The organism is Paenibacillus sp. B1-35 (assembly GCF_050474385.1).
GTDB lineage: Bacteria > Bacillota > Bacilli > Paenibacillales > Paenibacillaceae > Paenibacillus_B > Paenibacillus_B alvei.
Map to the genome: position 1 here is coordinate 115,343 of NZ_JBCHVJ010000002.1, position 870,514 is coordinate 985,856.

General features: G+C 46.4%; 760 protein-coding genes, 4 tRNA genes, 1 other RNA gene, 16 pseudogenes, 3 riboswitches and 4 other annotated features (1 of these 788 only partly in view). Of the genes and pseudogenes, 665 read left to right on the forward strand and 116 right to left on the reverse strand.

The window, feature by feature from the left end:
• A protein-coding gene (locus tag ACQ5BJ_RS07975) for an ABC transporter ATP-binding protein (protein WP_262866984.1) crosses the window boundary here: on the reverse strand, positions 1-542 show its 5' end (the start). 1,195 nt of this gene lie to the left of the window's left edge; only the first 542 of its 1,737 coding nucleotides appear in the window; it begins with the start codon at positions 540-542; its stop codon lies beyond the left edge, outside the window.
• Between the two features lie 653 nt (positions 543-1,195).
• Complete coding sequence (locus ACQ5BJ_RS07980; RefSeq protein WP_005547591.1) at positions 1,196-1,648, reverse strand: DUF441 domain-containing protein; 453 nt, start codon at positions 1,646-1,648, stop codon at positions 1,196-1,198.
• Positions 1,649-1,732: 84 nt separating this feature from the next.
• Between ACQ5BJ_RS07980 and pcp the strand changes: the two genes are divergently transcribed.
• Together pcp and helD are read left to right on the forward strand one after the other, a co-directional pair.
• Entirely contained in the window at positions 1,733-2,392 is a 660-nt protein-coding gene (gene pcp / locus ACQ5BJ_RS07985; RefSeq protein WP_005547593.1) for a pyroglutamyl-peptidase I, read from the forward strand.
• A gap of 79 nt (positions 2,393-2,471) precedes the next feature.
• A complete protein-coding gene (gene helD, locus ACQ5BJ_RS07990) occupies positions 2,472-4,769 on the forward strand; it encodes an RNA polymerase recycling motor HelD (protein ID WP_430110229.1) in 2,298 nt (765 codons plus the stop codon).
• A 223-nt stretch (positions 4,770-4,992) separates the two neighbouring features.
• Here helD and ACQ5BJ_RS07995 read toward each other — a convergent pair whose 3' ends face one another.
• The 3 genes from ACQ5BJ_RS07995 to ACQ5BJ_RS08005 are packed head-to-tail and all read right to left on the reverse strand — an operon-like array spanning position 4,993 to position 8,037.
• Complete coding sequence (locus ACQ5BJ_RS07995; RefSeq protein ID WP_005547598.1) at positions 4,993-5,928, reverse strand: glycine betaine ABC transporter substrate-binding protein; 936 nt, start codon at positions 5,926-5,928, stop codon at positions 4,993-4,995.
• 5 nt (positions 5,929-5,933) lie between these two features.
• Entirely contained in the window at positions 5,934-6,773 is an 840-nt protein-coding gene (locus ACQ5BJ_RS08000; RefSeq protein ID WP_005547600.1) for an ABC transporter permease, read from the reverse strand.
• The gene (locus tag ACQ5BJ_RS08005) at positions 6,754-8,037 is read right to left on the reverse strand and encodes a quaternary amine ABC transporter ATP-binding protein (RefSeq protein ID WP_430110371.1); all 1,284 of its coding nucleotides are present in this window, start codon (positions 8,035-8,037) and stop codon (positions 6,754-6,756) included. Before ACQ5BJ_RS08005 ends, ACQ5BJ_RS08000 begins: the two co-directional genes overlap by 20 nt.
• A gap of 325 nt (positions 8,038-8,362) precedes the next feature.
• Between ACQ5BJ_RS08005 and ACQ5BJ_RS08010 the strand changes: the two genes are divergently transcribed.
• Entirely contained in the window at positions 8,363-8,920 is a 558-nt protein-coding gene (locus ACQ5BJ_RS08010; protein WP_005547604.1) for a GbsR/MarR family transcriptional regulator, read from the forward strand.
• Positions 8,921-9,119: 199 nt separating this feature from the next.
• Complete coding sequence (locus tag ACQ5BJ_RS08015; protein WP_430110225.1) at positions 9,120-10,319, forward strand: GntR family transcriptional regulator; 1,200 nt, start codon at positions 9,120-9,122, stop codon at positions 10,317-10,319.
• Between the two features lie 87 nt (positions 10,320-10,406).
• Here the strand turns inward: ACQ5BJ_RS08015 and trhA (ACQ5BJ_RS08020) are convergent, their stop codons facing one another.
• On the reverse strand, positions 10,407-11,054 hold the full coding sequence (gene trhA, locus ACQ5BJ_RS08020) for a PAQR family membrane homeostasis protein TrhA (RefSeq protein ID WP_005547608.1): 648 nt from the start codon (positions 11,052-11,054) through the stop codon (positions 10,407-10,409).
• 134 nt (positions 11,055-11,188) lie between these two features.
• The gene (locus tag ACQ5BJ_RS08025; RefSeq protein WP_005547609.1) at positions 11,189-11,365 is read right to left on the reverse strand and encodes a hypothetical protein; all 177 of its coding nucleotides are present in this window, start codon (positions 11,363-11,365) and stop codon (positions 11,189-11,191) included.
• Between the two features lie 140 nt (positions 11,366-11,505).
• Between ACQ5BJ_RS08025 and ACQ5BJ_RS08030 the strand changes: the two genes are divergently transcribed.
• The 28 genes from ACQ5BJ_RS08030 to ACQ5BJ_RS08165 all read left to right on the forward strand — a co-directional run bounded on the left by ACQ5BJ_RS08030 (position 11,506) and on the right by ACQ5BJ_RS08165 (position 37,656).
• A complete protein-coding gene (locus ACQ5BJ_RS08030) occupies positions 11,506-12,267 on the forward strand; it encodes a DUF3891 family protein (protein ID WP_005547611.1) in 762 nt (253 codons plus the stop codon).
• 107 nt (positions 12,268-12,374) lie between these two features.
• Positions 12,375-12,899: a hypothetical protein gene (locus ACQ5BJ_RS08035; RefSeq protein ID WP_005547613.1), complete on the forward strand. Its 525-nt coding sequence runs from the start codon at positions 12,375-12,377 to the stop codon at positions 12,897-12,899.
• Positions 12,900-13,577: 678 nt separating this feature from the next.
• On the forward strand, positions 13,578-14,579 hold the full coding sequence (locus tag ACQ5BJ_RS08040) for an ABC transporter substrate-binding protein (protein ID WP_430110221.1): 1,002 nt from the start codon (positions 13,578-13,580) through the stop codon (positions 14,577-14,579).
• A gap of 27 nt (positions 14,580-14,606) precedes the next feature.
• Positions 14,607-15,557 (forward strand): ABC transporter permease, encoded by a 951-nt coding sequence (locus ACQ5BJ_RS08045; RefSeq protein ID WP_430110218.1) that lies wholly within the window; start codon positions 14,607-14,609, stop codon positions 15,555-15,557.
• Positions 15,544-16,332: an ABC transporter ATP-binding protein gene (locus ACQ5BJ_RS08050; RefSeq protein WP_005547619.1), complete on the forward strand. Its 789-nt coding sequence runs from the start codon at positions 15,544-15,546 to the stop codon at positions 16,330-16,332. Before ACQ5BJ_RS08045 ends, ACQ5BJ_RS08050 begins: the two co-directional genes overlap by 14 nt.
• Before the next feature lie 101 nt (positions 16,333-16,433).
• The gene (gene pdhA, locus ACQ5BJ_RS08055) at positions 16,434-17,525 is read left to right on the forward strand and encodes a pyruvate dehydrogenase (acetyl-transferring) E1 component subunit alpha (RefSeq protein ID WP_430110368.1); all 1,092 of its coding nucleotides are present in this window, start codon (positions 16,434-16,436) and stop codon (positions 17,523-17,525) included.
• Positions 17,522-18,505: an alpha-ketoacid dehydrogenase subunit beta gene (locus ACQ5BJ_RS08060; RefSeq protein WP_005547621.1), complete on the forward strand. Its 984-nt coding sequence runs from the start codon at positions 17,522-17,524 to the stop codon at positions 18,503-18,505. Before pdhA ends, ACQ5BJ_RS08060 begins: the two co-directional genes overlap by 4 nt.
• 22 nt (positions 18,506-18,527) lie before the next feature.
• Positions 18,528-19,856, forward strand: coding sequence for a dihydrolipoamide acetyltransferase family protein (locus tag ACQ5BJ_RS08065; RefSeq protein ID WP_430110214.1), 1,329 nt, complete (start codon positions 18,528-18,530; stop codon positions 19,854-19,856).
• The gene (gene lpdA / locus ACQ5BJ_RS08070) at positions 19,857-21,299 is read left to right on the forward strand and encodes a dihydrolipoyl dehydrogenase (RefSeq protein ID WP_430110211.1); all 1,443 of its coding nucleotides are present in this window, start codon (positions 19,857-19,859) and stop codon (positions 21,297-21,299) included. It begins immediately after the preceding gene.
• Positions 21,292-22,275, forward strand: coding sequence for a 1,2-phenylacetyl-CoA epoxidase subunit PaaA (paaA, locus tag ACQ5BJ_RS08075; RefSeq protein WP_005547627.1), 984 nt, complete (start codon positions 21,292-21,294; stop codon positions 22,273-22,275). The genes lpdA and paaA overlap by 8 nt, the downstream gene beginning before the upstream one ends.
• Positions 22,272-22,613, forward strand: coding sequence for a 1,2-phenylacetyl-CoA epoxidase subunit PaaB (gene paaB, locus ACQ5BJ_RS08080; RefSeq protein WP_005547629.1), 342 nt, complete (start codon positions 22,272-22,274; stop codon positions 22,611-22,613). The genes paaA and paaB overlap by 4 nt, the downstream gene beginning before the upstream one ends.
• Before the next feature lies 1 nt (position 22,614).
• Entirely contained in the window at positions 22,615-23,448 is an 834-nt protein-coding gene (gene paaC, locus ACQ5BJ_RS08085; protein ID WP_430110364.1) for a 1,2-phenylacetyl-CoA epoxidase subunit PaaC, read from the forward strand.
• Positions 23,449-23,475: 27 nt separating this feature from the next.
• On the forward strand, positions 23,476-23,964 hold the full coding sequence (gene paaD, locus ACQ5BJ_RS08090) for a 1,2-phenylacetyl-CoA epoxidase subunit PaaD (RefSeq protein WP_430110361.1): 489 nt from the start codon (positions 23,476-23,478) through the stop codon (positions 23,962-23,964).
• A 306-nt stretch (positions 23,965-24,270) separates the two neighbouring features.
• Positions 24,271-25,731: an NAD-dependent succinate-semialdehyde dehydrogenase gene (locus ACQ5BJ_RS08095; RefSeq protein WP_430110207.1), complete on the forward strand. Its 1,461-nt coding sequence runs from the start codon at positions 24,271-24,273 to the stop codon at positions 25,729-25,731.
• A gap of 66 nt (positions 25,732-25,797) precedes the next feature.
• The gene (locus tag ACQ5BJ_RS08100) at positions 25,798-26,100 is read left to right on the forward strand and encodes an EthD family reductase (RefSeq protein ID WP_430110205.1); all 303 of its coding nucleotides are present in this window, start codon (positions 25,798-25,800) and stop codon (positions 26,098-26,100) included.
• The gene (locus tag ACQ5BJ_RS08105; protein ID WP_005547636.1) at positions 26,097-26,528 is read left to right on the forward strand and encodes a PaaI family thioesterase; all 432 of its coding nucleotides are present in this window, start codon (positions 26,097-26,099) and stop codon (positions 26,526-26,528) included. Before ACQ5BJ_RS08100 ends, ACQ5BJ_RS08105 begins: the two co-directional genes overlap by 4 nt.
• Positions 26,529-26,718: 190 nt before the next feature.
• Entirely contained in the window at positions 26,719-27,531 is an 813-nt protein-coding gene (locus ACQ5BJ_RS08110) for an enoyl-CoA hydratase-related protein (RefSeq protein ID WP_430110359.1), read from the forward strand.
• Positions 27,532-27,542: 11 nt separating this feature from the next.
• A complete protein-coding gene (locus tag ACQ5BJ_RS08115; RefSeq protein WP_268620168.1) occupies positions 27,543-28,898 on the forward strand; it encodes a phenylacetate--CoA ligase family protein in 1,356 nt (451 codons plus the stop codon).
• Complete coding sequence (locus ACQ5BJ_RS08120; RefSeq protein ID WP_005547642.1) at positions 28,895-29,677, forward strand: enoyl-CoA hydratase-related protein; 783 nt, start codon at positions 28,895-28,897, stop codon at positions 29,675-29,677. Before ACQ5BJ_RS08115 ends, ACQ5BJ_RS08120 begins: the two co-directional genes overlap by 4 nt.
• 14 nt (positions 29,678-29,691) lie before the next feature.
• Positions 29,692-30,498 (forward strand): enoyl-CoA hydratase-related protein, encoded by an 807-nt coding sequence (locus ACQ5BJ_RS08125; protein ID WP_040736060.1) that lies wholly within the window; start codon positions 29,692-29,694, stop codon positions 30,496-30,498.
• A gap of 3 nt (positions 30,499-30,501) precedes the next feature.
• Positions 30,502-31,380, forward strand: a complete 879-nt coding sequence (locus ACQ5BJ_RS08130; RefSeq protein WP_430110202.1) for a 3-hydroxyacyl-CoA dehydrogenase family protein — start codon at positions 30,502-30,504, stop codon at positions 31,378-31,380.
• Complete coding sequence (locus ACQ5BJ_RS08135) at positions 31,370-32,140, forward strand: 3-hydroxyacyl-CoA dehydrogenase family protein (protein WP_268620167.1); 771 nt, start codon at positions 31,370-31,372, stop codon at positions 32,138-32,140. The genes ACQ5BJ_RS08130 and ACQ5BJ_RS08135 overlap by 11 nt, the downstream gene beginning before the upstream one ends.
• A complete protein-coding gene (locus tag ACQ5BJ_RS08140; RefSeq protein WP_367667576.1) occupies positions 32,118-33,317 on the forward strand; it encodes an acetyl-CoA C-acyltransferase in 1,200 nt (399 codons plus the stop codon). Before ACQ5BJ_RS08135 ends, ACQ5BJ_RS08140 begins: the two co-directional genes overlap by 23 nt.
• A 52-nt stretch (positions 33,318-33,369) precedes the next feature.
• Positions 33,370-33,792, forward strand: a complete 423-nt coding sequence (locus ACQ5BJ_RS08145) for a thioesterase family protein (RefSeq protein ID WP_430110198.1) — start codon at positions 33,370-33,372, stop codon at positions 33,790-33,792.
• A 125-nt stretch (positions 33,793-33,917) separates the two neighbouring features.
• Positions 33,918-34,772 carry a phenylacetic acid degradation operon negative regulatory protein PaaX gene (gene paaX, locus ACQ5BJ_RS08150; protein WP_367667574.1) on the forward strand — a complete coding sequence of 285 codons (855 nt, stop codon included), beginning with the start codon at positions 33,918-33,920 and terminating at the stop codon, positions 34,770-34,772.
• A gap of 715 nt (positions 34,773-35,487) precedes the next feature.
• Entirely contained in the window at positions 35,488-35,925 is a 438-nt protein-coding gene (locus tag ACQ5BJ_RS08155) for an Rrf2 family transcriptional regulator (RefSeq protein WP_005547654.1), read from the forward strand.
• 183 nt (positions 35,926-36,108) lie between these two features.
• The gene (locus ACQ5BJ_RS08160; RefSeq protein WP_430110196.1) at positions 36,109-36,744 is read left to right on the forward strand and encodes an NAD(P)-dependent oxidoreductase; all 636 of its coding nucleotides are present in this window, start codon (positions 36,109-36,111) and stop codon (positions 36,742-36,744) included.
• A 144-nt stretch (positions 36,745-36,888) separates the two neighbouring features.
• On the forward strand, positions 36,889-37,656 hold the full coding sequence (locus ACQ5BJ_RS08165; RefSeq protein WP_005547657.1) for a DODA-type extradiol aromatic ring-opening family dioxygenase: 768 nt from the start codon (positions 36,889-36,891) through the stop codon (positions 37,654-37,656).
• Positions 37,657-37,879: 223 nt separating this feature from the next.
• On the opposite strand, the gene ACQ5BJ_RS08170 is transcribed toward ACQ5BJ_RS08165, so the two are convergent.
• Positions 37,880-38,494: a TetR-like C-terminal domain-containing protein gene (locus tag ACQ5BJ_RS08170; RefSeq protein ID WP_268594322.1), complete on the reverse strand. Its 615-nt coding sequence runs from the start codon at positions 38,492-38,494 to the stop codon at positions 37,880-37,882.
• Positions 38,495-38,925: 431 nt separating this feature from the next.
• On the opposite strand from ACQ5BJ_RS08170, the gene ACQ5BJ_RS08175 reads away from it, so the two are divergent.
• The 16 genes from ACQ5BJ_RS08175 to ACQ5BJ_RS08250 all read left to right on the forward strand — a co-directional run bounded on the left by ACQ5BJ_RS08175 (position 38,926) and on the right by ACQ5BJ_RS08250 (position 55,578).
• Positions 38,926-39,636: a 4'-phosphopantetheinyl transferase family protein gene (locus ACQ5BJ_RS08175; RefSeq protein ID WP_268620164.1), complete on the forward strand. Its 711-nt coding sequence runs from the start codon at positions 38,926-38,928 to the stop codon at positions 39,634-39,636.
• Between the two features lie 152 nt (positions 39,637-39,788).
• Positions 39,789-40,634, forward strand: a complete 846-nt coding sequence (locus ACQ5BJ_RS08180; protein WP_430110191.1) for a DUF4097 family beta strand repeat-containing protein — start codon at positions 39,789-39,791, stop codon at positions 40,632-40,634.
• 190 nt (positions 40,635-40,824) lie between these two features.
• Entirely contained in the window at positions 40,825-42,363 is a 1,539-nt protein-coding gene (locus ACQ5BJ_RS08185; RefSeq protein WP_430110188.1) for an MDR family MFS transporter, read from the forward strand.
• 83 nt (positions 42,364-42,446) lie between these two features.
• Positions 42,447-43,046, forward strand: a complete 600-nt coding sequence (locus ACQ5BJ_RS08190; protein ID WP_430110186.1) for a TetR/AcrR family transcriptional regulator — start codon at positions 42,447-42,449, stop codon at positions 43,044-43,046.
• A 310-nt stretch (positions 43,047-43,356) separates the two neighbouring features.
• Positions 43,357-44,289, forward strand: a complete 933-nt coding sequence (locus tag ACQ5BJ_RS08195; protein WP_040735988.1) for a sugar-binding transcriptional regulator — start codon at positions 43,357-43,359, stop codon at positions 44,287-44,289.
• A gap of 253 nt (positions 44,290-44,542) precedes the next feature.
• Positions 44,543-45,208, forward strand: a complete 666-nt coding sequence (gene deoC, locus ACQ5BJ_RS08200; protein ID WP_430110183.1) for a deoxyribose-phosphate aldolase — start codon at positions 44,543-44,545, stop codon at positions 45,206-45,208.
• Between the two features lie 79 nt (positions 45,209-45,287).
• The gene (locus ACQ5BJ_RS08205; protein WP_430110180.1) at positions 45,288-45,689 is read left to right on the forward strand and encodes a cytidine deaminase; all 402 of its coding nucleotides are present in this window, start codon (positions 45,288-45,290) and stop codon (positions 45,687-45,689) included.
• Positions 45,690-45,780: 91 nt separating this feature from the next.
• On the forward strand, positions 45,781-46,959 hold the full coding sequence (locus ACQ5BJ_RS08210) for a NupC/NupG family nucleoside CNT transporter (RefSeq protein WP_005547676.1): 1,179 nt from the start codon (positions 45,781-45,783) through the stop codon (positions 46,957-46,959).
• Positions 46,960-47,039: 80 nt separating this feature from the next.
• Positions 47,040-48,221: a phosphopentomutase gene (gene deoB, locus ACQ5BJ_RS08215; protein WP_005547678.1), complete on the forward strand. Its 1,182-nt coding sequence runs from the start codon at positions 47,040-47,042 to the stop codon at positions 48,219-48,221.
• A 25-nt stretch (positions 48,222-48,246) separates the two neighbouring features.
• Positions 48,247-48,954 (forward strand): purine-nucleoside phosphorylase, encoded by a 708-nt coding sequence (deoD, locus tag ACQ5BJ_RS08220; protein ID WP_005547680.1) that lies wholly within the window; start codon positions 48,247-48,249, stop codon positions 48,952-48,954.
• Positions 48,955-49,104: 150 nt separating this feature from the next.
• Positions 49,105-50,406 carry a pyrimidine-nucleoside phosphorylase gene (locus ACQ5BJ_RS08225; RefSeq protein ID WP_005547682.1) on the forward strand — a complete coding sequence of 434 codons (1,302 nt, stop codon included), beginning with the start codon at positions 49,105-49,107 and terminating at the stop codon, positions 50,404-50,406.
• A gap of 200 nt (positions 50,407-50,606) precedes the next feature.
• Positions 50,607-51,302 (forward strand): 5-oxoprolinase subunit PxpB, encoded by a 696-nt coding sequence (gene pxpB, locus ACQ5BJ_RS08230; RefSeq protein WP_430110176.1) that lies wholly within the window; start codon positions 50,607-50,609, stop codon positions 51,300-51,302.
• Positions 51,287-52,264 (forward strand): biotin-dependent carboxyltransferase family protein, encoded by a 978-nt coding sequence (locus tag ACQ5BJ_RS08235; RefSeq protein WP_430110173.1) that lies wholly within the window; start codon positions 51,287-51,289, stop codon positions 52,262-52,264. The genes pxpB and ACQ5BJ_RS08235 overlap by 16 nt, the downstream gene beginning before the upstream one ends.
• A gap of 15 nt (positions 52,265-52,279) precedes the next feature.
• A complete protein-coding gene (locus ACQ5BJ_RS08240; protein ID WP_367667332.1) occupies positions 52,280-53,044 on the forward strand; it encodes a LamB/YcsF family protein in 765 nt (254 codons plus the stop codon).
• 333 nt (positions 53,045-53,377) lie between these two features.
• Positions 53,378-54,958, forward strand: coding sequence for a phosphoenolpyruvate carboxykinase (ATP) (gene pckA / locus ACQ5BJ_RS08245; RefSeq protein WP_430110170.1), 1,581 nt, complete (start codon positions 53,378-53,380; stop codon positions 54,956-54,958).
• Positions 54,959-55,113: 155 nt separating this feature from the next.
• Positions 55,114-55,578 (forward strand): GNAT family N-acetyltransferase, encoded by a 465-nt coding sequence (locus tag ACQ5BJ_RS08250; RefSeq protein WP_430110167.1) that lies wholly within the window; start codon positions 55,114-55,116, stop codon positions 55,576-55,578.
• 214 nt (positions 55,579-55,792) lie between these two features.
• On the opposite strand, the gene ACQ5BJ_RS08255 is transcribed toward ACQ5BJ_RS08250, so the two are convergent.
• Positions 55,793-56,086: a YerC/YecD family TrpR-related protein gene (locus tag ACQ5BJ_RS08255; RefSeq protein ID WP_005547719.1), complete on the reverse strand. Its 294-nt coding sequence runs from the start codon at positions 56,084-56,086 to the stop codon at positions 55,793-55,795.
• A 320-nt stretch (positions 56,087-56,406) separates the two neighbouring features.
• Here ACQ5BJ_RS08255 and hppD point away from each other — a divergent pair, with 320 nt between their 5' ends.
• The 9 genes from hppD (at position 56,407) to ACQ5BJ_RS08300 (ending at position 65,598) form a co-directional block, all read left to right on the forward strand.
• Positions 56,407-57,519 (forward strand): 4-hydroxyphenylpyruvate dioxygenase, encoded by a 1,113-nt coding sequence (gene hppD, locus ACQ5BJ_RS08260; RefSeq protein WP_005547721.1) that lies wholly within the window; start codon positions 56,407-56,409, stop codon positions 57,517-57,519.
• Between the two features lie 30 nt (positions 57,520-57,549).
• Entirely contained in the window at positions 57,550-58,161 is a 612-nt protein-coding gene (locus ACQ5BJ_RS08265; RefSeq protein ID WP_005547723.1) for a flavin reductase family protein, read from the forward strand.
• Positions 58,162-58,186: 25 nt separating this feature from the next.
• The gene (locus ACQ5BJ_RS08270) at positions 58,187-59,122 is read left to right on the forward strand and encodes a fumarylacetoacetate hydrolase family protein (protein ID WP_005547725.1); all 936 of its coding nucleotides are present in this window, start codon (positions 58,187-58,189) and stop codon (positions 59,120-59,122) included.
• Positions 59,123-59,178: 56 nt separating this feature from the next.
• Positions 59,179-60,366 carry a homogentisate 1,2-dioxygenase gene (locus tag ACQ5BJ_RS08275; protein WP_005547727.1) on the forward strand — a complete coding sequence of 396 codons (1,188 nt, stop codon included), beginning with the start codon at positions 59,179-59,181 and terminating at the stop codon, positions 60,364-60,366.
• 46 nt (positions 60,367-60,412) lie between these two features.
• The gene (locus ACQ5BJ_RS08280; RefSeq protein WP_005547729.1) at positions 60,413-61,141 is read left to right on the forward strand and encodes a CoA transferase subunit A; all 729 of its coding nucleotides are present in this window, start codon (positions 60,413-60,415) and stop codon (positions 61,139-61,141) included.
• Entirely contained in the window at positions 61,138-61,812 is a 675-nt protein-coding gene (locus tag ACQ5BJ_RS08285) for a 3-oxoacid CoA-transferase subunit B (protein ID WP_005547730.1), read from the forward strand. The genes ACQ5BJ_RS08280 and ACQ5BJ_RS08285 overlap by 4 nt, the downstream gene beginning before the upstream one ends.
• A 20-nt stretch (positions 61,813-61,832) precedes the next feature.
• Positions 61,833-62,948 (forward strand): histidinol-phosphate transaminase, encoded by a 1,116-nt coding sequence (gene hisC / locus ACQ5BJ_RS08290; RefSeq protein ID WP_005547732.1) that lies wholly within the window; start codon positions 61,833-61,835, stop codon positions 62,946-62,948.
• Positions 62,949-63,073: 125 nt separating this feature from the next.
• The gene (locus ACQ5BJ_RS08295; RefSeq protein ID WP_289355169.1) at positions 63,074-64,252 is read left to right on the forward strand and encodes an acetyl-CoA C-acetyltransferase; all 1,179 of its coding nucleotides are present in this window, start codon (positions 63,074-63,076) and stop codon (positions 64,250-64,252) included.
• Between the two features lie 233 nt (positions 64,253-64,485).
• Positions 64,486-65,598 carry an NADH:flavin oxidoreductase gene (locus tag ACQ5BJ_RS08300; protein ID WP_289354921.1) on the forward strand — a complete coding sequence of 371 codons (1,113 nt, stop codon included), beginning with the start codon at positions 64,486-64,488 and terminating at the stop codon, positions 65,596-65,598.
• Positions 65,599-65,857: 259 nt separating this feature from the next.
• Here ACQ5BJ_RS08300 and ACQ5BJ_RS08305 read toward each other — a convergent pair whose 3' ends face one another.
• A complete protein-coding gene (locus ACQ5BJ_RS08305) occupies positions 65,858-66,493 on the reverse strand; it encodes a pyridoxamine 5'-phosphate oxidase family protein (protein ID WP_005547738.1) in 636 nt (211 codons plus the stop codon).
• A 130-nt stretch (positions 66,494-66,623) separates the two neighbouring features.
• Between ACQ5BJ_RS08305 and ACQ5BJ_RS08310 the strand changes: the two genes are divergently transcribed.
• The 3 genes from ACQ5BJ_RS08310 (at position 66,624) to ACQ5BJ_RS08320 (ending at position 69,099) form a co-directional block, all read left to right on the forward strand.
• Positions 66,624-68,102, forward strand: a complete 1,479-nt coding sequence (locus ACQ5BJ_RS08310; RefSeq protein ID WP_430110162.1) for a PLP-dependent aminotransferase family protein — start codon at positions 66,624-66,626, stop codon at positions 68,100-68,102.
• Positions 68,103-68,195: 93 nt separating this feature from the next.
• The gene (locus tag ACQ5BJ_RS08315; RefSeq protein WP_430110159.1) at positions 68,196-68,543 is read left to right on the forward strand and encodes a hypothetical protein; all 348 of its coding nucleotides are present in this window, start codon (positions 68,196-68,198) and stop codon (positions 68,541-68,543) included.
• A gap of 361 nt (positions 68,544-68,904) precedes the next feature.
• Positions 68,905-69,099 carry an aspartyl-phosphate phosphatase Spo0E family protein gene (locus tag ACQ5BJ_RS08320; RefSeq protein ID WP_163976000.1) on the forward strand — a complete coding sequence of 65 codons (195 nt, stop codon included), beginning with the start codon at positions 68,905-68,907 and terminating at the stop codon, positions 69,097-69,099.
• Positions 69,100-69,160: 61 nt separating this feature from the next.
• On the opposite strand, the gene ACQ5BJ_RS08325 is transcribed toward ACQ5BJ_RS08320, so the two are convergent.
• Positions 69,161-69,988 carry a nucleotidyltransferase domain-containing protein gene (locus tag ACQ5BJ_RS08325; protein ID WP_430110156.1) on the reverse strand — a complete coding sequence of 276 codons (828 nt, stop codon included), beginning with the start codon at positions 69,986-69,988 and terminating at the stop codon, positions 69,161-69,163.
• Between the two features lie 259 nt (positions 69,989-70,247).
• Between ACQ5BJ_RS08325 and ACQ5BJ_RS08330 the strand changes: the two genes are divergently transcribed.
• Positions 70,248-71,312: an LLM class flavin-dependent oxidoreductase gene (locus tag ACQ5BJ_RS08330; protein WP_430110154.1), complete on the forward strand. Its 1,065-nt coding sequence runs from the start codon at positions 70,248-70,250 to the stop codon at positions 71,310-71,312.
• A 260-nt stretch (positions 71,313-71,572) separates the two neighbouring features.
• Here ACQ5BJ_RS08330 and ACQ5BJ_RS08335 read toward each other — a convergent pair whose 3' ends face one another.
• Entirely contained in the window at positions 71,573-72,811 is a 1,239-nt protein-coding gene (locus ACQ5BJ_RS08335; protein ID WP_430110152.1) for a chitinase, read from the reverse strand.
• Between the two features lie 600 nt (positions 72,812-73,411).
• On the opposite strand from ACQ5BJ_RS08335, the gene ACQ5BJ_RS08340 reads away from it, so the two are divergent.
• The 12 genes from ACQ5BJ_RS08340 (at position 73,412) to ACQ5BJ_RS08395 (ending at position 91,750) form a co-directional block, all read left to right on the forward strand.
• Positions 73,412-74,479 (forward strand): methionine ABC transporter ATP-binding protein, encoded by a 1,068-nt coding sequence (locus tag ACQ5BJ_RS08340; RefSeq protein WP_430110149.1) that lies wholly within the window; start codon positions 73,412-73,414, stop codon positions 74,477-74,479.
• The gene (locus ACQ5BJ_RS08345; RefSeq protein ID WP_005547756.1) at positions 74,476-75,156 is read left to right on the forward strand and encodes a methionine ABC transporter permease; all 681 of its coding nucleotides are present in this window, start codon (positions 74,476-74,478) and stop codon (positions 75,154-75,156) included. Before ACQ5BJ_RS08340 ends, ACQ5BJ_RS08345 begins: the two co-directional genes overlap by 4 nt.
• Before the next feature lie 89 nt (positions 75,157-75,245).
• Positions 75,246-75,707 carry an S-ribosylhomocysteine lyase gene (locus ACQ5BJ_RS08350; protein ID WP_005547758.1) on the forward strand — a complete coding sequence of 154 codons (462 nt, stop codon included), beginning with the start codon at positions 75,246-75,248 and terminating at the stop codon, positions 75,705-75,707.
• Between the two features lie 5 nt (positions 75,708-75,712).
• On the forward strand, positions 75,713-76,483 hold the full coding sequence (locus tag ACQ5BJ_RS08355; RefSeq protein WP_005547760.1) for an SDR family NAD(P)-dependent oxidoreductase: 771 nt from the start codon (positions 75,713-75,715) through the stop codon (positions 76,481-76,483).
• Positions 76,484-76,532: 49 nt separating this feature from the next.
• Positions 76,533-77,381: a MetQ/NlpA family ABC transporter substrate-binding protein gene (locus tag ACQ5BJ_RS08360; RefSeq protein ID WP_005547762.1), complete on the forward strand. Its 849-nt coding sequence runs from the start codon at positions 76,533-76,535 to the stop codon at positions 77,379-77,381.
• Positions 77,382-77,394: 13 nt separating this feature from the next.
• A complete protein-coding gene (locus ACQ5BJ_RS08365; RefSeq protein WP_005547764.1) occupies positions 77,395-78,114 on the forward strand; it encodes a 5'-methylthioadenosine/adenosylhomocysteine nucleosidase in 720 nt (239 codons plus the stop codon).
• A gap of 644 nt (positions 78,115-78,758) precedes the next feature.
• On the forward strand, positions 78,759-83,129 hold the full coding sequence (locus tag ACQ5BJ_RS08370) for an IPT/TIG domain-containing protein (RefSeq protein ID WP_430110143.1): 4,371 nt from the start codon (positions 78,759-78,761) through the stop codon (positions 83,127-83,129).
• Between the two features lie 95 nt (positions 83,130-83,224).
• Positions 83,225-89,107 (forward strand): RHS repeat-associated core domain-containing protein, encoded by a 5,883-nt coding sequence (locus tag ACQ5BJ_RS08375; RefSeq protein WP_430110140.1) that lies wholly within the window; start codon positions 83,225-83,227, stop codon positions 89,105-89,107.
• Between the two features lie 26 nt (positions 89,108-89,133).
• Complete coding sequence (locus tag ACQ5BJ_RS08380) at positions 89,134-89,682, forward strand: hypothetical protein (RefSeq protein WP_005547770.1); 549 nt, start codon at positions 89,134-89,136, stop codon at positions 89,680-89,682.
• 508 nt (positions 89,683-90,190) lie between these two features.
• Positions 90,191-90,322 (forward strand): helix-turn-helix domain-containing protein, encoded by a 132-nt coding sequence (locus ACQ5BJ_RS08385; RefSeq protein ID WP_081505752.1) that lies wholly within the window; start codon positions 90,191-90,193, stop codon positions 90,320-90,322.
• Between the two features lie 167 nt (positions 90,323-90,489).
• Positions 90,490-91,044, forward strand: coding sequence for a hypothetical protein (locus ACQ5BJ_RS08390; RefSeq protein WP_430110138.1), 555 nt, complete (start codon positions 90,490-90,492; stop codon positions 91,042-91,044).
• Between the two features lie 13 nt (positions 91,045-91,057).
• The gene (locus ACQ5BJ_RS08395; protein ID WP_005547774.1) at positions 91,058-91,750 is read left to right on the forward strand and encodes a hypothetical protein; all 693 of its coding nucleotides are present in this window, start codon (positions 91,058-91,060) and stop codon (positions 91,748-91,750) included.
• A 660-nt stretch (positions 91,751-92,410) separates the two neighbouring features.
• On the opposite strand, the gene ACQ5BJ_RS08400 is transcribed toward ACQ5BJ_RS08395, so the two are convergent.
• The gene (locus ACQ5BJ_RS08400) at positions 92,411-92,590 is read right to left on the reverse strand and encodes an IS3 family transposase (protein ID WP_040735994.1); all 180 of its coding nucleotides are present in this window, start codon (positions 92,588-92,590) and stop codon (positions 92,411-92,413) included.
• Between the two features lie 5 nt (positions 92,591-92,595).
• On the opposite strand from ACQ5BJ_RS08400, the gene ACQ5BJ_RS08405 reads away from it, so the two are divergent.
• From ACQ5BJ_RS08405 to ACQ5BJ_RS08430, 6 genes and pseudogenes are all read left to right on the forward strand, one after another.
• Positions 92,596-94,260, forward strand: coding sequence for an RHS repeat domain-containing protein (locus ACQ5BJ_RS08405; RefSeq protein WP_005547776.1), 1,665 nt, complete (start codon positions 92,596-92,598; stop codon positions 94,258-94,260).
• A gap of 21 nt (positions 94,261-94,281) precedes the next feature.
• The gene (locus ACQ5BJ_RS08410; RefSeq protein ID WP_005547778.1) at positions 94,282-94,665 is read left to right on the forward strand and encodes a hypothetical protein; all 384 of its coding nucleotides are present in this window, start codon (positions 94,282-94,284) and stop codon (positions 94,663-94,665) included.
• A 14-nt stretch (positions 94,666-94,679) separates the two neighbouring features.
• Positions 94,680-95,069, forward strand: coding sequence for a hypothetical protein (locus ACQ5BJ_RS08415; RefSeq protein ID WP_005547781.1), 390 nt, complete (start codon positions 94,680-94,682; stop codon positions 95,067-95,069).
• A 224-nt stretch (positions 95,070-95,293) separates the two neighbouring features.
• Positions 95,294-95,650: an IS110 family transposase gene (locus ACQ5BJ_RS08420; protein WP_238555831.1), complete on the forward strand. Its 357-nt coding sequence runs from the start codon at positions 95,294-95,296 to the stop codon at positions 95,648-95,650.
• A 148-nt stretch (positions 95,651-95,798) separates the two neighbouring features.
• Positions 95,799-95,897 (forward strand): annotated as a pseudogene (locus ACQ5BJ_RS08425) (RHS repeat-associated core domain-containing protein); the annotation flags it as partial.
• A gap of 586 nt (positions 95,898-96,483) precedes the next feature.
• Positions 96,484-97,263: a tetratricopeptide repeat protein gene (locus ACQ5BJ_RS08430; RefSeq protein WP_005547785.1), complete on the forward strand. Its 780-nt coding sequence runs from the start codon at positions 96,484-96,486 to the stop codon at positions 97,261-97,263.
• A gap of 71 nt (positions 97,264-97,334) precedes the next feature.
• Here the strand turns inward: ACQ5BJ_RS08430 and ACQ5BJ_RS08435 are convergent.
• A pseudogene (locus ACQ5BJ_RS08435) lies at positions 97,335-97,725 on the reverse strand (IS3 family transposase); the annotation flags it as partial.
• 16 nt (positions 97,726-97,741) lie between these two features.
• On the opposite strand from ACQ5BJ_RS08435, the gene ACQ5BJ_RS08440 reads away from it, so the two are divergent.
• Both ACQ5BJ_RS08440 and ACQ5BJ_RS08445 read left to right on the forward strand, forming a co-directional pair.
• Positions 97,742-98,002: a hypothetical protein gene (locus tag ACQ5BJ_RS08440; RefSeq protein WP_238555832.1), complete on the forward strand. Its 261-nt coding sequence runs from the start codon at positions 97,742-97,744 to the stop codon at positions 98,000-98,002.
• Between the two features lie 452 nt (positions 98,003-98,454).
• Positions 98,455-98,850, forward strand: a complete 396-nt coding sequence (locus tag ACQ5BJ_RS08445) for a DUF5412 family protein (protein WP_171420097.1) — start codon at positions 98,455-98,457, stop codon at positions 98,848-98,850.
• A 142-nt stretch (positions 98,851-98,992) separates the two neighbouring features.
• On the opposite strand, the gene ACQ5BJ_RS08450 is transcribed toward ACQ5BJ_RS08445, so the two are convergent.
• Positions 98,993-99,250 (reverse strand): integrase core domain-containing protein, encoded by a 258-nt coding sequence (locus ACQ5BJ_RS08450; protein ID WP_430113396.1) that lies wholly within the window; start codon positions 99,248-99,250, stop codon positions 98,993-98,995.
• A 914-nt stretch (positions 99,251-100,164) separates the two neighbouring features.
• Here ACQ5BJ_RS08450 and ACQ5BJ_RS08455 point away from each other — a divergent pair.
• Both ACQ5BJ_RS08455 and ACQ5BJ_RS08460 read left to right on the forward strand, forming a co-directional pair.
• Entirely contained in the window at positions 100,165-100,434 is a 270-nt protein-coding gene (locus tag ACQ5BJ_RS08455; protein WP_430110132.1) for a hypothetical protein, read from the forward strand.
• Between the two features lie 89 nt (positions 100,435-100,523).
• The gene (locus ACQ5BJ_RS08460) at positions 100,524-101,057 is read left to right on the forward strand and encodes a hypothetical protein (RefSeq protein WP_005547791.1); all 534 of its coding nucleotides are present in this window, start codon (positions 100,524-100,526) and stop codon (positions 101,055-101,057) included.
• Between the two features lie 139 nt (positions 101,058-101,196).
• On the opposite strand, the gene ACQ5BJ_RS08465 is transcribed toward ACQ5BJ_RS08460, so the two are convergent.
• Positions 101,197-101,388 (reverse strand): transposase, encoded by a 192-nt coding sequence (locus ACQ5BJ_RS08465; RefSeq protein ID WP_005547793.1) that lies wholly within the window; start codon positions 101,386-101,388, stop codon positions 101,197-101,199.
• 364 nt (positions 101,389-101,752) lie between these two features.
• Between ACQ5BJ_RS08465 and ACQ5BJ_RS08470 the strand changes: the two genes are divergently transcribed.
• The 3 genes and pseudogenes from ACQ5BJ_RS08470 to ACQ5BJ_RS08480 all read left to right on the forward strand — a co-directional run.
• Complete coding sequence (locus ACQ5BJ_RS08470; protein WP_005547794.1) at positions 101,753-102,370, forward strand: hypothetical protein; 618 nt, start codon at positions 101,753-101,755, stop codon at positions 102,368-102,370.
• Between the two features lie 821 nt (positions 102,371-103,191).
• Positions 103,192-103,922: pseudogene (gene sigK, locus ACQ5BJ_RS08475) on the forward strand (RNA polymerase sporulation sigma factor SigK).
• Positions 103,923-103,934: 12 nt separating this feature from the next.
• A pseudogene (locus ACQ5BJ_RS08480) lies at positions 103,935-104,460 on the forward strand (SDR family oxidoreductase); the annotation flags it as partial.
• Here the strand turns inward: ACQ5BJ_RS08480 and ACQ5BJ_RS08485 are convergent.
• The 3 genes from ACQ5BJ_RS08485 to ACQ5BJ_RS08495 form a co-directional block, all read right to left on the reverse strand.
• A complete protein-coding gene (locus ACQ5BJ_RS08485) occupies positions 104,440-104,649 on the reverse strand; it encodes a DDE-type integrase/transposase/recombinase (protein ID WP_430110129.1) in 210 nt (69 codons plus the stop codon). The pseudogene ACQ5BJ_RS08480 and the gene ACQ5BJ_RS08485 sit on opposite strands and share 21 nt — an antisense overlap.
• A gap of 148 nt (positions 104,650-104,797) precedes the next feature.
• Positions 104,798-105,091: an IS3 family transposase gene (locus tag ACQ5BJ_RS08490; RefSeq protein ID WP_430110127.1), complete on the reverse strand. Its 294-nt coding sequence runs from the start codon at positions 105,089-105,091 to the stop codon at positions 104,798-104,800.
• Between the two features lie 239 nt (positions 105,092-105,330).
• Positions 105,331-107,163: an acyltransferase family protein gene (locus tag ACQ5BJ_RS08495; RefSeq protein WP_430113390.1), complete on the reverse strand. Its 1,833-nt coding sequence runs from the start codon at positions 107,161-107,163 to the stop codon at positions 105,331-105,333.
• A 181-nt stretch (positions 107,164-107,344) separates the two neighbouring features.
• On the opposite strand from ACQ5BJ_RS08495, the gene ACQ5BJ_RS08500 reads away from it, so the two are divergent.
• The 20 genes from ACQ5BJ_RS08500 (at position 107,345) to leuS (ending at position 127,461) form a co-directional block, all read left to right on the forward strand.
• Positions 107,345-107,848, forward strand: a complete 504-nt coding sequence (locus tag ACQ5BJ_RS08500) for an RNA polymerase sigma factor (RefSeq protein ID WP_171420129.1) — start codon at positions 107,345-107,347, stop codon at positions 107,846-107,848.
• A 1-nt stretch (position 107,849) separates the two neighbouring features.
• Positions 107,850-108,722, forward strand: a complete 873-nt coding sequence (locus ACQ5BJ_RS08505; RefSeq protein WP_171420127.1) for an RsiV family protein — start codon at positions 107,850-107,852, stop codon at positions 108,720-108,722.
• A gap of 503 nt (positions 108,723-109,225) precedes the next feature.
• Positions 109,226-109,933, forward strand: a complete 708-nt coding sequence (gene sigK, locus ACQ5BJ_RS08510) for an RNA polymerase sporulation sigma factor SigK (protein ID WP_005547803.1) — start codon at positions 109,226-109,228, stop codon at positions 109,931-109,933.
• Between the two features lie 211 nt (positions 109,934-110,144).
• A complete protein-coding gene (locus ACQ5BJ_RS08515; RefSeq protein WP_430110122.1) occupies positions 110,145-110,804 on the forward strand; it encodes a carbohydrate-binding family 9-like protein in 660 nt (219 codons plus the stop codon).
• 405 nt (positions 110,805-111,209) lie between these two features.
• Complete coding sequence (gene spoVAC, locus ACQ5BJ_RS08520) at positions 111,210-111,707, forward strand: stage V sporulation protein AC (protein ID WP_005547809.1); 498 nt, start codon at positions 111,210-111,212, stop codon at positions 111,705-111,707.
• Between the two features lie 38 nt (positions 111,708-111,745).
• Complete coding sequence (gene spoVAD / locus ACQ5BJ_RS08525) at positions 111,746-112,768, forward strand: stage V sporulation protein AD (protein ID WP_163975964.1); 1,023 nt, start codon at positions 111,746-111,748, stop codon at positions 112,766-112,768.
• A gap of 6 nt (positions 112,769-112,774) precedes the next feature.
• Positions 112,775-113,125 (forward strand): stage V sporulation protein AE, encoded by a 351-nt coding sequence (gene spoVAE / locus ACQ5BJ_RS08530; protein WP_005547813.1) that lies wholly within the window; start codon positions 112,775-112,777, stop codon positions 113,123-113,125.
• 268 nt (positions 113,126-113,393) lie between these two features.
• Positions 113,394-114,350, forward strand: coding sequence for an AAA family ATPase (locus tag ACQ5BJ_RS08535; RefSeq protein ID WP_289354937.1), 957 nt, complete (start codon positions 113,394-113,396; stop codon positions 114,348-114,350).
• Between the two features lie 2 nt (positions 114,351-114,352).
• Positions 114,353-115,648, forward strand: a complete 1,296-nt coding sequence (locus ACQ5BJ_RS08540; RefSeq protein WP_430110117.1) for a DUF58 domain-containing protein — start codon at positions 114,353-114,355, stop codon at positions 115,646-115,648.
• Positions 115,645-117,918, forward strand: coding sequence for a transglutaminase TgpA family protein (locus ACQ5BJ_RS08545; RefSeq protein ID WP_430110114.1), 2,274 nt, complete (start codon positions 115,645-115,647; stop codon positions 117,916-117,918). Before ACQ5BJ_RS08540 ends, ACQ5BJ_RS08545 begins: the two co-directional genes overlap by 4 nt.
• Before the next feature lie 138 nt (positions 117,919-118,056).
• Positions 118,057-118,581 carry a YqeG family HAD IIIA-type phosphatase gene (locus ACQ5BJ_RS08550; RefSeq protein ID WP_430110112.1) on the forward strand — a complete coding sequence of 175 codons (525 nt, stop codon included), beginning with the start codon at positions 118,057-118,059 and terminating at the stop codon, positions 118,579-118,581.
• Positions 118,582-118,592: 11 nt separating this feature from the next.
• The gene (yqeH, locus tag ACQ5BJ_RS08555) at positions 118,593-119,696 is read left to right on the forward strand and encodes a ribosome biogenesis GTPase YqeH (protein WP_040736072.1); all 1,104 of its coding nucleotides are present in this window, start codon (positions 118,593-118,595) and stop codon (positions 119,694-119,696) included.
• Positions 119,697-119,740: 44 nt separating this feature from the next.
• Positions 119,741-120,637 (forward strand): shikimate dehydrogenase, encoded by an 897-nt coding sequence (gene aroE, locus ACQ5BJ_RS08560; RefSeq protein WP_430110351.1) that lies wholly within the window; start codon positions 119,741-119,743, stop codon positions 120,635-120,637.
• Between the two features lie 114 nt (positions 120,638-120,751).
• Positions 120,752-121,042: a ribosome assembly RNA-binding protein YhbY gene (gene yhbY, locus ACQ5BJ_RS08565; RefSeq protein WP_005547826.1), complete on the forward strand. Its 291-nt coding sequence runs from the start codon at positions 120,752-120,754 to the stop codon at positions 121,040-121,042.
• Between the two features lie 21 nt (positions 121,043-121,063).
• Positions 121,064-121,672 (forward strand): nicotinate-nucleotide adenylyltransferase, encoded by a 609-nt coding sequence (locus ACQ5BJ_RS08570; RefSeq protein WP_430110109.1) that lies wholly within the window; start codon positions 121,064-121,066, stop codon positions 121,670-121,672.
• Positions 121,644-122,237: a bis(5'-nucleosyl)-tetraphosphatase (symmetrical) YqeK gene (yqeK, locus tag ACQ5BJ_RS08575; RefSeq protein ID WP_430110107.1), complete on the forward strand. Its 594-nt coding sequence runs from the start codon at positions 121,644-121,646 to the stop codon at positions 122,235-122,237. Before ACQ5BJ_RS08570 ends, yqeK begins: the two co-directional genes overlap by 29 nt.
• A gap of 54 nt (positions 122,238-122,291) precedes the next feature.
• Positions 122,292-122,639, forward strand: a complete 348-nt coding sequence (gene rsfS, locus ACQ5BJ_RS08580; protein WP_005547833.1) for a ribosome silencing factor — start codon at positions 122,292-122,294, stop codon at positions 122,637-122,639.
• The gene (locus ACQ5BJ_RS08585; protein WP_005547834.1) at positions 122,636-123,619 is read left to right on the forward strand and encodes a CvfB family protein; all 984 of its coding nucleotides are present in this window, start codon (positions 122,636-122,638) and stop codon (positions 123,617-123,619) included. Before rsfS ends, ACQ5BJ_RS08585 begins: the two co-directional genes overlap by 4 nt.
• 68 nt (positions 123,620-123,687) lie before the next feature.
• Positions 123,688-124,449 (forward strand): class I SAM-dependent DNA methyltransferase, encoded by a 762-nt coding sequence (locus ACQ5BJ_RS08590; protein ID WP_268622848.1) that lies wholly within the window; start codon positions 123,688-123,690, stop codon positions 124,447-124,449.
• A 227-nt stretch (positions 124,450-124,676) separates the two neighbouring features.
• Positions 124,677-124,906: a binding site (T-box leader), on the forward strand.
• Between the two features lie 104 nt (positions 124,907-125,010).
• On the forward strand, positions 125,011-127,461 hold the full coding sequence (gene leuS / locus ACQ5BJ_RS08595) for a leucine--tRNA ligase (protein WP_430110103.1): 2,451 nt from the start codon (positions 125,011-125,013) through the stop codon (positions 127,459-127,461).
• Here leuS and comER read toward each other — a convergent pair.
• On the reverse strand, positions 127,442-128,287 hold the full coding sequence (comER, locus tag ACQ5BJ_RS08600; protein ID WP_005547839.1) for a late competence protein ComER: 846 nt from the start codon (positions 128,285-128,287) through the stop codon (positions 127,442-127,444). The two genes, leuS and comER, sit on opposite strands and share 20 nt — an antisense overlap.
• 158 nt (positions 128,288-128,445) lie before the next feature.
• Between comER and ACQ5BJ_RS08605 the strand changes: the two genes are divergently transcribed.
• The 6 genes from ACQ5BJ_RS08605 (at position 128,446) to holA (ending at position 135,903) form a co-directional block, all read left to right on the forward strand.
• Positions 128,446-129,099, forward strand: a complete 654-nt coding sequence (locus tag ACQ5BJ_RS08605; RefSeq protein ID WP_430110100.1) for a ComEA family DNA-binding protein — start codon at positions 128,446-128,448, stop codon at positions 129,097-129,099.
• Between the two features lie 112 nt (positions 129,100-129,211).
• Positions 129,212-129,733, forward strand: coding sequence for a deoxycytidylate deaminase (locus tag ACQ5BJ_RS08610; protein ID WP_430110097.1), 522 nt, complete (start codon positions 129,212-129,214; stop codon positions 129,731-129,733).
• A 134-nt stretch (positions 129,734-129,867) separates the two neighbouring features.
• Positions 129,868-132,489 (forward strand): ComEC/Rec2 family competence protein, encoded by a 2,622-nt coding sequence (locus ACQ5BJ_RS08615; RefSeq protein ID WP_430110093.1) that lies wholly within the window; start codon positions 129,868-129,870, stop codon positions 132,487-132,489.
• Positions 132,490-132,725: 236 nt separating this feature from the next.
• Positions 132,726-133,274, forward strand: coding sequence for an RNA polymerase sigma factor (locus tag ACQ5BJ_RS08620; RefSeq protein WP_005547843.1), 549 nt, complete (start codon positions 132,726-132,728; stop codon positions 133,272-133,274).
• Positions 133,271-134,593 carry a zf-HC2 domain-containing protein gene (locus tag ACQ5BJ_RS08625; RefSeq protein WP_430110090.1) on the forward strand — a complete coding sequence of 441 codons (1,323 nt, stop codon included), beginning with the start codon at positions 133,271-133,273 and terminating at the stop codon, positions 134,591-134,593. Before ACQ5BJ_RS08620 ends, ACQ5BJ_RS08625 begins: the two co-directional genes overlap by 4 nt.
• Positions 134,594-134,853: 260 nt before the next feature.
• Complete coding sequence (holA, locus tag ACQ5BJ_RS08630) at positions 134,854-135,903, forward strand: DNA polymerase III subunit delta (protein ID WP_430110349.1); 1,050 nt, start codon at positions 134,854-134,856, stop codon at positions 135,901-135,903.
• 60 nt (positions 135,904-135,963) lie between these two features.
• Here holA and rpsT read toward each other — a convergent pair whose 3' ends face one another.
• A complete protein-coding gene (gene rpsT, locus ACQ5BJ_RS08635; RefSeq protein WP_005547847.1) occupies positions 135,964-136,236 on the reverse strand; it encodes a 30S ribosomal protein S20 in 273 nt (90 codons plus the stop codon).
• Positions 136,237-136,508: 272 nt separating this feature from the next.
• Between rpsT and gpr the strand changes: the two genes are divergently transcribed.
• Complete coding sequence (gene gpr / locus ACQ5BJ_RS08640) at positions 136,509-137,510, forward strand: GPR endopeptidase (RefSeq protein WP_005547849.1); 1,002 nt, start codon at positions 136,509-136,511, stop codon at positions 137,508-137,510.
• Between the two features lie 207 nt (positions 137,511-137,717).
• Here gpr and ACQ5BJ_RS08645 read toward each other — a convergent pair whose 3' ends face one another.
• Positions 137,718-138,749 carry a M23 family metallopeptidase gene (locus ACQ5BJ_RS08645; protein ID WP_005547851.1) on the reverse strand — a complete coding sequence of 344 codons (1,032 nt, stop codon included), beginning with the start codon at positions 138,747-138,749 and terminating at the stop codon, positions 137,718-137,720.
• A gap of 257 nt (positions 138,750-139,006) precedes the next feature.
• On the opposite strand from ACQ5BJ_RS08645, the gene ACQ5BJ_RS08650 reads away from it, so the two are divergent.
• From ACQ5BJ_RS08650 to ACQ5BJ_RS08660, 3 genes and pseudogenes are all read left to right on the forward strand, one after another.
• The gene (locus ACQ5BJ_RS08650; protein WP_005547852.1) at positions 139,007-139,786 is read left to right on the forward strand and encodes a response regulator transcription factor; all 780 of its coding nucleotides are present in this window, start codon (positions 139,007-139,009) and stop codon (positions 139,784-139,786) included.
• Complete coding sequence (locus ACQ5BJ_RS08655) at positions 139,783-141,546, forward strand: HAMP domain-containing sensor histidine kinase (RefSeq protein ID WP_268622854.1); 1,764 nt, start codon at positions 139,783-139,785, stop codon at positions 141,544-141,546. Before ACQ5BJ_RS08650 ends, ACQ5BJ_RS08655 begins: the two co-directional genes overlap by 4 nt.
• A 111-nt stretch (positions 141,547-141,657) precedes the next feature.
• A pseudogene (locus tag ACQ5BJ_RS08660) lies at positions 141,658-141,762 on the forward strand (IS3 family transposase); the annotation flags it as partial.
• A gap of 484 nt (positions 141,763-142,246) precedes the next feature.
• Here ACQ5BJ_RS08660 and ACQ5BJ_RS08665 read toward each other — a convergent pair.
• Positions 142,247-142,399 (reverse strand): annotated as a pseudogene (locus tag ACQ5BJ_RS08665) (IS30 family transposase); the annotation flags it as partial.
• Between the two features lie 376 nt (positions 142,400-142,775).
• On the opposite strand from ACQ5BJ_RS08665, the gene ACQ5BJ_RS08670 reads away from it, so the two are divergent.
• Together ACQ5BJ_RS08670 and ACQ5BJ_RS08675 are read left to right on the forward strand one after the other, a co-directional pair.
• Complete coding sequence (locus ACQ5BJ_RS08670; protein ID WP_430110085.1) at positions 142,776-150,950, forward strand: amino acid adenylation domain-containing protein; 8,175 nt, start codon at positions 142,776-142,778, stop codon at positions 150,948-150,950.
• Between the two features lie 40 nt (positions 150,951-150,990).
• Entirely contained in the window at positions 150,991-151,869 is an 879-nt protein-coding gene (locus ACQ5BJ_RS08675) for a hypothetical protein (protein WP_430110082.1), read from the forward strand.
• 110 nt (positions 151,870-151,979) lie between these two features.
• On the opposite strand, the gene ACQ5BJ_RS08680 is transcribed toward ACQ5BJ_RS08675, so the two are convergent.
• Complete coding sequence (locus ACQ5BJ_RS08680; protein ID WP_171415107.1) at positions 151,980-152,207, reverse strand: hypothetical protein; 228 nt, start codon at positions 152,205-152,207, stop codon at positions 151,980-151,982.
• Positions 152,208-152,275: 68 nt separating this feature from the next.
• Positions 152,276-152,494, reverse strand: coding sequence for an RDD family protein (locus tag ACQ5BJ_RS08685; RefSeq protein WP_081505756.1), 219 nt, complete (start codon positions 152,492-152,494; stop codon positions 152,276-152,278).
• 1,414 nt (positions 152,495-153,908) lie between these two features.
• Here ACQ5BJ_RS08685 and ACQ5BJ_RS08690 point away from each other — a divergent pair.
• The 5 genes from ACQ5BJ_RS08690 (at position 153,909) to ACQ5BJ_RS08710 (ending at position 159,769) form a co-directional block, all read left to right on the forward strand.
• Entirely contained in the window at positions 153,909-155,264 is a 1,356-nt protein-coding gene (locus ACQ5BJ_RS08690) for a stage II sporulation protein P (RefSeq protein WP_430110079.1), read from the forward strand.
• A 17-nt stretch (positions 155,265-155,281) separates the two neighbouring features.
• Entirely contained in the window at positions 155,282-155,761 is a 480-nt protein-coding gene (locus tag ACQ5BJ_RS08695; protein WP_268622859.1) for a translation initiation factor 2, read from the forward strand.
• 128 nt (positions 155,762-155,889) lie between these two features.
• A complete protein-coding gene (gene lepA / locus ACQ5BJ_RS08700) occupies positions 155,890-157,707 on the forward strand; it encodes a translation elongation factor 4 (RefSeq protein ID WP_005547870.1) in 1,818 nt (605 codons plus the stop codon).
• 93 nt (positions 157,708-157,800) lie between these two features.
• Positions 157,801-159,003 (forward strand): radical SAM family heme chaperone HemW, encoded by a 1,203-nt coding sequence (gene hemW / locus ACQ5BJ_RS08705; protein WP_005547871.1) that lies wholly within the window; start codon positions 157,801-157,803, stop codon positions 159,001-159,003.
• 304 nt (positions 159,004-159,307) lie between these two features.
• The gene (locus ACQ5BJ_RS08710; protein ID WP_163975904.1) at positions 159,308-159,769 is read left to right on the forward strand and encodes an N-acetyltransferase; all 462 of its coding nucleotides are present in this window, start codon (positions 159,308-159,310) and stop codon (positions 159,767-159,769) included.
• A 343-nt stretch (positions 159,770-160,112) separates the two neighbouring features.
• Here ACQ5BJ_RS08710 and ACQ5BJ_RS08715 read toward each other — a convergent pair whose 3' ends face one another.
• A complete protein-coding gene (locus tag ACQ5BJ_RS08715) occupies positions 160,113-160,436 on the reverse strand; it encodes a hypothetical protein (protein ID WP_241734607.1) in 324 nt (107 codons plus the stop codon).
• A 635-nt stretch (positions 160,437-161,071) separates the two neighbouring features.
• On the opposite strand from ACQ5BJ_RS08715, the gene hrcA reads away from it, so the two are divergent.
• The 13 genes from hrcA to deoC (ACQ5BJ_RS08780) all read left to right on the forward strand — a co-directional run bounded on the left by hrcA (position 161,072) and on the right by deoC (ACQ5BJ_RS08780) (position 173,830).
• Positions 161,072-162,100: a heat-inducible transcriptional repressor HrcA gene (gene hrcA, locus ACQ5BJ_RS08720; protein WP_262866999.1), complete on the forward strand. Its 1,029-nt coding sequence runs from the start codon at positions 161,072-161,074 to the stop codon at positions 162,098-162,100.
• 26 nt (positions 162,101-162,126) lie between these two features.
• The gene (locus tag ACQ5BJ_RS08725; RefSeq protein WP_005547888.1) at positions 162,127-163,722 is read left to right on the forward strand and encodes a TCP-1/cpn60 chaperonin family protein; all 1,596 of its coding nucleotides are present in this window, start codon (positions 162,127-162,129) and stop codon (positions 163,720-163,722) included.
• Positions 163,723-163,771: 49 nt separating this feature from the next.
• Positions 163,772-164,413, forward strand: a complete 642-nt coding sequence (gene grpE, locus ACQ5BJ_RS08730) for a nucleotide exchange factor GrpE (RefSeq protein ID WP_430110074.1) — start codon at positions 163,772-163,774, stop codon at positions 164,411-164,413.
• 87 nt (positions 164,414-164,500) lie between these two features.
• Positions 164,501-166,339 carry a molecular chaperone DnaK gene (gene dnaK / locus ACQ5BJ_RS08735; RefSeq protein WP_163975897.1) on the forward strand — a complete coding sequence of 613 codons (1,839 nt, stop codon included), beginning with the start codon at positions 164,501-164,503 and terminating at the stop codon, positions 166,337-166,339.
• Positions 166,340-166,448: 109 nt separating this feature from the next.
• A complete protein-coding gene (dnaJ, locus tag ACQ5BJ_RS08740; RefSeq protein WP_040736000.1) occupies positions 166,449-167,579 on the forward strand; it encodes a molecular chaperone DnaJ in 1,131 nt (376 codons plus the stop codon).
• 412 nt (positions 167,580-167,991) lie between these two features.
• Positions 167,992-168,189 carry a YfhD family protein gene (locus tag ACQ5BJ_RS08745; protein ID WP_005547892.1) on the forward strand — a complete coding sequence of 66 codons (198 nt, stop codon included), beginning with the start codon at positions 167,992-167,994 and terminating at the stop codon, positions 168,187-168,189.
• Positions 168,186-168,389: a hypothetical protein gene (locus ACQ5BJ_RS08750; RefSeq protein WP_005547893.1), complete on the forward strand. Its 204-nt coding sequence runs from the start codon at positions 168,186-168,188 to the stop codon at positions 168,387-168,389. Before ACQ5BJ_RS08745 ends, ACQ5BJ_RS08750 begins: the two co-directional genes overlap by 4 nt.
• Positions 168,390-168,543: 154 nt before the next feature.
• A complete protein-coding gene (gene prmA, locus ACQ5BJ_RS08755; protein WP_430110070.1) occupies positions 168,544-169,524 on the forward strand; it encodes a 50S ribosomal protein L11 methyltransferase in 981 nt (326 codons plus the stop codon).
• Positions 169,525-169,541: 17 nt separating this feature from the next.
• Positions 169,542-170,225: a site-2 protease family protein gene (locus ACQ5BJ_RS08760; protein ID WP_005547896.1), complete on the forward strand. Its 684-nt coding sequence runs from the start codon at positions 169,542-169,544 to the stop codon at positions 170,223-170,225.
• A 108-nt stretch (positions 170,226-170,333) separates the two neighbouring features.
• Positions 170,334-171,113, forward strand: coding sequence for a 16S rRNA (uracil(1498)-N(3))-methyltransferase (locus tag ACQ5BJ_RS08765; RefSeq protein WP_005547898.1), 780 nt, complete (start codon positions 170,334-170,336; stop codon positions 171,111-171,113).
• 3 nt (positions 171,114-171,116) lie between these two features.
• Positions 171,117-172,457, forward strand: coding sequence for a tRNA (N(6)-L-threonylcarbamoyladenosine(37)-C(2))-methylthiotransferase MtaB (gene mtaB, locus ACQ5BJ_RS08770; RefSeq protein ID WP_430110067.1), 1,341 nt, complete (start codon positions 171,117-171,119; stop codon positions 172,455-172,457).
• A 194-nt stretch (positions 172,458-172,651) separates the two neighbouring features.
• Complete coding sequence (locus ACQ5BJ_RS08775) at positions 172,652-173,083, forward strand: NUDIX hydrolase (protein ID WP_367667202.1); 432 nt, start codon at positions 172,652-172,654, stop codon at positions 173,081-173,083.
• 33 nt (positions 173,084-173,116) lie between these two features.
• Entirely contained in the window at positions 173,117-173,830 is a 714-nt protein-coding gene (deoC, locus tag ACQ5BJ_RS08780) for a deoxyribose-phosphate aldolase (RefSeq protein WP_367667203.1), read from the forward strand.
• On the opposite strand, the gene ACQ5BJ_RS08785 is transcribed toward deoC (ACQ5BJ_RS08780), so the two are convergent.
• Positions 173,763-174,728: a Na/Pi cotransporter family protein gene (locus tag ACQ5BJ_RS08785; protein WP_289354955.1), complete on the reverse strand. Its 966-nt coding sequence runs from the start codon at positions 174,726-174,728 to the stop codon at positions 173,763-173,765. The two genes, deoC (ACQ5BJ_RS08780) and ACQ5BJ_RS08785, sit on opposite strands and share 68 nt — an antisense overlap.
• A gap of 104 nt (positions 174,729-174,832) precedes the next feature.
• Between ACQ5BJ_RS08785 and ACQ5BJ_RS08790 the strand changes: the two genes are divergently transcribed.
• A complete protein-coding gene (locus tag ACQ5BJ_RS08790; RefSeq protein WP_430110063.1) occupies positions 174,833-176,215 on the forward strand; it encodes a class I SAM-dependent rRNA methyltransferase in 1,383 nt (460 codons plus the stop codon).
• Between the two features lie 152 nt (positions 176,216-176,367).
• Here the strand turns inward: ACQ5BJ_RS08790 and ACQ5BJ_RS08795 are convergent, their stop codons facing one another.
• A complete protein-coding gene (locus ACQ5BJ_RS08795; RefSeq protein WP_430110060.1) occupies positions 176,368-177,342 on the reverse strand; it encodes a DUF1835 domain-containing protein in 975 nt (324 codons plus the stop codon).
• Between the two features lie 284 nt (positions 177,343-177,626).
• Between ACQ5BJ_RS08795 and addB the strand changes: the two genes are divergently transcribed.
• From addB to ACQ5BJ_RS08815, 4 genes are read left to right on the forward strand one after another with little or no spacing between them, the layout of a single operon-like run.
• Positions 177,627-181,235 carry a helicase-exonuclease AddAB subunit AddB gene (addB, locus tag ACQ5BJ_RS08800; protein ID WP_430110057.1) on the forward strand — a complete coding sequence of 1,203 codons (3,609 nt, stop codon included), beginning with the start codon at positions 177,627-177,629 and terminating at the stop codon, positions 181,233-181,235.
• On the forward strand, positions 181,216-185,553 hold the full coding sequence (locus tag ACQ5BJ_RS08805) for a UvrD-helicase domain-containing protein (protein ID WP_430110054.1): 4,338 nt from the start codon (positions 181,216-181,218) through the stop codon (positions 185,551-185,553). Before addB ends, ACQ5BJ_RS08805 begins: the two co-directional genes overlap by 20 nt.
• Before the next feature lie 36 nt (positions 185,554-185,589).
• The gene (locus ACQ5BJ_RS08810) at positions 185,590-186,789 is read left to right on the forward strand and encodes an exonuclease SbcCD subunit D (RefSeq protein WP_268622522.1); all 1,200 of its coding nucleotides are present in this window, start codon (positions 185,590-185,592) and stop codon (positions 186,787-186,789) included.
• On the forward strand, positions 186,786-190,385 hold the full coding sequence (locus ACQ5BJ_RS08815; RefSeq protein WP_289354959.1) for an AAA family ATPase: 3,600 nt from the start codon (positions 186,786-186,788) through the stop codon (positions 190,383-190,385). The genes ACQ5BJ_RS08810 and ACQ5BJ_RS08815 overlap by 4 nt, the downstream gene beginning before the upstream one ends.
• 272 nt (positions 190,386-190,657) lie before the next feature.
• Here the strand turns inward: ACQ5BJ_RS08815 and ACQ5BJ_RS08820 are convergent.
• A pseudogene (locus ACQ5BJ_RS08820) lies at positions 190,658-191,420 on the reverse strand (methyltransferase domain-containing protein).
• A gap of 208 nt (positions 191,421-191,628) precedes the next feature.
• On the opposite strand from ACQ5BJ_RS08820, the gene ACQ5BJ_RS08825 reads away from it, so the two are divergent.
• From ACQ5BJ_RS08825 to rnpB, 26 genes are all read left to right on the forward strand, one after another.
• Complete coding sequence (locus ACQ5BJ_RS08825) at positions 191,629-192,159, forward strand: hypothetical protein (protein WP_268622526.1); 531 nt, start codon at positions 191,629-191,631, stop codon at positions 192,157-192,159.
• Between the two features lie 188 nt (positions 192,160-192,347).
• A complete protein-coding gene (locus ACQ5BJ_RS08830) occupies positions 192,348-192,698 on the forward strand; it encodes a histidine triad nucleotide-binding protein (protein WP_005547923.1) in 351 nt (116 codons plus the stop codon).
• A gap of 183 nt (positions 192,699-192,881) precedes the next feature.
• Positions 192,882-193,055 carry a 30S ribosomal protein S21 gene (rpsU, locus tag ACQ5BJ_RS08835; RefSeq protein ID WP_005547957.1) on the forward strand — a complete coding sequence of 58 codons (174 nt, stop codon included), beginning with the start codon at positions 192,882-192,884 and terminating at the stop codon, positions 193,053-193,055.
• A gap of 15 nt (positions 193,056-193,070) precedes the next feature.
• Positions 193,071-193,514, forward strand: coding sequence for a GatB/YqeY domain-containing protein (locus ACQ5BJ_RS08840; protein ID WP_005547959.1), 444 nt, complete (start codon positions 193,071-193,073; stop codon positions 193,512-193,514).
• A gap of 238 nt (positions 193,515-193,752) precedes the next feature.
• Positions 193,753-195,120 carry an NfeD family protein gene (locus ACQ5BJ_RS08845; RefSeq protein WP_262867002.1) on the forward strand — a complete coding sequence of 456 codons (1,368 nt, stop codon included), beginning with the start codon at positions 193,753-193,755 and terminating at the stop codon, positions 195,118-195,120.
• Positions 195,121-195,194: 74 nt separating this feature from the next.
• Entirely contained in the window at positions 195,195-196,190 is a 996-nt protein-coding gene (gene floA / locus ACQ5BJ_RS08850) for a flotillin-like protein FloA (protein WP_005547965.1), read from the forward strand.
• Between the two features lie 10 nt (positions 196,191-196,200).
• A complete protein-coding gene (locus ACQ5BJ_RS08855) occupies positions 196,201-196,731 on the forward strand; it encodes a hypothetical protein (RefSeq protein WP_430110049.1) in 531 nt (176 codons plus the stop codon).
• Between the two features lie 262 nt (positions 196,732-196,993).
• A complete protein-coding gene (gene yqfC, locus ACQ5BJ_RS08860) occupies positions 196,994-197,287 on the forward strand; it encodes a sporulation protein YqfC (protein WP_005547970.1) in 294 nt (97 codons plus the stop codon).
• Entirely contained in the window at positions 197,284-198,516 is a 1,233-nt protein-coding gene (yqfD, locus tag ACQ5BJ_RS08865) for a sporulation protein YqfD (protein WP_262867004.1), read from the forward strand. The genes yqfC and yqfD overlap by 4 nt, the downstream gene beginning before the upstream one ends.
• A gap of 20 nt (positions 198,517-198,536) precedes the next feature.
• The gene (locus ACQ5BJ_RS08870) at positions 198,537-199,505 is read left to right on the forward strand and encodes a PhoH family protein (protein ID WP_005547976.1); all 969 of its coding nucleotides are present in this window, start codon (positions 198,537-198,539) and stop codon (positions 199,503-199,505) included.
• Between the two features lie 15 nt (positions 199,506-199,520).
• The gene (locus ACQ5BJ_RS08875) at positions 199,521-201,791 is read left to right on the forward strand and encodes an HD family phosphohydrolase (protein ID WP_262867006.1); all 2,271 of its coding nucleotides are present in this window, start codon (positions 199,521-199,523) and stop codon (positions 201,789-201,791) included.
• 66 nt (positions 201,792-201,857) lie between these two features.
• On the forward strand, positions 201,858-202,358 hold the full coding sequence (gene ybeY, locus ACQ5BJ_RS08880) for an rRNA maturation RNase YbeY (protein WP_005547982.1): 501 nt from the start codon (positions 201,858-201,860) through the stop codon (positions 202,356-202,358).
• Positions 202,358-202,732: a diacylglycerol kinase family protein gene (locus ACQ5BJ_RS08885; protein ID WP_430110043.1), complete on the forward strand. Its 375-nt coding sequence runs from the start codon at positions 202,358-202,360 to the stop codon at positions 202,730-202,732. The genes ybeY and ACQ5BJ_RS08885 overlap by 1 nt, the downstream gene beginning before the upstream one ends.
• Positions 202,733-202,828: 96 nt before the next feature.
• Complete coding sequence (era, locus tag ACQ5BJ_RS08890; RefSeq protein WP_005547987.1) at positions 202,829-203,749, forward strand: GTPase Era; 921 nt, start codon at positions 202,829-202,831, stop codon at positions 203,747-203,749.
• Positions 203,750-203,974: 225 nt separating this feature from the next.
• Positions 203,975-204,115, forward strand: a complete 141-nt coding sequence (locus ACQ5BJ_RS08895) for a YqzL family protein (RefSeq protein WP_163975853.1) — start codon at positions 203,975-203,977, stop codon at positions 204,113-204,115.
• Positions 204,116-204,151: 36 nt separating this feature from the next.
• Positions 204,152-204,916 carry a DNA repair protein RecO gene (gene recO / locus ACQ5BJ_RS08900; protein WP_268622531.1) on the forward strand — a complete coding sequence of 255 codons (765 nt, stop codon included), beginning with the start codon at positions 204,152-204,154 and terminating at the stop codon, positions 204,914-204,916.
• A gap of 309 nt (positions 204,917-205,225) precedes the next feature.
• Positions 205,226-206,113, forward strand: a complete 888-nt coding sequence (glyQ, locus tag ACQ5BJ_RS08905) for a glycine--tRNA ligase subunit alpha (RefSeq protein WP_005547994.1) — start codon at positions 205,226-205,228, stop codon at positions 206,111-206,113.
• Entirely contained in the window at positions 206,106-208,175 is a 2,070-nt protein-coding gene (glyS, locus tag ACQ5BJ_RS08910) for a glycine--tRNA ligase subunit beta (RefSeq protein WP_005547996.1), read from the forward strand. Before glyQ ends, glyS begins: the two co-directional genes overlap by 8 nt.
• 230 nt (positions 208,176-208,405) lie before the next feature.
• Positions 208,406-208,897, forward strand: a complete 492-nt coding sequence (locus tag ACQ5BJ_RS08915; protein WP_005547998.1) for a YaiI/YqxD family protein — start codon at positions 208,406-208,408, stop codon at positions 208,895-208,897.
• A 39-nt stretch (positions 208,898-208,936) separates the two neighbouring features.
• Positions 208,937-210,784 (forward strand): DNA primase, encoded by a 1,848-nt coding sequence (dnaG, locus tag ACQ5BJ_RS08920; protein WP_163975845.1) that lies wholly within the window; start codon positions 208,937-208,939, stop codon positions 210,782-210,784.
• 35 nt (positions 210,785-210,819) lie between these two features.
• Positions 210,820-211,950, forward strand: a complete 1,131-nt coding sequence (rpoD, locus tag ACQ5BJ_RS08925) for an RNA polymerase sigma factor RpoD (RefSeq protein WP_005548004.1) — start codon at positions 210,820-210,822, stop codon at positions 211,948-211,950.
• A 56-nt stretch (positions 211,951-212,006) separates the two neighbouring features.
• Entirely contained in the window at positions 212,007-212,480 is a 474-nt protein-coding gene (locus ACQ5BJ_RS08930; protein ID WP_430110036.1) for a hypothetical protein, read from the forward strand.
• A 21-nt stretch (positions 212,481-212,501) separates the two neighbouring features.
• Complete coding sequence (locus tag ACQ5BJ_RS08935) at positions 212,502-212,960, forward strand: hypothetical protein (RefSeq protein ID WP_157266883.1); 459 nt, start codon at positions 212,502-212,504, stop codon at positions 212,958-212,960.
• Positions 212,908-213,681, forward strand: a complete 774-nt coding sequence (locus tag ACQ5BJ_RS08940) for a tRNA (adenine(22)-N(1))-methyltransferase (protein ID WP_040736004.1) — start codon at positions 212,908-212,910, stop codon at positions 213,679-213,681. The genes ACQ5BJ_RS08935 and ACQ5BJ_RS08940 overlap by 53 nt, the downstream gene beginning before the upstream one ends.
• Entirely contained in the window at positions 213,657-214,772 is a 1,116-nt protein-coding gene (locus tag ACQ5BJ_RS08945; protein ID WP_005548009.1) for a Nif3-like dinuclear metal center hexameric protein, read from the forward strand. Before ACQ5BJ_RS08940 ends, ACQ5BJ_RS08945 begins: the two co-directional genes overlap by 25 nt.
• 54 nt (positions 214,773-214,826) lie before the next feature.
• An RNA gene (gene rnpB, locus ACQ5BJ_RS08950) (RNase P RNA component class A) lies at positions 214,827-215,224 on the forward strand.
• A 217-nt stretch (positions 215,225-215,441) separates the two neighbouring features.
• On the opposite strand, the gene ACQ5BJ_RS08955 is transcribed toward rnpB, so the two are convergent.
• Positions 215,442-217,397: a S8 family peptidase gene (locus tag ACQ5BJ_RS08955; RefSeq protein ID WP_268622537.1), complete on the reverse strand. Its 1,956-nt coding sequence runs from the start codon at positions 217,395-217,397 to the stop codon at positions 215,442-215,444.
• 260 nt (positions 217,398-217,657) lie between these two features.
• Between ACQ5BJ_RS08955 and ACQ5BJ_RS08960 the strand changes: the two genes are divergently transcribed.
• The 11 genes from ACQ5BJ_RS08960 (at position 217,658) to ACQ5BJ_RS09010 (ending at position 227,024) form a co-directional block, all read left to right on the forward strand.
• Positions 217,658-218,158, forward strand: a complete 501-nt coding sequence (locus ACQ5BJ_RS08960; RefSeq protein ID WP_005548015.1) for a YpuI family protein — start codon at positions 217,658-217,660, stop codon at positions 218,156-218,158.
• Between the two features lie 155 nt (positions 218,159-218,313).
• The gene (locus tag ACQ5BJ_RS08965) at positions 218,314-218,526 is read left to right on the forward strand and encodes a DUF1540 domain-containing protein (protein WP_005548016.1); all 213 of its coding nucleotides are present in this window, start codon (positions 218,314-218,316) and stop codon (positions 218,524-218,526) included.
• A gap of 30 nt (positions 218,527-218,556) precedes the next feature.
• The gene (locus ACQ5BJ_RS08970) at positions 218,557-218,925 is read left to right on the forward strand and encodes a hypothetical protein (protein ID WP_268622538.1); all 369 of its coding nucleotides are present in this window, start codon (positions 218,557-218,559) and stop codon (positions 218,923-218,925) included.
• 239 nt (positions 218,926-219,164) lie between these two features.
• On the forward strand, positions 219,165-220,331 hold the full coding sequence (locus tag ACQ5BJ_RS08975) for a cysteine desulfurase family protein (RefSeq protein ID WP_268622539.1): 1,167 nt from the start codon (positions 219,165-219,167) through the stop codon (positions 220,329-220,331).
• A gap of 46 nt (positions 220,332-220,377) precedes the next feature.
• Complete coding sequence (thiI, locus tag ACQ5BJ_RS08980) at positions 220,378-221,691, forward strand: tRNA uracil 4-sulfurtransferase ThiI (RefSeq protein ID WP_289354968.1); 1,314 nt, start codon at positions 220,378-220,380, stop codon at positions 221,689-221,691.
• A 93-nt stretch (positions 221,692-221,784) separates the two neighbouring features.
• Positions 221,785-222,444: a TerC family protein gene (locus ACQ5BJ_RS08985; protein ID WP_430110028.1), complete on the forward strand. Its 660-nt coding sequence runs from the start codon at positions 221,785-221,787 to the stop codon at positions 222,442-222,444.
• Positions 222,445-222,700: 256 nt separating this feature from the next.
• Complete coding sequence (locus ACQ5BJ_RS08990; RefSeq protein WP_005548024.1) at positions 222,701-223,189, forward strand: hypothetical protein; 489 nt, start codon at positions 222,701-222,703, stop codon at positions 223,187-223,189.
• Between the two features lie 166 nt (positions 223,190-223,355).
• Positions 223,356-225,203, forward strand: coding sequence for a translational GTPase TypA (gene typA, locus ACQ5BJ_RS08995; protein WP_262867009.1), 1,848 nt, complete (start codon positions 223,356-223,358; stop codon positions 225,201-225,203).
• Between the two features lie 40 nt (positions 225,204-225,243).
• Positions 225,244-225,528, forward strand: coding sequence for a YlaH-like family protein (locus ACQ5BJ_RS09000; protein WP_005548028.1), 285 nt, complete (start codon positions 225,244-225,246; stop codon positions 225,526-225,528).
• A 59-nt stretch (positions 225,529-225,587) separates the two neighbouring features.
• Positions 225,588-225,866: a hypothetical protein gene (locus tag ACQ5BJ_RS09005; RefSeq protein WP_005548030.1), complete on the forward strand. Its 279-nt coding sequence runs from the start codon at positions 225,588-225,590 to the stop codon at positions 225,864-225,866.
• A 12-nt stretch (positions 225,867-225,878) separates the two neighbouring features.
• Positions 225,879-227,024 (forward strand): LCP family protein, encoded by a 1,146-nt coding sequence (locus ACQ5BJ_RS09010; protein WP_005548031.1) that lies wholly within the window; start codon positions 225,879-225,881, stop codon positions 227,022-227,024.
• Positions 227,025-227,342: 318 nt separating this feature from the next.
• Here the strand turns inward: ACQ5BJ_RS09010 and ACQ5BJ_RS09015 are convergent, their stop codons facing one another.
• Positions 227,343-227,876 carry a YhcN/YlaJ family sporulation lipoprotein gene (locus ACQ5BJ_RS09015; protein ID WP_005548033.1) on the reverse strand — a complete coding sequence of 178 codons (534 nt, stop codon included), beginning with the start codon at positions 227,874-227,876 and terminating at the stop codon, positions 227,343-227,345.
• A gap of 155 nt (positions 227,877-228,031) precedes the next feature.
• On the opposite strand from ACQ5BJ_RS09015, the gene ACQ5BJ_RS09020 reads away from it, so the two are divergent.
• Both ACQ5BJ_RS09020 and ACQ5BJ_RS09025 read left to right on the forward strand, forming a co-directional pair.
• Positions 228,032-229,366 (forward strand): PhoH family protein, encoded by a 1,335-nt coding sequence (locus ACQ5BJ_RS09020; protein ID WP_289354971.1) that lies wholly within the window; start codon positions 228,032-228,034, stop codon positions 229,364-229,366.
• 136 nt (positions 229,367-229,502) lie between these two features.
• Positions 229,503-230,882 (forward strand): extracellular solute-binding protein, encoded by a 1,380-nt coding sequence (locus ACQ5BJ_RS09025; RefSeq protein ID WP_289354972.1) that lies wholly within the window; start codon positions 229,503-229,505, stop codon positions 230,880-230,882.
• Positions 230,883-230,950: 68 nt separating this feature from the next.
• Here ACQ5BJ_RS09025 and ACQ5BJ_RS09030 read toward each other — a convergent pair whose 3' ends face one another.
• Entirely contained in the window at positions 230,951-232,063 is a 1,113-nt protein-coding gene (locus ACQ5BJ_RS09030; protein ID WP_289354973.1) for a hypothetical protein, read from the reverse strand.
• Between the two features lie 161 nt (positions 232,064-232,224).
• On the opposite strand from ACQ5BJ_RS09030, the gene ACQ5BJ_RS09035 reads away from it, so the two are divergent.
• Positions 232,225-233,346: a class I SAM-dependent methyltransferase gene (locus tag ACQ5BJ_RS09035; protein ID WP_005548037.1), complete on the forward strand. Its 1,122-nt coding sequence runs from the start codon at positions 232,225-232,227 to the stop codon at positions 233,344-233,346.
• A gap of 132 nt (positions 233,347-233,478) precedes the next feature.
• Here ACQ5BJ_RS09035 and ACQ5BJ_RS09040 read toward each other — a convergent pair whose 3' ends face one another.
• Positions 233,479-233,715, reverse strand: a complete 237-nt coding sequence (locus tag ACQ5BJ_RS09040) for a DUF2626 domain-containing protein (protein ID WP_005548039.1) — start codon at positions 233,713-233,715, stop codon at positions 233,479-233,481.
• Positions 233,716-234,051: 336 nt separating this feature from the next.
• Here ACQ5BJ_RS09040 and ACQ5BJ_RS09045 point away from each other — a divergent pair, with 336 nt between their 5' ends.
• From ACQ5BJ_RS09045 to ACQ5BJ_RS09210, 34 genes and pseudogenes are all read left to right on the forward strand, one after another.
• On the forward strand, positions 234,052-234,696 hold the full coding sequence (locus ACQ5BJ_RS09045; RefSeq protein WP_005548040.1) for an RsfA family transcriptional regulator: 645 nt from the start codon (positions 234,052-234,054) through the stop codon (positions 234,694-234,696).
• A 118-nt stretch (positions 234,697-234,814) separates the two neighbouring features.
• Positions 234,815-235,804, forward strand: coding sequence for a ketopantoate reductase family protein (locus ACQ5BJ_RS09050; protein WP_268622554.1), 990 nt, complete (start codon positions 234,815-234,817; stop codon positions 235,802-235,804).
• 47 nt (positions 235,805-235,851) lie between these two features.
• Positions 235,852-236,238 (forward strand): DUF3397 domain-containing protein, encoded by a 387-nt coding sequence (locus ACQ5BJ_RS09055; RefSeq protein WP_163975802.1) that lies wholly within the window; start codon positions 235,852-235,854, stop codon positions 236,236-236,238.
• A gap of 174 nt (positions 236,239-236,412) precedes the next feature.
• Positions 236,413-238,044, forward strand: a complete 1,632-nt coding sequence (bshC, locus tag ACQ5BJ_RS09060) for a bacillithiol biosynthesis cysteine-adding enzyme BshC (protein ID WP_430110019.1) — start codon at positions 236,413-236,415, stop codon at positions 238,042-238,044.
• Between the two features lie 91 nt (positions 238,045-238,135).
• Positions 238,136-239,428, forward strand: a complete 1,293-nt coding sequence (locus ACQ5BJ_RS09065) for an adenosylhomocysteinase (protein ID WP_005548044.1) — start codon at positions 238,136-238,138, stop codon at positions 239,426-239,428.
• A 186-nt stretch (positions 239,429-239,614) separates the two neighbouring features.
• On the forward strand, positions 239,615-240,583 hold the full coding sequence (locus tag ACQ5BJ_RS09070; RefSeq protein ID WP_268622558.1) for a DUF4349 domain-containing protein: 969 nt from the start codon (positions 239,615-239,617) through the stop codon (positions 240,581-240,583).
• Positions 240,584-240,763: 180 nt separating this feature from the next.
• The gene (mraZ, locus tag ACQ5BJ_RS09075) at positions 240,764-241,195 is read left to right on the forward strand and encodes a division/cell wall cluster transcriptional repressor MraZ (RefSeq protein WP_163975795.1); all 432 of its coding nucleotides are present in this window, start codon (positions 240,764-240,766) and stop codon (positions 241,193-241,195) included.
• Positions 241,196-241,259: 64 nt separating this feature from the next.
• Positions 241,260-242,213, forward strand: coding sequence for a 16S rRNA (cytosine(1402)-N(4))-methyltransferase RsmH (gene rsmH / locus ACQ5BJ_RS09080; protein WP_268622560.1), 954 nt, complete (start codon positions 241,260-241,262; stop codon positions 242,211-242,213).
• Positions 242,214-242,227: 14 nt separating this feature from the next.
• Positions 242,228-242,617, forward strand: coding sequence for a cell division protein FtsL (gene ftsL2 / locus ACQ5BJ_RS09085; protein ID WP_005548048.1), 390 nt, complete (start codon positions 242,228-242,230; stop codon positions 242,615-242,617).
• A gap of 13 nt (positions 242,618-242,630) precedes the next feature.
• On the forward strand, positions 242,631-244,817 hold the full coding sequence (locus ACQ5BJ_RS09090) for a penicillin-binding transpeptidase domain-containing protein (protein ID WP_268622563.1): 2,187 nt from the start codon (positions 242,631-242,633) through the stop codon (positions 244,815-244,817).
• A 122-nt stretch (positions 244,818-244,939) separates the two neighbouring features.
• Positions 244,940-246,868 carry a stage V sporulation protein D gene (locus ACQ5BJ_RS09095; protein ID WP_005548050.1) on the forward strand — a complete coding sequence of 643 codons (1,929 nt, stop codon included), beginning with the start codon at positions 244,940-244,942 and terminating at the stop codon, positions 246,866-246,868.
• A gap of 12 nt (positions 246,869-246,880) precedes the next feature.
• Positions 246,881-248,368, forward strand: coding sequence for a UDP-N-acetylmuramoyl-L-alanyl-D-glutamate--2,6-diaminopimelate ligase (locus ACQ5BJ_RS09100; protein ID WP_262867022.1), 1,488 nt, complete (start codon positions 246,881-246,883; stop codon positions 248,366-248,368).
• Complete coding sequence (locus ACQ5BJ_RS09105; RefSeq protein ID WP_268599532.1) at positions 248,365-249,771, forward strand: UDP-N-acetylmuramoyl-tripeptide--D-alanyl-D-alanine ligase; 1,407 nt, start codon at positions 248,365-248,367, stop codon at positions 249,769-249,771. The genes ACQ5BJ_RS09100 and ACQ5BJ_RS09105 overlap by 4 nt, the downstream gene beginning before the upstream one ends.
• Positions 249,772-249,798: 27 nt before the next feature.
• The gene (gene mraY, locus ACQ5BJ_RS09110) at positions 249,799-250,761 is read left to right on the forward strand and encodes a phospho-N-acetylmuramoyl-pentapeptide-transferase (protein WP_005548053.1); all 963 of its coding nucleotides are present in this window, start codon (positions 249,799-249,801) and stop codon (positions 250,759-250,761) included.
• A gap of 3 nt (positions 250,762-250,764) precedes the next feature.
• Positions 250,765-252,183: a UDP-N-acetylmuramoyl-L-alanine--D-glutamate ligase gene (gene murD / locus ACQ5BJ_RS09115; protein ID WP_430110011.1), complete on the forward strand. Its 1,419-nt coding sequence runs from the start codon at positions 250,765-250,767 to the stop codon at positions 252,181-252,183.
• A 47-nt stretch (positions 252,184-252,230) separates the two neighbouring features.
• Positions 252,231-253,328, forward strand: coding sequence for a stage V sporulation protein E (gene spoVE, locus ACQ5BJ_RS09120; RefSeq protein WP_005548056.1), 1,098 nt, complete (start codon positions 252,231-252,233; stop codon positions 253,326-253,328).
• 5 nt (positions 253,329-253,333) lie between these two features.
• Positions 253,334-254,440, forward strand: coding sequence for an undecaprenyldiphospho-muramoylpentapeptide beta-N-acetylglucosaminyltransferase (gene murG / locus ACQ5BJ_RS09125; RefSeq protein ID WP_005548058.1), 1,107 nt, complete (start codon positions 253,334-253,336; stop codon positions 254,438-254,440).
• A 711-nt stretch (positions 254,441-255,151) separates the two neighbouring features.
• Entirely contained in the window at positions 255,152-255,316 is a 165-nt protein-coding gene (locus tag ACQ5BJ_RS09130; RefSeq protein ID WP_081505758.1) for a hypothetical protein, read from the forward strand.
• 30 nt (positions 255,317-255,346) lie between these two features.
• Entirely contained in the window at positions 255,347-256,630 is a 1,284-nt protein-coding gene (gene murA, locus ACQ5BJ_RS09135) for a UDP-N-acetylglucosamine 1-carboxyvinyltransferase (RefSeq protein WP_005548061.1), read from the forward strand.
• A gap of 112 nt (positions 256,631-256,742) precedes the next feature.
• Positions 256,743-257,675: a cell division protein FtsQ/DivIB gene (locus ACQ5BJ_RS09140; protein WP_268599535.1), complete on the forward strand. Its 933-nt coding sequence runs from the start codon at positions 256,743-256,745 to the stop codon at positions 257,673-257,675.
• A 279-nt stretch (positions 257,676-257,954) separates the two neighbouring features.
• Entirely contained in the window at positions 257,955-259,199 is a 1,245-nt protein-coding gene (gene ftsA, locus ACQ5BJ_RS09145) for a cell division protein FtsA (protein WP_005548065.1), read from the forward strand.
• Positions 259,200-259,251: 52 nt separating this feature from the next.
• Positions 259,252-260,379, forward strand: coding sequence for a cell division protein FtsZ (gene ftsZ, locus ACQ5BJ_RS09150; RefSeq protein ID WP_005548067.1), 1,128 nt, complete (start codon positions 259,252-259,254; stop codon positions 260,377-260,379).
• A 239-nt stretch (positions 260,380-260,618) separates the two neighbouring features.
• Positions 260,619-261,611 (forward strand): sigma-E processing peptidase SpoIIGA, encoded by a 993-nt coding sequence (gene spoIIGA / locus ACQ5BJ_RS09155; RefSeq protein WP_430110005.1) that lies wholly within the window; start codon positions 260,619-260,621, stop codon positions 261,609-261,611.
• A 98-nt stretch (positions 261,612-261,709) separates the two neighbouring features.
• Entirely contained in the window at positions 261,710-262,432 is a 723-nt protein-coding gene (sigE, locus tag ACQ5BJ_RS09160) for an RNA polymerase sporulation sigma factor SigE (RefSeq protein WP_163975770.1), read from the forward strand.
• A gap of 131 nt (positions 262,433-262,563) precedes the next feature.
• Positions 262,564-263,346, forward strand: a complete 783-nt coding sequence (sigG, locus tag ACQ5BJ_RS09165; protein ID WP_005548072.1) for an RNA polymerase sporulation sigma factor SigG — start codon at positions 262,564-262,566, stop codon at positions 263,344-263,346.
• Positions 263,347-263,484: 138 nt separating this feature from the next.
• Entirely contained in the window at positions 263,485-263,772 is a 288-nt protein-coding gene (locus ACQ5BJ_RS09170; protein WP_040736008.1) for a YlmC/YmxH family sporulation protein, read from the forward strand.
• Between the two features lie 49 nt (positions 263,773-263,821).
• Positions 263,822-264,673, forward strand: coding sequence for a peptidoglycan editing factor PgeF (gene pgeF / locus ACQ5BJ_RS09175; protein ID WP_268622569.1), 852 nt, complete (start codon positions 263,822-263,824; stop codon positions 264,671-264,673).
• A gap of 53 nt (positions 264,674-264,726) precedes the next feature.
• Positions 264,727-265,056: pseudogene (locus ACQ5BJ_RS09180) on the forward strand (alanine racemase); the annotation flags it as partial.
• Positions 265,056-265,508, forward strand: coding sequence for a cell division protein SepF (locus ACQ5BJ_RS09185; protein ID WP_005548079.1), 453 nt, complete (start codon positions 265,056-265,058; stop codon positions 265,506-265,508). The pseudogene ACQ5BJ_RS09180 and the gene ACQ5BJ_RS09185, both read left to right, overlap by 1 nt.
• Before the next feature lie 2 nt (positions 265,509-265,510).
• Complete coding sequence (locus tag ACQ5BJ_RS09190; RefSeq protein WP_005548081.1) at positions 265,511-265,783, forward strand: YggT family protein; 273 nt, start codon at positions 265,511-265,513, stop codon at positions 265,781-265,783.
• 19 nt (positions 265,784-265,802) lie between these two features.
• Positions 265,803-266,594 (forward strand): RNA-binding protein, encoded by a 792-nt coding sequence (locus tag ACQ5BJ_RS09195; RefSeq protein WP_005548083.1) that lies wholly within the window; start codon positions 265,803-265,805, stop codon positions 266,592-266,594.
• Between the two features lie 85 nt (positions 266,595-266,679).
• Positions 266,680-267,171: a DivIVA domain-containing protein gene (locus ACQ5BJ_RS09200; RefSeq protein WP_005548085.1), complete on the forward strand. Its 492-nt coding sequence runs from the start codon at positions 266,680-266,682 to the stop codon at positions 267,169-267,171.
• 63 nt (positions 267,172-267,234) lie between these two features.
• Positions 267,235-267,539, forward strand: a binding site (T-box leader).
• A 54-nt stretch (positions 267,540-267,593) separates the two neighbouring features.
• Positions 267,594-270,686: an isoleucine--tRNA ligase gene (gene ileS, locus ACQ5BJ_RS09205; RefSeq protein ID WP_430109998.1), complete on the forward strand. Its 3,093-nt coding sequence runs from the start codon at positions 267,594-267,596 to the stop codon at positions 270,684-270,686.
• Positions 270,687-271,041: 355 nt separating this feature from the next.
• Positions 271,042-271,329: a DUF5665 domain-containing protein gene (locus ACQ5BJ_RS09210; protein WP_005548091.1), complete on the forward strand. Its 288-nt coding sequence runs from the start codon at positions 271,042-271,044 to the stop codon at positions 271,327-271,329.
• Here ACQ5BJ_RS09210 and ACQ5BJ_RS09215 read toward each other — a convergent pair.
• A complete protein-coding gene (locus ACQ5BJ_RS09215) occupies positions 271,323-272,069 on the reverse strand; it encodes a TraR/DksA C4-type zinc finger protein (RefSeq protein WP_005548093.1) in 747 nt (248 codons plus the stop codon). The genes ACQ5BJ_RS09210 and ACQ5BJ_RS09215 overlap by 7 nt on opposite strands.
• 180 nt (positions 272,070-272,249) lie before the next feature.
• On the opposite strand from ACQ5BJ_RS09215, the gene lspA reads away from it, so the two are divergent.
• The 23 genes from lspA to ACQ5BJ_RS09330 all read left to right on the forward strand — a co-directional run bounded on the left by lspA (position 272,250) and on the right by ACQ5BJ_RS09330 (position 294,955).
• Positions 272,250-272,756: a signal peptidase II gene (lspA, locus tag ACQ5BJ_RS09220; RefSeq protein ID WP_289354983.1), complete on the forward strand. Its 507-nt coding sequence runs from the start codon at positions 272,250-272,252 to the stop codon at positions 272,754-272,756.
• Positions 272,757-272,785: 29 nt separating this feature from the next.
• Positions 272,786-273,748 carry an RluA family pseudouridine synthase gene (locus tag ACQ5BJ_RS09225; RefSeq protein ID WP_262867012.1) on the forward strand — a complete coding sequence of 321 codons (963 nt, stop codon included), beginning with the start codon at positions 272,786-272,788 and terminating at the stop codon, positions 273,746-273,748.
• A 183-nt stretch (positions 273,749-273,931) separates the two neighbouring features.
• The gene (locus ACQ5BJ_RS09230; protein ID WP_289354984.1) at positions 273,932-275,185 is read left to right on the forward strand and encodes an LL-diaminopimelate aminotransferase; all 1,254 of its coding nucleotides are present in this window, start codon (positions 273,932-273,934) and stop codon (positions 275,183-275,185) included.
• A 358-nt stretch (positions 275,186-275,543) separates the two neighbouring features.
• Positions 275,544-276,086, forward strand: coding sequence for a bifunctional pyr operon transcriptional regulator/uracil phosphoribosyltransferase PyrR (gene pyrR, locus ACQ5BJ_RS09235; RefSeq protein WP_005548102.1), 543 nt, complete (start codon positions 275,544-275,546; stop codon positions 276,084-276,086).
• 5 nt (positions 276,087-276,091) lie between these two features.
• Entirely contained in the window at positions 276,092-277,000 is a 909-nt protein-coding gene (locus ACQ5BJ_RS09240) for an aspartate carbamoyltransferase catalytic subunit (RefSeq protein ID WP_268622573.1), read from the forward strand.
• A gap of 97 nt (positions 277,001-277,097) precedes the next feature.
• The gene (locus ACQ5BJ_RS09245) at positions 277,098-278,372 is read left to right on the forward strand and encodes a dihydroorotase (protein ID WP_289354986.1); all 1,275 of its coding nucleotides are present in this window, start codon (positions 277,098-277,100) and stop codon (positions 278,370-278,372) included.
• An 81-nt stretch (positions 278,373-278,453) separates the two neighbouring features.
• Positions 278,454-279,584, forward strand: a complete 1,131-nt coding sequence (locus ACQ5BJ_RS09250; protein WP_005548108.1) for a carbamoyl phosphate synthase small subunit — start codon at positions 278,454-278,456, stop codon at positions 279,582-279,584.
• Position 279,585: 1 nt separating this feature from the next.
• Positions 279,586-282,804, forward strand: coding sequence for a carbamoyl-phosphate synthase large subunit (carB, locus tag ACQ5BJ_RS09255; RefSeq protein ID WP_430109991.1), 3,219 nt, complete (start codon positions 279,586-279,588; stop codon positions 282,802-282,804).
• A 147-nt stretch (positions 282,805-282,951) separates the two neighbouring features.
• Entirely contained in the window at positions 282,952-283,692 is a 741-nt protein-coding gene (gene pyrF / locus ACQ5BJ_RS09260) for an orotidine-5'-phosphate decarboxylase (protein ID WP_430109988.1), read from the forward strand.
• Complete coding sequence (pyrE, locus tag ACQ5BJ_RS09265) at positions 283,692-284,330, forward strand: orotate phosphoribosyltransferase (RefSeq protein ID WP_005548113.1); 639 nt, start codon at positions 283,692-283,694, stop codon at positions 284,328-284,330. Before pyrF ends, pyrE begins: the two co-directional genes overlap by 1 nt.
• Before the next feature lie 225 nt (positions 284,331-284,555).
• Positions 284,556-285,428 (forward strand): ABC transporter ATP-binding protein, encoded by an 873-nt coding sequence (locus ACQ5BJ_RS09270; RefSeq protein ID WP_289354989.1) that lies wholly within the window; start codon positions 284,556-284,558, stop codon positions 285,426-285,428.
• Positions 285,391-286,503: an efflux RND transporter periplasmic adaptor subunit gene (locus ACQ5BJ_RS09275; protein ID WP_005548118.1), complete on the forward strand. Its 1,113-nt coding sequence runs from the start codon at positions 285,391-285,393 to the stop codon at positions 286,501-286,503. The genes ACQ5BJ_RS09270 and ACQ5BJ_RS09275 overlap by 38 nt, the downstream gene beginning before the upstream one ends.
• Complete coding sequence (locus tag ACQ5BJ_RS09280) at positions 286,503-289,364, forward strand: FtsX-like permease family protein (RefSeq protein WP_430054184.1); 2,862 nt, start codon at positions 286,503-286,505, stop codon at positions 289,362-289,364. The genes ACQ5BJ_RS09275 and ACQ5BJ_RS09280 overlap by 1 nt, the downstream gene beginning before the upstream one ends.
• A 3-nt stretch (positions 289,365-289,367) precedes the next feature.
• Positions 289,368-290,240 carry an ABC transporter ATP-binding protein gene (locus ACQ5BJ_RS09285; protein ID WP_005548123.1) on the forward strand — a complete coding sequence of 291 codons (873 nt, stop codon included), beginning with the start codon at positions 289,368-289,370 and terminating at the stop codon, positions 290,238-290,240.
• A gap of 4 nt (positions 290,241-290,244) precedes the next feature.
• Complete coding sequence (locus ACQ5BJ_RS09290; protein ID WP_163975740.1) at positions 290,245-291,717, forward strand: ABC transporter substrate-binding protein; 1,473 nt, start codon at positions 290,245-290,247, stop codon at positions 291,715-291,717.
• A 125-nt stretch (positions 291,718-291,842) separates the two neighbouring features.
• Positions 291,843-292,007, forward strand: a complete 165-nt coding sequence (locus ACQ5BJ_RS09295) for a hypothetical protein (protein ID WP_167549035.1) — start codon at positions 291,843-291,845, stop codon at positions 292,005-292,007.
• 112 nt (positions 292,008-292,119) lie between these two features.
• Positions 292,120-292,196: transfer RNA gene (locus ACQ5BJ_RS09300), tRNA-Met, on the forward strand.
• 24 nt (positions 292,197-292,220) lie between these two features.
• Positions 292,221-292,297 (forward strand) — tRNA-Ile (locus ACQ5BJ_RS09305).
• A 712-nt stretch (positions 292,298-293,009) separates the two neighbouring features.
• Positions 293,010-293,098: transfer RNA gene (locus ACQ5BJ_RS09310), tRNA-Leu, on the forward strand.
• Positions 293,099-293,258: 160 nt separating this feature from the next.
• Positions 293,259-293,930 carry a uracil-DNA glycosylase gene (locus ACQ5BJ_RS09315; protein ID WP_187698589.1) on the forward strand — a complete coding sequence of 224 codons (672 nt, stop codon included), beginning with the start codon at positions 293,259-293,261 and terminating at the stop codon, positions 293,928-293,930.
• A 151-nt stretch (positions 293,931-294,081) separates the two neighbouring features.
• Positions 294,082-294,157 (forward strand) — tRNA-Val (locus tag ACQ5BJ_RS09320).
• Positions 294,158-294,505: 348 nt separating this feature from the next.
• Positions 294,506-294,679, forward strand: coding sequence for a hypothetical protein (locus tag ACQ5BJ_RS09325; RefSeq protein WP_430109982.1), 174 nt, complete (start codon positions 294,506-294,508; stop codon positions 294,677-294,679).
• Positions 294,680-294,760: 81 nt separating this feature from the next.
• Positions 294,761-294,955 (forward strand): hypothetical protein, encoded by a 195-nt coding sequence (locus tag ACQ5BJ_RS09330; RefSeq protein WP_430109979.1) that lies wholly within the window; start codon positions 294,761-294,763, stop codon positions 294,953-294,955.
• A gap of 98 nt (positions 294,956-295,053) precedes the next feature.
• Here ACQ5BJ_RS09330 and ACQ5BJ_RS09335 read toward each other — a convergent pair whose 3' ends face one another.
• Positions 295,054-295,224, reverse strand: a complete 171-nt coding sequence (locus ACQ5BJ_RS09335) for a hypothetical protein (protein WP_005548133.1) — start codon at positions 295,222-295,224, stop codon at positions 295,054-295,056.
• Positions 295,225-295,365: 141 nt separating this feature from the next.
• Between ACQ5BJ_RS09335 and ACQ5BJ_RS09340 the strand changes: the two genes are divergently transcribed.
• Complete coding sequence (locus tag ACQ5BJ_RS09340; protein WP_268599621.1) at positions 295,366-295,812, forward strand: GNAT family N-acetyltransferase; 447 nt, start codon at positions 295,366-295,368, stop codon at positions 295,810-295,812.
• A gap of 102 nt (positions 295,813-295,914) precedes the next feature.
• On the forward strand, positions 295,915-296,148 hold the full coding sequence (locus tag ACQ5BJ_RS09345; RefSeq protein WP_005548137.1) for a DUF3892 domain-containing protein: 234 nt from the start codon (positions 295,915-295,917) through the stop codon (positions 296,146-296,148).
• A 68-nt stretch (positions 296,149-296,216) separates the two neighbouring features.
• Here the strand turns inward: ACQ5BJ_RS09345 and ACQ5BJ_RS09350 are convergent, their stop codons facing one another.
• Entirely contained in the window at positions 296,217-296,954 is a 738-nt protein-coding gene (locus ACQ5BJ_RS09350) for an MBL fold metallo-hydrolase (RefSeq protein WP_289354991.1), read from the reverse strand.
• 146 nt (positions 296,955-297,100) lie between these two features.
• Here ACQ5BJ_RS09350 and ACQ5BJ_RS09355 point away from each other — a divergent pair, with 146 nt between their 5' ends.
• From ACQ5BJ_RS09355 to ACQ5BJ_RS09370, 4 genes are all read left to right on the forward strand, one after another.
• Entirely contained in the window at positions 297,101-297,322 is a 222-nt protein-coding gene (locus ACQ5BJ_RS09355) for a hypothetical protein (protein ID WP_430113391.1), read from the forward strand.
• A 136-nt stretch (positions 297,323-297,458) separates the two neighbouring features.
• Positions 297,459-298,004: an N-acetylmuramoyl-L-alanine amidase gene (locus ACQ5BJ_RS09360; RefSeq protein WP_268599622.1), complete on the forward strand. Its 546-nt coding sequence runs from the start codon at positions 297,459-297,461 to the stop codon at positions 298,002-298,004.
• 229 nt (positions 298,005-298,233) lie between these two features.
• On the forward strand, positions 298,234-298,821 hold the full coding sequence (locus ACQ5BJ_RS09365; RefSeq protein ID WP_005548143.1) for a stalk domain-containing protein: 588 nt from the start codon (positions 298,234-298,236) through the stop codon (positions 298,819-298,821).
• Between the two features lie 120 nt (positions 298,822-298,941).
• Positions 298,942-299,247, forward strand: coding sequence for a DUF1292 domain-containing protein (locus ACQ5BJ_RS09370; protein ID WP_005548145.1), 306 nt, complete (start codon positions 298,942-298,944; stop codon positions 299,245-299,247).
• Positions 299,248-299,356: 109 nt separating this feature from the next.
• Here the strand turns inward: ACQ5BJ_RS09370 and ACQ5BJ_RS09375 are convergent, their stop codons facing one another.
• On the reverse strand, positions 299,357-299,767 hold the full coding sequence (locus ACQ5BJ_RS09375) for a DUF1885 family protein (protein WP_171415010.1): 411 nt from the start codon (positions 299,765-299,767) through the stop codon (positions 299,357-299,359).
• 201 nt (positions 299,768-299,968) lie between these two features.
• Between ACQ5BJ_RS09375 and ACQ5BJ_RS09380 the strand changes: the two genes are divergently transcribed.
• Positions 299,969-300,256: a DUF3055 domain-containing protein gene (locus ACQ5BJ_RS09380; RefSeq protein ID WP_163975717.1), complete on the forward strand. Its 288-nt coding sequence runs from the start codon at positions 299,969-299,971 to the stop codon at positions 300,254-300,256.
• Between the two features lie 59 nt (positions 300,257-300,315).
• Here ACQ5BJ_RS09380 and ACQ5BJ_RS09385 read toward each other — a convergent pair whose 3' ends face one another.
• Positions 300,316-301,791 (reverse strand): aminotransferase class I/II-fold pyridoxal phosphate-dependent enzyme, encoded by a 1,476-nt coding sequence (locus ACQ5BJ_RS09385; RefSeq protein ID WP_268599623.1) that lies wholly within the window; start codon positions 301,789-301,791, stop codon positions 300,316-300,318.
• A gap of 207 nt (positions 301,792-301,998) precedes the next feature.
• Here ACQ5BJ_RS09385 and ACQ5BJ_RS09390 point away from each other — a divergent pair, with 207 nt between their 5' ends.
• The gene (locus ACQ5BJ_RS09390) at positions 301,999-303,177 is read left to right on the forward strand and encodes an MFS transporter (RefSeq protein WP_430109971.1); all 1,179 of its coding nucleotides are present in this window, start codon (positions 301,999-302,001) and stop codon (positions 303,175-303,177) included.
• Between the two features lie 84 nt (positions 303,178-303,261).
• Here the strand turns inward: ACQ5BJ_RS09390 and ACQ5BJ_RS09395 are convergent, their stop codons facing one another.
• Positions 303,262-303,891, reverse strand: coding sequence for a YktB family protein (locus ACQ5BJ_RS09395; protein ID WP_005548152.1), 630 nt, complete (start codon positions 303,889-303,891; stop codon positions 303,262-303,264).
• Between the two features lie 291 nt (positions 303,892-304,182).
• Here ACQ5BJ_RS09395 and ACQ5BJ_RS09400 point away from each other — a divergent pair, with 291 nt between their 5' ends.
• Together ACQ5BJ_RS09400 and gndA are read left to right on the forward strand one after the other, a co-directional pair.
• Positions 304,183-304,779 carry a hypothetical protein gene (locus ACQ5BJ_RS09400; RefSeq protein ID WP_005548153.1) on the forward strand — a complete coding sequence of 199 codons (597 nt, stop codon included), beginning with the start codon at positions 304,183-304,185 and terminating at the stop codon, positions 304,777-304,779.
• A gap of 148 nt (positions 304,780-304,927) precedes the next feature.
• The gene (gene gndA / locus ACQ5BJ_RS09405; protein WP_163975714.1) at positions 304,928-306,337 is read left to right on the forward strand and encodes an NADP-dependent phosphogluconate dehydrogenase; all 1,410 of its coding nucleotides are present in this window, start codon (positions 304,928-304,930) and stop codon (positions 306,335-306,337) included.
• A 70-nt stretch (positions 306,338-306,407) separates the two neighbouring features.
• On the opposite strand, the gene ACQ5BJ_RS09410 is transcribed toward gndA, so the two are convergent.
• The gene (locus ACQ5BJ_RS09410) at positions 306,408-306,725 is read right to left on the reverse strand and encodes a hypothetical protein (protein WP_005548157.1); all 318 of its coding nucleotides are present in this window, start codon (positions 306,723-306,725) and stop codon (positions 306,408-306,410) included.
• 227 nt (positions 306,726-306,952) lie between these two features.
• Here ACQ5BJ_RS09410 and ACQ5BJ_RS09415 point away from each other — a divergent pair, with 227 nt between their 5' ends.
• A complete protein-coding gene (locus tag ACQ5BJ_RS09415) occupies positions 306,953-307,465 on the forward strand; it encodes a shikimate kinase (RefSeq protein ID WP_430109966.1) in 513 nt (170 codons plus the stop codon).
• A gap of 36 nt (positions 307,466-307,501) precedes the next feature.
• Here the strand turns inward: ACQ5BJ_RS09415 and ACQ5BJ_RS09420 are convergent, their stop codons facing one another.
• The gene (locus ACQ5BJ_RS09420; RefSeq protein WP_268599625.1) at positions 307,502-307,819 is read right to left on the reverse strand and encodes a rhodanese-like domain-containing protein; all 318 of its coding nucleotides are present in this window, start codon (positions 307,817-307,819) and stop codon (positions 307,502-307,504) included.
• Between the two features lie 81 nt (positions 307,820-307,900).
• On the opposite strand from ACQ5BJ_RS09420, the gene aroA reads away from it, so the two are divergent.
• The 4 genes from aroA to ptsP all read left to right on the forward strand — a co-directional run bounded on the left by aroA (position 307,901) and on the right by ptsP (position 313,473).
• Positions 307,901-309,202: a 3-phosphoshikimate 1-carboxyvinyltransferase gene (gene aroA / locus ACQ5BJ_RS09425; RefSeq protein ID WP_163975707.1), complete on the forward strand. Its 1,302-nt coding sequence runs from the start codon at positions 307,901-307,903 to the stop codon at positions 309,200-309,202.
• A gap of 59 nt (positions 309,203-309,261) precedes the next feature.
• Complete coding sequence (locus ACQ5BJ_RS09430) at positions 309,262-309,705, forward strand: CoA-binding protein (protein ID WP_005548166.1); 444 nt, start codon at positions 309,262-309,264, stop codon at positions 309,703-309,705.
• A 166-nt stretch (positions 309,706-309,871) separates the two neighbouring features.
• A complete protein-coding gene (locus ACQ5BJ_RS09435) occupies positions 309,872-311,752 on the forward strand; it encodes a glucose PTS transporter subunit IIA (protein ID WP_005548168.1) in 1,881 nt (626 codons plus the stop codon).
• The gene (gene ptsP / locus ACQ5BJ_RS09440; RefSeq protein ID WP_430109962.1) at positions 311,749-313,473 is read left to right on the forward strand and encodes a phosphoenolpyruvate--protein phosphotransferase; all 1,725 of its coding nucleotides are present in this window, start codon (positions 311,749-311,751) and stop codon (positions 313,471-313,473) included. Before ACQ5BJ_RS09435 ends, ptsP begins: the two co-directional genes overlap by 4 nt.
• A 90-nt stretch (positions 313,474-313,563) precedes the next feature.
• Here the strand turns inward: ptsP and ACQ5BJ_RS09445 are convergent, their stop codons facing one another.
• A complete protein-coding gene (locus ACQ5BJ_RS09445) occupies positions 313,564-314,088 on the reverse strand; it encodes a type 1 glutamine amidotransferase domain-containing protein (protein ID WP_005548171.1) in 525 nt (174 codons plus the stop codon).
• A 472-nt stretch (positions 314,089-314,560) separates the two neighbouring features.
• Here ACQ5BJ_RS09445 and ACQ5BJ_RS09450 point away from each other — a divergent pair, with 472 nt between their 5' ends.
• The 4 genes from ACQ5BJ_RS09450 to ACQ5BJ_RS09465 all read left to right on the forward strand — a co-directional run bounded on the left by ACQ5BJ_RS09450 (position 314,561) and on the right by ACQ5BJ_RS09465 (position 317,412).
• Positions 314,561-315,022, forward strand: a complete 462-nt coding sequence (locus tag ACQ5BJ_RS09450) for a hypothetical protein (protein ID WP_005548173.1) — start codon at positions 314,561-314,563, stop codon at positions 315,020-315,022.
• Positions 315,023-315,110: 88 nt separating this feature from the next.
• A complete protein-coding gene (gene ytxJ / locus ACQ5BJ_RS09455) occupies positions 315,111-315,446 on the forward strand; it encodes a bacillithiol system redox-active protein YtxJ (RefSeq protein ID WP_005548175.1) in 336 nt (111 codons plus the stop codon).
• A gap of 123 nt (positions 315,447-315,569) precedes the next feature.
• Positions 315,570-316,574 (forward strand): catabolite control protein A, encoded by a 1,005-nt coding sequence (ccpA, locus tag ACQ5BJ_RS09460; protein WP_005548177.1) that lies wholly within the window; start codon positions 315,570-315,572, stop codon positions 316,572-316,574.
• 118 nt (positions 316,575-316,692) lie between these two features.
• The gene (locus tag ACQ5BJ_RS09465) at positions 316,693-317,412 is read left to right on the forward strand and encodes a 5'-methylthioadenosine/adenosylhomocysteine nucleosidase (protein ID WP_005548179.1); all 720 of its coding nucleotides are present in this window, start codon (positions 316,693-316,695) and stop codon (positions 317,410-317,412) included.
• An 88-nt stretch (positions 317,413-317,500) separates the two neighbouring features.
• Here ACQ5BJ_RS09465 and ACQ5BJ_RS09470 read toward each other — a convergent pair whose 3' ends face one another.
• Positions 317,501-318,688: an acetoin utilization protein AcuC gene (locus ACQ5BJ_RS09470; protein WP_268594653.1), complete on the reverse strand. Its 1,188-nt coding sequence runs from the start codon at positions 318,686-318,688 to the stop codon at positions 317,501-317,503.
• A 25-nt stretch (positions 318,689-318,713) separates the two neighbouring features.
• Positions 318,714-319,346 (reverse strand): GNAT family N-acetyltransferase, encoded by a 633-nt coding sequence (locus tag ACQ5BJ_RS09475; protein ID WP_005548183.1) that lies wholly within the window; start codon positions 319,344-319,346, stop codon positions 318,714-318,716.
• 251 nt (positions 319,347-319,597) lie between these two features.
• Here ACQ5BJ_RS09475 and acsA point away from each other — a divergent pair, with 251 nt between their 5' ends.
• From acsA to ACQ5BJ_RS09505, 6 genes are all read left to right on the forward strand, one after another.
• Complete coding sequence (acsA, locus tag ACQ5BJ_RS09480) at positions 319,598-321,322, forward strand: acetate--CoA ligase (protein ID WP_268599631.1); 1,725 nt, start codon at positions 319,598-319,600, stop codon at positions 321,320-321,322.
• A gap of 228 nt (positions 321,323-321,550) precedes the next feature.
• Positions 321,551-322,945 (forward strand): extracellular solute-binding protein, encoded by a 1,395-nt coding sequence (locus ACQ5BJ_RS09485; RefSeq protein ID WP_430109956.1) that lies wholly within the window; start codon positions 321,551-321,553, stop codon positions 322,943-322,945.
• A gap of 114 nt (positions 322,946-323,059) precedes the next feature.
• Entirely contained in the window at positions 323,060-324,007 is a 948-nt protein-coding gene (locus tag ACQ5BJ_RS09490; protein ID WP_051135153.1) for a carbohydrate ABC transporter permease, read from the forward strand.
• 31 nt (positions 324,008-324,038) lie between these two features.
• The gene (locus tag ACQ5BJ_RS09495; RefSeq protein ID WP_163975683.1) at positions 324,039-324,902 is read left to right on the forward strand and encodes a carbohydrate ABC transporter permease; all 864 of its coding nucleotides are present in this window, start codon (positions 324,039-324,041) and stop codon (positions 324,900-324,902) included.
• A 36-nt stretch (positions 324,903-324,938) separates the two neighbouring features.
• Positions 324,939-326,372: a PTS transporter subunit EIIC gene (locus ACQ5BJ_RS09500; RefSeq protein WP_430109954.1), complete on the forward strand. Its 1,434-nt coding sequence runs from the start codon at positions 324,939-324,941 to the stop codon at positions 326,370-326,372.
• Positions 326,373-326,430: 58 nt separating this feature from the next.
• Positions 326,431-327,270 (forward strand): PRD domain-containing protein, encoded by an 840-nt coding sequence (locus ACQ5BJ_RS09505; RefSeq protein ID WP_430109952.1) that lies wholly within the window; start codon positions 326,431-326,433, stop codon positions 327,268-327,270.
• 77 nt (positions 327,271-327,347) lie between these two features.
• Here ACQ5BJ_RS09505 and ACQ5BJ_RS09510 read toward each other — a convergent pair whose 3' ends face one another.
• Positions 327,348-330,494 carry a transglycosylase domain-containing protein gene (locus ACQ5BJ_RS09510; protein ID WP_005548194.1) on the reverse strand — a complete coding sequence of 1,049 codons (3,147 nt, stop codon included), beginning with the start codon at positions 330,492-330,494 and terminating at the stop codon, positions 327,348-327,350.
• 172 nt (positions 330,495-330,666) lie between these two features.
• Complete coding sequence (gene rpsD, locus ACQ5BJ_RS09515; RefSeq protein ID WP_163975677.1) at positions 330,667-331,266, reverse strand: 30S ribosomal protein S4; 600 nt, start codon at positions 331,264-331,266, stop codon at positions 330,667-330,669.
• A 372-nt stretch (positions 331,267-331,638) separates the two neighbouring features.
• On the opposite strand from rpsD, the gene ACQ5BJ_RS09520 reads away from it, so the two are divergent.
• From ACQ5BJ_RS09520 to ACQ5BJ_RS09540, 5 genes are all read left to right on the forward strand, one after another.
• Positions 331,639-333,600 (forward strand): sensor domain-containing diguanylate cyclase, encoded by a 1,962-nt coding sequence (locus tag ACQ5BJ_RS09520; protein ID WP_289355001.1) that lies wholly within the window; start codon positions 331,639-331,641, stop codon positions 333,598-333,600.
• Between the two features lie 113 nt (positions 333,601-333,713).
• Positions 333,714-334,541, forward strand: a complete 828-nt coding sequence (locus ACQ5BJ_RS09525) for a hypothetical protein (protein ID WP_268622596.1) — start codon at positions 333,714-333,716, stop codon at positions 334,539-334,541.
• A 101-nt stretch (positions 334,542-334,642) separates the two neighbouring features.
• The gene (locus tag ACQ5BJ_RS09530; RefSeq protein ID WP_268599633.1) at positions 334,643-335,758 is read left to right on the forward strand and encodes an aminopeptidase; all 1,116 of its coding nucleotides are present in this window, start codon (positions 334,643-334,645) and stop codon (positions 335,756-335,758) included.
• A 112-nt stretch (positions 335,759-335,870) separates the two neighbouring features.
• Positions 335,871-336,113, forward strand: coding sequence for an HPr family phosphocarrier protein (locus tag ACQ5BJ_RS09535; RefSeq protein ID WP_163975671.1), 243 nt, complete (start codon positions 335,871-335,873; stop codon positions 336,111-336,113).
• Between the two features lie 300 nt (positions 336,114-336,413).
• Positions 336,414-336,704 carry a YlaN family protein gene (locus tag ACQ5BJ_RS09540; RefSeq protein WP_005548206.1) on the forward strand — a complete coding sequence of 97 codons (291 nt, stop codon included), beginning with the start codon at positions 336,414-336,416 and terminating at the stop codon, positions 336,702-336,704.
• Between the two features lie 157 nt (positions 336,705-336,861).
• On the opposite strand, the gene cax is transcribed toward ACQ5BJ_RS09540, so the two are convergent.
• Positions 336,862-337,926, reverse strand: coding sequence for a calcium/proton exchanger (gene cax, locus ACQ5BJ_RS09545; RefSeq protein WP_005548208.1), 1,065 nt, complete (start codon positions 337,924-337,926; stop codon positions 336,862-336,864).
• Between the two features lie 199 nt (positions 337,927-338,125).
• Between cax and ACQ5BJ_RS09550 the strand changes: the two genes are divergently transcribed.
• Positions 338,126-338,515, forward strand: coding sequence for an Asp23/Gls24 family envelope stress response protein (locus tag ACQ5BJ_RS09550; protein WP_005548210.1), 390 nt, complete (start codon positions 338,126-338,128; stop codon positions 338,513-338,515).
• Between the two features lie 36 nt (positions 338,516-338,551).
• Here ACQ5BJ_RS09550 and ftsW read toward each other — a convergent pair whose 3' ends face one another.
• Together ftsW and ACQ5BJ_RS09560 are read right to left on the reverse strand one after the other, a co-directional pair.
• Complete coding sequence (gene ftsW / locus ACQ5BJ_RS09555) at positions 338,552-339,793, reverse strand: putative lipid II flippase FtsW (protein ID WP_163975665.1); 1,242 nt, start codon at positions 339,791-339,793, stop codon at positions 338,552-338,554.
• Between the two features lie 31 nt (positions 339,794-339,824).
• On the reverse strand, positions 339,825-340,166 hold the full coding sequence (locus ACQ5BJ_RS09560) for a YugN family protein (RefSeq protein WP_005548216.1): 342 nt from the start codon (positions 340,164-340,166) through the stop codon (positions 339,825-339,827).
• A gap of 213 nt (positions 340,167-340,379) precedes the next feature.
• On the opposite strand from ACQ5BJ_RS09560, the gene ACQ5BJ_RS09565 reads away from it, so the two are divergent.
• The 9 genes from ACQ5BJ_RS09565 to ACQ5BJ_RS09605 all read left to right on the forward strand — a co-directional run bounded on the left by ACQ5BJ_RS09565 (position 340,380) and on the right by ACQ5BJ_RS09605 (position 349,487).
• On the forward strand, positions 340,380-341,570 hold the full coding sequence (locus ACQ5BJ_RS09565; RefSeq protein ID WP_430109942.1) for a M20 metallopeptidase family protein: 1,191 nt from the start codon (positions 340,380-340,382) through the stop codon (positions 341,568-341,570).
• 183 nt (positions 341,571-341,753) lie between these two features.
• The gene (locus tag ACQ5BJ_RS09570; protein ID WP_005548219.1) at positions 341,754-342,179 is read left to right on the forward strand and encodes a CBS domain-containing protein; all 426 of its coding nucleotides are present in this window, start codon (positions 341,754-341,756) and stop codon (positions 342,177-342,179) included.
• Between the two features lie 164 nt (positions 342,180-342,343).
• Positions 342,344-344,050, forward strand: a complete 1,707-nt coding sequence (locus tag ACQ5BJ_RS09575) for a DNA repair helicase XPB (RefSeq protein WP_005548221.1) — start codon at positions 342,344-342,346, stop codon at positions 344,048-344,050.
• The gene (locus ACQ5BJ_RS09580) at positions 344,010-345,989 is read left to right on the forward strand and encodes a helicase-associated domain-containing protein (RefSeq protein WP_289355005.1); all 1,980 of its coding nucleotides are present in this window, start codon (positions 344,010-344,012) and stop codon (positions 345,987-345,989) included. The genes ACQ5BJ_RS09575 and ACQ5BJ_RS09580 overlap by 41 nt, the downstream gene beginning before the upstream one ends.
• 89 nt (positions 345,990-346,078) lie before the next feature.
• A complete protein-coding gene (locus ACQ5BJ_RS09585) occupies positions 346,079-346,498 on the forward strand; it encodes a YlbF family regulator (protein ID WP_040736092.1) in 420 nt (139 codons plus the stop codon).
• A 27-nt stretch (positions 346,499-346,525) separates the two neighbouring features.
• Positions 346,526-346,789 (forward strand): YlbG family protein, encoded by a 264-nt coding sequence (locus ACQ5BJ_RS09590; protein ID WP_005548226.1) that lies wholly within the window; start codon positions 346,526-346,528, stop codon positions 346,787-346,789.
• A 202-nt stretch (positions 346,790-346,991) separates the two neighbouring features.
• Entirely contained in the window at positions 346,992-347,429 is a 438-nt protein-coding gene (locus ACQ5BJ_RS09595) for a hypothetical protein (RefSeq protein WP_040736017.1), read from the forward strand.
• 199 nt (positions 347,430-347,628) lie between these two features.
• Positions 347,629-348,543 carry a selenium metabolism-associated LysR family transcriptional regulator gene (locus ACQ5BJ_RS09600; RefSeq protein ID WP_005548231.1) on the forward strand — a complete coding sequence of 305 codons (915 nt, stop codon included), beginning with the start codon at positions 347,629-347,631 and terminating at the stop codon, positions 348,541-348,543.
• Entirely contained in the window at positions 348,540-349,487 is a 948-nt protein-coding gene (locus tag ACQ5BJ_RS09605) for a PHP domain-containing protein (RefSeq protein ID WP_430109937.1), read from the forward strand. Before ACQ5BJ_RS09600 ends, ACQ5BJ_RS09605 begins: the two co-directional genes overlap by 4 nt.
• A 135-nt stretch (positions 349,488-349,622) precedes the next feature.
• Here ACQ5BJ_RS09605 and ACQ5BJ_RS09610 read toward each other — a convergent pair whose 3' ends face one another.
• Positions 349,623-351,446: an Rqc2 family fibronectin-binding protein gene (locus ACQ5BJ_RS09610; RefSeq protein ID WP_005548235.1), complete on the reverse strand. Its 1,824-nt coding sequence runs from the start codon at positions 351,444-351,446 to the stop codon at positions 349,623-349,625.
• A 330-nt stretch (positions 351,447-351,776) separates the two neighbouring features.
• Between ACQ5BJ_RS09610 and ACQ5BJ_RS09615 the strand changes: the two genes are divergently transcribed.
• The 19 genes from ACQ5BJ_RS09615 (at position 351,777) to spoVM (ending at position 373,579) form a co-directional block, all read left to right on the forward strand.
• Positions 351,777-354,614 (forward strand): calcium-translocating P-type ATPase, SERCA-type, encoded by a 2,838-nt coding sequence (locus ACQ5BJ_RS09615; protein WP_005548237.1) that lies wholly within the window; start codon positions 351,777-351,779, stop codon positions 354,612-354,614.
• 193 nt (positions 354,615-354,807) lie between these two features.
• Entirely contained in the window at positions 354,808-355,638 is an 831-nt protein-coding gene (gene dapF, locus ACQ5BJ_RS09620; protein ID WP_005548239.1) for a diaminopimelate epimerase, read from the forward strand.
• A gap of 265 nt (positions 355,639-355,903) precedes the next feature.
• Positions 355,904-357,808: a bifunctional homocysteine S-methyltransferase/methylenetetrahydrofolate reductase gene (locus ACQ5BJ_RS09625; RefSeq protein WP_430109933.1), complete on the forward strand. Its 1,905-nt coding sequence runs from the start codon at positions 355,904-355,906 to the stop codon at positions 357,806-357,808.
• A gap of 32 nt (positions 357,809-357,840) precedes the next feature.
• Positions 357,841-358,725 (forward strand): YicC/YloC family endoribonuclease, encoded by an 885-nt coding sequence (locus tag ACQ5BJ_RS09630; RefSeq protein ID WP_005548243.1) that lies wholly within the window; start codon positions 357,841-357,843, stop codon positions 358,723-358,725.
• A gap of 36 nt (positions 358,726-358,761) precedes the next feature.
• Positions 358,762-359,022: an extracellular matrix/biofilm regulator RemA gene (remA, locus tag ACQ5BJ_RS09635; RefSeq protein WP_005548256.1), complete on the forward strand. Its 261-nt coding sequence runs from the start codon at positions 358,762-358,764 to the stop codon at positions 359,020-359,022.
• Between the two features lie 13 nt (positions 359,023-359,035).
• Positions 359,036-359,614, forward strand: coding sequence for a guanylate kinase (gmk, locus tag ACQ5BJ_RS09640; RefSeq protein ID WP_005548258.1), 579 nt, complete (start codon positions 359,036-359,038; stop codon positions 359,612-359,614).
• A 145-nt stretch (positions 359,615-359,759) separates the two neighbouring features.
• Positions 359,760-359,978 (forward strand): DNA-directed RNA polymerase subunit omega, encoded by a 219-nt coding sequence (gene rpoZ, locus ACQ5BJ_RS09645; protein ID WP_065290281.1) that lies wholly within the window; start codon positions 359,760-359,762, stop codon positions 359,976-359,978.
• A 272-nt stretch (positions 359,979-360,250) separates the two neighbouring features.
• The gene (gene coaBC / locus ACQ5BJ_RS09650; RefSeq protein ID WP_430109929.1) at positions 360,251-361,585 is read left to right on the forward strand and encodes a bifunctional phosphopantothenoylcysteine decarboxylase/phosphopantothenate--cysteine ligase CoaBC; all 1,335 of its coding nucleotides are present in this window, start codon (positions 360,251-360,253) and stop codon (positions 361,583-361,585) included.
• 13 nt (positions 361,586-361,598) lie between these two features.
• Positions 361,599-364,241: a primosomal protein N' gene (gene priA, locus ACQ5BJ_RS09655; protein WP_430110341.1), complete on the forward strand. Its 2,643-nt coding sequence runs from the start codon at positions 361,599-361,601 to the stop codon at positions 364,239-364,241.
• A gap of 78 nt (positions 364,242-364,319) precedes the next feature.
• On the forward strand, positions 364,320-364,796 hold the full coding sequence (gene def, locus ACQ5BJ_RS09660; protein ID WP_005548264.1) for a peptide deformylase: 477 nt from the start codon (positions 364,320-364,322) through the stop codon (positions 364,794-364,796).
• A 3-nt stretch (positions 364,797-364,799) separates the two neighbouring features.
• Positions 364,800-365,750, forward strand: a complete 951-nt coding sequence (gene fmt, locus ACQ5BJ_RS09665) for a methionyl-tRNA formyltransferase (protein WP_005548265.1) — start codon at positions 364,800-364,802, stop codon at positions 365,748-365,750.
• Positions 365,747-367,144: a 16S rRNA (cytosine(967)-C(5))-methyltransferase RsmB gene (gene rsmB, locus ACQ5BJ_RS09670; protein WP_430109925.1), complete on the forward strand. Its 1,398-nt coding sequence runs from the start codon at positions 365,747-365,749 to the stop codon at positions 367,142-367,144. Before fmt ends, rsmB begins: the two co-directional genes overlap by 4 nt.
• A gap of 216 nt (positions 367,145-367,360) precedes the next feature.
• On the forward strand, positions 367,361-368,413 hold the full coding sequence (gene rlmN / locus ACQ5BJ_RS09675; RefSeq protein ID WP_262867013.1) for a 23S rRNA (adenine(2503)-C(2))-methyltransferase RlmN: 1,053 nt from the start codon (positions 367,361-367,363) through the stop codon (positions 368,411-368,413).
• Between the two features lie 6 nt (positions 368,414-368,419).
• The gene (locus tag ACQ5BJ_RS09680) at positions 368,420-369,193 is read left to right on the forward strand and encodes a Stp1/IreP family PP2C-type Ser/Thr phosphatase (protein WP_005548271.1); all 774 of its coding nucleotides are present in this window, start codon (positions 368,420-368,422) and stop codon (positions 369,191-369,193) included.
• Positions 369,190-371,328: a Stk1 family PASTA domain-containing Ser/Thr kinase gene (pknB, locus tag ACQ5BJ_RS09685; RefSeq protein WP_262867014.1), complete on the forward strand. Its 2,139-nt coding sequence runs from the start codon at positions 369,190-369,192 to the stop codon at positions 371,326-371,328. Before ACQ5BJ_RS09680 ends, pknB begins: the two co-directional genes overlap by 4 nt.
• Positions 371,329-371,388: 60 nt before the next feature.
• The gene (gene rsgA, locus ACQ5BJ_RS09690) at positions 371,389-372,306 is read left to right on the forward strand and encodes a ribosome small subunit-dependent GTPase A (RefSeq protein WP_268622618.1); all 918 of its coding nucleotides are present in this window, start codon (positions 371,389-371,391) and stop codon (positions 372,304-372,306) included.
• A 1-nt stretch (position 372,307) separates the two neighbouring features.
• Positions 372,308-372,985 (forward strand): ribulose-phosphate 3-epimerase, encoded by a 678-nt coding sequence (gene rpe, locus ACQ5BJ_RS09695; RefSeq protein WP_268622619.1) that lies wholly within the window; start codon positions 372,308-372,310, stop codon positions 372,983-372,985.
• Positions 372,986-373,039: 54 nt separating this feature from the next.
• Positions 373,040-373,330: a hypothetical protein gene (locus ACQ5BJ_RS09700; protein WP_430113392.1), complete on the forward strand. Its 291-nt coding sequence runs from the start codon at positions 373,040-373,042 to the stop codon at positions 373,328-373,330.
• A 168-nt stretch (positions 373,331-373,498) separates the two neighbouring features.
• Complete coding sequence (gene spoVM / locus ACQ5BJ_RS09705; RefSeq protein ID WP_019424875.1) at positions 373,499-373,579, forward strand: stage V sporulation protein SpoVM; 81 nt, start codon at positions 373,499-373,501, stop codon at positions 373,577-373,579.
• 328 nt (positions 373,580-373,907) lie between these two features.
• Here spoVM and rpmB read toward each other — a convergent pair whose 3' ends face one another.
• Positions 373,908-374,096, reverse strand: a complete 189-nt coding sequence (gene rpmB / locus ACQ5BJ_RS09710) for a 50S ribosomal protein L28 (RefSeq protein WP_005548278.1) — start codon at positions 374,094-374,096, stop codon at positions 373,908-373,910.
• Positions 374,097-374,266: 170 nt separating this feature from the next.
• Here rpmB and ACQ5BJ_RS09715 point away from each other — a divergent pair, with 170 nt between their 5' ends.
• From ACQ5BJ_RS09715 to ACQ5BJ_RS09750, 8 genes are all read left to right on the forward strand, one after another.
• Positions 374,267-374,626 carry an Asp23/Gls24 family envelope stress response protein gene (locus ACQ5BJ_RS09715; RefSeq protein ID WP_005548280.1) on the forward strand — a complete coding sequence of 120 codons (360 nt, stop codon included), beginning with the start codon at positions 374,267-374,269 and terminating at the stop codon, positions 374,624-374,626.
• Between the two features lie 54 nt (positions 374,627-374,680).
• Positions 374,681-376,384 (forward strand): DAK2 domain-containing protein, encoded by a 1,704-nt coding sequence (locus ACQ5BJ_RS09720; protein ID WP_430110339.1) that lies wholly within the window; start codon positions 374,681-374,683, stop codon positions 376,382-376,384.
• 23 nt (positions 376,385-376,407) lie between these two features.
• Entirely contained in the window at positions 376,408-377,286 is an 879-nt protein-coding gene (locus ACQ5BJ_RS09725) for a DegV family protein (protein WP_005548284.1), read from the forward strand.
• 18 nt (positions 377,287-377,304) lie between these two features.
• Complete coding sequence (recG, locus tag ACQ5BJ_RS09730) at positions 377,305-379,353, forward strand: ATP-dependent DNA helicase RecG (protein ID WP_005548286.1); 2,049 nt, start codon at positions 377,305-377,307, stop codon at positions 379,351-379,353.
• Positions 379,354-379,481: 128 nt separating this feature from the next.
• A complete protein-coding gene (locus ACQ5BJ_RS09735) occupies positions 379,482-379,769 on the forward strand; it encodes a stage VI sporulation protein F (RefSeq protein WP_005548288.1) in 288 nt (95 codons plus the stop codon).
• Positions 379,770-380,089: 320 nt separating this feature from the next.
• Positions 380,090-380,479 carry a cupredoxin domain-containing protein gene (locus tag ACQ5BJ_RS09740; RefSeq protein WP_367667733.1) on the forward strand — a complete coding sequence of 130 codons (390 nt, stop codon included), beginning with the start codon at positions 380,090-380,092 and terminating at the stop codon, positions 380,477-380,479.
• A gap of 8 nt (positions 380,480-380,487) precedes the next feature.
• Entirely contained in the window at positions 380,488-381,402 is a 915-nt protein-coding gene (locus tag ACQ5BJ_RS09745) for a helix-turn-helix transcriptional regulator (protein WP_430109919.1), read from the forward strand.
• An 86-nt stretch (positions 381,403-381,488) separates the two neighbouring features.
• Positions 381,489-382,043 carry a DinB family protein gene (locus ACQ5BJ_RS09750; RefSeq protein ID WP_005548294.1) on the forward strand — a complete coding sequence of 185 codons (555 nt, stop codon included), beginning with the start codon at positions 381,489-381,491 and terminating at the stop codon, positions 382,041-382,043.
• A gap of 92 nt (positions 382,044-382,135) precedes the next feature.
• Here ACQ5BJ_RS09750 and ACQ5BJ_RS09755 read toward each other — a convergent pair whose 3' ends face one another.
• Complete coding sequence (locus ACQ5BJ_RS09755; RefSeq protein ID WP_163975623.1) at positions 382,136-382,858, reverse strand: SOS response-associated peptidase; 723 nt, start codon at positions 382,856-382,858, stop codon at positions 382,136-382,138.
• On the opposite strand from ACQ5BJ_RS09755, the pseudogene ACQ5BJ_RS09760 reads away from it, so the two are divergent.
• The 3 genes and pseudogenes from ACQ5BJ_RS09760 to ACQ5BJ_RS09770 all read left to right on the forward strand — a co-directional run.
• Positions 382,840-383,218 (forward strand): annotated as a pseudogene (locus tag ACQ5BJ_RS09760) (hypothetical protein); the annotation flags it as partial. The gene ACQ5BJ_RS09755 and the pseudogene ACQ5BJ_RS09760 sit on opposite strands and share 19 nt — an antisense overlap.
• Before the next feature lie 207 nt (positions 383,219-383,425).
• Positions 383,426-383,890: a MarR family winged helix-turn-helix transcriptional regulator gene (locus tag ACQ5BJ_RS09765; protein WP_268599643.1), complete on the forward strand. Its 465-nt coding sequence runs from the start codon at positions 383,426-383,428 to the stop codon at positions 383,888-383,890.
• Positions 383,891-383,897: 7 nt separating this feature from the next.
• Positions 383,898-384,731, forward strand: coding sequence for a DUF6544 family protein (locus ACQ5BJ_RS09770; RefSeq protein WP_268599644.1), 834 nt, complete (start codon positions 383,898-383,900; stop codon positions 384,729-384,731).
• A gap of 342 nt (positions 384,732-385,073) precedes the next feature.
• Here the strand turns inward: ACQ5BJ_RS09770 and ACQ5BJ_RS09775 are convergent, their stop codons facing one another.
• Positions 385,074-386,207: a hypothetical protein gene (locus tag ACQ5BJ_RS09775; RefSeq protein WP_268599645.1), complete on the reverse strand. Its 1,134-nt coding sequence runs from the start codon at positions 386,205-386,207 to the stop codon at positions 385,074-385,076.
• Positions 386,208-386,736: 529 nt separating this feature from the next.
• Between ACQ5BJ_RS09775 and ACQ5BJ_RS09780 the strand changes: the two genes are divergently transcribed.
• Both ACQ5BJ_RS09780 and ACQ5BJ_RS09785 read left to right on the forward strand, forming a co-directional pair.
• Positions 386,737-388,005, forward strand: coding sequence for a DNA polymerase IV (locus ACQ5BJ_RS09780; RefSeq protein WP_430109915.1), 1,269 nt, complete (start codon positions 386,737-386,739; stop codon positions 388,003-388,005).
• Positions 388,002-388,496 carry a hypothetical protein gene (locus ACQ5BJ_RS09785; RefSeq protein ID WP_268599647.1) on the forward strand — a complete coding sequence of 165 codons (495 nt, stop codon included), beginning with the start codon at positions 388,002-388,004 and terminating at the stop codon, positions 388,494-388,496. Before ACQ5BJ_RS09780 ends, ACQ5BJ_RS09785 begins: the two co-directional genes overlap by 4 nt.
• An 80-nt stretch (positions 388,497-388,576) precedes the next feature.
• Here the strand turns inward: ACQ5BJ_RS09785 and ACQ5BJ_RS09790 are convergent, their stop codons facing one another.
• Positions 388,577-388,825, reverse strand: coding sequence for an IS3 family transposase (locus tag ACQ5BJ_RS09790; protein WP_353961221.1), 249 nt, complete (start codon positions 388,823-388,825; stop codon positions 388,577-388,579).
• Between the two features lie 77 nt (positions 388,826-388,902).
• On the reverse strand, positions 388,903-389,367 hold the full coding sequence (locus ACQ5BJ_RS09795; protein WP_430109913.1) for a hypothetical protein: 465 nt from the start codon (positions 389,365-389,367) through the stop codon (positions 388,903-388,905).
• 254 nt (positions 389,368-389,621) lie between these two features.
• Between ACQ5BJ_RS09795 and ACQ5BJ_RS09800 the strand changes: the two genes are divergently transcribed.
• The 5 genes from ACQ5BJ_RS09800 to ACQ5BJ_RS09820 all read left to right on the forward strand — a co-directional run bounded on the left by ACQ5BJ_RS09800 (position 389,622) and on the right by ACQ5BJ_RS09820 (position 392,229).
• Entirely contained in the window at positions 389,622-390,143 is a 522-nt protein-coding gene (locus tag ACQ5BJ_RS09800) for a Crp/Fnr family transcriptional regulator (protein ID WP_005548308.1), read from the forward strand.
• 162 nt (positions 390,144-390,305) lie between these two features.
• The gene (locus ACQ5BJ_RS09805; RefSeq protein ID WP_268599650.1) at positions 390,306-390,824 is read left to right on the forward strand and encodes a GNAT family N-acetyltransferase; all 519 of its coding nucleotides are present in this window, start codon (positions 390,306-390,308) and stop codon (positions 390,822-390,824) included.
• A gap of 194 nt (positions 390,825-391,018) precedes the next feature.
• The gene (locus tag ACQ5BJ_RS09810) at positions 391,019-391,336 is read left to right on the forward strand and encodes a spore coat associated protein CotJA (protein WP_326847676.1); all 318 of its coding nucleotides are present in this window, start codon (positions 391,019-391,021) and stop codon (positions 391,334-391,336) included.
• Between the two features lie 2 nt (positions 391,337-391,338).
• Positions 391,339-391,608, forward strand: coding sequence for a spore coat protein CotJB (locus ACQ5BJ_RS09815; RefSeq protein ID WP_005548315.1), 270 nt, complete (start codon positions 391,339-391,341; stop codon positions 391,606-391,608).
• 51 nt (positions 391,609-391,659) lie between these two features.
• A complete protein-coding gene (locus ACQ5BJ_RS09820) occupies positions 391,660-392,229 on the forward strand; it encodes a manganese catalase family protein (RefSeq protein WP_268622627.1) in 570 nt (189 codons plus the stop codon).
• A gap of 82 nt (positions 392,230-392,311) precedes the next feature.
• Here the strand turns inward: ACQ5BJ_RS09820 and hmpA are convergent, their stop codons facing one another.
• Positions 392,312-393,535, reverse strand: coding sequence for an NO-inducible flavohemoprotein (gene hmpA / locus ACQ5BJ_RS09825; protein WP_268622629.1), 1,224 nt, complete (start codon positions 393,533-393,535; stop codon positions 392,312-392,314).
• A 659-nt stretch (positions 393,536-394,194) separates the two neighbouring features.
• Between hmpA and ACQ5BJ_RS09830 the strand changes: the two genes are divergently transcribed.
• A complete protein-coding gene (locus ACQ5BJ_RS09830; protein ID WP_268600708.1) occupies positions 394,195-394,836 on the forward strand; it encodes a YitT family protein in 642 nt (213 codons plus the stop codon).
• Positions 394,837-394,927: 91 nt separating this feature from the next.
• Here the strand turns inward: ACQ5BJ_RS09830 and ACQ5BJ_RS09835 are convergent, their stop codons facing one another.
• On the reverse strand, positions 394,928-395,557 hold the full coding sequence (locus ACQ5BJ_RS09835) for a DUF1796 family putative cysteine peptidase (protein WP_268622631.1): 630 nt from the start codon (positions 395,555-395,557) through the stop codon (positions 394,928-394,930).
• Positions 395,558-395,754: 197 nt separating this feature from the next.
• Here ACQ5BJ_RS09835 and ACQ5BJ_RS09840 point away from each other — a divergent pair, with 197 nt between their 5' ends.
• From ACQ5BJ_RS09840 to coaD, 15 genes and pseudogenes are all read left to right on the forward strand, one after another.
• On the forward strand, positions 395,755-396,552 hold the full coding sequence (locus tag ACQ5BJ_RS09840; RefSeq protein ID WP_268600706.1) for a GAF domain-containing protein: 798 nt from the start codon (positions 395,755-395,757) through the stop codon (positions 396,550-396,552).
• A gap of 136 nt (positions 396,553-396,688) precedes the next feature.
• Positions 396,689-397,009, forward strand: a complete 321-nt coding sequence (locus tag ACQ5BJ_RS09845) for a hypothetical protein (protein ID WP_268600705.1) — start codon at positions 396,689-396,691, stop codon at positions 397,007-397,009.
• Positions 397,010-397,058: 49 nt separating this feature from the next.
• Positions 397,059-397,202, forward strand: a pseudogene (locus tag ACQ5BJ_RS09850) (SDR family oxidoreductase); the annotation flags it as partial.
• A gap of 91 nt (positions 397,203-397,293) precedes the next feature.
• Entirely contained in the window at positions 397,294-397,545 is a 252-nt protein-coding gene (locus ACQ5BJ_RS09855; RefSeq protein WP_268622633.1) for a DUF3951 domain-containing protein, read from the forward strand.
• Positions 397,546-397,681: 136 nt separating this feature from the next.
• The gene (locus ACQ5BJ_RS09860) at positions 397,682-398,041 is read left to right on the forward strand and encodes a hypothetical protein (protein ID WP_163979378.1); all 360 of its coding nucleotides are present in this window, start codon (positions 397,682-397,684) and stop codon (positions 398,039-398,041) included.
• 277 nt (positions 398,042-398,318) lie between these two features.
• A complete protein-coding gene (locus tag ACQ5BJ_RS09865; protein WP_430109906.1) occupies positions 398,319-398,810 on the forward strand; it encodes a cation:proton antiporter regulatory subunit in 492 nt (163 codons plus the stop codon).
• A gap of 19 nt (positions 398,811-398,829) precedes the next feature.
• Positions 398,830-400,074, forward strand: a complete 1,245-nt coding sequence (locus ACQ5BJ_RS09870; protein ID WP_005551757.1) for a cation:proton antiporter — start codon at positions 398,830-398,832, stop codon at positions 400,072-400,074.
• Between the two features lie 109 nt (positions 400,075-400,183).
• On the forward strand, positions 400,184-400,426 hold the full coding sequence (locus ACQ5BJ_RS09875; RefSeq protein WP_005551758.1) for a hypothetical protein: 243 nt from the start codon (positions 400,184-400,186) through the stop codon (positions 400,424-400,426).
• A gap of 366 nt (positions 400,427-400,792) precedes the next feature.
• Positions 400,793-401,263, forward strand: a complete 471-nt coding sequence (locus ACQ5BJ_RS09880) for a phage holin family protein (protein WP_262866902.1) — start codon at positions 400,793-400,795, stop codon at positions 401,261-401,263.
• Between the two features lie 478 nt (positions 401,264-401,741).
• Positions 401,742-402,098 (forward strand): DUF4183 domain-containing protein, encoded by a 357-nt coding sequence (locus ACQ5BJ_RS09885; RefSeq protein ID WP_238555942.1) that lies wholly within the window; start codon positions 401,742-401,744, stop codon positions 402,096-402,098.
• A 254-nt stretch (positions 402,099-402,352) separates the two neighbouring features.
• Complete coding sequence (locus tag ACQ5BJ_RS09890) at positions 402,353-402,637, forward strand: DUF4183 domain-containing protein (protein ID WP_005551763.1); 285 nt, start codon at positions 402,353-402,355, stop codon at positions 402,635-402,637.
• Between the two features lie 158 nt (positions 402,638-402,795).
• Positions 402,796-403,080 carry a DUF4183 domain-containing protein gene (locus ACQ5BJ_RS09895; RefSeq protein WP_005551764.1) on the forward strand — a complete coding sequence of 95 codons (285 nt, stop codon included), beginning with the start codon at positions 402,796-402,798 and terminating at the stop codon, positions 403,078-403,080.
• Between the two features lie 374 nt (positions 403,081-403,454).
• On the forward strand, positions 403,455-404,039 hold the full coding sequence (locus tag ACQ5BJ_RS09900; RefSeq protein WP_005551866.1) for an NAD(P)H-dependent oxidoreductase: 585 nt from the start codon (positions 403,455-403,457) through the stop codon (positions 404,037-404,039).
• A 314-nt stretch (positions 404,040-404,353) separates the two neighbouring features.
• Positions 404,354-404,944, forward strand: a complete 591-nt coding sequence (gene rsmD, locus ACQ5BJ_RS09905) for a 16S rRNA (guanine(966)-N(2))-methyltransferase RsmD (RefSeq protein WP_005551867.1) — start codon at positions 404,354-404,356, stop codon at positions 404,942-404,944.
• A gap of 68 nt (positions 404,945-405,012) precedes the next feature.
• Positions 405,013-405,528 (forward strand): pantetheine-phosphate adenylyltransferase, encoded by a 516-nt coding sequence (coaD, locus tag ACQ5BJ_RS09910; protein ID WP_005551868.1) that lies wholly within the window; start codon positions 405,013-405,015, stop codon positions 405,526-405,528.
• Between the two features lie 53 nt (positions 405,529-405,581).
• Here the strand turns inward: coaD and ACQ5BJ_RS09915 are convergent, their stop codons facing one another.
• Positions 405,582-406,850, reverse strand: coding sequence for a nucleoside recognition domain-containing protein (locus ACQ5BJ_RS09915; RefSeq protein ID WP_262866913.1), 1,269 nt, complete (start codon positions 406,848-406,850; stop codon positions 405,582-405,584).
• A gap of 125 nt (positions 406,851-406,975) precedes the next feature.
• Between ACQ5BJ_RS09915 and ACQ5BJ_RS09920 the strand changes: the two genes are divergently transcribed.
• Positions 406,976-408,049: a YlbL family protein gene (locus tag ACQ5BJ_RS09920; RefSeq protein WP_005551871.1), complete on the forward strand. Its 1,074-nt coding sequence runs from the start codon at positions 406,976-406,978 to the stop codon at positions 408,047-408,049.
• Between the two features lie 86 nt (positions 408,050-408,135).
• Here ACQ5BJ_RS09920 and ACQ5BJ_RS09925 read toward each other — a convergent pair whose 3' ends face one another.
• Positions 408,136-409,404 (reverse strand): nucleotidyltransferase, encoded by a 1,269-nt coding sequence (locus ACQ5BJ_RS09925; RefSeq protein ID WP_430109899.1) that lies wholly within the window; start codon positions 409,402-409,404, stop codon positions 408,136-408,138.
• A gap of 258 nt (positions 409,405-409,662) precedes the next feature.
• Here ACQ5BJ_RS09925 and ACQ5BJ_RS09930 point away from each other — a divergent pair, with 258 nt between their 5' ends.
• From ACQ5BJ_RS09930 to ftsY, 12 genes are all read left to right on the forward strand, one after another.
• Entirely contained in the window at positions 409,663-410,178 is a 516-nt protein-coding gene (locus ACQ5BJ_RS09930; protein ID WP_163979368.1) for a YceD family protein, read from the forward strand.
• Positions 410,179-410,226: 48 nt separating this feature from the next.
• Positions 410,227-410,400 (forward strand): 50S ribosomal protein L32, encoded by a 174-nt coding sequence (gene rpmF / locus ACQ5BJ_RS09935; protein ID WP_005551879.1) that lies wholly within the window; start codon positions 410,227-410,229, stop codon positions 410,398-410,400.
• Between the two features lie 270 nt (positions 410,401-410,670).
• A complete protein-coding gene (gene fapR, locus ACQ5BJ_RS09940) occupies positions 410,671-411,291 on the forward strand; it encodes a transcription factor FapR (RefSeq protein ID WP_005551881.1) in 621 nt (206 codons plus the stop codon).
• Positions 411,275-412,273 carry a phosphate acyltransferase PlsX gene (plsX, locus tag ACQ5BJ_RS09945; protein ID WP_005551882.1) on the forward strand — a complete coding sequence of 333 codons (999 nt, stop codon included), beginning with the start codon at positions 411,275-411,277 and terminating at the stop codon, positions 412,271-412,273. The genes fapR and plsX overlap by 17 nt, the downstream gene beginning before the upstream one ends.
• Positions 412,274-412,283: 10 nt before the next feature.
• Positions 412,284-413,270 carry a beta-ketoacyl-ACP synthase III gene (locus ACQ5BJ_RS09950; RefSeq protein ID WP_268600679.1) on the forward strand — a complete coding sequence of 329 codons (987 nt, stop codon included), beginning with the start codon at positions 412,284-412,286 and terminating at the stop codon, positions 413,268-413,270.
• A gap of 77 nt (positions 413,271-413,347) precedes the next feature.
• Positions 413,348-414,280 carry an ACP S-malonyltransferase gene (fabD, locus tag ACQ5BJ_RS09955; RefSeq protein WP_430109895.1) on the forward strand — a complete coding sequence of 311 codons (933 nt, stop codon included), beginning with the start codon at positions 413,348-413,350 and terminating at the stop codon, positions 414,278-414,280.
• A gap of 117 nt (positions 414,281-414,397) precedes the next feature.
• Positions 414,398-415,144, forward strand: coding sequence for a 3-oxoacyl-[acyl-carrier-protein] reductase (gene fabG, locus ACQ5BJ_RS09960; protein WP_005551885.1), 747 nt, complete (start codon positions 414,398-414,400; stop codon positions 415,142-415,144).
• A 213-nt stretch (positions 415,145-415,357) separates the two neighbouring features.
• The gene (gene acpP / locus ACQ5BJ_RS09965) at positions 415,358-415,594 is read left to right on the forward strand and encodes an acyl carrier protein (protein WP_005551886.1); all 237 of its coding nucleotides are present in this window, start codon (positions 415,358-415,360) and stop codon (positions 415,592-415,594) included.
• A gap of 120 nt (positions 415,595-415,714) precedes the next feature.
• The gene (fabF, locus tag ACQ5BJ_RS09970) at positions 415,715-416,953 is read left to right on the forward strand and encodes a beta-ketoacyl-ACP synthase II (RefSeq protein ID WP_005551887.1); all 1,239 of its coding nucleotides are present in this window, start codon (positions 415,715-415,717) and stop codon (positions 416,951-416,953) included.
• 12 nt (positions 416,954-416,965) lie between these two features.
• The gene (rnc, locus tag ACQ5BJ_RS09975; RefSeq protein WP_005551889.1) at positions 416,966-417,664 is read left to right on the forward strand and encodes a ribonuclease III; all 699 of its coding nucleotides are present in this window, start codon (positions 416,966-416,968) and stop codon (positions 417,662-417,664) included.
• A 211-nt stretch (positions 417,665-417,875) separates the two neighbouring features.
• Complete coding sequence (gene smc, locus ACQ5BJ_RS09980; protein WP_430109891.1) at positions 417,876-421,448, forward strand: chromosome segregation protein SMC; 3,573 nt, start codon at positions 417,876-417,878, stop codon at positions 421,446-421,448.
• 14 nt (positions 421,449-421,462) lie between these two features.
• The gene (gene ftsY, locus ACQ5BJ_RS09985; RefSeq protein ID WP_005551894.1) at positions 421,463-422,464 is read left to right on the forward strand and encodes a signal recognition particle-docking protein FtsY; all 1,002 of its coding nucleotides are present in this window, start codon (positions 421,463-421,465) and stop codon (positions 422,462-422,464) included.
• Positions 422,465-422,543: 79 nt separating this feature from the next.
• On the opposite strand, the gene ACQ5BJ_RS09990 is transcribed toward ftsY, so the two are convergent.
• Positions 422,544-424,313 (reverse strand): SulP family inorganic anion transporter, encoded by a 1,770-nt coding sequence (locus ACQ5BJ_RS09990; protein WP_005551895.1) that lies wholly within the window; start codon positions 424,311-424,313, stop codon positions 422,544-422,546.
• A gap of 157 nt (positions 424,314-424,470) precedes the next feature.
• Complete coding sequence (locus ACQ5BJ_RS09995) at positions 424,471-424,806, reverse strand: ArsR/SmtB family transcription factor (protein ID WP_005551896.1); 336 nt, start codon at positions 424,804-424,806, stop codon at positions 424,471-424,473.
• Positions 424,807-425,029: 223 nt separating this feature from the next.
• Here ACQ5BJ_RS09995 and ACQ5BJ_RS10000 point away from each other — a divergent pair, with 223 nt between their 5' ends.
• From ACQ5BJ_RS10000 to ACQ5BJ_RS10010, 3 genes are all read left to right on the forward strand, one after another.
• Positions 425,030-426,073, forward strand: a complete 1,044-nt coding sequence (locus tag ACQ5BJ_RS10000; protein WP_005551897.1) for an ABC transporter substrate-binding protein — start codon at positions 425,030-425,032, stop codon at positions 426,071-426,073.
• Positions 426,074-426,167: 94 nt separating this feature from the next.
• Positions 426,168-427,181 carry a FecCD family ABC transporter permease gene (locus tag ACQ5BJ_RS10005; RefSeq protein ID WP_262866914.1) on the forward strand — a complete coding sequence of 338 codons (1,014 nt, stop codon included), beginning with the start codon at positions 426,168-426,170 and terminating at the stop codon, positions 427,179-427,181.
• Positions 427,174-428,178, forward strand: a complete 1,005-nt coding sequence (locus ACQ5BJ_RS10010) for a FecCD family ABC transporter permease (RefSeq protein ID WP_430109885.1) — start codon at positions 427,174-427,176, stop codon at positions 428,176-428,178. Before ACQ5BJ_RS10005 ends, ACQ5BJ_RS10010 begins: the two co-directional genes overlap by 8 nt.
• 193 nt (positions 428,179-428,371) lie before the next feature.
• Here the strand turns inward: ACQ5BJ_RS10010 and ACQ5BJ_RS10015 are convergent, their stop codons facing one another.
• Complete coding sequence (locus ACQ5BJ_RS10015) at positions 428,372-429,607, reverse strand: MFS transporter (RefSeq protein WP_430109882.1); 1,236 nt, start codon at positions 429,605-429,607, stop codon at positions 428,372-428,374.
• 311 nt (positions 429,608-429,918) lie between these two features.
• Complete coding sequence (locus ACQ5BJ_RS10020) at positions 429,919-430,131, reverse strand: GntR family transcriptional regulator (protein ID WP_430113397.1); 213 nt, start codon at positions 430,129-430,131, stop codon at positions 429,919-429,921.
• A gap of 227 nt (positions 430,132-430,358) precedes the next feature.
• Here ACQ5BJ_RS10020 and ACQ5BJ_RS10025 point away from each other — a divergent pair, with 227 nt between their 5' ends.
• The 19 genes from ACQ5BJ_RS10025 (at position 430,359) to ACQ5BJ_RS10115 (ending at position 448,147) form a co-directional block, all read left to right on the forward strand.
• Positions 430,359-431,774, forward strand: coding sequence for an FAD-binding oxidoreductase (locus ACQ5BJ_RS10025; RefSeq protein ID WP_289355028.1), 1,416 nt, complete (start codon positions 430,359-430,361; stop codon positions 431,772-431,774).
• Positions 431,771-433,132: a (Fe-S)-binding protein gene (locus ACQ5BJ_RS10030; RefSeq protein WP_430109879.1), complete on the forward strand. Its 1,362-nt coding sequence runs from the start codon at positions 431,771-431,773 to the stop codon at positions 433,130-433,132. The genes ACQ5BJ_RS10025 and ACQ5BJ_RS10030 overlap by 4 nt, the downstream gene beginning before the upstream one ends.
• Positions 433,133-433,242: 110 nt before the next feature.
• Complete coding sequence (locus tag ACQ5BJ_RS10035) at positions 433,243-434,199, forward strand: GNAT family N-acetyltransferase (protein WP_268600430.1); 957 nt, start codon at positions 433,243-433,245, stop codon at positions 434,197-434,199.
• 417 nt (positions 434,200-434,616) lie between these two features.
• Positions 434,617-435,423 carry a PAQR family membrane homeostasis protein TrhA gene (gene trhA, locus ACQ5BJ_RS10040; RefSeq protein WP_430113393.1) on the forward strand — a complete coding sequence of 269 codons (807 nt, stop codon included), beginning with the start codon at positions 434,617-434,619 and terminating at the stop codon, positions 435,421-435,423.
• 154 nt (positions 435,424-435,577) lie between these two features.
• The gene (locus ACQ5BJ_RS10045) at positions 435,578-435,937 is read left to right on the forward strand and encodes a putative DNA-binding protein (RefSeq protein WP_268622113.1); all 360 of its coding nucleotides are present in this window, start codon (positions 435,578-435,580) and stop codon (positions 435,935-435,937) included.
• Positions 435,938-435,956: 19 nt separating this feature from the next.
• The gene (gene ffh / locus ACQ5BJ_RS10050; protein ID WP_005551910.1) at positions 435,957-437,339 is read left to right on the forward strand and encodes a signal recognition particle protein; all 1,383 of its coding nucleotides are present in this window, start codon (positions 435,957-435,959) and stop codon (positions 437,337-437,339) included.
• Positions 437,340-437,406: 67 nt separating this feature from the next.
• Positions 437,407-437,679, forward strand: coding sequence for a 30S ribosomal protein S16 (rpsP, locus tag ACQ5BJ_RS10055; protein ID WP_005551911.1), 273 nt, complete (start codon positions 437,407-437,409; stop codon positions 437,677-437,679).
• A gap of 23 nt (positions 437,680-437,702) precedes the next feature.
• Complete coding sequence (locus tag ACQ5BJ_RS10060; protein ID WP_005551913.1) at positions 437,703-437,933, forward strand: KH domain-containing protein; 231 nt, start codon at positions 437,703-437,705, stop codon at positions 437,931-437,933.
• Positions 437,934-438,088: 155 nt separating this feature from the next.
• Complete coding sequence (rimM, locus tag ACQ5BJ_RS10065; protein WP_005551914.1) at positions 438,089-438,607, forward strand: ribosome maturation factor RimM; 519 nt, start codon at positions 438,089-438,091, stop codon at positions 438,605-438,607.
• 1 nt (position 438,608) lies between these two features.
• Positions 438,609-439,412, forward strand: coding sequence for a tRNA (guanosine(37)-N1)-methyltransferase TrmD (gene trmD / locus ACQ5BJ_RS10070; RefSeq protein WP_005551916.1), 804 nt, complete (start codon positions 438,609-438,611; stop codon positions 439,410-439,412).
• A gap of 232 nt (positions 439,413-439,644) precedes the next feature.
• Complete coding sequence (gene thpR / locus ACQ5BJ_RS10075; protein WP_430109870.1) at positions 439,645-440,220, forward strand: RNA 2',3'-cyclic phosphodiesterase; 576 nt, start codon at positions 439,645-439,647, stop codon at positions 440,218-440,220.
• A gap of 159 nt (positions 440,221-440,379) precedes the next feature.
• Positions 440,380-442,173, forward strand: coding sequence for a hypothetical protein (locus tag ACQ5BJ_RS10080; RefSeq protein WP_430109866.1), 1,794 nt, complete (start codon positions 440,380-440,382; stop codon positions 442,171-442,173).
• A gap of 140 nt (positions 442,174-442,313) precedes the next feature.
• Complete coding sequence (gene rplS, locus ACQ5BJ_RS10085; protein WP_005551919.1) at positions 442,314-442,655, forward strand: 50S ribosomal protein L19; 342 nt, start codon at positions 442,314-442,316, stop codon at positions 442,653-442,655.
• Between the two features lie 121 nt (positions 442,656-442,776).
• Positions 442,777-443,400 (forward strand): signal peptidase I, encoded by a 624-nt coding sequence (lepB, locus tag ACQ5BJ_RS10090; protein ID WP_005551920.1) that lies wholly within the window; start codon positions 442,777-442,779, stop codon positions 443,398-443,400.
• 32 nt (positions 443,401-443,432) lie between these two features.
• The gene (gene ylqF / locus ACQ5BJ_RS10095; protein ID WP_005551922.1) at positions 443,433-444,311 is read left to right on the forward strand and encodes a ribosome biogenesis GTPase YlqF; all 879 of its coding nucleotides are present in this window, start codon (positions 443,433-443,435) and stop codon (positions 444,309-444,311) included.
• Between the two features lie 121 nt (positions 444,312-444,432).
• Positions 444,433-445,092, forward strand: coding sequence for a ribonuclease HII (locus tag ACQ5BJ_RS10100; protein ID WP_005551923.1), 660 nt, complete (start codon positions 444,433-444,435; stop codon positions 445,090-445,092).
• A 131-nt stretch (positions 445,093-445,223) separates the two neighbouring features.
• Positions 445,224-447,239 carry a DNA ligase gene (locus ACQ5BJ_RS10105; RefSeq protein ID WP_430109861.1) on the forward strand — a complete coding sequence of 672 codons (2,016 nt, stop codon included), beginning with the start codon at positions 445,224-445,226 and terminating at the stop codon, positions 447,237-447,239.
• A 113-nt stretch (positions 447,240-447,352) separates the two neighbouring features.
• Complete coding sequence (locus ACQ5BJ_RS10110; protein ID WP_040737230.1) at positions 447,353-447,664, forward strand: EscU/YscU/HrcU family type III secretion system export apparatus switch protein; 312 nt, start codon at positions 447,353-447,355, stop codon at positions 447,662-447,664.
• 102 nt (positions 447,665-447,766) lie between these two features.
• Positions 447,767-448,147 carry a YraN family protein gene (locus ACQ5BJ_RS10115; protein WP_005551928.1) on the forward strand — a complete coding sequence of 127 codons (381 nt, stop codon included), beginning with the start codon at positions 447,767-447,769 and terminating at the stop codon, positions 448,145-448,147.
• 10 nt (positions 448,148-448,157) lie between these two features.
• Here the strand turns inward: ACQ5BJ_RS10115 and ACQ5BJ_RS10120 are convergent, their stop codons facing one another.
• A complete protein-coding gene (locus ACQ5BJ_RS10120; protein WP_430109859.1) occupies positions 448,158-449,702 on the reverse strand; it encodes a YifB family Mg chelatase-like AAA ATPase in 1,545 nt (514 codons plus the stop codon).
• A gap of 523 nt (positions 449,703-450,225) precedes the next feature.
• Between ACQ5BJ_RS10120 and sucC the strand changes: the two genes are divergently transcribed.
• The 104 genes and pseudogenes from sucC (at position 450,226) to ACQ5BJ_RS10640 (ending at position 555,895) form a co-directional block, all read left to right on the forward strand.
• Positions 450,226-451,386: an ADP-forming succinate--CoA ligase subunit beta gene (gene sucC / locus ACQ5BJ_RS10125; RefSeq protein WP_040736770.1), complete on the forward strand. Its 1,161-nt coding sequence runs from the start codon at positions 450,226-450,228 to the stop codon at positions 451,384-451,386.
• 25 nt (positions 451,387-451,411) lie between these two features.
• Positions 451,412-452,353, forward strand: coding sequence for a succinate--CoA ligase subunit alpha (sucD, locus tag ACQ5BJ_RS10130; RefSeq protein WP_005550607.1), 942 nt, complete (start codon positions 451,412-451,414; stop codon positions 452,351-452,353).
• Between the two features lie 189 nt (positions 452,354-452,542).
• Entirely contained in the window at positions 452,543-453,658 is a 1,116-nt protein-coding gene (dprA, locus tag ACQ5BJ_RS10135) for a DNA-processing protein DprA (RefSeq protein WP_430109855.1), read from the forward strand.
• Positions 453,659-453,690: 32 nt separating this feature from the next.
• The gene (topA, locus tag ACQ5BJ_RS10140; RefSeq protein ID WP_040736674.1) at positions 453,691-455,784 is read left to right on the forward strand and encodes a type I DNA topoisomerase; all 2,094 of its coding nucleotides are present in this window, start codon (positions 453,691-453,693) and stop codon (positions 455,782-455,784) included.
• Positions 455,785-455,979: 195 nt separating this feature from the next.
• The gene (gene trmFO / locus ACQ5BJ_RS10145; RefSeq protein ID WP_268622120.1) at positions 455,980-457,305 is read left to right on the forward strand and encodes an FADH(2)-oxidizing methylenetetrahydrofolate--tRNA-(uracil(54)-C(5))-methyltransferase TrmFO; all 1,326 of its coding nucleotides are present in this window, start codon (positions 455,980-455,982) and stop codon (positions 457,303-457,305) included.
• 81 nt (positions 457,306-457,386) lie between these two features.
• Positions 457,387-457,929: an ATP-dependent protease subunit HslV gene (gene hslV, locus ACQ5BJ_RS10150; RefSeq protein WP_163978303.1), complete on the forward strand. Its 543-nt coding sequence runs from the start codon at positions 457,387-457,389 to the stop codon at positions 457,927-457,929.
• Between the two features lie 33 nt (positions 457,930-457,962).
• Positions 457,963-459,363 carry an ATP-dependent protease ATPase subunit HslU gene (gene hslU, locus ACQ5BJ_RS10155; protein ID WP_005550602.1) on the forward strand — a complete coding sequence of 467 codons (1,401 nt, stop codon included), beginning with the start codon at positions 457,963-457,965 and terminating at the stop codon, positions 459,361-459,363.
• A 330-nt stretch (positions 459,364-459,693) separates the two neighbouring features.
• The gene (gene flgB / locus ACQ5BJ_RS10160; protein WP_005550601.1) at positions 459,694-460,098 is read left to right on the forward strand and encodes a flagellar basal body rod protein FlgB; all 405 of its coding nucleotides are present in this window, start codon (positions 459,694-459,696) and stop codon (positions 460,096-460,098) included.
• A gap of 8 nt (positions 460,099-460,106) precedes the next feature.
• Positions 460,107-460,559 carry a flagellar basal body rod protein FlgC gene (flgC, locus tag ACQ5BJ_RS10165; protein ID WP_163978301.1) on the forward strand — a complete coding sequence of 151 codons (453 nt, stop codon included), beginning with the start codon at positions 460,107-460,109 and terminating at the stop codon, positions 460,557-460,559.
• 56 nt (positions 460,560-460,615) lie between these two features.
• Positions 460,616-460,930 carry a flagellar hook-basal body complex protein FliE gene (gene fliE / locus ACQ5BJ_RS10170; RefSeq protein WP_005550599.1) on the forward strand — a complete coding sequence of 105 codons (315 nt, stop codon included), beginning with the start codon at positions 460,616-460,618 and terminating at the stop codon, positions 460,928-460,930.
• A gap of 40 nt (positions 460,931-460,970) precedes the next feature.
• Positions 460,971-462,557 (forward strand): flagellar basal-body MS-ring/collar protein FliF, encoded by a 1,587-nt coding sequence (gene fliF / locus ACQ5BJ_RS10175; RefSeq protein ID WP_005550598.1) that lies wholly within the window; start codon positions 460,971-460,973, stop codon positions 462,555-462,557.
• Between the two features lie 5 nt (positions 462,558-462,562).
• The gene (fliG, locus tag ACQ5BJ_RS10180) at positions 462,563-463,570 is read left to right on the forward strand and encodes a flagellar motor switch protein FliG (RefSeq protein WP_005550597.1); all 1,008 of its coding nucleotides are present in this window, start codon (positions 462,563-462,565) and stop codon (positions 463,568-463,570) included.
• Positions 463,563-464,408 carry a FliH/SctL family protein gene (locus tag ACQ5BJ_RS10185; RefSeq protein WP_040736672.1) on the forward strand — a complete coding sequence of 282 codons (846 nt, stop codon included), beginning with the start codon at positions 463,563-463,565 and terminating at the stop codon, positions 464,406-464,408. The genes fliG and ACQ5BJ_RS10185 overlap by 8 nt, the downstream gene beginning before the upstream one ends.
• Entirely contained in the window at positions 464,398-465,726 is a 1,329-nt protein-coding gene (fliI, locus tag ACQ5BJ_RS10190) for a flagellar protein export ATPase FliI (RefSeq protein ID WP_005550595.1), read from the forward strand. The genes ACQ5BJ_RS10185 and fliI overlap by 11 nt, the downstream gene beginning before the upstream one ends.
• 7 nt (positions 465,727-465,733) lie before the next feature.
• Positions 465,734-466,180, forward strand: coding sequence for a flagellar export protein FliJ (fliJ, locus tag ACQ5BJ_RS10195; RefSeq protein WP_005550593.1), 447 nt, complete (start codon positions 465,734-465,736; stop codon positions 466,178-466,180).
• Positions 466,181-466,225: 45 nt separating this feature from the next.
• Positions 466,226-467,152: a MotE family protein gene (locus ACQ5BJ_RS10200; protein ID WP_005550591.1), complete on the forward strand. Its 927-nt coding sequence runs from the start codon at positions 466,226-466,228 to the stop codon at positions 467,150-467,152.
• A 27-nt stretch (positions 467,153-467,179) separates the two neighbouring features.
• Positions 467,180-468,502: a flagellar hook-length control protein FliK gene (locus ACQ5BJ_RS10205; RefSeq protein WP_005550589.1), complete on the forward strand. Its 1,323-nt coding sequence runs from the start codon at positions 467,180-467,182 to the stop codon at positions 468,500-468,502.
• A gap of 47 nt (positions 468,503-468,549) precedes the next feature.
• Positions 468,550-469,089 (forward strand): flagellar hook capping FlgD N-terminal domain-containing protein, encoded by a 540-nt coding sequence (locus ACQ5BJ_RS10210; RefSeq protein WP_005550588.1) that lies wholly within the window; start codon positions 468,550-468,552, stop codon positions 469,087-469,089.
• Positions 469,086-469,484 carry a TIGR02530 family flagellar biosynthesis protein gene (locus ACQ5BJ_RS10215; protein ID WP_005550586.1) on the forward strand — a complete coding sequence of 133 codons (399 nt, stop codon included), beginning with the start codon at positions 469,086-469,088 and terminating at the stop codon, positions 469,482-469,484. The genes ACQ5BJ_RS10210 and ACQ5BJ_RS10215 overlap by 4 nt, the downstream gene beginning before the upstream one ends.
• A 144-nt stretch (positions 469,485-469,628) precedes the next feature.
• Positions 469,629-470,450 carry a flagellar basal body rod protein FlgG gene (gene flgG, locus ACQ5BJ_RS10220; RefSeq protein ID WP_005550584.1) on the forward strand — a complete coding sequence of 274 codons (822 nt, stop codon included), beginning with the start codon at positions 469,629-469,631 and terminating at the stop codon, positions 470,448-470,450.
• Between the two features lie 96 nt (positions 470,451-470,546).
• On the forward strand, positions 470,547-470,771 hold the full coding sequence (locus ACQ5BJ_RS10225; protein ID WP_005550583.1) for a flagellar FlbD family protein: 225 nt from the start codon (positions 470,547-470,549) through the stop codon (positions 470,769-470,771).
• Positions 470,768-471,223, forward strand: a complete 456-nt coding sequence (locus tag ACQ5BJ_RS10230) for a flagellar basal body-associated FliL family protein (protein ID WP_005550581.1) — start codon at positions 470,768-470,770, stop codon at positions 471,221-471,223. Before ACQ5BJ_RS10225 ends, ACQ5BJ_RS10230 begins: the two co-directional genes overlap by 4 nt.
• 48 nt (positions 471,224-471,271) lie before the next feature.
• A complete protein-coding gene (fliM, locus tag ACQ5BJ_RS10235; protein ID WP_005550579.1) occupies positions 471,272-472,270 on the forward strand; it encodes a flagellar motor switch protein FliM in 999 nt (332 codons plus the stop codon).
• Positions 472,260-473,516 carry a flagellar motor switch phosphatase FliY gene (gene fliY, locus ACQ5BJ_RS10240; RefSeq protein WP_430109840.1) on the forward strand — a complete coding sequence of 419 codons (1,257 nt, stop codon included), beginning with the start codon at positions 472,260-472,262 and terminating at the stop codon, positions 473,514-473,516. The genes fliM and fliY overlap by 11 nt, the downstream gene beginning before the upstream one ends.
• Before the next feature lie 22 nt (positions 473,517-473,538).
• A complete protein-coding gene (locus ACQ5BJ_RS10245; protein ID WP_005550576.1) occupies positions 473,539-473,901 on the forward strand; it encodes a response regulator in 363 nt (120 codons plus the stop codon).
• A 4-nt stretch (positions 473,902-473,905) separates the two neighbouring features.
• Positions 473,906-474,445: a flagellar biosynthetic protein FliO gene (locus tag ACQ5BJ_RS10250; RefSeq protein ID WP_005550575.1), complete on the forward strand. Its 540-nt coding sequence runs from the start codon at positions 473,906-473,908 to the stop codon at positions 474,443-474,445.
• A gap of 8 nt (positions 474,446-474,453) precedes the next feature.
• Complete coding sequence (fliP, locus tag ACQ5BJ_RS10255; RefSeq protein WP_005550574.1) at positions 474,454-475,206, forward strand: flagellar type III secretion system pore protein FliP; 753 nt, start codon at positions 474,454-474,456, stop codon at positions 475,204-475,206.
• Positions 475,207-475,240: 34 nt separating this feature from the next.
• Positions 475,241-475,510 (forward strand): flagellar biosynthesis protein FliQ, encoded by a 270-nt coding sequence (gene fliQ, locus ACQ5BJ_RS10260; protein WP_005550573.1) that lies wholly within the window; start codon positions 475,241-475,243, stop codon positions 475,508-475,510.
• 11 nt (positions 475,511-475,521) lie between these two features.
• Positions 475,522-476,310 (forward strand): flagellar biosynthetic protein FliR, encoded by a 789-nt coding sequence (gene fliR, locus ACQ5BJ_RS10265; protein WP_262866856.1) that lies wholly within the window; start codon positions 475,522-475,524, stop codon positions 476,308-476,310.
• Positions 476,307-477,443 carry a flagellar biosynthesis protein FlhB gene (flhB, locus tag ACQ5BJ_RS10270; protein ID WP_005550571.1) on the forward strand — a complete coding sequence of 379 codons (1,137 nt, stop codon included), beginning with the start codon at positions 476,307-476,309 and terminating at the stop codon, positions 477,441-477,443. Before fliR ends, flhB begins: the two co-directional genes overlap by 4 nt.
• Positions 477,444-477,474: 31 nt before the next feature.
• Positions 477,475-479,508 (forward strand): flagellar biosynthesis protein FlhA, encoded by a 2,034-nt coding sequence (gene flhA / locus ACQ5BJ_RS10275; protein WP_005550570.1) that lies wholly within the window; start codon positions 477,475-477,477, stop codon positions 479,506-479,508.
• Positions 479,505-480,890: a flagellar biosynthesis protein FlhF gene (gene flhF / locus ACQ5BJ_RS10280; protein ID WP_268622124.1), complete on the forward strand. Its 1,386-nt coding sequence runs from the start codon at positions 479,505-479,507 to the stop codon at positions 480,888-480,890. Before flhA ends, flhF begins: the two co-directional genes overlap by 4 nt.
• Positions 480,891-480,894: 4 nt before the next feature.
• Positions 480,895-481,809 carry a MinD/ParA family protein gene (locus tag ACQ5BJ_RS10285; RefSeq protein WP_430109834.1) on the forward strand — a complete coding sequence of 305 codons (915 nt, stop codon included), beginning with the start codon at positions 480,895-480,897 and terminating at the stop codon, positions 481,807-481,809.
• Between the two features lie 65 nt (positions 481,810-481,874).
• Entirely contained in the window at positions 481,875-483,239 is a 1,365-nt protein-coding gene (locus tag ACQ5BJ_RS10290) for a protein-glutamate methylesterase/protein-glutamine glutaminase (RefSeq protein WP_430109831.1), read from the forward strand.
• A gap of 41 nt (positions 483,240-483,280) precedes the next feature.
• Entirely contained in the window at positions 483,281-485,368 is a 2,088-nt protein-coding gene (locus ACQ5BJ_RS10295; RefSeq protein WP_430109829.1) for a chemotaxis protein CheA, read from the forward strand.
• Between the two features lie 58 nt (positions 485,369-485,426).
• Complete coding sequence (locus ACQ5BJ_RS10300; RefSeq protein WP_005550567.1) at positions 485,427-485,888, forward strand: chemotaxis protein CheW; 462 nt, start codon at positions 485,427-485,429, stop codon at positions 485,886-485,888.
• A 4-nt stretch (positions 485,889-485,892) separates the two neighbouring features.
• Entirely contained in the window at positions 485,893-486,513 is a 621-nt protein-coding gene (locus tag ACQ5BJ_RS10305) for a chemotaxis protein CheC (protein ID WP_005550566.1), read from the forward strand.
• Positions 486,510-487,004, forward strand: coding sequence for a chemotaxis protein CheD (locus ACQ5BJ_RS10310; RefSeq protein WP_005550564.1), 495 nt, complete (start codon positions 486,510-486,512; stop codon positions 487,002-487,004). The genes ACQ5BJ_RS10305 and ACQ5BJ_RS10310 overlap by 4 nt, the downstream gene beginning before the upstream one ends.
• A gap of 1 nt (position 487,005) precedes the next feature.
• The gene (locus ACQ5BJ_RS10315) at positions 487,006-487,440 is read left to right on the forward strand and encodes a hypothetical protein (protein WP_005550562.1); all 435 of its coding nucleotides are present in this window, start codon (positions 487,006-487,008) and stop codon (positions 487,438-487,440) included.
• Positions 487,441-487,455: 15 nt separating this feature from the next.
• Positions 487,456-488,241, forward strand: coding sequence for a FliA/WhiG family RNA polymerase sigma factor (locus ACQ5BJ_RS10320; RefSeq protein WP_163978286.1), 786 nt, complete (start codon positions 487,456-487,458; stop codon positions 488,239-488,241).
• Positions 488,242-488,303: 62 nt separating this feature from the next.
• Positions 488,304-489,710: a DUF342 domain-containing protein gene (locus ACQ5BJ_RS10325; RefSeq protein ID WP_040736669.1), complete on the forward strand. Its 1,407-nt coding sequence runs from the start codon at positions 488,304-488,306 to the stop codon at positions 489,708-489,710.
• A 47-nt stretch (positions 489,711-489,757) separates the two neighbouring features.
• A complete protein-coding gene (locus ACQ5BJ_RS10330; RefSeq protein WP_238555910.1) occupies positions 489,758-490,084 on the forward strand; it encodes a hypothetical protein in 327 nt (108 codons plus the stop codon).
• Between the two features lie 81 nt (positions 490,085-490,165).
• Positions 490,166-490,822, forward strand: coding sequence for a hypothetical protein (locus ACQ5BJ_RS10335; RefSeq protein WP_268600443.1), 657 nt, complete (start codon positions 490,166-490,168; stop codon positions 490,820-490,822).
• Complete coding sequence (locus tag ACQ5BJ_RS10340; RefSeq protein ID WP_005550556.1) at positions 490,815-491,003, forward strand: hypothetical protein; 189 nt, start codon at positions 490,815-490,817, stop codon at positions 491,001-491,003. The genes ACQ5BJ_RS10335 and ACQ5BJ_RS10340 overlap by 8 nt, the downstream gene beginning before the upstream one ends.
• A gap of 191 nt (positions 491,004-491,194) precedes the next feature.
• Entirely contained in the window at positions 491,195-491,893 is a 699-nt protein-coding gene (gene rpsB / locus ACQ5BJ_RS10345) for a 30S ribosomal protein S2 (protein ID WP_005550555.1), read from the forward strand.
• Positions 491,894-492,037: 144 nt separating this feature from the next.
• Positions 492,038-492,691, forward strand: a complete 654-nt coding sequence (tsf, locus tag ACQ5BJ_RS10350; RefSeq protein WP_005550554.1) for a translation elongation factor Ts — start codon at positions 492,038-492,040, stop codon at positions 492,689-492,691.
• A 125-nt stretch (positions 492,692-492,816) separates the two neighbouring features.
• A complete protein-coding gene (pyrH, locus tag ACQ5BJ_RS10355) occupies positions 492,817-493,545 on the forward strand; it encodes a UMP kinase (protein WP_005550553.1) in 729 nt (242 codons plus the stop codon).
• The gene (frr, locus tag ACQ5BJ_RS10360) at positions 493,545-494,099 is read left to right on the forward strand and encodes a ribosome recycling factor (protein ID WP_005550552.1); all 555 of its coding nucleotides are present in this window, start codon (positions 493,545-493,547) and stop codon (positions 494,097-494,099) included. The genes pyrH and frr overlap by 1 nt, the downstream gene beginning before the upstream one ends.
• 98 nt (positions 494,100-494,197) lie before the next feature.
• Positions 494,198-494,965 (forward strand): isoprenyl transferase, encoded by a 768-nt coding sequence (locus tag ACQ5BJ_RS10365; protein ID WP_005550551.1) that lies wholly within the window; start codon positions 494,198-494,200, stop codon positions 494,963-494,965.
• Positions 494,966-494,983: 18 nt separating this feature from the next.
• A complete protein-coding gene (locus tag ACQ5BJ_RS10370; RefSeq protein ID WP_005550550.1) occupies positions 494,984-495,784 on the forward strand; it encodes a phosphatidate cytidylyltransferase in 801 nt (266 codons plus the stop codon).
• A gap of 79 nt (positions 495,785-495,863) precedes the next feature.
• Entirely contained in the window at positions 495,864-497,006 is a 1,143-nt protein-coding gene (locus tag ACQ5BJ_RS10375; RefSeq protein ID WP_005550549.1) for a 1-deoxy-D-xylulose-5-phosphate reductoisomerase, read from the forward strand.
• A 155-nt stretch (positions 497,007-497,161) separates the two neighbouring features.
• Positions 497,162-498,439 carry an RIP metalloprotease RseP gene (gene rseP / locus ACQ5BJ_RS10380; RefSeq protein WP_430109819.1) on the forward strand — a complete coding sequence of 426 codons (1,278 nt, stop codon included), beginning with the start codon at positions 497,162-497,164 and terminating at the stop codon, positions 498,437-498,439.
• Between the two features lie 74 nt (positions 498,440-498,513).
• Positions 498,514-499,962 carry a proline--tRNA ligase gene (gene proS, locus ACQ5BJ_RS10385; protein ID WP_005550545.1) on the forward strand — a complete coding sequence of 483 codons (1,449 nt, stop codon included), beginning with the start codon at positions 498,514-498,516 and terminating at the stop codon, positions 499,960-499,962.
• 152 nt (positions 499,963-500,114) lie between these two features.
• Complete coding sequence (locus ACQ5BJ_RS10390; RefSeq protein ID WP_412071069.1) at positions 500,115-504,440, forward strand: PolC-type DNA polymerase III; 4,326 nt, start codon at positions 500,115-500,117, stop codon at positions 504,438-504,440.
• A gap of 175 nt (positions 504,441-504,615) precedes the next feature.
• Entirely contained in the window at positions 504,616-505,077 is a 462-nt protein-coding gene (gene rimP / locus ACQ5BJ_RS10395; RefSeq protein WP_171416444.1) for a ribosome maturation factor RimP, read from the forward strand.
• A 91-nt stretch (positions 505,078-505,168) separates the two neighbouring features.
• On the forward strand, positions 505,169-506,266 hold the full coding sequence (nusA, locus tag ACQ5BJ_RS10400; protein ID WP_268594632.1) for a transcription termination factor NusA: 1,098 nt from the start codon (positions 505,169-505,171) through the stop codon (positions 506,264-506,266).
• A gap of 88 nt (positions 506,267-506,354) precedes the next feature.
• Positions 506,355-506,666, forward strand: a complete 312-nt coding sequence (gene rnpM, locus ACQ5BJ_RS10405; protein WP_005550541.1) for an RNase P modulator RnpM — start codon at positions 506,355-506,357, stop codon at positions 506,664-506,666.
• On the forward strand, positions 506,659-506,997 hold the full coding sequence (locus ACQ5BJ_RS10410) for a L7Ae/L30e/S12e/Gadd45 family ribosomal protein (protein WP_005550540.1): 339 nt from the start codon (positions 506,659-506,661) through the stop codon (positions 506,995-506,997). The genes rnpM and ACQ5BJ_RS10410 overlap by 8 nt, the downstream gene beginning before the upstream one ends.
• Positions 506,975-509,830 (forward strand): translation initiation factor IF-2, encoded by a 2,856-nt coding sequence (gene infB, locus ACQ5BJ_RS10415; RefSeq protein WP_268594633.1) that lies wholly within the window; start codon positions 506,975-506,977, stop codon positions 509,828-509,830. Before ACQ5BJ_RS10410 ends, infB begins: the two co-directional genes overlap by 23 nt.
• A gap of 53 nt (positions 509,831-509,883) precedes the next feature.
• A complete protein-coding gene (gene rbfA, locus ACQ5BJ_RS10420) occupies positions 509,884-510,237 on the forward strand; it encodes a 30S ribosome-binding factor RbfA (protein ID WP_005550538.1) in 354 nt (117 codons plus the stop codon).
• 70 nt (positions 510,238-510,307) lie between these two features.
• Entirely contained in the window at positions 510,308-511,306 is a 999-nt protein-coding gene (locus ACQ5BJ_RS10425; protein WP_005550536.1) for a DHH family phosphoesterase, read from the forward strand.
• A complete protein-coding gene (gene truB / locus ACQ5BJ_RS10430; protein ID WP_005550535.1) occupies positions 511,303-512,223 on the forward strand; it encodes a tRNA pseudouridine(55) synthase TruB in 921 nt (306 codons plus the stop codon). Before ACQ5BJ_RS10425 ends, truB begins: the two co-directional genes overlap by 4 nt.
• 172 nt (positions 512,224-512,395) lie before the next feature.
• Positions 512,396-513,373, forward strand: coding sequence for a bifunctional riboflavin kinase/FAD synthetase (locus ACQ5BJ_RS10435; RefSeq protein WP_430109813.1), 978 nt, complete (start codon positions 512,396-512,398; stop codon positions 513,371-513,373).
• Between the two features lie 192 nt (positions 513,374-513,565).
• Positions 513,566-513,835 carry a 30S ribosomal protein S15 gene (rpsO, locus tag ACQ5BJ_RS10440; RefSeq protein ID WP_005550532.1) on the forward strand — a complete coding sequence of 90 codons (270 nt, stop codon included), beginning with the start codon at positions 513,566-513,568 and terminating at the stop codon, positions 513,833-513,835.
• Positions 513,836-514,036: 201 nt separating this feature from the next.
• Positions 514,037-516,241 carry a polyribonucleotide nucleotidyltransferase gene (pnp, locus tag ACQ5BJ_RS10445; protein ID WP_005550531.1) on the forward strand — a complete coding sequence of 735 codons (2,205 nt, stop codon included), beginning with the start codon at positions 514,037-514,039 and terminating at the stop codon, positions 516,239-516,241.
• Between the two features lie 248 nt (positions 516,242-516,489).
• On the forward strand, positions 516,490-517,488 hold the full coding sequence (locus tag ACQ5BJ_RS10450; RefSeq protein ID WP_430109810.1) for a polysaccharide deacetylase family protein: 999 nt from the start codon (positions 516,490-516,492) through the stop codon (positions 517,486-517,488).
• 76 nt (positions 517,489-517,564) lie between these two features.
• Positions 517,565-518,839 carry a M16 family metallopeptidase gene (locus ACQ5BJ_RS10455; protein WP_040736661.1) on the forward strand — a complete coding sequence of 425 codons (1,275 nt, stop codon included), beginning with the start codon at positions 517,565-517,567 and terminating at the stop codon, positions 518,837-518,839.
• The gene (dut, locus tag ACQ5BJ_RS10460) at positions 518,772-519,266 is read left to right on the forward strand and encodes a dUTP diphosphatase (protein WP_171416455.1); all 495 of its coding nucleotides are present in this window, start codon (positions 518,772-518,774) and stop codon (positions 519,264-519,266) included. Before ACQ5BJ_RS10455 ends, dut begins: the two co-directional genes overlap by 68 nt.
• Before the next feature lie 158 nt (positions 519,267-519,424).
• A complete protein-coding gene (dpsA, locus tag ACQ5BJ_RS10465; protein WP_005550526.1) occupies positions 519,425-520,324 on the forward strand; it encodes a dipicolinate synthase subunit DpsA in 900 nt (299 codons plus the stop codon).
• Positions 520,321-520,914 carry a dipicolinate synthase subunit B gene (locus ACQ5BJ_RS10470; protein WP_005550525.1) on the forward strand — a complete coding sequence of 198 codons (594 nt, stop codon included), beginning with the start codon at positions 520,321-520,323 and terminating at the stop codon, positions 520,912-520,914. Before dpsA ends, ACQ5BJ_RS10470 begins: the two co-directional genes overlap by 4 nt.
• A 73-nt stretch (positions 520,915-520,987) precedes the next feature.
• A complete protein-coding gene (locus tag ACQ5BJ_RS10475; protein WP_005550523.1) occupies positions 520,988-522,028 on the forward strand; it encodes an aspartate-semialdehyde dehydrogenase in 1,041 nt (346 codons plus the stop codon).
• Positions 522,029-522,153: 125 nt separating this feature from the next.
• Positions 522,154-523,371 (forward strand): aspartate kinase, encoded by a 1,218-nt coding sequence (gene dapG, locus ACQ5BJ_RS10480; protein WP_005550522.1) that lies wholly within the window; start codon positions 522,154-522,156, stop codon positions 523,369-523,371.
• Positions 523,372-523,430: 59 nt separating this feature from the next.
• Positions 523,431-524,306 (forward strand): 4-hydroxy-tetrahydrodipicolinate synthase, encoded by an 876-nt coding sequence (dapA, locus tag ACQ5BJ_RS10485; RefSeq protein ID WP_268622141.1) that lies wholly within the window; start codon positions 523,431-523,433, stop codon positions 524,304-524,306.
• A 230-nt stretch (positions 524,307-524,536) separates the two neighbouring features.
• Positions 524,537-526,213 carry a ribonuclease J gene (locus ACQ5BJ_RS10490; RefSeq protein WP_005550520.1) on the forward strand — a complete coding sequence of 559 codons (1,677 nt, stop codon included), beginning with the start codon at positions 524,537-524,539 and terminating at the stop codon, positions 526,211-526,213.
• Positions 526,214-526,393: 180 nt separating this feature from the next.
• Positions 526,394-527,101 (forward strand): annotated as a pseudogene (locus tag ACQ5BJ_RS10495) (ClpP family protease); the annotation flags it as partial.
• A gap of 200 nt (positions 527,102-527,301) precedes the next feature.
• Complete coding sequence (locus ACQ5BJ_RS10500; protein WP_163978265.1) at positions 527,302-527,511, forward strand: YlzJ-like family protein; 210 nt, start codon at positions 527,302-527,304, stop codon at positions 527,509-527,511.
• Positions 527,512-527,681: 170 nt separating this feature from the next.
• Positions 527,682-530,414, forward strand: a complete 2,733-nt coding sequence (locus ACQ5BJ_RS10505) for a DNA translocase FtsK 4TM domain-containing protein (RefSeq protein ID WP_430109804.1) — start codon at positions 527,682-527,684, stop codon at positions 530,412-530,414.
• Positions 530,415-530,559: 145 nt separating this feature from the next.
• Positions 530,560-531,315: a spore cortex-lytic enzyme gene (sleB, locus tag ACQ5BJ_RS10510; protein ID WP_005550515.1), complete on the forward strand. Its 756-nt coding sequence runs from the start codon at positions 530,560-530,562 to the stop codon at positions 531,313-531,315.
• A gap of 161 nt (positions 531,316-531,476) precedes the next feature.
• Complete coding sequence (gene yfmF, locus ACQ5BJ_RS10515; RefSeq protein ID WP_193373014.1) at positions 531,477-532,757, forward strand: EF-P 5-aminopentanol modification-associated protein YfmF; 1,281 nt, start codon at positions 531,477-531,479, stop codon at positions 532,755-532,757.
• Between the two features lie 3 nt (positions 532,758-532,760).
• The gene (yfmH, locus tag ACQ5BJ_RS10520) at positions 532,761-534,041 is read left to right on the forward strand and encodes an EF-P 5-aminopentanol modification-associated protein YfmH (RefSeq protein ID WP_005550510.1); all 1,281 of its coding nucleotides are present in this window, start codon (positions 532,761-532,763) and stop codon (positions 534,039-534,041) included.
• A gap of 84 nt (positions 534,042-534,125) precedes the next feature.
• Entirely contained in the window at positions 534,126-534,872 is a 747-nt protein-coding gene (ymfI, locus tag ACQ5BJ_RS10525; RefSeq protein ID WP_430109800.1) for an elongation factor P 5-aminopentanone reductase, read from the forward strand.
• 92 nt (positions 534,873-534,964) lie between these two features.
• Complete coding sequence (locus tag ACQ5BJ_RS10530; protein ID WP_005550507.1) at positions 534,965-535,219, forward strand: DUF3243 domain-containing protein; 255 nt, start codon at positions 534,965-534,967, stop codon at positions 535,217-535,219.
• A 241-nt stretch (positions 535,220-535,460) separates the two neighbouring features.
• Positions 535,461-536,225, forward strand: coding sequence for a DUF3388 domain-containing protein (locus tag ACQ5BJ_RS10535; RefSeq protein ID WP_163978262.1), 765 nt, complete (start codon positions 535,461-535,463; stop codon positions 536,223-536,225).
• Between the two features lie 48 nt (positions 536,226-536,273).
• On the forward strand, positions 536,274-537,242 hold the full coding sequence (locus ACQ5BJ_RS10540; protein ID WP_430109797.1) for a RodZ domain-containing protein: 969 nt from the start codon (positions 536,274-536,276) through the stop codon (positions 537,240-537,242).
• A gap of 140 nt (positions 537,243-537,382) precedes the next feature.
• Complete coding sequence (locus tag ACQ5BJ_RS10545) at positions 537,383-537,547, forward strand: hypothetical protein (protein WP_005550504.1); 165 nt, start codon at positions 537,383-537,385, stop codon at positions 537,545-537,547.
• A 125-nt stretch (positions 537,548-537,672) separates the two neighbouring features.
• A complete protein-coding gene (locus ACQ5BJ_RS10550; protein ID WP_005550503.1) occupies positions 537,673-538,161 on the forward strand; it encodes a YajQ family cyclic di-GMP-binding protein in 489 nt (162 codons plus the stop codon).
• A 157-nt stretch (positions 538,162-538,318) separates the two neighbouring features.
• Positions 538,319-539,647 (forward strand): 30S ribosomal protein S12 methylthiotransferase RimO, encoded by a 1,329-nt coding sequence (gene rimO / locus ACQ5BJ_RS10555; RefSeq protein ID WP_005550502.1) that lies wholly within the window; start codon positions 538,319-538,321, stop codon positions 539,645-539,647.
• A complete protein-coding gene (gene pgsA, locus ACQ5BJ_RS10560; protein WP_005550501.1) occupies positions 539,644-540,222 on the forward strand; it encodes a CDP-diacylglycerol--glycerol-3-phosphate 3-phosphatidyltransferase in 579 nt (192 codons plus the stop codon). The genes rimO and pgsA overlap by 4 nt, the downstream gene beginning before the upstream one ends.
• A gap of 112 nt (positions 540,223-540,334) precedes the next feature.
• Positions 540,335-541,606, forward strand: a complete 1,272-nt coding sequence (locus ACQ5BJ_RS10565) for a competence/damage-inducible protein A (RefSeq protein ID WP_040736754.1) — start codon at positions 540,335-540,337, stop codon at positions 541,604-541,606.
• Positions 541,607-541,870: 264 nt separating this feature from the next.
• Positions 541,871-542,929 carry a recombinase RecA gene (recA, locus tag ACQ5BJ_RS10570; RefSeq protein ID WP_040736752.1) on the forward strand — a complete coding sequence of 353 codons (1,059 nt, stop codon included), beginning with the start codon at positions 541,871-541,873 and terminating at the stop codon, positions 542,927-542,929.
• Positions 542,930-543,000: 71 nt separating this feature from the next.
• A complete protein-coding gene (locus tag ACQ5BJ_RS10575) occupies positions 543,001-543,681 on the forward strand; it encodes a regulatory protein RecX (protein ID WP_268622149.1) in 681 nt (226 codons plus the stop codon).
• Between the two features lie 303 nt (positions 543,682-543,984).
• Positions 543,985-545,532, forward strand: coding sequence for a ribonuclease Y (gene rny / locus ACQ5BJ_RS10580; RefSeq protein ID WP_005550497.1), 1,548 nt, complete (start codon positions 543,985-543,987; stop codon positions 545,530-545,532).
• A gap of 400 nt (positions 545,533-545,932) precedes the next feature.
• Positions 545,933-546,727: a TIGR00282 family metallophosphoesterase gene (locus ACQ5BJ_RS10585; protein ID WP_163978256.1), complete on the forward strand. Its 795-nt coding sequence runs from the start codon at positions 545,933-545,935 to the stop codon at positions 546,725-546,727.
• A gap of 348 nt (positions 546,728-547,075) precedes the next feature.
• On the forward strand, positions 547,076-547,336 hold the full coding sequence (locus tag ACQ5BJ_RS10590) for a stage V sporulation protein S (RefSeq protein ID WP_005550495.1): 261 nt from the start codon (positions 547,076-547,078) through the stop codon (positions 547,334-547,336).
• 200 nt (positions 547,337-547,536) lie between these two features.
• The gene (locus ACQ5BJ_RS10595) at positions 547,537-548,496 is read left to right on the forward strand and encodes a dipeptidase (protein WP_005550491.1); all 960 of its coding nucleotides are present in this window, start codon (positions 547,537-547,539) and stop codon (positions 548,494-548,496) included.
• Positions 548,497-548,700: 204 nt separating this feature from the next.
• Complete coding sequence (locus ACQ5BJ_RS10600; RefSeq protein WP_040736655.1) at positions 548,701-550,434, forward strand: 2-oxoacid:acceptor oxidoreductase subunit alpha; 1,734 nt, start codon at positions 548,701-548,703, stop codon at positions 550,432-550,434.
• Position 550,435: 1 nt separating this feature from the next.
• On the forward strand, positions 550,436-551,302 hold the full coding sequence (locus ACQ5BJ_RS10605; protein WP_005550488.1) for a 2-oxoacid:ferredoxin oxidoreductase subunit beta: 867 nt from the start codon (positions 550,436-550,438) through the stop codon (positions 551,300-551,302).
• A gap of 104 nt (positions 551,303-551,406) precedes the next feature.
• Positions 551,407-551,976 (forward strand): phosphate propanoyltransferase, encoded by a 570-nt coding sequence (gene pduL / locus ACQ5BJ_RS10610; RefSeq protein ID WP_005550487.1) that lies wholly within the window; start codon positions 551,407-551,409, stop codon positions 551,974-551,976.
• A 219-nt stretch (positions 551,977-552,195) separates the two neighbouring features.
• Positions 552,196-552,360 (forward strand): hypothetical protein, encoded by a 165-nt coding sequence (locus ACQ5BJ_RS10615; protein WP_268623142.1) that lies wholly within the window; start codon positions 552,196-552,198, stop codon positions 552,358-552,360.
• Between the two features lie 93 nt (positions 552,361-552,453).
• The gene (locus ACQ5BJ_RS10620; RefSeq protein ID WP_289355053.1) at positions 552,454-552,696 is read left to right on the forward strand and encodes a hypothetical protein; all 243 of its coding nucleotides are present in this window, start codon (positions 552,454-552,456) and stop codon (positions 552,694-552,696) included.
• Between the two features lie 59 nt (positions 552,697-552,755).
• Positions 552,756-552,980: a hypothetical protein gene (locus tag ACQ5BJ_RS10625; RefSeq protein WP_430109789.1), complete on the forward strand. Its 225-nt coding sequence runs from the start codon at positions 552,756-552,758 to the stop codon at positions 552,978-552,980.
• A pseudogene (locus ACQ5BJ_RS10630) lies at positions 552,970-553,161 on the forward strand (helix-turn-helix domain-containing protein); the annotation flags it as partial. The gene ACQ5BJ_RS10625 and the pseudogene ACQ5BJ_RS10630, both read left to right, overlap by 11 nt.
• A 590-nt stretch (positions 553,162-553,751) precedes the next feature.
• The gene (miaB, locus tag ACQ5BJ_RS10635) at positions 553,752-555,305 is read left to right on the forward strand and encodes a tRNA (N6-isopentenyl adenosine(37)-C2)-methylthiotransferase MiaB (protein ID WP_430109787.1); all 1,554 of its coding nucleotides are present in this window, start codon (positions 553,752-553,754) and stop codon (positions 555,303-555,305) included.
• A gap of 86 nt (positions 555,306-555,391) precedes the next feature.
• Positions 555,392-555,895: a RicAFT regulatory complex protein RicA family protein gene (locus ACQ5BJ_RS10640; protein ID WP_005550482.1), complete on the forward strand. Its 504-nt coding sequence runs from the start codon at positions 555,392-555,394 to the stop codon at positions 555,893-555,895.
• 88 nt (positions 555,896-555,983) lie between these two features.
• Here the strand turns inward: ACQ5BJ_RS10640 and ACQ5BJ_RS10645 are convergent, their stop codons facing one another.
• Positions 555,984-556,991 (reverse strand): electron transfer flavoprotein subunit alpha/FixB family protein, encoded by a 1,008-nt coding sequence (locus ACQ5BJ_RS10645; RefSeq protein WP_289355056.1) that lies wholly within the window; start codon positions 556,989-556,991, stop codon positions 555,984-555,986.
• Positions 556,992-557,591: 600 nt separating this feature from the next.
• On the opposite strand from ACQ5BJ_RS10645, the gene ACQ5BJ_RS10650 reads away from it, so the two are divergent.
• The 8 genes from ACQ5BJ_RS10650 to ACQ5BJ_RS10685 all read left to right on the forward strand — a co-directional run bounded on the left by ACQ5BJ_RS10650 (position 557,592) and on the right by ACQ5BJ_RS10685 (position 567,107).
• Complete coding sequence (locus tag ACQ5BJ_RS10650; protein ID WP_268623147.1) at positions 557,592-559,409, forward strand: acyl-CoA dehydrogenase family protein; 1,818 nt, start codon at positions 557,592-557,594, stop codon at positions 559,407-559,409.
• Positions 559,410-559,487: 78 nt separating this feature from the next.
• Entirely contained in the window at positions 559,488-561,206 is a 1,719-nt protein-coding gene (locus tag ACQ5BJ_RS10655; RefSeq protein ID WP_268623148.1) for a long-chain-fatty-acid--CoA ligase, read from the forward strand.
• 164 nt (positions 561,207-561,370) lie between these two features.
• Positions 561,371-561,796: a PaaI family thioesterase gene (locus tag ACQ5BJ_RS10660; protein ID WP_005550478.1), complete on the forward strand. Its 426-nt coding sequence runs from the start codon at positions 561,371-561,373 to the stop codon at positions 561,794-561,796.
• 77 nt (positions 561,797-561,873) lie between these two features.
• Positions 561,874-562,425 (forward strand): cysteine hydrolase family protein, encoded by a 552-nt coding sequence (locus ACQ5BJ_RS10665; RefSeq protein WP_197267583.1) that lies wholly within the window; start codon positions 561,874-561,876, stop codon positions 562,423-562,425.
• Between the two features lie 52 nt (positions 562,426-562,477).
• Positions 562,478-563,980 (forward strand): nicotinate phosphoribosyltransferase, encoded by a 1,503-nt coding sequence (locus ACQ5BJ_RS10670; RefSeq protein ID WP_412071104.1) that lies wholly within the window; start codon positions 562,478-562,480, stop codon positions 563,978-563,980.
• Between the two features lie 206 nt (positions 563,981-564,186).
• On the forward strand, positions 564,187-565,047 hold the full coding sequence (locus ACQ5BJ_RS10675; RefSeq protein WP_005550473.1) for an SMP-30/gluconolactonase/LRE family protein: 861 nt from the start codon (positions 564,187-564,189) through the stop codon (positions 565,045-565,047).
• A 301-nt stretch (positions 565,048-565,348) separates the two neighbouring features.
• Positions 565,349-566,368 carry a P1 family peptidase gene (locus ACQ5BJ_RS10680; RefSeq protein ID WP_268623159.1) on the forward strand — a complete coding sequence of 340 codons (1,020 nt, stop codon included), beginning with the start codon at positions 565,349-565,351 and terminating at the stop codon, positions 566,366-566,368.
• Positions 566,369-566,393: 25 nt separating this feature from the next.
• A complete protein-coding gene (locus ACQ5BJ_RS10685; RefSeq protein ID WP_289355057.1) occupies positions 566,394-567,107 on the forward strand; it encodes a lysophospholipid acyltransferase family protein in 714 nt (237 codons plus the stop codon).
• 59 nt (positions 567,108-567,166) lie between these two features.
• Here the strand turns inward: ACQ5BJ_RS10685 and ACQ5BJ_RS10690 are convergent, their stop codons facing one another.
• Positions 567,167-568,120 carry an L-lactate dehydrogenase gene (locus tag ACQ5BJ_RS10690; protein WP_005550466.1) on the reverse strand — a complete coding sequence of 318 codons (954 nt, stop codon included), beginning with the start codon at positions 568,118-568,120 and terminating at the stop codon, positions 567,167-567,169.
• Positions 568,121-568,343: 223 nt separating this feature from the next.
• On the opposite strand from ACQ5BJ_RS10690, the gene ACQ5BJ_RS10695 reads away from it, so the two are divergent.
• The 9 genes from ACQ5BJ_RS10695 to ACQ5BJ_RS10735 all read left to right on the forward strand — a co-directional run bounded on the left by ACQ5BJ_RS10695 (position 568,344) and on the right by ACQ5BJ_RS10735 (position 578,076).
• Entirely contained in the window at positions 568,344-568,736 is a 393-nt protein-coding gene (locus ACQ5BJ_RS10695) for a metal-sensitive transcriptional regulator (RefSeq protein WP_005550465.1), read from the forward strand.
• 49 nt (positions 568,737-568,785) lie between these two features.
• Positions 568,786-568,986, forward strand: a complete 201-nt coding sequence (locus ACQ5BJ_RS10700; RefSeq protein WP_005550463.1) for a cation transporter — start codon at positions 568,786-568,788, stop codon at positions 568,984-568,986.
• 128 nt (positions 568,987-569,114) lie between these two features.
• The gene (locus tag ACQ5BJ_RS10705; protein ID WP_005550462.1) at positions 569,115-571,529 is read left to right on the forward strand and encodes a heavy metal translocating P-type ATPase; all 2,415 of its coding nucleotides are present in this window, start codon (positions 569,115-569,117) and stop codon (positions 571,527-571,529) included.
• A 198-nt stretch (positions 571,530-571,727) separates the two neighbouring features.
• On the forward strand, positions 571,728-572,018 hold the full coding sequence (locus ACQ5BJ_RS10710) for a HesB/YadR/YfhF family protein (protein ID WP_005550460.1): 291 nt from the start codon (positions 571,728-571,730) through the stop codon (positions 572,016-572,018).
• A gap of 197 nt (positions 572,019-572,215) precedes the next feature.
• Positions 572,216-572,407, forward strand: a riboswitch (cobalamin riboswitch).
• Between the two features lie 322 nt (positions 572,408-572,729).
• Positions 572,730-575,054, forward strand: coding sequence for a 5-methyltetrahydropteroyltriglutamate--homocysteine S-methyltransferase (gene metE / locus ACQ5BJ_RS10715; RefSeq protein ID WP_005550458.1), 2,325 nt, complete (start codon positions 572,730-572,732; stop codon positions 575,052-575,054).
• A gap of 360 nt (positions 575,055-575,414) precedes the next feature.
• Positions 575,415-575,909: a DUF3939 domain-containing protein gene (locus ACQ5BJ_RS10720; protein WP_005550456.1), complete on the forward strand. Its 495-nt coding sequence runs from the start codon at positions 575,415-575,417 to the stop codon at positions 575,907-575,909.
• A 158-nt stretch (positions 575,910-576,067) separates the two neighbouring features.
• A complete protein-coding gene (locus ACQ5BJ_RS10725; protein ID WP_005550455.1) occupies positions 576,068-576,472 on the forward strand; it encodes a DnaJ family domain-containing protein in 405 nt (134 codons plus the stop codon).
• Positions 576,473-576,624: 152 nt separating this feature from the next.
• Entirely contained in the window at positions 576,625-577,563 is a 939-nt protein-coding gene (gene glsA / locus ACQ5BJ_RS10730) for a glutaminase A (protein WP_005550454.1), read from the forward strand.
• A gap of 102 nt (positions 577,564-577,665) precedes the next feature.
• Positions 577,666-578,076: a hypothetical protein gene (locus ACQ5BJ_RS10735; RefSeq protein ID WP_005550453.1), complete on the forward strand. Its 411-nt coding sequence runs from the start codon at positions 577,666-577,668 to the stop codon at positions 578,074-578,076.
• An 87-nt stretch (positions 578,077-578,163) separates the two neighbouring features.
• Here the strand turns inward: ACQ5BJ_RS10735 and ACQ5BJ_RS10740 are convergent, their stop codons facing one another.
• Positions 578,164-578,802: a nitroreductase family protein gene (locus ACQ5BJ_RS10740; RefSeq protein ID WP_430109780.1), complete on the reverse strand. Its 639-nt coding sequence runs from the start codon at positions 578,800-578,802 to the stop codon at positions 578,164-578,166.
• A 416-nt stretch (positions 578,803-579,218) separates the two neighbouring features.
• On the opposite strand from ACQ5BJ_RS10740, the gene ACQ5BJ_RS10745 reads away from it, so the two are divergent.
• From ACQ5BJ_RS10745 to ACQ5BJ_RS10755, 3 genes are all read left to right on the forward strand, one after another.
• On the forward strand, positions 579,219-580,079 hold the full coding sequence (locus ACQ5BJ_RS10745; RefSeq protein ID WP_005550448.1) for a DUF72 domain-containing protein: 861 nt from the start codon (positions 579,219-579,221) through the stop codon (positions 580,077-580,079).
• 141 nt (positions 580,080-580,220) lie between these two features.
• Positions 580,221-580,320, forward strand: a riboswitch (purine riboswitch).
• A 288-nt stretch (positions 580,321-580,608) separates the two neighbouring features.
• Complete coding sequence (locus ACQ5BJ_RS10750; protein WP_040736742.1) at positions 580,609-581,220, forward strand: xanthine phosphoribosyltransferase; 612 nt, start codon at positions 580,609-580,611, stop codon at positions 581,218-581,220.
• Positions 581,217-582,569, forward strand: a complete 1,353-nt coding sequence (locus tag ACQ5BJ_RS10755; protein ID WP_216633901.1) for a nucleobase:cation symporter-2 family protein — start codon at positions 581,217-581,219, stop codon at positions 582,567-582,569. Before ACQ5BJ_RS10750 ends, ACQ5BJ_RS10755 begins: the two co-directional genes overlap by 4 nt.
• Positions 582,570-582,881: 312 nt before the next feature.
• Here ACQ5BJ_RS10755 and ACQ5BJ_RS10760 read toward each other — a convergent pair whose 3' ends face one another.
• Positions 582,882-583,748 carry a DegV family protein gene (locus ACQ5BJ_RS10760; protein ID WP_171417680.1) on the reverse strand — a complete coding sequence of 289 codons (867 nt, stop codon included), beginning with the start codon at positions 583,746-583,748 and terminating at the stop codon, positions 582,882-582,884.
• A gap of 231 nt (positions 583,749-583,979) precedes the next feature.
• On the opposite strand from ACQ5BJ_RS10760, the gene ACQ5BJ_RS10765 reads away from it, so the two are divergent.
• From ACQ5BJ_RS10765 to ACQ5BJ_RS10820, 12 genes are all read left to right on the forward strand, one after another.
• Positions 583,980-584,162: a hypothetical protein gene (locus ACQ5BJ_RS10765; protein ID WP_040736741.1), complete on the forward strand. Its 183-nt coding sequence runs from the start codon at positions 583,980-583,982 to the stop codon at positions 584,160-584,162.
• A 239-nt stretch (positions 584,163-584,401) separates the two neighbouring features.
• A complete protein-coding gene (locus ACQ5BJ_RS10770) occupies positions 584,402-585,304 on the forward strand; it encodes a DUF3895 domain-containing protein (RefSeq protein WP_430109777.1) in 903 nt (300 codons plus the stop codon).
• Positions 585,305-585,442: 138 nt separating this feature from the next.
• Positions 585,443-585,682 (forward strand) — a binding site (T-box leader).
• A 90-nt stretch (positions 585,683-585,772) separates the two neighbouring features.
• Positions 585,773-587,545 carry an arginine--tRNA ligase gene (argS, locus tag ACQ5BJ_RS10775; RefSeq protein ID WP_430109775.1) on the forward strand — a complete coding sequence of 591 codons (1,773 nt, stop codon included), beginning with the start codon at positions 585,773-585,775 and terminating at the stop codon, positions 587,543-587,545.
• A gap of 395 nt (positions 587,546-587,940) precedes the next feature.
• Positions 587,941-588,528, forward strand: coding sequence for a TetR/AcrR family transcriptional regulator (locus ACQ5BJ_RS10780; protein ID WP_005550435.1), 588 nt, complete (start codon positions 587,941-587,943; stop codon positions 588,526-588,528).
• Positions 588,529-588,660: 132 nt separating this feature from the next.
• On the forward strand, positions 588,661-589,002 hold the full coding sequence (locus ACQ5BJ_RS10785; protein WP_005550434.1) for a DMT family transporter: 342 nt from the start codon (positions 588,661-588,663) through the stop codon (positions 589,000-589,002).
• Positions 589,002-589,316: a DMT family transporter gene (locus tag ACQ5BJ_RS10790; RefSeq protein ID WP_430109773.1), complete on the forward strand. Its 315-nt coding sequence runs from the start codon at positions 589,002-589,004 to the stop codon at positions 589,314-589,316. Before ACQ5BJ_RS10785 ends, ACQ5BJ_RS10790 begins: the two co-directional genes overlap by 1 nt.
• 178 nt (positions 589,317-589,494) lie before the next feature.
• Positions 589,495-590,472 (forward strand): serine hydrolase domain-containing protein, encoded by a 978-nt coding sequence (locus ACQ5BJ_RS10795; protein WP_430109771.1) that lies wholly within the window; start codon positions 589,495-589,497, stop codon positions 590,470-590,472.
• A 108-nt stretch (positions 590,473-590,580) separates the two neighbouring features.
• Positions 590,581-591,048 carry a double zinc ribbon domain-containing protein gene (locus ACQ5BJ_RS10800; protein WP_005550428.1) on the forward strand — a complete coding sequence of 156 codons (468 nt, stop codon included), beginning with the start codon at positions 590,581-590,583 and terminating at the stop codon, positions 591,046-591,048.
• Between the two features lie 123 nt (positions 591,049-591,171).
• Positions 591,172-591,297, forward strand: a complete 126-nt coding sequence (locus tag ACQ5BJ_RS10805; RefSeq protein ID WP_289355063.1) for a hypothetical protein — start codon at positions 591,172-591,174, stop codon at positions 591,295-591,297.
• 253 nt (positions 591,298-591,550) lie between these two features.
• Positions 591,551-591,889, forward strand: coding sequence for a hypothetical protein (locus ACQ5BJ_RS10810; protein ID WP_005550424.1), 339 nt, complete (start codon positions 591,551-591,553; stop codon positions 591,887-591,889).
• Between the two features lie 248 nt (positions 591,890-592,137).
• A complete protein-coding gene (locus ACQ5BJ_RS10815; protein WP_005550422.1) occupies positions 592,138-593,160 on the forward strand; it encodes an FUSC family protein in 1,023 nt (340 codons plus the stop codon).
• Positions 593,161-593,414: 254 nt separating this feature from the next.
• The gene (locus ACQ5BJ_RS10820; RefSeq protein WP_430109768.1) at positions 593,415-593,888 is read left to right on the forward strand and encodes a DinB family protein; all 474 of its coding nucleotides are present in this window, start codon (positions 593,415-593,417) and stop codon (positions 593,886-593,888) included.
• A 199-nt stretch (positions 593,889-594,087) separates the two neighbouring features.
• On the opposite strand, the gene ACQ5BJ_RS10825 is transcribed toward ACQ5BJ_RS10820, so the two are convergent.
• Entirely contained in the window at positions 594,088-594,357 is a 270-nt protein-coding gene (locus ACQ5BJ_RS10825; RefSeq protein ID WP_005550417.1) for a hypothetical protein, read from the reverse strand.
• 229 nt (positions 594,358-594,586) lie between these two features.
• Between ACQ5BJ_RS10825 and ACQ5BJ_RS10830 the strand changes: the two genes are divergently transcribed.
• The 14 genes from ACQ5BJ_RS10830 to ACQ5BJ_RS10895 all read left to right on the forward strand — a co-directional run bounded on the left by ACQ5BJ_RS10830 (position 594,587) and on the right by ACQ5BJ_RS10895 (position 605,017).
• The gene (locus tag ACQ5BJ_RS10830) at positions 594,587-595,573 is read left to right on the forward strand and encodes an alpha/beta fold hydrolase (protein ID WP_005550416.1); all 987 of its coding nucleotides are present in this window, start codon (positions 594,587-594,589) and stop codon (positions 595,571-595,573) included.
• A gap of 872 nt (positions 595,574-596,445) precedes the next feature.
• Entirely contained in the window at positions 596,446-596,637 is a 192-nt protein-coding gene (locus ACQ5BJ_RS10835; RefSeq protein WP_157267227.1) for a hypothetical protein, read from the forward strand.
• A 254-nt stretch (positions 596,638-596,891) separates the two neighbouring features.
• The gene (locus tag ACQ5BJ_RS10840; protein ID WP_005550414.1) at positions 596,892-597,434 is read left to right on the forward strand and encodes a GNAT family N-acetyltransferase; all 543 of its coding nucleotides are present in this window, start codon (positions 596,892-596,894) and stop codon (positions 597,432-597,434) included.
• Positions 597,435-597,499: 65 nt separating this feature from the next.
• Complete coding sequence (locus ACQ5BJ_RS10845; RefSeq protein WP_005550413.1) at positions 597,500-597,829, forward strand: hypothetical protein; 330 nt, start codon at positions 597,500-597,502, stop codon at positions 597,827-597,829.
• A 17-nt stretch (positions 597,830-597,846) separates the two neighbouring features.
• Positions 597,847-598,686: an adenylyl-sulfate kinase gene (locus tag ACQ5BJ_RS10850; RefSeq protein ID WP_430109763.1), complete on the forward strand. Its 840-nt coding sequence runs from the start codon at positions 597,847-597,849 to the stop codon at positions 598,684-598,686.
• A gap of 189 nt (positions 598,687-598,875) precedes the next feature.
• Positions 598,876-599,127: a DUF7660 family protein gene (locus ACQ5BJ_RS10855; protein WP_005550409.1), complete on the forward strand. Its 252-nt coding sequence runs from the start codon at positions 598,876-598,878 to the stop codon at positions 599,125-599,127.
• 55 nt (positions 599,128-599,182) lie between these two features.
• Positions 599,183-599,617 (forward strand): hypothetical protein, encoded by a 435-nt coding sequence (locus ACQ5BJ_RS10860; RefSeq protein WP_430109760.1) that lies wholly within the window; start codon positions 599,183-599,185, stop codon positions 599,615-599,617.
• A gap of 267 nt (positions 599,618-599,884) precedes the next feature.
• Positions 599,885-600,160 (forward strand): hypothetical protein, encoded by a 276-nt coding sequence (locus tag ACQ5BJ_RS10865; protein WP_163980150.1) that lies wholly within the window; start codon positions 599,885-599,887, stop codon positions 600,158-600,160.
• A 175-nt stretch (positions 600,161-600,335) separates the two neighbouring features.
• Positions 600,336-600,929 carry a YdeI/OmpD-associated family protein gene (locus ACQ5BJ_RS10870; RefSeq protein ID WP_163980148.1) on the forward strand — a complete coding sequence of 198 codons (594 nt, stop codon included), beginning with the start codon at positions 600,336-600,338 and terminating at the stop codon, positions 600,927-600,929.
• 72 nt (positions 600,930-601,001) lie between these two features.
• Positions 601,002-601,190, forward strand: coding sequence for a hypothetical protein (locus ACQ5BJ_RS10875; RefSeq protein ID WP_268600915.1), 189 nt, complete (start codon positions 601,002-601,004; stop codon positions 601,188-601,190).
• A 414-nt stretch (positions 601,191-601,604) separates the two neighbouring features.
• Positions 601,605-602,138, forward strand: a complete 534-nt coding sequence (locus ACQ5BJ_RS10880) for a GNAT family N-acetyltransferase (protein WP_430109757.1) — start codon at positions 601,605-601,607, stop codon at positions 602,136-602,138.
• 287 nt (positions 602,139-602,425) lie between these two features.
• On the forward strand, positions 602,426-602,866 hold the full coding sequence (locus tag ACQ5BJ_RS10885; protein ID WP_430109755.1) for a GNAT family N-acetyltransferase: 441 nt from the start codon (positions 602,426-602,428) through the stop codon (positions 602,864-602,866).
• A gap of 445 nt (positions 602,867-603,311) precedes the next feature.
• Positions 603,312-604,586 (forward strand): helix-turn-helix domain-containing protein, encoded by a 1,275-nt coding sequence (locus tag ACQ5BJ_RS10890; RefSeq protein WP_430109752.1) that lies wholly within the window; start codon positions 603,312-603,314, stop codon positions 604,584-604,586.
• A 272-nt stretch (positions 604,587-604,858) separates the two neighbouring features.
• A complete protein-coding gene (locus ACQ5BJ_RS10895; RefSeq protein WP_262866844.1) occupies positions 604,859-605,017 on the forward strand; it encodes an aspartyl-phosphate phosphatase Spo0E family protein in 159 nt (52 codons plus the stop codon).
• A gap of 665 nt (positions 605,018-605,682) precedes the next feature.
• Here ACQ5BJ_RS10895 and ACQ5BJ_RS10900 read toward each other — a convergent pair.
• Complete coding sequence (locus ACQ5BJ_RS10900; protein WP_268622928.1) at positions 605,683-605,808, reverse strand: hypothetical protein; 126 nt, start codon at positions 605,806-605,808, stop codon at positions 605,683-605,685.
• Positions 605,809-605,907: 99 nt separating this feature from the next.
• Positions 605,908-606,603 (reverse strand): hypothetical protein, encoded by a 696-nt coding sequence (locus ACQ5BJ_RS10905; RefSeq protein ID WP_268622929.1) that lies wholly within the window; start codon positions 606,601-606,603, stop codon positions 605,908-605,910.
• A gap of 688 nt (positions 606,604-607,291) precedes the next feature.
• Between ACQ5BJ_RS10905 and ACQ5BJ_RS10910 the strand changes: the two genes are divergently transcribed.
• On the forward strand, positions 607,292-607,561 hold the full coding sequence (locus ACQ5BJ_RS10910) for a hypothetical protein (protein WP_268599307.1): 270 nt from the start codon (positions 607,292-607,294) through the stop codon (positions 607,559-607,561).
• 35 nt (positions 607,562-607,596) lie between these two features.
• Here ACQ5BJ_RS10910 and ACQ5BJ_RS10915 read toward each other — a convergent pair whose 3' ends face one another.
• Complete coding sequence (locus tag ACQ5BJ_RS10915; RefSeq protein WP_268599306.1) at positions 607,597-607,887, reverse strand: hypothetical protein; 291 nt, start codon at positions 607,885-607,887, stop codon at positions 607,597-607,599.
• A gap of 108 nt (positions 607,888-607,995) precedes the next feature.
• Between ACQ5BJ_RS10915 and ACQ5BJ_RS10920 the strand changes: the two genes are divergently transcribed.
• From ACQ5BJ_RS10920 to ACQ5BJ_RS10985, 14 genes are all read left to right on the forward strand, one after another.
• A complete protein-coding gene (locus tag ACQ5BJ_RS10920; RefSeq protein ID WP_268599321.1) occupies positions 607,996-608,259 on the forward strand; it encodes a GNAT family N-acetyltransferase in 264 nt (87 codons plus the stop codon).
• Between the two features lie 103 nt (positions 608,260-608,362).
• Complete coding sequence (locus ACQ5BJ_RS10925) at positions 608,363-608,800, forward strand: GNAT family N-acetyltransferase (RefSeq protein WP_268599305.1); 438 nt, start codon at positions 608,363-608,365, stop codon at positions 608,798-608,800.
• 93 nt (positions 608,801-608,893) lie between these two features.
• Positions 608,894-609,355 carry an NUDIX hydrolase gene (locus ACQ5BJ_RS10930; protein WP_268599304.1) on the forward strand — a complete coding sequence of 154 codons (462 nt, stop codon included), beginning with the start codon at positions 608,894-608,896 and terminating at the stop codon, positions 609,353-609,355.
• Between the two features lie 41 nt (positions 609,356-609,396).
• Positions 609,397-609,900, forward strand: a complete 504-nt coding sequence (locus ACQ5BJ_RS10935) for a GNAT family N-acetyltransferase (RefSeq protein WP_430109747.1) — start codon at positions 609,397-609,399, stop codon at positions 609,898-609,900.
• Between the two features lie 49 nt (positions 609,901-609,949).
• Positions 609,950-610,207: a hypothetical protein gene (locus ACQ5BJ_RS10940; RefSeq protein ID WP_430109745.1), complete on the forward strand. Its 258-nt coding sequence runs from the start codon at positions 609,950-609,952 to the stop codon at positions 610,205-610,207.
• A complete protein-coding gene (locus ACQ5BJ_RS10945; protein ID WP_353961227.1) occupies positions 610,201-610,341 on the forward strand; it encodes a GNAT family N-acetyltransferase in 141 nt (46 codons plus the stop codon). The genes ACQ5BJ_RS10940 and ACQ5BJ_RS10945 overlap by 7 nt, the downstream gene beginning before the upstream one ends.
• 101 nt (positions 610,342-610,442) lie before the next feature.
• A complete protein-coding gene (locus ACQ5BJ_RS10950; RefSeq protein WP_430109742.1) occupies positions 610,443-611,264 on the forward strand; it encodes a Cof-type HAD-IIB family hydrolase in 822 nt (273 codons plus the stop codon).
• A 205-nt stretch (positions 611,265-611,469) separates the two neighbouring features.
• Positions 611,470-613,017 carry a tetratricopeptide repeat protein gene (locus ACQ5BJ_RS10955; RefSeq protein WP_163980182.1) on the forward strand — a complete coding sequence of 516 codons (1,548 nt, stop codon included), beginning with the start codon at positions 611,470-611,472 and terminating at the stop codon, positions 613,015-613,017.
• 115 nt (positions 613,018-613,132) lie between these two features.
• Positions 613,133-613,684, forward strand: a complete 552-nt coding sequence (locus ACQ5BJ_RS10960) for a histidine phosphatase family protein (protein ID WP_268599301.1) — start codon at positions 613,133-613,135, stop codon at positions 613,682-613,684.
• 574 nt (positions 613,685-614,258) lie between these two features.
• Positions 614,259-614,720 (forward strand): GNAT family N-acetyltransferase, encoded by a 462-nt coding sequence (locus ACQ5BJ_RS10965; RefSeq protein ID WP_268599300.1) that lies wholly within the window; start codon positions 614,259-614,261, stop codon positions 614,718-614,720.
• A gap of 233 nt (positions 614,721-614,953) precedes the next feature.
• The gene (locus ACQ5BJ_RS10970; RefSeq protein WP_430109738.1) at positions 614,954-617,854 is read left to right on the forward strand and encodes a polysaccharide lyase 8 family protein; all 2,901 of its coding nucleotides are present in this window, start codon (positions 614,954-614,956) and stop codon (positions 617,852-617,854) included.
• A 301-nt stretch (positions 617,855-618,155) separates the two neighbouring features.
• A complete protein-coding gene (locus ACQ5BJ_RS10975; RefSeq protein ID WP_430109735.1) occupies positions 618,156-618,584 on the forward strand; it encodes a GNAT family N-acetyltransferase in 429 nt (142 codons plus the stop codon).
• A gap of 248 nt (positions 618,585-618,832) precedes the next feature.
• Complete coding sequence (locus ACQ5BJ_RS10980) at positions 618,833-619,075, forward strand: GNAT family N-acetyltransferase (protein ID WP_268599297.1); 243 nt, start codon at positions 618,833-618,835, stop codon at positions 619,073-619,075.
• 95 nt (positions 619,076-619,170) lie between these two features.
• Positions 619,171-619,695, forward strand: coding sequence for a DinB family protein (locus ACQ5BJ_RS10985; protein ID WP_171417792.1), 525 nt, complete (start codon positions 619,171-619,173; stop codon positions 619,693-619,695).
• A 134-nt stretch (positions 619,696-619,829) separates the two neighbouring features.
• On the opposite strand, the gene ACQ5BJ_RS10990 is transcribed toward ACQ5BJ_RS10985, so the two are convergent.
• Positions 619,830-620,708 (reverse strand): alpha/beta fold hydrolase, encoded by an 879-nt coding sequence (locus ACQ5BJ_RS10990; protein ID WP_289355078.1) that lies wholly within the window; start codon positions 620,706-620,708, stop codon positions 619,830-619,832.
• Between the two features lie 197 nt (positions 620,709-620,905).
• Here ACQ5BJ_RS10990 and ACQ5BJ_RS10995 point away from each other — a divergent pair, with 197 nt between their 5' ends.
• Together ACQ5BJ_RS10995 and ACQ5BJ_RS11000 are read left to right on the forward strand one after the other, a co-directional pair.
• Positions 620,906-621,310 carry a DUF5360 family protein gene (locus ACQ5BJ_RS10995; RefSeq protein WP_171417753.1) on the forward strand — a complete coding sequence of 135 codons (405 nt, stop codon included), beginning with the start codon at positions 620,906-620,908 and terminating at the stop codon, positions 621,308-621,310.
• Positions 621,300-621,854, forward strand: coding sequence for a TetR/AcrR family transcriptional regulator (locus tag ACQ5BJ_RS11000; protein WP_430109732.1), 555 nt, complete (start codon positions 621,300-621,302; stop codon positions 621,852-621,854). The genes ACQ5BJ_RS10995 and ACQ5BJ_RS11000 overlap by 11 nt, the downstream gene beginning before the upstream one ends.
• Positions 621,855-622,001: 147 nt before the next feature.
• On the opposite strand, the gene ACQ5BJ_RS11005 is transcribed toward ACQ5BJ_RS11000, so the two are convergent.
• Entirely contained in the window at positions 622,002-623,072 is a 1,071-nt protein-coding gene (locus ACQ5BJ_RS11005) for a helix-turn-helix transcriptional regulator (RefSeq protein WP_430109729.1), read from the reverse strand.
• Positions 623,073-623,508: 436 nt separating this feature from the next.
• Here ACQ5BJ_RS11005 and ACQ5BJ_RS11010 point away from each other — a divergent pair, with 436 nt between their 5' ends.
• The 21 genes from ACQ5BJ_RS11010 (at position 623,509) to ACQ5BJ_RS11110 (ending at position 644,213) form a co-directional block, all read left to right on the forward strand.
• Entirely contained in the window at positions 623,509-624,075 is a 567-nt protein-coding gene (locus ACQ5BJ_RS11010) for a histidine phosphatase family protein (protein ID WP_268622936.1), read from the forward strand.
• Between the two features lie 287 nt (positions 624,076-624,362).
• Positions 624,363-624,977 carry a superoxide dismutase gene (locus ACQ5BJ_RS11015; protein ID WP_163979715.1) on the forward strand — a complete coding sequence of 205 codons (615 nt, stop codon included), beginning with the start codon at positions 624,363-624,365 and terminating at the stop codon, positions 624,975-624,977.
• A 130-nt stretch (positions 624,978-625,107) separates the two neighbouring features.
• Positions 625,108-625,752, forward strand: coding sequence for a helix-turn-helix transcriptional regulator (locus ACQ5BJ_RS11020; protein ID WP_268622938.1), 645 nt, complete (start codon positions 625,108-625,110; stop codon positions 625,750-625,752).
• Positions 625,753-626,151: 399 nt separating this feature from the next.
• A complete protein-coding gene (locus ACQ5BJ_RS11025; protein ID WP_430109725.1) occupies positions 626,152-626,679 on the forward strand; it encodes a GNAT family N-acetyltransferase in 528 nt (175 codons plus the stop codon).
• A 108-nt stretch (positions 626,680-626,787) separates the two neighbouring features.
• Positions 626,788-626,997, forward strand: coding sequence for a hypothetical protein (locus tag ACQ5BJ_RS11030; RefSeq protein WP_268599289.1), 210 nt, complete (start codon positions 626,788-626,790; stop codon positions 626,995-626,997).
• A gap of 228 nt (positions 626,998-627,225) precedes the next feature.
• Positions 627,226-630,066, forward strand: a complete 2,841-nt coding sequence (locus ACQ5BJ_RS11035; protein WP_430109724.1) for an S-layer homology domain-containing protein — start codon at positions 627,226-627,228, stop codon at positions 630,064-630,066.
• Between the two features lie 354 nt (positions 630,067-630,420).
• Positions 630,421-631,401 (forward strand): iron-siderophore ABC transporter substrate-binding protein, encoded by a 981-nt coding sequence (locus ACQ5BJ_RS11040; protein ID WP_430109721.1) that lies wholly within the window; start codon positions 630,421-630,423, stop codon positions 631,399-631,401.
• Positions 631,402-631,464: 63 nt separating this feature from the next.
• Entirely contained in the window at positions 631,465-633,237 is a 1,773-nt protein-coding gene (locus tag ACQ5BJ_RS11045) for an ABC transporter ATP-binding protein (protein WP_268599286.1), read from the forward strand.
• Positions 633,230-634,984: an ABC transporter ATP-binding protein gene (locus tag ACQ5BJ_RS11050; RefSeq protein ID WP_430109717.1), complete on the forward strand. Its 1,755-nt coding sequence runs from the start codon at positions 633,230-633,232 to the stop codon at positions 634,982-634,984. Before ACQ5BJ_RS11045 ends, ACQ5BJ_RS11050 begins: the two co-directional genes overlap by 8 nt.
• A gap of 162 nt (positions 634,985-635,146) precedes the next feature.
• Positions 635,147-635,356, forward strand: coding sequence for a hypothetical protein (locus ACQ5BJ_RS11055; RefSeq protein WP_171417775.1), 210 nt, complete (start codon positions 635,147-635,149; stop codon positions 635,354-635,356).
• Between the two features lie 30 nt (positions 635,357-635,386).
• Positions 635,387-636,088: a hypothetical protein gene (locus ACQ5BJ_RS11060; protein WP_268622944.1), complete on the forward strand. Its 702-nt coding sequence runs from the start codon at positions 635,387-635,389 to the stop codon at positions 636,086-636,088.
• The gene (locus ACQ5BJ_RS11065) at positions 636,088-637,278 is read left to right on the forward strand and encodes a glutathionylspermidine synthase family protein (protein WP_430109713.1); all 1,191 of its coding nucleotides are present in this window, start codon (positions 636,088-636,090) and stop codon (positions 637,276-637,278) included. The genes ACQ5BJ_RS11060 and ACQ5BJ_RS11065 overlap by 1 nt, the downstream gene beginning before the upstream one ends.
• A gap of 35 nt (positions 637,279-637,313) precedes the next feature.
• Positions 637,314-637,961: a signal peptide protein gene (locus ACQ5BJ_RS11070; RefSeq protein WP_430109710.1), complete on the forward strand. Its 648-nt coding sequence runs from the start codon at positions 637,314-637,316 to the stop codon at positions 637,959-637,961.
• A complete protein-coding gene (locus tag ACQ5BJ_RS11075; RefSeq protein WP_268599281.1) occupies positions 637,958-638,347 on the forward strand; it encodes a DUF350 domain-containing protein in 390 nt (129 codons plus the stop codon). Before ACQ5BJ_RS11070 ends, ACQ5BJ_RS11075 begins: the two co-directional genes overlap by 4 nt.
• 379 nt (positions 638,348-638,726) lie before the next feature.
• A complete protein-coding gene (locus ACQ5BJ_RS11080; RefSeq protein WP_268599280.1) occupies positions 638,727-639,446 on the forward strand; it encodes a thioesterase II family protein in 720 nt (239 codons plus the stop codon).
• 346 nt (positions 639,447-639,792) lie between these two features.
• Positions 639,793-640,005 carry a hypothetical protein gene (locus ACQ5BJ_RS11085; protein WP_430109707.1) on the forward strand — a complete coding sequence of 71 codons (213 nt, stop codon included), beginning with the start codon at positions 639,793-639,795 and terminating at the stop codon, positions 640,003-640,005.
• Between the two features lie 14 nt (positions 640,006-640,019).
• Positions 640,020-641,120: a hypothetical protein gene (locus ACQ5BJ_RS11090; RefSeq protein ID WP_430109704.1), complete on the forward strand. Its 1,101-nt coding sequence runs from the start codon at positions 640,020-640,022 to the stop codon at positions 641,118-641,120.
• Complete coding sequence (locus ACQ5BJ_RS11095; RefSeq protein ID WP_430109702.1) at positions 641,120-642,310, forward strand: glutathionylspermidine synthase family protein; 1,191 nt, start codon at positions 641,120-641,122, stop codon at positions 642,308-642,310. Before ACQ5BJ_RS11090 ends, ACQ5BJ_RS11095 begins: the two co-directional genes overlap by 1 nt.
• Positions 642,311-642,312: 2 nt before the next feature.
• On the forward strand, positions 642,313-642,954 hold the full coding sequence (locus tag ACQ5BJ_RS11100) for a hypothetical protein (RefSeq protein ID WP_268599276.1): 642 nt from the start codon (positions 642,313-642,315) through the stop codon (positions 642,952-642,954).
• 254 nt (positions 642,955-643,208) lie between these two features.
• Positions 643,209-643,718: a GNAT family N-acetyltransferase gene (locus ACQ5BJ_RS11105; protein ID WP_268599275.1), complete on the forward strand. Its 510-nt coding sequence runs from the start codon at positions 643,209-643,211 to the stop codon at positions 643,716-643,718.
• 18 nt (positions 643,719-643,736) lie between these two features.
• Positions 643,737-644,213 (forward strand): GNAT family N-acetyltransferase, encoded by a 477-nt coding sequence (locus tag ACQ5BJ_RS11110; protein WP_289355090.1) that lies wholly within the window; start codon positions 643,737-643,739, stop codon positions 644,211-644,213.
• A 426-nt stretch (positions 644,214-644,639) separates the two neighbouring features.
• On the opposite strand, the gene ACQ5BJ_RS11115 is transcribed toward ACQ5BJ_RS11110, so the two are convergent.
• Both ACQ5BJ_RS11115 and ACQ5BJ_RS11120 read right to left on the reverse strand, forming a co-directional pair.
• Positions 644,640-644,957, reverse strand: coding sequence for a hypothetical protein (locus ACQ5BJ_RS11115; RefSeq protein WP_430109697.1), 318 nt, complete (start codon positions 644,955-644,957; stop codon positions 644,640-644,642).
• 208 nt (positions 644,958-645,165) lie between these two features.
• Positions 645,166-646,254 (reverse strand): cohesin domain-containing protein, encoded by a 1,089-nt coding sequence (locus ACQ5BJ_RS11120; RefSeq protein ID WP_268599272.1) that lies wholly within the window; start codon positions 646,252-646,254, stop codon positions 645,166-645,168.
• Positions 646,255-646,503: 249 nt separating this feature from the next.
• Here ACQ5BJ_RS11120 and ant(6) point away from each other — a divergent pair, with 249 nt between their 5' ends.
• From ant(6) to ACQ5BJ_RS11150, 6 genes are all read left to right on the forward strand, one after another.
• A complete protein-coding gene (ant(6), locus tag ACQ5BJ_RS11125) occupies positions 646,504-647,358 on the forward strand; it encodes an aminoglycoside 6-adenylyltransferase (RefSeq protein WP_430110329.1) in 855 nt (284 codons plus the stop codon).
• A 524-nt stretch (positions 647,359-647,882) separates the two neighbouring features.
• The gene (locus tag ACQ5BJ_RS11130; RefSeq protein ID WP_430109694.1) at positions 647,883-648,389 is read left to right on the forward strand and encodes a GNAT family N-acetyltransferase; all 507 of its coding nucleotides are present in this window, start codon (positions 647,883-647,885) and stop codon (positions 648,387-648,389) included.
• Positions 648,390-648,755: 366 nt separating this feature from the next.
• Positions 648,756-648,851, forward strand: coding sequence for a putative holin-like toxin (locus tag ACQ5BJ_RS11135; protein WP_268599270.1), 96 nt, complete (start codon positions 648,756-648,758; stop codon positions 648,849-648,851).
• 201 nt (positions 648,852-649,052) lie between these two features.
• Complete coding sequence (locus ACQ5BJ_RS11140) at positions 649,053-649,328, forward strand: YunG family protein (protein ID WP_268599269.1); 276 nt, start codon at positions 649,053-649,055, stop codon at positions 649,326-649,328.
• Positions 649,329-649,492: 164 nt separating this feature from the next.
• Positions 649,493-650,683 carry an amino acid deaminase/aldolase gene (locus ACQ5BJ_RS11145; protein WP_430109690.1) on the forward strand — a complete coding sequence of 397 codons (1,191 nt, stop codon included), beginning with the start codon at positions 649,493-649,495 and terminating at the stop codon, positions 650,681-650,683.
• Positions 650,671-652,008, forward strand: coding sequence for a D-arabinono-1,4-lactone oxidase (locus ACQ5BJ_RS11150; protein ID WP_430109689.1), 1,338 nt, complete (start codon positions 650,671-650,673; stop codon positions 652,006-652,008). Before ACQ5BJ_RS11145 ends, ACQ5BJ_RS11150 begins: the two co-directional genes overlap by 13 nt.
• Before the next feature lie 337 nt (positions 652,009-652,345).
• On the opposite strand, the gene ACQ5BJ_RS11155 is transcribed toward ACQ5BJ_RS11150, so the two are convergent.
• Positions 652,346-652,585 carry a hypothetical protein gene (locus ACQ5BJ_RS11155; protein WP_430109686.1) on the reverse strand — a complete coding sequence of 80 codons (240 nt, stop codon included), beginning with the start codon at positions 652,583-652,585 and terminating at the stop codon, positions 652,346-652,348.
• Positions 652,586-652,893: 308 nt separating this feature from the next.
• Between ACQ5BJ_RS11155 and ACQ5BJ_RS11160 the strand changes: the two genes are divergently transcribed.
• From ACQ5BJ_RS11160 to ACQ5BJ_RS11245, 18 genes are all read left to right on the forward strand, one after another.
• A complete protein-coding gene (locus tag ACQ5BJ_RS11160; RefSeq protein WP_430109684.1) occupies positions 652,894-653,751 on the forward strand; it encodes an alpha/beta hydrolase in 858 nt (285 codons plus the stop codon).
• A 13-nt stretch (positions 653,752-653,764) separates the two neighbouring features.
• Positions 653,765-654,265 carry a hypothetical protein gene (locus ACQ5BJ_RS11165; protein ID WP_430109682.1) on the forward strand — a complete coding sequence of 167 codons (501 nt, stop codon included), beginning with the start codon at positions 653,765-653,767 and terminating at the stop codon, positions 654,263-654,265.
• Between the two features lie 220 nt (positions 654,266-654,485).
• Positions 654,486-655,157 (forward strand): HAD family hydrolase, encoded by a 672-nt coding sequence (locus ACQ5BJ_RS11170; RefSeq protein ID WP_430109679.1) that lies wholly within the window; start codon positions 654,486-654,488, stop codon positions 655,155-655,157.
• 67 nt (positions 655,158-655,224) lie between these two features.
• Entirely contained in the window at positions 655,225-655,977 is a 753-nt protein-coding gene (locus tag ACQ5BJ_RS11175) for a class I SAM-dependent methyltransferase (RefSeq protein ID WP_430109677.1), read from the forward strand.
• Between the two features lie 85 nt (positions 655,978-656,062).
• Positions 656,063-656,617 carry a hypothetical protein gene (locus ACQ5BJ_RS11180; protein WP_268599261.1) on the forward strand — a complete coding sequence of 185 codons (555 nt, stop codon included), beginning with the start codon at positions 656,063-656,065 and terminating at the stop codon, positions 656,615-656,617.
• A 298-nt stretch (positions 656,618-656,915) separates the two neighbouring features.
• Entirely contained in the window at positions 656,916-657,389 is a 474-nt protein-coding gene (locus ACQ5BJ_RS11185; protein ID WP_430109675.1) for a hypothetical protein, read from the forward strand.
• A 290-nt stretch (positions 657,390-657,679) separates the two neighbouring features.
• Complete coding sequence (locus ACQ5BJ_RS11190) at positions 657,680-658,546, forward strand: alpha/beta hydrolase (protein ID WP_430109672.1); 867 nt, start codon at positions 657,680-657,682, stop codon at positions 658,544-658,546.
• A 24-nt stretch (positions 658,547-658,570) separates the two neighbouring features.
• Entirely contained in the window at positions 658,571-658,918 is a 348-nt protein-coding gene (locus ACQ5BJ_RS11195; protein WP_268599258.1) for a hypothetical protein, read from the forward strand.
• Between the two features lie 564 nt (positions 658,919-659,482).
• Positions 659,483-661,762 (forward strand): ATP-dependent DNA helicase, encoded by a 2,280-nt coding sequence (locus ACQ5BJ_RS11200; protein ID WP_430110327.1) that lies wholly within the window; start codon positions 659,483-659,485, stop codon positions 661,760-661,762.
• Between the two features lie 263 nt (positions 661,763-662,025).
• Entirely contained in the window at positions 662,026-662,514 is a 489-nt protein-coding gene (locus ACQ5BJ_RS11205) for an NUDIX hydrolase (RefSeq protein WP_268599257.1), read from the forward strand.
• Positions 662,515-662,612: 98 nt separating this feature from the next.
• A complete protein-coding gene (locus ACQ5BJ_RS11210) occupies positions 662,613-663,272 on the forward strand; it encodes an HAD hydrolase-like protein (RefSeq protein ID WP_430109670.1) in 660 nt (219 codons plus the stop codon).
• 5 nt (positions 663,273-663,277) lie between these two features.
• Positions 663,278-663,895, forward strand: coding sequence for a hypothetical protein (locus ACQ5BJ_RS11215; protein WP_430109668.1), 618 nt, complete (start codon positions 663,278-663,280; stop codon positions 663,893-663,895).
• Positions 663,896-664,265: 370 nt separating this feature from the next.
• The gene (locus tag ACQ5BJ_RS11220) at positions 664,266-664,469 is read left to right on the forward strand and encodes a zinc ribbon domain-containing protein (protein WP_430109666.1); all 204 of its coding nucleotides are present in this window, start codon (positions 664,266-664,268) and stop codon (positions 664,467-664,469) included.
• Between the two features lie 232 nt (positions 664,470-664,701).
• Entirely contained in the window at positions 664,702-665,556 is an 855-nt protein-coding gene (locus tag ACQ5BJ_RS11225; RefSeq protein WP_430109664.1) for an MBL fold metallo-hydrolase, read from the forward strand.
• A gap of 209 nt (positions 665,557-665,765) precedes the next feature.
• Positions 665,766-666,200 (forward strand): nucleoside deaminase, encoded by a 435-nt coding sequence (locus ACQ5BJ_RS11230; protein ID WP_430109662.1) that lies wholly within the window; start codon positions 665,766-665,768, stop codon positions 666,198-666,200.
• Positions 666,201-666,603: 403 nt separating this feature from the next.
• On the forward strand, positions 666,604-666,699 hold the full coding sequence (locus tag ACQ5BJ_RS11235; RefSeq protein WP_021255831.1) for a putative holin-like toxin: 96 nt from the start codon (positions 666,604-666,606) through the stop codon (positions 666,697-666,699).
• 571 nt (positions 666,700-667,270) lie between these two features.
• Positions 667,271-668,623 carry a tetratricopeptide repeat protein gene (locus ACQ5BJ_RS11240; RefSeq protein WP_430109660.1) on the forward strand — a complete coding sequence of 451 codons (1,353 nt, stop codon included), beginning with the start codon at positions 667,271-667,273 and terminating at the stop codon, positions 668,621-668,623.
• A gap of 151 nt (positions 668,624-668,774) precedes the next feature.
• Complete coding sequence (locus ACQ5BJ_RS11245; RefSeq protein ID WP_430109658.1) at positions 668,775-669,272, forward strand: hypothetical protein; 498 nt, start codon at positions 668,775-668,777, stop codon at positions 669,270-669,272.
• 191 nt (positions 669,273-669,463) lie between these two features.
• Here ACQ5BJ_RS11245 and ACQ5BJ_RS11250 read toward each other — a convergent pair whose 3' ends face one another.
• A complete protein-coding gene (locus tag ACQ5BJ_RS11250; protein ID WP_430109656.1) occupies positions 669,464-670,045 on the reverse strand; it encodes a hypothetical protein in 582 nt (193 codons plus the stop codon).
• Positions 670,046-670,685: 640 nt separating this feature from the next.
• Here ACQ5BJ_RS11250 and ACQ5BJ_RS11255 point away from each other — a divergent pair.
• The 13 genes and pseudogenes from ACQ5BJ_RS11255 (at position 670,686) to ACQ5BJ_RS11315 (ending at position 684,211) form a co-directional block, all read left to right on the forward strand.
• Positions 670,686-670,832 (forward strand): hypothetical protein, encoded by a 147-nt coding sequence (locus ACQ5BJ_RS11255; protein WP_430109654.1) that lies wholly within the window; start codon positions 670,686-670,688, stop codon positions 670,830-670,832.
• Between the two features lie 541 nt (positions 670,833-671,373).
• Entirely contained in the window at positions 671,374-672,816 is a 1,443-nt protein-coding gene (locus tag ACQ5BJ_RS11260; RefSeq protein WP_430109652.1) for a hypothetical protein, read from the forward strand.
• Between the two features lie 143 nt (positions 672,817-672,959).
• A complete protein-coding gene (locus ACQ5BJ_RS11265) occupies positions 672,960-673,424 on the forward strand; it encodes a hypothetical protein (protein ID WP_430109650.1) in 465 nt (154 codons plus the stop codon).
• 89 nt (positions 673,425-673,513) lie between these two features.
• Entirely contained in the window at positions 673,514-678,238 is a 4,725-nt protein-coding gene (locus ACQ5BJ_RS11270; RefSeq protein ID WP_430109648.1) for a hypothetical protein, read from the forward strand.
• 273 nt (positions 678,239-678,511) lie between these two features.
• Complete coding sequence (locus ACQ5BJ_RS11275; RefSeq protein ID WP_430109645.1) at positions 678,512-678,763, forward strand: helix-turn-helix domain-containing protein; 252 nt, start codon at positions 678,512-678,514, stop codon at positions 678,761-678,763.
• Positions 678,727-679,626 (forward strand): annotated as a pseudogene (locus ACQ5BJ_RS11280) (IS3 family transposase); the annotation flags it as partial. The gene ACQ5BJ_RS11275 and the pseudogene ACQ5BJ_RS11280, both read left to right, overlap by 37 nt.
• Positions 679,627-679,726: 100 nt before the next feature.
• The gene (locus tag ACQ5BJ_RS11285) at positions 679,727-679,942 is read left to right on the forward strand and encodes a hypothetical protein (protein ID WP_430109642.1); all 216 of its coding nucleotides are present in this window, start codon (positions 679,727-679,729) and stop codon (positions 679,940-679,942) included.
• 76 nt (positions 679,943-680,018) lie between these two features.
• A complete protein-coding gene (locus tag ACQ5BJ_RS11290; protein ID WP_430109639.1) occupies positions 680,019-681,251 on the forward strand; it encodes a helix-turn-helix domain-containing protein in 1,233 nt (410 codons plus the stop codon).
• 150 nt (positions 681,252-681,401) lie between these two features.
• Entirely contained in the window at positions 681,402-681,638 is a 237-nt protein-coding gene (locus ACQ5BJ_RS11295; RefSeq protein ID WP_171419053.1) for an aspartyl-phosphate phosphatase Spo0E family protein, read from the forward strand.
• Between the two features lie 375 nt (positions 681,639-682,013).
• Complete coding sequence (locus ACQ5BJ_RS11300; RefSeq protein WP_430109636.1) at positions 682,014-682,673, forward strand: hypothetical protein; 660 nt, start codon at positions 682,014-682,016, stop codon at positions 682,671-682,673.
• A 466-nt stretch (positions 682,674-683,139) separates the two neighbouring features.
• Positions 683,140-683,529, forward strand: coding sequence for a hypothetical protein (locus tag ACQ5BJ_RS11305; protein ID WP_430109634.1), 390 nt, complete (start codon positions 683,140-683,142; stop codon positions 683,527-683,529).
• A 288-nt stretch (positions 683,530-683,817) separates the two neighbouring features.
• Positions 683,818-684,033, forward strand: coding sequence for a YrvL family regulatory protein (locus tag ACQ5BJ_RS11310; RefSeq protein WP_430109631.1), 216 nt, complete (start codon positions 683,818-683,820; stop codon positions 684,031-684,033).
• Between the two features lie 16 nt (positions 684,034-684,049).
• On the forward strand, positions 684,050-684,211 hold the full coding sequence (locus ACQ5BJ_RS11315; RefSeq protein ID WP_430110325.1) for a YrvL family regulatory protein: 162 nt from the start codon (positions 684,050-684,052) through the stop codon (positions 684,209-684,211).
• 71 nt (positions 684,212-684,282) lie between these two features.
• Here ACQ5BJ_RS11315 and tnpB read toward each other — a convergent pair whose 3' ends face one another.
• Entirely contained in the window at positions 684,283-684,453 is a 171-nt protein-coding gene (gene tnpB, locus ACQ5BJ_RS11320) for an IS66 family insertion sequence element accessory protein TnpB (protein WP_430109629.1), read from the reverse strand.
• 204 nt (positions 684,454-684,657) lie between these two features.
• Between tnpB and ACQ5BJ_RS11325 the strand changes: the two genes are divergently transcribed.
• Positions 684,658-685,248, forward strand: coding sequence for a hypothetical protein (locus tag ACQ5BJ_RS11325; protein WP_430109627.1), 591 nt, complete (start codon positions 684,658-684,660; stop codon positions 685,246-685,248).
• A gap of 361 nt (positions 685,249-685,609) precedes the next feature.
• Here ACQ5BJ_RS11325 and ACQ5BJ_RS11330 read toward each other — a convergent pair whose 3' ends face one another.
• The 3 genes from ACQ5BJ_RS11330 to ACQ5BJ_RS11340 all read right to left on the reverse strand — a co-directional run bounded on the left by ACQ5BJ_RS11330 (position 685,610) and on the right by ACQ5BJ_RS11340 (position 687,910).
• The gene (locus ACQ5BJ_RS11330) at positions 685,610-685,765 is read right to left on the reverse strand and encodes a hypothetical protein (protein WP_430113394.1); all 156 of its coding nucleotides are present in this window, start codon (positions 685,763-685,765) and stop codon (positions 685,610-685,612) included.
• Between the two features lie 94 nt (positions 685,766-685,859).
• Positions 685,860-686,876 carry a hypothetical protein gene (locus tag ACQ5BJ_RS11335; RefSeq protein WP_430109626.1) on the reverse strand — a complete coding sequence of 339 codons (1,017 nt, stop codon included), beginning with the start codon at positions 686,874-686,876 and terminating at the stop codon, positions 685,860-685,862.
• Positions 686,877-686,932: 56 nt separating this feature from the next.
• Positions 686,933-687,910, reverse strand: coding sequence for a hypothetical protein (locus tag ACQ5BJ_RS11340; protein ID WP_430109623.1), 978 nt, complete (start codon positions 687,908-687,910; stop codon positions 686,933-686,935).
• A 1,103-nt stretch (positions 687,911-689,013) separates the two neighbouring features.
• On the opposite strand from ACQ5BJ_RS11340, the gene ACQ5BJ_RS11345 reads away from it, so the two are divergent.
• Complete coding sequence (locus tag ACQ5BJ_RS11345; protein WP_430109622.1) at positions 689,014-689,241, forward strand: hypothetical protein; 228 nt, start codon at positions 689,014-689,016, stop codon at positions 689,239-689,241.
• A gap of 179 nt (positions 689,242-689,420) precedes the next feature.
• Entirely contained in the window at positions 689,421-690,455 is a 1,035-nt protein-coding gene (locus ACQ5BJ_RS11350) for an alpha/beta hydrolase (protein WP_430109620.1), read from the forward strand.
• Between the two features lie 103 nt (positions 690,456-690,558).
• On the opposite strand, the gene ACQ5BJ_RS11355 is transcribed toward ACQ5BJ_RS11350, so the two are convergent.
• Positions 690,559-694,680 carry a glycosyl hydrolase family 18 protein gene (locus ACQ5BJ_RS11355; protein ID WP_430109617.1) on the reverse strand — a complete coding sequence of 1,374 codons (4,122 nt, stop codon included), beginning with the start codon at positions 694,678-694,680 and terminating at the stop codon, positions 690,559-690,561.
• Positions 694,681-694,792: 112 nt separating this feature from the next.
• A riboswitch (cyclic di-GMP riboswitch) is annotated at positions 694,793-694,877 on the reverse strand.
• Between the two features lie 588 nt (positions 694,878-695,465).
• On the opposite strand from ACQ5BJ_RS11355, the gene ACQ5BJ_RS11360 reads away from it, so the two are divergent.
• The 4 genes from ACQ5BJ_RS11360 to ACQ5BJ_RS11375 all read left to right on the forward strand — a co-directional run bounded on the left by ACQ5BJ_RS11360 (position 695,466) and on the right by ACQ5BJ_RS11375 (position 699,320).
• Positions 695,466-696,275 (forward strand): TrmB family transcriptional regulator, encoded by an 810-nt coding sequence (locus tag ACQ5BJ_RS11360; protein WP_163977244.1) that lies wholly within the window; start codon positions 695,466-695,468, stop codon positions 696,273-696,275.
• A 79-nt stretch (positions 696,276-696,354) separates the two neighbouring features.
• Complete coding sequence (locus ACQ5BJ_RS11365; RefSeq protein ID WP_268622488.1) at positions 696,355-697,083, forward strand: AzlC family ABC transporter permease; 729 nt, start codon at positions 696,355-696,357, stop codon at positions 697,081-697,083.
• Positions 697,074-697,400 (forward strand): AzlD domain-containing protein, encoded by a 327-nt coding sequence (locus ACQ5BJ_RS11370; protein ID WP_262866837.1) that lies wholly within the window; start codon positions 697,074-697,076, stop codon positions 697,398-697,400. The genes ACQ5BJ_RS11365 and ACQ5BJ_RS11370 overlap by 10 nt, the downstream gene beginning before the upstream one ends.
• A 387-nt stretch (positions 697,401-697,787) precedes the next feature.
• Entirely contained in the window at positions 697,788-699,320 is a 1,533-nt protein-coding gene (locus ACQ5BJ_RS11375) for a vanadium-dependent haloperoxidase (RefSeq protein WP_430109613.1), read from the forward strand.
• A gap of 162 nt (positions 699,321-699,482) precedes the next feature.
• Here ACQ5BJ_RS11375 and ACQ5BJ_RS11380 read toward each other — a convergent pair whose 3' ends face one another.
• From ACQ5BJ_RS11380 to hutG, 12 genes and pseudogenes are all read right to left on the reverse strand, one after another.
• Positions 699,483-700,226: an ABC transporter permease gene (locus ACQ5BJ_RS11380; protein ID WP_430109611.1), complete on the reverse strand. Its 744-nt coding sequence runs from the start codon at positions 700,224-700,226 to the stop codon at positions 699,483-699,485.
• Positions 700,223-700,945 (reverse strand): ABC transporter ATP-binding protein, encoded by a 723-nt coding sequence (locus ACQ5BJ_RS11385; protein ID WP_430109607.1) that lies wholly within the window; start codon positions 700,943-700,945, stop codon positions 700,223-700,225. The genes ACQ5BJ_RS11380 and ACQ5BJ_RS11385 overlap by 4 nt, the downstream gene beginning before the upstream one ends.
• Before the next feature lie 104 nt (positions 700,946-701,049).
• Positions 701,050-702,549: a sodium/proline symporter PutP gene (gene putP / locus ACQ5BJ_RS11390; RefSeq protein ID WP_430109604.1), complete on the reverse strand. Its 1,500-nt coding sequence runs from the start codon at positions 702,547-702,549 to the stop codon at positions 701,050-701,052.
• Between the two features lie 424 nt (positions 702,550-702,973).
• On the reverse strand, positions 702,974-703,690 hold the full coding sequence (locus ACQ5BJ_RS11395; RefSeq protein ID WP_005550368.1) for a CAP domain-containing protein: 717 nt from the start codon (positions 703,688-703,690) through the stop codon (positions 702,974-702,976).
• A 225-nt stretch (positions 703,691-703,915) separates the two neighbouring features.
• Positions 703,916-704,677, reverse strand: a complete 762-nt coding sequence (locus ACQ5BJ_RS11400) for a MerR family transcriptional regulator (protein ID WP_430109602.1) — start codon at positions 704,675-704,677, stop codon at positions 703,916-703,918.
• 200 nt (positions 704,678-704,877) lie between these two features.
• On the reverse strand, positions 704,878-705,390 hold the full coding sequence (locus tag ACQ5BJ_RS11405; protein WP_430055479.1) for a hypothetical protein: 513 nt from the start codon (positions 705,388-705,390) through the stop codon (positions 704,878-704,880).
• Positions 705,391-705,483: 93 nt separating this feature from the next.
• Positions 705,484-706,239: a hypothetical protein gene (locus tag ACQ5BJ_RS11410; RefSeq protein ID WP_171418990.1), complete on the reverse strand. Its 756-nt coding sequence runs from the start codon at positions 706,237-706,239 to the stop codon at positions 705,484-705,486.
• 257 nt (positions 706,240-706,496) lie between these two features.
• Positions 706,497-706,814 carry a thioredoxin gene (gene trxA, locus ACQ5BJ_RS11415; RefSeq protein ID WP_005550361.1) on the reverse strand — a complete coding sequence of 106 codons (318 nt, stop codon included), beginning with the start codon at positions 706,812-706,814 and terminating at the stop codon, positions 706,497-706,499.
• 2 nt (positions 706,815-706,816) lie between these two features.
• Complete coding sequence (locus ACQ5BJ_RS11420) at positions 706,817-707,188, reverse strand: MerR family transcriptional regulator (protein ID WP_005550360.1); 372 nt, start codon at positions 707,186-707,188, stop codon at positions 706,817-706,819.
• 192 nt (positions 707,189-707,380) lie between these two features.
• A pseudogene (locus ACQ5BJ_RS11425) lies at positions 707,381-707,635 on the reverse strand (sigma factor-like helix-turn-helix DNA-binding protein); the annotation flags it as partial.
• Positions 707,636-707,745: 110 nt separating this feature from the next.
• Entirely contained in the window at positions 707,746-708,933 is a 1,188-nt protein-coding gene (gene gltS, locus ACQ5BJ_RS11430; RefSeq protein WP_005550359.1) for a sodium/glutamate symporter, read from the reverse strand.
• Complete coding sequence (hutG, locus tag ACQ5BJ_RS11435; RefSeq protein ID WP_040736645.1) at positions 708,917-709,906, reverse strand: formimidoylglutamase; 990 nt, start codon at positions 709,904-709,906, stop codon at positions 708,917-708,919. Before hutG ends, gltS begins: the two co-directional genes overlap by 17 nt.
• 110 nt (positions 709,907-710,016) lie before the next feature.
• On the opposite strand from hutG, the gene ACQ5BJ_RS11440 reads away from it, so the two are divergent.
• Positions 710,017-710,913 carry a LysR family transcriptional regulator gene (locus ACQ5BJ_RS11440; protein ID WP_268622506.1) on the forward strand — a complete coding sequence of 299 codons (897 nt, stop codon included), beginning with the start codon at positions 710,017-710,019 and terminating at the stop codon, positions 710,911-710,913.
• A gap of 189 nt (positions 710,914-711,102) precedes the next feature.
• Here the strand turns inward: ACQ5BJ_RS11440 and ACQ5BJ_RS11445 are convergent, their stop codons facing one another.
• Positions 711,103-711,477: a hypothetical protein gene (locus ACQ5BJ_RS11445; protein ID WP_005550354.1), complete on the reverse strand. Its 375-nt coding sequence runs from the start codon at positions 711,475-711,477 to the stop codon at positions 711,103-711,105.
• 176 nt (positions 711,478-711,653) lie between these two features.
• On the opposite strand from ACQ5BJ_RS11445, the gene ACQ5BJ_RS11450 reads away from it, so the two are divergent.
• The 5 genes from ACQ5BJ_RS11450 (at position 711,654) to ACQ5BJ_RS11470 (ending at position 718,456) form a co-directional block, all read left to right on the forward strand.
• Positions 711,654-712,625, forward strand: coding sequence for a phosphotransferase family protein (locus ACQ5BJ_RS11450; protein WP_430109596.1), 972 nt, complete (start codon positions 711,654-711,656; stop codon positions 712,623-712,625).
• 69 nt (positions 712,626-712,694) lie between these two features.
• On the forward strand, positions 712,695-713,213 hold the full coding sequence (locus ACQ5BJ_RS11455) for an N-acetyltransferase family protein (protein ID WP_430109594.1): 519 nt from the start codon (positions 712,695-712,697) through the stop codon (positions 713,211-713,213).
• A gap of 79 nt (positions 713,214-713,292) precedes the next feature.
• Positions 713,293-713,421: a DUF2691 family protein gene (locus ACQ5BJ_RS11460; RefSeq protein WP_244965871.1), complete on the forward strand. Its 129-nt coding sequence runs from the start codon at positions 713,293-713,295 to the stop codon at positions 713,419-713,421.
• A 427-nt stretch (positions 713,422-713,848) separates the two neighbouring features.
• Positions 713,849-715,717, forward strand: coding sequence for a bifunctional metallophosphatase/5'-nucleotidase (locus ACQ5BJ_RS11465; protein WP_171418985.1), 1,869 nt, complete (start codon positions 713,849-713,851; stop codon positions 715,715-715,717).
• Between the two features lie 330 nt (positions 715,718-716,047).
• Positions 716,048-718,456, forward strand: a complete 2,409-nt coding sequence (locus tag ACQ5BJ_RS11470; RefSeq protein WP_430109591.1) for a penicillin acylase family protein — start codon at positions 716,048-716,050, stop codon at positions 718,454-718,456.
• Positions 718,457-718,757: 301 nt separating this feature from the next.
• Here ACQ5BJ_RS11470 and ACQ5BJ_RS11475 read toward each other — a convergent pair whose 3' ends face one another.
• The 4 genes from ACQ5BJ_RS11475 to ACQ5BJ_RS11490 form a co-directional block, all read right to left on the reverse strand.
• Positions 718,758-719,225, reverse strand: coding sequence for an SRPBCC family protein (locus ACQ5BJ_RS11475; protein ID WP_430109589.1), 468 nt, complete (start codon positions 719,223-719,225; stop codon positions 718,758-718,760).
• 30 nt (positions 719,226-719,255) lie between these two features.
• Positions 719,256-719,696: an SRPBCC family protein gene (locus tag ACQ5BJ_RS11480; protein WP_430109587.1), complete on the reverse strand. Its 441-nt coding sequence runs from the start codon at positions 719,694-719,696 to the stop codon at positions 719,256-719,258.
• Between the two features lie 5 nt (positions 719,697-719,701).
• Positions 719,702-720,199, reverse strand: coding sequence for a MerR family transcriptional regulator (locus ACQ5BJ_RS11485; protein WP_262866834.1), 498 nt, complete (start codon positions 720,197-720,199; stop codon positions 719,702-719,704).
• 149 nt (positions 720,200-720,348) lie between these two features.
• Positions 720,349-721,689: a sodium-dependent transporter gene (locus ACQ5BJ_RS11490; protein ID WP_430109585.1), complete on the reverse strand. Its 1,341-nt coding sequence runs from the start codon at positions 721,687-721,689 to the stop codon at positions 720,349-720,351.
• Between the two features lie 306 nt (positions 721,690-721,995).
• Positions 721,996-722,219, reverse strand: a binding site (T-box leader).
• A gap of 323 nt (positions 722,220-722,542) precedes the next feature.
• Here ACQ5BJ_RS11490 and ACQ5BJ_RS11495 point away from each other — a divergent pair.
• The 16 genes and pseudogenes from ACQ5BJ_RS11495 (at position 722,543) to mglC (ending at position 739,864) form a co-directional block, all read left to right on the forward strand.
• Positions 722,543-723,043, forward strand: a complete 501-nt coding sequence (locus ACQ5BJ_RS11495; RefSeq protein ID WP_171418979.1) for a hypothetical protein — start codon at positions 722,543-722,545, stop codon at positions 723,041-723,043.
• Between the two features lie 38 nt (positions 723,044-723,081).
• The gene (locus ACQ5BJ_RS11500; protein ID WP_241752071.1) at positions 723,082-723,432 is read left to right on the forward strand and encodes a hypothetical protein; all 351 of its coding nucleotides are present in this window, start codon (positions 723,082-723,084) and stop codon (positions 723,430-723,432) included.
• A gap of 137 nt (positions 723,433-723,569) precedes the next feature.
• On the forward strand, positions 723,570-724,745 hold the full coding sequence (locus ACQ5BJ_RS11505; protein WP_430109583.1) for an alanyl-tRNA editing protein: 1,176 nt from the start codon (positions 723,570-723,572) through the stop codon (positions 724,743-724,745).
• 993 nt (positions 724,746-725,738) lie between these two features.
• On the forward strand, positions 725,739-726,149 hold the full coding sequence (locus ACQ5BJ_RS11510) for a DUF4279 domain-containing protein (protein WP_206703727.1): 411 nt from the start codon (positions 725,739-725,741) through the stop codon (positions 726,147-726,149).
• A 157-nt stretch (positions 726,150-726,306) separates the two neighbouring features.
• Positions 726,307-727,075: pseudogene (locus tag ACQ5BJ_RS11515) on the forward strand (serine hydrolase domain-containing protein).
• Positions 727,076-727,199: 124 nt separating this feature from the next.
• A complete protein-coding gene (locus ACQ5BJ_RS11520; protein WP_005550331.1) occupies positions 727,200-727,601 on the forward strand; it encodes a hypothetical protein in 402 nt (133 codons plus the stop codon).
• 187 nt (positions 727,602-727,788) lie between these two features.
• Complete coding sequence (locus ACQ5BJ_RS11525; RefSeq protein WP_430109580.1) at positions 727,789-728,454, forward strand: DUF695 domain-containing protein; 666 nt, start codon at positions 727,789-727,791, stop codon at positions 728,452-728,454.
• Positions 728,455-728,622: 168 nt separating this feature from the next.
• Positions 728,623-728,718 carry a putative holin-like toxin gene (locus ACQ5BJ_RS11530; RefSeq protein WP_021255831.1) on the forward strand — a complete coding sequence of 32 codons (96 nt, stop codon included), beginning with the start codon at positions 728,623-728,625 and terminating at the stop codon, positions 728,716-728,718.
• Between the two features lie 642 nt (positions 728,719-729,360).
• Positions 729,361-730,755, forward strand: coding sequence for an MATE family efflux transporter (locus ACQ5BJ_RS11535; RefSeq protein WP_430109578.1), 1,395 nt, complete (start codon positions 729,361-729,363; stop codon positions 730,753-730,755).
• A 316-nt stretch (positions 730,756-731,071) separates the two neighbouring features.
• A complete protein-coding gene (locus ACQ5BJ_RS11540) occupies positions 731,072-731,578 on the forward strand; it encodes a DinB family protein (protein WP_005550325.1) in 507 nt (168 codons plus the stop codon).
• A gap of 163 nt (positions 731,579-731,741) precedes the next feature.
• Positions 731,742-733,343, forward strand: a complete 1,602-nt coding sequence (locus ACQ5BJ_RS11545; RefSeq protein ID WP_430109576.1) for a response regulator — start codon at positions 731,742-731,744, stop codon at positions 733,341-733,343.
• A 7-nt stretch (positions 733,344-733,350) separates the two neighbouring features.
• Complete coding sequence (locus ACQ5BJ_RS11550; RefSeq protein ID WP_005550323.1) at positions 733,351-735,090, forward strand: cache domain-containing sensor histidine kinase; 1,740 nt, start codon at positions 733,351-733,353, stop codon at positions 735,088-735,090.
• On the forward strand, positions 735,090-736,058 hold the full coding sequence (locus ACQ5BJ_RS11555; RefSeq protein WP_268623118.1) for a substrate-binding domain-containing protein: 969 nt from the start codon (positions 735,090-735,092) through the stop codon (positions 736,056-736,058). Before ACQ5BJ_RS11550 ends, ACQ5BJ_RS11555 begins: the two co-directional genes overlap by 1 nt.
• A gap of 136 nt (positions 736,059-736,194) precedes the next feature.
• Entirely contained in the window at positions 736,195-737,223 is a 1,029-nt protein-coding gene (locus ACQ5BJ_RS11560; protein ID WP_005550321.1) for a galactose ABC transporter substrate-binding protein, read from the forward strand.
• A 93-nt stretch (positions 737,224-737,316) separates the two neighbouring features.
• Positions 737,317-738,828, forward strand: coding sequence for a sugar ABC transporter ATP-binding protein (locus ACQ5BJ_RS11565; protein WP_197267711.1), 1,512 nt, complete (start codon positions 737,317-737,319; stop codon positions 738,826-738,828).
• Between the two features lie 25 nt (positions 738,829-738,853).
• Positions 738,854-739,864, forward strand: coding sequence for a galactose/methyl galactoside ABC transporter permease MglC (mglC, locus tag ACQ5BJ_RS11570; protein WP_040736642.1), 1,011 nt, complete (start codon positions 738,854-738,856; stop codon positions 739,862-739,864).
• 383 nt (positions 739,865-740,247) lie between these two features.
• Here the strand turns inward: mglC and ACQ5BJ_RS11575 are convergent, their stop codons facing one another.
• The 8 genes from ACQ5BJ_RS11575 to ACQ5BJ_RS11610 all read right to left on the reverse strand — a co-directional run bounded on the left by ACQ5BJ_RS11575 (position 740,248) and on the right by ACQ5BJ_RS11610 (position 746,826).
• Positions 740,248-740,463: a helix-turn-helix domain-containing protein gene (locus tag ACQ5BJ_RS11575; RefSeq protein ID WP_005550318.1), complete on the reverse strand. Its 216-nt coding sequence runs from the start codon at positions 740,461-740,463 to the stop codon at positions 740,248-740,250.
• A 10-nt stretch (positions 740,464-740,473) separates the two neighbouring features.
• Positions 740,474-740,956 carry a DUF2975 domain-containing protein gene (locus tag ACQ5BJ_RS11580; RefSeq protein WP_430109573.1) on the reverse strand — a complete coding sequence of 161 codons (483 nt, stop codon included), beginning with the start codon at positions 740,954-740,956 and terminating at the stop codon, positions 740,474-740,476.
• Positions 740,957-741,162: 206 nt separating this feature from the next.
• Positions 741,163-742,362, reverse strand: coding sequence for a hypothetical protein (locus ACQ5BJ_RS11585; protein ID WP_430109571.1), 1,200 nt, complete (start codon positions 742,360-742,362; stop codon positions 741,163-741,165).
• 24 nt (positions 742,363-742,386) lie between these two features.
• Entirely contained in the window at positions 742,387-743,232 is an 846-nt protein-coding gene (locus ACQ5BJ_RS11590; protein WP_005550311.1) for a hypothetical protein, read from the reverse strand.
• Positions 743,229-743,915 carry an ATP-binding cassette domain-containing protein gene (locus ACQ5BJ_RS11595; RefSeq protein ID WP_430109568.1) on the reverse strand — a complete coding sequence of 229 codons (687 nt, stop codon included), beginning with the start codon at positions 743,913-743,915 and terminating at the stop codon, positions 743,229-743,231. Before ACQ5BJ_RS11595 ends, ACQ5BJ_RS11590 begins: the two co-directional genes overlap by 4 nt.
• Positions 743,912-744,328 (reverse strand): GntR family transcriptional regulator, encoded by a 417-nt coding sequence (locus tag ACQ5BJ_RS11600; RefSeq protein ID WP_005550309.1) that lies wholly within the window; start codon positions 744,326-744,328, stop codon positions 743,912-743,914. Before ACQ5BJ_RS11600 ends, ACQ5BJ_RS11595 begins: the two co-directional genes overlap by 4 nt.
• A 391-nt stretch (positions 744,329-744,719) precedes the next feature.
• Positions 744,720-745,937, reverse strand: a complete 1,218-nt coding sequence (locus tag ACQ5BJ_RS11605; RefSeq protein ID WP_430109566.1) for a cytochrome P450 family protein — start codon at positions 745,935-745,937, stop codon at positions 744,720-744,722.
• Between the two features lie 415 nt (positions 745,938-746,352).
• A complete protein-coding gene (locus ACQ5BJ_RS11610; RefSeq protein ID WP_430110322.1) occupies positions 746,353-746,826 on the reverse strand; it encodes a hypothetical protein in 474 nt (157 codons plus the stop codon).
• 177 nt (positions 746,827-747,003) lie between these two features.
• On the opposite strand from ACQ5BJ_RS11610, the gene ACQ5BJ_RS11615 reads away from it, so the two are divergent.
• The 4 genes from ACQ5BJ_RS11615 (at position 747,004) to ACQ5BJ_RS11630 (ending at position 750,242) form a co-directional block, all read left to right on the forward strand.
• Positions 747,004-747,627 carry an immunity protein Imm33 domain-containing protein gene (locus ACQ5BJ_RS11615; protein WP_005550305.1) on the forward strand — a complete coding sequence of 208 codons (624 nt, stop codon included), beginning with the start codon at positions 747,004-747,006 and terminating at the stop codon, positions 747,625-747,627.
• Positions 747,628-747,703: 76 nt separating this feature from the next.
• The gene (locus tag ACQ5BJ_RS11620; RefSeq protein WP_289355148.1) at positions 747,704-748,258 is read left to right on the forward strand and encodes a hypothetical protein; all 555 of its coding nucleotides are present in this window, start codon (positions 747,704-747,706) and stop codon (positions 748,256-748,258) included.
• A gap of 268 nt (positions 748,259-748,526) precedes the next feature.
• Positions 748,527-748,973 (forward strand): MarR family winged helix-turn-helix transcriptional regulator, encoded by a 447-nt coding sequence (locus ACQ5BJ_RS11625; protein WP_289355150.1) that lies wholly within the window; start codon positions 748,527-748,529, stop codon positions 748,971-748,973.
• Between the two features lie 51 nt (positions 748,974-749,024).
• Complete coding sequence (locus tag ACQ5BJ_RS11630) at positions 749,025-750,242, forward strand: serine hydrolase domain-containing protein (RefSeq protein WP_430109563.1); 1,218 nt, start codon at positions 749,025-749,027, stop codon at positions 750,240-750,242.
• Between the two features lie 213 nt (positions 750,243-750,455).
• Here the strand turns inward: ACQ5BJ_RS11630 and ACQ5BJ_RS11635 are convergent, their stop codons facing one another.
• The 4 genes from ACQ5BJ_RS11635 to ACQ5BJ_RS11650 all read right to left on the reverse strand — a co-directional run bounded on the left by ACQ5BJ_RS11635 (position 750,456) and on the right by ACQ5BJ_RS11650 (position 753,670).
• On the reverse strand, positions 750,456-750,587 hold the full coding sequence (locus ACQ5BJ_RS11635) for a hypothetical protein (RefSeq protein ID WP_262866831.1): 132 nt from the start codon (positions 750,585-750,587) through the stop codon (positions 750,456-750,458).
• Positions 750,588-750,790: 203 nt separating this feature from the next.
• Positions 750,791-751,369: a TlpA family protein disulfide reductase gene (locus ACQ5BJ_RS11640; protein WP_268621147.1), complete on the reverse strand. Its 579-nt coding sequence runs from the start codon at positions 751,367-751,369 to the stop codon at positions 750,791-750,793.
• A 22-nt stretch (positions 751,370-751,391) separates the two neighbouring features.
• A complete protein-coding gene (locus ACQ5BJ_RS11645; protein WP_268621149.1) occupies positions 751,392-751,931 on the reverse strand; it encodes a MauE/DoxX family redox-associated membrane protein in 540 nt (179 codons plus the stop codon).
• A gap of 2 nt (positions 751,932-751,933) precedes the next feature.
• Positions 751,934-753,670 carry an ABC transporter ATP-binding protein gene (locus ACQ5BJ_RS11650; protein WP_268621152.1) on the reverse strand — a complete coding sequence of 579 codons (1,737 nt, stop codon included), beginning with the start codon at positions 753,668-753,670 and terminating at the stop codon, positions 751,934-751,936.
• A 163-nt stretch (positions 753,671-753,833) separates the two neighbouring features.
• On the opposite strand from ACQ5BJ_RS11650, the gene ACQ5BJ_RS11655 reads away from it, so the two are divergent.
• Positions 753,834-754,397, forward strand: a complete 564-nt coding sequence (locus ACQ5BJ_RS11655) for a peroxiredoxin family protein (RefSeq protein ID WP_430109558.1) — start codon at positions 753,834-753,836, stop codon at positions 754,395-754,397.
• Positions 754,398-754,453: 56 nt separating this feature from the next.
• Here the strand turns inward: ACQ5BJ_RS11655 and ACQ5BJ_RS11660 are convergent.
• Positions 754,454-754,867: pseudogene (locus ACQ5BJ_RS11660) on the reverse strand (ABC transporter); the annotation flags it as partial.
• 17 nt (positions 754,868-754,884) lie between these two features.
• Complete coding sequence (locus ACQ5BJ_RS11665; RefSeq protein WP_430109556.1) at positions 754,885-755,205, reverse strand: phasin family protein; 321 nt, start codon at positions 755,203-755,205, stop codon at positions 754,885-754,887.
• A gap of 1,001 nt (positions 755,206-756,206) precedes the next feature.
• Here ACQ5BJ_RS11665 and ACQ5BJ_RS11670 point away from each other — a divergent pair.
• Both ACQ5BJ_RS11670 and ACQ5BJ_RS11675 read left to right on the forward strand, forming a co-directional pair.
• On the forward strand, positions 756,207-757,709 hold the full coding sequence (locus tag ACQ5BJ_RS11670) for a malate:quinone oxidoreductase (RefSeq protein ID WP_430109553.1): 1,503 nt from the start codon (positions 756,207-756,209) through the stop codon (positions 757,707-757,709).
• Positions 757,710-757,960: 251 nt separating this feature from the next.
• On the forward strand, positions 757,961-758,254 hold the full coding sequence (locus ACQ5BJ_RS11675) for an RNA polymerase alpha subunit C-terminal domain-containing protein (protein ID WP_005550283.1): 294 nt from the start codon (positions 757,961-757,963) through the stop codon (positions 758,252-758,254).
• 325 nt (positions 758,255-758,579) lie between these two features.
• Here the strand turns inward: ACQ5BJ_RS11675 and ACQ5BJ_RS11680 are convergent, their stop codons facing one another.
• The gene (locus tag ACQ5BJ_RS11680) at positions 758,580-760,235 is read right to left on the reverse strand and encodes a S41 family peptidase (RefSeq protein WP_430109550.1); all 1,656 of its coding nucleotides are present in this window, start codon (positions 760,233-760,235) and stop codon (positions 758,580-758,582) included.
• A 98-nt stretch (positions 760,236-760,333) separates the two neighbouring features.
• Between ACQ5BJ_RS11680 and ACQ5BJ_RS11685 the strand changes: the two genes are divergently transcribed.
• The 19 genes from ACQ5BJ_RS11685 (at position 760,334) to ACQ5BJ_RS11775 (ending at position 826,774) form a co-directional block, all read left to right on the forward strand.
• Entirely contained in the window at positions 760,334-760,567 is a 234-nt protein-coding gene (locus ACQ5BJ_RS11685; RefSeq protein ID WP_430109548.1) for a hypothetical protein, read from the forward strand.
• A 17-nt stretch (positions 760,568-760,584) separates the two neighbouring features.
• Entirely contained in the window at positions 760,585-760,749 is a 165-nt protein-coding gene (locus ACQ5BJ_RS11690) for a hypothetical protein (protein ID WP_430109545.1), read from the forward strand.
• A gap of 308 nt (positions 760,750-761,057) precedes the next feature.
• Positions 761,058-761,426, forward strand: coding sequence for an SH3 domain-containing protein (locus ACQ5BJ_RS11695; RefSeq protein ID WP_005550278.1), 369 nt, complete (start codon positions 761,058-761,060; stop codon positions 761,424-761,426).
• A 25-nt stretch (positions 761,427-761,451) separates the two neighbouring features.
• On the forward strand, positions 761,452-761,847 hold the full coding sequence (locus tag ACQ5BJ_RS11700) for a DUF6508 domain-containing protein (protein WP_430109543.1): 396 nt from the start codon (positions 761,452-761,454) through the stop codon (positions 761,845-761,847).
• Between the two features lie 193 nt (positions 761,848-762,040).
• Positions 762,041-763,171 (forward strand): amidohydrolase/deacetylase family metallohydrolase, encoded by a 1,131-nt coding sequence (locus tag ACQ5BJ_RS11705; RefSeq protein ID WP_430109540.1) that lies wholly within the window; start codon positions 762,041-762,043, stop codon positions 763,169-763,171.
• Positions 763,125-764,237 carry a DgaE family pyridoxal phosphate-dependent ammonia lyase gene (locus ACQ5BJ_RS11710; RefSeq protein ID WP_005550275.1) on the forward strand — a complete coding sequence of 371 codons (1,113 nt, stop codon included), beginning with the start codon at positions 763,125-763,127 and terminating at the stop codon, positions 764,235-764,237. Before ACQ5BJ_RS11705 ends, ACQ5BJ_RS11710 begins: the two co-directional genes overlap by 47 nt.
• Positions 764,230-764,985: a 2-dehydro-3-deoxy-phosphogluconate aldolase gene (gene dagF, locus ACQ5BJ_RS11715; protein ID WP_289355158.1), complete on the forward strand. Its 756-nt coding sequence runs from the start codon at positions 764,230-764,232 to the stop codon at positions 764,983-764,985. Before ACQ5BJ_RS11710 ends, dagF begins: the two co-directional genes overlap by 8 nt.
• Positions 764,978-766,015, forward strand: a complete 1,038-nt coding sequence (locus ACQ5BJ_RS11720; RefSeq protein WP_430109538.1) for a sugar kinase — start codon at positions 764,978-764,980, stop codon at positions 766,013-766,015. Before dagF ends, ACQ5BJ_RS11720 begins: the two co-directional genes overlap by 8 nt.
• A 9-nt stretch (positions 766,016-766,024) precedes the next feature.
• The gene (locus ACQ5BJ_RS11725; protein WP_430109536.1) at positions 766,025-766,738 is read left to right on the forward strand and encodes a GntR family transcriptional regulator; all 714 of its coding nucleotides are present in this window, start codon (positions 766,025-766,027) and stop codon (positions 766,736-766,738) included.
• Positions 766,739-767,376: 638 nt separating this feature from the next.
• The gene (locus ACQ5BJ_RS11730; RefSeq protein ID WP_430109533.1) at positions 767,377-787,278 is read left to right on the forward strand and encodes a non-ribosomal peptide synthase/polyketide synthase; all 19,902 of its coding nucleotides are present in this window, start codon (positions 767,377-767,379) and stop codon (positions 787,276-787,278) included.
• A 151-nt stretch (positions 787,279-787,429) separates the two neighbouring features.
• Complete coding sequence (locus ACQ5BJ_RS11735) at positions 787,430-806,713, forward strand: non-ribosomal peptide synthase/polyketide synthase (protein WP_430109530.1); 19,284 nt, start codon at positions 787,430-787,432, stop codon at positions 806,711-806,713.
• 255 nt (positions 806,714-806,968) lie between these two features.
• Positions 806,969-816,466: an amino acid adenylation domain-containing protein gene (locus ACQ5BJ_RS11740; RefSeq protein ID WP_430109528.1), complete on the forward strand. Its 9,498-nt coding sequence runs from the start codon at positions 806,969-806,971 to the stop codon at positions 816,464-816,466.
• 201 nt (positions 816,467-816,667) lie between these two features.
• On the forward strand, positions 816,668-818,482 hold the full coding sequence (locus tag ACQ5BJ_RS11745; protein ID WP_430109525.1) for an ABC transporter ATP-binding protein: 1,815 nt from the start codon (positions 816,668-816,670) through the stop codon (positions 818,480-818,482).
• The gene (locus ACQ5BJ_RS11750) at positions 818,479-820,332 is read left to right on the forward strand and encodes an ABC transporter ATP-binding protein (protein WP_430109523.1); all 1,854 of its coding nucleotides are present in this window, start codon (positions 818,479-818,481) and stop codon (positions 820,330-820,332) included. Before ACQ5BJ_RS11745 ends, ACQ5BJ_RS11750 begins: the two co-directional genes overlap by 4 nt.
• Positions 820,333-820,556: 224 nt before the next feature.
• On the forward strand, positions 820,557-821,108 hold the full coding sequence (locus ACQ5BJ_RS11755) for a glycerol-3-phosphate responsive antiterminator (protein ID WP_005550259.1): 552 nt from the start codon (positions 820,557-820,559) through the stop codon (positions 821,106-821,108).
• A 183-nt stretch (positions 821,109-821,291) separates the two neighbouring features.
• Entirely contained in the window at positions 821,292-822,092 is an 801-nt protein-coding gene (locus tag ACQ5BJ_RS11760; RefSeq protein ID WP_197267635.1) for an MIP/aquaporin family protein, read from the forward strand.
• 135 nt (positions 822,093-822,227) lie between these two features.
• Positions 822,228-823,718 (forward strand): glycerol kinase GlpK, encoded by a 1,491-nt coding sequence (gene glpK, locus ACQ5BJ_RS11765; protein ID WP_040736681.1) that lies wholly within the window; start codon positions 822,228-822,230, stop codon positions 823,716-823,718.
• A 176-nt stretch (positions 823,719-823,894) separates the two neighbouring features.
• The gene (locus ACQ5BJ_RS11770) at positions 823,895-825,565 is read left to right on the forward strand and encodes a glycerol-3-phosphate dehydrogenase/oxidase (RefSeq protein WP_430109520.1); all 1,671 of its coding nucleotides are present in this window, start codon (positions 823,895-823,897) and stop codon (positions 825,563-825,565) included.
• A 309-nt stretch (positions 825,566-825,874) separates the two neighbouring features.
• Entirely contained in the window at positions 825,875-826,774 is a 900-nt protein-coding gene (locus tag ACQ5BJ_RS11775) for a chitosanase (protein WP_171418456.1), read from the forward strand.
• A 278-nt stretch (positions 826,775-827,052) separates the two neighbouring features.
• Here ACQ5BJ_RS11775 and ACQ5BJ_RS11780 read toward each other — a convergent pair whose 3' ends face one another.
• Positions 827,053-827,679, reverse strand: coding sequence for a glycoside hydrolase family 25 protein (locus ACQ5BJ_RS11780; RefSeq protein WP_005550253.1), 627 nt, complete (start codon positions 827,677-827,679; stop codon positions 827,053-827,055).
• Between the two features lie 776 nt (positions 827,680-828,455).
• On the opposite strand from ACQ5BJ_RS11780, the gene ACQ5BJ_RS11785 reads away from it, so the two are divergent.
• From ACQ5BJ_RS11785 to ACQ5BJ_RS11875, 19 genes are all read left to right on the forward strand, one after another.
• Complete coding sequence (locus ACQ5BJ_RS11785) at positions 828,456-828,914, forward strand: GNAT family N-acetyltransferase (protein WP_430109517.1); 459 nt, start codon at positions 828,456-828,458, stop codon at positions 828,912-828,914.
• A gap of 397 nt (positions 828,915-829,311) precedes the next feature.
• Positions 829,312-832,476, forward strand: a complete 3,165-nt coding sequence (locus ACQ5BJ_RS11790; RefSeq protein WP_430109515.1) for a collagenase — start codon at positions 829,312-829,314, stop codon at positions 832,474-832,476.
• A 196-nt stretch (positions 832,477-832,672) separates the two neighbouring features.
• Entirely contained in the window at positions 832,673-833,044 is a 372-nt protein-coding gene (locus ACQ5BJ_RS11795; RefSeq protein WP_005550248.1) for a LytTR family DNA-binding domain-containing protein, read from the forward strand.
• A 397-nt stretch (positions 833,045-833,441) separates the two neighbouring features.
• A complete protein-coding gene (locus tag ACQ5BJ_RS11800; RefSeq protein WP_430109512.1) occupies positions 833,442-836,606 on the forward strand; it encodes a collagenase in 3,165 nt (1,054 codons plus the stop codon).
• 102 nt (positions 836,607-836,708) lie between these two features.
• Entirely contained in the window at positions 836,709-837,056 is a 348-nt protein-coding gene (locus ACQ5BJ_RS11805) for a winged helix-turn-helix domain-containing protein (RefSeq protein WP_005550247.1), read from the forward strand.
• Between the two features lie 6 nt (positions 837,057-837,062).
• Positions 837,063-837,323 (forward strand): transposase, encoded by a 261-nt coding sequence (locus tag ACQ5BJ_RS11810; protein ID WP_430109509.1) that lies wholly within the window; start codon positions 837,063-837,065, stop codon positions 837,321-837,323.
• Positions 837,302-837,427, forward strand: coding sequence for a transposase (locus tag ACQ5BJ_RS11815; protein ID WP_157267213.1), 126 nt, complete (start codon positions 837,302-837,304; stop codon positions 837,425-837,427). Before ACQ5BJ_RS11810 ends, ACQ5BJ_RS11815 begins: the two co-directional genes overlap by 22 nt.
• A 362-nt stretch (positions 837,428-837,789) precedes the next feature.
• Positions 837,790-837,921, forward strand: a complete 132-nt coding sequence (locus ACQ5BJ_RS11820; RefSeq protein ID WP_430109506.1) for a hypothetical protein — start codon at positions 837,790-837,792, stop codon at positions 837,919-837,921.
• Positions 837,922-838,499: 578 nt separating this feature from the next.
• Positions 838,500-839,432 carry an ABC transporter ATP-binding protein gene (locus ACQ5BJ_RS11825; RefSeq protein ID WP_430109504.1) on the forward strand — a complete coding sequence of 311 codons (933 nt, stop codon included), beginning with the start codon at positions 838,500-838,502 and terminating at the stop codon, positions 839,430-839,432.
• A gap of 20 nt (positions 839,433-839,452) precedes the next feature.
• On the forward strand, positions 839,453-840,601 hold the full coding sequence (locus ACQ5BJ_RS11830; RefSeq protein ID WP_430109502.1) for an ABC transporter permease: 1,149 nt from the start codon (positions 839,453-839,455) through the stop codon (positions 840,599-840,601).
• Entirely contained in the window at positions 840,598-841,728 is a 1,131-nt protein-coding gene (locus tag ACQ5BJ_RS11835) for an ABC transporter permease (RefSeq protein ID WP_262866821.1), read from the forward strand. Before ACQ5BJ_RS11830 ends, ACQ5BJ_RS11835 begins: the two co-directional genes overlap by 4 nt.
• 107 nt (positions 841,729-841,835) lie before the next feature.
• Entirely contained in the window at positions 841,836-842,903 is a 1,068-nt protein-coding gene (locus tag ACQ5BJ_RS11840; RefSeq protein ID WP_430109500.1) for an ACP S-malonyltransferase, read from the forward strand.
• Positions 842,904-842,919: 16 nt separating this feature from the next.
• Complete coding sequence (locus tag ACQ5BJ_RS11845) at positions 842,920-844,812, forward strand: polyketide synthase (protein ID WP_005550242.1); 1,893 nt, start codon at positions 842,920-842,922, stop codon at positions 844,810-844,812.
• A gap of 31 nt (positions 844,813-844,843) precedes the next feature.
• Positions 844,844-846,094 (forward strand): ACP S-malonyltransferase, encoded by a 1,251-nt coding sequence (fabD, locus tag ACQ5BJ_RS11850; protein ID WP_262866820.1) that lies wholly within the window; start codon positions 844,844-844,846, stop codon positions 846,092-846,094.
• A gap of 14 nt (positions 846,095-846,108) precedes the next feature.
• A complete protein-coding gene (locus ACQ5BJ_RS11855; RefSeq protein ID WP_430109497.1) occupies positions 846,109-850,779 on the forward strand; it encodes an SDR family NAD(P)-dependent oxidoreductase in 4,671 nt (1,556 codons plus the stop codon).
• A gap of 17 nt (positions 850,780-850,796) precedes the next feature.
• Positions 850,797-855,692: an SDR family NAD(P)-dependent oxidoreductase gene (locus ACQ5BJ_RS11860; protein WP_430109495.1), complete on the forward strand. Its 4,896-nt coding sequence runs from the start codon at positions 850,797-850,799 to the stop codon at positions 855,690-855,692.
• Positions 855,693-855,941: 249 nt separating this feature from the next.
• Positions 855,942-856,676, forward strand: a complete 735-nt coding sequence (locus tag ACQ5BJ_RS11865) for a thioesterase II family protein (protein ID WP_430109490.1) — start codon at positions 855,942-855,944, stop codon at positions 856,674-856,676.
• 61 nt (positions 856,677-856,737) lie between these two features.
• Positions 856,738-856,962 carry a hypothetical protein gene (locus tag ACQ5BJ_RS11870; RefSeq protein ID WP_430109487.1) on the forward strand — a complete coding sequence of 75 codons (225 nt, stop codon included), beginning with the start codon at positions 856,738-856,740 and terminating at the stop codon, positions 856,960-856,962.
• A gap of 21 nt (positions 856,963-856,983) precedes the next feature.
• Positions 856,984-870,514 (forward strand): amino acid adenylation domain-containing protein (locus tag ACQ5BJ_RS11875; RefSeq protein WP_430113395.1); only part of this gene is annotated, 13,531 nt, incomplete at its 3' end.

Genomic DNA, 870,514 nt, shown 5'->3' on the forward strand with positions numbered 1-870,514 from the left:
ATCTTGCCGAAGATCTTCATGGCAATTGCGATGAATGGCAGAGGCAGCAGAACCGCCAGAGTCAATTTCCACTGCATGAGGAGCATAGCGACAAGTACAGTAGCCAAAAAAGCGGTCGAGTCTGTTAAGGTGAGCATGCCGAAGCCTGTTGTCATTGCGACAGAACGCAGGTCATTCGTTGAACGTGCCATTAAGTCACCAGTACGGTTTTTTTCAAAAAACGGAGGTGTCATCTTCAGGAAATGGCGCATCAGCCTAGAGCGCAGCTTGCGTTCTACGAGGTTGGCTCCTCCAAAGATCTGATACATCCATACGTACGTAATTCCATAAATAATCACCATGGAACCTAAAATGTAAAATAAGTACTTCGAAAGGGACTGCCAAGTAATCGTCCCCGTTACGATATCATCGATAGCATTGCCTAGCAGTCGGGGAGGAAGCAGTTCTAGCACACCTACTGCAATAAGTAGGGTTACCCCGATTAAGTATCTCGTTTTGTGTTCTTTGAAGAACCAGCCGAGCTTTCCTAGTACGGAAAACATACACTCACATCCTTTGTCATTTGGTGCAGATTGATATCAAGACAATAAAAAAAGGGCATACCGTTCGTAAACGATATCCCTTTGATGAGTAAGGTCATATATACGAGCGGTGGCCGCCCGTTGTCCGATGGTTGATTCCATTGTACGATTACAAATGCTCCTGAATCGAATACTCGTATCAGGACAGCATGATCAATCGAAATGGATTCATTTTACCGTTCGATCTGAATTAAGAATAAGTCAAATCGCTCGGTTCAGCAGGGCTCCATTGATATGAAATTGCATGTGTTGTGTTATCCACATGTAGGTTTAGCAATTGTACTGTTAACATGGAGTTCGCCTGCCTTTCTGTCAAAGTTAGTTGGACGACATCGTGATCGTCCTGTCTGCTTGTTGATTCTAGCACTGCGGATAAAGCATTGTCAATCATTTTATTGCACAAAATTAACACTTGACTTATCTGACTTTATAGCGATGATTGCCTCTCGTTTTTCACAAAGCCACATCCCCAATTGCCGCTTCTTGCTGCTAAAGCGGCAACTTTAGATGAGGGAGGGCATTTGTGTATGAATGGCACAGCATCCGAATGTAGTTGCGAACTGTTTGCCGTACATAGGGAATCATCGTATGATGTAGATGATTTGATTATATCCTTATGATTTTCCAAGCAGCAGCGACAGTATGCCTGCTGCAATCAGGGGGCCGACAGGAACACCGCGGAACAAGGCAACGCCCAGAACGGTACCGACGAGCAGACCTGCTACAACGGTGGGGGATTGGGTCATTAAATGAGCGCCGCGCCCTCCCAAATAGGCGACGAGCATGCCGACGGCTACAGCTAAAAGGGATTTCCAATTCATGAAGGACTGTACGATCGTATCAATGGACATTTTGCCGCTCGCAATAGGTGCCATGACCCCGATTGTCAATATAATGATGCCTACGGTCAGCCCGTACTTCTCGATCCAAGGGAACAGGCTCTGCATATTCGTCACGCGGAGCAGCAATAGAACGACCATTGCGATGGTAACGGTAGAATTGCCGCTCACGATGCCTAGCCCCGCAAATCCGAGAAGGATGAGGGATGAAATATCTAGTTGTGACATGGTATGTATCTCCTTTCACATTCGTTGACAAGAATAGCATATTTCCTATGTATTGAAAATAAAACAGATCGGAGTGCTGCATAGATGAGCAACACATTATTGATAACAGGATTTGACCCATTTGGGGATGAAGCCATTAATCCTTCTTGGGAAGCCGTGAAGCAGCTTCATGGACGTACAATCGGTCATTACAACGTTCATGCCGTTCAGCTTCCGACCTCATTCGAACGCGCGGGCGCGGTGCTTGGTGAAGCGATGGAGCAAATCAAGCCGGATGCTGTGATTTGTGTCGGACAAGCCGGAGGCAGACCGGATATTACACTTGAGCGCGTGGCAATTAATTTGCAGGATGCGCGCATTCCGGATAATGATGGAGCGCAGCCAACAGATGGAGCTATTGTTGAGGGCGGGCCTGTTGCTTATTGGGCACGAATGCCGCTGAAAGCGATTCGCGCCGCCGTGCTGGAGGCCGGCATCCCTTGTTCCATTTCCTATACAGCGGGTACCTTCGTATGCAATGCAATATTTTATTGGTTAATGAACAGGCTGGCTGAGCAGGAAGGCAGTGAACAAATGCGCGGCGGATTTATTCATATCCCATTTTTGCCCGTACAGGCTGCTCGTTATTCCAATATGTCTTCCATGTCGATTAATGATGTGGTGAAGGCGCTGGAGACGGTTATTGTTCACTTGAATGATGTGGAAAATACAAGCGACAGCGCGGGGACGTTACATGGCGCCTAAGTTTAGGATATAATAGTACTTTTCGAAATAAATCCTATAGGGAATTCGAATCGGCCGGTAGGCGGAAAGGAGTTGCAAGGTGAACGAACAACCTTCCATGAAGGATGAGGAAGAATTATATCTGTCACGCGTGCTTCGCTTGATGGATCGCCAGATCGCTGCATTGGAAGCAACCGCTGAGGAGCGGCAGGCTGAAATTGTAGAAATGAAGCGTCATTTCTGGGATGAGGTCACAGTCGATAATGACGAGATGTTCGAAACGTATGTAAGCATCATGCAGCAAGCGAAGGATTTGGCTAGTCATGAGCGTGTACAGAAGCATGCAGCCAAATGGCTGAACAAGCTCCGCAAGCATATCCAAGCGCCGTACTTTGGACGCGTTGATTTTATAGAGGCAGGGGATACGGAGACGCTTCCGGTTTACATCGGACTGATGTCTGTAACGGATGAGGAAAGCGGTGAGCATTTCGTCTATGATTGGCGTACGCCAATTGCCGGTTTATTCTATGATTACGCGCCTGGACCGGTTCAGTATCGTACGCCAGCGGGTGTTATTGAGGGGGAGATGACGCTCAAACGTCAGTTCCTCATCCGTAATGGCCGCTTGGAGGCCGTTTTTGATACTGGCATTCAAATCGGCGACGATATGCTGAAGGAAATGCTGAAGCGAAGCGCGGATACGAAGATGAAGAGCATCGTCAGCACGATTCAGCGCGAACAGAATGCCATCATCCGGGATGATTTGCACGACGTGCTAATCGTACAGGGGGCTGCTGGAAGCGGGAAGACGTCTGCGGCGATGCAGCGGATCGCGTATTTGCTGTATAAGTACCGCAGCAGCATGCGATCCGAGCAGATTATTTTGTTCTCGCCAAATGATTTGTTCAATGACTATGTATCCAATATTTTGCCGGAGCTTGGCGAGGAAAATATGACGCAGACGACGTTCCAGTCTTATATTGAGCACCGTCTCGTTACAGAGCGAAGCATTGAGGATATTTATGATCAGACTGAACGCCTTATGCGCGGCATGGATCGCTGGACAGCCTCGAGAGAAGCGAGAGTCGAGGCTGCGGCTGCCAGATGGAAGGCTTCAGCCGGCTATCAGCAGGTGCTGGATCGCTATATCGACTCTTTACAGCGGGAAGGCGTGCGCTTTATCCGCTTTGGTACGCCAAAGCGAACAATTATTAGCGCTGAGCAGCTTGCAGAACAATTCTATGTTCAGTTTGCGGATTGGTCCTTGCCGGCTAGAATGGACAAACTAAGAGACTGGCTGCTGGAACAGCTCCGGACTTGGGCGGTTAAGGAGCAGAAGCGCATATACCGGAAGCTGCAGCAGCAGCCAAATTACTTAGGGACGGAAGAAGAGCTTCGCGATATGAGCCGCAAGCAGGTGAACAAGTGGTTGAAGCGGTTCCGCAAGCAGGCGAAGGAACTTCGTTTTGTCGAGTGGGAAGAGATGTATTGCGACTGCATGCGCAGTCTTGAGCATTGGGCGAAACAGGCCGCGGCCATCACGAACGTAAATGATACCGTGGATGTGGAAACGATACGTGCGATCGGACTGCGGTCAGTAGAGCAGTTCGAAGCGGGAATTATTCCATTCGAGGATGCCTCTCCATTGCTGTATCTAATTGAAAGTGTAGAAGGATTCGACACCTTCAACCATATTCGCCATGTTGTCATTGATGAAGCGCAGGACTATTCTCCATTCCAATATGCACTGCTGACACGGTTATTTCCACGCAGCCGGTTCACGATATTGGGTGATTGGAATCAAGCGATCTACGAATCGAATCGCATGGGCTCAGCAGCAGCGCTGCAAAATGTATTTACGGAGAAGAAGGCCGGCGTGATTACACTACGCAAAAGCTATCGTTCTACTCGCAATATCATGGAGCTGGCAAGCAGCATTCTTCCGAATGGCGAGCAGGTAGAACCGTTCAGCAGAGAAGGAGAAGAGCCCACTATCATTCGCTGCGAGGACGAAGAAGAGCAAATGAAGCAGGCTGGTGAGCAACTGGCGGCATGGGCAGCAGAGAACAATCTTGCTTCTATTGCAATTATTACAAAGGATGAAGCTACCGCGGAACGGGTTCATAATCAGCTGCAGCATAGCTTCCCGCAATTGAAGCGGGTATCGAAGCATACAAAGCAGTTCGTTACCGGACAATGGGTTGTCCCCTCCTACCTTGCTAAGGGATTAGAATTCGACGGGGTTATCGTAATTGACGCGCAAGAGCAAGCGTATGGTCATGAAGCAGATCGGAAGCTGTTCTACACGGTGTGTACTCGCGCGATGCATCGTCTTGCACTGCTGGCTGTAGGTCAAGTAACGCCGTTCCTCGATGCATGGAGCGGAGAAAGAGCTTAATCTTCACAGCATGGATATTCTAAGTAGGAAAAGCGCCTGATGGCACGGGGTTCGGATGTAACCTCCGAGCAGTGCCGCCGGCGCTTTTTTTATTGGGGGCTTATGTTGTGATAGATTCGATTTCGTTCATTTGTGTACGATCGATATCCATCGTTTTGTAGCTTGAATTTAATCATCTGCAAAGGGGGAATGATATCTTATGCTCCATGAACGACCATCCGCTCTATTTCGTCATATCTTCAATCGACTGAATCTGCATATAGGACGGAACGACAAGGCCAATTTTCGTTCCGTTTAAGTTCGGGCCAAGATCATCCACGTCATTTTTGAATCGATCGTAGTAATCCTTATGAGTCTTTGGCAGCCAAGCTGCTACGATAGCATCGACATCACCATTTGCGACACCTGTCCACATGGGGCCGGCTTCTACTTGAATAAGATCGACTTTGTAACCGACTTTCTCCTCAAGCACCGCTGCGATAACATTTGTGCTTGCAATCTCAGAATCCCAAGCCACATAACCGAGTTTCAGCTTCTTTCCTTCGATTTTATCTATGCCGTTCGTCCAAGCAGCGGCCTTATCCGCATTGGCTTCTATCCAAGCTTTGGCCGCGATGTTCGGTTCCTGACCGTCATGGATAGCAACCATCACCTGAGCCATATCGTCAGCAACCCATTTGAATTGATCCAATGTCTTGTATGCCTCGGGCTCCTCTTCCTTTAAGCCTTTGCGAGCGATGGTATGGATTTGCTCGTCACCACCGAAGATCCCCTTCGGATCCTCAAGATATTTCAGATCATATTTTGCGAACATCCAGTGCGGTGTCCAGCCCGTGATAATGATAGGCTCCTGTTTCTTGATTGCCTTATCCAGAGCCGCGGTCATAGCAGCCCCTGAACCTTCAATGAGCTTCCAGTCGGTTAACCCGTATTCCTTAATCACTTTCTCGGTGGATTGCATGATTCCGGCTCCGGCATCGATTCCTATAATCTTATAGTCAACCTGTTTCCCAATGCTCTCGCTGGTCGAACCACCGCTTCCACCTTCCTCTTGGCTGTCCGATTTACCTCCTGAAGCAGATGAACAAGCAGCCAGCGTCCATCCCAATACGGCAATCAGACCGATTAACATCCAGTACCTCGTACGATTTTGTCTCATATTCATCACGCTCCTTGTTTGTTCGTTTTCCGGTTTTTAAGCGAATGTTGAGAGAAACGATCTAAAATAATGGCTAATAGTACGACAGACAAGCCTGCCTCGAAGCCCTTGCCGATTTTGAGCATGGTGACAGCGCGGTAGACCTCGGTGCCGATGCCTTGCGCTCCGATCATCGAGGCGATAACGACCATAGAAAGGGTCAGCATAATCGTTTGATTCACACCAGCCATCAAGGTTGGCATGGCGACGGGGAGCTGCACCTTCCATAACGTCTGCATGGATGTGGAGCCGAATGCGGAAGCAGCCTCAATCATGTCATGGGGAACCTGCCTGATGCCAAGCTCGGTTAGGCGTATGGTAGGAGGGACTGCAAAAATGATAGAGGCAATTACACCCGGAACTATGCCTAAACCGAATAAAAATACAGCAGGAAGCAAATAGACGAATGCGGGCATGGTCTGCATGAAATCAAGAATAGGCTTCACAAGGCGAGATAGCCTATTGAACTTGCCGCAGGCAATGCCTAGCGGGATGCCGATAAAGATGGAAATTACAGTGGAAACGATGACTAGTGCAAGTGTGTTCATGGTGGGTATCCAATAACCCAGCCAGTCGATGATGAGCAACCCGATAGCGGTTAACAGAGTGAGTGACCATCTGCCCAGCAAAAATGCGAGCAAAGCGGCCGCAACAATGAACAAGTAAGACGGCATGATGAGAAAAAGGCTTGATATTGCCTCAACACTATGCTCAATCCATTTGGAGAGCAGTTGGAACAATCCGTCAGCATTCGTACTTAGCCAATCAACACCATGTTCGACCCAATTACCGATGCTCAGCTGCATGATTTAACACTCCTTCCGCTGCAAAACTGATATCAGTGACTGTTGCAGAATAGAGCTCTAGTTGGGATTGGGATGAGGGTGGGGAATCGGGCAGATTGCCTGCAAGCGCTCCAAGCACAGCTCCTCGGACAATCGCGCCAAGCAGCCTGCCATCTGGGTCAACTACAGCTATTGGCAGCTTGGCCTCGCCAGACAAGGCGAACAATTCGTTTAGAACAACAGTGGGCGATACAGTTGGAACTTCTGTGTGCATGGCTTCCTGTAACGTTAACCTGCTGCGTGCAGCCTCGCTTGCCTGTTCGGCTGTAACGACTCCTTGAAGGGACTTATCCTTCCCGACCACGAACAGTGTGGAAATTCCAATATCCCTCATTAACTGCAGCGCTACACGAGGGCCGCGATCTTGGGATATCGTCTCTGGCCTGCGCATGATATGCGCGGCGGTGAGTACCTTGGATAAGTCTACGCCTTCAACGAATCGCTCTACATATTCGTCTGCCGGCTGCATCAACATTTGCTCAGGAGTTCCGATTTGGATCAGCATGCCGTCTTTTAGCAGGGCGATGCGATCGCCGATGCGAAGCGCTTCATCCAGGTCATGCGTGATGAAAATGATCGTTTTGTGCATTTTTTGCTGCAGGGCAAGCAGTTCATCCTGCATGTCGCGTCGGATGAGCGGATCGAGCGCGCTGAATGCTTCGTCCATAAGCAAAATATCTGGATCGTTGGCTAGAGCGCGTGCTAAGCCGACTCGCTGCTGCATGCCGCCGCTCAATTCATCCGGGTATTTGTCCTCCCAGCCGTTAAGACCGACGAGACGGAGTGCTTCGGCTGCTTTGCGGTAGCGTTTTTCTTTGGAGAGTCCTTGTATTTCGAGGCCATATGCGGCATTGTCCAGCACACTGCGGTGGGGGAAGAGCGCGAATTTCTGAAATACCATTCCAATGGTTCGGCGTCGAACCTCCCGCAGTTCAGTTGTGTTCAGCTTGGAGATGTTACGATCCTTGAGCCAGATCTCACCGGAGGTCGGTTCGATGAGACGATTCAGCATGCGGACGAGTGTAGACTTTCCGCTGCCGGATAGGCCCATGATGACGAATATTTCTCCTTGTTCCACGGCAAAGGACACTTGGTTAACAGCTACGGTTGCTTGTTTTTCTTTGGCTAGCCGTTCTCTTGACCATCCTTGCTGCAGCAGAGCGAGTGCTTTTTGTTCGTGATGTCCAAATATTTTAGTCACTTGGCTGACCTTGATCATGGACAATCCTGTCACCCCTTTTGCGTATGGATTCTTGTGCATGAAAGATATATCCATTTTAACCCTTGGAAAAATTAGATAACAACTATTAAAACTGTTCGTAAAAAACGTTCAGAAAAAACTTTATAAACTTATGCTTTCATATGCTTGCAGATGCTAATATTTGCTATTCCATTTGCTCCTTTACAATTTGTTCCTGTTCTCTTACAATGTGTTCGTTGAACATGGAGAAGGAGTATACCCACCAGCGTTCACTAATACATATACGGGACGGTTTCGAATCGAACGGCAGTGGCCGCACAGACATGATTCGGCACAGGAGGAATGACACATGGCTACGTTCGCACAGTTGACACAGGAGCAGAAGAGCGTTGTCGAGAAAGCTCGCAATCGTGTCATTGAAGCGATCGGACAAAATATGGACTTGTATGGAATGACCCATTCGACAGGTCATCTGTACGGCTTGCTGTTCTTCAGCGATCATCCGATGACATTGGATGACATGAAGCGGGAAATGGAAATGAGCAAGACTAGCATGAGTACGGGCGTGCGAACTCTTGTGGACATGAAAATGGTGCACAAAGTGTGGGAGAAGGGGACGCGCAAGGATCTATATGAGGCGGAGCAGGATTGGTATCAGACCTTTACCGACTATTTTGGCCTGAAGTGGAGAAAAGCGGTTGAGATGAATATGTCCGCCATCCGACGCTCGATGAGGGAGTTGGAGACGCTGCGCAGCAGCTCGGATGATGATCAGCTTGCTGCTGTCATCTCTCTAGATCTTTCCAAGATGAGGCAGGCGGAAGCCTACTACGAATGGCTTGACCGATTGATTGATGCACTCGAGTCCGGGGATATTTTTTCACTTGTGCCGAAACGAGAGCAATAAACGAGTGAACAGCTTGATACTAGCTGCAATGATCCGCATAATTTAATTTCACTAGTTTTAATAATTTTAACTATTTTAGTAAGCTTGAAGAGGGCGGTAACCAACCGTCCTTTTTTTCTTCCGGTTTTTCCCTGAACATTGTCTCTTTTTCCTAAATGCTATATTATATATATTAAATTAATAATTAAGGATGATACGAATGAGCTATGATTCTCGATCGCCGCTATATTTGCAAGTACAGCGATTTATTGAGGATATGATTCAAAATAAACAGCTGAAGCCGAATGATCGAATTCCGACAGAGAAGGAGCTGATGGAACAGTTCCAAGTAAGCCGCATTACAGTTGTGAATGCGCTTGCAGCACTTGTGAAGGAAGGGTTGATCTATCGAGTTCCGGGGAGAGGAAGCTTTGTCTCAAAGCAGATTATGGGCAAAATGATCATGGCCCAGGAAGAGTCGAATAACGCAAATACAAATGAAATGCGAGATAGCAGCGTGTCAGGATTTGCCGGACGTGAACGAAGAAAGAAAGTCGTGGGATTCGTCATGCCTACGCTCGATGATTATTTTGCGATGAGACTAATAAATTCCATTCAGAAAACGCTGAATGAGCGAGGTTATTCCCTTATCGTTGCATTCAGTGGAGGCTCGAAGGATCGGGAGGAACAGCAAATACGAGAGATGCTGGAGATGGGCATAGCGGGCTTGCTGCTGTTTCCGGTGGATGAAGATATGTATAACGAGGAAATTCTGTCATTGAAGGTGAATGGCTTCCCGTTCGTGCTTATTGATCGCTATTTGCCTGGAGTGGATACGCATTATGTGTGCTCGGACAATCGCCTAGGGGCTGAAATGGCTGTCGCTCACTTGTGGGAGCTGGGACACCGCAATATTGCAATATGTACGGATGCATTTCGGGATTGCGTCAGCGTGCAGGATCGCATAGCTGGATATATGAATGAATATCAGAGAAGGGGTGCCATGATTAATCCGGCGCTTATTTTGACTGATTTCACAATTCCTGTCGGCGAGGAAGCGGATGATTCTGTTTTGGCTCGGTATATGAGGAGCGGGATAGCTACTGCATATATTGCATTGCACGGCAAACTAGGCATGCGTATGCACCAAATTGCGAAGCGGGCTGGACTACGTGTTCCCGAAGATATTTCGATAGTGACATTCGATGATCCAGAGCATCTGGAAGAGAGAGAGACATTTTTCAGTCATATTTATCAAAATGAAGCGCAGATTGGCCGCCGAGCGGCTACGATTCTGGCCGATATTATGGATCGTCCGGAGCAGGACGGTGCAGCAGGCAAGGAAGTGTATCATAAAGTTATTCTTGAGCCTCAGTTCGTAAACAGACGTTCAACTGGACCATGTCAGTCTGAACAGTAACCCCCACATTATACTTCACATCACCGCCAATCTCAGCGTACATGCGGAGATTGGCGGAATCATGAACAGGGTAATTCATAGATAGAGCTACACCCGAATTTCAACCAAAGTGAGTACAGAGAAGAAGTGGACAATAGAGCCCGCTAACACGAATAGGTGCCATATCATATGATGGAAGGGGAAACCTCTCCATACGTAGAAAATCGTACCCAGCGTATACAGGATGCCGCCGATGACCAGCATGGTCAGACCGAAGGATGGCATAGTTTCTGTCAGTGGATGCCACGCCCACACGATGAGCCAGCCCATCGCAATATAGAGCAGCGTGGACATAAAGAGGAATCGTTTGGTGAAGAATGCTTTGAATACTACGCCTCCGATAGCAATTGTCCATACAATCGTGAATAGTGTCCAACCAATAAGCTTAGGCAGTGCGATTAAAACCAACGGTGTATAGGTGCCGGCAATAAATAAATAGATGGACGCATGGTCGAATGTTTCGAACAGATCCTTAACCTTGCCTTCGGGGAAGCTATGCACCAATGTTGATGAGGTATACAGGAGCAGCATGGATATGCCATAGATCGTAAAGCTGACGACATGAATGGGCTGTCCATACAAGGCGGCAAATACGATTAATAGCGTCAAGGCAGATATGCTCATGACCACGCCAATTCCATGAGTGATCGCGTTAGCGATTTCTTCGCCGCGCGAGTAGGTGTGAGTATTAGCCATACGGCGGCACCTTCCTTTCTATTGGATCCGTTCATGCGGATCTAGTTACTTCTATTGTAACGAAGTGGGAAGGGTGCTGCAAATGATCCATAATACTTTTCAAAAAGGTAACAAACAGAGGAACGTAGAGGCAGTTACATAGCAACAGCGCCGTCATCTATCCGTTTCCGGCATAGGCTTCGGCGCTGCTCTGCTTTCTTATTCGGTACTACTTGCGTATACGGCTTTCGGGTCCAGCTGCCTCGCAGCAAGCTAGGGTCGAGTTGTCCTGCGCGCTCTAACTTGCGGCGCTTGTTGGATGTCTTGCTCATGGTATCCCTCCTATATGTTTATCTCACACAGCATAACCGCTGCCAATGGAAAAATCAATAACCGTAAGTCCTAATTAGGATTAAGGGGGCACTTCCTTCTCCTTAAATGGACGATACGAAGCCAAAGGAGCTGTATAGAAATGATTATTCGGACGAGGAAAGATGAAATCGTATTCATTGCACAACATGACCATGGATATCTATCAGGCGAAATCGCTTCGAAGTTCCGAACGGAATTGCTTGGTACACGTGACGGATATGAGGATGCCGTATATGCTGCCTATGAGCATGATTGCAGCTGGATCGGACTTGATGATACACCCATTTGGAATGACGCACAGCAGGAGCCGTATACATTCATGGATTATCCGATGCCCTTAAGGCTTGCATTCTATCGAAAGGGGCTGGACGATATCGAGAAAGTCAATCCATATGCCAGCCTATTATGCAGTAAGCATTTCGCTTCTTTCTTTCATATAGAGGAGCAGAAGGACGTAATCGAATTTCTTCAGCATGAACGGCAGCGTCAGCGGCGAATAAGGGAACAATTTGTGGATTTGCCGGATTTGACAATAGCCAATCATTTTCGAATGCTTCAATTTTGCGATGATCTGTCCCTGTATGTGTGCTTAAATGAGCCAGGAGTGTCAAAAGATAAAGAGTTTCCTTGGTATCAGGACGGCTTCGAGCGTACAGAACCTTTTAATGTACAATCAGGTGAGCAATTGCAAGCCGAGTGGCTGGATGACAGGACGATTCGGGTAACTCCAACTCCATTTACGGAACCGTTTACCGCCATGTTATCTTATAAAGTTGTAGCCAAGGAGCGAATACGCAAGATAGGGATTGCGAGCGCCTATAAGGAGGCTGAACGGAGAAAGCAGGTCATTCATTTCGTGTAATTTTTCATGAGTGATGAAGGGGGGAGCGTAGGGAGTGTCGTCCTAGAATGCGGAGTATGAGAACGATATAGGGGAAACTATGGGGAAGGAAAGGGAGGTAGAGGAGCTTGAATAGCAGAAGTATTAAGGCTCTCTCCTTAATCGGCTTAGGCATTTTGCTGATGCTGGTTACATGGAGCGGATGGGGCGCCGAGAAGTTTGCAACTGCAGGAAGCATATTTGGTTATTTTTGGCCGACATTGTTTGTCATCCCACTCGGATTATTTTTTCATTTTATGTTCTTCTTTGTTACCAAGGGGCGCGCAGCGGGGCTGCTCATACCTGGCGGAATTTTGATCGTCAGCGGTGTGGTATGTCAAATCGGGATGCTGTTCGATGCATTCGGTACGGTATGGCCTGGATTTCCGCTTGCGGTGGCCTTCGGCTTATTTGAATTTTATATCATGGGGAACCGTAATAAATGGCTTCTTATTCCGATTAGTATTCTGACCTGTGTATCGCTATTGTTCTTTGCCGTCTTTTCCTTGAGTATGTTTGCAAGCTCTTCCCTAATCGGGATTGCATTCGCAGCGTTTCTTATTATGGGTGGATCAGCGATGCTGTACAAAAAACCGGAGATTTCGGATTTTTAACATGTACATAAAAATGTTTTGCTTATAAAAGATAGGGGAGTGAACCCCTAAATACAGGATAGCGGTGTACGCTGATGATTTGATGATCACGGTGTCACCGCTTCATTTTTTTGACCAGGAAAAAATAGTGAAAGGCTCGCATAAGTGTTCCATCCACCTTGAATGGTCTTGTGCTTTTAGGTTTTGGTTTGTTTTATGATATAAGATATAACATAGATCACACAATTTAGTTAAAAATGTGTCCAAATATTGACATTGATTATGACGATATGATAATATAACGTTAAAATAACGCACCATGAAAAAAACGTATTACAAATACTCGACAATCCTGAATAACTCATTGATTTTGAATTAAAAAACTCCAGCATTCAGCACGGCACTGTGCATCTACACGATCTTTGCAACGCATACGCAACAATCTCCACATCTAAGCCAACAGGCAGCAGCGCTAAACCGCGAGGACGAGCGCATTCACATTATCCTTCCAGATGAACACATCACACAGTCTAGGAACGAATTTTCTATGAAGCAGCAGAGTGAGTACATAACATGTCTCGATATCGCAAGAAAACCTTGAAAACCTTATGCCAAACAACTCGCCAATACGCTTTTTATCTAATCACTATAATGAAAGCGCAATCAATACCAATTATTGTTGCAAAGGAGCGAGGTTGGATGAAACTGTTTTTCCCGATTTTTATGGTTTGCTCACTGTTGCTGGCGGCATGTGGGAACTCGGGCGAGCCGATGGACATGGGCAAGGATGGCGACGGCAATAAGATGGTTAAAATCGGCATTGCGCAGTACGCGAATCATCCTTCGCTGGATGGGGCGCGAGAAGGCTTTTTGCAGGCACTGAAGGACGCTGGGTACAAGGAAAACATCAATTTGCAAGTTGATTTCCACAATGCGCAGGGGGATATGAACAACAATCTTACGATCGCTCAAAAGCTGGTAGGCGATAAAAATGACCTCATTCTGGCAATCGCCACACCGACCGCGCAGGCGGTTGTGAAGGCGACGAAAGACATTCCCGTACTGTTCACGGCTGTGACGGATCCGGTTGCATCGAAGCTGGTCGGCAGTCTTGAAAAGCCTGGAGGCAATGTGACGGGCACGCGCGACACGAATCCTGACTCGATTAAGAAGACAATGGAGACGATTAAGAAGTTTTTCCCTGAGGCCCGCAAGGTAGGCGTTATCTACAATTCTGGGGAACAGAACTCTGTTGTCAACATTGCCAACGTGAAGCAGGTGCTGAAAGAAGGCGGATTGGAGACGGTTGAATCCACCGTTACGAACAGTTCGGAGGTGAAGCAGGCCGCTGATTCGCTGGTAGGCCGCGCGGATATCATCTATCTCCCATCTGATAATACAGTCATTTCAGCATTGAGCTCGGTCGTATCTGTAGCCAATAACAAGGACATTCCGCTTTTCTGCGAGAGCAGTGAATCAGTTGGAGAAGGCGCGTTCGCATCGATCGGATTCAAGTATTACGATCTGGGATATGCGACAGGCGAGATGGCTGTAAAGGTGCTGAAGGGTACATCTCCAGCAGACATCCCCGTTGAGGTCTCCAAGAAGCTGGATCTGATGATCAACTCGAAAGCGGCAGAGGCGCAAGGAATCAAATTGACCGAAGAGATGACACAAGGCGCAATCCTGATAGAGAAATAAGTCGTTCCAAATTAGGAGGATGCTATCGTGCTATATGCGCTGACAGGTTCTTTGGAAGCAGGGGTCATTTACGCGTTGATGGCTCTGGGCGTTTATGTAACGTTTCGGATTCTCGACTTTCCCGATTTGACCGTCGATGGCAGCTTTGCCACCGGCGGAGCCGTGGCGGCGGTCATGATTACGGCCGGCTATTCCCCGCTGCTCGCTACATTGGGCGCGCTGCTGGCAGGATGCGTGGCGGGTACCGTAACTGGACTGCTCCATACGAAAGGGAAAATTAATACGCTGCTGTCCGGTATTATTTCGATGATTGCATTATATTCGATCAATTTGCGGATTATGGGCACGGCGAATACGTCGCTGCTGGGGGAAAGCACTCTATTTACGCAGATCAACTCCTTCTTGTCCAGTCTGCAGCCGCTAGCGATTTTGGCGGCCTTTGGACTATTCGTTCTGCTCATCAAATGGGCCATTGACAGGTTTTTGGATACAGAGATTGGCTTGGCGATTCGCGCAACCGGCGACAATGCGAAAATGATCCGCAGCCTTTCCGCGAATACCGACAATATGAAAATTGTCGGGCTGAGCCTGTCAAATGGATTGGTAGCGCTATCCGGCGCGCTTATCGCCCAATATCAGGAATTTGCGGATGTCTCGATGGGAATCGGCATTATTATCATCGGCTTGGCCTCCGTCATTATGGGGGAAGCTGTGTTCGGCCATGCCTCCATTCGACGAGCGACCTTAGCCGTAATCGGAGGAGCTATTGTCTATCGCCTCATTATTATGCTGGCACTCCGCATCGGGTTGAATCCGAATGACCTGAAGCTGCTAACCGCTGTCATTGTGGTCGCCGCCCTCGTCATGACGCGGATTGTAGCAACGTGGAAAGAAAGGCGGATGAAGTCCTTGCAAGAGGATGTTCCACACCTGTCCATCGACCACGGAGCAAGGGGGGGAAGCCATGCTGAAACTTGAGGGGATTCGAAAAGTGTTCAACCGCAGGACAGCGAGTGAGAAAATTGCACTGCAAAATCTAAATTTGACGCTTCGCGAGGGTGATTTCGTAACGATTATCGGCTCCAATGGGGCGGGCAAGTCCACGTTGATGAATATGATCTCGGGAGGGATGACCCCAGATAGCGGCACCATTGAAATCGACGGCGAGAACGTGACCAGCCTCTCTGAATTCGAGCGCTCGCGCAAGATTGGACGCGTGTTCCAAGACCCGATGGCTGGCACGGCGCCGACGATGACGATTGAGGAGAATCTTGCGGTCGCTTTCTCGCGCGACAAAAGACGCACCCTGCACCGGGGTGTGAACAAGAAGCGGAAGGATCTGTTCCGTGAGAGTCTGGCCTCGCTGCATCTAGGCCTCGAGAATCGGCTGTCAGCTAAGGCCGGACTGCTGTCAGGCGGAGAACGGCAGGCGCTTAGCCTGCTGATGGCGACCTTCACGCAGCCGAAGGTGCTGCTGCTGGATGAACATACGGCCGCGCTTGACCCGGCGCGGGCTCAGTTGATTACAGCGCTGACGAAGGAAGTCGTCGAGCGTTCCAATTTCACGACACTGATGGTAACGCACAATATGCAGCAAGCCATCGAGCTCGGCAACCGTCTGATTATGATGGACGCAGGCCAGATTATTTTGGATGTGCCGGAAGAGGAAAAGAAGCATTTGACGATTGAGGTATTGTTGAAAAAATTCGCCCAGTTGAAGGGAGTCGCGGATGACCGCTTGCTGTTGGGATAGCTAAAAAAGGAAAGGGAGCGGTAATGATGATTCAAAGTCAGGGGCATCCGTCTGCCTCGCCAGTTAAAGAGAGGGCAGGAAAGAAAACGCAGTATGAAGATATGCGCGGGCTGCTAGAGCCGTATCAAGTGCTTGAGCCCTATCAGGTGCTGGCGCCGGACGGAGAGCTTCGCCACCCTACAGAGGGAGCCATTGACGAGGATCTGGCAATAAAAATGTACGAGAGCATGATGCTGGCAAGAATGTTCGATCGGAAGGCTGTCAACCTGCAACGGCAGGGCCGAATGGGTACGTACGCCCCTTATGAGGGCCAGGAAGCCTCCCAGGTTGGGAGCGCACTGGCGCTGTCCCCCAATGATTGGCTGTTTCCCAGCTATCGCGATCATGCTGCTGCGATTACGCATGGGCAGGCGCTCAGCAGGGTGCTGCTTTATTGGATGGGCCATATGGAAGGATCGATCAGTCCGGAAGGCCGCCATATTATGCCGCCGTGCGTGCCGATAGCCACGCATTTGACGCATGCCGTAGGCACATCGTGGGCCGCTAAGCTGAAGGGTGAGAAGCAGGCGAGCATTGTGTACTTCGGCGAAGGAGCAACCTCGGAAGGCGACTTCCATGAGGCTTTGAATTTTGCAGGGGTATATCAGACGTCTACTGTATTCTTCTGCCAGAATAACGGGTACGCGATCAGCGTGCCGTTCCATGCGCAGTCTGCTTCTCGGACGATCGCCCAGCGTGCGGCGGCTTATGATATGCCAGGAGTCAGGGTGGACGGCAACGATGTGTTCGCCGTTTGGCTGACTGTGCGTGAAGCGATTGAACGCGGCTTGAACGGCGGCGGACCGACGCTGATTGAGGCAGTCACGTTCCGTTATGGGCCGCATACGACCAGTGACGATCCGCGCAAATATCGGGATCAGGCCCGGCTCTCTGCCGAATGGAGGGAGCAGCGCGATCCGATAGAGCGTTTGAAGCGGTATCTTGTAAATAGGGGAATTTGGGGCCAGGAGTTTGAGGAATGTCTGATGGAGCGGATCAGCGGCCTTATCGAGGCCGCGGTTGCAGAGGCGGAGAGCTATCCGAATTCCCGGCCTGAAGATATGTTCATGCACGTTAGCGCTGATATGCCGTGGCCCGTGGCTGAGCAGCGGGAACAGTGCGGCCTGTATGTGGAAAGGCAGGGTGAAGCATGAGTCGGAACCTAACGATCTTGCAAGCGATTAACGAAGCGCTCGATCAGAAGCTGGCCGACGATCAGCGCGTCATGCTGACAGGAGAAGACATTGGCGTCAACGGTGGCGTATTCCGGGCAACGGAAGGGCTGTTCGAAAAGTACGGCAAGGAGCGGGTTGTGGATACGCCGCTGGCTGAAGCCGGCATTATTGGCTCGGCAATCGGTCTGGCGCTGAATGGTTTCATTCCGGTCGTTGAAATTCAGTTTTTGGCCTTCATTTATCCAGGCTTCGAGCAGATCGTCACACATGCAGCCCGCATGCGGTATCGGACGCGGGGACAGTACAATGTTCCGCTTGTTATCCGCGCGCCATATGGCGCGGGAATTAGAGGGCCGGAGCTTCATTCAGAGAGTGTGGAAGCATTCTTCGTTCATACGCCTGGGCTTAAGGTGGTCGTACCGAGCAATCCTTACGATGCCAAGGGTCTGCTTGTTAGCGCCATCGAGGATCCCGATCCGGTCGTATTTTTGGAACCGGCCCGGATTTACCGTGCTTTCAAGGCAGAAGTGCCGGAGGAGATGTATCGCATTCCGCTAGGCAAAGCGAACATCGTCCGGGAAGGAACAGATGTTACGCTGATTTCATGGGGGGCCATGATGCGGGTGGCGCTTGAAGCGGCGCGGCAGTTGGAGCAGGAGAAAGGCTGGTCCTGTGAAGTCATTGATCTCCGCTCGCTGTATCCGCTTGATCGGGATGCCATTGCCGCATCCGTGAAGAAAACGGGCCGCGCGCTAATTGTTCATGAGGCGCAGAAGACGGCCGGCGTCGGCGCAGAAATTGTCTCGTTGATTAATGACGAAGCGCTGATGTATTTGCGGGCTCCGATTCAGCGGATTACCGGTTTTGATGTTCCAGTTCCGCAATTCTCGCTCGAGGATGTCTATGTTCCGACGGTCGGGCGGGTAAGAGAAGGAATCGCTGCAGCGATACAGTTCTGACCGTTCAGAAGGAGGAACGCGAATGATAGAGTTCAAGCTTCCCGACGTAGGAGAAGGCATCCACGAAGGGGAGATCGGAAAATGGCTCATTAAGGAAGGGGAATGGGTGGCCTGCGATCAGCCGATCGTCGAGGTGCAGACGGACAAAGTGAACGCCGAGCTGACCGCTCCGACGGCCGGCGTAGTGCGCAAGCTGATGTTCGCCGAGGGTGCCGGAGTTCGAGTAGGCGAGGTATTGTTCATTCTCGAAGCGGAGGGGCGCATTCCAGCGATGGAAGCGGGCAAGGCGGAACAGGCGGCTTCAGTGGCAGCGGTTGTCAATGCTCCTTCGCCATCGCCTGCAGCGGCCTTGCCATTGTCTGTTGCGGCATCGCCGCCGGCGTCTGTTGGATTACCTGCGGGAAGAGTGCGCGCAGCCCCCTATGTTCGCCAGCTTGCGCGGCAGCTGAATGTCGACATCGAGCAGGTGAATGGAAGTGGAGCCGCCGGGCGCATAACCGAAGAGGACGTGCGGCGCTATGCTTCGGCGGACACGACTAAGGAAGCGGAAGGGGCTGACCTGCCGCGCATAAATACGGCGGCTCCGCCTGCGAGGGAGAAAAGCGAGGGTGTTGTCAGGCCGCGGGGAGCCGCACCGGCTTCTGATTGCATAGAGGAACGGCTTCCACTGCGCGGCATTCGCTTGAAGATCGCCGAGAGACTTGTTAAGGCAGTGACCACCATCCCGCATGTCACGCAGGTGGATGAACTGGAAGCCGATGCCCTGCAGGCCTTGCGTGAGCGGCTTCGGCCGCTGGCGGCCGAACGGCAGGTGAAGCTGACATACTTGCCGTTTTTCATAAAGGCAATTGTCATCGCGCTTAAGGAATTCCCATTCTTCAACGCTTCGCTTGACGACGAGACGAAAGAAATTGTATTGAAGCGTTATTATCACATCGGGATTGCGACCGACACACCGGACGGTCTTATCGTTCCAGTTATCCGGGATGCCGACCGGAAGACAGTTTTTGAGCTGGCAGAAGAAATTGGGCAGCTGTCGGAACGGGCGCGAGAAGGAAAACTGAAGCTTAAGGAAATTACCGGTGGTACCTTCACGATCAGCAACGTCGGCCCGATTGGCAGCCTGCTCGCAACGCCGATCATTAACCATCCGGAGGCGGCCATCCTGGCGCTGCACAAAATGGAGCCGCGCATGGTCGTCCGCAATGGGGAAGGTGTTATCCGCCTCATGATGAATATGGCGCTTTCCTTTGACCATCGGCTTATCGATGGGGCGGAGGCGATTCGATTCACGAATCGGATCAAGCGGCTGCTAGAGCAGCCTGACTTATTATGGGCGGAGATGGTATAGATGGTCGTCGGTGAAATTGCAGTAGAAACGGATGTTGTTGTCATTGGCGGCGGGCCCGGCGGCTATACGTCGGCGATCCGACTGGGTCAGTTGGGCAAATCGGTCGTATTGGTGGAAAAAGAGGAGCTCGGAGGAGTTTGTCTTCATTCGGGCTGCATTCCGTCCAAAGCGCTGATTCATGCGGCCGGATTGTATGACGAAGCCAGATCGGCCTCCAAGCTGGGACTGCGGATGGAGCCTGGGGCTCTTTCCTTCGAAATGTCCGCATGGCAGCTGTGGAAGTCCGGCATTGTCGGCAGGCTGGGAAGCGGAGTGGCGCAGCTCTGCGCCGCCAACGGGGTTACGGTCGTGAAGGGGAGCGCAGTCTTCCTGTCCGACGACCGCGTCGGGGTAGAGACGGAATCCGGCTTCGAGACCTACAAGTTCAAGCAGGCGATTATCGCGACCGGATCGCGACCACATCTCCCGGCATTTGCAGCGGCAGGTGGTTCTCGCATCCTTACTTCTACGGAAGCGCTAGAATCGGACAGTATGACGGAGCGCCTAGCAATTATCGGGAGCGGCTATATCGGCATCGAATTAGGCATGGCATTCGCCAAGCTTGGATGTTGCGTTACGCTTATTGAGCGCGAGGAACGGATTCTCCCGCTTGTGGAAGGCAGCCTCGCTGCGGAAGTAAAGCGGCGTGCCGGCAAGCTGGGGATGGTCATCAAGACGGGCACGGAAGTGCGCGCGGTTATGGAGAATGACAATTATGTTGAGCTTCGACTCGAATCGAAACAGAAAGGGGAGGAAAGCGTCCTCTGCGACAAGGTGCTTGTGACGGTCGGACGCATGCCGAACACGGCAGGACTCGGACTCAGTCAGGCGGGGATACGAATGGATGAGCGCGGCTATGTTCCAGTTGATGCGGAATGCCGAACCAATGTGCGCCACATTTTTGCCATTGGTGATATTACGCCAGGGCCTGCTCTCGCTCATCGCGCTGCGAAGCAGGGAACGGTCGCCGCGGAGGTGATCGGCGGACTGCCGAGCGCTTTCGACTCGCCTTATGTGCCGTACGTTATTTTTTCTGACCCGCAAATTGCCGGAGTGGGACTGACGCGGGCGGAAGCTGAGCGTCAGGGCATGAAGGTGAAGACGGGCCGCTTCCCTTTCCGTGCCAACGGATACGCACTGGCGGCCGGGAAGACAGACGGTTTTGCGGAAGTGGTCGTCGAGGAGGATTCCGGCTTGTTACTGGGCATGCATGCAGTGGGGGCGGATGCCGGCAGCTTGATTGGCCAGGGCGTCCTCGCCCTCGAAATGGCGGCGAGAGCGGAGGATTTGGCCATGATGGTACATCCGCACCCGACGCTTAGTGAAGGCTGGCTGGAAGCAGCCGCCGCCGCTTTGGGGCATGCCATACACATTGTGAATGAGAGGAGGATGGAAGATGAGTAATCGGAAGGATCTGGATGGATCGCTGGACAGCGAGCGTTTGGCGCATTTTCTGCACCGAATTGACCGGGGAGACAAGATTGAAGCGGACGATTGGATGCCAGACGATTACCGCAACCAGTTAATTAAGCTGATATCGATGCACGGCGTTAGTGAAATAATGGGGGCGCTGCCGGAGAAGGAATGGGTTCCGAAGGCGCCGACGCTGCGGCGCAAACTAGCGATTATGGCGAAGGTGCAGGATGAGATGGGACATGGACAGTTGCTGCTGCGGGTCGCGGAGGACTTAATGGCGCCGCTCGGCCAGACTCGCGAGGATCTGCTGCGCAATCTGTTCTCGGGGAAGCTGAAATTCCACAACGTGTTCCATATGGAGGCCCCCACATGGGCCGATGCTGGCGTCATTGCCTGGCTCGTCGACGGCGCCGCGATCATTACCCAGTCCATGTCGCTTGAGACATCCTACGCGCCCTATGCCCGCGCGCTCCAGCGCATATGCGCAGAAGAGAAATTCCATGCTCAGCATGGCGAGAGCATCGTACTGGAGCTGGCCGAAGGAACGTCGGCGCAGCGCCGGATGCTGCAGGAGGCCGTAAACCGCTGGTGGCCTTCCTTGCTGATGTTCTTTGGTCCGCCAGAAGGCGGAACTGTATCCAGCAACCAGCAAATGAACATGCGGTACAAGATTCGCACACAGACGAACGAGGAGCTGCGGCAGGTCTTTTTCCATAAATACGTGAACCGGATCTATCATCTGGGTTTGACGCTTCCGGACGATACGATTCGTTTCGACGAGGCGGAGGGCGTCTGGCATTACCAGCAGCCCGATTGGGATCTCTTTGTACAAATTGTGCGCGGAAACGGACCTTGCTCGGCCCAGCGGCTGCGGCTGCGGAAAACATCCTACGAAGAAGCGAAATGGGTGCGGGAAGCGATGCTGGCGCCCTGCGCATCCTATGCGGCGGGAGGGGCCATATGAGCAGCGAGTCGAAAGAGAAATTTGCTATCTATGAGGTGTTCAGCCAGAAAAGCCCGTCTGCTGGCTTTATGCACCAGTTCAGCTTGCTGGCGCCTAATCCGGAAGCTGCGCTCCTGATGGCGCGGGAGAACTTCATGCGCCGCGAGCCCTGTATCAATATCTGGGTTGTGAACCGTGACGATATTCACGGACTGACGCCGGAGGAACGGGCGAGTCTCGAACGGCTGGACAACAAAAGCTACCGCGAAACAAAGGGATATGGCGACATTCAATCGAGGTGGCGGCGCCACAAGGAAGCGTACGAGGGCAAGGCGGATACCACACGGAAGGAGGGGTGAAATGTCGGAGCATATCGAAGTAGCGGCTGCGGAAGAGGCGAAGCGCCGCCCCGATTATACCCGGGCGCTGCAGGAGCTTTTGCTGCAGATGGCAGACGATGACTATATTTTGGCATACCGGGGATCGGAATGGCTTGGGCTGGCCCCTCACATCGAAGAAGATGTCGCTTTCTCCTCGATGGCGCAGGACATGATGGGGCATGCGGCGATGCTGTACGGGATGCTGGAGGAGCTAGGAGCCGGCAAGGCGGATGACCTGGCGCATTTGCGCAGCCCAGAGGCGTTCCGCAATGCCATTCTGCTCGAGCGACCGAACGGACCAGGCGAATATGCGGATGAGCCGCATTATGACTGGGCCTTCGCGATTGCCCGCTGCTGCCTGTACGGCCTATTCAAGGAAGTCCGGCTGGAAGCGTTGACCCGTTCTTCGTATGTGCCGCTGACGCAGGAGGCCAGCAAAATGCTGCGCGAGCATCAGTACCATATCCGGTATTGGCGCTCCTGGTTCACGCGGCTGGCAGGCGGCACGAACGAAGCTCGTTCCCGATTGAATGCGGCCGTAGCCCAGGCGTGGAACGATGTCGGCAGCCTGTTCCCGCTAGGCAGCGAGGAGGAAGCGATTGTCCGCTTCGGTCTGAGCATAGGCAGCGATGAATTGGCACGGCGCTGGAAGATGTCGGCGCAGAGCTTGTTCGAAGCGAGCGGGCTCGCATGGCCGGGAGATTGGATAAGTCCTATCGGGTCTGGACGAGACGGGCAGCATACCGACGATCTGGCGCAGGTCGTCGCCATCTTGTCGGAGGTGTATCGGATTGACCCGGCGGCGGGCTGGTGAAGGAGGCGGTTCATCGTGACACAGATTATGCGGCAGATGCCAAGGGGGCTTGAGGAACGAATTTGGGCACTGCTGCAGGAAGTCAAGGATCCGGAAATCCCCGTTATCAGCATGATTGAGATGGGGATGATTCACAGGGTGGTTGTAAGCGAGAGTGTAGTTGAGGTGGAGGTACTGCCGACCTTCATTGGCTGTCCTGCTCTGGAATTGATGAAGAGCAAAATTCAGGAGGAGCTACTCTCCATCGAGAAAGTGCGCGAGGTGATCGTCCGCTTCCTGCGGGAGCCAGCCTGGACCTCGGATCGGATTAGCGACAAAGGCCGAGAGAAGCTGCGTTCGTTTGGCATCGTTGCGCCGCCGCGCGGTTGTACGACGGGCGAGGAGTGGAAGGTGCGGTGTCCCTACTGCGATTCTCCGTACACTCGCATGGACAATATGTTCGGTCCGGCGGCTTGCCGCAGCATTTTATATTGCAGGCACTGTAAAAATCCGTTTGAAGCCTTGAAAGTGTTGTGAGGCTAGGATTGTATGGTTCGTAATGCTTTAATGCTCTAGTTCCTAGTACTTAATACTTAATACTTAATGCTTAAGCTCTATCTAAGGCTCTAAGGTTAATACCTGTAGTCATTGCAAGACTGTGATGTTGTAAGACGTTTGGTTTGTTGCATTGCGTTTTTTGTATGGTGTTACAAGGTTCTGTAAGGGTTGATCAAGCCATTTTGCAAGCAGCGACAAGGAAGGCAAGAAAAACTATTATGCACATTTGTGCGGCCTTTGGGGGCGGAGTAAGCTGCAGAGGCCAAGGGAGGGTATCCGATTACGATGGAAAAAAGCATGCAGACTGTTGAATTGAAGTCGATGTTCATCAACGGAGAATGGACGCAAGCACAAGGCGGCGGTATGCTCCGCGTCGTTAATCCGGCAACTGGAGAAGAGGTAGGGACGGTAAGCTATGGTGATCATTTGGACGCAAGAGCGGCCGTCGATGCGGCCCACCAGGCATTCCCAGGCTGGTCTCGCTTGACTGCCCGTGAGCGCTCAAAATATTTGTACCAATTATATGAATTGGTGCGCAGCCATCGTGATGAACTGGCGGGTATCATCTCGGCCGAAATGGGCAAACCGCTGCGGGAGGCAAAAGGCGAGGTACTGGGAGCGGCCGACAACTTCATGTGGTATGCGGAGGAAGCGAAGCGGGTGTATGGCGAGACGGTTCCATCCTCCGTGCCGAACAAGCGGATTATGGTCAGTCGCCACCCGGTCGGCGTCGTCGGAGCGATCACGCCATGGAACTTCCCGGTAAATATGGTCGCGCGGAAGATTGCGCCCGCGCTCGCCGCAGGTTGCACTGTCGTTTTGAAGCCAGCCGAGAGCACGCCACTAAGCGCAATTAAGTTATTCGAGCTGATTGCAAAAGCCGGGTTCCCAGCCGGTGTCGTGAATCTGGTCATCGGCCAGCCGGAGACGGTGGGCCAGGAATTGCTCGACAATCCAAAAGTTCGCAAAATTGCCTTCACCGGCTCAACGCGTGTCGGCAAGCTGTTAATGGAAGGGGCAGCCAAGCACGTTAAACGGGTCAGCCTAGAATTAGGCGGCCATGCGCCGTTTATTGTGTTCGAGGATGCGGATTTGGACGCGGCGGTTGCGGGGCTGTTCGAGAGCAAGTTCCGCAATTCGGGGCAAATGTGCATCTGCACGAACCGCCTGTACGTCCACGAGTCTGTGGCGGAGGAATTCAGCGCCAAGCTGATCGAACGGTTGAGCAAGGCGAAGGTAGGTGATGGCCGCAGCAAAGAGACGGAAATTGGCCCGCTCGTCAATCAACGGGCGCTTGATAAAGTGCTGCGCCATATTCAGGATGCACAAGAAAAAGGCGGGGAAGTTGTATTCGGTGGCAAGCGTTTGACAGAGGGGGAATACGGCAAAGGCTTCTATTGCGAGCCGACCGTGATTACGGGCGTGACTAAGGAGATGGAGATTGCAGGCGAAGAAACATTCGGCCCAGTTGTGCCAATGATGACCTTCACGGATGAATCTGACGTAATCCAAATGGCGAACGACACATCATATGGCTTGGCTGCCTATGCCTATACGCGCGACAGCAGTCGCTGTTTCCGTCTGGCAGAGGCGCTGGAATACGGCATCGTAGGTATTAACGACGGCGCGCCGACACAGACTCAGGCGCCATTCGGCGGCTGGAAGGAAAGCGGACTTGGCTTGGAGGGCGGACGTTACGGAATGGATGCATTTTTGGAAACGAAATTTGTCTCGTTCGGGGTGTAATGGGATGTAATCATTGTTTGATAGATTTTAAGAATGAATATTGAGAGATAAGGGAGGATTTTTTACATGGTCAAATTAATAGCGATCTACCGCAAGCCGGAAGATGTCGAGGCGTTCAACGAGCATTATTTCAATATCCATTCTCCATTGGCGGCGAAAATGCCTGGACTCGTGAAGATGGAGGTAGGAACGATCTATGGAACGCCAATGGGCGAGAGCGATCTGCACCTGATTTGCGAGATGTATTTTGAATCGAAGGAGGCCTTGAAGGCAGCCATGTCATCCGCTGAGGGCAAGGCGTCAGGTAAGGATTTGATGGGATTTGCCGGCAAATTGGTAACCATGCATATGGCGGAGGTTCATGAGTGAGCAAGCCGACGCATCGCAACCGGTTTAATGATTTGCTTGGAATCGAGGTCGTTCGGCTGGACGAAGATGGCTGCGTTATGCAATTGCATACCCACCCCAATCTTCATAACAGTATCGAAGGCTTCGTGCATGGCGGCGTGACGAACACGTTGGCTGACGCCGCCATGGGTCATGCGGCTGCACCCCCGATTGACGGGGTGCAGCAGTGTGTAACCGTAGAGAGCAAGATCAATTATTTGTCTCCAGCCATCGGCGAACTTCTCGTTGCGGAGTCCCGGGTGCTGAAGCGCGGGCGCAATTTAATTGTGACGGATGCGCGCATTACCTGCGATGGGAAGCTTGTTGCCGTCGCATTGGGGACATACGCGCGCGTCAGTCCGGAACGAAGGGGACTAGGTAAGGAATTGCCGTCCACGAATCAGGAGTAAGGTCAATGGAGTAAATGCAGTGGAGGATGTCGAGCCGTTGAATCAGCAGAAAAGAGGGGGGCTGAACGAATCGATGGAGAGGCAGGAACAGAGGGAGACGCCGGTGCAGGCTCAGGCACCGAAACAGTATCAGGCACCGAAACAGTATCAGGCACCGGAACAGGATCAGGAACAAGGCCTGAATCTGAATATGGGGCAGGAACCGTTCCAGAAGCATGATTCGGGACAGTCAGTGAAGCTGGATCGTCACGGTAATGTTGCCGTCATTACGTTGAATCGGCCTGCCGACTTAAATGCCCTTAATTATGAATCGCTGGTGCGCTTGGGAGAAATCGTCGCGGAGATCAGGGAAGATCGTTATCAGATTCGAGCTGTCATCGTAACGGGCGCGGGCCGCTCCTTCAGCGCAGGGGCCGATCTAAAGGAACGGCGCACGCTGAATGAGCAGCAGGTGAGACGCAACGTGCGTGCGATCCGAGATGTGTTCACCGCCGTGGAGGAGCTTCCGCAGCCGACGATAGCAGCGGTGAACGGATTTGCGTTTGGCGGCGGTTTCGAATTAATGCTGGCTTGCGATTTGCGCTTGGCTGTTCGGGATGCTCGTATGGGACTTACCGAGGTGAGTCTGGGCATCATTCCCGGTGCGGGTGGAACGCAGCGGCTGCCGCGGCTTATCGGATCAGCGCGGGCGAAGGAGCTCATCCTGACTGCGCGGAAAATTAAGGCCCAAGATGCGCTGCAATACGGATTGCTGAACGGAATAGCCGATGACGCAGACCAACTTCGCATCATGACGTTTGACTTGGCGAATGAAATTGCTGCTAATGCGCCGCTCGCGGTTTATCAGGCCAAATATGCCATAAACCGGGGCAGCCATGTTGATTTGTACTCCGGACTGGCGGTTGAGGCACAAGCCTATGAGATGATTATCCCAACGAAGGATCGGGTAGAGGCATTGGCAGCCTTTGCAGACAAACGAAAGCCTGTCTTCCGCGGGGAGTAGGAGGGTAGCGCGTGATATTTAATGTCGAGATGGAAACGATGCCGCACGAACGGATGCGAGCGCTCCAGTTGGAGAGACTCCGCCACGCCATCAAGCGGGCATATGACCGAGTGCCTTTTCATCGTTCTGCGTTAGATCGGGCGGGTCTGGCTCCGGAGGACATTCGCAGTTTGGAGGATATCCGCCGCCTGCCGTTTATGAAGAAATCCGATCTGCGTGATTATTACCCCTTCGGATTGTTCGCGACCGAGATGAGCGAAGTTGTACGTATCCACGGCTCATCCGGCACGAGAGGCAAACCGATCGTTGTAGGCTATACGAAGCGGGATGTTGAAGCATGGGCAGAGATTGTAGCACGCGCCATTTGCTGCGCGGGCGGTCAGCCCGGGGATATTTTCCATAATGCGTATGGATATGGCTTGTTTACAGGCGGGTTGGGCCTTCATTATGGCATCGAGCGTTTGGGCGCAGTGGCTGTGCCTGTATCAGGAGGGAATACCCCGCGCCAAATTACACTTATTCAGGATTTCAAGCCGCGCGGTTTGTCAGGTACGCCGTCCTATATTTTGAATCTGGTGGAGGAAATGCGCAAGCAGGGCATCGATACGCGGGCAACGAGCATGGAGTATGGCATTTTCGGCGCAGAGCCTTGGTCGGAGGAAATGCGCCGCCATTTGGAGGATGCTCTTGGCATTAAGGCGATTGATATTTATGGCTTGAGTGAGGTGCTTGGGCCAGGTATCGCCATCGAATGCCAAGAAGCGCAGGATGGTCTGCACATTGCCGAGGATCATTTCCTGGCGGAGGTGGTCGATCGCGAGACGGGTGAACCGCTGCCGTATGGGCAGGAAGGCGAGCTGGTTTTTACATCACTGACCAAGGAAGCGTTCCCGGTCATCCGATACCGGACGGGCGATATTGCGTCGCTTCACCCCGGTACCTGCAAATGCGGCCGCACGACGATGCGGATGTCCCGAATTAAAGGAAGAGTAGATGACATGCTGATTATACGCGGTGTCAACGTCTACCCGACCGAGCTGGAGGCCGTGCTGTTTAATTTCTCCCAGCTTGCGCCCCATTATCAAGTCGTCATTGAGCGGGACAATGCACTTGACCGCTTCGAGATTCATTGCGAGATTACACCGGAATTCTGGAGTCAGGTAGACAGTGTTCAGGAAAGCCACGAGGTGGCCGAACTGGTTAAGGAGATCGGCAAAGCGATTAAATGCTCGCTCGGCGTCTCGGTTTTGCTGCATGTGAATGAGCCGGGTTCGATTGCGCGCAGCGAGGGCAAAGCAGTACGCATTGTCGATAACCGCAAGCGAGCGGCAGCCGTTCAAGCAAGTGAAGGAGTGGAGGCGGGATGACGAAGATTGGCAGTCGTTATGTGGCCGTGTCGGTGGACGGCGCGGTAGGTGTGCTTACCCTGAATCGGCCTGACGTGTTGAATGCCTTGAATCGCGAGCTGATGCAGGAGCTTGTGGCCGAACTCGAACGGATGGATCGGGACGATGCTGTGAAGGTGCTTGTTATTACAGGGAATGATAAGGCCTTCGCCGCAGGAGCGGATATTAGGGAAATGGCGGATGAATCCGCTGTATCGCTGCTGTTGAAGCGGCAGTTCGATGTCTGGGATCGTATCGGCGGCATCGCTAAACCGATCATCGCTGCTGTGAGCGGATATGTGCTCGGTGGAGGCTGTGAGCTGATGATGAACTGTGATCTTGTTGTTGCTTCGGATACGGCACGTTTCGGGCAGCCGGAAATTCGCATTGGCGTTATGCCGGGCGCAGGAGGAACGCAGCGGTTGACCAGGGCGGTGGGGCAGCGCAAGGCGATGGAACTGCTGCTGACCGGGGATGCGATGCCCGCGGAAGAGGCTCTCCGCTGCGGTCTAATTAACAAGGTAGCTCCAGTTGAGCTCTATTTGGAGGAAGCACTGAAGCTTGCGCGGCGTATTGCCAACCAGCCGCCACTGGCTGTTGCCCTTATTAAGCAGGCCGTTCGCAAAGCGCAGGATCTCTCGTTGGCCGAAGGACTCGATTTTGAGCGGCAATACTTCCATCTGCTGTTCGCGAGCGAGGATCAGAAGGAAGGCATGCTTGCTTTTCAAGAAAAGCGAAGTCCCCAATTCAAGGGCAGATAGGAGGAACCATGGCTGTGTACGAAACGATTCTATACGAAGTATCAGCAGGCGTAGCCCGGATCACAATGAATCGGCCGGATAAGTACAACGCCTTCACCGGGAAGATGATCGCCGAGATGATCGATGCATTCCGCCAAGCAGGCAAAGATGCTGCGGCGCGCTGCATCGTCCTGACCGGAGCGGGCAAAGCATTCAACGCAGGGCAGGATCTGGGCGATGTGGCGGGAGCTGGCGGGCAGGATGTAGCTGGGCAGACCGGAGCCGCAAATCATGGCGACATGCTGCGTTCGCGCTACAATCCGCTCATTATGCAAATCCGCAACACGGAGCTGCCGGTTATCGCAGCCGTGAATGGCGTAGCGGCAGGAGCAGGAATGAGCCTCGCCCTCGCTTGCGATCTGCGTGTGATGTCCGAGCGGGCGTATTTTGTCAGCGCATTCATCAATATTGGGCTTGTTCCCGACTCTGGGGGCTGCTACTTCCTGCCGCGCCTTGTCGGCTTGGCCAAGGCGATGGAAATTGCCACGATTCGGGATCGCGTTACGGCGAAAGAGGCGCATCGGATAGGCTTGGTCAATCGCGTATGCTCCGCCGAACGGCTGGATGAGGAAGCAGCTGAGCTTGCAGCCAAGCTGGCTCAGCTTCCGACGCGAGCGATATGGCTGATGAAGCAGACAATGAACCGGGGACTGGAAAAGGGGCTGGCGGAGACGCTGGAGCAGGAGGCATATGCCCAGGAGATCGCCGGACGCACGGAGGATCACCGGGAAGGCATGCAGGCTTTTCTGGATAAGCGGCTGCCCACGTTCAAGGGGGTATAGCCGATGGAAGACTATATTTCCGAAGGAAGCCTCGGAACGGTCGGTATTATCGGTGCCGGCACGATGGGAGCGGGGATCGCGCTTGTATGCGCCCGGCGGGGCCGCCGTGTTCGATTGCAGGATATTAAGCCAGAGGTGCTGGATGCTGCGCAAGCCTATATAGGTTCGGTTCTTTCGAAGGACGTTGCGAAGGGGAAAATCTCGGTGGAGGAACAGCGGTCGACACATGAGCTTATTGAGCTGGTGCAGGACATGGCAGCAGTAAGCTCGTGCTCGATCGTCATCGAGGCGATCCCCGAAAAGCTGGAGTTGAAGCGTTCTGTGTTCGTTCGCTTAACAGAGCTTTGTGGGAGTGATGCGCTGCTGTTGAGTAATACGTCTTCCCTTTCCATTACGGAGCTTGCAGCGGGCTTGCCTCATCCGGAGCGCATCATAGGCTTTCATTTTTTCAACCCTGCGCCGGTTATGCCGCTCGTGGAAGTCATTCGCGGCCACAAGTCGGCAGACGCCTGCGTAGCTGCTGCTCGCAGGTTTGCGGAGGAGCTGGGCAAGGTGCCTGTGCTGGCGGAGGACTCGCCTGGCTTTATCGTCAACCGCGTCGCCCGACCTTACTATAATGAAGCGCTGCGCATCATAAGCGACCGGGTAGCTAAACCGGAGCAAATTGATCGCATTATGAACCAGGCTGGCGGTTTCAAAATGGGGCCGTTCGAGCTGCAGGATATGATTGGTCTCGACGTGAATCTGGCGACAACGGAATCGGTCTATACCCGGTTCAATCATGAGAGCCGCTTCAAGCCGAGCCGGATACAGCAGCGCATGGTGCAGGCAGGAAGCTTGGGCAGGAAGACAGGAGAGGGGTTTTATTCATATGACCAATAACGCAATCCTATTGGTTGGGAACAGCCCGCTGCGCGAAGGTCTTCATGTGCTGCTGGAACGCAGCGGATTTGAGATCATTTCCTTGGAAGAGGCGGAGGAATGCGGTGCGGCCCTCTCAGTTCGGTACGGTGTGGAAGTAACCAATGATGATGTGGTTGAAAAGCAGGCGAACATCGTAAAAATGGATCGGCTGTTGCCGCCAGAAACACCAATCGCGGCTACCTCGCTAGCTCTATCAGCCACCGAGATCGCATCATGGGCTTCTCAGCCGAAGCGAATATGCGGCTTTGGTACACTCGCACCCTTGGAAGAACGCGAGTTGATTGAAGTGGCTCCTGCCTTGCAGACATCAAAGGAAACCCTTCAAAGCATGGAGGAACTGTTCCGCTCTTTAAGTAAGCAGGTAGAAATCGTGCAGGATGAAGCTGGTCTCGTCTTCCCGCGCATTCTCGCCTTAATCGTAAATGAAGCCGCCTTCGCTCTAATGGAAGGGACGGCTTCCGCTGTGGATATCGATACGGCTATGAAGCTGGGAACTAGTTATCCGTACGGCCCACTCGAATGGGCAGACAGAATCGGGCTGGATGATGTGCTGGCGGTACTGAGCGGGCTCCACCGAGATCTGGGTGAAGAGCGGTATCGCCCGGCTCCGCTGCTGCGCAAGCTCGTGCTGGCAGGCCGGTTAGGCTTCCGCAGCGGCCAAGGCTTCTATTCCTATGATATTGGGGGGAAACAAGATGGCAACACCCGTAATCATTGATGCAGTACGGACGCCGATCGGACGCTACGGCGGAGCGCTCAAGGATGTGCGCGCCGATGATCTGGGCGCGATCGTTATTCGCAGCCTGCTGGAGCGGAATCCGGTCGCCCCGGAGCGGGTGGACGGCGTCATCTTCGGCTGTGCGAATCAGGCGGGGGAGGATTGCCGCAATGTGGCGCGCATGTCGCTGCTGCTGGCGGGAATGCCGGTCGAGGTGCCGGGAGTGACGGTAAATCGTCTGTGCGGATCCGGCATGGAAGCCGTTCAGCAATGCGCCTATGCAATTATGGCAGGGGCAGGGCAAGTGTATATTGCCGGCGGGACGGAAAGCATGACGCGTGCCCCTTTTGTGATGATGAAGCCGGAGGCTGCTTTTCAGCGCGGGCACCAGCAGATCTATGATACGACTTTGGGCTGGAGGATGACTAATGACAAGCTGGCTGCCCTATATCCGCCAATCAGTCTAGGAGAGACGGCAGAGAACGTGGCGGAGCAATACGGTGTCAGCCGGGAAGAGCAGGATGAGTTTGCGTTCACCAGCCAACGGAGATATGCTGAGGCTCAGGCTGCCGGGAAGTTTGACGCAGAGCTTGTTCCGGTGGAGGTGACTGGGCGCAAGGGCCAGATCACGAAGATCGAGCAGGATGAACATCCTCGTCCTGAGACGACCCTGGCTCAACTGCAGAAGCTCAAGCCGGCTTTCAAGCAAGGGGGAACCGTGACGGCTGGGAACTCATCGGGTCTTAACGACGGAGCAGCGGCGCTGCTCATAATGGAACAGGAGGCCGCTCATTCGCTCGGTCTTCGGCCACGCGCCCGCGTGGTTGCTGCTGCATCTGCTGGCGTTGATCCGTCCGTAATGGGAATCGGCCCCGTGCCGGCCGCGCGCAAGGCGCTCCAGCAAGCTGGGTTAAGTATCGGGGACATCGATCTGGTCGAGCTGAATGAAGCATTTGCCGCTCAGGCGATAGCTAGCATGCGAGAGTTGAACATCGACCCGAAACGAGTGAACGTGAACGGTGGGGCAATCGCGATCGGTCATCCGCTCGGGTGCAGCGGGGCTCGCATATTAACAACACTACTCAATGAGATGGAGCGCCGGGAGGTGCGATACGGATTGGCCGCGATGTGTATTGGCGTGGGTCAAGGTATCGCCACTGTAATTGAGCGAATATGATCAGGCGCTATCTTGATGGATATGGTATTTTTTCTGGCGAGGAGGAATCGAAGTGAAGCCAGGATTGGCTCCGGGCGCCGAAATATCTTTTTCTGTGACTGTTACACCGGATATGCATCCTGCTTTTGACGGCACAACCATACACGAAGTGATGTCTACCGTCACCATGATTTACTATATGGAGAAAGCAGGACGAAAGATGATCGTTCCTTTTTTGGAGGAAGAGGAAGAGGGTTCGGGGTTCGCTCTCGATATCAAGCACGTAGGGCCTGCGGTTGACGGGCAGGAGGTAACGTTCCAAGCTGTTTGTACCGAGGTGGGAGCGAAGCGCATTGTCTGCGAGGTGACGGCGGAGACGAGAATCAATCTAGTCGGAAAAGGAACGTTTACGCAGGCGATTTTCGATAAGAAAACGATGGCAGAGCGTCTTACGGCTTTGCGTTGCAAGACGGAAGAAGAGCAGAAGCTGTCCTGACAATTGAGCGGCGGTTCCTCCACTCCGACATGTCCTCCATTTTGCTTGAGCTATGGAGAGGCAAGTGATACAATTTGACGAGATGCAACATTTGGAAATCACATGATCGACTAGGAGTGGTGAACATGAGGCCGCAATCGATGCTGTTTACCATATACGGCGAGTATGTACGTCATTATGGAAGCGAAATCTGGGTTGGGAGCCTGACCGCCCTGATGGGGGAATTCGGGTTGACTGAACAGGCCGTACGGGCCGCAATCTCGCGCATGCTGCGCCAAGGCTGGCTGGAGTCGCGCAAGGTGGGGAATCGCAGCTATTATTCAATGTCTTCGCGCGGCAAGCGGCGCTTGGATGAGGCGGCGGCCCGCATTTATAAACAGGAGTCAGATACATGGGACGGCAAATGGTGCATTGCGAGCTACAACATTCCCGAAAAGGAACGGGGCATACGGGATCAATTGCGCAAGGAGCTGGCATGGCTCGGCTTCGGCATGTTGACGACGAGCACCTGGATCAGTCCTAACGATCTGACTGATAAGGTGAGGGACATCGTGGAATCACGCGGAATTTCCGGATATGTGGAAATTTTCAAGGCGGATCATATTGCTTGGAGCAAATCTAAGCAGTTGGTACAGAAATGCTGGAACATCGATGAGATTAATGCTGCTTATGCTGAATTTATTGAGGTATACCGTCCAAGTTATGAAAAATTGCTCGCGATGATTCAGCAGGGGGATGCTATGCCTGACGGTTATTGCTTCGTAGAGAAGAGCAAGCTGGTTCACTGGTATCGGAAGTTCTTATTCATTGATCCGGACTTCCCTGAAGAGCTGTTGCCAGATGTGTGGTTAGGCAAGGAAGCGGATCAATTGTTCCAGAACTACTATGATTTGCTTCATACAGGAGCTAGTCGTTTTTTTGAACAAGTATATGAACCTTCACCTGATGCGCTTCCGCTTCGCAATATCGAGCATGCATAACACTTATGGAACATTCGCGATAAGTATTTATTTTGGGGCATATGAACTGCGGTGGATTTGATTTTTAAGGGCTCTTTGTAGCATTTTTGCTTCTGTGCTTTAACGTAGGGTCGTGTTGCCGTTGAGTGTTTTGATGGAGGCTTTTGCGAGTTATAAGCTATGGAGTGCACAGCATTTCAATGATTCCAAGGCGTCTTTTTATCACTTGTCTCATCCTGTGCGTATACTTGTTTCCTTATCTTATCCTGTATGTTTGTGTAAAAAATTCTAATGTCACAGCTTCCCCGCTTGCGGAAGCATTTCGTTGAATTCGAATTTGATTGATGGGGAAACGTACAAATAGCTCTTCATTTCAATTTGCACATAAAAGATAAGCGCTTCGCTTTTGCGATTTGTACTATCTTTCCATTGCGCACTTTTTGAATTCTTCTTTTCATTATCGGTACTGTGATCATAGTAACTTTATCCCGGTGCGAGGTGTTTTTTTATCTTGATGCGGTGAAATGGTTTGGGTAGCGAGAGAATGCGAATTTCTACATAGGCAGCTTGGACATATAGGGAATTGCGGGTGAACGAGGTGTAATATTACTAGGCGAGATAGCGGTATGCGCCATGAATCAAACGGCGTGACCGCTATTCATTTGCAAGTGGAAAAAGGAAGCTTGACAATTCAATCTAGTTGTAACTATAATGGTTACATGAAAGGGTGAGCAGCATGAAGATAAGCAGCCGCTTTAGTGTAGCCGTCCACATTCTATCTTTGCTGGCGCTTGAACCAAATGCCCATCATACGTCGGAGTGGATGGCAGGCAGCGTCAACACGAATCCTGTTGTCATTCGGCGGGTAACATCCCAACTGAAGAAGGCTGGACTCGTAGATGTCCGTCCTGGTACAGGGGGAGCAACCTTGTGCAAGCCAGCTAGTGATATTCATCTTCTTGATGTATATCGCGCAGTTGAGGCGGTTGAGGAAGGGGAATTGTTCGGATTTCACGAACATCCGAATCCCAAGTGTCCAATAGGCGCAAATATTGAATCTGTATTACAGCTTGTTATGCTGCGTGCACAATCTGCGATGGAGAAGGTGCTGGCAGAAGTGACGCTGGATCAGTTAGCAGGAGATTTGAAGGATCGAATGCAGGAGGATGCGTGATTCATAGTAGAGTGCAGGCGGTCTACAATTTGAATAAGAATGACTCCAATGTTTCATGGAGTTTTTCGTACGCTAGTTGTAACATTCTTTATTACATTAAAGTAATTTGCTAAGCGTGGTTTGCTGTCCTTACCAGAAGGAAATAATAAATAAACTTTTTACTATAGAAGGGAAGAACTTATTATGAAAATCGCGGTATATGGTGCTACAGGTACAATTGGACAACGTATTGTGAATGAAGCTTTGACAAGAGGTCATGAAGTAACGGCAATCGTTCGTGATGCTTCGCGCGTAGCGCAGTCTCATGACAATTTGACAGTGGCGACTGGCGATATTCTCGATTCCGCAAGCGTGGCTGAGCGTACAGCGGGTCATGATGTTGTCGTTAGTGCTTTTGGGCCTAAGATGGGAGAAGAATCTACACTTGTGGAAGCAACACAAGCATTGATCGCTGGTGTAAAGCAGGCTGGAGTAGGACGTTTGATCTCTGTTGGCGGAGCAGGAAGCCTTGAAATGGCGCCAGGCGTTCAAGTTGTGGACACACCAGACTTCCCTGATGCTTGGAAGCCAATCGCGCTAGCACATCGCGACGCGCTTGATGTGTACCGCCATGAATCTACGCTGGCATGGACGAACGTGAGCCCTGCTGCTTTGATTGAGCCAGGTGAGCGCACTGGACAATATCGTACTGGAACAGACCAATTGGTTGTGGATGCTGAAGGCAATAGCCGCATTTCAGCTGAGGACTTCTCTGTAGCAATTCTGGATGAAGTGGAGAATCCGCAATTTTCGGGCCGCCGCTTTACAGCAGCTTATTAATCACGATTTTGGCTGCAAATGCATAGAAACAATTCATTCGTACATTCTGTGTGATCCTTTAAGAACATCTCATGGACACACTGCATGGCGCTGCTCATGATATCGCTTGGACAGCCGCTATGTTGAACATAAAGGAGAATCGCGATGCCAAAATCAATCTTTCTCAGTCACGGTTCGCCGATGATTGCTGTATTGGATAATGAATATACTCGATTTTTAACTAAGCTCGGAGCAAGTATGAAGCCAAAGGCGATCGTACTGTTCAGTGCCCATTGGGAAAGCGAGGAGTTAACAGTATCTTTCCATGATGGGACGTATGAGACGATTTATGACTTCTATGGATTCCCTGATGAATTGTATCAGGTACAGTATCCTGCGAAGGGCTCCACACAGATTGCAACTGAAGTAGAACGCAGTTTCGCTGCGCATGGTATTTCTGTAAACCGTGATGAATCACGTGGTCTTGATCATGGTTCATGGTCGCTGCTGAAGCATTTGTATCCGAATGCTGATATTCCAGTTGTACAGATATCTGTAAATCCATTCCTTTCTCCAGAGAAACAACTGCTAATCGGAGAGGCTCTTAGTGAGCTGGATGAGGACATTCTACTAATAGGCAGCGGAGCGAGCGTTCATAATTTGCGCATGTTGAAATGGGAACAGACAGAGCCTGAACCTTGGGCTGTCCAGTTCGACGACTGGCTAATTGAAAAGCTGGAGAAAAAGCAATGGAGTGAGTTGGCCTCCTATCAGGAACATGCTCCTCATGCATCACTAGCTGTTCCGCGGGCAGAGCATTTTGTTCCCCTCTTTATTGCACTTGGGAGCGCAGGGGATGGCTTGAATCCGAAAGTTATCCATCGCAGTTATGAATTAGGGACACTAAGTTACATGTGCTTGTCCTTCAATTAACTTCTGACACAAAAGAGAGCTATCCTCCGCGCATGATGCGGGTAGATAGCTCTCTTTCTTGTTAGGCAAGGATGGTCTAGGGAGCGCAGCATATTATGTTTTGCTAACAAAGGCCAAGACAATCCTCCCGAGGAATTGGAGTTATTGCCGCTGCCCCAGCTTGATTTGTCGAAGAGCTATTGTCATTCTTTTTTGTGCGTCTCTTGTGGGTTGGACATATTTTCTATTTATTATCTTCGGTGACTGTTGTTGATCGCTCTGAATCTGAATTTTCTTTGATCGTATGAATGCCAGCGATAAAAGCATTGATAAGTATTTCCAAGCTGACATTGAGATCAAGAGGAATGCCAAAGCCCCCTTTTTGCTCCAAGGATGCAAACCCGTGCAGCAAACTTCGGAGGCCGCGTGCGGCGTGAATAGCGGCATTGCCAGATAGCTCATATGCTTGAAGGACTTGAATAACGAGATCGACGATATCATTGCTGATCTGCTGTACTTTCTCATGATGCGGATCAGGTGCATGAAGCGTAGCTTCATAGAGACCAGGATGATTGCGGACGAAGGCGACATATGCTTTACCAATCGCGCGAACAGCTTCATCTCCTGCTCGTCCTATTGCTGCGCGTGACATGGTGTATTCTAATTGTTCGAGTCCATGAATGGATAATAATTGGCGTATGCCCTGCAAGCCATCAACATGATTGTAGAGAGAGGGCGGGCGCACCTTCAACTGCTGTGCAAGCGAAGCAAGCGTAACCGCTTCGAAGCCCTGGGTATCTGCTATATAGGTAGCGGCTTCTCGTATTGTTGTGGAGTTTAAACCAACTCTAGGTGACATGATCATTGCTCCTCTGTGTACGTAATTTTTTTATTATTGCTATCGTGCAAATGGAGTCTGCGTTATAGAGAGATTCCTGCTTTTGGCTATATTATAACTAACAATATTAGTTAATACAATAATAGGGTTTGTTTTGTGCTGCGAGAAAAACAACCAAAGTGAGAGAGAGGATTTGGATACATTCATCTTGGTATTGAAATATGCTGGCTGTAATCTTTTCCATAGTTCTAGTAGGGAATTGGCTGCTAATGTATATAGGGAATCAATAAGATTGATTCATCGTCTTTGAGCACTTGTGCCTAACCTATGAATGTTGGTTTTTTAGGAGTAACGTAGATGTAGGTTGAGACCAACAGGAAAATATTGTAGATTAAGAGGGCTGAGTGTATAATTTTTGTCATATAACAGGAAGTATTTAGAAGGAGAACATCATGAAAGCAATTGCCGTTCGGATCGACAGCATGATCAGATTGGACGAGTGGCTGCCTTATTTATCGCCGGAACGAAGAGAGAAGGTGGGACGCTTCTACCGAGAGATGGACTCCATTCGCTCCATGTTAAGTGAACTCGTCGCCAAGCGTTTACTAGTAGAGATGACAGGCTGCACTACTGAACAGATTGCCATTCAAGCGGATCAGTTCGGCAAGCCTATTGTGAGTGAACCGTACAAGCATATTCAATTCAATGTTTCTCATTCTGGTATATGGGTTGTCGGTATTGCGAACGATAAGGGGCATCCCGTTGGGATCGATATTGAACAGATTGATGAGGATTTGGAAGTAGGAAACTTTGCAAGCATTTTGTCTATAAACGAGAAACGGGTGCTTGATTCTTTGCCAGCGAGCAAAAGGAAAGAGCGCTTCATTGAGCTGTGGACATACAAGGAAAGCTATGTAAAAACAACAGGTATGGGATTATCTATGCCAATAGATTTATGCGCTTTCACTTCGTGTCACGCTGATGAGGCTGCCTGGCAATTGGCGTCACCTAGCGAAAAGCCTTTTTATTGGAAGTCCTATTCCATTCATCCTGATTATAAATTGACGGCATGTTCATCGTATGAGGCATTGCCGGATGTGTGTGCTGTGATGAGAGCCTCAGATTTTTTGCAGCAATTCCGAGATCAGTATATTCATGTTTAGATAATGAATCTTACTACTATATGTGGGAAGACGGTGTTTGTGAGAATTCTATGCATACAAGATTTCATATATTGAAGTAGAGGGGCGAAGATAAACGTCTTACTTTCAAAAGTTTCCACAATCATGAAATGGCATAAAGGGGATCGGATAAAGTGAATACAAAACGTTGCTTGACAATTTTTTCATTGATTCCACTGTTAATCGGTTTAAGTGCATGTAATCAAGGAATATCAAATGTTGTCTCTGTACCTGGCACGCCAGTTCATGTTGAACGGTCATTTGCAGCAGCAGAGGTGTCTCGCATTGATGTTCGGACGAAAGCGGCTAATGTACAATTAAAAGCTGGCAGCGGTGAGCACATTCAAGTGCAAGTGAATGGCAAATTCGACGGCAATGAGGATGAGATGGATGAACTGCTTAACACGACATTGGAGCAAGGACAGTTAGCAATCAAAGTAGGGCCAGTAGAGGGGAAAGTATGGACTAATACGTCTCTCACTGTAGAGGTTGCAGTTCCTGCGAAGGTATATGATGAGTTGAAGTTGGAGGCATCAAGCGGAAATATTACAGCTGACAAAGTTGAAGCAGGCAAGTTGTCTGCTCAATCTTCTTCCGGGAATATCAATGTGAAGGGCTATTCGGGCAAAGAATATCAAGTGGCTGCAAGCTCCGGCAATATTCACCTTGGAAAAATGACGGGGAAAGGAAGTGTCGAGGCTTCCTCTGGCAACGTAGATATGGCGATTGATTCCTTTGATGAATCGGTTCGCATACATACAAGCTCCGGCAATGCCACGATTCGGGTACGTTCTGATGCTGTGTTCCGCATTGTGGCGGATACGAAGCTGGATCGTGCGGATCTTAACATTCCGGTTACGCTAGAGCAAAAAGAAGGAAAACGCAAATTTGAAGCTAGCGTCAATCAGGCAACCTCTGAGTCGCCTGTGTTGGATGTAACGACTTCATCCGGGAAAATGATCTTAGAAAAAATAAAATAAAGTTAGAAAAAGCTTCAGCGCTGCGTGCTGAAGCTTTTTTTGTTGTCTTTATGAATTTGCAAAACAAAGAAAGAGATTAAATTTATGCTTGATTATTTGTAATAGTAAGATTACAATTTTTTTGATTGAATAATTAGTCAATATAAAAAACATCGCAGGCATTTATCCCATTGTAGAAAGGAAAATTCGTATGGAGTTGGATCCGTATAAACGAAATTGGACGATAGGAGCGCTGCTGTTAAGCATTTTTCTTTCCTCCTTGGATCAAACGATTGTATCTACTGCTCTGCCCTCCATTGTTCAGAAGATAGGGGGGCTTGATTCGGTATCATGGGTTTTTACAATTTACATGCTCGCTTCAACAGCAATTATGCCGGTGGTAGGCAAGTTGTCCGATATGTATGGGCGCAAACGCTTCTTTATTTCCGGGTTGATTCTTTTTACTGCAGGCTCCTTATTATGCGGTTTTGCCGCATCAATGCCCCAGCTTATTGCTTTCCGTGGAATTCAGGGATTGGGAGCGGGTTTTCTTATGCCAATTACATTTACATTAATTTTCACGATTCTTCCGCAAGGGAAAGCTGGCAAGTTCCAGGCGTTATTCATGGGTGTTTATGCACTTTCCTCCGTTATTGGGCCATCACTTGGGGCATTTATAACCGAACAATTGAACTGGCACTGGAACTTTCTCGTTAATATCCCTTTCGGCATCGCGTCTATTTTGATTGTAAGCTGTTCGTTAGTCGAATCCCGCAATGAGAAGAGCAGCAGACAGGTGGATTATGCGGGTGCAGTGCTTCTCATATTAACAACGGTTTTTCTTTTATTAGCGTTCAAACTGGCAGGCGGAGAATACAGTTGGGCCTCGTGGCAAGTAGTGTTCATGCTGGCAAGCGGGGGGATAGCTCTTATTTTCTTTATTGTCATAGAGCTTCGAGCAGTCGAGGGAATTATCCCTCTGCAATTGTTTTGCAATCGTACAATTGCCGGAGTCTCGGCAGCTTCTTTTATACAAGGGATGATCATGTACGGAGCTATGCTTTACATTCCTTTTTTTATTCAGGCGGGACTAGGAGGAGATATAGGAGATGCGGGAAATGCACTAACTCCAATGATGTTCTCGGTTATGGTGGGAACGGTTATAGGAACGATGCTTATGAAACGGATGAGTTGGAGAGGATCGGTACTGCTCGCTATATGCCTTATGGGGATAAGTTCATTCTTATTTTCGTCCCTGCCGCTTGGGGTAAATATGTGGTATGTTAGGGGGAACACTGCTTTAATAGGTATTGGGATTGGAATCTTAATGCCGAATGCACAGACGGCAGCAACTCTTGCTGCACCTGAGCGGTTCAAAGGGGTGGCTACTTCTATGGTCTCCTTTTTTCGCACAATTGGCGGTGTGATAGGCGCATCCATTACGGGTACTTTGGTGAACCAACGTCTAGCTGTTGAACTTCTGCGCCAAGCTTCTTTTTTGAAGCTGGATCCAGCATTACTAGAGAAATTCAGCAAGGCTGAAACGCTTATTGGAGCGAATCGAATGATACCTGAGCATCTAGCCCTGGCAGTACGGGTTTCACTTGTAGAATCTATTCATTATGGCTTTTGTTTTCTTGCTTTGGCAGCGGCAGTGGCGGTTCCTCTTGCCTTTTTCATGGGGAACGAGCGCTTCCGCATAACGAAGGAAGTATGTTGTTCTCAACAAACGGATCAGTCAACCGTATAGACATCTTTCTATATTGGAAAAAAGGAGGAGGCTCAGTTTTATCGGGGCGATAAAGGAAGCTCCGTACGGCGAGCTGTATACATATGTCACCTAGAAATGCGGATCAAAATAAGTTAATTCGGGATGAACGAAGAGAGCAGATTCTGAATAGCGCGTTAAAGGTTTTTTCAAATCGTGGCTTCGTAGCTACCAAAATCAGTGATATCGCCAAGGAAGCTTCATTCAGTCACGGTCTTGTCTATCATTATTTTGAATCAAAGGATGAAATTTTTGCTACATTAGTGGAGCGTGCGCTCCAATCTTCAAATCAATTGACGCTGCTTGCCGCAGAGAAACAAGGGAGCAGCTTGGACAAAATTGAATGGATGACGCAAGAAATTTTACGAGCGTTTATTCATAACGAAGAAGCTGTATACTATCACCATATTATGCTTCAAGCGTCGACCTTTGCTTCCATTCCGGAATCGGTTAAGACACAAATGCAGGATATATCAAGCCCAATGAAGCATATGCTTCAATTCATCGAGGACGGGCAACGGGACGGAATCATTCGACTTGAGGATGCAAAGCGTTTGGCGACGCTTTATTGGTCGATGATTCAAGGCCTAGCGCTCATGAAAATTGAAGCGGGGGAGTATTTCAGTATGCCTGACACAGATATGATTGTTCGCCTGTTCAAGTAATTGGACATGTTTCACAGCTAAATAAAAATGAATAGCAGATAAGTGATAGAGACTTGGCCTAGATGGGGGACTAATCCGTGTTGCAGCAGGTAATTAGGTTTGTGTTCCCAGTTTAAGGAGGGTCTCTAATTTTATTCGTGAGCGTTTACATCTCTTCATAATATGGTAGTATAGGTTCAAAGAAGGAAGCGAGTAAGCCTTATCATGTGTACGTTCCTAACAGCGGCTTAAAGTGCGAAATGCTGCAGTAGCTAGATGTTTCAATAACAGCATGTTCATAGAATCATTTCACAAGAAGTGGGTTGTAGACATGGATCATGAAAAACAGCGATTGAGTATTGAAGCGGCAAGACTGTATTATTTATCGGATTATAGCCAAATGGATATTGCCTCCAAACTAGGGGTGTCTCGTCCGACCGTATCCCGGCTGCTGCAATATGCGAAGGAGCAAGGATATGTCCGGATTGATATTGTCGATCCGCTTGAGGATCTCGATGCATTGGGAGCACGACTCCGACATAAATATGGACTGGATACGGCGCTCGTCTGTTATTCGCCTGTCAATGAATATAAAGAAATCCAAAAGCATATTAGCAAGCGTGCAGCCGAATATTTGTACGAAACCGTTCAAGACTCGGATATTATCGGGGTGACATGGGGGCGAACAATGCATGCCGTAGCGTTGCAGCTTCAGCAGAAGCAAATTCGGGGCGTGGAGGTTGTACAGCTCAAGGGAGGCATTAGCCACTCTCATGTAAATACGTATGCAGCGGAAACCGTGAATTTATTTGCGGCAGCATACCATACGATTGCCCGCTATTTGCCGTTGCCCGTAATATTCGACAGTGTTGCTCTGAAGCAGATGGTGGAGGAGGATCGGCATATTCGCCGGATTATTCAGCTTGGCAAGCAGGCCAATATTGCGATGTTCACTGTAGGTACTGTAAATGATGATGCACTTTTGTTTCGACTGGGTTATTTCAGCGACGAAGAGAAGAAGCTGCTGCAGAGCCGTGGTGTAGGAGACATATGTTCGCGATTCTTCGATGCACAAGGAAATATATGCAGCGAAGGGATCAATGATCGCACTGTGGGCATCGACCTATCCGATTTGCGGGAGAAGGAAAAGTCAATACTAGTAGCCGGTGGACAGCGCAAGATAGAAGCGATCCGAGCTGCGCTTATAGGAAGGTATGCAAATATACTTGTTACGGATCAATTTACAGCCCAAGCATTAATGTAATAATTACCGCCATGCGGTAAACCCGCTTTCCCCTTAGAGTAAGTACGTGGCGTTCATGTCTCACGGCTTATTCGATGGGGATTTTTTATATCCTTTTTGTTCAAAATATTGTAAGAAAGCAGTTCACGATATTGTAATGAACAAAATTTCAAAGCTAACTTTACATCTGTTCAGATCGCGTGTTATGATACCCATGAAATCAATATTAGAATTACCTAATACAAATGACACAAGTATATAAGGGGTGTACAGCATGAGCATAGCGCGTATGATTGACCATACGATGTTGAAGGCAGACGCTGTTCAAGCGGATATTGCCAAGCTGGTTGAGGAAGCAAAGCAGTATCAATTCGCTTCAGTATGCGTCAACCCGACTTGGGTATCTTACTGTGCAGAGCAGCTAGCCGGTACAGAAGTTAAGGTATGCACGGTTATCGGATTTCCTCTCGGCGCATCTACTTCTGCTGTGAAGGCATTGGAAACGCAAGATGCGATTGCCAATGGTGCAACCGAAGTCGATATGGTTATTAATATTGGAGAGCTGAAGGCAGGCAACGATGAATTTGTGCAAAAGGATATTGAGGCAGTTGTGAAAGCGGCTTCAGGAAAAGCGCTTGTAAAGGTCATTATTGAAACGTGCCTGTTGACAGATGAACAGAAGGTTCGTGCTTGCGAACTGGCTGTTAAGGCAGGGGCCGACTTTGTTAAGACATCTACAGGCTTCTCGACAGGCGGTGCTACATGTGAAGATGTTGCCCTCATGCGCAAGACGGTAGGACAACAAACAGGTGTGAAGGCATCTGGAGGCGTGCGCAGCTTGGAAGATGTGAACAGCATGATTGAAGCAGGGGCAACCCGTATCGGTGCGAGTTCCGGTGTCAGCATCATGAAAGGCCTAACATCAACATCTTCTTATTAAAATAGAGACGGAATCATTCCGTTAGGGTACGTTACGTTCATGACGGAATGATTCAACATTCAATGAGGAGGATCAGCCCATGAAAGATCAGTTGATTCAAGAAGCGTTGGAAGCCCGCAAGCAAGCGTATGCACCCTACTCTCACTTTCAGGTTGGAGCGGCTATATTGGCAGATGGAGTTATCTATCGCGGCTGCAACGTAGAGAATGCATCTTATGGCTTAACGAATTGTGCAGAGCGAACGGCGGTATTCAAGGCTGTATCGGAAGGCAAGACGAAGGTGGAAGCTGTTGCAGTAGTTGCTGATACGGACGGGCCTGTATCTCCGTGCGGAGCTTGCCGCCAAGTGTTAGCAGAGTTCTGCGATGGCGATACGAAGATATACTTGACGAATCTCAAGGGCGACATTGAGGAATGGACAATGTCCCAATTGCTTCCTGGCGCGTTCTCTGGTGCCGATATGGAAAAGGACAGTGAATAAGCTATAGCATTCCGTTCATTTTGAAAGCGGTAACAAGAAAACTTGCCAATTTAATAAATCTATACATGCTTAAGCATGGGAGGAACATTACATGAAATTTGTCATTGCGATCATTGGTCTGCTAGCTGTATTTGGACTCACTTATATCGCAAGTAAGGATCGTCGCAACATTCGTTATCGCCCACTAGCCATTATGGTTGTGTTGCAGGCTATTTTGGCATTTGTGTTATTGAATACAACGGTAGGAGAAACCTTAATCCGGGGGTTTGCTTCTATATTTGAATCATTGCTAGGTTATGCAGCCGAAGGCATCAACTTTGTATTTGGCGGAATCGTGAATGATAGCCAAGGCACTCAATTTTTCTTAAACGTGTTGCTGCCGATTGTATTTATTTCCGCGCTGATTGGAATTTTGCAATACACGAAAATCTTGCCTTTCATTATTAAGTACATCGGTCTTGCACTTAGCAAGGTTAACGGTATGGGAAAGCTGGAATCGTATAACGCAGTTGCATCCGCGATTCTAGGTCAGTCCGAAGTATTTATTTCGGTGAAAAAGCAAATTGGTCTGTTGCCGGAACGCCGCTTATATACACTGTGTGCTTCTGCGATGTCGACTGTGTCGATGTCCATTGTCGGTGCGTATATGACGATGATTCAGCCTAAATATGTAGTAACCGCGCTCGTGCTTAACCTGTTTGGCGGATTTATTATCGCTTCAATTTTGAATCCATATAAGGTGACGAAGGAAGAAGATATTTTGGAAGTGCAGGAAGAGCATAAGCAGTCGTTCTTCGAAATGCTGGGCGAGTATATAATGGACGGCTTTAAAGTAGCGATTACAGTTGCTGCAATGCTGATCGGTTTCGTCGCCTTGATTGCACTTATCAATGGCATCTTTGGCAGTATCTTCGGAATTTCATTCCAGGAAGTGCTTGGCTATGTGTTCGCACCGTTCGCGTTCCTAATGGGGGTACCTTGGAAGGAAGCGGTCGATGCGGGAAGTATTATGGCAACGAAGATGGTTGCAAACGAATTCGTCGCTATGCTTGATCTTGGTAAGCTTACTTTGTCTGAGCGCACTACGGGTATTGTATCCGTATTCTTAGTATCATTCGCTAACTTCTCCTCGATCGGCATCATTTCTGGTGCGGTGAAAGGACTCCATGAGAAGCAGGGCAACGTTGTAGCTCGCTTTGGTCTGCGTTTGTTGTACGGCGCCACGATGGTAAGCGTATTGTCTGCGATTGTTGCAGGTATTTTCTTATAAAAGTATTCACAACGTCCACTTCTGGTTAAGTGGACGTTGTAAGCATCTATTATCGTACCTTGGGGAAGGAGAACGACATGATGACAACATTTAAACGAATACATCTTATCGTAATGGACTCTGTAGGCATCGGAGAAGCTCCTGATGCTGCACAATTTGATGACGTAGGCTCAGATACATTAGGACATATTGCACAGGAATGCGGAGGGCTCAACATGCCCAACATGGCAGCACTCGGCTTGTCCAATATCCGTTCGATTCCTGGCATAGAGGTGGCCGAGCGTCCCCTGGGCTATTATGGAAAAATGCAAGAAACCTCCCGCGGCAAAGATACGATGACAGGTCATTGGGAGATCATGGGTCTCTATATTGATACCCCGTTCCGCGTATTCCCTGATGGATTCCCCGCTGAGCTGATTGAGCGTATTGAGGCGAAGACAGGGCGCAAGGTAATTGGCAATAAGCCGGCAAGCGGAACCGAAATTATCGATGAGCTTGGCGAGGAGCATGTAAAGACAGGCGCACTCATTATCTATACATCTGCGGATTCTGTCCTTCAAATTGCAGCACACGAAGAGGTAGTTCCATTGAAGGAACTGTACGAGATTTGTGAGTTCTGTCGCGAGATTACCCGAGATGATCCATACATGCTTGGACGGATCATCGCTCGTCCATTTGTAGGAGAGCCTGGAAACTTTACGCGAACAGCGAATCGTCATGATTATGCGCTGAAGCCATTTGGCCGCACAACGATGAATGAACTGCAGGATCAAGGCTTTGATGTCATCGCATTGGGTAAAATTTCGGATATTTATGATGGTGAAGGAATTACAAAGGCGATTCGAACAAAGTCTAATATGGACGGTATGGATAAATTTATTTCAACATTGGATGAGTCCTTCACGGGACTAAGCTTCCTGAATCTTGTGGACTTTGATGCATTGTTCGGGCATCGCCGCGATCCAAAAGGCTATGGACACGCGTTGGAAGAGTTCGATGCGCGCTTGCCAGAGGTATTCGCGAAGATGACAGACGACGATCTGCTTCTTATTACTGCGGATCATGGCAATGACCCAACTTACAAGGGCACAGACCACACGCGAGAGTATGTTCCGTTGATTGCCTACTCTCCACGCTTTGCAGCTGGAGGTAAGGAACTTCCGCTGCGCGGCACGTTTGCGGATATCGCGGCAACGGTGGCAGAAAACTTTGCTGTTGCAGCGCCTGCTTATGGCAAGAGCTTTTTAACGGATTTGAAATAATTCATCTTACTGGAGGAACATAGTTATGAGTGTACACATTGGAGCGAAACAGGGCGAAATTGCAGAAACGATATTGCTGCCAGGAGATCCGCTGCGCGCGAAATATATCGCAGAAACGTACTTGGAGGATATTACTTGCTACAACGAGGTTCGCGGGATGCTCGGCTTTACAGGGACATATAAAGGCAAGCGCATCTCTGTACAAGGTACAGGCATGGGAATTCCGACAACAAGCATTTATGTGAATGAGCTGATCAATGAGTATGGTGTAAAGAATTTGTTCCGTGTAGGCACATGCGGCGCGATGCAGAAGGACGTTCATGTGCGCGACGTCGTGCTTGCTCAAGCAACTTGTACGGATTCCAGCATGAACCGTCACGTATTTGGCGGATACGACTACTCCCCAATTGCCAGCTTCTCATTGTTGAAGAACGCTTATGACAATGCGGTTGCGAAGGGCATGAATGTACATGTCGGCAACATTTTCACATCCGATATGTTCTATCGCGACGACAAGTCCGTAGTTCAGAAGCTGATGGACTATGGCGTATTGGCGGTAGAAATGGAAACTACGGCGCTTTACACGCTGGCTGCGAAATACAGTGTCAACGCACTGACAATTTTAACCGTGAGTGATCACTTGCTGACAGGTGAAGAAACGACATCGCAAGAGCGTCAAACAACGTTCAACGACATGATGGAAGTAGCGTTGGAGACAGCTATTTCGTTGTAAGAAGGAATCTCAAATTGTCACTAGGAATCAGTAAAAGGAAATAAATTGCTGCATGTTCTGAGTAAGTTCGTTTACAAAGGAAGAGAATAGTCTTCGTTACTGATATCAGCAAGTTAACCAATATCCAATGGAGAGCGAGGAGATTCAACGATGAGAATGGTGGATTTGATTGCGAAGAAGCGTGACGGCAAGGAACTGACAACAGAGGAAATCAACTTTGTTATTGAAGGCTATACAAAGGGGGATATCCCGGATTATCAAGTCAGTGCTTTTGCGATGGCCATTTATTTTCAGGATATGTCGGAGCGTGAACGGGCAGATCTGACGATGGCAATGGTCAACTCCGGAGAAACCATTGATCTCTCCGCAATTGAAGGCGTTAAGGTGGATAAGCACTCGACTGGTGGTGTCGGCGATACGACAACGCTTGTATTGGCGCCGCTAGTTGCTGCATTGGATATTCCAGTTGCCAAAATGTCCGGGCGCGGACTTGGACATACAGGCGGCACGATTGATAAGCTTGAGGCAATCGAAGGGTTCCATGTGGAAATTACCAAGGACGAGTTTGTGAACCTTGTTAATCATCATAAAATTGCAGTTATCGGTCAGACAGGCAACCTTACGCCTGCAGACAAGAAGCTGTATGCACTGCGTGATGTAACAGCGACTGTCAACTCCATTCCGCTCATTGCCAGCTCAATTATGAGCAAGAAGATTGCTGCCGGCTCTGACGCTATCGTGCTGGATGTGAAAACTGGGGCAGGAGCATTCATGAAGACAGCTGAGGATGCAAAGGAACTAGCTCACGCGATGGTAAGCATCGGTAACAATGTCGGCCGTAAGACAATGGCTGTTATTTCCGATATGAGCCAGCCGCTTGGCCGGGCAATCGGCAACTCGCTTGAGGTACAGGAAGCGATTGATACACTGCGCGGACATGGACCTGAGGATTTGGAAGAGCTTTGCCTTGCGCTCGGCAGACAGATGGTATTCTTGGCTGGCAAGGCTTCCTCTTTAGAAGAAGCAGAAGAGAAGCTGAAGGAAGTTATTCACAATGGCAAGGCATTGGAGAAGTTCAAGGAGTTCATTGCGAACCAAGGCGGCAATCCAGAAGTTGTCGACGATCCGAACAAGCTGCCGCAAGCGGCATACAAGATCGAAGTTCCGGCGCGTGAAGACGGCGTAGTTGCTGAAATCATTGCTGACGAGATCGGGACAGCAGCAATGCTGCTGGGAGCAGGCCGTGCAACGAAGGAATCCGAAATCGATCTTGCAGTAGGCTTAATGCTGAACAAGAAGATTGGCGATGCTGTTAAGGCAGGCGAGTCTTTGGTAACAATCCATGCGAATCGTGAAAATGTGGATGACGTCATTGCAAAAATTTACGAGAACATTCGGATTAGCGATCATGCTGAGGCACCGGTGCTTGTCCATAATATCGTAACGGAATAAATATAAGTTTCATTAAAGAGCAGGATGCGGGCACAGATGCCTTGCCGCCTGCTCTTTTTTATACTGCTTTTTGGTGTAATTGCGTGTACATTTTATTAAAAACTTTAACATTGAACACCTTTCCCAATACGTACCCAGCGTGGATAGTGGAATTGAAATCATGCTATGATGAACTCATCAATATCGTAAGGGGGAACTGCATGAGATTTTTTCCGCTTGGAGATACAGCGATCGTCGTTGAATTTGGTACCGTCATCGGATCGGACACTCATGATCAAGTTCGGTTGTTGTCGCTTTACCTTGATGAGCATCCGATGTATGGAATGATTGAATATGTTCCCGCTTTTACGACTGTTACGGTATTTTATAATCCGGTATTACTGCGGTATTCAGAGGCGCAAAAAGCGTTAGAAAGCGCCGCAGCCCAATCGTTACAAATGAAGCTTGAAGGCAATGTTCGAACTGTTGACATTCCGGTATGTTATGGCGGGAGCTTTGGACCCGATTTGGAGGAGGTCGCTTCGCATAACGAGCTATCACCGGATGAAGTTGTTCGTATTCACAGCAGCGGTGAATATGTTGTTTATTTGCTTGGATTTGCGCCAGGATTTCCGTTTTTGGGCGGCATGTCGGAGCGGATTTCCACACCAAGGCACTCCACACCAAGGCTTGCGATTCCATCGGGAACGGTCGGGATTGCCGGTATGCAAACAGGAGTGTATCCAATCGTTACGCCTGGCGGCTGGCAATTGATCGGACGCACGCCAGTGCCGCTATTTCGTCCAGACATGAATCCTCCAACCTTGCTTAGGACAGGGGATAGTGTACGCTTTTTGCCGATTACAGAAGAGGAATACAAGAAATGGGAGGGGCACGGGACATGTATATCCGGGTAAAAGCGGCGGGCATGTTGACGACGGTTCAGGATCTCGGCCGTTTTGGGTTGCAAAAGTATGGCGTACTTATAAGCGGTGCAATGGATGCGGCGGCACTAAGGATGGCGAACTTGCTGGCAGGCAATGAAGAGGGCGAGGCGGCTTTGGAGATAACGCTGCTTGGGCCACAGCTTGAATTTGAAAAGGGAGCCGTGATCGCTTTAGCGGGAGGCGACCTGTCTCCTAGCATTGATGGAATGGCCATTCCGCTCTGGCGCCCCGTGTATGTTCCTGCGGGAAGCACACTGAATTTCGGGCGAGTCTTATCGGGCTGTAGAGCCTATCTGGCAATAAGCGGCGGGATTGCCGTTCCGAAGGCAATGGGGAGCCGCAGCACTTATTTGCGGGCAGGAATAGGCGGAGTGCATGGTCGAGCGCTTGAGGCTGGAGATGTGCTGGAAACAGGGGAATCTGTGGAATGGTTCAAAACATGCTCCGATAAAACAGTCGTCATGCCGTGGGGGGCAGGTCATTCGATTCGGCCTGCATACCAAGAGAATCCGGTGATTCGCGTCGTCCGTGGTCCTGAGTTTGACAAATTCAGTGCAGAGAGCAAGCAGCGTTTATGGACGGAACCGTTCCGTGTCACGACACAGTCGGATCGGATGGGCTATCGGCTCGCAGATGTGCCGCTTGCTGTGGCAGCACCTGTTGAAATGATATCGTCTGCCGTTAGCATGGGCACGATTCAAATACCGCCGGAAGGCAATCCGATCGTGTTGTTGGCGGATCGGCAAACGGTCGGCGGATATCCTCGAATCGCTCATGTAATTAGTGTGGATTTGCCGCTTATCGCCCAAGTGAGACCAGGCGGGTGCATTCGATTTACAGAGGTAACACAAGAAGAAGCGCAAGAATTGTATGTGAAGCGGGAACAAGAAATTGCCCAATTCCGGCAGGGGCTGTCCCTGCGGATGCGTTAGGAGGAGAGAGGTATTATGCATCGAATCGATATAAACTGCGATATGGGAGAGAGCTTTGGCGCATATCGGCTTGGCTCAGATGAGGCCATATTGCCGTTCGTGACGTCCGTGAATATTGCTTGCGGTTTCCATGCCGGCGATCCAACCGTCATGAAGCGGACTGTAGCGGCAGCACTTGAGCGCGGGGCAGCGATTGGGGCCCACCCAGGACTGCCTGATCTAGCTGGATTCGGAAGGCGAAACCTCGATATTACTCCTGAGGAAGCTTATGATATGGTTGTCTATCAGGTCGGGGCACTGTACGGATTTGTTACGGCGGCCGGTGGACAGATGCAGCATGTGAAGCCGCATGGTGCGTTGTACAATATGGCTGCAAGCGACTATGCGCTGGCAGAGGCGATTGCCCGGGCTGTCCATGATTTGAATCCAGAGCTGGTGTTGTTCGGGCTGTCGGGTAGTGAACTCATAAAGGCTGGACAAGCCGTTGGACTCCGTTGTGCGCATGAAGTATTCGCAGACCGGACGTACCAAAGGGACAGTTCATTGACGCCGCGTCGGGAAGCCAATGCGCTGATTACAGATACCGAGGAAGCGGTTCAGCAGGTCATTCGCATGGTAAAAGAAGGGGTTGTCTACGCTGTTCAGGGTATTGATGTGGCGATACAAGCCGATACAGTATGCATTCATGGCGACGGTGCGCACGCGTTCGCTTTTGCCCAAAGCTTGCGGCAGCGATTGAGTGAGGAAGGGATTGTTATGAAATCCGTTTTAGCAAAGTAGGAGTTTATTCAATTTATCTATCTTGTACTCTAGAAGAGATAGTGTTATAGGAGACAGGCGAATTGGACTTAAATGGGAAAAAGGTGTTTATGCTTCTCTTTTAGAGAGTTCATCTCTTAGAAAAGCATTGACACCTTTTTTTATTTGTCGATTTTGTGAAAACATTTTCAAAATGACGTAATAAATAATTAGATTCAGTCAATATGTTTTTATATATTGCGTATTATTTATTTATATTATACATTAATTGAAAAGGATAAAATATACATTTTCTTGTTGTTTGGAGTCGGGATAGAACAAGAACTCGGTAACAGTGGAATAGGGAGGATAACCGTGATCGCGAAAAATAAGGAAAGTACTCAATTGGCTGGTCTGTATGTAGATGAATCTCAAAGAAACGTGGCTGTTGCCAAACTTGTGGAGTCTGCTCTCCGCAATGGAGAAGGCCATTTAACTTCGACAGGCGCTTTGCAAGTCACAACAGGCAAATATACGGGGCGTTCCCCGAAGGATAAGTTCATCGTCAGAGAGTCGGGCACGGCTGACCATGTCGCTTGGGGAGAGGTGAATCAGGCTATCACCTCAGAGCAATTCGACTCGCTGTATAACAAAACGATCAATTACATGAAGAGCCGCAAGCTCTTTGTGTTCGATGGATATGCAGGGGCAGACCTGGCTTATCGCTTGCCTGTTCGCTTCATTAATGAATACGCGTGGCAAAATTTATTCGTTCAGCAATTGTTTATACGTCCAACAACGAATGAGTTGTTAACGCATGAACCTGAATTTACTGTGATTACAATGCCAGGCATGAAGGCGGATCCGGCTGTCGACGGAACGAATTCCGAGACGTTCATTGCCATTTCCTTCGAAAGAAAGACTGTGCTTATCGGCGGTACTCATTACGCGGGCGAGATAAAGAAGTCGATTTTCAGCGTTTTAAACTATTTGCTGCCCTTCCGCGGCGTCATGCCGATGCACTGTTCGGCGAATGTAGGTGAGGATGGAGATACGGCGCTGTTTTTTGGATTATCGGGAACAGGCAAGACGACATTGTCGGCTGACCCGGAACGCCGCCTCATCGGCGATGATGAGCATGGCTGGTCCGATGCGGGTGTATTCAATTTCGAAGGCGGCTGCTATGCGAAATGCATTGGACTGTCGCAGGAGAAAGAGCCGCAAATCTGGAATGCGATTCGGTTCGGCTCTGTTCTGGAAAACGTGTGGATTGATGCCGTAACTGGTGTGGCTGACTACCATAGTAATGCACTGACGGAGAATACGCGGGCAGCTTATCCGATTGATTATATTCAAGATTCGATCATCCCCGGTACTGCAGGCCATCCGAATGTCATTATCTTTTTGACCGCAGATGCTTTTGGTGTGCTGCCTCCAGTATCCAAGCTGACGAAGGAGCAGGCAATGTATCACTTCCTGTCCGGATATACGTCCAAGCTGGCGGGTACGGAACGCGGCGTAGCCGAGCCGGAAGCGACATTCTCGGCGTGCTTTGGGGGGCCGTTCCTTCCATTGAGACCGGATGTGTACGCAGAGATGCTCGGCGACAAGATCACGAAATACGGTGTAAAGGTTTATTTGGTCAATACAGGATGGAGCGGCGGTCCCTATGGGATAGGCGAGCGGATAAATCTGTCGCACACACGAGCGATGGTCAAGGCGATTATAAATGGAAGTATCGAGAAGGCGTCCTTCATTCCTCATCCTATATTCGGCATGCTTACCCCTGATGTGGTGCCATTCATTCCCCATGAACTGCTCGATCCGAGAAATATGTGGGCGGATAAATCGGCCTATGATCGTAAGGCGAAGCAGTTGGCGCAGATTTTTGCTCACAATTTCGAAAAATTCAGCGATGTAGCGGAATCAATCAAGCTTGCCGGCCCGCGTCTATAGTTATAAGTGAGAAGGGGCTGCCCTTGTGTTATGAATATAACGCAGAGGCGGCCTCGTTTCATTTGGCGCGAAGAATAATTTATAGAAAAGCATTTCATTATGATGGAAAAGGATTGAAATTGTCTAAAATGGGAATGAAGTGAGGTGTAGTCTTGATGGCGTCGATTGAACGATTGGATGTTTTGAACCACAGCCATTTGCCGATTCTGGAGGCATGGTTTGAAGATTCGGAAGTGCGCGAACGCATGGACGGGATGCTTCCATTACAGGAATGGTTCGATTACATGACGGACAATGTCATGTACTTTGCATGGATGGCTTATCGCGGGGAGCAGCCTGTCGGAGCCATCTTTGTCGAATTGGAGGATGGAACGGCATACATTGGACTCATGACGGAGCCGGCTCTTCGCTCCCAAGGAATCGGCAAAGCGATGGTGCGCGAAATGATGGCGCTCCCGGAAATGGAATCTGTAAAGACATGGGTAGCAGGCATCGAAGAAGATAATATGCCATGTCTGGCTTGCTTCAAGTCTCTTGGTTATTTGAGTAAGGAAGAGGAAGCGGATGAAGATGGGTTTTATAATTTGGTGTATGAACAGTCTAGTGATGGCACTGCATAGTTGAAAAAATAGTATATCTAAATCGAAGCTATTTAAAGGTCTGCTAGGGTAAAAAGATAGCTTCAATTTTCTTAAGAAATAATATCATTTCGCGTGCACTTCACTGTTTAGAAATCTTTATTATAGAAAAATGGACAGAGGCCATCTAATCATTGGCCTCTGTTTGTGTTATGCAGAAAATGGAGTGATGCACATTTGATTTCCGTTATTGCTGCTACTGCTGATCCAATCTGCCAAGCATGAGTCGATAGCTTCCGTTGCCAAAGTGCAGGGTTCGCTTGACGCGCGAAATAATGGCCGTGCTTGCGCCGGTTTCCGCTTCGATTTCCATGTACGTGCTGCCGTTTAACAGCATTTTGGCAACTTCCAGCCGTTGGGACAGTGCCTGCAATTCCTTAGGTGTCGTCAAATCTTCGAAAAAATCATAACATTCCTCGATGCTTTGCAGCTTGATGATGGCCTCCAGCAATTGCTCAATTGCCGGGTCGCCGGAACGCTTGGCACACATATCGTCCTATCAACTCCATTCCGAAATGAATACCATGAATGCGCCTTCCATATTACTTTTTGACAAGGGGCCTTCTATTTCCTTCTGTTTGTTCGAAAAAAATTCACAAATTCAATTCAGATTGCTTCACTCGCTGCTGCTTCACTACGATAGTGCGTTTATGCAGTTCTTTCATGCTGAAGTTGTGCGTGCCAGTGCAGCCGCGGTTCATCCACCGTGCGTTGGAGCATAAGCGCGGTTTAGTACGTTTTTGCTAGATATTGGCATCCGTCTTATACTCTCAGTGGAAGCAATCAATGCGAGTGTAGGAGGATGTTGGAATGAAAAGACAAGCGATTTTCGAAATAACGGAGAAAGAGATTTTCCCGATCCAAGAAATCGACTACATTGAAATTTATACAGGGAACGCGAAGCAAGCGATGCACTATTTCGTCAAAGGGTACGGATTCCGCCCTATTGCCTACTCTGGGCTGGAAACCGGCAACCGGGAGCAAGTATCGTATGTTCTTGAACAAAATAAAATTCGGTTCGTTCTCTCCGGCGCTCTCTCTGATGACCATCCGATTGCCGAGTTCGTCAAATTGCACGGGGACGGGGTCAAGGATGTTGCATTGCGGGTTAGTAATGTTGAAAAGGCTTACAAGGATGCGGTCTCACGCGGCGGAATCGCCATTATGGAGCCGGCCGAATATTCGGATGAGCACGGTAAGGTCAAAAAGGCGATTATCGGCACATATGGCGATACGATTCATACGCTGATCGAGCGGGATAATTACGAAGGATTGTTCCTGCCGGGCTACAAATCTATCGAAGACACTCTTCCGCATCAATCTGCCGGACTGATCGGCATCGATCATGTCGTCGGCAACGTGGAACAGATGGAAGAATGGGTAGCTTACTATGAAAACGTGATGGGCTTCAAGCAAATGATTCATTTCGACGACAAGGATATTAGTACGGAATATTCGGCCTTGATGTCCAAAGTGATGCATAATGGCGGCAGAATTAAATTCCCGATCAACGAGCCGGCGACTGCCAAGCGCAAATCGCAGATTCAGGAGTATCTGGAATATTATAAAGGACCGGGCGTGCAGCATTTAGCTCTGCTCACAAACGATATTGTTGCAACCGTGACGGCGCTTCGCGAAAACGGTGTCGAGTTCCTAAGTACGCCGGATTCCTATTACGAAATGCTGACGGATCGGGTTGGAAGCATTGATGAAGATATTGCCAAGCTTCAGGAATTAAAAATTTTGGTCGATCGCGATGATGAGGGATATTTGCTGCAAATCTTCACGAAGCCGCTTGTGGATAGACCGACGTTGTTTTTCGAAATCATTCAACGAAAAGGAGCTATTGGCTTCGGCGAAGGCAATTTCAAGGCCTTGTTCGAATCGATTGAACGGGAGCAAGAACGCCGCGGCAACTTGTAGTCCAGCGCCGCAGGAAGGAGTAGAAGCCGCATGGATATTACACCGCATGAGCTGCACTGGAGAGACGCTTACAAACTGATGATAGGCTCCATCCTGCCGCGTCCAATTGCTTTTGTGTCCACGATCGATCTGAACGGAACGGCGAATCTGGCGCCGTTCAGCTTTTTCACGGCAATATGCGCGGAGCCGCTCTTGATCTGCTTTGCCCCAATGCGCCGAGGGACGGACGGGTGCAAGAAGGACACCCTTGTCAATATTGAAGCGACCGGCGAATTCGTGGTCAATATTGTTGGAGAACAGATCGTCGAACCGATGAATGAAACGGCCGTCGAATTCGATCCCGAGGTGGATGAGTTCCAGGCTGCGGGCTTGACTCCAATCCCGAGCGAAGTCATTCGCCCTTACCGGGTGAAGGAAAGCGGCATTCATTTGGAGTGCGTGGTTCATGATATTCTCCATTTCGGCGATCAGCCGGGCGCTGGCAGCCTTGTTATCGGCAAGGTTGTGCTGATGCATATAAACGACGAGTTGTATGCAGACGGCAAAATCAACATGGAGAAGCTGCTCCCGATCGGACGCATGGCCGGCCAAGTTTACACCCGTGCCGCTGCTGACACCTTCATGCTGGAGCGAAAAAAATAACGGCGTACGGAAAGCGGGAGGTTCTATGAAGTTCGTGACATTTGACACCGGAACGGGCGCGCCGCGTTCCGGTTGGCTGCGGGAAGGCTGCATCGTCGACATGCATGAGGTCAGTGACGGGCACCTGCCGAGCGAATTGCTGGAATTGGTACGCCGACATGAGGACTATATGGAGGAGGCAGGGAGAATCGACAGATGCCTTGGCTCTAATGCGGAAACGATGCTCGCACATAAGGGCGTCTATCCGGCATCCGCTGTCGCTCTGCTCGCTCCGCTTCCGAAGCCGCCGAGCCTCCGTGATTTCTATGCCTTCGAAGCGCATGTGATCGGGGCTAGGCGGAGAAGGGGGCTCGATATCATTCCGGAATGGTACCAGTTCCCGGTGTTCTATTTCAGCAACCATCAGGCCATAGTCGGCCCGGACGCGCTTATCCGCAGACCTTCCGCCACCTCCGCTCTGGATTACGAGTTGGAGGTGGCCTGCGTCATCGGCAAGGAAGGACGCGATATTACTGCCGAAGAAGCTGATTCCTATATATTCGGCTATTGCATTATGAACGATTGGAGCGCGCGTGATATTCAGCGGGAAGAAGTGAAGGTCGGCCTTGGCCCGGCCAAGGGCAAGGATTTTGCCACCTCGCTCGGCCCATGTCTGATTACTAAGGACGAACTGGAGCGGTATCGCGTAGGCGCGCGCCATGACTTGGCAATGACGGCTCGCGTCAATGGCGCCGAGTTGTCGCGCGGCAATATGCGTGACCTCCACTATACGTTCGGGGATATGATCGCGCGGGCTTCAGCGGACGCCACACTGTATCCTGGCGATATTATCGGATCGGGCACGGTCGGAACCGGCTGCCTTCTCGAACTGGGGCCGGAGGTGCATCGCTGGCTGGAGCCCGGCGATATCGTTGAATTGGAGGTTACAGGGCTTGGCCTACTGCGCAACACCATCGGTTGAAATGGCCGAAGGAGCCGCTTTGCAGGTATTGAATTGGGAAGAGGAGGATTCGTGTCATGGCCTATTATCGCCGCATGGGAGACATTCCTGACAAAAGGCATACGATGTTCCGCAAGCCGGACGGCACCCTGTACCGTGAGCAAGTGATGGGTACTAAAGGGTTCTCCGGCATTCAGTCTATCTTGTATCACCATTATCCGCCGACGGCTGTCAGCAAGGCGGAAGTATATGCCGCCTTCGATATTGAGTTCGAAGAGCCGGGAGCGCTTCGCCACCGTCATCTATTGACCGGCGATTGCATGGAAACGGACGACGCCGTCGCTGGCAGACGCTATATGCTAGGCAATGAGGATCTGCTTATCGCGACTGCGAACGTTGATCGGCCGATGGATTATTTCTACCGGAACGGAGATGGGGACGAGCTGTTGTTCGTGCATGAAGGGGAGGGCTCTGTAGAGACGATGTATGGCACTCTCCATTACCGGCCAGGGGATTATATTAACATACCGATCGGCACGATCTACCGCGTCATGCCGGAGCCGGGGCGTGGGCGTACGAAGCTCCTGGTCGTGGAGACGAACAATTGGATAACGACGCCGAAGCGTTATCGCAACCCGCATGGCCAGCTTTTGGAGCATAGTCCGTTCTGTGAACGGGATTTCCGTGGTCCAGATAAGCTGGAGACTTATGCTGAGCTTGGTGAATTCGAAGTAAGAACGAAGTCTAGGGGATATATCCATCTGCATATATTCAACCATCATCCTTTTGATGTTGTAGGATGGGATGGTTATTTGTATCCGTGGATTTTCAATATTGCCGATTTCGAGCCGATTACGGGCCGTATTCATATGCCGCCGCCGATTCACCAGACCTTTGAGGGGAATAACTTTGTCATCTGCTCCTTCGTGCCCCGATTATACGATTATCATCCCGAGGGAATTCCTGCCCCATATTTCCACAGCAATGTAGACAGCGACGAGGTGCTCTATTATGTCAGAGGCAACTTCATGAGCCGCAAGGGAGTGAAGGAAGGTTCGATTACCTTGCATCCGTCAGGCATCCCGCATGGCCCGCATCCCGGCAAGATCGAAGACAGCATCGGCAAAAAGGAAACGACAGAGCTTGCGGTCATGATCGACACGTTCCGTCCGTTACGCGTTGTCAAGCAAGCACTATCCTACGAGGATACTCAATACATGTATAGCTGGTGCGTGGGTTCGCCAGAAGCGTCGCGAACCGTGTAAGCGCGTGTATGTAGTGCAAGAAACGCTGATGAAAGGAGCGCATGGCATGAAGGATAGGAAAGTCGTGCATTCCGCCGCTGAGGCGATAGAGGGAATTCAGGACGGTGCTACCTTGATCGTGGGTGGATTCGGCCTATGTGGGATCCCCGAGCTGGCTATTGCGGCGCTGAGAGACAGCGGTGTGAAAAATTTGACCGTCGTCAGCAATAATTGCGGCGTGGACGACTGGGGACTCGGTCTCCTGCTTGCGAACCGCCAAATCAAGAAGATGATAGCCTCATATGTCGGGGAGAATAAAATATTCGAACGTCAGCTTTTGAATGGTGAGCTGGAGGTGGAGCTCGTTCCGCAGGGCACGCTAGCTGAGCGTATTCGTGCAGGCGGAGCTGGCATCCCAGCCTTCTATACGGCGACCGGCGTCGGTACGCCGATAGCAGAAGGCAAGGAACATAAACAGTTCCATGGCCGCACATACATGATGGAAGAAGCGATTGTCGGCGATGTTGCGTTCGTGAAGGCGTGGAAGGGTGATACGCTCGGCAACCTTGTATACAGGAAGACAGCAAGAAATTTCAATCCGCTGGCAGCGGCAGCGGGCAAAATTACGATTGCCGAGGTGGAGGAACTGGTAGAGCCGGGACAATTGGATCCGAATCATATTCATACGCCCGGTATTTATGTACAGCGAATACTCCACGGAACTGGATACGAAAAGCGGGTGGAACGGCGCGTTGTCCAGTCGGCGGCGCAGCAAAGAACGGAGGGATACGCATGAGTGACGCGCGTAAGACCATCGTCCGGCGAGCCGTGTTAGAGATTGCGGACGGGATGACAGTCAATCTCGGCATCGGCATGCCGACCCTCATTGCAGGCATCATTCCGCCAGAGTTCGATGTGATGCTCCATTCGGAGAACGGCCTGCTCGGCATCGGGCCGTACCCATTTGAAGGGAGCGAGGATCCGGATCTGATTAACGCAGGCAAGGAGACGGTAAGCGCAGTGGAGGGGGCATCCTACTTCGACAGTGCCGAATCGTTCGCCATGATCCGCGGCGGTCATATCGACCTCGCCATTCTGGGTGGAATGGAAGTTTCGGAGCAGGGCGATTTAGCGAATTGGATGATTCCCGGCAAAATGATTAAAGGCATGGGAGGCGCCATGGATTTGGTGAACGGCGCCCGGCGCATCGTTGTCATTATGGAGCATGTGAATAAGCATGGCGAATCTAAAATCAAACGCGAGTGCAGCTTGCCGCTGACGGGCAAACGAGTCGTCAACCGGTTAATTACCGATTTGGCCGTGTTTGATTTTACCGAAGAAGGCATGGTCTTGATCGAGACACAGCAGGGAGTTGACGTAGAAGAGATTCGGCACAAAACCGAGGCGCCATTCCGGGTAAGTCCTGTGTTGAACGCGGAGAACGCAGCGCCTCGGGCATCGGAGTAAAGGGCTTAGGAGGGTCGTGTATGCAAGTGTCTGTCAAGATCCCAACGAGAAAAGAAATCGAACCGTTGGGCGTGTACGTACCGGGAAAACCAATTGAAGAGGTAAAAAGGGAGTTCGGCCTTACGGATATCATCAAGCTTGCGTCTAACGAGAATCCGTACGGCTGTTCGGAACTGGCCGCCCAAGCTGTCGTACGTGAAATGGAGAAGTGTGCCCTGTATCCGGAAGGCACCGCTCCCGAATTGGCTGTGAAGCTGTCAGCCCATCTTGGCGTGGAGCCAGAATATTTTATTGTCGGCAATGGTTCGGATGAAATCATCCGATTATTGACGCGGAGTTATATCGCCGCTGGGGACGAGGCGATTATGGCCGATGTGACGTTCTCACGTTACGAGACGAACGTTCGTATCGAGGGCGGCGTACCTGTTATGGTGCCGCTCATTGAGGGCGTTCATGATCTGGACGGGATGCTGAAGGCGATCAGCAGCAGGACGAAGATGATCTTTGTATGCAACCCGAACAATCCGACCGGGACGATTGTAGGACGCAGCGACCTGCTTGCCTTCATCGAGCAGGTACCGCGCCATATTTTGCTGGTCATCGACGAGGCCTATTATGAATACGTGTCAGACCCCGACTACTTGCAGACCGTGCCTATGCTTGCCAGCTATCCGAATTTGGTCATTCTGCGCACGTTCTCCAAGATTTACGGCTTGGCTGCGCTGCGCGCAGGCTACGGTATGATGCATCCGAGCATCGTGCAGGAGCTGCTCAAGGTAAAGGAGCCGTTCAACTCGAATCGGATGGCGCAAGCTGCGGCTCTCGCCTCGCTGGACGATGCGGCGTTCGCCGCAGACTGCGCCCGGCGGAATGAGGCGGAGAGAACAAAGCTGGTTGCGGGATTGAAGCAGTTGGGGCTGTCCTGTTATCCATCGCATGCTAATTTTCTGATGGTGAAGCTGAATTGCTCCGGCGACGACGTATTCCGCTCTTTGCTCGAGCGTGGCGTAGTGGTGCGCGCGGGCAGCTTGCTCGGCTATCCGGATACGATTCGTGTATCCATAGGAACAGAGCAGGAAAATCAAGTGTTCATCGAAGCGCTGCGGCATATACTTGGCCCCTGCAAGCCGGTATGAGTGAATCGGATGGCATCGCATGCTTATCTATGACGGTCGTACGGGAAGTTTGATGAGCAGTGTTATACAAAAAAATCAATGATGATTCACGATTATTCTTTGCATAGCGATAAGGGGGTGACGGTCTGTCGGACGTTGTAATTGCAAGCGCTGTGCGAACGCCGATCGGCGCGTTCATGGGCGGATTGAGCGAAGTGCCGGCTGTTGATCTGGGAGCGCGGGTTATCGCAGAAGCACTGGGGCGAGCCGGGGTGCAGCCGGGAGCGGTGCACGAAGTGATAATGGGCAATGTGCTGCAGGCGGGCAGCGGCCAAGGGCCAGCACGTCTGGCCGCAATGAAGGCAGGGCTTCCCTGCGAGGTGCCGGCCGTTACGATTAATAAAATATGCGGTTCAGGTTTGAAGGCGGTCATAATGGCTGCGCAGGCCATCAAGTCTGACGATGCAGATCTCATTGTTGCGGGCGGCATGGAAAATATGTCGCTAGCGCCGTATGTGTTGTCGCAAGGAAGAACGGGATACCGGCTTGGAAATGGCGTGGTTGAAGACAGCATCCTCAAAGACGGACTTACCTGCTCGATATGCGACATTCATATGGGAAAAACTGCGGAAAATATTGCGGCGAAATACGGAATTGCGCGAGAAGAGCAGGACGCCTTTGCCCTGACAAGTCAACAGCGAGCTCGAGAGGCATGGGAGCGCAGTGAGTTCTCTGCTGAAATCGTGTCGGTGGAGATTCGGACCAAGAAGGGGCTGGCGACGATTGAAACCGATGAGCATTTCCGTCCTGATGTGACGGCTGCTGCCCTAGGCAGGCTTAAGCCTGCCTTCCAGCCGGACGGCACGGTTACAGCTGGAAATGCCTCTGGCATTAACGATGGGGCGGCAGCGTTAGTTGTCTGCTCCGGGCGTATGGCGAAGCAGCTTGGTCTGCCCGTGCTGGCCCGTATCCGCGGCTATGCCTGCACCGGCGTGGATCCAGCCATTATGGGCATGGGCCCCGTATCGGCTTCACAAGTGGCGGTTAAGAAGGCCGGGATGTCGCTTGCGGATATTGACCTGGCGGAAATAAATGAGGCTTTTGCCGCCCAAGCAATTGCCGTCATCGGTGAGCTCGGGATCGATCCAGCGATCGTCAATGTAAATGGCGGCGCCATTGCGCTTGGGCATCCAATTGGCGCTAGCGGAGCGCGCATCCTCGTTACGCTGCTGCATGCCATGAAGCGCAGGCAGGCAGCTACCGGGCTCGCCGCCTTGTGTGTCGGCGGCGGCCATGGCGTCGCTGTCGTCGTCGAGCAAGTATAACATATAAAATAGGAAGCACCTCTGATTCTAATTGGGTCGGAGGTGCTTTCGTTTGTTAGGACGATTAAGAAAGTTTTCATAAGGATTGAGGCGTGAAGGATTTACGCTTATACGGACGTATCTTGTATCCGATGATGCGGACACAATGTCTTCGTCATGGCTACACTTGAATGTAAATTATTGTATAATGTTAAAGAGGCAGTATACTTCAAATTGAAATCAGGAGGAATAACATGGAACAAGCCCCGTCGGTTGAAGCATTGTTTAAGCCTTTCTCGATTGGCTCACTAACGCTGAGCAATCGCATTGTAATGGCGCCTATGACGCGCATGTTCTCTCCAGAGGGTGTTCCGGGGGAGAATGTGGAAGCATACTACAGACGTCGTGCAGAGAATGGTGTTGGGCTTATTATAACGGAAGGGACAGTCATTAATCATCCCGCTGCAGCGTCTCACCCGAACATACCGAGATTTTATGGAGAAGAGGCGCTGGATGGATGGTCTAGGATCGTTCAGTCGGTACATAAGGCAGGGGGAAAAATTATCCCACAGCTATGGCATGTCGGAACCCAGCGTGCAGTCGGGCAAGCTCCGAATCCAGAGGCATTGCCTATTGGGCCATCGGGCATAACAGCTGATGGCTTGAAGGTGAACGAACCGATGACGAAGAAAGAAATCGACATGGTGGTAGATGCATTTGCTCAGGGTGCCGCAGATGCGCAAAGACTTGGTTTTGACGGTATTGAGCTCCATGGGGCCCATGGCTATCTTATCGACCAATTTTTCTGGGAACAAACGAACCGTCGACAAGATGAGTATGGAGGCGGGATTGCGGAACGGACGCGTTTTGCAGTTGAGATTGTGAAAGCTTGCAGAGATGCTGTTGGCTCAGACTTCCCGATCATATTCCGTTTCTCTCAATGGAAAAGCAGACCTTATACGGCTAAGTTGGCCTATACGCCCGATGAGTTGGCTCAATTTTTATCACCGCTGGTAGATGCCGGGGTAGATGTATTTCATTGCTCGACTCGTCGTTTTTGGGAACCTGAATTCGAAGGCTCTTCTCTTAATTTGGCTGGATGGACGAAGAAGATTACAGGGAAACCCGTAATAACTGTAGGCTCTGTGGGACTAGACAGTGAATTTTTAAGTTTCTTTGCGGAGGGTAAAGGGGCCCAAAATGTAAACATTGACGGGTTGATTGAGAGACTTGAACTGGATGAGTTTGATTTAGTAGCGGTAGGCCGGGCTTTGCTCGTCGATCCTGAATGGGCTGTAAAAATACGCGAGGGAAGAGTGGATGAGTTAATTCCTTTTACAAAGGAAGCGTCAAGAGTATTATTCTAATGCGTTTGCTTACTACGCTTAAAGAAAGAGTTCTTGGAAACATTCCTCAACATTGACGTTATTATAATTACCTGTACTTGTAGATGCAGATAAAGGTATTCAGCTACCACACTCTCAATAATGAAAAGCTGTAAATAGCCCATGTTGGTTTATTCTGTACAAATGGTGTCGAGGCAACTTCCATTTTACTTAAAAACCAACATAGGCTTTATTTTTTTGTGTCTGACTACATCATATAATTTCCGCTATTTGTCCTAACTTAAGCAAGATCGTCGCCATTCTTTCGGTGATGCGGGCACAGGGCCTCCATCATGGCTACGGTTTCCTTGTCCAAGCCTTGATTCCGTTCAATCAGACCATCAGAGATTTTTTCATAGGCAGGCTGTTTCGCATTTTGCCCGAACTTATACTTAGCTGACATCTCCTGAACGTTGATGCGGACAACGGAGGTGCTTTTGATTTGACCCGTATAGTCCGGATCCTCCGGATCAATTGGGGCATAGCCTCCTTCCGGTTGAAGCTTTTGCATAAATGCAGTCAGCGCCTCTGCCTTTTCTGTTAGATCCGGAACGATTTCTGCGAAACCTTTTATAATCACAGACTTGAAAAAGGCAGTTGCAGGGCAAGCCAGCTTTTCTTCCGTGAAATAGGATGGAATAATGGCATACTCCTTAGCTACGGAAAAGGTAACCCGTTGATCGGCCTTCAGGTTTTTCATTTTTCGTCCGGCTACGCTGCCGTGGAAATAAATATGACCATTGTGATAAACGAAGTTAAGAGGAGTCAGTTCTGGCCAGCCGTCTCCATTTATGGTTCCTAGAACGCCAAAGCTCATCTCCTGCAAAAACGCCTCGGTTTCTGCATGATCCATCATTTCGAATTCTTTTCTTCGCATCTGCGAAACTCCTTTCCAAATATCCGGTTGCAATCTCTTTTATTGCATTCAGCTTACCGCACAGATTGACAATTAAAAAGATCCAATTTAGATTAATTTTACTAGACCATTGGTGACGGAGGACAACCGCATGCAGTTCCATATTCCTTACTATTCTTATCTTGCCCAATGCTCATCCAAGCGCTTGGCACTTTATCAGGCTATACGTGACTGTATTACGTCGCAAGTGCTTGTTATGGAAACGAAATTGCCATCGAGTCGGGAGTTGGCTGCTTTATACGGCCTTTCACGAGGAACAGTCAGCGAAGTGTACGCCATGCTGGCCTCCGAAGGATATATTACAAGCGGGGTAGGGCGCGGCACGTTCGTTTCGTTTCAGTCGCCTAAGCAGAAAGGCATTGAATTTCCGCGTCAAGAGCTGCATTTGTTGTCCGACTGGGGTGTCCGTTTGAAGGAACTGCAGGAACAGCAAACTGAGCCAAGTGAGAAGATAAAGGTTCAAATAGGGGGCGGACAGAGGGCGGTAAATTTTCAGGAATTTGGACCAGGCATACAGGCGTTCCCGGACAAAGAGTGGAATCGGTGCTTGTATGCGCAGGCTCGACTTTTGACCAATGGCGAACGACGAAGCCGGATGGGTTCGACCTTGGGTGACGAAGCGCTTAGAGACAGCATTGCACAGTATTTGAGACGCGCCCGAGGCATTGCTGCCAAGGCGAGCCAGATTGTGATTTTCAATGGATCCAAGCAGGCGCTTGCCTTAGCAGCCCACTTGTTCATCAATCCCGGAGATCATGTAGTGGTGGAGAGTCCGGGGTATAGGGGAGTCATTGACGTTTTCCGGGCACAGGGTGGAAGATGCATTCATGCTCCGATTGACGGACAAGGGATTATTCCAGACAAATGGAAGGCGAAGCTGCTTTTTGTCACGCCTAATCGCCAGTTCCCTACAGGCGCCGTGCTGAACATGGAGCGCCGCCAGCAGCTTCTGGCATGGGCTTCGGAGAACAATGCACTTATTTTGGAAGACGATTATGACAGTGTATTTCGCCACCGCGGCAAATCACTCGAACCGCTCAAGGTGCTGGACAGTGAAGGAAGAGTGATTTATATCGGAAGCTTCAGCAATACATTGCTCCCTCATATCCGAATCGGATATGCAGTGCTGCCGTCATCGTTAGTCGAAGTGTTTGCCAGTGCTAAAGCTGCATTTGAGCCGAGTCCAAGCAACTTGCTGGAGCAGCGTACATTGGCATCCTGGATGAATAACGGTCAATATGAACGCCATTTGCGGCGCATGAAACGAATTTACGGAAGAAAGTTCAAACTGCTGCGGGAGCTGCTGACTGCCAAGCTATCGTCATGGTTTCAATGGGTTGAAGGGGATGCCGGGCTAAGTATATTCGGATGGTGGAACGGTACTGCTGATCAATACGTACAGTTTCGCTCGAATTGCTTGGCGGCGGGGATTATGTGGTCGGAGACCTGCATCGAAGAACAAGCTGATAGAAACGGAATTAGGTATGGCGCTTATTTTTATTTTCCTCGATTGTCCGAAGAAGAGATCGTTTATGGGGTCAACAGAATGCAGGCAATCGGTTTAGATTGAATTCAAGCATCTGTAAAATGAAAAGAATGACGCTTCGCCGCTGTCTTAGAACCTCTCTTCCTCGCATACAGTGCAAGGAGGGAGCGTGATCTTATGGACGAGAAGGTTAAAAGATATTATAAGCTGAAGCAGCAGCAGAAAGAAATCGAGGACGAACTGGCGGAACTGCGCAGCAGTATTATTCAGTATTGCGAAGAGCGAGGCGAAGCTGAGCTTATTGCGGGTCAGTATCAGGTGAAGCTTATCCAACAGCAGCATCGGCATTATGATGATACCAAGCTGTATGCGGCCTTGCCTGATCCGGAGGTTTGGCGCTTATTGTCCAAGCCGGATACAACGAAGATTAAGAGCTTGGTTCAGCTTGGTGTGGTTTCGGAGGAGCGCATTAAAGATACGTACACGCTCCAGTCTAAGGTACTGTTACAGGTGGACAGAAAGTAAATTGTCCCGATGAAAGTTATAATAAGAGTACTGGCAGAGCATGGGCTTCTTTCTTATGCTGTCGGTGCTCTTTTTCAGTTCTGTTAGACACTTCTTTCAGAAAATTTTACCTTTCTATTTTCAAACGCTGATTTTCTGGTTATTTAATCCTTATCCATGAACAGTAGGGCGTTGTTTGCAGTGTGTTGCAATCGAGGCGGCTCTATCGGAAAATGGGAAATAGAGGGTGAATATGATCGCGATTACGCTGGGAAAAATGGAGCTTCGGCAGATGTTGCTGCTAGTGAGTGATCGATAACAATACGCCGCATATGAGAGGTGATCGAAGTTGTGTCTTCTCCACTGTCCCCATGAAGTATATATGATAGAGAAAATCGAGCTGCTTAAGCAACGGCTTATTTCCATTGTAAATGAAAGAAATGATTTTACGGACGATGAGGTGATTAGGGTTAGTCAAGAATTAGATGTTTATTTACTAGCATATCAGAAAAAGCGGTGGTGCACTTTATCTTCTGGAGATAGAGGTCAAGGAAAAAATGCTGGAGTCGATTCCTGAAAACACCCATTGTACCAACGAGCAAGGTATCGACTCACTGTGTGCGTCAATCACGGACAAGCTAACCGTACAAATACCATTCATCAATCCATGGATAATCCCCATAATGCTCACGAATAAAATGTACTGACTCGTTAATGAACTCCCAAGCTTGCTGATAACATGGATATTCATTCAACTCCAAATGAGGAATAATCGCTCCTCCAACCGGTATCACGCTTAAATAGGATATGATCCGCTTTTCTAGCAATTTTCCTAATCGGGTCGTAGATAAAAAGGTCGACAACCACTTGTCATGCGGATAGCTTTTGCCGTCCAGAATATAGGATAATTGGCAGAGCTCCTTAACAATCTGGGAGCAGTGCAGGTTAGTGGCGATTGCATCGCCGCGCTTCAGAGGATGCCGCATCCAATCGAGCGTAAGCTGCAAGCTGATGTATAGACGCTTGATAACCTCAATCGGATGAGCTAAGAAGTGCTCCGATTGCTGAGCAATAGTATGCTTGAAGCGTGATTCAGGGTCATGAATCGGGATTGCCAGTTGGAACTCCCAGACTTGCGGATAATTATTTTCTTCGAAATAGCCGTTTAGCATGCCAAATGTCTCAAAGTGATAATGCCCCTCCCAGTCTCCGATTGGCAGGAATACACCGTCTTCCCTTGTGCTCAACTGTGCTGCTCGATATCCGTTTATAATCGCCTTACGAACGTTATCATCACAGAAGAATACAAAATCAATATCCGAATACTGATCGCAATTGCCGCGAGAGACACTGCCCTTTACAACGAGTGATAGCTGATTCCAATACTGGGAGAGGATCGGATGCTTGGACAGTTCGCCTGCACGTCTGTACGCTTGCTGCAACAGTTCCTTGCTTTTGTCATTCATAAATGTGTCTCCTCTCTATTTTTATAATAGGCTGATAAATATTCCATCGATTGTAGCGTGAAAGAGAGAACTGGACAAGGACATTGTTAACGGGCAACTGAAATCTTTTTTAATGCGTGCTAGCCACAATAAGGCGGTGCTGCGGTATTGGTTTCCAATTACAACCTTTGACTTCATGAAAATAAGTGATAAATTAATATACCGTCTACTATGTGCGTAATTATGAACATGAACATCTATGGAAAAGAGGAAATGGATAGTGGAACTAGGTATAAGCACGTTTGTCGAGACAACGCCTGATGTCAACACAGGCATCACGATGAGTCATGCACAGCGGCTGCGCGAAGTGGTAGAGGAAATTGTACTCGCGGATCAGGTAGGGCTGGATGTGTATGGGATCGGTGAGCATCATCGTCCTGATTTCGCAGCATCTTCCCCCGCAGTTGTATTAGCAGCGGCTGCTGCAATGACGACCAAAATTCGGCTGACCAGCGCAGTAACGATCCTGTCATCTGCCGATCCTGTACGTGTCTTTCAAGATTTTGCAACATTAGATGGCCTCTCTAACGGGCGTGCGGAAATTATGGTCGGTCGAGGCTCCTTCCTGGAATCGTTCCCTTTGTTCGGCTGTAATTTGAACGATTATGAGGAGCTGTTCGATGAGAAGCTGGATCTGCTGCTGCACATTCAGAAGTCGGAGAAGGTGAACTGGAGCGGGAAGCACCGTGCCGCCATTCATGATCTGGGCATATTTCCGCGTCCTGTGCAGGATCCATTGCCGGTGTGGATTGGAAGTGCAGGAAGTCCGGAATCCGCGATCAGAGCAGGGAAAATGGGACTTCCATTCGTTCTGGCTATCATTGGGGGAGTGAAGCCGCTTGATTATGCATCTCAGGCTGAACTGTACAAGAACGCGGCTGCTGAAGCAGGACATGATGTAAGCCGTCTGACGATTGCTTCGCATTCTCATGGGTTTGTTGCGAAGGATCAGAAGCAAGCGATCGAAACATTCTTCCCGTCTACGTTTGCGAGAACGAATGTGAGAGCGAAGGAAAAAGGAGCACCTCCGTACACGAGAGCGGATTATGACGCGGCCTGCAGCCCTGAAGGTGCCCTCTATGTTGGCGATCCGGAAACGGTAGCGCAAAAAATTATCGATCTCCGCAAGCACGTAGGTGTTACACGATTCATGCTGCATATGCCGCACGGCACCATGCCTCACGAAGAGGTTATGGAGGCGATACAGTTGTTCGGCACAGAAGTGGCGCCCCGGGTAAGAGAAGAAGTAGCTCACTGGGAAAAAAATAATTGTCATAATAGCTAAACGAAATGCGAACAGGACAGTCCAAAAAGTCAATGTTGAATCGTGGACCCCTGTATCGTATGAACATGCATAAAAGACGCTTCCATTTCCACGATTAAAGTGGTGTTGGAGGCGTCTTTCACTATATACGGGAATGACTGGACTGACTCACTGCGGAAACGCAGGCTTTTCTGAATATATCGATACCTAAATGCCAGTTTACTTGAAATACCTCAATGCCTCTCAATCGTGTTCTTGACTATTGGCTTGCAACTGCACGATCAAAAAGGCTGCATGCCAAGTGTGTTGAGCTTCTCGCCTGTAACATCCACGCCCATTTTGCTTGTGATGTCCAAGTAGTGGCCGATTCGGCGCTTGATGGCGCCATTTGATTCATCCAGATTGGCTTCGAGTCCATTGAGTACCATGATGCTGACGCTGAATCCGGCAGGTGCTAACCCATTCGCTTTGTCTTCCGCGGTCGGTTTCCATCTTCCGATCATGACATCATGCGCGGAAGGCTTCGGCGCTTGAGGCGTCATCCAGAATAAGATGGCGGTTGCAAAACCAAGCTTGCCGTCAGCCGCAATCCACTCTGGATTTCGAAGCAGCACATTTTTATCTCCGTAAATAATGGCACTCATTAACCCGTAATTGAAATTCCAGCTCAGCATGATCGGGCCCCGTCCGTAATAGCGCTTGCCTGGAACACCCGGATATTCCGTGCTGCTGGCAGGGTCTACGAAATTCGATTTATTCTGTCCCGTTCTGCCTGCAATGTTCTCATTCCAATAGAGACCCCAGCGCAGCATGCCTCCCGGTGCCGTATCCCAGCCTCCGCCCGTCTCATGAGACAGATTGGCGAGCAGCGCCGCAAGATCACGCTTGCGATCCTTCTCCAACCCTTCATTCAGGAAGGCGCCGTAATCAACGATTTGCGTGATGATGCGCTTGGTCTTGTTCTCTGGTGTATTGAAATCTTCGGAGCGTACAAGGAGCGTTTCGGTTTTTCCCTTTTTCTCTAAACGATAAATTTCTTGAGCAGAATAGTTGCCTTCCCGATAAGAGACTTTATATTTTACATTGGCGACATGGCTGACGGCATTGATGAGATTTTGATAGGAGTAGTAGTCGGTCTGATTGGGATTATAGTCTTTCTTATCTTTGTTGAAGGCATGCCATTCCTTCGAACCAAGGCGCATTGGGAATAACGCTTCGTATTCCTTCTCGGGGAGTGTAGAACGAACAGCGTCAACTGCCTTGTCTGAAGTATAGTCGGGATCGATTCCATCCCATTGTAATTCAATTTGCTGTCTGGTCAGAATGCGGCTGTCGCCAACGGACAAGCTGGTGTCCTGCAAGTACACAATATCTGCTTTTCCTGAAATGGAAGTAACGTCAGCAGCCGAGGCAGAGGTCGTTGTGAAAACAAGTGGGGTGAGAAACAGCGTTGAGCTGAGTGTCAGCAGTAGCGTGCACCGAATCCATTTCTTTGAAAGCGCATACGAAACGTTGGACATCAATACATCCCCTTTATTTTCGAATAAGTGCAAATCGTATTGATGTATATTTATATCGCTTTCATTTTGGATATGACAAATTGCTGTGGCGAGCTTGGGAAGACCAACACGCTCCCTGTGTAACTAACGCATAAAAGTGCGGCCGACAATCGTCCGCATCAGGTTGTCAAGATCAGTTCGCATGACGCGCTTGCCATGCATTTGCCATAATATCATTCCTTACATCATAATTTAAATAAATTGAAGATTGAATAATGTATAAAATAGTGGGTCATTATGAATAGGCTTCAATAAACAAACATATTATCTACTTTTGAATAGTATGTGCGGGAACTAATTCATCCAATAAAAGAAAAGCTCGGTCTGTCCGCGGTTCGGTATCCATAGCGATATTTGTGCTGTATACACAGCTCTCGAATTCTTTTTGCTACTCGGTTTTCAAATTGAAGTCTTTTTCTTTCAACGATAATATGTAGCAACATGATTAGGGTGGGAGAAAGACTTATAGTAGTAATTCCGAGTAAACTGATGTATAATTACTGAAATTTAATTTTTCGTTGATTCGACAGTACATAGAACGATCAGGAAGGGTTGGACATCATGATCTTTTTATCGAATATTCATGTAACGTTTGACACGGGAACTCAATCCGTAGCTGCTGTTCAGGATGTCAGCCTGCACGTGGATGCTGGCGATGTCTACGGCATCGTTGGATACAGTGGGGCAGGGAAAAGCACTTTGGTTCGTGTCATTAACCTGTTGCAGCGGCCTGCTAGTGGGAGTGTAGAGGTGAACGGTCAGGACTTGCTGGCGTTAAGCCCCAAGGAGCTGCGAACAGCCAGGAAGAAGATCGGGATGATCTTCCAGCACTTTAACCTGATGAACTCCAGAACGATCTATGATAATGTGGATTATCCCTTGAAAAGCTCTAAGCTTTCTAAGCGCGAACGTTCACAGAAGGTCAAGGATTTACTTGAATTAGTTGGCTTATCGGATAAAGTGGACGCATATCCCTCACAATTGTCAGGCGGGCAGAAGCAGCGGGTAGCGATTGCTAGGGCGCTGGCAAATGATCCGGAAATCCTATTATGCGATGAAGCGACGAGTGCTTTAGACCCTAAAACCACACTATCCATATTGGAATTATTGAAAAAAATGAACCAAACCTTAGGGTTAACGATCGTGCTCATTACGCATGAAATGCAGGTGGTCAAAGAAATTTGCAACAAGGTTGCCGTGATGGAAGACGGACAAATTATCGAACAGGGCGATATTGTCTCTATCTTCAGCCGTCCGAAAAATGCGTTAACTCGTGATTTTATCCATACGGCAACTCATATGGAACAAACACTAGAGAAGCTTATCCAGCATCCGTCATTAATGCAGCGGAAGGACAATGATATTTTGTGCAAGATATCCTACATTGGCGACAGTACGAGCGAGCCGATCATTTCGGCACTAACCGCTCGCTACAGGGTAACGACTAACATCTTATATGCGAATGTAGAAATTCTACAGCAGACGCCTATCGGCAATCTAATTGTGGTCATGTCAGGCTCCGCAAGCAATTTAGAAGAGGCGCTCCGATATTTGCAATCGATTCAAGTCACCGTTGAATTGCTCGATGACCATCTTCTGCAAACAGGGAAAGTAGGTGAAACGGTGTGAGTGAGTTTTTAATGAACAACTTTCCGAACATCTGGAATTTAAGAGAAGAGATTCTGATCAGCATCTATGAAACGATTTACATGGTGGTCGTGACCTCACTATTTTCGGTATTATTCGGACTCTTGCTGGGCGTGACCCTGATTGTGGTCGATAAGGGCGGGATTTTGGAGAACAGGCACGTTTACAGTATCTTGGACAAAATCATTAATCTGTTTCGCTCCATTCCGTTCATTATTCTTATCGCCGTTGTCGTTCCGCTTACTCGCCTCATTGCGGGGACATCGATCGGCATGCATGCAGCGATTGTGCCGTTAGTCATTGGGATCGTTCCTTTTTATGCGAGACAAATCCAAAATGCGCTGGTAGAGGTAGACCCGGGAATTGTGGAAGCAGCTCAGTCAATGGGATCAGGCCCAATTGAGATTGTGTTCCGTGTCTATTTGAAGGAAGGATTGAACGCTATTGTCCGTGCTTCCTCTGTGACGGTCATAAACCTGATTGGGCTGACGACGATGGCGGGTGCGATTGGCTCGGGCGGCTTGGGCAGTCTGGCAATTAGCAAAGGGTATAACCGGTTTCAAAATGATATCACCATTGTAGCCACCATTTTGATCTTAATTCTGGTATTTGTATGCCAATTCATCGGTGACTATTTCACGAAAAAGACGATGCATTAGAAGCAGATTAGCGAACTTGATTTATGCAGTATGCCCTCTCAGGCGCGTACTGGATTAAATACATACTACAGGCAAAGGACTGAAGAACAATGGCAAAAGTAGAAAGCTTTCAACTGGATCACACGATTGTAAAGGCTCCTTATGTAAGAGCGGCAGGACTTGAACATGATGAAAAAGGCAGCACCGTGCAAAAATACGATCTGCGCTTTTTGCAGCCAAATAAAGATGCAATTCCAACGGCAGCGCTTCACACGCTTGAGCATCTGCTTGCTACATATATGAGAGACGAGATTCAAGGAATCATTGATATTTCTCCGATGGGGTGCAGAACAGGTTATTATCTGATCCTGTGGAATGAGCATAGTCCGGAAGAGATTGCTTCCGCCTTGGAAAGCACGCTGAAGCGTGTATTAGAGACAACAGAGATTCCCGCTGTATCTGCACTGGAATGCGGCAACTACAAGGATCATTCGCTCTTCGCTGCACAAGAATATGCGAAGATTGTACTGGAAGCGGGAATCAGCAGAGATCCTTTTGAAAGAGTACTATAATCGCGATGATTACGCTCAATCTATCGCATCAGACAGCGATTGTAACTGGCGGGAGATCAGGCATAGGGCACGGTATTGTACAAATTTTGCTGCAAAGCGGAGCTACGGTCATCTCTGCTGATCTAGCGTACGAAGCTGATTATCGAGAGGTTGACGGTCAACTCATCGAGACGAAATTGGACTTGTCCAAATCCGAGGATATTGATCGCTGGTCCAGATTGGTTGTAGAGAATGCAGGGGTTCCCGATATCGTCGTGAACTGTGCGGGTACATCCACAATGGATTATGTGATTGACAGCAAGCTGGAGGACTGGGAGAAGGTTTTCTCCATTAACGCTACGGGGGTGTACCTGGTTTCCAAAATATTTGCCAAAGCAATGGTTGATACCGAGAAGCCGGGCAGAATCATTCAAATTGCTTCCCAAGCAGGAAAGAACGGTTACCGGGCTATGGGCGGGTATTGCGCATCCAAGCATGCTGTTCTTGGCTTGACGAAGGTGATGGCGATCGAGCTGGCGCGGCATAACATTCTTGTGAATGCAGTATGTCCGGGAATTGTGGAAACACCGATGAAGCATCGGGAGCGGATTGAAGGCGGAGTCATCCGTGGTATGACCGCAGAGGAAATCTATGCGGAGGATTGTTCGCAGGTTCCGCTCGGAAGAACCGCTGAAGTTCGGGATGTGGCCAATGTCGTGTTGTTCCTAGCAAGTCCGTTGTCTTCGTATATGACTGGTCAGGCGATTAATGTAACAGGCGGGATGACGATGCATTAAGCAAGAAAAGCTCTTATCTTTATTTTACATATAGGGGGGAGTAAATCGTATGAACAAAAAGAGAGTATGGGGCGGATTAGCGGTTGGATTGGCTTTGACACTGGTGTTGGCCGGCTGCGGAGGCAAATCATCAGGCGATGCTGATAAAATCGTGATCGGTTCCCAGGGATCGGACGCTCAGATTTGGAAGCATATTGCGCAGTCTCAGGCAGCCAAGGATGCTAAGCTCAATATCGAAGTCAAGGAGATCAATGGCGGCGTAGAGCTGAATAACGCGACCAAAGAAGGAGAAGTGGACGTCAACGCATTTCAATCTTGGGCGTACTTGGTCAGCTACAATAAAGACAGTAAAGCTAATCTTGCAGCAGTAGCGACAACGTATTTGGAGCCAATGGGGATCTATTCTGAGAAGGTTAAGGATATTAAGAACGTACCGGACGGAGCTGTTGTTGCCTTGGCGGATAACCCAGCTAACACGGCTAGAGGACTTAGCTTGTTGCAGGCAGCGGGACTCATCAAGTTGAAGGATGGGTTCAACCTGGGAACGGGTTCAGAAAGTGATGTTGTTGATAATCCAAAGCATCTGAAATTCAAGCTAATTGACGATACGACAGGCCCACGGGTCATTCAAGATGTGGATTTGGTATTGATCGGGAATACAGTTGCGATGGAAGGCGGGTTGAATGTATTAAAGGATTCGTTGTTCCATGAAGAGATTTCTGTGGATACCAAGCATAATATCAATGTTCTCGTGACCACCTCCGACAAGCAGAACGATCCTGGCATTTTGAAGTTAGGTGAACTGTATCACAACAAAGATACGCAAAATTATATAGAGAAAGAGTTCGGAGGCACAAAAGTGCCTGTAGAAAAACCGATCTCCTATCTGAAAGAATAGTGAGGCTGGCTTCATGCGGATTGCAATTATAACAGCAATGGAAGAAGAGATGGCTCCTTTTCGAAGCCAGTCCCAAATTACAGCAAGGACACAGGTAGGCAAGGTTATTTTGGAAGAGGCGATTTACCAAGGCCAATCCCTGATTCTAGTGGAAAGTGGAATTGGCAAGGTCAATGCAGCTATGGCGGCGACGCTTGTGATTGAACGGTATAAACCGGATGTCATCATTAATTCCGGATCGTCAGGTGCGTTTGCAGCAGGGTTGGACATTGGTGATGTCATTGTCGCTACCCAATATGTATATGGTGATGTCGATGCCACCTGCTTTGGCTATGAACCCGGTCAGGTTCCGCAAATGCCGGCCAAGTACGATTTGGATGCAGCGTGGTTGAATGTGGCGCGGCGAGCTGCGGCAGCAGCAGATCTCCCATACTCGCTTGATTTTGGTTTGGTACTGACTTTGGATTCATTTATGAGCGAGTCCGAACGGGTGAAGGGGGTTAAATCTACCTTTCCTCTCGTCAAGGTATCCGATATGGAAGGATTGGCAATTGTTCAGTCAGCAGCGCAATACGGAATTCCGGTATTATCCGTTAAGGCCGTATCGGACATTGCCGGACATGGCGATGTTACGGCGAACAGCTTCGATGATAATCTGGATGTCGCTGCTGACCATGCCGCGCATTTTACGAAGTTGCTGGTTGAGCAGATGCAGTCGAGATTGGCGAGTTGAACAAAATAGAGAAGATAGGTCAGATTCGCAAATCGTACCCTGCGAATAAATAGGCCAGTTCAAGAAATAGACCGTTACCTTTGCCGGGGGCGGTCTATTTGCGTTTATACTCAAAAAAGTGACTTATTCCGTTACGGACGACTTTATGAGCGGGTACTACTTAAAACCAACTAGAGTATTCTTTTTGAAAGGTTCGAGCCCGCCTATCATAAGAAGCAAGTCGTTGGACAGGATTCTACTTGAAAGCAAAGCTCCGTTTACTAAAGATATCAAATACACCTACCTACAATTTAGACTTTAAATTAAAAGTTAATAAATCAAATATATTCCATTAACTGGGATATATAAGACTTTTTTACTGCACGAAGTCTTTGTTACTGAATATTTCGACCTACACAACGCCTCGAAAAAAAGATTGATATTCGACCTATTATCCTATAGATTAGTAATGTTTGGGGAAATTTCAGTGAAAAAGTCGGAAATAAATACGATGATAATTTCCTATAAAACCCAATCGATTCATGTAAAACTATTTTTTGTAAATCAATGTAAAAAAGGAGTGTTGGAATGTCATTGAAAATTGAATGAATCAACATAGTAGTCTTCATTTTATTTATCATGATTAGGGGAAAGGATTGTAAATTTTGAAAAAAGTAATCCGTAAGTTGATGTTCTACATATGCGTATTAGCACTTATGATGCAACCAGATCTAGTACATGCATTTACTGTTGAACAGGATCGTACGCTGCAGGGATATTTTCAAATACCTGCCAACACCTATTGCAGTAAAGCAAGCTTTATAGATTTATCCCTAGAATTTACGAATACGCAGGATACTGAAGCAGTCGTAACTCTACTTTTATTTAAGAAAGATGGTAGCTTGTATACGGAAAAAGGAACGAGCATAGATGGGCTGGAATCTACGATTGAGCCAGGAATCCCTTTTTCTATTCAAAGAGGTTCCACTGAAACCTACCACATTTCTTACGGCGGACATCTGAATAATTGTTCAGATCGTGTATATTCAGGAAAGCTTGTGGTTACATCGGGTACAATTTCGGCTAATGGATGGGTGGACACAATCAACGGTCTTCATCCAATTCATTTCGGTGGGAGCCAGGCAGGCGGCCAGTTGAGCGGCAATCTCATTACGCCTTCTGATGTTATACCTCCTGCTAGCGTAAATAATCTGCTAATAGGTTCGACGTCGCCAACAGCAGTTAACCTGAAGTGGACAGCGCCTGGCGATGATGAGATGAAAGGAAAAGCAGCCTTTTATGATATTCGTTACAGCACATCGCCGATCACGGAGGCGAACTGGAATGATGCGACTCAGGCAACCGGTGAGCCGGTCCCTAGCTTGGCTGGTGAGCTGGAGAAGTTTACTGTGCAAGGTCTGGATCCTAATATGATCTATTATTTTGCCCTGAAAACTTATGATAAGGCGAATAACGGTTCCGCTCTTTCTAATGTGGTTAAAGGCGTAACGATTGATAAGGGTCCTGTCCTTGAGCGATATACAAACTCGATTATTCCAATCATGACAAGTTCAAATCTGCCTTCAGGTAAAGCCGCAGCAACAAGTGTGAAAGATTACTATGCGGCATGGAAAGCGTTTGAACCAGGGACTCAAGCGGGGAAAAGTTGGTTGTCAGCCTTTGCGCCGACATTGGCAGAGCCGCAACGGGTATGGTACGAATTTAATACGCAAAAGCAAGTTGCGAAATTTGCAATTTATCCGACGGAAGCGTTGAATTCAAGTCCGAAAGACTTCGAGCTTCAAGGCTGGGACGGTACGCAATGGATAACGATTCAAAGGTTTACAAACGTGACAGGTTGGGTACATGGTTCCAAGAAAGAATTTACGCTGCAAGGCACGCTGGGCAGCTACTCTAAATACGGAATTAGTATTACGTCAACAAACGGCAATACAGCCTATACAGGCATCGGATTTATCGAAATGTTTGAACTCAAGAAAGCGATTGAGGCTGTGGCTGATTTGACACCTCAAGCACCTACAGAATCTTCGATGAAATTGAAGTGGACAACACCGAAAGACGACGGAACAGTCAAGACGCAGAAGTTCTATGACATTCGATATAGCACCATCCCGATTACCGAATCGAACTGGATGAAAGCTGCTCAAGTGATTGGAGAACCGTTCCTTGGTGCTCCTGGAACAGAAGAATCTATGGTTGTTAAAGGGCTGCATGCGAACAGATTGTATTACTTCGCAATGAAGACCTATGATGAGGCAGGCAACATCTCGGAACTCTCCAACGTTGTATATGGAAAGACATTGCCGCTGCCTACAGATCCGGGTGTTAAGCGCTATACGACCAACGTCATTCCGCTTATGACAGGACCGGATAAACCGTCTGGCAGAGCAGACGCAACTAGTGTCAAGGCTTATCATGCGGCATGGAAGGCCTTCGGAATATTTGGCGAACCGGGGAATAGCTGGCTTTCCAATTTTGCACCAACGGAACTGGAACCACAACGGATTTGGTATGATTTCGGAATGCCTAGACAAATTACGAAACTAGCCATTTATCCAACTGAAATTTTAGATGCCAACCCGAAAGACTTCGATCTGGAAGGCTGGGACGGCGTCCAGTGGGTAACCATTCAAAGCTATACGAATGTTGTCGGCTGGGTATTCGGTTCCAAGAAAGAATTCATTGTGACCAATGCACCGCAAAGTTATACCAAATATGCAATTCGTATTACGGCAACCAATGGAAACAATGATTTCACAGGTATCGGATTTATCGAAATGTACGAATACAAGAAGGCGATTGATGCGATCAATAATGTAACGCCTCATTCTCCAACAGAGACGACAATTGATTTAACATGGACGGCGCCTGGCGATGACGGAACGATCAAAACATCGAAGTACTATGACATTCGTTATAGCAAGGATCCGATTACAGAGGACAACTGGTCCGTTACGAACGCAGTTTATGGCGAACCGTTTCCTCGCGCGGCAGGCTTAGACGAATCTTATACTTTGACAGGTCTTGAACCAGATACGATGTACTATGTAGCAATGAGGACGCATGATGAGTCGGGCAATATTTCATCGCTATCCAATATCGCAATGGCTACAACATTGCCGATGGGATCCTCAGCGGATGGGAAGAAATATTCTGCAACGATCATCCCGACGCTAACAGGCAGTACGACACCAAGCGGCAGAGCTGGAGCAACAAGTGTTAAAGATTTCTATGCAGCATGGAAGGCTTTTGAGCCGAACGTGCAAATAGGAAACAGTTGGGTGTCTGGTTTCCTTCCAACGCAAGCGGAACCGCAACGCGTTTGGTATGAATTCGGGGAACCAAAGCAAGTCGCTAAGTTTGCGATTTATCCAACTGAAGTGCTCGATATGAATCCGAAGGACTTTGAGCTGCTAGGCTGGGATGGGTTCAAATGGATAACGATTCAAAGTTACACTGACCAGAAAGGCTGGGTACTTGGTTCGAAGAAGGAGTTCACGATTGCCAATCCGGGAAGCTATACCAAATATGCCCTAAGCATCACAACGAACAATGGGAATCCTTCGGCAACGGGCGTAGGGTACATTGAGATGTATGAGCTTATTAGCCCGTTAGGTAAGGTTACGAACTTGTCACCGATTTCTTCAACCGATTCATCGATAAAATTGAGTTGGACATCGCCAGTGGATGACAGACAAGTGAAGACACCAAAACAGTATAATCTTCGTTACAGTACATCTCCGATCGATGAGTTGAACTGGGCAACTGTGACACAATCTGTTTACCTGGCGCTTGCGAACGCTCCAGGACAGAGCGAGTTGTTCGATGTTACGGGATTGAATGAAAATACAACGTATTTCTTTGCGCTTAAGACAGTGGATGATTCAGGGAATACTTCAGCACTATCCAATGTGATCAGCTTTGCCACAACTAGCTCAAGTCAACAAGCGAAGATCGGCATCACGGATCTTTCGTTGACTAGCGGAGACATTGCTGGAGGTACCGTCGTTACGATTCGTGGGACTAACTTCATTAAAGGTCTGAAAGTGTACTTTGGTGGGGAAGAAGCTATGGTCAACAGCGTATCCAGTTCCCAAGTAAATGTTGTGGTGCCTAAAGCAATGAAGGGTGGAACTGTGGACGTAAAAATCGTGAATCCGGACGGCCAGCAAGTCGTAAAACCAATGGCGTATACGTATTCCGTATTATCGACTGCCCCGACAATTACAACAATATCCCGTACTAGCGATACCATTGCTGGCGGAAGTCTATTAAATATCGATGGTTCAAACTTTATGCCAGGGGCGAAGGCGTACTTTGGCAATATAGAAGGGGAAGCAACTTTCGTTTCTGACACAAGAGTTAGAGCAAGAGTACCGAAAGCAGCAGTAGCGGGTCCTGTAGATATCCGAATCGTGAATCCGGATGGTCAAGAAGGCATTGTAGTAGCCGGTTTTACCTATAACTTACTGCAGCAAGCGGCTGCTCCGACAATTACAACAATATCCCGTACTAGCGATACCATTGCTGGCGGAAGTCTATTAAATATCGATGGTTCAAACTTTATGCCAGGGGCGAAGGCGTACTTTGGCAATACAGAAGGGGAAGCAACTTTCGTTTCTGACACAAGAGTTAGAGCAAAAGTACCGAAAGCAGCAGCAGCGGGTCCTGTAGATATCCGGATCGTGAATCCGGATGGTCAAGAAGGCATTGTAGTAGCCGGGTTCACCTATAACTTACCGCAGCAACCGGGTGCTCCGACAATTACAACATTATCGCGTACTAGCGATACCATTGCTGGCGGAAGTCTATTATATATCGATGGTTCAAACTTTATGCCAGGGGCAAAGGCGTACTTTGGCAATACAGAAGGGGAAGCAACTTTCGTTTCTGACACAAGAGTTAGAGCAAAAGTACCGAAAGCAGCAGTAGCAGGTCCTGTAGATATCCGGATCGTGAATCCGGATGGTCAAGAAGGTATTTTGCTAGACGGATTTACGTACAAAACTAAATAAGTTCTAAAGAAGCTTCACGAGGAAATGGATCGGCGCCTTGCGTTCGAATCCATTTCCTTCCTATTTTACTCATGCTGCAAGGAGGCACTTATTACGTGAATGCTATCAAAGCGGCATTCGGCCGAAAGAATGTTCGAGATTCGTATTTTCATAAATGGGCGAAGAAAGCTGTAAAGCCGCTCTTAAGCGGTATAATTGCAATTATTGTAGTCATTTCTGGAATCCCGCTATACCCTGGAGACCAAATGGGTCAGGCTCATGCCGCGACGATTAACGCATCGATTAACCCATCGAAGTTTAACTTGGTCTATAGCGGGAAAACGGAAATAGCATGGAACTATCAGGATCGATCTCACAGCACAACATTGGAAATATGTAAGGTGAAGCCAATTAAGCTGCCTCCCCCTCCTAAGGGAGCAGAACCGCCTACTCCATATTCCCGTACAACGTTGGAGCAAATTCGCACGGTTCCAGATACCGGACAGAAAAGTTATAAGGAGAGCTGGAACGGATATGTGAACAATAAGCCGCTTTCAGCCACGAACGAATCTTATACGATATGCGTTGTTCCGAGCGGAGCAGAGAAATATTTTTCTTTTGCTAATGTGACGATCGATAACCCTGCTCCTCCAAAACCTGCTCACCTGCAAGTTTTGCCTAACTTGGACTCGACGTCCCACATCATTCGAGGGGTTGCTGAGCGCGGGACAAAGGTGCGTTTGTCGATTCAGTACACGAAACGAGAGAAAAATGGCAACAAGTATGATCAGGTACGCGGTGATACAGTAACCTACGAAGTCAATGTGCCGTTCGATGACAATGGGAAGAACGACGGCTCGCACTTGACATGGTCGAAGGATTTTGATTACAGCACATACTTCACGGACTTTCCGGAAAGAGATGATAACAAGCCAGCTAAATACGTGCGGGAGTGGCAGCTTCCGATTGAGCTGAAAGAATATGAACTAGCAGACATTACGGCTACTACCGAAAGATTGCCAAGCAATCCGTTCTATAATACGAACAACCCTGCTTCGAATCAATCTGCCTTGACGGACAGTTCCGGCATTTTTGATGTGCGAGGTTATTCGGATTTACGTGTCGAGCGTTTTGTGGCACCCGCCTGGGACGTTAGCTGGGGTGCACTGGCAGGGTATTATTATAAAGCAACAAGCATCGCCATGATGGATAAGAAAATTGTAGAGATGGCGAATGACAATCTTATTCCTCTAGGGATCTGTAAGGAAAATGTGGTTTGCCCACAGAGAATGGAGAAAGGCTGGAACCTTATTCTTCAGGATCATCCGGTTAATCAACAACACGACTTGCAATTGTCAGGGAATATTTTAGAGCAATTTTTAGGTGATTTAACACCTGAAGCTATTGCGAAACGCGGTAATTTTCCTAACCCGTCCTGGTGGGATCCAATCAACTTGGCAACGGGCAACTTCGATTTCAGGCATACGAACATGTCGTTGCAAGCAGTCATGCCGCTCGATTTCGCGGTAACGTACCATAGCCGGGACGACTATAACGGATCTATCGGATACGGGTGGCACCATTCCTGGGAATGGCGTGTAGAACGTGAAGATCAGACGATCGTGAATGTTGTTACGCCAGAGGGGGCCAAATACACCTATAAGCCGACAAGCGACGGCCATTACCGTACGCCTGATGGGACTTACAATACGCTCATCAAGCAGGCCGATGGCACGTATCTCATGGAGACGCCTCGGAATTGGAAATATATTTTCCGTCAAGACGGACTGCTCTATTCGATCACAGACCATAACGGCAACCAGACCCAACTGACTTACCAAAATACCGTATTGCAGAAAGTAGAGACAGTTGGAGCTTCGATGACGTTCAATTACGGTCCGGGAGGAAAAATCGCAACCGTAACCGACCAAACGGGGCGTCAAGTCAAGTATGGGTACGATGAAGACACGCATGACCTAATCTCGATCGAGTTGCCTGACGGCGCTGTGATTCGCTTCAAATATGATGATAAGCACCGGATGACCGAGATGACGAACCCAGAGGGGAATTCCACACTCGTTAATACATACGACGATAATGGGCGGGTTATCCGACAAAAAGATTTTAACGGAAATACTGGAACAGTTCGATATCTCTTGAATGAACGGAAGACCATCACGACCGATCCGCTTGGTCAAGAGAAAACGTTCGAATACGATGATCGGTATCGTCAGACCGCTATTCATTATCCGGATGGTACGGTTGAACGATTTGCCTACGACAGAAACGACAACATGACCATTCATGTAGACAGGAAAGGAAACAACTGGCAATACGAGTATGACGAAAAAGGAAATTTGACGAAGACAATCGATCCTTTACAACATACGACTGTCACCACCTACAACAGATTCAACATGCCAGAGACGATTACAGATACGCTTGGCAACGTCACAACAATTTCCTACGACCAACATGGGAATATGATCGGCATGACAGATGCGCTCGGACAGCAGTCGGTCATTACTCGGGATACGGACGGCATGCCGAACGGTATTGTGAATGAGCAAGGGGAGAAGGTCGAGCTGCGAAATGATCCTGCGGGCTTCGCGGAATATGTGACGGATCCGGCAGGGTTTAAGCAGCGCTTGCTTCGCGATGGTCTCCACCGTGTGAAAGAACAGATCGATCCGTTAGGCCAAATCACCAAAGTAGAATACGACCAAGGGGATCGCGTCAAAACGCGGATCGATGCACTTGGGAATCGCGAGCAATTTGGCTACGACAAGGACAGCAACCTGATTTCGTACACGGATGCATCCGGTTCCAAGACAACCATGACGTACGCCTTCAATAAAGTGCATACGGTAACCGATCATCTAGGTAATCAATCGACGTATGAATATGACCAGCTCGGCCGGGTAAAGCGGAGAATTGCGCCAAATGGGGCCGTGACAACGTATAGCTATAACGATAAAACCCGGACCGAGACGATGACGGAGCATTATACGGACGAACATGGCGTGAAGCGCGCTTACGTAACGGAGTATCGATTCGATGCGAATGGCAACTTGGAATGGCAGAAAAATCCGAACGGTGGCATCACCCAAATTCAGTATGATGAGCGCAACCTGCCCACGCAGGTAACAGACCCTGAAGGTGCGGTGACCGTCTATGCGAATGATGCGCTCGGACGCCTGACACAAGAAACCGACCCACTTGGGGCAACGACGGCGTATACATACGACAAACTCAACCGACTGACTACGGTTACCGATGCGCTTGGGCAAGAAACCAAGTTTGAGTATGATAAAGTCGGGCGTTTGAAACAGACGGTTAAGCCTAGCGGAGCGATCTGGAGAATGGGATATGATGCTCGCGGGCTTTTGACGGAAATCATCGATCCGATGGGCAGCGTGACGACAATTCAGCTGGATGAGCTTGGCCGCGCTGTTGCATCCAAAGACGCCATGGGCGCAGAGACAAGATATAGCTACGACGCACTCGGACGGATCACTTCGATTACCGATCCGTTGGGTAATACGACGAAGCAAGAATACGATGCAGTCGGACGGCTGCTCAAGACAATTGATGCGAAGAGTCACGAGACTTCATACAGCTACGACGCCTTGGGGCAACTCAAGAAAGTAACCAATGCGCTGGGCGAGGAAACGACCTATAGCTATGATACATTAGGAAATCTTTCTAAAAAAACAACAGGCTCCGGTGCAAAAACGCAATGGACGTACGATCTGCTGGGCCGTCTTACGCAAGAAACGAATCCGAACGGCGAAACGGAGCAGTACCGCTATAGCCCAACGACAGCAGAGCTAGCAGAGAAGAGAGATGGGCTTGGTCGCACCACAACCTATTCGTTCGATAAACGAGGTGCGGTTACAGGAATAAGGCTGCCGGACGGCGAAATACTGAGTTACCGCTATGACGGTCGAGGGCAACTCGTGGGGGCCGACACTTTGCATGATAAGAAGTCGCTTTCCTACGACGCATTAGGCCGCGTCACAAGCATCCATAATGAAACGTGGAACAAAGCAGTTCAATTTGCCTATGATGCCGCCGGCAATCGGACAGCAGTAACCGATCCAGAAAAACGAACCATAACGTATACGTACGACGTGCTGAACCGACTCACGTCGATGACGGATCCGGATGATTTTACTACGAAGTTTGCGTACGACAAGTTAGGTGCGCTAACCAGCATCGAGCGTCCGAACGGCATCAACACCACGTATACCTACAATGCCAACCATTGGATGACGGGCCTTGAGAATCGCGGAAACTTTACACACAATTCGTTCACGTACCAATATGACAAGGTCGGCAACGTAAAATCTCAAGTCGAAGAAGACGGAGCTCGAACGACCTACGCCTACGATCCGCTGGACCGAGTGTCGAAAGTTGAATATCCACAAGCGAAGAACGCGGAAATTTTGAAAATCTACGATCTGCCGTTCAAGAAAGCGTATCGCAACTGGTCGCCCTACTCGTATCGCAACGCCATGGTGACCCCGTCGAAAACGGTAGAGTACGCCTACGACAAAGACGGCAACCGCCTGACGATGAGAGAAGACGGCAAGACGACAACCTATAAGTACGACCCTGCAGGTCGCATGATCCAAGCGGGTAAAGAACAATTCAAGTACGATGCTAACGGCAACTTGATCAAGCAAATCGGAGGCAAGCAAGGTCATGTCACGTACAGCTATACAGGCTACGATAAGCTGAAAAGCGTGCAGTATGACGACCGATCCAAAGTCGAATACGAATATGATGCTTTCTTGGATAAGATCGCCCGTACCGATTTCTTAATCGACCCACGCCAGCAGGCGGGGCGAGAAGAAGCTCTGACCAAGCAGCGCATGTACTACCTGAACGATGGATTGAACGTGATGAAGGAATACGGGGAGAATCTGGAGCCTATCGCACAGTATTATGAAGCGAATGGTCAGATCATATCCAGAAGAGCGTTCCAATACACAGGTAGGGACAACATTGACGTGCCGTTGAACAAGCGGAGCCGACCGCAGGTGCGCGGCATGCTGCGCGGCGATATGACGTACTACTTGAACGATCAGCTGGGCTCGGTGACCCATATCACGGATCGCACGGGCGAGACACTGGAGCAATATCGCTACGATGCTTTCGGAAGCATGATGACCCCGATTACTCCCGAGTACAACACGATCGGCTATACTGGCCAGATTCTCGATCCGAAGACGGGATTAATGGACTACAACGCTCGTTGGTACAACCCGAATATAGGGAGGTTTACTACAGAGGATACGTATGAAGGGGATCTAGGAAGCCCTTTAAGTTTGAATTTGTACACGTATGTAAAAAATAACCCTTTAAAATATCTCGATCCAACAGGTCATTTTGAATTTTCTGTTGGAGATAAAGAAGCGCTACTTAGGTATCAATCTGTCTTTTCTGTTGGGCAAAAAGAAAAGAATCTGCTTATAATGCAATCTGCCCATGACGCAGCAAATTATCTTAGACTGAATTACGAATCTAGGGTAGACAGAACAAACTTCTTTAAAGATGGAATAGTCTATAAATCTCTTACGAAAGATATGTACAATGAGCTGTTGTTTGGTAATGCTAAAGAAGTACCATTACTAGATGACCCACTATTCTATGTTTTTGATGGTACTTTTGCACTTGCCTACAAAGGTGCAGTTAAATTAGCTGCAAAGACAATGGGTAAGAAAAGTGTTGAACAGACTACAGAGTATTTACTTAAATTGGATTTACAGTTGTTCGGTAAAGATCTCTATAAAGGTTTATCTAAGAAGATATTTGATGGCAAAAGGGTTAAAATTGAACTTTTCGAAAATGGAAAATATAAGGGATGGAAGCTTAGTAGAGATACTGGACTCAATAGTGGTGGGGGTTCTCATGGAGGATCTTATTGGAAATTGTTTAATCGTGAAGGAGAAAGATGGACGCTTACTGTTGATGGAAAAGTTTTAAGAAGATAATAAACAAATTAAAGGTGATTACAGGTATGAGAGTATGTAGTGAACTAGAAAAGCAGCAAATAAATAACTTGTATACAACAGTAAATGTGGAGGAATTGGTAGGTCAAACCATATTTTATAATGGAGTATTGGATATCTTCCCTAAAACACTAACAGAAGCCGAATCAAAGAATATTGATTTTCTTGAATTGTATAAATTACATGAACACAGATATTTGGCATTATTTAGAGACATCTACCAAAAGAATGGTAGCTCAATCTACGTTAGGCCATTTACAACTATCAACACTTCAAATAAATATTTATCAAAAAAGGGTATAGCAAAGGATGAACAGAAGTTTATAAGGCAGTTAAGTAAAAATGAAAATCAACTATTGAAAATCGAGTTTATTGAAGAATTAGATGTGCTAGTAAAGGCAACAATTAGAGAAATAGTGTTGTCAATTTTCTACTTGGAAGATATGTTTGTAATAGGAAATTATGATTTATCTCTCCCCGTTTCCTCTTTGACAGAAGAAACATTAATTTTCACGGGTAACCTTGCAAAGGAGCATGGGCTATATTTACGACGTTAAAATTGAATAAGATTGCCTGAGGTGAGTAGACCGTTCCTTTTTTAAGGACGGTCTATTAATTTTAAGATTATCTTTATGCTAAATGTAAGGAATCAAGAGTATTTTTCAAACCTATACGTCGTGTGGTTATGAATCGGGCGGCATGTCCCGAAAGAACTAACCCTCATCAACCCCGTATGATATTTTTCTTATACGGTTGTGCGTACATATAAGTGTTGAATAATATCCACCCTTTATGGCAAACCTCCTTCATTGTCATAACTCCGAAATCTTCAGATACCACCGTGTTTTGATGTAAATAGCATATCTTCGCTTTCTCACGGTTTTTCCGAAATAAATTGAAGTCGAAGAGTATTCAAGAGAGATTGATAGAATTATCGTTAAACGAAGAGTGGCATAATTTCTTATGTTCCTTTCAACAGAATATGTACTACATTCCGCTTCCTCATATGATTAGAAAGTGTTATGGACTAAGTATAAATGAGCGGAAAGTATTGCTTGACATTCTATGTATTTAGGAAAAAACGAGGAAGCATTCTCCTCCTTAGAAACAATTGCTTGTAACTTAGGCATTAGTGAGTCTACCGTAAAATCTGCTATTACTTCGCTTGAGGAGAAAAGATTCATAAAGACAGTTTGACACCACAGAGTCAGAATCGATATTTATATGTGCATAATAATCCGTTGATTTATGTGGATCCGAGTGGGAAAATAGTGGAGAGCGATAAGGTTCTTCCTAGAGAAACAATGAAAAAAATCGAAACTTTAACTGATGGATAGAATGATTTACAGAGTCAACTACTATCGTTGGATAATAATAAAAATAATTTATGGAAAATAATAAAAATAAAAACTCTTCGGGGTATAATTCACTTTTCGGCTCAGAATATTAGATTTGATTATTTCGGATCAATAGTGGATCCTACTCAAAGAGAAATTGATGCTGCGAGCAGTGCAGGGTACTATTTCGGTAAAAATGTTGATTCAGGGGCAGGGTACAAGGGAAGAGTTGATGCACAAAATGATAGTACTGGGACAAAAAGACATGGTCATATTTTTGGGCCTAAAGGAGAAGAATGGTCACGTGATTTTGAGAGGAATATTCACGATAGAAAGAGAAACAGTCCAGGCTCGCCACCTAAATGGGTACAGAAAGAAATGGAGAAGAAATTGAGATATAAATGGAAGGAAGCGGCTCAAAATCCTCCTGCCCCATCTAATAACTTTATAGATAGTAAAGATTTTGAAACTGGAGTAGCTGTAGTTACAGGAAGGTATATCATCTATCGTGGAATTAGGTTGCTACCTTCCTTAGTACCTGTACTATGGCCAACGATCCCAGCTAATTTACTTGCACCATAAGGAGAGGAATAAATTGAATATCTCTAGTTTGCAGTTAAATAACCCTATATCGGGAATATTCAGTAACGAAAGCATTAACATTCTAACTAGCTTGAAAGATAATATATTTTATTCAAAGATGAAAATGAAGGAATATGATTTTAATGGTAATTTTATCCCGAAAGTTGAGGATAGAATACAAATATCTTCTATTTGGATGTATGATATTAAGAATGAAGTAAGCAAAGAAATCATTCAGTTTGGTAATTTTGACATAAATGATGTGTATGTTACGGGAAACTATCTTTATTTTGTAAAGATTATTGATGCGGATCAAGATGGAATACTCAGTGAGGTAGATTATGGTAAGGGGGAAATGTGGAGGGTTCACCTACCTACTTTAAAGGTAGATTACTGTTTCAAGATACAACCATATAATTTTCATCGGTTTTTAACAGCAAATGATGATTATATCGTCTTTATATCTGAAGATAGACTTCCTTATGTTACAGAAATTGTGTTTTATAGTATTAAATCCCAAAAATTCTCTGTATTAAATAATTATTATGAGAGAGATTGGTATGATTTCAGGATAGTAAATCATTGCGATGGTGAGCCGGACTATTTTATTTTTAAAAGAGAAGTAGATGTACACTCAAAAACTGAGACATCTATTGTAAATGTAATTCATTGGTTGGATTTAATATCACAACTACAATGGGCATAATAATCTAAGGGAACGTTAAAAAGTTCGTTGTTCCTGGGATGTCTTCTTTATTTGCTATGAGTTCTTTGGATACGAATCATTCCTCTTGTTGTCTCCGAATTTCATGAAAGTATAGTTGCTTTCCAGAACTTGCTTAATTAGGCTCTTCGCTATATTGCGTGGTTAAAGGCACGTTTGCTAGGCTAATAGAACGATTTGACATGAGCCTCTGCAGGCACGATTACTCGTGAATGCCGCGAAGCATAAGGACTTCGCGATGCTAACCAGCTTATCATGCCCGCCTCTCCATATAAAATCGCAGTTCTTTTATCCCACTTCGAGTAGCGAAGAGACTTTAATTAGCCACAATGCGACTAACCCTCGCTGAAGTGAGCCCATAAAGTTAAACAGGTTATATCATTAGGCGACTGGTTGGGCATGAGTTCGGTACTGTACCGGACTCATGCCTTTTAGTTTATGGGCTTTAGCCCGTTGAGTGCGTGAAGCGCACGAAACAAAAAACCACCCGTTATGCTGTGTGAACTGTAACCCGTAAGATGGACACTTGAAAAAAGTGACCTCTTACGGGTGAAGTGCTCCTGTCAAGTAGACAGTATAAAAAACAAAATAGCTTTGGCACCGACCCTACACTTTGGTTGGTGCCATTTTTTATGTGCTGAACTAAGAAGGTATTGCCTGTAACTCCAATGGCGTCATACAGTTTAGTCTTTTTTGGTATCGATGATTATTGTAGTACTCAATGTATTCCATAATTGCTGTTTCGAGTTCTTCGAACGTATTGAATTTCTTGAGGTGATACATTTCGAATTTCATCTCTCCAGAATGATTCCATTGGCCCATTGTCTATGCACCTGGATAACCTAGGCTATAGGAATAAGGCTGCCACGAATTCCAGCTTTGACGGTCGGGGGCAACTAGTAAGTATCCATAACGAAACGTGGAACAAAGCAGTTCAATTCGCCTACGATGCCGCCGGCAATCGGACAGCAGTAACCGATCCAGAAAAACGAACCATAACGTATACGTACGATGTATTGAACCGACTCACGTCGATGACGGACCCGGATGATTTTACTACGAAGTTTGCGTATGACAAGCTAGGTGCACTAACGAGCATCGAGCGTCCGAATGGCATCAACACTACGTATACCTACAATGCCAACCATTGGATGACGGGCCTTGAGAATCGCGGGGGCTTTACACATAATTCTTTCAAATACGAATATGACAAGGTCGGCAACAAAAAATCTCAAGTTGAAGAAGACGGAGCTCGAACGACCTACGCCTACGATCCGCTGGATCGTGTGTCGAAAGTTGAATATCCGCAAGCGAAGAACGTGGATATTTTGAAAATCTACGATCTGCCGTTCAAGAAAGCGTACCGCAACTGGTCGCCCTACTCGTATCGCAACGCCATGGTGACTCCGTCTCAAACGGTCGAGTACACCTACGACAAAGACGGCAACCACCTGACGATGAGAGAAGACGGCAAGACGACAACCTATAAGTACGACCCTGCAGGTCGCATGATCCAAGCGGGTAAAGAACAATTCAAGTACGATGCTAACGGCAACTTGATCAAGCAAAGTGGAGGCAAGGAAGGTCATGTCACGTACAGCTATACAGGCTACAACAAGCTGAAAAGTGTGCAATATGACGACCGGTCCAAAGTCGAATACGAATATGACGCTTTCTTGGATAAGATTGCCCGTACCGAATCCTTAATCGACCCACGCCAGCAGGCGGGGAAAGAAGAAGCTCTGACCAAGCAGCGCATGTACTACCTGAACGATGGATTGAACGTGATGAAGGAATACAGGGAGAATCTGGAGCCTATCGCACAGTATTATGAAGCGAATGGCCAGATCATATCCAGAAGAGCGTTTCAATATACAGGCCGGGACAACATTGACGTGCCGTTGAACAAGCGGAGCCGACCGCAGGTACGCGGCATGCTGCGCGGCGATATGACGTACTACTTGAACGATCAACTGGGATCGGTGAACCATATCACGGATCGCACGGGCGAGACACTGGAGCAATATCGCTACGATGCTTTCGGAAGCCTGATGACCCCGATTACGCCTGAGTACAACATGATTGGTTATACTGGCCAGATTCTCGATCCGAAGACGGGGTTGATGGACTACAACGCTCGCTGGTACAACCCGAACATAGGGAGGTTTACTACAGAGGATACGTATGAAGGGGAATTGGGAAACCCGCTAACGTTGAATCTGTATACGTATGTGCATAATAATCCACTCATATATATAGATTCTACTGGTCATATGGTAGATAATATCCAATTGAATACGTATCTTCAAATAGCTAGGTCCGAAGGAGTAAATTCAGAAGCATACTGGAAAATTAGATCTATTTTGGGGAGTGAGGTATCAGGATTACCGCAGAATATAGCTGATAATAATAATAGGTTTAAATATTTATTTAGTCTAGCGACAGGTACATACTATGAAAAGGGGAAAAATACCTTAGGTAATGCTCAATGAGCTGAAGGAAAACTGCAAAAGATGTTTGAATTAGATGCAGAATTGGATTCGGTAATTGAAAATTTACCAAGTATGATGCTTAGTACAGCTGGAGGACGTATAAAAGGGGTAAGGAGTATTATTAATAGAACTCCAAATCTTGTTAAGGCTGCTGAAAAGATGGGCAAAGATCCTAAAGTACAGAAAGAGGCAAATGATCTAATTGCAAAATTTTTAGCTGGTAATAAAAATCCAGGTCTACGAACCGGAACGAAAAATTTATTTAAAGATATTAGTTACTTACGAGGGGAAAAAGGAGCAAGAGTTTTCTTTAGAATGGAAAAGGATGAAATGGTGATTCTAGCTAAAGCAAATAAGCATAATGAACAGACAGTAATTGATATACTGACAGATCTTTATAAATAGTAAAGGAGACTGATATGGAAATAAAAGGTATAAATTATCCAGTTCCGTTAAGTGAAGTTAAAGACATTTTTAATGATAATATTGATGTTTTTGTTAAGTTGGAAGATGGAATTAGTTATAGTGTGGTAGTAACTACGCCAATGAATATTTTAGAATATATGAAAATTAATGATCTAGAGTACATTCCTGCATCTCATCCAAAAATAATCGTTAAAAGTTTGACGGAAGAAAATATTTATGAAGCAATCAAAAGTTACTCGGAAGAAAATGCCTTCTGGTTAAAATTATTATATATAACTGGAGGTGGAGAATCTTCGCTCGATATTGAATACATCAATAATGTAATCGCAGAAATTGAAAAATCAAATGAAGAAATACTTCAAGCGTTTAACGAGGAAGAATAAAGACCGCATTTAGTATTTTGAAACCAAGTAAATTCGACAGTCTTGTTCTTTTTGATGAGGGTTATCAGTTGTGTAGAGTTATATCAGCGGGATAACCGCAGCTCCCTGCAAAGCGATCAGGTACCGAACATTTAGAGAACAAGCTACGCATACTACAGCCATAACCGTCTGACCCAAGTGACGACGGAAGAAGGATTGCTTTCTCAAGAAAGAGATTGCTAGGGTTGAAAATCGAAATCGAGCAGTTGATGGGACAACTTGGCTTTCAGCTTGAATCCATGACAGGGATAGATCTTATGACCATAGCGGAACTAGTGGCAGAGATTGATATTCATCGTTTTCCAACAGGAGATAAGTTGGCTCGATTTTCTGGTATTGCTCCAATAGTGGTTGGTTCAGGAAATAAGTCAAAAGTAAGCAAGTTAACCAAGAGTTGCATGACATCATCAAAAGCCTTGCTATCCGTCAGATCGCCGTTACTCGCACTAAAAGAGTGCCGAGGAATCCCTATTTTCATGCTTACTATTTACAGCGGATATCCGAGGGGAAAACGAAGCAGCAAGCCATTACGAGGAAGTTGATAATATCATCTATGCAATGATGAAGGAGAGATCAGCTTATGAGATATCGACGATTCCGAGAGAGCAAGTAGGATGATATAATTGGTGGTAATTGGTTGAGAGAGCCAGTTGCCACCTTCTTTATTCTAAGTTCCGTTTTATAAACTAGGATACGTATATGGGGCAGATTGATGATCCGCTAAGTTTAAATCTTTATACGTATGTACAGAATAATCCGTTGAAGTGGATTGACCCAAGTGGTCATGTGAAAGGATCTGTAGTTGATTATTTAGAAGGTATAGGGAGGGGCTCTTCCTTTGATACAAGAGCCGAATTAGCTCTTCAATATGGAATTGTGGATAGGCTTTCGCAGTATACGGGTACAGCTACACAAAACGCTAAATTGTTGAGTGTATTAAAATCTGATTTTGGAGACAAGTACGATGATCAATGGGATGACTTGTATGATAGAAATATAACTGAAAGAGGTAGAGGATCTGAAGCTAAAAAGAGAGAATAGAAGCAGATTGATCAGGCATTTGGTAAACGAGGATCTAAGGAGAGAGAACGAAGATCAAAAGAAGGTGGAAGAAACGATAGTAACAAAAGTTGGGGCGAGTTAAAAAAGGAAATTATGCAACAGTATACGGGCCACCGAAACCACAGAACTATTTTCAATCAACAGATACTGCCGAAAAAGTAGCAAAGGGAGTTAGTACAGGGGTTGCAATTTACTGGATTATCTCGGAAGGTACTAGACTATTTCCGCCAAGAAATCTTATTCCAATTCCGTGAAAAAGAGGGTAATCCACTCCACTTCAACAAAATTTGAAATTTAGAAGGTGATGCAATCTATGAAAGATTTTGATGAATTATTTGAGAAAGCTGAAATTAACTATGAAGAAGGTAATTATCAGTCTGCTCTTATTCTTTTTAAGGAAGCACTTACTGTAAGTTATTCTGGTGATTGTTTAAATTATATCGCGTGCTGTTATTTGAATTTAGGTGAATTAGTTAAGGCCAAAAGTATATTACAGGACTTAAATACGAAGAATCCACTTTGGGAAAGACCGTTTATTAATCTTGGGAGGGTGAATTTAAAACTAGGGAATACTGAGGAAGCATTAAAGTCTTTTGAAACTGCTGTTAAAGTTGAACCTGATAGTGAGGATGCATACTTTTATCTTGGTGTGTATTATTTTCAGGAAAGAAATTACATACAAGCCATAAAATGTTATGAAAAATCCTTGTCTATTGATAGTGAGCAAGCTGAAGCTCACTTAAATTTAGGATTGTGTCATCTTAAATTACATGTGTTTGATAAAGCTCTATATGAATTTAAACAGGCCTACTTATTAGACACTGAGTGCATGTATGCAATTTATAATCAGGGAATAACATATTATTTAATGGGTAATTACAAGGAAGCGTTAGATAATTATCTCAAGGCATACGATGATATGACTGATGATATAGATGTTCTGTATGATATCGCTCATTGCTATTATAAACTAAATGACTTCGAAAACTCTATTAATTGGGGACAGAAAGTGTTGAATATCGATCCTGCGCATTCTTACGCGAATAAGTTAGTTTCAAATGTTAAATTGTTAATTATCAATAAAGGAGATTAAGTAGAGAATAAACAATTCAAACCACATGTGAGTGAAAAACTGAAGTGAGCCCAAAAAGTTAGACGATATAGTTAAGCGACTTCTACGGCATGAGTCCGGTATTGTACGGGGCTCATGCCTTTTAGTTTCTCCTTGATCCGTCTGTGATTATAGTATCTCATGTATTCATCCAGCTCTTGTTTGAACTGTTCAATACGTTCAAACTCCTGTGTGTAGATGAACTCAGACTTTATTTTGCCAAAGAGGTTTTCCATGACTGCATTGTCGTAACAGTTTCCTTTGCGTGAAATACTTTGCGTTATTCTAAGTTCCTTCAATGTCTTCTGAAAATGATGCATTTGGTAATGCCAGCCCCGATCGGAGTGAACAAGCAAAGTATCTTCGTCATCCAATCGTTCAAATGCCTCCGACCAGCATATTGGAAACAAGAGAGTAGACGGGGCGGGATTCAATTGTATACGACGGATTGTAATATGAAGTGCGACAGTTACCATTAATTAAAAAAATGGCTCATGAAAATGAACTGGGATACGCAACACAATGTATTTGTCCTTGTTGTGGCTTTCAATCAGGTTTTCATGATGATGCTATGGATGAACCAATGACTATTGAAAAATACAGGGATTTATGGATTAGCGAGGGTGCGAAATGGTTTAGCAATAGTAGAAATAAACTACAAAATTGGAGTTTAAAGGAACAGATTAAAAGCAAATATTTCGATATAAACAAAAACTTTTGACCTTGGGATGATAAAGTGCTCCCTGTCAAGTAGACAGTATAAAAAACAAAAAGTTTGGATTACTATACGGTCATCGATGTAACAAAAAAACTAAATGGTGTTATGTTGAATTATGAATATATGTATACTGAGGAAAGCAGCTACCTTGGGTCAAAAACCTGGATCTTTTTTACGATATTGTAAAGGGACATGCAGAGTTGGATTTAAAAAGTCTACCGGATTGGCAACATTCTCATTTCATTTATGCTGGCGAAGTTATTGACAATGTTAAACCAATTGATGCATTATATGTATAATTTGGGGTGTTATTCCATTACTAGAGCGGTTTTGAAATCTGGTGCTGGATATGCGCAAGTAAAGGCAGGTACATCGGATATTCGTTATTTCAGTTCATATGGAGATGACCCAAGAGACCAAGCAAGAATAGTACAAGGAATAAGCATTTATAATAAGTGGCACAAGAAATAAACCTTTGGGATATTGGTGGTGTTTCTTTGAAAAGACTTGTCATTGGAGTGTTACTGATAATATTATTCTCTGGTTGTTCCAGTAACCTATGTACAAATGAAGTAGTCAAAATGATTGAATCCCCAGATCACACGTATGTAGCTTACCTTTTCAAGAGAGATTGTGGAGCGACAACAAAAGAAAGTTATCAATTATCAATTCTAAAAAAAGGAACAGAATTAGGTAATGAAGAAGGGAATGTTTATATCTCATACGGTGATTTTAACATCGAGTGGAGTAAGAGTTGTGAGCTTACAGTTGAGTACTGGTCGAGTGATGTTTTCAAAAATAAGTCAGCATATAAAAATGTAAAAATAAATTACAAATACAAAAAAAGTTAATGTAGTTTATCCAAACCACAAACGAGACTAACCTCTGAACTGTAACCCCATTTATGGACAGTATTATAAGACAGTTAACATAGTCTTAAGCAGTTAGAAGGTGGCTTCTGAATTCATCAGGAGTCATCTTCTTTAATGTCCATTAGTAGCGTTCAGAATTGTAGTAGGTCATGTACTCATTGACTCGTGGACGCAGCTCTTTAAGACATTTACAGTCCTTGTAGTTAAGCTCATCCTTCATATAGCCAAAGAACGTCTCCATGGACGCATTATCCCAGCAGTTTCCCTTACGAGATATCGACTGTTTAAATCCAGCTTTGGCGATAAGGAGGTGGGTTTTAGGGTGCGTGCGTATAGTGCATACCTTGGTCGGAATGGAAGATGGTGTCGGGATGAATATTGCCGTCCAGTCGTTTGAGTAAGCGAGTTATTGTCATGTTCAACCAAGGATAACTCCAATGTAGAAGAGAGATAGTGCGCCAAAATCTGCTTCGTAGCACCATCCTTCATACAAGAAAGATACGCACACTGACCACTGCCATAGCGTATGTATATGATGTCTGTAAGGAAGACTTTCTCTGGTTCTCCTTGATCAAACTGACGCTCGAAGATTGGGACATGTATGATGTCCCTGAGTCGCTTTAGCCATCTTGCGATAGGGATTGCTTGACGGTAGTTGGCGAGCCTCTTCAGCGCTGCACCAACGGTAATAGCTGCTTGTACTTACTTCGGCAATCTGACATAGATAACGTGTTACTCATTGTAAATCATGCTTTCGAATTGTTTGATTAATGAGTTGAAAGCGCTCGGAAGGGGTCAACTCCTTACTGTTTCTCCTTTCGAGCGCTTCTAGCTTTTTTAAAAGCTCGTTCTCCGCTTCGAGGAGTTTAATCCGAGCTTCTGCTTGTTTCAGTTTCTCTTCTTCTGATGATTCCGTTTTTGAGTCTGCCCGTACTTCCTATGCATCTGCGCTCTTCTAGTAAGCCAGCCTCACCGTACTTAGCGTAGGTCTCCCTCCAAAGATAGAGGCTCTTAGTAGGTGTTCTCTGAACGATGAGTCCGATACTAAAGCCTGCTTTCAAGAAAATCTCCATTGGTTACTCTCCTGGTGGTTAACTTGCACTGCTGCTAGCTTAAAGGCTGGAACATACGAGATATTCCTCCCCGGTACGCGGCTTCCGTTCGGATTGGACTCCAACAGCCTGATCTCCGTTTCAGTAAATCCTGTTCTAGTTTTTCTCATGATGTTCATTCCCCGTGTATTCTCGATAGTATGATTAAAACACAAAACCCGTAAGAGGTCACTTTTTTCAAGTGTCCATCTTACGGGTTACAGTTCACTCAAAAGGAGGTGCAGAAGCAGCGGCCAATGCAATTGTCACAAACAAAAATGCTATATTATTTAATCCAGACAAGTTAAGCACTTCTATGAATACTAAAGTGGGTCTTTATTTTCAGGTGTATACTGCAAAAACTAATGCATATGTTGTTAATGGAGAAATATTAAATGAACTTTTTGGTGAAGTTGATACTCCAGGTGGAGAAGTGTATTATTTACGTAACCAGTATCCAATAGGTAAGTGAGACATTTGGAATATTAGGAAAAATATAGAAAATTCAATTGAGAATCATTCTATGGGTTCAGTAATAAATGCATTAAAGGAAAGAAATAAATGAAAAAAACACAAGTTATTCTAATCATATCAGTTGCTTTAGTGATCTGTATTGTAGCTCTACCGTGGATTCTAATATATGTTGGACTGCAACTTCAACCAGATCCTCCTCGTCCAGAAATCACCTATGGTGAATTTCCTTTCAAGTTAGTCTATGAAATAAATGGGGAAAGAAAGGTTATTCAAGATACGGTCATTTGTGAGTATGATGGGGTTGGAATGGATGAAGGGCAAGGTAAGCATAGAAAATGGAAGCAGCGGTATGTAAGTGGAAATAAAAATATTACTTTGTTGAAAATTAATAACAACAGCGAAATAGTTTACTCAGAAGGAAGTGCAAATTATTATATGGGGGATTTAAAGGAATATAGACAATATAATCCCTTGTTCCCTAATGCAATAATCATAGAGAAGGATATTGGAAGCACTAGGGTAATTCGATCGGATGAATTGTTTGAAAAATATCATATTAAACTAATAAGCTGGGAGTCAAGTCCACCAATCAAGAATACATTTATTGAATCCGCAAAGTAAATATTATTTAAGTTAAGCACACAGCCTATAACTATTTCGATAAAACGGTTATAGGCTGTTATCCGTTGCCCGGCCTTTACCATCCATTGAGACCTTCACTCCTGCTTGCCTCTCGTACTTCTTTCTCACTTTGTCGACTTCACTCTTCTTCACTCGTCTTCTTCTCAAAAACCGTGGTAGCACGCTCTAGAAACTCCGACTTCCAGCGGCTAATCATCAAGGAGCTAGGCTCATATTTAGCAGCAATCTCATTCACGGTCTGCTCCTCAGGGAGCACCTCCAGCACGACCTTTGTTTTAAACTCTGCGGTATATTGGTTTTGTTTTTCCATGGTTTCATTATAACTTATTTTTTCCCCTCCCGTGTCTCAACCTATAGGAGCATTATAAATAATGCAGTTGTATTAATGACAGCTAGTATAGGGAATATTTTGAATGCGAAGGAAACTACATCACCTCCAGAGATTAATTATACATTTATCTTTAGGGATGGATCAGGCAATAAAACAAATTTAACACCATGTCCAGTAAAAGATAAAGATGGCTTATCCTAGCAACAAATAAAAAGGAATATACATTTACTGCCACAGAAGCTATCAATATGTCAGATGTATTTTACGCGAAAATTGATAACCATATTATATCTAACCTGCGTATTACAAAGTATCTCAATAAGGGTGAAATAGGAGTGATAAAATGAAGGAGTATATTAATTTCGTTGAGATTAAACAAGAAGAACGAATATATCAATGTAAGTTATTTGTTCAATTTATTGATTCGAATTGCAGAATTATCTTGGACTATAATAACAGCATGATTGAGGGTGGCGGGGACAGTTATACAAATGCATTAGAAAGTTTGTTGGGAAATTTCCAGCACAGTACAGAAATAAGGTTTGAAAATTATATTGCCGTCACTGAAGGAAAATCCAAGAATATTTTAAAAATTGAAGAGGTGGTTAAATTAACGGATGTACCCTATGAAAATGATCTTCAGTTAGAGTTTGTACTTAAGTCCAATTTCAAAGACAGAGTAATTACAACAACATCGTTTCATGATTTCTCTATTGCTTTTGGTAAATTAGTGAGAGAAATGAATCTTGCATGTGAAAGCTGTGCATATTGCTATTATGGTGATTTTAAATCAGATGGTGGAGAGGATTTGCGACATGGATGGTATTGTTTTAGAGAGATACAGGGGATAAATATGGAGGTTCCGTGGTTCGACCGTATTGAGTATTTCTCACAAGCAATTCCGAATATCGATGCGTTCCATTGGTGCCCAAGTTTTAGACTTTTAGATAAAATTTTTTAAAGGTCTAGTTTGGTGAAATTTATTAAATATAAACTGGTTACACATTTGTCCTTTTCTTCGATTAACATAGGATTTATAAAGGAGAGTAGCTGTAACAATAAGGTCGTCAATACGAGGTTAATAAAAAATTGGTGATATAATGAATATTAATGAAAAACGGTCATCTGACGAAAAAAGACAAAGAGAAATAGGAAAAAGAAAATCAATAGTTTTAATTGGTGTTATCTTAATGATAGTTGTGTTAATTTGTGTTATGGGATATCTGGTACTCAAAAATATCTTTACTGGCATTTGTGGGATAAGCAACTGTTAACGACAAACCATAAATGAAACTGCGCTTACTTTGTACAGGAGTCGCTACCGCATCACATTATGCTATCTTGAATAGAGGACAGCCTTACCAAGTATAAACGTAAATTCAAAAAATAGTAGCTCTAAAATTCAGTAAATCATTATAGAGTAACTTGTCAAACATTAGTCGGTTTTATTTTATGTCCCAAGTTCTTGTCATTTTGGTTTGACAAGAACTTGGGACATTTTCGTTTTTGACAAAAAGGTGAGGACATACCGATTAACAAATAACGATGTCGAATAATGGGATTACCGCGACATCGATACATAATCACATGTTGGATAATAAAACAGATGCTTAATGTTTCAAAGGTGTGGTTCAATCCGGTAGAGAATTGGTTTATAAATAAGTTGAATAAAACGAACGATTATATCAAGGGAAATGATTGAATTCGCCATTTTCTTTTCCCCCGTACAGGCACGCATAGGCAGCCGCCCACATAGAATGTAACGTTCTCATTCGGATAATCATGAGGTGTTTACGTCTTAGGAGGTGGAGTAATGCTTGGGTTTTGTCGTCGATCGCCATGTTCATTAAGCAGATTTCATTGTTGGTATCCTATGTAAAAAATAATGCTTTTCCCCAACCATTAGCGGAAGAAGAAGAAATGAAGCATTTGCGCTTAATGGCCGAAGGGAATGCCCATTCAAGAAATATGCTGGTTGAACATAATTTAAGGCTGGTAGCTCATATTGTGAAAAAATTTGACAATACGGGTGAAGATCTTGAGGACTTAATATCCTTGGGACAATTGGATTGATTAAAGCTATCGAGAGCTTCCAGCCGAACAAAGGAACGAAGCTGGCTACTTTCGCCGCTCGATGTATTGAAAATGAGATCCTTATGCACTTGCGATCCTTGAAGAAAACCCGTAAGGATGTATCGCTGCATGATCCAATCGGGACGGATAAAGAGGGCAACGAAATTACCCTAATAGACATCCTCGGTTCTGAGGCGGACGACGTTGTGGAGAAGGTACAGCTGAAGATCGAGTAGTCGAAGATCTATCAGAACCTTGAAATCTTGGATGAACGGGAAAAAGAGGTCGCCGTCGGCCGCTTCGGTCTCGAAGCTGGTGGCGAAGAGCGCACGCAGCGGGAGATTGCGAAGGAGCTGGGCATCTCGCGGAGCTATGTGTCGCGGATCGAGAAGCGGGCGCTGATGAAGTTGTATCATGAGTTTTATAAGGCGAAGCGGTGAGAAGAAAGATAGGAATTGGCCTTGGAGGGTGCGAAGGTCGTTGTGAATTTCGCAAGTAATCCAGGGAAAGCAGAAGAAGTCGTGAACGGCATTCGGCAAAGAGGCGGCGAAGCGATTGCCGTTCAAGCCGACATCGGGAACGTCTCGGAAGTTGCACGACTGTTCGACGAAACGCTGAAAGCCTTTGGGTGATTGGACTTTCTCGTGAACAACGCTGGTGACCTGTCGACGAAGCCGCTTACCGCATTCACAGAAGAGGACTTCGACAAACATTTCGCAATAAACGTGAAAGGAAGACATTCTTCGCAATTCAACAAGCAGCGCGAGTCATGAGGGAGAATGGCCGCATTATTTTATTAACTTCTCCACTTTGGTTGTCGGGATGATGCTTCCAACGTACAGCGTTTATGCGGGTACGAAAGGTGCCGTCGAGCAATTTACTCGTCATCTGGCCAAGGAGCTCGGATCGAAGAAAATTACGATCAACGCGATCTCTCAGGGTCCGGTGAACACGGAACTATTTAACGCTGGTAAGTCGGTCAGCGGGCGTTCCCTTACGGGACATGCTCATGGTAATGCCTTTTGCTTTTATTGCTTCTTGATAAACCTGAGACGTATATACACTTCCTTGATCGCTGTGAAGCATCATATCTGAACGTAGCGGAAGCTGATTCAGCGTGTCAAGAACAAAAGAAGTGTCTTGCTTGTCTGCTATACTGTAAGCCACGATCTCTCCTTTTATACAAGTCTAAAATACTTGATAAGTATAGTGTTTTTCCGCCGTAAGGCAAATACGTAATATCAGTCACGAGTTTTTGCATCGGAGCATCTGCTTGGAATTTACGCTTTAACAGATGTTCCGCGATATGTGTAGGCTATCCAGTTGGTTTGCGTTTCTTTACCTTGACTCGACATTGTAGTCCTTCACGTTGCATAATTCGCTGTACACGTTTGTGATTAATTTGTTGTTCCATTCGAAGCAGTGATGTGATCTTTCGGTACCGATAACGGAATTTATGTTCCGTACAGAGCTCTCGAATTTTCCCTACGGCATTATCTACACGCTTAGCTCTGCAAGATGATTTCCAACGATAATAATTAGATCGAGGAATCCCTAACCATTCACAGGCTTGGTAATACTTATTTCTCCTCGAATGGACTCCATCCAAGCGATGACTACTTCAGGTGACACCTCCTTTCCAACTCCTTGTACTTTTTTAGAACCTCTAACTGATGCTTAAGAAAACGATTCTCTGCTTTCATTTTTTTAAGCTCTGCAAGATATTTTATAAGGGTATTTCTCTTGAAGGTGTTTTGATTTGTCTCACGTTATGGGGTCAGTCCCGAGTTATTGCGCACCAGCTCTTGCTCTTTTTTATTTTCTGCTTAAAAAATCCGACACACTATCTCAAGGATTGTCTTGTTGTACGGCCTCAGCTACAAGTGCGGCGTAGAATTCCGCTCCCTCCCTTTGAAGATGAACGCCGTCGGCGGTGAAGTACGAATCTTTACCTTCGCTAGAAGAATACCAGTCCACAAGCGTTACATTCTGAAAATTTGCAGCTTCTTCCTCGAGCGCTGAATTAACCGTGTCTTGCCATTTTTTCGGTACCCGAGTATTTACCAATACGATTTGCTGAGCATCACTGAGCGAGGAAAGTAATTTTTGTAATTGTTTAGAGTTAAACGGACCATTCGTACCTAGCTCGATGATAACTCGGCGGCCAAGTTTCCCGTTCGCCTTGAGCTTATCGATTACTTTTTGCGCTTGAGACATTTGCCTGCCTACTTTACCGTCGACCACAATGCCGGGCAAATTTTTTTCCAGATACGGTGCAGCGTCAAGGATCACGGAATCGCCTATTGCAGTAACACTTTTACCCGATTTTTGCTCCGATGGTTTATTCGTTATTTTAGAATGATCTTCATCTTTAGGATTTACTATTGCATTAGAATCGTTACCTGTTTTATGGTTTATAGTTTTTGATGCCGATTGGGCTGGAACCGGCTTATCTGCATTCTTTGAGCAGGATATGGTTAATAGCAGGATTGGGATTACGAAGATGATAAGCAAATGACGAAATTTAAAATGGGTTTTCATTCTTTTTTTCCTCCAATAGTTTTTTAATAGACCGTTTCGTATAGGTTCCTCGATATATTTCCATGATAGTATGGCCAGAAGCAGACTAGCCCCAAGTTGAAGAAGGATCCGAAAGCTATCCGATGAATTGGTTGCTCCGGTAGGGCTGGTTAGGACGATGACAGGGTAGTGCCAAATATACAGACTGTAAGAAAGCCGTCCGATCCAAAGCAAAGGTTTACAACCCATAATCTTCGCGAGTCGACTCGCGGGATGGGCGAGAACAGCGATAACAATTGCAGTAATAAGGGATAAGAATACGAACCCCCCGTAATAAAGAGAATCTTCATACTCATTCGTACGCCATATCATGTAAATGATGATGAATAAACCGACTCCTCCGGTCAGATCGAGGATATTTCGAACTTTGCGGGAGACTTTTTCGGTTATAGATTGACTCGGCCACACGGTGGCAAGTGCAGCTCCGATCAACAGAGCAAAAACTCTCGTATCCGTGCCGTAATATACTCGACTCGGATCGGTACCCGGATCGTAAATGAGCGCCATCGCCAACGCCGATACGGCTGCGCCTGTAAGCGTGAGTAAGAAGATTTTGCCTCTTTGCGGCACAATGTGCAACATGATCATGAGAACGATCGGCCAAATGAAATAAAACTGCTCCTCGATGGCCAAAGACCATAGATGCCCGATAGGAGAAGGGGGACCAAAGCTTTCAAAATAGGATACATTGTGAAAAATGAACCACCAGTTGTTGAAATACAGGGCTGCAGAAGCAAAGTCACCCTGTAATGCCGCCAGCCGGGAGCTATCGAATAAGATGAGCCACAACGCTACAAATGCCAACATTGCGAACATGGCCGGCAGCAACCTGCGAGCTCGTCTTAACCAAAAATCCTTAAGATTAAACTTTTTGTTGTTTCGTTTCCACTGCAAGATGATCTGATCAGTAATGAGATAACCAGATAGAACAAAGAAAATTCCGACCCCCAAGAGCCCCCCTGGCGCCCATTTCAAGTCGAGATGATAAGCGATAACCGCTATGACAGATAGTGCCCTGAGCCCATCCAATCCCGGCATGTAATGCCCTGGTGGATGTCCTCTATTATCACCACTATGCGATGAATTCAAGTTGTCTTTCAATGTTCTCATTCCCCCATCATGTACTGACTTTCGCTAGCAAGACGTGTGACACGTGTAAAAAAGTTTGTTCGAGAAAGTGAAAAAAATTGGTTAAACTTGACCAAACTTTTCATTATGCTCGCACGTCTTGCTGAAGTGGACAATCAATCCGAGTGCGACAAATAAGGAGTTTCGGTATCAAATGAATAATAAGAAATTAGAAAATTTGCTTGTTCAATGCATAACGGATTACAAAGAAAACGTTTATCGATTGGCTTACAGCTATGTAAAGAATTCTGAAGATGCACTCGATATTGTTCAGGATTCCATCCATAAAGCTTTTTTGTCACTTGAAAAACTAAAAAACACCGAATCCGTGAAGAGCTGGTTTTATCGAATTGTTATCAATACATCGTTGGATTTATTGAGAAAACAAAAGAAAGTTCAAGTTGTTGATGAAAGTACGTTAGAAGCTTTTCATCCGGCAAAAAATGATGTTTATCCGAATATTGATTTGGAGGAGGCATTGAATGATTTGCCGTCAATCTATCGAACCATCATCGTGCTTCGATATTTTGAAGATTTAAAATTAGAAGAAATTGCAGTGGTGTTAGAGGAAAACCTGAGTACTGTTAAAACACGGTTATATCAAGCGCTGCGAAAACTACGGGTTAAAATGAACGATGAGTCAACGGAGGATAAATAATATGGACAAAAAACTGGAGAAAATAATAGAGCAATATAGGGATGTTCCTATTCCGAAAGAATTGGATTTCATCGTAAAAAAAACTATAAAACAACGAAAGAAAGGCATTTTCAAACATGAATGGCTTGTTGGGACTGGCGCGGCCGCCATTGCATTCGTAATCGGAATTAATGCGAGTCCGGCTTTTGCATATGCCCTATCCGAAGTGCCATTAGTCGGAAAGCTCGTTCAGGTACTTACATTTAGGGAATATAAAATTGATGATGGAAATTTTACGGCTAGAATTGAAGTGCCCGCCATTAAGAATTTAGAGAATAAGTCATTAGAGCATTCTTTAAATCAAAAATATCTTGAAGAAAGTAAAAAACTATACAGTGACTTCAAGAAAGAAATGGAAAGTGTAAAGCAAAGCGGTGGAGGCCATTTGGGAGTAGATAGCAGATATGTCGTAAAAACCGATAACGATCGCATCCTTTCAATAGGCAGATCTTATATAAATACAGTAGGTTCTTCTTCGACAACGATCAAGTACGATACGGTCGACAAGAAAAATCAAGTTTTAATCACTTTGCCTAGTTTATTTATTGATGATCGCTATATCAAGCTGATCAGCGACAATATTAAGGAACAAATGATAAAACAGGTGAAAGACGATCCGGATAAATTCTATTGGGTTGCAGGAGTTCCCAATACGGTCAATTCTTATTTTGAAAACATTTCAAAAGACCAAAACTTTTATATCAATAACGACGGCAAGCTCGTCATCTCATTCGATAAGTATGAGGTCGCTCCCGGATTTATGGGCGTTGTCGAGTTTATTATTCCAACAAATGTACTGACCGATGTTTTGGTTAGCCAAGAATATATAAAGTAGCATAACAACAAAAGGAAGCGACTATATGGAGTCACAGTGATTTCGTATAAGCGAACGTCGCATAAAGTATGATGATCGTAATCGGATGTTTAGCTCGTTCATTACTTCTTTCACAGGAATACCAGCTAATCTCATTTCGATTGCTTTCAATTTCACTTCCGCCGGGTAACTCACTCTAGTTACCAACGCAAAAACACCTCCAAGATTGTCTCCCTTATCTTACGATATAAGGGTATTTCTCTTGAAGGTGTTTTGATTAGTCTCACGGTATGGGGTCAGTTCCCGTTATTTCCACGTTGTGATCCGTGGCTTTTGCTTTTGAATCAGTCCTGATGGTCGTCAGGGAACTATGCGCCGGAGATGAATGAGCAAGTCAAGGGAAATGATTGAATTGCGCCATTTTTCTTTTCCCCCGTACAGGCACGCATAGGCGGCCGCCCACATAGAATGTAACGTTCTCATTCGGATAATCATGAGGTGTTTACGTCTTAGGAGGTGGAGTAATGCTTGGGTTTTTGTCGTCGATCGCCATGTTCATTAAGCAGATTTCATTGTTGGTATCCTATGTAAAAAATAATGCTTTTCCCCAACCATTAGCGGAAGAAGAAGAAATGAAGCATTTGCGCTTAATGGCCGAAGGGAATGCCCACTCAAGAAATATGTTAGTTGAACATAATCTAAGGTTAGTAGCTCATATTGTGAAGAAATTCGATAACACGGGCGAGGATCTAGAGGATTTAATTTCGATTGGTACGATTGGATTGATTAAAGCGATTGAAAGCTTTCAGCCGAACAAGGGAACGAAGCTGGCTACTTTCGCCGCTCGATGTATTGAAAATGAGATCCTTATGCACTTGCGATCCTTGAAGAAAACCCGTAAGGATGTATCGCTGCATGATCCAATCGGAACGGATAAAGAAGGCAATGAAATCACCCTGATCGATATCCTTGGTACGGAAAGCGATGAGGTGGTCGATAAGGTGCAGTTAAAGATCGAGAAAAGCAAAATTTATCGGAACCTGGATATATTGGATGAGCGGGAGCAAGAAGTGATCCGAGGCCGCTTCGGATTAGATGGGGGCGGCGATGAGCGCACCCAGCGGGAGATTGCCAAGGAATTGGGCATTTCACGTTCTTATGTGTCACGGATTGAAAAGCGGGCGCTGATGAAGCTGTATCATGAGTTTTATAAGAATAAAGGACATATTTAAGGGACGGAATTAAACATATAGTTATTAGTGCAGAGCTGCCAGGCTACCCTAGCGGCTCTTTTGACATGAATAAATAAAATAACTGGGAAGCAAATTTATCCTCATGTATCACGTAAGTTATCTTTAATTTGCTATACTACATAGAGTGTGGGGATTATAGACTACATTTTTACAAAGACAACTATAGATGGAACATAAGGAGAGATTATAAATGGTATCGGGTGTTCATCAAGGGAATAGCTCTGCAGCACAACACTTGGCGCAGCTTCCAGAATATCAATGTACATATATGGAAAGCGGTATGCCGGATTGGAGCTTGGCGGATTCGGTGGAGCTTGTCGATGTGGTAACGGGAGCATCCCCGCGTCAGAAAACCAGGGTAAGGGCTTGCTGGACAGATGCGGTATTATATATGCGATTTGAATGTGAGGATGATAATATTGTCAGTCCGTATACGGATCGGGACGATCCTTTATATGAGGCAGATGTTGTGGAGTGCTTCCTTGATCCGATCGGTGATGGGCGTGCTTACTATGAGTTTAATGTAAGTCCTCATAATGTTGTGTTTGATGCATATATTACGAACCTGCCCGGGGAACCGAAGGATTTCCATCCGGAGTGGAACGCAGAGCATCTTCGAACCTCGGTCTTGTATGTCAATGTACCAGAACGTCAGGTAATTTATGAATTAGCAATTCCCTTTGAGGACTTGAAGGCCAAGACACCAGAATTGGGGAGCTGCTATCGAGTGAATTGGTTCCGTATCGATCAAGATACGCTTGGCGCTCGAAGCTATGATGCTTGGTCGCCAACAGGGGCTGTTAATTTCCACATCCCTGAGCGGTTCGGCCTTCTTCGTTTTACGAAATAAATAGAGATATAAGTATCAACAAGCGCCTTTTGAGCCCATATGCCGCAGCTTACAGTGTTGTGGGGGATGAAGGGCGCTTTTGTGTTGGCTAATGCTGCTTTTTCTGTGACAGATCATAAGAAGGTGCATACACTATTGTATTGTATGGGGGATTAGCGGGTCATGTTAAGGAGGAGATGACGATAGGATCTCAGGGGTTGGCACCATTTTTTCATTGTATCGTGCTTGTTCTGTTCATCCTGCTTGCCATTTGCTTGCTGCTGCTGCATGTTCGTCGGATGATGTAGCCTTGTTGAGCGAAGTTAGGTGACGCATGACATATTCCATGTCCAAAATACAAATACTGTGTAGGAATGATGATGCAAGTGAAATGATGCTACACAAGTATGATGAGGAGGTGGATTTATGGCGTCATCTACGAAATCCGGCACGCCGAAATGGAAATCGGGCAATTGGACGCTCTCTGAGCAAGAGTATAAACAAATCGCCAGCCGCCGGGAACCATCAAGAACGGTAGGGAAAAATTGCCTTCGCGCGTTCCTAGTCGGCGGTACGATCTGTTTAATTGGACAAGGCATTCAACAGCTATATATGACGTATTTGGGCATGAATGAGAAAGAAGCTGGGAATCCCACAGTCGTCACATTAATCCTCATATCCGTCATTCTAACATGTCTCGGGGTATACGATAAAATCGCACAGTGGGCCGGTGCAGGGACGGCAGTTCCGGTAACAGGCTTCGCCAACTCCATGTGCTCTGCAGCGCTGGAGCATCGCAGCGAAGGGCTCGTGCTTGGTGTAGGTGCGAACATATTTAAACTGGCAGGCTCTGTAGTTGTGTTTGGTACGGTTGCCGCCTTTTTCGTGGCATTGATCTACTTGATCTTTGGGCTCTCGCATTGACCTGATGTTTCATCTTTGCACTAGGAAGGAGGATTCGGATGCAAGTTGGACGTCATACATGGCGATTTCAGAGTGAGCCAGCGATTATCGGCACGGCGACGGTTGTAGGGCCTGATGAGGGACAAGGGCCGCTGGCGGCAGATTTTGATTATATACATGATACGCTTGATATGGAGGAAAAAAGCTGGGAGAAAGCCGAGCGCAAGCTATTGGAACAGGCGACACAGCTTGCTATTGTGAATTCCAATATTACGCAGGAAGAGTTGAATTTTTTTGTCGGCGGAGATTTGTTGAATCAAATTATAAGCAACTCATTTGCTGCACGTTCGTTAGGTGTCCCTTACATTGGTGTGTTCGGTGCGTGCTCAACTTCGATGGAATCACTTGCAGTCGCTTCCTTACTCGTAGATTCGGGCAATGCGAATAAAGTAATGGCGGCTACCTGCAGTCATAACTGTACAGCAGAGAAGCAATTTCGATATCCGACAGAGTATGGATCCCAGAAGCCTCCAACAGCGCAGTATACGGTGACGGGTGCTGGTGCGGCTGTAGTGGCCAAGCCCGAAAAGGGGTATTCCTCCATGCCAAGAGTAACGGCGGCCACAATTGGCAAGATTGTAGATCTTGGAATAAAGGATCCGTTCAATATGGGAGCAGCTATGGCACCAGCCGCTGTGGATACGATACAGACACATTTAATTGATTTGGATCGTAAGCCACAGGACTATGACCTTATTTTAACAGGCGACCTAGCTTCTATAGGTCTCTCGATCGCAAACGACCTGTTCCAAAAGAATGGGCTGCATATGGAGCGAACTAACTTCAGCGATTGCGGGCTTATGGTATATGACTTGAACAAGCAGGCCGTACAAGCAGGAGGAAGTGGATGCGGATGTTCGGCAGTCGTTACATATGGCCATATTATGAAGCAATTGCGCGCACGGAAGCTGAAGAGAGTGCTTGTTGCAGCTACTGGAGCGCTGCTCTCTCCGCTTTCCTATCAGCAAGGAGAGACGATTCCTTGTATTGCGCATGCGGTTACGCTTGAAATGAAGGGATGAAGCAAAATGATTTATGTGTGGGCTTTTATCATAGGTGGGTTAATCTGTGTCATTGGTCAGCTGATGTTCGATGTCGCTAAGCTGACCCCGGCGCACACGATGACCATCCTTGTTGTGGCGGGGGCCATTATTGATGGGCTCGGCTGGTATGAGCCGCTCATCAATTTCGCAGGAGCGGGCGTGACAGTTCCGATTACGAGCTTTGGCAACTCACTGGTTCACGGAGCTCTAACGGAAATTAAGTCTTCTGGATGGGTAGCTCCTGTCAGCGGCATGTTCAAGACAACGAGTGCAGGGATATCTGCTGCTATTGTGTTCTCCTTTTTAGCTGCGCTGGTCATTCGACCTAAGGGGTAGCGTCTGCACGATAACGCAACATTCTATAAGCAAAAAACATGAAAGCTCTGATTCCATCTCGGATGGTCACAGGGCTTTTTTGTGCGCATATGACTAATCATTCGTACGCGAATGGCGTAATATCTGGCAAGATCCACAATGCGATGACATGTACGTTCTTCCTAGGATGGTGTAAAATGAAAAAATGTACGTAACGTTATAAAACGTTATCATGTGGAGTTTTTCTATTTTACGACAACAGAATGGTACCCAATAGGAGGTCGTTGCCATGTCATCCTACCAATCGTTGCATTCCATTATGCGGAAGATGCAAGCGACATTGGAACGATGTATTTTAGGAAAGTCTCGCGAGATTGAACTGCTGCTAACGGCGATGTTGGCTGGGGGGCATGTACTTATAGAAGATGTTCCTGGTACGGGAAAGACACAGCTTGTAAAATCGCTAGCTCGTACGATGAATGGAATTTTTCGCCGTGTTCAGTGTAATCCGGATTTGCTCCCTACCGATATTACAGGCGTATTCGTATTCCATCCCAAGGATCAACAATTCGTATACCGTCCAGGCCCGATTATGGCCAACGTATTGCTCGTAGATGAAATAAACCGCGCCACCACGAAGACACAATCAGCTCTGCTTGAAGCAATGGAGGAGCATCATATTACGGTAGATGGGGAAACCTTTCCACTGCCATCTCCTTTTGTCATGTTCGCAACACAGAACCCGATCGAATTCGAGGGGACATATGTACTCCCGGAAGCTCAGCTCGATCGCTTTATGTTCAAGCTCAAGCTCGGTTATCCGGATGAGCAGACGGAACGTACGATGCTGATTCGCCACGCAGAAGGCCTGCCTTCGGAAAGAGCGGAGCAGGTTACGGACATTGACTCCATCAAATTGATGCAGGAGGAGGTGCGCAGCATATATATCGATGATGCAGTTGCGGCCTATATGATTGATATTATTCGTGCGACTCGTGAACAAGCGCATGTCCTGCTCGGAGCGAGTCCGCGCGCATCTGTTGCATTAATGCAGGCGGCTAAGGCGAGAGCTTGGATTCACGAACGGAATTTCGTAACTCCTGATGATGTAAAGGAACTGCTGCCTTTCGTATTAACACACCGGATCGTATTGCGAATGGAAGCCAAGATGGATGGCATTACGGCAGAGCAAATTATACATGGCGTTACAGAACGCGTTAGAGTACCCGTTCGATTGGGGACGTAATTATGTTGAACAAATCGCAACGCATCTGGAAGTCTAAAGGATCTCGGCTGCGAACTATAGCTGCTGTAGCACTCATGTACGTATCGTGCTTATTCTACTTTTTATTTCAGGGTGGCAAAACATCTGTCATGCTGTTCGCTATGGCAACTGTTTTACTGTTCTATTGGATTGTTGTGTTATTCGGCGGGATTCGCAAGGTACAGGGGCAAAGAACGATAGGAGATGGCTCGGGGGTTTTCTTTCCCGCCCAATCGCAGTTGTTCATTACACTACGGGTAACCGTGCCTGGCTTCATGCCGATCCCCTACATCGTTGTCCACGATGATCTTCATCGCTTCGGCATCAGCTACAGTACAATAGAATCTGCGATCGCATTAGGAGCAGGACGTTCGGCAGCGATCACGTACCGATCCCCAGCCTTGGCAAGAGGCTATTATGAATTTGTTCCGACATCGTGCGTCTCCCGAGATTTGTTCGGCTTATTTGAGCAAAATGGGGTGTTGAACGCTCCTTCAACCTTCTATGTTACGCCATCTGTCGTTGCTATCCCGAGATGGACACTGGCTGAACGTCAGGCGGGTCAAGGGTCTCATGCGACCTCCTCAGTTCGGCGGCATAGAGAGTCCTCGCAGCAGAATGGTGTGCGTGAATATGTATACGGGGACAAACTATCTCGCATTCATTGGAATGCAACAGCGAAGACAGGAACACTGAAGACGAGGCAATTCGATCCGGAGTCGCCATCGCCAATTGTGCTTGTGTTGGATTGCCGCGCTTCTTCTTATGAAGGCAATAAGAGTGGGGCAGAACAACGCTTTGAGGTTGCCGTGTCAGCGATGGCCTCCCTTGTACAATATGGGGCGCAGTGTCAACGTCCAACTTATGTGGCCGCAATCGGAGTACGTCTCGTCTGGTGGTCGGCCGAGCAGGCACAGCCGGGCGTTGCTTCATTCCAAAAATGGATGTCGACTGTTCAATTGGAATCATCATCAACAGAAGACAACGAAAAGCTGCTCGTAGCACTTACCGAACAAGCTTCACTGCTTCATGGATCGACCCTCGCCTTTATCAGTGGTCATACAACCTCGGATGTGCTGCTGTATACAAGGACATTGTCGAAGTTCGGATGTTCGGGAAGCTTTATTCATGTAAAGGGTCATGTACCTGTCGAAAAAAGCATTGAACACAACGAAAGCCGCCAATCGCTGGTACATTTGCTCGCAACCCAGCGTTTACACTACATTCCCTTGATCCATGCGGAGGAACTGCCGAAGCTTCTAGGAGGTGGGGCAGTATGAAGACAGAACTTTCTTCTACCTCTCGTACCTCCACGGTGCAGAAGGCCGAAGATCGAATACAATTGTGGCTGTTCTCTTATTGGACGGAACGAGTAATATGGACCTGCATGATTGTAATGGGCTGGCAGTGGCTTGTTATGCTTGAGCCATATTGGTATGACGAAACGTTAGCAATGTCACGCGTGTTCATGATTGTTTTATGGGGAGCGGTCATGTTGTTTCCAGCTCGTTTCCTGGGCAGACTGATAATCGCTTTTCCTGCTTTGTGCTATATCGTATATCGGTACCTCATTCAGTTCGATCTGTGGACAGATGGGGGCGGCAAGTGGGATCGTTTGACTCAGTTCCATCCTTATATTTGGTTTCTTCTGGGGCTGTGGCTGTGCTGTGAGACCCTTATTATGCTTCTGCAAGGCAAGGCGCGCGTTATTATTTGGCTGCTCGTTCAAATCATTTTATTTGGCCTTCTTGACTCGTTTACTGACGAATATTTATGGATGCAGGTAGCATGGATCGTAGGCTCGTCTCTCATATGGCTGATTTGCATTCATTATAAAAATATGAAAGTACAGTATCCGAACATATGGCGCGGGTCAATACGATATCCACTTCAGATGGGCTTGCTAGCGGTGTTTGTGATTTCATTGATTATTTCCGTTGGAGTCAGTGTACCGGAAGTAGAGCCGATGTTGACCGATCCCTACACTGCTTGGAACAACCGTTATGGCGATGGGAATAATCCGATGTCGGATCTCATGTCAAGAGTAACGGGGAGTGAAAGCGGTACGGGCTCTCGTCCCAGCACATCAGGTTACAGCCATTCCGATTTAGAGCTGGGCAATGGCTTTGACATGGATTATTTGCCGGTTATGAGCGTAAATACGGAAATGCGCGGCTACTGGCGGGGAGAAACAAAGGAAGAGTATACCGGACAGGGCTGGCTGAAGGTGCCGAATCGGAATTTCATTTTTCAACCCGGAGAGCATCTCTCAATAGAGGACAAGCCTGCTGCTCATGTACCAACCCGTAAGGTGAAGCAAACCATTACGATGCAAAATAAGGATTCGTATCCGGTGTTGTTCGGCATAGGGGCAATCGAATCCGTAGCAGAAATGAACTCTGCTGATGACGCCGTATTGCGCTGGAATGAGGAAGACGGTGTTGTTGGGTATGAGGATGCGAATAAGGGACACTATCCGACAAGCTATGCACTGACGTCACGAGTACCGATGTTTTCTGACGACGATTTGCGCAGGGCATCGCGGCAATTGTTTGGCACTGTACAAGAAGAAAGATTTCAAAAGTACTTACAGATCCCAGAAACGCTTCCACAGCGTGTAAAGGATTTAGCGCGGACTTTAACGGAGGGTCAGACAAATTACTTTGACAAGGTGAAAAAGATAGAGGACTATTTGCGCAAGCAGTACTTGTATACGAATGCACCGAATTTATCGCTGCGCAAGAGTGAGGACTTTGTTGACGCCTTCCTGTTCGAAATCAGGGAAGGATATTGCGATCACTTTTCCACCTCGATGGCGGTTCTCCTTCGATCGGTTGGCATACCTACACGCTGGGTAAAGGGATATGCACCAGGAACGCGGCAGATCGAGAATGTGTCCAACCATGAGCTGATGGAACAATCGGATGACAACGGAGCCGGCACTTACAAGGTGACGAATGCAGAGGCTCATTCCTGGGTGGAAGTGTACATGGGTGAATACGGCTGGATTTCATTTGAGCCGACACCGGGCTTCAGTTATCCGCGCTATCAACAGCAGGAAGAGAAGATGCCTGAGCCAGAGAAGAAGGAAGAAGAGAAGCCGGAAGAGACGCCAAAGGAGAAGAAGCCAGATATGAAGAAGGAGGAGCATGATGCTCCACTTCCGGTATGGCTTGTTCAGGGGGCAAAGTGGGTCGTTATCGTCATGGCGGCGGTAGTTTTACTACTATTATTGTGGAAATGGAGAACGATAGGCTTCTCCCTCCGATTCTTCTGGCTGCTTAAGCGCAATCTCTCGTATAAGGAACAGATCATTTTGCATACGGATCTGTGGCTCAGTTATTGCAGATGGAAGGGAATGCGCAAGGCGCCGCACGAGACGGTGCGCGAAGCTGCACGAAGATGGTCGGAACAGCAAGAGGAGAGAAGACCCTCAGCTGCTATAATCGTCAATAAGTTCGAACAGGCGAAGTATAGCGGACAACCTGTAAGCGAGTCAGATGTCCAACAGCTGAAAGACGCAATCCGCGCATATAAACGTTCCGGCTAACTAGGAAGTTACGTTCAAATGTTCAGCATATGCCAGTATATGTGACAAATGAAAGTCGTTCCGCATAGGAACGGCTTTTTTTTGCACGAAAAACAAAGAATATGGTATAGTTTTTCGTATGAAAACGAGGTGACCGCTTTGTTGGAAAGGCTTATTCCCCGTCTTCGGGTTCGTACTGTGTACGACATTAACCTTGCAGAGCTACAGAATCAAGGTTACAAGGGGATTATTACAGACTTGGATAATACGCTTGTCGGCGCGAAGGAACCTTTGGCAACGCCTGAATTATCGGCTTGGCTCGAACAGGCCCAGCAAATGGGTTTTCAAGTGGTGATCGTGTCAAATAACGATCATCCGCGAGTTTCCCGTTTTGCAACACCGCTCAATATTCCGTTTGTGAATTCAGCACGGAAGCCTTCGCAACGGGCCTTTCATCAAGCATTGAAGCTGATGGGGCTGACACCTGAGCAAGCGGTGGTGGTAGGAGATCAAATGTTGACCGATGTGTTCGGAGGCAACCGCATCGGTATGTTTACGATATTAGTTGATCCGATCGCGATTCAAGATGAAGGTTGGATGACGCGCATTAATCGGCGAGTCGAACGCATCGTAACGAAACGATTACGAAAAAAAGGACTGTGGCACGAGGAGGAACGACATTGACAGAAGAACAAATGGCACGGAAGTGCAGCGGCTGCGGTGCGGAACTGCAAATTGAGAATCCGGAAGCATCCGGCTACGTGCCGGCAAAAGCGTTGGAACGGACGCCTGTAATTTGCCAGCGCTGCTTTCGAATAAAAAATTACAATGAAGCAATATCCGTCGCATTCGATCAAGATGAATTTCTTCGCTTGTTAGGCCGTATCGGTGAAGAAGACGCACTCGTTATTCATATCGTCGATTTATTCGACTTTGACGGCAGTATTATTTCCGGCTTGCAGCGATTTGTCGGGAATAACCCAGTATTGCTCGTCGTGAACAAGATCGATTTGCTGCCGAAGGTAACGAATTGGAACCGCATGATCAATTGGGTGCAGCGCCAAGCGAAGGAGCACGGCATTCGGATCGTGGACATTGCACTTGTGAGCGCAAAGCGCAATCTTGGCTTCGACCGTCTGATCGAACAGGTTGCTGATTGGCGCGGCGATCGCGATGTTTATGTCGTTGGGGCTACAAATGTAGGGAAGTCAACGTTAATTAATCGCTTGATTCGGGACTATAGTGATTTGGACGGGGAGCTTACCACTTCGCGCTATCCGGGTACAACCCTGGATATGATTCATATTCCACTCGATGACGGCAAGCATATTATTGATACGCCGGGGATTGTTTATAAGAGCCGTTTAACAGAGCTGGCTAGCCGTGAGGACTTGTCTGCTCTGCTGCCGGACAAATCTTTGAAGCCGGCCGTATATCAATTGAATGAAGGGCAAACGCTGTTCTTTGGCGCTTTTGCTCGTTTTGACTTTGTAGAAGGGGAACGTCAATCCTTTACATGCTATTTGTCCAATGATCTTCCGATCCATCGGACGAAGCTTGAACGTGCGGACGAGCTGTACCGCGATCATCGTGGTGAATTGCTCGCTCCACCGACGCGTGAACGAATTGACGAGCTTCCAGCATGGACGAAGCACCAGTTCCGCATTGGACGCGGAGGAGCGACAGATGTATTCATTTCCGGCTTAGGCTGGATTAAGTGCAATGGTACAACCGGCGCATTGGTGGAAGTTCATGCGCCTAAGGGAGTCAAGGTGCTTGCTCGCCACTCCTTAATTTAGCAATTTGGGAGAAGAGAACGTCAACAGGTAGGGGGATGGGCTTGATGGCAGCTAAGGGTGCAGCATACTCGAACAATATCGTACGGAACTTGGATACAAGCTCCAAGGTTTATGCGGTAATCGGTGATCCGATTGCGCATTCCAAATCTCCGCTTATGCATAATGCAGCCTTGCAGGAGATGGAAGTGAACGGGGTATATACTGCTTTTCATGTAAAGCCGGAGCAGTTAGAGCATGCAGTGGCTGGCATCCGTGCGCTTGGACTCGGAGGTGTCAACGTTACGATTCCGCATAAGGAGCAGGTAATGGCATATTTGGACGAGATTGATGAAAGCGCCCGAGTCATTGGGGCAGTCAATACGATAGTTCACTGTGAAGGCAAGCTATATGGGTATAATACGGATGGTTTAGGATATGTGCGTTCCTTGCAGGAAGAGATGCAAGCAGATATTCCATCCTCCCGGATTGTAATCATAGGGGCGGGTGGCGCAGCTCGTGGTATCGCGTATGCGCTTCTCGCAGAAGGCTGTAAAGAGCTTACCATCGCCAATCGTACAGTAGAACGCGCGCATGCGCTTGCGGAGGACTTGTCTGGATTCGGCAAGGTAAGGTCGGTTATGCTAAACGATACACCAGCTATTCCACCGCAAGACGTCGATATTGTGATTCAAACGACCTCGGTCGGCATGCACCCGCATATCGATGAGATGCCTGTAGCCAAGGAATGGCTTCAATCTCATATGCTTGTCAGTGACATCATCTATAATCCACTGGAAACAGCGCTGCTGCAAGCTGCCAAGGCACAAGGATGCCGCATTCACAATGGCCTTGGTATGTTCGTGCATCAAGGGGCCATTGCATTTGAGCTGTGGACAGGGATGAAGGCTCCGACAGAATTGATGCGGCAGAAGGTTCTGGAGACGCTGAATTGTAAGCAGTGAAGTGGAAATCGTGATATAGTAGTAATTTCAGATCAATGGTGTGAGTCTTGCCATCAGTGGGCAGACGATACGCAATCACATAATTTATGAATAGATAAGGCAGGTTAAACTTATATGCTAACGGGTAAACAAAAACGCTATCTCCGCTCTCTTGCACATCATTTACAGCCTATTTTCCAAGTAGGCAAGGGCGGTATGAATGATCAGCTTGTTCGTCACGTGGAAGATGCAATTGAGAAGCGTGAATTAATGAAGGTTTCTGTATTGAACAACTGCTTGGAGGATCCGCGTGAAATCGGAGAAGAGCTCGCATCACGTTCTGGCTCTGAGCTTGTTCAAGTCATTGGCAAAACAATCGTATTGTACAAGGAATCGACTGATCACAAACAGATTGAACTGCCATAACGATCACTGGAGGTTACCGACATGAAGTTCGTAGGGATCATGGGCGGCACTTTCGACCCGATTCATCTCGGACATCTAGTGGCGGCGGAATGTGCCCGAGAAACGGCTTCTTTGGACGAGGTATGGTTTATGCCGGCACATGTCCCTCCGCATAAATCGCATCGTCCGTCAGCTTCTGCGGAGCAGCGGCTGGAAATGGCGAAGCTGGCGGTACAAGGGAATCCGCACTTTCGAGTCTGTGATTGGGAAATTAGACATGGAGGCGTATCCTACACGCTGGACACCGTCAAAGGGCTGCGCGAGGAGTATCCGGATACCGAGTGGGCATGGATTATCGGTGGTGATATGGTTGCCTATTTGCCTCAATGGCATCACATTGACGAGTTGATGGAACAAATTCGGTTCATTGGACTGCACCGACCGGGGTCGAATTGGGATACTTCTAAGATTCCTGCTTCGTGGGCTTCCCGCCTCATCGAAAGCCAGATGCCGCAGATGGATATCTCATCGACTGATATTCGTCAGCGTATCGCCGAAGGAAGAACGATTGCGTACATTGTACCGGATCAGGTTCAACAGTATATAGCGAGGTGGGGTCTATATGAATCGGACACGCGAACAACTGATTGAGGCAGTTCAAATGCAAATGCCCGCTGCACGTTGGCAGCACACGCAAGGGGTAATGACGACAGCTGTTCAATTGGCGAAAAAGTACGGTGCAGACCCGGACAAGGCTGATCTTGCAGCGATTCTGCATGATGTTGCAAAATATTGGCGGACTGATCGGATGGAGCGCATGATCCGTGAACATCATATGCCGTCTGAATTGCTGGAGCATGACAAGCAATTATGGCATGCGCCCGTAGGCGCGTATGTGGCGGAGCATGAATACGGGATTGAGGATGTAGAAATACTGGATGCAATCAGATACCATACTTCTGGTCGCGAGAAGATGACACTTCTGGATAAGGTTGTATGTCTGGCCGACTATATCGAGCCAGGCCGGGATTTCCCGGGAGTAGAGCATATCCGTGTACTGGCTGAGCAGAATCTGAATGCGGCGCTTATCGCTGGCTTTGATTCCACGATATCGTTCCTCATTGAGCGCCGGCGGCGAATTTTCCCGCTTACGATCAGTGCCCGCAACGGTCTACTTGCAGAGCTGGAAGCAGAATTGGAACAGCAAGCGGATTAAGGATTTTGTAGCACTTATGAATACAAGGTTCAAACCTAATGTGGAGGTAATTGAATGGCAATCAACACAAAACAATTGCTCGATATCGCCGTAAACGCGGCAGAAGATAAAAAAGCGATGGATCTTATTGCGCTAGATTTGCAAGGTATTTCTCTTATTGCAGATTATTTTGTAATCTGCCACGGGAACTCGGACACTCAGGTTCAAGCGATTACGAACGAAATTCGCAAGCGTGTGCATGAAGCGGGCGGACAAGTACGCGGTACGGAAGGTTTTGATTCTGCACGTTGGGTGCTCATCGATCTGGGCGACGTCATCGTTCATGTGTTCCACCGCGAAGAACGTGAATACTACAACATTGAAAAACTGTGGTCTGACGCGAAAGTAGTGGAGTTTGCATGATTTGGGAAGCAGGTACAATTCAACGTTTAGAAGTTGCACGTGAAGTTTCTCCGTACGGATATTTTCTGACGAACGGAGAGCAGGATGTGCTTCTGCATTATACAGAGCTTACGGACAAAGTAAAGCCAGGCGATCACGTGGAAGTGTTCTTGTACTATGACACGGAAGATCGTATCGCTGCGACAATGAAGCGTCCTCTTTTGACATTAGGGGAAGTTGCGAAGCTTAAGGTTGCTGATATTCATAAAAAGTATGGCTGCTTCCTAGAGATGGGCATTGGGCGTCAGTTGCTGCTCCCGAAGGGCGAGCTTCCTGAGTTCGAACCGCTTCATCCTCAGGTTGGGGACGAGGTGTACGTGCGCATGGAACAGGATCGGTACGGCCGTCTTATTGCACTTCCAGCCCGTGAAGATGATTTGGTTCCTTCTATGTTCGAAGCGCCGGAGTCATGGAACAATACATGGCGCGACGCGGTAGTATACCGTCCGCTCAAGATGGGAACCTTCGTTGTTGTGGACGGTGCGCCAGTTGGAGAAGGCGTGATCGGATTTCTGCATGAATCCCTGCGTCCGCGTCTGCTTCGTTTAGGAGAAGCAGTCCGTGTTCGTATTACGCATGTTCGTGAGGATGGTCGAGTCAATGTTACGATGGCGGAGCGCAAGGAAGTGGGCATGGATCAAGATGCGGAACGCTTGTTCACCTTCTTGAAGGAGCGTCCGAATGGTACAATGCCTTATTCTGATGAAACGCCGGCTGATATTGTGAAGCAGCGCTTCGGGATTAGCAAATCTGCATTCAAGCGTGCCATTGGACGTTTGATGAAGGCAGGAATCATTCGTCAGAAGGGGAACTGGACGGAACTGACGGAAGCCGCTTCTGCGATGGATAAGGAGCAGCTTCACAAGGCTCTCGAGGCAGCACAAGCCGAGGCACGGGAGGCGCATAAGATGCGCTCTCGCGGCAGCGACAATGCACGATAGGCTGTTCGCCATCAGCCAATGTGGATGATGGGAGATTAGAGCAGCTCCAGCAGGGGAAGTGAAAATGGATGATTTCTTATGGACGTATAGCTGAGGTCTATGATCGATTAATGGGAGATATGCCGTACGAGCAATGGGTATCCTTTGCCAATCAAGCTTGGGAGCGCTTCGGGAGCGGAGAGGTGCGTTCAATCGTTGACCTTGGCTGCGGAACAGGGAATACGGCTATACCGTTAGCCAAGTTAGGTTATGATGTTATCGGCATCGACATTTCTGAATCTATGCTGTCTATTGCAAATAACAAGTTGTTGGAGACGGGGCCGATTTTAGGAAGTGTTCGTTGGGCTCATCAGGATATGTGCGCGTGGACAATGCCTGATGAGGCAGATGCGGTCGTTTCTTTTTGCGATAGTTTGAACTATGTGACTGAAGAGGAAGACGTGAAGCGTGCATTTCAAGCTACGTTCAATAATTTGAAATCTGGCGGCTTGTTCTTGTTCGATGTACTGCATGCTCGTCAGTTTGAGGAGTATGCCGAGACGCAGCCGTTTGCATATGATGATGAAGATGTTTCATACCTCTGGTTCTCGGATTATGACGAAGAACGTCAAGAGATTGAGCATCAATTAACTTTATTCGTTCGCCAGCAGGGCGGAGAACTGTATGAACGGATTGACGAGATACATGTAGAGCGAGCTTACGATCCGAGTTGGCTGGAAGTTATGCTGAAGGAAGTCGGCTTTGACCGTGTCGAGCAATTTGCGGATTTTGCATGGCAGTCTCCAGACGAAGAGTCACGGCGAATATTTATGATCGCTGTGAAGCCTTAAATAAATAATGGTTGTACATAATCCTGATGCGATGTTACATCATTATGTCTGTTTATGTCTGTCGTAGCATGTGAAATCTGGTGATACGTTTTCATTATAAGGCGAACAAACAAGAAAGTTTTGGAGTTGCTTGGCGATCATTGACAATAAGTAAATTTTTCATTATGATATAGCTACTTGCACCTATTTGGTGCACAATAATCACATTGAAGCTGAATAGGTAGAATGGAAAGACTTCGAAGAGGAATAGTACCTTACGATCCATCTTCAGAGAGCTGGCGGTTGGTGCAAGCCGGTAATGGAGTAGAAGCGAACTCACCTCAGAGTCGCGCAGCAGAATCGGGAACGTTAAGCTGCGACGTTTCACCAGCGTTAATGGTGTAAAGGGAGTGGATAGCAAAGCATGCTGTCCGCTAACTAGGGTGGTACCACGGGAATAATGCCTCTCGTCCCTAGCGATATTCGCTAAGGATGAGAGGCTTTTTTAATCACATTTATTCATTGCCGCAAGCAGGACGGACATGCGCGAGCAGCCGTTAAGGCATCGTAGGAGGATTAATTATGAGTCAAGAAGTGAAGCAGCCGCATGGCTACGCGCCACAGCAGATTGAGCCGAAATGGCAATCCTATTGGGATGAACATAAGACATTCGCAACGACAGAAGACGAAAGCAAGCCGAATTTCTATGCGTTGGATATGTTCCCTTATCCATCTGGAGCGGGTCTTCATGTAGGGCATCCGGAAGGTTATACGGCAACCGACATCATGTCCCGTTACAAGCGTATGCAGGGATATAACGTCCTTCATCCAATGGCATGGGATGCATTCGGCCTTCCAGCTGAGCAGTATGCCATTGATACAGGACAGCATCCGCGTGAATTTACGGTGAAGAATATTGACAACTTCCGTCGTCAGATTAAGTCTCTCGGCTTTTCATATGACTGGGATCGTGAGTTCAGCACGACTGATCCGGAATATTACAAGTGGACACAGTGGATTTTCATCCAGTTGTACAAGAGAGGCCTGGCATATGTAGCTGAGGTACCGGTTAACTGGTGTCCAGCACTTGGCACGGTTCTTGCCAACGAGGAAGTTATCGATGGCCGCTCGGAGCGCGGTAACCATCCAGTTATACGAAAGCCAATGCGCCAGTGGGTATTGAAGATTACCGAGTACGCAGAGCGCCTGCTGCAAGATTTGGATGATCTTGATTGGCCGGAAAGCTTGAAAGACATGCAGCGCAACTGGATTGGCAAGTCCAAGGGTGCTGAAGTTCGCTTTGCAATCGATGGTCACGATGAGGAATTGGTTGTATTCACGACTCGTCCAGATACGCTGTTCGGTGCAACTTACTGTGTTGTCGCGCCGGAGCATGAGCTTGTTGATCGCATTACAACTGCTGAACAGCAGGCTGCCGTGAAGGCATACCAAGAGCAAGCAGCACGTAAGAGTGATCTGGAGCGTACAGATTTGGCGAAGGACAAAACGGGTGTATTCACAGGCAGCTATGCAGTGAACCCGGCGAATGGGACGAAGCTTCCAATCTGGATTGCGGATTATGTACTTGCTGGATACGGTACAGGGGCAATTATGGCTGTCCCAGGTCATGATCAGCGCGACTGGGAATTTGCCAAGCAGTTCGACCTGCCAATTATTGAAGTGATTAATGGCGGCAATGTACAGGAAGAAGCATATTCCGGAGACGGAGAGCATGTAAATTCGGAATTCCTGAATGGAATGGATAATGCAACTGCAATGGCGCGCATGATTGAGTGGCTTGAAGCAGAAGGCAAAGGCGAGGGCAAAGTGACGTACCGCCTGCGTGACTGGCTGTTCAGCCGTCAACGTTATTGGGGAGAGCCGATTCCGATTTTGCATCTTGAAGACGGTACGATGAAGCCTGTGCCAGAATCCGAGCTTCCACTTACCCTGCCGGATGTAGACCAGATTCGTCCATCGGGTACTGGAGAATCTCCGCTTGCGAATGTAGACGAATGGGTGAACACAGTTGATCCAGAGACAGGCATGAAGGCTCGTCGTGAAACGAACACAATGCCGCAATGGGCGGGAAGCAGCTGGTACTACCTGCGCTACATCGATCCGCACAATAACGATGAAATCTGCTCTAAAGAGAAGCAAAAGAAATGGCTTCCGGTCGACCTGTACATTGGAGGCGTAGAGCACGCGGTTCTTCACTTGCTGTATGCACGCTTCTGGCATAAGGTATTGTTCGACCTCGGCGTTGTAGATACGAAGGAGCCATTCCAGAAGCTCGTTAACCAAGGGATGATCCTTGGTACGAATGGTGAGAAGATGTCCAAGTCTCGCGGCAATGTAATCAATCCAGATGATATTGTGAACGAGTTCGGCGGCGATACACTTCGCATCTATGAAATGTTCATGGGTCCATTGGAGGCAACAAAGCCTTGGAATACGAACGGGGTAGAAGGCAGCTTCCGCTTCTTGAACCGCATCTGGCGCCTGTTCATTAACGAGGAAACAGGAGCACTGAACAGCAAAATCGTTGACGGAACGGATGGCGCAGACCAAGCCTTCATCCGTACATGGCACAAGACGATTAAGAAGGTAAAGGAAGACATTGAAGGCTTCCGCTTCAATACGGCAATCAGCCAATTGATGATTTTCATCAATGAAGCTTACAAGACAGATGTTCTTCCGCGCCAAGCGATGGAGAACTTCGTTCAATTGCTGTCGCCGCTTGCGCCTCATATTGCAGAGGAATTGTGGCAGCGTCTTGGCCATCAAGAGTCGATTACGTATGTTGCATGGCCGATTTATGAGGAAGCTCTTACCGTTGACGCAGAAGTTGAGATTGTAATCCAAGTGAATGGTAAGATTGTATGCCGTTCAAATGTAGCGGCTGATGCTGACGAAGAGGCGATGCAGCAAAAAGCGATGTCCCTTGCGAACGTTCAGGAAGCCATTGCTGGCAAGACGGTTCGCAAAGTCATCGCGGTCAAAGGTCGACTCGTCAACATTGTGGTCGGTTAAGTTCTTCGCCGAATAACTGGAATTCGACCTTATGCAGGTCCTCCTCGTATTTGGCATGGGTGACTTGAATGAGCTGCTGGAATACTCCTTCGAGCTCATCATCCAACAGTCGGAGCGCCTCGGCGGTTATGCCGCCGGGGACGGCTACCCGCTGTTTCAGATGCTCAAGGGTGAAACCGCCCTCGGTAAGCAGCTTGCCAGTTCCAAGCAGCATTTCGCTAGCTAGACGTTCGGCGTCTTTTCTTTCGATTCCTGTTACTTCAACAGCAGCGTCTACCCATTTTTGGACAAAGAAGGCAATGAATGCAGGGCCGCAGCTTGATATATCCGAAGTGATGCGGGTGAACTGCTCGGGAACCTGAACAGGTCGGCTAATTGACATCATCAGTTGTTCCAATAGCAGCCTGTCTTCTGTAAGGATTCTGCTGCCATACATACATAAGGATGCTCCGCTCCATACATAATTCGTGATACTCGGGATAATTTTCGCTATTTTACAAGTCAGCTGCTGTTCTAAATGGCTGATCAACACAGGGCTTGTTATCGATACAGCGATAAGTTCAGGTCTGACAAATGGCGCTATTTCATCCAGAACCGTTTTAAACTCCAAAGGCTTTACGCATATAAAGACAATATCGCTTTCCTGTACAGTTTCTACATTGCTGCTGGCCAGTTGAAACCCGGGGTATTGTGCAGCAAGTTGCTGAATTTTATGTTTTGAACGATTGCTTGCGATAAGTTGAGATGATTCTAATGCTCCAGATTGAAGTAGTGCCTCAATTATCGTAGACCCCATGCTTCCCGTACCAATAAATCCGACTTTCAAGTACGTTCCCTCCCTTTGCCTCTGCCTATTCTGCACACGTCGTGATTATGTTCTCTTCGTATTCAATTTCTACGAACGCAAAATTATCAAGCTTATTGATCCATATGATGACATGGTTGACCATTATGCCGTCATTCGCTGACGAAGGGTGTGGGGACATGAAGCAAGGAAATAGGGAAGCTAAAGCACTGCCAATGCGCTGGCTGCTAGCTATGGGCTTGGCCGTGATTGGTGTTGCGATTTGCATGTGGGTATGGGTGAAGCCGCAAGCAGTATTGGATGCAGGCACATGGACAGATCTGAATGAAGAAATTGAGTCTTTGATTGCCGCTGATGGAAAGCCAGCTCTGCTGAATGACAATACTATGCCATTGAAAGGGGGTAAAGGGGAAGATTGGGGATATAAGCAGCAACCTGCTATACAAGCTGACGTGAAGAAGAACAGCGGTATTGATACTGGGCAGCCGGACAACTCTGGAAGCTCAGAAACTTCTGCAACTTCTGCAACTTCTGCAACTTCTGCAACTTCCCCTCCTTTAGTGGCAGCTGATGAACAACAGATCAAAAAAGATATTAAGGAGCAAGCAAATGTTTCAGGAGGAAAAGAAACTCCATCCCAGCTAATTAACATTAATACGGCTGATGCCTCAGCGTTAATGACGCTTCCAGGTATTGGTCCAAGTAAAGCGAAGGCAATTGTTGAATATCGTGACAAGAAGGGCGCCTTCCGTCGAATTGACGATTTGATGAAGGTGAAGGGAATCGGAAAAAAGCTAATGGCTAAAATCCGGGATAAAGTCCGTATTGAGTAAAGAAGGCAATGTGTAGAATGTGACGTCTTTTGTTGCACGAATGCACAACCCTGCTTACAATAAGGATAATATACACATCATAGACAAAGGCAGAAGAATGGGGACTGGAGTTATGACAACGACTATGCGCAAAGACTGGGATACATATTTTATGGATATTGCCTATATGGTGTCTACACGCTCACGATGCCCTAGAAGGCATGTTGGCGCGTTGCTTGTACAGGGTAAGAAGCTGTTGGGTACTGCTTATAACGGCGCTCCGATGGGGGTTCCTGACTGCAGTGAGGCTGGCTGCATGATCGCAGAACAGTATGAGAAGGTTATCGTAGACGGTTCGGAGCAGATGGTCAAGAAGCAGCGCTGCATACGTACGATCCACGCCGAACAAAATTTGCTCCTGTTCACAGATCGGAATGATCGGGAAGGTTCTACGGTATATGTGACGGATCAGCCATGCTGGACATGTGCAAATATGCTTGCGAACAGCGGCGTTGTGGAGATCGTATATCATCGCCCTTATAAGAAGGACAGTGAAAAGGTGGCGGCGATGATGGAGCACAAAGGAATTGTGTTCCGCCAGCTGCAGCATTATCATCCGCCAGCTGAATCAGTTATGGATGAGGTTCGCGAATAATTGAAAATGTTGAATACGGAAGAGGAAGAACCTCTGTACTCAAATCAAGTACTTTGTTGCGCATATGGAAGGCGAACGAGTGAACTTGCGAGTACAGAGGTTTTTTTGCGTATTCGCAGCAGGAAGGAGTTCATATGCTGGCACGTCGGCCGTTAGTCGCTGCTGCATGTATCATTGCAGCAGGATTTCATCTGAGCGCAGTGCTGTCTAATGGAGAGGCTTGGGTAGCGGCATTCGGATTGACACTGCTGCTGCCCATCTGTGTAATTGGGAGCAAATGCAGCCGCATGCAGGCGATCGTCTATGCGCTGCTATTAATGTTTGCTGTGCTTTATTATCAATGGATCGTCAAGGCTGGCGACAGTGTATGGTCAGAATGGGAATCCCTTTCCCTTGTCGATCAGGAACAGGAATTGAACGGTGAGTGGGAAGGAATCATTTTTTCCCATCCAGAGATCGATGGAGACCGGATGCAGTTCCAACTTGCAGCAACAGGCTGGAGGACACCTGAAGTGTCTCGTATGGATCGTGTTCGGGAAATGCTGCTTGTTCAAGTTAAACTCTTGAGCAAGCAGGAGTTGAAGCTAGTGAATGATTGGAAACGTGGGCAACTGGTACGTATACAAGGCAAGCTGGATGTCCCCGGTGACGCTGGGAATTTTGGTGGTTTTAGTTATCGAGACTATTTGCGTACATTGCATATCCATTCAATCTTGAAGGTGTCTGGCTTACAGCACATGCAACTGCATGTTTCACTTGGAACGATCTCTATCTATGAACCAATAGTCATATGGAATCGGATGCTCGCCTATGTTGATCAAGGCAGGGAACGTTTGGCAAATATACTGCAGCACATCTACGTACAACCGCATAGCGGCTATATGCAGGGGCTTGTGCTAGGGACGCGGGAAGATATGGATCCGGATATTTATCAACAGTTTTCGCAGTTGGGACTGACCCATGTGCTCGCCATATCCGGACTGCATGTAGGCGTACTCATCGGAGCGTTATTATCGCTCTTACGCTTACTGCGAATCACCAAGGAAACGAGCATATCGATCACGATGGGATTCATCCCAATATATGTATTGATGACCGGAGCCTCTGCGTCTGTCATACGGGCAGGTATGATGGCGCTTCTTGCACTGTACGGAGCAAAAAGGGGCTGGCTGAAGGATGGTCTTCATCTATTGGCGGCAGCCTTCCTTCTTATGGCGTTATGGGATCCCCGCTATGTGCTTCAGGTCGGATTTCAATTATCTTTTGTGGTTACGGCCGGATTGATAGTATTTGTTCCTCAAGTGATGAACATGTTAGGCTCACTTCCAAGAACGATATCCAGTGCAATCTCTGTGACGTTAGTCGCACAGTCTGTATCACTGCCTCTAACGGTATATTATTTTAATCAGTTTTCACTGTTATCATTTCTAGCTAATTTTGTGATAGTGCCCTGTATTAGTCTTATTGTACTACCTTTAGGTTCCATATCCTTACTTATCGGTTCCGTATATGAGCCCTTAGCGAAACCAGTTGCGTGGCTCGTTGAACACTTGAATGAGTTCACGTTCCACTTGGTTCACTGGCTGGCGCAAATCGAAGGAGCTACGATTATATGGCCAACGCCTCCATTGTGGTGGATTGTTCTTTACTATGTGATATTCGCCATAGCACTTGAATCTGTACGCCGCTGGTCGGCAACTAGACAGATTTACAAGAGAGGCAAGAATGCGGCAGTTCATCATGGGGATGAAACACAGCCGCTTGATTTCATCGAGCTTCCGATTAGAGGGGGACGATATCAGGGGATCAGAGCATTTGGGGCTGTTTTCATTTTTGGATTCGTGGTGGTGCAGGGATATACTTGGAGCCGTCCTGATGGTGCAACGGTAAGCTTCATTGATGTTGGTCAGGGTGACAGTGTTCTGATTTCGACTGCGACAGGCAAGCATATGCTGATTGATGGAGGAGGGACTGTGAATTTCCGCAAACCGAATGACCATTGGCGAGAACGAAGGGTACCATTCGAGGTAGGGGAAAAGGTTGTTGTCCCCTTATTGAAGCAGCGAGGAATCAGGGAGTTGGATGTCGTTCTGCTTACCCATGCTGATCAAGATCATGCCGGCGGCTTGCAGGCCGTGTTGAAGCATATTCCCGTGAAGCAGTTCATTATGAATGGGACATGGAAGTCTTCTGTTTTTATGAACAATTTATATGGTACAGCTATAGATAAAGGGATTCCAATCCGTAAATGGGAAGCGGGACAGCGCTGGAAGTTGGATCAGTGGAGTACGTTAGAGGTTTTGTATCCGTACCCATCATCAAATTCTGATTCTTCTCTCCAATTGGAGAACAATCAGAATGAGGCGTCCCTTGTCGTACAGGTAACACTTACACACCCAACCAGTGGTGAACATGCGGTATTCATGCTGACAGGTGATTTGGAGGCCGATGGAGAGAGACAAATGCTGCAATATGTTGCAGAGAGGTCGCCGAGGGTTATTGATGTATTGAAGGTAGCGCATCATGGCAGCAAAACCTCTACTACCCCAGAATGGATAGAGCAATGGCACCCCAAAATCGGAATTATTTCAGCGGGGCGAAATAATCGATATGGTCATCCACATCCGAAGGTGTTAGATACGCTGCGTGATGCGAGGATCCCAGTGAAGCGTACAGACATAGAGGGGGAAATTCAATTCAAGCTGACATCAGGTGGTTTGAAGGTTAGAGCGAAGCGTGATAGGATACATTTATAGATTGGCGCGGGAAGCACGTCATATAAGGCGTGCTTTTTCTTCTTTCCTGTAGCTTTCTTCTATTTTTTAAGTTTCATTACATTGTAATATCCTTTTCAAGGTGTTGTTTGCTATGCTAATGTTGGATTATTGAAAAAAAATTCACGTATCAAGATTATTCTACAAATTGGTAACGATCATCTGCAACCATTTCAGACGTTCTCACGTCAATGGATATGCAAGAGAGGGGGATCAAGGTGGTAGAGCCAGGACTCATTCGATCCGCTCAGTCTGGCGATAGAGACGCGCTTATCACTCTTTTGCGGGAAATCGAACAATATGTGTATCGAACTGCTTATTACATACTGAATAATGAGCAGGATGCACTGGACGCGTCCCAAGAGGCCTTAATCCGGATATATACTAAAATTCAATCGTATGAGGAGAAAGCACAGTTCAAAACTTGGGTACAGCGCATCGTAACGAATATTTGCATTGACAAATTCCGTCGTACGAAGCCAACTGTATCAATTGAGGAGCATAACCTCACATTCCTTGGGAATGAAAGCGTGGAGCGTGAGGTTCTATCTTCCCATGCAGCGCAGGATATACGAGAGGCGATAGAGCAACTGCCGGAGCATCATCGTGCTGTCGTTGTGCTTCGTTACCTGCAAGACTTCTCGTATAACGAAATTGCTGAAAGTTTGAACTTGCCTCTCAATACGGTGAAATCATATCTATTCCGCGCCAGACAACAGCTGCAGACAATGCTGCAAGATTACGAGAAAGGTGGTGTGCGAGGATGAACTGTTCAGAGGTGATGGAACTTATGCAGCGGAGATTGGATGGAGACATAAACGATACGGAACAGCGCCTTCTGACTGAGCATATTAACCATTGCCCCGCCTGTAGTGAAATGGCTGAGCGATTGGAACGGCTCCATATGGAATTAGTTCAGCTGCCTAAGGTCGAGCCTAAATTCAGCCTAGTAGATGCAATTATGCCTACGCTTGATTTCATAGATCGAGACGAACAGTTGGCTGCGGTCGAATCAAATGTAGAACCTTATCCGCATGAGATGAAGGCAGTGAGCCCAGTAACGAACGATAAGTCCGAAAAGGAACGTATCGATAAGGATCGTTCGCAGCCTCAGGCTGCTCAGCGGTGGTTCGAACGAATCCGTTGGCGTGCAACAAGCGCTGTCGTAGCAGCGGGGCTTGTGCTAGGACTGTTTATTGTGAATTTCAAGCCGCCTACAGTCGAACAGGCTGGGGACTTTGGCGAGCTGGGAAAAGAGCAATTGATGCAATCAGAAGCGATGGATGAATCACATGGCCCTCAAGAAACTAAATCGGACTCTAGTTCGCCGGTGAAGGAGAAGCCAGCGAATAACGATCCACAGAACAATCAGCCTGACTCTTCTGCCTATAAGGCGCCGGATGGAACGGAAAATAAGGATCTTAAGGCGTCAGAACAAGGTGTTCAGGAATATAAGGCAGGCTCCGCGGATCGGGAAAGTTCGAAGACAGAGGCAGATTCTAAAGGTAAGTCATCTCGTCGGCAAAAGGAGCGAGAGATAGCCTCAACAGATCAACCCCCTGTAAAAGGCGGACAGCCGAAAACGGATCTGGATAAGGGCAAGGTTCCGGCTAAACAAGAGGGCAAGAAGGAAGATGCTAAGAAAGATCAGTTGCAAAAAGATACAAAACAGACTCCGGCAGAAGAGCCGCCGAAAGAAGATACAAATCAGGTTCAAAATGATAATGGTTCAACTGAGGAGAAGCAGGTCAACAGCCTAGTTGGTCCTCCTTCGATTACGTCCACGGCTGAAGCAACGGCACCGAACGGCAGCCTTATGGCGACTTGGGACAATGGGCAGTTACTGTTGTATAAGTTAACTGGACAGGAACGTACCAAGCTGCAGACAATTGCACTGGCAGATAAGCCAATAGAGCTTTTATGGTCTGCTGACAGCTCGAAGCTGACGATTGTGACCGCAGCGGAAGATGGAAAGTCGGTTAAGCAGCAATATGAGCTGAAGAACGAATCGCTCGAACTGGTTAAGGATACTGAAAATCAGGAAGAGCGAGAAGTGATCGAGGGTTCCGTTCAGCAGCAGCAATAAAAAGGGCAGACATGCAGGGCGTTGATGCACACATTAGTAAGGCCTTGCGTATATTATAATATCAGGATGACAGCAAAGCTTTCCCGTACGTCGAATGACCATTTGTGCGAAGTTTCTAGAGCTTCGTGGCAAATGTTTATTATAGATGTTAGGGGACAAAGGGACTCGCGCAACAGAGATGTTGTGCAAGTCCCTTTGTTTTTGCAGCAAAGTCTGCTATGATGAGGTTCGTTATATCGTGAGGGGAGGGTAGCAACATGGTGGATATTAAAGCAGCCGTCAAGGAAATTAAGCGCGGCTTCCCGCGCCCTATCTATATTCTGTACGGTACGGAAAAATATCGAATTCAGGAATTCGTTCAATTTTTAATAGAGCATACCGTGGATGAAGAAAATCGTGAATTAGCCATTATGAAGATGGATACTTCTGAATTTCCAGTGGAGGCAGTCGTAGCAGAGGCGGAGACGATGCCGTTCCTAGTTCAGCGCAAAATCATTCTTGTCAAGGATCAGACGGTGTTCGCATCAGGCAAGGATGGCAAGATTGAGCATCAGACCGAACGCTTGCTGGAGTATATGGATAATCCGATGGATACGAGCATTGTAGTATTCCTTGTCCAAGCGGACAAGCTGGATGAGCGAAAGAAAACGGTCAAGAAAGCAAAGACCGCAGGGGCGGTGCTGCCTTTCTTGCCGCTTAGTGCTGATGAGCTGATTTTATGGGTTCGCAAGGAAGCGGAGAAGCACGGATGCGCCATAGAGGATGAGGCCGTACGAACCGTTCTGAACAATGCTGGAACGAATTTGCAAACCCTGTCGGCCGAAATTGAAAAGTGCTGCTTGTTCACTGGGACAGGCGGAACAGTAGTCGTAGATACGGTCCACTCTTTAATTGCTAAAAATACGGAGCAGAATGTATTTCAACTCGTCGAGGACATTATTAAGCGGCGGGCGGATCGTGCGCTCGATACGCTGCATGAATTGTTGAAGCAGAAGGAAGAGCCCATTAAAATTATGGCGCTTATCGTGCGTCAGTTGCGGATTATGGTACAGGTGAAGGAATTGACGAGCCGCAGCTTCAGTCAGCAGCAGGCAGCTTCTCAGCTCGGAATGCATCCGTATGCGGTCAAAATGGCTTATGAGCAAGCGCGTGACTATGATAGCAATATGCTGACAAAGTGGATTGCAGAGGCGGCAGAGCTTGATTATGAAATGAAATCAGGTCAAGTGGAAAAAACATTGGGCTTAGAGCTGTTTATTATGCGGATGTCGAAAGGAATAACAAGAATGCAAAAAGAAACCAGAAGATGAACGCCTAGGCGTTCATCTTCTGGTTTCTTCGCTTCTAGCTAAGTATGAAAAGGCTCGGGCTTACGCTTGCGCAAGCAGAGCGTTCAATTTCGTTGCCAAGCGAGACTTTTTGCGGGAAGCCGCGTTTTTGTGTACCAAGCCTTTTGTCACAGCTTTATCCAATTTCTTGGAAGCCAAAGCGACAGCAGCTTTAGCTGTTTCTGCTTCGTTGTTCGCCAAAGCAGTGTCAGCTGCTTTAACAGCTGTGCGAAGTGCAGATTTTTGAGAAGCGTTCAACAGACGGCGCTTGTCGTTTGTTTTAACGCGTTTAACAGCGGATTTAATGTTTGGCATTGCTTTCACCTCCGTTGCATCGTAGTGCGACAACAGAATCCAATTCCCTCGTTCATAAGAAAAATAGATTCACAACTTAAAGTATTCTATCACGCTACAATTCAAAAAGCAATACATTTGCCACGTTGGTATTGGGATTAGCCTTGAAATGGACGGGGATGTTCAACGGTCTGTCACCGTTCTGCTCGGTACGCTTTATCATTCGCATAAGAAACGTCTCTATGAGCAAAATACAGGTTAGGAAATGATGTGCGATATGGGAGGAGTTTACCATGACAGTAGATTTAAATTCGTATTCAGTTCGAACCGATTTAGCACTCGAATCAAGAGAAATTGCCCAGCCGGACAGTACGATCCCGATACCTGGTGTATCCGAAGAAGTGGAGGATGTACGTGGAATTAAGGTGACAAAGATACATGTCCAGACCGAAGAGGGCTCCCGTGCAATTGGTCGCCTGCCAGGACGGTATATTACGATTGAAGTACCCGGTTTGCGGCGTAAGGACAGCCAGCTCCAGGATCGCGTAACAACCAAGTTCGCTCAGCTGTTCGAAGGTTTCTTGGGTGAAGTCGGGTTGAATAAAGACTCCAAGGCGCTCATCGTTGGACTCGGGAATTGGAATGTAACACCGGACGCTCTAGGGCCTCTAGTCGTAGAAAACGTACTCGTTACTCGCCATTACTTCGAAATTATGCCGGATCAAGTGAGTCCTGGATACCGAGAAGTCAGTGCGGTTGCACCTGGTGTACTCGGGGTAACTGGGATCGAGTCGAGCGAAATCGTGCAAGGGATTGTGGAGCGGACGAAGCCAGATGTGATCATTGCAATCGATGCCCTGGCATCCAAGGCGCTAGAACGGGTGAATACGACGATTCAGATTGCAGATATTGGCATTCACCCAGGCTCTGGTGTAGGCAACAAGCGCCGAGGATTGACGAAGGACATTCTCGGGATTCCATGCATTGCAATCGGGGTGCCGACGGTCTGCTATGCCTCAACAATTGTCAACAATGCAATTGATTATATGAAAGAGCATTTTAAGCAGGAAACGAACCATACAAGGGACATCCTTGGCATGCTGGATGATATTAGCGAGCAGGAACGATTAATGCTGGTTAAGGAAGTGCTTGAGCCGCTCGGTCATGATTTAGTCGTAACGCCGAAGGAAGTTGACGAGTTCATGGAGGATATGGCGAACATTATTGCAAGTGGGCTGAATGCGGCATTGCATGAGGCAGTCGATACAGATAATGTGAACGCGTATACGCATTAAGTCATCCACAAGTATGACGCGGTCATGCAACTAGAATAACGTCATGACAATAACGAAAAAGATCGAGTTTTGGCCTCCTTCGTGTGACTGCACTCGATCTTTTCGCTTGTTCTCTGACGTTCCTATTCGTCGTTCATTCTAAGAAGATACGAGATCTCATTTCATAGAAGTTACATGATAAAGCGATAAGAGAGCATTCGCAGCTACTTACTTCGTTGCGACTGCGCTTTGACCTGTAATCGTCTGGCCGTATACAGGGTCAATCCCGCCCTCAAAACGAATTCGGATAGACATGCCTTCCTCAAACTGTGGTGTATCCGATACTTGGAAATGAATGTGAGGTTCACTTGAATTGCCTGAATTGCCGCACTCTCCTAACAGTTGGCCTTGCTTGACAACGTCGCCTTTTTTGACAACAACGCTGCCTTTCTTGAAATGAGCAAGCATGCTGTATTCCCCGTTGCCATGATCAATGACCACATAATTCCCCGCCATATCTTTCTCGTTTGGTACGCCAACGGGATCATTGTCTACAATATTATTCTCTACTCGAACGACGGTGCCATCCCGTGGTGCTACTACTGGCTGACCGAATGCGTAGTAGCTTTCGTTCTTGGACGGATCTCCCTCATAGCTCAACCCACCGCGCGCAATGACGAGGTCATAGGCGTAACGTTCCCCAAGAGAAGCGTAGTGATAATTCACGAATTCATTATTACCACCCCAGAATACCAGCCACTCACCTGTAAACGGGGGCTTATACGCCTGCTTTGTCGGGTGATGATCGGATTCCCATTGGAGAAGAGGGTACATCTGCAGCGACACGATTTCGTTATTCGCAATTCCGGTTTGAATGCCACGCAGTCCGGTCGAATCCGTCCACACATATGATTCAATGCCGCCTAAGCTTTTGCGGGCGATAAGCGTCGGCTTCTCTCCCTTTTTCCATAGCGCTTGAAGCAGCTTCGGGAGGTAGCCTTCAGGGACTTTTTCCATAAGCTCCTTGGAAAAATAACGGTACATATGCGAGCCATCCGGCTTTTGGATCCATTGTTCGATTAACTCAGACGTCAGTTGATTTTTGGAATACGATTGGTCAGATACAATAGTTCCGGCAGTTTTCGTCATATGTTCCGTTCTTATCCCTTCTTTATACTCAGCTTCGACAGTAAATGGGTATGTCATGCTGATTGCTAAACATGCGGTCAGAAAAACTATCCTGCCTTTTGATTGTTTCATTTCTAATCTTCCTTTCCCATTAGCATAAATTGATGTTTTAGATTGCGATGAACTTACCTGCTTTAATTGTAGGAAACGAAGTTAAACGGAATGGAAACAGAAGTTCATGCCAACCTTAATTATTCAGTATTTTCCACTTCATTTGGACGGACAGTTAAGGTTCCGTTAAGAAAGTGGAGATAAGGGGGACAAATAGATGTGATAAAATGAACGCATTGATCGGAAGATAATTTACGCTGCGAATGGAGATGAATAACATGGATTTGCATGAGGCGCGCATTCTCATCGTTGAGGATGAGAATGCGCTTAGCAAAATGGTTCGAGCCGTGTTACATAAAGAAGGTATGGAGTACATAACTTGTATCACGACGGGGGAAGAGGCCATCTGCCATATAGAGAAGGAAGCGGTTGACCTGATTATATTAGATGTTATGCTCCCAGGGAAAAGCGGGTTTGAAATCGCCCCGTTTATCCGCCAGAAGTGTGACGCCCCGATTATATTTGTGACCTCCAGGACGACGGATTTGGATAAGTTGACCGGGTTTGCGCTCGGAGGGGACGATTATGTAGCAAAGCCGTTCAATCCATTGGAGCTGGCGGCACGAACCAAGGCTTTATTGCGGCGTTATATGTCCAAAAAAGGGGAGACAGAGAAAGTTGTGCCTGCATTGCCTGAAGATCACGTATATCGATATGGTGATGTTCAATTGGATGCGGCTGCCGGTGAGCTTCGCGTCAAGGGTAAAGTCGTCGATTGTCCCGCGATGGTATTTCAATTGCTGCTGTTCTTTTGCAAGCACCCGAACCGGATTTTTTCGAAATCGGAATTGTATGAGCGGGTATGGGGCCATGATTCCCTGAGCGATGATAATACCGTTATGGTGCATGTTCATCGAATCCGAGAGCGCATCGAGATGCAACCGAGCAACCCGCGCCTGTTGATCACTGTCCGTGGACTCGGATATAAGCTTGTTCCGCCCGAAAAGGAAGAACTGGAACAAGGAGTGCATCTTTGTGAACGAGGAGATCAACAATGAAGACGGGAAAGAGGCTGGCATGGCATTACGGTTGGCAGTGGGTCTTTATTGGGGCAATATTGTTAACTGCGGTATTGTTTGCGTTTATTTGGATAACTGATCGCGTAACCGAATTGGAATTAAATCGCAACTTCATGAGGCATGGCTGGGAATTGGTTTCTAGGTCGATTTCGGTCGATGAAGATGGGAAAATATCTCTGGATGAAGAAATACTGAGGAAAGTGGATATGGTCGGGGGATGGATGCAAATTGTAAATGAGAAGGGAGATGTCATCAAGTCATATGCGGCTCCTTCAAATGTGCCGACTCATTATGCTTCAGGAGAAATAATGGCCTATGTAGAAAAGAATTCTCCATTTCCTTATCATTTATCTTTATATGTCACAGAGATTGGGCATGCAACGCTTACGGTATTGTTTGGTACTGATTCTGCCCAGGATCAACTGCTGGATCGTTGGTTGGCGGCTAGAGAGAAGGGGACTGAGCAATCCTTCAAGGAGGCCGATCAATTACTAAGCGACCAACAGGCATGGGTACAGCTAATAGATGCCGATGGGCGTGAACTCAAATCATGGCAGAAGCCTGTAGAAGAGCCGTCTCGGTATGAAGTTTCAGACATCGGTCTTCGAAGCGTTTACCCTGAACGTTATGGATGGATTCTTACTTATCGTTACATGCCAGATACGAAAGAAACGTGGCTGATGCATCGGCCTCCTACATTTGGCTCATCGATTGACGTTGCTGGATTCATTGTAGATAGCCCAATGCAATTGATTTGGATTGCTGCTGCGGCTGTTATTATGTTTATGATCGTTGTTTTTATCGGCATGGCATGGTGGCAGAGCGCGCGGCTGGCAAGGCCGCTTCAGCATATTATGCTGTGGATGAGGCGAATTGAGCTTGGCAAGTATGAAGAACCTTCTAATTTCAAGGGCATGCCGTTATCACAGCGGCAGAATGGAAAGATGAAGCGGAACTACCGCATCTATGGCGATGTCATTGACAGCTTGCGGCGTATGGCAATTCGACTGGAAGAGGCGGATGAGGAGCGAAGGAAGCATGAAGTGCTTCGTGAAGAATGGCTCGCGGGGGTATCACATGATATGAAGACACCGCTTGCGTCTATCATTGGCTATGCGCATCTTTTGAACGCGCCGCAGTACAACTGGAGTGAACAGGAAGTTGCCGAATACGCGGATATTATGAGGCAAAAAGCGGAGGTGATGGACGAACTTATTCAAGAATTGAATTTAACATATAGACTGCAGAGCAACAGTCTTCCGTTGCAATTAGAAGTCATGGATTTGAGAGACTGGCTGCAAAAGGAACTGGTGCATATCATGCCGCCCGAATATTCCGCAGGACGTATCAAATATTTATATCCCCATCAAGAAGTATTATTTTCGATGGATCCGCGTTATTTTCGGCGCATGGTAGCTAATGTGTGCGTGAATGCATTTTTGCATAATTCGAAGGATACGACATTGTGCATAAAACTACAAATGGAAGGTAGCCGAATTGTACTCGTATTCGAGGATAATGGGAAAGGAATGGATAAACAGACACTAGGAAATTTATTTAATCGTTACTACCGCGGTACGTCTACAGATGAGTCTTCTTGTGGATCGGGACTTGGAATGGCGATTGCAAAACAATTGGCAGAAGCTCATGGAGGAACGGTGCTAGCCGAAAGTGAACTGGGGCGGGGGACGACCATTATGCTTTCATTTCCAAATGAGGCTATCCATCTAATCTCTTAAAGTAAAATAGGATTTCCGCATAAATGTTCACTTGGGTTATCGATGATAGAACTGTGACCCGAGAGATGGACACTCAGAAGCAAATCCAAATGTTAAGCACTTATCGGAGACGAAAATATCCTTCACTGCATTTACTTTCACAATACCGAACGATATCAGTGGACATTAAAGAAGATGACTCCTAATGAATATAGGAATCATCTTCTGACAGCGTAGTGTGTTTTTTAGTGTCCGTGTAAGGGTCACTGTTCAGTTTTTTTATTATTTCGATGTAACGATCTATTGAAAATAACGGGGAAGAAAGGAGGATTTTAAGTTTTTTGAATTATTTTATGCATTATGGTATCTTTAAAAGGCTAAACTCCAAATACATATTTTTAAATATTTTCAATTATCCACGAATCGCTGCACGATGATTTAAGCATCCGCTCCCATTTGCATGGTTTCTAATACCGATCATTTTATTGCCCGCCTGTACCAATGACCAATGCTTCCATGTTCTTAATACATAGTTTGTAGAAAAGACGGATTGTCAAGTGAGGTGCGGCAGTTCATTCATAAATGATTCGAAAGCGATTTTCCAGCCTAGGCATTTCCTTAAAACTTGAATGCCATGCGTGTCTTCAAGCTTCTCATGGCAAGCAAATTTGATCAGGTGACCAAGTTGCCTTGAGTCTCTCGCTGATAGACTCGATTCTATTCATAGTCTGCTTATGGAAGGAAGAGGTGCAACTACGGCGTTCACATAGGCCAGTCGTGCTCTATCAGCTTTATACATATTGGACATTTGGTTGCGCTTCAACTCATGCGCTACACTTGAATGATGTCGCCCTAGTTCCTGAGCGATGATTCTTGTAGACCAACCTTACGCATGTTCTAAAAAACAACGAGAGGGGAATAAATAACGAATGGTACCTGCCAATATACAAGTCAGGAGCCTAATTGATGCTTTAAGGGAAAACAGATTTGATTCATTTGATAAGGAAATGATCCATAACATTCGTTTTAGAAAGAAAACGGTCAGGTCAGCAACTGAATTTGTTCACGGACACCAACTGTGCATGTCTTCTTTTCTGCTTTCGATATGGTCCGTACTGTTATCGTCTTACGCTGAACAATATGAAATTTCCGTTTTGTTTTCGACAAGTTCACAAGACGACGAAGATACATGTTGCAATGCCCATCCGCTAGATATATCTATTCAAAAAGAGGATAACCTTTTCTGTCTGGTGAACAAGGTAAAGCTTCAGTTGGACGAATGTTTCGGCAGAACACGGAGCGAGGAACGAGAGACAGCTCGGAAGGTAAGCGGGAAATGGACACATACGGAGCTGCAGGATTCTATTACCGTCGGTATTATAGAATCGAATGGAGGGTACTTGCAGCCGTACATAAATATAAAGGTTCATTCGAGAGTGGAACAGCAGGGCATCACTTTCTGTTATCGCTATACCCGCGATGAATTGGAATGCATGATACGATACGATGGCAGGAGATATGGCAAAGCGCAGATTAATAGGCTGGGCGGGCATTTTCAAGCATTATTGTCAAACGCGTTGAATGCTCCGAAGAAACCGGTTCTCTTTCACCCCATACTGACCCTAAAGGAATGGAAGCAGTTCGTCCGATGGAACGATACGGATAGGGACTATTCATCCCATAGTACCGTATTTCAATTGGTAGAAGAACAGACTTCCGAGACGCCCGAAGCGGTCGCATTGGAATTCGGCAAACAGAAGCTTACCTATTGCGAATTGAATTGCCGGGCTAATCGAATTGGCAGTTTCATTCTTGACGTATACCGAAAAAAACACAACGCACCTCTTCCGTTAGGGACTTTGGTCGCTATCGTTATGGATAGAAGCGCGGATGTGATACCGGCCATGCTGGGAGTCATGAAAACGGGAGGAGCTTACCTTCCGATCGATCCGCAATATCCCGAAGAACGGATCCGATTTATTTTGAAAGATGCTCAAATAAACTTCATCATGACAAATAACAAGTCGATTGAAAAACTCAAACCGATAATCGCACAACTCGGCATCGATGAGCAGTTGCTTATTTGTGTCGAGGATGGTTTTACGTCTCCTTACAGTCATTCCGATAATCTAAACATACGGGTCAAGCCGAGCGATCTCGCTTACGTTATTTACACTTCCGGCTCTACCGGAAAACCGAAGGGTGTGCTCATTGAACACGCTGGACTTGTGGCGCTGATCCCTTACCTGGTCGAAAAATTCGGCATTTCGCCCCAAACAAGAGTCATGCAATTTGCTTCCATCAGTTTTGATGCTTCCGTGTATGAATGGATTGGTACGCTTACAGTAGGAGGAACGCTTGTTGTTCTATCCGAAGATGATCTGCCTCCCTATGCCGACGTTTCAGATGTTCTCGAGGAAAAAAATATTCACGTTGCGATGCTTCCGCCTTCCGTCTTGCGAACGATGGGGGAGAGGGAGTTGCCCGTTTTGCGTACGATCGTGTCGGGCGGGGAGGTCTGTACACCCGACCTTGTAAAGGCTTGGGGGAGACGACGCCTGTTCCTGAACGCGTATGGTCCGACAGAAGTGACAGTTATGTGTTCCGCTGCCCCATGCAGTCCGGGAAGGGAGATAACGATCGGCAAGCCTGTATATAATAAGCGGCTCTATGTGCTGAACCCGTTTGGGAACCCTGTCCCGATAGGAGTTCCGGGAGAACTGTGGGTAGGTGGAATCGGACTTGCAAGAGGGTACTTGAACCGTGAGGAATTGACGAAAAAATGTTTTGTAAACAAGGAGATTTTGATAGGTGGCGAATTTCCTCTTCATACGGAAAGGTTGTACAGAACAGGGGATATCGTGAAATGGACTCCAAAGGGGGATTTGGTATTTCTAGGCCGTTGCGATAATCAGGTGAAGATTAGAGGTTTTCGCATAGAACTAGGGGAGATTGAACATCAGCTCCGCCAGTATCCCGGCATCGGCCATTGCATCGTTCAAGCATGGCAGGATGAGCATTCTCCAAAACTAGCTGCGTACTTTACCTCCGACATGGCGATAGAAGACGCTAGTTTGATGCAGCATTTGGCGTCTAAGCTACCATCTTATATGGTTCCTTCTTATTTCTGTAGATTGAAAGCGTTTCCGTTGAATGCAAACGGTAAAGTGGATCGCGCTTCTCTCCCGCATCCGAGCACGGTTTGGAACGATTCAATTGAGGCGTCAGTTGACGAAAGCGAAGACGAAATGGAAGCGAAACTGCTTCGAATATGGCGCTATTTGCTGAAGCGGGCCAATGTTGGCATCAATGATCATTTTTATTCCGTAGGAGGAGACTCAATCCTTGCCATTCAGATTGTATCCATGGCCCGAGATGAAGGGATTATCATAACACCTAGGAAAGTTGCGGATCATCCGACGGTGAAAGATTTGTCAACAGTTGCCTTGTGGGCAAATGCGAAAGAAAAAAATAAAAGCGTTAGCGATGACACGCTTGATGAGGATTTCGGACTGAGTCCGATCCAATGTTGGTTTTTCGAGCAGCAGTTTGAAGAACCGCATTATTTCAACCAGTCTCAAATGGTTTTGCTTAACCATTGCGATTGTAACCAACTTACGTCAGCTATAAATAAGTTAGTTCATTTGCATCCAGAGCTTACGTTGGCAGTCGAACAAAATGGCGATGTGTATAAGCAGCGTTATCGCAAGGATGCTGACGTGAAAATTTCCACTTATACGATTCAGCAAGCAGAACGTTCAGAACATGAAATATCGGTGATCTGTGCGAAGTGGCATGGGCAACTGAACTATGAAACGGGAGTGATGATGCGGGTAGGTGTTATCGAGGGGCATCCCGACGGAAAAATACGTCTCTTTATAACAATTCATCATCTTGTTATTGATGGCGTCTCCTGGAGAATTTTGCTTGATGAACTTTATCATTTGTACAGAGGAGGGGAACTTCCCCCGGTTCCGGCTTCATTTAACAAATGGCAGGCTATGTTGATGGATTATGCAGCAAATAAGGGAACCGTCGACCACGTGAGCCATTGGATCGAAGTAAAGAAACGATCCGCCGGATTTTCGTTGCCTGTGGATCATTGCAAAGATAGCTTAATCAATGTTGAATCCGGGGTACTTCTCTCAACGCTGTCGTTCATTGATACGGAGCGACTACTGAAACAATGCGCCCATGCTTATCGTACGCAAATTAACGATTTGTTGCTTGCCGCCTGGTCATTGACATTGTCTGCATGGTCCGGACAAGATATGGTTTCTTTCCAATTGGAGGGCCATGGACGCGAACAATGTGTATCAGACATGGATTTGACCAGAACGATCGGATGGTTTACCTCTTTGTTTCCTGTATGCATCCACGTGGCGCCTGACGATGCTTTAGGCGAAACGATTAAGTCTGTTAAGGAACAATTGCGGAGCATCCCTCATCATGGAATTTCCTATGGAATTTTACGATATTGCCACCCAGATCAGGCCATTCGAGCGTCGCTGACGGATCCCGAACCTCAAGCGCTGTTCAACTATTTGGGCCAGTTTGGCCATGCCGAGTCAGAGGAGGAGAGTGAGTGGCTGTACTTCACGCAGGATACGGCACAAGATTATAGTTCGCCGCGAAATCGCGGAACAAGCCTGCTGGAGCTAAACTGTTCCATTGTTCATGGGGAACTTCATCTGTTCATGAAATATAGCAAGCGTCATTACGAGGAATCGACAATCGTTCAAGTCATGGAAATATTCACATCGCGATTGCTTTCTATTATTGATCATTGCGTTTATAAGGAATGGGGGGAGTTTACGCCAAGCGATTTTCCGATGGTTTCCCTACAGCAACATGCTCTTGACAATATTGCAAACACATACCATCCACAATGCGGTTTGGAAAAGATCTTGCCGCTTAGTCCATTGCAGGAGGGCCTTCTTTTTCATTATTTAGAGAACCCTGCATCTGATCAATACCATGTACAAATGGTTTGGAATTATGAAGGAAGGCTAAATACCACCTACTACAAGGAGGCATGGCAACGCATCATTACCGAAAATGATTGTTTGCGGACATGTTTTGTTTGGGAGTCGATAGACAAGCCGGTACAATGTGTGGTTCAAAAAATGGAAATGGATTGGACATTGCTTGAGATTGACTCGCAATCCCCTGTTCAACAGAAAGAGTTCGTCGAACGACAGATTACGCTGGATCGAGCTCGCCGCTTCGATTTGAGTCGGCCTTCCCATCGCCTTATGTTAATTCAGAGGTCATCAGAGGAATGGACGGTTGTTTGGAGTTATCATCACATACTTTTGGATGGATGGAGTCTTCCGCTGTTGCTTAATCGGATTCATGAAATTTATTCTTGCAGGCTTGAATTCATGAAGCCGCAGCGCAACTCTTTGCTTTCTTTTGAAGGTTATATCCGATGGCTTATAGAGAAGGAAAGGACGGAATCCGAGTCATTTTGGAAAGCGTATTTGGAGGAAGTTACTGAACCTACCTTGCTTCCTATGGACATAAGCGGTCCGCGATTCGAAGCTCATCGGGCAATCCGTAGACAGCAAATCGAAATACTTCATTTGGATTCAACCTTTACAGGACGAGTGGCGAATTTTGTGAAAACGATGAAAATTTCACTAAACACTTTGGTGCAATTCGCTTGGGGCAAAGTACTTCAAGTGTATCATGATGCGGATACCACCGTATTCGGCATGGTTGTGTCCGGCAGAGGATCGGATCTGGCGAAAGCGGATCGAATCACAGGGCTGCTCATTAATACGCTCCCTTTGGTCATGCGCTGGAATACGGATCAAACGATTGCCGATTATGTACAAGAGCTTCATCGAACCATTCTGAAGCTGAACGATTACTGTTGCGTTGGTATAAACGAGCTGCAGGAATGGAGCCCGATTCAAGGTAATGCGCTGTTCCATAGCATCGTGGCTTTTGAAAATTATTTGAATGATTATCGTCAGCCTGCAAACGGCTTGATAATGTCGGCGATCGAGGAAAGAGAGAAAACAAATTACCCGCTAACAATCACGATCGCAAACGTGGGAGAGCAAATCGAAGTCAAGTTCATGTATGATGTTGAAAGGCTTGATCAGGACGCGATTCGTCGTTTGGCGGGAAATCTGCGAAACGTCATGGATATTGCTGTGCAATATCCGGATCGTTTGATTGGCGATGTAAATTTACTGTCCGAAGAGGAATATGTACGAATCGTATACGATTGGAACCGTACTTTTACAGAGTATCCAAACGAGAGCTCTGTTCCCGAACTGTTCAGCGAGCAGGTTATGATTAGACATTCCCAACCGGCAGTGATTACCCATGACAGCATCCTATCTTACGGCAGCTTAGACCGATTGTCTTGGTATGTTGCGAGCTTGCTCGAAGAACAAAAGCCGACGCGCGGAAAGCTTATCGGCGTATGCTTCCCTCGTTCTCTTGAATTTATCGTTTCCATACTAGGGGTTTTGAAGGCGGGATGCGCGTACGTCCCAATTGATCCTGATTCCCCAAGGGAAAGGATGAACGATATTATCCAAGATGCAGAACTGGAAACGATAATCACTTCGCGGAGCGATGCTGCTAATATCCTGGAAATCAGCCGAGGAACCCGGCTACATCTGATTTACCTCGACGATTGCGATGCGATTCCGACAGTCCGTTATCCAGAGAAGGAAGCCGTAGCTTCGGCAGCTTCCGACCTTGCTTATCTCATGTATACCTCTGGTTCGACGGGGAAACCGAAAGGCGTAATGATCGATCACCGGAGCATCGTTCGTCTAGTCAAAAACGTCGATTATTTCCCGTTTTCCCCAGATATGAATTTATTGTATACGGGTTCACCCGTATTTGACGCTTCTACGTTCGAAATCTGGGGAACGCTGCTAAACGGGGGACGTCTGCACGTTGTTTCAAAAGACGACCTTTTGAATATTCGACTAGTAGAGACGCGAATGGAATCGTGGAGCATAAACACCTTATGGCTTACCAGCGCGTTATGCAATCAATGGATTGAAGAAAGCATATCGATGTTTAGCGGATTATCATGGCTGCTGGTTGGTGGAGAAATATTATCGCCAAAGGCCATTAATCGCATTCGTCAAGCTTGTCCAGCTATTACGATTCTGAACATGTACGGCCCGACGGAGAACACCACGTTCTCTACGAGCTATACGATCGAGCGACACTTTGAACGAGATATTCCCATCGGCAAACCGATCAGCAATTCCACCTGTTATATTCTGGATAAACGAGGTCGTGTTCAGCCTGTTGGGGCGATCGGAGAGATCTACGTCGGAGGGGATGGTGTATCGAGGGGGTATTGGAAGAACGATCAATTGACGCGAAATGCATTCTTCACTAATCCGTATGCTTCCGCCGAAGATCGCAAGAGAGAAAGAAACATGGTTCTTTATCGGACAGGGGATCGCGCAAGATGGCTTGCGGACGGGAATATCGAATATATAGGACGGATCGATGAGCAGATAAAACTACACGGCAATCGAATTGAACTCGGAGAAATCCAGCATCGCCTTAGCTCTCATTCCCGCGTGAAAGAATGTCTGGTGGTCGTCCGAGAAATTCAAGGGGAACGGCGGTTGATTGCTTATTATACCTCAGAAACGGAGGAGCAGGAAGAACATCTGCGAGCATTTATGGCTGAGGTTCTTCCTTCGTATATGCTTCCTTACAGGTTCGCGCGACTAGATTCGTTTCCGTTGACACTTAATGGGAAGATCGACCGAAAGAGGCTTCCGTTGCCGGAAGTTCGACGAGTTGCAAATGCAGGCAATTCCTACTGCAACACCGAAATGGAACACAAGCTGGAACTGATCTGGCGTTCCGTTCTTAAGCTCGATCATATCGGCAAGAATGAAGATTTTCATGCATTGGGAGGACATTCCCTCCATGCGCTGCGCATAGCCAGTATTCTGCAAAAGAGCGGTTATCCCGTTACGGTCAACCAAATATTTAGAGAACAAACGATCGAACGTTTAGCTCAATTTCTGAACGGAATGATTCCGGATACGGCGGCAATCGAGGTTCAAGAGCAAGCGCAAAACTCATTGTGGGTGGAGTATCCCGACAACGGGTTCCCGCTGTCGGCGGTACAAAGGAGGTTTATCAAAAGAGATTTGCAAAACCGCAATATGTTCAATGTTCCTTACTTGGCCTTGCTCAAGCGACAAACTTCGAAGCAGGCGGTAAGTCGAGCGATACGAACCCTAGCCGATCGGCATGCGGCATTACGATTGACTTTTGCCAAACTGGATAACGGAGAATGGTATCAATACGAGCAGGGAATCGAAACGGATCAGATTTTTACTTATGTAGATTTGCGAGAGACTCCCGAAGTGCACGACATCTTCATCTCAGATTACAGCTCGAACCTTCAGTATGGCTTTGACATTGAAAATGGGCCTTTGTGGAAAGTGGTATTGTTTGATCACTATGACGGTAGCCGCCAAGTTTTGCTGCTTTTGTTCCATCATTTGATTTTTGACGGCATGTCAATGAACATCTTCTTGGATGATTTAAGGAATCTCCTTCTATTAGACGTCGTTGTTGAAGAAGAGGCGAGCCAGGAACATGGAAGCAGTTACCGGGATTGGTGTCAGGCATTGACGCAATACGTGGCCAACGGCTTACCACTTGCGGCGACGGAGTATTGGAGTAACGTGACCACGGGTGGGAAATCGTTGCAAGTCGACAAGGAAACGGAGGAAAGGCCAGTTCATCGTCAAATGGCGACCAAAGCGTATGATTTACTTGAAGGATCGGAGCGGGTAAGCAGATTAAAAGCGATAGCCGGGCATTGGAAAACGACCCCGCTTTGCGTCTTATTGACGGCATTGTCCCGGGCTTGTTTTGACTTAAAAGGACAATCGGATTTGCTGCTGCATTTGATGTCTTATCAGCGGGAGTCCTTTTTACCCAACATCTCGATTTTCCGGACGATCGGCTTTTTTGCCGGGGCATATCCTGTGCGGATCCGCCTCCAGAACCAAGAGCTTAGAGGGGATATTGAATTGGATCTGAAGCAGGTCAAGCAGACGTTAAGCGATATTCCACGTGAAGGCATGGATTATTTTGCTATGCGATATGTTCTGCCAGATTTGCATAACGGAGTGGGACCGCTTATTGATGGAAGCCACATGTTGTTTCACTACCAATCCGAGGAAACGGCCTGGCAAGCCGATAATCTCTATGAACCATTATCCATTCCTTTTGGAAACACGAATGCGTCGAATAACCCTTCTGCCTACTGGCTAAATATGACGGCTTGCATAAAGAAGGACAAATTATGCCTGACCTGTTATTATAGCTCACTACATTACAACGAACAGACCATTGACCGACTGGCACATCTTTTTTCCTATCATCTGCGCGATTGCATGCAATTGTAGACACGAACGACTACAGCGAGAGGAGATTGAGATTTCGATCATGAAAATCTATGAATTTTGCCCTTTTTTTAACGAAAACCGTGTGGCGGAAATCAAAGTAAACGAAGATGCCCGCTGGATTGATGAGCTCCATGTAATCGAGGCGAACAAAACATTCAGTTATGCGGTCAAACCTCAAAATTTCAATCCGTCTTATATCGGTTCGAAGGTAATTTATCATCCGCTCCATGCCGACAACGTGTTTCGCCAACCGGAGCGACACCAATTGTATTTCAATCCCGAAACCTGTCAATCCGCTAATTTTGACCGGTGGTATTGGCGTTTGCTTAGCTACAATAGTGCGTTTCATAACGAAGCCTCTCAAAGAAGTAAATGCTCTGACATTTTGCGAGAGCGGGTAGAGGATGAAGATGTGATTATTTTGGCCGACTTCGATGAGATTATCGACAGTCGCATGGCAGATCGGATCGTTACTGAAGTGAAGAGGCGTCAAGTTATTACCGTTAAGATGCACTATTCCGTCTTTTTCCTTAATTTATTCTGCCGATCGAATCATGGCGCTCCGCATTGGAGCTATCGCGTCTTTGCGATGACCGGCCGCTTTTTCAGAAGCATGCCTTTTTCGGCGGATTACCTGAGGAAGAAGGGGATTGCCGAAGGATTGTATCAAGATATTTACTGTTTGGAGGAACCGGTTGGATTTCATCATTCCTGGCTCGAATATCCTAAAACGGCGCTTCCCAAGCTCCAAGCTTTCGCAGCTAACGTGAAGGACAAAAGCATTGTGAGCGAGGAATATATTAAAAAGTGTCTGGATGATAAAAAGTTGTATTATCTTGACACTGAACTCTATGTCGATAACGATAAAACGTTTTTGGCTGCCCTTCAAGATGTTCAAACGGAAGATCTTTGGTATTAAAGCTAGCGGGATTCGGGTAGGAGTTGTCTCTATGTTTTCTTGCTTAAAGAACAGGTAGGGGGACGGGGAAAATAAACAACTCTATAAGCAGGGGGATGCAGGCGGGACTACTATATGCCCCCGCCTAACAATCCTTTAGCAACATAGCCGATAATAAGCCCTATAATCCACATCAACAATACTTTTCGATTGCTGTTTTCTATTTTTTCGCCGACCACTGCGTCGGCAAAGTAAACACCTAAGAGCATAACAATTCTGAGGACAACATGAATGAAGGGAAAAGCAAAACCGCAGGAAAGCGCCACAAATTGAATGAGCAAAACCAAACTTTTATTCATGTAACACCTCTAAAATTATGATTTGTCAATCACTTTTATCCCATACTACATACATATTTCCCAACTTGTCATGTAAAGATTGTTTGTATGGATCTAGAGCAATTAATATCATTCCTGCGAATAATAAAGCTCATAGATAAAAATTTCCCGATTATTTCCCTTAGCAGGGCTTCATCCCAGGATATTTTTTTGTTCGTGACAGGTATGACTTTGATTCCCATTATCATTTTACCAAGTGTTTGCTCAAATAGATACGTCAAGATAAAAACTAAAATCCTGGAAAGCATACTTTTGCGACTGTAACTAAAAAACTTTTGTTATTGCTCGTTAAAAAAACATCGAAAATAATATAGAGTAATGAAAATGTGAAAATCAGATCTAAGATAAATGCATAAAACCTAACCCAAAAGCCGGCATGATTCAATGTGTGGGGAGCCATTACAGTTACCTCCATTCCTGAATACCCCATATGTTTATTTTAGCATGTACAATATTTGAGGCGTAGAATCGAAAAGCTGCGCTGCTGCTGCTTTTATCTGCTCTTCTAGAGGGGTTATATGAGCTGCTTGAGGCAAGATTTGATTCAAGAAAGATGAGTTTTTGCTATACTGGATGATTTGTGCTTTGCTTGAAAGTTTCATTTGGATAAAATTCGTGGCATCCTCCAAATTTCCGAATTCATCAACTAATCCAAGTTCCTTTAGAGAAAGGTAACCTTTTATTTTTTAAGTAAGAATACGGTAATGCAAAACAGAATGTACGGTTCAAGATGTTTCTCATCATCTCGCTTACATGAGAAGGGAGCAATCCGTTATCTTGATGAATCCCTTTTATTAGTGTTGCATAGTCCTTGGTTGTAGAACAGGGTTGTTTACATGATTTTATTCGTTGCAACTCGATATCGTAATTATCAGACTGGTTCAAAGTATTAATATAATGGTTATGTTCGTCATTGTTGAGGAGTTGATGCATATAGACGGCACGTTCTATATATTCCTCAGAGCCCATATGCCGTATCTTATGTTTAAGAGTTTTTAAAGAAAGTTTTTCTGCATCTTTTATATGCATGCACATGATGCTAGCAGAGGTCAGAGGGAATAAAGGGTCATGATTATTAAATGGAAGTTCTTTATCGTATCTTTATTGTTCAAGTCCTGATTTTAATTGGAATAGATATCCAGGAAAATAATTTTAGGAAGCACATATAATTCTTTAACTATTGCATTTAATTATTTATTGTTTATGCAAAGAAGATTTCCTTACGTTTTTTTAGGTAGATTCAATCTCTTACTTTGTAGACGGAATGATGTATGAAGGAATAAAAGCATATTATTAGATATCCATCGTAAGTATGCAAATGGGGGCAGGCTTTGGTTGGAACTTTTATAAAAAATATGGGTGAGAAGTCCCGAGGGTAAATCGTACGCATTATCACTTTCTGCAATTAAAATGAAGTACAGTACAAAAAAAAGATAAGGGGAAGGTTTGAGATATCGAAATAGTTCGCAGTTGTGTATGAAGGTATAGTGGCGCTGTCAGCAGCTAGCTTGAATAGAACATGTATCTAATTAGAATAATTGATACTTAATATGTTTGTTCTATTTCATAGATTGTCCTCATAGATTCTAGTAAAAGTACTCTCTTAGATGAATGATCCTTTGCTTGAGCTGAGAGAGGAAGGCGGAAGAAGGAGGACTGCGCATGTTTCGGACATTTAATGTAGGAAAGTGGAAGCGTAAATGGCTGCAGGCGCTCGTTATGGGACGGACGTTTGCATTGTTGTCTATCGGAACGGCTATGTTTTTTATCGTATTAGGCCTTGGAGGAATGTTGGAGAATAAGCTGAACTCTTCTCCGTTATCTTCGATGAAGGGAGTTGCAGCACAGTTATCGACACGCTTCTTTGTCGATATGATGGCTATGGAAATGCCAAATCTCCCGAAAGGGGAAGGGGAAGCAACACTTACTCGCAATCAAGTGGCCCAGTTCCTTGTCAGACTTGCGACGAATGTGAATCCGCTAGATCCTAAAACGCTGCTGGCTGGCGAAGTACCAGGAATTAATAGAGATGCAGCGATCCCATTGAGACTGAGCATCGGTAATCAAACTGGCATTGGGCCGCAGGATTATCCAACACCTACTGATCAAGAGGGCAGCTCTCAAGCCGAGCATGGAGGAGAGCCGCCGCATGATGTCATTCAGGGGGAGGTTATAGACGGAAATAAAGATAAGGGGAGTGCGGAACCTCCCAAGTCGACTGATCCATCTACGGATTTAAAACCAGACAAGGATGAATCAACAACGCAATCGGGAGGCAATTCAAATTTGCGCAAGATCGTATTCATCTATCACTCTCATAACCGAGAATCCTTCAATCCACTGCTTAAGAAGGAAAGTAACAATCCGAATGATGCAAAGAAGAATATTACACTGGTTGGCAAGCGATTGCAGGGGCAGTTAGAGAAGCGAGGAATCGGGGCCTCTCATTCCAATAAAGACTATGCTTCAAGTGTAGAAGGGTACAATTGGAACATGTCTTATAAGTATTCGAAGCAGACGGTAAAACAAGCGATGAGCGCGAATCAGGAACTGCAATTTTTCTTCGATATACATCGAGATTCGAATAGACGCAAGGATTCAACCGTAACGATAAAGGGAAAGGGCTATGCGAGAGTTTATTTTATTATCGGGCACTTGAATCCCAATTGGAAAAAGAATGAGCAGTTTGCAAATGAGATTCATGAACGGCTGGAGAAGAACTATCCAGGGATTTCCCGGGGAATATTCGGCAAAACTGCATTACAAGGAAATGGAGAGTACAATCAGTCGCTTTCTCCGAATAGTGTCGTTATCGAAATTGGGGGCATAGACAACACATTAGAGGAGCTATACCGGACTGCTGATGTGCTTGCTGATTTCATTGCCGATATTGTTCACAAAAAGAAGGATGCCAAGCCGGTAAACAAGCCAATACCTAACCCAATCATCAAGGGGAAAGGTGCTGACAAAACAGTGATGGGCAAGACTCAATCGAAATCTGCGGGAGCAAAAGGGTAACCGAAGGGGGCGCTTGCATGACGCGATTTATGAAGCAATTGATCGGTGTCGTCGTACTGCTGACGCTAGGTGTATTTATAGGTATGGAAATCACCTCCTCGGGGATTGAGCGCATATATGGGCCGATCAATGCGTCCCGCGCAACAAGCGCCTTGGATTCGACTGACAGATACGCAGCCCCAGGGTCATATCGAGACAATCTGCCAATCGATAACCGCCGACATTCGAACGGGGAGACTGCACTGCAGGATAATCCTCGAACGGCGATGAACGAAACAGAAACTCGAGTTGAGGATAAGCGCCAAAACCAATTGGAAGCGGAACGTAGTGAAACAAATAGGCATGTGAATGAGATGAACAATTCGGATAGTTGGCCTGTTCCGCCAGTGAAGGATGCTACCGTGAACCAATTGGCTGACAAGACGGCAGGCGTGCTGCAGCGTGTGTCACAGGCTGGAATTCGGGCAGTTGTTGGCTTGTTTAATGGGTTGTTCTAACCTTCAGCGGTTCTCGGCCAAAAACGGTCATGTCAGAGAGGATTGTATGCCCCCATTGCTGTTAGAGGGTCATTCCGGTATAATAAATAAATTGAATCTTGGCATAGTGGTGGGGGTATTGAAATCGAATGACGGAATTGCTGTCACGACAAAAGAAAATTCGGAATTTTTGCATCATAGCACATATTGACCATGGCAAATCTACACTCGCCGACCGGATATTAGAATATACGGGGGCTTTAACGTCCCGTGAAATGCAAGCTCAAGTACTTGACCAGATGGATCTGGAGCGTGAGCGGGGAATTACGATTAAACTACAGGCTGTACGCTTGAGCTACAAAGCAGACGACGGAGAAGAGTACATCCTGAACTTGATCGATACACCGGGACACGTCGACTTCACGTACGAAGTATCTCGCAGCTTGGCAGCATGTGAAGGGGCGCTGCTCGTTGTAGATGCTGCACAAGGGATTGAAGCTCAGACGCTGGCGAATGTATATTTGGCGCTTGACAATGACTTGGAGATCATTCCTGTCATCAACAAGATCGATCTTCCAAGTGCGGAGCCTGAACGTGTAAAGCAGGAGATCGAAGAAGTAATTGGGCTGGACTGCTCTGAGGCTGTTCATGCCTCTGCCAAAGCGGGTATCGGAATCAAGGAAATTTTGGAGCAAGTAGTTCAGAAAGTACCTGCTCCAACGGGAGACCCAGAAGAGCCGCTTAAGGCGCTCATCTTCGATTCCCACTATGACCCGTACAAAGGTGTTATCGTGTACGTTCGTGTCATTGATGGCGCGATTCGTGCAGGCAGCAAAATTAAAATGATGGCAACGAACAAAACATTTGAAGTTATCGAGGTTGGTGCGTTTAAGCCGCGCATGTCGATCGTCGACGAGCTTAATGTTGGTGATGTTGGTTTTGTTGTTGCGGGCATTAAGAATGTAGGAGATACTCGTGTAGGTGATACGATAACCGATGCGAAGCATCCTACTGCGGAGCCACTTCCAGGTTACCGTCGTATCAATCCAATGGTATTCTGCGGCTTGTATCCGATCGAGACGTCGGACTACAATGATTTGCGGGAGGCGCTGGAGAAGCTGCAATTGAATGATGCGTCTCTTACATTTGAACCAGAAACGTCCTCAGCGCTTGGTTTTGGCTTCCGCTGTGGTTTCCTTGGTCTTCTGCACATGGAGATTATCCAGGAGAGAATTGAGCGTGAATTCAATATTCCGCTCATTACGACTGCACCAAGCGTTATTTATCGCGTTACGCTGACGAATGGCACTTCTTTAGACATCGATAACCCTTCAAATTATCCAGAGCAGGGCAAGATCGATTTTGTAGAAGAACCTTATGTCAAAGCATCTATTATCGTGCCTAACGATTTCGTTGGAGCGATTATGGAGCTGTGCCAAGGCAAGCGCGGTGAATTCGTTGATATGCAGTATCTGGATACAACTCGTGTAACGATTACGTATCAAATTCCATTGTCGGAGATTGTATATGACTTCTTCGATCAATTGAAGTCAAGCACAAAAGGATATGCATCCTTCGACTATGAACTATCCGGATACCGCAAGTCTAATCTTGTGAAGATGGATATCATGCTTAACAACGAGCAAGTCGATGCATTGTCTGTTATCGTACACAAGGATCGCGCATACCATCGCGGTAAACTCATTTGTGAGAAGCTGCGCGGGCTTATTCCGCGACAAATGTTCGAAGTTCCGGTTCAGGCATCTATCGGAACAAAGATCATTGCGCGTGAAACCGTTAAGGCAATGCGTAAAAACGTACTCGCAAAATGCTACGGCGGCGATATTTCCCGTAAACGGAAGCTTCTTGAGAAGCAGAAGGAAGGGAAGAAGCGCATGAAGCAGGTCGGCAGCGTTGAGGTGCCGCAGGAAGCGTTCATGGCCGTATTGAAAATCGACGATAACTAATTCGGAGGAGGGGGCGAAACGCCTCCTCTTTTTTAGAAAGATCATCATTATAGATAGGCTGGTGTCATTCAGCCATGAAAGGAGGGTCTCGCCATGCCGGCGAATCAACCTTCACCAGAGCAAGCAATAATACCGGCACGTGCTCCACGCGCGGTATATATTCATATTCCATTTTGTACGAACAAATGCCATTACTGTGACTTTAACTCCTATGTACTGAAAGGACAGCCTGTTATGGATTATTTGCGGGCGATGGAGCAGGAGATGGCGCATACAGTAGAGCAGCATCCTCCAGGTGTTATTGACACGATATTTGTAGGCGGCGGTACCCCGACGGTCTTGACACCTGATCAAATGTCTTACTTTTTGGAATCGGTTCGCAAGGCGTTTCCGAACTGGAGCCAGGCCATTGAGTTCAGCATGGAATCGAACCCAGGAACGACTGACTTAGACAAGCTGCGGGCAATGCGTGATGGAGGCGTGAACCGGATCAGCTTCGGCGTTCAGTCGTTCAACAATGACCTTCTCCACGGTATAGGCCGCATTCATAATACGGATGATGTGTACCGCAGTATTGAGAATGCACATAAGGCAGGCTTCAGCAATATGTCGATCGATTTGATGTTTGGCTTGCCAAACCAGACGGTTGAAATGCTTGATCATAGTGTAACGAAGGCATTGGAATTAAATCTGCCCCATTTGTCTATATATAGTCTGAAGGTAGAAGAAAACACTCTCTTCCATGCTATGTACCACCGCAATGAGCTTCCGCTTCCGAGTGAAGAGGATGAACTGGATATGTATATGCTCATTATGGAGCGGATGAAGGCAGCAGGCTATGAGCAATATGAGATCAGTAACTTTGCGAAGCCTGGATTTGAAAGTCGTCATAACACGGTATACTGGCGCAATGAGGATTACTATGGTATTGGAGCAGGGGCACATGGATATGTCAATCGATGTCGCCATCTGAACATTAAAGGCGTGAACCCGTATGTAGAGGCCTGCAGGCAGGGCTTGCCAAGACTCGATACGTTCACAATTGATGAGAACGAAGCAATGGAAGACTTCATGATGGTTGGCCTTCGGTTGCTCGAGGGAGTAAGCAGCGCTCGCTTTGCATCACAGTTCAATGGTGCTTTGTTGGATAAGGTGTTTTCGGATCCAATCCGCCGCTTGCTGATGCAGGGCTTGATAGAGGCTACGGATGACGGTTATCGGTTGACAGAGCAAGGACTGTTGTTCGGAAATAACGTATTTGGTGATTTTGTAGGAACGCTGACAGCTAAAGAATAATAGATGGAATGGTGTGCATTACGATAAGGGGCTGGCCGCAAACGTTCAAAGGTATCCTGTCAATTGCATGTGTGCTGTGAGATAAGACAATAGTAGAAAAAACGAGCTTGAGAACATGGATATGTTTCTCTTGCTCGTTTTTTTATTTTCGTAAAAAGGTTCAACAACAGTCAAATATAAGGAAGAAGCAGGTAAAAATAGTCTTGATAATTTATGCGGTTGCATGTATATTAATACGTACATATTTTTGAGTCGATCAGAAATGTACATCCGTATATAGAGATTGGGTTGGGGGGACTATACCGTGGTAGCAACGATTCGGAAGGCAGATGAGAACGATATTGAGTCATTGGCAGAGCTTATTCAATTCTATGCACAGCAGGGAATTATGCTTCCTCGTTCCAGAGAGGTGCTGGCGAAGCAGATTCAGCACTTTATCGTTGCCGAATGGGAAGGAGAGCTCATTGGCTGCGGTTCGCTCTGCCAGCTTGGAGCTGATTTGGTCGAAATCCGTTCATTAGGCATATCGCCTGATTATAAAGGAAAAGGCATCGGCACACGCTTAGTGGACGAACTGCTTACCGAAGCAAGGGAACGAGCCATTCCGAAGGTTATGGCCTTAACGTATGAGTCGAAATTTTTTCAGAAAAATGGCTTTGAAATTGTAGAAAAAGAGATTTTCCCAGAGAAGGTATGGACGGATTGCATTCATTGCAACAAGCGCCAATGCTGTGATGAGATCGCAGTGATGAGGGTGTTGGATTGATATTGTGAGGTCGAGAGGGAATTGCAGGTCAGACCCCCGGGGAAAAGGGGGAACTTTGGATATTCGATAGCAGAGATGCTGAAAAAATTAAGCCGACATGAAATACAATGGCTGGATAGCCATGCATTCCCGTGAAGCGACAAGAGTATTTGCTGTTATAAAAAAAAGGATGCCTCGAGAAAGGCATCCTCAGGCTATCGAGACTTTATCGACATCCTGAAACCTTTACGTTTTTATATAAGTTCTACGTAGAGATGGAAATCTCGGTGATAAATGTAACGTTCCCAGAAGTTAATTACTGCAAAGGTTGATAAGACGAATAAACTTGTGTCAAAAGCGATATTTATGTTGGTGTATTATCACTCTGACAATAATCGTAGGTAGGTTTCCAACGACCATTTTTACATGTAAATCTTATATCACCAATACAAGTTGTAGACCCTTCTTGTTCACATGGGCCCATATCATCGGGAAAATTTTGTTCGAGGCTTTGTGACAGATTATCCTCCTGACAAAAGCGACCTGTAGATTGCCAACGACCACCTCTACAAACGTACCGAATATCACCTCTACAAACACTAGCCCCTGGTTCTTGACACGGGCTCCCTGCAAAGGAGGAAATTTGTTCAGAGTTCTCTGTATTTGTATATTTTGTTTGATTGTTCATATTTTATCACCTCCTTATAATCATTATCTTCTCAATTTGTTTGTGTATTTATTATGGAAATAAATGAACTCCCTTTAGGACACATGGATTTTTCTAATGGATTACAGTACTATTTTGATCGATGTGGGGCGAACCCAATACTGAGCCAAATAAGAGATCGTCGTGGGTTGATTGGAATTAGGGCCACATCGGATGACTTCACATACCCTATTCGTTAAACGTGATGAAAGATAAAATGCTATCCGTCCTTTTATTACTTTATTTCTCTGCCCCAAACTACTGTCATTGGAACTTTTAATACACCTAAAATTGTAATGACGATCAAATAAATACCCTGAAAAATTCTCTTGATCAGAGAATACAGAACCTCCTAAAAAATTTAGTTGATTTTAAAATATTCGATAGACAGAATCTCCTGAAAAAAGTCCTTCAGATATAGTGGTCTGACATCAAACCTGATTTATACGATCAGGAATAATACTGAATACTGCCTGCATATAAAATAGGCACGCCCAAAGTACCGAACTGACTTGACAATGGTCTCGTCCGTTTGGTATTTTTGTATTAACGGTTAGCACTCGACGCTGATGAGTGCTAACGACTACAGCCAGAACATTCACGAGGAGGGAATGCGCATGTTGACGGAACGCCAACGTATGATTTTGAACGCCATCATAGATGATTATATCCGTTTTGCGGAGCCTGTAGGTTCCCGCAGCATTTCCAAGCGCGGCGATGTCGGATTTAGTCCGGCAACTATTCGCAATGAAATGGCCGACTTGGAAGAGCTTGGGTTCTTGGAGCAGCCGCATACGTCTGCAGGGCGCATTCCTTCTCAAAAGGGATATCGCTACTACGTCGACAACTTAGTCCAGTTGGAAAGGTTGTCGGGTGAAGAAGTTAGCCGATTGAAATCCGCGTTCGCGGAAAAAATAACGGCAATGGAAGAAATCGTGCAGCATACGGCTTCGATATTATCGCAGATGACGAACTATACGTCGATTGCGCTTGGCCCGGAAGTATTTGAAGCTTCCTTCCGCCATTTTCAGCTGCTTCCGCTGAATGAGGATACAGCAGTCGCAATTGTTGTAACCAATACAGGACATGTAGAGAATAAGACAGTGCCAATTCCGCCGGGAATATCGGTGTCGGAGCTGGAACAGGTTGTCAACTTGCTGAACGCGAAACTTGTCGGCGTTCCTTTATATAAGCTTCGTTCTCAATTGTATACCGAAGTGGGAAATGAGATGGGCAGATATGTTTCTCATGTGCAAGAGCTAATGACGCTTGTTGAAAGTGTGCTCGTTGGTGAAGACAATCACCGCGAGGTGTTCTTGAGCGGTACAACGAATATGCTGGCACAGCCTGAATTCAAGGATGTCGACAAAATTAAGACGATCTGGGAGCTTTTAGAGGAAACGCCAACGCTCATTAAAGTCGTCGGCAGCGCGCCAACCGGGATTCAAGTCCGAATTGGGCAAGAGAATCCGCATGAGGCGATTGCCAACTGCAGCTTAGTTACAGCGACTTATACCATTGACGGACAGACACTTGGAACGATAGGCGTATTAGGTCCGACGCGCATGGAGTATGCGAAGGTTATTAACTTGATGAACCATTTGTCGAATCAATTCGCGCTGCTTTCGCAGCGCTCGAATAAATAAGGTAGCAGGGAAAAGGGGGCGTCGTCATGACTCAAGCAAGCGGACATGTGCAAGAGACCGATGAGCGTTATGCGACGCTTCTCAATAATGCAGGGGCTGTTCGCGCCTTGTGCGCAGCAGTAGAAGGAACGCTTGGGCCTAAGGGGCTCGACGTCATGCTCGTTGGAGGCGACGGAGAAGTTATTATCACGAATGATGGGGTTACGATCTTAGAAAAGATGGACGTGTCCCACCCGGCGGCCAAGCTGCTCATTCAGGTGGCTCGAGCACAACAACATGAAGTAGGCGACGGTACGACCACGGCTACTGTGCTCGCTGGTGCGCTCGTGCAAGAAGGGGTAGCTCAGGTGACACGGGGTGTTCCAGCCGCAAAGGTTGTTACTGGGCTGATGCACGGCATTTCTGCTGCTTGCGAAGAACTCCGTCATCGGGCGGTACCGCTTGAAGGATGGAATGATGAGCGGCTTTACCGAGCCGTACATATTGCAGGACGAGAGCAGGACGATATTGTGAAGCTCGTACTGGAAGCCGGACAGGCGGTAGGCTGGGAACAGCTAAAGCAGCCGAATTATCGGTATGCAGACAGCATTGTCGCACATGAGAAGGCTGTCAATGAGTGGTTCCATGGCGTGATGCTCAAGCAGAAGCCACTGCAGCGGGATTGGTTGCCGGAGCGCTTGAACTGCCGCGTTCTCGTATTGCAGGACAGTCTGGAGCCGGTGTCGCTCGACGAACAGCTTCTCACGACAGAAGCGGGTTTTCAGCAGTATATGGCAGAACAGGCTCGTTTCATGCAAATGCTTGAGCAACTGCATGAGCTTGGTGTAGGCTTCATCGTGCTGGAGCGTGGAATTCATCCGGATGCGGAACAATATTGTTTGGATCACGATATGATGGTCGTGCAGCGAGTGAGCCGTGAGGATATCATGCGGGTCTGCCGTCTGAGCGGCGCCAAGCCGCTGAAGCGTACCGCGCTAGCGAAGCAGCGGGACGTGCTTGAGCCATTGCTCGGGCGGACCGCTTGCGTTCGCTACGATGAGCGCCTGGAGCGCGTACGGCTGTATGCCCCGGCAGCGCCGGGCCACACAGCCCGGAACGCCGAAGCCGGCTCCGTCCCGGATCCGGCTTCGGCGCCGCAGCGCCCGCAGGTGACGCTCATCGTTGGCGCAAGCACGCGCGAGGTGGTGGGCGAGCGAGCGCGCATCGCCCAAGATGCAGCCTCCGCGCTGCAGGCCGCCATTCAGGGCGGCGTGCTTCCAGGCGGAGGCACCACAGAGGTAGCGCTAGCCTATCGGCTGGAGCGCTACCGCGAGAGTGTGCGCGGCATGGAGGCATTCGGCATCGCTGCCGTTGCTCAGGCGCTGCGCAAGCCGATGGCGCAGATCGTACTCAATGCCGGCTTCAACCCGCTTGAGAAGCTGGAGGAAGCGCGTGCAGCACAAATTGCTTCAAACAATGATGCAATTGGCATTGACTGCGATTCAGGAGCGCTGCTCGATTATGCACAAGCTGGCATTTATGATCCAGCGGCAGTCAAGCTTCATGCGCTGCGTGCAGCAGGAGAAGTAGCTGCTGCAGTGCTTCGCATACATACCGTGATTAAGATGAGAGCACAAACCTGATTCGTGACCTCATCACTTGATGATAGGTAACAATGTAAAGTTACTATAAATGAAGGCTTTGAACTATAAAGGGGAGGTGAAGGGGTTGAACCCAGAACAAGAAGAAAGCATCACTACTGAAACGATGAATGAAGAGGCGGCACAAGCTGCCCATGATCATACTGAAGACACTTCAGCTTCTGAGAACGCGGCAGCGGAATCGGGCGAAGGGAATACTTCTTCAAGCGAAGGTGCAGTGGAGGATGCTGAACTTGCCAAAGCAAAAGCAGAGGCTGAGGAATATCAGCAGCGCTATCTGCGCGCACAGGCGGATTTCGATAATTTCCGCCGCCGCACGTTGAAGGAGAAGGAAGATTTCGCAAAGTACGCATCCGCAAAGCTCGTTACCGAGCTGCTGCCGGTGCTTGATAACTTCGAGCGCGCGCTTGCAACTGAACAAGCGTCTAGCGAGGCTGAATCATTCATTAAAGGTGTAGACATGATTTTCCGCCAATTAGGCCAAGTGCTGGAGCAGGAAGGTGTGAAGCCGATGGAAGCTGTCGGTCAGTCTTTCAATCCAGAATTCCATCAAGCGGTAATGACAGTCGACACAGATGAATATGAAGAAGGCGTCGTTGTCGAAGAATTGCAAAAGGGCTACATGCTGAAGGACAAAGTACTGCGTCCGGCAATGGTCAAAGTTAGTGGATAAACGTGAACGTACAAGCTGGGTAAACACCGCATTTGTATGGACACATCAATTTAGAGATTGCATGTTAAGTTAGAGGAGGAAATACTCATGAGTAAAGTAATTGGTATTGACTTAGGTACAACAAACTCTTGCGTTGCAGTAATGGAAGGCGGCGAAGCTGTCGTTATCCCAAATCCGGAAGGCGCGCGCACAACCCCTTCCGTAGTAGGTTTCAAAAAAGACGGAGAGCGTGTTGTTGGTGAAACGGCGAAGCGCCAAGCGATCACGAACCCTGACCGCACCGTCATCTCCATTAAGCGTCATATGGGTACAAACCATAAAACATCTATTGACGGCAAAGACTTCACGCCGCAAGAACTCTCCGCAATCATTTTGCAAAAATTGAAATCCGATGCGGAAGCTTACTTGGGCCAAACGGTTACACAAGCGGTAATTACGGTTCCTGCTTACTTCAACGATTCCCAACGTCAAGCAACAAAGGACGCTGGTAAAATCGCAGGTCTTGAAGTGCTTCGTATCGTCAACGAGCCAACAGCAGCAGCACTTGCTTACGGCGCTGACAAAGAAAACGATCAAACGATTCTCGTATACGACTTGGGCGGCGGTACATTTGACGTATCGATCCTTGAACTCGGCGATGGCTTCTTCGAAGTTAAAGCAACAAGCGGTGACAACCAATTGGGCGGCGATGACTTCGACCAAGTGATCATTGACTACTTGGCTGCAGAATTTAAGAAAGAGCACGGCATTGACTTGGCTAAGGACAAAGCAGCTGTACAGCGCTTGAAAGATGCTGCAGAAAAAGCGAAAAAAGAATTGTCCGGTGTGCTGACGACAACAATCAGCTTGCCGTTCATCACGGTTGTTGATGGCGTGCCTCAACACTTGGAAGTAAACTTGACTCGTGCGAAGTTCGAAGAATTGTCTGCGAACTTGGTAGAGCGCACACTTGGACCAACTCGCCAAGCGATGCAAGATGCTGGCATGACTCCTGCTGACATTGACAAGATTGTTCTTGTCGGCGGTTCTACTCGTATTCCAGCTGTACAGGAAGCAATCAAGAAATTGACTGGTAAAGAGCCTCATAAAGGCGTTAACCCAGACGAAGTTGTAGCACTTGGTGCAGCAGTTCAAGCGGGCGTATTGACTGGCGATGTGAAGGACGTTGTCTTGCTCGACGTAACGCCACTGTCCCTCGGTATCGAAACGGCGGGCGGCGTATTCACGAAAATGATCGAACGCAACACAACGATTCCTACAAGCAAATCGCAAGTGTTCTCGACATATGCAGACAACCAAACGAGCGTAGAAATTCACGTTCTTCAAGGTGAGCGCTCCATGGCTGCTGACAACAAAACACTCGGCCGCTTCATGTTGGCGGACATCCCACCGGCTCCACGCGGTGTACCGCAAATCGAAGTTAGCTTCGATATCGATGCGAATGGTATCGTAAAAGTATCTGCACAAGATAAAGGTACTGGTAAGACGCAAAACATCACAATCACTTCCTCCAGCGGCTTGAACGATGAGGAAATCGACCGCATGATGAAGGAAGCAGAAATGCATGCGGAAGAAGACAACAAGCGTAAAGAAATGGTCGAAGTGAAGAACAGCGCTGACCAATTGGTATACACAACTGAAAAAACATTGAAAGACTTGGGAGACAAGGTTGACCAAGCTGAAGTAGATAAAGCGAACGAAGCAAAAGAGAAAGTGAAAAAAGCAATCGAAAGCAACAACGTTGACGAGATCAAAGCAGCAACAGAAGAGTTGACGCAAATCGTACAGCAGTTGTCTGTAAAGCTGTATGAGCAAGCTGCTCAAGCTCAGCAAGCGGCACAAGGCCAAGAGCCAGAGCAAGGCGCAGCGAAGAAAGACAACGTCGTTGATGCTGATTATGAAGTCGTAGACGAAGACAAGAAATAAGCTTTTCGATGGTGAGGTCAAAGCCGGGAGACTCGGCTTTGACTTTCCTTTTGCAGCAAATTCGTATAGTTTTCTATAGAGGTATGCTACGAAAGCGTATGGGGGTGGAATAGTGGCGAAACGAGATTATTATGAAGTGCTTGGCGTTGCCAAAGGTGCTGGCGACGACGAGATTAAGAAGGCGTATCGCAAACTCGCACGCCAATATCACCCGGATGTCAACAAGGCCGCGGACGCAGAAGACAAGTTCAAGGAAGTCAAAGAAGCGTACGATGTGCTGAGCGACAATCAAAAACGGGCGATGTACGACCAATATGGTCATGTCGATCCGAACCAGGGTATGGGCGGCGGTTTCTCCGGTGGGGGCGACTTCGGCGGATTCGGCGATATCTTTGATATGTTCTTCGGCGGCGGTGGCCGCAGCAAGGATCCGAACGCACCGCAGCGCGGCGGCGATTTACAGTACACGATGACAATCGAATTCAAGGAAGCTGTATTTGGCAAAGAGATGGACATTACCATTCCGCGTACCGAGCAATGCGACACGTGCTATGGCTCTGGAGCTAAGCCCGGGACGAAGCCAGATGCGTGTACGACTTGCCACGGTACTGGACAGCAGGAAGTCGTACAGAATACGCCGTTTGGCCGCATGGTCAACCGTCGTGCTTGTTCGACATGTCAAGGGCGCGGCAAAATTATTCGTGAAAAGTGCGGGACTTGCCACGGCGCAGGTACTGTGAAGAAGCAGCGCAAAATTCATGTTCGCATTCCGGCAGGTGTCGATGATGGCGCACAGCTGCGCATGAGCGGCGAAGGGGAAAGTGGACTTCGCGGCGGTCCGAACGGGGATTTGTATATCGTAATCCGTGTGAAGCGCCACGAATTCTTCGAGCGTGACGGAGATGATATCTATTGCGAGATTCCGCTCACGTTCGCGCAAGCAGCGCTTGGCGACGAGATCGAAATCCCGACGCTGACGGAAAAGGTGAAGCTGAAAATACCAGCAGGTACACAAACAGGAACGTTCTTCCGCTTGCGCAACAAAGGGGTTCCTCGTTTGCGTGGTTCCGGTCAAGGCGATCAACACGTGAAGGTTGTCATCGTGACACCGACAAAGCTGTCTGATGAGCAGAAAGAGTTGCTGCGTCAATTCGCGGAGAAGAGCGGCGAGCATCCGAACTACGGCGGAAATGAAGAATCGTTCTTTGATCGTATGAAGCGTGCATTCCGCGGAGATTAATCATACTTTCATGCTGGCAATGGCCGAATTGTCTATACCTTTTATCATATTGTATACGTTCATCATTTCGGTCGGGGCATAAAGAAGGGCCACAACCACGCATTAAAATTACCAGTGCGTATGTTGTGGTTCTTTTTTGTTGTCCCTTGAAAGTAGAAAATCCTATCAAGATAACCTTTCGAGTATATACTCAATGAATCCAACGCATTCTGCAGTATTACAGCAGTTCCGGGAACTTGTTAGATAGAGGTTTGCGGTATTGGCAAAGTAGCTATAGGGGATTTAAACCTCGTTCTGAGGAGCTATGATTGGGTTTAGGAGTGCGGAAGATTGCCAATGTGCATAATCCGATGGAAACTGACTCAAGTTATGGAGGAAGCGTATCGATTATGAACACGAAGGAGGCGCACCGATGAACAATTTCCGTAATACTTCGAACCGTTCGGCAAGCTCATACAGCGATAAAGCAGATGCGGTTGTGAATCAGCAAGCAGGTCTAGCGGATGGCAAGTTTGAGGATGTGGAATTTTCATATGAAGAGGCGGATCGCGATGATTTGAAGGCGTTGGAGCGCGCGAAGCAGGCTGATGAGCGTGCAGAGCAGTCGTGACACGAATTACTGCTACCTTTGAACATGCCGCCGCCGCAGATATGTGCGAACGCAAGCTGGAGGCGTTGCGGGGACAAGACATTCAGATAACCGCTGGAACCAATGGGTATTTCATTAGCGCAGATGTAGAGGATGACGTGCTGGATCGGGCATATGCGCTTATCCGCGACCATCTTGGAAATGCGAAGAACGAACGTTAAGCAGTTGAATAATGCGTTGATTGAACCAACGCAAAGAGGCAAAACTCCACGACAATTGCGTTCTATTAGGAACGCTCGTTGTATGGAGTTTTGTTTTTGTGTACAATAAATAGAATGTGTAGCTATTTTAAGATGTATAGGAGGATGTACGATCGTGCATTGGCATGAATTAACGATACATACGACCGAAGAAGCAATTGAGATGATTTCGAACTTTTTGCATGAAGCTGGCGCTGGAGGCGTGACGATTGAAGAATCGGGGACCCTTAACAAGGAGCGCGATACAAAGTATGGGGAATGGTATGAGCTGCCGCTGAACGATATCCCAGAAGGACAAGCTGTCGTACAAGGGTATTTTGCAGACGGCACTGATTTGAAGGAAGTTGAATCAATCATTCGTGAGCGGATTGAAGAGCTGAGAAGCTATGAGATAGATCCGGGTGAGGCACTAATTACTTGGCGTACGGTTCATGAAGATGAATGGGCAAATGCATGGAAGCAATATTTCAAACCAGCTCGCGTAACAGATCGGCTGACAATCAAGCCAACATGGGAGTCCTATACGGCGCAAGAGGGTGAGCAGATTATTGAGCTGGATCCGGGCATGGCGTTCGGAACGGGGACGCATCCGACGACTTCGCTATGCTTGCGCACCTTGGAGAGTGTCGTTCAAGGCGGAGAGGAAGTCATTGACGTTGGGACAGGCTCTGGTATATTGGCAATCGGTGCTTGTAAGCTTGGCGCCAAGCATGTGCTTGCAATTGATTTGGATCCGGTGGCAGTATCCAGTGCGATGGAGAACGCCAGCCTGAACGGGTTATCTGACGCCATTACCGTACTAGAGGGCGATCTGCTAAGCATTATCAAAACGAGCGGTACAGCAGAAGAGCAGGCGCTTGGCGTACGGCTTCCTGTCCAGATTGTAGTCGCTAATATTTTGGCGGAAATCATTCTGCTGTTCGTAACGGATGTATATGAAGCATTGCAGCCTGGCGGTGTTTACATTGCGTCAGGGATTTACAAAAATAAAGAAGACGTCGTAGAGCAGGACTTGCTGGCGAAAGGCTTCATCATTGAAGCGAAGCATCGTGAAGAGGACTGGATTGCGTTTGTGGCGCGCAAGCCGTTTGAATAAAGGAGAGGGGACGTTTTATGGATTTTCTAAATAGCCTGCTGGTGGTCAAGCTGGAGCTGCTGCCCTTTCTAGTGTTGTCGCTGCTGCTTTCATTCACCGTTCACGAATTTGCTCATGCTTACTCCGCATGGAAGTTCGGTGATCCGACAGCGAAGATGCTCGGCCGTGTCAGCTTGAATCCCACGAAGCATATTGATTTTCTTGGTATGCTGCTGTTCGTTATTGCTGGCTTCGGTTGGGCAAGACCTGTTCCAGTCAATCGGGACAATTTCAAGAATCCGCGCACAATGGGGATTGTCGTATCGGCAGTCGGGCCGCTGAGCAACCTATTACTAGCATTTGTTGGCACATTGGTGCTGCATTTAGGATTTAAACTAGGATTCGTCGATGTGGAGTCCGGCAACCGGATTCACTTGGCATTATTTTATTTCTTGTCTTTCTTGATTTCGAACAATATCCTGCTGTTCTTGTTCAACTTAATTCCGCTGCCGCCGCTGGACGGCTATCGAATTGTAGAAGATTTGGCACCGTCTCATGTTCGTGCCCGGCTGCAGCAAATTGAGCAATGGTCGATCTTTATCTTCTTGCTTATCGTGTTCATCCCGGTATTGCGAGATAAGACATTAGGGCCTTTGTTCAGTCTGATTCAGCCGATCATGAGGGAAATGTCCAGAGCAGCCATGTTCATCGTAGGCAGTTAAAAATGGCTATGTAAGATACGGCTGAGTCCTTACAATGACTAGAGTGAAAATGTTGACAATACTGGCGGATGCCGCTCAAAACGTGTATGATGAGGAATGTTGATTACGATGCAGAAATATTTTGTGCCCTCCGAGCAGTTCGGAGATGAAAGCATACAAATTACGGGCAATGATGCCCACCATATTATGAACGTAATGCGCCTCAAGCCTGGAGCTGAGATATTGGTCAGCGATGGAGAGAAGCGTGAAGCGGTCGTCGTGATTGAACAATGCAGCGCGGACGGGGTAGAAGCTCGAATTGTTGAAATGAGAGACTTTGACCGAGAGCCGTCTGTCCAAGTGACAATTGCGCAGAGTTTGCCTAAAGGCGATAAAATGGAGCTTATCATTCAGAAATGCACGGAGATTGGTGCCGTGCATTTCATGCCGTTCGTGTCTGAACGGACGGTTGTACAATATGACAGCAAGAAGGAAGCAAAGCGCTTGGAGCGTTGGGGCAAAATTGCGAAGGAGGCTGCTGAGCAGTCTCATCGGAATGTAGTGCCCACGATTGAAGCATCTATGAATTGGAAGGCTTTGATGTCCCAGTTTGCTTCTTATGACCTTGTGCTCATTTGTTATGAGGATGAGCGGGGTACGATGCTGCGCGACGTATTAGAAGCGTTCGCGCCTACAGAGGGCGACATGCAGAATCGTACAGTGAAGCAAGCACGCATTATGGTTGTCATTGGGCCAGAAGGCGGGTTTACTTCGCAGGAAATTCATTCCGCAGTGGAAGCTGGAGCACGATGTGTCAGCCTAGGCCGCCGCATTCTGCGGGCAGAAACGGCAGGAATGGCTGCATGTGCCTGCATCATGTATCAATTTGGAGAAATGGGGGGAATGTGAACGATGCCATCAGTAGCATTTTACACATTAGGCTGCAAAGTCAATTTTTACGATACTGAAGCGATTTGGCAATTGTTCAAAAATGAAGGCTATGAGCAGGTAGACTTCGAGCAGACGGCAGACGTGTACCTGATTAATACGTGTACCGTAACGAATACAGGCGACAAGAAGAGCCGCCAAATTATTCGCCGTGCTGTGCGTCGCAATCCAGACGCAATTATTGCGGTAACAGGATGCTATGCGCAAACATCGCCTGCTGAGATTCTTGATATTCCTGGCGTCGATCTCGTTATTGGAACGCAGGATCGCGAAAAGTTGATGGATTACATCCGTGAGCTGCATGAGCAGCGCCAGCCGATCAATGCGGTGCGGAATATTATGAAAACTCGGGCGTTTGAGGAATTGGACGTGCCAGACTTCGCAGAGCGGACGCGCGCGTTCTTGAAAATCCAAGAAGGCTGCAACAACTTCTGCACATTCTGCATCATTCCTTGGTCGCGCGGTCTGTCCCGCAGCCGTGAAGCGGAGAGTGTGTTGAATCAGGCTCGCCAGCTCGTAGCGGCAGGCTACAAGGAGATCGTCTTGACAGGAATTCATACCGGCGGCTACGGCGACGATATGGAGAATTATGATTTGACTGACTTGCTGTGGGATTTGGACAAGGTAGAGGGGCTTGAACGCATTCGCATCAGCTCCATTGAGGCAAGCCAAATTGATGATCGCATGATCGAGGTATTGAACAAGTCTTCGAAAATGTGCCGTCACCTGCATATTCCGCTTCAAGCGGGCAATGACGAAGTGTTGAAGCGCATGCGCCGCAAATATACAACACAGGAATTCGCGGAGAAGCTTGCACGCATACGCGAGGCAATGCCGAATGTGGCAATTACGACAGACGTTATTGTTGGCTTCCCAGGCGAAACGGATGAGCATTTCCGTCAAAGCTATGAATTTATGAAGCAAGTGGGCTTCTCTGAAATGCACGTATTCCCGTATTCGAAGCGCACAGGTACTCCGGCTGCGCGCATGGAGGATCAAGTGGATGAAGAGGTGAAGCATGCTCGCGTTCATGAGCTGATTGATCTGTCTGAACAAATGCAGCTGGAATACGCGAAGCAGTTCGTTGGACAAGTCGTCGATGTCATTCCGGAACGGAATACGAAAGGCGACCAAGGTGCTGGCATGCTGATGGGTTACTCGGACAATTACCTTCAAGTGATCTTTGAAGGAGATGAATCCTTAATTGGCCAAGTCTGCCGCGTAAAAATTACAGAAGCGGGCGTGAATGAGAATCAAGGCGTCCTTACACGCGTCATCGGTCAGGAGCCGAATGTTGCTTCCTAATTGTACAGTTCAGCAGCATGAAGGACAGCCAGAAATAGATGAACGGCAAGAAACTACAGACACAAATAACCGAAACTACTGAATAAGGAATCGAGGAGGATTCTCCGTTTGGCGCTTGGCTGAATGGATGAAATCCTCTTTCTTTTCGGTTAGGATATATACATACGAGTTATGAATTTGATGGAGGTGCGCATATGAAGGAAGTATCAGCAGGAGGAGTCGTATACCGCAGAAGAGGAGAAGAGCTGGAAATTCAGCTCATCCAAGATCGCTATGGCAAAATATCGCTAGCCAAAGGCAAGATGGAAGCAGGGGAGACGATTGAACAGACTGCTTTGCGGGAAATATGGGAAGAGACTGGGATTCGTGGACGTATCGATAAAAAACTCGATACCATTTATTATCAATATGTACAACCACAAGCGGGTACAATTGATAAAGAGGTGCATTATTTCCTCGTTGAGGCAGAGGAAGGCAAGCTCCATGCGCAAATTGAGGAAATTCGCAGCGTAGAGTGGTATCGTCCACAGGAAGCATGGGAGAAGCAGCGGGAGCTCGGATATGATAACAACGATCACATCCTGCAAAAAGCTTTTGAAGAATTGTCCGTATCCGTAAATCTTTAATCCTCTGCACATTGCCGGAAGGAGAGAGTATGCATGACGGATCAACTTCAATTGGCACAATATATCGATCACACCTTGCTTAAGCCGGAGGCGGCATTGCGCGATATCGAGAAACTGTGTTCGGAGGCGAGTCGATTCCACTTTTACAGTGTATGCGTCAACGGGTTTTGGGTATCAGCCTGTCGTGAACTGCTGAATGGAACAGGTGTGCATGTGGCTGCGGTATGTGGGTTCCCATTGGGAGCCACTGCCAGTCAAGCCAAGGCATTTGAAGCAGCCCGTGCCGTGGAGGACGGGGCTGCTGAGATCGATATGGTGCTGCAAATTGGAAGCCTTCTACGTGGAGATGTGAAGGCTGTGGAGCAGGATATTGCTCAGGTCGTTCGAATGGTAGAAGGACGCGCGATCGTCAAGGTCATATTGGAAACGGGCATTCTTAATACGAAGCAAAAAATTGCGGCTTGCAAAGCATCAGAATCGGCGGGTGCTCATTTTGTCAAGACGTCAACTGGATTTGGCAAGGGCGGGGCAACCCTCGAAGATATTCGTCTTTTGCGGGCACATGTATCCTCTCGATTGGGTGTCAAGGCATCTGGCGGTATTCGGGACACTGCCTCAGCCCTCGCAATGATTAAAGCTGGTGCAACGCGCATCGGAACAAGCTCCGGCATTGCAATTATTAACGGATTCGGCTCCATACCGGCAAGTAGCACAAAGGCAGGGCCAGCAGGGAGCTCGCAATATTAAATATCGATTGGGCATGTGCAATCTGGCCGGCTGCATCTGAGGAGAAAGCTGCGCTCAGCTGCCCAATTTGGTTGATAAAGGGATAGAATAAGATGGCACCACCGATATTTAATGTGACGTGGGACCAGGCGACGAACTGGCCGCTTTTCGTTCCGCCGAGAGAGGCGATGACAGCGGTGAAGCAGGTGCCGACATTAGAGCCGATTGCTATCGCGATGCCTACTTCAACAGGCAATGCTCCGGTTGCTGACAATCCCATCGCCATGGCAATGATTGCTGCACTACTGTGCACGAGCGCTGTAATGACGATGCCCGCAGCCAGAGCCCAGAGCAGACTGTCGCTTGAACGTTCTAGGAACCATGTGAATAAGCCGCGCTGCTGGAGCGGCTCGCTAATTTTCTTCATCCACTCTATGCCCAGCATGATAAAGGCGAAGCCGGCTGTGGCAAGAGATCCGTACTGGAGCGGCCGCATCCAAGAGGAAAAGTGTTGCAGAAGCCTAGGCTGATATTCATCGACCAATGCTCCCATCAGCCATCCAGCTATGGACAGATAGAGGAGCGGCGCTGCAAATTGACTTATATTAAGACCAATCAGTTCAGTCGTCAAACAGGTGCCAATGTTTGTTCCTAATATAATGCCGAGCGTGCGGGAGAAGTTTATAATACCCGCATTGACCAAGCCAATCGTTATGACTGTGATGGCTGTGCTGCTTTGCAGCACGGCTGTCATGCCTGTGCTAAACAGCATACCGTGAAGCGGGGTTCGGGTCGAGCTGTGCAGAAATCGATGCAAATAAGGGCCTGCCCAAGCATGAAGGGCAAGCTCCATCGTTTTCATTCCAAACAGAAACAGTGCCAACCCGCCAAGGAGCGGGAACCAAATTTCTTTGAACATGAAGGGCTCCTTTGTCATTGATCATTCATCGCAATACGTTATCCATTCTATGCTTGCGAGTGGACAGCCATGACAAGCTATGGGAGCCGAGAGGAGAACTGTAATTGAATAGGCCTTTTGTAAAATTAATCCGTTCGCGGAAAAAGAGAATTGAACGCTCTCATCCATGGGTGTATCAATCGGAAATAGAGGTGGTAGAAGGTAACCCGCAGCCAGGAACGCTTGTGGATGTCCAGAACGCCCAAGGGAAGTATATCGCAACAGGATATTATAATCCTGCATCGCAAATTACGGTTCGGATCGTGTCCTATGAACCGATTGAAGCGATGGATGAAGTCTTCTTCAAGGAACGGATTGAACGCTGTGTCGCTCATCGCCAGCGCTTCTTGCCTGGAGCTGCGGCATATCGTCTTGTGTATGGAGAAGCCGACTTCCTGCCGGGACTCATCGTCGATCGCTTTGGTGATGTTCTCGTCGTGCAAATCGTGACACTCGGTATGGATGTGCATCGGGAGGCTTTGGTTGCAGCTTTGGTAGATGTCATGCAGCCGCGCGGCATCTACGAGCGCAGTGATGTGCCAATTCGCGAGCGGGAAGGACTTGAACTGAAGACAGGTATTCTGTACGGAGATTGCCCGCGTCATATTCAAGTGGAGGAGAACGGGCTTCTCATCGAAGTGGATATTGTAGAAGGACAGAAGACTGGCTACTTCTTCGATCAGCGTGAGAACCGCGCTTCCATTGCCCCGCTCATGACAGGCTGGGGAGCCCGCAGCGGCATCCGATTGGGTGAAGTAGAAGCAGAGGATGGAACTGTGCAGACGCTGCCGCTTAATGCAAAGGGCAAGCCGGTTACCTTCCCTTGGTGGGATGGAGCGACTGTGCTGGAATGCTTCTCTCATACGGGAAGCTTCACACTGAATGCTTGTAAATATGGGGCCAAGAAGGTCACTTGTCTCGATATTTCCGAGCATGCGATCGAGAGTGCGAAGCGCAATGTTGAATTGAATGGTTTTACAGAGCGTGTAGAGTTTGTCGTTGCGGATGCCTTCGCCTACTTGCGCGAGCAGGTTCACGGCTTGGAGGAGCGTGCACAGCGGGCGAGTGGAGAAGCCGGTGCGAAGAAGGTAGATACTTCGAAGCCGATGACCGCTGGCGGCGGACGTACGTGGGATGTTGTCGTACTGGATCCTCCCGCCTTCGCAAAAACGCGAGGCGCTGTTGAGGGGGCGTATCGCGGATACAAGGATATTAATCTGCACGGCATGAAGCTCGTTAATGATGGCGGCTATTTGGTAACGGCAAGCTGCTCTTATCATATGCGGCCAGACATGTTCATGCAGTCGATATTGGATGCGGCACAGGATGCGGGCAAGGTGCTTCGTCTTGTGGAATGGCGCCCTGCGGGCAAGGATCACCCGCAAATTGCGGGTGTTGATGAAGGACATTATTTGAAGTTCGCTATTTTCGAGGTTCGCACGAAGTAGTATTTTATGCGGCTCTTCCGCTGCAATTGAAGGGATTTACGTGAAAAGCGCTATGCGCTGTAGACCAGATCGGATTGGTCTACAATGCACGGCGCTTCTTTTGCATACGTACATGTTCAAAATCGTATCCGTTTAAAGATTTCATCTTGCTGCTATTTTATTCCGACTGCAGTGCGAGTTATAAATGCACCGCCCAGCCAGCGTCCATATCCACCGACTTGCGCCCAGTTGAGTGTGCCGTTCAGCACCTGTTGGCCATTGTCGGTTACGAACAACTGCCCGTCATTCGCAGCAGAGGACTGGAAAGGTTCAGGCAATGGGGACGAGCTTGGAGACAGCTCAAGCAGAGGAGCATCGCCACTTGTCAATCTGCGCAGGTAGCCCCAGAATTGCAAATCCCCTAGTCCGTATTCCGGCAGCTGCTTGCGAACAATGTCGTAGCATTGTTGAAAGGAAGCAGTTCCATCCTTAACGGCATGCAGTGTGATTCGCTCGACAATTCCCATTCCATCCTGTACGGATGGATAACGGGAAAGATGGAACTGAAGCGCTTCCCTAATAGCGCAGAATGGGGCAGATACGGAACTGGCATCGTTAACCCATTGCGCAATTTTAAGCGGATTTGGACTCGTATATGCGATCCATGCTGATCGCATCCATTCGATACGCTCTGCGGTCAGTAAAATGGCAGTGTCGCGATAAGGAGCCAATTGTTCTCCTGTCAACGCGCCAAATCCGAGATAGCGATCATGCTCAGCGATCGATGCAATATCGACCCAGTAAAGTTTGGCGTTCGCATTTTCCTGTGTTAGGCGATCCACTAAGCGGAGTAGCATTGTAATGTCAAACAAATCGTGTTCGAACCATAATGCAATCTCATTAGCGGGTAAAATATCAGATTTCCACGAACGTTCCTGTTCATTTCCTCTCTGCAAAAAAACAGTTGAAGGCAGTCCGCACATGCGCTCCAGTTGCAAAGCCCGATACGCTAAATACTGCTCTAGCCTTGCATATACAGGGCCTTCGGTCAGCAGTTCAGAATATACCCATACCTTCTCTTTCCATCGCTGTTCAGCAATGCTGCTTAGTTGTCTGGCAGTGCACTCCCCGTTGACAATATGAATCATGACAATCAGCCTCCTTGTTCGAATTAGAGGGTATGTTGAACATGAGCCTCGTCTTCGATCCCGCCTTCCTCGTGAAATGATGTCTATCACAGGAAGCGATTGGCGAATATCGGCATCTTTTCCAAACATGTGTTCTATCGACAGATTGGATTATGGTATAATGAAACCTAATGCTAGAATCGGCTGTATTCGAAAATATATACCATTTATTGGTTTGATTATAGTTTATCACATCGTGGCAAGCAGATGCCATGAATCGTAATCAGGGAAATGGAGGGATCACTTTGCCGTTGCATTTTGTCATCGGTCGTTCCGGCAGTGGCAAGACGGAGCATGTATTGAGACAAGTACGAGATGAGCTTCGGAGTAAAGCGGACGGGACTCCGATCATATGGATAGTGCCTGAACAGGCAACTTTTCAAGCAGAACATGCGCTCATTCGCGAGGAAGGAATCGCGGGCATTATGAGAGCGCAAGTGCTGAGCTTCCGTCGTCTTGCGTATCGGGTAATGCAGGAAACGGGCGGCACAGCACTGACTCCTATCAATGAAGAAGGCAAGAAGATGCTGCTGTACAAAATCTTGCAGCACCGCAAGTCGGATTTGCCTTTATTCGCTGGTGCGGCGGAGCAATTTGGATTTATTGAGAAACTAAATGATCTCTTTGATGAAATGAAGCGATATCGAGTGGAACCCAGTGAGGTGGATGAGCATCTCGCTTTTTTGGATGCGCATATGACCGGCCAGCCGCTGCTGTCCGCGAAGTTGCGAGACATATCCAGCATTCTGCACGAATTCGAATCGGAATTGGCTGGCCGCTATTTGGATGGCGAAGATGTGCTTGCCAAGCTGTCCGAGGGGGTTGCAGCATCGAAGTATGTAAAGAATGCTGATATTTGGATTGACGGGTTTCATGGATTTACCCCACAGGAATATGCAGTTCTCGCTTCCCTTATTCTTCATGCGCCTAATGTGAACGTGACGCTGTGTCTGGACAAGGCGTATGAGCTAGGCGAGGTTCCGCATGAGCTGAACTTGTTCCACCCGACGGCTACTACGATGCTGAAGCTGCGCGAAATCGCCGACACCCTCGGTGTAGAGATCGGGCGCATCACGAAGCTGGAGCCGCAGGAAGATCCGCTTCCACGTTATGCGGCATCGCCCATGCTCGCTCATCTGGAGCGGAACTTCGAGCGCAAAGTAAAGTATCGCGAGTCGGAAAATGCCGCCGCGGCAAGCAAGATCAAGGATGGGCATCCGCCTGCCCGTAAAGATGAACAGGAGATTACCGTGCAGGCTGCTGTTCATCGCCGCGCAGAGGTTGAAGCGATAGCTAGAGATATGCTGAGCCGTGTGCGCAATGAACAAGTCCGCTGGAGAGACATGGCGGTTATGGTGCGAAATATTGCGCATTATGGCGAGCTGATTGATACGGTGTTCACGGAAGCGGGGATTCCATACTTTACGGATCAGAAGAAATCAGTTTTACATCATCCTTTTGTCGAAATGACGCGGGCTGTGCTTGATATATTGATAGGCAATTGGAAATACGATGCTGTATTTCGATTTGTCAAAACAGACTTTCTGCTGCCTGACGACGCCTCGATAACAAGAGAGCATTTTGACAAGCTGGAGAACTATGTGCTTGCTTGCGGCATTGAAGGGACGATGTGGACGAATAAGCGTCCGTGGCCCGTGCTGCCAGACCTGTCGCTCGATCCGGATCATGCCGATGGAGCGGCGGAGCGTACGGAAGAAGAAGCCGATGCTGCGGAAAAACCAAAACATGCGCCAGAATGGGTGGAGCATTGCCGCAGCATCATTGCCGAGCCGATTGCCGAGCTTGCACGCTCGATGAAGGCAAGCTCGAATGTGCGAGGCATGTGCGAAGCCCTGTACTCCTTCTGGATGGCGCTTGGCGTACCTCACAAGCTGGAGCGCATGAGTCAGGATGCTCTGCTTGATGGGGATGTCCAGTTATCGCGGGAGCATCGGCAAATATGGGGCTCGCTCTTAGACATTTTGGATCAAATGGTTGAAATGGTTGGCGAAGAGAAGATGAGTATAGAATTGTTCGGCGGCATGCTCGATACTGGATTCGAGAGCATCAAAATGGCGCTTGTGCCGCCTGCGCTTGATCAGGTGCTCATTGCTTCGATGGATCGGACAAGACCAGGCCAAATTATGCATTTATATATGTTAGGCGTAAATGATGGCGTTATACCAGCGCGGCCGATTGAGGATGGAGTGCTCACCGAGCATGAACGGGATACGCTGCAGCAAATTGGCATGGAGCTTGCGCCGGGCGTTCGCCGCAAGCTTTTGGATGAGCGTTTCTTAATCTATCAATCTTTTGCTACTCCCAGCAGAAGTTTATGGATTAGTTATGCGCTCGCTGATGAAGAAGGAAAGACCCTGCTGCCGTCCGAGGTGGTGCGGCATGTGCGCAGCATGTTCCCGCGTGTGCAAGAACGGCTCGTCATGGCTGAGCCGAACGAGTTTATGAATGAACAGGAGCAAGCGGAATTCGCCGTCTATCCAGAATCTGCGCTCAAGCACTTGATCGTCCAGCTGCGTCAATGGCGTCAAGGAAGGCCGATCGCTAATGTGTGGTGGGATGTATACCGCTGGTTTGCAGCGCAGCCAGCTTGGCATGATCGACTGAAGGTGCTGATGAGCTCACTCTTGTATCGCAATCAGGCAGAGGCGCTTACTCCGGTAACGAGCCGTCACTTGTACGGCACTGCTTTGCGGACGAGTGTGTCTCGCATGGAGCGTTTCGTTGCCTGTCCATTCTCGCATTTCGCTTCCCATGGCTTAAAGTTGAAGGAGCGTCGGGTATATCGATTGGAGGCGCCGGATATTGGGCAGCTGTTCCATGCGGCACTCAGCCGTTTTGCGATAGATTTGCAAAGCTCGAACCGCACATGGGCGGCTCTGTCTGCGGATGAATGCCGGGCAGAAGCGGATCGCATTGTAGATATGCTTGCTCCAAGGCTACAGGGGGAAATCCTGCTGAGCTCGAAGCGCTATGAGCATATTTCCCTCAAGTTGAAGCGAATTGTAGGACGTGCGGCTTCTGTGCTTGGGGAGCATGCGCGAAGAGGCCGTTTTGAGCCGATTGGGCTGGAGTTGGATTTTGGGCCAGATAAGCTGCTGCCGCCGCTTCGTTTCACACTTAGCAATGGATGCACGATGGAGATCATCGGCCGCATTGACCGAGTCGACAAGGCGGAAAGCGAGCGAGGCGTTCTTCTGCGCGTGATCGATTACAAATCAAGTGCGACAGATTTGAAGCTGCAGGAAGTGTATTATGGGTTGTCGCTGCAAATGCTCACTTATTTGGATGTGTTGATCACATATGCGGAAATGTGGCTTGGAACGGCGGCATTGCCTGCAGGCACACTCTATTTCCATGTTCACAATCCGCTATTGCAGGCTGCGAATGGAATGAGTGTGGAGCAAGCTTACGAGCAAATGATGAAGAAATATAAAATGCGCGGACTCGTCCTAGCGGATCGAGAGGTAGTGTCCTTGATGGATGAGCCGCTTGAAAAAGGATATTCGGACGTTCTTCCCGTAGCGGTAAAGGCGGACGGTTCGTTTTACAGCAATGCCTCTGTTGCAACTACAGAACAGTGGGATATGCTGCGCGGAACGGCACGCCATGTGATTCAAGATATCGGAACCCGCATTACCGATGGCGACGTTCGCATTGATCCGTATCGCCTTGGTACAAAGAAGGCGTGTGATTTTTGCAGCTATAAACCTGTATGCCAGTTCGATGAGTTGACCGAGGGCAATGAATATCATGTATTGCCGCGGATGACGAAGGAAGAAGTATGGATGAAGATGGAAGGAGGGGAAGACGAGGATGGATCAGCGCGAAAATAAGAACGAAAGTGAGATTCTGGACGATAAGCAGGATCTGGAGCTTGATTTGCTGGATTGGGTATCGTCTCGTTCGGATGAGAATCAGGCATCGTCTACAGTAAGGGTGCTTCCAGGCAAGCCGAAAGGGAGCACCTGGACAGACGAGCAATGGCGCGCTGTCGTCGACGGGGGGCAAAATGTGCTTGTCGCTGCTGCGGCCGGTTCAGGGAAAACAGCTGTGCTCGTTGAACGCATCATCCGGACGATTCGTGATGAGAAGCATCCTGTTCATGTCGATCAGCTGCTTGTCGCAACGTTTACAAAAGCGGCCGCATCTGAAATGAGAGAGCGGATTCGGCTTGCTCTGGAGCGGGAATTGGAGGCAAAGCCGGATTCAGAGCATCTTCGCCGTCAGCTGGCGCTATTGAATCGTGCTTCCATCACAACGCTGCACTCCTTCTGCCTTGAAGTGATTCAACGTCATTTCCAATCTGTGCAGCTTGATCCGGCTTTCCGGATTTCGAATGAAACCGAGACAGAGCTGCTGCGGCAGGATGTATTGGAAGAATTGTTCGAGCAGCGCTATGCAGACGGACACGTGGAGTTCAAGCGAATGGTTGATTGGTTCAGCGGAGAACGCAGCGATGAAGCTGCATTTCGCTTAGTTCAACAGCTGTATGACTTCTCGCGCAGCCACCCTTGGCCGGATGATTGGATGAAGGAAATGGCCGCTTCGTTCGAAGTGAAATCGGTGGACGAACTGGGTCGTACGCCTTGGGTGGCGAGCGTCATGCAGGATGCACGCTTGACCTTGAACGGAATTGTAGAGCTGCTGCGGCAGGCGTATCGATTGTTGGATGCCCCTGGCGGACCTGAACCGTATCGGGAGGCACTTATTCAGGAGCTGTCAGGAGCAGCGGCCTTGGCCGAGGCGGCTGAGAATGAACCGTGGGAGGAGCTGCATGCTTCATTTGATCTGCTGTCGTTTGGTCGATTGGCTGCGTGCCGGGGGGATAAGTATGATAAATCGCTGCAGGAGCAGGTAAAGCGTCTTCGCGATCAAGCAAAAGCTCGGCTTCAGCAGTTGCGGGACGAATTGTTTCGCAGAACTCCGGAGCAATTTTTGCAGGAACTGACTGTCATTGCACCAGTTATGCATACGCTCGCGGATGTCGTGATTGAATTCGGCATACGCTTCGAGGAAGCCAAACGCAAAAAGGGATGGCTTGATTTTTCAGATTTGGAGCATTATTGCCTCCGCATTCTACGTGATCCGAGCTCGACGCCGGATCACACCATTCCATCCGAAGCAGCCAGACAGTATGAAGAGCAGTACGTTGAAATTTTACTTGATGAATATCAGGATACCAATATGGTTCAGGAAGCGATTGTGAATCTGATTACGCGTTCCGGCGCAGGTAATCGCTTTATGGTTGGAGACGTGAAGCAAAGCATTTATCGCTTCCGTCTTGCTGAGCCAGGGCTGTTCCTGAGCAAATATGAATCGTATTCTTCAGACAGCAGCGAGCATAAGGGAATCCGTATTGACTTGGCGCGCAACTTCCGCAGCCGACAAGGGGTCGTCGATGCAGTCAATATGCTGTTCCGACAAATTATGAACGAGCGAGTCGCTGAGCTGAAATATGATGAGGCCGCTGAACTTGTATGCGGCGCTTCCTACCCGACGTTGGAGGATATCAGCGAGGAATTGCGCGCCGCTCAGCGGGAACCCGATAGCGAGCAGCTTGCAGAGCGCCAGAACTATGCAACCGAACTGGTATTGATTGAGAAGGCGAGCGCAGGGGCAGACACGGAGGCTGCTGCAGATGAGAATGAGGATGAAGAGTCGGATATGGATGGATCCTCAGCGACTTCGCTTGACCCGGCTGAAATGGAAACAGCCCGCCTCGAAGCGAGGGCAATTGCAGGGAGAATCCGCAGACTGCTTGGGGATGAAGGGACAGAACCGTTTCTGGTCTACGACAAGCACTTGAAGCGTATGCGTCCGGCGACGTATCGGGATATTGTGATATTGCTGCGAGCGACACAAGCCTGGGCGCCGCTCATGGTAGAGGAGCTTAGATTGGAAGGCATTCCTGCATATGCCGAGTTTAATACGGGCTATTTCCAAGCTACCGAGGTTGAAGTTGTGTTGTCATTGCTTCGCGTGATTGATAATCCGCAGCAGGATATCCCGCTGGCGGCTGTTCTTCGCTCGCCTATCGTTGGACTTACGCCAGAAGAGCTGGCACATATTCGGCTTGTAGGGAAAGGAATCTCCTTCTATGACGCAGTATGCAGAACAGTGCAAGATGAGGGGGGAAAGCAAGCTGGAAACGATGCCTCAGAGGCTTTAGACCTGCAGGACAAGCTGTACCGCTTCCTATACAAGCTGGAGCATTGGCGAATAGCAGCTCGTCAAGGAAGTCTATCGCAGCTCATTTGGCAGCTGTACCGGGAAACAGGCTACTATGAATGGGTAGGTGGATTGGCAGGAGGCATGCAGCGCCAGGCCAATTTGCGTGCACTGTATGATCGGGCGCGTCAATACGAATCCTCCTCCATTCGCGGTTTGTTCCGTTTTCTTCGCTTTATTGATCGTATGCGCGACACAGGCGGGGACTTGGGAACTGCCCGCGCATTAGGGGAGCAAGAGGATGTTGTCCGGATTATGACCATCCACAAAAGTAAAGGCTTGGAGTTCCCCATTGTTTTTGTTGCGGGACTATCGAAGCGTTTCAATCAACAAGATTTGAATTCTTCCTTTTTGGTGCATAAGCAGCTTGGCTTTGGGCCGAAGTTCGTTGATGAAGAGCTTCGAGTTTCTTATCCGACGCTGCCAAACTTGGCGATTCGCAGACAAATGAAGCTTGAGCTTCTCGCAGAGGAGATGCGTGTCTTATACGTCGCCTTGACACGGCCTAAGGAGAAGATGATTCTAATCGGCACCGTCAATGATCCAGAGAAGGCCATTCGCGAGTGGGGAGAGGCTCTTGATGTAGAATCCCTGCTGCTGCCTGATTACATGGTTGCGCGGGCACGTTCCTACATGGATTGGATCGGCCCGTCTGTCATTCGTCACAAGTCTGCTTCTGAATGGCGCCGCTATGCGGGACTTCCGAATCGCAATGGCGAATGCCTGTTGGAGGATCAATCGGAGTGGCGCCTGTCGATTATGTCCGCAGCAATTCTTGCTTCAGGCACCGCAATTGGCGGGATGGAACTGGATGAAGATAAGGCAGATCTGCTTGCAGCATTGGCGCGGCTGGAAGTGCAGGAGGAGATGCCGGCAAGTGATTGGCAGGCAGTATTGGATGAACGCCTTAAATGGCGTGATCCGAATCGGATTGCTAGCCTGCTGCCCGCCAAGACATCGGTGACGGAAATGAAGCGGATGGCAGCATCAGAAGAATGGCCGGCTGATCAATGGGTTGCTGAGCCTGACACTGAGCTTTTACCTATGTTGGAAGAGATAGTGGAAGGCGGTGCTTCAATCGAAAATGCTCCATCCTTGGTGATGCCGAAAGGGGACAGTGCATCCGGATCTTCTCCTGCTAACAGCGAAGAGGGATTCACCCTGCATTTGCAACGCCCTAAATTCATGGAGGCAAGCAAGGTGACACCTGCGGAACGGGGAACCATGTATCATTTGCTCATGCAACATATGCCTCTTCATTCGGATGTAACAGTAGATACGGTTAGAGCTACGCTGCTGCACTTGGTTCAGCATCAATATATGTCGGATAAGCAGGCGGAAGCAATCGATCAGGCTGCGGTTGCTGGCTTTTTCCAAAGCGAGGTGGGCCGTCAATTGGTTCAGGCATCATGGGTGAAGCGGGAGCTTCCATTCAGCTATGGGCTGACGGCAGCTGAAGCGTACACAATTGAGCTGACGAGACAGCTGCATTTCGGTTCTGGAAAATTGACGCTTGAGCAAGACAACATTGAGCCGGATTCTGTTGAGCAAGGGACACAGTCTGGAGAGGTTGATTCGGTAGAGATAGTGAAGGAAAACAGCCGCCAACAGGAGAAACAGTCAATTGAGCGCTTTGTCGCAACCTCCACCTTCGCGGCACGAGATGCTTCTGGCTTGCTTGACGAGGAGACGGTGCTCGTCCAAGGGGTCATTGATTGCATGTTCGAGTGGGAGGGACAGCTCGTGCTGCTTGACTATAAGACCGATAAGGTGCTTGAGGATCGGGGCGGTCTGAAGGCCTTGACGGAGCACTATCGCTTCCAGTTGAATTTATACGCGCGCGCAATTGAGCAGATCTTCCATCGCCCAGTCGACCGCAAGGTGCTGTACTTTTTCGATGCAGGGCAGGCATGTGAACTGTAATCAATTGTTATCGCAGATAGGGAAGGAGAGACAACCATGCGTATCTTGCATACGGCGGATTGGCACTTTGGGCGAACGCTGGAAGGGAGAAGCCGTCTGAATGAGCAGGCAGCTTTTGTTGATGAATTCGTGCAGCTCGCGGATGAGGAGCAGGCAGACCTAATCTTGATCGCAGGAGACATATATGATTCAGTCAACCCGCCGGCAGCGGCAGAGCAACTGTTCTATGAGGCGGCTGCTAGATTGTCGCGCAGCGGCCAGCGGCCGGTAGTGATTATATCAGGTAACCATGATCATCCAGATCGGCTGTCTGCGTCTGCACCGCTCGTTCATGAGCTTGGCGTAACGCTGATTGGGCAGCCAACTTTAGAAGCAGTTACAATCCATTGTGCCAGAACGGGGGAAGATGCAGTTATTGCAGGGCTGCCTTATCCGTCTGAGGCGCGATTGGGAGAACTGCTTACCTCTTCAAATGAAGAGCATGAGCTGCGCAGCGCATACAGTGCGAAAGTGGGTCAGCTGCTGCAGCGTCAGGCTATGCATTTCCGTCCATCCGCAGTGAATCTGATTATGAGTCATCTATATGTCCTTGGCGGATTGGAGACGGATTCTGAACGTCCTATTCAGGTAGGGGGAGCATATACGGTCGATCCAAGTGTATTCGCCTGTTTGGGGGCTCCTGCAGCGCCGCAGTATAGTGCGCTCGGCCATTTGCATCGGCCGCAGGCAGTCAAGGGGCCTGGTGTAATTCGGTACAGCGGATCACCGCTCGGCTACAGCTTCTCTGAGGCTGGTCAGGCGAAGTCGGTAACTTTGCTCGATCTGGCTCCGGGCATGGAGGCTGTGCCGCAGGAGCGATTCCTGTCTTCGGGCAAGCCGCTCATAGAATGGAATGTGCGCGGCGGATATGAAGAAGTGCTCCGTTGGATTGAGGAAGGTAGAGATGCTGGGGCATGGCTGGACGTTCGTATTCATCTTACGGAAGCATTGACTATGGAACAAATTCAAAAGCTGCGCCGGATACATGAAGGGATCGTCAATATTCGTCCCATTTATCCGGAAATCGAACGAATAGCAGCAGAGGAAGGAAGGCGCAGTGAACTCCCTGTGCATGAACTGTTTCGGCGATTCTATGAACGTCAAACTGGGGGAGCCAAGCCCGACGATGCACTGGTTGACTGTTTCCTGGAATTGATTGGAGAAGACGGATTGGAGAAGGAAGGTGAAGGCGCGTGAAGCCAATCGAGCTGAAGCTTGCAGGATTGCAAAGCTATCGAGAAGAGCAGTGCCTCGACTTCCGGACACTGTGCGAAACCGGACTATTCGGCATATTTGGCCCGACAGGAAGCGGCAAATCCACAATATTAGATGCGATGACGCTTGCGCTGTACGGGAAGGTGGAGCGAGCAACCAATGGTACACAGGGCATTTTGAATCAGGCGGAAAATCAATTGTCTGTGGCTTTTACGTTTGAGTTGAACGGTGCCGGTGAACATAGAATGTTCCGCGTTGAGCGGAGATTCAAGCGTACAGGCGATATAACGGTCAGCAATACGGTCAGTCGATTTGTCGAGATAACATCGGAAGGTGATGTTGTCTTGGCTGATAAGCTGGCTGAGGTGACACGCTGTGTAGAGCAGCACATTGGGTTGAAAATGGATGATTTTACTAGGGCGGTCGTCCTTCCGCAAGGGAAGTTCGCAGAATTTTTGTCGCTCAAGGGAAGCGATAGAAGGCAAATGCTTCAGCGCCTCTTCTCGCTCGAAAAATATGGAGACGAGCTTTCCGCACGTATTTCCCGCCGAGCGAAGGCAGCCGAAGCTGAGCTAATGGCTTATTCGGCTGAGCAGCAGGGCTTGGGGGATGCGTCGAAGGAGGCTTTGGCTCTGGCAGAGCAGGTGCTGACTGAAGCGTCCCTGCATGCTGAGCAAGCGAAGGAGGCGAAGTTAGCTGCTGATCGCCAATACCATGAGATGGCTGAACAGCGTGATCTCCAGCAGGAGCATGCGCGCATCTCCCTAAGAATGGCTGAACTACATGCTGAGGAGCCGATGCGTGCGGATGAAGAGTTAAAGCTGAAGCGAGCGAAGGAGGCAGAGCGGATTGCTCCCATGGCATTAGAAGCGGAGCAGTTGAATGTGAAGCAGAACATGGCTGAGGAGGAGCGTAAAGCGCATGAGGAACAAGCTCGTCTAGCAGTGTTTGCAGCAGAGAAAGCGATGTCCGATGCAGAGGAAGCCAAGAGGATTCAGGAACGCGAGGAACCGGAACTGCTGCGACGAAGCGAGCAGCTTCAGGAGGCCGTTCGCCTCCAGCATGAATGCGATCGTCTGCGCAAGGAGGAAGGCGAGTGGAAGCTCCGTATGGAGAACGCGCATGCGCGGTATACCGCTGCTGCCTTAGAAATAGAGCGATCAGAGCAGTTGGTGAAAAAGGCGGGGGTACGCCAAGAGGAGCTGCGGACAATACTTGCGGCTCATCTTAAATCGTCAGAGGAGCAGGAGCAGTTCCATCAAGCCGTATCTCACTATGATAAGATTTCGTTCATGGGGGAGCGTTGTAAGGAGCTCGAGCATACTCGGGTCAAGCATGAATCGCAGACGAATGCAGTCCTCCACAAACTCCAAGACAAGCTGGGAGAGCTGCTGACAGCTGCCGGGGCGATTCGGAACAATATGGAAGATGGGCTGCCAGCAAGGACAGATTGGAGACGAATTCGGGAGCAATTGTCACGGCTCTTGGAGAAAATTGATTCAGCAATGGAGCAAGAGCGTCAAAGCCAGTGGAAGGAAGCGGCGGAGCGGATGGCGGTTCAGCTCGCATCTTCATTGGCGCCTTCCAAACCTTGTCCGGTGTGTGGATCGAAGGATCATCCAGCTCCTGCCCATAAGGAAGGAAGCGCGGAGCTCGCTGTTGATGGAAATGAGCGCTGGCAGCAATGGGAGCAACTGAAGAACTTGTCCAGCCGATTATTGCTGGAGGCAGATACTGAAGCAGCACGCAGCCGTGAACAGTTCGCATCCTGGATGAACCGGCTTCAGGAAGTGTCTGAACGAGCGTCGCAGCTGATGCAAGCACATTTGTCGAGGGCTGCTGAAGAAGGCGGAGCGGATACGGTTCAATTTCCGTGGAGAGACTCGATAATCGAGCTTGCTGCTGCACAGTCATTCACGAAAGACGGAGAGATATGGTTCGATGGCAAATCAGAGGGTTCAACGGTTGTAGAACATGCGCAGTTCCATTCAGCAACAGGATTGTCTTCGCCCGAGGAAGTAGTGATAAACGACTTGTCTGTAGTGAGAGCGGAATTGAAGTCTCTGCAGCATGACATGCAATCCTATATTCAGCATACTCGAGAAATGGAAGGGCATATGGATCAGTTGCTGAAGGATGCTGAAGGCAAGCAGTGGGAGCTTCAGCAGTTGTCGTTAAGCTATCAATCGGCCGAGGCATCCTTGCGAGAGGCGGATGGCGCGTGGAAGGAAGCCAAGGATGCACTTTTGAAACAGCGCGAGGCATGGAATGCTCGCTATGTGGCATTTCAATGGGAATTCGAACAGATGGAGACCCTGCAGCAAGAATGGAATGCGAGAGAGGCCGTTGTCAGCGACTGTCGAGAACGTCTGGAGAAGAGCGCAGTATATTTGGAAGAAATGAAGGAACGCATCCTACAGTACACCCAGCAGCGACAAGCTGCGGAAGTGGAGCGCGTTAACGCACAAGCAGAGTGCAACGGTGTTACACGCATGCTGGCTGATTATGAGACACGCTTGAAGCCATGGCTGCAAGAGCAATCGCTTGAAGAGCTTGCAGCAGCAACGTCAGCACGTCTTGCTGAATTGCGCGAGATAGCAAAGCGCACAGCAGATGTGGCAGGTCATGCTCGTGCAGCCAGCGAGGCTGCAGGACGCCAAGCGGCGATTGCTGCGCAGGCTTGGGCGAGTCTGTCTGAACAGGCATCAGTGAGCAGCCAGCGACTTCAAGAACAGTTGGAGAAATCTTCATTCGTAGATGTTGCGGAGGTACATGCTGCTAGAATGGCAGAAGAGCTTGTTGAGAAAGTGGAGAAAGACTTGATAAGCTACAAGGAAGAAGTTCGAGACGTCACTTCCCAGTTGAATCGATTGCAGCAGCGAATAGGAGCTTCGTTCGTTACCGATGAACAATGGATCGCTTGCAGCGAACAGAAAGAAGCAGCCGAAGCAGCCGCTGAAACCGCACTTGCCGGCAAGGCTAAGGCAGAGCGGGATGCTGAGCAATTAAGAAGCAAGCATGCGCGTTGGACGGAGCTTGAAGAAGCGCGTTCACGCACGGAGGAATATGCTGGCCGGTTACATCAGCTGCAGTCGGTATTCAGAGGCAATGCCTTTGTTGAATTTATTGCGGAAGAACAGCTCATGCAAGTTAGCCGTGCCGCGTCAGAACGGTTGAAGTCGCTCACGAAGCAGCGCTATGCATTGGAAGTGGATTCTGGCGGAGGGTTCGTCATTCGCGACGATGGTAATGGAGGCATTCGCAGGCCGGTATCTACGTTGTCCGGAGGCGAAACCTTCTTGACATCGCTAGCGCTGGCACTTGCACTTTCCTCGCAAATTCAATTGCGCGGCAAATATCCTTTGGAGTTCTTCTTCCTTGACGAAGGGTTCGGTACGCTTGATCCCGAACTGCTTGATACCGTCGTAACAGCACTGGAGAAACTGCATTCGGACCGCTTGTCTGTTGGGGTAATCAGCCATGTTCCAGAGCTGAGAGCGCGCTTGGCGAGAAAGCTGGCTGTACTACCGGCAGAGCAAGCAGGACAAGGATCGCGGATTGTGATGGAAATGAATTGAAACGATGTGAAATAGCTCACAGTAACAGTTTCAACAGGCTGTTATAATACAGATAGCCGACATCTAATATTATTTGACTGCACCTCGGTGATCGTATTGTGTCTGCAAACAATCGTGCTCTATGAAGGATAGGCGCAATGCTTGCAGAAACAGTACGCTCACAGCGCTGACGCGCTGCCCGCAAAGCGGGGTACGAGGTGCTCTTTTTTTTAGTAATGTCACAATCCTAGTACCACAGCGTGTTGGCTATCAGTAGTTGAAATCGTAAGTACTTACAGGGCGGTAGCCATTAAGATGAATCGGTGCTGCTTCACCTCGAAAAATCCTTCGGTCTGTATCCGATTGTATATTTCATATAGCGGTTCTCGGTTAGGAATAGATATCGAAATTAGGAACCTGCCAAGGAATGGCTTTCAAGTAATATACGAGTGCCCCGATGTCGTAGAAGCGTTGTGCGGGATAGGCTTCATTGCTGTACTCAATTTTAAATCCGTTGTTTTCTAAGTCATCAACCGCCGATTGCAGGCACCAATCGTTATATTCCTCGTTTAGCGGAACGCCTAGCATCTCATTAATTTCCGTGCAATCCTGCCCGCCAACTTGTTGTGTCACGAATATACCAGAGTCTACAATTATTCTCCTAACTTCACGAGGGGAGTAGGAATCATGCTTGTTTATGATTAAGTCAAAACTTGCGCTATCAAGCGGCAGTTTATGATCGTCGTCGAATTCCACGACCTTGACTCCGAGCGGCTCGAGTCTCTGCTTCGCTATCGGAACATTGGGCGGGTAACCTTCTGTTGCTGCGATAAGCGGAGGGAAGGGAAGCAGCTTTGACAAAAATTCACCGCCGCCTGTCCCCATATCAAGCGCAGAAGAGGATTTTCTTATGAGAGGAATAATTATGCTCCCATATGACCAAGGAAGCAGTTCTTCTTGCATACGCCCCGTCGCTGAGATAAAGGAAAAATCCCATCCAGAAAAATGCTTATGCGTATCATTCAATAATTGTAAAAACGCAGTATTCTGTTGCAAAATTTGCATCCCCTAACAAAATGGAAAAATTATGAACTTAATAAATATATCATAGTGACTCTTTTTCTGTGTTACCGATTTTGAACGAACATTTCACTGTCAGGAAAATGAAATGTAATTTTTTTGAACAAAGTTGCCTTTACATGCACATTTAAGCCCATAGGCGAATACGATGTCGTAGCATGATCTTCCGTATAAGGAGGCACTTATGAAGAAAAGGTCATCTGTTGCAAAGAAATCGGGTACTGTTCAACCGCAAGCGACTATCAGTGCCGATGACAATGATGCTCCTGAAGTTACTGCGACAGGGAAAGGGAAAGAAAAAGAGTCTATATTCGATCACTGTCAGAAACATATGCATCGTTTTGTGCGTGTGCAAACACATGATGGAGTTGTCTATCAGGCTATTGTAGAGTCGGTAGATCAAAATTATATTAGCTTGGCGGTTCCAACATGCACACATGCAGAGCCAGTGCAGGCCAGTGAAACCAATATGCCAATTGGCAATCTTGTCCCGTATATGGAAATGGAGCGTTCCGCTTACGGCTATTATCCGCAACCCCGTACGCAACCTTATCCATATCCAGGCACACCATATGTAAAAACGCCATTTATAGATCCCCATTTTCCAGGGTATTGCCCAGACTATTACTATCCCTATGGTTATGGCAAACGATTCGGAAAAGTTGTGCTCCCGCTCGCTGGGCTGGCTGATCTATCGCTTCTTCCCTTTTATTAAGAAATCTTTCAATTCACGGTCATTCACGAAAAATGAAAGCTCCGCTATGTATAGATGGAACCAGAGCTATCGATTTTTAGTTCGACTTGGACGAGCTTCTATTTTTTGATATGATAGCGGTATACAATTACGATCCGACAGCGAGAAAGCTAGGGCGTGACGAACTCATACGAGGAGGAATGAAAGAGATGGATTGTATTTTTTGTAAAATTATCGAAGGCTCCATTCCTTCGAAAAAAGTATTTGAGAATGATACTGTAGTTGCTTTCCATGATATTACCCCACAAGCTCCAGTACATATTCTCGTAATTCCGAAGAAGCATATTGCAACTATGAATGATGCTGAAGGAGAGGACTTTGCTCTTATTGGAGAAATTCATCGTGCAGCACAGCAAATTGCCCGTGAGCTTGGCATTGCAGAATCAGGCTACCGCCTGATTAACAATTGCGGGAAGGATAGCGGACAAGTCGTATTCCATATCCACTATCATTTGCTTGGCGGCAAGCAATTGGGTGCATTGGTTGGGCCAACGGCTTAACAAAATACTGCAATGATGATGAGGGGGTTGTGGCTTGATTGCACTTGGGCAAACATTTCCAATGGTGAAATCTCGTCATAATCTTTCCTCATGGTTGACACCTACTTTTAGAATCACATATAATGTAGTTTGATGAACCGTGTTTTTGTTCTTGGACGGTCTGTTCGGAGGGAGGGATAACTGGTGTCTGAAACGAAAGTTCGCAAAAACGAGACAATCGATGCCGCACTTCGTCGCTTTAAGCGCTCCATCGCAAAGGATGGTGTATTGGCTGAAGTTAAAAAGCGCAAGCACTATGAGAAGCCAAGCGTTAAGCGCAAGAAGAAGTCCGAGGCTGCCCGCAAGAGAAAGTTTTAGGAGGATAACGCACCAATGGATCTTAGCCAAAGATTGAACGAAGATATGAAGCAAGCGATGAAAAGTCAAGACAAGTTCAAACTCTCCACCATCCGAATGGTTCGTTCGGCGATCAAGAATGTTGAGATAGATGAAAGAAGAACTTTGAATGACGATGAAGTGCTTGAAATTCTAGGTCGTGAGATCAAACAGCGGAAAGATGCCCTCCACGAGTTCGAAAAAGCAGGTCGAGGCGATTTGGCAGATGGTGTACGGGCGGAGATTGAAATCTTGACGCCTTATCTTCCAGCTCAGCTTTCCGAAGAAGAGATAAAAGTGATTGTACAAGAGACCATCCAAGAGACCGGTGCTTCTTCGAAAGCCGACATGGGGAAAGTAATGGGTGCCCTCATGCCTAAGGTGAAGGGGCGCGCAGACGGCAAGTTAGTCAATTCTGTCGTGCAACAATGTCTGCAATAAACGATCTCTTTGCGTCTATTGACGAAACGATAAAAAACACTCCTTATTTTGAGGAGTGTTTTTTTCTGTATATGTAAAGGTGAAACGCAATGTATAATGTTGACGTATTATTATATGTATTCAAAAGGTAGGTTGTCGCACGGTGGTTCTGCAACATATCCGAATGATCAAGGACTTTTTGAATAGTATGTATCGCATATACTTTACAACAGAATAAGAAAGGGGGTAGTCATCCAGTATGCGGTTTTTGCGAGAAAGAACATTTGGGCTAGCCATCTTGGCTTTGGTCACCATCATGTTGTTGTTCTCCAGCATTCCATTTGTAAGCGCTCAAGCGAAGGCAGACGGAAGATCTGTTCACAATGTAGTTGTCCTTCCGTTGAAGGGAACGGTCAATCCTGTAATGGAATCTTTTCTGTACCGTGCACTTGAGGAAGCAGAGCAGTTGAGTCCTGAAGCGATTATTATCGAAATGGATACACCTGGCGGGGAATTGGAGTCGGCAGGAAAGATCAGTCAAAGAATAATTACTAGTCCTGTGCGTACCATTATGTTCGTAGAAGGAAATGCAGCTTCTGCAGGAAGCTATCTTGCGCTGAGCGCAAATGAGATCGCCATGACGCCAGGCAGTGCAATCGGATCGGCTGCACTAGTTGACAGAGCTCACAATTATGTGGACGACCCAAAGCTAGTAGCGATGTGGGTTAGCAAAATGAAAGCAGTTGCTCAGAAAAATGGACGTGACCCGATTATCGCACAAGCTATGGCTGACTTGCAGGGTTCTTATGAGATTAAGGAGCTTGGACGCACAGTGCCATCTGGAGAAGTGTTGTCATTGAGTTCAGAGGATGCACGTAAAGCCGGATACACTGAATATGTAGCTTCCAATACAACAGATTTGCTAAAGCAGTTGAAGTTGGATCAAGCGAATCTTGTTCAGATTGAACCATCTATCTCAGAACAGATTGCTGCTTTTGTCGTTCATCCTGGCATTGCGACCCTGCTTCTGTTCCTTGGGATTGCAGGCGTTGCGATTGAGCTGTTCGTTCCGGGCTTCGGCGTTCCAGGGATTCTGGGGATTGCTGGATTTGGATTATATTTCTTCGGTCATTATATTGCAGGACTAGCGGGGGTGGAGACCATCGTATTGTTCATTATAGGACTGATACTGCTAGCACTGGAGTTGTTTATCCCAAGCTTCGGTATATTGGGTATACTAGGATCATTGAGCTTGATAACGGGAGTTGTGCTAGCTGCGAATGATACTGGTCATGCACTGCTGTCGCTAGGTATTGCCTTTGTAGCTGCGTTGGTTGTTGTGATTATCGTCGTTCGGATATTCAAGCATCGAGGCATTTGGAATAAATTCATTCTGCGGGACTCCTTGTCGACAGATGAGGGGTATGTATCAAATGTGAATCATACGGAGCTGATTGGGAAGACAGGTCGTGCATTGACGACGTTGCGCCCATCAGGAACGGCACTAATTGACGATATTAAATATGATGTCGTCACAGACGGAGCCTTTGTAAGCCGTGACGAGGCAATTAAGGTTGTGCAAGTAGAAGGGGTACGGATTGTTGTCCGTTCCTTGAACCAAGATTGAGGTTGAAAAGTAACAAATTCTGCGTGTTAGCTTACAGCTTTACACATATAACAAAATAATGGAGGATGATGAGTATGGATCCGTCTATCGTAACAACGCTATTAATTGGGGTTGTCATTGTTATCGCGCTAAGTGTATTCTTTAGCTTTTTCCCAGTCATGCTCTGGATCTCGGCAATCGCGTCCGGAGTCAAGATTGGTATTATTACGCTTGTTGCAATGCGCTTGCGTCGTGTCACGCCTAGCCGTATTGTCAATCCGATGATCAAGGCTACTAAGGCTGGTCTTGGCTTGAACATTAACCAATTGGAAAGCCATTACCTTGCAGGAGGTAATGTTGACCGCGTTGTTAACGCATTGATCGCAGCACAGCGTGCTAACATTCATCTTGAATTCGAACGCGCGGCAGCGATCGATCTTGCTGGACGTGATGTATTGCAAGCTGTACAAATGAGCGTTAACCCTCGCGTTATCGAAACGCCTATCGTCGCAGCTATGGCGAAAGACGGTATTGAAGTAAAGGTTCGTGCGCGCGTTACCGTACGTGCTAACATCGAACGACTCGTCGGTGGTGCAGGGGAAGAAACCATTATTGCGCGCGTTGGCGAAGGTATTGTAACAACAGTAGGTTCCAGTGCATCTCATAAAGACGTTCTAGAAAATCCTGATTTGATCTCTCGTACTGTACTGGGCAAAGGTCTGGATGCAGGAACAGCCTTCGAAATCTTGTCCATTGATATTGCGGACGTAGATGTAGGCAAGAACATCGGTGCTCATTTGCAAACCGAGCAAGCAGAGGCGGATAAGCGCATTGCCCAAGCAAAAGCGGAAGAGCGTCGTGCAATGGCGGTAGCGCAAGAGCAAGAGATGAAAGCGCGCGTTGTTGAAATGCGTGCACGTGTTGTAGAATCGGAATCCCAAGTTCCGCTTGCTATGGCTGAGGCACTTCGTGGAGGCAAGCTGGGTGTTATGGATTATATGAATTTGAAGAATATTGAGGCCGATACACAAATGCGCGGCACGATTGGTAAAGCGTCTGATAACAATCATGACAATAAATCGGAAAGCTAGGCGATGAGCCATGGTAATCATTGAGAAGATTATTCATTTCATCACGAGCAATCCGTTAATCGCCATTTTTATTTTAGGTGCGATCTTGTCATCCTTGGGTGGTTCGAAGAAAAAGGACGGCAAAAACCGGATGCCTGATTTTAGCGGAGGCACACGGGGGAGCGAGGATAAAAAGTACAATGAGGATCTCGAAGAGGAGTATAAGGAAGTAGAGCATCAGCCTGCCTATGCGAGCACAGACAAATCCTCGCCAATTGTACTGACTTCCTCTTCCGACATCTCTCGCGATACGATTGACTCCGATGAAGCACGACTTGCGGAGATGGAGCAGCGTCTCGCTGCAATTGACCGAATGGCTAGCTCCATTTCATCTGGTGCAGGGGTTAAAAAAGGCTCTGCTTCAGCGGCTGTTTCGTCTGTATCGAAGCAGGGCATACCGAGCCGGGAAATCACTTCTGATGAGGTAATGCAAGGGATCATTTGGTCAGAAGTCCTCGGTCCACCGCGTGCCAAGCGTCCATACAATCAGCGGCAGCGCTAAGTGCTTGATTAACTAAATACGCAAGCTTGTTTGCTATATCATTTATGGATGATGTAAGAACCGAAAGAGCTCCATTTTACAGTATTGGCATATCTGTGCTTATCCTGTAGAGTGGGGCTCTTTTTCTTATTTTATTTCACTATGCTGGGCTCAATCTCTTGGAATATTCCTAGAGGATATCGCACCAAGGCCTGTTCCCATCGTTATAATCACGCCATCCGGCGCATAAATTGTAACGAATAGGAAGGGGGCCCGTCGCAATATGAGTCGCTTTGGCCGCAAATTGAGCAACTGGACAGCAAATTGGCTGGATTTGCCGCAGGATACCTTATCGGATACGCCCCGGTTGGCCATGATTGGGAATCGGCATCTCATCGTTGAAAATCATCGCGGCATTGTTCACTTTTCGAACGAGCTGGTTCGTCTGGCGCTAACCAATGGAGAACTGGAGATAACCGGATCTGAACTTGTGATTCGAGCAATATGGACGGAAGAAATACGTATTGAAGGGACAATAGGCCATATCACATATAAAGGAACGGGGGAATTGAAGTGAAGGCACCTGTATTAGCACATGCGCGAGGCTATGTAAGAGTTCGTATTCGAGGAGGGAGTGCGGAGTCTTTTATCAATTCGGCTGTCTCCAGTCAAATTCAGGTGTGGGATGTGCAACGGACTTCATTCCACGACTTCCAATGTTATGTACTAGTGTCTGATTATTTTAAGCTGAAACCAATATTGAAGCAGACAGGCTGTCGGGTTCATGTTGAACAACGAATGGGCCTGCCTTTTACGATGAGACGAGTTCTGCGACGAAAGTTTTTTCTCATTGGCTTCGCTTTTTTTATGCTCGGATTGTACATGCTCTCTTCACTCGTATGGTCAATTGAAGTAAAGGGGAATGTTCGTATCCCGACAGAACAGGTTCTTGCAGCTGCCAAGGAGCAGGGAATATATCCTTTCCAGTGGACATTCCGACTTCGCGATCCGGATGTAATTGCCAAGGCGATGCATACGAAGCTGAAGGAGGCTTCTTGGATCGGTGTGAATTGGGAAGGGACAAGGGTGGCTATACAGGTCATAGAGGCAACCAAACCTGATGCATTAAAGCTGGTCAACCCAAGACATATTGTGGCTTCAGCAGATGCAGTAGTTACAGATATTATTGCGGAGAATGGACGAGCTGTCGTTGCACGCAATGCCCGAGTGAAAAAAGGCGATGTGCTGATCTCAGGTGCAATTGGCAATGAGACGGAGCCAAAAGATGTGGTGGCAAAAGGAGAAGTGAGAGGATTAGTCTGGCATCAGTATGAGATTTCGTCACCGCTGGTGATGAGACATAAAGTATATACAGGTGAAGAAAAGGAACGGAAATATATTGTTACCGGCAGTCGTAGGCTCATGATAGCTGGCTTCGGAGATATTCCATATGCTCATTATGAACTGCTGCAGGAGGACAACACCCTCCGGTGGAGGCAACTGTCATTGCCGATTGGCTGGATGATTGAAAAAATTAAGGAAGTTCAATTTGCTTCTGAAGAACGGACGGCAGAACAGGCGTCAGAAGCGGGACTTAAGCAGGCAAGAGCAGATGTGCTTGGAAAGAATGGGCCGAATGCCCGCATCCACTCGGAAAAAATTTTGCATCAGAAGACGGACAATGGTAAAGTGGTCATGAAGGTGCTTTTTGAAGTGGAGCAATCAATTGCGGAAGAACTTCCGCTTGTTCGCCAGTTTGAACAGAAATCACAACCGGAATCAGAACCACAAGAACAAGGACACTGAATACAAGGAGACTGAGGTTTTTGTCGCAACAACAGACTGTTAAAATTTCACTGCAAAACGCTGCTGAAGGACTTGCGCTGTTCGGGCCGCAAGATAAGCATCTGCGCCTTATCCAAAGCCGTACGGATGCACTTGTGTCATCGCGCGAAGCAGAGGTTGTCATTACGGGGGAAGCGGAAGAAACTGAAAAATTAGAGCAGTTATTTCTTGTTCTACTCGAGTTGATCCGCAACAATATTATCCTGTCTGAGCGGGATATTATGTATGCAATCGATTTGGCACAGGAATGGAAGGTTGATGAGCTGCTTGATTTATTCAGGGGTGAAATCGCACATACATACCGCGGCAAGCCAATCCGCGTTAAGACAATAGGCCAGCGGCATTATGTATCCACGATTAAGAAGAGAGACATCGTATTTGGAGTAGGTCCTGCCGGTACAGGCAAAACCTATCTGGCGGTCGTGCTGGCCGTCGTTGCACTAAAAGAAGGAGCTGTCAAGCGAATCGTACTGACTCGGCCTGCCGTAGAAGCGGGGGAGAATCTTGGCTTTTTGCCTGGGGATCTGCAGGAAAAGGTAGATCCATATTTGCGTCCTCTGTACGATGCGCTGTATGATGTCATGGGCACCGAACAGGTGGCAAAGGCTCTTGAGCGCGGACTGATTGAAATCGCACCTCTTGCCTATATGCGGGGGCGGACGCTGGATGATGCGTTCATCATTTTGGATGAGGCGCAAAATACGACGCCTGAGCAGATGAAGATGTTCCTGACGCGGCTCGGGTTCGGCTCGAAAATGGTCATTACCGGGGATATTACCCAAATCGACTTGCCTCGCGGGAAGAACTCAGGCTTAGTAGAGGCAGGGCGGATCTTGAAGGAAATTGATGAGATCGGATTCGTGCATTTTGCCGAGCAGGATGTCGTTCGTCATTCCTTAGTGCAGAAAATTATTACAGCTTACCAGAAGGAAAGCGAAAACCAAGGATAGAGAGGACTGTTCTCTATGCTACAGACAAATCGTTCCGGCAACGGAAATAACAAACGTCAGGTCAATATGACGGGATGGAAGTATAGCGTAGGCGTACGTTTTCTTCTGTTTTTCTTATTAACATTATTATTTTATTTCAGCTTGGCACCGAGTATTTTGCCGGAGAAGCTGGATATTGAAGTCAATGCGAAGAGTGAAAAGGATATCATCGCACCGATTCAAATACCGGACAAGAAGGCAACGCTGAAAGCTCAGGAACAGGCCGCTGAACGTGTACAGCCTATTTACGAGATTATTTCGCTGAAAAATGAGCGATTAATTGACTCACTGTTCGAGAGAATCGATCAACTTAATGATGATGAGCTGATCTCTTACTCACAAAAGATTAGCCTGTATCGTACAGTCATCCCTGATGAGGTTAATAAGTATCTTCGAGAGTTCATGACGACAAGTCGAAATAAAGATACGTATTCGGAAACACTGCTTGACGAAGTGAAAAAACGTATTGACGAGCAGAAGTACGATATTCCCGAGGAGACGTATCTGAAGATTGCACGCTTGTCCAAAGAAGACGTAGCGCAAATGAAGCCGGTGGCCCGTGAGCTCGTGTCCAAGTTGATGGCAGATGCAGTTCCAGATGCCTCTGTGCCTCGAGCCAAGGTGCCGGAATACGTCAATGCGAGCTCGCTTGACAAGCGTTCCGCTCGCGAGGCAGTGCAGGAGCTCGTTCGCCTGTGCATTACGCCAAACAAGTTCTATAATGATGACGCAACGAAGGAAGCGAAGGTTCAGGCGCGGGAAAATACGCCGCCTATCTTCATTAAGCAGGGCGATATCTTTATTAAAAAAGGTCAGCTTATCTCCCAAGAGACTTATGATTTGCTGAAAGAGAACGATCTCTTGAAATCTGAGGTTAACTATTGGCCGCAGCTCGGCCTGCTGATTCTGTCGGTCATGCTCTCGCTTTTTTTGTTTATGTTCATGCGTCAAACGAGTCACACCCATTTCAAATTTAACAACACTCAGCTATTAATGCTTGTATTGATTTTTACCATCAATATTATTGCGATTCATATTATCGGCTACGCGCAGACGAAGGAAATTCCTTTTATAGGCTATGTGGCCCCTACGGCTATGGGGGTTATGCTGATTACCCTGCTTATTGATCTGCCGCTGGCATATCTATGTGCAATCGTATTGAGCTTGATAGCGGGTATTATATTGAACACAGATAAAAGTACGCTGTTTGATTTCCATTTTGGATTTTTCGCACTCGTTTCGTGCTACGCAGCCATATTCGCTATTCATCGCGCCAGCCAGCGTTCAACGATATTGAAGGCAGGCATCATGGTATGCATCTTCGGCAGTGTGACTGCTTTAATGCTGTCCATGTTGTACGGTGAACCGATGAATCAGGGCAATACGATGCTAGCGGCGGCGTTTGCCTTTGCAAGCGGTCTGCTGACCTCTGTGCTTGTGCTTGGGCTTATGCCATTCTTTGAAGTTACATTTGGCATATTGTCTGCACTGAAGCTAGTTGAACTGTCCAATCCAAACCATCCACTGCTGCGCAAGCTGTTGACGGAAACGCCCGGAACGTATCATCACAGTGTAATGGTTGGGAACTTGTCGGAACAGGCTGCTGAGGCGATTGGTGCGAACGGATTGCTGTGCCGTGTTGGGGCCTACTATCATGATATCGGCAAAACAAAGCGTCCAAGTTACTTTATTGAAAATCAAACAAATATGGACAATCCACATGATCAAATTGATCCTAAGCTTAGTACATCTATTATCGTTGCGCATGCACGCGACGGTGCCGAGATGCTGAAGGATTATAAGCTGCCGAAGCCGATACGCGATATTGCGGAGCAGCATCATGGTACAACCTTCTTGAAGTATTTCTACTTCAAAGCGAAGAAGCAAGCAGAAGAGCAAGGGATAGAACCTGATTTTACAGAAGACGATTTCCGTTATCCTGGGCCAAAAGCGCAGTCGAAGGAAGCGGCCGTCGTAGGTATCGCGGACTGTGTCGAGGCTGCTGTTCGCTCGTTACGCCACCCGACTGTTGAGCAGATTGAGTCCATGATTCATAAAATTGTGAAGGATCGTATGGATGACAATCAATTCAATGAATGTGATTTGACACTTCGAGAACTAGATATTGTTGCACAGTCGCTGAAAGAGACGGTGATGGGAATATTCCATTCCCGCATCGAATATCCAGACGATTCGAAGCTGAAAAATAAAGGAACGGACGCAAACGAGGAACCAGCAAAATCTTAATCTGCGATATATGATTAAAAAGGAACGGGCCTATCACCTATAAACTGTGAGTAAGGAGCAACGAACATGTCGAGTATGAAGCTGGAATGGAATGACGATCAAGACATATACCCGATCGATCCTTCATTGATCGAATTGCTGAAGCGCATTTTGCAGGAAGCTGCGGCGATGGAAGGCATTCAAGAGGGGGAAGTCGCGCTAACGTTCGTTGATAATGAGCAAATCCACGAGTTGAACCGTGAATATCGAGGAATCGATCGTCCAACGGATGTATTGTCCTTTGCCTTGAACGAATCCGTTGAAGAGGAATTGGATATTCTATACGAAATTGAAGATGAGCAAGAATTGGATGAGATGAATGATTTGCTTGGCGACATCATTATCTCTACAGAGCGCGCCAAGGAACAAGCGGAAGAGTATGGCCATTCCTTGGAGCGTGAGATTGGATTTTTATTTGTGCATGGATTTCTGCATTTACTTGGCTATGATCATCAGGATGAGCCAAGCGAACGAGTAATGATGGACAAGCAGGAAGCTGTTTTGGAGAAGGTAGGTCTGAGCCGCTAATGAAGCGTCCTTGGAGCGATACATTTCGCGTTGCAATCGCAGGGATCGTCTATGCGATACGTACACAGCGCAATATGCGGGTACACGTGGCCATGAGTGGAATTGCACTTATTTTAGGCGGTATCATGCAAATATCGACCTCGGACTGGCTGTGGCTGGGACTAGCAATTACCATCGTCATTTCAGCTGAACTAATGAATACCGCAGTAGAATCTGTCGTCGATCTCGTGATGCCGAAGCTGCATCCATTGGCGAAGGTAGCCAAAGATACCGCCGCAGGAGCCGTGCTCGTGACGGCGGTATTCGCCGTTATTGTCGGCTGCGTGATTTTCTACGAACCAGGGATAAAGCTGCTTTATAGGCTCCTGTACTAAAGTAATGAAATTAGACTTCATAAGCGGCGCTATTGTCGTTACTTGGACGGCGTGGCGCCGTTTATGCACATACAGAGACATTTTGGAGGAAAATACATGTTTTATAATCAAGATCAATCAAATCGAAATACGTATAAATCAGGCTTTGTTGCGATAGTTGGCCGCCCGAATGTAGGGAAGTCCACTTTGATGAATCATGTGATTGGGCAAAAAATTGCGATCATGTCGGATAAGCCGCAAACGACTCGCAATAAAATCCATGGCGTCTACACAACCGATCATTCCCAAATTGTGTTTTTAGACACACCAGGCATCCACAAAAGAAAATCGAAGCTCGGCGATTATATGAATAATGTGGCGCTGAATACCTTGAACGAGGTCGAAGCAGTGTTGTTCCTCGTTGACGTCTCGGCAGGGCTTGGAGGCGGCGATAAATATGTGATTGAACAATTGAAAAAAGTCCGTACTCCTGTCATACTCGTCATGAACAAAATTGATCAGGTGCATCCAGAAGCATTGCCACCGTTAATTGCAGAGTACAATGAACTGCATGAATTTGCGGAGATTGTGCCGATTTCGGCATTAAACGGCAGCAATGTGAACCGACTGCTTGATGTGCTTGGCGGTTACTTGCCTGAAGGGCCGCAGTATTATCCAGATGACCAAATTACAGACCACCCTGAGCAATTCGTTGTGGCCGAGTTGATCCGTGAGAAAATATTGCACCTGACACGTGAGGAGATTCCTCATTCTATTGCCGTAACCATCGAAGATATGCGAGTACAAGAGAATGGTGTCGTATATATTTCTGCAGTCATATTTGTAGAGCGTGATTCCCAGAAGGGAATCGTCATCGGCAAGCAAGGCGCATTGTTGAAGGAAATTGGAAAGCTGGCGAGACAAGATATCGAAAATTTACTTGGCTCTAAGACATTTATGGAGCTGTGGGTGAAAGTGAAGAAAGATTGGCGAAATCAGGATCGGATTTTACGGGATCTCGGGTTCCGACACGAGTAAGCAACCTATTTACGTTTCATACACTCCAATTTTTGCAATGGATATTCCCCTATAAGCAGTACAACCTAGAAGATGACGCATAGTCTTACTGGTCTGTATCCGACGTTCATGCTCGAAATGTTTGTTATAGGCACAGCATTTAATATCTGCCTCTGTTGGTGCTTGCGGGCACCATAGAAGCATGTCATTGATCAAGGTTCTCTTATACGAAAGGGGATTATAACAATGCGTGATTTTTCATGGAATGTTTTTGCGAAGACGGGGGATGTCGACGCTTACTTGCTATATAAGCAGGCAGGAATGACAGATGAGTTGGAGGAACTTACAGCTGATACGGCGCCAATCGCAGAGCAATCAGCAGATTAATAATGATTATGCAGTGTCATACATGGGAGGAAGAGAGTGTTATATCGGGTAGAGGGGATTGTCATCCGCAGCATGGATTATGGGGAAGGAAATAAGATCATTACACTTTGTACGAAATCACATGGCAAGGTGGGTGTTCTTGTTCGCGGCGCGAAGAAGGTTCGCAGCCGTCATGCTGCGGCAACTCAGCTGTTCACTTATGGAGAATATGTATTCTTTCGCGGTATGGGGCATATCGGAACGCTTAATTCTTGCGAAATAATAGAAGCGAACCATTTGCTGCGCGAACAGCTTCATCTGGCAGCCTACGCCTCCTATGCAGCCGAGCTGATGGATAAGGCACTGCATGATGAAGAGGCTGGAGGGCCGATGTTTGACCAATTCCATGCCTATTTGCGGGCAATTGCAGAAGGCAAGGATGTGCAGGTGACAACTCATTTGTTCGAAATGAAGCTATGGCAGCGAACGGGAGTTGCTCCTCAACTCCATGCATGTGTCGCTTGTGGTACAGGAGATAGGCTTGCTGCTTTCAGTTGGCGTCTCGGGGGCGCCCTATGTGAGAGTTGTAAGTCAAGAGAGCATGCGAATTATGTAGCTAATTTGCACATGCTTGCATTGCTTCAGCGCTTCGAAATGACAGACTTGCGTCGTCTTGGCAATATAACATTGAAGCCTGAAACGAAATTGCAGCTTCGCGCATGTATGCGAGGCTATATGGACACCCATGTCGGGGTGCGCTTGAAATCACTTCAGTTCCTTGAGCAGATGGAGAAATATGATTTGGCGCAGCTTGACGAGTAAAATCCAATTCGCTATAATAAATCAAGCTAATTGAATTAAGATTATACCTTGCGTTGAAGAAGAAAGTAGTTCGCAATGTTTGAACGCAGCGATTCAGGGATAGTGGAAGCCTGGACGGACAAACGAATGAAATGGCGCTTTGGAGCAGGGGCTCATGTGAAAGTGGATCGGAATCTATTCCGATCAAGTAGGGTGGAACCGCGGGAATTTAACTCTCGTCCCTACGTCTGGCATCAGACGTAGAGGCGGGAGTTTTTTGCATTCTCCCATACGTCAATGCCGTCAATATGAGGCAAAGGAGTGCTGACTGTGAATTTTCAACAAATGATTTTGACGCTGCAGCAATTTTGGGCCGAACAAAACTGCATCATCGTACAGCCGTATGATGTGGAGAAGGGCGCGGGAACTATGAACCCGATGACTTTCCTTCGTTCGATCGGACCAGAACCATGGAATGTAGCTTATGTAGAGCCATCTCGTCGTCCGGCTGACGGCCGTTACGGGGAGAACCCGAACCGTTTGTACCAGCATCACCAGTTCCAAGTGATTTTGAAGCCCTCTCCAGACAACATTCAAGAGTTGTATTTGGAAAGCTTGAACCGTCTTGGTATCGATCCGTCAATCCACGATATTCGCTTCGTAGAGGATAACTGGGAGTCGCCAACATTGGGTGCATGGGGCCTTGGATGGGAAGTCTGGCTTGATGGTATGGAAATTACGCAATTCACTTATTTCCAACAAGTGGGCGGCATCGACGCACATCCAGTAGCTGTCGAGATTACGTATGGCTTGGAGCGGCTTGCTTCCTATATTCAAGAAAAAGAAAATGTGTTCGACTTGGAGTGGGTAGAAGGAGTAGCTTATGGCGACGTATTCCATCAGCCTGAATTCGAGCATTCGAAATATACATTCGAAGTAAGCGATACGGCGATGCTATTTACGCTGTTCAATATGTACGAGAAAGAAGCAAATCGAGCGATGGATGCCCATTTGGTATTCCCAGCATATGATTATGTGCTGAAATGCTCCCATACATTCAACTTGCTGGATGCACGCGGCGCGATTAGTGTAACGGAGCGCACCGGGTACATTACCCGTGTTCGTAATCTTGCACGTCATGTGGCCGCAACATACTTGGAAGAACGTGAGAAGCTCGGCTTCCCGCTCTTGAAGAAAGGAGAGGAACAAGATGCCTAGACATTTGTTGTTGGAGCTCGGCTTGGAGGAAGTGCCTGCACGTTTCATTCGCAGCGCGATGGAACAGCTGAAGGATCGCACAGAACGCTGGCTGACAGAATCCCGAATCACATTCGGAACTGTGTCTGCATATGCAACGCCAAGACGTCTCGCTGTACTCATACAGGATGTAGCTGACAAGCAGACGGATGTACACGAGGAAGTAAAGGGGCCGGCGAAGAAAATTGCCCTTGACGCCAATGGTGAATGGACGAAGGCAGCTCTCGGATTCGCACGGAGTCAAGGTGTAGAGCCTGAAGCGTTCTTCTTTAAGGAATTGAACGGAGTCGAGTATATTTACGCAAATAAGAGCAGTCTCGGTACCAATACAGAGGATGTGCTTGTTGAAGGTTTGACTTCCATTATTCATGCGATGACCTTCCCGAAAAACATGCGTTGGGGTGCAAAGGAAATGCGCTTCGTACGCCCGATTCGCTGGATGGTTGCTCTGCATGGGGAAGAGATTATTCCGCTTGAAATTGCAGGCGTCAAAGCAGGCCGTACGTCGCGTGGACATCGTTTCCTCGGAGAAGAGACAGTTATTAACGAGCCGCTTCAATACGTGGAACGTCTTCGAGAGCAATCTGTCATCGTGGATGTGGCAGAGCGTGAGGCGAACATTACGGCTCAAATCGAGGAGCTCGCTAAAAGTAAAAATTGGAATATCGCAATCAAGGATGACTTGCTTGAAGAAGTTCTCTTCCTCGTTGAGTATCCAACTGTATTGTTCGGCGGATTTGACGAGGCATTTCTGAACATTCCTCAAGAAGTGCTGATTACATCCATGCGCGAGCATCAGCGCTACTTCCCGGTATTGGATACGGAGGGACAGCTTCTTCCCTATTTCGTAACGGTACGCAACGGTGATTCCAAGGGCTTGGATATCGTTGCAAAAGGGAACGAGAAAGTTCTTCGTGCGCGTCTCTCTGACGCCAAGTTCTTCTATGAAGAAGATCAAAAACTGAATATTATTGATTGCGTGCATAAGCTCGATTCGATCGTGTTCCACGAGGAGCTTGGCTCGATCGGTGATAAGGTTCGCCGCATACATGCTATTGCTGATGCATTGGCACTGGCTGTCCAGACAGATCGTGAGACAGCACTGTGGGTCAGCCGGGCTGCGGACATTTGCAAGTTCGACCTTGTTACGCAAATGGTATATGAGTTCCCAGAACTGCAAGGGGTTATGGGTGAAGATTACGCCCGAAAGGCAGGCGAACCGGAAGCAGTAGCGCAGGCGATTAATGAGCACTATAAGCCTAGATTCGCAGGCGACCCAGCTCCTGTTTCACTTGTTGGCTCTATTATAAGTATGGCTGACAAAATGGATACGTTGGCAGGCTGCTTCGGAATCGGCATTATTCCGACTGGCTCGCAGGATCCATATGGCTTGCGCAGACAGGCGACAGGTATTGTGCAAATTTTGTTAGAACGCAATCTGCCGCTGACACTGCATACCATCTTCAACATTACGCTTGATGTATATGCGCAAGCAGGATTGTTGAAACGCGAACGTGAGGAAGTTCGTAAAGAATTGTATGAGTTCTTCGGCTTGCGCGTCAAAAATGTACTGTCTGAGTCTGTTCGCTACGACGTGGTTGATGCAGTGATGGCATCTGGATATGACGATGTCAAACTGACAGTCGCTCGCGGGGAAGCTCTTATGCGCGCTGTACAGGCAGATGAATTCAAGCTGACAGTTGAATCCTTTAACCGGGTAAGCAATTTGGCTGCTAAGGCGGTCAGCAATGATATCCATCCTGAATTGTTCGAGCAGGATGCGGAGCGCAAGCTCTATGAGCGTTGGATGTACGTACATGAAGCTTATGCAGCTGCAAGCGGAAATCCGGCTGAGGCAATCGAAGTTTTGTCTCAACTGAAAGATGAAGTTCACTCGTTCTTCGAACAGGTCATGGTTATGGCTGAGAACGAAGCAGTACGGGCAAATCGTTTGGCGCTGCTTGCGAATATAGCAAATGACATTCAACGTTTTGCTGATTTCTCAAAGTTAGTTTGGGCTTAAGTAGAAGGTTGACTGTGATTGTAGGAAGACAGTAAAGGGTAGTAAAGGTGGAACATGAAGAAGGGATTCTTCGGATTCTCTTCGACATGTTCCTTCGTTATTTTCATCGATTCGACAAAAACTGAGTTAAAGTAGAGGAAATCCGGATTTCGAAGCAGGAATTTTAAACGTTACAGCGTATATAATATAAACGGTGAAACGATTAAAGTAAGTTCCGACGCTTTACGAAAATGGTGAGATTATTGTCTTCTAAACTTCGAATCGTAGTAGACGCCGATGCTTGTCCTGTAAAAAATGAAATAGTTGCCGCAGCTATCGAAATGGATGCCGGAGTTCTGTTTGTAGCTTCCTATGCTGCATTTGCTCCAGACTGGCAGCTTATGAATTATGATATTCGTACCGTTTTTGTGGATCAAGCGTTTCAAGCGGCGGACATTTATATTGCCAACACAGCGCGGTCAGGCGACGTAGTGGTAACAGGCGACTACGGTTTGGCCGCGCTCTGTTTGCCAAGAGGCGCTTATGTGCTTACGCCGCGAGGCAGCGAGCTGACAAGCGACAATGTAGATGAGTACCTGACAAGGCGACACATCTCGAGCAAAGCAAGAAGAGCAGGTTTACGGACGAAAGGCCCGCGAGCAATGAGTGAAGAGGATCGCGAAATTTTCCAACATAAACTGACAAAACTTTTGCTTCGTGAGCAGGAGAAAATGCGCCCATAGCGAATTAGTAATACGTGTTCAGATGAAGGTGATTGAGCGATGAACGGATATGGACTGATTCCTGATGAAGTTCGCGATGAAGTATTAAAGCGCAACGATATCGTCGATATAGTTGGACAATATGTCCATTTATCGAAGCACGGTAAATATTTGAAGGGGCTTTGTCCCTTTCATTCGGAGAAGACACCATCGTTCACGGTCACGCCGGAGAAGCAAATTTTCCATTGTTACGGTTGCGGAAAGAGCGGGACGGCTATTCAATTTGTAATGGGGCTGGAAGGATACTCGTATCCGGAAGCCATTACGCATCTCGCCGAGTTAGCGGGCATTCCTGTTACATGGGGAAGCGGCGACTCGTATGCTGAACGCAATCCACGGAATGAAGCGAAGGATCGGCTGATTGAAGCACATGAGCTGACTGCGAAAATGTATCATTATATATTAATGAACACAACGGAAGGTCAGGAAGCGCTTCGCTATTTGCGTGAACGCGGCTTTAACGACAAGCTTATCGAACAGTTTCAGATTGGATACGCACCGCCAAATTGGGATATGATCGTGAAGTTTCTTACGAAACGGCAGTTCGACCTTGCTCTGGTGGAGAAGGGCGGTATCGTATCGGCTAGAACGAATGGAGAAGGGTATGTCGATCGTTTCCGTAACCGGGTCATGTTCCCGATATGGGATCGCCGGGGACGCATAGTAGGATTTGCAGGAAGGGTGCTTGACGGAAGTCAGCCGAAGTATTTGAACTCGCCGGAAACGATGCTATTCAACAAATCCAAGCTGCTGTACAATGTGCATCAGGCAAGACCGCATATTAAGCGCACTGGTGAAATTGTTCTGTTTGAAGGTTTTGCAGATGTCATACAGGCTTGGGAAGCTCAAGTGATGAATGGCGTTGCTACCATGGGTACTGCGTTGACCTCCGATCATGTTCAATTGCTGAAGCAACTCGGAGACAGCGTTACGTTATGCTATGACGGCGATGATGCTGGACAAGCAGCTGCAATGAAATCCATAGCATTGTTAGAGGGAAGCGGCTTGCATGTAGCCGTTGCCATGCTGCCTGATCGAATGGATCCTGATGAATTCATCAAAGCGCATGGCGCAGAGCGGTTTAGGCATGCGATCATTGCATCGGCCGTTACTCCAACCAAATTCAAGCTTATATCTTTACGTCGAAATCATATACTGCTAGAAGATGATGGCAAACGACGATTCAAAGATGCTGCGCTGCGTGTTGTGGCGAAGGTTGAATCGCCTGTTGAACGGGAGATGCACTTGAAGGAGATTGCTTCACTGCTTGAATTATCAGGGGATTCTGCGATCGCTTCTTTGAAGCAAGAATGTGCGAATATCCGCCAAAAGCTGCAAAAAAAGAACGAAAACGGGGATAATCAAGACAATTGGTGGAATAATGTTAGGAATGATAAGCAAGTTATCTCCCCGCCCGTGTTGCGTCCAGCATACGTATATGCAGAACGCAGCTTGCTGGCGCTGATGTTCCAGGATGTCGAAGTTTCCAACTATGTGGAGCGGAATCTTGGCGAGCAATTCAATGTAGATGATCATGCGGCTCTTGCCGCTTATCTATATGCTTATTACGCGCAAGGCAAGGAGCCTGATTTCAGTTGTTATTTGGCAACTCTGCAGGATGACCGACTAGAGAAGACGGCTGCATCCATATCAATGGCCGAAGTGCCGCTGCGATATGACACCGCCCTATTAGACGATTATATTGGTCAAATCTTGAAAGTGCCTCGGCATCGTGAAATTGAGCGTAAAAAGGAAGAAATGGTGCAGGCGGAGCGTACAGGAGACATATTGCGTGCCGCGCAAATTGCACAAGAAATTATAGCCCTAGAGCAACAACTGAAGCGGTAGTAAGCAGAAGTTTCTAGGGAGGAGGGAGTCGGAAAATGGCGAATGATCAACATACTGGACTAGATGCCGAAGCAGCGTTAGAACATGTGAAGGATCAATTGATTGAGCTCGGTAAAAAGCGCGGTTCGCTTAGCTATAAAGATATTACTGAAAAGTTATCGACGTTCGATCAAGACCCGGAGCAGATGGATGAGTTCTACGAGCAGCTATCTGATTTGGGTATTGAAGTGGTAAATGAAACGGAAGATGGAATGGGCAATCGCAATAGTGGTGATCGGGAGAGTGGGGATCACGACGATTTCCATTTCGATGATGACTTATCGCTGCCACCGGGGATTAAAATTAATGACCCGGTTCGGATGTACTTAAAAGAGATCGGCCGTGTTCCGCTCTTGTCGGCAGAAGAAGAGATCGAACTTGCGAAGCGAATCGAGCAGGGGGACGAAGAAGCGAAGAAGCGCTTGACAGAAGCGAATTTGCGACTCGTGGTCAGCATTGCGAAGCGTTATGTAGGACGTGGGATGCTCTTCCTTGATTTGATTCAAGAAGGCAATATGGGTTTGATCAAGGCTGTTGAGAAATTCGATCACAGCAAAGGATACAAATTTAGTACGTATGCTACTTGGTGGATCCGTCAAGCGATTACGAGAGCGATTGCCGATCAGGCACGCACAATTCGTATACCGGTTCACATGGTAGAGACAATTAATAAATTGGTTCGTGTATCCCGTCAACTGCTTCAAGAGCTTGGGCGCGAACCAACGCCGGAAGAAATTGCGGCTGAGATGGAACTCAGTGTTGAGAAAGTACGCGAAATTATGAAGATTGCCCAGGAACCGGTATCGTTGGAAACGCCAATTGGGGAAGAAGACGATTCTCACTTGGGAGATTTCATTGAGGATCAAGAAGCACTGGCACCTGCTGATGCAGCAGCGTATGAGCTGTTGAAGGAGCAACTGGAGGATGTGCTTGACACATTGACAGAACGTGAAGAGAATGTGCTTCGTTTGCGCTTTGGTCTCGATGACGGCCGTACACGTACCTTGGAAGAGGTAGGTAAAGTATTCGGAGTCACACGCGAACGGATTCGCCAAATTGAAGCGAAAGCACTTCGTAAATTGCGTCATCCAAGCCGCAGCAAGCGACTGAAAGATTTTCTTGAATAGTGGCTAACGACGAGACCTTCTTGTGCGCGTATGCGTGGGGAAGGTCTTTTGTTGCCATGAAGGCATCAATTACGGGAGGCGTGACAAGCCGCATGGATCAGAAGCAGCGACAATGGATGTCACACGAGATTGCCCGCTGGCGGGAAAATCGACTATTGCCGGAACGTTATTGCGAGTTCCTTGCTCGATTGTACCAGCTGCCAGAAGCAACGATAGCACCCGAAAAATCCGGAAATACCGCTTCCGAAGTAGGCGTTTCAGCTTGGCTGAACAGCCTTTCTGCCGTAAAATGGATGGCGTTATTTTTCATTTCTGGCTTGTTCTGTACTGTTGGATTTTATTTTACCGCTTTTGACTTTCCAATGCAAATTGGGGCAGTAGCCGCTTTTATCGTTCTTGGTTATGGGCTTGCTGTTTACAAATCAAAGTATGCGGAAAAGAAAAGCAAACTTCAAGCAGCGATATGTGCATGCCTTGGCAATGCTGCCGGTATACTCGGCTCATTAGCAATACTCATCCTACATGAATAGATGCTATGGTGGAGCTTAGCATTGTGGTTGATCGGAGCCGGACTTTTGTGGCTGATCACAGGCTTGCTTCTGCGCCGAAGCGGGATACAGGGATTTGGCTGGCTTACGCTGGCGATTGCCTATGCGATAATCCTTGATTCCATTGGCGGCGAACTCACGCTGATTAATATGCAATGGTTGTGGCTGCCTGAGAGTTTATTATTCATATGGCTGGCTTGGGTACTGCATCATCGATCTCATTCAGCTTCAGCGGCTCTGCTTCTTGCCTCTGTTATCACTTGGCATATGCCAGAGGTGGCTTGGTTAGGCAGACATATTGCGCTCAAGCTAAATCCAGGCGATGAAGTCTTATTATTTATGCTAACGAAGCTTTTTATTATGTTCTACATGGGATATTACTTTAGAAAAAAGTGGGTGAAGTGGATACGTGAACATCAAACTGTCCAAACGATTACAATGGATCGCGGATTGGGTGCCTGAGGGCAGCAAGCTTGCAGATATTGGTTCTGACCATGCGCTGCTTCCATCGTATTTAGCAAAGGAAGGCAAGATTTCGTATGGGGTTGCTGGTGAAGTGAATCAAGGGCCTTATGAAGCGGCAAGACGTCAAGTGTTGGGGTCACGCTTGGAGCATATTGTTCAAGTTCGGCTAGGAGATGGCCTTGCCGTTTTGGAGCCTAACGAGGTAGACTGTATTTCCATTGCTGGAATGGGCGGCAGTCTTATTGTCAGTATTTTATCAGCGCAGCCTGATAAGTTGGAGGGGGTTAAGCGGCTCATCCTTCAACCGAATGTAGGAGAAGATACAGTTCGCCGTTGGCTTCGCAAGGAAGGCTGGAATCTGCTTAAGGAGCATATTTTAGAGGAAGACGGCAAGATTTATGAAGTGCTGCTCGCGGAGCGGCAGCCAGACGCAGAAGCAGTGGAGGCTTATAATGCTCGACTGTACGAAGCTCGTACTCTTTCGTGCGGGCTGCCGTTGACTGAGGAATGGCTGCTTCAATTCGGCCCGCTGTTGTCACAAGCTCCTACAGAAGTATTCTTTGAGAAGTGGAAGCGCGAAGTAGGAAAACGAGAGCGTGTGTTGCGTACAATGGAACAGGCTGAGAGTGAAGAGGCAATGCAGCGCCGTGAAGTTTTCATGCAGAATAAGGCGGAATTGGAGGCGATTATCGAATGTTTGCGAAAGGTTCAACGATAATTCAATGGATGGAGCAGCTTGCGCCTAAGTCATTGGCAGTCCCAGACGACCGGATTGGGCTTCAATTAGGGTCACTGAATAAGGAAGTGGCCAAGGTGCTCGTCGCTCTTGATGTGAACGAAGAGGTCGTCGAAGAGGCGATTGCCCAGGAGGCAAATCTTATTATCGCACACCATGCGATTATTTTCCGACCACTGAAGCATTTGCAGACAGATACTCCTGCAGGTCGACTGTATGAAAAACTGATTAAGCATGATATCGCGGTATATATCTCCCATACGAATTATGATGTTGCTGTAGGCGGAATGAACGATTTGATGGCAGAACGTCTTCAACTGACCAATGTGCGCGTGCTTGAAACATTACACCAGGAGCAGCTTCATAAGCTGGTTGTATTTGTGCCGCAGACACATGCCGAGGACGTGCGTGCAGCGGTATTGAATGCAGGTGCAGGACATATCGGCAATTACAGTCATTGCAGCTTCAACAGTGAAGGCTTCGGTACTTTCAAGCCAGGCGACAACACAAATCCGCATGTCGGACAAGCCGGCAAGTTGGAAACAGTGCCAGAGGTGCGCGTGGAAACAATAGTACCGAAGTCGATTCGCAGCCGTGTGCTTCAAGCGATGTTCAAGGCGCATCCTTATGAGGAAGTCGCGTATGATCTATATCCTGTAGATATTCAAGGGACGGAATACGGTCTGGGAAGAGTGGGCAAGCTTGCAGAGGGAGTAACGCTTCGTGAATTGTCCGAGCAAGTGAAGACCAGCTTCGAAGTATCCAATGTACGTGTGGTTGGCGAGCTGGATCGACCTGTGCGCAAGGTTGCCGTTCTAGGTGGTTCCGGGGCTAGATATATTCACCATGCACTGTTCCATGGGGCAGATGTACTTGTAACGGGAGATGTTGATTATCATACGGCTCACGATGCACTTGCAGCAGGACTTGCTATTATCGATCCAGGGCATAATGCAGAAAAGATGATGAAGCAGGACGTCGCAGCACGGTTGCAGAAGGCGGCATCAGATAAGGGTGCATCAACACAGTTCATAGCTTCTTCCTTAAATACCGAGCCATTTCAGTTTTTGTAAAAGTTGACGGTTGAGTTTCTTGTGTGAAACTAGTATACTAACGAATGTTGACGGAAAGTTTGACAGACAATCGCTGGTGACTTGGTCACGAGAGGAAAGTCCGGGCTCCATAGGGCAGGGTGCTGGATAATGTCCAGTCAGCGCGAGCTGAAGGATAGTGCCACAGAAATGGACCGCCGATGGCTGCTTCGGCAGCACAGGCAAGGGTGGAACCGTGGTGTAAGAGACCACGAGGAGCGTTGGTGACTTCGTTCCTGGTAAACCCCATCTGGAGCAAGACCTAATGAGATGCATGCCCGCAAGGGCAGCCTTAGCCCGAGGTGCGTCTGGGTTGGTCGCTTGAACCGTGCAGCAATGTACGGTCTAGATAGATGATTGTCACTTCGTAGTGGAAGGGTAGCTCCCGTAATACCACGATCAGTACAGAACCCGGCTTACGGCAAACTTTCCGGAGCTGCAACATTTTTTCTTGTTCGATAACTTGATCTGGATAGGATGAAGTTTCGAGTATCAAACTATAGCTTGCGTATTTATGTTAACGCACAGCTTCTATACAAGGATAAAGTAACCCCCGCAGGAATACCCTGCGGGGGTTTTTGATTGTCTCTTGTCGCCATGCATACAATTTTGTTGGCTTCAAGCATTGGCAGCCTGCATATCATCAATAGATTACCGCTGAGAAGCAGGCAGCATGGAGGATGGTGGAGAAGGATGCTGTACATATTGAGCAATTGTACGCTTGATCTCGCGAGCAATATTTTGCGGGAGCAGCGACAAAGATGTAGTACCTTGTTCTGCAAGGGTAAGTGCCTGAGCGACATCAATCTCGCCATAGCCATAATAGATATCTTTGCCAGGTGTTCCTAAATCAATGACGCTTTGCCGCATAATATCATACACTTCCGTATTTTTGAGCGAAGGGTTGACAGAGCGAATAAGTGCAGCAAGTGCAGATACATGTGGACAAGCCATTGAAGTACCAGACAATGCCGCATACTGATTGTTCGGATAAGTGCTCGCTATGGACTCCCCTGGTGCTACAACATCGACATAATTGCCGTAGTTGGAGAAGGAGGCACGCTTCTGATTTGCATCTGTCGCTGACACAGCAAATACTTCTGGATAAGCGGCAGGGTATCCAGGGCGTCGCGTATTATCATTGCCGGTAGCAGCAATAAGCACGACATCGCGGTCAAAGGCATATTTGACAGCATCATGCAAAAATGCGCCGTCGACATAGTTGCCCAAACTTAAATTGATAACCTTAGCCCCGTTATCGGTTGCCCAAATAATGCCCTCAGCAACGGAATAGGATGTACCCGATCCATTATTATCCAGCGCTTTGACCGGCAAGATCGGATTGTACCAAGTCATGCCGGCAATGCCCTCGCCATTATTGACCTGAGCGCCGATTATGCCAGCAACATGTGTGCCATGACCTACCTCATCTTTTGGAGGCTGATTTTTATCAAAGACGTTGTAGCCATTCAGCAGTTTGCCTTGTAAATCACGATGACCGGCATCAACGCCAGTATCGACAACTGCGACAATAACATCTTTTGCCCCCTTGCTCGTCATCCATCCCCGGTTCGTATGGATATTCGGCAAGTTCCATTGATAGGCCTTATACAGGGCGTCATTCGGCTCCTCGCCAGCATCCCCTTGTGTTGTGTCGTTTAAAGCTTTAGGTCGAGCCTGAGTAGAAGGCACTGCTGGAACGGGTACTGGTTTTTCGTTTGTCATATAAAGGAAATGCGGTTCGCTGTATATCGGGTTAAATTGCTTGAAATAGGAGCTTAACTGTTCCACGCTCATCTTGTGAGAACGGAAAACATACGTATATCCAAGCTTGCGCGGATGCGCGCAGCCCGTATCCCGCATCATTCGCTGTAGTTGAATGGGATCCGGGTCGGAACGAAAGCGTACGACGATCTCGTTTTCATAATAATGGCTTGTGCCGGCATTATCTTCTCCGTCTTTGACCTTAACGTCTGACATCGAATTTGAATCCACAGACTTTACGCGATATTTGGATTCTGGCGGGTAAGGGACAAGCCGAAGATTTTTTTGCTGATGCTTGCGCACTGTCTGAATGACATCTTGGTTCACAATCGCTACAATCCCGTGCTGTGACTGTGGAGAGGCGATGCCGATGACCATATGGCTTTTTCCTTTGACAAGCACTTCAGGAGAAGTATAGGATTGTTGCTTCATCACGTTCATTGTGGCGGTTCGAACATAGCTGGACAACTGCTTATTCGCTTCCCAACGCTCATCCTTTGGAAGGCTTCCCTTTTCCCAGGCAGTCGTACCTCCCTCTACCCACTTCATATACACAAAATGGGGATGGGATTTCATAAATTGCTGAACGGTTTCTTGTTTTTGAGCTGAAGTCCCATTTCTCCAATTAGCAAGGGCATCTTCCAGATCGCGTCTGGAATCAATGGCGAACATGCGGCTTGTGCGGGTAACATCCTGATGCAGAATTTGTTTTTTTATGCTCTCCTCGTGCGCGGCAGTTGTCATTCCTTTCGGCTCGGGATGACGATCAGGCGCCCACAATAATGGAATTACAAGTACGGCTGCACAAAGAGCAACTATTCCAACTACATATCGTCGCTGCATTCCAACTTTCCTCCTCTAAGCGTTCCTATCTCCGCGTCCTTCCTCGTGATATCGTGACCCAGCAAGCTGGAGATATCGTGACGTGAACAGACTTGGTTATAGGTTGAGAATCAGGGTACGAATTTATTCGGAGCGAGGCGGAAAATGATACCCATCATGATCGGATTGTGGTAGGATGGAGGGGAAATGAAAATGATTCCAAATCGGATGCAAGATATTTTGAAATGTCGAATGGACAAATGGGGTAAGGGGGAGCTTTCATGCCAGCATCCAATGTAAAGCATCTATGTGAGGTTTCTAAGGACAATTTGAAGGAAGCTATCGATAAGCTTGAAGCATTTTTAAATGAGTATTCGCTAACTGCGCTTGTTCAAGGGAATGAAGATGAGGAGACGGTTAGCTTCTATAAAGGATTCCTGACGGATATGAGACATTTGCTTGTATTTGCGGAGGAGAGCTATGAAAGACTAGGCGTTGCATTAAGAAGAGCAACCTTCGATACTGCATTTTCGGAGCGCTGCTTGTACGAAGTGTACCATCACTGCGTGAATGCCTTCTTTTACCCGAAGAATGAGTGCTATTCCGAGGATGGACGCTATGCGTACACTGGTCAGGATGCGATCCGCTTCCGGAAAAAGCCAGTTAGAGCAGCACGAGATATCGTCCTGTCCATCGTTAAGATCTTTGAAGAGCTTCGCGATGAGCTAACTTATTATGAAAGCGATTATTTAACCCAGCGCCGCATGCAAGGAACGAAGTAATTCCGCTGATCTCGCTTGTTGCATTTTATCCCAAATAAGAAAAAAGAGGACGTTCCGTAAATGCCACGGAGCGTCCTTTTTCGTTAGAACATGGCAGGAGTAGGGCCGGATATGACATCATCAACAGGGCATCCTGTTAAACGGAGGTGATGGAAATGAGTGAAAAGCCGGTAGTTCGCTGCAGTGTATCCAACTGTAAATTTTGGGGGGATTTCCGCTGTCAAGCTTCGGAGATTATGATTGACATTGATGCTCATGCCAATGTGAAGGCGAATTCAGAATTTGCTGACGAAACGTTCATTGAAGATCATAAGGATAAAGCAGCTAAGTCTTCTTCCACATGCTGCCAGACGTTCGAGCCGAAATGATCTCGTACAGGGAGCTAGGAGTGTGGTGTGATGTCAACTAACAAAGCGCGTCAATCACGCCGTTTGAAGCGGCATCGGGTTAGGAAACATGCCGTGAGCAATGCAGAAAAGCAGCAGCAACAGCAGCAAGATGTTGAGTTTGGGGAGGAAGCGGCTACCTTCTCGGATACCCTTCGCTTCGCGACCCAGCATTCTAAGATCGACCATTGGTCGGGAATTGGCATGCTGGCCGTAATCTTCTCCATTTGCGCCTTCTTTTTGTTTCCGATCCCTATGGGGGTTGGAGGTGCTGCTCTAGGCGTGCTAGCCTATTTGCAGGGAAGCCGTTCATCCGGAATATTTGCGGCAGTTGCTGGATTATTGGCTATCTTAGTCCAATTTATAGCGATGTCATCATAGTGTTATCATCAAGCTTGAACCGGTCATTCGTCCCGGATCAGGCTTTTTCTATATGAAGCACGAACCAAATCCTTGCTGGTCAGATGTGATCAAGGGAAAAGGGATGGTGCTTTTATGACGAAACGTGTAAAATAAGTAACATCTTATTTCGTAATTGAGATCAACAGCGGAAGGGAAGCGGGGTTGGTTGCGTCCTGTTCCAATTTTGATCTTTTTTGTTGTCACGAGGAGGGAATGTGATGAGCACAACTCAGTTGTATTTCGATCACTGTGCATCTACTCCTCCCCATCCGGATGTGATCCGGACGGTTGCGGAGGTTATGGAGCAAGTGTATGCCAACCCTTCATCCATTCATGGTGCTGGGGGACAGGCTGAACAGCTGTTGCGTCGTGCGCGAGAGGTTGTAGCACGTGCCTTGCAGGTAGAGCCCGAAGAGATTCTGTTCACTTCAGGAGCAACAGAAAGCAACAATCTCGCCATATTCGGGATTGCGAAGACTCACCAAGCTGCGGGCAAGCCTGTCCATATAATCGTATCTGAAATTGAGCATGCTTCGGTATATAAATGTGTTCAACAATTGGAACAGGAGGGGGTTGAGGTAACATATCTTCCTGTGGATACAAATGGCCGAGTCCGTCCTGAAGATGTCGAAGCAGCCATCCGGCCTCATACGGTATTGGTTAGCATTATGCACGTCAACAATGAAATGGGGGCAATTCAGCCTGTCGGTGAAATTGGGCAAATTCTTCGCCGCTATCCCAAGGTAACCTTTCATGTAGACGGGGTGCAGGGCTTAGGAAAGGTTCCGGTCCGACTTGCTGAATGGGGTGTAGACTTGTATAGTCTGTCTGGTCACAAAATTCAAGGGCCGCGGGGAGCTGGCGTGCTTGTTAAACGTAAGCATATTATGTTGCAGCCCCTTATGTATGGTGGCGCTCAAGAGGGAGAGCTTCGTCCGGGAACAGAAAATGTACCTGCTATTGTTGGTCTTGCCAAGGCGGTTAGGCTTGCGGTTGAGGGGCAAGCCGAGCGATATAATAAGCTGACGCGCCTGCGCCAATCTGTACTTGAGCATTTGTCTCAGTTGAAGCCGCTGGTTGTAAACAGTCCTGCTGACCCATACAGCGCGCCTCATATCATTAATATATCTTTCCCAGGTATGAAATCAGAAGTCGTGGTGCATGCACTCGAACAAAGAGGAATTATTGTATCTACCCAATCGGCATGCTCATCGAAGCTGCACAAACCGAGCCGTGTTCTTCTCGCGATGACGCATGACTCAAAGAGGGCCTCAAGCGGTATTCGCATCAGTCTTGATGCGAGCAATACAGAGATGGAAATTGATCGCTTGGTGAAAAGCTTTAAGGAAATGACGGAACAATTGCAGCCTCTTGTGCAGCGATAATAGATAAATGGATTACAAGCAAGCGAAAGGCAGGATCGAAACTATTATGGATTACGATATGATTCTTCTCCGCTACGGAGAAATCACAATTAAAGGCAAGAACCGCAGTAAATTCGAAAAGGCAGCCTACCAGCACGTGAATGCGGTGCTTAGTCCTTTTCCAAAGGCAAAAGTAATTAAAGAATATGGCAGATTATACGTAGAGCTGAATGGAGAGCCCTTGAATGAAGTTATTCAGGTTCTCAAGCACGTATTCGGAGTCGTATCTATTAGTCCGGTTAAGCGTACTCTTTCTGAGCTGGAGCCTATCATTGAAACGGCGGTTCAATTAATGCGGGAAATGGATCCGGCTGAGGGGACGACATTTAAGGTGTCTGCGAAGCGAGCATGGAAAGGGTTCCCGCACGGCAGCCAGGAAATGAATCACCTGGTAAGTGCTCCTGTGCTGCGAGAATTTGAACAGCTGAAGGTAGATGTGCGCAAGCCGGCCATTGACCTGCGCGTTGAAGTGAGAGAAGAGTGGACCTATGTATATAGTGAGGTCGTTCAAGGTGCTGGAGGATTCCCGCTTGCTTCGAATGGCCGCGGGGTTCTGCTTCTATCTGGAGGCATTGACAGCCCGGTTGCTGGTTATGAAGCTTTGCGCAAAGGTCTGCAACTGGATGCAATACATTTCCACAGCTATCCGTTCACGAGTGAGCGCGCACAGCGGAAGGTGCTTGATCTTGCGCAGGTGTTGGCCAATTATGCAGGACGGATGCGGGTGCACATGGTTCCATTTACAGATATCCAAACCCGGCTGCATCAGAGCGGACACGATAATCTGCTCATTACGCTAATGCGCCGTGCGATGCTGCGAATTGCCACACAAATTGCAGAGCAGCGCAATGCATTGGCGATTGTAACCGGGGATAGCTTGGGTCAAGTAGCAAGCCAGACGCTCGGAAGCATGAATGTCATTGGACGCGCAACTGATTTGCCATTGCTTCGCCCATTGGTTACGGTTGATAAAGATAAAATTATCCGCGAAGCGGAATATATCGGGACTTATGAGTTGTCCATTCTTCCCTATGAAGATTGCTGCACGCTATTCGTGCCGAAATCTCCGGCTACCAATCCGAATTTGAATATTGTTGAGCATGCGGAACGCTCTATTCCAGAGCTGGATGATCTGATTAAAGCCGCTGTAGAAGGCACAGAAGCGATCTTGCTGAAGGCAGGGGGAACCCCGGACGATGCAATCGTATTGTCAGGCAAGGACAAAGACAAGGCAGTAAGCTCGAATGAGCCTGCTTCGGTTGTGAAGAAGGCAAATGAATCTGGTGAGCAGGCAGCACCTGCTACAGGCGATTGGTTCTAATCGTTGATTTGAATTGTCCAGCACCAGGCTTTCAATTAACGGAATAGCTTGGCCTCCTCTGTCATAGACCTAACTACAGAGGAGGGACGGGCTGTGGAATCGTTCTGGTTGTTAGCCGAGATTATGTTGATTAACTTGGTGCTGAGTGGAGACAATGCGGTTGTCATTGCGATGACAAGCAGACGCTTGCCTAAGCATGAACAGCAGCAAGCCATATGGTGGGGCGCAGCAGGAGCGGTCATTCTTCGGGTATTGCTGACAGTGGCGGCATTATGGTTAATGAATATTCCGTTATTGAAGGCAGCAGGGGGAGTCATGCTCTTCGTCATTGCTGTCCAGCTTCTTGCTGAGCAAGAGCATATAGATCCAAGGCAGAGCGAAGCACATTCCTTATGGGCTGCAGTGCGAATTATTCTGTTAGCTGATGTAGTCATGAGTCTCGATAATGTGCTTGCAATTGCAGCGGTAGCTAAGGGCAATATGGCATTTGTCGCAATCGGCATTGCACTGAGCATCCCGATTATTGTATGGGGCAGCGGTTTCATTAGTTCGTGGCTTCAGAAATTGCCTCTGCTTTTGTATGCGGGCGCTGGCATTCTTGGATATACAGCAGGTGAAATGATCGCCTCGGATGAACGCTTGGCGCTATGGCTGCCTGCAATGTGGAATAAGCTTCATTTTGGGTTGCCATGGATTGTGCTTGCACTTGTGATGGTGCTCGGATTTGCATTTCGACGTCAAATCCGTTATTAATTTCAGTCTTTTCCATGTATCGTAGGATTAGATACGACACCTGCCGATGAATCTTATGCCGGCAGGTTTTTTCTATAATTAGTCAAGAAGATGGAAGTCTCAGGAGTCTTTGGTAAGGGAATTTATCGCTATTGTGTTTTTTTCAAGGAGCAGGTAGTAATTTTACGAACTTTCATATACACTAGAAAAAGTAAAAAACGACGCGAATTGCGTCATATCGTGTCCGAATCAGAAATCTGGACATGGAGGTTGACCTATGCCTAGAAACCAACAAGTGATTGGCATTGCTATATTGGCCGCAGGCTTATTCATTTTGCTGGGGAAAATGGGAGTGTTTGCTTTCATCGGCGGTACGATGTGGCCGCTCCTCATGTTCCTTGTCGGTATTGCCTTTTATGTGTTTGCACGAATGGCAATCCTGCCGCCTGTAATGATGGTTCCAGCAGGTATGCTGACAACTTACGGCATCCTGTTCATGCTGAGCTCCTGGATCCATTGGAGACTGTTCGGGTATTTGTGGCCGATGCTGCTGATTGGCATCGGTGTGGGGCTGTACGGCTACTATAAATACGATCCCTATCATCCGAGAGGAGCATGGCAAGGCGCACTGCTGTTCAGTGGAGTTGGTGCAGCCATGTTAATCCTGATGCTCGTATTCGCAATCGGTACGTATATGATCGCCGTTGCACTTATACTTGTCGGAGCAGGACTCGCTTTTGGCGGAATACGGAATCGATTCCGTTAATTGCAGCACAACAGGCGAACATGTAAGCGTAAAGTTCTGAGCAAGCGCAAATGCTTAGAATGACCTATCGTAGGAATAAATGCCGCCCTTTATGGCGGCTTTATTCGTGGTTAGCTTGATTTGGATTTTTGGTATTATTCCACACCCAGAAAGGAAAGATTTAACGATGCAAGACAGAAGCTTACTTCGCAATATCGCAATTATCGCACACGTTGACCACGGGAAAACAACTTTGGTTGACAAACTGCTTCAACAATCCGGTACATTCCGTGAGCATGAAGTTGTTCAAGAACGCGCAATGGACTCCAATGACTTGGAGCGTGAACGCGGAATTACGATCCTGGCTAAAAATACAGCCATTACGTACAAAGATAATTTGATTAACATTGTAGATACACCAGGCCACGCTGACTTCGGCGGTGAGGTAGAACGCATCATGAAAATGGTTGACGGCGTATTGCTCGTCGTGGATGCTTTTGAAGGCTGCATGCCGCAAACGAAGTTCGTGCTTCGCAAAGCGCTTGAGAGTCAATTGACGCCAATTGTTGTTGTAAACAAAATCGACCGTCCGAATGCTCGTCCGGAAGAAGTTATCGACGAAGTGCTTGAGCTGTTCATTGAGTTGGATGCGAACGACGATCAATTGGATTTCCCAGTTGTATATGCTTCAGCATTGAACGGTACTTCGAGCTTGGAATCCGATCCTGCGAAGCAGGAAGAGAACATGCAGGCGTTGTATGAGACGATCATCTCTCACATCCCTGCACCAACTGAAAATCCAGAAGAGCCATTGCAATTCCTCGTTACTTTGCTCGATTACAACGAGTACATGGGACGTATTGCGATTGGCCGTGTGAACCGTGGTACGATCCGTCAAGGTCAATCTGTAGCGGTTATTAACCGTGAAGGGAAGACGAAGCAGGCTCGCATCGAGAAACTATTCGGTTTCCAAGGCTTGAAGCGTGTTGAGCAAGAAGAAGCTGGAGCGGGCGATATCATTGCCATTGCCGGCATTAAAGATATTAACATTGGTGAGACGATTGCAGATCCGGCGAATCCAGAAGCACTTCCGGTTCTTCATATTGACGAGCCTACTCTGCAAATGACATTCCTCGTGAACAACAGCCCATTTGCAGGACGTGAAGGTAAATGGGTTACATCACGTAAGCTGCGCGAGCGCTTGATGAAGGAGCTGGAGACAGACGTCAGTCTTCGTGTTGAAGAAACAGACAGCCCGGATGCATTTATCGTATCGGGTCGTGGTGAATTGCACCTTAGTATCCTGATCGAGAACATGCGTCGGGAAGGATACGAGCTGCAAGTATCGAAGCCTGAGGTTATCATCAAAGTCATAGACGGCAAGAAAATGGAGCCGATTGAGCGTCTCTTGATCGACATTCCAGAAGAAGCTACAGGTCCGGTAATGGAAAGCTTGGGAACGAGAAAAGCAGAAATGGTCAACATGATTAACCATGGCAATGGCCAAGTGCGTTTGGAGTTCTTAATCCCTGCCCGTGGACTTATCGGATACAGCACGTACTTCTTGACTCTTACACGCGGATACGGCATCATGAACCACGCGTTTGACAGCTATGGCCCATATGTTGGCGGCCAAGTTGGCGGACGCCACCAAGGCGTTCTCGTATCGACAGAAACAGGATCCTCTACACTGTACGGCATTATGTCCGTTGAAGATCGCGGTACGTTGTTCGTAAACCCAGGTACGGAAATTTACGAAGGTATGATCGTCGGTGAGCATAACCGCGACAACGATATCGTCGTAAATATTTGTAAAGAGAAGGCGTTGACGAACGTTCGCTCCGCAACGAAGGACGATACTGTCAAGATGAAAACGCCGGTTCTATTCTCTTTGGAACAAGCTTTAGAGTATTTGAATGATGATGAGTATTGCGAAATTACACCGTCTTCAGTACGGCTGCGCAAAAAAATACTGAACAAAAGCGAACGTGAACGCGCAGAAAAGACGCGCAAAGTATCCGAATCCCATGTATAATGGGATTTGGACAACTTTGGCAAAGGAGTGAGCGTTTACGATGCAGGAATGGTTGGCTACCCATCCCTTTGTAAGTTATGCGCTTATTTATCTGTTAATCGTGTATGTGTTCAATAAAGTATTTCGTGTTCAAAAGCTTCCGATCTTGAAGGAGGTTCTTATCTATTTGCTGATGGGACTGGGTGCATTCATTCTTCTCATTTTCCAAATAGACAAGCTGCCTATCATTCAATGCTTGTTTGTTGCGGTTGCATTGATGTTCATGGTGCGAATTCGCTACTTTATGGAAGCTCGCCGCAAAAAGGCGACAGATTCAAAGAATTAATGTATTGTGCGTCATCGTAAGACCATCACCGACACGCAAAGGGGAGAGAAGGCCGGATGATGAAGCTGCAAGTTGCATTATTCAATTGGCTGCAAATTCACATTGTGTCTGAGCAGCGCCCGGATGATGGGGCAGCGAAGGAGACGGTACAATTTTTTGAAACAATCTTGAAGGAAGATCATCAGTTGACTTCCTTCAAGGCTTGCTTGGATGGATCGGATGAGCGATATGTCATTACGTATTGGCGGGAAGAAGAAATGAGTACGGAATTATTCGACCGCGAAGAAGCAGAACGATTGTGGCAGGACATCGAAGCGAATCCGAAATATAATGAGTAAGTGAGGTAAGATATGAATTCATCGACACCATTGCCACCTAGAACGAAGCAGAAACGGCGGAAGTCGCCTGAGAGGAAGTCGCCCGAAAGGAAGACGTCCTCGAACAAGCGAGGAATGCCAAAATGGTTGAAGGTGACCCTTATCACCGCGCTTATCGCAGCTGTTGTCGTTATATTCATTGTCGGATATTTTGCTTGGTATGCGAACAACAAGTTGAACGATATTTCTACTGCTGGTAATCAGGGCGGCGGCAGCACTACGGTGCAAGATACTCTTTCGCCGAACAAGGAGCCCTTTTCCTTCATCTTGCTCGGCATCGACTATCGACCAGAGCTTCCTGGACGCCGTACTGATGTTGTCATGGTTGGTGCAATGCATCCGGATACACAGGAAGCGGTGCTTGTTTCTTTGCCGCGAGATACGTATTTTGAACTCCCAGGGTATCATCCGGACAAATTGAATCACTATTATCCGAAGTTCTTCACATTGAAGGAACAAGGCAAGCTGGATAGCCCAACGCCAGAAGATGAAATGAAGCTCATGCTTGGCAAGTATATGGGCGTTCCGATTGACTATGCCGCGGTAATCAACTTCCAAGGCTTCTCGGATGTCGTCGATGCAGTCGGCGGCGTCAACGTGAATGTAGATCAGAACATGTGCTATAACGATAATGCGGATGGAACGCATATCAACCTGAAGACAGGCCAACAAACGCTTAACGGCAAAAATGCGCTGGATTTTGTTCGCTACCGCAAATCGAATTGTCGTCCGATGACGAAGGGTACTACAGATGCGGACCGCAACGTGCGACAAAATGCAGTACTGAAGGAAATCGTCGGCAATTTGCAGTCGCTTGGCGGCTTGACGAAGGTAACGGGCGTTATTGATGCGATGGCCGATAACTTTAAAATTGATATGACACCTAGCCAAATTCGCAGCTCGATTTCTACGTATTTGGGAATAGACCGGGATAACATCCATTATATTTCTGTAGATGGAAATTGGATTAGCCCGTACATCTATCCGGACACGGTGAAGTTGGAAGAGGGCAAACAAGCAATTAAGGATGTGCTTGCCGGCAAACCATTGAAGTCAACCTTGTCTGGAGAAGCCGGAGCGGATTCACAGCTTACGAATACAACCAAACCCGGCTCCTAAGTGGATAAGGGTATGCAATTTTTGAAGCGTCTTTTAATATAATAGAGTGTAGCTGCAATTATGGTGTGGAGGAGGTCTGTACGATGTCCGAAGCGTTGATGAAGGGTATCCCTCATTGCAACATAATTTGGTTCAAGGGTTTTATCCAATCAAGCAGGCATCGGCACGGCCAAATGCCCATTCGCAGCTATTACGCTGGATCATGTATACGACGATGTCTTCATACGAAAAGCCTAGTGGAATCCCACTAGGCTTTTCGTGCGTCAATATGCTTGTCCGGTATCGATCCGGCAGTACCCGGTGAACGCACTTCATTGATTACATGTGCTTTTTCATTTTTGGCTGATCCGTATTGCGGGACGGTTCGATGTGCCGAACATCGCTTGGCGTTTGCGGCACAATGCGGCCCATAATGTCAGCAAGCTCTTCAGTAAAGCCTGAAATAGGGTGGCCTTGCTGAATATCAGCCGCCATTTCATGAAGGCGTTGATTCAGGTCGACATCTGCGGTCACGAGTGCATGAGCGCCATATTTATCTTTGCTAAGAACTTCTGCAACGGAATACTTGACGGTTCCGACCCGAGAACGCTCCAAGTTCGCATCTACATCAATACCTACAATTGCAGTATTGCCGAATACAACGCAGTTAACACCGCGAACGCCTGGTACCTTCTTTGCAAGTGAAGTCAAGTGTTCACGAACGGCTGCTCGATCATGAATGGCCGGCTTTCCGTTAGGAGTCGATTTCGCTTTCACCTGATTGGAAGGGTTATTAGCTGCAGCGTGCTTATTCGCGTTGCCGCATCCGGAGATGAGACCGATGACAAGCATGGCAATTAGCAACAAACGCATGAATTCATCGTTCCTTTCTTTGTTCGTTGGTCAAATAAGTAGTGCGGCATGTGTACTGACTATAGTGTGAGCGGTGCCTGCATTTTTTATGTAACGCCGAGCGCTGCTGCTCGCCGGTGTTGCTGGTACAGGCATGCGAACGAAAGGGAGATCCTATGGGTAAAATTTTCGTACTGGATACAAATGTGCTGCTGCATGATCCGAACGCATTATTTGCATTTGGCGACAATGAAGTGATTATCCCGGCAGTTGTATTGGAAGAGATTGACTCGAAGAAGCGCAATGCAGATGAAATCGGGCGCAATGCCCGCACCGTTTCTCGACTGTTAGACGGGCTTCGTGATGTTGGACATCTTCATTCGGGGGTCAAACTGCACAACGGTGGAACTTTGAAGGTAGAGTTGAATCATCGCAGCTTTGTGAAAGTACAGGAGATGTTTGGGGAAGTATCCAATGACAATCGGATTTTGGCAGTAGCGTTGAATTATCATTTAGAGCAGGAGCAGCACACTAACCCATCAATAGTTATTTTGGTAAGCAAGGACGTGCTTGTTCGGATCAAGGCAGATGTGTTGGGACTTCATACCGAAGACTATATGTCAGACCGCACCGTACAATCAGGAGATGAACTCTACAACGGTTGTGTAACTTTATTTGTTCATCCCGGTGTCATCGATGAATTTTATTCTTTCCGCCATCTCCCGCTCCGCAGCTTGAATGTCAACATGTCCTTCCATCCGCATGAATTCGTCATCTTAAAAGATAATATGGGTACGAGCAAATCGGCTTTGCTCAAGGTAAGCGCAGATGCTAAGAAGCTTGAACCGCTCTTTCTCAGTAATGACCCTGTATGGGGGATAACGGCTCGTAATGCGCAGCAGCGCATGGCCCTGGAGCTGTTGCTGAATGATGACATTCCCCTTGTGACCATGGCCGGGAAGGCGGGTACAGGCAAGACGCTGCTTGCTCTTGCTGCCGGTCTCATGAAGGTGGAGGATGAACGCAAATACAAAAAGCTTCTTATTGCAAGACCAGTAGTGCCAATGGGGAAAGACATTGGTTACTTGCCCGGGGAGAAGGAAGAGAAGCTTCGTCCTTGGATGCAGCCGATTTATGATAACTTGGAATTTTTGTTCGACACAAAGAAGGCGGGAGATATTGAGAAAATATTGCTCGGCATGGGCAATATTCAGGTTGAAGCACTCACCTATATTCGTGGACGCTCTATCCCTGGGCAGTTCATTATTATTGATGAAGCCCAAAATTTGTCCAAACATGAGGTGAAAACGATTGTATCCCGGGTTGGTGAGGGAAGTAAAATTGTACTGATGGGGGATCCGGCACAGATCGACCATCCGTACTTAGATTCGGCAAGCAATGGCTTAACCTATTTGGTAGAACGATTTAAAACGGAAAGTGTTAGCGGCCATGTCACATTGGAAAAGGGAGAACGATCCCGCCTTGCACAGCTTGCCGCAGATCTTCTGTAAGCAGTAAAGCCTCTGGGTAGTATCCGGAGGCTTATTTTTTCGCCTAATCATGCATTCTGTTACGGACAGCTCGTATGTTCGGTGCTACAATAGGGGTGTTGGAAAAGAAAAATTATGTTAGTGGGGAGGAGAATGAGTGCCGAATTTGAAAAAACTGCTAGTTGCAGTAATTATGATTTTCGTTTCGTTACTCTTGTTGTCCCAATTTCATATAAGTGATCAAATATTTGAACCGTCGCAGCCTTCGACGAATGAAGTGGCCAATCGCCCTCCTAAGGCGAAGAAGAACCCGTCAACTTGGAAGCAGTTAAAGGTATTGGTGAACCTTCCTTCGATATCATTTATTCAGCTCCGGCAGCTCAACCAGTCCTTCATTGACAATAACGGCATTTATGTGGAGCTTGTTAATGCAGAAAATCCATTAACGGGTGCTGAATGGTTTAGCCAGCTGAAACAGGAAGACAGTGCGGACATTATGCTGACAGATAGTGCTTCCGTATTGAGCTTTGCCAAGAAGGGCTGGCTGCAGCCAATTGATCAATCATCAAATGCCGGTTTCACGTCTCTAGCTTGGCTGATGAATCAGTTAAAATGGAATGGGTATACGTGGGGAGTACCTGCCCAAATTGAACCTTATGTGCTGGTATGGAACAAAGCGTTAATGGCTGGGAGGATGAATGGCTCCTTGCCTGAAAGTTGGGAGGGGTGGAAAAAGATGCTCGATCCAACCTCTCTTCAAGATTCTATTCCGAGCCAGCGGCAAGAGGTTTCTGAGACGGATAGGGCGGCAGCTAGGTTAGAAATGCCTCAAGCTTGGTTCGCGTGGCATAGTGGGGATAGGGAGGCATTCTTATCGCTAATCCGACGACTGGGCTTAATATGGCCCGAAGTGAATCAGACTCCATTAATGCGCTCCGATTGGTATGCTAAGGGAGTTGATGGCGATAATGGGGCATCTACTGGACTGAAGTGGAATCAACAGTTGATAGAGCTGGAATCGTATCGCTCTCATTTTGTTCCGTGGGAAGCGAAAGCCAACAAGTCAGAAACGTGGAACTTATTGCGCTCAGGGAAAGTAGCCTTTGCAATCGTACCTTATTCTGAAGCGGTGGCAGAGGTCAGTGAGCCGTTAGCAATTGAAGCGCCAGGAGACGTTCACCTACCCGTTGGTCAATGGGTGGCGAGCAGAAGCTATATCATTGCATCTAGTTCGCAGCATGAAGCGGAGGCAAGGCAGTGGATAGCATATATGACAAGTCTTGCTGTTCAGCGGGAATGGTATGACACCTTGTCTGTATTGCCAGTTCATGAACAAGCATACATAGATCGCTGGGGAGATATTCGGCGCTGGCTCCCTGACATGTTCTTACCTCAAGCCAATTATGCGGCAGCGCTGTTCAATGCTATAGATCCGATTCGAGGCTGGATTGGAACGGCGGAGCTTTGGCTGATGGGAGCAGCCACTAATGAGCAGCTGCAGCAGGGATGGAATAATCCTGCTTCGATCAGCAGATAGACTTAAGCAAATGAGCGTACTGTAGATGTGATCTCTGCTGATCGACAAGTAGTGCAGGAGAATTAGCCTTACCAGCTGAGCGACAGCTTGACGGTAAGGCTTTTGTCATCGATTGTTACTTCCTTTGCTTCAATGAAGGATACGAGTTGCTTTGGATAGAAGCCTAGATCGAATTTTTGTTCTAGTTCTTTGCGAGTGGTGTCAGGCAGCTCAAGTCCATTGAACTGCATGTGATCTACATGGAACAATATACGATTTTCCGGTTCTGATTCAATTGTATAATGGCCTTCAATACGAACGGTCATGCCAGAACGTGTGCCTTCAGCGGCGATAATGCCCTTCTTGAAATGGAATGCAAAGGTTTCGAACATCGGATCTTGCTCTCTGAGGAACTGATTGAGTTGTTCTTCCTTGATCGTGATCGTATAATTAGTACCTTCAATGGTTAGGCCCCCGCTGTTTTTGACAAAATCGGGCAGCTTATTCATCGCGCTTGCCAGTGCCTGAAAATAATGGCGAACCTCATAAAGGCCGACGTTCTGCCAATAGGCTGTAAATTCTTGAATAAGTGCATTCATTGCTTTCGGGTTACTGCTGGCTGCAATGTCAGAATCCAGCTTTTGCTGCAGCTTTTTGAGCCGATCGCGCTGCTCGATGAGCTGTGCGCGAACGGTTGAGAGCTCACGCTCCAGCCGTAGATGCTTGTCACGTGTCTGGCGTAAGCCTTGTATTTGTTCTTTGTAAGCATTTATGATGTCCTGATCAGATTGGAAGAGCAGCTGAAAGTATTCGAATAACCGAAACATATCTTGAAGCCGGTTAGCTGAGAGAACGGCTTGCAGCATCATGTCGCGTTCGCCAATATAGTAAGCGCGAAGTACACGTCCAGCTTGTTCGCGCTTCTGTTCCAAGGTGGTTTCGCGGGCTTGAAGCTCGTCCTCTGTGCGCGTGCGCTCTTTGGCTGTTGCTGCTTCCTGGATGGTTATGCGATCGATGTCCTTGTCCAGTTCGGTGACGGATAGGCTCTGTTGAAGCAGTTGCAGTTCTTCTGCTGTTGGCTGAATGCTCCATTGTACTGGTGAAGCTGGCTCTGCATCTGTCGCACACGGAACGATCGCGATGAGCTGCATCGATATCATAACCCCAATGAGCGAGCGCCATGCGCGTTTCGTTATAGTCATGAGGCGACCTCCTTCATTGAGTTGCACAACATTATCGTATGTTCGGATCGGGTTGGACATGACCTGAACGAGTGTTGTGTAGTTGAAGGATAACTATAAAAGCTTATCCAAAATGTTTTAATGTTCCTATTGAACCTGCATAAATAGAAAGGAAGGACTGTATGTCTCATTATCAGCCGAATCCCATCCTCATTCAATACTTAATTAACCAAATTGAACAATCCGATAGCAACTGCATTCCATTCTCGCAGTTTATGGGTACCTGTCTATACCATTCAACGGAAGGTTATTATATGTCCGAACGAACGAAGATTGGACGCGAGGGTGATTTCTATACAAGCTCGAATATCGGCTCGATCATGGCGGAAATGCTTGCTGTGTATGTTAAGCGGCGTTCGAAGGAGCGTGGTTGGAGATCTGATTCCATAACGCTGGTGGAATGGGGGGCAGGTACGGGGCGTCTTGCACTGCAAATGAGTCAGCGCTTTAAGCATGATCGCTTTGAAGGTTATGAGCATGTTATCGTAGAGAGGAGTCCGCATCATCAACGCCTGGCGGCGGAAATGCTCGGAGGAGAGCGAATTCCGATTACATGGTGGGATGAGCAGGGATTCGAACAAGAGTCACCTCAGCGGCGTCTATTCGTCATCGCAAATGAATTGCTCGATGCGTTTCCGGTCGAGCGTATTCGGCATCATGATGGTATATATGAGCAGTGCTATGTAGTGTGGGATGCGGAGAAGCAGCAATTCATGCCGCTTTGGCTGCCTGCGACGGAAGAGACCCTTTTATGGCTTGAGCAGCATCATATTCAACTTGTGGATCGGCAAATATTCGATGCGGGGATTGCAATGTCTGCTTGGATGACCTCTATTCTGAGTCAGGTGGAGGAAGCGGAATTCGTATTTATTGACTATGGGGATGGAACGAATGAGTTGACTGCAGCACATCGGATGGAGGGAACGCTGATGTGCTACCACCGTCACCAGGCTCATGACAATCCTTGGATTCACATCGGAGAGCAGGATATTACATCGATGGTTGATTTTGATATTTGCCAGCGTGTTGCCAAGCAAGTCAATGCATCGATACTCGGCTATATGACACAGAAGTCATTTTTGTTGGAACAAGGCTTGTTGAATGAACTGCAGCAGCACACCAACCCGGATCCATTCAGTGCGGAAGCACGCCGCAATCGCGCTATTCGACAATTGCTGCTCAGCGATCAGATGAGCGAACGATTCCATGTGCTCTTGTTGTCCTGTGGATCCGAATCAAAATAATAATCCATTAAGGAATCACAAGGAGTCAAAACATGAAGAAGCGTCAGGAGATCTGGGATCTCCTGACGCTTCTTGCTGTATCGTTCTATTCTGTCATCTCATTAGCCGTCCGCAACGATGTCAATGGTGCTGTTAGTATGGGTTTTTCATAATGAAGACGCTCCAATACGAAAAGCCGCTGAAGCATACGACCATGTATGCCCAAAACAGCATTGTATATGTACGTTCGGACAATTTCAAGTAACCCAGCAACACAAAGAAAGCGGTCTGCATGAAGAACAGCAATGCCATTTCAATCATGTCTCCTGCGAACGCCATCAGACCGATTACCAATGTCCAGAAGCCGAGTACGCGATACATCCGTGCCACGATTCATCCCCCTCTCGTTACGATCGGCCCAACATTTACTATTGACATTATAGCGTTCTACTCTTCTGGTGTAAACTGCCAATCTTGATGGATTAGCGAACTTTTTCAGAATCTTAGCCTAATTGTGATCTAGTGCATGGACAGGTAAACGTATGATTCATAGAAAAAATGGATATACATTTTAGTATCCGATAGATTCTATGAACTCTACCATGGGCATAGAGATGGAATAAGCGGTTGATTACCGACTGATCATCCTTCGTCGCCTGCTTACATGCGGATGGCGTGGGTGCTGTATACAACCGAATTGAATGAGTGTCGTTAGGAGGGTATCGCATGACTGCAATTAGACAAGATGCGTGGACAGCGGATGATGATTTGATTTTGGCAGAAGTAACGTTAAGACATATCCGCGAAGGTAGCACCCAGCTAGCTGCCTTTGAGGAAGTAGGGGAAAAGATTGGCCGCACGTCTGCTGCCTGCGGGTTCCGCTGGAATAGCTGTGTCCGCAAAAAATATGAAGCTGCTATCCAACTTGCAAAAGCACAACGCCAAAAACGCAACTATATGAAAAAGCAGCCAATTGGCGCACAAGTGGCTTCTATTGCTTTAGCTGATGGTGAAGAAATTGGCCTTAAGCCAGAGCTCATTACCGAAGAATCGCTTTCCATGGATATGGTTATCCGCTTCTTGCGGCAATGGCGCAACAATTATCAAGAGCTGTCACGTCAATTGAAGCATACGGAGAAAGAGTTGCAAGATAAGGAAGAGCAGTATCGTCGTCTGCGGGAAGAAAACGAGTATCTCTCCAAGCAGGTGAATGCGGTGCAGACGGATTACCGCACGGTTAATGACGATTATAAGGCGCTTATTCAAATTATGGATCGTGCTCGCAGATTAGCGATTTTAAGCGAAGATGAGGACGACTCGAAGACTCGCTTTCGGATGGATGCCAACGGCAATCTGGAGCGAATTGAATAATACAGGCCGAATGGAAAAAGCGTGAAGAGAGAGCATGGCTCACTCTTTGCGCTTTTTGTCTTTTTGATTTCAGTTTGATATAACAGATAGATACTTGTTCACAAGGAAGGTGCTATATATGGTTATCGATATTATTGGCGGAGGTTCACTGGGACTGCTTCATGCGGCAATGCTGTTATCAAATTCCCCTTCAATAGATGGAAACAATGTAGAGGTGCGATTGTGGACACGCACGGAGGAACAAGCATTGCTTATTCGCAATCAAGGTATTTATTTTGAGGGGCAGGATGGCAGAGTGGCTCATATTCACCCTGTACGGGCTTATCCATTGGAGGAAGCTGGTGAAGTACTTGAACAAGCAGGTATGAAATCAAGCTGCATATGGCTGTTTGTGAAGCAGACGCATATTGATTCTGATTTCCTCGGCTATTTGGATCGTATCCCAAGAGAAAAGACGGCTTCCCTGGTCTGTTATCAAAATGGGGTTGGTCACATGGAGGTGTTGAGCAGCATTTGGCCACGGGAGCAATTGTTATGGGCTGTTACGACAGAAGCAGCCAAGCGCGTAAGCAGCAATAAGGTTATTCATACCGGTAGCGGTCAGACTTCGATTGGAATATGGAATGCCTCTTCAATTTGTCCAAATAAGACGGATTTAGCAACTTCTTTATGTTTGTCAACAAAGAAATTGCTAGAAAATGCAGGATTTCAGGCGTTTTTGTCGAACAACATCGAAGGTATGGTTTATCAAAAATTGCTTGTCAATGTCATTATCAATCCATTAACGGCATTGCTGCGCATCAAGAACGGACAGCTTCTGGCTCAAGAGGATAGGCTGTCATTCATGAAAGATCTGTTCCTTGAGGCCGTCGCCGTATACCGAGCTGCTCATATTGATGTCGATGAGGAGAAAGATTGGAATCGTGTCGTCCAAGTATGCCGCATGACATCGTCTAATTCGTCATCCATGCTTCAGGATGTAGAAGCGGGACGAGAAACAGAAATAGAAGCCATTACGGGCGCCCTCATCCGTATGGCTGAGCAATATGAGGTCGCTGTGCCGCTGCATCGTATGATGTATCGTCTTATTTTGGCAAGTTGTGACTAACATTTCCTGCGCGGATCTCTTAGTGAGAGGAGTGAGTCTACCCGAATATGTTTCAGCTGATGTATGACGGATTTGTTGTGCTTTCTATACTCCCCTTTTTCCCGTTCATCATTACTTGGCTTATTGGTAGAAGGATATTGAGGCCGAAGAAGAGAGCTTTCAAACTGGCGATGGATGTAACTACGGTGTTCCTTATTGCTTCGGTGGGTGGTCTATATAATACATTGTTCGTATCGAAAGCAGGCTTTTACTGGATACTGTTCTTTTTCCTAATCGCTGCAGGATTGATTGGCGGATTGCAGCAGCAGAAATATGGCAAATTGGAACCGAAAAAGATGTTTCGCATCATATGGCGGATTTCATTTTTTTTGTTAGGCGTCCTGTATGTATTCCTGCTGCTCCTTGGCATCATTATTTATTCCGCAAGCATGTAGGATAAGCTATACATAAAGCTAGATCATTGATAGGACTCGTGTGCGAAACATAAGGTGTGCTGCTATGATAAAATGAAAGGTGTGCACGAGGGTACGAATACATAATCTTTGTTTTGACGTTCAGAAGCCGCATTGTGTACAATCGAGACGAAGCAAAAAGGGAGGCGGCTATCTTTGAATTGGCCAATATTATCAATTCCGGTTCAGCAACCGCTGGCCGTACAGTACATGGAGCGGGATCCATCCATCGTTGAGACGTTCTATGAGTACCATCCAGATTTAGATTGGGAAAAGAGAGCAGAGTGGGTGGAGCGCTCAGAGCAATTAAGAGCTGATCGTACACGCTTGACAGAAGTACTTGCTCTGTATAATGAGCGATTCAATAACAGTCAAGCAGTACGCAATTCCATAGAGAAGCTGAAGGATGAGCGGGCGCTGGTCGTCGTAGGCGGACAGCAGGGAGGTCTATTCACTGGACCGCTTCTCGTTCTGTACAAGGCAATCTCCATAATTCGAATGGCTCAGGAAGCAGAGTTGAAATTGTCGAGACCAGTTGTTCCTGTCTTTTGGATTGCTGGGGAGGATCACGATTTTGATGAGGTCGATCATACCTATGTGGTAACCGCGGAGCCATCCGTTCAGCGCATACGGATCGAGAAGCCAGATGAACAACGTGCACCAGTCAGCCATATAAGACTGGATTCAACGGCATGGGAGGCGGTGCTTGCTGAGCTCGAGCACGTTTTGCCGAAGACGGAATTTACACCAGGAATGCTTGAACATCTGCGTGAATCGATTTCTTCCTGCGCCACGCTATCTGATTCCTTCGCAGCAACAATCGGCCGCCTGTTCGGTAAATACGGGCTTGTGCTCGTTGACTCAGCGGATGAGGGCTTGCGTTCAATTGAGGCACCGATGTTTGAGACAATCATACAGCAGAATGACCGATTGGAAGAAGCATACGACACGAGTGAGCGGCTGCTCGCTTCTTACGGCTATACGCCACAAGCAGTACGTTCTGCACATAGCGCAAATGTATTTGTCATTCGAGATGGAGAACGCCATTTACTGCAAAAGGAGAACGGGCAGTTCGTCAATCATCGCCAAGGCATATCGCTCACGCAAGAGCAACTGCTGGACATTGCACAACATTCTCCTCAGTCGCTAAGCAATAATGTATTGACTAGACCGCTTATGCAGGATTATCTATTCCCAGTTCTTGCAACTGTGCTTGGACCAGGAGAAATTGCTTACTGGGCACAGATCAAACAGGCATTTAGGGAGCTGGGTATGCGTATGCCTATCATATGGCCTCGAATGGGCTTTACATGTATTGAGGGCACACTTAATAAGCTGTTGGATAAGTATGAGCTGACAGTCGAAGACGTTGTATATCGTTATGAAGAGAAAAGATCTGCATGGCTGCAGTCCCAAGATGCGCTTCATCTGGATGAACGGTTTGAGACGCTGCGTTCGGAGGTGGACAGCAAGTATACGGAACTGCTGCAGGAGCTTGTCGCTTCGCTTCCTGCGCTTGGAAAACTTGGGGCTACAAATCATAACAAGGTTCTTGAACAGATTGATTTCCTGCATCACAGAGCGAAGGACGCAATGGCGAAGCAGCATGAATCTGGATTGCGTCAGTGGGAACGGCTGCATGTCTCCCTTCATCCGCTTGAAAAGCCTCAGGAGCGTGTGCTGAACATGCTAGGATATGCCTGCCGATACGGGGAGGACTGGTTTACGATGCTGATGGAGGCTCCTGTCGTGTGGAGAGGGGAACATCGCATTGCACTATTGTCATAAGTTGTAAGAAGTGTATAGTTAGGTAGTGACCGGTATCCTGTTTTTGAAACTGGATCATAAATGCTTCTTAATCCAAATGAGAGAGGATGAAATGTCCATGAGTAATACGCAAACAAGTAGTACAAATGCGGCAAACAACAGTATCATCCGAGATATTGCATTAGCACCCGAAGGCCATTTGAAAATTGAATGGGTTCAAGCCCATATGCCTGTGCTTAATCGCATTAGGGAGCAATTTGAAACAGAACAGCCATTTAAGGGGCTGAAAGTAGCGATATCGCTTCATTTGGAGGCTAAGACAGCCTATTTGGCGAAAGTTGTTCAAGCTGGTGGGGCTGAAGTGACGATTACCGGAAGCAACCCGTTATCAACGCAAGATGACGTGTGCGCTGCGCTTGTAGAAGACGGCATCACGGTGTATGCCAAGTACAATCCAGAGCCTGAGGAATACAAGCAGCTGCTCATACGTACGTTAGAAACGAAGCCGGACTTAATTATCGACGATGGCGGCGATTTGATATCCATTCTGCACGCTGAACGCCCTGATTTGCGCGATCAGGTGAGAGGTGGAGCTGAGGAAACGACAACAGGCATTCTTCGCTTAAAGGCGATGGAAAAGGACGGTACACTGCAATTCCCTATGGTTGCTGTTAATGATGCATATTGCAAATATTTGTTCGACAACCGATACGGAACAGGACAATCAGTGTGGGATGGCATTAATCGTACGACGAACCTCGTCGTTGCTGGCAAGACGGTAATTGTTGTCGGTTACGGATGGTGCGGCAAAGGGGTTGCCATGCGTGCCAAAGGGCTCGGTGCGAATGTCGTGGTGACAGAAGTAGATGCGATCAAAGGCGTGGAGGCATACATGGATGGATTTACCGTGCTGCCGATGAGCGAGGCTGCTCGTGTGGGCGATATCTTCGTAACGGTAACGGGCAATCGTGATTGCATTCGTGGCGAGCACTATGATGTTATGAAGGATGGAGCCATCCTTTCAAATGCAGGACACTTTGATGTTGAAGTAAATAAGCCTGAGCTCGAAGCCCGTTCTGTATCTGTCCGTACAGTTCGCAAGAACATTGAAGAGTATAAACTTAAGGATGGCCGCAGTATTTACCTGCTTGCTGAGGGACGGCTCGTGAACTTGGCAGCAGGGGATGGACATCCGGCTGAAATTATGGATATGACATTTGCACTTCAGGCAATGTCCTTGAAATATATAAACGAGCAGTACCAATCCATCGGGAAAAAAGTCGTCAATGTGCCTTACGAGCTTGATGAGCAAGTAGCCCGCTTCAAGCTGGAGTCGCTTGGAATTTCAGTAGACACACTCACAAGTGAGCAGAGATCTTACTTGGAAAGCTGGCAAGAGCATTAATGAGATGATAGTTCTATCCCATAGAACCGTAAGCCGCCATTAGCAATATGCTAGTGGCGGCTTTTGTTATATTCGTATATTTATTTGCAACATTTCCAATGGAAATACGTCTTCTGTTATAGTATGGAAGGTGAAGAAATTACATCCAGAATATCCATGCCGAGATAAATAGAGGGGGACATATGGATGGTCAAAAAAAGTTGGGAATGGCAATTTGCAATGTGGGTTTTGATTCTGACGCTGCTTCTAGGGGGTTGCAGTTCGGCATCAAACAGTCAAAGGATCGAATCCAAGGGGGATAGTTCCGCAGATGCATTGACGCATCAGGAAAGCAAAGATGCGGCAGCTGTGGTTGAGCAGCCTATGAAGGGAGGCGGAGGGCCACAGGTAAAGTTTCAGCCTGAGCGTAAGCTTATTTATGAGGCACAGCTTCATATGGAGGTAGCGGATTATGGAGCAGTGAAGGATAAGCTAAATAGATTTATCAAGCAATCTCATGGCTATGTGCTGCAATTTTCCGATCAGGAAACAGACAGTATGCGAGGCGGCAACTATGTGATTAAGGTTCCTGCTCTTGGATTCCAATCGTTCATTGATGAACTGGGCAAGTGGGAGTCCATTGCCTATACTCGCCAATATTCGGCCAATGATGTTACGGAGGAATACGTTGACTTGCAGGCGCGGCTCAAGGCACGGCGTACGGTGGAGGCACGGCTGATCTCCTTCATGGAGAAGGCAACGAAATCGGATGATTTGCTCCGTTTTTCCACCGAGCTGGGGAATGTTCAAACCGAAATCGAGCAAATCGTAGGGAAAATGAGATATTATGATAATAATGTTGCGATGTCCACAATTTCATTAGATATGTTCCAGCGTCTGAAGGCCAAGCCAAGCCAAGCGCTGGAGGATGCATTTGGAACACAGGTGGTGAATACGATTGTAGCCAGCTGGGAAGCACTTATAAAATTCACTAAGTACATTGTGCTCATTCTTATTGCATTCCTTCCGTTTGCATGTGCATTCTTAATTATTGGTATCCCGATTTGGTTCATTGTGAAAAGAAAAAAGGGAAAACGCGGGATTTCTCCTGTATTAACTATAGTGACAACTCGTACACCGACAGATCCGGCTGACAAGGATACAGAGAAGCATTAATCAACTGCGAGCCCGTATTTCCTAATCATTCATTATGGAAGCATATCCAAAATTTATATGGGTATGATTCAGATAAAATCCTGCTTTTTAGCAGGAGTTTTTTCTTTTATGGCGAAGTATACAATCGTTGTGGTGGAAAGTGGGGCGCTGTGGTGGATTTAGGGGGAGGAGTGGTGGCTGATGTTTATGGGCGAGTATCAACATAGCATCGATGACAAAGGCCGTCTTATCATTCCTGCCAAGCTGCGTGACTCCTTAGGAACCACATTTATATTGACTCGAGGGTTGGACCAATGTCTCTTCGTCTACCCTATGAATGAATGGGAAGCTCTTGAACAGAAGTTAAAGGCGCTCCCCATGATGAAAGCTGATGCTAGAGCCTTTACCCGTTTCTTTTTTTCAGGGGCGAGCGAATGTGAGTGGGATAAGCAAGGCCGCATCACGATTCCGTCTCATTTGCGAGGATACGCTCATTTGGAAAAAGAATGCATGGTTATTGGTGTTCAGAATCGGGTAGAGATTTGGAGCAAGGATGCTTGGGAACAATATGTAGAGAAGTCGGAATCCGCGTTTAATGAAATTGCGGAAACACTAGTTGATTTTAATTTTTAGGTGAACATCAGGACTATCATAACGCATCGCAGCTAGATGGGAACCGAAAGTAGGAGGTATTGCGTTGTTTCATCATATTACCGTATTGAAAGAAGAATCGGTACAAGGCTTGCGAGTACGTCCTGACGGCATTTATGTCGACTGTACGCTAGGAGGAGCGGGACACAGTGAACGAATTGCTTCACAGCTGTCAACTGCCGGAAGACTGATTGCGCTGGATCAGGATGATTGGGCGCTGGATAATGCTAAAGTTAGGCTCGCACCTTATATGGATCGAGTAACACTAGTCAAAACAAACTTCCGCCACTTGGAAGAAGCCTTGATTCAAGCTGGTGTGCCGCTGGTTGACGGGAATCCGCAAGTTGATGGAATCTTATTCGACTTGGGTGTATCATCACCTCAGCTTGATGAGGGGGAGCGGGGATTCAGCTATAACCACGATGCGCCACTAGACATGCGGATGGATCAGAATGGAGAATTGACAGCTTACGATATTGTCAACAGTTGGTCGGAGGCGGAGATTGCGAAAATACTTTTCCAATACGGGGAAGAAAAGTTTTCGAGGCGTATCGCAAAAGAGATTGGAGCAGCTCGTGCTAAGCAGCCCATCCAAACAACAGGAGAACTCGCTGAACTGGTGAAGGCAGGAATTCCTGCTGCTGCAAGACGGACCGGGGGGCATCCAGCCAAACGGAGTTTTCAAGCGCTGCGAATTGCCGTTAATGATGAGCTTGGCGCTTTTGAGGATGCGCTGCATCAAGCGGTTCGCTGTCTGAAGCCAGAAGGAAGAGTGGCAGTGATTACATTCCATTCACTAGAGGATCGTATTTGCAAGCAAATCATGAATGAGTACGTTGGCAGATGCACTTGTCCGCCTGACTTGCCAATGTGCGCATGTGGCCACAAGAGCGTATTGTCATTAGTAAATCGCAAACCGATTGCTCCGAGTGATAACGAGTTAGTAGACAACCCACGGTCGCGTTCGGCTAAGTTGCGTGTTGCTCAAAAATTGGGATGAGGGGGAGCAGATAAATGGCCTATGTGCGCGGCAACCTGGCAATGCGTCCAGAGAGACAGACACAACAGAAGCCTCGATATCGACAAACGAAGAAAAAGGTAACCCGTAAGTCTACTCTACCTACTCGAGAGAAACTGCTTTATTTGGGCACAATTATTTTTTGCGCAGCGATTGCGTTGTTCTTAATTAGCGGATATGCCAATATTTACAATCTGAATCTCAAGGTTCAAGAAACGAAGCGGGCTACAGTTGCACTGACGAATGAAGTGTCAGAGCTAACGGTGGAGAAAGAGAAGCTGTCCGATTGGAAGCGGATCGAGGGGGAAGCAAGAAAGAATGGTTTGCGATTCCCTGAAACTCGGGCTGAAATTGAAGTTTACAAACAACAAGTAGGAAACGACTAAACGAGGGATGAAGATGGTCAAACGAATTAAGTTGCGCACGTTGACGATCGGGGGCTTATTCACCCTCTTTTTTATTGTCATAATTGGGAGACTGTTTTGGTATCAGGTAATTAATCAGCCTTTCTGGATGGCGGAGGCCAAGCAGTCATGGTCTGTAAAGCAAGAGATTAATCCAGTCCGAGGCACGATCTATGACATGAATGGTGAAGTGCTTGCTATGGATGCGCCCGCATATACAGTAGCGGTCGGCCCTAAGGTCATTCAAGAACTGCGCACCTCTACGAAGTTAGTTGAGAAGAATATTGACATTGAGCGGCTTATCGTAGAGAAGCTGAGCACGGTGCTGAAAAAGCCCGAGAGTGAACTATATGAGCTAGTTCGCAGAAAGAAGAAAGACAAAGACGAATTCTATACCCAAGTCGAAGTTCGCAGTGAGGGCTGGAAGGTTAGTGATGAGACAGCACAGAAGCTGCGAGAATTTACGGACGAACTAAAGAAGGAGACCGAGCTAAGGGATGTCGGACTCTATCTCTTGCCTGAGGTGAAGCGCTTCTACGCGAAAGAGTCATTGGCTTCACATGTGCTTGGCTATACGGACAAGCAAGGCAATCCCGTTGGTGGGATTGAGAAGCTGTATGATGAGCAACTGCGTGGGGTGGCAGGGATGCTCCAATACGAGAAGGATAGGATGGGCAATAAACTCCCAAAAGCTTCAGAAGTATACAAGCCATCCAAGGATGGTGAGAACATCTACCTCACAATCGATCGGACAATACAGCAATATATTCAAGATGCGATGCGAGAGGTATACAATAAATATTCTCCTCATAGTATGACGGTCATTGCGGCAGATCCGAAGACTGGCGATATATTGGGGCTTGCGAATATGCCGGATTTCAATCCAAATCAGTATTGGAATGCCAAGGATATTGCGGCATTTTACAATCACGCAGTACAGTCACGTTACGAGCCGGGATCAACGTTCAAGATCGTGACACTTGCTGCGGCTGTTCAAGAAGGCATCTTTGATCCGAATGCGACATTTGCCTCTGGCCGGATCTATGCGGGAGGACGCCTCATCCATGACGTTAATCGGGATGGATGGGGAAGAATTACGTACTTGGAAGGCTTGAAGCGCTCCAGTAACGTTGCCTTTGTTAAACTGGGATTTGAGCAGCTAAAGGAAGAGCGCCTAAAGGCGTACATCGAGAAGTTTGGCTTTGGTAAACCGACAGGCATCGAGCTTCCGGGAGAGAACAATGGTCTTATCCGATTTGAATATCCGGCTGACGTTGCTGCAGCATCTTATGGACATGGTAAGGTTCAAGTAACGCCGATCCAGCAAATTATGGCGGTTGCGGCTGTAGCGAATGGCGGGAAGCTTATGAAGCCGCACATTGTTCGGAAAATTCATGATCCCGTTACGGGTGAAGTGACTGAGCGCAAGCCGGAGGTAGTGCGTGAGGTAATCGAACCAGGCATTGCCAAAAAGGTAAGTGAATACTTAGAACAGGTTGTGGCGGATCAACAGATTGGTACAGGTAAAAATGCTTATATCGAAGGATATCGCGTTGCCGGCAAGACAGGTACGGCCTTAAAGGTCATCAATGGTGAATATGCCAATACGCGTGCTGTTGTATCCTTTGTCGGCTTCGCACCTGTCGAGGATCCGCGTATTGCACTGCTGGTGGTAGTGGACGATCCGCAGGACTATTGGGAGGGTGGCGGCTTTGTAGCGCCGCTCATGTTTAAGAAGATCGTTACACAGTCGCTTCGTTATATGGGGGTTCCTTCCTCGATCGATGGGCAAGAAAAAGGCAACGAGAAGAAGACGGGGGCTCCAATAACGGTTAAGGCGCCAGACGTGCAGGGCTTGAAGCCATATGATGCCAAGCAGCGGCTGGCTGAGCAAGGGATCGTGTTCGAGACAGTAGGCGCAGGAGACAAGGTGAAACGTCAATATCCGGCTCCGGGCGAACCTTTGGCGATTGGTCAACGGATATATTTGCTTACCGACGAGCCTAACAAGCTGCCGCTGCCGAACTTTAAGGGCAAATCACTGCGCGATGTTATGGAAATCACCTCCATGCTTGGCTGGGAAGTGCGTGTAGATGGTGAAGGGTATGTAACGGAACAAAAAGAAGCAAATGAGAACGGAACACGTATCGTTCATATTAAATTAGAGCCAAAACATCCGTAGGGTGTGAGGTGAAAAAAAGAGAAAAGAAGTCTTATGGATTATCCTCATGGAGAGCTTGTTCTATCCTCTGGTTGTCCCGAATAGGTTGGTTATGAACCGATGTCGGACGAGGGAGGGTATGTATGAAGGTTACAGGGGTGACGATCCGTAAAAGGTTAATTGTTGGAATGGTGCTCATATCGATTGGATTTATCGCGCTCGTTGTCCGCTTGGCATATGTACAGCTGTGGGAGGGCAAGGATTTGGCGGATCTTGCAGAAGATTCGTGGAGAAGAGAGATTCCTATCTTCCAAAAGCGCGGTGAGATACTGGATCGCAAAGGCGAGAGGATCGCCTACAATATCAGTTCTCCAACGATATGGGCTATTCCTGTGCAAATTGAAGATCAAAAGGGTACTGCTGCACAGATTGCCCCTCTTCTGGGGATGAAAACGGAAGATGTAGAGCGCATGATTGCGAAAGGGCAGTCTGTTAAGCAGATTAAGGGCGGCGGTCGTAAAATATCGCTTGAAACAGCGGAAAAAGTGCGCGATCTAAACTTGCCGGGGATTGTAGTGGCAGAGGATAATAAAAGATATTATCCTTATGGCGATTTGGCAGCTCACATTCTTGGATTTACGGGTATTGACAATCAAGGATTAACAGGTATTGAGCAGAGGTATGATTCTGCTTTAACAGGCTTGCGCGGCAACATTGCCTATTTGTCTGATGCAAGCGGCAAGCAGATGCCGAATTCGTCAGAAAAGTACGTTGTGCCCCGAGATGGATTAAATTTGCAATTGACGATCGACAAGCAGATACAGACAATTATGGAGCGGGAACTTGATCGTGCGATGGATGAATTAAAGCCGAATCAGGCACTCGCAATTGCTATGGATCCGAATAATGGTGAAATATTGGCAATGGCGAGCCGCCCGAGCTACGATCCGGCCCAATACAAAGACTTCCCGCCTGATGTATATAATCGTAACCTGCCAATTTGGATGACGTACGAGCCGGGTTCTACGTTCAAGATTATTACGCTTGCGGCTGCCTTGGAGGAGGGGAAGGTCGATTTATACAACGAGCATTTTTTCGACCCAGGACGTGTTGAAGTCGGCGGAGCCAAGCTGCGCTGCTGGAAACGCGGGGGACATGGCAGTCAGACCTTTTTGGAGGTTGTGCAAAACTCTTGTAACCCAGGATTCGTTGCTCTTGGAAATCGGCTTGGCAAGGAGACGCTGTTCGATTACATACGCAACTTTGGTTTCGGGCAGAAGACAGGCATTGATTTGAGTGGCGAAGCAAGCGGCATTTTGTTCAAACTGAGCCGGGTAGGTCCAGTAGAGCTTGCGACTACTGCGTTCGGACAAGGGGTATCCGTTACGCCAATCCAGCAAATTACTGCTGTATCGGCAGCTATTAACGGAGGGAAGCTGTTCAAGCCTCATGTGGCTAAGTCTTTTATCCAGCCGGAAACTGGGATGGTTGTGGATGAGATTAAGCCAGAGCTGGTCAAAAAAGTCATTAGCCCCGAAACGTCCAGCAAAGTGCGTGACGCCCTCGAACATGTGGTTGCACAGGGTACAGGGAGAAATGCATTCATTGACGGATATCGTGTTGGCGGAAAAACGGGTACTGCTCAAAAAGTTATCAATGGCAGATATTCACCGAATGAACATATTGTATCCTTTGTCGGCTTTGCCCCTGCTGATGATCCGAAGATTGTGGTCTATACGGCTGTCGATAACCCGCAAGGTATTCAATTCGGTGGTCTGGTTGCCGCGCCAATTGTAAAGAGAATTATGGAGGACTCGCTTCATTACATGGGAGTTGAGCCGCGTAAGGATCAAGTTGCGCGCAAATACCGATTCGATGAAACGCCGATTGTTGTCGTCCCGAACTTAGTTGGGAAGACGCTGACTGATATCTACGAAGATATGAATATGAATTTTCAATTAGCGAAATCCGGTACGGGTAACACTGTTATTCATCAGGCGCCCAAACCGGGAACCCGTGTAGATCGAGGTTCTACGATCCGAATTTACATGGGAGAAGAGACGGAGGAATAATTAATGCAACAGATGCAATTGGCTGAAGCCTGCTCGCGAATGCTGACAGCGAAGTGCAAGGGAAATGAACACACTGTAGTAACAGGACTTGCTATGGATTCTCGCGATGTGAAGCAAGGCGATCTGTTTTTCTGTATTTCAGGGACGGCTGAAGACGGCCATCGTTACGCAGAGCAAGCGGTTCAAGCTGGCGCAGCTGCACTTGTCGTGGAACGTGAATTAGATCTGCAGGTTCCTCAGCTGATCGTCAAGAGTGCTAGACATGCACTTGCTGTATTATCCGACGCGTTCTATGGCTCGCCTAGCCGTGCTTTGAACCTGATCGGGATTACAGGAACGAACGGCAAAACGACGACGACGTATTTGATTGAAAAAATCTTGAATGATGCCAAGCGCAAAGCAGGTGTCATTGGGACGATTCAAATGCGCTATGCAGGCAAGGTATTTCCGATGTCTCGTACAACTCCAAATGCTTTCGAGCTGCAGAAGTCGCTTCATGATATGGTGAACGAGGGTGTGGATTCTGTAGCAATGGAGGTATCTTCACATGCGCTCGTACAAGGACGTGTGCAAGGCTGCCGCTTCCGTACAGCTGTATTTACGAATTTGACGCAAGATCATTTGGACTATCATGAGACGATGGAAGCTTATCGCGAAGCAAAAGGACTGCTATTCTCACGACTTGGCAATACCTTTTCTGATGTAGAGGCAGAACGCTCTTACGCGGTGCTCAATGGAGATGATCCGTCGTCTGAATATTTTGCCAGCATTACAACTGCTGAGACGATTAAATACGGTATGTTTGAACAAGCGGATGTTCGTGCAGAGAATATTCGGATTACGGCAAAAGGAACGAGCTTCACCGTGCATACATTTAAGGGATCGTTGGACATCCAGTTGCGTATGGTTGGTAAATTCAATGTGTATAATGCATTGGCTGCAATTGCTGTAGGCCTCATTGAAGGTATCGAGCTCGAAGCCATTCGCGACAGCCTGCAAAGCGTACCAGGTGTTGATGGACGTGTAGAAGCAGTTGAAGCTGGGCAATCTTTCGCAGTAATTGTGGATTATGCGCATACGCCTGATGGACTAGAAAATGTGCTGCAGACAGTTAAAGAGTTTGCCGAAGGCCGTGTTATCAGTGTATTTGGCTGCGGTGGTGACCGCGATCGTACGAAACGCCCGCTAATGGGCAAAATTTCTGCGCGATATGCTGATTACTCTATTGTTACTTCCGATAACCCGCGCACAGAAGACCCGGATCTCATCATTAAGGACATTGTAGAAGGGCTTCATGAAGTGAAATTGGATCCGAGCCGTTACGAATGCATCGTTGATCGCCGCGCTGCCATTACGAAAGCTATTGAAATGGCAAGCCCGCACGATGTAGTATTGATTGCGGGGAAAGGCCATGAAACGTATCAAATCATCGGCAAGGAAACATTTGACTTCGATGACCGCTTGGTGGCCAAAGAAGCGATAAGGGGTATAGTTCAGTGATTGAAACGACGTTACGAGAAGTAGCGGACTTATGTGGAGGGACGCTTTCCGACCCCTCCTATGGAGACCGCACGGTGAAAGGAATTAGCACGAACTCACGCAAGATCGAGTCAAGTGTATTGTTCGTGCCGCTTCAAGGAGAACGGTTCGATGGACATCTGTATACGGATCAAGCCTTGAAGGATGGGGCAGCAGCTGCGATGTGGGAATCCAATCATGATGATGCACCGCAGGGATATCCGCTCATCATGGTGGACAACACATTAGAGGCGCTTCAGCGGCTGGCACAAGCTTATTTGGCCCAGCAGCAGGTAAAGGTAGTAGCTATTACAGGTAGCAATGGCAAGACGACTACGAAGGATATGATTGCTTCTGTTCTTGCGGAACGTTATCGTGTTCACAAGACGGATGGCAATTTCAATAATCATATTGGCCTTCCGTTAACGATATTGTCCATGCCGAAAGATACGGAAATTGCAGTTCTCGAAATGGGAATGAGCGGAAGAGGCGAAATTGAACTTCTATCTTCCATCGCTCAGCCTGATGCGGCAGTTATTACGAACATTGGGGAAGCGCATTTGCTTCAGCTTGGTTCCCGTGAAGAGATTGCACGTGCTAAGCTAGAAATTATTAGCGGATTACGAGAAAATGGAGTGCTCATCTGTCATGGAGACGAACCACTTGTTGACATGGCACTTTCGGAAGAAGCAACGAAGCGGCCTAAGAATATGTCAGTGATTCGCTTCGGTGCAGGTATGCAGTGTGATGTTCGGCCAGAGCATATCGATCTTCATGAGGCGGGGACGACATTCACGGTTGCGGCATCTGACAGTCAGAAGGCGATGGCTGTCGAGCTTCCGCTCTTAGGCAAGCACAATGTCATTAACGCGTTGGCTGCTGTTGCAATAGGCCGCTTGTTCGGTCTGACTGACGAGCAGATTGCGCAAGGTCTTGGTAACGCACAAATAAGCGGTATGCGATTTGAACGGACGATTACGCCCGGCGGATGGGTATTATTAAATGATGCCTATAATGCTAGTCCGACTGCAACGAAGGCGGCACTGGATGTGCTTGCTGAACTGCATGGGGGCAAACGGATTGCTATTCTTGGCGATATGCTAGAGCTGGGGCCTGATGAAGCGGAGCTCCATTATGAAGTCGGAACGTCGATTCAACCGGGAAGCCTTGACCTTCTGCTCACATACGGCAGACTGGGTCGTGAAATTGCGGCGGGCGCCCTGCAACATTTGGCGAAGGAATCCGTTTATTCATTTGATGAAAAGGCTAAATTGAAGGCTTGCCTGCTGCAGCATGTTCGCTCAGGGGATACCGTACTAGTGAAGGCATCTAGAGGAATGAAACTAGAAGAAGTTGTTAATGAATGGACTAGTGTCCAACATTAACTGGTTGTGTAACGGGAGGTGTAAGGATTGGACTTCAAGTTGATGTTAATGACAATCGGTGTATCTTTTCTCCTAGCCGTCATATTGGGCCCGTTAACGATACCGCTTCTTCGTAGGCTGAAGTTTGGTCAGCAGGTTCGTGATGATGGTCCGAAGGCTCATTTGAAAAAAGCAGGAACTCCAACAATGGGTGGCGCAATTATTTTACTTGCGTTTGCCCTTTCTTTCCTTAAATTTTCGGTGATGGATACCGATTTCTATGTGCTGCTTATCGCAACACTTGGATTTGGCTTAATTGGATTTTTAGATGATTACATCAAAATTATTTTTAAACGTTCTCTTGGCTTGACTGCGAAGCAGAAGCTGCTTGGACAGCTAGTCTGTTCGGGTTTAATCTGTGTTCTGCTGTGGCAGTCCGGTCATAGTACGGTAATCTCGATACCAGGGACATCTTTTGGTCTTGATTTTGGATGGTTTTACTATCCGTTCATCGTATTGATGATGCTTGCCGTGAGTAATGCGGTGAACTTTACGGATGGCCTGGATGGCTTGCTTGCCGGTACAAGTGCGATTGCATTCTCGGCATTTGCGGTTATCGCAATGCAAGCATCGGAAATCTCGGCAGCTGTTAGTGCAGCAGCTATGGTCGGTGCAGTGCTCGGTTTTCTCGTCTTCAATGCGCATCCAGCTAAGGTGTTCATGGGCGATACAGGTTCACTCGGTATTGGGGGAGCGATTGCTGCAGTTGCAATTCTGACAAAAACAGAGCTGCTCATCATTATTATCGGCGGTGTATTCGTCATTGAAATGCTGTCGGTTATTATTCAGGTCGTATCCTTCAAAACACGCGGCAAGCGTGTGTTCAAGATGAGTCCGATTCATCATCACTTTGAATTGTGCGGATGGTCGGAATGGCGGGTTGTTATCACGTTCTGGCTTGCGGGTATCGTATTAGCTGGACTTGGATTATGGATCAACAAGGGGATGTAACGAATGAATCACCCAGCAACATATCAAGGAAAGCGCGTCGTCGTACTTGGCTTAGCCAAGAGCGGCGTCAGCGCAGCACAATTGTTCCACAAGTTCGGTGCTATCGTCACCGTCAATGATAAGAAGGATCGCGACAAGTGCCCCGAAGCTTCGGTATTAGAAGCTTTGGGCATTTGTGTTGTATGCGGACATCATCCAGATGATTTAATCGATAAGCAGGTAGCTCTTGTAGTCAAGAATCCGGGGATTCCGTATACAGCGCCTCCCGTTGCTCGAGCTATTGAACTGGGCATCGAGGTAGTGACTGAAGTAGAGGTTGCGTATCAGCTCAGCCCGGCACCGATTATCGGAATTACGGGAAGTAATGGAAAGACGACAACGACAACGTGGGTTGGAAATATGCTGGAGTCCGCTGGGATGAAGCCAATCGTAGCAGGAAATATAGGTACCCCGCTTTGTCAGGCGGCCCAGGAAGCTAGTGAGGATAATACGCTGGTTGTTGAGCTAAGCAGCTTCCAGTTGAAGGGGACAAGCGCTTTCCGCCCTCGTGTCGCCTGCCTGCTTAATATTGCGGAAACGCACCTCGATTACCATGGCACAATGGAGGACTACGTTGCTTCGAAAGCTCGCCTGTTCGCGAATATGGGAAGCGGAGATATTGCAGTGCTGAATGCAGATGACGAGACTTGCCGTACCCTATCGTCTCATATTCAAGCAGATAAGTGGTGGGTATCATCGATGAAGCGTGTAGAGCGTGGTGTGTTCGTAGAGCCTTCTTACGAGGTTGAGGCGGAGGAAGAAGAACGGAAGATCGTGTATGCAGACGGCACGGGCCGTGTATTCCCGATAATATCTGTTATGGAATTGGGGATCCCGGGAAGATTCAACGTGGATAACGCCCTGGCTGCGTGTGCAATTTCGATTGCCGTGGGTGCTGAACCATCTGCCTTGGTCGAGTCTCTCCGTTCGTTCCAAGGGGTTGAACATCGTTTGGAGTTCGTATCCGAGCAGCATGGCGTGAAATATTACAACAATTCCAAAGCGACGAATACAAAAGCAACGCTGATGGCGCTTGAGGCCTTCGAACGCAATATTATCCTTATTGCTGGCGGTCTTGACCGCGGTCTTGATTTCCATGAGCTGGTTCCGATCATGGGAGAACGAGTGAAGGCTGTTGTTGCGATGGGACAAACACGCCACATTATGAAAAATGTTGCTGAGAAGGCAGGTTTAACGGATATAGCAGTCGTCGACAATGTAGATCATGCAGCCGACGCTGTAAAAGAAGCTGTCGAAATGGCGAGCTCTTATGCGAAGCCAGGTGATATCGTTCTGTTGTCGCCAGCTTGTGCGAGCTGGGACATGTTCCCGTCATATGAAGATCGGGGACGAATGTTTAAAGCGGCGGTGCATAGTCTGTAGTAGGGGGGTGTTCAAGCCCCTACATTGTCCTAATAGAGGTGTACCGCATGGTCAAAGCACGCACTGCGCCCGATTTGTGGCTAATCGTCTCGGTACTGTCCCTGCTATCGATCGGCATGATTATGGTATACAGCGCCGGTGCTGTTCTCGCCTTCCGGGAATACGGAGACTCGTTCTATTTCGTTAAGCGTCAATTGCTGTTTGCTCTGCTGGGGATTGCTGCCATGTTCATTACGATGAATACGGACTACCGCGTATGGAAGCGTTATGCCAAGGTAGGTCTTCTCATTTGCTTCGCCTTGCTTATCATTGTTCTTATTCCTGGTATCGGCAATGTGCGGGGGGGAGCGCGAAGCTGGCTTGGTATCGGCTCATTTGGTATACAGCCCTCCGAATTCATGAAGCTTGGCATGATTTTGTTTATGGCTAAAATGCTCTCTGAGGATCAAGTGCGCATTACGGACTTTACGAAGGGGCTGCTGCCGCCGCTCGCGATTATGGGCACAGCGTTTGGGCTCATCATGATGCAGCCGGATCTTGGTACAGGGACGGTCATGGTCGGTGCAGTGCTGCTCGTTATTTTTGTGGCAGGGGCACAGATTAAGCACTTGATGTCACTTGCTATGGTTGGCATTGCTGGCTTTGTTGGACTCGTCCTAGCGGCACCTTATCGGCTGCTGCGGATTACCGCCTTTCTCGATCCTTGGCAGGATCCGAGGGGGGCAGGCTATCAATCCATTCAGTCCTTGTTCGCTATAGGCCCTGGAGGGTTAATGGGACTTGGACTGGGGGCAAGCCGCCAAAAATACAGCTATGTACCCGAACCGCAAACCGACTTTATCTTTTCCATATTGGCAGAAGAGCTTGGTTTTTTAGGAGCGGTTACGGTATTGATTCTATTTTTAATCTTAGTGTGGCGTGGGATGCGAACTGCCTTGACAGCACCAGATAAATTCGGCAGTCTGCTGGCGGCAGGAATTGTTGGCATTGTAGCTGTTCAAGTCATTATCAATATCGGTGTCGTAATCGGACTCATGCCTGTTACGGGCATCACACTGCCGTTAATCAGTTATGGAGGCTCATCTCTGACCTTAATGCTGACCGCACTGGGAATTCTACTTAATATATCACGTTATGCGAGGTGAAGGTCATGCGCGTCGTGCTAAGCGGTGGCGGTACAGGTGGACATATTTACCCGGCAATCGCCATTGCAAGGGAATGCGAGAAGCAGTTTCCCGGCAGCGCTTTTTTATATATTGGAACTGAGAAGGGGTTGGAAAGCCGTCTCGTTCCAGAAGAGGGCTTGGATTTTCGGGCGATTGAGATTACAGGTTTCCGCCGCAAGCTGTCTCTTGAAAACTTCAAAACCATTATGCGTTTTATCCGAGGTGTAAGCAAGGCCAAGGAAATGCTGAAGGAATTCAAGCCGGATGTGGTCGTCGGAACGGGTGGTTATGTATGCGGTCCAGTGGTATACGCTGCGGCCAAGCTTGGGATCCCGACTGTCATTCATGAGCAGAATGTCATACCCGGCTTGACGAATACATTTTTGAGTCGTTATACAAGTACTGTCGCGGTTAGCTTTGAGCAATCGGCTCCGTATTTCAAAAAAGCGAAAAACGTTGTCTACTGTGGCAACCCTCGTGCGACGGCAGTGATGGAAGCGGAGAAAGCTCGCGGATTCGCCACACTTGGCTTGCCAAGTGATAGTCGGATTGTGCTGATCGTAGGCGGAAGCCGCGGGGCAAAGGCATTAAATGATGCGATGATCGGAATGGCTCCCTTGTTGAAGCAATTGCCGGATGTGCATTTTGTATATGTAACAGGGCAGAACTACTATGAAAATACACGGAAGGCTGTGCTGCAAACAAGTGATTCAGTTCGCAATCATTTGCATGTACTTCCGTACATTAGCAACATGCCAGAGGTACTTGCAGCGACGACACTCGCTGTCAGTCGGGCAGGAGCTTCTTCACTTGCGGAAATGACCGCTCTCGGCATTCCTTCCATATTAATACCATCGCCAAATGTGACGAACAATCATCAGGAAGCAAATGCTCGTTCCTTGCAGGATGCAGGCGCCGCCATTATGATTACGGAGAAGGAACTATCAACAGAAGCCTTGTTCCGTCATATTAAGACAATGATGACAGATGAGAAAAAGCGCAGAAGCATGTCTGACGCTGCCAAGTTATTCGGCCAGCCAGACGCTGCTGCAAGAGTAGTAGCTGAATTACAACGATTATCGGGCAAGTGACTTTGCCCGATTTTTTTTATACCTGTAGATAAAATGGTGTGTAATTTGGGTATTCGTCCATATAGTAAGAAGAATCGGGAATGGGCTCCTGTCACACAACGTTTCAACCTGACATAATATACTCTATACATCGTGACAGTTTCCCCCAGACCGCTGCCTCGTCGTACACTCATTAAGATTGAGCGGCTTGTGAAATCAGCTAATGCATAAGCCATTGGTGGCTCATGGCAGTCGAGATATACATGTTTTCAACATGTTCACGTGTAAAGCAATTGCACTGCTGGTACGGTTATCAACTGTCAAAAACGGAGATAACCACAAGCAACTTGGGGCTGTCGGGGCTAGAATATGCTGATGCATTCCTGGACGGACAAAATGCCGATCCAAGAGTGCAGGCACGCACGGGTCGGATGTGTCACGAATAAATGATTCTGCTGAGATTGTACTGGGGACAGGGAAATTGGTAAGTTTTATGGCGTATATGGCGGAACCTATGCAGTTAGCCTATCGGCACTCTGTGCTGCATAAAATGAGAACATTGTCTAGGAGACAACGTTCTGTGCGTAAGCATAGAGAATGGGGGAAATCAAGGCCTTGCTGGCTCCGAATAAAAAATGCTGGCTGCCTACCCTGCTGCTTATATCTCCGCTTGCAGGCAGCATGTTCCGCAATCAGCCTAATATTTAATATGTTTATGAAAGAAGAGGCTGAATGAAAGGGAATGGAGTAGGTATTACAAGAATGTCCACACAACATGCCAATTTCATTGTTAACACCGGTCAAGCAACAGCGTCAGACGTGCTTGCCCTTATAGCGTGCATTCAACAGGTGACTCAGGGGATATACCAGGTAGGGTTGGTGCCGAAAATCGAGTAGTGGGTAAGCGGTAATCTCGGAGGTGACACATTGGACAAATTGGTGATTGAGGGTGGAAGGCCTCTATCTGGTACGATTCGTATCCAAGGAGCTAAAAATGCCGCTTTACCAATTATGGCAGCCTCGATTCTAACCGATAGCGTCGTTAGGCTAGAGAATGTTCCACAATTGTTAGACATCGAAGTAATGCAGCGCATTATGCGAAGTTTAGGCTGCAGGACAATTCAAGATGGAGGTACAGTTACAATTGATGCGTCAGGCTCCCATTCCTCGCATATACCGGAGGATTTGATGCGTCAGATGCGTTCCTCTATTTTTTTGATGGGGCCGCTGCTTGCAAGGTTCAAGGAGGTTCACATTTACCAGCCTGGTGGATGTGCGATTGGGGAAAGAAAGATCGATTTGCATCTTCGTGGATTGCAGTCACTAGGAGCAGAGCTGGAGCATTGCGGCAATCGAATCACTTGCCGCGCAGATCGGTTGGTAGGGACGGACATCCACTTAGACTTTCCAAGTGTAGGAGCTACGGAAAATGTAATGATGGCTGCTGTGCTGGCAGAAGGAACCACCATTATTACGAATGCAGCAAGGGAGCCGGAAATCGTTGACTTGCAGCATTTCCTCAACAGTATGGGGGCGCAGGTATCGGGAGCAGGTACAGACACGATTGTGGTAGAAGGCGTTACTGAACTGAACAGCAGCCAATATGAGGTGATGCCTGATCGGATTGTGGCAGGCACGCTGATGATTGCTGCCGCAGCTACTCGAGGGGCTGTGACGCTTACAAATGCGCATGCGAGTCATCTAACCTCCCTCATCCATATCCTGCGGCGTGCTGGTGTTCAGATAGCAACGAGTGATGGTATAATCAATGTTACCAGCTTTGGAAGAGCTAAGGCTGTAGAGAGAATAGTGACTTCGCCATATCCTGCGTTTCCAACAGATTTGCAATCTCAGCTTATGGTATTGCTGTCACTGGCTGATGGAGTAAGCGTGATGAAAGAAACGGTGTTCGAAGGGCGTTTCCGTCATGTAGAAGAACTCGCTAGGATGGGAGCAGATATACGGGTCGATCTAAGTAATGCCTTTATTAAAGGTGTGCCTGAACTGTACGGCTCGACTGTTGAAGCAACCGATTTACGTGCCGGTGCAGCACTTGTTATTGCGGGGCTTGCTGCTAGCGGTCGTACCGTCGTAGAGAATGTTCATCACATTGATCGCGGATATGATTGTATCGAGCATATGTTTACCAAGCTCGGTGCGAAGATTGATCGCATCCTGTCCGTGCCTAAGCTTGATATTGCTAACGGATAATGCAATAATTTATACGCAGTCCCCTTCATCATACGGTAGGGGACTGTAATAATTCTTGTTTTAATGTTTCTAGTTACTATGAAATGTGTATTGATAGAAGGGGATGAATCCAGTGTCATTGAGAACGATACCTTCGCTGCCCGATAAGCCGGTGAGGAAGAAACGGATGGGCGGCAGAGTGAAATGGCTTCTTCTCTTCCTTCTCATCGTGCTGCTCGTTGTCCTGTTCTTCAGATCATCCATTAGTAAAATAAAGGAAGTTCGCTGGATTGGGAATCATCTTGTAAATCAAGAACAATTAAGCAGCAGCAGTGGTGTCAAACCAGGAGAACCGTATTTTGGAACTAGTGCAAGCGCTGTAGAAGATCGAATTAAGACACAGTTCCCATTTGTAAAATCGGTTCAAGTAGACAAGCAGTTCCCGGGCGTGATTGAGGTATACATTCAAGAATATGCTCCGGTTGCGTATGAACTCACAGAAGATGGGAGTATTCAAGCCTGTCTGGAGAACGGTTCTGTAATTTCACTGAAGGATAAGCAGAAACTCGTGCTAGAGAAGCCGGTACTTACGCAGTGGCAAGGACAAGCGGTTCTCAAAGCAGAGCTGAGCAAGGCGCTAGCGGCTACTCCTAGAGGGTTGCTGGCGGATATTTCGGAAATCCGCTATTATCCATCGCCTTCTTATCCTGACCGGATTAAGATGTACACGCGTTCAGGATTCGAAGTGGTGACAACAGTCCCTCTATTGCCAGATAAGATTGCATACTTAAGTGGTGTTGTGGAATCCCAATCTCCCGGGCGGATTACGATGCTGAAGGCTGACTCTTATATCCCTTATTCAAGCTTGCCGAATGATATAGAAGCACTCGAAGGAACTCAAGAAGGCAAGGATAAAGTTGACGGTTCAGAGCAAAATCAGGGAAGCGCCGATTCACAAGATGCAAATCAGAAAGAAAATGGATCTGAGCAGGAAAAAGGAGCGGGCGCAGAGAATGATATAAAGGAACCTGAAAAAGGGCTGGACACGGACTCGGAAACCGAGTAAGACAGCGGTTCCTCCATGAATGAGCAAAATATGGAGAGAGAAAAAAACTCTACTCAATAAACGGAAAAAATGCTAGAATAAAACTTATGGGTATTTCCGTTCTCTCCTTCTTTTTTCTTCACGTTTTTAAGAAAGAAGGCGATATCCGCTTATATGGAAGGAATTTGTCTTCAAAAAATTTGTAGAAAAAAGAGGGAATGACTAAACTTTGTTGAATACATACAAAGTGTCCGGGGATACAAACATACCAATTGATTGGGAAGTAGGAGGTGCCACGGGTTGAGCAGCAATGACATCATTGTGAGTTTGGACATCGGTACATCCAAAGTGCGCGCTATCATCGGGGAAATTAACAACGGAACGCTGCAAATCATCGGCGTTGGATCTGCTGACTCAGAAGGTATTCGCAAAGGTGCGATTGTAGATATTGATCAGACTGTCCAGTCAATTCGTAATGCGGTAGAGCATGCGGAGCGAATGGTCGGCATTGAAATTACGGAAGTGTACGTAGGCATATCAGGCAATCATATCGGCTTGCAATCCAGCCATGGAGTTGTCGCGGTATCGAATGAAGACCGTGAGATTGGCGAAGAGGATATTGAGCGTGTGCTCAAGGCAGCAGAAGTTATTGCTTTGCCACCAGAACGTGAAATCATCGACGTGGTTGCAAAGCAATATGTTGTTGATGGACTGGAGGATATTCATGATCCTCGAGGCATGATAGGCGTTCGCTTGGAAGTCGATGCCACGATTATAACCGGCGCAAAGACGGCCGTACATAACTTATTGCGTTGTGTAGAGAAGGCTGGTCTGCACGTCAAGGATTTAATATTAATGTCGCTTGCCGGTGGGCAGCTGGCATTGTCTAAAGATGAGAAGATGATGGGCTCCGTGCTCGTAGATGTCGGCGCAGGCGCGACGACAATTGCAGTGTTCCAAGATGGAACGCTTGCAGCTACATCTACACTGCCTATCGGTGGGGACTTTGTCACGAACGATATCGCATACGGTCTTCGTACAATGTCCGACCATGCAGAGAAGGTTAAGCTGAAATTCGGCTGTGCATGGATTGAGGATGCATTAGAGGATCATGTGTTTAAAGTGACGCGTATTGGCAGCAATGTGGAGAAGGAATTCAATCAAGTATTCCTTGCCAACATCATTGAACCGCGTATGGAAGAAATATTCCATCTTGTCAAGAATGAAGTGAAGCGACTTGGCTTCACGGAATTGCCAGGTGGGTATATTTTGTCTGGAGGGACTGTCTCTATGCCTGGAGTCCTCAATTCAGCTCAAGCTGCATTGCAGACTTCGGTACGCATAGCGGTACCTGATTTTATTGGTGTTCGCGATCCAGGGTTCGTAAGCGGTGTTGGGGTATTGCATCATGTGTTGCGCTCCGTTCGTCCACGCAGTGCAGGTGGCGCTAAGAAAGCGGCAACCCGGAAGCCAACTCCAATGGAATCATCAAACAAACCTAGTTTCATTGAACGGTTAAAAAATATGTTTAGTGAATTCATTTAATAATAGTTGACTTCAGGCCATCGGTGCACAATGAAGGGGAGATGGAGGACTCATGTTGGAATTTGAATTTGAGATGGAACAGTTGGCCCAAATTAAAGTTATTGGTGTCGGTGGTGGCGGTAGCAACGCAGTCAACCGAATGATTGATAATGGCGTTAAGGGCGTTGAATTTATTACGGTAAATACGGATGCACAAGCACTTCACTTTGCAAAGTCCGAGCATAAGTTGCAAATTGGCGATAAGCTGACACGTGGTCTTGGCGCAGGTGCAAATCCGGAAGTAGGAAAGAAAGCTGCAGAAGAATCTCGCGAATTGATCAGCAATACGCTGAAAGGCGCAGATATGGTATTCGTTACAGCCGGTATGGGCGGCGGTACGGGTACTGGTGCGGCACCAGTTATTGCTGAAATTGCAAAGGAATGCGGCGCATTGACGGTAGGTGTCGTTACTCGTCCATTTACATTCGAAGGCCGCAAACGTTTTGCACAAGCAGAAATCGGTATCGAAGCATTGAAGGAAAAGGTAGATACGCTTATCGTTATACCAAATGACCGCTTGCTAGAAATCGTAGACAAGAAAACACCGATGCTGGAAGCATTCCGCGAGGTCGATAATGTACTTCGTCAAGCCGTTCAAGGTATCTCTGACTTGATTGCTGTACCAGGTCTGATCAACTTGGACTTCGCTGATGTGAAGACGATTATGACAGAGCGTGGCTCTGCGTTGATGGGTATTGGTGTAGCTAACGGTGAAAACCGTGCTGCTGAGGCTGCTCGCAAGGCGATTATGAGCCCATTGCTCGAAACGTCCATTGATGGCGCGCGTGGTGTCATTATGAATATTACAGGCGGAGCTAACCTGTCCTTGTATGAAGTCAATGAGGCGGCTGAGATCGTAACAGAGGCTTCCGATATGGAAGTCAACATGATCTTCGGTGCAATCATTGATGAAAATATGAAGGATGATATCAAGGTTACGGTTATCGCAACAGGATTCGAGAATAAGCCGGCTCAGGCATTGCCAGGACGTCGCCCAACTGCTAATCCAACTGGTTCTGGCGAATCTCAGGAATCTCGCTCTTCGTCAACGGTTCGTCCGTTCGGCAACCAGCCATCTTCCGATCAGCTGGATATTCCGACGTTTTTGCGTAACCGCCCTCGTAATTCAAACAACGAATAATAAGAATTTTTGCTATAAAGCGTTTGCCGATTTACATAGGCAGACGCTTTTTTGCATTTCCCACAGCATTCTATCAGGATAGCTTGCCTCCACAGAAATAGAATCTCGAACGTAGATCGGAATGATCGACAAAAAAAGTGTCATTCCACACCCATCATTAGACAGACTTCGAATACAGCACTCTTTATACTAATTAATAACTTCCCAATAGTTGGCGGCTGAAGAAGGAGGGAAGCGCATTGACCGTCATCTATGCCGATCTTCTATTCGGCCTTAATCTGGTATTGGATTGGACGCTGCTCCGCATGACAGCGAGAATTCGCGGCATACAATTTTTGCGTTGGCGCCTCGCTGCTGCTGCAGGGTTAGGTACCGTGTATGCAGCGGTTCTTTTCATTCCCGCCTATCCGATACTGTATACGTACGTTGGTAAATTACTTTTATCTATACTTATGATCATCTTGGCGTTTGGATTTCATAATGCCGGATATTTTCTTAAAAATGTTGGTGTCTTTTATTTTTCGGCCTTTGTCATTGCGGGAGGAGCGTTCGGCCTGCAGTATTTGCTGCAGGATGCACGTGCTTGGTCTTTGTCCCATCAGGCATCACAATGGATTGCAGCTCACCGTACTTCCTTTCAGGCAGGGATAGGCTTTCTCATTGTTGCACTACCAGCTTCTTATGCGTTGTTCCGTCTCGTATGGCGTCACAGCGCTCGGCAGCAGCAGGTAGTGAAGCAACTGGTGCAATTGGATATTTATATCGGCGATACAATTCGCCAATGTACAGGGCTTGTAGATACGGGGAATCATCTGCGAGATCCATTAGGAGGGGCGCCTGTTGTTGTGACGGAAGCGAGATTGTGGGAAGGCATTTTCCCAGCAGAGTGGTTGAACAGGCTTCGATCTGAACAGCCATTTGATATGCTGCAGTCTTGGACAGGAACAGGAGAAGCTGGTGCGATTTTGGATGAATCCCGCCTGCGGCTCATCCCTTATCGCGGTGTGAATCGTGATATGCAGTGGATGATCGGCTTGCGTCCAGATTCGATTCGAATCCGGACGGAGAGCGAGACTTATGTAAGCAAAAAAGTGATTATTGGGCTGGACATGGGGACATTGTCTCATGATGGAGCCTTCCAAGCTATCGTACATCCAGATTTGATGCAAGATTCAGGTAGAGAAGAAGCGAGCTATCATTCTATGCCGGACTCTTCTCATCGTGCTTCGTAAGGCGGCCGCTGGAGAATGAACTGCTATACTACTACCGATTGTACCGAAGTACCTGATACGAACGACCCTGTCATCACTATGTTTTAGGAGGATTGGCGATGCGTTTGCAATGGAAACTGATGATGCAGCTTCAATATTATCGGCTGTTGTTCTGGCTCGGACTGAAGCGGGATGAGATTTATTATATTGGAGGCAGCGAGGCACTTCCTCCCCCGTTAACACGTGAGGAAGAGGAGTATCTGCTGTCACGGCTGTCGACTGGGGAAGCGGCAGTACGTGCGATGCTAATTGAACGTAATTTGCGCCTCGTCGTTTACATAGCGCGCAAATTTGAAAATACAGGCATTCATATTGAAGATCTGGTGTCGATCGGAGCAATTGGTCTAATTAAGGCTGTGAATACATTTGATCCGGAAAAAAAGATTAAGCTCGCGACTTACGCCTCTCGCTGTATTGAGAACGAAATTTTGATGTATTTGCGGCGTAACAGCAAAACAAGAACAGAAGTATCCTTTGACGAGCCGCTGAATATCGACTGGGACGGCAATGAACTGCTGCTGTCAGATGTACTCGGTACAGAGAATGATACGATCTATAAAAATATTGAAGAGCAGGTTGACCGTAAACTGCTGCATAAAGCATTGGATAAGCTTAGCGAGCGTGAACGAATGATTATGGAATTGCGCTTTGGCCTGACGGATGGAGAGGAAAAAACGCAGAAGGATGTTGCGGATATGCTTGGCATCTCGCAGTCATATATATCACGTCTTGAGAAGCGGATTATTAAGCGTTTGCGCAAAGAATTTAATAAGATGGTGTAAACGTTTCAAAGCTTGGACGGATGCGGAATACGGCTTGATCGGAACGAATCGGGTGCTGGGAGTGCAGGAATAAAAAAGAACCCCGGGGAGATAATGTACATTAATGTTTCATCCCTGGGAGGTAATCACGAATGACCCGAAACAAAGTCGAAATTTGCGGTGTCGATACATCGAAGTTGCCCGTCCTCACGAACGCCGAAATGAGGGAGTTGTTCGTGTCATTACAGGAACGAAACGAGCTATCGGCTCGGGAGAAGCTGGTAAATGGTAATTTGCGGCTCGTATTGAGTGTGATCCAGCGATTTAACAACCGAGGCGAATTCGTTGATGACTTGTTCCAAGTTGGCTGTATTGGACTGATGAAGGCGATCGATAACTTCGATCTTGGTCAGAATGTTAAATTCTCTACATATGCGGTGCCTATGATTATCGGAGAAATTCGCAGATACCTGCGTGACAATAACCCGATCCGAGTGTCTAGAAGCTTGCGGGACATCGCCTATAAGGCATTGCAAGTTCGCGATTCGTTGACGAATCAGAACTCACGGGAACCGACGATACATGAAATTTCGGAAGCACTGAATGTTCCGAAGGAGGATGTTGTGTTCGCACTGGACGCGATACAGGATCCGGTATCTTTGTTCGAGCCGATTTACCATGATGGAGGTGACCCGATCTATGTCATGGATCAAATTAGCGATGAGAAAAATAAGGACGTATCCTGGATCGAGGAAATTGTGCTGCGGGAAGCGATGCGAAAGTTGAACGAACGTGAGAAGATGATTTTATCGATGCGTTTTTTCGAAGGCAAAACCCAAATGGAAGTTGCAGACGAGATTGGCATCTCTCAGGCACAAGTATCAAGACTGGAGAAGTCAGCGATCAATCAGATGCAGAAGCACGTACGCACGTAATATTTGATTGGTAAAATAAGCCGTCCGCGGTTAAGCGGCGGCTTTTTTTGCATCTGACAGGGCATTTTGGCAAGTGGACTCATATACTAAGGTATGTACGCTGGCTACGGTCAAATTCCTTGTAGAATGGTGATTGCGATGAAAATTTCTGATTTTCAAACGAAGGATGTAATCAACATAATAGACGGTAAGAAACTAGGTCAAGTAAGTGATGTAGAGCTTGATATGAAGCAGGGAAGAATTGAATCCATCGTTGTGCCAAATTACAGTAAATTTATGGGGCTGTTTGGTGGTGGGAGTGAATTGATTATCCCGTGGCGGAATATCGTCAAGATTGGTGCTGATGTTGTTCTGGTGAAAATGGAGGAAATGAAGCCAGCACGAACTGAAGAATATGACAGTGCTTCCTTTGTGCAGAAACAATAGGCTTCGCCATATGGTTTGTGGTAAACTGTACGGTGAGGTGATTATCGTCATGGAACCATTTCAATTGCAGAAGTCAAAGACTTCAGAGGGGCCTGTTCTGCTGGAATTGAAGAAATGGACAGATTCCTATCCGGAGTTGACAGCTGGATTTACAACAAGAAATGGCGGCGTGAGCAGCGAGCATTTCGACTCTTTGAACTGTGCGCTGCATGTGCTCGATAATGAAGCAGATGTCATCCACAATCGCAAGCTTGTCGCAGAAGCATGCGGCATGCCGTTTGAAGCATGGACATGTGGTGAGCAGGTGCATGGGAGTCATGTTCATGTCGTTACGCAAAATGAACGAGGAAAAGGAAGAATGAATCGTACTGATGCGATTCAAAATACGGATTCTTTGGTTACTGATGTTACGGGAGTTCTATTAGCTTCTTTTTATGCCGATTGTGTTCCATTGATGTTCCTGGATCCCGTTCAGCGTGTCATCGGTCTTGCGCATGCAGGTTGGAAAGGAACTGTCAGCAATATTGGTGCTGCAACGGTACATAAGATGCAGGAGCAGTATGGCTGCCGTCTTGAGCATATTCAAGCAGCAATTGGGCCATCGATTGGTTCCTGTTGCTATGAGGTGGACGAGCGCGTAATTGCCGAGGTACGGCGTGTATTCGAAGGCTGCCAACAAGCAGAGCGCGTGCAGGATGTCGTTATTCGTCCGACATCAGTTGGGCATGCTATGCTTGATTTACGTGAATTGAATCGACATTTGTTGATTGAAGCAGGAATTTTGGCAGCAAATATCGAATGTACTACACTGTGCACTGGGTGTAATATCGATATGTTTTATTCCCACCGTATGGAGGGAGGAACTACAGGTCGTATGATGAGTTGGATAGGCTGGAAGTAGGGATAATTGAATGACGACCCGGCATCGAGAAAGAAGCTGTAGTGCATCCTAGTCGCTGCTTCATTCAGATGAATATCTCGGGTGAAGAATCCAAGTATGGATTGGAACCGGAACAAGCCGCAGCATTTGTAGAGTAATTGCGCGCGTTTCCTCATATTGGGCCAATTGGACTTATGACGATGGCTCCATACGAAGCTGAACCGGAACAAACGAGACCCGAGTCCGCAAATTGTAAGTTGCGAGACGAATTGGAATCATCGTTGTCCATATCATTGCCGCACTTATCGATGGGGATGTCCAATGATTTTGAGGTCGCTATGGAAGAGAGGGCGACACGGCTGAGACTTGGATTCGTCCTAGTTGGGAAGGAAGGGGAAACGTAATGGGTGTAATGAACCGATTTATGAATTTTCTAGGGCTTCAGGAAGAAGAAGAAATCATTGAGCGCGAGAAGGTAGTAACGGATATGCATGATCAAGAAGTGGAAGCACCGTCATTCGATCAGCGCAGATCCTCTAAATCCACTAATGTAGTAAGCATACACTCACAGAAGTCTTCCAAGATGGTGCTGTATGAGCCGCGTTCCTATGACGAGGCACAAGAAATTGCTGATCACTTGCGTTCACGGCGCTCGGTTATCGTGAATCTGCAAAGAGTTCGAAAGGATCAAGCCTTTCGAATTATCGATTTCTTGAGCGGTACTGTCTATGCGTTAAGTGGGAATATATCCAAAGTTGGTGGAAATATATTTGTGTGTACCCCCGAGCAGGTTGAAATTCAAGGTTCCATTACAGAAATTCTTCAAGACGATTACGATTACATGCAAACGAGGTGACCTTGTTGGAGTATCAGATTGCTGAATATGTGTATTACCTGTTCAACATATACAGATGGCTAATTATTGTTTATATTTTGATGTCTTGGGTGCCTAATGTGCGAGAGAGCTCAATCGGGGAGATTCTGGGCAAGATTGTTGAGCCGTACTTGGCCCCATTCCGCCGCATTATCCCTCCAATTGGTGGGATGCTGGACATCTCTCCGATCGTGGCTTTATTTACGCTTGAATTCGTGTACAGAGGCGTTCTTGCTGTACTACAGTATTTCATTTAGTAATAGGTGAGTGCCGAAGATGACAGCAAATGAACATATCTATTCGCATTTTCACCCTGATGAGCGTGTGTTTGTTGATCGTGCTTCTGAATGGGTGGAACGTGCAGCACAGCTTCACGAGATCCGTCGTACTGACTTTTTGGATCCGAGACAAGCCTTTATTTTGACAACACTTGTCAATCGGAATGCCGATGTTCAGCTGCGCTTGGATGGCGGGCACGAGCATGCAGAGCGCAAGCGTGCGCTTATCGCTCCCGACTACGTATATGCAGAAGGAGAAGAAATGGGGATGCATATCCTTCAAATCACCTCTCTTGACCGCAATTGGGAGCAGCTTGAGCATGGTGATTTTTTGGGAGCTGTGCTTGGTCTTGGCATAAAGAGGGACAAAATTGGCGATATTCACGTTAGTGATGATCGCTGTCACATTGTCATAACAGAAGAAATTGGGGCTTTTTTGGATACACATCTGCGGCAGGTACATCGCGTCAATGTTCTAACAGACATTGTTCCTTTGTCGGAACTTCAAGCCACCCATGCAGAGTTGAAGATGATGACTCTAAGTGTGGCGTCCCTTCGGCTGGACGGCATCGCTAGTGATGTATTCAGACTCAGCAGAACGAAGATCGTAACGCCCATCAAGGCAGGGCGCTGCAAGGTGAATTGGAAGGTGGAAGAGAATCCATCTACTCAGCTTCATGCTGGAGATGTTGTTTCCCTGCAAGGGTTTGGACGGTTCAAGGTAATAGACATTGAGGGCGTATCGAAAAAAGGCCGCATGCGCATTTCGGTAGGTACTTATACTCGTTGAGCATACTCCGGGCTGTACGATTCAGCTGCGTATGTTCAACATAACAATTTTCCGCATGCTTTGTAATTTTGAGGAGGTGCACACGATGCCATTGACACCATTAGACATACATAACAAGGAATTTAGCCGCAAGCTGCGCGGTTATGATGAGGACGATGTAAATGAGTTCCTCGATCAAGTAATTAAAGATTATGAAGCGCTTATTCGCGAGAACAAGGAATTGCAAAACCATGCCAATGCCTTGCAGGACAAGCTTGACCACTTCGCGAATCTTGAGGAAACCTTAAGCAAAACGATCATCGTTGCACAAGAAGCTGCGGATGAAGTGAAGAATAATGCGAAGAAGGAAGCACAGCTGATAGTCAAGGAAGCGGAGAAAAATGCAGATCGTATCGTCAACGATGCCCTTGCAAAGTCTCGTAAGATCGCGTTGGAAGTTGAGGAACTCAAAAAACAATCCTCTATATATCGTGCGCGCTTCCGTACACTGGTTGAAGCTCAGATGGAACTGCTCAATCAGGATGGCTGGGATGCGCTTGAGCGTGAAGAAGTGAAGGAAGTTAAGGAATTGTATTAGTCAAGTATGCTCCTGATTGACAATTATCGCAAAACACGATATAAATATGTATTATTAATAACGTGATATTCAATGACGGGAACGCGCTGACACGCCCATCCGTTCTTCAGAGAGTCGGAGCAGGTGAGAACCGACGAACGAATCGTGTCGAGACATCATCCCAGAGAAGATATGCTGAATGCAGCCGATGGATGTAATAACGAAGCTTATACATCTCATTTTTGCTTAAACTGTAAGCATGTCCGGATCCCCTCCGTTATCTGGGGCTTGCGTGCATAGGCATGCAAGAACGAAGGTGCCGTGCTAATATCATGCTAATGATTGGTACGGAACAAGGGTGGTAACGCGAGCAGAACCTCGTCCCTTTTTGGGAGGAGGTTTTTTTGTTTTCTCAATACGTATCGAAGAAAGGAAGTATCACTGTGAGAAAAGTTGATGTCAAAGAACGCGCCCGGGAACGGGAGCTGCGTGTACTGGCGAAGTGGAACGCGGAAGATACATTTGCAAAATCCATTGAGCAGCGCGCAGGCAAACCTAATTTCGTATTTTATGAAGGACCGCCTACAGCGAACGGAAAGCCGCATATTGGACACGTTCTCGGGCGTGTTATTAAAGACTTTATTTGCCGCTACAAAACGATGTCCGGCTATCGTGTTGTCCGCAAAGCGGGTTGGGATACACACGGCCTGCCGGTAGAGCTTGGCGTAGAAAAGCAGCTTGGTATTTCTGGCAAGCAGGAAATTGAGAACTATGGAGTTGAAGCGTTCGTTAAAAAATGTAAAGCGAGCGTATTTGAGTATGAAAAGCAATGGCGTGAATTAACCGAAGCAATCGGCTATTGGACCAATCTTGACGATCCGTATATCACGCTCGATAACAACTATATTGAAAGTGTATGGCACATCCTTTCCACGATTCATAAAAAAGGATTGCTGTACCGTGGTCATCGCGTAAGTCCATACTGCCCCTGCTGCCAAACTACACTCAGTTCGCATGAAGTAGCACAAGGCTATGAAACGGTTAAGGATCTGTCTGCAACTGTTAAATTCAAACTGCATGATAATGGCGAATATGTGCTTGCTTGGACAACAACACCTTGGACATTGCCGGCACATGCCGCGCTTGCCATGAATCCAAATATGGAATATGTTCGCGTTCAGCAAGAAGACGGTGTATATATCGTCGCGAAGAATCTAGTTGAAGATGTGATGCAGGGCGAGTACACAATCTTGTCTGAGCATAAGGGCTCTGAGTTTATTGACAAGACGTATGCTGCTCCATTTCCATATGTTGTGCCTGAGAAGGGACATGTCATTGTCGCTGCTGATTTCGTAACAGATTCCAGCGGTACGGGTATCGTTCATATGGCTCCGGCTCATGGTGAGGACGACTATAAGAGCTGCCGTGAGAACGGAATCAGCTTCATCAACGTCGTAAATACACAAGGCCGCTATAACGATGAGGTTATTGATTTTGCAGGGCGCTTCGTCAAGGATTGCGATATCGACATCGTGAAGAAGCTTTCTGAGAATGGAACATTGTACTCCAAGGAAAAATACGAGCACAGCTATCCATTCTGCTGGCGCTGTAAAACACCGCTTCTTTACTATGCGACAGAATCGTGGTTCATTCAGACAACAGCGGTTAAAGATCAATTAATAGCAAATAACAGCAAGGTCGAATGGTACCCTGGTCATATTCGAGAAGGCCGCTTCGGCAACTTCTTGGAAGACTTGGTTGATTGGAACATCAGTCGTAACCGTTACTGGGGCACGCCGCTCAACGTGTGGGTGTGCGGAACATGTAAGAGTGAGTATGCGCCTGAGAGCCATCAGGACTTGCGCAACCGTGCAACGTCTCCAGTTGATGAGAACCTAGAGCTGCATAAGCCATATGTGGATGAGATTAAGCTGCATTGTCCGCATTGTGAACACGGTGTAATGGAACGTACATCTGAAGTAATTGACGTATGGTTCGATAGCGGCTCGATGCCATTTGCACAGCATCATCATCCATTCGGAGATGAGAAGAAGTTCGAAGAGCAGTTCCCGGCAGATATTATCTGTGAAGGGATTGACCAAACTCGCGGCTGGTTCTTCAGCTTGCTCGCCGTATCAACGTTGTACAAGGGGGTAGCGCCATACAAGGCTGTTATTTCAACGGGTCACGTACTCGATGAAAACGGACAGAAGATGTCCAAATCCAAGGGCAATGTTATCGACCCATGGGATATTATCAATGAGTACGGTACGGACGCATTCCGCTGGGCATTACTGTCTGATAGTGCGCCGTGGAACTCGAAGCGCTTCTCGAAGCAAATCGTAGCAGAAGCAAAATCTAAAGTGATTGATACGCTTGTAAACACACACGCCTTCTATGCTCTTTATGCTTCGATCGATCAATACGATCCAAGTGCCTATGAAGAACGTCAATCGAACAATAAGCTCGATCGTTGGATTTTGTCACGCCTGCACACGCTGATCGCTAGTGTAAGCAAAGGACTGCAAGCGAATGACTTCTTGAATCCTGCAAAAGCGATTGAGTCCTACATCGATGAATTAAGCAACTGGTATATCCGTCGTTCACGTGACCGTTTCTGGGGCAGTGAAATGACAGAGGACAAATTGTCCGCATACCAAACGCTTCGTCGTGTTCTGCTCACACTGTCTAAGCTCATCGCGCCTTATGCACCGATGATTGCAGAAGACATCTACATGAACCTCGGCGGCACAAGCGAGAGCGTACATTTGGCGAGCTACCCTGTCGCTGATCAAGGATTGATCGATGCAGAATTGGAACGCGATATGGAAACAGCTCGTGAAATCGTAGAGCTGGCTCGCAATGTTCGCAATGAAACAGGAATCAAGACTCGTCAGCCGTTGTCTGAGCTGATCGTATCCATGGATCGCGAATTCCATCTTGCGAGCTATGATGAGGTCATTAAAGAAGAAATCAATGTGAAGGATATTCGTTTGGAAACAAGCGACTCTGGATTCGTTGATTTTACATTGAAGCTGAATCTTAAAGTAGCGGGCAAGAAATACGGCAAAAATGTCGGAGTTCTGCAAGGTGCACTGAAAGCGATGACTCCAGAAGAAACACGCCGCATCGTGGAATCGGGTATGTGGAACTTCACGAATCAAGAAGGCGAGAGCTTCGAGGTAACACGCGAAGAGCTTCTGATCGAGAAGCAAGCAAAATCCGGCTTTGCGTCAGCGTCTGGTTACCAAATTACAGTCGCATTGAATACGGAAATTACACCGGAACTGGAGCAAGAGGGTTGGGTTCGTGAAGTGGTTCGCGGTATCCAAGACTTGCGCAAAAAGCTTGATTTGCCAATTGAGAAGCGGGTAAATATCGTATTGGATGTGGATGCGGAATTGCAGGCTGCGATTCAAGCGTTCGAATCAACATTGCGCGACAACGTGCTCGTTGCGAACTTGTCATTCGGCTCTCAAGACGGTATGGAATCAGTTGATTTGGGACAAAAGACGATCCGCGTGGCAATTGCTTAATTGTACAGCGTATAGATCCCTCCAGTTCGGGAGAATCTATAATGGTCTGAATCGCGAACGAGAATGAAGAGGGGAGAGCGTTGACCGCAGATGGGTATTCCATCTGTTCGGTCACGCTCTTTTTGTGATATAAGGGGATGCAGCATATCGGCTTTAGAAGAGGAGGAAACTGTCAATGAAAGCACATGATTCGAAACATTCGAAGGATTATCGTACCGAGCATAGACATGATCCGATTCAAGTCAAGAACGATAATACCAGCGTTAGCGAGCGAGAAGTGGCGGATTCAGAGACCCCAGCAGAGCCGCGTTTATCTGCCGCTGCCGCTTCGCAAGATACAGAAGATGCAAAAAAAATGATGAAGAGCATTCATGATTATACGCTGCAAATTGCACAATCGATGGAGAAGTCAAGAATTGCTGAATATAATGAATTATTGTTTAACCCGCGCAAGCTGATCTGGATCAATCTGATGGGCGGCGCAGCACGCGGTGTTGGAATTGCTATCGGATTTACGATATTTACAGCTATCATTGTTTACATCTTGCAATATCTAGGAGCACTCAACTTGCCTATTATCGGTGATTTTATTGCTGACATTGTGCGTATCGTTCAACATCAGCTCGACACCAAATTTTATTGATTTTCATCGAGATCTGAATCGTAATCGCGATCAGGCTCGAACAGGCCAGCACCCTCATGGTTATTCATATACTGACGATATTGTCGATTGCGAACAATGGAAACATGGCGGCCAGTCAAGTCTGTAGCAACGAAGCTTTCATATGCTTCTACACACCCGTCGAGCTCTTCAGATGCTTCAATATATAAGTTGCCATAATCATCGACTTCGCGCTCTTCGTGCATGGCAGGCGTATTAGAAGTTCCCCATGACTCAACGATTTGCCAGGCGTCCTCGCCGTCAAATCCGTTTTGTGTATCTTCGTCAAGGCTTGTTCGTCCGAATGGAGGAGTTAAGAATTCTTCTTCAATCGGGCGGTTCTGGGATATCATTTGTTCAGGACAATGTTCAACGCAATACATCGTGGAAGGGACGGCCTCCAAACGTTCGTATGGGATGTCCTTGCCACACACAACGCATTTGCCATATTGCCCTTTCTTCATGCGCGATAAGGCTGTGTCGATGCGATCCAGCAGGATCTCATCATGCTCGTTCAACGCAATGTCCTTGCCGCGTTCGAACATTTCAGTGCCAACGTCGCCTGGGTGATTATCCAATGTGGACAACTCCCCTGTATTTTCACGGAGTGAGTTGGACAAGCCATAATGATCTCCTCGATGCAGACGCCGCTCGATTTGAGCCTTGGATTGCAGCAATTGCTGCTGTAAGCTGTTTATTTGCTCAGTTGAAAGTTGAGACATCAGTGCGGGACGCTCCTTTCGCATTGGCGTAACTTACAACTAGCATGTGCAAATTGGAGAGGGTTCCTGCGTGGTAAATGGCGTAGGCAATGGATTGGTTTGGGTTAGGTTCCTGTGATACAATGAGCAAAGCTTCAATTGAATAACATAATTAAAATTAAAATGAGGTGACTGTGGCACGTGTGGTACTATATTATCGCCTTTATCGTATTGCTGATTGATCAAGTAAGCAAATGGATGATTGCTACGAACTTGCAGTTGGGTGAGAAAATTCCAGTAATAGGCAATTTCTTCTTGATCACGTCCCATCGCAATACAGGAGCGGCCTTCAGTATTTTGGAAAATCAGCGCTGGTTCTTCATTGTCATTACGATAGTGGTTGTAATCGGACTTGTATGGTATATGCAAAAAATTAGACATCAGAGCGGGATCATACTACCGCTTGGATTAAGCCTTATTTTGGGTGGTGCAATTGGCAACTTTATCGATCGTTTGCTTACGGGTGAAGTTGTTGATTTTCTTCAATTTAACTTTGGTTCCTATACATTCCCGATCTTCAATGTTGCAGACATGGGGATTTGTATTGGTGTCGGGTTGGTTCTACTAGACGCTCTCGTTACGGTGAAGCGCGAGAATCATTCCGGTTCATCTGCGGAGCATAATGACAACACAACGAATCAAGCATAGGGATAGGAAGAGAAAGGAACATAAGCACAATGACAGATGAAAAAAACGTACAACCACAAACGGGGGATGAAGGGCGTGAGCCATACATATGGAGGGTAGAACCTGCTCATGCGAAGGATCGGATTGATAAATTCATTACCGAATCCATTGAAGAGGATGTCTCTCGATCACAAGTACAGCTCTGGATTCGTGATGAGCATGTACTCGTCAATGGTCAGCCTGTAAAATCGAATTACAAGGTGGCTGTGGCTGATGTCATTACATTAACGATGCCGGAGCCAGCCTCAGCTGACATTATTGCTGAGGATATCCCTCTTGATGTGTATTATGAAGACAAGGACGTTATTGTCATTAATAAGCCGCGCGGAATGGTTGTCCACCCAGCGCCAGGGCATACTTCAGGTACCGTCGTCAATGCATTGATGCATCATTGCCGTGATTTGTCCGGTATTAACGGTGAGCTTCGACCAGGAATTGTCCATCGAATTGATAAGGATACCTCGGGCTTATTAATGGCAGCCAAGCATGATCGCGCACATGTTCATTTGGCAGAGCAGCTAAAAGAACACTCAGTTATGCGTAAATATGTTGCACTTGTGCACGGAAATGTGCCCCATGATCAAGGAACGGTTGATGCGCCAATTGGACGGGATACCCATGACCGCAAGATGTATACCGTAACAGAGAATAATAGCAAGCATGCAGTGACCCATTTTAAAGTATTGGAACGGTTTGGAGATGCAACGCTTGTTGAATTGCAATTGGAAACCGGGCGTACGCATCAAATACGTGTGCATATGAAGTTTATTGGTCACCCATTAGTAGGCGATCCGATGTATAGCCGGGGGACTCGTGGATTGACAATGAATGGGCAGGCCTTGCATGCGATGACGCTTGGCTTCGTACATCCAACGAGTGGGGAAACCTTGGAATTCCATGCTCCGATCCCTGAGGATATGGAGAGTCTGCTGCACTCGATTCGTAATAGATAATCATATTATGCAAATTAAACCATGGTTTTTGGTTAAAATACGGTTCCTTTATTGATATATTTGTGAAAAAAGTGCAAATAGTATTGAAGATCATTCATTCCTTTTGTCGTCAAAATCGAACATAGTTATTACAGTGGCATCATAACCGATATAAGATTGATGCAAAAGAAGGAGCTGTATGGGATGACGACAAAATACTATCAAAACACATATATTCAGCATACATTTGCAGACCGGATTGGCGGATCCAATTATGGAAAGGATACAAATATTTATAAGTTTGAGAAAATCAAACGGGCCAAGATTGCTGCCAAATTGCAATACCCTGACGTTGAACTAATTGATATGGGTGTTGGCGAGCCGGATGAGATGGCAGATGCGGGAATCGTAGCTACATTGGCTGAAGAAGCAGCCAAGCCCGAAAATCGCGGCTACGCAGATAATGGTATCTCGGAATTCAAGCACGCTGCTGCAAAATATTTGCAGGAAGTGTTCCATGTTGAGGGAATTGATCCAGATACAGAGATACTTCACTCTATCGGAACGAAGCCTGCATTAGCCATGCTTCCTTCTTGTTTTATTAATCCAGGAGATATTACGATCATGACGGTTCCTGGCTATCCAGTAATGGGAACACATACGAAATATCTGGGTGGAGAGGTTTACAACATTCCGTTAACCGCGGACAATCATTTCCTGCCTAATTTGGATGCGATTCCGGAAGAGATATGCAAGCGAGCGAAGCTCTTATATTTGAATTATCCAAACAACCCAACTGGCGCTGTAGCGACAGTTGAGTTTTTCACGAAAGCCATTGCTTGGGCGAAGCAGCATCAGGTTATTATCGTTCATGACGCTCCTTATGCGGCATTGACATATGACGGCAATAAGCCGCTTAGTTTCTTGAGCGTACCGGGTGCCAAAGATGTAGGCGTAGAGCTCCATTCCCTGTCCAAGTCGTACAATATGACAGGATGGCGCATTGGATTCATTGCTGGTAATCCGCTGATTGTGAAGGCATTCGGAGATGTTAAAGATAATAATGATTCCGGTCAATTCATCGCGATCCAAAAGGCTGCTGCGTACGGGCTTGCTCATCCAGAGATTACAGAAGCAATTGGGGCCAAGTATTCCCGCCGTCATGATTTGCTTGTTGCCGCGCTGAATGAGGCAGGCTTCCATGCTGTTAAACCACAAGGCTCCTTCTTCTTGTATGTTGAGGCTCCTAAAGCGGTGCAAGGCGGGCCGGAATTCCATACAGCAGAGGATTTCTCCCAATATTTGATCCGAGAGAAATTGATCTCTACCGTCCCATGGGATGATGCAGGCCGTTTTATTCGTTTTTCTGTAACGTTCCAAGCACAAGGCGAAGCGGAAGAAAAGCGGGTTATGAATGAACTGAAGCGTCGACTGATGGATGTAGAATATATTTTCTAGTATTTGTTTGCAAGTAATAACTTGACATGTAACGTGAGAAGTGGGATAATCCAGTTAATCAAATAAGACCTTTAAATCAGTCCCGAGAGGCTGGCAAGGTAACGCTCGTTTACGAGAAAGAACACGTGAAGAGCGGAAGGAAGAAGTGTATCCGTCAGAGGCCGAGAGCTATGATGGAACGCGAACAGCTTCTTCGTTCTGCGCTCTATCTTCATGCGGATTCTTTCCGCGCATATCGTGAATGCACACAACTCCTTGCCTCCGGGCAAGGAGTTTTTTTGTATCTGCGCACACTATCGATATACAGTCTTGCCCTAACTTATATAAGGGCTGGAATACGGAAGGAGACAATGAAGAAATGAGCAATACCGAGTTCAACGTTATTATGGATGAAGCTGCAATACGGCGGGCACTGACAAGGATCGCACACGAGATTCTGGAGCGAAATAAAGGCATTGACAACTGTGTACTTGTCGGAATACGGACAAGAGGGATATTCTTCGCAAGGCGAATCGCGGAGCGAATCCAACTGATCGAAAATGAGACAATTCCTGTTGGAGAGCTTGATATCACGAGATACCGAGATGACAACAAGCGCGATGAACGGGAGACGGCTGACATTAGCGATCCATTTCCAATACAGGATAAGAAAATTATCCTGTGCGACGATGTGCTCTACACTGGCCGGACGATTCGTGCGGCAATGGATGCGCTCATGGATCAGGGAAGACCGCAAATGATTCAACTGGCGGTACTGGCAGACCGGGGACATCGTGAGCTGCCGATACGACCTGATTATGTTGGCAAAAATGTACCGACTTCGCGCACGGAAGAAATTGAAGTCGCCTTGAAGGAATTAGACGGCGTCGATGAAGTGAAAATCGTACACCACAGGGGGTAACAACAATGTCAATTCAGATGGAACGATCGGTAAAAGACCGCAGTCTGCTCGGCTTAAAGTCGTTAAGCAGATTCGAAATCGAATCGATTCTGAATCGTGCCGCACATTGGGATGAACAGCATGTCAAAGTTCAGAATGTGTTGAAGGATAAATTTGTAGCCAACATGTTTTTTGAGAACAGCACCCGCACCCGCTGTTCGTTCGAAGTAGCCGAGAAGCGCCTTGGCGCTGAGGTTATCAACTTCTCAACATCAGCATCGAGTGTCGAAAAGGGAGAATCCATCTACGATACGGTTCGAACGCTAGAATCGATGGGTATGGATGCAGGTGTTATCCGCTTGAAGCCGATTGGGCTCTTGGAACAAATTGCGGAGCGTGTCAAGATGCCGCTTATAAACGCAGGGGACGGCAATAACGAGCATCCAACGCAAGCGCTGCTCGACCTGTACACGATGCGCAAACATTTCGGACAGCTGGATGGTTTACATGTCGCGATTGTCGGAGACATAGAGCACAGCCGGGTAGCACGTTCAAATCTATACGCGCTGCGCAAGTTCGGAGCGAACGTAAGCTTCTGTGCACCAGATAACATGCGCGCACATGATTTGGATGCACCGTATGTCACGATGGGTGAGGCTCTTCAAGCCGACGTTGTGATGATGCTCCGCGTACAACTTGAGCGCCACGAATCGGAAGTTATGCACTCAACAGAGGCGTACCGGGCAGAGTACGGCTTAACACTTGAACGCGTCGCACAGATGAAGAAACATTCGATTATTATGCACCCGGCGCCAGTCAACCGCAATGTAGAAATTGACGACGAGGTTGTCGAGGCTGAATCGGCACGAATTTTCGAGCAGATGGCTAACGGCGTTCCGGTGCGAATGGCCGTATTGGAAAGAGCATTAGTATAAAGTGTAAACCAATCATAAACAATTTCTTTCAATCGATAGAACAAGCATACTAAGCGGAGTAACGCTTCAAAATGGCATCGTAAGGAGAGAGAAACCGATGATCGTGTTGAAAAATGCAAAGATATTAAATACCGAAGGCGAATTGGTGGACGTTAACATCTGGATGGAAGACGGAATCATCCGTAAAATCACGAATCTCGAGGAAGCTGTTCCTACGGACGCAGATGTGCAAGATGTTGAAGGCAAATTCGTATCGGCAGGCTTCATCGATATGCACGTCCATTTGAGAGAGCCTGGCTTTGAACATAAAGAAACGATTGCAACAGGTACTCGCTCCGCAGCGAAGGGCGGATTTACAACAATCGCATGCATGCCGAATACGCGGCCAGTAACCGATACGCCGGAAACGGTGCAGCTTATTCTCGATAAAGCAGAGCAGGAAGGTTCGGTTAAGGTGTTGCCTTACGGCTCGATTACGAAAAATGAGCTTGGAAGAGAACTCACAGACTTTGTAGCCTTGAAAAACGCTGGAGTCATTGGCTTCACTGATGATGGGGTCGGCGTACAAAATGCACAAATGATGAAGGATGCGATGAACTGGGCCAAAGAGCTGGATATGCCGGTGATCGCACATTGTGAAGACGACTCCCTTGTTAAAGGCGCAGCAGTAACGGATGGGGTTTTCGCCCGCAAGCATGGATTGAAAGGAATTCCGAATGAATCTGAAGCGATTCATGTAGGTCGAGATGTGCTTCTGGCAGAAGCAACAGGAGTTCATTACCACATATGCCATGTCAGTACGGAGCAGTCGATACGGCTTATCCGCCAAGCGAAGCAAATTGGTGTAAAGGTAACTGCCGAGGTATGTCCACACCACCTGCTGCTTTCGGATGAAGATATTCCGGGTATGGATGCGAATTGGAAGATGAACCCTCCGCTGCGCTCGCCTCGAGATGTTGAGGCCTGCATTGAAGCGCTGGTGGATGGCACAATCGATATCATCGTCACAGACCATGCGCCGCACACCGAAGAAGAGAAGGCAAAAGGAATGGAGCTTGCTCCATTCGGAATTGTCGGATTGGAAACAGCATTCCCGCTTCTCTATACGAAATTCGTAGCGACTGGAAAGTGGCCGCTGTCCTTGCTTGTCAATCGAATGACGAGTGACCCGGCAAGAACGTTTGGTTTGAATACCGGGCGTATTGAGGAAGGCGCGCCAGCTGACCTTACCGTTATTGATTTGGATACTGAACGTCAGGTTAACCCGGATGAGTTCTTAACAAAGGGACGCAATACACCATTTACCGGCTGGAGCCTAAAGGGATGGCCGATGAAGACATTCGTCGATGGTCGTCTCGTATGGAGCAACTAACGAGATTACGAGTAACAAAATATAGATAGATGAAGACAAGCAACGGGAAGTGCATAAGATGGAGAGCGAGGAGTGACGAACATGCAAGCAAGATTGTTGTTGGAAGATGGTACCCTCTTTACAGGAACAGGGTTCGGAGCAGATGGTGAGTCTGTAGGCGAGGTTGTATTTAATACAGGGATTACAGGATACCAAGAGGTATTGTCCGACCCATCTTACTGTGGACAGATTGTAACGATGACTTATCCGCTAATTGGTAACTACGGCATTACGCGCGATGATTTCGAATCGATTCGCCCTTATGTGAACGGGTTCGTCGTGCGCAGACATGAAGAAGTGCCTAGTAACTGGCGCGCTGAATATTCAGTAGACCGACTGCTGAAAGAGTACAGCATCGTAGGAATCAGCGGCATTGATACACGCATGTTGACTCGCAAGCTTCGTCACTTCGGTACGATGAAGGGGTTGCTGACAACAGGCAGCCAATCTATTGAAGAGTTGAAGGAAATGCTCGGAGTCAGTGAGTTGATGCGGGATCAGGTAGCACGTACTTCGACAAAGCAGCTCTTCTCCAGCCCTGGTGATAAAGAACGAATCGTTCTCGTCGATTTTGGTGCGAAAAGCGGTATTGTGCGCGAATTGACGAAGCGCGGATGCGATGTAGTTGTCGTTCCTCATGATACAACAGCAGAGGAAATTCGTCGCCTGCGTCCAGACGGGATTCAATTGTCCAACGGCCCTGGGGATCCGAAGGATGTCCCTCATGCTGTAAAGATGCTACAAGAGCTTCTTGGAGAGTACCCAATCTTCGGCATCTGCTTAGGACACCAATTGTTCGCGCTCGCTTGCGGAGCAGACACAGGCAAGCTGAAATTTGGCCATCGCGGCGGCAACCATCCGGTTAAGGAGCTTGCAACGAATCGCTGCTATATTACTTCTCAAAACCATGGATATACGGTTCTGGAAGACTCGGTGCAAGGCACGGAGTTGAAGGTCACGCATATCAACAATAACGATAAAACGATTGAAGGACTTGCGCATGTGAAATACCCGGCCTTCTCGGTGCAATATCATCCAGAAGCAGCTCCTGGTCCGCATGATAGCAGCTACTTGTTCGACCAATTCATCGATATGATTCGTGAGCATAAACGCAATCAACCTAAGGTTCCGAGACAAGCGGAACTCGTAGCACAGCTGAAAGGGGAACTATAAAATGCCGAAAAATAAAGACCTCAAGAAAATCCTTGTTATCGGATCAGGCCCGATTGTTATCGGTCAGGCAGCTGAGTTCGACTATGCAGGAACACAAGCATGTGAAGCCTTGAAAGAAGAAGGCATGGAAGTCGTTCTCATTAACAGCAACCCTGCTACGATTATGACAGACACGAATATGGCAGATAAGGTATACATCGAGCCAATTACACTAGAATTCGTTACTCAAATCATTCGGCAAGAGCGCCCAGATGGGTTGCTTCCAACCTTGGGCGGGCAAACAGGCTTGAACATGGCAATGGAGCTTGCTCGTGCCGGCGTGCTTGAGCAAGAGAACGTCAAGCTTCTTGGTACACAGCTTGATTCCATTGAGCGTGCAGAAGACCGCGACTTGTTCCGCGACCTGATGCGCGAATTGGAGCAGCCGGTGCCAGAGAGTGTTATCGTCAATTCGGTACAGGAAGCGGTTGACTTCGCGAACACGATTGGATACCCAATTATTGTCCGTCCTGCTTATACGCTCGGCGGAACGGGTGGCGGTATTTGCGCGAACGAAGAGGAACTGCGCGATACAGTAGCATCAGGCATCCGCTACAGTCCAATTGGACAATGCTTGATTGAAAAGAGCATCGCTGGCATGAAGGAAGTCGAGTACGAGGTTATGCGTGACGCGAATGACAACTGCATCGTGGTCTGCAACATGGAAAACTTCGACCCAGTAGGCGTCCATACAGGTGACAGTATCGTAGTTGCACCAAGCCAAACGCTGTCGGATCGCGAGTATCAAATGCTGCGCTCCGCATCACTTAAAATCATCCGTGCGCTCAACATTGAGGGTGGATGTAACGTTCAGTTCGCGCTGGATCCACACAGTTATCAATACTATGTCATTGAGGTAAACCCTCGTGTCAGCCGTTCTTCTGCGCTCGCTTCGAAAGCAACAGGTTATCCGATTGCGAAGATGGCGGCGAAAATCGCAGTTGGCTACACACTCGACGAAATCGTGAACCCAGTTACGGGTCAAACATACGCATGCTTTGAACCTACGCTCGATTACATCGTATCGAAGATTCCGCGCTGGCCGTTCGATAAATTCACACAAGCGAACCGCAAGCTCGGTACGCAAATGAAAGCAACTGGCGAAGTCATGGCAATTGGGCGTACCTTTGAAGAATCCATACACAAGGCAATCCGTTCCCTAGAAATCGGCGTGCATCGCTTGAAGTTGAAAGGTACAGAAGAGCTGGATAAGGAAACGCTGGAATATCGTCTAAAAACACCAGATGATGAGCGTATGTTCTTGTTGGCAGAAGCGTTCCGCCGCGGCTACACACTGCAGCAGCTCCAGGATTTGACGAAAATCGACTGGTGGTTCCTTGACAAGCTGGAGGGCATGGTCAAGTTCGAAGGTCGTATTCGCGGAGAAGAAACTTTGTCTGAGCAAACATTGAACGAAGCGAAGCGCATGGGTTTCACAGACCGCGCGATTGCTGAGCTGCGCAGCGAAGGCCAGCCAGGCGGAGCTTGCACGAAGGAAGCAGAGGTTCGTGAATATCGGGAACAGCAAGGCTTGAAGCCTGTATATAAAATGGTAGATACATGTGCCGCTGAATTCGAAGCGACTACACCGTACTACTACTCCACATATGAAGTAGAAAATGAAGTAATAGAGTCCAATAAAGAAAAAATCGTCGTGCTCGGCTCCGGTCCAATCCGTATCGGTCAAGGTATCGAGTTCGATTACTCGACTGTACATGCAGTATGGGCAATTCAAGATGCAGGATATGAAGCAGTAATCATCAATAACAACCCTGAAACCGTATCGACAGACTTCAATACATCGGATCGCTTGTACTTCGAGCCGCTCTTCTTCGAAGACGTTATGAATGTTATCGAGCAAGAGAAGCCGGTAGGGGTTATCGTCCAGTTCGGTGGACAAACAGCGATTAACCTTGCAGCGCCACTTGCTGCTGCGGGTGTGAAAATTCTCGGTTCGAGTCTGGAAAGCATTGATGAAGCAGAAGACCGTAAGAAATTCGAAGCCTTGCTATCGCGCCTGCATATTGCACAGCCGCAAGGCAGCACGGTTACATCTGTCGATGAGGCAGTAGGAACGGCACAAACTCTTGGCTACCCGGTGCTCGTTCGTCCATCATATGTCCTTGGCGGACGCGCGATGGAAATCGTGTACTCCGATCAAGAGCTGCTCACATATATGGAGCAAGCAGTGAAAATCAATCCGGAGCATCCGGTTCTGATTGACCGCTACATGCTCGGCAAGGAAGTAGAAGTCGATGCAATTTGCGACGGCGAGACAGTGCTTATCCCGGGTATTATGGAGCATGTTGAGCGCGCAGGGGTACACTCCGGCGACTCGATTGCGGTATACCCGCCGCAGCATCTGTCGGAAGAGCTGAAGCGGCAAATCGTCGATGTTACGATTCGCATCGCGAAGGAACTGAAGACGGTCGGTTTGATTAACATCCAGTTCGTTATCTTCAACGACCAAGTATATGTTATCGAAGTGAATCCTCGCTCCTCGCGTACGGTTCCATTCCTAAGTAAAGTTACAAACGTTCCAATGGCGAATGTTGCAACAAAGCTTATCTTGGGTGCGAAGCTGAATGACCTTGGTTATCAAGAGGGCTTGTGGCCAGAAGATGATCATGTATCGGTTAAGGTTCCGGTGTTCTCGTTCGCGAAGCTGCGCCGAGTTGAACCGACACTTGGCCCTGAGATGAAATCAACAGGAGAAGTAATGGGTCGCGACAAGCAATATGCGAAGGCATTGTACAAAGGCCTCATCGGCTCCGGAATGAAAATTCCTTCGACTGGTGCCATCATCTGCACGGTAGCAGACAAGGACAAGGAAGAAGCGGTAGAGTTAATGCGCGGATTCGCAAGCCTTGGCTACAAAATTATCGCAACAGGCGGAACAGCGGTTGCACTTGAAAATGCAGGCTTGAGCGTTACCCATGTGAAGAAGCTGACAGAAGGCTCGCCTAACATCCTGGATCTCATCCGCGGAGGAGAAGCGCACTTTGTTGTCAATACCTTGACGAAGGGTAAAACACCAGAACGCGATGGCTTCCGCATTCGCCGCGAAGCAGTAGAGAACGGCGTAGTCTGCATGACATCGCTAGATACTGTACGCGCACTGCTGGGCATGCTGGAGCAAATCAACTTCTCATCCCGCGCAATGCCGGTTGTTCAGAAGTAATCATCGAAGAAATCATCGAAGAAATAGACGAGTATCGTCTCACAATAGAAGCAAATTCGAGGAGGCCGCAAGGCCTCCTCGGAGTATGAATAGGCAGTGGACGAAACATGGAGCCAAAGTACGAAATAAATGCGAAGAGGTGTCAAGATGAACAAGCGATGGAGCGAGGCAGAAGCGGCGGGCAAAATTATGGTCGCACTGGATTATCCGAATGCAGACGCAGCAAAAGAACTGCTGCAGCAGCTGCAAGGAATCCCTTGTTATATGAAGGTAGGTATGCAGCTGTTCTATGCGGCTGGCCCAGCGTTTGTTCGCGAACTGAAGGATAATGGATATAAAGTGTTTCTCGATGTGAAAATGCATGATATCCCGAACACGGTCAAGGGTGGAGCGAACAGTATTACGAAGCTAGGCGTCGATATGTTCAATGTCCATGCCGGCGGCGGAGCCACTATGATGTCGGCTGCTGTTGAAGGTGTTGAGGCAGCGCTGGCTGAGTATCCGGAGCTGAAGCGTCCGGTTGTCATCGCTGTTACACAATTGACGAGCACCAACGAAAAGGTCATGAATGAGGAGATTGGTATTGCTGGAAATGTAGCCGACACGGTTGTACGCTATGCGAAGTTGACAAAGCAAGCAGGGCTTGATGGGGTTGTAGCATCCCCTCAGGAGGTAGCGGCGATTAAGTCAGCCTGCGGCGAAGATTTCCAAACGATTACGCCGGGGATTCGCCCGGCTGGCAGTGCACTGGGAGATCAATCCCGTGTCATGACGCCTGGACAAGCATTTGAACAAGGAACGGATTATATTGTGGTCGGTCGCCCAATTACGGCCGCGCCGAATCCGCGCGAAGCAATTCTATCTATTATAAAGGAGCTATTAAACTAATGACTACAACGAACCTGGAACGCACAATTGCACAGCATCTGTTAACTATCCAAGCGGTAGCACTTCGTCCGAATGAGCCTTTTACGTGGACATCCGGCATTAAATCCCCGATTTACTGCGACAATCGCTTAACGATGTCCTATCCGGAGATTCGAAACGCCATTGCAGAAGGCTTTGCTTCCTTGGTGAAACAATATGCTCCTGATGCAGAAGTCATCGCAGGTACAGCTACAGCAGGCATTCCCCATGCTGCATGGGTGGCAGACAAGCTTGGCTTGCCAATGGCTTACATCCGCGACAAAGCAAAAGGTCATGGAAAGCAAAATCAAATTGAAGGGATCATCCGACCTGGTCAAAAGGTTGTTGTCATTGAGGACTTGATTTCCACTGGCGGCAGTTCTTTGAAGGCGGCCCTTGCAGTAAAGGAAGCGGGAGCTGAACCTTTGGCGGTATTGGCTATCTTCAGCTATCAACTGGAAAAAGCAACATCGGCCTTCGCAAAAGCGGGAATTCCGCTGCAGACGCTGTCAAATTATTCGGCGCTTATTCAAACAGCGCTTGAGCAAGGTGTTATTGAGCCCGCGGATATGGATGTGCTGCAAGCATGGCGCCATGATCCAACAACATGGGGAAACTAGAAAGATAACGAGTTTGATATCATTGTTAGCATATAAGACCGCATTTCTTAGAGACCTTTCCATCCCAAGTGAGAAGGTTTCTTTTTTTTAGAGCAGCATCCATAAATCGTCAAAATGCGCTTATAAAAGGAATCAAAAATTTTATCTTTTTTGCAGAAAAACGGTTAAGAACATTGTAACTTTTCACGCAAAACTTTCGTTTATACTTGAGGAGAGTTTGACGTCATGTCCGAGAAAGGGGCAGATATAAGGATGAAATGGCTTCGCAAACGGAAGCAGACAGACCAGGTCGAGGCTAATGAGGCAACCCCAGATCTCGAAGTGCATAAGCAGGACGAGAATGTTGCGAATAATGAGGCGAAATACATAGACGACAAAAAAACATCTTCTGAATGGCCTGCGCGCGCGGTTCCTGTCGCTCCAGATGAACCTATCCTCGAAGTTCGCGATGTGGAACGATCCTTCCAAGTGGGCAGTCAAAAGCTGCATGTCCTGAAAGGCATAAATATGGAAGTACATCCAGGGCAATTGGTTATGCTGAAGGGTCGATCCGGTTCAGGAAAAACGACCCTGCTTAATATGCTCGGAGGTCTGGATTTGCCTACAAAAGGCGAGATTTACTTCCGAGGAGAGGAGCTCTCTTCTTGGAGCGACAACAAGCGTACCTATACGCGGCGCAATGATATCGGCTTCATATTTCAGGCTTTTGCTTTAATGCCATTGTTATCTGCGTATGAGAATGTGGAACTGTCTCTTCGTATGGCGAACATTCCTCGTCATTTATGGAAGGAACGCGTTCAGCATTGCTTGGAATTGGTTGGTCTTGGAAAACGAATGAAGCACCGCCCGTTCGAAATGTCCGGCGGTGAGCAGCAGCGCGTTGCGATTGCAAAATCGATTGCACATAAGCCGCTGCTGCTGCTCGCGGATGAGCCTACAGCAGAGCTTGATTCACAGATGGGTGCGCAGGTCATGGGAGTATTCCGGCAAATTATACGCTCTGAACAGATCGCAATCTGCATGACAACCCACGATCCTACAATTTTGGAGGTAGCTGATCATGTTTATGAAATGGTCGACGGAAAATTCATCTCGTAATGGTGCAGATAAAAGGAAGAAATGGCGTCGATCGGCGCTAATCCTTATGTGCGGGGTTATGATGCTTACATCCGCATGTTCTTTGCTTCCTGATGAAGAACAGGAAGAGACGCTGCCGACAATTACGCCGCCAGCAATATCGAAAAAGCCAGAATATGAAGTTATGAAGGGTGAATGGATTTCTGATGTCAAGACTACAGGCAAAGTAATGTCGGAACAGGAAGAGACGTTCTTCTTCACCTTGGACAATAAGCCAATTAAGGATGTACTGGTCAAGAACGGAGACAACGTTAAGGCTGGTCAGGTACTGGCAGTGCTTGATGTTGAGGAAATGCAAAGGGATCTGCGTGCAAAGCGGAGAGAACTTCGCAAGCTGGAAGTGAAGATGAAGGAAACGCTACGCCAGAAGGATGAGATGGATCCAATTCAGTACGAAGATGAGCAAAATGCATACGAAGAGGCCCTTGAAAAGATTGCCGAAGTTGAAAACGATATTGCCAAAGGGTCGGTTACAGCTCCATTTGCTGGAACGGTCGTTAATGTCGCTGCGAAGAAAGGGAAAATGACAAAAAAATATGATCCTGTCGCAACCATCGCCAATACATCTCGACTCGTTGTGACGGTGGATGTACCAAAGGATGATTTGAAGAAAATTTCCCCTGGCATGGAGGTTGAATTAAGCATTAATTCGACAGGCAAAATCATAAAAGGAAAGGTTAAGGCGCTGCCTGCTCCTACATCGGACAAGGACAACGGGAATAACAACATTCCTGGCGAAGGCAACATGCCTGAACAGGATCGCATTGATAAATATGTAACCGTGTCGCTATCAGATAAGCTGCCTTCAACAGTGAACCGCGGCTCTATGCTTGGCGCTACTATAATTACGAAAAAACGCAGTAATGTTGTCTATATTCCGCCATCTGCGCTGCGAACACTTGGTGCTAGAACCTATGTACAGGTCGTTGATGAGAATGGTAAGCGCGAGGTTGACGTTGAGATAGGCGAGCAGGATGCTACAAGAGTTGAGATTAAAAAAGGACTTGAGCCTGGACAGAAAGTAGTGGGTCGCTAATGGGCATTCCTTTGTTGCGGTTTCTATACCGGAAAATGTGGAATACTCGCTGGCTGACACTCAGCACATTGCTAGGACTCATTGTGGCTGTATCTTTTACAGTCAGTATTCCCATGTATGCTGATGGCGCGCTGAAGCGGGTCGTATCTAAGACACTTCAGGACAATAGTGAATCCATGCCTGCCGGCTCATTGTCAATCAAATACCAAGCAACAGGCGGAACCAAAACGGATCCAAAGGACTTAAAGGAAGTTGATCGATACATACGTGAGGATGTGAAGGCGCAGGTTGGGTTTCCAGCCCAAATCTTTGTGAACGCGCGTTCACTCCGAGGAACAGAGGTCTATCCCGTTGATCCGAGCAAGGTAGATGCCAGCCGTGTTCGGACGATGACATTAGGCTCTTTGACAGATTTGAACGATCGAGTAGAATGGACACTCGGCAAGGAATATGGAGATGGCGAGCAGAATGGGGCTTTGCAGGTAGTTATGATGGAAGAAGCCATGTATCGCAATGATCTCCATATCGGCGACGAGCTTGAATATCCGGTCAGTGGCACGGATACCGTGTTGAAGGTAAAGCTGGTAGGCACATTCAAGCCGAAGGATGAAGCGAGTGCTTATTGGTTCCAAGGCTTGGAAGGAATGATGAACTCGTTGCTCGTCACACCGGCAACCTTCGATCAATTGATGGAGCAGAAGAAGCTGCCGATTTCCGTATCCAGCTGGTATTATGCGTTCGATTTGCGAGAGGTGAAGACAAGTCAGCTATCTTCACTGAGCTCTATGCTGGATCGCCTTAATATTGATTTGTACCAGAAGTTGAAGGGGACGCAAGTAGAGATTTCCTTCGCAAAAGTATTGAATGAGTTCCGCAGTCAAAGTGTGCAGCTGCAAATGATGCTGTTTACGTTAGCTGCGCCCATGATCGCGATGGTATTCTATTATATTGCGATGAATGCGAGTCAATCCTTGGAGAAGCAGCAGAGCGATATTGCGGTGCTGCGAAGCCGCGGAGCAAGTACGAGGCAAATTATTTGGCTTTATTTATTGGAAGGAATCATTCTGGGATTACTGGCCTTGGCACTGGCCCCGATATTCGGCTGGTTCATGGCGAAGTCAATTGGCTCGGCGAACGGCTTCCTGGAGTTCGTAAATCGGAAGTCCATTCCAGTAGGATTTACTACAGATGCTGTGATTTTCGGTGCAGTAGCAGTAATCATTGCCTTGTTCGCTAGTATTATTCCAGCAGTTGTCTTCGCTCGTTCTTCTATTGTGAATTTGAAGCAGAAGATGGCCCGATCAGACCGCAAGCCTGTGTGGCAGCGCTGGTTCCTCGATGTACTGCTGCTGGCCTTGGTTGGGTATGGTTATTACATGCTGAATGAAAGGCAGCTGCTGACATTCCAATCTGGAATAAGTTCTGATCAATTGCAGGTACAGCCGTTCCTCTTCTTTGTACCAGCACTTGCTATTTTTGCATGCGGTCTGTTCTTTTTGCGTCTGTTCCCGCTTATTCTTAAAATCGTACAGTGGGTTGGCGGGAAGCTGCTGCCAGTTCCGCTGTATTTGACGCTGACACAGCTGTCTCGTTCTGCCAAGACGTATTATCCGCTGATGATTCTGCTTATTCTTACACTCGGCTTAGGGGTATATAATGCCTCTGCTGCACGTACCATCGACATTAACTCGACAGAGCGCACCTTGTATAAGTATGGTACGGATGTCGTTATGCAAACTGTATGGGACTCTGAGCAGGAAATCATTCGGGATAAGAATAATGGCAAAGGGAATAACGGCGGCGGTGGAGGCGGCAACCCAGGACAAGGCGGTGGCAACCAGCCACCTAAAGCAGGAAAGACCATATATACAGAGCCACCGTTTGAGTTATTCAGAAAAATGCCGGGTGTTGAGGCGGCAGCACGCGTATTGAAAACGAAGGGGAATGTCATTATTTCCGGACGCTCCATCGGTCAAGGTGAAATTATGGGGATCGACAATGTCGACTTCTCCAAAGTTGCTTGGTTCCGCAAGGATTTGTTCCCAACCCATCCGTTCCGTTATTTGGATGCACTCGGAAAATATACGGAATCTGCTGTTATTATACCGAGCAATGTAGCGAAGCAATATCAATTGAAGGAAGGCGACACCATCTCTATCGGATTTGGCGAGCAGATGGTTGAATTCGTAATTGTTGGGGTATTGCCTTATTGGCCAAGTATGTATCCCGATGAGAAGCCGTTCTTTATTGCGAACTTAGATTATATTTATGATCAAGTGCCAATAACACCATACGAAGTTTGGTTGAAAATGAAGGACAAAGCACCGTTAGGGCCAGTTATAACGGAATTGCAGAAGAAGGGCATTGAAATCTTCAGTGTGACGGATGTACGAAGCGAGCTTGCGACTCAGAGCAAGCACCCGACGAGAGGCGGAGTATTTGGCATTCTGAGTATGGGCTTCTTGATTTCCGTCATCATCTCCTTAATTGGATATTTGTTGTTCTGGTTCTTTAACTTGACGAGACGTGTGCTCCAGTTCGGTATTTTACGGGCAATGGGCTTGTCGCGCAGACAGCTGACCGGTATGCTTCTGTTGGAACAGCTATTTACGGCGGGGCTGTCCATCGTGTTCGGTATTTTGCTTGGCAAGCTGGCGAGCCGCTTATTCCTGCCATTCCTGCAAACAGCAGAAAGTTCGAAGATGCAGGTTCCGCCATTCCGGATTGTATTTGAATCACGAGATACGATTCAGCTGTACATCGTCGTTGGCGTGATGATCTTTACTGGCGCGACGCTGTTATTTATGCATATTCGTCGTCTACGCGTCCATCAAGCCGTGAAGATGGGAGAGGAGCGTTAATCGATGATACATTGTGAAGGGCTAGTCAAAATCTTCAAAACAGATGACATTGAAGTAGTTGCACTACAGGGATTGAACTTATCAGTAAAGCAAGGCGAGCTGATGGCGATTATCGGCAACAGCGGCAGTGGTAAATCAACGCTTCTGAACATTCTCGGCGGACTGGATCGTCCATCTGCCGGATCCGTTCAGGTTGGCAAGTGGGATTTGCTCAAAATAACAGATAAAGAGCTTGTCGAGTATAAGCGGGATACAGTTGGATTTATTTGGCAGAACAATGCTCGCAACCTGCTGCCTTACCTTACTGCACTGGAAAATGTAGAAGTGCCAATGATGCTGGCTGGCAAAATGGATCGCAAATATGCGAAGGAACTGCTGGAATGGGTTGGCCTCAGTCATCGAATGAATAATAAGCTTCATCAGTTGTCCGGCGGCGAGCAGCAGCGTGTTGCAATTGCGATATCGCTTGCGAACCGTCCGCAGATGCTGCTTGCTGACGAACCAACCGGATCTGTGGATACGCAGACGTCGGATATGATCATGAATATTTTCCGGCGGATGAGTACGGAATTAGGAGTCACAGTCGTAATCGTTACCCATGACCTATCGCTTGCGGGGAAGGTGGATCGTGTTGTTGCGATACGTGATGGCTTAACCAGCACAGAATTCATCAAGCGTAATCCGAATTTGGCCGCTGGAGGTGAGGAAGGATTCGGGCTTCAGGATCACCATGAGGCCTATGTGGTAGTCGATCGTGTCGGCCGATTGCAAGTGCCGAAGGAGTATTTGGAAGCTCTCGATATTCATGACAAAGCATCGATGGAATTAGACGGAGATAAAATTATTATCCGCACACCTAAGGAATTGGAGGAGTAACCAGATGAAAAAAAACTGGGTACGTAAATTATTAACGGTTACATTGGCAATGACGATGATTATTCCAATGTTGGCTGCATGTACGAATAAGGATGAGGTTGTACCAGGACAAGAGCGAGTATTGCGTATTGGCATGCAGTACGGCGGATATGATGATACCTATTTCCGTCAGCAATGGACCGATACATTTGAGATTACACATAAAGGAATCCGCATTGAGCTTGTTCCAGCCATTGACGGATCGGATATGCGGTATGATAACTCAGGCGATCCGAAGAAACAGCCTGACCGCTATGAAGCCATGAAGAAGCTGTTAAATTCCGCTAACCCGGTTGATATTGTTGTGACGGATTCATTCCAGTTCCGCAAGCTTGTTGAAGAAGGAATGCTGAAGCAGCTCGATCCTCTCGTACAGAAAGATAAAATTGATTTGTCCGATTTTGTTCCGACGGTAATCGACGGACTGAAGACGATGGGAGACAACAATTTATATGGTCTTTCACCTACTTTCTCATCCAGCGCGCTGTTCTTCAACAAAAAAATGTTCAGTGATGCAGGCATTGCTCCTCCAACTGATAATATGACATGGGATCAAGTGTTTACACTTGCTGCTAACCTTTCGAAGGGCGATGGAGCAGATCGGAAATACGGCTTCAGCTTCAACCGTTACAACGGATCTGACGTGTTCGACGACATGTTGAACTACTATGTATCCCCACTTAATCTCCGTATGTTCGATGACAAGGGAGAGAAGATGACGGTAAATACACCGCAGTGGGAGAAAGTATGGACAACGGTGAGTGATCTGGCCATCAAAAAAACCATTCCAACGGGCAACAGCAATAATGAAATGACAGGTCAAGCACCAGAGAATGAAAATCCATTCAGCCACGATAACTTCTTGTCAGGCAAGGTTGCAATGGCTATTAGCGATTACAATTACATTAATACCGAATTGGCTGATGCCATGAAGAATGCAGATAAAATCAAAGGCTTCAAGAAGTTTGATTGGGATGTCGTGACGCTGCCTTCACATCCCGAAGCTCCAGGCGTATCTGGCGGCTCGCAGTTATATAATATTTTTTCTATCAACCAAAAAGCAGCCAACCCAGATGATGCATGGGAATTTATCAAATTCATTAATAGTGAAGACTGGGCGAAGCTTCGTTCCCGCAGCAGTTGGGAAATGGTGTCCCGTCAGCAATACATCAAGCCAAAGGACGGTACGAATATAAATATTAGCGCATTCTATAAAACGAAGCCGGTACCTCCAACAAAGACAGATATGGATAAGCTCATGGGAGACGGAAACTTGTGGCAGATTAATCAAATTGCCTCTGAACTGATGAAGCAAGTGATTGATAAGAAGAAATCTGTATCTGAAGCCTTGAAGGAATGGGAGACGAAAGGAAATCAGCTTCTCCTCCAGGCGAAGAACGGTGGAGGAACCCCTCCTGGCAACGTATATCACGATTAAGAGAGCAGGATAAAGGAAGAATCGGCATATTCCAGTCAATGGGAGATCGCCGATTCTTTTTTGTATAAATGGGAATAGTAGAAGAGACAAAAGTGTGTTGAAAGTTGGAACAAAGGGGTGTTCATGTGCATTGGGTATATTGGGGCAAGTTGTTTGATTCTAAGTTTCAAGCGCGCTGCATGCAGCAGCGTCTCGAACATGATGCATGGATTTATGGCTATGATGTATTGAAAGAGATTGAAGTATTTCGATCGAGAAGAGGGAAGTATGGGGTAAGGTTTCTTCGCTGACCATCATGTATAATAATTTTAATCTTTTTTTATTTTCCTCTTGACTGAACATGTGCACCTATTGTATAGTAATACTTGTCGCTGCTGAAGAAGTTCAGTTGTCGCAACATATCGCGGGGTGGAGCAGTCTGGTAGCTCGTCGGGCTCATAACCCGAAGGTCGTAGGTTCAAATCCTGCCCCCGCAACCAAACTTCATGAAATTGCAATGGTGAGGGCCCTTAGCTCAGTTGGTTAGAGCGGTCGGCTCATAACCGATTGGTCGGGGGTTCGAGTCCCTCAGGGCCCACCAATTATAATTTCATACATAGTAGTACTAAGACGCATCTTTCATCATAATGATTAAGCAATTGCTTAACAGAAATGAGATAGGTGTTTTTTTATTTGCAGAGAGATAAGCATAAGAAATGAAGATGCCTGTCAGCAGGGGATCTGCGGGCAGACTTCTGCTTGATTACGCTGTTCATCTTTAGTCAGTGCGTCGTAGGCGTCCAGAACTTTTTAGAGCAAAGCTTTTTCCTTTTTTTTTTGGTTATTGTATGGTCATCATAATAATATTGCTTGCTCTCATGCCGGATAATTGATGCAATGATGGAACTAATCATTTGGATGTCACATCTGAAGGTTAGGCATCTGCTCATTCCCAGATCCGAGTATGATTATTATCTTGGATAATCTCATCGCTGACAGGTATAATCGTCGTTTCACAGCCCATAATTCCCCTGGATGCTAAATGTTCCGTTGTACTATACAAGCGAAAGATTCCTATGAAATTAATGGGCAGCGTAAGATATGAACACGATTGCTGTTGAAAAAATAATGAAGTTGCTATTGCTCATTTGCGAACATTTACATCGTTAAATTTATTGTTGACATCATAACAAGGCGTATGATATATTATATCTTGTCGGTTGCGATATATAACAATCTGAATCGGAAGTAGAAGAGCAGCTTGTGAAGCGCAATGACCGCATATTTGAACCACATTGCGATGTGGAAAATGTGCCGGGGTGGCGGAATTGGCAGACGCACAGGACTTAAAATCCTGCGATGGGTGACCATCGTACGGGTTCGACCCCCGTCCTCGGCACCACGTATTGATGATTAGAACTCCTTTCCTGTTCAGACCTTGAACAAGTAAGGAGTTTTTTGCTTTATATTCTTATGTTTTCACATATGCCGCATGCTAAGAGTTTCAAATGCTAAACTATCATAAACAACTTGGTACAAACTTGGGAGGGAATACATTGGGGATGCATGTACAGAATGATTGGGCAGCGTTGCTGCATGATGAAGTAAGAAAGCCCTATTTTAAGCAGCTATGGGGCTGGCTTCGCCAAGAATACGAGCGTGCCGTCATTTATCCGCCATATGATCTCATATTTTCAGCGTTGAATGCCACTTCCTATGAAAATACGAAGATCGTTATCGTGGGCCAAGATCCTTATCATGGGCCAGGACAGGCACATGGATTAAGCTTCTCTGTTCAACCAGGGGTTAAGCTGCCGCCATCTCTACAAAATATGTTCAAAGAAGGAGCTGACGATGTAGGCCTGACAATTCCGAACAACGGAAGCTTGCTTCATTGGGCGAATCAGGGCATACTGATGCTGAACACAGTGCTGACTGTAGCGCAAGGACAAGCAGCCTCGCACCGCGGCAAGGGGTGGGAGAAATTCACGGATCGTATTATTGAGCTGTTGAATGAAAGAGAGCGCCCAATCATATTCGTGCTGTGGGGAAGTCATGCTCAAGCGAAAACGAGTATGATTGATCAGTCGAAGCATTATATTGTACAAGCTCCGCATCCAAGTCCACTCTCAGCGCACCGAGGCTTCTTTGGAAGCAAGCCATATTCGAAGATTAATAATAAGCTGCGTGAATGGGGCGAACAGGAAATCGACTGGCAAATACCTAATATATAAATGAAGATAGGCAGATATGTGAACTGCTGTCATGCCAGCACAAGAGGCATATGAATGAGGGGGGTTCACATGTCCGCCGTTGAAGTGAAAAATGATCTAGCTCAATTGACATGGTAATATATTGATGTTATATTAAGATTGTTGTTGACATGATCTGTTAGCTCAGCTGGGAGAGCACCATCTTGACAGGGTGGGGGTCAGTGGTTCGAGCCCACTACAGATCACCATACAATTTTAATCCACCCCCTTGGAAGCAAGGGGGTTTATTTTGTTTGCGAAGTGAAACAATACGCTTTTCTCTCAAACATAATCCTGTAATAAGATTTGCTAAAATAGAGCGAATTGGTAAAAATCGCTGCGGCATTGTTATTTCAGGATTGCCTCAGTGGTTATCAGTTTGTGTCAGTATGTAGACTTCTCTCGAAGTTATCAAGCAACCATCATTCGTAAGTAATGATAGTTGCTTTTTTTATTGTCTGTTCGTGTTATCGAGAACTAAAGTAACAGAGAAGTTCATATAGTGAAGGTATAACTGATATTCCAAGTTAATAATGAGGACAAGCGGAGGGTTGAAAATGGGAGCTGAACTATTTGTATGGCTGATAGCGATATTTGGTTTGGTTGCTGTTGTTTGCTGGTTTTTGTCTCGTCTGCTCATATTTGATAGTACGAGGCATGATGAGCAATTCGTATGGCTGCGCTCAGTTGAAGAAGACGGCAGCAATGGAAATGAAATCATAAACCGATGAATTGAAATGTTTAAGGAGATAACTTTACGGTGAAAATAGGGGCTATACGTAAAGTTATGAGATGTAAGCGGGGGATTCATCATGCGAAGACCATGGGCCTTATTGGGCGTGGTAATGTTGACAGGGGTCATCATTGGCGTCTTGCTTATTGGGGTAAGGTTGAGCGTGGTCGATGCAAGTCGCTCCAACCCTCTGCTAGAGCCTACAGAGAGGACGATTCCTATCTATGAGGATGTGTATGGCAAGCCGATTATTGAGGAAGTGTATGATCCTTAAAGTGTAGCCATACATAAGGTTGTAACTGACAGCCCCGGTTTCCGAATCTATAAGATTCGACCGGGGCTGCTTCTGTTCATAGCATATAGTATAATTCTTTATGAGTCAGAGCTTGTTGTGGAATGATTGGATTGCTTTTGTGCGTCGTCCATAGGATCGTATGCATCCCATTTGCGTGCATAGGCCTTCTTCGTCACGTAGAGCAGTAAGAGAACCATGCCGATAACCATGATGACAACAGCGATGACAGTAGCAATAATCGGATCCATCTTGTACCTCCTTACCAATGTAAGCGTATCCGTTACTGCAACTATACATGAAAATGATTTTTTTGTATAATATAAATTCGTTTGCAGTAGCTCAGAGACTATACATTTGCTGCTGCACATTTCATTCGGAGGTGAGCGGGAGTGGCTGCAGAAATCATTGAAGTTAGGACGCAGGAGCAATTGGATGAATGTATTGCTATACGTAAAGAGGTATTCGTGGCTGAGCAACATGTACCTGAAGAAGAAGAATGTGACGAATACGACATCTTGGGAGCTCCAGCCTTTCACGTTCTGCTGATGTCGGATGGGCAGTATGCTGCGACAGGACGTGTGAAGCTTTTGGATGAATTCACTGCTAAAATGCAACGCATTGCAGTAAGAAAGCCGTTTCGCGGAAAAGGAATTGGACGAGTCTTAATGGTGGGCTTGGAACAAATCGCACGAAAACACGGTGTTGAGAAATGTGTATTGGACGGTCAATGCCAAGCGGAAGGGTTTTATTACTCTTTGGGCTATGAAACGGTATCAGAGGAGCCATTCTTAGATGCAGGCATTCCTCATGTCCGGATGGAGAAAAAGCTGTTATAGATGGTGTAGGTTGAATTCGGCTCATCATTTTGAGTTTTTTGGATATCCTACCTATAATCGCATCTGAAGGTAGTTTGATGCCCGTAGATAGGAGGATGTTCAATGTCACAACGCGAATCATTTGTAGCTGTTCAAAAAAATGGAGATGGCGATTTGACGGCGTTCCAAACGAGCGCAGGTCGGATATTGAATTATGAGCAAGCTCTCCAAGCCGTTCAAAATGGAGAAATTGCAGGTGTGAATGCATTTAAAGGAAGGGACGGCGGCACTTATATTCGTGGAGATGCCGACGGCGACCCTAGTAACAATTTGGATAATTTGCCGTCCTTCGAATAACAAGCACGTTATGTAAAAGAGCACTTTCAGCACCTAAATAGGTCGCTATAAAGTGCTCTTTTGGCATTTTACTCGATTGTATACAGTAGGTGCTGATTCACAAATGACATAGCACCAGTTTTCCCCTCGTATTCGGGTCGATCATCCCCATAATGCATTAGGGAAATGCGGCTTTGCATTGATTCAGGCAGCGTCAAGAGCTCGGCCAGCGTCGTATGTACTTCCCCCTTGCCTGTTAATTGGCAATCGTGATAGATAGTGGTTACTCCGCGTGATTCAACCAATTTATATAGCAGCTCAGGCTGGAACTGCATATCAGCACTATAGAAGAAGGTATGATTGAACAGCAGGGAATAACTACGTTTGCCTTCGATATGTGGAGTTTCAATCAATTCAACAATGAGACCATCAGCAATCTTATATGGCTGCTGAGGCTCAATTGCATATACGTCGAATACGTCCTCCAAGCATGTTATTCCTTCTTGGGTTAGTCCTCCCCGTAATGTATGTTCCCACAATACAGTCACGAGCGGTGCAGCAATAAACAAGCTAGGCTTGCGACCATATTTGAATTTCATTTGGAATGCGAATTCCTCTAATCCTCCAACATGATCAGCATGAATGTGAGAAATGAGAATACCATCGATGTCGGAGAACGATTTGTTCAGTTGGTGAAGCGCCATTGGTGCAGTAAATCCACAGTCGATGAGCAGTGTGAATTCATCTGCGTAGAGTAATCCGTTGTTATTAAAGTATGATTTGGCAAATGCACTGCCTGTCCCTAACATTTGAATGCGAAGGTTCATATTTATCCTCCTATTGGCTGACAAGGCTTAAATTACGCCTATACTGTACCATGACTGGGATAAATGCACAAGCAAGGGTGTGAAATCCTGCATAACATGCAATAATCAGCGTTCAGTTGGTAAGTAGCAAGTCACGTGAATTGCACATGAAGCGGGTGATCGGCATGACGAAGGGTAAAGGCAAAAAGAAGACGACAGTGCAGTTGGGCCAAGAAGAGTACACGATGAAATTAGTAACCTCAGATCGGTGTGAAGTATGCAAAACCCCGTGTGCACGTGGTATGGAATACATTGAGCGAATGTCTCAGCCAGGTGCAGTTGGCAGTGGTGTTCCTTGTGTGTTAACTCGCTCCCAAATAAGCGGTTAGTTGTTCGTTTACAGGAAGTCATGTGCCGGGAGTTGTGCTGTGTAGGTTCGGAAAAATCATTTCCCGGGTCATAATGGCTCTAAAGTTATGCGGCTGGCCTATATTCGTACCTGTTGAACAAATAGGAGGTATTGCGATGCAGCTGAATATTGTATGGAGAGGGAATGAGCATACCAATTCAAGTGATCGCAAGGGTGAAATTCCCCAGATTATTGTGAATCATATTTCTGCCCAGAGCATATCTCGTCTGGATGCTTGGTATACATGTCCGGATAACAAAATATCTTCCGCTCATTTTATCGTCTCCAAAAACGGTTTGATTTACCAATATGTAGGTTTAGAACGCATGGCATTCTCCCAAGGACTAGAAGGAGAGCGAATAGCGCTTGCTCCTGCCTATATTGTACGTGATAAAGGAATCAATCCCAATTTATATGCAGTATCAATTGAACATGAGGGGATGGACGGGCTTCTTACCGAGGAGCAATATTTGGCAAGCCTTAATCTGCATCGATATATTCAGCAATATGTCATGGAGCAATGGGGACATTGGATTCCATTAGATTATGAACATGTATTGGGACATTTTCAGATAGACGGAAGAAGAAAAGCCAACTGTCCAGGCCCAAACTTTCCTTGGAGGCGGTTATATGAGGATATGCGGCATGACGGGCAGGCTTGAGGATTTCGGCTGAAATCACCAATAATGAGCTTAGGAGAATGCGTATCATTTATTGTTCGACAAGAAAGGGCATGTAAAGCAAAGATCAAGGTTAGGGACAATACAACTGGTTCTATAAGGCATTCATACATTGCTGCTGCAAAGAAGGAAAGGTTATTTACGAAGCCAGCGCAACTCTGCTGTATGATTGGAGTATAACTTTACAACAAAGCAATTTGGGGGTAACGAGATGAAAGGCAAGAGACTTGCAGCTTTCGTACTGCTTGGTTCCATTGTAGGCGGAGCTTATGCATCGGCACAAACAGATATTACGCAAGCCGCTTCAGCGGCTGAGAAAATTGATGTTGTTCTAAATGGAAATTCCGTGAGTGAAGGCGGGTATATGATAGATGGACGTGCTTATTTGTCTGTCCGTCAACTATCAGAAGCGCTTCAGGCATTCATATTCTGGGATGATGCAAATAAGAAGGTAGTCATAGATAAGCCTAATGTGGATTTGATGCTGTTTAAAGACAATAAGACATTTGGCAAAATTGAAACCGGAAAAAATTCCTTTAAGGTATTTGTCCAAATTGATAGTCTGCAATCGGCAGTCGATAAGATTAAAATTACGATAACGGATCCCAAAGGGAAAACAACGATGATTCAGGAAGCGGACGTTCCAAACAAAGAAGATAACTTTTGGTTCACTACCGATGAACATAAGTATGACTTTAAGGCGAAGGGCGATTACATGATCTCCTGCTATTTAAGACAAAAGAATGGTGATTTTACACTTATATCTCAGAAAAAGCTGCCAGCAGTTTTGCCAAACTAAGGCTGAAAGCTTCTGGTTAGATATACATACTGAGGCGATTAGGCCTTCGTTGACCTCATTCGCAGAAAGTGGTACGATACGTGAGTATGACCACTACCTGAACATAAAGGAGATTTACTCATGAGCGAACATAACCATGACTGCGGATGTGGACACGATCATGATCACGACCACGATCATGAATTGATTATTACAATGGTAGACGAAGACGGCAACGAAATCGACATGGCGATGGTCGAAACGTTCAACGTCGACGAGCAGCTATATGCACTTCTTCTCCAACGAAACGATCCAGAAGCGGACGGAATCATCGTACGTCTGGAAGAGCAAGGCGAAGAAATGGCAATGCTTCCTATCGAAGATGATGCTGAATGGGAACGCGTACAGCAAGCATACAATGAATTGGTTGCTGAGCAAGGAGAGTAATTATTCTCGCTCCACCAATATATACGTCACAGAACAAGCTCCGGAGATCTCTGGAGCTTGTTCTGTATATGCTGCGTATTGCGTACGTAAATAAATACATTGCATGTTCTTATTTGCGCGGATTATAATGCATAATCCTTCCATTGAATAGTGTAAGCTCAGCTTTCCACTTTTTGGCCAAGTATTTACATAACTCATTTCCCTTGGCTTTGTCTCCGTGAGTGGCACCATCAGGCAGCACCATTTGTACATAGTGCCTGGAATCCTCATTTTCTCCTACACCGAACACGATGTGCCGATATAATGGATCCGAACCTTTTAAATAAAACCATTCCTGCTCTTGGCCGGGCTTTGTCTCAATTGTATATGGAAAGGCAGCCTCGGCATAATCCCAGTTTAATTGTTCTCCAGTTAATTGGGTTTGCTCCCGATAATGAAGAAGCTGGCTCTTTAATTCATCTAATGTTACGGATGCAACCTCCGAACCATCAACAAATGTAATGAATGCGCTTTGACTCATCGAATCTATCCTCCCCTTCGGACATCTTCTGCTTGTAGCACGAATCGTTTTCATCATACCATCTGATTGATCCGTATGGCAATATTTACATGGAAAGTGGAGTTTGATTCTTGTTCGTGTCTAAATGGGTATGTTATACTTGAACGTAAAACCATTAATTGGTTGGTGTTCTTGGAATAGGATATCCCGAGGAGGTGTGCGATGTTTGACGATTTGTATGAAGTAACGGAGCAAGCAAATGTAACCTTTGTCGGTTGGGCCACAGAACAGATTCGCTTTGATTTCGCACTCATTTATTCCGATCATTTTTATGGTAAGACATTAGTCGTATGCATGCAAACAGGACGTTCAACCTTATTATGCGCTGACGATTTGCGTTCAGAAATTCTGCAAGCGAAGTTTGATTTGCCGCATAAGGAGGCAGCGTGTGAGGCGGCTCAGCTGCTGCGTACGCGAATACCTTCACTTGAGGTTCAGGATCAATACTAACTGGTAGAGGGAATAATAATACAGGGTGCCCCAACATCATGGGGCACCCTGTATTATGCTTAAAATATTGCGCGTTCCTCGCGTATAACCTTGACGAATTCAATATTGCGGTCCTCAGGCCCTTTGACAGGGAGCCCGATGTCGACGTGATCGCGGATATAATCGATGTTCTCTTGCGATATGACTTCGCCTGGCAGCAAGATCGGAATGCCTGGCGGGTATACGTATATAAATTCAGCAATGATTCGACCTGCAGATTGCTTGAATGGAATAACCTCTGTATCCGCATAGAAGGCATCTCGTGGAATGAGAGACAACTGCGGGATCTCCGGTATTTTCACAACAAGCTCCTGAACTTCATTCCGCTCATGATGAAGCTCAGATAATTCACGCAAAGCTCGAAGCAGCGTGTCAATCGTCTCTCTGGAGTCACCCGGAGTTACGAGACACAAAATATTGTACATATCGCTAAGCTCGACCTCAATATTGTAATGATCGCGGAGCCAGTTCTCTGTTTCATAACCAGTAATTCCTAGATGACGGACATGTATCGTTAGTTTAGTTGGATCGTAGCTATAAGTAGCCTCTCCACCTAAAATCTCTTCGCCAAAGCAATAGAGGCTAGGAATTTCGTTAATTTGCTGACGAGCAAACTGGGCCAGTTCAATCGCAGTTTCAGCCATATCATGACCATTCAGGGCCAAGTTGCGGCGTGATGTATCGAGAGAAGCCAGCAATATATATGAAGTGGATGTCGTAGTCAGCATGCTGAATATCGTTTGTACACGCTGAGGATTAACGAGTCCATTTTTGGTATTCACATTAAGCACAGAGCTCTGCGTAATGGAACCGCCAAGCTTATGCACACTTGTTGCAGCCATATCAGCACCGGCTTGCATCGCAGACATCGGCAGCTTTTCATGGAAATGAATAAGAACGCCGTGTGCCTCGTCAACAAGTACAGGAATATCGTAGGAATGTGCCAAATCGACGATTTCTTTCAAATCTGCGCAAATACCGAAGTATGTTGGATTGATGACAAGCACCGCTTTTGTATCCGGATGCTTCTCCAAAGCTCTGCGCACTGAGCTGGTTGTGATGCCATGATCGATTCCGAGATTCGCATCCCGTGCTGGTGAGACGAATACAGGCTTCGCTCCGGCAAAAATAATGGCGGACATGACGGATTTATGGATATTTCGCGGAACAAGAATCTTGTCTCCCGGAGAACATATCGACATAATCATCGTCATGATTGCACTGCTTGTGCCTTGTACGCTGAAAAACGTATAATCGGCACCAAATGCGTCAGCAGCGAGCTGCTGCGCCTCGGCGATGACGCTCGTAGGTTGGTGCAAGTCATCAAGCGGAGCAATATTAATCAGATCTATAGAGAGCGCGTTATCTCCGATAAAACTTCGGAATTCTGCGTCTGTTCCTACGCCTTTCTTATGACCTGGAATGTGGAACTGCACCGGATTATGGGAGGCATGCTCCGTAAGTGCGGTAAATAAGGGCGTCCGATGATGGTTCATCGCCGTATCACAACCTTTCATGTTGGCAATCTACTGAGCTGCGCATGGTGTGTCCTGCGCAAACAAAGTTAAGTTTAACAAAAACGCCCCGGAATGCAAGATGTTTTTCCTGCTGTTCGAAGTGATATAGAGAACGAGGATTTGCAGTTTATTCATTTTCGTTTCAGGGTATGGTGTGATAGGATGTACATATCGGAGGGAAGTGTCATGAAAAAGAAAATGTCCGTCGTCATGTTCATGCTGATGATGGTGTTCATTGGATTTGGAATTGTAATACCGGTTCTGCCGCGAATGATAACGAATGCGGGCGCCAATGAATTTCATTTGGGGCTAATGCTCGCGATTTATTCACTGATTGCGTTCGTGGTATCACCAATATGGGGGGCGCTGTCGGAAAAAGTAGGCCGGCGTCCGATCATTCTTATCGGGACTCTTGGTTTCAGCATTAGCTACTTGCTGTTCGGATTAGCAGATGGTGAGCTTTGGATGATGTATGTATCCCGTGCTCTGGGAGGGGTCTTCTCCGGTGCAGTGGCTTCAGTAATCGTTGCTTATGTCGCTGACATCACGACGCCCGAACAACGAACGAAGGGCATGGCATTCGTCGGAATGTCGATTGGCTTGGGCTTTACTTTTGGACCAGCCTTTGGCGGTATTTTAAGCAGATATGGTTATAATACGCCTTTCTTTGCAGCTTCAGCATTGACATTTATCACATGTGTATTGGGCTTTCTATTGCTCAAGGAGTCGCTCACTCCTGAGAAGCGCAAGGCGAGCCATGAATCAGCTCCTTCACGCTGGATCGCCTTTACAGGCCGCATGAAGTATTTGTATGTATTATCTTTCTTTGTAACCTTCACGTTGGCAGGTCTAGAATCAACGCTGCTCTACTTTGAAGCGGTACGAATTCCCGGAATTACAGAGGAGCAGATTGGATATATGTTTTTCTTCTGCGGACTTTCGGGAGCTCTTATTCAGGGCGGCGTTGTAAGACGCTACATTAAGAGTGGAGGAGAGAAGAAGGCAATTGCCGTAGGCTTGATCATATCAGCTGCGGGATTCTTGCTGCTGTTGCTGTCCTCAAGTGTTGTCGACGCGACGATTTATTTATGTGTATTCGGGATCGGCAATGCCCTGATTCGCCCGTGTGTTACCTCGTTGATTACACAGAAGACGACGGTAAGCCAAGGGGTTGCTTCAGGTTTGAATTCATCTATGGACAGCTTTGGACGCATTACGGGGCCGCTGCTGGCTACGGCTCTGTTCGGGTGGAATATTAATCTGCCATACATAATTGGAGCAGTATTGTGTATTGCTGCAATTTGGCTGCTTGTTCGTTTTGCACTGCTGGATCGGAAGCAAACAGCGGCGAGCACAACTGCATAGGAATACATTTGCAAAAAATCTGTGTTCAACCTCTGCTCAGGCAAGGGGAGAACGCAGATTTTTTTGTTCCGCTTGTTCCGCTCGTTAAGCTTCGACAGCCATCCGATATAGCGGCATTAGTGTTGTGATCGTCTGCCGGGCAAGCTCCATAAATGCCTCACCATTTTGCAGCAGCGGATCATTCATCGCAATGTGGCGTCCAACCAGCCATTCTGCTGATTTCACATCCCGGAAGCGGGTAAGCTTGTCCGTCATATCCGCGTCATTTAACTCACCGATACGTAAGGCATCTTTCTTCATATGATCCATAGACAATACATAATCATCCGGAATGATGCTTCTCAGCTTTTTTTGGTGATCGAGCATCGTTTGTGCAATATTGCGCTTGTTCGCCACTTCATAGATGAAAGCCAGCCAAATGAAAAGGTGATCGTCGAACAGGCCAACTTGGAAATGGGGCAGGGACTTGTATCCACGCTTGCTTGGCCCAATGGCAAGCCACGTATCCTTTGGGGGATTGACTGTACGGCGTGCATGCTTCGCGATATGGAGGAACATTTCAGTTCCGCTATGCATAGCTACATCGCTAATGAGTTGTTCGCCTATAGCACGGAATTTGGGTTGAATACGTTCGCGGATCGCCTCCATCCGAGCATCCAGCCCCTCGATCGTAAAAGTTTCAAAGTCTGAAGGATAAAATCCAGTAAAAGACATGCATCTCTTCCTTTCTACCAAGTTGTGATCTATGCATTATTGATGTAAGTCCAACTGAAATAGTTAAACTTACTACATCTACACTCAGGACTCGTTCAAAATAACATACTTGCATTTTTCATTTTCATAGTAAATAGTCGCTATTTCAGTATATCACATCTCATTGAGAATATTTATCAAATTATAATTATTATATTTTGATGGAACAAGCCTCTTGTTCGGAAATCGAGTCAATAATCCAAGTTGATGAATCATATGATGGAGTATACGACAAGGTAAGGAGGGATTGCCGTGAATCGCAGCGACGAGGTGGAGTATTGCAACTTGGAGCTACGCTTTGACCGTCGGCAAATCCAGAACCTCATCCGTGATCTCATACAAGAAGGTTATTCCTTGTATTGGAGTGAAAATGAATCGCTATTCATCGTATCTATCCGAACAGGCAGGAAGTTGGTCAAACTTCGGTTCCAACGTGTGGAGCAGCGCTACAAAATTGTCGGCGACTATACGATTCGGGATGAGAAGCTGGCTGACTTCATGGAAAAACTGATCGGCGATTCACGCGGGCATGCGGTCGTCAAACGGTTCAAAGATAGACAGATCTTTATCGAAAATATTTTGTTCGGGGAGCGAATACGGCTGGTTGAGGTTATTGGACCTAAGCAGCGTGTGCTCTATCAGAAGCGCCCTATAGTGACAACGGAGGAGATGATGCAGGCGTTTTTATCCAATCGGGCAGAGCAGCGCATGCGGGTAATTCGGCTTGAAATGGATTATGCGCTCGCCGAGTTGTTCGAAGCGATGAATGAGCAAAAAATAGCTGTAATTGAGAGCTGTAAAGAAAAGCTGAACGAGTTGCGCTCAGAAATGATTCAGCTTGAATGGTAAGTGATTTTCATGCTTTGATCACCCTCCCATCCGCCAAAATGTATGGATGAACTGCTAGGGGCGAGATGGTTGCAGGGTGTTTTGCTGTGCTGTACAATAAGCGTAATGCAAAATATATAAATTTATGGATAAAGGGTGGAACAACCAAATGGCTAACAATCAAATTGGTGTCATTGGCCTTGCCGTAATGGGTAAGAACTTGGCGCTCAACATCGAGAGCCGCGGCTTCAAAGTATCGGTATACAACCGTTCCCGCGAGAAAACAGATGCACTCATTGCCGAGGCGGAAGGCAAGAATCTGACAGGTACATATTCAATTGAGGAGTTCGTGCAGTCGCTTGAGACACCTCGTAAAATATTGATTATGGTACAAGCCGGACAAGCTACAGATGCAACAATCGAGCAGTTGATCCCGCATTTGGATCAAGGCGATATCATTATCGATGGCGGTAACGCTCACTTCCCTGATACGCAGCGTCGCAGCAAGTACTTGGAAGAGAAGGGCTTCCGCTTCATCGGGACTGGCGTATCCGGCGGTGAAGAGGGCGCATTGAAGGGGCCTGCGATTATGCCTGGCGGCCAAGAGAGTGCATATCGCATAGTAGAGCCGATTTTGACAAGCATTTCCGCGAAGGTAAATGGAGATCCTTGCTGCACATATATCGGGCCAGATGGTGCAGGCCATTATGTGAAAATGGTTCATAACGGTATTGAGTACGGCGACATGCAATTGATCTGTGAAGCTTATCATTTGCTTACGAATGTGCTTGGTGTAAGTGCTGAAGAGCTTCACTCCATCTTCGGTGAGTGGAACAAGGGCGAGCTTGACAGCTATCTGATTGAAATTACAACGGACATCTTCTCCAAATACGATGAGGAAACAGGCAAGCCGATGGTTGATGTTATCCTCGACTCTGCTGGTCAAAAAGGTACTGGCAAATGGACAAGCCAAAGCGCGCTTGACCTGGGCGTTCCATTATCCATGATTACAGAATCTGTATTCTCCCGTTTCTTATCCGCATTGAAGGACGAGCGCGTCGTTGCAAGCAAAGTGTTGAAAGGGCCGAAGACTGCTGCATTCACTGGAGACAAGGCAGCTTTCATCGAGAGCATCCGCAAGGCTTTGTACGCGTCCAAGATCGTATCCTACGCACAGGGCTTCGCACAAATGCGTGCGGCATCCGAAGAATTCGGCTGGAACCTTCGTTACGGCGAGATCGCAATGATCTTCCGCGGCGGCTGCATTATCCGTTCTCGCTTCTTGCAAAACATTAAAGAAGCTTATGACCGCGATCCAGAGCTGAAGAACCTGCTGCTTGATCCTTACTTCCAAAATATTGTGGAGACGTATCAAGATGCATGGCGCGAAGTCATTAGCACAGCGGTTGCGTATGGTGTTCCTGTTCCAGGATTCGCAAGTGCACTTGCATATTTTGACAGTTATCGCACGGAGCGCTTGCCAGCGAACTTGCTGCAAGCACAGCGTGATTACTTCGGAGCGCATACATTCAAACGCGTAGACAAAGAAGGAACATTCCACTACAACTGGATGTCTTAATAGAAATCAAAATAACGCCGAGCCCGCGGAGGACTCGGCGTTATTTTTGCATAAGGATATTCATCGGTTGCTACTCATATAATCCGGATACGAGAATGGTCAAGTATTTGCGTATGCGATCAGATTCCTGTCCGTAGCTGCTGCTGTGCACGAGCAGGGAGGAGATTTCGGCATAACTATGAAAGCGACGCACGAGCTGATCTGATGCAAGCATAGCCCATTTGTCCGGATGATCTGTGAGCTGCTGCTTCATCACATCCAGCGCCCAGACGATGTCTTCCCTGCACAGTGGGTGATTCGGATCCAAAATCCGAGACAAACGAACGGATATGGGGCGCTGAATAGCTGATTTGGATGGGTGCGGTTCTGGGATAGGCAAATTTGGCATGCCTTATTCACTCCTACATAAAAAGTGGCATTATCCGGTTTCCTAATAAAATAGACAATGCAGCAGGGCTATTATTCATCTTTACGTTGAACTTCTTCATTTTATACCTATCGGCATTGTCGAATAAAAGAAACGTGTGATATCATATGGGAAGTTTACCGTCAAGCCAACAGCTGAAATGCTTCATGCAGAGCGGCTTGACTTATTAAGAAATGAGGCTTGAAATCATGCAGCATATTATTTTAATCGGATTCATGGGCACCGGGAAATCGACAGTCGGTCAAGAAGTGGCTAGACAGCTAGGATGCAGTTTTGCAGATTTAGATGCTGCTGTGGTCGCACGTGAGGGCCGCTCGATCCCAGAAATCTTCGCTACGGATGGAGAAGCTTATTTTCGAGAACGAGAAAGTCAGGCCTTAGCTGATATGCTGAACCATTCAACACGGCATGTAATTGCTACTGGCGGCGGGATCGTCCTTCGTGAGTACAATCGCGAGTTAATGCGAGACGGAGGCTATATCGTTCATTTGGCTGCAAGCAAGGAGACCATTTTGGCGCGTGTGAAGCGAGACCGCAATCGCCCGCTGCTTCAGGGAGACATGGAAGAACGTGTATCCAAGCTGATACAGCAGCGCGAGGGGCTGTATGACTTTGCACATACAACCATAGCTACCGATAATGAGACCGTTGTGCAATTGGCTGCTCGCATTTGTAAGCTGGCGGATGGAAGCTGCAAGTAAGAGCCCCTAGCATGAGGGGCCGACCATCGTTCCAGATTATACAGACTTGTGTTCTAACTGACTCCAGGCGAGCATGCCGCCTTCCATGTTGACACACCCTTCAATGCCGATATGCTGCAAATATTCGCAAACTCGTTCACTGCGATATCCGCTGCGGCAAATGAAAATAATTTCATCCGTCCGCTCAACTTCATCAAGGCGATCGGGAATTTCGTTCATGGGGATATGTTTAGCGCCGGGAATCATCCCGTAAGCTACTTCCTCTTCTTCCCGCACATCTATTAAATTTAGCGCTTCGCCGCGTTCTAGGCGTTGTTTTAAGACAGCCACATCAATTTGAGTAATTGGTTTCATGTCAAATAGGCATCCTTTCTTATCTAGAATTCATTCGAGATAAGAGTTATTATACGTTGAAAGATAAAGGAGTGGAAGCGCATGGACGTAATCGTTCGATCAACACCGAAACTGCAAGGGGATATTCAAGCACTCTCTTCGAAAAACTACACAACTCGCTACCTTCTTGCAGCTGCATTAGCGGAGGGCACGAGCACGATTTATTATCCTGCTCACAGTGAAGACAGCGATGCGATGCGGCGCTGCCTCCATGATTTAGGTGCACAGCTGGTAGAGGATGAAGAGAAGATTGTCATTACTGGCTTCGGAAAAAAACCGACATTGAGCAATCCCTCACACGAATTGAATGTGGGAAATGCGGGTGCTGTACTACGCTTCTTGATGGGGACAGCCTCTCTGCTGGAAGAAGTCAATTTTGTAAATACGTATCCAGATTCGTTAGGCAAGCGTCCTCATAATGATCTAATAACTGCGCTTGAACAAATGGGCGTGGGCATTGATCACCGGGAAGGCAAGCTACCCATTACGATTCGAGGCGGGAAGCCTCGTGGAGGAAAGATTAAGGTATCGGGCAATGTAAGCTCGCAATTTTTAAGCTCGCTGCTGTTCCTGGCACCATTACTTGAGGAAGACAGTGAGATTGAAGTAATGGATGATTTGAAATCGAAGGTAGTTGTTGGGCAAACGCTTGAGGTGCTTGCGGAAGCAGGAATTCGAATCGAAGCAAGAAAAGATCTAATGTATTTCAAGATAGCCGGCAATCAACAATATGAAGCAAAGACATATACCGTTCAAGGCGACTATCCGGGCTCTGCAGCGGTTCTCGCTGCAGCGGCAGTCGTTGATTCTGACGTTATCATTCGCGGATTAACAGAGGACAGCAAGCAAGGAGAGCGAGCGATTGTCGACGTGCTGCGCATGATGGAGGTTCCACTTGAGCATGAGCATTCCGTTGTGCGAGTTCAAGGAAATCGCAGGCTGAAGGCCGTTGAAGTTGACGGTGACGTTGCAACAGATGCAGTTCTAGCTATGGTAGCTGCTGCTGTGTTCGCGGAAGGCACTTCACGTTTCTACAATGTGGAGAATTTGCGCTACAAGGAATGTGATCGAATTACTGATTATGTAACAGAGCTCCGCAAAGCAGGTGCGGATGTCGAGGAGCGTCAAGCAGAAATTATCGTTCATGGACGCCCAGAAGGCGTGACAGGCGGTGTAGAAATTAACGCTCATTATGATCATCGTGTTATTATGGCATTAACGGTAGTCGGCTTGCGTGCAGAGCAGCAAATCCGCATTAAAGATGCTCACCATGTTGCCAAGTCGTATCCGCAATACTTCGATCATCTGCGTGCACTTGGCGCACAAGTGGAATGGGTAGAATAGAACGCGTAATGTACGATAATCCGGCAGCTTACTGCCAAATTTAAGGGGGTTATGTAATAATGAGCTATCAGCATCCATCGCAAGAGGCAATTAAGGAGCTGCTCCTTAGCAGCACGAACATTGCAGTTGTCGGACTATCTGACGATCCGACTCGCGTATCCTATATGGTGGCAGAGGCGATGCAGCGCAAGGGATATCGCATCATACCTGTTAATCCGAAAGCGGATCGCATACTTGGCGAGCCTTGCTATGCTTCGCTTCGCGATGTACCGGATCATATTGATATCGTCAATGTGTTTCGACGCAGTGAATTCTGCGCAGACATTGCACGTGAAGCTGCGGCTGTGAATGCTGGGGCAATTTGGATGCAGCAGGGTGTTGTCAGTGAAGAGGCAGCTGCAATTGCAGAGGAGCATGGAATGACTGTTGTCATGGATTTGTGCATTAAGGTGCTAGACTCGATTTTGCTTCCGCAGGGCAAGGGAGAGTCTGCGTCCTCATAACGTGAAAAGACGAAGACCGGGCATTCCGAGTTGCTGCTGCGATGAAGGGGCCCGGTTTTTCGCGCCATATTATTTACGAGTGCTGCGAGATAGGAATACGGCTGTAAAATGCTTTGACAACAAAGCGTGATGCCCTTACCATTCATGGTAGAAGGGAGGATGTGCATTGAATCAATTAGGGCGATTGCAGCAATTATCGCGTGCGCTCATGCAGCCGCTAATCGCACTGCCCGCTGCCGCGCTTGCTATTGCCATTGGCAATTTGCTTCACAGCGCAGGTCTGTCGGATATTGCGATATTATTTGAATTAACGGGGAAGACCGTATTTTCCGTACTTCCTTACATTTTTGCAGTTGGGGTTGCACTTGGACTATCTAATAATGCTGGTGTAGCTGCACTATCGTCCCTGCTTGGTATGTTTATCTTCAAACAACTGCTTGTTCAATGGCAAGCTTCATTCGAACCGACGATTCTGAATGGCATTTTATTTGGGGTCATGGCAGGCTTTTTGCATGAACGGTTCAAAAATATAAAGATGCCAGAATATTTGCAGTTCTTTGGTGGTCCGAGATTTGTGATTGCCATTACGATATTTGCTTCGATTTTGCTTTCTTGGTTTATGAAGCTGTGCTCGCCGTTTTTGCAGCAGGGCGTCATGTTTCTTGGCCAAGAACTGCTTGCCATGGGCGGATTCGGGGTGTTTTTGTATGGAGTCATGCATCGTGTGTTAGTCGCATTTGGACTGCATCATCTTCTCAATAATGTGTACTGGTTCCAAATTGGCACCTTTACGAATAGCGAAGGGATGTCCTTTACAGGGGATTTACCGCGGTTTTTTGCAGGGGACCCGAGTGCAGGTATTTATATGGCAGGCATGTATCCGATTATGATGTTCGCACTACCGGCCGTTGCATTGGCTATTGTACATGAATCACGGGAAGATTTACGCCCGAAGGTGCGCAAAACCTATTTTACGGCTGCCTGTGTGTCCCTGTTGACGGGGATTACCGAGCCGATTGAATTCGCCTTTTTGTTCGCAGCGCCTTATCTATTTGTTGTCCATGCCTTGTTGACCGGAGCTGCAATGTGGCTGACTGCTGAGATTGGTGTTAGACATGGGTTTTCTTTCTCCGCCGGGGCAATTGACTATGTGGTCAATTTCCATCAATCGACGAAGGGGCTGTGGATTATCCCGATTGGCATCGCATTTGGATTCATCTATTATGTGGTGTTCCGCTATGCGATTCAGCGGTTTCAAATCCCGACGCCAGGCAGGGTCGATGGCTCCTTGCTTGATGATATGGCGGGAGATTTGCTCCCTAGGGTGCCGCTAATTATTCGCGCGCTTGGAGGTAAAGATAACATCATTGATTTGCAAGCCTGCATTACGAGACTGCGGTTAAGAGTCAAGAATGATAAGCTGGTAGACCGTCACGCGCTTCGCGTACTTGGAGCAGCAGGGGTCATTCGTCTTGGAGGCGGTCATATTCAAGTTGTATTTGGCACGTACTCGGAGTTAATCAAGGACGAAATGGCAAAGCGTCTGCAGCGGGATCCGAACCAGATCTGGCTTGTTGCTCCTGTGCATGGACGGATGATTCCGATCGAAGAAGTGCCGGATAAGATATTTGCTCAGAAGCTTGTAGGTCAGGGCGTAGCTTTTTATCCGGATAAAGGAGAGCTCGTATCGCCTGTACGCGGACATATTCGTCATATTTACCCGACGATGCATGCGATCGGCATTGAAACGCCTGAGGGGTTAGAAGTATTGTTACATATTGGAATAGAGACGTCATCATTGAATGGCGCCGGTTTTCAAGCAGTAGTACAGGAAGGTGATGAAGTGAAACCGGGACAGCTGCTCATTAAATTTGATTTGCCTGAAGTGAAAAAACGCTGTAAATCACTTGCAACACCGATGGTAATTACGAACTCAGACGCAGTAGCATCATGGAGCATAGCGCCATTTGCGCCTGTACGGAAGGGGCAGACTTCAGTCATGTCAGTCATCATGCATGAACACGCGGTTGGAGGTGCAAGCCGATGACGCAGAAAGTCCAAGGTATCGGTGCATCCGCAGGCATTGCCATAGGCAAAGCATTTGTATTGCCGACTTGGGAGTGGGATGTTCCTGAGGAGAAAATGGATCCAGCCGACTTAGCGCGTGAATTCGAACGATTGTATGACGGAATCCGTTCCTCGAAGCACGAAATCGAATTTATTAAGAGTGAAATTAAAGAAATGGTCGGCAGTGAAGAGTCATGTATTTTTGACGCTCATCTGGCTATTTTGGATGATCCGATCTTCATGAATGAAATTCAAGGACTCATTCAGCGTCAGTATAAGGCAGCTGAAGTTGCGGTAAAGGAAGCGATCGACCATTTTGTAACGATGTTCGACCTACTCGATGATGAGTATATGAAGGAGCGGGCATTGGATATCAAGGATGTAGGTAACCGACTGCTCAAGCATTTGCTAGGAGCTCCGGAAATAACGCTTCCGACGGACGCACAGCCGTATATCCTTGTTGCGAAGGAGCTGTCTCCGTCACAGTTGGTGCATTTGAATCCCAAAAATGTATTGGGGATTGTCATGCTACAGGGAGGGAAAACATCACATTCGGCCATTATGGCTCGAGCGCTGGGCATTCCACTTGTACTCGGACTGGAAGGAAAAATATCGAAGCCGATCCAGACAGGGGATACGGTTATTGTTGATGGTGAGTATGGCATTGTGCATATTGCTCCACCGCAGGATGTGATTTCCTGCTATGAAGTTCGGCGAGATGCATATGTACAGGAAGCTGACGAGCTTCAGAAGATCGTATCCTTACCAGCCGTTACACTCGATGATTTCAATGTTCAGTTGGGAGCGAACATCAGCTCTACGCGCGAACTGAATATTGCCGATCAAAATGGGGCGGAAGGTGTTGGGCTATTCCGGACGGAGTTCATGTATATGGATCGCTCCTATCCCCCTTCAGAAGCTGAACAGTTCACGGTGTATCTGGAAGCGGCGGAACATTGCAAGGAAAAATCGGTTATTATTCGCACCTTAGATGTCGGCGGCGACAAGCCGATGGACTATTTGAACTTGCCTGAGGAGGATAATCCGTTCCTCGGTTATCGGGCAATTCGGATTTGTCTCGATCGGCAGGATCTATTCAAGACACAACTGCGAGCCATCTTGCGTGCAAGCGCTCATGGCCCGATTATGGTGATGTTCCCGATGATTACATCCGTGAATGAGGTGCAGGCAGCTAAGTCCATTCTGGAGGATGCCAAGGCCGAGCTGCGTGAAGAAGGCCTTCCCTTCAATGAAGAGCTTCCAGTAGGCATTATGATAGAAGTTCCAGCCGCAGCTATGATCGCCGATCAGCTTGCGAAGGAAGTCGATTTCTTTAGTATCGGAACGAATGATTTGGTTCAGTATACGCTTGCAGTAGATCGGATGAATGAGCAAATTGCACATATGTATGATCCATTCCATCCTGCGGTCCTTCGCTTGATACGTTATACCGTTCAGGCGGCGAAGCAAGCAGGGATCATGGTTGGCGTATGCGGCGAGATGGCTGGAGATCCACGGGCGGTGCCCATTTGGCTTGCGCTTGGTGTGAATAAATTAAGCATGTCTTCTCGTTCCATTCCGCGTGTGAAGGCGGCAGTTCGACGCTCAACAGTGGAGCAGTGCAAACGTATCGCGCAAAGTGTGTTCGAATCGGGAACAAAGGAAGAAATTGAGATCTTGCTCGAGCAGCAGCGTTCATAAGGATATTAAGGAGAAACAGAGAAACACCGTACAAAAAGGCATGCCCTGGTATTCAAACGAGGGCATGCCTTTTTCCTATGGAGCAGGTAATTATACTTCGGCTAATTTATCGCAAAAAGCTTTGCCGTATGCAGGCAGATCAGGCGGTCTGCGCGCAGATACGAGATTGCCGTCTACAACAACCTCCTCATCTAGCCATTTAGCACCTGCATTTTCCATGTCGTCACGAATTCCCGGAGTAGAAGTCACCGTACGGCCATTCAAAATCTTAGCGGAAATGAGTACCCAGCCAGCATGACAGATTTGTCCAACAGGTTTGCCATCAGCATTCATTTCCTTCACGATGCGGAGCGCATCAGCGTAGCGGCGGATCTTATCCGGCGCCCATCCGCCAGGAACGAGCACGCCATCGTACTGAGATGTATCAATGTCAGCATAAGCATAGTCTGAGGTTGCAGGAACACCATATTTACCGATATAGGTTTTGCCGCGTTCCAGACCTACCAGATGTACTTCGGCGCCTTCTTCACGGACGCGGTGAACCGGATACCACAGTTCCAAATCTTCAAATTCTTCATCTACAAATGCAACAATTCGCTTGCCACTTAAACGCATGAATGTTGTCCCTCCTTCGTATGGATATAGCAGAGCATTTCTTTGAATTCCGCCTATTTTTTGCAGAACTCTCAGAGAATTGGGGGTTTTCCCATACAATGTCCATTGTCTCTTATTCCAATATGACCTACGATCATAGACAACAGGGAATCGTGTACGATACACCACATTTATTTAACCACATTGTCCGTGAAAAAGTACACAGCGCCCGCACAAATTGCATGCGTAAGGTGAGAAATCTCATTGCAAATCGCTCAGCAGCGCTAGGTAAATTGCTAAAAGTGTAAAAAAATACATATATGTGCACGGAAGGAGATTGTAAGGCTTAGTCGAATATTCGAATATTAGGATAACCCAAAATTGAAATGTAGTCGTCTGCAGCAATTGGCCGCAAGAAATCATCAGTATCATCTTCAGTATCATCTATAGAAATGGTAGGAATACCAACGTTGTATGTTCAGGGGTGAATGATATGTATACAAGATGCATTTGTGATCAATACATGGATATAACCGTCCGCACAGTTGTACATGCACGAACGATTCACATCCATCGTGTACCGGTTGCCACTTGTATGAATTGCGGGCGCTCGGAACTGCTTTCCTTTATTAAAAAGGATGTCATAGCTCTCATACACAATCGCATGGATATGATCGCTGAGAACCCGCAGGCATTGGAAAATGCTCCTTTGCATGTATCTTTTGATGAGCAGAATGAGCTGGCCAGCGTTATCGTCTCCTTGCTGGATGAGGAGCAATGCGATGATATGCTGTCACGGTTGGAATGCCGCATTGCAGAACGGGTCAATCAATTGCTCGACTTGTATCTATTTGCACGGACGTGCAATGACACACTATGGATGAAAGAGCTGCAATGCAGATTAAAACAGATTTCCGGTTTTAGTTTTGAGTCATATCGGGTTAAAATAAGCTAAAGAGCATTTTCATAGATCATCATAAGAATTATGATCGATATTCTTATACATGTAAGCAAAACGAATCGAAGTATAGGAGGCAGTAAGAATGGAAGCAGTGACTACGATGGAAGAACTTGAAGCGTTTATAGAACGGTCGAAGCAGCAAACCGTAGTTCTTTTCAAGCACAGTACGCGTTGTCCGATTAGCTCACATGCGGATGAGGAAATGAGCAAGGTGGCAGAGGAGTTCGAATCGCAAGGAATTGCAATTGGCCGAATTCTGGTCGTCGAAAATCGTGACGTCTCACTTGCATGTGCGGATAAGCTGGGCATTAAGCATGAATCCCCGCAGGTCATCGTATTGCGTGATGGGGAGCCTGCATGGAACGAATCGCATCATGCTATACGATATGACAACTTAGAAAGCATCCTTACGCAATGAACGGTAAATAATGACAAATGGTGGCGGATTTGCTCGTGACATTGCGAATTTTCTGAAAATAGCGTATCATTAACATAATATCAATGGTCGCAACAAATTTATCGTTAATTGGAGAGAAGGATCGTGACGGTAACTATTTATGATGTAGCAAGAGAAGCGGGCGTCTCGATGGCCACCGTTTCCCGGGTTGTCAATAACAACCCGAACGTGAAGCCGCAAACGCGTAAGAAAGTATACGAAGCGATTGAACGTTTAGGTTATCGCCCGAATGCGGTTGCACGCGGACTTGCGAGTAAGAAGACGACAACCGTTGGGGTTGTCATTCCTGATATTTCGAATTCTATCTTTGCCGAAGTAGCGCGCGGTATTGAGGATATTGCCAATATGTATCATTACAATATCATTTTGTGCAATGCGGACAAGAAGAAGGAGAAAGAAATTCGGGTTATTAATACGCTGCTGGAGAAGCAGGTGGACGGACTGTTGTTTATGGGCGGAGTTGTTACGGAGGATCATGTTCAAGCATTCCGTACTGCTTCGGTGCCGATTGTGCTGTGTGCAACAACAGACGAGCATGGGATTATCCCGTCGGTCGATATCGATCACGAGGCAGCAGCCTTTGATGCTGTGAATACACTTATCCGACATGGGCATCGTGACATTGCGATGATCAGCGGCACGCTTCAAGATCCAGCAAACGGCTTTGCCCGTTTTCAAGGATATAAGCGTGCATTGGAAGGCGCGGGCGTCGAATACAAGGAAGACTTGGTTAGAATTGGCAACTACCGCTATGAGTCCGGCGTAGAAGCGATGAAGTACTTCCTCGGCTTGAAGAAGCGTCCGACGGCAATCTTTGCTGCAACGGATGAGATGGCTATCGGCGCAATACACTGCATTCAAGATGCTGGCTTGAAGGTGCCAGATGACTTCTCTGTCATCAGTGTTGATAATATCCGCATGGCATCGATGGTTCGTCCGCAATTGACGACGGTAGCTCAGCCAATGTATGACATTGGTGCGGTAGCGATGCGCTTGCTGACGAAGCTGATGAAGAAGGAAAATGTAGAACATTCACGTGTAATTTTGCCGCACGAAACGATTCTTCGCTTGTCTGTAAGTGAAGTGTAAGGTTCGGTTGCTGCGTGTGAATCCATAAGAATACGGTTAGATATATACGTAAGGCCCCATGTATGTGGGGTCTTTTGTATGGTTATGAAGTAGATATACGTACAGGAGGCTGGTTTCGATGACGAATGCGCATGGATCGGTTATTGGTGTAATTGGGGCAATGGATGAGGAAATCGAATTGTTGCTTCAGGCAGCTCAACCGGTAGAACAAGTGGATGTCGCGGGACTCCGTTATTACAAGGGCTCACTCCACGGTATAAACATCGTTATTTGCAAGTCTGGAGTAGGGAAAGTAAATGCTGCAGTAACTACGCAGGTGCTGATCGACCGTTTTCATGTAACGAAGGTGATTTTCACAGGCGTAGCAGGTGCAGTGCACCCAGAACTGAACATCGGGGACATCGTCATCTCGACGTCCTGCATGCATCATGATATGGATGTAACCGCACTTGGGTTTGCTCCAGGCGTAATCCCGTTCCAAGAGATCTCACAGTTTATGGCTGATGCAGGTCTTATCGAATTGGCAGAACGGGCGTGTGAACGACTCGTACCAGGCCGATATCGCAAAGGAGTCGTGCTGTCAGGCGATCAATTTGTCGCAGATCGAGACAAAGTTCGAAAGCTGTATGAAACATTCACTGGATCAGTTTGCACAGAGATGGAAGGTGCCGCAGTGGCACAAGCATGCTTCATCAATGAGATTCCGTATGTCGTTATTCGCTCCATGTCGGATAAGGCGGATGGGTCAGCTCATGTTAACTTTTCTGAATTCACGGTGGAAGCCTCACATCGCTCCCACCAAATTGTGGACAGCATGCTGCAAGGATTACAGAACTAATTACGTTAGTTAATAAGTAATGAATATGATAGGCAGCACAGCGGCGCAAGCGACCTACACTTAGGATCTGCTTGCGCCGCTGTTCATTCTAACGAATATATTCCATTGCAAGCTCCTTAGCCCTTGCATTGCGGTCTTGAATAATACTTCGTCTTGGCATCGGCGCCCAAGTAGATGTATCATCATGCCAAGTGTGGGGGAGGGGTACGGGGGACTTCTGCGACCACTTCGTCAACCATTGTTCCGGCAATAGCTGCTGTGGGTGGTTCGTTAATGTACGTGCAAGCGGATGCTCGCTCATTTCCAGCCATAGCATGCTCCAAGCGCGCGGCACGACCCGCCATATATCATAGCCACCTCCGCCAATGGCGACCCATTTGCCATTGGCGTATTGATGTGCAAGACGGTGGATAATGCGCGGGATCTCACTATAGATACGCGTGCTGCAATGCAAGTGAGACAACGGATCCATTGCATGAGCATCACAGCCATGCTGGCTAATTATAATGTCCGGCTTGAATGCTGCTGCTGCACATTGTACGGTCTCTGTGAAGCATTCCAGCCACGAGTCATCCTCCGTATACGGTTCCAGCGGTACATTGACGCAAGCGCCAAAACCCTCTCCACCGCCGCGTTCATGCACGAATCCTGTACCCGGGAACAGAAACTTCCCAGTCTCGTGAATGGAGTAAGTAAATACATCTGGATCCGTATAAAAGCACCACTGTACACCATCTCCATGGTGGACATCTGTGTCGATATACAGCACTCTTGCACAGTACGTATGCCGAAGCCAGGCGATTGCGACCGCAGCATCATTATATACGCAGAAGCCTGCACCTTTATCGCCAAAGGCATGATGAAGTCCACCGCCCAAATGCAGAGCGTGTTCAGATCTTCCAGACATGACCGCCTCACAAGCAGCAATGGAACCGGCAACTATCGCGCAAGCCGCTGTATGCATCCCTGGAAAGTAAGGAGTGTCTTCCGTATGCAAGCCGTATTGTGCTGCTTTAACGGCCCACTCGGCAGTTGGATTCGGTTCGCTAAGCTTCTTTACAGCTTCGATATAGTCGGCGCGATGAATGAGAGGCAGCAAACGTTCGATATCTGCGGCTTCCGTCTGAAGACGTGTGATAGCGCCTTCATCTATGGCTTTAGCGTATTCTAGCAGATCATGCGTCATAGCAAGCCGCTGCTGATCGAATGGGTGATCGGCATTAAAGCGATAGCGGAGGGCTTCCTCATGCATGAAGTATAGTGCCTTACCTGACATGTCCAACATCCCTCTCCTAACAATACTAATACATGAACCGCTGACGGAATCGGACGCGGTCGAACTGCTCCTCTGACGATAATGGAACGTTCTTGCCGATACGAACCATAAGGCAGTTGGCAGGGTGGGAACAAATTTCAGGATCGTCTGTCGCATACCAGATCATGCCTACGGATTCCATCAACTTCTCCATCATCTTCCGATAGTCCCATACGTTCATTCGGGTGCCATCCAAATCCCAATGCCAATAATATTCAGTCGTAAATACAATATAGCGCTCCATCTGTTCATCTTCAAACGCTGTCGAAATCATGCTTCTGCCCAAACCAAGTGAGCGGTAATCCTTGGCGACCTCAATGGCGCCAAGCTCAATTAAATCATCCATTTGTCCATCTGACCAGCGCTCAAGCTCATCGGGATAATGGAAGGTGACGTAACCGACGATAGTAGAGCCTTCTCTCGCAATAATAATGCGTCCTTCGGGTAAATCTGCGATCTCCACAAGCGCTTGGTGTTGATCAGTTGGCCGGCGAAACGCCTTCAAATCGGTGTGCATAGTCAAGGTGCGAAGAATATCGGAACGTACGGGGCCTTCGACAACAACAACTCGTTCCGTATGAGGAATAATATGAGCGTAGTATCTCTTCGGATGTTCCACACCAAGCAGCTCCTTTCATCTCTTCCATTCCGTTATAGCAAAAATAGAATGATTTGAAAAGGAAAAGAATAGGCGAAAAACAAATCGTATGCTATAATGATTTTGCCTTAAAGTTCATGATTTTTTCCCTTGACACCACGAACTGCATCATCGTCCTTTAGTGCATTTCTTCATGAAAGCGATTTATTACACGAATTTGTGATTCGTGGAGCATGAATAATGATGTAAAAGACATAGGAGGATGGAACAATATGGGTAACGTGCAGGGAGAAATTATTGCTGCGATTGCAAGCAATCCAAACATGAGTGACTATGGAAAATGGTCGGCCGATTTCAGGTGGGAAGAGGTAGAGAAGCAATTTTCTTGGTATGAGACTGGAAAAGTAAATATGGCTTACGAGGCGATTGATCGGCATGTTGCGAACGGTCGCGGAGATAAGGTGGCGCTCTATTACAGTGATGCTGTTCGTGATGAAGCGTATACCTATACTGAGTTGAGCCGCAAGACGAATCAGTTCGCGAACGTGCTGCGCAACCTCGGAATTCAAAAGGGAGAACGCATCTTCATTTTCATGCCGCGCACACCTGAACTGTATATCAGCTTACTTGGCTCGCTGAAGATTGGGGCTGTTGTCGGTCCACTATTCGAAGCGTTTATGGAGACTGCGGTTAAGGATCGGTTAGAGGACAGCGCGGCAGTAGCGATTGTGACAACTCCAGCGCTCGTTCATCGTGTGCCCCGTTCTGAGCTGCCTGCCTTGAAGCATGTGATTCTTGTAGGTGACGAAATAGAGGTTGAGGATGGAATTGTTGATTTCCACGCGGAAATGTCTACCGCCTCCGAAGAAGCCGAAGTGGAATGGCTGCAGCGGGAAGACGGGCTCATTATTCACTATACATCCGGCTCGACAGGCAAGCCTAAGGGCGTATATCACGTACAAAACGCAATGATTCAGCATTATCATACCGGAAATGTTGTATTGGATTTAAAGGAAGACGACATTTATTGGTGTACAGCAGATCCAGGTTGGGTTACTGGAACGTCATACGGGATATTCGCACCGTGGCTGAACGGAGCGACGAACGTGGTTCGTGGCGGACGGTTCAGTCCGCAGGACTGGTACTCAACCATTGAGAAATATAAAGTATCCGTATGGTACAGTGCTCCGACCGCATTCCGTATGCTGATGGGTGCCGGGGATGATGTAATTTCGAGCTTTAACTTATCAAGCTTACGTCACATCCTGTCTGTAGGCGAACCGCTTAATCCTGAGGTTGTTCGTTGGGGAATGAAAGTTTACAATCATCGGATTCATGATACATGGTGGATGACGGAAACGGGTGGACAGTTGATTTGCAACTATCCGGCAATGGCCATCAAGCCTGGCTCCATGGGACGTCCTGTCCCAGGAATTGAAGCCGCGATTATTGATGATCAAGGCAATGAGCTTCCTCCATTTCGAATGGGGAACCTGGCCATTCGTACACCATGGCCGTCGATGATGCGAAAGGTATGGAACAATCCGGCTAAGTATGAAGAATACTTCCGCCTTACAGGATGGTATGTATCGGGTGATTCTGCCTACATGGATGATGAGGGCTACTTCTGGTTCCAAGGCCGAATTGACGATGTTATTAATACATCGGGCGAACGAGTTGGCCCCTTCGAGGTAGAGAGCAAGCTTGTCGAGCATCCGGCAGTCGCGGAAGCAGGCGTAATCGGGAAGCCTGATCCAATGCGTGGCGAAATTATTAAGGCATTTATTTCTTTGCGCGAAGGCTATACGCCGTCCGAAGAGTTAAAAGCGGATATTGCGAAGTTCGTCAAGGAAGGGCTGTCCGCACATGCATCGCCTAGGGAGATTGAGTTCAAGGACAAATTGCCGAAAACTCGCTCAGGCAAAATTATGCGCCGTGTGCTCAAGGCATGGGAATTGAGCCTGCCGACAGGCGATTTATCAACGATTGAGGATTAACTGCTGAAGTCATTATTGACAAATCCATAATAGTGGGATATTATCCCAATAGCGAAGCGAATATGCAACGCGAAACGACAAGTACAATAGAATGGACATAACATGTTACCGCAAGGGCATTCGTTATGGAAGTTCAGTCGCTATGTGACTGCCTTCTTAACGTGTGCCTTTTTTGTCGTTGCACCGTTTTCGCGAAATCAATCCATTGTGATGGAGAGGGGTATATCCATGAACGGAATACATTACAAGTGGGGCAGATCCTTATTGCTGCTTATCATTACCGCACTTGTCTTAATGACGGCAACAGGTTGCAGCTCAAGCAGTCAGACGAATGGAGCGTCGAATAACGGAGGCAGCGGAAAGACATCAGAACAAGCACAAAACAATAGCGATTCAGGCAAGACAGAGTCGACAGGCGGCGACGTGTCGGGTGATTTTGAAATCCAGTATTTTGTCGGCGGATATGGCGATCAGGGCTGGAAGAAGATTATCGCGGAGTTTCAGAAAAAGTACCCGAATGTAAAAGTCAAAGAGTCAGCAGGCCCGAAAATCAATGATCAGATGAAGCCGCGCTGGATTCAAGGAAACCCTCCTGACTTTGTCTACATTGACGGTGCTGGCTCGAATGCAACCCAAATGGTACAAGATGATCAATTGATGGACTTGACAGATTACTTTAAAGAGGCCAAGAATGCGGATGGCAACAAGATTTCTGACGAACTGCTGCTGAAGCCGATCGACTACAGTGGCAAAATTTATACGATTCCATTCGTATTCGGCTCCTGGGGAGTTTTCTACGACAAGAAATTTTTTGCAGACAATGGCTGGACTGAACCGAAAGATTTTGAAAGCTTTATAAGCGAAGCGAAGAAAATCAAGGAATCCGGCAAGGTCAATGCGCCATTTATTTTTACAGGAAAGTACCCGTACTACTTCCAAAATGGTGTAATGGATTCTGCATTTGTCGTGAACAACAACAACGATACTTCTATTTTGCTTGATATGTTCGCCTTGAAGGAAGGCGTGTTCAAGAGCGAGCCAGTGAAGAAGACATTGGAGCAAATGGTGCAAATGCGGGATGCAGGCCTTATTGACCCAGCCTCAGCTCCAATTAACCATATTGACTCGCAAATGCTGTTCCTGCAGCATAAGGATGCCTTTATTCCGAATGGACTCTGGCTCGAAAATGAAATGAAGAAAGATGTTCCGCAAGGTTTTGAATTCGGTTTCATTCCATCAATCACACAAAAGCCGGGCGGCGAATATGTAGCGATACCATTTACTGCTACGGTAGGAATTGCGAAGAAAGCGAAAAATCCAGCTGCCGCAAAAGCATTCCTCGAGTTCTTATTCACGAAGCAATCTGCCATTACATGGGCGGAGGAGACAGGTGCACTTGGCAACTTGAAAGCGGATTTGGAGAAATCAAATGCGAGTGAGCTGTCCAAGACAGCTATGAAATTTTACAGCTCAGACAACACCATTGTTGCTCCTTACATTGAATTGAATGCGGATGTAGACAAGGTGAGATCAGACTCAACCCTTGCACTTATGATGGGCAACATTACTCCAGATGAATGGATGGATCGGATGGAGAAGGCGGCTGCGAAGGCAAGAAAATAAAGGAGAACAGTGATTATTTGGGGATGCATGTGTGAAGTCGTAGCGCATGCATCCTGATCTATAACACGACGGCTTTGAACAAATGAGAGTTAAGGAGGGGACTACTTGAAAAAGATGGTGCCCGCACAGGGAACTCCCGCAAAGGGGAATGCAAGCGGAAGAGTCGGCCTCTCATGGAAGAGAAAGCGTCAGCTCTTTGTGTTCGTATTTACGGTACCAACATTGCTGTTTTTCTGCTTGTTTATGATCTACCCCATTTTTCACGGATTGTATTACAGTTTTACAGACTGGTCGGGTGGATCGGAGACGAAGAACTTGATCGGCATCCAGAACTATCGCGACTTGGCAAATGACCCTATAATCATCAAGGCGATCATGAATGATTATTTCTTTGTGTTTTGGAAGGTAGTTGGCATTGTCGGATTAGGGGTATTGTTCGCCGTACTGATGACCCGTTTTCGGGTACGTGGAAGCGGATTTTTCCGTTCAGTATTTTTTATCCCCAACATCCTGTCGGTCGTAGTCATTGGCGTGCTTTGGAATTATATTTACAATCCTAGTATTGGATTTTTAAATTCGTTTCTATCTTTGTTCACGTCAGAAAAGGTTCAGACACCATGGTTAGGAGATCCGAAACTGGCGATGTGGATGCTGCTGCCTCCGGCAATATGGGCAGGTGTAGGCTTTGTCATGATCCTCGTTATTGCGGGCATTTTGAATATCCCGAAGGACTTATATGAGGCAGCGAGTATTGATGGTGCTAAGGAGTGGCAGCAATTTTGGCGTGTCACGATGCCGCTTACGTGGGAGCAAATCAAAGTATCCATTCTATGGGTGGTTATGACAACCTTGAATGGCTCGTTCGTCATCGTGTGGATGATGACAGAAGGCGGACCGGATAATGCAACACAGGTCATGGGCTCATATTTGTATCAAATGGGATTTCGACAATTCCATTTCGGCTATGCTTCCGCGATTGGTGTACTGATCCTTGTCCTGTCGCTCATAACAACCCTGGCGCTTCAGCGGCTAATGCATAGAGATGCAATTGAGATGGCTTGATTATTTGGACTGGAAAAGGAGAGGACAGTCTATGAATTCCATAGAGCAATATCCTCGTAAGCGTTCTCAAAAGGTTGTTAGAGCCTTATTGTATGCGTTGCTCGGGATTTGGACGATATTCGTCATTTATCCGCTGCTGTGGACGATCCTTGGTTCGTTCAAGACGAATCAGCAGTTCCTGTTACATGCACCGTGGAGCTTGCCGGAGTGGCCGCTTGAATGGGCTAATTTCACAGCAGTTTGGAGCAACTACCATTTAGGGATGTACTTTACCAACTCATTGCTTGTTACAGTGGCAAGCACCGTGCTGGCATTGCTTCTATCTTCAACTACATCCTATGTTATCGCTAGATTTCCGTTTCGCGGAAGCATGGCGCTCTATAATTTATATTTGTCCAGCATGATGATTCCCCTTATCCTTGGCTTAATCCCGTTATTTTTCCTTCTTTCCAACCTGCATCTGGATAATTCGCTTCTGGGACTGATTCTGGTGTATACGGCAATTAATTTGCCATTTGGCGTATTTGTGCTTGTTGGATTTTTTAGGTCGATGCCGAAGGAACTGGATGAGGCGGCTTCCATCGACGGCAGCTCGCATTATGGTGTTTTTTTTCGTATTATGCTTCCGCTTGTTAAGCCTGGACTTATATCTGTTGGCATGATGAACGTATTGAATATTTGGAATGAATATATTATTGGTACGGTGCTGGTAAATGATCCCGATAAGTATACGATCCCTGTCGGCATCGCGATTATGCAGGCCGAGATGCAGTATCGTACAGAGTGGGGGCCACTTTTTGCGGGATTACTGCTTTCGATCATCCCTGTACTAATTTTATATATAATCTTCCAGAAGCAAATTACAAGCGGCATGATGGCTGGTGCGATTAAATAACACATATCCGAGTAGGGTAAGGGGATAGTGTTGCGAATGAAAATGATGACTTATATGCAGCAAGTCGGCCGATCACTGATGATCCCCATTGCAGTGCTCCCCGCAGCTTCGATATTAGTGCGTATCGGAGATATTCATTCCAATATCCCATGGATGGCAGCAGCAGCAAGTGTATGCAAGTTAGGTGGAAACGCCATTTTCGATCATATGCCGCTCTTTTTTGCTGTGGGGGTAGCGATTGGATTGACATCAGGCCAAGGGGTTGCAGCTTTGGCCGCTGCTGTTGGTTACTTTGTATTTACGAATGTCATGAAGCATTTTGAGCATGGAATTGTCTTGGATACGGGTGTTCTGGGAGGAATGCTATGCGGAGGGATCGTAGCTGCCTTGTATAACCGTTACCATAGAATAAGGCTCCCGGCAGCAATCGGATTTTTCGGAGGCAAGCGTTTTATCCCGATCATATCTTCCGTTGCGATGGTTGGTGTAGGGGTAGTAGCTGGCCTGATTTGGCCGACAATCCAGGAGGCCATTCGTGATACAGGTTCCAGTATACTGACGGCAAAAGGCTGGGGGGCTGGCATATTTGGCTTGTTGAATCGATTGCTCATACCTACTGGACTGCATCATATACTGAACAATATTGCATGGTTTCAAATTGGGGAATACGTAACAGATTCCGGGGCGATTGTGCGAGGCGATTTGTGGCGGTTCCATGCAGGCGATCCGACAGCTGGAACCTTTATGGCAGGATTTTTCCCTGTTATGATGTTTGGACTGCCGGCTTATGCACTTGCCATAGTCCGTTCCTCCCAATTGTATGAACGCAAGCGTGTTGCGTCGATTATGTTGACAGCCTCATTGACAAGCTTCCTGACAGGGATAACAGAGCCGCTTGAATTTACACTTATGCTGACTGCCCCAGTTCTTTATGGTCTGCATGCCATTTATACGGGATTAGCACTCATGCTAGCAGATCTCATGAGCATTCGAGCAGGATTTGGATTCTCAGCAGGCTTCATCGATATGTTCATATCGTGGACGAGCGTTAGAAATGCTCTGCTCTTGCTATTACTCGGAATTCTTTATTTTGGACTGTATTATGCGACCGCAACAATTGCAATCCGTGTATTTCATGTTCACGCACCAGGACGTGAGGAGCAGGCAACGATGGAGGCCATAATCCCATCAATTGGAACGCGAGATGATACAGATGCCCTATTGGAACGATTGCTAGGCTATATAGGAGGAATGGGAAATATTCGAGCTGTCGATGCGTGTATTACTAGACTTCGGCTGCGGCTTGAGGATGACTCCAAGGTAGATGAGGGAGGGATTATGTCTCTTGGCGCGTATGGTTTGATGCGTGTCGGCAAAGGTCACATCCATATTGTGATGGGAACGGATTCGGAGCTTCTGCGGGAGAAGATTGAGCGAAGATTAAGCGTGTCAGCATTTATTAACGGTTAGCACGCATATCTCGGTTATCCATTAGCAGGGCAGTTCGATTCTTGGAAGGGGAGAGCGGATGATTGAACGGAAAATTGTGCATGTCCTGTCGCATAATGTGGTGATGACCAAACTATCCAATGGGAAAAACTCTATCGCCTTTGGCAAAGGGATTGGCTTTCAAAAAAAGCCGGGTATGGAGGTGAATGAAAATGATATAAAACAGGAATTTTTACTGCATACGACGGAAGTGCTGGAGCATTACGAGCAAATTTTGTATGCGGTGGATTTCAAAATTATTGGTGTAGTCGAGGAAGTGATTGCATTTGCACAGAGTCATTTGGAAGGGGATTTCTCAGAAACGATTCATTCTGCACTCGTTGATCATATTAATTTAGCCATTGAGCGCTGCAAGCGCGGCTTAGTGATCAGCAATCCCTTCATGTTCGAAATTCAGCATTTGTATCGAGATGAATATCGCGTAGCAGAGCGGGCGATAGATTACCTAAATGATCAGTTGGATGTGAACTTGCCTCAAGATGAGGTTGCGTTCTTGGCAATGCATTTTCACGGAGCAAGAAGTGGCGGCAAGGGCAATAAGTCTGTTGCTGAATTGAAAATGATATCGAGAGTGCTGGAGAATGGCAAGCATGTTGGCATTGACTTTGATGAGTCGCTCTCCACAGTACTCTTTATTGGTCACTTAAAGGGACTCATTGATCGAGTAAGAGCAGGGAAGACACTTAACAATCCGCTGCTCGTTCAAATTCGTGAAGAATATGAAGAAGCCTATGAAAAGGCAATTATATTGGCAGGCTGGATTGCTGAAGGGCTGGAAAAAGCGGTACCCCCAGAAGAAATCGGATTTCTAACGATGCATTTGGAACGGCTTGTTCAGCGGAAAAATGTTAGCATATGAGGGAAGAAGCAATGGATGATAACATGAAAAAAAAGAGGACAGAATGTCTATCGCATTCTGTCCTCTTTTGTGTAAATTTAATTATTGACCTGAGCAGAAGAGGAGGCAGATGATTCGCCTGCACTGTTTGCAGCTGTTACATGATACCATCCGCCTGGTGTTAATGTAATCAGCTCAAAGTCAGTTGAGGCAGAAGATCCGATTCGCTCATAAGGGCCGTTGCGGCTCGCGCTGTAGTAGATGTAATATTCGCTTGGATTGTTGGCTGAAGCCTTCCAAGTAAGTTTTACACCCATATCCGTTAACGATGCCTTCAGTCCGCTAGGAGAGTCAGGAGCCTGAGCTGCTGACTGTTGCGGCTCCTGAGCATTGCCATTATCGGCTTCATGGCTACCGGCTTGGCCGCCTGAATTTCTCCTGCTCGATTCACTTGGATCATTGGTACCCGGTGGTTGAGGTACCTCTGTTTTTGTTCCTGAGCCTAGAGCTCCCCACTGGACAATTTCAGAAGGTATCGATTCATGTCCACCGACATCGACAGCTGTCACATAGAAGCTGTATTGTTGGCTGCTTGATGCATAGCTGCTGAATCTCGTATCATCACCGGTCAATACGGTTCCACTTTGCTGCTGGTATGTTCCGCCGTTCAATGATCGATATAGACGGTATCCGACTACATCGGATTCTGGATTGCGAGAGAAGGTGATGTGAACGGCATCGCTCTTCGATGCTGCAATCCGAACGTCGCGTGGTGCAGAAGGCGCTTTGCCATCGTCTTGACGTGGATCGACCTTCGCTGGTGCGTCACTATTGGCGTCCTCCGGCAAATAGGCAGATAAAGATCGGCGATTGCTGCTGGATGATAAATGACCCAGCGCCTTCTTCAATTCTTCAACAAGCTCCTGGATTGGCTTCTCACGCTTCAGTACAACCTTCTCTGCAACCATATCAGCAGGAGTGCTGTCCTGTGGTATATAGTTGACGCCGTCATAGGTAATGTACTTCATGTGAACAAGCGCATCTTCTTCGGTCTTTGGAACATACTTGCGGTTGAAAATATCTGTAACGAATTTGCCGCCAAGTCTTGTTAATTCATTTGGAAGCTTACCGCTGTACCCAGACACTGTCATGCTTACAATGCCGTCAGGACGAGTAAATTCCTTCGTTTGCAGCAGGTCAGGCTTGGCCTTGTTCACCTCGTTCATGACCTTCGACCATATCTCTGTCGAGCGTGAGCGGGCATCGCGATTCAATACATGAATCGGCTTGTCATAGCCTACCCATACGCCCATCGTGACATCAGGAGTTGAGCCGATGAACCAAGTATCCGCATAGTTCTGGGTCGAGCCAGTTTTTGCGGCAACCTCAACTTTTCCATATAGGTCAAATTCGCCTCTCACGCGGCGTCCTGTACCTCTCGAATCCGTAATGACCGATTTCATCATGTCTGTCATCAGATAGGCGCTTTGCTTGGAAACGACCGCTTGCGGTTCTTCCTTGTGCTGATAGACGATATTTCCTTTGGAATCTACAATTTTGCTAATCAAGTACGCATCATTGAATACACCCTGATTCGCAATTGCACCGAATGCATTGGTAATTTCCTCAACCGTAACGCCATAGCGCAAGCCGCCTATAACGCCAGTTTGTGCGTAGTAATCTTCAGGCTGAATGGTTGTGATACCGAGCTTCTGCACGAAATCCAGCGCTTTTTTCACACCCAGCTTCTCGATGTAGATTTTGAGAGCCGGCAGGTTAAGTGATTGGCTTAATGCGCTTCGTGCGGTAACGAGCCCTTGATAGCGACCGTTGGCGTTGCCTGGAATATGATAACCCTTAGAGCCGTCCTTGAGCACCATCGGAGCATCGTCCAATATGGAAGCTGGTTGAATCAAGCCCTGGTCAAGCGCAGGCAAATACGCAGCCAGCGGCTTCATCGTCGAGCCAGGCTGCTTCAGCATTTGCGTGGCGAAGTTCATCTGCTCGATCTTGAAGTCTCTTCCTTCGATCATGCCTAGAATAGCACCAGATTTATGATCGACCATCAACGACGCAACCTGTTCAACACCTTTTGTTTTACTGTCCGGTGAGAAATTATTGGGATTGGAAGATACTCGCTTCATCGCATCATATATCTTTTTGTCGATGGTGGTATATACGAGATACCCGCCGCGCAACAACTGTTCGCGTGCCGACTGCAGCATATCGTTGTTCTCGCGCTTGCGCAAGTCTGCCTTCGTAAGTCCTGGGTTTTTCTGAAGCACGAGCACTTCTGCGGCTGCGCGTTCCGCTTCCATCATCAGATACGGATATGTAGCGTATGCCTTCTCCCGAGGCTGGGCAATCGATTTGCGAATATCAAACGCCAGCGCTTCATTATATTGCTGCATCGAAATTTTATTTTCTTCAAGCATTCGTTTGAGAACAAGCTTCTGCCGCTCTATCGCACGTGCAATACCTTTTTCATTGATTTCACCTTTACCGTTAAAGGCCGAATAGGCAGAAGGCAACTGTGGAAGACCCGCTAAATATGCAGACTGGGCAATATTCAGCTTGCTCAAATTATCAATATTAAAAATACCTTTAGCTGCTGCTTTAATTCCGTATAAATTATAGCCTGTTGAACCGTTGCCGAAAGGAACCTTATTTAAATATGCAACAATAATTTCTTCTTTGGACAACACGCGCTCCATACGCAGAGAGAGCAATATTTCCTTTGCCTTGCGGCTGTCGGTACGATCCAAATTCAAAAATACTCGTCTTGCCAATTGTTGTGTAAGCGTACTGCCGCCCGTTTGCACAGATTGATTCAATACTTTCTGTACTACAGCCCGAGACAGTCCGCGAATATCAACGCCCATATGTTCATAGAATCGATTGTCTTCAATCGCGATAAGGGCATCTATGACGGATTGGGGGATATCTTTTAATGAGACGGGACGACGATCTTCTTCGGTTCGAAGCTGTCCGATTTGATTGCCGTCATTGAAAAAGACGAATCCCGTTATGGCATTCTCCTGAATCTTCTGCTGAATCATTTCCCGTGGGCGAACTGGTTCGTCCTTAATTAAGGACGTTACATAACCGAGACCAGCCCCACCAGCAAATAAGCCGCATAGCAGGCCGAACAGCATGAGCCATTTGATAACGGACCATATCGTGCGGCCAATCGACCTCTTGCGCGTCGGTTTTTTGCCGCTTTCCGTCACTTTCTCCTCAACCATGCATTTTTTCCTCCTTAGTAAGTGCAGCGCTTTCCATTATACCATAAAAGTGAGGGGAAAAAGAGCGTCGTAAATCGCATTTCCTGATGATAATATAGCGGGTAAACATAAAAAAATCGCCTCCCGCTAGGGGAGGCGATTGTGGTGTCGCTTCTATGCGATAGAGCGAATCTTATCGGCTGTAGAACTCGACGATTTGCTTTTCATCGATGTCTTGGGACAACTCGCCGCGCTCAGGCAAACGTACGAATTTACCTTCCATAGCAGCTTCGTTGAATTCCAAGTATCCTGCCAAGTGATGACGGCCTTCAAGAGCCTCTTTGATCACTTTCAAGCCACGGCTTCTTTCACGCAAGCCGATAACATCACCAGGAGTTACGATGTAAGACGGGATGTCTACTTTTTTACCGTTCACAGTCACGTGACCGTGTGCTACCAATTGGCGAGCACCTGCACGGGAGTTGGAAAGGCCAAGACGGAATACCAAGTTGTCCAAGCGGCTTTCGAGCAAGAACATGAAGTTCTCACCAGCGATGCCTGGCAATTTGGATGCGCGGTTGAACAATGTGCGGAATTGCTTCTCGCCCAAACCGTACATGTGGCGCAATTTTTGTTTTTCTTGCAATTGAACGCCGTAGCCGCTCAATTTTTTGCGTTGTCCTGGACCATGTTGTCCTGGAGGATACGCGCGCTTCAATTCTTTACCAGTACCGCTCAAGGAAATTCCAAGACGACGGCTCAATTTAAATTTAGGACCTGTGTAACGTGCCATGTTATATTGACTCCTTCTCAATCAAAATTATCGTTAGATTGTGGGGTGTCATTGCGTCGAAATCATCCTATGCCGTTCGATCAATTCGTTCAGCTCCGACTCAGGTTTTCAGCCGCTGCCTAGTCGGTGATGATTGTCGTGAGGGTGACACAACAGTTTCGCCCATATACATCACATAATATTATAAGATAGGACACTCTTCTGTCAAGCTATCAATTCCAATTGTGCTGGAAAACGTCTAGTCATTAGATCTTTAGGCATGGTTCTAATGGACCAAAATTTTAGAATTGGTTTTCGGGATATAGTACATTTTCATTGAAAAATCATGTATGATAGGAAATGAACAACCTTTCGAATATGAAGGAGAAGAGGATGACGGAACGTCAACTTCCACATTATACAATTGAATTAGAACCGAAAAAGATAGAGACAAAGGATTACCAAGAATCCGCTCCTGTCGATGATGAATTGGCAATAGAAGGATGGTTGTTGCAACGTGATGTGACACCTCATGACTTTCCGTATATTGCCTCACTGCTGCAATCCGCCTACCGCGCGTGGCTGAAGGATATGCCAAATGAAGCGCTGTCCATCATTGGAAGCAGCGCTATTTATGATTATTCCGGTGGATGGCTCGCAGGAGATAAGTCACTGCTGGATACGGACAGCAGAGCCAGCGAGGCGATGAATGAATGTTTGCAAGAGCGAACCAAGACGATAGCAGCTATTGGAGACGGGGTATTGGTTATGTGCCCGCTGCACACACGAGAAGGGCGTGATGTGTTCGCAGTCGCTGTGTATAAACTGCTGATGCCGAATGAGGCTATGACAGCACTCGAAGCGTGGACACACGCGCTTCGCGCTCAGTTCTATCTTGCATTTGAATATACATTTATTAAAGAACTTATGTACACACAGCGCGTTGTTGAAAGAGAATATAAGCGCAGAGATGTTCTATATAATGTTGTGCGTCACATGCATGATCGAATTGATGTAGATGCAGTATTGACGCAAATTATGGAAAGTGTCGAACGGCTTGTGCCGGAATCGAGCATTGAGGTGTATTTATCGCAAGATCATCATAGTGTGAATCCGAAGGTGAAGACGCTCGTATTCAAGTCATGGGGAGACCCAATTGTAATGCAGGCCTTTATGAAGGGCGAACTATGTTACGGACGAACGCAGGAGGGACATATTGAAGTTGCCTTTGCACTTTGCGGCAAGCAAGGCTCATACGGCGTGTTGAAGGTATGCTTCCTTGGCGAGGATCCTGATCCTTCGGATGTGCAGCTCATTCAACTCGTCGTAGAGACAGCAGGGACGGCTTTTGAGAATGCACGACTTCATGAGCAAGCCAATGAAGTCATACAAGAGCTCCGTTTTATCAATGATTTGACGAAGCGAATTAATCAGAGCCTGCGGCTGCGGGATGTATTCCGAGACGCTACGCATGAACTGCTGCGGGTGTTCGGTGCTGAATTTTGCCTATTGCTGCAGCTCCATACTGAGAAGAATCGCTTCGAGGTCGTATCCTGTAATTTAGAAGAGTTTGATGGGGCTCATATGCCGGCAGATGAAGGATTGTTCGGCTATATGATCTCACTGCGTGAACCGATAATTGTGTCTGACTGTACGGAGCAGACTCCTGCTTCGATGCAATTCTTCGAGAAGCTCGGCTTGCGTTCCGTTATTGCAGCTCCGTTATTCGGCGGAGGCGAGCTGGTTGGGATTGTCTTGCTTGCAGACAAGCGGCCGCAATTCTTTACGTATGAGAACTTGAAGCTGCTGCAAATGCTTGCTACTCATATTGGTCTTGCTATTGCAAACGCCACCTTGCATGCAAGAGTGAAACATCTTGCGAATAAAGACCAGCTTACAGGGCTTTTTGCAAGGCATTATTTGGACAAGCAAATCGATCGGCTGCAAAAGAATGATTTCTGTGGGTCATTGATTGTGGCGGATATTGATTATTTTAAGCATATTAACGACTCCTATGGTCATCAAATTGGCGACAAGATTCTGAATCAAGTCAGCCGAATCATACGCTCATCGATTCGAGAAACAGATATTGCGGCCCGTTGGGGCGGTGAGGAGCTTGCAATATACTTGCCACAGCTTACCTTGTCCCAAACACTTGGTGTGGCGGAACGGATACGGACTCGAGTGGCCAATGAAACAGATCCGCGTGTTACGGTTTCATGTGGAATTGCAGACTGGAATTGGCAGGATGAGAAGATTAGTGTGGAATCTTTGTTCTACCGGGCAGATGTCGCCTTGTATGAGGCGAAGAACGGTGGACGGAACCGGATTCAAGTGAGCAAGAAGGAGTGGTAAGCGCATTGCGATACCGTCGAATAATTCCAAAACAGACGTGAAACGCTAAAAGAGGCGGGAATAACATTTCCCACCTCTTTTTTTCGTTCATGAATATAGTGGAGGTGATTGACATGATAACCACGACAAGAGCAAAAGTACGAGTAAAGTGGAACAGGATAACGCGGACAGCAGTACTGCTGCTTGGTGCTATTTTGATCCATGGATGTTCGATTGCGGATCATACACCTCCTGAAGCATTGCTTGACAGAGCACTAAATGGCATGGCAGGTAAAGATCAGTTTCGCTTTCAGGGGATGGCTGAAATTCGAACAGGTAGAGATAAGCTGCTGGCGAAGCAGCTGCGATATGAGGGAGAAATTCAACAGCATAAGGGGATCTATATGCGGTTAAGCCCTCAGGCTGAGCAGACAACGACAGAGAACAGATGGAATCCGCTTAAACAATTGGAAGAGCTTAGAATCGATGGGGCCAAGCGTGTGAAGGCGCTGACAAGTTATGATCCCGTTGTACAAACACATGCAGGCTCAACAAGCAAGATGCATATTATGAGCATGGACGAGAAGCAGCGAGCGGATTTGATTCCATTGCAAGTTGATGTAGACGCAGAACAAGCTAAGCACATGTATACGAAACAATTGATTGATGATTATGATCGGTTGATTACACCAAATGTACAGCTGCAGCAAATGAAGGGCAGCATGTCTCAAGCTGACGAGCAAAAGCTGCAAAAGAAACTATCAGCCCTTGCTGCTCAAGGCCGTAAGGATCTCTATGCGAAGCTGAAGAATGCAGCGGTACAAGCGAAGTATGTGGTATGGGTAAATAAGCGTGATTCGCTTCCTGCCTACGTAGAAGGTTGGATCACTTCATCTTATGATGAGCAAGGAGAGCCGAAGGAAGAGCTGGTTCACATGCAGTCCCGATTTTTGTATGAGTAGAGTATCACTTGTACAGCGGTAGGAACCGCTGACGTCATGCGATCATCGTGATACAATGATAATCGTAAGATCATGCAAACCGACCGAGGAGGAACCATAGGATGAAAGACCCAAGAATAGAAGAGCTTGCGAAAAACTTGGTTGGATACTCTGTGGATGTACAGCCAGGGGAAAATATCCTTGTAGAGATGATTGGATCTGAGCGTGAACTGGTTACATGTATTGTGAACGAGATTGCTAAGCGTGGCGGCCGTCCGTTTGTGCAGCTAACCGATCGTTCTGTGCTGCGTTCGCTTCTCTTGAATGCAACCAAAGAGCAAATGGAGACATGGAAAGAGTACGATTTGCTTCGTATGCAGAATATGCAGGGGTATATCGGTATTCGTGCAGGGGAGAATGCGAATGAATTGGCAGATGTGCCAAAAGATAAGATGGCATTGTATGAGTCAATTTACTCCCATCCTGTACATATGGAAGAGCGTGTAAAACGCACGAAATGGGTTGTGCTCCGCTACCCGAACGCTTCAATGGCCCAGTTGGCGAACACATCGACAGAGGCGTTTGAAGATTTCTACTTCAATGTATGCAACCTGGACTATTCCAAAATGGATACAGCGATGGATGCTTTGAAAAACTTGATGGATCGTACTGACAAGGTACGCCTGGTCGGACCAGGAACAGATCTTAGCTTCTCCATCAAGAACATTGGTTCTGTCAAATGCTCCGGACAACGGAACATTCCAGACGGAGAAGTGTATACGGCTCCAGTGCGTGATTCGGTGAATGGCACCTTGTCCTACAATACACCGTCCATCTACAACGGGTTCACATTCGAGAACGTGAAATTCCGTTTTGAGAACGGTAAAATTGTGGAGGCAACAAGCAACGATACGGATCGCTTGAATGAAATCTTGGATTCGGATGAAGGGGCTCGCCACATCGGGGAATTTGCAATTGGCGTCAATCCGTACATCTTGCACCCGATGAAGGATATTTTGTTCGATGAAAAGATCGCGGGCAGCATTCATTTCACACCGGGCCAAGCCTATGACACAGCGGATAACGGCAATCGCTCGTCCATCCACTGGGACTTGGTTCTGATCCAACGTCCAGAGTACGGCGGCGGTGAGATGTACTTTGATGATGTGCTCGTACGCAAAGACGGCCGATTTGTCATTCCAGAGCTGGAATGCTTGAATCCTGAACATTTGAAGTAGTCTATATTTGCCTGCTTCTAATGAAGGATTTCACCTTGCGCCAAGACTCTTATTCACGGTATGATGGAAGCGTATAAATTTAGATGTGATTTACTGAGACGGAGGGATTTCAATGTCTAACAACACGGCAATTGTGGAAATCTCGCAAACAGCGAACAAATTCAGATCCTCGATTGTGTTACAAGCCGACAACAAATACATTGACGTAAAAAGTATTCTTGGCTTGTTCACAACGCTCGTTGGTAATCAAGCCTATGAACTGCATGTCCATGGTCCAGATGTGGACGAGGCAAAAGCAGCAATGGCTGAGGTATTTGCAAAGCACGGTTTGAATGTAACTGTTGTAGCCGAATAATTCGAAACGAGAAGAATAGGGGGCCGGGACGATTTGTCTCGGCTCTTCTTTCATATTGGAATGAGACTGCGACGTTCATGTTGACGGTTCATTATATTTTTTGTCGCCATGCAACATCTGTGATACAGTAAATATGCGCGCGGTGCAAGGCATTCAGTCCTTTATGAACGTTTGCCATGGCGCTGGAAATGTGCGGTTTATCACATAGAAGTTCACCGTGCATCTTGTGTTACAGGGCGTGATCGTCTAATATTAGAAATAGAACAAACGTGACTTCGGGTCATAGGGGGGAAATCAGGCATGTCTTCGTCGGATGTGGTACAAAAGATCAATGATAAGGCGCTCGCTCTGCTTGAAGATGATGCGCATCAAATAGAGAAACTCATTCAAGTTCAAATGGAGAACTTGGCGACGCGTTACTGCCCTCTCTATGAGGAAGTGCTAGATACGCAGATGTATGGTTTTTCTAGACAGGTGGACTTTGCGGTAAGAGCTGGATTGGTAGAAGAGGATGTCGGACGTATGCTGGTCAGCAGATTAGAGCGGAATCTTGCCGTATTGTATGAAGCATTGAACAAAGCAGAGAAATAAATAGAGAAGAAAATATGTAGAGCGTATAGCGTAACGGCTGAATACAAAGAAAGCTTGGGACAAGTCCCAAGCTTTTTGTGTTCATTATGTATAAAAAAGTTGATGACAAGCTGTCCCCACGCTTAATAGCTGAGCTAGATCGCATAGACCGGATCGCTTAGACGAGATAGAAGGAGACGCCAAGAATCACATACACAGCTAACAGCAGCAGGCCTTCGTACCAGTTCGTACGACCGTCTTGGGAAATGGATTTGGCTATAAATACAGAGACGCCAATTGCCACCATCTCAATGGTTGTAAATACGATATCCATCGTTTGTCCAAACAGTGTACTGACGAAGACGAGCACCGGTGCTACGAACAGTGCAATTTGCAAGCTGCTGCCAATTGCAATTTCGACGGCAGCGCCAATCTTGTTCTTCATGGCCATCATAACTGCCGCGCTATGTTCTGCAGCATTGCCCACGATCGCAATCACGAATGCCCCTACGAACAGTTCGGATAAGCCGAATTGTGCGGTGAATGAATCCAGGGTGCCAACAAGCCATTCACTGACGAATGCGACCATGACCGTAGATAGAAGCAGATAAAAGATAGATCTGGATTTGGACCAAGCAGGCTCTTCTTCGGCTTGCTCTTCACCAACCGCCGATTCGTCTACGAGCATGTCCTTATGCGTAATCATAGAGAACACGAGCCAGAGTAAATAGGCAGCGATCAATACACCTGCTACGATTAAGCTGAGTGTCTTCGTTCCTTCTGCACTGATGGAATGGGTCGTAAAAAATGCGGCGGGCACAAATAATGCAATGACAGCAAGCAGCATGAGGGAGCCATTCATTCCGGCAAGCTCAATGTTGAATCGCTGCACTTTAAACTTCAATCCGCCCACGAATAAGCTAAGGCCCAATACAAGCAGCAAGTTGCCGATAATTGCTCCTGTTAAACTGGCCTTGACCATGTCGAATAGTCCTTCCCGCACAAGGAAGATCGCGATGATAAGCTCAGCTGCATTACCGAAGGTTGCATTTAGGAATCCTCCAAGTCGCTGGCCTGCATAATGGGATACACTTTCTGTAGATCGTCCGAGGAAGCCCGCCACGAAGATAATCGCGATTGCGGAAATAACGAATTGCACTGTCATATTCCAATGGAGGTAATGACCTACCCCGCTTAGGACGAATGTGATGCACAATAGCGCGAAAAACAATCGGTTGCGCAAACCGACCACTCCTATCGTTTAAATTGTTTGGGCCAAAATATCTGATATTTAATATAGCGAACTGATTTTCGTTTGTAAACTATGGCCAATTGATCCATTTTATCGTGCAACATCTGAATTTGGGGCGAGTTGAATACTCTGTTTGCTTTCATGTTCAATAATCGTCTACAATATAGGTGAGACAGAAAGGAGGATGACGATGGCTGAGGAACAATTGAACACACAGGAAGGTAACATTCGGATATCCGACGATGTCGTCGCCACAATCGCTGGTCTTGCTGCGCTTGAAACTCCAGGTATTGCTGCTATGTCAGGCGGACTGTCCGAAGGTTGGGCGAAGCGATTGAGCGGCAAGAACGTGCAAAAGGGTGTATCTGTAGAGGTAGGTCAAGTGGAAACCGCTATAGATCTGCGAGTGATTGTCATGTATGGCATGCCAATTCAGGAAGTGTGCCGCCAGTTGCAATTAAACGTCCGCGAAGCGGTTCAGAATATGACCGGACTAGACGTCGTTGAAATTAATATTAAGGTAGAGGGCGTCGCATTTAAAGACGAGGAGCTGGAGGAGATTCAGCGAATCACCAAATAGGCACTTATGCTTGCATGCACAACACACAAAAAAAGACTACACGGACCTGAGCGGTCGGTAGTCTTTTTTTGTTGTTCGTTCGCGAGAATTCGGCAAGCTGCCAACTGGCTTTTTATCATGACTTATCCGATTGGCCTCGCGGGAGACGCTCAGTAATATGCCGATACTCGCCATCGTAATAAGCAGCGAGGAACCGCCATAACTAATGAGCGGCAGCGTAACACCGGTAATCGGTATCGTTCTCGTTACGCCTCCAATGTTGATGAAGGCTTGAACGGCAATAATACCGATAATGCCGACGCTCACAAGCGTTCCGTACGTATCCGGGCATCGGAGGGCGATTATAATACCACGCCAAATGAACATCAAATAGACGATCAGGAAAATGCTTGTTCCAATAAAGCCCCATTCCTCGGCGATGATGGCGAAGATGAAGTCATTATACGGATAAGGCAGATACAACAGCTTCTGGATGCTCTGACCGAACCCGGCTCCTGTCCATCCGCCATGAGCGACGGCCTTCAACGATTGAAGCAAATTATAACTGGTTCCTTGTGCATCTTGAAAAGGATCGAGCCAAGACTGGATGCGGGCGAATTGATATCCGTCCGCCAGCTTCCCGGGCGATAGCAAAGAATGTAATCCTAAAACGACAATCACACCTGTTAGTCCTACCAACAGGCAATTCATGATGTGCTTCAGGTTGGCTCCGCCTGCAATGACGATTACACCGGCGCAGGCGGCCAAAATCATCGCAGATCCAAAGTCGGGCTGCAGCATGATCAGGCCGACAACGAAGCCGACGATAATCATGACAGGGAAAAGCCCTTTTTTGAAATCTCGAAATTTCTCGCCCTTCTTGGTTATTAAGGCGGCCAGGTACAGAACAATTGAAATCTTAGCCAATTCCGCCGGCTGTACCCCAATGGTGCCGCCGATACCGAACCAGCTTCTTGCCCCGTTTCGCTCTTGTCCTATATAAGGAACGAGAGCCAGCATTATAATCGTAACAATAAATAAAGGGATAAATAACTTTTTATACATTTTGTACGGGATATTCATTGCAATCAGCATTGCAATCAATCCTAATCCAGCCCACATGAGCTGACGTTTGCCGAAGTAAAGTGCATCGTGGTTGTATAAAGCAGAAACGGCAGCTAGACTAGAACTCGCACTATACACCATGACGACACCGAATCCTACGAGCAATAAAGTAAGCACGAGCAAGGTGAAATCCGGCGTGCCTTTGGCTGGTGGAGACGGGGTATCTCGTTTCATGGGTTTGTATGTTCTACTCAAGTGAGAACCACTACGCGCTGAGCGCTTCCTTCAATTGATGTAGGCGTTGAGTAGCGGTATTGAGCTGTGCTTGCGGGATCGGGGTTTCATAGTCCAACCCATGCGGGAAAGACGCACGTCCCATGTAGACCGCTTCAATAGCCAAAACGGCATCGGGCTTCTCGAGCTTGCCTTCTTTCACTCGTGTATTAATACGCAAGTAATAGTCTTCGCTGCCTGCTTCCATCTTCAAGTCGTATGTAGCACGGTAATACTCCCATTGGCCTCGTACGAAACCGAGCTTTTCCATTGCTTCGTCAAGATAAGCAAGGTCGGATTCAAGCCCAATCAGGCCAGAATTTTCGATTATCATGTACCACTTTCCTCCTTCGAGTTCTCGTCTACCTTATAAGTACAACCATCTTTACTCATTTCCATGATAGTATGTTTCCTACGCTTGCGCAAGAGATCCCTAGCGTGGTTACCGCATGAACCGGCGCATCGGTCAAAATCATGCAAAGATATCTACGGTAGATTACGGGGGTATGGTACAATATTGGAAATGTGAAGGTAGGGGGAGAGAAGGATGAGTGTGTCTCAAGCATCGTCCTTATGGAAGGAAGCTTTGTCAACACAGTTTGAGCAGACGATCGCATGGCGGCGTTATTTGCATCAGAATCCGGAACTGTCCTATGAAGAGTCGAAAACAGCCACATTTGTAGCGAATCAGTTGCGTTCCTTCGGAATTGAGGTTGAAACCGGCATTGGCGGAAATGGTCTGATAGGCCGGATTCGCAACGGCGATGGTGCTGTCGTTGCTCTGCGCGCAGACATGGATGCGCTTCCGATTCAAGATGAGAAGCAGTGCGATTATCGCTCACAGGTTCCTGGCGTCATGCATGCATGCGGTCATGATGGGCACACAGCTACGCTGCTGTCGGTAGCCAAAGTGTTGTCAGAGCAGCGCAGCCTATGGACGGGAGAAATTCGATTGCTGTTCCAGCCTGCGGAAGAGGTTAGTCCTGGCGGGGCCCAGGCGATGATTCGTGATGGAGCGCTCGAAGGTGTGGATCGGATCTATGGCGTTCATCTGTGGACGCCGATTCCTACAGGCATTGTAGCTACACGCGAAGGATCGATGATGGCAGCTGTAGATGATTTCCGCTTGACGATTGCAGGGAAGGGCGGTCATGGGGGGATGCCGCATTTATGTACGGATGCCGTCCTTATTGGGGCATCGCTTGTACAGCAGCTGCAGTCGATTGTGAGCCGCAATGTATCTCCGCTTCAGCCGGCTGTTATATCTGTGGGCTCTCTTCAGGCAGGCACGACACAGAATATTATTGCTGATCGAGCTGAACTGAAGGGGACGATTCGTTCCTTCGATCCAGAAGTTCGACAGCTGCTACGGCAGCGCTTCGAACGTATTGTAGAGCTGACGTGCGCGATGCATGAAGCCGAATATGAGATGGAATTCCGTGTTGGCTATCCAGCACTTGTTAATGATGGCAGCGAGGCTGAACGCGTATTCCGCATTGCAGATGAAGTGGTCGGTCAAGATTGCGTTCGGGAAGCAGAAATGATGATGCCTGCTGAAGATTTTGCCTATTATGTAAAGCAGATACCGGGTTGCTTCGTACTTGTAGGAGCGGGAAATGAGGATCATGCTCGTTATCCACACCACCATCCGAAGTTCGATTTTGAGGAGTCTGCCATGCTGATTGCGGGGCAAATGTTAATCGGATTAGCAATGGATGCATTAGCCGAGCAAAAGTAACCATTGGCTGCATGTGATATAGTAGTATAGAATACGTAACGGGATTAATCTGTAGTAAAAACATGTAAATGGCTGATATTTAAAATGAATGAGCATTAGATCGCACTATGCCGAAGAAGTGATTGGCTCGCTTGGATATGTTTCGCCAATTGGGGCATCCTATGCCTGAATAGGAGGATGCTGATGTCAACGGTACAAGAGGTAATGACGACAACCTGTGCCACATGCACAGTATTGGACAACATTTATGAGGCAGCCGTCAAAATGAAGCAATATGATACGGGATTTATTCCGATTGTAGATGGTGAACGGCTCGTTGGGGCAGTAACGGATCGGGATTTGGTGCTGCGCGGGATTGCGAGCAAGCACCCAGGCTCGACGCGCATTTCGCATATTATGACAGAAGAACTGGTTAGTATATCGCCGGATGCGACGATTGATGAAGCAGCAGCGTTAATGGCTGAGCAGCAGGTTCGCCGACTGCCTGTAGTGAAGAACGGCAAGCTCGTAGGAATCGTATCGATCGGTGATCTAGCGAAGCGGACACCGTTCGCCGATGAAGCAGGTCAGGCGCTCAGCGAGATATCTGAATCGCCTTATACACATTAGGGCTAGTTAAGGACACAGGAACAGTTCATCTCGTCTTCTGCTATAGGGGAGAGATGAACTTTTTTGCATTCTGCGGCCTCATAAGAAGGGCGTTGGAATACAGCTTTACACTAGGTGAAATAGTTTGACTTGATTGATGAAGAAAACGAGGGGAGGTGCAACAAATGGCAAGAGAGACGTTTGCACTTGTTGTGCAGCAGGATATGACGATATTGGTTAATGCGCAGTCTACCAGTTATTCAGACATTCGCCGTGCCCTACTAGGATTTGCAGAGTTAATGAAGCATCCGCAAGGACTCCATACCTTTCGTATGACCCCAATCACGCTGTGGAATGCTGCGGCGAGCGGGAAGACTGCGGAGATGGTATGCGCGGTGCTGGATACATATGCGACATACCCTGTTCCTGTAAAGGTCAAGCAAGAGATCGCGATGTGGATGGGGCGGTATGGCTTATTCGTTCTGCATGGAGAAGAGCGAGATGCGAGCATCACCCTGCACGCCAAGGATCCTAAAGTGTTGGATCGGATGCTATCGGATCGGGAGGTAGGCAGACTTTTTACAGGGAAGCCGCAGGATGGAATTGTAGCGATATTAGCGAAGCACCGTGGCCGCTTGAAGCGAGCGCTTGCCAATGCTGGGTATCCGATCGTGGACAGGGTTGGTTACAGAGATGGAGAGCCGCTTGATTTTCAATTGAAAGAGCAGGGGGGCTTTCAAGTACGGGATTACCAGCGCGAAGCTGTGCAGGCATTTATCGGCAGCGCGAAGCGTGCAGCTGGAGATGGCGTCATTGTGCTGCCGTGTGGGGCGGGCAAAACGATCGTTGGAATAACCGCCATGACAGAATTACAAAGCGAGACCTTAATTCTAACCTCGAACACGACTTCCGTGAAGCAGTGGAAGCGGGAGATTTTAACCCGGACGACATTGTTGGATGAACAAGTTGGTGAATATACCGGTAAATCCAAGCAAGTAAGACCTGTTACAATATCTACCTATCAGATGATGACCTACCGTCAGGATAAAGAACGTGAGTGCCAGCATATGCACCTGTTCCATGAGCGGGATTGGGGGTTGATCATCTATGATGAAGTACATTTGCTTCCGGCTCCGGTATTTCGCACGACGGCTGATTTGCAGGCCACACGGCGGCTTGGCTTGACTGCTACGCTCGTCCGTGAAGATGGCTGCGAACGGGATGTATTTTCCCTAATTGGCCCAAAGCGGTACGAACTGCCCTGGAAGGAGCTGGAGCAGGACGGGTGGATCGCAGAGGTCGATTGCGTGGAAGTGCGAGTGCCTTTGTCAGAGGAAGGCAGGAAGTATTATCTTCAAGCGGGAGAGCGAGATAAGGCAAGGATCGCTGGAGAGAATGAATTGAAGATAGAAGCGGTAAAGCGGATCTTGAAGCGCCATCCGAAGCTTCCAACGTTGATTATCGGACAATACTTGCAGCAGTTGGATCGGTTGTCACAATCTTTGTCAGCACCTGTACTGACAGGAAAAACACCGCAAGAAGAACGTGAGCAGCTGTATGCTCAGTTCAAGCAAGGCTCGATAGAGGTGCTTATTGTCTCCAAGGTTGCTAATTTTGCTGTAGATTTGCCGGATGCAACGGTAGCTATTCAAGTGTCAGGAAGCTTCGGTTCGAGACAAGAAGAGGCCCAGCGGCTTGGGCGGCTGCTTCGTCCCAAGGCGGATGGCAGACAAGCCAGTTTCTATTCGGTCGTAAGCGAGGATACAAAGGAACGGGATTATGCGATGAAGCGGCAGCGGTTTCTAGTAGAGCAAGGGTATCAATATGCAATTGAGCAGCAGGAGGACTGTCATGAATACGTATCAACTATGGAAGCGAATGGAACAAAATAAGGAGCATTCATTCAGCCAGCAATGGCAAAAATTCAGCGACAATCCTGTTCAGATTGTCGAGGCTTATGCAGCGCTGCCGGAGGAGCATAGAGCCTCGTATGATGTCATGTTCAATCGAACGGCTACGCTTCCTTTCGCATTAGACGCATTGCGCAAATGGCACGGTCCTATGGCAACAGGTGCAATGCTGCGTGCCGCTTGCGGCCCATTATTGAAATCAGGTTTATTGGCGAGTGTGCGGACAACCTGGGGAGAACGGCTCTTTTTTATTCCTAAGGATGTTTATGAGCGCCTGCTTGCATTTCGATTAGATAGAATGGACTTGGAAAATGTCCCTCAGTCCAAGGGGACGAAGTCAGGAGATGAATGGCTGTACTCACTTCAACCCCTTGATGGAAGCAATGTCATATCGGTAGAATCCTCCAAGGGAATGTTGAGGGACTTGTTCCAACTCCTTGTGTATGCGCTGAATGAAGGACTGCCTCTTACGGCCAAGGGAGTACTGCATAAAAGGGCGATCTCAAGGCTCGATTCCTTGCTTTGTCTGCATGGACAGGTATTTGCTGGCTGGAACGTCAAAATACCTTTCGCTGAGTCGATGCCGATACATGTAGCCATTGTGCTTGATACGGCACTTCGACTTGGGCTGCTGCGCAAAGATGCAACAAGCTATACAGTGGAGAACGACCAATTGAAAAAGTGGCTCAACTTGCCTTCACAGGAAGCGCTGCGGGCAATTGCCGAGGTTGTCATTGAGCACTATTTACCAAATGAGGCATTGATAAGACATGTTGCATATGCGGTGCTCCATTTCGGAAGGATGGGTAAGTGGAGCTCGGATGAAATTGTCGGACATGCCTGTCGTGATCTCGGATGGCTCGATATTGGGAATGTCACATTTGACACAGTGCGGCAGCAAATAAAGGAGTGGCTGCGTACATCCCATGCATTAGGGCTGTGCGATGTCGGGGAAGCTGATGACTGCTGGATGTTCCGCACTGTGTATCAAGAAGAGGATGAACAGGAACGGGTTCTATTTGTACAACCGGATTTCGAGATTATGGTGCCTCCTCATGCTTCGTTTCTCATCCGCTTCGAATTGGAGGTATTTGCCCAGCTATGGAATTCCGACCAGATGGATACCTATCGTCTTACCCGCGAATCGTTCGAAAACGGATTGGAGCACGGTCGGTCGGTTCAATCCGTTCTCTCCTTCCTAGAGAGGTGTTCGTTGACTGGGGTGCCGGATCCAGTACGTGACGCTATCGAAATGTGGGGGCGACAATACGGAAGAATTCAGTTCTCGGAAGTGGTTCTTCTTCGTTGTGCAGACTCGGATACGGCCCAAGCTGTGCAATCAGCGATGGAAAGTTCCGAGGTGCTCAGGAACTGGCTTGTTCCAATAAGCTCTGAAGATTACATTGTAGATCGAGATCATGTGGATGAGGTTGAGAGTCAACTGATTCGTTTCGAATTGCCGCCCTTAAAGCGCTGGGGCGGTGAGGAACGAAGACGTATGCCGAAGCTGTGGCAGGATGGGAATCATGGGCAAGTGGCGGAGGAAGCGGATCTTAAAGGGCCAGTTTACAGTCCATCCTCATTGCAGTATTATGAAATGGATACCGGTTTACTCGCACAAGATGCAGAAGAGGCTAGTTATAATGATATTTCCGGCCAGTGGACGAAGGCTTTGCGATCCTATCATACCTCGACGAAGCGGGATATGGTGATGGCTGCTATCCGGCATCAGACACAGCTTGAAGTTGAGGAAGAGGGAAGATTACAGGTAATTGTTCCGTTGACCTCAACAAGTTCTGATGACCTGGGCTGGGCGATAACGGCTTACGTGCTGCCTTGCTTGTCAAGTGACAAGCCGGTTCAATTGTCTCCTGAGAAGTGGGACAGGGTACGCTTGATCGTACCCGAGGGGCTGCTGTAGGGTTGGACTGCTCTGTCCCTCATCGTACTACTCTACAAAGAATTGAGCGTGATAACGTGCCAATAGAAGAAAAACAAGATGTTGCCGATATGGCCGTTCTGCTCACCAATGCATATGAATTAGGCGACATGATCAACCAGTCGATAGAGGTTGCCGATTATGTGATGTGGAAAGAACGCATGGAAGGCAATGAGCAGGTAAAGCAGCTCGTACGCGAATTTGCCCGCAAGAAGGAACGCTTCGAAGAGGCGGAGCGGTTCGGCCACTTCCATCCCGATTATCATAAGGCAAAGGATGAAGTGCTCGCTGTACAACAAGAGCTGGAGTCTATAGAAGCAGTATATCAATTCAAGCAAGCCGAGGAAGCAGTTGATAAGCTGCTGCATCACTTGTCAGAAACAATTGCTCTTGCCGTGTCTGAAACGATCAAGGTGCCGAGCAATGATCCACAGCCGAAGGGTGGATGTGGTAGCGGCGGATGCAGCGGTGGTTGCAGCAGCTGTTCCTAGTAGAACGGCAGGGGGAGGGCAAGTGTTATGGTTCCTGAACGGACGGGGTATATCGTATGGGTAAGCGATGTGAAGGCTGCTCGTAACTTGGATAAATATGGGACGCTTCATTATGTGTCAAAGAAAATGCAATATGCCGTCTTATACGTGAACGCGGAAAAGGCGGAAGATACAGTTAAAAATATGAAGCGCCTAAATTATGTAAAGAAAATCGAGCGCTCGTATCGCAACGAGATTAAAACGGAATACAGCAAGGATGTTCCAGATAAAACTCGTTTTTACGGAATGTAATGGTAGTAACGGATATGCAGACCACTCCGTGTGTTGGAGGGGTCTGCTATTTTTTTGCAAAATCCGATTTTGATGTTAAAGTTTTCCTAAAATGAGTGAAAAAGTTCATTCCTGAACTTGAGAACAGTTGACACATCATGTAATATAATGGGTATATATACATAGATAAAAAGACCTAACATGGTGGAGAGTGGTGAAGCCAATGAGAGATAAAGTAATGAATCGATGGAGCACCTATGAACCTTTCTATGTGTTGTTAGGCGATAAGAAAGTAGCCAATGTTGTCATAACGAATCATGCGCGATCCCGCTGGATTGACCGTATCGCGAAGGAAGAGGCGGATGTTGAATCAATAGCGGCGTTTATATGGGACAGCTTGAAGCAGAATCGGATCATTTCTTACTATCGCAATGAGCAGGACGTGTTCTTAATTGATGATGATTTGGTCGTGGTAGCAGAGTTCGTGGAATCTGACACGGAGTTTGATTTGGCGGGCGATCCGTTATCCAAGATGATCATCGTTACGTTTCTCGGCAAAATGTCGGAAACGATGGAACTGCGTGATTTAAAGACTTATTATTCATGGCTGCGGCACTCGCGGCGCATGACGTTGGTGAAGAACAGCCGCAAGCATAGATGAATGCTTCGATGGATCACACATACACACTAGGCCAATCAGATCATCTGATTGGCTTTTTTGATATGTTTATGACAATAGCCCCGGACAGCTGGATCTGCAATGCCTGCAGATGGAGCATCGGATGAGATACATGTTTTATGGAATCGCGCAATTTTACGCTATAATAGAGGCTAGGAAGCAGGAAAGAGGGGAAAGGCGTATGGGGTTGAATTTTCATCAGCTGCATATATTCTACAACGTCGCAACAAGAGGAAGCTTTTCGGCTGCGGCACAAGCGCTGCATATGACGCAACCGGCAGTAACGATGCAGATTCAGGCATTGGAAGAGTATTTCGGCACAAAGCTGCTGCACCGTTCTACGAAGAAGCTGCAATTGTCTGAGGCGGGCCATAAGCTGTTCCCTTATGCACATCGTTGTATGGAGCTTGTTCGTGAAACAGAGGAAATGATGTCGAATTACACACTCGACTTGCATGGCAAACTTGTGCTTGCGGCGAGTTTGACCATTGGTGAATATATTTTGCCGCCGATCCTCGGTCAATTTGCCAAGCTGCACCCGCAATTGGATATTCAATTACGGGTGATGAACAGCTCGCAAATTGTAGATGGCATTCGCAGTCAACAATTACATCTTGGACTTGTGGAGGCCCCAGTGGCGGATCACGACATACACGTTGAACCAATCATGGAAGACGAGTTGATGCTCGTCGTACCTCGGGATCATGTTTTGGCCGCAGCAAATGAAGTAAAGCTTGAGGATGTTCTGTCCTATCCATTTGTGCTGCGGGAAATCGGATCCGGTACACGAATTGTTATGGAGGAAGCGCTTCGGCGTCTCGGAATTGAACCGGAAAGACTTCATGTAGTCATGGAACTGGGGAGTACGGGAGCTGTGAAATCGGCCGTTGAGGCAGGAATTGGGGTAACGATGCTGTCACCATCTGTTGTGCGGCATGAGGAGGCGTTAGGGTTGGTGAAGACTGTTCGTATCCGACAGGTAAGTGTGAAACGGCAATTTTATGCGGTACATGCTCAAGCTGATCTTTTGTCACTGCCTGCGACAGCGCTGCTGACAATGCTTCGCAATCGACATGATAAGGGGCTGATAAGATGAATAAGAGATCTGACGACATTCAAGTAGAGGAGACCATGTTATACGCTCCACAAGGAGCGGGAGGTTCAAGTGAGGAGCACGGTGGCGCGGATCTGCATACCCATACAATTGCATCAGACGGGATGACAACGCCTGCTTATAATGTGAAGCTTGCCTATTTGGCCGGTCTGCATGCTGTAGCGATTACCGATCATGATACCGTGCTGGGTGTGCCGGAGGCGGTTGCTGCTGGAGAGCAATATGGTGTTCAAGTCGTGCCTGGTGTTGAGATTAGTACGGTTGAAGACGGTATCGATATTCATGTGCTCGGTTATTTCCTGGATATTTCGAATACAAAGCTGCTGGAGCGGCTGGCTGAGCTTAGAGCAGTTCGGGATCGTCGCAATGAAATGCTCGTTGCGAAGCTGACGGAGCTGGGAATCCCGCTCACGATGGAAGAAGTGGTGTCGGAACTGGGACGGCCGCTGTCTCCTGGAGAGACAGTAGGGCGTCCTCATATTGCAGATGCCTTAGTTCGCCGAGGAATTGTTCAAAATATGAAGGAGGCTTTCGACGAGTATCTGGGTGCTGGAGGAAAGGCGTATGTGAACCCTCCTCGCATTCGTCCGCAGGAGGCAGTTGCATGGATTCACGATGCCGGCGGCGCTGCGGTTATGGCCCATCCTGGGATTTATCATCGGGATGATCTTGTCGTTCGCTTGTTGGATGCAGCCCCATGGGACGGCATTGAGGTATGGCACTCGGATCATTCTGCAGAAGATGCTAAGCGCTATAAAGAAATGGCATGTGCGAGGGGCTTACTGCAGACTGCAGGCTCTGACTTCCACGGAGCTCGCAAGGGAGATGTATTCCACGGAGCATTGGGCGGCCGCCGTGTGAAGACGGATGTGGTTCGCGAGCTGCAAGAGCGGGCACAGCGTGTTCGGGCGGAGCGCAGTAGCTGAATGCTCGTACTGTTGAAAATAAACGGGCTGATTGTATACCCCAAACTATTTTCGTATCGTCGTATAGAGAAGAAGACCTGCTGACTTAGCAGGTCTTTTTTTGTATTTCAAGGCCGCTATGGCGCAAAGGAGTGATTAGCCGCCTTGCTTGACTGTTAGGCTCATGCTTTCAATGCGCTTGGCGTCAGGCGTGATGAAGAGCGTCTTCTGCCGCTCATAGATGACGAATCCAGGCTTGGCTCCGTTCGGCTTGCGCACATGGCGGATAAGCGTATAGTCGACAGGCACCTGGCTGGAGTGCTTCGCTTGGCTGAAATAGGCCGCGAGTTGGGCAGCCTCTTCTAGAGTCGCATCTCCGAATTGTTCGCTGCGGATGACGACGTGTGACCCTGGTATATCTTTCGTATGCAGCCAAGTATCATTCGGTTTGCCGAGACGATTGGTTACGTACTCGTTTTGCAAATTATTTTTTCCCACATAGATTGGGATATTTTCAGATGAAGTATAGCAGTATACCGTTGGGCGACTATCCTTCTTCTTCCGCTTATCCTTGCGGCCGCGATCACGTAAATAGCCCTGCCCTACAAGTTCCTCTCGCATTTCCTGTGCATCTTGCACAGTTGCATCCTCAAGCTGCTGCATCAGTGTCTCGAAATAGCGATTTTCCTCCCGCGCGGCTGTCATTTGCTCTTGTACCACGGCAATACTGTTTTTAGCTTTATTGTATTTCTTGAAATAACGCTGCGCATTGTCTGAAGGGGCAAGCAGCGGGTCAAGCGGGATCGTGATGGATGCACCGTTCTCATCGTAATAGTTAATAAGCGTAATTTCGTTGTCGCCTCGGGAGATCATATGCAGGGAAGCAAACAGCAGCTCTCCCATGATGCGGAATCGATCAGCATCTTGCGCATCTTGCAGCGTCTCCTCCAGCTTGTCTAATTTTTTCGTGTTCTTCGCATGCTCCTGCTGCAGGAACCGGAACAAATCCCCGACGCGCTGCTTAATCATATCGCGTTCGGCCTTGTCCCCATAGAAATGCTCCATACATTCACTCATCGTATCAAAAGACTGAGTCTCGCCGTTGATATGGGTAATTTCCAGCGCAGAAAAATAAGTTTTGCCTCGCTGATCTACAAGCAAAGTAGGCTTGTACCGTTGTTGAGAGACATCGTCCATTGCCTGTAAAAATACTTCATGCAAGCGGAGAACCACCGTATGAGGCGTACGCGGTTCTTGCTCTGCTGTAGCTTCCGTCAGTTCTTGGCCATCTAGTGCAGTAAACAGGCCTGTACGCCAGACGATCTCATCAGCCAGTCGTGGACTTACACCGGAGAAGTGCTGCACAAGCCATTTGGATAAAAATTTGAAATCGATAATTTGTTCAGGTGAAGCTTCGATGTGTTCCAAAAATAAAGATTCAAAGACGGATGGCTCTACAGACAGCGGATCCAGCTTGTGCTGCTCTGGCGGTGCCGTGTAGGCGAACCCAGGCATGATAATGCGGAAGCTGCTAATAGCAGGTGTTACATGGTGAATACCATCAATAATCGTAGAAGATGCTGGATCGACGATAATGATGTTGCTGTGTCTGCCAGTCAGCTCAATAATAATCTTCTTCTGTGATTCATCTCCCAACTCGTCCCTAGAACGAACGGTAATATGCAAAATGCGTTCTCGTCCAATCTGCTCGATTTTCTCGATAACGCCTCCTTCACAATGTTTGCGCATAAGCATGCAGAACATTGGCGGCTCCGGCGGGTTCATATAAGAATGCTCCGTAAAGTGAACGCGCGGATACGTCGGGTTGGCAGAGAGCAGCAATTTACGATTTTTCCCGCCAGTTCGGATATGCAGGATCAGGTCGTGTTCGGTAGGTTGATATAGTTTATGAATGCGGGCGCCTATCGTCTGTTGCAGCTCATCGACAAGGGCACGGGTTACAATTCCATCTAATGACATCGTATTAAAGCTCCTATCTTATTTATATTCAATTTCTCAGCAAGGCCGCCGCAGCAAGATTTGCTGCATGAGGATACGGGCAAATGGCACCCTCGCTACTAAGGGAATCGATCATCCTTCGTGTTAAAACAAAAGCTCGTATGACTGAGCCAATGTGTGTTGTTTGTAACTCCTATCATGCCATATTTTCGATCAAAACTTAAGTGTCTATTGGATCGTTGGGATATTTTCGGACTCGTCCGAATACCTTTAGCGTAGAGGGTATCTGCTTGGACACTTTCGCAAGGCTTCCCTATGGAACAATAACGGTAATGGAAAGGGGTAAGAACCATGGATCAAATGAAGTGGCACCAGTCATCCTCGGAGCAACTGCTTCAAACGCTGGGAGTCCACCGGGAAGAAGGGCTCTCTGACGAAGAAGCGGCAGCGCGCCATACACGATTTGGATCGAATGAACTGGCAGAGGGAGAGCGTGTCTCGCCGATCACGTTATTTTTGAACCAGTTTAAGGATTTCATGGTGCTGGTGCTTGCTGGCGCAACGCTCGTATCTGGGATACTTGGAGAGTATCTTGATGCTATAACAATTATTGCAATCATTACGCTGAATGGCGTGCTTGGTTTCATTCAAGAATTCCGAGCAGAGCGATCGTTGCACGCGTTGAAGCAGCTGTCTGCACCTACCGCTAACATTCTTCGCAATAAGCAGTTATGCAATGTGCCTGCGAGTGAACTTGTGCCCGGAGATATCGTGTTTTTGGAGAGTGGAGATCGTATACCTGCCGATATTCGCTGGATTGAGACACATAGCTGCTATGTTGAGGAATCAGCGTTAACAGGTGAATCCGTACCGGTCGGCAAGCATTCCAGGCCGATAGACAAGGAAGAACTTCCGCTAGGGGATATGAAAAATATTGGCTTTATGGGGACGATGGTTACGCGGGGCTCTGGTAAGGGCATTGTTATTCGTACGGGTATGGACACTGAGATGGGGAAAATCGCCGATCTAATTGAGAATACGGAGTCGATGGATACCCCTCTTCAGCACCGGCTCGAGCAGCTAGGCAAAATTTTGATTGTCGTAGCCTTGCTGGTAACGGTACTGGTTGTGGTAGCTGGGATTTTGCATGGACAACCGACAATGACGATGTTCTTGGCAGGTGTCAGCTTGGCTGTTGCTGCGATTCCTGAAGGTTTGCCGGCTATAGTCACGATTGCGCTTGCACTAGGCGTACAGCGAATGATAAAGCGAAAGGCTATTGTGCGCAAGCTTCCATCTGTGGAAACGCTTGGATGCGCTTCTGTAATATGTTCAGACAAAACCGGGACACTTACTCAAAACAAGATGACCGTTACCCGCATTTGGACAGGCGGTCGTTCACTTGAGGTTAGCGGCGAAGGTTATGAGCCGATGGGACAAATTACGGAGCAGGGCAAACAGCTTGATTTGAAGCATGATCAGTCACTGCGCCGCGTGCTGCAAATTAGTGCCCTGTGCAATAATGCAACCATTATCGAATCTTATCCAACCGAGCATCAAGCTTCTGTACTGTCTGATCGCAAGAAAGGCAAGGGCGGCAAGCAAGCATCAGACAAAGAGAAAGAAGAGCTTAAGCCGATATGGGATATTAAAGGGGATCCGACCGAGGGAGCGCTGCTCGTGCTGGCAGCGAAGCTTGGAATGACACCGCAATCGCTATCAACTGCGTATGAGCGCATTGGAGAAATTTCGTTCGATTCGGATCGGAAGCGTATGTCTGTCATTGTGAAACACCAGGGCGGCCGCCTCGTGTTGGTTAAGGGCGCGCCTGACGTGTTGCTGGAGCGCTGCAGTTATGCGCTTTGGGACGGCAAGGTCGTTCCGTTTACGGCTACGCTGAAGCAAAAGGCATTAGCTGCTAACGAGGCGATGGCGAAGCAGGCACTGCGTGTGCTCGGGCTTGCCTACCGCGAAATGAAGCCAAGAGAGAATGAAGAAAACGAAAACGCAGTAGAAGCTCAACTCGTGTTCACAGGCTTAGCCGGCATGATTGATCCGCCGCGCCGAGAGGCAAGAGAAGCTATCGCTGTTTGCAGACGTGCTGGAATTAAGACGGTGATGATTACCGGAGACCATCAGATGACCGCTGAAGCGATTGCCAACCAGCTTGGAATCATTCCTCGCGGTGGGTTGACGATGAGCGGGGTACAACTGGCAATGATGGATGACGATGCGTTGGATAAGGTTGTGGACAATGCTTATGTATATGCGAGGGTATCGCCTGAGCATAAGCTGCGGATAGTTAAGGCTTTGCAGCGCAACGGGCATGTAGTTGCGATGACGGGTGATGGCGTCAATGATGCGCCGGCGATTAAGGCAGCGGATATTGGAATTGCAATGGGCAAAACAGGTACCGATGTAACGAAAGAGGCCTCGTCGCTTATTTTAAGTGATGATAACTTTGCTACGATTGTAGCTGCTATTGAAGAGGGCCGCGGCATTTATGAAAATATTCGAAAATTTATTCGTTACTTACTGGCATCGAACGTTGGGGAAATTTTGGTGATGTTCCTTGCGATGATATTAGGGCTACCTCTACCGCTGGTACCGATTCAGATTCTGTGGGTGAATCTGGTGACCGATGGTCTGCCGGCAATGGCGCTTGGCGTTGATCAGCCGGAGAAGGATTTGATGGAGCATCGGCCGCGTTCCGCAAAGGAAAGCATTTTTTCACGCAGATTGGGCTGGAAAATTATTAGCCGCGGTATTTTGATCGGGGTGTGCACACTGATTGCATTTTGGCTCACATGGAGTGTGAATCCAGACAGTGCTGCGCAGCTTACAAAGGCTCAATCGGTCGCGTTCGCGACTCTCGTGCTTGCTCAGCTCATTCACGTATTCGATTGCCGGAGTTCTCGTTCAATCTTCCATCGGAATTTTTTCCAAAATCGTTATTTGGTGCTGGCAGTGGCCTCATCGCTTCTTCTTCTGCTTGGCGTGCTTTACATTGAGCCTTTGCAGCCAATATTTAAAACGGTACCACTTAACTTTAGAGACTGGGCGATTACATTCGTCATGGCCGGCATACCAACTTTCTTGATGGGCATCGGATCTGTGCTGACCGGCACGAAACCGGGACGTCCAAGCGGTGCTAAACCTGCATATACGTCTAACCGTAGAGCAGCGTGATGTTGCTGCTACTTGTGCCATTACTTCCGTAATGTAATGTCGGTATAAATGTGAATCATGCGAATAGTACAAAAATTTTTCCACTAGGTTTATAGATTGAACAGCCTTGATACGGTAAACTTTGTATTGTTATAAATAGGATCAATGCGGTTAATAATGCAAACTGAGTTTGCCGTAAGAAAGGTTGATTATAATGAAATTTACGAAGATGCACGGATTGGGCAATGATTTTGTAATTGTCTATGGAGAGCAGGAGCTCCCAGCTAACGTATCGGAGTTGGCGATTGCAGTCTGTGATCGCCACTTCGGAATTGGTGCAGACGGTCTTGTATATATATTGCCTTCCCAATCTGCTGATGTGATGATGCGAATTATCAATTCAGATGGAACAGAAGCTGAACAGTGCGGCAATGCGATACGCTGCGTGTCGACTTATGTTGTAGCGCATGGATTCGTTAATCGGGATGAGTTGACGATTGAAACTCGGGCAGGTATCCAGCGTGTACAAATCATTCGCCAGGATGGAAGCGTCCATGCTGTGCGCGTAGATATGGGTGAGCCTGTGCTGGATGGGCTACGGGTACCGACCATATTTGATGAAGCGACAATCGTTGACAAGCCGATTGAAGCAGGCGGCCATGCATTTTCATTTACGGCGGTATCGATGGGCAATCCGCACTGTGTCATCTTTGTGGATGATGCGGCAACATTTGATATACACGCTTGGGGTCCATTGTTGGAAAGTCATTCTTATTTTCCGCGGAACATCAATGTTGAGTTTGCTTCCATCGATACTCGCGATCATGTCACGATGCGGGTGTGGGAACGTGGGGCTGGGCCAACGCTTGCTTGCGGAACAGGAGCTTGCGCTACGCTTGTGTCGAGTGTGCTGAATGGACTGACAGACCGGGCGGCAACCGTATCCCTTGCTGGAGGGGACTTATTTATAGAATGGAATCCAGCGGATAACCATGTCTATATGACAGGTCCGGCGACGTTTGTATTTGAAGGAGAATGGAAGTAAGGAACGAGTAACAAGCGAATCCAAAATCGGTTATGCGTAGGCAAGGGCTGGCTGCAAAAATGATGCGGCTGGCCCTTTTACATAGGCAGAATGGGCAATCATTTCTTAGTATTTTGGTGGAATTTCTGAGTTTTTTCAAAAAAGGCGGAATAAAATAGGCGATTTTACTTGATGAACCGCGGTTTCTTGATAGAATGTTTACTAAGCGAGTTACCACTATACACAGAGGATTCACCAACGATGGGAGATTGGGGTGCGAGACAGGATGAAGAACTTTCGGGAAGCGCTGCGCGAGCAGATCATAATTGGCGATGGTGCAATGGGGACGTATTTGTATCAACTTGGGTATCCTGTAGGCATCTCATATGAAATACTGAATGTTAGTGATCCGGATGTTGTCCGCAATATCCATAAGCAGTATGTGGATGCAGGTGCGCAATTGCTTGAGACGAATACATTTACTGCGAATCGTGAGAAGCTGTATAGACATGGCAAAGAGCATCTTGTAAAGGATATTAATAGAGCGGCTGTCCGTCTTGCTCGCGAAGCGGCGGAGGATCGTGCTTATGTCATAGGTGCGCTGGGCTCTATTCGAGCAGGGAAACGCGAGAATGTCCATACGAATCAAGTCATTCGGGATTATCATGAACAGTTGTCCGCCATGCTGGAAGAAGGCGTTGACGGGATTATGTTCGAGACATTTTATGATCTGGAGGAGATGCGTCTCGCCCTGCAAGTTGTGCGCGAGCTGGATCATGATGTTCCTGTTATATGTCAGTTTGCCGTGGAAGAATCTCGGAGAACAAAGGACGGGAAAAGCTTGCTTGAGGCCTTCCGCGTCCTGCGAGATGATGGCGCCGATGTAGTTGGCCTGAACTGCCACATGGGTCCAAATGGCGTGCTGCGCGCACTGGAAGGTGTCCAAGGACGTATTGACCTGCCGCTGTCCGCATTTCCGAATGCGGGTCTCCCTGATTATGTCGATGGCCGCTACAATTTCGTGGCTACTGCAGAATATATGGCGCAGAGCGCGGTTCAGTTCGTACAGATGGGTGCCCGGATTATCGGCGGCTGCTGCGGAACAACGCCTGAGCATGTAGCAGCCATTGTAGAAGCGCTGCATGACGTGGAGGTTCCGGAGCTTCCTGTACAACCCGCGGAAAGCATTGGCATCGAAGAGGAAGCGGAATCCTTGCACTGGCCTGACGGTGCTGCTTGCTTCGACGGCTGCGGGCATGGGCATGATGCAGAAGAATCGATAGTCGACATGGTACGATCCCGCCATACGGTCATTGTAGAGCTGGATCCGCCTCGCGATCTGGATATATCGAAGTTCATGAAGGGTGCGCAAATATTGAAAGAGGCGGGGGTTGATGCTCTTACTTTGGCGGACAATTCGCTTGCCGTTACAAGAATGAGCAATATGGCACTCGGCTATATGGCACTTGATAAAATCGGAATTCGCCCGCTTGTCCATATTGCATGTCGAGATCGCAATCTCATCGGAACCCAATCTCACATGATGGGACTGCATGCCTTAGGTATTGACCATGTGCTCGCCGTAACCGGAGATCCTGCCCGATTCGGAGATCTTCCCGATTCGAGCTCGGTGTACGACATGACTTCCTTCGAGATCATACGGATGATCAAACAATTAAATAGCGGTTTGGCATTCTCGGGCAAGCCGTTGAAGCAGAAGGCAAACTTTGTCGTTGGGGGCGCCTTCAATCCGAATGTGAAGCATTTGGATAAGGCAATTGCTCGATTAGAACGGAAAGTCGAGGCAGGCGCGGATTATATTATGACGCAGCCCGTGTATGATGCTGGTTTGATCGAACGGATAGCAGAGGGAACGAAACATCTCGATGTTCCTGTATTTATCGGAATTATGCCGCTGGCTAGCGGACGGAATGCAGAGTATCTTCACAATGAGGTTCCTGGCATTCAATTGTCTGATGATGTACGCACAAGAATGAACGGATTAGAAGGGGAAGCAGGACGGAAGGAAGGCGTTGCTATCGCGAAGGAGCTGTTGGATGTCGCGCTTACCCATTTTAAGGGCATCTACTTCATGACGCCGTTCATGTTCTATGAAATGACGGCTGAATTGACCCAGTATGTATGGGAAAAAGCGGAACGCCAAGCAGACCCCTTGTATCGTCTGACATAATCAATTAAAATAGGGTAATGGATGTGGTGCCCGTGGTCTATAGTATGACTGGTTACGGTCAATCTAACCGCGAGATTGGCGGTTATAAGATAACGTTTGAAGCGAAATCTGTCAACCATCGATACTGCGAAGCTGTGCTTCGCTTGCCGAAGGAGTGGACATGCTATGAGGATCGCCTTCGGCGCATCGTTCAGCAGAAGGTTAGCCGCGGCCGAATCGATGTGTATATCAATAAGGAGCAGAATGGTGAAGTCAAGTCGGTAGTAGAATTGAACCGGCATACGCTCGAGGCGTATCTTCAGGCTTCTGCAATAGTTCAAAGTGAGTATGGTGTAGCGGGAGATTTGTCGGTTACCGACATGCTCTCGCTTCCTGATTTGTTTACGGTTAGAGAGTTAACCTCTTGGTCGGAGGAGGAGCTTGCTGCTTCTCTGGAATCAGGATTGCTGGAAGCAATGGACGGATTGTGCAAGATGCGCGCCATGGAAGGCAGCCACCTCAACCGAGATTTGGCGGAACGACTGAGCCGGTTGGAATTGCTTCATATGGAACTCACAGAATGGGCTCCGGTCGTTGTGACCGATTATCGAGCGAAACTGAAACAACGTATCGAACAACTGTTGGATGCCAGCTTTCCATTTGATGAACATAAGTTCGCAATGGAAGTGGCACTGTTTGCGGAACGCTCTAACATTGATGAAGAATTGACGCGGCTGAAGAGCCATTTCGAACAGTTTAGACGACTGCTCGGAAGTAATGAAGCGATAGGACGCAAGCTTGATTTTCTTGTACAAGAAATGAACCGCGAAACGAACACCATCGGCTCCAAGGCAAATCATTTGGAAATAACGAACCGCGTCGTGGAAATGAAAGCGGAGCTGGAGAAAATTCGCGAACAAGCAGCGAATATTGAATAATTTTAGGAGCGCTCGAAAGTAGAGGGAGGACCTGTAATGGCGATTAAGCTAATTAATATCGGTTTTGGTAATATCGTATCTGCCAACCGTATCATTTCGATTGTGAGTCCGGAATCGGCTCCAATTAAGCGAATCATTCAAGAGGCTCGAGACCGTCATATGCTTATAGACGCTACATATGGTCGGCGTACGCGTGCTGTAATTATCACGGACAGCGATCATGTCATATTGTCCGCAGTACAGCCTGAAACGGTAGCTCACCGTCTATCTACAAAGGATGACGACAACGACGAATAAGATGGAGACGAAGATGAAGAAGGGGTTATTAATCGTGCTATCCGGCCCGTCTGGCGTCGGCAAAGGCACAGTATGCAAAGCTTTATTGAAGAAGACCAACGATCTTACCTACTCCGTGTCTGCAACGACACGCAAGCCGCGTGCTGGCGAAGTAGACGGGGTTAACTATTTCTTTAAATCACGCGAGGAATTCATGCAGATGATTGAGGAAGATCGCCTGCTTGAATATGCGGAATACGTGGGCAATTATTACGGAACGCCTTGCGACTTCGTGGAACAGAAGTTGGCCGAAGGCCGGGATGTAATTTTGGAAATCGAAGTGCAGGGCGCAATGAAGGTGAAGGAGAAGTTCCCAAATGGAATATTCATCTTCTTGCTTCCTCCGTCGCTCGACGAGCTGAAGGATCGCATTCGCGGACGCGGCACAGAGCAGGAGCATGTTATCGATTCCCGCATGAACGTAGCTGTTGAAGAGATTGCGTTAATGGAGAACTACGATTATGCAGTCGTGAATGATGAGATTGATCTTGCATGCAAGCGTATAGAGAGCATCATCATTGCCGAACATTGTAAGATTAAGACTAATGAATAAACTGCAGCAAGGCGCACTTTCAATAGGAAGTGTGCCTTGTCACGGTTGCTAGAAGAGAGCAGCTTCTAAAGCGCAGATAGACGGCATATATTGTCTGCTGGATGTTTGTCAGAAGCGAGGATATGAAAAAAAGGAGTGCTGAACCATGCTTTATCCTTCCATTGATGAATTGATGAAAAAGGTTGACAGTAAATATTCTTTAGTAGTTGCCGCTTCTCGTCGCGCACGCCAGTTGCGTGAGGGCGGACGTACAGAGTTGAAAAACCCGAAATCCCATAAACAAGTGGGCGTAGCCTTGGAAGAAATTTATGGCGATTATATTCACACAGAGCAAGACCATAGCCAACTTCAGCCAGGTGAATAAGCACTGTAGTGCAATGAGCTGAACGCTAGATAATAAACTAAGTTAGATAACTGGCGGTGCACGCAGCACGGAAATTCATACATGTATGAAAATGGATAACAACCGCAAGGTTGTTATTTTTTTCAACGTGAGGGAACGAGGTGCTGCTGTGTGAGCAATCATTCCTAAAAGAAATTTAACGTTCAGAGACTATGTTGACCGGATGAATTGTGTGGCGGTCACGAACGATCAGCGACGAAAGCCGCATCGGCTGAACGGAAAGGCGGGTTACAATGTTGCAAGGGAAAACGATAGTGCTCGGAGTTACTGGAGGCATTGCCGCTTATAAAGCTGCTGCCTTATGCAGCAAGCTTAAGCAAGAAGGCGCAGAGGTTCACGTCATTATGACGAAATCTGCTACGGAGTTTATAGCGGAATTAACTTTCCAAACCTTATCTCGTCAGCTTGTATATACAGATACATTTGATGAGAGGGATGCCTCGGTTGTATCGCATATTGACTTGGCGGATCGGGCGGATTTGGTTCTGGTTGCGCCGGCAACGGCAAATGTAATTGGAAAGATGGCACATGGACTTGCTGATGATATGCTGACAACAACGCTGCTTGCTACAACAGCGCCTGTCATTGTTGCGCCAGCGATGAACGTACATATGTATACCCATCCTGCTGTTCAGAACAATATGTCGATTTTGCGCGAACGCGGGGTACAGTTCATCGAACCGGAAGAGGGCCTTCTTGCTTGCGGCTATACGGGCAAGGGAAGAATGGCGGAGCCTGAGCATATCATTGAACAGCTCAAGCAGTGGATGGCTTCTAATGCGCTTTCCGTTGAATCTAGCTTGAATAGCTCGACAGCAAGCGCAGCCTTGAATCGTTTAGGTGGAACGCCAGAAGCTGCAGCACAAGAAGAACAACTGCTGTATGGCAAAAAGGTACTCGTTACAGCTGGTGGAACGATTGAACGCATTGATCCTGTTCGCTATATTACGAATGATTCATCCGGCAAAATGGGATTTTCGATTGCGGAGGCAGCTCGAAATATGGGAGCTCAGGTTATCGTGGTTGCAGGCCAAACACAGGTATGCCCGCCTGATGGAGTAACGCTTGTCCGTGTGGAATCTGCACAGGATATGTACGAGGCAGTGATGAGCCGCTACCCTGAAATCGATCTTGTCGTAAAAACGGCTGCGGTAGCAGATTATCGCCCTGTTAATCGGGCGCCACAGAAGTTGAAAAAGACAGGGGAGCGCCTTGTTATTGAATTGGAACGGAATCCAGATATTTTAGAAGAGCTTGGGCGTCAAAAATCGAAACAATTCCTCGTTGGGTTCGCTGCCGAAACGGAGCATGTTGATCAGCATGCTGCAGACAAGCTTCGCCGCAAACGGCTTGATCTCATTGTAGCAAACGATGTATCTCGCTCTGAAGGTGGATTTGGATCTGATAATAATGAGGTATCGATCTATGACGCGGAAGGTCTCGTAGAACGGGTTCCGCTCATGGCGAAGAGCGGGGTTGCCAAGCGGATATTGCAGCTTGCTGCGTCAAGAATGAATGATCCGGTAAGAGCACAGGCACGCACTGAAGAGGTGCATCCGATTGAGTAGCGGACATGACTGGATGTCTGAACATCAACCATTGTTCCAAACGGTGGGAGATACGATCTTGGGTGAAGGATCTCACAGCTCTGTGGCTCAGGTCATTGTTGATGTGCCCAGCAAGGCAACGAATCGTCCATTTGATTATGCAATTCCTCAGGAGATGAAGGCTTGGCTGGAAATCGGCAGCAGGGTCGGAGTTCCCTTTGGCGGACGAACTGTGCAGGGATTTGTCATCGGGCTCTCAGATATGACGGACGTGCCGATTTCAAGACTGAAGCCAATCCAGCAGCTGCTTGACATTGTTCCTCCGCTGCTTCCTGATTTGGTCCAGCTCGCACAGTGGATGAGTGATCGCTATGTATGCACCCTAACGGCAGCGCTGCAGGTTATGATCCCAGGAGCAATGAAGGGCAAGCGGGAGAAAGCCGTACAGCTTGGTGAGGATGCGGTGCTGTACATGCATCATGCACGGCTGCATGAAGATCATTCAAACGTAGACATGCAGCTTCCTGATCAGCTTGCGCTGATGCCGCATAAGCTGCTGGCCGACAGCTTAACCCCTAAATTGCTTGCCTATGTGGATCGGCATGAGCCGATTGCGGCTGATAAGCTGTTGCAAGTTTTTCCAGATGCTGCTGCTCTGATCAAAGAGGCGCTGCAGCATGGTTGGCTAGTGGAGACAGAGCGCATTAAAGATCGAATCGGTGTGAAGAAGCTGAAGCGAGTGAGTCTGGCTGTCGATCCGGAACAGGCTGAACAAGCGGCTGTGGAAATTGGCTCTCGTGCCCGCCGCCAGCAGGAATTGCTTTACCAGCTTCTTGAATTCGGCGGAGAACTTCCGCTTCGCTCGCTCAATGCTTCTGCGGTTAAAGCTCTGGAAGGTAAAGGCCTGGTAGTCGTCGATGAGGTTGAGGTTCTGCGTGATCCATATGCAGACCGGCGCTTCAAGCCTACGCAGCCCCTGGCTCTAACAGAAGAGCAGCAGGGCGTTCTGAGCCGAATTACGGAAGTGCTGGATAAGGAGTATGCACAGACATTTCTTCTGCACGGCGTTACGGGGAGCGGCAAGACAGAAGTTTATTTGCAGGCGATCGATCGTTGTCTGCGTTCTGGAAGACAAGCTATCGTATTAGTACCGGAGATATCTCTGACGCCCCAGATGGTGGAGCGCTTTAAGGGTCGATTTGGCTCGAAGGTGGCTGTCATGCACAGTCGCCTATCTCAAGGGGAGCGTTATGATGAATGGAGGAAAATTCGAGAACGGCGCGTACAGGTTGCGATTGGCGCCCGTTCGGCGGTATTTGCCCCATTTGAGCATATCGGTCTCATCATTATGGACGAAGAGCATGAAACCTCTTATAAGCAAGAAGAAACACCGAAGTATCATGCCCGTGACGTTGCCATAGAGCGGGCGCGGCTGCATGGGGCTGTTGTTGTGCTCGGTTCGGCGACGCCCTCCATGGAGACGTATTATGCGGCCAAGCTTCATGGGTATGAAGTCCCGCCGTCAGGACTTGAGCCGCCTGCTTGGGATTTGGCTCCGCTGGCCATGCCGACGCGCGTCGGCGGAAGAGAGCTTCCTCCAGTGACAATCGTTGATATGCGCGAGCAATTGAAGATTGGCAATCGTTCTATGTTCAGCGCTCCGCTGGAAAAGGCGCTGGAGGAGCGGATAGAGCGGGGGGAACAGACTGTTCTGCTGTTGAATCGCCGTGGTTACTCCACGTTTGTCATGTGTCGAACATGCGGATATGTTGCTCAATGTCCAGAATGCGATATTTCATTAACTTATCATATGAAGTCAGGGCATATGCGCTGTCATTACTGCGGTTACGCGGAACGAGCGCCGGTTATCTGCCCCTCTTGTGAAAGCGAGCATATACGTTATTTCGGAACCGGAACGCAGCGCGTGGAAGAGCAGCTTGCCAAGCGCTTTCCAGGCATCCGTGTCATTCGGATGGATGTCGACACGACGACGGAGAAGGGCTCGCATGAACGTCTGCTTGCCCAGTTCGGCGAACGAAAAGCAGACGTACTGCTTGGGACGCAAATGGTCGCGAAAGGACTTGATTTTCCATATGTGACATTGGTAGGCGTTATCGCTGCGGATTCTGCACTGCATATGCCGGACTTCCGCGCTGCAGAGAAGACGTTCCAGCTTCTCACGCAAGTTGCAGGTCGTGCAGGGAGACATCAACTTCCAGGTGAAGTGGTTGTACAGACTTATGCTCCGGAGCATTACTCGATTATCCATGCTGCGCAGCATGATTACGCTGCGTTCGCTTCGGAAGAGCTTAGGCATCGGCGGCAGCAAATGGTTCCCCCATTTTGCCGATTAGCCCTTCTCTCTATGACCCATGAACAGCTGCCGCTGCTGGTGCGCGTCGCAGAAAATGCTGCACACAGGCTGAAGGAGTTGGCTGAGCAGCGGGGATGGCTCCATGCACAAAATGGATCGGGTAACGCGATTGAGATTTTGGGGCCCGTTGCTTCTCCGATCCCGCGTATTAAAAATCGCTATCGATTCCAATGCATTATCAAGAGCAAGGGGGAGGCGGATTTGTCCTCCTTGATGGCGGAAGCGATGAAGGAGTTCGACACGGTATCTAAAGAACAAGATGTATGGTTCAATGTGGATATCGATCCGCAAATGATGATGTAGGGATTCATATAAAGAATGGGTTATTACCATATGCGGTGAATAAATTACAAAATAACGATAAAAAGGATGGTGTGCCCTATGGCATTGCGTATTATTGTACATGAACCGGATGAGGTTCTACATCAAGTAGCAAAGGAAGTCCCTAAAATTACTCCAAACATTCAGAAGCTGCTGACAGACATGGCAGACACGATGTACCACGCGGAGGGAGTTGGGCTTGCAGCACCTCAGATCGGTATCTTGAAGCGTGTCATTGTTGTAGATGTCGGCGATGAACATGGCTTGATCGGGATGGTTAACCCTGTTATCCTGTCTGCTGAAGGAGAGCAGCTTGGGCCGGAGGGCTGTTTAAGCATCCCGGGAATTAATGGTGATGTGCGCCGCCATCAAAAAATCACGGTAAAAGGGCTTGATCGCAATGGGCGCGAAATTACTATCGAAGCTGAAGATTTCTTGGCGCGTGCATTCCAGCATGAGATTGACCATTTGAACGGTGTATTGTTTACCGAAATTGCAGAACGGGTATATGAGGTGCCCCGCGAAGGCAGGGAATAAGCGATGACAAAGATAGTATTTATGGGGACGCCTGAGTTCGCTGTTCCTTGCTTGGAGAATTTGCTGAAGGAAGGGTATGAAGTTGCAGCAGTAGTAACTCAGCCGGATCGTCCGGTAGGTCGCAAGCGTATACTGACGCCTACGCCGGTCAAGGCTGCTGCGCTGGAACATGGGATTACCGTATGGCAGCCAGAGAAACTTCGTACCTCCACCACGATTGAGGATATTCGCGCATTGGAACCAGATTTGATTGTAACCGCGGCTTACGGTCAGATTCTGCCAAAGTCGGTGCTTGAAATTCCTCGTCTTGGCTGTATTAATGTTCACGGCTCTCTACTCCCGAAGTATCGGGGGGGAGCGCCGATTCAGCGTTCGATTATGAACGGCGAGTCGGTGACTGGCGTAACGATTATGTATATGGCAGAAGGCATGGACACGGGCGATATGATTCGGCCGATCGAGGTTCCGATTACGGATGAGGATAATGCGGGCACGATGTTCCAGAAGCTAAGTGCTGCCGGAGCCCAGCTTCTTATTGATACATTGCCGGATTTGATTGCAGGCCGAATCCAGGCAGTTCCGCAGCCTCATGAGGAAGCAACTTATGCACCTAACTTGAAACGCGAGGATGAGAAGATCGATTGGTCGCGTTCTGCGCGTGATATTTTCAATCAGGTTCGCGGCCTTGTGCCATTCTCTGGCGGATTTACGTTGTGGAACGATGAGGTGTTCAAGGTGTGGGCATGTGAGGCGCCGAGTATGTCTGAAGCTGCTGTGTCCAAAGGAGTGCATGAACCTGGGACAGTGCTAACATTGAGTCCGCGAGGCATAGAGGTTCAGGCAGGTGCAGGCACACTGTGGCTGACAGAGGTGCAGCCTGCCGGCAAGAAGGCAATGGCTGCTAGTGAATTCGTTCGTGGCGGCAAGATGGTGCAAGGGACGGTGCTGAAGTGAGCGAGCAGCATTCAGGGGGCGCGAAGAAGCGTAAGACAGCGCGCGATGTTGCGCTAGAGGTACTCGTTCAAGTCGAGAAGGAGCATTCTTACAGCAATTTGCAATTGAATCAAGCACTCCAGGAAGCGAACCTTGCGCGTGTTGATGCAGGTCTTGCAACTGAGCTTGTATATGGAACGATACAACGTTTGAACACGATAGATGGTGTTTTGGAGCAGAAGGTGCAGCGCGGCTTAGCCAAGCTGAAGCCGTGGATGCGCAATCTGCTCCGAATGACGGCCTATCAATTGCATTATCTGGATCGCATCCCTGCCCATGCCGCGATTAATGAGGCGGTTACGATTGCAAAGCGCCGAGGCGGCCAGTCGATGGGCGGCTTCGCCAATGGTGTCTTGCGGGCGATCATGCGCGAGCCGCAATTATGGGAAACTCCTGCTGGCTCAGATCCAGTCTCTCGTATCGTATGGGAACATTCGCATCCGGCTTGGCTAGTCTTTAACTGGGTTAAGGCTTACGGGGAAGAAGAGACAGCTGCGATGTGCGAGTCGAACAATCGTCCGCCGCACGGAAGTGCACGCGTGAATGCACTGCGAACGAATCGAGAGAAGCTGCTTGTCGACATGAGAGCGGAAGGCTTAAATGTAATGCCTTCCTCACTCTCCAAGGACGGCATTGTGGCTGAGGGCGCCGGTAATCTGGCGTTAAGCCAATGGTATCGCAATGGTGAGTTGTCTGTTCAGGATGAGAGCTCGATGCTTGTCGTTGAGGCGCTTCGGCCAGAGGCTGGCATGCGAGTGCTGGACTGCTGTGCTGCACCTGGAGGCAAGACGACACATATTGCGGAGCGAATGGGCAATAAAGGGGAAGTTGTGGCTAATGATGTCCATGCCCATAAGGTGGCGCTTATCGCGGATCAGGCTGAACGCTTGGGTTTGACATCCGTAGCTACGATGAATGTAGATGCATCCATTCTAGGCCGTGAGCTGCCTGTTGGCAGCTTCGATGCAGTTCTGCTCGATGCGCCCTGCACAGGCTTTGGCGTCATTAGACGCAAGCCGGATATTAAGTGGGCCAAGCGTCCTGAGGACGTAGCATCTATCGCATCCCTTCAAGCTGAGCTGCTTGATCAGGCAGCTCAATTGGTTCGTCCAGGCGGCCGCCTTGTATATTCAACTTGTACGGTTGAACGAGCGGAAAATGAGGATGTGGTTCGCCGCTTCCTGGCATACGCTGCCGAAGAAGGATGGGAACTGGATGATACGTGGAAGCAGGCTCTCCCTGCGGAGCCTCTCGCTGCGGCGCTAAAGCGCAGCCCGGCAGGTATGCTGCAGGTGCTGCCGCATGATGCGGAATCGGATGGATTCTTCATCGCATGCCTGAAGAAGCGAAAGTAAGCGGGGATCGTGTGAATCGCATTAAGACGATAATACCTGCACAGGGTGTGAAGCATAAGCCGCAACGCTCAAGACAAGGCTTCTTGAACGTTGCGGCTTTCTTTTTCAAATTCGATAGATCTGGTGCTTGCAACACTGCGCTTTTAGCATTTCGCCCATTTGTGGTAAAATAAATCGAACTGCATGATTGAGGAAAGGTAGAGGTTGAACGAACAAATGAAACCATTTATATACGATCTTACATTTGAACAGCTTCAAGAATGGTTGAAGGAGCAAGGAGAGCCGATATTTCGCGCCGGACAAATTTTTGACTGGCTGTATGTGAAGCGCGTAGACGACTTCCAAGAGATGTCGAACTTGTCCAAGTCGCTTCGTCAGAAGCTTGAGGATAGCTTCCAATTTGTAACACTGAAAGAAATAACGCACATGAAATCGCAGGATGGTACGTATAAATTCCTATTCGGTTTGCACGATGACCATGCGATTGAGACTGTCATTATGAAGCACAGTTACGGGAACAGCATTTGCGTTACGACCCAGGTTGGATGCCGTGTAGGCTGTACCTTTTGTGCCTCTACGCTTGGCGGGTTGAAACGGAACCTAACAGCGGGAGAGATTGTAGCCCAGGTCGTGGCTGCTCAGAAAATTTTGGACGAATCAGAAGAGCGCGTAAGCAGCATCGTTATTATGGGAACGGGGGAACCGTTTGAAAATTATGATGCTACGATGGCATTTCTGCGCATCATGATTCATGAGAAGGGGCTTAACATCGGACAACGTCATATTACGGTGTCTACGAGTGGGATTGTGCCAAGTATTTATCGTTTTGCCGACGAGAATACACAAATCAACTTGGCTATCTCGATCCATGCGCCGAATGATGCACTGCGTTCGAAATTAATGCCAGTTAACCGTAGATTTCCATTCGAGGAAGTGATGAAGGCGCTCAAGCATTATCAAGTGAAGACGGGACGCCGCATTACCTTTGAATATGCGCTTATTGGTGGTGTAAACGACAAGGTGGAGCATGCGGAAGAGCTTGCGGATGTATTGAAACGTATGGAAATGCTCGCACATGTCAACTTGATTCCGGTCAACTATGTGCCAGAGCGGAACTATGTGCGTACCCCGCGCAACGATATTTTTGCATTCCACCGTACGCTTCTGGATCGTGGTATTAATTCGACGATACGTCGGGAGCAGGGGCATGACATTGCCGCAGCATGTGGGCAGCTGCGAGCGAAACATATGGAGTCTAATGCGAGGTGATCGAAAATGAGGGCTGTTCAACGTTCTGATGTAGGACGCGTACGAGCGGTAAATGAAGACCGCGCCTTCGTATCCGAGCTGTCGAACGGCTATTACGCAGCGATCGTAGCCGATGGAATGGGCGGACATCAAGCGGGAGATATTGCAAGCCGTCTTGCTGTCGAAACCGTCATATCTGAATTGTCAGCATTGCCGAGTGATTTGGACACTGCCATGCTGGGCAAAGCGCTTGAACAGGCGATTATTCGAGCGAATCACACGATTTTTCATATTGCTTCTCAAGATGAGAAATATCATCATATGGGAACGACGATTGTGGCTGCGCTGTTCGATAAAACGGAATGGAAAGGGTTTATTGGGTATATCGGAGACAGTCGGGCCTATGTGCTTAATCGCAGCGGAATTAAACAGTTGACGGATGATCATACACTCGTTAATGAACTGGTGAAGCGAGGCCAAATTGAGCCACAGGAGGCAGAGCATCATCCACGGCGCAATGTGCTTATTCGTGCGCTTGGGACGGACGAGCAGGTTGAAGTGGATTTGCTGTCCATTGAGCTTCGGACTGATGAAGTGCTGCTTTTGTGCAGTGACGGGCTGACAAATATGCTGAATGCTGAACAAATATGGGGAGTTGTCATTGATCCTTCGCTTCCTCTGCCGGTTAAGGCGGATCGCCTGCTTGGACAGGCGCTTGATGCCGGAGGAGATGATAACATCACGATAGTTCTTCTGGATCGTATGGAGAACAGCGTCATGGAAGAGGGGGGTAGCTCATGATTGGTACTATACTGTCTGGCCGCTATGAGATCATTACGCGGATTGGCGGCGGTGGAATGGCGCTTGTATACAAGGCACTGGATAATCTGCTGAACCGTTATGTTGCAGTCAAAGTATTGCGCCAGCAGTTCGTTCATGATGAAGAGTTTATTCGCCGCTTCCGCCGGGAGGCGCAGTCAGCAGCTTCCTTATCTCATCCGAATGTGGTCAGCATCTATGATGTTGGGCAGGAGGAGGATACACACTTTATCGTTATGGAGTATGTGGAAGGGCACAATCTGAATGAGATTATTTTGGAACGGGCCCCGCTGCAGGTGGACGAATCGATACGCATTTCTACTCAAATATGTGATGCGCTTGATCACGCTCATCAAAATCATATTATTCACCGTGACATTAAGCCCCATAATATCCTGATCGGCCGGAACGGACGCGTTAAGGTGACGGACTTCGGGATTGCGCGTGCAGTTACTTCATCGACGATTACACAGACCGGCTCTGTGGTTGGTTCTGTTCATTACTTTTCGCCGGAGCATGCAAAGGGCGTGTCAACGGGAGAAAAGTCTGACTTATACTCGCTGGGGATCGTGCTGTATCAGATGCTTACGGGCCAGCTTCCATTCCTCGGGGAGAGTCCGATTAGCGTGGCGCTGAAGCATTTGCAGGAGCCATTCGATGAGCCAAGAGCGGTTAATCCGCATATTCCTCAAAGTGTAGAGAACGTCATTCTGAAATCGATGCGCAAAAATCCTGCTGAACGGTATCAATCCGCAGCGGAAATGATGCGTGATCTGGAAACATGCCTGTTGCCGGAGCGTCTGAATGAGCCTAAAATTACATTCAAGCCGCGGCCCATGTATGATGACGATCAAGAAACCAGGGTTATGCCAGCAATTCGTTCCACTGGGGAGGCGAATAAAAAAGTTCCCCAAGGAAAAAAGGAAACCCTCCCTGAACGCTCGTCTTCTTCTGCTGCAGGAGCAGGCAAGCGCAAATCCTGGGTGAAGCCGGCGATTTGGGCCAGTGTGACTATTGTATTCCTTGCGATTTTAATTGGTGTTGTGTATTACGTGAAAAGTGTGCTTGTGGTCAATGATGTTGCGGTTCCGGATCTTAAGAACAAGACAATAAGTGAAGCGCAGAAAGAGCTAGGAGCTCTTAAGATTGAGATTGAAGATCCGGTTGTTGAGGAATATAAGGAAGGCTTCGAGGCCGGAAAGATTTTCGACCAGAGCAAGCCTCCAGGGGCAATGGTGAAGGAAGGATCCGCCATTCGCTTGTACGTCAGCAAAGGAACCCCGCTTGTTAAGCTTGAAGATTACAAGGGGAAGCCAGTTGACAGTGTTGTGAATCAACTGCATAGTCTTGGCTTCGAGGATTCGCGGATCGAGAAGGATTTGGTGTATGACGACGAGATACAGGAAGGTATGGTCGTCAGCATGTCGCCAAGTCCGGATACAGAGGTCGATCCGAAAACGGCCACAATTAAGCTTGTCGTCAGCAAGGGCAAGGAGCCGTTTGGCATGCCGAACTTGAAAGGTATGACCAAGGAAGCTGCAATTGCCGCAATTGAGGCGAGTGGACTGAAGCTTGCCAAGGACGGTGTGGTGGAAGAGCCTAGCTATGAAGAGCAGGGCAAGGTCATCAAGCAGCAGCCGTATGAGCCAAATGATCCGGTGACGAAGGGTGCGGAGGTTCGTATTTATGTCAGCTCTGGCTATCCGCCTGAGGCACTGCAATATACATTCCCATTGACCGTGTATCCTGAGGTGGAAGGCAAGTCGAGTAAAATTCGAATTTACTATACGGATGCCCGCGGCGAGAAAAGGGAATGGGGCACAGAAACGATTACGTCAGCCAAAACGTTCAACGTGGAGCTTATTCTTGCTCCAAATAAGGATGGGGCGGTGTCCTTTGAGCGTAACGGCAAATTTGTTGATGCTTATCCTGTGTCTTACACCGATGCGAAGCAGGGAACTGTGCACATTCCGCCACCGCCTGATATTCCGGTTAATACACCGTCTGGAGGAAATCCCGATTCAGGCGGCAGCCAAGGTAATGGCGAGGGGGGCATTGCGCCCCCCGAGAATGGCGGACAGAATGGAGAGGTTGGCGGTGAAGGATCTGGCAACTAACGGTTTATCCTTATACCGTGCAATGAACAGCAGGAACGAGAAGAGCTTGGAGGAACATGTATGCCAAAAGGTTTAATTGTAAAGGCGCTGAGCGGCTTCTATTATGTTCGGCCCGATGAGTCTGCAGACGAAGAGGTCGTTCAGTGCCGTGCCCGCGGCATTTTCAAGAAAAAAGGCGTATCTCCGCTAGTAGGAGATCGCGTTACCTTCTCTATGACGGATAATGGAGAAGGAACGGTGGATCAAATTGAAAAAAGGAAGACGGAGCTTATTCGTCCGCCAATTGCGAATGTAGGACTGGCAGCGCTCGTATTTTCTGTAGCGGAGCCGATATTGAACAGGCAACTGTTGGACAAGTTCCTTGTACATATCGAGCATGCGGGTCTTGATGCAGTTATTGTCCTGACGAAGTGCGATATTATCGATGGGCTGCCGGAGACGGTGCAGCAAGCTGCGCGTCAAGAGATGGAAGAGACGATTCAGCTGTATTCGAATATCGGGTACGACGTTATCTCTACCAGCGCCCGGGGCGGATATGGCTATGGTGAAGTTGAGAGCAAGCTGAATCAAGATATCAGCGTATTTGCAGGCCAGTCTGGTGTCGGCAAGTCATCGCTGCTCAATGCGATGCTGCCGGGCATATCATTGGAAACGAACCAGATCAGTCACCGTCTCGGTCGAGGCAAGCATACGACGCGGCATGTTGAATTGCTTGCGCTGCCTCGCGGCGGATATATTGCGGATACTCCGGGATTTAGCCAGCTCGATTTTTTGGAGCTTGGCGTTGATCAGCTTGGAGATTGCTTCCGTGAGTTCAGAGCGTATGCGGACGGCTGCAAATTCCGCGGCTGCACGCATATTCATGAGCCTGGCTGTCAGGTAAAGACGGCTTTGGAGCAAGGTGATATTGCAAAATCCCGCTATGAGCACTATGTGCTATTTTTCGAGGAAATGAAAGAGAAGAAACGGAGGTACTAACATGACACAGCAGAACGACATCCGAATTGCCCCTTCCATTTTGTCTGCCGACTTTGCGAAGCTCTCGCAGGATATCCGTGACGTAGAGCAAGGCGGCGCCGACTGGATTCACATCGATGCGATGGACGGCCGCTTTGTTCCAAACTTAACGTTCGGTCCGCTCATTGTAGATGCTATCCGTCCGCATACGAAGTTGACATTGGATGCTCACCTCATGATTGTGGAGCCTGAGAAGTATGTTCCCGACTTTGCCAAGGCCGGCGCCGATGTCATTACCGTACATGCGGAAGCTTGCCCGCATCTGCATCGTGTGGTGCATCAAATTAAGGAATGCGGAGCCAAGGCCGGCATTGCTCTGAATCCAGGAACTTCGTTGTCAGCCGTTGAAGAACTGCTCAGCGATGTGGATTTGTTCCTTATTATGACGGTGAATCCAGGGTTCGGTGGACAGAAGTTTATTTCTTCGATGACCGATAAAATCAAGCGTTTGCGTATGAAGCTGAACGAACTCGGCAGACAGGATGTGCATATTGAAGTGGATGGAGGCATATCAACGGCTACAGCCGGTCTGGTTGCGGCAGCAGGAGCAGATGTGCTTGTGGCAGGAAGCGCTGTGTACGGAGCGGAGAATCGCGCTGAGGCGATACGTCTCATTCGTGAAGCAGCCCAGAGAGGTTGACACGGCAACTAGATTGTGAGGAAACATCGCGAGAGGTTTGTCTGGGAGAGCGTGATGCTTCTGAGCGACAAAGGGGAGAGAAGCATGTGGGTAACGGCGCTAATGCTGACGCTGTACAGTTTTGTATGCGGATCGCTGGTAGGACTGTATGCGTTTTTGACATTTCCGGTTAACTTGGTATGCTCGGTAGGAGCGTTGTATCTCGGGTACAGGTTCTTCAAGCGGTACGAAACCAAAGGAGTACGGATTTGGTTTGTATCCTTGTCCGTATTGTTTTACTTCATCTTTTTATTCATGATGTCAGTTGTCACATATATGAAGCAAATGCCTGCGCCTGCTGTTTGAATCCTGCCGAATCGGGCTTGCTCTCCATGCATAGAGCGTATAGGGTCGGCATATAGTGGTTACATGAGCACAGATCTCATGTAACCTTTTTTTCTTATCATGACTGGTCTTTCGGACAGGTCGGCGAATGGAACTGTAGGGTAGATGAGATGACGAGGAGGGTGGAGTATGAAGTTCTATACGTTTAAGCTGCCTAAGTTCTTGGGAGGTTTCGTCAAGGCCATCTTAAATACGTTTCAAAAAAACTGACGTTCCCGGCGGCCATAATGCTGAATCCGTATTTATCATCCACCACCCGAGCGTAATCGCATTAGAGATACAGCGGGAACGGGACAACAGGCTCAGCACAAATATGAACTACGGCGGGTTCTGGCATGAAGCAGAAACGGTTGTTCCGTCCCGTTCGGAGGGCCGACCGTTCTCTGCAAGATGGCATCAATCCGTGTCATCTCATGTAATCATTGCATATATAAAAAAGGGCTCTTCATTGAACGAATAATCAATGAGGAGCCTCCATTGAGATATGAAAAAAAGCACCTGATCGCGTCGAGGTGCTTTTTGTATATCTTTCATGGGATTAGACGCGAGTCACTTTACCTGCTTTCAAAGCGCGTGTGCTCACGTAGACGCGTTTTGGTTTGCCATCTACCAAGATGCGAACCTTTTGAACGTTAACGCCCCAAGTGCGGCGGTTTTTGTTATTCGCGTGCGATACGTGATTACCGGAACCAGGTTTTTTCCCCGTTACATAACATTTGCGAGCCATGCCTTACACCTCCTTATCCCAAAACAACCCTGATACAATTAAATACTCAAATATGATATCATATTCGAAAAAGCCTCGTCAACTGAATCAAAAACTTTGTTTATTTCTGTTTTCTATTATAGTACAATGTTGATTAGTCCATAATACTCACAAAAAGGGGTGGAACAACCATGACCATTCAATTGGATACTGATCTCGGATCTGTGAATATTTCCGAAGGGGTCGTAGCAGTCATCGCCGGATCTGCGGCAATGGAATGTTATGGACTTGTGGGCATGGCCTCGCGCAAGCAGTTGAAGGACGGCATTGCAGAGCTGCTTGGTCGCGAAAATCTGACGCGTGGTGTCGAAGTGCGCCGAGAGCAAGATGCGCTACATATCGATTTATATATTATTGTAAGCTACGGAACGAAAATATCCGAAGTGGCGCACAACATTCAACAGAAAGTGAAATATGTATTGAATGATGTAGCTGGCCTGTCAGTAGAGCAAGTCAACATCTTTGTCCAAGACGTACGCGTATTAAGCTAGGAAGGGGAATATTCGTTGAATATACGTTCTTTAAATGGAACACAATTTGCCAATATGGTGCTAAGTGGTGCAGACAGTTTGAATCGCCACGCAGAGCACGTCAATTCATTAAATGTCTTTCCAGTTCCTGATGGGGACACGGGGACGAACATGAATTTGACGATGACAGCAGGCGTAACTGAGTTGAAAGCGAAGATGTCTGCATCAATTGCCAAATCGGCAGAAGTTTTGTCCAAAGGATTGCTAATGGGTGCCCGGGGTAACTCGGGTGTTATTTTGTCTCAATTGTTCCGTGGCTTTGGCCGTGGAGTCGCTGGTCTGGATGAGGTAAACTCCGTTCAGTTCGCTCATGCGATGCAAAGCGGTGTTGATACTGCTTATAAGGCTGTCGTCAAGCCGGTTGAAGGAACGATATTGACAGTTGCGAAGGAAACGGCTAAGCACGCTGTTCAAATCGCTCGCCGTACTCCAGATTTGACGGAGTTTATGCGGGAGGTAGTAGCAAAGTCCAAGGAAGCACTGGCGAAGACACCGGATATGCTGCCTGTACTGAAGCAGGTAGGCGTTGTTGACTCTGGTGGACAAGGCCTTGTATATATTTATGAAGGATTCCTGAGTGTTCTGGAGTCGGCTGACGGCACGTTCCATGAGACGGCTGCACCTACGACAGTTCATACACCATCCGCAGTGCCAGCACCGAATTTGCATACTTCTGCTCAAGCGAAGCTGCATACGGAAGATATTGAATTCTTGTACGATATGGAGTTCTTCATTGATCGTACGCGCGGTGCATCAAAGCCGTTCGACGAAGACAATTTCAGGAAAGCGCTTGCCAAAAATGGGGATTCGATCATTTTGATTCCAGATGATGAAATCATTAAGGTTCATGTCCATTCCCGCAAGCCAGGCGAAGTATTTGATCTCGCGATGGAATATGGCGAGCTGACACAAATGCACATTTTGAATATGCGTGAGCAGCACCGTGAAATCATACATGGAGAACACGGAGATGTATCCGCTATGCCAGAGATATTCGCGGAAATTCCTGTGCAGGAAATGACAATTGAGGCAACTCCAATTGAACCTCCAGCTGAAGAACTCGCTCCTTATGGCTTCATCGCAGTAGCGATGGGCGATGGGATTCGTGACATTTTCAGCAGCCTTGGCGTAGATGTTGTGTTGTCTGGCGGACAGACAATGAATCCGAGCACACAGGATTTCATTGATGCCATTGAATCGATTTCGGCGCAGCACATTTTCATTTTGCCGAACAATTCCAACATCGTTATGGCTGCGAAGCAGGCTGCGGAGATTGTGGAGCGTGATGTGACGGTTCTCATCAGCAAGACGATTCCGCAAGGAATTGCAGCTGCATTTGCTTTCCAAGAGGACGAAAGCTTAGAAGTGAACCGTTCAGCTATGGAGGATGCTATTGCTCATATTACATCCGGTCAAGTTACGTACGCGGTGCGTGATACGACATTGGACGGTCTGGAGATTAAGGCTGGACACTACATGGGTATTGTCAATGGCAAAATCGTAACAACGACTGAATCGGTTACAGATACCTTGCAGCAGTTGGTAACGAAGATGATGGAGAACAACGGGGAAGTCGTTACGCTTCTTACTGGGGAGGAAGCAAAGGACGAGGATACGGAAGCGCTTGTGGCATGGCTTGGCGAACATTATCCAAATGCTGAGGTAGAAGTGCATCAAGGCAGACAGCCGATCTATTCCTATATCATTTCCGTAGAGTAGGACAATGTGGAGGGGGATTCTGTATGAGTCATATTCGTATCGTAACGGACAGTACAGCGGATATTCCGCAGGATGTGCGTGAACGCTACGGGATCGAGATGGTACCGCTCAAGGTGCATTTTGGCCAAGAGATGTTCAAGGATGCTGTAACGATCAATGCAGAACAGTTCTATAAGAAGCTGGTGCAGGCTGATAAGCTTCCTACAACATCTCAGCCTTCGCCTGTCGAGTTTTTGGATGTATACAAACGATTGAATACAGAATCGGACACCCAAGTTATTTCAATACATTTGTCCTCAGCGCTTAGCGGAACGTATCAATCCGCAGTCCTTGCCAAGAGCATGCTTGAGGAAGAGGCGGATATTACGATTGTCGATTCGAAGTCAGCTTCCTATGGGTTTGGACTGATTGTAGTTGAGGCGGCACGCATGGCTGAAGCAGGGCATTCCAAGGAAGAGATTTTGGCTATGATCGAGCGTTATCAAACAGAGCGCTCTTTATACTTTTTAGTAGATTCATTGGAATTTTTGCATAAGGGAGGGCGTATCGGCAAAGCTGCTGCTATGTTCGGGACGCTGCTTAACATTAAGCCTATCCTATCTGTGGATGGTGCGGGTGAAGTGTATGCGTTGGACAAGGTTCGCGGGCATAAGCGGGCTGTTGCGCGCATTGTTGAACTGCTGGAGCAGGATCATGCAGATCATCCGGTCCATGTCGTGATGGGATATACAAGTGACCAATCCGCAACAGATGACTTGACGGAAGCGATTAAGCAGCGCTTCGATATCCGCTCTTTTTCATACACGGCTATCGGCGCTGTCATCGGAACCCATGTTGGTACGGGCGTAGGCGCTGTGTTCATGTGGCCAGCAGATACGGATTCCGTCGAATCTGTGCAATAGGGTAAGTGTGGTGCAATTATGATTGAACTTAAACAATGTCCGGTAACGATGATTAAAGGCGTGAGCGCTTCGAAACAACAAGAGCTTCACGCCTTTGGCATCTCTACCGTTGCTGATTTACTTGATTATTTTCCATACCGTTACGATGATTTTCATTTGCGCTCGCTTAGCGAACTAAAGGATGGAGAGAAAGTAACCGTCGAAGGACGGGTAATGAGCGCTCCCGTTCTGCAGCGCTTCGGACGCAAGTCTCGCTTGTCCTGCAAAGTGATGGTAGAGGATTGGCTAATTACAGCAACATGGTTCAACCGCCATTATTTGCGCGAACAGCTTACGCAAGGGCGGGAGATTGTATTGACCGGGAAATGGGATCAGCGCCGACTGCAGATGACGGTGTCGACATCTGAATTCTCGGATCGTGGAGAAGGTCGGAAAAACACCCTGCAGCCCGTGTATTCAGTCGGTGGCAAGATTACGCAGGCATGGATGCGCAAAACGATTACGCAAGCGCTTCAACAGTTCGGCGAAGCAATTCCTGAGCTGATGCCGCCGGAATTGATGCGGCGCTATCGACTGATGCCGCGCAAGCAGGCTGTGAGGGCGATGCATATGCCGCAGGATGCAGAGGAAGGCAAGCAGGCGCGAAGACGAATGGTCTACGAGGAATTGCTGCTGTTCCAGCTGAAACTGCACGTATTCCGTGCGGTTACCCGCGAGCGTGCTGACGGGGTTGTTCATGAGGTTGGCAATGCGACGATTCGTGAATTCGTCCGCAGTCTTCCCTTCGAGCTGACAGATGGTCAGAAGAAGGCTGTAACTGATATTTTGCACGATATGAGGGCTCCTACCTGTATGAATCGGCTGCTGCAGGGAGATGTCGGCTCCGGTAAGACGGTTGTGGCCGCTGTTGCCTTGTATGCTACTGTACGTGCAGGCTACCAGGGGGCTCTTATGGTGCCTACGGAAATATTGGCAGAGCAGCATATGCGATCCTTGACGAAGCTGTTCGAGCCGCACGGCATTGAGGTCGGGCTGCTGACAGGAAGCTTGTCCGGACGGAAGCGCAAAGATTTGCTCGCATCGCTGCAGATGGGCATGGTCGACATTATGGTCGGGACACATGCGCTCATTCAGGATGACGTGCATTACCGGAAACTTGGTCTTGTTGTTACGGATGAACAGCATCGGTTCGGTGTCAATCAGCGCAGCATATTGCGCCGCAAGGGGATGAACCCAGACGTGCTGCTCATGACCGCGACGCCAATCCCTCGTACGCTGGCGATTACCGCTTTTGGCGATATGGATGTGTCCTCTATTCGTGAGCGGCCTGCTGGGCGCAAGGCGATTAAGTCGTACTGGGTGAAGCATGATATGCTCGACCGTGTCCTTGGCTTTATCCGCCGCGAGGTGGATGCTGGACGACAGGCTTATATCATCTGCCCGCTCATCGAGGAATCGGACAAGCTGGATGTACAGAATGCAATCGATGTACATGTACAGATGCAACAGGCGTTTCCAGATTTGAAGGTTGGGCTGCTGCATGGACGCATGACGCCTTCAGAAAAGGATGAGGTCATGCGCACGTTCAGTACGGGAGACACCCATGTACTCGTCTCGACGACGGTGATTGAGGTTGGTGTTGACGTACCGAATGCAACGCTTATGATCGTTATGGATGCGGAGCGCTTCGGCTTGTCGCAGCTCCACCAGTTGCGTGGACGTGTTGGACGAGGCGAGCATCAGTCCTACTGCGTGCTGATCGCGGATCCAAAGTCGGAGATTGGACAAGAGCGTATGCGCATTATGACGGAAACGGATGACGGCTTCGAGCTGTCCGAACGTGATTTGGAGCTCCGTGGTCCTGGTGACTTTTTCGGAACGAAGCAGAGCGGTATGCCTGACTTTAAGGTGGCAGATATGTCAAGTGACTTTGCCGTACTGGAGCAGGCGCGAGATGATGCAGCGGAGCTTATCCGCTCTGAGGCGTATTGGACATCACTAGAATATGCGTCGCTCCGGGATGCTGCCCAGCAGGAGCAGTTGTTCCAAGGGGAACTTCTGGACTAACGTTGACTGCTTTCAGCAGCATTCAGGCAGTTCGGATGAAATCGGGCGGATAGTAGACAAGCGGGTAAGCATATATTGGAACAGGTTCCCATGTTTTCTACGGGATATGTTCTGGAGGTGCTGTCCGTATGAGTTATGTGAAATATGGTATTAGTCCACAGCTCGTGGAGCGAATAAAGCTGAAGTTGAAAAATCCAGCAACGAAAGATCGCGTAAAAAAGGCTGTCGAGGGCCTTACCAAGGCGGATCTTCAAAATCGCGCCACGATCAAGCGTCTCATGAAACAAATTGCGAAAGCGCTGAATGAGCCGCTCACGAGCCAGCAGGAGGAGCAGTTCACCGATTTCATTCTTGCGCAAAAAATCGATCCGAACAATACGTTCCATTTATTGAAGCTGTGGGGGATGTTCCGCTAATATTAGCTATGCCTTAGGGTGCCTAGGTATGCTAAATACACGAGGAAGTCCAGTTCTCTTGGGAGAGCTGGGCTTTTTGCGTGTTCGCGCGGGAAATAGGGCGGCTCGTATAGTTTTAGTTCGATTCCCGACATTATAGGCCTAGATATACCTTCTTATTTCCTGCTTTTTTCAACAATATGGATCACGATTGAGGTCGCATTGTTGACGAATTCGGAACAATTTTCAATTTTTACGATCCAAGTACTCAAAATATGCTTAGATAGTAATAAAGGTTAGCATTCATTCTTTCATTATCTAATACATGGAGGCGAATCAACATGAAGAAGATTAAAATAGGTGCAGCGTTATTGGCTGCCATGCTGCTGGCTGTATCACTCGCTGGCTGCGGTTCAGGCAAGGGAACTGGTGCAGAATCAGGGACAGCTGCGTCCTCGGATGGGGCAAGCACGGTAACGATTAATGCAACGAATTATAAATTTGAGCCTGGAACGATCAAGGTTAAGAAAGGCGACAAGGTAAAGCTGACACTCAATAATAAGCAGGGCCTACACGGCTTAAAGCTGGATGGTTACAATGTAGAATTGCAGCAGGATGGCGCAAGCGCGGAATTCACCGCAGATAAGGCTGGTACATTTGAATTTCAATGCTCGATTATGTGCGGTTCAGGCCATGATGGTATGAAGGGCGAACTCGTTGTAGAAGAGTAGCGTCAGCGATGAATAAGACGGATCGGATGATGGCGATTGTGCTGGAACTGCAGCGCAGAGGGACAATGCGAGCAGAGGATCTGGCGTCTGTTTTTGAAACGAGTGTGCGTACGATTTATCGTGATATTCAGGCGCTTAGTGAGGCAGGAGTTGCAATCATCGGAGCGCCTGGCCAGGGCTATTCGCTGATGGAAGGCTACTTCCTGCCGCCTGTTCATTTTACGCCGGAAGAGGCGGAGTCGCTTCTGCTTGGGGTAGATTACATCGAGCGGCAGTTCGGCAGAACCCATGATGCCACGATTCAGTCCATTCGGCGCAAGCTTATTTCTGTTATGCCAGCGTCCGTGCAGCAGGATGCGGATCGGATGCGCTCCTCCTTGAAAATGATTGCTGATGAAGCGCATACAGAAGGGCTGGCCGTGCTTCGTCGTGCTGTTCTGGAGGAGCGGAGGGTATGCTTCCGATATGTGAAGCCAGTTCGCGGGGAAGACGGCGAGAGAGAGCATGTTCGAAAGGTCGATCCTTATGGCATTGTGCATGTCAAAGGAAACTGGGCGATGGTTGCATATTGCCATCTCAGGCAAGAGCTGAGGCATTTTAGACTTAGCCGCATCAAGGAGTTGGAACTACTGGACGAACCATTTGTCCGTCCTTCAGACTTTTGCTTGCAATCCTATACGCCTTCCGATGATCGTTCGATGATCGTTCGTGTTCTTCTGCGCGCTGCGGCAGCCGACAAGGTCAAGGAGCAGGGCTATTATTACGTGGAAGTTATGGAGGATCACCCGGAAGGGGCACTTGTGACGCTGCGGGTACGACGACCTGAGGAGGTGCTTGGCTGGATTATGGGCTGGGGCACATTAGCGGAGGTACTGGAGCCGGAATCGCTGGCAGAGCTCGTTTATCTCGAGGCAAAAAAATAGTGCAGCAATATAAACGCTACTGACATACTGTTGTCAGTAGCGTTTGCGTATAGTTGGGATATATTCGTTTGAAGGGAGTTTTACTTATGACCAATATGAACCCACGTCAATCGCTGCTGCGTGTAGAGGAATCCGTAAAGCAGATTGTGCAAGAGCTCGAACGCTACAGCATGGAGCAGATTACACATAAGCCTAGCGAAGAGGAATGGTCGCTTGGGCAAGTATATATGCATTTGATCCGTTCCGCTCTCTACATGCAGCTTCGTCAGATCGAGGTATGCCGTGACATGATTGTAGATGGCGGCAGCCAGCAGGAGAAGTCTGAACAAGGGGAGCTTGTCTTTGCTGCGGGAAGCATTCCTCCCATTCGGATAAAGGTGCCGGCATCGCCGGAATATACGCCGCCACAGCCTGCAAGCAAGGAAGAAATCGTGAAAGGGATGCAGGCCGTATTGCAGCGAATGGAGGAGCTTGCGTCAGCTGTTGCATCGATTCCGGAACAGAACAAGACGATGCATCCGGGATTCGGCTACTTGAGTGCGAAGGAATGGTATATGCTCGTGGATATGCATTTCCGTCATCATATGCTGCAGCGTGAGCGTCTAGCGGAATTTCTTCAGGAGACCGAGTCAGCCATGTAATTGTTTAGGACGCCTAGCGTTCGCTTCGCAGCTGTATTAAATAATCTTGGGTGCGAGATATGGCGAACCGTGATAGGTTGTCATCGTTCAAATCATGTAGGGGAGACGCTGTCGTGCGTCTCTCCTTTTTGCTCCTGTAAGCTTGCACGTTCAATGCAGGATGGGTCATCCACTCGTGTGTTCCCTACCTTGGCACTGACAGGGTAAGCTTCCATCAGCTCCGACGGATATGGAAGGAGTACAGACTGGAGCTTCCCCGTGTCAGTCATGCGGCGATCCAGCCAGAATGACAGCTGCTCCTCAGGCAAAATAACAGGCATTCGATCATGGATTGGCTCCATCAGTTCATTCGGTGTCGTGGTAATGATTGTACATGTACTAACCTTGTCTCCATTGGCATTCACCCACGTGTCATACAAGCCTGCCATATTGAATATGCCGCCGTCTGTCCGTCTAATGCGCATTGGCTGCTTGGTTCCGTCCGGATTGCGCTTCCACTCGTAGAAGCTGTCTGCGGGTATGATGCACCGTTTTCGCTGGAAGGGGAGCCGAAAGGCAGGTTTGTCCCGTAATGTTTCAGCACGCGCATTAATCGTGCGCCCAGCGAATTTCTCATCCTTTGCCCAAGAAGGAATGAGCCCCCACTTGAGCGGTCCAAGCCGAAGCTTCGCACCATCATGAATAAGCGCCGGAACCTGCTGGCTTGGCGCGATATTATAGCGTGGCTCATGAAAGGGCACGAGAGCACCTGGGTCGAGCAAGTAATGTGCCATTAGCTGTTCAATGGTAACGGTTAATGTATATCGGCCACACATATTCCTGTACTCCTTCCTTTTCAGGTCTATCCTATAGTGAGTTTATCATATCACAATCGCCTGCCTTCCGCGTGAAGTGGAGAGGCATACCATTCTATATTGGCCAGCATTCGACGCTGTTAGAATGGAATTTTCAAAATATCCCTGCGGCCTGTCCAATAGTGAAAAAGCATGGTATCACAACAGCGGAGCGGCTGGGCGAGGCGATAGGAAAATGCCTGGATCTCATTGTTGTTCAGCCCCACATGGAGGGGTACATTCGCGTATCGCTGCAAATTACGGAAATATTTCAGCGATATACGGATTTGGTGAGCCGTACAGTATTGTGATGAACAGCATCTGGATGTGACGGGGAGTTCGTAACTCTTCGGTAAACCGCTGAAGCTTGCGCATCTGCAGCGAAACAACACTGTCCGATGACTGATGATAGAGGGAAGTTCTAGGTGTCATATTGGAAGTTACTGTAGATTCTCTCGTTTTCATCAACAAGTTTGACAAAAGGTAACTAGTTACATATAATATATGTAACTAGTTACCTTTATTTTGAAAAATCGGAGGTATTTAATATTGAATGACATAGAGAAAAAGGCTTACATCTTTGGTGGTATTCTTACATTAGCCAACCGATTACAAGCTCTTGGTGACAAATTGGATGAGAATGTAACGCTTAAGCAGTGGTTGTTGATAGCTGTCATTTTAAAGTCGGGACGATCATCTCCGACAATAAGTGAGGTGGCTAAATTGGTTGGGAATTCTAGGCAAAACGTTAAGAAAATGGCCGGTTTACTTGAGAAACAGGGCTTTGTTTCCCTTATAAAAGATGATCAAGACGCTAGAATCTTTAGAATTCACCTTACACCCGAATGTTTCACTTATTTCCAGGCTCGAAGCGAAAAAGAGATGCAGTTTCTGAATGCTCTGTTTGACGAACTTGATGAAAATTTGACCAATGGGTTGTATGAAGGAGTCATTCATTTAGCTAACAATGTAAACAGAATGGAGAATGCTCATGAAGTCGAGGAAAAGGGGTAAAAAAACAATGTGGATAATCGTTTCGATCCTTGGCATTATTATAATCGGTATCATTGTATTTTTTAATGTGCCTTATTCCAAAACCAATACAGAGTTTATTCAATCCGCAACAGAACAAATCAATATTTCTAATGTCATTAATGATATCTTTACATTCGATGATATTAAAGAATTGCCGTATCCGGTAAGGAAATATTTTGAATATAGTGGATACATTGGCATTCCTAAAATGTCTTATATGAAGGTAGCCTTTAAAGAAGTTAATTTTATTATGTCACCCGACAAGCCACCATTAAAAATCGACTACACTCAATATAACTTTGTACGCGAGCCTATAAGATTTGCCTATATTGACACGTCAATGTATGGAATACCATTTCAAGGGTTCGATTCTTATATTGATGGTGAAGGTAGTATGAAAGGAGTTCTAGCTAAAGTCATTACGCTGTTTAATCACAAAGGTAAAGAAATGAATAAAGCTTGTCTAGTAACCTTTCTTTCAGAATCTCTTATCATGCCTAATGCTGCTTTACAGCATTATATGACCTGGGAGACAGTTGATGATACCCATGCAAAAGCGACGATATCGTACAATGATATATCAGCAAGCGGGATATTTACTTTCAGTGAGAAGGGGGAGCTTCTTTCTTTTACAACAGAAGATAGATACGTTATATCTACCGATGGAACAATTCAGCAAGTAAGATGGTCGGCCATATTTAAGGACTACAAGACAATTGGCGGTATCAAACAACCAACCCAACTTCAGGCTGTTTGGAATTACGATCATGGAGATCTTATTTATTTTGACGGTGCTTGTTTTACTGTTGAATATGAATAGAAATAGGTGTTTCTTTATTCATCCTTATATTGATGGGATTTAATGACTTTGACCCGTTACGTCTCCTATCGTTCCGAGACGCTTGTTTTTTTGCAAAGCTGGTAATTAACTCTCCTAATGAGAGGAATGCGGCCTCTTTTGGCATTAGTCCGCAAGCTTGCTAAAGAAGGGCTGGTATAATTGGATACCAAAGGTATTTTTGGTGGAGCATTAACTCGACGTCGGCTACGCTTCACAAAAAAACCGCCCCGCTGAATTTACTGACGATCCCAAATAACATGGCTAAAGCACCCACATATGTGAGTGCTTTTTATTACTCACAGTCATACTAAAAATGAGATATCAGATTAGTTCTTTCGCCTGAAGTTTAGCTAATTGTTCATGAGTTATATAACGTGGAAGATCGTTACTTGGATCGAAATTTTCCTCGTCAATAAACACAACAAAATGATCAGTAACAGGTAAGACTTTATCCCACTTCCTTCTATTTAGTCTATAGGCAACTTCCTGCCATATAGCTAATCCTTCTCCCCACCAATTATGATGTTGCAATGTAGAATAGGTAGGTTCATCAGAAACATTAGAATGTAGCTCCCAATAGTTCATTAACAGAGAAAATTTCCGAATTAGATCCTCATTTTCAAGCCCTTCGTCATAGTCTGAATGGTATCCTATATACCAAAGTGTTTCTAGATCTTCTCCATCAGCTAGTTGTTCTTCACGAATATAGTCCATCCCAGCAATAAACGTTGGATTAACTACAGCTTGAGTTTCTTGATGTAGCCAAATTGCTAAAAAACAAAGCTTACTTTCACCTATACACTTACCTAAACGTTGTAAAGCCGCTTCACATTCACTATATAGTTCTTCAATGACAGTACTACGTAATGAGGTTACTTCCTCTACCGACATTTCCAGGTAAATGATTTCTTCGTCATCTAATTTTGTGATTTTCTTAAGCTCACCTGTCTCTTTATATTCCAAGCTATATGTAGTAATATTTTTAGGTTCATATTTTTCTAATTCAATGGTAGTTAATTGGTTTCCTGAGTAGCGATAGTATTCTTTAAAAGACCATATATGCCATAAGTCAATACCATTTCGTACAACGAATTCCGTGTACTCGATAGGACGTCCTTCTTCAAGTATAATCACCTCAATGGAATTCACCCTACCATCCAAAAATGTTCGGTTTATGATACGATCACCACTCCTTTCAATACACTCTTCCCAATATCCTACTTTCATATAAATCAACTGATTATTGCAATCAAATCCGTAATTAAACCCATCGCTATTACTAGTAGGTATCCCTTTTGGTTCAATGTTACGCTCAAACCAATATGGTGCTAAATGATAATATGAGGAACCTTCATAATACTCCCAACGTGTAACCCGTGATCTTGCCTCTTGCAAATAAGTATCTTTATTCCTTAAAGCGTCATCACAAAGATCGCTAAATACCTGTTTGTTCATATGTGTCTCTCCCAAAAGTTGATAATATTATTAGTCTTTACAAACAGAGTAGCTCCAAGATGTTCGAACCCGCAAATAAAGTGAAGCATTTCTCTTCTTGCTCACCTTTAGACCAATATCCTTAACGTAGTCTTAATGCTTAAGGTTTAGATTGGCGGTATTCTTTTATGAAGTTTGCATCAACTACTTCATTCATTATACGGGACATAATATTACTATGAAATAATTACGCCCACATTGCCATATGCTCCTGCTCTTCCTGTCGCTCTGCTCTTCAATGCTTGCAAACAGCACCTTTACCTTTATCTTGTAAATTGGCTTTGTGTTTTGCCTTGCATTCTGTAGTTGACCATATGCATCGTCATCATCGATTCAAAAGCCACAATGTATTCGATAACTAAGGGTGAGGTTTCATAGATCCAAAAAATTCATTTGTATAGGGAATGTATGTTCGGTATATAATGAGAATATACGTTCTTGTTTTGTGATTGTGCATGTAACATGATTTATAAATATTGGAGGGCTTTATGTGAGTCAAAGAAGGGAAAGGGTAGTATTTTTAGCCGATTGCGAAAGCTTTTATGCAAGTGTAGAAAAAGCAGATCATCCAGAATATAAAAATAAAGCAGTAGCAGTAGCTGGTGACCCTACACGTCGTTCAGGGATTATTCTGGCCGCGTGCCCGATTGCGAAAAGTTTTGGCGTGACGACAGCCGAACGGTTAGGTGAAGCCCTTAAGAAATGCCCGGATCTCGTCATTATGCGTCCTCGTATGCAGCATTACATCGATGTTTCTTTGATGATTACTCAGATTTATGAGGAGTTTACGGATTTAGTTGAAGTGTTTAGTATTGACGAACAATTTTTAGATGTGACGGCGAGCCAATCAATTTTCGGGGATCCGATTACCATTGCAAAGGAAATCCAAAAACGAGTAATGCTCCAGACAGGAGTGCGGATTCGAATAGGAATCAGCACCAATAAAATATTAGCTAAAACTGCAACAGACATCTGGGCAAAAAAAAATAAAAGCGGTATTTTTACCTTGCATCCATCTGATGTTCCCGTCGTGCTTTGGAAAGAACCTGTTCATAAAATGTTCGGTGTTGGATCCCGGATGTGCAGGCATTTTGCGAAATTAGGGATAGTTACGATTGGGGACATTGCGAGAACTCCATTGCCACAGCTTAAGGATAAATTTCGAGCTCGTTTCGGCAAGCAGTCGGATATTCATGCCGAGGTGATGTGGCGAACGGCGAACGGGTTGGATGATAGTCTGGTGACACCAGGGACATTTCAAACTCCTCCAAAATCTATTGGTCATATGATGACTTTGCCCCGAGATTATACGGATTCTGCAGAGATCGATACAATATTGTTGGAGTTGACGGAGGAAGTCTGCCGAGATTGTCGGACGAAAGGGTATATGGGCTGGGTTACAACCGTAAGCTGTATGTGCAGTCCGTACGATGCTCCTACAGGATTCTCACGCCAGATGAAAATGCCAGACCCGACGAATAATACAAATAAAGTATTTGAGATAGTAAAGAGAATTTTTTATCAATATTGGGATCGGATGCCCGTACGTCGTGTGGGTGTTATGTTAAGCACATTGGAAGATGACCAGCATTATCAACTAACGCTTTTTGAAGATCAAGAGAGAGCTAGGGCGCTGGATAAGGTGACTGATACGATTAAGGATCGATATGGAAATGCGGCAATTATCAGAGCTTCTTCCCTTACCCACGCAGGTCAAGCATTAGAGAGATCCCTGAAAATCGGGGGGCATTATAAATGAGTAAAAAACTCGAGAAGAATGGTCTTTGGGAGTCCAGCCGGATGATGTTGCCGCAACATCGGGAAGCTTTGTTGAGTAGGCATCGTGACGCGCCAAGCGGGACATCAAACCAGCCAAAGAGAGAAGATATTGAATTAATGCGCGATTATATTCTACTTTCAGTAATGTATACAATGGTAACTAAAAAAATTCACGAAATGGGGGTATCCTCTGAGACGTTAAAATCCCTTTATACCAAGGCAGCTCAAATCCTCGCGAATAATATTTCTGCCGACCTGTCCAAAAGAAGACAAGAGATGTTGAAAAAAGAAATTCGTATTGTAGATGAAGAGAAGCACGATAGTACAATGATATTACACTATGCTTACCGTAACTCTGAGGATAGTTTTATTATAACAAAAGAGTACATGAGGATGGAAATAAGCAGAAGGTTAGCTCGATACACGGACAGACTTATCACAAAATTAAGTAACTTATCAAGGTCAAAATAGTAAGTCATTAATAAGTCTAAGCCTGCTGTTTGGTAGACAGAATTAAAAAGACATCTGCGCTGCAACCGTTTCCCGGTACTCTATGGGGAACGGTTGTTTAGTTTTTTCTGAAAGCGTTCATGGTTGTAAAACGAAACGTAATCTCGGATAACCTGTAGCAATTCCAATAACGTTTGCGGATTTGTTAGATAGATCTTTTCTGTTTTCAGATACGAAAGGAACGACTCTATACAAGCATTGTCGAAAATAAAAAGAAAATCGGAAACAGAATAAGAAATAAGAAATTGGACGGGGCAATAAGAGAGAAGATATGAAATCCCCCTCGGCAAGCATCAGAGGAGCAGAACGCTCTGGTGCTGGCTAAGGGGTGTTTTTGTAAGAGAGGGATAAGATGATGAAATGAAGCTTATATACCTAACTGTGGGCTTGTAGAAGCACTGTTGTTGCTGCTTATACTTGCTGCCTTTGTGCTCAAATTCGAGGTTTGGGCGGCAGCAATGTGCAAGTAAGCCTGCATCCGTTTCTTTACCTCAGCCCGAATCAAGCCGCGCAGCATGTAGAATGAATGCTGATAGCCTCTACATACATAATGGACACGAATTCCGTGCTCTAGCCGTTCTTCCTCATACACTTTAATGCCGCGGCTGCGAAATTGCTTGCGAAGGTGGAACAAATCGCGAGAAGCGTTGTCTTGCGCTTGTCGCAGAAATTGAGCATAGATGTCGGCCATTTTCAGATTAGAGGCCCCTATGCGTCCAATGTCCCGCTCCAGCACATCCAAAATGAGTGTTTGAATAATATATTGCTTGACAGTAAGGGCATCCTCTCCGCTGTGCGGTGGAGCGCCGTTCGATGCGAATGGTGTACCCATGCACGCTCTTCCTCCTTGTATGCCATACATTTTGTGTACGCCAAATGCATTGACCTCAGCCATAAGAAGCATGGATGTATATAAAAAAAGGGAACCTACGTTCGTATTATATTCATAATACCGAACAAATATTCGTATATCAAGGGGCATACGTAGTCAAAAGTATGGAAAATCGGTACAATAAGGACGACATCCCAACGAATACAGCAGCATTCGCAGACAGAGCGGGAAATAAGATAAGGAGGTAGTCGGGGATGAGAATGACACTGCATCGGGGAGAGGTATTGTTCAGACAAGGAGATCCCGGAACATATTTGTATCGCATCATAAGCGGGCTATGTAAAGTAACACGCCTGCATGAGAATGGCAATATTATTTTATTCAACCTCATATATACGGGCGAAATTGTCCCTCATCATTCGTTGATTTCACCGAAGGAATGCCATGGCACAGCAACCGCGATGGTGAAGACAGAAGTAGAACGAATTCCTGCTGAGGAGTGGTATGAAGGATTACGGCGGCAACCAGACAAGGCGCTGGACATCGCGAGGCTGCTTCAGGATAAGCTGCGCTTCATGCAGCAGCGCATTGATCATTTAACCATTGGAACCCCAAGTGAACGATTGCAGCTGCTGACAGCTTGGTTACGCAGTTATACAGAGCAAATGCCTATTACCGAATTATTGACGCAAGAGGAAATCGGTCAATTTATCGGTGTTAGGCGGGAAACGGTGAATCGGCTTCTGCGTCAAGGTCACGGCGGAGAAGATGGCTGATGAGCGTGGAAGAATAAGAGAATAGGTTCTCTGGCATGAAGCGGGTTGGCATGAGGGACTGCGTATAAATTGCGAATTCGATATGGAGGTTTTGTTTGGAGGTGAAATATCCTTTAATAGGATAATCATTCGTATTTTACATTCATAATGGAGGATAACGTTTTGCTTGAAACGAACCGCTGTATACTTAGCACATTGCACACTGGAGATTATGAAGATGTCAGAAAATTGTATGTCAATGAAGAGGTGCGGAAATATCTTGGAGGGGCATGGAAAGAGGAGGAGGCGATCAAAGGCAGCTTCAACCGAATGCTTGCTCCGCAGGAAGGAACATCGTTCTGGATGATTCGAGAAAAGCAAACGAATGCATGTATCGGGTTAATTTCTCTGGATTTTCATCATGACGGTGAAAGTACGGAGGTTTCTTATGAACTGCTGCCTGAATGGTGGGGCTCTGGATACGCGACAGAAACTGTTACAGCCGTGATTGAGCATGCCTTCCACGTGTTGGGGCTGCCCGAGGTAGTAGCCGAAACACAGGCAGCGAACAAGGCTTCCCGCAGGCTGCTTGAACGAGTCGGCATGAGCTTTCGGAGCACTGTCCAGCGCTTTGGGGAACCGCAAACAATATACGGGATCACAAATCCGATAGGAGCAATCACTGAGAATGCAAGCCGATAGAATCCGAACTTCTTTTTTCTTTGTATAAAAATAAGACTTAGACACATATCCCGCAGCTCCTCAAGCCAAGGTGCACAGAAAATCAAATCTGTCACACCTTGGCTTTAATTATGTACATGGGACATTCCTATTCTTTCATACAAGTAAGAGATCGAGAAATGCGAACATGAAAGCAAGGAGGCGCAAAGAGTGTCATGGAACACGAATTACAGCGAAATTTAGCTTCAAGAGAGTTGCCGCCGGTTGAACAGCAAGCGAGGAACAGTTGTTGTCCAACGGAACAGGCAATCCCGCAAGATCGTGTATACGTCCCGTTCCGAAGTCCATGTGATCCTTGTCCACCACTGCCTTATTCGGTATATGTCGTTCCCATTAACCAATTTATTACGTTTCAGCCGCCCAACCTTCCGCAGTTCCCGCCAGAACAGGCGTTGCGCTGTGGAACCTTATGGCCTGCTCTATACAGTCCATATCATTCCCGCAGAACGCAGCGAGGGGAGGGGGAAGCTTGACGATGAGTGTACATCCCTTTCAAACCGAAGAATACCGCAGAAGCTTGGAGCAGCTGCAAGTAATTGATTTTGTACTGTTGGAATTAAATTTGTACTTGGACACTCATCCAGGAGATTTACAGGCTATTCAGCAATTCAATTATTACGTAACGGAACGGATGAAGGTCGCCCATCATTTTCAGGAGCAATACGGGCCATTAATGAACTATGGACATTCTTATTCTGGTTGTCCGTGGACATGGGCTACAACACCATGGCCTTGGCAAATTTAGCTGTGGGCAAGAGACTGCTGAGAAACTTGGTGAATGGGAGGGGACGCGGAGTTGTGGATCTATGAGAAAAAGCTGCAATATCCAGTGCGCGTTAGCAAGTGTGATCCTCGTATGGGGAAGCTGTTAATGGAGCAGTACGGGGGGGCGGATGGAGAGTTGGCGGCAGCGCTGCGCTATTTAAATCAGCGTTATACGATTCCTGATAAAGTGATCGGGCTGTTGACGGACATCGGCACGGAGGAATTCGCCCATCTCGAAATGATTGCCACAATGGTGCATAAGCTGACGAAGGATGCGACGCCGCAGCAGTTGGAGGAGGCAGGGCTAGGACCTCATTTTGTAGCGCATGAGAAGGCGTTGTTCTATAGCAATGCTGCGGGGGATCCATGGACGGCGACCTACATACAGGCCAAGGGGGATCCGATCGCAGATTTGTACGAAGATATTGCAGCGGAAGAGAAGGCGCGCGCCACATACCAATGGCTGATCGACATGACGGACGATGTTGACTTGCAGGATGGACTGAAGTTTTTGCGCGAGCGTGAAGTCGTGCATTCTTTGCGTTTCAGGGAAGCTGTTGAAATACTAAAGGAAGAGCGGAGTATGAAAAAAGTATTTTGATGACCAGGTCGGAAAAGACGATAACATGCGAAAGGGACACCCTTGCAGAGTGCAAGAAGTGTCCCTTCTGTTATGGAGGCGGTCAAGCCTCCAAGGATCCTGCCGGTCCAAAGTATTCATAGTGGATGTGGTCAGGCGAAGCTCCAAGCTGTTTTATTGCGCGATATACCGCCTTCATGAAAGGCTCAGGGCCGCAGAAGTAAACGTCGGCTTTCTTCCAGACGGAGGACGGTATGATGGAGCTAAGCCACTGCGCATCGACGAAGCCAATGTGATCACAGGACTCTGTGGACTCTGTCCCGCTGCTTTTCTCATAGCATAGGAAGGTGTGAAGATGGCTGTGCTTAGCAGCCAATTCATTCACTTCCTGGCTGAAGGCGTGTGCTGCGTGATTGCGTGAGGCATGAATGTAATAAACATCTCGCTTGGAGTCCTCGGCCGCTAGCGAATGCAGCATGCTTAGAAGCGGTGTTTGCCCGACGCCGCCGCCAATCAGCACCACCGGTGCAGCGCTTGGCTTTAAGGTAAAGTCGCCTGCAGGTGCTGTCGCTTCGATAACATCCCCTTCTTGCACCATATCGTGCATGTAGCAGGAGACAACACCAGCAGGAGAGTTCGCATCGCCGCCTTCGCGCTTCACACTGATGCGGTATACATCGGGATGAGGAGCCTGGGATAGGCTATAATGGCGATAATGCGTATTGACTTGGCCTTCCGGCTGAACCCGAATCGTAATATATTGACCGGGCAGAAAGGAGGCAATCGGCTGATCGTTTTCTGGCTTCAAGTAGAAGGAGGTGATCACGTCGCTTTCTTTTACTTTACGGGCAATGATGAAGCGGCGCACATCTGACCAGCCGCCGTCCTGCTGCTCGGCTTCTTTGTACATATCCGCCTCAACCTGAATGAATACATCAGCAATAACGCCATAGGCTTCTGCCCAAGCTTGAATGATGTCATCGGTAGCGGCGTCGCCGAGTACATCCTTGATTGCGAGCAGCAGATGCTCGCCGACAATCGGATAATGTTCAGGCTTAACATTGAGTGCCCGGTGCTTCTGGGCAATTTGCTGTACGACAGGCAAGATGGTCTCTAATCGATCAATGTTCGCTGCAGCCGCGTAGACCGCGTTTGCAAGGGCCATGGACTGTTTGCCTTGACGCTGATTGGCGTGGTTGAATACATTGAGCAGCTCGGGATGATTGCTGAACATGAGCTGGTAGAATCGTGCTGTAATTTGTGGGCCGTGCTCTGCCAGCACAGGAACTGTAGATTTCACAATTTCAATCGTACGAGGTTGTAACATAAGGGATTCCTCCTTTAGCGTAACGATCATATAAGGATGCGCAGCAGAGAAAGAGCGAGAGTAATCACGTGCGGCATCCGAATGCTTCTGCTGCTATTGTATAGTTGTGATATTAGTCACAATGTGATCCTGCGCACAACAAATATGATAGCTTTATGAACATCAACTGAAGAAAGCAAATGAAAAGCTAACTGTACAACGAAAGATGGATCTGAAATTCAAACATAAATGTAAAAGTGTCCAAATTGTGAGGATTTCAGAGGAAAATAGGGAGGATATCGACTTTATCTGGGGCTGTACCAAGCTTGGAGCGATTCATTGCAGATAAATCCGAACGACAGCGTTATTTATAGAATGAGACGTGTTTAGAGGGCATATACATTGTGGTATAATACAATTACTAAAGGCAATACAAAAGACAAAACAAGAAAGGATCAGGATACCAATGCGTCCCCGAAGGATGAAACCCCAAAGGACAGTCTGGAAACGTTATGATCTTTCTTACATCTAGCTTCTTCTCGTAGATTTGTCAATGGTCGCTAAGACGGAGACTAATACGAGAAGGATGAGTGAATTATGATGGTTCGAAGGATAAGGATCCCTATCCGTCTCCTCTCGGTTAGTCGAAGGGCTACATTACGAAACGAGAGGTTACGAAGATGGGGAACGAACAATTACGTAAGATTTTTTGGATGATGGTAGGATCGATGTTGTTGGCTTTCAGTTATTATCACATTAATTTTCAGAATCATTTGGCTGAAGGCGGATTTGTTGGTTTAGCGCTGATTGGTAAGTACACGTTTAATTGGTCGCCGGCGCTGACCGTGTTGTGCATGGATGTTCCCGTATTTATCGCTGCTTGGTTTTTCAAAGGGCGGACATTCATTATGAATACGGCAATTGCAACAGGAGTGTTCTCGTTAACGTACGAGATGTGCGAGCGCTTTTCGCCATGGAATATGAATCTTGGCGGCAATATGGTGCTTGCGGCTGTTCTATCAGGATTGTTGACAGGGCTTGGAGCCGGCCTCGTGCTGCGCCATGGAGGCGCATCAGGCGGTGATGACATTCTGGCATTATTTTTAAGCCGTATTACGAAATTAAGCATAGGTACAGTATTTATTATATTTGATATAGTGGTATTGCTGCTGTCCTTGTTTTTCCTGCCGCTTGTCGACACGCTGTACACGATACTGGCGGTCAGCATAGCAGGTAAGATCATTACATGGACGGTACAGGTTGGCACGATACGCGATCGTTCCATTCCAGTACGGCCTGCAGTTCAGCATCAACACGGATAATTGAAGATACGACAATAAGAAGAACCGTTCAATTGCTTCTCGATAGGAAGCAATTGAACGGTTCTTTGTCATTTGCAGAGTATGCTTCTTGTTATGGCTGACCAAGCAACAGGACGCCAAAGAGGATATAATTCCATAGCTCCGGGTACTGTTCCCCGTCTAGAGGCACTTCGATCGCGCAAACGTGTTCCAGCGGCCAATGACATTCAACGATGCCATAGTTAGGGGTATGATTCACAAGAAGAATATGAAATTGATGTTTCACAATTGCCCGTAGCTCGGTCTGGAGTTCAAGAGCTTCCTCGTATGTTCCACCTATGCGTAGAAAGAAGATGCGCTGACTGGTCTCCATTTTTTCGAAAAAGCGTTTGATGCGTCGGTCAAGCGTCTCCTTAAAAGCAGGGTAGCTTGGCCAATTATCGATTTGGTTGCTCGCAACGGGGAAATCGTGAGCCGACATAATGTCGTACTCGTTGTCTCGGATAAGCCAGTTGAGTCCGCCTGCGTGAGTGCCTACGACGGACATGTTGGAAAGTTCCATGAATCCGGCGCCTCGGTTGCGAATCAACTTGTTGACGCTAGACAACGAAGGAGATACCATCCAATCCATGATTCCGCTATAATGCCTTAGCTGATAAGTAGCAAGTTTAAAGGTAGAATAGCAGGAGTTTCCAAGACTGAATGCAGCATCGTAAGTAACTCGAATGTGTGAAAGTTCCATTTTCTCCCTCTCCCTTTTTTTAAAAAGTGAACTTATAATATCGTATGCTTGTTCGACGAAGAGAACTGGTTTAAAAACACCTGAAATATATGCATTTTTTATCATAAAAAAGAAAAATAAAAGAAATGCAGAATGCATGTTCGCTCGTTCTCAATCATATTCTTGTTCCAAGGACAAGTGAGAGGAGGAAGAGCGATATGGAATCTCTAATGAAAGCGATGCTCGACAAGCTGCCGCCATGGTCGTACCAGCTGTTTGCCGTCGTCATTGCGGCAGGGTTGGTATTCTACTTTATCAAGACATTGTATATTAACAAAAAATTTACCGAAGTCGTGCATGAGGTGCTTCACCGGGAAGATCGCCTGCAGAGGCTGCAGGAAAAGGTGGATAGCCTGCAGCAAACGGGAAGTCATACCGAGCATGCATCTCAGCAAATGTTATCAGCGCTGCGCAATATGAAGCCTTTTGCGGACGCGTTGAACGGGCTGCGCGGAATGGGGGATCCGTACGCTGTTCTGCACGAATCGAACTTCCTGCTGCAGCGGATGCTGGATATGCTGGCCGTGGATATGAAATGCGCCCCAGGCGGGCATCACCGCTGCGGCATTTGGAAGTATGAGGAGCCGATACTAACGCTACAGCTTGCCTCGGTAGGCTTCCCGAACCATTATGTTGGGCAGCGCTATCTTCATATCGATCGTTCGGTAGCAGGTCGTTCCTTCCGGAAGCAGGTAACGATTCAGTGCGCCGATGTGCTGAAGGACGAGGATTGGGAACGCAATCAAGAATCGAAGAGCCCCTACCGCTCGCTGATTTGCATTTCACTTGGCTCTTACGGTGTATTAACGATGGATGGCTTAGAGCCATTTAATGAATCGAGCGCTGTGATTGGGGAGTTGTATGCAGCGATTATGACCGGAATTCTTGCAGAGCAGCGTGCAGTGTTAGAGCTGGGTGAACCGGTTCAGCTCGCGGCAGATGAGGCAGGAGTATAAGGCACACTAGAGCTAAAGACTAAGGAGTTGCTCCCCTTGTCGGGATGAGGCAACTACAGGCCTATGGTATAATTGGAGAAATAGTAAAAAGCAAGTCGGATACACGCTTCAAGTCAGTCAGAAAGGGGATATGCGCATGAAAAAATGGATGTGGATCACCATAACCGTACTCGTACTTGTTTTCGGAACCGCTGCATTTTCGATCGGCTTCGTGAATTCCACGATGGTGAATCCGGGCAGGGCAGCTGTAGTAGAACGGGAATATGAAGGCAGCGTCAAGCAGTTGGAGGCAGAGCGGATCGTTATTCAGACAGGTGATGGCATGGAGGAGGCCTTCCGATTGACAGGCTCTACCGATCTTCAAGGCGAGGAATTTCGAAATGTGAAGACGGGAGTAACTGTGCGCGTCGGAGTAAATGCAGACCGGAACATTGTATGGCTGCGAATCGTGCGGTAAGGCGGAATCAGGAAAACGGAAAAAATAACGCGCGAAAAAGGAAGCGTTCGTACAGGACTTCCTAAGACCGAAATTCCCAATGGGACGCATTGGGACGCCAGAGGATGCAACTCGTTTAGTGTACCTGGCGAGTGAAGAAGCGGAATGGATTACAGGACAAATTATTCACTCAGATGGCGGTTTCCGCAATTAGTGAAGTGAATAAAAATGGGAAAAAGTGAAACGTTTCCATGGAAGCTGCGTAGTACCTAGTAACCGTCAATTATGCATTTGAGGAGGATGCCATGCTTTTTTTCGCCGTCATGATCGGCATGTTTAGTCTATTTCTGATGATGATCGTGGGATTAGTTGGTTACAAGCGTTTTGTAAAGCGGGAGCATGTCGAGGTTCATTATACGCCCTTCGATTATATTACAGCACAAACGGGTGTAGAATTTCATGATGAGAAAGAAGCGGACGATGAACAGGATGATCGTAGGAATAATAAGGATGGCGACAATCATCCGATGCGATCGTGTCTGCAACGTGAAGATTAACGGCCGAGCATAGCGGGATCGCAAGCATCCAGAGAATGGATGTTCGTTTTTTCTTGATTGATGCGGATCTGCATGATAATCTTATTTTTAATTTAAGAAAATTTACAATTAACTAATAAACTACAGGAGGTGCGATATGACAAGATTAGGTGTGCCATGCAAGAGAAACAGCATACTTGGTGTTGTATGTATTGCCTTCCTGCTTTTATGTACGGTATTTTCCCCGTTTATCGTTGAAGAAGAGCGCGTCATTTGGAACAATCCATCCAAGCTGACGAAGTCTTTTCATGAGCAGCAATTTACTGCCGTTTCACGGCATACCTCTACCATGAAGCATCTTCTCGTGAAGAAGATCGTATTCATGTTTATTCTTTTTTTCCAGCATTTCATCTTTAGCATGCCACTTGTTATAAAGTATCTCCACAGTAGTTTCTTCGTAATGCGGAAACGTTTATTTCTGATGCCTATCAAATTCACCTCTACGTTCGTAGTGTAATTCTCTACATTCATTCACACGGTTGTGCTTGAAAAATGGAATAAGGAACAGCGGCGACGACGCATAATTGCTGATGGATATGTATTCTCTGATCGTGTAGGGAATCGTCCAATCATAGTAGATGTCTGCTTGCGTGCATAGTTTTGTCTATGGCATTTAACTGTAATCGACATAGATTGTTTGTGCTGCACGAAAAGTATGGTCGACACTCCTATAAAGTTCTTTATTTCACAATGTGAGAAAAATAAACCTATATGTACGGTTGGAGGGATTTCCATTGAATATAAAGGAAATAGAATTGCCAGGAATCGGTCGTAAGTATCAGCTGGAAGCGCGTAATGGTGATCAATTGGTCATCATTGTACATGATGATGGACGCCGTGAAATGTACCACTTTGATCAGCAAGATCAAGAAGAGAGCATTTCGATGGTTACATTGGATGATGATGAGGCGCGAGCGGTTGCTGCTATCGTTGGTGGGCTTATTTACAAGCCTAAGGCGCTGGAGACAGTCAATGTTGCCTTAGATGACCTCATGATTGAATGGTACAAAGTAGAGCCTCATGCGGCCTGCGTTGGCAAGAGCATCGGCGAGATTAAAGTACGTGAGACGACAGGAGCAACAATTATAGCGATCCTTGAGAAGGATAAGAAGATAATTAATCCAGGACCTGATGTCGTGTTATCTGCTCATACAACGCTTGTCGTTGCAGGAGAAAGACAACATATTAAGCTGCTTAAGCCGTGGTTGTTAAGTGGAAGCGAATAAGCAGGAAACGGGGTGAACTATGGATACAATTATTTTTGAGGTTGGTTTGGCTATTGCGTTGATTGGTCTAGTGGGCGTCATTGCAACGAAGCTTCGCTTCTCTGTCATACCATTTTATATTCTTGTAGGGATGGCAGTAGGGCCGCATGCGCCGCACTTTTGGATATTTGATTTCCGCTTTATTGAAAGTTCTGTATTTATTGATTTTATGGGCCGTATTGGGGTACTGTTCCTATTGTTCTACTTAGGACTGGAGTTTTCCGTCGGTCGCTTGCTTAAATCAGGGAAATCCATCGTTGTGGGGGGGATTTCCTATATTGCGATTAACTTTGTCTCCGGCCTGCTAATCGGTTGGCTGATGGGATTGCCTGTTGCGGAGACACTCGTTATTTGCGGTATTATGACAAGTTCATCTACTGCGATTGTAGCTAAGGTGTTAGTTGATTTAAAGCGGACGGCAAATCCGGAAACCGAAGTGATTATGGGCATGATTATGTTTGACGATTTGTTCATCGCCATTCATATGTCCATTCTGTCAGGACTTGTACTTAGTGGAGGCGCATCTCTCGGGGCTGTATTGCTGACGACAGGATCTGCGCTTGCTTTCATCTTGTTATTCATTATTTTGGGCCGCAAGGCGATGCCGTTCATTGACCGGGTCTTGAACGGAAAATCCTCGGAGCTGTTCCTCATACTTGTGATGGCAACCTTATTCCTCGTAGCAGGATTTTCGGAAACACTGCACGTGGCGGAAGCGATTGGGGCTCTATTGGTGGGACTTGTACTTGCAGACTCCCAACATGTAAAGCGGATTGAACACTATGTGATAAACTTTCGGGATTTCTTTGGAGCCGTGTTCTTCTTCAGCTTCGGCTTAACGATTGATCCGATGACATTAGGCGGGGCAGTTGGAATGGCGCTTGCAGCTGTCGTGTTGACCATTATCGGCAATGTCGTCGCAGGGATGTTGGCAGGACGCGCAGCAGGCTTATCGAACCGCTCTTCTATCAATATCGGCTTCACCTTGGCCTCGAGAGGAGAGTTCTCCATAATTATGGCGAATATCGGCAAGGCTGGAGGTCTGCTTCCGGTTGTCCAATCCTTTGCTGTATTATATGTATTGCTGCTTGCCATATTAGGACCGCTCTTAACGAAGGAGTCGAAGCGAATATACAACCTGATCGATAAAGGAATTCTAGCGAGTAGAGCGCTTTTTGGAAAGAAACGGGTTGGCAGCAAGGAGCAAAATGCGAATTCGGAGTAAGTTTAATAGTGGCAGAAAAAAGGCAATTTTTAGAAAATGCGTACGTTTTGAAAAAAATAGGTTATATTATATATTGTAAGGCATACCCATTCAAGGGAGGGATAGCGTAATGAATATCACTATCGATCTCGCGCAGATTGGGAGCGCTTATGAGCACAAGGATTGGAAAAGGGTGGATTCTATTTATAGACACGCAAGGGAACGCATGATGGCGGGGGATACCGTAATCTTGCAGCGAGACGTGCCCAATCGGGCTCCAATTGCGATACGAACCTTCGAACAGCTGGATGAGCTGGAGGAATGGATTCGCAACATGGAGGACGAGTATTGTCTAGCTGAACCCTATGCGTAATGGAGCATTCATCCAGTGATGGTTACGAATTTGAGCCGCTGAGGATTCAGCGGCTTTTTTGTTGCTCCTGTGCAGGGAAACATGTGAATCCTTGGGGGGGGCCGCTTTTTGTGTTGTAATGGTCAGCCAATAGAAAGGAACGAGCACGAATAGCGCCATTCTTGTATTCTAGCAATTGATTTTTATTATTTCCATCTATCATCTAAGGCAAAAGAAGCAGCAGGGAGGCTTGCCTTTGTCGGGCTGAGTGCAAGCTGCATAAAATATATCAAGCTTCTGAGAGTGCTTCGTCCACATTCTAGCAGAAGCGAGGCAGAGTAATAGATAACTTGACCGAAATGTATGCGACAGCAGAGGAGGGCGAACATGGAGCGATTCGATCTTCTACTCAAAACGGGAGTTGCAGCTATTGGAGGGACGTTTTCGTTTGTATTTGGAGGATGGCCTGCGCTAGTGCAGGTGCTGCTGACGATGGTCATAATAGATTATGTAACAGGTGTAATCGCTTCGGGTGCGGAAGGCAAATTGCTGAGTCGTGTAGGACTTGTGGGGATCGCACGCAAAGTGTTTATTTTTCTAATTATTGCGCTTGCCCATCAGATCGATATCGCCTTTGAAAGTAAAAATCTAATAAGAGACGCGACAACTTATTTTTATATGGCGAATGAGGTATTGTCGATTGTAGAAAATGGAGGCCGACTCGGTGTGCCAGTCCCGAATGTGCTCAGAAAAGCAATTATGGTGCTGAAGGATAAAGGTAGCGATGGAGATGACAGTCAGAAGAGGGATAAGCGAGACAATCAGCAAGAGAAAGACGACAATTCCCCTCAGAACTAAGCCGTTGTTCGAAGAGGACGAGCCTTGACATGATGTCACGGTGGAAGGAAGGAGTGGCCCGGATAGCTAGTATGCTTGATACTGGGATGATAGGCACTCCTTTTTCTGTCCGTGAACGGGAGCAATCTTGAAGGAAGGCCGTCTTTATAGAAAACATGTTGTTTATACATAAAATTTCAGGCAAGGCCAGTCAACGACCGATGATGTTTATAAAGTTGCTTGATTTCCGGCCATATATAGCGAGGGATACGATGGTAAAGGACTATTCCTTAAGCGTGTCAGCCGAATTTGATTATTGAATGTACGTATGCCCTGAACAGATTAGAAGTACATGAATATCATAAACATTATGAATAGGAGCACAATATTTTTGGTTAAGGGGCAGGTGGTTATGATGAACGGAGATAATATGTTTCGCATAACGTCCAAACCGTGGAGTAATAAGCAGAAATTCGAATATGCCCAGGGGAGTGGGTTAATGTCCAGAAGCATATGTCCTCCCCCCGGATGCGCGCTTATATTTCCTGCTCCGCCGATACCGCCAACTCCTCCGGAGACGGGCAAGGTGCTAAAGGTTGAAACATTCCAATTCATTACAAGAAGCGACGGGATGAAATCAACATATATGAACGAGGATGCGCTGCCGCAATACGGAAGTTCGAACATATTGGATCCGGCAAATGTATCCTACACCAACTTGTTCATCAACGGCATTCTTCAGCCGCTTATTGCATACAAGGTGTCGGCTGGGGCATTAACTATTGATGAAGTACCAGCAGATGGCGTTCCTATTACACTTCAGTTCATTCGAATATTTCATGCGGAAATTGGGTGACCCGGAGCTAATAGGATACATAGATTGTGCCCTTGAGTCGGAAAAGCTCCTTAACCAAAGAAGGCACCCTTTCTTCAAGATTGTTAGCAGGAGGGGGGCTTTTTGCTATTTCATTTCGCCACAGTACGTTCTCTATATGACCTGTACAAAAAAACAGGAATTTTGCGCTGATTAGATGCAGCGTGACATTTGCACAATCAGTTCTGGGGAAGGTTAGCATTAAATAAAGCATCCTAAAATTGGGAGTGACATGAATGGCCATTATTAAACCGTTTCTGGCAGGCAGGAAATTTAGTTCAACTATTGGGGCAGGCACGGGAACCGGTGCCGCGTTTACGATTGCAGTAACCTCATTTACAAATGATACTGGTGCTGCAGCTACGTCATTTCCAGCCTCATTCGCCTACTATGACCTTCATATCAATGGGGTTCTCCAAATGGGAGATACGTCTACAGTTACCACAACAGCAATAACGATTCCTGGCGGTGATGCTCTTGATCCTGCCACGCCGCTTGTGATTGAGTTTGTTGTGACTTAATTAAGACATATGCTCATAATGGACTGTTCTGGTTATATTCCAGAACAGTCTTTTTAATGGGCTTTTTAAAATGTATCTTTTCTTTATGTCAATTGTAGGGTTCATTACTTGTCCAACTTGCATCTAATAAAGTATTCCTTAAGAAAAGGAGGAGAAAAATGCCTATTTCTCAACCATTTATAGCAAGTCGGAAATTTGCAGCTACGACTGGCGCCGGGACTGGTACAGGCGCTACATTTGCGGTTGCTGCAACAGCCTTTACTAATGACGCTGGTGCTGCAGCAACAGCATTCCCAAGTTTATTCGCTTATTATGTTCTCTATATTAATGGCGTCATCCAAACGGCAGATACGTCGACAGTAACGACAACAACAATAACGATCCCTGGAGGAGATGCTCTCGATCCTGCTACTCCAATCGTTGTCGAATTTGTTGTAACGTAATGACAATATATAGATAATATATTTAAAAAGTTGATCCAAGGCGCCTTGGATCAACTTTTTTATTTTCCCGGACGTATAATGATTTTGGTTTTAAGGGGGGCAAATTAAAACGGGCGCCCTATTGCTAGGACGCCCTCATGGGAGAGGAGAAACCGGACGAAGAGCTTATGGGGAAACGTAAGTCTTCTCCGCGGTTGTCTACGACATTCGATGATGTCGATACTTTAATGATTGCCCGATTGGTCAGAAATATACATGCCATAAAAATATTTGTGGAGCTCGATAAATGATGCCGCTTTCTCACATCCTATATTAAAACAGATTTGTCCAGTTGTGTTAGCGCAACTTTGGTGAACAAGTAGGAGGAGATCTAAATGAGGCATCTGATTATATACGCGCATCCCAATCCGAACAGCTTCAATCATGCGATTATGGAAATCGTCCAAGCTGAGCTTGAAGATCAAGGGCATGCGGCATTAGTTCGCAATTTGTATGAAATGGAGTTCAATCCAGTGCTGTCTGCCAAGGATTTCGAACTGTTCGGGCAGCATAAGCTGCCTTCAGATATTGAGGAGGAGCAGGGACATGTTGCGTGGGCGGATCATATGATCATGGTTTACCCAATCTGGTGGGCAAGCATGCCTGCCATTATGAAGGGGTACATTGACCGTGTATTTTCTTATGGATTCGCTTATCGATATGGCGCAGACGGCATCGAGAAGCTGTTGAAAGGAAAGTCTGCACTGCTGCTGTCCACGCATGGAAATTCGCATGAGCAGTATGAGCAGAGCGGGATGTATGAGTCGATGCAGCAAACGACGGATAATGGAATATTTGAATTTGTGGGAATGAAGGTGCTCGCTCATCGTTTTTTTGCCTCAGTAACGACTATTGATGAAGAAGCTCGCAGGCAAATGCTAATAAGCGTGAGGGAGCTGCTGCAAAAGCTGCACAAATAAGGGAAGCTGCAAATAAGGACGGAGAGTTCTGCTCATTTGAGTGAAAGAACTTAGAAAGAAAAGAAACAGAAATACATAATTAGGAAGAAGACACTCCTTATCGGACGCGGCCCCCCTGATAAGGAGTTTTTACATTCGATGCTTTTTCTTGAAAAAGTGAGACCGGATGACTGATGTTAGGACACGTTTTCCTTTTTCAAATTATATAGAAATGTGGTACGATAAACGTCGAAATACAATAAGTTATTTGTTACATACCATCATGATCATACGTGATAAGCTGCGCTACGGCGCAAAAGAATGGGTGGAGTGCATTGAGAGTTATATCAGGAACAGCAAGAGGTCGCTCACTAAAGCCGGTTCCCGGCATGGGGACGCGACCGACCACAGATAAAGTCAAGGAAGCATTGTTCAGCATGATCGGGCCGTATTTTGACGGCGGCTATGTGCTGGATTTATTCGCTGGCACAGGCGGCCTAGGGATTGAGGCGTTAAGCCGTGGCGCGGGACAAGGAATATTCGTAGACAAGGATCCCAAGGCTGTTGAAGTCGTCAAGCATAATGTTCAAACGGCTGGGGTTGCGAATCGAAGTGAAGTATATCGCAATGATGCGAAACGGGCGTTAAAGGCGCTGGCGAAGCGTGACATTGCGTTTGAGCTTATTTTTCTTGATCCGCCATATCGGCTGAAGGATGCGGACGAACTGCTGGAAGGCATGTGGAATGATGGGTTAATCTCAGAGAGCGCAATCATTGTTGTAGAACATGATTCGAAACATGTTTACCCGAATGAGATTGGCCCCCTTTATGTGTGGAAGAAGGCGGAGTATGGAGAGATCGGTGTAACCGTATACCGAGTCTACGGACAGACAGAGAAGGAAGCGGCGCAAGAACAAGACGCATAAGCTTCAAACCATATGAGGAAATGAAACGGCAGATCTATCTGCTGCAGGGAATAAGGAGGATTTATTTCATGACGGAACATACAGAACGAGTGCATGAGCCGCGCATTGCGGTGTATCCGGGAAGCTTCGATCCGGTTACGCTTGGACATCTTGATATCATACAGCGGGCTGCCAAACAGTTCGACAAGCTTATCGTTGCAGTGCTGAACAATTTGTCCAAGCAGCCTACGTTCAGTGTAGAAGAGCGAAAGGAGCTTCTGCGGCAAATTACTAGACATATCCCGAATGTGGAAATCGACAGCTTTCGCGATTTGCTGGTCAATTATATGGAGCAGAAGCAGGGCCATGTGATCGTACGCGGCATTCGCTCTGTAACAGACTTTGAATATGAGCTGCAAATGGCGTCAACGAACCAAAAGCTCAATCCAAGGGTAGAGACCATCTTTATGATGACGAATCCGAAATATTCCTATTTAAGCTCCAGTATGGTGAAGGAAATTGCGAAATTTAATGGTGACGTTAGTGAATTAGTTGCACCAGAAGTTGAATTGGCACTGCGTGATAAATTCAAAGATACGAACTAAGCAGCAGGTCCATGTCGCCAGTAGGATGATCCGGTCGATATGGACTTTTTTGTTTAGCGATGGGTGAAAAGTCTGCCTATCGTTTGTGCCAGAACGAATAATGCGAACAGAAATAGACAGGCTACGGGAATGAGTATAGATGCTTGGGCCCAAATCGGCAGCTGACTCATATAGGTTATAAAGGGCAGTGACCCGCTGGAGTCAAGAATGGAAGATACATGTTCGACATCGGTATGGCTGGCTGCAAACGGACTTAATGTTGACATTGCCGAATTCGGAGTGGAAAGCCAAGCGTGTAATGGCGACCACAGCACATAGGTAAGCAGAAATGCACATAATGCATGAAGCAGGCGCGAAATCAGAAAATGGCTGAAACGCAGATCGGTTTCCTTAATGATGCTATGAACCTGAAGAAGGGCACTAATCCCGCTCCAGGCAATAACAGCACTGAGCAAAGCTGCCTGAAAAACGGGGGAAGAAAAAGCTGTAGAACCAAGTGTGTAGGCTGCCAGGTTTACTTCGAATAATCCGTTCAGGATATGCTTGCCGAACTCCTGTGGGATTGCGATGCGCAGAACTTGAATGATGACGGAAAAAATCATCATATATCCGCCGACCATCATTAAGGTTTGAACAGCAGAGCTGACCGACTCGCCGAGCATTCTCCCGAAGGGACGGCCATCTTGTCGATGGGCGTCCTCCATTTCGCTAATCAATCGGCGATAGAAATTGCGGTGCGCTTTAGTGATGTTATGGTTGGGACGTACAGCTTGCAGCTCAGGATGCATACGATGTAACGTTCGCCAAATCAGTGTCGTAAGGATAGCGGACAGCCAGTGGACGATCGCGATGACAAGCCCAAGATGGGGCTGCTGCATGAACCCTACTCCAACAACAGCAATCATGAATATGGGACTGTTCGCATGGGAAAGACAGAGAAGACGCTCGGCTTCCTGACGTGATAAAGTCTGCTGCTTGCGCAGTTGAGCAACAGCCTTTGCACCTGCTGGATAGCCGGCTGTCCAGCCAACTGACCATGCCCAGCCGCCAACCCCGGGAAGGCGGAACAGCAAACGCATAATTGGATCCAGCATGACGCCTAGGCCATGTACGAATCCGTAAGCATACAGCATTTCGGACAATACTAAGAACGGAAGCAACGCCGGGAATATAATGGTCCACCATATTTTCAGGCCTTGAAGCGAGGCTTGGAAAGCTTGATCGGGATAGGATACAATGCAAATAACGAAAAGAACCGCCGTGCTTCCCATTAGCAATGTCATGAACGGATGCTGGGATAGTGGCGTTCGAAAAGAAAACATAGATGTTCACCTCTTGCATTAAAATGGAAGTTCGTACTTCCACATATGTACGTCCCAAAGACAGGCTTTAGACCAGTTTGTACATGGATGCAAAGGCGAGTGAATGTAGCAGGAGGGATGCAGCAATGAAAGAAGACGAATTACTAGGCACCCAGAAGACGAAGCGTTGGCGATTAGGCAACTGGAAGTGGTTCTTTGCAGCACTTCTGTTTTTGTACATCATGGTATATATGCCAACGCCCTATGTAATATATACACCGGGAAGTGCTGAGCAGGTCAAGCCGATGGTAAGCGTGCAAGCAGGTGATGAGACGGAAGACGGAACTTTTATGCTCACCACGGTACGTCGTACTTATGCCAATCTGGCCTTACTTATATGGAAATCATTCGATCCGCATGCCGAGTTCGGGAAAAAGGCGGATTCATTGCAAGGTAGAAGCGAACAGGAGTATGTTACGGAGCAATTGTTCAATATGAGCGACTCCCAGCTTGGAGCTGTACTCGCTGCCTATAATCAATTACATATTCCATACCAATTAAAATCTGAAGGCGTGTTTGTAATTTATAATTATCCGAACCTTGCGCATAATGAATTTGAGACAAATGATCGAATTGTGGAAGTGGACGGACAGCCCGTTGTCGATTTCGATTCCTTGCAGGCTGTTATGAAGGGGCGCAAGGCAGGGGAGACGGTTCAAGTTAAAGTTGAGCGGAATAAGCAACAGAAGGTCGTTAAGGCAACGCTAGTTGAGCTTAGTGATCCGAACAAGAAAGAAGAGAAGCGCGTTGGCTTCGGCCTTCGATACGGTCAACGCAAGGAAGCGGCACCTGATGATAAAGGCAAAACTGTAACATTCAAGGACAGTGAAATTGGCGGACCATCTGCAGGTCTGATGTTCACATTGGAGCTTATTAATCGGCTGACACCAGGAGACTTGACGCAAGGGCATCGAATAGCAGGTACGGGAACAATTGATCCTGACGGTAAAGTAGGCATCATTGGCGGAGTACAGTTCAAGGTGGTTGCTGCGGATCGTGAGCAGGCAGAGCTATTCCTTGTCCCCGAAGGCAATTATGCGGAAGCGAAAGCGAAGCTTGAGTCGATGGATACCAAGATGAAGCTGGTTCCAGTTCGAACCGTAGGAGAAGCGCTTCAAGCGATCAAGCAATTCAGTAGTAAGCAGAATGCTGGGAAGTAATCGTTAGGTGCAACGTAATAAAGATCGAGCCTAGAGGGAAGACTTCTAAGCTCGATCTTTATTTTCGATCCATGACTTGCTGTATACTAGGAGTTCCGGCGGGGTGGCTCATAGTAATCCCGGAGGGCATCCCGCGCGTTCCATTGTTGAAAGGCATTCGCATATAGCGATGTTGCCCGAATATCTGCCTCCAGGCCGCAGACGCCGCCAAGGCCGATATTGTTACGGTTTGCTGTTAATACAATCGGCAGCTCTGCGCTTTTCTTCATGCGTTTGAGCAGTGCTCTCCCTTTATCTGTAAAACCAAGAACTCGTATGTACCAGGGTCCTTTTTCCAGACTGTCAGGTCCGAAATGGAACTTATCATGATGAAGTATAATATGTGTAAGCATACGCTGCAGTTTCGTTCGCGTATAGCGCTTGGTCTTAAGCTGCTCAAGCAGCGATTCTACCCGATAATCCGCCATCCTGCCAAGTGCTTGCTTGACACGATGCTCGAGGCCTTCTGTAACCTCAAGGTGTCGCGCTAGAGATTTAGCAGACAGCTGATGAAGACGGTATATCAACTCGCGAGTGTAGGAATCCCAACTGATTGGCGCCCTGCCAAGACGATGCTCTCGCTCAAGGATTTGGAGCGTACTTGTCGGCAAATATTGTGCGCATGCGCCAAGGCTCCCATTTTTATTTTCCACCCACAGCTTTCTGACGGCAGTTGCACTTGCGATTGAGCCTTCCGGAGCGTTTGTATCATGGTAACCCGCTTGCGTGCGTGCGATTGTGTAGGCCTCGATTGTGCTATTTAAGCGCCGCAGTGCCATCACATAGTGCAAGCCGAGCGAATTGTTCGGCTGAATCATCCAACCATCGGCCTGGCCCGTTGAAGGGAGAGTGGCGCTGTTTTTTATCGCATGTCCCGCCGCCGCCGCATAAGCAGCAGGGTAGGTTAAGCCAGCTTTTAAATGCTCCTGCAGTTGATCTGTGAAACCGGAAGGTTCGTTGACAAGTACATCTGCAGCTTGTATGAACGGTTCTGCATCTCCCAGCTCGCTGCCGAAGCAGAGGGCGTCAATAACTCCTGTGGCCTGTAATGTAGCGACAGCACCGTAGGCAAACCATTCGGCAGGCTGCACAGCGTAGGCGACGGGCAGTTCAAGCACTAGGTCGACACCGTTCGCCAATGCCATATCCGTCCGCGACCATTTATCAGAAAGTGCGGGCTCGCCGCGCTGTAGAAAGTGGCCGCTCATAACAGCAACAACTGCGTCGCAATTTGAAATTTTTTTCGATTGCTGGAGATGATATACATGACCGTTATGCATCGGATTGTATTCAACGACGATTCCGAGCGTTCTCATTCGCATCTCTTCCTTTCAGGCGCCGAATGCGGTAATATTGTATCTCAATGGTATCTTTTTATAGGTACATTGAATGCTTGTTAACGGATCTCTTTCCCAGACAATCCGCGGGCAATGATAATCAAATCATACCATGAAAGAGTGGTTTTCCATAGGAAGGGGAATCGTGCTCCGGCTCTGGCAAACTGTCAAACGAATTTGGTTGACAAAGCATGACGTTAATCGCTATAATTAATTTTGTTTGTTTGGAGTGATAGTATGGAATTTCGATTTCGAGACATAGTTGCTGGTAGAGGGGAAACGCAGATTGATACGGCATTTCGTGCCGATGAGGTAGCGCGTGAGCGCTCTGATGTTACCATTTCTGAACCGGTTCATGTCGAACTGTCGGTAAAGGCGGAAAGTGATGGACTCGCACGAGCACATGGCAAGCTGACCGCTAAGATGGAACTGCAATGCTCGCGTTGTTTGACATCGTTTACCGAAACGTACGTTATTCCGTTTGAAGAGCAGTTCAAGCTGAAGGACTCTACTGATCTTCCCGCAGAAGAAGAGGAGGAGGACGTCATTTTGGTGGCGGACGACCTTGTCGACTTGAAGCCTTATGTGGAAGAGACGCTCTTGATGAACTTGCCGTATGCGCCGCTTTGCGACGAGGCGTGCAAGGGGTTGTGCCCGACTTGCGGCACGAACCGCAACGAACATCCATGCGGATGCTCGAATGAGCGAATCGACCCGAGACTGGCGGGGTTACAAGATTTCTTTAAGAAATAGAAAACTGACAGTAGAAATAACACGTAACTTGGGTAAGGAGGTGTAAACATGGCAGTACCTCAAAGAAGAACGTCGAAAACACGTCGTGACAAGCGCCGTACGCACTTCAAATTGTCCGTACCCGGCATGGTAAAGTGCGCACAATGCGGTGAGTTGAAATTGGCGCACCATGTATGCAAAGTGTGCGGAACATACAAAGCTAGAGAGATTATCAAACAATAATCGTATACCAATACGAGGAAAAGTAGTACTTCGCGATCTCGCGGAGTGCTACTTTTTTTGTTTAGACTATTTGGATAAAATTAGGAAAATTAGAAAAGGTATAAAACTGGTGCTTTTCTTTGAGGAGATTTTTATATATACTACTCTTAGTACCAGGTTCTAAATGAGTTTTCCAAAACGGTTTAAAATGATCTATGATATACATAAAGGCCAGCACGATTCGCAGTTGAGCAGCGTGCCAAGCCTCTAGCATATGGGCAACGAGCAAAGGTGGTGCGGGACATCGAGCGTTTACCTAAAAGACAGCGTCAGCAGAAGCTAGCTGCAATCATTGAAGAGAATCCATTCGTGACCGATCAGGAATTGACCCGCAAGCTAAAGGTGAGCATCCAGACGATCCGGCTTGACCGGATGGAGCTTGGGATTCCTGAACTAAGGGAACGACTGAAGTTGATGGCAGAGCTCTCCTATGATCAAGTAAAATCCTTGCCACTGCATGAAGTCATTGGTGATATTGTAGATTTGCAGCTGGATCGCAGCGGGATATCGATATTTGAAATCCGTGAAGAGCATGTATTCTCCAGAACGCATATTGCACGCGGACATCATCTGTTCGCTCAGGCGAACTCGCTAGCAGTTGCGGTCATTAATGATGAGATTGCATTAACGGCATCAGCAGATATTCGATTCCTTCGTTCCGTGAAACTGGGCGAGAAGTGCATCGCGAAGGCGTATGTGCGATCCATCTCAGGCGAACGAAGCAAGGCGAAGGTAGAAGTGTTCAGTTATGTGGGAGAAGAAATGGTGTTCCAAGGGAACTTTGTCATCTATCGTTCGGCAGGAACGGTGATTAGCAGCGAAGGAGGAGAACTGCATGAGAATCGCCATTGATGCAATGGGAGGAGATAATGCGCCGCAAAGCAATGTAGAGGGTGCATTGGCCGCAGCTAAGGAATGGTCAGACGTTGAGCTGCTGCTAATAGGAGATGAAGCGAAGCTTGCTCCGTACATGACCTCTTCCACGTCTAATGTGCGCATCGTTCATGCACCAGATACGATTGAGGCTGATGATGAGCCAGTTAAAGCGGTTCGTCGTAAGAAAGAAGCCTCAATGGTTGTTGCGGGCCGCATGGTTCGTGAAGGTGATGCGGACTGTATGATATCTGCAGGCAATACAGGGGCGTTGATGACAACAGGTCTGCTGATCGTAGGACGAATGAATGGGGTTGAGCGACCTGCATTGGCCCCTATGATCCCGACGATGGACGGAAGAGGCGTGCTAGCACTGGACTTGGGCGCCAATATGGATGCGAAGCCGGAGCATCTTGCTCAATATGCTTTAATGGGCAGCATCTATCGGGAAAAGGTGCACGGCATGTCGAGACCTCGCGTCGGTCTGCTGAACGTGGGGACGGAAGCAATGAAGGGGAATGAATTGACGAAGCAGGTATATCCGCTCCTCGCGGAACTGCCGATTCAATTCGTAGGCAATGTCGAAGCCAGAGACGTATTGGAAAGCGCCTGTGACGTACTCGTGTGCGACGGATTCGCAGGCAATGTCATGCTGAAATCGTTAGAAGGAACGGCCAGCTCATTATTTGGTGTGCTGAAGCGGGAATTCACGCGTACATGGTATACGAAGCTGGCGGCGGCCATGTTGATGCCAGCACTTAAGGGTCTGCGCAAGACGATGGACTACAAGGAACATGGCGGAGCTCCGCTGCTAGGATTGAATGGACTTGTAATTAAGGCCCATGGCTCTTCGGATGCGCGGGCTGTTCATAATGCGGTTCGACAAGCACGTATAGCGCTGCAAAATGATCTGATCGAGACGATTTCTATAGGAGTCGGCGGAACTAACAGTGGGAAGTGAGTGATGCGTGATGAGTTTGCGTTCAGTAGGCATTATCGGTACAGGCAAATATGTGCCTGAACGTGTGTTGACCAATGCCGATTTGGAGAAAATGGTCGATACGAGTGATGAATGGATTGTAACACGTACTGGAATTAAGGAGCGCCGGATTGCGGCGGAGCATGAGGCTACTTCAGACTTGGCATTTCATGCGGCAGAGAAGGCGTTGCAAGCGGCGGGCATTACAGCAGAAGAACTGGATTTGATTGTCGTAACGACGGTTACACCTGACATGGCATTCCCATCCACTGCTTGTCTGGTGCAGAAGCGTCTCGGGGCAACGAAGGCGGCGGCATTTGATTTGTCGGCAGCTTGCTCAGGATTTATATATGGACTTGCCAATGCCAGAAACTTTATCGCGATGGGAACCTACAAATACGCACTTGTAATTGGTGCGGAGTGCCTGTCGCGCATTACGGACTACACGGATCGCAACACATGCATCTTGTTCGGCGACGGAGCAGGTGCAGCGGTACTTGGTCCAGTACCGGAAGGCCGAGGATTCCAATCTTTCGTGCTTGGCGCAGACGGCAACGGAGGAGAGCTGCTGAAAATCGAAGCTGGAGGCTCAAGAATGCCGGCTTCGATCGAGACGGTTGAAGGCAAGCGTCATTTTCTCTATATGAATGGCCGTGAAGTATTCAAGTTCGCTGTGCGCATTATGGGGAATGCGGCTGAGGAAGCGCTTGAGAAGGCTGGAAAGAAGAAGGAAGATATCAGCTTGATGATTCCGCATCAGGCGAATACGCGGATTATACATGCAGCTTTGGAACGGTTGAACTTGTCGGAGGACAAATGCATTATTAATTTGCCATACTATGCAAATACATCGGCAGCCTCCATTCCGCTTGCACTTGCAGAGGCAGCAGAGCAAGGGCGCATTCGAGAGGGAGACACGATTCTGCTCGTTGGATTTGGCGGCGGTTTAACATGGGGAGCTTCGGTTATCGTTTGGTAATGAATGTTCTCTTCGTGAAAATATGAGACAGTTCTGATTCGCACTCATATACGGATATGATTAAGGAGTGGACAAACTTGGGTAAAATTGCATTCGTCTTTCCTGGACAAGGTGCACAAGCGGTCGGGATGGGCAAGGATGTCTATGAAGCGGTTCCTGCTGCGCGCGAAGCGTTCGATACAGCGGAACAAGTGCTTGGATTTCCGCTGAAGGAGCTCATTTTTAATGGGCCGGATGAAGAATTGAAGCAGACAGCGAATACACAGCCTGCACTTCTAACGACAAGCTGTGCGCTGTATCGCGCATTTGAAGCGTCCGGAATTCGTCCAGATTATGTAGCAGGACACAGCTTAGGCGAATATAGCGCGCTTGTCGTTGCGGGCGTACTTTCCTTTGAGGATGCAGTCGCCATCGTTCGCCAGCGCGGGCAATTCATGGAGCAGGCTGTTCCGAATGGACAAGGCGCCATGGCTGCTGTGCTTGGAGCAGAGCGTGAACAGTTAGGCGCATTATGTGATGATATTAGCCGCACAACGGGCTCTGTTGAGATGGCTAATATCAACTGCCCTGGACAAATCGTTGTGTCAGGAACAGTGGAAGGCGTTGCAGCTGTCATTGAGCGAGGGAAGGAAGCTGGCGCGAAGCGCGTGAAGCAATTAGAGGTTAGCGGTCCATTCCATTCCTTGCTAATGAAGCCAGCCGCTGAAAGACTGGGAGAAGCGCTTCAAAAGATAGACTTCCATGATGCAGCAGTGCCCGTCGTTGCCAATGTGTCTGCCCGTCCTGAGCAAGGAGGAGAGCGCATTCGTGAACTGCTCGTTGAGCAGGTGTTCTCGCCAGTATTATGGGAGGACAGTGTACGCTACATGATCGAGCAAGGTGTGGACACTTTTATTGAGCTGGGTTCCGGATCCGTGCTTGCTGGATTGATTAAGAAGATCGACCGTTCGGTTAAAGTAGTATCGCTCAACAGCCTTGAGGCAATTAAAGCGTTCCATGCAGCTGAATAGCGGTTTTTTATAGAAAAGAGTTTTTTAATTAACTAGCACTTGTACTGATAAATCTAATGAAGCTGGGCGCAACCCGCTGCGGTATGCGCCCGGAAAATATAAGGGAGGAACATGACCATGTCGAGCTTTGAAGGCAAAGTGGCGGTTGTCACAGGCGCTTCTCGCGGCATAGGCCGAGCGATTGCGTTATGCTTGGCAGAGGCTGGTGCTGATGTAGTTGTGAACTATGCAGGCAGTGAGGCTGCTGCGAAGGACACAGCTGCAGCCATTGAGGCGCTGGGACGCAAAGCCATCACCGTTCAAGCAAATGTGGGCAAGACAGAAGAGGCTGAGCTTCTTGTGAAAGCAGCGCTGGATCAATTTGGCCGTATTGACATATTGGTGAATAATGCCGGAATTACAAGAGATAATTTAATTATGCGGATGAAAGAGGAAGAATTTGATCAAGTCATCGAAACGAATTTGAAAGGCGTATTCAACTGCGTTAAGGCAGTAACACGTCCGATGATGAAGCAGCGTTCCGGCCGCATTATTAATATCTCGTCCGTTGTCGGCGTACTCGGCAATCCAGGCCAAGCCAACTACGTCGCTGCTAAGGCAGGCGTTATTGGCCTCACGAAGGCATCTGCCCGCGAGCTTGCATCGCGCGGCATTACGGTGAACTGCGTTGCGCCAGGCTTTATTGAGACGGATATGACGGATGCGTTGTCCGATGAGATGAAGGCGCAGCTTCTCAGTCAGATTCCGCTTAACAGACTTGGTCAGCCAGAGCATATTGCGAAGGCGGTTCGCTTTCTGGCATCTGATGATGCGGAATATATGACAGGCCAAACCATTCATGTAGATGGCGGCATGTACATGTAAGAGGCTTCTTCTAGGCTTCTCCGTTCATGGCAGCATGGACGTTAAGCGATATATAGGGTGGAAGTGCAAAATTGCTGATAGATTGGCAATTAGCAACTTTGCCCTAATAATTGGAAATGGCCGTGAGAGATCAGGTCGTTTCTACCAGCAAGCCGTTTTGATATGGCAATTTACAATGTTTTTTCGTATAATACCAAAGAGGAGGTGAACCGGATGTCAGCAGAAGTGTTGGAGCGTGTAAAGCGCATCATCGTTGAACGCCTTGGCGTTGATGAAGCAGAAGTTACGCTTGAAGCATCTTTCAAAGAGGATCTTGGCGCTGATTCCCTCGATGTTGTGGAATTGGTGATGGAATTGGAAGATGAGTTTGATATGGAAATCTCTGATGAAGACGCGGAGAAAATTACTTCGGTTGGAGAAGTAGTGAATTACATACAATCTCATACCTAAGTTACCGAGTCCCGTTCTTCGTTAACGGGACTTCTCCTCATTATCGCAATATCTGAGTGCGGCGGGGCCGCATTCTCCATCATATAGAAGCTTGAACTGCAGAAGTAGAGGTGATTCTGATTGAAGCACAGGGTTGTAGTGACCGGCATGGGTGTCGTAACCGCTCTCGGCTCGGAAATTGAGACATTCTGGAACAACTTGTTGGAAGGGAAATCCGGAGTATCTCGTATTGAGGCGTTCGATGTTACAGATTATCCGACGCAAATTGCCGCTTCCGTGAAGGATTTCAATCCGGAAGATTTCATGGATAAAAAAGAAACAAGACGAATGGATCGATTCGTTCAATTCGCGGTAGCAGCGAGTAAGAATGCTTTGGAAGATGCGAAGCTGGATGTCAGAGAACAGACGAATCCAGATCGTGTCGGCGTCATTGTCGGTTCCGGTATTGGCGGTCTTGGTACTTGGGAAGATCAACATACGGTACTGATGGAAAAAGGCGTTAAGCGTGTTAGTCCATTCTTCATTCCGATGATGATTGCGAACATGGCGTCTGGACAGGTATCCATCACAGTCGGAGCCCGTGGACCGAATACAGCGGCTGTATCTGCTTGTGCAACAGGTACACATTCCATCGGTGACGCTTACAAGATTATTCAGCGCGGCGATGCGGATGTAATGATCTGCGGCGGGGCAGAGGCGACGATTCGTCCGATCGGTATGGCAGGTTTCTGTGCGATGCGTGCGATGTCAACGCGCAACGATGAGCCGGAACGCGCAAGCCGTCCGTTCGATGTAGACCGTGACGGATTCGTTATGGGCGAGGGCGCAGGCGTGCTTGTTCTGGAATCGCTGGAGCATGCGCTGGCTCGTGGTGCTCATATCTATGCAGAAGTAGCCGGTTATGGCATGAGCGGAGACGCTCATCATATGACAGAGCCAGATCCGACAGGCGCTGCATTGTGCATGACACGTGCGCTGGCTGATGGCGAATTGTCACCGGAACAAATTGATTACATCAACGCGCATGGCACCTCGACTCCTGTCGGAGACCGTTCGGAAACGAAAGCGATCAAGTCCGCGTTAGGTGACCATGCATATAAGACAGCAGTGAGTTCTACAAAATCCATGACAGGGCACTTGCTCGGTGCAGCAGGCGGCGTGGAGGCGGTTATTTGCAGCTTGGTGCTGCAGAACGGCATGATTCCGCCAACGATCAACCTGGACAATCAGGATCCGGAATGTGATCTCGATTATGTTCCGAATGTAGCTCGCAAAGCCGATGTTCAAGTAGCAATGTCCAATTCATTTGGCTTCGGCGGACATAATGCTACCATTGTCTTGAAGAAATACGAAGCATAAGGAGTCAGACAGTTGAGTGTAGAATTGAAGCAGTTACAACAGAAACTGAACATTCATTTTCGGAACAGACAGCTGTTGAAACAGGCGTTCACCCATGCTTCCTATGTGAACGAACATCGCTTCGGCCAGCACCAAGACAACGAACGCCTTGAATTTTTGGGCGATGCTGTGTTGGAGCTGACAGTGTCAGAATTTTTGTATCACCGATGTCCGACACGGCCCGAAGGGGAGTTGACCAAGATGCGTGCTTCCATCGTATGTGAGCCATCTCTCGTGAAATTTGCCAATCAGCTTAATTTTGGCAAATACGTTCTGCTAGGCAAGGGAGAAGAGCTAACGGGAGGACGCACTCGTCCCGCTTTATTGGCGGATGTTTTTGAGTCGTTCATCGGCGCGCTCTATTTGGATCAAGGCTTAGAGGTGGTGCGGGATTTTCTGCGCGAGCATATATTCCCGCAAATCTCGCTTGACGGTAAGCTGCAGACGAATGATTACAAGACACAGCTGCAGGAGTTAACGCAGCATCACAATTTGGGTTCGCTTGAATATCGAATTATCGAGGAACGCGGCCCGGCACATGAACGTGAATTCGTATCTGAAGTATGTATGGGTGACGAATGCTTAGGCCGCGGAGTTGGCCGTTCGAAAAAGGAAGCGGAGCAGCAGGCAGCGGCACAGGCACTCGAGCAATTAGTCATTCCGAAATCATAACGTACTGTAAGGCCGGCGCGCGTCGTCGGCCAGTTTCGCAGAAAGAGCAAAGAACAGCGCGCGAAGCGAGCGGAATTGGAGCTGCTTACAGGCTGGTTTTTGCTCTTTCTTTGTCCGAAGCTACGTTACCGCGCGGAAAATTGACAGGATGTCCATGCGACGATTCGGATTCGCGATATGGTACAATAATCGTTGAGGTGATCGAAGAACGATGTTCTTAAAAAGGTTGGAACTGGCGGGCTTCAAATCGTTCGCGGATCGGACGGAATTAGAGTTCGTCCAGGGGATTACCGGCGTTGTCGGCCCGAACGGCAGCGGGAAGAGCAACATCTCTGACGCAATCCGTTGGGTGCTCGGAGAACAGAGCGCCAAGTCACTTCGCGGCGGGAAAATGGAAGATATTATCTTCGCGGGCAGTGATGCGCGCAAGGCTGTGAACTACGGAGAAGTGTCATTAACGCTGGACAATAGCGATAATACGCTTCCACTTGATTTCAATGAAGTGACAGTGACGCGCCGTGTACATCGAAGCGGCGATAGTGAGTATTTTATTAATAAGCAGGCTTGCCGATTGAAGGATATTACCGAGCTGTTTATGGATACAGGAATCGGTAAAGAAGCATACTCCATAATTGGACAAGGCCGAATTGAAGAAATTTTAAGTACTCGTTCTGAAGATCGACGCGGTATATTCGAAGAAGCGTCTGGAATTGTTAAGTACAAATCCCGCAAACGAGACGCGAAAAAGAAGCTGGACGAAACCGAGCAGAACTTGCTGCGCATTCATGATCTGGTCGTAGAACTGGAGGATCAGATTGGACCGCTCAAGGAGCAGTCTGAAAAGGCACGGCATTATAAGCAGCTGCGGGAATGGCTGAAAAACAAAGAAATAGCAGTCTATGTTCATCAAATAGAAGAACTTCATGTCTCTTGGCAGCAGGCGAATGAGAAGCTTGCTCAGTTGAAGGAACGTGAATTGTCCTTATCAACTGTAGTAAGTGAGCATGATGCAAAGCTGGAAGTGCATCGGATTGAGTTGCGGAAGCTGGAAGAAGAGCTTGAGAAGCTGCAGGCTACTCTTCTTCACTACAGTGAAGAGTATGAGAAGTGTGAGGGACAAGGCGAGGTTCTGAGAGAGCGCAAGCGGAATCTGACGTCGAATGAACAGCAGATGAAGGCAACCTTGACGACGACATCGGAGCGGATGCGTGCGAAGCAGTTGGAAGTACAGTCTGTACGTGAGAAGCTGCTGGCATTGCAGACCGAAATGGCTGAGATTCGTGGCTTAATCGTGGCGGAAGAAACACGGCTAGCTGGTGTAGCTGGAGGGACAAGCTCGGATGCGGAAGAGAGTCTGAAGGGGCAACTGCTCGAGGTTATGAACCAGATGGCCCAGCAGCGCAACGATATTCGGTACTATGACCAGCAAAAAGAAGCGCTGCAAAAACGTCTCGATAAAATGAATACAGCTCGAAACAAGCGCGAGCAGGAGAAAAAGGATCTTCAAAAGAAGGTAGAAGATGCGAAACGCCGCAGTGAAACCCTCATGGAAGACCTTGCTTATATTCGAAACCGTTATATGACTGAGAGTGAACAGCTGAAGCAGGATGAGGCGCTTCTCGGCGAAACGGAGCAGGCCGTTCGCAAATGGCAGCAAAAAGCGGATGCAATGGTGTCCCGTCGTGATACGATGCAGGAGCTTCAAAATGATTTTGACGGCTTCATGCTCGGTGTAAGGGAAGTGCTTAAGGCCTCCCGCCGTCCAAACGGACTGCAGGGCGTGCACGGCGCTGTTGCCGAACTGATTCGCGTACCGGAACAGCTGGAGACGGCGATTGAGACGGCACTCGGTGCAGCCTTGCAGCACATCGTTATGGAGAATGAGGCAGTATCTCGGAACGCGATCATGTTCCTAAAGCAGCGCCAATTAGGCCGAGCGACTTTCCTGCCACTGGATGTTATCCGTCCGCGTTCGCTGCATGATACAGATCGCCGAATCGTGAATGGAGCGGAAGGGTTCGTCGGTGTAGCAGCAGATCTGGTTAAGTCAGACGCTGCCTATGCCAGCATTGTTGGGAGCTTGCTCGGGAATGTCGTGATCGCGGAATCGCTGGAGGACGCAAACCGAATTGCAGCGAAGCTCCAATATCGCTATCGTGTTGTGACGCTAGAAGGCGATGTCGTCAATGCCGGCGGCTCTATGACAGGCGGAAGCTTGAATAAGAAGAGTGCGAACCTGCTCGGACGTCAGCGTCAATTGGAGCAGCTGGAAGCAGATATTAAGGAAGCTGAAAAGCAGCTGACCAAGTTGACGGAAACCTATACGGAGCAGAAGCAGCGCACAACGACTGGTTTGAAGCGGCTGGATGATCTTCGAGAGCAAGGAGAAACGAAGCGCATTAATGAACAGCAGCTGACAAGCGAGATTGCGCAGCTGGAGAAGGAAGAACGCCAGCTGGCAGAAACGCTTGAGATGGAGCAGCAAGAGCTGGCGCACGCGGCAGAGGAGATGTCCACGCTGGATGCTGGCCGTCGTACTGCGGAGGCGCGGCTTGCCGAGCTGAAAATTGATGAAGATCGGCTGCATGTCTCGATTGAGACAGCGGAATCCGCACGCAAAGCGAACGAGTCAGAGAAGGAAGTGCTGCAATCGCAGCTTACGGATTTGAAGGTTCGTCAAGGCAAGCTGGATCAGGAATCGTTCTCCCTGCAGGAGCAACTGACGCGATCCGAGCAGGAAGCGAAGGCGTATGAACAAGAGTATACGCAGTTAACACAAGGGTTGATACAGGTTCAGATTGATCTGGAAACGGCAGAGCGCGAGACGATGAAGCAGACGGAAGACTTAAATCATTTCAGCGTGAAGAAGCAGGAAACGGGCAAACAGATCGAGTTCAAGCGTGCGGATCGTGCGCAATGTGTTGCTCGATTGGAGCTTGCCGAGAGTGATACAAAGGAACAGCGCACAGAGTTGAAACAGGTGGAAGAGTCCATGCGCCAAACCGAAATTCAAGCGAATCGGCTTGATGTTGAGCTGGATAACCTGCTGCGCAAGCTGAGTGAAGAGTATGAAATTAGCTTTGAACTCGCAAAGCATCGGTACGTTATGCCGGAAAATATTGAGGAAGCAAAGCAGGAAGTGCGTGATTTGAAGAAGCAGATCGCTGCGCTTGGAGAAGTGAACCTTGGTGCAATCGACGAATTTGAACGAGTAAATGAGCGCTATCAGTTCCTCAGTGAGCAAAAAAATGATCTAATCGAAGCGAAGACGACATTATATCAGGTCATTCGAGAGATGGATGATGAAATGTCAAAGCGGTTCAAGTCTACATTTGATGCGATTCGCAAGCAGTTCGTCGTCGTGTTCTCGAAGTTGTTCGGCGGAGGGCGGGCCGATCTCGTATTGATTGATCCGGATCATATTTTGGAAACGGGAATTGACATTGTGGCACAGCCACCAGGCAAAAAGCTGCAGAACCTGCAACTGCTGTCCGGTGGGGAGCGCGCACTGACAGCAATGGCGCTTCTGTTCGCGATTCTGCATGTTAAGCCGGTTCCATTCTGTGTACTTGATGAAGTAGAAGCAGCGCTTGACGAAGCGAACGTTACGCGATTTGCTCAATATTTGCGTGAATTTTCCGAGCAGACTCAGTTCATTGTTGTCACTCATCGCAAAGGGACGATGGAAGAGGCTGATGTGCTGTATGGAGTTACGATGGAAGAGGGCGGCGTATCGAAGCTCGTATCCGTAAAGTTGGAAGATGATGAAGCAATCATTGCATAAGGGGCGGAGAGGACATGAGTTTTTTTAAGAAGCTAAAGGATAGCATCGCAGCGAAGACGGAGTCCGTAACGAATATATTCAAGGAAGGCTTGGAGAAAACTCGCAAAGGGCTCGTGGAGAAGGTAACGGAGCTCATTACGCGGCGCAAGAAAATCGATGAAGCCTTCTATGAAGAATTGGAAGAAATCTTAATTGGTGCCGATGTCGGCGTGACGACCGTTATGAACTTGATTGACGATCTTCGCGATGAGGTGAAGAAGCGAAAAATCGAGGACGCTGCTGATCTGCAGCCGGTATTGTCCGAGAAGCTTATCGGGCTTCTGCGTGGCGATGATTCCAACAAACTGAACATAAATCCGAATGGAATGACCGTCATTCTGTTCGTCGGTGTTAATGGCGTCGGGAAGACGACTACGATCGGAAAGCTGGCGCATCGTTTCAAGCAAGAAGGCAAATCCGTTTTACTTGCGGCGGGAGACACGTTCCGCGCTGGTGCAATTGAACAGCTGGAGGTATGGGGACAACGTGCTGGGGTTGACGTCATTAAGCAGCAGGCAGGCTCTGACCCAGCGGCAGTGATGTACGATGCAGTGCAGGCAGCGAAACAGCGCAATGTAGATGTGTTATTGTGCGATACAGCAGGACGCTTGCAGAACAAAACAAATCTGATGGAAGAGTTGAATAAGATCTTCCGCGTCATTCAGCGTGAAGTGCCAGATGCTCCACATGAAGTATTGATGGTGCTGGATGCAACAACGGGTCAAAATGCACTGAATCAAGCGAAGCTGTTTGGTGAGAAAAGCGGCGTTACCGGTTTAGTGCTCACGAAGCTGGACGGTACGGCGAAGGGCGGCATAGTCATTGCGATCCGTCAAGAACTGAACCTGCCAGTAAAGCTGGTTGGTCTCGGCGAGAAAATGGGAGATTTGCAGGAATTCGATTCCGAGCAGTTCGTTCATGCTTTGTTCGCAGGACTGATTGCAGAAGCGGAGCAGGAAGAAGAACAGCAAGCATAAGACCATTCAGGTAGAAAAAGGCGTCCCAGTCAGGGACGCCTTTTTATGAAATGATATTGGTTAGAATATTGTGCACTCATCAAATTTGCAAAGTACTTCGCTGTGATAACGGCTGTTTGGATAGCTCCGGCAGTGACTGAGCACAGCATAATTGCTTGCACTCCCGAAAGGCAAAATGTGTACAGCCTTGGCATTGGGATAGCGCAATCCGAGATAGAGCGTAATCAATGGCTGTGCCTGTTCTTCTGAAAAAATGCTCTGTCCCGATTAAGGCTTGCAGTCCCGTTTTATGCATCATTTGCGCTGGCTGAGGAGCAATCCCAGTAATAAGCACGATCCCGCCTTGCTGCTGGATACGGCTCACGAATGCGGATAGATGCGCAGCTGCTGTTGTGTCCAAATACGGTACACGCCCCAGCCGTAAAATTAGCACATGCGGTGTATCCTCGCATTGTGAGGATAGTGCTTGCTCCAACGTGTGGGCAGCGCCAAAAAACAGCGTCCCTTCAACACTGACCATACTAATTTGCGGACATTTCCGCCCGTCCTTTACGACGCTTGCAGATACTTTGGCTTTCTGATCCTGCGGATCAGGCAGAACCTTATCGACCTTTACTTCTTCACTCATTCGCTTGATAAACAATATGATGGCGATCGCAAGCCCAGCCTGAACGGCGACCGTCAGATTCATGAACACAGTCAGCAAAAAGGTAACAACTAAAATAAGCGAGTCTGCTGTTTTCGTTCGTGCAATCTTGGCAAATGTTTTTCGCTCGCTCATATTCCAGGCTACCAGCATCAATATCGGGGCCATTGCAGCCAAGGGAATAGCTGAAGCAAAGGGAGCAAGGAACAGCAGCACGAGCAGTACGACGATGGCATGTACCATACCGGATATAGGAGAAGCAGCTCCACTGCGAATATTGGTAGCTGTGCGTGCAATCGCCCCGGTTGCCGGTATTCCCCCGAACAACGGTGCGATCATATTTGCAATGCCTTGCCCGATCAACTCTCGATTGCTGTTATGTTTTTCACCAGTCATACTGTCGGCAACAAGTGCAGACAACAGAGACTCCACTCCGCCGAGCAGTGCAATGACAAAAGCAGGCTGGAGCAGTAAAAGGATACGATCCCAACTTAATGCTGGCCAATGGAAGTCAGGAATACCGCTAGGTATCGCGCCGAATGTCGTACCAATCGTAGCAACCTGGTTCGGATACAGCCAAGCAGCAATAAGGCTTGATAAAAGAAGTCCTACCAGGGAAGCTGGAACCTTGGGCATGTACTTGGGTACGAGAAGAAGGGCAACAAGACAAATACAGGATGTCAGTACACTGTACAAGTTGGCCGCTGGGATATGAATGATCAGCTCACGCATATTGGCAATGAAGCTGTCCTGCTTCTCAAGGTGAAGCCCTAAAAAGTCAGCAATTTGACCTGTAAAAATAATGACGGCAATCCCTGAAGTAAAACCGATGGTTACAGGCCGCGGGATGAAGCGGATGACTGCCCCTAAGCGCAGCAGTCCCATTAAGACAAGCATTACTCCCGCAAGAAAGCCAGCGATCAGCAGGTTTTCAAACCCATATTGCATGACAATTGCGAATAATATCGGAATAAATGCACCGGTAGGGCCTCCGATTTGAAACTTGGATCCACCAAGCAGCGAAATAATAAATCCGGCGATTATGGTTGTATATAAGCCGTATTCAGGCTTAACGCCGGAGGCTATGGCGAATGCCATGCCTAACGGGATGGCAACGACACCGACGATCATGCCTGCAATCATGTCTTTTCTAAAAGATTGCCAGCTGTATTCGGCATAGCGACCGCGCCACAACGGTTTCATGTATGACTCCCCACCATTTCTAAATATTTGATTATTTGAATATTTAAAATGATAACGGTGATTCGCATACCTGTCAAAGCGTATAGGAAGGGATGTGGTGTGCTTTTATACAAGAAAGAGAGGAAACAGGAGTCGGGGACTCATATTCCTCTCTTTTTTAGGACGATTCTTGGTTTTTCATGTTTTTCAACATAGATATGGAATTGACTAAGTGGTTATTGAAGATTTGCTTCGCGACTTGAAGTAAATCCTTGATCATCGGGTCACGCAAGGAATAAATAACAGAGGTTCCATCCTTAACGCCATACACGACGTTTTTGCCGCGCAGAACGGCCAACTGCTGAGAAACAGAAGATCCTTCCGTTCCGAGTATGGATTGAATTTCGTTAACTGTTTTATCTCCTTCGCATAGGATCTCCAGAATCTTTATCCGCAAAGGATGCGCTAATGCTTTGAAAAACTCCGCCTTAAAATGCTGAATATCCGGATACATGTTGGCTTTCTCCCTTATTCACAATAAAAGAATCCAATACAGGTTAGTGTTAGTTTACCACAAAACGAATGCTAGCGAAAAAGGGATTGCAAAATCAAGTTCAAATCAGTCTTCTCATAGAAAGAAATGTAAACAAAATTTATAATACCATAAAATACTATAATTTATATTTAAAGATTACATTGACAGTTAGATCAAATCACAATATGATGAACAAGTGATAATGATTCTCAATGTTGATGTAAAGTGTATACGGCATCATGTTGGACACCAGGGGGTAGTAACTTTGAAAAAGAAATATCAAGCGGTACTGGCGATATTATTCACAGTGCTTCTCGTCGTGGGATGCGGCTCTCAAGCAAATGGGGGCAGCCAAGCCGACGATAGTCAACCAGCCGCTAAGAAAACAGAAGCCGCGCGAGAAATTAAGCACGAGCTAGGTATGACAGAGGTGAAAGGATCGCCGAAGCGGGTCGTAGTGCTCGAATTTTCCTTTGTCGATGCGCTTGCATCACTTGATTTGAAGCCTGTCGGCATTGCCGATGACGGAAATAAAGATCGAATTTTGAAGACGCTAGCAGATAAGATTGGAGATTATACGTCAGTTGGAACGCGCAAGCAGCCAAGCTTGGAGGTAATAAGCTCTCTGCAGCCGGATTTGATTATCGCGGATTGGAAACGTCATAAAGCGATTTATGAAGACTTGAAACAAATTGCTCCTACAATCGTGCTGAAGAGTCTGGAAGCAAGTTATGAAGACAATTTGGCGTCCTTCCAGACGATAGCAGATGCCCTGAACATGAGTGAGGAAGGAAAGCAGCGGTTGGAACAGCATAAGGATAAAATCAATGCTTTGAAGGCTCAAGTGCCGCCATCAGACGAGAAACAGACCGTCATGTCGGCTGCTTTGCGCAAAGAAAGCTTCAAAGCGCATACATCATCCTCCTATGACGGCGCCGTATTGGAAAAGGTCAGTCTGATGAATGCGATACAGGATCCGAAGGAACCCTATGCGGAGCTAACATTGGAGCAATTGCTGAATATCAATCCCGATATTTTGTTCCTGATGAAGACAGACGGAGAGCAAACGATCGTGGACGAGTGGTCCGTCAATCCGTTGTGGCAGGAGCTGAAGGCCGTGAAGAATAAAAAGGTCATTGAAGTGGATCGCAATTTATGGACACGCTGGCGCGGCATTGTTGCCGGGGAATTAATGATGGAAGAGGCAATTTCGAAACTGTACGGAAGCGGGAAAGTGGAGAAATAATTTGTAAGACAGGAAACGGGCGAGGTAGGCGTTACTTGTTAACGTCTACTTTTTGTCTGCCCAGGAACGAAAAAAGAAAGGGGCATTGTAACGCATGACGGGATTACGTCACGGCGGTAGGCGCAAGGCGTTCGGCCTGTCGCTGCTGCTTGGCTTCGCATTATTATCGGCAGGGGTCATGATCAATGTGTCGCTGGGCTCCTCCTCGATTTCATTTCCTACTTTGCTGAAGGCTCTGTTCTTCGCGGACAGAACGAAGGAGATGCTTATCGTTCAGGAGATCCGATTGCCCCGTGCGTTAATCGCAATTCTGATCGGTGCCAGCTTGGCGGTCGCAGGTACGATCATGCAGGCGATGACGCGCAACCCGCTAGCTAATCCGCAGGTGTTCGGCGTCAATGCTGGCGCTTCGCTCATAGTGGTAACGTCAACGGTGTTCCTGCCGGAGTTGACGCAGCAGCAGCTTGTTTATTCCGCATTTGCGGGAGCGGCTTTGGGCGGCTTTATCGTGTATTTTATCAGCGCAGGGGGAGATTTAAAGCCGGCCCGACTCGCCATTGCCGGAATGACCGTCCATTTTTTTCTTTCGTCCATCACACAAGGATTGATCTTATTTCATGAGAACACAACGGACAGCATTCTTTATTGGCTGGTCGGCGCGATAGGCAATCGGAATTGGCATCATGTTGGTGTGCTTCTTCCATGGGCAAGCATTGGCTTGTTGGGCGCTTTGGCTCTGTCGAAGCCGTTAACGATGCTGAGCATGGGGGATGATGTGGCGAGGGGGCTCGGAGCAAGAATCGAGGCAACGCGATTCGCCGGCGGTCTGCTCGTCATTATTTTGGCGGGAGGCTCGGTGTCCGTTGCCGGCCCGATTGGCTTCGTAGGTTTGCTGGTACCGCACATCGTCCGGCTGATGGTCGGCGTGGATCTGCGTTATGTGCTGCCTTGCTCCGCCCTGTATGGATCGGTGCTGCTGGTGTATGCGGATATTGCTTCACGCTATATCTCGTATCCGTATGAGGCGCCAATTGGGATTGTCACCGCCATGCTGGGAACACCATTCTTCTTGTACTTGGCATATGCAGGAGGGAAGCACAATGAATAGATCTGTAAATATGGCGCGCCGTCATCGGCTCGTCGTGCTCGCGTTAGTTGCGCTGCTTCTCATCATGGGCCTGATCAGCCTTGGAGTGGGGGCGGTCTATATAACGCCGAACCAAGTGATCGAGACGATGTTGGGGCAAAGCACAGACCATGCGTTCATCCTTGGCAAATACCGTTCGCCTCGAATCGTCTTGTCCGTTCTTGTGGGCGCCGGGCTTGCTATATCGGGAACTGTGCTGCAGGGCGTACTGCGGAACCCGCTTGCTTCTCCGGACGTTATCGGAATTACGAAAGGGGCAGGCTTAGCGGCTTGTGCAACCATTATTTTATTTCCTGGGTCATCGGCAATCGCACTGCCTTTATCCGCATTTGCCGGAGCGGCTCTGGTAGCCCTGCTTCTATTTGCATTCGTATATAGGCGCGGAGCTCGTCCCACGACGCTGGCACTGACGGGCATAGCGCTTGGCGCGATGTGCGATGCAGGAATCCAGTACTTCATGTTCAAATACCCGGTCAGCGTCAATGCAGCACTGATTTGGCTTACCGGAAGCATATGGGGCAGAGGCTGGGATGAAGTGATGGGCGTACTGCCGTGGATGCTGGCACTCATCCCGCTTGCGCTGCTGCTGTCTTCGAGGCTAGATGTGCTGAGCTTGGGCGATGATGTAGCGACAGGCCTGGGGGAACGGGTGAAGCGGCTGCGTCTTGCGCTGGTAGCTGTTTCAATAGCCTTGGCAGGCGCATCGGTGGCCGTTGTCGGCGCAATTGGCTTCGTGGGCTTGATCGCTCCGCATATGGCGCGCCGGCTTGTTGGCGCCAAACATGGCATTCTTCTGCCCGTATCGGGCTTGTTAGGCGCCATCTTGGTGTTGACGGCCGATACGCTTGGACGCGCCATCGTTCCGCCAATCGAGTTCCCGGCAGGGTTAGTGACTGCCGTAATCGGGGCTCCGTATTTCCTTTACTTATTGCGCAGAGAACGCAAGATTCGCTCCTAGCCCTCGCCGGCTTTCATAGGTGAAATATGGAAATGTATGTAAGAGGGTACACTGTTCTATCACGGTGATCATACGATTTGGTTAGCTGACTATATTTCTTCCCAATATATAAATAAATAAACGAAGAAAGACGGAGAGACCAAACTGGCTACTCCGTCTTGTTACTTGTTAGAAGGCACAAACCAATGGCAGGTCAGGTAGAATAAGGTGCATGGTTTTCCGAATGTGCTACTTCCTGCTTGCGGCGAAGCAAAAATCCTCCTGCGGAGGACAATAGATACATCGTGCCGCCAACAACATAGACGGCTTGGGGGCCCCAAATATCAGAGATTGTTCCAGCGAACAGTACGGATACTCCGAACAATATGTATGAGATGGTGCTCTGCGCGGCAAAAACATGCGGCTGTTCTTCAATCGGGGTGACCTGCTGTACATATGTACGCTGAGCAATATCACGAAGCTGATAGAATGGCCCCATTAGAACCACTATAGCTAGTGCGACAAATGCTTGCGTGTTCCAAGCATACCCGTATACGAGCAAACTGACACCAAACGATCCGATCAGGATCGTGCCGACCAAATGGTTATGAATGCGTGCAGACAGCTTCAATGTAATGAGTCCGCCAATAATTGTTCCCGCATAATAGGCTGCATTAATATATCCCCACCACGCTTCATCTTTATGGAGCACCTCCTGTGCAAAGACGAGCGTAACACCGCCAATCCATATTCCACCCGCTACTCCTTCAAGAATGTCCATCCATGTAATGACGCGCAGCTTAGGATGCGTGAACAGGTATGTCCAGCCTGCTAGGATAGAGTGCGATTTCTTATTTGATTTCACACTCTCTTCTTGATGGTAAGATAATTTGAAAATGCAGAGGCAGCCAAGAAAAAGAAGACCTGCGGACAATTGCAAAACCAGGGAATGTCCAAGCTTGGCAACCAGTATTCCGCCCATGGTCCATCCGAGTAAAGATAGCATTTGCATACTGGTTGATACCAGACTGTTCGCGTAAACCCGCTTCTCTTCCTCCACCAAGCGCGGATAGAGGGCATTTGCCGCTGCAGAAGCACAGCCCTCTGCGTACCCAATGCCAATAATGGCAGAAAATGAATAGGCGAGAAATAGAGTTGTCGATAACATCGATGCGAGCGGCAATATAGAGAAGGCGACAATCGCCGACAGCGCAAACTGTAATATCAAAAATAAACGTGTAACGTACGCGAGGCTCATGCGGCGATACCAGATCGGTAGCATGAAGCTGCTCGCCAATATCGCCATCGATCGTACGAAGGAGACTGCTCCGGCAAAAGCGGCCGAATCCGTCATTTGATAAACAGCTGCTATCAACGTCATCATATATAACGATCCGGCAAGATTGGCGAAGGATCTGCTGGATAGAAGCGAGTAGAAAGAGCGATTCAAAACCTATCACATCCTCCTGTTGTTTCTAATTTTACACATTATAGCATGGATGATTTTGGTTTTTAAGAACTATTTTAAATAAATAATAATAATAAACTGATGTTGGGAATGGAGCAGCTACGAAATTTTTATACCGCCTTCAAGCAGGGCTTCAATTTTGCTCAAATGCTCCAGCATGAGAGTTGTTCATTCTGAGCTGCAATCGCGTTATAGATTTCCCGGTGCTCCTCCAGCAACTGAGCCGTGGATGAGCGTCCTCTGACAACCAAAATACGCCGAGTCTCCCCCATATGCTCAGCACATTTTTGATGTCATGTGCAGCATTGGGATAAGAATTTCATTGTGGCTCGCTTCAGCCAGCCCATCGCTTTAAGCATACTAAGCGCTTCTCGTATAGTAGAACGGCCTACCGCATATGTTGAGAAAAATACTTCGACAGAAGGCAGTTTGTCGCCAGGGGTATCAATTCCACCGCGAAGCTGTTCAAACAGATGCTCTTGAATAAGCTTAGAGCCTTTTTTAATTTAATTTTCCGCCATGTAACGATATCTTCTTTTTACTGAAATATAAAATCAAAAAATATAAATATTATAAAATTAATTTTTAAAATTGAGTGACATTGGTTTCAATCATACGTTATAATATGCCAAAGTCATCAGATGACCTGAACAATTCAGCAGGTGGAAGATTAGGTTGAATCGTTCACTTCAGATGTTGACTTGGAACCAAGACATCAAGGAGGAGTTCATTCATGATAGCCAATGAAGCACGTGAGCGGCTGCTTAAACTGCTCGGGCCTGAGCGGTATCGCGATGATAAGGAAAGCCTGGTCACACACTCGTATGATGCTACGCCAATGATGCAGTCTTTGCCCGATGCTGTTGTATATCCGGAATCGACAGCGGATGTTCAGGAAATATTGCGCACAGCGAATGAATACCGTATTCCCATTGTGCCGAGAGGCGCTGCAAGCAATTTGTGCGGCGGTACTGTTCCTGTAGCAGGGGGAATTGTCGTAGCGATGACACGAATGAATAAGCTTATTGAAATGGATACGGAGAATCTTACAGCAACGTTCCAGCCGGGATTGAACACGAAGACATTCCATCGTGAGGTCGAGAAGCGGGGATTGTTCTATCCGCCAGACCCAAGCAGCATGTCCATATCGACATTGGGCGGCAACATTATGGAGGGCGCCGGGGGACTGCGCGGCTTGAAATATGGAACGACGAAGGATTATGTGATTGCGCTTGAGGCGGTGCTGCCGTCCGGTGAAGTGATTCGTACGGGAGGAAAATTGTACAAGGACGTTGCCGGCTATGATTTAACGAAGCTGCTGGTCGGCTCGGAGGGAACTTTGGCACTTATTACGGAAGCTACGGTCAAGCTGCTGCCAGCGCCGGGCATCCGCAAGACGATGCTCGTATCCTATAAGGATATTTATGCAGCTGCACGCAGTGTATCTCGGATCGTGGGCGCGGGCATTATTCCAGCTACACTTGAATTTATGGATCAGCCAACGATTCGCGTAGTTGAGGAGTACAATCACATCGGCCTTCCAACGGATATGCAGGCTGTACTGCTTATTGAGCAGGACGGACAAGACGAGAACGTTGTCATGCGCGATATGGAAGCGATTGCAAAGATATGCAACGAGGACGGTGCAGACAGTGTCCAGACTGCGAAGGATGAAATGGAGGCAGAGCAACTGATGAAGGCTCGTCGCAGTGCATTGTCTACATTGGCGCGCATTCGTCCAACGACGATTTTGGAGGATGCAACCGTTCCTCGTTCGAAGATCGCTGAAATGGTGCTTGCGATTAATCGCATCGCCGAACAATATGGAGTGAACATCTGTACTTTCGGTCACGCGGGAGACGGAAATCTTCACCCAACCTGTCCAACGGATGCTCGCAACGAAGATGAAATTCATCGTGTTGAGCAAGCATTTGCGGATATTTTCGAGGAAGCGATTCGTCTAGGCGGCACCATTACAGGCGAGCATGGTGTAGGAACGGTAAAGGCTCCGTATCTGGAATGGAAGGTGGGATCTGCAGGCATCGATATCATGAAAGGGATCAAGCAAGTTTTCGATCCGAATGGCATTATGAATCCAGGCAAAATATTTGCCAAAGCTGCTCGTAAAAGGCTGGTGGTCTCCCGATGAGTCAACAACAATCAGAGGCGAACAATCTACTGCAGAAGGAGCTCGTTAAGACGCTCGACTACGAGCAGCTGATGAACTGCATGCGATGTGGATTTTGTCAGCCGACCTGTCCGACTTATCAAGAGACTGGCTTGGAGGCAGCATCTCCACGCGGACGCATTGCCCTCATGAAAGCAGTAGCCGATGGCATTATGGAGCCGGATGAATCGTTCCAGAAGCAGATGAACTTGTGCTTGGGATGCAGAGCTTGTGAGCCGGTATGTCCTTCAGACGTCAAGTACGGACAGCTGCTTGAGCAGACGAAAGAGGCGATGCATGCGCATCATAATCCGCCGACGGCGGTTAAGGGACTGAAACGCATTGCACGCCCCGTATTTATGAAACACAATCGTCTGCTGCGAATAAGCAAGCTGTTGCAAACCTATCAGCGTTCTGGCTTGCAAAGCTTTGCTCGCAAGAAGAACCTGCTTCGGTGGCTTCCTCCGCAAATGCAAATGATGGAGCGCATTTTGCCGGAAGCGGACAGTCAAGGTGTTGTGAAGCGGGCGGGTGGACGCCATTTCTTGGCGAAGGGCGAGAAGCTGGGTACAGTAGGGCTGTTCCGCGGTTGTATTATGGACGTTTTGTTCACCGAAACGAACGTGAATACGATCCGCTTGCTGACGGAATCCGGCTATGATGTCATTATTCCGGAAGCACAGGGCTGCTGTGGCGCGTTGTTTGCTCATGGCGGAGGCGATACGGCTACGGCTAGGGATTTAGCAAAGCAAAATATTGCGGCATTCCGAGATGCTGGCGTTGATTACATTGCTTCCAATGCTGGCGGATGTGGAGCGTTGCTCGTTGAGTACGATCATTTGCTGAAGGATGAGTCGGAGTGGGTGGAGCCGGCCCAAAAATTTGCGAAGCAAGTGAAGGATATCAGTGATCTCATTATGCGTTCACAGCGTTGGAGCAATCTCCCGGTTATGCCGTTAGGCAATAGTGGAACGAGAGCAGAAGAAGCTGCTGAAACCGTTACTTATCAAGATTCCTGCCATTTGCGAAATGTAATGCGATCATCCAATGGCCCTCGTCAATTGATCCGCCGTATTTCGGGCATACAGTACAAGGAATTGGAAGGCGCAGATGTATGCTGCGGATCCGCAGGTATTTATAACATTGTACAGCCAGACATGGCGAATTCAATCGTAGATCGGAAGATGGATGCCGTTCGCGATACGCAGGCCTCGATTATCTTGACGAGCAATCCCGGATGCCTGATGCAGATGAAGGTTGGCGTAGAACGGGACGGTGTAGCTGAAAAAGTGAAGGTCATGCACGTCGTAGATTATTTTGCGGAAAAAATGTTGAAGTAATATTTCACATTACCTATAATTATATTGTAATAATATTTCATAAAATAGTAACAGACATCAATGCAGTCAATTTGCGGGGAAGATTGACTTCATCGTAGGAGGGGTTGAATGTGAACGTCATTCCACTTAATGAAGCATGGGCGGATCCAATGTGCGAGCTGTGGAACCGTGAACTGGGCGATCTGTTCCCAATGAGACAACAGCTGTTTTTGCAAAATAGCTTTCGAGATGTAAACGTTTACTTTCCTGGCTCCTGGATCGTCCAAAATTCAGACGGCTCCATTCTTGGTTTCATCATTGCAAAGAAATGGAAGGAAACAGAACGTGAGATGAAGCTTGGAGAAGGAGGAGGCTGGATTCAAGCTCTTGTCGTTCGTTCCGAAGCAAGGGGGCAGGGGATAGGCTCCGAATTGCTCGCACGGGCCGAACAGGCATTGCGTGAAGCGGGCGCTTCTCAAGTGTTCATTGGACGCGATCCGTGGCATTATGTACCGGGACTGCCGAAGGCGCTGTCCATGCATCGCCCATGGCTGGAGAAGAGAGGATTCAAGCAGCTCTACGAGGTTAGCGATATGCTGTCTTCCGAAAAGACAGAGCTGTTGGCAACCCCTGACTTTGCAGATGGAGCGGTCATTAAGCTGCTCGAACCAGAGGACAAGGAAGAAATGCTGAAATTTTTCCGCCGCTGCTTCCCGGGAAGATGGCTGTATGAAGCACAATGCTATTGGGAGCGCGGAGGACAGGGAAGAGAGTTCATTGGATTGTTTCAGGGCAGTGAAATGATAGGCTTCTGTCGCGTCAATGATGAGCACTCTCCGCTTATTGCACAAAATACGTATTGGGCACCGCTTTTCGAAGAACCGTTAGGCGGCATTGGGCCGCTCGGCGTAGATGATCAGTACCGCGGCAAAGGATACGGTCTCGGCTTAGTTAAGGCGGGCATTGCAGAATTACAGCAACGCGGCATGCGCCAGTTAGTTATTGACTGGACAGAACTGGTTGACTTTTATGCGAAGCTTGGATTCCATACGTGGAAGAGCTACGACCTAATGAGCAAGGCCCTGTAAGCAAATTGAAAAGGAGAGTTTAAAAAGGCCGTGCTGATATTGCCTTCATATATCATCGTGATCATAAGCGTGCTTTTTGAACATTTCCTAAAGTATAGAAACGATGCTGGAAATATGGAGTTAACTGCGGCAAAGTCTAGTTGCGACTATCGGGCAGAACGGGAATCTCTACCTATTTTGACTAAGCTGATAGGTAGATGGCAACATCTGATTCGATTTCTCGTTGGAGGGATATTTCCATCGTTTTTCGGTACAGCTATAACAGCTATAACAACTATAACAGCTATAAGAAGCCCTGGCAGATCCATACGTGCTGGGGTTTTATCTATAATGGGGGGATAAATATAATTGCACGTTATTGACGTATTGTTTAAGTGTTTGCGTCCTATCAATAGGATGCGGCTGTGCAGTCTTTGGATGATGCAAGAGAAAGCCATCCGATTTATGAAGAGCCAGTACAAGTTAAACAACGAACCGACTCGTCTCCCTGTTCTCACCGACGATGTCTGCTCCGCATATAATGTGATCCGTCGTGAATATGGGCGTATGCACAGCAGGCAGCTAGAGTGCCGCGGGGAGGAGCGACTTATGAAGTGGGGACGCAATATATCTGGGGAGGAACGGGCGAACGTGATTACCCATGCTGCCGGATTATTGTTCAGTCTATGGGCGCTTGGAGTATTGATTGGCGCTGCATGGGAGCGTGGAACAATAGCGCATGTCATCGGGGCTTCTGTGTATGGAATTACCTTGACTATTATGTTTACAACCTCGGCGATGATGCACAGTATGCCGGAGGGCAGGACTAAGTTCCGATTTACCATCCTCGATCATATGGCGATCTATTTGTTTATTGCTGGAACCTACACGCCTTTTATGTTGATTGTATTACAGGATGAGTTCAGCCAGCAGTTGTTTGGCCTAATATGGGGAACTGCGATTGTCGGCATGATTTATAAAGCTTTTTATACAGGCCGCCATATGTGGTTTTCGACAATTGGTTACGCAGTAATGGGATGGCTCATGGTAACGGTATGGGACAGCTTAATGCAGGCGATACCGTTTGAAGGGGTTATGCTGCTAGTCATGGGAGGGGGATGTTATACAGCGGGCATTCCGTTCTTTGTATGGCGCCGCTTGCCCTATCATCACGCCATTTGGCATTTGTTCGTTTTGGCTGGTTCAATCTTGCATTTTATATGTATTTACCGTTATGTGATATAGGAGTAATAGTTGTCTCCGATCACCGAATGAAAGGCTTCAAAAATATTTTTCTCCTTGTTAAGGTTCAACCCTTGACATGATGCTGTGATTTCGGTATGATAAGAAACGTCGATGGGCTGTAAAGTGTTTTTCCTTTACGAAAGGGGTGGCCCGTATGAACGAGGAACAGATACTTGCTAAGACGAACCGCATTAATATGCTGTTCGACTTCTATGAACCACTGCTTACTGAGAAGCAGCAGACGTTCCTAAAATGTTACTTTCAAGATGACTTTTCATTAGGCGAGATTGCAGCCGACTTCGGCATTAGCCGCCAAGCGGTATATGAACATATTAAGCGGGCGGAGCAGACGCTTGAATCTTATGAAAGCAAGCTCGGCTTATTGTCGAAGTTCGAGCGTCGGACAGAGATCGTGATGACGCTGCAACATACATTGAACGATATGGATACCATACCCGACCCGCAGCGCGCGGAACTGCAGACGATTGTCCGTGAACTGCAGGCGTTGGATTAAGGGAACGGGGTGAGATAATATGGCATTTGAAGGATTAACGAGCCGATTACAGAATGTATTCAGCAAGTTAAGAGGCAAAGGTAAAGTTAGTGAGGACGACGTCAACGAAGCCATGCGCGAGGTGCGCCTTGCGCTGCTTGAAGCCGACGTTAACTTTAAAGTCGTCAAGGAATTCATTGGCAAGGTGAAAGAGAAGGCCGTAGGTCAGGAAGTGATGCAGAGCTTCACACCGGGCATGGTCATTATCGACATCGTTAATAAGGAATTGACGGAATTGATGGGTGGCACAGCTGCGAAGCTGGCTAAGGCCAACAAGCCGCCAACTGTCATTATGATGGTCGGTCTCCAAGGTGCTGGTAAGACGACGACATCTGGTAAGCTGGCTAAGATGCTGCAGAAGCAGAATCATAAGCCGCTTCTTGTCGCTGCCGATATTTATCGACCAGCTGCGATTAAGCAGCTTCAGGTTGTAGGCGAGCAGATTAAGGTTCCGGTATTTGCACTTGGTGATCAAGTAAGTCCGGTTGAGATCGCTCGTCGTGGATTGGAGCATGCCAAGGAGAACCATCTTGACTATGTCATTATCGATACCGCAGGCCGCCTGCACATCGATGAAGCATTGATGGAGGAGCTGAAGCAGGTTCATGCTACAGCGAAGCCGGATGAAGTGCTGCTCGTCGTCGACGCGATGACAGGTCAAGACGCGGTGAACGTAGCGGATAGCTTCAACCAACAGCTAGAGCTTACGGGTGTCGTGCTGACGAAGCTCGATGGCGATACGCGCGGTGGTGCAGCCTTGTCTGTCAAGGCAGTAACTGGCTGTCCAATCAAATTCGCTACACTTGGCGAGAAAATGGATGCGCTGGAGCCGTTCCATCCAGAGCGGATGGCATCGCGGATTCTCGGCATGGGGGACATGCTCTCCTTGATCGAGAAGGCACAAGCGAATATCGATACAGAGAAAGCCAAGGAAATGGAAATGAAGATGCGCAATGCAGCCTTCACATTCGATGATTTCCTTGAGCAGATGCAGCAAGTGAAGAAGCTCGGTCCAATCGATCAGATCCTGGATATGATTCCAGGGATGAATAAGATGAAGCAAAATGCAAATCTAAAGGTGGATGAGCGTCAAATGGGTCGAATCGAAGCGATTGTCCGTTCAATGACGAACGAAGAACGCCAAGATCCAGACTTAATCAATCACAGTCGTCGCAAACGGATTGCAGCAGGCAGCGGAACTGCGCTGGCTGATGTGAACCGTCTTATCAAGCAATTTGATGAGATGCGACGGATGATGAAGCAGTTCTCCGACATGATGGGCCCGAAAGGGCCGAAGATGATGAAGAACTTGAAGAGCAAAGCAGGCAAGGCTGGCAAAGGAATGAGGTTTCCTTTCCGTTAAGAAATAAAGAAGTGGAGCTGCAACAAGCTCGCTTGTTGATTCGAATTCTGTTTAGGAGGTGAATTTCGTGGCAGTACGTATCCGTTTGAAACGCATGGGTGCTCATAAAGCACCATTCTATCGTGTCGTTGTATCCGATTCCCGTTCCCCGCGTGACGGTCGTTTTATCGAGGAAATCGGTCATTACAATCCGGTAGCTCAACCAGCAGTCGTTAACATCGACGAGGAAAAGGCGCTGAAATGGTTGCAAACTGGTGCTCAAGCATCTGACACGGTTCGCAACTTGCTTAGCCAAGCTGGCGTAATGAAGAAGTTCCATGAGCTGAAAAACCAGAAATAATCTAGCCGTTCGGAGGGTCGCGAATGGAAGAGTTAGTGTCAGTAATTGCACGCGCTTTGGTCGATCATCCGGAGGAGGTCCGTGTGGACGTCGTGGAGAAAGACCATGTCATCGTGTATGAACTTCACGTTCATCCCGACGATGTCGGTATGGTTATCGGCAAGCAAGGTCGTATCGCTAAGGCGCTTCGTACGGTCGTCACATCGGCAGCAGTCAAAGTTCCAAAACGAGTTGCCGTGGACATTATTTCATAACAGTACGCAAGAGGGTTAGGATGAAGTCCTAGCCCTTTTTCGTATGCATAGGGCAGTTTGTGTTACACTAGAGAGAAGGCTGTTCGGAAGCTTTTGCTTCCGGGCACTAACGATAGATAGAGATAAATGGCAAATACATGGCAGGAGGATACGATATGTCTCAAAGAATGTTCAATGTCGGCAAGCTAGTCAATACGCACGGCATTCGTGGAGAAGTAAAAATTATCCCGACAACTGATTTTCCGGAGACGCGCTTTGCACAAAAGAGCGAGCTAATTTTGCAGCAGCCTGATTCGAACATTAACGTACCGGTTACGATTGAACGGTCGCGTTTACATAAAAATATGTACATCGTGAAATTCACGCAGTTCGACAACATTAATGATGTCGAGAAGTATAAAGGCTGGGTACTGAAAGTAAGTGAAGAACAGCTGGACGAGCTCGATGATGACGAATATTACTATCATGAGATCATCGGATGTAAAGTCGTCACAGATGAAGGAGAAGAGCTTGGGGTTATTGAGGAGATATTGTCCCCAGGTGCGAATGATGTCTGGGTTGTTAAGCCAGCGAAAGGGAAATCCATTCTGCTGCCGGTAATTGACGATGTTGTACTAGAGGTTAATGTGCAGGAGAAGATTGTGAAGGTTCATATTATGGAAGGACTAATATAGGATGCGTATCGATGTGTTGACCCTTTTTCCGGAAATGTGTGAAGGGGTATTTGGTTCCAGTATATTAGGCAAAGCGCGCGAGAATGGTCATGTTACGATTAACACGGTCAATTTCCGCGACTATTCTGATAATAAGCACCAAACCGTTGACGATTATCCGTATGGCGGTGGAGGCGGTATGGTGCTTAAGCCGCAGCCGATTTTTGCGGCGGTTGAGGATCTGGTCGCAAAAGCGGCAGCAGAGCGGTTGGCCGATAAGAAGGATGAGAGCGAAGAAAGCTTGCAGGAGGCTGTCAAACCAAGAGTTATTTTAATGTGTCCGCAAGGGGAACGCTTCTCACAGAAGAAAGCGGAGGAACTGGCACAGGAGTCGCATTTAATCTTCGTGTGTGGTCATTATGAAGGGTATGATGAGCGCATTCGCGAGCATTTAGTAACAGATGAATTGTCCATTGGGGACTATGTGCTGACAGGTGGGGAACTTCCTGCAATGACGGTAGTCGACTCGGTAGTTCGTTTGTTGCCAGGCGTTCTAGGCAATGAGATGTCGGCAGTAACCGATTCATTTAGTACAGGTTTGCTGGAGTATCCGCATTATACCCGTCCGGCGCAGTTCCGTGACTGGAAGGTGCCCGATGTGCTCATTAGCGGTCATCATGCGAATATCGAGGTGTGGCGGCGAGAACAAGCGTTGAAGCGGACGCTTGAACGACGTCCTGACCTACTTGAGCATGTGGAACTTAGCAAGGAAGATAAAAAAATGATAGAACGATTGAAAAATGAAACCAATGGGACTCATGCATAATGCTGTGGTCTGTCGGTTAAATGATCAGGGTGAGTAGTTGTACGCATGGTCAACAATAGAAGGCTGTGAATCTATGTAGTTAAGTCATAGATTCGCAGCCTTTTTGGAATTTTATTCTGATAGAAACCGCAAAGAATTTTGTTATTTTGACCATAATAACCGTATTTGGAGGACAATGTTGATCTAAGGTGGTATAACATCTTGTTGAATCTGGAGGAAATGAGGAGACGTTATGAGTAAAAGTGAGAACCGTCAATTGCGATTGTTTATTGCAATGCCGCTTCCTGAGTCAGCTGTTCATGTGCTTGATGCATGGTGCAAAACAGGACAACGCCATTGGCATTTTGCCAAATGGGTACATCCGCAGGATTTACATATAACCTTGCAATTCCTTGGTGCAGCAGACGAGGAGGCTGCTCCTCGGATTGTTCAGGCTTTGGAGCAGGTATCGAGAAAAACAGATCCTTTTGAGCTTCATTTCGAGGGCATAGGGAGCTTTGGGACAAAAGAAGCGCCTCGTGTGCTGTGGGTTGGTCTCGGAGGTGCAATCGACAGGCTGCGACAATTGAACCATAGTGTAGGTGCTGCGGTATCACCGCTAGGATTCGAGCCTGAGGATCGTCCTTATCGTCCCCATATTACGCTAGCGCGCAAGTATCGAGGTGGAGAGGTGCATCCATTCTCTATGATCAGCGAACCACTCCCTTCGCATCAATGGATGGGGGAAGAGATAGTGCTTTTCCGGACGCATATGAATCAAAGTCCTATGTACGAACGATTGCATACCTTCACGTTAGGTCAACGATAGTCTATTGTACATGCAATAAAATAGTTGGATGCGCATTACACGGGTTGTCTAAAACAGGTCCATCTTCACGTATATTTTCCAATCTTGCACATTTATAATGAAATAACCATTTTAAGAATGTCGAAAATGGTAGAGATAAATCGTGAATGGAGGGATATCGTGGAGAGAAATGCTTCGCGTATCGGATTGCTTCTGCTTGTGATGACCGCACTGTTTATGGTCGGTTTTTCAAAGCCGGGCGATACGCGAAAGGCGACTTGGATATGGCAGGCGGAGAGGATAGAGGACGAACCGGAAAAACTGATTGATTTTGCAAAAAAGAATCACATTAACGTTATGTATTTGCATGTGGATAGGAGGGTTCCAGAAGCGGCATACCGCCGGTTTTTGAGGCAGGCGGGGCAAGCTGGAATTGAAGTACACGGATTAGCAGGACACCCCTTATGGGCTTTGCGTGAGTATCGGGATCGGATAATGAAGCTAGTGGATTGGGTAAGTGCTTATAATCAAAGCTCTGCTGCTGCGGAGCGATTTAAGGGTATTCATTTGGATGTGGAGCCTTATGTTCTCCCTGAATGGGAAGTTGATCCACAGCCGGTATTGCGCTCTTGGACGGAAAATATGGAGCATGTGATCGATGCTGTCAAAGGCCGCGGCAGCCTCGAAATCAGTGTTGATATGCCGGTGTGGTTCGATAACATAATGGTGCCGAATACACAAAGCACCTCCCTGTCGGAGTGGATTATTAGCCGATTTGATCATGTGACGTTAATGGCCTATCGCCAACAGCTTGATGGCGGTAATGGGATTATCGAGCTTGTGCAGAATGAGATGGAAATCGCAGATCGCTTCGGGAAGTCTATCTTCATCGGGGTTAACACAAAGCCTATGACCGAAACGCACACTACGTTTTATGATGCAGGTATACAGGCAATGGATGCAGCGCTTAAGCAGGTGTCAGAGCGTTTAGAGCATCATGCTTCCTTCACAGGTGTTGCCATTCATGATTATCAGTATTGGAACCGTATGCTGGAGCGGGATGGAGATGCAGGCGGACTTCCTGATCCGAAGCCAGATCCCGAACCGCTGCCAAAGCCTGACCCCGATCCAGGTCAGATTTCGGTGCCTATGCCGCCACCGATGGAGCGTAATAGCACGGTTGTTGGTACCTATGTATGGCAGGCGGAGTTAGCGATAAACCAGCCTGATGACATTATTGCGTTTGCGAAAGAAAAGGGGATTAACTATTTATATGTTCGATTGGATCTGCAACAGCCGTTCGACGCATATCGCTCATTCGTGAAGAAGGCGCACGATGCCGGCATTGAGATGCATGCTATGGGAGGGCATCCGGCTTGGGCGCTAACAGAGAACAGACAGCGAATTATGAAGCTTGTCGATTATGTGAAGCGTTACAATCAGGCTGTTGCACCAGAAGAACGCTTTTATGGCATACATTTGGACGTGGAACCGTATGTTTTACCGGAATGGAGCAGCAGCAGGGACGATGTGGTTGCGCAATGGAGAGAAAATATGAACGTTTTCGCCCAGTCAGTCAAGGCGGATTCTAAATTAGAGATAAGCGTGGATCTTGCTGTATGGCTGGATCGAACCTTCCTGCCGGATAAGCCGGAATTGTCGATAAGTGAATGGATGATAGGACATATGGATCATGTAACGCTAATGGCGTTTCGCAATATGGCAGAAGGAAGTAATGGCATCGTCGCTGTGGTGAAGCAGGAGATGCAAATGGCAGATCGTTTAGGCAAGCGGATTGTTGTTGCTGTCGAGATGAAGGAGAGTTTTGAGGGCGAGCATATTTCCTTTTACGATAAAGGGGCAGAAGAGATGATCAAGCAGCTTGACAAGCTTCCTGAAATGCTTGCGGAACACTCTTCTTATACAGGATTTATGATTCACGCCTATGATTATTGGAAAGAGGCCAGGCCCTAAAAATGCGCTTGTGTTCTATTCATTCGTATGCTACAATTAATTTCGTTGTTTGGAATACGGTGGTCCTCTGCATACGATGAGGCGAACGTGCAATGCGTGCTGAGATGTAAGAACACCTGTGTGGAAGGAGGGAGTCCTAGATGAATATCGTACAAGCGATTACGCAAGAACAGCTTCGCAAGGATATTCCAAGCTTTCGTCCCGGTGATACTTTGAAGGTTTATGTTAAAGTTATCGAGGGATCTCGCGAGCGTATCCAGTTGTTCGAAGGTGTTGTTATTAAGCGTCGTGGTGGCGGAATCAGTGAAACGTTTACTGTTCGTAAAATTTCCTACGGTGTAGGTGTTGAGCGTACGTTCCCGCTTCACACTCCGAAAATCGATAAAATCGAAGTGGCTCGCCGTGGTAAAGTGCGTCGTGCGAAGCTGTACTATCTTCGCAACCTTCGCGGTAAAGCAGCGAGAATCAAAGAAATCCGTTAAGGAACAACCGGGGGGCTTGCTTGACTGCAAGCTCCCTTTTGCTATTTGTATGGATTGGACTGCGCATTGCGCATGACGTGAACTTCAAATACGCATCCTAGGAGAAAGCGGGGCACAGCGAATGGATCAAAACGACCAATTGATGCAACCGAATACGGAAGAAACGGCTGAAAAGCCAGCTAGCCCGAAGAAAAACGAATTGTTGGAATGGATAAAAGCGATTGCGATAGCCGTTGTCCTTGTCGTTGTCGTACGATGGTTGCTGTTCGCTCCGTTTATAGTTGATGGTCCTTCTATGGAACCTAACTTCTGGACGGGTGAAAGGCTTATCGTAAACAAGATCTTGTATGAGTTCAGACAACCTAAGACAGGAGAAGTCGTTGTATTCCATGTTCCACAGGAGAACCGCGATTTAATTAAGCGTGTTATCGGCGTTGCAGGCGATACGATTGATTATCGTGGTGACGATTTGTACGTGAACGGCAAAAAGGTAGAAGAGCCGTACATACAGGAAGCAATAGATAAAGCTCATAAGAACGATATGTTATATAATGACCGTAATTTCCCAAGTGATTCGACTCAGCCGAACAAAGTTCCAGAAGGACATATCTTCGTCATGGGTGACCATCGGAGCAACAGTACCGATAGCCGCATGCTTGGATTCATTCCGTTAACAGACGTCATTGGACGTGCGGATGTTATTTTCTGGCCGATCTCGCATGTTAAGTTGATTCAGCATCATTAATTGAGTTACGGCTGCTAAGGAGGTGGATAGCGATGTCAATCCAATGGTTTCCGGGTCATATGACGCGAGCGCGACGTCAGATCCAGGAGAAGTTAAAACTGATAGATGTAGCGATCGAACTGTTGGATGCGCGCCTGCCTATGTCAAGCCGCAATCCGATGATTAACGATATACTCGGCAATAAGCCGCGTCTGATTATTATGAACAAATGCGATCTAGCAGATCCAGACGTGACGGCGAAATGGATGAAATACTTTCGCAATGAAGGCCACGCTGTAATTGCCGTCGATGCGTCAACAGGCAGTAATGTATCGCAGATTCCTGGGGAAGCGCGCAAACTACTCGAAGAGAAGTTCCAGAAGCAAATAGCAAAAGGAATGAAACCGCGTCCAGTACGTGCGTTGATTGTTGGGATTCCTAACGTGGGGAAATCTACACTCATTAACAAACTGGCTGGAAGAACGGTAGCTGCAACTGGGGATCGCCCTGGCGTTACCAAGGGGCAGCAGTGGATTCGTGTAGGTTCCGAAATGGAACTGCTCGATACTCCGGGGATTTTGTGGCCTAAGTTTGAGGATCAGGAAGTAGGTTACCGGTTGGCGACAACCGGAGCAATTCGCGAAGAAATATTAAATGTGGAAGATATCGCGTTCTACGCGCTGAAATATGTTGCATCCCATTATTGGGGGCGGTTGTCTGAACGATTCGGCATTACTGGCGATGCCATTGATGTGGAGGATTCAGATGAAGTGGTTCGTGTGATGGAAGACATTGGACGTAAGCGCGGATGCTTGATGGGCGGCGGGAGAGTCGACCTAGAGAAGGCATCCGGCATTATTTTGCGAGAGCTGCGTTCCGGCAAGCTGGGACGTCTTACATTCGAAGAGCCATACTCTTTTATGGTGAATTAGCTGTTCGATAGACGCAGTGAGTAAGAGCATGGGATAGCGCCGTTAACGCCGAAGGGTGTACGGCGCTATTTCTTTAGGCAGGGCAGTGTTGCTTGGACAGGCAGGAGAGGAGCTTATTCAAATGGGGAAAAAAAAGCAGGAAACGGCGGCGGAGCCGATTGACTTATTAGCTTGGGAACGGCAGTATTGGGCACGCAGCATTCGACATATCGCAGGGATTGATGAGGTCGGTCGTGGCTGTCTGTTCGGTGATGTCGTCGCAGCAGCCGTCATTTTGCCTGAGGGTCTTATTATAGAGGGCATAAATGACTCGAAGAAGCTGTCAGAGAAGAAACGTGATGAACTGTATGATATCATCATCGCGGAAGCAGTTGCGTGGTCAGTCGCCCATGTGGATGCTGCAACCATTGATCAGATTAATATTAAGCAGGCAGCCCGCCGTGCCATGAAAGAGGCGGTTGAAACTTTGGACATACAGCCTGAGGTACTGCTTGTGGATGCAGAGAAGATCGATTTGCCTTTTACGCAGGAGGCTATTATTAAAGGAGATGCCAACAGCCAATCGATAGCAGCCGCATCAATCATAGCTAAAGTAACGCGTGATCGTCTATGCAGTGGGGAATGGAATGACCGATATCCAGAGTATGGGATTGCTGTACATAAGGGATATGGAACAAAAATGCATCGTGAACAACTGCTCATCCATGGCCCTACCCCCATGCATCGGAAGAGCTTTTTATCCTCTTTATTTCCTAAAGAGGAGCAGCTGACGTTATTCTAGTTGCTTGAGCGTATTGCCTAATGCTTATTGGTTCATGTGAAAGGTATGAAGAGAGCTGCGGATAATGCTCATCATCCGCCCACTCTATGCCGATATATAAGTTAGCTATTTGCAGAGGACGGGGGATGAATATGAATATATCACAATTGGTACGAGGCTTGGCTGGGGAGGCGAGACCCGGCGAGCAGCGTTCATTGGAGTTAAAGACAGGTCAAGTCGTGCGCGCGACAGTAACAGAAGTATCCGAAAATGGCCGTGAGGCAGTCGTATCGGTGAATGGTGTTCCCGTGCGTGCTGCATTGGATGCGCCAATGCAGCCTGGTCAGACGACATGGATGCGAGTGCAGGGACAGCAGTCAGATGGATTGGTTATATTGAAGCCAACAGACGGGCCTTCTGTTGCTGCGCTGCCGTCCATGGAGGAAGCACTTAAGCAATCGGGTCTGCCAGATGAACCGTGGGCACGCCGCCTGCTGCAGGATTTGCAGAAGGCCGGCTTGCCGTTGACGAAGGAACTTGCCTCGAAGCTAAGCCAAGCGATGGCCGCGAAACCTCCAGGTGTTGCGGCATCGGAGTGGATGCAGGCAGCTGGACTTGCCCTGCGGCGTCAATTGCCGCTTACAGCGGATACGTTAAACGGGCTTCGACAGGCGCTTTTCGGTAAGCCGCTTACAGATATGCTTGCAGTATTTATGCGGGCAGGAGATGATTCACTTGCCTTAGAAAGCGGGTTAATGGGCAAGACGACGGACACTGGCTCGCAGTCAGGCAGTATGTGGACGCAGCCGCTGCGCGAGGCGCAAGCACTTGTAAGGGCGCTGCTCGCAGAGGGATTACAGACTGGAGGTCAGCAGCAAGGCAGTGGAAGCGGAATGAGCGCTGCTGTGAATGGGAATGGGCATAGTAATGCCGCAGGCAGTGCAGCAGGTCAGTTTGGCACTTCGCCTGTTAATGAGCAGCAGAACAAAAATACGAGCGGAGCCATACTGAATGCGACACCGGCATCAGGCGGGGCAGCGAAGAGCGGGGAAGGAGCACATGCTGAACTCGCTCAAGGTGGCAGCGGAGCTGCAGGAACCGCTGGAGCTCCTTCGACTTCTCAGCCGTCTATTCAAGCTGGTGCATGGATTGGAAGAATGCTTCAATTGCTGGGCGTATCGCATGAACAGCAGGCTCATCGAGCTGCGGTGATGGAACTCACATCACAGCCTCAGCAGGCGGTGGGGGACAGCGCGCAGTCTACAACTGGCGGAGGCAATGCCGCAGCTTCTTCCGCTAACACGAGTGCCTCTGCAAATAGCGGGCTTACGGGTGGAGGACGGCCAGATCTGCATTCAGGTACTGCAGCACCATCTACGGCATCGGCTTCGAATGCTCCAACCGGAGCATCAAATACGAATGGTACTCCATCAGACAAGTCGGGAGCAGTGAACGGTGGAACAGGACGTAATATCGCGCCACAAGAAGCGGCTGCAGGAGCGGCCGCAGCAAAAACTGCCATTCATCCGCCTATTTCCGCGGCATCTACTGCTCCGGGTGCTGCTCAGCTGGACATCTCCCAATTGGCAACTGGGTCAACGCAGCAGGGAGCTGCAGTGGGCGAATCGCTGAAAAGCGCCCTGCTTCATTTGCTGCAAGCTGAAGGTGTCCCTCACGCACTTCGTGAGGCAGCACAGCAGCTTGTACAGCATGTTACAGGCCAGCAGTTGCTGCTTGCTTCTGATCGACAAGCGCCATTTTCGCATATTACGTTGTTTGTTCCACTTGTTACACCAGATGGCAAGCAAACGGCAGCTGTTCATATTCAGTCCCGTCAGAGCAAGCGTGGAGAGCTTGATGCAGGAAATTGCCGTCTCTGGTTCGACTTGAACATGAAGACGCTAGGACGTACACTAGTTGACGTTCAGGTCGTGGACAATGCGGTTGCCCTGCATATCCATCATGATGATGAACGGGTTGGAGAATGGATAAAGGGATTACGAGGCGAGGCGGAAGAAGCATTGGAGCGTATCGGCTATCAGATGTCCGCCTTCCGAACACTGCCGCTTCCAGAACGAAGCTCCGATACGGTGCCGGTGCCAACATCGGAAATAAGCATGGATGATTATGCGGCTAAGCCATATAAAGGGGTGGATATGAAAATATGAAGAATAAATCATCTATCCCTCGGCCAGCTTCTGTTGAGCCCGTACAGCCATCACCGAACTCGGGAACGAGTTATTGGAATCAGCAGGAGGCGCGTCAAGGCGTTCGCGAGGCAATGAATGCGTCAGCGAATGAGGGCGCCGCTCCTCGTAAAAAGGCGGTTGCCCTTACCTATAATCCCGAGCAGGGGGATGCGCCTGTTGTTGTTGCGAAGGGACATGGCCAAATCGCTGAGCGGATTCTCGATAAAGCGAAGGAGAGCGGAGTGCCTATTCAAGAGGATGCTTCCTTAGTTGAGGTGTTGTCCAAGCTCGACATCGATCAACAAATTCCGCCTGCTCTGTATCAATTGGTTGCGGAAGTGCTCTCCTTCGTCTATAAAGCTGATCAACGTGCGGATAAGGGGGGGATCAATCGTGGATCGTAACCGTCTGATGAAGTTGCCGCATACTCATAGGACAAGTTTTTTGGCGTCTTCAATGGACATAGCGACTTCTTCCATCGAGGAGAATGCAAGGAGGAGAGAGCCATGTCGAAAAAGCTCAACCGCCGCGCTCGGGGAGCAGAGGCCGAGCAGCTTGCAATTGCCTACTTGGAACGGCTGAATTACCTTATTGTTGATGTGAATTGGCGCTGCAAATCAGGCGAAATTGACATCGTAGCTAAAGATGGCGATATCTGGGTGTTTGTAGAGGTAAGAAGCCGCACCGAGGGGCTGCGTTATGGCGGTGCGGCTGAGGCCATTGATTGGCGCAAGCAGCGCAAGGTGCGAGCAGTTGCTACCGCTTATATGCATCGATATCGTCTGGATGAGGTTCATGTGCGCTTCGATGCCGTGGCCGTTACCTATTCGTCTTCGTCTCAATCAGGGGCTATACCTAAGATAGAACTTTTTCAAGGGGCATTTTAAGCCGCATGAGTCAAAGATTGTGCCGTCTATCCAACGTACGGTATTGGATCGCTTCCGCCACGTGCGGAACTTCAATAACTTCACTGCCCTCGATGTCCGCAATCGTCCGAGACATCTTTAAAAGGCGATCATGAGCCCGTGCACTCATGCCAAGCTGATCATATGCCTGCTGCAGCATTCGCCTTGCGTTATCAGACATGCTGCAAAATTTCTTCAAATAAGAGCCTGACAGCTCGCTGTTGAACTGGATACCTATGTCTTGATATCGCTTTGCTTGCACAAGCTGGGCATGCATAACCTGTCTGCGCATTTCCTCCGAGCTAAGATTGTTGCTGCTCCAATCGGATATTGGTGATCGAGGCACATCCACCTGTACATCTATGCGGTCGAGTAGCGGGCCTGACAATTTGCTTTTGTATTGCTCGAGCCTCCCTTGTGAGCATCTGCATTCGTCAGTGGCGGAGCCTGCATATCCACAAGGACAAGGGTTCATCGATGCCGCGAGCATCACATGGGCAGGGAAGCGGAAGACGGCGCGTGCTCTGCCGATCGTGACGCTGCGTTCTTCGAGCGGCTGCCGCAGTACTTCAAGCACTTGACGCGGAAATTCGGGCAATTCATCTAGAAATAGAACACCACGATGAGCCAAACTGATTTCCCCAGGCTTAGGAATGGCGCTGCCGCCAATAAGCCCGGCGGCAGAAATGGAATGATGGGGCGAACGGAAGGGACGCTTCATTATCAGACCTGCACCATCATGATTCCATTTTCCTGACACACTATATATTTTCGACACCTCGAGTGCTTCTTCTTCATTCATAGGTGGTAGAATCGACGGCAGCCTCCGGATAAGCATGGTCTTGCCTGTTCCCGGCGGGCCGCTAAGCAGTATATTATGCATGCCTGCAGCTGCGATGGTTAATGCGCGCTTTACATGCAGTTGGCCGTTGACATCGGCGTAATCCTCGGTATTCGTTTCTAGTCCTTCTTCTTCCATGTCATTCGACACCATCCCCCATTTGTCACGGATCGCGATGGGCAGATCTCCCACATGTTGTACATCTTTCAATTCATTCAGGTGGCGAAGGGGGAATACTTGAATACCTTCTACAAGTGCTGCCTCAGCAGCATTGTCGGCTGGTACAATTACGCGGGTAAATCTTTTTCTTCGTGCCTCATCGACGAGAGACAGGACACCAGGGACGGCTCGGGTAGAACCATCTAACGCTAGCTCCCCAATGAGCAGCATATCTTGAAAGGGAGGAGTGGGAATTTGTCCGCTTGTGCATAACAGTCCTACCGCCATGGCGATGTCGAATGAAGTTCCTTCCTTGCGAAGATCGGCCGGCGCCAAATTAATCGTTATTCGCTCCAGAGGGAATTTCCAGCCGCAATTGCGGATTGCCGCTCTTACTCGTTCGATGGATTCACGAATTGCAGCATCGGGAAGACCTACAATACTGACCTGCGGCAAACCGGGAGAAATATCAATTTCCACATGGATGAGTCTGCCTTCTACACCATATACAGAGGCACCCCACAAATTTCCGTACATAAAAACACCTCTCTATCGTCATTCTCAGCACAATGCTGGAATACGAGGGAAAGGTGCTTCCTTATCAACGCTCGTTATTGAAATGCGGATAATCTAGCTAGTTTAATAGAATGCAATAGGCCTATTGTTTATGTGATCTGATAATTGAAACCATGTAGTAAGTCTATTAGAGCATGTACTGTGTATTATAGCTCTGCCCAATTACAACGTCAATTTTTCCCTTTAGGAAATGTCGAGATTCCCTATTAATCTCAAAATGAGATGATATCAATATCAAAAAAATGTACTTTCTTGACGAAAATGAGAGGAAAGCGTTTTAAATTCATGATACAATGTGTTCGGATTGTATATATTTTCCGTTATTGTGATTAACGGTGGCGAAGCGGCGGAAGCGGTTCCCCAAGTTCACGGACGCGCCGCGAGGTGTAGCTGCAGGAGCGGGCAAGGCATGCTGTTGTCCTACAACCTCGGCTTCAAGTCGGAAACAGCCCATGAGGCTAACGATCGGATAGGGGGATGCACGATGAATATTCATGAGTATCAAGGCAAGAGTGTATTGAAGCAATATGGCGTTGCTGTTCCAGAAGGGAAGGTTGCGTTCACGGTAGACGAAGCCGTACAGGCAGCTGAGGAATTGGGCACTCCAATCGTCGTCGTCAAGGCGCAAATTCATGCAGGTGGCCGCGGTAAGGCAGGCGGAGTGAAGGTAGCGAAGAGCTTGGATGACGTGCGTACATATGCGACGGAATTGCTTGGCAAAGTGCTCGTGACGCATCAAACAGGTCCGGAAGGCAAGGAAGTAAAGCGTCTGTTGATCGAACAGGGCTGTGACATTAAGAAAGAGTATTATGTTGGTGTAGTCGTTGATCGTGGAACAGGTCGCGTCGTTATGATGGCGTCTGAAGAAGGCGGTACGGAAATTGAAGAGGTTGCTGCAGCAACACCGGAGAAGATCGTGAAGGAAGTCATCGATCCAGCGGTTGGTCTGCAAGTCTTCCAAGCGCGCAAGCTCGCGTATGCAATCAATATTCCGGCCGAACTGGTCAACAAGGCTGTTAAATTTATGATTGCCCTGTACCAAGCATTTGTAGATAAGGATTGCTCGATTGCAGAGATCAACCCGCTCGTTGTAACTGGTGACGGAGAGGTCATGGCATTGGATGCGAAGCTGAACTTCGATTCCAATGCGCTGTATCGCCATAAGGACATTCAAGCGCTGCGCGATTTGGATGAAGAGGATGAGAAGGAAATTGAAGCTTCCAAATTCGATTTGAGCTATATCGCCCTCGACGGCAATATCGGCTGTATGGTTAACGGTGCCGGTCTTGCGATGTCCACGATGGATATTATTAAATATTACGGCGGCGAACCAGCTAACTTCCTTGATGTAGGTGGCGGTGCTACTACGGAGAAAGTAACGGAAGCATTCAAGATTATTTTGTCGGATGAAAATGTAAAAGGAATTTTCGTTAATATTTTCGGCGGTATTATGCGTTGTGATGTCATTGCTGACGGTGTTGTGGAAGCAGCGAAGCAAATTGGTCTTGATCGGCCGCTCGTCGTCCGTCTGGAAGGTACGAACGTGGAGATCGGCAAGCGCATTCTGAATGAATCTGGATTGAACATTGTTGCAGCCGATTCAATGGCAGACGGTGCGCAGAAAATTGTCGCATTGGTTCAATAATTCACGGACGAGAGGATGAGAGTCAATGAGTATCTTAATTGATAAGCATACCAAGATTATTACGCAAAATATGACGGGTGCTACAGGCATGTTCCACACGAAGGGCGGACTGGAGTATGGCTCCCAGATGGTGGCTGGCGCTGTCCCTGGCAAAGGTGGAACTAAGGTTGATATTACGCTTGATAACGGAGAAGTGGTCACACTTCCTGTTTACAACACGGTAGTAGAAGCCAAGGCAGCAACTAACGCAACAGCAAGTGTTATCTACGTACCGCCAGCATTTGCAGCAGATGCAATCATGGAAGCAGTAGACGCGGATCTCGATCTTGTAATTTGCATCACGGAAGGCATCCCTGTATTGGATATGGTTAAGGTTAAGCGATACATGGAGGGCAAGCGCACACGTCTTATCGGTCCGAACTGCCCTGGTGTCATCACACCTGGACAATGCAAGATCGGGATTATGCCAGGATATATTCACGCTCCGGGTCATGTAGGTGTCGTTTCTCGAAGCGGGACGCTCACTTATGAGGCGGTACATCAATTAACGACACGAGGTATCGGTCAATCAACAGCTGTTGGTATTGGAGGAGACCCGGTAAAAGGCTCCGAATTCATCGACATCCTGAACTTGTTCAATGAAGACCCGGACACACATGCTGTTATTATGATTGGTGAAATCGGCGGGACTGCTGAGGAAGAAGCAGCAGAATGGATCCGTGATAATATGAAGAAGCCAGTTGTCGGATTCATTGGCGGGGCAACAGCGCCTGCAGGCAAGCGTATGGGACATGCAGGAGCCATTATTTCAGGAGGCAAAGGAACTGCCGCCGAGAAAATTGCAACGCTGGAGGCATGTGGTATTAAGGTAGCTCCAACACCTTCAGAAATGGGCAGTACACTTGTTGCTGTACTAGAAGAACGGGGACTGCTTGAATCCTGCAAGACTCATGTAGTCAACTCCTAATCTATTTACAAAGGTAGGCAACCTTTACGACACGGAAACGTGTATAAAGGTTGCTTTTTTATTTTGTTTTGCAAATTAAAGTTCTATGAATTTCAAAATGAATGGGTTGACACTTGCAATCTGTTACTATCTCAAGCAAAATAAGGGGAGCGGAATCGCGCTTCTTTTTTAATGAAGGGAAAGAATGCGATGAGCCAATGGACAATAAGTCAAATCATAATTGCACTTCATGAAGCGGAAGGAATTGGATGGCACACGATACGTGACTTGATGGATAGAATAGGGCCCAACGATTTGCAATATTGGCTGGATCGCCCTTCTTCTCAATGGCAAGAATTTGGTATTAAGCCGAATATAGCTGATAGGCTGGCAGCTCAGTTTCGTTCCGAGCATCTTGAACAGAGACTTGATATCATAGAGCGGCACGGTATTGAATGGAGGACGGCGATTGACGCCCAGTACCCCTTATTATTGAGGGAAACCGCTCAATATCCTTGGGTCATATATGGTAAAGGGGATTGGACATGCCTAGGGGAAGCTTCCGTCAGTATCGTCGGAACGCGAACACCTACATCATATGGCAAGAAGGTAGCAGCAACGCTGGGAGAGCAGTTGAGTCGAATGGGCCTTCACGTCGTTAGCGGATTAGCGAAAGGAATTGATGCGGCCAGTCATGAAGGCGCTCTCAAATATGGCAAGACAATCGCAGTGATGGGAACGTCATTCGATCAAGTGTACCCGCCGGAGAATCGGGGATTGGCAGGTCGAATTGCTGACAATGGGATTGTCATAACCGAGTACCCTCTCGGTATGAAGACACATCCGGGAATGTTCCCTCGCCGCAATCGAATTATTGCAGGATTGTCCTTGGGAACGGTCGTTGTGGAGGCTAATTTGCGCAGCGGCGCATTGATTACGGCAGATATGGCATTGGAGTCCAATCGGGAGATATTCGCGGTTCCTGGACCGATTACATCTCCGAAGTCGGCAGGGACACTGAAGCTGCTGTATGAAGGATCGGCTAAAATGATCCGTTCGACTAGTGATATTGTGGAAGAATTCAAAGGTTGGTTGACAACGATCCCCTCGTCGTACAATAATGAAACGGTCGACGCAATAGGGGAACAATCCCTAACAGAAGAAGAAAAGCGCATTTACGAGCTCATCTGTGAGCAGGACAGTACAATAGATGACTTAATGCAGCGCAGTTGTACTACATTTGCGCAACTCCATGAAGTTTTGTTATCCTTACAATTAAAAAAACGAATCCGAGAAGGCCTTGGAGCCGTATATAGCTCGGAATGAGAGTGCAGTATGCTGGAGAGGAGGATGCGCCTGTGGCGGATTCACTAGTAATTGTCGAGTCACCTGCGAAGGCCAAGACAATTGGGAAGTATTTAGGAAGCAAATATATAGTGAAAGCATCAATGGGGCATGTTCGCGATTTGCCGAAGAGTCAAATCGGCGTCGAGATTGAGGACAATTTTGCACCCAAGTATATAACGATTCGTGGTAAAGGCAGTGTCCTGAAAGAATTGAAGGATGCCCGGAAGAAAGTCAAAAAAGTGTATCTCGCAGCTGACCCCGATCGTGAAGGAGAAGCGATTGCATGGCATCTAGCACACGCTCTCGAGTTGGATCAGTCTGAAGCTTGCCGAGTCGTATTTAATGAAATTACGAAGCAAGCGGTGAAGGATGCGTTCAAAACCCCGCGTCAAATCAATATGGACCTCGTTCATGCACAGCAAGCGAGACGTATCCTTGACCGTTTGGTCGGTTATAAGATAAGTCCGCTTTTGTGGAAAAAGGTGAAGAAAGGGCTGTCCGCTGGACGTGTACAGTCTGTATCAGTCAAACTGATCATCGACCGGGAAAATGAGATCAGCGCGTTCATACCCGAAGAGTATTGGACAATTACAGCACGATTGAACATAGGCAAATCTTCATTCGATGCTAAGTTCTACAGCATGAATGGGGAGAAGAGAGAGCTTTCGAACGAAGCTGAGGTTAATGAAGTTCTTCAAGCAATTAAGGGCAGTTCATTTGTCGTCCATGAAGTGAAGGAGAGAGAACGTCTCCGCCACCCTTCACCACCGTTTACGACCAGCTCATTGCAGCAGGAGGCTGCTCGCAAACTGAATTTCCGTGCGGCGAAGACGATGTCGGTTGCCCAACAGCTGTATGAAGGGGTTGACCTTGGCAAAGAAGGAACGGTTGGTCTCATTACGTATATGCGTACTGATTCAACGCGCATTTCTCAGACTGCGCAGGAAGAGGCTGGCGAGTACATCAAAGACCAATATGGCAACGAGTTTTTGCCTGAGACGCCACGGCAATATGTGAAGAAATCTGCGAATGCACAGGACGCCCATGAAGCGATTCGACCGACTTCGATAATGCGTAGTCCTGATGAGATGAAATCTTACTTAAGCCGCGACCAGCTCCGCTTATACAAGCTCATATGGGAACGATTCGTAGCGAGTCAGATGACATCGGCCATCATGGATACGATGACGGTAGATATTAAGACTGGAGAAGCTACGTTCCGTGCGAATGGATCCAAGATCCGCTTCCCTGGCTTTATGAAGGTTTATGTAGAGGGCAACGATGATGGCACGGTTGAGGATGACAAGTTTCTTCCTCCGCTTGCAGTTGGAGACAGCATGAAGACCGAGCAAATTGAACCGAAGCAGCACTTTACACAGCCGCCTCCACGTTACACAGAAGCTAGATTGGTTAAGACACTTGAAGAGCTTGGCATTGGACGTCCGAGTACATACGCGCCTACGCTGGAAACAATCCAGAAGCGTGGATATGTAGCCATTGAAGAAAAGAAATTCGTTCCAACGGAATTGGGCGAGCTCATCATTCAGTTAATGGAAGAATTTTTCCCAGAAATACTGGATGTGGAATTTACCGCCCACATGGAAGAGGATCTGGATCATGTTGGCGAAGGGCAGCAGGATTGGGTGAAAGTGCTTGCTGATTTCTATGAATCGTTCGAGAAACGCCTGCTTGTTGCGGAAGAGGAAATGAAGGAAATCGAGATCGAGGATGAAGTGTCCGACGAGATTTGTGAGAAGTGCGGACGTCATTTTGTATATAAAATGGGTCGCTTCGGGAAATTTCTTGCTTGCTCGGGCTTTCCGGAGTGCCGCAATACAAGACCTATCGTAAAGGATACCGGAGTTACTTGTCCGAAATGCCACGAGGGTAAGCTCGTAGAGCGCCGCAGCAAGAAGGGGCGCGTCTTCTACGGATGTGACCGTTATCCAGAATGCGATCATGTGATGTGGGATCGTCCGTCTGTGAAGCCGTGTCCTTCTTGCGGCAGCATGATGATTGAGAAGCGGAGCAAGCAAGGAACGAAACTGCTCTGTACAAGTTGCGATCATACAGAACAAGTGCAAGAAGATTCAGAGGATGAATAAGGAGCTGCTGGCATACACATAAAGTGGATGTGACCATGCTGTGTAATATGCCGAGCTTCGCTGCAGTTATTCTGGCCGTTGTCTTCACACGAGACGGACAGAGTTATGATAATAATAGTTAGCTCTGCATCGCGGCTGCTTGTTCTAAGGGCCGCGATCAATGCTTTTGCATACAATTGAGGGGGATATCAATAAATGAATCAGCCTAGAGTAACCGTCATTGGAGCAGGATTGGCGGGAAGCGAGGCGGCATGGCAAATTGCGCAGCAAGGCGTGCCTGTCACACTATATGAAATGAGACCTGTCAAGCAGACGCCTGCGCATCACACGGGACGATTTGCAGAGTTGGTGTGCAGCAACTCGCTGCGGGCTAATGGTTTAAGCAACGCAGTAGGTGTGTTGAAGGAAGAAATGCGCTATATGAACTCACTTATTATGAGTGCAGCAGATAAGCATGCCGTGCCGGCCGGTGGTGCACTTGCGGTTGACCGTGAGGGCTTCTCGGATGAAATCACAAATACGTTAAAGGAGCACCCGCTTGTAGAGGTTCGCAACGAGGAAGTAAGTGATATCCCTGAAGATGGGATTACTGTTATTGCGACTGGGCCTTTGACATCCGAATCTTTATCCGCACGTATTAAAGAATTGATGGGTGAGGAGTACTTCTACTTCTACGATGCGGCAGCGCCCATCATTGATAAAGATACAATCGACATGGATAAAGTATACTTGGCTTCCCGCTATGATAAAGGAGAAGCTGCGTATCTGAATTGCCCAATGAATGAAGAAGAGTTCAATGCATTCTATGAAGCACTCATTACAGCGGAGAAGGCTGAACTAAAAACATTCGAGAAAGAAGTTTATTTTGAAGGGTGCATGCCGATTGAGGTCATGATGAGCCGCGGCAAGCAGACGGCACTGTTTGGACCGATGAAACCTGTCGGACTTATTGATCCGAAAACGGGCAAAACACCTTTCGCCGTTATTCAGCTCCGTCAGGATAATGCAGCAGGCACACTGTACAATATGGTTGGCTTCCAGACTCACTTGAAGTGGGGAGAGCAGAAGCGTGTATTCCGCATGATTCCAGGCTTAGAACAGGCCGAATTTGTACGCTATGGTGTAATGCATCGCAATACGTTCATTAATTCGCCGAAGCTGCTTGAGCCGACTTATCAATTTAAGAGCCGTCCATCTTTGTTCTTTGCTGGTCAAATGACAGGGGTAGAAGGATATGTAGAATCTGCTGCGTCGGGATTAATTGCGGGCATAAATGCAGCACGTTATGCTGCAGGGAAAGCTTGTCTTGTATTGCCGCACCAAACGACATTGGGAAGTATGGCGAACTACATTACAACTGCAGACTTTAAGCATTTCCAGCCAATGAATGCGAACTTTGGTTTGTTCCCGCCGCTGGAGACTCGTATTCGCAACAAAAAAGAAAAGAACGAAGCCATCGCACACCGTGCGCTTGATACGCTGCGTGCATTTCAGGAAGAGAATGGCATCCACATCAAATAATTGGTGAAGTGTAAGGAAGCAGCGGCCGTTTTGTGCATGTCTGGTTCCTTTGCGCTTTCATGAGGCAGGAGGCTGAGGAGAGTGGAATATTCATTTCATGCAACAACGATTTGTGCAGTAAGACATAATGGTGCTGCTGCGATTGCTGGCGATGGTCAGGTGACCTTTGGCAACAATATGGTAATGAAGCAGCATGCACGCAAGGTGCGACGCTTGTATCGCGGCCAGGTGGTTGCTGGATTTGCGGGATCTGTGGCGGATGCTATTACGTTGTTTGAGAAGTTCGAGGGCAAGCTGGAGGAGCATCACGGCAATTTGCAGCGTGCAGCAGTTGAACTTGCAAAGGATTGGCGCCAGGATCGCGTGCTTCGCAAATTAGAAGCATTAATGATTGTCATGGATGCATCCCACATGCTGCTTATTTCGGGTGGGGGAGAAATCATTGAGCCCGATGATGATGTCATTGCAATTGGGTCTGGCGGATCATTTGCCCTTGCTGCTGGACGTGCATTAAAGCGTCACTCTCCGAATATGACAGCCAAAGAAATGGCAGAAGCTGCACTCAAGATTGCAAGCGAGATTTGCGTATATACGAATGATAATATTGTGATTGAACAAATTTAGTAGCCGTAAGGCAGCCGGAGCGGAGGGATAGTAATGAATCAACAAGCGTGGACACCGCGACAAATCGTTACTGAATTGGATAAGTATATTGTAGGTCAGAAGAACGCGAAGCGTGCCGTTGCGATTGCACTGCGCAACCGATATCGCCGCGGACTGCTTGACGAGAGTATCCAGGATGAGATTGTTCCAAAAAATATCTTAATGATCGGGCCTACGGGTGTAGGGAAGACGGAGATTGCCCGCCGCTTGGCTAAGCTTGTTCATGCACCATTTGTAAAGGTGGAGGCGACGAAATTCACAGAAGTAGGCTATGTCGGCCGTGATGTCGAATCGATGGTACGAGATTTGGTTGAAACCTCGATTCGAATGGTAAAGCTGGAGCGTACGGAGAAGGTGAAGGATAAAGCGGAAGAAATGGCTAATGAACGCATTGTCGAATTGCTCGTTCCCGCACCACAATCGAATAAAAGCGGACGCAATCCGTTCGAGATGCTGTTCGGTCAGCAAAATCAAGAACAGTCTGCCCCTGAGAAGGAGCCAGACCCAGGAATACAAGAAAAACGTCGCAAAGTTCGCTTTGAATTGCTGTCTGGTCAGCTTGAAAATGACATGATTGAAATTGATGTAGAGGAAAATGCCCCAAGCATGCTTGATTTTCTGTCTGGACAAGGCAATGAACAGATGGGGATGAACATGCAGGAGATGTTTGGCAATTTGCTGCCTAAGCGCATGAAAAAGCGTAAGTTGACGGTTAAAGAAGCGCGTAAGGTTTTAACACAAGAAGAAGCGGGTAAATTGATTGATATGGACGATGTTATTCAGGAATCCATTCGACGTGCGGAGCAATCTGGCATCATCTTCATTGATGAGATCGACAAGATTGCTTCCAGCGGGCGGGGAGGCTCTGGCCCGGATGTATCCAGAGAAGGGGTACAGCGTGACATTCTGCCGATTGTAGAAGGCTCTACTATCATGACCAAGTATGGGCCTGTAAAGACGGATTATGTGCTGTTTATTTCAGCAGGTGCGTTCCATATCGCTAAGCCGTCTGATCTTATTCCTGAATTGCAGGGACGATTCCCGATTCGTGTCGAATTGAACAATCTATCTCTGGATGACTTTGTTTCCATATTGACGGAGCCGAAAAATGCCCTGACGAAGCAATATGTCGAATTGCTGAAAACCGAGAACATTGAAATTCAGTTTTCAGATGAAGCCATCCGAGAAATTGCCCGAATTGCAGCAACGGTTAACCAAAACATGGAGAATATTGGTGCAAGAAGGCTTCATACCATTATGGAGAAGCTGCTTGAGGACTTATCCTTCGAGGCTCCGGAGCTGACATTGGAGCAATTCCAAATAACACCGGAGTATGTGCGTGAAAAGCTTGCAGATATTTCTCAGAACCGGGACTTGAGTCAATATATTCTCTAAATGATTACGACAAAGTGTGACAAATGTTACTGAAAAATAGACCTCTCAAAATGTTCGACAAACTATTCAGAAAAAGCCCTGACTTTCGGACGAAAGATAGGGCTTTTTTCTTATTGTGTTATAACCCAAAGTTTAAGATGATAGGTATGGCGTTAATTATCTTCTTCTGTCATAAATTTAACGATTTGAATGAATAAAGGCGAATTTTGCACATGCGTCCTTCGACTTATGCACAAAAACGAATATTTTGTCGAAAAAAGAAGGAGAAACGTCGAAAGAAGTGGTATAGTTATATAGTCAAAAATTTAAACAACTAAAGGAGGGATTATTGTGGACTTATTGAATGGCGTGCACATGACACGGCTAGAGGGTGCCATTCAAGCTTCCGTAGCAAGACAAAACGCAATTTCAAACAATATTGCGAATGTCGATACGCCATACTTTAAGCGCTCGGAAGTGCAATTTGAATCACTCCTGAGAGATCAGATGGAGGGCGGTACATTGATTGGTCGCCGGACGAATGAGAAACACTTCTATATTGGACCTTCTCAATCGACGCCGCCGATGCAGATGATTCGCGACGAGGCTACGGTGATGGGGAATAATCGAAATAACGTCGACATGGACCGTGAAATGACGATGCAGGCCGAGAACCAGTTGCGTTATAACACATTTATCCAACAGCTTAACCATCATATCAACATGATGCGAACATCTATGGATGTTAGGAGGTAACCGATAATATGAAGATCAGCAACAGTTTTCAAATTAGCTCGTCAGGATTAACTGCTCAAAGATTGCGGATGGATGTGATCTCCTCCAATATTGCGAATGCGGAAACGACGCGTGCACAGTATGTCAACGGAAAGTTCACGCCCTATCGTCGCAAGGTAGTGGTAATGTCTCCTACAGAACCAACTTTCCAGCAATCCTTTGAGGCTGCGATGAAGGGAGAACCGACAGCACGCGGGGTGAAGGTTTCCCAAATTAAAGCAGATAACTCGGCTTTCAAGATCGCTTATAACCCTACTCATCCGGATGCCGATGAAAATGGTTATGTATCTATGCCTAACGTAGATATGGCGAAGGAGATGGTCGACATGATCTCGGCTACGCGGTCATACGAGGCTAATGTAACAGCGCTCAATGCCTCCAAGTCAATGGTTATGAAGGCGCTCGAAATCGGCAAAGGGTAATCTTCGCTATTATTCGACAAAAATCTGCCGACTCATTCGGATAAGGAGGAATAAGGGTGATTCAAAATACAATGCTCCCAATACATATGGCTCAGCCGGCCACGTCTACCACGGCCACTGCAGGACTGAAGCAGAATTCACCAGCAGAAGTAACAAAGTCTTTCGGTACTTTCTTTGCAGATGCACTCCAGCAGCTTGAAGGACAAGAACAGCAAGTCCAGACAATGAATGACAAATTTATACTGGGTGAAGTTGATGTCGATCAACTCATGATCGCCTCGGAGCGTGCGCTACTCGGCATGCAGCTGACTACTCAAGTGCGCAATAAGGTCGTTGAAGCATATCAGGATGTTATGCGCATGCAATTGTAACAGCGTGCTGTCTTACATAGTTTTGGTGGGGTGACGTGAAGTGAATGAAAAAGTGACCCAGTATCGTGAACAAGTATCTCGGTATTGGAATCAATTCAGCAAGAAGCAAAAAGCATTGCTTCTGTCGACAATAGGTCTTGTTCTAGTAGCTGCAGTCATTATGACTTATTTGTTTTCTAGAACCGAGTATGAACTCGCATTTCGCGACTTGAATGCGAATGATGCGGCTGGAATCATTGAGTATTTAAATTCAAACAACATTCCGTATCAATTAAGTTCCAATGGAAGCCAAATATCCGTCCCGAGCACCTCGGCTGCAAAAGTAAAGGTAGATGTCGGTGCGCAAGGGATTGTGAAGAATGGATCGATCGGCTTCGAATCATTCGGTGCAGACGGCTTGATGAGTGGAATGACCGACAATGTATTTGACGTTCGATACAAGAACGCATTGAACGGAGAAGTCGAACGGTTACTGCGTCAAATGCAAGGTGTCCAAGATGCAAAAGTAATCGTCAATCTTCCTAAAGAAACGGTATTTGCAACACCCGATCAGGAACAGGCATCGGCATCCATCGTGCTTAGCTTTAAAAGCGGTTATCAACCGAACCAAGCAGAAGTAGATGGATACTTTAATCTAGTAAAAACAGCTGTTCCACATTTACCAATTGATAATATTACGATTTCCAGCAATGAGAGCATGTTCTTCGCTTCGGGTTCTGTTGGCGGCAATGGGAAAAATGCGCTCGGTGAAGTCGATGAGCAGCTCAAAATTCAACGTAAGTACGAAAATGATATTCGCATGACGGTACAACAGTTCCTGAACGGGCAATTCCCTGCTGATCAGGTTCATATTCTTGTCTCTGCCAAATTGAATTTCGACAAAATCCACAAGAAAGAAGATCTTGTCGAGCCTGTAAATAAGGAAGAGATAAAAGGAATTGAAATCAGCGTACAGGAAATGCAGGAATCCCATACAGGCAAAGGTTCACCTGAAAGTGGTGTTGCTGGCGTGGGTGATGGAGAAGTGACGAATTATCCTTCTGCATCTAACGGCGGAGAGACGAACTCCGAGAAATCCCAACGTACGACCAATTACGATGTGAATCGAATATCGAACACGATTGAAGCAAGTCCGTATGCGGTTAAAGATTTAACCATTCATGCGGCAATTGACTCCGATCGAATGCAGCAAGATCGTGTGCAGCAGGTTGAGAAGGTGCTGCGCAGTATCGTTGCCACTCAATTAAGAGATTCAGGTGTTACTTATACAGACGCTGACTTGACGCAAAAAGTTTCAGTCATGACGCAAAATGGTTCTAAAGATGGAGCTGCGTCTGATAAACAATCGATTCCGACCTGGGTATGGTATGGTGCGGGTGCGCTCGGACTACTAGCTGTAGCAGGAGGAATTACCTATGCGGTCGTTCGCAAACGCAGACAAGAAGAGGAAGAAGAATATTACGAGTCCGAAATGTCCGGCGCGTCTCAAATCGAGCTTCCTTCGATTGATTTGGAGAATTTGACAGGCGAACATCAAGTGCGTAAACAACTGGAATCGCTAGCGAAGAAGAAACCGGATGAATTTGTTAAATTGCTGCGCACATGGCTAGTAGAGGAATCGAGGTGAGCGGAATGGTCAAAGGTGGATTAACAGGCAGACAAAAAGCGGCAATTTTGCTCATCACTCTCGGACCGGAAGTGTCAGCCCAAATATTCAAGCACCTCAGGGATGAAGAGATTGAGCAGTTAACGCTCGAAATCGCTAATGTACGTAAAGTAGATGCAGCGGAAAAAGAAGCAGTGATGAGTGAATTCCATCAAATTTGCTTGGCACAGGAATATATATCGCAAGGCGGTATTACATACGCAAAAGAAATATTGGAAAAGGCGCTTGGACAGCAGAAGGCATTGGATATTATTAATCGTCTGACAGCTACGCTGCAGGTGAGACCGTTTGACTTTGCACGCAAAGCAGACGCTCAGCAGATTTTCAACTTTATCCAAAACGAAAATGTTCAAACGATTGCGCTGGTGCTCTCTTATTTGCAAACCGAGCAAGCATCGGTCATTCTCTCCTCACTTCCACCAGAGAAGCAGGCAGAGGTCGCAAGAAGAGTTGCGCTTATGGACAGCACTTCACCAGAAGTTATTAGCCAAGTGGAGCAAGTATTGGAACAAAAGCTGTCGTCTACAGTTACACAGGATTATACAAGTGCGGGCGGCATCGAATCGATCGTCAACATTTTGAATGGCGTCGATCGAGGCACGGAACGCACAATTCTGGACTCACTTGAAATTCAGGATCCGGAATTGGCTGAAGAAATCAAAAAGAGAATGTTCGTATTCGAGGATATCGTCAATATCGACAACCGTTCGATTCAACGCATTATCCGCGACATCGACAACAGCGACTTGCAGCTTGCGCTCAAGGTTGCCAGCGAAGAGGTTCGCGAATCGATATTCCGGAACATGTCCAAACGGATGGCGGATACGTTCAAGGAAGAAATGGAATTTATGGGTCCAGTGCGGCTGCGTGATGTGGAAGAAGCGCAGACCCGAATTGTGTCGACTATCCGTCGCTTAGAAGAAGCGGGTGAAGTGATCATCGCTCGCGGCGGAGGAGATGATATCGTTGTCTAATGTCATCAAATCAACACAGTATGTACCTGTTGAGCAGCTGAGAATGCTGGAGGCGGTTCGCCGCCATCTCGAACAGAACACGGAACCGAATGAAGAAGAAGCTGAGCCGGTAACAGCGGAGCATGTCCTGAATAAGGATGAGCAGCTTGCAAGCTTGCGGCAGTCCATTCTCGATGATGCAGAATCGTTCGCTGAAGAGCATGTGCGAAATGCAGCGGAAGAAGCTGAAACAATGTTAAGCGAAGCTCATGAACAGATCGATGCCTGGTGGACAGAGCGGAGAGAGCAAGATGAGCAACTTGTCGAGTCGTTGAAGCAGCAAGGATATGACGAAGGCTATCAGCAAGGGATGGCCCAAGCGGAGCAGGAAATTCAGCAGGCATATGAGCGTAAAATCGCTGAAGCCCAAGCTGTTTTGCAGCAAGCGTATCAGGCCAAAGAGCAAATCCTCCAGGAGGCCGAGCCTTTCGTCGTTACGCTTAGCTGTGCCGTTGCGGAGAAGGTCATTCAACAGCAGCTTACGGTCGATCCGGACATTATACTCGAAATTGCTCGCCGAACACTTGCCCGCAAGCGTGAGAGCGGAACAATTACGCTGTGTGTATCGCCAGAGCAGTTCTCCTTCGTACATGCGGCTAGAGAAGAACTTGGACTTGCCATAGATTCTCAAGCTGAACTGGAAATTATTCCGGATACAAGCGTGAACGATGGGGGCTGTGTTGTACGGTCATCCCTTGGAAGCATCGACGCCCGCATTGACACACAGTTGTCTGAAATCAAGAAGGCACTGCTGCAGGTGGCGATACAGCAAGAGGAGCGTATAGACGATGACGCTTAATTACAAATGGAATGCGAATAAATACATGGATTATTTACGGCAAGTAGATCCTGTCCGTGTAAATGGCAAGGTAACACAAGTAATCGGATTAATGGTTGAATCCGAGGGGCCGGATGCAAGCGTTGGGGAAGTATGTTATATCTACCCGTCGAAGGGCTGCGAGCCGTTAATGGCGGAGGTAGTAGGCTTCCGAGACAATAAGGTGCTTCTTATGCCTCTTGGTGAACTGCAATCCATAGGTCCTGGCTGTGATGTTGTAGGCACTGGCAAGCCATTAAGCGTATCAGTCGGATCAGAGCTTCTTGGCAAAGTGTTAGATGGACTTGGAAGACCGCTTGACGGTTCCTACTTGCCGACACGAATGTCACAGTATTCAACAACGAATACACCGGCCAATCCGTTGAAACGCCAACGAGTCAGCAGTCCAATAGGAGTCGGTGTACGAGCAATCGATGGATTACTGACGATAGGCAATGGTCAGCGCGTAGGTATATTTGCCGGATCAGGCGTCGGGAAGAGTACACTTCTTGGCATGATTGCACGCAATACCGATGCTGATGTGAACGTCATTGCTCTTATTGGTGAACGCGGACGTGAAGTGTTGGAGTTTATTGAGCGGGATTTGGGGCCTGAAGGTCTTGCTCGTTCAGTTGTTATTGTTGCAACCTCGGATCAGCCTGCGCTCGTTCGGATTAAGGGTGCGCTGATAGCAACGACGATTGCGGAGTATTTCCGAGATCGCGGCATGAATGTCATGCTCATGATGGATTCCGTTACCCGTTATGCGATGGCAATGCGTGAGGTTGGACTTGCAGTAGGAGAGCCTCCGGCGACACGCGGTTATACTCCTTCTGTGTTCGCAAGCTTGCCGAAGCTGCTGGAACGCTCGGGAACCGGAACTAGCGGCTCGATTACTGCTTTTTATACCGTGCTCGTTGACGGTGATGATATGAATGAACCAATTGCCGATGCGGTACGTGGGATACTTGATGGACACATTGTGTTGAACCGAAGCATCGCCAATAAGGGACATTTTCCTGCAATCGATATATTGGCCAGTGTCAGTCGGGTTATGAAGGATATTGTGCCAAGAGATCATCAATTAGCCGCAGAGCAATTGAAGCGGCTGCTAGCGGTCTACCGTGAATCCGAAGATTTAATTAACATCGGCGCTTATCAGCAGGGCAGTAACCCGGCGATCGATGAGGCTATCGCCTATATTGAACAAATCGAGTCGTTCACGAAGCAGCGTATTGAGGAGCAGGCTTCTTATGAGAACACAGTTGAGCAATTAATGATGCAATTTCCAGGGAGTTGAATGAGCAGTGCGAGCTTTTCATTATTCATTCCAGAAGGTACTGGATCTGAAGACGAATGAGAAGAAACAAGCAGAATGGATGCTGTCAGAGGCTGTTGGACATCTTCATGCAGAGGAGAATAGTCTACAGGAATGTCTTCGAGAATTCGAGACAGCGAGGCAGCAACTGCAGCAGAGCGTAGACAGCTGTGCGCCGGCTGCGCAAGTTCAAGCTTGGCAGCAGTACATCTCCCATGTGGAACAGCAAATCCAACATGCGAGGACACGGGTGCGCTCTGCCGAAATCCATGTTCAGGACAAGCAAGGTGAGCTTGCCGAACGGATGACAGATGAAAAGGTATGGACCAAAGCCCGTGAAAAAGCAGAAGAGGAGTTCAAGCGGCAAACGGCATTGTGGGAGCAAAGTGAGATGGACGAGCTCGCAACGGTCCGCTATCACATGGCCGCCCGCTAACATGGATACCGGTTCAGACCCGCCGCACAAGCAGGAGGGATAGCAGTGTCAGAGATAATGACAGAAGAAGAGAAAGAAAGTAATTATTCAGGTTTTGAGCGGTTTTTGTTCTTTGTAACTCCAATTATTTTCGCGATTATTCTTATCGGCGTGCTCTTGACGCTTTTTAATGCAAACTGGCGCAACCAGTTGGTGTCGATTGCGAGTGAAATTCCGATCGTGAATAAATGGGTCACTCCAGACGAGGCAACGAAGGAAAAAGCGAAGGAAGAGAAAAAAGAGAAAGCGAAACAGGATGACGCTAAGGCACAGTCTGATCAAATAACTGAATTGAAGGCATTGCTTACTTCGAAAGATCAGGATTTACGGGTTCTAGCGGACAAGCGTAAAACTTTGGAGGGTGAAGTTGCCGAGTTGAAGCATGAACTGCAAACGCTCAAGAGCAATCGCCAAGAAGAACAAACCAACCAAGAGCAGTCAGATCGACAAATTAAGGATTTGGCGAATATCTATGCGAAGATGATGCCAAGTAAGGCAGCGCCCATTTTAGAAAACATGGCGACGGAAGAAATTGTGCTTGTATTAAATGCGATGAAGCAGGATAACCGAGTCAAGGTTCTAGAGAAGATGAATCCGAAGGTGGCAGCTGAGGCATCCATGATGTTGAAGAATATCAAGCCGTCCGACAATCTCGAAGTACGCGCTCTGCAAGCAAGACTGAAGAAGAACGAAAGTACGAAAGAGGCTCAAACGGGGCTGGATCGCTCACAACTTAGCAAAACATTCTCAAGCATGACTCCGAAGAGTGGGGCAAGCTTCCTGCTTGAAACAGCAAAAATCAACCCGGACAAAGCATTGACGGTATTGAGCTCGGTCGATGATGCGACGCGCTCGAAATTAATCAATGCGATGACTGATTTGGACAAGACAAAGACTGCCAAATTAGTTGCAAAATTATTGCCGAACCAATAACCGTAAATTACGGAAGGAGGTGATAACATGTCAGGAACGGTTACGAACGTATCAGCTGGTAATGCAGCATCCTTTTTCAGCGGTGTTCAATCAAAAGGCGATACTGGCGCCAGTGGATTCTGGGCTACCCTTGCTCAGTGCATGGGCGGTGCTGGGGCTGAAGGAGAAGCGACGATGTCTTCTTCGCTTAGCTCGATGATGTCTTCAAATGAGCTTCTGTCTGCGCTGGGCTCCGAAGACGGGGAGGCGTTAACGGCGGTCATTGATCAATGGTTCGATGAGCCGCTTAAGCAGCTGGATGAGCAGCTTGCAGCAAATCCCGACTCTGCACTAATGGCTGCATTGCAGCAGTGGCTTCTGCAGACGCACGAGTGGCTACAACAGCAGAATCCAGGACAGCAAGGAGACTCAGCACAGTTTCAGAATTTGATTGCACAGCCAGAGACGATTACAATAGCGGTTCGTGATGTATTGGCTCAATTGGCGGCGTATTTGGAAGCACCAAAGGGCAATGCTGAACCGCATCAATTCACTCATATGCTGCGTGCTGCGCTTCTTGCTAATGGTACTGGCTCAGAAGTTGATGGGAATCAGGATCTTTTGCGGTTCATTACTGGAAATGGAGCGAATCAAGCGGCTGCATCTAAGGCCGCTGGGCAAGAGGATGGCCAATTGCAGGGTGTCGTGAAAAGGATCGACGAATTAAATGCACTGCTTCGTCCATCTACAGCGAATCAAGCAGCATCAGGAGCTGTTGTGGAACCAACCACATTGGACAGCAACGAAGGACAGCCTGTTCAACAAGTCATGCTGGCGGGTCAATGGGCAATGAAACAGGACGGATTGAATACAGCGAAATCTACACCTGTTGTTCATGCTGATCGATTTGCAAATGAAATGTCTGGATTCATTGTGAAGCAGCTTCGCTTCAGCAAGCTAGGAAGTGTTTCCGAAGCGAAAATCTCGTTGTATCCGGAGCATTTGGGACAAGTTGATATTCGCTTAACGATGCATAATGGACAATTGACAGCTCGTTTTATGACGGAGCATGGACTAGCGAAGGAAATGCTGGAGCAACAGATGTCAATGCTGCGCGGAGCGCTGCAGACACAAGGCATCCAAGTTGAGAAGATTGAAGTTGCGCAGCAGCCAGCTTCATCCTTGACTTCATCGATGTTCCAAGAACAAAGAGAGTCCAATGCTAACCGACAACAGTCGTCAGAACGTCAATCAAAGCAGCGTTCAGCAGCAGCTTCCATTGAAGAAGCAGCAGCGCTAATACAAGATGAAGAGCAAGTGAAAGAGGCACTGCGTGCTCATGGTCAATCTACCTTCTCAGCATCGGTATAAATCGTACGCAATGTAGAACAGCAAGCATTGAGAAGGGAGGGGCGGAAGTGCCGGGAGAAATTAATGGTGTCACGAACAATCAGTTGCATAAAGTCGTAACGTTCCCGAACTATCACAAGGACAATATGGCTTTGGCAGGACGTGTGGAAGAGAAGAAGCTGGGCAAGGATGAATTTCTTAAAATTCTAATCACGCAATTGCAAAACCAGGATCCGATGCAGCCAATGCAGGATCGCGACTTTATCGCACAGATGGCGCAATTCAGTTCTGTTGAGCAGTTGATGAATATTTCGACGCAGATGAATACGATGCAGCAGACGCTTGGAATGTCCTCCAATATGATTGGAAAGCAAATTAATTGGATCGCTCAAAAAGATGCAGCGGACACGGATGGTAATGAAAGCACGACTCAAATCAAGTCAGGTATCGTGGATTCAATATTAGTCCGTGATAATAAAATGTATGCCAAAGTAGGCAAGGACGAAGTCGAAATGAAGTACATTACGGAAATTCGCATGCCATCGGGCGAACAAGAGGATGGAAATAAGACAAGCAAGCCGGAACAAGCCGTGGAGAAAAACTCATGAATATCCATGGGCCGCTAGGACACTTGCCGCCGATTCGTCCTGTACAGGCAAGTTCAACTTCGCGGACGGCTTTGAACGGAAAGACCAATGCTCTCCCTCCGTTCCAGCAGCTGCTGAGTCAGGAGCTTCATAAGCAAGAGGATGTTCGGTTCAGTCATCATGCGCAAGCTCGAATGAAGGAGCGCGGGATGTCCATGACGCCGGATCTCATGCAAAAAATGAAGCAGGCTATTTCACAAGCAGAATCCAAAGGGGCTAAGCAGTCGTTGGTTGTAGTCAATAAGCAGGCGTTTATTGTGAATGTTCAATCTCGAACGGTGATTACTGCTTTGGACGAGGCATCTCAACAGGATCACATCTTTACACAAATAGACAGTGCTGTTCTTATGAATTAATGTTCACTGGTTGTGAATAGGAAACAAAGATGAAAGATTATACACGCGGTAAGAACGCTGTATAACAAGGCTGGACCGTTAAGGAGGCCTTCGCTCATGGAACGACTGAAGTGAGCGGAATAATGAATAGTCGGAGGTAAAAAAATGATTCGATCCATGTACTCGGGTGTATCCGGGATGCGCGGCTTTCAAACCAAGCTGGACGTAATCGGCAATAACATTGCGAACGTGAACACAGCTGGCTTCAAGGCTGGACGTGTAACCTTTAAGGATATTATGAGCCAAACGGTATCAGGAACAACTGCACCAGGTGATGATGGTACAGGAGGCGTCAATGCCAAGCAGATCGGACTCGGCTCTGTTGTTGCTTCGATTGACAATATTCATACAGGCGGCAGTGCGATGACGACGAACCGTCCGCTAGACTTGCGTATTGATGGAGATGGATTCTTCGCGGTTCGCATGGGGGAAGATGGGGCTACCTTCTTTACACGGGCTGGTGACTTCCATCTGGATGCCAATCGCCAACTCGTTACTTCTGACGGCTTGCGGGTATTGGATGCAGGTGGTGAGCCAATTACGCTGGATGAAGAGATCGTTGCCTTCACTATCGGGCAAAATGGTGAAATCGTAGCAAAGAAGGATGACGGTACGACGGAAGCAACCGGTGTTAAAATCGGTATTGCAAAAATTCCGAATCCTGAAGGTCTGGAAAAGGTTGGGGGCAACTTGTACCGCTTGACACCGAATGCGATCGAGGGTGGCACTCTTGATGAGTTTTCGGAGGCGAACGATCCGGAAGCAGGTACAGGCGCTATCATTTCAGGTCAATTGGAAATGTCGAACGTCGATCTGACTTCTGAATTCACAGAAATGATCGTTGCACAACGCGGCTTCCAAGCGAACTCTCGCATCATCACCACTTCAGATGAAGTGTTGCAAGAGGTTGTTAATTTGAAGCGATAAGCATTAGCAGATAATGCTTCCTGAATCCCGCAGGTAGCCGTGTCTGTAATGGCCAAGCTTGCGGGATGACGGGCGGCGCTCGAAAGGAGGAATAGAATGATATCTGTTACGAGATTGAATGGATCGCCTATTTGGGTGAACGCCCTTCTTATCGAGTCCGTTGAAGAGACGCCAGATACGTACATCACCCTAACGACAGGTAAAAAGGTAATTGTGCTGGAGAAAGGGCAAGAAGTTATTACCCGTATTGAACAATACATACGTTCTGTAGGCATTATTGCAGGAACGAAGAAGACAGAATTATCGGAGGGTCAACCATGAAAAGAATGCTGCCGTGGATGATTACGGTGCTGCTAGCGCTCACGTTAATTGCAGTGGTAGTCATTATAATATGGAACACAACACCAGGGAAACAAGCAACCCCAACTGGGAACATTGCCGTACCTAGACTGTCTGCCGATGAAATTGTAGATATGACGTCCAGTATGAATGAAATCAAGACGAACCTGGCGGATCACGACTATATTGTGCTGACAGGATTCGCATTTCAATTGGACAGCAAGAAGACCAAGGAACAGTTCGACAAGATCAAAGACCTTCGCATTAAGCCTCTCATACTGCGCACGCTCGCTGATATGAAGCCAGAAGAGCTGCAAGGCATGAAGGGACAGGATCAATTATGTTCCAAGCTGCTTGAATTGATTAATAAGCAGTTGCCGGAAGGCAAGGTCGTCCAAGTCGACTTGACTGATTTCATTATGCAACGCCTCTAAGGGGCGCTTACATCTGTTGTAGTTGATTCCTGTAAGGGGGTGAAACGATTGGTTGACGTGCTGTCACAGAATGAGATTGACGCCTTGCTCGCGGCGTTGTCCTCTGGAGAAATGGATGCCGAAGAGCTGAAAAAAGAGGAAACGCAGCGAAAAATTCGCTCTTATGATTTTAAGCGGGCTGTTCGATTTTCTAAGGATCATATTCGCAGCTTAACACGCATCCATGAGAATTTTGCCAGATATTTAACAACATATTTTTCTGCGCAACTCAGGACATTTGTACAAATCAATGTCGTACAGGTGGAGCAGCTGCCGTATGACGAATTTATTCGGTCTATTCCGAAAATGACCATTTTGAATATCTTTGAGGCTGAACCGTTCAAGGGACGGATGGTTCTTGAAGTGAACCCTAACGTAGCCTTTGCAATGCTGGATCGCATGCTGGGTGGTACTGGTATGTCTCCATCGAAGATCAATGCGTTGACAGAGATTGAAACGACGGTAATGGAGCGGATATTCAGCCGCGCGTTCGACAGTTTGCAAGAAGCTTGGAAAAATGTCCTTGATATTGAACCAAGACTTGAAGCACTGGAGACAAATCCACAATTTATGCAAATCGTATCGCCCAATGAAACAATTGCGCTCATCTCTTTGAGCACAAAAATTGGAGATACGACGGGGATGATTAACTTGTGTATTCCGCATGTCGTCATTGAGCCGATTATGCCGAAGCTCTCCGTACACCATTGGTTCGTGTCGGAGAAGAAGACAAGGGAACCGATTGAAGTCGAAAAATTGCGCCAGCGCGTAACAAAAGCAAAACTGCCTATATCGGTGGAGCTTGGGACATCCCAAATTACGGTACATGAGCTGATGCAGCTTGCCGTTGGCGATGTAATCGCGTTGAACAAGCCGGTTGACAGCGGATTGTCGATCCGGGTCGGCGAACGCGAGAAATACATAGGAACACCTGGTGTATACAAGGATCGAATTTCAGTACAAATCGAGCAAGTTGTAGATGAAGGAGTGGAAGAGCATGACGAGTAAGGACTACTTGTCACAGGAGGAAATTGACGCGTTGCTGAAGAGATCATCGGATGAACCGTCTGCCGAAGAAGCCGGTACTCCTTCCATTGAAAAGTTTTTAGACCCGATTCAAATTGACGCGTTGGGCGAGATCGGCAATATTACATTCGGTAGTGCAGCGACAGCATTGTCCACACTGCTCGGTAAAAAGGTCGAGATCACAACGCCTCGCATTTCGCTGCTGCAGCGTGAAAACTTGGAAAATGAATTTCCTAAGCCGCATGTAGCTGTTCACGTGCGTTATGTGGAAGGCTTTGAGGGTGTAAATTCACTCGTTATTAAAACATCGGATGCGCAAGTAATTGCAGACTTGATGCTGGGTGGAGACGGCACAAACACAAGCCATGATTTAACAGAAATTCATATTAGTGCTGTACAAGAAGCGATGAACCAAATGATGGGATCATCTGCAACATCGATGTCCACGATATTTAACCGATTGGTAAATATCTCCCCTCCGGGGATCGGGATCTTGGACATGTCCAATGGAACTGGTGTAGACACATTGCCTGATGATAACGTGCTCGTTAAGGTTTCATTCCGCCTGACAATTAGTGACCTGATCGATTCCACGATCATGCAAATATTAACGGTTCCATTTGCACGTAATATGATCTCTCTGCTTCTTGACTCAGCTTCAGATGAACCTGCGGCTGCTGCAAAAGCTCCAGTTGCAGAAATGCAGCCAGAAGCAAAATCAGCTTATGAACCGCCAATGACTGCACCAACTATGGAATCTCACGTTCCGCCGATGCAGGGCCATTATGATCCAATGGGAGGAGGACACGCAATGCAGCAACCTTATACATCTGCTCCAATGCATACGCCGGGTATGGATATGCATAGAGATCAAGCTGCAGCATATGGGACAGCGCCTAATCGGAATGTGAATGTGCAGCCTGTGCAATTCGCAAATTTCCAGTCGGCTCCATACCAACAACCGGATGAATCAAATCTAAATTTATTGTTGGACATCCCACTCAAAGTCACAGTAGAATTAGGTAGGACACACAAACAGATCAAAGACATTTTGGAGCTTTCCCAGGGCTCCATTATCGAGCTGGACAAGCTGGCAGGCGAACCTGTCGACATTCTTGTCAACAACAAGCTGATCGCTAAAGGTGAAGTTGTGGTTATTGACGAAAATTTCGGCGTGCGTGTCACAGATATTATCAATCAGTGGGATCGAATTCAAAAACTACAATAAGATTTGGGGAGGATTCTCAACGATGGCAAACCGTATTTTGATCGTAGATGACGCAGCGTTTATGCGAATGATGATTCGCGACATTTTAACTAAAAATGGTTATGATGTTGTCGCGGAAGCATCGGACGGTGCGCAAGCGATCGAAAAGTACAAAGAACATAAACCTGACCTGATTACAATGGACATTACAATGCCGGAAATGGACGGAATTACAGCGCTTAAAGAAATTCGCAAATCCGATCCAAACGCCAAAGTCATTATGTGCTCCGCTATGGGGCAGCAAGCCATGGTAATCGATGCGATTCAAGCAGGCGCGAAGGACTTCATCGTGAAGCCGTTCCAAGCTGATCGCGTAATCGAAGCTATCAAGAAGACGCTAGGGTAATTGTATGAAAAATGACAGCGGTCAACTGATGCAATCATCTGGTGTCGATGGATATTTATCGAGCTTATTGACCGTGTTGTTGTCGCTTGCCGTCATTATCGTGCTTATCGTGCTGTTCATCAAGCTGTTGAGCCGCAAGAATCGAATGTGGCAATTGAACCAGAGTATCCGGACGTTGGGCGGCACCGGCCTCGGACCGAACAAGTCGATGCAAATCGTAGAAGTTGGCGATGTCGTCTATGTATTGGGCATCGGGGAAGATATTACACTCATTGATAAAATATCCGATCCGGCCCAAGCGGCACGCTTCATCGCGGCGCTTGAACGCGAGCAGCCGACAGCGACATGGCCAACCTCCTGGTCGGAGTGGAAGGAGCGTCTGCGGGTTGGACGCAATGGACGCAACGTTGACAGTAACACGAAGCTAGAAGAGACGGACACAGTCTCATTTCATGAAATGTTTCACGAGAAGCTTGAACGCATGCCGAAGCGCAGCGAGCAAGTGGAGCAACTATTAAAAGATGATATTAAAGAAGATCGGTAGATGGATTCATGAACAAAAAATTGTTACTATCTGTAACCGTCGCACTGTTTGTATCCAGCATGTCAGCTCATTGGGCAATGGCATCTCCCATCATTCCAGACATCGACATTAAAGTTGGTGGCGGAGGACAGCCGGGAGCATCATCGATATCGATATTGCTGCTTATTACAATATTGAGCTTAGCTCCAGCAATACTCGTACTGATGACATCCTTTACACGTATTGTGGTTGTTTTGGGATTTGTTCGAACGTCCCTAGGGACGCAGCAGATGCCGCCCAATCAGGTGTTGATTGGTCTGGCGCTCTTTCTTACTTTGTTTGTGATGTCCCCGACCATTGGTGAAGTGAACCAAACTGCCCTGCAGCCGTATTTAAAGGGTGAGTTGAATCAAAACCAAGCGCTCGAGAAGGCATCTGTTCCGATGAAGAAGTTTATGTTCTCACATACACGTGAGAAAGATTTGCTCTTATTTATGAAATACACCAAAACGGAAAAACCGAAAACATATGAAGATATTCCGTTAACCGTACTCGTGCCTGCATTTGCGATCAGCGAGTTGAAGACGGCGTTCCAAATGGGATTTATGATCTTTATCCCATTCTTGGTCATCGATATGATAGTGGCCAGTACGCTTATGGCCATGGGGATGATGATGCTGCCGCCAGTCATGATATCGCTGCCGTTCAAGATTTTATTGTTCGTGCTCGTCGATGGCTGGTATCTCGTAGTGAAATCATTGCTCATGAGCTTCAATACATGACGCGAGTGGGACATGGCGAACGGGAGGAATGAACATGAGTGCAGAATTTATAATGGGGCTGGCTGGACAGGCTGTGTTTACTGTTCTTAAGGTCGGCGCGCCCATGCTGGCAGTAGCCTTAGTCGTAGGATTGCTGATAAGCATATTTCAAGCGACGACACAAATTCAAGAGCAGACACTTGCATTCGTGCCGAAAATTGTGGCGGTTATGATCGTAATTCTGCTATTTGGACCCTGGATTTTAACGACACTCGTGGATTTTACGCACAATATTTTAAATAACTTGCATCATTATATCGGTTAGGCAGTGAAGCCATGGAAATGCTCGTACAAGCTTTCCCTGTTTTTTTGCTCTCGCTGTGTCGAATTGCGGCATTCTTTGTCGCCGTCCCTGTCTTTTCTTCCCGAGGCGTGCCGATTCGTTTCAAGATTGGGCTTGCATTCTTCGTCAGTGTTATCGCCTATTTGTTGTTTGGGCTTGGCAAGAGTGTACCAACAGATGGAACTTATATCGTATATATTGTCCGGGAAATATTAATAGGTTTGCTCATTGGATATTTGGCTCAACTGTTCTTCTCCATTGTGCAGACAGCAGGATCATTCATTGATATGCAGATTGGATTCGGCATAGCTAATGTCATTGATCCTTTGACCGGGACAAGTTCACCTGTGATGGGCAACTTTAAATACATATTTGTCGTGTTATTGTTTCTTGGAATGAACGGCCACCATTACTTTATCGACGGAATTATGCAAAGTTTTAAGTGGCTTCCGCTGGATGAAAATGCTTTTTTCGCACAAATTGCAAATGGGAATGTTACAGATTTCATTATGAAATCATTCACAGAAGCTTTCATCATTGCGTTTCAGGTCTCTGCGCCACTTATCGTTGCATTGTTTTTAACTGATGTAGCACTGGGATTTCTAGCGCGTACAGCGCCACAGTTTAATATTTTCGTCGTGGGCATCCCACTGAAGCTAATTGTTGGTCTTCTTATGTTGCTGCTAGTCGTACCAGGCCTTGTATACGTACTGCAGCAATTGTTCTCTACGCTGTTCGAAGCGCTCGATCAGTTGTTACGCATGATGGGGGCGAGAGGATGAAGCAGCTTCACGAGATACGTACAGATGAGTCGAATCGTCACGCGTATGCACTACGTTATGAGCTGAACTTGCAGCTTTTCTCGCAAGAGAAGACAGAGAAAGCTACGCCGAAGAAACGACAGGAGTCACGCAAGAAAGGGCAAGTTGCCAAAAGTATGGATCTCTCAGGAGCATTCATTCTCTTGGCAGGGTTCTCTTGCTTGTTCGCACTCGGCGGCTTTATGAAGGATCGGATTGTCGAATTATTCTCTGATGTATTGCAAAACCGGCTTACCATGGATGTAACGGCAAACAATGTGCTTAGTTACTTTAGCTCTATTTTTATGAAGCTAATGATCATAATGGCACCGTTGTTCATTGCAGCAATTGTCATTGCACTGGTCGTTAACTATATGCAGGTTGGCTTCCTGTTTACTGGCGAGCCGTTGAAGATGAAATTAGAGAAGATTGATCCGATTAAAGGGTTCAAAAACATTTTTTCCATGCGTTCCGTAGTTGAATTTCTGAAATCGATCTTGAAGCTTACGACGATCGGCGTGATCGTCTACACCTCATTGTGGGGAGAGAGAGATACGATTGTCATGCTGTCCCATGTTCCATTGAATGACATTATGTCATTTACGGGTCACTTGACGCTTATGCTCGGATTGAAGATTGGAGCAGCGTTATGCGTGCTTGCTGCTTTGGATTACATGTACCAACGGTACGAATACGAGAAAAGCTTACGGATGTCGAAACAGGACATTAAGGACGAATTCAAAAAGACCGAAGGCGACCCTCTCATTAAGGGTAAGATTCGTGAACGTCAGCGACGCATGGCGCTCATGCGCATGATGCAGGAGGTGCCAAAGGCGGATGTCGTCATTACGAACCCGACGCACTTTGCCATTGCATTGAAATATGATGGCGGCGCGATGGATGCGCCAGAGATTATCGCCAAGGGACAGGATTACGTCGCGCTCCGTATTAAGCAGATTGCCAAGGAACACGGCGTCATAACGATGGAAAACAAGCCGCTCGCCCGTGCTTTGTATCAAAGGGCCGATATTGGCGAAACCGTTCCGGCCGATTTGTTCCAAGCCGTGGCTGAGGTACTGGCATACGTATACAAATTAAAAGGCAAAGTCAATTGATTGATTTGTTCAAGGATGGAGGGTGCATTCCGTGAAAACGAGGGATTTATTCGTCTTGGTCGGTATTATCGGTATCGTACTCATGATGGTTTTGCCCATACCGACATGGTTGCTAGACATTTTACTCGTAATCAATATATCGATCGCGCTCATGATTTTGCTCATTGCCATGAATACGAGGGAAGCGTTGAACTTCTCGATTTTCCCGGCTATGCTGCTCATTACGACATTGTTCCGACTCGCGCTGAACATATCCACTACGAAGCAAATTCTTACGAATGGCGAAGCTGGTGACGTAGTTGCCACCTTTGGTGAGTGGATAACGCAAGGAAATATCGCAGTTGGTCTTGTCGTCTTCCTCATTCTTGTCATTGTACAGTTTATTGTTATTACGAAAGGCTCAGAGCGGGTCGCTGAAGTATCAGCACGCTTTACGCTCGATGCGATGCCCGGTAAGCAGATGGCAATTGACGCAGACTTGAATGCAGGACTTATCAACGAGCAGCAGGCCCGTGATCGCCGCGATAAGATTAGTCGAGAGGCGGATTTCTATGGCGCCATGGACGGTGCCAGCAAATTCGTAAAAGGGGATGCGATCGCAAGTATCATCATCCTACTTATTAACCTGATTGGCGGCTTCATTATCGGAATGGCGATGCATGGCAAATCTTTTGGCGATGCGGCATCCACGTATTCGATTTTATCGATCGGTGATGGTCTCGTCAGCCAAATTCCAGCGCTTCTCATTTCGACTGCAGCAGGTCTTATCGTAACAAGAGCAGCATCTGATGGTAATTTGGCAGAAGATTTGCGAATGCAGATGTTTGCCTATCCAAAGCTGCTTTACATTGTATCAGGAACGATCGCTTTGCTTGGTCTTCTTACCCCAATTGGAATTGGTTCTACGATTCCTTTTGCCGTTATTCTCGCGATTGCTGGGTATCGGATGCAGAAGAACATTGATGAACGACAAATCGAAGAAGAACAGCTTGAAGAAGAGCTGCAAATTGAAGAAGTGCGCAGTCCAGAAAGTGTAGTCAATCTGTTGCAGGTTGATCCGATTGAATTTGAGTTCGGTTATGGACTCATTCCACTAGCGGATACACAGCAAGGCGGGGATTTGCTCGACCGCATTATTATGATTCGACGCCAATGTGCATTGGAGCTTGGATTAGTCGTTCCCGTCATCCGGATTCGGGACAATATCCAACTGAAGCCGAATGAATATGTTATCAAAATCAAGGGTAACGCGGTAGCCCACGGCGAGCTTCTGCTCAATCATTATCTGGCGATGAACCCTGGTTATGATGATGAATCGGTATCAGGAATCGAAACGGTAGAGCCGGCATTCGGACTGCCTGCGTTATGGGTGGATGATGCAATGAAGGAGCGTGCCGAATTGGCAGGATATACGGTTGTAGATCCGCCTTCCGTCGTGGCTACGCATCTGACCGAAATCATTAAGAAGCATGCACACGAGCTTATTGGTCGTCAGGAAACAAAATCGCTTGTTGAAACTGTTAAAGAACAATATCCTGCACTTGTGGATGAACTGATTCCAAATGTATTGACGATCGGTGATGTTCAAAAAGTTTTGGCTAAGTTGCTGCGAGAGAAAATATCGATTCGCGATCTCGTAACGATATTCGAAACACTGGCCGATTACGGTACATACACGAAGGATCCGGATGTGTTGACGGAATATGTACGTCAAGCGCTAGCACGACAAATTACACAGCAATATTCAACTCCAGGCGAGACGCTGCGTGTTATTACAATTGGGCCTAGCTTGGAAAAGAAAATTGCGGAGAATGTGCAGCAAAATGAGCATGGTTCTTACCTTGTTCTGGATCCGAATACGACACAGCAAGTATATCAGCGCATGAGCGAACAGATTCAGAAGCTCCTTCAATCCGGACATTCGCCGATTATGCTTGCATCTCCGAATATTCGCATGTATTTGCGCCAGTTGATGGAGCGTGCAATGCAGGATGTGCCGGTGCTGTCCTACAATGAGCTTGAACCAAATGTTGAAATTCAAAGCGTCGGAGTGGTGAATGTATGAGGGTGAAAAAGTACCTCGTCGAAACGATGCCGGAGGCCATGAGTCAAATCAGGCAAGAGCTGGGCAAGGATGCGGTCATTGTCAGCACTAAAGAGGTTAAGACAGGCGGTATTCTTGGCATGTTCCGCAAACGGGCCATTGAGGTAGTTGCAGCTGTCGACGAACAAACCAAGCCTGCCGTGAAGACTCCCACACAATCGAATCAGATTTCTGGCAATGGAGGGATGCAATCATATATCCCTTCATCGGTTGCCCGTTCAATGTACGGAGGAACTGGAGGCAGCGTTCTTACTAGGGATGCAGCGGAGCAAGGAATAGCACAGCGACATGCTGATGCAGCCAACCGTGTACAGCAATCTATAACCTCCAACGGAGCAGCTTATCCTCCGACATCCTTGCATTTGGCGGCGGTTGAGTCGGTAGAGGAAAATACGACTGAGCCCCCGGTACAGCTACCTTTTGCACGTTCTGAGCGCTCCGTTGTTCCGATAACATCGGTTGAAGAAGAGCAGGCAGATCCGCATTTGCAAAAGGAATTGGCTGAAATGAAACGGATGATGCGTAAAGTTATGGAGCGTGTCAACTATGATTCATGGTCAGAAAGCGCGCAGGAAGTAGAGCGCCATCTTCGTTTGCAGGGACTGTCACAAGAGGCTGCTTACGGGTATGTTCAACAAGCTTGGGAGCAATGCAAATTAAACCGTGAAGAGGAACCTGACTCCGATGTGCTGAGAGGTTATGTGAAAGACATTGTGGAGGAAAAGCTGCAGTCGCATGTTGTTCATGGATTGACACCGGCTACCCGTATTTTGTACGTAGTAGGGCCAACAGGAGTAGGCAAGACGACAACGATTGCGAAGCTGGCGGCGGATCAAATGTTCCATCATCAGCGCAAGGTAGGGCTTATTGCTTCGGATACGTATCGAATTGCTGCGGTTGAACAGTTGCGAACGTATGCATCAATCCTGAACGTACCAATGGAGGTAGTGACCTCACCAAATGACACGGAGCGGGCGCTTCGCGCGCTGCAGGGCTGTGATCTCATCATTATGGATACAGCTGGGCGGAACTTCCGCAATGACATGTATGTAAATGAGTTGAATACGATGCTCAGACCGTATCCAGACAGCGAGACATTTCTCGTTTTGAGCTTAACCTCCAAGACGGAAGATATGATAGCTATATTGGAGCGTTTCTCGAGACAGCGTATCGACCGGATTATCTTCACGAAGGCGGATGAAACAGATACATTCGGTTCAGTATTGGAGCTTGCTGAGCGGACGACAATTCCGTTCAGCTATGTGACGACAGGGCAAAACGTACCTGATGATATCGAGCCATTTCAAGTGGATGATGCGGTAAGACGAATAGTAGGTGCATGACGAGATGAGCTATGATCAAGCAGAAGGGCTAAGACAACTGGTAGAGTCCCGTCATGAGAAAGCTCGAATGATGCCGGTAAGCAGAAAGCCGCAGGAACGCGCTCAGGTTTCAACGGCACGCATTATTGCGGTTACGAGCGGCAAAGGTGGAGTGGGGAAATCCAATTTCACGTTGAACTTTGCACTCTCCTTGCAGGAGGCGGGATATCGAACACTAGTATTCGATGCAGATATTGGCATGGGGAACATCGATGTACTGCTTGGTGCGACATCGGGGGTAAGCCTAATGCATGTGCTGCGTGACGGGCGTTCCTTGCAGGATATTATTCAGGTGGGCCCTCGCGGGATGCATTACATTCCTGGAGGCTCAGGGTTTCAAGAACTACTGGATATGCCTTCTGTTCATATTGAACACTTCATTCAGGAAATGGAAAAATGGTCAGAACAATATGATGTCATATTGTTCGATACGGGAGCGGGTTTAAGTAAGGAAACGATGCAATTTCTAACTGCAGCGGATGAAACACTTGTCGTAACCACACCAGAACCAACATCCACTGCGGACGCCTATGCACTGATTAAGGTTGTGACTGCAGCTAGACCTGATCATACGTTCCGTCTCGTAATTAATCGTGCATCTGACTGGAAAGAGGGAAGCCAAACTGCTGAGCGACTATCCTCAGTAGCGGAGCGATTCCTACATCGCCCGATTCCCACGCTTGGCATTTTGTATGATGATCCTCATGTCATGCAGGCTGTGAAGAAGCAAATCCCGTTTACCATTTTGTATCCACAATGTATAGTTGCCAAGCAACTGCGCGAACTAGCCAATGCCTATATACACGGAGCAGGGCAGGCGGGCCAAACTGGTGGTGTTAAGCATTTCTTGCGCAAATGGCTGGGCAAATGGTCTTCCTAAATGAACGCATAATGGAATGAAGGACGCAGTATTCACAAATTGCTGCCAGGGAGCGTGATGAGAAATTGACAACTAAGAAAGTGCTTGTTGTGGACGACTCGGCCTTCATGCGAACGATTATTTCTGATTTAATCATCCAGGATCATTCCTTTGAAATTGTAGGGACAGCCTCAGACGGGGTGGATGCTGTACATAAAGTGATGGAACTGAAACCGGATGCTGTGACGCTTGATGTTGAAATGCCGATTCGAAATGGTTTAGAAGCACTTCAGAGCATCATGACAGAATGTCCTACTCCAGTAATTATGCTATCAAGCTTGACAGAGGAAGGGCGTTCGGAAACATTATCCGCCCTTGAATATGGAGCATTTGACTTCGTATGCAAGCCAAGTCCAGCGGGCGGATCGAAAGATATACATAATGTAGGAGAAATGCTTCGAGAGAAGCTGCATACTGCTATCGCTTCTCAAGAAAGGAAGCGTCAGCTTGAGCGATTGCGGGAACAAGGGGAGCGTCTTAAAAGGGAGTATGCGGCGACAGCTTCTCAGACAGAAGAAAATCATGCTTTGCCGCCGAATCAATCTGCTTCGAAACCTCGTAAAGAGGAGGGGCATGAGCCAAAGGCTAAAAGTCCATTGGCATCTCGAGCCGCAGCAAGATTGGCAGCTAATGAAAAGCAGACACGTCGAACTCCGGACGAAAAGGCTGTTACTAGCCGTTCTCGAGAGGACAAGCCACCTGTTCCAATCTCAGATGCTGAAGTACAACCACGTTGTCGCGATGAGCAAATAGATGGGATGTCTTCCCGGGTCACAGGACAGCATGAAGCTGTAAGTGCGACCCAACTAGTCAAATTCGATCAAATCATTGCCATCGGGACATCAACAGGCGGACCGCGTGCATTGAAGCAACTGTTATCATCGCTCCCTAAGCAAATACCTGCGCCGATATTGGTGGTTCAGCATATGCCGCCTAATTTTACGAAGTCATTAGCTGAACGATTGAACAATTATAGCGATATCGAAGTGAGAGAGGCGCAGCATGGCGAAGTGCTTCATACCGGAGTAGCCTATATAGCGCCAGGCGGCATGCATATGACGGCTGTGCGCAACCCGGAGGGGACATATTCAATTGCTCTTTCTAAAGGAGAGCCTCGCAACGGGCATCGTCCTTCGGTAGATACCCTTTTCGAGTCGCTTTTGCCGTTGAAGGAGCTAAAACGACATATTGTTCTGTTAACAGGGATGGGCAGTGATGGTGCAAAAATGATGAAACGGTTGGCCGACGAGGGCGTGACTTCTACCTTTGTCGAAAGTGAAGAAAGCTGCGTCGTCTTCGGCATGCCGCGCGCGGCAATCGAGTTGGGATGTGTATCGCAAGTCATTCCACTTCAGCAGATGGCTAAGTCCATCACACATGCGATGAAATGATCAGATACTGTTGTGCAAATCGTTAAAGGAGGTGTTCGAGCATGGATTTGAATCAATATTTGTCCATGTTTATTGACGAAGCGAACGACCATTTGCAAGCGTTGAACGAGCACATGCTAGAGTTGGAGAACCAGCCGGACGATGTTGGGATTGTGCAAGTTATTTTTCGGTCTGCCCACACACTCAAAGGGATGTCGGCAACGATGGGATTTGAGGACTTGGCCTCACTAACCCACCAGATGGAAAATGTATTGGATCTTGTGAGAAATAACCTACTTGCAATGGACTCCTTCATTTTTGATACGTTATTCCGAAGCTTGGATGCTTTGGAAGCAATGGTTTCCGATATCACCAATGGCGGTGAAGGGAAGGCGGATGTGACGGCAATCGTTGCATCTCTTCAGTCCATAGTCAAGGGCGACTACAAAAAAGAAGCAGCTTCTGAAGACGGCAGCTCTGCTTCTGGTGAAGAAGAGCAAAACGAACGGCTTGATGAATTCCAAAGAAGTATACTGGAGCAATCGCTGGAAGCAGGCATGCATGTATACCATATTCATATCCGATTGCGTGAAGATTGCGTGCTTAAGGCTGCTCGAGCTTATATGGTGTTCCAAGTATTAGGGCAGTACGGAGAAGTTGTGAAGTCGAACCCGCCAGCACAGGACATCGAGCAGGACAAGTTCGAAAATGGATTTTCTGTGTTCTATGTCAGTAGCGAACAGGAATCGCGTCTACAGCAAGAAATCGGACAGGTTTCAGAGCTGGACAGTGTGCAGGTGCAGCCATTCACGCTTGATGATGTTCGGAATTGGAACAGTCAGATTGATGAGATACAAGCTGGAAAGCAGGAAGCTGCGGCAACAGCAGCGCCATCCAAGCCCGACGTAAAGCAAGAGCAGTCTGCGGCTTCGGAATCGACTTCTGCTCCAGCTCGAAAGGCAAATACAGCAGCCGCTGCTACGGGAAAACCAGTTGGAAATCGAACAATTCGAGTGGACATTGAGCGACTTGACGTATTAATGAATCTATTAAGCGAAATGCTTATCGACCGTGTTCGTCTTGAACAATTGTCCGGAGAACTGAAAAATCATGATTTGACAGACACTGTGGAGCATCTGTCACGTGTGAGTTCCGATCTGCAAAATATCGTACTCAAGCTGCGCATGGTGCCAGTTGATACAGTATTCAGCAGATTCCCGCGGATGATGCGGGACTTGGCTAAATCACTAGATAAAAAAGTAGATTTCATTATTACAGGTGCTGAGACTGAGCTTGATCGCACGGTAATTGATGAAATTGGTGATCCTCTTGTCCATTTGCTGCGTAATGCAGTTGACCATGGTATTGAATCCATCGAAGAACGTATCGCAGCGGGCAAATCAGAAACCGGAACTGTCCATCTTCGGGCGTTCCACAGCGGCAACCATGTCTTCATCGAAATTGAAGAAGACGGTCATGGAATTGACCGCGCGATGGTTCTGAAGAAAGCCATCAAGAATGGGGTAGTGACTGCAGAGAGAGCAGTTCAAATGAGCGATGAACAAGTTTATATGTTATTGTTCGCCTCCGGCTTTAGTACGGCGGAAAAAGTCTCTGACATTTCAGGCAGGGGCGTAGGACTTGATGTCGTAAGATCGAAGATTACTTCACTTGGCGGACATGTTATCGTAGAGTCCAAGTTGGGACAAGGAACGAAGTTCATTGTACAGCTTCCGCTTACGATGTCGATTTTATCAGCAATGCTCTTCCGTTTGGGCAGCGAGAAATATGCAATTCCGCTTAGCTCTATTGTGGAAACCAGCTTGGTTAAGAAAGAGAAAATACGCCGTGTTCACGGTGGAATTCGAATGGTCGATTACCGAGACAGCGTAATTCCTTTGCTGTCCCTCAGCACATTGTTCGATTGTCCGAATTATTCGGATATGGAAGAAGAAGAGATAGAAATCATCATTGTGCGTAAAGGCGAACGCTTGGCTGCACTCGCTATAGATGACTTTATCGGTCAAAGCGAGATTGTGCTGAAGCCGCTCGGAACCTATTTGAAAAACACGCCGGGCTTCTCTGGTGCAACGATACTTGGAGATGGGCAAGTGGCGTTGATCATAGACCCGAATGCCTTACTGAAGTAATCATCAATATCTATTCATGATAGCAATACAGCCATATTCAAATGAAGGAGGGCGCGACATGGCAGAGGAATTAAAGGTCGTTGTCTTTACGTTAGGAGAAGAAGAATACGGTATTGAAGTAGAAAAGGTAAAAACGATAGAGCGCATGCTTCCTATTACACGAGTTCCGAAAACATATGACTTCATTAAAGGTGTTATCAACTTGCGCGGTGTTGTCGTTCCTGTCATCGAGCTTCGTGGCAGATTCGGTTTGCCGTCAGCGGAAGTGACTGAACAATCCCGCATTATAATCGTAGCTTATGAAGATCTGGAAGTTGGTTTTATTGTCGATAGCGCCAATGATGTCATCGACATTATTGATGAGGATATCGAACCGGCACCAGAGGTTGTTGGCGGAATTCAAGCCAAATACTTGCGCGGCGTAGCTAAGATTGGGGATAACCGTTTGCTTATTATGCTCAATTTGGCCGAAGTGCTGAATAAGAGCGAAATTATTCGACTAGAGCAGCTTGAGGCGTAGCAGCGTGCATTTATTTGAACGTCTCGGAGAATTCAAGCTGGATGTTCTGAAGGAAGTCGGGAACATTGGTGCCGGCAACGCCGCAACGGCACTATCCCGTCTTCTCAACCGGCCAATTGACATGGCTGTGCCTAAGGTACGGCTTCTGCCGTTCGAAGAAATTGCGGACGAGGTCGGTGGAGCAGAGCATGTTGTAATTGCGATTTATTTTCGCGTCGAGGGAGATGCGCCAAGCCATTTATTCTTCATGTTTGATACCGATGCCGCTAAGCGCCTTCTGTCACATTTGGAAGCTCTTCCTTCAGACACTAACCAATGGTTCAATGACATGGAATTGTCCGCCTTGTCGGAGATTGGAAATATATTAGCGGGTTCGTACTTGTCTTCCTTGGCAGACTTCACACATCTGGCGATGTCTCCAACTGTTCCTCAGCTTGCCATCGATATGGCAGGTGCAGTGCTCAACTACGGAATATTGCAGTATGGGGAAATGGGAGACAGCGCTTTGTTAATCGATACGAAGTTTTTACAGGATTGCGATGAAGTGCAAGGGACCTTTTTCTTAATACCTGACCCGGACTCTTTTGACAAAATATTTGCTGCATTGGGAGTGCCATTCGAATGATAGAAGAGTCGACGGTTGTAAAAGTCGGAATGGCCGATTTGCAGGTGAGCCGTTTCGGTTCCTTACGTACGACCGGTCTCGGATCGTGCGTTGGATTGACATTATACGACCCCGTTGCCCAAGTCGCGGGGATGGCGCATGTCATGTTGCCCTCTTCCGATATAGCAAGAGAGGGAAATCGCAATATTGCCAAATATGCGGATACTGCTATTCCAGAGCTAATACGCCGCATGACAGAAGCCGGGGCCTCCATGTCCCGGATGCATGCGAAAATGGCCGGCGGCGCACAAATGTTCGCTTTTTCATCCAATAACGACATGATGCGCATCGGCCCACGTAATGTTGATTCCTGCAAAGTAATGTTGGAGCAATACAGTATCCCGCTTCACGCAGAAGATACAGGCGGCAATTATGGGAGAACGATTGAGCTGTACTGCGATGACGGGAGACTACACATTCGCAGTGTGCAGATGGGTGAAAAGGATATATAGCATGAGAGGAACAATACGTTGGAATTACATATTTGGTGCCGTCGGAGCATTCCTTGCAATGATGGTGTCCTGGAGCAATAATGTCTGGACGACGAGTATGCTCCGTGGAATCATTGCGTTTGCGATATGGTTTGGGCTTGCATATGGAGTCAGATATGCCTTAGGCATGCTGCATAAAGAAGCTGATGCCGTACTGGCTGGATCAGGCTCTTATCAGAACCCGAATGCAGGGTCACTGTTGGATATGACAACTCCGGATGAAGAGGATGCTATTCGAGACTTGCTGCGGCCGTCTGGCCCAGATTCGAAACAAACGAATCCGGAAGATGATAATGGCGGCTCGTTCCAACCGCTGCAACCACCCAAGCTCGTGACCAAGCCGCAACCAGATGCGGAGAAATTGGCACAGGCTGTTCGTCACTTCGTACAAAAGTAAGGAGGTTGACTGTCGGTGAGCGTACAGAAATTACAACCTGGCTCGCAAGAGGGGCTTTGGGAACGCTGGAAGGATCATGGTGATCAGGATGCGAAGCGGCAATTGATAGAGAACCACCTATCCATCGTCGACTTCGTATCGAATCGACTTGCTGCAGGGTTGCCTCGCAATGTTAGTAAGGACGATCTGGCTAGCCATGGTGTTATTGGATTAATAGATGCTGTTGAAAAATTCGATCACCGAAGAGGATTGCAATTTGAAACTTATGCCTCATGGCGTGTTCGGGGAGCAATCCTTGATGGACTTCGCTCTGGAGATTGGGTGCCTCGCTCGGTAAGAGAAAAGGCGAAAAAAATAGAAGAGGCTTATCAACAATTGGAGCAGCAATACTTGCGTACTGTGTCAGATGAAGAGGTAAGCGCCTATTTGCAAGTCAGCGAAAAGGAATTCCATGGAATGCTTCAAGATGTATCGATTATGTCGATTTGTTCATTGGAAGATCCGATTCGAGAGGATGACTCGGAGACTCGAATATCGCTATTGATTGATGAGACTGCGAAGAATCCAGAGTACAAGGTCAATGAGTATTATTTAAAGGAAGCCCTTGTTCAAGGAATTGATAAATTAACCGATAAAGAGAGAACGGTAATCTCCTTGTTCTATTACGAGGACTTGTCTTTAAGTGAAATCGCGGAAGTCATGTCTTTATCACCTTCCCGAATTTCGCAGCTGCACTCCAAGGCGATATTAAGATTGCGAACCGTATTGGAGAAGCAGAAACCTATGTTAATGGAAAATTAAAAAATAGATACGGAATAGTTGAGAGACTACGCTGAATGAAGAAAAAGAAAGGGGGGTTTTTCGTGAGTATGACATTGGCATTGGAAGAGTATATGGATGTCGCAATATCTGAAGATAAGATGCAGGCGCATCTCTATTTTAAGAAGTCTGCCGAAGATCTCAAGTGTACGGTGGAACAATTGAACGAATTTCTGCGCTCTTATGGCGTTCGATATGGAGTACAGCCTGAGGTTCTGAAGGATATCGCTGCAAATCCGATCAATTTTGCTCGTGGTGCAACGATGGTCGCTCATGGAAAAGCACCCGTACACGGTGTAGATGGTCGAATCGAATTAATGCTTCCGCAGAGCGGAAGCGAGTCAAGGCCAGCTGAGAGAGAAGACGGTACGATTGATTTTCGTGAAGTGAAGCAGTTAGACAACGTTAAGAAAGGTCAATTGATAGCCAAGCGGATTCCAAGCCAAGAAGGGATACCCGGCATGTCCGTTCTTGGTGAGGAACTGAAAGCAATCAATGGACGTGAGGCACGTTTCAAGCAAGGTAAGAATGTTGTTCTTGATGAGGATGAAAAAGCACTTTATTCAGCGATTGATGGACTAGTATCCCGAATTGAACCAGATCGAATTAGTGTATTTCCTGTATTTGAAGTCAATGGAGACGTGGATTATCGCTCAGGTAATATTGATTTTGTCGGCACAATCGTCATTCGTGGTAATGTACTGACTGGATTTACGGTTAAGGCGGCAGGGGATATCCGCGTCTATGGCGGAGTAGAAGGCGCTACGCTCACTGCGGCAGGCTGCATTGAGGTAAGCGGCGGAATTATTGCCAGCAATAAAGGACTCGTTAAAGCTGGAACTCATGTGAAATGTTCGTTTATTCAAGAGGCGAACGTTATTGCAGGCACAGAAGTCAATGTGTCGCAAAGCATTATGCATTCCAACATTCGAGCAGGCAAGCGTGTCGTTTGCCAAGGCACGAAGGGACTTATTGTAGGCGGAATTGTACAGGCAGGCGAGCGTGTAACCGCTCGTACGATCGGCAATACGATGTCTACTGCCACCATTATTGAAGTGGGAGTCCAACCGGATTTGCGTAATGAATTAACAGATTTGCGAACGAAGCTTAAATACAATGTTGAAAATGTAGAGAAGACCGAAAAAGCACTTCGTATTCTGGATCAACTAGCTGCAACTGGACAGTTGACAGGAGAAAAACTAGGAATGCGCATTAAATTGAATTCAACGAAAAAACAGCTTGTTGGAGAGCAGACCGAAATGCGTGAGCGTATGCTGGAAATCGAAAAAATGCTCGAGGACACTGCTGTATCTTCCATAGATGTAACTCATACGATATACGGCGGTGCCAAGCTGGTTATTGGCCGCAATGTACGGTTCATCAAGGATATGGCACAGCGAATTTCCTTCCGTATCGTTGAAGGCGACATCATGATGACGCCTTACCGATAATCGATCGTGTGGAGGGTTACTAGCCTAATCGGGGTGATTTGATGAATATGAAGCCTGTAGAAATGCAAATCGCGCTGCCGCGAACGCAGGAAACATCGACTGTGCAGCATCAACAGCAGCAGCGCCCATCAACGGAACAAGCAATATTAAATACGCAAGCGCAAAAGTTGATGGCAAAGTCACGAGAGCGAAATGAACAGGTCGAATCATCACAGGATGCTCGAATTCGCAATCAACAGCATGAAGGTGAGAACCATGCAGATCGAGATGGAAGCGATAACAATCAATCGGAGCACAATCAAGATGAAGCTGGGCAAGCATCGGTTCCGGCCCAACATCCCTTCAAAGGTAAACATATTGATTTCATGTGTTAAATGGTGGCGCCGGGTTCCCGCATTATGTGTGGATCGCGGCGCTTGCATTTAGGATGCGTGACGACATAAGGAGGTGCTCAGATGGAGCCCTGGATTTATATTGTACTATTAGGTGGTGTCATTGTTGCCATTGGCATGCTCCGTCCTCGAACACAGCAGATAACGGATAGCACAGAGATGCGCCGTAATATGGAAGAGACACTTGAACATTATATGACTGAGCTGGAAACAGAAAATGATAAGCTCCTGACGGTAATCGAGCGAATGAAGCAAGAGGGAGAATATCGAGATGAAGCGCTGCGCAAACGATTGGACAAGCTTGAACAGGAGTCGAACACCAGGTGGAACAACTTTCAGCACGCTGCGAACCTATCTATACGAGCATCCTCAGTTGCAAAGAGCAGCGGTATTGTTCTGGTGGATGATAACAGCAAGCAGCAACCGGTTGAAGGTATTCATGCGGAAGATGAGACTGAACAATCAGCTATTGATTCAAATTGGATACCTGCTGCTGCCCCAGATTTACTTGAAGCTAATAAAATAGAAGAGAGTCATGCAGTTGATGAAATAGAGCCTGCAACGCAAACTAATCCTCAAATTCAGAAGCGGTATGCAGAAATATTCAAGCTTATCCAAAACGGTTGGTCAGAGCAGGCTATAGCGGAGAAAGTGGGAATGCCTATCGGCGAACTTCAGCTTATTATCCGATTGGGTCAGCAGGAGGGATCTCATGATTAAGGATCGACGCTTTCTTATCGGACTTGGAGCTGGGATTGTTCTCGGAGGACTTCTGCTTCAGTTGTGTATGATCGGTCAGCGGACAATGGAGCCGATATCCGATACGGAGCTGCAGCGTGCTGCAGAGCAAGCAGGATATAAGCTTGTTCCTCTTCAATCTACGAACCCAAAAACGAAGTAGATGCGCATAGGCAGAACAATGGATAAAGTGGTTGCAACTGGGTAGGCGTTATGGTATATTAAATGACGGTGTTAAGAACACACGTCAGTGTATTTCAGTGAGGGTGCTTTCTGTCGGGACAACTGCGGGAAGTCTCATCGAAAGAGGATACTGGCGGAGGATAAATAACCATATTAGGAGGTGTAGTGAAGATGGCAGTTATCTCCATGAAACAGCTTTTGGAAGCTGGGGTACACTTCGGTCACCAAACACGTCGTTGGAATCCGAAGATGGACAGATATATCTTCACAGAACGTAACGGTATTTACATCATTGACTTGCAAAAGACAGTGAAAAAGGTCGAGGAAGCTTACAACTTTGTAAAATCCGTCGGCGAAGAAAATGGAACAATCTTGTTCGTAGGTACGAAAAAGCAAGCTCAAGATTCCGTTAAGGAAGAAGCTGAGCGTTGCGGCATGTACTACATCAACCAACGTTGGTTGGGTGGTACGCTTACAAACTTCGAAACGATCCAAAAACGTATCGATCGCTTGAAGCAACTCGAAACGATGGAAGAAGACGGAACATTCGAAGTTCTTCCTAAAAAAGAAGTTATCATACTTCGCAAGGAAAAAGATCGTCTCGAGAAGTTCTTGGGCGGTATTAAAAATATGAAAGGTTTGCCTAGCGCGTTGTTCGTTATCGATCCACGCAAAGAGCGCATCGCTGTTGCGGAAGCTCGTAAACTGGGTATCCCAATCGTAGGTATCGTTGATACAAACTGTGATCCGGACGAAATCGACTACGTTATCCCTGGTAACGACGATGCAATCCGTGCAGTTAAATTGTTGACTTCCAAGATGGCTGATGCAATTGTTGAAGCACATCAAGGCGAAGAAACAACAGCGTAAGTTTGGAATACTAATTAGATGAACAAAAGGGTGGTTGGCAGGTGGTTCACCTCTCGCCGCCCTTTTTTTAAGCTGTATAACGTTCGGTGCCGTTAATCGTACATAATACGTCGGTACCAATTTATTGATGGAGGGAAATACGAGATGGCAGTAAATGCGAGTGCAGTAAAAGAATTGCGCGAAAAAACAGGCGCAGGTATGCTGGATTGCAAAAAGGCATTGGAAGAGGCTAACGGCGATTTGACGAAAGCAGCTGAATTGCTTCGTGAGAAAGGTCTTGCAGCAGCGGCTAAGAAATCCGATCGTATCGCTACAGAAGGTGTGGTTGAGTCTTACATCCACGCTGGCGGACGCATTGGCGTATTGGTTGAAATCAACTGCGAAACTGACTTCGTAGCAAAGACTGACAACTTCAAAGAATTCGCTCGTGATGTAGCTATGCAAATCGCAGCGACAGCTCCAAAATATGTTCGTCGCGAAGAAGTGTCACAAGAGGAAATCGAAAAAGAAAAAGAAATCTTGAAAGCACAAGCATTGAACGAAGGCAAGCCTGAAAAAATCGTTGAAAAAATGGTTGAAGGCCGCATCGGTAAATATTATGAAGAGTACTGCTTGATGGAGCAATCCTTCATTAAAGACCCAGACAAAACAATCGAAACGTTGCTGAAAGAGAAAATCGCAACAATCGGTGAAAACATTTCTATACGTCGCTTCGCTCGTTTCGAGCTTGGTGAAGGCTTGGAGAAAAAAGAAGATAATTTTGTTGAAGAAGTTATGGCTCAAGCGAACATGAAGTAATCTTTTCATTTGAAAAGAGGACATACGAACGCGGCTACTACGTAATCAACAGACGCGCTTAAAAGTTGGAACACATCGTGTTCCTTCTTTTTTAGCGGCCGTTATGGAAAAGTGGAGGGTATACATTGAAACAACCGGTTTATAAACGTATCGTACTTAAAGTAAGCGGAGAGTCGTTGTCCGGGCAAGCTGGCTTCGGCATCGAATCCGAAATGATCAACTCCATTGCCGAGCAAGTAAAAGAGGTTGTAGAGCTTGGCGTAGAGGTCGCAATTGTCTGCGGCGGGGGCAACATTTGGCGCGGTATTGCGGGAAGTGAAAAAGGAATCGACCGCGGAACAGCAGACTACATGGGGATGCTTGCAACGGTTATGAACTCGCTTGCCTTACAGGATGCCCTCGAACAAATTGGCGTGCCGACTCGTGTACAAACTTCGATTGCGATGCAGCAAATCGCAGAACCATATATTCGTCGTCGTGCAATACGTCATTTGGAAAAGGGACGTGTTGTTATTTTTGCAGCAGGAACCGGGAATCCATTCTTCTCGACGGATACGACAGCTGCGCTCCGTGCTGCTGAAATCGAAGCCGATGTGATCTTGATGGCGAAGAATAAAGTCGATGGTGTATACTCAGCTGATCCATTTAAGGATGAAACAGCAGAAAAGTTCGAGCAATTGACATATATGGAAGTGTTGAACCGCAACTTGGGTGTTATGGATGCAACGGCATCCTCGTTGTGTATGGACAATAACATCCCACTTATTGTATTTGCAATTACGGAGTCAGGCAATATCAAGCGCGTCGTGCTCGGCGAGAAGATTGGAACGATTGTAAAAGGGAGTGTAGACTAGTGCCACAAGCAGTGAAGAAAAACGCAGAAGAACGCATGGAAAAAGCGATTGCCGCTTTGAAACGGGAACTGGCAACATTGCGCGCTGGACGCGCAACACCTGCATTGCTTGATCGTGTTCAAGTAGAATACTATGGCGCGATGACGCCAGTTAACCAATTGGCGAACATCAGCACGCCAGATCCGCGTACGCTCATGATTCAGCCTTGGGACAAATCCTCTTTGGCTGATATTGAACGCGCGATTTTGAAGTCGGATCTTGGATTGACACCAGCAAATGACGGTTCGTTGATCCGCCTATCGATTCCGCCGTTAACAGAAGAGCGTCGTGCAGAGCTTGTCAAGCACACGAAGAAGTTCGGTGAAGAAGCGAAGGTAGCAATCCGCAACATTCGTCGTGATGCGAATGATGACATCAAGAAGCTTGAGAAAACAGACATTTCAGAGGATGAGTCTCGTCGTCATCAAGAAGATATTCAGAAGACGACTGACAAATTCATCGCTGAAGTGGATAAAGTATTAGTTGTTAAAGAAAAAGAAATTATGGAAGTATAAAAGTAAGACGAATAGAACCTATTCTTTTTTGTTCTTCATGCCCCTCCGAACGGTGGGGTTTATTGTCTTTTTTTCATCACCGGGTTGGAGGAGACCGAATGATTAAGCGATTCCAAGCGTGGTTACAGCAGCGAGGAAGCCACAACCAGCTGGAACTGATGCCAGATAATATCCCACAGCATGTGGCGATTATTATGGACGGCAACGGCCGCTGGGCTAAAAAACGGGGCTTGCCGCGCATTGCTGGCCACCATTCAGGAATGAAAGCCGTTAAGCGCGTAACCATCGCAGCGAATGATTTGGGCGTAAAAGTGCTTACGATGTACGCTTTTTCGACCGAAAACTGGAAGCGCCCGCAAGAAGAAGTCGATTTTCTCATGAAATTGCCACAGGAATTTTTGGCGATCGAACTCGATGAATTGATTGAGAAAAATGTCCAAGTGCGAATGATGGGGTACCGTGACCGTTTGCCTGAACATACGAAACAAGCGCTTGAGGAAGCCATTGAAAAAACGAAGCATAATACAGGACTTATTTTGAATTTCGCTTTGAATTATGGTAGTCAGCGTGAAATCGTGGAAGGTGTTCGTGAAATTGTACGCAAAGCACAGTCAGGTGAGATTGCAGTCGACTCCATTGATGAGGGCCTGATTCATGATCATCTTTTGTCAAGCAGCTTGCCTGATCCTGATTTGCTCATTCGAACTAGCGGGGAAATGCGACTGAGCAACTTCATGCTCTGGCAAATCGCGTACAGCGAATTGTGGTTCACCAATGATTACTGGCCAGAGTTCACTGAGCGACATCTGATGGAGGCCGTTATGGAGTATCAGCGCAGAACGCGCAGATATGGTGGATTACAATAGGTTGGAGGAACAGTCTATATGAAACAGCGCATCGTTACAGGGCTTATAGCAGGACTATTGTTCGGCGCATTATGCATCATTGGCGGTCTGCCGTATGAGCTGCTGCTCCTCGCACTTGCCTTTGTGGGCTATTATGAATTTGCACGTATGCATCATGTATCTCCGTTCGATTTGGCGTCGTTGATTGGGTATGCAACGATGGCCTTAATTGCGATTCCTTGGACAAGCTGGTCAATAGGGTGGGATGTACCGTTAGAAGCAGTCGTGTGGATCAGCATGCTGCTGATGCTTGGCATGACGGTATTATCCAAAAATAAAGTGTCGATTGAGGCAGTGTCACAGTTGTGGCTAGGGGCGTTTTATATTGGAATTGGTTTTAAATACATGATGCTGACACGCACATCAATGGGGATTGATGGTTTATTTTGGACGCTCATGTTGTTTGCAGTCATTTGGTCGTCAGACATCGGTGCGTATTTCATTGGCCGTGCGATCGGCAATCATAAGCTTTGGCCGTCTATCAGTCCGAACAAGACGATAGAAGGGGCAATTGGTGGAGTTCTGACGTCGATTGTAGTCGCTCTATTATTTGCTATTGGTCGACCTGATATTGTTAGCTTGCCGCTTGCGCTAGGCATTGGGTTATCGTCTGCCGTTGTCGGTCAGTTCGGTGATTTGATCCAATCGGCCTATAAGCGGGTTCGAGGTGTGAAGGATTCGGGTACATTGCTTCCAGGCCATGGTGGTGTTCTAGATCGTTGCGACAGCTGGTTGGTCGTGTTCCCGTTCGTTCATCTGATCGGACTATTAACGTTGTAAATCGAACGTTGTCGACAAGAGCAGCGATGACGTTATCATGTAATAGATATAGTTATGAATAGGGTGAAGAGGTGAGGCCATGAAGAGGATCTCTATACTAGGGTCAACCGGCTCAATCGGGACACAGACACTCGACATCGTCAGACAGCATCCTGAGCAGTTTAAGGTAGAAGCATTAGCAGCTGGGAACAATACATCATTGCTGCTTGAGCAGATTCATGAGTTCAAGCCTAGCAAAGTATCGGTTCAAGACAAGGCTGCGGCTGATCGCCTGCGGGAACGACTGCCACAGGGTGTTGAACTGTATTATGGAGAAGATGGGTTGGTTGAAGTGGCTGCTGGCAGCGAGGCGGACACCGTCGTTACAGCTGTTGTTGGAAGTATCGGCTTGAAGTCGACACTTGCAGCGATTGACGAAGGGAAGACAATAGCAATTGCGAATAAGGAAACGTTAGTAACAGCGGGACACCTGGTTACGGAACGAGCACGGGCAAAAGGTGTTGCGCTGATGCCGGTAGACAGTGAGCACTCTGCTATCTTTCAGTGTTTAAACGGGGAACCGATGCGTGGGGTGCGGACAATTACACTCACGGCATCTGGCGGCAGCTTCCGGGATCGTACGAGAGATGAACTGGAAAATGTTACGGTTGAGGATGCACTCAAGCATCCGAACTGGTCAATGGGAGCAAAGGTAACTATTGATTCTGCAACGATGGCTAATAAAGGTCTCGAAGTAATAGAAGCACGCTGGCTATTTGATCTGCCTTACGAGCAAATCCGTGTACTTATCCATCCTGAAAGCATTATTCATTCCTTTGTAGAATATTTGGATGGCAGCATCATTGCGCAATTGGGTGTACCTGATATGCGCGTACCTATTCAATATGCATTGGCTTATCCAGAGAGACTTTCGAATACTTCAGCTTCATTGAATTTGGCAGAAATCGCAAAGCTTCATTTCCGTGAGCTGGACACAGAACGCTTCCCTATGGTTCGATACGCCTATGATTGCGGTAAGGCAGGGGGCACGGCTACCACCGTATTCAATGCGGCCAACGAAGTGGCTGTTGCGAGATTCCTTCGCGGTGAAATTTCTTTCTTAGATATTGAACGTATTGTGAGCACGCTCATCACGAAGCATCAGACGATTTCGCATCCATCCTTGGAGGCGATCCAAGAGACGGACATGCGTACGCGAGCAGAAGCTCTGTCCATTTTATAACAACCATTCACTAGATACGGATTCTCTTGTGCGGGATTGGAGAATAATGATAATCTATATAGACAAACCGCTGTCCGATTGTTATTGGGGCCGTTCATGATTCCAAGAGACATGTCAGGAGGAGTGAACACGCACAAAAAGGAGGATTCTACGCAGTGCAGATGGTGCAAATCGTATTTTTAACCGTGCTCGTCTTTTTCGTTATTGTAACGATTCATGAATGGGGACATTTTATTTTCGCCAAACGGGCAGGGATTCTCGTTAGAGAGTTCGCTATTGGATTCGGACCGAAAATATTCTCCCATACACGTGGAGAAACAAGATATACACTTCGGCTTCTGCCGATCGGCGGCTTTGTACGGATGGCCGGAGAAGATCCTGAAATCGTCGAAGTTAATCCCGGACAGACCATAGCTGTACGTATATCAGGCGACAATAAGGTGACGAAATTGTACCTAGATCAGCTGGATATGCGCAAGCAGGTTGTTCGTGGAGAAGTGAAATCGATTGACTTGGAGCATTCATTGAAGCTGACTTTGAATGTTGAAGGGGAAGACACAACTTACGACATTCATCCGCAGGCTAAGATGATTGTGAAGGGTGATGAAATTCAAATCGCCCCGCATGATCGGCAGTTTGGCAGCAAGACAGTGGGGCAACGCGCACTTGCTATTTTTGCAGGTCCTTTTATGAACTTTGTGCTCGCATTTATTCTATTTGGCGTGTCCGTATCGTTATCCGGCGTTCCAGTAGAAAACCCCACAACTGTGAAAATAGGCGATGTAACACCAGGGCTTCCAGCAGCACAAGCTCAACTGCAAAAGGGAGACATTATTGAGGAAGTAAACGGCAAGCATATCGGCGGCGATCGTGACAAGTTAATTAAGCTGATTGCTGACTCCGAAGGCAAGCCGATGACATTCCTTATTGCACGCGGTGAAGAACGCTTCACTACGACACTGACTCCGCAGAAGGTGGAAGGTCAAGAAGGCGGCAAGGTTGGTATTGTACCGGTACTGCCGACACGAACGGCCTCATTCGGTGAGACGATGTCGTTCGCCTCAACTTCTATGGTGAATACGACGGAGAAGATTTTTGAAGGATTTCGCATGCTTATCTTTGGCCAATTCAAGCTGGATGATTTGGGCGGGCCGGTTCGTACGTTCGAAGTGACTGGCCAAATTGCGAAGAAGGGAATCGAACAGCTTACGCTATGGACGGCGATATTGAGCCTTTATTTAGGAATTTTCAACTTGCTTCCTATTCCTGCGCTGGATGGAAGCCGTCTCGTATTCCTTGGGCTGGAAGCTGTTAGAGGCAAGCCTGTTGATCCGAGCAGGGAAAGCATGGTTCATTTTGTAGGCTTTGCAATGCTCATGTTATTGATGCTTGCTGTAACCTACAATGATATATTACGATTGGTTAAAGGTTAACATTTATATCACGGTTCATTTCATTTATACTAGAGTACAAATAACCGTGTCTGTCGGGAGGAACATGTACCGTTATGTCGAAAGAGAAGCAGTTTGTTACGGAGATTACCCCACAGCAGGAGGATTTCTCCCGTTGGTATATTGATGTGATTAAGAAGGCGGACTTGATGGATTATTCTCCAGTTCGAGGATGTATCGTATTTCGCCCGGATGGGTACGAAATTTGGGAGCATATTCGTGACGAACTGGATCGCCGCTTTAAGGCAACTGGCCATCGCAATGCATACTTCCCAATGTTCATCCCAGAGAGCTTTTTCCAGAAGGAGAAGGAGCACGTGGAAGGCTTCAATCCTGAGCTGCCTTGGGTAACTGAAGCAGGCGGCGAACAACTGGAAGAGAAGTTGGCGATTCGTCCTACATCGGAAACGATGATCGGACATATGTACTCGAAATGGATTCAATCATACCGCGACTTGCCTGTGTTAATTAACCAGTGGGCGAACGTTGTGCGCTGGGAGAAGCGCACGCTGCCATTCTTGCGTACAAGTGAGTTCTTGTGGCAGGAAGGTCATACGGCGCATGAAACAGAGCAGGAAGCACGCGAAGAAACGATGCAGATGCTGAAAATTTATCGTGAATTCGTAGAAGACTACTTGGCAATTCCGGTAATCGAAGGGCAGAAGACGCCTTCTGAAAAATTTGCCGGTGCCGTAGATACATTCTCCATTGAAGCGATGATGAAGGACGGCAGAGCGGTTCAAGCCGGAACATCTCACTACTTGGGTACGAATTTTGCGGTTGCTTTTGATATTAAATTCTTGGGTCGCGAGAACGAACAGGAATTCGTTCACACTACTTCTTGGGGCGTCAGCACTCGTCTAATCGGTTCCATGATTATGGTACACGGTGATGACAGAGGACTTGCATTGCCGCCGAAGGTAGCCCCTACACAAGTTATTATGATTCCTATTGGCCCTGCGAAGATGCGCGAGCAAGTTGTAGGACGGGCCAATGAGCTATTCAGCGAATTGAAACAAGCAGGTGTGCGTGTTCGCATGGACGACCGTTCTGATATTAGTCCGGGTTGGAAGTTCAACGAATATGAAATGCGTGGTGTGCCGGTTCGACTGGAGATTGGCCCTCGTGATATGGAAAATGGAGTATGCGTGTTAGTTTCTCGCGTAACGGGTGAGAAACGCATTGTACAGCAGGCGGATTTGGTTGAAGAAGTAAACCGCATGCTTGCTGACGTTCATCAAGAAATGTTCGAGCGCGCGCGTTCCTTCCGCGACGAGCACTTCTACTCGGTAGAGACAATTGACGAGATGAAGGCGCAAATGGAAGAAAAGCGTGGATTTACACTGGCTGGCTGGTGTGGATCAGAGGCGTGCGAGAAGCATGTTAAGGACGAGACAGGTGCAACGAGCCGCAACATTCCATTTGATCCGCAAACGACAAAAACGAAATGCCTTGTCTGCGGAGAAGATGCCAAGCATACGGTCGTATTTGCACGAGCGTATTAATTAGATACATGCTCCTTGCTCAAGGAGCACAATGAAGGGAAGCTTCCATCATTGGAACATCCAACGGAACACCGGACGATGGCTCGATTGAGGGAGGCTTCTCTTTGTTCACACACTGCCACTTTACCTGTGGGTTCGGCAGCAGTATGGAGTTGGGAGGTGCTTCAATCTACATGACGGATAAAAGGCAGCGATTTGAAGTGTTGATGAGACAGGTGGAAGTTCCTGTCGAACTGTTAGATAGCTTTTTCAATGATGGATGGATTGACAAGGTGGAGTGCAGCCGCTCGAATCAAGAGTGGACGATTCACATCGGCAAGTCGACAGTCGTCCCGGCGGAGGCTTATCGTACGTTCTGCCTGCGTGTACAGGATAAGCTGTCCCACATTGCCAAGATCAAAATCATTTTTCATTATGAAGAGCAGCTTCCAAATAAGGATGTCGTTGATGCTTATTGGGGATTGTTCATGGAATGGGTTAAGCGCGAGGTGGCGTCGGTAAACGGATGGCTGCATAAAGGGCAGTACGAGGTTGAAAAGGATCTGATTAAGCTTTCTCTGCCTGATGCGACGTCGTTGGAACTTGCGAAGAAGAAGCAAATCGATAAATATTGCACGACGTTTTTTGAAACGTATTTCACTCGTACATTGCGTGTGACCATGCAGCAGGGCAGCCATGATACGGAAGCCTATGAAGCATTCCAGCAGAAGCTTATGGAGGAAGAACGTCAAGTCATTCAGCAGATGATGGAAGATTCAGCGCGTGAAGTGGTGGAGGAAGAGGGAGAAGCGCCTGAGCGTCTGCATGTTGGTTACGATATTAAGGATGATCCAACTCCGATTATGAACATACAGGATGAGGAGAAGCGTGTCACGATACAAGGGGCCGTTTTTGGTGTCGAGATGAAGGAACTGCGCAATGGCAGTACCTTGTTCACCTTTAACCTAACGGACTTCTCGGACTCAATGGCAATGAAGATGTTCGCGAAGACGAAGGAAGATGTCAAAATGCTTAGCCTTATTCGGGATGGTCAATGGCTGAAAGCACGCGGTCGGGTAGAATATGATCGTTTCATGCAGGTGCCTGAGCTCGTGATGATGCCAAATGATTTGAATGAAGTCAAGGCTCCAGCGGAACGGCAGGATACCGCTGAAGAGAAGCGTATTGAATTTCATCTTCACTCTACGATGAGTGCGATGGATGCAGTAACTTCGATTAGCGATTACGTGAAGCAGGCAGCCAAATGGGGACATAAGGCGATCGCGGTGACTGACCATGGCAACGTGCAGTGTTACCCAGAAGCAGCGAAGGCGGCAAAGAAAAACGGCATTAAAATGCTCTATGGCTTAGAAGCGAATGTTGTGAATGATAATATGGAGGTTGTTCTGAATGCGGACAATCGCTCGGTGAAAGATGCCATTTTTACGGTGTTTGATATCGAGACAACCGGTTTGTCTGTAACGAACAATAAGATTATTGAGATTGCTGCTGTAAAAATGCAAGAGGGGAAAGAGATTGATCGCTACAGCACATTCGTCAATCCGCATGTTCGAATTCCGTATAACATTCAGCAGCTCACCAATATTACGGACGAAATGGTGGCAGATGCTCCGGATGTTGAAGAAGTGCTGCCGAAATTTGTGGAGTTTGCACAGGACTCGATCCTCGTTGCGCACAACGCAAGGTTCGATATTGGCTTTATACAGCATAATTTGAAGCTTATGAATTTGTCTGAGATGAACAATCCAGTACTAGATACGTTAGAACTGGCGCGGCTACTGCACCCGACGCTCAAAAATCACCGTCTGAATACATTGGCGGACAAATATAAAGTATCGCTGGAGAACCATCACCGTGCGATTGACGATACGATAGCTCTCGGTGGTGTGTTGAATGGCTTGCTTCAAGACGCTCAGCAGCTTATCGGGATTGAAACACTTGATCGGATGAACGATTATGTAGGTCAGAACCTGCAAAATGCTCGTCCGTTCCATTGCGGGATTTACGCGCTTAATGCGGTGGGTAAGAAAAATTTGTACAAGCTCGTTTCGATGTCCCACACGGAGTATTTTAAGCGCGTCGCCTGTATTCCAAAGAGCAAGCTCGTCGGCATGCGTGAAGGCTTATTGATCATGTCAGGTTGTGAGAAGGGTGAGTTCTTCGAGACGGTGCTCAACAAATCAATGGAAGAAGCAGAGCAGGTAGCAGAGTTTTATGACGTGCTTGAAATCCAGCCTCTGACGATGTACATGCACTTGGTGGAGAAGGGCTTGGTTGGTTCGACGGCTGAGATTGAAGGCGCAATTCGCAAAATCGTTCAGATCGGTGAAAAGCAGAACAAGCTTGTTGTCGCAACAGGTAATGTGCACTACTTGCATCCGCGAGACAAGCTGTTCCGTGATATAACCATCCATGGGATCACGGGCTTCAGTCCGCTCAAGGATCTCCGCAAGCCTGATGCACATTTCCGGACGACGAATGAAATGCTGCAGGAATTTGAGTTTTTGGGTAAAGAGCAGGCGTATAAGTTTGTTGTAGAGAATACGAATGCGTTGCTGGAACGATTTGAGGATTTCGATTTATTCCCGAAAGAACTGTTTACGCCGAATATTGAGGGCGCGGATCAAGAAATCCGTGATAAATGCTACAATACGGCGAAGAGCATTTACGGGGAACCGTTAAATGACATTATTGTACAGCGTCTTGAGAAGGAACTGATTCCAATCATTAAATTCGGTTTCTCCGCGAATTATCTGATCTCAGAGCGTCTTGTGAAGAAGTCGAACGAAGATGGGTATCTTGTTGGTTCGCGGGGATCGGTAGGCTCCTCGGTTGTAGCGATGTTTCTTGGAATTTCAGAAGTTAACCCGCTTCCGCCGCATTATGTGTGCCGCAATCCGGAGTGCAAGCATAGCGAATGGTTTACGGACGGAAGTGTACCGAGCGGTTTCGATCTTCCAAACAAGGATTGCCCAGAATGCGGCCAGCCGATGAAGGGGGATGGACAGGATATTCCGTTCGAAACATTCCTCGGCTTTAAGGGAGACAAAGTTCCCGATATCGATTTGAATTTCTCAGGTGATTATCAGCCTGTGGCGCATAACTACACGAAGGTGCTGTTCGGTGAGAAGAGTGTGTTCCGTGCAGGTACGATTGGTACGGTCGCGGAAAAAACGGCATACGGCTTCGCAAAGAAATATGAAGAAGACCATGGCAAGCGATGGCGAGGGGCAGAGCTTAACCGCCTTGCAGCAGGCTGTACGGGCGTGAAGCGCAGTACAGGCCAGCACCCAGGCGGTATCGTCGTTGTACCGGATTATATCGAAGTTGAAGATGTAACGCCTGTTCAATATCCAGCGGACGATACAAGTGCCGAATGGAAGACGACGCACTTCGATTATCATGCGTTCGAGGATAATTTATTGAAGCTTGATATTCTAGGGCACGATGATCCGACGATGATGAGGATGCTGCAGGATTTGACAGGGGTCGATCCGACAACGATTCCAATGAATGATCCGAAGGTTATGAGTATGTTCAACTCCGTCGATGCTCTTGGCGTAACGCCGCAGCAAATCCGGACACCAGTAGCGACCTATGGTGTTCCTGAGATGGGAACCCGCTTCGTACGACAGATGCTTGTGGAAGCACAGCCAAGCACGTTCGCCGATTTATTGCAAATATCCGGGTTATCTCATGGTACCGGCGTATGGCTTGGTAATGCGCAGGAACTGATTAAGAATGGAATCTGTACGATCAAGACCGTTATTGGTTGTCGTGACGAGATTATGTTGTTCCTGATCTACAAAGCAGGCATGGATGCAGGTCTTGCCTTTAAAATAACGGAAAGCGTTCGTAAGGGAAGAGGCTTGAGTGATGAATGGATTCAAGAAATGAAAAACTGCAATGTGCCGCAGTGGTACATCGATTCCTGCTTAAAGATTCAATATATGTTCCCGAAAGCCCATGCTGCCGCTTATGTTATTTCCGCGGTGCGGACAGCTTATTTTAAGCTCTACCATCCGATCGAGTTCTACGCGACCTACTTTACCGTCCGTGCTGAGGACTTTGATATCGAATTGTGCTGCCAAGGATACGAGGCTATCAATAAGAAGATCGATGAGATTGAGGCGAAGGGCTTCCAAGCAACAACGAAAGAAAAGGCGATGATCTCTATTTTGGAGATGGCTGTTGAAATGACGGCACGGGGCTTCACTTTTAAGCCGATTGATCTGTATCGTTCCGATGCGACGAAATTCCTCGTTGATGGCAACTCGCTCATTCCGCCATTCTCTGCTGTGCAGGGGATTGGTGAAAATGCGGCTCGCAATATCGCAGCTTCTCGCGATGGGGCGGAGTATTTGTCCATTGAGGATTTCCAAATGCGTTCAAAGGCTACAAAGACAATTGTCGAGCTGCTTAATCAGATGGGCTGCTTCCGCGGACTGCCGGAAACGAACCAATTGTCTCTGTTCTAAGGCATGATCGGAGTTGCCCTTGCCATATTGTAGATGGCTATGATATAATTTTTTTGGTAATCATGTGGATAAATCCGTTACGTAAAGAGTGGGGAAACCCACTCTTTCATGTTTAGTATCGGGTTCTAACATAGAGGAACATCATTATTCCTAACATTCTAGGAGGTTCTTGAATTTGAGCTCAGCCAATATCAAATCGACAGTTGAGAATATGATCACACCCTATTTGGAAGAGAACAACTTCGAACTTGTCGATGTGGAATACGTAAAGGAAGGCAGCAGTTGGTTCCTGCGCGTGTTTGTGGACAAGGAAGGCGGCATTGACATCGAGGATTGCGGCCGCATCAGCGAAGTATTGAGTCAGAAGCTGGACGAGAACGATCCGATTACAGACGCTTACTTCTTGGAAGTTTCGTCTCCAGGTGCGGAACGTCCGTTGAAGAAGACGAAGGATTTCGTCAAAGCGGTGGGCAAGCATGTGTATGTGACTACATACGAACCGATAGGCGGATTGAAGGAATTTGAAGGAGTTCTCTCTTCCTTCGATGAACAGACGGTCGTTGTTCAAGTCGGCAAAAAAGAACATGCAATTCCGTTTGAGAAGGTAGCAAGCGCACGTCTTGCTATCGTTTTTTAGGACGATCGTAATCTTAGATTGGGAATCGGCCTGCTGAATTTTAACATTATTGGAATGAAGCCGGATTCGGCTGAAAGGGGGAACTCACCAAATGAGTATGGATTTTATTGACGCGTTGTCGGAAATCGAAAGAGAAAAAGGAATTAGCAAGGAAGTACTCATTGATGCAATTGAAGCGGCTCTGATTTCGAGCTATAAGCGCAACTTCAATACTGCACAAAATGTACGAGTAGATATTAACCGGGCAACTGGAGTAATTAAGGTATATGCACGCAAAAACGTAGTGGACGAGGTGTTGGACCCGCGTCTTGAAATTTCACTTCATGCTGCCCGTGAACATAATCCGAACTACCAGCTGGATGATATTTGCGAGATTGAAGTTACACCGCGTGATTTCGGCCGCATCGCTGCACAAACGGCGAAACAAGTCGTAACACAACGTATTCGCGAAGCGGAGCGCGGCCTTATCTATAACGCGTTCATCGACAAGTCCGATGATATCGTCACAGGTATCGTGCAACGTCAGGATATGCGCAATGTTTATGTAGATTTGGGCAAAGTGGAAGCAGTCCTTCCTTTGAACGAGCTGATGCCGAACGAGAAGTTCAAGCACGGTGATCGTACCAAAGCATACATTACGAAAGTGGAGAACACAACGAAGGGACCGCAAATTATTTTGTCCCGTACGCATCCAGGGCTTCTGAAGCGCCTGTTCGAACTGGAAGTACCAGAAATCTTTGATGGCGTCGTTGAAATCAAGTCAGTTGCTCGTGAAGCGGGTCAACGCTCCAAAATTGCAGTATACTCCCGCAACGAGGAAGTCGATCCGGTAGGCTCCTGCGTCGGGCCAAAAGGAATGCGCGTACAAACGATTGTCAACGAGCTTCGTGGTGAGAAGATTGATATTGTTCGATGGTCTGAAGATGTGAGCGAGTATGTAGCAAATGCACTTAGCCCTTCCAAAGTTGTTGATGTCGAAGTGCGAGAGGCTGAGAAGATGGCTCGTGTTATCGTGCCTGACTATCAGTTGTCGCTAGCAATCGGGATTAAAGGACAGAACGCTCGACTTGCCGCGAAATTGACTGGTTGGAAAATCGATATTAAGAGTGAATCCCAAGCAGATGAGGAAGAATTCCCGGCGGCTTCGGATGAGCGACCTGTTGACGACAGCATTGAAGTAAGCGAATAAACACCGAAGGCGCGACCAACGCCATATGAAGCGGTCGCTTCTTTCAAGCGGGGGAAGTCAGACCGAATCGTAAGGGGGGGATTGAGTCATGAAACCGAGGAAAGTTCCACTTCGGAAGTGTGTCGCATGTCAAGAAATGATGCCGAAGAAAGAACTGATTCGTGTGGTAAAGACACCACAGGATGAGGTTTTAATTGATTTGACAGGGAAGAAGTCTGGACGCGGCGCATACCTGTGCGGGAAATTGTCCTGCTTCAAGCTTGCGCATAAGTCTCGTGCGCTTGATCGGGCTTTGAAGCATCAGGTGAATTCTTCCATCTATGAACAGCTTGCTCAAGACTTCATTAAGGTGGAGGATGAATTCCACGCCTTGAAGGAGCAGGAGGATGATTATGAGTAAGGTAAAGTCGCAGCTTGGTCTTGCCCAGCGGGCAGGAAAGCTGACGACTGGTGATGAGATTGTCCTCAAGGCGATTCGCAATAAGCAAGCACGCTTGGTGATTGTTGCGGCGGACGCTTCTGACAACACGAAGAAGAAGTTTCGAGATAAATGTAAGTCGTACGGAGTGCCCCTTGCTATCGGATTTACGCGCAGCGAGCTCGGTGAGAGCATTGGCAAACTGCAGCGGGTAGTATTGGCGGTAACGGATGATGGATTTGCGACCATGATGACGAACGGGCTGAAAACTATGTCGGAGGTGGAGTATATTGAGCAAACAAGAGAACACTAAGGACAAAACAAGAGTTTATGAATATGCCAAATCGCTTAATATGAGCAGCAAAGAAATTATTACGATACTCAAACGTCTTAACATACCAGTTAACAATCATATGAGCGTTATGGAGAATGATGCTGTAGGGAAAGTAGAGTCGTACATGCGCACGATTAAGGAAAATGCACAGGCAAAGCGTGAAGGCAATAGTACCTCGCAACCACAAGTGAACATTAGCCAGACGAAAACATCAGAAGTACCAGATAAAACTGCTAGCCAACCGGCAAGAAAGACAAGTCAACAGGCGGATCAGCGTGACTCACATGCTGGACAGCAGCAACAAATGCAACGTGACGGTCGCGACCATCAGCGCGAAGGCAACCGAGGCGGACGTAATGAACGCCAGGAACGCATTACTCGCGGTGGAGGTCATGACGGTCAAAAAGACCATAATAGACAGGGCGAGATAAACATTAATATGGATACAAGACAAGGAAACCAACAGGGGAATATGAACGGACAAGAACAACGTCGATCAGGTGAACAACAGCATAATCAAGGTAACAGATCTAATGGCCAGCAAAGACAAGGCCAAGGTGCTCCGCGTCAAGGCGGCGGCCCACGTCAAGGCCAAGGCGGGAACTCCCGTCCAGGTCAAGGTGGCGCTCCGCGTCAAGGCGGGCAAGGAAACGGACCACGTCAAGGTGGTGCTTCGCGTCCAGGTGGTCAAGGTGGCGCTCCGCGTCAAGGCGGTCAAGGTGGTCAAGGTGGCGCTCCGCGTCCAGGTCAAGGCGGTGGATCCCGTCCAGGTCAAGGTAGTCAACAAAGCAGCGGGCAAGCGCGCTTTGCACAAGGCGGTCAACAGCGTCAAGGTGATCAAGCGCGTGCAGGTCAAGGCGGCCAGCAACGTCCGAACAGAAACTTCGGTGAGCGCAGTGATGATTTTTCCGGTGGAAGAAATCAATCAAGAAACAACAATAATAATAAGAAACGCTTCGATGACAACCGTAATGGCGGAGGCATGCGCGGCCGCGGCGGCAAGAACAGAGGCAGAAATAATCAACAGCAGGTACAGCGTGAGAAAATTGACAATACGCCGAAAAAGATTATTGTACGCGGTGCAATGACAGTAGGTGAATTGGCAAAATTGCTTCATAAAGACGCTTCCGAGGTTATTAAGAAGTTCTTGCTCATGGGCGTTATGGCAACAATCAACCAAGAAGTCGATTTGGATACAATCCAATTGATTGCAGACGAATTCAAAGTTGAAGTTGATTTGAAGCTGCCTGTATCCGAAGATCCGTTCGAGGAAACAGAAGAAAAAGAAGAAGATGCAGCAGACTTGGTTGAACGGCCAGCAGTTGTTACGATTATGGGTCACGTTGACCATGGTAAAACGACATTGCTTGATTCGATCCGCAAAACGAATGTTACGGGTGGAGAAGCAGGCGGCATTACGCAGCATATTGGTGCATACCAAGTTGAGTTTAACTCGAAGAAGATTACGTTCCTGGATACACCAGGCCATGAAGCGTTTACGCTGATGCGTGCTCGCGGTGCTCAAGTAACCGACATTACGATTATCGTCGTTGCTGCTGACGATGGTGTTATGCCGCAAACGGTTGAGGCAATCAGCCACGCGAAAGCGGCGAACTGCCCAATCATCGTTGCTGTAAACAAGGTCGATAAGCCAGAAGCCAATGTCGATCGCGTGAAGCAGGAACTGACTGAATATGAATTGGTTCCAGAAGAGTGGGGCGGAGACACTATCTTCGTTAACGTTTCTGCGAAGCAGCGTACGGGTTTAGAAGAATTGCTCGAAATGATTTTGCTCGTATCCGAAGTGAACGAGTTCAAGGCGAACCCGAATAAGGATGCTCGCGGTACTGTACTCGAGGCTGAACTGGACAAAGGTCGTGGACCAGTTGCACGTGTACTCGTTCAACAAGGTACATTGAAAGTCGGAGATCCATTCGTTGCAGGCACATGCTTCGGCCGTGTGCGCGCAATGGTGAATGACCGCGGCCGCCGCTTGAAAGAAGCAGGCCCGTCCACACCGATCGAAATTACAGGTCTTACAGATGTTCCACAGGCTGGCGATATGTTCGTCGCGTTTGAGGATGAGCGCAAAGCTCGTTCCATCGCTGAGAAGCGCTCGACAACATACAGAGAGAGCCAACTGGGTGCGAATACTCGAGTAACGCTGGATGATCTGTTCAAGCATATTAAAGACGGCGAAATGAAAGAACTGAACGTGATTATTAAAGGTGACGTTCAAGGTTCCGTAGAAGCACTTCGCGGTTCGCTTGAGAAGATTGAAGTGGAAGGCGTTCGCGTTAAGATCATTCACTCCGGTGCGGGTGCAATTACCGAATCGGATGTTATTTTGGCAACAGCATCCAATGCGATCGTAATCGGCTTCAACGTTCGTCCAGATGCGCAAGCGAAGATTACCGCAGAGCAAGAGAAGGTTGATATTCGTCTGCACCGTGTCATCTACTCGATCGTAGAAGAAATCGAGCAAGCGATGAAAGGTATGCTTGACCCAGAATATAAAGAAGTTATTATCGGTCATGCTGAAGTGCGCAACACGTTCAAGATCAGCAAGGTCGGAACAATTGCCGGCTGTATGGTTACAGAAGGTAAGATTTCCCGTTCTGCAGAAGTACGCCTTGTTCGTGACGGTATTGTTGTTCACGAAGGCAAGATCGACTCGCTCAAGCGCTTCAAGGATGATGCGAAGGAAGTTGCACAAGGCTACGAGTGCGGTATTATGCTTGAGAAGTACAACGATATGAAGGAAGGCGACATCATCGAAGCGTTTGTTATGGAAACCATCGAACGCAAATAGAATGGTTTCACTCGGATGATGTTGTAAGTTATAAATGAAATGAGGTGTTTCCCATGGCGAACTTTCGCTCCGGACGTGTTGGCGAGCAGATGAAGAAGGAACTTAGCCAGTTGATTCAAACCGAGATTAAGGATCCTCGAATCGGCTTCATAACGGTGACAGGCGTTGATGTAACGAACGATTTATCACAAGCCAAAGTGTACTTGAGTGTCATGGGTAATGAAGAACAAAAGGAACAATCCATGAAAGCCTTGGAGAAGGCGAGCGGATTCCTTCGCTCCGAGATTGGCAAGCGAATTCGTCTTCGTCATACTCCAGAGCTGTTGTTCAAGATCGATTCTTCGATCGAATACGGCAGCCATATCGAAAAGCTGCTTGGTGAAATTCGCGATCGCGACAATAACTAAGACAGCTGCATAAGAACTCACAAGTGAATCGGGCCTAGGCTCGGTTCACTTGTCTGTATGGAGGTTATTAATGACAGGACTAACGACGCTATCTTATGCAGAGCAGATCGAGAGAGCTAGAAGCTTTATTCAAGAGGGAAATCATTTTCTTGTTGTTGCACATGTTCAGCCTGACGGAGACGCAATAAGCTCCACATTGGCAGTAGGCTGGCTGCTTCGTCAATGGAACAAATCCTTCGTCATGGTGAATGAGAATGGAGTTCCTAACAAGCTAAGCTATTTGCCGGGATCTGATCAAATCAATGTACATGAAGATCGCGAGAACGTTGCTGCCAAGCCGTTTGATAACGTTATTTGTGTGGATTGTGCGGATTATGCACGCATCGGCAAAATAGCAGAATGGATCGATAAAGATGCTCGTATTTTAAATATTGATCATCATCCAACGAATGACCGTTATGGGGAAGTTGCAGTCATCCGCGAGGATGCTGCGGCAACCGTTGAGATATTATTCGATATGATTACTTCCTACGGGATTACACTCGATTTAGGTGTAGCAACAGTACTGTATACCGGCTTGTTAACCGATACGGGCGGATTCCGGTACAGCAATACGACTCCGCATGTGATGGCGATAGCCTCTGAGCTGCTGAAGCAAGGTGTTAACGGTAATGACATTGCGGATCGATTGCTTGAAAAGATGTCGATGGCACAGATGCAGCTTATACAGCGCGGACTGTCGCGATTGGCATTTAGCGAAGATCATCGAATTGGCTGGTTGTATGTGACCCCTCAGGATATGCAGGAGACCGGTGCGCTAAATGAAGATCTGGAAGGCTTGGTCAATTATCCGCGCAATATCGATGGTGTAGAAGTTGGTATCTTATTTAAGCAAGTAGATGACACAGGAGTTAAGGTGAGCATGCGTTCCGCAGGACTTGCCAATGTGGCTGAGATTGCTCAATCCTTCAGTGGAGGCGGCCATGTTCGTGCAGCAGGCTGCAAGCTTACTGGTACATTAGAAGAAGTCATTACCATTGTAATAGAACGGGTGAAGCAAGCTTTATGAGTAACTATCATGGTGTATTGCCCGTATGGAAGCCTGAGGACTGGACGTCCCATGACGTAGTCGCCAAAGTACGCCGACTAATTCGGGAGAAGCGTATCGGGCATACGGGAACATTGGATCCGAAGGTTGTCGGAGTGCTGCCGCTTTGCATTGGCAAAGCAACGCGAATTGTTGAATATTTGCAGGAGATGCCGAAGCAGTATGAGGCAGTTCTTCGATTTGGTCTATCTACCGACACAGAGGATCTGAGTGGAGAAGTATTGGAGCGATCGGATGCTTCTCACTTGACGGCAGAGATGATTCGGGAGGCAGTTCATTCCTTTATTGGAGACATCGAGCAAATTCCTCCGATGTATTCAGCCGTTAAGGTGGATGGCAAGCGACTATATGATCTAGCACGTGAGGGAAAAACGGTGGAACGCAAAGCGCGGCAGGTTACGATCCACAAGATTGATCTTCTGGATATGCAGTTAGGCGCAGCGGAACCGGAAATCCGCTTCCTTGTCGAGTGCTCCAAAGGAACGTATATCCGGACACTATGCGTTGATATAGGCCGCAAGCTTGGCGTTCCATCTACGATGGCCAAGCTAACGAGGACGGTATCTGCTGGGTTTGTGCCGTCTCAATGTGTAACCTTTGAACAGATCGAGCAAGCTGTCGCGGATGGGACATTTGAAGAGATGCTGCTATCTGTGGAAGATGCGATATCAGATATGCCTAGAATCGAGGTTTCTGAGAAGTATGCGCACTATGCAATTACAGGGCGATCGATTCCCCTTCATGCTTTACAGCCGAAACCTTTGACGAATGGTACGATTCGATTGTATGATGAACAAGGAACGTTCTATGGGATATTCCAAGTTCCACAGGGGCAAACTGTATTGCGTCCTGTGAAGGTATTTCTTCCGAACGAGTAACAAGCATAGCTAGTGCGCAGATCGAGCGTCAAGTGACTCGGTATGCGCCAGCTTTTTGTCTACTCTTGTGAAAGGGAGAACATACTAGAAGGTAGACACTACTGTTGACTGTCCGTGTAACTGGATTAGTAGTTTAATCACAAATCGATAATACGCAGGGGCTCTGATTATAATGGAAACGATAGCATTACATGCAGCGCTCGATGATTCGAGCTGGCGACTGCAGGAGCAGCCGCAAGTATTAATATTAGGACATTTTGACGGCATTCATGAGGGACATGTAAGGGTCATTCGACGTGCGTTAGACTATGGGAAGCAGCAACAATTGCCTGTAGGGCTGATGACCTTCCATCCACATCCCAAGGGAGTATTCGGCAAGCCGGAGTATGAACGATTCATTACGCCATTGTCGGAGAAAAAGCGAATTTTGAGTCAGCTTGGGCTTGACCGCTTGTATGTTGTACAGTTTGATTTGTCGTTTGCTAAGGTAACAGCGCAGCAGTTCGCAGAAGCGATCTGCCGTATGAAGGTGAAACATGTTGTTGTCGGTTTCGACTATCGCTTCGGTCATGGCGGAGAAGGTACCGCCCAATTGCTGCAGGAATGGGGCAAGGGCTGCTTTACTGTTGATATCATACCAGCACATAACGACGTAGAAACCGCAGTGAAGGTAAGCAGTACACGGATTCGCGAAAGTCTATTGCAAGGTGATGTTGTCAATGCGAATCGGCTGCTAGGCCGAACGTATATCATTCGTGGCGAGGTCATTCACGGTGACGCCCGTGGTCGTACGATGGGCTTCCCAACTGCGAATGTTCGGGCAGAAGAAGCATATGTCATCCCAGCGAATGGCGTATATGCCGTGAAGGTGCTTGTGCACGGAACATGGTATGATGGGGTGCTGAATATCGGCTTAAAGCCGACGTTCAAGACGGGAGAAACCGTTCAATCGATTGAAGCCCATCTATTTGATTTTGATCAAGATATATATGGAGAGACCGTAACGGTTGCCCTGATGAGCTATATTCGTCCAGAGCGCAAGTTCAGCTCCATACAAGAGCTGATTGCGCAGATTACTGCGGATTCAGAGGAAGCACGCCAACGTCTGAGCAAGATGGATAAGGCGCCTGCATTAACAATTGGCGTTTAATATTGCGCTCCATTTTCTAAGCTTCTATTTTGTATGAATAGATTGCAAAGACTTGTTTTACTTTTGAAGATGATAATGCTATACTAATAACGTTGTCGTGAAAACGGCACCTGTCCATAGCTTGGTTACTCGATCTCACCGTCGATAACGAGGCTAATGGCGTAAACTAACATATTTTAGGAGGTGAATAGGATGGCTATGACTCAAGAGCGTAAGCAACAGCTTATTGAAGAACATAAGACGCACGCTACGGACACTGGTTCTCCGGAAGTGCAAGTCGCTATCCTTACTGAAAACATCGTTAATTTGACGGAGCATCTTCGTACACACAAGAAAGATCATCATTCCCGTCGTGGTTTGATGAAAATGGTAGGTCAACGTCGTAAATTGTTGGCTTATGTGAAAAACAAAGATGTTAAACGCTACAGCGCATTGATCGCAAAGCTCGGTCTTCGCCGTTAATAGCACGAACCAAAGCAGCCTGGTTGTTCATCGCCGCCTGATAAAGCGGCATGCAACCGGGTTGCTTTTTAGTGATTGCATAAGTTGCTACATATTGTCATAGAATACAAGCTTCCAATGAAACGGTATTTCAAATGAAATGCAGGAAATAATGGGAGTAGTACCGAAGATTATAAAGTGAATCACTTAAGGAGGGATCCGATGAACCGCATCGAGATGGAACTTGGCGGCAGAACGCTTATCCTGGAAACGGGACGCTTGGCCAAGCAAGCAAATGCCGCAGTCAAAGTCGAGTACGGCGACACCGTTGTATTGTGTACTGTAACGGCTTCGAAGGAACCTAAAGATCTAGATTTCTTCCCATTGACTGTCAATTACGAAGAACGATTATATGCTGTAGGTAAAATTCCTGGAGGATTCATTAAGCGCGAAGGTCGCCCAAGCGAAAAAGCGATTCTTGCCAGCCGTCTTATTGACCGCCCAATTCGCCCATTGTTCCCGGAAGGCTTCCGCAACGATGTGCAAATCGTGGATTTGGTTATGAGCGTGGATCAAGATTGCCCACCTGAAATCGCGGCAATGATCGGGACATCCGCTGCTTTAACGGTTTCTGATGTACCATTTAACGGGCCAATCGGGGGCGTGATTGTTGGACGTATCGACGGTCAATTTATTATTAACCCAACTGTTGAACAAGAGGAAAAGAGCGATATTCACCTTGTTGTAGCGGGTACGAAAGACGCGATCATGATGGTTGAAGCAGAAGCGAACGAAGTACCGGAATCGGTTATGCTTGAAGCAATCATGTTCGGTCACGAAGAAATCAAGAAAATTGTTGCGAAGATTGAAGAGTTCGCTGCAATCGCGGGCACGTCTAAAATGGAAGTAAAGCTGCATGCAGTTGATACGGATGTGAATGCTGCTGTTCGTGCTTTCGCACAGGAACGTCTTGTTGAGGCGATTCGTATTCCTGAGAAGCATGCGCGTCAAGACGCGATTGATGCAATCAATCAAGAAGCAGTTGCACATTTCGAACAATTGTATGTAGAAACGCCTGAGAATATGAGCGATGTGAACGAAACCTTGTACGATATCGTGAAGGAAGAAGTTCGCCGCTTGATTACACATGACAAAGTTCGCCCAGACGGCAGACAACTAGAGGAGATTCGTCCGATTGATTGCGATACAGGACTGCTGCCTCGTACTCACGGATCAGGCTTGTTCACACGTGGACAAACGCAAGCACTCAGCATCTGTACGCTTGGTGCGCTTGGAGACGTGCAAATTTTGGACGGTCTTGGCCTGGAAGAATCGAAGCGTTTCATGCATCATTACAACTTCCCGCCATTCTCCGTAGGAGAAGCTCGTCCGCTTCGCGCGCCTGGACGCCGCGAGATTGGTCACGGTGCACTTGGAGAACGTGCCTTGTCCAAGGTTATCCCGCCAGAGAGCGAATTCCCATATACAATTCGTCTCGTATCTGAGGTGTTGGAGTCTAACGGTTCAACTTCGCAAGCAAGTATTTGCGCAAGCACACTTGCTATGATGGATGCAGGGGTACCGATCAAAGCGCCAGTTGCAGGTATTGCTATGGGTCTGATCAAAGACGGGGAACACTTCTCCATCTTGTCCGATATTCAAGGTATGGAAGACCACCTCGGCGACATGGACTTCAAGGTTGCTGGTACTGCTGAAGGTGTTACAGCCATTCAAATGGATATCAAAATCGATGGTATTGACCGCAGCATCTTGACGCAAGCGCTGGATCAAGCACGTGCAGGACGTATGCACATTTTGGGTAAAATGAATGAAGTTATCCAAACTCCACGTGAATCCTTGTCACAGTATGCGCCTAAGATCTTGACGATGCATATTAATCCAGATAAGATCCGTGATGTTATTGGTGCCGGCGGTAAAGTCGTCAACAAAATCATCGAGGAAACAGGTGTCAAAATTGACATCGAGCAGGATGGACGCATCTTCATCGCATCTACAAATGCAGAGTCCAACGAGCGTGCCCGTGAAATTATCGAAGGTATCGTGAAGGAAGTTGTCGTTGGTGAGGTATACACAGGAACAGTGAAGCGCGTTGAGAAATTCGGTGCATTCGTTGAGGTGCTTCCAGGCAAGGAAGGGCTTGTGCATATTTCGCAATTGTCGACTGAGCGTGTAGCGAAAGTAGAAGATGTCGTGAACATCGGCGATAAGATTGAGGTTAAGGTTGTCGAGATTGATCAACAGGGCCGTATCAACTTGTCCCGTAAAGTATTGCTTGAGCCTGCGCAGACAGAAGGTTCTGCAAGCTCCGAAGCTGCAGGGACGGAACGTCCACGCAGCAGCAGACCTCCGCAAGGGGGCGGCAATCGTCCACCTCGCGGACCGCGTCCGTCTAAGCCGCAAAGCTAATTCGGGTACGAGAGCAAGACAAGCCTGAAGAAGGCAACACAACATACGTAGCAAGGAAAGAGGCAGACTGGTTTCTGGCTCTTTTTTTGATGCAAAAAATGAATCACAGAGCGAAGTGATCAACATCGGCTATGGACAATTTTACTGCTGTAGAAACTTCTTTAGAGTAGAAGATGGAACGGTTTTCATTCTGACCGCATAACTCGTCCCGAAAACGCATAGAATCAAAAGGACTATCATGGAAGGGAATGGACTTGATGCAGCCAATTTTCAAGAAGTGGATTGCCGTAACAGCAGGGATTGTCATCGTGCTTGCAGTTGGAGCGCAGCCAGATGTAAGAAGCTATTTACAGGAAAGAAAGGCTGAGCTCGCCGTTAGCTATGCGTATCAATCAAACCAAGACGATAAGGCTGCAGATGATGCTCTCATGGCCCGAATTAAGCAGGAAGCAGCCAAACAATATATTGCTCCTATTAATGCCCGCGTGGATCGGGTATGGAAGGCTATCCCCGGATATAATGGAATAGAAGTTGACCTGGAGCAAACCTATGCGGCCAACAAAGGTAAGGGGCAAGGTGATGTGCTTCAATTCGTTATGCGGGAGATTAAGCCAGCTATTACGCTGAATGATCTGGATCCACAACCGATATATCGCGGGAATCCGAATAAGCCAATGGCCGCTCTCATGATTAATGTTGCATGGGGCAATGAATTCATTGATCCGATGCTTAACGTGTTGGAGAAAGAGAAGGTGAAAGCGACATTTTTCTTAGATGGAAGCTGGTTGAAAAAACATTCAGACATTGCGAAGCGCATTCAGGCGGCTGGCCACGAGATGGAGAATCATGCGTACTCCCATCCGAACATGAGTGAACTGAGCGAAGGACTTCAGACCCAGCAAATTGACAAGACCAAGCAACTGCTTAAGGAAACGCTTGGGGTAGAAAATAAATGGTTTGCTCCTCCATCAGGAGATTTTAATATGCTGACAGTACGCACGGCGCGTGCACTTGGTCTCAAGACGGTGCTGTGGACATTTGATACGAGAGATTGGATGAAGCCAGCCGTATCTACAATATTGCGAAGATTTCAAGAGAAGACGGAGCCAGGGTCGCTCATCTTGATGCATCCAACTGCTCCATCCAGTACTGCCTTGAACGATATGATACGGATTCTAAGGGAAAAGGGCATTACACCGGGAACGGTTGGGGAGACGCTTTCGGAGAAGCGAATGCCCTCCAAATGAAGTTGAGAGGGAGTAAGTTTTCTGGTAGGATTAGAAAGGCATACTTGGAATGTACTTGGACGAGGAGGAATTGCCGGTGGAGAAAGTGCAGCTGTCTAACGGCCTGCGTGTCGTTATGGAAAAAATCCCAACCTGCCGTTCCGTTTCATTTGGAATTTGGGTGAAGACAGGTTCTCGAAATGAGGATGAAACGACCAACGGGATTTCCCATTTTATCGAACATATGATGTTCAAAGGAACGGAACGGTTTGATGCAAAAGCAATCGCAGACTCTTTTGATGCGATTGGAGGCAATGTAAATGCGTTCACTTCCAAAGAATATACTTGTTACTATGCGAAGGTACTCGATGAGCATTTGCCAATTGCCGTCGATGTATTATCCGATATGTTTTTCCGTTCATCTTTGTTGGACGAGGAGTTGCAGAAAGAGAAAAATGTAATACTTGAAGAAATTGCGATGTACGAGGATACACCAGATGATACCGTACATGATCTGGTTACTCGTGCTGCCTTTGGTGCGCATCCATTGGCGTATCCGATTTTAGGAACAAAGGAACGACTCACACCGATGGGGCCAGATCATTTGCGGGCTTATATGAAGAGCCATTATACGATTTCGAATACAGTCATTGCTGTAGCGGGAAACTTTGATGACTCGATCATTGAGCTGCTGGAAAAGCACTTCGGGCAATTTTCGAATGATGAGCTTGCAGCCAATATATCGGAACCTAGTTTCCACAGTGAATTCATTTATCATAAGAAGAAGACGGAACAGAATCATATTTGTCTCAGCCTGCCTGGCTGTTCAATGACGGATCCGCGCTTATATGCGATGATCTTGCTTAACAACTTGATCGGGGGAGGCATGAGCTCTCGCCTGTTCCAGGAAATTCGGGAGAAGCGTGGGCTTGCTTACTCGGTCTACTCCTATCATTCCTCACATGCAGACAGTGGTCTGTTTACGATCTATGCAGGTACAGCGCCGAAGCAGACGAAAGAAGTGCTAGATCTGACTATGGATATGTTAGGCGAACTGGCGGTGAAGGGATTGTCTGAGGGAGAACTGCACAAGGGCAAGGAGCAGTTAAAAGGAAGCCTTATTCTTGGCTTAGAAAGTACCGGCAGCCGCATGAATCGGTTAGGGAAAAATGAGCTCATGCTTGGCAAGCATTATACGTTGGATGAAATCATCGCGCGCATTGATTCAATCGCGTTAGATGATGTTACATTTGTATTGAAGCGTATGCTTTCCCATTCATTCGCAGGAGCAATGGTCGGAGCAAATGACAAAGCAATATCGGCATTTAGGAGGGATCAACTTGTTACAGCAATTACACCAAGTTCAAATTAAGCGCCTGCCGGGCAATGAGGATGTCCCGCTTCCTCAGAAAATGTCTGAACTAGCAGCAGGCTTCGATCTATATGCAGCAGTAGAAGAACCGCTTACATTAGCGCCTGGTCATCGTGCCCTTGTCCCTACTGGGTTCTGCATGGCGATGCCTGGATACTTAGAAGCACAGATTCGTCCGCGCAGCGGACTTGCCTATAAGCATGGTATTACATGCTTGAATTCACCAGGTACGATCGATGCCGACTATCGCGGCGAGGTGAAGGTATTGCTGGCCAATCTAGGACAGACACACTTCAAGATTGAACGCAATGAGCGCATTGCTCAAATGGTCATTCAATTTGTTCCTTCTATTGAACTTGTCGAGGTGGATGAATTGACTGAAACGATGCGCGGAGAAGGCGGCTTCGGACATACGGGAACGAAATAAAAGTTATAAATCACGCAGTTGAGTTTACCTAATAGGTAAAACGACTGCGTTTTTTTGTGCATGCAGATGGGTGCGATTATGGCTGCACCCTTTTTAGGCGGCGGCATAAGATGTTTTATATGTTGTGTGCATGTTTGTGAAAGGAGTGATCAGCGAGGATGTTGACTGGGGTTCAGGTCGTGTTTATTGGCGGAGATGCCCGCCAGCTAGAGATCATCCATAAGCTGACTGAATTAGATGCCAGTGTCACGATTGTAGGGTATGACCAACTGCAAAATCCGTACCATGGCGTGCAGCGCCAGCCTTTATCTATTGAGCTGCTGAAGCATGCGGACGCTCTTGTGCTTCCTGCGGTAGGCACAGATGACAGCGGCAAGGTTCATGCCATATTTACGTCGGATGAATTGTTGCTGACCGAGGAGCATATTGCGGCACTTCCGGATCAGTGTGTCATTTTTACGGGAATGGCCAAACCGTATTTAAGCAAGCTATGCGCAAAATACCGCATTTCATTAATTGAACTGTTCGATCGGGACGATGTTGCCATTTACAATTCGATTCCAACAGCCGAAGGCGCAATTATGATGGCGATACAGAACACAGACATTACGCTGCATGGTTCTGAATCAGTTGTCCTTGGCATGGGAAGAACAGGTTTCACATTGGCTCGCACCCTTCTCGGGTTAGGGGCCAATGTACGAATTGGGGTGCGCAGAGATGAACATTTTGCCAGAGCGGTAGAAATGGGATTTAAGCCTTTTTTCATAGCAGATCTCGCACGACAGGTGTCAAATATCGACTTGCTTTTTAATACGATACCGACTATGATAGTCACAGCGCAGGTCATAGCGCAAATCCCTAACCGTGCCGTAATTATCGACCTTGCTTCCTTCCCGGGAGGCGTGGATTTTAGATTCGCGGAGAAGCGGGGGATTAAGGCTATGCTGGCACCAGGGTTGCCAGGCATTGTCGCACCGAAATCTGCTGGACGAATATTGGCACAGAGTATCACACAACTGTTGCTTGAGGACATGCGGAATCGGGGGAGTGGACAATGAACTTCACGGGGAAAACAGTCGGCTATGCAGTAACAGGTTCTCACTGTACATTAGAGGAAATAATGCCTCAGGTGAAGCGCTTCGTAGATGCAGGAGCACGGGTTATTCCGATTGCATCGCAAGCGGTGATGACGACGGATACGCGTTTTGGAGCATCGGATCACTGGCAGAAACAGTTGAAAGAAATAACTGGCAATGATATCATTTCTACAATTGTGGATGCTGAGCCGCTTGGGCCTTCCAAGCTGCTGGATGTTATGGTCATAGCACCTTGCACAGGCAATACAACGAGTAAATTGGCGAATGCAATGACAGAAAGTCCTGTCCTTATGGCGGCGAAGGCACAGATGCGCAATCAGCGCCCGCTTGTGCTGGCGATATCGACGAATGATGGACTGGGCTTGAATGCGGCCAATATTGCCAAACTTCTCGTTGCCAAGAACATATACTTCGTCCCGTTCGGCCAAGATAATCCAAAGCAGAAGCCGAATTCATTGGTGGCGCGCATGGATTTGGTACCAGAGGCTTGCTATGCAGCATTAGAGGGCAGGCAGCTTCAACCGGTATTAATTGAACGGTTCCAGTACTGAACATAGCATACCACGCAAATTATCATAATATAGATGTTTGAAAGATTGTGGGTATAGAGGGGAGAAACGACAGATGACGAATCAGAAGCGGTTTAATGTTGCTGTAGTCGGCGCTACGGGTGCAGTAGGGGAACAAATCATAGCATTGTTAGAAAAACGTCAATTCCCCATTCAATCCTTGAAGCTGTTATCTTCGGCACGATCAGCCGGCAAGAAGATCATGTTTAATGGTCAAGAATTTACGGTTGAGGAAGCAAAGCCAGAAAGCTTCGAAGGTATTGATATTGCCTTGTTCAGTGCTGGCGGCGATGTTAGTAAAGAGTTGGCTCCAGCTGCAGTAGAACGCGGAGCGGTATGTATTGATAATACCAATGCATTCCGTATGGATCCGAACACGCCACTCGTTGTTCCCGAAGTGAACATCGAGAAAGTGAAGGAACACCAAGGCATAATTGCCAATCCGAACTGTTCCACGATTCAAATGGTAGCAGCCTTGAAGCCGCTCTATGATCGCTACGGTATTTCCCGTATCATCGTGTCTACGTATCAAGCAGTGTCAGGCGCTGGCAGCAAAGCAATTAACGAGCTATTGCGTCAATCTACAGAAGTGCTTGCAGGCAATGAAGTTGAGCCAGACATTCTTCCAGTTGGTTCTTTGCCCGTGAAGCATCAAATCGCATTCAATGCTATTCCTCAAATCGATAAGTTCCAAGATAATGGATTCACGCTCGAGGAAATGAAAATGATCCGTGAAACCAAAAAGATCATGAATGATGATAGCCTTCAAGTGACGGCAACATGTGTCCGTATCCCGGTCGTACATGGCCACTCTGAATCTGTATATGTTGAGTTGAAGGACGACTTCCAAATGGAGGATGTGCGCGAGTTGCTGGCTAACGCGCCAGGTTTGACGCTCGTCGATGAGCCTTCCGAACAAAAGTACCCGCTCGCTACCGAATCTGCAGGCAAGCCAGATGTATTCGTTGGCCGTTTGCGTCGTGATTTGTCTCAGCCACGCGCATTGAATATGTGGGTCGTATCCGACAACTTAATGAAAGGCGCTGCATGGAACGCGGTACAAATCGCAGAGTACATTGCTTCGGAGCGGCAGTAATTGGCAGGCCGCTCCTGCCTTTTTTTCTTACTTGACAAGGTATTCAGCTTGGTCACGATGTGATGGGTTGAATTGCCTTTATTCGTTCTGGCAGTCAGTTTTCATTTAGTTGGGGGAAATAACACATGCGAATATTAGTACAAAAATTTGGCGGAACTTCTTTGTCTACACCAGAAGCTAGAGAAAGAGTCATACACCATATCCGTAGAGAATTGGCGCAGGGATACCAATTAGCTGTGGTTGTATCGGCGATGGGCAGACGGGGAGAGCCATATGCGACAGATACTTTGCTTGATTGGATAGGTCAGAATGGCGATAGTTTGCCATCACGTGAGAAGGATATGATTTTGTGCTGTGGAGAGATTATCTCCGCTACCACTTTATGCAGCTTGTTGAATAGTGAAGGTATCACATCCACGGTTCTTACTGGCGCACAAGCCGGGTTTAAGACGGATAGCCATTTCAATAATGCGCGTATTTTGGATGTTACTCCTGATCGAGTTATTGATGCCTGGAAAGATGTACAGGTTGTCATTGTAACTGGATTTCAAGGGCAAACGGAAACAGGCGACTTTACTACACTTGGACGCGGTGGCAGTGACACGTCTGCAACAGCATTGGGTGCGGCGCTGCACGCAGAAATAGTCGATATTTATACCGATGTAAATGGAATATTGACCGCTGATCCTCGTCTTGTTGAGGATGCGAAGCCGCTTACTATCGTCAGCTATGCAGAAATATGCAACATGGCGCATCATGGTGCCAAAGTTATTCATCCGCGTGCTGTTGAGATCGCAATGCAAGCTCAGGTTCCAGTTCGTGTCCGTTCTACATTCAGCGATGAGGAAGGGACGCTTGTGACGAATCCGGAAGGATTCCGTGATATGCAGCCTGACATCGTTGATCGCTACGTAACGGGAATTGCTTATGTTGGCAATGTAACACAAATCACGGTGGAATCTCGTGAGGGCGTGTATGATTTACAATTAAAAGTGTTCAAGGCAATGGCGCAAAATCAAATTAGTGTTGATTTTATTAATGTAACCCCATCTGGCGCTGTTTATACGGTATTTGACAGTGACGCGCCGCGAGCGCTGCAAGTGCTGGGAGAGATGGGATTCGAGCCGAAATCGTTATCGGGTTGCGCGAAAGTATCTGTAATCGGTGGAGGCATCAATGGGGTGCCAGGTATTATGGCGCACATCGTTGAAGCCTTGACTGAGCAAGAAATTCAGATTCTTCAATCCGCCGACTCCAATACAACGATTTGGGTTCTGGTACGTAAGGAAGATATGGTTCGGGCTTTGCGGGCGCTGCATGCGAAGTTCCATCTGAATCGATAATCACGCAGCGCTAGGAACGCGAACCTTGAGCGCATATAGTCGCAAGAGGAGGAGTCTTTATGGATTTTGGTAGATTAATTACGGCGATGGTGACACCATTCAACGGTCAGAATGAGGTAAATTGGCCTGAATGTGAACGATTGATAAATTACTTAATTGAGGAACAGAAGAGTGACAGCATCGTTATGTGCGGGACGACAGGAGAGTCTCCTACGTTGACAGATGAAGAGAAGGTGGCGCTGTTCCGTTTTGCGGTCGAGAAAGCCAACGGACGCGCACGCATTATTGCCGGCACAGGAAGCAATAATACGGCACATTCTATCCATTTGACGAAGACAGCAGAAGAAGCGGGCGTAGACGGCATTTTACTCGTGGTTCCTTATTATAATCGTCCTTCGCAAGAGGGGATGTATCGACATTTTGAAGCGATTGCGAAATCTACTTCTTTGCCGATCATGCTCTACAATGTTCCAGGGCGTACGGCATCCAGCCTTTCAGTCGAGACGACGCTTCGATTGGCTGAACTGCCTAATGTTGTTGCTACGAAAGAGTGTGCGGGTCTAGAGCAAGTATCCCAGATCGTCGCTGGCGCTCCTGGCTCATTCAAGGTGTACAGTGGCGAGGATTCCTTGTCGCTGCCTATTTTGTCCGTAGGCGGATATGGTGCTGTCAGTGTGGCCAGCCATATTATTGGTGCTCAAATGAAGGCAATGATTGAAAATCATCTGGCTGGTCAGCATGAAGAGGCTGCTCGTATTCATCTTGAGCTGTTCCCGGTATTCAAGGGACTGTTCATGTGTCCAAACCCAGTAGCGGTTAAGCATGCGCTTCAATTGTCTGGCTTCCAAGTAGGAAGTGTTCGACTTCCGCTCGTAGAACCGACTTCACAAGAAGCGGCAGCTATTCGTGAACTGGTACAATCGATCAAAAAATAAAAGGAAAATAGCTGTTTTAGTAAGCGAATAATTGCACTTTTACTAAGCCGATGCTGATATCCAGCATCGGTTTTGTGTTTTTCGGCAACAATAGGGGACAAATCGCCGACTTGTGTTTTCTACTTTTGTTCATGTATAATGGATATCAAGTGACTGGGTGCGGTATATTTTTCAAAAGAAGGATGTTCATTGGTACGACGGCCAACTGAATATAGGAGGTTAAGATCCAATTGTCGAAGAAAAACAACGTTGATAAATTGTCCATCTTCGCATTGGGCGGCGTAGGTGAAATCGGAAAAAATATGTACGTCGTCCAATACGGTAACGATATCGTCGTCGTAGACGCAGGGTTGAAGTTCCCGGAAGAAGACATGCTCGGAATAGATATTGTCATCCCGGATATTTCATACCTCACGGAGAATCGAGATAAGGTAAGAGCAATCTTGATTACGCACGGACATGAAGATCATATTGGCGGGTTGCCATATGTACTGAAGCATTTGAACGTTCCAGTATACGGAACAAGATTGACGCTCGGATTGATTGAGAGCAAGTTGCGGGAAGCGAATTTGCTAGGTGAAACAAAGCGAATTCTGATTACAGCTGATTCGGAAATTCAGCTAGGCACTATTCGCGCAAGCTTTTTCAAAACGAACCATTCCATCCCGGATTCGGTCGGTGTATGTCTCGATACTCCAGAAGGATGCGTCGTTCATACAGGAGACTTTAAGTTTGACCATACGCCGGTTAACGGTCAATATGCTGATCTGCAGCGTATGGCGGAAATTGGCCAAAGAGGGGTTCTTGCACTGTTGTCAGACAGTACGAATGCAGAACGCCCAGGCTTTACTCCATCTGAAAGTAGTGTGGGTGTCGTTCTGGAAGATATTTTCCGGAAGGCGGAGCAGCGCGTAGTTGTTGCGACATTCGCTTCAAATATTCACCGTATTCAACAAGTCATTGATGCTGCATATTCTACAAATCGCAAGTTAACCGTTATCGGTCGGAGCATGGTGAACGTCGTCACGATCGCTTCCGAGCTAGGCTACTTGAACATACCAGATGGTATGCTGATCGAACCAGAAGAAGTGAATAAGATGGCTGCTGATCGAGTAGTTATCCTGTCCACGGGCTCTCAAGGTGAACCGATGTCAGCCTTAACGCGCATGGCGCGCTCTACGCACCGCAAGGTTGATATTTTGCCAGGGGATACAGTCGTGATCGCGGCTACACCAATTCCAGGCAATGAGAAATATGTGGGCAGAACGGTAGATGAACTGTGCCGCCTCGGCGCTCATGTCATCTATGGCGGCTCCAAGACTGGTGTACACGTATCCGGTCACGGCAGCCAAGAAGAACTGAAGCTGATGCTGAATCTGATGAAGCCGAAGTACTTCATTCCGATTCACGGTGAATACCGCATGCTGCGTCACCACGCTGACTTGGCAGAAGCAGTCGGAATTGAGCGGGAGAATATCTTTATTACGGATATTGGCGATACTGTTGAAATTACGAATGGTGTTGCACGCCGGGGCTCTAAGGTTCAATCCGGTTATGTACTTATTGATGGTCTTGGTGTCGGCGACGTCGGCAATATCGTATTGCGCGATCGAAAGCTGTTGTCACAAGACGGAATATTGGTTGTTGTTGTTACACTCAGCAAGCAAGAAGGTACGATTCTCTCCGGACCAGACATTATCTCTCGCGGATTTGTGTATGTCCGTGAATCGGAAGGACTGCTTGATGAAGCGAACCGCATCGTCACTTCAACACTGCATAAGCTAATGAATGAAAATGTGAACGAATGGGCATCATTGAAGACGAACGTAAAAGATGCGCTTGGACGTTTCTTGTACGAACAAACGCGTCGTCGTCCGATGATTTTGCCAATCATTATGGAAGTATAGAACGAAGTGAGCGAGAATCCCAGTCACCAGTCATTCTCGCTCACGTACGTTACAAGCTGCCGTCTCTGCAATCTGCAGGGACGGCAGCTTTTTTATGCATATGAATCAGCGTATAAAACATCTTTACGTGAAGCATGCTATGACGGCATTGTACCGGTCAATTGGAGGTAATGGAAGATGATGAACGAACAGCCTTTAGATCCACAAGGTCAGCCGCAGCAGCCAACTAAAGCTCCCCCTACAGTGGAAACAATTCAACAACTAGGTACGGCGTCGATCCCGACAACCGGCGAATCTAATATTTATTGCTTGAACATTATCGGTCAAATCGAGGGGCATATTGTATTGCCTCCTCAAAATAAAACAACCAAATATGAGCATGTGATCCCACAATTAATTGCGGTGGAACAGAATCCAAAAATTGAGGGTGTGCTCATCGTATTAAATACGGTTGGGGGAGACGTAGAGGCAGGGCTGGCCATAGCCGAGATGATATCCTCATTGTCCAAGCCATCCGTGACATTGGTGCTAGGAGGAGGGCATAGCATCGGGGTTCCAATTGCCGTAGCTGCCGATGTCAGTTTAATTGCAGAGACGGCAACCATGACGATTCATCCAATTCGATTAACAGGGCTCGTAATCGGTGTACCGCAAACTTTTGAGTATTTGGAGAAGATGCAGGAGCGGGTCGTACGCTTTGTAAAGGCTCATTCAAATATTTCAGAGTCCAAATTCAAGGACTTAATGTTCACAACTGGAGAACTGACACGCGATATCGGTACGACAGTAATTGGGCATGATGCTGTTAAGTATGGTCTTATTGATGAAGTCGGGGGTATTGGTACGGCATTGAAGCATTTGAATCGCTTAATTGATGAGAAACGTGAGGAGAGAGGCTCGGATGGTGGCCATCATGACCATGCGCACGCTAATCATTATGGATCGCATCAAGAACATGGCGGGCATCATGCTGGGGCTGAGCAGCCGATCATATCTGGTGAACAATGTGGAGCTAATCAGCAGCAGCAGCAACACAATCAGCATGCAGGTACGCAAGCAATGTATGTGCCGGCAAAGGAGCGAGGATAATGCTTCATACAATCATACCGATGGAGCAGGTCTTGCAAGGATTCGATAAGGAGCCGGCATTTTTCGAAATGCAGTGGCAGGGACGTACGCTGCTAGTGCAGCAGGTCGACAATACGACCGTGAAAGTCGAGCGGCTGTTGAAGAATACAGGCATGCAGGATTTTTTGGATCCAAGCTTCGCCCCTGGCACCCTATTATCACTGTGTTAATATGTAAGGTCTAAGACATTGCGGATGGTTTAATCCCATATATGTTCAAGCAGACAGACAGAACCTGACCTGGGTTCTGTCTTTTTTATTTTCCCTTTTCCCTAGTTATGGAATGGTCATAGGAAGAACGGTTGTTCTGTGTTATAATGAGGGATGGAGGTGACGGCATTTTGGCCCGTAAGAAGAAGAAAAAGCAATCCTTCAGCAAGAGCTTGAAATATGAAATATATGGCATATTGCTGATTACCTGTTCCGTCATTGCATTGGCAGGCGGAGCGGCGTTCGGGCGCTCCTTATCCAAAATATCAGGCTTGTTGTTAGGTAAATGGTACTTTTTCATACCGCTCGTGTTCATATATATTGGATTGTCGGTTATGATTAAACGCCAGTGGCCTTCAGGCTGGAACTCCCGCAAGAGTGGCATCATGGTCATTATACTAGCTTTGACGATGATAAGTACCGTGCATGCAGTAGAACAGCGTATTTTGCCAACTGCAGATGAAGTAAGTGCTGGATACATATTAAATGATATACATAAAGCTTTGAACTTAGAGCTCGTGCAGGCTACCGATACGGGGACGGCAGGAACGATGCTGCAGAAGGATATTAGCGGCGGTTACATTGGAGCAATCCTTTACTGTACGCTATTTGTGCTGTTTGGAGCTCTAGGAACAAAGCTGCTTACCATTGTTATGCTCTTCATCGGCTTCATGCTGGCAACGCAATTGTCTTATGTCGATCTTGTGAAGCTTATCCGTGTTCAAGTGAAGAAATTTGCGGCAATCATCAAGAAGAAACGTAAGGCGCGTCTTAATGAACGCAAACGTATGGAAAGTAAAAATCGTAAATCGGCGAAAAAGGATTCAGACGACGATTACATGCTGGATGATGAATTGGACGATGAAGAAGAGAATGATTCAAGCAGAACGCCAGTGTTCATGCAAATATTCGGCAAATTAAGTGAAGCAGGAAAAAAGCGATTCCTCGCATCGAAAGAAGAGGATGAGGAATATAATGAGCGACATACCGCTCATTCGAGCAAGCCGCATGCAGCTAGATTGAATGACGATCACAATATACACCCAGAAGCTGATACAGCATCAATGAATACGGTAAGCAATGCTTCCAAGCTGAATGCGCTGCTTGCTCGCATTGAACAGGATGATGATCAGTCACATACCCCGTTGTTCCGCGACTTTACAGCGACAGATGATAGCGGAGATGAGAAGTCCCATCATGCTGAGGAGGTAGGAGGCTTTACAAAGCCTGCAACGTGGGAAGAAGGGGCGGATGATATTGAAGATGATTGGAATAATGATCCTCAAGCAGAAACACAAGGTGTACAGCAAGGAGCGTCTCCTCTTCGCCATCAGAATGACGTAGTGGAGAGTGAAGGTGACGTCCAATTAGAGACGGATGGATTGCTGAGTGACGGTGAAGGTACAAACGAAGCTGTTGTTATTCAGAAGCCGCCTCCGAAGCCATATAAAATGCCGCCATTCAACCTGCTTGCTAAACAGCAAGGAAGCGGGAAAGGCGGCGATCAATCCGACTTCATGCAGACGGCTCGCAAGCTGGAAGCAACCCTTGAGAGCTTCGGTGTAAGGGCGAAGGTGCTAGAGGTTGTACGTGGACCGGCAGTAACTCGTTATGAAATTCAGCCTGACATCGGGGTAAAGGTCAGCAGAATCGTTAGTCTGTCGGATGATATCGCACTTGCGCTAGCCGCTAAGGACATTCGCATGGAAGCGCCGATTCCGGGCAAATCCGCTATTGGGATTGAAGTGCCGAACAATGAGGTTTCGGTTGTAACGATGCGTGAAGTCATGGAGACACCGACGTTTATAGATGCGCCATCAAGGTTGTCCATTACATTGGGACGTGATATTGCAGGAACGCCAATCGTAGGTAATCTGGCCCGCATGCCCCACTTGCTTGTTGCAGGCGCTACAGGTTCAGGAAAGTCGGTATGTATTAATGGGATTATAACGAGTATCCTCTACAAGGCAAAACCGGATGAAGTGAAGTTCCTGATGGTTGACCCGAAGATGGTCGAATTGAATGTATACAACGGTATTCCACATTTGCTTGCCCCCGTCGTTACAGATCCGAGACGCGCTTCGTTAGCCTTGAAGAAAATCGTCGTTGAAATGGAAAAACGATATGAATTGTTCTCCAAATCAGGAACCCGGAACATTGAGGGGTATAACAAGCTAGTAGCAGATGAACCGGATAAGGTTCTGCCGTATATCGTTATTATTGTCGATGAGCTTGCGGACTTGATGATGGTTGCTGCCAATGATGTAGAGGATTCGATATGCCGCCTAGCCCAAATGGCGCGTGCAGCAGGTATTCACTTGATTATCGCGACTCAACGTCCTTCTGTTGACGTTATCACTGGGGTCATCAAGGCAAACATTCCATCGCGAATTGCATTCGGTGTATCTTCTCAAGTGGATTCACGAACCATTTTGGACATGGCTGGCGCTGAGAAGCTGCTTGGACGTGGCGATATGCTCTTCCTGCCGATGGGCTCCTCCAAGCCGATACGGGTGCAGGGAGCATTCTTATCCGATCAAGAGGTCGAAGCTGTCGTTGGCTTCGTAAGCGGTCAAGCGCAGGCGGAATACAATGAGGAATTAGTGCCGGAGATTGATGAAAGCGGACATGCCTCGGATGAACCAGTCGATGAATTGTACGACCAAGCTATTCAAATTGTGCTGGAGGCGCAGCAAGCATCGGCATCACTGCTTCAACGCCGGATGAGAATCGGATATAACCGCGCCAGCCGCTTAATTGATCATATGCATATGCAAGGTTTGATCGGCGCACATGAAGGCAGTCGACCGCGCGAAGTACTAATGACGCTGGAACAGTATCAGCAGAGTAAAATATCATCATAGTGTAGGGAACCATAAAAGAGGATGCTTTGGCGTCCTCTTTTGTTGTGCATGGAGGAGTGTATGCAAGTGCATAGATCTTTCCCTGTTATCTCATAATAAAGTTGCCAATCCTGTCAAATTCACAAGAGAGAGGTAGACGTTAGGCATGAGAAAACGGATGATTTGGATTACGATATGCATCGTATTCGTGCTGATTGGGGCATTCCAGTACAAGCAAATGGGCAAGACGGAAGCCACATTTAGCAATGCGACATTGCAGCAAGGCTCACAGGGGCAAGATGTGAAGGAGTTACAAGGTCGATTGAAGTTTCTCGGGTATTATGACGGCAAGACCGACGGTATCTTTGGCCCAGCGACGAAAAATGCAGTGACGTGGTTCCAATGGAAGTTTGGCATGAAGTCAGACGGAATCGTTGGGCCGAAGACCAAAGAAATGCTAGTAAAGGCGACGAAAAACTGGAAGCCTGAAACTACGGGCGGGACGGCACCAAACAAGCCTTCTGGCTCAACAAATAACAATATAAGCGGTTCCAACAATTTGGGGCTATCGGAAAATGATCTGAAATTTATGGCGAATGCGGTCTATGGTGAAGCACGTGGAGAGCCTTATGAAGGGCAGGTAGCTGTAGCAGCTGTTATTTTGAATCGGGTGAAATCGCCGAGCTTCCCGAAAACGGCATACGGTGTTATTTTCCAACCAGGTGCTTTTACCGCAGTAGCCGATGGACAGATCTGGTTAGAACCAAATGAGACGGCAAAACGAGCAGTTAAGGATGCAATTAATGGATGGGATCCTTCCGGCGGCTGCCTATATTATTTCAACCCTGAAACCGCTACGTCCAAATGGATTTGGACACGTCCTCAGGTGAAAACAATCGGCAAGCATATATTCTGTATGTAATGAAGTGATCGAAGCGACGAAAGAAATGAGACGTAACGAGATGTTACATATGGAAGCGGGATGAAGAAGCAATGGCAGCAGGCCATTTGCTTCTTTGTTTCCATTCCGGTATGTTATTGGTAATGAATGATTGATCATATGAAGAAATGGGGTTAGATATGGTGAGCAAACCGACATTTGAACGGGGAAAGGTAAAAGGCATGCGTGTTCATGTTATGCCGACAAAGCGCTTTAAAACGTTCGCCATCTCTGTGTATGTAGGGATCCCACTCCAAGAGGATACCTTAACGACTACGGCACTAACGCCTTTTGTACTGCGGAGAGGCACGTCTTCGTATCCGGAAACGATACGATTCCGCGAGCGCTTGGATGAGTTGTACGGAGCAGGATTTGGCTTCGATGTGTTCAAGCGAGCGGATTATCAAATCATTCAGTTCCGTATGGACGTTATCAATGATGTTTTTGTGAGCTCGTCAGAGTCCTTGCTTGCACAGGCATTTCAGTTTTTAGGCGAAGCAATTACGACTCCAGCCATGGATAATGGTACCTTTCGCAGTAAGTATGTGGACGAGGAGAAAGAAACCTTGCGTCAGCGTATTGAGTCGATCGTTAACGATAAAATCCGTTATGCGGCAGAACGCTGCGTAGAGGAAATGTGCAAAAACGAACCGTATCGCCTGCATGCGCTTGGCAATCGGCAAGATTTAGACTCGATTGATGCGGCCGCATTAACCGAAAAGTATCGCTGGCTGCTTGAGCATGCGGCAATTGACGTTTATGTTGTTGGGGATACAACCTATGAAGAGGTTGAACGCTGTGTAGAGTCATCGTTCCGTATCGGCCGCTCGGTTGAGACGCCATATGCCCGTTCTATACCAGTGCCGCGCATAGGCGAACCGAACACCGTTATTGAACGTCTCGAAGTCAGTCAAGGAAAACTGAATATGGGGCTTCGCTCCACCATTACCTATGCTGATGATGCCTATCCTGCTGTGTTAATGTACAATGGCATCTTGGGCGGGTACCCGCATTCCAAGCTGTTTATCAATGTGCGTGAAAAGAACAGTCTAGCCTACTATGCTGCCTCCCGCTTCGAAGGGCATAAAGGCATTTGCACGATTCAGTCTGGGATTGAGTTCGAGCATTTTGATAAAGCCAGGGAAATTATTATTGAGCAGCTTGAGGCAATGAAGGCAGGACAACTGCAGCCACTCGAAATCAGTCAGACGAAAGCCATGATTGCGAATCAACTGCGTGAAATTGATGATTCCTCGTTTGAAATGATTGGCTTTGATTTCAACCGGGTGCTGTCTGGAAAAGAGCGCAGTACGTCCCAACTCATTGACGAGGTAGAGCATATCGACGCAGCGCATATTCAAAAGGTCGCTCTGACCTTCCAGTTGGATACGATTTATTTCTTGCGCAATAGGGAGGAGGCCTAATCGATGGAACAACGTCATTACTCCAATTTGCAAGAAACGATCTATTATGAACAGATGGATAATGGATTAGATGTGTACGTGCTCCCTAAGACGGGATTCCAGAAGACATACGCTACTTTTTCCACAAAATATGGCTCTATCGATAATCATTTTCATGTGGAAGGACAAGAAGAGATTCAAGTTCCAGATGGGATCGCACACTTCTTGGAGCATAAAATGTTTGAAGAGCCTGAAGGAGATATTTTTGCTAAGTTTGCCGAACAGGGTGCATCTGCGAATGCTTTTACTACTTTTGATCGTACGGTCTATTTGTTTTCATCCACGTCCCGAATTGAAGAGAGCCTGGAGACGTTGATTGATTTCGTACAAAGGCCTTATTTTACAGATGAAAATGTAGAAAAAGAAAAGGGCATAATCGGTCAGGAAATTAACATGTATCGCGATAATGCAGCGTGGCGGGTGTACTTTGGCCTTATTGAGGCAATGTACCATGTTCATCCTGTACATATTGATATTGCAGGTACGATAGAATCAATCGGGACGATTACGAAGGAAACACTCTATACGTGCTACCATACCTTCTACCATCCTTCCAACATGCTGTTGTTCGTCGTAGGCGGTGTTGAACCGAAAAGCATCTTCGAGTTAGTACGCAGCAATCAGGCCAGCAAGACATATGAGCCGCAAGGGCAGATACGCCGCATATTCGAGGAGGAACCAGACACGGTGAAGGAGACAAGACGAGTCTCCAAGCTTCCCGTATCTCTTCCTCGATGTTTATTCGGTTGTAAAGAACCTCGTCCCGGCCTAGAGGGTAAGGAACTGTTGGAGCATGAAATAAAGACGCGCATTATGCTGGATTTGATGTTGGGCAGTAGCTCGCCGTTATATCAGACGCTGTATGAGGAAGGTTTAACGACAGATTCATTTGGCAGCGAATTCAATTGCAGCTCTGATTATGCCTTCTCGATTATCGGCGGGGAAACGAAAGACCCTGATGGTTTGGTGAAGCGGGTTAGGGAGCTAATTGATGAGCGCAAAGTATCGGGCTTCGAGCAGGGTGCATTCGAGCGTATCCGCAATAAGTCGATTGGCTCTTACTTGCGGATGCTAAATTCTCCTGAAGCGATTGCCAACGAATTTACGAAGTATAAGTTCCGTGATACCGATTTATTTGATATACTTTCGGTATACGAGACGCTAACGTTAGAACAAGTGCATCAGCGGTTGAAGGATCATTTTGATTGGAATCGACTAGCAGTGTCTATTGTCGAACAACCGTAACATACGAAGGCGTACCTGCAATCAGGTGCGCTTTCTTTTTTTATATGTACAATACTTGTCCACAAAAAAAGGGGGAGAGCAAGTATGAAAGCTTTGTCAGAGACATCTGTCCTAATAACTGGAGCTAGCCGTGGGATTGGAGCAGCGATTGCGGAACGTTTCGCTCAAGTAGGTATGAAGATCGTGATTCATTATTTAAATTCACACGAAGCTGCGAATGAAGTGGCTCGCAAGTGTCTGAATCATGGTGCGCAGGTCATGACAATCACTTCTGATCTCAGAGATATGGAGCAGCTTGATCGAATGAAGGAAAAGCTTGATGAGTTGGGTTTCACACCTGATATATTGGTCAATAATGCTGGTGTTGCTTATTACGGTCTGTTCACGGATGTAACGGAGCAGGAATGGATGGACTGTATGGACATTAATTTGAAGGGGATGTTCATGTGTACGCAACGATTTGCTCCGTATATGATAACGCAAAAGTATGGTCGAATTATCAATGTATCCTCCATTTGGGGAATCACTGGAGCCTCCTGTGAAGTCATGTATTCGATGGCCAAAGGCGGCGTTAATGCCTTTACAAAGGCATTAGCGAAAGAGCTGGCGCCTTCTGGAGTAACTGTAAATGCGGTAGCACCGGGTGTGGTGGATACCGATATGGTTAAGCATTTGGATAAAGAAGAACGAATGGCGCTCCAAGAAGATATTCCATTAGGCAGACTTGGAACACCGGAAGAGGTTGCTTCCCTGATTTATTATTTGGCACTGCCTGAATCGGGATATATCACAGGACAAGTTATTAGTCCAAATGGCGGATGGCAAATGTAAGTCTAATGCTTGATATGTTACGCATAATTCCGGTGGCATAGGCACATATTACGACTGATGAATTCACATTAGACCACTAGGAGGGCGTTCTCGTGTCATCAGTACTTGAAAACTTCGACTCGTGGAAAAAGTTTCTTGGAGAACGTGTCAAGCAAGCAAAAGGGCTAGGCATGTCTGAAGAAACAATTTCCAAGCTTGCTTATGAAATCGGTTCGTTTTTGGAAGAGAAGGTTGACCCGAAAAATGCACAAGAAAGTGCATTGAAAGAATTGTGGAGTGTCGGCTCTGACGAGGAGCGGAAAACGATTGCTCGTTTGATGGTAAAATTGGCTGAGCAAAACGGGTAATTCGTCATTTTGTCCATATATCAAAAGAAAGGAAGTTCTGAACCGAACTTTCTTTCTTTTCATACCCTCATCTTCATGCAAACGACATGAATACATGCTCAGAACCTGCTATAATGGTACTGAATCGGAGAAATTTAGAAAGTATTGCGTTTTTTCTCGTTTTTTAGCCCGACTCCGGTGGAATTTGTGTCCCATGTATTGTAGAATGGAAAACGGCGGATAACCGCGGATGAGGTGTGTCATGGAGTACAAACAGTGGTATATGGAATATAAGATACATAAAAACCGCCCTGGTCTTCTCGGGGACATTGCTTCGCTGCTAGGAATGCTCGAAGTAAACATTTTGACTATTAACGGTGTAGAAGACAAGACAAGAGGAATGCTTCTGCAAACGGATGATGATGAGAAGATCGAAATCATGGGGCAGATGCTGAAAAAGGTTGACAATATTACAGTGTCCGCACTGCGGCAGCCGAAGCTGGTTGATATACTGGCTGTACGCCATGGCAGATATATTGAACGCGATTCTGATGATCGAAAGACGTTCCGCTTTACAAGAGACGAGCTTGGCTTGCTTGTTGATTTTTTGGGTGAAATATTCAAGCGTGATGGGCAACAGGTGATCGGGCTTCGAGGAATGCCGCGGGTTGGCAAGACGGAATCCATTATTGCTGGAAGCGTGTGTGCGATGAAGCGCTGGACATTTGTATCCTCTACGCTGCTCAGACAGACCGTGCGCAGTCAAATGTCTGATGAGGAACTGAACCCGAACAATATCTTTATTATCGATGGCATTGTAAGCACGATTCGTTCGAATGAGAAACATGCTTCATTGCTCGAGGAAATTATCAATATGCCATCCACGAAGGTAATTGAGCATCCAGATATATTTGTTCAAGAAACCAGTTATGATTATGATTTTTTTGATTACATTATCGAATTGCGCAACAATCCGGATGAGGAAATTACGTACGAATCGTTTACGATAAATTATAACGAAATTTAACATAGCAGTACGCAGGTGCAGCTTGGATTATGGACAGGAGGTGAAGTTGTGTCAGAGTTAGGGCAATTATTAAAAAAAGCAAGGCTAGAAAAAAATCTTTCCCTGGATGATGTCCAAGAAGCTACGAAAATTCGTAAGCGTTACTTGGAGGCGATTGAGGAAGGGGACTATAAGGTGCTGCCGGGTTCGTTCTATGTACGTGCCTTTGTCAAAACGTACGCAGAGACGGTAGGCTTGAACCCTGATGAAATTTTGCAGTATTATCGCAACGATATTCCGACACCGGAACCCGAGCCGTCAGTCGAGCCGCTCATGCGAACGAAGAAACGCAGTGTACAATCGTCATCGTCTGATCGATTTGGACGCTGGGCATCGACGCTGCTTCTATGGGCTTTCATCATTTTAATCGGTGTCATTGTCTATTTCTTCGTCGTCATGAAAGTGAATCCGGGAACATCGGACAACACTTCTGATGATACGAATATTACGGAGACACAGACACCATCTACGGGCGCGAATGGAGCGGCCAATGGCGGCAAAGCAGGACAAAACAATGCCGGTGGAGCGGTTCAACAGCCAGTTAAGCCTACTACTCCAGAACCTCCGAAACAGGAGCAGAAGCCAATTGTCGTATTGCAAACCTCTAAGCGTTCTGAGGATGTGTATCAAGTATCGGCCCCAGCGAATACACCTGTGAAGGTTGAAATTAAAGCAGTTAATGACAGAAGCTGGCTGGCCGTTCATGAGAAGAACAGCAGCGGGAAGAAGCTCCATTATGAAACATTGGAGAAGGATCAAACCGTATCGTTCGATATGACGGATCAAGGTATGTTCATTCGCGCTGGTTATGCTAAGGCGATCGAAGTTACGGTTGCTGGGGAGCCGTTGAATAAATCCGACAATGAGGGCTCCAAAAATATTCGCCTGCAATGGATTTCTTACGAGGAAGCGCAGAAGCTACAAGCAGAAAAGCAAGAGGGATCCCCTACAACGAACATGGATCAAGGCAATCACTAGGTGCATAAACAGCATGACCCAATGGCTGGTTTGGTTCGAATTACATCCTGCCGCTGGACATAATCACTTTTTCACAGGAGACAATATAGCTGCGGCGATAATTGTGAACTCCGATTAAATACAAGGTGAGGTGTCGAGCAATGGCAACCAGTTGGATCGTTACCGGTGCTGGTATTGTGGTCAGCTTGTTAGGGTATTACTTGATGCCAAGTGTTTGGGGGTATGGCGTGTTAGGCTTTGGGCTTGCACATATTTTACTAGGAGTGCTTGATATGTTCCGAGCGCCAGCACGCGTTCGTTTTTAGACAATCGCATGCTGCAGGGGCATTCTTTTGCAGGCTTGAGCCTGTTTGAGAATGCCTTTGTGTATATACATAACGTTAAGTTTGTACATATGGAATTAAGTTGTATCTTGAAGGGGGAACCAAATATGGCGGACAGTTCATTTGATATTGTATCCAAGCTGGATCTGCAGGAAATGAATAATGCAATTACTCAGGCAATGAAGGAAATTGAATCTCGATACGATTTTAAAGGAAGTAAAAGTAAAATTACCCTTGAGAAGGATGAAGTGATCATTGTATCGGATGATGAGTTCAAACTAAAGAGTGTCATTGATATATTGCAATCAAAAATGGCCAAGCGCGGTGTAGCTATCAAAAATATGGACTTCGGTAAAATTGAGCCGGCAGCGTCAGCTGCTGTACGACAGCGGGCGAAGTGTAAGCAGGGGATTGATCAGGATACAGCTAAAAAAATTAATATTATGATCCGTGACTCGAAGCTTAAAGTAAAAAGCCAGATTCAAGGAGATCAGATTCGAGTTACTGGTAAAAGTAAAGACGATTTGCAAGCTGTCATGCAGCTGCTACGGGGTGCAAATCTGCCGCTAGATCTGCAATTTACGAATTATCGCTAAGCGGATAGCCCATCATCACAGCTGTAAGGTAGAAGGATGATGGGCCTTTTTTGTTTTTTTGACTCCAAAGTCATGACTGTATTATACTTGATGAGATACATAGATATACGGATATGAAAATACTCCAAATAGGAGTCTGCCTTATGGGGGATGTAAAATGACAGAAAAGATTAAAATCGTAACGTTGGGCTGCGACAAAAACTTGGTTGATTCCGAGATTATGTCCGGCTTAATTTATGAGCGTGGATATGAGTTGGTGGAAAATGAAGAAGACGCAACGGTTATCATCGTCAACACATGTGGATTCATTGATGCTGCTAAGGAAGAATCGGTCAATACGATTTTAAGATTGGCAGATCTGAAGGAAACCGCAGAGCTGAAGGCGCTCATCGTTTCGGGCTGTTTAACACAGCGATACAAAGAGCAGCTTCTCGATGAAATGCCGGAGATTGATGGTATCGTTGGTACAGGCGACTTTGATAAAATCAATGATATTGTTGATGAAGCACTGCAGGGAAGCAAGCCTATCCGGGTAGGCAACCCTGTGTTCGATTATGATCGCATCCTTCCGCGTAAAGTGGCGACTCCGCGCTATACGGCGTATGTCAAGATTGCCGAGGGCTGTGACAACAATTGTACCTTCTGCAGTATTCCAATTATGAGAGGCAAGTTCCGCAGCCGTACAATGGAGTCAATTCTTGCGGAGGTAGCCCAGCTGGCAGAACAAGGGGTTAAGGAGATTAGCTTAATTGCCCAGGATTCCACGAATTACGGTGTAGACTTGTACGATGGCTTCAAGCTGCCGGAGTTGATGAATAAAGTAAGCGAAATTCCAGGTGTGGAATGGGTTCGCCTGCACTACGCATATCCTGGTTTCTTCACCGAGGAGCTTATGGATACGATTGCAAGCAATCCGAAGATTTGCAAGTATATCGATATGCCATTGCAGCATAGCGAAGATAGCATTTTGAAGCGTATGAGACGTCCGGGCCGCCAGCGTGATTCCAGAGAGCTCGTGAACAAAATCCGTGAACGAATCCCGGGTGTAGCGCTGCGTACGTCTATTATTGTAGGGTTCCCCGGAGAAACGGACGAAGACTTTGACAGACTATGCGACTTTATTAGGGAAATGAAGTTCGATCGATTAGGTGTATTCACCTATTCTTCCGAAGAGGACACGCCGGCAACTCGCTTGCCTGACCATGTCCCTGATGAGGTGAAAGAATGGCGTGCGAATACGCTTATGGAGATTCAACGTCAAGTATCTAAAGAAGTAAGTGAGAAGCGTATTGGTGATATATTGGAAGTCCTTGTTGAGCGTTACGATGGCCGCAATGATGTATTCATCGGCCGCTCGCAATTCGACGCCCCTGAAATTGACGGGGAAGTATTTATTTCCGGCCAGCCATTGAGTATTGGGGAAATTGCAAAGGTAAGGATTACTCATGCGCTTGAATTTGACTTAGCCGGGGAGGGTCTCGCGTGAATCTGGCGAACAAGATAACGTTGGTCCGTATTTTTCTTGTGCCAATAATGATGTTCTTCCTATTGGTGAACTTTGATTATTTGCCTGCGATTGAACTAGAGGGGTTTTCGATTACTTACAACCAGATTATTGCGGCCTTGATCTTCATTATTGCTGCAAGTACTGATGGATTGGATGGTTATATCGCCCGTAAACGCAAAATGGTTACAAATTTAGGAAAGCTGCTTGATCCTCTTGCGGACAAGCTGCTCGTAGCGGCGGTACTCATCTCTCTTGTTGAGATGCAAAAGTGTGATGCGTGGATCGCGGTTGTCATTATCAGCCGTGAGTTCGCGGTTACAGGCCTTCGTCAAGTTGCTTTGCTCGAAGGAACGGTTGTTGCTGCCAGCAAGTGGGGAAAATGGAAGACGGCGACACAAATAACGGCGATTGCGGCAATGCTGCTTAACAACTTTCCGTTTGCGTTTCTTCATTTCCGATTTGATATATTGGCGACGTGGGTTGCCGCGTTGATCACGGTCTACTCGGGAATTGACTATTTTGTCAAAAATAAAAATGTGCTGCATCTTTCGTGATAGATGAGCGGAAGCTGTTAGGTAAATAGGTGCTTTTTCCGTATTTCCGGCTGTTTCCGGGGTGGAAGAGGCACCTATTCTTATGTACAGACTTATGGGGATGGTGGTTGACATGAAAGCAGAAATCATTGCAGTTGGCACTGAGCTGCTGCTCGGACAAATTGTAAATACGAATGCTCAATATATTTCACAGCAATTGGCTTTGGTTGGTGTGGATGTGTTTTATCATACGGTTGTCGGAGATAACGCCAAGCGAATTCAACAGACTATTGAAACAGCTCGGGATCGTTCTGACCTGCTCATTTTTACCGGCGGTCTAGGACCAACGATGGATGATTTGACGAAGGATGTACTTGCGGAAATGTTAGGTCGTAAGATGACATACGATGAACCGGCAATGGCCAAGATGACAGAGATGTTTGCAGGGCGCGGCATCCATATGGTTGAAAGCAATAAGCGTCAAGCGCATGTCATTGATGGGGCTGATGTACTGCAGAACTCGACAGGCCTCGCCGTTGGGAATGTCCTCCAACATAATGGAACAACGTATGTACTGCTTCCAGGACCTCCACGTGAAATGAAGCCAATGCTCGACAATGAGGCGATTCCGTGGCTGCAGCGTCGGCAAGTCATTGATCAATCCTCCTTGTATACGCGAATGCTGAAATTTGCGGGCATCGGAGAATCAGGTCTCGAAAATGCTCTTCTCGATCTGATCGAGCAGCAAACAGATACAACGATTGCCACCTATGCAAAGGAAGGGGAGGTACTTGTTCGATTGGCTGTAAAAGGGACAGATCGGACAGAAGCCGAGTTGAAGCTCGATCAGGTGGAACGTGAAATTCGCACCCGACTGGGCTTGCATCTCTATGCAACTGAGGATTTGCCGCTCCCAGAAGTGCTTGTGAAGCAGTTGACGCAATATGGGTTAACCTTATCCGCTGCCGAAAGCTGTACAGGAGGGATGTTCGCTGATACGATTACGGCGATCCCTGGAAGCTCGCATGTGTTCGCTGGCGGTGCGGTGACCTACTCGAACGAAATGAAGGAACGAATTCTTGGCGTGCCTCATGAGCTGCTTGAGGGAGAGCATGCACCTGGAGCAGTAAGTGAGCAAACTGCGAAGGCTATGGTTGAAGGGATGCAGGACATTGCTGATACTGATTTCACAGTAGCCATAACGGGAGTTGCAGGGCCTGACCACTCGGAGCGTAAGCCTGTCGGCTTGGTTTATATAGCAATTGCCGAGAAGGGGAAGGAAGTTGTTGTTGAAGAGTTGCGTTTGAATGGAGATCGGGAAGGGATACGCCGCCGTACGGTATATGCCATTATGTATCGGTTATGGAGACGGCTGCAGGAACGATCCGTGCATAATGCGATGTAATTTAGAAATTGTTGACAAAATAAAGAGCGGAAGCTACAATCGATTATAGATGCGGAAGAACCGTAACAAAGTGTATGTGCGCTTTGTTGCGGTTTTTTTGTTGGCTGCATCCGGCAAATTGATATATCTAATATATGGTAAAAATGGATATTGAAGTGGGTGTGTTCGTCAAAAAACGAATGTATGTTCGAAAAAATGCTTGGCAAACCGAATGAAACACGTTATGATGTATATATCAAACGAATCAGTGAAGGAAGTGAGTTTGTGTCAGATCGTCGCGCTGCGTTAGAAATGGCTTTGCGTCAAATTGAGAAACAATTCGGTAAAGGTTCGATCATGAAACTTGGCGAATCCAATCACATGCAAGTCGAGATTGTACCAAGCGGATCTCTTGCATTAGATATAGCTTTAGGAATCGGCGGTTTGCCGAGAGGTCGTATTATCGAGGTTTATGGACCAGAATCTTCCGGTAAGACAACGGTTGCGCTTCATGCGATCGCTGAAGTACAGAAGACTGGTGGACAAGCTGCATTTATTGATGCGGAACACGCGTTGGATCCGCTATATGCAAGCAAGCTGGGCGTCAATATTGACGAACTTCTGTTGTCCCAGCCAGATACAGGGGAGCAAGCGCTTGAAATTGCGGAAGCATTGGTACGAAGCGGTGCTGTCGACATTATCGTTATTGACTCTGTTGCAGCACTTGTTCCGAAGGCAGAGATTGAAGGCGAAATGGGAGACTCCCATGTTGGTCTTCAGGCTCGCTTGATGTCGCAGGCATTGCGTAAATTGTCTGGTGCAATCAGCAAATCGAAGACGATCGCGATCTTCATCAACCAGCTTCGTGAGAAGGTTGGCGTGATGTTCGGTAACCCGGAAACAACGCCAGGCGGCCGTGCATTGAAGTTCTATTCCAGTGTTCGTCTTGAGGTACGCCGTGTTGAGACAATTAAGCAAGGTACAGATATGATTGGTAACCGTACACGCATCAAGGTTGTTAAGAATAAGGTTGCTCCTCCGTTCAAGCAGGCAGACATCGACATCATGTATGGTGAAGGTATCTCACGCGAGGGAAGCATCGTCGATATTGGCACAGAGATGGATATCGTGCAGAAGAGCGGTGCTTGGTATTCCTTCGAGGGTGAGCGATTGGGCCAAGGTCGCGAGAATGCGAAGCAATTCTTGAAGGAACATTCGGAAATTGCGTTATCCATTGAAAATCAAATTCGTGAAGCAAGCAATCTAACGACAACAATCCCTGCTAAGGGTGTTAGTGAAGATGATGATGATACATTAGAATTGGAATTAGGTGACGACGAATAATTCGTTGTCTGCTCAAAGCACCTTCGCGTTAGGCGAAGGTGCTTCTATGTATTTGTATGGAGGAGAGCCGTTTGAAGGATAGTGAACGTATCGTAACAATCACACGCATAGAGCGCGTGGAGAGACAGGCTGGTCGCTATACGATTCATTTCGATGGGGCAGCTCCGCTTGAAGTGCATGAAGATGTGATGATCAAGTTCCGACTATTAAAAGGATCAGAACTGTCACTCGACTCCCTTACGGAGATATTGCGTGCAGACGAAGGGAATAAGGCCTACGTGCAAGCGATTAAGTATTTGCAGCGCAAACCACGTACACGCATCGAACTCGCACGTAACCTAGCCCAGAAGGGCTATGAAGACGGCATCGTGCATGAGGTGCTCGATCGTTTGGAACGGGAGTGGTTGGTCGATGATAAATCATATGCAATGCAATGGGCGCATCAGCGTCTGAATCGTCATATGAAGGGGCGCCGCTGGATTCAGCATGAGCTGAAGCAAAAGGGAGTGCAGGATCGGCATATTGAAACTGCGCTTTATTCGATAGATCCGGAAGAGGAATGGGAAAGCGCACTGCATGCCGCTCGCAAAAAATGGAGACAGACGAAGGGGGAAATGCATCTGCGCAAGCAAAAAGTGGCAGCCTTCCTCGCCCGCAGAGGCTTCCCAATGGATATGGCGCGTCGGGCAGCTTATGCTGCAGCGGATGAGCAAGTTGATGAAGAGGGTGTATCAGGCCATCTTGACGAATAATAAAGTGACCACTCACGTCATTTGCTTGACAATATCTTTTCATGAATAATAAAATGAACATGTATCTTTATTTTCACGAGATCAATCCCCTCTTCCAGAGATTGATTTCTAATGATTCATTTCGCCAATTTACTGATTTCCGATTGTCGCCTTAAGGCGACGCCCGTGTATGCCTAGAGCATATACATAGGCTAGTGCACGAACACTAGTCTATTGAGTTGATTAATGAATAGGGAAACTTGAAAACCAAAAATGTAACCTGTCCCAAGCAGTGCTTGGAGGAACCAACGGGGAGGTGAGGCAATGAACGTACAACTTTGGCTCGCGATCGTTCTCGTTGTGGCCGCATTGTTCTTGGGGTTTGGAATCGGATACCTGATTCGCAAATCGCTTGCCGAAGCGAAGATAACGAGTGCTGAACACGCCGCGGAACAAATTATGGATGGCGCGCGCAAGGAAGCTGAAGCGCTGAAGAAAGAAGCAGTGCTTGAAGCGAAGGACGAAATCCATAAGCTTCGCAATGAAGCGGAGAAGGACATCCGCGAACGACGGAACGAAGTTCAACGACTCGAAAGACGCTTATTGCAAAAAGAAGAGTCGTTGGATAAAAAGTTAGAAGCGCTGGAACGTAAAGAAGAACAAGTAGCTGCTAAAGAGAAACGAATCGAAGAAACACAAGAACAGATCGATCAAATTTGTCAGCAGCAAGTTACAGAATTAGAACGCATTTCGAATCTGACGATGGAAGATGCGCGTACAATTATTTTGACGAATGTAGAGCAAGAAGTGCGTCATGAAACGGCGCAAATGATTAAAGAGATTGAGCAGCAAGCTCGCGAGGAAGCGGACAAGCGCTCCCGTGAGATTATTACGATGGCTATCCAGCGTTGCGCTGCAGATCATGTCGCAGAAACGACGGTATCCGTTGTTGCATTGCCGAACGAAGAGATGAAGGGCCGCATTATCGGTCGCGAAGGACGAAATATCCGCGCGCTCGAGACGTTGACAGGGATCGATCTCATTATCGATGACACGCCTGAAGCGGTTATTCTGTCCGGATTCGACCCGATTCGCCGTGAAATTGCAAGAACATCTCTTGAGAAGCTCGTTGCAGACGGACGTATTCACCCAGCTCGCATCGAGGAAATGGTGGAGAAGTCGCGCAAGGAAGTGGACGAGCGGATTCGCGAATACGGAGAACAAGCTACATTCGAAGTCGGCGTGCACGGATTGCATCCTGATTTGATCAAAATATTGGGTCGTTTGAAGTTCCGTACAAGTTATGGACAGAACGTACTGAAGCACTCTATGGAAGTGGCTTATCTTGCCGGTTTGATGGCAGGAGAGCTTGGAGAGGATGTAACGTTAGCCAAACGTGCCGGGCTGTTGCATGACATCGGAAAAGCGTTGGATCATGAAGTTGAAGGATCTCACGTCGAAATCGGCGTAGAGTTGGCGAAGAAGTATAAAGAACATCCTGTAGTCATTAACAGCATCGCATCCCACCATGGCGACTGTGAAGCAACATCTGTCATCGCTATGCTGGTCGCTGCCGCTGACGCTTTGTCGGCAGCAAGACCAGGCGCTCGTAGGGAAACGCTTGAAACATACATCAAACGACTTGAAAAACTGGAAGAGATTTCAGAGTCGTTCGAGGGCGTTGAGAAATCATACGCGATTCAAGCGGGACGTGAAGTCCGCGTAATGGTACAACCGGAGAAGATTGATGATGCCGAAGCATATCGTCTTGCTCGTGAAATTACGAAGACGATTGAAAATGAATTGGATTATCCAGGGCATATTAAGGTAACGGTCATTCGCGAAACCCGAGCGGTTGAATATGCGAAATAGGATGCACATATAGGATTTGGAGAAGTGGCCTAATTAGGCCACTTCTCCCTTTTAGCGGTTGTTCAAAAAGTTCGCTTTTGGGCACAAAGAGATGCAGAAAGTAACTTGACATCGAATCGTGCGTTCACTTTCGAAGGGCGTATGCTTTCGAAGTATGTTTCCAACGGAAACATTCAGCTGCTCATGTAGTCTCATCTACACTTCGCCGCTCCCTACAAGTTTTGCAATGCAAAACTCACTACGGAAGCATACGCTTCAAGTTCGCGCAACCTTCTCGATGCTGCAAACCGACCTTTTTTTAATACATCGAAGAAATGGTTAGGAGATAGAAAGCTGCCTCAACTGGTCGGAACTCAAGAAGAACTGGGCTAGAGGCTGTCGCAAGGAGGACTTAGGCAAGATGAAAGTAATGTTTATCGGAGATATCGTCGGAAATACGGGGCGCAAAGCCCTCAAGCAGGTTCTTCCGTCACTCAAGCAAAAGCACAATCCACACATCATCATTGCGAACGCTGAAAATGCTGCCGGAGGCAGAGGTGTAACTTCTGCGATTGTTAAGGAGTTCGTTGATCTAGGCGTTCACGGCTTTACAATGGGGAACCACACATGGGACAATAAGGATATATTCGAATGGATTGACGACGAGAAACGCATGGTTCGCCCAGCGAACTTCCCGCCCGGGACACCAGGCCAAGGTCATACGGTAATTAAGGCCAACGGCAAGGAACTGGTAATCGTCAATGTGCAAGGCCGCACCTTTTTGCCGGCTATTGATTGCCCATTCCGTACGACGGATGAAATCATTGAATCACTGGGGAAGAAATCGCGGGCGATACTTGTTGACTTCCACGCTGAGGCAACGTCAGAGAAGATTGCGATGGGTTGGCACTTGGATGGCCGCGCGTCACTTGTAGTAGGTACACATACGCATGTACAGACAAATGACGATACAATCTTGCCAGGAGGCACTGCTTACTTAACAGATGTGGGTATGGTAGGCTCCAAGGAAGGCGTGCTGGGAATGGAAAGGGAAGCTGTGCTACGCAAGTTCAAGACACAGCTACCAGTCCGTTTCGTTGTTGACGAAGGAAAATGGCAGTTCCATGGGCTTGTAGTCGAAATTGATGAAGCTACCGGCAAGGCTGTTAAGCTTGAAAAGATCCGTGTTCGTGAAGACGAGTGGATAATGGAGTAATTGCAGTAATTGCGGTAAGAAGCAGGCGAGGCAAGTGCGAGAGCACTGGCTTCGCCTTTTTGCTGTATGCGTTGAATGATAGGTAAGATGAACGGTAAGCCATGCTAAACGTTGGGATAGGAAGGTGCTCAGGAGGTTCTTGAATTGGGGGGGAAGCGATAAAGAAGCGTTTATGGAATGGTTATTGTTAACGGATGACGCTTGAACAGAGCGGAGCCTAAATCCGAACCAGTCGAGCCAGGGTGCCCGAAAGTGAATGAATCTGCATTGTGAAGGAATTTTTAGCACATTCACGAATATGTTGTAATAATGGAGTCTAACCTTAACAATCCCGAGGAGGTACTTTCCATGGAAGTATTAAAGGTTTCAGCAAAGTCCAATCCTAATTCGGTAGCTGGAGCGTTAGCAGGGGTTTTGCGTGAACGGGGAGCAGCCGAACTGCAAGCAATTGGCGCAGGGGCCTTGAACCAAGCGATTAAGGCCGTTGCCATTGCACGGGGATTCGTTGCACCAAGTGGTGTGGATTTGATTTGTGTTCCCGCTTTCACGGATATTGTCATCGATGGCGAGGATCGGACAGCAATTAAATTGATAGTTGAGCCCAGATAATATACGTCGACAGTGGTGTGTGAGTAACGACTTTTTTCAGCCTGTTTACAACGTAAGCAGGTTTTTTGCTTTGTGTTCCTCGGGAAGAAAGATGGATAAGATGGATCTAGGTGCGGCAATTCGGACAAGCACAGTTTCGAATAGCGGCGGAATAGATTAGCGATCCGATAAGAATAACAAAAAGAAGGAGACGGGATAACATGACACAACGAATTATTGATTTTCATTGCGATGTATTGTACAAGATGCTCTACACTGGCAAACTGGATTTTATGAGCGAGGATGCACTGGATATTACGCTGCCGCGTATGCGGGCAGGTAATGTAGGCATGCAGGTTTTTGCGGTATTTTTAGAAGAAGCTTTACTTAGCGGCCCTCCGCAATTCTCTCAAATTTTGCGTTGTATTGATTTGCTGCGAGAACGGATATGTTCACTGCCAGACGTGTCCCTTATTCGGTGGCGCGAAGATGTTGAGCATTGGGAGAAAATTCCCCAGGCAACGGGGGCATTGCTGTCCATTGAAGGTGTTGACGGTCTGGAAGGCGACATGGTGTATGTGCGAACTGCATTTGAGCTTGGCGTTCGTTTCCTTGGATTGACTTGGAATCACTCAAACTGGGCTGTAGACGGAACCCTAGAGCCGAGGCAGGCTGGCTTTACGAACAAGGGGAAACAACTCATTCGCGAGTGTGACAAGCTGGGGATGCTGGTAGATGTCTCCCATTTGAATGAACGTGCTTTCTGGGAGCTGTTGGAGCTCACAGCGCGTCCCGTATTCGCATCTCATTCCAATTCGGCTCATGTGCTTGCCCATCCAAGAAACTTGAGTGATGCACAGATTAAGGCAATTATCGAGCGTGACGGCAGAATCGGAATAACATTTGTACCGCAATTTATCTCGGATCGCCAAGCTGTTACGATTGAGGATTTGCTTCGCCATATCGATCGGATATGTGAATTGGGCGGTGAACATCATATCATGTTCGGCTCGGACTTCGACGGCATTGATCGCAAGGTGCAAGGGTTGGAACACGCCGGTCGATACGGCAATTTGCTGGAAGCGATCGAATACAGATATTCGTCGGAATTTGTCAATCGCATTGCTCATAGCAATGCTGTCCAGTTTCTGAAGACGAACCTTCCTGCGAGGAAAGGATAATTGTCCATTCATCTCATGAAGGTATCATATCTATCGAAACTTGCTATCGTGGACATCGGCGAAAACGCTTGCTTTTTCCAACCTCTGGACATAGAATGAGATTGACTCAACCATTACAGTATTTTACTTGTTACAATTTATCGAATTTTGGTGGCATCCGTCGTGATGCATATGCGAGTCACCTTTCAAAAGGAGTGGGCGAGCTTGATTAGTCAATTGTCTTGGAAAATCGGGGGTCAGCAAGGGGAAGGCGTAGAAAGTACGGACCGTATTTTCTCGACGGCATTGAATCGTCTTGGATACTATTTATATGGTTACCGTCATTTTTCTTCTCGTATTAAGGGTGGTCATACGAACAACAAGATTCGTATCAGTACGAAGCCGATTCGTGCAATTTCAGACGACTTGGACATTCTGGTCGCATTCGACCAGGAATCCATCGATTTGAACGTTGGTGAACTTCGTTCGGGCGGCGTTATCGTCGCAGATGCAAAGTTCAATCCGACTGTGCCAGAAGGTGTAGATGCACGTCTGTTCGCTGTTCCGTTCACAGCAATCGCGGAAGAGCTGGGTGCTTCTCTCATGAAGAACATGGTTGCTTCAGGCGCTTCATGGGCACTGCTTGGATTGCCGCTGGAGGTCTTCAACAAGGCGCTTGAAGAGGAATTCAGTCGTAAGGGTCCAGCAGTCGTAGAGAAGAACGTAGAGGCGGCACGTAGAGGTGCAGAGTTCGTGCTGGAGCAAGCAGGCGGTCCGCTTGATGATTTCAAGCTGGAGCCGGCTGATGGCAAGCAGAAGCTGTTCATGATAGGTAACGATGCAATTGGCTTGGGTGCAGTGGCAGCAGGATGCCGCCTGATGGCGGCTTATCCAATTACGCCAGCATCTGAGATTATGGAATATTTGATTAAGCGTCTGCCGAAGTTCGGCGGCACGGTTATTCAAACAGAGGATGAGATCGCAGCAGTTACGATGGCGATCGGCGCTAACTATGGAGGCGTACGTGCATTGACTGCGTCCGCAGGTCCTGGTCTATCCTTGAAGACTGAGGCAATCGGTCTTGCGGGGATGACGGAAACACCGATTGTAATCGTAAATACACAGCGCGGCGGTCCAAGTACAGGGCTTCCGACGAAGCAGGAACAAAGTGATATGAACGCGATGATTTACGGGACGCACGGTGAAATTCCAAAGATCGTGATCGCGCCAAGTTCAATAGAAGAGTGCTTCTTCGATACAGTAGAAGCATTCAACCTAGCAGAGAAATACCAATGTCCAGTTATCGTATTGACGGATTTGCAATTGTCTCTCGGCAAGCAAACATGTGAAATGCTGGATTATGAGCAAATCATGATCGACCGCGGCAAGCTGGTGAGTGATGTACCTCCGTTAGAGGCTAACCAACAGTTTAAGCGCTATGAGTTTACGGAAGACGGCATCTCTCCACGTGTTATCCCAGGAGAGAAAGGCGGGCTTCACCACGTAACTGGCGTAGAGCACGACGAGATCGGCAGACCGTCGGAAAGTGCAGTGAACCGCAAGAAGATGATGGACAAACGGTTGAACAAATTGAATGGGCTGCAGGTGACAAACGCCATTCATGCAGATGTACCGCATGAAGAACCAGATTTACTTCTGGTGGGTATGGGCTCCACAGGCGGTACGATTGATGAAGCGCGCAGACGCTTGGAAGCAGACGGTGTAAAGACGAACCACATCACCGTTCGTCAAATCTATCCGTTCCCAACAGAGCTATTCACTCCGCATGCGCAGAAGGCGAAGCAAATCGTTGTGGTAGAGAACAATGCTACTGGCCAATTGGCTGATCAAGTGAAACTGAACGTCGGATTCGGAGAGAAGCTTCGCCGAATTAATAAATATGATGGAACTCCGTTCCTGCCTTTGGAATTGTACAAACAAAGCAAGGAGTTGGTCTAGAATGGCAACGTTCAAAGAGTTTCGCAACAATGTGAAGCCGAATTGGTGCCCAGGCTGCGGCGACTTCTCAATTCAGGCAGCCATTCAACGCGCAGCTGCCAATGTCGGATTGGAACCTGAGAATTTGGCAGTTGTATCAGGGATTGGTTGTTCTGGTCGGATTTCAGGATATATTAATGCATACGGCTTCCACAGCATTCACGGCCGTGCGCTTCCAATCGCACAAGGATTGAAGCTGGCCAATCGCGACTTGACCGTCATTGCATCCGGCGGGGATGGAGACGGCTTCGCGATTGGGATGGGACATACGGTGCATGCGATTCGTCGTAACATCAACATAACCTACATCGTAATGGATAATCAAATCTATGGATTAACGAAAGGTCAGACTTCGCCACGCAGCGCGGTCGGCTTTAAGACGAAGAGTACACCGGAAGGCGCAATCGAGAACACATTGAGTCCGCTTGAAATTGCGCTCTCCGCGGGAGCTACCTTCGTAGCACAATCGTTCTCAAGTGATTTGAAGCAGCTGACATCCTTGATTGAAGAAGGCATCAAGCACGAAGGCTTCTCATTAATCAACGTGTTCAGCCCATGTGTAACCTTCAACAAGATCAATACGTATGATTGGTTCAAGGAGAACATCATCAATTTGGATTCCGTGGAAGGCTATGATCCGTCTAACCGCATCGCGGCAATGACGAAGCTGATGGAAACAGATGGAATGATAACAGGTCTTATCTATCAAGATACATCGAAGAAGAGCTATGAGAATCTCGTATCTGGATTCCGCGCTGAACCGTTAGCGAAGCAAAATATTCGTCTTTCTTCTGAAGAATTTGACAAATTGGTGGCAGAATTCAAATAATTGTTGAAAAGGCATGCGTCTTTAGGCGCATGCCTTGTTGCTTTTCGTAGTATAATATGATTTGGTACTAGCTAGAGAGAACACATACGTGAGGTGGAAGAGAAATGAAAAACGTACCTGTCGGCGTATCCGCTCGCCATATTCATTTGACTCAAGAACATATCGAGATTTTGTTCGGCAAAGGCTATCAATTGACTGAGTTCAAGCCATTGTCCCAGCCAGGACAATATGCTGCGAACGAAACAGTTGAAGTTGTAGGTTCCAAAGGATCCTTCAATAAAGTTCGTATTTTGGGACCTGCACGCCCTGCATCCCAATTGGAAATTTCCCGTACTGACTCCTTTGCAATTGGTGTAAAAGCACCAGTTCGCGAATCTGGTGATATCGAAGGTACTCCAGGTATTCTTGTAAAAGGACCTGCCGGTGAAGTTGAACTGCAAGACGGCGTTATCGTAGCTGCGCGTCACATTCACTTCCATACTTCTGATGCAGAAAAATGGGGGATTCAAGACAAGCAAAAGCTTCGCGTACGTGTAGGCGGAGAGCGCGGTGTTGTATTTGAAAACGTGATTGCACGTGTTTCCGAAAAATTTGCATTGGACATGCATATCGACACAGACGAAGCGAATGCTGCTGGTGTAAAAAACGGCGACACAGCTGAGATCATTGATTAATTATTGAATCATACTAAGAAATTAAAGGTGCAGTCCTTATGGGCTGTGCCTTTTTTGCATAGATGACTACTTTGTAAGAGCAGAGTTCATATTAAATATGTAGTTTAGGCGCTGCCGCATAGACGGTCAGCGCTATGCTATTTTTATGCCCTCACCAGCGTGGGGGCTATTTCAATTGGGGAGGTTTAGAGATGGACAAATGGAAAGCGGTTTGGAGGCGTGGCAAGGACATTTTTCATTCTGCTGCTTCCGTGTGGCGGGCATCTGCTTGACGTCATGTTCGGGCTGCCTGGTCTTGTATTTGGGGCGATCGCCCTCGGTACTCTCTACCATGTGTTACAGTCCATGATCGCCAACAGCATAGGATCAGGATGGAATGACTAGCTGCCGCTGCCTGTATTGAATTGGGTTATTGAACTGGGCAAATCGGATCTTGATAAAAAATAACGGTTAGAGTCACGAAAAGGAGATGTCAGAATGACAATTAATTGGGGAGAATATGGATTCCGCGTAACAAGCCCATATGGATACAGAAGTGATCCATTCAACGGCGGCACAGTATTTCATACAGACATTGATATTGTTAAGAGCCATAAAGCTCCTATCTGTGCTTTCGTAGCTGGTGAAGTAGTACACGCCCGGGAAGGTCAAGCAGGTACAGGCTCCCGTCCTTCCGTTTTCAGGGGGGATTGGCTTATTTTCACTTGCAACATTAGTTGACGCGCGCCCGTCTTTAGGAAATGTAACGCAAAGGAACATACCTAGGAGGCTTACAGACTATGAAAAAATCATCCAATGTATTGGCAACAGCAACGGTTTTAGCGATGCCAGTTCCTCCGGTTCACCCACTATTACCGAATGAGTTGATTCACTGTATTTCGAATGGTGTCATTACGGTTGTAAAGGACAATCAGATTACAATCGAGGGCAAGGAATTTGGGGAATACGCGATAAGCTGTCTCGTACTGAACGTAGATTCTTGTGGTGCTTGTGATGGCACCTAGAGTGAGTTATCCATTGGAAGTGAAGCTGAAAGCAATAGAAATGAGATTAGCGGGAATTACCGTTAAAGAAGTCATGAAAGAGTTACACATCAAAAACAGGACGCAAATACAAACGTGGATGAGATGGTACAAAAACGGAGAACACAAGCGACTTGAACAGCCTATTGGCAAACAATATAGCTTGAAAAGATACAGAAGGAAAGCGGAAAAGAATTGAATCTATAAAGTGAGTGGAAAATTAGCACCTTCAAGAGAATGTTCTTCCTCCTTATTCCTTATAACATCATTGTACGTCAATCAATATAAAATATTGACCTGAAATGGATTTCATCTTTATATGACTGCGATGCGTGGCCGCTGGGTGGATGAAGTATATACCTGCTTTAAAGTGCAATAAACCTGTTTATGACACAATGAGACCTAAGCCAAAAAAGTAAGCCCCGGAATGCTCCGAGGCTTTTTTTCATACATGATCCACACTCTACCCGCAAAAACGATGTTTAACACCAGGCCACAATGACCAATCCTGTCCATTTTGAATTTTGGAAATTCTTACTGTTTACAGTATTTTGGATAGCATAGGGCCATGTTGTCCACTCCGTAATAACTAAATATGGAAGTTCATTCTTGGCTCTCATCTTCGGATGATGGTATAATTCGAAGTGATGTTCATGTACATACATTGGTGGTTTGCATAAAGATAGAAGACTACAAATGAACACCACAATGAAAACCTACAGAATCGATTGAGAAGAAGGAGTGCCGACACAAATGAACAAAGAGTCGAAAGATTACTCCAAATATTTTGATTTCTCGAATGCCAAAGTCATTTCCGAGGATGAACAAGGTAAACGGATTCGTATAAATGGTCGTGAAATCAACATTATTTCGGAGCCTAACCAGCGTCAAGAGAAGCAACGGGGCAAACAGGATATTCAGGTGCATTATGATCAGGCAGTGCCTGAGGAGCTAAAGGATCTAGGTGTTGGAAAGAAATATATCATCTATACATTCGGCTGCCAGATGAACGAGCATGATTCCGAGACAATGAGCGGCTTGCTCGAACAAATGGGCTATGAAAAAACGGAAGATCGGAAACAGGCCGATATCATTTTATTAAATACATGTGCGATTCGTGAAAATGCAGAGGATAAAGTTTTTGGCGAACTCGGACATTTGAAGACATTGAAGCTGCAAAGACCTGGGCTTATTCTTGGCGTGTGCGGTTGTATGTCCCAAGAAGAAAATGTCGTGAATCGAATCATGCAAAAGCATCAATTCGTTGATATCGTATTCGGTACACATAATATTCACCGCTTGCCGGTGCTGATTCGCGATGCCTTGTTCAATAAGGAAATGGTCGTGGAGGTATGGTCTAAAGAAGGCGACATTATTGAAAATCTGCCGAAGAAGCGGGAAGGTATGCGAGCATGGGTCAACATTATGTATGGCTGCGATAAGTTCTGTACATACTGCATCGTTCCGTACACACGCGGGAAAGAGCGCAGCCGCCGTCCGGAAGACGTAATTGCTGAGGTTAGAGACTTGGCTCGTCAAGGGTTCAAGGAGATTACACTGCTCGGTCAAAATGTCAACGCTTACGGTAAAGATTTTGCCGACATTACCTATTCATTCGGCGATTTGATGGATGAAATTCGTACCATCGATGTACCGCGCATTCGCTTTACCACTTCTCATCCAAGAGACTTTGATGACCGATTAATTGAGGTGCTTGCAAAGCGCGGCAATTTGGTTGAGCATATTCATCTTCCTGTACAATCAGGAAGCACGGAAATATTGAAGAAAATGAGCCGCAAGTATGACCGGAAACGCTTCCTGGAACTGGCTTTCAAAATCAAGCAGGCGATTCCAGATGTCGTCTTTACGACAGATATTATCGTCGGTTTCCCAGGCGAGACAGATGAACAGTTCGAAGAAACGATGTCTCTCGTGCGAGAGGTAGAATTCGACTTTGCCTACACTTTTATCTATTCACCGCGAGAAGGCACGCCAGCGGCAGGGATGGAAGACAATGTTCCGATGGAAGTGAAGAAGGAGCGCTTGCAGCGCTTGAATGCACTGCTGCAGGAGCAGAGTCGTCGCAGTAACGAACGATTGATGGATCAAGTCGTTGAAGTCTTGGTAGAAGGGGAAAGTAAGAATAACCCTGACATTTTATCTGCACGTACGCGTACGAACAAGCTTGTCCATTTTGCAGGTCCGGCATCGTTGATCGGTCAAATCGTACATGTTAAAATTACAGATATTATGTCATATTACATCAAGGGTGTGCTTGTCACAGAACCGATGCAAATGACTTCTTAACCTTTTCTGTATTATCGGATACAATAAACGAGAAGAGATAGATTTTACCAATACAATTCAGGCCGAATAGATGGGAGAGGTTCTCATTGACGCAACAGTCACAATCTTCAAAGGTGAATTCGGAACACGCAGAACACTCGGAACATGAGGAGCATGTCCATCGATCGGGATGCGGAATACCGAAGTTCAATACGCGGGACTTGCTAGTCCGCGAAGATATTATGGCAAAGGCGAAGCAGTTGTCCGAGCTTATTCTCACGACAGATGAGGTTCGGCAATTCCAGCAAGCCGAGAAGCAAATTCAGATGCATAATAGGGTACAAGAGCTAATCTCCTCGATTAAGAAAAAGCAAAAGGAATTGGTTGCGTTCCAATCATTCCAAAACGCTAAGATGGTGGATAAAATTGAAAATGAGATTAGCGAGCTCCAAGACGAACTGGATAATATTCCGCTCGTTGTGGAATTCCAGCAAAGCCAGAGTGATGTAAATTATTTGCTTCAACTGATCATGTCGGTTATTCGTGACACGGTATCTGAGAAGATCGAGGTAGAAGCAGCCACACCAGAAGCGCCAGAATCATGCGATTAGCATAGGATGAAATAAGAAGGCTTCCTGCAGTTAAGGCGGGAAGCCTTCTTTTGCGATTGTTGAAGGAAATAGGGTGAGAGGAAGCAAATTAGGATAATAGCTTGCGGAATTGTTCGGTAAGCAGCGGCACAACCTCGAATAAGTCGCCAACAATAGCGTAATTGGCTACCTTGAAAATAGGAGCATATGGATCAATATTGATGGCAACGATAGTGCGGGATTGACCCATCCCTGCAATATGTTGGATGGCGCCGCTAATTCCACATGCGAAATAAATTTCGGGCGTAACGACCTTGCCCGTTTGTCCGATCTGCAGAGAGTAATCGCAATAGCCGGCATCACAAGCGCCGCGCGAAGCCCCGACTGCACCATTCAGTACACGGGCCAGCTGCTCCAGCGGCTTGAAACCTGCGGGGCTTTTCACACCGCGCCCGCCAGAAATAATAATTTTAGCCTCAGACAAATTTACAGATCCGCTCATTCTGGTCACAACTTCATGGACGACAGTCCGTAAGGATGAGGCCGGGGCAAGCAGGGAAATAAATTGAGGATCATTTACGGACTGATACGCGGGAAGCCTTCCAGCTTGTTGGGTTATAGGACTGAAGTAGTTAGGCCGGATCGTGATAATCCAAGGTCGGGCTTGGTTGGCAAAGCGTTTTGTTTCAAATGCTTTGCCTGCATAGACAGGTCTCAAGAACGTACTGCCAGCCGCATCCGATTGTATGGAGACGACATCTGAAATATGGCCAGTATGGAGCTGGGCAGCAAGCATAGGGGCAAGGTCGCGTCCCATAGCCGTGTGTCCAAGCAGCACGACATCTGGTGATTGCTGTTCCGTAAATGCTTGCAATGCCGAAAAATAGGTTTCTGCCTCGTAATATCTATACCTTTCATCATCTGCGCAGCTAACTTGCGCAATTCCTCGAATCTTTAAGGACTGGATGGTGTCCTCTGCAAGTTGATATCCAATGACAAGCACAATAATTCGATCATCAGGCTTCGCCATCTGCGCAGCAGCACCAAGCGCTTCGAATGTAACCTGGTGCAATCGAGTTCCACGTATTTCAGCAATTACAGCATATGTGCGGCTCATAGGGCAGCACTCCTTTCCAGTCGATAGCACGCTTGCGGCTTACTTGTAGATCTTATCGTTTAGAAGCAAGCGCATGGTCGATGTGTAACGAAGTGATTAGAGGGATGTCCGCCATAGTTCCCTTTCCACTTTCCTGTTTCTTTATTGCCATATTCGTCATAAGGATGAATAATCCTCTTTCCTCCGTCTTCCAAGAGCAGACCGGTCTGTAATTAAGACTTATTCTCAACTTTATGCAATCATTGTATGGGGGAATTTGTTAACTTATCTCTATTCCTGATTCAGCAATTTCATTAACCAGCGGTCATAGCAAGGGCAAGGACGAATTTTTTAGTGTCAAAACTCATATCCATCAAACATAGTTCTTTACGTACAGCCAAGTTGCGTGAGTACAGATTAGACAGCATCCTGCATAAGGAAGGGGAGAAGGGTTGCTAATTTATGTAAAATGGCTTGTCTTACTCATTACAAATGGGGGACGGATAGCTGTAAACCCGTCTTTCGGCATAGGTTTGGCTACATAGGCTTGGGACAGCCTGGGACGAAGCTATCCGAACAGCACTGTACGAGATGAACAGCATGGGACAGGAGGAATGAGGCATGGATGCAGCGTCTACGACGCGAATAAGGGGCGGTGGTTTCGTTATTGACGAGCCGAAGCTTGAATGGGTAGTAACGCCCGAGGATTTCACCTCAGAGCAGCGGTTGTTCGCCGATACAACAAAGGCTTTTGTCGAAGGGGATGTGCTGCAGCATGATGAAGAGATTGAACGGCTCAATTACGAGCTGACAGTTCAACTGATGCGCAAGGCTGGTGAGCTCGGCCTATTAGCCGTGGATATACCCGAAGTTTTTGGCGGGCTGGGACTCGATAAGGTGAGCTCCACGATCGTAAATGAGAATCTGGCGAAGGCATCGTCCTTCGCATTGTCCATTGGGGCTCACGTAGGGATTGGGACACTGCCGATCGTGTACTTTGGAACCGAACAGCAAAAGCGCACATATTTGCCGCAACTAGCAACTGGCGCTAAAATAGCCGCCTATTGTTTAACCGAACCCGCCTCAGGATCTGATGCACTAGGCGCTCGTACAACTGCTAAGCTGACTGAGGATGGGGCCCATTATACTTTAAACGGCTCAAAACTGTATATTACGAACGCAGGATTTGCGGATATTTTTATCGTATATGCGAAGGTAGACGGTGAGAAATTTACGGCGTTTATCGTGGAGCGAGGCATGGAAGGATTTACGGTTGGACCGGAAGAGAAAAAGATGGGAATCAAGGGCTCATCCACCTGCCCGATTTACTTTGATAACATGCGTGTACCTGTTGATAATGTGCTCGGAGAGATCGGGAAAGGGCACCTTATTGCTTTTAACATATTAAATATCGGCAGATTCAAGCTAGGGGCGGGCTGTCTTGGCGCAGCAAAGGAAACGATCCAGCTGGCTTCTGCCTATGCGAATGCAAGAACGCAGTTCGGCAAGCCGATCAGCAGCTTCCCGCTTATTGGGAAGAAGCTTGCCGAGATGAATACGCTAACTTATGTATTAGAAAGCATGGTTTATCGAACCTCTGGTTATATCGACGCTATGCTCCAGGGCTTACATGAGAAGTCAACGGATACGGGAACACAAGGCGGTACGCATACGGTCGCGTCTCCAGCCAAAGCAATCGCAGAATTTGCCCTTGAATGCTCCATTATTAAGGTGTTCGGCAGTGAAGCACTGCATACAATTGCGGATGAAGGCGTGCAAATTCACGGTGGCTATGGTTACACCCAAGAATACAAGGTGGAGCGAATTTATCGTGATGCGCGCATTAACCGCATTTTCGAGGGCACGAATGAAATCAACCGGCTTCTCATTCCAGGTACGCTGCTGAAAAAAGCATTGAAGGGAGAGCTCCCATTAATGGAGCGATTGGAGCGGCTGCAGGAAGAGGTGCTTGCATTCCGTCCATCTCTTAGCGACAGCGAAGAGGATCCCTTGTCTGTTCTATATGGACTATTGAACCAAATGAAGACCGCTTTTCTGGTCGTGGGTGGAACCGCTGTTCAGAAATATGGAACACGTATCGAGGAGCAGCAGGAGGTTCTCTCTGCCCTTGCTGATATGATGATTTACATTTATGCGGCAGAAAGCGCGATACTGCGAACGAATAAGCTAATCAACCGCTTTGGAGAGGAGAAGGCTGCTCTGGCTATGCGGATGACTCAGGTATTCGTTCGCGATTCGATCCAGGTTATCGAGCAAAGAGCAAAGGAAACACTCCATGAAGCTGCATCAGGGGACGTGCTTCGCACGCAGCTCTCTTTGCTCAAGAAGTTCAGCCGCACCTCGCCATTGTCCTTAATTTCGCAGAAGCGGGACATCGCTGTTCGTGTAATCGCGAACGAACGGTATATCGTGATGTAATTAAGCGCTATTTTCAGTGACTGATCTGCGCTGCTGCCTTGCGCGCAGCGCAGACAGAACGAGGAAGGGGAGTAGCACATGAGTGCTGATGAAAGGCCTTGGCTGCGCCATTATCCGAAAGAAGTAGCTCCGTCGTTCGACTATCCGAAGCATAATGTGGCACACCTGCTGGAGAAGGCTGCTGCTGAGTACCCAGAGCGTACAGCGATTGAATTCATGGGTAAGGCGCTTTCTTATCGTGAATTGCTTGCTTCAGTTTATCAATTTGCAGGCGGCTTGCGCTCGCTCGGGGTGAGTGCAGGGGATCGGGTTGCCATCATGCTGCCGAATTGCCCGCAAATGCTTATTGCCTATTATGGCACGTTATTTATGGGTGGAATCGTAGTGATGACCAGTCCGCTGTACATGGAGGGAGAACTGGCTCACCAATTGGAGGATTCAGGGGCAACGGTAATCATAACACTCGATTTGCTGTTTGCTCGTGTACTGCATGTCAAGCAGAAAACCAAGCTTAATCATATGATCGTAACCTCGATCCGTGATTATTTGCCTTTCCCGAAAAATTGGCTGTATCCGCTCAAAATGAAGAAGGAAGGTCAATCGCTTGCGGTTCCCGAGGTGCCTGGTGTAATACGCTATAAGCGCTGGCTCGCTTCAAGTGCTCCGCTGACTACGATTTGTCCTGTCGATGCCGAGCAGGATGTGGCTATGTTTCAATATACGGGCGGGACAACAGGAGTAGCCAAGGGTGTCATGCTGACGCATTATAATTTGCTCGCAAATACAACGCAAACGGCAAATTGGTTCTACTGCGCACAAAGAGGCAAGGAAACGTTTCTTGCAGCACTTCCGTGCTTTCATGTATTCGGCTTGACGGTTCTTCTTAATTTGGGCATCCATCTGGCAGGCAAGCTGATATTGCTGCCGCGGTTCGATACAAAACAAGTGCTGGAATCGATCTCCAAGGAAAAGGTAACGATATTCCCCGGCGCTCCGACAATGTATATTGCGATCAATCACCATAAAGAGATTGCTCGTTATGATTTATCATCGGTGCAGGCATGTGTGTCTGGTTCCGCGCCTCTCCCGCTTGAGGTACAAGAAAGATTTGAAGCCATTACGGGCGGGAGATTGATTGAGGGATACGGCTTAACAGAGTCTTCCCCGGTTACGCATGCCAATCCGGTATGGGGGTATCGGAAGGCTGGAACGATTGGGGTTCCATTCCCGGACACTGATGCTAAAGTTGTAAATCCAGATACTCTTGAAGAATTGCCGATAGGCTCTATCGGAGAGCTCGCCGTACGCGGACCGCAGGTTATGAAGGGGTATTGGAATCGGCCTAGAGAGACAGCGGAAGTATTGAAAGAGGGCTGGCTGCTAACCGGTGACATGGCGAAGATGGATGAGGATGGGTTCTTCTCGATCGTTGATCGGAAGAAGGAGATGATTAATGCAAGCGGATTCAAAGTATTCCCGCGCGATGTAGAAGAGGTGCTGTTCGAGCATCCTCAGGTGAAAGAAGCAGCAGTAATCGGAGTTCCAGATCCATATCGAGGGGAAACGGTCAAGGCTTTCATCGTACGAGTGGATGGTTCAACGATTACAGAGGAGGACTTGGTCGGTTGGTGCCGTGCGAAGCTGGCTGCATTTAAAATTCCTCGGCAAATCGAGTTCCGAGGGGAGCTGCCTAAGACGATGGTTGGCAAAGTGCTTCGCCGTAAGCTGGTTGAAGAAGAGGCGCAGCGCCGGCTCCAACACGAGCATCATGGCGACAACTCTTCTGACGATAAGTAGCAGGAGACGAACCATTTGAAGCAACAATGTGATAAAATAGAGGAGAAGGCCGGTCATCAAAACGATCGGCCTTCGCTTCTTTCGACATTTTGTTAGTGATAGAAGGGCATAATGTCGGTATACTGTAAGGTAAATAATGGCGGATAAATCGAGAGGTGGCCAACATGAGCAACGAGCAAATCTTGCGGTGGGATGAAATAAAGGAAAGCGCGCAAACGTCATTCTGGGGATACTTGGGCTGTGAGCTCGTTCATGCGGATGAGAAGGAAGTGGTCGTTCGTCTTGACGCGAAGGATCACCATTTGAATATGATGGGCATTGTGAATGGAGGCGTATTATCTTCTCTGCTGGACAATACGATGGGGATTGCCGCCACTGCATATAAGCAGGATCAGAACATTGTGACGGGGAGCTTGAATGTGAACTTTTTGCGTCCAATGAAGCTGGGCATATTGGAAGCTCGAGCGCATGTTACCCATGCAACGAAGCGCGTGCTTACGATTCAAGGGACAATTGTGAACGAGCAAGGTGAGCTCGGTACGATGGCGACAGGAACTTTTCACGTGAGAAGCCCGCGTGCAGGTGGTTGACATTTAGCACCGATTTGTCATAATGACGATAAGCTAACTATCGGATAGCGGGCCTCGGAGAGGGGATGCAATTGGAATTGAAGGCATTAATTGTCATTGATTATACGTATGATTTTGTGATTGGTCGCCTTCCTTGCGGAGATCCAGCCGTACATATCGAGGATCGTGTTGCGGATTTGGTAGAGTCCTTCGCGGCTGCTGGTGATTTTGTTACGATGGCCGTGGATCTGCATGAGGAGCAGGATCCGTACCATCCGGAATCAGCGTTGTTCCCGCCCCATAACATTCGGGGGACTGAAGGGCGGAACCTATACGGTAAAGTAGCCGATGCCTACGAGCGTCATAAATCAGATGTATATTGGATGGATAAGACCAGATACAGCTCATTTTGCGGTACCGATCTAGATATGCAATTGCGAGCTAGACATATTCAAGAGATTCACTTGGTTGGCGTATGTACAGACATCTGCGTGCTTCATACGGCAGTGGATGCTTATAATAAAGGATATAAAATTGTTGTTCATGAGGATGCTGTTGCAACCTTTAACGGGCAAGCTCATGCGTGGGCATTGCAGCACTTCCGCAATTCGCTTGGTGCCCAAATTGTAAGCGGGTACCGCACAGAATAGTTAATTGCCGCATACAGTCTGACTGGTAAACGGTAGAAAGAGAGATGACTTGATGAATACATCAATGGCCTTACACACAGATAAATATCAAATCAATATGATGTATGCGCACTGGAAGAATGGCACACATAATCAGCAGACGGTGTTTGAAGCATTTTTCCGCAAGCTGCCCTTCCATAATGGGTATGCCGTGTTCGCCGGTCTTGAGCGAATTGTTGAGTATATTGAGCATTTGCATTTCACAGAAGAAGACATAGAGTATCTAGGTATGCAGGAAGAGCAATACGAGAAAGCGTTTCTGGAAGAGCTGCGCGCATTCCGTTTTACCGGACAGATTGATGCAGTTCGAGAAGGTACGCTCGTATTCGCCAATGAGCCGCTTATTCGCGTAGAGGGACGTGTGTTCGAAACGCAACTGATTGAGACAGCTCTATTGAACTTCATGAACTTTCAGACATTGATCGCAACCAAGGCTTCGCGCATCAAGCATGTCGCTCCGAACGATATTTTGATGGAATTCGGCACACGCCGGGCCCAAGAGGCAGATGCTGCATTATGGGGCGCGCGTGCAGCTTACTTGGCAGGCTTCCATGCCACTTCAAATATGCTCGCGGGCCGTAGGTTCGGTATTCCGACAAAAGGGACGCATGCTCATGCGTGGGTGCAAAGCTTCGAGAGCGAGGAAGAGGCTTTTCATGCATTCGCTGAAGCGCTGCCTAATCAGGTGACGCTGCTCGTCGATACGTATGATACGCTGCACAGCGGAATTCCGAATGCGATTCAAATTGGTCTTGAGCTGGAGAAAAAAGGGAAGAAGCTACAGGCGATTCGACTCGACAGCGGGGACATTGCGTACTTGTCCATTCAAGCCCGCAAGCTGCTGGATGAGGCCGGTCTGACTGATGTGCAGATTTGTGCATCTAACGATTTGGATGAGTATACGATTTCAGACTTGAAATCACAGGGTGCTCGTGTGGAAATGTGGGGAGTCGGCACACAACTGATTACGGCAGCGGATCAGCCTTCGCTTGGCGGCGTGTACAAGCTTGTATCTCGTGAAGTAAACGGAGAGATGCAGCCAACGATCAAAATTTCTGCGAATCCAGAGAAGGTCACGACGCCAGGCAAGAAGGATGTTTACCGCATCATTCATAAGAAAAAGAAAAAAGCGATCGCTGACTACATTTGCCTCTCTGAAGAGGATGATGTAAAGCGTCGGGCGAAAATTAAGCTGTTTGATCCAATTCACCCATACTTACACAAATATGTGGAGAGTTATGATGCAGAACTGCTGCTTCAGCCTGTATATCGGGACGGCAAGCTTGTATATGAACGCCCGCCTCTGGAGGAGATCCGCAACTACCATAAGGAGCAGCTGCAACTGTTCTGGCCGGAATATTTGCGGAAGACGAACCCAGAGCAGTATCATGTCGATGTGAGCACGAAGGCCTGGGAGCTCAAGCGCGACATGATTGAGGCGCATGTGCAAGAGAAGGAAAAATTGCGTTCATTCCAAATGGATGCTGGAGATTCGGATGAGGATCACGATAAATAATGAACATCGGTGAGTTGGACAAGCTCTGATCATACGAGTTGACTTCCCCGTCTAACGCGAGATTGTGCGAATTTTATGCGGGGATAGGAATCGCTGTCATACTGCAATTGCGGCTATGAAGCGATTTACTTCTGTTAGGCCGTACCATGAGCAAGATCGTTTAACGTTATGAATGATGTACATGCGAAGAGGGAGAGGGAGATAGCATGAGTCAGACGTTTGATGGATCAGTGGAAATGCGAAGCAGTGAGGTATTTACACCACAGCATGGGTTTACACAAGGCATAGAAGGTCCTGCTTGCGATAAGGAAGGCAATTTGTACGCGGTCAATTATGAACGCCAAGGCACTATTGGAAAAGTCACGCCGGCAGGCGAATGCTCTGTGTTTCTGGAGCTTCCCGAGGGATGCATAGGCAATGGTATCCGCTTTAATCGCAGAGGGGAGATGTGCATCGCCGATTATGCAGGACATCATGTGTTCCGATATTCCTTTGTGACGAAGGAGCTGCAAGTGCTTGCACACGATCCAACAATGAATCAGCCGAACGATATTGCAATTATGGCGAATGATATTATATTTGCAAGTGATCCGAAGTGGGCCGATGATTCCGGGCAAATCTGGCGCATCCGTCCAAATGGAGAAATGACATTGTTGGAAACGGGCATGGGAACTACGAACGGCATAGAGGTGAGCTCGGACGAGCGTCTGTTGTATGTTAACGAGTCGGTTCAACGCCGAATATGGGTCTATGATCTTCATGAGGACGGAAGTATTTCGAACAAGCGGCTATTTCATGAGTTTCCGGATTTCGGACTGGATGGGATGCGCTGTGATATAGACGGCAATCTGTACGTTGCTCGCTTTGGCAAAGGGACGGTAGCAGTTCTCGCTCCGGATGGAACTCTGCTCGAAGAGATACGACTCCATGGAAGCAACTGCACAAATGTGACCTTCGGTGGCGAAGATGGATGTACCGTATATGTCACGATGATGGATCAGGGCAATGTCGAGCGATTCCGAGCGAACCGTCCTGGCCGCTGCCGCAGATTGTTCGGACTTGTATAACATCCTAATGTCAAAGAGGAGCCCATTGCAATCGGGCTCCTTTCTCTGCTTCATGCAGGATTTTGGTCTATCCGATGTATGACAGGCCAAGGGGCCGCTATCTCGGGAAAGGAAGACAAAATTATTTCTCGGGAAAGCGCAAAAACGTGCATTTTTCTGCAAGAGTTTACTTTTTTCGACAATCTTCCTCTTACAGGCGTGTAGGCTTGCCCAAAATGGTGCCACGTTCTTGTTGCAATCTGAAGCGGATTGGTGTGGAAATAGCAGGGCGCATCATAATCAGACCGGAAAGGGTGAGCATATGGAATCATCCCATTATACGAATAGAGCGGGTGACAAGCCCGCTCGCTATCCTGGATCAATAACAGATGTACCTGGCATTGCTGTAGGCCATGCACAGGACAATATTGCACTTACGGGCTGTACTGTCATTGTAGCCGAGCAAGGCGCTGTATGCGGCGTCGATGTCCGGGGTTCAGCGCCAGGTACTCGTGAGACGGAGCTTTTGCAGCCGACGGCGCTCGTTCAGCATATACATGCTCTTTGCCTTAGCGGCGGAAGCGCATTTGGACTTGCTGCCGCACAAGGGGTCATGCAGCGGCTGCAGGAGCAGGAGATTGGATTGGATGTAGGCGTTGCGAAGGTGCCAATCGTACCTTCGGCGATTTTATTTGACCTGGCGCTTGGCGATCCCACAGTTGTACCAACTGCAGAGATGGGATATGCGGCTGCAGTGAGCGCTTCATCTGGAATGGTTGCTGAAGGGAATGTTGGTGCGGGAACGGGTGCAACGCTTGGCAAATTCGCGGGCACTGATCGGTCAATGAAAGGCGGATTCGGCACGGCTTCTGTACAATTGCCCAATGGACTGATTGTTGGAGCCGCTGTCGCAGTCAATGCAGTCGGCGAGGTTAGACACCCGAAGAACGGCAGAACACTGGCTGGTGCAAGATCAGATGAAAAGGGGAGCTTTATTGATCCGTTGTCCTTTCTTACCCAATTGGCTAATCCTTTTCAAGGAACGTTGAAGCCGGGTACGAATACGACGATTGCTGCGGTTGCCTGTAACGGTTCATTCACCAAAACCGAAATGACGAAAATTGCTCAAATGGCCCACAATGGATTGGCTCGAACGATTTATCCAGTCCATACGATGTATGATGGGGACACAGTGTTCGCAATGACGACGGGCGGAGTTGAGTCTTCTGTGGATCTTGCAGGGATGTGGGCAGCGGAAGTGCTTGGCTATGCTGTTCATAATGCCATTGTTGCGGCACAATCTGTAGACGGCACGCCATGTTCGCAGGAATGGCTGACTTGATCGATATGTAGAAGGGAATTACAGCATGAAATTCATACGAACAATCATTTGGTTTATTTATTTTTGGCTTTATTTAATTTTTATCATTCCAGGTATGATGAAGGCGAATAGACTGTACAGACAAGGGCGACTTGAAGAGCTGGACGCTTACACAGCCAAACAGGTAGGAAGGTGGGCACGTTCCTTACTGCGTGTAGCTGGAGCGAAAGTCACAGTACGTGGATTGGAACATATTCCGGAAGGCGGTGCAGTCTTTATCGCCAATCATCAAGGGAATTTCGATGTACCGATCATGCTCGGACATATCGGCAAGCCGAAGGCGCTGATGGCTAAAGCGGAGTTAGCCAAGCTGCCCTTCATTCGCGTATGGATGAAATACTTGCGCTGCATTTTCGTGGATCGGAGCAATGTACGCCAGGCGATGAACAGCTTGAATGAAGCAGGCAAGCTTGTAGGGAGCGGGCATCCTATTGTTATTTTCCCTGAAGGAACGCGCAGCAAGGGCGATCAAATCGGGGAGTTCAAAAATGGCGGCTTCCGAGTGGCTACAAAGTCAGGAGTGCCTATTGTGCCGGTTCGTATATCCGGTTCGTACAAGCTGATGGAGGCGAACGGCAATTGGATCCGCCCAGCTCATGTCGAGGTGACGGTTCTTCCAGCCGTTATGACTTCCGCTCTGTCGAAAGAAGAGGCAGCAATGCTGCCAGAGCAAGTGCGCACCATGATCATAAATGCATAATACAGGAAAGGCGCATCTCTTTAGAAGAGTGCGCCTTTTTCATTAGGATGAATCAGAAGCTATTTTGGGAACACCGAAGAGATAGCTTGTTTGAGTACGCTTGCGGAATGGTGCAGCTTCTGCATCTCTTCTTCGGACAAGTGCAGCTCATAAATATCGCGGATACCTTGACGATTGACGACAGCCGGCACCCCGATATAGACATCGTCCAAGCCGTACTGGCCAGTAAGCAGTCCAGATACGGACAATACAGAGTTCTCATTCTTCAGAATGGCCTTCGTCAAGCGAGCCAATCCCATGGCAATTCCGTAGTAAGTTGCACCTTTGCGTTCGATGATATGATAAGCCGCATCACGCACATTGACGAAAATCTCATCCAATTCTTCTTGAGTAGGATTGCCATGTGTCTTGCGATAGTGCTCAAGCGGTTGGCCGCCGATGCTGACATTACTCCACACAGGAAGTTCAGTGTCTCCATGTTCGCCCATGATATAAGCGTGGACGTTGCGCGGATCGACGCCGATCTTTTCACCCAACAAGTAACGAAGGCGTGCTGTATCTAAAATGGTGCCTGAACCGATGACACGGTGCGCAGGCAGACCAGAATATTTCCAGGTTGCATATGTAAGGACATCGACCGGGTTCGTCGCGACGAGGAACAATCCGTCAAAGCCGCTTTCCATAACGGAAGTGACGATCGATTTGAAGATGTTCGCGTTTTTGCCGATCAGATCAAGTCGAGTTTCGCCAGGAGCTTGGTTCGCGCCTGCTGTAATGACAACTAAGTCCGCGTCCTTGCAATCGCTGTAGTCTCCGGCCCAGATGCGCATATTGGATGCGAATGGAAGTCCATGATTCAAGTCCATCGCATCTCCCTCTGCTTTTTTGCGGTTTGCGTCGATGATGACAAGCTCAGCGGCCAAGCCTTGATTGAATAATGCGAATGCGTAGCTAGAGCCTACAAAGCCCGATCCGATCAATGCGACACGGGACACTTTTGTCATTTGAGTCATAATAAGTATTGCCTCCTCTTAAGTAGTAAACGATAAATTCATGTGTTGACCAGCGACAAGAAGCCAGACTAACCACTTAAATTTTAACCATTTTCCGAAAAAATAACCAACCCTAATTTTCATGCTACAAAAAGTACCATTCAGTTTAAAAAAAGAGTGAGAAAAAGGCTTGCATAGGGTGGGGGGGTATAGTATATTAGATACATGAGGTGGTGATACACAAATGTCAAACGAACGTATCGATGAACAAGTCGATGACGTACTGGACGCTGCTTTCGAATCAGATGATGGTTGCTCCTCAATTGAGGATGGGGGGGCATGCCATTCAACAGAAGGCAAGAGGAAGAGCCATCACTCTGACGAAATGAAAAAGAAGCTGATTCACCGATTGAATCGCATTGAAGGTCAAGTGCGGGGCGTGAAATCCATGATTGAACGAGATACTTACTGTGATGATGTACTGAATCAAATCGCATCCATCCAGTCGGCTCTTCATTCTGTTGGAAGATTGCTGCTCGAAGGGCATATGAAGAGTTGTGTCGTTGAGCGCTTGCAAGATGGTGAACCGGAAGTTATTGATGAACTGTTAACAACGATTCATAAATTACTTAAATAATAATGGTTGTTCCAATTTAAAGCAACAGCCGCAAGGGGAGGAAATCGTGATGACAAACGTAACATGGAAAGTAGAAGGCATGACATGCGGGCACTGCAAGCAAGCGGTAGAACGTGCGGTTGAAGGTACAGGAGCTTCAGCTCAAGTTGATTTGGCAGCGAAGCAAGTGACGATATCGTATGATGAGTCCAAGGTGAAGCCAGAACAAATTCGCGAGGCAATTGAGGATCAAGGATACGATGTAGTTTAATAATTAGGGCGCGGCGCTTTCATCCTGCCCGAAATCATTCAACCGAGAATACTCCTTACGAGGAGTTTTCTTTTGGAATTGGATATAGGGTATAGGGGTATATTTATGAGAGTAGGGAGGACTTGACCATGGCAGAAAAGCATACAACGTTGCCGATTGAAGGCATGACCTGTGCTGCGTGTGCAACCCGGATTGAAAAAGGCTTGAAGCGCATGGACGGCATAGAGGAAGCAGCAGTAAATCTGGCTTCTGAACGAGCAGCCGTGCAGTATGACGGCGATGCTGTATCCTTACAGCAGGTTGTAGATAAGATTGAGCATCTGGGGTATAAGGTGCCGGTTGAAACAATGGATTTGCAAATTGAAGGCATGACCTGTGCCGCCTGTTCAACCCGAATTGAAAAGGGGCTGAATCGATTGCCGGGCGTGCAGAGCGCTGCCGTTAACTTGGCGACTGAGACTGCAAAAATAACTTACATTGGATTAAAGCAAGAAGATATTTTGAATAAAATTGCCCAGCTTGGATATACAGGCCGATTGAAGAAGGAAGAGGGTGAAGGGGAACAAGAGTCGCCGACCCAGCGGAATATGCGCCGTCTGCGCAACACATTTCTTGTCTCGGCTATTTTGTCGATTCCGCTTCTATGGTCGATGGTAGGACATTTTTCGTTCACTTCATGGATATGGGTGCCGGAATGGTTCATGCACCCTTGGGTGCAGATGATTCTAGCTGCGCCGGTTCAATTTATCATTGGTGCACGGTTCTATGTGGGGGCGTACAAAGCGCTTCGCAGCGGCAGTGCCAATATGGATGTGCTGGTTGCTCTCGGCACGACTTCTGCGTATGTGTACAGTGTGTATTTGGCGTGGCAATGGCAAATCGGCCAACTTCATCATCCTGAAATGTACTTTGAAACGAGCGCTGTGCTCATTACCCTTATTCTGCTTGGAAAATGGCTGGAGGCTTCTGCGAAAGGGCGCTCCTCTCAGGCAATTCGCGCTCTCATGGGACTTCGTGCTAAAACGGCAACGGTTGTGCGCAATGGCGAACAAGTAGAAGTGCCAGTGGAAGATGTGGCGAGTGGAGACATCGTACTCGTTCGTCCAGGCGAGAAGGTTCCAGTAGATGGAGTTGTCGTTAGTGGTACTTCAACCGTAGATGAGTCCATGCTGACTGGGGAAAGTGTTCCTGTGGAGAAGCAGGCTGGGGATAATGTGTATGGTGCTACAGTGAATGCGCAAGGCGCTTTCACGATGCAAGCGACTCAGATAGGCTCCGAAACGGCTCTGTCGCAAATTATTAAAATCGTCGAGGAAGCACAGGGATCCAAGGCTCCTATTCAGCGGATTGCGGATAAAATTTCAGGCATTTTCGTACCGATCGTCGTTGGGATTGCAGTTCTTGTGTTTTTGCTATGGTACTTCGCAGTTGAGCCCGGGAACTTCGGTATCGCCTTATCTCGTACCATCGCTGTGCTCGTCATTGCTTGTCCATGCGCATTAGGTCTGGCTACACCAACTTCTATCATGGCTGGTACGGGTCGTGCGGCCGAATATGGTGTTCTATTCCGTGGAGGCGAACACTTAGAGGGAGCTTATCGAGTTCAGACTGTTGTGCTCGATAAGACGGGTACCGTAACAGAAGGGGCGCCTTCGCTTACCGATGTTGTGCTTCCTGATGTGAATGAAGAGGAGAAGGCAGAGCTCTTGACCCTGCTTGCATCTGCCGAAAAGCAGTCTGAGCATCCGCTTGCGCAAGCGATTGTGAAGGGACTGTCCGAGCAAGGAATTAGTACGGTTGAGCCGACTTCATTCCGCGCTGAGCCTGGATATGGCATAGAGGCTCAAGTAAATGGGCAATCCATCATTGTCGGGACGCGCAGATGGATGGAGAAGAACGGAATCGTAAGCAGTAACGCGGAAGCAGCACTGCAGGAGATGGAACAGTCAGGCAAGACGGCGATGTTGATTGCGGTTGATGGCAAGTGGAGAGGGATTGTTGCTGTAGCTGATCAGGTGAAGGCTTCCTCGAAGCAGGCGATTGAGCGGCTCCATCAGATGGGGATTCGCGTAGTGATGATGACAGGGGACAACATTCGAACAGCGAAAGCCATCGCTTCACAAGTCGGGATTGATGATGTATTTGCAGAGGTGCTGCCTGAACAAAAAGCGCAGCATGTTCGTGAGCTGCAGCAGGACGGCACAGTCGTTGCCATGGTAGGCGATGGCATCAACGACGCACCTGCGCTTGCCGCGGCTGACATTGGCTTCGCTATCGGTACAGGGACGGATGTAGCAATGGAGACAGCAGGTGTAACTTTGATGCGCGGCGACTTGAACGGGATTGCTGATGCGATGGAGATGAGCCGCCGGACGATGCGCAATATTAAGCAAAACTTGTTCTGGGCGCTTATTTACAATACGCTCGGCATTCCGATTGCAGCATCCGGTCTGCTTGCTCCATGGCTTGCAGGCGCGGCCATGGCGTTCAGTTCAGTCTCGGTCGTGCTCAATGCGCTTCGTCTTCAGCGGATCAAGCTGTAATTTCAAGGAGAGGCTTTTCTGAGCTATGGTGGATGAATGCCGACAACGGACATGTGTTGTATGCTCAACATCTGCGTAATGCGGACAGTCGGAAAAAGGCGCAGACCATATTCGTACCAACAACTTTGGTGTTAACAAATGATATATGCGCGTGGTATGATCATAAATGATGATAGGTTGGATTAAGGAGGTCTGAGCATGCAATTACGCGTTACAGCGAAGGCAGTCGAGCGTTTTTTGGCCGATTGGGGATTTACAGCAGGAGATCAAGTGCGCATCTTTGTGCGCTACAGCGGATTCAGTGCTTCAGGGCCTTATTCATTCGGCATCATGAAAGACAGTCCGCAATATCCAGCAGTGACGGAAGTCGTGAACGGCATTACGTTCTTTATGGAGCAAAATGATGTATGGTTCTTGGATAATCGCGAATTGACGCTGGATGAGAAGGACGAAGATATTGTTTTCGTACATGAAGGGATGGTCATCTAGCATATCACCCCATCAATGATCGTTAGGCGAGCCGTGAGGCTCGCCTATTGTGTATGTAAGGGGAGCTTATGTACAAATGAAGCGGGCGGGGTTAGGATTTTTTTCGAATAGAAACTGAGAAAAAATTCTTGTCAATCGCTCTGGTTAGATATATAATCGTTCTCAATTGGAAGATGTGTGAAAGCGGCTTTCAATGTAATTGAATATGGGAAACAGGTGCTTCGGGTAACGTCGGAGCTTAATAGGGAAGCCGGTTGGAAATCCGGCGCGGTCCCGCCACTGTGACAGTTGAGGTATTGCGAGAGAGCCACTGGTTTGTAAGGAATCGGGAAGGCTGCAATGGCCAATGAAGCTGAAGCCAGGAGACCTGCCTGTTTTGACAACACTGTTCGTACCTACGGGAGATAGGGAAGTGTTCGTAAGCATGGATATCGTCATTTCGATTCCTCTTAGCATGAGGTGTTTTTTGCTAATGAGCCGGAAGGAACGATCTATTCCATTATGCCTTCATGGACGTTTACGAGACATTTCTGTTATGGGACAGGAATGTCTTTTTTTGCATATTAAGGATGTAATGAATGCACAAGGCGATCCATAAACGTCTCATAAGGTGGAGTAGTGAGTTCGACTGCAATTCTAATTCCGTGTTAAGCGATAGAAATTGTCCAATTAATCCCGTACGGCAAAATTACGCATGAGAGGGGCAGTATGATGACAGCCAATTCAATCAAGACAAGCACAGCAGGTTACCCTCGGATCGGATACGACCGGGAATGGAAAAAGGCATTGGAGCAGTATTGGGCAGGCAACAGCTCTGCGGAGCAATTGGAGGATGAGCTGGAACGCATCAATGACGTTCGCCTGAAGACGATGCAAGAGGCAGGTATTGATCTGATTCCGGTCAATGATTACACCTGGTATGATCATGTGCTTGATATGACTGCTACTTTCGGATTGATTCCTTCACGGTTCTCCTACAATGGAGGTGAAGTAAGCGCGGATTTGCTGTTCGCATTGGCTCGAGGCACACAGGATGCCGTCGCTTGCGAGATGACGAAGTGGTTCAACACGAACTATCACTACATTGTGCCAGAGTGGGAGGGCAAGGCTCCGCAATTGACGGTCAACCGCCCGCTGCAAGCATATCGCAGGGCTAAGCAAGCCCATGGCATTGAAGGAAAGCCAGTCATCATCGGCCCCTATACGTATGTCCGCTTTATTAAAGGGATTAAACCGGAAGAACGCTTGAATGTACTTCGTCAATTCGCTGGAGTATATGGACAGCTCTTGAGTGAATTGGAGCAGGAAGGCGTGAAGACCGTTCAATTGGATGAGCCGGCATTCGTTCTGGAGATGCCGCACGAACATTGGCCGGCAGTGCAGGAAATATATGCTGAGCTTCGCAAGGCGGCTCCAAGCTTGTCGCTATGGGTGCAAACATACTTCGATGCAGTATCAGATTACGAATCGTTCGTGTCGCTTCCGGTAGATACGCTCGGTCTTGATTTTGTTCATGATAAAGGTAGAAATGAAGCAGCACTGCGTAAATTTGGATTCCCAGAACAGAAGCAGCTTGCCATCGGTATCATTGATGGCCGTAATATTTGGCGTACGGATCTAGCCGCAGCAGCGGCTTGGCTCGAATCGGTGGAAGGTATTGTCCCGAGGGAGCGCTGGATCGTACAGCCATCATGCAGCCTGCTGCATGTACCGTTGACTGCGAAGCGGGAGATTGAATTGCCAGCCCCTGTTAGAGAAGCCTTGGCGTTCGCAGACGAGAAGCTGGAGGAGACTGCTGCGCTTGCTCGTCATTTCTCAAGCCCAAGCGAGGAGACTCGCGCAGTGCTCACAGACAGCGGCGCTCGCGTTCAAGCTTGGCGCAATGAGCCTTCGAGACAGCGTCCGCAAGTGGTTCAGGCTTTGGAGGAGCTGCTTCGGACAGAAAAAGAAAAAGGAATTGAACGCCTTCCATTTGAAGAGCGCAAGGAGCTGCATCGTAAGCGCTGGCCTTCCTTGCCGCTGCTGCCGACAACAACGATCGGAAGTATGCCGCAAACTGCGGATATTCGCCGCGCTCGCCTTCGTTTCCGCAAGGGCGAATGGGATGCAAAGACATACGAAACGTATTTAGAAGATGAAATGACACGATGGATCCGCATTCAAGAAGAGATCGGAATTGACGTTCTGGTGCATGGCGAGTTCGAACGGACAGATATGGTCGAATATTTCGGTGAAAAGTTAGATGGGTTCGCATTTACAAAGTTTGGATGGGTTCAATCCTATGGTTCGCGCTGTGTGAAACCGCCAGTGTTGTATGGAGATGTTGCGTTTACAGAGGCAATGACAGTGAAGGAAACGGCATTTGCTCAATCCTTGACTTCTCATCCGGTTAAAGGGATGCTTACTGGCCCAGTCACAATCTTGAACTGGTCTTTTGTCCGCGATGATATCCCGCGTGAGCAAGCTGCGTTCCAACTGGCCTATGCGCTTCGCCAAGAGATTGCTGCGCTGGAGAAAGCCGGAATCGGCATGATCCAGGTCGATGAGCCGGCGGTGAAGGAAGGCATGCCGCTGAAGGCAGAGGATGCTGTTTATTACACCGATTGGGCGGTATTGGCGTTCCGCCTTGCCACCTGCGGAGCAGCGCCGGAAACGCAAGTGCATACGCATATGTGCTATTGTGATTTCTCCGATATGGTTGACACAATCCGCAAGATGGATGCGGACGTCATTTCACTTGAAACGGCACGAAGCGGCGGCGATATGATTGGAACGCTGGAGAAGCAAAGCTATGAGCTTGGCATCGGACTTGGCGTCTATGACATTCACAGTCCCCGCGTCCCAGCGGTGGAAGAGATTGATCGAATCATCGAACAGGCACTGCGCGTGCTTCCAGTAGAGACGTTCTGGATTAACCCGGACTGTGGTCTGAAAACTCGCCGCGAGCCTGAAACAGTAGCAGCATTGCGCAACATGGTAGAAGCAACGAAGCTTGCTCGTGCCCGTCATGCAGCGGCCGTATCAACTGAAGCATAAGCTTGTTCATTACCACTCCCCGCAACATGCAATTATACCTCAATAGGATCATTTAAGTAGGAAAGGGTCATCTCTCGCAATCATCGTGATTGCCATGCAGGGATGGCCCTTCTTTCTTAAAGTGGAGTGGAATAAGAAAGGTTAAAATTTGAAATATGCAATAGATGGCATATGGACAACTTGATTTCTGGACATGAGTAAAGGAGAACGAAAATGGTTATTTATACGTAAAGGATGTCGAGATATAAGGATATATCAAATGAAGAAAAGATATGGTATAATAGGGATGTAAGCGGATACATATCTCCTGCTTCCATCTTCCCGTACCCTACTTCCGGAAGCAGAAAGGTGGGATCTGATATGCGTTGGATTACACAATGGTTCAAACGGAACAAACAGGTTTCTCCATCGGTACGTAAAAGGGTGCACGTGACTGTGGAGGATGTGCGCAGAGCGGTGCTTCAATACGAAAAAGATATGCCGAATGAAATCAAACGCACAACACTGATGCTAGCAGATCACAGCATTGATTTGAAGCGTCTGCGCCGTTACTTGGGCGGGGAATCGGATCAGAAATTTTATATGTCCCAATATACGTACGAAATATTTGATGAGAAAGACAAGCATATTCCGATATATCTCGATATGGTGCAGGCTGCGGTGGATGATTATTTGGATGAACATGATGATCTTCCCGTACTCTCGGGCACGCGCAATCGCCAAGTTCATTATGACTTGCTCGTGCAGCGCCACTATTTAAAAGAGAAGCCGCCAATCTCGCTTTACTTAACGACCGAGCAATTTTTGCTGACACATGAAGAGGATTGGCATAAAACGCAAGGAGCCCTCAACTGAGGCTCAAACTGTATAGGGGAACAAGAGCTTGCCTCCTATGATGGGAGATAAGCTCTTTTTGTTTATTTTCCAGTTAAAATTCTGGGGCGATTAGTGGTATCCTATTAGATGGAATGTCTTCGTTATTTATAGTCGAATGATGAGCGAGGTGCGTAATCATGGACATCATCGGATGGATGGCAGAGCAGAAAATTCAAGAAGCGATGAAGGAAGGCGCATTTGATCAACTGCCTGGCAAAGGGAGGCCATTAGATCTGAAAGATTTGACCCATGTTCCTGAGGAATTGCGGCCTGCATATTTGATGATGCAAAATGCTGGACTGCTGCCTGAACCTATATATCTTGGACGTGAAATCGTACGTTTGGAGGAGCTTCTTGCAGCGTGTGATCCAGAAGATAAGCAAAGGATAGGCGACACTCGGAAGCAGCTGAATGAACGGAAACTCCGGCTGCAGATGATGATGGAGGAGCGTGGGTGGACTGTTGTGCCCGCGTTTGCCCAATATGAATCGCAAATCGTAAGCAAGGTGACCGGTGTCACGAAGTCTCCCGATGAGAAGTGAAAATTGGACAAACTAGACTCAGGAGCAGCTCATTTGACGCATGTGAATTCGTTATCCATGAAACGATAGATATAACCGTACATATTGAAGCAGAGCAATGCAGATAGGTTCATTGCAATGTTGGGATAGAAGGAAGGAAAGGTGTACATGGTATGACGACCTATTGGCAACAACTTAGAAGAGAGCTCCCTCAATGGGTAGAGGAGAGCCGGACTGTATCACAGGATGGAGAGGTCGCTTCTTATATACCCGGGCTTGCAAGTGCTCCGAAGGACGCGCTGTGCATATCGTTGTTCGGTATTCAAGGTGAACAAGTGCATGCAGGCGATTGCAAGTTAACGTTTACGATGCAAAGTATATCCAAAGTATTTTCACTGCTCCTCGCTTTGCTCGATAGTGGTGAAGCAGGCGTATTTAGTAAGGTAGGCATGGAGCCTACTGGAGATGATTTCAACTCGATCTTGAAGCTTGAGCTCGTTGATCCGGGCAAGCCGTTCAATCCGTTCATTAATGCGGGAGCAATCGCGATCGCCTCGCTGATTGAAGGCGAAACTCCGCAAGAAAAATCGATGCGCATGCTTGAATTCATCCGTGAATTGGCAGATGACCCAACGATAACATGGAATGAAGAGGTGTATCAATCGGAGAGAGATACTGCCCATCGCAACCGCTCGCTCGCTTACTTTTTGAAGGATAATGGTGTTCTTCAAGCCGATGTCGAGGATACGCTCGAAGTGTATTTTCGCCAATGTGCGATCGAGGTCAACACAGACCATCTTGCGCGTATGGCGCTTGTCTTGGCGAATGGAGGCTGCAATCCTCAGAACGGGCGCTGCTACATTCCGAAGCATTATGTACAAATTGCGAATTCATTCATGGTAACATGCGGCATGTACAATGCCTCGGGAGAGTTTGCAATTCAAGTGGGGATACCGGCCAAAAGTGGAGTTTCCGGGGGGATTCTTGCGGTAATCCCAGGCAAGATGGGGATCGGAGTGGTAGGTCCCGCCCTGAATAAGAAAGGAAATAGCGTTGCAGGCGTTCATTTGCTCGGCGCATTGTCGGAGCGATATGATTGGAGCATCTTTTAATACTGTGAGAATATGAAAAGAGCACACGAAATAAGTCCTCCTCACATAGGCTGACATAGTACCTCTTCGTACGGATTACGCAAGAAACGAGGGATGTGTAAGATGTCGTCCAATGAACTGGGGATTACGTATCGTGTGGGCTCAAACCAATCCATTGTACGAGTAACCCCTGTCCGTCCGGTAGCAGGCAAGAGTGAGCGCATTCCGGATACGTATCCACCCGTTGATTCGAGTAAATTTGTATCATCTGCAGATAGTACCCATTCTCTAGCAGAACAGGCTGTCCGCGTGCTGGATCGCCTAAGGAAGTCGAGAACATTAGCGACTGCTATTATGGATGCTGCACAGCGGGGAAATAGAACGGAAGTAACGCGTTTAATTCGGGATATCGGTGTACAATCGAGGCTGGAAGTGAAGTCTACGCCTGATGGTATCAAGTTGACTTTCAATACGGATTCTTCGGAATCACGGTGCTGTGAATTGGAAGTGAAGATGCGTTGGAATCCAATGTAATGACGTCAAAAGCGCCTCATCCTAGGGATGGGCGCTTTTGTTACTTTCGAATCATATTGTTGATAGGCAAGCATGAATCATGCTAGCTTATTGGTTGGCTGGAAATGTCTCATGAAATACAGTGCGTTCTAGAGGCAGGCGGCTTGTAGCATGCGCTGGAGCAGCAGCTTTGCCGAGTGTGATCAGTATGACCGGCACATAGCGGGATGGGATATTGAATTCTGTAACGAACTGCTCCTTATTGAAGCCGCCCATCGGGCAAGTGTCCCATCCTTTGGCTTTTGCAGCCAGCATCAATTGCATGGAAGCAAGCGAACCGTTGCGAATCGCTTCTTCGGTACCAAGCTGTGCAGATGATTCATAGGCGCGATTAATGTTGCCCACCAGTGTATCATGCACTTGCTGTGTGATATTGCCTGCTTGAAGCTGCTCGCCGTACAATTCGGGAGCCATCAAGTTCGCTTGTGTATCTCCAAGTACAGCAATCACCGCTGAGCAGTCCACAACTTGCTGTTGATTGTACGAAATCGGAAGCAGCTTTTGTTTTGTTTCTTCCTGTTGGAAGACGAGGAAGCGCCAATGCTGCAGGTTCCATGAAGAAGGAGCAGAAGCAGCCAACTCCAAAATTTCGTTCAATTCTGTTGCAGCAATCGGAGTATTTGGGACGTATTTACGTACGGAATGGCGCGAAAGCATTGCTTCGCTTGCAGTCATCGATATAGTCATCGTAATTGTCATCCTTTCAAGGCGATATACGCATATAAAATGCTAACGAGTATCTTGTGATGGATAATATTGTGCTAACGAATATATAGTAGCATAATTATCGTTATTGAATCAATGATCAACCTATTTGAAGACAGAAACAAGCAGCATCATCTTCAGTGTGTGCAATTGTTCTCCGAAAGGAGCGGACACAATTGAAATCCTATGCGAAAGATTGCACAATAGAGAAGGGGATTATAGGGGCAATGGATAGAGTCCTCGCTGCTTTCGTTTAGCCAGGGAAAAGGGATTAGGAACAGCGAGGCCAATCACTTCAATTAAGTTTGTTATATAGAATGTACTTTATATGTACTTTATACATAGATGGAGTCGTAAATCAACATAGGCAGTAGCATCTGATGCGAAAGGAGTCGGATATGGAGCATCATCAAATCGAAATTGGGCTTGCAGGCTGGGGAGATCAGGACGCACTGTACGGGCCAGGTACACGAGCCAATGAGAAGCTAACGGAATATGCCAAGCATTTTTCCATCGTTGAATTGGACAGCTCCTTTTATGCCATTCCATCTCCTGAACGGATGCAAGGCTGGAGTAAGCAGACACCAGACAGCTTCGGATTTATTGTGAAGGCGTATCAGGGCATGACAGGCCATTCTCGAGGAAAGCATCCCTTCACAAGCACGAAGGAGATGTTTGAAGTATTTCGCCAATCCGTCCATGCACTTCTGGAGAGGGGAAGGCTTAGAACGGTGTTGTTCCAGTACCCGCCTTGGTTCCATTGTGATCGGCGAAATGTTGACATCTTACGGCGAACGCGAGAATGGATGGAGGGGATTCCTGTCGCATTGGAATTTAGACACCAGAGCTGGTTTGCAGAACCGATGCGAGAGCGCACACTCGACTTTATGCGTGAGGAAGGCTGGATACATAGCATCTGTGATGAGCCGCAAGCTGGCGAGGGGAGCGTGCCGACAGTGCTTGTCCCGACACAGATGGGAGCCACGATGGTTCGTATGCATGGTCGCAACGAATCTGGCTGGAATGCAAGCGGACAACCGAATTGGCGAGATGTTCGCTACTTGTATCGCTACAATGAACAAGAGCTTCAGGAATGGAAGGGGCATGTCCAGTCGCTTCTGAAGGATACGAAGCGCTGCTGGGTCATTTTCAACAATAATTCGGGCGGAGATGCAGCGCACAATGGCAAGCAGTTCAAGCGAATGCTAGGGATGGAGGATCCGCCGCTTCCGGCCGAGCAGCTGACATTATTTGATTAAGGTGGAAATTAGGAGATGTTATCAGTCAGCATCGAATGAAGACAAGGGGCGACAACATCTGATAATAGCCCTCTGAATTTGTCGTATTTTCAGAAATTGTTACTTCCTTTCAATAAAAAAATGAGGTATACTTACCGCTAACATCATAAAGCAGCGTCATCTCGTATATGTGCAGGAATTGGCCTGCATGTTTCTACCCAATCACCGGAATGATTGGACTACGGGGAACCAACGTGCCGCAGCCTATCATATGAAGCAGGCTTGTACATCGCCCATAGGGTATGCTGCAGCGCGGCCGTTTCATCCAGCTGTCAGCCAGCGGGGAAACTTGGTTCACAGTCGATCGCATGCTTGCTTGATTGAGCTTATGGGATATAGGGCTATTCCGTTTGTATTCAGTCATTGCATGCAACTATCGCACAGCCCGGTTCCAATCACCTTCATGCCGAAGGTAGATCAGGAGCCGGGCTGTTATCGTATGAGAATAAAGAGAGATGCACAGCTGCACACATCGAAAGGGGAACTGAACATGAAACGGCTTCAGGATAAAATTATGCAAGAGGGATTAGTGCTGGGCAACAATGTATTGAAGGTGGACTCTTTCCTTAATCATCAAATGGATCCAGCGCTTATGCAGGCGATCGGACAAGAATTCGTGCGCCGTTATGCGGGAGAACGTATTACGAAGGTGCTCACGATTGAATCTTCCGGGATTGCGCCAGGGTTAATGACAGCATTAGAACTGAATGTTCCGCTCATTTTTGCACGCAAGCAAAAATCACTCACTCTGCGTGAGGATATTATTGTAGAGAAGGTGTATTCCTTCACGAAGCAAGAGACGAATGAAGTAACGGTATCCAAGCGCTTCTTGTCCGCTGATGACCGTGTACTGATCATTGATGACTTCCTCGCGAACGGCGAAGCGGCTTCTGGCTTGGCTCGCATCGTCGAGCAGGTGGGAGCTAGTGTCGTTGGATTCGGGATTGTAATTGAAAAGTCGTTCCAGCCAGGCCGTCAAATGCTGCTCGATGCTGGCTATCGTGTAGAATCCCTTGCTCGTATCGCGTCATTGTCTGCGGACGGTGTTGCATTTGTAAATGAAGCTGTAGAAGAAGCGAAGTCCGAGGCGGTGCAGCAATGAGTCAAATCGACAACCGCATATTTGTGAAAAATCGGCATCCGCTGCAAACCTTCTCACTTGGCTTGCAGCATGTATTGGCGATGTACGCCGGAGCCGTTATTGTTCCACTCATTGTGGGCGGTAACTTAGGATTCTCACAAGAGCAAATTACGTATTTGGTTGCGATTGACTTGTTCATGTGCGGTATAGCTACTTTGCTGCAAGTATTTGCAAATCGGTGGTTCGGTATTGGAATGCCTGTCGTCTTAGGTTGTGCCTTCCAGGCGGTCACGCCAATGATCGCAATCGGCAAGGACTTCGGCATATCCTATATTTACGGCGCTATCATAGCGATGGGGCTGTTTGTCATCTTATTCGGCGGTTTGTTCGGCAAATTAATTCGGCTGTTCCCTCCGGTTGTAACGGGTTCGGTCGTCACAATAATCGGAGTAACCCTGATTCCTGTTGCGTTCAATGATTTGGGCGGCGGTCAAGGGAATCCAGATTTCGGAAGTCCAACGAACTTACTGCTCGGATTCGGTGTACTTGTGTTCATTGTCATTATGAACAAGCTGTCTGGCGGATTTATTCGTGCCATATCTATTCTGCTGGGTCTTGTCATCGGAACGACAATTGCGTCCTTTATGGGACAGGTTGATTTTACGCCAGTTGCAGAGGCATCTTGGTTTCATGCGGTTCAGCCATTTTATTTCGGTGTTCCGAAATTCAACATGACGGCCATTCTGACGATGATTATCGTTGCAATGGTTGGCATTGCGGAGTCGACAGGCGTGTTCATGGCATTAGGCAAAATTGTTGGCCGTGATGTAGACTCCAAGGATTTGGCGCGAGGGTATCGTGCGGAAGGCTTGGCGATTACAATTGGCGGGATTTTCAATGCGTTCCCTTATACCACATATTCGCAAAATGTAGGACTTATCCAAATGAGCCGGGTGAAAACGCGAGATGTCATCGTCGTAGCTGGCTGCTTGCTGATGCTGCTTGGTCTCGTTCCGAAAATTGCAGCTCTCACAACACTTATTCCGAAATCGGTGCTTGGCGGTGCAATGGTTGCCATGTTCGGCATGGTCGTATCGAGCGGACTGCGCATGCTCGGCTCACAGGTGGATATGAATCGCCATGAAAATCTGCTTATCATTGCCTGCTCGGTCGGCATGGGGCTTGGAGTAACGGTAGTTCCTCAATTGTTCGCAAGCTTGCCGTCAACGGTGCGCATTTTGACGGACAACGGAATCGTAGCGGGAACGTTCACTGCTATGGTTTTAAATTTGCTGTTCAATGGGACGAAGCAACCGACAAGTGAATTGCAGAAGGATGAAGAAGAGATTAGTCATTCCGCAGCTTCCTAATTGTAGATGGGAAGTTGAAAGTTCTGTCCTTGCTTATAGGATAGATGTTAAGCCCATTGGATCATTCCAATGGGCTTTTTTATGCATGGAAGGAGAATTGCTTCAAAAGTCCAAGGTAGACGGGAATGATTTGGAGAACCAGTTGCCAAAAAGGATGTGAGCCGCGCGGGTAGAATAGGAACGACATAAAAAGAAGCCCTCAAGATCAGACCGTAATGCTGATTCTGAGGGCTTCTGTGTTGCACGGAAATACATCAAGAAGCGTGCTGCTCTACGCAATTTCAAGTCAATAGATCGTGAGAGCTGCACCAACTATTTAGAATAGGACTTATTCTGGAAAAAGAGAGCCAAGGTTCCGGGACCGGAATGTGCACCTACTGCACAGCCTATCGAACTAATAAGGAAATTCGTCATGCCGAAGCGCTCTTGGATGAGAGCCTTCAATTGCTCCATCGCTTCTGCGTCATCTCCATGAGCGATGCCGATCACTTGCTGTTTATCATTCAGATTTGCCCGCTCCTCCATGAGGTCAACAAGCCGTTGAATGGATTTCTTTCTACCGCGCACTTTATCTACGGGGATAAGTTTACCATCCTCAACATCCAGCACGGGTTTAATATTGAGCAAGCCGCCGATGACGGCTGAAGTTTTGCTGACGCGCCCGCCGCGATATAGATATTGCAGGTCGTCGACTGTGAATACATGCTCCATTTGCCGAGCAAGCGACAGTGTCTGTGTAACAATCTCTTCTCGAGACAAGCCTTCGCGCGCCCAGAGGGCAGCCTGACGAACGACGAGACCAAATCCTAGGGAAGCACATTTCGTATCGATAATGCTGCAAGTAAAAGATGGAAAATCATCTTGTACCATATCATGCATAATGCGGGACGAAGCATAGGTGCCAGATAGCTCAGAAGAGAATGCAATATAGATAGCTTCATCGTTCGCTTCCGCAATGGATCGGAACGTTTTCTGCAATACCTCCATAGAGAGCTGCGAGGTTTTATATATGCGGCCTTCACGCATGCCATCGAACATGGCCTTAGGTGAAATGGTTACACCATCCTCATATTGTTCATTGTCTATAGTAACGATTAGCGGCATGACAGTAATTCCTAGCTCATCTATAACAGATTGAGGAAGGTCTACAGCACTGTCGGTAAGAATGCGAATTGCCATAATCATACTCCTTTCATCTTTCCATCCACTTTCGAAGTTCAAAATCATCTGACCATTTCCATCATACCACGAGTTGTCGAGAAAGCGGTGAAGGAAAACAACCTTCTTGGCACATACATTTATTGGTATTTTTTCGATAGGAGCTGGTATGCCATTGATGAGTCATATTTTTATTCGCCCGCTCATAAGGGTAGGAGAACGAATGAAATGATAGGAAATGAGGGGAACGGAATGGCGAAGAACAAACGCGGCAAATCATTGTGGAATCTGCCTTCACGTGGGCGTGGGACATGTCCGGTCTGCGCCAGTACACGTATTAAGCTGTTATATAATCGGACAAGGGCGAACGGAGTTCAGATCAAGGTGTGCAAAAAATGCTTTCAGGCCCCACAGGAGCGAATTGATGCATCCTAATCTTAACTTCGGCTAAGCTTGCGCTGAATGGACAGAGTCGAACTTATGTCTGTATATGATGCGTAATCTGCTCACTCCTTATTGATCAGCTCTCTACCAACCCTAAAGAAGCTGTCTGTAGTTTGTACGGAAACGTATGATGATTGCAGGACAGCTTCTTTGCTGTCTTGCCTGTTTCTTTCTATACTTCGTATCCTGTACAATAGAATGGAGTTGAGCAAGCCCGAGGAGGAGAAAGAATGATATTAACGATCCAGGAACGGGATGAAATGTTATCACAGCTCAATGACACGCAGCGCGAGTTTCTGACACATTATCTCGTTCGTTCTCGCCGTACGGCGTTCGCGAATGCGATGGCGAAGGAGAAAGGGCATCATGTTCCAGCAAATGCCGAGCCAGAGGACATTGAAGCGCTGCTTGATGATTGGATTTATACCGGTTATAAGGATGCGGGCACGATAAGTCCAGAGCTGCGATGCGAATGCGGCCGTTCCCTACGCTACCAGCATGAGGTGAAAAATCGAAAGACAGGCGAGATCAAAAAGTTCGGCATTGAGCATCTGAAGGAGCATCTTGGCATTGATGCAGCCATCGTTGCGGCGATTAAAAAGGGGTTCGATGCCATAGATTATGAGCTTGATGAAATCTTGGTGAAGCTGGCAAGCAATTGGCAGCCTGCACCAGATTCATTGATACATGCTGATTTACCCGAGCACATGAAGCAGCAGCTATCGCTGGGACTTCCTTTGCTGGACAGGCAGCTTAACGTGTTGAAGCGCAGGCCTGTTGTTCCTCAAACTCCATCTAAGGCTGTTCCACAGCAGGCTGATCCTAGGCTGGCTTCCATGCCTGAGGAATTTGATTTATGGTCGTGGACAGAATCTGCGGAAATCCAGGAAGTAAGCTATGATGGTCTTACTGCATCCGAACAAGAGGCGGTGAAGCAGTATGTGGCGAACGGTGTGGGCAGTGCTCGCATCATCAGCGAATTGCTCATACGTGATCATGGTTCGCCTGAACGCCGATATATAACAGGCAAACCTAAGATTTATACGGATGTGTGTCAATTTATTGAGCGCACCTTCACTAAGATTGCGATAGAATTCAATGGAACGGAAGATCGCAAGTACACGATGAAGTGACAAAATTGGTGTTGGTGCTGTAGATATCGTTCCAATCCCGTTGAACGTACAAACGCGCTCGCTTTTTTGAGAAATAGGCAAAAAGAGGTTGATTTTTCCTGAATGTTGTGGATATAATGTGTGAAATGAAAAATGGAAGCAACAACGATGAACGGGAGAGTACTCTGCAAGCTCCGTAATGCAGCGAATCGGGAGGGTGGAAGCCGATACGGAATGAAGAGGAAGCGGACCCGGGAGTTGGCTCTTTGAACTGCCTCACACGAGCCCGTAGGAGAGCCCGGCACAGCCGTTATTTATGGAGTGGATTCCTATTGAAGCACACTGCTTCCGGTAGGATCAATAAGAGTGGCACCACGGATTCAAGCCTCCGTCTCTTTGCAGACGGGGGCTTTTTGTCGTGTTAAGAGTTGAATCAATGCCCATGACTTATGTTGCAATATGTTAATCAAAATGAAGGAGAATGAGCTTATGTTAAAACAGATCGCTGCACAACGATTAGAGCCAATGTTAGAGATGAGTGGACACGATATCGAGCGTGCCTTAGAAATACCGCCGCTAAGTGAATTGGGAGATCTGGCATTCCCTTGCTTCCCGCTCGCAAAGCAGTGGAAACGCGCTCCACAGCAAATAGCAGGCGAGCTCGTAGAACGTATCAACCAAAATAGCGATGCCTCACGAATACATGCTGTTGCATCAGGCGGGTATGTGAATTTATTTTTCGATAAGGACTTCTATGGAGAGACGTGCCTTGGACGCATGCTGGAGCCGACTTTCGGGAGGCTGGCGGATGGTTCAGGGCAGCGCATTGTTATTGATATGTCGTCTCCGAATATTGCAAAGCCATTCAGCGTCGGTCATCTGCGTTCTACGGTAATTGGCAATGCTCTCGCTCATCTGTATGAGGCTGCCGGTTATGAAGTGGTGAAGGTGAATCATCTAGGGGATTGGGGGACACAATTCGGCAAGCTTATAACAGCATACAAGCTATGGGGCAATGATGAGACGCTGCGCCAAGATCCAATCCGCGAAAGCTTGAAGCTGTATGTGAGGTTCCATGAGGAGGCCGCACAGCAGCCGGAACTGGAAGATGAAGCACGCGAATGGTTCCGCAAGCTGGAAGCGGGAGATACAGAGACTGTTCAGCTATGGACGTACTTCGTGGACGCCAGCATGATTGAATTTAATCGGATGTACGAGCGGCTGGGGATTCGTTTTGACTACTTCCTTGGGGAGAGCTTCTACAATGATAAAATGGATCAAGTGGTGGCACGATTGCAGGAGCTTGATTTGCTGGAGGAAAGCGATGGGGCAATGGTTGTTCGATTGGAAGATAAGGGCATGCCGCCATGTCTTATTTTAAAGTCAAACGGTACAACGATTTACCCGACTCGTGACTTGGCAACTGCGATTTACCGCAAGGAAGTGATGAAGGCTGACAAGTTGATTTATGTGGTCGGTGCAGAGCAGCAGCTTCATTTTCAACAGGTATTTGCCGTGCTTGGCAAGATGGGATATGAATGGGCAGAGCAATGCGAGCATGTGCCATTTGGCTTGATGACATTTGAAGGGAAGAAGATGTCGACCCGAAAGGGGAAGGTTATTTTTCTAGATGAGGTGCTGAATGAGGCAGAGAATCGCGCGCTACAAATCATTGAAGACAAAAATCCATCCTTGCCGGATAAAGGAGCAGTTGCATCTCAGGTGGGCATTGGCGCGATTATCTTCGATGATTTGAAGAGCAGCCGCATGTTGTCCGTCGATTTCAGCCTGGAGGAGGCGCTGCGTTATGAAGGGGAAACAGGCCCTTATGTGCAGTTTACTCTTGTTAGAGCTAAGAGCTTGCTTATGAAGGGGGGCTTGGAGTCTCAACCGGATTCCGCTTCTGCTTCTGAAATTAATGCGACTGCTCGAAACAGTGCGGACAGTTGCATGGCTCATCTGCGTCAGATGCCGGAAGCGGCAGGGAATTGGAAAATGAGCCCAGAGGCATGGGCTTGCATCAAGTCCATTTCTAAATACGAGCGTTCGCTGCAGCAGGCGCTAGCAAGCAATGAGCCTTCCATCTTCGCGCGATATATTCTTGATGCAGCGAAGCAATTCAATCGCTTCTATCATCAGGAGCAAATCCTTGTTGAGAATGCGCTTGAACGCCAAATGAAGCTCCGTATCGTTGCTGTCGTTGCACGTGTGCTTCAGGAAGGTCTAGAGAAGCTGGGGATTCAGGCACCGGCGCATATGTAGCGCTGAGATGGCGACAATTGTTGGGGCAGATGCTCAGTGGAATAAATGGGTTGTGCATTCCGCTGTATGCTTAGCGGGTGAGGTGTGGAGCGGGGGAAGTGCAGGAAAATGGCTTGCAGGTAATAGCATATAATTGATAACTGCACGCGAGCCGTGGATTACTAATCCAACGGCTTGTGTGCGGAAAAGCAATTGTATGGATTGTGAAAGTATCGCTGCAGAGATTCATAGGGACATAATGGCGACATGGTTCCTAGTCTTGACAATAAGACTAGGATGTGAAAAGATGATCCTAACGAATATTAGTTAGGAATTGTTCGCATCAAGGTAAGTACGCAAAGGCTTCGTTGCAAACATTGCCTAACGAATGTTAGTTAGTAAAGGAGCTGAACAAGATGACGGCTAACCGAATTATTGAAGCAGCGTTGAATCATTTTGCTGAGCATGGCTATGAAGGAGCGTCTCTTGCCAATATAGCGGAGCAAGTGGGCATTAAAACCCCTTCCATCTATGCACATTTCAAAAATAAAGATGATTTGTTTTTACGTGCAATACAGCGCGCCATTCAAGTAGAGATGGGACAATTGCAGCAGTTCATTGATTCATGCCTGACGCACTCTGTTGAAGATACGCTGTATGGTCTGATTCGGCAATATGAAGTGCGCTACGAGACAACCAGTCATTTGAAGTTCCTGCTGAGAATGATGTTCTTCCCGCCTGTTGCGATGCAGGAGCGGGTTATGGAGTTGGTGAATGGTTATTTGGATCAAATGGAGCTGGTGCTTTCAGAGGTGTTCCAGTTGGGCATAGAAAGGAAAGAAATTGCCGCTCTGGATGTAGGGATGATGACGGCATCCTACATGTGCCTTGTAGATGGAATTCTCGTTGAGATGCTGCTTGGGGGGCCAGAGAGATTTCAGCGGCGCTTTGATGCATCTTGGCGCATGTTCTGGCGCAGTCTTGCACGAACAATGGAGCCATAAACATTTGTCCAGATTAGATATGGAAGTACGTGCTGTAGAGAATACTAACGATGCTTTTGGTATATCAGAATTTGATGGTTCAGATAGATAGAGGTTATGCGTGGATAGAGAACAGCAAGGGAGTGGAGAAGGATGAATAAGCATTGGATTTATGTGTTTGTGGCGGCTTTTTTCGAAGTGTTCTGGGTAATTGGTTTAAAGCACGCCAGCAATGTATGGGAATGGGGAGGTACGATCATTTCGATCGCTGTCAGCTTCTATGTGATGATTATGGCCGGCAAGCAGCTTCCGGTAGGGACGGTCTATGCCGTATTCGTAGGACTAGGGACCGCAGGTACAGTGTTTGCGGAGATGGCATTCTTCGGCGAACCGTTCAAGGCGATTAAGGTGCTGCTTATTCTTGTTATGCTGATGGGGGTTGTAGGACTGAAGCTGGTTACAAAGGACAAGGAAGCGAAAGGAGCTGAATCGTAATGGCATGGATAAGTCTCATTGCAGCCGGTATCTGTGAGATGCTTGGCGTGGCAATGATCAATAAGCTGAACCAAGAACGCAATTGGCAATCATTTTTGTATATGTCGCTTGCCTTTAGCGCTAGCTTTATCTGCTTGTCCATTGCCATGAAGTCGCTGCCGATGGGGACAGCATATGCCATTTGGACAGGAATTGGTGCATCTGGCGGAGCGATATTAGGAATGCTTTTCTATGGTGAATCCCGCGATTGGAAACGGATCGTCTTCATTGCGATGGTGCTTGGTGCTGCTATTGGACTAAAGCTTGTAGCTTAATATCTCACACCTAAATCGCCTCCCAATACTCATTGTGGAGGCGATTTTGTGTCTAATCGTTAGTAAATGAAGGAAACACCGTCGGTAGTATCGAAGTGGATATAACGTAATACTTACGATTCATTCATGTTATCGAGCCAGCGCGCTGTGATGGCACAGGAAGGGGATATGGCGGGAAATGAACCTGGCGGCATGGGCAGATCAATTATTGGAGCAGCATGGGTATAATGGATCGATCTTACTGGCGTCACATGATGAGATCCTAATCAGTAAAGGTTATGGCCTGGCGAACTTTGAGACAAGGCAGGTCATAAATAAGGATACGATATTTAAAATAGCTTCGATAGCCAAGCAGTTTACAGCTGTCTCAATATTGAAGCTGCAGGAAAAAGGGCTGCTTCGTGTAGAGGATACGCTATCGAAGTATGTCCCTGAATGTAAAGGACTTGCAGATGTGACCATTCACGAGCTGCTTACCCATTCCTCAGGCTTAGATGAGGATGCTCTGATTGATTGGAACGTGAATGAGGATAGAAGACCGCTGCATACGTTGGCCCTTCATACCGTCATGCCAGCAGGTGCAAGGGGGGAATATCGTTACAGCAATTTCGGATATGCCCTGCTTGGACTAATCGTGGAGCGGCTGTCGGGGCAGCCGTATGAAGCATTTATCGAGAAGGAGCTGTTCGCGCCATTTGGAATGATAAGAACGGGCGGTCGTATGGATGTGCTGCGCCATGAAGCGAATATAGGATTAGGCTACAGTAGAGGAGAGCCGGCATGGAAGGAAGATATTCCAAGCCATAACAGTGCAGGCAGTATTGTTTACTCGGCTGTAGAGGATCTGTACCGCTGGGATCGTGCGCTCCATTTAGGCCAAGCTGCAAATCAAGAATCGCTGAAAGCGATGTTCACGCCTCATGTGCGCATTGATGAGGAACGGAGCTATGGATACGGCTGGGTCGTGTATCAAGAGCGTCCGCATATCCGTTATCATAATGGCAGCTTGTCTGGATACAGCTGCACGATGATTCGCGATGCGAAATCGGATTCTGTGTTAATCGCCCTAAGCAATCTGGCGGACACAGGAATGCAGCCCATCGAAGCGCTGAAGCAGGGCCTGAAGGAGCACTATCCGGAATTCATGCAGCTATAGCCTAACGGTTGGACGGAAAAAAGAAAATGTCGGAGCTGATCGAGCATCTAGGAAGTAAAGCAGTGCCTATTCAGAATTAGGAGTGGTCATAGAAAGGAGTGCTCCAGCATGGCGATTAAAATATGCAGCAACTGCGGAGAATCGAACAAGGAATCCGCAATGCTATGTATCGCGTGCAGTCACTCACTGAAAGATGCCACCATAGCGGGAACGCCAGAAGATGAGAAGCAATACAACGGCATCTTGTCGGTGAATCAAGCAGAGCTTACATGCTCCCATTGTCACGAAAAAGTAGAGCAGGGCGCTTTAAAATGCAAATATTGTGGTTCCGTCATTCCAAGCCAATCCGAGCAAAAGCTGACATCTGAAGCAACTGCTCAGCCGTCTTCGTCAGAGAGCGGGCCAGGCTGCGCTGCACTTCTGCTAGTATTAGTCGCTACCGCCATTTTCCCTCTAGTTGGTCTACTCATAGGCGGGGTACTGGCATTCCACAATGATAAGGACAAGCAGAACCTGGGCACTGTGCTGTTAGTGCTTGGTCTGCTATTGGAATTAGGGTACTGGCTGCTGCGGTAGCGGAATGCTGTATCCTTCTTGACAGCGTGAATAAGATGTTGCAACTTGTTTAGGAAATATATCTATAAACAGCGATGACCAAAGCGTGAGAATGAACGTTACGCATGCGCAGAGAGGAACCTAATGGGTGTGATGGTTTCCTTGCAACTTCATTTTCCCTGCTTTGCAGCTGCAGATTTTGATCTGCCGGGCGGCCAGCCCGTTATTATGCAAGCAAGAGCGGTCGGTGTATGCCGACCGCTGAATTAGGGTGGTACCACGACAACGCATTCGTCCCTGTAGAGGGGGAGTGCGTTGTTTTTTTGAGGAGTGTATACGAATTTGCCGCTGGGATGGAAGGTGCTGCGGAATCTGTAACAAGCTGGTCTCACTGGATCAGGCAGTGATAGCGGTGAAAGCATGCAAGCGAGGGATAAGAAATGATGCGTTGCGGTTATGAATGAAACAAGTGATTCATAAGGTGGAAGTGTATGACATTCTGAAGGAATGGAGGTCGAATGCCATGAATATGCCGACTCAGTCATTTCATCAGCCGCAGCCGTCTCAAGCAGAGCAGCAGGTTGTGTATCAGGCGGATGGTTCCTTGGTTCAGGCGCTGCGCGAGACACGTGATCATATACATCATGTCTGCCATTCGTATATGAACCGACCAGTTCGCATTCAAACAATTGATGGTTTTACCTGTGATGGTGTGATCGTAAATGTGGATCGGGGAATCGTTTATGTACAGACACAGCAGCCGGTAATGCAGCGAGGCTTGTATAATGCCTACATGTATAACAACGTTATTCTGCCGCTTGTCCTCTATGAATTATTAGTCATTACACTGATGGTTACATAGACATAGCCCGGATTGAACAAAATATAACTTCATCCAGTGAAGTTATTGAGATTACCCCTGCTGATAAAGCAGGGGTTATTTGTTGTACTGGTTGTTATACAATTCTTTACCATTCGATTGGCTGAACGGAAATGACGGAGTTGATAATAACCATTAGAATTGCTGCATACCTTGTCTTGAAGCGGAAGGCATTCGTGTATACAATAAGGTAGAATGAGTGCCGTCTGGCAGAAATGGAGGGATAGTGGATGGCATTCGGAGCCAGAGTGCTGAAGACAGGGATTGCTGTAACATTGGCCCTATTTATCAGCCAGTTGCTGCAATTCAAAACACCGGTTATCGCCGCTGTTGCCGCGATATTTGCCATGCAGCCTTCGATCTATCGCTCATGGAGATATTTCCTCGAACAGCTCCAGACGAACACAGTTGGTGCTGCGATCGCTTTGTTGGCGGGGATGTATTTCTCACATGAGCCGATTGCTGTCGGCATTGTATGCGTGCTGGTCATTATGATTTGTCTGAAAATGAAAATGGAAGAGACAGTTGGCTTGACGCTTGTTACGGTCATAGCTGTCATGGAGGCGTCAGGGCAGTGGGATTTCGCGTTGTTTAGATTTGCGCAAATCTTAATCGGGATTGGATCTGCTTGTCTTATTAATATTTTGTTCTTTCCGCCGAATCCGAAGGCGCAGTTTATAACGTTAATTGAATCGTGCTTCCGAAGAATGTCACTGCTGCTGCGAACCGTCATTTCGGATGAAATAAAGGAATCGGTATTCCAGGAGGAGAAGCAAGGTCTGGAGGATGCATTGAAAGCACTGGCTGACAAATACAAGCTGTTCGAAGAAGAAACGAAGAAGCTAAAGCGGGCGAAGTACAGCCGTTCGCGAGAGCTGGTTGTATATAAGCAACTGCTGCATACGCTGCGCAGCGGCATCGAAGTGTTAGAGGCGATTGATGAGCATTATTTTCAGGCCACCCCCGAGCCGGAGACGAATGAATGGTTCGATCAGCATCTGGAAATGTTGATTAAATGCCATGAGCATGTGCTGCTGAAATTCGAGGATAAGGTGAAGCCGCACAGCTTGGAGCTGGAGCAGATGGAAGAAGACAATGAACATTTTATGCAGGCAACAATGGAGCTGTGTTCCCAAGAAGGGAACGGCATGCTCAGACTGTCGATTGTTGCAGCGGCTATGTACGAGTACGGCTTCCAAATTGCAAGATTGGATCGTCTCGTAGGTCACGTTGATAAGGACGCTGATGCATAACATCAGATTGTTTTAGTCAGCTTGGAGGCTCACGAGTAATTGATCGTAAATTTACAGGTGAATATCACACACAAGAAGATGGCTGGAAGCAGCCGTCTTTTTTTATAGGCAATTGTGAATGGATGTGAGTGGAAATCAGGAACGGTAAAAATGTATTTTATAGTTAACTGATCTAAAATTTCCATAAGCATGATATATTGATATCGGAAGGGAATTTAGGGTGTCTATCTACATTCAGATCGGAGTGAGAAATTATGGAAGCATTTCAATTCACAGATGTAGTGCTGAAGAATTTTCAAACTTGGAGAGGCTGGCTGGTTGAGGCTTTGGAGAAGGTAGATGAGGACATCGTTGATACGATACCGGCTGGTTGCAATAATTCGATTCACTGGCATGCGGGTCACATCGCAGTAGCTTGGGATCGGGGGATCTTTCAAAATGTGTTCAAAGAAAAGCGCTTGCCTGACCATTATGAGGGCTATTTTACGATGAATACAAGTCCTGCTAATTGGAGCGGGGAAGCTCCTTCACTTGCGGAGATTATCGATTGCTTACAGGAACAGCGACAATCAATTTGTGAGCGCATGCAGGGAAATTGGAATTGGGACTTGGTTCATCCCTTCTTTGAAAATACGAAGGCTAGTCAAATGTTCCTTTTTCTGTTGAGTCATGAAGCGATGCACTTTGGGCAGATTAGAACGTATATCCATATTGCGCAAGCATCGTGATTGAATACGAATGGATACAGTTCTCTATGAATGAAAAATGATGATGGCTAAATGATGAATGATGAAGAACTGACTCATAAAAAAGTAGGGTGCATGTCCCATGAGTCGCGAAGAAAAAGAGCCGGATGTCGGCTCTTTTGACAATAGAAGCTGTCAAAAAGGAAGATGCGTAGTCATTTCATTAATGCCTGTTGTGAGGTTACTTACGCTTTGTTTTCGAGCGAACAGCACGTGTTCGAACTGGAGGCTTGGCGTTATTCACGCTTCTGATTCCTACTGGGCCGATAACTTCTTCTCTTTCCACCACAGTGAATACATGCTTCGGAATTGGGCAGCAATGATGGCGATTAATCACCTCGATTGGATGAATAATAGGAAGAATTTGCGGGTGGAAGAAATCACGGATTATGGGTCTCGGTGGACATACAATCGGTTCAGCGGGCGGGCAGAACGGACGAGGACATGTCATTCATAACAACTCCTTCTGTTGAGATGGTACATTATATTGGGGAACTTGTGATTGAGTCTGTACACCTGTACTGTCTCGTATGCAAATCACACAAATATGGGTGAATGCCAGTACAGTTCATGTATATTGGCAAGCTCATGATCCGTGATTGCAAATATACGTGCATTTGTGCATAGAGCATAAGGATAGAGGGCATCTTTACCACTATATCGCTAACGAGGTGAGACTGATGCCCAAAAGGCTTATTCATGGAATCCATCTGCACTATCACGTGTATGGCTCAGGTACGCCGATAATTTTCATTCACCCGCCACTGTTGACTTCTGCCAACTTTCGATACCAAGCAGCGCAATTATCATCGACTCATCAAGTGATTACGTTCGACATTCGAGGTCATGGAGAGAGTGACGCCTCCAAGGAACCCATCACGTATCCGCTTATTGTGAACGATATGGTCGAGCTGCTCGATGAGCTAGGAATTAAGCAGGCATATGTATGCGGCTATTCAACTGGAGGAGCGGTTGCGCTGCATGCAATGATGTCTTATCCGCATCGCTTTAAGGGCGGAATTTTAGTTAGCACGATGGCTGAAGCGAATGATTATTGGTTAAAAGGCAGAATTGCGCTCGCGATTGCGTTGACGGTGATGAAAGCCAAATCGCTCCTAGCTTGGGCCATATCGTGGGGGAACGCGGATAGCCGCATCACATACCAGAATTTGAAACGAACGGCTTTGCGCGGCGATGTTTCGAACTGGAAGCAATATTACCAGGCAAGCTTGAAGCATCGCTGCTCCGAGCAAATGAAGAGCATTCAAGCTCCAATGTTGCTTATTTATGGGGAGAAGGACAAGAGCTTCCACCATTATGCGGTGCAACTGCAGCGTTATTTGCCCCATTATCACCTATATTGGCTGAAGGGCGCCAAGCATCAAATTCCAACGAAGCAGGCGCGCGAAATGAATGGCATCATAGCCCGTTGGATTCGCAATCAGGAGCTGGCATCGGAAGTGAAAGAAGAGCTTTCGGCGAAGCGTGCCTCTGCTGCCGCTTCATCCGAGCTGAACATCGAACCAGAGGGGAGAAACTCAAAAAAGGATGAAACGCCGTGGTTCATGGATGAAGATGAAGGTTCAACTGAGTCGGATCGAATCGATGTTCTTGTGGCGGCAGAAGCAGAAAGAATAAATGAATATCATTCCAATGAGCTTCATTAATCCGTAAAATCTGCAATAGCAGGATGTATACGGGTAAAGGTCGTGTATTTGGCGAATATAAAATGAAGAGGACGTGCTGCCAGGGATTTAAGCGGGCACGTCTTTTTCTATTGTACAGCAACTTGTTTTTAAGGACGTGGCGGCTTGTTCATTTGAATAGAAATGTAGGAAAGTATAGAAGCTTAGAAACTAATCTCTTTAACAATCAATTTTTATTAATAATTATTCCAAATAATGTGAAGTCAAGGTATAATTTTGAACGTGTACAGGCACGAGCGTTAAAGCGCTTGGTGGAACTGCTAAAGGAAGAAAAGGATCATTTGATACAGGATTGAATCCTATGGCACGACGCTCGGTTCAGGGACATACCGATTACAGTATCGCCGCTTGAATGGATAGCGATAAGATGAAAGGCACTTTCACCATTTAAAGGTGGGGTGTCTTTCTTTTTGTAGGGTGATATTTCCATCGCGTAGGATCGAGGTTATACTAAGGGGAACGACTTCATAAACGTTTCAATTGGCAGGAACATGCATAGTTCGAAAATCTCTAAGATATAGTTGGTGAAATTTGTTGATTCTCTATTGCGAAAGAGGTTCTAGAGCTAGAATGAATTTCGAATTTTGGCTGCAAGATATTATTTAATTTATTGATTTTGATACTGAATTAACTATGAGTGAAATAGTAGGTTTTTTAGAGAATTCTACAATGAATATATAAAAAGGAATATGAAATCATGGATAGCTAAACAGTACATGAATGGAATTTTGAAGACGTTATGTGACAAGCTTTCAGAAAAACATTGTTAATTGAAAGAGTGAAGTCTTTGATTGAGCTCATGGAGTATTTTAAAAAGGAGAAAATAAAGACTCTTGAAGTTGATAGATGGGGTAAGTATTTGCGAGGTATGTGGCTGCGTCGATGGCGCTACTTGGTCTGCCGAAGATTTTCGGGGGGAGAGATTGCGGGGGCACATCCGCATACTACCTAACCGTATCGCGGCCGCTCACTACGTTCGCTTAAGGTGGTGGGGCATCGTGACCATGGAACGTTATATGAGATAATGCAAATGGGACCAAGATATTGAATCCATCTATTGCTAATGAATTTTCGCTCTTGGATATAGAGGCCAATACATATGTGTAATCCCGAAATTAAGAATGGTTATAGCAATTACAAGTGAAATTTACGAAGATTCTATAAAGCCGTTACATCTAATTCGAGAGTTAAAAAGAATTCTAATGGTGATGGATGTCATCTTGAATGCAAGAACGTGTGAAACTCGGAAAACTATATATCTTGAAAGGGAGTTGTAGCCATGGAAATAAGAAAATTAATCCATTTTACATCCGATCAGTTGGGCGAGTTCGGTTATACGTCCAGATATAAATATGACGTACATAGACAACAGCAAGACGACAATATATCAATCGTGCTTGAACTCGTACAGTTAGAAAATGAATACGTGAAAACCTACCAAGATGACCAGAATGATATCGATCGATATGAAGAATTGTTGCTATTAGGGTATAGTTTTGGGGCATATGAAAATGATGAATTAATTGGAGTCATCATTGGTGAACCGCAAATGTGGAATAACACTGTATTGATATGGGAGCTGCGAGTCTCTAGCGAATACAGGAGAAGGAATATTGGAACGGCACTAATGAATCAAGTAGTTGAAATGGCTAGGGAAAATGGACTCAGAGCAATTCGATTAGAAACTCAAAATTATAATGTACCGGCTATTAAGTTCTATAATCAATGTGGCTTCATGATTGAAGGTATCGATTTATCATTCTACACGAACACAGATGTGGAAAATGGTGAGGTGGCTCTCTTTTTGACAAAGAAATTATAGGAAGGGATTCAATTGCAATTACAACCGACGAGCAAATCTATAAGTGCCAACAAGGAGTGACTTGTTTGAATATTTGTTTTTACGATAATTCCGAATTGAAGGACGAACCAATTGTTCATATTGATCGTGTATATTGTTTAGATTTTAGTCAATTCACTAACGATTCATGGGATAGATTAGCTAAAATTTATTCTTTGCTCCCATCTCAAATATGTATTCATCATATTGGACAACCGTGTTGGTTTGGTGAAGAAGGGAAAGCGGATTATTTTTTATGGGCATCAGTGGAGCCATCAGGTCTTCAGATTGCAGGAATTTTAAAATCAAGTGATTGGAATGAATGGGAATGTAAATTTAATGAGCTAGTATCTGTGTTCCCCTTTTTTGAATGTTAGAGTGAGGAGGAAAACCTATGAAAACACAATTGATTCTTGTTGAGGGATTGCCTGGGTCTGGAAAGTCTACTGTCGCACGATTAGTTTCTGAAATTCTTGCTGAAAAAGGTATAAAGGCTCAATTATTTCTAGAAGGTAATGCAGAACATCCTGCTGATTACGATGGTGTTTCTTTTTATAGGCAAGATGAATTTGATCAGTTGTTATTAGACCATGAAGGATGTAAGGAAATATTAGAGAGTAGGGCCGTTAAACACGGAAGTGATTTCTTAATTCCCTATCGAAAAATGAAGGATGAACTGGGATCTGATTTTCCAGATGAGTTGCTGCAAGAGATATTTGCAAAAGATATTTATGAGCTGCCGTTCGACCAACACGTAAGGTTACTTACGGAGAAGTGGAATTGCTTTAAGGAAGATAAGATTCATCGTAATTCTGTACATATATTTGAGTGCTGCTTCATCCAAAATCCACTGACGATCGGTACTGTAAAATATAACGTGCAGAAAGAAGAAGTTATTCACTATGTATTACTGTTAGAGGAAATTGTGAAGTCATTGAATCCTTTCGTCATTTATGTTGATCAAAAAGATATCAGATCTACGTTTGAGAAAGCAATAAATGAACGGCCTAAGGAATGGTCGGACGGGTTTATCGAATATTATACAAATCAAGGATTCGGCAAGATGCAAGGATATTGTGGGGTTGATGGGACTGTTCAAGTTCTTCAGGAAAGGAAGAGTATTGAACTTGAGATTTTTAATTTATTGAAAATCAATAAGCAAAAAATCGATAATTCCCAATTTGATATTGAAAAGTGTAAAGAAGAGTTGAAGGACATACTCAGTGTTCTTTAGAAATGAATATCATCCAAGCCAATTGAAAGACCAAGTGTTTGTACTTGGTCTTTGTTATATTAGCCTCTCAGATTCTTAGATACAAGTTATGCGTAGTTTATTGAAAACAATACAGTTTATGTGGGAATGATCATACAATTGAATGTTAGTGATATAATACTGAAAGATAAGGAAGGAAGGAAACTGTCTATGAAGAAGACTCTTTTTGACATTGCTAATGAGGTAAAGGATGAGAAGTCTTTTTTGAATTTTATTAATGAACTTAGAAATGACAGGATCAACAGGAAAGAAGAATGGGAGAATGAATCAATCGAAGCATTTTTAGAATCTGCATATGATTGGGGAAAAGAATCAATACAGGGACTTCGGTTCTATGATAAACCTGATAATCCATGGAAGAGATGTGCGCAAATCATTTATATGGGGAAGATCTACGAATAGTCGATAAATTCGCAGCAGGAAAATCCAATTTATTCCATAAGAGGTGGTATTCGATATGAAAGGTACAGTTATGCCATTAATGAAGAAACATAAATTCAATATTTTTATTTTACTTATGTCATTGTTAGTAACTATGTATATGATTTTCTTTCTGTTTCCTTATGCTGATCAGAATAAATTTTTTTCTGTAAATGGAATGCCAGGAAGCGGGAAAGTTATGGAATACAATCTCCTTAGTTATCCAGTCATAATTGGTTATTTTATAGTAGTGAGTATTTTTTTGCGGAAGACTACTTTTTTGAGGTTCCTTAATTACCCATTGTTTGTAGCAAATATTTATCTTGGACTTTGTTTTTTGGCTCTTAGTAAAAAGGGTTTTGGCATGATAGGGATCGTATATATGACAATTCTTTTTCCGATAGTCGCTCTTCCAGTAAGCTTACTTCTTGGTATCAAAAAGGATAAACGTTATTTAAACAAACATAATTAAGCAAAAAAATGACCACCTTGGTTGTTCAAGTACATATGCATAGAAGAATTTTCAAACAACTTATTTCGACCCGACCTAAGATAAATGTTATCTAAAGTCGGGTCTTGTCCTAGATGAGGGGCGTTTAGATATTAAGTCTGTGATGAAGGAAAAGAATGATGTAATTCAAGCGGGGCGATTCACGAAGTTAATGAAAGGGTATTGGAAGAAAGATTGAAAACCTTTTAGAAAAGTAATGAAACGTATTAGTTTCTTGGAGGGGGAGTAATGAAGGTAAACAAGAAGATATTGAATATATCATTTTGGGTTGCATTACTTACTGTACTATTTATTCCTGGAAATATCCCTGCTGAAGGTGTACAAAGAACTGAATACGGGTTTCCTTTACGATTTTTCATACACTATTATAGTGAGTCGAATGCTAATAAGTGGTTTCTCCAAGGTGTAAGGATTGAATTATTTATATATTTAGTAGATGTTGCAATCATTTACGGTATGCTCCTTGGGGTTAAATCTATTTACAATCAAGTAAAGAAAAATTGATTTTATTGCTCCATAGATGGTTTGGTTTAGAAAGCCAATTAGAGTAAGGGATACCTTGGAATTATAGGGGGAATTCTTGTATTGTGATTCCCATTCGTATCAGAATACAATTTTCTGTAAATAAATATGTATATATGGCCTATCCATGGCGAGAAAAACGATAGGGAGAAGGAACATGACACAGATAAATAATATAAATCCTAAGGTTGATGCCTTTTTAGGGAAGGCAAAAAAGTGGAAAGAAGAGATGACCAAACTAAGAATGATCTGTTTGGACTGCCAGCTTAGCGAAGAGTTAAAGTGGGGGAAGCCTTGTTATATGTCACAGGGAAGTAACATTGTGATCATACAAGGATTCAAAGAATTCTGTGCGCTTATGTTTTTCAAAGGGGCTCTGTTGAAGGATCCCAACGGTATTCTATCCAATATTGGGGAGAACACGCAGGCGGGCCGCCAGATTCGTTTCTCCAATGTTCGAGAAATTGCTGAGATGGAAACGATCATAAAATCCTATATTTATGAAGCTGTTGAAGTGGAAAAGTCAGGTTTGAAAGTAGAAATGAAAAAAGAAATCAACATTCCTGAAGAATTTCAAATCAAGCTAGATGAAAATCCTGCTTTGAAAGCCGCTTTTGATGCATTAACGCCGGGACGGCAACGAGCATACGCTATGTTCTTTTCCGCACCCAAACAATCTAAAACTCGGGAGTCAAGGATTGAAAAATGCATGCCGGACATTCTCGCTGGAAAGGGATTAAACGACCGGTAAATCCGATAAAAGATGTGATCGCAGGCCAGTGATTTTGTGTTAAAAAAGGACAACGGCAGGTGGTCATTTCGAATGATCTTTTTTGAACAGATGGTACCGTCTCGCGGAGAGGCTTACTATAAGCCCGAGATGTTTAAAATGAGGCATGAAGCTTTAATGGATGAACAAGCTCAAGGGGATTCCCATTTTTATTTAGTAAAAGATAATGATGATTCAATCCAAGGAAGAATAAATGTAGTAGGTATTGATAAAAAAGATTAACGGGCATTGTCTTTATGATTAAACCTATAGGAACGAAAGATGGGGGCTGGCATGGCAGCTCCTTTTTGACGTGGTAAAGTATGATATCACAGAAATTCCTGCTGGATTTCTTGCAACGCGGATAACGAGCCTGCCAAAAAGCTTTATAAAAGCTTTGGCTTCCGTAACAACGGTGAAGTGATGGAGAGGAAAAAATCACTGTAATGCTGTAGCTTTAAGCTCCGATAAATCATGCTGCAAGTAAGGTCTTTGTCCCCTTGAAGATCAGATGTATAATTGTGGAAAGGCGACTCAACAACACACGACCCAGCTAAGATTGAGCTATCTCATATCTAAGGTTGGGTCATGTCGTGAATACGAGATGCGATCTACGGCTAATTGAAGCCATTATAGGGGAAAGGGAGTGTTTCAACAGTGTTTCCCATTAAGATCAATGGAGAACGTATAGGTCTATCCAGAATTGCAGCTGAGGACTTGGATTTTATTTGTGAACTAGAATGCAATAAAGACATCTGGTTCTTTGAAGAATCTGTTGAGTCTGACAAAGAGATAGTTCGTGAAAAATATCTTGAAAACATGGACTCTCCGACTCATTATGACTTTATAATCACAAGGACAATAGAAGGAGAAGCAAGACCAATCGGTCTAGCTCAAATATGGAGTTATGTAGAACACAGAAAGAGCTGGGAGCTAGGATTTGCAATTATTCCTGAATATCAAGGTCATGGTTATGGCAACGAAGCCGTAAACCTCTTGCTTGAATTTTCATTTCATCATTTACAAGCCCATAAAGTCGTAGGCATGTGTAATGGTCATAATCAAAAATCAATGAAATTGATGGAGAGATTAGGAATGAGAAGAGAAGGGATATTTAAAGATGAAATATGCTGGAATAATCAATGGGTTGACCAATATTTTTATTCGATATTAGATATCGAGTACAGATAAAGGTAGCTTTAAATATGAGCTAACCATGTTTTACAGACTGCGGGACTATTCCCTCTAGTTTAACCGATGTATAATCATGGAAAGATGACTTAGACATTGAACCGACGTTATCTATTGATGTGACTGCGTAACTGCGGAAGGCAATAGGCAAAATGTAATCCATTGAGAGGAGTGATGTGCAATGAAACATAATTTCTTATTCACATGCAGTGTGTCGGTGAGGTTTGTGAGATTTGAATAAGTAGGGAACCTATGGGTTTCTCTACTACAATGGGAGGAATCCAAAAATGATCAGTTTACGAAATGTAGACAAGGAAAATTGGGAAGCATGCACGCAATTGAAAGTCAGACCAGAACAGGAAGGATATATTGCCTCGAATTTGTATTCGATTGCTGAATCACAATTTTTACCCGGTTTTGTGACAAAGTCAATTTATTGGGAAGATCAACTAATCGGATTTGCGATGTATGGACTGGATTGTGATGATCACAACTACTGGATTTACAGATTTATGATAGATGAACAGTTTCAAGGTCAGGGCTACGGCAAAATGGGGTTGGAATTGATTGTTGCCGATATTGCGAACAGAGACGACCGAACAGATGTAATATGTATTGGTTATCATCCAGATAATGAGGCTGCCCGGAAGTTATATGCATCAGTTGGATTTAGTGAGGTAGGAATTGCTGAATGGGGCGAAATGCTCGCAACGTATAGCTTGGTGTAATCAAATAGATCATTACTAAGTAAACGTAGTCTCCACACACCGGGGAATCGCCAATCTATTTCAGATGTGCAATGATGTATGTTAAGAATGCATAGATAACCAAATGACCCAGTCTAAATAGTACTACCTAGGCTGGGTCATTTCTAATTTCAAGAACTTTTAGACGTGTTGATTGCGATTGCATATGGAGGCAAAGAGACGAACATGATGCTAACCATCCTATTGTCCCTATTATTTACGTTTTCTTTCAAGCTCGTACAGTTTCTTTTACATATATTTAAGCTAATAGTGTCCTTCCTATTTTTTTGCTCCTTTGCTTCTTAGGAATTGTTATTACCGTTTGGTAGCTACTCCTCTTATTACTTATCGCATTATTCTACAATTTACATGATCTATACAATATAGTAAAATATAGTTAGTCAATTTAGTAAGAGGAGGAACAAAATTGGAATCAACTCTTATTCAAAAGACGATAGGAGAACTAATACTTGACACTAGACGTGCCTCAAATATGTCAATTACGCAACTGTCTGAACTGTCTGGTGTCAACAGAGGCGCTATATCAAGGCTTGAGAATAACGATGTAAAGCGCCCTGAATTTGCAGCTATATATGCCTTATCAGTAGCGTTACAGATTCCTTTTGATACAATCGTTCATTATTATGTAGATACCGAGAAGAGATCTGACGTATTGCTACATATCTTATCAGTATCGATACAGCATAATAGTGACATCGATCTGATAAGAAAAGTAGCAACAAAATACCTCGAAGCTCCTAACGAAGACAGCTTCGACTTAACCGAAAAGCTGTATCAACACATCGACTCCATTGAAGATACCTCTGTTAAACTATCCATATATAACCTCATCGTTGAATACTCACGCTCGCATGGAATTATGCCTTATATCGCCAAAGGTTTGTATCAACAGTACTTGATTGAACGTTACGACTTAAACAGGCTGAAGGATACCTATTACAACGGGAAATATATTATTAATTATGCTGATTTCTTATCCCAACAAGAGCAGATTGAGTTATACTACAAATTGGCAATTCAGGCGTATAATCTGAAATTTTATCATGAGAGCATCGAACACTGTAAGAAGCTGCTGACGTTAAATAGTGCTGAAAGCCCTCATAGAGTAAACGCACTTTGGATTCTTAGAGATGCAAATTTTGCTCTTGGCAAATATGAAGAATCAGAACTTTACTCGTTACAGTATAAGCAATTTAATTATCCAAACTCACAAGAGCATACTGTGTTTATGGAAGCTCTGTACAATTCTGTAAAAGGGAACACTGATAAAGCTATTAATGAGCTTCGAGCATTCCTTGAGACATGTAGCGACACTTTTATCCTTGGTGCAACAAGACATCTTTTACAATTATACTTAAAAGAAAAGAATTTTGCAGAAGCGAGAGCATTAATAGAAAACAGCAGAGTAAATTCATCTATCTTAGATGAAGGGAACCCATTAACTTATTATGGGTATGGGGAATATCAACGGATTCTTGGGGAGTATTTTTCATCAATAGGCGAAATCGACAACAGTATTAACCATTTGGTAAAAGGTTTAATGTGCTTTTCGAAGATTAAAGATATAATTAAAGAGAAGGAATGTTTGAACACAATTATACATATACATATAAAAAATAACATTCCTATGACGGGGCAAATACTTGAGGATCTCGGTAATTACTTGATGAAGGAGGATTGAGTATGAAAAATTTAGTTCGAAAAAAAAGTTTTCAATCTTTTCTCTACACTGCCCTTATAGTAACAGTGGTCGCACTGTCTGGTGACACTGGGTCTATTATTCCTTATTGATAGAATAGACCCTCAAAAGCATCTATCCGTGGTAAATGGTGTTAGGAGCATCCTTTGATGCTCCTTTTCATTTTTCGACAAAGTGATGAAGTGTAATATTTTCACATATCTTACTAGAACGTGCATTATACTCAGAAAGAAGAGATAGTGTACGTGAGGTGAGTGATAATAGACTCTTTAGAGAATAAAATTAACGATCTTAGGAAGAAGCTTACGGAGATTGTTCAGATTAAAGGCGGCTTTGCAGATGAAGATGTGGTTCAAATTAGTCAAGAACTAGATAGATTAATACTAGAAATGCAAAAAAAGAAGAAACGATAAAGAAATTAAGCGCTTGTAACTAGCAATATCCGAACGAAGCCAGATGTCAAAAAAGTAGAATATGGAGCACAGTTTGATACGTTGATAAGTGAAGGTGAATTAATCTTCTTTGAAATGTCAGATGGTTATGGATTTTTTTGAATTAAAAAAGGTTTTGGGTTCAGCAAGCCAAAGGGTCAGGTTTATATGCTAAGATTTGAAGAAAAAACTCCTCAGCGATATGAGAACAAAGATATAAAAAAATTAAAAAGTACGTTCGATAACTTTTTCAAAAGTGAAGTAGAAATGTTCTACATAAAAGGATTAAGATAAAACATCGGCTAAATCTTCTGAGAGGTTTTGAAGCTTCTATAAGCTATGAATCGTCCATTATCTAGTATTTTTGTGTAATGTACGGTGAACTACATAAGTTTAAGTTGTATTAAAAGCCTTATATATTAAGGCTTTTTTATTATGCAACAACTTTAAGTTCAATCGACAATATATGTACATAATTACATATAGACTTTTCACCAAAGCTGTGTTTTGCACTAATGTCTTTGACTTTAACTATCTTTGATTTAATGCCTCTCACCATGGTGTTAATCGACATAAAGTCCCTTTTAATAAAAAAACCCTTATTCTGAATAAGGGAAATAAATTTGGATTTTCCATCTTTATGCCCGTCAACTATTTGTCAAGATGATGAATTGAACTACGCCAAAAACAACTAAGATGATGACAAGAATTAAAATAACTGCAATAGTTCTAAGAATAAATTTCAAAACTTTTTTATTTTCCTGTTCGTCCACGAATACCACCTCCTACATTTAAGATATTAAATAACGGACAACATTATGAGTTGTCCGTTATTTATTTTACAATAATGACCAGTAATTAACAACAACTAGCTAATTGTTACCCCAAAACATGTCGTGTTCGATTTCTTTTGTTATTATATCGCCAACTCCTCCAACTTCAATTCTCAAGGTCAGGTCACCTTTGATTTGAGCACTTCCACCAGTTTTCTTGCTGTTGATTTGAACTGTTGATTTGCTACTGCTATGTTTGTATGTGTTCATTGGATGAAATCCATACAATCCACTGTCCGTGGTTGGAGTGCCGATGACTTTATCATCTTTATTGTACTTAGCAATGACAAACGCTTTCATCCACCAAACCCCGTAGTCGTAGAATTTCGACTCATGTGTCTTTGTATATTCCCCATTGTCTAGAGTCTCGATTGTTGTAGTATTTTGTACTTGCATGGAAGTGTTATGTGTGGAAAACTCGCTAAAATAATTCAGCAAGGCGGCATATTCATCAACCGAATTGATTTTAATAGATTTTGTGCCTACGTCCGAAAGCAATTGCGGTTCCCCACATTTTGAAAATCCTGTTGCTCGCTCTACTTCTGAATACGTGCTAAACTTTCCTGCATATTTCGCAAAATACTCTGTCGGGACAAGATCACGTACCGAGACTGGTGACTGTGTTACGACTCGTTGATCTGGTGATTCAACTGGCTTTGGGCTTGCGGATACAGCCGACATGAACAGACTGCAACTCAGAAGTAAAGTCAAAGATGCGATAGATACTTTTTTCATCTTCTAATTCCTCCTATAATTTGATACATTTAGAAGTTATCTAAATGTTGATCTTAATTTAACATTCAGTCAAGCACCTGTCTGTCGAAAAATGATGCTATAAAAAATTTTTTTGGGAATCTTGTAATCAAGATGTCGAATGTTGGAAATATACTTTAGGAGGTTCTGTATGCTTATCAAGAGAATTTTTCTGAGCATCTATTTGATTACGGACAGATTTGTAATTTAATTGCATAGAGAAAAGAAGCGGAACATCCGTCTGGTCGACGATATTCCGCTTCTTTTGTGACTTATATGACATACTGGGGTAATATGGGTTATAAGGAAAAGATAATAGACAAAATTAAGAATGTAGCGAAGTTGATGGCATTATTTCTGTTTTTAAGATCAAGCAATCTAAAAAAGAATATGAGTGTGATTAAAAGGAAAAACCAAGAAAATTGTATACTATTACTTCCAGTAACAGAGACGACTGCAAATACAATTGCACCTAGAGTGACGATTAATTCCAATGAAAGATAAAGTTTGTTTCGGTTCTTATATGGATTAATAAACACTACATACCCCTCCTTCATAAAATGTACTCTTTAGCCATTATGCCTTTGGAGTACATTTCTAATTTTGCCATATGCCCAAATGCCTGTCTGTCGAAAATTGATGCTATAAAAAATATTTTAGGAGGTTCTGTATGCTTATCAAGAGAATTTTTCTGAGCATTTATTTGATTACGATTACAATTTTAGGAGTGTTCAAAGTTCCAGTTGTTGCGTTTTATGGATTAGAAAAGAAGTTTCATTCAGAGGGATACGCTCCTTTGTGGGAAATACAAAGTGAGCATAAAGTCGATGGTTTCTTTGTATTTTATCAGTTGAACTATTTGAGGTTGCTGTTTGAATTGGGTATCGCTACACTTATTATTTATGTGCTGTATTTGATTTTCAAGCCTGATACAGAATAATAAAAGGATGCCCTATTTGGGTCATCCTAATTTTTTTATAACAGCAAATATGCTTTTGTCGCTGCACGGGAATGCATAGCTATCCAGTCATTGTACTTCATGCCATTTGATTTAGCAGCCATCCTAGCATAATCCTTAGCTGTTTTCGTGACTTCACGGTAACCAATTAGCTCTAATCCTTCTGGAACCTTGCCAGTGATAAATGGCTTTTCCTTAAACTCGAAGAACTGTTCTTCTTGCTTAATTGCAATGTCTAAGATAGCACCTCGTAACTCAAGCCATACATGTAATTCGTACTGGGTTTTACCTAAAAACTGACCAAGCAAATTGTCAGCTCTACTTGTCTGTACAGACCTTGGCAGTATCTTATCTCAGATTCACTGCAAACTTTATCGTATATCAGAAGTGAATGCAGGAGGGCTGACAAGTAGAATATCGTTGCTAAAAATGAGGAGGGGGGATATGCTGCTTATTGTGGGCTATGGTATTGTCCAGTCACTGATTACGCGTATGTCGAGCCTTTATGTGTAATTCCAGCATACTGGGGCAGGGGACTTGGCAGAGCAGTTTTGGTGGAAGCGTTAAAGCGCAGCCATGCACTTGGAGCAAAAGCGTATGTCATCTCGGATCTTCCGATTTACAAAACCATCGGCTTTGAGCAGCACTCCAATTATTCTTTCTATTGGCGTCATCATTGAAATCAAACGAATAGTGAAGTAGAGAAGCAACTTGACACTCATCATCGGATTTAGTGGATTATAAAGTATGGAGTGAAAACTTGGACAAGAAAGAAGGATAACGATGCTAGTAATCAGGCCAATTACACAGGATGAGCTTCCTGCATTAAGCCAGCTTTATACCGAGTTAATGGGAAGCCAGACGAACATGGCGAAGCTGGAGCAAGTGTACCGGAAGATTCAGCATGATGATCAATACATCATACTTGGTGCATTCCATGAAGGGCAATTAGCAGGCACGCTTATGGGGATTATTTGTCACGATCTTGTAGGAGAATGCAAGCCATTCATGGTAATTGAGAATGTCATTGTCTCCCCAACGGTTCGCAGACAAGGGGTCGGCAAGAAGCTGATGCAGGATATTGAAAATATCGCCAGACAGCGAGACTGTGCTTACATTATCTTTGTATCTGGCGAGCAGCGGAAAGAAGCGCATGTGTTTTATGAAAAGCTGGGCTTCAAGGAGGAGAAGGTAGAAGGATATCGAAAGTATTTAGCTTAAAAGAGAGCCCCGTCTTGTTCTCTTACTATTATGTATGTATTAAGAATGGAATAGATCGAAGGTGACCCAATCTAAGATGAGCTCGATCACAGGTTGGGTCTTTTCTTTGGAAGAAAGGAAGAATTTGAATTGCACATATCACCCAAACATACACTTGTTGCAGCAGCAGTGGTCAGGAACAACAGAGAAGAAATCTTGCTCATACATGGCTCTAAACGGGGATGGGAAATTCCCTCTGGTCGAGTAGAGGAAGGAGAAGCTATTAGCGCCGCTGCCGTTCGCGAAGTCAAAGAGGAATCGGGCATAGATATAGAAATTTTGAAATACTGTGGACTATTTCAAAACGTGAGGGATGCGGTTTGCACGGTATTGTTTATCGCAAAACCCATTGGTGGAATGTGTCAGACGTCTGATGAAAGTGACGAAGTTGGATTTTATTCCTTAGTAGAAGCCCGAAATAAAATCACTTGGCCAGGATTTAGAGAACAGCTTGATTACTGCATCAATCAACAGGAAGCATTTATCGTTGAATCCATGCAGGATAGTGAGAAATGAAAAGGCAACTACAATCTCAACGAATGAGAGGATGGATCGTCATGACAGTAGCATACCATTTTCACCCGATGACGGAGGAGCAGGCTTCTATCATTGGTTCATGGCAGTATGAAGAACCCTATTCTCTGTACAGTATGGAGGGGGGTGACAGCAGCATCAAAGAAATGCTGGAAGAGGAATATTATTATGCAATCGATAACGAGAATGAACTTGTCGGATACATCTCTTTTGGCGACTCTGCCCGCGTGCCTGGAGGCTATGCGGTTGGCATCTATGAAGACGAGCAGGTCATTGACATTGGCCTTGGTCTGAGGCCTGACTATACAGGGAAGGGCAAAGGAAGGGAGTTTGTAACCGATGCTGTGAATTTCCTTCGTAAGCAGGGGCGGGGAGAGTGTGTTCAACTGGTTGTAGCAGCCTTCAACGAACGAGCTATGAAGGTGTATGAGCGTGCAGGATTTGTCAGAGGCATTTCGTTCACCAGCAAGATTGGAGAGCAGGACTATGAGTTTCTAGCGATGCGGAATTGTCCTCAAGCCAAATAGGAAATCGATTTAGGCAATACCGGCTATTTTTCGAAAGGAAGGTTCATCATTGAAACCATACATGCAGAGTGATCGGATAGGTCTCATTTCACAATTTTCGTGGAATAAAGAAGCTAGTTATGTAATGGATTCGATTGTAGAAGGCAAGAAGCAGGCAGATGTATGTGGAAAGGAAGATGATACTCTCATTGTGATATGGGATAGAGGACATTGTCTGTATGTGAATACAAAAGAATCAAATACGGATCCTGATTTAGGATTGCTAGACCAAGGGGAATCGCAGCAGCTACGACAGCTCAAATCGTAGAGCACTGTGCATCAGCTCGAATCATTCCGCATTGGGATTGTTGGAGCTCCAATATTGCTTCGAAGAAGGTTGCAGAAAAAACAGGATTTGAAAAGATGCTTACGTACAAGATTCTGTTGATTCACTTGGTATGATCTGTTGGTATGTCTCTTATTCCTTCGTTTAATAGCCATATCCTCTGCGAAAATGGTATAGTAGAGGGGCTAATCTATTCGACGAAAAGGAATGCTGCCAGATGAACTATAAAATGATCGTACTAGATTTGGATGATACATTGCTGCGCGATGATCGTACAATTTCTCCTCGCACGAAGCAAGCGCTGCTCGATGCACAGGCGGCTGGAGTGAAGGTAGTGCTGGCATCAGGACGACCAACCTATGCAATGATTGCAATAGCAGAGGAATTAGAGCTGGCTCGATTCGGAAGCTTTATTTTATCATTTAATGGCGCCAAGATTACGAATTTTACGACGAAAGAAGAGCTGTTCAGCAGCACACTGCCCGTTGAGACTGTTCGTGATATCTATGCGCTTAGTCAGCAGGAGGGAATGTCTGTCTTAACCTATGTAGGCGATGATATCGTGACAGAAGCCCGCAATGAATATGTGGAGAAGGAAGCGGAGATTACCGGCATGCCAGTCGTGGAGGTGGACAGCTTCACTGATGCGGTGCAGCAGCCTGTTGTAAAGGTATTGATGGTTGGTAATGCGGATAAGCTGGCCGTTATCGAAAAGAAGCTGCAGAAGCAGTTGGAGGGCCAATTAAGTGTAATGCGTTCCAAGCCATTCTTCCTAGAGTTTACTGAGCATGGAGTGGACAAAGGAACGAGCCTGCATGAGCTTATTCAGAAATTAGGCATACGGCAGGAGGAAGTCATTGCGATCGGCGACAGCTATAACGATGTGGCGATGATTAAGTTCGCTGGTCTCGGCGTTGCCATGGGAAATGCCCCTGCAGACATTCAAGCGCTGGCTGACTATGTAACGGATACCAATATGAACGATGGCGTTGCCAAAGTGGTTGAGAAATATGTGCTTGGCGAGCTTGTTGCAAGGTAAGAATATGATCATTAAAGGAGAACCTGCTGAGGTTCTCTTTTTTCTTGTTACGTGTGCGAGCAATGAGAACAGATTTTGGTTCTGGCCGCAATTATGTTACGATTCAGAAGATAGAATTAAATGAAGATGATTATCCAGTGCCTCACAGGAAATGAGTCTAAGCTGGATGGCACGTTATCACATAGAGAGAGCAGGGTTGGCAGGAATGAAAGAGAGACAACTACGATACCGCTTTAGCGAAGCACCGATATGGGATTTACAGCGGGCCTATTATGAACAGCTAGGCCTGAAGGCATGGAATAATGATCAGGTACCGCAATATATTACTAGCAATCCGATGATTGCTGCTGCATATGCGGACATTATTTTCGGATTTCTTCAGGATCGAGCAGGGCAAGAGGACAGTTCGGAGCCTGTTATGATTCTGGAGTTGGGAGCGGGAGCAGGGAGGCTGGCATTCCACATTCTACATAAGCTGTGTGAGCTGCGAGATTATGCAGGCATATCGCTGCCCCCTTTCCGCTATATCATGACTGATCTGGCTGCGAAAAATGTGGAAGGCTGGATGAAGCATCCCGCGCTGCAGCCTTATGTCGCGCAAGGAGTTCTTGACTTTGCAACATTTGATGCTGTCCATGATTCAGAACTGAATCTTGCCATATCTGGCGAGTATATTCGAGCAGGTGAGATGAAGCAGCCGCTTCTCATTGTCGCAAATTATTTCTTTGACGGTATTCCGCAAGAGCTACTTTATGTAGGGGAAGGCAGCATTTATGAGTGTGATGTTCTGGTCGAGTCAACGCTGGATGATAACAGCCTGACCCCATCCGAGGCGCTTGAAAACATGACGCTGACGTATGAGCATCGCCGTGCTTCCGAATATGAAGAAGAAGCCTATCCATATCGTGACGTAATTGCATTGTATCAGCAGGAGCTTGAGGACTCTCATATTCTTTTCCCAGAAGTAGGCTTAACATGTCTAGAGCGATTGAATGCACTTTCTCAGAAAGGATATCTGCTGCTCACTGCGGATAAGGGTGATCACAGAATAGAAAACTGGAAGTTTGCAGAACCGCCAGAAATTATTCATCATGGCAGCTTCTCGCTGACAGCCAATTACCATGCGATCCAGTATGTATTAGAACAGCGTGGTGCCCTGTCGTTGTTCCCATCGCATCATTATAAAGATATCAATGTGGGCTGCTTCTTCATGCTGGAGAACCCAATGAAATATGTGAATACCCGATTAGCGTATCGTCAAGGAATTGAACGCTTTGGGCCGGATGATTTCTTCAGTCTGAAGGTGTGGGTGGATCGGCATCTGGATACGATGGACTTGCAGCATATTTTAGCCTTCTGGAGACTAGGCGGGTATGACGCGGAATTTTTCATACAGAGCGCGAAGCAAATTTCCAATCTGCTGCCAGAAGCGAGCGACGAAGAGAAGCTGGATATTCAGCAGGGTATCCATGCCATGTGGTCCGCTTTTTATGTGATGGAGCAGCGTTATGATTTGGCCTTGGATGCCGGGATCGTACTCTTTGAAATGGGCATGTACGAAGATGCGAAGCTATTTCTGGAAACGTCAGTGCAAAATGATGAAGAGGAGCCTGTGGCAACGGTATTGTTCTGTCTAGCAATTTGCTGTTATGAACTCGGTCAGGAGGCGCAAGCGCTGACGTATACGCGCGAGGCATTGGTGTTGGAACCAGATCATGAGGAGGCACTGGAGCTGCTGAACTGTTTCGAGTGATGATGGTAGGGTATGCGGCCATGGAAGCTAAGGCAACCAATTTCGGTTTCTTGTTAGTTATTTAGAAGGAATTGGAGCTCAAGTGGAATGATGTATGCAAAAAGGGGGCTGGATGATGATTTATGTGGTGAGACACGGTCAAACAAATGTAAATCGTGATGGCAGGATTCAAGGGAGAAATGGCGGACTGCCTTTAAATGAGAATGGTTTTAGGCAAGCGGAAGAACTTCGAGCATCACTTTCATCAATAACGTTTGATTTTGTTTTTTCTTCACCACAGGAGCGAGCTGTGCAGACCGCTGAAATTGCAACAGGGATGCGAGCTACAATCGATTCCAGACTGGATGTATATGACCTGGGCGAAGCAGATGGGATGCTCAAAAGTGAAGTCAAACTGCAAGGGGGAATCCCTGATCCCCATGTATATAAAGGAGTCGAAAATCCCCGCAGGTATGCTGCAAGAGTATTTGAATTCATGAATGAGCTGCTGGAAGACGAGAGTCTGCAGGAAAAAAATATATTAATTGCGGGTCACCGCTGCACGACCGGATGTATTGGCGCGTATTACAATGGACTGCCTGATGACTGGAACATATTAAGGTTTTCCTCCGGAAATGGGGAATACAAGGTTTATCCGTTCCTGCCAAATAAGAAGGTACATATATAATCTTGGGCCAAGCAATGCACCACTAAGATGAACAACATCATACGAACGTAATCGAAACCCAAGCGCTGCGCAGTCTGCAAGATTGCAAATGCTTGGGTTTTGTCGTGCAAGCAACATGAAATTGCCTTCCTGATTCCAACTTTAAGCATTGGGGCGACGTATACGGTAAATATGCATTTAATTTTTCGAATGCACGCGACCATTCCCTAAAGGAAACGACTTGTCCGATCAATTGTATTTGTTGGAACAGGTGGAAATTGCACACCTAAGCAAGTATAAGTTTCGATATTTCAAGTCTGTCAGCAAATGTGCGCAGAAGGATTTTTTGGAACGATGATCGAATGAAAGAGGATTGGAATGGCTCGCAATGCTTTAAACATAGGAAAGAAAGGGCGAAAAATGAATGGATTGTTGGAACAGCTAAAAGGGGCTGGTGTACACCTCACACTCTATTACAAAGGCTGTCCATCGTACAACAAAAATGAGCATAGTTAGTGAAAGAGTATGAATCTTCTTCGTCAGTGGAGCACTACGAGAAAATTGAGCTTGAAACAAAGAAAGGATGAGAACAAAGATGGCAACATATGAAGTAAAACAAGCTACGATAGAGGATTTGCCTGAACTCGTAGACATTTTTAATCAGTATCGCGTATTTTATAGACAGGAATCGAATGTAGATCAAGCCCAGCGCTTTTTGTTTGAACGTTTTGAACATCGGGAATCCATTATTTTTATTGTAAAAGAGAGCAGTTCGAATGTCATCGGCGGATTTACGCAGTTGTATCCGAGCTTCTCATCCATTTCGCTGGAGAGATTGTTCATACTAAATGACTTATTCGTTCGAGAAGAATACCGCAAGCAGGGATTCGGACAGCTGCTGCTGGATGCTGCGAAGACGTATGCACAGCAAATGAATGCTAAAGGACTTGAGCTGTCGACAGAAATCGATAATTTTCAGGCGCAGCGGCTGTATGAAGGCAACGGATATGAGAAGGATGAAGTGAAGTATCACTATTTCCTACGAGTTAGAAGGTAGTCTTGAAATGAACAGCCATTGAGAGTCATGCCTACGAATCAGGGATGGAGGTTAGCGTGCATGAAACAGAAATGGTTTCATGTGTGCTGGCCTATTTCTCATGGAGCAAAATAATGCACAATGAAGTCAAAAAAAGACACACACTCCTTTTGGGCGGATCGCTTATAGTTGAGCTATCGATTTGTGATAACGCTTACAATCGAGTCGACAATTCATCTAGGAGGATATACATAATGAGACAATGGTCACGTCGCGTTATTCGTGTCACGTTAGCGGTGTTCTTGCTTGGCTCTCTAATTCCTGTCATGGGACAGCCTCATGCCAGAGCAGAAGCAGGTACTCTGCTTAACGGCAGCTTTGAAGCGGGACAGCCCGCAGGCGGATATTGGAGCGCATTACAGCCCAGCTACTGGAGTGAGTGGGTTCCATCCGGCAAGCCGATCCTTTCCTTAGATCCAAACATCTATTATGAAGGGGGGCGGTCGCTTACAATCAGCAGCGCTGAATATGCGCGGGCAGACGTTCTGCAGATCGTTGACGTAACGCCAGGCGATACGTACACCCTTTCGGGCTGGCTGCGCACCAAGGACTTACAGTCGAGTGCTTCTTACGGTGGGGCCTTTATTCGCACGCAATATTTGAACAGCTCGAATGCTACCATCAGTTCTGGTCCATCCTCATCGCCGCTGCTCGGAACGCATGATTGGACGGAGCATCGTTTGGAGCTGTCCGTTCCGCAGCAGGCAACTCGATTAAAGGTAGAGCTGTTCTATGAGAGTGCAGTCGGTGAGGCATGGTACGATTCGATTCGTCTAAGCAATAGCGGCAGCGAGCCAACCGATCCTCCAGCAGATGCAGCACAATTCAAAGCGGTTCGCGACAAGCGCATTCAGCAATTGACCGGCAATGCCAGCTATCATTCGGCGGATTCTGATATGAACGCGGCGATTGCTTCGTTAGTGGAGAGTGTAAGCAATAGTAACGGCACTGGGTACTGGAATACGATGAACAAGCAGGCAGATCGCAGCTCGCTATGGAGCGATCTGTCCAGCGGCGCCGAATCGTCGCATGTAACGGGCGCATTTCAACGTTTGCGGCAAATGGCGCTGGCATACGCGACGCAAGGCTCATTGCTGTATCACGATCCGCAACTGCGCGCCGATCTTATAAGCGGACTCGATTGGATGTATGCCAATCGCTACAATGAGCGTGTTGCTCCTTATAAAAACTGGTGGGATTGGGAGATCGGCTCTCCGCAATATTTGAACGATATCACGGTGTTACTGTTCGAGGATCTGTCTGCCGCTCAAATCAATAGCTACAATCGCGCGATTGATGCATTCGTCCCTGATCCGACGAGAAGAACGATGCAGCCCAGCTTGCTCGAAACGGGCGCTAACTTAGTAGACAAGGCCTTCGTTGTGACCCTGAGAGGAGCAACAGGTACTTCGGACGCAAAGCTGATGCAAGGGCGAGACGCGATTAGTCCGGTATTCCCATATGTAACTCGGAGGGATGGCTTCTATGCGGACGGCTCATTCGTGCAGCATGATGTCATTGCATATACGGGCAGCTACGGAACGGTATTGCTGGATCGACTGTCCGAGATGCTCTATTTGTTGAATGGTTCGCCGTGGAAGGTTATCGATCCGCAGGCTGGAAACATATACCGCTGGATTGAGGATTCCTTCGAGCCCCTAATATACAAGGGCGCCATGATGGATATGGTGCGCGGTCGCGCAATATCCCGCGAACAATCGACCGATCACACTGCCGGCCGCGGCACGATCAAGAGCATCCTGCGGCTATCCGAATCTGCTCCTGCTGCCGAGTCTGCTCGCATAAAGTCTGCCGTCAAGGCATGGCTTCAGCAGGATGTCTCCTTCGACAATTACTATATCGGCCTTGGCACATACGATATCGCCTTAATGAAAAACCTGCTGCAAGACTCTTCCATCTTACCGCAAGAAGATTTGGTCAAGCATAAGGTTTTTGCCAGCATGGACAGGGTCATTCATTTGCGGCCAGGCTTTGGATTCGGCATCAGTATGTCCTCCAAGCGAATAGCGAGCTATGAGTATGGCAATGGAGAGAACAAGAAACCATGGCATACAGGAAACGGCATGACCTACTTATATAATGACGACCTTACCCAATACAGCGACGGTTACTGGGCAACTGCGGACATGCTGCGATTGCCGGGCACGACCACGGACGGCTCGTACAGTTCCTTGCGCGACTGGAAATATTACCTTAGTCCGAAATCATGGGTAGGCGGAGCCTCCCTCGACGATCAGTATGGGGCAGCCGGCATGGAGTTTGCTGTGGAGAACAGCTCTTTAACGGGGAAAAAGTCATGGTTCTCCTTCGACAATGAAATCGTGGCGCTCGGCACAGGCATTGCGGGCGGGGATGGGCGTCAAGTCGAAACGATTGTCGATAACCGCAAAGTAAGCGAAGGCAGTGGGTCGCTAACTGTAAATGGCAACATTCCACCTGTGCAACCGGGATGGTCGGAGAAGTTTTCAGATGTGTCATGGGCGCATCTCGACGGGAACGGCAAGGGGGATATCGGATATTATTTCCCGAAAGCAGCTATGCTTCAGGGCAAGCGCGAGGCTCGTACGGGATCATGGAAGGACGTCAATAACGGCGGTTCCGCATCACCGATTACGAGAGAGTACGTCAGTCTTGCCTTCGATCATGGCGTGAACCCGGATAAAGGCTCCTATTCGTATGTATTGCTGCCGAATTATGATGCGCAAGCGACTCTTCGTTATAGCCAAGCACCGGACATTACTGTGCTGAGCAATGGCACTAGCGTGCAGTCTGTCCGGGAACATAAGCTGGGTATAACCGCGATCAATTTTTGGACGCCCGCGGTCGTGGACGGAATCGCTTCCAGGCAACCGGCCTCCGCACTTGTCAAGGAGACAGATTCGGAACTGGTTATTGCCGTATCCGACCCAACCCAGAACCAATCGCAAGTTGTGATGGAATTGAAGCGCAAGGGATGGAGGCTGGCATCGGCAGATTCGACGATTACGGTGCAGCAGACAGAGCCTTCGATTAAACTGACAGTAAATACTGCGGGAGCCAAGGGGCGTACACATACTGTTCGTTTTATGAAGTAGAGCATCGGTTCGGCACGGCAACCGCAAGATTCAATAGAGCAAGTCGTAAGCAATAAACGCATACCCAAAAGTCCCTACATGCATCAAGCGTCCTGATGTGCGTAGGGACTTTTTACAATATTGCTCATTGCGTGATAACTATAAGGAATATTCTATTCCAATTTAAAGGTCGGTGTCATTTTAGAACTAGGAGTATGTACTTTGTTTTGGATGATATGACTCGTGTATACTCAAGGTAGATGACTAATGAAGCTCGTGCAGAATTGCGAGCGCCAATCTATGAAAATGGGGGCACTGAGATATGTCGGACAAGTATAGTGTAACGAGCGGTACAAACGAGGAAGCTGAATATGTACGCAATAAACTAATCGAATTCAATAAAAAACATGTCCCAAATGTAAAATTTGAAGAGGTTCATCTTTGTGTCAAAAATGAAACAGGCGAAATTATCGCCGGACTTAACGGTGTCGTATGCTGGAATTGGATGGAGATCGATATTTTATGGGTGGATGAGGGTCATCGCGGAGAAGGCCATGGTGCGCAATTGCTGCAGGAAGCGGACCGCATCGCCAGAGAAAAGAACTGCACCTTCATAACCTTGAATACATTCAGCTTTCAGGCGCCGGATTTTTACAAAAAGTATGGCTATGAAGCAATTGCGATGATTGAGGACGCACCGATAGGTTATCGGCATTACTTCTATAAGAAGGATTTGGTAGCAAATGATTAGGTGTTAACGACACCACTGAATCTTTTGAATTATTTTAGGAGAGAAACATGACATATATATATCGAAGTTTAACGATAGAAGAATGTGATTGAATTAATGAAATTAATCCCTCGCAGTATATTAAAAGGGCATGGCGGAAAATAGACGGTACACGACAATTAGTGGAAATTAACTACCAAGAGAACGACTTGCCAGACGGTTATGAGCTTTATTATCGAAGTTGCGCAATACGCTAATGGAAGATGGCTATGCTGTTAGGTGTATTTGAGGATACAGGCAGCCTCGTTGGATTTGGCACGATTGACCGAGAGATTTTTGGGAGCGCATACAAATATGTACTGCTTGATTCTTTGTTTATTTCGTTAGAACATCGCAACAAGGGGATAGGCAAAAGATTATTTCTCGCATGCGCAGAAAAAGCGCGTGAGTGGGGAGCCGAAAAAATATATATTTGCGCGGGCTCTGCGGAAGATACGATTGCATTCTATTAAGAGTTGGTTTTTATATCTTAAGCAACAGGTCAACTAGAGCCCTTGATTCATACGATAGTTAGACTAATGTATGTAAGGAGGAAAAAAGGATGGACATGGATAAGCTGTTTCTGATAACGGATGTGGATGGATTTACTCCGGAATTAAGCAGGCTTATTTCGATGATGAATTATGCACGATTTACTACATTGAAGACGGTTGAGGGGTTGAGTCGGGAGCAATTAGATTATAGGTTTGATCAGAACAGCAATACTATTGGAGCATTACTGTATCATATGGCAGCAGTTGAATATGCTTATCAGGCAGAAACTTTTGAAAATCGGGAATTAAATGAGCAAGAATGGGAAAAGTGGGGCGCGGCATTAGAGTTGGGCGAAAAAGGAAAGCAAGCGATTAGAGGGAATGATTTGGACTTTTACTTATCAACATTAGACGAGGTTAGACAACATACCTTAACTGGGTTTAGTAGCAGAAATGATGCGTGGCTTTATGAGGAAACGTCTTTTTGGCATGACAAGCCTGCGAATAATTATTTCAAATGGTTCCATGTATTCGAAGATGAGATCAATCATCGAGGGCAAATGAGATTTATAAAGAAAAGACTTCCGCAGCATGTATAACAGAGAACTATGCGATCAAGGCGAATCAGGCGGTTTGATTACGCTCGTCGCTTGTCTTGAAAATAGAGAAACATGCCCTTGGATAGATGAGGGCATGTTTTTTGTGTGCGTATCAGGTGAATCAACCGCAGCAGTTAAGGGAAAAAGGCAGTAAAGTGGCTAATCACTTCCGCAGGATTCTCTTCCATGATAAAGTGGCCGGATTGTACTTCCGCTCCGACAGCTAATGGAGCCCATGTTTTCCAGATGGAGAGGGGGTTTTTTAAGTTCAATAATCCCTTGCTTCCCCATAGAAACAACATAGGACATCGAATTTGCAGCTGATTTTGCCGCGCTGTGTACTCGTTTTTAAGGTCGACGGTAATGCCGGCACGGTAATCCTCACAGCCTGCTTGTATTACGGAGTATTTCGTATACGCATGTTCATAGATTTGCATCACATACGGGGTAAAGGCATGCGAATTAGCTGCCCAACTAAAAAGAGTGTGGCGTACAAAATATTGCGGCGCTTGTGAGATCAACGTCTCCGGAAAGGGCTGCGGCTGTGACAAAAAGAAATAATGGTAGTGTGAATAGGCGGATTGGAAATTGATTAGGTTCATCGTATCCAGTTCAGGCACGACCTCCAGTACGGATAGCCGGGTAACCTGTTCTGGGTAGTATAGCGCTAAGGAATAAGCGACGCGCCCGCCTTTGTCATGACCAGCTACATAATAGTGGCGGTAGCCGAGCTGCTCCATTACTTCGTACATATCTAGAGCCATCGCCTTTTTGGAATAATGAATATGCTCAGGATCAGGGAGCGGGCCTTCGCTGCGGCCATAGCCGCGCAGATCAGGAATAATAAGGGTGTACTTTTTCATTAATTCCGCAGCAACCTTGTGCCATGTCACATGGGTCTGAGGAAAGCCATGCAGCAGTAGCAACGGATAGCCGCATCCCCCAATAAGCAAATAAATGTTAGCCCCAGATGTCGCAATTGTTACTTCACGGAATCCATGGAAAAGAGACATGTGATCACCTCTCAGCTTGCAGCATTTTCCGATTTATGAGTATGAACATTGCGGGAGTTTCATTCACTTTATTGGGAATCTTTTGTATTTTTTTTTCTTGATTCTTATAACAGAAAAAAGTATGATGGATGGAAACTGAGGAAAACAAAATATTATATTTGTTTTCCTTGCATCATTTCTCATAGGGAGAGAGTAGAATGGGAAGAACATTGAAGGCTTTTATGTTGTTCACGGATATTGGATTTCTCGTGTATTGGACAATTACGTTCATGGGCTGGATTCCGAAAGAGTACTTGTATCAGGATTACAGCAACGAACTGTTAGTTGCATGGAATATGTCCTTTATTCCTTTGGATTTGTTCATATCCATAACGGGTCTGTTAAGCATTTATTATTATCATAAGAAGAAGCCAGTGTGGTCAGCGTTATGCTTCACCTCCTTGCTGCTTACCTTTTGTTCAGGCTTGCAGGCTATCGCTTTTTGGTCAGTTCGGCTTGACTTCGATATGATGTGGTGGACACCGAACTTGTTCCTTCTCCTATATCCGCTTTTTTTTATATCAAAAGTCATGAAAGGAGAACGTTATTCTTATGCAGGATAGAATTGCAAAGGCTGCCATAGAAGAGATCAAAATTCGGGGATTAAAATTTACAATCCGCGATGTTGCAGGCCTCCTCGGAATCAGCACGAAGACGCTGTATCAGTATTTTGAATCGAAGGAACAGATCATTTCGTTTTTGATTGAACAGTCCATCCATGAAATGAAGGATGCCGAGTCGCGGTTGATAGGTGACGATTCCTTATCACTGATACAAAAGATAGAGCAGGCGTTAATGATGCTTCCAAGTGCGATTGCCTTTATTGATATCCGTACTTTGGACGAGTTGAAGAAATTGTACCCGGGACAATGGAAGCTCGTAGATTCATATGTACAGGAAGGATGGGATAATATCCGACTGCTGATGGATAAGGGCATTCAAGAGCAAGTGATCCGCCCATTTGATCGGGAGCTGTTTATTGATATTTATATAGGGGCTCTGTATCAATTGATGGAGCGCAGAACGAGGGAAGGAAGCCGTATGTCAATCGAGGAAGCATTGCGCAGAACCGTTGATATGCTCATGTACGGTATTCTGAACAAATAAGAAAGGCTGTCTGATTCTGGTCTGCTGGATCATATCTACATACTCGAAAAAAAGAAGACAAGCAGTTGTACAGGGAGCCTGTGACAACTGCTTTTTTTCGTAAGTATTATTCCAATGGATTTGTTCTAGCCGAGTAGTTATGAACGTTTATACAACTCCAAATCGTGAAAAGAAGCTCCATACGAGCTCCCGACGGCTCGTAACTCCAGTTTTGGTGAAAATGGATTTAAGGTGATCCTGTACCGTATAGGCGGATATATGCAGCAAGAGTGCAATCTCCTTGGTTGACAGCCCTCTAATGAGTGCATCGAGAATTTGCTTCTCCCGTTCGCTCAATTCAAAGGCTTCCGCCATACGCCGCAGCGTATCGGACGGACCCGCCGGCTCGAAGGTTACCGCAAGCAGAGGAGCATTATCCATATCGCCGTGCAGATTGCTTGCTCGAATCGTTATGTATGGATATCCGGGAATATGCACGCAGGACTTGCATGAAGAAGAGACATTCGTCATCGACAGTGCTCGGAAGCAAGCAGTTCTGACGGGTCTAGGCAGCGTCGTTGAGCTGGAGATGCCTTCCCATTCGCGGAGTCGGCGCAGCCATTGGTATGCAGTATCGTTGGCGGATAAAGTATCAAATTTATCGTTTAACACGAGTATCCCGGGCTCAACTTCCGGTTCTGCCTGAACTGCAGCGGGTACAGCGAAGCTGGATTTGCGCAGCCGCTGAGCGATGGACGGCACTAGGGAAGCAATAAAGAGCCGCTCCTCCTCTGTAAATGTCGGCTTTTCAAATCGTCTGAATAAGGTCAAGTATCCCCAACAGGCCCCTTTGTATAGAAGTGCGGCCCGCAATTCATCTTGAAAGCCCGCAGGTAACAATACGTCCCGATAGCGTGCGCTTCTCTCCAGTTTTCCTGCCGAAGCTAGACTTAATGTAGCGGTCGAGTCCTCGGATTGAGCTAGCTGATGATAAGGAATATAGTCCTCTCTCAAATAATCATACGCAAATAAGCTGTCATGGATTTGTTCTATTTCCTCGTCTGTCACAGAGCCTGTGGACAATAGGGTGTCGGGATCGACAGTGGTGCAGCAAGCGGCATCGAAGGGAATGGCCTGCTGGAGTTGCTCCAACAGTGATTTTCGATACGAATGGGAGCAGTCGCTTCGTTTAGATAGCTTCAATATTTCAGTCCGAACGGATACTGTGTTCGAATTCATTTGCGTTCAACCTCCTTTTCTGCCCGCAGCATATTTAAAATCCCAGAATCGAGGAATGGTGGTCGTACAGATAGTTCCTCATCATTGAAAATGATTCTCATTATATACGATCAATAAGGAGGTGGGAATAGGGTTCGGCGACATTTCCGTTAAAGGAGATATCTTCTTTTTTAGATAGATTTTATTTCCTGTTAGAGAAGCCATTGTTATACTTAAGGTAAAACCTATGCGGTCAAATCGGGAATTCGGGTGGTTCGGCGTTTCCGCGGTCAAGGGGCTGTTGTCGCTCTAATGAGGCTCGAGCTGTGAGATTGATTAATCATGAGGTGAATCTATGAATAAATTAATCCATTCCGAAAGACTCATTATAAGAGCGCGGATTCATATGGGAAGACCATATTCATATGGTGCTGTTGAATGAGGAGATGGAGCAGGAATGAAAATTGGTTTAGTTCGCCATTTTAAAGTGCAGTGTGAACCAGAAACGAAGTGGATGACTTCAGCGGAGTTCAACCATTGGGTTGAGCAGTATGATCAAGCAGAGGTTATTCTAGGGGATCCCCCTGCTGACAATATCGCATGGAGTATATGCGTGTCCAGTGATTTACCAAGAGCGGTTACAACAGCAGAGTACATACATCAAGGCGGTATCATGGCAACGAATCGTCTCCGTGAGATTGGAATGAAAGCTGTATTTCACACGAAAATGAAGCTTCCGCACAGTTTTTGGATGATCTTGGCGCGATTAGCCTGGTCGTTCTCTCATCCGTCGCAGGAGGAGAAGAAGCAAGATACCTTGAGAAGAATCAGAGAAGTAACGGATTGGATCGAGGAAAATTGTCAGTCGAATGTGCTGATCGTATGCCATGGGGCACTCATGAAGTATTTGCATAAAGAGCTCATTCGAAGGGGGTACAAGGGCCAAGCTTTCTTGAAGCCGCAAAATGGAAAGCTGTATTTGTATGAAACCGCGGCATCTCAAGCGGCTTTACCTGTGAAATGAAGCACACAAGCTGCTGAACAGCTTATTGCCCATCACAATCATGTGCTCCGCTTATTTGCAGAGGTGAAAGAAAGCACACAAGTCTTTTCCTAAATAGGTACACTTAAAAGGCCGCCTTCGAGTTTTTTCGGATGGTGCGCCTTTTTTATTTTCGATACCATTCAAGCCTTATCGATTCGTTTTTTCAAAAGTTTCCTTCAGGAAACATATTTAGCTATGTACAAAATAATTGGATAAATATATAATCAAAGATGTATCCGGATATGAACCAAGAAGGAGATGATTACATGAGCGTATTTACATTGCCAGAACTTCCGTATGCATACGATGAGCTGGAGCCTCATCTGGATGCGAGAACGATGGAAATTCACCATGGGAAGCACCACGCCACTTATGTGGCCAATTTAAATAAGGCATTGGAAGGTCATACGCAATTTGCAAATGCTTCGATCGAGGAATTGGTCAGCAATTTGAACGACGTCCCGGAAGATATCCGCACTGCCGTTCGCAATCAAGGCGGGGGACATTACGGCCACAGCTTATATTGGTCAATCATGAGTCCAACCGGCGGGGGCAGCCCATATGGTGACATTGCGAAGGGAATCGAAAAGCACTTCGGCAGCTTTGAGCAAATGAAGGATGAGCTGACGAAGGCGGCAATTAGCCGCTTCGGCTCAGGCTGGGGCTGGCTAGTCGTAAACGAAGATAAGCTTGAGGTCATGAGTACACCGAACCAAGATACGCCGTTAATGGAGAATAAAACGCCGATTTTGGTGGTGGATGTATGGGAGCATGCGTATTACCTGCAATATCAGAACCGGAGACCCGATTTCGTATCCTCCTGGTGGAATGTCGTGAATTGGGAAGAAGTGAACCGCCGCTACAATGATGCCATTCGCTGAGATTGATGTGTGCAAACTTTGCAGAAGCAGGACGCTGCTTCTGCAAGGTGTGGGCTGCATCACGGGGCATGACGAAAACGAAGCTCTGAATAATAAGCGATCCGGTAGAAACGATGGAAAGGAGCATGGCATGAGAGCAGCAAGTCTTTCCGGCCAAGACAGCACATCCAGAGAACAGGTATTGTTCTGGCTGAAAAAGCTGGGTACCGTCACGGTTCAGGATCTTATTGACCGCATGGAAGTGACTGGTGTTGCGATACGTCGATACTTGACGGAACTGCAGGCAGAGGGACATATTGAAACAAAGGTGCGCCGGCATCAGGTCGGCAGACCGACGCATTATTATCAACTTACAGATTCGGCTGCCCAGCTGTATCCGCGTCAATATGATGAACTAGCGACAGAGCTATTTGATGAATTGGCGACATTGTTCGGGGAAGCGGGCGTGGCCTTGTTTTTCGAACGGAGAGGCGCTATGCTGCAGCAGCGGTATGAAGGAGAAGTCGCAGGAGAAACACTGGAGGATCGGCTGGAGGCGCTCGTCCGAGTGCAAAATGAACAAGGTTACATGGCAAACATGCACCCGAATGCAGACGGCTCCTATTCCTTTGAAGAGAAAAACTGTCCGATTGCAAAAGTTGCATGCAGGTACGGTCATGTCTGCCGCTGCGAGCTCGAGTTATTTCGCACCTTGCTCCAAGCTCACGTAGAACGAACAGCATGTATGGCTGAGGGCGGAAATGTATGTAGTTATCGCATTACGCCAGTTTCGTGATTGGAATCGATATTTGAGCATGTTCGTTAAAGCTACCCTAACAGGCTTTTCGAGCATGCTCTTTTGTGATCCTCCTATTTGACTATATCGGCATGTTTCCAATTATGATACTATCGTTAGCGCATGAACGGATGTATAATAATGGATGGTGTTATACGGAAACCATTTGCGGTCAACTTGCATCCAAGTAGTAGAACAATAGCGTCAATAGCATTTCATTGCCATAATAGATTAGCATCTAAAAAGGAGGTGAAAGGGTAATCCATATTTGTAGAGTCACGATTCTTATGGCTGACCGTCCTGCATTTTGCTTGAATGCTGCATGACAAGTCGCAACTGGTTGTACCAGTAAGAAAAGCGATTAGAATGACACATTCACACAAAATGGGAGGAAGTACAATGATAAACTATCAAGTAATGACGGAAGCTCAAGTGAAGAAATTGAAGGAAATCGATCGCTCGGAGCATATTGATTTGATTTATGAAATGCACGACGGCAAGATGACGGAAATTCATGCGAACCACGAATGTCCGAATTGGGACATCGAGTTGCTGCAAGAGATGGAAGAACGATATGTATTCGAGCTGCAAAACGGCGGGATGGCCGTCGGTGCTTTCGATGGAAACACATTAGTAGGCTTCGGCGTCTTGGCCCATCAATGGCGCGGGGAGCAGCGCGACCAGCTTCAGGTTGATCTCATGTATGTATCTCGGAACTATCGTAGACAAGGGATCGGATCGCGCATTATGAATGAGCTTGCGGAAGAAGCAAGAAGAAGGGGCGCGAAGCACCTCTATGTTTCTTCAACGGAAACTCGCTCGGCGGTATCTTTTTACAAGAGCAATGGAAGCCAGTTGACGGATGAAGTAGATCCTGAGCTCTTCCAAAAAGAGCCGAAGGATATCCATATGCTGATTACGCTTTAAAGAAGCAGAACCGCTGTGTTGCACAAGAAGGTCTGTCTGACGTTTGCCACTGTCACCGAGCCGTGGACGGTGTTGATCCCGACGTAATGGTTATTTAGAGGGTGTAGAATGTTGGAGCACAAAACGGAAACCCACTGGGTAGTGCTGCTTCGGAAGGAAGAGAATAATTTTTATTATTTAGATCCTTGGTATCCTTGGTATACGTCGGATTCCGAATATTGCCGGGTGATGAGTGAAGAAAATTTTTTCGCTGCGTACACAGGGATCGCTTGTCAGATTATTGCACAGCCGGATAGCGGGGAAGTCGGGTCATATTGAACAATCACCAGGTCCACGACACGAGGTAAACGCAAATAGCCTGAAGACGGAAGTATTGCGCGATGCGCGTTAGATTGGGTGTGTTGATTCAGTGCCGGTATATTTGCCGGCACTTTTTCAGTTCGTCCTTTTTGAAAACATAGATGAAAATTCAGGAAAAAGTGAAATCGAAGCAGTTATTAACCGATGAAGGGATAGTAAGAAAAGAAATAAAAGGGGGAAACGAAATTGATAAAGAAGAAACGGTTCATTTTAGCGTTGCTATGCCTGATGTTAATCCTCACGGTCCATACAGGTTCGGTGCAGGCCAAGGGGAATAATGGAAGTGCCATTAGCGAACAGCACTATACACGTATCGGCGAGGATTACGAAATACTTGATGGGAATATGCTTCTATCAAAAAAAGACGGAACGGTATGGTATTGGGACACACTTGATTATTCCGCCCAAGCTTCCGATCCATTCTATCAAGCCAAACTCGAGCAAATTCCAGGCTTGCGGGATGTGAAACAATTCTCGTTCGAGAGCAAGAACGGGGAAAGTAGATTAATGACGAATTACGCTGCATTAAAAAAAGACGGAACGGTATGGTATTGGGATTCTAGGAACAACACCTATCCTAAAGATTCTAGGATTGCTCCGAAGCCTATCAAAGATTTGAATCACGTAACATCTCTCGTCGCCGATTATACCGGCAACTCTAAAAATTATAAGACCTTGTTTGTATTAAAATCAGACGGTTCGGTCTGGTGGTGGTTAGCTCGACAAGGCAAAGCTTCGTCTACGGCTTATGCTAAGATTCTTGATAATGTCGCATCTATAAAATCTGTGAACGGTCGCGTATACGCAGTTAAAAAAGATGGTTCGGTATGGAAATGGGGAGCATACATGTACTGGCCGCATAATAACCAATCAAACCAATCTGATAACAAAGGTCCAGAGCAGATCAAAGGGCTTGACGGCATCGTCAACATAGAGATGGGCGGTACAACAAATTATGCTTATAAGAAAGATGGCACGGTTTGGTCTTGGAAAACTTATGATTCTGAAAGTACTCCGATTCAATTACATAAAGCAACAGGCGCTAAGGGAATTGTTCAATTTGGCTCACAGCTGAAAGATTCGAATATCGATACTACTTATGCTTTGCGAGCAGACGATAAGCTCTGGTCAATAGACAGCGATAAAGTGTTCCCCGAGCTTTCGAATATCGCTTCCGTACACTACAAGGACAAGGACAGCTATATGGAAAACTATGTATTGAAAAAGGATCAGACCTTGTGGGCATGGGAATATAAAGTTTCTGCCTTCCCGAAGCTTGTTGTGTTCACGAAAGAAACGGCAGCTGGCAATCGCTCTGGAAAAGGAAACAAATCAACTGTCGATCATTCTGGGACAGCAAACAAATCAACTGTCGATCATTCTGGGGCAACAGACAAACCAGCTAATGATCGTTCAGGGATCGTAAACAAACCAACAGGCGATCATTCTGAGGCCGTTAACAAACCAACAGGTGATCGCCCTGAGACCAAAACTCAACCGGAGTTGATACGGATGACTTCGCCGGAAGTCAGCCTTTATCCGTTTATCACGATGCTGCAGCCTGGCGGACAACAGCCTATTGTCGCAAACAATGTGCTTCCTGGAACTAAAATAGTGTATACCATTGACGATCCGAGCATAGGAACGGTCACGAATGTGAATGGCATGCCGGTCATCACAGCGAATAAATCCGGACAAACCATTGTACGGGCCACAACAACCAGAGCTGGTTTTCCGGATGAGACGACTTACATATTGTTGTATGTCGCGGACAGCAGTATGGCTTCCGATACGTATTTCACTGCCGTCCGGTCTATTCCTGACGCAGACAAGCAGGACTCGGTTATCGTGGAAGGACTAACGCAAGCAGGAGAGCTTGTAATCACTGCCGCGAGCAGCGAAAAGCCGGCTCCTGTTAACGGCCAGCTCGTCATAACGCCCGAATTACTTAACCGACTGGCAGGCAATGCGTCAAGGGCGAAGTCAGCGGTACAGCAGGCGCTGTCAGAAAATAAGATTGTTCCGTCGAGAGAGCTGATCGTGAATGCGGAAATATTGTCTTTGCCTGGACAGAATGAATATAGATACAAATTGGATAAAAATGGATTAGTTGGTCGGAAGGATATTGACTATATTACCGTTTATGCAGGGGATGCAAAACTCGTATTCAATGTCGCGACGGTAGAGCGCTTGTTCCATACGCAACCGGTTATTGTCATTCATCTGGTGAAAGAGAATAACGGCGGGTACCGCATCCAATTTCTAAATGAACAAGGGCAGGAGCTTTCAGGTGTAGAAAGCAACATCCAGCTCATTTTGCCTGCGAATGATGCAGACGCCGTACATAGCAGTATGTTCTATATGAATGGAAAAACAAAGGAGCCGATTGGCGGGAAGTACAATCCGTCCAAGAACGGCATGGAAGCGGAAATAAACCGTTCTGGAACTTATCTTGTGGACGATAATGCGAAATCATTTCCTGATATTGACGATAGAGATCCAGAGTTAAAGCAAGCGGTACAATTTTTAGGTTCCAAAGGAATCGTTTCTGGAAAAGGCAACGGCAATTTTATGCCCGATTCTCTGCTAACCCGTGCAGAGTTTACGACTATGCTGGTCAAAGCGTTTAACGCTATGGATGAAACGGCGAAGGAAAGCTTTTCGGACGTGGAGCCGTCGCAATGGTATCATCCATTTATCGCTTCTTCCGAAAAAAATCATATCGTCGAGGGTTATCCTGACGGCACATTTAAGCCGGATCGTACGATAGAGCGGCAAGAAATGACCGCTATCGGCGCAAGATTCCTGCATGAGCGGAAGCATTATTATTATCCTTCGAATCCGGAGGAGTATTTAAATCGATTTGTAGATAAAGAAACGGTATCCAAGTGGGCTAAGCCAACGATGTCCTTGGCGGTGAAGCAGCGCTTGATCGATGTTCCTGCCGATAAACAGATTAAAGCAAAAGAGGCGGTTACGCGCGGGGAAGCCGCACGAATGCTGTATCGTCTTTATTTGCAACTGTGACCTTACCATTTCCATATATTGATCGTTCTTTACCTGACCGCTCCATTAGGAGCGGTTTTTTTTCTGTGTTGAGGGGAGTCATAGATCAGGAGTTGAAAAAATGGAAGCAAGGTGGGGGATACCGCGAGACTGATTACGCCCCTTGGTTACGTTGGCTCCCCGGCGGAAATGAAGCAGGTGAATATAGATGATATGGAATTTTGTTGTTACTTTTATCCGTACAACCGTCAAACAATTCCGCCTACTGGTGGTGAAGGAGAAACGGCAGGTAGTAACATGAAACTATTGATAATGGTTCTCATTATAGTTGATTTATCAAATCAGTTTAGAACTTGCAAAGGGGAAGTAGAGAAGATGAAAACAATGAAACGATTCACGGTATTGCTCTGTGCATGTTTGCTGCTAGTTGCAGGATGCGGCAATCATGATGCCAAGGTAAATGCAGAGAAGGAGAAAGAAGTGGTGCAGCAGGCAGCCGCGAGCAGCAAAACTGCATCTGTGGCAGTGTATCCGAGAACGATTACACATTTGTCTAGCAAGACGATCGTGGAAGCCAAGCCGCTCAAGATCGCAACGCCTTATATATCCTTTGTCGATTATATGGCCGTATTGGACACTTATCCGATTGCCGGTCAAGGAATCGAGATTATCGAGCGAAATTTCCCAAGCTTGAGCCAGCGAATTGCTGGCAAAGGAATTCAGGACTTGGGAATGGAGGCCAATCTCGAGAAGCTGCTGGCGGTGCAGCCGGATTTGATCATCGCGGCAGATGATATGAAGGAGCAGTATGAGCGATTGTCGCAAATTGCCCCGACGGTTATTTTCCCGCAGGCTGGAGATTGGAGAGAAACGCTGAAGCAAATTGCCGAAGTCATTGGCGAGGAGGAGAAAGCTGAGCAGGTACTCGCGGAATTCGACCGTAAGAGCGCGGCGTATAAGGAAAAACTGGCGTTCCGTCAGAATGAGTCTGTTCTATTTACGATGTATAGCGGCAAAGAGATGTTCGTGATGTGGAATGACGGTCGATTTGATCCGTTCTATAAGGGACTTGGCTTGAAGCCGGTAGAAGCTGCACAGGCGAACGGACAAATTACGCTCGAAAGCCTTGCTGCCTTGAACCCGGATCACTTGTTCGTCATCAACAACTGGCAGAATCCGATCCAAGGCGGTGTTAGGAAAGCCATGAAGAATAGCAAGGTGTGGAACAGCATGAATGCGGTGAAGAACAACCGAGTGTATGAGCTTGCAGACCCTTCACTGCCTGGGCCGATGGCATTAGCGAAGATCGACGGGATCGAAGAGATCATGCAAGCTATGGGGAAAAAAGAGAAATGAGTTCAAAATTCCAATCACCCGAATTTCATTAGCTCTGGGTAATAAGGAAGGGAGATGTGCATCATGGCAACGACACCATTGCCGTTTATGCTGCGGGTGGTACAGAAGCAGCGCGCTAAATTAATCGCTTCCTGTATCTGCTCCGCGGCAAGCTCCGTATTTGCTTTGGTTCCGTACGTGCTGGTGTTCCGCATCACGGATCTCTTGCTGCGCGCGACTGTGGAATGGCCAGACATACGTTGGCTCGTTCTGATGGCCTTCATTTCGATATTGCTGCGATTCATCTTGATGGGGGCTTCGACGATGCTGGCGCATGCCGCAGCATTTCATGTGCTCTATGATTTGCGTGTGCGCTTGATCGGCAAGTTGGGTAAGCTGCCGCTTGGCTTTTTCAGTGAACAGCACTCTGGACGTGTGAAAAAAATCGTAGCCGATGATGTGGAGCGAATCGAGTCTTTCATCGCCCACCATCTTCCGGATTTGACGGCGTCCCTTGTGGCACCGTGCTTAACGATTGCATACTTGTTCAGCGTCGACTGGAGACTTGCGATCGCTGCCTTGCTGCCGATACCAGCAGCCTATGCGGTTCAGGGCATTATATTTTTGCGTGGAAAACGCTCAGAGGATATGAAACAGATGCATCATTTATCGGAAACGATGAACGGTGCGATTGTTGAGTTTATCCATGCGATGCCTGTCATTAAATCGTTTAATCAAACCGTGCATTCCTTCGCCCGCTATCGCAACTCTGTTGAAAGCTATGCGGCCCTGTGGGGGGAGATTGCGCGCAAAAAGACACCGTTGTATACGCTGTTCCTGCTTTTATTGGAATCGGGATTGCTGTTTATTATGCCGCTGGGAGCATGGTTGTACGTTCAGGGCAATGTGACCTTCCCTGTGCTTGTATTATTCCTGCTGCTCGGTGTCGGCTTAACTGCACCGCTGCGCCAGATTTCTACCTTGGCCCATATGATGCAGAACAACATAGAAGGGGTTCGGCGTATTCAACAGATATTAGCGGAAGAGGAGCTGTCATCCTCCATGTCCGTCTGCACGAGAAACATGCCAACCCAATTCGATATTTCCTTTCAAAATGTCACGTTTGCGTATAAGAACCGGCAGGTGCTACAAGGCATTCATTTTACGGCAGAGCACGGTAAGGTGACCGCACTCGTTGGGCCTTCAGGAGCGGGCAAGTCAACAGCAGCTCAATTAATCGCGCGTTTCTACGAGGTTTCGAGTGGAGCGATTCAGATTGGCGGGATTGATATCCGCTCGATCCCACCAGAGCAATTGATGGATTTGGTGTCATTTGTGTTCCAGGATGTACCCGTCGTGAGTGATACAGTAGCAGCTAATTTGCGCATGGGAAAAGAGGAAGCTCAGGATAATGAACTGATATCTGCCGCTAAAGCCGCGCAGGCGCATGAGTTCATTATGGCGCTGCCAAACGGCTATCAGACGTTGATCGGAGAGGGCGGCGTGCACATCAGCGGCGGAGAACGACAGCGCATTGCAATCGCACGTGCCATTCTGAAGGATGCTCCGATTCTTATCTTAGACGAAGCCTTTGCATTCGCAGATGCGGAAAATGAAGCGAAAATTCAGGACGCGCTCAGCAGACTGGTGCATCAACGGACCGTCATCGTGATCGCGCATCGACTGTCTTCGATAACAGATGCCGATTGCATCGTCGTGATGGAGGATGGACGCATATCCGGCATGGGCACGCATGACGAACTGCTTGAGTACAATCCGCTGTATGCCCGCATGTGGAAGGCGCATCGCGAAGCGGACGATTGGTCGCTGGAAGGAAAGGACGGGGCCTATGTTTGACACTATACGCTTCATCACCGGTCGTTCGGGAGCCTTATTCACTCGAGCAACACTTTTCACCATTGTTGAAATGGCCGCAAATGCCGCGCCAATGGGACTGCTATTCGTAGTATTGATATCCTTGTTCAACGGCACGCCTACGCTTCTTCAAATTGGCTGGTGGCTGGCGATTCTGCTGTTGTTATTTTGCGTACAGGCGATATTTGCAAGTATGGGGCAGATTGATGCACAGCGCACTGGCGCATTAATTATGAAGGATGTACGCCTGCGTCTGGGCGAACATTTGCGCAAGCTCCCGATGGGGTACTTTTCACGGAAGAATCAAGGGGAGATTAGTCACACGCTCTTGGCAAATGTGGATGAGGTGGAAATGATTCTGACGCATCTATTCAATCAATTTATCGGGGCGATTACGCTGCCCGTCGTAAGCGCACTGTTCCTGTTGCTTGTCGATTGGCGTTTAGCGCTCGCTGTATTTGTATCCGTGCCCTTCGCCTTGCCATTATTATTCTGGTCGCAGCAGGTAATGGGAAAGCGCAGCATGCAGCGGCAATCAGCAGCAATAGCTGTAAACTCGCATCTATTGGAATACGTGCAGACGATCCGACTGATGAAGGCTCACAATCAAACCGGTCAGCGATTTATCAGATTAGAGCAAGCCATGGCGCGGCTGCGAGATGACAGTATTCGAGTGGAGGCGATGACTTCGCCTGTCGTCATGCTGTTCTCCATCGTGCTGGAGCTTGGATTTATCCTGCTGCTTATGATGGGCTGCTACTTGCTGGAAGGCGGCTTTATTGACGTCTCTGTGCTGCTCATTTTTCTGGTTGTCAGCATGAAGTTCTATCAGCCGCTTCGCGCAGCAGGCGCTTCACTGATTCAAATTTGCTATATGACCTCAGCAGGGGAGCGCATCAGGGACATTTTTGAAGAGAAGCCATTAGTAGAGCCTGTTCAGCCCCAGCTTCCGCAATCATACGGAATAGAATTTGATCATGTGTCCTTCGGTCACGGGGATGCTGAAGTGTTACAGGATATTCATTTGCATATTCCTGAAAATAGCCTGACCGCAATCGTGGGGCCTTCCGGTGCAGGCAAGTCAACGTTAGTGGGATTAGTATCCCGTTATTGGGATGTGACGAAGGGAGCTGTAAAAATTGGCGGCGTAGATGTGCGTGCGATAAGAAGCGAGGAACTGTTAAGCCGAATTAGTACGGTGCAGCAGCAGCCATATCTTTTCAATGAAACGATTGCAGCCAATATTCGGATGGGCAAGCCGGATGCATCGGATGAGGAAGTGGTGGAGGCGGCCAAGGAGGCCTTTTGTCATGACTTCATTATGAAGCTTCCGCGCGGTTACGATACGATCGCTGGAGAAGGCGGAGCAATGCTCTCAGGAGGAGAAAAGCAGCGAATTGCGATCGCTAGAGCTATTCTCAAGGACGCACCAATCATCATTCTGGATGAAGCGACGGCCTCGCTGGATCCGGAGAACGAGATGCATTTGCAGCGCGCAATTAACAAGCTGACGCAGTGCAAAACAGTGCTCGTCATTGCTCACCGCTTGAAGACAATCCGCGGAGCGGATAACATCGTTGTGATGGAGCAGGGCCGGGTTGCGGAGCAAGGCACACATGAGGAACTGCTTGCGCAAGTAGGCACGTACCATCGCTTATGGCAAGAGCAGCAGAAGATTGGCGGCTGGAAGATTGGGGGAAGAGGGGAGTCTAAAAACGAGATTTTTTAAGAGGAGAAACCGTACTAACGTAAAATGGAGTTAGTCCATTTGCGTTAGAACGGTTTTTTTACACGCAGGAAGTACGGTTCCGGTCTACATTTTTTACACTGAGATGGTATACTAGTTAAGCTAATAGGTATATTTTATCCTTTATAGTGAGGGGAACTTGTCATGCAATCAAATATCCTGATACTTGAGAAAATGCCTTCAGGGGAACTGGTGAAAATAGACGAGCGTGCATGGACTTCCAGTATGGTTCAGTTGCTTGAACATGCGAATTATTTGCTCGTGAACGATGTGGAGTATGAGATGCTGGAAGGCCGGCTTAATGTGAACACAGGCAATTTTGAATTGCTCGTTGAGTCAGCTCGAAAGCCTTGAAAATAGATAGCGGAAAGCAGGTAACGATCAATGGAACGTAATGAACAGGAGCAGAAGTCATCAAGCCAAGAACCCGAATCCTGTGCGACCCCGGCCAAGCCGCTTAAAGTATTAAGTACATCCTTGGGCGTTGCCTTGGCTGCCAATCTGCTCATGAGCTCATCCGCGATGGGACAACAGAGTGCGGCTCAGTCTGATCAGGCGAAGCTGGTTGAATGGTCGACGGAGGAAGTGAAGCAATATTTCGATGCCAATATGGACTGGAACATACCATTACCGGAAGAAGAAGAAATAGGGGACAATGCCGGCAGCAGCACGAGTGGCGGAAGTGGATCATCTGGTGGAAGCAGTTCGTCAAGCGGGACATCTCATCATACCTATGTCCATCACGGCGGAGGATTTGGCTGGGACGACATGCTGCTGTATCACATGATCTTCAATCGAGGAAACGCTTATTCCTCTTCAAGCTGGTCGTCAAGCGGCAGTGTGTATGATACGCGAACGAATTCAACTTATCGTGCGAAGTCGTTCTCCTCGGATAGTTTTCAGAACCGTCCTGTCGTGAACTCGAGGGTTCGTCCTTCTACATCGAATGGGTCAGGATCTATTATTCGCAGATCGGCTGTCGGATCAAGCAAGTCGAGCTCCTCATCGCCAGGAGGGATCGGGGGCAAGTCAAGCAGCTTTAGTTCTTCGAGCAGCTCGAAGAGCGGAGGGTGGTTCGGCGGATAATGGGATTTGAAGTCATCGGCCAGCCGCATTCAAATCGAGCTGAACGCGTTGCGCAATTGGCAGAGCTCGGATTCGACTGGGCGAATATTGAAGAGGAACAATACTGGGTAGATCAAGTCATTGCCATCAATGCGGGCATGAGTCAGGAGCTGCTTGTTGTGTCAGCGAAGCTGTGGAGCATCTTTGACAAGGCAGCCCGGTTTATAATTGGCCGTAGGGATTTATATGAATTATTATCCATTCCGGAAGTGCTGTGGGATGGCTTGGATCGGATTCAGCCCAATGCATTCGGCAAGCTGAGTCAATATGCCCGTTTTGATTTTGCTGTTGATCACAGTGGGGCAATTAAGCTTTTGGAGCTGAATGCGGATACCCCAACCGGGTATGTGGAAGCAGCAGTCGCCACACCGTGGATGTGCAAGCAGTACGGACTCGAGACGCCGAATAGCGAAATGTCGAAGCGAGTGAAGGAAGCTTGGGCGAGTAATCCGCCTGAATATGCTGCATGTGTAGGATACGGCGAGCATGCAGAAGATTCGGGTACGATTGACATGCTCGTTAAGCATTCCGAATTGCCGATACGCTGCATCGATTGCCTTGATTTATGGGTGGATCAGGGTGAACTGAAGGTGGAGGAGCAAACGATACGCAGTCTGTTCGCGCTGTACCCGAAGGAATGGATGGCCATTGACGAAGGTGGGGAAGCGCTTGCTTATTCGATTGAAAATGGACATACAACGATACTGAACGCTCCGCATGCGATCATTTTGCAATCGAAAGGTTTGCAGGCAGTTATCTGGGCCATTCACGAGCTTGGGTCTGAACTGTTCACGCAGGAAGAGCATGCTGTCATTGCGCATTACATGCTGCCAACCTACAACAAAGCTGTCTTTGACGGCAGCTACGTATCCAAATCGATGTTCGGCCGCGAAGGCGGATCTGTGCGGCTATTTGATTCGCAGGGAAATGTAGAAACTGAGGATACAGATGGGTTTGATACGAGCCGATTCTTCAGCAGAGTATTTCAAAAGCGTGCCGATATGGCCAAAATTGAGCTGCATCACGGCTCCTTTCATTTGCTGACCGGCGTGTTCGTGATTAATGGGGCGCCCTGCGGGATACTCGGCCGCGTTGGGGGGCTAATTACCGGGAACAACAGCCATTTCATAGCGATTGGAGTGAAAAAATAAGAATGGGCCGCAACCAGAATCACGGGAGTCGAAATATGAATGTAATTCGTGCGCAACAACGGAGACAACGAAAGATTAACAATCTGTTGGCGCTCGGTATTTTTGCTTGTATTATTATTTTTATCGTGTACGTCATAAAGCTGGGTGCAGAAGAGAACGACTATTCAACAGAGTTGGATACGGCAACGGTACCATGGGATTATAAGATTGAGAGTGCTAAGGTAGGAGACATCATCGGAGGAGATATAACGATTCTGCCGGATAATGAACTGCTTCCGAATGACAACCATTATGCGACTGGCGATCAAATATGGACACTTAAGTACATGACGGCCAACATGCTTCCTGTGAATGAGAAAGGGAACGATGTTAAGCTGTCCTCATGGGAAGCGATTAAATCGTACTCGTCCAAGCAGGCGGCGGAAAGAGATTTGAAGGATTTAAAGCAGAATCTGAAGGCCGAGGTCGACTTAGTAGGGGTGTACAAAACAGAGTATCAGGGCAAATTCCGTCAATTTGCTGTTATCACACTGCCATCCGGACATACGGTGAAGCAGCCGATTGATGATGTGCGTTATAAGAAGTTCAAAGACAAGAAAAAGGTCAACGTGCTGCTGGAGGAAGTTCATGATTTTGTGGACTATGATTTAGCGATGGCCAAATTCCGGGGGTGGGCAGAATGATATTGATGAATATCGCAGTAGGTATTCTTACGATCATGGCGCTGCAGTTCGTAGGCATGTATATTTTCAGCTTGCTGACGCCATTTAATGATTTCGAAGAATTGAAGCAGGGCAATGTTGCTGTTGGTCTTGCGATGGGCGGAAAATTTATGGGTACGGCTATCGTGCTCGGTGTGTCCGCATTTACGAACTCGTCCATTTTATATATGGCGCTTTGGTTTGCCGTGGGGTATATTTGCTTGATTGCAACATATTTATTGTTTGATCTCATAACTCCGAAAATGAGTGTGTCAGAGCAGCTGAAAAACAGAAATGTAGCAGTTGGCGTTCTGCTATGCTTTCTTTATATCGGGATGGGATTCGCAATCAGCAGCTTGATTATTTAATAGCTTGAATGCATAAGGACTTCCTTTATAGAGAGTACAAGGAGACGGACTCTTTCAGCGGGAAGTCTTTTTTTCATGATTGTTGTCGCTGTCAATGTTGATTGAGCTGTACGTTCCTCTATTAATGGATGATTATTTACACGGGATGAATTGCCTCGCTAACGGGAACCTAGTAAACTGTATACAGGATATGGAAAAGGCATGGAGTACGATATAATGAAAGTTTCTGTGCAGGTTACAGATTAAGGGGATAGAAATGTTTCAAAATGTTTCATTCTTGGGGCGAACGGGCATGGCAGTGCTAATACCGCACGACCGTAAAGTTCTAGCGATATCAATGCTTTTATAGATATAAAGCTATATATTTTAGGAGGTAAAGATGAAGCCAGCGATGAAATTATTTTGTTTCCCGTATGCAGGAGCATCTGCCATGATTTATAACAAGTGGAAAGCGCATTTGGCCGAGGGCATTGAACTGATTCCCGTAGAATTGGCCGGCAGAGGCAAGTATTATGGAACCCCGTTCTATGACAGCTTCGAAGACATGATCGAAGACGTGTATCGAAAGATCGAAAGTCAGCTTGATGACGGCCCCTACTCAATATTCGGACACAGCATGGGAAGCTGGATTGCTTATGATCTAGCGCATAAAATATCGGAGCTTAAGCAACCCTTGCCTGAGCATATCTTTTTCTCCGGGCGAAGAGCGCCGCATATCGAAAGCAGACGGACAAAATATTACGAGCTCCCGGACGATGAATTTCTGGATGAAATTTATCGATTAGGGGGAACGCCCAAAGAGCTGCTCGAAAATAAAGAGCTATTAATGATGTTTCTTCCTGTATTGAGGACGGATTTCAAACTTGTAGACTTGTATCAATATAAAGAGCGTCCGAGCAAGCTTTCCTGCAACATTTCTGTATTAAGCGGGGAAGCGGATGCGATCTCATTGCCAGATTTGCATGCTTGGAAGCAGCACAGCTCGGCCGACTGCACCGTACATATGCTTCCAGGGGGCCATTTCTTCCTTAACGAGTACACCACGCAGGTAACCGATATCGTAAACCGTACCTTACTTCCTATACCGATAATGCAATAATGGATAGAAGCTGCTGTAATGATGATGACCGACGTCTGATTAAAGGCGTCGGTCATTTTTTATTTAGATTAAACAAGGTTCGACCATTTAGAAAGAAACGATTTGATTCATTATTAGAATAAGGATTCATAAGTTGACAGTTATCAATTTCTCATGTGAAGAGAGATGAAATTGGTGGTTAAATGTAAAATATTAACTTTGATTTTCTTGTGTAAAGCGATATTTCATTGTAAATAGAGTCTAAATAGCAAAAAAAGAAAATTTTTACTTAACATTTTTTCGAGAGGTGATATACTAATTGAGGAATTTTGGTGGAAGATCCATGATTATGATAGGAGAGAAGAGCATGCAGACCAAAATGATCATATTTGAAAAGACCTCTTCGGGCGAACTAGTCTTGCTCGATGAGCGGGAATGGAACGCTGCGATGATTCAATTGCTGAATCACGCCAACTATTTGCTCGTGGAAGACATGGAATATGAGATGCTGGAAGGGCGCTTGAATGTGAATTCAGGTAATTTCGAGCTGCTCGTCGAAGCCATGAGTAAGCAGCAATAAGGGGGCTGGATGGAATGGGAGAGAAAGAGAAAGAACATGTACATGCGCAGGATGACTGCCATCTATGTGCGGATCAACAGAAGCAGCTAAAAGTATTGAGCACATCGCTTGGCGTTGCCTTGGCTGCAAACCTGCTCATGATTCCGTTCGGAACGGGACAAGCAATTGCCGCTCAGTCGGAATCACCCAAATTGACCGAATGGTCGACGGAGGAAGTCAAGGCCTATTTTGATCCGAGGGCAGACTGGAATATCCCTTTTGTAAAAGAAGAAAAGAAGGCGGGACAAACTAGCGAAAGCGTACCTTCTTCAAGCGGGACGAACGGAGCGGCTGGAACGGCTGGATTCCATGGAACTGGTGAATCGTCTCAACCGATTGTCATCCGCGATGGAGGATTTGGCTGGGACGATATCCTTTTGTACCACATGATTTTCAATAGTGGCAGACCCTATTCTTCGTCCAGTTGGGCGACAAGCGGGAAAGTCTTTGATACTCGCACGAATAAGCCTTATCGAGCAAAATCGTTCTCGAGCGATACTTTCCAGAACCGACCTGTAGTGAATTCGAGCGTACGTCCGTTTACCTCGAAGGGTACGGGAAGTGTGACGCGCAGAACGCCGAACGGAAGCGGTACCGATAAAGCGAAGGCCGGCAGCACTTCTGTCAACGGCAGCACGAGCAAGTCGCCAACCAAGAGCGGCAGCGGCATCGTGTCTGGAGGAAAATCATCAACAAGCAGCAAATCGAAGACCGGCAGCAGCTCGGTGAGCCGAGGTTCAACGAATCATTCATATCGCGTGAGCGGCAGCGGATCAGGAACCAGCAGCAAACCGAAGACTTCGGTGAGCCGGGGTTCAGTGAATCATTCATATCGCGTGAGTGGCAGCGGATCAGGAACCAGCAGCAAATCGAGGTCCAGCAGCAGCTCTGGATACAGCAGCTCATCGACTCGCAGCAGTTCCGGTTATAGCAGTTCTTCAAGCCGCAGCAGTTCGTCATTCGGATCTTCTAAATCCAGATCCTCATCCGTTGGCGGTATCGGCGGGAGATCAAGCGGATATAGCTCCTCAAGTCGTTCTTCAAGCAGCTCCTGGAGCGGGGGGTTCGGCGGATAATGAAATTTGAAATCTTGGGGCGACCGCATGCCGATCGCGCGGCACGCGTAGATCAACTGAAAGAGCTTGGATTCACATGGGCCGATATCGGAGAGGAGCAATACTGGATCGATCAGGTGATCGCGATAAGTGAAGGCATGGCTCAGGAGCTTTTGGTCGTATCGGCCAAGCTGTGGAACATTTTCGATAAGACGGCGCGCTTCGTTATCGGCCGCAGGGACATATATGCATTATTATCGATACCGGAAGTGCTCTGGGATGGCTTGGATAGGATAGAACCGAAGGAATTCGGCAAGCTGAGCATATATGCGCGCTTCGACTTCGCCATAGATGATGAGGGCGCGATAAAGCTGCTGGAATTAAATGCAGACACCCCTACAGGATATGTGGAAGCGGCGGTTGCGACGCCTTGGATGTGCGAGCAATACGGACTAGCTACGCCGAACGTTGGAATGGCAGGACGAGTAAAAGAAGCTTGGGCCGATGAGCGGCCGGAATATGCGGCTTGTGTCGCGTATGGTGAGCATGCCGAGGATTCAGGAACGATCGAGATGCTGGTCAAGCATTCGGAGCTGCAGATAAGCTGCATTGATTGCTTGGACATGTGGATCGATGAGGGAGAAGTCAAGGTGGGACAGCAGACGATACGGAGCCTGTTCGCGCTGTATCCAAAGGAATGGATGGGTATCGACGATGGCGGAGAAGCGCTCGCTTATTCGATCGAGACAGACCGAATCAAGATCCTGAATTCCCCGCATGCCATCATTTTGCAATCGAAAGGCCTGCAAGCTGTCATATGGGCCATTCACGAATTGGGCTCAGAGATGTACACACAGGAGGAGCATGCCGTTATCGAGCATTACATGCTGCCCACCTACAATAAGGCCATATTTGATGGAAGCTATGTGTCCAAATCAATGTTCGGGCGCGAAGGAGGCTCCGTACGCTTATTCGATGGACAAGGCAACATGGAAGTCGAGGATAAGGACGGATTCGATACGAGCTGCTTCTTTAGCCGCGTATTCCAGAAGCGGGCAGAGCTGGCAAGCATCGAGCTGAGCCGCGGCACGTATCGGCTGCTGACGGGGATATTCGTCATTAATGGTGTCCCGTGCGGAATTCTGGGCCGTGCCGGCGGGTTAATCACAGGCAATAACAGCCAATTCATCGCGATTGGAGTGAAAAAATAGTCATGAGCCACAAACCCTACAATTCTCGTAAAATATTGACGATGGTAATAGCAATCGCCATCATTATTTTAGTCGCAAATATGTGCAATCATCGTTCAGAAGAGCGGGCGGGCAGCGGTAAGAGTACTGCCAACGTGAACGCAACGACGGTACCGTGGGATTATAAAGTCGAATCAGTCAAGGTTGGCGATCTCATTGGTGGAGACATGACGCTCTCCCCTGATAACGAGCTGCTGCCGAACGATGGAAATTATGCAACCGGCGAAACCATATGGGCGCTGAAATACATGACGGCAGACATGGTCATCAAAGACGGAAAGCGTAACGACGTGCATCTGTCCCCATGGAAGGCGATCAAAACCTATCCTTCCAAGCAGGCAGCGGAAAAGGAACTGAAAAATGTAAAGCTCAGTTTAAAGGCAGAAGTGGAATTGATTGGCGTATATAAAACGGAATATCAAGGGAAATACCGTCAATTTGCGGTTATGACGCTGCCATCCGGGCACACGATCAAGCAGCCGATCAATCAGGAACGGTATTCCAACATGAAAAATAAGAAAAAGGTTGCGGTATTGCTGGAAGAAGTACACGATATGAACAACTACGACCAAGCGATGGCCAAATTCAGGGGATGGGCAGATTGACGTTTAGATGATGAACAGTGAAATGGGATTGATTCGGAGATGCTCCGTTAGAGCGAAAACATACGCAATCTCGTAACTCGTAATCTATCACGGAACGAATGAGTTAGAGCGATTTTGGACTCGAATCGAATAGATCATGGTCTGGCCGAAGAGTGCATTCTTTTTGCCAGGCCTTTTCATTTACAAGGAAAAAAATGACTGATACATCGTCTGCGTATATATTATAATAACGCTTATAAAGAGGAGGAATCCATGTGACATTCAATATAAGACCAATAACGGAACAAGACATCCCATTTCTATGGATAACGTTATATGAATCCTTGCATGTACCTGAAGGCAAAGAGCCGTTCAGTCCCGATATCATACAAGAACCTTCTATTTCAAAATATGTGGAAGATTGGGGCAGGGAAGGCGACTTAGGATATATTGCAGAAAATGCCGCAGGCGAACCCATTGGCTCTATCACGGTGAGATATTTTAGAGAAGGTAACCCAGGGTTCGGATATGTCAGCAGTGAGGTGCCGGAATTGGGGATGGCCATTTTACCGGCTTATCGTGGACAAGGATTAGGAACTTCCTTAATGAAGCAAATGTTTGCTGGATTGCGTGAACAGAGGATTGACCGGGTCTCCTTAAGCGTAGATCCCGAGAATGCGGCAGCCGTGAAATTGTATCAGCGATTCGGGTTCAAGCCAGTTGGTGAGGTGGGTACGTCCATCACAATGCTGGCTCAAGTAATACATAGCGTACATAATAATTAGACTAGCATGGGGAGATCTATGATGAAAAAACTATCTATCCATCCTGTTACGCGGGATAATTGGGAGAAAGCCCTTCAGATCAAGATTCATGAGGAGCAGGTGCCCTTCGTTCCTTCCATTTATGAGGCATTAACGTATGCATATATTAAGCCATGGGATGAGGCGCTGGATCCTTTTCTTATATGTGATGAAGATATTACGATCGGATTTTTCTACATCAGCTATACACCGAATAGCGCGGATAATTACTGGATAGGGGGCCTTCAAATCGATAAGTACCATCAGGGAAACGGCTACGGCAGACGGGGATTGGGAAAAATCATTGAATTCATTCAAGTGAATCATCCCCTGTGCAGGCTGATCTCCTTGACGGTCGAGCAGGACAACAAGCGGGCTCAGCGGCTTTATGAAAGCTTCGGCTTTGTAAACCAACAAGAGCATAATCAAGACGGTGAAGTCATTTATCAACTTATTCTTGAAAGAAGTAACGTATAGAACCGCAGCTCGTGTCACATCTCTTTTCTTCATTTTCAGGATAGCCAAGACTTTGACGTTCATCCGATCCGGCTGTATGCGCGGGACAATCAGGTGAAAACGTATCAGAAATATGCGGACATTCAGATGACACGGTAAGTTAATCATAAAGCTGCCCTCAAAATAATCATAAAGGAAGATGCCCCATAAAGCTGGAATCGCCACGATTGCTTATCCGTGATTTACGGAGAGAAGATTGGCTTGATGTACATGCATACGCCTCCAATCCTGAGGTAACGAATCGGCATGAAGCAGGAAGGGCATATGAGGGAGCATTTATGGAGCAAAGGGGAGTATCATGATTCATACGTGTTCTCTATATTTTGGAGCACGATTACGATACTTCGATGAAATCCTGAAAGCTAACCTTTTTAATCGAACAGATGTTTATCGGCGGCTCGGACCAATGTTCCAGATGACTTGTCCTGTATCGGCGTCTATTTTGATTGAAATATCATAAAAGTGTTTGCTGTACCCTTCCATCCAGTCTACTACATCCTCCGAATAGAACCAAAACGCGAGGATGCGGGAATCAGGCTGTTTTGGAGGTTGCTCCTCCCGACAGTCGATGGAACACTTGCTGAGATCCAGACCTAGTTCATCCGCTTTCGCTTGAGCCGCTTCGATTGCCTTCACTAGATGAGTGGTATAGGTACGGTCGATGTTGAAGATGCTGTTTGGGAACTGTCCATTTTCACATGTCATTGTTTACCCTCCAATTCATAACTCCACGGAAGCCATAGTAAAAGATTCCACAATATTTATTCTATAGTAGATGCTAGAGAAACGGGATCGTATGTCTGCAAATAAAAAAGAAAAAACTGACGCCGGATTGACGCCGACGCCAGTTGCAGCTTACCCTACGGAGGTTTCTTATACGGGAAACCTTCCGTGATCATAAGTTTTTTCGTTATTATTTATTGAAATCATAGTTTGGATTTGCCAAAATCTCTTGTACGAGTTTATTAAGATCCACATCGCCGATAGAACCAGCTTGTCCTAACAAATCTTTCAAATCGGTAGAAAGATTGGACTTATCATCCTCATAATAGTAAGCGAGTTGTCCCAAGTGTTTCAGGCTAAAATCCGTATTGGCGTTCGCGATAACTTCAATCGTTTTCTCGCCAACATTCTCAGTTGCCAATGTGAGTTCGGTTTTTCCATTGTCCGCAATTTTCGCTTTGGTCGCATCTACCTTGCCTTTTCCCAAGCCGATTGCCTTGAATTTTAGATGTAAGAGAACGCCGTCGCCATTGATCCCGTTAGCTTTCCCCTTACTTGCCGTAATAAACCGCAATGGATCATCACTGTGATGCACGATCATCATTTTGTCAGTCGTTTCGAAGCCAACAAGTTGAAAACGAGTTTTGTCGTAGTCGATCGTAAAATCTTCTGCATAAATATTTTGCACGTTGTTTAATGCTAGCTGCACTGTAAATTCTTCGTTAAGATACACGCGATCTGAAACAGACGTAACGTCCAGAACCGGTTCAGTAAAAGGAATGTCAGGGTTGAAAGGTTTCAACTCAGCCGAAGCCGGAAGATCGATTCCTTGAAGAATAATAAATTCATTATCTTTATTGTTAATAAATTGCACGGAATGTTCTTTATCGGACAATCCGGTAACCTCATATTTCAGTCTATGTGTATAATCCGAAGGTCCTTTTAAGGAAAGTGTTTTTGCCTCTTTACCATCAATGATAACCGAAATATTATCCGAGGCAGTGCTATAATTAATCGAAATGATACGGAATGAAGTGCCTGTAAAGTTAAATTTAAAGGCGGCATCTTTAGCGACGGTTTCAAATTCGATGCCTCCATATTCGTGCCATCCTTTCCCGGAGTAAGTAATCTGAGGAGACTTATACGAATATCTTGTCCATCCTTCTTCAGGCTTCACCAATGTCTCCCCAACCTTCGCCGCCCCGAAAACCGTTGTCACTGGGATCATTAAAAATAACATCAACCCAGCCAAAAAAGCAGAAAGCATTTTTTTGCCCACAAACAAAACCCCCTATATATATTGAAAAGATTAACAATGCAGGGTACATTCTACCGGAAAGAACCTAACATGAACAAAACAATATTTGATTTATTCAATATATATTTGTAAAGGATTTCGAGATTGTTTGATAAATTGACAAAATAATAGTATTCATTCGAGTTTTTTATACAGGATATGATGTTTGTAAAAATTAAAAAAATATTCTAATTTCATGTGCAAAAGAAGGGAGAATTGAAATTGAATCTATTGAGAACGGAACGCGAAATGATGGACATGTTTATCGAGTATGCCAAGCAGGATGATCGTATCCGATTGGTAACCTTGGAAGGTTCGCGCACGAACAAAAATATAACCCCCGATACCTATCAGGATTATGATATTTCTTATTTTGTGACCGATCTCGATTCTTTCAAGGCAAACGATCAGTGGCTGGATGTTTTCGGAGCTCGTTTAATGATGCAAAAACCGGAGGACATGGTACTGTTTCCGCCCGAACTAGGAAATTGGTTTTCCTATATCATCTTGTTCGAGGACGGCAACAAATTAGACCTGACGCTGATCCCGCTGAACGAGGTCGAGGCTTATTTCGCTGATAGTGACGGCTTGGTTGAGGTGCTGCTTGATAAGGATTCGCTTATTACCAACGAAGTCGTGCCGAACGATCGCCAATATTGGATTAAGAAGCCGACTGCAAGAGAATACGATGATTGCTGCAATGAATTCTGGATGGTGTCGACCTACGTCGTAAAGGGATTAGCGCGAAAGGAAATCCTGTTCGCCATTGATCATTTGCACGAAGTCGCCCGGCCTAATTTACTCAGAATGATGGCATGGCATATCGGTGCGGAGCATGGCTATACCTTCAGCGTAGGAAAAAATTATAAATTTATCGATCGTTACCTGACAACGGAAGATTGGGAAACGCTACTATCAACCTATGCTGAAAATAGTTATCCAAGCATGTGGAAATCCTTGTTAACGTGCTGTGAGTTATTTCGGAAATACTCGAAAGCCGTGGCTGAACATCATGGATATCCGTATCCGAATTATGATAGAACCATTTCGGGATACATGAAAGTAATTTACGAATCGTTGTCATGAGACTGCTGCATACAGAGTGATGATCAAGAACCATATGAATGGCGATGTAGTTTCTGCAAAACAAATGAAGTCCATGAGTCATCCTAATACGGACACATTGACACGAAGAGAATAATTTTCGTTCCGTTTACCGAAAGGATCGGCGACACTTTTGTCTACCTAATGGTGTCATTTTCTATGTGAGATGATATTTCCAATGGTAGATAATGTCGGTATACTAGGGGGAAGCGAGCAGGTTCAGTATAAATATGGAAAAGGACAGTGAAAAAGAGTTATATCGTTTTCAGGCATACCTAACTCAGAATGCATAAGAGGAAAATGAGCACAGTCCTCAAGAGCATACTCTTCATCTTTTATCTCGTGCCTGTTCACTCGTACGTCAATCAGGCGATTAGTTATCGTTTTTGAAAAAGAAGTATGGAAAATGAAGCTTACAGAGGTTCGTTATATCCGGCCGAAAAAAGGTTCGCAACTACAAGAACGTTATATAAAAAAATGCAAGAACATTAAAGGAGGTGTAAAACATGAATATTGAAATTACTCAAATTAACAAGGATCAGAAAGAATTATTTTTGAACCTATACAATTTTTATTTATATGATCTATCTGAATACACAGGTGATGAACTTAGAGATGATGGAATGTTTGATTCGACTAATACTTATTTATATCTTGAACGAAGTGAGTTGTTTCCTTACTTTATTAAGAAAAACGGTAGAATTATTGGATTTGTATTGGTATGTTCACCTCCATTCGTAGATGAAAACATAGATTTTGCTATACAGGAGTTATTTGTTTTAAGGAAATATAGAGGAAAGAATATTGCTAAACAAGCAGTTGAATTAGTTTTAGGAGCATTAGAGGGGATAATCAGAGTAGAACAGGTAAAGGTAAACAATTCGGCAGTTAGATTTTGGAATAAGTTTTATGAGGAACATAGCATTTTAAAGTTATCAGAGAAAGAGGAGTCTTTTGAGATTGAAGGATTAGAAGGTATCCATACCATAATTAAACAAGAATTTAGAATCTAATAAGTATCTCAAAAGAAGGCATTCCCATCATACAACACCATATTCACGCTCGAGCCGGCTCTCTCTTGGTTCACAGAAGATAGAAGTGTAATCGATGAGGAATTTCAGCAGTACGCAAGTGAACTCAGCCGGACACACTCGAACCAACTAACCGCATCGCGTCCGATCTTATTGGGACCTTGAGGTGGTGGGGCGTCGTGAATAAGAACGTAATACGAAAGGGATGTGTTTAGAAAAACATAATTAAAGTTTAAATCTAAAACTGAATAAAATAAGAACACTTGTGCGCTAGTCTAATAAAAGGTAAAATATAACTACAATTGAATCTTGGGTGGGCATGGTTTCCCTTCGAAAGGAGGTGAAGCCATGGAAGTGAAAGATGCAATAACGATCATGCTCCTTTTTGGAACGTTCATTCTTGCTCTTTTAACATACATTAATAATGACAACAAGAGAAAGTAAAAACCCACCCGAAGGTTGCAGCCAAAGGTGGGTTTATCTCCGCATTGACTAAGAAGGGACTACCCATCCAAGCCAATTGTAGGGGCCAAGTGTTAGCGCACTTGGTCTTTATTAATTATATAATACCATATAAAAAAGTATGTATCAAAGCTTTCGAAGTAATAAAAAAGCAATAAGGTTAAAGAGCATAGTGTAGGTAATATGATGAAGATATCCTCTTTATCTAACACAGCATTCATGCTTCGGGCTTGGCATTCGTCTCCGCAAGAAGCTGATAATGCATGGCGTTACTACAACCGCATTGATGGGGAAGTTATCGATTTTATAGAAACACAAGTTCCTATCAGACTCATTTATCTTGATGTGCAATCTAATAGGGAAGAAGCATTCACTGATACAATTGAAGAGCAATATAAGCATTTAACTCGATTGAAAGAAATACTAGAATCAACAACAAATGACAATACGTTAAAGTAACCCGAAAATGCCACTAACATCGCTCTAACACTCCAAGATATTTAACGCTCTGATGTAAGATCGTTTGTAGAAATAACACCTAAGAAAAATGGGCTATCTCTCTATTGTTAGAATACTAATAATACAAGAAATCGTTATCTTCCAGACAAAGGAGGTCGAGTTAAGTGCGTGATTATCGTTACTATAAAGAAGTCTGCACGGGGCTTACGATGCCCTTTGCCTTCATTGATCTGGATCTGTTGCAGCAGAATATTCAGAGCGTTCTTCATCGGGCAAATGGAAAAAAAGTCCGCATTGCGAGCAAATCGATCCGCTCTGTTGATGTGCTTCGGCGCATTTTGCTGGCAAATGCGCAGTTTCAAGGGATCATGTGCTTCACGGTGCCCGAAGCACTCTATCTCGCGCAGCAAGGATTCACCGACTTGCTGCTAGGCTACCCTGCGACGGACGCACGTTTGCTCGAGTCCGTCGCCATGTATCGGCGTGAAGGGCACAGCATCACGCTGATGGTCGATTGCGAGACGCATGTCGAGCAGGCGGAAGCGGCAGCCGCCAAATATGGTGTGAGGCTGCCGCTCTGTGTGGATATCGATATGTCGATCGATGTCCCTGGGCTGCATTTCGGCGTATGGCGCTCGCCTATACGCTCTAAAGCTGCGGCGCTCGGCCTCATCGAGCGCATCGCGCAGTCGAAGCACGTCGTGCTCGACGGGCTCATGGGCTACGAAGCGCAGGTCGCAGGCTTAGGCGACCGCGTTCCTGGACAGGCGCTGAAGAACGCGGTCGTGCGGCTGCTCAAGCGCCGCTCAATCCGTGAAGCCGCTGCCCGGCGGGCCGAACTGGTCGCGGCGATCGAGCGCCTGGGTATTCCTCCGCTGCGGTTCGTGAATGCAGGCGGCTCGGGCAGCCTGCATACAAGCAGCATGGAGCCTGCTGTCACCGAGGTTACAGCAGGCTCGGGGTTCTATTCGCCCGGTCTGTTTGACCACTACCGTGACTTTGCCTTGCTGCCCGCCGCAGGGTTTGCGATCGAGATCGTGCGTCAGCCGCGCGGCGATCTCTACACTTGCTTAGGCGGCGGATACACGGCTTCGGGCGCTGCAGGCAGCGACAAACTGCCGAGTCCATACCTGCCGCAAGGTACGGCACTTCTTACGATGGAAGGGGCGGGCGAGGTCCAGACGCCGATCCGCTATAACGGGCTAGAGGAGCTGAAACTCGGCGATCCGATCTTCATGCGTCATAGCAAAGCAGGAGAGCTATGTGAGCGATTCGCACATCTCTACTACATTTCGAATGGCAGTATCGTGGGCAAGACAACGACATATCGGGGGGACGGACTATGCTTTCTGTAAATTTGAAGGAGCGCAATACGAAAGTATGGCATAATTGGTCAGGACTCGTACGCGCATTGCCGAGAAGCATTGTATATCCGGTCAGCATAGAAGATGTGGTCGGGATTGTTAAGGCATGTGCCGCCGAAGGGCGGAAGCTGCGTGTCGTCGGATCCGGACATTCATTTACTCGAATCGTACAGACCGATGATGTATTAGTCTCCTTGGATCAATTGCAGGGTGTGATTGCTGTTGATTCGGAGAAGGGGATTGCCGAGGTGTGGGGTGGAACGAAGTTGGACCGTCTCGGGAAAGAATTGCATGCCTATGGGGTCGCGCAAGAGAATCTGGGCGATATTAATGCGCAATCCATTGCAGGAGCGATCAGTACAGGAACACATGGAACAGGGGAGCGGCTCGGGAGCCTCGCAACGCAAGCGGTAGGTTTGACGGTAGTGACAGCGGCAGGGGAAATCCTCGAATGTTCAGCCCAGCAGGATGAAGAACTTTTTCAGGCGATGCAGGTATCACTTGGGATGTTCGGGATTATCGTGAAGGTAAAGCTTCGTGTTGTACCTTCGTACGCTCTCCGCTATACAAGCAGCAAAATGCCATTCTCCCAATGCCTTGAACAGCTCGATCTTTTTAAAAAGGAAAACCGTCATTTCGAATTTTATTGGTTCCCATATACGGATATCGCTCAAGTAAAACTAACCAATAAGACAGATGAAGTTCCCGAAACGCCGAGCCGCTGGAGTTACTGGAAAGTTATGCTGATGGAGAATGCACTATTCTGGTTATTGTCAGAGTGCTGCCGTTTCATTCCGCGCCTTTGTAAGCCAATAAGCCGATTATCAGCAACAGCCGTACCGGATGTGGAGGAAGTGGGGTACAGTCACCGTATTTTCGCGACGCCGCGTCTCGTTCGATTTAATGAAATGGAGTACAGCGTCCCGGCAGACCGCATGCGAATTGTACTTGAGGAAATACGCGATGCAGTAGATCAGAACCAATTTTCTGTTCATTTTCCAATCGAATGCCGTTATGTCCAGAGAGATGATATATGGCTCAGTCCGGCGAATGGACGTAATTCTGGCTATATCGCTGTACATATGTACCGTGGGATGGAGTATGCCGACTATTTTGCCAAAGTAGAGGAGATCTGTAGACGGAATGGCGGGAGGCCGCACTGGGGCAAGATGCACACGATGCGCGCGGAGCAGCTACGTACGGTATATCCGAAGTGGGATGCATTTCTTCGCCTTCGTCAAGAGCTTGACCCTGCGGGCATATTCTTGAACCCTTACTTAGCGGAAATGCTGCAACAGAGCGAGCAGATGAACTAGCTAACGGTGTAACGTAACGAGTCCATGATAATTCGGGACAAATAAATCCCAGAACCCGGTAAGGACACTGAAGTCTTCAATCATATCAGCACCCATGTTCGATACGAGAATCGATATATTGCCTGGCTATACCAGTGCAAAATGGCGATCGCTCTCGGTTCTATACGGTAGAGCGATCGCCATACCAGATAAACAGTTCTTTTATAGCATGGACAACACGGCTTTTGGAACTTTACAAACGACGCCGTAGGCGGGGTTGAATATATTGGCCACCTCGTATTCCACAGACTGACCCAGGAGCAGGCTGGCTTCTGAGCGGTCAGGCCGTAGTCTTTCGTCAGCATAGCCAGCATTTCCGTCGTTGCATGCTGCATCGTTTGTTCAAGCGGCCTAGCGTTGCCGATGCAAAACCAGTGCGTGTCCGATTCGCCTCGCGGCCAACGATCGTTTTCCCCTTCAATATCTGAACAGTGAAACGGACGTCGAGCGATATTTCTACACCGGTGCCTACAATTTCCCCGCAGCCTTGAACGGCATGCCCGTCCCCAAGATGGAAGAGCGCCCCCTCCGCAAACACCGGAAAATAGACGGTAACATCGGCTACAAGGCTTTAGGCCAACCGTCGTGAATACAGAAAGGGATGCAAATATAAAAATGTATTCAAAAATACCATATAGGAACACTTGTACGCAGATGTGGTGAAAGGTAAAATATAACTACATCTTTTGATAAGAAAAATGAGTATAAAGAATTTGATCGAAATGAATATGAAGTACATACCATTGCATCATTTCACTACCTAGACGCTATTTTACTAACGGTCAGCGAAGTTTTTTATTTGAAAAAGTTATTTTGCATTTATTTATCAAAAGGGAGTGGAGGGAAATGAAAACCCAATCAAGTATAGAATATGACCGTTCATTGCCATTAGGTTTTGAGGAACTTTCATCTATTAGGAAAGATGAGCATACGATCAAAGATGTTTCTTACTTAAGTCCGCATGGGGGAAAAGTACCCGCCTATTTAGTTGTTCCAAATGGAGAAGGGCCTTTTCCAGCAGTTATTTTTTTGCATCCAGGCCAAGGCAACAAGACAACATTTTTATCCGAAGCAGAGAAACTAGCCTTGAGAGGTATAATCTCTCTTTTAATTGATGCACCTTCCAAGAGAAATCCCCTCCCACAAGAGCAATCCGAAGAACAGAAACTAGCACTGATAATAGAAGAGGTAGTCGATGTTGAGAAATACATTCAGACAGTAGTAGATCTCCGAAGAGGTATTGATTTACTTTCTACTTTCGAAAATGTTGACTCCAACCGTCTTATGTATGTTGGACATAGTTTGGGGGCTACATGGGGAGGGGTGCTTGCCGGAGTTGAAGAACGTCTTAAGGCATATGTTCTGATGGCTGGCTTATCTAGTGTTTCCGAGTGGCATAAAACAAGTGATCATCCATTTGCGGCCTTTATTCGTCATCATTTAACTAGTGAACGGTTTGATAAATTTATATCTGCAGTAGAGTCTTTAGATGCTATTCATTACATTAAAAATGCTTCTCAAGCATCTCTATATTTCCAATTTGCTAAAGATGACTTTTTTGTATCAAGAAATCAAGCGGAGGGGTACTATCATGCTGCAAGTTTGCCGAAAAAAATTGCTTGGTACGAAACGGACCATTTATTCACCAATTGCGATGCTGCATATCAAGAACGAATGCAATGGATTATTCGGGAGTTAAGCTAATGGGGAGGATTTTATGAAGGTGTGGAAAAAGAATCCAGATCCAAATAATAAATACGGAGCTACGTTTACATTAGGTGAAAGCGATACAGATTTGCCTGAAACTGCAATTATCTCAGTAACTCGTGGAGAGAAATTTGATCTTATCAGAATAATAATAAATGGTATTGTAAATGAATTTGTAAAAAAACAACTCACCAAGAATGAAAACCTAATATATGCGAAACTCTCAGGGCAACTGCAGGGGGGAATTGGTCAAACGGTTACAATTTGGAGAGATAGGGAATCAATGAATCGATTTAGAACAAATGGAGCACATAAATTTGCAAAGAGATTTTTTTCTTGGGTTTTCTATGGCGGAAAAGTAGAAGCTTATTTTTTATCTTGGAGAATAAAAGAGGTGCCAACTGAAATAGAAATCGAAAAAACAATAAAGGAATACGGTAGATACTTTGTAGGAGGAAAACTTGTTAGACAATCAAAACAACCTAACAGTACATCAGAAGGGAAAGTGTAGGTAGTCACATGAAGTCAGGATCTTCACCTAACCCCATATCTACGCTGCGGACTGCGTCCTCGGTTCGCAAGATGTGTTAACGGAGAAGCTGAATCAGCTCACAACCCTGCGAGGCTAAGTCCACTGGATCTGGCGCGTCGGACCTTAAGCATCTCAGGTTCGTAGATACAAGAACGCTATCGGAAAGCTGTGCAAATCATTGTTTAGAGCGAGGTATCCTATGAAGCATCAATTAAAAGGCATTGTATTTGATATGGATAATACGATTTTACGATCAAGAATTGACTTTCAAGCCATGAAGAATGAAACCTATCAATTTCTCGTATCGAAAGAGATCCTACCTGATGGATATAGTCTTGATTACCATACAACATCAACTATTATTGAAGAAGCAATACAGACGAATCGAATGACTGAAGAATTGCTAAATGAAATGTGGGATATCGCTAAGAACCATGAAGTGTATGGAATGCAGGGGGCAGACCTGGAGCCTGGTGCGGTGGAGGTTCTTAGTGAACTCAAAGGCAGATATCACATTGCAATTGTAACGAATAATTCTGTTGAAGCTGCAGAAATCGCATTAAGAGATAATGATATTATGGAATACTTTGATTTCATTATTGGCAGGGAGGTAATGAAAGCATTGAAGCCTTCACCTGATGGATATTTGCGAGTGTTGGATGAGTTTAAGCACTCAGCGAATGAATGGCTCTCTGTAGGCGATTCATGGATAGATGGGAAGGCATCAATAAGCGCAGGAATACGGTTCATCGCTTATCGATCAGATAAAGAAAAGTTGAAGCAGATGAACGTGTATCCGACTGCAGAACTGTCCAATCTCTTGGAATTGATAAGTCTGATTGAGCAATTCGAAGAAGGTCCAGCCATCTGATAACACCATGTGACAACAATAGTAAACGATTGAAGTAAGATAATTTATATTACGTGGAGGTAATCACATGAACAAAACGGATAATAGCAATATACATCGCACGAACAAGAGTTATTGGGACGAGAATGGCAACGATTTTTTAGAAGCGATTGTACTGCCTTATTACGGTTGTAATACGTTAACAGAACATGAATTGAACTTATTTGGTGATGTAGCAGGCAAAAAACTTTTAGATATTGGTTGCGGCAACGGCGAATCCCTTACATATCATGGTAATAACAAGGCCGCCGAGCTTTGGGGCATAGATATTTCTAAAAACCAGATTGAGAAGGCAGCGAAATGCCTTTCAGAAAATGGTTATGCAGCAAAGCTGATTTGTGGGGCAATGGAGGACGAACACGGACTGCCAACAGATTACTTTGATTATATTTACTCCATTTATGCAATTGGATGGACAACGGATTTACAGGGTACATTTGATAGGGTTGCATCCTATTTAAAAAAGGATGGCGTGTTTATATTTAGCTGGTCGCACCATATTCATATGTGCGTGGCATTTGAAGAAGGTAAAGCCGTTTTTAAAAATAGCTATTTTGATGAAACATGGTCTAAGCGGGATCTTGATGGGAAAAATATCTTACTTTGCTCCCGGAAAATATCAACTTACGTAAACGCCTTGGCGAACGCAGGTTTTGTAATTGAGCAAATGATTGAGCAGACAAACGACGAAACTTTGCAATCAACCGGCGAACTTAGCGATTGGACTAAAAAATCGCAAATGGTTCCGTTAACAGCTATTTTTAAAGCGAGAAAGCTGTAGTCAAATACCAGATAATAAGCATAACAACGGCAAATTTGTTTCTTAGTTATGTGAAATACGACAAATGAAAAACAAGGAGCAAATAATGAAGAAAATGCTTGTCTTTATTCTTTTATGTATGACTTTAACTGCTTGTAGTTCAAAAGATGAAAAGTTATCAATGGAACAACTTGAACAGGAACAGATTCCAAAAGTTGATTTAGAAAAAGCTCTTGAAGATATTATGCAACCTGTATCCATTCAGGAATTTTTAGTTCTCTATGATAGATATTTAGAGAAAAGTATAAATAGTCACATGATGGCTATTAATGGCCAAATGGATTTTGAAAGATATAAGTACAATAATAGTATTTCGATAAAGAAAATTTCGACATTGCTCTCATTTTTGTCTAAAGATAGTATTGAAAATTACTCAAATGAATTTATGTTGGAAGCAACTCATTTAGTTAATTCGGGCGTTATCTTGTTTACTGATATAAATTTATTACAGGAATATAATGATCAGAAAATAAAGGAATTCACAAATAAAATTAAAGGAAACCGTAATGAATTATTAATACTATCAAAAAAATATGACGCAGGTATAAGTGAAGATAGCAATATAGACGTACAATTAATTTTTAACAATAATGGCTTCTGATTGTTCTGCGAAGTGCCGAACTTCACATACACTATATTCGACTTCGGGCCATTCGGCCCTCGGCCCGGCGAGAGATTTCGGAGAAGTGCCGGCACCCAATAACACCGTATTCACGCTGCGGGACTACCGCCCCTTGGTTGTCAGATGTATAATCAAAGAAAACATAGCAGACAACAAACGACCCAGCCTACGATAAGAGCTATCAAAGGCTGGGTCGTTTTGTAAACACAACAGCGTTATAAGAAATCCCCGTAAAAACGTTAAGTGCATCTCAAACCGTATCGAGGAGTGCATGTAAATGAAGAGTAAATTAATTCTTATTGTTCTTTTCATCTGTGTTACTGGATGTATGAATAAAAATGATATGCAACTGTTTCAAACAAAGGAAAAAGCAATAAGCAATTTTGTTGAAGAACAGGCTATAAAAAAAGGAGCCATTATTGAGATTGATTTAAGTAATCATGAAACAGTATTGCTTATCGAACAAAGAAGTAACGTATATTACTTAGCGGAGGTAACTAAAACAAAGGAGCAGTACGCATCAAGTAAATTATCCGCGGGGGTATCTATAGGAAATACAACGGGAGCAATGTGGGAGTTTACAACTCATAATGGAAATGAATATACAATCAAAATAACCAAAGAAAAAGAAGATTATGATTCTATTTTTAACGAGGATACTGGAGTGTTTATAACAATAATTCAAGGGAATCGAGATTATAAAGATCGAAAGTTAAAGAATATTATAAAGGGATTTAGAAGAATTCAATGAAACTACTTCGAAAGAAAAGTTGAAGCAGATGAACGTGTACCCGACTGCAGAACTGTCCAATCTCTTGGAATTGATAATTCTGATTGAGCAAATCGAAGAGGGCCCAGCGATCCGATAACATCATGTTCACGCATTGGGAACCACCTCGGTTCGACAGAGGACTGGGAAAATGGGGCAACCATACACACCCGCACCGTCTAAGACATCGCGACTGACCATGTAGTCGGTTGGATGTCGTGAATACAAGAACGTTAACTGGAATACGGTAAGATCAAAAGGGGGAATAAGTCTTGAAAGATACTAGGGTCTACAAAAAAGTAAATAATTGCTCTATATGTGCTGATATATATTATCAGGGTAGTAATTCTCCAGTGATCTTGTATATTCATGGAGGAGCGCTAATTTTTGGGGCAAGATCATGGTTATCCTCAGATCAAATTGAATTTTTCAGACAATCTGGCTTTAGTATAGTCAATATTGATTATCGACTTGCTCCTGAAACTGGATTTGAGGAGATTATAGAAGACATCAAAGACGCAATGAATTGGATAAGAACAAAAACAATCGATTGGTATGATTTCGATGTACATAATATTGCAGTTATGGGCAGTTCAGCTGGTGGCTATCTTAGCTTATTAATTGGGACAATGGATATTAGACCTAAAGTGATCGTTTCATTTTATGGTTATGGAGATATTCTGGGGGGGTGGCTTTCTAAACCGAGTGAACATTACTGTCAGAGACCAATTATAAATAAGGAAAGAGCCTGTCAGCATGTCAGGGATAGTGAAATTACTAATGGTCAATGGGAACGATTTGATTATTATTTATATTGCCGACAGCAGGGTTCCTGGTTAAAAGAGGTAACGGGAATCAACAATGAACATGATGATACGAGGTTAATTCAATATAACCCAATCCATAATATAACGATAGATTTTCCCCCAACATTATTTCTTCATGGTGATCAAGATACAGATGTACCCTATGAACAATCAGTTTTAATGTACAAGAAGTTAAAGGAAAAGGGAGTAGCTGCAAAGTTAATAACTATAGAAGGGGCGGATCATGTTTTCGATCAGAGCTTTTGTGACCCACAAGTTCAAAGCGCTTTTGAAAAGGTGATCGTCTTTTTAAGAACACATCTTTGTAAGTAATTCACAAAAGTAGGAGGTGTTATTTTGTTCAAACAACACAATCAAATGAATATAGGCCGTATTTGGATGACTATGTATTTTGTTGTGTTGATATTAGGATGCAATCATTTATATGGATACTCATTATTGGATAGTTTCTTGGACTTAATTGGGATTGGAAGTTGGACTAAGGTGGGAGAGTGGGGGTGGCATATAACATCATTCATAACAATTCCTATTTTATTACTCAGCATGATTCAAACGTCTCGCTGTATGAGGGCGAGATATCCCAGTATATTTTTAATTTTATTTATTTCATTATTGATTTGGAGTGCGGTGTACCCTAAATTAACTGAAGGTATAGTCAGTGTAGGTGAATTAATTTTAAAATAACCGAGGTTAAATGACTCGAGGAAATTTTATCCTGTTTCGGAGCAGGCAATAATTCCGGATAATCTACGCTGCAGGCACTCCTTTTGGTTCGCTAGAAGTGTAAAGCAGAGGCGGATTCATTTCACACCCCTGCGAGGCTAAGTCTCCGTCGGATCTAACGTATGCACGGTTTAAGCCTCTTAAGTTCGTAGATACAAGAACATTATCTGCACCGATGGATATTCTCTTTAACGTGCTGTCGTGACAGCATGGTAAATGCCCTGGTAAGATTAGCGAAAAAAAGAAGCAGCAAGTGCCCCTGATCAGACCGTTTCTGCGGAATAATTATCAACGTCGATACATAACTAGGATAGATTATTAATAAAAATTGAATTTCCGATTAATGAGTTGACAGCGTCCCTGCGTTCATCATGATTGCGGAGGCGCTGTTGTTTTTGTGAAGAAAGGATATGGTGAAAAAGGGTCTGCAAAAAAACATTTCATTTCGATAAAAGTAAGGGAATTCGCAGTTTTATGATATACTATGGAACAAATGTTCTATATCGAAAGTCAGCGGGTGAAGCGATGAAGGATCAAGTGAAAATCGCTGTGAGACCTTTGGTGGAGTACGTGTACCGCAGCGGGGATTTGGAGAGCGGGTTCAGGACGGGAACGGCCCTGACGGAGGGGACTAAGGCGCATCAACAGGTGCAGCGAACTTACGGTGAGGCGGATCAGAAAGAAGTATATTTATCGGCAGAGATTCCTTGTGGAGATCTGCTGTTTGTCATAGACGGGCGCTGCGATGGATTGTTGGTAGAAGAAGACGGATCCATCGTCATCGATGAGATTAAATCGACTTCTGGCGACATCCCGCAGACGCTGGAGGATACCTATCCGGTTCATTGGGCTCAAGCTAAATGCTATGCCTATATGTACGCCAGAGAGCATGGAGCTGCTCAAATGAAAATCCAATTGACCTACGTACAAGTCGTAACAGGTGAACAAAGACGATTTCAGCAGGAGGCAGTTTTTGCGGATGTAGAGTCATTTGTACGTGATGTGGTAGAGAATTATGCTCCTTATGCGCGGATGCTTCGCGTTCATCGGATTTCACGGGACAGAAGCATCAGCGGGCTGGAATTCCCATTCGCTTCTTATCGGGCGGGACAGCGGAAATTAGCGGGAGCGGTCTATAAAGTGATTGAAGAGGGAGTAAACTTATTTGCCATAGCTCCCACAGGGATCGGAAAGACGATCTCGACAACGTTTCCCGCCGTAAAGGCAATGGGGACGGGACAGCTTGAGCAGATGTTCTATTTGACCGCCAAGACGACTACCCGTACCGCAGCAGAGGAGACGTTCGCCCTGATGCAGACGCAAGGGTTGCAGATGCATACCGTAACCATCACGGCCAAGGAGAAAATTTGTTTTCAGGATAAGGTGAGCTGCCGCAAGGAAGATTGCCCATTCGGTGACGGCTACTATGATCGGATTAATGAGGCGGTACTTGATATATTGACTAACGAGTTGCTTATCAGTCGGCAAATCATTGAACAATACGCACGCAAGCACCGGGTTTGTCCGTTTGAATTTTCCCTTGATCTCGCTTATGCGGCGGATGCGGTAATCTGCGACTATAATTATATTTTCGACCCTAGAATTTCGTTGAAAAGAATGTTCGCCGAGCGGAAGAGCCGGACGGCGCTGCTGATTGACGAAGCGCATAATCTGGTGGATCGGGCGCGAGAGATGTATTCAGCCACATTGAATAAAGGGGATTTCCTCAGCTTGCAGCGGGAATATAAAGAGCTTAACGGCGAGGTGCACAAGGCTTCCAAGGCAGTGAACGCCTTCTTTATACAACTGCGCAAAGAATCGGACGGAAAAGCACAAATTACGCAGGAGGTTCCCGTACAACTGGTTGAACGAGCCGAGGCATTTATCCTCGCGGCAGAAGAGGAGCTTGGCTCCCGTCAGGATACAGCGCAGTCGCAGTTGTTGCTGCAGGTTTATTTTGCGGCTCAGAATTTCGTGAGAATCAGCAAGCTGTACGATGAAAGATATATAACCTATGCCGAGATTTCTTCCAGAGAAGTATCCATGAAGATGTTCTGTCTCGATCCTTCTCATCTGCTGCGGGAAATGGGTAAGGGCTTCCGCTCGCATATTTTCTTCTCGGCTACCCTTACGCCGATTTCCTATTATCGGGACATGTTGGGGGCAAGTCCAGAGCAGGATTATACATTATCGCTGCCGTCACCTTTCTTCCGCGAGCAGCTCGCGGTTCGGATCGAGCCGTTGTCGACGCGTTATCACGATCGCGAGGGAAGCAAGCTTGGGCTGGTAAGCGTACTGGGGCAGATGGTTACCGAACCCGGAAACTATTTATTCTTCTTTCCTTCTTATGCTTATATGAATCTCGTCTATGAAGCCTTTGCTGCTCATGCAGAAGATGCAAACTTGCGGCTGTTGCTGCAGCGGGGGGATATGACGGAGGAGGAGCGGGAGAGTTTCCTGTCAGCCTTTGATGCTGGAAATGAAGGGACATTGATTGGTTTTGCGGTTATGGGTGGAGTATTCTCCGAAGGGATCGATCTAGTGGGAGACCGCTTGACCGGCGTTGCCATCGTTGGTGTAGGGCTGCCGCAGATTGGCTTGGAGCGAGATATCATCCGCGACTACTTCGACGCGCAGGGCAAGAACGGATTTGACTATGCCTACGTATATCCGGGTATGAACAAGGTACTGCAGGCCGGCGGGCGGCTAATCCGTACAGAGACGGATCAGGGACAATTACTGCTGATCGATGACCGTTATCTGCACCCGCATTATGCGGCATTGCTGCCGGATGAGTGGAAGTGAGCGGTATTCCGTATTCGTCAGCTTAATAGAAAAACATCTAACTGGTGGAAGAAGCAAGGCAAAGGCTTTCAGAGGAAGATTCCGCCCTTTTTGAGCAAATATAGGTTTGACCAGTGAATCCGATTCGTGGTTACAAATTACGTGAATTTGTTGTAAAATTGGACCAATTTAATAAGGCTTAGTTATCTTTCTAAGTAAGGAAGGAGAGAAGAAATTCTCTCTTTCTTTTTTTGAAATACAAATTATTGGAAGGGACTGATTATATGTTCTTTGTTAACTCCAGAGCGATAATTGAAAGAAATTTTAATAATGAAAGACAAATTGTAATTCAGACAAGAAATAAACCCCACGAACCATTAAAGATCGAATTACCTGGAGGACGCATTGAACCATATGAATCATTAACGCAAGCATTGAGAAGAGAAGTAAGGGAAGAGACCGGACTGGAAGTAACAGAAATTGAGGGAGAAGACACAAGAATTGATACGACCGGAATAGATCCAGAATTTGAAGTCGAATGTATGAAACCCTTTGGAGCATATCAAACAATAAGAGGGCCAATTGATTCAGTAGGGTACTACTTTAGATGTAAAGCTGAAGGAGAGATAGTACAGAGCGGGGATGAAACGACAGATATTAAATGGATCTCTATAAAGGAGCTATCAGATTTAATCAATAGCAACCCATTACAATTTTCAAATGTTGATCGAGCCGGGATTATTTATTATTTAAAGCAACTTGAAAGATCTTGAATGGGTAGATCGAAGAAGGCACATCTTATCAGTTAAAATCAGAGGGCATCGTGGGAAATATATTTTGTTGTAGGGGACAAGAAAAGGAGCAGAAGTCAATGATTCAATCATTCATCTTCGATATGGATGGCACACTTTTTCAAACCGATAAGATATTAGAAAGTTCACTCGAAGATACCTTTAACCATTTGAAGTCACGAAATAAATGGGATAAAGAAACTCCTATAAATAAGTATCGTGAAATTATGGGTGCACCACTACCCAAAGTATGGGAAACTTTATTGCCCAATCATTCCATAGAAGTTAGAGAACAAACGGATGCGTATTTTTTAGAGAGATTAATTGAGAATATAAAAAGTGGAAAAGGGGATTTATATCCGAATGTAAAGGAGGTTTTCAACTTTTTAACAGAGAATAATTGCTCCATTTACATAGCAAGTAATGGCTTAATAGCGTATTTAGATGCGATTGTAAAGTTTTATCATTTGGATAACTGGGTTACTGAAACATGTAGTATCCAGCAAATCGAATCGTTGAATAAATCAGATTTGGTGAAGACGATTATAGATAAGTATGGTATTACTCATGGTGCAGTAGTAGGGGATCGGATATCGGATATAAATGCAGCTAAGGACAATGGTTTGGTTGCAATCGGATGTAATTTTGATTTTGCACAAGAAGATGAACTTGCTAAGGCTGATGTAGTTATAGAAGACTTAAATGAACTAAAATCGATTGTATTTCAGTTAAAGGAGTAATACTATTGCCATCTTATTTTTCCATCGAAATGACGTTTCCTTATAAAGCCTTAAATAATACATTTGTAAGAGAATTTTATTCAATATTGTTTAATACATTTCCTTATAAATCAGGATATTGGAATAGCGAAAATAACACTTTAGAAGAAATCACCACGTGGAATCAAAAACATCTCGAAAACAAGTTTATTCTTGGCTGCGATGAGCACGTCAATAACAACTATAAGCAAATTCTATTATTGAGTAACTCACATAGCGAGATACGACATTTTTGGAGATATAGAAAGAATGAGATCCATAGCTCACTAATTATCCCGGAAATTGATGTATTAATGGAAGAAGATAAATGGAGGTTTAAAGCTGAGAGCTTTAAACAAATCAAAGACCTATGTAAACACATATGGGAAATAAGTTCAGTCTACACTTTACAGTCATGTTTGGAACTTGATGGTGGACCGATCGATACAAATATTATAAAAAAAGGAGAGCCACCTTCTATAAACCCAATAAGTATTATTAATCAGGAGATGTTTGAAAAAATAAAAAGGTTAAAGGAAACACTAGAAATAACTAAGATAGGAAGACAAGGGATAATGATAGTAGATAAAGAACTCATTGAATAATTGTGATTGCATTCGAAAAAGATTTGGTTTTACATAACACCGTACCACTAAACGAAATATTGGAAGACGCTCAGCCAAATGCTATCTGATTTTTATTAGAAAAACAGATTGCGATACAGTCTCGGTGGGTGACCAAGTAAGCATATCCCTAACTAGGCAATTGACCAATCCTATCTAGCTCAAGCGATGGCGAAAGTGATCAAAAAATAAGAAACTAACATGACACTACAGCAAAATAAATTACTAAGACGCGACTGCTGATTTTCCACATTTGGAACCTATTGAAAATAAACTCATTCTGTTTTTTTCGCAACCTTATATGCTTTGGAAACGTACGAAGAAACATAACATGTTGGGGAGTGACAGATGTATGAGTGGAAAAGGATGCATCAAATGCGGAAGCAGAGACGCAAGGACGAAAGAAGTAGCAATGACCGGCACAGGGCTATCCAAAATGTTCGATATCCAGCACAATCAATTTATAGTCGTGTACTGTGCAAATTGCGGGTATTCCGAATTTTACAATAAAAAATCTTCGGCTGGTTCGAATGTTCTTGATTTCTTTTTCGGTTGATAAGGTTAGGCAACAAAAATTTAATAACACATCTTGTTGAGCAGGCTACCGCAGCCTGCTCATTTTAGTGAGCTTAAGTAAAGTTTAGTTATAATTGTTTACTACCTTCTAAATCATTTGTGTGATGCTATAATTGTAAAATATAAGCAAATAGTAGGGAGTAGGTAACTAATGAAAAATTGTGATGAAGAAACTCGCGAGAAACGAAAGCTCTTACAAGAGGGGATATTGTATGCTAAATAAATTAAGTGATTCCATTTATTATTTATCTAATCAAAACGAGAAAGAAAGACCGACATTAGGGTTGGTTTGTGGAGAAAAATATAGTCTTGTTATCGATGCAGGAAATTCTGTTCAGCATGCTAGGGATTTTTTAAATGAAATCGAGAATGTAAACGTACCTCCAGTTAAGTACTTGGTAATCACACATGCACACTGGGATCATTTTTTGGGGATGAATGAGTTTCATGCAACGATCATTGTGAATAGCCTTACCAATCAATTATTGAATACGTGGCGAGGCTATTCTTTTGACGATCACTCTCTTCAAGAATATGTAGATGCTAAAAAGATGAACTCGCAGTGTGTGGAGATTATCAAGAATGAAGTGCCAAATCGGGATGTGTTCAAATTAAAATCTTCGGATATTGTTTTTGATGGGTCTCTCGTTCTTGACCTAGGTAATAAGAGTTGTGTTATTGAGAGAATCAGAAGCACACATACAGATGATTCTACCATTGTTTATGTTCCCGATGAAAAAGCAATTTTCCTTGGAGATAGTATTTATGGTACAACCAAAAATTCTTTATTTCACTATAAAAAGTCTCATTTAGAGCCAATGATAGAAGATATTCAGAAATTCGACGCGAGTCATTTCATAGTTGGTCATGAATCGATTTGCGATATCGAAGAAATGGATTTGTTCTGGAAAGAGCTAAGATCGGCCAGTAAAGCCACAAATTCAACTTCATTAGAGGAATCATTAGAGACTTTTGAAAATGAAAATAAAAGGAAGCCTATTGGAGATGAACTATTCTTCATTAAAGCGTTTGTAAATGATCAGATATTACATTCAGAAGAGCGTTAATTTGAAGTGATTTTATGATGCCGCAGAGACCCTATAACTAAGTATTCACGCTGGGGGCTTTCGCCCCTTGGTTGCCAGATGTATAATAATGGATGAAGGTTAGACAACAGACGAGCCAGCCTAAGATGAGAGCTATCTAAGGCTGGTTCGTGTCGTGAAATACGGGAACGAGAAATGAAATGACCGAAGTATGTGAATGAGGTGATTCGGTGGAGGAAGATCGAAAGTTTCTCCTTGCGGCTTTTGAGGAGGCTGAAAAATCTTTGAAAGAAGGAACTTACCCAATTGGAGCTGTAGTAGTAAATTCAATAGGTGAGATTGTTAGTAAGGGAAGAAACAGGGTCTTTACTGAATGTGATACAATTGCACATGCCGAAGTTGATGCGATACGAAATGCATCAGAATTAATGCTGGATATGGAGAACAAGAAATATAAGAAAAGAGAGTTGACGTTATATACAACGTGTGAGCCGTGTCCCATGTGTTGTGGTGCCATATTGCTATCTTTCTCAATAAAGAGAGTTGTTTGGGCAGCGAATGATATATCTATGGGAGCGATGAGGAAATTAAAGCAAGAACCATTATTTATCGATAGATTTTCAGATATATCTATTGAAGCCAAACCGATAAAAGAATTGCACTGATAAAAGAATTAGAAGATCGTCAGAGAAAGATGATGGCTGAGTTTTTCTCGAATCGAGGGAAGATAAGGACTGAATGGCATGATGCTTGATTTTAATGGAGCAGGTCACTTCATATAACAACGCATTCATGTGTCGGGCCTTTTAGCCCCCGATCCCGGAAATATGGATGAGGAGGTAATTGCTGAGACACATCTGGGAGACTAAGAGTAGTCGCTATAAGGTTCTCGACGTCGTGAATACGGGAACGTTATCTGGAAGGTATGTGAATTACATTAAAACCATGTTCAAACTGTAACTTCAAAACAATTATAAGAACACTTGTACGCGGATGTGGAAAAAGGTAAAATATAACTACAATTGAATCTTGGGTGGGCATGGTTTCCCTTCGAAAGGAGGTGAAGCCATGGAAGTAAAAGACGCAATAACGATCATGCTCCTCTTTGGAACATTCATTCTTGCTCTTTTAACATACATTAATCATAACAACAAGAGAAAGTAAAAACCCACCCCAAGGTTGGACGCCAAAGGTGGGTTTCCATTCATGAATGACTAAGAAGGGATTACCCATCCAAGCCAATTGTATGGACCAAGTGTTAGCGCACTTGGTCTTTATTACATATATAGTACCATATCAGAAAAGATGTATCAAAGGATTGAAAAAATGTTGAAACAAAAAGACGTAGTCATTCAGAATCGAAAGAATCTCGAAGATGTGACCCCATCAGCTAAAACGAATTATGCTGTGGGTTTTACCCTTGGTTCGCGAGAAACGGTGAGCAGAGAAGCGGTGAGCAGAGAAGAGGTAAAGTCCATCGAACCCGTTTGTAAGCGCTAAGCATCTTAGGTTCGTAGATACAATAACATTAAGTGACATTTCCAAATTCATTATTACTGATAGTGAATTTGCCTGTGAAAAAAGTTGGTAGCTATGAGTTTGAAAATGGGGGGAAACATGTTAAAAAACACATTCGGATACTACAGTCGGGATTGCCGGAATAAGGTGGTGCGTCGTCGTAAATGCAAAGACGTTAGGCGAAATTAGATATAATTATTTGAAGGGTGTGGAATCAATGGCGAAAAGGAATCAATCAAAGCAAAAGATGAAAAGGGGATTCAGCAAGATTACAGTGCAATATTTAAATAGTATTAAAGATAGATACATGAACATATCGAAAAAAAAATACTTCAAGATTACAATGAATGCATTCACTATATTCTTCGCGATTATAGGATTTTTAAGCTCAATTGCAACTTTGGATAGTTACATCAATGATGACCGTAAAGCTGAAAGTCTCTTCTTAAAAGCAAAAGATTATTATAATGATAAAGATTATGATAAGGCTAGCAAAGCTGCACAGAAAGCCTTTAATATTAATCCTAATATTGAGAATTTAAAATATTATTATACCTTATCATTACTAAAGAGTAACGATCCCAACCGCTTCGAAGCAGCAAAGGACGTTTATATGGGAAATGTATTAAACTCTAATGCTAGTGAGTTAGCAATACTGGGATACATTTATCATAATGATGGAGAATATCATAAAGTTTTGGAAACGTTTGATAAAATAGATGATCCTTTGCACGTGAATAAAGAGATATATCCAATATATGTAAAATCATGGGTTGATTCAACTTATAAAACTTTATCATACGAAGAAGCAAAAAATAGAGTTAATAAATATATGATTCAAATAAATCGGAAATATAACTCTGAAAAAACATCTATGAGTGATGGCATGAAATTCTTGTATGTTGAGAAAAAAGGAGTAGAGATTCATTTTAAAGACATATTTGATTTTGATTTAGAGCCCATAAATTACTCGAATTTGATACTCAATAATATTGCTTTTAATTACGCTATGGAAAATCAAGATTCAGTAAACCTTGATAACATAATTGCGAATGGGGCACAAGGGTTTGATGTATTTAATTATCAAGAAATCGATTTAAATAAAGATTTCTTATTTCAATTCAATAGCTACATAACGTCGTATAGTGGATTTACTGAAACACACTTAAGTAACATCAAATTTACATTTGATAAAACCATAGATGCACTTAAAAGAGCTCAAAATTCAATAGAATATCAATATAAGGATGAATTACAATTACTTTATTTGTTGAATAATATTTTTGTATCCAACAATAACCTTGATTGGGAAAAATACGATATTCAATTGCTGGAGGATAAAAAAATAAATATATTATTACCTAAGAAGATTGAGGACTATCGATTAGAAGGTGAGATTTTTGAAGGTATAGCAGTGAATTACAAAGGAATAAGCAATACTGGGGTTTTTAAAGACTGGTATATATACGAGATAGGAATCGAAAAAGGAAAGTATAGAAGTAGTGACAACTTTACATTTAGAGATGTGGATAATAATATGGTTCCTTTATTTTTCGTGAGAGAGTTCTAATGAGTTTTACTTCGCCTAACATACTATTCCCGCGGCGTCACTAACGTTCCTTGATCTACCTTGCGGCAGTTAATCTCTGGCGAGGGTCGGGAATAGTCTGAACGTTATGCACAATTGCCAAAGCCCGAATAAATTGTAAGGAGGAAATATCTTGACTACCACGTTCACGAAAGTAGTTGGCATCGGTTTTATTGTTTTATCAGTATTAAGGCTAACACCATTAATTAATGCAACTGGGAAGTGGTTGTTATATGTATCAATTGCAGCGTTCTTTTTAATATTATTGGACGTAATTGAATACATTTTAGAAGGAATTAAAGAAAAGAGAGGTTTTAAGATAAATAATTTAAAAGTTCTACGCTCAATTTTTCTAGGGTGTACAGTAATCGCAATAATAGTTTTTCCCAATTTAAAAATTGATATTCCTGTTAAGACTATTAATGCATGGAGTGACGCAATTTCATTAATTAGCTTAGGACTTGCAATAACGTTAATCGGTTTTAAAACAGAGAGGACTCGAAAGTCGTTATCTAATAATACTATGTTTACAAGAAATGAAGTAAGCGAATTTTTTAAATCAACTGAAGGACAGAATCTTATTGATGATCGTATAAGGAGACTAGTGCAACAAGATGTACACATATTTTGAGAATTGAATGTTGGCAACAGCAGATAACACTATATTCATGCTTCGGGCATACGCCCACGATCCAAACAATGAGGAAGGAGCGTGGGCGGATCCAACCGGATACATTTAACCCTAAGATAAGAGCTATCTAAGGAAAATCGACGACAGGAACACAGGAAAGTTAAGCGAAATTACTGAAGATAATGAACAATTTATAAGAAAAATTCGATAATAGTAACAACTCCTGCAAGTAATGTAATAATTGTTGAGATAAGTAGAAGCCACTTAGGCGATTCAGTTTTTGATTTATTGTTGGTATCGTTATTTTTCATATTGTGGGGGATTAACGCACTTTCATCACTATTACTATCCTTGTCTTGAACTAATTGATGATAATTGTGAGGTGTATCTTTATTTTTTAATCCATTTTTGAAATCAAGTAAAACATGTTCAGCAAAGGCTTTCTCATGAGTTTCTACTTCAAGTAATGTAAATTCATTTATAAAATGACTAAATGTTAGTTTGTTTATCATTGATTCATTTCTAGTAGTATAGAATGTGTAGATAATTGATGTAATTCTATCTTTCAATAATATTTCCTTGTCTAGATCATCGAAAGAATTGAAATCAAATATTATATTCTTATCATTATTGATAATTACTTGTTGTATTATCTGATTGTAATCATCGATTTGATACAAAGTCATGAAATTTGTTGCCAATGTATAAAATCTTTTTATGGTTTCCTTGTTGATCTTTTTATAAGGAAGTTTTATTGACATCGCTATAGGCATGTTATTATCCTCGAAGATGTTTTTTTGTAATTATACCATTGTTGGTTTTGTGTGTAATCTGTAACAAGGAATTAGATAGTTGGAGGTTCAAGGAAGTCAGCAAATTCGCTTAACCCGTATTATGCTAAGGCTACGCCCTTAGTTTGCTAGATGAGGGAAGCAGAGAAGTAGAGCCAGCTCACAACTCGTCCGTCGAACCCGGTCGCGTTTGCTCCCTGAAGCCTCTCGGGTTCGTAGAAGCAAGAAGGTTATACGAGATTGATTAATGTGAATGTATGAAAAAATAATAGAGTTCAAGTTTACTTGAACTCTATTAAGATCATTTCTTTTTTGATTTAGATTGTGCTAACGCGGAGCCAGCGACTGACTTGGAATTTGCACTATACCTACCATCCGTTAGAATCTTTGAAGCTGTTGACGCAACTTTTGGGGATGTTACTTTATTTGAACTTCTTTTTGACATGCAAGTGCCTCCTTTCTATTTTTATGACTATATATTGTGTTAAATTCGTGATGTTCTTGTTTTGTTCGTACTATATATTGATTATATTGCAAGTGGTATTTATAGTCAAATATAATTTTGGGAAAGTGGGAATTGTTGAATTATTAAATAATTGTCGAGGGGGGCGAAGAAGAATCAATGTCATATTACCGTATTTACGTTACAGGCTCTGCCCTTGATTTGCCAGAAGAGGGAAGCAGAGAAGTGGAATCAGCTCACAACCCTGTGAGGCTAAGTCTGTTGGATCCGGCGCGTGCGCGTATTAAGCCTCTGAAGTATACATAAAATCAGATATTGATATTATTGGGCTGAATCTCCATATGTAGAAAACATGAATCTGAGACTTATGCAGCCCAGCGAAGTAAGAAAAGTAATCATAGAGGGAATACAATTAGGATGGAATTACAAAGAACCTGGAAAGCCAATTGTATTTGATTTGAAGAAAGAAAAGATATATAGAAGATAATTTAAGTGGGGGTATTTCCAGTAAGTTGAGGGTATTAGATAACACCGTATCTTCGCGGCGAACCTTTCGTCCCATGGTTCACAAGAAGAGGTGAGCTTTTGAAGTGGAATCAGCTCGGCTAAGTCCGTTGGACACGGCACGATGCGCTTCTCATGTTCGTAGATACAAAATGACGTTATCTGAAAGATTACCCCTAACGATTTGAAAGTAATTCAGTTGCAACATCCTGTTACTTAATAGATATAGTAAATTTAGTGACCAGATTACTTAACCAACAAGGAAAAAAAGTATTAGAAGAGAACGGAGAGGAAAAATTTGAATGAATAAAGAACAAAGAATTAGCAAGGAGGTATTTAAAAATTGGATGTAAATAGTAGTTTGAAGGATATAGAAGCTTCAATAGATGAATATAATATTGATCTATATGACTCGAATTATTTAAATATTTCGATTAAATTAGCTTATTTTGAACTTGATGAATATAATCAATTGATCCTTGAGTTAAATCAGGAAAGATATGCCTGTGAAACTTATGAGGAAAAAGAACTTCTTGTTAAGAAATATAAAAAAGTTTATTTATCCTTGAGAAAGATGCATAACCGCATTCTAAGAAACTTATGTAATGGAACAGTAAATATACTGTATCCGGATACCCTCGCAGATAATGAAGAATATCTTTATGGGGCGCTAAATCGTTTCAGAAAGTTTGACCCGAATAAATCCTTGGAAGAGAATTTAACTATTTATATGAAAGAGAAACTGAAGCAGAATATTCGAGAGTCAAATCAGGAGTTATTCACATTAAAGCATTATCCAGCAAAGTACATCAATACTTTTAGTACTTATATTGGTTCAAAAGTCTTGAAATACAGAGACGATATAATTATCTACAAAGATGTCTTCATTACTGCAACGGAATCGCATAGTTTTTCTGTGTTTTACAATGAAATAACAACGGATAATAACAAGAATTCCTTATTGAACATTCTAGCTTATTTAAATGGTCACCCCTCTTTTTACTTTACCGAAAATTACGACTTTAATAGGAAACTTACCGAACTATACGATCAATTTGACTTATTAGATACGCTAAGATTAAGAAAAAAAGACTTTTTTGATAGCAAATATAAGGAACCAATTTATCTAGAATTTCCAATACTTAAGCAAAAGAATGGCTATAATATGGTGTGTTTTGAAGATTCGCAACATGAATTTATTTTTGAGTTATACCATGCTTCATTGAAGCAATTCGAGTCACTTCCAAGATGTGTATTTCTTTATCGAGTGTTTGAATATGGAGTAACTAATCATTATCAACCACTAATACGTCCTATAAATAATAGGCCTGAAGATGCTCTTAACTACTATGTTAACGAAATCATGACTCATAGATATATTCCATTATATTATGTCGATTATGGTACATATGTAAATGAAAAAAAAGAGATATTCAGAAAACGGACAGCAAAATACGTCAATTTCACGACCAAATTAAAGGAGGAAGCAAAAAAGATTAAAAAAGAGTGGAGCAATCACTCTTATCTAAAAAATAAAAGTATTGGAAGTATCATTTATGTTACAGGAAGAAATGCATCTGCTCATGGTGGTAGTGGTAGGGGGAATGCAAGATATGATTATTCAAGTAATTATAAACATATTAATGATGTGAACATATTCCTTGAATTGATTGCCCGATATATTATTGAGAAGTTGAATCCGCAACTTGAGCATATGGTTGAAAAAAGAACTAAATACTATGTTGAGTACAATAACAACGTCTTTAGTGAACAAATAAAAAATTGAACAAAACTAATGAGAAGCTTAAGAGAAAGACTTCTCATCCACGAAGGCGACATATGGGGATGTTACATAAATAAATGAGAAGTTTTCTGGAGTCTTTTACACTATAGGGTAACTGATACAGAGTAGATGGAAGGGTGAGTGTTTTGAAAATTATTACAAGTGAAAATTACTATCTACCTGATGAAACGATAGAATCATTTGGATTCCTTGAAAGGAAAACAGGTGAACAACGTCCTATAACAGAAGAGGATATGATAAATCTTGCTTCAAATCTAACGTTGAATGAATATGTACCAAACGAGATTAATGAAATGTTTGAAGCGTCAAAGGCACTTTACATGTATGGATACCTATATTGGACGTTCTTAACATTGGCTCAAGAGCAATCATTTAAAGCTTTTGAAGCAACTATTGCTAAAACACATGAAATAGTTTTCGGTAATAATTACAGTCCAAATGGGAAGAAAAGACTTCAACTTTCCGATATGATTAATTGTCTTGTAAAATTTGGGATTATACCTGAGGAAAAGGAAAGAAAATATTGGGCAATTAGAAATTTTAGAAATCAATCATTTCACCCCTCAATGCAATCACAATGGGGAAATTAGTTTCATATGAAATAATTGAACAAATAAAAGAAGAAATTAATTTGTTGTTCATAGCTGTCGTGGAGAAGAAATGAAGCAATAAGTTTGAAATGGAGATAAGTAAAAGTAGTTTTATTGCCTTATATAAAACTCACTATGAAAGTAGTGGGTTCCTAATTATAGAAATATGTTATAATGAAATATTTTTATTATTTTTAATAATGGGTGATGTTATGGCGTTTCCTATCGGAGGAAGAGGAGACAAATTAGGAAATAACTACGAGGATAGATGGTTAGTCAGAAAATATTTAGATTTGCTGAATAATAAAATTCAATCCATTACTGTAGAAGCAATTGGTCTGGACGAGGAGGGGGTTGAGTTTTGGACGCGACACTTTGACGGTACTCGTGAAGCTTATCAATGTAAGGCAAGAAATGCAATGAATGAAACATGGACTGTTTCAAATCTAAAATCCAAGGGGGTCTTATCTAAACTTCAAGATCAATTGGACAGAAGTGAAACACATAGATTCATCTTTGTTTCTCCTGTAGCGTCCATTTCATTAAAGGATTTGTGTGATGCTGCTCGTAATTCCCCAGACAATGTGGCACTATTTTATGAGCATTTATTAGATGGAAAAGAAAAAAAGGGGTTATATCAGAGCTTTTGTAGAGCTTTGAATTTAGATTATAACAAGCCCAATGAAAGTGCTATGGCCTTTGAATATTTAAAACGAAGTTATTTTGAAAATTTTCCAGATGAGCGTTCTGATTTGTATAATCTAGTGAATTTTACGTTATCAGGAGATCCGGAAACAATAGTTTCTATGCTTGCGGCATATGCGATTAATAACGATCGTTTAGGTATAGAAATTTATGCTGACGAGTTGTATGCATACTTACAAGATCGAGACATATACCCACGAAATTTGGCTTATGACAACAGAATTGTTCCTGTATTAGATATATTAAAAAATCAGTTTCATGATTCTATCGAACCAGTACTAATACGCGGCGGCCTTCTGGCAAGAGAAGAAACACAGGAATGTATTGAGAAACTGGAACAAAGCGGACTTTTAATTATTTATGGTGATGCAGGTAGTGGAAAAAGTGGAGTTTTGTTTGAACTAACACAAATATACCAACAAAACAATATTCAATATCTTCCCCTTAGAGTCGATAGACAAATTCCAAAACATACTCCTAAATTATTTGGAGAAAGTTTAGGATTACCTGATTCACCAGTTGTTACTTTGCACGCGATTGCTGGAGATCGCCCTGCTTTAATTATCATTGACCAACTCGATGCAATTAGATGGACGAGTTTGCATTCTTCGGATTCGTTCGAGGTTTGTAAAGAACTAATAAATCAGATTTTGCTTTTAAAGCGCCAGAATCGGGATATACGAGTGATTCTTTCTTGTAGATCTTTTGACATGACTAACGATCGCCGTTTGAATAATTGGCTGTCCAATATTAAAAATGACACTCAACATGAATGGTCTTCTGTTGAAGTGAAAAGGCTTTCAGAGGATTTTGTAGAAAATGTTGTCGGAGATGAATTCGCAAAATTTAATGTGTCGCAAAAGCATCTTTTAACCAACATCCAAAACCTTTTTATGTGGTGCGAATTAAAAGATAATGGTTTGATTACTAACTTTACTTCTTCAATTGATCTATTGAGTGAATTTATGCGAATTAAAAAACAACATATTGAAGATGAAGGGGTTAGTAATGTTGAAATTGAGTCTGTATTAAAGGTCTTGACTGAGCATATGGAGAGTCGGAGTGAAAACTCATTTCCTGGTTATTTAGTTTCTGGTCTATCCCCGAGAGTGGTAGCGGCTTTGAACTCAAGTGGAATCTTAACTGAGGTTGACCGCAAATTAAGTTTTGGTCATCAAATATACCTTGATTTTTTAATAGCACAGAGAGTCATCTTTGAGATCAACGATGGTCATAGTGTAATAGAATGGTTAGATTCATTTGACAAACAAACGTTGTTCCGTCGTGAGCAACTAAGGCATGTTTTAATTATGTTGTCCCAAGATAATATCGACAGGTTTATTTCAATATCGGATTTGTTATTAAATAGCTCGAAGGTTAGATTTCATTTCAAACATTTAGTTCTTGAAATATTCTCATCTTTATCAAATTCAAGTCATAGCGTCTATTCATTTCTAACTAATTTACTCTACGATGAGTTTTGGAACCCACACGTAATACATTCTGTTATTAGTGGGAACTCAATGTACATTAAGGGGTTAATAGAGAATGGTTACATTCAGAAAGAGCTTAATTCTTCAAATGTGAATGATATTGAAGGAGCAATTTGGTTGCTTCAATCGGTAAACCAAAGCATTCAGGATGAGATAGTACAATTGTTGGAGTCGTTCATAGATAAAGGAACAGAATGGTATCCGCGTATTCTAAATGCTATTGGCTGGGATATTGAAAATGATACAGCGACAATGTTTGAATTTAGGTTGAGATTAATGGATAGAGGGTATTATCCACATTTTATTTATTGGAAAAAATTTATTTCAAATCCTTTGAGAGCTTTAAAGGTTACTGAAATAATACTTAATGACAATGTAGTTCGGCAGACTCAGCGGACTAGAGCGCATAGAATTGAGAGACACGATTTAAAATATATTTCAAAAGCAGTTAAATTATATCCGGTAGAGGCTTGGGAAAAATATATACCACTGATATTGAGATCCTCAGAAAACCTGGAAGAATATGAACTTGGAAGGTTGAATAGACATATCAGTGAACTCTCGCCTTTAGCGGTGTTAGTTGAACTAACGATTATTGCAGCAAATGAAATAGCATCATCACACCCCTTCACGTTTACTGAAAAAGTGAGGGTTTTGTCTAATATTGACTTTCCCATTATCGAGTACATTATTGCTAGGGGCATGGCGCATCTACCCAATGATTATGCCGATATTGGCATTCAGTGGTTATTAGATGACCCAGCACGATTAAGGGTAGGGAATAGCCTTGGTGAGCCCAATTACTTATGGTCAAGATTTATTATTGAAAAATTGACTCCACATTGCAGCGATAGTATTTTTTCTGGTTTAGAACATTTGGTAACTCACTATCATGAACGAAATGAATTGGATAAAGCAAGAAAAGTGCTGTCGTATCGTAGGAAAAGTGAAGGAAGTATCTACTATCCTTATTGGGGGGTTCCCCAATATTTATTAATCTCTAAATTGTCAACGAACCGTATGTCTATAAAAACAAGAGAATTATTATCGGTTTTAAAACGTAGGTTCAGCGGCAGAACTGACAAAGATATGATGGGTATATCTGGTTTTTCGGGAGGGTGGATTGGGTCTACCTTAGAAAAAAATTTAGAACGAATAAGCGATAGATCGTGGTTAGGTATTGTTTCCAATGAAAAAGTGCTATATGAAAATCATTTTTCTAGGAGGAATTCAGATAAAGATGATAATCTTGAATCATCTATTTGGCAGTTTTCTAAAAGCTTAGAGAAGGCAGCAAGAGAAAACCCAGCTCGATTTGTAAGTCTAGCTCTTCAATTCCCTAAAAATGTCCATTCGCAATATGTTTCAGTAATTCTAGCTGCAGCACAATTAACCAAAGATAGTTATGGAAAGCAAGGGGAAGGTAGCGAATTATGGAGAGCAGCTCCTATTGAAGATGTGATAGCATTTATTGAAAGGTACCAGAGTTTTGAAGATAACAATGCGGCAATCTCATTATGTAGGTTAATTAAAGAAAGAAATGAAGAAGATTGGTCCGAAACGATATTGATTAAGTTAGCTAAGTTTTCCATGTCTCATCAAGATCCATTACCTAATGAACTGAATGTACATGATTCTAAATGGGATGGGGATCTCCAAAACGCAAAGATTGAAGATATATTTACAAGCGGTCTTAATTGTGTTAGAGGAGCAGCTGCTCAAGCAATTGCTAATGTATTATGGAATAATGGAAGGCTATTAGAGTTTTTTGAAAAAGCAATAGAGTCTTTAGTAACTGATCAACATATTGTTGTTAGAATGGCTTCTGTGTATACACTGTTACCTGTACTAAATTTAGACAAAGATCTAGCAGTTCAATGGTTTCTTAAGGCTGTCGAGGGGGATTTGAGAGTAGTTGTGTCAAGATACGGTACTCGGTTTATCTCTTATGCAATAAGGACACATTTTTCTTCGATAGCACCTGTTATTAGATCCATGGTTGAATCGGATAATGCTGAAGTTGCCACTCTAGGTGCTGAATTCATAACTGGTTTTTGGGTGTTCTACGATTTTTTTGAAGAGGAACTTCAAAAATGTTTGACCGGAACCATTGATCAGAAAAAAGGAATCGCTAAATTTGCAACAGAGCATCTAGGACAATCAGATATGTTAGAGAAATGCAATGTTTTACTATCTCGATTAATTAAAAGTGACGGTGAACAGCTTTCTGAAGAACTCTCAGGAATATTTAGATTCGATATTATGAACCATACAGAAAATATCAATTTAATACAACAGTATCTTAAATCGGATGCATTTACTGATTCATCGTTGATAGTATACAGACTTAAAGAGTATGAAGGTAATTTATTCGATTTTTCCGAGGTTATTTTTAATTTGTTTGATGCATTTGTGCATCATAAAAATAAGGGAAAAGATTTCTCGTATCGTTTTAATCATGATATTGAAGAGGCTATTGAGTTACTTATCATCCTATACGAGCAATCCAAGGATCGTGATCCCCATGTCTTTAATAAGTGTCTCGACACTTGGGATCTGCTTCTAGAAGAAAGAATTGGTCGGGCAATAGTGTTACAACAACAGCTCAATAGGTGAGGGTGACACTAAATTGCTGTAAAAATGTATGTTTGATTAAAATGAGTTAGGGAAGCCATGGGTAATTTCAACAATATAAAAATTTATTATGACGAACTTGATACAGTGCTAAGAAGTCAATTAAAAGAGCGCCCTGAACTGGTAATATCCCCTCATGGTAGACAACGTAAAAAAGACATCTGTTAAGATGGACTTAAATCGTTATCAACCGGAGGGGATTTTTTCATGGGAGAACGGGGCCGTACGAATAACAATTATCCTGAATAGTTAAAAATGCAAGCAGTTAAACTGGTAACCGAGTGGAATATGTCGTACCGAGAGGTGGCCAAACAACTTGGGATTCGAAATAAGACACAGGTAGAAGTATGGTTGAAGCGGTATCAGGAAGGCCAACCATTTGAGCAAAAAGCCTTTCGTAAAGGACGTCCGAAGATCAAGTTCGCAAGCGTAGAAGAAGAAATGGCGTATTTAAGGGCGGAGATCGAGTACTTAAAAAAGCGGTATCCAAATCTACACGGGGAGTGACGAGTAAATCGAGTCGGTGTGAAATTGTTGAGGAGATGAGGTTGAAGTATCCATTAGGATGGCTCCTAAAACTGGCGGAAGTCTCACGCGCAGGCTATTACAAATGGCGTAAAAAGGTAGCCTATCCTAATCCCCATGTTTTGCAAGAGAAGTTGATAGAAGACCATATTATGGCGATACACCGAATACACCCGTACTTTGGCTATTTGCGTATGACAGTAGCTTTGAAACGCGAAGGGCTGCACGTTAACCACAAACGTGTTTACCGGCTCATGAAGAAGCTTGGTATCCGCTCCGTGATCCGGAAGAAGCGGCGCTATTTCGGCAAGCAGGCGTCTGTTGTTCATCCCAATCGGCTGGATCGCAAGTTCCATGCAGAATCGCCGCTGCGCAAGCTAGTCACTGATATTACATACATTCGTGTGGGAGAGCGTTTTGTATATCTCTCCGTAATCCAGGATCTATACAACAACGAGGTTGTGGCTTGGCATCTGTCTGAACGAAACGATCTCTCACTTGTTACGAAGACAGTGGACATCCTCAGCGAGAAAACAAATCTTACCGGTGCTCTTCTGCATTCTGACCAAGGGTTCCAGTACACCTCAAAGCCGTTTAACCGTAAACTCACAAAGCTTGGGATCGTTGGTAGCCATTCTCGACGTGGAAACTGCTTTGACAATGCCTGCATCGAATCGTTTTTTTCACATCTGAAAACCGAAAAAATATATCTAACCAATCTACGATCGATCTCTGACTTGGAACAAGTTATCCATGAATACGTTTCGTTCTACAACCATGAACGCTTTCAGAAGAAACTAAACGACCGTTCCCCGGTGGAATACCGAGAAACGGTCGCAGCATAATAGTGTCTTTTTATTCTTGTCTACTTGACAGGGTTATGACCAAACACGGCGCTCTTTTAATTGACCTCAGTACTTAGCGTAGAAGTTGAGAGACTAGAGGATGTCAGCCATTAATTTCTCTAAAAATCAGCCTCTTCCTTTTATGGTGAAAGCGGATGATGCGATGTTGGAAATGACTAACGGAACAAGTGGTCAGTCCCTCACCTATCAAATTTTTATCTTAATTATTATTCAGCCCCTTTTCTGGGACTACTCTTGTTTAGTCGGTTATACTACAATTGATCTCTTATTCTGTCGCGGAATGTTTACACATTAATTTATATATGGTAGTTTGTATGTAAATATATGTAATATTATTAAGTGTAAACGTGGTTTTGAAAGAAGGTGATGGTTTGAGTAAAGAAGATAGGCTAATCGGTGAGTTAATCTATGATCATAGGAAGAGTCTTAGATACACTTTGCCGCATTTATCATCGTTATCAGGTATTCCAAAAGGAACGATATCGAAAATCGAAAGAGGGGAGACGAAGCACCCTGAATTGAATACTATTCTCGCCTTAAGTTCTTCGCTATCCATTCCATATTCGGATGTGGTTGGTCATTACATCGTAACGGAGAGGCGTAAGAAGGTGCTGCAACGTCTGCTACTGGAAGCTATTCAGAGGGGCGAAAGCACAGTTATTGAAAAGATAGCAGCTAGGTTCCTGCAATCTGACAGTGAAGACAGCTACGATTTAATTGAAGAGCTGTACAAAATGACAGAAGCTGTGACTGATAATACGATCAGACTCACATTATTTGCTCTAATCGCAAAGTATGCCAGAGAGCACGGAGTACAACCTTACGTTGCCAAAGCTTTTTTTCAAACGTACTTGATTGAACGTAATGATTTTAGCAGGCTGGAGCAGACATTTCATACAGGAATATACCTGATTAATTACATCGATTTTTTTCCAGAAGAGGAGAAAGCGCTTATTCATTTCAAATTAGGTTTTCATGCTTACGCGCTACAAATGCATGAAAAGAGCATTGAATTACTCTCTGCTGTTGTGGAAGAGTATAAGAGTGATCCACTTACCAGAGCTCGTGCCCTGCTTCTGACTAGCAATTCCTATTACTATTTGGGTAATTACTTTTTGGCAGAGCATTACATGCACGAATGTAACAAGTATTCGTTTAAAGAAATACAAGAAAACATTAAGCTTAATGAAGCTTGCATCCTTGGCAAGAAAGGACATATTGAGCAGGCCATATCACAACTCCTTATCTGTTTACAGCAATCCTCATCTGATCAAATCATCCATATCATTAACGAGCTTTTCGAATTATACCTTCATAATAAAGATCTAGTTTCAATTAACATGTTACTAAAGAAGTATGAATCTCAAATAATAAACACTGAATATAAGACGCCTTTTAAAAAATCTGAATTGGCTCTGTATTTTAAGTTAAAGGCAGGATATTACATACAGCTTAAAAAATATGAAGAAGCTATTGACTGCTTCATGCTGAGTATTTTGCATTATATAGGTGTAGATTCTCGTGTCAGGGCGAATGATTGTTTCAATTTAATATTATTTATATTACCCAAATGGGCACAACAACAAGTTGATGAGTCGACATAGTAAGAGGAAGGGAAGTAATTTTTATTACTTATCCTACCTCTTATTTTTGTTTGTGGCGGAATATGTCGAAAAGGTTTTGTTAGAGGAAAAAAATAATGAATATAGGAAACCTGGTTTAAATTTACATTGAGAAGGGGGGATCCAGTCTCAATGCTAACTCAGGAAGAAGAATTAATTCAATTAAAAGTTAAAGAGTTGCGCGAACGCTTGGAAAGAAGAGTAGAAGGAATGAAAAGCCTAAGCGATAGACGTGTAGTGGAAATTAGTCAGGAACTCGATTGGTACATATTGCAGCTTCAAAAAAAGAATTATTCGGATACGAAGAATAAAGGTAACCAAAAGGCGATAGAAGGAGCTAGTCTTATTCTTCTCTCTCAAGCAAGATAACCTGATTAAAGAGGTTGTCTCAAGGATGCTACATGTTAGTCATGCTAGCACTCTTGTTTCAATAATTTAGAGTCGATTCCAGACGAGCATAGCAGGCAACACCGGAAATCGACTCCGAAGCGCTCCTTCCTTTGCCGTGCAAAGAAAACAGCTAGAAATTATTATAACACCAACAAAATCTTTGTAATATTGGATCGGGTAGCCGCTAAACAGAGGAGGTATGCCTATTTTATTTGGTTGTAGAGATTGACACTAAATGGATTGCTTTAGTAAGTACTTTTGTCCATACCGCATCAAATCTCATCAAAAAATTGATTTAGTTCTAAAGTCAGATCCATGAGATATCGAATCATTATATGATTAAGGAGGAAAAAAATGAAAAAGCAAATCATCACTTCAGTATTGAGTGTAAGCTTGTTATTGTCAGTCTTTGCTCCAGCCGCATTCGCATCAGAGGCCTCGATTGCAAAAAATCTTCAGCAACAGTCACAGGAAAGTCGAATTCTTGAGATTGGCAAGGATGCTTTTTCTCGAAGTGTCTTGGAAGCAGCTCCGGTGATGGATAAATACATCATCATTGGTGAAGAAAGCATCTCTCTTGATCCTGTGGCAAAAAGCATCGTCTCCCCAGAAGTTTACAACCAATACGTTATAGGTGTAGAAAGAATGAATGAAGCGTTACGGGATGGGTATCTTTCAATTCAAAATGGGCAGATCAAGATTATGCCGCCAAGTGAATTTCAAACAAATGCGTTTAGCAATGTATACTGGTGGGGAGTTGCTGTCACATACAGCGATTCAGAAACAAAGAGCTGGGTATATGCACTTAATCAAGGTGCAGGCTTATCTGGGTTTTTAGCAAGCATGGCGTCATTGATTCCTGGAGGCCAAATCGTGTCGTTCTGGTCGGCGGTTGCAGGTTTCGGCGCTTTATGGTTTGCGAATGAACTGTCCTACAAAAACGATGGAAAAGGAGTAACGTTTAAGTTTCATTGGCTCCCTGCACCATATTTTGTTATAACATCAAATAATTGATCGAACAGAAAGGAGGGGCTATGCACAATATCTTGCTAATTATATTTGCTGTTTTAGTAATAGCCGCTCTCGTAGGTAGCTTGATTTTCAAAAAAAACATTTTCAAATCAGATCAAACTGTAATGGTATTGTTTGTACTTATGGTTATCTTATCATGGAATTATACAATCTCATATGACCATGCAAACATATACTATTCGATTGCTATGACGGTTATCTTGATTTTATTTGCACTAAAAACATTCTTGTGGAGTAAGAAGAAGTGATGTAGTAAGTACATTAGGTATCACACTATCTAGCGTGCCCTAAATCTCAGTAAGCTTAAATAAGCGGATTGAACTCACAGGAACAGAAACTTGTGCTTGTGAGTTCTCCCTCATAATTGGAAGGGAGCACGAGGCTTGGAGATTAAGGATTAAAAGAAATGAATATGTTAGACCCTCTAGTCTGTCAAGGAGTTGAGACTTTGAAGGTTAAACGAAGATCGTTTTTATTTTTTACTATACTCGTTATTATCACTTCGTTCACAATAACAAGCTGTGGAAAAGAGCAAGTCTATAAAGGTAGTGGTAAGTATTGGACTGTTAAAGTTGTGCAAAATTCGGTTCCCGATCACTTTGAGATCGGCTTCGAATATATTGGACAAGAAAGTTTATTAGAATCATTGGAATTCAAGTTTCTAAATAGCGATTTCAATGCTTCTGGATCGACCCAGATCAACAAAAAACCTCCCTACATTTATAGTGTGAAGTATGTAAAAGAACAAGATGCAGGTGAAAAACTTCAATCAGATTCATTAAAGGCAAAGATTAAATGGAATAACTTAGAAGAGGAAGTGACACTTTCGAAAAGATAGTCCAATTTGAGTTCAGTAATTACTTCAAAATTATCAGAGCCTTTTACTGAAAGGGGACGCTAGAGAACTTCTGGATAGCATGGAAGCAAGCAAAAAGCCAGTTCTGTTAAAAGAAAAGCTCCTTCCCTATGAGTTTGAGGTTGAAATAGAAGAGTAATGATTTAATAATTACTCGAAGTGAAGATATGATGAAAAAAGAAGCCAGCTTCAATTAGTTGGCTTCTTTACTTGTAACCATGTTTATTAAAATTGAAGATAGAAAATGAAAAGGAATAAAGAAATCCTATTGTGATAGTAAGTATACTATTGCTTCTTATTATGATTGGCATGGCTGCCTTTTTGCTATTCTTCCATATTGGTATTTTCGAGGTATTAGGGGTTCAATACGAATCGTGGGGATCGATACTTCTGTTTATTGGGTTATCGATTGTTGCTGATGCGGTTGCCAAAGTATTATTTATATTTATGAAGACAAGGTACTTCCTCTCTAGGTCTACATTTTAAGCAGTACCATGACGCTATTTTCCGAATACTCCTCGATTTTATGGCCGTTCATCTGATTGATGAATGGATGACTACCGTTCATTTTTCTATTTTTTCTGAGATCGCTTTTGTTCTTATTATCTATCTGATCGATACTTCGCTATTTCGAAAAAAAGAAAAGGATCGTAGATCATTATAATATCTCCATAACTTTGATACGCTCCAAAACAATTAATCAGATATTGAAGACTTCTTACAGCACAATTACTCCTACTTTATAAACGAATGATTTTGCAATACAGGTATGATCGTTTGCGACAACGGATTAGATACTCTTTTGCCGCTGCTCGACCCTTGGAATGTCCCCCGTTCCACACGACGATAGAACAGCCCAATTCCATTGTGTTCCCAGTAAAGAATCTTGAGTTTATTTGTGTTCACGATTGTAGAAAACGAACAGACTTGGGGAGAAGGGATCGAGCTGAAATCCTCTCTGCATGAGTGAGGCTAGCCGTCAATAGACTTGGGCATCGTTCCTTTCGTATTTGGCAGGGTCACAGTCAAAATCAAGAAGAAACATTACAGACTATCGAAGAATAATAATGTATATTTGCTTTAAATGAAATAAAAGGAGGGGACTTTTATATGAAGAAAATGCTATCTATTTCGGTTGCTTTTTTCGTATTGTTGTTGTTTTCTTTCTTGGTTATACGCTACAATAGCGGCCCAAAAACCATAAAAGAAGCGTTAAGTATTTCACATCCAGAGAAAATAAATATTATCCATGAAGAAAGTACGGAACACGGAATTGTAGTTTTTTACCAAAAATTCAATGATACTGGATTTTCAGCAGCAGTTTTAAAAGAAAGCTTTGGTAACTATAAAGTGATTTATAGCGCCGCTCAAGGTGATATTAGTGAACCATTAAATCGGTTCGGATTCACTTATATGTTTTTTCCATCTATAAAAAATACTTCTCCCCCTATGTATTATGGTCTTATTCAAAATCCCGATATAGCTCAAATCAAAATTATAGAACAGAAAAGAGGTATGGATGGACGGGCAAAAATTATTGAGGGAAGAGACTCCAGATTATGGTTGATGGATATGTCTCCATTTGAAGGATCAGAATTTCAAATTATAGCTTTATCTAAAGATAATAAGGAAATTTCAAAAAGGAACGACAATCTATCACTTCAAGTAACGGATGTTAATCAAAGTGGAACGGAAAAATAGAAAAAAGAACGACCTTAAAGTAGTAGTTTTTACAACAAATAAAAAGCAAGATGGATATATTACTCTTTACAAGGATGAAAGTAATAATATAATAAGCTCCGTGGTGAATTCTGTTAGGGCAGAGGATTCGGTGCTAAGTACGCCTTTAACTAGAAAGAAAATGTCGGAAGAAAAGGCCTGTCGTTACCGACGGACCATTCTGGAACAAATTGGGTTGTGTTTTGCAGTGTTCCCTCACAGGGGTGCTTCTTTTCAGGCTATGCACTAATCACTGATACGGAGAAGGAAAAGATCTAGTCAAGCGAGAGGCTTCCGGAACATCGGCAGCCGCCAGAAATTCTCCTTAAGGCGTTGATGCGGTTCAACGAGCTCGAGCGGCATTCCGAACGATGGAGCGTATCGTCATGTATGTGGCGACGAAATTGCCGTACGCGCCACCAGCGATTTCCGCCACGCCGTCCAAGAATCCTCGGATGGATGGAGAAGAGCGGGATAGCGGACATGTTGCAGTCACCAATGATAAAGCCTTATGCTTTACAGTTATAGGAGTTCTGGGTATCCTTAGAAATAAGTTCGCTAATTGATTTTGGCTGCAAAGTATGCCTCCTTTATTACTGCAAGTTGACCAAAACCAAGATTAGCCCCGTTCCATGTGAAAGTGTACCTAATGCCTTGCCAAGAAGGGCTCCGTGACAAGACTCAGGGTCAGAAGCTTTCATTGCGTATCCCAGAATAGATGAGGTCGTCAAAAGATCCCCCGGTTTAATGGTAACTGAAAGGGCTTCTGCCTTGCAATAGACGCGTCCGGCAAGTGCCACATAAATTTCTCCTTCCAGCACGTTATCCTGCTGAAGCTTCAACCCTGTGTTCACTCCGCCTGCTCCGCTGACTATTCCTGCTACCTTACGATCGTACGCCATATCACTTATCTTTAGTTTGCCGGGATGACACTCATCGATGGCCATGACCGTACCTGGTTCAACTCCCGAATCTTTCTCCACTGAAAAAGGCTCAGCCAGATCACTTCCTCCTGTAATTTGGAGAATATCCACGGTCGCCATACCGTTCACATGCAGTGGCGTCTGAGGGTTTTCATTGTTGATTCCGACACGTCCCCCACGTAGTGTCATTATGTTGCCAAATCCCTGATTATGGAAATTCATGACATCACCACTTACGGCTATGTCCCAAAGGGGAAAAGGTACGGGTACCCCCGGTCGATCCGGGTCAATACCGTAGTTTTGAAACCGCAAACGTGAGTATTCAGAAAGGGTTCTCTGTGTAATTTTTAATTGGGGAGAACTGAAATCGCCTGTTGAACTAACATGAAGCTTCGCTTCCGGATTTTCAATCCCTATGCCAATATTACCGGAAACACCGATACGCGTTGCTTCTCTTCCGTTCGTCTTGAAAACGAGTGGCTTTTGGTCTGTTGTGCCCAAGAAGTGTGTTGGCGGATTGGTGCCGGCATTGCCACTGAGCAGCCAATCTGCCTGTTGCCTGAATTCTTCTGGTAGCGGTTGGATTGGATGCATTTGAGGATACTGTTGCTGCGGATACAATTGATGATAATGATGCGGATAAGTAAATTGCGGGCATGCTTGATAATACAGGTTTTGATACATCATGTTACCTTCTTTCTTCTAAAGAAATTAAAGTTTGACGTTGCTGGAGGCCGCAGACATTAGCTTGGTTTCCCGATTACAACGGATCCCGGAAAACGATCATCCCTTTTAAGGGTTAATGGAATATTGATATTAATTTTTTCGTCATAAAATCCTGGCCTGATTAGAACAGTCCAACCATATCCGCTGCGTCTGGGATCGCGAACACCGTTCGGCGTTGTGCCTTCTGCTCGGGTAACAGCTTTACCGATCATATTATAGGGAAACCGGAAGGTCCCGTGCTCACCAACTACCTGCCCCTTCCAAACATCCCCGTTTGGGCAAGGATCACACGGGTCTCCGACCGAATCGATTACTCTCCATGGGGGTTGCCGGGTTCCATCAACATGCAGCGGGTTGGGGGGGACGGCATATTCGAATGTCCAATCGTTCTGATATTGGCCCAACCGGATGAAATTTATGTTTCCAACCCTTATGCCGTTCTCTACTTCCTCCTTCGAGGCACAACGATTATAAATAGTTAGTTCAGGCAAGCAGGGATCAGTACTGGTACATACCACTGCCATTCCGGCTATTTCCGGGACAGTTGGATATCGACCACCGTGTTGGCGTTTAAATTCCTCCAAAAAAATAAACCTTCCCCTAAATACATCACTGATCGCTTCAATGCCCACCTGTTTTTTGAAGTTATAATCAAACTCTTGATCTAATTCTCCCCATGTTTTTATATCCAAAATAATAAATACGGGGCGATAATTTAAATTAACGGACATGGTATTGCGAATCTTGTGAAGGAAATCAACCAGATAGACACCCCAGCTTGTACCGTGCCCCGGGCGATCATGCCCTACCAGAGCTCTTGGTATTCCATTTTCTCTGGTCACGCTGTAGTCTAGCTCTACCACCCAAACGCCGAAATCATCAATTTGTACTTCGGGCGGGTGGGCCATGCGTGGGCAATCCAGATCTCCATCTTTGTTATTGTAGGAGTTATGCGTTCCTTTGAAAATAAGTTCATTAATTGGTTTTGGCTGCAAAATGGCCCTCCTTTACCGCTGCAAAGACTAAAACGAGGATAAATCCCTATTTATGTAATATAGCCCAATATCTAGTTTTACATTGCAGGTGACCCAAGGGGCAGGGGGAGTTTAAAGTTGGGAGTTATCCATTAATGTCTAGTCCTCTTAATTTATTTAACAACAGTTCACGATAGTGTATTCTAGACTTTTGTCCCTAGTGATAAGTTTTTTTGAAAATTACGAAACGCAAAGAAAGATTCATTCTTCTCGAATATCAAGAGTAATGTTGGGTTTGATACTTCCAAATTGGCTTGGACTGTGTTTAGAAGCCGCCTTTTTGTTCGGAATAGACGATCCCCACCCCCATCTTGCGAAATTATTCATTTATAATAATTATTCTGTGTCCCGGAGGGGTTATCCACTCTCTTACCAACGATTCGGCAACCTCAGAACGCGCGGGCAGATCTCCTCGTTGAAGAATTTCAACCATCGTATTTTTAATTCTGTTTTGTTTTGCCATTTGCTCAAGATTGCTGTGCCCGAAGTTCTCGGTCTGCACTCGCTTCTTCGCGATATTTCTTGCAATTTTGCGTAACTGTTCGTCCAAGTTAATGGTGTTAATTTCTCCTTCTCTCGTTCGAATTCTAAGTCTGGTGGAGTCAGCTAGAAACGAAGGAGCTTCTCGCGTTAGGGGAAGTCGTGCGGCGAGTGGGCACTGATGAAATCGCGACAATGATGTGGGTTTCGATTCAAAAGGAGAAAAAAGAATTCGTTCTAACATGCAAGCAAGGAAAGAAGCAAGGGAGATCCCCTTGCTTCTTCTAGTACTAATTTCGGATTGCAAACCGATTCATTTGCTTAGATCTTTATTCGAATCCATTATCACATCGGGAATTATGATTTGGTTCCAATGATCTAATTAATCTGAAGGGAGGACTTTGCCGGACATGAACGGGATCGAGGCGCCCCAAAAAATTCGGGAGAATGAAAGTCAGTGTTTTGACCTCCTATACGGATCGTGATCAAATCATTAAGGTGTAAAAACTATTTGACATTCATGAATGTAGATACATATAATTAAAATGTAAAAACTATTTTACATTTAATAAGGAGAGATGTTTATGAAAGACTTTAAAAAAATGGATGAAATGGAGAAATATATTTCATCTAAAAGTGTATTTTGGACTTATACTTACATGGTCACTTTTCTTGCAGTTTGGATAGTTATTAATTTGCTCAATAAGATGTCTGTTACTGTACCTTTATTTTTATTTATTTCACAAATACTGTTGCAGAGCATAATTAGGTCAACTTTAAAGAAAAAGATGAATGGTGGCGATGAAGAATAGAATTAGAGAGTTGAGTTATTATTTGGAAATAATTTGTTGGTATTTTGATCGCGTTTTGATGAAAACTCTGAGTTATACTTAGTTACGTCGTTGGCAATTAAGGCCGAACGATTCGTATACGAAGGCAAAAACCGCTTTATTTTTCAACGCCGAACGCGAACAGAAAGAGGTGAATGAAGTTGAAAAGAAAAGCGATGCGTCTTCTTGCAATACTTTGTGTAGTGGTCATGTTTTTACCTTCCGTTGTATTTGCTACAGATAAAAAGGAAACAAGCATCATTGTAGCAACTGGAAAAGATGTTCCTACAGGTGGTATTCTAGGAAGCCTTCCAGAGAAATACCCTGCAAATGCTGTTGAGTTTGTTACGCAAGATGGAGTTAAATTATGTGGTTATGTGTTAGGCAGTGGTAATAAAGGTATCACACTTGGTCATGAAAATGGATGGATGGTTGATAGCTGGCTTCCTTTTGCTGAAAGACTTGTAAAGGAAGGATATATGGTGATTCTTTGGGCATTTAGAAATGATGAACCTTCTGATTCGGTTTCTGGAGATGGAACTTATCGTAGGGATTTAGATGTACTGGCTGCTGCTCAGGTGTTAAGGGAACGTGGTGCAACTAAAATCTTGTCTATGGGAGCATCCATAGGTGGTACTTCTACAGCTGTTGCTGCGCCAAATATACCGGAATTAGTAGGATTAGGAATATTATCTTCTCCACGACAATTTGGTATAAATCCGGCAATAAGCGCGTTGGAGGCTGTTAAAAAGATAGATGTACCCGCTTTTTTCGCGGTATCAGAGAAGGATCCTACCGGAAATTATTATGATGAAGTCAAAGCTCTTTATGAGGCATCCGCCTCAAAACAAAAGCAGTTTCACGTTATCGATAGTCGTGAACATGGTACAGATATGTTGTCTGAGGAGGGCAGGTATTCCAAGCTTTCCAAGGATTCGACTGGTGAACAAAAACAAGAACGTAAAGCATTAGCCGACAAATTGTTGCTTTTTGTCAATAATTCCTTTGGCAAGACAACTAGTACAGATGATGATAGTAATAAATCATCAAACAATACAGCCAATCACAATACATCAGACAAGGTTGATACAAACAAAACAGAGATGACGGCATTTATGAATCCTACGATCATTGGAGCGGGAATATTATTTATACTTGCTATCGTAGCCATCATAATGGTTAAAAAGAAGAAGTAGGATCTTTTATTTTGAAAGTCCTACCACCGCGTATGTGCAGTCATGAAAGCAAGCAAAAGGGACTAACCCGTAAAGGGTCAGTCCCGACAGCTGCGTCTTGCTATTATTCTACAAGCTTCCAGGATTCATCGCTGCCCGGAATGCTCTTCGTCCACCACTTGGCTTGGTAGAGCTTGCCCTCATAGCGAACCAAATTGCCTTCTACATACACATTGCCCGGCACGTAATCCACACTGCCGTCTTCATTTGGAATCACTTCTTTTTCCCATGCTTGGGAGGAATCCGGCGCTTGGCCTTGTACCCACCATTTTGCCGTGTATTTCTCTCCTTTGTAGATGACCGTATCCCCTTGATAGTAGATCTTGGTCGGATCATACGTATCCGCAAGCCCGTCGAGAACGGTAATATTGCGCTCTACAGAGGCTTGCAAACCTTGATTGTCTTCTACGGTGTACATCAGCTTGTAGGTTCCCGGAGTAGAGGAATCCACCGTTCCTTCGATCACGATGCGATCGGTCAGGTCGCCGTCCTCTTCATCTGTAGCGGAAACCCCTTCTTTCGGATCGAAGTTCTCGCCAACGAGAACCGTTTTATCTGTTGCGCCATGAATGACTGGCTTGTGATTCATCTTTTCTGCCACAGTAATCGTACGTTCAACAACCGCTTGCAGCCCTTGGCTGTTCTCTACGGTATACACCAGCTTATAGGTTCCTGTAGCAGAGGAATCAACTGCTCCTTCGATCATGATGCGATCGGTCAGGTCGCCGTCCAATTTGTCCGTAGCGGTAACTCCTTCTCTCGGATCGAATTGTTCGCTAACGAAAATCGTTTTATCTGTTGCACCATGAATCACGGGCTTTGTAGCAACCGGCGGGGTGCTTCCATTTCCGAATGCTTTGAAAATATCGGTATATTGATATTGCGCCGTTACGCCATTGTTGTTTTCCAACATCGCATCCCGATTCATCGACCAGAAGGAGGTCATCGCCAGCCCTTTCTCGATCGCATGATCCACAACCAATTGGGACCACTCTGTCGTAAAGATCGGATGAGCCGCGCCTTCAAAGCCGATGGATGGCGTCGTTCCAATGATGCCATAAGCGTCTTGATCCGTTAGATCCGTGTTGGCAAATTGCTTGAAGTACTGCTTGACTTGATTCTTCGTCGAATCAACGGCTCTCAACGAAGCGGAACCATAGTTCTCGCCAGGCAGGAGCGTTCCGCTGCCATAGCACATCGTCATGATGTTCACGACTTTGACATCCACGCCGGCAGACAAGTAAGCTTCCAATACATCCAATTGAACAGAAGTCAGACCGCTTGGCAGTACAGGAAGTGTTAATACAATATCGACTCCCGTTGCATCCTGAAGCTTCTTAATCGCCTGCGCGTTAGCGACATTCAGCGCTTTGTTCTGAGCGCCGCCCTCAATGTCGAGGTCTAATCGGGTTAGTCCATAGCCTTGAACAATTTCCATATACGTATGGAAGAGGGTATCGGTGTCTTGAGTCACTTCCCAAAACGATACGCCATTCAAACCGCCCAGCGAGATCGTGACATCGCCGCCCATTTCGCGAATTTCCCGAATAGACTGCTTAATCCCTTGGTATTGGGTGTTATCCGCATTCTTTTCATTCAGTACGGAATATCCTCCCCAGCCCCATTGCACTTTGCCGTCCGCGATTTGCTGCGAACTGGATTGAATAAAGCCGAGATTGAAAAATTTCACGCCGGTATCCTCGGAAATTCTAGCGAGGTTAGGGGCGCCGTTGTTGGAGTATCCTGGCTTGGTAACCCATGCAACCATATCAACGAATGGAGAATTGACTTGCTTCGGCCACTCGATTCCTTGGCCAACCCCAAAATCATATCCCGGGGCTGTCGCTTCGATAACGGAAATGGTGCGTTTTTTCTCGACCGTTAATCCTTGCGAATCCGTAACGGAGTACACCAGCTCATACTTGCCGGCAGCATTCGTATTAACATCTCCCGTCACGGCAATACGGGAAGTCAGATCTCCGTCTTCTGCGTCCGTAGCAGTTACGCCGGCCAGCTTATCAAAGTTGTCGCCAACTGTAAGCGTCAGATCTGCTATGCCATGCAAAAAAGGCGGTTGATTCATGCTTGGAGCTTCTTCGACAACAGTAATGGTGCGTTTTTTCTCGACCGTTAATCCTTGCGAATCCGTAACGGAGTACACCAGCTCATACTTGCCGGCAGCATTCGTATTAACTTCTCCCGCCACGGCAATACGTGGTGTGAGATCTCCGTCTTCTGCGTCCGTAGCAGTTACGCCGGCCAGCTTATCGAAGTCGTCGCCGACTGTAAGCGTCAGATCCGCTACGCCATGCAAAACAGGCGGTTGATTCATGCTTGGAGCTTCATCACCCAGAATGAGTTGTCTGTTCATTTCCGGGCTGTTATTCGACACCCGCTGAACCAGCTCCATGCTTGTAATCTTGGCATCTCCCTTCAGTTTGAACGTATAGGATCTGCCAGTTTCAATCGTTTTTGCATCATAGACCGATTTCAAATCGACGACCGTGTAACCGTTCTCATTCGTTACGGTTCCCGCCAAATAATCGCCGGAAGTCAACGGCCCATCGGCTTGGATGTAAAGCTTCGGCAGCTTAACCGTTTTTGCTCCTCTTTCCACCGCTTTCAACACTTGATTCGATTCGGTCAAAGACTCGTTATTGAAGAGGGTAATTTCATACCCTTTGCTGTTGCCCCAAGCCTCAGTATACGGTTTCACATCCGCCGTTACGTCCAGCTTGGTATATTGGATTTCATGTGTTGTCAACGCCTGGCTTCCGAAGAGGCCTTCTTTCGTTGCCTTTGTTAATTTGTCGCGCTTGGCAGGATCCGTAGTAGGGGCATCATTGGAAGCCATCCAAGCAATGACGCCGCCCAGACCATTTTCAAGCACATATTTCGTTTTCTCTTGAATAGATCTTTCATTGTCATACGTGTAGAATACGCCGGTAGTCCCATCATACAGATATGGAGCTTTGGCAGCATCATCCCAATATTCCTTGAGATTCGGGTAAGTGGCCTTCAGCTTGTCGAGGTTGCGATAAGACCAAATCCCTGTTCGGCGGCCGCCGTCCCCAATAGCGAGCGCTGCTTCGCCAACCGCGCCGCGGGATGGAGTCTGATCCGCATCCTTCGCGGATAGTGCCGCATCCCCGAATAAACCCGGATGATTCGGATCGGATCCTTGCGACACTTTATCCCAGCCGCGAGTATAGTAGGCTGCCCCGATCACAATCTTATTCGGCTCAGCACCTTGCTGAATCAAATAATTCACGCTCTCGTCGATGGACAGGTTGTTGCCCGTGAGCGGGTCGTTCGGGTTCGTATACAAGCCGGTATGGTGGCCGCTTACTTCATCCCATGCGCCGCGCATGTCATAAGTCATAATGTTGGCAAAGTCTACAATGTTGAACAGTCTTGGCACATCAATGCCGATATCAATCTTGCTCTTCGGCGCTGGAAGCGCAACAGACAGTTCATATGCTTTACCAAGCTCGGCTCCTTGCTTATTCAATGCGTTTTTGATATCTTGCAGGAGCAAAATATAATTGTTTTTGTCCTCCGGCATGGCGTATTTCGTGCCTTCATCGTTCTTATTATCGACCAAATCGGGCTGTCGAACTTCAGCCGGGAACTCCCAATCGACATCCACGAAGTCCATGTTTGTGTACTTGATGAATTTCATGACATTTTGGATCAGATTCGCCCGTTTTGAAGCATCGGCTGCTACGGCAGCGAAGTCGCCTGATTTCGACCATCCGCCAAGAGAGATGCCGATCTTCAGATTCGGGTTTTCAGCGCGCAATTGCTGCAGGGCGATAAGGATGCCTGCATTGGCCGCTTGCCATTGAACGCCATCCTGGCCGACAGGCGCTTCTACAGCCGCATCCTTGTCCGTAAATACAAGGTTGCCTTGGGCATCAAAATCGAGAAACGCATAGTTCAAATGGGTTAATTGATCGGCCGGAATATCCTTGGGATAAAAGTTTCCTTGTCCTCCCCAAATTGACCAATCGCCATAGTACATGACATTCCGGATTTCCTTTGTTGCATTTTTGACCACAGGTTCCTGTGCTGCGGAAACAGTCGTTCCTGCGTAAGCCGGCGCCAACGAAGATACGAACATCATGATGGTCATTACCGTTATTGCGAACAATCTTCGGGCACTCCGCTTTCTCCCAGTCTTCATCCGTTATTCACTTCCTATCAATAGATTTTATTAATAGGCAGCTAGGGGGGGGCATCTCGCCATGAATCATACAAAAACAACGCATACGACGAATAGAGATGGGGTTCTATTAATCGGCATCTGGCTGGCATAGAATTTCTTCCTTAGCCCCTTTAGTTTTGCGTCACTAGATTTCCCTAGCTTTGCCTAGTCGTGCTTGTGCAAACATGCATACTCTTGCATAACGATACATGTTTACACCGTTAAATATACAGCAGTTTCGCGTTTCGTTAATGGGTCATGCGGCTCAAATGTGAATATATGAACATAGGACGATATTATTATTCAGTTGAAATCTATCATGTTGAAATTCGGATGGAATAAGGAGATGTATGTTAATTCCATATGGTTTGATACTGGACATCAAGCCTGTAACTGCAACGTTCCCTTGTTACTCCTTGTAATGCTTTTTTACAGATTCTTCATGTCCGGAAAGGCTTGGGCAGTAGGTCTTAGGGAGGATGGGAGATGTATTGTAGTGTGGGTGAACGAGCCAGAGTTCGCAAAATAATAACGGAATATAACTTTCCTTATAAGTCAAATTCATGCAACTAAATAGTTCCTTGGATGGATTTAAAAGGATTTATCCTTCGTTTTTGGGTAATTATACCTCGTCCATAAGTTGGAGAATCAGGAATAAAACAGTGGGCTGACGATCATTTTTCAAAAACGGAACCAGGATTGCTTTGACAGGTAATCCATTTTATTTTATAGTAAGTAACATACTAACTACTAAAGGAGTTGCCATGGAAGAACTTTTTAAAGAACTTCAGAAGTGGGGCTTTTCGCAATATGAATGTAAGGCGTATATAGGGCTGTTAAAAAATTTCCCCATAACCGGATATGAAATAAGTAAAAGGTCAGGTGTACCTCGTTCAACGATTTACGAAGTGTTAGCAAAATTAATGGATAAAGGTGCGGTTTATACAGTACCTTCTGACCCTGTAACCTATGCACCCTTACCCGCAAAAGAATTAATCCGTCGCTTGCGTAATGACTTTGATAATTCTATGGATTATCTGGAAAAGAATTTATCTGCGTTAGAAAGTGAACAGGAAGTAGATGTCATTCGACGCATCAGCAGTGATGAACGCGTTGCGGCCGAAATGATTGACATTATCGATAAAGCGGAAGAAGAAATATGGTTGTCGATTTGGGAACCGCAAGTCTCTTCTGTAAAAGGTGCTATAGATAGGCGGATAAAAGAGGATATCCACGTTTTTTCGATTCTTTTTGGAGCACCTGAGATTCGGCTTGGTGTAACGACTCATCACAATTATATGGCTCCAGAAGTAGCTGAGGAACGTATGAATGGTCGCTTAACGATTGTTGCACGGGACAATGAAGAAGTATTAATTGCAAACTTTTCGCCAAACACACCGGCATGGGCGGTAAAAACAGAAGACCCTGCACTTGTGTTAATTGCGATGGAATACATCAGACATGACATTATGTTTTCAGAATTAGTGAAAGAAGTGGGGCCAGAGAAAACAGAAGCACTTTGGAAAAACGACCCTAACCTATTTCATGTTGTTACTGGAAAACGGTTCAAATAAATTGAACCGTATTTTCTTTCTCTTTTTCATAGTAGTTAGTGTGTTAGCTTCTAATGTTTAAAAATAAGGAGGGGATGAAATGAGTCTGTCGAATGTCCAAATGAATTCGACTCAGAAAGATGAAGACAGCTTTATCCAAGGAGTAAAAGATTGTATCCCTACCTTACTAGGGTATTTAAGTATCGGATTAGCTGCTGGCGTAATCCAAAAAACTGCGGGACTTAGCATAGCTGAGATCGCTCTAATGTCTTTAATTCTTTATGCGGGCTCAGCTCAGTTTATTGCTGCAGGCATGATCGCAACAAGTAGTTCGCTTACTGCTATAATTATTACGATTTTCTTTGTTAATCTTCGTCATATTTTACTTAGTGCAGCACTAGCACCTTATTTTCGGCATCTTTCTCCGCTTCGAAACATGCTGGTAGGCTCTCTACTCACCGATGAGACATTCGGTGTCGCGATTACCGAGGCTGCAAAGAAAAAACGAATCAGTGAGAAATGGATGCATGGCCTCAACATAACCGCTTATATCAATTGGCTTGCAGCTAATGTAGCAGGAGCATTTTTGGCACAATGGATTTCAAATCCTGAGAAATTCGGACTAGCATTTGCCTTACCCGCTATGTTTATTGGCATTCTCATCCTCTCCATGTTAGGGCGAAATAAAATCAAACTGGATATCTTTGTCGCCATTATCGCAGTTGTCATTGCAGTGGGAAGTTCTTTCGTGTTATCCAGCAGTATGGGGGTTATTATTGCTACAATTATTGCCTCAACAATAGGAATGGTGGTGGAAAAATGGAAGTAAGATGGGACATTTTTTTGATTATTCTCGGCTCAGCGTTTGTAACGTTCCTTCCAAGGGTTGTTCCTCTTATGGTGCTTAGTCGTTTTGAATTGCCAGAATGGGGAATGCGATGGTTAAATTATGTTCCGATTTCTGTCATAGCAGCTCTGATAGGTCAAGAGATATTTATCCATGATGGAAAGATTCCACCGCTTACAAATAACATCGAATTTTTTGCAGCCATACCGACTTTTTTGATTGCGATAAAAACACGAAGTTTGCTGGGAACCGTAGTGGGAGGTATTATTTCCATTATCATTTTACGCTTTTTGTTTTAAAATGAGATCTTAATTTCGTCAGGTTCCACGTTTACATGCAACACCACTGCTATTGGAAAGAGCATATTTGTCCATTATCGGCAAACCCGCGCAGTGTGCGGGTCTTTATCTATACATGAGCCTGTTCTTCGATATAAGGACAGGCTTTTCGTACATCTAAAAGAAGCACCGACTAGATACCTCCCTATTTTAAATGCGTTCCTTAAAAACACCATTCCATGTTTGAACACCTTTGGCGAGATTGCATTTACAGATGCGAAAAAATGGGAATAAAGCCCTTTTTTCTTTTATGGTCAAGTCCTCTACATATATCCAATACTAAATCGATAAATTTGAATAAATTATATAGATCTTTGTGCTTCTTACTAATGCTCAAGGAGGAATCATATGGATGACTCGTGTGTACTCGGCCCCATCGACCCGGAGGAAAGGCGATGTAAAGCGTACCAAATTCGGAAACAAGCCGCCATTGAAGAAAAGTTGCGCAAAATCCTGCCGCAGCCCTGCAATCACGATGAAAAAAAATATCCGAACAAAATCGGGAACTTCTCGAAAGGCCTGCCGCATAACGTTCTTGGAGAAGTTGATCAGCATGCTTACAAGACCTATCTCAAAGCATTAAAAAGCGGAAAGCCAAGTAAATTTGAAAAAATTCCGCTCGGGGGAACGCTCAAGCTCGTTAATCCGCAAGCCTCATACGTGTATGATCTTGCCGGACCCGACGGGCATTCATTAACGATTCCAGCTCCGCCTTCGATAAACAGTGCTGCGGCCGCCAGCGATATGGTCGAACTGTATTGGGCATCGCTGTTGCGCGATGTTCCTTTCAATCGGTACGATAGGGATTCATTAGCGGCTGCAGCAGCGGAAAACCTGTCAAATCTGACGGATTTTTACGGACCCAAAATAAATGGACAAGTAACGCCGCAAACCTTATTTCGCGGCGTTACGCAAGGCGATCTGGCAGGTCCATATCTCTCGCAATTTTTATATAAAGAGATTCCATTTGGCGCCACTGCCATTATTCAAAAATACAAGGTTCCTTTGGCAGATCAACATTTTTTAACGGATTATCAATCATGGCTAAGCATTCAAAATGGCGCTGCTCCATCTGCTTCTATTGCCTATGATCCAGAGCCCCGATATTTAAGAAACGGAAGAGATCTAAGCGAATGGGTGCATAAAGATTTTTCTTATCAAGGTGTGTTAATGGCCTGTTTATATTTGTTGAGCTTGGGGCCTTCCGCACTTGACCCGGCCAATCCGTATTTCCAATCGCGCACCCAGACTGGATTTGTCACCTTTGGTGCTCCGTATATTTTGGATTTGGTCGCTCGGGCCGCGAATTTCTCGATGGAATCTGCTTGGTATCAGAAGTTTCTGGTGCATCGGAGACTGCGGCCGGAAGAGTTTGGCGGTCTCGTTCAAAATCAACGAACGAACACAGTAAATTATCCGATTAACCATCAGCTTCTGGATTCTCCCGCAGTTGAACTAACCTTCAATAAATATGGCACTTACTTGCTGCCGCAGGCTTACCCGGAAGGTTGCCCGGCACATCCTTCTTATCCGGCAGGTCATGCCGTAATTGCCGGCGCAGGCGTCACCATGTTAAAGGCGTTCTTTAAAGAAGATTTTGTTCTGCCGAATCCAGTTATAGCGAGCGACGACGGCCTGACCCTTGAGCCTTTAAACGGGGTGCCGCTCACAATAGGCGGTGAATTGAATAAGCTTGCCAATAACTTGGGCATCGGTCGGGGATTTGCAGGCATTCATTATCGTTCCGACTGCTTCCATGGAATGAATCTGGGCGAGGCTGCCGCCATTGGTTTGCTTCGCAACTACAGGCATACGTTTAACGAACCATTCCGCGGATTTACGCTTACGAAATTCGACGGCACAACCATAATTGTAAAATGATCGCCTGGGCATAAAGCGGCCTCAGATTTTCCTCGAAAAGTAGTGCAAGGTGTTTTATGAAAATAAAGATTGTTAGGAAACAGTGACAGTATGGACGAGAAAATAAAGTCCTAGACTGTCACTGTTTATATCACTAGCGTCTGACGTTCCTGACGCATCCATTTACTCCCATTTGAAGAAGCGAAGAGACATACTCATACATGTCACTGTAAGCACAATCATCACAACCACGGGGATGATGACACGATCCATTGGCAAGCCAAGTGAAGCGGCCTTCAACATCTTAATGCCCTGTGTCAGCGGTAATATATCGGCCACTTTTTGAAGCGCTGCAGGCATAACTTCATAAGGCAAGGTAGCACCAGAGAAGATAAGCATTGGAAAATATAGCAGGCTGGCTACAGCACTTGCTATTTTCATGTTTGGCGCGAGTCCACCCACCAGTAGTCCTATGCTGAACATGGACAGCATAACCAGTAAGTATGCGCCTAAAAATTGCAGCCACGAGCCATGAAATTGATAACCAAAAAAAATCGCTGCAGTCATATAAACGAGGATAAGGGAAGCAATGGAATAAAGGGCATAGATTACAACTTGTACGGCTAATATAAGAGCGGGACTGGTCGGCGTAACCTTAAAACGTTTTAGTATCCTCCTGCTTCGATAATCGGATACCACTAGAGGAAGTCCCATAATTCCGCCAGCGCATATTGCAATCGTGGCCACCGCTCCAAACGATTGTTCCAGGAAGGTATAAGCTGCGCCATCGAATGCTAGCTTATTTCCGAAAATTGTGCCTAAAATGATCACGACGGCGACTGGCATGCAGATCGCAAAGATGAACATGTCCATCCCGCGAAGAGACAGTTTGCACTCTGTTTTGAGCAGCGCCCTAAATGCTCTCATTTTCTTTCCTCCTCATCTGTATACCAAAGATATGCATCCTCAAATTTCTCATGAGGACTGGCCGCAATCGCTTCCTGTACGGTTCCGCAAAAAATGCTTTTCCCTTTTTTCAGAATCATGATTTTGTCACACAGAGCTTCCACCTCGTCCATAAAGTGAGAGGTCAACAGAATGGTTAACCCTTCTACTTTTAAATCAGCAAGGCTTTTCCACACATCCCGTCTTGCTCTCGCATCTAGCCCAGTAGTCAACTCGTCTAAAAATACAACCTCGGGATTTGGAATTAACGCAAGAACGATGAACAGTCGTTGCTTCTGTCCTCCCGAAAGCTCGCTTACATGACTTTTCAGCTTGTCGGAAAGTCCAAATTGATGTAACAAGCGCGTGTAATCCTTAGCGGTTTTGTAAAGAGATGCAGTGACCTCACAAAGTTCCGACACTTTTATTTTCTGTTGGTAATTGGCTTCTTGAAATTGAACACCGACCTTCTCAAACAGCTTTTTACGTTCCGTTTGCGGATTCATTCCCAATATGGCCACCGTACCGCTGTCCTGTTTTTTGGTGCCTAATATACACTCAATGGTGGTGCTTTTTCCTGCACCGTTTGCGCCCAGCAAGCCGAATACTTCACCACGACAAATCGATAGGTTTAGATGTTCAACCGCTTTGACGTTGGCGTAAGATTTGCTCAAGTTTTCTACCTTGATCGTCGTTTCCACGTTAACCAATCCCTCCTAAATGCTCTCTTTGCATAAATAAAATAACACCAGAGCAAAGTCTGGTGTTAAAGTGTAGGGTTTGTGGTAATTGCTTTTTCATTTTCTCAAGGTGTGTGAGCATCATTCGTGTGTAACCGTTTCAAGCTGGTATCAAACTCTTTCTCGATTGATTCGTCTCGTTGATAGGTAAATAGGCTTATGGCAATACTGACAATAAGGTTGACAATAAATCCGGGAATGATTTCGTATATATCTTTCGTAATTTGCAGATCAATATTTTTCCAAATGATTACTGTTGTTGCGCCTGCTAACATTCCGACAATGGCGCCCCAATTGGTCATTTTTCTCCAGTACAGGCTTAACAGGATAACGGGGCCAAAGGAAGCGCCAAAACCGGCCCAGGCATAAGCGACGAGACTTAAAATGGTTTTGTTTTCACCGCCCAACGCAAGCAGGCAGGCGATGACTGAAATCGTTAGAACAGCCATTCGTCCAAAGAACACAAGTTCTTTGTCAGAGGCATTTTTACGCAGAATCAGCTTATATAAATCTTCTGTTAATGCACTAGAGGTTACAATGAGCTGAGAAGAAATCGTGCTCATGATTGCAGCCAATACGGCAGCAAGGACAAGTCCGGCAATAAACGGATGGAATAAAATTTGTCCAAGTTGAATGAAGACAGCTTCTGGATTAGACAATGTATAATTTGTTTGTGTAAAAAAAGCAAGACCCACCAATGCTGTTAATGAAGCGCCAAGTAATGAAGCAACCATCCAGCCCATACCAATGCGTCGTGCAGTTTTGGTCTCTTGTACAGAGCGGATGGCCATAAAGCGGACGATAATATGCGGTTGTCCAACATAGCCAAGTCCCCAGGCAACTGCAGAGATGATGCCGAGCGCAGTAGTACCGGCAAATAAGTCCAGGAGGGACGGATCTATGGCTCTGATTGTATCAACGGTGTTGGCAAACCCACCGGTCTCGCTCATTGCTAACACCGGTACAAGGATAAGGGCAAGCAGCATGATAAGCCCTTGGACAAAGTCCGTCCAACTGACCGCAAGAAAGCCCCCAAACAATGTATAGGCTACAACCACTCCGGAAACGAGGAGCAGCCCCGCTATGTAAGGAAGGGAGAAGGAATTTTCAAAAAAGACGGCTCCTGCCACCATACCTGAGGAAACATAGAACGTAAAGAAAGTTAGGATAACAATAGAGGAAACGATCCGCAGAAGTTTGGTGCGATCCTTAAATCGATTTTCCAAAAACGACGGAATGGTAATGGAATTCCCGGAAACTTCCGTGTATGTGCGCAAACGTGGGGCAATAAACAGCCAGTTAAGATAGGCGCCAACCGATAAGCCAATGGCAATCCAGATATTTGACAGTCCCGTTAGGTAAATCCCTCCCGGAAGCCCCATTAAGAGCCATCCGCTCATATCGGAAGCGCCAGCACTTAAAGCAGTTACAGCAGGCCCTAAGGAACGTCCCCCTAACATATAGTCCGTCAAGTTGGTCGTTTTTCGGAAAGCATACCACCCTATACCTAGCATAGTTGCCATATATATCACGATGGCAATCAATTTTGGGGTATTTTCTAACACTGTTCCACCTCGTTTAAAAATGATTATTTATTCAATATATAACCAACACATTAACATATTGACCTGAATTTCGAAAGTGAGTTGAAGGCTGTAAGTGGGATGTTCGTACAATGTTATCTGGGAGCGTCAGAGAACTTCAACTTGCCAATAGGTGGAGGAGTGGGCTATTTTCAGTGTAAGATGATATTTTCCAATATTACATACTGTAGGTATACTTAGGGGAAGCGAGCGTTGCGAAAGCATGGATAAGTACAGTGGAGTTGAACTGGTGAAGTTTGCCGAAGCGAGTGCGGATTCGTGGGTTTCATTTCAGTATTCGTAAAAGGAGAATTCTCGTAAAAAATAAGAATGTCGACAGCCTGAAGCACCAAAAACCCGCATAAATTGCGGGTTTTGGTACGTTATTGTTCGGAGAGGAAAGGCGTTATCCAGTAAATACCTGAACCCATGTGTTGTTATAAAAAGCAATACCGATATGGGTATAACTATTATTCAGTATATTTGCTCTGTGGCCTGGGCTATTCATCCAGTCATTCATAACCTGGGTAGGGGTGGTTTGCCCTTTTGCGATGTTCTCTCCAGCGGTATTGAATGTGACCCCGAATTCCTTCAGCATATCGAAGGGGGATCCATGTGTTGGAGAAATATGATCAAAGTAATTGTTGTTGTACATGTCCTGTGCCTTGACCATAGCCACATTTGACAATTCTCCACTCCTACTCAATGAACCTAATCCTGTTTTAGACCTTTCTTGATTTACTAGATCCAGAACCTGCTGCTCGAATTCGGATAGATTATTTTCTTTATTACCTTCCTGTACTGATCCTGTTGAACCTGTCGGCTCCTTATTTTCAGGATTTCCTGTAGGCGCCTGGTTTGCTGGATTTCCATCCGGTGTTCGAATCAGATCTAATAAATCCAACGGAATTCCATTTTGTGCTTCTTTTGTTGTCATGGAAGATCGCTCTTTCCATGACGTAGCTGTTGATGATGCCTGTGTGAGGACAGAGTTTGGCGCAGTAGTTTGACCATGAGTTGAAGTTCGTGTTTGTTTAGGAGTCACTTGCTGTTGCGTCATATTGTTATGGGACGAACAACCTGCCACCAATAATAATACTGCTAATACGAAAAACTTTGCCATTTGCCAACCTCCCAGATCTGTTAATTAATGAAGTTACCGGATTTAGGTTTTCCTGCAAGCCCTTTACTTATTCCTCAGTACGGTTTTCTTCTTATCCAGAGTGCCTTTTTGTGAACGATACCACTTAGATAACCTTTTCTATCTTGATCGATGTTTCCACGGTATCAAATCCTTCCTAAATGCTCTCTTTGCATAAATAAAATAACACCAGAGCAAAGTCTGGTGTTAAAGGATAGGGCTTGTGGTAAATTGCCTTTTCATTTTCTCAAGGTGAGTGAGCATTATTCGAGCGTTGTTCTCGGCGTATTGTAAGGATGTAAGCAGTTTATCGCATACAGAGATAATGTAGTCCGTCTCTTCGGGTGTATCAATTGCCTCTCGTAGGTCCACGTTGGGATCACTGGATAAAGCATTTAGCATCCGCAAAATTGCGGCAAGGGAATAATTTGCGCAGCGTAAAGAACGTATAATTTTCAGCCTCCTGAGATCCTCTTCGGAATAAACACGATACCCATTTTGCTTTCGTTTCACAGTCAATAAACCATTCAATTCCCAATTTCTTAAGACGTCTATTGAGATTAGCAGAAGGTCAGCCGTTTCTTTTCTGGTTAAGTTAGTGTTACTTAGTTCTTGGTTTTTGCCTGACAAAAGCTTCTTTGTAATCGCGATAGCTTCTTCGGCGTTTTGTTGTTCTCTTTTTATTTGTTGGTAATAACGGTTTGTCAGATGAATAGCTTTGTCAAAATTTCTGGCAGACGAGGTCTTAATAATATCAATTGCTTGTTTTCGCAGACCGTTTTGCAAAACCTCAACTTGTAGAGCTGTTCTCACAAATGTAAGCTGCTCCACATGGAAATCTGTAAAAACACGGTAACCATTCGCTTTTCGTTCCGCTTTTGGAATAAGTCCAAGTTCCTCATAAAGCCGCACAGTGTTGGGATGGATTCCAATGCTGCGAGCTATTTCTGCTGTTTTGAACGTATTCATGAATCCTATCACCTCATCTTTGCACGATATCATCACGTAAAGGTCTGGTGTTATAATGGAGGGTTTTACAAGAATAAGTAAGGAGAAGTAATGTAATCGGGCATGTTAGTTTTTACATTATCTAGCATGCCCTAAATCTAAGTAAGCTGAAAAATTGGGTGTGACTAAGGAGGTTCTAACTTTATTTATCTTTATGTGATCTATAAGTGAATGATATTATTATTATCGCCTGTTGTGGAAAAAGGTTTGATTATATTTGTTAATTTAACAGTACTCACCTTATTAGTAGTAACCCCGTTTGCTTTATATACGATTTCAATATTAATTTCATCATCAGTTCGAACCTTTACATCTCGAATTAAATTTCTAGAGGTATAGGTTATCTTTCCATTAGAAGCATCCGGTAAAGTGAAGGGGTCATTTGCTTGACTTAACGACAAAATCATTTTTCCATGAATAGATATACCGTAGGCAACACTTGAAAACTGTTTATCTTCCCCAATGATTTCTAAATCGTGATCAGAAACATACACAGAGTTTGAACCTGGATAAACTACAAATTCGATGTTTTTTATTCGTAAGTCAGGTGTTTCAATAGTAAAGCTATAGACTTTCGGGTCCTGGCGGAAATGAAATTGCTGATACGAAAGAATAATAGTAGCCACGATTAGAATAAGACATAATGATGGTAACGCAAAGTGTTTTCTAAACATACGGTCCCTCCTTTTCATCACATTTATCTAAGGCAACTTATGAAAGTAATAGGGAGACATTTAAATGTCTCCCACTAAATTATATAAGATTTCTCAATATGGAAGTTTCGAGTCTACGTACAATTTTCCTCTTATTGCACCGAGCCAAAGGGAACAAGTGGTTCCAATAGAAGTATTTATACCATTTCCTTCCCATGAAAAATTAAGATCAGTTTTTGCAAACCAGTAGGAACGAGCCAGAGCGGATCTTTCTTTTTCAAGATCCTCAATCGGTCTTATTATTTCTGTGCTAGGAGTACCAGTAACTCCAAACCCCGAAGCATTTGCACCATATAATTTAAAGATTTTTGATTTGTATCCATTCCCTTCGAAAGCCAAGAAGAAGTCTGCGTATACATAGGCACTTGCTGTACCAACGATTTTTTGGCATTTAAAATCCCAATATGTAGTTCCATATTGATCTGTTGAGCTTCCAAATGGTTGTATCATTCCAGGATCCTTACTTGTCGTTCCAATCTCCGTTCCGACATAGATGAAAGAACCATCAGGAAAACGATAATATTTATCCTGGTTACCTAATTGAGGCTCGAATGCAAAAAAGTCAGCAGGAATTTGTTGTTGCAATTCGGGTTTATATGCGTCCCATAATTCATTATTTCTGACTTTTTCCTTAAGTAGCTCCTGTTTTTCTTTTGGTACAACATTTTCTTCAAAAAATTGATTTAAGTCAATACCTTGCACTCCATTAACATCAGTAGACTGAACTTCACTAGCACTAGCAACACCTAAAGACGTAAACAACAACACAATAGAGAATACAAAGACTGCTCCTTTTTTGAACAATTTCATTGCTACTACCTCCTGTATTGTTTTCACTACGTGAAAATAGTAACAAGTATTCCAGAATGTAATATATAAAACAAATCACAATTATACCAAAAAAAACCGATAGTAATAAAAATAGCATCTTTAAAAACAATATCTAAAATCTTGTATCAATTAACAAAAAATATCATATTCTATCTCGCAAAAATTATCGAACTGACTTCATAGGAAAGGACAGCACGATATCGTGCTGTCCTTTCTACAGAGACAGATATCTAATATCAAGCATACCGCTTGATTAGTGTTTCATACACACTTTTAGGACGGAGCCCGACAAGTTTTTCGACCGGCTCGCCGTTGTGAAACATAATGACGGTTGGCATAGACATCACACGGTATTCGGATGCGATGGCAGGGGAGTCGTCACAGTCTACCTTGAGTACGGTTACCTGTTCACCATATTGATGATCTAACTCGTCGAGAATGGGCAGAAGCGCTTTACATGGCGGGCACCACGTTGCTCCGAATTCAACAAGGGTCACCCCCTGCTCACGAATAGATCCCTGAAATGATTGTTCATTAACTTCGTGCATACTCATCGTCATTCCTCCCGGTTCGTTGTTTGTCTTTCGTTCAAAATAAAGCGGATGCGCTCCTGCAGATTGGACTTTATAGATTCAAGAAGATGGATTTGCTCGTCGATTTCCGCAAGTTTTTGTTCATAGATTGGGAGCACTTCTTGACAGAAGGCTTCTTTATTCTTGAGAACGCATTGCAAAAATCCAGCGATTTGCTCCGTGGAGAGTCCAAGTCCTAAATAAAACTGAATAGTGCGCACTTGTTCTTCCGCCAGAGGTGAATACTCGCGGTAGCCATTTGCATGCCTAGCGGGAGCAAGCAAGCCCTGCTGCTCATAGTATCGCAGCGAGCGAAGGCTAACGCCAGTTCGGGCGGAAAGTTCACCGATTCTCATGACAAAATCCCCTTCTCGAATGATTCTTCCTCATTATAAACCCTGACACTGGTGTTAAGGTCAACCACTACGTGATGTGATGTAACAAAATAGTTGTTCATCCAGCTAATGGCTGTCGGATATGCTAAGCGCCGTTTAAACGAAAAAGGCTGGTTTTAGGAGTTTCTCCATTTTGTTCAGCTTGGATTTGTGCATCAACCTGTGTATTTCCTCAAGCGTATAGTCGTGAAAAAAACGGAGGATAAGTACGGTTCGCTGCTTGTCGGTCAGTTTTTGGATTGCCTGCGATATCATTTGGTTCGTCCCATCCATCAACACAGTAGGTTGATCCCAAAGAGACTCTTCCCGAGAGAAGGCACGGATGCGTTCAAAAATACGGAATCTCCGCCGAAATCTCTGCACTTGTCGGATTACCAAGCCGCGCAGCCAGAAGTGGAAAGGTCGGTTCGGGGTCTCTTTTTATTTTTTTCTCAAACGGATGTAAAAGCAGAAAAACCTCCAATTCCACATATCGTGGACAGGAGGTTTTGTTAAGGTAGATGAGCTACATGAGGATTCTATTTAAATAAATTGAGCGTCGTAATAATGATGGGCACGGCAAACACGTCGATAAGAAAGGCGCCTACAATGGGGACAATTAGGTATGCTTTGCGGGAAGGGCCGAAGCGCTCCGTTACGGCAGCCATATTGGCCATCGCATTGGGCGTGGCGCCGAGGCCATGTCCGGTGAACCCGGCGACCATCACGGCGGCATCATAGTTTTTGCCCAGCAGCTTGAACAAAACGAAAATCCCGAACAGAACGATAAAGAGGACTTGTACAAGCACGATGGCGAGAATCGGAAGGGCAAGATCCGCCACTTCCCATAGCTTGATGCTCATAAGCGCCATAGACAGAAAGATGCCAAGCGTCACGTCACTAACCAAGTTGATGCTCTTCATGTCAATGGCATTCGGACCCAGTTTATCCACGAGGTTGCGGACGATAACGGCCACGAACATGGATCCGACATATCCGGGAAGGACAAAGCCTGTTGCTGATGTGAACAGCTCTCCCAAATACGTCCCTATCGCCATACAGAATGTAATGAGCAGCACTTGAATGAAGAAGGAATTTGTCGTTATCGGTTGAACGTAAGCTTCTACGCTCGCTGCTTCTTCATTTGTTTCCGTTGGCTTCAGATTGTATTTCGCTATCAAAAATTTAACCGTCGGACCACCAACCAACCCGCCGGCGATAAGACCAAAGGTAGCTGCCGCGATCCCGATAGACAATGCCGAGTGGATTCCCAAATCTTCTATGGTTTGTCCAAATGCGCTTGCCGCTCCATGTCCGCCTTCCATAGATACGGCCCCCGCCATCATCCCAATCAGTGGGTGTAAGCCGAATAACGAGGCGAGGGAAACCCCGATCACGTTTTGAGCCAAAGCGAGGAATCCGCAGGCAAGCCAGTAAATGATGAGCAGTTTGCCGCCTAATTTGATAAGTTGAAAGCTTGCACCCAATCCTACCGTGGTGAAGAACGTGAGCATGAATAGGCTTTGGAGCGAAGTATCCAATGTGATTTCCAAAAGTCCTGTCGTTTTGAGGATCGTAGCTAGGATAGCAAACAGCAGTCCTCCGACAACGGGCGCTGGAATACAAAACTTTTGCAGTACTCCTGATTTTTTGACAAAAAAGGTTCCTAGTACAAGCAGGGCTACGGCCAAAAATATCGTATTCACTTGATTAAGCGCCAGCGTCATCAGTGTTCCTCCCCATAAATGTCATGATCGCTTCATTCGTTAAGTATGCTCCCAGCTTTATGGTTCTTCCGTTCTCGTCAACAGCAGGATTCACCTCGCAAATATCAAAAGAAAGCGTTTTCTTATGAGCGGCGATCGTGCGAATTAGGCTACGAACTACCATCGGTGTCAATCCGAAAGGAGAGGGAGCGCTAACTCCTGGCGCAAATGCCGCATTGAGAACATCGGTACAAAGGGTGAGCATGACATAATCTTGTTGTTCCATGAATGTGTGTAAGGATGAAAGGATGTTATCAATCTGTCCTTCATGCATGTCTTCTTCTAGAATGTAGCGGGCACCGAGCTCGTCCGCTTTGTCGAACAGTTCTTGTGTATTGCCGAAACGCTGGATGCCAAGCACGAAATAGCGGCTGTTGCCATCCTGCTCTACTATTTGGCGGAACATTGTTCCTGATGAAGGCTGATTGTCGTAGGGGCGCAAGTCGAAATGGGCGTCAATGTTGATAATTCCTAGCGAAGCATCTGATCCGATATGCTGCCGAACACCTAAATAATGTCCATATAGCGTCTCATGTCCTCCGCCTAAAATAATAGGGGTAGCGGATTTGGAAAAGAGATCAGAGACGGCATGGCCCAATGCTCTCTGGGCTTCTTCAAGCTTGTCATTGGAACAAGTCACATTTCCCGCATCGACAAGGCGATGGCCTTCCGCTGTTCTCCAGGGGAGGCTTGCGAGCGCTTGCCTGATCGCATTCGGAGCCTTTGCCGCGCCTAATCTTCCTTGATTGCGCCGAACGCCTTCCTCACATTCAAAACCGATGATGGCACAAGTGTTGGTAGAGAAGGTTTTACATGGTCCATCCAGCTCCATCCGTTCCACAATTTGATGGTAGCGGAAGCTACTTCTTCTTTCCGTATGATCGGTTCGGCCGATCCATACATCGGCTCCAATTGATTTTCGCAATGTCCCCACCCTTTCTCGTATGCTGTTGTTTCATTATATGATGACATTCTTATAATTTTAAATATATAATACAAATAAATTAATAGTTTTTAGCTATAAATAGAGAAAGGAAGATCGTTCTGGATATTAAACAATTACATTATTTTGTGACGGTTGCCGATCAGTTGAGCTATTCCAAAGCCGCGCAAAAACTGCATATATCACAGCCATCTTTAAGCAACGCCATTAAAAATTTGGAGCATGAGGTCGGATCGCCGCTGTTTGAACGCAGCACAAGAAAGATCGAACTAACGGACGCGGGCAGCGTTTTGTATGAAAAGTCGATTCGACTGCTCTCCCAAATGAACATTTTGAAAAAGGAGATGGAAGAAGTAAAGCTGACTGGAAGAGGGGAGCTTGTGATTGGCATGATCGAGTCCGTGAGGCAGTGGGTTCCCCAAGTGATTCGCGAATATCAAGGCCGTTTTCCTTCGATGCATATTAAGCTGTTCGAGGTACTGAGCAGAAAGGCGGTGGTCGATTCATTGCGTAAATATCATACCCATCTTATCATTACCAACCAGTGCATCCACGAAGACGATATTGAATCGATTCCTTTGTACAAGGAAAAGTTAGTCCTGGTGCTGCATCGGGATCACGGGCTATCCCAGAAGGAATTCATTACATTCAAAGAGTTGGAGAGAGAACCCTTCATTATTAGCATGGAAGGATTCCAGACAAGGGAGGATATATTGAAAGCCTTTGCGCTCGAGCAAGCATCTCCGAACGTCAAATTTGAAATCGAGCGGTTTGAGACCGCTTTGACATTGGTAAGCGAAAATCTAGGCGTTGCCATTATTCCGGAAAATTATTTAGTTGAGTTGAAGGATGAATCGATTGTCCGCAAAACGTTAGATTCGCCTGCGTTGGAACGCACAGTTTATTTAATGATTATGAAAAATCGGTATTTGGCACCTGCGGTTCAATGCTTCTTGGAAGAGATTCAATGCAACTTTGCGCCAGGTAGCAAAGCATAAAAGTGCTTTTCCCAAGTTAAGCGGTGTTTCCCTACGATAGAAACGATAATACATTCGGAGCAACTCTAAGTGGTGGCACAGAATGGAACTCAACGTTCAATAAAGTCGGCAGCCTAGGACGATAAATAAGCCCTAGACTGCCGCTGCAGGCTATCGTTTCCTTATCTCAAAAGACTATATTATTTAGAGTTATTGACTGATAACAAGAATATCTCTAGGAGGTATTCCAGTTCTTTGAATTTGAGATATTTCCGCGTTAGTAAGATTACGGCCTACCAAAATGAATGAAGATGTGACATTGTCGAAATTGAATCTACCCAAGTTAGCTACATTTTGACTGCCACGGAACACCCGGAATGACCCCTGAAAGTTAATTCTCGAAAACAGTACAAGTGTTACTTGATTTCTTTGCACAACATTTCTGAGTCGGAAGCTTGAAAGCACATTGTCAAATCGAAACGCCCCAAGATCACGAACCGCAACCCCTCCGCGTCTGAAGAGGATCCGACGACCAGTAAAATTGGTACCTGACCAAAGCGCAAGACGTAAATCTCTGTTTGCCAACTATATCACTCCTTTTTCTAAGGATGGTATAGTATATTGCAGTTCTTTAAGAATGGTATAGATAAATGGAGCAAGGTAATAGATTGATTTTATTAATACACGATATAATGAATGATTAAAAAGATGTTTTATAAAGAACAGAACTTGATCTACTGAGTGAACGGGAGGGATACAAGGTGAAAGAAGCATGGGAAAGATCAAGTAAAAGTATGCACTTCACATATGAGATTCTAAATCGAATGATTAGCCAAGTTTTCAGAGGAAAGCGGCTTATAAAAGCGGAAAGAACAAAAACAGGACTTAGTAATGGAACCTATAAAGTGGAGATTGAAGGATCTGCTACACCCTACCTTTTAAGGATCTTTGCTGGAGGTTCAGACGTAGCTTCAATAGAAGAAGCAATCGCTAAGCGATTGCGCGGCGTCGTGCCTGTAGCCGATTATATATATCTTGATACAAGCCGAAAGCTAGTAGAATATGACTGGGCTTTAATAGAGTGGAAAGAGGGAGTGTTACTGCGTGATATCCTGCAAAGAAAAGAAGAACACGAGATTGCAAAAGTTGCGGAGTCTGTCGGCAGTGTACTAGCTCGTATTCACAGCCATTCTTTTGAATGTCCAGGTTTTTTTGCAGGGGATCTTACCGTCGCCCATCCATTTAACATGGATGAGGACGAATATTACTCTTTTATTTCTGAAAGCTTGGATAATGGAGCAACCGGGCATTGGCTGGGAGCGGAAGCAACTGAAAAGGTTCGAACATTTTGTAAGTCTCACCGATCACTATTATCTGAAATTCATGAACCGCCAGTCCTTGTTCATTCGGACTTCAATGGTTTAAATCTTTTAATGATCGAAAAGCCAAGTGGCTACGAAGTATCAGCGGTATTGGATTGGGAATTTGCTTTTTCAGGAAGACGCTATGTGGATATTGGGAATTTACTTCGGTATGAACAGGAAGATTCCTTGTTCGAACGTCATTTTATAAAGGCATACCAGAGTTCTGGTGGATTCTTGAATGGGAATTGGGTTCAATTATCTAAACTGGAAGATTTGATTGCCTTGTGTGATTTACTGAATCGTTCGACTCCAGAAATGCCGAACCGGATCGCAGATGTAAGACAGCTTATTATTCAGACTATACAATAAAATTCGACCAATGGGAGCATTAGCTGAAACCGCCCGAAAACATAAAAAACATGAAGGAGAACAAATCTAATGAACATTAGAGTCGCTACTCACCAAGATACTGAAAGATTAGCAATGGTTCATGTGAATAGCTGGAAGACAACATATCAAGGAATAATTCCAGAAGCATATTTATCAAACTTATCCGTTGAAGGACGAAAGAAGAATTGGGGACTGATATTTAAGAACCCAAATCAGGATGAAACGATTTATGTAATCGAAGATGGAGGAAAGATCATCGGATTTATAGATGGTGGAAAGAATAGAGAGCTTGGAATGGATTATGATGCGGAGATATATTCTTTTTATTTATTGAAGGAAGTCCAAGGAAGAGGATACGGTAAATTACTTTTTAATAGACTTGTAAAGAAATTAAGATCAGACAATTATAACTCACTTATGGTCTGGGTACTTGAAAGGAATCCATCGATTGGATTCTACGAGAAAATGGGGGGAGAATATATAACTAAGAAAGAGATCAAGATAGGGGAACAAATAGTAATCGAAACGGCATTTGAATGGAAGGATCTGGGGGCTATGAGTCTTTGAATGAAAATTCGAAGAAGCGAGCGGCGTCATCCTATCCGAAATCTAAGCATTCGATGTAATCAAAGCTGGAAAGGGGCGAATGGATCTGATAAGAGGTATTAGTTTTGAAATTCCTAATGAATACGAAAGATTCCTCGGGGATATACTGAAACCTTTTGACACAAGCGTATCATTTAAGCTGTCTCAAGTCAGCTCGGAGTATCTTTAAAGAAGATGCCAAGATTTATCCGGAATATCTTCGTGAAAATGTCGAATGTCGACAATTCCTATCACTTAGCGGCATGCGTACCTTGTTGTACAAACTTGGCCTTGACTTAAGCTGGGAGATAAAATTAGGTTTCCGTGACAAGTGGGCGATGAAGCAAACCTCATTTTGTGCAACATAACGTGCTTTTGGGGATTTTTTCAATTGTGTATTTTTCATAATTTAGATACAATTGAATGCGGTTACATTGAATCGTTGTGGAGGAAGAATCGGGTCGTTGTGTACGCTGTACACGTAACCGCAGCTCGCTTAACGTTTAACCCAACGCCTTTTCCAGGCTCCCCCCAACCCCCATGCACTACGATACATATATATCTTCATATTTTTATTGCGTAAACATTTTAATATTAAACAAGCACGGAGGTCCGTTATGAACAAGAAGAAGCTAGGTACATCAGCAGTTCTGACAACATTGATTAGCACGCTATTCGCCGGATCATTATTTGCAGCTCCCCTGCAGCCCATTAACCATGTCGATTGGATGCAATCCAAGAGCTACATATCTGGGGCGAATGACGGTCTCGCGCTAGATCGTCCAATCACGCTTGTTGAAGCAGTAGCCATGATCGCGCGCGTACAGGACAGGGAAAAAGAAGTTCAACAGATCGACCCTGCTATTAAAGGCTGGGCAGCCAAAGCACTCACTTGGGCGAAGCAACAAAACATCGTGAATGCAGAGCAATGGAAGGAGCTTCATCGTCCGGCAAATGCAGCGACACTTCAAGCTGTAGCCAATAAAGCAGGTCTGAACCTGGAAGCAACAGGCGATACGGTAACACGCGAGCAGTTCTTTACCGCACTTGGTAACGCAATTACGACACATATTACGATCGGTCATACAAACGATACGCACGGACATATGCTGGAAGACGCCCAGGCTAAGGAAATGGGCTATGCCAAACTCGCTACCTTAATGAAGGAACTGCGTGCAGAGAATCCGAATTCCATGGTACTCGATGCAGGCGATATGATTCAAGGTACGATTTACGTGAACTTGTCAAAAGGGGAAAATGCAACGAAATTGGCAAACGCTCTTGGATATGATTTCATGGCGTCCGGCAACCACGAATATGACTTCGGTCACGAGCAGTTCGCAAAGGTGGCGAAGATGTTCAAGTTCCCTGTGCTCGGTGCGAACGTATTCGATACACAAGGCAAGCCACTGCTGCAGCCTTACGTAACGAAGCAGATCGGCGATCAGAAGTTCGCCATTCTTGGCTTGGTAACGGCAGATACACCAATCGTTACTCATCCTGACAACGTTAAGGGCTTGACGTTCAAGGATCCAATCGAAGTCGCGAAGGAATGGGTGCCGAAGCTGCGCAAGGAAGCTGATCATGTCATCGTCCTCTGTCATACGGGCATATCCTATGACCGTGAGATGGCGAAGCAGGTTCCCGGCATCGATATCATTGTGGGCGGACACTCGCATACACCTGTTGATGCGCCTGAGCTCGTCAACGGTACTTATATTGTTCAGGACTGGGAATACGCCAAGTCGCTTGGCCGAGTAGACTTATACTACCATGGCAAGGATCTGGTTCATTTCTCTGGCGGATTGATAAAGTATGATGAATCCACAAAGGCTGACCCGGAAGTCGCTGCAATCGTAGAATCTGTAAAGAAAGAAGCGGATACTCTGTTGAATGAGAAGATTGCGATCGCAAGCGTGGATCTGGACGGCGATCGCTCCAGAGTGCGGAAGCAAGAGACGATCATGGGCAACTTAGTGGCAGATGCGATGCTGGCGCGCACGCGTACGATGCCTGGCTTCGAAGCTGATGTAGCCATCACGAACTCAGGCGGCATCCGTACGAGCATCATGAAGGGAGATATTACGAAACGCAATCTGTATGATGTGCTTCCATTCTCGAACTCACTGGCTGTCGTTGAGGTAAAGGGTAGCGATTTGATAGCAGCTTTGGAAAGTGGCGTTAGCGAAATTGACGCCGGTTCCGGACGCTTCCCGCAAGTTGCAGGCCTGTCCTTCTCTTTCGATAGTAATAAGCCGACAGGAAGCCGCGTATCGGATGTGAAGGTTGGCGACAAAGCGGTAGAAGCCGACAAAACGTATCGTGTAGCTACAAACGACTTCTTAATCGCCGGAGGCGACGGTTACTCCATGTTCATGAATAAGAAATCGCTCGATACCGGCGTTACGCTTTACGAAGTCGTTGAACAATACATGAAGGAAAAGAAAGAAGTTACAGCGAAGATCGAACAGCGCATTAAACAATAACGCATTAAAGAATACCGCATTAAAGAATAATTCGCTCCGACATACTCGATATATCCCCCTCCTTCCGAACAGAAACACGCTAGGCGATTTCCTCTTCACGCCTAGCGTGTCTTCTTGTTATACGGCCGCTCCACGTCGCAGAAATATATCCTCATTCTTCGCCGGTTATCCGATGACTTGCGGCTTTCAAGTTTATCTGTAAATATGAACATTGGATAAAGTATTCGTTCATATACTAATGAATAGATATTCACCTTGTTTGTAAGCGCTTAACCACTTATAATGGATGTTAATCCACAAATATCCAAATAAGTCTGGAGGGGGTTCTGCATGAAGCTTTTGGCCGCAGTAACCGTTCCGAGCGTTAAACGGAGCAAGAAACGTTGGCCGCGCGTTATCGGAATCATTGTTTTGGTTTTAGTGCTTTTGATTGCCTGCGCAGGGGGATACGCATATTGGTTCGTGAATAAAAGTCTGCCTGTCGTTCAGGGAAAACTCAACATTTCTGGACTGAAAAAGGAAGTGACGGTATGGAGAGATGCTTCCGGCGTTCCGCATATCGAGGCGCAAAACGAACATGATCTCTACATGGCGCAAGGTTACGTAACGGCGCAGGATCGCCTGTTCCAGATGGATTTGAGCCGCAGGCAGGCTTCCGGGCAGCTTAGTGAAGTGGTGGGGGATAAGGCTATCGACCGCGACAAATTTTTCCGTGCGTTCAGTTTGCGGCGTGCGGCAGAGATTTCTCTTGACGCTTACTCAAAAGAGTCCAGACAGATACTGCAATGGTATGCGGATGGCGTCAACAGTTACATCAAACATGCTAAAGCCGCCAGTTCACTACCGGTCGAATTTGCGATTCTGGGGTATGAACCCGCGGAATGGCAGCCTGTGGACTCCTTGACGATTGGCAAATACATGGCCTATGATCTGGCAGGCAACTGGGAGGGGCAGGCTTTCAGATATGCCATGGCACAGAAGCTGTCTACCGAGAAATTTCAGTCGCTTATGCCAACCTACCCGAAGGATGGGGCAATGATCATCCAGGCGCTATCAGAACATCCGGTCGATCTGACAGTGCTGGCTACTACTGCGGTTCCGCGGGATCCGTTTAACGGAAGCAACAACTGGGTCGTTTCGGGAGAAAAATCGGCATCCGGCAAGCCGATACTGGCCAATGACCCGCATCTGGGTCTAAGTTCGCCGTCCATCTGGTATGAGACGCATCTCTCAGCGCCGGAGATGAACGTGAGCGGGGTGATTTTTGCTGGTGTTCCGGGGATCATTCTCGGGCATAACGACCTAATAGCCTGGGGGGTGACGAATCTGAGTCCGGACGTGCAGGATCTCTATATTGAAAAAAGAAACCCCGATAATCCGCATCAATTTGAATATATGGGCAAATGGGAAGATGCCAAGGTTTATAAAGAGGAAATTAAGGTAAAAGGCGAGGCTCCGGTGCCATATGAAGTTGTCGTGACCCGGCATGGGCCGATTATCTCTGAATTCGCGCATGACCAGCGGCAGGAAACGGCACTTGCAATGAAATGGACTGCCCTGAATGCAACGACAGAGCTCGAAGCGATTCAGATGTTCGCGAAAGCGCGGAACTGGGAGGATTTCAAGCAGGCGTTGAAACATTTTGAAGCACCTGCTCAAAATTTTGTTTTTGCTTCTACGGACGGCACGATTGCTTACCGTGGGAACGGCCTGATTCCGATCCGCAAAAAAGGCGACGGTTCGGTTCCGGTACCGGGCTGGACGGATGAATATGAGTGGACGGGATATATCCCATGGGATGAATTGCCCACAACTGTGAACCCAAAGGACGGGTTTATCGCTACGGCGAACAATAAAGTGATCGGCGACAGCTACCCGTATCATTTAACGGACGTCTGGTCCCAGCCATACCGCGAAGCGCGTATCCAACAGGTGTTGTCTGCCAAGGAGAAGCTGACCGTAGAGGATATGAAAAACCTTCAAATTGATCGCCATAACCTTCAGGCGGCAGAGTTTTTGGATGAGCTGATTGCCAAGATTAAAGACTTGCCGGATTTGCGGCAGATCGACCGCGACGCGCTTTCGCTCTTGCAAGGCTGGAATAAAGTAAATGATCCAGAACAGGCTGCTCCGCTTGTCTATGAGCTATGGATGCAGAGTTTTGATGATGTGCTGTTCAAACCCGAAATCAATGCTGACTTGATGGAGCTGTTTAACAATAAAGCGGTCGTTAAGGATGAAATGCTCCGCAGGGCGCTTCAAGGCGAGCGGGAGCCATGGATCGACGAAAAAGGCGGAATCGAGAAGGTGGCGCTGCAGGCATTTCATCTGGCTGTGGATCAGGCTGTTTCGCTGCAGGGCAAACATCCGGACAAATGGCAGTGGGGCAAGTTCCATCAGGTTGATTTTGCCCATCCTCTTGGCGCTGTGAAGCCGTTGGATCTGATTTTTAACGCCAAGACTGTCGCGATGGGCGGTGGGCGTGTCACCGTCGGGGCTGCAGGTTGGAATGCAGAGAACGGCAAAGTCACTCTTGGAGCACCGTGGCGAACGGTCATCGATATGTCCGATCCGACCCATTCGTTGAATGTGGTGGGACCCGGCCAATCCGGACATGTGCTGAGCAAGTGGTACCATGATCAGGTAGATGATTGGATTACTGGACAGTACCACATTACGAGTTCCATACCCAATGAATATCGAAAGGCAGGAAATGAGCTGAAGTTAGTGCCAGAATGAAAGAACTGGTAGATAATGGGCGATAACTCAGACAATACACGACCCAGTCTAAGATAGAGCTATCTAAGGCTGGGTCGTGTGGAGCATACAACAATTGAGATATTTCTGAAAATGGAGATCATCTGTTGTTATGTGATGGTAAGTTTGCAAGCTGAGAAGATGAAATAATACGGTATGATTTCAGGAAGGGTTGGTTTTGTTGTAGGGTAGTGATAGGATTGTTAGACGCTGGGTCTTTATTTGTACTGAAAAAACCGGCCTCTCGGCCGGCAGGAGTCTATCGGAACAGGTAATCAGGCTCTCAGATGGACATCTTCTGCAAATGTGCTTCGAGCCGGTCAAGATTTTCCTCGTTGGCTGGAGCTGCGATTTTCTTGAAGGCGTTGAATTCGGCTTCGTCTTTGAAAAGCTGGCGCCAAGTTAATCTGGTTGTGCCGTCAAGATCCTCGAAGGTTGCCGTAAGTCGAAAATGGGGTTTACATGTGCGCAGCACGATCCGTTCTGGCCCGATTTCGATAAATTCGTTTTTATTGGGATAATCGACTCCGTTCGGTCCGTGCATCACAAACTCCCATATCCCTCCCGGCCGTAAATCAAATTTATGAAAAGTGTTCGTAAACCCATTCGGACCCCACCACTGTGCCAAATGCTCGGGTTTTGTCCAGGCTTCGTAAACGAGAGCTGGAGAAGCATTCATCACCCTCGTTGTTACCAATTCGTTTTCTTCCGCTCTGCTGAATTCGCTGTTTGCTGCACGGTTTTCCGTCATGCCCGTTCCTCCCTCGCATGTTAAAGTAGGCTAGTCGATCTCCAACTGCACACCCAACTTGTCCAGCATCTCCTTGGTGCCGTGCTCGCGCTGAGCCGGCGAATCGTGGCCGTCCAGGAAGACGCCTTGCTCGGTGAAAATCAACTTTGTTCCTTCACCCTCCGCCTTGAACTCGACGGTCGTTGCGGAAATGGAAATTCGCGTCTCATCCATGTCCAAAGTATAGGTATACACGATCCGCTCGTCCGGCACAATGTCGTGGTACTGGGCATCGAAGGTAAATACCGCTCCGCCGGGAGGCCCACCTTGACTGCGTTCGCCACCGCCGACACGGAAGTCAAACTCATCTGCTTTCGAAAACCATTGCTCTTTCATGCGAGGGTTCGCCCAGTAGGCAAAAACCTTTGCCGGCGAAGCTTTGTACACTCGCTCAACGACGAAAGTGTGATGAATGGAAGATCGTTCGTTCATGATTTTCAGCTCCCTTGATTCGATTCGTCGGCATCCTTGTCGAGGAGGTCGCCCAGCTGATCCAGGCGATGCTCCCAATTCATCCAACGTTCGAGGATTACTTTTTCTTGGCTCTTTTTCATCATTTCTAATAATTTTGTAAAATCTTCAACCGTCACTGGTTGTTTCAAAAGCATGAGTTCGGACACGGATTCCAATCCGGCCAAAAGCTTTTGTTGCATCTGGATCGTTTCTTTTAGACGGGCGATTTGCAGCGACACAATTTGCAGCGGACTAAAATGGCCGCCGGTTACTACGGACTTAATCTCCTCAAGCGATAAGCCTAGCTCTTTTAAGGACAAAATTTGCTGCAGTCTCGATAGGTCGGCCTGGTTATACAGCCTGTGCCCCGAATCGGAATGCGCCGAAGGAGAAAACAGGCCAATCTGGTCGTAAAATCTCAATGTTCGTAATGTGAGTCCTGTGAGCTTAGCAAGATCTCCGACTTTCCAAAGCTGCTTCATAATCACCTCTTTTTGTGCTGCGCATCTATTTGCCGGCACCTATACTATAAAACATGACGTTACGTCAGGTGCAAGTGTTATCTCTTGTAACGGAAAAAATATAACGAAAAAGGCCCTAACATAACGTTATGCTAGGGCCTTTAGTATTCCTAAATCACTCCAATTACATTTAAAAATACGATCATAATTGCAATTGGTGCTATATAGCGAAGTAAGAATAACCATAATACAAATAATTTATATCCTTTATTTTTTTTACTTACTTCCAATTCTCTCATTAATACATCTTTCTTCATTTTTAACGGTACGAAGATCGCAACTAATAATACACCGAGTGGCATAAGAACATTACTTACTGTAAAGTCTGCTAAATCAAAGACGGTTTTGCCAAACAATTTCACATCGCTTAAAACGCCATATGATAGCGCCGATGGAATCCCTACAACAAAGATTAGTAATCCAACAATCAGTGCTGTTTTTTCGCGTTTTCCGCTCCCTTTTTTTGTTAAAGAGGCAACGCTAATTTCCAACATCGAAATTGCGGATGTTATCGTTGCAAAGAAAAATAGTAACAGGAAAATAATGAAGAATAGCTTTCCGAATGCCATTTTACTGAAAATCGCTGGCAATACAATAAATAATAGACCTGGCCCTTGAGATGGTTCCATTCCAAATGCGAATACAACTGGGAAAATAGCAAGTCCAGCAAGCAATGTAATCACAAGCGTTAAACCGACGATAGAAAATGCGGAGCGCGGTAAACTTTCTTCTTTCGGTAAGTATGAGCTATACGTTACCATGACTCCTACACCGACAGATAATGAGAAGAATGATTGCCCCATCGCATATAACACAATTTCAGATGTTACATGTGAGAAATCTGGTTGTAAGAAGAAACGAACTCCTTCTCCAGCACCATCTAATGTAAGTGCTCGAACAATTAATACAAAGAATAAAACAAATAGTGCGGGCATAAAATATTTATTTACTTTTTCAACACCGTTTTGTACACCTTTACTTACGATAAAAATAGTAATCAGAATAAATAATAACTGTGATCCAACTGCTAAATATGGATTGGAAATGATTTCACCAAAAGTTGCTTCGTACGCGCCATTTCCTTCCCATAGTCTGCCTGTAATTGCATTCCATAAATATAATAAAATCCATCCTCCTACAACACTGTAGAATGAAAGCAATATGAAACATGTTACAATCCCTAATTTACCGACCCACGGCCATAGCGTCATAGGAGCAATATCTCTATATGCCTCGACAGCCTCTTTTTGTGCACTTCTTCCAATTACAAATTCCGCCAATAATAACGGTAAACCTATTAATAAAGTAAAACCGATAAAAATAAGAAAGAACGCACCGCCGCCTCCAATACCGGCCATATACGGGAACTTCCAAATCGCGCCAAGCCCTATTGCTGAACCTGCTGCAGCTAAAATGAAACCTAATTTCGATGTCCATTGCTGTGAATCCATCTGTTTATCTCCTCTCTGCTTCTTCTATTTCTTTGTCTATTACGATTCGGTCTTTATTCATATTGTTCTATCGTAGATACTTTCTCATACAACCACTTCCTTTCAAATCAAAAACGTCCCTACGCAAATACGTAGGGACGATGAAATATCGCGGTACCACCCTAGTTGTGAAGATACAACAAGAGTAAGACCTAAATAAAAACGTCCCTACGCAAATACGTAGGGACGATATATATCGCGGTACCACCCTAGTTGTGAAGATACAACAAGAGTAAGACCTAAATAAAAAACGTCCCTACGTAAATACGTAGGGACGATATATATCGCGGTACCACCCTGGTTGTGAAAAAATTCTTCACCACTTTATTTGATAACGGTATTCACTACCGTCTTTCATTTCCTCACAACGTGAGATTTATGAAAGATGCTCCAGGACGAACTTCATGAATAATCTATATACTGATTCACACCAACCATCAGCTCTCTGATATAGGGAGATTTTCACTACTTTATCCCTTCATTGCCCAAATATTATTTTCCGAATTGATATTAACATTTTTATCATGCATTAAAAATAGTGTCAACTAATTTTTTGATTTTTATGTTTATACTTTATTGAGCAATTGAGCAATTTGCATAATTCCGTGTTGGCTTCAAAAAATAGAAACCTACAAATTCTCAGGTCATAAGTTAGCAGTCCCTCGAAGGTAAACAAACTTTCTTGTAGAATATACAAGGTGACTTCTCCATTCTTGGGGTTTCAAACACCATAAATGATTTTTATTGTAGGATTACTTATGACTAAACCCGACAGGCCGAGCGCACATTATTGCTTTTTTAGGGGGATTACATTATGGACGATGCAAATGAGCTAATGGACCAATACGTATCCATGAAAGATATAGCCAAGCGCAATGCGATTTTAAAGCAATTCATTTTTAATCTTCCTCCCGATGGGAAGGATTTTTTCCTTAAAGCATTTAAAAAAGAACGCTATCTTGATATGAAGCTAATGGCAGTAAGAGGTTATGCGGCATTTGCCGACCAGAATGAAGTTGCTGTCCTAATGAAAAAATTACTGGAGCTTCTAAAAAAGCGTCCAGAAAGCACACCATATAATTACCAGGAGTATGAAATATTGCGTTCTGCTTTTTTGATGCCGTACTTACTAAAACAATACAATTATGAATGCTTCAAGGCTTTTAATGATCAATTGGAACAACAATACGATGCTATGCCGGAAGCGTTCAAAGGAGTTTTCACCTGTGATGAAAATGGAGATGTGGTTCAACTGATTCCACCGGAAAAATCTCGGAAACGCATAGATGATTTTTTCTCAAAACAAATGAAATGACCAAATGATGTATGAGAGGATGAGATAGATTGAATCTAATGCAACTTAAGGTGCCAGCAGGTTATGCCGTAACCTATAACAAATTCTATGATATAGATCCTGTCCTGAGTGAGGGTAATGATTACCTTATTGAAAACTGGGGGTTCTTCACAGAAGATTTATTACAAATAGTTAAACTAAAAATTCATAATGGAAAATGGTACATTCCTGAAAGTGAAGACACATTACTCTTTGATCTAGGCTGGTACCCAGATTCAGATATAAATGGTCATTACCATTTGCAACTTGTGGATGGTAAATGGAATGAAATGAAAAGCATCTCTTCAAAAGATCGTTTTTTAATAAAAGTGGCGCTTGAAGAATGGATGGAAGAACTACAAAAAGTGTAATCAGATCATTTTTGCGCAACTCGAAGAAAAAACTGATCATGAAGCCAACTTGAACATAAAAAACACGGAGTATCCTTTTGAAGGAATACAGAACTTTTTAATAGTAAATATAATCTAGGAATAGTGAGGGCATGAAGATGACGAAGAAGCTATATTATGAATCCGCCTATATCCGGGAGTGGAAGACACAAATCACTCGCAGAGTGGAGCGGGAGGATGGAACCTATCTAGTATTGAATGAAACAGCCTTTTATCCACACGGCGGGGGACAGCCCTGTGATCTAGGGTGGATCAATAAAATTCCGGTTCTTGATGTCGTTCTCGAAGAAGGGGAAATTCTTCACAAAGTCGAGAGTTCTCCAGAGCAGGAAGAGGTTGACTGCCGCTTGCATTGGGATAGAAGGTTCGACCATATGCAGCAACATAGCGGCCAGCATCTGCTGTCAGCGATGTGTCTGGAGGCATGCCAGGCAGAGACGCTCAGCTTCCACCTAGGTGAGGATTATGCGACGATTGATGTTGCTCGAACTGACTTGCCGAAGGATCAGCTTATGATGCTGGAGTTGGAGGTAAATGATCAGATTTACCTGAATCGCAAGGTTACTAATTATTTTGTGACTCAGGAGCAAGCTGCCGAGCTGCCACTCGTGAAGCAGCCGAAGGTAACCGACGATATTCGAATCGTTGAGATCGAAGGTATCGAGTATAACGCTTGTGGTGGCACACACGTCTCAGCAACAGGTGAGATTGGAATGATCAAGCTGCTGAGAGCTGAGAAGCAGAAGGGGCATATGCGTATCTATTTTAAGTGCGGATACCGTGCGTTGAACGAATTTAATGCCAGTGTGGAGATTCTCAGCAGTTTAGCGGCTCGGTTCAATACTGGAAAGGAAGAGATTCTGGTTCGGATTGAGAAATGGGATCAAGAGCAGAAGCAACTGCAAGCTGAATTGAATGCAGTAAAGGCCGAGAATGACGCTTATCTGGCTGGAAAGCTGTTGGCAGACCGTCAGGGAAGCTTAGTTAAGCATGTATTCACGGATAAATCGCTGAAGGACATGCAGAACTTGGCTGCAAAGCTTACCGAGCAAGCTGACGTCATCGTACTCTTCGTGTCCAATTCAGATCATAAGGTACTCCTCGCCCGAGGAGGAGAGGATGGTCTCGCCTGCGGTTCCTTCTTCAAACAGCATTTGGCCGATTATCGGGGCAAGGGTGGAGGCAGCGATAAGATGGCACAGGCCGGATTTGCCACTCGAGAGGATGCCGAGGCATTTTATCAATTTGCAGCACAGTCCTTACAAGGAAAATAGCTTTTTTGATCTCTTCATAAGAGTAGGATTGAATGATTGGTAAATTCGTGATGTAATTCATGGAACAAACTGCAGGTGGACTGTCATCTCAGAAAGATTACGTTGTCCGATCATTCGTTTTAAATTGGAAAGGCCAAGTGTTAGCGCACTTTACTTTTATTATAATACCCTAATAAGGTAAGGGAGTATAACGTGCAATCGAGCACGAAAACCGCTTGTTTATTTATTATTAGTCCTAGAGGGTCTACCTCTACTTATTTATCCCTTTGTATTACTCGCGAACCTAATGGCGCTTGCTGCACATCGGACTGGAAACGAAAGTGTATTCTTGATCACAATTGTGTTTCTTTTTATATCCATGTCAAGTGCGTATCCTCTGTCGTACTTATATGCGATTAATCATTATAGAATCAGTAGAAACGCACATGTGAACCAGTGGATATTATTCCTTCCACTATTCCATATTATTATTGTAGTTCTATTGGGTTTTTTATGGGGGTTATATTGAGATTAATCGTGGGAACAGGCTACGAATAACCTATTCATAGATAACAACCAGTCAGGAGAACAAAATGTACCATTGGAGGATTACCGAACTATAAAAAAGGATATTCATCGTTCTTTTCAGAGACACTGTAATCTGCCTACAGGCGGAGGAGGTGTCTCTCTTTGTATATAAGATGATATTTCCAATATTACACACTGTCGGTATACTTAGGGGAGAGTGAGTATACAGCAATGATCTTATCCGGCCGCATCATGAGTCAGTTCGATCGGATAATAAGTGATATAGGGGAGTAAGAAAAAGAGATGTAAAAGACTACTCATTCTCGAGGCGGCAGGGAGGTTTCGAACAATCTCGTGAATTTGCAGGTATTCGCGAAGTTCATAAATATAACCTTATATAACGTATTTGCGAACTTCGCAAAAAAAAGACGTTGTCGGAAATTCATGCGATTACTTTATTAACAAATATAAAGAAGGTGTATATCATTGGAGAATACACATATAAAAGTCTACTTTAGTATATTCGGGGATTCTTTTCCGATTGATGAGGTAACTGAGAAACTATTATTAAATCCAACTGAATCATATAATAAAGGCGATGTAATTCGTAAAGAACCTTCTTTACTTTTAAGGAAAGAAACCGTCTGGAATTACGGAATAGAATACGAAGAATCATATGACATTATGGACCAAGTAAATCAGGTGTTAAATGTATTAGAATCAAGAAAAGATATATTGATAGAGCTATCAAAAGAATTTGAAATAGAATTTTTATTTATGATTGTTATATGTGTAAGGGATGGGCAAGGACCGGCACTCTATTTAGATAAAAGAATTATTAAATTTGCTGGAACAATAAATGCTGAAATTCACTTTGATGTATATGATTTTGCATAGAGGTTTTTAGTTGAAGCAAAGAAGGCATGAACATCCGATAACAATGTATCTACGCTGCGGGGGTCAAGCCCCCTTGATCAGCCCGATGTAATTCGAAACCACCAGAGGTAAAGAAAGGAACTGCAATAAAATGAATCTCTTTCAATCGATTTAAAATATTATTGAGAAACATAATGAAATACTACCCTTTTCAGGAGCTATATTCTTCCAACAACAAGGAAAGACGTTTGAGCAAGGATATGGATATGCAAATCGCTCCGAAAAAATACAAAATACTTCTTATTCGAGATTTGGGATAGCATCTGGATGTAAAATTTTCACTTCGGTTGCTATATGTCAGCTTGTTCAAGAGGGGGTACTGTCTATTGATTCATATTTAAAAGATTGTTTAGATATTTCTTTTCCTAATTTCGATCCCGAAATTACAATACATCATTTATTAACCCATAGTTCAGGAATACCAGATTATTTTGATGAAGAGTTCATGAATGATTTTGAAGAACTATGGAAGGTCTTACCCATGTATTCCATTCAATCACCAGAATGGTCAAATGGAATTTTATCCAGGAGAGAGATTCTCCTACAATAATGCAGGTTTTATTCTATTAGGTTTAGTAGTGGAGCAGATTACGGGGATGGAATTTACAGATTACGTGGAGAAGAATATATTTCAACGCTGTGGGATGATTTTGTTGACTCCACATATCAAGGACAATGACCAGACGTATTACGGATATGGTGTTTGGATGTTAGTGTTTGATAACACCATTTTTAAATACTTTGTAATGGGTAGTGACCCGGGAGTAATTATGCAGTCATCCGTATATCCAAAAAGCAATTTACAAGCACATATTATCGGAAATATTAATAAGGGTGCTGGTATGATAGCAAGTAAAATAGATGAAGTAATCTATAAAGAATTATGAAAGTAAAGATTTTATAAGGACGTCGGAAGGTCTCTCAGCTTAGACTTTTATGATCGAGAACTCTGGAAGAGATGAACATCACTTAACAACGATCTACGCATCGGGCTAGAAAGGGATGAAAGAGATGGAAAAAATCAAAGCGATAAAAACCGAACTGGGTGAAATTCATGGAAGAGACGCGATCTTCTTAGATGATATTCAATTCAATTATCAAAAGAATGAAGTTACGTTAATTGGCGAGATAAGCGGAGGATTATGTACAGAAGCAGATGATGATGAGTTTATTGGATATGAATTGTTATTTAAGAAAGTTTATTATTTTAATATGGTTGAGTTAGATGTAAGTTTACAGATGTTTGATCATTCCTACCATGAAAGTAGTAGCTTCGTGGAAATAGGTAATACAAAAATACTTAGAGATATAAAGAATGCAAGAGGTCTAGAGCTGAAGCAATATGTAATATATACATATGACGACGTTTTCGTTATCGCATGTCAAGAATTTGAATTAAGATTAAAGAAATAAAAGCAGGAAGCAACGTTACACGAAAGATTGAGTAAGGTTTTGTCGAAATATATGTTTGGCTAAGCGCTTGATCCGCAAATAGTATAAAGAAGATGAAATTTCCTAGGAGGTATAGATCGATATGTCTGATCCTTGGGATATTTATTTTTGTGAGATTGAAGGTAAATTTGCATCAGTTGTATAGGATATGGATATCTGGAAGGAAATTGAGAAATCTGAGTATCCACATCCGATGGTTTTAAGAATACGAATCAAGAACCCTGGAGAAAGCGGTACTCCAATTAATGAAGAGGCTAAATTAATCAACGACCTAGAAGACAAAATCAATGATGAAAGTGCAGGTTTTGGATTCCATGTTGGCAGGGTGACTACTGATGGGATACGGGATGTATTTTATTATTTTTCTAAACCTTACGAGCTAGAAAAAGCAGCAGAGACGTATTTCTTGGAACATGGATATGAGACAGAGGTTCTTCATCTTGAAGAGGAAAATCCTTGGGATTTTTATTTTGAGTACCTTTACCCTAACAAGTATCAAATTCAACATATGGGGAATCGAAGAGTTGTCGAGCAGTTACGAGAGTCAGGGGATACGTTTGAAGATGTGAGAAAAGTAGATCACTGGGTCTATTTTCAATCTATTGAAGATAAAGAAAATTTCGATGCTAAGGTTAAACTTTTAGGATTCGAAATCGAATTAGATGCTCCTAATGACGATAAAATTTATTCTCATGTCTATCGTTCTGATTACGTCGACTTCCATTTGATAAATGAAGTTACGGATATTCTTGTTGATATAGCAGGAGAATGTAATGATGAATATGATGGATGGGGAACTACAGTAGTAAAGTAGATTAGGGGGAGAGACCCCTTCGCCAGGCTCAAATTGAAACAATATTTTTATAGTACCATATTCAAAAAACAAGATAAGAACACTTGTACGCAAGTGTGAATAAAGGTAAAATATAACTACAATTGAATCTTGGGTGGGCATGGTTTCCCTTCGAAAGGGGGTGAAGCCATGGAAGTAAAAGATGCAATAACGATCATGCTCCTTTTTGGAACGTTCATTCTTGCTCTTTTAACATACATTAATCATAACAACAAGAGAAAGTAATAACCCACCCCAAGGTTGCAGCCAAAGGTGGGTTAACTCCGTATTGACTAAGAAGGGATTACCCATCCAAGCCAATTGTATTGACCAAGTGTTCGCAGCACTTGGTCTTTATTACATATATAGTACCATAATCGAAAAGATGTATCAAAGGTCTGAATTGTTGAAATAGAACAAAAGATCCTTTTTCTCCATAAAGCCTCTTGGGTTTAAGATGCGACGGTTATATCGGTAGTAGTACAAAAAATGAAATTGAGTATACAATTGAAAATGGGAAAACGATTAGATACTTTTCTAAAAGCGAAATAGTAAAACACGATACGAGAAACAATGATACTATGACTGGCGACTGGCAATTAGAACTCACTGGGACAGTATAAAGGAACTTTCTGTAGGAGTAATCTCGAACTCAACCGTAAAGTATGTTTATGATTGGACATGATGTGTAGGCGAGTATGAAGCCGTATCTCTGCCATATGTACATAAAATGACTGCAAAAGCAAGTACTCTGCTCGAAAACCACGAAATATGCGTGAATAAGGCAGCAAAGCTCACTTTCATCTTCTCAAAAGAGTGGTATAATAGTGCGTCACTATGTAAGGTCAAGGGGATCCTTGGCACAATACACGAAGAAGAGATGATACGGTGAGTACAATTGTTCCCAGTATAAAGAGAAGAACGACCTTCCTGTTGAATAAATATTTCACAGGAGAAACGCTTGATTATAAGCAAATTATCGCGATTATTATTCCGATATTTGTGGATCAAGCTTTTATTATTTTGATGAGCCTGCTGAATACGGCCATGATCAGCTCCTCGGGAGTAGCGGCGGTTAGTGCGGTCAGCATGGTGGACTCGTTGAACATCTTCTTGGTCAACGTGTTTGTAGCTGTGGCGACGGGGGGAACCGTCATCGTAGCACAGTATAAAGGCCGAGGCAATGCAGATATGGTATCGAAGTCAGCTGCTCAAGCCATATCGGCAGTTGCGCTGCTGTCGATTTTGATCAGCGCGGTCGTTATTATTTTTCATAACCCCACACTAGACTTATTGTTCGGTCGTGCGGAAGCGGATGTATTGGATAACGCAAGGATTTTTTTGATCGGGAGCTGCCTCACGTATCCGTTCATTGCGATTTTCCAAGCTGTGACGGGGGCGTTGCGCGGCGTGGCAGAGACGAAGGCCTGTTTGGGTCTATCGTTCATTATGAACTTGACCTACCTGTTTCTAAATATATTGTTCATTACGGTATTCGATATGGGCGTAGTCGGATTGATCATTTCTATGCTTACGGCTCGTGTGCTGGGGATGGCGATATCGTTAATTTATTTGTTGAAGATCAATCAGACGCTGCAGTTCCGAATTCAGAATGCACTGAAGTTGAATTTTTCAATTTTGAAAAAAATTATGATTATCGGCATTCCATTTGCAGCGGAGCAGATGTTCTTTAACGGCGGGAAGCTGCTGACGCAGACGTTTATCGTTCAGCTCGGTACGCTTGCGATCACGATCAATGCCATAAGCGGTTCCATATCGCTTGTGTTCCAGATCGGAGCGAATGCCTTGAGCATCGCGATCGTCACGGTCGTAGGCCAATGCATCGGACGACGCAACATTGAGGATGCGAGGAAGTTTATCAAGTCATTTCTGTGGTTGTCCTCCATCATATTCGTTATTGCGGCAGTGATTCTCATGCCTTTATTCCCTTGGATCGTGAGATTGTTCTCTCCTCCCGCAGAGATCATTCCGGAGATCTTTACACTTACGGTGCTGATTGCGATTACCCAGCCATTTTTATGGTCGATCAGCTTTATTATGCCATCGGCTCTTCGCGCAGCAGGCGATTCCAACTTTACTTCGATTACCGCTATGCTCTCGATGTGGTTGTTCCGCGTCATTCTGGGCTATGTACTCGGGATACCGCTAGGCCTTGGTATTATGGGGGTATGGATCGCAATGGTCACGGAGTGGGGGATCCGCGGCTCCGTCTTCCTCTGGCGTTTCCGCGGGGAGAAGTGGTATAGCCGAAAGTTGATTTGATAGTTTCAAGAGCCATTACATTAGCTTTTGAAGACAAAGAAAAGACAGCGAATTCCTATTAAGAAGAGGAGTCACGCTGTCTTTTTTTGTTCTTGTACACTGGATAGCTCCGAGAGGCAGGAAGAGGGTGGTATTTCGTGGAATATTCTAAATGAAATATATTGCCATATGATAGGTAGCGGCCCAGTTATACATCATCAGTTACATTTATCCGCATCGCGCATCCCATCTATAATGCAATTTTACACCCATCTGACTACCACTTCGCAATGCGTTCTAACCGTTTCATCACAACATTTATGAAAGGGAGGTTTCTATGGAACTGCAAGAAATCAAGCAGAACTTAAAGGAAACAAGAGACAAACTGCTTGGAATTCTGAAAGGATTAACGGAAGACCAATTGAATGAACGAAAAGACGAAGATAGTTGGACTATCGGTCAGATATGTCAACACCTTGCCAAGGTAGAAGAAATATATGTCGTTGCCATTAAGCGGGGGTTGCAGAGCACAGAAGAATCATCCGTAGAACACAAATCAATCGATTCGCTGCTGGACAGAAAAATAAAGCTAGCGGCCCCGGACATTGTAAAGCCAACGGATGAACGTTTCGAATATGAAGACATCATTGCAAAGCTAAACAGTTCTAGACAACAGTTTGTTGAGATGCTAAACGCGATAGTGGATCCATCGATACTGAGTAGAAGACATTTTGTTCACCCTGCTTTTAAAGAGATGTTACTGATTGATTGGGTGAAATCGACGTACGTACATGAAGAAAGGCACATTCAACAAATTCAAGATATTATAAATGGGGTTAGATAAAGACTGGCATGCGGAAGATGCGGTCATTTCATTCCGAAATATACAGGTGAAGTCATTTCACTAGCGAATTTCATACGAGCAACAGCCGGTAATTGAAAGCAACTTTACGCTTGCATTCGATTGCCGGCTTTTTTTAATATTTTATTGAAAAAGGAGGATGCCCATGTACAAATTAATACTCGTTGATGATGAAGAAGACGTACGAGAAGGTGTGCTGCATGAAATTGATTGGGAGTCATTAGGGTTTTCGGTCGTGGAGACGGCAGAGAATGGTCAAGAGGCAATGGAGTACATTGAAAGATTGCAACCGGATATTGTGGTGACCGATATTCATATGCCTTTCATGAATGGATTGCAGTTGGCGGAATGGATTCGCAGCCATGATCCATCGATCAGAATCATAATCCTGACGGGCTACGATGAATTTGAATATGCGCAGAAGGCGATCAAGCTCCAAATTGATGAATACGTGCTCAAGCCATTTTCCGCTTTGGATTTGCAAGCCGCATTGGTGAAGGTCAAGCAGCAGATGGATCAGGAGGTTGCGGAGAAGAACAATCTACGAACCTTACAGGATCATTATAGGAAGAGCTTGCCCGTATTGCAGCATGTCTTTCTATCTTCTCTCCTTACAGGCAAGTGCTTTTTGGAGGACATTCAAGAGAAATGCGAGCGCTATGAGATGGATTTATCGGGTTCCGCTTACTTGGTCTCTGCAATTCAAATGGATCATAACAAAGAAGAGAAGAACCGGTATTTAGTGCAATTCGCCGTATGTAACATTGCCGAAGAGCTCATGTTGAAGCATATGCCGGGACGGGTATTTATTCACCATGATCATGTCGTTGTGTTAACGATGAGTATAAGTCAAGAGGAAGAAAGAATGAGTCGGGAGACGATCGGGCTCGTAGAAGAAGTTCTTCAGAGTGTCCACCGATTTCTCAAAATAACAGTTACAATTGGCGTGGGAACTGTCGTAAACGATTTGTCCGAGTTGGCCTCTTCTTATCAGGAAGCGGTACAGGCACTGCATTATCGATTGATTCACGGAAATCATCGCGTCATCTGGATTGAAGATGTAGAGGCGAAGCGGGTGAATCCGCTTGTATTCGATGATATGAAGGAGCAGGCCTTAATCCGCTGTATGAAGGTAGGGACGATAGAAGAAGCGCGGACGATGATGGACGAGCTGTTTGCTATCGTGGAATCATCCAAAGAGGTGTCGCTGCAAGACTTCCAAATCTATTGGATCGAAATGTGGACAGCTATGATGAAAGTAGTGAAAGATATGGACGTAAAATACGAGCAGCACCTTGGAGGTACCGTACACCCTTTGATGGAAATCTATCATTGCAATAATGCGTCAGAGGCAAAGAATTGGATGCTTCAACGATGTCTGAAAATCATGAATTGCATCGCCGTCGAGCGGCAGACTGGCTACAGGAAACTGGTGGATGAGGCAAAAGCGTATATGAAACTACATTATGCGGATCCGAATATTTCGATTCCTATGGTATGCAGGCATTTGCACATCAGCACAGGATACTTCAGCCATATTTTTAAAAAGGAAGCCAAAACTACTTTCGTAAGTTACCTGCTGGAGCTAAGAATGGAAGCGGCGAAGGAACTGCTGCGGTCGACGGATCTCAAAGCATTTGAGATTGGCGAAAAGGTAGGATATGCAGATCCGAATTATTTCAGCTTCTGCTTTCGCAAACGCTTCGGATTGTCGCCCAAGGAATACCGCAATCGGGATCGAGGGTGAAGGCATTATGGTAAACACCAAGAGCATTCAGTTTATTATTGCAAAAACGTTTATATTCATTACCGTGGCAGCGGTGTGTATAGTCAGCATTATGCTGTACAACAAATTTTCTAATACGGCGGAGAAAAATGCGGACTTGAATATTCAGCAAGTCGTGGAACAGGTTAACTATAACCTGGAGATATATGTGAAAAACATGACAAGTATCTTCGACGTCGTTCAAGACCTGATTCGTAAGAGTTCTTCCGTAACGAACCCCATTTTAATTGAGCAACTGAAAACCATTATGAAAACAAGAGAAGATTTGATTTCGATCGCCTTGTTTACCAAGCAGGGAAAGCTAGTATTCAACACCCCTGAACTGCCCATGCGGAGCAATACACAATTAGAGCGGCAAAGCTGGTTCGAATCTGCTATGGAGCGTCCAGATCAGTTATCTTTTTCATCACCTCATATTCAGAATTTATTTAAAACCACTTATAAATGGGCTGTCTCCATCAGTAAGCAAGCTTCCTATCGTGCGGGGGCAGGCAAGCCTGATCAAGGTGTGTTAGTTATCGATATGAACTTCAAGACGATCAATGAATTGAGTAAGCAAGTTTCTTTCGGCAAGAGAGGATATATCTACATCATCGATTCCATCGGCAATATCGTCTATCATCCGCAGCAGCAATTGATCTATGCAGGATTAAAGTATGAGAACTTAGAACGCGTCCTTACCTATGCGTACGGTAGCTTCCAAGATAACACGAGTGACGAGAGTAAGTTGATTACGATCAAAACGGTGAATCCGATCGGCTGGAAGGTTGTAGGCGTCGCCTACAGAGATGAGATCGTAACGGCCAAGTCAGAACTGAATACTTTTATTTTGTGGTTTCTCGTCATCGTCATATTGTTCGTGCTGCTCGTGTCGATCATCGTATCCGCGAGAATCTCACAGCCCATTCAGAATCTGGCAAAATTAGCAAAAAGTATTGGAAAAGGGGATTTTACAGTACCGATTACGACGATTGGCATTTATGAAGTGGATCAATTGTCCAACCGATTCAACATGATGCTTCGGCAAATTCGGCAGCTGATGGATCAGATTATTGTGGAGCAAGAGGCGAAGCGCAAGAGTGAACTTGACGTGCTGCAAGCACAGATCAATCCACATTTTTTATATAACACCTTGAACTCGGTCATTCGGCTTGCGGAGCGGGGAGAGACAAGGGAGGCTGTTACCGCAATTACGTCCTTATCGCGATTTTTTCGGATTAGCCTGAGCAAAGGGAAGAACATCATTACCGTGAAGGAAGAGATCGAGCATGTAAGGCATTACTTAATTATTCAGACCATTCGTTATAAGCGAAAGTTTCAATATGCAATTGATATTCAAGATGAGGCGCTGGATTGCATGACCATGAAGCTTATTTTGCAGCCAATCGTCGAAAATGCGATCGTGCATGGGATTGAGATGATGCAGGAGGAAGGAATGATCACCATAACAGCCGCTATTGTAGAAGATAAATTGATGTTGCAAGTAACGGATAACGGCTTAGGCATGCCGCCACAGATTTTGAAGGGTCTACTAACGAAGAAGGTAAGAAGCGAAAGGGGCTCAGGCGTAGGCGTGAAAAATGTTCATGATCGAATTCAGCTATGCTACGGTCAAGGCTACGGACTGGAGTTCGAGAGCGAGCTGGAAGAAGGCACGATGGTTAAAATCTGGCTTCCCATTGTCCGGAATGAAAGAGAGGACGAGTGATGAAGCGAATGAATCTATTCTTAGTCGCGATTTTGTCACTTTCTTTCTCCCTATCATCGTGTTCCATTCAAACCGATGTGATGTCGGATAATAGGTTCGTCATTGATCTGATCGTTAAAATGAATCAAGGCGATTACTGGAATACACTGAGGAGCGGGGCTGAGGCTGCGGCTAAGGAATTCAATGTGAAGCTTCAATTCCTGGCTCCGAATGATGAAGATGATATTTCAGGCCAGATCGAGTTAGTGAATCAATCTATACAGAACGGTCCAGATGCCGTAATTCTTGCGGCAAGCGATTATATGGGGTTGGCACAAGTGACCGATCGAATTGCCTACCACAACATCCCGATCATATCCATCGATTCAGAGGTGGGGTCTGCACGCGTGAAGACGTATGTCGGTACGAACAATTATGAAGCAGGGCAACTGGCCGCTAAGCGAATGATCGAATTGATTCATGAATCTGGGCAGATTGCAGTCATGAATTTTGTCCAAGCAGCCAAAAACGCGAGTCAACGAGAGGAAGGGTTTCAAGATTATGTGGCGAGATTTCCGAATGTTCGTGTTGTAGATATTCAATATTCGCAGTCCAATCAACGAAATGCGGAGGAGATCACACGCAGATGGCTCGCACAATATCCGAGTCTGGACGGGATTGTCGCATTAAATGCAGAGTCTTCAATCGGCGTAGGGCGAGAGATTCAACGATCCGGCAAAGGCGGAAAAGTGAAGGTGATCGCATTCGATAGTCCGCCCGAGACAATGGGATTATTGCAAGATGGAGTTGTTCAGGCGCTGATCCTGCAGAATCCGTTTAATAACGGGTATCTCGCTGTAAAGAATGCCGTGGATATTATTGAGGGGCGGAATGTGCCTGAAAGAATGGATACGGGCATCAAGCTAATTGATTTGGATAATATGCTGTGGCCAGAAAACCAGAAGCTGTTGATTCCATTCGTGAAATAAATGAGGCGCAAGGTGATGAGAATTTCGATAGAACTCAGGAGGATTTTCGATACCGTTTCTCATGGGAATCCATCATAATGAAAGCGTATTCTTTTGAAGGGCATTCAGGAATGATGTTGGAGGAGGTCTAGATCAAATGAGGAAAGCAACAGCTTTGATTATGGCGAGCGCATTATTTGCTGCTGTCATTACCGGTTGTGCGAGCGGAAAAGGTACAGGCGGGGATGGCGGCAGTGAACCGCAAGTAGGTGTTGCGATTTATAAGTTCGATGATACGTTCATGACGGGCGTACGGAATGCGATTGCGGATTCAGCCAAAGGCATTGCCCAAGCCGATATCGTGGACAGTCAGAATTCACAGCCGACCCAAAACGATAAAGTGGATTTGTTTCTTACGAAAGGGGTTAAAGCCTTGGTCGTTAACCCTGTTGACCGTACGGCAGCGGGTGTCATTATCGATAAGGCGATGGCCAAAGACATTCCGGTCGTATTCCTGAATCGCGAGCCATTGCCGGAAGATATGAAGAAATGGGATAAAGTCTATTATGTCGGCGCGAAAGCGGAGGAATCCGGTACGATGTCCGGTCAGCTCATTGCAGATTACTGGAAGTCGAACCCAGAAGCGGATAAGAACAAGGATGGCGTATTGCAATATGTCATGTTAAAAGGGGAGCCTGGTCATCAGGATGCTGAACTCCGTACGAAGTACTCAATCCAAGCGATCGAAGATGCGGGGATTAAAGTCGAGAAGCTGCAAGAAGACACAGGTATGTGGGATCGCGTAAAAGGGCAAGAGAAGATGGCGGCATTCTTGGCTGCGCATGGCGATAAGATTGAGGCCGTGTTTGCAAATAATGACGATATGGCCTTGGGGGCCATTGAGGCATTGAAGGCGAATGGCTATTACAAGGATAACAAATATATTCCTGTGGTAGGTGTCGATGCTACAGCGCCTGCGCTGCAGGCATTGGAAGAAGGCACATTGCTTGGAACCGTTCTTAACGATGCAAAAAACCAAGGAAAAGCCGCGATCAATCTCGCTAGCGTGCTCGCGAAAGGCGAGAAGCCTACGAAGGATAATGTAGGTTATGAGATCACAGATAATCAATACATTTGGATTTCTTATAAGAAAATTACGAAAGACAATATGGCTGACGCGAAGTAATGTGAACCGTTGCGATAGGCTTCAGATTGAGGAGGGGGAATATTCGCTATTCGTCCCTCCTCTTTTTACGAAGAGAATTAGGGGGCGAAAGGGATGGGCCAGCATGAATTTGTGCTCGAAATGAACAAGATCTCCAAGGAATTTCCGGGAGTTAAGGCGCTGGATCAGGTGACGCTGCAAGTGCGTCCTGGAACGGTGCATGCATTAATGGGCGAAAACGGAGCGGGCAAATCAACATTGATGAAATGTCTATTCGGGATGTATGCCCCTGATGAAGGCGAGATTATGGTGAACGGCGAATCTGTGCTGATTCCGAATTCAAAAGCGGCATTGAATATCGGGATATCCATGATTCATCAGGAACTTCACCCTGTGCCTTACCGGAATGTAATGGAAAACATTTGGCTGGGACGATTTCCGACAAGAGGGCTTGGCCCTCTACAATTCATCGACCATAAGCGTATGGCACAGAATACGCGTGATTTATTCAGGCAGCTGGATATCGATTTGCAGCCCGAGACGATGGTTCACACGTTATCGGTTTCCAAAATCCAATCCATCGAAATTGCCAAAGCAGTTTCCTTCCATTCCCGCATTATCGTAATGGATGAACCAACGTCATCACTTACCGATGTCGAGGTTGAGCAGCTATTCCGAATCATTCGAGAGTTGAAAAAAAATGGCGTCGCCATTATTTATATATCGCACAAAATGGAAGAAATCCTTCAAATATCAGATGAAGTAACGATTATGAGAGACGGTAAAAAAATCGGGACGTGGCCGGCATGCGACTTAACAACGGATTTGATTATTTCCCGTATGGTCGGGCGCGATCTGACGAACCGCTTCCCGGAACGGAACAACGTGCCCGGCGAGGTCGTAATGCGCGTTCAAGGGTTGACCTCTCCTCTAGCAAAATCATTCAAGCATGTGAGTTTTGACTTGCACCGCGGTGAAATTGTTGGGATCGGCGGATTGGTAGGCGCACAGCGCACCGAATTGATGGAAGCTTTATTCGGACTCCGGGACATCCAATCGGGAACTATCTCGATTCAAGGCAAGGAGGTACGGATCGATTCTCCCGTCATTGCGAAGAAACATGGTATGGCATTGTTAACCGAGGAGCGCCGCGTGACTGGCATTTTCCCGGTACTATCGGTGCATGAGAATGCGGCAATCGCGAATTTGGAGCACTATCGCAAGCCTTATTTTCTGTTAGACGGGAAAAAGAAGAAGGCGGAAGTGGATGCGATGGTGCAGAAATTAAGAACCAAAACACCATCTACGCGCGAACTCATCATGAACCTGTCTGGCGGGAACCAACAAAAGGTGCTGTTTGCACGCTGGCTCCTGACGGAACCGGATATATTACTGCTGGATGAGCCTACCCGCGGTATCGATGTCGGCGCAAAATATGAAATCTATTCGATCATTGCTGAACTGGCCTTGCAGGGCAAAAGCATTATTATGATCTCTTCGGAAATGCCGGAGCTCATCGGGATGTCAGACCGCATTATGGTCATGTCCGAAGGGCGATTGACCGGGATTTTGAATGGAAAGGAAGCGACGGAAGAGGAAATCATGAGGCTTGCGGCACAGCATTAAGCGGCAGAGAAAGGTGAGATCTACGATGAACGCGAAGCGAATTCAAAGTTTTATGTCCCAAAATGTGATCTATATGGTTCTAGCCGTTTTGATTATCGGAATTGCGATTTACGATCCGTCATTTCTAGGATTAAATCCACTCCGGGATATTCTGAATCAATCATCTACACGGGTCATTATCGCACTGGGCGTTGCATTTGTTCTCATTACAGGCGGTACAGACTTGTCAGCGGGAAGGATTGTTGGTTTATCCGCAGTCGTGTCTGCGTCTATGCTGCAGACAACCGATTATGCGCGCAGGTTTTTTCCCGATTTGGGGGAGTTGCCGTTATTCGTACCAATTCTATTAGCGGTCGTTGTAGGCCTAATATTTGGACTCATTAACGGGGTAATCGTCGCTAAGTTCAAGGTGCCACCATTCATAGCGACATTAGGTACGATGGTGGCCGTGTATGGTGTCAACTCCTTATACTTTGACACAGCTCCGAATCATTCGCAGCCGATCGGCGGGTTGCGGCCAGATTTTAAAGAATATTTCGGAACAGGAAGCATCGGGGTTGGCGGCGTATCCATTCCGATTATCGTGGTGATTGCAATCGCAGTTGCGTGTATCGTATGGATTGTTTTCAACCAAACGAGACTGGGCAAGAACATGTATGCAATAGGCGGGAATCAGCAGGCAGCAAGGGTATCAGGCATTAACGTGGGAAAAAACCTTGTGTATATCTATGCCATTGCCGGTGCGCTTTATGGCCTGGCTGGGGTTCTTGAAGCCGCAAGAACCGGGGGAGCGACAAATAATTACGGGAATATGTACGAATTGGATGCGATTGCCGCTTGCGTAGTCGGTGGCGTATCGACCACTGGGGGCATCGGAACCGTTCCAGGTGTAGTGACCGGCGTACTGATTTTTACGGTCATTAACTACGGTCTGACCTTCATCGGCGTAAGCCCGTATTGGCAGTTGATTATTAAAGGCTCGATCATCGTAGCGGCTGTTGCCTTCGATATGCGGAAATATGCAGCTAAGAAGTAATGGTAATGATTTGGTTGAAACCCTTCCTTACGGGAGGGTTATTGTATTTGTTAGTTCGTGGAAATTTTTGCGGGATGGAATGTATAGTAATGGGAGGGGCATGAACGCTGCTTGGTTCCATTATGGGTTACATTTATTTGAAGGAGGACAAATCATGAAGCGACTAAATCTTAGTGCAATCATCTGTTCGTTCCTTGTGGGTCTTTCTCTTGTTGTTAGTAGCGTCATTCATGAAAAAGATAACTCCTTTTTCTATGTCTGAAAAACCTTGTCACTGCACGGGGTTAGATTATGAAATTGATTCAACCAGCAACAAACCAATAACGTGCAACTCACCGCCTGATGATATCCGAAATGCAATAGTTGTGTTATTGACTTCATTCTTAAGTTTCCACATCATTTTTGTATTCTAATATATCCCCAGGCTGACATTCCAAAGCCTTACAAATTGCCTCTAAAGTTGATAATCGCACCGCTTTTGCTTTACCATTTTTCAATATAGAAAGATTAGCCATTGTTATTCCAACTCTCTCCGAAAGTTCTGTAACACTCATTTTTCTTTTAGCCAGCATCACGTCAATATTGATTATAATCGCCATTGTTTGCACCTCAGACAGTTAAGTCATTTTCTGATTTTATAGCAATAGCTTCTTTTAAAAGCTTTTGTAAAACTGCAGCAAAAACGGCAATCACCATGGAAGCAAAAATGATAATCAAGCCGATGACTATAATCCCTGGGGCATCATCTCTCTCTGCCATGAGATAAAAGAGTGGCATACCAACTGCATACAAGCAACTGATTGTAATTGCACAGTATTTTATTTTCTTTAAAACCCGTACAGACATTTCCGAAAAAGCTTTGTTCTTGTCAATATAGCCTAACAGCTTAAAAGCTTGATACAGCGCAAAGTAAAAAGGTATCGCCGAGGCATACAAATCGATGACAATGAGATATTTCATTAAACCAAAATCTGGATATAGTTCTGCTGCGAAACTCGCTATCCCCGGCACCACAAATATGCATAAAGCAAGAACCGGGATTCCAATAAGAATAACCGCAGCCCTTAAAAAAAGTGTTGATCCTTTTTCCATAAAAACACCCCTCACAGATTTATTGTGAATTGAATTTATCACATAATTTATCGTTTTACAATATATTTTAATCGAAAAACAGTGATTGTTGGCTGTTTTATATTTTCAACTAAAAGGCCGAGCTAATTGACTATTAAAGTCATTAGCTCGGCCTTTGTCACCTTTTTATCTCTCTTTATCTCTCTTTTTCCATTCTAAAAATAATTCTAAAACTGACCAAGATCGATATAATTCAAATCCATGTTAGCTTCATCTTCAGCCTGATTTGCAGCCTCTGTTGATACTGCTTTTCCTTCGTATTCAAGGTTACCGCTTGTCAAATTGAATACATATAGACGATTACCTTTGAAATTCTTATGACCCATAATATAGAGATAGTCTTGTTTAAAAACATAGGTAATGTTGTCACTTAAATCTATATTTGTATTCTTCAGAATCGTCTCATATTCTTTACTAACGAGATCGTAAGAAATAACAGTGAATCCTATATTTTCCTTGCCCGATACAGCTTTTTGCAGGAAATAAATTTTCTGTCCATAAGCATTCATAATATTATTCAATAACATTTCATGCCCTTGGAACGCGAGCGGCGAGATTTGTCCTGTTTTAACATCCACTTGATATGACTTTTTATGATTATCTTTACTAACACTTAAAATCCATTGATCCGTGTGATCCAGATTTTGATTGGCTAACCTTACGTATTGATTATCCCCATTTGCTGCTACAGATTTAGCTCCTGGTAACGCGAGCGGCTCATTTGTAATCTCTTTTGTTGTTAGATTAACACGGATAATCTGCGGTTCATATACATAACCTTTGGCACTGTGAATCAAAGACACCATTGCAACAAGATGCTGATCAACAAGCTGTACATTTTGTACAAAGATATCTGAAACATCATGATCTACATGGATAACGGATCTGATTTCCTGCGTATTGTCCTTCTGCTTGTTAAGCACAGAAATACTGAGCTTAGCATTCTTCTTCGCTGATGGATTATTGGATTGCTGCTCATCTACGGTACAATTCACATAAGCAAGTATATCCTGATTTTCATAGAACCCAGCTAAGTCGTTCTTCCCACGCATGAACTGACGATGCTGATCCACCCATTTATCCAATTGCGTTTTCACTGGTCTTCGGTTGAACCTTTGGCTTATCGTTAACTTTTTATCTGTATACTCTGTACCATTTGTCGTGATATAGGCTGATTCGATGCCAAAAACACTGTCCTTACTCATGTAATTTCCGTATAAAGCTATACCTTCAACGAGAGAAGCATCCCCTTGAACCATCGTCAGCTTATAATTAGGTCGTGTCTCTTGTGAAGCCTGTACATAATACGTCCCGATTGTAATAACCGCGAACACTGCAAGAATGGCGTTAACCATATATTTCCTCATTCTTTAACCTCCATACCCCTTCAATTATACCGATATTTTCTTACGCAATAGATACAAGCTGTACCAAAGCGAACCTCCAGCAATGATCACTATTAATCCGATACAAGCGCCTATGATTTCTCCTGGATAGAAGTAGCTATCGTATCTGCTATAACCCATTAGATAGGGTATTGAGGCTAATCCAGCTAGAACCGCTATGTATAGTACGATGAAGCCGAGCCCTTTCAGTCTGTAGCTCCGCTCCATTAGAATCGCTGTGAACAAGACGATCAAGCCCGTAATGACCAGACCATAGTATAGTACAAACTCAGAAAAGTTGGGCGGAACCAGAACTTTAAGCACAGTAGGATGCTTCAAATAATCAAATACCGAGATGGTTCGATATAATTCAGCAGGAAGAATCGACTGTGCTATCAAACTTTCCAGTGGAACAAGGACAATTTGCAGGGCGACAAATCCAAATACGAATAGCAAGATCGTAACCAGCTTGGCAAAATACAAATTCGCCCGATTAGATGGCAACGTGAGCAGGCGATATACTACTGTATTTTTACCTCTCCAGTCACGGTACCAGATGATGCAGCTATATACTAGCAACATTGTTATGCTCAAAAATATGGATCCGAAATATAGAAGTCTATTAAAGTGATCATACACCGTACTGTTTAGCTGAATATATCCAGTCACATTGTGATATTGCTCAAGGGTCCAGTGATTCACTCTCATTGCCTCATTCGCAGAATCCAGCCACTGATTAGCACCGATGGTGACTGCTGCAAGTTGCAAGGCGACTGTCAGCGCCATGAGTCCAATATATATTTTTGAAAATCGGTTCATTTCAAAATTCAATAGCTTCACAAAAGCGCTCATTTCATGTACACCTCTCTCATTACGTCCGAAATGGACTTACCTTCCTGCTCGCGAACTTCTTCACAGTAGAATTCACGTTCTACCTTCCCGTGCTTTAGCAAGACCGATTTATCAATTAAATGCTCAATATCGTTAATTTCATGAGTTGTAATAATCACACCACAATCCTCGATCAATTCACTCGTGAACACATCAGCAATTTGCTCGCGGCTGAACATATCAATCCCCGAGAACGGTTCGTCCATTAGAATGTAATCACAATCCAAGGCAAGTCCGAGCAACAAATTTAACTTCGCAGCCATTCCCTTAGACAATGAGGATACGCGACCCGAAGAGCTCAGTTGGAAGAACTTAAGCAATTCCTTTGCACGTTCAGTGTTCCAATTCCGATAAAAGTCAGCCATAAAGCTCAAGCAATCAGCAATTCGCATATTGGAGGGCATCGTTAACGAATCTGGAATGAAAGTAATTTTCTCATACATCACAGGTGTTAGTGCTACATTATCGATTAAGACTTCTCCTTTGTATGGTGTCAGTCCCATGATGGACTTCAGCACCGTTGACTTCCCGGCACCATTGATTCCGATCAGGCAGGTAATCTCTCCCTTGGCAGCAGTGAAGCTAACGCCATTTAGTACCTTCTTGAATCCATAATTCTTCACCATCTGATTCACCTGAATCATCTTGTGTCACCACCCTCTGGAGATAACTTTCGCTCGGATGTATATTTTGTCTTTATAATATCTACCAGTTCTTCAACTGGTATTTGAATATTCCGAATGGAACTGATGAATATATCGACTGCACTTTCGATTAATTCAGCACGAATCGAGCTTAGTATTTGCTGATCCTGTGTAATTCGACTTGGGGAATTTCCTTCTGTTACGATCAAACCCTGTTCCTCCATTTCCTTATACGCCTTCTGCACCGTGTTCGCATTAATCTTCATTACTGATGCCAGTTCACGCCGTGAAGGAATTTTGTCTCCCGCTCCGATTTGCCCTGTAGCAATCTGTTCCTTGAAGTAGCGGACAACTTGAATATATACCGGTTCTCGAACATTAAAGCTGACACCTAATTTTTGTTCTTCTGTCATACAACCAACTCCATACGGTTAGTGTGTGTACTAAGTGGTTCATACATCTTATGCATGTACTATACGTGTAATACACTTTTGTGTCAATAGTTTGATTTTGAGCACAGGCTTCAGGGGTTATCGTTCTTAGCCATTGTATTTTGTGCAATCCATCCGATGATAATCAACCTTTTTATCGAGCTCATGCTTCTAATTTAACAAACGATAGTTATTTCTTATGTAGTTAAAGCCATGTCGAATATATGGCATAGGTTGTTCCTATTGATGAAGTATGTAAGATACCTGGTTCAAACAGGTAAAAGCCTCCCGCCCCACAAGGAGTGGAGCAGGAAGCGGAATGTGGCAGGAAGGGGCTTCGCTACAACAAGCCGCGTGAACGGCGTTCGCTGCCTTATTGGAATTGTAGAGGCAAAGAGACGAATCCCCGCATAAGATAAGTGGGCTGCCATTCGAGCTGCTCGGGCGGTATGGCCAGCTTCATCCGGCTTCGGCGACGCAAGAGCGTATCAATTGCAATTCGTCCTTCCAGGCGGGCGAGAGGAGCTCCCAGGCAATGATGGATCCCCAGTCCGAACGCGATATGATGGTTCCGTTCCCGGGACAAGACCAGCCGATCTGGATCCTTGAAGTAGTCAGGATCACGATTGGCTGAGGCAAGTGCAACGAGCACCATGTCTCCCTTCGAGATGAGCTTGCCGTTCCATTCATAATCTTCTCCGATCCAGCGATTCGTTGCGAATTCGACCGGGCCCATGAACCGCAGCAGCTCTTCGACGGTGGAATCCATCAAGGAAGGAGTGTTCCGAAGTTTCTCCAGTTCGTCCGGATGAGTCAACAATGTGAATATTCCATTTCCAATCAGATTTACGGTCGTTTCATGTCCGGCTATGATCAATAGAATAATGGTCGATATCAGTTCTTTTTCCGACAAGGAGTCCCCTTCGGTTTCCGCTTGCACAAGCAAGGATAACAAATCTTCCTTCGGATCTTGGCGGCGCCGCTCAATCAGGTTCGTAATATAGTCCGTAAAAGCGTCTATGTCCGATTCGATTTGCTTATATTTCTCCGGCACATTGATGGCTGAGACGAGCGCATGGGACCATTCGCGGAACTTATCCCGGTCTTCGTTGGGCAGACCCAGCATCTCCGATATGACAATAATCGGAAGGGGATAGGCATAATCTTGAATCAGCTCCATGGATCTCTGATTCTCTACTTGATCAAGCAGCGAATTCGCTATGTTCTGGATACTTTCCTTTAACCTCTCAATCATGCGGGGGGTAAATGCTTTTTGCACGAGGCCACGGAGCCGGGTATGATCCGGCGGATCCGAATTCAGCATATGTCTGACTAGCAGATCCATTTGGAACGGGGGAAGTCCCATTTCCTCGGGCGTGACGAATTGGAACAAATTTTTCCTCAAATAATCGGCTTTCAGCGCTGCTACGGCATCTTTATAGCGTGTCACGATCCAGGCTGTTCTGCCGTTCGGCAAAGTAATTCGGTGAAGCGGATCATGTTCTCTGAGCTTCTCATACAGCGTATAAGCATGATCCTTGAAATCGGATGAAAATGGATTGAACGACGGGAGTGTCGGGCTTATGGTCATTCAAGCGCCTCCTTCATTCATATTTTGCGGTTACCGGACAGGTATAACCACACTTAATAAGTATACTATTAATAGATAAATATGCCATATCGTACATATATTTCATTCCGCTATCCCCGGCCCATTGAAGATTGAGCAAAGTATGATTGAGGGAGTTATGAATCTATATAATTGAACACTAGATGTAGAATCATGGGAGAACTTACACGACCCGACCTAAGAGACAAGCTATCTAGGGTCGAGTTGATTTACATGGGGGGGAATTGCCAACGTAAAAACACCTCCAAGGTAGACTCTCGTATCTTACGATATAAGGTCATTCTCTTGAAGGTGTTTTGATTTGATTCACGTTATGGTGGCAGTTTCCTCAATTCACTGGCTATTTCCGTTCCGTCTGTCATAGGTACAAAAGGTACTACTTGTTTTTTATTTCCACTAAAATTTTAGAGATTGCCATCCATAAATTGATAAACATCAAAGTTCCGAAAATATTAGCCACAACTACATTATATCCTGTAAATTGGTTTTCAAAGTGAAATAATGGCGTGTTATAAATGGCTATGAATAAAGACATAATCATGGAAAATAGAAGAAGTTTTTTCTTGGTTATCATATAAATGCAATACAGGAACGTATAATAAGCCCAAAATTGTGCAGCATACCATGCATGAGAGAGTCGAATGCCTGCTTTAGTATGTAGAGTTGTTAAAACCAGTACGAGTAGAACAAGTAAAGCAATGAAAGGAGCAAATTTAACGAACTGCAAAAGGTTTATGATAAATCTCTTCTTTGAACTTGGAAGATTTGCTTCATATTGAATCTTATGGTTCGATAAATAATGAATGAAAAATAGTAAACCTAGACTTAATGCCAACATCAAAAACATCATCATAATTATTCCTTCTTTTCTAATGTAATCAACTAAGATGCCAAAAGATTGATAACTTATTTCAACTTTTATTATTTTATTCTTTATTAGGTAAATTTCAAGTTTTATTTGAGGGATTCATGTAACGGGGTAGAATGATTCTGAAACCTCCAATTGTGCAAAGGAGATACATATATAATGACATGGAGTTTGGACAGTGTTGTTGAAAAACATAAGGAAGCGCCATATACGTTTTATGTTCCAAGTGAGTACGTATTAAGCAAGGTTGAGGTTGGTGAGTTGGTCAAGCTCAGCTTTCTCAGTGATGAAGAAGATGCAGAATATTGTGGGGAGAGAATGTGGGTTGAAATCATCCATCGATCAGGTGATGAACTGATTGGAACCTTACGGAATGAGCCGATATCTATCAAGGATTTAGTTTTCGGTCAAGAAATTCATTTTAGAATCGAACATATTTGTGACACGATGCAGCACGATCCTAGCGCTGTCAATTGGGATTATTATTTTGAGAAGAAGGTCGTTGTAACGAACGACGTGTTGGATCGAAATGAGTTTAATTTTATGGTAAGGGACTTTCCTAATGAAGGCTCAGAATCGGATACGGGATGGAGTTTCTTTACGGGATATGAAGAACATGATCCTGACGATGTTGATAATTATCAATTTATTTCGATTGGAAAGGTATTGAATATGGATGATTCGATTCTTGCGTTTATAGATCGGGAGCCACAATGTGCCTTTGAAAGGAATCTTGAAACGAAAGAGTTTTATGAGGTATTTGATTATGAATGGGAAGAATAGTTGAAAGGATTGCAAAATGCGTCCTGAGCCTCTCAGAGAAATACAATATGCGAAACACTCGAAAGGAAACTAGATCATGAAAATGAAAATATCAAGCTTAGCTGAAATCATAGCAAAATCCTCCTTCTTAATGGATAATTCATATACATCGGAAGAACTCCTGGAAAATGTGAATTACATTCTTGAATATGTAGATGTTATTGGAGAAGACAATCTTCCTCTTCGGAATCCTCTGAATCTGGACGAGAATGTATATTACTTCAGAAAGCGAGAAGTCCCTTTATCGGGAGAAGAAATGGTAGCGGGGGATTATTTGCTATTTGATTACGTTGGGCACAATGAAGACATGTTTTTAACACAATTTAAATCATTACATGAGCTCGAAGCGGAAATGACGAATAGCGGTGGAATAACAAATCCTTTTACTACTTATCAGATAGCTATTATACATGGTGTTGTAAAGAGATATGATATCTATTTTACAAACAAGCTTGATGGCAAAGAGTATAAGTTTATAAAGGATTTACACGATGCATTGCCCGAATATCGGAGCCTATTTTCGGAATCAAACGAGCCTGAAACAAGAGAATACGAAATAACAAACGTAAGGATTGTTTGGAGAGACTCGTAAACGCATAATAATGGAGGCGCATCAAATGTTGAAACTAGAACGAGCAACAGCTTTAATAAAGAATCAAAACATTTCAATAATAACGAAATTGGTGGGCCAGCAGGATATGATTCAATGAGTTGGCAAGCAGATATGATGCAATTTTGTAACTATTTTAAGGTGCTCTTTAATGAAGAAATAATAGGGGGAGCTTTAATCGTAACTCACCGAAATTTGACTTATCTTAGCTCCTTCTCTAATATATTAGGTATCTAACATATTTCCGAGGGTGAGCTGCTTGAACATCTATGAACAAGTAAAACAAATTAATGAAGCTGATTATGCCATTAACCGCTTGATTTACAAACACTATAAACCATATTTAGCTAGCTCTATCACCACTCAGCAAGCTGTATTGCTGGATATTGTATACGCTGCCAACAAGATAACGGTTGGTGAAATTGCTATAGAAATGAACATTAGTTCTAGTGCAGTAAGCCAGCTTATTGCGAAGATGGAGAAAAACCAGTTTATTCATCGTGCAATTAATCCTGATAATCGCCGTGAAGTGTTTATTACGTTAGGAATTAAAGGTGAGGAGTACTTTGAAAAGCAAGAATATGTCGAGCGCTCTGTGGCCGATCGTTTATTTTCTAAACTAACTGTTGCCGAACGTAACGAGTTAGAAAGAATTACAAAAAAATTGAAACAAATTGCAGCTGAAGAGTTCATTTGAGTTCTTTACATCCAATATGTTAGATAACTAATATATTTAGGAGGCTTACTTATGTTTAACTCTATTTATTCTACGCTTGAAAAAATCCAGTTTAATGGTGCAGTTTATGTAGAAACGAGCAATAACGAAATTATAGATGTTACAGTAGGGTTTGCAGATATGGAAAATTCAGTTCCGATTACGGGGGAAACACTATTTAACATTGCTTCCTTAAGCAAAATGTACACTGCTGTGATGGTACTTCAATTAATAGAGCAGAAGGTGATTCATTTTAAAGACAACCTGACAAAATGGTTTGATACAAGTATTTTTAAAGATGTAACGATTGAGGATTTATTGATGCATACATCTGGTATCCCAGAATATATAGGTAATTCCTCAGTTGAAGATTTTGAAGATATTTTACATAACAAGGAGCCTTATTTCCTACCGGGTTGCGGTTGGCTTTATACAAATACAAATTATGTTTTGCTAGCTAAAATTATCGAACAAGCAAGTCAACTTTCTTATGAGGATTATTTACAAAGAATGATTGCCAAGCCTCTTCAACTTCAAAATACAACCACGATGCCACAATCGAAACCAGTTGCTGTCGGCAAGCTATTTGATTTTATAAATAAGAAATATATCCTTGCAACAGATGATCCGATTTTTAAAGATATCAATAAGAAACACGATTTTTATGGAGACGGAGGGATTTATGCTACCGCTCAAGATATTGCCCAATTTGTAAAAGGATTTCTTCAAGGTAAATTAGTATCGCTTGAAATGGTGAATCGCGCACTTACTCCTTCACCGTTACATAGCTCATATGGTTGTGGGTTTATCATTCAAGACGGTTCTTTTGGTCATTCTGGTGGCTGGCCTGGCTATTCGTCGCATTGCTTATGTTCTTTGACAAGCGGAGAGGTGACGGTTCTCTTAACGAATGAAGAGGTAAGTCCTGTTTACGAGCAGCAAATAATAGAATTCTTAGGCCAACCTAATGACAGTAAAGAACCTAATGCTTCAAAGCAACCTAGTATCATGGAATTCAATAGTGCCGATCATATCGCAGGTACTTATCAACTTGCTGATGAATATCAAACATCCTTCATCATTAAAGAGGGGATAAACTCCTATATTATATCTTTCCATGACCAACATGATACCCAATTATTTAAAGTTAAACCTAACCTGTATTGGATTCGAAATACGATGAGTTATATCCATATTTCTGAAGGAATCTTTATTGATGAAGGCGTAGAAATACCGTTCCATAAACAATAGGCATCTACGAATGCAAAGTGTGAAGGACGGCAAGGCGCGAAGAGCTGACTTTATTGTGTCCCGTTCATCCTAGCAGAAGAAGCTTATCAATAGATAGAAGCCCCATCGCGCGATGGGGCTTCTTTTACCGTACGTCCAGCATGGGTGTTATAAATTAGATAATAAAACCAAATACGGATTTTATAATATAAATGGTATATAATATGTATGAAATCAAAATACTGGTAATGGAGGGGTAATGAGAGTGAAAAATTTTTTGAGCAAGTTGACAGGATTCCAGCCTGCTGCCGCACGCTGCATCTTAACGCGCAAAGTGGTTTCCTGCCGCTCCGACGTCCTGTGCATTATGCAAAAAGTGTCCTCCTGGGAGTACTATGTTGATCGAGATACGGGTGAAGTGTGTTCAAGTCAAACAAAAGTAAGATGCGGATGCTAGGAACAAGCCTATTTTCGCCAGAATAGGAACGGGATGAACCAAGGAAGCGATTTGGCCTCTATTAAGATGCTAAATCGCTTCTTTCTGTGGCCGTTTTTCTTACCGCGCTAATTTACTCATTCATAACCGATAAGGGGCCGGGGATCCCTCCATGGGAACTCGCCGTTTCATTCTCCAGCATGTTCCACAGCATGTTCGAACTCATTAATGAATGATGAGATTCTAGGATTCCGTTTTGATTTACTAGAAAAGCATAGGGTACTTTGCTTACCCCATAAGCGTCCATAATGTCCACAGAACGAACATATTCGATGCCGGAAGGGAGTATCGCCTGAATCTCTTCGTCATTGGATTGCTTATCCGTATTGATAACGACGATGTGTATATCCCAATTTTCAACAACTCTTTGTAAGTCAGGCAGTATGCTTTTGCAGGTTTGGCATGTCGTGCTGATAAAGAGAAGCAGCACTTTTCTGTGGTTCAACAATTCCCTTAGAATCACTTTGCGCCCCTGTGAACCCCATTCACGAAAAAGCGGAACTTGCTCACCAATTTGGAGCTCGGTTAAGGAAATCCCGCCCACGCTTTTTATTTTCGTAAGAAATTGCCCAATGAGTCTTGCCAGCATGAATATAAGCAGCAACTGGATGAGTACCAGCAATAAAGTAATGATAATGATAAAATCGGTCATTCAAATCCCCTTCCTCGTGTTTTCAGATAAACATCTTCATGAGGTGAATAAGTTTCTTCTTGATGTTGAACACTTCCTTGAACAGATAGAGCAACGAAAAAAGGATGAGAGAGAGCATGAATAGCTCAAGTCCATAAATAAAAGCGATCTCTTCTGTGTACAATGTGTGAGATTTCCATATCCCTACAACCAAAAAAACGAGAAGAAGATTACGAAGCACTAATCCCCAGTTTAGCTGATCATTTTCGAGTATCCCGCCACAGCCGCAATTTATATGCCGATGCCCGCGCATCAAATTGAAACCGATTGCAAAGGTATAAATACTTAGCAGAGAACCTATGGAAACCACATGATAAACCGTGATGCCGGACAAGAGAAGCGAGAGACCTATCGCAAGCTCGGCCGCGGCAAACAATATAAAAGAAGGAACTATGAATCGGGCTGGCACAAGGTGATAAGCATTCATGATGCGAATATGTTCACCATAGTTCAGTGCTTTATGTAAAAAGGCGGAAAGAAACAAGAAGGCAAGCACATTTTGGAACATAACAACGAGAGCCATGTTTAGACGACAACCCCGCTTTCCTGATTATAAATTTTGGTTTGCGCCCGATATAAACGATGGTATTCTCCCTGTTGGCGCAAAAGCTCTTGATGTGTGCCTTCCTCGACGATGCGGCCTTCCTTCATCACCAAAATATAGTCCGCCTGGACGGCGACACCAAGACGATGCGTAATGATCAGCACCGCTTTATCATTGTTCTCTTGGAATAATTCATGAATAATATCGAGCTCCGATTCCGGATCCATGGATGAGGTGGGCTCGTCAAGAATGATCACATCGCTATTTTTAAATAGAGCTCTGGATAGGGCCAGCTTTTGCCATTGTCCGCCTGATAATTCATGGCCCCCTTCAAAATGACGTCCTAGCAATGACTCATAATACTCAGGCAGCTTGGATATGTGCTCATGAATTTTCGTTTTTTGGGCAGCAGCAATCACTTCGGACTTACTTGGGTTTTTCAGATTGCCAAAGCTGATATTCTCCCGGGCGCTGAACTCATATTCAATGAAATCCTGAAATAAAGCAGCAATCCGTTGATGATAGGATGCAATATCATAGTTGTGCAAAGGAACTTGGTTCACGTATATCGTATTTTCTACCGTATCATACAGACCTAGTATGCATTTGATCAGCGAGGTCTTGCCGGAGCCGTTTTCTCCGATGATGACTATCTTTTGTCCCTTTTTTATAGACAGATGAATATTTTTGAGAGTCGGTTCTATTTGATTCGGATAAGTAAACGTGAGATTTTGCACGCTGATCTGGTTGATGGCGCCGCATTTGATTTGAGAAGATGAGCTTGACAGTTCCTCTTTTTGTTGAAAAGATTTGAAATCCTCGATATACAAACTGATTTCGTAGATATTGGATAGTGAAGCGGAAATTTCGGTTAAACTGGACTGAATATTTTGAATCGATTGCAGGGACGCCACGAACGCCCCAATTGCTATCTTTTTGGCCGAGATCAGCAGGATAATTAGAATCCCGGACACAATATAGGTCAACGTGAGCAGCATGCTGCCGACAAGCTCCCATATGCCTTGATTTTTAGATAAATTGTATTTTTCTTGTGCGCTCCGCTTATAGAAGGAAGACCATTTCTCGATCAGATGCGAGCCTAGTCCAAAGAGGCGAATCTCTTTCAAGGAATCTCGTTGGGTTAGGAGATCGGATATGTACATTTCTCTTCTGTGGTAGGGAGTCAGAAATCGAGCGAGCGCATATCTTTTATTGCCGAAACGGATATGAATCATCAGGATCGGAATTGAAAATAGAAAGATAATAACCAGCAATCCCCAATGAATATGGGTAATGTAGCCCACTAACGACACAACCGTGATGATGGTGCTTCCTAAAGACATAATGGCCTTAACCATCGAAACGATTTGGAAGTGGCTATTGATAATTCGCTGGTTCTGATCATAAAAAGACGGATCCTCAAAGGTGGAGTAAGGCAGATTCATAATTTTGCGGAATATCTGTTTTTTGAGCACCAGTCCGAGCAGATTTTCAAGTTTTTGATCATTTAATTGAGATAAAAATTGAAGAATATAGGCAGACAGAATGATGACCATTTGGAAGCATAAAATCGATAACGCTGTGGCAAATCCATGCCCGGGTTGAGCGATTAAAATAACCTCGTTCACGAGTTCTTGCATTGTCCATACGCTAAGCAGAGGCAATAAACCTAGCGCGAGATGAAGCGTAATAGAAACGTAAAAATAGGGTTTGTTCAATCTCCAAATATAAAGAAGGGCAAACCCGGAACCTCGCCAAATAGGTAAGAAAGAATACATCATTTTTCGCCTTTCGTCAGTATTTGCCATCAAAGTAAAAGACAGGTAATATATAAATCGAGTATATACATAATATGGTAGGTTCGCAAGGACGAGATTTTTTATGGCGGAGGTTGATATGGCTATCTATTTTCAATTCGCTTTGCTAGCAAGCGTTATATTTGCAACTATCGTTGTTTACAAAACCTTGTCTTCTATGCTTCAGCGGACGAAAAGCATGGAGGGAGAATGGGAAAGTCGCCGACAATACCCCTTATTGCACCAGCAGGCTCCCTCGTTTGAGTTGCCGGATGTCGGTGATACCCGTTTTGACTTAAGCCATGCCATAGCGAAGAATGGAATCCTGCTTATATTTATCGATTCACACTGCCCATACTGCATCCCCTCATTAGAGAGATGGATACAAGCAAGCATGGAACGGGGAAGCGCCCTAAATGCTGCAGTTTTGCTAAAAGAAAGCGGAATTGGTAGCTACAAAGATCTGTATAGCCATAGCAATGGAATCCGATTTTTGCAAGCTGACGAGAACATATTTGAAGCCTACCAGATAACGGAGTATCCATACTTTGTCTATGTGAATTCCAAGCAAGAGATTGTGTATGCTTCTCCGGATCCGGAGGGATGGTGGGGGAGGAAGGACATCCCGCTTCAAAGCTGCGCAGAGTAAAGAGGAATAAATGCTGGAGAAGCTGCGCCTTCAGCACAGCTCCCCGTATTTCCTTGCTAGAACCTGCCGGATCGGAAAATCGACAACAGCAGACAGATGAACATCAAGGCCACGATGAGGAAGCCGATCTCGATCGCGGGAATGTCCCAGAGCAGCGTCGGCCTCCTGCTTAGCGAGGAGCCAACGATCAGCCCGACCATAATAACACTAAAGGCAAGCAGCACGATGCTGAAGGAGAGCCGGTTGCTGATCTGATCGAGCTTGTGCAGCACCTGTTCCAGATCTGGCAGCTCCATTTCCGCCTTGATCTTGCCCCTGCTGAGCAGGTGTGAGAGCCGGTTCGCCTGCATCGGCAGATCGGATACCGCTTGCACCAGATCGAGCGCGCCGCCGGCCATCTTCTTCTGGATGCGGCGGAGGCTGTACTTCTCCTTCAGCAACTTGACGCCGAACGGCTCAGCCATATCGAGGGTATCGGCCCGCATGCCTAATCCGCACGGCCGTCCGTCTCCATATTCGGCTGTCCATCCTCATCGCCAGGTTCATCCGAGCTAGCCCCTTCGAGCGCGGCAATCCGCTGCTCCAGCATCATCCGTTGCTTCAGTGCGATCAGGTCGGAACTGGCGGCCATATCGAAGTCCTGCAACTTGCGATTCACCATATCCTGAATAGAGGCGCTGAAGAAGGCTTGCTCCTCTTGCCCCCGTTCCACGATTTGGTTAACAAGCGCTTTCGACTGCTCGGGAGCGATTTGTCCCTTCTGGACAAGCTCGTCCACGGCTGCCTCGATTTTCTCCTTGCTGACCACGGCGAGGCCCCAGCCCAGGGAGACCGCTTTTTATCAACAAATCACTCACGTTCCCAATTCCTCCCTCATCGTAATATCCCTAATATGCCCAGGAGGATCTAATTGCATTGATACACCCGAGAGGAGGAGGGAGAACACGATCAGTGAGCCATCCGCTTCCATCAGTCTTACAGATTTGCGAACTCATAGATCGCACGGGATAGAATGACGTTGCCTTCAGCATCTCGCCAATGATGATGTACTCATCGACCTGATGCGTGCTCTCTTTTTACGCCTGGGAAAGTGCGCCGAAGGCTGCGCCATTGTCGAGACGGCAGAGTGCATTCTGTCAAGAGCAGCGTGGGCTTCTACTCCGTCACTTCCTCGTATGTACTATAATCAAAGAATAAAACTTAACTATTATAGAGGTAATGACTACTGATCAGTTATAAACCATAAGAGAAGTAGTCCCAATAAGAAATCAAAGACTATCCAAACATTTATGTTTAAAATCAATACTAACAAATGGATTTTTTTATGTTATGATAATATTAATCCTCAAGGAGTCACGGCACCCCAGATTTAACAGCAAATGAGGTCATAAGGAGATTCAATTTTTTTGTATCTAGAGTTTAACGAAGGGGTCTCAATTGATATTCCTTTCCACTGAGAACAGGGGTCTTTGCTCTCAGGTTGAATTTTTTTGCTGTTTAAGATTGCTGTTTTCAAGTCGTTGGTGAGAAAAGCATAATGGGGATGATCGCTAATCAAAAATTGGTGGTACCACGAAGTTATTGCGTAGAGCATTTTTTATGTCCAAAAAAGCAGTACTAGCGCAATTAAGGGGGCTCGCAGGGCTGTTATTCACTGGAATCGGCAAACCAAAACAATAACGCTCGGTAAGTAGTTGAGTGATGGCATTGGTTTTGTGCATTCCGATTGACTATCTGGATGAATGAGTCAAGCAGGCAGATGCGCCTATATCTTTTCTACAAATACATTAGCATGTAAGGACGGTAAAAATGATCAACAGACAAACTAAAACAGACGTTATCTTAATTGGTGCCGGAATCATGAGTGCGACATTGGGGACAATTCTAAAAGAATTAGCACCGGACTGGGAAATTACTGTGTTTGAAAAGCTTGCAAACGCAGGAGAGGAAAGCTCCAACGAGTGGAATAATGCAGGAACTGGGCATGCTGCACTCTGCGAGCTTAACTATACCGTCGAAAAACCGGACGGATCAATAGATATAAGTAAAGCAATTAAAATTAACGAGCAATTTCAGGTGTCCAAGCAATTTTGGGCTTACCTAGTAAACAACAATCTCATTCGAAATCCGCAGGACTTTATTATGCCTTTGCCTCATATGAGCATGGTACAAGGGGACAAAAATGTTGCATTTCTGAAAAAACGATTTGAAGCGCTATCATCGAACCCTTTGTTCCAAGGAATGGAGTTTTCCGATGATCCAGTTAAATTGCATGAATGGATTCCGCTCATTATGGAAGGCAGAACTATAAATGAACCGATGGCGGCAACTAAAATTGATTCCGGAACGGATGTCAACTTCGGCGCTTTAACGCGCATACTTCTTGATCATTTAACGAAGAGAAATGTCAAAATTAATTACAGGCAAAGTGTGGAAGACCTCAAGCGTACGAGAGATGGAGCTTGGGAACTAAAGGTGCGCAATCTCCAAAGTGGTTCTGTTGAACGACATACGGCCAATTTCGTCTTTATTGGCGGCGGCGGTGGAAGCCTGCATTTGCTGCAAAAGTCCCGTATTCCTGAAGGAAAAGGAATCGGAGGCTTCCCTGTAAGCGGGCTATTTATGGTGTGCAACAATCCAGAAATTATCGAACAGCATCATGCCAAGGTATATGGAAAAGCACCTGTTGGCGCTCCGCCGATGTCTGTACCGCATCTTGACACAAGATATATTGACAACAAAAAAACATTGCTCTTCGGGCCGTTTGCCGGCTTTTCGCCTAAGTTTTTGAAAACAGGCTCCATGTTTGATTTGATCACATCTGTCAAGCCGCACAACCTCGTGACAATGCTGGCAGCAGGGGCTAAGAACGTTCCGCTGACTAGATACCTGATTCAGCAAGTTATGTTATCGAAAGAAAAGCGCATGAGGGATTTACGCGATTTTGTTCCGAATGCCAAGAGCGAAGATTGGGACTTGGTCGTAGCAGGACAGCGTGTGCAAGTGATCAAGGACACTTCACATGGCGGTAAAGGAACGCTTCAATTTGGTACAGAGGTCATTAATGCCGCAGATGGTTCAATTGCTGCGCTGCTTGGCGCTTCACCGGGAGCTTCCACTGCTGTTCATGTTATGCTGAAAGTCATTGAGCAATGCTTCCCTCAGCATTTGAAAGAATGGGAACCAAAGATTAAACTGATGATTCCATCCTATGGTCAGTCCTTAGCGGGTAATCCTGAGCTTATCCGTGAAATTCAAGCAGCAACGGCAAAATCACTTGGTTTGCACAATGAGTTACAGCCAGTCATGTAGACAATCGCATCTAATAGCAAAAGGCAAGCGGTCTTCATCCGGTACGTTATGGATTGGGGCCGCTTTATTATTTGCTAACGACGCTTGGATGCGATGAATCGTAGAGAATGCAATGATGCTACAATGAAATAATACTTACAGAGGAGCTGAATCCTCAACGTCACGTAATGTATGGTAGCTGATTAGGGGGATATTTCCAACATTTGAGATGCGCATGAGATAAAGAGTAAGAGGAAGGAAGAATAATGAAAATGGAGAGATCGAATAAAACAATTAGAACATGTAAACGAGGCCACCAGTACGAGAGAAGCAGTGATTGTCCAATTTGTCCAATCTGCGAGCGAGAGCGAAAACCGGATCAAGAATTTATGTCCCTGCTTTCGGCGCCGGCTAGACGTGCATTGGAGAACATCGGCATTACTTCTCTGGACGAACTGGCAACATACAGCGAAAAAGAGATATTGAAACTGCATGGGATGGGGCCAGCCTCGATGCCGAAGTTAAAATCTGTTTTGCATGAAGCAGGATTGTCATTCAAATTGTAATCAATCAAATGCTAAAGCTGCTTATGAATAAAGAAAGACGTCATGACAGTAAGGAGAAATAGGGATGTCAATATGGGGATAGATGCACCGCTTTGGATTTTGCTCGTAATCGGGATTGCCTTTTCCCCTTCTGAAAGGTAGACGAGGGTTGCTAGACATTTGCTAAGAAGCTGAGATTCGATGGCACATACAGACCGCTTGAAGAGATACATATTGCATCAAACATAAGTAAGGAGAGCAGCAGTCTCAACCAACCACCTTCCGATCCACTGCTGCTTCCCTTTATCTATACTCATCCTTTTGTACAAAAGAAGCAAATGATAATTTAGTGCATTACGTTCATTGCATATTCCAATTCAAGATCAATCCCATCTACATATTTCGCTATAAATGTATTTCGATTCAAGGGAATTTGAATATCGGGTACAACGCCGCCATTTCCGCTATAATCGCTGTCTCCTTGAATCTCGTAATGCTGGTTCAAAGATCTTCCATCTGGCAATCTAACCGTGAACCCCTCAGGCATGTTAATCGCTATTGCGTTTGTAACCACACCAAAAGAGCCATTTGTAGGAGTCAATCCGATGATTTTCACGTTCGGCAAGCCCTTTAGAACGAGAGGGAGTCCTTCACCGGTGCTGATCGTTTGACTGTTGATTAAGATCGCAATCTTTCCATTATATATTGGCTTATTCGGAGTAACCATTCGTTTTTCATTATAGTTAATTTCGAACTTCTTGGTGTTTCGGTTATAAAAGCTCGTTATTTCGTAAAAGCGTTCTTTCGTGACAAAATGCCCAGCTATATCAGCAGCTAGTTGATCGTACCCGCCTTTATTGTCGCGAAGATCAATAATTAAGCCTTTCATCTGTTTATCGAGAAACTGCTGTAGATAATCGGACACGATGTTGTTAGAGGTTGAGAGAAGATCCTCTGGAAACCAAGAGAGTTTCAAATAACCGTAGCCGCTACTAAGAAGTTTTCCTTCAATGGCATCATGGCCGGCAATTGCTCGTTGCAGCGTCTTGAAGTTGTCATCGTACGCTTGCAGAGTAACTTTTTTGGCTTCCTTGTCGTCTAGGTTGATATATTCGACTGTAACATCCTTACCAACCGGAGCTCTTGTCATAAGCAGTCCTTGATTGTATGTTTTAGCTTGCTCGGTAGCTAATGAGGCTGCGATGATGCCGGAGTTATTGTAAGCTTCTTTACCGTTGCGTCCATCCCAGGTCACTATTTCTGCGCCAATTTTTATACCAGCTTTGTCTGCGGGGCTATCCTTGATTACTTTATTTACAAGTACCGTACCATCATCCAACCGAATCGCCGTAATCCCGAATCCTCCTCCGATTTCAGCTTTGAGCTCTGTCATGATGTTGGTTAAGGCTACATGACCATCGGGAATCGAGCTGATGTATTCCTTAAGGGTATGGTAATACAGAGCTTTATCATGTTTCTGTTCGGCTATTTGAAAAAGCGGCTCGTATTTGCTTCTTAGTTCATCCCAATTGATTTTTTTCCATTCTCCAAATGGGTACTCAATCGACAATCGTTCATTCATCTTCACAAAAGCTTGCGAATAGCCCATATCACTTAATTCACTAGTGGGATTGTACCTAAGTTCACCTGCAAACATAAGGGCGATTACGAATGGGATAGCCCCGATTATACACAAGATCACTCTTGCCACGCGATGCTTAGGCATAGGCCTGTGGTTGCCAGGTCTAAATACCCTCTTTATCGTGCAGAGGAAGAGAAGGAAAGTCCAAGCATAAATCAATAGAGACAAGTCTGATGTGTCACCATATGCGATGCAGAGAACAGCAAGCAAAACGTTGGCACTTGGCAAAAAGTCAAACCATCTGTGGGTCTTCTGAATCGGTACTGCATACCAGAACAGGACAATTAGATTTATGACAGCAAGAGCTATCTGCCAAATTGTAAACCATTTGATGGAATCGATCGTCCCATAAAAACTCATGAGTTTGCTCCTCCTTACAAATCAGTTCTTCTATATAGCCATTCACAAGCTGCCTGAACAATACTTAAAAAATGCCTAAATTTTGAGGGGTGCATGAAATGACAAGCAGGGAATTGATACCTATTCAAAAAGGAATTGTTGCAATTGCAATACTGTTGCTTCTTTTGCTCACAACCGGCTGCGAAGAAGAGAGACACATGATTTCAATCAAGCTCGAATGTGAGCAAACATCAATGGCCGAGAAATGCACCAATTACGAAAGCAATGACGAGAAGGTCATTCAAAAATTCGAAAGGGCGATCGAGACAGCAACCAAGATGTCAGTGAACTGAACTATGTGCCGCAATACATGGTTACAATCCACTATTCGGACAACGCTGTAGAACAATATCATTTGTCCATCGGAACAGATCAAGCCAAAAAGGGAATTGTTGTAAATCTTGCAGCTTCGCAGATTGGCTATGAGATCGGAAAAAGCTATACCAATCAATTGCGCAAAATATTGGGGCAATAAGATGACAATTATTATTGGCATATCGCTGGGCTATATTTTTATATGAATTTGGGTGCGCACCAACCAACCTACAACCATCAGGTGGCTTGTTATGATCGATTATGAACGGCTTAGTGGAAATCTCATTGCCTTAGTCCTTATAGTAAGAGGATTTTGAGCGATCCGTCTTATAATAGAAAGTATCAAGGAATGGGTCGTTCTATAAACTCGCTCACATCATAAACAAGAACATTTGTTCTTTATCAGGAAGTAGTTTGATAGTACAATACGCAAGGTGAAGTAGTATTTACCATGACGAGGTGTTGCAAATGGAAAAATATATCGTGATTAAGAACCACAGATCCAATTACCCTAACCCGCTCAAATTAGTGAAGGGACAATCCGTCATTGTCGGGGAAGTTTATAAAGGGACGGAAAACTGGGAGAACTGGATTTTCTGTACGACGAATAAAGAGGAAAACCAAAAAATCAGCGGATGGGTGCCGATGCAGTTTCTCGATGCTAAGGGAGCGGAAGGAATTGCATTAGTGGATTATACCGCACGAGAATTGAATGTGAATGAAGGCGATAGACTCGCAGGCCACAAAGAACTGAATGGCTGGGTATGGTGTACGCACCGAATGAACTTCGAAGAAGGATGGGTACCAAAGGAAAATTTACAACTTGAAAATGAATAGATTTCTTAACTAGGAGGCTGCTTCGTTGAATGACATTCATATCCTAACAAAAACAAAAATCAATAGACTGCTCGGATTCATTGATTGCTTTCAAAACGCCGATCATGAACATCTTCAATTCGTGAACAGATATCCGAGTGAAAGCCAAGAGGTTATTGCGTTTCGGAAAGCGCTCGATGAGTGCGGATTTTTGATTGTATTTGATTGGAGGGCGTGGATTTCGGAGCACGAAATATATAAGGATATCGAGCAAAATATTGAAGAGCAGATTAAAAAGGCGGACGTCGATACGCTGCGCAAGCTGATGACCTGCTATATTCGCGGTGACCGTTTTAATGAAGGATTGTTTGCTGCTGTTGTTCAAAACGGGAATGTTGCGAAAATCTTATACCGATTAAGTGAATTATTTCCGGAGAAATAAAATGTGTTAAATCAACGAGTTATCGTGGGGAAATGGTGACTCGTTTTTTATTTTTTCAAAACATTATAACGTTATATTGACTCCTCAATGACGCGGTGCTACTATGAATTCAAACATTATAATGTTTGAATGGATTTATTGTTATGAATCTAGTAGGCATTCATAGATTATTACTCAAAGCGAGGTGAACAGCATGAGCGAACGGATCGTCGTAAGAGGCGTGAAGCGTCTGGACGGAACAGCTATGGACATCGTGATTGAAGATGAAATCCTTGCACATATCACGGAAGCAGGCGAGGGTCAAGGGGAACATATTCTGGATTACAGCGGCTCCGATACCTTTGTGTCCAGCGGCTGGATTGATATGCATGTCCATGCTTTTGAGGAGTTCGATCCTTACGGAGATGCGATCGATAAGATCGGTGTGGAACAAGGTGTTGCGACCATCGTCGATGCCGGCAGCTTGGGTGCGGAACGGATTGGTGAGTTAAGAGAGAAGGCTGGACAGTCAGATACAAATGTACTTGCGTTTCTCAATATATCCAAAATCGGACTAAAACGAATCGACGAATTATCAGATTTGGCATGGATTGATGAATCCGCTGTGCAGGAAGCCATAGAAAAGCATAGGGATTTCATCATCGGTCTAAAGGCGCGGATTAGCCGTAGTGTTGTACGGGGCAGCGGTATTGAACCGCTTCGAATGGCACGGCAATTTTCTAAGGACACAGGGCTTCCTATTATGGTACATATCGGATCGGCCCCACCCAATATTGAAGAGATTGTCCCATATTTACAGGATAAGGATGTCATTACTCATTATTTGAATGGCAAGCCGAATAACTTATTTGATGATAATGGTGAACCGCTTCGCGTATTGCTCGACGCAATCGCACGCGGCGTTCATCTCGATGTGGGTCATGGAACCGCGAGTTTCTCCTTCTGCGTAGCGGAGGCAGCTAAGCGGAACGGCGTTCCGCTCCACACGATCAGCTCGGACATTTATCGGGGGAACCGGCTGAAAGGTCCGGTATATAGCCTTGCTCACGTGTTGTCCAAGTTCCTTTATCTTGGCTATACATTAAATGAAGTGATTGCGTCAGTAACGACACGCGCTGCAACATGGCTTGGCAAGCCAGAGCTTGGCCGAATCCAGGTGGGCGATCGCGCGAACTTGACGCTATTCGAAGTACGGAATGAACCGATTCAGCTTATCGATTCGGAGGGCGATGTCCGTACGGGGCATCAACATATCGTAACGAAGGGAGTATTTGCAAATGGCAAGTACGTTGCATGCGAAGTACGGACTGAAGCGCGTCATTAATGCGAGTGGACGAATGAGCATTTTGGGAGTTTCCGCTGTGTCGGACACGGTTATGGAGGCCATGAAGCTCGGCGGACAAAGCTATGTAGAAGTTGCTGACCTTGTCAACAAAGCGGGGGATTATGTTGCTGAACTTATCGGCTCGGAAGCGGCTGTAATCGTGAATTCAGCATCGAGCGGGATTGCACTCTCGGTAGCTGGCGTTGTCACGCAGGGAGATCGTCGTAAGAGTCTTCGACTGCATCAGGATCCGATCGAGAAGAACGAAATTATCATTTTAAAAGGCCACAACGTACAGTACGGTGCTCCTGTTGAAACGATGGTGTATTTAGGGGGAGGCAAGCTTGTAGAGGTCGGATATGCAAATGAGGGAAAGGTTGAGCATATTGAGGATGCGATTCACGACAAGACAGCAGCGATTCTGTATGTGAAATCCCATCATGCCGTCCAGAAAAATATGATTTCGGTCGAAGAAGCCTGGGAAGTCGCACAGCGAAATGGAATACCGCTCATCGTCGATGCGGCCGCGGAAGAAGATGTGCAGAAGTACGTGCAAGTCTCCGATCTGGCGATCTATAGCGGTTCGAAGGCTATTGAAGGACCTACAACGGGCATCGTTGCCGGGAAGCGGCAAGCCGTTGAATGGGTAAAGGCACAGTTGCATGGCATCGGGCGCAGCATGAAAGTCGGAAAAGAATCGGTATTTGGATTGCTGCAGGCGTTGGACGAATATATGGTGAAGGAAGACAAAAGCGAGCAAGAGAAGGTGGAGCTTGCCAAGCTAATGCCGCTTAATGAGCTTGAGGGCGTTTCCTGTACGATCGTGCAGGATGAAGCGGGGCGCGCCATTTTCCGTGCACGAATCAGCATTGATTCTGCTCTGTCCGGCACAACTGCGAGAGAAGTCGTGACAGGACTTCAAGCGGGTGAGATCGCTATTTATACCCGAGATTATGGGGTTAGACAAGGATACTTTGATATCGATCCGCGTCCACTTATGGGCGATGACATGGATGTTATTGCAGCACATATTCGTAAACTAGTAGGAGGGGCTACACATGTCTAATATGGATAAACGCTTGTACAAAGGACGTGCAGCGCTGAACGTGCTGGCCAACAGTGTGGAGAACGCGAAGGAAGTATTCAAGGCGGCAGAAGGGCATGTGCTGGTAGGCGTACTGTCCAAAAATTATCCGACTGTCGAAGCAGCCGTCGCAGCGATGAAGGAGTACGGGGCAGCAATTGATGATGCGGTATCGATTGGACTTGGCGCCGGAGACAATCGCCAAGCGGCAGTGGTAGCCGAGATTGCAAAATATTATGGCGGCGGACACATCAACCAGGTGTTCCCGGCAGTTGGGGCAACTCGTGCAAACTTGGGCGGCAAGGATAGCTGGATTAACAGCTTAGTGTCACCGACCGGACAGGTTGGATATGTCAACATTTCGACGGGCCCTGTAAGTGCGGATCAAGCAGACAAAGCGATTGTTCCAATTAAGAGTGCAATCGCGCTCGTGCGTGATATGGGTGGAAATGCTTTGAAATACTTCCCAATGAATGGGCTTGCCTGTGAACAGGAGCTTCGTGCTGTTGCGCAGGCATGCGGCGAGGCAGGATTCGCGCTTGAGCCAACGGGCGGCATCGATCTTGACAACTTCGAAGCCATTTTGCGGATTTCGCTTGAAGCGAACGTGCCGATCGTAATCCCGCATGTGTACTCATCCATTATCGATCAAGCAACAGGCAAGACGAAGGTGGAAGACATCCATACCCTATACGCAGTGATGAAAAAATGGGTCGAGCATTATGCTTAATGTGCCTAAGCAGGGCTTCAAGAGAGTTGCTGCTTTCGGAGAAGTGATGATGCGGCTGACGGTTCCGGGAGTTGAGCGGTTGAGTCAAGCCAGCAGGCTTGATTACTCGTTTTCAGGAACGGGCGTTAATGTCAGCTCGCAGCTGGCCCGCTTCGGTCACGAAGCATATTTAGTATCCAGATTGCCGGACAATCCGTTTGGGGAAGCTGCTGAAGCCTATTTGCGCAAGCTTGGAATTGGTACGGCGTTCATCACCCAGGGCGGCAAATATATCGGAATGTACGTTTTGGAGAAGGGGTTCGGGGCGCGTCCAGGCCGTGTGACTTATACAGACCGGCTTGGGAGCAGTTTCAATACAGCTCCCGAGGATACATATTCCTATGCAGATATCGCAGCCAATATTGACGCGATTCATTTCTGCGGTATTGCACTTGCCATGAATGATAGTGTACGCCGCCATATGAAGGCGCTGGCATATGCGGTGAAGGCAGCAGGAGGATTAGTCATCTTCGATTGCAATTATCGTCCTGCGCATTGGGGAGAGGGCGGTTATGCGAAGGCTAAAACCCACTATGAAGAAATGCTGCATGCTGCCGATATTGTCATGATGAATGAGATGGACGCCATGCTGACATTAGGAATGGAGACCGAGAAGCTGGATCGGCGTGAACAACTAGAGGAGTTGATTCCGCGCGTCGCCAAGCAGTATAATATTTCGGTCATCGCAGGTACTCATCGCTCGATCCATGAGAATCAGATGCATTCGCTGCAAGGTTTTTTATATAAGCAGCAATCCTTTGCGTTTTCAGAACGGTTAACATTTGCTGTCCATGATCGAATTGGAGCAGGTGATGCCTACACTTGCGGCATTCTGCACGGAGAATTTCAAGGCTATTCGCCGGAACAAACGGTAGAATTCGCTGCTGCTTCTAGTATGCTGGCGCATACGATCGAAGGTGATACGCCAATGGCGACCGAACGAGAGGTGCTGCGGGCAATGATGGAGTCAGGGATAGATGTGGAAAGGTAGGCCGTAACATTGAGATTGTCACGCAACAAACGACCCTTATACGTACAAGTAAGAAATATTTTGCGCGAGCGCATTTTGCATGGGGTATACCCGCTTGGATCCTATATTCCGTCAGAGCCTCAGTTGGAAGAAGAATTTCAAGTCAGCAAAATTACAGTACGCAATGCGATTATAGAGCTTGTACAGGAAGGATATGTAGAAAAAGGAAGCGGAAGAGGCACGAAGGTCATTCGCAATACATCTGCCTCAAAGCTGTCCAAATGGAAGCGATTTACGGAAATTCTTGTTGAGGAAGGACATACAATTCAAAAACGGGTTATTCGGGCCGAGGTCGTTCCGAATGTGGAAGGAAGCGTTCCATACCGATTGTTTGGTGATCGATGTCTGTGCATCGAGCGCGTATATGATTTGGACGGTTCACCGTATATCCACTATACTCACTATTTGGCGCATCAAGCGGAAGGTCTTGATTTGTCAGAATTAAATGAGCAGTCATTATATGAATGGCTGGAAGAGCAGCAGATCGAACTGGGGAAATATAAGGACGAATTTGCTGTCGCGACAGCACCAGAGACCGCAAGAGCAATTCTTACTGTGAGTAATGATCTACCGTTATTGAAACGTTCCCGGTATTCCTATGACGTGGATGGGTCGCTTATTGAATATAGTGAAGGTTACTATCACACGGAGCTCCACAGTTATGTCGTCAATTATGATGGTTAAGCTTTTGCGGGGACGAATTTTTATTTAGCTAATATTCTGGACAGGAGCCCTTCTTTTGTAGATACAATCGTCTATTAGAGGAGGAGTAACTCCTGTCTTTTTTCGTTGCAAAAGAAGTTGAGTTCAATTGTGAATAATGATTGACAAAAAACGGCGTCCATTTACATAAAATTAAAGAATTATACTAATTTATAGTAAATGATATTGTTAATGGGCTCAATCCTGTATATAATACGTTATGGAAATGATTAACTATCCCTGCAAAAGGTTATCTCCTTGCATAAATTTACAAAGGAAGAGGGAACTAAGGAGGTGTCCAATATTCAACAGGAGGGCTTGGCCAAAGCCTCATGAACGTTCTTTTTGTTCTCTTATTCAGTTCAACTTCTGATCGACCGACCACATTGCATCTTTGACATGAACAGGTTATTTGCCCTTACTTCCTAGATGCCCTCATGATTAACACTGCTGCCGACTTATCAACTGTTTTGTTGCCCACACTCATGACGAACAATTGCAAATTTAATTTCATATAGCCATGCATCTAATCTCTTCTGCGGAGATGATCGCGAACTTATCCGGAACGTCAATTGACGGGTTCGGACGCTTACGAATATTTCGAATAGGGGAGAGTCAATGTGAACGTAAATCCTAACGAATGGTTTCCTTTGACGCAAGCGCAGCGAAGAATTTGGTACATGGAAATGATGCATCCTAATACGTCGGTTTCTACCGTTGCCGGTACGATGTACATTCGAGGCAAGGTCGACGTTGATATATTGAAGATGGCGATTAGCCAGGTGATCAAGCAGCATGATGCTTTTCGAATCCGAATTGAAACGGCTGATAATCAGCCGATGCAGCAATTCGTGCCGGAGGAACAAGTTATACCGAATATTGATTACTTAGAGTGGGAAAATCGTGAAGAAGCCGAGTCTTGGCTAAATCGCTTTAACCATATCCCTATTCATATATCGGATTCATTGTTGTATCATTTTGTTATTTTTAACATCAATGAAGAAGAGTTCTGGTTCAATCTTAAAATGAATCATATTGTCACGGATGGCGTGTCATCCCATCTTATCGCCAATAAAATTATGAAGAACTACACAGAGCTGGTAAGCGGCAACGTGGCGGCGAATGAGCAAGATAGCACCTACTTGGATTACATATTCGCGGAGCGGGAATACGATAACTCCGAACGATCTGCCAAGGATAAATCTTATTGGCTGGACAAGTTCAGAACAATGCCGGAAGTAGTAGGCATGAAATCATATCCTCCTTTTTCAATCGGAACGGAGGCCAGACGGACAAGCATCGCGATTAGCGGTGAAACGTACGAAAAAATTTACTTATTTAGCGAGCAGCACAAAATTAGCCTATTTACATTGTTTTTGGGTTCTTTGTACGCCTTCTTATATAAAACGACCGGTAACAATGATATTGCTGTCGGTACCGCTTATGCCAACCGAACATCCAGACAGGACAAAGATGCGATCGGCATGTTCGTTAGTACAGTAGCCGCCCGTTTAACGCTAGATCCAGAGCACGATGTGCTGACCTTCCTACATAATGTCGCCAAAGAGCAAAAAGCGAACCTGCGTCATCAAAAATACCCTTATAACCAGCTTATTCTTGACTTGAGAGAACAAAATAACAATTCCGATTTACAGGATTTGTATCGCCTCTCTATAAACTACATGCCGATTCATTGGACAACCTACGGAGATCTTTCCGTCCGCCAGCGCAGCAGCTTTTGCGGGCATGAAGTAGACGATTTTGCTATTCATTTAGAGGACATGCTGGACGACAAGCAGATTAATTTCAATCTTGATTATCGTGTACAGTTGTTTGGAGAGCATGAAATCAATCGCTACATGGAACAAATCATGACCATCGTGGATCAAATGCTGAGCAACCCGAGCCAGACGCTGCATGAGCTGTCCATGATCAGCGATAAAGAGGCCCAAACGATTCTAACCCGATTCAATACAGCTTTGGCGGTGCAGCAGCCTGCCTTAACGGTTCATCAGTTGTTTGAGGAGCAGGTGGAATGCACGCCTGACAAGGTAGCCGTCGTATATCTGGATAGACAACTGACTTATAAAGAGTTGAACGACCGGGCCAATCGCCTAGCCCGAACCTTACGCGCCAACGGGGTAGCAGCCGAACAATTCGTTGGCATCATGGCGGATCGCTCCTTAGAAATGGTCGTGGGCATTCTAGCGATATTGAAGGCAGGCGGAGCTTACGTTCCAATCGATCCGGAGTATCCGGAAGAACGTATCTTATACATGCTGTCGGATTCCGCTGCACGAGTGCTGGTATCACAAAGTCATTTGCAATCGCGAGTCGATTATAAAGGCACTTGGATTATGCTTGATGATGAAAACTTTTATGACCAAAATTGCCACAATCTGGAGCAAATAAACGATTCGAGCCATTTAGCTTACGTTATCTATACTTCAGGGACAACAGGCCAGCCGAAGGGCGTCATGATAGAGCACCGGCAAATCACTGCATTAGGGAGCGCCTGGAAGGAAGCCTATCGCTTGGATGAGCCGGGCATACGAACCCTGCAATGGGCCAGCTTCTCGTTTGACGTATTTACAGGAGACATGGTGCGAGCACTTCTCTATGGCGGAGAGCTGATTATTTGTCCTAGCGAGGCGCGAGCCAATCCGGCGGCCATTTGCGAGTTAATTGAAGCACATCGCATCGATATTTTTGAATCGACCCCGGCGCTCGTTATTCCGTTAATGGAATATGTGTATGAACATAACAAAGATATTAGCAGCTTACGCCTGCTCGTCGTTGGATCTGATCACTGCCCAACCACCGAGTATCGCAAATTAGTCGAACGATTCGGTTCGCAAATGCGAATTTTGAACAGTTACGGCGTAACAGAAGCTTGCGTTGATGCATGCTATTACGAAAGAAATAATGCGGAATCCCTGCAAGTGCTTCCGATAGGCAAGCCGCTTCCTTCGGTATCCATGTACATTTTGGACGAAAATAAGGCGCTGCAGCCGATTGGGGTTGTAGGTGAGCTATACATTGGCGGAGCTGGAGTTGGAAGAGGATACTTGAACCGTGAAGACCTGACGGCCGAAAAATTCATTGATGATCCCTATTCACAAGGAAAGATGTACCGAACCGGCGATTTGGCAAGATGGATGCCGGACGGAAACATTGAATACCTTGGAAGACTCGATCACCAAGTTAAAATTCGGGGTAATCGGGTAGAAATAGGTGAAATTGAAACTCGCTTGCTGCAAACATCACTCGTTCGTGAAGCTGTCATCGTTGCGCGCGAGGATGAAAATGGACTTAAGGTATTATGCGCTTATTATGTTGCTGACGGGGAAATTGCGATTCATCAATTGCGGTCAGCACTTGCGGATCAATTGCCGGATTACATGATTCCGTCTTACTTCATGAAGCTGGAGCGGATGCCGCTTACGCCGAACGGCAAAATCGACCGCAACGGACTGCCGGCTCCATCCGGACAAGCATATACGGGCAAGGAATATTTGGAACCTCGGTCTGAAGTGGAACGAACATTGGCAAGCGTATGGCAAACGGTTCTGGGTGTGAAAAGAGTCGGACTGCTGGATCATTTCTTCGAGCTTGGCGGAGATTCCATCAAATCGATTCAAGTATCTTCTCGCATGCAGCAGGCCGGATACAAGCTGGATATTCGGGATATGTTCAAATACCCGACTATTGAACAGCTGAGCCCGCGTATGGTGGCGGTTCGGAGGAAAGCTGAACAAGGAGAAGAAAGCGGAGAAGTCGAGCTCACTCCAATTCTGCGCTGGTACTTCGGGCAGCGCGGGGATCATTTGCATCATTATAATCAATCCATCATGCTGCACCGCAAGGAAGGCTTTGAGGAGGAGGCGCTGTGCAAGGCGCTGCAAAAGATTACAGAGCATCACGACGCGCTTCGCATCGTCTTTCGCCGCACGGAACGCGGGAAATATGAGGCTTGGAATCGGCGAGCAGATGAAGGCTCGTTATATTACTTGGAAGTAATAGATTTTAAGGAGAAAGTCGAAAGTGCTGAGTCGGTTCAGAACAAGCTTCTGGACGCTGCGGAAGCCATCCAAGCCGGAATTGATCTTGGATCAGGGCCTCTTGTTCGTGCGGGTCTGTTCCGCTGCACGGATGGGGATCACCTGCTTATCGCCATTCACCACGCTGTCATTGATGCCGTATCTTGGCGTATTTTGCTTGAGGATCTCGCATCTGGTTATGAGCAGGCATTAAACGGAAGTGAGATTCGTCTTCCTGACAAAACCGATTCCTTCCGATTATGGTCCCGGCAGCTTGCTGAATACGCACAGCAGTCGACAATGGAGCAGGAGAAAGCATATTGGAAGCAAATCGCCCAGAAAGAAGTTCAGCCGCTTCCAACGGACGAATCGGCAGTTGCTCTACAGCGGGACAGTGAATCGGTCACGATTGAATGGAGCTCTAACGACACCGAGCTGCTGTTGAAGCAAGCGCATCGTGCTTATAACACGCAAATGGATGATCTCCTTCTGGCAGCACTTGGCATTGCCATCCGCAAATGGTGCGGACATGGGCAGATCAGAATTAACCTGGAAGGACACGGGCGGGAGTCGATCCTGCCGGATATCGATATTACACGAACAGTAGGCTGGTTTACGAGCGAATATCCGCTGCTTCTCGAGACGGAATCGGAAAAGGACTTGCCGCGTACGATCAAGGCGGTCAAAGAAAACTTGCGCGGCGTACCGAATAAAGGCATTGGTTATGGCATTTGCCGCTATTTATCCAAGTCTTGTGCCCAATTGGATTGGGGAACTACACCGGAAGTAAGCTTCAACTACTTAGGGCAGTTCGACCAAGATTTCCAGAACAGCGGATTTTCTCAGTCGCCGCTTTCAACGGGAAGCAATATTAGCGGAGATCAACCGCGCCCTTATTTGCTTGATATTAATGGGATGGTCACAGACGGAAAATTACAGCTCGATATCAGCTACGGACGCACGCAATACCGCATGGAGTCGATCGAGCAATTCGCTGGTCTATTTAAGGTCAGCTTACAAGAAATTATCGAGCATTGCGTGAGTAAGGAACGAGCAGAACTAACACCTAGTGATGTAACACTGCCGCAAATCAGCATTCAGGAACTGGAGCAAATTGTTGAACGGACGAGCAGCATTGGAGAAGTGGAAGATATTTATGTACTAACACCAATGCAGAAGGGCATGTGGTTCCATGCTGCCATGGATCGTCAGAAGGGAGCATATTTTGAGCTTACTCGCTTGACGCTTAAGGGAGAGCTGGACATTCAAGCCTTCGCTGCCAGTTGGAACGCATTGTTGGCTCGGCATGCTGTGTTCCGTACCAATTTCCTTGTCGATACGAACGGCGAGCCGCTGCAAGTTGTGTTTCGAAGCAAGCAAATCGAACTGAGGCATGAAGATTTGCGTGCCTTGGAACCAGCCGAACGGGCTGAGGCTATTGAGAAGGTAGAGACAAGGGAACGTGTTGAAGGGTTCGATTTGGAGAATGGGGACTTAATGCGCGTAACCGTTCTGCAAACAGAAGACGAGGTTTATGAGGTGATGTGGAGCTCTCATCACATTTTGATGGACGGCTGGTGCTTGCCGCTAGTTGCTAAAGAAGTGTTCGGCACATATTCCGCGCTCGTCGGAGGCAAAAAGCCAGTTCAAGCTTCCATTCCTTCTTACAATCAATATATCGAGTGGCTTGGACGGCAGGATGAGTCGGCTGCTGCAGCTTACTGGCAGGACTACCTGTCAGGATTTGAAGAGACAACTTCATTGCCGCACAGCATTGTGCGCGGACATTCCGGCACGTATGAAGCGGATCAATTGCGGTGTGAGCTTGGTGTAGATCTAAGTCTTAAAATCAATCTAGCAGCGACGCAGCACCAAGTGACGTTAAATACGCTGCTGCAGGCGGCATGGGGTATTTTGCTGCAAAAGTATAACCGAACATCTGACGTGGTTTTTGGCAGCGTCGTATCTGGCAGACCGGCGGAACTCGTCGGAATCGAAGACATGATCGGCTTGTTTATCAACACGATTCCAGTGCGTGTTAACTGCCAAGCGGACATCAGCTTTGCAGAAGTGATGACGCAGATACAGGAGCAGGCTTTATCGTCTGCCAAGTATGACTACTATCCACTGTATGAGATTCAAGCACAGAGTGCGCAGAAGCAGGACTTAATCAACCACATCATGGTGCTTGAGAATTATCCAATGGAAGAACAGCTTGATCAGTTCAGCAGCTTGGACGGCAAAGGTCTGAAATTGGCGGATGTGATTGTGTCCGAACAAACGAATTACGATTTGAACCTTATCATTGTGCCTGGCGACAATATCGTTATTCGCTTTGATTATAACAAGCTGGCGTTGGATCAGGCTGGCATAACCGCATTTAAAGGGCATCTGCTGCACCTATTGAAGCAAATTGCCACCAATCCGCAAACGGCTGTTGGCCAATTGGAACTGGCAACGGAGCAAGAAAAAACGGTTATTTTGAACGAATTCAACGATACGTCCGTAAGTTATCCGCGCGACAAGACGATACATCATTTGTTCGAAGAGCGGGCCGAACAGCAGCCAGACGCGATAGCTGCCATATTCGGCAATAAGCAGATGACTTATCGGGAGCTGAATGCGAAGGCCAACAGAATGGCGCGGCAACTGCGGGAAACCGGAATCAGTACTGGGGCTCGGGTTGGCATCAGCGTGGAACGCTCATTGGAAATGCTTGTAGGCTTGCTGGCTATCCTTAAGGCTGGCGGAGCCTATGTGCCGATCGATCCGGCATATCCGCAAGAGCGGATAAATGCCATGGTGGAAGATACGTCGATGGCAGTGATGGTGACGCAGAAGCATTTGCGGAACATGTGGCCGGAAAGCATGAGCGTCATTGCACTCGATGAAACTGAATCTGCAGTAGACTATTCTGCGAACAAAGCGCAGTGCGAGAACCTGCCGAATGCAGGGACGGGAGAAGACTTGGCATACATCGTCTATACGTCTGGTTCCACAGGTACGCCGAAGGGCGTATGTGTAACGCATCGCGGGGTCGTTCGTCTCGTCAGTGCCGCAACCTATGTAGACATCAATGAAAATGATGTATTTTTGCAGGGATCCACGATTTCATTTGATGCGGCTACCTTCGAAATTTGGGGCAGTCTGCTGAATGGAGCAGCGCTTGCTATCCTGCCTCCAGGCAATCAATCGCTTGCGGATTGGGCAGAAGCGATACAGCGCCATCAGGTAACGACAATGTGGATGACGGCCGGGTTATTCCAAGTGATGGCTGAACAGCATATTCATGGTTTTAGCGGAGTCAAGCAGCTGCTGGTAGGCGGAGATGTCGTATCATCCGCACATGCCCGTAAAGTGTTGGAGCATCATAGCGGAATTCGCCTCATCAATGGCTATGGTCCGACGGAAAACACAACCTTCACCTGCTGCCATCACATTGCAGAAGCGGATTTAGAGCGTGCGTCGATTCCGATCGGCCGCCCGATCGGCAATACGCGGGTGTATGTGCTTGATGAAGCTGGAAATCTTCTTCCGGTTGGCGTAGTAGGCGAGCTGTATACAGGTGGAGACGGATTGGCTAGTGGTTACTTGAACCGACCTGAATTGACGGAGGAAAAATTCGTAAACGATCCGTTCGTCCCAGGCGAGCGGCTGTACCGAACCGGCGATTTGGCGAGATGGCTGCCGGATGGAACGATTGAATTTATGGGACGCTGTGATGAACAAGTGAAGATTCGCGGTTACCGGATTGAACTCGGCGAGGTACTGGCCCATGTACTACGGATCGAACAAGTGAGCGAAGCTGCGGTCATAGCGCGTGAAGATGCAAGTGGACAAAAAGTATTATGTGCTTATTTCACGGCAGGCTATGAGCTTGCGCCTTCAGAACTCAGCGAGGCACTAGCCCGAGAATTGCCGGGCTATATGATACCGTCTCACTTCATCCAGATTGACAAGCTGCCTTTGACGCCTAACGGCAAGGTCGATCGCAGGGCGCTTCCTGTCCCAGAGGAAGGACTTCGTGTCCATGAACTCGTCCAGCCGCGCACGGACTTGGAGGCAAAGCTGGCATGCATTTGGAAGGATGTGCTTGGTCTCGAGCATGTCGGCGTTACCGATTCGTTCTTCGAATTGGGCGGCCATTCCTTGCGCGCCACGACGCTCGTCAGCAAGCTGCATCGGGAACTCAGTGTTTTGCTGCCGCTCCGAGACGTGTTCCGATGCCCTACGATTGAGCAGATGGCGATCGCCATTGAAGGCATGCAGCAGGAGCATTTCCATTCCATCAACAAAACAGAGGAACGCGAGTGGTATCCAGTATCGTCCGCTCAGAAGCGGTTGTTCGTTCTCCATCAGATGGAGGGGGCAGAGCAGTCCTATAATATGCCGGGTGTCATGATGATGGAAGGCAAGCTAGATCGCGAACGCTTGGAATCCGCGTTCCACGGCTTGATTGAAAGGCATGAGGTACTGCGCACCGGGTTCGAAATGAAGAACGGCGAGCCTGTACAGATCGTATATGAGCAGGCAGAGTTCACTGTGGAGCATTGGCAAGCTGATGAAGCATCGGAAGTCGAATCTATTCTGCGTACTTTCGTCCGTACGTTCCAATTGAATCAGCCTCCGCTGATTCGCGTGGGACTAATCGAATTAGGCGCTGAGCGCCATATGTTGTTGTTCGACATGCATCACATTATTTCGGATGGGGCTTCCATGGGCATCTTGCTCGAAGAGTTCGCAGCGCTATACAGCGGCGAAACTCTGCCGGATTTGCATATCCAGTACAAGGATTATGCAGTGTGGCAGCAAAGCGAAGGATATCTGTCTCGGATGAAGGAGCAGAAATCATACTGGTTGAAATCGTTGGACGGCGAGCTGCCGGTTCTGCAGCTGCCTGCGGACTATCCGCGACCTGCCTTCCGAAGCTTTGCAGGCAGCACGCTGGAGTTCTCCATTTCTGCTGACAAGGTAGATGCGCTGAAGCAGATCGCGGCAGGATCAGATGCTACCATGTACATGGTATTGCTGACCCTATACTCATCTTTGCTTTATAAGTATACGGGGCAGGAGGACGTCATTGTCGGCATGCCAATTGCAGGCAGAACGCATGATGACATTCAACCGCTCATCGGTATGTTCGTCAACACGCTTCCGCTCCGCAATTACCCGGCAGGAGAGAAGACATTCCGTTCCTTCCTGGAGGAAGTCCGGCATACGACATTGCAGGCCTATGAACATCAGGAATATCCGTTCGAGGAACTGATCGATCATATTCAGCCGACGAGGGACGTAAGCCGCAATCCGGTATTCGATACTGCGCTCGTCCTGCAAAATACGGAAAAAGGCTTATGGTCCATTGATGGACTTACTGTGACGCCGAATCCAATCGAGCATGCGGTGGCCAAGTTCGATCTTACACTGCACATCGAAGAAAACGATGCGGGCCTCATGTGCAGTATGGAATATGCAACTGCTCTGTACAAGCGTGAAACGATTGAACGAATGACGGCCCATTTCAATCAATTGATGGAGGCGGTTATCCATAATCCGGACATTCGATTGGAACAGCTCGGCATCGTAACCGAAGCAGAGAAGCAGCAATTAATGGAGCAGTTCAATGATACGGCGGCAGACTATCCGAGAGACATGACGATTCACCGTTTGTTCGAGGAACAGGTCGAACGAACACCAGATGCAATTGCTGTAACGGCAGCGAATGGTATCCTGACTTATCGGGAGCTGAACGAACGGGCGAACCGCTTGGCTTGGACGCTGCGTACGGAAGGAGTCAACGCTGATACGCTGGTAGGCATCATGGCCGAGCGTACAACAGACATGCTTGTAGGGCTTCTTGCCATTCTTAAGGCTGGGGGAGCCTATGTGCCGATCGATCCGGAGTATCCGAGCGATCGCATCGGCTATATGCTGAGCGATTCCGGTGCGGATATTTTGCTGTTGCCGCAGCATCTGCAGGAGCAGGTTGATTTTGCAGGCAAAGTTATGTTCCTTGATGACGAGCAAGCATACGGCGGAGACATTTCTAACCCGGCACCGGTCAACAAGCCTTCCGATTTGGCCTATGTCATCTATACGTCGGGAACGACTGGCAAGCCGAAGGGAACTCTGATTGAACATAAAAACGTCGTGCGCCTGCTGTTCAACAGCAAAAATCTGTTTGACTTCCGATCATCCGATACATGGACGCTATTCCATTCCTTCTGCTTCGACTTCTCGGTATGGGAAATGTACGGCGCGTTACTATACGGCGGGAAATTGGTAGTCGTGCCGCAACTGACGGCCAAAAATCCGGCGAAGTTCCTAGAACTGCTGGCCGAAGAACAGGTAACTGTCCTCAATCAGACGCCGACCTATTTTTATCAGTTGATGCGGGAGGCATTGGCTGACGGATGTCCGAAACTGAACATCCGTATGGTCATATTTGGTGGAGAAGCGCTAAGTCCACAACTGCTGAAGGATTGGAGAGCGAAATATCCGAGCACGAAGCTGATCAATATGTACGGCATTACCGAAACGACAGTCCATGTTACGTACAAGGAGATAACTGAGACGGAAATCGATCAAGCGAGAAGCAACATCGGGTTCCCGATTCCGACCTTGCGCATTTACATTCTAGACACGAACCGGCAATGCGTTCCGGTAGGCGTGGCGGGAGAAATGTATGTCGCGGGAGAAGGTCTTGCACGTGGATATTTGAATCGTCCTGAGCTTACAGCCGACAGATTTGTTGACAATCCGTTCGAGCCGGGAGGAAAGATGTACAAGACCGGCGATTTGGCGAAATGGCTGTCAGACGGCAATATTGAATATTTGGGCCGGATCGATCATCAAGTCAAAATCCGCGGCTATCGAATCGAGCTTGGCGAGGTTGAAGCACAAATTACTAAGATAGCATCGATTCGGGAAGCCATTGTCATTGCTCGGGAAGAAAACGGCGGAGAAAAACTACTGTGCGCCTATTTTGTGGCGGATCGCCAGTTGACCGTAGGCGAATTGAGAAGCGAGCTGGCGCAGGAATTGCCGGCATATATGATACCGTCTTATTTCGTGCAGCTGGAGCGCATGCCGCTCACTTCCAATGGCAAGGTAGATCGCAAAGCGCTGCCTGCTCCGGAGGGAAGCATCAATATAGGCACGGAATATGTAGCGCCGCGCACACCGCTCGAAGCGAGCCTTGCCCGCATGTGGGAGCAGTTGCTTGGCCTTGAACGAGTCGGCGTGAATGATAATTTCTTCGAGCTCGGCGGCCATTCCCTGCGCGCGACGGCTTTGGTTAATAAGGTGCATCAAGAATTGAATATTCAGTTACCGCTGCGAGATGTGTTCCGCTATCCTACGATCGGAGAGCTGGCAGCCGCCGTGTCCGCAATGGCTGAGGACGCTTATTCGTCGATCGCGGTAGCTGAAGCACGCGAGTATTATCCAGTGTCCTCCGCACAAAAGCGGCTGTACATTCTGCATCAGCTTGAAGGCGCGGAGCAAGGCTACAATATGCCTGGCGTCATGCTGATCGAAGGAGAACTGGATCGAGACAGATTCGAGACCGCATTCCGCAAATTGATCGAGCGGCACGATATATTGCGTACGAGCTTCGATTTGGAGTTTGGGGAACCTGTACAGCGTGTACTCGATACCGTGAACTTTGCAATCGAATACCACAAAGCCGCAGAACGTGACATCCAGCAGTTAACGCGGCAGTTTATTCGTTCGTTCGATCTCAATAAGCCGCCATTACTGCGAGCAGGACTGATCGAAATTGCGGAAGCAAAGCATCAATATGTACTTCTGTTCGACATGCACCATATTATTTCGGACGGTGTATCGATAGGTATCGTGCTGCGGGAATTGTCACAGCACTATCATGGGGAAGACGTACCACCGCTCCGCATCCAGTATAAGGATTATGCAGTATGGCAGCAGTCGGAGGCACATAAGGAACAATTGAAGCAGCAGCAAGCGTACTGGCTTGACGAATTCCGCGGAGAATTGCCGATATTGGAGCTGCCGACGGATTTTGCTCGACCGGCTGTGCAGAAGTATGACGGCCTAACACTTCCTTTCAGAATCGACAAGAACGTGAGCGAGGGCTTGAATCGAATTGCTGCTGAAACCGGTACGACGCTATATATGGTGCTTCTGGCCGCCTATACCGTCATGCTTCATAAGTATACGGGCCAAGACGATATCGTGGTTGGGACACCGATTGCAGGAAGAACGCATGGCGAGCTGCAGCCGATTATCGGAATGTTTGTTAATACGCTCGCGATTCGCACTTATCCAGAAGGCGAGAAGCTGTTCCGCTCGTATTTGGACGAGATCAAGAATACAATGCTAGGCGCTTATGAGCATCAGGACTATCCATTCGAGGATTTGGTGGACAGCTTGCAATTGACTAGAGATTTAAGCCGCAACCCATTGTTTGACACGATGTTCGCGTTAGACAATACGGAGCTGATGAACGATTCACTGGGCGAGCTGGAGATGAAGCCATATCCGTTGGAATACACAATTTCTAAATTCGATGTGAGCTTGGACGTGAAAGAAGATGGGGACGGACTGGATTGCAGCATTGAATATGCAACTTCCTTGTTCAAGTCGGAAACGATCGTCCGCATGGCCCAGCACTTCAAGCAATTGTTAACCGATATCGTCACACAGCCGGAAGCTTGCCTGAAAGAGCTTGCCATGTTGACGACGACAGAGCGGGAAGAAATATTGACTGTATTCAATCGTGAGAATTTCTCAATCCCTTCCGCGGGCACGATTCACAGTTTGTTCGAAGAGCAGGTTGCGCGCACGCCGGAGCACACTGCGGTCGTGTTCAAGCAAGAGCGAATGACCTACCGAGAGCTGAATGAACGGGCCAATAAACTAGCAAGAACACTTCGAGGACAAGGCGCAAGGCCGAATGAGCTGATCGGCGTTATGGCTGATCGTTCGCTCGACATGGTTGTTGCAATCATGGCTGTCTTGAAGTCAGGTGGAGCTTATGTCCCAATTGATCCGGAATATCCGGAGGATCGTATTCGCTATATGCTGGAAGATGCGAACGCACGGCTGCTGTTGACACAGCGCCATTTGCAGACAAAAGTATCCTTTGACGGAACGTGGGTATTGCTTGAGGAGGGAGCTTCCTATCAGGAGGACGCGACGAATCTAGAGCCGATCAGCGGGCATTCTGATCTATGCTATGTCATCTACACGTCGGGAACGACTGGCAATCCGAAAGGAGTTATGATCGAGCACCGTCATCTGGCTGCCATGGCCGACGCCTGGAAGTCGGAATATGGACTGCATGAGCCGGGAATCCGTTGGCTGCAGTGGGCCAGCTTTTCGTTCGACGTATTTTCCGGAGATCTTGTTCGCACACTGCTGCACGGCGGAGAACTGATACTTTGCCCGAGCGAAGCAAGAGCGAATCCAGCCGAAATTTGCGAGCTGCTTCGCAACTGCGGCATCCATATGTTCGAATCGACGCCTGCTCTTGTCATTCCGCTTATGGAGCATGTCCATGAGCATCGGGTGGACATCGGCAGTCTCAAGTTGTTGATTATCGGTTCGGATTTGTGTCCAGCGGATGATTTCCGCAGGCTGATTGACCGCTTTGGTTCACACCTGCGCATCGTTAATAGCTACGGGGTAACCGAAGCGTGCGTGGACTCCAGCTATTATGAACCGCAATCAGCGGTGACGGTTCGTGCAATCCCAATCGGCAAGCCGCTACCATACGTTGCGATGTACGTTCTGGGCGAAAACCAATCGCTCCAACCTGTCGGCTTGGCAGGAGAACTCTATATCGGAGGAGCTGGGGTGGGCCGCGGATACTGGAACAGACCAGAATTGACGGCGGACAAGTTCGTAGATGATCCGTTCGCACCTGGTCAACGCATGTACCGCACGGGCGATTTGGCAAAATGGCTGCCTGACGGCAACATCGCATTGATTGGACGTACAGATCATCAGGTCAAAATACGCGGATACCGCATCGAAATTGGAGAAGTTGAATCGAAGCTACAGAACATGCCAAATGTTGGCGAAGCGGCCGTCGTTGCAAGGGAAGACGGCAGCGGACGGAAGGTGCTGTGTGCTTACTATACGTCAGAACGCGAGCTGACAGCAGGCGAATGGAGGGCGGCGCTGGCGAAGGAACTTCCAGCATATATGATACCGTCGCATTTCCTGAGACTTGATCAAATGCCGCTTACACCGAACGGCAAGCTTGACCGCAAGGGACTTCCAGCGCCGGAGGGCATTGCGTATACCGGTATAGAATACGCAGCGCCGCGCACGGATGCAGAGAAGGCGTTGGCTGCGGCATGGGAGAGCGTCCTGCATGTAGAACGGATTGGAACGAACGATCATTTCTTTGAGCTGGGCGGGGATTCGATTAAATCAATCCAAGTGTCCTCACGGCTGCACCAAGCTGGCTACAAGCTGGAAATCCGAGACCTGTTCAAATACCCGACAATTGCACAATTGGCGCACCAGCTTCAGCCGATCGGCAGAATAGCCGACCAAGGAGAAGTATTCGGCGAAGCCGAGCTGACACCGATTCAACGCTGGTATTTCGGACTGGGATTGGATGAAGCGCACCACTACAATCAGTCGTTTATGCTGTATCGGCAGGACGGATTTGATGAGACGGCTCTACGCAAAACTTTACGTAAAATTGTGGAACATCACGATGCGCTGCGGATGGTATTCCGCAAAACCGATGCTGGATATGCAGCTTGGAATCGGGCAATCGAAGAGGGCGAGCTGTTTAACTTTGTTACTCTGGATGTGGAGAACGAAGAAGAGGTTGCACAGGTCGTCGAAGTGAAATCAAGCGAAATTCAAGCAAGCATCGATTTGCATAGCGGTCCGCTTGTGAAGGCTGGTTTGTTCCGCACCGAACAAGGACATCATTTGCTTTTGGCTATCCATCATGCCGTTGTGGACGGTGTCTCCTGGCGCATCCTGCTGGAGGATTTTGCGGCAGGCTATGAACAAGCGCTCAATGGCGGCGATATCCGTTTGCCTTCGAAGACAGATTCTTATCTCGCTTGGTCGCGTAGTCTAGTTGAATACGCTGCAGACACGGCGATGGACAGAGAGCGCGAATACTGGACAAACGTTTTGAGCGCCGGCGCTGCTCCGCTGGCGAAAGACTTTGAAGCAGAGAAGAGCATGCAGCAAGACAGCCATTCCGTCGTCGTTGCGTGGAGCGAAGAGGAAACTGAGCAACTGTTGAAACAGGTACATCGTGCTTATAACACGGACATGAACGACATATTGCTTGCTGCATTCGCAATGGCTGCACAGAAATGGAGCGGGCAAAATCGAGTACTCGTGAATCTAGAATCGCATGGACGTGAGCCAATCGTCGGCGAGCTTGATATTACGCGGACGGTAGGCTGGTTCACAAGCGAGTATCCGGTGCTGCTGAAATGGGAGCCGAACCGGAGCTTGGCTTATCATATCAAGGAGCTCAAGGAAAATCTGCGCCGGATTCCGAACAAGGGAATCGGGTACGGAATATGCCGTTACCTGACTGCAACGCAAGAAGGCTTGGACTGGGGCGCTGCGCCTGACATCAGCTTCAACTATTTGGGGCAGTTCCATCAAGAAACAATAGGTGACGGCATGTCCGTATCTCCGTATTCGCGAGGAGCGGATGCAAGCGCCAAGCATGCTAGACAATATGCGCTCGATATCAACGGAGCGATTACGGACGGCGCACTGTCCTTTGACATAAGCTACAGCGGTTCTGAATATCGTCAGGAGACGATTGAGCAGTTGGCCAGCCATATGCGTGCGAGCCTGCTTGAGATCATTGATCATTGCATGGCGAAGGAGCACACGGAGTTGACACCGAGCGACTTACTGCTGCAAGGGCTGAACATTGAGCAGTTGGAGCGGATTACAGAAGAGACGCAGGATCTTGGTATCATCGAAAATATGTACATGCTGACCCCGATGCAAAAGGGCATGTGGTTCCACAATGCAGTGGATGGGGAAGAAGGGGCTCATGGTGCTTATTTCGAGCAAACTCGATTTACGCTGCGGGGCGAGCTTGATCCTGACATGTTTGCCAGAAGCTTGAATGAGCTGGCTCTAAAGCATGCCGTGCTGCGTACGAATTTCTACAGCTTGGAAGGCGAACCGGTGCAAATCGTGTTCCGCGAAGGACGAATTACGTGCACATGTAAGGATTTGAGCGAGCTGCTGCCTGACGAGCAAACGGCAGCAATCGAAAGTATCGTGGCGGGTGACAAGCTGCGAGGATTTGATCTTGAGCGGGATCCGCTAGTGCGCGTCACCTTAATGCGGACAGGAGAATTAAGCTGCCATGTGCTGTGGAGCTCCCATCATATTCTGATGGATGGCTGGTGCCTGCCACAGCTGACGGAAGAACTATTCCGCACGTACTCAGCCCTCATGGATCAACCAGTCCAATCGGCGCTGCACGAGGAGGCTGATATGCCTGACTACAGCCGATACATCGAATGGCTGGCGCGTCAGGACATGAATGCGGCGGCTGACTATTGGAGTGGCTATTTGGGTGGATATGACCAGCAAACGCGATTGCCTAACGGTAAGATCGCAGGCAAAGATAAGCCGTATAAGCTAGAACAAGCGTCCTGCAAAATGGGAATCGAGCTGACATCCCGCATGAACCGGGCTGCCAAGCAGCATCAAGTGACGTTGAACACGTTGCTGCAAGCGGCGTGGGGGATCGTGCTTCAAAGATACAACGGCACCGAAGATGTCGTATTTGGCGGCGTTGTATCGGGTCGTCCGGCTGACGTGCCGGGCGTCGAATCGATGATTGGATTGTTCATCAACACGATTCCGGTGCGAGTAAGCTGCACAGCCGACGCAAGCTTCGTCAAGGTAGCGGAACAACTGCAAAATGCGGCGCTCGAATCCGGACGATACGATTATTATCCGTTATATGAAATCCAATCCAGAACGGCGCAGAAGCAGGACTTGATCAGCCATATCATGGTGTTCGAGAACTATCCGCTGGATGAGCGTATGGAACAAACCGGCGATGGCATCGGTCGGGATCTTGCCATAACGGATGTGCAGGCTGCCGAACAGACGAATTATGATTTCAATTTCATGATCGTGCCGGGTGATAATCTCCTTATTCGCTTTGATTACAATGCGCAGGTTTACGATCGTGCCGACATGGAGCGGCTGCAAAACCATCTTAAGCATGTGCTCGAACAAGTGGCAAATAATCCGGACATTGTTGTAGGCGAACTGCAACTGGCTACAGAAGCCGAACAGACGGAGCTGATGACGGCATTCAACGAAACGGCAGCCGAATATCCTTGCGAACAGACGATTCATCGGATGTTCGAGGAGCAAACGCAGCGGATGCCAGATGCGGCGGCCGTGCTGTTCGGGGACGAGTGCTTAACGTATCAGGAATTGAATGAACGCTCGAACCGACTAGCGAGAACATTGCGGGCGGCCGGTGTCGTACCGGATCAGATCGTCGGCATTATGGCGGAACGTTCGTTGGAGCTGATGGTCGGAATCATGGGTATTCTGAAGGCCGGCGGCGCCTATGTGCCGATTGCGCCGGATTATCCGGAAGATCGCATCCGGTACATGCTGGAGGATTCCGAGGCTCAAGTGCTGCTCGTGCAGGGCAGTGCAGGAGAAGGAATAGACTTTGCGGGACGCGTCATCGATCTGGACGATGCTGGAGCGTACGATGAGGATGCTTCCAATCTAGAAGCGGTCAATAAGCCGACCGATATGGCCTATATTATCTACACGTCAGGCACGACTGGCCGTCCAAAAGGGGTTATGGTCGAGCATACATCGGTCATCAATCGCTTGCTGTGGATGCAGAAGCAGTATCCGATTGGCGCAGAAGACACCATTATGCAGAAGACGGCGATTACGTTCGACGTATCCGTCTGGGAGCTGTTCTGGTGGGCTTTCGTCGGCTCGAAGGTGCTCATGCTTCCAGTTGGCGGAGAGAAGAATCCGGCAGCGATCGTCGAAGCGATCGAGCGTCACGGCATCACGACAATGCACTTCGTGCCGTCTATGCTGCACGCCTTCCTCGAGCATGTGGAGCAGCTGCCTGAAGCAGAGCGCAAGCGCGGCTTGTCGCCGCTGCGGCAGGTATTCACGAGCGGTGAGGCGCTGCTTGTGTCACAGGTAGAACGGTTCTATCGCTACATCGCGCCAGCAAGTGATGCACGTCTGATCAACCTGTACGGACCGACAGAAGCGACAGTGGATGTTACGTACTTCGACTGCGAGCCTGGGCAAGCCTACGTAAGCGTGCCGATCGGCAAGCCGATTGACAATACGCGCATTTATATCGTGAACGGGCATAATCAGGTGCAGCCGATCGGCGTGGCGGGCGAACTGTGCATTGCAGGTGTTGGATTAGCACGAGGATACTGGAACCGTCCGGAGCTGACAGCAGAGAAATTCGTCACAGTATCTTCTGTGGGCGAACGGATGTATAGAACGGGCGACCTGGCACGATGGCTGCCAGACGGCAATATTGAATATTTGGGACGGATCGACCATCAAGTGAAGATCCGCGGATACCGGATTGAGCTGGGCGAACTGGAAACGGCGCTTCTAAATATCGATGCGATTAGAGAGACGGTCGTTGTAGCGCGGGAAGACGAGAGCGGCCAGAAATCACTGTGCGCTTACTATGTAGCAGACGGTGAGCCAGCAGTGAGCGACTTGAGAGCAGCGCTTGCCGCAGAGCTGCCGAGCTATATGATTCCATCCTACTTCGTACAGCTCGAGCAGATGCCGCTGGCGCCGAATGGCAAGCTGGATCGTAAAGCACTCCCGGCTCCGAAAGATATGATCCGTACCGACGTTGAGCGCGCAGCACCGCGAACGCCGTTAGAAGTGAAGCTTGTGCGTATTTGGCAGGAAGTGCTTGGTCTAGATCATATCGGTGTGAAGGACGACTTCTTCGAATTGGGCGGACACTCCCTGCGGGCAACCGCGCTTGCCGGCAAGCTGAGCAAGGAACTGCACGTTGCTCTTCCGCTGAGGGACATTTTCCGCAATTCGACGGTTGAAACGATGGCGCAGGCGATCGCCAAATTGGAGAAGCAGGAATACCGTGCGATTCCGATAGCACCGGTAGCTGGACATTATCCGCTCTCCTCGGCTCAAAAGCGGATCTACATTTTACATCAGGCTGAAGGGGCGCAGCAGAGCTACAACATGCCAGGGGCTATGCTGGTTCAAGGGCATATCGATCGCTCCCGCTTGGAAGCGGCGCTTCAGAAGTTGATTGCCCGTCATGATACACTGCGTTCCAGCTTTGAAATGGTGGATGGAGAACCGGTACAGCGGATTCGTCAGCAAGTCGAAATTGAACTTGAGTATTCGTATGCCACAGAGAAGGATGCTGAAGACATCGCTGCGCAATTCGTCCGAGAATTCGATTTGGAGCAGCCGCCGCTGCTTAGAGTCGGACTCGTCCAACTGGAGCATGAGGAGCAGCATCTCTTACTGTTCGATATGCACCATATTATTTCAGATGGGATTTCAACGAACATATTGATTGACGAGCTTGCCCGTTTGTATGACGGGGAGGAGCTTCCTCCACTGGAGATACAGTACAAGGATTATGTGCTGTGGCAGCAGTCAGAAGCGCAAAGCGAGCGAATGAAAGAGCATGAGCAATTCTGGCTGAACTCATTGGGCAACGAGCTTCCGTTGTTGGAGCTCCCAACCGAATTCGCCAGAACCGATCGCCGCAGCTATGACGGAGACAAGCTGCATTTCGCGATTGACGGGCAGTTGAATGAAAAGCTGCAGCACCTCGCAGCCCAAACTGGAGCAACCATTTATATGGTGCTGCTGGCAGCTTACACGACATTGCTTCATAAATATTCAGGTCAAGACGATCTTGTCGTCGGTACTCCAATCGCAGGCAGAACGCATGCAGATACGGAGCAATTGATCGGAATGTTCGTCAACTCGCTGGCAATTCGCAATTATCCGCATGCGGATAAGAGCTTCCTTCATTATTTGGAGGAAGTGAAGGAGTCGACGCTGAATGCCTTCGAACATCAGGATTACCCGTTCGACAAGCTTGTGGACCAACTGCAGTCAGCTTGGGTTCCTGGTCGAAATCCGGTATTCGATACCATGTTCGTGCTGCAAAATGCAACTGCCCGCACGGTCAATGTGGGAGAAATGTCCTTTGAGCCATTAATTCCATCGCATACCGTAGCAAAATTCGACTTAACCTTGGAAATGGAGATCGAAGACGGAAAGCTGAGCGGGCAATTCGAATACTGCACAAAGCTGTTCTCTTCGAATATGATTGCGAACTTTGTGGAGGATTTCTTGGATATTCTGTCTCAACTTTGTGATCGACCTGACATTAGATTGGGCGATATTCAATTGAGCGGCAGCGGGGAAGAAGACGAAGTGTTGGAGGAAGAAATCGATTTTGCCTTTTAATTTCGCTCTAAGCTGCTGTTCCGTCTGAACAGTGATTGCAGAAGGTATGGCCTCGTTCATACCGGGTGCGTGCAGCATTCACACATGCACCCGGATGGACGATTGCCGTCCGCTTCAAGGATTTACTTGACTTGAGAGGGAGATGATCAGAATGGCATTTGAAAAAGAAATAGATTTTTGGAGATTGAAACTCGATGCTGAAGATACTCCTACGACCTTGCCTTACACGAACACCCCAAGCAGCGAAGCGACACCGTATTATTCTACTTCCGTTACATTACCTTCCGACATTTCGGAACGGATTATCCAACTTTCCAAAGGGGCTCATCAAGCAGCTTTTATGATCCTGCTGGGCACGATTCAGTGCCTGCTGTACAAATATACGAACGAACAGCGCGTTGTTATTGGTATGCCTATCGTACGCAAAGCCGGTGAAAAGAGACTCCCGATTAACCAAGTCGTGATTTTAAAGGAAGACATCCATGAAGAGCTTACATTCAAATCCTTACTCGCTTCTCTGAAAAAATCATTTACCGATGCGATTCGCCATCAAAATATCCCATTTCGGCTCATGACTGAGCAGATGAACGTGCAGGAAAAGAACGGCTTGCCTGTCGTCAATACGATGGTGGCTCTTAAAAACATACATACCGTTAATTTTATTCAAACGGTCGTTGCCGACATATTATTTCAGTTTGAATTCGAAGATGATCGTCTTTTATTAAACGTCGTTTACAATGAACACGCATTTTCTTCGGAATTTATTGCCCAAATTATTGACCATTTGCAGCGAATGCTGAGCATTTTGGTATTTGAGCCAACTACGAAATTGAGCGACATTCGCCTGCTTTCAGATATTGAGACTTCCCGGCTGCTGGAAGATTTTAATCAGACAGCGACGGATGATCCTCGCGACGGAACCATCCATGAGCTTTTTGAAGAACAAGTTCACCGCACTCCGGATGCAGTTGCTGTTGTGTATGGGCAGCAGCATGTAACCTACAGCGAACTGAATGCCCGCGCGAACAGGCTTGCCCGCACATTGAAGGAGTCCGGCGTTCAGCCGGATCAGCTTGTCGGCATGATGGCGGAGCGGTCGCTTGAGATGATCGTAGGCTTACTGGCCATTATGAAGGCGGGTGGAGCCTATGTGCCGATAGATCCCGAATATCCGTTGGAACGTATTCGTTACATGCTCGAAGATTCGGGAGCTCAAACGCTTATCCTCCAAGGCCATCTTCGCGACCGCATCAATTATGACGGTACGGTTATTGATATCAACGATGCTAACAACTATCAGGAGGACGATCTTGATTTCGCTTCTGTCTCCAATTCGAGCAATTTGGCTTATGTCATTTATACGTCCGGAACGACAGGCAATCCAAAAGGTGTCATGATTGAACATCGAAGCGTAACAAATGCGCTGCAGTGGAGAATTCAAACATACGAGTTAAACTCTTCTGATCGCGTTCTTCAACTATTCTCTTTTTCCTTCGACGGTTTTGTCATGAGTGCCTTCAGTTCCCTTTTGTCTGGTGCCGGCTTATATCTGTTGAAGGAAGAAGAAGCAAAGGATCCGTTGGCTTTACATGATGCTATCCGTCAATCGAACATAACGCATTTCATCTGTGTTCCGAATTTGTACGGAGCATTGCTCAACGTGGCGGATTCTGAATCAGCGTCCACGCTGCGGAAAGTGACACTGGCCGGCGAGGCTGTCAGCAGCGCATTGGTTGCTAGAAGCAAAGAACTGCTGCCCCATGTGGAACTGTTCAATGAATATGGCCCGACAGAGAATAGCGTTGTAACGACATGCGCAAGCGGCTTGGAGAAAGGGCAGGCGATTACGATTGGAACGCCGATCTCGAATGCACGCGTGCTGATTTTGAATCCTTCCGGCGAGCTGCAGCCGATGCAAGTTCCCGGAGAATTATGCATTGCAGGCGTGGGGCTGGCGAGAGGCTACTTGAATCGTCCCGCGCTTACTGCCGAGAAGTTTACGTCCCATCCGTATGCACCAGGCGAACGCATATATCGTACTGGGGATTCTGCCAGATGGCTGCCTGACGGAACGATCGAGTATTTGGGGCGAATCGACCATCAGGTCAAAATCCGCGGCTTCCGAATCGAGCTGGGCGAAATTGAGTCGAGCTTGTTGAAAATAAAAGGCGTAAGAGAAGCGCTTGCGATAGCCCGGCAGGATGGGAACGGACAGCAGATGCTGTGTGCATATATGGTGGCGGAACGTGAGCTTACTGTAAATGAACTAAGGGAGTCACTATCTGCCGAATTGCCGGATTATATGATCCCTTCTCATTTTGTGCAAATGGATCAGTTTCCGCTTACGCCGAGCGGCAAGCTGGATCGCAAGGCATTGCCTGATCCACAAGCCAATATCGCCATCGGCACGGAATACGTTGCTCCCCGCACACCGCTGGAAGAACAGCTTGTACTAATCTGGCAGGAGTCGCTCACTGTCGAGAAAGTTGGCATTAAGGATAATTTCTTTGCACTTGGGGGGCATTCTCTTCGTGCGGCTGCGTTGGTTAGCAAGCTCCACAAAGAGCTGAACGTGAATGTTCCACTGCGGGAGCTGTTCCGCAATCCGACGATCGAGGAACTGGCTCTTCTAATAGAAGGAATGGAGCAGCAGGAATTTAGTGCAATTGAGATCGTTCGCGAAAGCGAGCATTACAAGGTGTCCTCGGCGCAAAAGCGGCTGTTCGTTCTGCAGCAGCTGGAAGGAGCAGAGCAAAGCTACAATATGCCGGGAGCAATGCTGCTGGAGGGGCAGCTTGATCGGGGACGATTTGAAGAGGCCTTCCAAAAACTGATTGCTCGCCATGAGACGCTGCGCACGGGATTCGAGTTGGTTGACGGCGAAACGGTGCAAAAGGTGCATCAGGATGTCAGCTTTGCGGTGGAATATATGCAGGCAAACGGAGACGCGGAAGCAGCGCAGAAATCCCGCGAGTTCATACGTGCGTTTGATTTGAAAACACCGCCGCTGCTGCGGGTCGGCCTAATTGAACTGGAACCGGAACGCCATATCCTACTCTATGACATGCACCATATTATCTCCGACGGCGCGTCTATGGGAATCGTAGTGGAAGAATTCGTTCGTCTCTATGGCGGGGAGGAGCTTCCTCCGCTTCGGATTCAATATAAAGACTATGCGGCTTGGCAGCATTCGGAAGCACAGCAGGCACGAATGAAGCAACAGGAAGCTTATTGGCTGCACACATTTGCCGGCGAGCTGCCGGTATTGGAGCTGCCAACGGATTATGCGCGTCCAGCCGTCCAGAGCTATGAAGGTGAAACGTATGAATTTGAGGTCGACACGAACATTAGCGAAGGTCTGCATCGTCTTGCCGCGAATAGTGGAACGACGTTATACATGGTGCTGTTTGCGGCTTATACAGTGCTGCTGCACAAGTATACAGGCCAAGAAGATATTGTTGTCGGCACGACAAATGCGGGCAGAACACATGATGATTTGCAGCCGCTGATCGGCATGTTCGTGAATACATTAGCAATTCGCAATCACCCTGCTGGGGAAATGCCGTTCCGTGCGTACTTGAATCAAGTGAAGGAGCAGGCGCTATCTGCATTTGAGAATCAAGAATATCCGTTCGAAGAGCTCGTAGAGAAGCTTCGTGTGACAAGAGACATGAGTCGCAACCCGTTATTCGATACGATGTTCTCGCTGCAAAATATGGATAACAAAGATTTCGAGCTTCCTGGTCTTCAATTAAAGCCGTACGCTTTCGAGCATCAGGTCTCAAAATTCGATCTCAGCTTGGACGTAGCGGAAGGAACGGACGGGCTGGCTTGCAGCATCGAATACGCTTCGGCTCTATATACGCGAGATACGATCGTAAGAATGGCTAACCATTTTAGACAGCTGCTTCATTCGATCGCGCAATCACCAGAGCTGCAAATTGCCGAGCTTGGCATGCTGACACAGGAAGAACAAGAACAGATTCGATTCGTGTTCAATAGCGATACGACAACGATTTCGCAAGAACATACAGTCCACCAGCTCTTTGAAGCACAGGTGGAGCTTACTCCAAATCGAATTGCGGTAACGGACGAGAATGAACAATTATCGTACCGTGAGTTGAATGAGAAAGCGAATCGTTTGGCACGAACATTGCGCAAGCACGGTGTTCGGCCTGAACAGCTTGTAGGTATTTTGGCTGATCGTTCTGTGGACATGATCGTGGGGATTATGGCGATTTTGAAAGCCGGAGGCGCTTATGTGCCGATTGATCCGAAATATCCGGAAGAGCGCATTGCCTACATGCTGGAGAATTCGAACTCGAGCGTGCTCGTTTCGCAAAGCCATTTGCAGTCTCGTTCTGCGTTCGGGGGCACTTGGGTGATGCTGGACGAGGAGTCATCCTATACCGAGGATGCTTCCAATCTGGAAATGGTAAATGAACCATCGCATTTGGCTTACGTCATTTATACGTCGGGCACGACAGGCCAACCGAAAGGCGTCATGATTGAGCACAGGCAGCTGGAAGTTCTGTCAAGAGCTTGGGAACAAGAATATCATCTGCGGGAAGAAGGCACAGAAGGCATCCGCTGGATGCAATGGGCAAGCTTCTCGTTCGACGTATTTTCAGGTGATTTGATTCGGGCACTGCTGCACGGCGGCGAGCTGATCCTCTGCCCTGAGGACGCACGCGCGAACCCGGCTGAAATATACGAACTGATTCGAGAACATCGCATTCAAATGTTCGATTGCACGCCGTCTATCGTTATTCCGCTCATGGAATACGTGTATGATAACAAGCTGGACATCAGCAGCTTGAAACTCGCAGTCGTAGGGGCGGACTATTGCCCGCCGGAAGAGTTCCAGAAACTGCTTGATCGTTTCGGCTCTCAGTTCCGCATAATTAACAGCTATGGGGTAACAGAGACATGCATCGATTCCAGTTATTACGAACCGACAACTCGGGACATCCCGAGAGCTTTGCCGATCGGTAAACCGATGCCAGGCGTTACGATGTATATGATGGATAGCCAGCGGAATTTACTTCCGGTTGGGGTCATCGGCGAATTATATATTGGCGGGCCATGCGTGGGCCGCGGATATTGGAATCGGCCAGATTTAACAGAAGAGAAATTCGTCGTCGATCCATTTTATCCAGAACAGCGGCTGTATCGTACCGGAGATCTGGCTCGTTGGATGCCGGATGGAAACATCGAATATTTAGGCCGCATCGACCACCAAGTGAAAATTCGCGGGTATCGCATCGAAATCGGCGAAGTCGAATCCAAGCTCCTGAAGGTGGAGTCCGTGAGAGAAAGCGTCGTCGTAGCGCGTGAGGATCAAAACGGCACGAAAGCACTATGCGCCTATTTCACAGCAGATCGTGAATTGACAGTAAGCGAAATGAGAAACGCTTTGGCGGACGAATTGCCGGCTTATATGATTCCGTCATTTTTCGTTCAATTGGAACGATTGCCGCTTACGCCGAATGGCAAAGTCGACCGCAAGGCGCTCCCGGCTCCGGAAGGCGGTGCGCATACAGGCGTAGAATACGTTGCGCCGCGGACGGAAGCGGAGCAAGCACTCGCCATTGTCTGGCAAACCGTGCTTGGCGTTGAACGAGTCGGCATTTTGGATCACTTCTTTGAGCTTGGTGGCGATTCAATCAAGTCTATTCAAGTCGCGTCCCGTTTGCTACAAGCAGGCTACAAGCTGGAAATTCGCGATTTGTTCAAGTACCCGACGATTGCTCAGCTTGGTTCCCATTTGCAGCAGGCAAGCAAAATTGCGGATCAAGCAGAAGTATCGGGCGAAGTGCCGCTTACTCCGATTCTCAGCTGGTTTTTCGAACAGCAATTCGAAGACCCGCATCATTATAATCAGTCAGTCATGCTATTCAAAAAGCAAGGCTTCGATGAAGCTGCCATTCGCAGCACGCTGCAAGCGGTAACGGTGCATCATGATGCACTTCGCATCGTATTCCGCCGCAACGAACAAGGGGAGTACATGGCCTGGAACCGGGCAATTGAAGAAGGAGAATTGTTCCATCTGGACGTGTTGGATCTGAGAGGAAATGCTTCAGATCGTGGTGAAGATGAGGTTCGCCAAGTTATTGAAACCAAGGCCAATGAGATTCAGAGCGGCTTTGACCTGCATAATGGGCCATTGGTGAGAGCAGGATTGTTCCAAACCGACGAAGGAGACCATCTCCTGATCGTCATGCACCATGGCGTCGTTGACGGAGTATCCTGGCGCATATTGCTGGAGGATATCGCTTCCGGGTATGAGCAGTCCTTGAAGGGCGAGCCAGTCCGTCTGCCATCCAAAACGGACAGCTACCGCACATGGGCAAGCCAGCTTGCCGCATATGCCAATAGCGCAGCAATGGAAGAAGAAAAAGCCGTCTGGGAGCGGATTGAAGCGGATGTAACCGCGATCGCTGCCTTGCCGAAGGATTTCGATGCGGAGATATCCTTGCAACAAGATCGTGCATCCGTCGTCGTAGAATGGAACCGCGAGGAAACGGATCAGCTCTTGAAGCATGTTCACCGGGCTTATAATACGGAAATGAACGACATTCTGCTGGCAGCTCTCGGCATTGCCGTACAAGTATGGAGCGGACATGATCGCGTGTTGGTTACGCTTGAAGGACATGGTCGGGAGAATATTGTGCCGACAGTTGATATATCGCGCACGGTAGGATGGTTCACAAGCGAATATCCATTCCTGCTTGAAAGTGATCCGGACAAAAGCTTATCCTACCGAATCAAGCAAATGAAGGAAAACCTGCGACGCATTCCGAACAAAGGCATCGGGTACGGAATTTATCGTTATTTAGCGGATTCCAGCAATGGTTCTGAGGTTCGTTCAAAAACAGCATTGCGTCCGGAAATCAGCTTCAACTATTTGGGGCAATTCGATCAGGACTTGCAAAATAATGAAATGGAAGTATCACCGTACTCGGGTGGAGCGGAGCTAAGCGCGCGCCACACACGCACGAGTACACTGGATATTAACGGCATGATCTCGGATGGATCTCTTGCCTTGGAAATTAGCTATAGCAGCAAGCAATATCACCGCGACACGATCGAACGGCTGGCTTGCTTGCTTCGGGAAGGACTGCAGGCAATTATCGCGCACTGCATCGCGAAAGATAAGCCTGAGCTGACGCCAAGCGACGTATTGGTGAACGGTCTCGGCATTGAGGATATGGATCGCATCGCGGAGCAGACGAAGGATATCGGGGAAATCGAGAACATTTACACGCTAACTCCGATGCAGAAGGGAATGTGGTTCCATAGCGCCATGGATGGCAAGGCGGGTGCGTATTTCGAGCAGACTCGCTTTACGATACAGGGAGAGCTTGACGTACAATTATTCGCGAATAGTCTTGAAGTGCTTGCCACACGCCATGCAGTACTGCGCACCAACTTCTTCAGCGGCTGGGACGGCGAATTATTGCAGATCGTATATCGGAATAAAAAAATCGAATTCGGCTATGAAGATCTGACCGATTGGCCTGAGCATGAGAAGCAGGATCAAGTTGAAGCAAAGGCGATTGTCGATAAGGAGCGCGGTTTTGATTTGGAGCGCGATGCGCTCATGAGAGTGACGGTGCTGCGAACGAGCGCGAACAGCAGTCACGTCATTTGGAGCTCTCATCATATTCTGATGGACGGCTGGTGCTTGCCGCAGCTGACACAGGAATGGTTCGATACGTATTCGGATTCTGTGCAAGGACGAGCAAGCACCCGGGCAGAGACTGCACCGTACAGTCTATATATCGAATGGCTGTACAAGCAGGATTACAAAGCAGCATCCGCATATTGGCTCGATTATTTGGCAGGTTACGAGCAGCAAACCGTTCTGCCGCAAAAGAAATCAAGCGGACGCAGCGACGTTTATACAGCTGAAAATCTTGTATTTAGTTTAGGTGATGCCTTAACGGCGAAGATGAATCGGGTAGCGAAGCAGCATCAAGTCACACTGAACACGCTAATGCAAACGGTATGGGGCATTATGCTGCAAAAGTACAATGGCACCGGCGATGCCGTGTTCGGGGGCGTCGTATCAGGCAGACCGGCGGAAATTCCGGGAATCGAATCAATGATCGGACTGTTTATCAATACGATTCCGATTCGCGTTGCGTGCGAGGAACACAACAGATTTTCCGATGTGATGAGACAAATTCAGGAGCAGGCGCTGGAGTCAAGCCGATTCGATTATTATCCGCTTTATGAGATCCAGGCGGTAAGCGCGCATAAGCAGGATTTGCTCAACCATATTTTAGTGTTCGAAAATTACCCGATGGAAGAGCAAATGGAGCAGGCTGGAGACGAACAAGGGCAATTGAACATTACAGACGTGCAAGTGGCAGAGCAAACGAACTATGATTTCAATTTCGTTGTTATGCCTGGCGATGATATGATGATTCGCCTCGAATATAATGCCGGCATGTATGAACGGGCAGACATGGAGCGTGTGCGGCATCATCTGATTCATGTACTTGAGCAGGTAACGGCTGATCCGAGTATTGCCATAAGCGAGCTGCGACTGGCAACTGAAGCAGAGAAAGCGGAGCTGATGACGGCATTCAACGATACGGCAGCCGAATATCCTTGCGAACAGACGATTCATCGGATGTTCGAGGAGCAGACGCAGCGGATGCCAGATGCGGCGGCCGTGCTGTTCGGGGACGAGTGCTTAACGTATCGGGAATTGAATGAACGCTCGAACCGACTGGCGAGAACATTGCGGGCGGCCGGTGTCGTACCGGATCAGATCGTCGGCATTATGGCGGAACGTTCGTTGGAGCTGATGGTCGGGATTATGGGGATTCTGAAGGCCGGCGGCGCCTATGTGCCGATTGCGCCGGATTATCCGGAAGATCGCATCCGGTACATGCTGGAGGATTCCGAGGCTCAAGTGCTGCTCGTGCAGGGCAGTGCAGGAGAAGGAATAGACTTTGCGGGACGCGTCATCGATCTGGACGATGCTGGAGCGTACGATGAGGATGCTTCCAATCTAGAAGCGGTCAATAAGCCGACCGATATGGCCTATATTATCTACACGTCAGGCACGACTGGCCGTCCAAAAGGGGTTATGGTCGAGCATACATCGGTCATCAATCGCTTGCTGTGGATGCAGAAGCAGTATCCGATTGGCGCAGAAGACACCATTATGCAGAAGACGGCGATTACGTTTGACGTATCCGTCTGGGAGCTGTTCTGGTGGGCTTTCGTCGGCTCGAAGGTGCTCATGCTTCCAGTTGGCGGAGAGAAGAATCCGGCAGCGATCGTCGAAGCGATCGAGCGTCACGGCATCACGACAATGCACTTCGTGCCGTCTATGCTGCACGCCTTCCTCGAGCATGTGGAGCAGCTGCCTGAAGCAGAGCGCAAGCGCGGCTTGTCGCCGCTGCGGCAGGTATTCACGAGCGGTGAGGCGCTGCTTGTGTCACAGGTAGAACGGTTCTATCGCTACATCGCGCCAGCAAGTGATGCACGTCTGATCAACCTGTACGGACCGACAGAAGCGACAGTGGATGTTACGTACTTCGACTGCGAGCCTGGGCAAGCCTACGTAAGCGTGCCGATCGGCAAGCCGATTGACAATACGCGCATTTATATCGTGAACGGGCATAATCAGGTGCAGCCGATCGGCGTGGCGGGCGAACTGTGCATTGCAGGTGTTGGATTAGCACGAGGATACTGGAACCGTCCGGAGCTGACAGCAGAGAAATTCGTCACAGTATCTTCTGTGGGCGAACGGATGTATAGAACGGGCGACCTGGCACGATGGCTGCCAGACGGCAATATTGAATATTTGGGACGGATCGACCATCAAGTGAAGATCCGCGGATACCGGATTGAGCTGGGCGAACTGGAAACGGCGCTTCTAAATATCGATGCGATTAGAGAGACGGTCGTCGTAGCGCGGGAAGACGAGAGCGGCCAGAAATCGCTGTGCGCTTACTATGTAGCAGACGGTGAGCCAGCAGTGAGCGACTTGAGAGCAGCGCTTGCCGCAGAGCTGCCGAGCTATATGATTCCATCCTACTTCGTACAGCTCGAGCAGATGCCGCTAGCGCCGAATGGCAAGCTGGATCGCAAAGCACTGCCGGCTCCAGAGAGAAGCCTTCAGGTTGGCGCCGAGTATGTTGCGCCGCGTACGGAAGTCGAACAAATGATGGCCTCTGTGTGGCAATCCGTACTAGGGATCGACCGCGTTGGCATAACGGATCACTTCTTCGAGCTAGGCGGAGATTCTATTAAGTCTATTCAAGTAGCGGCAAGGATGCAGCAAGCAGGCTTTAAGCTGGAAATTCGCGATCTGTTCAAATATCCGACTATCGCGCAGGTTCTGCCTTACATGCAGCCGATCAATCGAGTAGCGGATCAAGGAGAAGTATGCGGAGAGTTGCCGATGACGCCGATCCTTCACTGGTTCCAGCATCAGCAGTTCGCGAATCCGCATCATTTCAACCAGTCGATTATGCTGTATCGCAAGGAAGGCTTTGACGCAGAAGCTCTACGCAAGGCGTTACACATGCTAATCCAGCATCACGATGCACTCCGCATCGTTTTCCGTCCGACAGAGCAGGAGTCATATTCACTTTGGAATCGGGCTGTTGCGGAAGGCGAACTCTACGGAATGGAAGTGTTTGATTTAACGGATCATTCAAATGTAGACGATGTAGGCGCAGCTATCGAAGCGAGAGCAGGCGAAATTCATAGCGGCATCGACCTGCAAGCGGGTCCTTTGGTTAAGGCTGGATTGTTCCGAGTCAAGGACGGGGATCATTTGCTTCTCGTTATCCACCATGCGGTCATCGATGGCGTATCCTGGAGAATATTGCTCGAGGATTTGGCGACTGGCTACGAACAGGCAATGAAGAATGAACCGATTCGTCTGCCTATGAAAACAGACAGCTTCCGTACATGGGCAGAACAGCTTGCTCATCATGCGAACAGCGAGGAAATGGAGCAGGAGCATGCATACTGGAATCGTATTGCACAAACGAAATCGACAGCCCTTCCTGCAGATTTCGAAGTCGAAGCTTCCTTGCAGCGGGATAGTGAATCTGTTGTGGTCGAGTGGGATCAGAATGATACGGAGCAGCTTCTGAAGCACGTTCATCGAGCCTATAACACCGATATGAATGATATTTTACTAACAGCGCTGGGCAGATCTCTCATGCAGTGGCGCGGTATGGAACGCGTGCTAATAACGATGGAAGGCCATGGCCGTGAATCCATTTTGAAAGACCTTGACATTACGCGTACTGTCGGCTGGTTTACGACTGAGTATCCGTTTGAGCTGGCAATCGAGCCGGGCAGCAGCCTTGCTTCCCAAATCAAAAAAGTAAAAGAGGACTTGCGCCTCATTCCGAACAAAGGCATCGGTTACGGCTTATCCCGATATTTGACCGATTCAGGCAAGCAAGCCTGGTCTCAGGCGCCTACACCGCAAATTCGCTTCAACTACCTGGGGCAGTTTGATCAGGATTTAAGCAATAACGAGCTAAGCGTATCTCCGTATGCAAGCGGCTCAGACATCAGCGATGAGCAGGAGCGCAAGTATTCACTGGATATTAACGGCGTGATTGCCGACGGACTGTTAACACTCGATTTGAGCTACAGCGCCAAGGAATTCCGCAAAGAGACGATGGAGGAATTGGGAGAACGGCTTAAAGCGTCTCTTAAGGAAATTATCTCTCATTGTACAGCGCAGCAACGGCCGCAATTGACGCCAAGCGATGTTCTATTCAAGGGGCTGAGCGTAGATTGGCTCGATCAGCTTGTGACTCAGATGCAGCATATCGGCGAGATTGAAAATGTATATGCACTAACACCGATGCAAAAGGGAATGTGGTTCCACAGCGCTATGAACGGTCAGACAGGAGCGTATCATGAACAAACGCTGTTTACCCTCGAAGGCAAGCTTGATGGAGAACTCTTCTCCCGCAGCCTGAACGAATTGGCCAAACGGCATGCCGTGCTGCGTACGAACTTCATCAGCGGGCCGCAAGGGGAACCGGTACAAGTTGTGTTCCGGCATAAATCGATTGGATACTCATTCATTGACGTGCGCAGTCTTCATAAAGAGGAACAACAAGCCTATATCAAGGAGACAGCAGGCAATGATCAACTGCGAGGATTCGATCTAGCGCACGATGAGCTTATGCGCGTGTCCGTCATTCAGACGGGCGAATTGACATACCGGGTACTGTGGAGCTCACACCATATTCTGATGGACGGCTGGTGCTTGCCGCAATTGATGCAAGAGCTGTTCGATACGTATTCGGCCTTATTGAATCAGCAGTCACCAGATTCGACGGCAGTGCCCGCGTACAGCCAGTACATTGAATGGCTGGAAAATCAGGATCAAGAAGCGGCGGGGTCATACTGGTCCGCATATTTGGCTGATTACGATCAAGTTACGGTAATCCCACAGGAATCATCTGCAGGAGACAGCGAATCGTACAAGGCTGAGAAATTGAGCCGTGAATTGGATGCTCATCTTAGCGCTTCGATCAGCCGAGCCGCGAGACAGCATCAGGTTACGCTCAACACCTTGCTGCAAGCAGTGTGGGGCGTCATTTTGCAAAAGTACAACGGCACAAATGATGTCGTCTTTGGCAGTGTGGTGTCCGGCAGACCGGCGGAAGTTCCAGGCATCGAAACGATGATTGGCCTGTTTATCAATACGATTCCGATCCGCGTCAATTGTGAGGCAAGCATCAGCTTTGCCGAAGTGATGGAGCAACTGCAAGAGCAAGCGCTGGAATCAGGGAAATTCGATTACTATCCGCTATACGAAATCCAGTCCCGCACCGCGTTAAAGCAAAATGCGATCAGACAAATCATGGTGTTCGAGAACTACCCGATGGACGAGCGGCTGGAGCAGGCGGGCGTCGACGAACAAGGATTGCCATCGATCACGGATGTAGCGGTAGAGGAGCAAACTAATTACGATTTCAACTTGATTGTCGTTCCGGGAGAGCAGCTTTCCATTCGATTTGATTACAACGCCAACCGATTCAAGCGAGCCGATATGGAGCGATTGATGGGTCACCTGATGCATGTGCTTGAGCAAGTTTCCGCCAATCCTCGAGTTGCAATAGAGGAGCTGGAACTGGCGACAGAAGCCGAAAAATTAGAAATGATTCATAGCTTTAACGACACGATTGCGGAATATCCGAGAGATATGACACTGCACCATTTATTTGAGCAGCAGGCGAAGCGAATCCCAGATTCAATTGCTGTATCCTTTGGCACGGCTCAGTTGACATATCACGAACTGAATGAGCAGGCGAACCGTTTGGCACGTACGCTGCGTGCTCAAGGAGTTGGAACGGATAAGCTGGTAGGATTCATGGTCGAGCGCTCGCTGGATATGATCGTAGGCATACTGGCGATCTTGAAGGCAGGGGGCGGATATGTGCCGATTGATCCGGAATACCCGGAAGATCGGATTCGGTACATGCTCAAGGATTCCGGGGCACGCATTATATTGACACAGCAGCGCTTGACAGCGAAACTACCAGATCTGTATCTGAATGCAATTATAGCTGTAGACGATGAGCGATTCTACGATAACGACGGTTCAAATCTTGAATTGGACGGCAGCGCAGAGGATTTGGCGTACGTAATCTATACGTCCGGTACGACAGGCAAGCCGAAGGGCAATCTGACGACGCATCGAAATATTGTGCGTGTAGTGAGGGGCGCTGCGTATATCGGAATAACGGATCGCGATAACGTGCTCCAATTGTCGAGCTACGCCTTTGATGGATCGACATTCGATATATACGGAGCTCTGTTGAATGGAGCCAAGCTCGTTCTCGTTCCACAAGAGACACTACTGGAAGTTCGACAGTTGGCTGAGATGATCGTAAAAGAGAGCATTTCGGTCATGTTCATTACGACGGCGTACTTCAACGTGCTGGTTGATGTTCAAGCTGCATGTCTGCGCAATGTCCGGGCCATTTTGTTCGGGGGCGAGCGGGTATCCGTCAGCCATGTGCGCAAAGCGCTTAGAGAAGTCGGGCCAGGCAAGCTTAAACATGTATACGGGCCAACGGAGAGCACGGTGTTTGCCACCTGCCATAATGTGAACGAAGTTGCAGAAACCGCCGTCACCATTCCGATTGGACAACCGATCAGCAATACGTCGATATATATCGTCGATGCGATCAATAAGCTGCAGCCGGTAGGCGTTGCAGGGGAGTTATGCGTTGCGGGTGACGGACTCGCAAGAGGTTACTTGAACCGGCCTGAGTTAACAGCAGAAAAATTCGTTGATTCCCCATTCGTTCCGGGAGAACGGATGTATCGGACCGGAGACTTGGCGAAATGGCTGCCTGACGGATCCATTGAATATGTAGGACGTATCGACCAACAGGTGAAAATTCGCGGGTATCGAATTGAGCTTGGCGAAATCGAGGCGCAATTGCTGAAGCTGGATGATGTTCAGGAAGGAATCGTTGTTGCACGCGATACCGATGCTGGCGAGAAGCAGCTGTGCGCCTACTATGTAGCAAAGCGCTCATTAGAAGCCAATGGGATCAGAAATGCTATGGGGCAAGTTCTGCCGAGCTATATGCTACCATCGCATTTCATCCAGATGGATCAGCTTCCGCTTACGCCGAACGGCAAGGTAGATCGCAAGGCACTGCCAGCTCCGGAGGATAATCGGAACGACGGTGAACGCATTGCGCCACGGACGCCGCTCGAAGTACAGCTTGCAGGCATCTGGCAGGATGTGCTTGGCTTAGGCAGCGTCAGTGTCACGGATCATTTCTTCGAAGTAGGAGGACATTCTCTGAAGGCGACGATACTGGTGAACCGACTGCATCAGGAACTTAACATCGAACTACCGCTAAAAGACGTGTTCCAATATCCTACACTCGAAGAGATGGCGAACCGGCTCAGCAGTGCAGAGGGAAGCCGTCATGTTCACATACCGGAAGCAGCTTCAAGCATGCATTATCCAGTGTCATCAGCTCAAAAGCGCCTGTATATTCTACATCAGCTCGAAGGAGCCGAACTGAGCTACAATATGCCGAACATGTTGCTGCTTGAAGGGACTTTAGATATTGGGCGATTGGAATCTGCTTTTAAGAAGCTGATTGCACGCCATGAGACGTTGCGGACCGGCTTTGAAATTGTGAACGGTCAGCCTGTGCAGCGCATTCACCCAGAAGCAGATTTCGCAATTGAGCATATTCACGCTAACGAGGAAGATGCGCCGAAATATATGCAGCAATTTGTGCGTGCCTTCCAATTGGAAAAGCCGCCGCTGCTGCGCATCGGGGTAATCGAATTGTCAGCGGAACGCTTTACGCTTATGTTCGATATGCACCATATCATTTCAGACGGAACGTCGATGGGCATTCTTATCAATGAGTTTGTTCGCTTGTACGACGGAGAGGAGCTTCCGCCTCTACGGATTCAATATAAGGATTATGCGGTGTGGCAGCAATCGGAGGCCCAGCAAGCAGCATTGACACAACAGGAGGCTTATTGGCAGAAAGTATTGGGCGGAGAGCTTCCGGTGTTGGAATTGCCGACGGATTTTGTTCGTCCAACTACGCAAAGCTTCCGCGGTAGTTTGCTGCAGTTTGCCCTTGATCCAGTGAAGAGCGCTGGCTTGCGGCAAATTGCAAAGGACAGCGGAACGACAATGTATATGGTGCTTTTGGCCCTGTACATGACAATGCTACACAAGTATTCCGCACAGGAAGACATTATTGTCGGAACGCCAATTGCAGGACGCAACCATGGAGACTTACAGCCACTGATCGGCATGTTCGTCAACACGCTGGCAATACGCAGTTATCCGGCTGCGAGCAAGCCATTCCTGACTTATTTGGGCGAAATAAAAGAAACGACGCTGGGTGCATTCGAGAATCAGAACTATCCGTTTGAGGAAATCGTCGAGCGAGTGCAAGTGATGCGCGACATGAGCCGTAATCCGGTATTCGATACGATGTTTATTTTGCAAAATGCGGAACAAGGTGAAATGAGCATTGACGGAGTGCGACTCCAGCAGGCCCAAAATGAGCATACCGTATCCAAATTCGATTTGACCTTCCAAGCCGAAGAGGATGGTACTGAAATCGTATGCAGCATTGAATTCGCGACAGATTTGTTCAAGCCGAGCACGATTGAGCGAATGGCAAGTCATTTCGAGCAATTGGTTACTGCTGTGATGAATAATCCTCAAGCAAGCCTGTCTGAATTGAAGATGGTAACCGTTGAGGAAGAGAGCCAGTTGCAAAATGGATTTAACAACACTGCAATGGTGGTTCCGAACGACAAAACTATTCACGAGCTGTTCGCGGAACAGGCGGAGCAGACGCCGGATTCCATAGCTGTTGTCTGCGGCAGCAAGCAGTTGACCTACGGGGAACTGAACCGGAAGGCGAACCAGCTTGCCTGGAAGCTGAGGGAGCATGGCGTAACTGCTGAGCAGCCTGTCGGCATCATTGTCGAACGTACGCTGGAGACGGTTGTCGCCGTACTAGCAGTGCTCAAGGCATCCGGCACGTTCGTGCCAATCGATCCGGAATATCCAGAGACGCGTATTCGCTATATGTTGGCGGACAGCGGCGCCAAGCTGGTGCTGGCCCAATCGGCGCTTCCGGGCATCATTCCGGACGAGATTCGTCAGTTGGATGTACGCGATGAATCGCTGTATGCAGGCAGCGGTGAAAATGTCCCGAACGGCAATAAACCGTCTGATCTGCTCTATATCATCTACACGTCGGGAACGACCGGCAATCCGAAAGGGGTTATGTTGGAGCATCGCAACATGGTCAATCTGCTGCATTATCAGCAAAAGGGCACGAATATTCCGATGCCTTCGCGGATTTTGCAATATGCGTCAGGCAGCTTCGACGTATGCTATCAGGAAATGTTCTCTGCCCTGCTGTTCGGCGGAAGTCTGTATATGGTTGACAATGAAATGCGCAAGGATCCGGTACGCTTGTTCCAAGAAATCGAAAAGAATGAAATTGACGTACTCTTTATTCCGGTGGCGTTCCTGAAATTCATCTTCGCTGAGCCGGAGTGGGCCGAAGCGTTCCCGCGCTGTGTTCGCCATATCATTACAGCGGGCGAGCAGCTTGTCGTCACGCCGCAGGTGCAAGCCTGCCTGAAGCGTCTCGGCATTTGCCTGCACAACCATTACGGACCTTCGGAGACTCACGTCGTGACGACCCATACCATGACGCCGGATGCCATCGAGGCCGGTCTGCCGCCAATCGGCAAGCCGATCGCGAATTCAAGCATCTACATTGTGAACGACAGCTTCGAGCTGCAGCCGATAGGTGTGAAGGGCGAGTTGTACGCATCAGGCGCATGTGTTGGTCGCGGATATTGGGGAAGAGCGGATTTGACTGAGGAGAAGTTCCTTGATAACCCGTTCGTACCGGGTGAGCGGTTGTATAAGACCGGAGACGTGGCACGCTGGCTGCCGGACGGCAGCATCGAGTATGTAGGCCGAAGCGACCATCAAGTGAAAATCCGGGGCTTCCGCATCGAGCTTGGTGAGGTGGAATCGCAGCTGCTGCATGTGCCGGCGGTACAAGAGGCGACAGTAATGGCACTGGAGGATCACGCAGGCCAGAAGCAGTTGTGTGCGTATTTCACGGCGGAGCGTCCGTTAACGGCGGGCGAGCTGCGAGCGGCAATGTCGCAGGAGTTGCCGGGTTATATGATCCCGTCCTATTTTGTACAGCTAGAGCGGCTGCCGCTGACACCGAACGGAAAGATCGACCGGCGAGCACTGCCGAAGCCTGAGGGCGGCATCGAAACTGGGGCCGAATACGTTGCGCCGCGCACAGAGACAGAGACGAAGCTTGCTTGCATTTGGCAGGACGTATTGGGGTTGACAAGCGTAGGCGTGAAGGACAACTTCTTCGAGCTTGGCGGTCATTCGCTGCGAGCGACAACGCTCGTAAGCAGACTGTATAAGGAGCTGAACGTCAACTTCCCGCTGCGGGGGGTATTCCGTCATCCGACGATCGAGGAGATGGCCAAGGCGATCTCGCTCATGGATACGGAACTATATGTAGCGATTCCGAACGCCGAGGAGCAAGAATACTATCCGTTATCTTCGGCCCAGCTGCGGCTTTATATTATGAGCCAAATGGAAGGAAGCGAGCTTAGCTACAATATGCCAGGCATGCTGCTGCTTGAAGGAGAGCTGAATCAGGAACAATTCCAGACGGCCTTCCTGAAGCTCATCGCTCGACACGAGACACTCCGTACAGGCTTTGAAATGGTAGATGGCGAGCCGATGCAGCGGATTCACCGCAATACGGAATTTTCCATCGAGCACAGACAGGCCTCTGAGGATGAAATTCCTGACTTAATCGGACAATTCATTCGTCCGTTCGACTTGGAAAAACCGCCATTATTGCGGGTCGGATTGTTCGAAGTAAGCCATGAGCGTCGCATACTGGTGTTTGATATGCACCATATCATTTCGGATGGCGTTTCGATGAGCAATTTGGTTGATGAATTCACTCGGTTGTACGCGAATGAGGAACGGCCGCCGTTACGTATTCAATATAAGGATTATGCAGTATGGCAGCAGTCAGAAGCGAATCTCGAACGGTTCAAGCGGCAGGAAGACTACTGGCTAAGCATGCTAGGTGGAACGTTGCCGGATGCAGAATTGCCAATGGATTACGACAGGCCGACGGTTCGCAGCTTTGAAGGCGAGCAAATCGAATTTGAAATCAATCCGGTCGTGACCCGTCAGTTGAACCAGCTTGCTTCGAATCATGAGTGCACGCTATATATGGTTTTGTTGTCCGCCTATCAGATACTATTGGCGAAATACAGTGGACAGGACGATATTATTGTCGGAACTCCGGTTGCTGGACGCAGTCATGCCGATTTGGAGCCGCTTATCGGAATGTTCGTCAATACACTTGCCATTCGTAATCGTCCGTTAGGCAATAAAACGTTCCAATCCTTCCTTGCTGAGGTGAAGGAGACGACATTAGGAGCGTTTGAGCATCAGGATTATCCGTTCGAGGAATTGGTAGATCGTCTGCATCTGCAATGGGAACCGAGCCGTAATCCACTCTTTGATACGGTGTTCGTCCTGCAGAATACGGAAGAGCGGGGAATCGGAATTGGCGATATAACGATATCTCCATATACGGCAGATGATTCGGTGAGCGCGAAATTTGACCTGACCCTGTCCATGTCCGAAGAAAATGATGCGATTAAGGGCGGATTCCTGTATGCCTCCAAGCTGTTCAAAGCAGCGGGTATCCACAGAATGATGCGGGATTACCTGTCCGTGCTGTCGCAAGTATGCGACAAGCCTCATATTCGAATTCAGGATATTTCAATCAGTGGACAGAGCACGAAGGAGAAGAGCAAGATCGATTCGATCGAGTTCGCGTTCTAGGCGTGTTCGCAATAGGTATAACGGTAAGGTGGCAGCGCCTTACCGTATCTATGGACAATAGCAGTGCTTGTGCTAAGCGTTTCGGCAATTGGGTGCCGAAACGCTGCACGAGTCGCTGGCCAAATTTTTCGTCACGACAATTTGCTTTTCGACTGGTAAGATGTTGGGCTTTGAACTGCATAATGCGGGAGTGCGTGCTGATCATAATACGTGCTCCCCTATTCCATACATCCGTTAAGGCAGGGAGGTTCACAAATGAAGTCGGTATTTGAAAAGGAAGAAGCCTATTGGAATGGGATGTTTGATTCAGATGACAGCATGAGCATTTTGCCATATTGCAGCACCTCGGGAAGAGAAGCGAGCGTAGATAGGAAAGCCGTCAAAGCTTCCATCGCACGTCTGCTCCCAGCAGAACTGTCGGACAGAATGCGTTCTCTAGCGAATGGCTCGGATATCGCCCTTTATATGATTGCACTAGCAGGCGTATCTTGCTTGCTTCATAAATATACAAACCGCGAAAATATACTTCTAGGCATGCCTACGATCGATTCATCTGAAGACGATCCTTCCGTTCATGACGTTCTTGTTATCAAGGCAAATGTCATGCTTGGCAGCAATTTCCGTTCCATATTGGGAACAATCAAGACAGCGATCGGAGGAGCGTTGGAGCACCGAGATATTCCGTTTCGAAAAATGGTGCACAATTTGAACCTGCAGCAAGATTCGAACGGACTTCCGATTATGAATACAGTAGTTTCTTATTCAGCTATACATATCGCTTCCATCGAGCAAAGCATCAGCTCTGACGTTATATTCCGGTTCGATGTGAAGGACGCTGGCCTCCAACTGGAGGTGCTATATGACGAATGCCGCTATGATGCTTCTTATATCACTGCATTGTTTGAACATTTTTTCCGATTGCTTCATTTTCTACTGTTTCAACCTGATCAGCCTATCAGTAATGCCAAGTTGTTGTCTGAAGAAGAAAAGCATCGTTTGCTGCACGAATTCAACGATGTATGGACCGATTTTCCTCGACAGGCGACACTACATCAGCTTATTGAGGAGCAGGCGGAGAAGCAGCCAGATGCCATTGCAGTCTCTTATGATGACACAAGATTGACATACCGAGAGTTGAATGAACGCGCCAATCGCCTTGCGAGAACACTGCAAGCAGAAGGTGTGCAGACTGACGAACTTGTCGGGCTTATGGCAGTGAGATCAATAGACATGATCGTCGGAATGCTTGCTGTCCTAAAAGCAGGGGGAGGATATGTCGCTATTGATCCGGAATATCCGGAGGAACGAATCCGTTATATGCTGGAGGATTCGGAAGCGCGCGTCATTTTGGTGCAGCAGCAATTGCAGAATCGTGTGCCGAATACGAGTGCGAGTGTTCTTTACCTTGATGAGGAACAATCTTATCATTCCGATGGTACGAACCTGGTTCCGGTCAATGGAGCTACGGATCTTGCCTGTGTTATCTATACCTCTGGAACAACCGGCAAGCCGAAAGGAAACCTGACGACGCATCGCAATATCGTACGCATCGTAAAGCAGACCAACTATATTGAGGTCACTGAGCAGGATCGAGTGCTGCAATTGTCAAGTTATTCCTTCGACGGCTCCGCGTTCGATATATTCGGGGCGTTGACCAATGGAGCCCATCTCGTTCTTGTGCCGCAGCATACATTGCTTGATACGCAGAAACTGGCGGAGCTGATCAAATCCGAGCAAGTGTCAGTCATGCTCATTACGACCGCTTATTTTAATGTTCTTGTGGATGTGAACGCATCCTGCCTGCGTAATATTCGCGCAATTTTGTTCGGAGGCGAGCGCGCTTCTGTCGCACACGTGCGCAAAGCGCTCGAACATACGGGCCCCGGAAGGCTGAAGAATATGTACGGTCCGTCCGAGAGCACAATTTACGCGACATGGCACGATGTGATCGAGGTTCCGGAGCACGCGGTCAGTGTTCCGATCGGGCGTACGATCAGCAACACCGCCATCTATATCGTGAATGAACGGAATGATCTGCAGCCGATTGGCGTTGCCGGCGAGCTGTGCGTTGGAGGAGAAGGACTGGTTCGCGGGTATTTGAACCGTCCGGAGCTGACTGCACAGAAGTTCATCGATAACCCGTTCGTACCGGGAGAGCGCATGTATCGTACCGGAGATTTGGCAAGATGGCTGCCTGATGGAACGATTGAATATGTAGGACGGGTCGATGATCAGGTCAAAATCAGAGGCCATCGCATTGAAATTGGGGAAGTGGAAGCGCAGATACTTAAAGCGGAAGCGGTTCAGAAAACAATGATTGTCGTGCGAGGCCGTGAAGACGGGGAGAAGCAGCTATGCGCATATTACGTAGCGGATCGCGTGCTTCCTGCTGGCGAGCTGCGGGCAATGCTGGCAAAGGAACTGCCAGGGTACATGATTCCTGCTTACTTTATCCAGCTTGACAAGATGCCTCTGACAACGAACGGCAAGGTGGATCGCCGTGCACTGCCTGAGCCGGAGGAGCATATTCAGTCGGAGACGGAATATGTGGCGCCAAGAACGGAACAGGAAATCCGGCTTGCCCGCGTCTGGCAGGAAGTGCTCGGCTTAGCTCAGATTGGCGCAAAAGATAATTTCTTTGAGCTTGGCGGACATTCGCTGCGGGCGACAACGCTGGTAAGCAAGCTGCACAAGGAAGAGCAAATCAATCTATCCCTTCGCGACGTGTTCCGCTATCCTACTCTCGAAGCGATGGCAGCTCTTATGGATGATGCGGAAGGACGCACCTATGAACCTATCCCGACAATCGAGGAGAGGGATGTTTATCCAGTATCTTCCGTGCAGAAGCGTTTGTTTATTTTGCATCAGCTGGAAGGAGCGGAGCAGAGTTATAATATGCCGGGGGCCCTGCTGTTGGAAGGCAAGCTCGACCGCAAGCGATTGCATCATGCATTCGAGAAGCTCATCGCTCGGCACGAGACACTTCGTACAGGCTTTGACATGGTGAACGGCGAGCCTGTTCAGCGAATTTACGCTAAGGTTGACTTCGCAGTGGAAGAGATGACGGCCGCAGAAGGGGCGGAAGCTGAAGAGAAAGTCCGGCAGTTCATTCGCGCTTTTGATTTATCGAAGCCGCCGCTGTTCAGGGCCGGATTGATAGAATTGACACCAGAACGCCACATTCTGCTGTTCGATATGCACCATATTATTTCGGACGGTACATCGATTGGCATAATGATTGAGGAATTTACTCGTCTTTACAGCGGCAGCGAGCTTGAACCGCTTCGCATTCAATACAAGGATTTTTCCGCGTGGCAGCGTTCCGAAGCGCAAATCGCACAGCTCAAGCGCCAGGAAGCGTATTGGTTGCAGCAGATGGGAGGACAGATGCCGGTGCTTGAATTGCCAACCGACTATGTGCGGCCTGCTGTCCAAAGTCATGAAGGTGCATTGTTCGAATTCTCTATCGATTCAGAGAAGAGTCGCGCTCTGAGAGAATTAGCTGCAGAAACGAGAACCACCTTATACATGGTGCTGCTGGCAGCCTATACGATCGTGCTCCATAAGTATTCGGGACAGGATGACATCATTGTAGGGACACCGATTGCAGGACGTACGCATGACGACGTACAGCCACTTATCGGCATGTTCGTCAATACGCTTGCAATCCGCAATTATCCTGCAGGAACCAAGTCCGTGCTGGAGTATTTAGAGGAAGTCAAGGAAACGACGCTGGGAGCGTTCGAGCATCAGGACTATCCGTTTGAGGAACTTGTGGAGAACGTGCAAATATCAAGAGACCTGAGCCGCCATCCGGTATTCGATACCATGTTTGCTCTAGAAAATACAGAGCATCGGGAATTTGATCTCGACGGTCTGTATGTGAAGCCATTTGGCACTGAATATGGCATGGCCAAGTTCGACTTGAACCTGACCGTAACGGAAGACGGCGATGGACTATATTGCACCATGGAATATGCAACTGCTTTATATAGCCAGACAACAATCGCAAGGCTGTGCCGCCACTTCCTGCAAGTTGTGGAGAGCATGAGCTGCGAACCGCAAACTACTATTTCGTCGCTGAAAATGGTAACAAACGAAGAGAAGAATCAGTTGAAAAATGAATTCAATCATTCAACAATGGTGGTTCCGAACGATAAAACCATTCACGAGCTATTCGCGGAACAGGCGGAGCAGACACCGGATTCCATAGCTGTTGTCTGCGGCAGCAAGCAGTTGACCTACACGGAACTGAACCGGAAGGCGAACCAGCTTGCCTGGAAGCTGAGGGAGCATGGCGTAACTGCTGAGCAGCCTGTCGGCATCATTGTCGAACGTACGCTGGAGACGGTTGTCGCCGTACTAGCAGTGCTCAAGGCATCCGGCACGTTCGTGCCAATCGATCCGGAATATCCAGAGACGCGTATTCGCTATATGTTGGCGGACAGCGGCGCCAAGCTGGTGCTGGCCCAATCGGCGCTTCCGGGCATCATTCCGGACGAGATTCGTCAGTTGGATGTACGCGATGAATCGCTGTATGCAGGCAGCGGTGAAAATGTCCCGAACGGCAATAAACCGTCTGATCTGCTCTATATCATCTACACGTCGGGAACGACCGGCAATCCGAAAGGGGTTATGTTGGAGCATCGCAACATGGTCAATCTGCTGCATTATCAGCAAAAGGGCACGAATATTCCGATGCCTTCGCGGATTTTGCAATATGCGTCAGGCAGCTTCGACGTATGCTATCAGGAAATGTTCTCTGCCCTGCTGTTCGGCGGAAGTCTGTATATGGTTGACAATGAAATGCGCAAGGATCCGGTACGCTTGTTCCAAGAAATCGAAAAGAATGAAATTGACGTACTCTTTATTCCGGTGGCGTTCCTGAAATTCATCTTCGCTGAGCCGGAGTGGGCCGAAGCGTTCCCGCGCTGTGTTCGCCATATCATTACAGCGGGCGAGCAGCTTGTCGTCACGCCGCAGGTGCAAGCCTGCCTGAAGCGTCTCGGCATTTGCCTGCACAACCATTACGGACCTTCGGAGACTCACGTCGTGACGACCCATACCATGACGCCGGATGCCATCGAGGCCGGTCTGCCGCCAATCGGCAAGCCGATCGCGAATTCAAGCATCTACATTGTGAACGACAGCTTCGAGCTGCAGCCGATAGGTGTGAAGGGCGAGTTGTACGCATCAGGCGCATGTGTTGGTCGCGGATATTGGGGAAGAGCGGATTTGACAGAGGAGAAGTTCCTTGATAACCCGTTCGTACCGGGTGAGCGGTTGTATAAGACAGGAGACGTGGCACGCTGGCTGCCGGACGGCAGCATCGAGTATGTAGGCCGAAGCGACCATCAAGTGAAAATCCGGGGCTTCCGCATCGAGCTTGGTGAGGTGGAATCGCAGCTGCTGCATGTGCCGGCGGTACAAGAGGCGACAGTAATGGCACTGGAGGATCACGCAGGCCAGAAGCAGTTGTGCGCGTATTTCACGGCGGAGCGTCCGTTCACGGCGGGCGAGCTGCGAGCGGCAATGTCGCAGGAGTTGCCGGGTTATATGATCCCGTCCTATTTTATACAGCTAGAGCGGCTGCCGCTGACACCGAACGGGAAGATCGACCGGCGAGCACTGCCGAAACCTGAGGGCGGCATCGAAACTGGCACCGAATACGTTGCGCCGCGCACAGAAACAGAGACGAAGCTTGCTTGCATTTGGCAGGACGTATTGGGGTTGACAAGCGTAGGCGTGAAGGACAACTTCTTCGAGCTTGGCGGTCATTCGCTGCGAGCGACAACGCTCGTAAGCAGACTGTACAAGGAGCTGAACGTCAACTTCCCGCTGCGGGGGGTATTCCGTCATCCGACGATCGAGGAGATGGCTAAGGCCATAACGGAAACGAAGAAAGAACAATATATGGAGATCCCTGTCGCTGAGACGAGAGAATATTATCCATTGTCCTTTGCACAGAAGCGGTTGTTCATTATAAGCCAATTGGCCGGGGCTGAGCTTAGCTATAATATGCCTGGAATCCTGATGCTTGAAGGTGCGTTGGATCGAGAACGGTTCGAATCCGCCTTCTGTAAGCTGATTGATCGGCATGAATCACTGCGAACAAGCTTCGTAACGGTTCGCGGTGAACCCGTACAGTGCATTCATCAGCAAGTGGACTTCGCAATCGAATATCACCGTGCGGAAGAAGACGAGGCTGAGGTAATGATCAGTCAGTTCGTTCGACCTTTCCTGCTTAATGAAGCGCCGCTGCTGCGGGTCGGATTGATTGAAACCGGACATGATCGCCATATCCTGATGTTCGATATGCATCATATTATTTCCGATGGCGTAACGATGGGCAATCTGGTAAATGAATTTGTCCAGCTGTACATGGGTGAGCAATTGCCGACGCTGCGCATTCAATACAAGGATTATGCGGCATGGCAGCAATCCGCTGAATATGCAGACAGGCTCGCACATCAGGAGTCCTATTGGATGAAGCAATTGGCTGGGGAAATTCCGACGCTGGAAATGCCAACCGATTACGTGAGACCAGCGGTTCAGCAGTTCGAAGGCGGCGTAGCCTTGTTCGCGTTGAGCAACGAGCAAACCGAGCAGTTGCAACGGGTAGCGGCAAATCATGGAGCAACCTTATATATGGTGCTGCTCTCTGCTTATACGGTGCTTCTGCATAAATACACGTCTCAGGAAGACATCATTGTTGGTACGCCGATTGCCGGACGCAATCATACAGATCTGGAGCCACTTATCGGTATGTTCGTCAATACGCTTGCTATTCGCAATTATCCGACCGGTGAAAAGTCATTTTCGGATCTGTTGGCAGAGGTGAAGGATACGACGCTTGCCGCATTCGAAAATCAGGAATATCCGTTCGAATCGCTGGTAGAAAAGGTACAAACGTCGCGGGATATGAGCCGAAATCCGGTATTTGATACGATATTCAGCTTGGAGCACGCTCAGCAGGGCGATATCCATATCGAAAGCCTCCAGATGAGTCCGTATCCGCACAGCCATGCTGTCGCGAAATTCGACTTGACCTTCCATGCTGAGGAAAACGAAGAGGGAATTCAATGCGGTCTAAGTTATGCGACCTCTTTGTATACGCAGGAAACAGTCGAACGGATGGGAGAGCACTTCGTTCAATTGATCAATGCGATTATCGCTGAGCCGAACGCGAAGCTTTCATCCTTGAACATGATGAGCCAACTGGAAGAAGAAAAGGTGCGGCTGGCATTTAATGATACAACAACGAACTATCCACGCGAGAAAACAATTCAGCACTTGTTCGAAGAGCAAGCAGAAAAATGGCCGAATGCGATTGCCATTCAGTTTGGGGAAGCACAGCTTACATACCGTGAACTGAATGAGCGCGCGAATCGCTTGGCGAGAACCCTGCGAGGCAAGGGGATAAAAGCCGGACGCTTTGTTGGTGTGATGACGGATCGTTCGCCAGAGATGATCATTGCCATTATGGCGATCCTGAAGGCAGGCGGTGCTTACGTGCCGATTGATCCGGACTATCCGGAGGAGCGCATCCGCTATATGATCGAAGACTCGAAAGCATCTCTTCTGGTCGTTCATCAGCACTTGCAATCGAACCATATACCTTCAGAGTGCACGGTTGTCGTTGTTGATGATGAGACTTCCTATCATGCCGATGGCACGAATCTGGAGCAGAACAATGGAGCATCCGATCTTGCCTATGTCATTTATACATCAGGAACGACTGGCATGCCGAAGGGGAATTTAACGACCCACCGCAACATTGTCAGAGTTGTTCGGGATACGAATTATATCGAGATCGATCAACGGGACACGGTGCTGCAATTATCCAGCTATGCATTTGACGGTTCGACCTTTGACATATTTGGCGCGCTCCTGAATGGAGCGAAGCTTGTCCTGATTTCACGCGAAGTAGTGCTCGATGCAGGACGATTGGCAGACGCCATCGAACGCGAACAAATCTCGATCATGTTCATTACCACCTCCTATTTCAATTTGCTCGTCGACATGAAGGCGGATAGCCTGCGTCATATGCGTGCGATCCTGTTCGGCGGGGAGCGTGCATCCATTAGCCACGTGCGTAAGGCGCTCAAGCATTTAGGGCCAGGCAAGATCAAAAATGTATATGGTCCGACGGAGAGCACTGTGTTTGCGACTTGCTACGATGTAAATGAAGTGGCAGATGATGCCGTCACCATACCGATTGGCCGGCCGATTGGCAATACGGCGGTCTACATTTTGAGCCAAGACAATGCTTTGCAGCCGATCGGTGTAGCTGGAGAGTTATGCGTAGCGGGTGATGGCGTCGCAGTGGGATATTTGAACCGCCCGGATTTGACGGCAGCCAAATTTGTGAATAACCCATTCGTTCCGGGTGATCGCATGTACCGGACAGGGGATTTGGCTAGATGGCTTCCCGATGGAAGCATTGAATATGTAGGACGAATAGATGATCAGGTGAAGATTCGCGGTTATCGAATTGAGCTTGGCGAAGTCGAGGCTCACTTATTGGAGCTTGAGGCCATCCAAGAGGCTGTAGTCATCGTCAAGGAGGAAGAAGTCGGGCAGAAGCGGCTGTGCGCTTACTATGTCGCAGTTCGGCCGATTACAGCCGGAGAACTGCGAAGTGCACTTGCGCAGCAGCTTCCGGGATATATGATTCCTTCTTACTTCGTACAGCTCGACAAGCTCCCGCTGTCATCGAACGGAAAAGTTAACCGCAAGGCGCTTCCAACACCTGAATTGCACGTGCAGGCTGCTTCAGAATTCGTGGCTCCGCGTACGCCGCTGGAGGTGCAGCTCGCTCAAATTTGGCAGGAGGTGCTGGGACTCGGACAGATTGGCGTAAAGGATAATTTCTTTGAGCTCGGCGGTCATTCCTTAAGCCTGATGCAACTGGTGGAACGTGTCTATACCGCGACTCAGATTGAAATTCCGATTCACAGCGTATTCCGGCAACCGACAATCGAGGCGATGGCTTACGAGATGCTGAAATCCGAACTTGCGGTGAAGTCGGGCAACCATTTCATGAAGTTGAACGAAACCGGCTCAATCCATATCTTCTGCTTCCCTCCAGGTCTCGGCTACGGGCTTAGTTATTTGGAATTGGCCAAGCAGTTGGATCATCACTGTATCCTGCATGGCATCGACTTTATTGATGATGCCAACAGTACAGAAGACATGCTGGATCGATATGTGGATGCAATCATTGCTGTACAATCGCAGCATCCATACGTGCTGCTCGGCTATTCTCTGGGCGGTAATTTGACATTCGAGGTTGCGAAGGCAATGGAACGCAGAGGGTATCCGGTATCAGACGTGATCATGCTTGATTCCTTGCGGAAGCTGAAGGCGCATGAAGTAGATGAATTCGACAGCGACATCGATCAGATGATCGAGGGGGTGCAGGAGCTTAAGGAAATGCTGGTGCATCATCCGCTGCTGCGCGATCAAGTTAAAAATAAGATGCGAGCGTATTGGTCGTACGCAACCGATCTCGTCAATTCCGACATGATCGGGGCTAACATCCATGCTCTGATGGCAGAACCGTCCGATGCGAATCGGGCAGACGGGGAAAAGCTTGCCACGTGGGCGGGGGCAACCCGCGGCAGCTATGTGGAATATAACCTCCGCGGCATTCACGAAGAGGTGCTCCAGCCGCCGTTTCTAGAGATGAATGCTAACGTGATTCAATCGATCATTCGGCATATTGTCGAACAAACGCTGGTTGCCCATTAGGAGAAATGACTTCTGGCACCCAATGAAGGAAGGCATGCATACAGGCTGGTTCTGTTGGACGTTAGTACAGACTGTTTGGTGTTCACAGACTGCTCAACTTTACGGCGAATGCAATTCATAAATGAATTATGTAAATGCTGGGAAGATGGCAGTTTGTGAGCGGCATGCCACAACTATGGGACATAAAGGGGAGACAGTATCGTGGTTCAGCGAAAAGAAAAAAAGGTGTTTACCCTATGGAAGTCGGTACGGTGGCTAGTACAATTTGCAAAGTCCCACAAGGGCTGGATGATCGCAGGAATGCTATGCGCCATTGCGGCGGCGGTGATCGAAATATGGACGGGCAGCTTGATTCAACAGTTGACCGCTAAGGCAGAACACGGGGATGGGCGGTTAGTAGTCAACACGGTATATATGGTGCTTATCGTTATTGCAGTGGGAGTTCCCGCAAAGTTCATGATGGTATATGGGATTGAAAAAGGGAGCGCCCGCGCAATGCGAGATGTGCGCAATTATATGATGCGTCACATTGGCAAGCTGCCGATCCATTACCTGGACAAGCAACACTCGGGCGACATGGTGTCGCGCTTAACGAACGATATGCAACTGATTAACCAGTTCATGGTACGAGATCTGCCGCAATGGTTCTACCATCCGCTGCTGTTTATCGGCTGCTTTGCCTATCTGCTCTGGATCCGGTGGGAGCTTGTGCTGCTCAGCGTACTGCTTGTACCTGTATCCTTATTCGTATCCCAATGGATCGGCAAGCAACTGCAGCAGCTGACAGAAGAAGCTCAGGCAAGCACAGGGCAAATGAATGCTATCGTGCAGGATACGCTAAATGGGATGGTGCTCGTCAAAAGCTACTTGCTGCAAGGATTATTGTTCCGCTCCTATCAATCACTGCTGCAGCTTACACTGATCAAAAAGCTGGCTGTCAGCAAACGGGAAGCCATCATTACGCCCATCTTGTTTACGCTTATGATGAGTCCGGTCGTCTTTGCGGTCTCATATGGCAGCTACTTGATTTCGCAAGGTTTGTTCAGTACAGGAGAACTGATCACATTTCTTTACCTGCTCAATCTCTGTCTTGAACCGTTGCAGAACATCCCAACGCTGGTGACACATACGTTCGAGATGGGCGGAGCCTTGAAGCGGATTTATGATGTGGCCGACCAGCCTGTCGAACCGCAAGGAGAGCAAAACGGCTTTGTGAGTGATGACTGTGTCAACAACGACACGGATATGAGTCCGATTGTGTTTGAAAAGGTCAGCTTTGCCTATACGCCGAATTCTCCGCTACTGCTTCATAACTTAAGCTTCACAGTTGAGCAGGGGAAAACCGTGGCGCTTGTCGGTGCTAGCGGCGGGGGAAAGAGCACTGTAATCAAGCTCTTATGCGGATTTTACTCTTTGCTGCCTGATGGAGGCGCAATCCATGTTTTGGGCCGATCAATTTCCAATTGGAACCCGGAAGATTTGCGCTCCAAACTGTCTGTCGTTACGCAGGATTCCTACTTATTCAGCGGCACGATCGCCGACAATATCGGGTACGGCAGGCTGAATGCTTCAATGGATGAGATTGTAGAAGCGGCAAAGGCTGCCTACGCGCATTCTTTTATTATGGAATTGCCAGACGGGTACCAGACAGAGGTCGGTGAGCGAGGCGGCTTGCTGTCGGGAGGCCAACGGCAGCGAATTACGATCGCGCGTGCGATTTTGAAGAATTCGCCCATACTGCTGCTCGACGAACCGACATCCGCTTTGGACACGGAATCTGAGCTATTAGTTCAACAAGCATTGGACACGCTTATGCAAAACCGAACGACAATCGTTATTGCGCATCGGTTGTCCACCATTCAACATGCAGATGAAATATGGGTAATGGAGGGCGGAAGCATAGCCGAAGCGGGAACGCATGATGAATTATTGGCTGCGGGTGGTGCTTACGCGAGCTTATATCATCGGCAATTTGCTGATGAGCCTTCCGGACGTGAGGAGGTGGCCTGCACGTGAAGCTGTCTGACATGATTACATACGGGAAAGAAACAATTGGCATGATGAATTTCATGAATAAAAAGCGCAAGCTGCATTATTATGTCGGCATGATTGCGAGCGGTGCCGTGAACACCTTGTTTATTCTATCCTTCAGCTTAGTGGTGCAAAGTTTAGTGAATTATGCGGAGTCAAAAGACATTTCCCTTATGTATCAAGGATTGTACATTTTAGGCGGCTCCATTCTGTTATTGAACTTGATATCTCCGCCGTTCACTTACTTGTTCCATCGCAGTGTAGAGCTCACGCTAGCGAATATTCGCGAGCAGTTGTACCGGAAGCTGTGCAAGCTGCGAGTGTCTTTGCTGGAACGAACCCACAACGGTGAGCTGCTGTCCAGAATGAATAATGATGTATCGACCTTGGAAGTCACATATTGCGGCATTCTGTTCGCCATGCTTCTCGAGATCATGATCAGTCTGGGCTCAATTATCATGATGTTCGTCGTGCATTGGCAGTTTGCCTGCGTTTCCTTGCTTGTGCTGCTCTTATCCTTCTATATCAGTTCGCGATTCGTAAATACGGTTCGGAATTTGTATGATCGTCATTTAAGCATTACTGCTAAGTTGACAGAAAAGTTTTCCGATTTCCTTGGAGGAATCCAACAGGTGAAGCTGTTTCGCATTCGTCCGATTTATGAGCAGTATGAAGGTCTCAATGAGGAAGTAACGGATCTTTCAACCCGGATTGCTCATAAAAAGGGAATGCTCGCGGCGATCAATCACTTCGTCAGTTATATTACGTTTTGCGGAATCATTGTTATAGGGAGCCTGCTGTATTCCTACGGATACATTACGATGGGAGCGGTAGCTGCATTGGCTGTGCTGCAAATTCATTTGACTCACTCCTTCATGAACGTCGGTTCTACCATGTCGCTCATCCAAAATTCATTGGCAGGAGCCAAACGGGTTCAAGAGCTGCTGAAAGAAGAGGAGGAGCCGGAACGGATCAATTGCGCAGCCGAGACAGGCATCGGCAAGACTGATTTGGCAGAAGCTCACAACAGTACTACCGATGGAGCTGCAACTGCTGAACGAGGCTTGACTAGTATAACAGACATGAATGAGGAGATTGGTGAAATTGGCATTACAGAGCCTGTGGTTGACCTAAGGGATGTCGAATTCTCATATGCTTCCGGGGAACCGGCCATATGCAAGGTGTCCTTGCAGGTGTACCCGGGACAAGCGGCAGCCATCGTTGGTGCTAGCGGGAGCGGGAAAAGTACACTGATTAAGCTGCTGATCGGTTTTTATCCGATTGACAGTGGGGAAGTTCTCATTCAAGGCAAATCATTCGGGCAGTATACGCTGGAGGAAGTTCGCCGCTTAATTGCCTATGTGCCACAAGAAGCATTTTTGTTCAGTGGGACGATCGAAGACAATATTCGTTATGGTAACCCACAGGCGTCTCACGAGGAAGTTGTAGCTGCAGCGCAAGCAGCGTATGCCCATCATTTTATTCAAGAGCTCCCTGATCAATATCAAACAACAGTAGGGGAGCGGGGAGCATCCTTATCAGGCGGACAGCGTCAGCGCATTGCGATTGCACGGGCCTTGCTGAAAAATGCGCCTATCCTGCTGCTGGACGAAGCGACGTCGGCGCTCGATACCGAATCGGAGCATTGGGTTCAAAAGGCACTTCAGCAGCTCATGCAGGGCCGCACGACCATCATGGTCGCCCACCGCTTGTCTACTGTAGAGAACGCGGATATTATTTTTGTCATGAAAGAGGGAGTCGTTGCGGAGCGAGGAACGCATCGAAGCTTGCTTCAGCATGGCGCTTATTACGCGAGTCTCCAAGGACAGGCTTAATGCCTATCCTGCGGGAGGTCGGCAATATAACCTGTCAAGGAATCTCTGATCTTATTCAGAGGTTCCTTTCCTTTTCTTGTTTGCCTTCATGTGGATGCGTGACCGTCCCGAACAAGAAAATACTTGCATATGATAAGAATCATACTTACTATTGGGAAGGTATGACTAGAATAAATGCAGCATAGGAATAACATGAGATCGATTCAACCAAAGGGGTTTGTGTAATGAATTTTTATGAACAACGAATATTACCTGCATCGAGGCAAATGAAAGACTTAGAGAGAGCCATAGCGTCACCGTACGAATATTTGGTTCTGCTCGATGTCCATATCGCTCAGCTTAAGCATGCCTGCAGCATGGTACATCAGGCCAACAAGAAATTATTTTTGCATATCGACCTAATCCAAGGACTTCAAAGTGATGCGCACGCGACAGAGTATCTATGCCAGGAATATCGGCCGTATGGGATAATGTCGACAAAATCCAGCGTCATTCAAAAAGCGAAGCAAAAAGGTGTTGTGGCTGTACAGCGTATCTTCCTTATCGACAATAGTGCGCTGGAGAAAAGCTGTAAGCTGCTGCAAACGACGCAGCCCGATGTCATTGAAGTATTGCCTGGCGGCATGCCGAGCGTCATTCGCAAAGTTAAAGATAGGACGAGCCTTCCGATTTTGGCTGGTGGCTTCATCACGACGCATGAAGATGTGGAGCTCGCTTTGCAAGCTGGTGCAGAGGCAGTTACGACCTCCAATACAAAATTATGGACAAGAAATTAAAAAAAAATAATTGACAACGCTTACAAATTTAAATAAAATTTGAATCAAGTTAATACTGTTACGGAGACTTGGAGATCTACTTTCAAACGCGTTGTCATCTCTGCTTGCAGAGGATATGACGTGTGCTTGAGCGTAGATCTTTTTGCGTTTTCTGAACAGAAATGAACAACAGGAGGGGTCATTATGTCGGCGTTTTGGGGAGAATTTATTGGAACCATGATACTGATTGCACTCGGCGGGGGAGTATGTGCAGGGGTATCGCTAAAGAAATCGTATGCCGCAAACTCGGGCTGGATCGTCATTTCGATGGGATGGGGCTTGGCCGTCGCGGTTGCGGCGTATTCCGTAGGTTCGATAAGCGGAGCGCATCTCAACCCGGCACTTACATTGGGGCTCGCTTTTATTGGAAATTTCCCTTGGGCTGATGTACCGTCGTACATAGCGGCACAGATGCTTGGCGCTATTGTGGGAGCTGTTCTTGTATTTCTGCATTATTTGCCGCACTGGAAACTGACGGAGGATCAGGGTGCGAAGCTGGGTGTGTTTGCGACAAGTCCAGCTGTGTATCATCCATTCTCCAACTTAATTAGTGAAATGATCGGTACATTCATTTTGGTTCTTGGTATTTTGGCGATTGGCGCCAACAAGTTCACGGATGGTTTGAATCCACTGGTAGTTGGATTTCTTATTGTCAGCATAGGGTTGTCGTTGGGAGGAACAACAGGATATGCCATCAACCCGGCACGCGACCTGGGGCCGCGAATCGCGCACATGCTGCTGCCGATCGCAGGAAAGGGAGGTTCCAATTGGAAATATGCCTGGATACCCGTCGTTGGACCGGTGCTTGGAGGTTCGCTCGGTGGACTGTTTTATAAAAACGTATTTTTAGGCCAGTCAGATACAGTAATATGGGCAGTAGCGGGTACCGCACTTGCTATCCTTGTATTTTCGTTGTTCTTGTCTAGAAAAAATGCTGTTCGGTAAGTTCTTCCTTTAGGTTATAGTCAACAATTTTCCGTGCTGTGCATGTTCACTCAATCCTCTTAAATGGAGCACGATGGAATGAATATTGATGATTCAACGGATAGGAATTCACTATTGTATACGGGGGAATTTGATATGGAAAAGTACATCTTATCTCTTGACCAAGGCACAACGAGCTCCAGAGCCATCTTGTTCAATAAAGAAGGACATATTGTCCATGTTGCCCAAAAGGAATTTACGCAAATTTTCCCTGAGCCGGGTTGGGTAGAGCACAACGCACAAGAAATATGGGGTACGATATTGGCTGTCATCGCGACATGCCTCATTGAATCGGGCGTGAAGCCGAAACAAATTGCGGGCATCGGTATTACGAACCAGCGCGAGACGACCGTCGTGTGGGATAAGGAATCCGGCCGTCCGGTATATAATGCGATCGTATGGCAATCAAGACAAACGAAGTACATCTGCGATGAATTGCAGGAGGCAGGCTATGGGGAATTGTTCCGTTCCAAGACGGGGCTTCTCATCGATTCCTATTTCTCAGGAACCAAGGTCAAATGGATTCTCGATAATGTCCCTGGTGCGCGTGAAAAGGCAGAGCGGGGCGATCTATTGTTCGGGACGATCGATACATGGCTTATCTGGAAGCTCACGGGCGGTAATGTGCATGTAACCGATTATAGCAACGCTTCCCGTACCCTTATGTACAATATACATGAGCTGAAGTGGGATGATGAATTGCTGGAGCTGCTGACGATTCCGAAGCAGATGCTTCCAGAGGTGCGTTCTTCTTCCGAAGTATACGGTAAAACGGTAGACTTCCATTTCTTCGGTGAGGAAATTCCGATTGCGGGCGCTGCGGGAGATCAACAGGCGGCGCTGTTCGGGCAAGCATGCTTCCAGCAGGGGATGGCCAAAAATACGTACGGAACAGGCTGCTTCATGTTGATGAATACTGGCGAGCAGGCAGTGAAGTCCTCTCATGGGCTTCTAACGACGATCGCTTGGGGCATTGACGGCAAAGTGGAGTATGCGCTGGAAGGAAGCGTATTCGTTGCAGGCTCCGCTGTTCAATGGCTTCGCGACGGCTTGCGCATGATTAAGGAATCCAAGGATAGTGAGTTGTATGCAAGCAAGGTGGAGTCAACAGACGGCGTGTACGTTGTTCCAGCCTTCGTCGGATTAGGTACGCCGTACTGGGACAGCGAGGTGAAAGGCGCGATCTTCGGCCTGACGCGCGGCACTTCGAAAGAACACTTCATTCGCGCGACATTGGAATCGCTGGCTTATCAAACGAAGGACGTATTGACTGCGATGGAGGCCGACTCATCCATCAAGCTGACCAAGCTGCGTGTGGATGGAGGAGCAATTCAAAACAATTTCCTGATGCAGTTCCAGAGCGACATGCTGGGCGTACCGGTGGAATGCCCGCAAGTATTTGAAACAACGGCACTTGGCGCGGCATACCTTGCTGGTTTGGCTGTGGGATACTGGAGCGACCGGGACGAGATAGCGGCGCAATGGAGCATTGATCGTACCTTTGCACCGTCCATGCCGGAAGAACGCCGCAATGCCTTGTATTCCGGATGGGGCAAAGCCATTGAGGCAACAAAAGTATTTAAATAAGCGCACGAATATGCTACAATTTTAAATAAGTTAATATTTAAATTCGGTTGGAGAATTGAGAACCGCAATTGCACTTAGTCTATGACTTAAGTGTTATTGCGGTTTTTTTGTTTTCGATGTGAGCAATAGGCGATTACTTACTTTCATGCCGTCTTTACGACGAGGGAGGTTATCATATGACAACTGTCTTTTCCGCTATGAAGCGCAAATCTATCGTACAAGCAATGGGACAGAAGCCGCTTGACGTGATCGTTATTGGAGGAGGGATCACCGGCGCAGGGATTGCGTTGGATGCGACAACGAGAGGATTAAGAACTGCATTATTCGAGATGCAGGACTTCGCCTCAGGGACGTCTAGCCGTTCGACGAAGCTGGTGCATGGCGGTCTCCGCTACTTGAAGCAATTTGATGTGAAGACGGTAGCTGAAGTCGGCAAGGAGCGTGCCATTGTATATGAAAACGGACCGCATGTCACCACGCCAGAGTGGATGCTGCTGCCGCTTCATCGCGGCGGAACGTTCGGCAAATTCAGCACCGGTATCGGGTTGCGTGTTTACGATTTTCTGGCTGGTGTTAAGCGCAGCGAGCGACGCCGCATGCTATCTGAACAAGAGACGCTTAGCCGCGAGCCGCTGTTGAAGCAGGAAGGGCTCTTGGGTGGCGGTTATTATGTAGAATATCGGACTGACGACGCGCGGTTGACGATTGAAGTCATGAAGGAAGCCGTTCGGAATGGAGCCATGGCTCTGAACTATATGAAGGTGGATTCATTTTTATATGAAAATGGAAAAATTGTAGGTGTTCGGGTGGTTGATCAATTGGATGGGGAAGCGTTCGAATTCCGTGCCAAGAAGATCATCAATGCGGCAGGCCCTTGGGTTGATGAGCTTCGCAATAAGGATCATTCTAAGACAGGCAAGCATCTTCAGCTGTCCAAAGGGGTGCATCTCGTCATCGATCAGTCGAAGTTTCCGCTCAAGCAAGCGATATACTTCGATACGCCGGACGGCCGAATGGTATTCGCAATTCCGCGCGACGGAAAAACGTACGTAGGCACAACGGATACGTTTTATAAGGCAGACCCGGTTCATCCCGTCATGACGAAGGCAGACCGGGACTATATCATGAAGGCGATTCAATATATGTTCCCTTCGCTTCAGCTTACCGCAGACGATGTTGAATCGAGCTGGGCGGGGGTAAGGCCGCTCATCTATGAAGAAGGAAAAAATGCATCCGAGATTTCCCGCAGAGATGAGATTTGGCAATCTCCATCAGGATTGATTACGATTGCAGGCGGCAAGCTGACTGGATATCGAAAAATGGCTGAAATGATCGTTGATTTGGTCATGAAGCTGCTCAGCCAAGAAGAAGGAATGACGTATACAGCTGCAAAGACGAAGCAGATGCCCATATCAGGCGGGCATGTAGGCGGTTCCGCCGATTTCCCGAGCTTCGTGGAAAGCAAAATGAATGAAGGCGTACGAAATGGGCTTGATGGGGCACTAGCCAAGCGCTGGGCGCGTATGTACGGCTCTAACGTGGATAGGATCTTCGACCTGGCGGATCGTTATCGGAGCAAGACGGAACAAAGCGGTCTTCCGCTAGAAGTGCTTGTCCCCCTCGTATATGCCATGGAAGAAGAAATGACATTAAAGCCTGTGGACTTCTTCATTCGACGCACGGGTGCACTCTTCTTTAACATACAGTGGGTACGAGATTGGAAGCAGCCGGTCATTGTCTACATGGCTTCTGCGTTTGGCTGGACGGAAGAACAGTGCAATCAATATGCAGCGGAGCTCGACACCGCACTGCATCAAGCCGTTGTTCCACAGGCGGAAGCGAATTAATGGTTCAGTGTGTTTGCAAATGAAACGGGGCTATTGTCAGAACCATATTCCAGCGGGAAGTGTAATGAAGAATAACGTTTAAAGGAAGAAGGCGGGGGATTTTTATCTCCCGTCTTTTTCCATATTTCACAAATAAGTAAAGAATTCTTTTTGACATAGCTTCATAATATTCAGGGTGGCATGCCGAAGAGCAACAGCAAATCAAGCAACATTGCATCATTTTTCGATCTTGAAGAAAGGAGATGAAATTCGTTTGAAGTTGCGTTTGGAGTTTCGCTTTAACCCATTATTTTTGGAGGTGCTACTGGTATGTTCAACGAAAAGCCAATTATGAAAAGGACAAAATTAATGGCCGTCCTGCTCACATTTTCTTTGCTTGTTTCCTTGTCCGGAGTAAGTGCTCTGCTGTCATCGAAGGCTTCTGCTGCAAGTTCTCACGATGACAATTTTTCACCGAAGACGCTGAAGTTCCTTCGTGCCAGTACAGGGCTTGATGGCGAGCAGTGGAACAATATTATGAAGCTCATTAACAAGCCCGAGCAGGACTCGCTCAACTGGACCGAGTTCTATGGGTACTGTGAGAATATTAAAGACAAGCGCGGGTATACCATTGGCATATTTGGAGCCACTACAGGAGGGAGCAACGACAATTATCCGGACGGCCCAACTCTGTTCAAGGAATTCGACGCTGCCAGCGGAGCTTCAAATCCTTCAGTCGAAGGCGGCCTGTCCCGAATTGGTGTTAACGGGTCGATGAAGGGGAGAATATTGGAAATTAAAGACAGCGAAAAAGTGTTCTGCGGCAAAATCAAAAAATTGCAAAACAATGACGCGTGGAGAGAGGCAATCTGGCAAACCTTTTATAAGGTTTACATAAAATACAGCGTGGAGCAAGCGCGTAAACGCGGTTTCAATTCTGCTCTAACGATCGGTTCCTTTGTCGATACAGCCTTAAATCAGGGGGCTACTGGAGATTCTGGAACACTTGAGGGCCTTTTGTCCCGTTCTGGCAAAAGTAGCGACGAGAAGACATTTATGAAGAAATTTTATGAAGAGAGAACAAAAATTGTAGATACTAGACAATATAATCAACCTCCTAACGGCAAGAACCGTGTAAAGCAATGGAGACAGCTGTGGGATATGGGGAAAGCAGACCTCAAAAACGCTGACGAAGCGGTCGTAAAAGTCACCAGTTGGAAAATGAAATGAGTCAAAAATCCCGCGTCCATTGTTCGGATGCGGGATTTTTCTCCTTCATCAAAATGTATCATTGCCAGTGTGTGATTGCAAAAACAAAAAGAAACAAATCCTTGGCCGAGCCAAGTTTGCTTCCTTTGATTGAATGCCCAATTGACATTCCGATTATAACTATTAACGGTATTGAAAAATGCTACACGGGTCAATCTATTTGAATAGTGACTATTTTTCAAGCGAAAACGAACACAGGCATTTATCAACTTAGTGATTTGTTGCCCAAGAAAAATATTTTATCCTTTAAGTTCGTCTAATGAACCTGCAACGTTCAGATCAACATCACCATCAATTCCGCTAACTTTTCCTTTTTCGCTATATTGCCATATCGTCCATCTTGTCCATCCACCATTGTCGGGCGGACTCGAAGTTGTCCTGTAATTTGCAATCCATAGAGGGAGGTCAGATAATGCGTTATTAAACTGTTGAAAAAGATCGATGAACCAACTACCTGTATATAGCATTACGTCTCGCCCAGTTTTCCCCTTTACGACATTGATGAATGATTGTACCCATTGAACTAGTGCCGTGACACTAATCTTTTTAGGATCTTCGGGCTCCTCTAAATCTAAAACTGGCAACAAATCAGTTGGATATTGAGTTAAAAACGATACAAAATGCTCGGCTTCGTCGGATGCCTTGTTTTTATCTGGTCTAGCAAAATGATACGCTCCAACCAATAACCCTGCTTCCTTTGCGCCTTTAACATTCCTAGAAAAATTGGGATCCTTCGTTGATGTACTTTCCGATGCTTTGACGTAGGCAAATTGAAATCCTTCCAACTTCACCTTTTCCCAATCAATCTTTCCTTCCCAGTGTGATACATCAATTCCTTTTACATCCGATTCTGACCGAGATTGCATCTGAATACTCCTTCACTTATAAAATTTTCATGTTTTGCAATGTTCGCACACCCTCATTATTCGTAATATGGACATACATTATGTATAATCAGCCTACACACACATTTCATAGAATCTCATTTAAAAGTGAAGAACATAATGGGTACTACCTAGGAAGATAAAGCCCCCATTTCAGATAACAGCAAAATCCCGCATCCGTTGTTTGGATGCGGGGGATTTTTTCCTTCCTCTAAATGTGTCATTGTCACTGAGGCTAAATGAGTCAATTTGCTTCTAATTCCAATCTTCGAAATGAATGGTTACAAACCGAATTTCACTCTCATAGTGTGCTACGTGTCCTTCATCAACCATCTTTTGAAAAGCAGGATTTCCAGCGGCTGCACCATTTCTCAATGTCTCACATAGAAGAGTCATACGATGAATAATCCACTGTCGCAAATCATTTGGAACGGGAATTCCATACGAATCAAAAAGCCGCACTAATCCTATCCAGAAAAGTCGCAAATGTACGATTACGATGTTCTCTTATACGGAATCGGATTAGTAGATCATTGGCTTATGGTCACCTTTTCAACGCTAATTGTTACAGCGCATAGCATATTGTTTTTTATATGGTTTTCTGCTTCGTCTTCATTTGCTTTATTTTTTGTTACATATGAGTTGTCCGCCATTCCGTAGATTTGTTACGATAACGAAAACATTCATGAACCAATAACAGCATTACGGATCACATATGACAAATGAAACTAACATTCAAAGGTGAAGGAGCGTTTATTTTGCTGCAAATTATCAATTTAAGTGAAAGAATGGATTTACTGGAGCAAGTCAGCCAATGGCTGTGGAAGCAATGGGCGAGTGAAAAGCCATACGAAGCGATTAAATACGCAGTGGAACATCATGTATATGTTGACCGTGTGCCGATGACATTCGTGGCCTTGCTGTGCGGGCAGCCGGTAGGAACGGTATCGCTATGGATGAATGATTTAAAATGCCGTCAGGATTTATACCCATGGATGGCAAGCTTATATGTCACGGAGGCAGCAAGAGGGCAGGGCGTTGGGGCAGAACTGCAAAACCATGCCATAAAAGAAGCAAAGCGGCTGGGTTTTGATAACTTATTTTTGATCACGGATTTCATTGGGTTTTATGAAAAACAAGGGTGGGTGTTTGAAGAATTGGCGCCGTTGCTGGACGGTGGTTATAAACGAATCTATCGGAAAGACTTAACTCAGTAATTGACAGGGCAGAGGAAATCTCTGCTCTTTATTTATGCCAAAAAATATAAAATTCCTCTCAAATTCCCGGAATTCACGATCTATTCAAAGGATATTTTCACTAGTTAGATGAAAAGGAAGTAATTTTGTTTGCTCTTTTTTAAAGTGGCTGCCTCTTCTTTTGCAAAATTCGACATTCATGGTGAAATGGGTGAAAACGCCCTTGTAAAGGTTTTCGAGATACGATTTTGTATGGTCTTCGTCCTAATTCCGGGAAGATATCGCTGAGCCGAAAGTGCTATGCTCAAAGAAAATCAGGAATATCGATGCATGACTGTAGCGCTGTGTGATGCCGATATTAAGTTTATCGTTCATCTATCGTGAACGTAAACAAATACACATGGGGGATAGACTGCAGATGAAGCAACAGACGAAACAACTGACGAAAAAACAAAAGAAACAACAGATGAAACAGCAGATGAAACAGCGAGCATGGATGAAGTGGACTTCGATTTTGTTGGCGGCCACTGTCGCGACGGGGAGTACAGCGAGCTTCGCAGCAGCTCAGGAGCGAGGATTGCAGGTTCGCGAAGATGCAGCTCAATCTGGCATTCACAATGTAATCGCAAGTCAAGATCCTTCTGTATCTGATTTGCCGCTTGATATCGAAGGAAGGCTGCCGGTGGCAGAACAGTCTGAAGATCCAGGGATTCCGGAGCCTCCTGCTCAAGCTTTGAAGAGCATAAGCGAGCAGTCCACATACAGCATGGCTGATTTGAGTGCGATGTCGTATGAGGAGCTTACAGATTTGCTGGTAAGTATTGATTGGGAAAAGATTCCTGAACTATTCAAATTTAATGAGGACACACGTCGTTTTTATGCGGACGAAAATCGCATGCAAGCGATCATTGATCGGCTGGAGGAGAGCGGAAGACGATTTACGACCGAGGATATGCAAGGCATTCCTACGCTGGTAGAGGTACTGCGTTCCGGTGTGTACCTGGGGTACTACAATAAGGAGCTGAGTCGCCTTAATGAGCTGGAATTCCGTGAGAAAATGCTGCCTGCCATGAAGGCGATTGTTGATAATCCGTCCTTTACTTGGGGAAATGAAGTACAGCATAAGGTTATTTCGTCAACAGGCAGATTGATTTCTAACGTCACGGTTGATACATATATCGTCAACCGGTTGACCGGGCTTTTGTCAGACTTTAATGATCGCATAGACCATTTGGGTGGTAATTTCTTATCAGGAAAGGCATTCTACGATGTACTAGAGGGCGTCGGGTATGTTCTGATGTATCGCATGACCGAGCCGGATCAGAAGGCCGAATTCAAGGGCAACATCGACGGATATTTGGAGCAATTATTCCGTCTGGGGAGCGAAGGTTCCACAGCAGAGGATAAGATATGGCTGACCAGCAATGCGATTTACTATTCTGGCGCGCTCGGTCATTATCATAGCGACCCGCAGAAAGCGAATCGGGTACTGACGAACGTGATGCAGACGAAGCCGAAGCTTGGGGAGCTCTATTTCGTAGCAGCCGATCAGATTGCACGGAATTACGATGAGAAGGATGCTTACGGCAACCGGGTTGATATAGATGAACTGAAGCAGCGCGGGAAGGAACATTATTTGCCGCAGCGAGTTGAGTTCGATGACGGCCAGTTTGTGATCCGGGCGGGGGGCCAATTGACCCAAGAGCAGCTTCAACGCCTATATTGGGCAGCGAAAGAAGTGAAGGCCCAATTCCACCGGGTGATCGGGAATGACAAGCCGTTAGAGGCAGGAAATCCGGACGATGTGCTTACGATCGTTATTTATAACAATCCAGATGAATATAAAATGAACCGGTTATTGTACGGATATAGTACGGACAACGGCGGCATTTACATCGAAGGGGACGGTACCTTCTTTACATATGATCGCACGGAAGCTCAAAGCATTTATAGTTTGGAGGAGTTGTTCCGGCACGAGTTCACGCATTATTTGCAAGCACGCTTTGAGGTACCTGGCATGTTTGGCCAAGGGCCTTTGTATCAAGGCGGACGCATGCAATGGTTCGATGAAGGGGGAGCTGAATTCTTCGCTGGCGCCACGCGAATGGAGGGTATTCAGCCCCGCAAGTCGGTTGTCGGCTATTTGGTTGCTGACGAGCCAGGGCAGCGCTACACTGTATCAGATACCGTAAATTCGAAATATGGATCATGGCAATTTTATAATTATTCTTTTGCACTATACGATTATTTATATCATCATGATTTCACGGCTATGGATCAGATTCATCGCGCGATCCGGAACAATGATGGGGATGCTTATGAACAGCAGCTCGCATCCATAAGCAGTGATGCAAGCTTGAACGAATCGTATCAACGCTCCATTGAAGAGAAGGTTGCACGCTATGGCGAATTATCGGTACCGCTTGTGTCTGACGACTATTTGAAAGCAGTAGAGCCGAAGCCGGAACTTGAAATCTACGATGAGATCACGAACTTGGCTGGACTGAGCAACAGAAGCGTTAAGAAAAGTAATTCTGGCTTGTTCAAATCGTACGAGCTGCGCGGCACTTATGTCGGGGGTGCTTCTGCAGGAGTAGAACAAGACTGGCAGACGATGAACAAGTTGACGGATGGCTTCCTGCAAGCTTTGTCAGACAAACCATGGAACGGATACAAAACGCTTACGGCATACTTTACTAATTATCGTGTTAATGATGAAGGCAATTTCGTTTATGATGTTGTGTTCAATGGCAAGCTTCCAGAAGGTGCAGACGGCGGGGATGTAGGATTGCCGGACGGCGGCACCAATCCCGGAAACGGCAACGAAGGCAACAGTGGGGATAAAGGCGGCGATCAACAAGATACAGCGGATCGTGAGCCAAACGATACATGGAAAAAAGCTGTTCGCCTCGACGATACAGGAAAAACGATTTCCGGTAAATTGAGTAATAAAGATGCGCTGGATATTTATCGTTTTGACGCGAAGCAGGCAGGGGAATGGACGATCGAATTGGAATCAGCGCAGGAACAGGGAGTAGCTTGGGTGCTATTCCATGAGTCTGACCCGGACAATTATAAGGCCTATCCGACTAAAAGGGAAGGGAACAGCTTAGCTGGCTCTATATCCGTTTCCGAGCCGGGAACCTATTATTTGCACGTATATGCGGCAACAGATGGAGATCAGTCGTATCGTCTGTCTGTTAAGTCGGAAGCGCAGCAACAGCCTGAATCAGAAGTGTCTTTATTTGAGGAGACTGAACCGAATGATGCGCCTGACATGGCTAACGGACCGGTGCCATTAGGCCGGACGGTAAATGGAACGCTTGAAGGAGACGACAAGCAGGATGTGTTCATGATTGACTTGGACCAGCCAACCTCGTTGAACATTGGATTGGAAAAGCAGCAGGGCGAACACGTAAATTGGGTATTGTACCGTGAAGGCGATAATGAGCAGGTTCTGTATCCTGTTGATATGGACGGAAATTGGATGAAGGGTGAAGTGAAGGCGGAGCCTGGACGGTATCATTTGTATGTGTATAAATTTGCCGATGAGGATGTTCGTTACAAGCTCGAAATTCAATAATATAATTTCAAATGCTGTCAGTCGGTTCCATATACGGCTGTCGTTAACGGCAAAGCGTGTCACTCTTAATTGAGCGGCACGCTTTTTTCGTTTATCAAGCGTTTGCTTTGAAGGGGGAAGCATGGAACGATTCAATCTGCCTTTAGGTTAGGAAGAAGAGATTATTATATGATGTCATGAAGTCAATGATGAAATCATGAGTCTGATAGGTCGGATAAAAGTAAAAAATAAGATGCTCATGGGCTGGGATATGATTCACCAAATCAAGCTCAGCGATGTGTACTATTTTGAATCAGTGGATAACAAAGTATTTATGTATTGCAGGGATAAGGTGTTTGAATCGAAACAGAAGCTGTACGAGCTCGAACAGGTAGTTGAGGGCAAGAAGTTTTTCCGTGCATCTAAATCTAGCATTGTTGTACAAGAGGCAAAGCGGCTCGGATATGACAGTTTATATTTGAATACGAATTATATTGGATTTTACGAGAGACAAGGTTGGGAGTTTGTAGAATCAGCGCTGCTACTGGAAGGTGGTTATAAACGAATCTATCGGAAAAACTTAATATAGTAATATAGGGCAGCGGAGAGCTGCCTATTATTTTTTCCAAAAAAGATAAAATCCAACTCATTTCCACGGAATTTATGATATATTCAATGGATATTCTTCTAGTTAAATGAAAAGAAAACTGATTTTGTATGATCTTTTTTTAGAGTGGTTTCCTCTTCATTTGCAAAATTCGACAATCATAGTGAAATGAGTCGAAACGCCCTTGTGTAGGTTTCTGAGGGATGAAACATGATGTTCATTTTCCTAAATTCGGGAACATGTGAGTGATTCGAAAGTGCTATGCAGTAATAAAAATAGGATTTTAGATGCATGACTGCAGCTCTGTATGAAACCGATATTAGGTGTATCGTTCATCAATCGTGAACGTAAACAAATACACATGGGGGATAGACTGCAGATGAAGCAACAGACGAAACAACTAACGAAAAAACAGAAGAAACAACAGATGAAAGAGCAGATGAAACAACGAGCATGGATGAAGTGGACTTCAATTCTATTGGCGGCCACTGTCGCGACGGGGAGTACAGCGGGCTTCGCAGCGGCTGAGGAGCGAGGACTACAGGTTCGTGAAGATGCCGCTCAGTTTGGAATTCACAATGTAATCGCAAAGCAAGATCCTTCTGTATCTGATTTGCCGCTTGGTATCGAAGGAAGGCTGCCGATGACAGAACAGTCTGAAGCTTCAGGGATCCCGGAGCCTCCTGCTCAAGCTTTGAAGAGCATAAGAGGGCAGTCCACATACAGCATGGCTGACTTGAGTGCGATGTCGTATGAGGAGCTTACAGATTTGCTGGTAAGTATTGATTGGAAAAATATTCCTGAACTATTCAAATTTAATGAGAACACACGTCGTTTTTATTCGGACGAAAATCGCATGCAAGCGCTCATTGATCGGCTGGAGGAGAGCGCAAGACGATTTACGACCGAGGATACGCAAGGCATTCCAACGCTGATAGAGGTACTGCGTTCCGGTGTGTACCTGGGGTACTACAATAAGGAGCTGAGTCGCCTTAATGAGCTGGATTTCCGTGAGAAAATGCTGCCTGCTATGAAGGCGATTGTTGATAATCCGTCCTTTACTTGGGGAAATGAAGTTCAGCGTTCAGTTATTTCGGCAACGGGCAATCTGATTTCTGACGTCACGGTCGATGCGTATATCGTCAACCGGTTGACTGGGCTTTTGTCAGACTTTAATGATCGACAAGAGCAATTGGGTGGTGATTCCTTATCAGGAACGGCCCTCTACGACGTAATCCAGGGTGTTTGGTATGTTCTGATGTATCGCATGACTGAGCCGGATCAGAAGGCCGAATTCAAGGGCAACATCGACGGATATTTGGAGCAATTATTCCGTCTGGGGAGCGAAGGTTCCACAGCAGAGGATAAGGAATGGCTGACCCTCAATGCGATTTCCTATTCTGGCGCGCTTGGGCATTATCATAGCGACCCACAGAAAGCGAACCGGGTACTGACGAACGTGATGCAGACGAAGCCGAAGCTTGGGGAGCTCTATTTCGAAGCAGCCGATCAGATTGCACATAATTACGATGAGAAGGATGCTTACGGCAACCGGGTTGATATAGACGAACTGAAGCAGCGCGGGAAGGAACATTATTTGCCGCAGCGAGTTGAGTTCGATGACGGCCAGTTTGTGATTCGGGCGGGGGGCCAATTGACCCAAGAGCAGCTTCAACGCCTATATTGGGCGGCGAAGGAAGTAAAGGCCCAATTCCACCGGGTCATCGGCAATGATAAGCCGTTAGAGGTAGGAAATCCGGACGATGTGCTTACGATCGTTATTTATAACAGTCCATATGAATATAACATGAACCGGTTTTTGTACGGATATCCTACGGACAACGGCGGCATTTACATCGAAGGGGACGGTACCTTCGCTACATATGATCGCACGGAAGCTCAAAGCATTTATAGTTTGGAGGAGTTGTTCCGGCACGAGTTCACGCATTATTTGCAAGCACGCTTTGAGATACCTGGCATGTTTGGCCAAGGGCCTTTGTATCAAGGCGGACGCATGCAATGGTTCGATGAAGGGGGAGCTGAATTCTTCGCTGGCGCCACGCGAATGGAGGGTATTCAGCCCCGCAAGTCGGTTGTCGGCTATTTGGTTAGGGATGAGCCAGGGCAGCGCTTCACTGTATCGGATACCGTAAATTCGAAATATGGATCCGGGCAGTTTTATAATTATTCTTTTGCACTTTACGATTATTTATATCATCATGATTTCACGGCAATGGATCGGATTCATCGTGCGATCCGGAACAATGATGGGGATGCTTATGAGCAGCAACTCGCATCCATAAGCAGTGATGCTCGCTTGAACGAATCGTATCAACGCTCCATTGAAGAGAAGGTTGCACGCTATAACAAATTATCGGTACCGCTTGTGTCTGATGACTATTTGCAAGCAGTAGAGCCAAAGCCGGAACTTGAAATCTACGATGAGATCACGAACTTGGCTGGGCTGAGCAACAGAAGCGTTAAGAAAAGTAATTCCCACTTGTTCAAGTCGTACGAACTGCGCGGCACTTATGTCGGCGGTGCTTCTGCAGGAGTAGAACAAGACTGGCAGACGATGAACAAGTTGACGGATGGCTTCCTGCAAGCTTTGTCAGACAAACCATGGAACGGATACAAGACGCTTACGGCATACTTTACTAATTATCGTGTTAATGATGAAGGCAATTTTGTATATGATGTTGTGTTCGATGGCAAGCTTCCCGAAGGTGCAGACGGCGGGGATGTAGAATTGCCGGATGGCGGTACCAATCCCGGAAACGGCAACGAAGGCAACAATGGGGATAAAGACGGCGATCAACAAGATACAGCGGATTCTGAGCCAAACGATACATGGAAAAAAGCTGTACGCCTCGACGATACAGGAAAAACGATTTCCGGTAAATTGAGTAAAAATGATGTGGTGGATATTTATCGTTTTGACGCGAAACAGGCAGGGGAATGGACAATCGAATTGGAATCGGCGCAGGAACAGGGAGTAGCTTGGGTGCTATTCCATGAGTCTGACCCGGACAATTATAAGGCCTATCCGACTAAAAGGGAAGGGAACAGCTTAGCTGGCTCTATATCCGTTTCCGAGCCGGGAACCTATTATTTGCACGTATATGCGGCAACAGATGGAGATCAGTCGTATCGTCTGTCTGTTAAGTCGGAAGCGCAGCAACAGCCGGAATCAGAGGTGTCTTTATTTGAGGAGTCTGAACCGAATGATGCGCCTGACATGGCTAACGGACCGGTGCCATTAGGCCGGATGGTAAATGGAACGCTTGAAGGAGACGACCAGCAGGATGTGTTCATGATTGACTTGGACAAGCCAACCTCGTTGAACATTGGATTGGAAAAGCAACAGGGCGAACACGTTAATTGGGTATTGTACCGCGAGGGCGATAATGAGCAGGTTCTGTATCCTGTCGATATCGATGGAAATTGGATGAAGGGTCAAGTCGAGGCAGAGCCTGGCCGGTATCATTTATATGTGTACAAGTTAGCCAATGAGGATGTTCACTACAAGCTCCAAATTCAATAATATAGGTTACCGATGTTAGGTTATCGTTAACGGCAAAGCGTGTCACTCATAACTGAGCGGCACGCTTTTTTTCGTGCTAAGCGTTGCTTTGAAGGGGAAAGCATGAAACACAATTCGATTCATCAAATCCAGCTCAAACAGACCATTATCGATCATGTGCCGCATGAAGTAGGCTATACAGCAAAGTTCAACTGGACTTTGGGGATCAATGCATCGTATGTCCTCCGTGAGTTCGGGTCTTCTTATGTGAATCGTGGTGTATCTAAGCTTATGCACCGGTTGGACATGAGCTATACGAAACCAACTTATACCTTAGAAGCTGCTGATGAAGAAAAACAAAAAGAATTTGTCGAAGGAACTTTTCCAGGGTTAAAAAATTTCGATAATGGCGAAATAGATCACTTACTGTTTGAGGATGAGAGCATGATTCGTGATTATCAAGCTTTATAGCGGACTTTGTTTGCCAAAGGGCAGCAGCGCATCATTCAAATAACAGGTAAGCATCGTGGTAAGAAATTACTTGCCTCGGTAGATCATGTGACTGGCAAGATCATTTGGTGCGAAGATGAAGAATACACTGCTGCAACGTTTTTAAAAATCCTCAAGCAAGTTCTGGAGGCCTACCCGACTGGTAAAATCGTGATAGTTTTAGATAATGCCCGTATCCATTACACGCCAAACCGATTCGCCCTTTTTTGGATGAGTATCCTCGCTTAAACTTTATATTTTTTCCTCCGTACAGCTCGCAACTCAATATTGCAGAAGGGCTTTGGAAGTGGCTGAAATCCGATGTCATTAATAACGTGTTCTGCACACCGTAGATGACATCTGCAAAAATGTGAAAGTTTTTATGAACAACATTATGCTTGATCCTATCAAAATCATTGACCGACTTTACATTTGGATGGAATCAGGACAATTAGTAAATCATTGTTCAACTTATATAATTTGAGGGCAACATTTTTTGCGGATTGATTATCTCTTCGATACCTACGCATTTTTGCCAAATATGTTGAGAAAGTTTGTAAAAAAAATGAGCGAATACACAAGCTATGACAATGTTGCGTTCTAAACTCTATGAGCGTAAATTAGAATAGCAGCGATACCCGTTGTCGGATGCAGATAACCGAAAACCTTGTTTGGCAGCATCCGGTCTCACTCCATTGCAAATAGCAAGCGTGATATGCCCATTTGGGCGGAGACACCGCCGACTAAACAACTGGCAATGACGATGCCAAGAAAGAACGGAGAGAACAACATTCCGCCAATCGTTTGGGCAATCTCGCTGCTCCGTCAGGACTGGAGAATATGGTAACGTCCGGAAATACCCTTTGCATAAAGTATGTGAGTATCACTCAGTCACTAAAAGAACTGTAACAGACTATATTTACAGTTTCAAACCATATTCTGACACCAATTGACAAAAGTTTTGACATCTAATGACAAAGCATCTGACAACTATTGACAAAGTTTATGAACAGGAGTATCATTTGAACGTGATATATGTCGTTTTTTTTATAACAAATTAACACTATCAATGATATTGATGAAGATGAAACAATACCTGACTGGCAATAACCGATGTTACGGCACGTTATTGGTCATAAGGAGACATAACAAGTAGCTTGTAGTGCGGTGAAAAATATGGCTGGACGAGAGGGCGAAGCTATGTTTTTTTTGAAAAATGTCGAAAATTACACATGAGTAAGGCACAAATAAATAAGAGTAAGCGACCTATGGATATTTAGGTCGCTATTTTTTTTATAGATTGAGTTACACAATGTGGAGCTTGATCAAGTAGATCATTATTGATTGAATTTATTCGAATCTTCTAGGCATTTACTATTAATGTGGGGGTAGAACATGACGACCTGTATTATGGAGGATGTGCGTATGATAATCGAAGTTTCAGACGTGGTCAAAAAATACAATAATCTCGATGCGTTGAAAGGGGTTAATCTGAGTATACGTGAAGGTGAGATATTTGGGTTGCTAGGACCTAATGGGGCTGGGAAGTCTACGTTGATGAATACGATATTAGGACTTTTACGTTTTAACAGTGGCTCAGTGAAGATATTCGGCAAAGACTTTTCAACACAAGCAACAGAAATTAAACGTAAAATTGGTTACGTTCCTCAGGAAATTGCTGTATTTGAAACGTTAAATGCGATAGATAATGTCACTTATTGGGGCAGATTGTATGGTCTGCGAGGAAATGAGTTAGCACAAATGGTTAAGAAGGCACTGGAGTTTACGGGTCTGTGGGACAGAAGGAAATCGAAAGTGAGCACCTTTTCAGGCGGCATGAAGCGAAGGCTCAATATTGCTTGTGCGATTGTGCATAAACCGCGTGTTCTATTTATGGACGAACCGACGGTTGGGGTTGATCCGCAATCACGCAATCATATTTTAGAATCTATCCGTATAATGAACAAAGAAGGCACGACGGTCATTTATACGACTCACTATATGGAAGAAATCGAAGCAATCTGTGATCGCGTTGCTATCATGGATTTTGGTCAGTTAATTGCACTTGGGACAATTGACGAATTAATCGCAGACCATATCCACGAACAGTGCCTAAGATTGGAGTTTACTGCTAATACAGCGGAATCTGTCAAAGTAATCGAGTCCATTGATGGAGTTTTGTCCTTTAGTGTTAACGAAGAGATATTAGAAATTAAACTAGTCAAAGATGACAGTTGTATTCCTCTTATATTGGAACAATTAATCAAGCAACACTTTAATATAAAATATATGGCAGTAGAAAAACCGAATTTGGAAACTGTTTTCCTCCAATTAACAGGCAAAAAGTTGCGTGATTAAATCGGAAAAGAGGATATGCAATGAATATTTTGTTCCAAATGTTCTATGCGGTTAAACGGATGATCATGAATCCAAAAGCAATTTTAATAAATTTGCTTACTTATGCTATCATTATCCTCATTTTGGGTTCGGTATTCGGCAGTACATATGATATACAAAAGTCATTGGGGAAGGTAACAATAGCTTATGCAAACCTTGATTCAGGCAGGTATGGCGCTATTTTTGATGCTGTTTTACATTCAAATGATGTTACTGAGCTTGCGGAACTAAAGGCGGTTACGTCATTAGATGATGGCAAAGCTCTCCTTAATAAGGATGAAGCAGATGCCATTATTTTTATTCCTGATAATTTCTCTGACGATAGAGTTCTCCCCCATGTCGTCAATGTCTACTTATCAACAGATTACGGTGTACCTACGCTGGTTGTTAAGAACATTGTAAGTAGTCTAACCAATTTGATGAATACGTCTAGCGTTATTTACAACATAACAGGGCAAACAGAAGTCGATGCGATGGGTTCCGAGCGACAGAAGAATAATGAAGAGAATGTCAAAGAACAATCCTTAACAAGTTCAAGTTTGAAAGCGACGACTGCGATGGGGTATTACAGCATAGCGATGATACTGATGCTATTATTATACGGGCAAGAATACGGTATTGTTATGGCGTCTGAAGACTATTTGGGCACTTTAGGTAATCGAATTCGCTTGTCTGCAGTGAAACCGTATGAACAATATATTGGCAAAGCACTTGGGTTGTCATTGGTGACATTTTTCCAAGGGGTCATCTTACTCTTGTTTACAAAGTACGTATATGGTGTGGATTGGGGAAACCATATTATAGTTGTACTTCTTACTTTGTTTATATTATCCATACTCGTTACACTACTCGGGTTGATGCTGGTTATTATTACACGTGACATTCAAAAAGCACAATCATTATCCAATTTTATAACGCTGGGGGGGACTTTCATCGTTGGCGGTTTTGTAATCGTGGACTTTGGATCAGTTGCCTATCTATCACCAAGCTATTACGCTAAGACTGCTCTTTTCAATGTCGTTTATGGGAATCAAGTGGAGCAGGCACTTATTCATATTGGATTTATGGTATTAATTTGTGTCGGAATTGTGCTTGTAAGTCTGGCTGCTTCGAGGAGGACGGTAGAATGACAATATTTCTTAATTGTATTAGACGTGTTTTCCAGAAGGGTTGGAGTTTGTTGTTTATTTTTGTTATACCGATTTTATTGACTGTTTTTTTGATTGTGGCGACATCTCAGGAAGTTCAATATAAGGTTGGGATAATAGATGAAGACAATACCTTGTTCACTCAAGATTTTATAGAACAATTAAAGGGGCAGTACAAGATTATCAATCTGACGAGCAATGATGATGTCAAAAGCATGGTTATTAATTCAGAACTAGATGGTGGGTTGCTTTTTCAGCAGGGCTTTACCGAAAGCTTGTTGAATGGTGACGACGTCTCTGTATTAATCTATGATTTAGCAGGTACTGACATCTTTGGTCCTGTAAAAGTGTATGTGTCAAGCTATGTATCCTCTGCAAAACAAATTGCAAGAGCGTCTGGAGGTGATGAGAAGATTTTTTACCAAGGCATGGACGACTACAAGAAGAGTGCGTTTAACGTTACATATGAAAGTACGCTTAAGTATGCAGGTTCAGAACGAGACGTCAGCAATGCGGTAAAATCATTAGGATTTATTGCTTCTGGCATGATATTTCTTATGACATTTTCCACCAGTTTAATCTTGCAAGATAAATTATCAGGTGTGTATGATCGTATTGCAGTTACGCCCGTATCAAGATTTAGTTATCTCATACAAAACATGCTGGCATGTTTTGTGATCGCTGCTATTCAATCCGTATTGTTACTGAGCATTATATCTAGCATAGTAGATTTTCCATTTGGGCAGACCTCTGAGCAGAAACAAGAAGTGTTGCTCGTGTGCTTGGCTTTTTCCCTTGTTTGTGTCGCACTAGGTGTAGCAATCAGTAGATTCGCGAACACCCGCCTAATGGCTGGTTCGCTCTCGACTTTACTTTACTTTCCTATGCTAATGCTGGGGGGGTGTTTTTGGCCGCGGGAGATCATGCCTAAATTTGCGCAGCAGATCGGAGATTTTTTCCCGACAACATGGTTTTTGCAAGCAGGTAGAGATGTTATAGCCGGGAAAGGTATTGCAGCTTCTTCACAGCAACTGATATATATGCTTAGCTTCGCAACTCTACTTATATTTGTTTCCGTTTTCGTAAGGAGTGAAAAGGTAAGGACGTGATATGAACATAGAAACAATTGTGGTAGATCAAAAAAGGAAATGGTATGCAAAACAGGTCGTAATCCATTGAATTGCGACCTGTCTTTGCATCCAAGGAGGGAGCGTTTATGCACAACATAGCAATCTTACTGCCAGGCATAGGATCACAATATTTAAAAATGGGAAAATCCATGTATGACAGCTATGCATCAGCAAAAAGGGTTTATGATATTGCTGACGAGTGTCTAGGTTATCATCTGCGGGAACGAATTATGTACGGTGATAGTAAGGAATTCAATGATAAAACATTTGTACCGGCAGCTATTTTGACAACGAGCATTGTGTTTTTTACTGTATTTCAAGACGTATTTAATAGTAAGGCGAAGTATTATGCAGGTCACAATATAGGAGAACTGTCGGCATTAGTTTGTTCAGGGGCAGTTGATTTTTCAGATGCACTTCATTTTATTGTAGAACATAGTCAAATTACGCTGTCCCAAAACGATGCATCAAATAAGGAAGAACTATCGTTTCGGTTACAGGAACTTATTGCAAAACTTCCATTAAAAAGGCATGTTGAAAACGTTGTCACCGCTGTGGATGGAAAAGTATATACAGACAGTGAAGATGTTGTAAGGTTAATGTTGCAACCTTATACCCAGACCCGATGGAAAGATACGATTCGATATATGACGGACCAAGGTATCTATCGTTACATTGAAATAGGTCCTTCCAACATGTTGCGTCCTCAGGTATTAGATGTTGAGCCTGCAGCACGTGTTCTTACCATGGATTATGAAGGCGACCCTTATTATTCGACAGAACTGTTTAAGAAAAGAAAGTTATTTAATAGGACGTATTTGTTGTCAAGGATGTTAGGAGTTGCAGTTAGTGTACCAAACCATAATTTTGACGATATGGATTATCTTCAAAATGTCGTTACGCCATTCAATCAGTTGAAAGACATCTATGATAAGTACTCGTCTTCCAATGAACAACCTTCCGACTCAGATATGGCAGATGCAAGCCGCTATTTTATGCAAATTATGCATGGTAAAAAGACTGATGCAAATGAGATAAACCTAAGACTATCCGATCTTCAGGAAGAAACTCTCATTGAAGATGTTGATATGTTCATTGATTTGAATAAGACCATGTTAGTAACAAAGGGCATATCGGTTAGTGGTATGTCTTAAGGAAGGAGCGAACAATATGATAACAACTAAAAAGACGATTGCAATGGACCTCGTTATCTCCATGTTCAAAGACGGAAGAATAGATAAAGCAGAAGCGGGTCAATTATTAAAGGGACTGAATTCGCAAAAGACACCGGTTGCTATAGTTGGGATGAGTTGGAAATCTCCTTTGTCGGATAATTATAATGACATATGGGATGTAATATCGAACAAGCGCACGTTAATACAGGCTTGTCCAAAGGATAGAATAACACGTGCCTCGCAATTATTGGGTGGATTAGATGCAGATGAGCGTAATTATCATTATGGCGCCATCTTATCAGATATCGATCAGTTTGATTATGAATTATTTGGAATGTCGCATGAAGATGCATCATTAATGGAACCTAGCCATAGAATCATGCTTCAAGCTGCTTACCGGGCACTTGAAGATGCGGGGTATCTTAGCACAGACCGCAGAAATGAGATTACAGGTGTGTATATCGCCGCTAATTTTACTGCTAACCAAATAACTAATTATCTTAAGTATATCGATAATATTAACATGAAATCGTATATGTTGAATTGGACAAGCTTTCTTGCAACACGCCTTTCAAATCAATTTGATTTGCGAGGGCCTTCAACGGTGATTGAGAATAGCTGTGTTAGTGGTGCAATAGCGCTTTATGAGGCTTGTAATTTGCTTGAAACGGGTAAAATTACGTCAGCACTTGTCGGGGGAATCAATATTTCGCATTTGCTTGATAAAAGAACAGTATTGAATGAAGTTTTTCATCATGCGCCAGATATTGCGAGTAAAGGCTATGATGATGAGCCTGGAGGTAACTATGTAGGAGAAGGAGCAATCGCCTTGTTTTTAAAGCCGCTTGATAAGGCTGTGGCGGATCAAGACCGGATACATGGGATTATCCGGGGGATACATACAAATAACAGTGGTGGGGCGACCGTTGACTTTCTGCAAACAAGTTCGGAAATGATCACCCAAGTCGTACAGGGAGCGCTTATCGATGCGAATCTACGACCGGAAGATATTACGTATGTTGACGGTGAAGGGTATTGTGAAAGAATTGAACAAGCGATAGAAGTTAAAGGATTGGTTAATGGCTTTCAAACACAGAAAAAACAATATTGTGCACTTGGCCTATCGAGTGTGAATTTAGGCTATTCGGAAGCAATGCTAGGCTTGAGTAATGCTGTGTGTTGCTTGCTTGCCTTAAAGAATAAGCAGATACCGCCTATCTATAAATTTGATACTCCTTCCTCCTATTTGGATCTTATTAATTCGCCATTTTATATAAACGACAAATTAAAAGACTGGGAAGTTGAGGAAGGAAAAAAACGTATCGCTGCATCGTTTTCTTGTGGATATGGCGGGGGGAATGCACTTACCCTATTTGAAGAGTATATTCCTGATGAACAGAATTTCCAGCCATGGATTAAAGACCACTATTTATTTTGCATTTCGGGGCACACGCTTGTTTCTCTGCAACAGACAATCAGCAAATTTACGGAATTTGTAAAGCAATATAGGGATATGGAGTCGGCTAACGTGCTTAATTTTTCCTATACGATTCTAGCACGTCGCCAGCATTATAGTCCGTATCGCCTAGCGGTTGTTTACCGTACATTTGATGACCTCTATGATACGTTAAGTCAATGGATCGTCGATAACAGATCAAGCCGTGATATTTACTATGAAAAGAAAAGCAGAAAGAGCGTTGCAGAAAATCGTGATGTAGAGCAAGGCATGCTATCTTCTCTTGCTAGGTATGATATGCGTGAAATAGCTGAGTACTATGTGAACGGTTATACCATTGATTTTAATAGGTTGTTTCATGACGAACAACCCAGATTGATTGATGTTCCAGGTTACTGTTTTACACAATCTAAATGTTGGATAGGAGGGTAGATTAGGGCGTTCATGAACGGTCTAATCAATTATGATGATGAGAAAAGCATTCTATTTTCCAGGACAAGGTTCACAGTATGTTGGGATGGGGAAAACACTATGTGAGAATTCTAAAATCGCTTCAGATGTATTTGCGGAAGCAAGTGATGCATTGTCACTTGATCTAAAGAAGTTGTGTTTTGAAGGTGATCAAGCGAATTTAACATTAACACATAATGCCCAGCCTGCGATTTTAACAACAAGTGTAGCCATGTTTCGTGTACTGATGGATAGGCACATGATTAAACCCGACTTAATGGCTGGACATAGTTTAGGTGAGATTACTGCACTCACTTGCGCAGGTGCCATTGATTTTGCTGATGCTGTCAAAATTGTGCGTAAACGGGGAGAGCTGATGCAAGAAGCGATTGCACCGGAAGCAGGTTGCATGGTGTCTGTGTTGATGCGTGATGTGGAGAAACTTGAGCATATTTGTCATTCGGTTACTCAATCAAACGAAGTGGTAAGTATCTCAAATTATAATTCACGCACGCAAACCGTTATTTCTGGACATCGTACATCTGTTGATCAGGTTGTAAATGTACTGAATGAAGAGGGGATAAAATCTGTTTATCTTAATGTAAGCGCTCCATTTCATTGTAGTATTATGCAACCTGTCGCCACGCTCTTTGAAGAAGAACTTAAAAAATACCGGTTTAATGATTTTACGATACCTGTGCTTTCTAACGTAACAGCTAAGCCTTACCTTGGCAGTGAGGATATCATTCCTAATCTTACAGCGCAAATTTACACACCTGTTCGCTGGGTAGACTGCATGCTCTATGCGAAAAAATATTTGATCAAGTATGGCGTGGAAGTAGGGCCGGGACATGTACTTAAAAAATTGATGAATAACATTTTCGGTGACACGCCTGTATTTGCCTATGACCATATTGAGGATATCGAAAAACTTGAAAAACACATTCAGGATAGTGCTATTCCGTTTTTGTCCAGAAGTTTAGGTATTTTTGCGGCTACCCGTAATAACAATTGGGATAGTGAACAATACCAACGAGGAGTTATTGAACCTTATAACAAGTTAAGTGCACTTCAGAGCGAGATTGAGAAGGAAGGAAGAGCTGCTACTGAAGAGGAGATGCAACAAGCTATTACGATGCTGCTAATGATGTTCAAAACGAAACAAACAAGCCGGGAAGAACAGATCGCCAGATTAAAAGAGTTATTCAGAGATTCCAATACAGAATCCTTGTTCGAGCATTTTGATTACAATGCAATTACATAGAAGGGGGCTATCCAGTGGATTTGAATATGATTAAGCAAATACCGTATTCGCCATCCGATTCCGATTGTCATGAACCTTCTGTCCAGGATATAGCGATCATTGGTTTACATGCACAGGTTGGAAAAGCCAACAATGTTAAAGAGTTTTGGGATTATATCCGTAATGGAATGGATTTGATTACTGATTTTCCGCAACAACGGTATGAGGATGCGGTTCGATCATATCAGTACATGCACCAGAAGGAAATACCTGAAGATTTAGGACAATCTGCTTATATGGATCGAATCGATTTATTCGATCCAAGTGTATTTAATATCTCACCTCGGGAAGCTGAATTCATGGATCCAGCGCAACGTATGTTTTTGGAGTCGGCTTGGACAGCGCTTGAGGATGCCGGCTATGGTGGCGGTTGTTTAAAAGGAAGTCAGACAGGTGTGTTTGTAGGCTATACAAGTCCGCCTGATTCCTACCGTTCATTGCTGAAAGAGAGTGATGCGCATACGTACGGGATTTCAGTTTCTGGAAATGTGGATGCCATTATCGCAAGTAGAATTAGCTACATATTAAATCTAAAAGGACCGGCAATTAATATTGATACGACTTGCTCATCCTCTTTGGTAGCTGTGCATACGGCTTGTGAGCACATTAAAAATGGTAGCATTACAATGGCGATTGCGGGTTCTGTTCGCTTCAGAATAGCACCCGCACCACAAGTGATTGAGAACAAGATGGGAATTGAGTCTTCTTCTTCGAGAACGAAGACGTTTAACTATGATGCAGACGGTACAGGCACAGGAGAAGGTGTTATATGTTTTATCCTGAAGTCGTTACGCGATGCAGTCCGCGACCGCGATAATATTTATGCGGTTATTAAAGGGGGAAGTGTCAACCAAGATGGAGCTTCGGTTGGCATTACTGCACCAAATGCTGAGGCTCAAGAATCTGTCATAAGAGGGGCATGGAAAGACGCTCGAATCAACCCTGAGACGATATCTTATATTGAAGCGCATGGTACAGCAACAAAACTTGGCGACCCTGTGGAAATTAACGGTATAGAACGTGCGTTCAGCCGAGTGACGGACAAGAAACAATTTTGTGCAATCGGATCTGTAAAAAGTAACGTGGGTCACCTTGATAGTGCAGCAGGAGCGGTAGGGCTACTTAAAGCAGTTTTAATGCTGAAGCATAAGCAATTACCTCCAACGCTTCACTTCACAGCACCTAACCAAAAGATTAATTTTTCATCATCACCTGTTTATGTGAATGATAAGTTATGTAATTGGGAGCCGACGCATTATCCGAGACGATGTGGTGTTAGTTCCTTCGGCATGAGCGGAACAAACTGCCATCTCATCTTAGAAGAAGCCCCCCAAGTAGACAGTGCAGTACATAGTCCAAAACAATCTCGGATAATTACGATTTCAGCCAAAGATGAACAGACCGTTCGCCGTTACATTGAGCTGTATAAGCAATATGTAACGCAAATGCCAAACTGCAATCTTGATGATTTATGCTATACCGCCAATGTCGGCAGAGTTCATTTTGAATGTCGTTTTGCGATGATTCTTCATTCTCCGGATGATCTTTTAGCGATTAATTTTACACAAAATCTTAGCGATAACAGTTATGTCTATGGCGAACATAAAATAACGGATTCCAATGTTACGGATGGATATATTCACCGTAATACGGTGCAATTACTTTCGCAAAAAGCTGCTGAAATTACGCAACAAATTATCCATGAGTCGGACGAAGGGCAATATAAGGACTTATTAAATGCATTAATTGCACTATATGTCCAAGGCGCGACTATTGACTGGAAACAATTATATGGCAGAGAAGAACGACGTAAGTTGAGTATCCCTACTTATCCGTTCGATCACAAAAGATATTGGGTTTCGTTACCGTCTAGACAAGAAAAACAATTATTTGAATCTCGCAAAGAGAATCTTCATCCATTAGTTCATACATGTGTGTTAGATACCCATCGTATGCAAGTATATATGACAAAGATGAATGTTGAACAATGTTGGGAATTAAAATGTCATATGATAAATGGTGTTCATGTTTTACCAGGCACTGTTTTTTTTGAAATGGCCGTATTCGTAAGTACTCGGTATTTAAAACATGCTCAATTTGATATTGAGAATCTATTATATTGTGTTCCATTTGCTTGTGGCAGGCATGAAACTCGTACGATTCATACCGTCATAAGGGAGGATCGTGATGTCATTACGGTGAATTGCTTTAGTAAAAACGATCAGGAAAGTGAATGGATCCATCATTTAGAAGTGTCTGCGCGCGCAAGAAAACATGCAGCCCCTAAAAATATGTCAATCGATATCCCTTCGATTATGGCTCGTTGTGAGGTACTGGATAAGCATACATCATTGGTACCTAAAACAATTGTAGAAATTAAGGGGAATAAGTGGAACAATTTAGCGGCACTTTATAAAAATGATACAGAACTTTTACTTTATTTCTCAGTTGATAAAGCCTTACTAACAGAATTGGATCAATATATACTGTTTCCGTCTTTACTTGATCCGGCGATTAATTCTGGCAATTTGATTATTAACGATGTCTTTTTGCCGTTCTCCTGTGAACAAGCGCGCTTCTATCAACCTCTTCCGCCTAGAATGTATAGCTATATTAAGCTAAAAGAGCAAGATCGTGTAACGGAGGAGTTTGCGGCTTTTGACGTCACGCTACTGGACGAGGATGGTCGTATCATTGGGGAACTGAACAATTATGTTATTAAAAAAATCCATGATGAGGAGAACTTTATGAAGTCATCCCAACATCAGTATAGAACGACACACTGGATTGCTTGCCCTGACCCCTTTGATAAAGCGGTGAGTGTTGTGAAGGAAGACGATTGCATTCTCATCATGTATCGTCGTGAGCAACTCAATTCGTTTTTGATGTTGCAGATGCGACAGTACTTTGGAGAGCGGATGATAGCAGTAGAGTTAGGAGAGGCATGTGATTTTGATACCATTCTATCTTCATTGGCGAAGGAGAAGATTAAGTATATTGTTCATATTGCTTCGCTTATGCATGAAGAGATACAAACAGTCTCACAGCTTATAACAGAGATGGAGTTGCTCTTCAAAAGCACATTTAATTTGGTAAAGGAATTACTTAACCAAGATGTTCGTCATTCAATAAACTTGGTTATATTCACCTCAAATGCAACGAAAGTAACCGGTGAGGAAGAATGGATTCAACCGTTGAGCTACGGATTGAGTGGTATGGTCAATTCGATTGGCAGAGAGTATGCGAACATTAAGACACGCGTAATTGATATTGATAACGATACGTCAGCAGACGTTCTGATCGAAGACATGCTCAGCAATGAATCGTTGCATGCTGTGTCCTATCGAAGAAATATTAAATATATGCAACAACTTCACAATGTCACACAAGGAACAACCCTTGATGATGAACAAATGACGTTAATCGATAACGGGGTTTATATCATCACAGGTGGGTTAGGTGGCATGGGGTTAGCCATTGCCCAGCACTTATTCAGCCTTAACCCTACTATTCATGTCGTATTACTTAACAGAACTTATTCAAGAGATACGTTTTCGCATCTATCGGATACTACTGATCCAATTCTGCGCAAGAAACTGGAGCAGGTGCAAAGCCTTTGGGCTCAAGGGTATTCATTGGATATTATGCAGGTCGATATTGCTAACTATGTACAAATGGATGATACCTTACAGCAATTACGAGATACACATGGAGCGATCTGCGGGGTGATACATGCTGCGGGTATTGCTGGAGATGGGTTCATTATGAATAAGACATGGCAAACGTATGAATCAGTCTTAAGACCGAAAATTGCCGGAACCTGGATATTGCATGAACTGACCCGCGAGGATCCGTTAAGCTTTTTTGTGATGTGTTCTTCTTATGCCTCCATATTTGGTGCAGCAGGACAAAGCGATTATGTCGCTGCGAATGCGTTTCTGGATAGTTTTTCATATTACCGCCGTGCATTAGGGTTGCCTAGTTTGACCATTAACTGGACAGGGTGGCGTGAATCAGGGATGGCGGTAACGAGTGGTATACGCGAAGAAGGGGTGTATGTGCGATTCCTTAATGATGAAGAAGGAGCCACCGCGTTCTGGCATGCTCTAAAAACAAAGCTGCCTCAGGTGCTGATCGGAGATATTGATTCTAAAGCATTACAAATGGAACACGACAAACCCATCATCAGTGTGTTTGCGAATAGTAGCAATTATAAAGGTAACGATCAGAGTCATCGGAGTAAGGGAACTACCCCCGAGGATAAAGAGATTGTTGTGATTGGGAAGAGTATGAGCGATATTACTGACATTGAAAGAAATGTAATCTACGCTTGGTCGCAAACTCTCGGTACAGATCAAGTAGATATCCATGCTAAATTTTTTGAATCGGGTGGCAATTCATTGCTTGCTGCATATCTCCAAAAAGAACTGGATAAGTTCTACCCCGGTATCATCGTGATTACGGATATGTTTGTGTATTCGACAGTAGTAGAAATCGCGCAATATATAGAGAAAAAGACAATGAAGAGCGACAAGATAACGATTAAGGAAGAAAATGGAAATAACATAGAGGGTATGTTAGACCAATTTGTTGCAGGTGATATGAATATGGAGCAGGTACTAGCGTTGCTGGATAAGCGCAATTAATAAGGAGGGATTTAGGTATGAACACTGTAAAGAAATTTATTTTAGAACAACTCAGCATGAAGCATATTTCCCAAACAGAAGCAGTAAATTTGTTAGCGGAGCTTCAACAAAATGAAAAAGACGAATTAAATGAAATAGCGGTGATTGGTGTTGCAAACAGGTTGCCTATGTCAAAAAATTCAGGGGAGTACTGGGATAATTTAGTGAATGGTAGGTTGTGCTTTGTACCGAAACCTGAAGATAAACTTGTTTATGACGAGATGATCTTAAAGAATATTGATTTTAGCGAGTATATCGGCTATACACCTTCGCCAGAAAATTATGACAAGCTTGAACAGTTTCAAGGTGGTTATATTACGGATTGGGATAAATTTGATGCCGCCTTTTTCGGGATTCCTCCACGGGAAGCGCGCTATATCGAACCTGAGCAAAGGGTATTCATGGAAGCTGCAGTGACAGCAATCGAAGATGCCGGTTATAGCATTCCGGCGATAACTAATTCGAAAATGGGTGTATTTGTCGGAAAAGATCAAACAAACTCTATCCACTATAAATACCTGACCGAAGATGATCAGATGAAACTAAGTGGATTTTGGAGTGGTATTTTAGCAAGCCGTATTAGCTATACGTTTAACTTAAAAGGGCCAGCCTTCGTCCTTGATACTGCCTGCTCTTCAGGGCTTGTTGCGATACATGAAGCGTGTAGTGCGCTTCGCAATCAGGAGTGTGATATGGCACTCGCGGGTGGGATTAACCTCGGCATCGCTGGTCAAAATATGCAAGATATTGATAACAAGCAAACATCGGATGAGGATATGAATATTATGGACTCCGTCCAATCCACGGATTATCGCGTCCGCACCTTTGATAAGAAGTGTAGTGGTACGGTGTTTTCTGAAGGTGTAGTTGTATTTTTATTGAAGCCACTAAAGAATGCGATAAAAGATGGCGATCACATTTACGGTGTGATAAAGGGGAGCTCAGTAAACAATGATGGGGCTTCAAACGGTATCACTGCTCCGAATCCACTTGCTCAGGAAGAAGTCATCATTGATGCGTGGAAAAGAGCTAACGTTTCACCTGAATCTATCAGTTACGTCGAGACACATGGTACTGGAACGTTGCTCGGTGACCCGATTGAAGTTACTGGCTTATCTAATGCTTTTTCAAGATTTACGGATAAAAAGCAATTTTGTGGAATTGGTTCTGTGAAAACAAACATTGGGCATTCGGTCGGTGCTGCCGGCCCAGCAAATCTATTAAAAGTTCTTTTATCTATGAAACATCGGATGTTACCACCGAGTCTTCATTTTGAGGAGACGAATCCATACATTAATTTTATCAATTCACCTTTATATGTAGTCGACAAATGCATGAATTGGGATAGCGGGGAAATGCCGCTACGAGCAGGAATAAGTGCATTTGGTTTTAGTGGAACCAATTGCCACCTTATCGTAGAAGAATATAAGGAGCCGGATTTGTTACCAGCTCCGACTTCGAATAATGTACTTTCTCTATCGGCAAAAACGGAAACCGCTTTAAAAAGCTTAATTCATAACTATGAACAATTTCTTGAGAATGAACAAAATATACCGATCGGTAACCTATGCTATACGGCGAACACGGGCCGCGGGCATTATACGTATCGAATCGCTATTGTATTCAATACCCTCAAAGACTTAAGAGAAAAGCTTGCTATTCTAAACAAAAATGATTTAAAAAATATGGTTAATCATGGCATTTACTATGGAAAAAATCAGGTTGTATCGGATAAGCGTCAAAGTATAAATGAAGGCGAAATTTTAATTAGCGAGCTAAATCGCATCACACAAGAAGCGCAAAACCTTGTTTTAACAGGGGGAGATGTGTGTGAAAATGTATCACAACTCTCCAAGCTTTGTGAACTTTATGTAAAAGGAGCCACAGTTGATTGGAAGCATTTGTATCAAGATGGCACATATAAGCGCGTTTCTTTACCAACATATCCATTTGATAGAACGCATTATTGGGCTGAACCGGCTACAGTGATGCAATCAATCCGTAGGAAACCGGATACTAAGATATTACATCCGCTTGTTCATCATTGTATTGTTGATTCAATGAAGCAAAGTGTGTATCTCATAAATCCCGAACTAGCAAAAGAATGGGTTATTACCGACCATAAGCTTATGGGCACCGGTCTGCTGGTCGGAACGGCATTTCTTGAAATGATTAAAGAAGCATGCCAGCATTGTTTTAACAATGCAAATATTGTGATTCAGGATCTCGTTTTTATGGCCCCGTTGCTAGCTTATGAAGGGGATAGGGATATCCATATTGTTATTACTCACAATGACGTTAATGCAGAATTTTCGTTTGTATCTAGGCAAGAGGAATCGACTGGGGACGTGTGGATAGAACATTGCAAAGGAACGGTTTGTATGCATGATGATACGCCGCCTAAACAGTTATCATTTTCAGAAATAGAATCAGATCCCGCTTTTACAAAGCTTAATGTTAAACAAACGTCGGAAGAAAAAGAAGTATTTTACAGTAATTGGGGTAGTGATAATTATTTTGGTGAGCGTTGGAATTCCATATTAAACTTCTTCACTAAAGCAAATGGTGATCGGGATGAAGTTATAACCGAGTTACAAATTTCAGACAAGTATTTGTCTGATTTAGACCATTTTTCTTTCCATCCGGCATTAGTTGACGATGCAATTAATGTACCTGTTATCCGAATTTATTCGGGTGGGCTTAAATTATTGCCTTTATCGTATAAAAACTTAAAATTTTATCGCCGGGTTCCGAATCATTTTTACAGTAAGATTGCTTTGACGAAGGATACTAACACGGAAGTGTTTACGTTCCGCGCTTCACTCGTGGATATGTCTGGAAATCTAATCGCAGAGGCGGAAGAAGTCACGCTGAGGCAAATTAGCAAAATGAATGAGTTTAATAGGGATGTCTTTTATGGTATGAACTGGATGCTGCAGTCGGCAACGATACAAAAAACTCAAAATGTGCAAGGTAATATATTAGTTTTTTGTGACCATGGTGAATATTATGCTCGTGCACTTGCAGAACGAATCCAGCCCCAGCCTCAAGATAGTCGGTTGTTTTTTGTCTCAATTGGCAAAGAATTTAGCCAAATTGATGAAACCCATTTTACTGTTGGTGAAGATGAGGAAGATTATGACAAACTACTTGCTGCGATTAGTGTGAATCTTTGTTCCGTATATCACTTTAGTACCGTTGACTTTACACGAACGGATGTTTCGGCGGAGCGATATGGAGAAGAATTACATCAAGGTCTCTATAGTGTGGTTTATTTGACCAGAGCGTTACTTAGAACGATCCGTGATTCTGTTGACTTTGTGTTGTTGACTGACTATGCACATGAAGTAACAGGAGAAGAAGCTTGTGTCAAGCCTGCACACGCAGCCTTTCTGGCAGTAACCAAGTCGACTGCGGCAGAATATCCTAATCTTCGCTATCGTTGTATCGACATAGATGAGGCAACAGATATGGAGACTGTACTAGATGAGGTGATGACGGACAATCCAACCTTCCGCGTCGCATATCGAAACAATCAACGATTCACGGAGGCACTTACTGTGATCGAACAGAAACAAGAATCGATAAAGAGGTTGGAGATTAAGCAGACAGGCTTCTATTTCATTACAGGAGGTACCGGTGGATTAGGGTTGCAAATGGCAATAGATTTAGGGAATAAGGGAGCACAAACAATCTGCCTTCTAGCTCGTAAAGCATTGCCTGATCGGTCAACGTGGCAAACCTTACTGTCGGATGGGGATCGTAAACTTAAAACCCTTATTGAATCGATCTTATATCTTGAAAACCTAGGATGTACCATTTTGCTTCGCTATGCGGACGTTAGTGATATGGTCCGAATGGAAAGCATTCTATCAGAGCTAAAAGCCGCATATGGCCCTATTAATGGCATTATCCACTGCGCTGGTATGGCAGGAGATGGATTCCTGTTTAACAAAAATATGAATACATTTCGTGATGTCATAAGACCAAAAATTGATGGTACGGTAGTATTGGACGCTCTGACGAAAGGAGAGACGCTTGATTTCTTTATCCTGTTTTCTTCGATGACGTCTTTATTAGGAGGACCGGGGCAAAGTGATTATACCGCAGCGAACGCATTCCTTGATGCATATGCGACGTACCTTCGGAAAAAAGGTATACCTGCGCTAACTGTGAATTGGCCAGGATGGAGTGAAGTGGGTATGGCAGTCGATTATCAGGTTGCAGATGCCGTTACCTTATTCCGTTCACTGGAGACAGAAGCAGCTATTCAGGCGTTAAATGAGATCATAAAGTACGATTTGAGTAATGTTATACCAGGGCAAATCAATTATGATGTTCTGCAACAAATAGGGGAGAATAATCTTCCATTTAAACTGTCGGCATGGTTGAAGAAAAACCTTGATCGTCATATCAGTCGTCACAATACAAAGAAAAAACAAGTAGCAAAACAGACGATTACACCAGAGGATGTACACATTATTGGTAAAAATGATAATTATACGACTACAGAGAATGAAGTGGCGTTCCGCTATGCTATCGTGTTAGATCTAAGGGAGATTGATATCTATGAGAGTTTTAATTCTCTCGGAGGGGATTCCATTCATGCGATGGAGCTTTTAAAGGAAATAAATGCGGTATATCCTAGAACGATTGATATTACGGATATCTTTACGCACTCTTCCGTAGAAGAATTAGCGGGGCTCATTGATAAGAAGCGCGGTATCGGCAAAGATCAATCCGATGACAAGGCGTTTATTGTACCGAATTATGAATTGTCAGATGACGATATTATGTCAATGTTAGACAATGTGGAACAAGGCAATGTATCCTCTTTCGATGAAGCGATAAAAGTAATTAAAAGTGACAAATAAATGATACATGATTGTATCATTACAACCTGTCGAGAAAGTCCGATGGACTTTCTCGACAGGTTTATTTTTATATGGTGGGTCTCATCTTTTTTAGAAAAAATCGATTTAAACGGCTCTAAGAGCCAAGTTATTGGACTGCATTTGGCTCTGTTTTCGGTGTTTCAGAAAAACAGGGGGTTTTTCGACAGCCTGAAATGATACATGATTGTATCATTTCAGGTTGTCGAATTAAAGGAAGGGGTTATTGATATGGGCAATGGGATTAAACTATTTTGCATTCCTTTCTCAGGGGGATCCGCCGAAGTATATCGCAAATGGAGCAAATCGTTACCTAGTGATATACAATTATTCCCTGTGGAATTGCCGGGTCGCGGCAAGAGAATCTTTGAGCCACTTCTGGACGACATAGATACCATTGTTGAAGATATCACTGCTACGATAGCAAGCAATGTTGCTTCGAACGATGATTATGCGATATATGGACATAGTTTAGGTTCACTACTTGCGTTTGAAACGTATTACAAATTAATCGAGAACGGTGTTCATAAGCCGCAGCATATTTTTTTTAGCGGACGTAATGCACCGCAAAATAAGCATAGCCGAACTTCAATTCATCGATTGCCAGACGAGCAATTTTTGCATGCGGTTATGAATTATGGGGGCAATACGCATGAAATAATTGAAAATCAAGAGTTGCTTGATTTATTCTTACCGATATTGCGCGCTGATTTTAAGATATCAGAAACATATTGTCACCAAGAGAAAACAGATAAGATCGCTTGTGATATTACAATCATTAATGGCCGCAATGACCACAGTGCTAGCAGGTATGACATGTCCGAGTGGAGCTATTATGCAGGTGGGGCAGCGACTTTTCATACGGTAGATGGTGGACACTTTTTTATTACAGAGAATTATGAACCTGTTGTAGATATTATCAAGCAAACATTGACAATATCGGATGAAATTCTAGAAAGGCAATGATAGATCGTTTTATTGTGAACTAATCTTTATTTACCTTAATTGGAAAAGAGGGTTTGAATCAATGAACAGTAATATTATTTGGGGTATAGGATTATTAGTGCTGAGTGTGTTTCTTAAGCCATTAATGGCGATTGCGGGGCTGAATGAAAGGTTGTTCGGATTGCACTTGCAAGGTGAAACTTTGTTTTCATTGAGTCCATTAGTAGTTCGGATTATTTTGGCAATCATTGGGATCATTATGCTGATCATCGGCGGTCTGCAAGCTGCAAAGCAGAAGAATAAATAGTTGAAAGGATATAGAGCCATTATGAGAAAATTCGTTCCAAACAACAAGAAACATGAAGAAGATATGATATGGCTAGAAAAACAAGATCAACAAAAAGGGCTGTCTTATTGGTCAGATGTATTAGCAGGATATGAAGAAGTTGCCGAGATTAAATCGATATATACACCTCAAGAGAGTGATCAGCAAGTAGAGCGCTTGGCGATTACATTATCTCCTGAAGATGCATTGCAGTTGAGGGAACTGATAGCTGCCCATCAATTGACGGTGAGTCATGTAATGGAAACGGCCTGGGGAGTTGTTTTACAAGCATATAGCGGTCTGAAAGATGTGGTGTTCGGGAAAGTAATGTCCAGGCGTCAAGCCGATGTGCGCGGAACAGAAGGCATCGGCGGTCTGTTTCTTAATACGATACCGGTGCGTGTAGCGAGCAAAGAAGACATGAGTATATTGGATCTGATCAAAGAAATGCAGCAGCAAGGGACTGAAAGTGAGCAATATGCCTATTGTTCGCTCGCTGAGATTCAAGCGCAAACGGAGCAGAAGCAGAACTTAATCCAAGTGCTCTATATGTTTGAAAACGATTATGTGGATGAGAACAAGCTAACAGATTTTATGTACGAAATGGAGTATGGCTTGGACCAAACCAAGTACAACTTGATGTTATGCGCATACGAATATGAAGGGAAGATATTATGTGAAATAATATACAATCCGAACGTGTATGCACGTGAGGAAATAGCGCAAATTGTTGTACGGCTAGAACATGTGGTACAAGTTATCGCAGCAAACCCTGAAGGGAAGTTATCTGAGCTTGAAACAATAACAGAGGAAGAACAAGCACAGATACTAGGTTCATTTAATAATACAGGATTACCGTATGCAAAGGATAAAACGATTCCAGCATTATGGGAAGAACAGGTTGCAAAAACGCCGGATGCAATCGCCCTCGTATATGAAGACAAACATGTGACGTATGACGCATTAAACAAAAAAATCAACCAAGTGGCATGGGCGCTTCGCAGATTGCACATCGAACCTGATGACCGGGTAGTAATTGTAGCAGAGCGAAGTGTGGAGATGATTGCCGGGATGTATGGCATCATCAAGGCAGGCGCTGCATATGTGCCGGTCGATCCTACGTTTCCAGCAGAGCGAATCCAGTTCATCCTAGCTGACTGTAAACCAAAGGCAGTGCTTGTGTATAAAGCTGCGATTGAAACGGATCTGCCAACGATTAATCTTGCTGATGATAAGCTCTGGGAAGGGATGAGCGATAATCCCGAGCAAATCAATCGCCCTAATGATTTGGCTTATATAATCTATACATCCGGGACAACGGGGCAACCGAAGGGCGTAATGTTAGAGCATTGCGGTGTTGTGTCCTTACGGCATCATCTTCTGAAGCAATATAACGTTACAAGTCAAGATAATGTGCTTCAATTTGCCAACTATGTCTTTGACGGTTCTGTATGGGAGATGACGTTATCCCTATTGTTAGGGGCGACGCTAACTTTGGTGTCAAAATCCATTATAGCGGATGTAACACGTTTTAATTCTTTTATGCAAGAAAGCAGGATTACGATAGCTGCACTGCCGCCACAATACTATCTTCAGACGGCGTTTACAGGAGTTAGATGGTTAATAACGGCTGGAGCCGCAACAAATGAGTCGGTTATTGAACAAACACGGAATAGTGACACCCGATATTGTAACGGTTATGGTCCTACGGAATGTACGGTACAGGCTACGTATTGGGAATATGATGGGATAAGCGACGTGCCAAGCAACATCCCGATTGGTAAACCGATTGCAAATAATCATGTATATATACTAGACGGGGACAAATTATGCGGGATTGGTGTGCCTGGGGAGTTGTGCGTGGCAGGCGTCGGCGTTGCAAGGGGCTACCTCAACAAGCCGGAACTGACCAGTAAAAAATTTGTAGCGAACCCCTTTGTACCAGGGGAGCGGATGTACCGGACGGGGGACTTAGCTAAATGGCTACCGGATGGGAATATTGCTTATTTGGGTCGTATTGACGATCAAGTGAAGATCAGGGGGTTCCGGATCGAGCCGGGAGAAGTGGAAAATGCGCTGCGGCAGTTAGAAGGGATCCAAGATGCGGCGGTCATCGTACGGGAAACCCATGACGGAGAGAAAGCGCTATCTGCCTACCTAGTTTCGAAAGATCGAGTTCAGTTGAAAGCAGTGAGGCAGGACTTAGAGGAAATACTACCGGCTTATATGATGCCAGCGTATATGATGCAGATTGATCAACTGCCGGTGACGCGCAACGGTAAGCTGGATAAACGGGCACTACCGGAGATCGTAGCGGTAAGCGAAAGGGAATACACCGCTCCGAAAAACGAACTTGAAGCGCAACTGTGCAGTATCCTTAGTGAGGTACTGGGCGTGGAGCGGGTCGGCACACAGGACAGCTTCTTTGAGCTGGGCGGAGACTCGATCAAAGCGATACGGATCGTTTCAAAGCTGAGAAGTGCAGGATATCAAATCGCGATCAAAGATATTTTGCAAAAGTATACCGTTGAGGCGATCAGTTATGCGGCACAAAAGTCTGTCTTAGAGGTTCAGTACGAGCAAGATGAAGTAAGTGGCCTCGTACCGCTGACACCGATCGTCAGAGAGTTTGCGTCCTGGAATCTTCCTATGCCACACCACTTTAATCAGGACATGCTGATGGAGATTGATCTAGACGATGAGAAAAAGCTTCGGGAAGTGCTTGATGCCCTTATAGCGCATCATGATATCCTGAGATCCGTCTACCGGGAAGGTCAGCTAGAGATTGTAAAGGTGAGTGACAGCAAAGCGTATGATCTAAAGGTGTATGACTTTAGCGAAGAACAAGCAGCAGCAGAACTCATGGAAGCGGCATGTACGGAACTGCACAGCAGTATCAACTTAGAAGAAGGGCCGCTGGTGAAGGCAGCGATGTTCCGGACGGGTGAAGGGAATCTATTGTTTCTAGGGATCCATCATATTGTGGTGGACGGCGTATCGTGGCGTATCCTGCAAGAAGATATTGGAACAGCCATCCAGCAAGTAAAAGAAGGGGCGCAAATCCGATTCCCGGCAAAGACGGCGTCGTATAAGGCATGGGCAGAAGCACTGGCAGAATATAAGGGCAGCCCTCTATTGCAAAAAGAACGGGCGTACTGGGAACAAGTAGCAACGCAGATGGAGTCCGGGAAACTTGGCATGGACGAACAGACGGGAGAAAGCGGGTATGGCAACTACACGATACATTTAAATGAAGAAGAAACCACACAGCTTATTCATCAGGCAGGTCGGGCATATAATACCGAAATCAGTGACTTGCTTATCAGCGCCTTGGGGATGACTGTGAAGAAATTGACAGGGGCTAGAGATGTAACGATAGGTATGGAAGGTCACGGAAGGGAACCGATTCATAAGCAGATCGATATCGATCGTACGGTCGGATGGTTTACAAGTGTGTATCCGGTGGTGGTATCGTGCCATGATGAGATAGCAAAAAGTATCATTACAACCAAAGAGATATTGCGAAAAATCCCGAACCGAGGTCTTGGGTATGGGCTATTGCAGGAAGAATTGTCGGTTCGTCCGCTTGACGTTTTGTTTAACTATATGGGACAAATGGACGCTGAGGCAAAGGGGAAGAAATTACACTTTTTTAGTTCAGGTAAAGGCTTAGCGGATGAGAATAAAATGTTGTCGGAATTGTTTATAAACGGTTTGATAAGTGAAAGAAGATTAACATTTACTTTCCGTTACAATAGAGGTCTTTTTTCAAGCAATACGATACAAAGATTCGCTGAGATATATAAAGCGTGTACTCAGTCTATGATTGCACATTGTATGCAGCAAGAAGAATCGATTCGGACTCCGTCTGACTATTCTGCAATTTCGATTACGGATGAAGATTTGAGTGTCCTGCATCGACTTTATCCAGAGAAAAATGAAATACAGGATATATTTGATTTATTGCCGCTACAGGAAGGTATTTTGTATCATGACCTGAAAAGTAGTGGTTCTGAGTATTTAACCCAGTTTGTTTATCAAGTTAATCAACCTATAAATACTAATTTCATGCGCAGTGCGTTTCAATGTTTGCTTAAAAAGCATGATGTGTTGAGAACGGCGATGGTGTATGAAGGGTTAAAACATCCGAAACAGATCATTTTGTCACATCGCTCACTTGATTGGGAGGAAATTGATTTAACAGCATACGATGAGAAAGAGCAACTAGCTAGACTAAATGAACTGATAGAGATGGATGTCAAGCAGGGATTTGATCTGCAGCTTAATGCGCTATTTCGCATAAAAATTATTAAACTATCCACTAATTGCACGCAATTGATTTGGAGCTTTCATCATATTATTGCAGATGGATGGTGTACTGAATTATTATGTAACGATTTAAAAAATTACTATAACTTGCTTCAAGATGGTTATAGTATACACGATGTAGAACAAGTTATTGAACAAGAGAAGTGCCAGATTGCGACGTATGGTGATTATATTCAGTGGTTTCAGAATCAGGATGAGGAGCTTGCGCTTACGTATTGGTTCGAACGACTTCGTGATTATGACTTAACATACAAATACCGTCCGTATTTCGAGCCACCATATTCCAGCTCCAACTTGGCTCAAGTGAAAAAGAAGCTGGATGTTGAATTGACAAGCAGTTTGTTACTTTTAGCACAAGCGCATCAGATAACAATAAATACAATCACTGAAGCAGCTTGGGGAATCGTATTACAACAGATTAACTTTACAAATGATATCGTGTTCGGCAAAGTAATTTCGGGAAGGCATGCCGAAGTAAGAGGGATTGAAAGCATAGTAGGTCTTTTTATTAACACGATACCAGTAAGGATAAGCGCAGACGAGAATACAACGATTGTAGCACTTTTGCAGGAATTACAAGATCAAGGTATTGAAAGTACGATGCACGCTCACTGTTCACTGGTTAAAATTCAAGAACAAACCGCCCAAAAATCAGATTTGATTTCATCGCTTTTTGTTTTTGAGAATCATTTGGCACAAGAACAGCAAAGTGAACATACAGATGGTTTGCAATTAGTGCTTGTTTCTTCGAGAGATGAAACAAATTATCCGCTTAATCTATTGGCTGCTGTAGAGGACGAGGCATTACGATTTACAGTTCTTTATAATCCAAACAAGCATGCTTTAGAAGAAGTAGAGATGATGCTCAGCATGTTAAACAATGTATTATGTGCATTTGCTGAGTATCCTGAGAAGAAGATTTTCGATGTTGAATTAATTCGCAAGGAAGATAAGGCACGAATACTAGGTGAATTCAACAATACGGCAAGCACATATCCGAAACATAAATCTATTCCAGACTTATTTGAAGAACAGGTTCAACTTACACCCGATCAAATTTGTGTGGTATGCGATAAGGAACAATTAAGCTATCAACAATTAGACAAGGCCGCGCAAGGTATTGCCACCGAATTGCGAAAAAGGGGGGTATCATCAGGTCAATTAATTGGTATCGTATGTGAGAAAAGCGTGCACATGATAGTAGGGCTCCTGGGGATACTCAAAGCAGGGTGTGGCTATGTACCAATTAATACGGATGAACCGGATAACCGCCTGCGCTTTATTTTGGAAGATTGTGGTTTGAATATCGTACTGTGCGGTGATGTAAAAGGGGATATGATTAATGTCCTTCAAGAGCACTGCACCGTCATAGATCTAAATGGAAGTTATGCAGCTATGACAGAGCGTGCCTTAATATCGGCAGATGATATTGCATATGTCATGTATACATCCGGTACGACAGGATATCCGAAAGGTGTTTGTGTTACACATCAAAATGTCGTACGGCTTGTGAAGCAAACGAACTATGTTGATTTAAATGGGGCGCACATTTTGTTAACTGGTGCACTCTCCTTCGATGCGTCAACATTTGAAATATGGGGCGCACTTCTCAATGGCGGGAAATTGGTGTTAGCCGATACGCAGAGCATAACAGACGGGAACATGTTGGGAATGTTGATACACGAGCACCAGATTACGATGATGTGGATGACTGCGCAGCTTTTCAATTATATGGTAGACACTAGATGCGAAGTTTTTCAACCATTACAGTATTTATTGGTTGGAGGAGAGAGGTTATCGGCGAAACATATCAAAGCAGTAAGGGAAAAGCATCCGAAACTTAGAGTGATTAATGGTTATGGTCCAACAGAAAATACGACCTTTTCTGTTACGTATGCAATAGAGACGGATTACTTCAATATCCCTATCGGGAAGCCAATCAGCAATAGTACAGCGTATATTTTGGATAGAAAAATGCAGCTATGTGGAATTGGTGTTCCAGGGGAACTTGTTGTAGGCGGCGACGGCGTAGCGAAAGGATATATGAACCAACCAAAACTTACTGTGGAAAAGTTTATTGAGAATCCGCTTATTCCTGATGAGCGGCTGTACCGTACCGGAGATATTGCGATGTGGTTGCCGGATGGGAATATTGCGTATATTGGACGCATTGATGACCAAGTGAAAATTCGAGGGTACAGGATTGAAGTGGGCGAGGTAGAGCATGCTCTTCGAAGATTAGAAGGTATCCAAGATGCGATCGTCATCGCCCGCGAACAAGATAGAAGTGAAAAGGAACTGTACGCATACCTGGTATCTAGCACTGAGATTCAGATGCATAAAGTGCGGAATTCCCTTGGGGAGACACTTCCTGCCTATATGGTGCCGCAGCATATGATACAGATTGAGAAAGTTCCTATGACACGAAACGGAAAGGTAGATAAGCGAGCGCTTTCTGAAATACAGATCGTGCATGAGCAGCAATACACGGCTGCGGCGACTGAATTGGAAGTCATACTTTGCAATATATTCGGTGATGTACTTTCTGTTGACCGTGTTGGTATTTATGATGATTTCTTTGCGTTAGGTGGTCACTCCTTACATGCTGTACGCGTTATCAATCAGATTGAAGCGATGATTGGAATACGTTTACCGATAACAACACTGTTTGAGAATCCGCATATTAAAGCGCTCAGTCAGCACCTTGAACGAATCAGTGCAGGAGATACTTCGCAGAATACGTTATATACAAAGGCTGTGTTTGAACCCATACCACATGCTATGCAGAAAGAAACATATCGGATGTCTTCAGCTCAAAAGCGTCTTTATGCGATTCAAGAGATGGATCAGCATAGTACGGCTTATAATATGACGTTATTGCGTCGAATGGATGCAGACCTTGATCGTGAACGACTTCAGCTAGCACTGAAGCAACTCATACAACGGCATGAAAGCTTACGAACAAGCTTTCATATGGAGAACGGAGAAGCAATACAGCGTATTCATGACCATGTGCCGTTTACGCTTCAGATTACTGAAGAAGATGATAATACAGGGTTTGTGCATGCATTTGATTTGTCTCAAGCGCCATTAATACGTGTTAAAGTAATTAATCAAAAAGAAGGTGGTTATCTCCTAGCCTTCGATATGCACCATATCATTTCTGATGGGACATCGATTAATATTCTAATGCAGGATTTGTCCAAGCTATATAATGGCGAACCCCTTGAGACAATGCCGATTCAATATAAAGATTATAGCGAATGGTTGCAGACTCAAGACATGACGGAACATGAGACGTATTGGTTGAACTCGTTGCAAGGTGAAATACCAGTACTGGATTTACCAACAGACTTTACACGTCCGCAAGTACAACAGTATACAGGGAAATCAGTCGTGAATCATGTAGAGTTACGGGAAGCTGTAACAGCATTGTGCCGGACATCGGGTGCAACCGAGTATATGATACTACTGAGCACATGGATGATTTTGTTGAGTAAATATAGCCGTCAGGATGATATCATCGTAGGTTGCCCTGTTAATGGACGTTTACATTATGATACAGAGCCAATAATCGGTATGTTCGTGAATACGATTGCATTACGTGGAAGACCATCGGGAAAGAAGAATTTCGTAGATTTCCTGTCGGAGATGAAAGAAGTATGTCTAAAAGGGATAGAGCATCAAGCATATCCGCTCGAAGATCTGGTTGATATTATGGGCTTGCATCGGGATATGTCCCGAAATCCGCTTTTTGATGTGTTGTTTGTGTTTCAGAATAATGAAGAAGCAGATTTCGATTTTTATGGCATTAACAGTATGAATGTTCATGATGAATATAGTTTACAGCACAGTTCGGCTAAATTTGATTTAACATTAGAAGTGACGCCAATGGCAAGTGGCTACCGCATTGAAGTACGCTATGCAACAAGCCTATACCAAGAAGAAAGCGTACGCCGAATGGTGAAACATTATGAAACGTTGTTGGCAGCAGTTACGCAATCCCCTAAGCTTGAAATATGTCAACTGCCAATGATGACGCAAGCAGAAAGGGAGCACATTTTAACCTCATTTAACGCTACGTCCTGTGTTTATGATGTGACGACACCAATTCATGAACAATTTGAGCAGATTGTACAGGCTATGCCGGAGAAAACGGCTCTACGCTTTCGAGATCAAGCTCTGACATACGCACAGTTAAATATGAGGGCAAATCAGCTTGCGAGAATACTGCTACTTCATGGTACGCGCCGCGGAGATTTTGTCGGTATTTTACTTGGTCGCAGTATGGAAATGATGGTTGGAATACTCGCAACGTTAAAGGTCGGCGCGGCTTATGTGCCAATAGATCCGACATATCCTTTGGAGCGGATTCAGTATATGGTGGAAGATAGCGGGTTATCGGCAGTATTGACTCAGAGGCAATACGATGACACGATCGAGCTACCTTCCAATGTAAGACGCATTCATGTGGATCAAGAATGGTGTGATGAATCTAGTCATAATCTGCATACGATTGTAGACGCAACCGATATCGCTTACATCATCTATACTTCAGGCTCTACAGGCAAACCAAAAGGGGTAATGGTGGAACATCGCTCGATTAGTAACTTGATTGCAGGTCTAGATCAGTTACAAAACTTGGATTCGACGAAGACAATGTTATGTGTATCGAATATTGCGTTCGACGGCACAGTCTATGAGTCACTATTTGCCTTGCTCAAAGGAATGCAGATTGTAATTGCTGATGAGGAAGCACAACACGATCCAAAGTTACTCTTGCAATTGATTGAGCAATATAACGTGAACATCATGAAGGGTACACCGACGCGGATGAAGATGCTTATGGATGAAGTTCGGGATGTTCATCCATTACATGGTTTGGAAGTAATCGTTGTCGGCGGAGAGCCATTAACGGATGATTTGGCCACTGCTTTGCTTGAAAAATGGGATATTCGTTTGTTCAATCTGTATGGTCCGACGGAAGCAACGGTAGACGCAACAGGGATTGAAATTCATTTACATGACAAAGTTACGATTGGAAAACCAATTGCCAATGTACAAGTATTTATATTAGATTCTTACGGATCTCCGCTTCCAATCGGTGTGGCAGGTGAGCTTTGTATCAGCGGACCTGGTGTTGCCAGGGGATATCTTAATCGGAGTGATCTTACCGCAGAGAAATTCGTTGACAACCCATATTTGCAAGGTGAGCGGATGTATTGCACGGGAGACCTTGCCCGCTGGTTACCAGACGGTAATATTGAATATATTGGCCGCATCGATGATCAAGTAAAGGTTAGAGGATACCGCATCGAACTGGGCGAGATTGAGCATGTCCTGCGAAAACAACCTGATGTGCTGAATGCTGTTGTGATGGTTAGAGAAGATGCGGCAGGGGATGATTATTTATGCGCTTATGTGGTGCCAAATGATCAAGTGACATTGGATACTGAAGCAATTAGAGAAGATATTCGTCAGGTTTTACCTGATTATATGATTCCTGCATACATCGTTCCACTGGTGCAGTTTCCTATTACGAGCAATGGGAAACTAGATCGCCGCAGCCTGCCTGAGCCAGATCGCAAGGGGAGGGGCAATAAGTATGTTGCTCCGAGAGATCAAACTGAATCGGTGCTTGTGAATATTTTCCGAGAGGTACTCGGTGTTGAACGTATTAGTATAAAAGATAGTTTCTTCGAACTTGGCGGAGACTCCATAAAAGCTATCCGGATTGTATCGAAGATGAGAAGCGCGGGTTATCTTATTTCGGTGCCGGATATTTTAAGTCAATACACAGTTGAAAAGATTGCATACAAAGTAGGCAGGGAATCAGAGATCCAGTACGATCAGGGTGAAGTTACGGGTCAGGTCATGAATACACCGATCATACATGATTTTTGTGCAAGAAATTACTCTAATCCTAACTATCATAATCAAGATGCTCTTTTGACGGTTAGAACGGATAACGAAACGCACATTCATGAAGCATTGCAAGCTGTTGCTGTTCACCATGATATATTACGGGCAATTTACCGGGATGGTAGTCTGACAATTTTAAGTAGTACGGATAGTAAACTTTATGAGTTACAAGTGTTTGAGGTTCATGCGGATCTTAACGGTTCGGCGTGGTTTGAAAGCGCTTCCACTGGAATTCATCAAAGCATGGATATTAACAAAGGCCCTTTGATGAAGGCGGCACTCTTTAAAACCCAGTCTGCCAATTATCTTTTCTTGTGTATTCATCATCTTGTCATTGACGCAGTATCATGGCAAATTTTGCTTGAAGACTTAGAGACTGCTCTCCAGCAGCTTCAAGACGGAAAGGAAATAAAGTTACCATCAAAAACACTTGCTTTTAAAGACTGGGCGGAATCATTAGAAGAATATAAAAGCACAAACGAGATTACTACCCAAGCGAATTATTGGAATACAATCATCGCAGCCATGCAGGAAGAGAAACTGCTTATAGACGACGATCCGCATGATCATGGGTATGAGGACGTGACAATAACGTTCCGTAAGGATGAGACAGAACAGCTTATAAGGCAAGCGGGAAAAGCGTTTGGTACCGAAATCAATGATTTGCTTATAAGTGCAATCGGTGTTGCAACTCATGCGCTGACGAAACAATCAAAAGTGTCGGTTTGTCTGGAAGGACATGGAAGAGAAGCGATACACAAGAAAGTGGATATCGATCGTACTATAGGATGGTTTACGGTAAAGTTCCCAATTCGTGTTTCGTGTCATGATGATTTACGGAAGAGTATTATTGATACAAAAGAAATGTTAAGGAAAGTACCTTTACGTGGGTTGGGATTTGGCTTATTACAAGGTGATTATTTGGCGATTGAGTCCGATATTTACTTCAATTATTTAGGGCAGTTGGATACAGAATCGAATGTTACCCTGTTTACGAACAACAAGAGTATAGCGAATTCGAATGGTACCGAAGGCGCAATTGATATGAACGGGTATATTGTACAGAATATGCTACATTTTATAATCCGCTATGACCGCAGTAAATATAATAGGAACACCGTAGAGCGTTTTGCAGCATTATATAAGGAAAAACTTAGCGATATTATTAGATATTGCTGTGTACAAGACAAACCGGTGAAGACGGCTTCTGATTATTCCTGTGATGACTTGACGAGTGATGAATTAGGACTGATTCAGGAGTTCATTGCTGATAAAGAGGATATTGATGATATTTATACGCTAACTCCGATGCAGGAAGGAATCTTATACCATTATTTACTGAATCGGCAATCAACCAGCTATGTTACACAAATGGTGTATCACTATAACGGTAATCAAAGTGAACAAACGTTTGAGGTAGCGCTGAAACTGCTAACGAAACGACATGATGTACTGCGAACTGCAATTGTATATGACCATGGCGCTAAATCTAGACAACTTCTTTTGCGAAGTCGTGAAATCGAATATGCAGTTGTGGACTGGTCGGACAAGGATCGTGCAGAACAAGCTTCTCATATTTCTACATGGATTGATTCTGACCTGAAGCGGGGTTTTGATCTACAGCAAGAAGCATTGTTACGGGTTACCAATATCATGTTAAGTAGAACAGAAGGGAAATTAATTTGGAGTTCTCACCACATCATCTCGGATGGATGGTCAGACAACGTTATATTTAATGACTTTATACAAATATGCGAAAAGCTACAACAAGGCTTGTCTGTTGTGGAGCTTGAGCAAGGGTTAGAGGAAGAGAAGGAAAAGAGCTTACATTTCAAGGATTTCGTTAACTGGTTGGAAAAACAAGATGAAGAAAGGAGCTTGCTATACTGGAGAGAGCTCCTACTAGACTATGAAGAGTCTGCTGACATTAAGCCGCTCCGTCAACCTGAAGAAACATCTAGCGAGATGAAGCGAATTAATCATAAACTTCCTGTTGATGTAACAAGACAACTTCTTAATACGGCTGCAACGTACAATATTACGCTGAATACGATGATAGAGACGGCTTTAGGTATCGTATTACAGGAATTGTGCGGCATAAAGGATGTTGTCTTTGGCAAGGTGGTCTCCGGAAGAAATGCTGATGTAAGAGGGATAGAGCATATTGCCGGAATATTTGTTAACACCATTCCAATTCGTATTTGTTGTGATGATGGAATGCACATATGCGATATTTGGAGAAAAACGCAAGAACAAGCGATACTAAGTGATCAGCATGGACATTGTTCTTTTGCCAAAGTACAACGACTGACCAAACAGAACACCGATTTAGTTAAAGTTTTGTTTACATTCGATAACGATGATACATGGGATGAAGTGCGACAAAGTGAGACTTCAGCTTTTCAGTTTACCGTAGAGGGTGGACGGGAGCAAACCAATTATACGACTACGTTTAAAGCGTATCTTGATACCAGTCAGCTACATGTCGATGTATTGTATGATCCTAGAAAGCTGGCAGCAGAAGACGTTGTCAATATTATGTCAAAGATACAAAGTGTATTATTGTCATGTGCAGCAAACCCAGAAATGAAGGTATCTGAACTCGAGACGATAACAGAGGAAGAAAAAGAGCAGATACTAGGTGCGTTTCAAACGAAGCCAACCCAATATCCGCACGAGGAATCGATCAAAAGCTTATTTGAGGCGCAGGTGAAGAAAACACCGGATCGGATAGCGGTATCTTGCGGGACGGAGCAACTGACGTATGCGGAATTGAATGCGAAGGCGAACATCGTTGCCAATCGGCTGCTTGCTACTAAAGCCGAGAACGAAACAGGCAAAGGCGAAACGATGGTAGCGTTGCTGTTAGAACGCAATATCGATATGGTCATCGGGATACTCGGAGTAGTGAAGGCCGGATATGTCTATGTGCCAATCGATCCAGAGGCGCCGCAAGACCGTATCCAGTATACGCTGTCGGATAGTGGTGCAAGCTTGCTTCTTGTCAATCAAGGAAAAGAACATACAGTTTCATTTCAGCAAGGAGGAATATATGCGATAGAGCATCTGTATGCGAATATACCAGGTATATCGGATGTACCAAACAGAACAGAGCTGGAAGCCAATCCGGATGTATCCATCGCACCGCAAGATGCTCTATATATCATATATACGTCAGGCACGACCGGTGAACCAAAGGGAACGATAATCGAACATGAATGTGTCGTCCGGTTGATGCATAACGATGACATGCCGTTTGATTTCCATGAAGAGGATGTATGGA

Excerpts from the sequence above, each read along its gene's own strand:
- ACQ5BJ_RS10710 (WP_005550460.1), top strand. The coding sequence starts at position 571,728 with ATGCAATTACGCGTTACAGCGAAGGCAGTCGAGCGTTTTTTGGCCGAT.
- fliP (WP_005550574.1), top strand. The coding sequence starts at position 474,454 with ATGAACAAAAAATTGTTACTATCTGTAACCGTCGCACTGTTTGTATCC.
- ACQ5BJ_RS11505 (WP_430109583.1), top strand. The coding sequence starts at position 723,570 with ATGACGAAGAAGCTATATTATGAATCCGCCTATATCCGGGAGTGGAAG.
- ACQ5BJ_RS11590 (WP_005550311.1), bottom strand. The coding sequence starts at position 743,232 with ATGAGCGCTTTTGTGAAGCTATTGAATTTTGAAATGAACCGATTTTCA.
- dnaG (WP_163975845.1), top strand. The coding sequence starts at position 208,937 with ATGAACGGATATGGACTGATTCCTGATGAAGTTCGCGATGAAGTATTA.
- ylqF (WP_005551922.1), top strand. The coding sequence starts at position 443,433 with ATGTCAATCCAATGGTTTCCGGGTCATATGACGCGAGCGCGACGTCAG.
- ACQ5BJ_RS08810 (WP_268622522.1), top strand. The coding sequence starts at position 185,590 with ATGCGTATCTTGCATACGGCGGATTGGCACTTTGGGCGAACGCTGGAA.
- hslU (WP_005550602.1), top strand. The coding sequence starts at position 457,963 with ATGAATCAACAAGCGTGGACACCGCGACAAATCGTTACTGAATTGGAT.
- ACQ5BJ_RS10110 (WP_040737230.1), top strand. The coding sequence starts at position 447,353 with ATGAATGCGTCAGCGAATGAGGGCGCCGCTCCTCGTAAAAAGGCGGTT.
- ACQ5BJ_RS11860 (WP_430109495.1), top strand. The coding sequence starts at position 850,797 with ATGAACACTGTAAAGAAATTTATTTTAGAACAACTCAGCATGAAGCAT.
- ACQ5BJ_RS08175 (WP_268620164.1), top strand. The coding sequence starts at position 38,926 with ATGAAAGCAATTGCCGTTCGGATCGACAGCATGATCAGATTGGACGAG.
- ACQ5BJ_RS11465 (WP_171418985.1), top strand. The coding sequence starts at position 713,849 with ATGAACAAGAAGAAGCTAGGTACATCAGCAGTTCTGACAACATTGATT.
- coaBC (WP_430109929.1), top strand. The coding sequence starts at position 360,251 with ATGTTGCAAGGGAAAACGATAGTGCTCGGAGTTACTGGAGGCATTGCC.
- ACQ5BJ_RS08685 (WP_081505756.1), bottom strand. The coding sequence starts at position 152,494 with ATGCTTTCCAGGATTTTAGTTTTTATCTTGACGTATCTATTTGAGCAA.
- ACQ5BJ_RS11635 (WP_262866831.1), bottom strand. The coding sequence starts at position 750,587 with ATGCACAGGACGTCGGAGCGGCAGGAAACCACTTTGCGCGTTAAGATG.
- ACQ5BJ_RS09755 (WP_163975623.1), bottom strand. The coding sequence starts at position 382,858 with ATGTGTGGCCGATATACATTAACCGTTACCATTGAACAGCTAATGGCA.
- ACQ5BJ_RS10435 (WP_430109813.1), top strand. The coding sequence starts at position 512,396 with ATGGAAACGATAGCATTACATGCAGCGCTCGATGATTCGAGCTGGCGA.
- ACQ5BJ_RS11150 (WP_430109689.1), top strand. The coding sequence starts at position 650,671 with ATGCTTTCTGTAAATTTGAAGGAGCGCAATACGAAAGTATGGCATAAT.
- ACQ5BJ_RS11695 (WP_005550278.1), top strand. The coding sequence starts at position 761,058 with ATGGAAAAATATATCGTGATTAAGAACCACAGATCCAATTACCCTAAC.
- ACQ5BJ_RS09855 (WP_268622633.1), top strand. The coding sequence starts at position 397,294 with ATGCTTTTTTTCGCCGTCATGATCGGCATGTTTAGTCTATTTCTGATG.
- ACQ5BJ_RS10800 (WP_005550428.1), top strand. The coding sequence starts at position 590,581 with ATGGCGATTAAAATATGCAGCAACTGCGGAGAATCGAACAAGGAATCC.
- ACQ5BJ_RS09130 (WP_081505758.1), top strand. The coding sequence starts at position 255,152 with ATGAAAGGGAATGGAGTAGGTATTACAAGAATGTCCACACAACATGCC.
- ACQ5BJ_RS09735 (WP_005548288.1), top strand. The coding sequence starts at position 379,482 with ATGAGTTATGTGAAATATGGTATTAGTCCACAGCTCGTGGAGCGAATA.
- gltS (WP_005550359.1), bottom strand. The coding sequence starts at position 708,933 with ATGACGCTGGCGCTTAATCAAGTGAATACGATATTTTTGGCCGTAGCC.
- ACQ5BJ_RS10780 (WP_005550435.1), top strand. The coding sequence starts at position 587,941 with ATGACGGCTAACCGAATTATTGAAGCAGCGTTGAATCATTTTGCTGAG.
- proS (WP_005550545.1), top strand. The coding sequence starts at position 498,514 with ATGTCGAAAGAGAAGCAGTTTGTTACGGAGATTACCCCACAGCAGGAG.
- tsf (WP_005550554.1), top strand. The coding sequence starts at position 492,038 with ATGGCAGTAAATGCGAGTGCAGTAAAAGAATTGCGCGAAAAAACAGGC.
- ACQ5BJ_RS09550 (WP_005548210.1), top strand. The coding sequence starts at position 338,126 with ATGGCTGAGGAACAATTGAACACACAGGAAGGTAACATTCGGATATCC.
- ACQ5BJ_RS10910 (WP_268599307.1), top strand. The coding sequence starts at position 607,292 with ATGCTTATCAAGAGAATTTTTCTGAGCATTTATTTGATTACGATTACA.
- ACQ5BJ_RS09890 (WP_005551763.1), top strand. The coding sequence starts at position 402,353 with ATGGCCATTATTAAACCGTTTCTGGCAGGCAGGAAATTTAGTTCAACT.
- hmpA (WP_268622629.1), bottom strand. The coding sequence starts at position 393,535 with ATGTTACAACCTCGTACGATTGAAATTGTGAAATCTACAGTTCCTGTG.
- leuS (WP_430110103.1), top strand. The coding sequence starts at position 125,011 with ATGAGTCAAGAAGTGAAGCAGCCGCATGGCTACGCGCCACAGCAGATT.
- ACQ5BJ_RS10830 (WP_005550416.1), top strand. The coding sequence starts at position 594,587 with ATGCCCAAAAGGCTTATTCATGGAATCCATCTGCACTATCACGTGTAT.
- sigE (WP_163975770.1), top strand. The coding sequence starts at position 261,710 with ATGCGTTTGCAATGGAAACTGATGATGCAGCTTCAATATTATCGGCTG.
- spoVAE (WP_005547813.1), top strand. The coding sequence starts at position 112,775 with ATGATTTATGTGTGGGCTTTTATCATAGGTGGGTTAATCTGTGTCATT.
- ACQ5BJ_RS11235 (WP_021255831.1), top strand. The coding sequence starts at position 666,604 with ATGGAAGTAAAAGACGCAATAACGATCATGCTCCTCTTTGGAACATTC.
- ACQ5BJ_RS08040 (WP_430110221.1), top strand. The coding sequence starts at position 13,578 with ATGAAACTGTTTTTCCCGATTTTTATGGTTTGCTCACTGTTGCTGGCG.
- ACQ5BJ_RS10650 (WP_268623147.1), top strand. The coding sequence starts at position 557,592 with ATGGATGCAGCGTCTACGACGCGAATAAGGGGCGGTGGTTTCGTTATT.
- ACQ5BJ_RS08885 (WP_430110043.1), top strand. The coding sequence starts at position 202,358 with ATGAAGCGTCCTTGGAGCGATACATTTCGCGTTGCAATCGCAGGGATC.
- ACQ5BJ_RS08355 (WP_005547760.1), top strand. The coding sequence starts at position 75,713 with ATGATTACGCTCAATCTATCGCATCAGACAGCGATTGTAACTGGCGGG.
- ACQ5BJ_RS11675 (WP_005550283.1), top strand. The coding sequence starts at position 757,961 with ATGGAGAGATCGAATAAAACAATTAGAACATGTAAACGAGGCCACCAG.
- hemW (WP_005547871.1), top strand. The coding sequence starts at position 157,801 with ATGCCGGCGAATCAACCTTCACCAGAGCAAGCAATAATACCGGCACGT.
- ACQ5BJ_RS11520 (WP_005550331.1), top strand. The coding sequence starts at position 727,200 with ATGGAAAAAATCAAAGCGATAAAAACCGAACTGGGTGAAATTCATGGA.
- ACQ5BJ_RS10670 (WP_412071104.1), top strand. The coding sequence starts at position 562,478 with ATGAATACATCAATGGCCTTACACACAGATAAATATCAAATCAATATG.
- rpsD (WP_163975677.1), bottom strand. The coding sequence starts at position 331,266 with ATGGCACGTTACACAGGTCCTAAATTTAAATTGAGCCGTCGTCTTGGA.
- ACQ5BJ_RS11045 (WP_268599286.1), top strand. The coding sequence starts at position 631,465 with ATGGCAACGACACCATTGCCGTTTATGCTGCGGGTGGTACAGAAGCAG.
- ACQ5BJ_RS07995 (WP_005547598.1), bottom strand. The coding sequence starts at position 5,928 with ATGAGACAAAATCGTACGAGGTACTGGATGTTAATCGGTCTGATTGCC.
- ACQ5BJ_RS11210 (WP_430109670.1), top strand. The coding sequence starts at position 662,613 with ATGATTCAATCATTCATCTTCGATATGGATGGCACACTTTTTCAAACC.
- ACQ5BJ_RS08655 (WP_268622854.1), top strand. The coding sequence starts at position 139,783 with ATGAAGACGGGAAAGAGGCTGGCATGGCATTACGGTTGGCAGTGGGTC.
- fliI (WP_005550595.1), top strand. The coding sequence starts at position 464,398 with ATGACGCTTAATTACAAATGGAATGCGAATAAATACATGGATTATTTA.
- ACQ5BJ_RS09845 (WP_268600705.1), top strand. The coding sequence starts at position 396,689 with ATGAAAAAATGGATGTGGATCACCATAACCGTACTCGTACTTGTTTTC.
- ACQ5BJ_RS11135 (WP_268599270.1), top strand. The coding sequence starts at position 648,756 with ATGGAAGTGAAAGATGCAATAACGATCATGCTCCTTTTTGGAACGTTC.
- ACQ5BJ_RS10285 (WP_430109834.1), top strand. The coding sequence starts at position 480,895 with ATGAGCTATGATCAAGCAGAAGGGCTAAGACAACTGGTAGAGTCCCGT.
- ACQ5BJ_RS11140 (WP_268599269.1), top strand. The coding sequence starts at position 649,053 with ATGATGAAGATATCCTCTTTATCTAACACAGCATTCATGCTTCGGGCT.
- ACQ5BJ_RS09700 (WP_430113392.1), top strand. The coding sequence starts at position 373,040 with ATGCTTCTGAGCGACAAAGGGGAGAGAAGCATGTGGGTAACGGCGCTA.
- ACQ5BJ_RS09325 (WP_430109982.1), top strand. The coding sequence starts at position 294,506 with ATGGGAGCTGAACTATTTGTATGGCTGATAGCGATATTTGGTTTGGTT.
- ACQ5BJ_RS09210 (WP_005548091.1), top strand. The coding sequence starts at position 271,042 with ATGATGAAGAGCATTCATGATTATACGCTGCAAATTGCACAATCGATG.
- ACQ5BJ_RS08205 (WP_430110180.1), top strand. The coding sequence starts at position 45,288 with ATGAAAGATCAGTTGATTCAAGAAGCGTTGGAAGCCCGCAAGCAAGCG.
- ACQ5BJ_RS09785 (WP_268599647.1), top strand. The coding sequence starts at position 388,002 with ATGAGTAAAAAACTCGAGAAGAATGGTCTTTGGGAGTCCAGCCGGATG.
- sucD (WP_005550607.1), top strand. The coding sequence starts at position 451,412 with ATGAGTATCTTAATTGATAAGCATACCAAGATTATTACGCAAAATATG.
- ACQ5BJ_RS10925 (WP_268599305.1), top strand. The coding sequence starts at position 608,363 with ATGCTAGTAATCAGGCCAATTACACAGGATGAGCTTCCTGCATTAAGC.
- rpsO (WP_005550532.1), top strand. The coding sequence starts at position 513,566 with ATGGCTATGACTCAAGAGCGTAAGCAACAGCTTATTGAAGAACATAAG.
- ACQ5BJ_RS10250 (WP_005550575.1), top strand. The coding sequence starts at position 473,906 with ATGAAAAATGACAGCGGTCAACTGATGCAATCATCTGGTGTCGATGGA.
- floA (WP_005547965.1), top strand. The coding sequence starts at position 195,195 with ATGGATCCGTCTATCGTAACAACGCTATTAATTGGGGTTGTCATTGTT.
- ACQ5BJ_RS08000 (WP_005547600.1), bottom strand. The coding sequence starts at position 6,773 with ATGCAGCTGAGCATCGGTAATTGGGTCGAACATGGTGTTGATTGGCTA.
- ACQ5BJ_RS08320 (WP_163976000.1), top strand. The coding sequence starts at position 68,905 with ATGATAGAGAAAATCGAGCTGCTTAAGCAACGGCTTATTTCCATTGTA.
- acpP (WP_005551886.1), top strand. The coding sequence starts at position 415,358 with ATGTCAGCAGAAGTGTTGGAGCGTGTAAAGCGCATCATCGTTGAACGC.
- miaB (WP_430109787.1), top strand. The coding sequence starts at position 553,752 with ATGAACAAAGAGTCGAAAGATTACTCCAAATATTTTGATTTCTCGAAT.
- ACQ5BJ_RS08365 (WP_005547764.1), top strand. The coding sequence starts at position 77,395 with ATGCGGATTGCAATTATAACAGCAATGGAAGAAGAGATGGCTCCTTTT.
- pyrE (WP_005548113.1), top strand. The coding sequence starts at position 283,692 with ATGACTACAACGAACCTGGAACGCACAATTGCACAGCATCTGTTAACT.
- ACQ5BJ_RS10705 (WP_005550462.1), top strand. The coding sequence starts at position 569,115 with ATGGCAGAAAAGCATACAACGTTGCCGATTGAAGGCATGACCTGTGCT.
- ACQ5BJ_RS08015 (WP_430110225.1), top strand. The coding sequence starts at position 9,120 with ATGAGCTATGATTCTCGATCGCCGCTATATTTGCAAGTACAGCGATTT.
- ACQ5BJ_RS09495 (WP_163975683.1), top strand. The coding sequence starts at position 324,039 with ATGAATTCCATAGAGCAATATCCTCGTAAGCGTTCTCAAAAGGTTGTT.
- ACQ5BJ_RS09245 (WP_289354986.1), top strand. The coding sequence starts at position 277,098 with ATGATCGTGTTGAAAAATGCAAAGATATTAAATACCGAAGGCGAATTG.
- ACQ5BJ_RS09540 (WP_005548206.1), top strand. The coding sequence starts at position 336,414 with ATGTCTTCGTCGGATGTGGTACAAAAGATCAATGATAAGGCGCTCGCT.
- paaB (WP_005547629.1), top strand. The coding sequence starts at position 22,272 with ATGAGCAGCGAGTCGAAAGAGAAATTTGCTATCTATGAGGTGTTCAGC.
- ACQ5BJ_RS10955 (WP_163980182.1), top strand. The coding sequence starts at position 611,470 with ATGAAAGAGAGACAACTACGATACCGCTTTAGCGAAGCACCGATATGG.
- ACQ5BJ_RS09270 (WP_289354989.1), top strand. The coding sequence starts at position 284,556 with ATGTCCGAGAAAGGGGCAGATATAAGGATGAAATGGCTTCGCAAACGG.
- ACQ5BJ_RS10960 (WP_268599301.1), top strand. The coding sequence starts at position 613,133 with ATGATTTATGTGGTGAGACACGGTCAAACAAATGTAAATCGTGATGGC.
- ACQ5BJ_RS11820 (WP_430109506.1), top strand. The coding sequence starts at position 837,790 with ATGCCCATTTGGGCGGAGACACCGCCGACTAAACAACTGGCAATGACG.
- dpsA (WP_005550526.1), top strand. The coding sequence starts at position 519,425 with ATGTTGACTGGGGTTCAGGTCGTGTTTATTGGCGGAGATGCCCGCCAG.
- ACQ5BJ_RS09420 (WP_268599625.1), bottom strand. The coding sequence starts at position 307,819 with ATGAAACCAATTACTCAAATTGATGTGGCTGTCTTAAAACAACGCCTA.
- ACQ5BJ_RS11470 (WP_430109591.1), top strand. The coding sequence starts at position 716,048 with ATGAAGCTTTTGGCCGCAGTAACCGTTCCGAGCGTTAAACGGAGCAAG.
- ACQ5BJ_RS11780 (WP_005550253.1), bottom strand. The coding sequence starts at position 827,679 with ATGCAATCTCGGTCAGAATCGGATGTAAAAGGAATTGATGTATCACAC.
- ACQ5BJ_RS09895 (WP_005551764.1), top strand. The coding sequence starts at position 402,796 with ATGCCTATTTCTCAACCATTTATAGCAAGTCGGAAATTTGCAGCTACG.
- yfmH (WP_005550510.1), top strand. The coding sequence starts at position 532,761 with ATGGAACAACGTCATTACTCCAATTTGCAAGAAACGATCTATTATGAA.
- yhbY (WP_005547826.1), top strand. The coding sequence starts at position 120,752 with ATGCTAACGGGTAAACAAAAACGCTATCTCCGCTCTCTTGCACATCAT.
- ACQ5BJ_RS09800 (WP_005548308.1), top strand. The coding sequence starts at position 389,622 with ATGAGAATGACACTGCATCGGGGAGAGGTATTGTTCAGACAAGGAGAT.
- ACQ5BJ_RS10010 (WP_430109885.1), top strand. The coding sequence starts at position 427,174 with ATGAATAGATCTGTAAATATGGCGCGCCGTCATCGGCTCGTCGTGCTC.
- yqeK (WP_430110107.1), top strand. The coding sequence starts at position 121,644 with ATGAATCGGACACGCGAACAACTGATTGAGGCAGTTCAAATGCAAATG.
- ACQ5BJ_RS08110 (WP_430110359.1), top strand. The coding sequence starts at position 26,719 with ATGGGGCAGGAACCGTTCCAGAAGCATGATTCGGGACAGTCAGTGAAG.
- ACQ5BJ_RS08915 (WP_005547998.1), top strand. The coding sequence starts at position 208,406 with ATGGTGAGATTATTGTCTTCTAAACTTCGAATCGTAGTAGACGCCGAT.
- sleB (WP_005550515.1), top strand. The coding sequence starts at position 530,560 with ATGAGAAAACGGATGATTTGGATTACGATATGCATCGTATTCGTGCTG.
- mglC (WP_040736642.1), top strand. The coding sequence starts at position 738,854 with ATGAACGCGAAGCGAATTCAAAGTTTTATGTCCCAAAATGTGATCTAT.
- ACQ5BJ_RS08065 (WP_430110214.1), top strand. The coding sequence starts at position 18,528 with ATGATAGAGTTCAAGCTTCCCGACGTAGGAGAAGGCATCCACGAAGGG.
- ACQ5BJ_RS08300 (WP_289354921.1), top strand. The coding sequence starts at position 64,486 with ATGGAACAAGCCCCGTCGGTTGAAGCATTGTTTAAGCCTTTCTCGATT.
- ACQ5BJ_RS09415 (WP_430109966.1), top strand. The coding sequence starts at position 306,953 with ATGCAGCATATTATTTTAATCGGATTCATGGGCACCGGGAAATCGACA.
- ACQ5BJ_RS11735 (WP_430109530.1), top strand. The coding sequence starts at position 787,430 with ATGGCATTTGAAAAAGAAATAGATTTTTGGAGATTGAAACTCGATGCT.
- ACQ5BJ_RS08945 (WP_005548009.1), top strand. The coding sequence starts at position 213,657 with ATGTTTGCGAAAGGTTCAACGATAATTCAATGGATGGAGCAGCTTGCG.
- ffh (WP_005551910.1), top strand. The coding sequence starts at position 435,957 with ATGGCATTTGAAGGATTAACGAGCCGATTACAGAATGTATTCAGCAAG.
- ACQ5BJ_RS09590 (WP_005548226.1), top strand. The coding sequence starts at position 346,526 with ATGGTTCCTGAACGGACGGGGTATATCGTATGGGTAAGCGATGTGAAG.
- flgG (WP_005550584.1), top strand. The coding sequence starts at position 469,629 with ATGATTCGATCCATGTACTCGGGTGTATCCGGGATGCGCGGCTTTCAA.
- pgeF (WP_268622569.1), top strand. The coding sequence starts at position 263,822 with ATGGAACCATTTCAATTGCAGAAGTCAAAGACTTCAGAGGGGCCTGTT.
- ACQ5BJ_RS08385 (WP_081505752.1), top strand. The coding sequence starts at position 90,191 with ATGTATTTAGGAAAAAACGAGGAAGCATTCTCCTCCTTAGAAACAATT.
- ACQ5BJ_RS09795 (WP_430109913.1), bottom strand. The coding sequence starts at position 389,367 with ATGGGTACACCATTCGCATCGAACGGCGCTCCACCGCACAGCGGAGAG.
- aroE (WP_430110351.1), top strand. The coding sequence starts at position 119,741 with ATGGCAGCTAAGGGTGCAGCATACTCGAACAATATCGTACGGAACTTG.
- ACQ5BJ_RS08165 (WP_005547657.1), top strand. The coding sequence starts at position 36,889 with ATGCCAAAATCAATCTTTCTCAGTCACGGTTCGCCGATGATTGCTGTA.
- ACQ5BJ_RS08210 (WP_005547676.1), top strand. The coding sequence starts at position 45,781 with ATGAAATTTGTCATTGCGATCATTGGTCTGCTAGCTGTATTTGGACTC.
- truB (WP_005550535.1), top strand. The coding sequence starts at position 511,303 with ATGAGTAACTATCATGGTGTATTGCCCGTATGGAAGCCTGAGGACTGG.
- ACQ5BJ_RS09745 (WP_430109919.1), top strand. The coding sequence starts at position 380,488 with ATGAATAAGACGGATCGGATGATGGCGATTGTGCTGGAACTGCAGCGC.
- ACQ5BJ_RS10680 (WP_268623159.1), top strand. The coding sequence starts at position 565,349 with ATGGAATCATCCCATTATACGAATAGAGCGGGTGACAAGCCCGCTCGC.
- rbfA (WP_005550538.1), top strand. The coding sequence starts at position 509,884 with ATGGCGAACTTTCGCTCCGGACGTGTTGGCGAGCAGATGAAGAAGGAA.
- fliY (WP_430109840.1), top strand. The coding sequence starts at position 472,260 with ATGACGAGTAAGGACTACTTGTCACAGGAGGAAATTGACGCGTTGCTG.
- ACQ5BJ_RS08745 (WP_005547892.1), top strand. The coding sequence starts at position 167,992 with ATGAACAATTTCCGTAATACTTCGAACCGTTCGGCAAGCTCATACAGC.
- ACQ5BJ_RS11015 (WP_163979715.1), top strand. The coding sequence starts at position 624,363 with ATGAGCGTATTTACATTGCCAGAACTTCCGTATGCATACGATGAGCTG.
- ACQ5BJ_RS09500 (WP_430109954.1), top strand. The coding sequence starts at position 324,939 with ATGAAAATGATGACTTATATGCAGCAAGTCGGCCGATCACTGATGATC.
- priA (WP_430110341.1), top strand. The coding sequence starts at position 361,599 with ATGTCTGAACATCAACCATTGTTCCAAACGGTGGGAGATACGATCTTG.
- ybeY (WP_005547982.1), top strand. The coding sequence starts at position 201,858 with ATGTCGAGTATGAAGCTGGAATGGAATGACGATCAAGACATATACCCG.
- ACQ5BJ_RS08760 (WP_005547896.1), top strand. The coding sequence starts at position 169,542 with ATGGATTTTCTAAATAGCCTGCTGGTGGTCAAGCTGGAGCTGCTGCCC.
- ACQ5BJ_RS08095 (WP_430110207.1), top strand. The coding sequence starts at position 24,271 with ATGGAAAAAAGCATGCAGACTGTTGAATTGAAGTCGATGTTCATCAAC.
- ACQ5BJ_RS11225 (WP_430109664.1), top strand. The coding sequence starts at position 664,702 with ATGCTAAATAAATTAAGTGATTCCATTTATTATTTATCTAATCAAAAC.
- murG (WP_005548058.1), top strand. The coding sequence starts at position 253,334 with ATGCGCGTCGTGCTAAGCGGTGGCGGTACAGGTGGACATATTTACCCG.
- deoB (WP_005547678.1), top strand. The coding sequence starts at position 47,040 with ATGACAACATTTAAACGAATACATCTTATCGTAATGGACTCTGTAGGC.
- ACQ5BJ_RS11025 (WP_430109725.1), top strand. The coding sequence starts at position 626,152 with ATGATAAACTATCAAGTAATGACGGAAGCTCAAGTGAAGAAATTGAAG.
- spoVE (WP_005548056.1), top strand. The coding sequence starts at position 252,231 with ATGGTCAAAGCACGCACTGCGCCCGATTTGTGGCTAATCGTCTCGGTA.
- trmFO (WP_268622120.1), top strand. The coding sequence starts at position 455,980 with ATGAATCAGCCTAGAGTAACCGTCATTGGAGCAGGATTGGCGGGAAGC.
- ACQ5BJ_RS08135 (WP_268620167.1), top strand. The coding sequence starts at position 31,370 with ATGACCAATAACGCAATCCTATTGGTTGGGAACAGCCCGCTGCGCGAA.
- ACQ5BJ_RS08305 (WP_005547738.1), bottom strand. The coding sequence starts at position 66,493 with ATGCGAAGAAAAGAATTCGAAATGATGGATCATGCAGAAACCGAGGCG.
- ACQ5BJ_RS08975 (WP_268622539.1), top strand. The coding sequence starts at position 219,165 with ATGAGCACAACTCAGTTGTATTTCGATCACTGTGCATCTACTCCTCCC.
- ACQ5BJ_RS11685 (WP_430109548.1), top strand. The coding sequence starts at position 760,334 with ATGACAAGCAGGGAATTGATACCTATTCAAAAAGGAATTGTTGCAATT.
- ACQ5BJ_RS08765 (WP_005547898.1), top strand. The coding sequence starts at position 170,334 with ATGCAGAAATATTTTGTGCCCTCCGAGCAGTTCGGAGATGAAAGCATA.
- ACQ5BJ_RS11540 (WP_005550325.1), top strand. The coding sequence starts at position 731,072 with ATGGAACTGCAAGAAATCAAGCAGAACTTAAAGGAAACAAGAGACAAA.
- ACQ5BJ_RS10905 (WP_268622929.1), bottom strand. The coding sequence starts at position 606,603 with ATGAAAAAAGTATCTATCGCATCTTTGACTTTACTTCTGAGTTGCAGT.
- ACQ5BJ_RS11790 (WP_430109515.1), top strand. The coding sequence starts at position 829,312 with ATGAAGCAACAGACGAAACAACTGACGAAAAAACAAAAGAAACAACAG.
- yqeH (WP_040736072.1), top strand. The coding sequence starts at position 118,593 with ATGGCACGGAAGTGCAGCGGCTGCGGTGCGGAACTGCAAATTGAGAAT.
- ACQ5BJ_RS08380 (WP_005547770.1), top strand. The coding sequence starts at position 89,134 with ATGAGAGTATGTAGTGAACTAGAAAAGCAGCAAATAAATAACTTGTAT.
- ACQ5BJ_RS10375 (WP_005550549.1), top strand. The coding sequence starts at position 495,864 with ATGAAGAGGATCTCTATACTAGGGTCAACCGGCTCAATCGGGACACAG.
- ACQ5BJ_RS11185 (WP_430109675.1), top strand. The coding sequence starts at position 656,916 with ATGAAGAGTAAATTAATTCTTATTGTTCTTTTCATCTGTGTTACTGGA.
- ACQ5BJ_RS10335 (WP_268600443.1), top strand. The coding sequence starts at position 490,166 with ATGGAGCCCTGGATTTATATTGTACTATTAGGTGGTGTCATTGTTGCC.
- ACQ5BJ_RS09045 (WP_005548040.1), top strand. The coding sequence starts at position 234,052 with ATGACTGCAATTAGACAAGATGCGTGGACAGCGGATGATGATTTGATT.
- fmt (WP_005548265.1), top strand. The coding sequence starts at position 364,800 with ATGACAAAGATAGTATTTATGGGGACGCCTGAGTTCGCTGTTCCTTGC.
- ftsY (WP_005551894.1), top strand. The coding sequence starts at position 421,463 with ATGAGTTTTTTTAAGAAGCTAAAGGATAGCATCGCAGCGAAGACGGAG.
- ACQ5BJ_RS11460 (WP_244965871.1), top strand. The coding sequence starts at position 713,293 with ATGGATCTGATAAGAGGTATTAGTTTTGAAATTCCTAATGAATACGAA.
- ACQ5BJ_RS08955 (WP_268622537.1), bottom strand. The coding sequence starts at position 217,397 with ATGCAGCGACGATATGTAGTTGGAATAGTTGCTCTTTGTGCAGCCGTA.
- ACQ5BJ_RS10340 (WP_005550556.1), top strand. The coding sequence starts at position 490,815 with ATGATTAAGGATCGACGCTTTCTTATCGGACTTGGAGCTGGGATTGTT.
- ACQ5BJ_RS10595 (WP_005550491.1), top strand. The coding sequence starts at position 547,537 with ATGACACAACGAATTATTGATTTTCATTGCGATGTATTGTACAAGATG.
- ACQ5BJ_RS11775 (WP_171418456.1), top strand. The coding sequence starts at position 825,875 with ATGTTCAACGAAAAGCCAATTATGAAAAGGACAAAATTAATGGCCGTC.
- ACQ5BJ_RS09010 (WP_005548031.1), top strand. The coding sequence starts at position 225,879 with ATGAATTCATCGACACCATTGCCACCTAGAACGAAGCAGAAACGGCGG.
- ACQ5BJ_RS08825 (WP_268622526.1), top strand. The coding sequence starts at position 191,629 with ATGAAGAAAAGGTCATCTGTTGCAAAGAAATCGGGTACTGTTCAACCG.
- ACQ5BJ_RS11720 (WP_430109538.1), top strand. The coding sequence starts at position 764,978 with ATGCTTAATGTGCCTAAGCAGGGCTTCAAGAGAGTTGCTGCTTTCGGA.
- ACQ5BJ_RS11630 (WP_430109563.1), top strand. The coding sequence starts at position 749,025 with ATGTTTAACTCTATTTATTCTACGCTTGAAAAAATCCAGTTTAATGGT.
- ymfI (WP_430109800.1), top strand. The coding sequence starts at position 534,126 with ATGAAAGCTTTGTCAGAGACATCTGTCCTAATAACTGGAGCTAGCCGT.
- gpr (WP_005547849.1), top strand. The coding sequence starts at position 136,509 with ATGACAGTAGATTTAAATTCGTATTCAGTTCGAACCGATTTAGCACTC.
- ACQ5BJ_RS11495 (WP_171418979.1), top strand. The coding sequence starts at position 722,543 with ATGGACGATGCAAATGAGCTAATGGACCAATACGTATCCATGAAAGAT.
- carB (WP_430109991.1), top strand. The coding sequence starts at position 279,586 with ATGCCGAAAAATAAAGACCTCAAGAAAATCCTTGTTATCGGATCAGGC.
- ACQ5BJ_RS11075 (WP_268599281.1), top strand. The coding sequence starts at position 637,958 with ATGATATTGATGAATATCGCAGTAGGTATTCTTACGATCATGGCGCTG.
- ACQ5BJ_RS08195 (WP_040735988.1), top strand. The coding sequence starts at position 43,357 with ATGGATCATGAAAAACAGCGATTGAGTATTGAAGCGGCAAGACTGTAT.
- ACQ5BJ_RS09775 (WP_268599645.1), bottom strand. The coding sequence starts at position 386,207 with ATGAACAAACAGGTATTTAGCGATCTTTGTGATGACGCTTTAAGGAAT.
- ACQ5BJ_RS11690 (WP_430109545.1), top strand. The coding sequence starts at position 760,585 with ATGGTTACAATCCACTATTCGGACAACGCTGTAGAACAATATCATTTG.
- lepA (WP_005547870.1), top strand. The coding sequence starts at position 155,890 with ATGACGGAATTGCTGTCACGACAAAAGAAAATTCGGAATTTTTGCATC.
- ACQ5BJ_RS09575 (WP_005548221.1), top strand. The coding sequence starts at position 342,344 with ATGGCAAGAGAGACGTTTGCACTTGTTGTGCAGCAGGATATGACGATA.
- ACQ5BJ_RS10825 (WP_005550417.1), bottom strand. The coding sequence starts at position 594,357 with ATGACATGTCCTCGTCCGTTCTGCCCGCCCGCTGAACCGATTGTATGT.
- fabG (WP_005551885.1), top strand. The coding sequence starts at position 414,398 with ATGTCGAGCTTTGAAGGCAAAGTGGCGGTTGTCACAGGCGCTTCTCGC.
- ACQ5BJ_RS10365 (WP_005550551.1), top strand. The coding sequence starts at position 494,198 with ATGATTAAGCGATTCCAAGCGTGGTTACAGCAGCGAGGAAGCCACAAC.
- ACQ5BJ_RS08240 (WP_367667332.1), top strand. The coding sequence starts at position 52,280 with ATGCATCGAATCGATATAAACTGCGATATGGGAGAGAGCTTTGGCGCA.
- ACQ5BJ_RS09770 (WP_268599644.1), top strand. The coding sequence starts at position 383,898 with ATGTGGATAATCGTTTCGATCCTTGGCATTATTATAATCGGTATCATT.
- ACQ5BJ_RS08625 (WP_430110090.1), top strand. The coding sequence starts at position 133,271 with ATGAACTGTTCAGAGGTGATGGAACTTATGCAGCGGAGATTGGATGGA.
- deoD (WP_005547680.1), top strand. The coding sequence starts at position 48,247 with ATGAGTGTACACATTGGAGCGAAACAGGGCGAAATTGCAGAAACGATA.
- ACQ5BJ_RS10535 (WP_163978262.1), top strand. The coding sequence starts at position 535,461 with ATGGAGTACAAACAGTGGTATATGGAATATAAGATACATAAAAACCGC.
- ACQ5BJ_RS08140 (WP_367667576.1), top strand. The coding sequence starts at position 32,118 with ATGGCAACACCCGTAATCATTGATGCAGTACGGACGCCGATCGGACGC.
- pyrF (WP_430109988.1), top strand. The coding sequence starts at position 282,952 with ATGAACAAGCGATGGAGCGAGGCAGAAGCGGCGGGCAAAATTATGGTC.
- flhB (WP_005550571.1), top strand. The coding sequence starts at position 476,307 with ATGAAGCAGCTTCACGAGATACGTACAGATGAGTCGAATCGTCACGCG.
- paaA (WP_005547627.1), top strand. The coding sequence starts at position 21,292 with ATGAGTAATCGGAAGGATCTGGATGGATCGCTGGACAGCGAGCGTTTG.
- ACQ5BJ_RS11160 (WP_430109684.1), top strand. The coding sequence starts at position 652,894 with ATGAAAACCCAATCAAGTATAGAATATGACCGTTCATTGCCATTAGGT.
- ACQ5BJ_RS08470 (WP_005547794.1), top strand. The coding sequence starts at position 101,753 with ATGAAGGAGTATATTAATTTCGTTGAGATTAAACAAGAAGAACGAATA.
- ACQ5BJ_RS09525 (WP_268622596.1), top strand. The coding sequence starts at position 333,714 with ATGATAACCACGACAAGAGCAAAAGTACGAGTAAAGTGGAACAGGATA.
- ACQ5BJ_RS08845 (WP_262867002.1), top strand. The coding sequence starts at position 193,753 with ATGCGGTTTTTGCGAGAAAGAACATTTGGGCTAGCCATCTTGGCTTTG.
- pxpB (WP_430110176.1), top strand. The coding sequence starts at position 50,607 with ATGAGATTTTTTCCGCTTGGAGATACAGCGATCGTCGTTGAATTTGGT.
- ACQ5BJ_RS08830 (WP_005547923.1), top strand. The coding sequence starts at position 192,348 with ATGGATTGTATTTTTTGTAAAATTATCGAAGGCTCCATTCCTTCGAAA.
- ACQ5BJ_RS09565 (WP_430109942.1), top strand. The coding sequence starts at position 340,380 with ATGAGTGTGTCTCAAGCATCGTCCTTATGGAAGGAAGCTTTGTCAACA.
- ACQ5BJ_RS11575 (WP_005550318.1), bottom strand. The coding sequence starts at position 740,463 with ATGGCGATTATAATCAATATTGACGTGATGCTGGCTAAAAGAAAAATG.
- ACQ5BJ_RS10205 (WP_005550589.1), top strand. The coding sequence starts at position 467,180 with ATGTCAGGAACGGTTACGAACGTATCAGCTGGTAATGCAGCATCCTTT.
- ACQ5BJ_RS11585 (WP_430109571.1), bottom strand. The coding sequence starts at position 742,362 with ATGAGGAAATATATGGTTAACGCCATTCTTGCAGTGTTCGCGGTTATT.
- ACQ5BJ_RS11420 (WP_005550360.1), bottom strand. The coding sequence starts at position 707,188 with ATGAGAATCGGTGAACTTTCCGCCCGAACTGGCGTTAGCCTTCGCTCG.
- typA (WP_262867009.1), top strand. The coding sequence starts at position 223,356 with ATGCAAGACAGAAGCTTACTTCGCAATATCGCAATTATCGCACACGTT.
- ACQ5BJ_RS09090 (WP_268622563.1), top strand. The coding sequence starts at position 242,631 with ATGGTCAAACGAATTAAGTTGCGCACGTTGACGATCGGGGGCTTATTC.
- ACQ5BJ_RS10765 (WP_040736741.1), top strand. The coding sequence starts at position 583,980 with ATGGCGAAGAACAAACGCGGCAAATCATTGTGGAATCTGCCTTCACGT.
- ACQ5BJ_RS10840 (WP_005550414.1), top strand. The coding sequence starts at position 596,892 with ATGGAAATAAGAAAATTAATCCATTTTACATCCGATCAGTTGGGCGAG.
- ACQ5BJ_RS11370 (WP_262866837.1), top strand. The coding sequence starts at position 697,074 with ATGGAAGTAAGATGGGACATTTTTTTGATTATTCTCGGCTCAGCGTTT.
- thpR (WP_430109870.1), top strand. The coding sequence starts at position 439,645 with ATGAGTAAAAGTGAGAACCGTCAATTGCGATTGTTTATTGCAATGCCG.
- ACQ5BJ_RS10470 (WP_005550525.1), top strand. The coding sequence starts at position 520,321 with ATGAACTTCACGGGGAAAACAGTCGGCTATGCAGTAACAGGTTCTCAC.
- ACQ5BJ_RS11395 (WP_005550368.1), bottom strand. The coding sequence starts at position 703,690 with ATGGCAAAGTTTTTCGTATTAGCAGTATTATTATTGGTGGCAGGTTGT.
- ACQ5BJ_RS08120 (WP_005547642.1), top strand. The coding sequence starts at position 28,895 with ATGACGAAGATTGGCAGTCGTTATGTGGCCGTGTCGGTGGACGGCGCG.
- ACQ5BJ_RS10720 (WP_005550456.1), top strand. The coding sequence starts at position 575,415 with ATGCGTTGGATTACACAATGGTTCAAACGGAACAAACAGGTTTCTCCA.
- yqfC (WP_005547970.1), top strand. The coding sequence starts at position 196,994 with ATGAGTCGCTTTGGCCGCAAATTGAGCAACTGGACAGCAAATTGGCTG.
- rpoD (WP_005548004.1), top strand. The coding sequence starts at position 210,820 with ATGGCGAATGATCAACATACTGGACTAGATGCCGAAGCAGCGTTAGAA.
- ACQ5BJ_RS09490 (WP_051135153.1), top strand. The coding sequence starts at position 323,060 with ATGGTGCCCGCACAGGGAACTCCCGCAAAGGGGAATGCAAGCGGAAGA.
- ACQ5BJ_RS11610 (WP_430110322.1), bottom strand. The coding sequence starts at position 746,826 with ATGATGTTTTTGATGTTGGCATTAAGTCTAGGTTTACTATTTTTCATT.
- ACQ5BJ_RS11755 (WP_005550259.1), top strand. The coding sequence starts at position 820,557 with ATGAATTTTTATGAACAACGAATATTACCTGCATCGAGGCAAATGAAA.
- ACQ5BJ_RS09915 (WP_262866913.1), bottom strand. The coding sequence starts at position 406,850 with ATGTTTTCTTTTCGAACGCCACTATCCCAGCATCCGTTCATGACATTG.
- ACQ5BJ_RS11605 (WP_430109566.1), bottom strand. The coding sequence starts at position 745,937 with ATGACCATAAGCCCGACACTCCCGTCGTTCAATCCATTTTCATCCGAT.
- ACQ5BJ_RS10950 (WP_430109742.1), top strand. The coding sequence starts at position 610,443 with ATGAACTATAAAATGATCGTACTAGATTTGGATGATACATTGCTGCGC.
- ACQ5BJ_RS08235 (WP_430110173.1), top strand. The coding sequence starts at position 51,287 with ATGTATATCCGGGTAAAAGCGGCGGGCATGTTGACGACGGTTCAGGAT.
- ACQ5BJ_RS09715 (WP_005548280.1), top strand. The coding sequence starts at position 374,267 with ATGACCATTCAATTGGATACTGATCTCGGATCTGTGAATATTTCCGAA.
- sucC (WP_040736770.1), top strand. The coding sequence starts at position 450,226 with ATGAATATTCATGAGTATCAAGGCAAGAGTGTATTGAAGCAATATGGC.
- ACQ5BJ_RS11500 (WP_241752071.1), top strand. The coding sequence starts at position 723,082 with ATGCAACTTAAGGTGCCAGCAGGTTATGCCGTAACCTATAACAAATTC.
- ACQ5BJ_RS11180 (WP_268599261.1), top strand. The coding sequence starts at position 656,063 with ATGAAGAAAATGCTTGTCTTTATTCTTTTATGTATGACTTTAACTGCT.
- ACQ5BJ_RS11285 (WP_430109642.1), top strand. The coding sequence starts at position 679,727 with ATGTCAGCCATTAATTTCTCTAAAAATCAGCCTCTTCCTTTTATGGTG.
- ACQ5BJ_RS09005 (WP_005548030.1), top strand. The coding sequence starts at position 225,588 with ATGAAGCTGCAAGTTGCATTATTCAATTGGCTGCAAATTCACATTGTG.
- ACQ5BJ_RS09900 (WP_005551866.1), top strand. The coding sequence starts at position 403,455 with ATGAGGCATCTGATTATATACGCGCATCCCAATCCGAACAGCTTCAAT.
- ACQ5BJ_RS08875 (WP_262867006.1), top strand. The coding sequence starts at position 199,521 with ATGCTACAGACAAATCGTTCCGGCAACGGAAATAACAAACGTCAGGTC.
- ytxJ (WP_005548175.1), top strand. The coding sequence starts at position 315,111 with ATGGAAGCAGTGACTACGATGGAAGAACTTGAAGCGTTTATAGAACGG.
- rplS (WP_005551919.1), top strand. The coding sequence starts at position 442,314 with ATGAATATCGTACAAGCGATTACGCAAGAACAGCTTCGCAAGGATATT.
- ACQ5BJ_RS11325 (WP_430109627.1), top strand. The coding sequence starts at position 684,658 with ATGAAGAAAATGCTATCTATTTCGGTTGCTTTTTTCGTATTGTTGTTG.
- pyrR (WP_005548102.1), top strand. The coding sequence starts at position 275,544 with ATGAGCAATACCGAGTTCAACGTTATTATGGATGAAGCTGCAATACGG.
- ACQ5BJ_RS11530 (WP_021255831.1), top strand. The coding sequence starts at position 728,623 with ATGGAAGTAAAAGATGCAATAACGATCATGCTCCTTTTTGGAACGTTC.
- ACQ5BJ_RS09215 (WP_005548093.1), bottom strand. The coding sequence starts at position 272,069 with ATGTCTCAACTTTCAACTGAGCAAATAAACAGCTTACAGCAGCAATTG.
- ACQ5BJ_RS11525 (WP_430109580.1), top strand. The coding sequence starts at position 727,789 with ATGGATATCTGGAAGGAAATTGAGAAATCTGAGTATCCACATCCGATG.
- ACQ5BJ_RS10030 (WP_430109879.1), top strand. The coding sequence starts at position 431,771 with ATGAGTCAACAACAATCAGAGGCGAACAATCTACTGCAGAAGGAGCTC.
- pdhA (WP_430110368.1), top strand. The coding sequence starts at position 16,434 with ATGCGCGGGCTGCTAGAGCCGTATCAAGTGCTTGAGCCCTATCAGGTG.
- ACQ5BJ_RS09465 (WP_005548179.1), top strand. The coding sequence starts at position 316,693 with ATGACGAATGCGCATGGATCGGTTATTGGTGTAATTGGGGCAATGGAT.
- ACQ5BJ_RS11165 (WP_430109682.1), top strand. The coding sequence starts at position 653,765 with ATGAAGGTGTGGAAAAAGAATCCAGATCCAAATAATAAATACGGAGCT.
- flhF (WP_268622124.1), top strand. The coding sequence starts at position 479,505 with ATGAGGGTGAAAAAGTACCTCGTCGAAACGATGCCGGAGGCCATGAGT.
- ACQ5BJ_RS10425 (WP_005550536.1), top strand. The coding sequence starts at position 510,308 with ATGACAGGACTAACGACGCTATCTTATGCAGAGCAGATCGAGAGAGCT.
- ACQ5BJ_RS11620 (WP_289355148.1), top strand. The coding sequence starts at position 747,704 with ATGAAAATGAAAATATCAAGCTTAGCTGAAATCATAGCAAAATCCTCC.
- ACQ5BJ_RS10300 (WP_005550567.1), top strand. The coding sequence starts at position 485,427 with ATGGCAGAGGAATTAAAGGTCGTTGTCTTTACGTTAGGAGAAGAAGAA.
- ACQ5BJ_RS10215 (WP_005550586.1), top strand. The coding sequence starts at position 469,086 with ATGAATATCCATGGGCCGCTAGGACACTTGCCGCCGATTCGTCCTGTA.
- ACQ5BJ_RS10820 (WP_430109768.1), top strand. The coding sequence starts at position 593,415 with ATGGAAGCATTTCAATTCACAGATGTAGTGCTGAAGAATTTTCAAACT.
- ACQ5BJ_RS11375 (WP_430109613.1), top strand. The coding sequence starts at position 697,788 with ATGGATGACTCGTGTGTACTCGGCCCCATCGACCCGGAGGAAAGGCGA.
- ACQ5BJ_RS11545 (WP_430109576.1), top strand. The coding sequence starts at position 731,742 with ATGTACAAATTAATACTCGTTGATGATGAAGAAGACGTACGAGAAGGT.
- ACQ5BJ_RS11275 (WP_430109645.1), top strand. The coding sequence starts at position 678,512 with ATGCAAGCAGTTAAACTGGTAACCGAGTGGAATATGTCGTACCGAGAG.
- ACQ5BJ_RS10475 (WP_005550523.1), top strand. The coding sequence starts at position 520,988 with ATGACGAATCAGAAGCGGTTTAATGTTGCTGTAGTCGGCGCTACGGGT.
- ACQ5BJ_RS10315 (WP_005550562.1), top strand. The coding sequence starts at position 487,006 with ATGAGAGGAACAATACGTTGGAATTACATATTTGGTGCCGTCGGAGCA.
- def (WP_005548264.1), top strand. The coding sequence starts at position 364,320 with ATGGCATTGCGTATTATTGTACATGAACCGGATGAGGTTCTACATCAA.
- acsA (WP_268599631.1), top strand. The coding sequence starts at position 319,598 with ATGGGTAACGTGCAGGGAGAAATTATTGCTGCGATTGCAAGCAATCCA.
- ACQ5BJ_RS09365 (WP_005548143.1), top strand. The coding sequence starts at position 298,234 with ATGAAAGGCAAGAGACTTGCAGCTTTCGTACTGCTTGGTTCCATTGTA.
- trhA (WP_005547608.1), bottom strand. The coding sequence starts at position 11,054 with ATGGCTAATACTCACACCTACTCGCGCGGCGAAGAAATCGCTAACGCG.
- ACQ5BJ_RS11825 (WP_430109504.1), top strand. The coding sequence starts at position 838,500 with ATGATAATCGAAGTTTCAGACGTGGTCAAAAAATACAATAATCTCGAT.
- ACQ5BJ_RS11805 (WP_005550247.1), top strand. The coding sequence starts at position 836,709 with ATGAAACACAATTCGATTCATCAAATCCAGCTCAAACAGACCATTATC.
- sigG (WP_005548072.1), top strand. The coding sequence starts at position 262,564 with ATGACCCGAAACAAAGTCGAAATTTGCGGTGTCGATACATCGAAGTTG.
- ACQ5BJ_RS10865 (WP_163980150.1), top strand. The coding sequence starts at position 599,885 with ATGAAGGTAAACAAGAAGATATTGAATATATCATTTTGGGTTGCATTA.
- rsgA (WP_268622618.1), top strand. The coding sequence starts at position 371,389 with ATGCCAAAAGGTTTAATTGTAAAGGCGCTGAGCGGCTTCTATTATGTT.
- spoVM (WP_019424875.1), top strand. The coding sequence starts at position 373,499 with ATGAAGTTCTATACGTTTAAGCTGCCTAAGTTCTTGGGAGGTTTCGTC.
- murD (WP_430110011.1), top strand. The coding sequence starts at position 250,765 with ATGAATCACCCAGCAACATATCAAGGAAAGCGCGTCGTCGTACTTGGC.
- argS (WP_430109775.1), top strand. The coding sequence starts at position 585,773 with ATGTTAAAACAGATCGCTGCACAACGATTAGAGCCAATGTTAGAGATG.
- ACQ5BJ_RS11555 (WP_268623118.1), top strand. The coding sequence starts at position 735,090 with ATGAAGCGAATGAATCTATTCTTAGTCGCGATTTTGTCACTTTCTTTC.
- pduL (WP_005550487.1), top strand. The coding sequence starts at position 551,407 with ATGAAAAACGTACCTGTCGGCGTATCCGCTCGCCATATTCATTTGACT.
- ACQ5BJ_RS08930 (WP_430110036.1), top strand. The coding sequence starts at position 212,007 with ATGAAGGCATCAATTACGGGAGGCGTGACAAGCCGCATGGATCAGAAG.
- remA (WP_005548256.1), top strand. The coding sequence starts at position 358,762 with ATGGCGATTAAGCTAATTAATATCGGTTTTGGTAATATCGTATCTGCC.
- ACQ5BJ_RS10675 (WP_005550473.1), top strand. The coding sequence starts at position 564,187 with ATGAGTCAGACGTTTGATGGATCAGTGGAAATGCGAAGCAGTGAGGTA.
- ACQ5BJ_RS09585 (WP_040736092.1), top strand. The coding sequence starts at position 346,079 with ATGGCCGTTCTGCTCACCAATGCATATGAATTAGGCGACATGATCAAC.
- ACQ5BJ_RS11740 (WP_430109528.1), top strand. The coding sequence starts at position 806,969 with ATGAAGTCGGTATTTGAAAAGGAAGAAGCCTATTGGAATGGGATGTTT.
- ACQ5BJ_RS08270 (WP_005547725.1), top strand. The coding sequence starts at position 58,187 with ATGAAGTTCGTGACATTTGACACCGGAACGGGCGCGCCGCGTTCCGGT.
- metE (WP_005550458.1), top strand. The coding sequence starts at position 572,730 with ATGACAGCCAATTCAATCAAGACAAGCACAGCAGGTTACCCTCGGATC.
- ACQ5BJ_RS10605 (WP_005550488.1), top strand. The coding sequence starts at position 550,436 with ATGGCAACGTTCAAAGAGTTTCGCAACAATGTGAAGCCGAATTGGTGC.
- ACQ5BJ_RS09530 (WP_268599633.1), top strand. The coding sequence starts at position 334,643 with ATGAAAGACCCAAGAATAGAAGAGCTTGCGAAAAACTTGGTTGGATAC.
- era (WP_005547987.1), top strand. The coding sequence starts at position 202,829 with ATGTTTTATAATCAAGATCAATCAAATCGAAATACGTATAAATCAGGC.
- ACQ5BJ_RS11010 (WP_268622936.1), top strand. The coding sequence starts at position 623,509 with ATGAAAATTGGTTTAGTTCGCCATTTTAAAGTGCAGTGTGAACCAGAA.
- ACQ5BJ_RS10975 (WP_430109735.1), top strand. The coding sequence starts at position 618,156 with ATGTCGGACAAGTATAGTGTAACGAGCGGTACAAACGAGGAAGCTGAA.
- ACQ5BJ_RS11580 (WP_430109573.1), bottom strand. The coding sequence starts at position 740,956 with ATGGAAAAAGGATCAACACTTTTTTTAAGGGCTGCGGTTATTCTTATT.
- ACQ5BJ_RS09020 (WP_289354971.1), top strand. The coding sequence starts at position 228,032 with ATGGGTAAAATTTTCGTACTGGATACAAATGTGCTGCTGCATGATCCG.
- ACQ5BJ_RS09535 (WP_163975671.1), top strand. The coding sequence starts at position 335,871 with ATGTCTAACAACACGGCAATTGTGGAAATCTCGCAAACAGCGAACAAA.
- ACQ5BJ_RS09815 (WP_005548315.1), top strand. The coding sequence starts at position 391,339 with ATGAGTGTACATCCCTTTCAAACCGAAGAATACCGCAGAAGCTTGGAG.
- dagF (WP_289355158.1), top strand. The coding sequence starts at position 764,230 with ATGTCTAATATGGATAAACGCTTGTACAAAGGACGTGCAGCGCTGAAC.
- deoC (WP_367667203.1), top strand. The coding sequence starts at position 173,117 with ATGACGGATCAACTTCAATTGGCACAATATATCGATCACACCTTGCTT.
- ACQ5BJ_RS09200 (WP_005548085.1), top strand. The coding sequence starts at position 266,680 with ATGCCATTGACACCATTAGACATACATAACAAGGAATTTAGCCGCAAG.
- ACQ5BJ_RS11365 (WP_268622488.1), top strand. The coding sequence starts at position 696,355 with ATGAGTCTGTCGAATGTCCAAATGAATTCGACTCAGAAAGATGAAGAC.
- ACQ5BJ_RS08960 (WP_005548015.1), top strand. The coding sequence starts at position 217,658 with ATGCCAGCATCCAATGTAAAGCATCTATGTGAGGTTTCTAAGGACAAT.
- ACQ5BJ_RS08460 (WP_005547791.1), top strand. The coding sequence starts at position 100,524 with ATGAAAAAAACACAAGTTATTCTAATCATATCAGTTGCTTTAGTGATC.
- ACQ5BJ_RS11175 (WP_430109677.1), top strand. The coding sequence starts at position 655,225 with ATGAACAAAACGGATAATAGCAATATACATCGCACGAACAAGAGTTAT.
- ACQ5BJ_RS09505 (WP_430109952.1), top strand. The coding sequence starts at position 326,431 with ATGATTGAACGGAAAATTGTGCATGTCCTGTCGCATAATGTGGTGATG.
- smc (WP_430109891.1), top strand. The coding sequence starts at position 417,876 with ATGTTCTTAAAAAGGTTGGAACTGGCGGGCTTCAAATCGTTCGCGGAT.
- ACQ5BJ_RS10805 (WP_289355063.1), top strand. The coding sequence starts at position 591,172 with ATGGGTGTGATGGTTTCCTTGCAACTTCATTTTCCCTGCTTTGCAGCT.
- ACQ5BJ_RS09950 (WP_268600679.1), top strand. The coding sequence starts at position 412,284 with ATGAGTTTGCGTTCAGTAGGCATTATCGGTACAGGCAAATATGTGCCT.
- ACQ5BJ_RS09100 (WP_262867022.1), top strand. The coding sequence starts at position 246,881 with ATGCAATTGGCTGAAGCCTGCTCGCGAATGCTGACAGCGAAGTGCAAG.
- ACQ5BJ_RS08540 (WP_430110117.1), top strand. The coding sequence starts at position 114,353 with ATGTTGAACAAATCGCAACGCATCTGGAAGTCTAAAGGATCTCGGCTG.
- ACQ5BJ_RS09230 (WP_289354984.1), top strand. The coding sequence starts at position 273,932 with ATGACGACAAAATACTATCAAAACACATATATTCAGCATACATTTGCA.
- dut (WP_171416455.1), top strand. The coding sequence starts at position 518,772 with ATGACAAAGCAATATCGGCATTTAGGAGGGATCAACTTGTTACAGCAA.
- ACQ5BJ_RS10310 (WP_005550564.1), top strand. The coding sequence starts at position 486,510 with ATGATAGAAGAGTCGACGGTTGTAAAAGTCGGAATGGCCGATTTGCAG.
- ACQ5BJ_RS09070 (WP_268622558.1), top strand. The coding sequence starts at position 239,615 with ATGGTCAAAAAAAGTTGGGAATGGCAATTTGCAATGTGGGTTTTGATT.
- ACQ5BJ_RS10855 (WP_005550409.1), top strand. The coding sequence starts at position 598,876 with ATGAAGAAGACTCTTTTTGACATTGCTAATGAGGTAAAGGATGAGAAG.
- ACQ5BJ_RS09330 (WP_430109979.1), top strand. The coding sequence starts at position 294,761 with ATGCGAAGACCATGGGCCTTATTGGGCGTGGTAATGTTGACAGGGGTC.
- ACQ5BJ_RS09170 (WP_040736008.1), top strand. The coding sequence starts at position 263,485 with ATGAAAATTTCTGATTTTCAAACGAAGGATGTAATCAACATAATAGAC.
- ACQ5BJ_RS11300 (WP_430109636.1), top strand. The coding sequence starts at position 682,014 with ATGAAAAAGCAAATCATCACTTCAGTATTGAGTGTAAGCTTGTTATTG.
- ACQ5BJ_RS10105 (WP_430109861.1), top strand. The coding sequence starts at position 445,224 with ATGAATATATCACAATTGGTACGAGGCTTGGCTGGGGAGGCGAGACCC.
- ACQ5BJ_RS10965 (WP_268599300.1), top strand. The coding sequence starts at position 614,259 with ATGGCAACATATGAAGTAAAACAAGCTACGATAGAGGATTTGCCTGAA.
- ACQ5BJ_RS09360 (WP_268599622.1), top strand. The coding sequence starts at position 297,459 with ATGCAGCTGAATATTGTATGGAGAGGGAATGAGCATACCAATTCAAGT.
- ACQ5BJ_RS10810 (WP_005550424.1), top strand. The coding sequence starts at position 591,551 with ATGAATATGCCGACTCAGTCATTTCATCAGCCGCAGCCGTCTCAAGCA.
- ACQ5BJ_RS08160 (WP_430110196.1), top strand. The coding sequence starts at position 36,109 with ATGAAAATCGCGGTATATGGTGCTACAGGTACAATTGGACAACGTATT.
- ACQ5BJ_RS10060 (WP_005551913.1), top strand. The coding sequence starts at position 437,703 with ATGGAAGAGTTAGTGTCAGTAATTGCACGCGCTTTGGTCGATCATCCG.
- dapA (WP_268622141.1), top strand. The coding sequence starts at position 523,431 with ATGGATTTTGGTAGATTAATTACGGCGATGGTGACACCATTCAACGGT.
- ACQ5BJ_RS11615 (WP_005550305.1), top strand. The coding sequence starts at position 747,004 with ATGACATGGAGTTTGGACAGTGTTGTTGAAAAACATAAGGAAGCGCCA.
- ACQ5BJ_RS09225 (WP_262867012.1), top strand. The coding sequence starts at position 272,786 with ATGACAGATGAAAAAAACGTACAACCACAAACGGGGGATGAAGGGCGT.
- ACQ5BJ_RS08335 (WP_430110152.1), bottom strand. The coding sequence starts at position 72,811 with ATGTCCAACGTTTCGTATGCGCTTTCAAAGAAATGGATTCGGTGCACG.
- ACQ5BJ_RS09920 (WP_005551871.1), top strand. The coding sequence starts at position 406,976 with ATGAAAGAAGACGAATTACTAGGCACCCAGAAGACGAAGCGTTGGCGA.
- ACQ5BJ_RS11205 (WP_268599257.1), top strand. The coding sequence starts at position 662,026 with ATGTTCTTTGTTAACTCCAGAGCGATAATTGAAAGAAATTTTAATAAT.
- ACQ5BJ_RS10740 (WP_430109780.1), bottom strand. The coding sequence starts at position 578,802 with ATGACTATATCGATGACTGCAAGCGAAGCAATGCTTTCGCGCCATTCC.
- ACQ5BJ_RS10750 (WP_040736742.1), top strand. The coding sequence starts at position 580,609 with ATGAAACGGCTTCAGGATAAAATTATGCAAGAGGGATTAGTGCTGGGC.
- ACQ5BJ_RS09595 (WP_040736017.1), top strand. The coding sequence starts at position 346,992 with ATGAGAGATAAAGTAATGAATCGATGGAGCACCTATGAACCTTTCTAT.
- ACQ5BJ_RS09810 (WP_326847676.1), top strand. The coding sequence starts at position 391,019 with ATGGAACACGAATTACAGCGAAATTTAGCTTCAAGAGAGTTGCCGCCG.
- ACQ5BJ_RS11655 (WP_430109558.1), top strand. The coding sequence starts at position 753,834 with ATGGCGGAGGTTGATATGGCTATCTATTTTCAATTCGCTTTGCTAGCA.
- ACQ5BJ_RS09000 (WP_005548028.1), top strand. The coding sequence starts at position 225,244 with ATGCAGGAATGGTTGGCTACCCATCCCTTTGTAAGTTATGCGCTTATT.
- ACQ5BJ_RS09395 (WP_005548152.1), bottom strand. The coding sequence starts at position 303,891 with ATGTCTTTTACTGGATTTTATCCTTCAGACTTTGAAACTTTTACGATC.
- ACQ5BJ_RS08605 (WP_430110100.1), top strand. The coding sequence starts at position 128,446 with ATGAAGCAAGGAAATAGGGAAGCTAAAGCACTGCCAATGCGCTGGCTG.
- glpK (WP_040736681.1), top strand. The coding sequence starts at position 822,228 with ATGGAAAAGTACATCTTATCTCTTGACCAAGGCACAACGAGCTCCAGA.
- dapF (WP_005548239.1), top strand. The coding sequence starts at position 354,808 with ATGAAATTTACGAAGATGCACGGATTGGGCAATGATTTTGTAATTGTC.
- ACQ5BJ_RS10100 (WP_005551923.1), top strand. The coding sequence starts at position 444,433 with ATGGGGAAAAAAAAGCAGGAAACGGCGGCGGAGCCGATTGACTTATTA.
- ACQ5BJ_RS08250 (WP_430110167.1), top strand. The coding sequence starts at position 55,114 with ATGGCGTCGATTGAACGATTGGATGTTTTGAACCACAGCCATTTGCCG.
- ACQ5BJ_RS08965 (WP_005548016.1), top strand. The coding sequence starts at position 218,314 with ATGAGTGAAAAGCCGGTAGTTCGCTGCAGTGTATCCAACTGTAAATTT.
- rny (WP_005550497.1), top strand. The coding sequence starts at position 543,985 with ATGAACGTACAACTTTGGCTCGCGATCGTTCTCGTTGTGGCCGCATTG.
- ACQ5BJ_RS09930 (WP_163979368.1), top strand. The coding sequence starts at position 409,663 with ATGGAATTTCGATTTCGAGACATAGTTGCTGGTAGAGGGGAAACGCAG.
- ACQ5BJ_RS11055 (WP_171417775.1), top strand. The coding sequence starts at position 635,147 with ATGCAATCAAATATCCTGATACTTGAGAAAATGCCTTCAGGGGAACTG.
- ACQ5BJ_RS09510 (WP_005548194.1), bottom strand. The coding sequence starts at position 330,494 with ATGGTTGAGGAGAAAGTGACGGAAAGCGGCAAAAAACCGACGCGCAAG.
- ACQ5BJ_RS08310 (WP_430110162.1), top strand. The coding sequence starts at position 66,624 with ATGCAGTTCCATATTCCTTACTATTCTTATCTTGCCCAATGCTCATCC.
- ACQ5BJ_RS11705 (WP_430109540.1), top strand. The coding sequence starts at position 762,041 with ATGAGCGAACGGATCGTCGTAAGAGGCGTGAAGCGTCTGGACGGAACA.
- ACQ5BJ_RS09520 (WP_289355001.1), top strand. The coding sequence starts at position 331,639 with ATGACGGAACGTCAACTTCCACATTATACAATTGAATTAGAACCGAAA.
- ACQ5BJ_RS10645 (WP_289355056.1), bottom strand. The coding sequence starts at position 556,991 with ATGAGCCGCACATATGCTGTAATTGCTGAAATACGTGGAACTCGATTG.
- ACQ5BJ_RS11380 (WP_430109611.1), bottom strand. The coding sequence starts at position 700,226 with ATGAGAGCATTTAGGGCGCTGCTCAAAACAGAGTGCAAACTGTCTCTT.
- paaC (WP_430110364.1), top strand. The coding sequence starts at position 22,615 with ATGTCGGAGCATATCGAAGTAGCGGCTGCGGAAGAGGCGAAGCGCCGC.
- ACQ5BJ_RS10995 (WP_171417753.1), top strand. The coding sequence starts at position 620,906 with ATGGGAAGAACATTGAAGGCTTTTATGTTGTTCACGGATATTGGATTT.
- ACQ5BJ_RS08100 (WP_430110205.1), top strand. The coding sequence starts at position 25,798 with ATGGTCAAATTAATAGCGATCTACCGCAAGCCGGAAGATGTCGAGGCG.
- ACQ5BJ_RS08315 (WP_430110159.1), top strand. The coding sequence starts at position 68,196 with ATGGACGAGAAGGTTAAAAGATATTATAAGCTGAAGCAGCAGCAGAAA.
- ACQ5BJ_RS08185 (WP_430110188.1), top strand. The coding sequence starts at position 40,825 with ATGGAGTTGGATCCGTATAAACGAAATTGGACGATAGGAGCGCTGCTG.
- ACQ5BJ_RS09095 (WP_005548050.1), top strand. The coding sequence starts at position 244,940 with ATGAAGGTTACAGGGGTGACGATCCGTAAAAGGTTAATTGTTGGAATG.
- ACQ5BJ_RS10745 (WP_005550448.1), top strand. The coding sequence starts at position 579,219 with ATGGAGCATCATCAAATCGAAATTGGGCTTGCAGGCTGGGGAGATCAG.
- ACQ5BJ_RS11680 (WP_430109550.1), bottom strand. The coding sequence starts at position 760,235 with ATGAGTTTTTATGGGACGATCGATTCCATCAAATGGTTTACAATTTGG.
- ACQ5BJ_RS10410 (WP_005550540.1), top strand. The coding sequence starts at position 506,659 with ATGAGTAAGGTAAAGTCGCAGCTTGGTCTTGCCCAGCGGGCAGGAAAG.
- ACQ5BJ_RS08060 (WP_005547621.1), top strand. The coding sequence starts at position 17,522 with ATGAGTCGGAACCTAACGATCTTGCAAGCGATTAACGAAGCGCTCGAT.
- ACQ5BJ_RS09570 (WP_005548219.1), top strand. The coding sequence starts at position 341,754 with ATGTCAACGGTACAAGAGGTAATGACGACAACCTGTGCCACATGCACA.
- ACQ5BJ_RS09035 (WP_005548037.1), top strand. The coding sequence starts at position 232,225 with ATGTCTCATTATCAGCCGAATCCCATCCTCATTCAATACTTAATTAAC.
- ACQ5BJ_RS09605 (WP_430109937.1), top strand. The coding sequence starts at position 348,540 with ATGAATAAGAGATCTGACGACATTCAAGTAGAGGAGACCATGTTATAC.
- ACQ5BJ_RS10330 (WP_238555910.1), top strand. The coding sequence starts at position 489,758 with ATGAAGCCTGTAGAAATGCAAATCGCGCTGCCGCGAACGCAGGAAACA.
- ACQ5BJ_RS11170 (WP_430109679.1), top strand. The coding sequence starts at position 654,486 with ATGAAGCATCAATTAAAAGGCATTGTATTTGATATGGATAATACGATT.
- ACQ5BJ_RS10725 (WP_005550455.1), top strand. The coding sequence starts at position 576,068 with ATGGACATCATCGGATGGATGGCAGAGCAGAAAATTCAAGAAGCGATG.
- ACQ5BJ_RS11455 (WP_430109594.1), top strand. The coding sequence starts at position 712,695 with ATGAACATTAGAGTCGCTACTCACCAAGATACTGAAAGATTAGCAATG.
- ACQ5BJ_RS08415 (WP_005547781.1), top strand. The coding sequence starts at position 94,680 with ATGGAAATAAAAGGTATAAATTATCCAGTTCCGTTAAGTGAAGTTAAA.
- ACQ5BJ_RS11070 (WP_430109710.1), top strand. The coding sequence starts at position 637,314 with ATGAATGTAATTCGTGCGCAACAACGGAGACAACGAAAGATTAACAAT.
- gmk (WP_005548258.1), top strand. The coding sequence starts at position 359,036 with ATGAAGAAGGGGTTATTAATCGTGCTATCCGGCCCGTCTGGCGTCGGC.
- ACQ5BJ_RS11335 (WP_430109626.1), bottom strand. The coding sequence starts at position 686,876 with ATGATGTATCAAAACCTGTATTATCAAGCATGCCCGCAATTTACTTAT.
- ACQ5BJ_RS10005 (WP_262866914.1), top strand. The coding sequence starts at position 426,168 with ATGACGGGATTACGTCACGGCGGTAGGCGCAAGGCGTTCGGCCTGTCG.
- paaD (WP_430110361.1), top strand. The coding sequence starts at position 23,476 with ATGCGGCAGATGCCAAGGGGGCTTGAGGAACGAATTTGGGCACTGCTG.
- ACQ5BJ_RS11595 (WP_430109568.1), bottom strand. The coding sequence starts at position 743,915 with ATGATTCAGGTGAATCAGATGGTGAAGAATTATGGATTCAAGAAGGTA.
- ACQ5BJ_RS11830 (WP_430109502.1), top strand. The coding sequence starts at position 839,453 with ATGAATATTTTGTTCCAAATGTTCTATGCGGTTAAACGGATGATCATG.
- ACQ5BJ_RS11060 (WP_268622944.1), top strand. The coding sequence starts at position 635,387 with ATGGAACGTAATGAACAGGAGCAGAAGTCATCAAGCCAAGAACCCGAA.
- ACQ5BJ_RS08970 (WP_268622538.1), top strand. The coding sequence starts at position 218,557 with ATGTCAACTAACAAAGCGCGTCAATCACGCCGTTTGAAGCGGCATCGG.
- ACQ5BJ_RS08855 (WP_430110049.1), top strand. The coding sequence starts at position 196,201 with ATGGTAATCATTGAGAAGATTATTCATTTCATCACGAGCAATCCGTTA.
- ACQ5BJ_RS08840 (WP_005547959.1), top strand. The coding sequence starts at position 193,071 with ATGGATCTTAGCCAAAGATTGAACGAAGATATGAAGCAAGCGATGAAA.
- ACQ5BJ_RS08675 (WP_430110082.1), top strand. The coding sequence starts at position 150,991 with ATGAAAATCTATGAATTTTGCCCTTTTTTTAACGAAAACCGTGTGGCG.
- ACQ5BJ_RS08410 (WP_005547778.1), top strand. The coding sequence starts at position 94,282 with ATGTTTGAATTAGATGCAGAATTGGATTCGGTAATTGAAAATTTACCA.
- ACQ5BJ_RS09410 (WP_005548157.1), bottom strand. The coding sequence starts at position 306,725 with ATGCCAAATTTGCCTATCCCAGAACCGCACCCATCCAAATCAGCTATT.
- thiI (WP_289354968.1), top strand. The coding sequence starts at position 220,378 with ATGGATTACGATATGATTCTTCTCCGCTACGGAGAAATCACAATTAAA.
- ACQ5BJ_RS11490 (WP_430109585.1), bottom strand. The coding sequence starts at position 721,689 with ATGGATTCACAGCAATGGACATCGAAATTAGGTTTCATTTTAGCTGCA.
- ACQ5BJ_RS08715 (WP_241734607.1), bottom strand. The coding sequence starts at position 160,436 with ATGAACAATCAAACAAAATATACAAATACAGAGAACTCTGAACAAATT.
- ACQ5BJ_RS09485 (WP_430109956.1), top strand. The coding sequence starts at position 321,551 with ATGAACGGAATACATTACAAGTGGGGCAGATCCTTATTGCTGCTTATC.
- ACQ5BJ_RS11085 (WP_430109707.1), top strand. The coding sequence starts at position 639,793 with ATGCAGACCAAAATGATCATATTTGAAAAGACCTCTTCGGGCGAACTA.
- grpE (WP_430110074.1), top strand. The coding sequence starts at position 163,772 with ATGAAGGCTTTGAACTATAAAGGGGAGGTGAAGGGGTTGAACCCAGAA.
- ACQ5BJ_RS08795 (WP_430110060.1), bottom strand. The coding sequence starts at position 177,342 with ATGATTCATATTGTCAACGGGGAGTGCACTGCCAGACAACTAAGCAGC.
- ACQ5BJ_RS10115 (WP_005551928.1), top strand. The coding sequence starts at position 447,767 with ATGTCGAAAAAGCTCAACCGCCGCGCTCGGGGAGCAGAGGCCGAGCAG.
- ACQ5BJ_RS11250 (WP_430109656.1), bottom strand. The coding sequence starts at position 670,045 with ATGCCTATAGCGATGTCAATAAAACTTCCTTATAAAAAGATCAACAAG.
- ACQ5BJ_RS08405 (WP_005547776.1), top strand. The coding sequence starts at position 92,596 with ATGCACCTGGATAACCTAGGCTATAGGAATAAGGCTGCCACGAATTCC.
- ACQ5BJ_RS11005 (WP_430109729.1), bottom strand. The coding sequence starts at position 623,072 with ATGAATTCGAACACAGTATCCGTTCGGACTGAAATATTGAAGCTATCT.
- ACQ5BJ_RS09600 (WP_005548231.1), top strand. The coding sequence starts at position 347,629 with ATGGGGTTGAATTTTCATCAGCTGCATATATTCTACAACGTCGCAACA.
- ACQ5BJ_RS11760 (WP_197267635.1), top strand. The coding sequence starts at position 821,292 with ATGTCGGCGTTTTGGGGAGAATTTATTGGAACCATGATACTGATTGCA.
- dprA (WP_430109855.1), top strand. The coding sequence starts at position 452,543 with ATGAGCCAATGGACAATAAGTCAAATCATAATTGCACTTCATGAAGCG.
- spoVAD (WP_163975964.1), top strand. The coding sequence starts at position 111,746 with ATGCAAGTTGGACGTCATACATGGCGATTTCAGAGTGAGCCAGCGATT.
- ACQ5BJ_RS08170 (WP_268594322.1), bottom strand. The coding sequence starts at position 38,494 with ATGTCACCTAGAGTTGGTTTAAACTCCACAACAATACGAGAAGCCGCT.
- ACQ5BJ_RS09680 (WP_005548271.1), top strand. The coding sequence starts at position 368,420 with ATGAGGGCTGTTCAACGTTCTGATGTAGGACGCGTACGAGCGGTAAAT.
- ACQ5BJ_RS09350 (WP_289354991.1), bottom strand. The coding sequence starts at position 296,954 with ATGAACCTTCGCATTCAAATGTTAGGGACAGGCAGTGCATTTGCCAAA.
- trxA (WP_005550361.1), bottom strand. The coding sequence starts at position 706,814 with ATGAGTATGCACGAAGTTAATGAACAATCATTTCAGGGATCTATTCGT.
- ACQ5BJ_RS09390 (WP_430109971.1), top strand. The coding sequence starts at position 301,999 with ATGAAAAAGAAAATGTCCGTCGTCATGTTCATGCTGATGATGGTGTTC.
- glsA (WP_005550454.1), top strand. The coding sequence starts at position 576,625 with ATGACGACCTATTGGCAACAACTTAGAAGAGAGCTCCCTCAATGGGTA.
- ACQ5BJ_RS09560 (WP_005548216.1), bottom strand. The coding sequence starts at position 340,166 with ATGATAATCGAAAATTCTGGCCTGATTGGGCTTGAATCCGACCTTGCT.
- ACQ5BJ_RS09380 (WP_163975717.1), top strand. The coding sequence starts at position 299,969 with ATGTTTGACGATTTGTATGAAGTAACGGAGCAAGCAAATGTAACCTTT.
- ACQ5BJ_RS08545 (WP_430110114.1), top strand. The coding sequence starts at position 115,645 with ATGAAGACAGAACTTTCTTCTACCTCTCGTACCTCCACGGTGCAGAAG.
- ACQ5BJ_RS09750 (WP_005548294.1), top strand. The coding sequence starts at position 381,489 with ATGACCAATATGAACCCACGTCAATCGCTGCTGCGTGTAGAGGAATCC.
- ACQ5BJ_RS08275 (WP_005547727.1), top strand. The coding sequence starts at position 59,179 with ATGGCCTATTATCGCCGCATGGGAGACATTCCTGACAAAAGGCATACG.
- ACQ5BJ_RS09385 (WP_268599623.1), bottom strand. The coding sequence starts at position 301,791 with ATGAACCATCATCGGACGCCCTTATTTACCGCACTTACGGAGCATGCC.
- ACQ5BJ_RS11475 (WP_430109589.1), bottom strand. The coding sequence starts at position 719,225 with ATGACGGAAAACCGTGCAGCAAACAGCGAATTCAGCAGAGCGGAAGAA.
- ACQ5BJ_RS08280 (WP_005547729.1), top strand. The coding sequence starts at position 60,413 with ATGAAGGATAGGAAAGTCGTGCATTCCGCCGCTGAGGCGATAGAGGGA.
- ACQ5BJ_RS10935 (WP_430109747.1), top strand. The coding sequence starts at position 609,397 with ATGACAGTAGCATACCATTTTCACCCGATGACGGAGGAGCAGGCTTCT.
- ACQ5BJ_RS08255 (WP_005547719.1), bottom strand. The coding sequence starts at position 56,086 with ATGTGTGCCAAGCGTTCCGGCGACCCGGCAATTGAGCAATTGCTGGAG.
- ACQ5BJ_RS10685 (WP_289355057.1), top strand. The coding sequence starts at position 566,394 with ATGAAATTCATACGAACAATCATTTGGTTTATTTATTTTTGGCTTTAT.
- ACQ5BJ_RS09995 (WP_005551896.1), bottom strand. The coding sequence starts at position 424,806 with ATGTATCCGGATATTCAGCATTTTAAGGCGGAGTTTTTCAAAGCATTA.
- ACQ5BJ_RS11670 (WP_430109553.1), top strand. The coding sequence starts at position 756,207 with ATGATCAACAGACAAACTAAAACAGACGTTATCTTAATTGGTGCCGGA.
- ACQ5BJ_RS10860 (WP_430109760.1), top strand. The coding sequence starts at position 599,183 with ATGAAAGGTACAGTTATGCCATTAATGAAGAAACATAAATTCAATATT.
- ACQ5BJ_RS08535 (WP_289354937.1), top strand. The coding sequence starts at position 113,394 with ATGTCATCCTACCAATCGTTGCATTCCATTATGCGGAAGATGCAAGCG.
- ACQ5BJ_RS08340 (WP_430110149.1), top strand. The coding sequence starts at position 73,412 with ATGATCTTTTTATCGAATATTCATGTAACGTTTGACACGGGAACTCAA.
- ACQ5BJ_RS11100 (WP_268599276.1), top strand. The coding sequence starts at position 642,313 with ATGAGCCACAAACCCTACAATTCTCGTAAAATATTGACGATGGTAATA.
- ACQ5BJ_RS08500 (WP_171420129.1), top strand. The coding sequence starts at position 107,345 with ATGAATAATAAGAAATTAGAAAATTTGCTTGTTCAATGCATAACGGAT.
- ACQ5BJ_RS07980 (WP_005547591.1), bottom strand. The coding sequence starts at position 1,648 with ATGTCACAACTAGATATTTCATCCCTCATCCTTCTCGGATTTGCGGGG.
- ACQ5BJ_RS09355 (WP_430113391.1), top strand. The coding sequence starts at position 297,101 with ATGAAGCGGGTGATCGGCATGACGAAGGGTAAAGGCAAAAAGAAGACG.
- ACQ5BJ_RS08030 (WP_005547611.1), top strand. The coding sequence starts at position 11,506 with ATGATTATTCGGACGAGGAAAGATGAAATCGTATTCATTGCACAACAT.
- ACQ5BJ_RS10870 (WP_163980148.1), top strand. The coding sequence starts at position 600,336 with ATGACACAGATAAATAATATAAATCCTAAGGTTGATGCCTTTTTAGGG.
- ACQ5BJ_RS09450 (WP_005548173.1), top strand. The coding sequence starts at position 314,561 with ATGTATACAAGATGCATTTGTGATCAATACATGGATATAACCGTCCGC.
- ACQ5BJ_RS11220 (WP_430109666.1), top strand. The coding sequence starts at position 664,266 with ATGAGTGGAAAAGGATGCATCAAATGCGGAAGCAGAGACGCAAGGACG.
- ACQ5BJ_RS08130 (WP_430110202.1), top strand. The coding sequence starts at position 30,502 with ATGGAAGACTATATTTCCGAAGGAAGCCTCGGAACGGTCGGTATTATC.
- ACQ5BJ_RS11020 (WP_268622938.1), top strand. The coding sequence starts at position 625,108 with ATGAGAGCAGCAAGTCTTTCCGGCCAAGACAGCACATCCAGAGAACAG.
- mraZ (WP_163975795.1), top strand. The coding sequence starts at position 240,764 with ATGTTTATGGGCGAGTATCAACATAGCATCGATGACAAAGGCCGTCTT.
- ACQ5BJ_RS09860 (WP_163979378.1), top strand. The coding sequence starts at position 397,682 with ATGACAAGATTAGGTGTGCCATGCAAGAGAAACAGCATACTTGGTGTT.
- ACQ5BJ_RS10770 (WP_430109777.1), top strand. The coding sequence starts at position 584,402 with ATGATATTAACGATCCAGGAACGGGATGAAATGTTATCACAGCTCAAT.
- ACQ5BJ_RS08585 (WP_005547834.1), top strand. The coding sequence starts at position 122,636 with ATGATTTGGGAAGCAGGTACAATTCAACGTTTAGAAGTTGCACGTGAA.
- ACQ5BJ_RS08895 (WP_163975853.1), top strand. The coding sequence starts at position 203,975 with ATGCGTGATTTTTCATGGAATGTTTTTGCGAAGACGGGGGATGTCGAC.
- ACQ5BJ_RS08465 (WP_005547793.1), bottom strand. The coding sequence starts at position 101,388 with ATGGAAAAACAAAACCAATATACCGCAGAGTTTAAAACAAAGGTCGTG.
- ACQ5BJ_RS10245 (WP_005550576.1), top strand. The coding sequence starts at position 473,539 with ATGGCAAACCGTATTTTGATCGTAGATGACGCAGCGTTTATGCGAATG.
- rlmN (WP_262867013.1), top strand. The coding sequence starts at position 367,361 with ATGAAACCATTTATATACGATCTTACATTTGAACAGCTTCAAGAATGG.
- ACQ5BJ_RS08695 (WP_268622859.1), top strand. The coding sequence starts at position 155,282 with ATGACGCGATTTATGAAGCAATTGATCGGTGTCGTCGTACTGCTGACG.
- ACQ5BJ_RS11040 (WP_430109721.1), top strand. The coding sequence starts at position 630,421 with ATGAAAACAATGAAACGATTCACGGTATTGCTCTGTGCATGTTTGCTG.
- ACQ5BJ_RS11865 (WP_430109490.1), top strand. The coding sequence starts at position 855,942 with ATGGGCAATGGGATTAAACTATTTTGCATTCCTTTCTCAGGGGGATCC.
- pnp (WP_005550531.1), top strand. The coding sequence starts at position 514,037 with ATGAACCGCATCGAGATGGAACTTGGCGGCAGAACGCTTATCCTGGAA.
- ACQ5BJ_RS08285 (WP_005547730.1), top strand. The coding sequence starts at position 61,138 with ATGAGTGACGCGCGTAAGACCATCGTCCGGCGAGCCGTGTTAGAGATT.
- ACQ5BJ_RS08265 (WP_005547723.1), top strand. The coding sequence starts at position 57,550 with ATGGATATTACACCGCATGAGCTGCACTGGAGAGACGCTTACAAACTG.
- ACQ5BJ_RS08650 (WP_005547852.1), top strand. The coding sequence starts at position 139,007 with ATGGATTTGCATGAGGCGCGCATTCTCATCGTTGAGGATGAGAATGCG.
- ACQ5BJ_RS09740 (WP_367667733.1), top strand. The coding sequence starts at position 380,090 with ATGAAGAAGATTAAAATAGGTGCAGCGTTATTGGCTGCCATGCTGCTG.
- coaD (WP_005551868.1), top strand. The coding sequence starts at position 405,013 with ATGACGGAACATACAGAACGAGTGCATGAGCCGCGCATTGCGGTGTAT.
- ACQ5BJ_RS11090 (WP_430109704.1), top strand. The coding sequence starts at position 640,020 with ATGGGAGAGAAAGAGAAAGAACATGTACATGCGCAGGATGACTGCCAT.
- ACQ5BJ_RS10225 (WP_005550583.1), top strand. The coding sequence starts at position 470,547 with ATGATATCTGTTACGAGATTGAATGGATCGCCTATTTGGGTGAACGCC.
- ACQ5BJ_RS10025 (WP_289355028.1), top strand. The coding sequence starts at position 430,359 with ATGATAGCCAATGAAGCACGTGAGCGGCTGCTTAAACTGCTCGGGCCT.
- ACQ5BJ_RS11110 (WP_289355090.1), top strand. The coding sequence starts at position 643,737 with ATGATGAAAAAACTATCTATCCATCCTGTTACGCGGGATAATTGGGAG.
- ACQ5BJ_RS11240 (WP_430109660.1), top strand. The coding sequence starts at position 667,271 with ATGGCGAAAAGGAATCAATCAAAGCAAAAGATGAAAAGGGGATTCAGC.
- ACQ5BJ_RS10500 (WP_163978265.1), top strand. The coding sequence starts at position 527,302 with ATGCTTCATACAATCATACCGATGGAGCAGGTCTTGCAAGGATTCGAT.
- ACQ5BJ_RS08010 (WP_005547604.1), top strand. The coding sequence starts at position 8,363 with ATGGCTACGTTCGCACAGTTGACACAGGAGCAGAAGAGCGTTGTCGAG.
- ACQ5BJ_RS11270 (WP_430109648.1), top strand. The coding sequence starts at position 673,514 with ATGGAGATAAGTAAAAGTAGTTTTATTGCCTTATATAAAACTCACTAT.
- pcp (WP_005547593.1), top strand. The coding sequence starts at position 1,733 with ATGAGCAACACATTATTGATAACAGGATTTGACCCATTTGGGGATGAA.
- fliQ (WP_005550573.1), top strand. The coding sequence starts at position 475,241 with ATGAGTGCAGAATTTATAATGGGGCTGGCTGGACAGGCTGTGTTTACT.
- ACQ5BJ_RS11640 (WP_268621147.1), bottom strand. The coding sequence starts at position 751,369 with ATGACCGATTTTATCATTATCATTACTTTATTGCTGGTACTCATCCAG.
- ACQ5BJ_RS09470 (WP_268594653.1), bottom strand. The coding sequence starts at position 318,688 with ATGTCAGGTAAGGCACTATACTTCATGCATGAGGAAGCCCTCCGCTAT.
- ACQ5BJ_RS09315 (WP_187698589.1), top strand. The coding sequence starts at position 293,259 with ATGCATGTACAGAATGATTGGGCAGCGTTGCTGCATGATGAAGTAAGA.
- ACQ5BJ_RS11870 (WP_430109487.1), top strand. The coding sequence starts at position 856,738 with ATGAACAGTAATATTATTTGGGGTATAGGATTATTAGTGCTGAGTGTG.
- ACQ5BJ_RS10755 (WP_216633901.1), top strand. The coding sequence starts at position 581,217 with ATGAGTCAAATCGACAACCGCATATTTGTGAAAAATCGGCATCCGCTG.
- ACQ5BJ_RS10815 (WP_005550422.1), top strand. The coding sequence starts at position 592,138 with ATGGCATTCGGAGCCAGAGTGCTGAAGACAGGGATTGCTGTAACATTG.
- ACQ5BJ_RS10585 (WP_163978256.1), top strand. The coding sequence starts at position 545,933 with ATGAAAGTAATGTTTATCGGAGATATCGTCGGAAATACGGGGCGCAAA.
- ACQ5BJ_RS11550 (WP_005550323.1), top strand. The coding sequence starts at position 733,351 with ATGGTAAACACCAAGAGCATTCAGTTTATTATTGCAAAAACGTTTATA.
- fliR (WP_262866856.1), top strand. The coding sequence starts at position 475,522 with ATGGAAATGCTCGTACAAGCTTTCCCTGTTTTTTTGCTCTCGCTGTGT.
- ftsL2 (WP_005548048.1), top strand. The coding sequence starts at position 242,228 with ATGGCCTATGTGCGCGGCAACCTGGCAATGCGTCCAGAGAGACAGACA.
- ACQ5BJ_RS11835 (WP_262866821.1), top strand. The coding sequence starts at position 840,598 with ATGACAATATTTCTTAATTGTATTAGACGTGTTTTCCAGAAGGGTTGG.
- ACQ5BJ_RS10790 (WP_430109773.1), top strand. The coding sequence starts at position 589,002 with ATGGCATGGATAAGTCTCATTGCAGCCGGTATCTGTGAGATGCTTGGC.
- rimO (WP_005550502.1), top strand. The coding sequence starts at position 538,319 with ATGACAGAAAAGATTAAAATCGTAACGTTGGGCTGCGACAAAAACTTG.
- ACQ5BJ_RS09720 (WP_430110339.1), top strand. The coding sequence starts at position 374,681 with ATGGTGCTAAGTGGTGCAGACAGTTTGAATCGCCACGCAGAGCACGTC.
- ACQ5BJ_RS10000 (WP_005551897.1), top strand. The coding sequence starts at position 425,030 with ATGATTCTCAATGTTGATGTAAAGTGTATACGGCATCATGTTGGACAC.
- trmD (WP_005551916.1), top strand. The coding sequence starts at position 438,609 with ATGCGTATCGATGTGTTGACCCTTTTTCCGGAAATGTGTGAAGGGGTA.
- ftsW (WP_163975665.1), bottom strand. The coding sequence starts at position 339,793 with ATGAAACGAGATACCCCGTCTCCACCAGCCAAAGGCACGCCGGATTTC.
- ACQ5BJ_RS08155 (WP_005547654.1), top strand. The coding sequence starts at position 35,488 with ATGAAGATAAGCAGCCGCTTTAGTGTAGCCGTCCACATTCTATCTTTG.
- ACQ5BJ_RS09615 (WP_005548237.1), top strand. The coding sequence starts at position 351,777 with ATGGATCAAATGAAGTGGCACCAGTCATCCTCGGAGCAACTGCTTCAA.
- ACQ5BJ_RS09870 (WP_005551757.1), top strand. The coding sequence starts at position 398,830 with ATGGATACAATTATTTTTGAGGTTGGTTTGGCTATTGCGTTGATTGGT.
- paaX (WP_367667574.1), top strand. The coding sequence starts at position 33,918 with ATGAGGCCGCAATCGATGCTGTTTACCATATACGGCGAGTATGTACGT.
- ACQ5BJ_RS10660 (WP_005550478.1), top strand. The coding sequence starts at position 561,371 with ATGAGCAACGAGCAAATCTTGCGGTGGGATGAAATAAAGGAAAGCGCG.
- ACQ5BJ_RS08190 (WP_430110186.1), top strand. The coding sequence starts at position 42,447 with ATGTCACCTAGAAATGCGGATCAAAATAAGTTAATTCGGGATGAACGA.
- ACQ5BJ_RS10985 (WP_171417792.1), top strand. The coding sequence starts at position 619,171 with ATGGATAAGCTGTTTCTGATAACGGATGTGGATGGATTTACTCCGGAA.
- ACQ5BJ_RS09015 (WP_005548033.1), bottom strand. The coding sequence starts at position 227,876 with ATGCGTTTGTTGCTAATTGCCATGCTTGTCATCGGTCTCATCTCCGGA.
- ACQ5BJ_RS10690 (WP_005550466.1), bottom strand. The coding sequence starts at position 568,120 with ATGACTCAAATGACAAAAGTGTCCCGTGTCGCATTGATCGGATCGGGC.
- ACQ5BJ_RS10655 (WP_268623148.1), top strand. The coding sequence starts at position 559,488 with ATGAGTGCTGATGAAAGGCCTTGGCTGCGCCATTATCCGAAAGAAGTA.
- ACQ5BJ_RS11360 (WP_163977244.1), top strand. The coding sequence starts at position 695,466 with ATGGAAGAACTTTTTAAAGAACTTCAGAAGTGGGGCTTTTCGCAATAT.
- ACQ5BJ_RS09195 (WP_005548083.1), top strand. The coding sequence starts at position 265,803 with ATGACAGCAAATGAACATATCTATTCGCATTTTCACCCTGATGAGCGT.
- hppD (WP_005547721.1), top strand. The coding sequence starts at position 56,407 with ATGAAAAGACAAGCGATTTTCGAAATAACGGAGAAAGAGATTTTCCCG.
- ACQ5BJ_RS09445 (WP_005548171.1), bottom strand. The coding sequence starts at position 314,088 with ATGCGTTTAAGTGGCAAGCGAATTGTTGCATTTGTAGATGAAGAATTT.
- ACQ5BJ_RS08645 (WP_005547851.1), bottom strand. The coding sequence starts at position 138,749 with ATGAAACAATCAAAAGGCAGGATAGTTTTTCTGACCGCATGTTTAGCA.
- ACQ5BJ_RS08805 (WP_430110054.1), top strand. The coding sequence starts at position 181,216 with ATGGATCAGCGCGAAAATAAGAACGAAAGTGAGATTCTGGACGATAAG.
- ACQ5BJ_RS10795 (WP_430109771.1), top strand. The coding sequence starts at position 589,495 with ATGAACCTGGCGGCATGGGCAGATCAATTATTGGAGCAGCATGGGTAT.
- ftsZ (WP_005548067.1), top strand. The coding sequence starts at position 259,252 with ATGTTGGAATTTGAATTTGAGATGGAACAGTTGGCCCAAATTAAAGTT.
- ACQ5BJ_RS09275 (WP_005548118.1), top strand. The coding sequence starts at position 285,391 with ATGTTTATGAAATGGTCGACGGAAAATTCATCTCGTAATGGTGCAGAT.
- ACQ5BJ_RS08025 (WP_005547609.1), bottom strand. The coding sequence starts at position 11,365 with ATGAGCAAGACATCCAACAAGCGCCGCAAGTTAGAGCGCGCAGGACAA.
- ACQ5BJ_RS11000 (WP_430109732.1), top strand. The coding sequence starts at position 621,300 with ATGCAGGATAGAATTGCAAAGGCTGCCATAGAAGAGATCAAAATTCGG.
- ACQ5BJ_RS10990 (WP_289355078.1), bottom strand. The coding sequence starts at position 620,708 with ATGTCTCTTTTCCATGGATTCCGTGAAGTAACAATTGCGACATCTGGG.
- ACQ5BJ_RS09030 (WP_289354973.1), bottom strand. The coding sequence starts at position 232,063 with ATGACTATAACGAAACGCGCATGGCGCTCGCTCATTGGGGTTATGATA.
- lpdA (WP_430110211.1), top strand. The coding sequence starts at position 19,857 with ATGGTCGTCGGTGAAATTGCAGTAGAAACGGATGTTGTTGTCATTGGC.
- lepB (WP_005551920.1), top strand. The coding sequence starts at position 442,777 with ATGGATCAAAACGACCAATTGATGCAACCGAATACGGAAGAAACGGCT.
- spoVAC (WP_005547809.1), top strand. The coding sequence starts at position 111,210 with ATGGCGTCATCTACGAAATCCGGCACGCCGAAATGGAAATCGGGCAAT.
- ACQ5BJ_RS08610 (WP_430110097.1), top strand. The coding sequence starts at position 129,212 with ATGACAACGACTATGCGCAAAGACTGGGATACATATTTTATGGATATT.
- ACQ5BJ_RS10450 (WP_430109810.1), top strand. The coding sequence starts at position 516,490 with ATGGACTTGATGCAGCCAATTTTCAAGAAGTGGATTGCCGTAACAGCA.
- ACQ5BJ_RS11840 (WP_430109500.1), top strand. The coding sequence starts at position 841,836 with ATGCACAACATAGCAATCTTACTGCCAGGCATAGGATCACAATATTTA.
- flgC (WP_163978301.1), top strand. The coding sequence starts at position 460,107 with ATGAAGATCAGCAACAGTTTTCAAATTAGCTCGTCAGGATTAACTGCT.
- rsfS (WP_005547833.1), top strand. The coding sequence starts at position 122,292 with ATGGCAATCAACACAAAACAATTGCTCGATATCGCCGTAAACGCGGCA.
- ACQ5BJ_RS10230 (WP_005550581.1), top strand. The coding sequence starts at position 470,768 with ATGAAAAGAATGCTGCCGTGGATGATTACGGTGCTGCTAGCGCTCACG.
- ACQ5BJ_RS08225 (WP_005547682.1), top strand. The coding sequence starts at position 49,105 with ATGAGAATGGTGGATTTGATTGCGAAGAAGCGTGACGGCAAGGAACTG.
- dnaK (WP_163975897.1), top strand. The coding sequence starts at position 164,501 with ATGAGTAAAGTAATTGGTATTGACTTAGGTACAACAAACTCTTGCGTT.
- ACQ5BJ_RS11800 (WP_430109512.1), top strand. The coding sequence starts at position 833,442 with ATGAAGCAACAGACGAAACAACTAACGAAAAAACAGAAGAAACAACAG.
- ACQ5BJ_RS10980 (WP_268599297.1), top strand. The coding sequence starts at position 618,833 with ATGCTGTTAGGTGTATTTGAGGATACAGGCAGCCTCGTTGGATTTGGC.
- ACQ5BJ_RS11485 (WP_262866834.1), bottom strand. The coding sequence starts at position 720,199 with ATGAAGCAGCTTTGGAAAGTCGGAGATCTTGCTAAGCTCACAGGACTC.
- ACQ5BJ_RS11795 (WP_005550248.1), top strand. The coding sequence starts at position 832,673 with ATGAGTCTGATAGGTCGGATAAAAGTAAAAAATAAGATGCTCATGGGC.
- ACQ5BJ_RS10295 (WP_430109829.1), top strand. The coding sequence starts at position 483,281 with ATGGATTTGAATCAATATTTGTCCATGTTTATTGACGAAGCGAACGAC.
- ACQ5BJ_RS09880 (WP_262866902.1), top strand. The coding sequence starts at position 400,793 with ATGGAGCGATTCGATCTTCTACTCAAAACGGGAGTTGCAGCTATTGGA.
- ACQ5BJ_RS09725 (WP_005548284.1), top strand. The coding sequence starts at position 376,408 with ATGAGTCATATTCGTATCGTAACGGACAGTACAGCGGATATTCCGCAG.
- fabD (WP_262866820.1), top strand. The coding sequence starts at position 844,844 with ATGATGATGAGAAAAGCATTCTATTTTCCAGGACAAGGTTCACAGTAT.
- ACQ5BJ_RS09830 (WP_268600708.1), top strand. The coding sequence starts at position 394,195 with ATGGGGAACGAACAATTACGTAAGATTTTTTGGATGATGGTAGGATCG.
- glyS (WP_005547996.1), top strand. The coding sequence starts at position 206,106 with ATGCCTAGACATTTGTTGTTGGAGCTCGGCTTGGAGGAAGTGCCTGCA.
- rpsB (WP_005550555.1), top strand. The coding sequence starts at position 491,195 with ATGGCAGTTATCTCCATGAAACAGCTTTTGGAAGCTGGGGTACACTTC.
- ACQ5BJ_RS10620 (WP_289355053.1), top strand. The coding sequence starts at position 552,454 with ATGACAATTAATTGGGGAGAATATGGATTCCGCGTAACAAGCCCATAT.
- rpe (WP_268622619.1), top strand. The coding sequence starts at position 372,308 with ATGACACAGCAGAACGACATCCGAATTGCCCCTTCCATTTTGTCTGCC.
- deoC (WP_430110183.1), top strand. The coding sequence starts at position 44,543 with ATGAGCATAGCGCGTATGATTGACCATACGATGTTGAAGGCAGACGCT.
- ACQ5BJ_RS08590 (WP_268622848.1), top strand. The coding sequence starts at position 123,688 with ATGATTTCTTATGGACGTATAGCTGAGGTCTATGATCGATTAATGGGA.
- ACQ5BJ_RS11565 (WP_197267711.1), top strand. The coding sequence starts at position 737,317 with ATGGGCCAGCATGAATTTGTGCTCGAAATGAACAAGATCTCCAAGGAA.
- ACQ5BJ_RS09285 (WP_005548123.1), top strand. The coding sequence starts at position 289,368 with ATGATACATTGTGAAGGGCTAGTCAAAATCTTCAAAACAGATGACATT.
- ACQ5BJ_RS10625 (WP_430109789.1), top strand. The coding sequence starts at position 552,756 with ATGAAAAAATCATCCAATGTATTGGCAACAGCAACGGTTTTAGCGATG.
- ACQ5BJ_RS11295 (WP_171419053.1), top strand. The coding sequence starts at position 681,402 with ATGCTAACTCAGGAAGAAGAATTAATTCAATTAAAAGTTAAAGAGTTG.
- ACQ5BJ_RS10785 (WP_005550434.1), top strand. The coding sequence starts at position 588,661 with ATGAATAAGCATTGGATTTATGTGTTTGTGGCGGCTTTTTTCGAAGTG.
- ACQ5BJ_RS09370 (WP_005548145.1), top strand. The coding sequence starts at position 298,942 with ATGAGCGAACATAACCATGACTGCGGATGTGGACACGATCATGATCAC.
- rimM (WP_005551914.1), top strand. The coding sequence starts at position 438,089 with ATGTCTCAAAGAATGTTCAATGTCGGCAAGCTAGTCAATACGCACGGC.
- ACQ5BJ_RS09335 (WP_005548133.1), bottom strand. The coding sequence starts at position 295,224 with ATGGATCCGATTATTGCTACTGTCATCGCTGTTGTCATCATGGTTATC.
- ACQ5BJ_RS11410 (WP_171418990.1), bottom strand. The coding sequence starts at position 706,239 with ATGAAATTGTTCAAAAAAGGAGCAGTCTTTGTATTCTCTATTGTGTTG.
- ACQ5BJ_RS08615 (WP_430110093.1), top strand. The coding sequence starts at position 129,868 with ATGCTGGCACGTCGGCCGTTAGTCGCTGCTGCATGTATCATTGCAGCA.
- ACQ5BJ_RS08350 (WP_005547758.1), top strand. The coding sequence starts at position 75,246 with ATGGCAAAAGTAGAAAGCTTTCAACTGGATCACACGATTGTAAAGGCT.
- ACQ5BJ_RS09610 (WP_005548235.1), bottom strand. The coding sequence starts at position 351,446 with ATGTCATTAGATGGAATTGTAACCCGTGCCCTTGTCGATGAGCTGCAA.
- hrcA (WP_262866999.1), top strand. The coding sequence starts at position 161,072 with ATGTTGACGGAACGCCAACGTATGATTTTGAACGCCATCATAGATGAT.
- ACQ5BJ_RS08050 (WP_005547619.1), top strand. The coding sequence starts at position 15,544 with ATGCTGAAACTTGAGGGGATTCGAAAAGTGTTCAACCGCAGGACAGCG.
- nusA (WP_268594632.1), top strand. The coding sequence starts at position 505,169 with ATGAGTATGGATTTTATTGACGCGTTGTCGGAAATCGAAAGAGAAAAA.
- ACQ5BJ_RS11560 (WP_005550321.1), top strand. The coding sequence starts at position 736,195 with ATGAGGAAAGCAACAGCTTTGATTATGGCGAGCGCATTATTTGCTGCT.
- aroA (WP_163975707.1), top strand. The coding sequence starts at position 307,901 with ATGGACGTAATCGTTCGATCAACACCGAAACTGCAAGGGGATATTCAA.
- ACQ5BJ_RS10850 (WP_430109763.1), top strand. The coding sequence starts at position 597,847 with ATGAAAACACAATTGATTCTTGTTGAGGGATTGCCTGGGTCTGGAAAG.
- ACQ5BJ_RS11200 (WP_430110327.1), top strand. The coding sequence starts at position 659,483 with ATGAAGGATCAAGTGAAAATCGCTGTGAGACCTTTGGTGGAGTACGTG.
- ACQ5BJ_RS09625 (WP_430109933.1), top strand. The coding sequence starts at position 355,904 with ATGAAGAACTTTCGGGAAGCGCTGCGCGAGCAGATCATAATTGGCGAT.
- gndA (WP_163975714.1), top strand. The coding sequence starts at position 304,928 with ATGGCTAACAATCAAATTGGTGTCATTGGCCTTGCCGTAATGGGTAAG.
- ACQ5BJ_RS10885 (WP_430109755.1), top strand. The coding sequence starts at position 602,426 with ATGATCAGTTTACGAAATGTAGACAAGGAAAATTGGGAAGCATGCACG.
- ACQ5BJ_RS09375 (WP_171415010.1), bottom strand. The coding sequence starts at position 299,767 with ATGAGTCAAAGCGCATTCATTACATTTGTTGATGGTTCGGAGGTTGCA.
- ACQ5BJ_RS11255 (WP_430109654.1), top strand. The coding sequence starts at position 670,686 with ATGTCATATTACCGTATTTACGTTACAGGCTCTGCCCTTGATTTGCCA.
- ACQ5BJ_RS11845 (WP_005550242.1), top strand. The coding sequence starts at position 842,920 with ATGATAACAACTAAAAAGACGATTGCAATGGACCTCGTTATCTCCATG.
- ACQ5BJ_RS10590 (WP_005550495.1), top strand. The coding sequence starts at position 547,076 with ATGGAAGTATTAAAGGTTTCAGCAAAGTCCAATCCTAATTCGGTAGCT.
- rpmB (WP_005548278.1), bottom strand. The coding sequence starts at position 374,096 with ATGGCTCGCAAATGTTATGTAACGGGGAAAAAACCTGGTTCCGGTAAT.
- ACQ5BJ_RS09840 (WP_268600706.1), top strand. The coding sequence starts at position 395,755 with ATGGAATCTCTAATGAAAGCGATGCTCGACAAGCTGCCGCCATGGTCG.
- ACQ5BJ_RS10695 (WP_005550465.1), top strand. The coding sequence starts at position 568,344 with ATGTCAAACGAACGTATCGATGAACAAGTCGATGACGTACTGGACGCT.
- ACQ5BJ_RS09290 (WP_163975740.1), top strand. The coding sequence starts at position 290,245 with ATGAAAAAAAACTGGGTACGTAAATTATTAACGGTTACATTGGCAATG.
- ACQ5BJ_RS08360 (WP_005547762.1), top strand. The coding sequence starts at position 76,533 with ATGAACAAAAAGAGAGTATGGGGCGGATTAGCGGTTGGATTGGCTTTG.
- mtaB (WP_430110067.1), top strand. The coding sequence starts at position 171,117 with ATGCCATCAGTAGCATTTTACACATTAGGCTGCAAAGTCAATTTTTAC.
- ACQ5BJ_RS08990 (WP_005548024.1), top strand. The coding sequence starts at position 222,701 with ATGCCTAGAAACCAACAAGTGATTGGCATTGCTATATTGGCCGCAGGC.
- ACQ5BJ_RS09875 (WP_005551758.1), top strand. The coding sequence starts at position 400,184 with ATGAATATCACTATCGATCTCGCGCAGATTGGGAGCGCTTATGAGCAC.
- ACQ5BJ_RS09925 (WP_430109899.1), bottom strand. The coding sequence starts at position 409,404 with ATGAGAACGCTCGGAATCGTCGTTGAATACAATCCGATGCATAACGGT.
- ACQ5BJ_RS10550 (WP_005550503.1), top strand. The coding sequence starts at position 537,673 with ATGGCGGACAGTTCATTTGATATTGTATCCAAGCTGGATCTGCAGGAA.
- ACQ5BJ_RS11600 (WP_005550309.1), bottom strand. The coding sequence starts at position 744,328 with ATGACAGAAGAACAAAAATTAGGTGTCAGCTTTAATGTTCGAGAACCG.
- ACQ5BJ_RS11710 (WP_005550275.1), top strand. The coding sequence starts at position 763,125 with ATGGCAAGTACGTTGCATGCGAAGTACGGACTGAAGCGCGTCATTAAT.
- rpmF (WP_005551879.1), top strand. The coding sequence starts at position 410,227 with ATGGCAGTACCTCAAAGAAGAACGTCGAAAACACGTCGTGACAAGCGC.
- ACQ5BJ_RS09185 (WP_005548079.1), top strand. The coding sequence starts at position 265,056 with ATGGGTGTAATGAACCGATTTATGAATTTTCTAGGGCTTCAGGAAGAA.
- ACQ5BJ_RS08505 (WP_171420127.1), top strand. The coding sequence starts at position 107,850 with ATGGACAAAAAACTGGAGAAAATAATAGAGCAATATAGGGATGTTCCT.
- ACQ5BJ_RS08785 (WP_289354955.1), bottom strand. The coding sequence starts at position 174,728 with ATGTTCAAAGAAATTTGGTTCCCGCTCCTTGGCGGGTTGGCACTGTTT.
- ACQ5BJ_RS10370 (WP_005550550.1), top strand. The coding sequence starts at position 494,984 with ATGAAACAGCGCATCGTTACAGGGCTTATAGCAGGACTATTGTTCGGC.
- ACQ5BJ_RS09240 (WP_268622573.1), top strand. The coding sequence starts at position 276,092 with ATGTCAATTCAGATGGAACGATCGGTAAAAGACCGCAGTCTGCTCGGC.
- ACQ5BJ_RS08515 (WP_430110122.1), top strand. The coding sequence starts at position 110,145 with ATGGTATCGGGTGTTCATCAAGGGAATAGCTCTGCAGCACAACACTTG.
- ACQ5BJ_RS10045 (WP_268622113.1), top strand. The coding sequence starts at position 435,578 with ATGAACGAGGAACAGATACTTGCTAAGACGAACCGCATTAATATGCTG.
- ACQ5BJ_RS11065 (WP_430109713.1), top strand. The coding sequence starts at position 636,088 with ATGGGATTTGAAGTCATCGGCCAGCCGCATTCAAATCGAGCTGAACGC.
- ACQ5BJ_RS08325 (WP_430110156.1), bottom strand. The coding sequence starts at position 69,988 with ATGAATGACAAAAGCAAGGAACTGTTGCAGCAAGCGTACAGACGTGCA.
- ACQ5BJ_RS09050 (WP_268622554.1), top strand. The coding sequence starts at position 234,815 with ATGGTTATCGATATTATTGGCGGAGGTTCACTGGGACTGCTTCATGCG.
- ACQ5BJ_RS11345 (WP_430109622.1), top strand. The coding sequence starts at position 689,014 with ATGAAAGACTTTAAAAAAATGGATGAAATGGAGAAATATATTTCATCT.
- ACQ5BJ_RS09430 (WP_005548166.1), top strand. The coding sequence starts at position 309,262 with ATGAGCTATCAGCATCCATCGCAAGAGGCAATTAAGGAGCTGCTCCTT.
- ACQ5BJ_RS11355 (WP_430109617.1), bottom strand. The coding sequence starts at position 694,680 with ATGAAGACTGGGAGAAAGCGGAGTGCCCGAAGATTGTTCGCAATAACG.
- ACQ5BJ_RS09835 (WP_268622631.1), bottom strand. The coding sequence starts at position 395,557 with ATGGAACTTTCACACATTCGAGTTACTTACGATGCTGCATTCAGTCTT.
- ACQ5BJ_RS09280 (WP_430054184.1), top strand. The coding sequence starts at position 286,503 with ATGGGCATTCCTTTGTTGCGGTTTCTATACCGGAAAATGTGGAATACT.
- rnpM (WP_005550541.1), top strand. The coding sequence starts at position 506,355 with ATGAAACCGAGGAAAGTTCCACTTCGGAAGTGTGTCGCATGTCAAGAA.
- ACQ5BJ_RS11130 (WP_430109694.1), top strand. The coding sequence starts at position 647,883 with ATGAATATTGAAATTACTCAAATTAACAAGGATCAGAAAGAATTATTT.
- ACQ5BJ_RS08680 (WP_171415107.1), bottom strand. The coding sequence starts at position 152,207 with ATGAATAAAAGTTTGGTTTTGCTCATTCAATTTGTGGCGCTTTCCTGC.
- ACQ5BJ_RS09345 (WP_005548137.1), top strand. The coding sequence starts at position 295,915 with ATGTCACAACGCGAATCATTTGTAGCTGTTCAAAAAAATGGAGATGGC.
- ACQ5BJ_RS09990 (WP_005551895.1), bottom strand. The coding sequence starts at position 424,313 with ATGAAACCGTTGTGGCGCGGTCGCTATGCCGAATACAGCTGGCAATCT.
- ACQ5BJ_RS11405 (WP_430055479.1), bottom strand. The coding sequence starts at position 705,390 with ATGTTTAGAAAACACTTTGCGTTACCATCATTATGTCTTATTCTAATC.
- ACQ5BJ_RS11770 (WP_430109520.1), top strand. The coding sequence starts at position 823,895 with ATGACAACTGTCTTTTCCGCTATGAAGCGCAAATCTATCGTACAAGCA.
- ACQ5BJ_RS11080 (WP_268599280.1), top strand. The coding sequence starts at position 638,727 with ATGAAGCCAGCGATGAAATTATTTTGTTTCCCGTATGCAGGAGCATCT.
- ACQ5BJ_RS10970 (WP_430109738.1), top strand. The coding sequence starts at position 614,954 with ATGAGACAATGGTCACGTCGCGTTATTCGTGTCACGTTAGCGGTGTTC.
- ptsP (WP_430109962.1), top strand. The coding sequence starts at position 311,749 with ATGACGCAGAAAGTCCAAGGTATCGGTGCATCCGCAGGCATTGCCATA.
- ACQ5BJ_RS10735 (WP_005550453.1), top strand. The coding sequence starts at position 577,666 with ATGTCGTCCAATGAACTGGGGATTACGTATCGTGTGGGCTCAAACCAA.
- ACQ5BJ_RS10565 (WP_040736754.1), top strand. The coding sequence starts at position 540,335 with ATGAAAGCAGAAATCATTGCAGTTGGCACTGAGCTGCTGCTCGGACAA.
- hisC (WP_005547732.1), top strand. The coding sequence starts at position 61,833 with ATGCAAGTGTCTGTCAAGATCCCAACGAGAAAAGAAATCGAACCGTTG.
- dapG (WP_005550522.1), top strand. The coding sequence starts at position 522,154 with ATGCGAATATTAGTACAAAAATTTGGCGGAACTTCTTTGTCTACACCA.
- ACQ5BJ_RS11480 (WP_430109587.1), bottom strand. The coding sequence starts at position 719,696 with ATGAACGAACGATCTTCCATTCATCACACTTTCGTCGTTGAGCGAGTG.
- recG (WP_005548286.1), top strand. The coding sequence starts at position 377,305 with ATGATTGAACTTAAACAATGTCCGGTAACGATGATTAAAGGCGTGAGC.
- ACQ5BJ_RS11400 (WP_430109602.1), bottom strand. The coding sequence starts at position 704,677 with ATGAATACGTTCAAAACAGCAGAAATAGCTCGCAGCATTGGAATCCAT.
- ACQ5BJ_RS09885 (WP_238555942.1), top strand. The coding sequence starts at position 401,742 with ATGTCCAGAAGCATATGTCCTCCCCCCGGATGCGCGCTTATATTTCCT.
- rpoZ (WP_065290281.1), top strand. The coding sequence starts at position 359,760 with ATGCTTTATCCTTCCATTGATGAATTGATGAAAAAGGTTGACAGTAAA.
- pknB (WP_262867014.1), top strand. The coding sequence starts at position 369,190 with ATGATTGGTACTATACTGTCTGGCCGCTATGAGATCATTACGCGGATT.
- ACQ5BJ_RS09580 (WP_289355005.1), top strand. The coding sequence starts at position 344,010 with ATGAATACGTATCAACTATGGAAGCGAATGGAACAAAATAAGGAGCAT.
- ACQ5BJ_RS11115 (WP_430109697.1), bottom strand. The coding sequence starts at position 644,957 with ATGACATGTGAAAATGGACAGTTCCCAAACAGCATCTTCAACATCGAC.
- ACQ5BJ_RS09065 (WP_005548044.1), top strand. The coding sequence starts at position 238,136 with ATGTCCATGAGTAATACGCAAACAAGTAGTACAAATGCGGCAAACAAC.
- ACQ5BJ_RS08725 (WP_005547888.1), top strand. The coding sequence starts at position 162,127 with ATGACTCAAGCAAGCGGACATGTGCAAGAGACCGATGAGCGTTATGCG.
- ACQ5BJ_RS08430 (WP_005547785.1), top strand. The coding sequence starts at position 96,484 with ATGAAAGATTTTGATGAATTATTTGAGAAAGCTGAAATTAACTATGAA.
- ACQ5BJ_RS11095 (WP_430109702.1), top strand. The coding sequence starts at position 641,120 with ATGAAATTTGAAATCTTGGGGCGACCGCATGCCGATCGCGCGGCACGC.
- ACQ5BJ_RS08775 (WP_367667202.1), top strand. The coding sequence starts at position 172,652 with ATGAAGGAAGTATCAGCAGGAGGAGTCGTATACCGCAGAAGAGGAGAA.
- rpsT (WP_005547847.1), bottom strand. The coding sequence starts at position 136,236 with ATGCCAAACATTAAATCCGCTGTTAAACGCGTTAAAACAAACGACAAG.
- trhA (WP_430113393.1), top strand. The coding sequence starts at position 434,617 with ATGATGCAAGAGAAAGCCATCCGATTTATGAAGAGCCAGTACAAGTTA.
- fliG (WP_005550597.1), top strand. The coding sequence starts at position 462,563 with ATGGTCAAAGGTGGATTAACAGGCAGACAAAAAGCGGCAATTTTGCTC.
- plsX (WP_005551882.1), top strand. The coding sequence starts at position 411,275 with ATGAGAATCGCCATTGATGCAATGGGAGGAGATAATGCGCCGCAAAGC.
- ACQ5BJ_RS11050 (WP_430109717.1), top strand. The coding sequence starts at position 633,230 with ATGTTTGACACTATACGCTTCATCACCGGTCGTTCGGGAGCCTTATTC.
- ACQ5BJ_RS08690 (WP_430110079.1), top strand. The coding sequence starts at position 153,909 with ATGTTTCGGACATTTAATGTAGGAAAGTGGAAGCGTAAATGGCTGCAG.
- ACQ5BJ_RS09250 (WP_005548108.1), top strand. The coding sequence starts at position 278,454 with ATGCAAGCAAGATTGTTGTTGGAAGATGGTACCCTCTTTACAGGAACA.
- ACQ5BJ_RS10545 (WP_005550504.1), top strand. The coding sequence starts at position 537,383 with ATGGCAACCAGTTGGATCGTTACCGGTGCTGGTATTGTGGTCAGCTTG.
- sigK (WP_005547803.1), top strand. The coding sequence starts at position 109,226 with ATGCTTGGGTTTTTGTCGTCGATCGCCATGTTCATTAAGCAGATTTCA.
- ACQ5BJ_RS11645 (WP_268621149.1), bottom strand. The coding sequence starts at position 751,931 with ATGGCTCTCGTTGTTATGTTCCAAAATGTGCTTGCCTTCTTGTTTCTT.
- ACQ5BJ_RS11030 (WP_268599289.1), top strand. The coding sequence starts at position 626,788 with ATGTTGGAGCACAAAACGGAAACCCACTGGGTAGTGCTGCTTCGGAAG.
- ACQ5BJ_RS08570 (WP_430110109.1), top strand. The coding sequence starts at position 121,064 with ATGAAGTTCGTAGGGATCATGGGCGGCACTTTCGACCCGATTCATCTC.
- ACQ5BJ_RS10700 (WP_005550463.1), top strand. The coding sequence starts at position 568,786 with ATGACAAACGTAACATGGAAAGTAGAAGGCATGACATGCGGGCACTGC.
- ACQ5BJ_RS10875 (WP_268600915.1), top strand. The coding sequence starts at position 601,002 with ATGATCTTTTTTGAACAGATGGTACCGTCTCGCGGAGAGGCTTACTAT.
- ACQ5BJ_RS10760 (WP_171417680.1), bottom strand. The coding sequence starts at position 583,748 with ATGGCAATTCGCATTCTTACCGACAGTGCTGTAGACCTTCCTCAATCT.
- ACQ5BJ_RS10120 (WP_430109859.1), bottom strand. The coding sequence starts at position 449,702 with ATGTACGGAAATTTGTGGGGTGCCTCTGTATATGGTGTAGAAGGCAGA.
- ACQ5BJ_RS09055 (WP_163975802.1), top strand. The coding sequence starts at position 235,852 with ATGTTTCAGCTGATGTATGACGGATTTGTTGTGCTTTCTATACTCCCC.
- ACQ5BJ_RS08400 (WP_040735994.1), bottom strand. The coding sequence starts at position 92,590 with ATGGGCCAATGGAATCATTCTGGAGAGATGAAATTCGAAATGTATCAC.